Source organism: Mycolicibacterium tusciae (genome assembly GCF_002086795.1).
In the GTDB taxonomy this organism is placed as follows: domain Bacteria; phylum Actinomycetota; class Actinomycetes; order Mycobacteriales; family Mycobacteriaceae; genus Mycobacterium; species Mycobacterium tusciae.
Genome location: NZ_MVIM01000001.1, coordinates 1 through 649,123, shown reverse-complemented (window position 1 = coordinate 649,123; position 649,123 = coordinate 1). Strand labels below are relative to the sequence as shown.

The window sequence follows — 649,123 nt, the reverse complement described above, 5'->3', positions numbered from 1 at the left end:
GATGCAGCCTCACCCGGCCCACCCGGGTCACAGCACAACGTAACAACACGAAGTAACTGCACCTACGAACTTAAGGAGCCCGATGGTCAAGGCGGATTTCGCCGTCCTGCTGGCCCTCGGCGCTGCCCTGTTCATCGCGATCGGCGACGTCATGCACCAACGTCAGGCGCACGAGGTGACCGACGAGCAGGTCAGTCACGCGGCACTGTTTCTGCAGTTGTTGCGCGATCGTCGGTGGTGGCTGGGCAGCCTGGTCGCGGCGGTCGGCTTCACGTTGCAGGCCGCGGCGCTGGGCCTCGGTTCCGTGCTGCTGGTGCAGGCGGTGCTGGTGACCTCGCTGCTGTTCGCCCTGCCGATCAACGCGCGGCTGTCACACCGCCGGGTGACGAGGTGGGAGTGGACGTGGGCGGCGCTGCTGGCCGCCTCGGTCGCGGTCATCGTCACCGTCGGCAATCCGACCGCGGGCCATTCCCGCGCCTCGTTCGAAACCTGGGGAGCGGTGGTCGCGGTGCTCGGGCCGGTGCTGGTGCTGTGCGTGATCGCCGGCAGCATGCTCGAGGGGCCGATCAGTGCCGTGCTGTTGGCGGTGGTGTCCGGCGCGTTGTGGGGCGTGTTCGCGGTACTGACCAAGGGCGTGGTGGATCGGCTCGATGACGGGCTTCTGGCGCTGCTGAGCACACCGGAGCTTTATGCGTGGGCCATTGTCGCGGTCGCGGGCACCGCGTGGCAGCAGTTCTCCTTTCGGGCGGGCTCGCTGACGGCGTCATTGCCGACTATGACCGTCACCGAGCCGGTGGTGGCGTCGGCCCTTGGCGTGGTGATCCTCGGCGAGTCGCTGCGCCCGGGAGATGCGGGCTGGTTCACCCTGATCGCCGCCTTCGCGGTGATGGTCGTCGCGACCGGTGCGCTCGCCCGCGGCGAAGCGGCCGACGCAGGGCAGCGTGCGACGCGGCATTAGCGTGGTCACGTGCTGAGCGCCATCGCGATCGTCCCGTCGGCGCCCGTCATGGTGCCCGAACTGGCCTCGGGCGCCGCTGCCGAGCTGGCCGGCCTGCGTGAGGCGGTGTTCACCTCTGCGGCGGCACTGCCCGCACGGTGGATCGCCGTCGGAGCCGGACACGCCGACGGCGACGTGACACCCCCGCAGACCGGGACGTTCGCCGGCTACGGCGTTGACGTGCGGGTCGCGTTGTCGGCCGACGACTCCGGCGCGCCGACGGAACTGCCGCTGTGCGCGTTGGTGGCCGGCTGGCTGCGCGGGCAGGTCAACCCCGACGCGACCACCGAGGTGCGGATCTACGCCGACGATCACGGTGCCGACGCGGCGCTGGATCTCGGTCGTCGGCTGCGCGCCGAGATCGACGAAGTCGCCGACCCCGTCGGGGTTCTCGTCGTCGCCGATGGCGCGAACACCCTGACCCAGCCAGCGCCCGGCGGCTACGACCCGGATTCGATCCCCGTACAGGCCGCCCTCGATGACGCGCTGGCCACGGGCGATGCGACGGCGCTGGCTCGGCTGCCGGCCACGATCGTCGGCCGGGTGGCCTACCAGGTGCTGGCCGGACTCGAGCCCGAGCCGCGGTCGGTCAAGGAGCTATACCGTGGCGCGCCCTACGGAGTCGGATACTTCGCCGGCGTCTGGCTTCCATGACGCGACCGATCGCGATCGTCGGCCCGACCGGCACCGGAAAATCCGAGCTTGCGCTGGCGGTGGCCGAACGCCTCGGCGGCGAGATCGTGAATGCCGACGCCATGCAGCTCTACCGCGGCATGGACATCGGGACCGCGAAACTGCCGGTCGCCGAGCGGCGCGGCATCCCACATCATCAGCTCGACGTCCTCGAGGTGACCGAAACCGCGAGCGTGGCCCGCTACCAGCAGGCCGCCGCCGCGGACATCGAGGCCATCGCCGACCGTGGCGCGGTGCCGGTCGTCGTCGGCGGATCGATGATGTACGTCCAATCGCTGCTCGACGGTTGGACCTTCCCCGCGACAGACCCGGCCGTGCGCGCCAAGTACGAGCAACGCCTCGCCGAGGTCGGTGTCAGCGCCCTGCACGGTGAGTTGGCAGGGGTGGACGCCGACGCTGCCGCGTCGATCCTGCCCACCGACGGACGCCGTATCGTGCGCGCGCTGGAGGTGGTCGAGTTGACGGGCCAGCCGTTCGCCGCATCCTTCCCGGCGATCGGTGCTCCTCGGTGGGACACCGTGATTGTCGGACTCGATTGGGAGACAACACTTCTCGATGAACGTCTGACACAGCGCACCGACAAGATGTTCCGCGATGGACTGGTGGATGAGGTCCGCGCACTTCTGGACCGCGGCCTGCGCGACGGTGTGACAGCCGCCAGGGCACTCGGGTACGCCCAGGTGATCGCCGACCTTGATGACGGCGGCGACGGGACGGCGGCACGCGAACCGATGTTCGTCGGAACCCGCCGTTATGTGCGCAGGCAGCGGTCGTGGTTTCGTCGCGACCACCGCATCAGTTGGCTCGACGGTGCAGCGGGTGGCACCGTCGAGGAAACGCTGCGTATCTGGCGGGACGTATCCTGAGCAGGTGAAGTTCGCCAAAGGGCACGGCACCCAGAATGACTTTGTGGTGTTGCCCGACCCCGACGGCGAATTGACGCTGCCCGCCGCCGCGGTGGCCGCGCTGTGCGACCGCCGCCAGGGTCTCGGCGCCGACGGCGTCCTGCGGGTCACCAGGGCGGCCGCGGCGCATTCGGCGGGCATCTTCGACCGGATTCCCGAGGGTGTGGCCCCCGACGACTGGTACATGGACTACCGCAACGCCGACGGGTCGATCGCGCAGATGTGCGGCAATGGGGTCCGGGTGTTCGCGCACTACCTGCGCGCCTCCGGGCTGGAGAGTCGCGACGAGTTCGTTGTCGGATCGCTGGCGGGACCGCGGCCGGTCGTGCTGCACGACTGGGACGCCACGGGCGCGGACGTCACCGTCGAGATGGGCAAGACCAACCAACTGGGTATCGGCGAAGCGATCGTGGGCGGCAGACCGTTCGCAGGGCTGGCGATCGATGTGGGCAATCCGCATCTGGCGTGCGTCGACCCCGTCATGACGTTCGGCGAACTGGCGGCGCTGGACGTCGCGGCGCCGGTGTCGTTCGACCGCGCGCAATTTCCCGAAGGAGTCAACATCGAGGTGCTGACGGCTCCGGTGGACGGGGCCGTGTCCATGCGGGTGCACGAGCGTGGTGTCGGCGAGACGCGGTCCTGTGGCACCGGAACCGTCGCCGCAGCCGTCGCGGCGCTGGCGTACGGAGGTGCGGGCACCGGCACACTGCGGGTACACGTCACCGGCGGCGCCGTCACCGTGACGATCACCGACGCGTCCAGCTACCTCCGCGGCCCGTCCGTCCTGGTTGCCGACGGCGAACTATCCGAGGAATGGTGGCGTGCCGCCCAGCGTTAATTCATGTGCATCGGCGGCACTGGCCGTGCCAGTCTGTATTCGCTTATGACGTATCCCAAATTCCCAGTCAACGAGACACCCAGCGCGGGTGAGCTCGCCCTCGAAGACCGCGCGGCGCTGCGCCGCGTGGCGGGTTTGTCGACCGAACTCTCCGACGTCTCCGAGGTCGAGTACCGCCAGCTTCGGCTGGAACGCGTCGTGCTGGTCGGCGTGTGGACCGAGGGCAGCGCCGCGGACGTCGACGCCAGCATGGCCGAGCTGGCCGCGCTCGCCGAGACCGCCGGCTCAGAGGTCCTCGAAGGTCTCGTGCAGCGTCGCGACAAGCCGGACCCGTCCACGTACATCGGCTCGGGCAAGGCGGCCGAACTGCGTGAAGTGGTGCTTGCGACCGGGGCCGACACGGTGATCTGCGACGGAGAGCTGAGTCCTGCGCAGCTCAACGCGCTGGAGAAGGCCGTCAAGGTCAAGGTGATCGACCGGACCGCGCTGATCCTCGACATCTTCGCCCAGCACGCCACGAGCCGCGAAGGCAAAGCGCAGGTGGCGTACGCGCAGATGGAGTACATGCTGCCCCGGCTGCGCGGCTGGGGTGAGTCGATGTCTCGGCAGGCCGGTGGCCGGGCCGGCGGAGCCGGTGGCGGTGTGGGTACCCGCGGGCCCGGCGAGACGAAAATCGAAACGGACCGCAGGCGCATCCGCGAGCGAATGTCCAAGCTGCGCCGCGAAATCAAGGACATGAAGAAGATCCGCGACACCCAGCGCAGCCGCCGGTTGGCCAGCGACGTGGCGTCCATCGCGATCGTCGGCTACACCAACGCGGGCAAGTCGAGTCTTCTCAACGCACTCACCGGCGCCGGCGTCCTCGTGGAAAACGCGTTGTTCGCCACGCTCGAACCGACAACGCGCCGTGGGGAATTCGCCGACGGCAGGCCCTTCGTCCTGACCGACACGGTGGGGTTCGTCCGGCACCTGCCGACCCAGTTGGTCGAGGCGTTTCGGTCCACTCTGGAGGAGGTCGTCGACGCCGACCTGCTCGTGCATGTCGTCGACGGCTCCGATGTCAGCCCGCTGGCGCAGATCAATGCGGTGCGCCAAGTGGTCAACGAGGTGGTCACCGACCATGACAGCAAACCGGTCCCAGAGCTGGTGGTGGTCAACAAGATCGACGCAGCAGACGACCTCGCGCTGGCGCAGCTTCGGCGGGCCCTCCCGGATGCGGTGTTCGTCTCCGCGCACACGGGTGACGGTCTGGGGCGACTGCAGCAGCGGATGGCCGAACTCATCGCTCCGACGGACACGGTCGTGGATGTGACGATTCCCTATGACCGTGGCGATCTGGTCAACAAGGTGCATGCCGATGGTCGCATCGATGCCACCGAGCACACCGCCGACGGCACGAGGATCAAGGCGCGCGTGCCGATTCCGTTGGCGGCCACGTTGAGCGAATACTCAACGTTCTAGTACACGATCATCGTCCCATCACGCGCTGAGGCGTCCGACCCTGTGAATCGTCTTGTATTGCTGTGTCCTGCAGCGACATTCGCATTTTGATTGGGGATCGCGCGGCCGAATTGCTCACCGCACCGGCCTGACAAGCCAAAAAGCCCCCGAACCCATGGGATTCGGGGACCTTTTCGGCTTCGGGTGAGCTAGTTCTGCTCGGCCTTCTGACGCTCCTCGGCAGTCTTGGCCGCGGCACGAGCACCTTCGGCCTCCGCTTCCTTCTGTGCGGCGTTGCGCTGCGCATCGGCCTTGTCCTGCTGAGCCTGGCCTTCGCGGTACAGGTCATCGCGTCCGGCGACTGCGCCTGCAACCTCTTTGACCTTGCCCTTCACGCCCTCGACGACGCCCTTGACGGCTTCTTCGGGGCCGCTGTTCTTGTCCGACATTTCGCTGTCCTCCTTGATAGGTGGACCATGAATGCCCGCAAACGCGGGTTTGCTAAACCCTTACTGCCGCACCGTGGCTAACGTCACATGCCGTCCGAACGGCAGTGCCCTGCAGCAAATTGGAATCGAAGCGTCAGCTTTCCGCCGCAGTACACCAAGGAACGCAAGGCATTTCGTCATCCGATGGGGCCACCAATGCTCGCGCAGCCCATCGCGATGCGAATGACAATCGCCGAGTCCTTTGAAGCGGCGAGGTGTTTAACGCCGAATAGATCTGTGCCGGGGCGGCAGTTCACTCGAAAGTCGTCGCATCTGACCCCTGGCAATTCGATTCGGCGCTTCGCTGGGCAAGATCCGAAGATTTTGCACATAGCCGGGGTATTTTCTCTCTCAGAGTTTGCGTGTGTTCTTTGGTTATTAACGTCTTCTGACGGACAGTTGACGGGCGCGATACGTTTCATGGAATTTGCGCCGACTGTGGGAGGGTCAATGAGCGGGCAGCAGAGTCGGCGCCGCGTGGTGCGTAATCGGCTCGGAATCAGTTTGCTGACATTGTCGATGGCTGTCTTGTTGGCACCGATCACGGCGGCGCAACCGGATGCCGACGCGAACGCAGCGATAACCGCGGCGTGGCAGGCCAGCGGCGGTGACGGCGGCACGCTAGGACCCAAAAACGGCGACGTCTACCCGGCCGGCCCCGGTTTCGGCCAGAACTTCGCTGGCGGCAAGATGTTCTTCACGCCTGCGACCGGCGCACACTTCGTACAAGGTGCCATTCTGGAGAAGTACGAGTCGCTCGGCGGCCCAGCCGATAGCGATCTGGGTTTCCCTACCATCGATGAGGGGCCCGGGCGGGCGCCGGACAGTCGAAACGTCACGTTCAGCGCGACGGACAAGCCGGTCATCTTCTTCACACCCGCGACCGGCGCACGCGTAGTCCGTGGGCCGATCAACGCCGCGTGGGACAAGCTCGGTGGTTCGTCGGGCACACTCGGCGTACCAGCGGAGGACGAGGCCTACAAGGGCGACGTCGTCTCGCAGAAGTTCACCGGCGGCGAACTGACATATGACATTCGCAAGAAGACCTTCACCACCGTGCCGCCGGAACTTGCCGCCCAGTTGGGTGACCTGCAGTTTCCCCAGGATCCGACCGCGGCTATCAATGCCGCCCGGCGCGCCGCCGGAGGGCCGCTGGGGCCGCTGGGCGCCGCCGACGGAGCGCCCTACCCGGTCGGCAAGGACGGACTGAGACAGAACTTCGCCGGTGGCGCGATCTTCTATGCGCCTGCCACCGGTGCGAACGTCGTGACCGGACAGGTGCTGGCCAAGTACGAGAGCGTCGGCGGGCCCGAAGGCGATCTCGGGTTCCCGCTCACCAGCGAGGTGGACGGCGGCCTGCCCACTGCCAGCCGCATGTCCAGCTTCGCAGCCGAGGACAAGCCGGTCATCTTCTGGACGCCGGATCACGGTGCGGTGATCGTGCGGGGTGCGATGGCGGCAGCCTGGGACCGGCTCGGCGGGGCCAAGGGCGAGCTGGGCGCGCCGATGGCCGACCAGACGGAGGCTGGCGACGTCGTCACGCAGCGCTTCACCGGTGGTGTCATCTCATGGGACCGAGCGAAAAACAGCTTCAGCACCGAACCGGCCAATCTGGCCGCCGAATTGGCCGGACTCGAGGTGCCGGGCCAGCAGCCGGCGCCCGAGGCGCCGGGCAGCCCGCAGGCGTCAGACTCGGACGACACCAACAAGTGGTTGAAACCGAACGTGTGGTGGCTGCTGGCGCTCGTGCCGTTGGTGGCAGTGATCGGAGCCGTTGTGCTCGCGATCGCGCTGCGGCGCCGCAACAAGACCGACCCCTTTGCGCCCGACGAATCTCTTGCGATGCAGGACATCCGGTTCAGCGGCGACGCCGATGCCGCGTACAGCACCGCGGCCGCTCCGGATCGGGTGTCCACCGACGACGAATACGCTGCGGCGATGTTCGGCGATCGCTACGCCGGCGGGGGATTGAGCTCACTACCGCGCCGGGGCGAGGATATGACACCGGAGGTCGTGCCCGAGGAGGAAGACCTTTGGGGTGCGCCCTCGTCGGCATCGAGCGTTGAGGAGACCGCACACGACGCCGAGGACGCCGAGGACAACCCCGCCCCCCCGGCCGCCCAAGCCCCCCCCCACTATCACGCCGACCACCCGGCCGCGGGCCACCCGCCCCCCACTCTTATTCCCCCCCCCGACGCGGCTTTGGCGGCCGCGGCGGCGGCCGCCGCCGTCAAGCGCGACCCCCTCATCGATACCGGACGCCATGCCCGGATCGAGGTCGACGACGAACCGCCCACGCAGCGCGTTGCGTTCCTGGTGCCGCTCGACGATTCAAACGAGGCGCCAGAGGGCTACCCCGTCAAGGCGAACACCAAGACTGGTGTGTATTGGACACCCGGCAGTCCGTTGTATGACGACGCCAGCGCCGAAATCTGGTTTGCCAGTGAGGAACTCGCGCGCGTGAACGGCTTCGTCACCGACGATGAGGCGCGCTAGATCTTACGGATCACCGTCACGACCTTACCCAGCACGGCGGCGTCGTTGCCGGGAATCGGATCGAACGCGGGGTTGTGCGGCATCAGCCACACCTGACCGCGCGTGCGCTTGAACGTCTTCACCGTCGCCTCACCGTCGATCATCGCGGCGACGATATCGCCGTTGTCCGCAACGTTCTGTTGACGCACGACCACCCAGTCGCCGTCACAGATCGCTGCGTCGACCATGGAGTCGCCGACGACCTTCAGCAGGAACAGCGAGCCCTCGCCGACCAATTCCTTCGGTAGCGGGAAGACGTCCTCGACGGCCTCTTCGGCCAGGATCGGGCCGCCGGCGGCGATGCGGCCCAGCACCGGTACGAAGGTCGGTTCCGGTAGGGCGTCGGAGCCCGCGACGTCCGTGGCGACGACCGGTGGCGCATTGTCCGCGCCTCGGACGTCCACGGCGCGCGGACGGTTCGGATCGCGGCGCAGATAGCCCTTGCGCTCCAACGTGCGGAGTTGATGCGCCACCGACGAGGTCGACGTCAGCCCGACCGCATCGCCGATCTCCCTGATGCTCGGGGGATAGCCGCGATTGGTCACCGAGGCGCGGATCACGTCGAGGATGGTGCGTTGGCGCTCGGTCAGACCCGTGTCGAGCCCACCTCGTCCGCCGGTGCCGTCTGTGCCACCCGGGGTATCGCTGCTGGAGTCCATGGCGCGAATCTAGCCCGCGGCCGCCGATTAATCAAACATGTGTTCGAGGCGTGTCGGATAGCTGCGAGTGCCAGATCCGGACGTCGGAACTTGTCGGTGGGTGCCGCTATCGTTTGGCAACAGTTCGATCACATGTTCTATTAATCGAACACCTGAGCGAGTATGTTCGAACACACAAGCGAACGACCTTGGACCGGAAGGCAGGAAGATGACGATTCTCGAGACGCGGGAAATCCAGGCGACACCTGTGGTCAGGCCGGGTATCCGGCCCGCGGGTGCACGACGGCGGCCACCGTCACGGCGGCCCGGCGGTGCTCCGGTGCGGTACCGCAGCTCCGGTGTCCTCGTGTCGCGCGCTCCGCGCCGGCGCCGGCCCATCACCCCGGTCACGACGGTCCTGTTGGCAATGGTCGCCGCAGGCATCACAGTCTGGCTCGGGCTGGTGGCACAGTTCGGCGGTGTCGTCGGCGAATCGGCCCCGGTGCCCGACCGGCTCGCGGTGGTTCAGGTGCAGACGGGCGAAACGCTGCAGCAGGTGGCGGGCCGAGTGGCGCCCGACGCGCCGGTGGGAAGCGTTGTCGACCGGATCCGCGAACTCAACCAACTCGACACGGTGGCGATTCATGCCGGCCAGACTCTGATCGCACCGATCAGCTGACGTGCGCTGTGGGCGCTGAAAACATCAGCCGCGCAAGGGTATTCGGAAGCGCCACGACGGGAGATGTTCCAATCAGCACGAACCTGAGCTCGCGAACTCCCGCGCAGGTACGCTCGGAGGCGTTCGGGTTGGTCGTTTGGTGGTGTGGCGAAGGAGCGGTGATGCACTGTCCGTTCTGTCGTCATCCCGATTCCCGAGTGGTCGACTCCCGGGAAACGGACGAAGGCCAGGCGATTCGCCGCCGCAGATCATGCCCGGAATGCGGTCGTCGCTTCACGACGGTCGAGACGGCGGTGCTCGCCGTGGTCAAGCGCAGCGGTGTCACGGAGCCGTTCAGCCGGGAGAAGGTGGTCAAAGGCGTGCGCCGCGCCTGCCAGGGCCGGGCGGTCGACGACGACGCGCTGAATCTGCTTGCTCAGCAGGTCGAGGACGCGGTGCGCGCCACCGGCTCGGCTGAGGTCCCCAGCAATGAGGTGGGCCTGGCCATCCTCGGTCCGCTCCGTGACCTCGACGAGGTCGCCTACCTACGATTTGCCTCGGTCTACCGCGGATTCACGTCGGCAGAGGATTTCGAGCGCGAGATCAAGGAGCTGCGTGAGCATCGCGAGTCTCCACAGCCGGCCCAGAGCTGACCGGGCGCCTCACTCGATCTGTTTCGTACCGTCGTTGACGACGCGCCCTGCGACCCGCACCCAGCCCTCGGGGCTCCACTCGGTGGATATTCTCGACCCCTTACCCTGCACGATTTCCAGGTCCTGGCTGAGGTAGTCGGTGATGCGGACCGCCGCGGCGCCGGTGGCCTCGTCCTCCGGGACGCCGAGATCGGCGGCGAACATCCTTGAGCGGATCACTCCGGCGGTTTTGTCGAGCCAGGTCCACAGGTAGTGCTCGGTCGCATCGGTGTAGTCGGACGGATCCGCCGCCATCAATTCGTCGACGGACGCAAGGTCATAGATCGCGAAGTCCGGAGCCCATTCCGAACGCGCACTCACGGCCGTCAGATCACCGTCGTAGGTGACCTGCACGATGCCCGCGGGCACTTGCAACGTGTTGATCGCGAAACCTTGATCGCGCAGCCACCACGAGGCACCCACGGTCGGATGGCCCGCAAAGGGCAATTCGACGGCCGGGGTGAAGATCCGCGCGTGCGCCGTGCTGGAGCCGCTTTGCGGTAGATCGATGAAAATGGTTTCGCTGTAACCCAATTGGGTAGCGATCCGTTGACGGTCGGTGGGGTTGACGGTGCTGTTGTCGACAACGCCTAGCGGATTTCCGAAGTTGCCGTCGGGGTCGGTGAATACCCGCAGTACCGTTACGTCGATGGCCATGGATCGATGCTACCGAGGCGCGTCGACGTCTTCAGGTGGCGCTGCGCTCGTCGTGGTCCATTGCGTCGAGTACGGCCACCCGGGTGTCGACCGAGCCGGAGATCGCACCCTCTTCGATGCCGGTGCGTAGCAATCCGCGCAGATAATCCTGGTCGTAGACCGCGGGTTCGGTGGAAAGAATGAACTGCTCGAGAACCTCGACGAACCGGTCTGGGTCGTCGTGGAACGGGAAGTGCCCGGAACCCTCGAAGATCTCCAGCAGTGAGCCCGGCATCGCCGCATGTGCCAGACGGGCATGGCTGACCGGTATCACCGAGTCGGCGCTTCCCCAAATCAATTGCACTGGAACGGATCGCGTCAAATAACATCGGTCGAGCATTGTGACAACTTGGCCGCGCCAGTCCACTACCGCGCGCAGCGTGCGCGCGAACGCCGACGAGGCCGTCGGCTCCGGCAGATCCGCGAGGATCCGAAGCACGTCGGGAATGTCACGGCCCAAGCCAGTCGATCCGAACATCGCTCCGGCCACGCGTCCGAAGGCATGCACGGCCGGCAGCACCAGCGGTAGACGCAGAAACGCCAACGCCTCGCTGCCCATCGGCAATGAGGCGACCCGCAGCGCGATGTTGACGTCCTTGGTCACGCCGCCGGCTCCCACGAGGATCAGTCGCTCGACGAGCTGGGGGAACTGGTAGGCGAACTGCATCGCCACGCCGCCACCCAGGGAGTGGCCTACGACAGTGACCCGGTCGACGTCGAGAACGCTCAGCAGGTCCCGCATCCCGTTGGCGTACGCGGCCACCGAGTAGTCGGCGCGGGGCTTATCGGACTTGCCGTGGCCCAGCAGATCTGGCGCGATGACGGTGAATCGCTGGGCCAACTTCGACTGAACCGTGCTCCAGGTGGTGGAGTTGTCGCCGATGCCGTGAATCAGCAGGATCGCTGGTCCGGAGCCCGCCACTCGATACGCGCGCCGGTACCCGTGGATAGTGCGGAACTCCAACTCGGGTGTGAGTTCCCGAACCGGGCGCAGGTTGGTCGGTCGCGCGGCCATTGCGACAACTTAGCTGCCCTTCCGGACGGGCGCTATTTGGCGTCGCCGTCTTTGCCCCTGTCCTGCTGCCGGAGGAACCGCTCGAACTCCGCACCGAGCTCCTCACCGCTGGGCAGATCCTCGTCGTGGGCAAGCAGCGAGCGGTTCTCCTGGGCCGAGGCGAAAGCGTCGTACTGACGCTCCAACGCGGTCACCACCTGGGCCACCTCGGCGCTTCCCTCAACCTGCTCGTTGATCTTCTGCAGTATCTCGGCGCCAGCGGCGTCCAGCGCCTCTAACGGGATCTGGAGCCCGCCGGTCTTGGCCACCTCGGCCAGCAGCACCTCCGCGGCGGCGGGGTAGTCGGTCTGGGCAAGGTAGTGCGGCACGTGCACGGTGAATCCGACAACCTCGTACCCGTGCTGGGACATCCGGAACTCCAACAGGTTCGACACACTGCCCGGCACCTGCACCTCGCCGACCCACGGCTGATGCTCGGCGATCAGTTCCTTGTCGTTGGAGTGTGCCGTCAGCGTGACGGGGCGGGTGTGCGGGACGGCCATCGGGATGGCCCCCAGGCCAATCACCCGGCGTACCCCGAGCCGCTCGGCCAGCAGTCGCACGGCCGTCAGAAAACGCTCCCACCGCAGGTCCGGCTCTAGGCCGGCGAGCAGCAGAAACGGCGTGCCGACGCTGTCGTGCATCGCGTAGAGGCTGAGCTCGGGTTCCTCGTAGTGGGTGAAGTGGTCGGTCTTGAAGGTCATCAGGGGGCGCCGCGATCGGTAATCCAGCAGTTCGTCGATCGCGAAGGAGGCCACCAACTCGGTTTCGAGGGTGTTCCTGAGGTGCTGGGCGGCCAGCTTGATGGCGTGGCCGGCGTCGGAAAAGCCCTCCAGCGCATGGATCAACACCGGACCGCGGCCATCCGCCGACGTCAGCTTCGGGGCCGGAAACTCCAGCTCGTACATGCCCGTCTGGTCCGGTTGGTAACGCTGCTCGTGTTGATCTGCTTCGTCCGCCATCTCCACGCCTCCTCGACGGTGTGAAAAGCGTGATCGCCTTTCCCAACGTGACAACCAGTGTGGCCCATGTTGCGTTCCCCAAACGTACGACCCCGGCCAAATGCCGGTCGTCGAAGCGAGAATCGCTAATGGCGAAATTGATTCAGAGCACGCAGTTTGTTCATCACGTCCAGCGCCGCGACCTTGTAGGCCTCTGAGAACGTGGGGTAGTTGAAGACCGCGTCGACGAGATATTCGATGGTTCCGCCGCAGCCCATCACGGCCTGGCCGATGTGGACCATCTCGGTCGCGCTGGTGCCGAAGATGTGGACACCGAGCAGCTTCAGGTCGTCCGTCGATACCAGCAGCTTCAGCATTCCGTAGGAATCTCCGGCGATTTGTCCGCGCGCCAGCTCCCGATAGCGCGAGACGCCGACTTCGTATGGCAGGCACTTCTTGGTCAGCTCGACCTCGGTGGCGCCTACATATGACACCTCGGGGATCGAGTAGATGCCGATCGGCTGCAGGTCGGTCATGCCCTTGGCCGGCTCGCCGAAGGCGTGGTAGGCGGCGAGCCTGCCCTGCTCCATGGAGGTGGCGGCCAGCGCCGGGAACCCGATCACGTCTCCGACGGCGTAGATGTGGTCGACAAGGGTCTGGAAGTTGCTGTCGACGGTGATGCGCCCGCGCGGATCGGCCTGGAGGCCGGCATTGGCGAGATCGAGGTGTTCGGTCTGGCCCTGCCTGCCCGCGGAGTACATGACCGTCTCGGCCGGGATCTGCTTGCCGCTGGCCAGCGTGGTGACCGTGCCCGAGGCGCCGACGTCGACGGCGGTCACCTCCTCGCCGAAGCGGAAGGTCACCGCGAGGTCGCGCAGGTGGAACTTCAGCGCCTCGACGATCTCGGGGTCGCAGAAGTCGAGCATGTTGTCGCGCTTTTCCACCACGGTCACCTTGGTGCCCAGCGCGGCGAACATAGAGGCGTATTCGATGCCGATCACGCCGGCGCCCACCACAACCATCGTGGCCGGCAGCGACTTCAGGTCGAGGATGCCGTCGGAGTCCAGGACGCGGTCTTCGTCGAACTCGACGCCGGCCGGCCGCGCCGGCTTGGTGCCGGTGGCGATCACGACATTGTCTCCGCTAACGGTGGTGCGCTCGCCGCGCGTCGGCTCCTCGACCAGCACGGTGTGCGGGTCGACGAACCGGGCGTGACCCTGAATGAGGTCGATGCGGTTGCGCATCAGTTGCGACCGCACGACGTCCTGTTCCTTGCCGATGACGTGAGAGGTGCGGGCAAGCAGGTCGGCGGGGGTGATCTTCTCCTTGACGCGGTAACTGGCTCCGTAGAGCTCGCGCTGGTTCATGCCGGTGAGGTAAAGCACTGCTTCCCGCAACGTTTTGGACGGAATGGTGCCTGTGGTCACGCACACCCCGCCAAGCATCCGTCCTCGCTCGACGATGGCGACCGTCTTGCCGAGCTTTGCCGCCGCAATTGCGGCCTTTTGACCACCCGGACCCGAACCGATGACGACGAGGTCGTATTCGAGCATGGAACCCATGGCAACAAGGTCTACGCCGGTTGCGCGGATCTCGCACGCCGACGGGCGTCAAGACCACGTGAAATTAATCGTCCGTTACCCAACCCGGATCCGTACGCGCGCCTGACTGGTCGGCGGGCGCAGCGGTGAGACGATGGCGCCGATGGGTGACAGGCTGTCGCGGTGCCTGCGCGGCTGCGCGCTGCTGATGGCCGCGGCGTCGCTGGCCGCATGCAGCCGTGTCGTCGTCGGGGCCTCGCTGCCGGTGTCCGCCCGAGAGGCAAAGGCCCCGGTCCCGGTTGCGCAGCTGCTCATCGAACCCAACCGTTTCCCGCCGCAGTACGCGGCTGCCAAACTCGACGACGGCGGGCTGGACCGCGCGTTGCAGGACATCGACGGTGTTCCCAGGGGCGAGGTCGTCACCCCGCCCACCTGCGCGCCGCCGGTGTTGTGGCACAGCGAGGCCGTTGGTGTGGAAGGGGTCGACAGCGCGACTGCGAGCAGGCTGATTGTCGTCGTGATGCGGCCTGTCCCGCCCTTGAGCAGTCGGCTGGAGCAACTGCGTGCATGCCCGTCGTTCGACGTGGGCGCGGGCGAGCAGGCATCGACAGTGGACGTGACGGTGCTGCCCGCGCCGCCGGTCGACGCCGATGACGCCTACGCCGTCGAGCAGACCGTGATGACTCCGGAATCAGAGCGGACAGTGCTGACCTTCGCGGCCCAAGTCGGCGACACGCGGGTCAGCGCGAGCTGGCTACAGGACCCAACGGTGGACCAGGCCGACACCTCATCGCTGGACGCCCTGTTCCGGGATGCGGTGGTGAAGCTGCGCCGCGACGGATAGTGCCGGTTTCATCCCCAATCGCACTTTGATCCACATGGACGCGCTGTGCGACGTTGTGACGGCTGGGGGAGTCGGCGCCGGGAACCACGGTGGGAGCATGACACCGCATTCGCCCGACTTCAGCATCAACCGCCCCGGCGTACTGATCGCCGCCCTGCCCGCAGTCCTGGGCTTCGTGCCCGAGAAGTCTCTCGTTTTGGTGACGGTCGATCACGGGGAGATGGGATGCGTTATGCGCGTTGATCTTTCCGATGAGGTGACGGAGTCCGTAGAGCACATCGCCGAGGTGGCCGCGAGTGCGCGACCAGACGCGGCGATCGCGGTCATCGTCGATGACGACGGCGCGAGCTGCCGGATGTGCAACGACGACTACCGCCACCTGGCCGCCGCTCTGGCGGCGACACTCGCCGAGCACGGCATCGAACTGCTGGCGGTTCACATCGTTGACCGCGTCGCCGCAGGCGGACACTGGCACTGTGCCGACGGCTGCGGGAATGCCGGAACCGTCGAAGACCCGTCCGCATCGCCGTTGGCCGTCGCCGCGGTCCTGGATGGACGCAGGCTCTACACGCGGCGCGCGGAACTTCAGGAGGTCATTGCGGTGGCGGATCCGGCCCGCAGCGCCGCGCTCGAGGCTTCCATCGGTAGCTGTGATGCCGACCGGTCGGACGCCGATGTGCGACGCGATGTCGAAATGGCCATGGCCGCAGCGGTCAACGTCGCCGACGGTCAGCCGCTGTCCGATGACGCCGCCGCACGGCTGGCTTGTGCACTGACCGACCCGCTGGTGCGCGACACGCTCTACGCGCTGGCGGTCGGTGAGGCCGCCGGACAGGCCGAAGCGCTGTGGGCACAGTTGGCCCGCACGCTTCCGGAGCCATGGCGGGTGGAAGCGCTTGTGCTGCTGGCATTCTCGGCATACGCCCGCGGCGACGGGCCGCTGGCCGGAGTGTCGCTGGATGCGGCGCTACGGTGCGACGAGACCCATCGGATGGCGGGCATGCTCGACACCGCCCTGCAATCGGGGATGCGACCGGAGCAGATTCGCGACCTGGCCACGACCGGGTACCGGTTGGCCGATCGGCTGGGTGTGCGGTTGCCGGCCAGGCGCGCGTTCGGGCGCCGCGCGGGTTAGACCTTCTCGACCTTCACGGCGTGCGCCATGTGGTGCGGCAGCTCGACCTGCTCGTGGCCGGGGATCACGATCATGACGCCACCATGGTCGTTGGCTTCGACCGTGACGCGCGCATTGGGCACCACGCCGGCGTCCTTGAGCCGTCCGATCAGCTCGACGTCACCCTGCACGTGCTCGGTCAGTTGTCGCACGACGACAGCGACAGGCATGCCGGCGGGCAGCTCGGTGAGCCGAACCAGGTTGATCTGGTCGGTGCCCGACTCGCTCGAGGCCAGTCCGAGCTCGGCAAGGCCGGGAATCGGATTGCCGAACGGGGACGTGGTGGGGTGGTCGAGCACCCGCACCAGGCGACGCTCGACGTCCTCGCTCATCACGTGTTCCCACCGACAGGCCTCGGCGTGCACTTCCTCCCACGGCAGCCCGATCACGTCGACCAGGAGCCGCTCGGCGAGCCGGTGCTTGCGCATCACGGCGACGGCCAGGCCGCGGCCCTTGTCGGTGAGCTGGAGATGTCGGTCGCCCGCGACGTGGAGCAGCCCGTCGCGTTCCATCCTGGAGACGGTCTGGCTGACGGTCGGACCGCTCTGGTCGAGGCGCTCGGCGATACGCGCACGCAGCGGCACGACGCCCTCTTCCTCGAGGTCGTAGATGGTCCGCAGGTACATCTCGGTGGTATCGACCAGATCGTTCATTTCACAACCCTCCGTCAAGGGCGAGTCTACCGGCCGAGGGGCTTGAACTGCGCCGCTACGCACCCCGACACGTGCAACTGAGAATGCCCGCCGGCGGACCGGCGGGCATTCAGTGAAAACGTTCTCAGCTGGCGTAAGACCGCAACCGATCGGCACGTTCGCCGTTGCGGAGCTTGGCCATCACCTCGCGCTCGATCTGGCGGACGCGCTCGCGGGACAGACCGAACAGCTTGCCGATCTGGTCCAGGGTGCGCGGCTGGCCGTCGTCCAGGCCGAACCGCAAACGGATGACCTGTTGCTCACGTTCGTCGAGCGTGGCCAGCACATGGCGGATGTCGGTGTGCAGCAATTCGGAGATCACCGCGTTCTCGGCCGACATCGCCTCGGCGTCCTCGATGAAGTCGCCCAGCGGCGCTTCCTCGTCGCTGCCGACCGGCATGTCCAGGCTCACCGGATCGCGGCTGTGCTCGAGCAGATCGGTGATCTTCTCCACCGGGATGCCCGACTCTTCGGCGAGCTCCTCGTCGGTCGCCTCGCGGCCCAGATTCTGGTGCATCTCGCGCTTTATCCGGGCGAGCTTGTTGACCTGCTCGACGAGGTGGACCGGAAGCCGGATCGTGCGGCTCTGATCGGCCATGCCGCGGGTGATCGCCTGACGGATCCACCACGTCGCATAGGTCGAGAACTTGAACCCCTTGGCGTAGTCGAACTTCTCCATCGCACGGATCAGGCCGAGGTTGCCCTCCTGGATCAGGTCGAGCAGCGGCATCCCGCGACCGGTGTAGCGCTTGGCCAGCGACACCACCAGACGCAGGTTGGCTTCCAGGAGGTGGCGACGGGCGGCTTCGCCGTCCCGGACGACCACGCCAAGATCACGTTTGCGGCTCTCGCCCAAGCGCTTACGCGTGTCGAGCAGGTGCTGCGCGTAAAGGCCTGCCTCAATGCGCTTTGCGAGCTCAACCTCATCGGCGGCATTGAGCAAGGCCGTTTTGCCAATGCCATTCAAGTAGACGCGTACGAGGTCGGCGGCTGGACTCTGGGCGTCCAGATCGCCCTCGATGCGGGTAAGGGTGGCATTTGCCATCACGGCCTCCTGATCGGGTCGAACTGTCATGAGCTATAACGCCCATCTGCCCGTAGGAGTTCCCAAGGATCGGTTGCTTCACACCTTCTGATCTGCGGTTATTCGATCTTGACCTGAGAATGTGCTGAGAAATGCAGTAGAAAATCCTCAGTCCGCGAAATCGCGTTGCGGATCACCTTCACCCGATTGCCGCGTCGAGTGCGCGCGATAATCCAGCGCTGGCCGCTCCGCTGTCGGGAACAACGGAATTCGGCGCGCGGACTCGTAGCGTCGCGGTTCCTCGGCACGGCGCGGCGGCCGATCGTTGGCGATGAGTACCGCGATCCACGGCAGGGGAATCGACGCCACCAAGATCGCCAGGGAGATGAGTCCGTTCTCCCAAATGCCGTACGCCACCGCGGCTGCGATGAGGGCGGGAATGCGCCAGAACATCAACGCCAGGTACTTGCGTACCCGCTCGCGGTGCTGGACTTCGTATGAGGGTGCGGCCTGGGTGATCAGTATCGGTCGGCCGTCATCATCGAAACTCAGCTCTGGGCCGTGTTTCATACCTCCACTGTTCCACACTCGTCGTCTCTTGTACGTGTCGGAATTCTTACAGGCAAAATGGTTGGCATGCAGACCCAGACGATCGAGCGCACCGACACCGACGAACGCGTCGACGACGGCACCGACGGCGACGCCCCCAAGTTCTTTCATTACGTCAAGAAGGACAAGATCGCAGAGAGCGCGGTGATGGGTACGCACGTCGTGGCGCTGTGCGGCGAAGTGTTCCCGGTGACCAAAGCCGCCAAGCCGGGGTCGCCCGTCTGCCCCGATTGCAAGAAGATCTACGACCAGCTCAAGAAGTAGCGGCATCGGGGGTCGGGTCCGCCGCCGGCGCGTTGACGTCGTCCCGCGCGGGCACGCCGCGACCGTTGCCCGACTCGGCCTTCTGCTTGAGCCACAACCGGACCCGTTTGGCATGTGTCGGGGACGCGGGCCATTCCTCCTGGATCGCGGCGTTCAGTTCGGCGCCCAGCATGATCGCGAAGCCGAGGAAGAAGGCGAACAGCAGGAACGCGATCGGCGTCGCGAGCGCGCCGTAGGTGTAGCCGGTGCTGGTGATCCACGTCAGGTAGACCCGCAGCCCCAATGTCGCGCCCAGGAAGACGACAGTCGCCAGGATCGACCCCAGGACAAGCCGATGTGTCGGTAGCGGTTCGGGCAGCGACACCCGATAGAGGATGGTCACCCCCACGAATAGCGTGACGATCAGCAAGGGGTAGTACCCGAAGGCCAACACGTTGTCCCAGCTGTCGGGCAGGTATCCGGCGATCTTGCGCGGCCCGAGCGCGACGAGCGGCGCTGCTGCGATCGCCACCACGAGACCCGCGACATAAAGGCCGAGCGCGAAGAATCGTTGCCGCACCGGGTGGCGCAGCGGTGTCTGGTCGTGGGCGTCGACGACAGAATCGACGAATGACGACATCGCCGACGATCCCGCCCACAGCGATATCACGAAGCCGATCGACACCACTTCGCCCCGGGCGTTCCTCACGATGTCGTGCACTGTGGGCGTGATGATCTCGTTGACGATGTTCGACGAGAAGAAGCGCTCCGCCGTGCTGATCAACTGGTCCTGGATGACGGGCAAGGTTTCCGGGCCGAACAGCGGCGCGATGTACGCCAGACTTCCCAGCATCCCCAGCAGCAGCGGCGGCAGCGACAGCGCACACCAGAACGCCGCCTGCGCCGACTCGGAGAAAATCGAGTCGTCCCAACTCTTCGAGAGTGTGCGCCGGACGAGGTGCCTCATGTGATGGCGTGATGGCGGACGGGGTAACGGCTGGGACTGGTCGTTCATGTCCAGACCAGCATTCCTGACGACGGGCCGTCTCGCCTAACCACGCGGGCCGTCGTGTCGGCGGTTATGCCTCCAGCGGGCTCGATTCGAGAACGGCGGCCAGCTCCACCAGCTTGGCCTCGTGCTCGTTCGCGTGATGCTGGCAGAACAGCAGTTCACCGCCCGACGGGAGCTTCGCCCGCACGCGAGCCGCGGCCCCGCAGCGATCGCAGCGGTCAGCCTTGGTCAATTCCGGGCTAATGAGCGTTGCGGTCATGGCACCTCCATCGGTTCTCGCGTATCTCTACTGTCTCAGACGCTTTCGGTTTCGGCCTTGTTCCCTAGGGGTTTACCGGTGTGTCGTGTCTCACCGTTATGCCGAGTTGCCCACGCGTCAGACCCGCGGTATGCCACTCTTGCCGGCTGTGCTGGTCCACATTTGCGGCGCCGAGGAGTGGCGGTCGGCTCAGGACGACGGTGAGCTACGGCCGGACTCGCTGGCCTCGCACGGTTTCGTGCATCTATCCACGCCCGAGCAGGTGCACCTGCCCGCGAACCGGCTCTACGCCGGCCGCTCAGACCTCGTGCTGCTCCGCGTCGACCCTGCACGCCTGTCCTCTCCGATCCGCTGGGAACCCGGTTTGCCGAGCGATCCCGATGCGATGGTGTTCCCACATTTGTACGGTCCACTACCTACCAAAGCTGTGATCAGTGTCACGCAGTACGAGCCGGGTGCCGACGGCGTTTTCGCGCCGCTCGAGCAGTAGGGGCCCGAGCGCGGCGGAAGAGGTCCTACTCGGCCACGTACGCGTCGACCTCGATCTCCACGAGGTGTTCGGGCGCGATCAGTGCCGACACCTCGACCATGGTCGCCACCGGCATGACGTCGCCGAAAACCTCGGCATGGACGGCGCCGACGTCGTGCCAGCGCGAGATGTCCGTCACGTACATCCGGGTGCGCACCACGTCCGCCAAGGAGGCGCCGACCTCCTGCAAAGCTATCTCTATGCGCCGCAACGCGTCCCGCGCTTGCACCGCGACACCGTCACCGGCGCCGGTGGTGCCCGCGACGGCGACGAGTGGGCCGGTCCGCACCGCCCGCGAGTATCCGACCGTGGCCTCGTACTCGGAGCCGGAGGAGACATTGCGGCGCGTCATCAGACACAAAGTAGTCGCCCCGGTGGCTCAGGCAACGGGTTTACAGTCGGGCCATTGACTGACAACCTAAACTGACCCACCGTGGGCATTCTTCTGGGCTTCGCGCCGTGGATCGTCTATTGGGTCCTGGTCGGCAACGTCCCCTTCCATACCGCGGTATTGGTCGCGTTTGCGATTGCCGTGCTGTCGTTCGTGATCGGCCGGGTGAAGGGATCGGCGGGTCGCACACTCGAGATAGGCGCCATCGCAACGTTTTTGGTGCTGACGGTGCTGACCTTCACGCTGAGCGAGCAATTCATGCAGCAGTGGATGCAGCCGCTGAGCAACGCGGGTATCTTCCTGGTGGCGCTCGGCAGCATCCTCGCGCACAGGCCGTTCGTCCGTGAATTCGCGGAGGTCGGCCAGCCGAAAGAGATCATCGAGACCGACGTCTTCAAACGCATCACGGCGGTGCTGACGTGGATCTGGGTGGCCGCGTTCGCGGGGATGACGGTGTCATCGGCCATCCCGCCGCTCGTGTACGGCGAGGCGACCATCCTGGACACCAAGACACCGCTGTCCTTCGTCTGCTACTGGGTCGTCCCGTTCTCGCTGCTGGGCCTGGCGGCGCTGGCGTCACGGCTGCTTCCCGAGCGGATGGCTCCGCCCGACGAAGAGATCGTGCGAAACACCACATTCGTCGCGTTCGCCGAGGCGGAGATCGACCAGTTGATTTACCTCGCGACCGAGCACGCCAACCGTGAGGTAGGTGCGGGCAAGGAGGCGTTCGACATCAGGATCGGCAGCAAGGGCGTGCCGCTCGTCGGCGACGAGACGCGGGAGTCGTGGCCCTCGACGTACAAGGTGCGCGAGAAGAAGCGCTGACGGCGATCAGACCGGAGCGGCCTCCACGATCGACATCATCGGCGTCGCGGTGTCGACGACACGCGTGAGCCGGAACCCGCATCGCGCCAACAGATTGGCGAACTCTGCGCGGGTGCGCTCCCGGCCGCCGGGGGAGACGAGCATCTCCATGTCGAGCACGGCCCCCCAGTTCGAGGTCGCACGCTCTGGCAGCACGAGTTCGAGCAGCAGCAGTCGGCCGTTCGGCGCGATCGCGGTGCGGATGTTGCGCAGGATCTTCTCGGAGATCTCGTCATCCCAGTCATGGATGATCGACTTCATCACGTAGGCATCGGCCCCGTCGGGAACCAGGTCCATGAATGAACCCCCCTCGACGGCGCAACGATTCGCGACGCCGGCGGCCTCGAGCACCGGCCCCGCGCCTGCCACGACCGACGGGAGGTCGAACAGTACGCCGCGGGCGGTCGGGGCCGAGCGCAGAATGGCGCTCAGCAGGTTGCCGTGACCACCGCCGATATCGGCGATGAGCTTGAAGCCGGAGAAGTCATATGCCGGGATCACGGTTTCGTTGGCCAACCTGGCCATCGCTGACATGGCGTCGTTGAAGACCGCAGCCTGCTCGGGCGCCTCGTCGAGATGCTCGAAATATGATTTGCCGTAGAGCTTTTCAGGTGAGGGCCGACCCGTCTGTACCGAATGCAGCAGCTCGCCCCATTCAGCCCAGTGCTCCGGAGACCCGATGAACAGGACCATCGACCGCAGGGAATTGGGTGCATCGGCGCGCAATGCTTGGCCCATTGCGGCCAACTCGAACCGGCCATCGGAGAGTTGGCGGAACACATCCCGGCCGGCGAGCATGCGCATCAACCGGAACACCGAGTCCGGGTGCCCGCCCACTTTGGCGGCCACCTCGTCGGCCATCTTGGGGCCGTTGGCGAGCTCGTCGGCGATGCCGAGTTTGGCGGCTACGTAGAGGGCCTGGGACACCCAGGCGCCCTGTGCCGTCTCGAGTAACGCGATGTAGCCGGGCACCATCGCGCGGTTGACCTTCTGCAGCGCGGTACGGGCGGACTCGATGATGCGGACGACGCGGGCGGGCGGGACTTTTGCGGGCTTCTCAGGCACGGAGCAAGAGACTACCGGTCGATAGCGCCGCTTCATTCTTTGCCGCATGCACGGAGTTATTCGCGGATTAGCTCCGTGGATACGGTTATTAACTCGCAAAGGTTCGGTACGCTTCCGCCGTGCCGGAAATTCGCGTCCGTGAAGCAGCCGAACTCCTGGGGGTCAGCGACGACACCGTGCGCCGCTGGATCGATGACGGCGCCTTGACCGCTCACCTCGATGCGTCGGGGCGCAAAGCGATCGACGGGGCCGCGCTGGCCGCGTTCGCCGGGGCGAACGCGAGTGTGGCGCCCAAGGACCCGCTGAGCGTCGCGAGTTCGGCGCGCAACCGCTTCGCCGGACTGGTAAAAAAGGTCGTCACGGACACCGTCATGGCCCAGGTCGAAATGCAGTGCGGACCGTTCACCGTCGTCTCGTTGATGAGCACGGACGCCGTAAGGGAACTGCAGCTCGAGCCGGGCAGTGTCGCCGTTGCGGTCGTGAAGGCAACCACCGTGATCGTGGAGACGCCTGGGGGCCAATGATGAAGCAGTCCAAGGTGTTTGCATCGGCGGCGACGTTGGCGTTGGTGTTGTCGGCGTGCGGATCTGGCGACGAGGCGGAGGACAGTCAGACGATCATGGTGTTCGCGGCGGCCTCATTGAAGTCGGCGTTCACCGAGATCGGTGAGCAGTTCAACGCCGACAACCCGGGGACGAGGGTGAAGTTCTCTTTCGCGGGCTCCTCGGATCTGGTCACCCAGCTGACACAGGGCGCACCGGCTGACGTCTTCGCGTCCGCCGACACCGGGAACATGGACAAGGCGACTCAGGCTGGACTGCTGGACGGCGAACCGGTGAACTTCGCATCCAACACGTTGACGATCGCGGTTGCACCGGGAAATCCCAAGCCGATCACGTCATTTCGGGATCTGACGAAGCCGGGACTCGCCGTGGTGGTGTGCGCGCAGCAGGTGCCGTGCGGCTCGGCGGCCCAGCGGGTCGAGGAAGCCGCCGGTATGGATATCACACCAGTGAGCGAGGAAACGTCGGTCAGCGACGTGCTCAACAAGGTGACGACGGGCCAGGCCGATGCCGGTCTGGTGTACGTCACCGACGCGACGGGCGCGGGAGACAAGGTCACTGCCGTGCCGTTTCCAGAATCCGCCGGTGCCGTGAACACCTATCCGATCGCCGCGCTCAAGTCCGCCGAACACGAGGAACTGGCCCGCAAGTTCATCGACGCCGTCACGAGCCAAGCCGGCCAGGCGACGCTGACCGCGGCCGGCTTCGCCAAACCCTGATGGATGAGGCGGGCCGACCCCGGTACTAATCCAGGTAGTCGCGCAGCACCTGAGAGCGGCTGGGGTGGCGCAACTTCGACATCGTCTTGGACTCGATCTGGCGGATGCGCTCACGCGTGACGCCGTAGACCTGACCGATCTCGTCGAGGGTGCGCGGCTGGCCGTCGGTCAGACCGAACCGCAGCCGAACCACACCCGCTTCGCGTTCCGACAGCGTCTCCAGCACCGATTGCAGCTGATCCTGTAACAGCGTGAAGCTCACCGCGTCGACCGCGACGACGGCCTCGGAGTCCTCGATGAAGTCGCCCAGCTGCGAATCGCCCTCGTCACCGATGGTCTGGTCCAGCGAGATCGGCTCACGCGCGTACTGCTGGATCTCCAGCACCTTCTCCGGCGTGATGTCCATTTCCTTGGCCAGCTCTTCGGGAGTGGGCTCGCGGCCCAAGTCCTGAAGCAGCTCACGCTGGATACGGCCGAGCTTGTTGATCACCTCGACCATGTGCACCGGGATGCGGATGGTGCGGGCCTGGTCGGCCATCGCGCGGGTGATCGCCTGCCGGATCCACCACGTCGCGTACGTCGAGAACTTGTAGCCCTTGGTGTAGTCGAACTTCTCGACCGCACGGATCAGACCGAGGTTGCCCTCCTGGATGAGGTCCAGGAACGCCATACCGCGGCCGGTGTAGCGCTTGGCCAGCGACACCACCAGACGCAGGTTCGCTTCCAGCAGATGGTTTTTCGCGCGGTCGCCGTCACGGCAGATCCACGCCATGTCGCGACGCTGCGCGGCGGGCAGCTTCTCGCCCTTGTCGGCGAGTTCAGCCATCAGCTGGGTCGCGTACAGGCCGGCCTCGATGCGCTTGGCGAGCTCGACCTCTTCTTCGGCGTTGAGCAGTGCCACCTTGCCGATCTGCTTCAGGTAGGCGCGCACCGAGTCGGCAGAAGCCGTCAGCTCGGCGTCCTTGCGGGCCTGCCGCAGAGCCTCGGATTCCTCTTCGTCCCAGACGAAGTCGCCCGACGCCTTGTCCTTTTCGCTTGGCTCGGCGATCTCCTCGTCGTCGGTCGCGGGGGCTGCCACCGCGACCTTGGGTGCGGGCTTGGCGGCCGCGCCTTCCCCGGCCTCAGCCGCGACGGGCTCGTCGTCGACTTCGAGGTCTTCCAGATCGACGTCCTCTACTTCGAGGTCACCGTCGGGCTCCACCTCGACGTCGTCGTCTGTCTCGAGCGCTTCGACCTCGCCGTCGACCTTCGTCGCATCCGCCTCAGGCGACGTGGCCTTCTTGGCCCGGCCACGGGTCGCCGGCGCGCCGTCGGTCTTGGCTTTGGCGGCCCGCTTGGCGGGCGCGGCCTTGGCCGTCGCCTTGGTGGGCTTGGTCGCGGTGGTCGCCTTGGCGGCGGTCGTGGCCTTGGTCGCCTTCGCGGCAGGAGTCTTGGCGGCCCGCTTGGCTGGTGCCGAACCGTTGGCGGTCTTCGCCGCCGGGGCCTTCTTGGCCGGGGTCTTGGTAGCGGTGCGCTTCACCGGCTGATCGATTGCCGGGCTTGCCTTTGTCGCTGCCACGTCACCCTTTCGTCGTACTTCGTTCCGGTGGGCAGTGCGGATCCCAACGCAGGCTGGGGTCATGCGCCATCGAAAAATGTCGGCTGTCGAATATCGGCGGTTTGATCTCGCCGCTATCCGGGCTACGGCCGCCGTCGTCCATTGTAACGACAGTGTGTGCCACTGCCGCCTTGAGCGGCAAATTCGATCGTTTCGGCGCGGCTACTTGCCGGTAGCTGTGACGTCGACCGCGGCGGCCATCGCGGCGCCGACGATGCCGGCCGTGTTCTGCAGGGCCGCGGCCACCACCGGTGTGCGGTTCTGCAGCAGCGGAATCCACTTCTCCGCTTTTCGGCTGATGCCGCCGCCTGCGATGAACAGGTCCGGCCAGATTGCGTTTTCGATCGCTACCAGGACCTTTGTCACCTCTTGGGTCCAGCGCTCGTAGCTCCAGTCCTTCTTTTCCTTGACCGAGGACGCCGCGCGATGCTCGGCCTCCTTGCCCCCGACCTCGAGATGACCGAACTCCGTATTGGGCAGCAACACGCCGTTGTGAATCACGGCCGAGCCGATGCCGGTGCCGAAGGTGAGCAGCACGATGACGCCCGTGTTGTCCCGGCCCGCGCCAAACCTCTCTTCGGCCAGCCCGGCCGCGTCGGCATCGTTGAGCACGGTCACCTGCTGGCCGTCGAGTGCCTTGCTGTAGAACTCGCTGGCATTGCTCCCGATCCAGCCCTTGTCCACATTGGCGGCGGTGCGCACGATGCCGTCGGTCACGACGCCCGGATAGGTGACCCCGACTTTCTCGGTCCAACCGAACTCGCGGACCACGGCGGCGACGGTCTTGCTGACCGCTTCGGGGGTGGCCGGCTGCGGGGTTTCGAGCTTGAAGCGGTCTCCGATCAGCAGACCGGTGTCGAGGTCGACGATGCCGCCCTTGACGCCGCTTCCGCCGACATCGATGCCGAACCCGCGCCGTTGGCCCGCGCCGGTGGCCGCCGCTTGTGCGGCTGAATCGTTGGCTGTCATCGGCGCTCCTCTGGATCGGCCCGGCACTGCGATGCGCCACACACCTTAGTGGCTAGGCAAAACTCATGGGCGATCCCTTGATAACGCGCGGGCCCAGTCGCGCAACCGGTTAGCGAACAGGCTCCCCGCGTGCCGCCGGACTGTGTTGCGATGTGCGGGTGGTCGAAAACGACACCCCGGCGGGCCGGGAATCCATCACCGATCCCGTCCTGCTGCGCTCGGTAGCCGAGCAACTGGCCACCGAGGCGGCCGCGTTCGTGCGGGCGCGCCGCGCCGAGGTTTTCGGCGATCGGAGCACCGTCTCGCCGGTGCAGGCCAAGAGCACTCCGACCGACCCGGTCACCGTTGTCGACACCGAAACCGAGGCGCTGCTGCGCGACAGGCTGGCGGCCCTGCGTCCGGGGGAGCCCGTGATGGGTGAGGAGCAGGGCGGAACGAACGACGGACGGTTGACGTGGGTGCTCGATCCGATCGACGGCACCGTGAACTTCGTGTACGGCCTCGAGGCATACGCGGTCTCGGTCGGCGTCCAGCGCGGCGGAGCATCGGTGGCCGGGGCGGTCGCGAACGTCGCCACCGGCGCGCTGTACTCCGCTGCCGTGGGTCACGGCGCCGGCCTGCAATACGGGGGAGTGACGACGCGGCTTCGGGCCAGTGCCGCCAACGAACTGTCGATGTCCTTGGTGGGCACCGGCTTTTCGTATGCCGCTGAGAAGCGGACAAGGCAGGCCGAAGTCCTCACCGCGGTGCTGCCCGCCGTCCGCGACATCCGTCGTTTCGGGTCGTGCGCGCTCGATCTCTGCATGGTGGCGGCCGGCGGTCTGGACGCCTACTACGAAGACGGCGTGCATGTGTGGGACTGGGCCGCGGCCGCGTTGATCGCCGCAGAGGCCGGGGCGACGCTGCGGCTGCCGGCCAGCGACGGCACACCCGGCCTGATCATCGCGTGTGCACCCGGCATCTCCGACGAGCTTGCGGCTTTGCTGAACCGGGCGGGTGCGGTTTAGCTTTACCCAAACCCGTTGGGCGCCAGGGAGTTAACTGCCTAGCAGGTGCTGGAGTGAATCTTTTCCAGCAGTGCCGTATCGGCTGTCTGCGTCGCGTCGGGGCGCAGGCTGGCCAGCACGGCGTCGATGTCGTCGCTGTGGCTCAGTTCGGTGAACTCGGTGCCGATCGCCAGGTCGACGGTGTCATCGGTGCGCTCGTCTTCGAACAGTTCGGTGCACGGCGCGACGAGCCAGACGGCGGCCGCGGCCGCCCGACCCGAGGGCCCGAACCGAATCTGGCCCTGGCATGTCAGTCGGGCGCTCGCGTACACGGCGTCGTTGGCCGCCGTCGGCTCGGCGAAGCCCTGATCGCGAAGTGCGCCGGCCACCTCGGCGGCCTGGCCGCCCTGCCCGCTCGCATTGAGCACCCTGATCTTGGTGTCGGCGAGCTTGGCCGGGGTGACGTCGACCATCTCGCTACGGGTGATCTGCTGGCCGAGCGTCGGCGGCGGGTTGTTCGCGTCCGCCGGCGGCGGCGGGGGATTGCACGCGGCGGTCTCCTCCACCGCGACCGGCTGGTTCAGGGCGATGACCCAGATCGTCAGCGTCACGACGGACAGGGCGACGAGCGCCAGAATGCCCGGCAGGTAATTGCGCCGCCGGAATGGGCGGCCATGCTTGTCGAATGCCGTACCCTCGGTGATTTGCGCGACCACGAGAGCACTCTAGAGGTCCCGTCGCTGCGACCTTAAGGTGGCATCCAAGAGACTGTGATGTAAATCACAGTGCAACGTGTTTCATTCCGGGCACGAATCATTTGGTGGATGCGTTCGACGCTGGTACAAAGCAACGCTGCAAGGTTTGATGAGGGGACAGGAAATGGCTACCGATTACGACGCCCCGCGGCGTACCGAAACCGATGACGTTTCGGAAGATTCGCTGGAGGAGCTGAAGGCGCGGCGTAACGAAGCCCAATCCGCGGTGGTCGACGTCGACGAATCCGAATCCGCCGAATCATTCGAACTGCCCGGTGCCGACCTGTCCGGCGAGGAGTTGTCGGTTCGCGTCATCCCGAAGCAAGCCGACGAGTTCACCTGCTCGAGCTGCTTCCTGGTCCATCACCGCAGTCGGCTCGCCAGCGAGAAGAACGGCGTCATGATCTGCACCGATTGCGCCGCTTGACGGCTTCAGGAACTACGCAGGGCCGCCAGCACTCGGTCGGGGTGGCGGGAGCTCACCAGCCAATACGGCGTCGGATCATCCGGATCGTCGAGAACCATCAGAACCATCGGCCCTATCCACGCCTTGTGCACGACGTAGGCGGCCGGGTCCAGCTGACGGCCCAGTGCCGCCGATTTCGCGCTGCGCGGAACTTCGGCAGACCTGGAGATGACGCCGACAGGCAGATGTGCGTCACCGACCCACAGCTCGGTTTCGCCTTCGCCGGCGATCACGCGCAGTTGGGTGCTGCTCAACATCAACAGCGCCACCGCCGCGACCGGCAGCAATACGGCGTAGGGCAGCCACAGGGGAATCGCGGGCACGCCCTGGTTGACCTCGAGTGCGATCAGCGCCGCCAATCCCAGGCCGGGCAGCCACCACCACCACGGCACCATCAGCCGTTCGCGGTAGCGGACGGTTTGGGACGTGGCGCGCGTGTCGGACACGCGGCCAAGAGTAATCTCTGACGTCGTGTCCACCACTCTCGCGGTCGTGCGCCTGGACCCCGATCTGCCCATGCCGAGTCGTGCCCACGAGGGCGACGCGGGGGTGGATCTGTACAGCGCCATCGACGTCGAACTGGCTCCCGGTCAGCGTGCGCTCGTGCCGACCGGCATCGCAGTCGCCATCCCGCACGGAATGGTCGGACTGATCCATCCGCGCTCGGGTTTGGCTGCCCGCGTTGGACTTTCGATCGTGAACAGCCCCGGCACCGTCGACGCCGGATACCGCGGCGAGATCAAGGTGTCACTGATCAATCTCGACCCTGCCGAACCCATCGTCGTACACCGCGCAGACCGGATCGCACAGCTATTGGTTCAGCGAGTCGAACTGCCCGCCCTGGTCGAGGTGACGTCGTTCGACGAGGCTGGTTTGGCAGTCACTTCCCGTGGCGACGGTGGCCACGGTTCCTCCGGCGGACATGCGAGTTTGTGAAATGGCATTCGGTAGGCAAAAAGACAGCAGTGGCAGTGGCGATGAGGTCACCTCGGTGACCGAAACCGACGTCGAGCCGGACGGACCGTTCGACGTCGACGACTTCGACGACCCAGCGGTCGCGGCTGAAGGACGTCTGGACCTGGGCTCGGTGCTGATTCCGCTGCCAGAGGCCGGCCAGGTGCAGGTGGAGCTCACCCCGCAGGGTGTGCCCAGTGCGGTGTGGGTCGTCACGCCCAACGGCCGGTTCACCGTCGCCGCCTACGCTGCCCCGAAATCCGCCGGCCTGTGGCGTGAGGTCGCCGGTGAATTGGCGGAATCGCTACGCAAGGACGCCGCCGAGGTGTCGATCAAGGACGGCCGGTGGGGCCGCGAGGTCGTCGGTGCGGCATCGGGTCCGCAGGGGGCCGGTGTCGTGCGGTTCATCGGAATCGACGGTTATCGCTGGATGATCCGGTGCGTCGTCAACGGGCCGGAGGAGAACGCCGAGGCCCTGGCGAAGCAGGCGCGAGACGCCCTGGCCGACACCGTGGTTCGCCGCGGCGACACCCCGCTGCCGGTGCGCACCCCGCTGCCCGTCGAGCTTCCCGAGCCGATGGCGAACCAGCTGCGCGCAGCCGCCGAACAGGCCGCCGCGCAGCAGGCGCAGCAAGCCGGCGGGCAACCGCCCGAGGCGCCGACGCCGGCCGCGCGTCGCAGCGAGCAGGGTTCGGCGATGCAGCAGTTGCGGACCATCACCGGCGGCTAGCGAATTCGGCGCGCCGACCGACCGTGGGGGTGCATTCGCGCGCCCGAATCGCAAAGAGTCACGCCTCCAGCAGCGCGGACACGCACGCCGCGCCCAGCACCGCGGGGTCGGCGCCCAACTCGTCGAGCGTGACCGTGTGCAGCGAAGCGCGCGGAGCCGCCGTCATCCACTCGACGCCCACCTCGACGGGGTGCACTGGATCGTCCGTCGCCGCGGCAATCCCCATTGGGACCGCCAGCTTCTCCAATTCGCTGCACGTCGGCGCGACATAGGCCGCCGCGGCGTCCATCGCGTCGGGCAGCGCCGGCCACTGGCCGACCCACGAGCGGGTCAGCTCGTCGGCCAGCCAGGGCGGGCTTCCCGCGCGCATCTGAGCGGTGGCCGAGGCCAGCCCGTCGCGCCGCAGCACACTCGCGGAATGGCGTGCAGCTATCGCCGCCGGAGCTGTGTCGGGGGCGCCCGTCCAGGCCGGCAGGGCGGCGAGGACCGCTACCGCGCGGCCGGGATGAGCAAGCGCCCAAGCAGCGGCGACCGCGGCGCCGATGGACACGCCGCCGACGGCGATCGGGGCCGTGCGCGCCGCGTTGTCCAATGCCTCGCGGTACCCGTCGATCAATCGCTGCGGTTCGGGTTTCGGGGTGACCACGACTGCGCCCTCGCCGTGCAGGGCATCCGAGAACGCCCGATAGACGAAGTCGTCGTCGGATCCGGTGCCGGGCAGGAGCACCGTCGTGACGCCGCGGAGAATGACGCTCATCACACGATCGTGCCCCCCGAACTGCCTGATCGGCGCGTCGACCCGCCCTGCGTGGCAGATCGGAACCAAGAGGTCTACCGTGGCGTTGTTCGGGGTATAGATCAACGATAGATCTGCAGAACGTTCAGGAGAGGCCATGGCTACGGCCGAAGGGTACCTACGCCGACTGACCCGGCGGCTGACTGAAGCCCCGGATCAGCTCGACGTCGAAGAGCTGTCTGACGAAGCGGCCAACACCGGCGCCTCCAAAGCGATCGACTGTCAACGCGGCCAGGAAGTCACGATGATCGGCACCCTGCGCAGCGTCGAATGCAACGGCAAAGGATGCGCGGGCGGTGTCAAAGCTGAAATGTTCGACGGCACCGACACAGTGATGCTGGTCTGGCTCGGCCAGCGCCGGATCCCCGGCATCGAATCGGGTCGCACTCTCAAGGTCCACGGTCGGGTCGGCAAATTGGACAACGGCACCAAGGCGATCTACAACCCGCACTACGAGATCCAAAAGTGAGTGACCCCGGAACCGAACCGGGGAAGCGTTCCAGCAAGGCACACGCCGTCCTCGAGCAAATGGGCGGCGTCAGCGGCCTGATCTACTCCTCGCTGCCGGTCGTGGCATTCGTTCCGGTATCGCAGTTCTTCGGGCTCACCGCCGCCGTCTACTCCGCCCTTGGCATCGCCGCCGTCATCCTGGTGTGGCGGCTGGTGCGGCGCGAGTCGACCCAGCCGGCGATCTCCGGCTTCATCGGCGTTGGTGTCTGCGCCGGAATCGCCTACTTCATGGGTGAGTCCAAAGGCTATTTCCTGCTTGGTATTTGGTCATCGCTGATCTGGGCGTCCGTCTTCGCCCTGTCGGTGCTGATCCGCCGTCCCGTCGTCGGCTACGTGTGGGGCTGGGTCAACGACCACGACCGCGACTGGCGCAGCGTGCGCAAGGCGGTGCGCGCGTTCGACATCGCGACGGTGGTGTGGGTGTTCGTCTTCGCATCCCGCTTCGTCGTGCAGCACCACCTCTACGACGCCGATCAGACAGGCTTGCTGGGCGTCGCCCGCATCTCGATGGGCTGGCCCCTGACCGCGGTGGCGGCGCTGGTGACCTATCTGGCTATTCGGGCGGCACAACGCGCGATCCACGCCGACGCCCCAGAGGCCGAAGTGGCCGAAGTCCTTCCGGAAGACACGCAGCGCGAGAATCCGGGCGTGACGCAGACGGATGCCCACTGAGCCTGACGATCCGAGCCCGCGTCGCGCCCGCGACACCGATAGATCGCTCGTCGCGGTCGCGGTGCTGGCGTCATTCGTCGCGTTTCTCGACGGGTCCGTGGTCAACCTGGCGCTGCCCGCCATCGGGCGTGATTTCGGCGGCGGCCTGGCGCTGCAGCAGTGGGTGGTGGACGGATATCTCCTCACCCTCGGCGCGCTGATCCTTGTCGCGGGAGCCATCTCCGACCAGTACGGCCGCCTGGTGGTGTTGCGAGCGGGCCTCACGATTTTCGCGGTCTCCTCGGTGGTGTGTGCGTTGGCGCCCACCGGCTGGGTGCTCGTCGCCGCCCGCTGCCTACAGGGCATCGGGGCGGCGTTCCTGGTGCCCAGTTCGCTCGCGATGATCAACGCTCGCTTCTCCGGGTCGGCGCAGGCCCGCGCGATCGGAACCTGGACCGCTTGGACCGGAACGGCTTTCGTGGTCGGCCCACTACTTGGTGGCGTGTTGGTCGACGCGCTGAACTGGCGGTGGATCTTCGGACTCAACCTCGTGCCGTTGGCGATCACGCTGTACCTGACGACCAGATTGCCCTCGGGGGAGTTCACCGCATCCAGTCGGTCGGCACGCGTCGACGTCGTCGGAGCGGGGCTGAACGCGGTCGGACTCACGGGCTTGGTGTACGCCCTGATCGAAGGGCAGCGCCTGGGATTCGCACATCCCGCGGTCGTCGTCGCCTTGGCGGTCGGAATCGCCTGCCTGATTGCATTCCCGTTGTGGGAGTGGCGAACACCCGATCCGATGATGCCGCTGCACATCTTCGCCGCCCGCAATTTCGCGGTCGGAAACCTTGCCACGGTGTTCTTGTACGCCGGCGTCTCACTCGGCATGCTCGTCGTCGGGCTGTTCCTCCAGGAGACCGCAGGCCTTTCGGCGACGGAGGCAGGACTGGCCACTCTCCCGGTCCCGGTGCTGTCGTTTCTGCTCGCGCGCCGGTTCGGCACGCTGGCAGGGCTCCACGGTCCGCGACTGTTCATGGCGATCGGGCCGCTGATCGCGGCGATCGGCTATCTGCTGATGTCGTGGACGGCTGAGCCGTTCGACTTCTGGACGCAGATGCTGCCCGGACTAATGGTGTTCGGCCTCGGGTTGACGATCACCGTGTCGCCGCTCACCGCGGCTATTCTGGCCGCCGTCGATTCTGCGGAGAGCGGCATCGGCTCGGCGATCAACAATGCGGTGTCGCGGATCTCGGGTCTGATCGCGATCGCCTTCACCGGCGTGATCATCGCCCTGGGCGAGCGAAGCGACGGGAATGGCGTCGGCGCAGTCGATTTCGCTGGTTTCCGGCAGGGCATGCTGGTGACGGCGGGACTCTTTGCGCTCGCCGCGGTGATCTCGGCGGTGGGTATCCGCAATGACCAGGGTGATCTCGGCCGCGTCTCACCGGAGTCGACGGCACCGTGTTACGACAGGGCAACGCCGCCACCGGGCTACCCGCAGCGTTCGGTCAGCGCGCCTCGGGATTGAGCAGGAGCTCCTGCAATCGATCCTCGACCTCGGTGACCGCGACGAACAGCAGCTCGTCGCCGCCTTCCAGCGGCTCGTCGCCTTCGGGCACGATCACCCGCGGACCGCGCAGGATCGTCACCAGAGTCGCGTCGCGCGGCAATTCGAGACGCTTGACGGGTTTACCGCCCCACGGCGTGTCGTCGGGCAGCGTGATCTCCACCAGGTTCGCCTGACCCTTGCGGAACTCCATCAGCCGCACCAGATCGCCGACGGCGACGGCTTCCTCCACCAGGGAGGCCAACATCCGTGGGGTGGACACCGCCACGTCGACGCCCCAGCTCTCGTCGAACAGCCACTCGTTGCGCGGGTCGTTGACGCGGGCGACCACCCGCGGCACGGCGAACTCGGTTTTGGCCAGCAGGCTGACCACCACGTTGACCTTGTCGTCGCCGGTGGCGGCGATCACGACGTCGAATTCGTGCAGGCTCACCGACTCCAGCACGGTCAGCTCGCAGGCGTCGCCAAGGCGCCACTGGGCCGCGGGAATCGCGTCGACGTCGATGTGGTCGGGGTTGCGTTCGAGCAGCGTGACCTCGTGGCTGTCGACGAGTTCCCTGGCGATCGAACGTCCGACCGCGCCCGCCCCCGCTATGGCGACCCTCATTGCGCCTCGACGTCCTCGCTGGGCGGCAGCGCGGCGATGGCCAGCGCCTCCGCGATATGTCCGGCGATGGCGGCCATGAACACCTGATCGCCGGCCTGGACGACGGTCTTGGCGTCGGGCAGGCAGCCCTCGCCGAAGCGGATCAGGAACGCGACTCGGCCGCCGGTGGCGGTTTCGAGGTCGGTCAGGCGTCGGCCCACCCATTCCTCGTGCAGCGCCAGCTCGGTCACGCCGACGTTGCCCGACGGATCGCGCCACTTGGTGGTCTCGGTTTCGCGGGTCAGCACGTTGAGCAGCCGATCGGTCGTCCACGGCACGGTCGCGACGGTGGGAATGCCCAGCCGCTCGTAGACGGCGGCGCGTTTGGCGTCGTAGATGCGGGCGACCACGCGCTCGACGCTGAACGTCTCGCGGGCCACGCGCGCGGAGATGATGTTGGAGTTGTCCCCGGACGACACGGCGGCGAACGCACCTGCATCCTCGATACCCGCCCGCAGCAGCACGTCACGGTCGAATCCCATGCCCAGCACCCGCTCGCCCGGAAAGTCCGGGGAGAGTCGGTGAAACGCGGTGCTGTCCCGATCGATGACCGCGACGTCATGGCCTATGCGGGCCAAACTGTCGGACAGCGAAGCGCCGACGCGGCCGCATCCCATCACCACTACTCGCACCTGTTGGTCCCTTCCGGTCGAACCTGCGCACTCGGAACGCTACAACCATTCACCTCTGCGCTTACCCTTGGCACTCGTGTCAAAGCTTTCGACCGTCACACGGCGGCTGGTTCTGGGCCGTCCGTTCCGCAGCGACAAGCTGTCGCACACCCTGCTGCCCAAGCGGATCGCCCTGCCGGTGTTCGCCTCCGACGCCATGTCCTCCGTCGCCTATGCACCGGAGGAGATCTTTCTGGTGCTCTCGGTCGCCGGCCTGGCGGCCTACTCGATGGCGCCCTGGATCGGACTGGCGGTCGCGGTGGTGATGATGATCGTGATCGCCAGCTACCGGCAGAACGTGCACGCGTACCCGTCGGGCGGTGGCGACTACGAGGTGGTCACCACAAACCTCGGCCCGACCGCGGGACTGACGGTTGCGAGCGCGCTGCTGGTCGACTACGTACTGACGGTGGCGGTGTCGATGGCCTCGGCGATGTCGAACATCGGGTCGGCCGTGCCGTTCGTCGGCCAGCACAAGGTGTTGTTCGCCGTCATCGCGATCCTGCTGCTGGCGTCGATCAACCTTCGTGGCATCCGGGAGTCCGGCACCGCGTTCGCAATTCCCACCTATGCCTTCATGTTCGGCATGTACGTCATGCTCGCCTGGGGTTTCTTTCAGATCTACGTTCTCGACAGGCCACTGCAAGCGGAATCGGCGGGCTTCGAGATGCACGCGGAGCACGGCGAGATTCTCGGTTTCGCCTTGGTGTTCCTCGTCGCGCGGGCGTTCTCCTCCGGTAGTGCCGCGTTGACCGGTGTGGAGGCGATCAGTAACGGCGTGCCGGCGTTCCGGAAACCGAAGTCGCGCAACGCGGCAACGACGCTGGCGCTGCTGGGCGCAATCGCCATCTCGATGTTCATGGGCATCATCATGCTGGCCAAAGCGACGGGTGCGCAGATCGCCGAGCGCCCCGATGAACAGCTCGTCGGCGCCCCGCCCGACTATGATCAGAAGACCCTCATTGCTCAGCTCGCCGACGCGGTCTTCCACAATTTTCCGATTGGGCTATACCTGATTGCCGGCGTCACGGCGCTGATCCTGGTACTGGCGGCCAACACCGCATTCAATGGCTTCCCGGTGCTGGGATCGATACTGGCGCAAGACCGTTTCCTGCCCCGACAGTTGCATACCCGCGGCGATAGGCTGGCCTTCTCCAACGGCATCCTGTTTCTCGCACTCGCCGCAATCGCCTTCATCGTCGCGTTCAGGGCCGAGGTCACCGCGCTCATTCAGCTGTACATCGTCGGGGTCTTCGTCTCCTTCACCCTCAGTCAGATCGGGATGGTGCGCCACTGGACGCGGCTGTTGCGCACCGAGACCGACCCCGCCGTCCGTGCGAAGATGAAGCGTTCCCGAATCATTAACTTCATCGGGTTGCTCTGCACGGGAACGGTTTTGATCATCGTCGTGGTGACGAAGTTCCTCGTCGGTGCCTGGATTGCCATTCTTGCGATGGGCGGCTTGTTCGTGATCATGAGAGCCATTCACAAGCATTACGAAACCGTGGCGCGCGAACTGGAGGCGCAAGAGGCCGAAGAGGCCGACGGCATGGTGTTGCCGAGCCGCAACCATGCGATCGTGCTGGTGTCCAAGCTGCACCTGCCGACCATGCGGGCGCTGGCCTACGCCAGGGCTACTCGCCCCGACGTGCTCGAGGCGATCACCGTCAGCGTCGACGACGCTGAGACGCGCGCGCTGGTCCACAAATGGGAGGGCAGCGACATCAGCACGCCGTTGAAGGTGATCGCCTCGCCGTACCGAGAGATCACCCGCCCGGTGCTCGACTACGTCAAGCGGGTCAGCAAGGAGTCGCCGCGCACCGTCGTGACGGTGTTCATCCCCGAGTACGTGGTCGGCCACTGGTGGGAGCAGGTGCTGCACAACCAGAGCGCGCTGCGACTCAAGGGCAGGCTGTTGTTCGAGCCGAACGTGATGGTGACATCGGTTCCATGGCAGTTGAGTTCGTCGGAGCGCCTGAAAACGCTGGCGCCGCAGTCCGCTCCCGGCGACGCACGCAGGGGCTTTTTGGATTGAGCGGCGACGGAAAGGTCGACGGGTCGCCCGGCGCGTCGTCCGAACTCACCTTGACCGTGGGGCCGCCTGCCAACGGCGGCAGTTGTGTCGCGCGCCATGACGGGCGGGTGGTGTTCGTGCGCTACGCGTTGCCCGGTGAGACGGTCCGCGTCCGGATCAGAGACGGCGCCTCGGATCGCGGATCCTATTGGCACGCCGACGTTGTCGAGGTCATCGAGCCGTCCGCCGACCGGGTCGACTCGATCTGCCCGATCGCCGGGGTGGACGGTGCCGGTTGTTGCGATCTGGCATTCGCCGAACCGGCGGCGGTGCGGCGGCTGAAGGGTGCGGTGGTCGCCAATCAGCTGGTGCGGTTGGGCGGATATGCATGGCGTGACGAGGGTGACGCGGTGGCCGAGCCGGTGGGCGAGGGCGGGGTCACCGGTTGGCGAACCCGCGTGCGATTGGACACCTCCGCGCGGGGCAAGGCGGGATTTCACCGATACCACAGCGCCGAGTTGGTCACCGATCTCGATTGCGCGCAGCTGCCGTCGGGCATGCTCGACGGCGTCAACGACTGGGTCTGGCCGCACGGTGCCCATGTGCACGTGGCCGTCGACGACGACGGTGACCGCCACGTCGTGCAGTCGGGTCCGCGGGAGGGCCGCAAGTCCGCCACGCACGTCATCGAAGGCGAGTACGAGGCGGTGCAGCGGGTCGGGGACCGCGTGTGGCGGGTACCGGTGACCGCGTTCTGGCAGGCGCATCGCGACGCCCCGCGGGTCTACAGCGAGCTGGTGACCGATTGGGCGCAACTGCGCCCGGGCATGACGGCATGGGATTTGTACGGTGGGGCAGGGATTTTCGCGGCGACGCTGGCGCAGGCCGTCGGTGACACCGGGAAGGTCCTTACCGTCGACACGTCGCGCGGGGCGTCCCGCTCGGCGCGCGCGGCGCTGGCCGACCTGGGGTGGGTTTCCGTCGTCACCGACTCCGTGAGAAGGGCGTTGACCGGTCAGCGGGGGAGGCCAGACGTCGCGGTGCTGGACCCCCCGAGAACGGGAGCCGGGCGCGAGGTGATCGACCTGCTGGCCGACGCCGAGGTGCCGAGGGTGATTCACATCGGTTGTGAGGCCGCCTCGTTCGCCCGCGACATCGGGCTGTACCGCGGCCACGGATATGCCGTCGAAGATCTGCGAGTGTTCGACTCGTTTCCCTTGACGCACCATGTCGAATGCGTCGCAGTGCTCACTCGCTGACGCGTTGACTTCCCCGGCTGCGCGTTGACTTCCCCGGCTGCGCGTGGGCCCAGCGCTCAGGGCGCACAAATGGGGATTTCGACCGCCCCCACCGCAGAGTGAAGAGCAGGATGGCGGATCGAGCTGGCTGACCAGCTTGCAGGCCGCGATGGTCGGCGAGCCGGTCAGCTATCGAAGTACCGCTGCAGCCGTCGTTGCCGATGCCCGAACAGCGCGCGAATCCCAGCGCCGATCACAGGTGTGAGAAAGCGCAGCGGAGTCCGGAGCTCGAACGTGAGGCGATCGCGTACAACGGTTTTCGTGTCGCCGTCGGGGTCGACGGTGCGCTCGTGGCGCCAGCTGCGCATGGACAGCATCGTCGACTGCTCGTCGAAGCCGCGGCCCGGCCGTAACTTGGCGATCATCAGGTCGTCGTAGTCGAACGGGAGGACGCCGAACAACCGCATCCAGCAGCGCCCGATCGGGGTTCCGACCGGCACAGTGTCGACGGTCAAGTCCTTGGCGCCGCGCGGCATCGACATCGTCAGCCACGGCCGCAGTTCATCGTTGATGCCTTCGGGAGTGACCACTCGGGCCCATACCCGATCGGTGGGTGCGTCGATGACGCTCTGCCGTTCGATGATCATTGGTGTTCGAGGCTATCGGACTGCGACACCCCGACAAGGCCTACCGCTGTCGCCAGCGATCGAGTAGCGCCGGGATCTCATCCAGGAGGAATGCGTAGAAGTCGCGCATCTGCGTGAGACGTTGATGGGCGAGGCCGTACTCGGGTGTGGCCGCGATCCCCGCCTCCGCCGCCTTCAGGACGGCGGTCGTTACTTCGTTCTGATTCGTATATTGGACGGCCCACGCGTCATCGCGCAGCCGGTAGTGGTCCCGCCGGCTTCCTGGTGCCGGCACGCGCTCCACGAGTCCTACGGAGCTGAGCATCTTGAGAGCTCCCGAGATCGCGCCTGTGCTGGCCTGCAGCTGTTCGGCGAGGTCGCCCATGGTCATGGCCGGATCTTCGGTGAACAGCAACGATGCTAGAACTCGCGCGGTCATCCGCTGCAGACCGTGTGAGCTGAGAACGAGCGCGAGCTGCTCGGCACTCTCTTGCGGATCCGAGGCCATAACGATCTCCGGTCAGAGTCTTCAAAGATTTCTGAAAAGTCAGTATAGTCAGCGACGGCGCTCCGGGAAGTCTGGTCGGAACTGGTATCCGCATACCCAGAGGAGACCGTCCATGGAAAGTGTCGCCCCGGCGGCCACGTCGCCGTCCACCACTGCTGAGGTGATCCGCGTCCGCGGTTTGACCTTCACCTATCCGAAATCGACACAGCCGGCGGTACGCGGCATGGACTTCTCGGTGGGACGAGGAGAGATCTTCGGATTTCTCGGTCCCAGCGGTGCCGGCAAGTCGACGACGCAAAAGCTACTCATCGGGTTGCTTCGCGGGCACGGCGGCGAAGCAACGGTGTGGGGTCAGGACCCGCTGAAATGGGGGCCGGACTATTACCAGCGCATCGGGGTCTCGTTCGAGTTGCCGAATCACTATCAGAAGCTCACCGGCCTGGAGAACCTGAGATTCTTTGCCTCGCTCTACGACGGCGACACGCTGGATCCGATGGAACTTCTTGGCGCAGTGGGTCTCGCCGACGACGCTGACACCCGAGTTGGCAAGTACTCCAAGGGAATGCAGATGCGTCTGACGTTCATCAGATCGCTGATCAACGACCCGGACCTGCTTTTCCTCGACGAGCCCACTTCCGGTCTTGATCCGGTGAACGCGCGCAAAGTCAAAGACATGATTCTTGATCTAAAGGCGCGGGGCCGCACTGTATTCCTTACCACGCATGACATGGCGACCGCCGACGAGCTTTGCGACAGAGTCGCCTTCGTGGTCGACGGCCGGATTGTCGCCATGGACACGCCGGCCGAACTGAAGATCGCCCGCAGTCAACGACGTGTCCGAGTCCAGTTCCGGGGGGAGAATGGCCGTCTGGAGGCCGCCGAGTTCGCCATGGACGGCCTGGCCGACGACCCCGCGTTTCACTCTGTGCTGCGAGATCACCACGTCGAAACCATTCACAGCCGCGAGGCCACCCTGGACGACGTCTTCGTCGAGACCACCGGAAGGCAACTGGCATGAAACGGCTGACGAGTGCGTTGCGGCTCGAGGTCACGCTTCAAGTCAGGCAGAGGTTTCTGCATGCGGCGGTCTTCTCCGGGCTCATTTGGCTGGCAGTGTTGCTGCCCATGTCGCACGCCTTGCGTCCGATTGCTGAGCCATACATCTTGTTGGGCGACATCGCGATCATCGGGTTCTTCTTCATCGGAGGTTCGGTGTCTTTCGAGAAGCAGGAGCGCACCCTCGGTGCCGTCATCTCGACACCGTTGCGGTTCTGGGAGTACCTTGGCGTGAAACTCGCTGTGCTGTTAGGTGTTTCAGTTATGGTGGCGCTCATCGTGGTGTCGGCCGCCCACGGATTCGCCTATCGTCCACTCCCTCTGTTGACCGGTGTGGTGCTCGGCACCTTGTTGATGCTGCTCGTCGGATTCATCACGTCGCTCCCGTTCTCTTCGGTCAGCGATTGGTTCATGTCGGCGACCGGCCCTCTCGCGGTGATGACGGGCCTCCCGGTGCTGTACTACTCGGGGGTGTGGGAGAGTCCGGTTCTTTACCTGATCCCTACGTTGGGGCCGCTGCTGCTGCTGGGCGAGGCCTTCGATCAAGTGACACTGGCCCCGTGGCAGGTGGCCTATGCCGTGCTGTATCCCCTCGCAGGTTTGGCGGTGCTGTTCTGGGTAGCCAGGGCGCTGTTCGGTCACTACGTCGTCGCAAGATCGGGAGGTGTGTGATGACTTCGATGACAACGTCAGTGAAAGCGCTGGCGGCATTCGGCCGCAACGACATTCGCGGTACCTACCGTGATCCGCTGTTGGTCATGATCGTTCTGGCTCCCGTCATCTGGACTGTCGGAGTCGTCATCCTCGTCCCGTTGTTCACCGACATGTTGGCGGCACGATACGACTTTGATCTGGTTCCCTACTATCCACTCGTTCTCACCGGCTTCTTGCTGCTGACGAGCATCATCATCACGGGCGGACTCGGCGCCTTCCTTGTGCTCGACGAGGTCGACGCAGGCACGATGACCGTGCTGCGGGTGACCCCGGTGCGGTTGTCGACATTCTTCGCCTACCGTGCGGGCACCGTCATGGCGTTGACGACCGTATATGTGGTAGCGACGTTGTCGTTCAGCGGAATACTCGAACCAGGTCTCGTTCCCACCCTTGTTCCGATCGGGCTGCTGGCCGGATTGTCGGCGGTCGTCACGCTGCTGCTGATCGTCGCCGTCGCGGCCAACAAGATTCAAGGCATCGCCATGCTGCGCGGCCTCGGCATGTTGATCGCCGGGTTGCCGTGCCTTCCGTGGTTCATCGATTCGGCCTGGAATCTGGCTTTCGGTGTGCTGCCGCCGTATTGGGCGGCAAAGACGTTCTGGGTCGCCAGCGAGCACGGCACGTGGTGGCCATACCTGGTCGCCGGTACGGTCTACAACCTCGCGGTTGCCTGGTTACTGTTCCGGCGATTTGTCGCCAAGAACACGTGACGGCGAGATGTGAATGCCAACTCAGGAGGTCAAATCGCGGAGGCGGTAGCCCGCGATCCCCAATGCGGTAAGCGCTCCACCCACAACCAGGAACGTTATTGTCGCCGGAATGTCGGGTGAGACCGACGGCACCGCCGCGATATGCACGTATGGAGAGATGTCCAGCACCCACGCCGGAGCACGCATGCTGTCGGCGATGACGTTGAGCAGAAACCCCCCGACCACAGGTAGCGCGCCGATAGCACCCACCGTCGACGGGAGCCAGCCGACGGCCAGGGCTGCCGCGCCGAGCGCCAGCCACCCAACCGGGGCGGTGTTGAGAGCTCCTGCGAGTGCATCGCCGATCCGCAGCGGGGCGCCGGTCAGCGCCGCGCCGCTCCACATGGCGGCTGCTGCGACGAGGTGCAACGCGACCAATCCCACTGCGGTAACCGCTATCTCCGTGCCCAGCAGGCGCTCGCGAGACGACGGCGAGGCGAACAACATGGTCCACCGCCGCGCCCGCTCGTCACCTACGAATGCCGCGAGCCGGGTTACGCAGTACAACCCGGTCGCATTGGTCATCAGGCTGAACAAAGCCGCAGCGAAACCCTCCGCCGAGTTCAGGCCCGCGAATCCCGCAGCGGCGGCCAATTCCGCGAACCGAGGGTTCTGCTCGAAGAAGTCCAGTATGGAAGCGATCACCGCGCCGATGATCAGGAAGTAGGCGCCGATTCCCGCAGCCCACCCGACCGTGGGACGCAGGGCGCGCCGCGCGGCGAAACTGTCGATCGATCCCAACAGGCTGGTGCGCGGCGGGCGTCGTGTCGAGAGTGTCAACAGTCCGGTACCGAGGTCGCGGCGGCCCGCTGCGTCGGTGGCGACAACCGCGAACGCGACTGGATAGCACGCCAACACCAGCAAGGGGGCAATCCGGTTCTCGGCGTAGGGCGCCACGCGTGCGACGAGACCGAATGGGCTGAGCCAGGCAGACCATGCGAATGCCGCGACTCCGTCGGAGAGCATCCGAACCAACAATGTGGCACCGAGAAACCCGACCGAGAGTCCGACCGCGGATGGCCGGTTCGGCATCACCTGAGCGGCCACCAACCCGACGGTGGCAAATGTGAGCGTCACACCGAGAACGCACGCTGCGTACAGGATGGCGCCGAAAGCGTCGGTGCCGGCGGCCATCATCCCGAGGCCGACCCCTGCACTGATGACCGTGGCCGAACCGGTGAGCGCGATCAGGTAGCGACGCACGACCTCTACAGTGCGGATCGGGCCGGAAAGCAGAAGATCCCAGCGGCCGGCGTCTTCCTCGCCCCGGGTGATTCGGACGGCGGTCAGCATGATCCACACACCGGCCAGCACGAGCACCGGTGTACCGGTCCGCCACACCGTGAACCCCCCCCGGGTCGTCCAAAGCCACCGGCGCGCCGAAAAGAACTCGTATGGCTGGGTTTTCGGCCAGCGCACGCAGTGCGCTTTGACTCAACTCACCGCGGAAGGTGGACTGGTACTGGGCGGCGACCAACGTCGACATCCCTGCGCACACTGCGGCGACGAGCAGCGTGCCACGTCGCAGTTGTCGGGCCGCGAGCCGGGTGACGGCTCGCTCGGCCGGCACCCGCCGGGCGAGCGCGTGGCACGCGGCGAGGGTTGCGGCCATCACGACGCCTCGCCGTAGTAGTCGAGGAAAATCTCTTCCAGCGTGGGCTCGTGCATCGCGACCGTCGTGACGTCGACCGCGGCGAGGGCTCGCAGCGCCGGCGTTGGTGAGCCAGACACGTTGAAGCGCAAGTGTTTTTCTCCGAGTCGCTCAAGGTCGGTGACGCCGGGCACGTCCATGAGGCTCGGCTCGGCGTCGCGGTAGGTCACTTCGATGCGGGTTCGGCGCAGCCGACGCAACTCGCCGATCGTGTCGATCTCCACGAGCCGGCCCGCTCGCAAGATGGCGACCCTGTCGCAGAGCGCTTCGACTTCGGCCAGTTGGTGCGAGCTCAGGAACACCGTCTGGCCACGTTCGCGCGCCTCGAGGACACAGCGCCGAAACTCACGCTCCATCAAGGGATCGAGGCCGCTGGTCGGTTCGTCCAGCACCAGCAAAGGGGCCCGGGTGGCGAAGGCGGACACGATCGCGACCTTCTGCCGGTTCCCGCTGGAATAGTTCTTGGCCCGCAGGTCCAAGTCCAAGGCGAAGCGGGCAACCAGTTCAGCTCGGTAGTCGACGTCGACCCCGGGGCCCACGTTGCCGGTCACCTCGAGGATCTCCGCGCCGGTCATCGTCGGCCACAAGGCGACATCGGCAGGGACATACGCGAGGTGGCGGTGGGCGCGGCGGACGTCGTCGGCGCGGTGATCGAAGATCATGGCAGTGCCTGCAGTGGGCCGGATCAGTCCGAGCAGCATGCGGATTGTGGTGGACTTGCCCGCGCCGTTCGGGCCGAGGAAACCGAACACTTCCCCTCGTGCGACGGTCAGGCTCAGGTCGCCGACCGCAACGAGTGAACCGAAACGTTTGGTCAGCCCGTCGGTCCGGACGGCGTGATGGGAATTCGCGCGTGCAGGCGCGGCGGATATGGCATGCATCTCGGGGCCTCTCAGGCGTCGGTCAACTGACAGCCGACCAGGCTTCCCGGCACTCCTGACGAGGAATGTACTCGCGTGCATGTTCGGGCACCAGGTTGTCAACGAATGGCGCTCTCGGCCGAATGACATAGGGTGATCGTCAGGTGTGCCGGGAAGTCTGGTCGGCGATTCCTTCAGCGACCAGCGACTACCGATTAGGGCGAATAGTGAGCACCGATCCACCTCGCTTCCCACGTGGAGCGCTCTTCTCACGAGGCTCGTGGTCGGAGACCAGCCGGGTCACGTCCATCCTTCGCAAGGAGACCGTCGGCGGTGCGATCCTGCTGGTGGCCTCGGCCGTAGCCCTGATATGGGCCAATTCGCCGTGGTCGGCGGGGTACTTCGGACTTCGTGATCTGGAGATCGGCGGTGAACCGCTAGGCCTGCATTTGAACCTGACTCTCGGCGAATGGGCCGCCGACGGGCTGCTCGCGATCTTCTTCTTCATCGTCGGACTGGAGCTCAAGCGCGAATTCGTTGCGGGCGATTTGCGCGACCCGAGTCGTGCCGCCCTGCCGATCGCCGCCGCCGTCGGGGGAATGGTGGCGCCGGCGCTGATCTTTGTTGCGGTGACCGCCCATGTCGGAGACGGCGCGACGCGGGGTTGGGCGATCCCGACCGCGACCGACATCGCGTTCGCAGTCGCTGTGCTCGCCGTCATCTCGACACATCTTCCGTCTGCGCTTCGCACTTTCTTGCTGACTCTCGCGGTGGTCGACGATCTCCTGGCAGTCACGGTGATCGCCGTTTTCTACACCGACGACATCAAGATCTGGGCGCTGGGTCTGTCAGTGGTACCGCTGGCGCTTTTCGCGCTGTGTGTGCAGCGTCGGGTCGACTCATGGTGGCTATTGGTGCCGCTCGCTGCGGCCACATGGGTGCTGATGCACGAGTCCGGTGTGCATGCCACAGTCGCCGGCGTGTTGCTCGGCTTCACGGTGCCGGTGATGCGCTCAGCCGCGGCCGGCGGTCCCGAGGCGGGCCCGGGATTGGCCGAGCACTTCGAGCACAAACTGCGCCCATTGTCGGCAGGTGTCGCAGTGCCCGTTTTCGCCTTCTTCGCCGCCGGGGTGTCACTCGGCGGATTCAGCGGACTGATCAACGCGTTGAGCGACCCGATCGCCCTGGGAATCGTGCTCGGACTCGTCGTCGGCAAGCCCGTCGGCATCTTTCTGACCACCAGAGTGCTGGCCGCGGTGACCCGCGCCACTCTCGACTCGGCGCTGCGGTGGATCGACGTCCTGGGAATTTCGATGCTGGCGGGCATCGGATTCACGGTGTCGCTCCTCATCGGGGATCTCGCGTACGGTTTGGGATCGCATCGTGACGAAGTCGTCAAAATGGGCGTGCTGACCGGGTCGGTGTGCGCCGCGGTGCTGGCAGCGGTGCTGTTGCGGCTGCGGAACAGGCAATATCGGCGGATCTACGAGATCGAAACCGCCGACGCCGATCTTGACGGTGTGCCCGATGTCTACGAGTCTCGGCAGGACCGCACCGAACCCGGTGCGTAGACTGACGGGATGCTTGAACAGATCCGCGGCCCCGCTGATCTGCAGCACTTGACCCAGTCACAGATGAGTGAGCTGGCGCAGGAAATCCGCGAATTCCTGATTTACAAGGTCGCTGCAACCGGCGGACACCTCGGCCCGAACCTCGGCGTCGTCGAGCTGACGCTTGCGCTGCATCGGGTGTTCGACTCGCCGCACGATCCGATCATCTTCGACACCGGACACCAGTCCTACGTACACAAGATGCTGACGGGCCGCATCCGTGATTTCGACTCACTCCGCAAGAAGGGCGGCCTGTCGGGCTACCCATCGCGCAGCGAGAGCGAGCATGACTGGGTCGAATCCAGCCACGCCAGCGCCGCGCTGTCGTATGCCGACGGACTGGCCAAGGCCTTCGAGCTGTCCGGGCACCGCAACCGTCACGTGGTCGCCGTCGTCGGCGACGGCGCACTCACCGGCGGCATGTGCTGGGAGGCGCTGAACAACATCGCCGCGTCCCGGCGCCCGGTCGTGATCATCGTCAACGACAACGGCCGCAGCTACGCGCCCACGATCGGCGGTTTCGCCGAACACTTGGCCGGACTTCGCCTGCAGCCCGGGTACGAGCGCGTGCTCGAGGAGGGCCGCAAGGCCGTCCAGAAGGTGCCGATCATCGGCGAGATCTGCTACCAGTGCATGCACAGCATCAAGGCCGGCATCAAAGACGCGCTCTCGCCGCAGGTGATGTTCACCGATCTCGGCCTCAAGTATGTCGGCCCGATCGACGGTCACGACGAGCATGCGGTGGAGAACGCGCTGCGCCACGCGCGCGGCTTCAACGCGCCGGTGATCGTGCACGTCGTCACCCGCAAGGGCATGGGGTACGCCCCGGCCGAGAACGACGAGGCCGACCAGATGCACTCCTGCGGTGTCATCGACCCTGAGACGGGGCTGGCCACGTCGGTGCCGGGGCCCGGCTGGACGTCGGCGTTCTCCGACGCACTCATCGGCTATGCCGCCCGGCGGCGCGACATCGTGGCCATCACCGCTGCGATGCCCGGCCCGACCGGTCTTTCCGATTTCCGGAAACGGTTCCCCGACAGGTTCTTCGACGTCGGCATCGCCGAGCAGCATGCGATGACGTCGGCCGCGGGTCTGGCGATGGGTGGCATGCACCCGGTTGTGGCGATCTACTCGACGTTCCTCAACCGCGCGTTCGACCAGGTCATGATGGACGTCGCGCTGCACAAGCTGCCCGTCACGATGGTTCTGGATCGCTCCGGCGTCACCGGTCCCGACGGTGCCAGCCACAACGGCATCTGGGACCTGTCCATGCTGGGCATCGTCCCGGGCATGCGGGTGGCCGCCCCGCGCGACGGCGCCCGACTGCGTGAGGAACTCGGCGAAGCGCTCAACATCAAGGACGGGCCGACCGCCATTCGGTTCCCGAAAGGCGATGTCGGCGAAGATATTCCGGCGGTCGAACGCCGTGACGGCATCGATGTGCTCGCGGCCCCGGCCGACGGCCTGTCCGACGACGTGCTGATCGTGGCAGTCGGCCCGTTCGCGGCGATGGCGTTGACGGTCGCCGAGAGGCTTCGCAACCAGGGGATCGGGGTCACAGTCGTGGACCCGCGGTGGGTCCTTCCGGTGCCCGCCGCCCTCGGTGAGTTCGCGGCCGCGCACAAGCTGGTGGTCACCATCGAGGACAACGGCGTGCAGGGTGGTATCGGTTCGGCGGTGTCGGCGGCGCTGCGCCGGGCAGAGATCGACGTGCCCTGCCGCGACGCCGGGTTGCCCCAGGAGTTCTTCGCACACGCATCGCGCGGCGAGCTGCTCTCCGACGTCGGACTGACCGACCGCAACATCGCCCGCCAGATCACCGGCTGGGTGGCGGCTCAGGGTTCCGCGGTGGCACCCGAACGCGAAGTCAGCGAACGTTTCGACTAGCGCTTATTCAGACCGAGGTGCTCTCTGTCAGTGAGACGCGGCCCACTTCTTCCAAAGACGTTGTCCTGCGCGGCTGTTCGAAAAACACCTCGGCGCTGCGACCGTCGACCTCGAGGGTCGCGATCGTATTCCCGAACAAGGGCCCACACACGTTCGTCCACGTCAACGGTGGTGACTCGACGCCGTGCCTGCGCACCCACCATCGCGTGAACGCAGCAGCGGGACGGGTCCAGCCCAACGCGAACGCGGGTTTGACGAACAACGGCACGTAGTTGTGCACCGGAGAGCAGACCAGCTGATGTACTGCCGACCCGCTCGGTGACACGCCATCGAGTCGGGCGCGCGCGGCGTAGCTGTGGTGGACGTCGCCTGACAGCACGCTGATGGTCGCGGGCCGGTCGGGATGGTTGGCGATCCTCGTGATCATCTCCGCCAGCCGTACCAAGGACTTGTAGAACGCCGGCCAGTGTTCGAAATCGCCTGCCCTGCGCAAAAACTCGCCGAAGCGGCCGCGCCTGCCCGGACGGTCCGCCGCCTTTTCGTTGAGCGTCTCCAGATCACCGATCGCGGGTGGCATCAACCACGGCACCGACGAGGCCAGCATCAGATGGTCCAGCTGCTCGGGATGCTCCTCGGCCTTGGCCTCGACCCACCGGAATTCTTCTTCGCCGATCATCATGCGCTCACCGGATTCCAGAATGCGCCCGTTCCGTGAGTCGATCATGATCAGTCGCGTCCGTCCGAGATCCCATCGGTAGCTGAACCGAATGCCTTTGTGCGCCTCGATCTCGCGGTCGGCCCGGCCGGCAAGCTCGGCGAGATGCGACCATGTGTCGCCTGCTATGGCCAGCAGGCGTTGGTAGTCCTCGTTGTCGGCCAGCTCATCCGGGCTCAGGTTCCCCAGATGTTGGTACACCCAGTAGGACGCGAGTCCGGCGCGGATCCGGTCCTGCCACCACGGTTCCTTGGCCATACTGACGCGCCAGGACGCCGAGGTGTTCCAATCGTCGCGGATGTCGTGGTCGTCGAAGATCATCGCCGTGGGCACGGTGGACATCAGCCATCTGATCTCCGGGTCGCCCCAGGAATGGCGGTACAGCCGTTCGTACTCGGCGAAGCTGACGACTTCGTCGGGCGGACGATTGCCGTTTCGGTGGTGCCGGGCGCGGCGCTTGTTGACACGGCGCTGCTCGTCGGGCGGGAGTTCGTCGGCGTAGAGCTGATCACCGAGCAGGATCAGGGCGTCCGGCCACTGGTCGATCGGGCGCACGGCCATCCGTGACGCGTACGAATCGAGCGCGTCGTGCTTGATTTTGGACTCGATCTTCTTCACTTCGGTTTTGGGGTAGCGACACGACCCGAATATGGCGCGCAATCGGTGCGCTGTGTCGGGGCCCCGGGTCCGGATGACGCTGGGTGGAAACTCGGAGAATGCCGGGTCGGTGAGCGGCCATACCGTCGCCCCATTGAACGTCACCTGGTACTCGGTCACGCTGTCCGGCTTCAGCCCGGTGACCGTGACGAGTGCGAAGTGATGGTTCTGCACCTCGAACGTCGGCGCCGAACAGCCCAGTACGTCGACGGTGCCCGCGTTTTCGGTCTGTACCCACACCAGTGCGGTCGTGTCCGAGACGTGCCGCAGGGTCGGTCCGAGAAGCAAGCTCACCAAGTCGACACTAGGACACCTCGCGGGCCGCGTCCTGAAGTCACGACAGGCTCGTGACAGAGTCTGGTCATGGATGCTGCACTCGAACGCTGGAAGGCTGCCGGCCGGCACTTCGACTATCTGGGCTTCGATATCTTCTACCGCGTCGACGGGCCGCCGATCGGCCGGGCACCCGTCCTGCTGGCGATCCACGGCTACCCGTTCAACTCATCGGATTGGTCGCTGATCTGGCCCGCATTGGTCGAGCGGTTCACCGTCGTCGCACCCGACATGATCGGCATGGGCTTCTCGGACAAACCCGTCGCCTACGGCTATTCGGTGCTTGATCACGCCGACATGCACGAGGCATTGCTCGACCATTTGAACGTCGAGGTCTGCCACCTGCTCGCGCACGACCTCGGCGACTCTGTCGGCCAGGAGCTGTTGGCCCGCAGCGAGTTCGGTCAGCACGCGTATGGATCGCCGCGCTACCAGTCGATCACCTGGCTCAACGGCGGAATGTTCAACGAGGCCTACACACCGCGCACCATGCAGAAGCTGATGTCGGGGACACCGCTCGGCGACCTGATGAGTCCCCTGCAGGGCAGCCCGCTGTCGCGGCGGATCGTGGAGCCGACGATCAACGAGATGTTCGGCCCCAACACCAAGCCCTCACGCGAGTTGATGGACCGATTCCACGAGATTCTCGAATACAACGACGGCAAGCGGGTGATGCACAAGGTCGGACGGTTCCTGGCCGACCGGTACACCCACCGCAATCGTTGGGTGCGCGCCATGCGTGCGACCGCGGTGCCGATGCGGCTCATCGACGGGCCCATCGACCCCAATTCCGGTGCCCATATGGCTCGGCGGTATGCCGAGGTCATCCCCGACGCGGACGTGGTGATGCTAGCTGACGACATAGGTCACTGGCCGCAGATCGAAGCCCCCGACGCGGTGTTGAAGCACTTCCTGGCCCACGTCGACCGGGTCAGCTAGTCGCCTCCCCGTCAGAGGCGGCGGGGTCGGGGTACAGGGCGTCGGTCAGCACGGGGTCGACGAGCTCGCGCTGCCACTGCCGTGCCCCGGCCTCTCGCAGGAAATCGTCTATCGCCGCTTCCGTCGCTTCGCGGGATGGCAGCGGCTGCCAATCCCAACACAACCGCCGCACGATCTCCGGGGTGATGACGTTCTCGGTGGGCACCGAAATACGCTGCGACAGTTCGGCGATACCGGACCGTGCCGCCTCCAGTCGGACTGCGGCTTCGGGCTTACGGCGCGCCCATCGCGATGCAGGTGGGGGGCCGGTGGACGGTTCCTGCGACGTCGGCGGGTCGTCGGTGGTGCGCGCACGCGCGAGCGCCTCCAGCCATACATGGGCCATTCGTCGTTGCCGTGAGCCCCCGAACACCGGTAGGGCGGTGAGCTTTTCGGCCGTGTCTGGGTCGACGGTGGCGGCGTTGACGATCGCCGCGTCGGGCAGGATGCGTCCCGGCGCGATGTCACGGCGCTGCGCGATGTGATCTCGCGTCATCCACAATTCGCGGACCGCCGCCAGCGCGCGTGCGTCCCGGATTTTGTGGATGCCCGACGTGCGCCGCCAGCGGTCCCGGCGCGTCGGCATGGCCTCGACCGTCCGCAGATACTCGAATTCCTCTGCAGCCCAGTCGGATTTGCGCTGCTCCTGGAGAACAGCGGCGATCGCGTGGCGCAGGTCGAGCAGCACTTCGACGTCCAGCGCCGCGTAGTTCAGCCATTCGTGCGGCAGCGGCCGCTGCGACCAGTCCGCGGCGCCGTGCCCCTTCGTCAACTGCAGGCCGAGGAGCTTCTGCACCATCGTGGCGAGGTTCACCTTGTCGTAGCCGGCGAGGCGGCCTCCGAGTTCGGTGTCGTAGAGCTTCGTCGGCCGCATACCGATCTCGGCAAGGCAGGGCAGGTCCTGATCGGCCGCGTGCAGCACCCACTCGTCGGTGGACAGCACCTTCGCGACGGGGGCCAGCGTGGCGACGGGATCACCGCCGTGGTTGACCGGGTCGATCAGCACCGTGCCCGCACCGGCCCGACGAATCTGGATCAGGTAGGCGCGATTCGAGTAGCGGAAGCCTGAGGCGCGTTCGGCGTCGACCGCGAAAGGCCCTTCGCCGGACGCCAACAGCTCGGCGGCCTTTTCGATATCGCGTGCGCTGACCGACAGGTCGGGCACGCCGTCGCGCGGCGCCAGCAGCGGTGTGGCTTCCGGCTCATCATCCGAGCCCGACTCGGGGCCGGCCTCCTGGGGGTCGGCCATGCGTCAGGCGCGCGTGCGGGAGCTCAAGTCGGTGACACCTGACGGCGGCAGGCCGGCGGCGTGCTCGAGCACCTCGCAGAACGCTTCGACATGTGGTCCCAGCTCCAGGGTGGTCGCCGTCCACGACGCCCGCAGTTCCAGCTGGTGGGCGCGCGGGGGACCGGAGATGTCGCCGTAGCGCACCGACGTGGTCGCGGTGACGGTACCGCCCAATGCGGTGACGTGCTCGGCCCGCGACTCCAGGGCGTCGACGAGCCAGCTCCACGCGACTTCGGGCAGCAGCGGGTCGACGGCTTCACTGGAGTCCAGGTCCGCCTGGATATAAGCCACGAGACGCATCGTGCCATCCCACGCTTCGGCGCCCTCAGGGTCGTGCAGCAGGATCAGCCGTCCGAACGCGTCGCCCTCGGAGCGTTCGGGAACGATGGCCGTCTCGGGATGGCGGACCTCCGCGCCCAGCGCGTAGCTGTACGGCGCCAGCCGCTGAGGCGGGCGAATCGGGCCGAGTTCGATCTCCGCCCGGACGGTGGTGGCATTCATCGCCGCCACCGCTTCGCGAAATTGAGCCGGTTCGGCGGTGGTCACCGTTCGAAGCTAGCCCCATTTGGCCAGGCGTGTGCGCAGGCGCGCCGATTTTGCCCGGTGAGGGGATCTCCCGTGGTCAGGCGTTGTTTGCTGCGCCCACCCACGGCCCCACCTGTCCAGAGAGCGAAGCGGGGGTCACCGCAGCGCGAATTGGGGTGTTGCGGGGCGCGCATGGCAGCATTGGACACGATGACTACCCGCCGCGACCTGCCCGACTCGCCCTATCTCGCCGCCGCTTCAGGCCGCAAGCCGAGCCGCGTGCCGGTGTGGTTCATGCGGCAGGCCGGACGTTCGCTGCCCGAGTACCGGGCGCTGCGGGCGAAGAACACCATGATGCAGGCCTGCTTCGACGCGGAGCTGATCACCGAGATCACCCTGCAGCCGATTCGCAGGCACGGCGTGGACGCCGCGATCCTGTTCTCCGACATCGTCGTGCCGCTGCGGGCCGCGGGCATCGAGCTCGACATCGTGCCCGACGTCGGACCGGTGATCGAACACCCGGTGCGCACCATCGGCGATGTCAACGCGATCAAACCGCTTGAACCGCAGCAGGTTGCACCCGTGGCCGACGCCATCACGCAGCTGACCGCCGAGCTTGGTGACGTCCCGCTCATCGGCTTCGCGGGAGCGCCGTTCACGCTGGCGTCCTATCTCGTGGAGGGCGGCCCGAGCCGCAACCACGAGCGCACCAAGGCGTTGATGCTCGGCGAATCCGACACCTGGCACGCGCTGATGACGGCGCTGACCGATGTGACCATCGCCTTCCTGCAGACGCAGGTCAGCGCCGGTGTGGATGCCATCCAGCTGTTCGATTCGTGGGCCGGCACGCTCTCGCTGGCCGATTACCGCACCTACGTGCTGCCGCACAGTTCACGGGTGTTCTCGACACTCGCGGGCGCCGGTGTGCCGATGACCCACTTCGGCGTGGGCACCGCCGAACTGCTCGGTGCGATGGGCGAGGCCGGGGCCACCGTCGTCGGCGTCGACTGGCGCACCTCGCTGGCCGACGCCGCGACACGGGTTCCGCCCAACACGGCCCTGCAGGGAAATTTGGATCCGGTCGTGCTGCTGGCGGGCTGGCCGGTCGTCGAACGGGCGGCGCGAGCCGTCGTCGAGGACGCCCGTCGCGCCATCGACGCCGGCGCCACCGGCCACATCTTCAACCTCGGCCACGGCGTGCTGCCGCCCACCGACCCCGGCGTGATCACGGACTTGGTCTCGATGGTGCATTCGCTGTGAGCATGTCGTATTGCGTTGTCGGCGGCGGCATTTCAGGTCTTGTCGCCGCCTATCGGCTGCGGGTGGCGGCGGGGCCCGACGCGTCGATAACGTTGTTCGACCCGGCCGACCGACTCGGCGGTGTGCTGCGGACCGAGCGGATCGGCGGCCAGCTGATGGACGTCGGCGCGGAGGCGTTCGTCGCGCGCCGCCCCGAGGTGCCGGCGCTGTTGGCCGAGCTGGGCCTGAGCGGAAGACAGATCGGCACCACGGGGGCGCGCCCGCTGATCTACAGCCAGGAACATCTGCATCCGTTGCCGACGGGCACGCTGCAGGGCATTCCGGCGCATCCGGGAGCGCTGGCCGGCCTCGTGGACGACGCGACGCTGGCCCGGATTCGCGACGAACGAGCGCGGCCGCTGCGCTGGCGTCCCGGCGCCGACCCCTCGGTCGCCGAGCTGGTCGGGGACCGCTTCGGGGACCAGGTGGTGGCCCGCTCGGTAGATCCCCTGCTGGCAGGTGTGTACGCGGGGTCGTCGGCCACCATCGGCGTTCGTTCGGCTCTGCCGGCGCTGACGGCGGCGCTGGACCGCGGAGCGCGCAGTCTGACGGACGCGGTGCGTGACGCGCTGGCGGCCTCGGGTCCGTCGGTGGCGACGGGCTCGGTGTTCGGGGCGATCGAGGGCGGCTACGCGGTGCTGGTCGACGAGCTGGTCCGGCGCGCGGGTATCCGCTGGCTTCAGGTCACCGTCGAGCGGGTCGACCGATCTTCGCGCGGCTGGGAAATCGTCGACGACGAGGGTGTAGGCCACCACGCCGACGCGGCGGTGTTGGCCGTGCCCGCACCGCGGCTCGCCCGCATTGCCGAGGGCGTTGCCCCGCGCACCGCCGCGGCGGCACGACGCATCGGGGTGGCGTCAAGTGCGCTGGTGGCGTTGGCACTGCCTGGTGGCACGCCGGTGCCGCAACAGTCCGGGGTGCTGGTGGCCGCGGGAGAACGGTTGCGCGCCAAGGCGATAACCCTGTCGACGCAGAAGTGGGGCCGGCGCGGCAACGTCGAGCTGGTGCGTTTGTCGTACGGCAGGTTCGGCGACGATCTGGCCCGAAGCGCGGGTGACGAAGACCTGCTGGCGTGGGCGGGGCAGGATCTGGCCACGGTGTTCGGGGTGACGACGGATCCCGAGGACTGTCACGTTCAGCGGTGGATCGACGCGATGCCGCAGTACGGGCCCGGGCACGGCGCACTGGTCGCCGAGCTGCGGGCCGGCCTGCCGCCGACCTTGGCCGTGGCCGGCGCCTATCTGGACGGCATCGGCGTGCCTGCGTGCGTGGCCGCGGCGACCAGGGCGGCTGCGTCGCTGGTCACCGTCGCGAGAGCGACGAATAACGCCTGAGCCCGCGCGTGGCACGATAGATCTCATGGCCAAGCTCGACTACGACGCGCTCAACTCCACTGTCCGCTACCTGATGTTCTCGGTGTTCTCTGTGGAGCCGGGCGAATTGGGCGACGAGCGCGCCGGCGTCGTCGACGAGACGGCGACCTTCCTCAAACAGCAGGAAGACAAGGGTGTCGTGGTACGCGGGATCTACGACATCGCCGGCATGCGGGCCGACGCCGACTTCATGTTCTGGACCCACGCCGAAACCGTCGAGGCGTTGCAGGCCACCTACTCGGATTTTCGCCGCACGACCACGCTGGGTCGAGCGAGCGATCCCGTGTGGAGCAGCGTCGCGTTGCACCGGCCCGCCGAATTCAACAAGAGCCACATTCCGGCGTTCCTGGCCGGCGAGGATCCCGGCGCATATGTGTGTGTCTATCCGTTCGTGCGGTCGCTGGAGTGGTACCTACTGCCCGACGAAGAGCGCCGCAAGATGCTGGCTGAACACGGGATGGCCGCCCGGGAGTACAAGGACGTCCGCGCGAACACGGTGCCCGCTTTCGCGCTGGGGGACTACGAGTGGATCCTGGCCTTCGAGGCGCCCGAGCTGTATCGCATCGTGGACCTGATGCGTGAATTGCGCGCGACCGACGCCCGCCGCCACACTCGCGAAGAGACTCCGTTCTTCACCGGTCCGCGGGTGAGCGTGGAAGAGTTGGTCACCAGACTCCCGTAACCGGCTCCAGCGGAAGGACCCCGTTGTCTGAGGCAAAAACCGGCCAGGACAGGCTTTTTGACGCGCTCACCACGAAGGGCACCGCCTTCACCCACGCCGAGCGCCGCAAGTACGGAATACTCGGCCTACTGCCGACCGCGGAGAAAACGCTCGATGAACAGGTCGAGCACAGCTGGCGCGAATTCAGCACTCGCCGTGAGGGTCTGGATCAGCACATCTATCTGCGGGCCCTGCAGGACCGTAACGAAACGCTGTTTTATCGCTTGCTGCACGACCACATCGCCGAAACCATGCCGATCGTGTACACCCCGACGGTCGGCGAGGCGTGCCAGCGGTTCAGCAAGATCTATCGCAAGCCGCGCGGTCTGTTCGTGTCCTATCCGGACCGCGAATATCTGCGCGAGATACTTCGGAACCGGCCGATCGGCCGACGCGATGTCGACGTGATCGTGGTGACCGACGGTCAACGGATCCTCGGGCTCGGCGATCAGGGCATCGGCGGTATGGGCATCCCGATCGGCAAGCTGTCGCTGTACACGCTCATCGGCGGCATCGACCCGGCGCGCACCCTGCCAATCGTCCTCGATGTGGGCACCGACAACGTCGAGCTGCTGGAGGACCCCCAGTATCTGGGTTGGCGGCACCGAAGGGTCGGCGAGGACGAGTATTTCGAGTTCATCGACGAATTCGTGACCGCGGTGCACCAGGAGATGCCCGATGTGCTGCTCCAGTGGGAGGATTTCGCGACCGCGCACGCGCAGCCGATCCTGGAGCGCTACCGCGACAAGCTGCTGACCTTCAACGACGATATTCAGGGCACCGCCGCCGTCGCACTCGGAGCGCTGCATGGTGCGGCGAACATCGCGGGCCGCCCGCTGTCGCAGCAACAGGTCGTGATGCTGGGTGCGGGTTCGGCCGGAATCGGCGTGCTGAACATGGTCAAGCGGGAGATGGTCGCGCAGGGACTGTCCGAGCAGGAAGCGGCCTCGCGGATCTGGGTCGTCGACGTCGTGGGACTGCTCACCGACGACCGCACCGATCTTTCCGAAGGGCAGCGCGCATTTGCACAGCCGGCCGACAGCGTCGCGGCTTGGGGTTTGTCGGGACCCGCGCAGCTGGCCGACGTCGTGCGCCACGTTGATTGCGGTGTGCTGCTGGGGCTTTCGACTGCTGCCGGCGCCTTCACCGAAGACATCGTGCGTGAGCTGGCGGCCAAGACCAAGCGGCCGATCATCTTCCCGCTGTCCAACCCCACCAGTCGGGCGGAGGCGCATCCGGCCGAGTTGGATGCGTGGACCGACGGGCGGGCATTGATCGCGACCGGTTCACCGTTTGCACCGTTGGTGCGCGATGGCGTCGAGCGCCCGGTGGCGCAGTGCAACAACGCCTACATCTTCCCCGCGATGGGATTGGCGGTGACGGCGGCGCAGGCGACGAGGGTGACCGACGACATGATGCGGGCGGCGGCCGCGAGCCTCGGTGACGCGTCGCCCGCCCTTGCCGATCCCAGCCAGCCGCTGCTGCCCGCCTGGTCGGAAGTTCCCGACATCGCGGTGCGCATCGCGCTCGCGGTCGGGCGACAGGCCGTCGCGGATGGTGTGGCACCGAAGCGCAGCGACGAGGAACTGGCGGCGCGTATCGACGAGGTGCGCTGGATTCCCGAATACCCGTCGACATAGCCGAACGCCCGTCATCATGGGTCTATGAGCATCAAAGCCCTGGTTGCCGCGACATTGCCGGTCGCCGCGTTCGTGATGGCACCGAGCGCGGTCGCCCAACCGCCGGGCGGGGAACACTGCGCGCCCAGTGGCGGCCAGAGCATCGTCATCACCGCCGGTGACATCGACTGCATCACCGCGGCGGACTTTGCCGCTCAGTACGACCTGTATGGCGACAAGTTTCAGACGATCGGGCCATTCACCTGCTATTCCGGGAATGCGATGACGGCGCCGTTGCTGTTCCAATGTGTGGCGGACACCGCCGACGCGGCCGAGTTCGGGGTCTACCCCGCGTAGGGCGTCATTCGGCGGGCACCAGTCGCAGTGAGATCGAGTTGATGCAGTAGCGCTGATCGGTCGGCGTGGGGTAACCCTCGCCTTCGAAGACGTGGCCGAGGTGGCTGTGGCAGTTGGCGCAGATGACCTCGACGCGGTGCATGCCCAGGCTGTCGTCGGAGCGCAGGATCACCGCGTCGGAATCGGCCGGATCGAAGAATGACGGCCAACCGCAGTGGGATTCGAACTTCTCGCTGCTGCGGAACAGCTCGGCACCGCAGGCCCGGCACTGATACACGCCTTCGGTCTTGGTGTCGGTGTATTCACCGACGAAGGGGCGCTCGGTGCCGGCCTCGCGGAGGACGTGAAACTCCTCGGGGTTCAGCTTCTTGCGCCACTCGTCGTCGGTCAGCTGAAGCTTCGGGCTGGGGGTCGTCATAAGTCCACGCTAGCCGTCTCCGGCCTCACGCACCCGCTCCTCGGCATACGCGAACGCCGCCTCCTCGTCCTCGATGTCGAACCGACAAGCAGATGTGAGTCGGCCCTTGAACTCGTACACATCCAGCCACGACCATGCATAGCGTTCACCGTCCGACCCGACGGCCTCGCGCTCCAATCGAGCGACGACCCACTGCGGCGAAAGCCAACGCACGGCCGAATGCCACGAGCGCGACGAGGTGACCATCGCGTCCAGCTCCTCGATGCTGGCCCGGATAGCCGCGGCGGTCCGGTCGCCGAACACTGAACTCGATCGGTTCTCAACCCGCATGTCGGGGGCCGTCAGCTCGCCGAATACTCGGTCGAAGTCACGCTGGTTCATCGCTATGTGCCACTCGGTCAGTAACATGCCCTCGTCGGCAGACGCGGCGCCCTCACCGGCGTAGTAGCGCCGATCCAGCTCGCGGTACGCGCCCTCGAAGTCGTCCTCGTCGAAGCGGCCCTCGTAAACGAAGCGTCCGTTGTTGCCGGTTTCGTTGACGATCAAGTGTGTCGTCTCGAATCCAGACTCATTCGACCAGCGGCACCTGGCCAGTTGCAGGCGGTCACCGCGCACCGCGAGACTGCGCGCTTCGAATTGGCTGTACTGCGACAGGATCTTCTCAGCGGTAACGCGGAGATTTCGGATCGGGTCCCCGCTCAATCTCCGCCGGTCGTCATACCCGAAGCCATCGATGTAACAGTCGGCCATCGCATCTGCGTCGCGCGCTCGCGCCGCATGCATCAATGTGTCCAGTCTCCGGGTTGCACTGTTGGTCATCGCGAGGCGCGTGTTGCTGGCGCGCACCCGTTCTTCGGCGTAGGCGAAGGCGGCCGCCTCGTGATCGGGCTCGAACATGCAGATCGAGGTCACTCGGCCGTTGACCACCTCGCTGGCAATGATTCGAGTCCATTCGAAATGTTCACCGCCTCGTCCGACTGCTTTGCGTTCCTGCCGAGCGACACTGACAGTCGGCGACAGCCAACAAATGGCGGAACTCCACGTCCGGACCGTTTCGAGCATACTGTTCAGCTCGCTAAGACTGTCGCTGAACTCAGCGACCGAACGCTCGGGGAATCCTGAACGCGAACGGTTCTCGACGCGCATGTCCGCAGCGGACAATTCGCCGGCCAGTCGGTCGAAATCTCCGTGGTTTGCCGCGGTCGCATACTCCGTAGCCGTCGCGCCCGCCTGCGCGTAGGCCGCGCCCTCGCCGCGGTAGTAACGCTCTTCCAATTCGCGGTAGGCACCGTCGAAGTCGTCGTCGTCGAAGCGGCCTTCGTAAATCTGTCGGCCGTCTTCAGCGATCTCGAATACGTGCAGATAACCCGACTCGTTGCCCGCATCGTCTGACCACGCGCTCCAATTCATGTTCAGACGATCGCCACGAACGGCCAGGATTCGCCATTCGAAACGGCTGTATTGCTCGAGAATTCGTTCGAACGCGGCCCGGAATGCCGCTGGGTCGACAATCGGATCGCCGCTGAGGCGTCGACGGTCGTCGTAGACCATCTGCGCCGAGACTAAATTCATGATGCCGTCGATGTTCCGGTCCTGCATCGCAACGTTTATGGCGACGGCTGTCTCATACGACCGGTTCGTCACGGTCAGGCGACGTGAGGTAGCTTGAAGCCGCTCTTCGGCGTACGCAAATGCGGCATCCTCGTCCTCGAGCTCGAACTGGCAGATCGATGCCATCCGGCCGTCGCGGAACTCGATCATCAGCACGCGCGTCCACGAGTACCGCTCGCCGTTGTCGCCGACGGCGTCGCATTCGAAACGGACGGCGGCGCACTCCGGTGACAGCCACGTCACCGCCGACAGCCAGGTCCGCATCGACGTCACCATCGAGCCCAGCTGTCCGAGACTGGTACGCAAGTCGGTGACGGAGCGATCGGGGAAAGCCGACCTGGTTCGGTTCTCGAACCGCATGTCGGGGGTGCAGAGCTCGCCGAGCAGCAGATCGAAGTCGTTGGCGTTCAGCGCGATTATCGACTGGGTCGCGATGGCACCGGATCGTGCGAATGTGGCGCCTTCGCCGGCGTAGTAGCGACGTTCGAGCTCGCGGTAGGCACCGTCGAAGTCGCCTTCGTCAAAGCGTCCGTGGTAGACGATGAGGCCGTCGTCGTCGACCTCGAACACAGTGAGACCGCTCGTCCTGTTGTCATCCACGTCTGATGCAACACTTGAGACTAGGTGCAGGCGCTCACCTCGAACCGCCAAGACATCGAACTGGTACTCGGTGAACTGTGCGAGGTGGCGCGCAATACCCGCGCGCATCGCGTCGCGGCTTACGATCGGGTCACCGCTGAGTCGTCGGCGATCGTCGTAGACAATCTGTTCCGAGTAGAAGGCGATGGCGCCGGCGACGTCGTTCGCCCGCATCCTTTCCAAGAACCCGTCGATAGCGCCGGATGCCTGATTCCTCACTGCAAGCTGACTGGACTGCGCCCGCACCAGCTCGTCAGCGTAGGCGAAGGCGCTTTCCTCATCATCGGGGTCGAACTCATATATCGAGGTGACCAGTCCGTTGCGATGCTCGGTGACGAGAATCATCGACCACTGGTACATCTCGCCGTCGGCTCCGGTCGCCTCCCGTTCCAGCCGGGCGACGCTGCAGCTCGGTGACACCCAAACCACTGCAGACATCCATATCCGCTTCGACGTGACCAATGTATTGAGTTCTTCGAAGCCAGCACGAAGATCGCTGGCCGTGCGGTTGGGAAAAGCTCTGCGGGAATGGGTTTCGACACGCATGTCGGGAGAGGCGATCTCACCGAAGAGCTTGTCGAAATCATCGCCACTCATCGCCGTTGGTGCCTCGCTGGCCGGCAGCCCGTTTTTGGCGAACGGTGCTCCTTCTCCAGTGTAGTAGCGCTTGTCGAGCACACGGGACGCACCGTCAAGATCGTCCTCGTCGAAGCGGCCCTGATAGACGACCTGTCCGGCCTGGTCGACCTCGAGCACCATCAGACTCAACGTTTCGTTTCCGGCGTCATCCCACTGGCGGGCCCAGCGCAGCTCTAAACACTCGCCCCGCACAGCCAGCGTGCGCCATTCCAGGTGAGGGTATTGCTCGCAGACGTACGCAATACCCATCCTCATTGCGTTGACGCTGCTGACGGGGTCGCCACTGAGGCGTCGATGATCGTCGTACACAAAGGTTTCCGAGTAGGTTCGAGCGGCACCGTCGGCATCGTGGTCGCGCATTGCTCGACATACGATGTCGAATATCTCGCTCGCCCGGTTGGTCACCGCGAGCCGGGGCGGGTCCGCCCGTATTCGCTCCTCGGCGTAGGCGAACGCCGCTTCCTCGTCCTCGATTTCGAACTCACATAGCGACGCGAACCTGCCGGCGCGGAATTCCGAGACCAGGATCCGTGTCCAGGCGTAGTCTTCGCCGTCCTGTCCCACGGCCTCGCGTTCGAGTCGGACGACGCTCACCGACGACGACATCCAGCGACATACGGAGATCCATGTCTGGACGGAGGACGTCAGCGCTTGGAGATCATTGAAACTTGCAATCAACTCCATGGCCGAACGATCGGGGATGGCCGACCGCGACCGGTTCTCAACGTGCAGGTCGGATGTGCAGAATTCAGTGATGAACCGGTCGAACTCATTTCGGTTGAGCAGGATGGGTGCCATCGTGGCTGCGTCAGCACCTTCGGCGAATGCCGATCCCTCTCCGGCGTAGTAGCGTCGCTCGAGTTCGCGGTAAGCGCCCTCGAAGTCGTCTTCCTCGAACCGTCCGAAATACTCGATGCGCCCGAGATCGTCGAACTCCATGACGTTCAGGGTTATCGCCTCATTGCCGTCGCCGTCCCACAGTCGACTCCAGTGCATTTCCAATCGCTCGCCGCGCACCGCCATCGTTCGCCATTCCGCGTGCGGGTAGCTCTCGAGGATGCGCTCGGTCGCGGCGTGCAGGTCGGCTGCCCCCGCGATCGGGTCACCACTGATCCGGCGTCTGTCGTCGTATACGAAGTGATCTGAAGGATCAACACGGAGCGCATCGACGTCATGCGCCTGCAATGCCTGTGAGGCAAAGTGAGCAATTTCGCTAGCGCGGTTGCTGACTCGGAGACGGCTGGCGCTTGCGCGTATCCGTTCCTGGGCGTATGAGATAGCCCCGTCCTCATCGTCGAGTTCGAATTCGCACATCGACTGGACGCGACCGTCGCGGAACTCGAATGCTATAAGAAAATGCCACGTGTAATGCTCGCCAGGCTGGCCGAGGGCGTCGCGCTCACAGCGAGCTACGCACCAGTTCGGCGACACCCAGAACATCACCGAGGTCCATGCCCGAGTCGAGACCACCATGGCGGCAAGCTCTTCCAGCGTCGCGCGATACTCGCGCGCCGACCTATTCGGAAAGGCGGAGCGCGACCGATTCTCGAGGATGAAGTCGCCGGCCGTGAGCTCGTCGAACATTTTGTCGAAGTCGCCTCGATTGACTGCGAGCGTCCACTCGATGACCGTCACACCGGCTTCGGCGAACGCCGCACCCTCACCGCTGAAGAAGCGGCGGTCGAGCTCGCGATAAGCGCTTTCGAAGTCGTCCTCGTCGAAACGAGCGTGGAACCGCACACGGCCGTCATCAGCGGTCTCGGTCACGTAGAGATTGGTTGTTTCGTTCCCGTCATCGTCAGATCGGCGTTCCCACATCAGATGTGAATGCTCGCCACGAACCGCCACAACGCGGAAATCAAATCGTGTGTATTGCTCGGAGATGCGCTCGAGCGTCTGACGAATGGCACCGAGGCCCACAATGGGACCGCCGCCGAGTCGTCGATGATCCTCATAGACGAACTCTTGCGAGAAATATCTGAGGGCGCCGTCGATGTCATGGGTCTGCAGCGCTCGGATGTAATCAGACATGACTTCGCTGGACTGATTCGACACAGCCAGGCGTCGTGATCCCGCATCGACATCGGCAACCGGTCGTGACACTGCGAGCTCATCCGCTCGGCCGACGCGCGCCGTCACCTCCTTCGCCGCGTACAACGCTTCGGCCTCGCCACGAGCACTCTTGGCGCCCTTGGCATCTCCCGCGGTGGTGAGCACCCTACTCAACGCGAGGCAGGCCTCGGCATGGTCGAGCACCAGGTCTGTTCCCGCGCCGACCGCCACCGCCTCGCGCGCCATCGTGACCGCTTCAGCATGGCGGCCCTGCTCGGCAAAAATTTCGGCTCGCACCGCGCGCCACGCGATAGCCGTCTTCAAATTGCGACCGGCGAGGCGCTCACTCTCGGCGGCATGGCGGTCGGCTTCCTCGAGCCGCCCCTGGGCGAGGACGGAACGGGCGAGAAGGGCGGCGGCCTGACCCGCGTCGGCGCCTACGCCGAGAGCGTCCAGGCCTTCCAGCGCGGTGCGGAAGTGTGGTTCGGCGGCGACGGGGTCGCCCTCCATCGATTCGATGATGCCCGCGAACAGCTCGGTCTCCATCAGCCCGTGCCGCAGACCGAGATCGGCGACCACCTGGCGCGCGTCGGCCAGCATCGTCCTGGCCTTATCAGGCCGTCCCCGCAGCAGCTCAAGGACGGCGAGGTGGCGCAACGACGTGGCCTCCAGCGAGGGCGCAGCCGTGGTCATCCGCTGCATGCGCACCACATCCAGGCACCGGCCGCCCGCTTTCGGTACCGGACTCGGACCCCACAATGCGGCGCCCGGAGCCGCCCCCAACGCCGCGGTGATCTGACGATGGTCACCGCTTTGGCGGGCAGCGATGAGTGCCTCGAAGAGGTCGATCTCGCTGTCGCCGATCCGCCCGAGACGTCCGCGTGCACCAGCGCGAACCCGGTGCGCTTTGGCAAGTCCCGCGTGATCCGTGCGCCGGCCGAACTCGTCGATGGCCTCGTGTAGCCGTGCCTCGACCTCAAGGAGCCGTTCCGGATCGGTGTAGACGACGAACTGACATCTGTAGCACGTCGCCCACGGCGCCAAGGCGTCGTCGGCGATCCGTTCGAGTTCGTCGACCAGCGGTGCACCCGCCGCAACGTCGCCTGCGGACAGGAACGCCTCGCATCCGATCAGCAGCAGATCAGCGTGCAGTGCCTCGTCGGCCGCCGCCAGCGCGGCGCCCCGCGCGGCCTGTGTTCCCGCGGATACCAGTTCGTCGCGGTCGAGGGCTCGCCGTGCCGACGCGGCGTAGTGGCGTGCTGACCGAACGGCCAGCTCGCGCGAGTGAGCATCGAGCGCGCCGAGCTGGCTTCGATAGGAGTAGGCGGCTTCCAGATGCCGGGCGACCATCTCGTCAGAGTCGAACGCCACACTCTGCCCGCCGGTTTCGACCCAGCCTGCCAGCTTCTCGTGCAGCTCGGCGCGGTCGGATTTCAATAGTCGCCGGTAGGCGACGTCCCGGATCAGCACGTGGTGAAAACGCCAGACAGGTTCATCGCCGACGTAGGCTCCGCTGGGCTGGGCCAGCTCCAGCCGGCGAAGGCGATTGAGGGACAGGGTGACTCCGGCCCCCCTTCCGTCGGCGATTGCGCGCACCGCGCCGATCGAGAACTCGCTGCCCACCACCGAAGCGATCTCGAGGACGCGCCTGTCCGCAGCGTCCAACCGTTCCAGTCGTGACGCCAGCAATGCCTGGATCGTCGGCGGTACCGCGATGGCGTCGACATCGATCGTCAGCCGCCAGGTGTCCTCCTCCCGGAGGAGCACCCCGTCATGCGCGAGCATCCCGACCAGCTCGCGCACGAACAGCGGGTTGCCGCCGGTGGACGAGGGGAGGCGTCGCAGCAGCTCGTCGGGTAATTGCGCGGCGCCGAGCACGTTCGCGGCCAATTCTGCCGTCGCCCCGGCGTCAAGCCCGCTGAGGTGGACGGCCTCCGACACGAACCGGCCGACGGTGACGAGTTCGGGTCGCAGCTCGCGCAGTTCGGGCCTCGCCAGCGCCAGCACGAACACCGGCACGTCAGCCGCCCACTCGACAAGGTGCTCGATGAAATCGAGGAGCAGAGTGTCGGCCCACTGGATGTCATCGAGAACCAGCACGACGGGCTTTTCTGTCGCCAACACCTCGACGAACCGGCGCAAGGCCCAGAAGTTCTCCTCCACCGAACCGGCTTCGCCCGTGGCAAGGCCTCCCAAGTCCCGAAGCAGCCGGTCCCGCTCGGGAACACCTGCGGGAATCTCAGTTTCGAGGTCCGTTGCCCGCAACACCTCGATCAACGGCGCCATCGCGACGGTGCCTTCGAGATCGCACCTCGCCTCGATCGTCCGCACGTCGGTCTGGGAACCGGTGAACTCCGCGGCGATCCGGCTCTTGCCGACACCCGGGTCGCCGACCACGGTGACCAACTGCGCGGCACGCGCCGACACGGCCGCGTCCATTGCGCTCTGCAGGCGACGAAGCTCGGCGCGTCGCCCGACGAAGGGAGTGGCGTCTACCGACTCCGACTGGCGTCCAAGCCACTGGTAGACGGCAACCGCGGCGCTGCGGCCCTTGACCTGCACCTCGCCAAGCGATTCGTAACCGTAATGGCCACGGGTCGCGCGCCAAGTCTCCTCGCCTACCACGACATGTCCACGCGGACATTCGGATTCGAGCCGGGCGCCAACGTTCAGCGCGTCACCGACAAGGTCGGCATCGCCGGCCCCGACCACGACCTCGCCGGTGTTCACCGCGACCCGCAACGCGAGTTCCACTCCGTGGGTTGCGGTGACGCGGGCGGCGAGGTCGACGAAGCGCTCCTGCAATTCGACGGCGGCGTCGACGGCACGCACGGCGTCCTCGGGCCCGATCTCCGGAACCCCCCACACGGCCATGAATCCGTCGCCGATGTACTTCGTCACCCCCGCCCGATGACGTAGGGCGACGGCCCGCAATAGGTCGTGATAGCCGCCGATGACCTCCCGTGCAGTCTCGGCGTCGACGCGTTCCTCGAAGCTCGTCGAGCCCGCGAGGTCGGCGAACATGACCGTCACCGTCTTGCGCACCGGAGCTGCGTCGAGCGCGCCGGACACCCGCGTCGGCTGATCTAGCGGCGCACCGCAGCCACGGCAGAAGCGTGCTGTCGCATTGGCTTCCACGCCGCACGTCGCACAGATCCGGGCCAGGGAGGCGCCGCAGCCCTCGCAGAAGCGGGCGTCCTCTTCGTTCGGTGCGCCACACGAGGCGCAGCTGCGGCGGCTCTCGGCCATCGTCAGTCTGGTCTCAGCGACAGGCAGTCATGGTCTTCCATGGCCGCCACCGAACGACTGAGCATGGTGCGCGCCAGCTCCATGTTGCGTTCGTTGACTACTTCGATTCGGCCACTGGCCATCACGGGGTAGATGAAGCACCAGGCCGTCGTCAGCCGGTAGTCACGTTGTAATTCGGCACTGGGGTACTCGATTCCGAGTTTTGCGAGACGCCTGGCATAGCGCGCGATGAGCTCGTCCTCGATGTCGCGCCGTGTCTCGGGAGTAAGACTTTGAGACAGGAAGTAACTGAGATCCCAAGCGCCCCGGCCCCTTCCCGTGATTTGCCAGTCCAAGACGGTTACCGGCGGATCGTCATCTTCTACGGCGAAGAAAAGCTGGTCGAGCCGCAGATCCCCATGCAGAAAAGTGTGGGGTTCACGGCTGAACTCCTCAATCAACCATGGCATCAACGATGTGAATCGCTCACCGAAGCGGCGCATCAAAGGGGACAGGTCGGACCCCGCGAGCTCGAGGAATTTCGGCCATGCGGCCCGGTAGTTGTCGACGATGACTTCGGTGAAGGGTGGGGCGGTGAAGGGCTTCAGCCAGTGCAGCGATGACAGGCGATCGTTGGCCCACCAATGACCATGGTGCCGGGCAATGGCATCGATGACCGTTGCCGCGTCCGCGGGGGTGCATCCTATGAGCTGGTCGACGTTTCGCAGTCGACCGAGATCCTCGAGTACGAGAACGAAATCATGCGTCGCATCATCGAAGGCGGCAAAGTACGGCTGCGCCGGCCGCAGCGGGTTGGTGAGCCCGATCTCCTGGTAGAAACGGACTTCACGCAGATAGAACTCGAGCTCTTCGCAGAGGTTCACCCGCGCCGTCACGTCCAGCGTCGGCAGCTTGACGACGACGGTTTCCGGAACATCGGGGCCGCCCTCGAGGTGCACCCGGAACAACCGGCCCAGCAGGCCGACGCCGATGGCGATCTGTTCGACTTTGCATGCACTTACGTCGGCGTCAAGCACTTCGCTGAGCCAGCCGGCGGTAATCGCTGACGGATCTTCAGGGATCAACGGCATTCGCATCGCCTCCCCGTGACCCTCCTGCGCGCGAGCTAATCGTATGCGATCAGCCTGCTGTCACAGCGAATTTAAGCGGTCGTCAGCCGCTCTGCACGGGAGTCGGCTCTTTCACCGCATCCTTCATCCAGACCGGGTCGATACCGTCATCCAGCCGGTTCTCGGACTTGGCGTCCAGGTAACGGAAATACAGCACGCAGAACACCACGATCAGCATCAGGCACCAGCCGTAGGTGAACTTCATGTATTCGAGGAACCGCCCCGTGGTCGGCCAGTGTCCGAGCAGCCATCGGTCTGAGCTCATGAAGCCGTATATCGCCAGCCACGCCGGCCAATTGCGCAACACCGAGTTGCGCAGCACGACCGTCATCAGGAACGGGAACAGCATCATCGAGTAGTAGCCCTGACCCAGCGACAGCACCAGGAACGACGTGATCAGCAGTACGCCGGAGGAGGTCAACATCCAGAACAGCGGATCGCGGGTCCGGTAGTACTTGTAGAGCAGCCAGAGTGACAGCACCGCCAGCACGACGAAGGCCAGGCGCAGCAGAATGATCAGCCAGAAAGGCAGTCCGTAGTAGAGCCCGTTGCCGGCGATCGAGCTGTTGAAGTAGTCGCGCGTCGTGAAGATGTATTTGGCGGTGCGGGTGACGAAGCTCATCGGGTCCTTGACCAGCGGCCAGGCCACCGCGTTGAACACGACCGGCACCAAAAATGCGGGGATCAACGCCCGCCACTGCCGGTTCAGCAGCGGAATCAACAGCAGCGGCGCCAGCAGTGGTTTGACGACCAGCGTCAGACCTATGGAGATTCCAGCCAGCCACTCGTGGTTGCGTTGTCCGTCCAGTAGCCAGCGGAAGAACAGCACCTCGAGCAGCAGGATGCAGCCGTTGATATTGCCGAAAACCAGTGTGTTGACGACGCTTTCGCTGATGAACATCGCCGCCAGCAGAGCGGGCAGTGCGACCGAGTCGAATTTGAATCCGAACAGGCGAATCAAGAAGTACGCGGCGAGGATGATCGCGATGGTGTTGAACGTGATGAACCAATACCGCGACGCGTCGACTGGGAGGTAGCCGAACGGCGCCATGATCAGCGTTCCGCCCGGAGGGTAGAGATAGTGCGGGTCGACGTGGTTGAAGTGCTCGTTGTAGATGTCCCAGCCCATTTTGAAGTTCACGACGGCGCGGTACACCGGACCGTAGTCGTCGGTGATGTAGCCGTTGGTGGCCAGGACGTAGCTGCGATGAATGATGAACAGGATGGCCAGCGGCCACAGGATCGACCGCAGCACCGTTGCCAGACTCGGCGGGGAGGTGCGGGGCCGGAAGGCGGCCAGGACAAGATCACGCACGACCGAACCGTACCCGACCCCGTTAGGCCGAGGTGTCAGGCGGGGCAGAACGTGTCGGTCTCGGGCAGCTTGCCGCTGTCCAGATAGCCGGTCACCGGCGTCAGTGCGCAGGGGGAGTAGATGGCCGCCCCGTGGCCGATGCCCTGCCACATCACCCGCCTGTTGACCGCGCCGGCGTTGATCACGGTCGCCGCGACGGCGGCCACGCCCTCGTTGCCGACGATCGGATCGTGCTGGCTGCCCAACAGCAGCACGGGAGTCTTGAGATTCGTCGGCTCCTGCGGGGCCGCGCCACTGGGCCAGTTCAGGCATTGCACCAACTCAAGCGCGCCGACCTGGCCGAACTGCGGGTAGATCTTCTCCCACGCCACCACGAGTTCGCGGACCCGGTCGGGGGTGGGCCGGTTCAGTGAGTCGCTGCAGCTGTTGACGAACTGGCCGTCGGTGCCGCGCAGCGCCTCGGCCTCGGTGACCAGGGTGTTCATGGCGTTCCAGTCCCCGGAGCGGGCACCGGCGACTGCAGAGGCGAGCCTGTTGGTGGCGGCTACGCGATCGCCACGCGGGTACGCCAGCGCCGTGGCGATCGCGTCGGCGACGGTGGCCACCGATCCGTCGTTGGAGTTGTATCCGCGCACCTGGTTCAGCACCGCCGTCACGGCAGCCTTGGGGTCAACACCCAACGGGCAGTTGATCGCCACGCATTGCGCGGCCCACGCATCGAGTGCGGATTGTTCGCCCTTCACACGCTGTTCCATCGCGGCTTCGGCGGCGATGCCGAGCGGAAGTGGGGAATCGAGCACCAGCCGGGACACCTTGTTGGGGTGGCTGCCCGCGTAGGCCAACGCCACCTGGGCGCCGTTGCCGATGCCGTACAGCGCCAACGTCGGTACGTCCCAGGTGCTTCGGAGTCGCTCGATGTCCTCGGCGGCGTGCGAGTTGTCGTAGGCCGAGTCTCCAGGGGCGATGGTGTCGGTGCAGCTCGTTGTCGCGGCCTGGACGATCTCGCCGAGATTGGCGACGGGGTCGTCGCCCGGCTGGAACTGGGCCTGATCGAGCATCGCATTGCGGTCGTACAGATCGCGGCAGTCCAGCGCACCTGACATTCCGATGCCGCGACGGTCGACCGCCACGACGGGCCGCGTCTTGAGCACGTCGGCACCCGACTGTGTCAGCCAGACCGGCAGCTGCATCGACGTCGGCAGATCCGAACCCGTCGTCATCACCAGCGGTCCGGCGTCGGCGGGGGTTTCATCGGTGGTCGCGCGGACCACACCGATGCTGATCGTGCCCGTGGCGCCCTTGATCGGGTCGAGTTCGGCGTCATAGGTCGCGCAATCGAACTTCACCCCGGCGATCGGGGGGATCGACGCGTCGGACGAGATCCGCGAGGTGCAGTCACGCCACGACAGGTCGTTCTTGGGTGGCTCGATCGGTGGTGGGCCGTCGGGTGCCTTGGTGGTCTCCGGCTGACCCTGGGGTTCGGCGCCGGAATCGGTGGCGAAGCGTGGATTAGCCGCCAGACCAGGGGCGCAACCGGCAAGAAAAACCGACACCACAAGCGCAGAGGTGCTCAACACCCGTATCGGACGACGCCGCTGCATGCCGACCACAGTACTGATATCCGTGCTGGATCCTCGTTGCCCAACGCCTCCTGGTGCGTCAGCGCGCCCGGACATAGCGGGTGTAGAGGTAGCCCTCGTCGTCGGACAGCAGGTGTGCGGGCCGCATCTTGGTGTGCACCTCGCCCGCGCCCGCCGCGATGCGCCGTCCCGAACCGCCGACCAGGATGGGCGCCACCGTCAGACAGAGTTCGTCGAGCAGGTCATCCTCGATCAACTGGCTGAGCAGCAGCGGGCCGCCTTCGGTGAGCACCCGGAACAGTTTGCGTTCGGCGAGGAGCTTCAGCACGGTGGCACCGTCGACGGAGTCGGATTGCGGCCCGGACGCGTTGAGCACCTCGGACACCGCGCCCAGCCGCTGACGAGTGGCATCGACGGAGTCGGCGCACGTCAGGATCAGCGGCGGGACCTCGGTGCGGGTGAAGAACAGGGCGTCCGGGTCGAGGACGCCGGTGCGCGTGACGACCGCGATGGGCGGCACTTCGGCCTGTCCGCGGCGTTGCCGGGCGTGGCGCGCCGCGAGTGGCACCTGGGCGCCGGAATAGTTCTCGACCCTGACGGTGGCGGCGCCCACCAGGATGACGTCGGCGCAGTGCCGCATGAGGGCGAACATGCTGCGGTCACCGGCCCCGGCCAGACCACCGGCCTTGCCGTCAGCGGTGGCGCCACCGTCGAGGCTGGCGATCATGTTGCCGCGGACCCAGCACGTCTGCAGGTCGTCGGGGTATGCGTAGAAGTCGGACAGCCGGCCGTCGGCGCCGTCTATCGCGGGACCGTCGGGCCCCAACGCGGTGAATTGCACGCCGGCGGTGGTATCGGCCATGAACAGCATTGCAACACGTCGATAGGGTGCGTGCATGCAGGGGTCCATCGATGTCGGTCATTTGGTCGACCGGCATCCCAAGGTCACGCCGGATCGTTTGATCGCTCAGCTGACCCCGCCGCCGACGTTCGCCGACGTCAGCTTCGACACCTATCTCCCCGACCCTGCCGAGCCCACGCAGGCCGCGGCGGTGCAGGTCTGCCGACAATTCTGCGCGCAGGCGGTCGAGCGGCGGGCGGGCAAGAAGAAGTTGTTCGGCAGACGTGACGTGCTGCCCGGCGTCGGGATTTATCTCGACGGCGGCTTCGGCGTCGGGAAAACCCACCTATTGGCGTCGTCGTACTACGAACTTCCTGAACCGAAGGCGTTCGCGACGTTCGGCGAGTTGACGCAGTTGGCGAGCGTCTTCGGCTTCGTCGAATGCATTGAGCTGCTGACCGATTACGTCGTCGTGTGCATCGACGAATTCGAACTCGACGATCCGGGAAACACGACGCTGATCTCGCGGCTGCTGTCACAGCTCGTCGAGCGCGGGGTATCGGTGGCCGCCACGTCGAACACGCTGCCCGAGCAACTGGGGGAGGGACGCTTCGCCGCTCAAGATTTTCTGCGCGAGATCAACACCCTCGCAGCGATTTTCACGACAGTGCGGATCGACGGACCCGACTACCGGCACCGCGATCTCCCTGCTGCTCCGGAGCCGTTGAGCGACAACGAGGTTGCGGCCCGTGCGGCACGCACACCGGGTGCGACGCTGGACGACTTCGATGCGTTGTGCGCCCACCTGGCCACCATGCACCCGTCGCGATACCTGACGCTGATTGAAGGTGTGTCCGAGCTGTGCATCACGGGCGTGCACGGGATCGACGACCAGAACGTCGCGTTGCGACTGGTTTCGCTTACCGACCGGCTCTACGACGCGGGCATTCCGGTCGTCGCGTCCGGGTCGAAGATGGACGCCATCTTCAGCGAGGAGATGCTCGCGGGCGGGTTCCGTAAGAAGTATCTGCGCGCGACATCGCGGCTGCTTGCGTTGACGGCAGCGGGTCAGACGGGTCGGACCATCACGTAGTCGTTTTCGACGCTCTCGCCGAGCCGAAACGTGCGGGTCCCGGTGACGGTGAACCCCTGCTTGGCGTAAAAGCGCTGAGCGCGTTCGTTTTGTTGGTTGACACCCAGCCACACCGACTCGGCGCCCAGTTCCTTGGCGGTACTCAGCGCCGCCGTCATCAGCGCCGCAGAGGCACCCGCGCCGTGGCTGCCGGGCAGCACGTAGATCTTCGAGAGTTCGATGCCGTCGTCGGCGCGAACCAGCATGGCGTAGCCAACCATTCGCGCCTCCTCACGGACGACGAGCACTGCCCGATCAGGATCGGCGAGGTATCGGCGAAACCGGTCCTCGGAAAGGTTCTCGTCGATGAACGCGGCGATGTTGTCGACGCTCACCGACGGCGGGCACGCCAGCGGAAACGTTCGCGCGGCGACGTCGGCGAGTTCGGGAAGATCGGCGACGACGGCCGGGGTCACGTCAAAGTGCAATACCTAGGCCACGTTCCACTGCGCAAGGTGCTGACCGGTGACCTTGTCGAGCAGGACGACATTGGAGATGAGGTCGCGATAGCAGTCCCACCACACCCCGCCGCTGACGGTAGAACCGGCCGGAGCGTTCATCAGCGCGAGTGTCAGCGAGTCGGGTGCGTCGGTGTTGCGCGGCTCGTAGGAGTCTCCCGTCGCGGTGACGCCGCGGAACTGATACGTGATCGCCTGGGCGTAGGGCGTGGGCACCTTGACGGGGTTGACGGTGATCTGAGCGCGCCACACCTCATACCGGGGCGCCCGCGGGGGGTAGCCGAAGCCGGGCGGGATCGGTGAGGGAGCCAGGCTGTTGACGGTGATGTTGGCAACCAGGCCCTCGAAGTTGATCTGCAGCGTCTCTCCGAGCCGGCCGATGGGCGAGGGCACGGACTCGGCCTCGTCGGGCGCAGCCGGGGCGGGCGCGGCCGTGAGGCCGGCGAGGGTCACCATCATGGCGGCAAGGAGGACGAACCAGCGACGCATGCACGCATGATTTCACAGACTGAAACGTGTTACAGCCGCTTCAGGACACCCACGGTCCCGAGCCGCCGATCTTCTCGATGCGGACCCGTGTGAGGAGTCCGGCCGGCGCGTTGGGCGGCGGGAAATGCTCGTCGCTGCCCAACATCACCTTGGCCAGCTGCTTGAGTAGTTCCGGGGCACCACCTTCGACGATCCGCGCCACGCCGGTGACCGCCAGATAGTCCCTGAGTCGCCCGGGCCGCTCGGGGCCCAGGATCGTGACCGCCACGCGCGGATCGCGGCGCACGTTACGGGTCTTCCGGTACTCGTTGAGGTGGGCCGAAACGAGCTCGTCCCCGTCTGGCGTCGACTCCAGCGCCATCCAGATCGTGGAGACCTGCGGGCTGCCGTCGGGGTTGAGCGTTACCAGGATCGCGTCGGTGCCCGCCCCGATGAGCTGGCGGGCGGCGTCGTTGAGCTTCATGCGATGTTCTACGGCTGAGGGTGCCGGTTCATTCCCTCAGCCGGCTTCCAGTTCGAGCAGTGTCGATTTGGCCAGAGGCCCGCCCACGTACAGACCCGCCGACCCGTCGGAGCGCACGACGCGATGACAGGGGATGACCACCGGGAGCGGGTTATGGGCGCAGGCTGTGCCGACGGCGCGGACCGCACGCGGACGGCCGATCGCCGCGGCGACGGTCGCATAGCTTTCCCGCCGGCCGTAACCGATGTCGCGCAAGTGCTCGACGACGTCGCGCCGGAAGCCGTCGGCCAGCCGGAGATCGACCCGGACGTCGAAATCGGTGCGGCGCTTGGCGAAATACTCATCGATCTGCCGCGCCGCGTCCTCGAGTCGCGACGGAGAGCGCAGAATCCGGGGGCTCACGGCGTCGGCGAGCCGGTTGAGGACCGCGTCGTGGCCTTCGATGTCATAGGCCACGCGAACCAGGCCGACCGACGTCGCGGCCAGCAGGAGCGTGCCGACCGGGGTGTCGATCGTGCGGTAGGCGACGTCGAGCGCCCCGTCGGCTTCTGCCGCCTGTTCGAGCCGTGTGTGCAACCGCGACATCGTGTCGTCATCGGCATGCAGTTCGTCGAAGAGATTGGCGCTCATGGTGTTTCGTCCTTCGAATAGATTTTTCGCAGCGTCTTGATGCCGTCGGCGGCGGCGCGCCGGGCGGCGTCGGGGGAGTTGTCGAGTAGTGGGGCGATCTCGGCGAACGGCAGGCCGGCGATGTGGTGGTAGGCCACCGCCTGGCGTTGTTTGGTCGGCAGCTGTCGTAGCGCGGCCCACAAGTCGGGGTCTCGGGCCGCCGGATCGGCGTGCGGTGTGGGGTGCTCGGGCAGGGTGTCGGTGGGCACGGGCCGTCGGCTGCGCGCGCGTCCCACGTCGAGCGCGCGGCGGTGCGCGATGGTCACCAGCCACGCCTCGACGTTCGCGTCGTCGGGAAGCTTCGGGTAGGCCCGCAGCGCCGAAAGGAAGGTTTCCGACCAGGCGTCCTCGGCGTCCAGAGGTCCGACCACGGCACGACACACCCGCAGCACCGTCGCGCCGTGTTCGGCGACTACCTCTTCGAACGGGCGCACCTTCACATTCTGTAGACGGCGCAACGGTGCGCGATGTGAGATCAGCTTTTGGTGAACGGCTCCAGCGCGGTCGTCAGGTCGTTTTCGAAGCGCTCCCGGTCAACGCCCAAGCGGTGCAGCGGGCCGTCATCGTCCTCGGCCTCGAGCAGGGCGAGCACGATGTGCTCGGTGCCAACGTAGTTGTGGCCCAGACGAAGTGCCTGTCTGAACGTCAATTCGAGCACCTTTTTCGCCGCGCCGTCGAACGGCGTCAGCGCGGGCAATTCGCCGTCGGCTGCCGAGGGCAGCGACACCGCCGCGCTGACCTTGCCGGCATCGACGGCCTGGCCGGCGAGCAGCTTCACCGCGAGTGCGTCGGAATCGACGAACATCGCCAACAGCAGGTGGTCGGGGGTGATCTCGGTGTTGCACGCTTCGTGGGCCTTGTTCTGGGCTTCGACGATGACGTTGCGTGCGCGCGGGGTGAACCGGCTGAAGCCGGCGTTGGGATCGAGCGCGTCGGCGTCGTTGGGAGTCCTGGGGACGAACCGCTTCTGAGCGGCCTGCTTGGTCACACCCATGCACTTGCCGATCTCGGTCCATGACGCCCCCGACCGGCGCGCCTGATCGACGAAGTGGCCGATCAGGTGGTCGGCGATCTCGCCGAGGGACTCGGCGGCAAGTACCGCGTCGGTGAGCTGCTCGAGCGGTTCGTCGTGCACCTTCTTGATGACGTCGATGAGGTCGTCGAGGCGGACGGGGTTGGTGATCTTCGAAGGCTCGGTCATGGCGTCAACGCTAGGTTGACGCTGTGGATTCGTCAACCTTTGGTTGACGCCTTGGGGTAGCCGCGCCTGACCGTGCGATCGAGGATGCCCAGGGTGCCGCGCAACGCGAGCTCCGAAACGATCGGGAAGATGTTGGCATCGCGCCAATGCTGGTCGATGTTCGACCAGTCGTAGAACGACGTCACCAACGTTCCGCCGTCGACCGGCTCCAAGCGGTAGCCGTAGACGTGCCCGATGTCCGGCTTGAGTTGACCGAAGATGGTCCACGCGATCAGCCGGTCCTGCTCGAACTCGGTGATGGAGACGGTGACGTCGTACTTGCCGAGCGGATAGTCATTGAGCGCCTCGCGATCCATGTGTACGACGAAGCTGTCGCCGACCGCGCGTGCGGGATCGCCGTCAGCGTCCTGCAACATCCCGGTGGCGTCGATTGCGACGTGGCCCTGCGGGTCGCACAACACAGCGAAGATGTCGGCGGCGGGGGCGGGGATGGTGCGTGGCACCTCGATACGTTCGGTCATCGCTCGATCGTCTCAGGTGTGATCTGTGTCGAGCCCGTTTTAGGGCTAGGTATGCGGGTAATAGTTCGAGCGAAATGTCCACTGAACCAGTCGAGCCGACGACCACGAAGCCCGTCCTGCTGCGGCAGGCGATGGCATTCATCCACGAGAACGCGCATCGCGATATCACGCTGAGCGACATCGCGGCTTACGTGAACGTCACACCGCGATCCGTGCAGTACACGTTCCGGCGCTATGTCGGCGCGACGCCGCTGGAGTATCTGCGTGGGCTGAGACTCAATCGGGCGCACCGCGAATTGCAGGCCGCCGACCCGTCGGTCGACACCGTGATGGCCATCGCGGGCCGGTGGGGGTTCGGGCATGCGGGACGGTTCAGCAGTATGTACAAGCGCAGGTTCGGCAACTCGCCGAGCGAGACGCTGCGCGGTTGACGGCTCGCGTTTACCGCGGGAAGAAGCCCTCGCGGGTGAAGATTCCGGGCTGCCACCCCCGAGCGCCCAGGCACAGCATCGGACGTCCGTCGGGATGTTGCGCTGCCGCTTGGGGTTTGGGGCACGGCGCGCCGGTTTCCTGCACACCGAACAGCTCGTAGGTGGCGACCCAGAAGCCGGTGTAGATGGGTGGCCACTGGTTCTCGATCCAACGACACTGCAGGACTTCGCCGCCGGGGCCGCGACCGAACGTGAATCGCTCCAAGTTGGTGCACGGCGCGGTGAGGTGCGCGTCGTAGTTCATGCCGGGCACATCAGACGGGTAGCGCCCAGGGGTGTCGGGATACGCCAGATTGTCGGCGGCAGCCAGCGGAGCAGCGCTGATGGCAGCGCCGGCGATCGCAGCGGCGGAGAGGAGTTCGCGAATCAATTCCCACCCCTTGGTCGTCTTGATGGGTTGGCCTTCAGAGCGTAATGGGTGCCCCGAGATGCACGGGTGCTTTCGCCTCGATGACGGACGCGTCAGGTGGGGTCAGCGGGGCATCGAATGCCGGCCGTGTGACCGATGACGACGGATCGGCGCCGCCGTCAACCGCGAGTCCCACAACGCCCCCGACAACATGGCGACAAACAGTCCGAAAAGACCCGCAGTCGCGAACAACGCTTCATTCGCCATGCCTTGTAGGTACCCAAACCACCGCGCGTGAACACCCAGGTGAGGAATCAGTGCCGAATCAGCGCTTTGGGTGCGAAGCCCCCGACCCCAGCGCGGGGGCTTCGCTGGGCCAGCCGCCTGCGCCGGGTGTGCGAATTGGATGCAAGACGGAAGGCTCATTGACTTAGGTAGCCCGGCCGCGGCGAGCCTAATCATCAGGGCAAAGCGTTTTGCCTAGCTGTACGGTCAGCGACCGGCGAAAATCCGGTACAGCGCAACTTTCGTTCCGAAAGGGAACGCTGCTCGGATTGCTGGGCGAGTGTGCGGTGCTCAGCGGTTGATTTCGTCCTGCGGGGCAGACGCGAAAAGTTCGCCCCAGGAGTGGACGCTGGCCATCTCGGGTGTCGTGCTGGTGGCGGCCGACTCGCTCGAGCTGAGAGCCGACGCGAACGCGCCGAATCCGACGACTGCGACGGCTGCGGTGGCTGCGGCGACGTGCTTGATGCTCATGACGGCTGGCTCCCGGTGTGTTGGCTTACTGACTGCCATCAGCATTGGTCGTCGGCCTTGGATCTTTCTTGGAACATGGGCCGGCCCGCCACTCGGGGGGTAGTGGCGGGCCGACGTCTGTTGCGCGCGGCTGCTAACCCAGCCCCGCGGCGAGTCCCAGAAGATCCCCCGTGGGAATGATGTTGCCGATGTCGCCAAGGACCGGGATGTTTCCGAGCTCTCCAAGGCCCGCGATGCTGCCGAGGTCGGCGACGTCGTCGAGCAACGGGAGGTAGGACTGCCAGTCCTCGCTGAGCCCTCCGGGAATGAGGGGTGCGATGTCATCCAAGCCGGGGTCGGCGTTCGCCGCGCCTGACCCGAATCCGACTGCGGCCAAACCCATTACGCCTGATATGGCGCCTGCGGCCGCGATTCTCTTTGTTGCCTTCATAGTGCTGTGCCTCTCGTTGCAGCTCGGTATCGCCTGACACCCGTAGCGGGCTGAGTCTTCGCGGTAGACCTTGGAAGTTTCTAAAAGCCCAGCACGGGAAGGAAGCGCGACGATTTTGCTTCTTGGCCAAGGCATCGGCCCAGGTGCTGCGTTTGTGCACACAGCGAACGCGACGGCGGCCAGTCTGATGGTGACTACTTAACACCCACAGTTGCGCCAACGGCCATCTTGCAACGGATACGCGAACGCAACCGGCCCTAAATCCGCTGCTAGTTCCAGGGTAGCGGCGGTTCGCCTACCTTTGGCTCTTTTTGAGCGACTATCCGCCGGCAGCTCGCGATGGCTCGGTCGCGCTACCTGGAGAGGAAATGGCAGCCCGCACAGCGAACAGCCCCCCTAGGTGCCTGCGCGCCGAAACCGACGCCACTAATGCCGAACTGGAGGCCGAACTGGCCGATGAGTTCGAGGACGACGACCTGGACCGGCTGGACGTGCCGAGCCGGTACGTGGCCACGCCGCCGTTTCAGTTCGTCGGGATGGAACCGACGACGCTGGAGATCCCCGGCGTTGACACCGTCGAGCCGGTCGACGTGGAGCGGTTTCTCGACGCCAATGGGCGAAGCGTGAGCATGCAGGACATCTACCGGACCGACTTCGCAAACGGGTCCGAAGATCGCGGAGACCTAGCCGACGCTGAGGCTCAGATCGAAGCGGCGGGATACGTAAAGGTGCCCAACGGCGACGGCAACGGCTGGCACTGGGAGCTTGTCGACCAGTCGGCCTCCGTGTGGACTACTTCTGCCCCTCCAGCAGATGGGTATACGGATCCGACTCGGTACCCACGGATTCTGGCATCGGATAGTAGGTCTTGATGAGCAGGTTTCCAGCGTCGTCCCACGCGAACGTCTCGATGCTGTGTGCCATCTGCACATTCGGCTCGGTGCCAAAGTGGTTCTCGCACACCCAGGCCATCTCGTTTCCGTTGACCTGAACCGTAATCATCTTGATCTTGAGGATCGACTGGAACATGTCGAACGCGTCCGACGTCGCGGCAGCGAAACCTTGCTTCTCTTCGGTGCCGACTGGATCGAACATGCTGACGGCACCGGGGCAGATCGTCCGCCAGGACGCGACCCATTCGTCCCTGCGACCCGCGTTCCATAACTCCGCGTGCTTGGCGGCGTGCGCCAAGCGGGCCTGACGGCTTGGAACCTTGCTCATTTCAGCCCCAACTCTCTCAACCGGGTTTGCGATCATCGACCAACACGATAGCTGGACACCTGTCCAGTCGAAAGGGTCAACGAAGCGCGCGGGTAGTCCGAACGTGACCATGACAGGCCGGACCTGTCGTCTTGGGTGTGAGGAAAGTCTCGGAAACGTCTTGAGAAGCGCCCTACTACCTGCATAATCGCAGGTCAAGCATGGTGCGCGATACTGGGATTGAACCTGTACCAATGCCAATTCCTGACAAGCACCCTGACCTCGGTTATTAGCCGTTTGAACTGCGCTTATGGTAGACCAGACCCATGGACTTACCAGGACTCAGAATCCCTCAATTGGATCTTTATGTGGTGCATATGTGGTGCAAGACCCGCTGATGGGCGCTGTGCCGCGGTCCACTACCCGTCGCGGCTTCGGCCGTCTGCGGCAGTTCCGGTCCGGCCGCTGGAAGGCCAGTTACACCGGGCCCGACGGACTGTTGTACGAGGCGCCGAACACGTTCGCACTGAAGCTGGACGCTGAGGCGTGGCTGACCGACCGGCGCCGAGAGATCGATCGCGAGCTCTGGTCGCCACCCGACAAGGACGACAAGCCGCGCCGGCAACGTCATGTGACCCTCGCCGACTATGCCCAGCGATGGCTGGAGACCCGCACCGTGAAGGGCCGGCCGCTGCGGCCGCGGACCCGGGCCCATTACGAGTCCCTGCTCTCCAAGCAAATCCTGCCGACGTTCGGCCCCAAGCCGCTGCCGTCGATCACGATGGAGATGGTGGACCGCTGGTATGCCAAGATGGGCGCCGGCGCCCCGACGTTGCGGGCCCACTCCTACAGCCTGCTGCGCACGGTCTTGGAGTCTGCGCGGACCCGCGACAAGCTGATCGAGTCCAACCCGTGCGCGATCGCCGGCGGCGGGTCCGCGGACCGAGTCGTGAAGCCCAAGCCGGCCACCCTAGAGCAACTCGACGTCCTGGTAACCGAGATGCCCGACCAGCTTCGGCTGATGGTGCTGCTGGCGTCGTGGTGTGCTCTGAGGTTCGGTGAGCTCGTCGAGCTTCGCCGTGGCGACGTCGACCTCGAGGACGACGTGGTGAAGGTCCGCCGCGCCGCGGTCCGCGTCGACGGCGGCTGGATCGTCGGAGACCCGAAGTCCGATGCCGGCAAGCGTGACGTCGCGGTGCCGCCGCACCTGATTCCCGCGGTTGAAAACCACCTGTCCGAGTATGTCGCGCCCGGACAGCGCGCCCTGCTGTTCCCGGCGAAGTCGGGGGAGCACCTGCAACCGAGCACCCTGTACCGGCACTTCTACCGGGCCCGTGAGAAGGCGAAACGCCCCGACCTCCGCTGGCATGACCTTCGCCATTCGGGTGCCGTCCTGGCCGCTCAGACCGGCGCCACCCTCGCGGAATTGATGGGACGCCTTGGTCATTCGAGCCATCAGGCGGCAATGCGATACCAGCACGCCGCGGCTGGCCGCGACAAAGCGATCGCTGCGGCAATGTCCAAGATGGTTGAGGGAGTAACTCAGTGAGCCTGCCTGACGCCGTAGTGACGGTCTACTGCGACGAGCCGTCCCACTGCGACACCCCGGTCGGACTGTTACTGAAGGGCACGTGGCTGGAGACCGGCCGGCTACTCGCTGACGCCGACGAAGGTGTGTTCATCTGGGCCACGATGGAGCGCGGCCGGGAACGGGCAGGCGCTTGGACAGCGAGGCCGACCGTTCTGACCCCCCATGGCCTCCGCCAGGCACGGCGCGGCGGCGGCTTCCACTGGGCGCCCGACAACGACGCCTCACCCGAAAGGGTGGCGGAGTTCGCCATAAGGAATTTCCAGCCCGTCCGTGGCCGCTTCGGCGCCAGGTGCGCGTACTGCGGCCTGTCGTTCACCCGCCAGTGGCCGGCCATGGTGCAGACCCTGGACACCCTGACCGCGGCCGGGATCACCGCTATCTCCCTGCGCGGGCTCATTGATACGACCTAAGTCACGTACTTTGCCAGTAAGTCGCGCCATGTAATACTGGTGTCGCTGACTGCGACATCGCGATTCGCAGCAGATCACCTCCCAGAAGAGGCAATTTCGTCATGCCCTCTCTGGGAGGTTTTTCGTGTCTTCGCCCTCGCGACCCCAATCAACAGTGCCGGCCAGCGCTAACAGGCGCACCCGCCGACACCCTGAGCACGTTCAGCGCGGCTTTGTCGGAATCCCTGAAGCCGCAACCTATCTCGACGTCACCACGAAGACGGTCAGGCGGATGATCAGCCGCGGCCAGCTCGACGCGTACCGGCTCGGCGATCGGCTGATCAAGATCCGGATCAGCGACCTCGACGCCTTGATGATCCCGGTCGGGCTGGTCTGATGGCCGACGACGTTTTGCCACTCCGCGGCGCCGCGGCCACCACGGAGGCAAGCCAGGGTGACTAGGACGAAACAGCCCCGGCCGCCGGCCGGGGCTGCTCGCCGAGAAGAAGGCGTTTTAAAGGATACCGCCGGCGAGCTCATCTGCGAAGCTCACGCGATCCGTGGGCTAGACGCCAACGTCATCGGCGCTACCGACATCGGCACCCACGCGATCGAGTACGCGATCCGCAACTGGGCGGTCTTCCCAGTGCGCGGGAAGATACCCGCGATCGCCGGCGGGCGCGGCGTCCTGGACGCCACTACCGACATCGGGCAGGTTGCCGCCTGGTGGGGCGGCGCCTACCGCGGCTGCAACATCGGCGCCCGAGTTCCCGAGTCGATGTTCGTGCTCGATGTGGATCCGCGCAACGGCGGCGCCGAGACCATCACTGAACTGAAGCGCCGGCACGGCCCGCTGCCCAAGACGTTGGCCACCATTAGCGGCCGCGGCGATGGCGGAAGCCACCGCTTCTACCGCAGGCCCGCCGGCAAGCTGTGCAGCAAGCGACTCGGCGCCGGCCTCGACATCAAGACGGCGACCGGCTATGTGGTGATGGCGCCATCGATTCATCCCGACACCGGCCAGCCGTACCGGCGCATCGACCTCCCGGTGGCAGAGCCGCCGGCGTGGCTGGTCGACCTGATCCGCCCTGAGCGCGTCGACGAGCCGGGGCGCCGGCGCGAGTTCTCGGTGTTTCACGGCCCGTCGCCGGCCGACCAGTTCAGCGACGCCACGTCCTGGGCCGACGTCCTCGCACCGCACGGCTGGCGATGTCTCGACGCCGACCCCGATGCCGACGGTGCGCGGTGGCGCCACCCGAACTCGACGTCGGAGTGGTCGGCAACCGTGCGCAGCGGCTGCCTGTTCGTGTACAGCCCCAACACCCCGTTCGACGTGACTGAGCCGTCTGACCCCCACGGCTACACGAAGTTTCGGGCCTATGCCGTCCTCGACCAAGGCGGCGACTTGAAGGCCGCATACCGGGCCATCACCGGCAGAGGGGTGGTGTGATGATCGACGCCGACACCGTCGACCCGATGTACGAGGAGTCGCCGATCGACGGGCCGCTCCCACTGACCGCGAAGGTGGCGGTACCGCCCTTCCCCACAGGCGCACTGCCCGAGCCGATCGCGGCCATGGTGCGCGGCGTCGCCGAGGCAACGCAGACCGACCCGGCGATGGCGGCAACGTCGGCGCTGAGCGCGATGTCCGCGTGCACCGGCGGCCACGCGGAGATCGAAATCCGCTATGGCTGGAGAGAGCCCCTGGTCTTGTACACGGCGACGATCGCCGCGTCCGGGGAACGCAAGAGTGCCGTGCAGTCGTCGATGACGCGCCCCATTCTCGACGTCGAAAAGCAGCTCGCCGCCGAAACTGCCGCGGCGCGGAAGGAGGCCAGCGAGCGCAAGGAGATCGCATCCAAAGCCGTTGAGAGGCAACGCAACATAGCCGCACGTGCCGATGGAGCAGAGCAGGACCAGGCATTTGCCGACGTGATCGGGGCGGCCATGATCGCCGATTCCATTGAGGTGCCGCCGATCCCGCGGTTGGTCGCAGATGACATCACGCCGGAGGCGGCGGCATCACTGCTGGCCGAGCAGCGAGGCCGCCTGGCGATCATCAGCGCCGAAGGAGGCATCTTCGACATCATCGCGGGCCGATACTCCCGATCGGTCCCAAACCTCGATCTCTGGTTGAAGGGCCATTCCGGCGATCCGCTGCGGGTGGACCGGAAAAGTCGCCCTCCCGAGTACGTTGAGCGGCCCGCATTGACCTTGGGCCTGATGATTCAGCCGCAGGTGCTGTCCGCGATCGCCGCTAACCAAGAGTTCCGCGGCCGTGGGCTCCTTGCCCGCTTCCTGTACGCGGCGCCGGTCTCGAAGGTCGGCCGGCGCAAGATCGGGGCTGCACCGATCGGCCCCGAGGTCGAGGAACGCTACCGGGTCACCGTGAGCCGACTGGTCAAGGGAATGGTCGGGTGGGCCGGCGACCCGCTCATCCTGCGACTGACACCAACGGCGCAGCAAGCCATGTCGGAGATCGAGGCGGAGATCGAGCCCACGCTCGCCGGCGAAGGAGAACTGGCGCCGCTGGCGGACTGGGGCGCGAAGTTCCTGGGAGCGATCGGCCGCATCGCCGGGATCTTGCACCTCGCCGGCCTCGGCGCCGACCACGGGCCACGCAAGCCGGTTGAGGTCAGCACCGTCCTGGCCGCGGCTAGGATCGGCGCCTACTTCAAAGCCTCCGCGATCAACGCGTTCATCGCGATGGGAACCGATCAGACCACCGCCGACGCGAGCTATCTGCTTGAACGAATTTGGCGGCTCAACAAGGACGCCGTGTCGGTCAGGGACGCGTTCACCGCGGCCAGCCGCGCACGGTTCCGGACTACCGCGGCCCTCAAGCCGGCGCTGGACCGGCTCGTCGATCACGGGTACCTGGTGCCGCTTCCCGAAGCGGCGCCCACCGGAGGGCGACCAGCATCACAGCGATTCGCGGTAGCCGCACAAGCCGCACAAGCCGCAAAAGGGGTCTCATGACGAGACTTCTGCGGCTTCCGCGGCTTCTGCGATCAACACGAGATCACACCCCCGGGCCGGCGGGGCCGACAAGAAAGCAGGCATGAGATGACGAATTGCACGACCTGCGGGCACCCCACCACGACAGGGCAGAGCACCCACTACACGTGCGGCGGCATCGAACCCACAGACCAGCGGTTCGCCCCAGACCTGGCAGCCACACACATCGTGCGCCTCCTCAACCGCAACCAGCCGCAACGGCCCTACGAGCTCTGGGTTCGTCTGCGCCCCGAGCTCGCTGACCACTTCGACGCCGCGATCGACCTGCTGATGCAGGCCGGCAAGATCCGGCGCACGAAAGGCAAGCTCTCGCTGGCGCCCGAGCGACGGGTTCGCCGGCGCCCGCGCGCCGCGGTCGATGACGGCACCGAGGACGGGCTCTTCGAGCTCCCACCCGACGCCCGCGTGCAGAGGTCATGAATGAGCCGCACATAGACAACCCCGCCAAGTCGGTTGGGGCCGAGAAGGAAGATATGAGGTTAACGAAATGCCAGACGTCCCAGAGTATTTCGATGAGGACTACATCAACGACACCCAGGAGCACCTGAGGTACCTGCGGTCGATGGACGCCTCCCGAGAGAGAGCCGTAGAGGCGGCGATCGATTTGGTGCGGGACCAAGGTGCCGTCACAGTCATGGATGTCGCCGACGAGGTGTCGCAGTTCGGTATCCGGATTCTCGGCAAAGAAACCATGACGATCGGTAACCACGCGGTCGGCGACGGTGTCGGCACGACACCGATGGCCGACCCGCCCAACGTGGTGCTGTGGAACTGCGGGACAGTGGAGTTCCTGGCCGTTATCGAGGCGATGCTCGCCAAGGAGCCTCGCATCGTCCTGGAGCGCACCGACGCCGCAACGTACGAGGCCGGCGGGATGGTGCTGCTGGAGGACTACACCGACGATGGTCGCGAGGGGGTGCGCTTGCCGGCCATCGACTTCGGTGACGAGCTATTCGTGGACGGCTATCTGGTGCCCACCTGGCTGCCTGTCATGTTCGCCTGGTCCGGCGACTAGTAGTTAACCGATGGCCGGGGGTGGCAGCACCCGTCGCCCCTGGCCATGAAAACAGCTGAGGGGCAACGAATCAGAGATGTACAACCTTTTGCAGCCCACACAGACCACCCCATCAAGTCGGTGGAGCCGGAACGAATTCAGTGAGGAGCGACCAGACGCAGACACCTGCGATTAACCGGGATGTTGAAGACATCGCCGACCGCGCGAAGTATGCGTATGCCAAGGGCACGCAGCTGCTAGCGGCCACGCAGTACCGACTCGCCGAGCTGGCCGGCACAGGCAGGCTCGACGCCGAAGAGGTGTGGGAGCTGCATGACCAGCTCCTCCGGATCTGGGAGGAACTGTATTTCGGCACGTTTACGCCGTGCGCGCCGCGACACCGACGATGACACGTGGGCCTGGGCCCTGCCGTGGCCGTGCTCATGCGCCAGGTCACCGAGGGCACGCTGACCGGCGCGGTGATGGCCGGCCAAGCCGCACAACGCTGCCGCGAGGTGTTCGCTGTCTGCGACGGTCCCACCGATCCGCTCTGGCCGGCACACGTAGAAATCTGCCGCTCCGTGCTCGGGTTCGGTGGACTGCCGGCGGCCGAGTTGGCGCAGTGGCTTGCTGTGGCACGTAATCGCGAAGATCCCGCAGGGTCAACCCTTCGCCCGCCCGCGCTGAATGTGTCGGGCCGTGAGCCGTACGGCCGCGAATACGCCAGCGTTGACGATGACGCTGCCCCTGAGCCGAAACCCGTTGTGTCCGAAGCGGATATATTGGATACCTTGGCCGACCTTCCGCGCGACGTCCTAGCCGAGGCCGAAGCCGCAGCGTGGGCAGTCATCGACCGCTATCCGTGACAGCGTGAGGCCGGCGACCGATGAAGCGCACGCTGCTGCATCGCATCGCCGAGGCGCTGTGGTCAATCGAGCACGACTCTGCACCAACCGAACCGAACCTGCACCGGCGCAGCCCGTCGAGCCCCAGCCCGAACCACTGCCGCTATGCCAGCGGCGCGTCAAGGTGTCATTCGACGAGGTGTTGGCAGTTCGTGGATACAGCTACCCATACATGCGTCGGCAGATCGCGCCGCCGTCCGGCGCCGAGCGTGCGCGTCGGGCAGCCGAGGCCCCGATGGGGGGCCGGACAGGACGTGCTGGCCGGATTGACCGCCCTGATGACCTCGCCTCCGGCCGGCGATTGTCAACATTTCGGCAACACCACATCGTCACAGCTGGCGGCGAAACCCGGCAATATGCTCTCTGACCGGCGGATATGTGCTCGCCCTCAAACCTGCGACCGCTTGCTCATGGATCGAGTGGGACACCGATGACAGCGCAACTAGGCGGGTCAAAGCCTTTCACGTTCGGCAATCCCGTGCACGCCGCGCACGCTCTGGCGGAAGCTGAACACCTGGCCCAAGTGCGCTCTCGCAGGGCCCCGACCACACCGGCGGACCTTGGCTGGCGAGCGGTGCTCGGTTACCGAGTCACCCCTGCGGTGGCACTGGTCAGCGACGAAATCGACCGCGCCATACGGACACCCGATGACCGCATCATCATTTGCATGCCGCCGCGTGAGTCGAAATCGACCACGGCCGCGGTGCTCGGCTGCGTCGAGGCACTACGCCGCGATCCCGATGCTAGGCACATCCTTGCCAGCTATGCCGACACTCTCGCGCAGGCGCACAGCGCGGCGGCGCGGGCCATCATCGCCGAGCACGGCGACCTGCTCGGCCTGCGCTTATCGGCTGAGAAAACATCGGTCGGTCGTTGGGAACTCGATGGGCACAGCGGCGGCATGCTCGCCGCCGGAATCCTGGCCGGCATCACCGGCTTCGGCGCGACCGGCCTCCTTGTCGTTGACGACGCGATCAAGAACATGCAGGAGGCCGACTCGCCGACGCTGCGACGCAAGGTCGTCCATGAATTCCGCGCAACGCTTATGACTCGCGTTCATCCCGGCGCCTCGGTGGTCGTCATCGGCACCCGATGGCACCCCGAGGACTTGATTGGCACCCTTCTCGCCGAGGAACCCGACCGCTGGCGCTACGTGAACATCCCAGCCATCGGCGAGCCGCGCGCCGTGCCCGACTCGCTGGGCCGTGCGGCCGGCGAGCCCATGGTTTCGGCGGTGGGCCGCACCGCCGAGGACTTCGCAGACCAGCGTCGGTCAGTCGGTGAGCGAACCTGGTGGGCCGAATTTCAAGGCGTCCCGGCGAGCCCCGAGGGCAATGTGATTCGCCGCGAATGGTTGGACCTCTGGCGGCTGCCGGCTCTGCCGGCCGGGCTGGTGCGCACCGTCATCGGCGTCGATCCGTCCGACTCTGGCGAGGGTGACGCGGCCGGCATCGTCGCGGCCTCGTTGACCACTTCGGGCACCGTTGTCGTGCATCGCGATGTCAGCGAGCCAATGACACCCGAACGGTGGGCAACGGTGGCAGTCGAACTGGCCATCGACAGCGGTGCATCCGAAATCGTGATCGAGACATTCACCGCACGCGAGGGTTATCTGTCGGTGCTGAACACGGCGCTGCGGCGCTACCGGCTGCCGCACCTGGTGCGGGTGTCGAGCTGGCCACCGAAACGCAGCGACCGAGGACGGGGTGACGCGATGGCCCGCAGTGCCAAATTGATTCAGGGTCTGGAGACCGGAACCGTCCAATTAGCCGGGCACCTGCCGAGCCTTGAGGCGCAAGCCGTTCTATGGCAGGCAGGCCAACATCAACCGGATTGCGTGGCCGCGCTTACCGTGGCGCACGATGTGCTGGTACACGGCGCCGGGCGAGTGACCATCGTCAGCCCGCTCGACGTCGAGCGCCGGATGCGGCAGGGCGCGGTTCCACAACCACCGGCATGGATGACTCGCCGGATCGGCGGTGACCGGCATCGGACATGGGCCGACGTCGTGACCGGCAACCTCGTCTAAAAGGGAGGGACCATTGTCAAGTACTGTTCACGCCAGGGCGGTTAGGTGCAATCGGTTGCGACCTCAGCTTTGCTTCTTCCAGACGGATTGTTCACGGTCTGGTAGATACAAGCCCTGATTCGGCCGCCGAGCGCGGTGATCAATTGGTGCAGAGCCGCGATTGTTGACCCCTCCGTGTCCGCTCGGCTATCAGAATGCTGTCTAGACAGTTTGTTCGAAATCAACCAATCGGCACCAGGTAATTGGTGTATATCGGATCGATGTCAACGTTCCTGCTCATAATCGGTGACCGCGAGGCACTGGGCTGGATTCTCGATGCTCGCCGCACAGCGTTCCCAGGCGCGGGGAAGGGCGCGCATAGGGCAGAAGTCCGATCACTAAAGATCGACGACGAACTAATGGTGTACACCACACGAGGGGCCTTCAAGAACTCAACTCGTGACCGAGGCCGCGTAATCGGCACAGCTCGCGTAACGAGCGACCTGACGCAGCTTGATCAGCCGGTGTTCTTTGGTGGGCGCGGATATCCCGTCGGCTGCGACTTGGAACTTGAGACGCTTGTTCCATTTGGCTCAGGCGTCAACCTAGCAGAGCACGTGTCGCAGCTTGACGCGCTGAAAGACCTTGGCGATAGTTGGTCACTAAGGCTGCGGCGACCGCTCTTGCGGATATCTGAGCGGGACTCGAAGCTACTCAGAGAGCAGCTTCTTTTTGCTGGCACAGGAATTGTGAACGACGAGGTCGTTTCCGGTTACTCGAAGTGGTACCGCGCTCAAGGCAGCGACTCGGGTGGCTAGATTCCTTTAGTCTCGTCTACTCGAACTGTTCAAGCCTCTGATGAGTCGTTCCTGGGGGTGGTCAGGAACGGGCTGGGCTCAGCGTGCCAAGTGACAAGAAGCTCCTCGCGTGCCCGGGTGCAGGCAACAAACAGCAGACACTTTTCGCGCTCCAGGTCCTGTTGATGCGTCTGTTTGTCGTCCTCGATCGGGGTCACGGCGTTGGCGGCTGGCACCTGCTTGGCGCTGACACAAGCGACACACATACAGCGGAATTCGAGTCCCTTCATGCGGTGCATCGTGCCGACACGCACGACATCGTCGTCGTCCGTTGCCTTCGCAAGGTCGACGCTGCCGATCCCGGCCGCGTTAAGGGAGCTGTGGATTTTCGAGGCCGACCACATCGCTCGGACCGCAATCCCAATCTCCGACGGTGCAATTCCGCTGTCGATCCATTCCTTCACCGACGAGGCGATGAACTTGGCCTCCTCGTCGGCACTGTGGTGTCCACTCAGTGCCGGCGGTAGCCCGTGCACGTAGGACTTGCAGCCGGCGATGGAGTCCAGGCCGCCTTCCATGTCGTCGATCGGTTCACCGCGCAGCAGGCCCAAGCTCCAGCCGAGGATCTCGGCGGTGGTGCGGTAGTTGATGTTCAGTCGGGAGGACCGGCCGGCGATGTTGATTCCGACCTCGCGCAGGCTGACCCGGTTGTCGTAGATGCGCTGGTGCGTGTCGCCGGCGATGAAGATATCGTCGGGTGCTTTGGCGACCGCGGCGCGTAGCAGGCGCCACTGGTCCGGGCTGAGATCCTGGGCCTCGTCGATGATGATGTGGCGGAACGGCTTATCGGATGATTCCTCCAAAAGGCGGGTCGCTTCGCGCCGGATGGTTTCGTGCGTCCACACGCCCTGCTGGGTAAGGGCCTGTTCGAACGCCCAGATGGCCTGCCACACCTGCGTTCGTTGGGCTGCTCCGAGGGCGCGGCCGCGACCGGTCCGCTTGGTGGCGAGGTAGGCGTCCGCGGTACTTATGCGACGGGCCAGGGCCACCTGCCGCCATTCCTCGGACAGGAACACGGGGGTGAAGGTGAGGCCGAGTTCGTCGATCAGCCCGGCCCACAACGCTTTCTCGTCCTCGGAGCCGAGCATGTGCGGTGCACCGTGACTCTTGCGGAAGAGGCGGTGGGCGATCCGGTCCACGTGTGACACCTCGATCCGATCATCGACCCTTTCGTCGTCGACGAGCATGTCGAGCCCGGACTGCAGCGTGTCGGACAGCGTGGAGGTGAAGGTGGTGACGAGTACCTTGCCGTCACCACGCTGGGCGAGCATATGCGCGCGATGCAGGGCGACAACAGTCTTACCAGTGCCGGGGCCGCCGGTGACGCGGGCCGGGCCCGTGTAGGCCGCGTCGACGACGGCGCGCTGCGTCGGGTGCAGGTACACGCGCCAGGTGGCGAATGGGTAGGCGAACACGTCCATCAGTTCGTCGGGCCCGGAGACGAGGACGACCCGGTCGCTGCTGCGCAGGATGGCGGCATCGATGTCCTTGGTGTCGACGGGTTCGCTCAGAATTTGCGCGCCGAGGTCTCCCCAGACTTCCTCGGGGGTGAAGCCGGCGGCGAGACCGAACAACACATCCCACTGCGTCTCGGGCAGAAAGGATCTCGCCGCGTCGAGTTGAGCGGCATCGGTGACGGTCCGCGCGAACGCCAGCACCTTCTCGTCTATGCCGAGCTTAGCCAGCTCACCGTCTTTGACGTTGGCGAAGATCGGGGTGCCGGCGGTCTTGGCCGCTTCTGCCATTTCGGGGATCTGGCGGTCGAGTTCGGCTTCGTCGCGGATCTCGATACCGCCCGTAGCGGAGTTGACCGAGACATTGCTGCGTTGCGCCCACGCGTAGGCGTCGTCGTGGTGCAATACCTTCAGCAATGTGTAGACGTCGCCGGTGACGGGGGCCAGCACGATGCCGCGCCAGGCTTGGTCGATGCGGATGGACCGGAACCGCGGGTTGCGGGCGTTCGCAATCTTCTCGAGATGCAGCCCGGTGTGGGTCGCGGCATCGAACTCGTCGAAGACTTCGGTGACGCGGTTGTAGACGGGCTTCTCCAGCTTGCCCAGGTCTTTGAGGAACCCTTTGTCGATGGCGAGTGGCATTTTTGATCTCCCGGGCAATTTACGATTTGCTCTTCGGTGCGTGCTGTTTGGCGTGGCACAGCCTGTCGAGTTCTCCTATGTGCCAAGCGAAACCGAGTTCAGACTCTTCATTTAGGCGCCCTGAGTAAATGCCGATGAGCCGCAAACGAGGTAGCACGTCATCGGAGGCGATGTCTGTGAAGTGCCGCCTACGCAGAAACACGGGTGAACCGGATTGTCCGGGGCGGGTTCGCGAATCCACTAGGAACAGCGGATACTCCTCCCCTCTGTAGGGGAAGTAGAGCGCGGGTTCGGATGCCACGGTGCCGCGCATCCAGATCGGCCAGAGAAAGCCATGGTCAAGGCCAAACGGGTATCCGACGGTGTAGACGTCGTCTGTCACCCAGAACCGCGGATCCGTTCCATATGCGGCGTCTTTAGGTTCCAGCGGAAGGAATAGCAATTCGCCTACAGCCAGGTCATCGAGTGGGCGCGCCGCGATGTCTACCTGGAAGCCGCGGGGGTGCTCGAACCATAGTGGGTTCTCGTCTTCGTCAACTAGTTTCAGGCAAAAATCGACGAAGCCAAGATGATTGGCATCTAAGGTTTCTGAGCGAGGCATGGTGCGCACGCGCATGGTCAAGTGCGTGGGGGTCACCGGAGGTTCCAGGTATTCGTTAGTGCGCCACGCCCGATCCGTAAAACAGTGGCGCGCAGTGGCCAGAAAGTTCCTTCCTTCGAACCGATAGAAGAAACCGGTGCCCTGCGTGCAGGGCTTGACGCCAGGTCGAAGTGTGCCGTCGTCCGGGTTGACAGCCTCGTCTGGGGAGACGCCGCCGTCGGGATGCCAGAGCATGTTGATTGACACCGAGTGGAAGTACTCGTTCGGGAACTGTATGTGGAGTTCAGAAGTATCTGGATCTGAGTCAGTCATGCTTCGTCGATCCCGTCGGTCGGCACGATTCTCGGCGGTCCTAGCTTCTTCGCGAGTATTGTCCGGTCGAACTCGTCGAAGCCTTCGGTGACGCGGATGTAGACGGGCTTCTCCAGCTTGCCCAGGTCTTTGCGGGATCCCTTGTCGATGGCGAGTGGCATTGTTCTTCCGTTGCTTGACTATTCGGAGTGACGGGGACCGTGGCCGGCGGGTGGATCGGCAAGCGGCTTCCATCCCTTTCCGCCGTTGGCGATGGCCTCGGCCATGCGGTCGTAGGCTTCCAGCACGAGACGCTTGGTGCGGTACTCGCCGAAGTCTCGTTCGTCGTACTTGCGAACGATGGGGAAGGAACCCAACACGTGTTCTGATTCGTCGCGGTCCAGGCCGTAGATGTGGAGGAAGCCGGCGTCGAGATCGGCGCGTAGTAGGGCTCGGCGATCGGGATCCCAACGGAATGGCTTACCGTCGTCGCCGAGATCACGCGAGTATGAACATACGCGATACGACGTGTAGGACAGTTCGAGGATGTAGGGCTTGATCCAATTATCGAGCTGCTCGCTGTGGCGCCAGGGGGCAGGACTCTTGAACTGCTTGGGTATTGGGCATGCGAGCTGCTTGACCATAAAGTATTTCAACGACGTGCCACTCATCTTCTGGCGCGAGACGTAGTCGAATATCAGGCTGGACCAGACGGCGTGCAGGCGGGTAGCGGCCGTGGCCTCACTCGGAAGAGCGAGGAGGAACTTGTCGCCGACGGCAGATGCTGGCAGTACGGCGGGCACGAAGGTACGTACCTTCTCGGTGCCAGTTATATCGCGCCACCCGAGTAGCCAGTTTGCGTCCCATCGGTCATCGAGCTTTGCAGCAACTACCGTTCTCTCGACCCAGTAGCGGGCCAGGGCCTCAAGGTTGGGATCATCGTGTTCTTCGTCAGAGACTCGCGGCAGGGTCTGCATTCTAAGTTGGGCTGGCGTCGCCTTGCGGTATGTAGAGAATCGATGGTCGAAGTGCCACAGCATTTTTCCCTCGTACAGCGGCACGTACTCCTTATTGCCGCGTTTGTAGGACCAGCCGTCGAATTTCGCATCGGCGAGGTCTTCGGCGGTGTGAAACAACCCGGAGTCCGAGGCCATGTTGAACAGACCTTGGCTGAACGAGAGGGCCCAGGGATTGCCTTCCGGATCATTGTCGCGGATGAGGATCGGGTGTCGTGAGTAGATGCCGAGCGTGATGTCGGCGTCGTCGCGGCTGCGGAACATTGGCAACGTTCCGGTGTTCGGATTGAGCGCCAGAACTTCCTTGGCCGCTAGTTGGAATCGCTTGTCCGCAACGTCCGAGACGTGCCGGTTGAGGAAGGCGAACTTGGTGCGGCCGACCTCGCGTAGAGATCCGGTCATCGTCGTGATTGCGAACCGGTACGCATGGTGGACATCACGGAAGATTCTTGCTTCGTTGTCGAAGTCATAAAACGCATACAGCCGGTGGTTGCTGAGGGTGTCAGCGAAGAATGGTGCAGTTGTGTTGTCGGTGGCGAGGCCTGTCGGTGTAATGATGCCGGCCTGTCCCTCGGGACTCAGGATGGTTCGCATGGTCTCGGCAAACACGCTGTACGTGTTGATCTTTCCTTGCGCTGTCAACGGATAGCGCCCGCCACGTACCAGATGATTAGTCGCGTCAGAGCGTCGCCGTGCATCGTTATATAGCCTGAATACGTCTGGGTCTGATGACTCGAGTTTGGCGATCATCTTTTTCCGCGCACTCGCGTTCGAGGCGTTCTCGATGTCGACCCGGCCGAGATTGCCGAAGAACTGCTTATCCTCAAGTTGTAGCGAATCCCACGGCGGGTTGCCCAGGACGCACGAGAAGCCACCCGTCCACCCAGTGCTGGCTTCGGCGCTCCCGTCGTCGGGCACGGTGAAGATGCCGGGGAACTCCAAATGCCAGTGGAAGAACCGGTACTGCCTTGCCAGGGCATTGACCTGGGTGACGATGGTGTCGGGCACTGACTCCGGAGCCTCTGAGAGAGCGCGCACGGTTGCGTGAGTGATGCCCTGGCCGGACGTCGTCGCCCCGGTCTTGGGTTGCACGAACGCCGCGCACCATGTATCCGCCACCAGTTTCGCGGCCACCAGGTCGGGATCGGCTTCCAAGCGTCGCCACGCGTCGGCGCGGGCGCGCAGGGCGGCCACCGACGCGACAGTGCCGGTATCGGCTTCGCGGGCGGCCTTGGTGAACTGGCTGGTTTCGACATTGAGGGTGTCGGGCCCGAAGCTCAACGTCAACTGGTCCTGGTCGGCTTGACGTTCGGACTTGTTGCGGGCCTTGAGCTTGGACGTCCACTCCTTGTCGTCACCACCCAGCGGCACAAAGGCCGTGTCGGGGATGTTGTGGCGTAGCAGTTCAGGGGTGGTGCCCAGCAGTGTATTGCCGACGCGGAAATGCGCATCGAGGAACGGAAACGGCCGGTCGGCGTCGAACGCCTCCAGCCACAGCGCCACCTTGGTGATCTCGATTGCCAGATCGTTGAGGTCCACGCCGTAGACGCAGCGTTCGATGACATCAGCGGTTGCAGCCCGAAGGGCGGCGGGCGTGGGTTCGGTCTCTTCTGTGCGCACGGTGGCCAGCGCGGCGGCGATCCGGCGGGCGGCAGCGACAACGAAATGGCCACTGCCGCAGGCCGGATCGACCACCGTGAGATCCAGCAGCGCCTGTTCGGGGTCGGATTCCCGAATGGCCTCGTCGATCAGCGGGTTTAGCGCCTCGTCTAGCACGAGCGCGATCAGATCCGATGGGGTGTAATACGAGCCGGATTTCTTTCGTTCGTTGCCGGTGGACACGTCGAGGGTGAACGTCCTCTCGTCGGCGTGGTAGCGCGGTGTGTAGGCCAGCAATCCCTCGTACATGCCGCCGAGTTCTTCACTGTCGAGGTTGCGATAGTCGACCGAGCGCGGAAGTCCGGTGACCGGGTCGTCGATCTGTGACAGCGCCCGCACCGCGGCAAGCAGCGCCCGGTTGGCCAGCTCGGCGCCGTCGAGGATGCTCAGCGCGTCCCGTGAAAAGAGGCTGGCGCCAAGCCCACTCAGGCCGAGCGCGGGTAGTCCGTCGCCGGCGAGCGCATCGGTGACGATCTGGTGCGCTTGCCACAGGTCGGTGTGCCAGCCGCCGATCGGTTCGGCGGCCAGTCGGCGCAATCGTGCGGCGGAGAAGTAGTCCGCATACAGGGTGCGGGCACTTTCGGGGACCTCGGAGCGGTGCAGCAGACCGCGGTCCTCCACCACGAACAGCACGACGAGCCGGTAGGCGATGCGAAGCAGTGCGCGCTGCAGATCGCGGTCGGCGTCGGTGGCGGCGGCCAGCGTCTCGCGCAGGGCGGCGTTGGCTGGGTGCGAGACGAAGCCGGTGCCGAGCTCCTGCAGCGCCACCGCGATGCCGTGTTGCAGGTTCAGCAGGGCGCGGGCGCCGTCGTCGATGGCGGTGGTACGCCAGCGTTCCAGCCAGCAGTTATCGAGTTTGGGCTCGGCCTGCTCGACCTCCGCGTCCTCATCGGAGTCCTCGCTGTCGACAACCGCTTTCGCCGCCTTGTCGTCCAAGCGGGGCGCGAACCGGCTGGCGTGGACGGTCAGGAACAGGATGCGGAAGTCGGAGTAGAGCTGGTCGGTGAAGATCGCGTCGAGGTCGAATTCGATGAAGGACTGCCGGGTGAGGCTGGAGGCGTCGCGCAGCAGTCGCAGTTGGTGGCCGTTGGACACAATCGCCCACAGCGCATGGTCTTCCCGGTTGAGGTAGTCCTGCACCATGGCTTGCGGCGCCCGGGCGGTCACCCCCGCGGTCTTGGTGTCCAGGTCGATTCCGGCACCCACCAGGTGCAGCGGCACCCAGGCTGTGGCGTTCGCGGCGTCGGGCCAGGCGACGCGGTGCGAGATGGGAAAATGGGGTGGCTCGGTCTCACCGAGGCCGGGCGGCACGGCCAGGCCGCCGCTGACGACATCGGGCCGGCCCCAGCCCAGCTCGTACAGCAGCGGCAGCAGCCACTTGTCTCGGGTGAGTTTGGTGGCGGCGTCACTGTCCGGGAGCCGCTCCAGGGCCGCGCGCCAGGTGTGGTGCGCGGCGAGCATGGCTTCCCACGCGCGGGCGATGGCACCGTTGACCGCCATCCCCGGTGACAGCTGGTAGGCGTCCGCGGTCTGACCTGGCATGCGCAGTTCGTTGGCCCGCGGGATGGCTTCGGAGGGCAGCGCGGTGCCGACCGCGCGGACGGCACGGAAGACCGTTAGTGCGGTCATCTGGCACCCGCTTCCGGCAGGAACACGTAGATACCGAGCACGTCGGCAGGTGGCAGGAACCGGACGGTGGGTGCGCGTCCGCCGGCCTTGGAGGCGCTGCGCACCGCCTGATGCTCGGACAACAGGTCCGTTGCAGCGTCTTCACCTGTTGTGGTGAGGTGCTTGGTGAGCGCCTGCAGGCGCCCCAGTGCACGGCCTAACTGCATTCGGGCCAGCGCGTCGTCGACGTTGCCCGACGGCGTCAAGGACAGCAGCGCGTCGACCTCGGCCTGCGGTAACCAGGTCAGGGTGTCGCCGCTCGCGGTGAACGCAAGGAACTTGGCTTCCTCGGCGACTTGCTTGACGGTGCCGGCCGAGCCCTGGATGGTGATCTCCAGCCGATGCCGCACCATGAGCAACGTGGTCACCTTGGCGATTCCGCGGGTGCGCATCACGCCGGCGCGGCGGGCGGGTCGGGCCGACGGGTCGAGCCGGGAGTCGAGTGCGGCGTCGAGGACATAACGTGACAGCGCATCGACCGTGGCGTCAGTGCGGGTCAGCACGCTGTGCCCGGCCGGGACAGGCAGCGAGCGGTGGAAGTGCAGTCGCCCGTTCTTGGTGGGCGGGAGTTGATCGCGTACCGCGGCCGGGAGGGCGGTGACGATCGCGGTGAACCCATCGTCGGTGTCGCTGACCGGAGCACCGAGAATGGATAGTGCTGTACGGGCGAAGGTTTCGACATCAGCTGGCCCGCCGAGGGCGCGGCGGACCTCGGCCAGGGCGTGTTCGACGGTGTCGGGTTTGAGTCCGGCCTGCCGAAACCGGGTACGCGATGCCTTCTCCCGTTCGGCCGCGTTGGTCCATTCGACCTCCACTTGTTCTGCTAAGGATTTGGAGGTGGCATCGGCGAAGTCGAGGGTCATCTGTTCGGCTTCCTTGCCGCGCAACAGCAGCGACTCCCAGATCGCCTTCATCACGGTGGTGGAATCGACCGGGATCGGCACGGAGACGCCGATGCTGCGTTTGATGTTCTCGTGGCGGCGGATGAGGACCTGCAACACGATGCCATCAATGCCGTTGTCCTCGCCGTAGTACGTCACCGTGCGCACGGTGGGGGCTTGCTGGCCGAATCGGTCGACGCGACCTTCACGTTGTTCGTGGCGGGTGGGGTTCCACGCCAGGTCGTAGTGGACGACGGCGCTGAAGCCGTCCTGCAGGTTGATGCCCTCCGACAGGCAGTCGGTGGCGATCAGCAGGCGGGGGCCGTCGTGGACACTGAGGGTATCGACGCGGGATTCGCGTTCCTCCGGAGGGAGAGTTCCGGTCACGGCGTCGATCTTGAGGTCTTTGACCTTTGACAGGGCTGAAGTCAGGTGCTCGGCGAGATAGTCGGCGGTGGGGATGTAGCGGCAGAAGACGATCGGGTGGTAGCCCTCGTCGAGGAGTTCCTTGAGCAGCGGGATGAGTCGCTTGAGCTTCGCGTCAGACCGCGGGCCCTTCAGTGCCGCCGCGGCAGACGCTAAATCGCGCAGGCGCTTTCGGCTCTGCGTGTCGGGTGTGTCGGTGTCGCCGGTATCGGCGCCGACGGTGACGTCCTCGGCTTCGAGCGTGTCGTCCAGATCGGTGTCCAGCACACGGGGTTCGGCGTAGGCGTCCACCTCACTCTCGTCCTCGGCGGCTGCGACCGCCGAACGGTTGAGCAGGGTCTGTTCGGCTGCGGCCGGGCTGGAGGCCAGGCACCGCAGCAGCGCGATCGCCGACCACCACCGGACGCGTTGCCGCACCGCGCTGAGCTTGGGGTCGGCGACCTGTTCGCGGACGTAGTCCATCACGTCGTCGAACAGTTGGCGGTATCCCGCGGTGAGTTTGTACGCGGTCTCGGTGGTTTCGCGATCGGGGAACGGGGTGTCCTCGTCGAGGTACTCGCGGATGTCGGCGCGTTGGCGTTGGATCATGTACTTGGCCAACAGTTTGCGGTCGTCTTCGCGGTCGCGGCCGGACAGGTCTGCCGGCAGGTCGCCGAGGCGGTCGTCGAGCAGGCCGATCAGCGACTGCCAGGCGCTGTCGTCGCCGCTGTGTGGAGTCGCGGTCAGCAGCAGCAGGTGGCGCTGCTGGTCGTCGGCGAGTTTGCGCAGCAACGCATATCTCAGATGAGCCTGGGAGGACTTGCCGACGCCGGCGGATGCCACACAGGTATGCGCCTCGTCGACGATCACCAATTCCGGGCAGTGCAAGGCGAATTCGTCACGACGGGACTTCTGCTTGATGAAATCGGTAGAGATCACCAGATACGGGTAGTGCTGGTAGACGTTGGATCCGAACGGGACGCCACGCATCAGCCGGTTGACCGTGGATGGCAACAGAAGTTGCGCGTCGATACCGAACTTGTGTCGGAGCTCGCCCTGCCATTGCGGCGCCAGCTGGGGCGAGCACAACACCGCCAACCGCTGCGCTTCCCCGGTGGCCAGCAGCTCGGCGGCAATAAGTCCCGCCTCGACCGTCTTGCCGATACCGACGCCGTCGGCGATCAGCAACCGGGTGACATCCTGGTTGGCCGCCATCATCAGCGGAACCAGTTGGTAGTTGCGGGGCGCGACGGCCAGGCGCGCGAATGAACGGAACGGGCCGCCGCTGGCGCGAAAGGAGAGCCTGAGCGCATCGCGAAGCAGGCGGGCCCGGCCGGCGTCCCCGCGGTCGTCGACCGTCGGTGGTTCGAATGTGGCTGCCGCGAAGTCGTCGATCTCGGGCAGCAGCACGGTGGTCTCGTGCTCGTGACCCCCGAGGGGGCGGACCAGCAGCGTGCCATCGGGGGAACCCGGTAGAACGAGCCAGTCCCGGCCGCGGGCATTGACCAGGCTGCCGGCGGGGTAGTCGACCGTCGTCATGCGTTCGCCTTCGCTTCGCCGAACACACCGCTGTGTTCTGCAATGGTTGTGAGCCAGCTGGCATCTGCATCGTCATGGTGGAAGCGCAGCACCATCCACCCCGCCTCATCTTCGAGCTTCATGCGTGCCTGCTCGTCTTTCTCCTGCTGATGCGCGGTGTTGTGGACGGGGCCGTCGACAAAGATGGCAACGTCCATACCGTCGGTGTGGTAAGCGAAATCAGGTCGGACGTAATAGCCGCCCACTATTTTCTGGGCATCGTCAGGGAGCCGGAAGCCGTGCTGTTCCAGCAGGACGAGGAACCGCTTCTCCAGCTCGCTGTCACAGGCCTTGGTCAGGCGTTCAAGTTGTGCCGCTCGGTCCTCGCCGCCGGCTCCGACGGCCACATTGGATGTGGCGAGTCGTCGGAGCAGGTCGACAACGCGGTGGCGGTCCAGGTGCTGGTGGTCCCACTGGTTGCTGTAGGACAGCAAGCAGTCGTAACAGGCCTGTGCACAGTCCTCAATCGCATGCGGTGCGCGGTGGAGGTCTTCACCGCTGTCGGGGTCGAAGTGCAGAATTTCCAGCGCTTTTCGCGCCACTTGACGTAGTTGCCCATCTTCTGTGGCAAGGCGACGCAGCACGCCGGCTCCGCCCTCGGCGGCTTCGAAGAACAACAACCGCGACCACGCGTGGTCGCCTGTGTTGCTGGGAAGCGCTTCCACCGCAAGTTCGGAGCCTTCCAACTGGTAGACGGCCTCGATGCCACGTTTGAGCGCATACATTGCCGCCATCCGCTGATCCGCAGCGATCGATGGGTCTAGATGCAGCAGCAGCGCGTTGCGATGGTCCTCGACGTGGGGGATCACTCTCTGATACCGCGGGGCCTCGCCGTGCACGTTCTTGGCCAGATCTGCCTCTTTGCACCAGCGCCCCTCCACGGTGTCCAGCACGTACCCGCGGACGTCCTTGTCCTTGCGGCGGCGCAGACCGACGTTCATCCGGCGGATCAGCGCGGTGTCGCCGTAGGTCATGGTGCCGAGCTCTTGTCCACCTTCGGTGATCGTGCTTGTGAGTTGTCCGGCCCGAACTCCGTGCGGCACAAAACGAATCGTCGTGACGATTTCGTGTCCGGCGCGCTGGCGTTCCTCCTCGTCGGCGCTGATCCGGTCGCGGCGACGAGTCTTGACCGACAGCAGCCGCATCAAGTTGGTTAGTGTGCTTTCCGGCGCGAACGGCGAACCGCAATGCTGGCAGAGATCGGGGTCGGTGGACTCATGGAGGTAACCGCAGGCGCTGCAGCGCTTGATCTCGGTGATGTTGACGCCAGTGCCGTCGTCTCGCGCGGGCAGGCTGACCCGGTTGACCTCGTATCGCGCCCCTTCGTGGTAGATGAACGCGCCGGGTCCGAACTCGCTGATCGCCATGAACCGGGGCCGCTGGATGAAATCTCCTTCCCCGCCGCTGCGGGTGCGCCGTTCCGCCGGAATGAACGCCGAAAGCGGCAGCCGCGGGAAGGAATAACCGGGCAGAAAGCCCTCCGAGGCGAAGTAGCGGTACGTGTAGAAATCACCCTGAAGCACATCGTCGACCTGGCCCTTCAGAAGGTCGAGAGCAGCACGTGCCTCCGAAATGCGGCCGCGGGCACGTTGTTTCGAGCTTTCGGACGCACCGATGGTTTTCAGGGTCGTGTTGGCCTGGTCCAGCTCCGTTTGCGCCTCGTTGTAGAGCCCACGCCATCGGTCCGCGGCGTGGTTGAAGCGAGTCGGCGCCTGCTCGACGGTTTCAGCGATCCAGGTCTCCGTCCACCACGGCGCCGCGGTCACTTCGGTGGTAGCCGTCAGGACGTCGGTGATCGCGGCGATGGCAGCGCTGCGACTCGACGGAGACTCGATCGTCGTGAGTACCTCGGCGCGCAAAGGCTGGCCGGGCTGATCGATCTCCAGCAAGTCGACCATGCTGGCTTTGAGGTCCAGGCCGCACTTCACCAGCCAGATCGAGTGGGCGTGTGCGCGCACCAGATCCTGGTTGCCCAGTTCCAACCGCGGTGGTGCGACCGCTCCGGCCACCATGTCCTGACTGCGCCGGAAGTAATAGGCGTCGTGCGCATTGCCGGTAGCGCAGTAGGTCAGGGCGATTGCCGGCTGACCCGACCGGCCAGCTCGTCCCGAACGCTGCGCATAGTTGGCGGGAGTTGGCGGGACATTTCGCATGCCAACGACATTGAGGCTCTTGATGTCGACGCCGAGTTCCATCGTAGGCGAGCAGTAGAGCACCGGAAGCCGGGCCTCGCTGAATTCTTCTTCCCGCTTCTGACGTTTGGCCGGCTCGACCTGAGCGGTGTGTTCGCGCGCCTCCAAGCCGACGAGCTTCTTCGCGGTTTCGGCGTAGAGCGCACGGAAGTACGGATTTACCCGGCCCTCCGATTGATTACTGCGGATGGGGTCCGGCGCGCGACGCTCACCCGTGCCGGGATACCAGGCGATGAGGTCGGCACGCAGCTGGTAACCCGTGGGCCGCTTGGGAACCGGAATTCGCACCAAGATGCCGGCGCCGGCCATGACGTCCATCAGGCTCTCGATGAGGCCCTGGGCGTCGGCCGTCTTGAGCGCATGCTGGAAGCCGGGAAACCGATTGGGACGTCGCAGCCAGCGCCCGTAGGCACCCAAGCCAGACAGGTGAAGATCGGCGCCACTCCCTGTTGCACCCTTGGGTCGCCCACCGGGGTAGGCGAGGCCGCTGTACGTGCCGGCGTCATCGGAGATGGCCCACGGGTCTTTCAACCACTCCCTGCTGGCACGCCGGACGGCATCGAACTTCTCGTCGGTGAGAAACTCGGTGTCGATGCAGAGGTTGCGGCGAAGTTCGTCGAGAAGGACATGCATCACGTCGCGGCGCGTCTCGGCGCTGACGCCCGCCAGTGGTTCTCCGTAGCTTGCCCATTTGTCATCGTTGGCGGCGAGTTCGTCGACCCCCTCATAGGCCAGGCGCAGTTGTCCGGTCTGTTCCAGATTCGGCATCGTGATACGCCAGCCACGCTTGAGATCAGCCCACAAGCGATAGGCGACGACATCACGCAGTGCGCGGGCGATCTTCTTCCGCGGGATGTGCTCGTCGGCGGTCTCTTCGTCGCGGGCAAAGAACTTGAGGCTCTTCCCGCTGAGCGCTTTCACCACTTCGGGTCCGAGGTTCTCGTCAGTGAGCGGTTCTCCGGGGTTCTGTTCCTGGTAATCGGCGGCGGCGCGGTACAGGGCTGAGCGGATCAGCCCGACCAGCACGAAGTCGTTGAAGTGGCCCGCCTGCAGGCTTGCGTCCTGGCGGTTGTCGCTGAACGCCAGGAACTTTCGGGCGTCGTTGTCGAGGTCGGACTCGCTTCTGAGGGCTCTGACGATTGATTGCGAGAGAACCGTTACGGCGCTTGCGCGACCTTCAGTGCCAAGACTGGCCACGCGGGAGAATTGGGACTGGCGGGCGCTCTCGTAGCTCGTCTTGCATGACGGGCAGAATTCGAGCCGCTCGAAGAAGGCCACCGGCATTCCGTCGTCGGTGATGGTTCCGAACTCGTCGACACGTAATGAGTTGGGTAGCTTTGTGATTCGAGCTTTGTCCAGAATCTGACCGCTCCCGCTGGACACCACCCAGTCCTCAGGGACGAGTTCGAGCAATGCAGGGTCGTGGGGATCGGGCCATGGGTTCTCTGTCAGGAGCAACAGGCCGTCGGCATCGGGATTTTCGACAAGATCGGAATTTGGGATGCGAGGACTGAAGCTCTCACCGCCGCGCTCTAGGTTCACGACGAGAAAGTCCTGACCACACTCGCGACAGAACGCCAATGGGAAGAGAGGCTGTCCCGCGGGCCTATTGGGTGCGCTGCGCTGGTACTGGGTGGTGAGGAAGCGCTTCGCCGGGGGTTCCAGGGTGGTGTAGACGGTGTCGCCCTTGCCGATGAACTGATGCAGCTTGAAGGCGAACAGCGAACGGCCTTGCGGATCGCGGGCCCGTGAGCCGGCAAGCAGTAGCTCCTGCAGCTTCTCCCGGCAGACCACCTCGTCCACGCCGGTCTCGTCGTGCAATCTCGTAGCCGCATCGCTGAGTTTGGAAGGCGGGCGTCGAGCGAGCTTGCCCTCGTCGTCAGTGTGTAAACCAAAGTGCTGTTCGGTCCAGACGGCCAGTGGGTCGGCCTTAAGTTCTTCCCACTCGGCCGGCGTCGGTGCTGCCAGCCGCGCTGTCAGCGTGGCCGGGTCTGCCTCGCCAGTTGTCGCACGTCGTAGTGTTTCCCCGACGACGTTGTATGCCGGAATCTCGACACCGAAGATCCTCGTTGCCAATTCGGCGACCTGCTGACGTTGCTCAGCCTTGGTGCCGGGACCGGCCAGCGTCGCACTGGTACCGATGCACTGGACGTCATTCGACTTAACGGCGCCGCGCAACCGGCGGACCAGCATCGCCACATCGGCCCCTTGTCGGCCGCGATAGGTATGCAGCTCGTCGAGAACCAGAAATGACAGATTCTCTGCGCTGCTGATGAGGTTCTTGCGCTCCTTCGGGCGGGTGAGCATCAGTTCCAACATGACGTAGTTGGTCAGCAGGATGTCCGGGGGAGAGGCGAGGGTCTTCTCGCGTTCCTCCCTGTTCTCCTGCCCCGTGTATCGCGCGAAGCTGACCTTGGGGTTCGTCTTCCCGAGGAACTTTTCCAGCTCGTTGCGCTGGCTGTTGGCCAGGGCATTCATCGGATAGATAATGATGGCCCGCACACCCTTGCCCGAGCCCTCGCGCAGCACCCGGTCGACGATCGGCACGATGTACGCCATCGACTTGCCGGAGCCGGTACCGGTGGTGAGTACGTAGGACTCACGGCGCTTCGCGATTTCGAAGGCATCGGTCTGATGGCGGTGGAACGCGATCTCTGTGCCCGTCGGGTTGCCTTCCGTGCGCGCTCGGAACACGTTGACCGCGTCCGGGTGCAGAACCTTGCGTTCGACCAGCTCAGAGGCAGTGCCGCCAGACTCGAACGCCGGGTTGAGTGCAAGCCAGGGCTCCGGCCAGAGCAGACCGTCGGCGATCTCTTTCTCGACCTTGCTGCGGATCTGGTCGTCCTTGATCTCCAGGAAGCCCTTGACGAAGTTCTCGTAGTCGCCCAAGACCTCGTCGAGGATTCCGAACGCATCCATGCGCCCCCCTTATCGCCGACGTCAAGCACCGAACGAAGGTGACGTTACTTTGCGGACCGACAGTGAGAGGGATTGTCACGGCCATAATTGATTGGGTGGCGGTCGGAGAGTACGCAGGGGTGCCGCAGCAGGACGCGCGTGACACATGGCGCAACGGCGCTGCGTTCCTGCTCCGAAAGCGGGCGCGAGCATCCGATTCGGTGTCGCTCGACGGTTGGGTCACGTCTGTGGTTCGCGGCGAGAAGGCGGTCGTGACTTGTGGGCCGACGCGGGCGACAGACTTCGGCGCAACGTTCACCGAGGCACTCAATGCCGCCAACCGATGCCTGGATTACCTATCCGTCACTAACCGGAGTGCCGCGGATCGTTGTCGTCGACAGCTGGCCCAGTGGCCGGCATTGTGGTGCCCGGCGTCTGTCAGGCTCTGCTTGAGCAGGAGCGTGTGCGCGTCGACGATCCGCACTTCGGGATCCCCTGGCAGCGGCTACGTCCAGGCCGCAACTGCAGCGATCCGGGCGACGTAGCGACCACGAACCATCACGGTCCAGTACCGCCGCGGCTGTGAACTGCTCGACGCTCTCGAGCACGGCGGGTCGGTAACCGTTCCCCGGGCTTGCATCGGCGGTAGATAAGGGCGCGCCGACTGCGGTCGGCCTGACATGGGGTCGCAAAGTTCTGACGGTGCAGGTGGAACCCGAACGACCGATTGCAGCCGGAGATTCACCCGGCGTGGTTAGCCCTGCTCCGGCCGCGGCGCCTCGTAGCATGGCCGAGCGGGGATGCTTGATCAGAAAGGCCCGGGGGATCGTGGCTCGAGTGGAATGGACCCGGCAATCCGGCGAAGCCGTTGAGGTTGTCGTCGGAATGTTGTTGTGCAGTCAGCACCCAAACGCTGTCCGGATACGTCCGAGTCAGGGCGATGCCGGGATCGATATTTTCATTCCGGGTCCGTCCGGCTGGGGTAGGGAGCGTGAGGTCTGGCAGGTCAAGCGGTACTGCCGCAACCTGACCGGTACCGAAAAGCGTGCGATTAAGAGATCATTCGCGAAGGTCGTCACAGCCAGCAACAAGGAGGATTGGCGGATCATGAAGTGGCACCTCGTCATGCCACTGGACCTCACCACCCAAAATCTCGGCTGGCTAAACACTTACATTGCGGATGCATGCGTTGATTTCCCTTACGAGACACACGGTTTACTACTGTGCGACACCCTCGCCGCGAACTATCCGAAGGTCATCGACTACTACCTCCGCGATGGCAAGGGACGCCTACAGGCGCAGATGGACAATCTCACCAAGATCCTGTCAGGTCGGCTGGATCGGCAAGAAAACGAACCGCTTATGCCTGCCGACGTAGTGAGCGATCTAGGCGCAATCCACAAGGCTCTAAATGCGTGCGATCCCTTCTACAAGTATAACTTTGATGTTTCTGACAAGCCGCCGCCTGATGAGCCGTCTCCGGATGATGAGGGTTTGGTCGCCGCGTGGGCAATGTGTCAGGACTCGGTTTGGGTCACCATCAAAATCTACGCGCTATCGTTGGCGGCACTTGAGGAGCGTCCGATCACCTGGCGGCTGCAGCTTGCGGTTCCCGCATTCGACGACGAACTGCGAACGCAGGTGCAGAAGTTCATCGACTACGGCGGGCCCCTGTCGATGCCGGCGGGCACTGTCAGCGGATTCCTCGATCTCCCGGCGGGACTGGGTGGGGACCTCAGCGGCAGCAGCCTCCAAGTCGTCAATGTGGTCGAGCAGTCCGTCAACGACGAGGAAACCGAACTGGCAATAGCGATGCTCGCGCCCGACTCCGACACTGTGATCGCCAAAACGACCATCAAGCAAACCGAATTCAGCCGCGGTCAAGGCGGCGCGCGCAGCATCTGGGTCGACAACGCGGAACTCTTCACAATAGAGATGCTGGCAAGGGACGCCGACCGGCGACAACTCTCCTGGAACTTCAACGTGGAGTACAACCTCGACGGCCGCCGGCCAGCAGACATTGTCGACAGCCTGAAATTCCTGGCGGCCATGCATGCGCCAAACCGGATCGGAATAGGCTCGACCTACGGTCCAGAGGAGTTCAGCAGCGGCGGGCTGGCGCCGAGCAGCGACCGTGATCGTGAGGCGGGCCGATGGGCTGCGGTAGCCGACGCGCTTGCTCGTATTCAGGACCATGTCGCAGTGCTTCTCCGGATGCCTGCCGAGATGACCGGGAATCAATCGGTCGCGATCCTGGAGGCGGCAAAACTTCTCGCCGGGGAGACGCGCACCGGCGCAATGACCGGCAACTTCACAGTCGTCAGGCAGCAGACGCAAATCGAGCCACAACTAGACACCGTCTATGAATTCGTCGCGATCAAGGCGTTGAAGATCACTCTAGGCAACGACGAGATCCCCGTCGGAAAGGAAGCATTGTTCTTCCGCGGCATGTATACCGAAATCGGCGACGAAGAGTTCACAATCGGACCGATGGCGGAGGGCACCAGTGGCCGGTACACGGGTGACATAGACGCCGGCCGCGTCTTCGCCCGCGTCGCGCCCGCGATCGCCGACGACGAGTCGCCCAGATGACGACGATCTCCCGATAACAGCGACGGCACCGAAATGAAGCGCCCTGGAGATCCCGGAGACTCTGCTTGTGCAGACACCCATGTCAGGATGCGCCAGCTTGACTATTCAAACCCGCGGTGGAGATTGGTCGTTACTATCCCGACAGTTGCAGGTCAGCCTGTACGGCAGGAGGTTCCGGTGGCGGCAGTGGTCGGTGTTCACGGCATCGCGCAACAGAGGTCTGGTCCCGAGCGTCAAGCCAGACTGTGGCGGGACGCGTTTCACCGCGGACTGAGGCGTGCGCAATGTCCCGAAGATGAGTTCCCGTCGTTGGCTGTGCCGTTCTACGGACATCTGTTTCGGGACGGGTCAGGCTTCCTTGACAGCGTTGAGGAGCACGCCTGGGACGACGAGGAGATCGCGTTCGTGGCTGGCGCGCTGGACGAGCTCACCGCAGGAATGTCCGAGGCTGAGTTGGACGAGCTAGTGGGAGCTTCCGTTACCCTATTTCCCCCTGCGCTCATTCCTCCTCCGCTGCTTCGTGGGTTAGCTGCAATCGACCGGCGCTGGGGTACAGGTCGCGGGCTGCTGCTGGTCGGTGAGCTGCGCCAAGTCAACGCTTACCTCTTCGTGCCGGAAGCGGGCGAGCAGATCCGACAGATCGTGACCGATATGGTCAACGCCGATACCCGTGTGCTGGCCGGGCATTCCCTGGGCAGTGTTATCGTCTACGACCTAATACAGCGGGGAGCCGCCCCCCATATCCGGACACTGGTCACGCTGGGCTCACCGCTGCCGCTTGCCACCATTCAGTCGGCATTGCCACAGCAACCGGCCAGTGCAGTTGTGCCTAGCACAAATCTGTTGTGGTTCAACGTCCATGACCCGTGGGACGTCGTCACGGTCGGTAAGGGGCTAGCGCCACATGCCCAGGACATCCCGGTTACTAACCGGCGTAGCGACCCGCACGCCCTGTCAGAGTACCTGAGCCGCGAGGAAACGGCCCAGGTGATTATTCTTGGCCTGGCTGAATGAATCAGCCAGGCGAGGACCAGTGGAGGCGGCGGCTGGTCACGATCGCCGTCCGGGACTACCACTACGCGCGCGACGACTTCGCCGCGCGTATCGACGCCCAGGTCGAGACAGTTTGCGATTGGCTAACCGCCCCAACGCTTCACGGCCGCGAATTCCAGCACGAATCACTAAACCCCGGAACACGCTCACATATAACCGATTTCGTCGCGGAACAACGACTTGACAGCGCCGATGCCGACGATGTGCTGGTGTTGTATGTCACTGGTCACGGCGTCAAGGGGGGGAGCGGAAATCACTATCTCGTCTTACCTGACAGCGTCGAAAAGGATCCTCTGCACACCTGCTATTCCACCGTGGACCTGCTTGCGGTGGTTCTGGGCTCCGGGGCCGAACACGTCCTGATCATCGTGGACTCCTGCTGCGCTGGGGCCCTAGATTCCCAATGGGCACTCCTGAGTAAGGACCTCCCCAAGGCCCGCCGTGAACTTAAGACTTTGATGGTCCTAGCCACTGCCGACTTTGACACCAAGACCCGCGTCGGCGAGTTTGCGGATTTGCTGCGCCTGGTCTACGAGCGCCTCCAGGGCCCCGCCGAGATCAAGGGAAGTTACCTCACGGTCAACGAGCTGTTCACCGAGATCGGATCAGTTCTCACCCAACACCCCGAACTGGGTGAACCGATGTCGATTTGGCCTCGATCAGTTATGCACCCGACCTGCACCCCCTGCCTGCCCAACCCCGCCTACGTGCCGCCGATCGACCTAGTCGATGCCTCCCGCCAGCAGGTCTCGATCACCCAGGCGGAACTTGACGACTACTGGACCTCACGCGCCTCAGGGCGGATTTCCAAGGAGGATCCCGGTTGGTACTTCTCTGGACGGGTCGAGTTGATGGAGTCCGTCGTCGAATTCTTGCGCGACGGGGAAGGAATCCAGATCATCGCCGGTGCGGCAGGGTCTGGCAAATCAGCAATCCTGGCCCGCGCCGTTACCCTGTCTGACCCGCAGTTCCGTCGCAATAATCCCGCAGTGCTCGACGGCATCAGCCCCGCTGTTCTGCCTCCGGAGGGATGCATTGACGCGGCCGTCCTCGCCCGCGAAATGGACACCGAACAGTTCTGTGTTGAACTACTCGATTTACTCGGCGGCAGTCGATCAACTTCGGACGAGGACGCTTTCCAGCAGCTGAAGGCCCACCTCATCGCCAGGCGGAAACGCCCCCTGATCGCTGTCGACGGCGTTGACGAGTCGACCCATCCCGACCGGCTCATCACCGGCGTCCTCGCCCCGCTGGCCCGGCTCACCGATGACGCCGGGACACCTCGGGTGCAGTTCCTGCTCGGCTTGCGCACCGGGGAGAGTGGCTCCCCAATCAGCGACGAAGATTCAGGCCTACTCGGTCTGCTGCAGCGGGCAGTGCAGGGAACCGTGCTAAGCGTGGTTCGAACCGATGAAACACCCTCTGTAACAGCAGATATCGGCGCGTACCTAACGGCACTGCTGAGTGTCAAAGGCCCGTACGCGGACACCATCTCGCCAGACGATTCAGTAGTGAAACTCGTTGCCTCTAATGTATCGCCGTCATTCCTCGACGCCCGGCTGGCCGGCGACCGGCTGCGCGACGCAGCCGGACAACAAGACCTGTCGGACCCAGCGTGGTTAGCGACCCTGGCGGACGGCACAATATCGCTATTCCACGCCGACCTCACCGACACCGCCGACACGCTCCAACATCCAGCTGAACACCTCCTCGCGGTGCTACAGGCGACCGCTTTCGCGAGGGGACGCGGCGTGCCCTGGGCCGACATCTGGCCCACCATCGCGGAAGCCATCTTCGGTGGGCACTTCGCGAATATCAACGAGGTCATCGGCGAGGTACTGCACAGCAGACTCGCTGGCTATCTGACTCAAGACGTCGAGGACGGCCGCGTCGTGCATCGGCCCAACCACGTCCGCCTCGCAGAGGCCTTACGCGACAAGTCATTTCCTGCGCACGACGACCATGGGCAATCCGAGACCAGCAGTGAAATCCACGCGCGGATCGCGAGAGCGCTCGCTGGTTTGGTCGACGACACAGGACTTGCCCCCCCGCACCCCTACCTCGCCAGACACCTGATCGACCACGCCCACCGCGGCCGCGTACTCGATGACACTCACGTGCCGGCCGCCGTGCTGCCCTGGGAGCCGGGGGCGAGGGTTCGAGGGTTGCTCGGAATGCCGCCACCGGCCAATGCTTCCAGCGGCAGACTCGCGGCCTGGGCGAGTATCGAACCGTACCTCGGAAACGTCGACATACCGTCACGTCGGATGTCGCTTGCCTTCGCTTCCGCCAGCGCCGGACTGCCGCTCTCACCCTCTGTGGACGCGGATCCGTTCACACCGGCCTGGGCTCACTGGCAGCTCCCGCCCGGCAATGTTGTCGCCGCCAGCACGTACAGCCAGGCGGATTCGATGCTGATGGCAGGACTACCGTTGCCCAACGGGCGGGTGCTCCTTGCTACCGCCGGGAGCAGCGATGGGACGGTGCGGGTTTGGGACCCGATCGCCGGCACTGCTGTGGGGGAACCATGGCTTGCTCACGACGAGGCCATCACAGCGGTCGTTACGCTGCGACCGGATGACGAGCCGCTGCTACTCGCTACTGGCAGTGAAACCGGGATGGTGCGGGTGTGGGACCCGATCGCCGGCACTGCTGTGGGGGAACCATGGCTTGCCCACGAAGACGGTATCAACGCAATGACCGTGCTTCGCAACCCAATTCGGGGTAGGCGGCTTCTTACAGTTGGGCACGACCAACGAGGAACGGTACAGCTCTGGGACCCGCTCACCGGCGCACCTGCTGGACGCGCTCGGCGCGCGCAGCATGTTGTGAGCGCGATGCTCGTGTTACGACTAACTGATTCGCGGCAGCTACTAATTACCGGTGGTGCCGATGACGGAATGGTACACATACAGGATGCGGACACTCGCGGAGCTAATTGGAAACAAATCGAGGCTCACGACGACAGTGTGACTGCGATCGCGGTGCTGCGGCTTGCCGGCAGAAGACCGGTGCTGGTCACCGCGAGCTTGGACGGCACGGTGCGAATGTGGAACCCGGTCCTCTGCACTGAGGTGGGAGACCCGTGGTACGCACACGAGGATGGCGTCAGCGCAATGGTCGTTGTTCAGCAGCCTGGCGGGTCGAAGCTGCTTGCCACAGCCGGCATAAGTGACGGGATGGTGCGGGTGTGGGATCCGGTCGACCGCACTGCTGTGGGAGACCCATGGCACGCACACGGTCAAGGCGTCAGCGCGTTGGTCGCCTTGCCCCCGGCGCGACCTGGCCAGCGGGTGCTACTCGCCAGTGGCGGCGGCGGACTCGACAGGACGGTGCGGCTGTGGGATCCCCTAACCGAAGCCGCTCGAAGGCGTGTGCCTGCCGACGACGACGCCGTGAGCGCATTGGTCGTATTGCGACAGGTTGGCGGGAAGGTGTTGCTCGCCAGTGGCGGCGGCGCCTTCGACGGAACGGTGCGGCTCTGGGATGCAACTACGGGAACTGCTGTGGGACAACCGTGGCAGGCCCACGAGTCTGACGTCCTGACTACGTTGGTCACGATGCGCCTGCCCCGTAGCCGGGTTGTGCTTGCAACCGGTGGCATTGATGGGATGGTGCAGTTGTGGAATCCATTCAGCGGCACCGTTATCGGGGATCCATGGCAGGTCAACGACCGGGGCGTGAGTTCGTTGGTCACGATGCGCCTGCCCGATGGGCGGGTTCTGCTTGCCGCTGGCGACAGTGATGGGATGGTGCAGGTGTGGGATCCGCTCACTGCCACGGCTGTGGGGAATCCGTGGCACGCCCACGACCGGGGCGTGAGTGCAATGATTGAGTTCCGGCTACCTGATAGGCGCGTTCTGCTTGCAACCGGTGGGTTTGACGGAATGGTGCAGGTGTGGGATCCGCTCACTGCCACGGCTGTGGGGAATCCGTGGCACGCCAACGACCATGACGTCAGTGCGCTGGTTGTTCTGCCGCAGCGCGATGGAGGAGCGCTACTCGCCGCCAGCGGCGGCTTCGACGGAATTGTGGGGGTATTGGACCCCGTCGCTGGCACTGCTGTGGGGCAACCCTGGCACGCCCACGACCGGGGCGTGAGCGCGATGACGGCGCTGGCGTTAGGAGGCGGGCAGGCATTGCTGGCCAGCGGAGGTTCCGATAACGCTCTAAAGGTCTGGAATCCCACCGATGGATCGGAGATCGCCAGAATCGTCACCGGAAGGGGCATCCGTTCACTCGCGACATTCGTGGAGAATGCGCGCCGTTACGTGGTCGTCGGTGGAGACGGCGGAATCGCCTGCTGCACCGTCAACATTCCAGCATCACCTGCCGATCCCTGAGTCGCATAAGCGTGGGAGTGAGCATCTTGGCATGGATGACGCTGCACGGGGCAAGCCGCGGAACCACCCGAACAACAGGCGGGTCGAAACGGGGTGAACGTTCGCGCCTAGACCGCCCGCTGGTTCACGCCAGCGACATCAGGTGGTCGCGCACCCGGTCGTTACGTTGCCATCAAGTTGCCAAGACACGGGCGAACAAGGTGGACACGGTGAAATGAGGTGAACATTCGCGGGGCTGTGAACTGCACGTATTGGACACCATCGAACAGACGTGCACTCAGTCCTTTCCCTTTACACACCAGCGGTCGGCGGTTCGATACCGTCCGCGCCCACTTCAGTGACGTGCCGCCTACTGAGCGAGCTGCACGTGCGAGGACAGCCCGAGTTCGGTGTAGACCTGGGTGAGGCCCTGCACCGTCCGGGGTGAGACGAACAGCAGTGCGGCGACGTCGTTGCTGGCGGGGCCTTGGCTCATGGGCTTTACCACGTCGAGCCCACCACGGAGTTTGAACGGGCGGGGCTACCTGTTGTGCGCCCGGTCCCATGCACTGCCAGCCCTCAAACGTGGTCTGGCCGCTCGGGCCATTTTGGTGTGTTTGCATCGGGGGCAGACCACCTGCCCCGCCCAGCTCGAGCATTCGAAGGCAGGAAGGCGACTATCGCGAGGCCAATGACTCCAAGGAACAGGCCGAGTGCGGCAGGCCATCCGGGAATTCGGTTTCTCCGCCGCCCGATGATGGCCGCGAGAACGGCACAGACCATCCGACGGCGAGCTCAACCGGCCTCAGATTGTCGGTGTTCAACACCGGTCTGCCGTCGGGCCGGCGGTCGAGCCAGGCTAATCATCTTCAATGGGTGAGCCATCAGATGGTTTCCAAGAAACGCATTGACCAGCTCAACACACCCCGCGGGGAACCCCTCCCCCCATTTCAACCCGCCACGGCACGGACACCACATCCACCTGGCTGCACGCATAAACGCTGGCTCGTTCGTAGAATTGACTGATGGCACGATCTGCTGCGGCGCGAAAAGTGTTGCGTGATCTGGATAAAGAACTGGCCGCCGCTTCGGCGCGGCAGGGCCGAAGCCTGGTTTGGAGTGCCCAGGAAAGGGCGATCTTGGCCCAGATTTCGTCGATTTTGGACCGAAAAGCCGAATTTCTGGAGCTGTATGAGGCCGCCGAGGACACCAAGACGAAGCTGAAGATCAGCGCGGAGGTGCGGCTGCTGGAGCAGGCCGCGGCTCGGCTGCTTCGGGGCTTTAATACGGACATTCCGCCTGCGCCGACCGTGCGGACGGTCATGGCCAGGCGCGCCGCCGCGGTCCGCTGGGACCGCGATGCCGCGCGTTGATGCCGGCGCCGGCGGTGGTGGATACCGGTTGCCGGGGGTGTACCGCGCCCTCCTTGATCAGGAGCGGGCAAGGGATGGGCGCCCCGATCCGCGGTACGCGTTGATCGATGAGTCGCACCGGCCGCCGCTCGAGGAGCAGGTGCGGGAGCGTTCGCCGCTGTTGCTGCGGCTGCAGGCCGGCCAGCCGGTGATCATCCCGGCCTGGAGGCTTGGCGGGCACAGCATCCCGACGCCGGCGGATGTGCCGCTGTTTACCGATAGGACGATCCCGTGGTTGAAAGTGGCCGCAGATGACGTCGTCAGCCCATCCAGCCGCACTGCTGGCTGATTCGCGTTCGCGCGTTCAGTGCCGCGAGCGGGCTCGAAACGGACGCCGATGAACCCTATGCTGGTCCGACGAACTCGATGACGAATTCGCCGGTGATCGAGGTCTGCCGACGTCTCGACGGCATGCCACCGGACATCGAGCTAGCCGCAGCGCGCGTGCGCCCTATACGTCACGAGACCTTAGGCAGCTTGCATGACCGTTCGCCCCCTTACCGGTGGTGCGCGTACCGCGCGGTGCGCCGCCAACAAGCCGTGCTGCGCCAGTGGACTGGTATGCCTTGGGGACAGACCCGAATGAATCTTGTTTCCGCCGGCAGTCGGATGGATGACTGTCGCGCCGGGGATAACGAGAGGGCGAGATGAGACGCCTAGAAGAGATCGACTAAGGCGTCGAGGCCTGGGCCGAACGCCACCGCATGATGGGCCGCCACCCACGCCCTGCGCCAACGCCCGCGAACCAGAGCGGTGGGACACATCTACCCGTAACTCCATTGCTTTCATCAGCAACGGCACGGGTCCTCGCCGCGGCCTCATAGGATTCGGCCATGCCGTTGACAAACGGTCACACCTTCGCTGGTTGCACCATCATTCGTCAGCTGGGGTCTAGAGGGATGGGCGAGGTCTACCTGGCTCAGCATCCGCGACTTCCGCGACGCTCTAAAGGTCTTGCCTGTAGAGCTGTCCGCAACCGCGAGTTTCGCTTGCGCTGGCGGCGACCCTATATCACCCTCATATCGATGGCCTTCACGACCGAGGCGAGTGCGACGGGCAGTTGTGGATTTCCATGGACTACATCGACGGACCGGATGCTGGACGTCTATTGCGCGACGGCTATCCAGCTGGCATGCCGCGGTGAGCCGTCGTCGAGATCATTTCCGCCGTCGCTCAGGCCTGGATTGTGCCCATGAGAGGGGCTTGCTTCACCGCGACGTCAAACCTGCCAACATCCTGCTAAGCGGTGATGAACCAAAACCCGGCGAGTGTTGTTGGCAGACTTCGGCATTGCCCGCAGCACGACGGAGGTGGTCAGACTGACGAAAACTAATATGCCGCAGGAACAGTCAATTATGCCGCCCCCGGACAACTAATGGGCCTGACGCTTGATGGCTGTAGCGATCAATACGCCCTTGCGGTTACGGCATATCACCTTCTGACCGGCTCGCTTCCGTTCAATACTCAACCCCGCAGTCACAATCAGCCACCATCTCAACGCCAGTCCTCCACCGCTGTCTCGATCGAGGCCAGAAACTCCCTGTGGTTGACCCTGTTGTGGCGCTTGCGCTCTCGAAAGAGCCTGCCGACCGTTTCTTAACATGCATCGACTCCGCGCACGCCCTAGCCAGTGCGCGGATCAAAGGCGTGCGCCCGCTACATCTTCGCGACCTACAGCCGAAACACCCGTCGCCGGGAAGGGTTCTGCGCGAGGCGCGACTGAGGAGGGCCCTAAGCCGTCGGCCACCAAGAAGCTATCGACAAATCTGCCGCCAAAACCATTCGAGGTTCACGAGCCAAGATCGCGTTGGCCTGTAATCGTCAGCACGACCGCGCGTCGAACGGAATCACCGATATGCCCCCCACAACCACGAGCACAACCAGTACGGCCACAAGCTCGCCCAGCGCTTCGCATGTCAGCCGCTCTGGCCATTCGCAGCCCAGCAGGAGGCGGACCGCTGGCTGCGGGAGGACACGTCCCGCGGCATCACGCCATGGCACGCGGACCCATATCGGTTGTGCCGCAACCGAGCTGGAATCGTCCCCGTGAGCGCATCAGGCTTTGGTTCTTGGCCGCCCGATCCGTTTCATTGCGGCTCCACTGATTCTGCGGCAAGCAGCGCCCCGAGATCGATCAGGTGACGCTGGGCGAACCTGATTGAAACTGGCTCCCCGCAGAGCTCGAAGCTCGCGGTTCCACCATCGGGAAGATTGACGGCGTCCCCAGCGAGTTCTCGCAACTCGTGCAGGATGTCAACGGCCTTAGAGCTGCCATGAAGCGTCTTGGCGAGGCACGTCGGACAGAGGCAGAGGCTGTTGCCCGGTGTGTCGAGCCAGCGTTGCTCGACGCGCGACACGATGTATCGCGCCTCGAAGAACGGCTGGCCGTCGCGGCGGGGGAACGTTGCTTGACAGATCTGGCATCGCCCGCCGTAGGTGTGCAGAAGGTAAGCACGGACTGCGGGATCCCGTGCCTCCCAGACCTTCCGGGAAAGGAGCTTGAAGCGGTCGCCGCGCGACGGCTCAGCCTCTTTAGAGCGCGCGAGCGCCTCTGCGGAGCGTTCCTGCCTTCTCTCCGGGTTTGCCGCTGCTCCATCGCCGTCGAAGTCTTCGACCTCGGCTTCCCCTGGTCTGTTGAACGCATCGAAGATGCCCTCGGCGACGTCGATCGACTCGTTGTCCGAATCGTTTTCGTCGTGCATCCCGTCCGCATCGCCGCCTTCGTCGACACGGGCTCCGCGTTCCCGCTCGCGTGCCTCCGCGACGGCCCTTTTCAGCAGCTCGGGTTGCCGCCGGAGCAGGTCCAGGTCGTCGCTGTCGATCCCGAAAAGATCTGCTACCTCATCTGCTACCCCATGCGAGACGGTCGGTCGCATCTCAAGAACTCGCGCGAGCACCTCGTCCCTTGGGTAGGACGGGTCGAGATCGTCCAGTGTGACCTCTTCTGGCCTGCGCCAGTTGCCGTCGAGATCTAGCAGCCAGTGGTGCTCGGCAAGCAGATCGGCCACAGGTGAGTTGACTGTGTGAGTCCACGAGCCCGAGTAGTCCTTGCGTGGGCATGTCTCGACTTGACCACGGATTGGTGCATCCAGCGATGAGATCAGTTCCCAGACGAGGAGTGAGCGCTCGAGGGTCGGATGCTCGAGCGCGTGCTCCAGTCCATCGATCTCAAGGCCCGGGTCAAAACGGTGTCGCCCGCGTTTGTGCCAGCCGTGCTGCCTCGTAACCGTCACGTAGCCGTGCCAGTCAGGGTCTCGTTTCCGGATTTCAATGTCGCTCTTGACTCCGAGACGTCGCCAGAGAGCGATGTGACGAAGGGATTCGTCCGTCAGGAAGAACACGTCTTCGTTCCCCTCCATGAAGACCTTGAGCCGCTCGGAAGGTTCATAGCATTCCGTGGGACGACACCAGTACCGCTCGTTGTCGGTGGGGTCGGAGGCCAGCAGGAACGGCGTGTCGATGAGCTCGTCTATGAGTGCGTCGAGCTTCGCGCCGGTCGCTCCGGTGAGCGCTGCGGCGATGCGATCGAGATTGGAAGTGCCCTCGTCCTGATTGGGCATCTCGCCGTCGCCGCGATAGCGCGGCAGGATCGTGTCCATGACTTCGTCCGCCGCGTCGGGCTCGGTGAGACCGAGGCTGCAAAGGAAGGCGAGCGCCTCGGGGTCGGCGGCGACCGCTCGGTCGACGACCGGGTAGGAGGTTTCGCCGTCAGGGGGCAGCCACACCTGAGGTCTGCCGTCGGCAAAAGCCGCGATGTACTCGCCGTCGCTGCTTACGATTACTGGTTTCAAGCGGAGAGTTGCATGCAGAGCTGGCTGTGCGGCGAGCCATCGGTACAGCGAGATGATCCACTCGGTTGATTGCCGGGCAAGGAAGCTTGGTTCGATACGGCGACTGATCGCGCCGGGATCGAGCTCCATGCCGGGGACAAGCGCCGGTATTTCCGGATCGGAGCCCCATGAATATGGCGGTCGGTGCCCTACCAGGTAACGGTGCAGGATATGTGTCCGGTCGGCAGAGATCCCGGCGACTAACCAGGCGACCTCACCGTCGGCGTCGAGCAACTCGCCGAGTTGCACGGGTGAGAACAGTTCGCGCAGACCTGCGCCCCGGGCGAGCCGAACCTCTGTTGCGGCCAGGTAGCGGCCGTCGGCGGTCGGCAGGAGCGGACGGTCGGTGAGCGCATCACGGACCGCGTCGTAGAGTGGGCGAAGCAGTTGCTTGGGCGAGAACTTGGCGGTTTCGAGCGGCAAGGTCTCAAGCACGCCGACCGCCAGTAAACCCATCTCCTTGATCGCCTCCAACGCCTCAACGGTCAGCGCGGCGACGTCGGCGACAAGTCGCCGGTTCAGCGGGTGGTCGTCACGGACGTTGTCCCTCGCTGCCGTCGGGACGAACGGTCCTTGGATGAGGAAGCCGACGTGGGTTTCGCGTCTCGTCGGGAAGAACGCGACCAACTGAGTGTCGTCCGCGGGAGTGATCAGCTCGGCACCGCGATCGTCGCGGGTAAGGGCGAACGCGACCTCTACTGCGCCTGGATCGATCCCGTCGGCAAGGTGGACCTGCCGATCGAACACCAGCCACTCCTCCTCAGATTCCGAGTCGGCGCCGGCCAGCAGGGAAACCCTTCGAGCCTCTCGGTCGGTCCGCGTCTCGCGCAGAATATGGTCAGAGAGGCCGCCGGGCGCGAACCATTGGAGCTCGGTGAGATTGCTGAGAAAGAGAATCGTCCGACCGCTGAGTCGCTGCAGCCGGCGGGAGATCTGGTCGACGGCGTCTTGCGGCGTCACGTCCGAGCGGTCAAAGGGAAGGATCTGTAGCGTCGACCAGCCGGCTCCCGGGTCGACCGGGTCGGCTCGATGCGGGAGCACGTAGTCCTGGACTTGGAAGTGCTCGTCGCCGCAGTGCACGGTCGGTCTCGACGTGTACGCGTAGACGGATTTGAAGCCGACTCCGAAGCGCCCGATCTGGTCAGGGTCGTCTTCTTTGGTTGATTCCTTGATCCCGCAGATACCCCGCACGTCGGCCTCAGTGAAATGGCGCCCGTCGTGCCTGACCTCGAGCCGATCGGGATGCAGGTCGAATCGCACCCGAGTCGCGTGCGCGTCTTGAGCGTTTTGCAGGAGCTCCAGCAGGAAGTGGGTGCGGTCGGAGTAAAGGTCGACGAGAACGCCGCCGAAGTTGCCGACCTTCCTTCCGTAATCGAGGCGGTGCTCTTCCCGGATCGCGGCATAGTCAGATGGCATCGCGGACCTCGACTATCCCCATCGCGATTCGGGTCGAGACGATGTCGGCGTCGCGTACGCGCTCCAGCTCGGCGTGTCGACGTTGGTGCTCATGGCGATGGCGCTCGCGCTCGGAGGTCTTCATCCTGATGATCTTCGGATCAGTCGACCCGCTGAGCACGGAGTCGAGCTGGGCGAGCAGGCCTCGGTAGAACAGATCCAGCGAGGCCAGGCGCTGATCGACAAGCGCACTGTTGGTTTCCTGCAGTTGGGCGATGGCCGCTTGCCGAAGCTCGTGGGCGTGGCGGTCGAGCGCGTCTGCGGCTTCGGCCGACACAGGTCCAGGCGCGAACTCCGGAACCGCGTCCGCAAAACGGACCGCTGCCAGGAGGCGCTCGGCGACATGGTCAGCCGGGGTGGCGTTGTCGAATCCGACGGCTACCGGTACGAGTCGCGCGCCCGGCCGGGCGGCCAGCTCGTCCCAGCGTTCGAGCGCAAACAGGTATCGGCCTGTCGGAATCGCAGCGTCGGTCAGCGACAGCTGCACAACGAGCGGATCCGTGCGGGTCCTCCAAAAGCTCACGGCAAGCCGGGCGAGCGGGTGCACCGGCGTGACAAACTGGATCTCCCGCCGCGCAACGGCGAGCTCCTGGTCGAACGTGAGGCTGACCGGCGCCTTGCCGCCGAGCGCTTTGCGCAGCTCGATGGCGGTTCGGTCGGAGCGAGGTAGCCGAGAGAGCATTGACCGCAGCTCCTCTCGGTGCTCGGCGAGTCGGAGCTGGAGCTCGAAAACAAGACCCGTCGAATCGAACGGCTCAGGGCGCAGCCAGCCGCCGTGTAGCTGATCCCTCAGGAACCCTTCGACTATCTCTCGGAGCTCCTCGGCGGTCACGAACCGCCCTCGTGCGTCAATCGCCTCGGCTTCGTCGACGAGTGCGGCGTCGAGTCCGAGCAGTCCCGGCGCCTCATCCTCGAGCCGACGCTGCTCGTCGGCCCGACGGGTGACGTTGTCGGCCTCTTGTCTCGCCCTATGGGCGGCCTGCTCCGGGGTGAGACGCGGATCGGCAGCCAGCTGGTTGAGCGCAGCTGTGGTCTCGCCGAGTACCGCTTCGAGGTCGCCGACTGTATCGCGGAAGATGCCGAGGCGCTCGTAGCAGCGCATGAAGACCCGCTCCTCGACCGTGCCGGGTGTGACGAAGTTGAAGATCAGGACCTTTGGGCTGCGCTGACCGAAACGGTCGATGCGGCCGATCCGCTGCTCGACCCGCATCGGATTCCATGGGATGTCGTAATTGACGACTCGATCACAAAACTCGTAGTCGAGTCCCTCGGCTCCGACCTCGGTTGAAAGGAGCACGTCGATCGCATCGCGATCGGCGCGCGGCAGGCGGAATCGTGCACGCAGGGCCTGCCGCTCGTCGTCGTCGACGCCACCGTGGACAACGGCGATCCGGGTTTCACCGGTGCGTACCGCCCGCTCCAGATAAGCGATCGTCTTGCGGAAGGACGTGAACACGAGCAGCTTGCCGGGCCCGTCTTCGGCGCCCAAGGTGTCGCTCAGGAGCTGCCGTAGTCGATCTAGCTTCGGATCCCCCGGGGGCAGCCGGCGCGCCTGCTCGAGCAGGTCGGCCGCCTCGCTTTTGAGCTCCGGCGGCAGCAGAATCTCCCCCTCATCGTCTTCGCCGTCGGAATCTCCTCGCGAAGCCAACTTGCCGGTGCTGACGACCTCGGCGAGGCTTTCGACAACCCCGAAGAGGCAACTCGCTGCCTGCCGCTCGATCTGGGAGAGGACCAGGTTGGCGACCGAGCTACCGTGTTGAAACTCGAGCACCTGTCGTCGCCAAGCGACGAGGTTGTCGTAGAAGGACTGCTGCTCGGCCGTGAACGGCACCTCGACGGTTACCGGCTCGCGTTGCGTGAACGGTCCGATGTCCCTGCGGCGGGTCCGGTTCATGACCAGCGCAAGCGAGTGCAGCTCTTCAAGGTCGCGAAGGCATGTCACCCGCTCCTCATCGCCCATCGGCTCGGCTGAGCGCAGTCGCCCTGTCCAGTGCACGAACTGTGGAGCGCGGACGAGCGCCTCGGCTCCCCATGAAGTCCTGCTCGCGGATTCGAGTGCATTCGCTGCCGCGTCTTGCCACGAGTCCTCGGGTGTTCCGGTCCGAACGTGGCGCATCGCGTTGGTTATGTGGCGGTTGGGCTCGACCATCCGCCGAAAGGTGTCGTAGTTGGGGAAGAGGTCGGCGCGGAGAAGCTGCAGGAGCGTGAACAGGTTCTCCGCACCGGTGTGCACCGGGGTCGCAGAGAGCATCACGACCGCATGGGAAATCGTGGTCAGGTACCGAGTGGCGTCGTAGCGCGCCGCCTCGGTGTTCCTCATGTGGTGAGCCTCGTCGATGATGAGCAGATCGAACTGGGGAGGCTGCTCGAGCGTCAGCAACCCGGGCCGGCGCTCGTCACCCTGCAGATGCTCTTGTCGCTGGATCAGTTCCATCGGCAGTATCGCTCGTGCGGCTTCGCTCGGCCAGCCGTCGATGTCGGCTTCTCGGAGGCAGTGCTGGAGAGTGGCCCCGTCGAGGATCTTGAAATCTTCGTCGAAGCGTCGCATCTCGGAACGCCATTTGTGCACGAGGGATCGCGGGCACATCACAAGGACGCGCTCGACGTTGCCTCTGGCTTCGAGTTCCTTGAGGATCAGCCCGGCCTCGATCGTCTTGCCGACCCCCACGTCGTCGGCGATCAGCAGCCTGGGCTGGTCAGCCCGGAGGAGGCGTAAGAGAGGCTTGTATTGAAACGGAACGTGCAAGATCCGCGCGGCCCGCATCGCATACAGCGAGTCGACGGCCGGGTGGGCGAGTCGCTCACTGGTGACGCGGGCACGAAACTCATCCGGGGGCACACAGCGGCCCTGCTGAAGCGCCGCGATCAGGCCCTCCGGACTCTCGGACCCACTGCGATCGGGGACGAGCTGCTTTTCGTCGTACTCCCTTTCGTCTGGCCCATGAAAGACGCGATAGCGCGGTTGCCCGGAGCCGTGCGGGATCACCCGGACCACGACCCCGACCTTTTGGGCGTCGACACGGAGCGCAACCTTCTCGCCAACCTCGAACCGCGCAGCCCGACTCTGGGTGACGCCGGCCAACTCCTCGTCGTCCATCAGCACACGCTTTCGGTGGTCGCAGGCGCCCCCCGACCGGCGGATGGCGCCGATTGACGGCTCGGGCGGCCGGTGGAGATGGCGACTCGCGACACCTGGACCCTATGCTCCGAATACCGACGCGGCGAGCTCCCGGATCGCGCGGGAGCTGATTCCTTTCCCGGTGATGCCCTCCTCTGACCAGACCAATGTGCCTCCCGGGCCGCCGCCATCGGTCCACGGCAGGATCTCGTGGTGGGCGTACCACTTCTTGCGAGCGTCCCAATCGGCGCGGTAGCCGGCGAGATCGAGCATCCCGAGATGCTCCCAGTAGATCGTCGGCTTGCCCGGGCGCACGATCGTGAAATCCGGGCGGCGCGGAAACTCTCCCGGGAACTCGAGCTTGACTTCATAGCCGTAGTCAAGACCGAGCGGTGCCAGCACGTCGGCGAGTGCGTCGGCGACGATCACCTCCGACTTCGAGCGGACCAATTCGTCTCGCCCGGTGCGGTGAATGCGGTGGCCGTCGAGCACCACGTCACCGAGGACGAACGGGTCAACCGGGCTGAACAGGCAGGTCAGTCGCCGGGCGGTTGCCGAGCGCTCCGGCGCGGCAAACTCGCGGAGGTTGGCCGTCGAGCCCTGCTTGAGCAGCACGACTTTGTTGTTCTGACGAGTCAGCGCCGTATACAGCAGCTCGGGTGAGAGCAGCGGACACGGGTCTGGGATGACGACGAAGGTGACCTTGAACTGCGACCCCTGCGCCTTATGGACCGTGACGGCGTAGGCGAGCTCAAGCCATTCCTGGCTGCCCTCGCCGCCGTCGTTGAGCTCGTTGCGCCAGAAGGTGTACTGGCGGTGGGGCTGCGTCGAGAACTCCACGGTCTGACCGTTCGGGGGCTTGCCCTTCTTGCCGGCCGAGCGGACGATCATGCCGATCTCCCCGTTCGCCACCCCGTCGCGGACCTTCTGCCAGCCATCGGGATCGGTGCCCTCGCGGTCGTGGTCGTTGCGCACGCACATCACCTTGTCGGCGAAGATGACTCCGTCGGCGCCCATCGGCGGCGCGAACTTGTAGGACTTGAGCGCCAGGTTCGAATCCGTTCCCCGCCACGTCTTGCGCACCAGCTCGTTGAGACCTGCGACCCCACCCGGGCGCGCCCGCACGGGGCTCAGCAGCTGCCAGTTCTCGGCACCCTTACCGGCGGAACCCCACGGGAAACGCGGGAGGCCGTCGTCTTCACAGTCCGCACCGAACGACCGGCAGATCGCGCCGCGACACTTCGCGTCCAAGCCGAGGTCTGGCTCGGCGCACAGCGCCTCGACGACCTTGTGGTGCAGGTCTGGCTCGTCTTCCCAGGTCAACACCTGGACCCGGCCGTCGCCGTCGCCGGCGATCGCCCGGGCGAGTGCCTCCTCGGCACCCGGCATCACCGCGTCGATCGAGAACAAGGACGCCATAGCGACATCGTCGAGGACCGCGTCGGCGCTGGCGGTCTGTCGTCGGATCGTCCGAAGCTCGGCGACGCCCCCGCCGGGCTGCTCACTGTCACGCAGGAACGCGACGATGTCGGCGAACGGGCGGCCGGCGCCGATCGGGGGGAGCTGGCGCGGATCGCCGCAGAGAATCAGTCGTTCGACGCCGACGAGCGCGTCGATCGTGGCGGCGAGCATCTCCTCGGTCAGCATCGAGGCTTCGTCGATCACGACGGTCTTGGCGCCCCGGAACCGTGCCGCTTCGGTGTTCATGTAATACGCGCCCGAGTCGAAATCCCATCGATCGTGTCGCCTCAAGAACTGCGCGAGCGTCAGCGCTTTCAGCTTGGTCCTGGCGCTCAGCTGGACGGCCGCTTTGCCGGTCGGCGCCAGCAACAGGATTCCGCCGGACTTGAGGTCGTCGTCATCGCACAGCGCCTCCAGCATGCTGGTCTTACCGGTTCCGGCCGGCCCGATCAGAGCCGAGATCCGCCGGCGGACAATCAACTCAAGGGCGTGGGCTTTCTCGGTGCGCGCCTCGGTCTCGGCGGTGCGTTCCTCTGCTGCCGGCAACACCGCCTCGATCCGGCTGGCCCAGTCCCAGTCGGCGTCCAGCGCCAGGGTCTCGGCCCGTGTGTGTACCTCGGCGGCGATCCGATCGGTGGCCTCGGCCAGCCGATTCAGTTGCCAGGCGCGTCCGGCGTCATTCGCCATGGCTCGCTCGGTGAGCACTGGCGCGAACTCTTTGACGGCGATTTCGAAGGTCGCGTTGACCGGGTCGCAGAGCGGGGTGAGCTGAAGCCGAGTCAGACGCCGTCGCAAACCTGCCTCGTCGAGCACCGAGTTCCCCTGCTCGGCCGCGCGCTCAAGCACCTCGACGGAGGCCGCGCGGACCCGGCGGTCATCGCCGGCTTCCTCGACGGGTTCGGCGATCGCATCGCGGGCCAGCGCCGTCCTGGCGCTGGCATCCTGCGGGAACAGGCCGCGATCAATCGTCGACAAGGCTGGCGGCTCTTTGCAGGCACGGCCCTGCTCGTAGAGAACGTAAGGGTTGTCGAGCACCGGTGTCGGTCCCAGCTTCTCAAATAGGTCGCGCGCCTGGCCGACGGTCAACGAGAACCGGGACATGACGCGCAGCTGCTGGTAGCGGGGCTCATCGACGAGCAATTGCTCCCACGCCTTGCGCGCCGTTCGACCGACGAGACCGTCGAGATTGGAGGAGATCGCCATGGAGATGGCGGGCCACGGGTCGGCGTCGTCGTCGAGTGTGTCCAGTACGCGGCGGGCGAGCAGCGGGCCGCGCTCGAGCCCGGCGGCCGCCAGCATCGGTCCGAGTCCGGGATACGGTCCGCGGGCTTGCCACGCCTCACCGAGGCGATCGCCGATCCAGGCCGCCACCTGATCCCACGGCCCGTCGATCTTGTCGCCGATCAGGTCGACGACCCGGGCGAGCTCGGTCAGCGCGGCAATCGCACCGTCGTGGGAGACGAGTTCTGAAACGTAGGAGAACTCGTCGAAGTGATCTGCCGGGGTCCGAGCGACGTACTCGGCGAGGTCGAGGTGCTGGAAGGCGGGGTCGCTTAACAACTGCTGGTAGGGGAGGAGGAAGCCGTCGGTGAAGTTGGGCCGAATCGAGTGTGAGACGCCGCGCTCCCACAGCACCGAGCGAATCGGACCGTCGTCGATGTACTCCCACTCGACACATGGGTCCACGCTGTCGACCAACCCCGCGCCGACGAGGAACCGCTCGCCGGCCTGCCGCTCTTCGACCAGCGGCAGATCCTTGACGTACAGCAGGACCAAGGATTTGCGCGGCCGCAGCGCGGAGAAGAACGAATCCAGCATCGCCAGCTGGTTACGGTGATCCTGGATCCAGCCGCTCTTGTAGCTCATCAACGCATCTGCCGCGGTCTCGAGCGAGTTGTCGAGATCAATGCCCCACGGCCGCGAATACCGCTCATAGGAGTCCCGACGCATCCAGCGGAATGGGATCGCCTCGACGCTGTACTTCGGCATCCGCTGGATCGTCGGGCCGAAGTGGGCGTGCGAGCTCGACTTTCGTTGCTTGTACGGATGAATCCGCTCGTACTTGAACGTCTGGCCACGCATGAAGCCGCCACGCTCAAGCGCACACGGAGGCACCTCGGGTTGCTCTAACCCCTGCCAGGGCCGCCCGGCGAGGCCTTCCTCCGCCGTGGTGTTCTTGTTCTCCTTGATGTTTCGTCAGCACCGAACACGCGTGATTCGCGCCCGGGGCGGCGCACACCCGTCCTGTCCAGTCGAGGTCGTTCCACGGCACGCGGACCGACAGGTGGTGGTGTGGCAACTCGGCGGCGCCGGGAGAGAGGGAGCCCATGTGTCTATCGTTGCCGATTAGAATTAGGCTACGGTTGCGTTTCGCAGTCACGCTTTCGGGCCCCGACTTGACATCAATGCTCGCGCACATCAGCGCGAGGCTGGGGCTCGCGACTGGGGCCGCTGGCGGCCCACCCGAGAGCAGCGTGAGCGCCGTCTCGAAAACGATGTGTTGTTGCGACCTAGGCGTACCGGCGACGCCATATTCGGCGACCTGCACCGACGGCCTGGTGCGGGCTGTCTAGAGAACCCGTCTCATAACCTGCTCGACCGCCGACCAGAACATGGCGCTGCAACTCGACGCGCTGCGCCAGGTCGGAGTAGATCGCGCCTTTCGCCACCAAGGTGTCTCCGGCTCGACCTCGGCTCGACGGGGTCTCGATGCTTGCCTCGATCATCTCCGCGAAGGCGACGTGCTCACCGTCTGGAAACTCGACCGCCTCGGGCGAAACGCCCAACACGTCCTGACCGTGGTCGACGACCTCATGTCGCGGGGCATCGGCTTCCGCAGCATCACCGAGTATTTTCATACCGAGGGGGCGATGGGCAAGGCGATGCGGACCGTCATGGCTGCCTTCGCGAGTTGGAGCGGGACACCATGGTTGAGCGCACCCGAGCCGGACTGGCCGCTGCCGCAGCCAACGGGCGCAAGGGCGGGCGACCCCGCAAGATCGACGACGCCGCCGCCGCCGCGAAGGCGCGTAGTGTGCGGCAAAAGGGCATCAACGCGGCCGACATCGCCAAGATGCTGGGTGTCTCTCGCGCCACCGTGTACCGCTATCTGGCCAGCGACCAGGCGCTTTCTGTCTAGAGACGCACTCGAGGTGCTCGGCGGGCACCGTCGTCGCGGCGCGGGCACTGACGCCTCGCTGTTAGGCCTGGAGCCACCACCGCACGCGAGAACGCAGGAAGCGTCGCCGCTCGCCTGCCAGACTCACACCCGTGGAAATCGCCGAGATCGCCGGGTACCGCGTCATCCGTCAGCTCGGCGCCGGCGGTATGGGGCAGGTGTTCCTCGTGCAGCACCCGCGTCTGCCTCGGCGGGACGCGCTCAAGCTGCTTGATGCCGGGGTCTCCCGCAGCGACGACTTCAAGGCCCGGTTCCAGCGCGAGGCCGACCTACTCGCGCAGCTGAGTCACCCGAATATCGTGACGCTGCATGACCGCGGTGAGTTCGAGGACCGGCTGTGGATCACGATGGAGTACATCGAGGGCACCGACGCCTCGGAGCTACTTAGGGCCGACGGCCCCCTCGACCCCGACCTGGCGGTGCAGCTGGTCAGCGCCGCCTCCGCGGCGCTGGACTACGCCTGGCGGAAGCAGCGCGTCACACACCGTGACGTGAAGCCGGCGAACATGCTAATAGGCATCGACGAGTCCGACGGCGGGCCGCCGCAGATCGAATCAGTGAAGCTCGCGGACTTCGGCATCGCCAAGGCGGCTGGTGAGTCGACCTCGCTAACGTCCACCGGGATGACCATCGGGACGATGCAGTACATCAGTCCCGAGGCGATCGAGGGCGAGGTGGTCGACAACCGCTCGGACATTTACTCGCTGGGCTGCACCGCGTTCCACTTGCACGCCGGGCAGCCGCCGTTCACGGGAACTTCGATCGCCTCGACGATGTCCGCGCACCTGACCAAGGCGGTGCCGTCCATCAGCGCGATTAACCCGCGCCTACCGAAGGCGATGGACGCCGTCTTCGAGCTGGTGTTGGCGAAGAACCCCGACGACCGGTACCAGTCCTGCGCCGAGTTCGTCGCCGCGCTGCAGGCGGCGGCAGGCGGCGGGGTGCGGTATCCAGCCTCCGCTCAGACGCTGGCTGCGGCGACATTGCCTCACAGCGGTGCCGTAGAGCCGGACGCGCCGACCCTGATGCGGAAGGGCGAGGCGAAGGCAGCATCGCGGCCGAAGTCCCGGACGGTCCCGATCATCGTGGCGTCGGTGGCGGCCCTGGCGTTGGCGGGGACGGTGCTCGGCGTGTACGCGACCCGCGGTGGGAATGATGAGCCCGCGGCGCCGGCCGTCAGCACGACGTTGACGACGACAACTGTGCCTGTGACCACATCAAGCGTCGCGCCGCCGCCGCCGCTTGTGACGACGACGGCCGAGACCTCCACGTCGGTGCCCACGGAGATGCGCACCGAGGCGACGACAACGGCTGCGGCGGCGACCGCGCCGTACGAGGGCATGCCGTGCACTGCGGCGGAGTACGGAAACGTCTCAGCCGATGGAACTTTGGTCTGCAGCGCCCTGACGGGTGCGTGGAGAGACCTAACCCACCAGAGACGGCCCGCCGTCCAGCTCGGGACGGTGTGCACCGAGCCTGGTGCGCGCGCACGTGTCGCGCAGACTGACGGGATCGCGACGTGCACGGCAGGCCCGAACGGCGACCTGGTTTGGAGCTGGTGAGCGCCACGACAGTTCGAGCCACCCGGCTACGGCACCTTTTGTGCGAAGTCCACCGCGCTTGGTGGATAGAAGATTCACCTGCGTACCGATTCCGTGTTGCCGAAACACGGTGGCCCCCACAGCCCACGGCCGGCAATTCTGGCCTCTACCTCAGCTGCCTGTATCGCGCCGTGGCGGCTCACGGGCCGGTCGTAGACGTACGAGCGCGCCGTTCCCGCCCGCGCTGCCTCCACTGAATAGTCCCAGCCGTCCGCCCGGACGAGATAGGCCAGGGTGCGGCCATAGCGATCGGTCCGATCCTGAGTCGGGTCAGTCACGAGCGCAACCCGCTGGCCCACCAGGTTCGCCTGGGCGAATGAGGTCGCCTCGGGTCCCCAACACCCGACGGTGTATCCCGGCTTCTTGGTCTCCGGGGTGTCGATGCCCAACACCCGGATGCGCAGCCGTCCGCGAAGATCGTCGCGGATGTCAACCGTATCGCCGTCCACCACCCGGAGCACTTCGGCGGTGGTAGTCACCGGGTCGGCCTGAGCGGCGATGGTGGGTGTTCCAACTGCTGCTATCGCCATGACTGTCAGGGCAACAGCAAGCCTGCTGACTGCGAGCTTCACGGGATGGGCCCGTAGAGGTGGCTGAGTACCTGCGAACCACGACCACTGCTCTCGCACAGGGTCATTGCCGGGGACTGGCCCGAAGTTCATCAAGCTTGGCAGGAGGGTGCTCTACCGTTGGTCTGATGTCTTGGAATGGTTGGATTGCAATACTTTTCAGCGGACCGATGAACGGGCGATTGACGCTGGCACAGGGACGGAATCCCAAGCCTGGGCTTTCTACGTCAAGATCCACGTCAAGAACCTCGGTGCAGCCTTCGCCTCATGGCCAGCATCCGCATACGTCGGCGGTGGGACGGTACGGCCTACGGCGCAGAGAAAAATAAGCTGTACCGAAGGTGCAGAGCGGCGGCATGCGCTGGCGATCATCGGACCGAATCGGCCGCGATGGGTAGGTCCGGGCAAACCTTGAAGTAGTCGATATCGGGCGAAACCCAAGCGCGCCACTGTTGCGGGCTCATGTTGGCAGTGAGTTTGTTACACAAGGCCCGAGAGTCCGCGTACGCAGGCCATAGTCGTACCGTGCGATCAAGGCTGGCTGAAGCAACTTTGCGACCGTCGGGGCTGAAAGCGACGTTCACTACTCTTCCTGAGTGGCCCGTAAGCGGGTCTCCAAATGGTCTCTCCGACCGTGCATCCCACAAGCGCACCGTCTTGTCGTAACTGGCGGAGGCGATGCGCTGGCCATCCGGACTGAATGCGACGCTCCACACTGTATCCGTGTGCCCCGTCAGTGGTTCGCCGATTGGCCTCCCCGTGTAGGCGTTCCACAACCGCACGGTCTTATCGATGCTGCCAGACGCAATCTGGGTGCCGTCCGGGCTAAAGGCGACGCCCAGCACCGCTTCCGAGTGCCCGGTTAGTGGTTCGCCGATTGCCTGGCCAGTCGCGGCGTTCCACAACCGGAGGTTCTCGTCGCTGCTAGCTGACACGATGCGATGGCCGTCAGGGCTAAATGCGGTGCTATTGACGGAATCCGTGTGCCCGACCATCGGTTCGCCGAACGGTGCGCCTGTCGAGACATCCCACAGGCGCAGGGTCTTGTCATCACTGCCAGAAACAAGTTGCCTGCCGTCGGGGCTGAACGCCACGCTATACACCTCACCCGTATGGCCCAACAGGGGCGGACCGATAGGTTGGCCGGTATCGGCGTTCCACAACCGCAGAGTGTTGTCCTCGCTACCGGACGCGATCTGCCTGCCGTCTGGGCTGAAGGCCACGGTCCTAACTACATCTGTGTGGCCAATCATCGGTCGGCCGATCGGCGTGCCAGTGATCGGGTCCCATCGCCGTACGGTGTTGTCGGCACTCCCAGACACGATGCGCTTGCCATCGGGACTGAAGGCGACGCTGGCGACGGAATCCATGTGGCCGTTGAACGGCTGCCCGATCTTCGTATCCCACAACCGCACTGTCTTGTCAGTACTCCCAGATACCACTCGGTTCCCTTCGGGACTGAATGCGACCCCGTAGACCGAATCGGTGTGGCCTGTAAGCGGTCGCCCGATCGCTTTCCCCGTCTCGGCGTCCCAAAGACGGATAGTGCTATCGGCGCTAGCGGAGGCGATCTGTGTTCCGTCTGGACTGATGGCGATGCCGAAGACCGCGTTCGTATGTCCGAACATTGGGTCGCCGATCGGTTCCCTCGTCCCAGTGTCCCATCGATGGATGGAGTTTGAACTGGCGGAGACGATCCGCTTGCTGTCGGGGCTGAAGGCGATGCTCTCCACTGTCCCCGGGTGGCCCGTAATCGGCGCACCGGCGGGCTCGCCAGTAGCTCGATCCCAAAAATGCACCTTCTTATCAGCACTGCCGGAGGCGACGAGGTGTCCGTCAGGGCTGAAAGCCACGCTCATCACGGTGCCCATATCACCCGTCAGGGTCTTGCCGACGGGCTTGCCGGTGCTGGCATCCCATAGTTGAACCGTTCCCAAGCCGGTCGAGGCGATTTGCTGACCGTCAGGGCTGAACGCCACGCTGCCTACTTGGCCGCCGGGCTGCGTTAAGGGGATGCCGATTGGTTGGCCGGTGACGGCATCCCACAAGCGCAAAGTGCCGTCTTTGCTGCCAGAGGCGACCCGGTTACCATCCGGGCTGAACGTCACGCATGTCACGCGATCCGAGTGGCCGATCATTGGTGGCAAAGCGGCCTCGCCCGTGCTTGCGCCCCAAATTCGTATAGCGTTGTCGTCGCCGGCAGAGGCGATCCGTAGCCCGTCAGGGCTGAAGGCCACGCCTATCACAGGTGCGGGCGTCTCGATAATCTTTATTGTCTCAAGTCGCTTGAATAGTGCAGTCAATACCGCGCCGTCGTCGGGCACTTCCGTCAGCTCTCGAGCAGCAAGCAATTGATTGAACGCGCGTACGTCCCCTCCTGAGCGGATGTCTGCCAGCGCCGCCTCAGCCTCCGAAACGAGCCGCCGCGCTTCTGCCTCGTTGCGCTGGTGTATCGCCTCCTGTCGCTGTACAAACGCAACGCCCGCTGCGGCGATTGCCATAACCGTCAGCAGGACAAGCCCGAGCACCGCGACTCGGCGTAACCGCCGAAACCGCCGCTGCTCACGTACGTCGTCGCTAGCTAGTTCGTACTTTGACGTCCCGTGGATCGGTGCGGAGATTTCAGTGACTTTGTCCCGGAAGGCTGGCGCGTGGAGATCCCAGGGCGCATCCCCGCTGACATCGACATACAAGGGTTCGGCGGGCAGGGTATTCGATTTGGTGAATACGGGTGGCGCGGCGTCGGAGCGATTGGGATCGAAGCGACTAGTGGCCTCGTCCCACCAAAGCTCGCCATTCGCGAGGACGATTAGCAGGTGCTCAGGCCCCCGTTGGCTTAGCCAATAGGACAACTCTCTATTCACCCATACAGAATCTGCAGCCTGTGGTGACAACACCGCGATCAAGTAGCGGGAGCGATTCAGCGCATCGGTGATCCGGCCCCACAAGTTTGGGCTGGCGGCCAGATCGGTCTTGTCGCGAAACACGCGCAGCGCATGTAGACGGCCCGTCCGCCTACCAATCTTGTGCAGCCCTTTCTGTATCCCATCAGCAACCGCATCATCATCTCGGCTATACGACAGAAAAGCATCGAAATCAAACGCGTTGTTATTCGCGCGGGTAGGCGGATTTGCAGCCCGAGCGGCACCGACAGACACGTTCCCTCACAGACAAACTCATCGCGGCACGACGGGGCACACCTTCCGCCGACACCGACGGCAACGCTATCGTCGCACGACGATGCGCCCGAAAGCAGGCCTTATCCACCTGCGGGATCCTCCACCACCCTCCGCCAGGCTGCCGCAACTCGCCGTTGACCGCACCGTGCGGCACACCCGTCGCAGGTGGGCCGGCGTCGCATTGACCTACTGCCGCCTGATTTGCACTGCACTCGCCCATCCACCGATGAGTAGCAGATCGCGTCCACCCGACACATAACCGCGGACTTTCGACCTACCCAGCGGGTTCGCGGGATTAGCTGCGATCTTGCGACTCCGTCGGTATGTATAGACGTCGAGCCAGCCGATCGCGTGGGGGTGAGCAATGGCGGTGTTTCTGAGTTATCACAACAGCCGACTCGAGACGGTTGCGCACGTCGCGAACTACTTGGCGCGGCATCAGATTGACACTTGGTACGCACCGCGCGACATCCCATCCGGGGCGGTGTGGGGCCAGGCAATCGCTAATGCGATTCGCAACTGCGACGCCCTTGTCCTGCTATTCGATGCCTCAGCGGACACCAGTAAGCATATTCACCGAGAGGTCGATCTGGCTGATCGCGCCCATATCCCGATCCACTGGCTCCGCCTAGACGACGTCGAGCCAGACGAATTGAACTACTACCTGGGCACGATTCAGTGGATCGATTGGCTCGACAAGAGGGACGAAGCTCTCGACAGACTCGTCCGCACGCTGACACGCGACGTCAGAAAGACGCCCGTGATTTTGCCGGCACCCAGTCCTCCCCCGGAAGAAGATCCACTGCGGAAACCGGCAGTGCTGGCCCCCTACGTCGAATGGCAACCACGGCACTTGACCGAAGTCGCGGACGACACGATCGAAGAGATTATCGACGGCCTTGTCGACATCGTGGCGACTGAGGGACCGATCCTCGCGCACCACGCATATCGGATCTATGTGAAAGCCTCTGGCGGTCATCGCGTGGGCAAGAACGTAGAAGAGATTCTCACCCGGGCGACCGGACGAGCTGTGCGGACCAAGCGCCTCACACGGATTAAGGACCGCCTGCGCAAGGGCGACAAGACCCTTTACTTACCCGGTACATCTCCAGCGCACCCTAGAACCCTTGGCCCACGCGGCATTACAGATGTACCCCGCTCCGAAATACAAGCGCTGGCCTCTGCTCTCGGGCTCCCTTTCGATTCGGCAACGACACCGCGGGCGGTGGCAGACCAGTTTGGGATCCAGCGACTATCCGATGACACGGTCAATTACATCGATACGTCTCTCGCCTACAAGTTCGCCATACCGTCAACTGACGTTCCAGATGAAGATGATGAGCAGGCCAATCTTGGGGACTGCGAAGGTGCGCAACGCAGGCTACGTCGGCTGGGGACAATCCTTGCCGAAGCTACAGACCTCGCGACGGAAAACTATCCAGCGGGAGCCGTCGTGATGTTCCCGTCTGACCAGGTGATCACCGTTCAGCGGGCCAACCTCTGGATCGACGACGCGCATGTCCGACTTACCATGACGCCCGCAGAGCTAGCAGCGCAATACAAAAAGCTATATTCCGACGCCGATACGGTAGAAGCACTGATCGCCCTCGCCGACGACGACGGGTGGGCGCTCAATCCGAACTTTCACCTGGCTTTCCGCTTCGCCCACGGACCTCAACGGTGGTATCCGCCCAGATACATATCCGGGCCGGACTATGTGCGCCAATGGACCGACGATCTTCGTGACGGCCGTGCTGGTGGGCGAACGAAGGAACAGCTCAGAGCACCCGAGTTTCGGCATTGGCTTGTGGAACGGACGTACGCGAATAAGAGTGACCTGCCATCCCTTGATGACTGGCTGAACGACCGCCCCGCCGGAACTCAGCTACACATACGCCCAAGCGTGGAGATTCGGAGAAGTTGGCAGTTGACTGACGCCATCACCAGCGACGCCGTCGGGGATTTCATCGGCGAGGTTCGTGCCGCGATTGATCGGGTTCTAGCAGCGCTAGGGGAGCCGATTCTCGATCAAATCAGTAACGAGTAGCCCTCGGCAAAGCCTCATACCGTTCTGAGAACGAGACGGGCCCCTGGTATCGGCTCTCGAACTTCGCTGTCGTCACGGGCCATTGCTCGCCAGCATCTCCTTGGATAATCCAATCGCCTTCTTTCGCACGTTCTGGCCCCTCCAGGGTGTCGATAGTTTCGCCCGTTCGCGCCGGTCGTGCTAGCACGATTCCGCATGCCTCCCAAACCGTTGCTGTTCCGCGGCGGTATGACGACCGGAATACGTCATTTCGCACCGACCAGATTTCGCCCTCTGCGTCGTGAACTTCCCAGTCGCCCAGGCCGGCGCGCATCGTATCGCCCGACGAAGCCCGCCATGTCCACGGCGTCCAACGGCGTTTTGCACTAACTACTCCCACGCGCCGATAGGGCCGCCACAGAGGTTGGGACCGATATCCCAACTCGCGCAGGTGAATCAGCGTAGTGGACAAGCTTCGCAACGAAGCTTCGAGTAGCTTCGGGTCCGCCTTGGTCGCGGCCCAATCGGCAACTAGCTTTTCGTGGATCTTTTTGCCGTAGTCCCGCTCAGGCCCGTACTTCCAGCCTGCCTTGATGTAGTAGCGACGCCAACTCTCCCACTCACCACGCGCCATGGCGTAGGAGGCGTCGTCCTCGAATCCAAGCAGGCGAAGTTGTTCTATCGGGGTTTTATCCCGCAGCCCCGAAGGCGATATTTGGTCGGGAGGTGACGCCCAGGTATTCCAGGTGTGCCCCGCCAGCTGCTCCACCATCCAGAGGGCATTGCGAACTTGCCGCCGGTTGGAGTCTCGATAAAAGTCGTCTAGCGCTTCCCAGGGCACAGTTGCAGGGGTATCACGCCGGGTCGACGCGGCGAAACGCTCGTGGATCAGGATCGCAGCGCGCTCCCAGTTGTCGTGAGCCTGCCCTGAAGGTAGGTCGATCCCCAAGCGGTAATGGTGGAGCTTTCCCACAATCGGGAGAGCCTCCGCGGCGACGCTTGCCTTCGAATCCCACATATAAATAAGAAGGTTTGGGAATCGAGCAGCCAACCGGGTACCTGTTGTCGGTCCTATAATTGAGTCAACGAAGATCACCGCATTATTGCGTTCATCGTCGCGGATGAGCCGGCTCAACACTGCCTGTGAGGGTACTTCCTCCACCGCTTCGATCTGTAAATGATTCTCCCCGAATCCTCTTCGTGCTTCGTGGAATTCATAATCGTGTCTGAATTCCTCCGCACTTTCGGTGACCAATGTCAGCCTCGGCAGATCGAGGTCTTCCTCCGAAGGGTGAAAATCATGCTCAAGTTGCCTGCGCGCCATATCAGCGCAGAGCGCGAGCGTGAGTTGGGAACTCCCGCAGACGAACACTCTTCTGATGGTCCTCATTTCGACGATGTGATCGATGAGTCGGCGTGCCGTGACTTCGTATGTTCCTACGGCGTCGGCGGCCCAACGGGTATCGGAGCCGCCAAGCTGCTCCGCCCTCCACCCCTTCGCGAGCCAGGGGTCATCAATCCGGAGGATGAGCGGGAGCCGTCGCTTATGACCGGCCTGTGCCAACCGGTGATTGATAACGCGCAACCTACTCAGATTCGACGATGGGTCCGACGACAACAAATAGAGCCGGTCAAGATGCCGCCAGAGGCGGTGCATGCCGACGGTTTCTGGCCGGTTAAAGTCGGCTCGGAGAACGCGTGCACCGAGAGTCCGGCACTCTTGAATTACCGGGCTGTCGGGTGTTGTCGTAATCAGAACGAGCGTGCTGTTTCTTTCGGATGTCCGCGCAATCGCGTTCACCATTGACTGGGCATCGTCATCAACATCCACCACCGCGGTGACTGATCGTGCGAAGCCGGCCCGAAACCGATCGGCTTGCTGCCGGAAAACTGAGGTGGCTACGCCCACGATGCTGACTGCGAATGCTGCCAGGATTGCCATACGCGCGATGTCCAACGCCACTGGCGGATTTACCGGACAGACTCCTTCGCGCAGCGACTTCTCGTCTAAGCCACCTTTGACAAGAGAAACTGTCCATTGCAGTGCGGTGAAGAAGGTTGGATTGACTGCGCCGCTGCAGTTCCAATACGAGCCGAGTCCGAGGACGAACCCGACAGCGAAAAGTCCCACGACTATCGCTACAGGCACCGTCGCCGAGGTCCGGTTCTGACGCACGCGGTAGCTGACGATGCAGAGCAACGCGAGCACGGCGGTGACAATCAAGATTGTCCGCCAGTCGGCCGGCTTGCCGAACCAGTCAAACGGCTCAGGAGGTCTGGAATACGGCCGGAACGCCAGGAGGACGAGGTAGCCCACAAGCAGTAGCGACAACGCAAGCAGTGAGATCTGCACACCGCGCGCGACGCGCATTCGATGACTCCCGTCCTATCGAGTGGACACACCGATGATTCCATTGCCGCTACATGTCGTATGCCGGACTCGGCGAATCTATCGACCTGACTGGTCGCTCTCGCAAAGGGCGGGCGCAAGCGCCCCGATAGCGTCGGCACCACGGAAGCGCTAGCCGATTCAGCCGACGGGTCGCCTTCGAATCGATTCGATGGTGCGGCGAATGCCGGGATAGCAACGCACTTCAATCCGGGCGTGTTCGGCAGCATCCCCCAATATTCGGATAACGGCATCCCAGTGCGAAGACGGGATACCGGCGGACCAGCCCGGACATCAGAAATGACGCTGGGGGTTAAGTGGTCGAACCCGCAAGTTTGTCATCCAGCAGCGAGGTGGCTACTTGTGTTAGCCATGAGGATCGTCGGTCCGCTGCAACGTGTTGCCGTCCAGCCAATCTGCGATGTCTGACCAGCGGTAGAGGACTCGTCGCCCAACCTTGATGAACTTCGGTCCCCTGCCTGTGTATCGAAGTTGGGCAAGGTTGGCGACGGTGGTGCGTAGATACTCCGCTACCTCAGCTGGCGTCCCTAGATCGGGGATCTCGGGCGGTTTGTTCACTTGAGCCCTTCGATGTAGGCGCTGACGGCGGCAGCGGTGACGAAACGGCGGCGACCAATGGTCACGCTGCGGAGTCGACCATCGCCTAAAAGTTGATAGACCGTCGACCTGCTGATGCTGAGCATGTGCTGTATTTCATTGAGCGGGTAGAGCATCCGCTCAGGAGGCCACTCGTCCACGGCCTTCGGCGGCTCAGGAGGCGAAGGCTCCGCGAAAGGTTGCGCTAGCAGCGCCGCTCGCACCGCATCGTTGACAAGCTGGCGGATCGCGGCGGCGAGGTTGTCGGCTGAATCAGTCACCAAGCCGTTGTAGCTGCTCCCTGAAAGCTCGGTCGCCTCGGGCTCACAAGTTAAGGCTTACGCGTGTTGATGCCATCAACACCGTTCGCGTATCCGCAAGTCATTTCGCGTACTTTCGCGTATTCAGATTTGATATTTCCTCAGGTCACGTCAGTGGGTTCGATTCCCGCGGCGCAGGCCAGGGCCACAGGCTCTGTCCTCTTTTCTTTCGCTCGTGCCGAAGCGATGTCTTTGAGGACGATAGGTCATCGGTTCACCGACGACGGAGCTTCTCGCGAACCGTATCGATAAGGAAGCGTCCGGTGGACACTGGCCGGAACGCGCGGGCTGCCTCGGCCAGTGCGTCGCGCGAATCCGCCTTCAGCTCGATGTCGGCTGCGATGACCGGCTGTCCGAGCGCCGCATCGGCCTTCTGCCATCGCGCAAGCGAATAATTCGAGACACCGGCTGCGCCGATGTCGCCATTGTCGAGCAGGCTTCGCATTCCCGGCATGATTACCGAATCCGGGACCACCGGGTTCGGCTGGTGGACCTGGTAGAGAGGAATCCGCTTAAGCTGTAACCGCCGTGCACTGGCGCGCTCTCGCTGTTTGATTACTGGCGGGAACGGCGCGATTGGGAAGACCTTGCTGGCTACAGCAACCTCGGTGCGCTCGTCGCCGAGAGCTTCACCGAGAATGCGCTCGCTCTTGCCCGTGCCGTAGATTTCGGCCGTATCGAACAGCGTCACCCCCAGTGCGCGGGCGCGCTGCACGATGTCGCGTGCGGTACCCGAGGCGTAATTGTCACCGTAGCCCCATTCGCGTGAGCCGAACTGCCAGGTGCCAAGGCCGATCCGACTGACCCGTCCGATTCCACCGACGTCGAGATATTTCATCTACCCGACGGTACCGGCGCTGATCCACCGTCGACCGCTCGCCAGCGGAGGGAGGCGTGTGATGCCATCAACGCGTTTCGCGTATCCCGCCCGGAGGTTCGGTTTGCGTCGGGGCGAAGAAGTCGGTTAGGGGGCCGCCTCAAGTGGTGCATATGTGGTGCGACCCGAGATCGCAGTCGGCCTAAACCTGACTTGAACTGCGGTAATACTGGTGCGCGATACTGGGATTGAACCAGTGACCTCTTCCGTGTCAGGGAAGCGCTCTCCCGCTGAGCTAATCGCGCCGGGAACCTCGTCGGAGGTGGAGACGGGAATCGAACCCGTGTGCACGGCTTTGCAGGCCGTTGCCTCACCACTCGGCCACTCCACCGCGGGGGTTGATGCCACTGCACCCTTCGAGCGGATGACGGGATTCGAACCCGCGACCCTCACCTTGGCAAGGTGATGCGCTACCAACTGCGCTACATCCGCACGCCACGAACGGCGTGCCGCCCGTCGCGAAGGACGACAATAGTCGACCCGAGCAAGACACCACAAATCCCTTGCTTCGAAACCGTTTGTGTCAACCAGATGTTAGGCCTCGCGGGACAGCGAGAACTCTCCGCCGTACTGAAAATCCCAGCAGGTGATGCCCGACGGGGCGCTCGAGCACTTGATTGAACCGCAACGATCTTGTGGCCGAACGCCAACGGATTACCGGTCGACAACGCCGTATCGCCCCCACATACGCACGTGGCCTGGGTCAAAACAGCTGGTAGGCCTTGAGTGCGATAGTGAAGCCATGTCCGGTGTCGGCGTCGCGACACGTGATACCGGAGTTCGCGCTTTCGCACTGCAACGGGCCCGCGGTGATCGCATCGCCGTACGGCAGCACCTCGTCGGGGCCGAAGGCGGTGTCGCCGGCGCAAACGAACGCCGCCGGCTGGCCGGCGATGATCTCGATCCCTTGTCCGTAGTCGAACTCGCAATCCGCGGGGCGCGGCGGCGGCGACCAGTCGCGGTCGATGATGTCGCAGCGGGCCAGGTCCATGACGATCATGCAGGCGACATTGCCGGTCGGGGAGATGAACCCGGTGAACCCGGACACCTCTCGGTCCACCGGCTTGGGCTTGGCCGTCGACGTCGGCGGCGTGGACCGCGGCACGGACGCCTTGGCCGCCACCGAAGGGGAGCTTGTGGGCTCAGGGCTGGGGGAGTTGGCGCACCCGGAAAGGACGAGCAAGGCGACCGCACTGGCAACTGCGGAGGTCGGACGTCTGCCAGGTCGAGCCACGGCGCGACGATAGCCCGGCAACGCGAGAGGGGGCGGCGAACGGCGAAATGCGGAAACGCCCATTGCGAAAAACGAATTCGGGCCGAAAGCCGCGACCGTGCTAATCTTCGACCTCGTTCGACCTTCGGTCGAGCTCCCCGGTCTCGTAGCTCAGGGGGAGAGCGTCCGCCTCACACGCGGAAGGTCACTGGTTCGATCCCAGTCGGGACCACCACCACTTCGCTCCGCGGCGCAGCCGCCGTGACGAACCGCCACCAGGCCCGAAACCATACGATCGCCAGGTGGGCGAACCGGGGATCACCGACGACGGGCGCTACATCGTCATCAACGGGCGCCGGTGGCGAGCAACCGTCCCGCTGATACCGGAAGGGCGGCGGGCCGAGCTGGTGCAGATTCTGATGGCCTGGCGCCGCGAGGTGCGCCGAACCAAGGGAACCACAGAGGAATCCGCGGCCCGGGCGGGTGTGCAGGCCGCGAAGGTTGCATTGGGTGAGCGCGGCTCTCCGCCATGGTGGGAGCAGGACGACGAACACCGCCGCGCACGGTGGCGGGCCGAGGTGCCGGCGCCTGAGGTGCCCGACACGCGCAACTAGTGGCGCCGCCGCCAGATCACGATTCCCACCGCGAGCACCCCGACCAGTGCGACCGCGGCGATCGGCACCGTTCGCTTCGGATTGTCGGTGACGGTGTGCCGCACGGCGTCGGCCCTCTCGACCACCTGTTCCTTGGTCTCTGAAGCTTTGTCTTTGACGCGTCCCTTGACGTCAAGCTTGTCGGCCAGGGCCTCGACGGTTTCGCCAAGCTCCTTGCGGGTCTGTTCGGCATCAGCCTCGATGTCCTCGATGCCCGCGTCGGGACCTGGCTCGGGACGATTGGGGTTAGGTGCGGCCATGGCGTGCTTCCTTCACTTCCTCGATGTCGGCTTTCACGGTTTCGACCGTCTTCGGCGCTGCCGGGGTGACCTCACGCGCCTCGCGTCGACCGACCAGAGCCGCGACGCCAGCGACGACGAACAGCAGTGCTGCGACGATGACCGCTGCGGCCCACACCGGCAGAACCAGCGCCAGCGCGGCCACAGCCGCGGCGATCAGGGTCATGAAGCCCAGGAGGGCCAGCAAACCTGCGAGGCTGAAGAGCCCGGCACCGATACCGGCATGCTTTGCTGACTCTTGAAATTCCTTTTGCGCCAACCGCAACTCATCGCGGACCAACCGCGAAGTCTGCGCCGACAACTGACTCAACAACTCGCCAGTCGACGCCTCCGCGGCGGGTTTGGATTCAACTGTCATGGTTTGAGCTCCTTTCGCGCTCGATCCCACAGAGATGCCCGCGCGTGTGGCTTTGAAACGCCTGCCTGTCGCTTGCTGGCGGCAGGACACATTTCGGGCACAGACTGATCACCACTGCATCTCGATATCGGTGGCCAAACCTCAACGGGCGCAGTAATTCCGGTGCCCAGCAACGCGGAACATCACCGTTTGGAAGTACTACGTCACCATTTGGATACGGTGCGGTGCGGCGTGTCCCACTGTTGTAATTCGTACAGATAATTGACGAGGTCGTCCAACGACGGCCCTGGTACGGCGCGGGTTGTGCTGCACCACGTGAATGCGGAATGTCAGAGTGCGAATAAAGGAGTCGATGGGCGATGGCGATCTTTGATCGATTCGACCTCAAAGTAATTGCTGTCGGGGGGTTGTGTGGCGTCGCTATTGCGTTGAGCCCCGGCATTGCGGCAGCTGGCGGCTACGAATGCCTCCAGACGTCGGCAGGTGAGGCCGGCCCGGCTCCCGCAGCACCCGCAGGTGCCGCAGCGCCCGCGTGCGCTCCAGTCACCGAGATGGCGGGGGTACCGATGGCCCTCCCCGGGCCACCGCTGGCGCCGCCGATAGTTCCCCCACCGCTGGTTCCGCCGATCGTCCCCCCGCCGCTGGTACCCCCTTTGGTTCCGCCATTGGTTCCACCGGTGCCGCTCGCTCCGATCGGGGCGCCGATTGCGGCGGGTGCTCCACTTGCGCCGCTGACCACCATGGGCGGTGCGGCCGGCGGTAAGGGTGAGTCGACCGGTCCGGCGCCGTCCGGAGCGCCGGTGGCCGGTCAGCCAATCGCGCCTGGCCCCACCGGGCACTGACTCTGCTGTTCCGCGACGACCCGCCCCCACCGAGTGGGGGCGGGTCGTTGTTTTGCATGCTCACCTGAATGCATGGGTGCACCGCCTGTGTGTATGAATCCACTGGTAGGCAGTGGTTGTCGATTGTCATGTGACGCTTCAGAATCCATCTCGCGGGTCAAGCGTGCTGCGGCCCCGAGCACTACGCGCCGACAGGTCCTCGCGGTGGAGGAGTTACCCGGGTGTTGGTGCGCCTACGACAATTCGAACGCGCAGACTCGTCAGCCGGATATCGTCCGAGGAACTTCGATGCTGTTCTCCCGCACAATGATCGGATCACCGACGTTGACAGTGTTGAAGTACCACTCGGCGTCCTCGGTACTCAATCCGATACAGCCGTGGCTGACATTCTCGTAGCCCATTGAATTGACGGCCCACGGCGCTGAATGCACGAAGAGGCCGCGCTGGGTGAAGCGGACGGCATATTCCACGTCGAGCAGATAGCCGTCGGGGGAGTCGACGGGGATGCCGACGCTGCTCGAATCCATTTGCACGTCGCGTTCCTTGCCCATAACGGCGAAGGTGCCGACAGGCGTCGGATACTTCTCCCTACCCATCGAGGCGGGGAACACGCCCGGTTCTCCCCAGCGGGGCCGGTGGTGGGGCGAGGGAAGTTGAGGTGCGTCGACGCCGTCGATCGTGACGGTGAAGGTGTGGTCCGAGATGTTGGCGACGCCGATGACGGCGGGCCCGGTCCTAAAGGTCGTGGTGGCCAGACCGCCGCGCATCGTCAGCGACACTGTGCTGCGCGCGGGCCAGAATCCGTCCGGAACCCACTGCACCACAGTGCTTTCCAGCCATTCGTACTTGCCGGTCATGGCAGGCGTCGACTTGATCTTGAGGGTGCGCTCGGCTGCCCGCCGGTCGGCAACCGGCGTCTTGAACGTCACCACGACGGGATGGGCGATACCCACTACCGCATCTGTTGCGGGCAGCACCGACGCGATCGCGGGTCGATACGACTGGCTGGCCGCCGAGCTGGAGGCGGTCGGCCCCGCAATGACGCTCGCAGTCGTCACGACTGCGGCAAGAAAACACCGAACAACCCCACGCATGGCTTCCGATTCCTGTTGAAATTACAACCTTGTCAATTAGAGATCGTAGGGCTGATAAGGCGATTCGAAGCCCAGGCCCGCCTTCGCAATTCGGTCACCGGTTCGTCACGCTTGCGCAACGGCGAGCCGCTCGAGCAAACTACGAGGGGAATTGATGGGCAAAGTCGCACAACGGATTTCGATCGGCCGCTGCCGATCCGGTCGACTGAGACCTTCTCGCGACGACACCGAGACGGTACTGCGACGTTACTCGGCAGCGGTTTTGTCGGCGACGAGTTCGGTGGCGACCCTGATCAGCGGCACATTGGAATCCTGGGACAACTTGCGCAGCAGCTCGAACGCCCGCACCGCGTCGACGTCGTAGCGCTCCATGATCATGCCCTTGGCCTGACCGATGACGTCGCGGCTGGACAACGCCCTCTTGAACTGCTCATCGCGGCGCGCCGAGTTCCAGGCGACCGATGAGTGCGCGGCGAAGACCAGGCCGATGTTGCGCGATTCGCTGTCGAAGACGTTCGGTTGCTCGCTGTAGACGTTGAGAGCCCCCATCGTCTCGCCGGCGATGAACAACTGGAACGCCATGATCGACTTGATCGGGGTCTCGGCGAGGGCGTCCTGCCGGTAGAGCGGAAACCGATCGTCGGTCTCGAGGTCGGCGACATGGACGGTCTTCTCCTCCCACGCCGCGGTGAGGCACGGACCCTCCTGATGCCGCTGCTGGATCTTGTCCAACAACATCGGATACATGTGTGTCGCCGCCGGGGTTTCGATGTGCTTGCCGTTGCGCGTGAGGGTGATGCCGGCATATTGCGCGCCCGGAATCTCGATGGCGGCGTGCTCTGCCAGCTCGGCGACCACAGTGTCGGAGTCCGCATCCGGGCGGCCGTGCAGGCTCTGGACGAGCTCAGCAATACGCAGGTGGGTTGCTTCGACCTGGGTTGGATTGTTCACCGTTCACCGTCCGCACACTCGATGGGTTTCACCAGATTACGCGCGGTGAACGCGCCGGGTGACCGCGATCGCCAGGCCGGGTGTCACAGGGCATGCAAATAGCGCGTCGTGACGGCCGCCTGCACCAGCGACGTGACAGGCGATGCCAGCCGGCTCCACCACGTGGCGTGCCGGGAGAAGGCCGTGACCACGGCGGACACCGTCTCGCTGGCGGGGTCGTAGCGGACGAGGAACAGCTCCTCGCCCGATTCGGGGTGGCCGGGCAACGTGCCGTATGCGAAACCACGGCGATCGGGTTCGTCGACGACGTAGACGACCCGGCACGGCGCCTGCACCGGGCCCAGGCCCACGATCACCTCCGATCCCACAACGGCGACGTCCGTCGTCGCCTGGACCTTGACGCCGGCGCCGCGCAGCATGCCCCACCGCATCCCCGTAGCGGCGGCCTCCTCGAAGCGCGGCCGGCCCCGGCCGATCAAGGCTGTCTTCTGCACGTGCTGGTATCCGCCGGGCAGTGGCCCTGCGGTGGCACCGACTTCTGAATAGGTCAGTGGCAGGGCGGGAAGATCGCTCAGTTTCATTGCGGCCAGACGCTATCGCTCGAGTGGGCCCACGCGTGAGCCGGGGATTAACAATCTCGGCGTACGGTGCCAATCATGACCACCTTCACCATTGGCGGCGACCTCACCGTCAATCGTCTGGGATTCGGCGCGATGCGGCTGACGGGCAAGGGCGTGTGGGGTCCGCCCGATGATCGCGACGAATGCATCCGCGTGCTGCGCCGCCTTGTCGAGCTCGGCGTGAACTTCATCGATACCGCCGACTCCTACGGTCCATACGTGTCCGAGGAGCTGATCAAGGAAGCGCTGCACCCGTACCCGAACGGGCTCGTCGTCGCGACCAAGGCCGGTCTGCTGCGCACCGGACCCGACGCATGGCCTGTGCTCGGCCTCCCCGCGTACCTGCGTCAGGAATGCGAGATGAGCCTGCGTCGCCTCGGCGTAGACACCATCGACCTCTTTCAGCTGCACCGCATCGACGACAAGTTCCCAGCCGAGGACCAGGTCGGCGAACTGGTGAAGCTGCAGCAGGAGGGCAAGATCCGCCACATCGGGCTGTCCGAGGTGAATGTCGACCAGCTCGCAGCCGCCCAGAAGGTCGCGACGATCGTGTCGGTACAGAACATGTACAACCTCACGGTCCGATCGGCCGAACCTCTCCTCGAGGCGTGCGAGTCCCAGAACATCGGCTTCATTCCCTGGTTCCCGCTGGCTGCGGGGCCGCTGGCCGCGGCAGACGGTCCGCTGCAGCGCATCGCGGCCGATCACGATGCGTCGGCGTCGCAACTCGCACTGGCCTGGCTGCTCAAGCGGTCACCGGTGATGCTGCCCATCCCCGGCACGTCAAAAGTCGCCCATCTCGAGGAGAACGTTGCGGCCGCGGGTATCGAACTGTCCGACGAGGAGTTCGAGACGCTAAGCGAAGCCGGGTCGGCTTCCGCCTGACCCAGGCAATCCGGCCCGAGCGTGAGCCAGGCAATACGGTGGTCGGTGTGACGACCGATCATCCCTCGGGTGAGCACCCCGGCGGCGGATTCAATCCGCCGGTCCCGACCACCAACGGTGGACCCGACTACGGCCGGTTCGTCGACGCCGTCCGCACCCTGCAGGACCACGCCCGCGCCGCCGACGCGCCGGACGACGTGATCACCGAGGCCGCCGCCCTCGTCGAGAAGGTCACCCAACTGCTGGCGCCCTATTACGCCGACGAATGGGCCTCGCCCTCGGGGCGCCGCATGGACCTGCCCAACCGTGGCAACCTGCTCGCGATCCCCCTGGACCTGCACAAGACAGATGACGGGCGGATCGAGGGCACGGCGAGGTTCCGCCGCTTCCACCTCGGCCGCAACGGCGCCGCCCACGGTGGCGCGGTCGCCCAGCTTTTCGACGGGCTACTGGGGTACGCCGCGTTCACGCTCAGCGGTAGCCGAGCCCAGCGCACTGCGTTCCTGCACGTCGACTACCGCAAGATCGCTCTGATCGAGAAGGAGTTCGAAGTCGACGCCCGCATCGACGACATCGTCGATCGCAAGATCTTCGTGTCGGGCCGGCTGCTCGACGATGATGGCGTCCTCGCCGAATCGCACGCGCTCTTCGTGAAACTGCGGCCTGGGCAACCGTGAAACAGGAACAGGAACAGCCGAGCCGCGCCAGGCGGTGGGCGCGCTGGCGCGACAAGCTGCGCGAGCGTCCCCGCGTCGACTTCGTCTACCGCATCGTCGTCGGGGTCGTCGGCCTGGTGGTCTTCGCCGTCGGCATCGTCGCGATCCCGTACCCGGGCCCGGGCTGGGCAATCGTCTTCATCGGGCTCGGCATCCTTGCGACCGAATTCGAATGGGCCCGACGGCTGCTGGCGTATGCCAAGGAGCGCTACGACAAGGTAATGGACTGGTTCAAGGCACGACATTGGTCGATTCAGGCGATCGGCGGCATATTCACCGCGGCGTTCGTCTTGGGCACCCTGTGGGTGCTCGGCGCGGCCGACTGGACTGCCGAAGTCTTCGGCTTCGATTGGCACTGGCTGAGCTCCCCTATTGGCTTGGGGGATTGAGGACCCGCACCGATAGCATGGTCGCGTTCGACAGACCACGACGTCACCCCGACCCATTTGGAGACACCCTGATGAGCGCCGCCGTCAGCCCCGCCCTAGCAGCCCCTATCCGGGTCGCTGCCGGGACCACCGCGGGTGCGGCGGTGCGAGACGCGGGCCTGCCGGGTCGTGGTGATCCGGCCGCCGTGGTGGTGGTGCGCGATCCAGAGGGGCGGTTACGCGACCTGTCGTGGGCTCCCGACGCCGATGTCGACGTCGTGCCGGTGGCCGCCGACACCGAGGATGGGCGCAGCGTCATCCGCCACTCCGCCGCCCACGTGCTGGCTCAGGCCGTGCAGGAGATCTTTCCCGAGGCCAAGCTCGGCATCGGACCCCCCGTCACCGACGGCTTCTATTACGACTTCGACGTCCCACGCGCCTTCACCCCCGAGGATCTCGAAGCGCTCGAAAAGCGCATGCGCCAGATCGTGAAGGAGGGACAGCTCTTCTCACGCCGGGTCTATGAGTCCAAAGAGCAAGCGCGCCAGGAACTTGCGAACGAGCCGTACAAGCTCGAGCTCATCGAGGACAAGTCCGGTGACCCCGATGTCATGGAGGTCGGAGGCGACGAGCTGACCGCGTACGACAATCTCAATCCCCGTACCCGCGAACGGGAGTGGGGCGATCTGTGCCGCGGCCCGCACATTCCGACGACGCGTTACATTCCGGCGTTCAAGCTCACCCGCAGCTCGGCGGCCTACTGGCGGGGGAACCAGAACAACGCGAGCTTGCAACGCATCTACGGCACGGCGTGGGAGTCGCAGGAAGCCCTTGACCGCCACCTGGAGTTCATCGAGGAGGCGCAGCGTCGCGATCACCGCAAGCTCGGTGCGGAGCTGGACCTGTTCAGCTTCCCCGACGAAATCGGTTCCGGGCTGGCGGTTTTCCACCCCAAAGGGGGCATCATCCGCCGCGAGCTCGAGGAATACTCACGCCGCAAGCACATCGAGGCTGGCTACGAGTTCGTCAATACCCCGCATATCACCAAGGAACAGCTCTACATCACCTCGGGGCACCTCGAATGGTACGCCGACGGCATGTACCCCCCCATGCACATGGACGCCGAGTTCGACGAGGACGGCACGCTGCGCAAGCCGGGGCAGGACTACTACCTCAAGCCGATGAACTGCCCGATGCACCACCTGATCTTCCGATCACGCGGACGGTCGTATCGGGAACTTCCGTTGCGGCTCTTCGAATTCGGCTCGGTGTACCGCTACGAGAAGTCCGGTGTGGTGCACGGCCTGACCCGGGTGCGTGGCATGACTCAGGACGACGCGCACATCTACACCACCCGTGAGCAGATGCGTGACGAGCTGGCGTCGCTTCTCCGGTTCGTGCTCGACCTGCTCGCGGACTACGGGCTGAATGACTTCTATCTGGAGCTCTCGACGAAGGACCCGGAGAAGTACGTCGGCTCCGACGAGGACTGGGACGAGGCCACCGAGACGCTGCGTGAGGTCGCCGAGGCCTCCGGTCTGCATCTGGTGCCCGACCCCGGCGGTGCCGCGTTCTACGGACCCAAGATCTCCGTTCAGGTCAAGGACGCGCTGGGCAGAAGCTGGCAGATGTCGACCATCCAGCTCGATTTCAACATGCCTGACCGCTTCGAGCTGGAGTACACCGCGGCGGACGGCACCCGCAAGCGCCCGGTGCTCATTCACCGTGCGTTGTTCGGCTCGATCGAGCGGTTCTTCGGTGTCCTCACCGAGCATTACGCCGGGGCGTTCCCGGCGTGGCTGGCCCCCGTGCAGGTAGTCGGCATCCCCGTGGCCGACGATCACGTCCCGTACCTCAATGGCCTTGCGAATCAGTTGAAGATGGCCGGTATCAGGGCCGAGGTCGACGCCAGCGACGACCGGATGGCCAAGAAGATCGTGAACCACACCAACCAGAAGGTGCCGTTCATGCTCGTGGCCGGTGACCGCGACATCGAAGCCAATGCGGTCAGCTTCCGCTTCGGTGACCGTACGCAGATCAACGGTGTGCCACGCGACGAGGCGGTGGCGGCCATCGCCAAGTGGATCGAAAGCCGGGAAAACGCCACTCCGACAGCCGAACTGGTCAAGGTGGGCGCTCAGCCGTGACACGTGACGAGCGCCAGCACGAAGAGCGGGACGACGAGCACAGAATCGTCGACCACGGCGTCGGCGAGCCTGATCACCTGCAACGGCTGTGGACCCCGCACAGGATGAGCTACATCGCCGAGTCCCCGTTTCGGCGCAACAGTTCCGATCCGTCGGAGCCCTTTACCGACATCCCGAAGATGGCCGACGAGGACGGGCTGATGGTGGCGCGCGGCGAGCTCGTCTACGTCGTACTGAACCTGTACCCGTACAACCCGGGACATCTCATGGTCGTCCCGTACCGCCGGGTATCTGAGCTCGAAGATCTCACCGACACGGAGAGCGCGGAACTGATGGCGTTCACCCAGAAGGCGATTCGTGTCATCAAGAGTGTGTCCAACCCGATGGGCTTCAACGTCGGGCTGAACCTCGGCAAGGTGTCGGGCGGGTCGCTGGCCGAGCATCTGCACATGCATGTGGTGCCGCGTTGGATCGGCGACGCGAACTTCATCACCATCATCGGCGGCGCGAAGGTGGTCCCTCAGCTGCTGAGCGAAACGCGTGAACTGCTGGCGACGGAGTGGGCGAAGCAGTAATGAGCAATCTGTACCTGATGACGCGTGCGGCATACGAGAAGCTCTCTCGGCCGGTTGCCAAGGTTGCATTGCGCGCGGGGCTCACCCCCGACAGCATCACCATCCTCGGCACCGCGGGGACGGTGTTGGGCGCACTCACCCTGTTCCCGATCGGCCAGCTGTGGTGGGGCGCTTTCACCGTCTGGATCTTCGTGCTCGCCGACATGCTCGACGGCGCCATGGCGCGTCAGCGTGGCGGCGGAACGCGTTTCGGCGCTGTCCTCGACGCCACCTGTGACCGGATTGGCGACGGTGCGATCTTCTGTGGCCTCTTGTGGTGGGCCGCGTTCGGCATGCGGAGCACGTCCCTCGTGGTGGCCACGTTGATCTGTCTCGTCACCTCGCAGGTCATCTCGTACATCAAGGCGCGCGCCGAGGCCAGCGGGCTGTCCGCCGAGGGCGGCATGATCGAGCGGCCGGAACGGCTGATCATCGTGCTGCTCGGCGCCGGGCTTTCCGGGCTGTTCGGCATTCCGTGGCTGCTGCATGTGGCGATGTGGGTGCTCGCGGTGCTGAGCCTCGTCACCCTGGGTCAGCGCGTGCACAGCGTGCGTACCTCACCTGGAGCGATGGACCGGCTGACGAAGCCCGCCAGCGCTGACGGTGAAGAACCGGAGACGTCGGGGGGACACCAGCCGGCCGGTGGACCCGGGGATGAGTCATGACGGCACCCCTGTGGGAGCTGATGTCGGGCAAATCGCTGAGCGGGAGGTTCGCCGACTGGGGATACGCCGCAGGGTGGCAGGTCGTGCGGGCGATACCGGAGGTAGTGGCGCGCAACGCCTTCGGTGCCGGCGCGTACTACGCCGCACGTGGTGGTGGACCTGAACAACTACGCAAGAACCTCGCCCGGGTGATCGGTGTACCGCCCGAACGGGTGCCCGACGGGCTCATGCGCGCGTCACTTGCTTCCTATGCCCGGTACTGGCGCGAGGCATTCCGGCTGCCCACGATGGACCTGGCCGCGGTCGCCCGACGGTTGGACGAAGTGAGTCTCGGAACACACCGGCCGCAAGCGGCATTGGACGCCGGTCGCGGCGGAATTATGGCGCTGCCGCACAGCGGCAACTGGGATATGGCGGGCGTCTGGCTCGTCCAACAACACGGCGCCTTCTCCACGGTCGCCGAGCGGCTGAAGCCCGAATCGTTGTACCGCCGCTTCATCGAGTACCGGGAAAGCCTTGGCTTCGAAGTGTTTCCGGCCTCCGGCGGCGAGCGCCCACCGTTCGAGCTGCTTGCCGATCGGTTACGCGATAACAAGCTCGTCTGCCTGATGTCTGACCGCGACCTCACCCGGTCCGGAGTCGAGGTCGAATTCTTCGGCGAAGCCACCCGCCTGCCCGCCGGACCGGCCAAATTGGCGATCGCCACCGGCGCCCACCTGATTCCGGCGCACGTCTACTACGACGGCGACGACTGCGTCATCGACCTCCAGGAGCCGCTCGACACCAGCTCCAACGACGTCACCGCCGTCACCCAGGCGTTGGCGAATCGGTTCGAGCGCAACATCGCCGCGCATCCGGCCGACTGGCACATGATGCAGCCGCAGTGGCTGGCCGACCTCTCCGACGAGCGGCGCGCCAAACTCGAGGCGACCTGATGCGCATCGGCATGGTCTGCCCCTACTCGTTCGACGTGCCGGGCGGCGTGCAGTCGCATGTGTTGCAGCTGGCGGAGGTGATGCACGACCGCGGCCACGTGGTCAGCGTGCTGGCACCGACGTCGTCTCGAGCGCAGAGTTCGCTGCCCGACTACGTGGTGTCGGGCGGCAAGGCGGTGCCGATCCCGTACAACGGATCGGTGGCGCGGTTGCGTTTCGGCCCGGCGACCCACCGCATGGTCAAGAAGTGGCTCGCGCAGGGCGAATTCGACGTGTTGCATCTGCACGAGCCCAATGCGCCGAGTCTGTCGATGCTGGCGCTGAACATCGCCGAGGGTCCTATCGTCGCCACCTTTCACACCTCGACCACGAAGTCGTTGACGCTCAGTGTGTTCGAGCCGTTTCTGCGGCCGATGCACGAGAAGATCGTCGGCCGCATCGCAGTGTCGGACCTGGCGCGACGCTGGCAGATGGAATCACTCGGCAGCGACGCCGTCGAGATACCGAACGGGCTGGACGTCGACTCGTTCGCGTCGGCGCCGGCGATGGACGGCTATCCGCGCGCAGGTAAGTCAGTCCTGTTCCTGGGGCGGTACGACGAGCCCCGCAAGGGCATGGCCGTGCTGCTGCGTGCGCTGCCGCGCCTCGTCGAGCGGTTCGGCGACATCGAGATCCTGATCGTCGGCCGCGGCGAAGAGGATGAGCTGCGTCGCTCGGCAGGCAAACTCGCGAGGCATCTGCGGTTCCTGGGCCAAGTCGACGATGCCGCGAAGGCTTCGGCACTGCGCAGTGCGGATGTGTACTGCGCACCCAACACGGGGGGAGAGAGCTTCGGCATTGTGCTCGTCGAGGCGATGGCCTCGGGTACTGCCGTGGTGGCCAGCGACCTCGACGCGTTCCGCCGCGTGCTGGTGGACGGGACCGCGGGCCGACTGGTGCCGGTTGACGACCCGGCCGGATTGGCGGCAGGACTGATCGAGGTACTGGAGGACGACGACGTCCGGGTGCGCTACGTCGAGACGGCTGCCGAGGTGGTACGCCGCTATGACTGGTCGGTGGTGGCGCGCCAGATCATGCGCGTCTACGAGACGGTCGCCGGGGCGGGAGCGAAGGTTCGCGTGGCAGGTACGGCGAGCGCCGCCGAGGGCACCGGGCTCGCGAGTACCAGAGGAAAGGCCAGGGGTTTTAGGTGATCACCTGGATCCTCGTGATCGCGCTGGCGCTGCTTCTCGCGGTGCTGCTGTTGGTGGGCGCCTGGGCGTACCAAACCGCCAACCGGCTGGACCGGTTGCACGTGCGCTGCGACCTGTCCTGGCAGGCCCTCGACGGTGCGCTGGCGCGTCGGGCCGTGGTGGCTCGTGCGGTGGCCGTCGACTCCTACGGGGGCGCGCCGGCGGGTAAGCGACTGGCAGCGCTGGCCGACGCGGCCGAGCGTGCCCCGCGGCAGCGGCGTGAGGCTGCCGAGAACGAGCTGTCCTCGGCGTTGGCGATGGTCGAGCCGTCTTCGCTCCCGCACGCGCTGGTCGCCGAGCTGGCCGACGCCGAGGCGCGGGTCCTGTTGGCTCGCCGATTTCACAACGACGCGGTCCGCGACACCCTCACCCTGCGCGAGCGCCCGGCGGTCAGAATGCTGCGGCTCGGTGGAACCGCGCCACTACCAAGCTATTTCGAGATCGCCGAGCGTGCGACGGCATCCGATGAGATGGCGCCCGCACCTAACCAGCGGGTCTCGGCCCGCGTCGTACTGCTCGATCGCGACGGCGCGGTACTGCTGTTTCGCGGATCCGATCCCGCCGTCGCCGACGCACCGATCTGGTGGTTCACGGTCGGCGGCGCCGTCGAGCCGGGGGAGGCGCTCGCCGACGCCGCCGCGCGCGAGATCGCCGAAGAGACCGGCCTGCGGGTCAGCTCCGCCGATCTGATCGGGCCGGTGTGGCGCCGGGGCGCGGTCTTCGAGTTCAACGGCGTGCTCATCCGCAGCGAGGAGAAGTTCTTCGTCTACCGGACCGACCGTTTCGAACCGTCGACAAGCGGTCACAACGACCTCGAGCGGCGCACGATTCATGGTCACCGGTGGTGCGATGAGACAATGATTGCCGAGCTGGTCGCCAGGGGCGAGACCGTATATCCGTTGCAGTTGGGTGAGCTCCTCGGCGAAGCGACGAACTTGGCCGATCACCCGGTTGAAATGGCGCGGAGGCAGTTGCAATCGATCCGTTGATCTGCGGATTCTTTTGTATTTGCGGCCCTCATTAGACTGGATCAGTAGCGATTCGGAGGAGATAGCAGTGGATACCGCACCTAACGGGTCGGTGACCCAAACCGGAACCGCCCGGGTCAAACGCGGGATGGCGGAGATGCTCAAGGGTGGCGTCATCATGGACGTGGTCACGCCCGAGCAGGCGCGCATCGCCGAGGGAGCCGGCGCGGTAGCCGTCATGGCGCTCGAGCGGGTGCCCGCTGACATTCGGGCTCAGGGTGGTGTCGCGCGGATGAGCGATCCCGATCTGATCGAGGGGATCATCGACGCGGTGACCATCCCGGTGATGGCCAAGGTGCGCATCGGGCATTTCGTCGAGGCGCAGATCTTGCAGAGCCTGGGGGTGGACTACATCGACGAGTCCGAGGTGCTCACTCCCGCCGATTACACCCACCATGTCGACAAGTGGAAGTTCACCGTGCCGTTCGTGTGCGGTGCGACCAACCTGGGTGAGGCGTTGCGTCGGATCACCGAGGGTGCGGCGATGATCCGCTCCAAGGGTGAGGCCGGCACCGGAGATGTGTCCAATGCGACCACCCACATGCGCGCGATCGGTGGTGCGATCCGTCGCCTCACGTCGCTGTCTGAAGACGAGTTGTTCGTCGCGGCAAAAGAATTGCAGGCGCCCTATGACCTAGTCGCGGAGGTGGCGCGGGCAGGTAAGTTGCCGGTCACGCTGTTCACCGCGGGCGGTATCGCGACCCCGGCCGACGCGGCGATGATGATGCAGCTCGGTGCCGAGGGGGTGTTCGTCGGTTCGGGCATCTTCAAGTCCGGGGACCCGGCTGGTCGCGCCGCCGCGATCGTGAAGGCCACCACGTTCTACGACGACCCCGACGTGCTGGCGAAGGTGTCGCGCGGGCTGGGTGAGGCCATGGTCGGTATCAACGTGGAGGACGTCGCGGCCCCGCACCGGCTCGCCGAACGCGGCTGGTAAGAACATCAGGTGGCTATCGAAGAGATCCTCGATCTGGAGCAACTCGAGGTCAACATCTACCGCGGCAGTGTCTTCAGCCCCGAATCGGGCAACTGGCAGCGCACGTTCGGTGGTCATGTAGCCGGTCAGTCGTTAGTCTCGGCGGTACGCACGGTCGACCCGAAATACCAGGTGCATTCCCTGCACGGATACTTCCTGCGGCCGGGTGACGCGAAGGCGCCGACGGTGTTCATCGTCGAGCGGCTCCGCGATGGTGGGTCTTTCGCCACCCGCCGGGTCAATGCGATCCAGCACGGAGAGACCATCTTCTCGATGTCGGCGTCGTTCCAGACCGACCAGAGCGGCATCCACCATCAGGACACGATGCCGTCGGCGCCGCCGCCCGACGACCTGCCGGGCCTGACGGAGGTCAAAGCGTTCGACGACGCGGGCTTCAAACAATTCGCGGAGTGGGATGTGCGGGTGGTGCCGCAGGAGAAGCTGGAACGCCTGGCCGGCAAGGCTTCTCAGCAACAGGTCTGGTTCCGTCACCGGGATCCGCTGCCCGACGACTTCGTGCTGCACGTCTGCGCGCTGGCCTACCTGAGCGATCTCACTCTGCTCGGATCGGCACAGGTGCATCACGCCGCCGAGCGCCAACATCTGCAGGTCGCGTCGCTGGATCATGCGATGTGGTTCATGCGTCCGTTCCGCGCCGACGAATGGCTGCTCTACGACCAGTCGTCGCCGACGGCATCGGGCGGGCGATCGCTGACCCAGGGCAAGATCTACACCCAGACCGGTGAGATGGTGGCGGCGGTGACGCAGGAAGGGCTCACCCGCTACAAGCGCGGCTACACGCCGTGAGCGCACCGCACGTCGGCGTGCTGGCGCTCCAGGGCGACACTCGTGAACATCTTGCAGCATTGCGCGAGGCAGGCGTTGAGGCGTCCACGGTGCGGCGGCTACGTGAACTCGAAACCGTTGACGCGCTGGTGATCCCCGGCGGGGAGTCCACCACGATGAGCCATCTGTTGCGCGAATTCGAGCTGCTCGAACCGCTGCGCGCGAGGTTGGCCGACGGCATGCCTGCCTACGGCTCGTGCGCGGGCATGATTTTGCTCGCCACCGAGATCCTGGACGCCGGCACCGCCGGGCGCGACGCAACGCCGCTGAAAGCGATCGATATGACGGTGCGACGCAACGCGTTTGGTCGTCAGGTGGATTCGTTCGAGGATGACATCGACTTCACGGGTCTCGACAAGCCCGTGCACGCGGTGTTCATCCGGGCGCCGTGGGTCGAGCGCGTCGGCCCGGACGTCGAGGTGCTGGGGCAGGCCGCCGGCCATATCGTCGCGGTGCGTCAGGGCAAGATGCTCGCGACGTCGTTCCACCCGGAGGTGACCGGCGACCGTCGCATCCACAAACTCTTCGTGGACCTACTGTGAATCGGGCGCGCGTATGAACCGTGGCGGTCGATACGCGCGCCGAATTCGCAATCAGCGGATGGGCAGACCCGTCACCGCGCGACCGATGACCAGCCGCTGAATCTCGCTGGTGCCCTCGAAGATGGTGAAGATCTTGGCGTCGCGATGCATCCGCTCGACCGGATATTCACGCGTATAGCCGTTGCCGCCGAGGATCTGGATCGCCTCGTCGGTGACGTAGACGGCGGTTTCGCTCGCGACGAGCTTGGCCATCGACCCCTCGGCGTTCTCGAACGGTTTGCCGTTACGGGCCATCCAGCCCGCCCGCCACACGAGCAGGCGCGCAGCGTCGATGCGAGCTTTCATGTCGGCCAATTTGAATGCGATGGCCTGGAATTCGCCGATCTTGCGGCCGAATTGCTCACGCTGCAATGCGTAGTCAAGCGCGTACTCATATGCCGCACGGGCCACGCCGACCGCCATCGCACCGACGGTAGGGCGGGTCCGCTCGAAGGTGGCCATTGCGGCCTGGCCTTTCGAACTCTTGCCCTCGCGGACTTTCGCAATCCGCTCCTCGAATTTGTCTCTGCCACCGATGATCAGGCGGCCGGGGATGCGGACGTCCTCCAACACGACCTCGGCGGTATGCGACGCCCTGATGCCGTGCTTGAGAAATTTCTGGCCCTGCCGGAATCCGGGGGTGTTGGGCGGGATGATGAACGACGCCTGACCGCGGCTGCCCAGCTCGGGATACACCGACGCGACGACGATGTGCACCTCGGCGATGCCGCCGTTGGTCGCCCACGTCTTCGTACCGTTGAGCACCCATTCGTCGGTGGCCTCGTCGTAGCGTGCGCGCGTCAGGATCGCACCGACATCCGAGCCGGCGCCCGGCTCCGACGAACAGAAGGAACCGACCTTGGGGTCGTCGACTGTGCCGAACATCATTGGCAGGAATTCGGCTATCTGCTCGGGCGTTCCGCCGCCGGCCAGCGATGCGGCCGCCAGGCCGGTGCCGAGGATCGACAGCGCGATTCCCGCGTCGCCCCAGAACATCTCCTCGAACGCGACGAGCATGCCAAGGCCGGATGGTTCGCCCGCCTGCTCGGCGAAGAACTCCATGGAGTAGACGCCGACCTTTGCGGCCTCCTGGATTATCGGCCACGGTGTCTCTTCGCGCTCATCCCATTCCGCGGCGGCCGGCCGGATCACGTCGGTGGCAAATTCGTGGACCCAGTCGCGAATGTGGACGAGGTCGGGTGACAGGTCGAGGTCGAACGACATACCCGTATCTTACTCCGGAGTAAGATAGAGCGAAAGGCGTGTGTGTTCGACCTAACACCTCAGCCCTGGACCGGCAGTACCAGCCGAGATGCGGACGACACCGTATTCAGGCTGCTGGTTCCCACACTCGCGTGCCGGAAGTTCATGATCGCCGGCGCAGCGGCCTGATCTCCTCGCAGATCATGGGGTTGGCGATGATGCGATTTGTCTGGAAGATCGAACCGGTCGGGTCCATGACCGACGACCAACTGGTCGCCGCCGTCGCGCCGAACCTGCAGCACTACATCGAGGGGGACCTCCGATGAACCAGACGATCGAAGTCGAGCCGCAACCGCGGATCGACACCCTCGTGCGGCTGGCCGCAGGTGGCGAGGGGCGCCGCACCGAGTACGTCGGCACCGTCTGGTTCGACGGCAAGCCGGAGATTACCGGGCTGTTCTTGCGTCGGCCGCGGGATGCGCCGCGGGGGATCCGAACGCCCAGCTTCTCGGCGTCGTTCTTCGTGCCGGACAGCCTGGCATACCACCGGGCCGCGCTCGGCGATGCGTCTCTGGCGATTTCAGTGCAGCTGCAAGCATCGGGCGAAATCGGCGCGATCGTCGGCGCGGCCGCGTTGTTCGCCGACGACCCGTCGGGCTCGCCGACGTGGATCCAGGTGCACGTTCACGGTCACGTGGCGTGGCCGGCCGGCATCGGCTATCGCATCGTCGCGCTGACGCCGCTCGATGCAGTTCGGTAGCGCGCAAATGTCCACGTAGACTCGTCGGTCGAAGCTTGAGCACGACTTCAGGAAGTGAGTAGTACACGGATGAGCGGCCATTCCAAGTGGGCGACCACAAAGCACAAAAAGGCCGTCATCGACGCACGCCGCGGCAAGAACTTCGCAAAGCTGATCAAGAACGTCGAAGTGGCCGCGCGAGTCGGCGGCGGTGACCCTGCCGGGAACCCGACGCTCTACGACGCGATCCAGAAGGCGAAGAAATCGTCGGTCCCGAACGACAACATCGAGCGTGCCCGCAAGCGCGGCGCCGGCGAAGAAGCCGGTGGCGCCGACTACCAGAACATCACCTACGAGGGCTACGGCCCCAACGGTGTCGCGGTGCTGATCGAGTGCCTCACCGACAACCGCAACCGCGCCGCGGGTGAGGTGCGAGTCGCAATGACCCGCAACGGCGGCAACATGGCCGATCCCGGTTCGGTGGCGTATCTGTTCTCCCGCAAAGGCGTCGTGACCCTGGAGAAGAACGGGCAGACCGAGGATGACGTGCTGACCGCGGTGCTCGAAGCCGGCGCCGAGGAGATCAACGACCTCGATGACACCTTCGAGATCATCTGCGAACCAACCGATCTCGTCGCCGTCCGTAGCGCACTACAGGAGGCGGGCATCGACTACGAGTCCGCGGAGGCCAGCTTCCAGCCGTCGGTGACGGTGCCGGTCGACCTCGACGGCGCACGCAAGGTGCTCAAGCTCGTCGACGCGCTCGAAGACAGCGACGACGTCCAGGATGTCTTCACCAACATGGACATTCCCGACGACGTCGCGGCTCAACTCGACGACGAGGGATAGCCGGCGTCAGCCCTCGAGGAACTCGCCGATTGCCCGCGCGGTTTCCTCGGGCTGATCGAGCATGATGAGCACCTTGGCGTCGTCGATGTAACGCAATGTGCCGCCGGTCAATTCGGCCAACGCCTCGGCGTGCGCGACGGGCATCACGCGATTGCGGCTCCACAGCACCAGCACGTCGCCCGAGAAGTCCGCGAGCCGGTTGGTCGCGTGCACGAGCGAGGACTTGTCGAACCTGGTCCGTGCGTACTTGAGCAGGTCGCGGCGGATCCGCACGTCGGCGATTCCCGCATTCGTCCACGCCTCGATGATGTGCTGGGGGATGGGCTTGGCGGCCATCATGCCGAAGAGGAAGAAGCGGCGACGCAGCCAGCCGATGCGCAACTGCTGCATCGCCATCTTGACGGTCCCAGTGGTGCGGGTGCCGACCCAGGTGACCTTGCCGGGGAACCCGGGAGGGAAGTTGTCATACGCCTCTGACGGGCAGATCACGAGTCGGGCAATGCGCTTGTCGCGCCCGACGTCGGTGAGGAACAGCGGACCGCCCCAGTCGGACACGACGAGCGTGACATCGGTGAGATCCAGTGCGTCGAGGAAATCGGCGACGACGTCAACCATGCCGGGCATCGTGAGGTCGGCATCCTCGCGCATCGGGATGCGGTGCCCGCCGATCGGCAGCACCGGCAGCACGTAGCGGTAGCCGGCCGGCAGGTGCGGTAGGGCGAGGTCCCACTGCGTGTCGTTCATCAGCAGACCGTGCAACAGCACGACGGGCGGGCCGTCCGGGTCGCCTTCCTCGCGGTATTCGATGGTCCCGGCGGAAACGGCAAGCTCCATCTTTATTCCCCTAATTAGAACGTCGATTCTAGAACGTATGCTCTAGTCTGTCCGCAGGAGGCGTCAATGGCAAGATCCACGCGCGAATCGATCCTCACCGCCGCCGCAGAGCTGATGCGGCACCGCGGGTACGCGGCGGTGGGCATGAAAGACATCGCCCAGGCGTCGGGTGCGCCGATCGGCTCGCTGTACCACCACTTCCGCGGCGGCAAGGTGCAGATCGCGCGGGAATCTCTGATCATCGCGGGAGCGGCATACGGGCTACTCATCCCGACGCTCATCGACGAATACGACGACCTCGGCCAGGCGCTCGAGGGTGTCTTTGCCCAGGCCGCGCAGGACATGGCCGCCACCGGGTTCGCGAACATGTGCCCGGTCGCCAGCGTCGCCGCTGAGGTGGCCGACACGGTCGAAGAACTGCGCGAGACCTCAGCCGCGGTGTTCCGGGGCTGGATTGACGGCGGTGCCGCCTACTTCGCCGCCCGCGGTCTGGCGCCACAGTTGGCCCGCGAGGTCACCTTGGCGCTCATCGGCGCGCTGGAGGGCGCGTTCGTATTGGCGCGGACCATGCGCGATATCGCGCCGCTGTCGGCCGCGGGAGCGACGCTGGGCCCGCAATACCGGGGCGTCGCATTGGCCGAGCCGGCTCAGCGGCTCCCGTTGGAGGACCGGGCGAACTCGTCGTCGTAGTCATCGGTGTGGTGGTCGAACGCCTTGGCCCGCTCTTCAGCCTCGGGACTGCCGGAGAACATCCCTGTTGCGACCCGCGGAGTGTCGTCTTGCCGCCTGCTGGGCGCGCTCGGCTCAGGCATGAAGTCGGTGTTCTCCAGCCGCTGGATCGGCAGCGCTCGCCGGCGATTCACCCAGTCGACCATGCCTTCGCGCACATTGCACCGCAGGTCGAACAGCGCGCCGGCGTTCGGGGCGCTGACCACGATCCGTACCCGGACCATGCCACCCACGGCGTCGGTCACCTGCAGGACGCCACGCCTGCCGTCCCACAACTCATTCTCGGCGAGCAGCCGGTCCAGTTCGGTACGCATGTCGTCGAATGGCACGGAGAAGTCGACGTCGAATTCGACGCTGCCCATGATCTCGGTGTCGCTGCGGGTCCAGTTCTCGAACGGTTCCGTCGTGAAGTACGTCGACGGCAGCACGAGGCGGCGCTCGTCCCAAAGGCGCACCACGACGTAGCTCAGGGTGATCTCCTCGACGCGACCCCACCATTGGCCGTTCTCGAGTTGGACGACGTCGCCGACCCGGATGGCACCGGAGAACGCGATCTGCATACCTGCGAACACCGCGCCGAGAGAGGTTTGCGCCGCCAGACCCGCGACGACGGACAGCACACCGGCCGACGCGAAAACCGTGGTCCCGATATCGGAGAACGCCGGGAAGGTCATCAATACCGCGGCGCCGCCGAAAACCACGACGACGGCGATCGCGAGCCTACGCAGGACTGTGACCTGCGTGCGAACCCGTCGCCAGCGGCGATCGGCGTCGGAGATCTCCTCACCGCCACCGCCGAATCGGGCGATCATGCGCCGTTCGGCGACCCGGACGAGGCCGGTGAGCAGCCAGGTCACCCCCAGGATCAGCAGGATCACCAGCGAATGGTCGACCATCCTGCGCCAGGAGTCGGCCGGATCCGACGTCCGCTGCACCGAGATGGACGCCGCAGCCACCATGAGCGTGAACCGCACCGGCATCCGCGTGAGTTCGGCGACGTCGCAGAGCATGGCGCTACGGCGACCGATGCGGCCCAGCGCCCAGGTCAGCACCACTCCCAGCAGATACGCGGCGGCCATGGCGCCTGCGGCCCACGCCAGAGTGACGGCGAGATTTGTTGCGGTTTCCAGTTCGTTCTCGTCGGGCATTGGGTGAGATCAGCTCCACGGGGTTGGGGGTTCGGTCTCTGGGCGACCGTAGCGCCGCGCGCTGGCGTCGTCACATCGACGCGTCGCGATTTGCGGCCTTAATTGCGCGGAATACCCGGTCCTGCAAGGAAAATAATCGACGTGGCAGTTCTCACAGATCCCAACGGCACCGTCTGGTCGATCAACCGGCGGCTGTGGCCGTTCCCAGGCGACGCGCTCGACCTCACGTTCGGCTTGTTCGAGGTGGTCATCGGCATCGTGTTCGCGCTGCTGTGGCCGTTCTGGTTGCTGGCCAAGTTCTGCGGTGTGCGGTGGGTGATCACCGTCGAACGCAACGGCCATCAGGTGGGCCGGGAGCTCGTGCGCGGATGGAACGGATCCAAGCGCCGCGTCAACGAGATCGCACGCGAAGTCGCTTCCGACGGACGTTCAGGGCACATGGTGATCTAGCCGTGAGACACGCCTCGATTCGCCGCTGCGCCGAGCGGTCCGCCCGGTGATTGGGGGCGTGTCGAGACCCTGAGGTGTCCGCTGCCGGCGCTAAGCTCCTTCGAACAGGTGTTCACAGGCAAGGAGCTGCCACGTGCGGGTGATGGGTGTCGACCCTGGGTTGACGCGGTGCGGGCTGTCCGTCATCGAGGGCGGCACCGGTCGGCGGGTCATCGCGCTGGACGTCGACGTCGTCCGCACCCCCTCCGACGAGCCGCTGCACCGCCGGTTGCTCACCATCAGCGACACCGTCGAGTACTGGATGGACACCCACCGCCCCGACGTCATCGCGATCGAGCGGGTCTTCGCCAACCAGAACGCGAACACGGCGATGGGCACCGCGCAGGCAGGCGGTGTCATCGCGCTGGCCGCCGCCAGGCGCGACATCGACGTGTATTTCCACACACCCAGTGAGGTGAAGGCCGCCGTCACCGGAAACGGTCGGGCCGACAAGGCGCAGGTCACCACGATGGTCACCAAAATTCTTGCCCTGCAGGCGAAACCGACACCCGCCGACGCGGCCGACGCGCTGGCATTGGCGATCTGTCATTGCTGGCGGGCTCCGATGATCGCGCGGATGGCCGCGGCCGAGGCCATGGCAGCCGAGCAGAAACGCAAGTACCAGGCCACGATCAAGGCGAAGGCAAAGGCGGCACGATGATTGCATCCGTTCGCGGGGAGGTTCTCGACATCGCTCTCGACCATGTTGTCATCGAGGCCGCGGGCGTCGGCTACAAAGTGATGGCGACGCCTACCACGCTGGCGACGCTGCACCGCGGCGACGAGGCGCGGCTCATCACCGCGATGATCGTGCGCGAGGATTCGATGACGCTGTACGGCTTTTCGGACGCCGACGCCCGCAACCTTTTTCTGACGCTGCTCGCGGTGTCCGGCATCGGGCCCAGCATCGCGTTGGGCGCGCTGGCGATGTACGACGGGCCTACGCTGCGCCGTGCCATCGCCGACGGCGACATCACCGCGCTGACCCGAATCCCGAAGGTCGGCAAGAAGACCGCCGAGCTGATGGCGCTGAGCCTGCGCGACAAGATGGGGGCCATCGCACCGTCCGGTGCCGCCGTGATGAACGGACATGCCGTGCGCGGCCCCGTCGTCGAAGCGCTTGTCGGCCTTGGCTTTGCGCTCAAGCAGGCCGAGGAGGCCACTGACAAGGTGCTCGCCAATGACCCGGAAGCCAGCACCACCAGTGCGCTGCGTCTGGCGCTTTCGATGTTGGGTAAGAAGTGAGCGGTCGCTTCGAGGACGCGGAATCCGGCGACACCGCCGACAGGGAGATGTCGGCCGCCTTGACTGTCGGCGAGGGGGACATCGACGCCAGTCTGCGGCCTCGATCGCTCGGTGAGTTCATCGGTCAGCCCCGCGTCCGCGAGCAGCTGCAGCTGGTTCTCGAGGGCGCCAAGAACCGCGGTGGCACACCGGATCACATCCTGCTGTCCGGCCCGCCGGGGCTCGGCAAGACCTCGCTGGCGATGATCATCGCCGCCGAGCTCGGAACCTCGCTGCGGGTCACCTCCGGACCGGCGCTGGAACGTGCGGGCGACCTGGCGGCCATGCTGTCGAATCTCGTCGAGCACGACGTGCTGTTCATCGACGAGATACACCGCATCGCCAGGCCCGCCGAGGAAATGCTGTACCTCGCGATGGAGGACTTCCGCGTCGATGTCGTGGTCGGCAAGGGGCCGGGTGCCACCTCCATTCCGCTCGAGGTCGCGCCGTTCACGCTCGTCGGCGCCACCACCCGCTCAGGTGCGCTGACGGGCCCGCTGCGCGACAGGTTCGGCTTCACCGCGCACATGGACTTCTACGAGCCGGCGGAACTCGAGAGGGTGCTGACGCGGTCGGCCGGCATCCTCGGTATCGAACTCCAGAGCGACGCGGGTGCCGAGGTCGCGCGGCGCTCGCGCGGAACACCGCGTATTGCCAACCGATTGTTGCGACGGGTACGCGACTTCGCCGAAGTCCGAGCCGACGGTGTCATCACCCGTGACATCGCGAAGTCCGCGCTGGCGGTGTATGACGTCGACGAGCTTGGGTTGGACCGCCTCGACCGCGCCGTATTGTCAGCACTCACACGCAGTTTCGGTGGTGGCCCCGTCGGGGTATCGACACTGGCGGTCGCGGTGGGGGAGGAAGCCACTACGGTCGAGGAGGTGTGCGAGCCGTTCCTGGTGCGTGCCGGCATGATCGCCCGCACGCCGCGCGGGCGCGTCGCCACCGCCAAGGCCTGGACCCATCTCGGAATGACACCCCCGGCCGGAGCGACCGGTTTCGGGCAGCCCGGTCTGTTCGAATAGGAGGCAGTGACATGGGTTTCGCGGGACTCTTCTTCGCCGGTCTGGCCGCCTTGCTGCACGTCTACATCTGGGTGATGGAGTCACTGACGTGGACTTCCAAGCGCACCAGAGCGACCTTCGGCATCACCGAGGAGGAGGCGCTGGCCACCAAGGAGATGGCGTTCAACCAGGGCTTCTACAACCTGTTTCTGGCGATTATCACCGTGACCGGCATCGTCATCGGCGGACTCGGTCACAACTACATCGGCCTCGCGCTGATCTTCGCCGGCACCGGTTCCATGCTTGCGGCGGCGCTGGTGCTGCTGCTGTCCTCTCCCGATAAGGCGCGCGCCGCTGTGACGCAAGGCATCCTGCCGTTGATCGCGATCGTGCTCCTGGGCGTCGGGCTGACGCTATAGCAGACCCAACAGCTGCAGGTCGGTGATGTACTTGACGATGATCTCGGCCGTGATGTGTGGAATGTCCTTATCCGGGCCGATTTTCGCGTCCTGCACCGCGGCGCGGAATCGGTCGGTCGTCGCGACCGAACCGAGAAGCGGCTTGGCGGGCTGCGCATAGCTGTGGAGCAACGGCAACAGCGAGGCCTGACGCTGGCGGTCTGGTAGACCCCGCATGCTCATCTCGAACCGCTGCAGCCATTCTCCGTAGTCCGCGACGCGGTCGATCGGATAGCCGGCATCGACCAGCCAGTCCACGAACTCGTCGAGACCGACGCCGTCGTCGTGCGGGTTCATCACGTGGAAGGTCTCGAACCCGTAGCTGTGGTGTGCCCCTAGCGTGGAGATCGCGTCGGCGATGAAATCGACTGGTAGACCGTCGTAGTGGGCCCGCTGGCGATGGCCCGCGGCGTCCAGCTCATAGAACGAACCCGGTGCGATCCCGGTGGCCACCAGGCTGAGCATCAGTCGGGTGAACATATCGGGCACGTTGAGCTGGCCGGCGTACTCCGGCTCCGCGAGGATCATGTCGCACCGGAACACCTCGACCGGCAGACCGCTCAGATCATGTGCTTCGCGAAGTAGCACCTCACCCGCCCACTTGCTGTTTCCGTAGCCGTTGGCGTAGCTGTCGTTGACCACGCGTGTCGCGCTGATCTGGCGTACGTCGGCGTCCTCGACGAATGCCGACGGTTCGATCTGATCGCCGACACCGACGGTCGACAGGTAGACGAACGGCTTCAACTTCGTGGTCAGCGCCAGCCGGACCAGCTCCGCGGTGCCGACGACGTTGGGACCGAACAACTGGTCGTAGGGCAGGACGTGGTTGACCAGTGCGGCCGGATCCACGATCAGGTCGACGCTGTCGGCCAGCCGCTGCCAGGTCGTTTCGTCGAGCCCGAGCCCGGGTTCGCCTTTGTCTCCCGCGAGCACCTCCAAATGCCCTGCAGCCAAGCGCCGGTAGTGATCGAGCAAGGCGGGATCGCCGCTGTCGAAGGTTTCGTCCAGGCGCTGCCGCGCCGTGGCGTCGTCCTTGGCGCGAACCAGGGTGATCACCCTGCCGCCGACGAGGCTCATCCGTTCCAGCCAGTCCAGGGCGAGGTAGCGGCCGAGGAAACCGGTCGCGCCCGTCAGCAGCACAGTGCGTACCTCCTGGCTGGGGTAGGGAAGTGCCGGTGCGTTCGCCAGGGTGTGGGCATCGAGGAACTTGCCCAGCATCAGATCGCGCGCGTGGATCTCGGTGGCTCCGCGACCGTGGACGGACGCGAACGTCGGGCGGGTGCTACCGGATCGTTCTGTTTCGATGTACTCGGCCAGCGCCGCAAGGTCGGTGGCGGGGCTCACGATCACGCCCACCGGAACCTCGACAAAGAAGATCTCGCGTAGCAGGTTGGCAAACGTCAACGCCGACAACGAATCCCCGCCCAGATCGGTGAAGTGTGCATCGGGTGACAAGTCCGCAGCCGCGCTGCCCAACAGCGCAGCGGCCGCCCGAGTGACGGTCTCGATCACCGGGCAAGTCGCGCCGTCCTGCCGCAGCTCGCGCAGCTCGGCCGCCTGACCCTGAGCCAGATCCTCGTACAGTTCCTCCAGCTGCGGGCCGTAAATCTCCTTCAGCTTGGGTCGTGCCAGTTTGCGGATGCCGGTCAGCAGACCGTTTTCGAGCGTGAACGCCGTTGTCTCCAAGATGAAGTCGCGCGGCACTTCGAACGACTGGAGATCCGCCCCCTTGGCGACATCAGCCAGCGACTCGCTGATCAGTGCGCGCAATTCGGACGTGTCGTGCTGGGACAGCGCCTCGGGCGTCGGCACGATCACGGCCAACAAGTAGGAGCGGGCGCTATTGCCGTAGATGTAGATCTGCCGCACCAGCGGGCTGGTTTCGAAGACCGCTTCCAGCTTGGAGGCGGTGACGAACTCGCCTTGGGACAGCTTGAGCACGAAGTTGCGCCGATCGACGTACTGCAGTCGATCCGGCCCGAGCTCGGCCACGACGTCGCCGGTCCGGTAGAAGCCCTCCTCGTCGAACACCTCGGCGGTGACTTCGGGACGCTTGTAGTACCCGGGAAACATGTTGACGGTCTTGAGCAGCAGTTCGCCTCGGGGATGAGGACGATCGGTGCTGAAATAGCCAAGATCGGGGACATCAGCGAGCTTGTATTCGATGACAGGGGGCCTCTTGATCTGCCCGTTGAGCAGGACTCCGCCGGCCTCGGTCGAGCCGTAGCCGTCGAGCAGATCCAGGTCCAGGAACGACTCGACCCACGCCTTGAGGTCCGAAGACGTTGGCGCCGATCCGGTGACCGCGGTCAGGTAGCGGTTGCCGATCACAGCCGCGCGCACATCCGCGAGGAACTCGGCGTCCGACTTGGTGTCGGTGCCTTCAAATGCATGACGGTCGAGCCGGCTGTGCACCTCCGCGGACAACATGTCCCAGACGCGGGGGACAAATGACAGCTGCGTGGGTCGCACCAGGGCGAGGTCGTCGAGGAAGGTCGACAGGTCGCTCTTGGCCGCGAAATACGCGGTGCCTCCGTGGGATAGCGCACCGAAGAGGCCCGATCGACCCATCACATGGCTCATCGGCATGAAGCTCAGCACGATCGACGGTTCGACGCTGTCGGCCCAGCCCCAGCTCGCCGGACGCCACAACTTCCCGGTCATATTCCGGGTGTAGATGGCGCCCTTCGGCGCACCGGTGCTGCCGGATGTGTAGATCAGAAGTGCCATATCGTCGGCCTCACGATGGGCGGCAGGCTTGGCGGGCAACGTCTTTCCGCGCTCCAACGCATCCTGCAAGGTCTCCACCACGACCGTGCTCTCGGCGTCGGCGAGCCGTGCGCGCAAGGCATCGTACGCATCGCGGTGGTCGGTGATCTCTGGGTCATAGTCGAAGACAACAAGGCTCGACGGCGCATAGCCCGTTAGGACGAGTTCGGCTGCGTCGTCGACGTAGTCGATGCTCGACGCGATGACGGCAGGCTCGGTTTCGATGACGATGGGTCGCAGCGCCGTTAACGGGGCGCTTGTCTGAAGTGGCACCGCGATGGCGCCCAGCGGAATGGTTGCGACATCGATGACCGTGTAGTCGATGCTGCCGAATCCTAGGATCGCCACGCGGTCACCGGGATGCACATCCGTGAGAGCCCTGGTCAACGAGCTGATGCGGTCGTCCAGTTCGTGATACGTGATGGTGTTGTAGTGGGGCAGAAGCTTGGCCGAGGTGCGACCCCGACGGTCTTCGACGTAGTCGACGGCGCGCTCCCCGAGGGCGGGACGGTCGGCATAGGCCGTCAGCACGGTACGCACGACGGCATCCAGCGACAGCTCGGGATTCTCGATTGCCTGGCTGACGGCCGGATCGGGTTTGGCCGCGGCGAACTGGGGGTCGGCGGCGGTGAGGTCTGCGATGCGTCGGGCGAGGCGCTCTTCACGAGTATCAGTGGACATCGAGGAACCCTTCGATAACACAAGTGATTCGGTCGGGCGCTTCGTCGAGCCCACTAATAGAAATATCGTTAGCAAAGCTAAGGCTATTCCGTCAGCTTGCTGGTAGTTGCCTGTGAGCGGCGGGTGATCGCAGGTGAGACGGTTGCGTCGCCCCGGTGGCTTTCATCACAGCCTCGGCGAGGTGCCGTTTTTGACCCGGTGCAGCGGATTACGGCGCTCGCCGTTCGGGTATCCATCGCCCATGACTGAGACGCGAGTTCGGACCCGTGGCGGACGCCTGAAGATGCAGCGCAGCCGCGGTGCAATGAGCGGACTGCTACTGATTCTTCTAGGCGCTTTCGGTGCGCTCATCCCGTTCGTCGGACCGTACTTCGACTTCGCGTTCAGCCCGGATACGGCGTGGGCGTGGACGGATGCGCGCGGATGGCTGCAGGTGCTGCCCGGCGCAGTCGCCGTCGTCGGCGGCCTGCTGCTGCTGGTTTCCCGTAACCGTGCGACGGCGATGCTCGGCGCGTGGCTCGGCGCAATCGCAGGCGCGTGGTTCGTCGTCGGTCGCGCGTCGGCTGGACTGCTGGGCATCGGTGACGCGGGCGCCCCGGTGGCGGCGACGGAGGCCAAGTCCGTGGCGCTGGAGCTGGCGTACTTCTACGGCCTCGGCGCGCTGATCGTGTTTGTGGCCGCGGCGGCCGTGGGTCGCATCTCAGTTCGCAGTGTGCGAGACGTCGAGTACGTCGACACGCCGGTTGCTGAGACCGTGCAGCCGCAGCCGGCGTTCTCGGACTCCGATGAGGTCACCGAGATCCAACCGACGGGCACCGACACCGGCCGACACCGCGGCTGGCGTGGTGCATTCGGCAAGCGCACCGCCGTCCACTAATCCGACGTGAAAAGGGGCTCACACCAAAGTGTGGGCCCTTTTTTCGCGAGTGATCTGCGCCTCGATCCCGTTATATCTACCTCCAACGGCGGATTAGCAGACCTGCCGACGATCTGCTCACCACGCTGGTCGCACTCGACGACATTCGCAATTTCGTGGTCGAACTGGTGGCCGGGGCCCGCTAGCTGCGCGAGTCCTTTGGATCGAGCTCATCGAGCAGTCGCTGCATTGTCCTGGTCATCTGCGCGAAGTTCCTCTCGCCGACGACCTTTGACCATCGTTTCTCGATGTCGGCGACGCGACCACCCGCGTCGGCCATCAGTGATTGCCCCCGCTTCGTCAGGTCGATGAGCTTCGCGCGGCCGTCGGCCGGGTCGGGTCGGCGGGTCAGATAGCCCAGGTCCACAAGGTCGTTCACGATTTCCGACGTGGCCGCGAGACTCAACTGCGCACGGTCGGCGAGCTCAGTGAGGCGAATCCCGCCCATCCGGATGTTGCCGAAGATCTGAAAATGGGTCTCGCGCACGTCGCCGTATCCGGCGTCCGCGCGTGGCGCGGCGAGGTCATCGCGAAACTCTCGCAACAACCTGACCAGCAGCTGCCCGATCGCCAGGCGGTCGGGCGGCGGATCACTTGACGCAGCCATGGATCATAAGGATACTACGGATACCGAAGTTTCGGTTTCCGAAGTAAATGGAGATGTCATGGCCACCGAACTCATTGCCACCGACCTGGGCCGGCTACACATCGAGCGCCTGGGTAGCGGGTCGCCGGTCGTGTTGTGGCACAGCCTGTTTCTCGACTCACGATCATGGTGCGGCCTCGAAGCCGACCTCGCGCGCAACCACTCGGTGTACGTCATCGACGGACCGTCGCACGGCCGCAGCGACCCCGTCAGCCGCGACTTCACCTTCGGTGAGTGCGTGTCGGCCGCCGCGCAGGTCCTGGATGCGCTCGGCCTCGATCAGCCCGTCGACTGGGTGGGCAACGCCTGGGGAGGTCATATTGGAATCCAGCTGGCCGCGCACCAGCCCGGCAGGATCCGGACGCTCACCACCATCGGCACGCCGGCGCACCCGCTGCGCACGGGGGAGCGCTGGACCAAGGTATGGCCTTTGGTGCAGCTCTACCGGTTCATTGGTCCCAATCCGCTGCTGCTAAAACCGCTTTCGGATGCGCTCGTCGGGGCCGAATCGTTCCAACTCGCACCCGATCTCGCGAAAACCGTGATGCGCGGATTCACCGGCGCGCAGAAAGGCGCGATGTTCCACGCCATGAGGTCGATGATGCTCAACCGGCCCGACATGACCGCCGACATGGCCCGGATCGCCGCACCGACACTGATCATTGCCGGCCGTGAGGACATCACCGGATGGCGACCCGAGGACGCGCAGGCCATCGCGGAGACCATGGCCGACGCCAAGGTGGTCGCGGCCGCCGGCTCGGGCCATTCCTCACCGCTGCTGATCGACCGCGACCGAGTCCTTCGGTCCATCACCGATTTGTGGAGTCTCGCCCGCGGTCAGCGCGGCTAAGACTCCACAAGTCGCAAAGACCGCCTAGCCGGTGAAGGCCATCACGTGCTTGATGCGCGTGTAGTCCTCGAAGCCGTACATCGACAGGTCCTTGCCGTGGCCCGACGACTTGTACCCGCCGTGCGGCATCTCGGCGACCAGCGGGATATGCGTGTTGATCCATACGCAGCCGAAGTCCAGTGCCGCGGATACCCGCAGCGCTCGCGACACGTCCTTCGTCCACACCGATGACGCCAGGCCGTATTCGGTTCCGTTGGCCCACGCGATCGCCTCGTCCTCGTCGGAGAACGACTGCACCGTGATCACCGGGCCGAAGATCTCCTGCTGCACCAGCCGGTCGTCCTGGCGAAGGCCGCCGATGACCGTCGGCGCCACGTAGAATCCCTTGTTGCCCTGGCGTTCTCCACCCGCGGCCACATTCGCGTGCGACGGCACATCGGTGAAGAACGACAGCACGCGCTCCATCTGGTTGACGTTGTTGACCGGCGGCACCCACGCGTCCTCGTCGTCGGAGGCCTTGCCGAACGTCGTCGTGGCGCCGCGCGCCTGCTCGGCGAGCGCATCGGTCAGGTCCGACGCCACCTTGGACGTCGCGAGCACGCGGGTTGCCGCCGTGCAGTCCTGGCCCGCGTTGAAGTATCCGGCCGTCGCGATTCCCTCTGCGGCGCCGGCGATGTCGCTGTCATCGAACACGATCACCGGCGCCTTGCCGCCCAGCTCCAGGTGCGTGCGCTTCAAGTGCCCACCCGCACTCACGGCGACCGCGCGGCCCGCGGCCACCGAGCCCGTGATCGACACCATCTCCGGCGTTGGATGCGCGACCACCGCAGCGCCGGTATTCCGGTCGCCGCACACGACGTTCAGCACACCCGGCGGGAAGTGCTTGGCCGCGATCTCGGCGAGCATGACGGTGGTGACGGGTGTGGTGTCGCTGGGTTTGATGACGACTGTGTTGCCCGCGGCGATGGCCGGACAGAACTTCCAGACAGCCATCATCATGGGGTAGTTCCACGGTGATACCTGGCCGATCACACCGACCGGCTCGCGACGAATCCACGACGTGTGGTTCTCCATGTACTCGCCGGCGGACTTGCCCTCCAACATCCTTGCCGCACCGGCGAAGAAGCGAATCTGGTCGACCATCGGCGGAATCTCTTCGGCCGTGGTGACATGGTTCGGCTTCCCGGTGTTGCGGCCCTCGGCCTCGACGAGTGCCTGGGCGTTGCGCTCGACGTCTTCGGCGAAATCGAGCAGCGCCTTCTGGCGGTTGGACGGTGTCGTGCGCTTCCAGTCCTTGAATGCCTTCGACGCCGCGGCATACGCGTTGTCGATGTCGGCCTCATTGGAAATGGGTGCGGTGGCGTACTCCTCGCCGGTGCTCGGATCGACGAGCGGCATCGTGGCTCCGCTGACGGAGTCGACGAGTTCGCCGCCGATGAAATTCTGAACCTTCGTCATCTGTGAACTCCTCTTTGGGTTAAAGGTCTTTGAGGACAAGAGCAAGAACATCGAGACCTTCGACGAGAAGGTCGTCGCTGATGGTCAACGGTGGCAAAAACCGCAGCACGTTGCCAAATGTGCCGCAGGACAACACGATCACGCCCGCGGCGTGGCAGCCGCCGCACAGCGCTTTGGTCAGGTCGGCGTCGGGCTCGGTGCTGCCGGACTTCACCAGCTCCATCGCGATCATGGCGCCGCGCCCGCGGACGTCGCCGATCCGGTCATCCTCGGCCTGCAGCCGCCCGAGTCGATCCTTCATCAGCGCTTCGATCTGCTGCGCCCGCTCGACGAGCCCGTCGGCCTGGATCGTCTCGATGGTCGCCAGCGCCGCCGCGCACGCGACCGGATTGCCGCCGTAGGTGCCGCCGAGCCCGCTGACATGTGGCGCGTCCATGATCTCGGCGCGCCCGGTCACCGCGGACAGCGGCATGCCGTCGGCGATGCCCTTCGCGGTGACGATCAAATCGGGTTCGATGCCTTCGTGTTCGCACGCGAACATCGCCCCGGTGCGGGCGAACCCGGTCTGTACCTCGTCGGCGATGAACACGACGTTGTTCTTGCGGCACCAGTCCAGCAGCGCGGGCAGGAAGCCATCGGCGGGCACGATGAAGCCGCCCTCACCCTGGATGGGTTCGATGATGACCGCCGCCAGGTTGTCGGCACCGACCTGCTTGTCCATCACGGTGATGGCACGCTTGGCCGCAAGCTCACCGTCGGTGGCCATCTCCTTGCCGAATTCTGCATCGCGGAACGGGTACGACAGCGGTGCTCGGTAGATCTCCGGTGCGAACGGGCCGAAACCGTGCTTGTAGGGCATGGACTTCGCGGTCAACGCCATGGTCAGGTTGGTCCGCCCGTGATACGCGTGGTCGAACGACACCACCGCCGATTTCCGGGTGTAGGTTCGCGCGACCTTGATCGCGTTCTCCACTGCTTCGGAGCCCGAGTTGAACAGTGCCGACCGCTTGTCGCCGCTGCCGGGCGTGAGCCGGTTGAGCTGCTCGGCGACCGCGACGTAGCCCTCGTACGGCGTGATCATGAAACATGTGTGGGTGAATCTCGCGGCCTGATCCTGTACCGCCGCAACGACGGCCGGCGACGAGTTTCCGACGGTGGTCACCGCGATGCCCGACCCCAGATCGATGAGTCGATTGCCGTCGACATCCTCGACGATGCCGCCGAATGCCCGCGACGCGTACACGGGCATGGTGTTGCCCACCGCCCGGGATACCGCGGCGGTCTTCCTGTCGATCAGCGCTTGTGAAAGCGGGCCGGGTATCTCGGTGGCGAGAAATCGGCTCTGCTCGACGGTGCTCAAATCCGCCTCCTGACGTAGGTTCGGCGCACGACGCGCCGCGGTTCGAGCCTAGTCGGGAGCGCACCGATCCGATTGAAAACTCTGGGAGGTTCTAGCGGAATCGTCGGTCATCACAGATTGAGGCAACGGATTTCGTCGCCATCGCTCAATCCCGGTCGTGATGGCACACCGCTTCGAGCATCAGCCCCCAGGGGTCGAGCCAGAACGTCGCGAAATAGGGCTGGGGATACTGCGGAAATACCTGCGGCCGGTGCAGAACCTCGCCGCCGAATCGTGGGATCAACGTCGCGGTGAGGAGCTCGTGAATCTCGCGCACCAGGGATCGGGAACGCACGATGAACGCCAGATGCTGAAGGCCGGTCCGGTGCCGCGAGTATCGCGAGGTCTCGGCCGACGGATAGAAGAACAGGTATGTGCCCGGCTTGCCGCCCGCGGGACGATAGGCGAACTCGTCGGATGCCGTGAGGAACTCGTCGAATCCCAGCAGCGGCATGACCGCGTCGTAGTAGGTCTTGGACGCGCCCAGATCAGGAACATTGATGCCGAGGTGCCCGAGCACTACAGGACGCTAACACTGCGCCGGGGCGACGGGGGCCTCGGTCATCTGCGGCCGCAATGGCACACTGGTCACTGACGAAGCGCCTGACCTGCCGGTCTGCGCTGTGACACCGAGACCGATACGAAAGACAGTTGTTGCCATGGATCTGGTCATCTTCCTGCCGCTCATCATCATCATGGGCGCGTTCATGTTCTTCGCGTCGCGCCGACAGAAGAAGGCGATGCAGGCCACCATCGATCTGCACGAATCGCTGCAGATCGGGGATCGCATTCACACCACGTCGGGCTTGGAAGGCACGATCACCGGCATCGGCGACGACACCATCGACCTGGAGGTCGCGCCCGGCGTGGTCACCACATGGATGAAGCTCGCCGTGCGCGACAAGATCGGACCGGACACCGACGGAGACGACGATTTCGAGGACGTCGACGACGAGGCATCGACGGCGACCGAAATCACCGAAAGCCCGAACACCAAGGACTGAGGGCTGACCACTCAGCCTGAGCACGTACCCTTTGCGGTGCTGACGAACTGATCTCGAGGAGACCCTAGAAACGTGGCATCGCCTTCGACGCCGGTGCACCCTGCCCGCTACCTTGCGCTCTATCTGGTACTGCTGGTCGGCGCATACCTGCTGGTGTTCCTGACGGGGGACAAGGAGGCCGAGCCGAAGCTCGGCATCGATCTGCAGGGCGGCACCCGGGTAACGCTCACCGCTCGCACGCCGGACGGCTCTCGTCCCACCCGTGACGCCCTCAACCAGGCACAGACGATCATCAACGATCGCGTCAACGGTCTGGGTGTGTCGGGGTCCGAAGTCATCATCGACGGCGACAACCTCGTCATCACCGTTCCGGGTAACGAGAGCAGCGAGGCCCGCAACCTCGGCCAGACGGCACGGCTGTACATCAGGCCGGTGGTTCACGCGATGCCTTCCGCCGCGGCACAGCCACAGCAGCCGCCCACCGAGGAACCACAGGGAGCCCCGCCGGGTGCACCCGGCGCACCAGGAGCCATCCCCGGACTACCCGGCGCTCCAGCAGCGCCAGGAGCGCCCGGCGCCCAGGTGCTTCCCCCCGGAGCGGCCGAGCAGCCGGTACCGCCCGCCCAGTCGCCCGCCCCACAACCCCGTCCGTACCCCGTGGAGCCGCCGTCCCAGCCAGCCCCCGAGCCGCCGGCGCCGCCGCAGCCGACGCCACCGCCGGGGCAGGAGCCGGCACCGGCTCCCGGCACGCAGGCGCCCGCGCCACCATCTGGTGATGTCCCGCTTTCGCAGCGCATCGCCGACGAGAAGGAACTTCGCCAGAGCAGCGATCAGCAGATCCAGATCCTGGCGCTGCAGTTCCAGGCCACCCGCTGCGGCGAGGACGATGTGCTGGCCGGTAACGACGATCCGAACCTGCCGCTGGTCACGTGCTCGCAGGACGGCAACGAGGTCTACCTGCTCGACAAGTCGATCATCAGCGGTGAACAGATCGAGAACGCGAGTTCGGGCTTCGACCAGCAGCAGGGCATCTACCTGGTCGACGTCCAGTTCAAGGGCGATGCCACCAAGATCTGGGCGGACTTCACCGCCGCGAACGTCGGCACTCAGACCGCGTTCGTGCTGGACTCCCAGGTGGTCAGTGCCCCCGAGATTCGCGAGCCGATTCCCGGCGGTCGTACGCAGATCAGCGGTCAGTTCACCGAGCAGACGGCGCGCGAGCTCGCCAACGTGCTGAAGTACGGTTCGCTGCCGCTGTCATTCGAGTCGTCGGAGGCCGAAACCGTTTCGGCGACCTTGGGTTTGACGTCGCTGCGCGCCGGCTTGATCGCGGGGGCGGTCGGCCTCGCCCTGGTGCTGCTTTATTCGCTGCTCTACTACCGAATTCTGGGCGTGCTGATCGCGCTGTCGCTGGTCGCGTCGGGCGCCATGGTTTACGCGATCCTCGTGCTCCTGGGCAGATACATCGGATACACGCTTGACCTCGCCGGTATTGCGGGTCTGATCATCGGTATCGGTATGACGGCAGACTCCTTCGTCGTGTTCTTCGAACGCATCAAGGATGAGATTCGCGACGGTCGATCGTTCCGCTCGGCGGTGCCCCGTGGTTGGAACAGAGCGCGTAAGACGATTCTGTCCGGCAACGCGGTCACGTTCCTGGCCGCCGCCGTCCTGTATGTCCTGGCGGTCGGCCAGGTGAAGGGCTTCGCGTTTACCTTGGGCCTGACGACGATCCTCGACGTGGTGGTGGTGTTCCTGGTGACGTGGCCGATCGTCTACATCGCGTCGAAGTCGCCGACCATGGCGAAGCCCAAGCTGAACGGCCTCGGCGCGGTGCAGCAGATCGCCCGCGAACGACGCGCGGCCGCGCACGTGACGGGACGGGGGTAGCGACATGGCCGCCAGGCATAAAGACAACAAAGACGTGGACGACGTGTTGACCGAAGCCGTCGAGGCACCCGACCTCGAGAGCGAGACGCCACGGCACGGGTTCTTCACCCGGCTCTACACCGGCACCGGCGCGTTCGAGGTCGTCGGTAAGCGCAAGCTGTGGTTCACGGTCAGCGGCTTGATCGTTGCTGTGTGCATCGCCAGCATGCTGATTCGCGGCTTCACCTTCGGCATCGACTTCGAGGGCGGCACCAAGGTGTCCATGCCTGCGCAGACCGCCAGCGGCACCGTCACCACCCAGCAGGTCGAGGACGTGTTCAGCCGGGCGCTGGGCAAAGACAGCGACAATGTGGTCATTGTCGGCAGCGGCGATTCAGCCACCGTGCAGATTCGCTCGGAAACCCTCGACAACGATGAGATCGAAGCGCTGCGAACCGCGTTGTTCGACGCATTCCAGCCCCGCGGCCCGGACGGCCAGCCCGACAAGAACGCCATCAGCGACTCCGCGGTATCGGAGACCTGGGGCGGTCAGATCACCGAGAAGGCGCTCATCGCCCTCGTCGTGTTCCTCGCGCTGGCCGCCGTCTACATCACCGTGCGATACGAGCGCTACATGGCCGTCGCCGCGTTGGCAACGCTGGTGTTCGACCTGGTCGTCACCGCCGGCGTCTATTCCATCGTCGGCTTCGAGGTCACGCCCGCGACGGTCATCGGATTGCTGACCATTCTCGGTTTCTCCCTCTATGACACCGTGATCGTGTTCGACAAGGTCGAGGAGAACACCCACGGATTCGAGCACACCACCCGCCGGACGTTCGCGGAGCACGCCAACCTGGCGGTCAACCAGACCTTCATGCGGTCGATCAACACCAGCGTGATCTCGGTGCTGCCGATCCTGGCGCTGATGGTGATCGCGGTCTGGCTGCTGGGCGTCGGCACGCTGATGGACCTGGCGCTCGTCCAGCTGGTCGGTGTGATCGTCGGTACGTATTCGTCGATCTATTTCGCCACGCCGCTGCTCGTGACGCTGCGGGAGCGCACCACGCTGGTGCGCAACCACACCCGCCGGGTGCTGAACCGCCGCAAGGGAAGTGCCGCGAAACTTTCGGACTCCGGCGAGGACGTCGTCGACGACGGTGCTAACCCGGTGAAGGCGGCGGTGTCCTCGCAGGCGACGAGCACCACTCCGCCACCGGACAAGCCGGCGCCCGGCGCGCGGCCGGTTCGGCCGACGGGCAGCCGGTCCGGACGACCGTCGGGTAAGCGCGACGCCCGGCGGCGGTAGCCCAGATGATCGCATGGAGCCGGCGCGTGGCTGCTCTGGTGGCCGCCGTGGCGGTCGGTGCGGCGGGCCTGTCGGCGTGTTCGCGTGGCCCGGCCGCCAGCATCGACTTCGCGGTGGACGGCATGCTGACGACCTACAACACCAACACGGTGGCCGGTGCCGCCTCCGGTGGTCCGCAGGCCTTCGCGCGGGTTCTGACGGGTTTCAACTATCACGGTCCTGACGGCCAGATCGTCGCCGATCACGACTTCGGCAAGATCTCGGTCGTCGGCCGCGGGCCGTTGATCCTCGACTACGAGATCAACGCCGCGGCGGTGTACTCCGACGGCAAGCCGATCACGTGTGACGACATGGTGCTGGCGTGGGCGTCACAGTCGGGACGGTTTCCCGGGTTCGACGCCGCCAGCCGTGCCGGGTACACCGACATCGCGTCCGTCGACTGCGCTCCGGGTCAGAAGAAGGCGCGGGTGTCCTTCGCGCAGGACCGCGCGTTCGTCGACTACGGCCAGCTGTTCGCCGCCACGTCGATGATGCCGTCGCACGTGCTCGCCGATGAGCTCGGGCTGCCCGACGGCGGCGTCACCACCGCGATCACGAACAACGACGCGCCGGCCATCGACCGAATTGCCAAGGCGTGGAACACCACCTGGAACCTGACGCCGGATATCGACATCAAGAAGTTCCCGTCCTCGGGGCCGTACAAGCTCGATTCGGTGACCGACGAAGGCGCTGTCGCGCTCGTCGCCAACGACAAGTGGTGGGGCGCCGCGCCGGTCACGTCCAGGATCACCGTGTGGCCGCGTGGCGCTGACATCCAGGACCGCATCAACCAGGGCGCCTACGATGTCGTCGACGTGGCGGAGGGTTCGTCGGGCACGCTGAACCTGCCCGACGACTACGTCCGGACCGACGCCCCGTCCGCGGGCATCGAGCAGCTCATCTTCGCCTCTCGGGGCCCGATGTCGCAGCCGCCGGAGCGGCGTGCGCTCGCGCACTGCACTCCGCGTGACATCATCGCCCGCAACGCCGAAGTTCCCGTTGCCAACGCGCGGTTGAACCCTGTCACCGAGGACGCGTACAGCGCTGCCGAAAGCGCCGTCGAGGGCGGCCGGTTCACCGTCGCCAATCCCGAGGCGGCGCGGGCCGCGATCAACGGAAGGCCCTTGACCGTCCGCATCGGATACCAGAGCCCCAACGCCCGGCTCGCCGCAACGGTCGGCACGATCGCCAAGGCGTGCGCGCCCGCAGGCATCACGGTGCAGGACGTCGCGACCAACGAAACGGGCCCGCTCACTTTGCGCAACAACGAGATCGACGTCCTGCTCGCCAGCACGGGTGGCGCGGCGGGCAGCGGGTCCTCGGGGTCCAACGCCATGGACGCCTACGATCTGCATTCGGCCAACGGCAACAATCTGTCCCGCTACTCCAACGAGCGCGTCGACGGCATCATCGCGGCGCTAGCGGTGACGTCGGACCCCAAGGAGCTGTCCCGGCTGCTCGGGGAAGGCGGATCGATCCTGTGGACTGACATGCCGACCATTCCGCTCTATCGTCAGCAGCGGACCGTACTCACGTCGAAAGACATGTACGCGGTAAGTAGCAGTCCGACTCGATGGGGCGCGGGATGGAACATGGATCGTTGGGCGCTGGGCGGGTGACGGATCAGGACATCTCGATGCTCGTCGCGTCGCTGATGCGAGAAGTGCCCGACTTTCCCGAGCCGGGTATCCAGTTCAAGGATCTGACCCCACTGCTGGCCGACGCGCACGGCCTGGCCAAGGTCACCGACGCTCTTGCGGAGACCGCGGAGGGCGCTGACCTGGTGGCGGGTATCGACGCGCGCGGCTTCTTGCTGGGCGCCGCGGTCGCATTGCGGCTCGGGATCGGGGTCCTGGCGGTGCGCAAGGGCGGCAAGCTGCCGCCGCCGGTGCACAGCGAGACTTACCAGCTCGAGTACGGCTCGGCCACGCTGGAGTTGCCTGCCGACGGCATCGAACTCGACGGGCGCAGGATCGTGATCATCGACGACGTTCTCGCCACCGGCGGGACCATGGCCGCGACGGAAAAGCTGCTACGGCGCTGCGGTGCGATGGTCCCGGCCGCCGCCGTTGTGCTCGAACTTTCGGCGCTGAGCGGCCGCGAGGTGCTCGAACCGCTGCCTGTGACGTCGCTGCTGATGATCTGAGACGTATCCTCGAAGTCTGAGCGTTTCGAAACGTGCGATGAACGCGCATGTCGAGCAGGCGGGAGGTGACCATGGCTTCGAACGGAGAAGCTCCCGGCACGGGCCAGGCCGTGCAGTCGCCCCCGAACGCGCAGATGACCGAGACGCAGCCGTTGGAGATTCCCAAGGCGGATTCCGCGAAGGCGGCAACGAGTGCCTCGCGCCGGGTGCGGGCCCGGCTGGCGCGCCGGATGACGGCACAGCGCAGCACCCTGAACCCGGTGCTGGAACCGCTGGTCGCGGTCCACAAGCAGTCCTATCCCAAGGCCGACCTGACACTGCTGCAACGCGCGTACGAGGTGGCCGACGAACGGCACGCCGATCAGTTGCGCCGCTCCGGTGACCCGTACATCACCCATCCGCTGGCCGTCGCGAACATCCTGGCCGAGCTCGAAATGGACACCACGACGCTGATCGCGGCGCTGCTGCACGACACCGTCGAGGACACCGGCTACACCCTCGAGCAGCTCATCGAGGAGTTCGGCACCGAGGTGGGCCACCTCGTCGACGGCGTGACCAAACTGGACAAGGTCGCACTGGGCACCGCGGCCGAGGGCGAGACCATCCGCAAGATGATCCTCGCGATGGCCCGTGATCCGCGGGTACTGGTGATCAAGGTCGCCGACCGGCTGCACAACATGCGCACGATGCGCTTCCTGCCGCCGGAGAAGCAGGCGGCCAAGTCCCGCGAGACGCTGGAAGTGATTGCGCCGCTGGCACATCGACTCGGTATGGCGAGCGTCAAGTGGGAGCTCGAGGATCTGTCATTCGCGATCCTTCATCCGAAGAAGTACGAGGAGATCGTGCGGCTGGTCGCCGACCGGGCGCCGTCGCGCGACATCTATCTGGCGAAGGTGCGGGCCGAGATCAACGCGACACTCACGGCGTCGAAGATCAACGCGGTGGTGGAGGGCCGGCCGAAACACTATTGGTCGATCTACCAGAAGATGATCGTCAAGGGCCGCGACTTCGACGACATCCACGACCTGGTCGGTGTGCGGATCCTCTGCGACGATGTGCGTGACTGCTATGCCGCTGTGGGCGTGGTCCATTCGCTGTGGCAGCCGATCGCCGGCCGGTTCAAGGACTACATCGCCCAGCCACGGTTCGGTGTGTATCAGTCGCTGCACACCACCGTCGTCGGACCCGAGGGCAAGCCACTGGAAGTGCAGATCCGCACCGTCGACATGCACAAGACCGCGGAGTACGGCATCGCGGCGCACTGGCGCTACAAGGAAGCCAAGGGCCGCAACGGACTTCCGGCGACCTACGCCGCCGCCGAGATCGACGACATGGCCTGGATGCGTCAGCTGCTCGACTGGCAGCGGGAGGCCGCCGACCCCGGCGAGTTCCTCGAGTCGTTGCGCTACGACCTGGCTGTCCAGGAGATCTTCGTGTTCACCCCCAAGGGTGATCTGATCACGCTGCCGACTGGGTCCACTCCGGTGGACTTCGCCTACGCCGTGCACACCGAGGTCGGTCACCGCTGCATCGGATCCCGCGTCAACGGCCGCTTGGTCGCACTGGAGCGCAAGCTCGAAAACGGCGACCAGGTCGAGGTTTTCACATCCAAGGCGCCCAACGCCGGCCCGTCTCGCGACTGGCAGACGTTCGTGGTCTCGCCGCGGGCGAAGGCGAAGATCCGCCAGTGGTTCGCCAAGGAGCGGCGTGAAGAAGCGCTCGAAACCGGCAAAGACGCCATCGGCCGTGAGGTGCGCCGCGCCGGAATTCCGTTGCAGCGCTTGATGAATGCGGAACAGGTGGCGGCCCTGGCACGTGAGTTGCGATATGCGGATGTGTCGGCGCTGTACACCGCGGTGGGTGAAGGTCATGTATCGGCGCGGCACGTCGTGCAACGGCTCGTCGCGCAACTCGGTGGTGACGAGGACGCCGCAGACGAGATCGCCGAGCGCTCGACGCCGGCCACCATGCCGGTGCGCCAGCGCCACACCGACGACGTCGGTGTGGCCGTGCCCGGCGCCCCCGGGGTGCTGACCAAGCTCGCCAAGTGCTGCACACCCGTGCCCGGCGACATCATCATGGGGTTCGTCACCCGCGGTGGCGGAGTCAGCGTGCACCGCACCGACTGCACCAACGCGTCGTCGCTGCAAGACCAGTCGGAGCGCATCATCGACGTGCAGTGGGCGCCGTCGCCGTCGTCGGTCTTCCTGGTCGCGATCCAGGTGGAAGCGCTGGACCGGCACCGGTTGCTGTCGGATGTGACCCGGGTGCTGGCCGACGAGAAGGTCAACATCCTGTCCGCGTCGGTGACCACCTCCGACGATCGCGTGGCAATCAGCCGATTCACCTTCGAGATGGGCGATCCGAAGCACCTCGGTCATCTGCTCAACGTGGTGCGCAACGTGGAGGGCGTGTACGACGTGTACCGCGTGACGTCCGCGGCGTGACGGTTTTCGGCAAAGATTCGTTCGAGCGTCAATTTCTGTCATAATTCGGCGATGCGCACCGCATTGGTGGCGACGATGGTCGCCCTCGCCGTGCTGATCGCCGGCTGCGGCTCGACCATCAAACCCGACGGCGCCGCGCAATCCGTTGCTGATTTAGTGAAGAAGCAAACAGGTTTCGAGCCCAAGGACGTGAAGTGTCCCGAAGGTGTCGAAGCCAAAGTCGGCGGCACGTTCGAGTGCAAGTTCACCGGGCCCGAGGCCACGGAGTACACCGCGGATATGCGGATCACCAAGGTTGAGGGCGACGACGTCGAGTTCTATATCGAGACCCACCCGAGTTCCTGACGCATCTCAGTCGAGTCGCACGATCTCGATGGTCACGTCCTGGTTGGGCTTGCCGTCGTCGCTGCCGTTTGCCGTGCCCGCCGCGGCGATCTTGTCCAGCGTGGCCAGCCCGGTCTTGTCGATGGTGCCGAAGACGGTGTAGGTCGGCGGCAGCATCGAGTCGCGGTAGATGAGGTAGAACTGGCTGCCGTTGGTGCCGAGCCCCGAGTTGGCCATCGCGAGTGTGCCGCGCGGGTACAGCCTCGGAATCTCCATCGCCGGGTCGGTCAACCGGAACTGGTTGGTCGGGTACTCGTTCGGGAATCGGTAGCCGGGGCCTCCCCGGCCCGTTCCCGTGGGATCGCCGCACTGCAGTACGCCGAGCGTCGGGGTCGTGGTCAGCCGGTGGCAGGTTGTGTTGTCGAAGTAACCCTGCTGGGCGAGGCTGGCGAAGTTGTTGACCGTGCAGGGGGACTTGGCGTTGTCCAACTGCAGGCCGATACCACCGCGGTTGGTCGTGATACTGGCGCTGACGAGTGCCGGCTGGGTCGGCACCCGTCCGGTGCGCGGCGGCTTGGCCGGCTTGCTCGCCGGCTCTGCTGTGGCGGGGTACTGGCAGTTGGATCCGAGGGTGGCGGGCGGCTTGAACTCCGGCAGTGGCTGCGCGTCGATCGGCTGCGTCGGGGTCACGGTGTAGTCGGACGTCGTCCCGTCCAGGTCCTCGAGGCTACGGCCGACCGCGATGATGACGATCACCGCCCACACCAACACGAGGACCATGAAGGCGGTGAACACGTAGCTGATGATCAGGCCCGCCACGGCCAGTCCGCGGCCTTCTTCACCGGTCTTCTTGATCTGCGAAAGCGAGATGTGTCCGAACGCGATTCCGAGCGGCGCGAAGACGAATGCGCACACCAGCGATGCGACGGCCAGCGTGTTCGTCGGTCGGGGCTGCGGATAGCCGGCGTACACCGGCGGATAGCCGCCATATGGGGACGGCGGGTACGCCCCGTAGGGCGGCGGATATCCGCCGTACGGAGCCGGTGGGGGGTTGGTCACGGATCCAGCTGCAGCTTGGTGATCTTGACCTCGGACTTCGGCGAACCGTCGGGAGCGCCGTCGGCCGTGCCCGCTGCGGCGATCTTGTCCAGCGTCGCGAGGCCCGTCTCGTCGATGGTGCCGAACACCGTGTAACCGGGCGGCAGCTGCGAGTCCTTGTACACCAGGAAGAACTGGCTGCCGTTGGTGCCTGGGCCGGCATTGGCCATGGCGAGCGTGCCGCGCGGGTACAGCACCGGCTCCGCCAGCTTGGGATCGTCGGGCTGGTACTGGTTCGTCGGATACTCGTTGGGGAACTGATAGCCGGGACCGCCGGTGCCCTGCCCGGTGGGATCGCCGCACTGCAGCACCGACAGCGAGTCAGAGGTGGTCAGCCGATGGCATGTGGTGTCGTTGAAGAAGCCCTGGTTCGCCAGGCTGGCGAAGCTGTTGACGGTGCACGGGGACTTGCCGTTGTCGAGCATCAGACCGATATTGCCCTGGTTGGTCTCCATGCTGGCGCTGACCTGAGCGGGGTCGGTAGGCACCTTGCCCGTCCGCGGTGGCTTGACATCCTTGCTGGCCTTTTCCGCAGAGGCCGGGTACTGGCAGTCGTCGCCGAGGCCTGCGGGCGCCGCGAACGCGGGCAGCGTGCCGGGGCCGGTCGGTTCTGCACTCGACGTGGTCGACGTCTCGGTGGCAGCGGTGTTGTCGCCATCCGAATCGTCCCTGGTGAGGATGACGGCGGCCGCGACCCCGCCGGCGATGACGAGCACGCCCACGACCGATCCGACGATCGTGAAGATGCGACGCTGGCGTTCCTTGGCCGCCCGGCGCTCCAATTGCCGCTCGAGTTTGCGCTTCGCTGTCGCCCGCCGCTGTTCGTTGGTCGGCACCGCCCGTGTCCTCCTCGTATCGATCGGTCGGCAACGAGTGTGCCAGGCGTTGCTGAGTGTGGCGTTGCGACCCACGTCATCGGGGATGGAAAACTGGAGGCCGTGTTGGTCACCGGATTCCCGGCGGGCATGTTGGCGTGTAACTGCTACGTGCTGGCCCAGCGGCCCGGCGCCGACGCGATCATCGTCGATCCGGGCCAACGGGCGATGGTGCCGTTACGACGGATTCTGGACGAGAATCACCTGACACCTGCTGCGGTGCTGCTCACCCACGGTCACATCGACCACATCTGGTCGGCCCAGAAGGTCGCCGATATGTACGGATGCCCGGCGTACATCCACCCCGAGGACCGGTTCATGCTCACCGATCCGATCAAGGATTTCGGGCCGAAGCTGGCCCAGCTGGCATTCGGGGCGCTCTTCTCAGAACCCAAGCAGGTCGTTGAGCTGTGTCAAGGAGGTGCCGTCGGTGAAGAGCAGGTGGAACTCGGCGGCATCACCGTGACGGTGGATCACACGCCGGGTCATACGCGCGGCTCGGTGGTGTTCCGGGTTGACCCGGACATCGGGGCGGGCACTGGGTCGATAGTGTTCACCGGCGATACGCTGTTCCGGCAATCGGTCGGCCGCACGGACCTGCCCGGTGGCAGCGGGCGCGATCTGCTCGGCTCGATCGTGACAAAACTGTTGGTGCTCGATGACGACACCGTGGTACTGCCTGGACACGGCGCCAAGACCACGATCGGATTCGAGCGCCGTAGCAACCCTTTCCTCGAAGGCTTGAACTAGTGAGTGATTTTCAGGCGCCCAAGGGCGTCCCGGATTATCTGCCGCCCGACTCGGCGCAGTTCGTCGGTGTTCGCGACGGTCTGCTGGACGCGGCCCGCCGCGCGGGATACGGCGATGTCGAACTCCCGATCTTCGAGGACACCGCGCTGTTCGCGCGCGGCGTGGGGGAGTCCACCGACGTGGTGTCGAAGGAGATGTACACCTTCGCCGATCGCGGCGACCGCTCGGTGACGCTGCGGCCCGAGGGCACCGCCGGGGTGATGCGCGCGGTGATCGAACACGGGTTGGACCGGGGCCCGCTGCCGGTCAAGCTCTGCTACGCGGGCCCGTTCTTCCGCTACGAGCGGCCGCAGGCCGGCCGGTACCGCCAGCTGCAGCAGGTCGGGGTCGAGGCGATCGGCGTCGACGACCCGGCATTGGACGCCGAAGTGATCGCGATCGCCGACGCCGGCTTCCGGTCACTGGGTCTCGACGGGTTCCGGTTGGAGATCACGTCGCTCGGCGACGACACGTGCCGTCCGCAGTACCGGGAACTGTTGCAGGACTTCCTGTTCAAGCTTGACCTCGATGAGGACACCCGTCGGCGCGCGGAGATCAACCCGTTGCGGGTACTCGACGACAAGCGCCCCAAGGTGCGGGAGATGACCGCGGACGCCCCCGTCATGCTGGATCACCTGTCCGACGTCGCCAAGCAGCACTTCGACACCGTCCTGGTACATCTCGACGCGCTGGGCGTGCCGTATGTCGTCAATCCGCGCATGGTCCGGGGGCTGGATTACTACACGAAGACCACCTTCGAGTTCGTGCACGACGGGCTCGGCGCGCAGTCGGGGATCGGCGGCGGCGGGCGGTATGACGGTCTGATGCGACAGCTGGGTGGGAAAGATCTGTCCGGCATCGGTTTTGGTCTGGGCGTGGACCGGACGGTGCTGGCGCTGAAGGCCGAGGGCAAGGCCGTCGGCGGTACGGCCCGCGTCGACGTGTTCGCGGTGCCACTCGGCGAGCAGGCCAAGGTGACGCTGGCAGTGCTCGCGGCGCGGTTGCGCGCCGCGGGTGTGCGTGTCGACCTCGCCTATGGCGATCGCGGAATCAAGGGTGCGATGCGCGCGGCGGACCGCTCCGGTGCGTCGATAGCTCTGGTCGCCGGTGACCGCGATATCGAGGCGGGCACCGTGGGTGTGAAGAACCTCGCGACCGGCGAGCAGGTCGATGTGGTCGTCGATGCCGTTCTGGCAGAAGTCCTTTCGCGGCTCAACCGGGCCTAGCTAGGCGGGAGCGCCTGTTCGGCGAGGATCGTCGGTTCCGAAGGTGCGCTCATCGCCACCAGGATGCCCAATTCTCCGCGTAGGGTTGACCCGAACCGACCACGGAGGTGTCATGTCGCTGATCGCGCTCGAAGAGCATTTCGCCTGGGATCCGGCCAGCGACGGCAACGTTGTGGCGACGTGGCTGCAGTCCAACAACACGGTCGGCTACGAGCGGTTGTACGACCGGGGACCGCTACGACTCGAGCAGATGGACGCCGCGGGCATCGACTTCCAGATCCTGTCGCTGTTCGACCCCGGTGTACAGGAGATGACCGACGTCGCGCGCGCCATCGAGCTCGCCCGCGGCGCCAACGACGACCTGGCCGAGACCGTGCGGGCGAACCCGAACCGATTCGGCGGCTTCGCGACGCTGGCAACCCAGGACCCGGACGCCGCGACCGCTGAATTCGAGCGTGCCGTTACGGAATTGGGCTTGGTGGGCGGTTTGATCAACGGGCACTGTCAGGGTCGCTATCTCGACGATCCGGCATATGAGGCCCTGTTCGCCTGCGCCGAATCGCTGGAGGCTCCGATCTACCTTCACCCGACGACTCCGCATCCCGCGGTGATGGAGGCGTGGTTCGCCCCATACGTCGATGACGGTCTGCACCTGGCGTCGTGGGGATTCGCCGCAGAGGCGGGGACACACGTGCTGCGGCTGATCTACTCGGGACTCTTCGACAAGTTCCCGCGCCTGCAGATGATCATCGGCCACCTCGGTGAGATGCTCCCGTTCGCCGCCTATAGGGTCGACCGGTACTACGGCCTCGGCGGGAGCGGCTCAGGCGACCGCCTGCAGCATCTGCCGTCGGAGTACCTGCGCAACAACTTTCACGTCACCACAAGCGGCAACTTTTGCGCGCCGGCCTTCGCGTGCACGCTCGACGTGATGGGCGCCGACCGCGTGATGTTCTCGGTGGACTACCCGATGGACGACAATCAGACGGGCGCGGAGTTCATGGCGTCCTATCCCATGGACGCCGCGACACGGGCGAAAGTCAGCTCGGGTAACGCGATAAAGCTCTTCGGCGAGCGGATTCCCGCCGCTTTGGGCTCCTGAGGACAGGTCAGAGAGCGAACACCTGGCCGTCGCGCGCGACGGTGATCTCCCCAGAGAAGTTCTTCCCGATCTCATCGGTCCATTGAGAGTCGGGCAGATTGGTCGGCTCGTAATGGCTCAGGATGACGTGCCCGGCATTGGCCGCGGCCGCAACCTCACCGACCTGCACGGCCGAGGTATGCGAACTCTTGAGGTAGTTCGGCGGGAACCTGTTGCCGTAGTACGCGTCGTCGAGGCTGAACTGCGCCTCGTGCACCAGGATGTCGGTGTCCTTGGCCAACGTGATGAGGTTGTCGGATTTGGTGGTATCACCGGAAAACGTGACGGAGACGCGGGGTTTCTTGATATCGAAGCGCAAGCCGAACGCGGGAAAGACGTCGTAGTGCGACACCAGTGTCGCGGTGACCGTCACGTTGTCGTCCGACATCACCGGGAACGGGGCGGTCTTCGGTGATCTGTTCTGGTAGTTGGCTTCTGGTGGCACCGCGATCTCGGCGACGGTGAACAGCTTCTGGAGGTCGTCGGTCCCCATGTCGCGGATGAAGATGTTGTTCGTGTAGGCGAACGCTTGCTGCAGCGACTTCGTCATCTCGGCCAGGCCCGGGGTCGGATGTGCCGGATCGATGGTCGCCGGATCGGCATTGCCGACCTGGCTGGGCGGCAGTCCGCCAGCGGGGCCCGGCCCGTAGACCGTCACCGGTTTCTTGCCTTTGGACGCCGTGTAGCCGCCGGAGAACAAGAAGCTGCCGTAGTCGACCGTGTGATCGGTGTGCAGGTGCGTGATGAACATGCTCCGCAATTGATCGAACTTGAGTCCCGCGTTCGTGAATGCGTTCAATGAACCCAGACCGCAGTCGATTTGGTAAACGTCGTCACCTATCTTCAGCGCGGACGAGATCCCGGTCTTGTTGGGCACCGGGGGTGGTCCGGCTTGGACGCCGAGGGTGATGAGCGCGTTTTCGGGCAGCGCGGCCGGGCTCGCAGGCGGCGCTGATCGGCATGACGACACGCCGAATGCGGCTCCGCCGACAGCCGTTGCGAACAGGGCGAGTGCGGACCGTCTGGAGACCTGCACGATCAACCGCCGCGGACGACGTTGGTGAGGACCTCGTCGACATTGCCGACGCCCCCGTCAAAAGGGTTGCCGCGCTTGAGAACTTTCACCCCACCGGGCGTCAGCGCGACGAGTTTGGGCGAACTGGAACCTATTTGCATCCTGCGCGCGAACTGCACCTGGTCCAGCGGGACGATGGCGCCGCCGCCGTAACTGAACAGGCCGAGCTTGCGGTCGATCACCGCGACCGAGCGGCAACTGTGCAGCGGCTGGCTGCGGCGCCGGCGAATCGTGAGGACCACGCGGTACAGCACCGCCGCCAACGCGACTCCGACCGCGACGAAGATCGCGCCGAGCGACGCCGAGGGGACCGCGGTGATGAGTGCGACCAGGCCGAACCCACCGACGACGAGCGTCAATATGCCGAGAACGAAGGCCAGTATCGCCAGCGCGCCCGTGCACCGGTCGAAGATGTTGACCCGCCGGCCGTCGTCGGTGACGACAAGGCCGCCCGTGTCGATCAGTACCTTGGCCTCGGTCGGTGCGTTCACCTGCACAGCATGCCCACTCATCGCCCGTGAGCGACCGCGTTTGTACAGAAATCACCGGCGTGTTGCGTACAAACACGCCCGCTCGCGCTTAGTGATGGGCGGTCAGCACGGTGACTTCTCTCGACGGGATAGCGCGCCAACGACGACTACGACGCCAATGGCGACCACGCCGACGATCACCAAGGGGATGCTGCCGAGTCTTCGGTCCTCTAGCTCCATGTCACATAGCCGGGTGTAGTTCGTGTCGCCCAGTCCGCCAAGACCTGGAACATTGGCGGCGCGCCCGTCGTCATGGGACCGCGCTTCTGACAGGTCAGGATCGATCGGGCTGCCACAGCCGACGACCGCTAGCTCGGGGGACACCGAAGCAGGCACCACCAGACCGCCGATCCCCACCAGGAGAGCCACGAAACCAGCGAACGCAATTACTAGTCGCATAATCATGGGACATCGGTACCCGGCCGAGAAATGCTCATACGTGGTGTGGCGCAGGCGCTATGGACTTGTGTGGTCGAACCTGTGGTGTCCGCGCAGTATGACGGGGTGGGCCTCGGGTACTCCTCGACATGAGCAATGAACGACTGTCCAGGGCGCTGCGACACCGCATGGACCTCACGGTGGCCGTCGCCACGCTGACCACCACGCTCGCCGCCGCGGGATGCACGAGTGGCTATGAAGCGCTCGGCACCCACACCGCACGTGTCTTGATCAACGGCGAAGAAATCGCAGATCAGCGGCCGATCAGGTGCGAGCAGGTGCAGTGGGTGTGGTTCATCGAAAGCCTAGAGCAGACGCCGGGGTTTACCGTGCAGGTGCACACCGGCGACACCATTCAGGCCCGGCTGGTGCGGATCGACACCCTTGGCGGATTCACCGGAAGTGCCTGGGATGCTTCTGCCACCGCTCCCGCCGTCGAGGTCGATGCCGAAGTCATGGAAGGCACCTTCATTATCACCGGAACGGCCAAGGGGTTTTATCACGACGATCCCGGTGAAACCGCCACCGCTACCTTCGAGATTCGAACCGACTGCTGACTGATCGAAGGATTCGCACGATTCCGCCGATGAGATTGTGACGCGAAGAGATTCGTCACGGCCCTTGAACGGGGCACGCCTCTACCGGCACCGGCAACGTCAGGTCGCCTGCACGCTCGAATTGGAATGTGACATCGGCCGTCGTAGCGGGACGCAGATCCGCATCCAATCGATCCAACCGCACCGCCGGCCCGCTTGCGTCGTGCGTGTTCGGCTGACCAAAGCTGACTGTTGATTTGGGCGCGATTGGCACGCTCTCAATCAAGCGCGCCTGATCCGCCGCAGTCGTCGACAAGCCGAGAAGTCGCTCGGTTTCCACCGTACGGTTGTTCGTCACCGTGAATCGAAGCTCGCCACCGGCGCCCAGTTGAATCACGCACCGGCCAGGGACATAGGCCGGCACGATGTAGGCGTTCTCCACGGTGGTGCTCTGTGAGTGTGACCCGGAGCCGCGGTTGGATGAGCCCAGCACCGGATCCTCACCGCACCCGACGGCGCACATGGCTACTGCCGCCGTTCCCGCTAGAGCCGAAGCCCTGTCTCGAAACTGCACTGAATGTCTTCTCCTCTCGACGCGATGCGCTGATCACATCCGTCACCGGCGATCGCTGGCGCGGATACGAGGCAGCCTCGCGTCGAAGGCACGGTTTCCCCGTGGGGCGCGGTTGATACCTGGTTGCGGGAAAGAGTCGTGCCAGCGCCGGTGCCCCTACTTCGGCAACCTAAGAGGCGCCTGAAGGCCGCATTCAGATCGCATGAGCTTTCGGCACCTTCGCCGGTCTATCTCCGCGTCGTGATTGCGATTAGGCAACGATCAAGCCCCAGTCCGGTTTCTCGTTTCCTTCGGGGTAGGCGCTCTACAGGTAGTACGTGGGAGGACATCAGTCGCTTCTGCGCCGTCGAAGGAGGCCGACATGACCGTCGCACAGCGCGCTGAAACGAAAGCCGCGGCCGCGCGCGGCCGGGACAGGACGAACATCGACGAACGGTTGCTGCTGATGGCCGACTGCGCCAACCGGGATGAGCGCCGACGACGGCGGCAACAAATCATCACCGAGTGTCTGCCGATCGCCGACCACATTGCCTACCGATTTGTCGGACGTGGCGAGCCGGCTGAGGATCTGAAGCAGGCCGCCCGACTCGGATTGGTCAAGAGTGTTGACCGATTCGTGCCGGGCAAGGGCCGATTCATGGCGTTCGCGGTGCCGACGATCCGGGGAGAGGTGCGACGGCACTTCCGCGACAGCACCTGGTCGATGCGAGTTCCCCGCAAGGTTCAGGAGACGCAGCTCAGGATGCGGCGCACCGTGGAAATGCTGTCTCAGCAGTTGAGTAGACCGCCGACGAATCAAGAAGTGGCAGGAGAACTCGGCGTCGACGTTGACGACATATCGCAATCCGAGTCCGCGCACTGGGCCTACCGGCCGCTGTCGCTCGATGCTCCCCGCGGCGAACCTCACGGAGCACACGCAACCAGTATCGGCGAATCGGTAGGTGTGGACGATCCAGGCTTCGAGGCCGTTGAGGATCTCATCGTGTTGCGAGAAGTCATCGCTGAATTGGATCCCCGGCGACGAGCGATTCTGGGCATGCGTTTCTTCGACTGCTTGACGCAACGAGAAATCGCCTTACGCCTCAATGTCTCGCAGGTGCAGGTATCTCGACTCTTGAACGGCGCGTTGGCCCGGCTCCGTCAACGGATGCGTGTCGACGTCCCGACGCGGGCGCGTGGGTGTTCCCAACTGCCGGCCGGAATCGACGATTCGACGAAAGTAGTTGACTGACATGTGGTTTGATGTGGTCGGCGATATCGCCAGGGTGGTGCTGATCGGATCTGCGGCATACATCAGCTTGATCGTGATACTGCGCATATCGGGGAAGCGCACGCTGGCCAAGCTCAACGCGTTCGACTTGGTGGTCACTGTCGCGGTGGGCTCCACCCTGGCCACGATTCTGCTCAATTCCGACGTGTCATTCGCCGAGGGCGTGACGGCACTCGCGTTGCTGGCCGTGTTGCAATTCCTTGTGGGCGTCAGTGTCGACCAGATTCGCCAAGCCATCCGGTCCACGGGGCAGGGTGATGTCGGCCAGGTCGCCGCAGTGGTACTCGAGTCCGATGGGTCGCTCAGCGTCATCGCAAAAGACAAGGTCGGCGACTGGTCAGCGTCGGCGGGGCTGGGGAATGTTCCCGCGTCAGACCGTTGAAGGTGCCGACGCCCAATACGTCTCTAGGAAAGGAGAATTCGGTTGATGCTGGCGCTAACGGCGAAACCTGGTACGGCAGAATCGCTGGGCCGCACCGCGCAAACCGTTACGGGAAGCCCGCCTCAGGTTGGCGCCCAGCGTTGCTCGAGTGCCGCGCGGACGTGCTGGGCGCACCGCTCGAGCCGGCTGCGGTCGACTGCGTCGAAACCTTGCTCTGCAGCTGCACTTTCGAGTCTCACTAGTCGATCGGCGATCGCCTTCCGGTGCGAGGGCACGACCACGACCCACGCAAGTTCGCGCAGCAGGGTCAGCAATCTCTCCAGCACTGCGGAATCGCTTGCACCGTAGTGCTGTGGCTGACTGCAGACCACATCGAGCAGTTCGGGCAGGTCCGGCCGCGCCACCACCACCCGCTGGGTACCGCGGCCATCTCGCAGTATCCGGCGTCCCAAGCGGTATCCGGCGAGTTCACACAGAGTCGCGCTGCACGAATTCAGTCCGTGCACCGCGGTGGTGGGGTCGTTGATGCCCGGGCTCAGCGCACGCACCACCACATCCGTCAGCTGTCGGAGCCCGTAGCCGATGTCCTGGGTTGCGGTGCGCTCGATGCCGGTCTGCAGGGCGCCGGACACACGCGCGCGCACCGATGCCAACCCCTCTTCGTCAAGGGAACTGGCCTGGTCGGTGGCCCAGCAGAACGCCACGGGCGTGTCCGCCACGACATCGGATCCGACCGGACGGTCGATCCATATCACGACGTCGGCGTCGACTGCCGCGGCCAGCAGCGATTGCTCGTCGACCTCGACGAGAAATCCCGACGATCGAGCCGTGACTATCGACGCATGCACGGGCGGGGACGCAGCGAAGTCGCCGTCGGGGGTGTCGTCGAGTCGATCGAGCAGTCGCGCAGCGGTGTCTTTGATGTCGACACAGACGTGATCGAGCATCGACTCGATCCGAATCTGACGGACCAGATGCCCGAGGAAAAGGACCAGGGCCAGAACGCTGGCCATCGCCATCAGGTAGGCGACCGTCACCGCGATCGGGGGGACGAACTCCGCCCCTGCGTCGCTGTCGTTGCGGACGGTGCGCAGAACCGTGAGCGCGTAAACGAATGTGGCGAGGAACAGCGCGAGAGTGCGTTGGACGAACCGATCCGCCGCGAATGTTCTCAGCAGCCTCGGCGTGTACTGACTGCTGGCGAGTTGCAGCGTGATCAGGGTCAGCGAGAACGTCAACGACGTCACGGTGATCAGCGATGTCGCCACGGCCCCGAGGACCTCCCTCGCGGCATCGGCCCCGCCCCCGAACAAGTAGGCCGACAACGTCGGGGGAATGTGCGTGTCGAGGGCGGCGTCGAGTTCGGGAAGGACGATGCCGGCAGCGACGGCGGTTACCACGCCGAGCGCAGGCACCGGCCATAGCCGGCTGCGCAGTGAGTCGAGGACCGCTGTGCGCCGCTGGCTGATCGTTTCGAGAAACCTCGCGGTGTCGCGGTTACCCCCGCCTGTCAGCGCCATGGACGACCTACACCGCGGGGCGGACAGAATGCTCGGCCTCGGCGTGCCGAGTCGACCATCAGCGAGCCGATGTCGAGTGCCGACGACGGAACAAGTCGCCCACGCGGCGGCGTCGCGGTGTCTTGTCGTAATGGTCGTCGTCGGTAGAAGTCTCTGACTTCTCCACTGGCTCAACAGATTTACACGTTATCGGGTCTGCGCCTCGACCGGCATCGTCTTCGGCCAATGTCACCGGCGCGTCCGCGCGTCTGATGTCACGCAGACTCCGCACCGACAACCGGCCGATGCACACCGCGGCGAAAAAGATGATCAATGCGCCTAATCCGCTGAAGTACGTCAACTCCAGCCACGCGGCCTTGGTCTCGGTCGTGGCGACGGGTGTGCCCACTGCGCCGAGGTTCAACGGCGCAGCAACGGCGCGCCCCGCCACAAACCAGGCGCCGGCGAGGCCGCTCATCCATGCCCCCAGCATCGCTGTTGCACGGTTATCTGAAAGCGTGAGCAGCAGGCCACCGAGGACCGTGACCACTCCGGGAAGCACCTGGAGCCAGCCACGCGCGGCTGTCCATGCCCACTCCTGGTCCGGCGTGAAGGCGAAGTTGAAATAGGGCCCCAGAAAGGGGATCAACGCACCCCACAGACCCAGGACAATCAAGAGCAACCCGGTGGCGGCGCCTCGACTGCGCGGCATGTGCATCTTCCCACCGCGGCTTCGTATGCGGATGTTTACATCACTCATCAGGTCTCCTTGCGTGCCGGCCATCGAGTTACCACGTACCCCGGACGCGCGTCGGCATACGTATTGATTCGAATCCCGTGCTTGCCGCCGGTTCATTGGTGTTGACGTGTAGCACGGTCGCCTTCGGCACCACGGGCGTGAGCGGCTGGACGCTCTACCGACGAGCGGCCACCGCGGCGTCCACCGGCACACCTTCGAGGTGAGGGGCCGTGAAAGATCGCCGGGGCATGGGCCGCAGACAGGCTCGCTCGCGCTTGGTGACCGTCGCGGGAATCAGATGGCCATGGCGGCGCGCACGTCGGCCTCCGACGCCGAGCCGCCGGTACCGCTGGACGTGACGCGTCCCGCCTCCAGGATGTAATAGCGCTGCGCGGATTCCAATGCGAAGCCGATGTGCTGTTCGACCAGCAGCACCCCGAGGCCGCCGCGCTGCGTCAACGCGGTGATCGCCGCTTCGATCTCGGCGACAACCGATGGCTGGATGCCTTCGGTCGGCTCATCGAGGATCAGGCATTTGGGGGTGGTGATGAGTGCGCGAGCGATCGCCAGCTGTTGGCGCTGACCGCCGGACAGCAGGCCGGCCCGTCGCGTGAGCAGTTCCTTCAACGCGGGAAACAGATCGAGCTGCTCGTCGATCAGCTGCTTACCGTTCTTGCGACCGTCGGCGACGACCTGGAGATTCTCGGCCGTCGTCAGCTGGCCGAAGGACTGCTGTCCCTGCGGCACATACGCCAAGCCGCGCTTGACGCGGGCGCTGGGCCGTAGCTTGGTGAGTTCTTCACCGTCGAACAGCACCTTGCCGGAGTTGCACTTCAGTAGGCCGACCGCCGCGCGCAGCAGCGTCGTCTTTCCCGCGCCGTTGTGCCCCATCACGGCGGCGACCCCGTCGGTCGGCACCTCGATGTCGACGCCGTGGATGACCTCGGAGCGGCCGTACCCGGCGTGCACGTCGACCAGTTGCAGCATCAGGAGTTCTCCTCGACGAGTTCGATGCCGTCGGCGCCTGCCGCGGCGGTCCCCAGATAGACCTCCTGCACCTTCGGGTTGGCCTGAACCTCGGCCACCGAACCCTCGGCGATCACCTGGCCGCGTGCGAGCACGGTCACCGACGTGGCGAATGCCCGCATGAAGTCCATATCGTGTTCGACCACGACGACGGTGCGCTCGGCACCGATGCGGCGCAACAGGTTCCCGGTTTCTTCACGCTCTTCGGTACTCATACCCGCCACCGGTTCGTCGAGCAGCAGTACGTCGGCGTTCTGGACCAACAGCATGCCGATCTCCAGCCACTGCTTCTGTCCGTGGGCGAGCACCCCGGCGGGCTTGTCGGCCAGGTGGGTCAGCCCGATGGTGTGCATCGCCTGTTCGATCGCCGGGAGCACACCCTTGCGGCGCCGCAACAAGGTCCACGCGGATCGGGTCGCACCGGCGGCGATGTCGAGGTTCTGCAGCACGGTCAGTTGCTCGAACACGCTGGCTGTCTGGAAGGTTCGGCCCACCCCGCTCCGCGCGATCTGATGCACCTTCTTGCCGAGCAATTCCACACCGGACTTGTTCACCGACCCCGTCGCCGACACCAGCCCGGTGATCGCGTCGATCACCGTGGTCTTTCCCGCACCGTTGGGCCCGATGAGGAACCGGAGGTCACCCTGGAACAAGGTGAGGTCGACGTTACTGACCGCCTTGAAGCCGTCGAAATCGACTGTCAATCCCCGTACTTCGAGGTACTGGGTGCCCATCCCGACGTTGCCGCCCTCGATGGGTTCCTTGCTTGCCGTGCTCGCGTCGACCTCGGTCATGAGCTGGCGCCCACCTTCTCCGTGTCGGTGTCGGTTTCGGGGGCTTTCTCCGGAGGTGGTTCGACTTTGGCTTTGCGGCGACGCTTCAGGAACACACCCAGTCCGGCCAGACCCGCGGGGAAGAAGCCGACGACCACGATGAACAGCAGCCCCTGGGCGTACGTCCACTCCGACGGAAAGCGTTCGGAGAACAGGGTTTGCGCCCACGCCACACCGATCGCACCCAAGACCGGACCCAGCAGCGTCGTGCGACCGCCGATCGCGACACCGATCAGAAACGCGATCGACGGCAGGATACCGACCTGTGAGGGTGCGATGAACCCGACGATCGGCGCGAACAGTGCGCCGGCGATGCTGGCGAACAGCGCGGCGACGGTATAGGCGACGACCTTGATGTTGGCAGGGTCGTAGCCCAGGAAGCGCACCCTTTCCTCGCCGTCGCGCACCGCCACGAGCAGCTCGCCGTAGCGGCTCTGCATGAGCTGCCGGACCACGGCGACGACCAGCAGCAACACCCCCGCGGCGATGAAGTAGAGCATCCGGCGGTTGGCCGGGTCGTTCAGGGTGAAACCGAAGAATGTGCGAAACCTGTTGAGCCCGTTGCTGCCACCGATGCTGGTCTGGCCGACGAGCAGGATCGCCAGAGCGGCGGCCAGCGCCTGCGACAGGATCGCGAAGTACGCACCTTTGACACGACGCTTGAAGACGCCGAAACCCAACGCCGCGGCGGTCGCCGTCGGCACGAGCACGATCGCCAGCAGCGTGAAGGCGGGGGAGGCGAACGGTTGCCAATAGCCGGGCAGTTCGCGCACGCCCGCGATCTGCATGAAGTCGGGCACGTCGTCGCCGCGAATCTGCGCGTCGGCGATCTTGAGGTGCATGCCCATCATGTAGCCGCCGAGGCCGAAGAAGACGCCCTGGCCGAGCACCAGCATTCCGCCCCGGCCCCAGGCCAGCCCGATGCCGACCGCGACGATCGCGAAGCACAAGAACTTGCCGAGCAGCGACAGCCGGAAGTCGGACAACACCACCGGCGCCACCCCGAACAGCACGACCGCCGCGATACCGAAACCCGCCCAGGTCTGCCAACGGCCGAGAACGGTTCTCACACCAAACTCCTTGTGCGAACAGTGAACAGACCCTGCGGACGGGCCTGCAGGAAGATCACGATGATCACGAACACGATCACCTTGGCCAGCGACGCGGTGGTGTTGTACTCGATGAACGAGTTCAGGAAGCCCAGTGAGAACGCCGCGATCACGGTGCCCTTGATCTGACCCAGCCCGCCGACCACGACGACCAGGAACGCGTCGATCAGATAGCTTTGCCCGATCGTCGGACTGGTCGACCCGATCATCGTCAACGCGACACCGGCGACGGCCGCGAGACCCGAACCGATGAAGAACGTGGTGATGTCGGTCTTGCGCGAGGAGATGCCGCTGGTTTCGGCGAGGTCGCGGTTCTGCACGACCGCCCGGATGCGTCTGCCCATCGGGCTGACCTTGAGTGCCGTCGCCAGCGCGGCCACACACGCGACCGCCAGTACCAGGATGAAGATCCGGGTCTTGGGCACCACCGCACCGAAGATCTCCACACCACCGGACAGCCACGCCGGAGCGATGACGTTGACCGCCGGTGCGCCGAAGATGTCGCGGGCGATCTGCTGCAGTATCAGGCCGACGCCGAACGTGACCAGCAGCGTGTCCAGCGGCCGGTGGTACATCCGCTGGATCAAGGTGACTTCCAGCAGGGCACCCATGGCCCCGCCGACGACGAAGCCGACGACCAGCGAGATGAACAGGGACGCACCGGCACTGGAGATGATCTGCTGCACCACGTAGGCGGTGTAACAACCGGCCATGATGAACTCGCCATGCGCCATGTTGATGACGCCCATCTGACCGAACGTCAGCGACAGTCCGAGCGCAGCCAGCAACAGGATCGAACCGAGGCTCAATCCCGTTGCCAGCTGCCCGATTAGAACATCCATACCGTAATCAGCCGGAGAGACCGGCGGCCCACGGGTACGACTTGAGGTACGGGTCGGGCTCGATCGGGCCGGGCGACTCCCAGATCGTGTAGATCAGCCCGTCGGGGCGGATCTCGCCGATACGTGCCGTCTTGGTGATGTGGTTGTTCTCGCCGTCGATGGTGACCAGACCCTCCGGTGCGTCGAAGGTGACGCCACCGGCATTCTCCTGGATGGCGCTGACCTCGAACGACTTTGCCTTCTCGACGGTGTTCTTCCACAGGTAGACCGAGACGTAGGCCGCCTCCATCGGATCCGACGTCGGCTTGTCGGCGCCGTACTTCTTCTTGTAGGCCTCGACGAATGCCTTGTTCACCGGGGTGTCGATCGTCTGGTAGTAGTTCCACGCCGTCAGCTGTCCGGTGATGTTCTGCACACCGATGCCGCCGACCTCTTCCTCGGCGATCGACACCGAAACCACCGGCATGTCCTGCGGTGTGAGCCCCACGTTCTTGTACTCACGGAAGAACGCCACGTTCGAGTCGCCGTTCAGTGTGTTGAACACCGCGTCGGCGTCGGCGGTGCGGACCTTGTTGACGATGGTCGAGAAGTCCGTCGAGCCCAGAGGCGTGTAGTCCTCGCCCTTGATCTCGATACCGTTGGCCCCGGCGTAGGCCTTGATGATCCGGTTCGCCGTCTGGGGGAAGACGTAGTCACTGCCGACCAGGTAGAGCGACTTGACGCCCTTCTCCTTGAGGTAGTCCAGGGCGGGCACGATCTGCTGGTTGGTGGTGGCGCCGGTGTAGAAGATGTTCTTCGAGGACTCCAGACCCTCGTATTGCACGGGGTAGTACAGCAGCGAGTTCGCACTCTCGAAGACCGGCAGCATCGCCTTGCGGCTCGACGACGTCCAGCCACCGAACACCGCGGCCACGCAGTCGCTGCTGATCAGCTTCTCGGCCTTCTCGGCGAACACCGTCGGCTCCGAGGCGCCGTCCTCACCCACGACCTGGATTTGCTTGCCCATCACGCCGCCGGCGGCGTTGATCTCCTCGACCGCCAACGCGATCGCATCGCGCACCGTCACCTCGGAGATCGCCATCGTTCCCGACAGCGAGTTCAGCGAGCCCACCTTGATGGTCGAACCTGAGGTGTCCACACACGATTCGGCGTTTGCCGAGTCCGACTCGGTCGCCTTGCTTCCACATCCCGCCAACAGCAGGCCCGCCACAGCGACGACGCTTCCCGTCGCGAGCGCAGACCTTCTCAATGAAGACCGTTGTGGTAGTCGCATTGACAGCCTTTCCCTATATCAGCAGCGCACATCGGGGGATGAGCGTCGGCTGGAGTGCAGAATTTTCTGGCACCGCTGGGGTGTCGAATCGGGACGTTAGAGCGGCTGTGTTTCTGCGAAATGTCTATGTGTGACGAACAAATTAACCTGTAGGAGTACCGATGTTTATTTGCCGTTGACAGTCCGCGGCGTAGCTGATCTGAAGCGCCTGTAACAGTCCGGTACGGTGCGGCGATGTGACGAACATGCGAAAAGCGACATCGATGGTCGGGGCGGCGCTGGTGCTGGCGGCAGGTTCAATTGCGGTCAGTCAGGGAACAGGGATGGCCCAGCCACCCGCGCCGGCGGGACCAAACGTCAAATACGTTGTCACCGCAGACGCTCCGCTGAGCTTCGACATCAACTACGTGACCAGTTCGCCCGCGGACCTGAAGGCTTTCAACGCCGATGCGTCTGCCTACTCGACGAGAGGCAGCTTCGTCGCGCCCTGGGAAACCACCGCGACGCTCGCCGACCCCCAGTGGGCGTACATCAGCGTGGCGCGTGCCGGCCATGCCATGGAGGCCCCGCCGAACGCGCACTGCGAGATCTGGGTCGACGGGCAACTTGCCGTCCAGAACACAGGTCCCACGACGGCCTTCTGCCAACTGAGTCGCTGGTAGTCCTCGGCGCCGCAGCACGCGCGTAATTACCTTGACATCGCATCGAACATAAGTTCGAATAGGTGGGTGCGGTGGGATGGCCAGGGCGTCAGCGTCGACGACGGTGCACTGCCTGGCCTGCAGCGGATCGGCTTTGTCCGCAGCGTCCGCACGCCACAGTTCGAGGGCATCACGTTCCACGAGGTGCTGTGCAAGTCGGCGCTGAACAAGGTGCCGAACGCCCGGCCCAATGTCGCCGGCCGCCCGGCTCCGTCGATGCTTCCTTTCAATTACACGGTCAACGGCTATCGCGGTTGCTCGCACGCCTGCCGCTACTGCTTCGCCCGGCCCACGCACGAGTATCTGGAATTCGACTCCGGCGCTGATTTCGACTCGCAGGTCGTCGTGAAGACGAATGTCGCCGATGTGCTGCGGCGTGAGCTGTCGCGGCGGTCGTGGCAGCGGGAGACGGTCGCGCTCGGCACCAACACCGATCCGTATCAGCGTGCTGAGGGTCGCTATGCACTGATGCCGGGAATCATCGGCGCACTCACCGATACCGGAACGCCGTTCTCGATCCTGACCAAGGGCACGCTGTTGCGGCGAGACCTGCCGTTGATCGGGGAGGCGGCGCGACGCGTCGACGTCAGCGTGGCGATCTCATTGGCCGTCGGCGATCCCGACCTACACAAGGACGTCGAACCGGGGACGCCGACACCGCAGGCGCGCCTCGGGCTCATCTCCGCGGTCCGCGAAGCGGGCCTGGACTGCCATGTCATGGTGGCGCCGGTGCTGCCACACCTGACCGACTCCGCGGCGCATCTCGATGCGTTGTTGGGTCAGATCGCCGCGGCAGGCGCGACGGGGGTGACGGCGTTCGGGCTACACCTCCGCGGCTCGACGCGCGGGTGGTTCATGGCGTGGCTGGCGCGGTTGCATCCCGAGCTGGTGTCGAAGTATCGCGAGTTGTACAGTCGCGGAGCGTATTTGCCGTCGGACTACAGGAAGATGCTGCACGACAGGGTGACCCCGTTGATCGCCAAACACGGCCTGACCCCTGATCGTCGATCGTTTCGGGCGGTGGCGGCTCCGGCCGCCGACTCCGCCGAGGTCCTGCAGCCGACGCTCTTCTAGTGCTCGGCGGCGGACGCTAGCCCTTGTTGCGCTTGACCTGATTGAACGGCACGCCACGGTCGGCGGCATGTTCACGCGGAAAGCCGAGCACGCGTTCACCGATGATGTTGCGGGCGATCTCGGTGGTACCGCCGCCGAGCGCGGCGGCCTGCCGCGACAGGTAGCGCTCGCCATATCGGATCATGTCGTCGCCGGCATCCACGACGCCCGAACTGCCGGTCAGCGAGAGCACGGTGTCGAACTCCAGGTGATGTACCTCGGCGTGCGTCACCCGAATGATCGAGCCTGCGGCCGGCGGCAGCGAGCCGTCGAGTACACCGTGGTACACGTGATCGATCAGCTGTTCACGCACCGCGCGGTGCACCAGCGCGCGACCCGCAACCTCCTGCGCGCGCTCACTGTCGGCCTGCCCGGTCGCTTCCAGCAGCGCGACGTAATCGATCGGCACATCCGACTTGCCCTCGGCGCCAATGCCGCTCGCGAACTCCGACCCGCCTCCGACCGCCCTGCGCTCGTGATACAGCTGCCGGGACGCCACATGCCAGCCGCCATTGACCTCTCCGACAACCGCATCGTCACCGAGCTCGAGGTTGTCGAAGAATTCCTCACAGAACTCGACTGACCCGTTCACCTGCTTGATGCGCCGCAGCGTGATCCCGGGACTGTTGATGGGCACCAGGAACATCGTCAGACCTTCGTGCTTGGGCACATCCCAGTCGGTACGCGCGAGCATCAGCCCGTAGTCCGCGGCGAACGCACTGGTGCTCCAGGTCTTGGCGCCGTTGATCACCCATTTGTCACCTTTGCGGTCGGCGCGGGTGATGACGCCGGCCAGATCGGACCCGCCGCTAGGCTCCGAAAGCAGCTGCACGAGCACCTCGTCGCCCCGCAATGCGGCCGAGATGTGTTGCTGCTTCTGCTTTTCCGATCCAGTGTCCAGGATGGTCGCGGCGCATATCGTGAACGTCGGGGTGTTCAGGATGACCGGAAGCTCGTAACAGCGCGACTCGTTGTTGAACGCCTTCTGGTAGGCGATCGGCAGCCCGAGGCCGCCGTATTCGCGGGGGAAGCAGATGCCGGCGAACCCGCCCTCGTACAGGTTCTTCTGCAACTCCCGGGCGCGGTGCCAGGGTTCCTCTTCGCCTCGGTCGTGCTCGGGCGGGTTGGCCGGATCGATCGCCGGCATGTTCTCCGCCAACCAGGTGCGGGCACGCGTGGCGAACTCTTCGACAGACTCGGTCGTTTCGGTCGCTGCCGATGCGGTGTCGGTCATGAGGCGTTTTCCAGTCCCCGGTCCCCAGCTTGCGCGTGGGCCCATGCGCGTGGGCCCATCTTGGTGAGCGCATACACGCGCAGATTGTGCTCTTCGGGCGTACCGAACAGCGAGCGGTACAGCGTGGCCCGCCGCAGGAAGATGTGCAGGTCGTGCTCCCAGGTGACACCGATGCCGCCGTGCAGCTGAATGCAGTCCTGCAGCATACCCGGAGCATGTTCGCCCACATAGGATTTCGCGATGCTGACCGCCATCTCGGCGCCCGGGGACCGCGCGGCCACCTCAGCCACTGCGGCGTTCGTCGTCGCCCGGCACGACTCGAACCAGATCTTCAGGTCGGCGTACTTGTGTTTGAGCGCCTGATACGAGCCGATCGGCCTTCCGAACGAATGCCGGTCGAATCCCCATTGGATGGTGAAGTCCAGCACCGTCTCCAGGATGCCGACGATCTCGGCGCACTGAAGGATCGCCGCGATCTGGCTCTGCCGCTCGATGAGCGTCGGCGTCTGCTCGGCAGAGCCGACGACCGCGGTGGCCTCCACCTCGACACCGTCGAATTGCACTCGGGCATAGGTCTTCACCATGTCGAGCGACCGTTGCGCTTCCACGGTGACACCCGCCGCGTCGGTGGGAACCAGGAACTGTCGCACCGCGTCGTCGCAACGGGCCACCACCAGCAGCACTGCACTGTCGCCGGCCGCCTCGACGCGGTCCTTCACACCGTCGATGCGATACCCGGTGTCGGTGCGCGTCGCGGTCGCCGCAGCATCGAGCGGCGACCACTGTTTGCCCGGCTCGTAGACCGCCCACGAGGCGACGATCTCGCCTGAAATCAGCGATTCGATTGTCTGCTCGTGGTTCTCGGGGGCCTCGGCCAGACCCGCCAGGACGATGCTGACCGGATGCAGCGGACCCGGTGCCACGCTGCGGCCGGACAATTCCGCGACCAGAGCGAGGTCGGCGACGCCGTTCCCGGACACGTTGCCGCCGCCGAGTTCTTCGGGCACCAGCAAGCTGGTCCAGCCGAGTTCGGCGGCGCGCTGCCACCAGTCCATCTCGAACGACTTCCCGGCGTCGTGTAGTTCACGCAGCCGGCCCAGCGACGCGCCCTTCTCGAGGAATGACTGGGTGGTCGAGGCGAAGAGTAGCCGTTCTGGGTTTGCGGCGTCGGTCACGGCGCGAACTCACTTTCGCTGACGCGTGAACGTGCGTGCCGGAGCACCGGCACGCACGTCACGATGGATGCCGTTGGAATCAGGCGAATTCCAATGCGGGCACGCCCGGCTTGTGGACGATCTCGTTCGGAACCTTGAACAGATCGATCATGTTGCCACCCATGACCTTTCGTTGCCCTTCGGCGTCGAGGCCCTGGAGATCGTCGACCAGGTGCGTCGGCTGCGACAGGCCCTCGGGGTGCGGCCAGTCGGAACCGAAGATCACGCGGTCGATGCCCAGCAGGTCGGCCATCTGGGCGAAGTCGTCCTCCCAGAACGGTGCGACGTACACGCAGCGGTGGAACGCCTCGATCGGATCCTCCAGGAAGCCCTGCGGCATCTTCGAGTAGACGTTCTTGAACTGCTTGAAGAGGTAGGGCACCCAGTCCGCGCCGTTCTCGATCGACAGGATGCGCAGATCCGGGTTACGGGTCAGCGCTCCGTGACACACGAGAGCCGCCATGGTGTCCTCGATGGGCCGCTTGCCCATCGCGACCATCCGGAATGCGGTGGGCGCGAACGGCTTGAACTCGTCACCGGGTTCCCAGTCGTTGAGGTACTCGGAGTATCCGCTGTCCGAGGCGTGCATCGACACGGGGATGCCGGCCTTGACGCAGGCGTCCCAGAACGGGTCGAACTCCTCGACACCCAGCGATCGCGTGCCGCGATAGCCGGGCACCGGGGCAGGGCGCACCAACACGGTCTTCGCGCCGCGCTCCAGGCACCAATTGAGTTCCTCGATCGCGCGATCCACGTTGCCCAGGTTGATCACCGGCGTGGAGAAGATGCGGTCCTCGTAGTTGAACTGCCAGGTCTCGTACATCCACTGGTTCAGCGCATGGACGATGTCGAGAATCAGGTCCGGATCGTCCTTCAGTCGCTCCTCGACCAGGCTGGCCAGCGTCGGAAACATCAGGGAGTAGTCCAGGCCGAGGCTGTCCATCACCTCGAGGCGAGCCTCGGGATTGCGGAACGCCGGAATGGACTTCATCGGCTTGCCCATGACCTCGCGGAAGCTCTTGCCGCCGCTGCCATGCCGGAAGTACTCCTCCTGCGCGCCCGGGCGCGCGACCACCTCGAAGGTCGGGTTCGGGATGTAGTCGCTGACGACATTGCGGACCATGATCTTCGTTCGTCCGCGCACGTCGATGTAGTCGATGACGCCCTTGCGGTGATCCGGCAGGAACTGGGTCAGGGCCTCTTTGGGCTCATAGAAGTGGTTGTCGGCGTCGAACACCGGATAGGGGAGTTCGCGGGTCATAGTTGCGCCTCCTTAAGACTGGCTAGGCTGTGGTGGTAATGACATTACCACGTCTGGACCAGCGTAAACACCACCCCTGGTGGAGGAGTTATCGCGTCGGGCCCGCACCGCGCCCGGTGCAGGTCAGGCGGGGTCGCGGCGTCCGGCGAGGCTGCTGACGCAGAAGTCGTAGATGTGGTCGGCATCGACCGGAACGCCGGTGAGTTCTGCGCCGAGCACCCGCAGCCGCATCGCCCCCAGAGCCGATTGCATGATCAGGGCCGCTGTCGCGTCGACGTCGATGTCGGCACGGAAGGCGCCCTCGTCGATGCCTCTGCGGATGATGTCCTTGATCAGCTCGTGCACCGGAGACAGCACGCGGGCGTATTCGCTTGGCAGCGCCTCGGCCAAGCGATCGTTGTAGAACGTCAGGCCGCGGTTGACCTTGTCCTGCGTGGTCGTTTCCGCGGGCGTGCAGATGCGATCGATGAGTATCCGCAAGGCTTCGGCGGCCGGTAGTCCGGCGGTGTCCTCGCGCCACTTTCGCGTCGACTCCGACATGATCTTGTCGACCAGGGCCAGCAGCAACTCGTCCTTGGTGGAGAAGTGCTGGTAGAAGGATCGCAGGGAGGTCTTGGACCGTTCGACGACCTCCAGCACCGTGAAGTCCGTGCGGCCGGTCTCTCCGAGAATTGCCAACGCCGACTTCATGAATCGTTTCGGGCGCGACTCCGGGTCCAGGTCCACGACGTCGTCCGTCGCCGCCGGGCGGGCGCCTCCGCTCGGCGGCCGACTGCCACGCTTCGCCATGACACCTCCCCGGTTGTGCGCGCGAATGTCGGTAACGACGTTACCGCTTTTACCGCAGCTCGGTTAGTGTTCCCTCCCATGACCACAGACTCGGCGCAGACGCCCTGGACCGTTGAGAGCCTGCTCGAATTGTTCGACGTGCGGCCGGACGGCGAGAACAGATACATCGCCGAGACGGGCCCGGCAGGCCAGGACGACCGCCAGGTGGTCGAGGGAACGCAGGTCCTTGCGCAGGCTATTGTCGCTGTGGCCAAACGTTTTCCGGAGAAGTCCGTGCGATCGGTATCGGCGGTGTTTGCCCGCGCGGTCTTGGTCGGCGCGGGTCCGGTCGAGCTGGAGCTGGACGTGGTCAACGAAGGGCGGTCGACGGCGACCGCGATCGTCGCGGCCAAGCAGAACGGCAAGCGGTGCATCACGGCGACCGTGCTGACCGACGTACCAACCCCCGATGTCATCCGCCACCACCTGCCGCGGCCCGACGTCACGGGTCCTGAAGACGCGAACGTGTCGGAGATGCCGATGACCGGACGCCAACTACGTCTGGTCGACGTCGTCGACGTGAACAGCCCCGACGAGGTCGGACCACCCGAGCTGTACGCCTGGCTGCACTACGACCCGATTCCCACCCGCGACGACCTCGCCAAGGCGCTGATCGCGTATTTCACCGGACACCTTGGCATTTCGACGACGATGCGCGCACACGAAGGCATCGGGACCGCGCAGGCGCATCTGACCGTATCGACAGCCCCGATGACGATCACGGTCAGTTTCCACGAGCCGTTCTCGTGGGACGGCTGGCTGCTCTACACGCACGAGAGCACCCAGGTGGGCGCGGGCATGTCGTATGTCCGCGGGGCCGTCCACACCGAAAGCGGTGAGCTCATCGCCTCGTTCGGCCAGGACGCCTTGATCCGCCCGCTGCGCACGACCGACACGAGCATCGAGGAGCAGTCGCGGCTCTAAACCTTGAGATAGCCCTTGTCCGCGGGGATCTGGGCGGCGGTCACGAGCGACGACGCGTCGCTGGCCAACCACAGCACGATATCGGACACCAGGTCGGGTGCGGCAAGGGAATCCGTAGGCAGCGCGCCGGGGGAGAAGCTGTGGATGAAGTTCTGGTGATCGGCGAACATCTGCCACATCGAGGCGTCGTTTCCCATCGGCGTGTCGGTGCCATAGGGGTGAACGGAGTTCACGCGAATTCCGAACTCGCCCAACTCCACCGCGAGTGAGTTGGTCAGCGCGACTACACCGAACTTGCTCGCACAGTAGTGGCCGCAACCCGGAACGGCCTTGATGCCGGCCGCCGAACTGATGTTGATGATCGACCCGCCGTTGCCGGCCTCGATCATCGCGGGAACCACCGCCTTGATGGTGTTCCACACCCCCGTCAGGTTGGTGTCCACGACCTCCTGGAACTGTTGTGCCGAAATCTCCCACAGTCGGCCCCAATTCAGCACGCCGGCGTTCGCGACGACGATGTCGAGCCGGCCGAACTGCTCGATCGTGTCGGCAACCACACGCTGCTGGCCTTCGAGGTCGCGCACGTCAACCTCTTCCGCGCGGATCTTGCGCCCCTCACCCTCGACCAGGCTCACCGTCTCGGCGAGGTCCTCGGGTGACGCCGGGGGATAGCCGTTGTGCTCGGCGACCGGCCCGCAGGCATCGATCGCGACGATGTCGGCGCCCGCCCGGGCCAGGCGAATGCAGTGTGAACGTCCTTGTCCGCGCGCCGCTCCCGTGACGTAGGCGACCTTGCCTGCCAGCGGTGTGTCTTCAGCCATGCCCGACATCGTGCGCGTGATGGACGATGTCGTGCAAGTGGTAGATCGCAATTGATGCAACCGTGAACTCACTGCCGTTGCTGCGCAGCCCGCGCCGCGACCACGCGTCGGCGACCCCGGTGCGGTGCACGTCTCCGGGACAAATCCGCAATCGGGGCAGATCGAGACAGCACCCAGGTCCAGTCCTTGGTGTCGGGCGCGATGGGATCGTGCTCGGGCATCACGCGGTCAGTGTGGCAGCCGTGTCGCGGATGCGGGTATGGGCGGCCGAGATGATCGGTTCACCGTGGCCGAAGCAGGCCGTTTCGACATCGAGTTCCGCCAGTCGTTGGAACGCTGCGACGGTCTGCGCCCGGTCCTGGTTGAACGTACCGAGCATGACCGTCCCGACATTGGCGATGGTGTCGCCGGTGAACAACACGCCACGGCTGGGCAGGTGGATCGCGATGCTGCCGTCGGTGTGGCCGGGAATGGCCAAGATCTCCGCGCCGCCGCCGAAGTCCAGCACGTCTCCGTCGTGCAGTTCGACCAGGCCGGGTACCGGTGGTGCCGCCTCGGGCAGACCGGCTGAAACACGTTGGTGAATCGGGATTTCCCAGTCCTCGAACACCGGTGGTGGCATGGCGGTACCGTTCCGGATCTCCGTAGCGTCGCCGGCACCGGCGAAAACGGTTGCACCCGTGGCGTCTTGCAGCTCGGCCGCCGAACCGCAGTGGTCGACATGGCCATGGGTCAGCACGATCCGGTCGATCTGCGGCACTGCTGCCAGGATCTCGTCACCCGAACCGGGAGCGCCGGTGTCGATGAGCGTGGCCGAATCGCCGTCGCGCCACACGTAGACCTGCCATCCGTGCACGACGAGCATGGTGAGTTCGGGTGTGACGGTGACGGTGTCCATATGATCGACGCTAGATCTCCGGGCGCGGCGATCGCACCGGATCAGCTAGCGGCGAAATCTAGCCCAGATCGGTGGCGGCATACGTGTCACAGCTGTTGATGTCGCCGGTCCGATATCCCTCGGTGAACCACTTCTGGCGCTGTTCGGAAGATCCGTGGGTCCACGCCTCGGGGTTGACGCGTCCGGTGGCGGCCTGCTGGATGCGATCGTCACCCACCGATGCAGCGGCCGACAGCGCGTCGGCAATGTCTTTGTCGCTCAATGGCTCCAGGAACGGTACCCCGGTGCTCTCCTGCTTGGTGATGGTTGCGTAGTGCGCCCAGATGCCCGCATAGCAGTCGGCCTGTAATTCGGTGCGCACGCCGCCGCCGGTGGCGCCCTCCGGATCCTGCTGGGCACGGACGAGCGAGCCCTCGAGGTTCTGGACGTGGTGGCCGTACTCATGAGCCACCACATACTCCTGAGCCAGCGGGCCGCCGCTGGAACCGAACTGGTCGCGCAGCACGTCGAAGAAGCCGACATCGAAGTACGCCGTTCGATCGCCCGGGCAGTAGAAGGGGCCGACGTCGCTGGTCGCAGGTCCGCAGGCGGTCTGGACCTGGTTGGTGAAGATTTCCATCCGCGGCCGCTCGTAGCCGGGCAGCAACTGCTGCCACACGGCGTCCACCGAGTTGCCCGTCGCGACCACGCGGCACTGGACGATGTTGTTCGCGTCCTCGCCGGTCTTGCATTGGCTGAGATCGAAGCCGGGTGTCTCGACGCCTCCGCTGTCGTACTGCTGCGGCGGCACGACCGAACTGGGATCGACTCCGAGGAACAGCGCGACGACGAGGATGAGAAGGCCGCCGACTCCGCCGCCGACGGCGATGCCTCGGCCGGGACCACGACCGCCGCCACTGGTGGACGTGGTGCTCGTGTCGATCTGCATGCCCTCGTTGAACGTCATTGCCCTACCTCATTCGCGTCCATGTCCACGCTGCCGCACGGGTTTGCATTCACCTTTGCACACTACGATTCGGGCGTGGCAGTCGTTCTCGGACATTCGGGACCTTCGCCGGTCGCGCACACCGACCTCGGGGACATTCGCGGAGCGACCGAACTCGGCGTCGGTGTCTGGCGCGGTGTGCCGTATGCCGAGCAGCCGGTGGGGGACAGACGCTTCCTGGCTCCCGCGCCGCCGCAGCCGTGGACCGGGCTGCTCGACGCACTCGAACACGGACCATTGCCGCCGCAGAGCAAGTCGTTCGTCGGCGGTGGCCGCGACGATCCGAAGGTGCGCGACGAGGCCTGCCTGACGCTGACGGTGTGGTCGCCGGACACCAGCGCGTCGCTTCCGGTGATGGTGTGGATTCCCGGCGGCGCATTCGTCTACGGCGCCGGGCAGTTTCAGCTCTACAACGGGTCCAGGCTGGCCGCCAACGGCAAAGTGGTGGTCGTCAACATCACCTACCGCATCGGAGTGTTCGGCGGGTTCGAGCTCAGCGACCTCGGAGACGGATTCGATGACAATCTCGCGTTGCGCGACCAGATGGCGGCGCTGCGCTGGATCCGCGATCACATCGCCGCGTTCGGCGGCGACCCCGATCGGGTGACCGTCTTCGGCGAGTCGGCAGGCGCGACGTCAGTGCTGGCACTGCTGGCGAGTCCCGCGTCCAAGGGTCTGTTCAGCCGGGCGATCGCCCAGAGTCCCGCGCTGCCCTTGATCGGCGAACGCGAGAGTCGGGCCCGACAGGCGCACGAGTTCGTCAAGCGGTTGGGCGTCGATGTCGCCGAGGTCAAGATGCTGCCGCAGCGCCGGCTGCGCCGGGCCGCGGGCATGCTTCAGCTGAAGAGCGCGGCGAGCACGCCGAACCTCGCGTACGGATTGACCTACGGAGTGGACCTGCTGCCGAGGCATCCGGTGGACGCCGCCCGCGATGGCGCACTCGAACGGATGCCGCTGATCATCGGCACCAACAGCCATGAGGCGTCGATGTTCGCGTGGACGAAACCACCGATGCTGCCGACGACGACGGACGCGATCGACGCCTACCTCGACCGCGTCGCACCGGACGCCAAGGATGCGGTGCTGGCCGCCTATCCGGACTATCCGAGGCGACGGGCCCTGATCGCGTTCGGCTCCGACGTGATGTTCGGTGGACCCGCATGGGCGTTCGCCGACGCCTACAGCGCTGTCGCGCCCACGCACATGTACCGGTTCGACCACGTCGGCTGGAGCCTGCGGGTGCTAGGGCTGGGCGCCACCCACGGCAGCGAGATCGTGCACGTCCAGCACAGCTACGCGTCGTTCATCGGGCGCAAGCTGCATCCGCTCGGGCGGCGGCTGCAGCCACCGGTCGGCAGGCGGATGCAGCGGGCTTGGCTGGACTTCGCGGCAAAGGGATGGGATACCGGTGAGATCGAGTGGTCGAACGGGCACGACTGGCCGGTCTACGACACCGAGCGCCGCGTCACCCGCATCATCATGACCGCGCGCGACACCGTCACCGAGGACCCCGACGCCGAGCGCCGAAAGGCTTGGGCCGAGCTCTACTGATGGCGCGGAGATTGGCCCAATTTCCACCGCGAAATTGAATTCCAGCAGGTCCCTCCTCGAACTTTTGCTGCCGGAATTCAATTTCGGCGGTGCCGGCCGCGGGCCTGGGCGCCGCGATCGTCAACGCCAGCGCGGTGGCATCCGCGGATCCCGGGAACACATCCGTGGGTCCGACAGCCGAGGCGACCCACGGCTAGCTCGCAACGGTGAACCGCTTGTCCGAGTAGTCACGTAGGTTGTACAGGAATTTCTGGAACGTGCGTGCCATAAATGGTTTGCCGAGCGTCATGCCGATGCGACCCGATAGACCCTTGGGCTTCATCGCCATCACCCACGTCAGGTGACAGCCTTCGGCCGTCCGCACGACGCGGTAGTCCTCGGCGAACGCCGAGATGGAACTACTCGATGCTTCGTTGAACCGAAAAGCCATGTGGGTGAACGGTTCCCACGCCAGGAACTCCTCGTCACCGACGATGCCGCCGCGCATGTGCACCGTGCGCGTCGTACCGATACCGCGCGGTTCGGGGCTGGTCCAGGTGACTTTGGTGATCGCCGTCGCCCAGTGGGGCCACGATTCCGCGTCGGCGAGCACCTCGAACAGCTGCTCGGGCGTGATCTTCAGGTCCACGGTGCTGACGAACCGAAACGGCGCGCTGTCGATGAAGGCCAGCTCAACCAGCTCACATTGGTGCATGGCCACACACGATAACGGACAGTGTCTAGCCGGGTTCTAGATCGAAACGCCGAAGCGTTGCTCGGTGTACTTGCCCAGCTTGGCCAGGTATTGGCGGTATTTGGCACTCATCACGGTCCTCGCGATGAGCTTCACCCCCAACGAAGCCTTCTTCGGATCGTGCGCCAGCGTCCACGTCAGCCGGCACCCTCGCGGCGTCGGCTCGATGCGGAACTCCTCCACCGATGCGCCTTCCGTGGGCACAGACACAGCATTCACGCGAAAAGCCAAGTGCACCTGCGGATGCCACGCGATGATCTCATCGACGACACGCCCTCCACTGCGCGTCTCGATAGCGCGGGTGGAGCCGACTCGCAAAGGCCCGGAACCTGTCCACGTCATGCGGGTGACGTAGGACCACTGTGGCCAGGCCTCTGCGTCCTCGAGCACCTGCCAGAGTTGGCCCGGGGTGATCGACAGGTTCACGGAATTGGTGGAGCGGAAACGCGCCGTCTTGATGAGTTCCAATCCGACGGGATCGCACGGGTACATCTGCGGCGCGGACACGCGCTGAGATTAGCCAGGCCCGTCGCTGGCCGCCGCCAGAAGCGGGACCAGCACGTCACTGATCGGGGCGGCGAGCCCGTATTGGGCGGCCTTGCGCCTGACCACGCCGTTGCGGATGTCCCATTCCAGCGGGCGGTGCGCCTCTCGATCGGTCAGCATGGACGTCGTGATGTCGGCGGGGACCTGGTTGAACAGGTTCATGGTCTCGTCGATCACCTCGTCGCCCAGGGTCGCGCCGTCCGCGCGCGCCACCGCGAGGCATTCCTCCAGATAGCGGCGCGCGAGGGAGGCCACATCGTCGCGGCGGAACATGCCCATGCGCCGACCGGTGAGAACCATCAACCCGACCACGGCGTTCACCAGCAGCTTGCGCCATGCCGCGCTGATGAAGTCGGGGTCGAGCTCGACCGATACGCCCGCGTCGCCGAACAACCCCGCCAGCCTTTGCGCGGCCCGCTTATCGGGGCCGGCGGGCAGGACCAGCCGAACCCCGGTACGCAGCCGTATCCAGCCCCCTGGATCCGGTTCGGCCGAGATCCAAATGGCCGCGGGCACCACCGTCGACGACGGGCAGAACCGGCCTACGCGCTCCACCTGCTCGACGCCGTTCTGCAGAGCGCACACGATCGTGCCGCCGTCGCACAGCCTGGCCAGCCAGGCGCCGGCCTGCTCGTTCTGGGTGTCCTTGACGGCCAGCAGCACGATGTCGGCGGCCTCGGTGATCTCCGCCGGGTCGGTCAGCACCGGCCCCGGCACCACGATCGGGTCCTTGTCGTCGGGCCTGACCTCGATCGACTCCCGGGCGGTACGTCCGCACAAGGTGATTGGGTGGCCTGCGGCGTGCAGCAGGGCGGCGACCGTCGACCCGATCGCGCCCGGTCCGACGAGTGCGATGCGTGCGCTCACGAACGCCAAGCTACCGCCCGATATGGCCCCACTACACTGTGGCAGTCGTCCATCAGGCCATTCACAGGAGAGTTCGTGCTGCGCAGTCATGCCGCCGGTTCGTTGCGGTCCACCGACGCCGGACAGCGGGTGACGCTGGCCGGCTGGGTTGCGCGCCGTCGCGACCACGGCGGTGTCATCTTCATCGACCTTCGCGACTCGTCGGGCGTATCGCAGGTCGTGTTTCGTGAAGCGGACGTGCTCGCCAATGCGCACCGGCTGCGCGCGGAGTACTGCATCGCCGTCGAGGGCGTCGTCGAAATCCGCCCAGAAGGCAACGCGAACCCCGAAATCCCTACGGGTGACATCGAAATCAACGCGACGTCGCTGAGGGTACTGAGCGAGAGCGCACCGCTGCCCTTCCAGCTCGACGAGCAGGCCGGCGAGGAAGCTCGGCTCAAGTACCGCTACCTCGACCTGCGCCGCGAAGGCCCAGGCAACGCGATTCGCTTGCGGTCCAAGGTGAATGCGGCGGCCCGCGACGTGCTGGCGCGCCACGACTTCGTCGAGATCGAGACGCCGACGCTGACGCGTTCCACGCCCGAAGGGGCGCGGGATTTCCTGGTGCCCGCCCGGCTGCAGCCGGGGAGCTTCTACGCACTGCCGCAGAGCCCGCAGCTGTTCAAGCAGCTTCTCATGGTGGCGGGCATGGAGCGCTACTACCAAATCGCGCGTTGCTACCGCGACGAGGACTTCCGCGCCGACCGCCAGCCCGAGTTCACCCAACTCGACATGGAGATGAGCTTCGTCGACGCCGATGACGTCATCGCGGTGTCCGAGGAGGTTCTCAAGGCGCTGTGGGCGTTGATCGGTTATGACCTGCCGACGCCGCTCCCGCGGATCAACTACGCGGACGCGATGCGCCGGTTCGGGTCCGACAAACCTGACCTTCGATTCGCCGTCGAGCTCGTCGAGTGCACGGAGTACTTCTCCGACACCACTTTTCGAGTGTTCCAGGCGCCCTACGTCGGTGCTGTCGTCATGCCCGGGGGCGCTTCGCAACCGCGGCGCACACTCGACGGCTGGCAGGAATTCGCCAAGCAACGTGGGCACAAGGGGCTGGCCTACGTTCTCGTCGCCGAGGACGGCACCCTCGGCGGACCGGTCGCCAAGAACCTCACCGATGCCGAACGTGACGGGCTCGCCGCGCATGTCGGGGCGCAGCCGGGGGACTGCATTTTCTTCTCCGCAGGACCGACGAAGGCGGCGCGTGCGCTGCTCGGGGCGACCCGTATCGAGATCGCCAAGCGTCTCGACATGATCGACCCCGACGCCTGGGCGTTCACCTGGGTGGTGGACTGGCCACTGTTCGAGGCCGCCGACGAGGCCACTGCCGCAGGCGATGTCGCGGTCGGGTCGGGTGCGTGGACGGCAGTGCACCACGCGTTCACGTCGCCGAAGCCGGAATCGGAGGCCACGTTCGACACCGATCCGGGCACCGCGCTGGCCAACGCCTACGACATCGTGTGCAACGGGAACGAGATTGGCGGCGGGTCGATCCGTATCCACCGTCGCGAGGTCCAGGAACGGGTGTTCGCAATGATGGGCATCGGCCACGACGAAGCCCAGGAGAAGTTCGGCTTCCTCTTGGACGCCTTTACTTTCGGCGCTCCGCCGCACGGCGGCATCGCGTTCGGGTGGGACCGCATCACCGCACTGCTCGGGGGATTCGATTCGATCCGCGAGGTGATCGCGTTCCCCAAGTCCGGCGGTGGCGTCGATCCGTTGACTGATGCGCCCACGCCGATCACCGCGCAGCAGCGCAAGGAATCGGGCATCGACTTCAAACCGGACGCCAAGCCCAAGACCGACTAGGCACTGTGCCAGTCGCATCCCGTCAGCTCGGCAGACAACTCCCATAGCCGTCGGGCCATTTCGGGATCGACGGCCTTGGGCCGCGGCTTGGTGACCTTCGGCGGACCGAACTGATTGAACCGCGGCGCGAGATAGGTGCCGCTGGGCAGGTCGGTCGACACGGCTTGCAGACTGGCCCGCGCACCCTGGGCCGGTGTGTGCAGCAGCCTGCGCATGCCGCGGTGCTCGCCCATGCCCATTGATCTGGTGATGTCGGTGTCGGTCGCACCCGGATCGGACGCGTAGGCGCGGATACCCCGCGCGGCGAGTTCGTGCACGAAGAGCAGGTTGGCCAGCTTGGACTGCCCGTAGGCCGCGAACTTCGAGTACTTGCGGGTGTGCCAGTTGAGGTCGGCCAGGTCGAGATGGGTGAACAGGTAGGTGGCACTCGTGACCGACACCACGCGGTCTTTGATCCGGTCGCCCAGCAGACACGTCAACGCGAAGTGCCCGAGATGGTTTGTGCCCATATGGGCCTCGAAACCGTCGGCGGTCCGGGTCAACGGCATGCCCATCACCGCGGCGTTGTTCACCAGCACATCAACGGTCTCCACCGAATCGGCGAACGTCCGCACGCTGGCGAGGTCGGCGAGATCGAGCGAACCCACCTCGACGTCGCCGGGCATCTCCGCGGCGACGCGCTGGGCTTTGTCGATGGAGCGGCACGCGATCATGACGCTGTGCCCTGCAGCGGCGAGCGCGGACGCCGTCGCCGCGCCCACACCGCTGTTGCCGCCCGTGACGATCACCCGCATGACTGAGAATTATGCGGGCCCGGAATAGATGCGGCCGCGCAGGGGATAGTTCAGTCATGACCGAGATACCTGACGCCGAAGCCATGAAGGCGTTCAACGCGAATATCGTCGACGAGTTCCGCGCCAACGGCGGCAAGGTCGGGGGACCGTTCGAGGGCGCAACGCTGCTGCTGCTCACCACGACCGGCGCCAAGTCCAGACAACCCAGGCTCGCGCCGCTCGCGTACTTGACCATCGACGACAAGATGATCATCATCGGGTCGAAGGCCGGCGCCGACACGAATCCCGACTGGGTGCACAACCTGCGGGCCAACCCACAGGCGCACGTGGAAGTGGGATCCACGGACTATGACGTGATCGCTCGGGAGTTGCCGTCTGACGAGCGCGATGACGTGTACTCGAAGATTGTCGAGCAGTCACCGGTCTTCGGTGACTATCAGGCCAACACCAGCCGGGTCATCCCGCTCTTCGAGCTTCAGAAGGCGTGAATTCGGCGCGCTGATCGACCGTCACGGTGCGTCAGCGCGCCGAATTCGCTGATTAGAGTCGCTCGACGATCGTGGCGTTGGCCATGCCACCGCCCTCACACATCGTCTGCAGTCCGTAGCGCCCGCCGCGCTGCTCCAACGCGTTGACCAGAGTGGTCATGATGCGGGCACCGCTCGCGCCCAGCGGGTGACCGATCGCGATGGCACCGCCGTTGACGTTGGTCTTCGAAGGCAAAGCGGAAGCCGGCCCTCCACCCAGCTCGTGCGCCCACGCCAGCACCACCGGTGCGAACGCCTCGTTGACCTCGAACAGGTCGATATCAGACAGCGTCAGTCCGGCGCGCTGCAACACCTTCTCGGTCGCGGGGATGACCCCGGTCAGCATGTAGAGCGGATCCGATCCCACCACAGTCGAGGTGTGGATTCGCGCCAGCGGACGTAGGCCCAACCGCTTGGCGGTCTCACTCGTGGTGATCAGCACCGCCGCGCTGCCGTCGGACAACGGCGACGAGTTGCCCGGCGTGATCTCCCACTTGATCTGCGGGAACCGCGCTTCGTAGGCCGGCGTGTAGAACGCGGGCTTCAGGCCCGCCAGCGTCTCCACCGTGGTGCCGGGGCGAACGATCTCGTCGGTGGTGAGCCCGGCGATCGGGATCAGCTCATTGTCGAAGCGGCCCTCTTTCGTTGCCTGCGCAGCCTTTTCGTGACTGCCCGCGGAGAACTCGTCGAGTTGCTGACGCGAGAAGCCCCACTTCGCCGCGATCAGTTCGGCGCTGATGCCCTGCGGCACCAACCCTTCCGGGTAGCGCTGTGCCATGGCGCCGAACGGGTCGCTGCCCGGCAGTACGCTCGAACCCATCGGTACCCGTGACATCGATTCCACGCCGGCAGCGACGACGATGTCGTACGCCCCCGCGATCACACCTTGCGCCGCGAACGCGATCGCCTGCTGGCTGCTGCCGCACTGACGGTCCACGGTGGTGCCCGGCACGGTCTCGGGGAAGCCCGCGGCCAGCAGCGCGTTGCGTCCGATGTTGACGGCCTGATCGCCGACCTGTGAGACGGCGCCGGTGATGACGTCGTCGACCAGCGCCGGGTCGATGCCCGCGCGGTTCACCAGCTCGGTGAGGCTGTGCGCCAGCAGGTCGACGGGCAGGACGCCATGCAGTGCGCCGCCGGCCTTGCCCTTTCCGATCGGCGTGCGTACCGCCTCGACGATGACCGCATCCCGGCCTGCAAATTCAGCCATTTCCAGCCTCCTGAACTCGTCACTGAGTAATGCTTCCTATACCCAGCTATATCACCTGGGTATACTTAGAACAACTCAGAGGGAGGGTGCATTCCGTGACAGTGCTGCAGGGCAAGCTGGCCGACCGCAACGCCTGGTCGGCCGTGGGTGAATGCCCGGTCGAGAAGACGATGGCGCTGCTGGGCACCAAGACCGCGATGCTGATCATGCGCGAGGCGTACTACGGCACGACCAGGTTCGACGACTTCTGGCGCCGCGTCGGCGTGACCAAGGCCGCTGCCGCCGCGCGGCTGTCGGAACTCGTCGACGCCGGCCTACTCGAGCGCCGGCCGTACCAGGAGCCAGGTCAGCGCAGCCGCGATGAATACGTGCCGACTGAAGCAGGCATCGACTTCATGCCTGTGGTGTGGGCGATGTTCGAATGGGGGCGGCGCCACCTGCCGAACCGAGCCCCGCTGCGCCTGGCCCACGCCGCCTGTGGCGCTGAAGCCACGGTCGAGATCCGTTGTGAGAAAGGACATCTCGTGCCACCCGACGAGCTGGTCGTCAAGGCCGTCAGAGGCTAACGCTCCTGCGCGAGATATGCCTTCACCAATGTCTTGGGCGCCTGGGTCAGCCACGCCTCGGTGACCAGTTCGGTGAGTTCGGGCACGCCGATCGCCGCCAACCGCACCAGCACCATGGGATAGCCGTCAAAGTGCGGCGTGGTGAAGTAGACGTCCGGGTCGTCGGTGATGAGCGCAAACTTCACGCCCTCGTCCGGAACCCGCGCCCCGAGAATGTCGCCGTCCGGAGCGTCGTCGCCGAGCGCGGCGTAGTCGGCCTTGCGCAGCGGCCGTTCCCAGACCAAGAGCTTCTTGCGGACCCGCCAGTTGCGCGGTGAGACCTCGGCGGTTTCCGGCAACCGGCCGACGATTCGGCCGACGTCCTTCCAGGTGGCCACGCCGAAGATTGTGCGCGGTTAGGGTTCACCAGTGCTGCATTTGCGGGTGATCGCGCCCGAGGAGATGCGCGACGACATCGTCGGCGTGCTCCGCCGCGAGGTCGGTGTCGCGAATATTCTGCTGTATCCGGGGGCCGCCCTTGAACCGGCCGGCGACGAGATCACCGCCGACATCGCGCGCGAATGCGCCAACAGCGTCATCAAGGAGCTCAAGGACATCGACGTGCAGCATCGGGGCGCGATCACCCTCGAGGTGCTCGATACCGTCCTGTCAACGAGGGCGCACAAGGCAGAAGACGCTGCCGAGGGCGACCCTGCCGACGCGGTCGTCTGGGACGAACTGATCGGTCGGACCCGCGAAGAAGCCACGCTGAGCGTCACGTTCCTGCTGTTCTTGACGTTGGCGTGCCTACTGGCCGCTGTGGGTGTGGTCACCGACTCCACTGTCACCGTGGTGGGCGCGATGGTGGTGGGCCCGGAATTCGGTCCGCTGGCTGCGCTTTCGGTGGCGTTGGTGCGCCGCAGACTGGACCTGGCGCGTCGCGCGTCGTTGGCATTGTTGATCGGGTTTCCGCTGGCCATGGCGATCACGGCGGTCGCAACGCTGGGCGCCCAAGCTGCCGGGTGGCTCAGCCTGGACAGCGTCAAACAGCTCAGCGAAGTGGATTTCATCTTCCGGGTCGGTCCGCTGTCGTTCGTCGTGGCCCTGCTCGCGGGTGCGGCAGGAATGTTGTCGCTGATTTCGGCAAAGTCGGCCGCGCTGGTAGGAGTGTTCATATCGGTGACGACCGTGCCCGCGGCGGGATTCTCGGTGGTGGCCGGGATCCTCGGCGACTGGGACGTCGCAGCGAAATCGGCGCTTCAGCTCGCGGTGAACCTGGTAGGCATCGTGGTTGCCGGGGTACTCGTGCTTGCGCTGCGCCCGAAGGGCACACTCATTCCGCGCGTGGCCCAGACCTGAGCGCCGCACTGCGCACCCTCCTACCGTGTGATGGGATCTTGCGATGGGCATCAAGGTGGCGCTGGAGCATCGCACCAGCTACACGTTCGACCGACTCGTGCAGGTGCATCCCCACGTCGTCCGGCTGCGCCCGGCCCCGCACTCGCGCACGCCGATCGAGGCCTACTCGCTGACCGTCGAGCCCGCCGACCATTTCGTCAACTGGCAGCAGGACGCGTTCGGCAATTTCCTTGCCCGGCTGGTTTTTCCGTCCCGCGCTCGCAGCCTCACGATCACCGTCGGCCTGATCGCCGACCTGAAGGTGATCAACCCGTTCGACTTCTTCATCGAGGAATACGCCGAAAAGGTCGGATTCACCTATCCGAAGGCTCTCGCTGAGGACCTCAAGCCCTACCTGAGGCCGGTCGACGAGGGCGATGAGGGCACTGGGCCCGGCGACCTCGTCCAGGCGTGGGTGAAGAACTTCTCCGTCGCGCCGGACACCCGCACCATCGACTATCTTGTCGCGCTCAACCGCGCGGTCAACGTCGACGTCGGTTACAGCGTTCGGATGGAACCCGGCGTGCAGACGCCGGACCACACGCTGCGCACCGGCATCGGTTCGTGTCGCGACTCGGCCTGGTTGCTCGTGTCGATCCTGCGTCAGCTCGGCCTGGCCGCCCGGTTCGTCTCCGGTTACCTCGTCCAGCTCACCTCCGACGTCGAGGCGCTCGACGGCCCATCGGGCCCGGCCGCCGACTTCACCGATCTACACGCCTGGGCCGAGGTGTACATCCCCGGTGCGGGCTGGATCGGGCTGGACCCGACCTCGGGGCTGTTCGCGGGCGAGGGCCACATCCCGCTGTCAGCGACACCGCATCCGGACTCGGCCGCGCCGATCACAGGAGCCGTCGAACCGTGTGAGTCGACGCTCGACTTCACCAACGCCGTGACGCGCGTGCACGAGGACCCGCGGGTCACGCTCCCTTACACCGATGCGGCCTGGGGGGCGATTTGCGAGCTCGGCGGCCGCGTCGACGAGCGACTGGCCGCGGGTGACGTCCGCCTGACGATGGGCGGCGAGCCGACGTTCGTCTCGATCGACAACCAGGTCGACCCCGAATGGACGACCGACGCCGACGGGCCGCACAAACGCCGACTGGCATCCCACCTCGCCGCGCGGCTGAAGAAAGTGTGGGCGCCACAGGGCCTGGTCCACCGCAACCAGGGCAAGTGGTATCCGGGAGAACCGTTGCCGCGCTGGCAGATCGGGCTGTTCTGGCGCACCGACGGCGAACCGTTGTGGCTCGATGACGCGTTGCTCGCCGATCCGTGGCCGTCGACGCCGGAGACGATCGAGGTGGCGCCCGACGCCGGACTACGCGTGCTCGGTGCTCTCGCCGACGGACTCGGGTTGCCTGCCTCCCAGATTCGGCCGGCGTACGAGGATGCGTTGAGCCGATTGGGCGCCGCGGTGCGCTTGCCGGCCGGCGAACCCGTCGATGCGACAGACGATCTGGAGGCCGACACTGCCGAGGCGCGGGCGGCGCTGGTCGCACGGCTGGAGGAGTCGGTCACCGAACCGGCGGCCTACGTGCTGCCGCTGCACCGCGCCGACGACGGGTCCGGCTGGGCCAGTGCGGACTGGCGACTGCGGCGCGGGCGCATCGTTCTGCTCGACGGCGACTCACCCGCCGGGCTGCGGCTGCCGCTGAAGTCGATCAGCTGGCGCGCGCCTCAGCCAACCTATGCCGCAGATCTGCTGGCGCGCCGCGGGGCGTTGTCCGTCGAATCCCGCTCGGACGACGCGGAAGTCGTGGATGTCGACGCTACGCCGACGACTGCCGTCGTCGCCGAGATCCGCGAGGGACTGCTCTACATCTATCTCCCGCCGACCGACGATGCCGACCACTTCGTCGACCTCATACGCCGCGTGGAGGCCGCGGCGGCCAAGGCCGCCTGTCCGATCGTCCTCGAGGGCTACGGGCCGCCGCCGGACCCGCGGATCACCTCGATGACCGTGACCCCAGACCCGGGGGTCATCGAGGTCAATGTGGCACCCACCGCGAGTTTCGCCGAGCAGCGCGAACAGCTGCAAACGCTGTACAACGAGGCTCGGCTGGCCCGGCTGTCGACCGAGTCATTCGAGGTCGACGGCAGCCACGGCGGCACCGGCGGGGGCAACCACATCACGCTGGGCAGTATCACCCCCGCGGACTCACCGCTGTTGCGCCGGCCCGACCTGCTGGTGTCGATGCTGACGTACTGGCAGCGGCATCCGTCGCTGTCCTACCTGTTCGCGGGACGGTTCATCGGCACGACGTCGCAGGCGCCCCGGGTGGACGAAGGGCGCGCGGAGTCGCTGTACGAACTCGAGATCGCATTCGCCGAGATCGCGCGACTCTCCGCCGGTGAGGGCGGACCAAGGCCGTGGATCGTCGACCGGGCGTTGCGGCACCTGTTGAGCGACATCACCGGCAATACCCACCGCGCCGAGTTCTGCATCGACAAGCTGTACAGCCCCGACGGTCCACGCGGGCGACTCGGCCTGCTGGAGCTGCGTGGGTTCGAGATGCCGCCGCACTACCAGATGGCGATGGTGCAGTCCCTACTGGTGCGGTCGCTGGTCGCATGGTTCTGGGACGAACCGCTGCGAGCGCCGCTCATCCGACATGGCGCCAACCTGCATGGTCGATACCTGTTGCCGCATTTCCTGATTCACGACATCGCCGATGTGGCTGCAGACCTGCGCGCGCACGGCATCAACTTCGACACCAGCTGGCTCGACCCGTTCACGGAGTTCCGGTTCCCGCGTATCGGCACGGCCGTGTTCGACGGTGTGGAGATCGAGCTGCGCGGGGCGATCGAACCGTGGAATGTGCTGGGGGAGGAGTCGGCCGCAGGTGGCACGGCGCGCTATGTCGACTCGTCGATCGAGCGCATCCAGATCCGGCTCATCGGCGCGGACCGCCAACGCTACGTCGTGACCGCCAATGGCTACCCGGTACCGTTGCTCGCCACCGACAACCCCGATGTCCAGGTGGGTGGGTTGAGGTTCCGCGCGTGGCAGCCGCCGAGCGCGCTGCACCCGACGATCACTGTGGACGGGCCGTTGCGGTTCGAACTCGTGGACACCGCGACCGGCATGTCACGCGGCGGCTGCACATATCACGTGTCGCATCCCGGCGGCCGGGCTTATGACCGTCCGCCGGTCAACGCCGTGGAAGCCGAGTCGCGACGCGGCCGCCGATTCGAGACCACCGGCTTCACCCCCGGCAAGGTCGACATGGCCGACGTCCGGGAGAAGCAGGCGCGACAATCCACCGATGTGGGCGCGCCGGGAATCTTGGATCTGCGCCGGGTGCGTACCGTTCTGCAGTGATGGCCCTACCCGCAACGACTCCCCACGACATCGACAACCTGCTGTCGCGTTATCGCGGTGCGCGTGCCCAGCAGGCGCTGTTCGACGTACGCGGGGGTGCGGGCAGCGGGTACGACGAATTCGTCGATCCCGCAGGCAATATCCGGCCGGCCTGGCAGGAGCTCGCCGAATGCGTCGGCGAGCGCGGCCGTATCGGCCTCAACCAGCTTCGGTCGACGGTGCGCGGCTTGGTCGACAACGACGGCATCACCTACGTCCAGGTCGACCGCAACGGTGACGCCGTCACCAACGGAAACGGGGCGGCCGACCCCGGGCCCTGGCAGCTCGACGCGTTGCCGTTGGTGATCTCGGCGTCCGACTGGGACAGCCTGGAAGCCGGTCTGCTGCAGCGTTCGCGGTTGCTCGACGCGATCCTGACCGATCTCTACGGCGCACGCGAGTCGGTGACCAGTGGCGTGCTGCCCCCGCAGTTACTCTTTGCTCACCCCGGCTACATCCGCGCAGCACGGGGGATCGAGGTGCCGGGCCGCCACCAGCTGTTCATGCACGGCTGCGACATCAGCCGCGGACACGATGGCAGCTTCCTGGTCAACGCGGACTGGACGCAGGCGCCGTCGGGCGCGGGGTACGCACTGGCCGATCGTCGGGTGGTTGCGCACGCATTTCCCGATCTGTACGAGCGCATCGGGCCGCGTCCCGCCTCCCCGTGGGCGCAAGCGCTGCGCCTCGCACTGATCGACGTTGCGCCCGAGTCGGCCGAAGAACCCGTTGTCGTGGTGCTCAGTCCCGGAATCCACTCCGAGACAGCCTTTGATCAGGCCTATCTGGCGAGCGTGCTCGGCTTCCCATTGGTGGAGAGCGCCGATCTGGTGGTGCGTGACGGCAAGCTGTGGATGCGATCGATGGGCACGCTGAAGCGCGTCGACGTGGTGCTGCGCCGCGTCGACGCCGACTACGCGGATCCGCTTGACCTACGGCCGGATTCGCGCCTGGGCGTTGTCGGTCTGGTCGAGGTGTTGCGTCGCGGCGCGGTCAGCGTTGTCAACTCGCTCGGCAGCGGCATCCTGGAAAGCCCTGGACTGCTTCGCTTTCTACCTGAACTCGCGGAACGCCTGCTGGGCGAGACGCCGCTGTTACGGACGGCGGAGATGTACTGGGGCGGCATCAACACCGAACGCTCACATTTGTTGAGTAACCTGGCGTCGCTGCTGATCCGTCCGGTCACCGGGGGCGAGGCGATTGTCGGGCCGGCCCTGTCGTCCGCGCAGCGCAGGGAACTCGGCGTGCGCATCGAAACCGCGCCGTGGCAATGGGTGGGCCAGCAGCTGCCGCAGTTCTCCTCGGCACCCACCGACTACTACAGCGGTGGACTGTCGGCGGCCAACGTGGGCATGCGGTTGTTCACGGTCTCGCAGCGAAGTGGATACGCGCCGATGATCGGCGGACTCGGCTACCTCGTCGCACCCGGCCATGCGGCGCATCAACTGAATACCGTTGCAGCCAAGGATATCTGGGTCCGCACACCGACGCGGGTGACGGCCGAGCGGACCCCGACCGCACCACCGTTGGAACTGCCCGCGATCATGCCAAGTTCCACTCGGGCGGTCAGCTCGCCGCGTGTGCTGTCCGATTTGTTCTGGATGGGCCGCTATGCCGAACGCGCGGAGAACATGGCGCGGCTGCTCACCGTGACCCGCGAGCGCTATCACGAATTCCGTTACCGCCGGGAGCTGACCGGCAGCGAGTGCGTCCCGGTGCTGCTCACCGCGCTCGGCTCGATCACCGGAACCAGCATCGGTGACGGTGATTACGCCGAGATAGTGGCGACGGCGCCGACGACGTTGTGGTCGCTGACGGCCGATCGGCATCGTCCCGGCTCGCTCGCGCAGTCGGTCGAACGTCTTGGTCTCGCCGCGCGTGCGGTCCGCGACCAGATGTCCAACGACACCTGGATGGTGTTGGCGGCCGTCGAGCGCGCGCTGCTGCACGCCCCGGCTCAGCCTTTTGGCCGGCCTGCCGACGAGCCACCGGAGTCCAAGGCCGAGGGCGAAGCGTTCTTGTCCTCGACGACCAGTCTCACGCTGTCGGGCATGCTGGCGCTGTCGGGCGTCGCCGCCGAGTCCATGGTGCACGACGTGGGCTGGACCATGATGGACATCGGCAAACGGCTCGAACGTGGGCTGGGTCTCACGGCACTGCTGCGGGCCACCCTCATCACGGTCCGCAACCCCGGTGCTGAGCAGACCATCATCGAATCCACGCTGGTGGCATGTGAGTCGTCGGTCATCTACCGGAGACGCAACCCCGGAATGGTTAGTGTTGCCGCCGTGGCCGATCTGGTCTTGATGGACGCCGAGAATCCACGCTCGCTGGTCTTCCAGCTCGAGCGGCTTCGTATCGCGCTGAAGGCGTTGCCCGGGTCGTCGGGCTCATCGCGGCCTGAGCGACTGGTCGAGGACATCACTGCCCGGTTGCGCCGCATCGAGCCTGCCGACCTTGACGAGGTGACGCCCGAGGGTCGTCGTGCAGACCTTGCGTCGTTGCTCAACGACACCCACGCCGATCTGCGCGACCTCTCGAGCGTCATCACCGCGACCCACTTGTCGCTGCCAGGCGAAATGCAGCCGCTGTGGGGACCCGATGAGCGCAGGGTGGTGCCGTGACAGCGTTCCCCGACGGGCCGACGGCCTCAGGATCGAGCCGGTGCTATCAGGTTTCGCACCGCACGGTGTACCGCTACTCGGATGTCGTGACCAGTAGCTACGGTCGCGGCTTCCTGACCCCGCGCGACTCCGCGCGGCAGCGGTGCCTTTCGCACGCGCTCGAGATCGAACCGACGGCAGCGGACAGTTCCACCAGCCGCGACGCCTACGGCAACATCAGTTCGTACTTTCACGTCACCGAGCGGCACGAGACGTTGTCGATCACGAGCCGCTCGGTGGTGGAGGTGGATCCGCCGACCGCCGACCTCTACAACGGCGGATCGGCGCGCGCGCCGTGGGAGATCTCCAGGCCCGTCGGAACGGACGGCGCACTGGCCACGGAGTTCACCCTCGACCTGCGTTCGGCCGAGATCACCGAAGAGCTACGTGACTATGCCGCACCGAGTTTCGAGCCGGGGCGCCCACTCATCGAGGTGCTGCGCGACCTGAATTCGCGGATCTACACCGATTTCACCTACCGTTCCGGCTCGACGACGGTGTCGACTCGGGTGAGCGAGGTTTTGACTGCACGGGAAGGGGTATGTCAGGACTTCGCGCGGCTTGCCATCGCCTGCCTGCGTGCCAACGGGTTGGCAGCCAGCTACGTGTCCGGTTATCTGGCCACCGACCCACCTCCGGGAAAGGAACGCATGGTGGGAATCGACGCCACGCACGCATGGGCGTCTGTGTGGACGCCGCAAAACCAGTGGCTCGGTTTCGATCCCACTAACGCCCAGATGGTCGACGAGCGCTATATCACCGTCGGCTTCGGGCGCGACTATGCCGACGTTCCTCCGCTGCGCGGCATCATCTACACCGACTCCGAACGCAGCAAGATCGACGTCGCGGTCGACGTCGCGCCCTACGACGGCGGTGTGCTTCATGCGTGACTTCACCTGTCCCAACTGCGGCCAGCGGCTGGCATTCGAAAACTCGGTCTGCCTGTCCTGCCGCAGCAGGATCGGCTTCTCGCTGGACGACATGGCGCTGCTGGTCATCGCGCCAGGCCCCGAGTCCGAGCATGCCGGCGCTGTGGACTCCAGCGAGTACCGGCTGTGCGCGAATATGCATCTCGCAGAATGCAACTGGCTGGTGGAGAAGGGGCCGATCGCCAAGCTCTGCGCATCGTGCGCGCTGACCCGCACGAGGCCCAACGATGCCGACGTGGTCGCACTCGCCGCGTTCGCGACGGCGGAACGGGCCAAGCGGCGGATGATCGCCGAGCTTTATGAGCTCAAGTTGCCGATCGTGGGCCGCGACGCTGATCCGGAGTACGGGCTCGCGTTCGATCTGCTGTCCAGTCAGTTCGAGAAGGTCTTCACCGGTCATGCCAACGGGGTCATCACGCTGGACCTCGCCGAGGGTGACGACGTGCACCGCGAGCAGCTGCGAATCTCGATGGACGAGCCGTACCGCACCCTGCTCGGACACTTCCGCCACGAGATCGGGCACTACTACTTCTACCGCCTGATCGGGACGTCATCGGATTACCTGGAACGGTTCAACGAGCTGTTCGGCGATCCCGACCTGGACTATCAGGAGGCGCTGGATCGCCACTACAGCCAGGGTGCGCCGACCGGCTGGCAGAAGGAGTACGTGTCGTCCTACGCCACAATGCATCCGGCCGAGGATTGGGCAGAGACCTTCGCCCATTACCTGCACATTCGCGACGCCCTGGACACCGCCGCCGCCTTCGGGTTCGCGCCCGCCGGTGCCACCTTCGAACGACGCACGTTGGGGCCCAGCGGTTTCGACACGATCATCGACCTGTGGCTGCCGCTGTCGTGGGCACTGAACATGGTGAACCGCTCGATGGGCAAGGAAGATCTCTATCCCTTCGTCCTACGGGGCCCGGTGCTCGAGAAGATGCGGTTCATCCACACGGTGATCGACGAGATCACCTCGAATCCGGTGAAACTCGCCGAGATCGGCGCCCCGGTGGAGGATCAGCAGACGCAGTCGGGCTAGTCGCCGAGGTCGGGGGCCCACGGTGTGCCGTTGATGTGACCGCCGCCATCGACGAACAGCGTATTGCCCGTCAGGTAACGCGAGCCTTCGCCGGACAGGAAAACCGCGACGGGCGCGATGTCGTCATAGGGGTCACCCATGCGTCCCATCGGGTTCGCCGCATCGGCCACGGCCTCCAGTTCCGGGTACTGACCGATCGCGCGAAAGAAGGCCTGGCTCTTGGCTGCCGGGCAGATCGCGTTGACGGTGACGCCCGTGGGCGCCCACTCCCGTGCCGCGGTGCGGGTGAGTGCACGCAGCGCCTCTTTGGCCGCGTTGTACTCCAATGAGCCCATATGGGCATTGACGCCATTGAGGCTGCACATGTTGACGACCCGACCCCAGCCGCGATCCTTCATGTGCGGGAACGCAGCGCGCATCGCCCAGAAGGGACCGAAATACCCGACGGCGATGCCCTGCGACAGTTGTTCGTCGGTCTTCTTCTCGACCCGGCCGATTCCGCCGCCGCCCCAGGCGTTGTTCACCACGATGTCGATGGACCCGTACGCCGACAGTGCGGTCCGCACCGCGTTCTCGACCTGCTCGCGATCGGACACGTCGGTGGACACGAACGTTCCGCCTATCGACTGTGCGACGGCTTCGCCTGCCGCCGAGTCGATCTCGGCGACCACCACCTTGGCACCCTCATCGGCGAAGCGTCGGACGATGCCTTCGCCGATGCCCGCGCCGGCGCCGGTCACCAGCGCCACCTTGCCGTCGAGTTGTCCGCTCATGAGCCTGCGATCCCCGAGGCCAGCAGATCGCGTGCCTCCGATTTGCCGTCCAGCGTCCGCGTCGTGCGTTCGACGATCTGCCAGCGGTCGTCGATGAGCCGCAGCCGGAAGTGGTTGACTCCTGCGCGCGCGACGACGAACCCCTCGCCGCGATGAACCAGCAGGACTGACTCGCAGACCGCCACCGCGTCCATGCCATCGACGGTCACCACCGCCGGGCCCAGGAAATGACTGCAGCCCCGGTGGATCAGCCCCTGATGGGCGTCGGAGCGCACCATGGCCGCCACGTCCTCGCGACTGCGCATCGACCAGCCCTCCACGTCGTAGCTCCCGTCGGTGGCCCACAGCTGTGCCGCGGCGTCGGCTTCACCGGCGTCGACCAGCGGACCGTACGATGCGATCAACCGCTCGATCGCGCGCTCTTCCTCGATTCGTTCGAGCCGTCGTTCCAGTTCGAAAACCCGCTCGTCGTTCAACGAAATTCCTTTCAGCTAACCGGATCCCATGAGTTTTTCCATGAACTTGTGCGTACCGAGAACCACTTTCACGCGGTCGGGATCGTTTCGACGAGCGACGTCGTCGCCATTGCCGCCTGCGATATGGATCGGGCCGTTGGGGAGTTGTTCGAGACCCTCGCGGGCGACGTCCGCCGGGTCGGCGACGCGCATGCCGGGGACGTCGAAGTTCAGCCCGACGCGCGCCATGGCCGGGGTGCGAGTGACTCCGAGCACCAACTCCAGCACGTCGACGCCGTACTCGCGAAGCTCGAGCCACAACCCTTCGGCGAAGATGCGCCCGAAGGCCTTCACGCCGCCGTATACGGTGTGCCGCATCGAGCCGAGGTAGCCGGCCATCGAGCCGACCATCAGGATGCCGCCACGGCGGCGATCCCGCATGGGCCTGCCGTAGTGCTGCACCAGCGCCAGCATGGTGCCGATGTTGAGATCGATCACCCGGCCGAAGTCGCTCAGCGCACCATCCAGGAAGTGCTCGCTGCAGGTGTTCGCGCCCGCGTTGTAGATGAGCAGACCGACCTCGACGTCGGACGTGGCATCCGCGATCCGACTCACCGCGTCGGCCGACACCAAATCCACAGTGAGCGTTCGCACTTCGACGCCCAGGGCACGACACGTTTCCGCGGTCTCGGCCAGCGGTTCGGGCTTTCGGGCGATCAGCACGAGGTTGATTCCCGCGGCAGCCAACTGCCGCGCGAATTCCGCGCCGACGCCCTCGGAGCCGCCGGCCACGACGGCCCACGGCCCATACTTCGATAGCTCCATCACGGATTCATCTTTACCCCGACAGTCGCAGGAAGGCTCTGCCGCGTCCCGATAGGCGGTAACCCACGTCGAGGCTGACCGTCAGGCCCAGCCCCTTGAGTTGGCGGACGCGGCGTTTGAACCGCGGTACGTCCAGCCCGACGCGGTCGGCCAGATCCGGTGCGCGGACGGCCTCGTTGTCTCCGATCAACTGCAGGTACTGCCTCGTCCACGGCTCGGTGGCTGCGTCCCAGCGGTCCAGGCGCGCCGTTATCGCGGCGACTTCGTCGGCGGAGAGGCGGTCATTCGCGGCGAGCGCGGGCCGCTCGTCGGGTGCCAGGAAGGAGACCGCGATCGCATAGGTGTGCCGGGCCTGCCTGCGGTCCAGGTCATTCTGGGCCGACGCGGCATCCGGATAACCGGCCGCTCGGGCCTGCGCAGCGGTCACCCGGTGGCGTGCGGGGAATTCGGCGACGTCGTCGATGCGAATCGTGCCCGCCATGGTGCGCTGTGTGCCACCTGGCTTGACCCTCGGCGCGTCCCAGCGACGGAGCACAAGTGTGATGCTGCCGTTAGCGATTCCCTCGGCCGTGTCGCGGTTCAGCAGCACGGTGCTGACCCTACGATCACGCGGTGGCTGATCGCTATGGCTCTGATGTTCTCGCATCCAATCCGCACCAGAAACGACCCCGTTCGGCGGAGCTGCCGGTCGAGATCGGCATGGTCGTCGAGGACGCTCAAACCGGCTTCGTCGGCGCGGTGATGCGCGTCGAATACGGCCGGATGGAACTCGAGGATCGCAACGGCCGCAAGAAGCCGTTTCCGGTCGGTCCCGGCTATCTCGTCGACGGCCGGCCCGTCATTTTGACGCCGCCGAAGCGCGCCGCACCGCAGGCGTCGCGGACCGCGTCGGGATCGGTGGCGGTGGCCGGCGCGCGCGCGAGGGTGGCGTTGGCGAGTCGCATCTACGTCGAGGGTCGCCATGACGCGGAGCTCGTCGAGCAGGTGTGGGGTGACGACCTTCGCGTCGAGGGGGTCGTCGTCGAATATCTGGGCGGCATCGACGATCTCGCCGCGATTGTCGAAGAGTTCCGGCCGGCACCCGGTCGGCGGCTTGGTGTGCTCGTCGACCATCTCGTCGCGGGCTCGAAGGAAGCGCGGATCGCGGAAGCGGTCCGCCGCGGACCCGGCGGCGCGCACACGCTCGTGGTCGGCCACCCCTTCATCGACATCTGGCAAGCGGTCAAACCGGGCCGGATCGGGGTGCAGGCGTGGCCCGTCATCCCCAAGGGGATGGACTGGAAGAAGGGCGTGTGCGACAAGCTGGGCTGGCCGTGCGCCCAGCAGGCCGACATCGCGAGGGCATGGCAGCGGATCCGGGGCCGCGTGCGCGACTGGAACGACCTCGAGCCCGCGCTCATCGGCCGCGTCGAGGAACTGATCGACTTCGTGACACAACCAGCGGAGTCGTGAACGCATCGCGTCATAGCCGCGTGGTAAGCAGAGAGCGTGGCCGACGGTCTGTTTGACGTGCCCGGCGAGGAGCGGTCGCCGGGAGTGGCCCCCGTCGGCGCGTCCACCCCGCTTGCGGTGCGGATGCGGCCCGCCACCCTCGACGAGGTTGTCGGACAGGACCACCTGCTGCAGCCGGGTTCGCCACTGCGCCGGATGGTCGAGGGTTCGGGAGCGGCCTCGGTCATTCTCTACGGCCCGCCCGGGACCGGTAAGACGACACTCGCATCGCTGATCTCGGGGGCGACCGGCCGCCGCTTCGAGGCGCTTTCGGCGTTGTCGGCCGGGGTGAAAGAGGTCCGCGCCGTCATAGATACCGCCCGGCGGGCGGCCGCACACGGTGAGCAGACCGTGCTGTTCATCGATGAGGTGCACCGGTTCTCCAAGACCCAACAGGACGCGCTGCTGTCCGCTGTCGAGAACCGCGTGGTGCTGCTGGTCGCGGCCACCACCGAGAACCCGTCGTTCTCCGTCGTCGCACCGCTGCTTTCGCGGTCGCTGATCCTGCAACTGCAGCCGCTCGGCGCCGACGCGGTGCGCCAACTCGTGCGGCGCGCGATCGACGACGACCGTGGCCTCGGCGGCAAGGTCACCGTCGCCGACGATGCCGTCGAGTTACTGGTGCAGCTCTCCGCGGGCGATGCCCGTCGCGCACTGACGGCCCTCGAGGTCGCTGCCGAGGCCGGAGACGTATCAGTCGAGGTGATCGAGCAATCGCTGGACAAGGCCGCCGTCCGCTATGACCGCGACGGCGATCAGCACTACGACGTCATCAGTGCGTTCATCAAATCGGTCCGCGGCTCCGACGTCGACGCAGCCCTGCACTACCTGTCCCGGATGCTCGTCGCGGGGGAGGACCCACGGTTCATTGCCAGACGACTCATGATTCTCGCCAGCGAGGACATCGGCATGGCCGATCCGACCGCCCTGCAAACGGCCGTCGCCGCAGCTCAGACCGTGCAGCTCATCGGTATGCCGGAGGGGCAGCTCACGCTGGCCCACGCAACCGTTCACCTGGCGACCGCACCGAAGTCGAACGCCGTCACCACCGCCCTGGGATCCGCGATGGCTGACATCAGGTCCGGCAAGGCCGGTCAGGTGCCGAGCCATCTGCGCGACGGCCATTACTCCGGCGCCGAGAAACTGGGCAACGCGATCGGCTACAAGTACGCGCACGACGATCCCGATGGTGTTGTGCCCCAGCAGTATTCGCCCGATGAGCTGGTCGGAGTCGACTATTATCGGCCGACCACCCACGGAGCCGAACGCGAGATCGCGACGCGCCTGGACAAGCTGCGCGCGATCATCCGCAAGAAGCGCTAACGGTTTCTACATTTCGCAGGTCTACTCGCACGTTCTCTGCACAACGTTGAAAGCGTTGTGAAACCGCCCTTGACAGCCGCTGCGCACCGTCCTACGTTGGTAGTCAACCAATGCATTGATCAAATACAAGGTTGATAATGGAGAGTGATGGCGATGCGGATGCGCAGCTTGACCGCGCCTTCCTGGCACTGGCGGACCCGGTTCGACGTGCGATCGTCGCGCGGCTGTCCAGGGGGCCGGCCACGGTCAACGAGCTGGCCGCACCGTTCGACATCACCAAACAGGCGGTGTCCAAGCACATTCAGGTGCTCGAGCATGCGGGTCTCGTCACGCGGACCCGCGACGCACAGCGACGGCCGGTTCACCTCGACGCCGCCGCGCTGGAGCGGCTGACCGCATGGATCGACCGATATCGGCTTGACGCCGAACGCAGTTACCGCCGGCTGGACGCCTTGCTGGCCGGCATGACCGACACCCAGGAGAAAGGACGCACCAAATGACTAACGCATTGGACCTCAACGCCCCGGTCGACACTCTGGCCATGGAGTTCACCCGCGAGTTCGACGCTCCGGTCGAAGCGCTGTTCCGGGCGCATGCCGAGTCCGAGCTGATGAAGCAGTGGCTCGGTCCGCATGGTCTGGAGATGGAGATCAGCGAGTGGGTCTTCAAAAGCCATGGCGGTTACCGCTATACGCACTCAAACGACGAAGGGACGTTCGGTTTCAACGGCACGTTCCACACCGTGCGGGACAACGAGTTCATCCTGCAGACCTTCGAATTCGAGGGTGCGCCGGACATGGTGAACATCGAGTACATGTGGTTCGAGGACCTCGGCAACGGCCGCTCCCGGCTGCGGGGCCGATCGATCTGCCCCAACACCGACGCGCGAGACGCACTGCTTTCTTCCGGCATGGAAGGCGGAATGACCGAGGGCTACGAGAAGCTCGACGCCCTACTCAAGAACCTCTGACCTCGAGAAGGAGCGATCCCGGCTGCAGGGGTCCAGCCGGGATCGCTATTCGGGTGGTACGCGTCAGCGCATCAACCCCGAGCGTCGGCGGCCCGTCAGGCCGGTGCGGCGACGCCCCATGAGCGCCGACACCAGCGCCACTCCGATCACGGCCACGACGAGCTGAACGAGCAGCTCCCCCCAGTCGACGCCGGGCGTTGCGGTTGAGATGCCAATCGCCTGGGCAAGCCAAGTGCCGATTAACGCGGCGACGATGCCGACCAGGATCGTGACGAGCATCCCAATGGGCTGCTTACCCGGTAGCAGCAGCCTGGCCAGTACGCCGATGACGATGCCGATGAGAATTGCGGTGATGATGCCGGTGACGGTCACGATGCCTCCAATGTCTAGTGGCTAGGGCGTTCGTAGATCACCCTGGTCAAGCAGCGATACCCGCGCCTCCGGCGTAATAAACGCTCGCGTCAATCCGACCGATTGCTCGTAGGCTCGACGACGTGGACACGGATGTACTGGATATCGACACCGCCCGGCGCCGCATCGTCGACCTCACCGATGACGTGCGCTCGTTCTGCAGTGCGCACCAAGACGGTCTGTGCAATGTCTTCGTCCCACACGCGACGGCGGGTATCGCGATCATCGAGACCGGTGCCGGGTCCGATGACGACCTGCTGGACACGCTGGAACGCCTGCTGCCTCGCGATGACCGCTATCGCCACGCCCACGGCGCCCCGGGGCACGGCGCCGACCATGTGCTGCCCGCGCTGGTCTCGCCATCGGTGACGGTGCCCGTGCAGGGTGGAAAGCCGCTGCTCGGCACCTGGCAGAGTGTCGTGCTGGTGGATCTGAACAGCGACAATCCGCAGCGCAAGGTTCGGTTGAGCTTTATCGGTGCATAGCCGGCACCTGACGCGGTGCCGGTTCGTTGGCCTTTCAGGCGCCACAACTGCGACCGGTACTGTGGTGCGGTCGAATAGTCGCAGGTAATTGCGGAAGCCACCCATAGAACAAGGAACACAAAGAACGTGCAGACACACGAGATCAGGAAGCGCTTCCTCGATCATTTCGTGAAGGCGGGTCATACCGAGGTCCCTAGCGCCTCGGTGATCCTCGACGACCCCAACCTGCTGTTCGTCAACGCCGGCATGGTGCAGTTCGTGCCCTACTTCCTCGGGCAGCGCACACCGCCGTGGGATCGCGCGGTGAGCGTTCAGAAGTGCATTCGCACCCCGGACATCGACGAGGTCGGCATCACCACCCGGCACAACACCTTCTTCCAGATGGCGGGCAATTTCAGCTTCGGCGACTACTTCAAAAAGGGCGCCATCGAGTTCGCATGGAGCCTGCTGACGAACCCCGTCGAACAGGGCGGGTACGGCATGGACCCCGAAAGAATCTGGGCGACCGTGTATCTCGATGACGACGAAGCGATCCGGCTGTGGAAGGAAGTCGCCGGACTACCCCTGGAGCGCATTCAGCGCCGCGGCATGGCCGACAATTACTGGTCGATGGGCATCCCCGGACCGTGCGGACCGTCGTCGGAGATCTACTACGACCGCGGGCCGGCGTACGGCATCGAGGGCGGGCCCGAGGCCAACGAGGACCGCTACATCGAGATCTGGAATCTCGTGTTCATGCAGAACGAACGCGGCGAGGGCACATCGAAGGAGAACTTCGAGATCCTCGGCCCGCTGCCGCGCAAGAACATCGACACCGGCATGGGCGTCGAGAGGGTTGCGTGCCTGCTGCAGGATGTCGACAACGTCTACGAGACCGATCTGCTGCGTCCGGTGATCGACCTGGTCGCCGCCGTCGCCCCACGGGGGTACGGCCAGGGCAACCACGGAGACGACGTCCGCTACCGCATCATCGCCGACCACAGCCGTACCGCCGCGATCATCATCGGTGACGGTGTCAGCCCCGGAAACGAGGGCCGCGGATACGTCCTGCGCCGGTTGCTGCGCCGGATCATCCGCGCGGCGAAGCTGCTGGGTGTGGAGCAACCCATCGTCGCCGAGTTGATGACCACGGTGCGCGACGCGATGGGCCCGTCGTATCCGGAACTGGTCACCGACTTCGAGCGCATCCAGCGCATCGCCGTCGCGGAGGAGACCGCGTTCAACCGGACGCTCGCGTCGGGGTCCCGGCTGTTCGACGAGGCGGCCGCCACGACCAAGCGTTCGGGCAAGTCAACGATCTCCGGAACCGACGCATTCACCCTGCACGACACGTACGGCTTCCCGCTGGAACTGACGTTGGAGATGGCTGCCGAAGCCGACTTGAGCGTTGACGAAGAGGGCTTCCGTGGTTTGATGGCCGAGCAGCGGCGGCGCGCCAAGGCCGACGCGGCCGCCCGCAAACAGGCGCACTCGGATCTGTCGGCATACCGCGAACTCGTCGACACCGCTCCCACCGAGTTCACCGGTTTCGACGAGTTGACCACCGAGGCAAGGATTCTCGGCATCTTCGTCGACGGCAAGCGGGTACCCGTCATCGGACACGGAGCGCACGACGCCGACCGTGTTGAACTCGTTCTCGATCGCAGCCCCTTCTACGCGGAGTCCGGCGGGCAGATCGCCGACGAGGGCACGATCACCGGCGCGGGCGCGTCCGCGGCGGCCAAAGCCGCGGTGACCGACGTGCAGAAGATCGCCAAAACCCTGTGGGCACACCGCGTCAACGTCGAGTCCGGCGAGTTCGTGGAGGGCGACACTGTGGTGGCCGCCGTCGACCCGAGGTGGCGCCATGGCGCCACCCAGGGGCATTCCGGAACCCACATGGTGCACGCAGCCCTTCGGCAGGTGTTGGGGCCCAACGCCGTTCAGGCGGGATCGCTGAACCGTCCCGGCTACCTGCGGTTCGACTTCAACTGGCAGGGCGCGCTGTCCGAGGACCAGCGGACCCAGATCGAAGAAGTCACCAACGAGGCGGTTGAAGCCAACTTCGAGGTGCACAGTTTCACCACCGATCTGGAGAAGGCCAAGTCGATGGGCGCGATGGCCCTGTTCGGCGAGGCCTACCCCGACGAGGTCAGGGTCGTCGAGATCGGCGGCCCCTTCTCGCTGGAACTCTGCGGCGGCACCCACGTCAACAGTTCGGCACAGATCGGGCCCGTCACGATCCTCGGCGAATCCTCGGTCGGCTCCGGCGTGCGTCGCGTCGAGGCTTACGTCGGCTTGGACTCGTTCCGCCACCTGGCCAAGGAACGCGCCCTGATGGCGGGGCTGGCGTCATCCCTGAAAGTGCCGTCGGACGAGGTTCCGGCCCGGGTGGCCAATCTCGTCGAACGGCTACGGGCCGCCGAGAAGGAACTCGACCGGATGCGACTGGCGAGCGCGCGCGCCGCAGCCGCGAATGCGGCCGCAGGTGCCGAACAGGTCGGTAAGGTCCACCTCGTGGCGCAGCGGATGGCCGGCGGAATGTCGGCGGCGGATCTGCGGACGCTCGTCGGCGACATCAAGGGCAAGCTGGGCGGTGACCCCGCGGTCGTCGCGTTGATCGCCGAAGGCGACGGTGACTCCGTTCCCTACGTGGTGGCGGTCAATCCGGCGGCGCAGGACCTGGGTCTGAGCGCCAATGACCTCGTGAAGCAGTTGGGGACGCCGGTGAACGGTCGCGGGGGTGGCAAGGCCGATCTGGCACAGGGCTCCGGTAAAGGTGCGGCGGGGATCGAGGCGGCGCTGGCCGCGTTGCGTGCCGAACTGGGCCGGAGCTGACCGCGTGGCGAGCGCCGACGACCGTCAACCCGACCGGCCGGGACCCACGCTGCAGCCGCCCGACCCAGGACCCGGCCGACGGCTGGGCATCGACGCCGGCAGCGTCCGCATCGGGGTGGCGGTCAGTGATCCGGACGGAATTCTCGCGACACCGGTCGAGACGGTGCAGCGGGACCGCCGGAAGGGGTCTGAGAAGCATGTGCGACGGCTGGCGACGCTGGTCGACGACTTCCACGCGGTCGAAGCGGTGGTCGGGTTGCCGCGCACTCTCGCCGATCGGGCGGGTTCGGCCGCCCAGGACGCGATCGGCCTCGCCGATCAACTGGCGGCACGCATCGCACCGGTGCCGGTCCGACTGGCCGACGAGCGGCTGACCACCGTCGCGGCGCAGCGGTCCTTGCGGGAGGCCGGGGTCCGCGCCAAGGGGCAGCGAAAGATGATTGACCAGGCCGCCGCGGTCGGCATTTTGCAGAATTGGCTGGATCAGCGACGCGCGGCGTTGGCGGCACACGGTGACATCAGGGACGAGGTCGGGGATGTCTGACGATTGGGGCCGCGAACGCGTCGAGCCCAGCTGGCACCGGGAACGGGTGGAGCCGATGGCGGTTGGCCCACCACGGCGCAGAATGACCCGCGCGGACCGGTTGCGGGAAGCACGCGGGCGGCGCAAGCGGCGCCTGGCCGGCGGATTGGCCCTCGGCATCCTGATCGTCGTCGTCATCGGTGTGGTCTTCCTGGGCTCCAATCTGTGGCACAACGTGTTCGGCACCGGTAGCGATTTCACCGGCGACGGTGTCAACGATGTGGTGATCCAGGTCCATGACGGGGATTCCACGACCGCGATCGGTAACACGCTCCAGGACCAGAAAGTGGTGGCCAACTCCGCCACTTTTGTCGAAGCGGCCCAGGGGAATGCCGCGATCTCGGCGATCCAGCCCGGTTTCTACAAGGTGCGCACCGAGATCCCGGCCGCCAACGCCGTTGAACGGCTTGCGGATCCGGCAAACAGGGTCGGCAAGCTGGTGATCCCGGAAGGACGTCAGCTCGACGACGTTCGGGACGTCAAGACCAACGCCGTCACAGACGGCATCCTCAGCCTGATCTCCAAGGCGACGTGTGTCGACCTCGACGGTGAACGCAACTGTGTCGCCGTGGACGCGCTCAAGGAGATGGCGGGCACGGCGGAACCGTCGGCGCTTTCGGTGCCGGAATGGGCCGTCGGCCCGGTGAACGCGATGGGCACCGACCACCGCCGCCTGGAAGGATTGATCGCGCCCGGCTCGTGGAACATCGATCCGTCCGCGCAGCCGCAGGAGATCTTGTCGACGTTGATCAGCGCGAGCGCAGCCCAGTACGAGGCGGGCGGCATCCTCGACACCGCGAAAGCGATGAACATGTCGCCGTATCAGATCCTCACCGTCGGCTCGCTGGTGCAACGCGAGGCCACCCCGGAGGACTTCGCGAAGGTTGCCCGGGTCATCTACAACCGGTTGGCCGAGAACCGCACGCTGGAGTTCGACTCCACGGTGAACTACCCGCTCGACAGGATCGAGGTGGCCACCACCGACGGCGACCGCGGGCAGCTCACGCCGTGGAACACCTACGTGCGGCCGGGACTTCCTGCGACGCCCATCTGTTCGCCGGGTCAGCCCGCACTTGCTGCGGCGGAGAATCCGGAGCCGGGGGACTGGCTGTATTTCGTGACCATCGACCTGCAGGGAACCACCCTGTTCACCCGGGACTACCCGCAGCACCTGGCGAACATCGAACTCGCGATGCGCAACGGTGTCCTTGACTCCAATCGGTGACCGCACATGAGGTCGGCTGGCGGCGGTCCCCGTAAGGCCGCGGTGCTCGGGTCACCCATCGCGCATTCCCGGTCGCCGCAGCTGCATCTCGCCGCTTATCGCGCGTTGGGTCTGCACGATTGGACGTACGAGCGGATCGAATGCGCCGCCGAGCAATTGCCTTACCTGGTAGGCGGTTTCGGCCCCGAGTGGGTGGGAGTGTCGGTGACGATGCCGGGCAAGTTCGCCGCCCTCGAATTCGCCGACGAACGCACGGCACGCGCCGAGTTGGTCGGCTCGGCCAACACCCTGGTGCGGACACCTACCGGATGGCGCGCCGACAACACCGATATCGACGGTGTCACCGGCGCATTGGGTGAGGCGTCGGGCAGAGCGATGGTCTTGGGGGCGGGCGGCACCGCCCCGGCGGTGGTTGTCGGCCTGGCCGCACTGGGTGTGCAACACATCACGGTGGTGGCGCGCAATGCGCAACGGGCAGCCCCGTTCATCGAACTGGCAACGAAATCCGGTGTCAGGGCGCAATGGTGCGCGATCGATGGCGCGGACCTGGCGGCGCATGTGGCCGGCGTGGACGTCATGGTCAACACCGTGCCCGCGGACGCGGTGGCGCCGTATGTGCCCACGCTGGCGCCTGCGCCCGTGCTGCTCGACGCGATCTATGATCCCTGGCCCACAGCGCTGGCCACCGCGGTCGAAGCTGCGGGCGGACGCGTTATCAGCGGCTTGCAGATGCTGCTGAATCAGGCCTTCGCCCAGGTCGAGCAGTTCACCGGTCAGCCTGCGCCGAAAGATGCGATGAGGGCCGCCCTGAACGGACGCTAGCCTCGATGAATGGCGGCGGAGACGGTCGGCGTCTGTGTGCTGACCTGGTTTGCCTGGCTCAGTTGGTTCGACATTCGCGAGCGGCGGCTGCCCAATTGGCTGACGGTGCCCGGCGCCCTCGCGATCCTGATGTGGGCTGCGGCAACAGGGCGTGGCGCACCGGCGCTGGTCGGCGCGGTATCGCTTTTCGCGATCTACCTCGCCGTGCATCTGATCGCCCCGGCGGCCATGGGCGCCGGCGACGTCAAGCTCGCGATCGGGATCGGGGCGCTGACGGGTGCTTTCGGTGTCGATGTGTGGTCGCTCGCCGCGGTCGCGGCGCCGCTTCTGACGGCTGGTCTGGCGGTCATTATCCGGATGTTAAGCGCGGAAAGGACTGTGCCGCATGGCCCCTCGATGTGTGCGGCCGCGTCCGCGGCCACCGCTCTCGTCCTGCTGTGACGCGAGGACCTTGCATACTCATGGTAGGTTAATGCATACTTCGAGTATGCAAATGATGAAGCTCGACCTCAAGGTGATCTCGGAGAGATACTTCGCCGCGTGGGCGGCCCACGATCCGGATGCGATCGCGGCCCTGCACACGGCCGACACCCAATTCTGGATGCACATGGGTGGTGACCCCGTCGTCGGTCGCGACGCGGTGCGCAGCACTTTCGCCGAAATCTTCGCCCAATTCCCCGATCTCACGTGGGAGACCTACCGGGTGCTGTTCGGCAAGGACCATTGGATCCTCGACTGGGCACTGATATCGGGCGACGTCCGATTCGACTGCCTCGACGTCGTGAACGTATCGCCGGACGGGCTCGTCGCGCGCAAGGACACCTTCGTCGACGGTATGCAGCTGCACGCCGCCCTCGAAGTGGTGGCCCCGTGACCGCCGCGACGCCGGTCGATCAGTTGCCGTTGATCGACGCACTACCGGTTGAGCACCTGTTCGACATGCACGTTGATCTTCAACCAGCACAACCGATTACGACACACGTCGGCACCAGGATGACGTTCATCACGACCGGCGGCGTCATCGACGGGCCGAAATTGCGGGGGGAGATCTTGCCCGGCGGGGGAGACTGGCTGATGGTCGGGAGCGACGGAGTCGGACGCGTCGACGTTCGCGCCACGCTCAAGACGCATGATGGCGTGCTGATCCACTATGAGGCGCGCGGAGTCATCAACGTGCCCGCGGATGGACTCGATCGGCTGGCCGCAGGTGACGTGCTGGGGTTCGACGAGACGTATGTCCGGACCACGCCGACGTTCGAGACCGCGGACGAACGCTATGGGTGGCTGTCGGGACTGGTCACCGTCGGCTACAACGTCCTATCTCCCAACCACATCGACTACCGCATCTATCGGGTGCTGTGACCCGGCTTGATGTTCGACTATGGTCGGCCCGTGGCAAGAGGGCCGGCCAGACGCACGCAGGCGGAGCGCACCGAGGCGACAACCGCAGCGCTCGTCGAGGCCGCGCGCGAACTGTTCGCCCGCGACGGCTACGACGCGATATCCCTTGACGCGGTCGCGGCCGGTGCGGGTGTGACGAAAGGTGCCGTGTACCACCATTTCGCGGGCAAGCGCCAGTTGTTCGAAGCCGTGTTCAGCCGCGAAATCGAACACGTGACGGCTCCGCTCGTGGCGGCGTACTCACGCAAGAAGGACCCCTGGGACGCGTTCAAGGCGGCGAGCGCCGCGTTCCTCGACGAGTGTCTTGACCCCGGGGTACAGCGCATAGTCCTGCTGGATGCGCCCGCGGCGATCGGCTGGGATGGCATCCGACGGCTGGAGGCCCCGTTGCTGGACTTGATGGAGCTCGCGATATCTCGTGCCGTCGATGCCGGCCGCATCGAACGGAGACCGCCGGGCCCACTCGCCCACTTCCTCTTCGGTGCGACCTGCGAGGTGGCCATGATCGTCGCCCGGGCCGATGATCAGAAGACGGCCCAACGGCAGGCCGTCGCCGAAATCGGTCGCGTCCTGGACAGCCTCGCCATCACCTGACGGCAGCGCTAAACCAGGATCGACGTGGCCGGCCGCTAATGGTCGTCGCCGTTCGCGATCATCGGATTGGTCAACAGGTGGTGGTCGTCGACCACCTTGGTCAGTGCGGTGACCCAGTGGTCGTAGTACTCCCAGTCGCCGCGCTCACTCTGCGGTGTGTTCTCCCACCGGCTGATCGTTTCGATCAGGCTCTGCTGGAAATCGCTCCACTCGTAGTGACCGAACTCCGAGAGCGCCAACGCCAGCCCGAAGGCGCGCCGCTGCCACTCGTGCTCGAATTGCGGGGCCGCCTGGTCGGTCGTGCATGTCTCGTGCAGCGTCATGACACCGGGCCCGCCAGCGCCACGCCCATCATGGATTCCGTGGTCACGAGGTCCATCAACATCTCATCGGTGAAATCTTCGGTGCCGGAGGGGCGTTCGGGAATGACGAACCACCGTGAGTGCCCGCTGCTGTCCCACACCTTGATCTCGGTGTTGGCGGGCAGGTCGACGCCGATCTCGCCGAGAACCTTGCGCGGCTCGCGTGCGGCCCGGGACCGGAAAACAGGATCCTTGTACCAGTACGGCGGCAGCCCGAGCACCGGCCAGGGGAAGCACGAGCAGAGCGTGCAGATGATCAGGTTGTGGATTCCGGGAGTGTTCGCGACGGCCTGCAAGTGCTCACCCTCGGCGCCCGCCATGCCCTCGGGCAGGTCCAGTTCGGCGATCGCGGAGGGGGTGTCGACGACGACGCGGGCGGCGAAGTCGGGATCAGTCCAGGCCTTCACCACGATCTTGCGCCCGTTGAGCGGCGTCATCTCCGACTCGAAGTAGGAAAGCACCTTGTCGACGGTCTGCCCGGTGATCACGCCCTTCTCGATCAGAAGTGATTCCAGCGCAGCGACTTTGGCGGCGCTGGCGGCCTCACGGTCTGGGGGGTAAGCGAACTGGTCGCTCATTGGACTCCTTCCAGGTATGCCTCGAACAGCTCCGCGTAGATGGTCAGCGCTCCGGGCTCGGCGCGTTCGCCGAAGAGTTCGTCGGGACTGAACGCGACGATGTAGATGGGCATCGGATCACCGATGCCGTCTCCGGTGTGGACGAAATAGCCGTAGTCGCCTTCGAATATCCGCTCGATGGTGCCCTCGCGTTTCCGTAGATAGCCCGGCAAGCGGGTGTGGGCGGCGGCGGGCACATTGGTGATCCGGACGCGGTCACCGACGGCGAACTTGGGATGGGCGACGTCGCGGCGCGGGCTATCGCCCTTGCGCAGGTATTCGACCACCTGATCGTCGATCGCGGCTTCCGGTTCCGCAGCAGGCGGCGCCTGTTCGGCCGCCAATTCGGCTTGCCGCGAGGATAACTCGTCCTCGGTGACGTAGCCCTGGTCGATGAGGAACTGGGTGATACCGCCCAGCCACTTCTCGTAATAGCGGAACTTGAAATAATCGAACGGGTTCATCGCCTCCGCGCCGGTACGCAGACTCGCCCACGTCCACTCGTCTTTGAACGATGTCGGCACGTCGTCGATCGGATACTGCGGTAACGCCGTCCCGAGATGATTGGACAACCCCATCATCGCGACGTGAATACCGAAGATCCGTTGCTCCCAGTCCTCGACGAACACACGCTTCTCGAGATTCAGCGGTTCGGGGAGTCCTTCGAGACCGCCGAGATAGTGCTGGAGTTTCATTGCGCCGGGCTGCCTTCCTTCGCGGGTGCACGGGTGAGGACGTTCGCGACGTATTCCGACAGCAGCCCGAACGACGCACCGAGTAGGCACGCCATGGCCGCGACCAGCCCCGGATGCGAAACGGACGTCACGGTGATCGTGTTGCCGGTTCCCGCGACCGTCGACACGGTGCTCGCGAACCCGACGACGACCGCGGGTGTCGTGGACAGCAGGGGCACCCATGACGCCTGGACCATCACGGCGCTGCCGACGCCGACGGCGAGTGCGGTCACCCAGAGGCCGCCGCCCAGCAGGTGGGCGGCGTACAGGCTGGCCGATGCGATCAGCACCCCGACGAGGTTGCTCGACAGCGATCGCACCCATCCGGTGACTCCGCCGCCGACGAAGAAGAACGACGCCCACGTCAGGAAAACCACCCAAATCGGGACGGTGATGACCTCGGCGGTCAGGGCCACCGCCAGCCCGCCGAGCGCCCCGATGCTCAGCGTCAACGCGGATCTTGAATCCATGAAAAGTAGGTTCGCGCCGCCGTATTTCCCGGCTGTCACCGCCATATTGCGATTTCGGTGCGTAAACGACTGCTCAGCGAGCGTATGCGCACCGAAATCGCGGGCACTGCGCTATGGGAAGATGGGACGCGTGTTGCGATGGACTACAGCTGGTGAATCCCACGGCCGCGCTCTGGTGGCCGTCGTCGAAGGCGTGATCGCCGGCATCCACGTGACCTCCGACGACATCGCTGGCCAGCTGGCCAGGCGGCGGCTGGGTTACGGCCGCGGCGCTCGGATGAAGTTCGAAAAAGACCAGTTCACGGTGCTCGCCGGGGTCCGGCACGGCGTCACGCTCGGTGGCCCGATCGCCATCGAGATCGGCAACACCGAATGGCCCAAGTGGGAAACCGTGATGGCGGCCGATCCGGTCGACGAGTCCGAGCTCGAGCAGGACAGCGCCCGCAACGCCCCGCTGACCCGGCCCCGGCCCGGCCACGCCGACTACGCGGGCATGCTCAAGTACGGCTTCGACGACGCCCGGCCTGTTCTGGAGCGGGCGAGCGCGCGCGAGACGGCCGCCCGGGTGGCCGCCGGCACCATCGCGAGGGCACTGCTGCGCGAGACGCTCGGCGTCGAGGTGCTGTCGCACGTCATCTCGATCGGCGCGTCGAAGCCGTATGACGGGCCACCGCCGCAGTTCTCGGACCTGGCGACCATCGACGAGAGCCCCGTGCGTGCGTTCGACGAAGCAGCGCAGGACGCGATGATCGCCGAGATCGAGGCGGCCAAGAAGGACGGTGACACACTCGGGGGAATCGTCGAGGTGGTCGTCCACGGGCTGCCCGTCGGCCTGGGCTCCTTCACCAGCGGTGACAACCGCCTCGACAGCCAACTGGCCGGCGCGGTCATGGGCATCCAGGCAATCAAGGGTGTGGAGATCGGCGACGGCTTCGAGACCGCGCGCCGCCGCGGCAGTGTGGCCCACGACGAGATGTACCCCGGTGCCGACGGTGTGATGCGTTCTACCAATCGGGCCGGCGGCCTCGAAGGCGGGATGACGAACGGGCAGCCGCTGCGGGTGCGAGCCGCGATGAAGCCGATCTCGACCGTGCCGCGCGCGCTGGCCACCGTCGACATGGCCACCGGTGACGAGGCGGTCGCCATCCACCAGCGTTCCGACGTGTGCGCGGTGCCCGCGGCCGGTGTCGTCGTCGAGACCATGGTGGCGCTGGTGTTGGCGCGGGCGACGCTGGAGAAGTTCGGTGGCGACTCGCTGGCCGAGACGCGCGCCAACGTCGACAACTACCTGCGCGCAGTCGCGGAGCGCGAACCGTCCTCGCAGCCGGTTCAGGCGTCGGGCTGATGGCACCGAAAGCAGTGCTGATCGGGTTGCCCGGATCGGGCAAGTCGACAATCGGCCGTCGGCTGGCCAAGGCGCTTGACCTAGCGCTGCTGGACACCGACGTCGCCATCGAGGAGACCACCGGCCGCACCATCGCCGACATCTTCGCCACCGACGGCGAGGCCGAGTTCCGTCGCATCGAAGAGGACGTGATCCGGTCGGCATTGCAAACCCACGACGGCGTGCTGTCACTTGGCGGCGGAGCCGTCACTACCGAGGGTGTCCGCGACGCCCTGGCCGGTCACACCGTCATCTATCTGGAGATCAACGCCGCGGAGGGAGTGCGCCGCACCAACGGCCCCACGGTGCGGCCGCTGCTGGCCGGTGGAGACCGTGGAGAGAAGTTCAAAGCGCTTATGCAGCAGCGAGTCCCGCTCTATCGACGGGTCGCCACCATGCGGGTCAACACCAACCGTCGCAACCCGGGCGCGGTCGTGCGCTACATCGTGGACCGGCTGGAGAATTCCGAGACGTCGCGCCAGCACCGGCGCCGGCGTCGTCCACCATGGCGTCGCAGTCCCACGACGCTGACACCGGCCCCGACAACCGAGGCGCCCCCGTCGCCCGCGGAACTGGCGGCCAAGAGAGCTGCGGGTCCCCATGAGTGAACCGGTAACCGTCGACGTGCACGTCGATCCGCCGTACCCCGTGATCATCGGGACCGGGCTGCTCGGCGAGCTGGAACGCACCCTGGCGGGGCGGCACAAGGTCGCCATCCTGCACCAGCCGACGCTCGCGCAGACCGCGGAGGTCATCCGGAAAGCACTGACGGACAAGGGAATCGACGCACATCGAATCGAGATTCCCGACGCCGAGAAGGGTAAGGACCTACCGGTTCTGGGGTTCATCTGGGAAGTGCTGGGTCGCATCGGCGTCGGCCGTAAGGACGCGATCGTCAGCCTCGGCGGGGGAGCGGCCACCGACGTCGCCGGCTTCGCCGCGGCGACGTGGTTGCGCGGCATCGACATCGTGCACGTGCCCACCACCCTGCTCGGCATGGTCGACGCCGCGGTCGGCGGCAAGACCGGTATCAACACCGATGCCGGCAAGAACCTCGTCGGTGCGTTCCATCAGCCCGCCGCGGTGATCGTCGACATCGCGACGCTGGAAACGTTGCCGCGCAACGAACTCGTCGCTGGAATGGCCGAGATCGTCAAAGCGGGATTCATTGCCGACCCGGTCATTCTCGATCTGATCGAAGCCGATCCCGAGGCCGCGGTCGATCCGAGCGGCACCGTGCTGCCCGAGCTGATCCGGCGTGCGGTCGCCGTCAAGGCCGAGGTCGTCGCGGCCGACGAGAAGGAGTCCCAGCTGCGCGAGATCCTCAACTACGGTCATACACTTGCCCACGCCATCGAGCGACGCGAGCGCTACGAATGGCGCCACGGCGCAGCGGTATCGGTGGGTCTGGTGTTCGCCGCCGAGCTGGGCCGGCTGGCCGGCCGCCTGGACGACGACACCGCCGACCGGCACAAGACCGTGCTGACGGCGCTGGGTCTACCCGTCGAATACGACCCCGACGCGCTGCCTCAGCTGCTGGAATACATGGCAGGCGACAAGAAGACCCGCGCCGGTGTGTTGCGTTTCGTCGTACTCGACGGACTTGGCAAGCCGGGTCGCCTGGAGGGGCCGGATCCGTCGCTCCTCGCGGCCGCGTACTCGGTGATCGGAAAGGGGGCGCAGTGATGACCGACGTGCCGCACGAAGAACCTCAGCGACCGTCAACCGTCCTCGTGCTCAACGGGCCCAACCTCGGCAGGCTCGGCCGCCGCGAGCCGGAGAAGTACGGAAACACCACCCACGAACAATTGGTCGCGCAGATCGAGAGCGAAGCCGAAGACCTCGGGCTGAAAGCGATTGTGCGACAGAGCGACAGCGAAGCCGACCTGCTGGGATGGATTCATGCTGCGGCTGATGCCGGAGATCCGGTGATCCTCAACGCCGGGGCTCTCACGCACACATCGGTTGCCCTCCGTGATGCGTGCGCGGAGCTGCGGGCACCGCTGATCGAGGTACACATCACGAACGTGCACACCCGCGAGGAGTTCCGCCACCATTCCTACATCAGCGCCGTCGCGACGGGAGTGATCGCCGGATTGGGTGTTCAGGGTTACCTGGCGGCGCTGCGCTTTATCGCCGGCGCCACATAGGCCGGGTCATCGCCGCGAGCTGAAGCGTCCTGCCCGTTGGGCGGCGAGCCGGACGGGAGCATTGTCGCTGCCGTAGCCGTCGTAGTTGCCGCGTCGCTCGACGAACTCGAAGAAGACCGAGCCGACCGTGCGCGTATAGAAGTGGATGAACTCGCCGTCGGGGCTCCGGTCGTAGAGCAGGTCGAGTTCGCGCAGCGCTGCGACCGCGTCGGCTGCCACGCCGAAACGGCCCGCGACATAGTCGTAGTAGTTGTCGGGAACCGACAGGAACGGCAACCCGCGCGCACGGGCGCGGCGTGCCACCGCGAAGACGTCAGAGCATGCGAAGGCGATGTGCTGAGGCATGCCGGAGTCGTCCAGCACCTGCGGGGCGACGTTGAGGGGCAATCGAACCGCGCCGTCGACGGTGCGCATGACCTGGCTGCGCACCAGCCCGGTGGGGGCGGCCACCTCGGTCGGCACTTCGGCGGTGAGCCCGAAGGTGCTCGTCAAGAAAAGCACCGCCTCGTCGGCGGTCTGCCAGGGTTGTGAGAAGTTCACGTGGTCGATGGCACGCACCGTCGTGTCGGTGTCGGGGGGCATGCCGCTCTCGAACTCGTCGACCCACGCCGGTGGCAGCCCGGTCGGCGGCGCGGTGACCCAGAAGATCTCGGACCCGTCCGGCGCGATCGCGCCGCCCATCGGCTGCTCAGAGGCGTAGGTGCGGCGATAGGCCGGCGCGGCCATCAGGTCCTCGGCCCGCCGCGTGGTCGCATCGGCGTCGGGCACCTGGAGGCCGATCGCGGCGACCTGCGGTTCCAGATCCCGCGCCTGCTGCTCGTTGAGGATGACGCGCGCCTCGCCTGCGACCCAGAGGGACACCGGTTTGGTCCGGTGGCGGCCACGCGGGGTGAAACCGAGTTGCTCGAGTAGGACTTCGATCTCGGTGGTGTCCTCGGCCTTCAGCTCGACGAAGTCAAAGCCATTGGGAGGCTTGGCATCTGTGACCGGACGCAATCGCGTGTGATCCGCCGCTGTCAACTTCGTGGCCAGCTTGTCCTGAAGCCATACCAGCGAGCGGAGTGCGTGCACCGCGGTCCGGTCCGGGTCGGTCTGGCGGAACGTGTCGTTGAAGACCTCCAACGACAGCGGTCCGTCGTATCCGGCCGCCAGCACACGCGATACGAAGGTCGTGAGGTCGAAGTCGCCCTCACCGGGAAAAAGCCTGTGGTGCCGGCTCCAGGACAGCACGTCCATGGACAACGCTGGAGCGTCGGCAAGCTGCAGATAGAAGATCTTGTGGCCGGGGATGGTTTCGATCGCCGAGGTGTCGTGACCGCGGGACAGGACGTGGAAGCTGTCGAGGCACAGTCCGACCGCCGGGTGATCGGCCAGTTCGACGACGCGCCAGGCACGTCGGTAGTCGTCGATGAAACGCCCCCATGCCAGCGCCTCGAACGCGACCTTGATGTCCAATGTCTGCGCCAGGTCACCCAATCGGCGAAGTTGGCCGGCGGAGCATTCGTCGGAGTCGACGGTGGCGGTGGCGACATTGCTGCACACCAGGACCGTCTGGATGCCCAACCGTCGCGCCGTGACGAAGGTGGCTTCGGCGCGACGGAGGTTCTCGGCGAACGTCGTCTCGTCGACGCCCTCGATGTCGCGCAGCGGCTGGTAGAGATCGAGCGACAGGCCCAGGCGCCGGGCCAGACTCCGGATCTCCTCGGGACTGTGATCGCTGGCGATGAGGTCGGGTTCGAAGATCTCCACACCGTCGAATCCGGCCGCCGCGCAGGCATGCAATTTCTCGGTGAGCGAGCCGCTGATCGAGACCGTGGCGATGGACGTCTTCATCGTGCCTCCATTCGACCCTAATGTACCAATTAGTTAATTAGTATGGAAGAGGTTCCGGTGAATGGCGCGCGTGTACAAGTAAGCTGCCGAAGGTGACCGCCGAGTCCCGCCCGGAGCTGCAGCGCGATGCCGAACGCACGCGTGCGGAGTTGCTCGCGGTCGCGACGGAGGTTTTCGCCGAGTCCGGGTACTCGGGCGCCCGCGTCGACGACATCGCCGAGCGCACCCGCACGACCAAGCGGATGATCTACTACTACTTCGGCGGCAAAGAACAGCTCTACATGGCGGTGCTGGAGAATGCCTACCGCGGCATTCGAGAAGCCGAGCAACGGCTGCAGGTCGACCACGTGGATCCGGTCGTGGCGATGCGCAGACTGGCTGAGCTGACGTTCGATCATCACCTCGATCACCAGGCGTTTATCCGGCTGGTGTCGATCGAGAACATTCACCGCGGCCAGTTCATCAGTCGCCTCGATTCATTGCGCTCGCTCGCGCAGCCGGCCACCTCCCTGCTTGACCAGATCCTGGCCAGAGGCCACGCGCAGGGCGTCTTCCGCGACGACGTGGACGCCCTCGACGTCCATCTGGTCATCAGCGCGTACTGCGTCTTCCAAGTCGCCAACCGCTACACGTTCGGGTTCCTCTTCGATGTCGACTTCACCGAGGTCGCGCAGCGTGCACATCTACGACGCATGATCGGCGACGTCGTCGTCGGCTGGCTCACCTCCCGCTGATCAGAGACCTCCGTCACTCGTAGTCCTTGACGAGACACGCACCACAGTGCTCTACTTAGCGTACGTACTAGTTAGTACATTAATCAGGACGGTGCATTGTGAGTTCCAGCCCATATCTCGTCGGCCTCGTCGGCCAGGGCGTCGGCCCGTCGCTGACACCGGCGCTGCACATGGCCGAGGCACGCGCGAACGGCCTCGACTATGTGTACCGGACCATCGACCTGAGGACCGCCGGCATCGCGCCCGAACGCATCGGCGAGGTTCTGGAGTGGACACGCGCGCTCGGCTACAACGCGCTCAACATCACCCATCCCTGTAAGCGGTTGGTGATCGAACACCTCGACGCACTCGACGACGGCGCCGCCGCACTTGGAGCGGTCAACACCGTGGTGTTCGAGCCGCACCGCACGGTCGGCTACAACACCGACGCTCCTGGCTTCGGGACCGGGTTCGGTGAGGGTTTGCCCGGCGCCGCCACGGACAGCGTCACCCTCGTCGGCGCGGGCGGGGCAGGTGCCGCGGTTGGACACGCGCTTCTCGATATCGGCACTGAGCACCTGGTCGTCGTCGATCTCGACGTCGAGCGAGCCACCGCCCTGGCTCGCGAGTTGGCGCACAGGCACCCCGGTGCACGCGTGGAGGCTTCGGAGTTCGACAAGCTGTCGGTGCTGCTGCCGGTGAGCGACGGTGTCGTGCACTGCACGCCGACGGGTATGGCCGACCATCCGGGCCTCCCGTTCGATGCGGGACTGCTGCACCCCGGGCTGTGGGTCGCCGACATCGTCTATCGGCCGCTGAACACCGCGCTGCTCACGGCGGCGCGCGAGGTCGGTTGCCGAACACTCGACGGTGGCCACATGGCCGTGCACCAGGCCACTACCGCATTCGAGCTGATCACCGGAATCACCCCGGACGCCGCTCGCATGTCGCGACATTTCCGAAGCCTTGCCGACGAATTCCCGACGGTCAGCACCACTTCAGAAGGAAACTAGGAGGAACCCATGAGCGTCATCGACAGCAATGCACCCGATGGGGTGCCCGCAGGCGCGCCTGATCGCACGCCGAAAAAGGCCGCGCTGGCCAGCTTCATGGGCAGCGCCGTCGAGTACTATGACTTCTTCGTCTTCGGTTTCGTTGCGGCGCTGGTCTTTCCGAAGATCTTCTTCCCCGAGGGCAACGAGACGGTCGCCCTGGCCCAGTCTTTCGCCACGCTCGGGGTCGCCTACATCGCGCGGCCGGTGGGGGCGTTCGTGATCGGGCACTTCGGCGACCGGATCGGACGCCGGAACGTGTTGATGTTCACGCTGCTCCTCATGGGCGCGTCGACCTTCGCGATCGGCTGTCTGCCCACGTATGCGTCGGTCGGAGTGCTCGCACCAATACTCCTGGTGACGTGCCGTCTGCTCCAAGGGTTCTCGGCCGCGGGCGAACAGGCCGGCGCCAGTTCGCTGACGCTCGAGCATTCGCCAGATAACCAGCGGGCGTTCTTCACCTCGTGGACTCTCACGGGCACGCAGGGCGGCCTGATTCTGGCCTCACTTGTGGTGATCCCCGTCGTGGCACTGCCCGACGATGACCTGCTCTCGTGGGGTTGGCGCGTCCCGTTCTGGCTCAGCGCCGTTGTGGTCGTGGTCGCCTACTTCATCCGTCGCCGTCTGCACGAGACCCCGGAATTCACCGAGGCCAAAGCCGCCGGCACCATCGCCCGGATGCCGCTGAAGCCGCTGCTGCGGGATCACTGGCGCGATGTTCTGCGAGTGATCTTCTGCGCCTTCATCGCCGCCGTCTCGACGGTGTTCGCCAACCTCGCCATCGCCTATGGCAAGAAGATGGGCCTGAACGCGGACGAAACGCTGTGGCTGGTGGTGGTCGCGAACGTCGTGGCGCTGGGCACTCAGCCGATGTTCGGCAAGCTCGCCGACCGCATCGGGCGCAAGCCGGTCTTCATCTACGGTGCGCTGTCCTCCGCGGCGCTGATGCCCCTTTATCTGCTCTCGATGAGCAGTGGCAACGACGTACTGATGTTCGCGTTGGCGATCGCCACCTTCTCGTTCGGCTATGCCGCGGCCAACGCGGTCTGGCCATCGTTCTACGGCGCGATGTTCTCCACGAAGGTCCGTTTCTCCGGACTCGCGATCGGCACCCAATTAGGTTTCCTGGTGGCGGGTTTCGCGCCGGCGATCGTCACCGCACTCGGTGGTGTGAGTGAAGGCGGCTGGGTGGCGACGAGCATCTTCACCGCGGTGGTCTGCCTCATCGCCAGTGCTGCCGCGCTGACGGCGCGGGAGACGAAGGATGTGCCGACCGCCCTGCTGGGCACCAAGGTTCCCGATTCGGCGCGACAACTCGTCGATCGCTGAGGGGGTAGCTGACGTGGTGCCCTGTATGTCACAGCAAGCGGCCGATGCCGCGCGCGGCGACCTGCAGGGCACCGAGCAGCCTTTGCCGATCGCGCTTGAGGTTCGGCACGACCACGCCGATCGCCGCCACCACGGTGCCGTCCGACGCCCGGACCACGGGAACGGCCAGCGAACACGCACCGAGCGACATCTCTTCGTTCGTCGTCGCCACGCCGTCTCGGCGGACCCGCTCGAGCTGCCCCGCGAGGACGGGCTGAGCGACAATCGTAAAGGGTGTGACGCGGGTAAGGCTGGCAAACACTTGATCCTGGATCTCCTTCGGCGCATGCGCGAGCAGGACCTTGCCGACCCCGGTGCAGTGCATGGGCAGCTTGCTACCGGCGCTGCTGACGATCGGCACGGACGCGCGGCCCATCATCCGCTCGAGGTAGAGCACCTCTGCGCCTTCGCGAATCGCCAGGTGCACCGTGGCCATGGTCGCGGCGTAGACGTCGTGCAGAAAAGGCTCGGCAACCTGGCGCAACCTGCCTTCGACAGGCGCCAGCAGACCTGCACTCCACAACAACCTGCCGACCTCGAAGCGCCCGTCGGTCCGGCGCTCGAGCGCACCGCCGGCCACCAGTTCGGCCGCGAGCCGATGCGCGGTGGGCACCGGCAGGCCCGCGCGCTGAGCAAGCTCCGACAGGGCCAGGCTGCGGTGCTGCTCGTCGAAAGCCGCGATGATCGACAGCAAACGCATAGCGACGGTCACTCCGGGTGTCGAGGTGTTGCCTGCCATTTCCCTGATCCTTCCGCTGAGCGAAATTCTAGTCTTCACGACCCCCATGTGAGATGGATAGTGTGCGCACCATGACAGCTACGCCCACCGTCAACTCGGACAGTGCCTCGGCGAGTCAGGCCGAGGTGAGCAGCGAGATCGCCGCGATCGAGTCGGCCTATCAGCGATCGGGCGTCGAGGAGACGCAGCCGCGACTCGACTACGCGCCGTACCGGAGCAGCGTGCTGCGCCACCCGACCAAGGACCTGCAGCATGTCGATCCTGAAGGCGTCGAGTTGTGGACACCGTGCTTCGGTGCGCGCGACGTCCATCCGTTCGAATCCGATTTGACGATCCAGCACACCGGCGCGCCCATCGGCGAACGAATCGTGGTGACAGGGCGGATCGTCGACGGTGACGGGCGGGCAGTGCGCGGCCAATTGGTGGAGATCTGGCAGGCCAACGCGGGCGGGCGCTATATCCACAAGCGCGACCAGCATCCTTCGCCGATCGACCCGAACTTCACCGGCGTAGGCCGTTGCCTCACCGACGACGACGGCAACTACCGATTCACCACCATCAAACCCGGACCCTATCCGTGGAAGAACCACCACAACGCGTGGCGGCCTGCCCACATCCACTTCTCCTTGTTCGGAACCGAATTCACGCAGCGCATGATCACCCAGATGTACTTTCCCGGTGATCCGCTGTTCGCCCTCGACCCCATCTATCAGTCCATCACCGATCAGAAGGCGCGCGATCGGTTGGTCGCCACCTACGACCACGACGTGACCACCCATGAGTGGGCCACCGGCTACCGGTGGGACATCGTGCTGACCGGGTCAAGCCGAACTCCCGTCGCCCAAGGAGCCGATCGCTGATGTCGACACTGCTGACCGCGACCCCGGGACAGACAGTTGGCCCGTTCTACGGCTATGCACTGCCGTTCGAACGCTGCAACGAACTCGTGCCGCCCGGCTCGCCCGGCGCCATCCAGTTCCACGGCCTGGTAACCGACGGGGCCGGAAACCCGGTTCCCGATGCGCTGCTGGAGATCTGGCAGGCCGACGCCGACGGCGAGATTCCCTCCGCCACCGGCTCGCTGCGCCGCGACGGCTGGACGTTCACCGGCTGGGGCCGCGCCGCCACCGACGATGCGGGCCGCTACAGCTTCTCCACCGTGCTGCCCGGCGCGTCGGCTCCGGGCGCGGCACCCTTCATCCTCGTCACCGTGTTCGCCCGCGGACTGCTGAATCGTCTGTTCACCCGCGCGTACCTGCCCGGTGATCAGCTCGCGAACGATCCACTACTGAATTCGCTTCCCGCGCATCGCCGTCAGACCCTGATCGCGACTCGCGAAGAGACGGGTCTGAAGTTCGACATCAAGCTCCAGGGCGATGACGACGAGACCGTCTTCCTCAGTTATCCGGGGCATCGGCCGTGACCGACCTGTTCTGGCCCGGCGACCATCGCGCGGGAAATCTGATGAGCGATCGCGCCTTCCTGGACGCGATGGTCGCGGTCGAACAAGCGTGGCTGGATGCGCTCGTCGATGCCGAAATCGCGCCGCAGTCTGCGCGGACCGAACTCCGTGGGTATGTCACCGAAGGCGACCTCGAGCCACTCGCGCAAGACGCCGATGTCGACGGCAACCCGGTCGGCGCATTGGTTGGGCTGTTGCGTGCCCGTGCGGCCCAGCCAACCGCGCAGTGGCTACATCGCGGTTTGACGAGCCAGGACGTCGTCGACACCGCGCTGATGGTTTGCATCCGAGATGTGCTCGCTCGCATCCGCGAGGAACTTGCTGAGCAGCTGCGAACGCTGTCGCACCTCGCCGAGAAGCACCGTGCCACACCGATGCTCGCGAGGACACTCACACAGGCCGCGCTGCCGAGCACCGCGGGCGTCAAAGTAGCCCGGTGGCTGTGCGCGGTGCTGGATGCAGCGGAACCGCTGGCTGAGTTGCGGGTGCCGGTCCAGGCGGGGGGTGCCGTGGGAACCCTGGCTGCCGCCGTTGAGCTGAGCGGATCGGCGGAAAATGCGATCCGACTGGGTGACTCGATGGCACGTGCGCTGGGGCTGGCTCCGGCGCCACCGTGGCACACCTCGCGATCTGCAATCACCCGGATCGGCGACGGGCTGGTCGGCTGTTGCGACGCGTGGGGATACATCGCCAGCGACGTCGCGACGGGCAGTCGGCCAGAGATCGGTGAGCTCGCCGAGGCGAGCGGGGGCAAGTCATCGACCATGCCCCACAAGAACAATCCGGTGCGCTCGGTGCTGATCCGCCGTACCGCGATGACGACAGGGTCGCTGGCCGCCACGCTGCACACCGCATCGGCGATGTCCGTCGACGAACGTTCCGACGGCGCATGGCATGCCGAATGGGCGACCCTGCGGACGTTGGCGCGGCGCACCGTCGTCGCCGCCGCCCACACGACCGAACTCCTCACCGGATTGCAGATCGACGCGACCCGCGCGACTGCGAATCTGGCCGCAGCCGGCGACGGCGTACTAGCCGAGCAGCAGACGATGGCGGACTTGACCGGACGTGGTCCGGCAGCGGAATACCTCGGCGCTGCCGAACAGCTCGTCGACTCCGCGCTGCAACGGGCCGGTCACTACCTCAAGGACGTGCCATGAGTATCCCGCGCATCGTCGCCACCGAGTTCGGCGGGCGGGACACCGCCCCGTTGCTTCTTCTCGGGCCATCGCTCGGCACCTCTGCCACCACCTTGTGGAGCCGGGCCGCAGCCGAACTGACTGACAAATGGCGCGTCGTCGGCTGGGACCTTCCAGGGCATGGCCGCGGCGAAATCACGGACGCCTTCACCCTTGCCGAACTCGCCGCAGGCGTGCTGGCGCTTGCCGACCAGTTCACCCGCGAATCATTCGATTACGCAGGTGATTCGGTCGGAGGCTGCGTCGGGCTGCAACTGATGTTGGATGCCCCGTACCGTGTTGCGTCGGCCACTCTGCTGTGCACGGGCGCGGTGATCGGCACCCCGGACGCGTGGGCCGAACGCGCTGAAACCGTCCGCGCGTCGGGAACCGAGACTCTGATCGCCGCCGCGACGCAGCGGTGGTTCCCCAGCGGCTTCGCGGCGCGCGACTCCGTCACCAGCTCGGCTTTGCTCGATGCTCTGCGTAGCGCCGACGCCGGCTCCTACGCGCAGGTGTGTGAGGCATTGGGTGGATTCGACGTCACCGACCGGCTGCCGGAGATCAGCACACCGGTCCTTGCCGTCGCGGGCAGTCACGACATTGCCACGCCACCGGATCACCTGCAGCGCATAGCCTCCGGAGTCAAGGATGGGCGCTTGGTCGTATTGGAGGGGGTGGGACATCTCGCGCCCGCCGAAGCGCCGAACCGAGTCGCGCAGCTGATCGCCGAACACGCACGTGCGGCGACCGCGCCGATTCCGGCCACCACCGACGAGGTGTACGCGGGTGGGCTTGCGGTTCGGCGTGAGGTCCTCGGCGACGCGCACGTCGACCGGGCCATCGCGGCGACCACCGAATTCACCGCCGACTTTCAGCGGTTCATCACCGAATATGCCTGGGGCGCAATTTGGACGCGGCCGGGCCTGGACCGCCGCAGCCGCTCGCTGATCACACTCACGGCGTTGGTGGCGCGCGGACACCACGAAGAACTCAAGATGCATCTGATTGCCGCCCGGCGCAACGGGCTGTCCAACGACGAGATCAAGGAGCTGCTGATGCAGACCGCGATCTACTGCGGCGTGCCGGATGCCAACACCGCCTTCCGTATTGCGGCCGACGTACTACCGGGCTTCGACAGTGACAAGGGGGAGAGGTCATGAGCCGCACCGAGATCTGTGATGCCGCCCGGCACGCCGTCGCCGGCATCCATGACGGATCAACAGTTCTCGTCGGCGGCTTCGGCATGGCGGGTATGCCAACCACACTGATCGACGCCCTGATTCAACAGGGCGCGACCGATCTCACCATCGTCAGCAACAACGCGGGCAATGGCGACACCGGCCTGGCCGCACTGCTCGCCGCCGGTCGCGTCACCAAGGTCATCTGCTCGTTTCCCCGGCAGACGGATTCGTATGTCTTCGACGAGTTGTACCGCGCCGGCAAGGTTCACCTCGAGGTGGTTCCGCAGGGAAACCTGGCAGAGCGGATCAGGGCGGCGGGTGCGGGGATCGGTGCGTTCTTCTGCCCGACCGGTGTCGGCACCCCCCTTGCTGAAGGGAAGGAGACCCGAACCATCGACGGTCGAGATTATGTGCTGGAATACCCGATCCGGGGCGACGTCGCGCTCATCGGCGCCCATATCGGCGATCGGGCGGGGAATCTGTTGTACCGCAAGACTGCTCGCAATTTCGGTCCGGTGATGGCCACCGCGGCGTCGCTCACCATCGCCGAGGTGTCCCGGGTGGTCGAAGCGGGATCCATCGATCCTGAAATCGTCGTCACACCCGGAATCTTCGTGGACCGCATCCTCGACCTTTCGGCCGACCGACGTATGAGGGAGGCGGCGTCGTGACGCTCCACATCCCAAGTCGTACCACCACCGTCGAGCGTCTGGATCGCGGTCCGCTCGACCGCCGCGAACTGGCGGCGGTCATTGCCCGCGATATTCCGCCCGGTTCATACGTCAACCTCGGGATCGGACAACCGACGACGGTCGCCGAATACTTGACCCCGGAGGCGGGTGTGGTGCTGCACACCGAGAACGGCATGCTCGGCATGGGTGGGGAAGCGGTCGGTGATCAGATCGACGCGGATCTGACGAATGCGGGCAAGGTGCCCGTCACCGAAACCCCTGGCGCATCGTACTTTCACCACGCCGACTCGTTTGCGATGATGCGCGGTGGCCATCTCGACGTATGCGTGCTCGGTGCATTCCAGGTCAGTCAGCACGGCGATCTGGCCAACTGGCACACCGGTGCGGCCGACGCCATTCCGGCGGTCGGTGGCGCCATGGATTTGGCCATCGGCGCGAAAAGTGTGTTCGTCATGATGAATCTGTTCGCCAAGGACGGCAAGGCGAAGCTGGTGCCGCAGTGCACCTATCCGCTCACCGGCACCAGGTGCGTCAGCCGCGTCTACACCGACCACGCGGTCTTCGCTGTCGACTCCGGCGACAACGGCGGCATACGTGTGTTGGAGACATTTGGATCCACCGTCAAAGCGCTGGCCGACCGAATGTCGGTGCCGCTCAACTAGCGTCGCGGCGCTGCTTTGGCTCGAGTTCCTCGGATGGAGGCGCGCTCGTCGGTGCTGGCCACCGAGTAGCAGATCGCTGTCGAGACGATCGTGGGTAGCACGAACGTCAGTATCAGGATGAACGCGGTCAGACCGGCGGCCGGATCTGTCAACCAGGTCTTGGGAATTCGGGCGAGGCTGACCGCCAGCCACGACGCCCCGATCGCCAGAATTAACGTGGCTATGGTGGCGACCTTGATCGAGCGGAGTGCCAGACGGGTCGGTGCGCCGCTGTCGGCCAACGATCTGCGCAGCATCTTGGTCCGGACGTACACAAGCACGAAATCCGCAACGATGACCAGCGCGGCGGTCGCGATGATGATGCCGGTCACCCAGATCTCGGGCCTGCGGCCGTACATGAAATGCAAATAGTCGATGGCGGTCTCGGACAGGATCAGCGTCGTCGTCATGGCCGCGGCAAATGTCAGCCAGCCACCCAGATCAGCGAGAAAGCAGTACGCGCCGACGTCCTCGGGGTCTTGCTCGGACACCCTGTTGACCGCATGACTTGCGAGCATCCAGCCCAGCCCGCCGAACAGGGCCGTCGCGCCCGCGGCGAGCATTCCCGTCGACACCGCACCCTGCGTCCACGCGATCGCGCAGATGCCGCGCGCATCGCCCTCGTCAGGCACCTGGTTGCCGGTGATCAGGCTGAACAGGAAGCTGGACAGCATCAGGATCAGCACCGCGGAGGAGAACAGCGCGAGCGTGTGAATGCTCTCGCGGCTCTTCTTGTCCATCAGCAGGGCGATCGCGGTGATCAGGAAGCCACCGAGCACGCCCGCGAACTGGGAGTGGGACGCGGCGGACGACAGCACGCTCCATTGATCGGACGTGCAGAATTCGTCCGGATTCACGTTCGACTTGAGGAGCTCAGGTCGTCACAAGACGCGAGGACTACTTGTCGCGACGGGTCTCGACCGTCTCGTACTCCTCGGTGCGCTCGCCCTCGGGCTGGTTGACAGCGGCGAACACGTCGGTGTCAGCGCGCTCGTCGTCTCCGGAACGGTGCCGGGTGACCGGGGGTGCGTTGCGGTCGACGAGCCAGCGGCCGATGGTGACGCCAAGGAGGGCGATCAGGAACACCAGCAACGCGGTGAACGCCGCGAAGGTGGTGAGTTCGTTGATCAGCCCCTCGACGTAGAGGGACTTGTAGAAGAGGTGGATGAACCATGCGACGGCGCCACTGACGATGCCGGCGAACAGGCCGGCCAGCAGCCATGTCATGGACAGGTCGCCGCGGCGGTCCGGATCGGGATTGGCGCGGGCGTCGGCGCGGCCGTCGGCCAGGCCCCACACGAACACGATGACGGCGTAGAGAAGCACCAGAATGAGACTGATCAGCCCGGCCCTGGTCTCCCACGCGTTGATCATCGCTCCCTGCAGCAATCGCACGATCACCATCAGGGCCGCGAACACCAGTCCGCGCAGCAACCACTTACTCATGAGGCCACACCTTAGCGAGTAGGTTCAACAACCGTGACTATTTCACAGCGCCGGGACCGGCTGCGTCAGCGACTGGTCGCCGACGATCTGGACGCCATGTTGGTATCGGACCTGGTCAACGTCCGATATCTGTCCGGCTTCACGGGGTCCAACGCGGCACTGCTGATTCGCTCGGAGGACCCGACACCGGTGCTGGCCACCGACGGGCGCTACCGCACCCAGGCCGCGCAACAGGCGCCCGACGCCGAACTAGTCATCGAGCGGGCCTGCGGGCCGCATCTGGTTGCGCGTGCGTCGGCCGACGGACTGTCCCGCGTCGGCTTCGAGAGTCATGTGGTGACCGTCGACATGTTCACCGTGCTCGCCAAGGCCGCGGGAGACAGGACCGAACTGGTCCGGGCTTCGGGAACGGTGGAGGCGTTGCGCGAGGTCAAGGACGCCGGCGAGATCGCGTTGTTGCGGTTGGCGTGTGAGGCCGCCGATGCGGCGCTGCACGATCTCATCGAGCGGGGTGGGTTGCGTCCGGGCCGTACCGAAAAAGAGGTGGGCCGCGAACTCGAGGCGCTGATGCTGGATCACGGCGCCGACGGCAGGTCGTTCGAAACCATCGTGGCCGCCGGGCCCAACTCCGCGATCCCGCACCATCGGCCGACCGACGCGGTGCTGGCCGCGGGGGACTTCGTCAAGATCGACTTCGGGGCGCTGGTGTGCGGCTACCACTCCGACATGACGCGGACTTTCGTGTTGTCGCAGGCCGCCCAGTGGCAGCTCGACGTCTACGAACTGGTGGCGGCCGCGCAGCGGGCCGGCCGAGAGGCGCTCGCACCCGGGGTCACGCTCTCCGACGTCGACGCGGCGTCGCGACAGATTATCGCCGACGCGGGATATGCCGAGAACTTCGGTCACGGATTGGGGCACGGGGTCGGTTTGCAGATACACGAAGCGCCGGGAATCAGCGCGTCATCCGCCGGTACACTGCTTGCTGGCTCCGCGGTGACCGTGGAACCCGGTGTCTATCTGCCAGACCGCGGCGGCGTCCGAATCGAGGACACGCTTGTCGTCGGCAGTGACTCACACCCGAACCCTGACTTGCTCACCCGGTTCCCCAAGGAACTGGCGATCCTCTGAACAGGAGAACAATCAACCGTGGCATCGACCGCCGACTTCAAGAACGGGCTCGTCCTTCAGATTGACGGCCAACTGTGGCAGATCATCGAATTCCAGCACGTCAAGCCCGGCAAGGGCCCCGCGTTCGTGCGTACCAAGCTCAAGAACGTGTTGTCAGGCAAAGTCGTCGACAAGACCTACAACGCCGGTGTGAAGGTCGAGACCGCCACCGTCGACCGCCGCGACGCCACCTATCTGTACCGCGATGGCTCCGACTTCGTGTTCATGGACTCCCAGGACTACGAGCAGCACCCGTTGCCGGAGTCGCTCGTCGGCGATGCCGCCAAGTTCCTGCTCGAGAGCCTTCCGGTGCAGATCGCCTTTCACGACGGCGCGCCGCTGTATCTCGAACTGCCGGTCACCGTCGAACTCGAGGTCACCCATACCGAGCCGGGCCTGCAGGGCGACCGGTCCAGCGCGGGCACCAAACCCGCCACCGTCGAAACCGGTGCAGAGATCCAGGTGCCGTTGTTCATCAACACCGGCGACAAGCTGAAGGTGGATTCGCGGGACGGCAGCTACCTGGGAAGGGTGAATGCCTGACATCCGGGGCGACGGGAGAAACCGGCGATCCGACCGTGGCCGCCATCAGGCCAGAAAGCGCGCCGTCGACCTGCTCTTCGAAGCCGAGGCGCGCGGGATCACGCCCGCGGAGGTAGCCGAGTCGCGTAGCGCCCTGTCTCAGACGCAGTCCGACGTTTCACCGCTGAATCCGTACACGGTGACGGTGGCGCGTGGGGTCACCGAACACACCGCGCACATCGACGATCTGATCGCCGCGCATCTGCAGGGCTGGACGCTGGACCGGCTGCCCGCTGTCGACCGGGCGATCCTGCGGGTGGCGGTGTGGGAACTGCTGCACGCCGAAGATGTTCCCGAACCGGTCGCCGTCGACGAAGCCGTCGAACTCGCCAAGCAGTTGTCCACCGACGACTCACCGGGTTTCGTCAACGGTGTGCTGGGTCAGGTGATGTTGGTGACACCGCAGATCCGGGCGGCTGCAGAAGCTGTTCGGGGCACGGGCGATTCGGGCGCAGGGACGTAAATGGGAGCACCGCAGGACTGGGCGCCGTACTCGAGTATGGACTGACCATCACCGACCATGTGCTCACCACCGAGTACGAGGCGCTTGACGACGGCACCCGCAGGCTTTCGGAGGTCCGACTGCGGATGTACACCCAACTGGTCACCCGGTCGCGGCAGAAGTCGGTGACCGAGACCGACATCTACTGCGAATCGTTCCGCTACTACAAGTCGGTCGACAACGGCGGTCTGGCCCAGATGCAGCGCCTGCTTCAGTTCGGCCGGGTGCTCTCGCGCTGTATCGAGTAGTGCCGCTACTCGTCGGCCGATGCGGCGGCGTAGTCCGGAAGGTCGATGGAATCGGCGATCTGGAACCACACCCTGGCGGCGATGGGGCGAAATGGCCAGCGCTGCATCCACTTCATCGCCATCGCATTGTCCGCGATCTCTTTCTCCGTCATAGGTGCGAACCGGTCGATGTTGTTGGGTAGGTCCTGGCAGGTGTCGACGTAGGGCCGCATCACAGTTCCGTAGCGCTTCAGCGCGGCCTGAAGGTGTTCGGCGTCAAGCGAATCCGCTGGTCCAAGTTCGCCGGCGAGAACGTAGGCGCCGACCAGAGCCAGGCTGGTGCCCATGCCGCTGAGCGGTGAGGCGCAGTAACCTGCGTCGCCGACCAGTGTGACCCGCCCCGAAGACCACGATGGCATGTGGACCTGCGCGAGTGAGTCGAAGTAGAAGTCGTCGGCTTCCTGCGCTGCGGCCAGCAGCGCATCGCATTCCCAGCCCGCGCCGGCGAACCGCTCGACAAGGATCTGTCGCTGTTCGTCGAGGTTGTGCCGGTCGTAGACAATGGGCTCCGACTGAAAGGCCAACCCCGCCTTCGCGATCGACGGATCGTGTGAAGGCCGCATCGAGGCATTGAGACCACCCGGTGCCTGATACATCAGATACCAGGAGTCCAGGCCGATGCGGTCCGGCGCCGAGAACCAGGCGTTGTAGCCGCCGATCGGCTTGACGAACTGTTCCTCGGGCCCGAACACCAAGCGCCGCACCGCGGAATGCGGACCGTCGGCGCCGACTACGAGGTCCACCCTCAATGTGCTGCCATCGGACAACGTCACGTCGACCCCGGTGGGATCCTGTGCGAGATCGGAGATTCGGGTGTTGAAGCGGTACTCCGCCGTGTCCGTCGTGGCCTGATACAGCACATCCACCAGATCGCCGCGCAGGATCTCCAGCTTGGAGACCGGGCCGTTGCCGTCGAATGCCGTCACGGGCATCTCCGCGCGTCGGCTGCCATCGGACTTCACCCATGCGATGCCACGCTGGAACAGCGACCGCCGCTCCATCTCGTCCATCAGGCCCATCCGCTCGACGACATCGCCGCCGGCGCCCCGCAGGTCGACAGTCTGGCCGCCGGGCCGGATCCCGGGTCCGGTCTCCACGATGATGACGCGGAATCCGTTGCGCGTCAGCCAGAACGCCAGTGCGGGCCCGGCAATTCCGGCGCCGCTGATCACCACCGTGGGCTGGGTCATGCCAACACCGTAGCGTCAGAGATCAAGCGCTTGATACGTCCGACGGACGAACTTGGGCTGTGCGCTTTGCAGCTTCGCCAACGAGGTGTTGCCCGCGACGGCCGCTGCCATGTCGGCGTTGATTTCAGGGAGATTCTGGATCAAGTAGATGAGTACCAGATCGCCGCTCGGGTCGGCTTGCCACCACGTGCCGTACGCGCCGGGCCAACTGAACGTGCCGAGGCCACCGGGGCCGAAGAGTTGCCGTGATCTGGCGGGGTCGGTCACGACCGAGAGGTTGAGCCCGAAGCCGCGGCCGACCCAAAACGGCGACCCCAGAAAGGGTTGCCGCTTCTGCTCGTCGGTCAACCGGTCGGTGCGCATCAGTTCGACCGATTTCTCCGACAGCACCCGAACACCGTCCAATGTGCCGCCGCCGAGCAGCATCCGGGCAAACCGAAGGTAGTCGTCGGCGGTGGACCACAGGCCGGCGCCGCCGGTGCAGAACGGCGGATCGACGATCGGCGCCGGACCCATCACGTCGTGCTGAAGCACCATATCTGCGTCGAGCTTGTACATCGTCGCGGCGCGTGGCCGTCCCGCGGTGCCCACCGAGAAACCGGTGTCGACCATCCCGAGCGGTTGAAAGATGCGCTCCGACAAGACGTCAGAGAGTGACTTGCCCTCGATCCGCGACAGCGCAATACCCAGTACGTCGGTTGCGTGACTGTAGGTCAGTCGGTCACCGGGCTGGTGCACCAGCGGCAGCGTCGCAAGCTCGGCCAGCCAGCGGTCCTGATCCTGGCGGAAGGACATCCGCCCGTATGCCTTGCTCAGCGGACCGAGCACGGAGAACGTGTAGGCGAGCCCGCTGCGGTGGGTCATCAGATCGTCGATGGTGATCTGCCGGCGGGCGGGAGTCGTCTTGTCGAGCGGGCCGCGCGGATCAACCAGCACCTGCATAGCGGCCAGCTCGGGCAGCCAGGTCGAGACCGGGTCGGACAGCGACAGCTTGCCCTCTTCGGCCAGGCTCATCGCGGCGGCGACGGTCACGGGTTTGGTCATCGAAGCGATACGGAAAATCGTGTCCCGTTCCATCGGCTGGCCCGCGTCGACATCGCGGTAGCCGAGCTCGTTGACTTGCAGCACTTCGCCCGCGCGGCACACCAGCGTCACCGCCCCGGCGAGCAACCCGGCGTCGATGGCCTCTTGGATGGATGTCTGGTTACCGTCGAGCTTCATCGACGTCAGCGTACTGAAGCACCGGGGACCGATGGTGTCGTGTGTGGCGGGCCGAAATGCAGGTGCTAAGCTCCCCGCAGTTTCGACATCCTTTAAAGAGCCGTCCTGAGAGGCGGAGAAGGAGGTCAGGGTTACCTTGGGCGCGCCTGGCACCGACCGGGAACTGATGTCTTCAGCGGACGTCAGCCGGACCATCTCCCGCATGGCCCATCAAATCATCGAGAAGACCGCACTCGACGGTCCCGATGCTCCGACCGTCATCCTTCTCGGCATCCCCACCCGTGGCGTGACCATCGCCGCGCGGCTGGCCGAGAAGATCAAGGAATTCGCCGACGTCACCGTCGCCCGCGGCGGCCTCGACATCACGCTCTACCGTGACGATCTCGGCAGCAAGCCACCCCGACCGCTGGAGGACACCTCGATCCCTGAGGGCGGCATCGACGGCACTCTCGTAATCCTGGTCGATGACGTCCTCTACACCGGTCGCTCCGTGCGCTCGGCGCTGGACGCACTGCGCGACATCGGCCGGCCACGGGCCGTCCAGCTCGCAGTCCTCGTCGACCGCGGGCACCGGGAGCTGCCACTTCGGGCCGACTACGTGGGCAAGAACGTGCCGACCTCGAGGGCCGAGAACGTCAAGGTGCGGCTGACCGAAGACGATCAAGTCGAGGGCATCTGGATCGCACCGCAGGGAGGGCCCGCAAGATGAAGCACCTGCTCTCAACCGGCGACCTGTCGCGGGCTGAAGCGCTGGCGATTCTCGACAACGCCGACCGGTTCAGCCAGGCTCTGCTCGGCCGCGAGGTCAAGAAACTGCCGACGCTTCGCGGCCGCACCATCATCACGATGTTCTACGAGAACTCCACCCGCACGCGGGTGTCATTCGAGGTCGCAGGCAAATGGATGAGTGCCGACGTCATCAATGTCAGCGCGTCGGGATCCTCTGTCTCCAAAGGTGAGTCGCTTCGAGACACCGCCCTCACCCTGCGTGCCGCCGGGGCCGATGCCCTGATCATCCGCCACCCCGCCTCTGGGGCGGCCCAGCAGCTTGCCGAGTGGACACTCACCGAGCAGGGTGGCCCGTCGGTGATCAACGCCGGCGACGGCACTCACGAGCACCCGACGCAGGCACTGCTCGACGCGCTCACCATCCGCCAACGGCTCGGCGACATCGAAGGCAAGCGAGTTGTCATAGTCGGCGACGTGCTGCACAGCCGGGTCGCGCGGTCCAACGTGCTGCTGCTCGACACGCTCGGCGCAGAAGTGGTGCTCGTCGCCCCGCCCACGCTGCTGCCGGTCGGGGTCGCAGACTGGCCTGTCACCGTGTCGCACGACCTCGACGCCGAATTGCCCGTCGCCGACGCGGTGCTGATGCTGCGTGTGCAGGCCGAGCGGATGACCGGCGGATTCTTCCCATCCGCGCGCGAGTACTCGGTGCTGTACGGCCTCTCTGAGAAGCGCCAGGCACTGCTTCCGGGTAACGCGGTAGTCCTGCACCCCGGCCCGATGGTGCGCGGCATGGAGATCGCGTTCTCCGTCGCTGATTCTCCGCAATCGGCTGTCCTGCAGCAGGTTTCCAACGGTGTGCATATCCGAATGGCGGTATTGTTCCACCTGCTGGTGGGCGCTGAGGTGGAAGCGATGAGCGTATGAGCGTCCTGATCCGCGGGGTGCGCCTCTACGGCGAGGGTGACCGGGTCGACGTGCTCGTCTCCGACGGCCAGATCGCTGACATCGGTGCCGGGCTCGACGTTCCCGACGATGCCGATGTCGTCGACGCTACCGGTCAGATTCTGCTTCCCGGATTCGTCGACCTGCACACACATCTGCGCGAGCCTGGCCGGGAGTACGCCGAGGACATCGAAACCGGCTCGGCCGCAGCCGCTTTGGGTGGCTACACCGCGGTGTTCGCCATGGCCAACACCAACCCGGTCGCAGACAGCCCGGTCGTCACCGATCACGTGTGGCACCGCGGCCAGCAGGTCGGGCTCGTCGACGTGCATCCCGTCGGTGCGGTGACGATGGGTCTGGCCGGTGCCCAGCTCACCGAGATGGGCATGATGGCCAACGGTGCCGGGCAGGTGCGGATGTTCTCCGATGACGGCATCTGCGTTCACGACCCGCTGATCATGCGCCGCGCACTGGAATATGCGACGGGCCTGGGTGTGCTCATCGCCCAGCATGCCGAGGAGCCCCGCCTCACCGTCGGTGCGGTGGCACACGAGGGGCCCAACGCGGCGCTGCTGGGGTTGGCGGGCTGGCCTCGAGCGGCCGAAGAGTCCATTGTCGCCCGGGACGCGTTACTGGCACGCGACGCCGGCGCACGCGTGCACATCTGCCATGCCTCCACCGCGGGCACTGTCGAGATCGTCAGATGGGCCAAGGAACAAGGCATTTCGATCACCGCCGAGGTGACCCCGCACCATCTTCTGCTCGACGACGGCCGGCTGGCCTCCTACGACGGCCGAAACCGGGTGAATCCACCGCTTCGTGAGGCCGCCGACGCCGAGGCCCTGCGCCAGGCGCTCGCCGACGGGGTGATCGACTGCGTCGCCACCGACCACGCGCCGCATGCCGAGCACGAGAAGATGTGCGAGTTCGCCCACGCGCGCCCTGGGATGCTCGGCCTGCAGACCGCGCTGTCGGTGGTCGTCCAGACCATGGTGCGTCCCGGCCTGCTCACCTGGCGCGACGTCGCCCGGGTGATGAGCGAAAACCCGGCCCGCATCGTCGGATTGCCGGACCAGGGCCGACCGCTGGAGGCAGGTGAGCCCGCCAACCTGACCGTCGTCGATCCCGACGCGACGTGGACGGTGGAGGGGTCCGAGCTGGCGAGCCGCTCCGACAACACGCCGTACGAATCGATGGAGTTGCCTGCGACGGTGACGTTGACACTGTTGCGGGGCAAGGTCACTGCCCGCGACGGGAAGAGTCCGGCATGAACACCGGGACGCTGGTCGGGTCGCTGATCATGGCCGCGGTGCTGGCTGTGCTGATCGCCGTCATCATCCAGGCGATGCTGCGCGGTTGGCGTCGCCGCGCCGAGCGGCAGGCCGAACTGATCGGCACCCTGCCACCGCTTCCCGACACCGTGGGATCGGCGATCGTGGCCGCCACCAGGGGTATGTATGTCGGCAGCACGCTTGTCCCGCATTGGAACGACCGCGTCGCCGTCGGCGATCTCGGATTCCGCCACAAGGCGGTGCTGACCCGTTACCCCGAAGGGATCATGTTGCAGCGCAATGGCGCAGGACCGATCTGGATACCCGAAGAGTCGATCACCGCGATCCGCACCGAGCGCGGGGTCGCGGGGAAGGCGCTGACCCACGAGGGCATCCTCGCCATCAGGTGGCGCCTGCCGTCGGGCACCGAGATCGATACCGGGTTCCGCGCCGACAACCGCGCAGCGTACGACCCGTGGCTGGAGACCGCATGAGCCGGGCAGTACTGGTCCTGGAAGACGGACGCATCTTCACCGGCACGGCGTTCGGTGCGATCGGCCAGACGCTCGGCGAAGCGGTGTTCTCCACCGGCATGTCCGGGTACCAGGAAACGTTGACCGATCCCAGCTATCACGGGCAGATCGTGGTGGCCACCGCCCCGCAGATCGGCAACACCGGGTGGAACCAGGAGGACGCGGAGAGCCGCGGCGACAAGATCTGGGTGGCCGGCTACGCCGTACGCGATCCGTCCCCACGGGCCTCGAACTGGCGCGCGACAGGCACTCTCGACGACGAGCTCGTCCGTCAGGGCATCGTCGGGGTTGCGGGAATCGACACCCGCGCCGTGGTACGGCACCTGCGCAGTCTCGGCTCGATGAAGGCCGGAGTGTTCTCGGGCGACGCGCTTTCGCACGCCGACGAATTGCTCGCCCGTGTCCGCGATCAGCCGTCGATGCTGGGCGCCAACCTGGCCGGCGAGGTCAGCACCGACGCCACCTACATCGTCGAACCCGAAGGACTTCCACGCTTCACCGTCGCGGCGATCGACCTCGGCATCAAGACCAACACACCGCGCAACTTCGCCGCCCGCGGCATCCGCAGCCACGTGATCCCGTCAACGGTCACGTACGACCAGATCGCCGACCTCAATCCCGATGGCGTATTTCTGTCCAACGGGCCCGGCGACCCCGCCACCGCCGACCACATCGTCGGTGTGACACGGGAAGTCCTCGGCGCGGGGATACCGCTTTTCGGCATCTGCTTCGGCAATCAAATCCTCGGCCGCGCGCTGGGACGCTCGACATACAAGATGGTCTTCGGTCACCGTGGCATCAACGTGCCCGTCATGGACCACGCCACCCGTCGGGTCGCGGTGACCGCGCAGAACCACGGGTTCGCACTCGAAGGTGAGGCCGGCGAAACGTTCGACACCGACTTCGGTACCGCGATCGTCAGTCACACCTGCGCCAACGATGGCGTCGTCGAGGGCATCAAACTGGTTGATGGGAGAGCCTTTTCGGTGCAGTACCACCCCGAGGCCGCTGCGGGCCCACAGGATGCGAACTACCTGTTCGACCAGTTCGTCGACCTGATGGCGGAGGGCCGCTGATGCCGAAGCGCCGCGACCTGAACCACGTGCTCGTGATCGGCTCCGGGCCGATCATCATCGGCCAGGCGTGTGAGTTCGACTACTCGGGAACACAGGCGTGCCGCGTGCTCCGCGAAGAAGGCCTGCAAGTGAGTCTGATCAACTCGAATCCGGCGACGATCATGACCGACCCGGAGTACGCCGATCACACCTATGTCGAACCGATCACCGCGGCGTTCGTCGAGAAGATCTTCGCCCAGCATGCCGAGCGGGGCAACAAGGTCGACGCGTTGTTGGCCACCCTCGGCGGGCAGACGGCACTGAACACCGCTGTCGCGCTATACGAGAACGGAGCGCTCGAGCGCTGGGGTGTCGAGCTGATCGGTGCCGATTTCGAGGCGATCCAGCGCGGCGAGGACCGGCAGAAGTTCAAGGACATCGTCAGCAAGGTCGGCGGCGAATCTGCCCGCTCCCGTGTGTGTTTCACGATGGACGAGGTCCGCGAGACGGTCGCCGAGCTCGGATTGCCGGTGGTGGTGCGGCCCTCGTTCACGATGGGCGGGCTCGGTTCGGGCATGGCCTACTCCGCCGAGGATGTGGACCGGATGGCCGGCGAGGGGCTGGCGGCATCGCCGAGCGCCAACGTCCTGATCGAGGAATCGATCTTCGGCTGGAAGGAATTCGAGCTCGAGCTGATGCGCGACGGCCACGACAACGTGGTGGTCGTCTGCTCGATCGAGAACTTCGACCCGATGGGTGTGCACACCGGCGATTCGGTCACGGTGGCGCCGGCGATGACGCTGACCGATCGCGAGTACCAGAAGATGCGCAGTCTGGGCATCGAGATCCTGCGTGAGGTCGGCGTCGACACCGGTGGGTGCAACATCCAGTTCGCCGTGAATCCCGCCGACGGCCGCCTCGTCGTGATCGAGATGAACCCACGCGTCTCGCGTTCCAGTGCGCTGGCGTCGAAGGCGACGGGCTTCCCGATCGCGAAGATCGCCGCGAAACTGGCGATCGGCTACACCCTCGACGAGATCGTCAACGACATCACCAAGGAAACGCCGGCGTGCTTCGAGCCGACCCTGGACTATGTCGTCGTCAAGGCGCCCCGCTTCGCGTTCGAGAAGTTCCCGGGCGCAGACCCCACACTCACCACGACCATGAAATCCGTGGGCGAGGCGATGTCGTTGGGCCGCAACTTCATCGAAGCGCTCGGCAAGGTGATGCGGTCGTTGGAAACCAGTCGCGCCGGGTTCTGGACGAAGCCCGACCCCGACGTTTCCGTCGATGACCTGCTCACGGGCCTGAGGACGCCGACCGACGGGCGGCTGTACGACATCGAATTGGCGCTGCGCAAGGGCGCCACCGTCGAGCAGGTGGCGGAGGCCTCTGGTGTCGATCCGTGGTTCGTCGAACAGATCGCGGGACTGGTCACGCTGCGCGCCGAACTGCTAGACGCACCGGTGCTCGACGAACAGCTCCTGCGGCGCGGCAAGTACCACGGCCTGTCCGATCGTCAAATCGCCGCCCTGCGACCCGAATTGGCCGGTGAGATCGGCGTGCGGTCCCTGCGGACCCGGCTCGGCATTCACCCGGTGTACAAGACCGTCGACACCTGTGCGGCCGAATTCGAAGCCAAGACGCCGTATCACTACAGCAGCTACGAACTCGACCCCGCGGCGGAGAGCGAGGTCGCGCCGCAGACCGAGAAGCCAAAGGTGCTCATCCTCGGCTCAGGCCCGAACCGCATCGGGCAGGGCATCGAGTTCGACTACAGCTGCGTGCACGCCGCCACCACGCTGAGCCAGGCCGGATTCGAGACCGTCATGGTCAACTGCAACCCGGAGACCGTCTCTACCGACTACGACACTGCCGACCGGCTGTACTTCGAACCGCTGACGTTCGAGGACGTGCTCGAGGTCTATCATGCCGAATCCGCTTCCGGCGCAGGAGGTCCCGGCGTCGTTGGGGTCATCGTGCAGCTCGGCGGTCAGACCCCACTCGGTCTGGCGGAGCGGCTGGAGACGGCAGGCGTGCCGATCGTCGGCACCAGTCCCAAGGCGATCGACCTTGCTGAAGACCGTGGCGCGTTCGGCGAGGTGCTCAACACCGCTGGACTGCCCGCGCCGCGGTTCGGCACCGCGACCAGCTTCGAGCAGGCCCGCCGGATCGCCGCCGACATCGGTTATCCGGTGCTGGTTCGCCCGTCCTACGTCCTGGGCGGCCGAGGCATGGAGATCGTCTACGACGAGGAGACCCTGCAGGGCTACATCACCCGGGCCACCGAACTTTCACCCGAACACCCGGTGCTCGTGGACCGCTTCCTCGAGGACGCCATCGAAATCGACGTCGACGCACTGTGCGACGGCACCGAGGTGTACATCGGCGGCGTCATGGAGCACATCGAGGAGGCCGGCATTCACTCCGGCGACTCGGCCTGCGCGCTGCCGCCGGTGACCTTGGGCCGCAGCGATATCGAATCCGTGCGGCGCGCGACCGAGGCGATCGCCCACGGCATTGGCGTGGTCGGTCTGCTCAACGTGCAGTACGCGCTGAAGGACGACGTGCTGTACGTGCTGGAGGCCAATCCACGCGCCAGCCGGACGGTGCCGTTCGTCTCGAAGGCGACGGCAGTGCCACTCGCAAAAGCCTGTGCCCGAGTCATGTTGGGCGCCACCATCGCCGAACTGCGCCAAGAAGGAGTACTGCCGCCCACCGGTGACGGCGCGACGACCGCACGCAATGCCCCGGTCGCGGTCAAGGAAGCGGTCCTGCCCTTCCATCGCTTCCGGAAGGCCGACGGTTCGCAGATCGATTCGCTGCTCGGCCCCGAGATGAAGTCGACCGGCGAGGTGATGGGCATCGATCACGACTTTGGCACCGCCTTCGCCAAGAGCCAGACCGCGGCGTACGGATCGCTGCCCGCCGAGGGCACGATCTTCGTCTCCGTGGCTAACCGCGACAAACGCTCGCTGGTGTTCCCGGTGAAGCGGCTCGCCGATCTGGGCTTCCGCGTGCTGGCCACCGCGGGCACCGCCGAGATGTTGCGGCGCAACGGTATTCCATGCGACGAGGTGCGCAAGCACTTCGAAGATCCAGGGGAGGGGCGACCAGCCTCGTCGGCGGTGGACCTGATTCGGTCCGGTGAAGTCGACATGGTGATCAATACGCCGTACGGCAACTCGGGTCCTCGTATCGACGGCTACGAGATCCGCTCGGCCGCAGTGTCGATGAACATCCCGTGCGTGACCACCGTGCAGGGCGCCTCTGCGGCCGTCCAGGGTATCGAGGCGGGCATTCGCGGGGACATCGGCGTGATGTCGCTGCAGGAGCTGCACAGCGTGCTGGGGTCGTGACGGGTTTCGGCTCCCGGCTGGCCGAGGCGATCGCTGCCCGTGGCCCGTTGTGTCCCGGTATCGATCCGCATCCCGAGCTGCTGAGCGCCTGGGGGCTGAGCGCCGACGCCGACGGCTTGTCACGGTTCTGCGATATCTGTGTGGAGGCGTTCGCCGGCTTCGCGATCGTGAAACCGCAGGTGGCTTTCTTCGAGGCGTACGGTGCCGCGGGATTCACGGTGCTGGAGCACACCATCGCTGCGCTGCGCGACGCCGGTGTGCTGGTGTTGGCCGACGCCAAACGCGGGGACATCGGCTCGACGATGGCCGCCTACGCGAATGCGTGGTCGGGTGATTCGCCGCTGGCCGCCGACGCCGTGACCGCATCGCCGTATCTGGGCTTCGGATCGTTGCAGCCGCTGCTCGACACCGCAGAGACCAACGGCCGCGGTGTCTTCGTCCTCGCCGCGACATCCAACCCCGAGGGCGCGACCGTTCAGCGCGCCGAGACCGGCGGTCGAACCGTCGCGCAGTCGATTGTGGACGCCGCGGCCGCGGTCAATCGTGATCGCCTGCCCACACCCGGATCTGTCGGCGTTGTCGTCGGCGCCACGCTCGCCGAACCACCGGATGTCAGCGCACTGGGCGGTCCGGTGCTCGTGCCGGGCGTCGGGGCTCAGGGCGGACGACCCGAAGCGCTCGGCGGCCTCGGCGGGTCACACGCCGGTCAACTGCTTCCGGCCGTGTCTCGGGACGTACTGCGCGCCGGACCCGATGTCGCCGAACTGCGCGCCGCGGCCGAGAAGTTCCGCGACGCCGTCGCGTATCTGGCATGAGTGCCGATGACCTGCCGGCGCAGAGCGATCCGCTCGAGCGCTAACGCATCGCCGGCTTTTTCGGCAGGAGTCGCGTCAACAGGACGATCGTGACGACGCCGCCGACGCCGAGTATGCCGAGCAACATCAGGTACGTCAGGTCGCCGCGGTCGCGCGTGCGATAGACGACCTGCTGGAAGGGCGTATCTGCGGGCGCCTGCTCGAAGATGTAGTCACTCTCGATCGCCGCCGGGTCCAAAATCGTGTTCTTCCACCTCGTCAGAAACGCTGCGTCCCCGACGTGGTCGGCCAACGCGGGGGAGGCGCTGCGATCGATCCGGCCCGCGAATTCGAGAGTCGGCTTGTCGGCGAGAACGGGAACCGTCGACGGATCCATTCGATGCGGCGCCAATACGTAGAGGTCGATGTACTGCGACATCGTGGCCGACCGGGACAGTCGCATCGGATAGACGACGGTGTCAGATGCGAACGAGAGGCGCAGCGGCTGAAGCGCTCCCGACAGCGAGCCATCGGTTTCCGCCGGCACCAATTGGACCGCAACGATCTCCCAGCCTTCGGCGACATACGGCGCGAGGTTGTCATCCAGCCCATCCGGCTGTGGAAAACCGTTGTCCTTCAACCACTTTGCCAGGACAGTCGGATCACTGGCGCTTAGCCGGGTGACGTCGAATGGTCCGAGGCGCTGGCGGCCGAGCACATTGACCGCGCCGGCCGGTGCACCCGCGGTATCCGACTCCGCTCCAGCCCACACCAGCCAGGGGATGGTCGGCCACCACGAATCGCGATACTCGATCCTCGGTGCGGTGAGCTCGCTGAGCGCTTCGAACACCTCGGTGTCGCCGAGGGTGATACGCGCGGCGGACGGCACCGGCATGACCCATCCGGCCCGGTCCGACGAACCGGTCACCGACAACGACATCACGATGGTCTCGGTGGTGCCGTCCCAGGCGATCAGCGCGCGCTCGTCGGCCACCGAGGAGCTGGGGCTGTCGGGGACGTAGGCCCCACAGCCGCAGGCCCAAGCCGGGCTCGCGACGTTGACCAGCGCCGCCCCGGCCAGCAGAGCCAGCACCAGGACGATGGATCGACAGACGCGTGCGGCCACGACGACCTCCTCTCGGCGAATCCTATTTCGTTGCCGGCCTCGGATGAGGCCGCCATCGGCGAACAACATTGACAACACAAGCAACATCAGCCTCATAGGCACGGCCCGTCACGTCTCCAACCGAACTTTTGCATTCAATCCAAATATTGACGCTCGCGTAGCCGCTCGAACCGGCCCGCCAGGGGGCTGCGACACGCCCGACATGCGGTGACCAGGCAAAATTTTCTTGACCGGCCGTGAACCGCTGACGAGGTGTGGTCCAGGCCACAGGCTGAGTGGGTCGGTAAGCCACCCCAGGCGGACTGAAAGGCCTTGATACGCAGGCGAATCCGGCCCCTCAACGGCTCAAATCGACGCTTTCGGCCCATTTTGGGCGAATCGGCTCTCACGGCGGCCCTGCCTTACACGCTGGGCTTTTGGCGTCAGAACCAGGGGGTGGGGTTCGCTTTCGTCAGGTTGCGTGGGTACGGTCGTCGTCGCTGGCTGTTGTGGAATTTTTCATAGCGGCCGATAAAGAAACAATGATGGTGTGAGAGACGGAGGAACCCCGTGGCCCTTCCCCAGTTGACCGACGAGCAGCGCGCGGCAGCGTTGGAGAAGGCTGCTGCCGCACGACGCATACGTGCCGAGCTCAAAGACCGGCTCAAGCGCGGCGGCACCAACCTCAAGCAGGTGCTGAAGGATGCCGAGACCGATGAGGTCTTGGGCAAGATGAAGGTTTCTGCCCTTCTGGAGGCGTTGCCCAAGGTGGGCAAGGTCAAGGCGCAGGAAATCATGACCGAACTCGAGATCGCCCCGACCCGTCGCCTGCGTGGCCTGGGAGATCGCCAGCGCAAGGCGCTGCTGGAAAAGTTCGACCAGTAATTCCGGGCGCATAAGTTGAGCGCCGGCCGGGGGGCCGGGCGGGCAATCGTGTTGTCCGGCCCCTCTGCCGTCGGGAAATCGTCTGTCGTCCGCTGTCTGCGTGACCGCGTTCCCGACTTGCACTTCAGTGTCTCCGTCACCACTCGGGCCCCGCGTCCGGGCGAAGTCGACGGCATCGACTATTCGTTTGTCACAGCAGAGCGGTTCCAGGACCTGATCGACAGCGGTGCCCTGCTGGAATGGGCCGAGATCCACGGCGGTCTGCACCGGTCGGGCACCCCCGCAGCGCCGGTTTGCGAGGCCATCGAAGCCGGCCGTCCCGTACTGATCGAAGTGGATCTGGCGGGCGCTCGCGCCGTCAAGAAGTCGATGCCGGAAGTCCTCACGGTCTTCCTCGCGCCGCCCAGCTGGGAGGCTCTGGAGAGCCGGCTGATCGGGCGCGGCACCGAAAGCGCCGAAGTCATGGCCCGCCGACTGGCCACTGCACGCGACGAACTGGCAGCTCAGAACGACTTCGATGTGGTCGTCGTGAACAGCGAATTGGAGTCTGCCTGCTCTGAATTGGTATCCTTGCTGGTGGCCCGCGGTGAGCCACCCAAATTTCACGCATAACCGTCTGGAGATCTTCTACGTGAGCACACCCCACGCCGACGCCCAATTGACCGCTGTCGACGACATCGCGCCCGGCGCCGGCGCCTATGACACCCCGTTGGGTATCACCAATCCCCCCATCGACGAGCTGCTCGACCGCGCGTCCAGCAAGTATGCGCTGGTGATCTACGCCGCCAAGCGTGCGCGCCAGATCAACGACTACTACAACCAGCTCGGCGACGGCATCCTCGAATACGTGGGACCGCTGGTCGAGCCCGGCCTGCAGGAGAAGCCGCTGTCGATCGCGATGCGCGAGATTCACGGCGACCTACTCGAGCACACCGAAGGCGAGTAGCGGAGGGGCCCGGCGATGAGTCCTTGGGCGAAGGGTTGAAGTGACCGAACGCAAGCGGATCATCGTCGGCGTCGCCGGTGGCATCGCCGCCTACAAGGCGGCCACCGTCGTCCGGCAGCTGACCGAGGCGGGCCACGCCGTCCGCGTCGTTCCCACCGAGTCCGCCCTGCGCTTCATCGGTGCGGCGACGTTCGAAGCGCTCTCCGGAAACCCTGTTCATACCGGCGTCTGGGATGACGTCCACGAGGTGCCCCACGTCCGGATCGGGCAGGAGGCCGACCTCGTCGTGGTCGCCCCGGCGACGGCCGATCTATTGGCGCGAGCTGTCGCCGGCCGTGCCGACGACCTGCTGACCGCCACACTGCTCACCGCGCGATGTCCGGTGCTCTTCGCTCCCGCGATGCACACCGAGATGTGGTTGCACCCGGCCACCCAGCACAACGTGGCCACGCTGCGGCGTCGGGGCGCGGTGGTGTTGGAGCCGGCATCCGGGCGGCTTACCGGCGCCGACAGCGGCGCGGGCCGACTTCCGGAGGCCGAGGAGATCTCCACGCTCGCCCACCTGCTGCTGGAGCGCGGAGACGCCCTGCCGTATGACATGGCCGGCGTCAAGGTCCTCGTCACCGCAGGGGGCACGCGCGAACCGATCGACCCGGTGCGATTCATCGGCAACCGGAGTTCGGGCAAGCAGGGCTATGCAATGGCGCGGGTGATGGCACAGCGCGGGGCCGACGTCACGCTCATCGCAGGCAATACCGCGGGCCTCATCGACCCGGCGGGGGTTGAGGTGGTCCACATCGGCTCGGCTGCGCAGCTCAGGGACGCCGTCTCGAAGCACGCCCCAGACGCGCATGTGCTGGTGATGGCCGCCGCGGTCGCCGATTTCCGCCCGTCTCAGGTGGAAACCAACAAGATCAAGAAGTCCGCCGACCCCGATGCGGCGACACCGGTCATCGAGCTCACCCGCACCGACGACGTGCTCGCGGGTGCCGTCCGGGCGCGGACCGACGGCCAGCTGCCCAACATGCGTGCCATCGTGGGGTTCGCCGCCGAGACCGGCGATGCGAACGGCGATGTGCTGTTCCACGCTCGAACCAAATTGCAGCGCAAGGGATGCGATCTGCTGGTGGTCAACGCCGTCGGCGAGAATCGGGCGTTCGAAGTGGACAACAACGACGGATGGCTGCTGGCAGCCGACGGCACGGAGTCCGCATTGGAGCACGGTTCGAAAACTCTGATGGCCAGCCGTATCGTGGACGCGATCGTGGCGGTGCTGCAGGACGGTAGCGGGTAACGCGAATCACGACTCCGGGGCCGTGAAAGGGTTGTGCCGAACCTTTGCACGCGCTTGGGTGCAAACGAGCAGCATATAATTTGACTAACTAACTACCTCAAGGGGACTTGAGCGGAAGGATCACACCGTGAGTGAAGCTCGGCTGTTTACCAGTGAGTCGGTGACCGAGGGCCACCCCGACAAGATCTGTGACGCCATCAGCGACTCGGTGCTCGACGCGTTGCTTGCGGACGATCCCAAATCCCGCGTCGCGGTCGAAACGTTGGTCACCACCGGCCAGGTCCACGTCGTCGGCGAGGTCACGACGACGGCAAAGGAAGCGTTCGCCGACATCACCAACACCGTGCGGGCGCGCATCCTCGACATCGGCTACGACTCGTCGGAAAAGGGTTTCGACGGCGAGACCTGCGGCGTCAACATCGGAATCGGCGCGCAGTCGCCCGATATCGCGCAGGGCGTCGACACCGCTCACGAGACGCGCGTCGAAGGCGCAGGTGACCCACTGGACGCCCAGGGTGCCGGTGACCAGGGCCTGATGTTCGGATACGCCATCAGGGACACCCCCGAGCTGATGCCGCTGCCGATCGCGCTGGCGCACCGGCTGTCGCGCCGGCTGACCGAGGTTCGCAAGAGCGGCGTGCTGGATTACCTGCGCCCCGACGGTAAGACCCAGGTCACCGTGCAATACGACGGCACTACTCCGGTGCGCCTCGACACAGTGGTGCTCTCGACGCAGCACGCCGCCGGTATCGACCTGGACGCCACGTTGGCGCCCGACATCCGGGAGAAGGTCGTCAACACCGTGCTGGCCGACCTCAACCACGACTCGATGGACACCTCCGACTTCCGGCTGCTGGTCAACCCGACCGGCAAGTTCGTGCTCGGTGGTCCGATGGGTGATGCAGGCCTGACCGGCCGCAAGATCATCGTCGACACCTACGGCGGCTGGGCCCGTCATGGCGGCGGCGCGTTCTCCGGCAAGGATCCGTCCAAGGTGGACCGCTCCGCGGCGTATGCGATGCGCTGGGTGGCAAAAAACGTGGTCGCAGCCGGGTTGGCGGAGCGGGTCGAAGTGCAGGTCGCCTACGCAATCGGTAAGGCGGCCCCGGTTGGGCTGTTCGTGGAGACCTTCGGCAGTGAGACGGTCGACCCGGCCCGTATCGAGAAGGCGATCACCTCGGTGTTCGACCTGCGGCCCGGCGCGATCGTGCGCGATCTGGATCTGCTGCGGCCGATCTACGCGCAGACCGCCGCCTATGGCCACTTCGGTCGCACCGACGTCGAGCTGCCCTGGGAACAGGTCAACAAGGTCGACGAGCTGAAGGCGGCCGTCTAGCCGCCGGTGACGTGGCGCAGGACCGTCTGTAGTTCTTCGGTCGGCGAGAAGTCGATGTACTCGCAGTCGGTGACGGCCTCCGGCGCGTGCCCGGCGGCCCAGTAGAACGCCTCACCCGCGTTGTAGGTCTGCGCACCGCTGCTTGTGTGCATGCGAAGCTGCCCGCTCAGCATGTAACCCCAGTGCGGGCACTGGCACATGTCGCCGGGCAGTCCCGCCAGCGCCGGCCGCAGGTCCGCACCGGCGCCGAGCTTCACCCACGCGATGGACATCTCGCCCAATTGTTGGCTGCGAAAGTCCACGCCCTCCCCGTCGACGGCAACCGGGATGCCTTCAAACGTCAAACTCTGCATCGCTTACCCCTCGGTCGAACGACTGATTCACCGAGCCTAGTGCGGCTAGCGGGAGACGTCGACGACATGGAAGATTTCACACGCTTGGGATATATCGTAAGCGTATGCGGCCCAAGACATTCCAGCGTGGCACCGGGTCCGGCGAGAAGATTGCAAACGGAAGAAGCCGCGCGACTAGGGACTGAACTCGTAATCGGTGAGCGGGAAGCGTCGGGCGCGCCAATATGTCTGGAGTGTGCTGGCCGATCGCAACGGCACATCGCCGTTCTTGTCGAAGTAATAGCTCCTGGCGTCCTTGCAAGTGTCCTGCCAGAAGATCTGGCGGTGCCGCTTGCGCATCATTTCGGCGAAGTAGCGGTCGTTGGCCTCTTGTTTGACCTCTACGCGGTCGGCCCGCTTTCTGCGAGCGTGTTTCAGGCAGCGCACGATGTGGTGTGTCTGGGTCTCGATCAGCGAGAAGTACGAGTTCCCGACGTACCCGTACGGGCCGAACACCGTGAAAAAGTTCGGGAAACCGGGCACGGCGACGCCTTCATACGATTGCAGGCGCCGCTGGCTGAAATGCTCGCTCCACGAACGGCCGCCGGCCCCGGTCACCGGGTAGGTCGGATTGTCCTCGATGTCCATCACCTTGAACCCGGTCGCCAGGATCAGCACGTCGACGTCGCGGGTCTCACCGTCGACGGTCGCCACGCCTGACCCGGTGATCTTGTCGATCGGCTCGGTCACCAGGTCAACGTTGTCTCGGTTGAACGTCGAAAGATACGTGTTGTGAAAACCCGGGCGCTTGCACCCGACGGCGTAGCGCGGGGTGAGCTTGTCACGCACCTCCGGGTCGTGAACTTGCTTTCGCAGATACGACTTGCCGAACTGCGACATGTTCTTGGCCATCGGGTTGAGGGTGAAGTACTGCGCGGGCAACGTGAAGGTCAGTTCGACGTACGCCTGGCTGAGCAGACGCTGCAATGCCGGGCCACCGGGGAGTCGCATCAGACGCCGGGTCCTCGGCGACAGCGGCACGTCAGGCTTGGGGAGGCACCAGATCGGGGTGCGCTGAAAAACCGTCAGGCGCTCCACGATTGGCGCGATCTCGGGGATGACCTGCACGGCGGACGCGCCGGTCCCGATGATGGCGACACGCTTACCGGTGAGGTCCTGCGCGTGATCCCAGCGTGCGGTGTGCATCGTCACGCCGGCGAACGAGTCGACACCGTCGATGTCGGGCATATTGGGGGTGATCAGCACGCCGCTGGCGTTGACGAGGAATCTGGCGGTCACCGACTCGCCGGTGTCGAGGTGTACGCGCCACAGGTTGTCGTCGTCGTCGAAGGTCGCGCCGAGCACCTTGGTGTTGAATCGGATCTTGCGGCGCAGGTCATATTTGTCAACGCAGTGCTCGGCGTAGGCCTTCAGTTCCCGTCCCGGCGCGTAGGTGCGTGTCCAATTCGGGCTCTTCTCGAAGGAGAACTGGTAGGAGAACGACGGAATGTCCACGGCAATACCGGGATACGTGTTCCAGTACCAGGTCCCACCCGGCCCGTCGCCCGCTTCGATCACCAGATAATTGCCCATCCGGGACTTGTCGAGTGTGATCGCGGTGCCGATGCCGGAGAAACCGGCGCCGACGATGACGGTGTCGTACCGGGGCACTGTCATATGGCTTTCCCGTCGTTGGGCGGTGTCGCTCTAACCATGGTGAGGTCCCACGTCGAGGAGTGCAAGTGCCGCGCGCGATAGTGCTCGACGGGAACGTCTGCAGCGGCCAGCAATTCAGCGCAGGCCGGTCGCGAGCTCACCCCACGTGTAACGCGCTCCGAAGCGAACGCAGTGCGCGCTCGACGGCGTCCGTGGCGGCGGGTACCACCCCGTCGTACCCGGCGTAGCCGTGTACCAGCGTCTGCGCGTTGTGCACTTCGACGGGCACCCCTGCGGCGGCCAGCAGTTCGCCATACCGCATGCCGTCGTCGCGCAGCGGGTCGTGGCCCGCGACGGCGATGTAGGCCGGCGGAAGACCGGAGAGATCCTCCGCGCGGGCGGGCGCCAACGTCGCGGGCATGTCGGAGACGTCGAGATCGCCGAGATACCAACGCGTGCACCCTTTGCACCCGTCGACGTCGAGGACCGGCGCATTGGCATTCTCGGTGAACGACGGCAACGAGGTGTCGAAGGTCGTCGCCGGATACCACAACAGCTGAAACCGAATTCGTGGCCCGCCGGCGTCGCGCGCCAGCTGAGCGACCACCGCGGACAGGTTGCCCCCGCAGAGTCGCCGGCGACTGCCAGCCGATCGGGATCGCCACCCAAAGCGGCCGCGTTCTCGGCGACGCACTGGGTGGCGGCCCACGCATCGTCGACGGCGGCGGGGTAGGGGTGCTCGGCGCCAGCCGGTAGTCGACCGAGACGACGATCGTGTCCGCACCGACCACGTGACGACGGGCGATACCGTCGTAGGTGTCCAGGTCGCCGACCGACCACCCGCCGCCGTGGATGAACACCACCACCGGCAGCGGGATGGCACTGTCGGCGGCCGGCCGGTAGATGCGGATCGGGATCGGGCCTGCGGGCCCGTCGATGACGCGGTCCTCGCTGCGCACCTCTGGATAGACCTCCGCGCGGGGGATATCGCGGAAACGTTGGCGCGCTTCTTCAACACCTCCGTCGGTTGTCAACTGAAACGGGACGGATTCCATTACCTTCTCAGGATGGCGTCGACGGCCGGTTTGTCCTCAGAGACAGACATGGGGACACGGTACGCACACCCGCGAACCAGGCTTCTGTGGGTAACGGCCGCGGTCGTCGGCGCCGGTTACGGCGTGTTTTTGATTGTGACGGCGCTTCGATTGCCGGCCGGCGCCGAGCTGACCGGCCAGTTCGCATTGCAACCCGAGGTCAAGGCGGCGACGGCGGTGCTGCTCGCCGCCGCCGCGCTGACGCACCCCGTCGCTCGCGAACGCCGATGGCTGCTGGCCGCGCTGCTGTTCTCGGCGGCGGGCGACTTCTTCTTGGCGATGCCGTGGTGGGAGCCGTCATTCGTGCTCGGCCTCGGCGCGTTCCTCGTCGCGCACCTGTGCTTCCTGGCCGCGCTCCTCCCACTGGCGGCGCGGTCGGCTCCCCGGCTGGCGGCCGCCGCCGTCACAGTGTGTGCCTGCATCGCCTTGTTGGTGTGGTTCTGGCCGCGGCTGATCGCAGAGGGCATGGCCATACCGGTGACGCTGTACATCGCGGTGCTCTGCGCCATGGTGTGCACGGCGCTGATGGCCCGGCTGCCGACGCCGTGGACCGCGCTGGGCGCGGCGTGCTTCGCAGTGTCCGACGGCATGATCGGCATCTCCAAGTTCGTTTTGGGCAACGAGATGCTCGCCGTGCCCATTTGGTGGGCGTACGCGACATCGCTGGTGCTGATCACCGCCGGCTTCTTCTTCGGCCGCCCGGTAGAGCCGTCGGCGCCGTCTGCTACATCTGCATAGGTGGCGACCAGTACCCGGCAGCCGGCCGAGCACGAGCCCATTGCGCGTGTGCTCCCGATGTTGTCGGTACCGCATCTGGACCGCGAATTCGACTATCTGGTCGCCGCCGACCAGTCCGACGATGCGCAACCCGGGGTGCGTGTGCGGGTGCGCTTCCACGGCCGCCTGGTCGACGCATTCGTGCTCGAAAGGCGTTCGGAGACGGACCATGTCGGGAAACTCGGCTGGCTGGACCGGGTGGTTTCCGCCGAGCCGGTGCTGACGCCCGACGTGCGCAGGCTCGCCGACGCCGTCGCCGCCCGGTATGGGGGCACCCGGGCCGACGTGTTACGGCTCGCCGTCCCACCGCGACATGCCAACGTCGAAAAGCAGCCTCCCCCGCAGCCGAAACCCTTGGCCGTCGAACCCGTGGACACCACAGCGTGGGCCGCCTATCGCGGCGGCGAGCAGTACGTCGCCGCACTGTACGACGGGCGCGCCGCTCGCGCGGTGTGGCAGGCGCTACCCGGGGAGAGTTGGCCCGAACGTCTTGCCGAACTGGCCGCCGCGACCGCGAACACCGGCCGTGCCGCCCTGATCGTCCTGCCCGACCAGCGCGACGTCGACGCGATGCACGCCGCGGCCATCGCCCTGGTCGACGAGGCTCATGTGGTGGCGCTCTCCGCGGGTCTTGGCCCCGCACAACGCTATCGGCGATGGCTGTCGGTGTTGCGGGGCGGGGCGCGCATCGTCATCGGTACCCGCAGCGCGGTCTTCGCGCCGGTGGCGAATCTGGGACTGGTGATGGTGTGGGACGACGGCGACGACACACTCGCCGAGCCGCGGGCGCCCTACCCGCACGCCAGAGAAGTAGCGATGCTGCGGGCTCACCAGCTGCGCTGCGCGTCGCTCATCGGAGGTTATGCGCGGACCGCCGAGGCTCAGGCGCTGGTCCGCACCGGCTGGGCGCACGATCTGGTGGCCACCCGACAGGAGGTGCGGGCACGGTCGCCGCGCGTGATAGCGATCGAGGACAGCGGTTTCGCGCAGGAACGCGATCCGGCGGCACGGACGGCGCGCCTGCCGACGATGGCGCTGCAGGCCGCGCGTACGGCGCTGACATCCGGGCTGCCGGTACTGGTCCAGGTACCCCGCCGCGGCTATGTGCCCGCGCTGGCGTGCAATCGCTGCCGCACGATCGCCCGTTGCCGGCACTGCACGGGCCCGTTGTCGCTGCCCGCACGCGACGCCGCGGGCGCGTTGTGCCGGTGGTGCGGCCGGGAGGAACCCGCACTGCGCTGCACGCGCTGCGGATCCGACGCCGTGCGGGCAGTCGTCGTCGGCGCCCGTCGGACAGCCGAGGAACTGGGCCGCGCATTTCCCGGCGTCACCGTCGTGACATCCGGTGGTGACGCCATGGTCGCCGCGGTCCCTGCGGAGCCGGCCGTGGTCGTGTCGACACCCGGCGCGGAACCGCTCGCTGCGGGCCGTTACGGCGCCGCCCTGCTCCTCGACACGTGGGCGTTGCTCGGACGGCAGGATCTGCGGGCTTCCGAGGACGCGTTGCGCCGCTGGATGGCCGCCGCCGCCCTCGTCCGTAGCCGTGCCGACGGCGGCGTCGTGGCGGTGGTCGCCGAATCCGCCATCCCCACCGTGCAGGCGTTGATCCGGTGGGATCCCGTCGGCCACGCCGAATCCGAGCTCGACTCCCGCGCGGAGGTCGGGCTGCCACCCGCGGTGCACATGGCCGCGATCGACGGAGCGCCCGACGCTGTGCGCGCGATGATCGACACCGCGGAACTGCCCGACGACGCCGACCTGCTCGGGCCCGTCGACCTGCCACCCGGCGCACGTCGACCGCCCGGCACGCCGCCGGAGAAGCCGGTCAATCGGATGCTGGTGCGGGTGCCGCGCGACGCCGGGTTGCCGCTCGCGGCGGCGCTGCGACGCGCCGCAGGGGTGCTCAGTGCGCGGCGCGAGAACGAGCCGGTGCGTGTGCAAATCGACCCCTTGCACATAGGGTAATGCGGGCAGCCCGGGGTGTTGCGGACAGGAGGTTGGCGTGCGTCGCTTCTTTCTGATGCTTATTCCGTTGGCGCTCATCGCCGTTGGGGTGCTGTGGCCGGTCGTGTTCCGTCCGTCGTCGGAGGCTTCTGACGCCGACGACCCGGTGGTCTTCAGCAACTACGACGTCGATCTCATCGTCAGTGCCGGCGGGCGCCTCGACGCGGTGGAGACGATCACCGCCGAATTCCCCGGCGGTCGCCACGGGCTCTTCAAGTACTGGGCGGTCGACAACCAGAACGATCCGGGGGTGCGGCAGATCCCGGAGATCACTTCGATCCTGCTCGACGGCGAACCGGCGCCCTACCAGATGCTCTGGGAAGGCGGCGAGCGGTTCCGCGTGGCGAAGATCGGCGACCCGGACGAGTACCTCAGCTACGGCACGCATGTCTTCGAGATCCGCTACAACATCGACGGTGTCCTTGATCCGGGCACAACCGGCGCCGACAAGAAGTTCGCCGACTCCACCGGCAACGACTCGATATCGCCGTCCGTGTTCTTCTGGAACGTCATCGCGCAGGCATGGAACAACGAGATCGAACGGGCCGACATCTCGGTCACCCTGCCTGGCGACATCGGACGCGCCCAGTGCTCCGTGGGCTTCGGTATCGGCCGGGCCTGCGACGATCTGACCGTCAGCGGGAACAGGGTCGAGTTGTCGGCGTCGAATCTGGCGCCACGGACCCCAGTGACGTTGCGCGCCGGTGTCGACGTGCCGACCCCGCCTCGCAACGAGGTGCCGTGGTCCTTCGCCTGGGATCGCGTCCTCGGCCAGTCGGTGGGTGGCGTGCTGTGGGTGCTCGCGCTCACCGTCGCCGGCGCGCTTGGCGCAATCCTGTACTACCGCACCACCGTTGAACCCTCACCCGGTTTCCCGCTGCAATATGGGCCGCCGCCCGGACTGGGGCCGGTGCAGACCGAATACATCCGCACCGAGAGCGTGCCGAAGAGCGGCCTGACCGCCACGCTGTTCTATCTCGCCGAACGCGGTCTGATCGACATGCGCCAGGTCAACGAGAAACAGTGGACCCTCCGCGGCAGGGCCGACAATGGCGCATGGGCCGACGTCGACCCGGTCAGCGTGGCGGTCGGATCGGCGCTCAAAGTGATGGGCCCCGGCAAGGAGTTCGAGGCCAAGAAGACCGCCTCAGCGGGAAAGAAACTCAGCAAGGCCAAGACGGACATGAACGCGGCCGTGCAGAAGTGGGCGTTCGACGACGGGCTGATGGTCAAGCGCAAGAAGGAACTTTGGGTGCGAACCGCCAACGCGGTCGCCTTCATCCTGATGTTGTTCGGCTTCTTCCGATGGGGATTTCCGACGACCATGTGGGCGCTGCCCTTCGCGGCGTTCTTCCTGTTCTCCGCGGCGTCCTGGAGGGATGGTGTGGGCTCCCGCCGCACCGAGGCCGGCCGCGAACTGTGGTCGCGCGCAGGCGGATTCCACCGGATGCTGACCACTGATTCGGCCGAGACGCGCTTTGATTTCGGGGCCCGCAAGGACCTCTACTCGGCGTACGTCCCGTTCGCGGTCGCCGCCGGTGCCGCGGCGTTGTGGGCGAAGAAATACGAGACGACGACGGGTACCGTTGCACCGCAACCCGATTGGTATGACTCGCCCTCGCAGAGAAGCTCCGGCTTCGTCGCAGGCTCCGGTGGCCCGGACTTCGACAGCTTCGAGTCCGCGGTGTCGTCGTCGATCGGTGCGTACACCGCGTCGCAGGCATCATCCTCGAGCGGCGGCAGCAGCAGTAGCAGCAGCTCCAGCTCCGGCGGTGGAGGCGGAGGCGGCGGCGGAGGAGGAGGCGGATCATGGTGAGGTTGTTGCTCGTCATCGTGCTGGTGCTGGCGCTGTCGGCACTGATCATCTTCGTGTTGGGCTACAACAAGATCCGCTCGGCGCACGTACGGGTGGCCGAAGCCCTTTCCGGCATCGACGTCGAGCTGACCCGGCGGGCGTCGCTCATACCGAGCCTCGTGCACACGGTGCAGACGTTCGCCGGCCACGAAAAGCGTGTTCTGGACCACGTCACCAATGCACGCGCGGCGCTGACGTCGGCGACGAGCGGCACGTCGGTAGCGCAGCGCAGCGCCGCCGAGAAGGATCTGGATTCCGCATTGGTGCCGCTGCTGGCGCTCGGCCAGAGCTATCCGCAGCTCAACTCGTCGAACAACTTCCTGAACCTGCAGGACAATCTGGCCGACACCGAGAACAAGCTGGCCTTCGCGCGTCAGTACTACAACGATTCGGTGGCCACCCTGAACGGGTTGATCACCACCATCCCGTGGATGTTCGTCGCGCCGCTGACCGGTGTGAGTGAGCAGGAGTACTACCAGACGCCTCGCTGAATTTTTCCGGGTGGGGCACTTCTAGACTGGCGCGGTGCGTCTTGTCTTCGCAGGCACCCCCGAGCCCGCCGTGCCATCGTTGGCGCGGCTCGTGGAATCGCCACGCCACGATGTAGTCGCCGTGCTCAGCCGCCCCGACGCCACCGCCGGTCGGCGGGGCAAACCGTCACCGTCGCCGGTGGCACGATTCGCCATGGACCACGACATCCCCGTGCTGCGGCCGACCAAGCCCAACTCCGAGGAGTTCATCGACGAGCTGGCGGCGCTGGCACCCGAGTGCTGCGCGGTCGTCGCATACGGCGCACTGCTGCGCGAGGGACTGCTCGCTGTGCCCAAGCATGGCTGGATCAACCTGCATTTCTCGCTGCTGCCGGCTTGGCGCGGTGCCGCCCCCGTGCAAGCAGCCATCGCCGCCGGCGACACCGTGACGGGCGCCACCACCTTTCAGATCGAACCCGCGCTCGATTCGGGACCGGTGTACGGCGTGGTCACCGAAACCGTCCGGCCCACCGACACTGCGGGGGAACTGCTTGAGCGGCTGTCGATCTCGGGTGCGGCGCTGTTGGCCACAACCCTGGACGGCGTCGCCGACGGATCGCTGACGGCCGTGCCGCAACCGTCCGACGGCATCACCATCGCGCCGAAGATCACCGTCGAGGAGGCCCGGGTGAGATGGGACCTGCCCGCGCACGTCGTCGAGCGCCGTATCCGGGCGGTAACGCCAAACCCCGGCGCGTGGACCATGATCGGGGATGTGCGAGTGAAGGTCGGGCCCGTCAGCGTCGAGGAGTCCGCGGACACGCTGCCGCCCGGGGCGATCCGAGTCGAACGTAAGGGCGTGCACATCGGCACCGGTTCGCAGCCCGTCGCGCTCGGTGTCATCCAGCCCCCCGGAAAGAAGCCGATGAATGCCGTGGACTGGGCCCGCGGCGCACGCCTCGACGAAAACGCGCGGGCCCAATGACCAGGCCTCGAAACAACAAGCGCTCTGCGCGGCGTAAGCCGCTCGACCCGGCCCGTCGCGCCGCATTCGACGTTCTTCGCGCGGTGTCGGAGAAGGATGCCTACGCAAACCTTGCGCTTCCCGCGATGTTGCGCGACCGCGGAATCACCGGGCGGGACGCCGCCTTCGCGACCGAACTCACGTACGGCACCTGCCGCACCCGCGGCCTGCTCGACGCGATCATCGCTGCGGCAGCGGGACGTTCCCCGGACAATATCGATCCGGTGCTGCTGGATCTGCTGCGCCTAGGCACCTACCAGCTCATGCGAACCCGCGTCGAACCGCACGCGGCGGTGTCGACCACGGTCGAACAGGCCGGCGTCGAATTCGATTCAGCACGAGCAGGTTTCGTCAACGGTGTGCTGCGCACGATCGCGGGCCGCGACGAGGCGAGTTGGGTGAGCGAGCTGGCCCCCGAAGCCACCGCCGATCCCATCGGTCATGCTGCATTCGTGCACGCGCATCCGCGCTGGATCGCGCAGGCTTTCGCCGACGCGCTCGGCGCCGAAGCCGGACAGCTGAACACACTGTTGAGCAGCGATGACGAACGGCCCGTCGTCCATCTGGCCGCACGCCCGGGGGTGCTGACCGCGGCGCAGCTCGCCGAGCAGGTCGACGGTACCGTCGGCCGCTACTCGCCGTATGCGGTGTACCTGCCGGGCGGCGATCCGGGCCGGCTCGCCGCGATCCGGGACGGCGCCGCGCTCGTTCAGGACGAGGGCAGCCAGCTGGTGGCCCGTGCCCTGACACTTGCCGAGCTGGACGGCCCGGACACCGGACGCTGGCTGGACCTGTGTTCCGGGCCGGGTGGCAAGACAGCGCTGCTGGCGGCGCTCGCCGACGGCGGCCGGGTGACCGCAGTCGAACCAGCCGAACGCCGCGCCGAACTCGTCGAGCAGAACACCAAGGGGCTGCCGGTCGATGTGCTTCGCGTCGACGGCCGGGATCCCGGGCTGGATCCCGGATTCGATCGGGTGCTGGTCGATGCACCCTGCACCGGGCTGGGCGCGCTGCGGCGCAGGCCCGAGGCGCGCTGGCGTCGGGTGCCCGGCGACGTCCCGCAGTTGGCCAAACTGCAGCGCGAGCTGCTGGCCTCGGCGATCCGGCTCACCCGGCCGGGCGGTGTGGTGCTCTATGCCACCTGCTCGCCGCATCTCGCCGAGACCGTGGGCGTCGTCGCCGACGCACTGCGTCGTCATCCGGTGACGGCGCTGGACACCCGGCCGCTCTTCGCACCGGTAGACGACCTCGGTGACGGGCCGTACGTGCAGTTGTGGCCGCACCGGCATGGCACCGATGCGATGTTCGCGGCGGCGCTCAAAGTAGGGTGAGGCCATGCCGAAGCCGCTGATCGCGCCGTCGATTCTGGCCGCCGACTTCGCCGAGCTGGGCGACGAGGCCGCCGCAGTGGCCGGCGCGGACTGGCTGCACGTCGACGTGATGGACAACCACTTCGTGCCGAACCTCACCATCGGGTTGCCGGTCGTCGAAGCCCTGCTGAAGCGGACCGACATCCCGATGGACTGCCATCTGATGATCGACAACCCCGAGCGCTGGGCGCCGCCGTACGCCGAGGCGGGCGCCTACAACGTGACGTTTCACGCAGAGGCGACCGACAACCCGGTCGGCGTGGCACGCGACATTCGCGCGGCGGGCGCGAAGGCCGGGCTTTCCGTCAAACCCGGCACGCCGATCGAGCCATACCTGGAGATCCTGCGGGAGTTCGACACCGTGCTGATCATGTCCGTCGAGCCGGGATTCGGTGGCCAGAAGTTCATCCCCGAGGTGCTGCCGAAAGTCGGCACCATTCGCCGACTCGTCGACGCGGGGGAGCTGACGATCGTGGTCGAGATCGACGGCGGCATCAACGCCGACACCATCGAAGAGGCGGCGCTGGCCGGAGTGGACTGCTTCGTGGCCGGCTCGGCGGTCTACAGCGCGGCGGACCCCGCCGCCGCTGTGGAGTCGTTGCGCCGCCGGGCGGCAGACGCATCCACGCATCTTCAGCTATGAACCTCGAGGCCGCGATGCGGCTGGCGATCGAACAATCCGAGCGGGTCAAGGGTGCGACATATCCCAATCCGCCGGTGGGCGCGGTGATCCTGGACAGCGACAACGACGTCGCCGGTGTCGGGGCGACCGAGCCGCCGGGAGGCCCGCACGCCGAGGTGCTCGCGCTGCGCAGAGCGGGCGAGCGCGCCGTCGGCGGCACGGCGGTGGTGACGCTGGAGCCGTGTAAACACCATGGCCGCACTCCGCCCTGCGTAGATGCGCTTGTCGCGGCCGGTGTTTCGGCGGTGGCGTACGCCGTGGCGGATCCGAACCCGGTAGCGGCGGGCGGGGCGTCGCGGCTGGCCGACATCGGACTCGACGTGACCGCGGGCGTGCTGGCTGATGACGTCGCCAGCGGACCGTTGCGGGAGTGGTTACACAAACAGCGCACCGGGCAGCCGCACGTGACATGGAAATTCGCGACCAGTGTCGACGGCCGAAGCGCCGCGGCGGACGGCTCCAGTCAGTGGATCACCAGTGAGGCGGCGCGCGCCGACGTGCACCGCAGACGCGCTGTGGCCGACGCGGTGCTCGTCGGCACCGGTACGGTGTTCGTGGACGACCCGCTGCTGACCGCACGACTGCCGGACGGCACTCTGGCGGAACGCCAGCCGTTGCGCGTGGTGGTGGGGGAGCGCGAAATATCTTCTGAGGCAAAGGTTCTGAATGACGACTCGCGGACGATGGTGATCAGGACCCGAGATCCGCACGAGGTCATCAAAGCGCTGTCGGACCGGACGGATGTGCTGCTGGAGGGCGGACCGACATTGGCGGGCGCGTTTCTGCGCGCCGGCGTGATCAACCGCATCCTGGCTTACATCGGCCCCATTCTCTTGGGCGGCCCGATCACCGCGATCGATGACGTCGGCGTGCTGTCGATCGCGCACGCGCAGCGCTGGCGGTTCGACAGTGTCGAGTCGATAGGGCCCGACGTGCTGCTCAGCCTGGTGCCGAATTAGTCGGTTTCTGCGTCGGCGTCTGGATCGGATTCGGGTTCGGGTTCGGATTCGGATTCGGGGTCAGTGTTCAGCGGTCGGTGCTCGATCAGATCGCGCACACCGCCGAGACCAAGGCGCTCGCGGAACGCGCGCACGGTGTAGCCGATGACCGTCGCGTCGGTGCGCGCCCGCACAGTCGCCGAGCGAGGCAGGTGGAACACCGGCCCGATCTCGCCGAGGTAGTCGCCGCGCTTGGCCAGCTTCTGCAATTCCTCACCACCGCTGGCCAACTCGCGGACGATCTCGAGCTCACCCTCGGAGACGACGTAGATCAGTTCGCCCATCGTGCCCTGCTCGAAGAGCACATCGCCGGCCTCCAACTCGATGGTGTCGGGGGCGCGGTCCGTCGACGCGAAATCCGGAACGAGTTCGACCACGCGATCGGCCAACGGCAGAATCCGGCTGTCATGGGTCGCGACGACGACCATCCGGTCGCCGCTGGCCAGTTCGCGGATGAGCCGCAGCACCTCCTCCACCTGAATGAAGTCCAGGTGTGCGGTGGGTTCGTCAGCCAGTATCAGCGGCGGATCGAGAGCGATCGCACGTGCGACCGCCACTCGCTGCTGTTGGCCCCCGCTTAGATCACCCGGACGATGAGACATCCGCTCCTCCAGGCCGACGCGCGCAAGCAGTTGTCCGGCGCGCTTGTGGGCCACCCGGCGCGGTTGACCCGCCGCGAGGAGCGGCACCATGACATTCTCGAGCGCGGTGAGGCTGGGCACCAGGTTGAACGCCTGAAAGACGATGCCCACAGTTTCGCGTCGGTAATTCGAAAGCTCATGGCCCTCAAGCGATGTCACGTCGACATCGCCGAACTTGATGGCGCCCGAAGTCGGCTTCAAGATGCCGCCGAGACACGAAAGGAGCGTCGTCTTGCCGCACCCGCTCGGTCCCATCAGAATCACCAGCGAACCGGCGGACACATCGAGATCGAAGCCGTCGATGGGGCGGACGGTGTCGGCGCCACTGGCGTATTCGACCACCAGGTCCTGAATGCTGAGATCGCCCAAGATTTAGGGACCTCCGAACGCAAGGGCGGGGTCCACGGCGACCGCCCGGTGCAAACCTGTTGCGCTGGCGATCAACCCGATGACGATCGCGATGACAGGCAACGCGACGAATGCCTCGCCGGGCACGATCACCTGCATCGGGAACAAGGGTCCGAGCAACATGGACAGCCCGGCGCCGACGAGCGCCGCGAGCAGCGCAACGATGACCGCCTGCATCGCGAGCCCGGCCGCGATGGATTTGGTGGGCACCCCAATCGCTTTGAACACCGCGAAGTCTCGGAGACGTTCGAGTGCGGACAGATAGATCACCGAACCCACGACGAGCGCGGCGACCACCCACAGCAGAATGGCCACGATCGTGATCGAATTGACGGCCACCTTCAGCGGCCGCAACAGATCTTCGACGGCGCCCTCGCGGTCGATTGCGCGGTATCCGGGGGGCGCCTCCTCGAGCGTGCCGCGCACACCGATCGATGCGACGAGGGGTTCGCCCGCGTACACCAGTTGTTGGGCGCCCTCGGTGGTGAGGAACACGTTCGGCAGATTCGCCAGCGCGGTGGAGTTCTCGACGATGCCGACGATGCGCAGCTTGCGCGAGGCGATTTCGACCTCGTCGTCGATGCCCTTGCCGAGCGTGGAAGAAACCGCCACTTCGTCGCGCGTCGACGGCGGTCGGCCCGCTGAGACCGCGGGCATGCCCGGACCGTTCTCCGGCGCCCCGAAAATGTCCACATTGCGCGTCGAACCGTCGAGCGTGGCCGTTCCGCCTGCGTACGCGAGGGGAGCGGCCGCCTCCACGCCGGGCGCGTTCGCGATCCTGCGCAGTTCCACCGGCGCATACGGCGTCGCCCCGACGAATGGACCTGACGCACCGGCCTTGACGATGAAGAGGTCGACGCCGAGAGAATCGACGGTCTTGTCGGCCTCCACGCGGAACCCGTTGGCCAGACCGGTGAGAACGAGCGTCATCGCGAAGATGATCGCGGTGGACAGGATCGCGATGACGAATCGCCGTCGTCGCCACTGCATGTCGCGCAGCGCGGCCATCAGCATGCTGGCGACGTTACCGACGGTTGCACGTTCGCGGGTCAGGTTTGGCTACGATGTGACCTTTGAAATAACCCCAACCAACGACTTGCAGAAGGCGGGCAGGTCATCGGGTTTGCGACTCGAAACCAATGTGTTTGGGCCGCGCGAGCATTCGACGACTTCATCGTCGACCCAGTTTGCGCCAGCGTTGACGAGGTCCGTTTTGACGCTGGGCCACGAGGTGATCGTGCGGCCGCGCACCACGTCGGCCTCGACCAGCGTCCACGGCCCGTGGCAGATGACCGCGACGGGTTTCCCTTCGTCGAAGAAGCCCTTGGCGAAGGCGACGGCATCGCCGTTCATGCGGAGGAAGTCGGGATTGGCGACGCCGCCAGGCAATACCAGCGCGGCGTAGTCGGATGCGGACACGCCGCCCACAGCCTTGTCCGCCTCGAACGTGTCGGCCGGCGTCAAATGGTTGAAGCCTTGAACCTTGCCGACTTCGGTCGACACGAGTTCAGGTGTCCCGCCCGCCTCTTCGACCGCCTTCCACGGTTCGGTCAGTTCGACCTGCTCAACGCCTTCGGGCGCGACCAGGAACGCAATAGTCTTGCCATTCAGTGAAGTTGCCATGAATTTTTGTCCTTTGATCGTCGCTTTTTCACGCATACCCGGCGTGGTGACCAACAAACAGTGCCACTCAGGTCGGTACACTCGTACCAGAGTCGGCCATTTTGGTTCGGCTGTGATCTCTGCCGGATATCGCGCTTTCACCGACGAGCTGCGCGGGTGAGCACGAGCGAAGGACGACGAGCATGACTGCATTGCAGGACTGGCTCTGTGATCGGCCAATGGATCCCCGGAACCTCAAGTCGCTGATCCGGGGCGCGATCAGGGGCCTGTCGGTCGAGGAGCCCCAATCACTACCCGAGCACACCCTGATGGGCCCGGGACTCGAGCGCTGCTGACCCGGATTCAATCGGGTCGGCGGTGGCCCCCGGGTTGTTCCAGGCGGGCCGTTTCATCCGCAGACTGCCTCGAAATGCGGTGTGTCGGCGTCTCGATCGCTTGAGTCGGGTTGTCATCAGCTGGTGAACCGACCCGCACCCGCTGCGGACCGTCTTCGACGGGTTCGGGCTCGTCAGCGTGCTCGTCACGACCGCTGATCAGCAGGGCGATGGCCGCCCCGACAATGCACACCAGACAGGTGATCTTGAAAATTTCGCCGTACTGCAGGACGTAGGCCTGGCGGGATGCCTCGCTCACTCGGGCGGTCGCGGCGACGATGAGGCCACCGGGGGAGTCGGCGTCCGCGGGCGGCAACGCCGCGAGGCGCTCCTGCAGGTACTGGTTGAACTTGTACAGGCCCCATGCGGACAGCGCCGCAACACCGATGAGCATGCCGATCATCCGGGCAACCACGACGGCCGCCGAGGCGATGCCGTGCTGGGCGGCGGGAACCACGCGCAAGGTCGCCGACGTCAGCGGGCCGATCACCAGGCCCAACCCCAGGCCGGCGATCGCGAGATCGGTGTCCAGCATCGGCAGCGAGATGAAGCCGAGGTCATGGCGGGCCGAGAGAACGTCCGCGGGCCAACCCGAGACCAGGTAGTAGCCACCGGCGGCGATCAACAGCCCGACGCACGCGACGATCCGGTCGCCGACCTTGGTGGCGATCCAGCCGCCGAGCAGAGCCCCGATCGGCAGCGCGACGAGGAACCGCAGCAGCAGCAGGGCGGCCTCGATCTGGTCTTTGTCGAGCACTCCCTGACCGAACAGCTCGACGTTGACGAGTGTCACCATCAGGGCGGCGCCCGCGACGAGGGACGCGCCCAGCGCCGCGAGGAACGGCCGGAAGTGCACGCCTGCGGGCTCGATCAGCCTGGTTTTGGCGAACCGTTCCCACACGAAGAACGCCACGGCCGCGATGAGAGCGCCGATGAGCAAAATGACACCGTTGCGCGGTAATACCTCTTTGCCGTCCGGGGCGGGGTTGTAGAGGCCCCAGGTCGCCAGGCCCAGGGTCAACGCGAGAAGCAGACCGCCGACGACGTCGATCTTCTCGGGATTCTCGGGTTTCTGACGCGCAGGCAGGCTGAAGTGGATCATCACCATGGCGATGAGCGCGAGCGGCACATTGACCCAGAACACCGACTGCCAATGGCCGAACGCCCAGAGCAGCAGGATGCCGTAGATGGGTCCGAGCACACTGCCGAGTTCCTGGGCGGCGCCGACACCTCCGAGCACCGCGGCACGTTTGCGGCTCGACCACAGGTCGGCGGCGAGCGCCAGTGTGACCGGGAGCAGCGCACCGCTGGCAATGCCCTGGATCAACCGCCCGATGACGAGAATGTCGAGATCCGTCGACATCGCCGTCACAACAGAGCCGACGGCGAAACCGGCAAGGCTGACCTGTAACAACATCTTTCGACCGAACCGGTCCGACGCGCGGCCCAGCAGCGGCATCGCCGCGATGTAGCCGAGCAGGTACACGGTGACGATCGGTGTCACCCGCTGGATCTGGTTCACCGCGATGCCGACATCGTTCATGATGTCGCGAATGATCGTGATCACGACATAGGTGTCGAGAGCACCGAGCAGCACCGCAAGGCTGCCCGCGCTGATCGCGATGCGCCGACCGGCGGTCACCGGTTGCGCGGTTTCGGTCGAGGCCTGCATCAGACCGTCGGCTTGTTGACGGTGACCGGCTTGCCCCAGTCAGAGATCGCGATCGTGACGGATTGACCCTGGGCGGGCTCCATTTTGACCTGGACCAGTTCGTGGTCGCCTTCTTCGGCAATCCACGCCGTGCCGGGGACCGGCTCTGTCACCGCGAGCTGTGGCGCGATCGCGTTCACGGCCTCGACACTGATCTTTCCGGTCACGCGAACCGTCTTGACGCCGTTGATGGTCTCGCGGCCCTCGGCTTTCGGGTCGGAGAAATTGGATATGACGTTGCCCACACCCTTCTCGGGCGACAGGAGCGCCGAGACGTCGTATATGTCGGCGGCCGGTCCGAAGTCCTGGTAGGTGCCGGCCGTGATGGCGGCATACAAGGTGCCGTCGAGGACGACGAAGCCGACGCCCTCGAGGCGGGTGCCCAGGAACGAGAGGTTGGCCTTGCCCTCCGCGGCGACGGCGGGCTTGAGAGTCAGATCGCCTTCGAGCGACTCGATCGGAAGCGCCGCAATCTCACCCTGGACAGTGAGCAGAAGGTGCGCGCTCGTCTGGCTCTTGGTGGTCTCGGCGGACTGCTGCAGCAGCGTCGCGGCGTCGGGCAGGTTCGAGTTGTCCTCGGAGCTTGAGCACCCTGCGAGCAGAGCGAGGGAAGTAAATAGCGCGGCGAAGATCGCCAATAGGCGGGTCGGCATGAGTGCATCGTAGTGGGTGGGCTCACCAGCAGACGGGGGGCGGGCGCGCGCGGGAGCTCAGAAGTGGCCGATGAGCTGGACTTTCTTCAACGGGGGATTAGTCTGGCGGCGTGTTCACCGGAATCGTCGAAGAAATGGGCGAAATCGTCGGCAAGGAAGACCTGGGCGACTCCGCCAGGTTCGCCATCCGCGGGCCCATCGTCACCTCGGACGCCGGGCACGGCGACTCGATTGCGGTGAACGGCGTGTGCCTCACCGTCGTCGAGGTGCGTTCCGACGGTGCGTTCACCGCCGATGTCATGGGCGAGACGCTGAACAGATCCAGCCTGCGCGGTGTCGGCGTGGGGAGCCGGGTGAATCTGGAGCGCGCGGCGGCGGTCAACAGCCGCCTCGGCGGTCATATCGTGCAGGGCCACGTCGACGGGACGGGCCACGTCATCGCGCGTACACCCGCGCAGCATTGGGAAGTGGTGCGGATCGCACTGCCGATGGCCCTCAGCAGATATGTGGTCGAGAAGGGCTCGATCACCGTCGACGGTGTGTCGCTGACGGTGTCCGCCGTCGGACATGACTGGTTCGAGATCTCGCTCATTCCCACCACGCTCGAGCTGACGACATTGGGACGTGCCGGCGTCGGCACCTCGGTCAACCTCGAGGTCGACATCATCGCCAAATATGTCGAGCGGCTGCTGGATGCCAAAGACGGCCTGATCGACGGCTCGGGAGACTTTTCTCCCAGCTGAGGGGCACCCTAGTCTCGACTGCCGCGTGTGTCAGTCGCGGCCCTGGCAATGGTCATCCGCAAATTTCTGATCGATCAGCGTCGAGTAACGATCTTGACGTGCACGCAGATATTAAGAACAGCATGTCAAAGTCGGTTCGCCCGGATAAATATTTGCGGACCAGTTATTTAGGTTTGCGAGCAGAAATACGTTTTCCAACAAAAGCTCTGTAAGAAAGCGGTTTCGTTCGTCTATCCCGGGGTAGCCATGGAACGGGAAGCAAGAAGTGCAATTGGCCGCGCCTGCCTCCGGTGCGAGTTCACGAGAACTGGTTGGGCCGGCTTCCTTCAGGTTAGGAGAAACGAGTTCGATATGAATATGAAAAGAATTGCCGCAACAGCAGCGATGACGGGGGCGCTGGGCGTCTCGGTTCTGGGTCTCGGTATCGGTACGGCGCACGCTGACAACGGGCCTCGCGGATGCTGGCCGTGGCCGTGCGATGCCTTCCAAGGGCCTCCCGGACACAACCCGTTCGGGCCACCCGGACAGGTCAAAAAGGATCCCTTCCTCGGACCGTTCCTAAATCCGGTGTACGGAGTTCCACCCGGTCACTGGGACGACCGTGGGTTCTGGGTTCACTAGACCACGGATTCACCCGCAGTCCTGGTAGCGGCCCGCTGGCGACTAGATCGGCGGCGGGTCGACTGCTCGGGAGATAAACCGAAAACCCAGGTCAGGGGAGCGAGAATAAGACTTCGGCCTGGGTGGTTCATACTGATGTGGTGACGAGGCTTGACACCGTGGAGCGGGCGGTCGCCGACATCGCCGCGGGTAAGGCCGTGGTGGTCATCGACGACGAGGATCGCGAGAATGAAGGCGATCTGATTTTCGCCGCCGAGAAGGCGACTCCCGAGCTGGTGGCCTTCATGGTGCGTTACACCTCCGGCTATCTGTGCGTCCCGCTCGACGGCGCGGTCTGCGACAAGCTGGGCCTGCTGCCCATGTTCGCGGTCAATCAGGACAAGCACGGCACCGCGTACACCGTGACCGTCGACGCGAAAAGGGGTGTCGGAACCGGTATTTCGGCTTCGGACCGCGCGACCACGATGCGGTTGCTCGCCGACCCCACCAGCATCGCCGACGACTTCACCCGGCCCGGCCACGTCGTGCCGCTGCGCGCGAAAGACGGTGGCGTGCTGCGCCGTCCGGGTCACACCGAGGCCGCCGTCGACCTGGCCAGGCTGGCCGGTCTGCAGCCCGCCGGGGCGATCTGCGAGATCGTCAGCCAAAAAGACGAAGGCGCCATGGCGCAGACCGATGAGCTACGGGTCTTCGCCGACGAGCACGACTTGGCGCTCATCTCGATCGCCGACCTCATTGAGTGGCGTCGCAAGCACGAGAAGCACATCGAGCGCATCGCCGAGGCGCGCATCCCGACACGGCACGGCGAGTTCCGCGCGGTCGGATACAGCAGCATCTACGAAGATGTCGAGCACGTGGCGCTGGTGCGCGGCGACATCGCCGGACCGCATGGTGACGGGCACGATGTCCTCGTCCGGGTGCACTCGGAATGTCTCACCGGTGACGTGTTCGGGTCCCGGCGCTGCGATTGCGGTCCGCAATTGGACGCCGCGCTGGCGATGGTGGCCCGCGAAGGTCGCGGCATCGTGCTGTACATGCGCGGTCACGAGGGCCGCGGCATCGGCCTGATGCACAAGCTGCAGGCCTACCAGCTGCAGGACGCCGGCGAGGACACCGTCGACGCCAACCTGAAACTCGGCCTGCCTGCCGATGCGCGCGACTACGGCATCGGCGCACAGATCCTCGTCGACCTCGGGGTCCGGTCGATGCGGCTGCTGACCAACAACCCGGCCAAGCGTGTCGGACTCGACGGCTACGGGCTGCACATCATCGAGCGTGTTCCGCTTCCGGTTCGCGCCAACGCGGAGAACATCCGCTATTTGATGACCAAGCGTGACCGGATGGGCCACGACCTCATCGGTTTGGATGAGTACCACGAGGCCGTGACCATGGACTCGTACGAAGAGGGTGTGTACCTGCTGGGTGATCGTGACCGCACGTCACCCGAGCGCGATCTCGGCGGCGCCCTGTGAGCAGCCAGGACGGAGTCCTGAATTGAGCAGCCAGGACGGAGTCCTGAATTGAGCGGTGGCGCAGGCGTTCCCGATCTGCCTCAGCTCGACGCCTCGGGTTTGACGCTGGCCATCGTCGCCAGCACGTGGCATGGAACCATCTGTGATGCGCTGCTCGACGGTGCGCGCAAGATCGCCACAGATGCCGGAATCAGCGGCCCGACGGTCGTCCGTGTGCTGGGTGCCATCGAAATCCCCGTCGTCGCACAGGCGTTGGCCGCCACTCACGATGCCGTGGTAGCGCTGGGTGTCGTTATCCGGGGGCAAACACCACACTTCGACTACGTATGTGACGCAGTCACGCAGGGTCTGACCCGGGTGTCGTTGGATGCTTCGACCCCCGTCGCCAACGGCGTGCTCACCACCAACACCGAGGAGCAGGCCCTGGATCGCGCCGGGCTGCCCGGTTCGGCCGAGGACAAGGGTGCGCAGGCGGCGGCGGCGGCGATATCCACCGCGTTGACGCTGCGCGACCTGCGGCGGCGGCGATCATGAGCGACTGGGATGTCGAGATAAGGCCTCATCTGACACCGTATTTCGCGTACGGCGCGGCAGCGCTCATCCTGGCGGCGCACGTCACCGTCGGAGCACTGCTGAAGATCGCGTCGACAGGCGTGATCTTCCAGACCGCCGATCAGGTGGCGATCGCTCTGCTCGGTGTCGTCATCGCGGCGCTCGTGCTGATGTTCGCGCGTCCGCGGATCCGGGTCGGCGCGCAGGGGATCGCGGTGCGGAACCTGTTGGCTTATCGGCTCATTGCGTGGTCGGACGTCGTGGACGTGTCCTTTCATCCCGGCGCCCGCTGGGCCCGGGTGGATCTGCCAGACGATGAGTACGTTCCGGTGCTCGCGATTCAGGCGGTCGACAAAGAACGGGCAGTCGAGGCGATGGAGACCGTTCGTGGACTGCTTGCACGCTACAAGGGCATCAACTCACGCTGAGCGTCATCGCGACTTCGTCTCGGGGTTGGGTGTTTTCGGACGCGGCGACAAACCTGAATCCCAGGCTCTCGTAAACGGCGCGCGCCGCCACATTGCCGGAAGCGACCCGCAGCGTGATGGTCTGGACGCCTTCGTTGCGCGCCCAGTCCACCGCTGCTGCCACCAGCGGGCGTGCCAGGCCCCGACCACGAACGGTCGGGTCCAACCACAGCGAATAGAGATACACCGAGTCCGGATTCTCCCGCTGTGCGGCGATCAACCCGACGGGGCGGCCGTCGACGAGCGTCGCGAATTGCGTGTGGTTGCGTAGCCGTCGCCGCCACTGCGCCGCGGTGAATCCCGCTTCCTTTTTATATTGCGGATCCTGCTCTCCGAGGGCGTCGGTCAGGGCCCGCAACCGGATCGTGGCGAAGACCCTCCAATCGGACTCGGCGAGACGGATGACCTTCGCGGTCACCTGGTGTCGCCCATCACCAGCCCCTCACGGCGAGGATCAGCGCCACCGATGAAACCGTCGTTGTCGCGGATGATCGCGGACAATCCGCTGGTCTGATCGGCCAGGTCGACTTGATGTCCGAGTTTGCGTAGACCGACCACCAGCGGGTCGCGGTCGCCAGCCAGTCCAGGGGGGCCGGAGGTGTCGATGACGGGATGCTCGCCGCCGACGTTGGTCTTGGCAGTGTTGGCCGCGCCGAAGTCGACCATGGACACCGCCTGCTGCGGGTCCAGGCCCCAATCCACCATTCCCACAATGGTTTTCACGACGAACTGGATGATGACCGAGCCACCCGGCGATCCGAGTGCCGCGTAAAGCGGACCTCGCGTTCCGGGCTGGTCTGCCGCGTCGAAGATCAACGTGGGGGCCATCGAGCTGCGCGGCCGCTTGCCGGGCTGGATCCGGTTGGCTACTGGAGCGCCGTCGGGTCCGGTGGGTTCGGCCGAGAAGTCGGTGAGTTGGTTGTTGAGGACGAAGCCGTCCACCATGTGGAACGAGCCGAACGAAGACTCGATCGTCGTGGTCATCGACGCGGCGTTTCCGCGCGCGTCGATGATGCTGATCTGACTTGTTCCATGCTCCGGGGGCGGCGGCACTGGCGTCGTCGGCGGGCCGAATTCTCCTGGCTTCGCTGTCCCCATCGAACGTTGCTCGGAGATCAGCGCCGCGCGGCCCGCGAGGTAGTCGCTGTTGATCAAGGTATTGGGCGTGCCACCGGGCAGCGGGACGAAATCGGTGTCGGCCACGTACTTGTCCCGGTCGGCGTAGGCCAGCCGCTCCGCCTCGGATATCAGGTGCACGCCCATCACGGATGGTCTGCCCCCGTTGAGATCGATGTCCGTGGGCTTATAGCCGGCCATGGCGAAGTGTTCGAGTATGCCCAGCGCCGACGCGACCGCGATGCCCCCCGACGAGGGAGGCGGCATGCCGCAGATTTCCTTGCCGCGGTACGGCGAACACAGCGGCTCGCGCGTTTTGACGGCGTACCCGGCAAGATCTTCGCGGGTCATCATGCCCGGTGTGCGGCCGCCTGAGATGTCGGCGACGGCGTCGACGATATCGCCGGCGATCGCACCGGTGTAAAACGACTGCGGATCAGATGCGATGACCCCCAACGTCTTTGCGTAGGCGGGGTTGGTCAGAGTCGTCCCCTCGGTCTTCGGGCTGCCGTCGGGGTTCAGGAAGTATTCGGCCGCCTGGGGATCCAATTTCAGTTGCGGCGCGGCGCTGGCGATGGCGGTCGCCATCCGCGTACTGATCTTGAAGCCGTCGTCGGCGAGGCCGACGGCGGGGCTGAACAAGTCGCGCCAACCGGTCTTCCCGTGCTCGGCGTGCACATCCTGCATAAGCCGCACGATGCCCGGCACGCCGATGGAACGGCCGGATGCCCGGGTGTCGGGCTTGGGTTCAGTGCGGTCGGTGTCGGAGATCCAGCGCAGGTAGTTCTCGGTTGCCGCCGCCGGCGCCGTCTCTCGGCCGTCGTAGGCCTGTAGCGAGTCAGCCGCCGCGTCGTAGTACAACAGGAAGCCGCCGCCGCCAAGGCCGGACGACTGCGGCTCGACCAGACCGAGCACCGCCTGCGCGGTGACCAGTGCGTCGGCGGCCGTGCCGCCGTCGCGAAGAATGTCACATGCCGCCTGGGTGGCCAGCGGGTTGGCGGTGGCCACGGAGTAGGTGCTGGTCCGCACGGCGGTCATGTCCTTGCGGTACCCGGTCGCCACCGCGGGATTGGTGGAAATGTTTCGGGAAGTGGATACCGTCGGGCTGGCCGGGGCCTTGGGCGCCGGGGTGCCGTTGGCGACGATTGCGCACGGTCCGGCGGCGTCTGGCTCCGTGTTCTCGTCGGCTGCACATCCGGCAAGCACCACGACGACGCCGGTCAGCGGGGCCATCACCTTAGTCAGCGCCGAAAACCGCATCACCCGACGGTAGTTCATCGGACTCGTCCGGGGACGGCAGTAACCTGGAATCCGTGCCCGATCCCGCGACGTACCGACCCGCTCCCGGGTCGATTCCCGTCCAGCCGGGTGTCTACCGGTTCCGGGATCCGCACGGTCGGGTGATCTACGTCGGCAAGGCCAAGAGCCTGCGGAGTCGGCTGAACTCCTACTTCGCCGATTTGTCCGGCCTCGCACCACGCACCCGCCAGATGGTGACGTCTGCGGCCGGAGTCGAGTGGACGGTGGTCAACACCGAAGTCGAGGCGCTGCAGCTCGAGTACAACTGGATAAAGGAGTTCGATCCGCGGTTCAACGTGCGCTACCGCGACGACAAGTCGTACCCGGTGCTCGCTGTGACGTTGAACGAGGAGTACCCGCGGCTGATGGTCTATCGCGGCGCGCGGCGGAAGGGTGTTCGCTATTTCGGGCCCTACTCGCACGCCTGGGCGATTCGCGAAACGCTCGACCTGCTGACCCGGGTCTTTCCCGCGCGCACCTGTTCAGCGGGAGTTTTCAAGCGGCACAGGCAGATCGACCGGCCCTGCCTGCTCGGGTACATCGACAAGTGCTCGGCACCGTGTGTCGGGCGGGTGACGGCCGACGCACACCGGCAGATCGTCGACGACTTCTGCGACTTCCTGGCGGGCAAGACCGACCGGCTGATCCGTGACATGGAACACCAGATGAACCAGGCTGCCGAGCTGCTGGACTTCGAACGGGCGGCCCGGTTGCGGGACAACATTTCCGCGATGAAACGGGCCATGGAGAAGCAGGCCGTGGTGTTCGGAGACGGCACTGACGCCGACGTGGTGGCCTTCGCCGATGACGATCTGGAAGCCGCTGTGCAGGTGTTCCACGTGCGGGGCGGCCGGGTACGCGGCCAGCGCGGTTGGATCGTCGAAAAGTCCGGTGAGCCTGGCGAATCCGCCCTCGAGCACCTCGTCGAGCAGTTCCTGACCCAGTTCTACGGCGATCAGGCCGACCTCGACGGGGCCGCCGATACGTCGTTGACGCCGGTGCCCCGGCAGGTGCTGGTCCCGTGTCTGCCGGACAACGCCGAAGAAATCGAGACGTGGTTGTCCCAGCTGCGCGGCTCACGCGTGTCGGTGCGAGTCCCTCGGCGTGGTGACAAACGCGCGCTCGCCGAGACCGTCAAACGCAACGCGCAGGATGCGCTGACACAGCACAAACTCAAGCGAGCCGGCGACTTCACCGCAAGAAGCGCTGCATTGCAGAGCATTCAGGAATCGCTGGGTCTGGCGGACGCGCCGCTTCGCATCGAATGTGTCGACATCAGCCACGTTCAGGGCACCGATGTAGTGGCCTCGTTGGTGGTGTTCGAGGACGGGCTGCCGCGCAAATCCGACTATCGCCACTATGCGATCAGGGGCGCGGCTGGGAAGGGGCGTTCCGACGACGTCGCGTCGATCGCCGAGGTGACCAGGCGGCGATTCCACCGGCACCTGCACGACCTGCAGGACGCGAAAGGACTTGCGGCCCAGGACAATGTCGCCGCCGGGGCGGCTCCGCCGGAAAAACCGCGCAAATTCGCCTACCCCCCGAACCTGTTTGTGGTCGACGGGGGCGCCCCGCAGGTCAACGCCGCGCAAGCGGTGCTCGACGATCTCGGGATCAGCGATGTCGCCGTCATCGGGCTGGCGAAACGGTTGGAAGAGGTGTGGGTGCCGGCTGAGCCTGACCCGCTGATCATGCCGCGCAACAGCGAAGGTTTGTATCTACTGCAGCGGGTACGCGACGAGGCGCACCGGTTTGCGATCACCTATCACCGCAGCAAGCGGTCGAAGCGGATGACGGCGTCGGCCCTCGATTCGATCCGTGGGCTCGGCGAGCATCGTCGCAAGGCGCTGGTCACCCATTTCGGATCGGTCGCGCGCTTGAAGGAGGCCAGCGTCGAGGAGATCACCGCCGTGCCCGGCATCGGTGCAGCGACGGCGAAGGCCGTTCTGGACGCTCTCGGCGTCCCGCCCGATTCCGGAGCGCCCGAACCGGTTATCGGCAATGATCAGAGCAGAGCATCCGGATGACAGACCAGGGCATGCACGAAGAATTGCAGGATGGCGCCGGCAACGGCGAACGTGGGGGATCCGGCATCGATGTCGTACTGGTTACCGGGCTGTCCGGCGCAGGCCGGGGCACGGCGGCCAAGGTGCTGGAGGATCTCGGCTGGTATGTGGCCGACAACCTGCCGCCGGAGCTGATTGCGCGGATGGTGGAGCTCGGACTGGCGGCGGGCTCGCGCATCACCCAGCTGGCCGTGGTCATGGACGTGCGGTCCCGTGGGTTCACCGGCGATCTCGACTGGGTCCGCAACGATCTGGCCACCCGCAACATCACCCCCCGGGTGCTGTTTCTCGAGGCCTCCGACGACATCCTGGTCCGCCGATATGAGCAGAACCGGCGCAGCCATCCTTTGCAGGGGAATCAGACTCTTGCGGAGGGCATTGCGGCCGAGCGCACCTTGCTGGCACCCATCCGGGCTGCGGCTGATCTCGTCATCGACACGTCGACACTGCCGGTTCCCGCGCTGCGGGAAAGCATCGAGCGTGCCTTCGGCGGCGAAACCGTCGCTCACACCAGCGTCACCGTCGAGTCCTTCGGATATAAGTACGGCCTCCCCATGGACGCCGATACGGTGATGGATGTGCGCTTTTTGCCAAATCCGCATTGGGTGGACGAACTGCGACCGCACAGCGGACAGCACCCGGCCGTCCGCGACTACGTACTAGGCCAACCGGGCGCCGGAGAGTTTCTGGAGACCTATCATCGTCTGCTGGACTTCGTCATCGACGGATATCGTCGCGAGGGTAAGCGCTATATGACTGTTGCTATTGGCTGCACCGGAGGCAAGCATCGCAGCGTTGCGATCGCCGAGGCGCTGGCGGCCAGACTGCAGGGCGGTGACGACCTGACGGTGCGGGTATTGCACCGGGATTTGGGGCGCGAATGAGTCCGCGGATCGTCGCCCTCGGGGGTGGGCACGGCCTCTACGCCACGCTGTCGGCGGCCCGCAGACTCACCCCGCACGTCACCGCGATCGTCACGGTCGCCGACGACGGTGGTTCCTCCGGCCGGCTACGAAGCGAACTCGATGTCGTGCCGCCGGGTGATCTGCGAATGGCCTTGGCCGCGTTGGCATCCGACACTCCGCACGGGCGACTCTGGGCGACGATCCTGCAGCATCGGTTTGGTGGCAACGGTGCGCTCGCGGGGCACCCGATCGGCAACCTGATTCTCGCGGGTCTCAACGAGGTGCTGGCCGATCCGGTGGCGGCGCTCGACGAAATGGGCCGCGTGCTCGGCATTCACGGTCGGGTCCTGCCGATGTGTCCGATGGGGCTGGGCATCGAGGCCGACGTGGCGGGTCTGGAATCCGATCCGCGGATGAGCCGGGTGATCCGGGGGCAGGTGGCGATCGCGACCACGGTCGGGAAGGTGCGCAGGGTCAGGCTCATACCGGTCGACCCGCCGGCCACCAGGCAGGCGGTGGACGCGATCATGGCCGCCGACCTGGTCGTGCTCGGCCCCGGGTCGTGGTTCACGAGCGTCATCCCGCACGTGCTCGTTCCGCAGCTGGCGGCGGCGCTGCAGGCGACGGTGGCCCGGCGGGCGCTGGTGGTGAACCTCGTGGCAGAACCGGGGGAGACCGCGGAGTTCTCGGCCGAACGTCACATCCATGTGTTGTCTCAACACGCGCCGGGGTTCACGGTGCACGAGGTCATCGTCGACGCCAGCCGTGTCCCGTCCGAGCGGGAGCGTGAGCAATTGCGCCGAACCGCGAAAATCTTGGATGCCCAAGTTGAGTTTGCTGACGTGTCCAGACCTGGTACACCTTTACATGACCCGGCGAGGTTGGCCGCGGCTCTGGAGGGTGTGCGGTTGCGTGGTGCGGCGCCGCCCGTGTCTCCAACGCCGACCGTGCCCACACCGACAGCGAACGGACCGAGAGGTGACGACTCGTGGCGATGACAGCCGAGGTCAAAGACGAGCTCAGCCGTCTTCAGGTCAATTCGGTGAGTGCGCGCCGCGCCGAGGTGGCATCGCTGCTGCGGTTCGCCGGGGGGCTGCACATCGTGTCCGGCCGAGTGGTTGTCGAGGCCGAGGTCGATCTGGGGATCATCGCCCGGCGCCTGCGCAAGGACATCTACGACCTGTACGGCTACAACGCCGTGGTGCATGTGCTGTCGGCGAGCGGTATCCGCAAGAGCACCCGGTATGTCTTGCGGGTCGCCAAGGACGGTGAGGCGCTGGCCCGCCAGACGGGTCTGCTGGACCTGCGTGGACGGCCGGTGCGTGGCCTTCCCGCACAAGTGGTCGGCGGGAGCGTCGCCGATGCCGAAGCTGCTTGGCGTGGCGCGTTTTTGGCGCACGGATCCCTCACCGAACCGGGCCGGTCCTCGGCGCTCGAGGTCAGTTGCCCGGGGCCTGAGGCAGCGCTGGCGCTCGTTGGCGCGGCGCGCCGGCTTGGGGTCAGTGCGAAGGCCCGCGAAGTCAGGGGCGCCGACCGGGTGGTGGTGCGCGACGGCGAGGCCATCGGCGCATTGCTGACGCGCATGGGTGCCCAGGACACCAGGTTGACGTGGGAGGAGCGGCGGATGCGCCGCGAGGTGCGCGCCACCGCCAACCGGCTGGCAAACTTCGACGACGCCAATCTGCGGCGGTCGGCGCGGGCGGCGGTCGCCGCGGCCGCGCGCGTGGAGCGGGCGCTGGAGATCCTCGCCGACACCGTGCCGGACCACCTGGCCGCCGCGGGCAAACTACGCGTCGAGCATCGACAGGCGTCGCTCGAAGAACTGGGCCGCCTCGCCGATCCACCCATGACGAAAGACGCTGTGGCGGGCCGTATTCGACGGTTGCTGTCCATGGCCGACCGCAAGGCCAAGCAGGACGGTATCCCCGATACGGAGTCGGCCGTCACACCGGATCTGCTCGAAGACGCCTAGCTCGTCGCGAGCTGTGGATTTATCGCACGTAAATCGGCGGCAGTAAACGTGCCGTAACCAGCCACTCAGCGAACTTAAGTGTGCGATTCTGTGCAGGTGCCCGCGGGGGACCCGCCCGGTGGCGTGGTCACGTTCTTGTTCACCGATATCGAGGGTTCGACCCGTCGGTGGGAGTCGGACGCGGATGCGATGCGCGCGGCGCTGGCGGCGCATGACAAGGTGCTGCGCACCACGATCGATGCCCATGGGGGGTACGTCTTCAGTCACAGCGGGGACGGGATGGCTGCGGCGTTCTCGTCGCCGATGTCTGCAGTGGGGGCGGCGATCGATGCGCAGCGGGAGTTGCAGTTGCCGGTGCGGATGGGGATCGCGACCGGCGAAGCAGAATTGCGCGACGACGACTATTTCGGGACGGTGCTCAATCGCGCAGCGCGGCTGATGGCTGCTGGCCACGGCGGTCAGATCTTGGTTGCCGAATCGACCGCAGGCCTCCTGAGCGGAATCGAATTATTGAACCTTGGGCCACGTCGATTACGCGACGTGGCGAATCCAGTCACGATGTTCCAGCTGCAGGCGCCGGGGCTACGGACCGACTTTCCGCCGCTCCGCACCGTCGACCCCAAGGTGGGCAATCTGCGAACCCCGGCGTCCAATCTCATCGGTCGCGACGCGGAAATCCGCGAGATTGCCTCCGTGCTGCGCCAGCGACGCCTCGTGACATTGACCGGCGTCGGCGGCGTCGGCAAGACTCGGCTTGCACTCGAAGTCGCAGCGCAGGTGGCTGACGAGTTCCCCGACGGGGTTTGGGTTATCGAACTCGCCGCGGTCAATGATCCCGCTGCCGTGCCTGACGCGGTCGCCGCGAGCCTCGGTGTGACCCAGCAACCCGGCATGGGGGTTGGCGAGTCGGTGGCGGCGGCTCTCGAAGGGCGCGTCCGCTTGCTGGTATTCGACAACTGTGAGCATGTCCTCGACGCTGCTGCCGAATTGATCGAGGCGATCATCGCGGCATCCTCCACCGTACGGATCATCGCCACCAGCCGGGAGGGATTGAGCGTCACCGACGAACAGGTGTGGCCGCTGCGATCGCTGGACGCCGGCGCAGCCACCGAACTGTTCGAGGAACGCGCTCGCAGTGTCGCGCCGAACTTCTCGGCAGAAGGGACCGACGCCGTCGCGGAGATCTGCGCGCGCCTCGACGGCATTCCGTTGGCGATCGAACTGGCCGCCTCGAGGATGGCGTCCATGTCGGCAAGCGACGTACGAGACCGTCTGCATCATCGATTCAAGCTGCTCGTTGGGTCACGCCGGGGCCTGGAACGCCATCAAACACTTCGGCACGCGGTTGCCTGGTCCTACGACCTCTTAGACGAAGCAGACAGGGCGTTGCTGGACCGGTGTTCGGTATTCGGGGGTGGATTTGATCTGGAAAGTGCCTGCGCTGTAGCGGGATCCGAAGAAGTCGACGAGTACAGAGTGCTCGACCGCTTGGACGCACTTGTCCGCAAGTCGCTTCTGATCGCCGATCGTTCGACCGGCCGCACACGGTATTCGATGCTGGAGACGATCCGTCAGTTCGCCGAAGACCAACTCGTGGCTTCGGGTGCCGCTCCCGCCGCCCGGACCGCACACTCCCGCTACTTCGCCGGACGCGAACCCGAGATCATGGCCCTATGGGATAGCCCGAGGCAGCGCGGGGCCTACGAGTGGTTCGCCACCGAACTCGCAAACCTCCGTTCCGCATTTCGGTGGGCCGCCGACGAGCAGGACCTCGACACTGCCGCCACCATCGCCACATTTGTCGGGTTCATCGCATTCTTCGCCGACAATTACGAGCCCATCGCGTGGGTCGAGGAACTGATCGAACCCGCCCGTGCGGCCGATCATCCCCGACTTGCTTGGCTGTACCTCCTCGCATCCGTCTGTTATCAGACTGGGCGCAGTGATCAAGGTGTCGCTTACGCCGAGGCCATCCCAGCGGCGAAACACGATGGCTATAAAGAGATTCCGTTTGGGTTCGAGGGGTTGGCCGGCGGCGTCTACATGATGTTCGGGCAGCCCGAACGGTATGCCGGGTGGTGCCGCGAATTCATCCAGAGCGGTCGGGACACCCATGGCATGACCAGGTCGGCCCTGGTGAACGCGCTGGTTTTCGCGGGCGCGCGTGCAGAGGCCGTCAGCGCGGCAACGGGCGTCGTCGAAACGGCTGAAGCGACGGGCAATCCGTGGGCACTGTCCTACGCACTGCTCAGTGTGGCGTGGGTGTATGACGACGTCGATACCTCGCGCGCCATCGAGGCCGCGCGGCGGGGAATAGGGGTGACTCGCGAAAGCGGCAATCGCTTCAACGAGTCGCACTTGGCCGCCGTACTGGCCACCCTCGAGGTCAAACACGGCGATCCACTCGAGGCACTGAGTCACCTCACCCATGCGCTGCGAAACTATCAGGATGCCGGCAGCGTCGCCTTCTATCATTCGCCCATCGCGAGCCTCGCGGTGATTTTGGAACGGCTCGAACACTTCGACTCAGCGGCGACTCTCGCAAGCGTTGCCGTACGAAATCCCATGGTCATGGCGGCGTGGCCCGAAATCGCGGTCACAACTGACCATTTGCAGGAGATTCTTGGTGCACAGGCGTATGAAGCCCTCGCGCGCGAGAGTGCGGCGATGACGCCCGCGGCGGTCGTAGCGTATGCCTACGAGCAAATCGACCGAGCCCGAATCGAACTCGAGCGATCAGCGTGAATCCGCCGTCCGGGGTTGTCACGTTCCTGTTCACCGACATCGAGGGTTCGACCCGTCGGTGGGAGTCCGACGCCGATGCGATGCGCTCAGCGTTGGCTGTGCACGACAAGGTGTTGCGTTCGGCGATAGAAGCCCAGGACGGCTATGTTTTTAGCCACAGCGGCGATGGGATGGCTGCCGCGTTCGCGTCGCCGATGGCTGCGGTCGAAGCGGCGGTTCACGCTCAGCGAGAGTTGCAGTTGCCGGTGCGAATGGGCATCGCCACCGGCGAGGCCGAGTTGCGCGACGACGATTACTTCGGCCCCGTGCTCAATCGCGCGGCGCGGGTGATGGCAGCCGGGCACGGCGGACAGATCCTCGTCGCCGAGTCGACGGCTGGCCTGCTCAGCGGAGTACAGCTCATCGATTTGGGGCACCGACGGCTGCGGGATCTGCCTAACCCGGTCACGGTGTTCCAGTTAGAGGCGGAAGGTCTGAGCAGCGACTTTCCGCCGCTGCGAACAATCGACACAACTCCGGGGAATCTCCGACGCGCTGACTCGGTCTTCGTCGGGCGCGACGCCGAAGTCGTGGACATAGCGGCGCTCGTTCGTTCGCGACGGCTGGTCACTCTGACCGGTGTCGGAGGAGTCGGGAAGACGAGGCTCGCCGTCGAAGTGGCAGCACGGCTGTCCCATGAATACCCCGATGGTGTTTGGTTTTTCGAGTTTGGCGCAGTCAGCGATCCCGGCGAAGTACCCGAAAGTGTCGCTGCAGTCCTCGGCATTACTCAACAACCCGATAGGACGCTGACTCGGGCGATTGCGACCGCTCTTGACGGCCGTGTCCGCCTGCTTGTGTTCGACAATTGCGAACACGTCCTCGACTCGGTTGGGGATTTGGCCGACGCCATACTCGCGGAGTCGGCGACTGTGACGATCGTTGCGACGAGCCGCGAGGGTTTGGCGTTGCCTGACGAGCAGGTCTGGCCGGTACGGTCGCTCAGTCCCGCCGCCGCCGCTGAATTGTTCACCGAACGGGCACGTCACCTGTCCCCGTCTTTGGACTTCGCGGACGCGAATGTGGTCGCAGATATCTGTCGACGGCTCGACTGTATTCCGCTCGCGATCGAACTGGCGGCGTCACGTACCGCCTCGATGGCCGTCGATGAGATCCGCGACCATCTTGATCAGCGATTCAAATTGCTCGTCGGTTCGCGGCGCGCCCTTGGACGTCACCAGACGCTCCGCCATGCGGTGGCGTGGTCTTACGATCTGCTCGATGACGCAGAAAAGGTTCTGCTGGAACGTTGTTCGGTTTTCGCCGGCGGCTTCGACCTGAAAGGAGCCTGCGCGGTAGCCGGGTCCGATGCAGACCATTACCGCGTCGTGGACCTACTGGACGTGCTGGTCCGCAAATCACTTGTGGTCGCCGACCACTCGTCGGGGCGGACGCGGTTCTCTATTCTGGAGACAATCCGCGAATTCGCCGATGAACAGCTTGCCGACCGTGGTGACGCCGCGGACGCGCGTAATGCGCACGCCCGCCACTTCGCTCGGCTGGAATCCGACATTCTGGAAATGTGGAACGGCCCGCGCCAGAGTGATGCCTACAGGTGGTTCACGACCGAATTGCCCAACCTGCGCGCTGCGTTCCGGTGGGCCGTCGACGGTGGCCAACTCGACATAGCCGCTTCGATTGCCACCTACACGTTCGTCCCGGCGCTGGCGCTGGAAAACCAGGAGCCGTCGGCTTGGGCGGAAGAACTCCTTGAGGCTGCGGAGGTCCATGATCACCCCAGGCTCGGGTTCCTCTACCTGGCGGCTGCGCTCTGCTGGATGTCGGGTCGACTCAACGAAGCATTCGTCTACAACGAGAAGGCCCAAGCGTGTGTTCGCAGCGGGCGTAGTCAGGTGCCGTTCGGCCTCGAGGGGCTGCTCGGCGGCTTGCACATGGTGATCGGTCAGGTCGACAAGGCTCTGGAGTGGGAGGATGCGTATCGCGACGTGCGATCGGATCCGCTGGCGCTCAGCAGATCCAATCATTTGATCCAACTGGTGATGGCCGGCCGCATCGACGATGCAATGGCAGCAGCTCCGGAGGTCGTCGCCGCTGCGGAATCGACGGGCAATCCCTATGCGCTCTCGTGCGCGTTGCTGGGCTACGGTTTTGCATTCCGTGACGTCGACGCACAGAACGCTCTCGACGGGATGCGCCGGGGTCTCGGGATCGCACACGACAGCGGGAACCCGGGCGTCGAGGCGTACCTGGCCAACAACATTGGCCGACTGGAGGCCCGGAGGGGTGACTTCGCGGCCGCGCTCGATTACCTGACACTGGCCCTGCGCATTAACCAGAATTCGGGTTCGACCACGGCGATCCGCAGCCCGCTGGCGATACTTGCCGAAACGTTGCACAAATTCGAATGTCACGAATCGGCGGCCGTCATCACCGGCTTCGCGGTGAGTCCGCTGACGGTGGCCGCATTTCCTGAGGTTCCGAATCTCGTCGAGCGTTTACGCGAAGTCCTTGGCGATGACAGGTATGAATCTCTTGCCAGTGTCGGCGAATCCATGACGACCGCTGCGATAGCGACGTATGCCTTCGATCAGATCGAGCAGGCGCGAATCAAGCTCCAAGAACTACGGTGAAAGCCATGGAGACGCTCAAGGTCGGTGCGGCCTTCCCCGACCCCCCGTTCAACGGCATGCCGGACGACTCCGGGCTCGACATCGACCTGATGACGGCCATTGCTGAGAAGATCGGTGCAACAGTCGAATTCATCGCCTATGAGGGCGCCGACTTCAACGGCATCTTCGACGGACTCGGCGCCAGCTACGACTGCGTCACCGCCGGCACCACTGTCACGCCAGAGCGCGAACAGAAGGCCAGGTTCGTTCCGCCCTATCTGATCTCCGGGCAGGCTCTCGCCGTCGACACCCGACGGCTGCCGCACGTCACCTCCATCGACGACCTCGAGGGCCTGACCATTGGCGTGCAACAGGGCAACACCAGCCAACCGATCACCGAGCGTCTGGTCGCCGACGGCAAAGCGGGTGCCGTGCGCGTCTACGACTACGGCAGCATCCGCTCGGCCCTGACCGACCTGACCACCGGTGCCTGCGACGCATTCATGAAACTCGCGCCCGTGCTCAACGAACTCGTCAAGCCGATAGGCGGCGTCGAAGTCGTCCAGCGAGGCATCTCCGTGGAGAACATCGCCATCGCCGTCGGCCTCGACGACCAGGCGCTGCTCGGCCGCCTCACCGTGGCCCAGGCCGAACTGGAGCAGGACGGCGTCCTGCAGCGGATTCGCGGCAAATGGCTGGGCAATCCGTACGCCGACCAGAATCTGGCCGTGCATTGAGGACGATGCCGACCGGCTATGGGTCGCCCGCCATCCGCTCCGCCAACTCGGCGGCGCGGAGGTGGTTGTCACGGGCGGCCTCATACACCCGCACCGCGCGGCGGTGCGTGGCAACGTCGCCGATACCCTCCGCTGCCGCGGCGCGGTGGGTCCGCGCAGCCTGATCGTTTGCTTCGGCAGCGCGTCGATGCCGCTCGGCGGCGACCAAATGCGCTTGGCGCACCCGGGCATGGGCATGCTGAGTGGGCTGCGCCAACACCTGCGTGTCGCCGCCGGGAATTCCATCGGTCGCCGTCATGAGCCTGCCTTCGGCGCGGTTTCGGCCTGTCGTCGTACAGGCGATATGGCCATGATCACCGCGACCCGTGCCGAACAGCAGGGCCCTAAGTCACCAGCGTCGTTGCCCGACGTCACCAATCTGACCAGGCCGCGCGTGGCGCCAATCACACCACTAGGCTGGCCGTTGAGTATCAAGGCGAAAAAGGGAGATTCAGGTGACCATCCGGGTTGGCGTTAACGGGTTCGGCCGTATCGGGCGTAACTTCTATCGGGCCTTGGCGGCGCAGAAGGCCGAGGGTAAGAGCACCGACGTCGAGATCATCGCGGTCAACGACCTGACCGACAACGCGAGCCTGGCGCACCTGCTCAAGTTCGACTCGATCCTGGGTCGCTACCCCGAGGAGATCAGCCTCGAGGGTGAAGACACCATCGTGATCGGCAACACCAAGATCAAGGCGCTGGAGGTCAAGGAAGGGCCGGCCGCGCTGCCCTGGGGTGATCTCGGTGTCGACGTCGTGGTCGAGTCGACCGGCATCTTCACCGCCCGCGCCAAGGCGCAGGGCCACCTGGACGCGGGCGCCAAGAAGGTCATCATCTCCGCGCCGGCCAGCGATGAGGACATCACGATCGTGCTCGGGGTCAACGACGACAAGTACGACGGCAGCCAGAACATCATCTCCAACGCGTCGTGCACGACGAACTGTCTGGGGCCGCTGGCCAAGGTGCTCAATGACGAGTTCGGCATCGTCAAGGGCCTGATGACCACGATCCACGCCTACACCCAGGATCAGAACCTGCAGGACGGCCCGCACAAGGATCTGCGTCGCGCCCGCGCCGCCGCGCTGAACATCGTGCCCACCTCGACCGGTGCGGCCAAGGCGATCGGTCTGGTGCTGCCCGACCTGAAAGGCAAGCTCGACGGCTACGCGCTGCGGGTGCCGATCCCCACGGGTTCGTGTACCGACCTGACCGCCGAGCTGTCCAAGTCGGCGACCGCCGAGGAGATCAATGCGGCGTTCAAGGCGGCCGCCGACGGTCCGCTCAAGGGGATCCTGAAGTACTACGACGCGCCGATCGTGTCCAGCGACATCGTCACCGATCCGCACAGTTCGATCTTCGACGCGGGCCTGACCAAGGTGATCGACAATCAGGCCAAGACCGTGTCCTGGTACGACAACGAGTGGGGATACTCCAACCGCCTCGTCGACCTGGTCGCACTGGTCGGCAAGTCGCTCTAGCGCAATGGCCGTCAAGAACCTCGACGACCTACTGGCAGAAGGGGTTTCGGGCCGGGGCGTTCTCGTTCGCTCCGACCTGAACGTCCCGCTCGACGACGACGGCAACATCACAGACCCGGGTCGCATCACCGCGTCGGTGCCCACGCTGCGGGCGCTGGCCGACGCCGGCGCCAAGGTCGTCGTCACCGCGCACCTCGGCAGGCCGAAAGACGGTCCGACGCCGGAGTTCTCGCTCGCACCCGTCGCCAAGGCGCTGGGGGAGCAGCTCGGTAGGCACGTCCAGCTGGCGGGAGATGTCGTCGGCACGGACGCGCTGGCCCGCGCCGAAGGCCTTACCGACGGCGACATCCTGTTGCTGGAGAACATTCGGTTCGACCCACGCGAGACCAGCAAGGACGACAACGAGCGGCTTGCGCTCGCACGCCAGCTCGCCGAACTCGTCAGCGGCGCAGACGGGTCGCCCGGTGCGTTCGTCTCCGACGGCTTCGGTGTCGTGCACCGCAAGCAGGCCTCGGTGTACGACGTCGCGACGCTGCTGCCGCATTACGCGGGCACGCTGGTGGCCACCGAGATCAAGGTGCTCGAACAGCTGACCAGCTCAACCGAGCGGCCGTACGCGGTGGTGCTCGGCGGCTCGAAGGTGTCGGACAAACTCGCGGTCATCGAGAACCTGGCGACCAAAGCGGACAGCATCGTCATCGGCGGTGGTATGTGCTTTACATTCCTTGCCTCGCAAGGTGTTTCGGTAGGCAAGTCGCTGCTCGAAGAAGGCATGATCGATACCTGCCGTCAGTTGCTCGAGGACTACGGCGACGTGATCCACGTGCCGGTCGACATCGTCGTAGCCGACGAGTTCAAGGCGGATTCTCCGTCGGAGATCGTTGCGGCCGACCAGATTCCGGACGGCAAGATGGGCCTGGACATCGGGCCCGGCTCGGTACAGCGTTTCACCACGTTATTGTCGAACGCCAAGACCATCTTCTGGAACGGGCCGATGGGCGTCTTCGAGTTCCAGGCGTTCGCCGCGGGCACCAAGGGCGTCGCCGAGGCGATCGTCGGGGCGACGGGCAAGGGCGCGTTCAGTGTGGTGGGCGGTGGCGACTCCGCCGCGGCGGTCCGCCAGCTCGGGCTGCCTGACGACGGCTTCTCCCACATTTCGACCGGGGGCGGGGCGTCGCTGGAATACCTTGAGGGCAAGACGCTCCCGGGTATCGAAGTGCTCGACGACTGAAAGGCCCTAGACATGAGCCGTACGCCGCTGATCGCCGGCAACTGGAAGATGAACCTCAACCACTTCGAGGCCATTGCGCTGGTCCAGAAGATCGCGTTCTCACTGCCGGACAAGTACTTCGACAAGGTCGACGTCGCGGTGATTCCGCCGTTCACCGATTTGCGCAGCGTGCAGACGCTCGTCGACGGCGACAAGCTGCGCCTTACGTACGGTGCGCAGGACCTGTCCCAACACGATTCGGGGGCCTACACCGGCGAGATCAGCGGCGCCTTCCTCGCGAAGCTGGGCTGCACCTACGTCGTCGTCGGGCACTCGGAGCGCCGGACCTATCACCATGAGGACGATGCGCTGGTCGCTGCCAAGGCGGCCGCTGCGTTCAAGCACGGCATCACCCCGATCATCTGCATCGGCGAGCAGCTCGAGGTCCGTGAGGCCGGCAACCACGTCGAATTCAACACCGAATCGCTGCGCGGCTCAGTGGCGGGTCTCACAGCAGAGCAGATCGGCCAGGCCGTCATCGCCTACGAGCCGGTGTGGGCGATCGGCACCGGCCGGGTGGCCAGCGCCGCCGACGCCCAGGAGGTCTGCAAGGCCATCCGCGACGAGCTGGGCAAGCTGTCGTCTCCACAGCTGGCCTCGGGTGTGCGGATCCTGTACGGCGGATCGGTGAACGCCAAGAACGTCGGCGAGATCGTCGCACAGGAGGATGTCGACGGTGCGCTGGTGGGTGGAGCGTCGCTCGATGGCGAGCAGTTCGCCACGCTTTCGGCCATCGCTGCTGGTGGGCCCTTGCCGTAGCGGCCCTTTCCGGCCTGTAGGCTGTCGGCCATGGTTTTAGCTCTGCAGATCACGCTGATCGTCACCAGCTTGCTCGTGGTGCTTCTCGTGTTGCTGCACCGCGCCAAGGGCGGCGGCCTGTCGACCCTGTTCGGCGGCGGCGTCCAGTCCAGCCTGTCCGGCTCGACGGTGGTGGAGAAGAACCTGGACCGGCTGACGTATTTCGTCGTCGGCATCTGGGTGGTGTCGATCGTCGGCGTCGCCTTGCAGATCAAGTACAGCTGACCCGTCTGAGCCGATCGGCTCGTTCTGCACCTGACGCACGCCGCGTCGATACTGGTGGAATGGCAGATGTCGGCGGACTTGAACCCATCGGCGCGGTACAGCGCACGAAAGTGGGCCGGGAGGCCACCGAGCCGATGCGCGAAGACATCCGATTGTTGGGTGCGCTTCTCGGCGAGACCATCCGGGACCAGAATGGTGAGGCCGTCTTCGACCTCGTCGAACGCGCCCGCGTGGAGTCGTTCCGGGTCCGGCGCTCGGAGATCGACCGCGCCGAGCTGAGCTCCCTGTTCGATGGCATCGACATTCACCAGGCCATTCCCGTCATCCGCGCATTCACCCACTTCGCCCTGCTGGCCAACGTCGCCGAGGACATCCACCGCGAGCGTCGGCGCATCATCCACGTCGCCGCCGGAGAACCGCCGCAGGACAGCAGCCTGGCGGCGACGTACGCCAAACTGGACCTGGCCGGGCTCGATTCGGCGGCGGTCACCGATGCGCTGGCCGGAGCACTCGTTTCGCCGGTGATCACGGCGCATCCCACCGAAACCCGTCGACGCACGATCTTCGACACTCAACACCGCATCACGCAGTTGATGCGGCTGCGATTGAACGGCCATGAGCTCACCGACGACGGCCGTGATATCGAGCGTGAGTTGCGCCGCAACATCCTCACGCTGTGGCAGACGGCACTGATCCGGTTGTCCCGGTTGAAGATTCAGGACGAGATTGAAACCGGGCTGCGGTATTACCCCGCGGCGTTCTTCGAGGTCGTCCCGCAGGTCAACGCCGAAGTGCGTAACGCGCTGCGGTCCCGTTGGCCCGATAGCGATCTGCTGAGCCAGCCCTTCCTGCGTCCCGGATCGTGGATCGGCGGCGATCGCGACGGCAACCCGAACGTCACCGCCGAGGTCGTGCGTCTGGCGACCAGCAGTGCCGCCTATACGGCGCTGGAGCATTACTTCACCGAGATCACCGCGCTCGAAGAGGAACTGTCGATGTCGGGGCGGCTGGTCAAGATCAGCGCGGCGCTCGAGGCACTCGCCGATAAGTGTCACGAGCCCGCCCGGATGGACGAACCGTATCGCCGGGCGCTGCGGGTCATCCATGCTCGGTTGACGTCGACGGCCACTGAGATCCTCGATCGTCAGCCCGAACACGAACTCGACCTCGCGCTGGACCCCTACGAAACTCCCGCCGAACTCTTGGCCGACCTCGACATCGTCGACGAGTCATTGCGAAGGAACGGCAGCGCCGTGCTGGCCGACGATCGGTTGGCCCGGCTGCGGGAAGCCGTGCACGTCTTCGGGTTTCACCTGTCCGGGCTGGACATGCGGCAGAACTCCGACGTGCACGAGGAAGTCATCGCCGAGCTGCTGGAATGGGCGGGCGTTCACTCCGACTACCGTTCGCTGCCCGAACCCGAGCGCGTCGAGCTTCTCGCGGCCGAGGTCGCCACGCGGCGCCCGCTCATCGGCGACGGTGCCGAGCTCTCCGAGCTGGCGCGCAAGGAACTCGACATCGTCGCCGCGGCGGCCCGCGCCGTCAAGGTATTCGGGCCGCAGGCCGTGCCGAACTACATCATCTCGATGTGCCAGTCGGTGTCCGACATGCTCGAAGCTGCGGTCCTGCTCAAAGAGGTTGGTTTACTCGACGTTTCGGGACCCGACGCCTATGCGCCCGTCGGGATCGTCCCATTGTTCGAGACCATCGACGACCTACAGCGCGGCTCCTCGATTCTCGAACAGGCGCTGGAACTTCCGGTGTACCGCGCCATTGTGTCGGTGCGTGGTGACAGCCAGGAAGTGATGCTCGGCTATTCGGACTCGAACAAGGACGGCGGATACCTCGCAGCCAACTGGGCGCTGTATCGCGCCGAGCTCGATCTGGTGGAGTCCGCACGCAAGACGGGAATGCGGTTGCGGTTGTTCCACGGGCGCGGCGGCACCGTGGGGCGTGGCGGCGGACCCAGCTACGACGCCATCCGGGCGCAGCCGCCGGGTGCGGTCAACGGATCGCTGCGGATCACCGAGCAGGGCGAGGTGATCGCCGCCAAGTACGCCGAACCGCAGATTGCGCATCGCAACCTGGAGACCCTGTTGGCCGCGACACTGGAGGCCACTCTCCTCGACATCGAGGGACTCGGCGACGCCGCCGGTCCCGCCTACGACGTGCTCGACGAACTGGCCGCCCGCGCGCAGCGGGCGTACTCCGAATTGGTGCACGACACACCGGGATTCGTCGAGTACTTCAAGGAGTCGACGCCCGTGAGCGAGATCGGTGCGCTCAACATCGGGAGCAGGCCGACGTCACGCAAGCCCACCACGGCCATCTCGGATCTGCGCGCGATTCCGTGGGTGCTGGCCTGGAGCCAATCGCGGGTGATGCTGCCGGGCTGGTACGGCACCGGAACCGCGTTCGAAGGATGGATCGACGAGGGCGACGGACGGCTGGAGGTCCTGCGGGACCTGTACCGTCGCTGGCCGTTCTTCCGGACGGTGTTGTCCAATATGGCTCAGGTGCTCGCGAAGGCGGACATGGGTCTGGCGGCGCGTTACTCCGAGTTGGTGGCCGACGAGCAGTTGCGGTCGCGGGTGTTCGACAAGATCGTCGCCGAGCACACCCGCACCATCCAGATGCACAAGCTCATCACCGGCCACGACGATCTGCTCGCCGACAACCCGGCCTTGGCGCGATCGGTGTTCAACCGGTTTCCGTACCTCGAGCCACTGAACCACCTTCAGGTGGAACTGTTGCGCCGCTACCGTTCTGGTGACGACGACGAACTCGTCCAGCGAGGCATCCTGCTCACGATGAGTGGACTGGCGACCGCACTGCGCAACAGCGGCTAGGAACTGGCGCTGTCGCGAGCCTTCTCGAGCGCGGCGACCAGCGCGTCGACCTCGGCCCGCTTCTCGGCGGGGACCGTCAGTGAGTAGAACGTGCCCACGTTGACGATCACCTGCAGCAGTTCTTTTTTCTCACCGCCGAAGATCTTCTTGCGGCGGGTTATCTCCTTGATGTCGGTTCCGGCGTACTTGTCGGCCGGGTTGCGGCCGCGCGACGTGTTTGTCCGCAGCTTCTCGACCCAGTTGCCGTCGACCACGATGCTCTCGCCGTTGATGCCGTCTATACGGAACATCCGGCGATCCTATCGTTGACACCCGGGCTTCGAGATGTCACAGTCGGTGGGTTCTTAACTGAAAACCATGTTTTCAATTAAGCGAACTGGAGGCAGGTGTGAGCGACGCGAACCCGATGGCCTGGCTACCGTTTTCCATTGCCGAGGCGGCACTGACCGGGCAGAACGGTGGCGAGGGTGATCTTCCGCAGGCGTGGGCGCACTTGCTGAATCGGCTCAGTGCGGCCGGTGAACTCGTCGCGCTCAGCGAGGTCAACCGCAACCGCGTCGACTACGCGTCGGGGATGCGGCACCTGATGGTCCTGCTGGCCGTCGGTGTCGACGAGGCGCTACGGGTCGACCCCGATCCGGTGCTGGCGGTCAGCCGCACCAGTACTGACGACATCCTGACCTGGGGCATGGAGTGCCCGGACTGTCTCTACCTGCGGTCGACGTTGCGTGCCGGTGAGACGTATCGGCTTTTCGGCAATCGGGGGACCGCGCGCTATGTCGGTCTGCAGACCATGAACGGAGTCGCATCCACCGCCAACACGCTGGTGGATGACCTCGAGGTGGACGCGGATGGCGAGTTCGAAGTCGTGCTGTCCGCCGACGAGCACGAAGGCAACTGGATGCGTCTCGACGGTGACCATCCCACCCTGGTGGTGCGGCACTTCTTCTACGACTGGGACAGGGAGCAGCCATCGGTCCTGCAGATCGAGCGCATCGGCACCGAGGTCGCATCGAAGGATCGGGTGGTCGCTACCGATGTCGCGGTCTCACGGCAGATCTACGCGCTGGGCGAGTTCGTCTTCGACAACCTCAAGTTCTTCCTCGACTTCAACGCAGGCGCGCCGGTCAACGGGTTCATGCCACCGATCGACCGATCCAGTATGGGCGCCGCTGCCGAGAACCGCCCCGTCATCGGGCGTTACGAGCTCGAACCGGATGAGGCCTTGATCCTGGAAGTCGAGCCACCCGAGGGCGTGTATTGGAGCTATTCGGTCGGCAACCCGTGGTGGGAGACCATCCACTACGGCCGGCACCAGTCCAGCCTCAACGCGCATCAAGCGAACATCGACTCCGATGGGATCCTGCGCGTCGTCGTGAGCTCGCACGATCCCGGTGTCGCGAATTGGCTTGATACGGCTGGACATAGCAATGGTGCGATGATCCTGCGCTGCGTGCGGACCCTGACCGCGCCCACGCCGAACGCACGGGTGGTCAAGGTCGCCGACATTTCGTCGTCGTTGCCCACTGCCACCGCGAGGGTCAGCCCCGAGCAGCGGTCGGCGATCGTCGCGGCGCGCCGGCGCGCGGTGCACGAGAGGTTCTCCGCATGACGTTCACGGTGGACGACCTGGAAGACGGCGCGCGAACCGCCACCGGCCTCGACGATTTCGGCTCGACCTACTATCGCGAGGGGCTGGAGCGGACCGTCGATGCGCTGAACAACGAAGCCGATCTCAACGAGATGGGCGCGATCATCCAGCACGCGACGATCAGCAATGCCCTCATTCAGAGGTTGCGGATCGTCGACACCTACGAGCAGCACCCTGAGATCGACGACGAGGTCATCGGCGGGCCGGTGTTCGTGATCGGGTTGCCGCGCACCGGCACGACGGCGCTGAGCCAACTGGTGGCCAGCGATCCGCAGTTCCGGTCGTTGCGGATGTGGGAGTCCCAGGCATGCACGCCTCCACCAGAGGCGGCCACCCAGCACGACGATCCGCGGATTGCGCAAGCTGCCGAGGGAATCGCCATGATGGACAGCATGTTTCCGCGGATGCGGAGCATGATGAACTCGGAGCCGCAGGCCGCGACCGAATGCCAGGACCTGATGGGGATGAGTTTCCGCACCTTCCATTTCGACGGGGTGGTGCGGGTGCCCGGGTATCTGGCGTGGCTGATGCAGTGCGACATGCGCGAGACGTACACGTTCCACCGGCACGTGCTCAAGCTGCTGCAGTGGCATTGTCCGCCGACGCTGTGGCATCTCAAGACGCCGGTGCACATGTTCTCCCTCGATGCGCTGGTCGAGGCGTATCCGAACGCGAAGTTCCTGTGGAGCCACCGCGATCCGGCGAAGGTGCTGGCGTCGGTGTGCAGCCTGATCCAGTACGTGCGCAGTTGGAGCAGCGATCGTGACGACGCGCACGAGCTGGGTGCCGAACAGCTGCAATGTTGGACCGAAGGAGTCAGGCGCGCGATGGACTTCCGAAAGCGCTTCGGAGACAACCGGTTCGTCGATGTATCGTTCGCCGACTTGAACACCGACCCGATCGGCACTCTCCAGAACGGCTATGAGCGGTTGGGCCTGACCTTCACCGACGAGGCGCGTAGCCGCGTCCGGGAATGGTGGGACGGGCACCAACCGGGTTCGCGAGGTGAGCATGCCTATGACCTCGCCGACTACGGCCTGACGCGTGAACAGGTGCACGAATCGTTCGCCGAGTACCTCGCGAAATACGACGCGACGGCATGATGGACGCGGTAGTCAAGCGGCGGCGCAAGAAGCTGGACCCCGATCCGGGTGTGCGGGATGCTCTCGTGAACGCCGCCGCGAAGATCGTGCACGAAGAGGGGATCGCGGCTGTCAGCGTGGCCCGGGTGCTCGACCGTGCCGCGCTGAGCACACGGGCGTTCTATCGGCATTTCGACTCGAAGGACGCCTTGGTGTCGGCGGTGTTCCTGCAAATCGCGCAGATCGAGGTGCGCCGGCTCAAGCGGAAGATGGCAGCGGCGTCAGATCCGGTCGATGCGGTGGTGGCGTGGATCGACGGCAGGTTGGACCTCGCGTTCAACGAACGGATTCGGTCCGACCAGCGGAAGATGGCACTGGAGGCACAGTCGCAGATGTTCGCCGCGCCTGAGTTGGTCAGCGACGCCTACGGCGAGATATTGAAGCCACTCGTCGAACAGCTCGAGAAGGGCAGGGCCGCAGGTCTTTTTCCCGGTATCGATCCCGAGGCCGACGCGTTGTCGATCCACGGTGCGATCTGGGCGAGCACCGCACGCCAATGGACGACCGGCGATTGCGATAAGCACGAGGTTCGCGAACAGATTTTCCGGTTCTGCCTGCGCGGAATCGGTGTGACGCAGTGAGGAAGGTGACTCGATGGACCTGGGTTTGACGGGGTCGACGGCCGTCGTGACGGGTGGAAGCAAGGGTATGGGCCTGGCGATCGCGACGACGTTCGCCGAAGAGGGGGCCAGGGTCGCGGTGATGGCCCGGGGAGCCGACGCGCTGGACGACGCGGTGGCGATTCTTCGCGACGCGGGCGCCCCGGATGCGGTCGGGATCAGCGTCGACATGTCGGATGCCTCGTCGATCTCCGCCGGCTTCGAGTCCGTCGCCCAGCGGTGGGGCCGGCTCAACAGCCTGGTTCACACGATCGGGCCGGGTGATGGCTACTTCGAGGACATGGACGACACGCAGTGGGAGGAGACGTTCACGCTGGGAACTATGTCGGGGGTGCGGTCGATCCGGGCCGCGCTGCCGATGCTGCGGGCCGCGGAGTGGGGCAGGATCGTGACGCTGTCGGCGCATTCGATACAGCGGCAGAACCCGCGGATCGTCGCCTACACCGCATCGAAGGCCGCGCTGAGCAGTGTCACCAAGAACCTGTCGAAAAGCCTTGCCAAGGACGGAATCCTGGTCAATTGCGTGTGCCCGGGCACCATCGTCACGGCGAGCTTCACCGAGGTGCTCAAGGACGTCCTGGCCGCGGACGGACTCGATGCAAACGATCCCGCCGACGTGATGACATGGATCGACAACAACTTTCACCAGCCGTGCGATCTCGGCCGGGCAGGCTTACCCGAGGAGATCGCGTCGATCACGGTCTATCTCGCGTCACGGCGCAACGGCTATGTCACCGGGGCCACCGTCAACGTCGACGGTGGTTCGGATTTCGTCTGATCAGCGGCTGACGTAGCGCACTGGGCAGGGATCGGCGGATCGCGCGACCCCGCCGATCTGGGCCGGTACCGGACGTGGGTAGCAGGTCCACGATGGCGTCATGTCGTAGGTGCTCAACAGACGCGTCAGCGCCGTTGTCATCGCCGCCAGCGAAAACGGCTGGGCGGGGCACGAGTGCTTGCCGTGTCCGAACGCGGTGACCAACATCGGCGATGGCAACGACGCCGCGTCGACGAGGCGGTAGCGGTTCCAGCGCGCGGGGTCCCAGGTGTCCAGACCGGGCGCGGCCGAGGTGTTGAGCAGCGGCAGCAGTGTGGCAATGGTCCAGCCGGCGGGCACGCGGTACGTCTGGTCGCCGGTGTCGAGGTCGACGGGAGCCAGTACGGCTCGGGACATGATGGAACGCTGTGCCAGCCGGGTGCTCTCCAGCGCGCAGCGCTGCGCGAAATCCTGGTCGCCGTCGGCGACGCGCTGAGCCTGTGCCGGGTGTACGAGCAGGTCCACAAGCGCCCAGCCCAGTGCGGCCATCAGGTTCGACATGGAGGCGATGTGGATGAGGGCCACGTCGAGCGCGATGCCGCGCAGACGGACGTCGTCGGGTTCCGACGACCAGGCACGTACGATGCGGCCGAACAGACCGTTGTCGTCGGAATCCGTTGACTTCGCGAGGTTTCCGATGACAGCGACGACGTCGTCGAGCGCGGCACGTTCGGCCTGCTTGCCTGACGCCGCGACGGCCGCCATCGCCTCGGGATGAACAAACGCGTCGGAACCGTCCAGGGCCTCGAAGGCGCGGACCAGCCGTTCGAATGAATCCCCGTGTGCGGAGCGCGGTCCCGCCCAGGAGGCCAAACCCATTCGGTGCCCGAGGCGACGGGTGAGGCCGAACAGTTCCACGGTCCCTTCGGTTCCGAGCTCAGCCACAGTCTGGGTCAGGGCGTAGTCGAGGTTCGCGAGATACGAGGCGACGTCGTCGCGGCGGAACAACGAGGTCGGGAGTAACCGTCGTCCGTCGAAGATCTCGTCGGGAAGCTTGCGGCGCAGCATCAGGTAGTCGGCGACACCCTTGCTGGCCTTGTCTTCGGGTAGGCCGTAGAAAGATTCGACGCCCGCGGGGGAGAACGTGAACAGGTAGTTGTCGTCGCCACTGCGCACGCTGAAGGTGTCGCCGTACCGGGCGCGCGCGGCGGCGATGGCGGCGACGGCGTCGTCGACCGACACGTCCCACGGCAATCCGACGCCTTCGGCGAGCGGGGGCTGCGGAACCGGGAGGTTGGCCGACACTAGAGGCGGGTGGTCTTGCGCACCCTGTTGACCGCACCGCGGACCGCCTGCTCGGTGGCGGCAAGCGGGCCGATGACGGATTCGCCGACGCCGACGATGCGCTCGACGCGGGCGACGATGCCCTCCATGCGGTCCACCACCGCGATGAGGCGCGGGGCCAGCTCGTTGATCTGGTTGATCGTGTCGTTGAAGCGTTCCAGCGTGGCATCGAGTTTGCCGGTCGAGTTGTTGAGGTCGACGAGGGTTTCACTCAGCCCCTCGAGGATGGTGTCGACCTGCTCGACCGTGACGTCGGCGTTCAGCGCGGCCTGCGCCAGTTTCTGGATACGTTCCCGGCCGGTACGTGGCGCTGGTTTGCTGCCACCCTTGTCCACCATGAGGGCCATTTGACCACACCCGTGGGAACCGTCGAGGCGGACTGGTCGTCTGACCCTGTGTGACGACGCGTGCAGGGGATACGCCATCCCGTCAATGCCCAGGTTGTTCGTGGCGCAGAACTGTCGCAACGGATTCGACGAGCCCGACCGCCGAGTATGAGGCGGGTTTCCGGGACGGCGACAGGGATCGGACTATGGGCAAGCCTGCTTGATGATTGCAGCAACGGCGACGCCCCCGTAGTGCTCAGAAGGGCGGCGGTTTGTAGTTAGCGGCGAGCCAGGCTTGGTGTTGGCGTTCCTGTTCGGCGATGAGCTCGCTGCGTTGTCGGCGTTCGGCGTTGACGCGGTCGCGGCGGTCCTGAGCGCGGGTTTGTTTGCGCCGCGGCATTAGCGCCGTGCGGTCGACGTCTGGATCAATGGCGTGCGGCGCGAAATCGAGATCCCCGGTCGGTACGGCTAGCGCGGGGAACATCGCCGCCCCGTGGGGCTCGGTAGTGTAGGTATGCCCGGTCGGCGACGTCAACACGATCCTGCCATCGGGCAACTGCGGGTCGCTCCAGCCACAGAATGTCTTGAGCAGGTGGTGAATCCGGATCGCTAAAGAACGTTCTAAGGAATCGTCGTGAGCAGCGTAAACGCTGCCCGATACGCACCGCATGACCGTGCTGCTCGGCCTACACTTCCGCAATGTTCTCGGAGACGCGCTATGCGATGAACGGGGACTTGCGCGTCGCCTATCGCGCCTCCGCTGAGGGCGAGCGAGACATCGTGTTCGTCCCGAATTGGTTCACGTGCTGCGAGCTTTTTCCGGAGCTGCCATCCATCCAGGGGTGGGTTGAGGCGATGACATCGCTCGGTCGGCTCATCTTTTTCGACCAGCCGGGCAGTGGAGCTTCCGATCCTGTGGAGCCGGGCGCGATGCCTACGTTGGAGCAATGGGCCGACAGCATCACTGCGGTGCTCGACGCTCTCGGGAGCCCCGGCGCAGCTCTGGTTACCTGGCCTGGCGCATTCCCGACAGCGGCGCTTTTCGCCGCGACACATCCGTCCCGCACCACCGCGCTCGTTGTGCTTCACGGATGGGCCGTTCCGCTCGCCGAACAAACTGATCAAACTGATAGGCAGAAATACGAAGAAGTCATTGCCACCACGGTCGCAATGTGGGGCACGGGAGAGATCCAACATGTGATGAATCCAGACATGCCGTGGAACGAGGAGATTCGGGCAGCATGGGCTCGAATGGAACGTCTGGCGATGAGCCCACGGACGGTCGCCCTCCTGTTCCCTCTTCTGTACGAATTGGACGTCCGGACGGTTCTGCCGACAATCCGCGTGCCAACACTCGTAGTGCAGCACGCCGACGACCCAATCGAGCCGCCGGCTCTCGGAAAGGACATTGCCGATCGCATATCGGGCGCAAAATATCTTGAGCTGCCGGGGCGCAACGCGTATCACTTCGTAGAACCATGGCGGGACTCCTTCAAGGAGATCGCTCAGTTCCTGACCGGTGAGCAGGCCGAGGTGGCCGACGACCGGGTTCTCGCCACGGTGCTGTTCACCGACATCGTGGACTCAACGCGCCGGGCGGCGGAGATTGGCGACCGTGACTGGCATGCGCTGCTCGACGCCCACGACGCCATTGTCCGGTCGCAACTGTCCCGCTTCCGGGGCCGCGAAGTAAACACATCGGGTGACGGCTTCCTCGCAATGTTTGACGGCCCGCAGCGAGCGATCCGCTGCGCCATGGCAATTCGTGACGCGGTCCGGTCGCTGGGCATCGAAGTGCGCGCTGGTTTGCACACCGGCGAGTGCGAGATCCGGGGCGATGACATCGGCGGCATCGCCGTGCACATCGGCGCGCGGGTGAGCGCACTGGCCGGGCCCAACGATGTGCTGGTGTCGAGCACGCTGCGCGACCTTGTGATCGGGTCAGGGCTCGAATTCGAAGAGCGTGGCACTCACACGCTCAAGGGCGTGCCCGGCGAATGGCGCATATCCGCTGTGGTGTAGCTCCTGCGTACCTGGTGAATCCGACAGTAGTGCTTGGTAATTCGACGGATGTGTCGAGCCATCGGGGTAGGGCACGGTGTGGTCGACATCGCAGCCTGCGACTGGCTTGTCGCAGCCGGGCCAGCGACACGTCAGATCGCGCCACTGAATAAGTTCTTTCGTCTTGGCTGAGGGGCGGTACCCGGGATCTCCGGCGTCATCGTCCGCCGGCACGTCCAGCGGTTTCAGCTTGGCGGTCTTCGCCACCTCACGCACGGTTTCGGCGGGCAGGATGCCGAACCCCGGCCAGGTACCCCGGGTTGTCGCTCGTCCAATCGAGGGACCCTTGTTCGGCCAGCACGTGAATCACCGTGGCCGCTGTGGTTTGCGCGGCGGCCAGTGTTGCGGCTGCGGCGCAGTCTTCGCGCCCACACTGGCATTCCAGAGTGGCTTCCCGCCGCCCAGCGGCCCGCAGGCATCCGCACGTCGCCGCCCGGCAGTGCGCGGGTCGTGTGCACACACCGTGGCGCCGAGCGCATCCAAGCGCGCGATCAACGCCGCTGCGGCGGTGGCATACAGATGACCCGACAGCCACGCCATCCCCGGGTCGGATGACTGGGCCTCGACATAGCGGTTGTCCTTGGCGAGAGGCGGAATACGCACCCCGGCTGGATCGAAGTCGGCGACCCACTGATCCACCCGATCCTTGAGCTTGGGTTCTGACAGTTTCATCCACCTCGGCGCCCGGTGGGCGATCGCCTCATCAAGGGCCGGCAGCACGTCGTCCTCGACGTTCGTGGTGCGGTTGATGATCATCGCCACCATCCGCATATCGATCTCCCCGGTGGCGAACACCTTGGCCACCGCCGGCAGTCGATAGGCCAGCGCGCAGGCGAGCTGCACCTGCCCGATCGCGCGGGCATGGCTGATGTTCTGCGCCGCCGACACATCAGCGGCCACCGCGGCACAGTTGTCGATCACAGCCCAGTCCAACTCGGCTAACTCCGAGGTCCGCCGCGCGAACAACTCCGCCACTGCAGCCAACCGCCGCGCAATACACCGCGACTCCTGCCGACTGGCCTCACCCATCTCCTCGATGAGACCAAAATCCGATAGGCCATCGAACATATGTGCGAATATACCGTCGTACACCGACACGAGCAGTCAGCTGGTCAACGGCGCCCGTCAGAGCTTCGACGCCGCGCTCTCGTCGAGCAGCCACACCGTCGCGTCGCGGCCCACAGCGCCGGCGGCCGGTACATCGACGGGACTCGCGCCCCCGATCGCCGCGGCGACCGCATCGGCTTTCGCCTCACCGGACACCACCAGCCACACCTCACGAGAACGCTGAACAGCGGGCAGCGTCAAGGTGATTCGTCGCGGCGGCGGTTTGGGGGAGTCGGTCACGCCGATCACCAACCGGCTCGATTCCCGAACCGCGGGCGTGTCCGGGAACAGCGAGTTGACATGCCCCTCACCGCCCATGCCCAAAAGGTGGACGTCGAAGTCGGGTTCGCGCTGACCTTCGTCGGCGGTGTCGGCCAGCATTTGCTCGTACGCCGACGCGGCGGCATCGAGGTCGTCTCCGAACGCGCCACCGCTGGGCGCCATCGCATGCACATTCGCGGCCGGGATGTCGACGTGATCGATCAGTGCCTCCCGTGCCTGCTTCTCGTTGCGCTCGTCATCGTCGGCGGGCACGAACCGATCGTCGCCCCAGAACAGATGCACCTTCGACCAGTCGATCCCGTCGGCCTGTTCGCGAACCCGCTTCAACAGCCCGGTACCGGTGCCACCGCCGGTCAGCACGATCAGCGCACGGTCCCGCCGGCTGATCGCCTCGGTGATTGCACCCACCAACCGGTCACCGGCGGCCGTCACCAAAGTGTCTGTGTCCGGGTACTTTTCGACGACAGTGCTCATGCGTACTGCACCTTCTCGATTCCCTTCAGCGCCTCGTGGTAGATCTCGTCGGCGTCGAGCCTGCGCAAGTCCTCGGCCAGGCACTCCTTGGCCTCCCTGCGGGCCAACGGGATCAGCGAGTCCGGTTTCGCGGTCCTGCTGATCGTCGCCGTCACACCGGTCTGCGGCCGTCGCAGCGTGATGGTCTCACTGCTGCGGATCAGCTCGACCTTCAATTCGCCGATCTCTCGCTTCACGGGACCGTCGATCCGGGTGGCCAGCCAACCCGCGAGCACGTCAAGCGACGGTTCCTCGCGAAGTCCGGACACCACGGCCGAGGTGACGGGCTCGAACGGGGGCTGATCGAGCGCGGCCGTCAGCAGCGCGCGCCAGTAGGTGATGCGGGCCCACGCCAAATCGGTGTCACCCGAGCTGTAGCCCGCCAGGCGACCCTTGATCGCCGCCATCGGATCGGCGCAATCCGTCGCATTGGTGATCCGTCGAATCGCCAACTGTCCCAAGGGGTCCTGCGACGGATCGTCAGGCCCTCCGGCTGGCCACCACGCCACCACCGGGGTGTCGGGCAGCAGGAACGGCAGCACCACGCTGCTGGCGTGGTCGGCCATCTCGCCGTGCAGATGCAGGGCGACCACTTCGCCGGCTCCCGCGTCGGCGCCGACCCGCAGCTGTGCATCCAGCCGGGGCTCGGTGGCGTCCCGATCGCCGGCCACCACCACGATCACCCGGCACGGGTGCTCACGGCTCGCGAAGTTGGCCGCCTCGATCGAATCTTCGAGCAGATCGTCGGTGTGCAGCGAGATGACGAGCGTGAGCACCCGGCTCAGCGTGATCGCGCCACCCTCTTCGCGAAGCCCGGTGATCTTCTTGTTGATGTCGTTGGTGTTCGTCTTGGGCAGGTCGACTATCACGGCTCGACTCCTCCTCGCTCCGCTCCTCGCTCCTTCGTCGCTGCGATGCTCACTCGTCGTCGCCTTCGCGGATCACGGCCGCCTCCATTCCCGGCCCATGCGATGCAGCATCTCGTCGGCCGACGAGGGGCCCCAGGTACCGGACTCGTAGGAGTCCGGCTTACCGTGCGACGCCCAGTACTCCAACACGGGATCGAGTATCTCCCAGGAGAACTCGACCTCGCGGTTGACCGGGAACAACGACGGTTCACCGAGCAGCACGTCGAGGATCAACCGCTCATAGGCCTCAGGGGAGTCCTCGGCGAATGCCGAGCCGTAGGAGAAGTCCATGTTCACGTCGCGGACCTCCATGGCGCTGCCGGGAACCTTGGAGCCGAACCGTGTGGTGATGCCCTCGTCGGGCTGCACCCGGATCACCAACGCGTTCTGGCCGAGTTCCTCGGTCATCGTCTTGTCGAACGGCAGATGCGGCGCCCTCTTGAAGATCAGTGCGATCTCGGTGACCCTGCGGCCCAAGCGCTTTCCGGTGCGCAGGAAGAATGGAACACCCGCCCAACGGCGGGTGTCGATCTCCAGGGCTATCGCCGCGTAGGTCTCGGTGGTCGAGTCCTTGGAGAACCCTTCCTCCTCGAGCAACCCGACGACCTTCGAACTGCCCTGCCAACCGGCGACGTACTGACCGCGTGCAGTGGTCTGATCCAGCGGCTGCATCACCTGGGTGGCCGAAAGCACCTTGATCTTCTCCGCCTGGAGGTCACCTGGCCCGAAGTTGACCGGCTCCTCCATGGCCGTCAGCGCCATCAGTTGCAGCAGATGATTCTGGATGACGTCGCGGGCCGCGCCGACACCGTCGTAGTAACCACCACGGCCACCGAGACCGATGTCCTCGGCCATCGTGATCTGGACGCTGTCGACGTAATTGTTGTTCCAGATCGGCTCGTACAGTTCGTTGGCGAAGCGCAGTGCCAGGATGTTCTGGACCGTCTCCTTGCCGAGGTAATGGTCGATGCGAAACACCGACTCCTCGGGGAAGATGCTGTTCACAACGCTATTGAGCTCCCGCGCGCTCTGCAGGTCATGGCCGAACGGCTTCTCGATGACCACCCGGCTCCAGGAGCCCTCCCGCTTGTTCGCGAGCCCGGATTTCTTCAGCTGTTCGCACACCACCGGGAAAGCGTTGGGCGGAATCGACAGGTAGAACGCGTGATTGCCGCCCGTCCCGCGCTCGGCATCGAGCTTGTCGAGCGACTCGGCCAACCGCTCATAGCCCTTGTCGTCGTCAAAGGTGCCCTGCACGAAGCGGATTCCCTCCGCCAGGCGGTCCCAGACCTCCTGGCGAAACGGCGTCCGAGCGTGATCCTTGACCGAGTCGAAGACCAGCTTCGCGAAATCCTCGTCCGACCAATCCCTCCGGGCGAACCCCACCAGCGCGAAGTTGGCGGGCAGTAGTCCCCGGTTGGCCAGGTCGTAGATCGCCGGCATCACCTTCTTGCGTGCCAGGTCGCCCGTGACGCCGAAGATGACAACGGCGCACGGACCCGCGATGTGGGGCATCCGCTTGTCGCGTTTGTCGCGCAGCGGATTACGCCATTGGCTCATTTCTTGGCGGCGTCGAGCTGTTCCTGCGTGGCGTCGAGCAGTTCCTGCCAGGACTTCTCGAACTTCTCGACGCCCTCGTCCTCGAGCACCTTGAACACGTCGGGCAGGTCGATGCCGACCGCGTCCAGCTTGTCGAACACCGCCTGTGCGTCGGCGCCCTTTCCTGTGACTGTGTCGCCGGTGATGACACCGTGATCGGCGACGGCATCCATCGTCTTCTCCGGCATGGTGTTCACGGTGTTGGGCGCGACCAGTTCGGTGATGTAGAGGGTGTCGGAGTAGTCGGGATTCTTCACGCCGGTCGATGCCCACAGTGGACGTTGCACGCGCGCGCCGTCGGACTTGAGAGCCTCATAACGGGAGCCGCCGACGAACACCTCTTCGTAGGCCGCGTAGGCCAGGTGGGCGTTGGCGACGCCGGCCTTGCCACGCAATTGCAGCGCTTCATCGGAACCGATCTTCTCCAGACGCTTGTCGATCTCGGTGTCCACCCTGGACACGAAAAACGATGCGACCGAATGGATCTTGGAGACGTCGTGGCCGGCCTCCTTGGCTTTTTCCAGGCCCTGGAGGTAGGCGTCCATGACGAGGCGGTGGCGCTCGACGGAGAAGATCAGCGTGACGTTCACCGAAATGCCTTCGGCGAGAACGGAGGCGATGGCTGGAATGCCGGCTTCGGTTGCAGGGATCTTGATCAACAGGTTGGGCCGGTCGACGATCTTCCACAGCTCGATCGCCTGCAGGATCGTCTTGTCCGTGTCGTGTGCGAGGCGCGGGTCCACCTCAATGGACACCCGGCCGTCGACGCCGTCGGACAGTTCGTACTGCTTGGCCAGCACGTCGCAGGCGTTGCGCACGTCGTCGGTGGTGACGGTGCGGATGGTCGCGTCGACGTCGGCGCCACGCTCGGCCAACTCCTTGACCTGATCGTCATAGGCGTTGCCCTTCGACAGCGCCGCCTGGAAGATCGACGGGTTGGTGGTGACGCCGACGACGCTCTTGGTGTCGATGAGCTCCTGCAGATTGCCGGTCTGCAGCCGGTCACGCGATAGATCGTCGAGCCAGACCGAGACACCGGCGGCGCTCAGGGCGGCCAGATTCGGGTTCTGCGTCATGATTCTTGCCCTTCTCGTGAGGTCTAGTTGTCTATGGATCGTTCTGCGGCTGCCGCGACGGCCTCGGGGGTGAAGCCGAACTCGCGGAACAGCGTCTTGTCGTCGGCCGACTCGCCGTAGTGCTCGATCGAAACGATCTCGCCGGTGTCACCGACCAGCTTGTACCAGCTCTGCGCGACGGCCGCCTCAACCGCCACGCGGGCCGAAACCGTCGGGGGGAGTACCGAATCGCGGTACTCCTTGGGCTGCGATTCGAACCACTCGACGCAGGGCATCGACACGACGTACGCCGTGATGTCCTTTTCGGCCAAGAGCTTCTTGGCCTCCACCGCGAGCTGCAGTTCCGAACCGGTGCCGATGATGATCACGTCGGCGTCGTCGGCAGGGTTGCCGCCACCGAGCACATACCCACCCTTCTCGACACCCTCGGCGCTGGTGCCCTCCAGTACTGGGATGCCCTGACGGGTGAGGATGAAACCGACCGGACCGCTTCCGTTGCCGCGAGCCAGGATGCTGCGCCACGCGTACGCCGTCTCGTTGGGATCACCAGGCCGCACCACCGAGAGGTTCGGGATCGCCCGCAGCGCGGCGAGGTGCTCGATCGGCTGATGCGTCGGCCCGTCCTCGCCGAGACCGATCGAGTCATGCGTCCAGATGTAGATGGTGTCGATGTCCATCAACGACGCCAGCCGGACTGCGGGGCGCATGTAATCGGAGAACTGCAGGAACGTTCCGCCGAAGGCGCGGGTCGGACCGTGCAGCACGATGCCCGACAGAATCGAGCCCATCGCGTGCTCGCGAATGCCGAAGTGCAGCACCCGGCCGTACCAGTCCGCGGTGAAGTCCTCGGTCGAAATCGACGGCGGACCGAAGGACTTGACACCCTTGATCGTCGTGTTGTTGCTGCCCGCGAGATCGGCTGAGCCGCCCCATAATTCGGGCAACTTCGGTGCCACGTCGTTGAGCACCTGGCCGAACGCCGCGCGCGTGGCGACTGCCTTGCTGCCCGGCTCCCAGTAGGTCAGGTCGGAGTCCCAGCCCTCGGGCAACTCCTCGGCGGTCAACCGGTCCAGCAGCTTCTTGCGTTCGGGCTCGCGCTCGGCCCAGGCGTCGAATTGCGGCTGCCACTTCTCGTGGGCCTCCTTGCCGCGCTCCACCAGCTTGCGGGTGTGCTCGATGACCTCGGGGCGCACCTCGAAGGTCTTGTCGGGGTCGAAGCCCAGCACCTTCTTGGTCGCCGCGACCTCTTCGTCGCCCAGCGCCGAACCGTGCACACCACCGGTGTTCATCTTCGTGGGCGCGGGGTAGCCGATGATCGTGCGCACCGAGATGAACGACGGCTTGTCGGTGACCTTGCGTGCGGCCTCGATAGCTTCTTCGATTCCGGTGACGTTCTCGCCGCCCTCGACCTCCTGAACATGCCAGCCGTAAGCGCGGTATCGAGCCGGAACATCTTCGGAGAGGGCGATATTCGTGTCGTGCTCGATGGAGATCTGATTGTGGTCGTAGAACACGATGAGGTTGCCGAGCTGCTGGGTGCCCGCCAGCGAGGACGCCTCGCTGGTGACGCCCTCCTCGATGTCACCGTCGGAGGCGATGACATAGATGTAGTGGTCGAACGGGCTCTCACCCCATGCCGGGTCCGGGTCGAACAGGCCGCGCTCGTAGCGCGATGCCATCGCCATGCCGACCGCCGACGCCAGCCCCTGACCCAGCGGCCCGGTCGTGATCTCCACGCCCTTGGTGTGGCGGAACTCCGGATGGCCGGGCGTCTTGGATTTCCACGTCCGCAGCGACTCGATGTCGGACAGCTCCAAGCCGAAGCCGCCCAGATACAGCTGGATGTACAGCGTCAGGCTCGAATGCCCGCAGGACAGCACGAAGCGATCCCGGCCGAGCCAGTGCACGTCGCTGGGATCGTGGCGCATCTGCCGCTGGAAGAGTGTGTACGCCAGCGGGGCCAGACTCATCGCGGTTCCGGGGTGCCCGTTGCCCACCTTCTGCACCGCGTCGGCAGCCAGCACCCGAACGGTGTCGACCGCCACCGAGTCCACGTCGGCCCAGTCGTCGGGGTGATGGGGACGGGTAAGGGTGGAAATCTCTTCGAGCGTGGTCACAGGCGCCCTCTCCTGGTCGACGGGTGAGCTCGGCAAAGCTGCCTCTTCAAACACCCTAGTGCGGGATCGTCATCCGTTGCAGGTCGCGTGGGGGACGATTAGGCGGCCGTTCAGCAGCGGTCTACCATCCTCTGTAGTAGACGCCGCGCGCGCTGCAGCCATTTCAAGGAGTTACTGCGTGGACATTCGCGAGAGCCAGCTCCCCGTCGGGACGCACGGCCGGATGCGCACCACGCTGTTGGGCTACCTCGCACTGACCAAACCGCGCGTCATCGAGCTGCTCCTGGTCACCACGATCCCGGCCATGCTGCTGGCCGAGCGCGGCACGGTCGATCCGCTGCTGATCCTGAACACACTGGTCGGCGGCTTGCTGGCGGCGGCCGGCGCCAACACGCTGAACTGCGTCGCCGACGCCGACATCGACAAGAAGATGAAGCGCACCGAGCGCAGACCGCTGGCCCGCGACACCGTCCCGCGCAGCCATGCGTTCGTCTTCGGGCTCGCCCTGTCCGTCGGCTCGTTCTTCTGGCTGTGGTGGACGACGAACATGTTGTCGGCCCACCTTGCCGGCGCGACGATCGCGTTCTACGTGCTCGTCTACACGCTGCTGCTCAAGCGCCGCACGACGCAGAACGTGGTGTGGGGCGGCGCGGCCGGCTGCATGCCGGTGATGATCGGCTGGTCGGCGGTCACCGGAACCATCCAATGGCCCGCGCTGGTCATGTTCGCGATCATCTTCTTCTGGACGCCGCCGCACACCTGGGCGCTGGCGATGCGCTACAAGGAGGACTACGCGGCGGCCGGCGTGCCGATGCTGCCCGTGGTTGCCACTGAACAACAGGTGACCAAGCAGATCCTGATCTACACCTGGCTGACGGTCGCGGCGACCCTCGCCCTCGCGCTGGCCACCGGCTGGCTGTACGCGGCCGTCGCCATCCTTGCCGGCTCCTGGTTCCTGGTGATGGCTCACCAGCTCTACGGCGGCGTTCGCCGCGGTGAGCCGGTCAAGCCGCTGCGGCTGTTCCTGCAGTCGAACAATTACCTCGCTGTGGTGTTCCTTGCGCTGGCGATCGATTCGGCCCTTGCGCTGCCGACACTGTTCACCGCCTGAGGGTTACGGGCTAGGGGATCAGCACGACTGAGCCGACCGTCTTGCGGCCCTGCAGGTCGCGGTGCGCCTGCTGGGCGTCCTCGAGGCGGTATCGCTCGCTGACCGTGACGTTGATGGTGCCGCCGGCGATGGCATCGAGCAGTTCTCCGGCGCGCCATGCGAACTCATCGGGTGTGCGGGTGTAGTGCACGAGCGTCGGCCGGGTCAGGAACAATGAGCCGGCGGCGTTGAGCCGCTGCGGATCGAAGGGTGGCACCGGCCCGCTGGACGCCCCGAACAGCGCGAGCGTGCCGCGGACGGCAAGGCTGGCGATGCTGGCATCGAAGGTGTCGGCGCCGACGCCGTCGTACACCACGGCGACCCCGCCGTCGGTGAGGTCCTTGATCTTGGCGCCGAACTCCGCGGCATCGTCGGGGTAGTCGAGGACCTCGACGGCGCCCGCCTGCCGCGACAGCTCCGCCTTCTCCGGGGTGGACACCGTGGTGATCACGCGGGCGGCCATGCTGGTGGCCCACTGCGTCAGGATCAGCCCCACGCCTCCCGCTCCGGCGTGCACCAGAACAGCATCACCCTGCTGCACGGGATACGTCGACTTGATCAGGTAGTGCGCGGTCATCCCCTTGAGCAGAGCCGCCGCGGCCACGTCGGCGCTGACTCCGTCCGGCACGTAGGCGCAGAAATCGGCTGTCGCCAAGGCATATTCGGCATAGGCGCCGTTGGCCTGGGCGGTGACCACGCGGTCGCCGACCGCCAGCGCCGCGACCTCCTCGCCGACGGCTTCGACGGTGCCGCACACCTCGTTGCCGAGGATGAACGGTAGCTCCCGCGGATACAGTCCAGAACGGAAGTACGTGTCGAGAAAGTTCACTCCGATCGCTTCGGCTTTGATCAGTACCTCACCGGGCCCGGGGGTCGGCTGTGGCTTCTTGGCGTAGGTCAGCACTTCTGGTCCGCCGGTCTCGGCGACTTCGATGGCGTACATGCTTCTATCCTGCCTTGGTATGAAGCTGGCTCGCCCCGATGTCTTCCATCCGCGCATCGTGCTGGCCGGCTGCCAGGCGTTACCCCAGGGCGACGGTGACGATGGCGAACTCGTCGCGGCGCTGCGCCGGCGAGGACTGCACGCCCACTGGTTGTCCTGGGACGATCCGGACACACTGAAGGCTGACCTGGTGATTCTGCGGGCAACGTGGGACTACATCGAGCGGCTCGACGAGTTCCTCGAGTGGACGACCAGCGTCCGAAACCTCGTCAACGCTCCCGCGGTGGTCTCGTGGAACAGCGACAAGGCATATCTGGCCGACCTCGCCGAGGCCGGTGTTCCCGTCGTCCCCAGCACGTTCATAGCCCCGGGCGACCGGATGAACCTGCCCGAGGGTGAAATCGTCGTCAAACCTGCCGTGGGCGCGGGATCCGTTGGCGCACAACGGTTCCACGACAGTCAAGCGGCCCGACGCCACGTCGCGTCGCTGCACGACGACGGCCGGACGGCGCTGGTGCAGCCCTACGACCGGCGCGTCGAAGACGGCGAGACGGCGCTGGTCTTCCTCAGCGGCCGCCAGTCGCATGCCTTCACCAAGGGGCCGATCCTGCCGTCGCAGGGAAGTCAGCCCGCGTTCGACGACTCGGGCACGTACGCCGAGGAGTCGCTGACCCCGGCCGAGCCGGACTTCGAGCTGTGGGACGTCGGGCATGCTGCGCTGTCCGCGGCGGCCGCGCACCTCGGCATCGACGCGGCCGAGCTGCTATACGCACGGGTCGATGTGATCGGCGGTCCAGACGATCCGCAACTGCTGGAACTCGAACTCGTCGAACCGTCGCTCGGATGGCGGCAGCTAGATGCCGCTACCCGGAGCAGCAGGCAACGCGACTTCGCCGTCGGGGTCGAGGACACCCTCGAGCGCCTCGGGCTCGGCCCGCTCTCGCATCGACGCCCATAGCGCGGCGGTGGCCGCCGTGCACGTGGCCGCGAGGGCGACGTGGACGGCCACCAGCGCCGCGGGGACGTCGTTGAAGTACTGCACGGTGCCCACCACCCCCTGGGTGAAAACCAGTCCGACGAGCACGCCGAGCCGCAACATGACCGGCCGCGGCGCGCGCACCGCGAGCAGTCCGAAGCCCAGCGCGATGAGCAGCGACAGGTACGCCACGAGCAGCGAGGAGTGCATGTGCACGAGCGTCGTGATCTCGACCTGCAGGCGCGGCACCGGCTGGGTGATGCTCTTGTCGCCGGCGTGCGGACCCGCGCCGGTGACCAGTGTTCCGGTCACGAGCACGGCGGCCAGCGCAATCGCACTGAGAATGGTCAACTGGCGCAACGGTTTCGGAACCCGGTGCCGCACGACGCCGGTATCGGGTTCGCCGATCTTCACGTAGAGCAGCACCGAGACCCACACCATCGTCATCGACGCCAGCAGGTGGATGGCGACCGTCCACCACAGCAGGCCGGTGAGCACCGTGATCCCGCCGATCACGGCCTGAACCACGGTCGACACCGGCATCAGCCATGCGTAGACAAGGACCTCGCGGCGCCTGCGCGCACGCGTGACGGCCAGCACCGCCAGCGCGGCGGTGAGCACCACCAGGAACGTGATCATCCGGTTGCCGAACTCGACGGCCTGGTGGATTCCCGCGACTTCAGGGTGGGGGATCGGGGTGAAGCTACCCGGGAAGCACTGCGGCCAGGTCGGGCAACCGAGACCCGACGCGGTGACGCGGACGATCGCGCCGGTTACCGCGATACCGCCCTGTGTCAATACGACGGCAACGGCGATGGCGCGCTGGACCCGCAGGCTCGGCAACGGCAGAAGGTCGACCAGTCGCAGGAAGATTCGTCCGACGGGCACGGCCTCGATGGTAGAGCAGTATTAACTACACGCTGTAGTAGGGCTGCTCATTCGCGAGGCGCGACGAACGGCACGAGGACCTCGTCGACCAGCTGCACGACGAGGTCGTCATCGATCGGGTCGCCGGTGACCAACATGCGATGCCACAGCACGCTCTGCCCGAGCTCGCGGGCGATCTCGACGGGGACGTCGGGCCGTACGTCGCCACGTTCTATGCCGCGGGCCAGCAGGGCGGCCATCTCCGTCTTGCGCCAGCCGATGACATCCTGCTGAAACGCCGCCGTCAGCTCGGGATCGTGGGCCGCCGCGGCGACGGCGGCACGCAGCGCGGTGGATTCGGGCCCGGTGAACAGCGCCGCCCATCCACGCAGGATCGCGAGCATGTCGCTGCGGTAGCTGCCGGTGTCCTCATGGGGAATCGCCGTGGTCGCGATACGCAGCAAGGTGTCGCGCAACAAAGCGCCGCGGTCCGGCCACCGCCGGTACAGCACCGGCTTGCTGGTCTGCGCAGCGGCGGCGACCGCCTCCATGGTGACCCCCGTGGGCCCGTGCTCTGCGAGCAGCGCCAGGACCGCACTCCGGATGGCAGTGTCCAGCTCGTCGCCGCGACGTCGCCGCATCGCACCTCCTAAAGAAACGCTTGCGTATCTTACGGCAACAGCCTAACCTGGCGGCATAAGAAACGCTACCGTGTCTTGGAGGAATATCATGGCTCGTCCGGTGCTCTATCCGCTGCGATCCGTCGAGACCGCGACGGTGCAATACAGCGACCATCCGCATGGCCGGCGCCGCATCACGATCGATCATCGGCCGCTGACCGGAGTCACCCCGGCGATGCTGCTCGATTGGTTCACCCATCTCGACGGCACGATCTCCTACGGCGGTGTGGTCATCGACCGCTACCTCGCATGGCATCCGATCGACCACATCAACTGGGAACTGGCGCGCCGGGCACGCGGCGGGGGTGCGGCCGAAGGCGCGCGGTTTCGCATGGTCGAGGCGTTCGGCGGCAGGCCCGAATACCAGATCGACGAGATCGCCCGCGTCGAGAAGCTCGACCAGACGGGTATCCGGTTGGTCAAGCGGATTGCCGGAATCCCGGTCTTCCAACTCGAGCACACGTGGTCGGCGGGCAGCGACGGCGCGCACTACGTCACGGTGATGGACCTCGGTGTGCGATCTGCGCTACTGGCCGCGGTCAATCGCGTCGTGCGCCGGCACTTCCCCGAAGACAAGGTGGACGCCTGGGTCAGGCACAACATCGAGGAAGTCGGGCAGCTGGAATATCTGCTGCCGCGACTGGAGACGTCAGGTGAAGCGGAACCAGCGCAGGGCGCACAGGGCCGCAACGGCACCCCACACCGCGAGTACCGCGAGGCCGAACCAGTCAACTGACGGCGTCATCGCCTGGGTCAGCGCCTCGGTCAGCGCTCCGGACGGCGTGAGCCGCGCGATCCACGTCAGCGCGCTGGGCACCATGTCGCTCTCGACCGTCAGCGCACCAAGGCCCGCGAACACGAACCACAGCAGGTTCGCCACCGCCAACACGATCTCGGCGCGCAGCGTCCCGCCCAGCAGCAGGCCCAGCGCGGCGAAACCCGCCGTGCCCAGCGCGATGATCACCGCACCCAAGGCCAGACCGGCGATCGGCGGACGCCAGCCGAGCGCAAAGCCTATGGTGCCCAGCACAATTGCCTGAATGAACACCACGGCGACCACCGCAAGAGATTTGCCCGCGATGATGCCCCAGACCGGTAGCGCGGTGGCCCCAAGGCGTTTCAGCGCGCCATAGCGGCGGTCGAACGCCACGGCGATGGCCTGTCCGGTGAAGGCCGTCGAGATCACCGCAAGCGCCATGATCGCGGGAACGAACGTCGACGCGCGGTTGTCGCCGAACGATCCGAACGGCAGCAACGTCAGGCCCACCAGCAAGGTGATCGGGATGAACATGGTCAACAGCAGCTGTTCGCCGTTGCGCAGCAGAAGCTTCAACTCGAGGCGGAACTGGGCGGTCAACATCTTCTGCACCGTGGCCGAATGCGGGTCCGGTGTGAAAGTGCCTGGCGCAAAGCGATTCGTCATCGCAACTCCCGCCCGGTCAAGTCGAGGAACACGTCCTCGAGGCTGCGTTGCTCCACCCGCATGTCGGTGGCCAGCACGTTGACCCGTGCACACCACGCGGTCACGGTCGCCAGCACCTGTGGGTCGATGTCGCCCTCGACGAGGTATTCGCCCGGGGCCGTCTCGGTCGCCTGGTAGGTCTCGGGAAGCGCCGATATCAACAGTGACAAGTCGAGCATTCGCGGTGCGCGGAAACGCAATTGGTTCTCGGCACCGCTGCGCATCAGCTCCTCTGGCGTTCCGCTGGCCACCGCGACACCGTGATCGATGATGACGATGCGGTCGGCCAGTTCCTCGGCTTCGGTCAGCTGATGGGTGGTCAGCACCACGGTCACACCGTCGCGGCGCAGTCCATCGATCAACTCCCACACCACGATTCGGGCGTGCGCATCCATACCCGCGGTCGGCTCGTCGAGGAACACCAGCTCGGGCCTGCCCACCACGGCGCACGCGAGCGCCAACCGCTGCTGCTGGCCACCCGAGAGCCTGCGGTAGGTGGTGCGCGCTGACTCGGTCAGGCCCAGCGTGTCCATCAACCATTTCGGGTCCAGCGGGTTCGAGGCGTAGGAGGCGACGAGGTCCAGCATCTCGCCCGCCCGCGCCGCGGGGTACGCGCCGCCGCCCTGCAGCATCACACCGATCCGTTCGCGGACCGCGGCGTTGTCGCCGAACGGATCCAGGCCGAGGATCTCGATCGTGCCCGAGTCGGGCTTGATGAAGCCCTCACACATTTCGACTGTCGTGGTCTTGCCCGCACCATTGGGGCCGAGCAGCGCGAGCACCTGGGCGGTCTCGACGTCGAGGTCGAGACCTGCCACCGCCGTCGTCGACCCATACCGCTTGCTGACCCCGCGCAGGCGCACGGGGACCGAGGAAGCCCCTGATCCTGGGTGGGTCACGGGGATTCAGCGTAGGCGTCGGGCTTCACCGGTGGGGTCGGCGGTAGCGGGGGCTTCTCGGCAGCGGGCTGCACGCCGTCGTCGGTGGTGTTCTCGCCGGGGATGCTTCGCCACGGCAGATGGTTGTAGGTCAGCGCCATGAGCAGCAGGGCGATCACCGTGCTGGCCACGACGGCCAGCAGGATCTGGAACAAGGTGAAGCGGTCGCCGTTGGCCGTCGGACCGAAGATGCCCACCACCAACGTGACCACGATCGTCGTCGTGCGGAACGCCGGACGGGTGGCCCACGCGGCGAGCGGAATGACCGCCCAGAGCACGTACCAGGGCTGGACCACCGGGAACAGCAGCACCGTCAGACCGAGTGCGACACCGAGTCCGCCGACCGGGTGCAGCCGCCCGCGGAGCACTGCCAGCAGCAGCCAGGTCACCAGCACCGCGATGATGCTGACACCGATGGCACGGGTCAGGCCGAGGATCGCGGTGGTGTGATCACCGAGCCCGAGCAGGATCCCGACCTGTCCGGTGCCCAGTGCGGCCAGCGTCGGCAGGGACATCCAGCTGCGCACCACGTTCGCGGTGCCCAGCGTGAAGAGCCAGCCGAACCCGAGGCCGCTGGCCCAGCCGATCAGCGCCATCACCGCCACCGACACCGCGGTGAGCGATCCGCCGGCGAGAATGAACGCCTTGAAGGTGCCACCCCAACGGCACGCAAGGGCCATGGCCACGAAGCCGAGTGCGAGCAGCGATGGCAGCTTGACCTGAGAGGACATCGTGATGAGCACGACGCCGATGAGGAGCATCAGCGACGGTCGCCACCGCGCCCAGGCCTCCGGTCCCTGCGGCCAGGCCAATGGTTTCGGGATCAACGGCCGGGCGGCATCGATGCCCCGCAGCGCGAACTCGGTGCCCGCCAGCATCAGGCCCAGCATCAACGCCTCATTGTGGATGCCGGCGACCAGATGCATGATCAGCAGCGGGTTGGCCGCGCCGAGCCACAACGCGCTCACCTCGGCCACACCACACCGCCGCGCCAAACGTGGTGTGGCCCAGACGATCAGACCGACACCCAGCAGCACCACCAGACGATGACAGAGCACCGCGGCGACGATGTTCTCGCCGGTGATGGCCGATATGCCCTGACCGATCCACAGGAACAGCGGCCCGTACGGTGCCGGCGTCTCACGCCACATGTTCGGCACAGACAGCGTGAAGACATGATCCAAACCGAGCCCGGGCGCGGGGCCGACGCGATACGGGTCGAGGCCCTTGACCGCGATCTCGCTCTGTGCCAGATACGAGTAGACGTCACGGCTGTACATCGGCGGCGCGATGAGCAGGGGCAGCACCCACAGCAGCAGCGTGCGGTCCAGTTGGCTCCGGGACATGCGGCGATTGCCGAGGGCGAAGCGTCCGAGCATCAGCCACGCGAGCGCCATCATCACCGCGCCGGTGGTCGTCATGGTGAGCGAGACCGTCTGAATTCGTGACGGCAGGTTGAGCAGCCGAACGCCGAACGTCGGGTCCTGCACCACCGGGCGGGCGCCGACGCCCAGTGCCCCGATCGCCATCAGTACCGTGCCGGTCGCGCCGAACAGGCGCGTCCTGCGCATCGCGATGACTTCGGTGTCGTTGAGTGGTGAGCCGACGGCGCGCTCGTCGGCGTGCCATTTGGCAATCGACGAGCTGAGGGAGCCGGGGCGGGCGGCCATCAGTGCAGCGTAATCGTTAGAGCGCGACGATCACCTTGCCGGTGTTTCCACCGCTGAACAACAGGTTCAGTGCGTCGGGCGCCTTCTCTAGGCCCTCGACGACGTGCTCGGACGACTTGATCTTGCCTTCGGCGATCCAGCCCGCCATCTCCAGCTGGGCCTCGGGGAAGCGGTCGAGGTAGTCGAGGATGATGAAGCCTTCCATGCGTCCACGGCGCACGAGCAGGGTCAGGTAGTTGCTCGGACCCACCGGGGGGCCGTCGTCGTTGTAGGTGGAGATCGCGCCGCACAGCACGACGCGGCCGCGCAGCGCCAGATTTGCGAGACAGTCGTTGAGGATCGACCCGCCGACGTTGTCGAAATACAGGTCGACGCCGTCGGGGCAGGCGTCGTGAAGACGTGCGGCGACGTTCTCGGACTTGTAGTCGATCGCCTCGTCGAACCCGAGTTCGTCGACGATGTGGGCGCACTTCTCGGGCCCGCCCGCGATCCCGACGACCTTCTTCGCACCCTTGATCTTCGCGATCTGCCCGGCCGCCGAGCCGGTGGCGCCCGCGGCGCCGGAGACCACCACGACGTCGCCCTCCTTGATCTGCCCGACGTCGGTGACGCCGAAGTAGGCGGTCATCCCGGTGACGCCGAGGATGCCGATGGCGATGCCGGGTGGCACGCCGTCCGGCAGCACGGTCATCGCCTTCTCGCCCGCATCCGCGATCACGTAGTCCTGCCACCCGGTCATGCCGAACAGCAGCTGGCCGGGCCGATACGCGTCGGCCCGGCTCTCGATGACCTCGCCGACGCCGCCGCTGCGGATGACCTCGCCGATCTGGATCGGCGGCAGGTAGCTGGGCACGTCGTCCATCCACGTGCGAATCGTGGGGTCGATGGACAGATACCGGACCTTCACCAGGGCCTCGCCGTCGGCGGGTTCGGGTGCCGGTTCCGGCTCCATACGCACGGTGCTCTCATCGACGAGCCCGGAGGGACGGGCGGCCAGGACGAGTCGTCGGTTCGTTTCGCTCACCCGGCGATCGTATGACGGCGCTCACGTAAGGGTGACCTTGCTAGACCGGGTTTCCGAATTCCGTCACAATGGTGTTGTGAAATTCGGCCCGGACGGAACCGATCGCCACACCCGTGGCGCCATCGTCCGGCACCTGCTGGAGTCCGGACCCGTCACCGCAGGTGAGATAGGCGAACAGCTCGGAATCTCGGCCGCGGGCGTGCGCAGACATCTCGACGCGCTGATGGACGCCGGAGATGCGCAGTCCAGCGCAGCAGCGGCCTGGCAACACAGTGGGCGAGGACGTCCCGCCAAGCGCTACCGGTTGACCGCGGCCGGACGCGCCAAGATGGGTCACGCCTATGACGACCTCGCGGCCGCGGCCATGCGCCAGCTACGCGAGATCGGTGGCGACGAAGCCGTGCGCACCTTCGCCCGCCGCCGCATCGACACCATCCTGTCGGGAGTAACCGAGGGACCCGATGACGTTGAATCAGTCGTCGAGCGTGTAGCGGGAGCACTGACCGAGGCCGGGTACGCTGCCACCGCCACAGAGGTGAGCGCTCCGCTGCACGGGATCGAGCTCTGCCAGCATCACTGCCCCGTATCGCATGTCGCCGAGGAGTTCCCCGAGTTGTGCGAGACCGAGCGAGAAGCTTTCGCCGAGATCCTGGGTACGCATGTACAGAGGCTCGCCACGATCGTCAACGGTAACTGCGCATGCACGACGCACGTTCCGCTGACCGAGACCAACACCCTTCGGCACACAGCCCGAGCCGAAGCCACCACCACGAGCAAGCTAGGAGCGTCGACATGACGACCACCCCCGAGGCCCTGACCCAGGAGCAGACCATTGAGTCGCTGGGTCGTTACGGCTATGGCTGGGCGGATTCCGACGTTGCGGGCGCCAGCGCCCAGCGCGGGCTGTCCGAGGCAGTGGTGCGCGACATCTCCGCGAAGAAGAGCGAGCCCGAGTGGATGCTCGAGATGCGGCTGAAGGCGCTGCGCACGTTCGACAAGAAGCCGATGCCGAACTGGGGTTCCAACCTGGAGGGCATCTACTTCGACAACATCAAGTACTTCGTGCGGTCCAGCGAGAAGCAGGCCGCCACCTGGGATGATCTGCCTGAGGACATCAGGAACACCTACGACAAGCTCGGCATCCCCGAGGCGGAGAAGCAGCGCCTGGTGTCCGGTGTCGCCGCGCAGTACGAGTCGGAGGTCGTCTATCACTCCATCCGTGAGGATCTGGAGGCCCAAGGCGTCATCTTCCTCGACACCGACACCGCTCTGAAAGAGCATCCCGAGCTCTTCAGGCAGTACTTCGGCACGGTGATCCCGGCCGGCGACAACAAGTTCTCCGCGCTGAACACCGCGGTGTGGTCGGGTGGTTCGTTCATCTACGTCCCCAAGGGTGTCCACGTCGACATCCCGCTCCAGGCGTACTTCCGCATCAACACCGAGAACATGGGTCAGTTCGAGCGCACGCTGATCATCGTCGACGAAGACGCCTACGTGCACTACGTCGAGGGGTGTACTGCGCCGATCTACAAGAGCGACTCGTTGCACTCGGCGGTTGTCGAGATCATCGTGAAGCCCGGTGGCCGTTGCCGTTACACCACCATTCAGAACTGGTCGAACAACGTCTACAACCTCGTCACGAAAAGAGCGCGGGCGGAAGCCGGCGCCACGATGGAGTGGGTCGACGGCAACATCGGCTCAAAGGTCACGATGAAATACCCCGCCGTGTGGATGACCGGCGAGCACGCCAAGGGCGAGGTGCTTTCGGTGGCGTTCGCGGGCGAGGGTCAGCATCAGGACACCGGCGCGAAGATGCTTCACCTGGCACCGAACACCTCGAGCAACATCGTGTCGAAGTCCGTCGCACGCGGCGGCGGGCGCGCGTCCTATCGCGGACTGGTTCAGGTCAACAAGGGTGCGCACGGCTCGCGGTCCAGCGTGAAATGCGATGCGCTGCTTGTCGACACCATCAGCCGCAGTGACACCTATCCCTACGTCGACATCCGCGAGGACGACGTCACGATGGGCCACGAAGCCACGGTGTCCAAGGTCAGCGAGGACCAGCTGTTCTATCTGATGAGCCGCGGGATGACCGAGGACGAGGCGATGGCGATGGTGGTGCGCGGCTTCGTCGAGCCGATCGCGAAGGAACTCCCGATGGAGTATGCGCTCGAGCTGAATCGTCTGATCGAGCTGCAGATGGAAGGCGCGGTCGGCTAGATGACTCAGAACCTCACCAATGCGGTCGAGGGCGCCAACAAAGGGGAGTTGTTCACGTCGTTCGACGTCGACGCTTTCGAGGTGCCCGGCGGCCGCGACGAGATCTGGCGCTTCACCCCGCTCAAGCGCCTGCGCGGTCTGCACGACGGATCCGCCGTAGCCACCGGCACCGCGAGTATCGAGGTCTCCGAATGCGCAGGCGTCAGCGTGGAAACCGTGCGCCGCGGCGACGAACGTCTCGGCCAGGCGGGTGTGCCGGCTGATCGGGTTGCCGCCCAAGCGTTCTCGTCGTTCAACAGCGCGACCGTGGTGACCGTCCCGAGAAATGTCGTCTGCGAACAGCCCATCGAAATCGGCATCACCGGCCCGGGCGAGGGTGCGACGGCCTACGGCCACCTGCAGGTGCGGGTGGGCGAGCTCGGCGAAGCCGTGATCGTCATAGATCATCGCGGCAGCGGAACCTACGCCGACAACGTCGAATTCGTCGTCGAGGACGCGGCGCGGCTGACCGTCGTCTCGATCGCCGACTGGGCCGACGACGCCGTTCACGTCAGCAGCCATCACGCCGCGCTGGGCAAGGACGCGGTGCTGCGCCACGTCGCGGTCACCCTGGGCGGCGACCTGGTGCGGCTCACTGCGCGGACCAAGTTCTGTGCGCCGGGCGGCGACGCAGAGCTGCTCGGCCTGTACTTCGCCGACGATGGCCAGCACTTCGAATCCCGTCTGCTCGTCGACCACGCCCAGCCCAACTGCCGCTCGCACGTCACGTACAAGGGTGCGCTGCAAGGTGATCCGGACTCCGGCAAACCCGATGCGCACACCGTGTGGGTCGGCGACGTGCTGATCCGGGCCGCGGCGACGGGGACCGACACGTTCGAGACCAACCGCAACCTCGTGCTCACCGACGGCGCGCGCGCCGACTCGGTGCCGAACCTCGAAATCGAAACCGGCGAGATCGCCGGCGCCGGGCACGCCAGTGCCACCGGACGTTTCGACGACGAGCAACTGTTTTACCTTCAGGCACGCGGAATCCCCGAAGACCAGGCCAGGCGTCTTGTCGTCCGGGGCTTCTTCGGCGAGCTCATACAGAAGATCGCCGTCCCCGCAGTGCGCGAACGCCTCACCGAGGCCATCGAACACGAACTAGAGATCACCGAATCGAGGACGGCCACCTCATGACCACACTGGAAATCAAGGACCTGCACGTCAGCGTCGTCTCCAAGGAAGACGGGACCGATATCCCGATCCTGAAAGGCGTCACGCTCACCGTGAACTCGGGGGAGACCCACGCGCTGATGGGCCCCAACGGGTCCGGCAAGTCGACCTTGTCGTACGCCGTCGCGGGTCATCCGAAGTACACCGTGACGTCCGGCTCGATCACGCTGGACGGTCAGGATGTGCTGGAGATGAGCATCGACGAACGCGCCCGCGCCGGCCTGTTTCTCGCGATGCAGTACCCCGTCGAGGTGCCCGGCGTGTCGATGTCGAACTTCCTTCGCACGGCCGCCACTGCCGTGCGCGGTGAGGCACCCAAGCTGCGGCACTGGGTCAAAGAGGTCAAGAGCGCCATGGAGGGCCTCGACATCGACCCGTCGTTCTCCGAACGCAGTGTCAACGAAGGCTTTTCCGGAGGCGAGAAGAAGCGCCACGAGATCCTGCAGCTGGAGCTGCTCAAGCCCAAGATCGCGATCCTCGACGAGACCGACTCCGGCCTCGACGTCGACGCGCTGCGGGTGGTCAGCGAAGGTGTGAACCGGTTCGCCGAAGCGGCCGACGGAGGGCTGCTGCTCATCACGCACTACACCCGCATCCTGCGCTACATCCAGCCGCAGTTCGTGCATGTGTTCGTGGGCGGCCGCATCGTCGAGTCCGGTGGTCCCGAGCTGGCCGAAGAACTCGACGCCAACGGATACGAGCGTTTTACCCAGGCGGTCGGAGCCTGACATGACCACGTCGGTCGAGAAGTCGGCGCAGGCCCTCGATCTCAACCTGGAGGTCACGCGGATCAGGGCGGACTTCCCGATCCTTGCTCGCGTCATGCGCAGCGGAAACCAGTTGGCGTATCTGGATTCCGGCGCCACCTCGCAACGGCCGCTGCAGGTCCTCGACGCCGAGCGTGACTTCTTGACCACGTCCAACGGCGCGGTTCACCGCGGGGCGCATCAGCTGATGGAGGAGTCCACCGACGCCTACGAGAACGGCCGTGCCGATGTCGCGGCCTTCGTCGGCGCCGACACCGACGAGCTGGTGTTCACGAAGAACGCCACCGAGGCCATCAACCTGGTGTCCTATGCGGTCGGTGACGATCGATTCCCCCGAACGATCGGCCCCGGCGATGTCATTGTCACCACCGAGCTGGAACACCACGCAAACCTCATCCCGTGGCAGGAGTTGGCACGTCGGACCGGCGCCACGCTGAAGTGGTACGGCGTGACCGACGATGGACGGATCGACCTCGATTCGCTGGAGCTCGACGAGCGCGTGAAACTGGTGGCGTTCAGCCATCATTCAAACGTCACGGGTGCCGTCGCCCCGGTGGCCGAACTGGTGGCGCGGGCCAACGCGGTCGGCGCGCTGACCTTGCTGGATGCCTGCCAGTCGGTGCCGCACCAGCCGGTCGACTTCCATGGACTCGGCGTCGACTTCGCGGCCTTCTCCGGTCACAAAATGCTGGGGCCCAACGGTATCGGCGTGCTCTACGGCAGGCGTCAGGTGCTCGACCAGCTGCCCCCGTTCATCACCGGCGGCTCGATGATCGAGACGGTGACGATGGAGACCACCACCTATGCGCCCGCACCGCAACGCTTCGAGGCCGGGACGCCGATGACATCCCAGGTCGTCGGACTTGCAGCGGCCGCACGGTATCTCACCGAGATCGGGATGCCCGCCGTCGAGGCGCACGAGGCCGAATTGGTGGCGGCCGCACTCAAGGGGCTGTCGGCCGTCGATGGCGTGCGCATCATCGGACCGACATCCATGGCGCATCGCGGTTCGCCGGTGTCGTTCGTGCTGGACGGTGTCCACGCCCACGATGTCGGGCAGGTCCTCGACGACGAAGGTGTCGCCGTGCGCGTCGGGCACCACTGCGCGTGGCCGCTGCATCGCCGGTTCGGCATCGCGGCGACCGCGCGGGCGTCCTTCGCCCTCTACAACACTCACGACGAGGTCGACCGCCTGGTCGCCGGCGTCAAGCGGGCGGTGGAGTTCTTCGCGTGAGACTCGAGCAGATGTATCAGGAAGTGATTCTCGATCACTACAAGCACCCTCATCATCGGGGGTTGCGCGAGCCGTACAACGCGGAGTCCTACCAGGTGAACCCCACGTGCGGGGACGAGGTGACGCTGCGCGTGACGCTGTCCGACGACGGTCACCGGATCTCCGATATCTCGTATGACGGGCAGGGCTGTTCGATCAGCCAGGCCTCGACCTCGGTGCTCACCGATCAGGTGATCGGGCAGGACATCGGTACGGCGCTGGCGACCGTCGCGGCGTTCACCGAGATGATTTCGTCGCGCGGCGCGGTAGAGGGCGACGAGGATGTGATCGGAGACGGCATCGCGTTCGCGGGTGTCTCGAAGTACCCGGCGCGGGTGAAGTGCGCGCTGCTGGGTTGGATGGCCTTCAAAGATGCGTTGATACAGGCCAGTGAGGAGATTTCAGATGAGCGACACCGCAGTGCCTAGCGAGGAGATGCTCGCCGACCTGGAAGAGGCGATGCGCGACGTCGTCGATCCCGAGCTCGGGATCAACGTCGTCGACCTCGGTCTCGTCTACGGCTTGAACGTGGAGAAGGGCGAGCAGGGCGACGTCGCGTTGATCGACATGACGCTGACGTCGGCGGCCTGCCCGCTGACCGACGTGATCGAGGACCAGTCGCGTACCGCACTGGTCGGCAGCGGTCTGGTCAAAGAGATCAAGATCAACTGGGTATGGAATCCGCCATGGGGTCCGGACAAGATCACCGAGGATGGCCGCGAACAGCTTCGCGCGTTGGGCTTCACCGTCTGACGCTCTATCCAGTCGGCCCGAGTCGCTGGGCGAGCTCCCGCACGTCCTCGACGATGATGTCGGGCTGAGGTAACTCCGGAGTGGGCAGTGGAGCGTTGCCGGGGCGGGTGAGCAGCGCGCCGCGCAACCCCGCCGACTGTGCACCGACGGTGTCCCACACGTGAGCGGCGACCATCATGCAGTCCGACGGTTCCACCTCGAGCTCGCTGGCCACTCCGGTGTAGAGCCCTGCAGAGGGCTTGAACACCCGCCAGGTGTCGACACTGAACTGCCGTTCGAAGAACTGGGCAAGGCCGGCGCTGGCCAAGGGTGTCGGCACACCGGGTTTCGGTGGCGAATTGGTCAGCGTGACAAGCCGATACCCCTGTGCACGCAGAGTTGCCAGCCCGTCGGCGACATCCGGGTGGGCGGGCATCGTGCGCATGCCATGGGCGAGGTCCTCGAGGTCACCCTCGGTGATCGACGTCTGGCGACTGCCGCCGATCATCCGCAGCACCGCCTGTCCGAGAGTGAAGAAGTCGACGTAGTTGCCGGATAGCGTGGCCGTCATCGAGTACATGACGAGTTGGTTGAACCACTCGCGCAGCACGCCGCGGTCGCCGAACATCCGCTCGAAGTGCGGCGCCAGCGACTCGATGTCGATCAGTGTCTCGTTGACATCGAATACGAGGACCGATGGGCGCTCAGTCGTTTCCGTTGCCATGCCAATCCCATTGTCGTGGCCCTATGGATATTTACGTGGCGATTCGCTGCAGGAAGGACCGCATGAGGTCGGCGACTTCTTCGGCAGCGGTTTCGAGCAGGAAGTGGCCGCCCTCGAGGAGGTGGATCTCGGCGTCGTGCGCGTCCTTTCCGAACGCGCGCGCGCCGTCGGGCCCGAAGATCGGGTCGGCCTGACCCCAGACGGCGAGCACCGGCACCTTGCTCGTGCGCAGGTAGTCGTGCAGCGCCGGATACATAGGTGCATTGGTCGCGTAGTCGCGGAACAGCGCGAGCTGGATCTGGTCGTTGCCCGGCCGGCTCACCAGGGCCGCGTCGTGGATCCACGTGTCGGGACTGACAAGCGATTCGTCGTCGACGCCGGTCAGGTACTGCCATCTGATTCCCTCGACACTCAGCGCGCTCCGCACTCCGGCCTCGGTGTCGGGGTTCTGGTCGCGCTGGTAGTCCCAGACCGTGGTCCAGAAACTCTCGACGAAGCCCTCGTCGTAGCCGTTGCCGTTCTGCGTGACGATCGCGCTGATCGCCTGCGGGTGCCGCAGCGACAGGCGCCATCCGATGGGCGCGCCGTAATCCTGGACGTAGATGGCATATCGGGTCACCCCCAGTTGGGCAAGCAGTCCTTCGGTGAGATCGGTCAGCGCGTCGAAGGTGTAATCGAATTCGTCGACGGACGGCGCGTCGGAGAGTCCGAAGCCGAGGTGGTCCGGTGCGATCACGTGGTAGCGGTCGGCGAGCCGGGGGATGAGGTCGCGGAACATGAACGAACTGGTGGGGAAGCCGTGCAGCAGGACGAGCGTCGGCGCATCCTGCGAGCCCGCTTCGCGGTAGAACAACCGATGGTCAGCGACGGTGGCGTAGCGGTGGTGGACCTGAACTCCCATGACTAACTCCTCTTAGATTTTTTACCGGTTAGTGACATGCCTACTCGCTCTCGTGTAACCTGTCAATATCAATTTGGAGGTTAGATATGGATCTGGTGGTGGCGGCCCCGCCGGACGAGGCGTTTCTGCTCGATCTGCTCAACACAACGCCTGTGATCGACGGCACCGTGCATGACGGTCTCGCTGATTCGGCAGAGGCGCAGGCCTGGATGCGTGCGCACGATGTCGCGGACACCATCACCGAGCTCGCAACCCTGCGGCAGGCACGCTCGACTCTGCAGAAGGTGGTGCGCGGCCAGAGCGGTCCCACGGCGCTCAATCGCTTTGTCGACGACATCCGCCTGCGGCCGGTTGCAGGCGACGACGGCTTGGACTGGCGGGTCGACGGTGCTTCCGGCGCGGCGCGTGCGGTCCTGGCCTGGGACGCGCTGCGGATCTCCAGCCCGGGACGGCTGCGTCCATGTGCGAACGATGAATGCCGGTTGTTCCTCATCGACCGCAGCAAGCCCAACACCGCCAGATGGTGTTCGATGGCCATCTGCGGCAACCGGATGAAAGCCCGCAGACACTACCGTCGCGCGCGGGCGACCGAGGCATGAACGGTCCCGTGGTTCCCACCCTGGTATCCCTCAACATCGGGATGCCCGCCGATGTGCCGTGGCGAGGGAAGACCGTTCACACCGGCATCTACAAGAAGCCGGTGCAGGGTCCGGTGATGGTGCGACGCCTGAATATCGACGGCGACGGTCAGGGCGACCTCAACGGTCACGGCGGCGAACAACGCGCCGTCATGGTGTACCAGACGGAGTCGTATGAGCACTGGCAGCGCCATTTCGGCCGTGACGACCTCGAGCCGGGTACGTTCGGCGAGAACTTCACGATCACCGGCCTCAGTGACGACGAGGTGTGCATCGGTGACAGGTATCGCATCGGGGAGGCCGAGTTCGAGGTCACTCAGCCGCGTGTGACGTGCTTTCGCGTCGGCATTCGACTCGGCGAGCCCGAGATGCCCAATCTCCTTGTCGCCCATCATCGCCCGGGGTTCTACTTCCGCGTCATCGAAGAAGGTCTCGTCGCGTCGGGCGACGAGATCGTGCGGACACGGCGCGGACGCCACGCACTGAGTGTCGCCGACGTCGACGCGTTGCTGTATCTGCCCGACCGCGACGTCGACATGCTCCGCACGGCGGTAGACATCCCCGCGCTGAGCCCCGGGTGGCAGCAGTCCTTCGCCGAACTGCTGGCCGCGCACGACAGTCCGTCCGGCGCGACGTCACCGGCGATCGGCGTCGAACCCGGCTGGCACGGATTCCGCGCCCTGCGGGTGGCCGAAACCCGCCGCGAAAGCCCGTCGGTCCTTTCGATCGAGCTCGAAACCACCGACGGCACGGCGTTGCCCACCGCGCGGTCCGGACAGTTCCTGACGCTGCGTGTACCGGCGGGCGACCCCGCACCACTGCGCAGCTACTCGCTGTCGAGCACCGGCGACCGTTACCGGATCAGCGTGAAGCGCGAGGAGCGGGGCCGGGTGAGCACGTGGATCCACGACAACCTCAGCCCAGGGTCCGTGATCGAGGCGGCCGCTCCCCGTGGTGAATTCTATTTGGGCGACGAGACCGATCCGGTCGTGCTCATGTCGGCTGGTATCGGCATCACCCCGGTGCTCGCGATGCTGCACGCGTTGGCCGCGCAGCGCAGCGAGCGAGACGTCTGGTGGCTGCACATCACCCGTGACGCGCAGAGCCTGGCATTCGGCGGCGAAGTCGGCGATCTCATCGGCTCGCTGCCCAACGCGCGGCAGCGGACCTTCTACACCGCCGAGGGCGGCAGGCCGGGTATGGCGGCAGTCGAAGCGCTCGGTCTGCCCCGCGACGCGATCGCGTATCTCTGTGGGCCAGAACAGTTCATGGCCGACATGCGGGATGCGCTCGCGGGCGCCGGGATCGACGAGTCCCGCATCCATTCCGAACTCTTCGGCGCGCTGCCGCCGATCAACCCCGGCATCACCGATGCACCGCAGCGGCCACCACACCTGCCCGACGGCCCGCAGGGCACCGGGCCGGCAGTATCGTTCGCGCGCAGCGGGATCACCGTCAACTGGTCGGACGACTACGCCAGCATTCTCGAACTCGCCGAGGCGTGCGACGTCCCGACGCGCTTCTCCTGCCGCAGCGGTGTGTGCCACATCTGCGTCACGCCGTTGGTGGACGGGACCATCACCTACCGGCAGCCGCCACTGGAGTTGCCCGAGCAGGGGACCGTGCTGATCTGTTCGGCAAAACCGTCGCTGGGCGTCGTATTGGACCTGTGAGCCGTCGGCTGTTCGGTCAGACTGTGTTGCGTGGTCACGATTCCGGCGGTGGTGTGGCGAGGTGGGTTCGCGCTTCGCGCGCTGACGACCGGCGGCGTCGTCGGGCTCTGTGTCGGTGTGCTGGCATGGCTCGATTCGGGGTTCTGGATTTCTGGTGTGATCGTGCTTGTCGTCGTCGGCACGTTCTACGGAGTCTGGATGGCCCGCCGCATGGCGCGGTACTGGCCGGGTGCCAAAGCCCTCACCGGCCAGGAGCGCGTCGCGGTGGCACGGGCGGTCCGAGCGGGGCGGCCGCTCGATGACGATCGCCTGTCGGGGCCGCTCGTCGACTACGCCCGCGGGCTGCACGAGGCCGCGGAGACGGCTCGCTGGCTGCGCTGGGTGCTCATCGTCGTCCTCGTCGTCGCGGTGGCGACGGCGGCGTGGGACGCCGTTTACGGTTCGTGGGGCAATCTCATCGCGTCGGCCATCTATCTGGTGGCCCTTGCGGTCGAGGTGTTCTGGCTGCCGAAGCGCCGGGCGCAGCTGTTGGCCAACGCCGACACAGCCGCGGCATTGGCCCGAAAGTCTCTGTAACGCCGAGCCCTATCTGGTAACCCAGTCAGTGTGAGCTTCGAGGCGAACTATGTCAGGACGCGGCGCCAGCTGCGCGGAGTGGCCGAAAGTCTGATCGCCGGACCGCAGTACCGATCGGCGGGCACGATCCGGCTCGCAGTGCGCCCGGACGGATTCTCAGCGGTGACGATTCCGGTCGCGGTGCACGGCACCGAACTGGTCCTGCCCAATCATGCGGTCCCGTTGGAGGGCCCGATGAGTTCGATAGCCGAGGCCGCCGGCATCGTCGCCGGCCCACCCGAGGGCGTCTACACGATCGTCGATGCGCTGCCGCCAGACGCCGATCTGAGGCTCGACGCGCATGCTGCCGAATGGGTCAACCGCAGCCACTATGGGGGTGGGTATGCATTGAAGACGTTTCTGCCCGAATGTCATCCGGTGTTGTGGCCCGAACACTTCGACGTGGCGGTGACCCAGGACGAAGTCAACTACGGCGTATCCGCCGGCGACGACCAGCATCCGATGCCCTACGCGTACGTCAACCCACAGTCGGTACCCACCGGCGAATTCTGGAACGCGTCGTTCGGCGCGCTCTACCCGCTCGACCCCGCAGCCGATATCGACAGCCTCGCTAGCCACATCGCCGACTTCTTCGAACGTGGCCGCCGTGAATTGGACAGGAGCGCGTCATGACCGAGATCGACCTCGATTTCAGTGGCATCAAGGCACTTTTCATCAACTGCACGCTCAAGCGATCGCCCGAAGTCAGCAATACCCAGGGACTGATCGACATCAGTTCGGCGATCATGGCCAAGCACGGAGTGGAAACAGACGTGGTGCGTGCCGTCGACCATGACATCGCCACAGGGGTGTGGCCGGACATGCGTGAGCACGGGTGGTCCGCCGACGATTGGCCGGCCATCTTCGAAAAGGTGCTGGCCTCCGACATTCTGGTGCTTGCGGGTCCGATCTGGCTCGGCGACAACAGTTCGGTGATGAAGCGGGTACACGAGCGGTTGTACGGCGGCTCGCATCTGCTCAACGATGCCGGCCAGTACCTCTATTACGGACGGGTCGGCGGGTGTCTGATCACCGGCAATGAGGATGGCGTAAAGCACTGTGCCCAGAATGTGCTCTACACACTGCAGCACATCGGTTACACCATTCCGCCCCAGGCCGATGCGGGGTGGATCGGAGAGGCGGGGCCGGGTCCGTCGTATCTGGATCCCGGATCGGGCGGACCTGACAACGACTTCACCAACCGCAACACGACGTTCATGACGTGGAATCTGATGCACCTGGCCCGCATGCTCGCGCGGGCCGGAGGCGTGCCGGCCCACGGCAACATCCGTGCGGGATGGGACGCGGGATGTCGCTACGACTTTGCGAATCCGGAATACCGCTGAGGGATACCCCTGGTTGCTCCGACCACATAGTGGGAACAGACTGTCTGAGCCTGGCGTTAGGAGAAACGTGGCTACCAAAGACATCACCGCCGAACAATTCAACGAGACCATCACGGACAACGACATCGTGTTGGTCGATTTCTGGGCGTCGTGGTGCGGGCCGTGTAAGGCGTTTGCTCCGACTTTCGCCGCGTCCTCGGAGCAGCACCCCGACGTCGTCTTCGCGAAGGTCGACACCGAGGCGGAGCAGGAGCTCGCCGCGGCTGCCGACATCCGCTCGATCCCGACCCTGATGGTGTTCAAGAAGGGCAAGCTGGTCTTCAACCAGGCGGGAGCGCTGCCGCCGGCCGCACTCGAAGACCTGGTTCAGAAGGTGAAGGACTTCGACGTCGACGCAGCGATGGCCGCTCAGGAGAACGGTCAGCCCGAGTAACGTTTGCACGCGATAGCGTGCAGTCCGTGACCGAGCACCCAGAGCAAAACTTCGTCCTCGTCGACCGGCCGCGCCCGCATGTGGCGTTGGTGACGTTGAACCGTCCCGAGCGAATGAATTCCATGGCGTTCGACGTCATGGTCCCGCTCAAGGCGGTCCTCGACGAACTCACCTACGACAACTCGGTGCGGGTGATCGTGCTCACAGGTGCTGGTCGGGGATTCTCGTCGGGTGCCGATCACAAGTCGGCGGGCTCCGTACCTCACATTGACGGGCTCACCCGTCCCAGCTTCGCGCTGCGGTCCATGGAGGTGCTCGACGACGTGATCCTGGCGCTGCGAAAGATGCACCAGCCGGTCATCGCCGCGGTCAACGGCGCCGCGATCGGCGGTGGGCTGTGCTTGGCGTTGGCCTGCGACATCCGGGTTGCCGCAGTTGGGGCATACTTTCGCGCCGCGGGGATCAACAACGGGCTGACGGCAAGCGAGCTCGGGCTGTCGTACCTGCTGCCCCGCGCGATCGGCACCTCTCGGGCATTCGAGCTGATGCTGACCGGCCGCGACGTGGACGCCGACGAAGCCCAGCGCATCGGGCTGGTGTCGCAGGCCGTACCCGACGCGGACCTGCTCGACGTCTGCTACGAAATCGGCGAGCGCATCGCGTCGTTCTCGCGGCCGGGAATCGAGTTGACCAAGCGCACGCTTTGGAGTGGACTCGACGCCGGTAGCCTGGAGGCACACATGCAGGCCGAAGGCCTGGGACAACTCTTCGTCCGACTGCTCACCGCCAATTTCGAAGAAGCGGTTGCAGCGCGCGCGGAGAAGCGCGCCCCGGTCTTCACCGACGACAAATAAGAACCAAGGAGAGTGCAGCGTGATCACCGCAACGGACCTGGAGGTCCGCGCCGGCGCGCGCACGCTGCTCTCGGCCGAAGGTGCCGCGTTGCGGGTGCAGCCCGGCGACCGTATCGGCCTGGTCGGACGCAACGGCGCGGGCAAGACCACCACCATGCGGATTCTGGCAGGGGAGGGCGAGCCCTACGCGGGCACGATCACCCGCGCGGGTGATGTCGGTTATCTGCCGCAGGATCCCAGGGAGGGTGACCTCGACGTCCTGGCCCGCGATCGCGTGCTGTCGGCGCGCGGCCTGGATTCGTTGCTCGCGGATCTGGAGAAGCAGCAGGCGTTGATGGCCGAGGTCGCCGACGACAACGCGCGCGATAAGGCGGTCCGCCGCTACGGCCAGCTCGAGGAGCGGTTCGCCGCGCTCGGCGGTTACGCCGCCGAAAGCGAGGCAGGCCGAATCTGCGCGAGTCTCGGCCTGGCGGAACGTGTTCTGACCCAGCCACTGCGAACCCTGTCCGGCGGCCAGCGTCGTCGAGTGGAACTTGCACGAATCCTGTTCGCCGCATCCGAGTCCGGTGCCGGTTCGTCTACGACGCTCTTACTCGACGAGCCGACCAACCACCTCGACGCCGACTCCGTGGGCTGGCTGCGGGAATTCCTCCAGCAGCACAAGGGCGGACTCATCGTCATCAGCCACAACGTCGATCTGCTTGCCGACGTGGTCAACCGCGTCTGGTTCCTCGACGCGGTGCGGGGTGAGGCCGACGTCTACAACATGGGCTGGCAGAAGTACCTCGACGCGCGCGCCACCGACGAGCAGCGTCGCCGCCGCGAACGCGCCAATGCCGAACGCAAGGCCAGCGCGCTGCGGACCCAGGCCGCGAAGATGGGGGCCAAGGCCACCAAAGCCGTTGCGGCACAGAATATGTTGCGCCGAGCCGACCGGATGATGGCGGCGCTGGACGAGGAGCGAGTGGCCGACAAGGTGGCGCGGATCAAGTTCCCGACGCCGGCGTCGTGCGGCCGCGTGCCGCTGGTCGCCAAAGGCCTGACGAAGAATTACGGGTCGCTCGAGGTGTTCACCGGGGTGGATCTTGCGATCGACCGCGGGTCGCGTGTCGTGGTGCTCGGACTCAACGGCGCCGGCAAGACCACACTGCTGCGGATACTGGCCGGGGCTGAAACCGCCGACGCGGGAACGCTGGAACCCGGTCATGGACTGAAGCTCGGCTACTTCGCCCAGGAACACGACACGCTCGACGACCGCGCCACGGTGTGGGAGAACATCCGCCACGCCGCCCCCGACACCGGCGAGCAGGATCTGCGGGGTCTGTTGGGCGCGTTCATGTTCAGCGGTCCGCAGCTCGAACAACCCGCGGGGACGCTGTCCGGTGGGGAGAAGACCAGGCTGGCGCTGGCCGGGCTCGTCGCGTCGACCGCGAACGTGCTGTTGCTTGACGAACCGACCAACAACCTCGATCCCGCTTCGCGCGAGCAGGTTCTCGACGCATTGCGAAGCTATGTCGGTGCGGTGGTACTGGTTACGCACGATCCGGGCGCCGCCGAGGCACTGAATCCGCAACGCGTGGTGCTGCTGCCGGACGGCACCGAAGACTTCTGGTCGAACGACTATCGGGATCTCATCGAGCTCGCCTGAGCCGTCGGCAAACCGTTTCACCGAAACCTCACCCGCTTGTGTAAGCGGTTCCTAGGCTGGGTACCCGTCGGGGAATCAAACGCGCGGGGAGGTGCCGATGAAGAAACCCAGCAAGGCCCGAGATGAATTGCTCACCGAGCTGAAGAGCGCTTACGAAGGCGGCGCGAGCATCCGGACGCTCGTCGCGTCGACGGGTCGCTCGTACGGGTCGATACACAGCATGTTGCGTGAATCGGGGACCACGATGCGCAGCCGCGGCGGTCCGAACCATCGCAGCCGCAGGCACTACACCTGACCGCCTGGCCGAGCCTGGCGCAATGAAGCTTCGACCAGGTCCAGTACGCCACTGAGCTTTTCGGGATCATCACCCGACGCGAGCCGGGCAACGAGGCCGTCGAGCACCAGATCCAGGTACGTCTGCAGCACTGCGCTCGGGACGTCGTCGCGAAGCCTGCCCGCCTGTTTCTGGCGGCGTAACCGAGCGGTGGTGGCCGCCGAGAGCTCGGCGGATCGCTCCATCCACCCCCGATGAAACTCCGGGTCGTTGCGCAGCTTGCGCGCGATCTCCAGCCGAGTCGCCAACCAGTCGAACTGCTCCGGGGCGGCCAGCATGTCCCGCATCACCTGAACGAGACCCTCGCGCGACGCTACGTCGGCCATGCGTTCGGCGTCCTCGCGCGCCAACTCGAAGAACAGCGTGTCCTTGTCGCGGAAGTGATGGAAGATGGCGCCGCGCGACAGCCCGATCGTCTGTTCGAGCCGTCGCACGGTCGCCTTGTCGTATCCGTACTCCGCGAAACACCGCCGGGCACCGTCGAGTATCTGACGGCGGCGCGCCGCCAAATGGTCATCGGTGACCCGGGGCATGACTACGACCGCAGCATGTTGCGCAGCACGTACTGCAGGATGCCGCCGTTGCGGTAGTAGTCCGCCTCGCCGGGGGTGTCGATGCGCACCACCGCGTCGAACTCAACGGTCTTGCCGTCCTCTTTCTTGGCCGTCACCTTCACCGTCTTCGGGGTCTTGCCGTCGTTGAGCGCCTCGATACCGGTGATGTCGAAGGTCTCGGTGCCGTCGAGCTTCAGCGACGCCGCCGATTCACCTTCGGGGAACTGCAGCGGGATGACACCCATGCCGATCAGGTTGCTGCGGTGGATGCGCTCGAACGATTCGGTGATCACCGCGCGCACGCCGAGCAGGCTGGTGCCCTTGGCGGCCCAGTCGCGTGAGCTGCCCGAGCCGTACTCCTTGCCGCCCAGCACGACCAGCGGGATGCCCTTCTCGGCGTAGTTCTGCGCGGCGTCATAGATGAACGCCTGCTCGCCGCCGTTGGTGAAATCGCGGGTGTACCCGCCGGATACGTCGTCGAGCAGCTGATTACGCAGCCGGATGTTGGCGAACGTGCCGCGGATCATCACCTCGTGGTTCCCGCGCCGCGAACCGTAGGAGTTGTAATCCGCCTTCTCGACGCCGTGCGAATCCAGATACTGCGCCGCAGGCGTTCCCGGCTTGATGCTGCCGGCGGGCGAGATGTGGTCGGTCGTCACCGAATCACCAAGCAGTGCCAGCACTCTGGCGCCTTGGATATCGGTGACCGGTTCGGGCTGGGCGGGCATTCCGTCGAAGTACGGTGGTTTGCGCACGTACGTCGACTTGTCATCCCACTCGAAGGTGTTGCCGCTCGGCGTCGGCAGGTTGCGCCAGCGCTCGTCACCCTTGAACACGTCGGCGTAGTTCTGGACGAACATCTCGGTGTTGATCGCGTTGGCGATCGTGTCGTCGATGTCCTTCTGCGACGGCCAGATGTCCTTGAGGAAGACGTCGTTGCCGGACTCGTCCTTGCCGAGCGCTTCGGATTCGAAGTCGAAGTCCATCGTGCCTGCCAGCGCATACGCGATGACCAGCGGCGGGGACGCCAGGTAGTTCATCTTGACGTCGGGATTGATCCGGCCCTCGAAGTTGCGGTTGCCGGACAGCACTGCCGTGACGGACAGGTCGGCGTCGTTCACGGCCTTGCTGATGTCGTCCGGCAGCGGTCCGGAGTTGCCGATGCACGTCGTGCAGCCGTAACCGACGAGGAAGAAGCCGAGCTTCTCCAGATACGGCCACAGGCCGGCCTTGTTGTAGTAATCGGTGACGACCTGAGAACCCGGCGCCATCGTGGTCTTCACCCACGGCTTGCTCGTCAGGCCCTTGTCCACCGCGTTCTTGGCCAGCAGCGCGGCGCCGAGCATGACCTCGGGGTTGGAGGTATTTGTGCATGAGGTGATCGCCGCGATCACCACCGCGCCGTGGTCGATGATGCAGTCGCCGCGTTCGGAGTTCTTGACCTCGACGGGATTGCTCGGCCTGCCGTTGGAGCCGCTTGCGGCCGAGGGGACCACCGCGTCCTCGTCGGCAAACGAGAGCGAAGCGGGGTCACTGGCCGGGAACGATTCCTCGACCACCTCGTCGACGTTGGTGTGCGGCTGCTCCGCTTGACCCTCCACGTAGTTGTGAATGTCCTTGCGGAAGGCGGACTTTGCGTCGGTGAGCGCAATACGGTCCTGCGGGCGCTTCGGTCCGGCGATCGACGCGACCACATCGCCGAGGTCGAGCTCGATGTACTCCGAGAACTTGGGCTCGCGCGACGGGTCGTGCCACATGCCCTGCTCCTTGGCGTACGCCTCGACCAACGCCAGCTGCTGTTCGCTGCGCCCGGTCATCCGCAGGTAGTCGATCGTCACGTCGTCGATCGGGAAAATCGCGGCGGTGGAGCCGAATTCGGGGCTCATGTTGCCCAGCGTCGCGCGGTTGGCCAGCGGCACCTCGGCGACGCCTTCGCCGTAGAACTCGACGAACTTTCCGACCACACCGTGCTTGCGCAGCATCTCGGTGACGGTGAGCACGACGTCGGTGGCGGTGACGCCGGCCTTGCGCTCGCCGGAGAGCTTGAAGCCGACGACCCGCGGGATCAGCATCGACACCGGTTGGCCCAGCATGGCCGCCTCGGCCTCGATACCGCCGACGCCCCAGCCCAGCACGCCAAGCCCGTTCTCCATCGTGGTGTGCGAGTCGGTGCCCACGCAGGTGTCCGGGTAGGCAACCCCGTCGCGTTCCATGACGACGCTGGCCAGGTACTCGATGTTGACCTGGTGCACGATGCCGGTACCCGGCGGCACGACCTTGAAGTCGTTGAACGCGCCCTGACCCCAGCGCAGGAACTGGTAGCGCTCGCCGTTGCGCTGGTATTCGATCTCGACGTTGCGCTCGAAGGCGTTGGCGGTACCGAACAGGTCTGCGATCACGGAGTGGTCGATCACCAGGTCGGCCGGCGCGAGCGGGTTGACCTGGTCGGGGTCACCGCCGAGCTCGCCGACGGCCTCGCGCATGGTGGCGAGGTCGACGATGCAGGGCACACCCGTGAAGTCCTGCATGATCACCCGGGCGGGGGTGAACTGGATCTCCACGCTCGGATCGGCCGAGGGGTCCCACTTCGCGATCGCCTCGATGTGGTCCTTGGTGATGTTGGCGCCGTCCTCGGTGCGCAGCAGATTCTCGGCGAGCACCTTGAGGCTGTAGGGAAGTTTCTCGGTACCGGGCACCGCGTCCAGGCGGTAGATCTCGTAGCTCTGGTCTCCGACCTTCAGCGTGTCGCGGGCCCCAAACGAATTGACCGAATCTTTGCTGCTCACATCAACTCCCGGCTAGATATCGCCGCGACGGGCTGTGTCGGCGGCGCTGTCGATTCTAACAGTACGCTTGTCCTGTAAACCACCCCAGGGGTGGTAACAGTCTTCTCCTCGCGCGCGCGTGCTGCCACCCGGTCGGATACCCAATGCGTATGGTCGTACCTGTGATCGGACCGCAAGTCATGCCGTTGTTGCCGGCCTACATCCCGCCCGACATCTGTGGGCCGGTCGGAAAGGATCCCGCGACCACGCCGGTCGACGAGTGTATGAACCTCGTGATCGCCGACATCAAGGACAGCGGAGTGAGCGCCGCGCCGACGCCGGAGAACGAAGGCCTGGCCGACGTCGTCGCCGAGGCCAAGCAAAACGGGATCGACCTCAAGATCGTCGTGGTCGATCGCAACCCGCCGATCGACACCCCCTTGCGCGATATCGCCACCGAGGTGGGGGAGGCATACCCGGGTTCGACGGTATTGGTGCTCAGCCCGACCGAATCGGGCACGTTCAGCACGACGTACGACCGGATGACGCTGGAGGCGGGCCAGGACGTCGCCGAAGGTCGCGGTTCGGTGCAGGGTTCGAAGAATTTCGTCAGCGAACTGACCAATCAACATTTCCCCTGGACGACATTCACGATCGTGGTGGTACTAGCAGTGATCGCCGCCGTCGTGGCAACGCGAATGTTGCAAAATCGCGCCAAACGGCAGAACACGTAAATAGTCGCGAAAAGCGGCCTGTCGCTGGGGTTTTGCGAATTACCGCGCGACAAAATGTCACAGCCGGATAACGCTATCCGCAATTACAAACTTGTAGTTTGTGACTAAAGTTTCTTTGGCGTCAGATGTGACGTACGGTGCAGTCTGTAGCTGATGTTGCAGTTGTGACTCACGTGGCTTCTGTGCATCAGTGATCGACGAATGTGTCGGCACGTTCGCGTAAGCCATAGGAGACGTTGTCCATGAGACGCACCCCTAGCGCCTCTGCTTCGCGCCTTAGCACGCGGCTCTGCGCGATACCTCTGACCGTCGGGATGCTGCTTGTCACACCGGGTTTGGCCGTTTCGCAGCCCGCTGGCCCGGACAGCGTGGGCTCGCTCGTCGCTGCCGTCGCCAACGTCAACCAGAGGCTGCAGGATCTCGGGGCGGCGATCCAGGAGAAGCAGGAAAGCGTCAACAAAGCGATCCTCGACGTGCAGACCGCACGTGATGCGGCCGCGGCCGCGCAGGTCGAACTCGACGCCAGCGCGCAGCGGGTCAAGGATGCCAACGCCGCGATCGACGCGGCGCAGGATCGCTTCGACACCTTCGCCGTCGCAACGTATGTCAACGGGCCGTCGAGCTCGTACCTGACCGCGAAAGACCCCAGCGACATCCTCAATACCGCGACTACCGGCGAGACGTTGGCGGTGAGCACTCAGAGGGTGATCAGCGATCTACAGCGCGCGCGCACAGAGCAGGTGAACAAGGAGTCGGCGGCGCGGCTGGCGAAGCAGAATGCCGATCAGGCGCTCATCGACGCGGAGGCCAGTCAGCAGACCGCGGTGTCCGCACTCACCGAAGCTCAGCAGACCTTCCGGACCCAGCAGGCCGAGCTGGACAAGCTGACGGCCGAACGCGAGGCCGCGCAAGCCAAGCTCGATCAGGCGCGCCAGTATTCGGCGCCCGCCGCAGGAGCTCCGGCCCGCCCGGTTGCCGCGCCGACCGGACCGTCGTCGAACCCCGCCGGAAACTGGGACAGCGCACCACAGCAGGCGGACGCGGCCACCGGCAAGTGGGCCACGGGGTGGGATCCGACCCTGCCCGCGATTCCCAGCGCTTTCGTCAGCGGTGATCCGATCGCGATCATCAACACGATCCTCGGGTATGCGTCGACTTCGACGCAGGTCACCCAGCAGATGGGCCGGAACTTCCTGCAGAAGCTGGGTCTGCTGCCCACGCCGACCGGCTACACAAACGGGGGCGCGATTCCCCGGGTGTACGGCCGGCAGGCCACCGAGTACGTGATCCAGCGCGCCATGTCACAGCGCGGGGTGCCCTACTCGTGGGGCGGCGGAAATGCCGCAGGCAAGAGCCTTGGCATCGATTCCGGCGCGGGAACAGTCGGATTCGACTGTTCGGGGCTCATGCTCTACGCGTTCGCCGGCGTCGGCATCAAGCTCGATCACTACTCGGGTTCGCAGTACAACGCGGGCCGCAAGATCCCGTCGTCACAGGCCCGGCGTGGCGACATGCTCTTCTGGGGCCCCAACGCCAGCCAACACGTCGCCCTTTATCTCGGCGACGGTCAGATGCTCGAGGCGCCCTACACCGGCTCCGTCGTGAAAGTCTCGCCGGTCCGCACCAGCGGTATGACCCCGTACGCAACCCGTCTCATCGAATGGTGACGAGAAGGATTACTTTGCATTCCAGGCGTTTTCGGTTCCTGAGCGGCATTCTGATGATGGTCGCGGCACTTGCCGTGGCCGTTGGCGCGGCCATGCCCGCCACCGCAGCCCCCGACGACGGCCAATGGGATCCCACCCTGCCCAAGATCCTCAGCGCGGGCGCACCGGGCGATCCCCTGTCCATCGCCAACGCATCACTGGCGGCGACCGCGCAGGCCACCGAGGCCACGATGGACCTCGGCCGCAAATTCCTGGCCACGCTCGGGTTCGGCCCGCCGCCCACGGCGGGCGTCGCTCCCGGCCGGGTACGCGGACCGCAAGCCATCGAGTACGTCATCCGGCGCGGCGGCTCGCAGATCGGCACCCCGTACTCCTGGGGCGGCGGGAAGCCGACCGGCCCGAGCACCGGCGTCGACTCCGGTGCCAACATCGTCGGCTACGACTGCTCGGGTTTCACCCAGTTCTCGTTCGCCGGCGTCGGTGTGCTCATCCCGAAGTACTCGGGCGATCAGTACAACACCGGCCGCAAGGTCCCCACGAGCCAGGCCAAGCGCGGCGATCTGCTGTTCTGGGGGCCCGGCGGCAGCCAGCACGTCGCGATCTACCTCGGCGGCGGCAAGATGCTGGAGTCCGGGGGCACTGCGGGCGGGGTTGGGGTGAGCCCAGTGCGTACCGCGGGTCTGCAGCCGTACGTCGCTCGAATTATCGAAAGCTGAGCTGGGGCTGAGCAAACCCTGAGCTCCTGCTAGCAATGCTGGTCATGTCGGCGGCACGGGGCCGGGCAACGTCGACGGATCCCGGAGTGCCTGGAATAGTTGACGACGAGCGTGCGGCGGACAAGGTGTCGCAGAGGCCGGAAGACCGGCGAATACAGATGTGGGAGGACCGTTGATGACGTCACCGAGTGGGTCGCCGCAGGGCGCTGGAGGGTTCCCTGGCCAGGCCCCGGCCGGGCAGGGCCCTGCGCAGGGTTACCCCCCTCCTCAGGCTGGATCGCACGCGGCGCCGACCAACAACGGGGGCCTCCAACAAGAGGTACACACCCTCGAGCGAGCCATCTTCGAGGTCAAGCGGATCATCGTCGGCCAGGACCAGCTCGTCGAGCGCATGCTGGTCGGTCTGCTCGCCAAGGGTCATGTACTGCTCGAAGGTGTCCCGGGTGTCGCGAAGACGCTGGCAGTCGAGACCTTCGCCAAGGTCGTGGGCGGCACCTTCGCACGCATCCAGTTCACCCCTGACCTGGTGCCCACCGACATCGTCGGTACCCGCATCTACCGTCAGGGCAAGGAGGAGTTCGACATCGAGCTCGGCCCGGTGGTCGTCAACTTCCTGCTCGCCGACGAGATCAACCGCGCGCCCGCCAAGGTGCAGTCCGCGCTGCTCGAGGTCATGGCCGAGCGCAAGATCTCGATCGGCGGCAAAACCTTCCCGCTGCCCGCACCGTTCCTGGTGATGGCCACGCAGAACCCGATCGAGCAGGAGGGTGTGTACGCGCTCCCGGAGGCGCAGCGCGACCGGTTCCTGTTCAAGCTCAACATCGACTACCCGACGCCTGAGGAAGAGCGCGAGATCATCTACCGGATGGGCGTGAAGCCGCCGGAGCCCAAGCAGGTGCTCGGTCCCGGCGACCTGCTCCGTCTGCAGGATGTCGCGGCGAACAACTTCGTGCATCACGCCCTCGTGGACTATGTGGTGCGCGTCGTCACCGCGACCCGCGAGCCGGAGAAGTTCGGCATGCCCGACGCGAAGGCGTGGATCGCCTACGGCGCATCACCGCGTGCCTCACTCGGCATCATCGCGGCGTCCCGCGCGCTGGCGCTGGTGCGTGGACGCGACTACGTCGTTCCACAGGACGTCGTCGAGGTCATCCCGGATGTGCTGCGGCACCGCCTCGTGCTGACGTACGACGCACTGGCCGACGAGATCTCGTCCGAGACGGTGATCAACCGGATCCTGCAAACCGTCGGCCTGCCGCAGGTGAATGCCATTCCGCAGCAAGGTCATTCGGTGCCGCCCGTCATGCCCGCCGCTGCGGCTGCGGCCAGCGGTCGGTGACCCAAACACCGGGCCGACCGACGCGGCGGGTCGATCTGCCGTCGCTCAAGCGGGGGGAGATCCGTGATCCCGCGCTGACGGCGGCGCTGCGCAAGCTCGAATTGACCGTGCGCCGCAAACTCGACGGCGTGCTGCATGGCGATCACCTCGGCCTGCTGCCCGGGCCGGGTTCCGAACCCGGCGAGTCGCGGCTGTACCAACCCGGTGACGACGTGCGCCGGATGGACTGGTCGGTCACGGCCCGCACCACGCATCCGCACGTCCGCCAGATGATCGCCGACCGCGAGCTGGAGACCTGGCTGGTGGTCGACGTCTCGGCGAGCCTGGACTTCGGCACCGTCGGATGCGAGAAGCGCGATCTGGCGGTCGCCGCGGCCGCCGCGATCACGTTCCTCAACAGCGGTGGCGGCAACCGGATCGGGGCCATCATCGCCAACGGCGACGCCGTGCGGCGCGTGCCCGCGCTGTCGGGCCGCATGCACGAGCAGGAGATGCTGCGCGCCATCGCCACGATGCCGAAGGCGCCCGCGGGGGTCCGCGGTGATCTGGCCGCCGCCATCGACGCGCTGCGCAGGCCCGAACGCCGGCGCGGCATGGCGGTCATCATCAGCGACTTCCTCGGTCCCATCAATTGGATGCGCCCATTGCGGGCCATCGCGGGTCGGCACGAGGTGCTCGGCATCGAGGTGCTCGACCCGCGCGACGTGGAACTGCCGCCCGTCGGCGACGTCATCCTGCAGGACACCGAGACCGGTCGGACCCGCGAGTTCACCATCGACGAGCAGTTGCGCGAGGACTTCGCGAAGGCTGCGGCGGCGCATCGCGCCGAGGTGGCGCGCACGCTGCGACGCTGCGACGCACCGCTGCTGTCGCTGCGTACCGACCGGGACTGGATCGCCGACGTGGTTCGGTTCGTCGCAACCCGCCGCTTGGCCCTGGCAGGCCGCGCCTAAGAGTCGAATTGACAAGTCGTACATGACATTACCGATATTGGGACCGATCACGCTTTCAGGGTTCGAGCACGCTTGGTTCTTCCTATTCCTGCTCGTCGTGCTCGGCATCGTCGCGCTGTACATCTTCGTGCAGCTGGCCCGGCACCGCCGCATGCTCCGGTTCGCCAATATGGAATTGCTGGAAAGCGTTGCACCCCAACGGCCTACGCGTAAGCGGCACCTGCCCGCGATTCTGCTCGTCATCGCGCTCGTCTTCCTCACGGTCGCGATGGCCGGCCCCACACACGATGTCCGCATTCCACGCAACCGCGCGGTGGTGATGCTCGTGATGGACGTATCGCAGTCGATGCGCGCCACCGACGTGTCGCCGAACCGCATGGCGGCGGCGCAGGAGGCGTCCAAGCAGTTCGCCGAAGAGCTCACTCCTGGAATCAATCTCGGGCTGATCGCGTACGCCGGCACGGCGACCGTGCTCGTCTCGCCGACGACCGGCCGCGAGGCCACCAAGGCCGCGATCGACAAGCTGCAGTTCGCCGACCGCACCGCCACCGGTGAAGGCATCTTCACCGCTTTGCAGGCGATCGCCACCGTCGGCGCGGTGATCGGCGGCGGCGACGAACCACCACCCGCGCGCATCGTGCTGTTCTCCGACGGCAAGGAGACGGTGCCGTCGAACCCGGACAACCCCAAGGGCGCCTTCACCGCGGCCCGCACCGCCAAGGACCAGGGCGTACCGATCTCGACCATTTCGTTCGGCACGCCGTACGGCTACGTCGAGATCAACGACCAGCGTCAGCCGGTGCCCGTCGACGACGACATGCTCAAGGAGATCGCCGATCTGTCCGGCGGTGAGGCGTTCACCGCGTCCAGCCTCGAACAGCTGCGCCAGGTGTACGCGAACCTGCAGCAGCAGATCGGCTACGAAACGATCAAGGGCGATGCGAGTGTGGGCTGGCTGCGTCTGGGTGCGCTGGCGCTGGCGCTGGCCGCGTTGTCGGCGCTGCTCATCAACCGTCGTCTGCCGAATTAGGGATGACGAGCTGATATGAACGTTCCGCTGCTGGGGCCGGTCTCCCTCACAGGCTTTTCCCATATCTGGTGGCTGCTGTTCTTCTCCCTCGTCGTGCTGGGCCTCGTCGGGCTGTACTTCTATGCCCAACGTGCCAGGCGCAGGCGCCTGCAGCAGTTCGCCAATACGGAGCTGCTGGACAGCGTGGCGCCCAAACGGCCGAGCGTGTGGCGTCACGTGCCCGCGGCGCTGCTCGGTGTCGCGTTGTTGTTCTGCACGATCGCCCTGGCCGGGCCGACATTCGACCAGCGACTGCCACGCAACCGCGCGGTCGTCATGCTCGCCATCGACGTATCGCAGTCGATGCGGGCCACCGACGTCGAACCCGACCGGCTGACCGCCGCCAAAGAGGCGTCCAAACGGTTCGTCGACGAGCTCACCCCGGGTATCAACCTCGGCGTGATCGCGTACGCCGGCACCGCCACAGTGCTGGTTTCGCCGACCACGAACCGCGACGCCAGCCGGCGCGCCATCGACAACCTGCAGGTGTCCGATCGCACCGCCACCGGCGAAGCGATCTTCACGGCACTGTCGTCGATCTCCACGGTGGGCGCCGTGATCGGTGGCGGCGACACTCCGCCGCCCGCGCGCATCGTGCTGTTCTCCGACGGCAAGGAGACCGTGCCGTCGAACCCCGACAACCCGAAGGGCGCCTTCACCGCGGCCCGCACCGCCAAGGACCAGGGTGTGCCCATCTCGACGATCTCCTTCGGCACCGAGCACGGTGAGGTGGAGGTCAACGACGAGAAGGTGCCCGTACCCGTCGATGACGAGATGATGAAGAAGATCGCTCAGCTCTCCGGCGGTGAGTCCTACACCGCGTCCAACATCGAGGAACTGAACAAGGTCTACGGGACGCTGCAGGATCAGATCGGCTACGAGACGGTCCGCGGTGAGGCCACCACCGGCTGGCTGCGGCTTGCCGCGCTGGCGGCCGCGGCCGCGGCGATCGCCAGCTTGTTGATCAACCGCAGGCTGCCACTCTGAGGCGATTTCTTAGAAATGGCGTCCAGACGATAGGTTGGCGGGCATGACTGTGACCGATGACTCGGCCGACACCGCCGGCCAAACGGCTGGTGGCCGTCCGCCTTTCGTGTCGCGTTCGGTGCTGGTGACCGGAGGGAACCGCGGTATCGGTCTCGCGATTGCTAAGCGCCTCGCGGCAGACGGCCACAAAGTGGCCGTCACGCACCGCGGATCGGGAGCACCGGAGGGTCTGTTCGGTGTCGTGTGCGACGTCACCGACAACGAAGCCGTCGACCGCGCCTTCAAGGAGGTGGAGGAGCATCAGGGTCCGGTCGAGGTGCTGGTGTCCAACGCCGGCATCTCCAAGGACGCATTCCTCATCCGGATGACCGAGGAGCGCTTCGAAGAGGTCATCAACGCCAACCTGACCGGGGCGTTCCGGGTGGCGCAACGGGCGTCGCGCAGTATGCAGCGCAAACGCTTCGGACGGATCATCTTCATCGGCTCGGTGTCGGGCAGCTGGGGAATCGGCAACCAGGCCAATTACGCCGCGGCCAAGGCCGGTCTGATCGGCATGGCCCGCTCGATTTCGCGGGAGCTGTCGAAGGCCGGCGTCACCGCCAACGTGGTGGCCCCCGGCTACATCGACACCGAGATGACCCGCTCGCTCGACGAGCGGATCCAGGAGGGCGCGCTCGATTTCATTCCGGCCAAGCGGGTCGGGACGGCCGAGGAGGTCGCCGGGGCGGTCAGCTTCCTGGCGTCAGAGGACGCGAGCTATATCGCCGGCGCGGTGATCCCGGTCGACGGCGGCATGGGCATGGGCCACTAGGAAGACAAAGGACTTCACATGACACTTCTGCAAGGCAAGCGAATCCTCGTCACGGGGATCATCACCGACTCTTCGATCGCGTTCCACATCGCCAAGGTCGCCCAGGAGGCGGGCGCCGAGCTGGTGCTCACCGGCTTCGACCGGATGAAGCTGATCCAGCGCATCGCCGACCGACTTCCGGCGAAGGCGCCGCTGCTCGAGCTCGACGTGCAGAACGAGAAGCACCTCGACACACTGGCCGACCGGGTGACCGAGGCGCTCGGCGACGGCAACAAGCTCGACGGCGTCGTGCACTCGATCGGCTACATGCCGCAGACCGGTATGGGCATCAACCCGTTCTTCGACGCGCCGTACGAGGACGTTGCCAAGGGCATTCACATCTCCGCCTACTCGTATGCGTCGCTGGCGAAAGCGGTGCTGCCGATCATGAACCCGGGTGGCGCGATCGTGGGCATGGACTTCGACCCGACCCGCGCGATGCCCGCCTACAACTGGATGACGGTCGCCAAGAGTGCGCTGGAGTCCGTCAACCGATTCGTCGCACGTGAAGCCGGTCCGCACGGTGTCCGCTCCAATCTTGTTGCCGCCGGACCGATCCGCACGCTCGCGATGAGCGCCATCGTCGGCGGCGCGCTCGGTGAGGAAGCCGGCGCGCAGATGAAGCTGCTCGAAGAGGGCTGGGACCAGCGCGCCCCCATCGGGTGGAACATGAAGGATCCGACCCCGGTCGCCAAGACCGTCTGCGCGCTGCTGTCGGACTGGCTGCCCGCGACCACGGGCACGATCATCTACGCCGACGGCGGCGCCAGCACACAATTGCTGTAAGGGATGGACAACTCGGGTTTCGATGCCGTCCTGCTGCTGTCGTTCGGCGGGCCGGAGGGGCCGGACCAGGTGATGCCGTTCCTCGAGAACGTCACCAGGGGCCGGGGGATACCACCCGAGCGGCTGGCGTCCGTTGCCGAGCACTACCAGCATTTCGGTGGCGTGTCACCGATCAACGGCATCAACCGCGCACTGATCGACGAGTTGCGCGGTCTGATCGACCTGCCGGTGTATTTCGGCAACCGGAACTGGGAGCCCTATGTCGAAGACGCCGTTGCGGCGATGGCGTCCGACGGCGTGCGCAACGCCGCCGTCTTCGCCACCTCGGCGTGGGGCGGCTACTCGGGTTGCACCCAGTACGTCGAGGACATCGCGAGGGCCAGGCAGGCCGCGGGTGTGAATGCGCCGCGGCTGGTGAAACTGCGTCAGTATTACGACCATCCGTTGTTCGTGAAGATGTTCAGCGACGCGATCACCGCCGCTGCACAGACGGTGCCCGGCCATGCGCGGTTGGTGTTCACCGCCCACTCCATTCCACTTTCCAGCAGCTCTCGTTGTGGCACAGACCTTTACGCGCGGCAGGTCGCTCACGCCGCCAAGCTCGTCGCGGCCGCGGCGGGTTACGACGACTATGACCAGGTCTGGCAGTCGCGCTCGGGGCCACCGCAGGTCCCCTGGCTGGAACCCGACGTCGGCGATCACCTCGCCGCGCTCGTCGAGGCGGGGACGGATGCGGTGATCGTATGCCCGATCGGCTTTGTCGCGGATCACATCGAGGTGGTGTGGGATCTGGACCACGAACTCAGGCTGCAGGCGGCAGACTCGCGCATCGCGTTCGCCAGGGCTTCGACGCCGAACGCGCACCTCGCTCATGTGGTGGCCGATCTCCTCGACGAACTGCGCACCGACCGCGATCCCAGCCGGGTGCCGGATCCGGAATCCCCGCCGCTACAGGGCTTCTCGATCGACGGGGTGGTTTGCACACCCCAGTGCGTTAGCAGGTAGCCGGAGTCCCGTAATGGGTTACCGCGGTCCGGTGTTCGGGTACGGCTACTACCGGCACTGGTGGCCGTGGCGGTGGTGAGTGCCGCGCTGTCAGCGTTGCCAGGCGGCGTGCAGTATCGCGCTGACGGCAGCCAGGCGTGCCGACCGCACGACACCGTTCAGCGGTCGCAGCGCCGCGCTGGCCGTCTGCACGTCCGCGGAGCTGTTGAGCCCGATCGGGATCAGGCCTGAGCTCACGGTGATGATCGCGTCGATGTATGCCGCGTTCTCCAGCACCCGCAGCGCCCGGGTGGGCGCATGATCCGGAATGCTGTGCCGCCGTTCAGATTCCACGACCTGCTCGACGAGACTACGTGGGTCCTCGATGTCGGCGCCCGCAGCTTCGGCGTGCAGTGCGCCGAGTGCGTCGGCTGCGGAGCGGACCGCGGAGCGCATGGTGTATTCCGCCTCCCCGAGGTCGATACCCTCGAGGGGCACCGCACCGGGCACCGAATAGACCGTCCACGACAGCGCACACGGATCGGCTTCGAGATCGGGTTGGTCTCCGTCTTCGGCGATATCGGGGTACTCGAAGTCGGGCACCAGGCCGATGGCCTGGGCCGGGTCACCCGCCACGATGAGCGCCTCGCCCGCGGCCACGGCGTCGCGCTGAAACTGCGTGCCCGCAGGGAGTCCGCGGACATCGCCGGGGACCGGCAGGGCAACACCCAGCGCCGGTGTTCCGCTGGTCCGGCCCACCGAGGTGCGCAGCGTCTGCAACAGCGAGACCGCGCCCGCGTCGGTCAGATCCGGCCAGGGCAGGCCGGTGCGGCCGGCCGCCACCGAGTCGTAGGCGGTAACGGAATGTCTTGGCGCCCATTGAGATAGCGCATCCAGGACATCGTCGGGCGCGGCGGCTCCGGCAAGCCAGGCATTCGCCCAAACCGACAACGAAACACTCGGACACCACATGATTCCCGCAGTGTAGTAGTTAGCTGCTCATCGGGTCGGCTACGCGCTAGGCTGGCGGCATGCCTGCTGCGCTGATCTGGCTCATCGCCGCGCTGGCCCTCGCCGGGGCCGAGGCGCTGACCGGCGACCTGTTCCTGCTCATGCTCGGCGGCGGTGCGCTGGCAGCGGCGGGATCCAGCCTGATCTTCGACGACCTGTGGGTACACGGCGCAGTTTTCGCCGTCGTATCCGTGCTGCTCCTGGTGCTGGTTCGGCCTGCGCTGCGGAGGCACTTCAACTCGGGCAAGGGTCTGCCCGAGCCCGCGAAGGCCTTGGAGGGCAAAAGCGCGCTGGTGCTCGACCGGGTCGGCCGCCACGAGGGACAGGTGAAGCTCGACGGCGAGGTCTGGACCGCGCGCCCGCTGAACGAGAACGAGGTCTACGAACCCGGCGACCACGTGACCGTCGTGGAAATCGACGGCGCGACCGCCGTCGTTCAGAAAGTCGTCTAGAGAACACTGGACAACTAGGGAAGGAACTTTCATGGATGGTGCCGTCGCCGGCCTGATTTTGGTGGCCGTGCTGGTGGTGTTCGCCGCCATCATCGTGGCCAAGTCCATCGCGTTGATCCCGCAGGCCGAGGCCGCGGTCATCGAGCGGCTCGGCCGCTACAGCAAGACCGTGTCGGGACAGCTGACGCTGCTGCTGCCGTTCATCGACAGGATCCGCGCGCGCGTCGACCTGCGCGAGCGGGTGGTGTCGTTCCCGCCCCAGCCGGTGATCACCGAGGACAACCTGACGGTGAACATCGACACCGTCGTCTACTTTCAGGTCACCAATCCGCAGGCGGCCGTCTACCAGATCAGCAACTACATCGTCGGCGTCGAGCAGTTGACCACCACAACTCTGCGCAACGTGGTCGGCGGCATGACGCTCGAGCAGACCCTGACGTCGCGTGACTCGATCAACGGCCAGCTGCGCGGTGTGCTCGACGAAGCCACCGGTCGATGGGGACTGCGTGTCGCGCGTGTCGAGCTGCGCAGCATCGATCCGCCGCCATCGATCCAGGAGTCGATGGAAAAGCAGATGAAGGCCGAGCGCGAGAAGCGCGCCATGATCCTGACCGCCGAAGGCACTCGAGAGGCGTCGATCAAGCAGGCCGAGGGCCAGAAGCAGTCGCAGATTCTGGCCGCCGAGGGCGCCAAACAGGCGGCGATCCTGGCCGCCGAGGCCGACCGGCAATCCCGCATGCTGCGCGCCCAGGGCGAGCGTGCCGCCTCGTACCTGCAGGCCCAGGGGCAGGCCAAGGCCATCGAGAAGACGTTCGCTGCCATCAAGCGGGGCCGACCGACTCCGGAGATGCTGGCCTACCAGTACCTGCAGACACTGCCGCAGATGGCCAAGGGCGAGGCGAACAAGGTCTGGCTCGTGCCAAGTGACTTCGGGTCGGCACTCCAGGGCTTCACGAAGATGCTCGGCGCGCCGGGCACGGACGGCGTCTTCCGTTACGAGCCGTCGCCGGTCGAGGAGGACATCCAACGGCCGGAGGACGATTCTGCCGAGGTGGCCGCCTGGTTCAACACCCAGACCGATCCGGAGATCGCGCAGGCCGTCGCGAAGGCCGAAGCCGAGGCGCGCAAACCGGTGGCCGGGTCGATCGATCCGCCCCCGCAGTACCCGCCGCTGTCGCAGCAGCAGCAACCGCCCTCGCAATACAACGTGCCGCCGCAGGGCCCCGGCGGCGGCGCTCACTCCCGGTAGGAGACCTCGGTCTGATCGCGGGTGGTCTGATCGCGAGTGCGATCGCGGCGGTGAGCGCGGATCTCATAAGCGAGCCCGGCCGCACCGACGCATGCGGTGCAGAACGAGATCAGGACCAGTAGTGGGTTGACGCTGCCCGTCAGCGCATCCCCGAGGATCACCACGGCCGCGGTGCCGGGTATCAACCCGGCCAGCGTGGCGAAGGCGTACGGGAGCGCCCGAACCCCCGACGCCCCTGCCGCGTAGTTCAGCACTGAGAACGGCACGGCGGGGATCAGCCGCATCGACACGACGGCGGGCCACCCGCGCTCCCGCAACCGGGCGTCCAGCGCGTCGACCTTCGGATGGGGCACCAGCTTGTTGAGTTGCCAGCCGGCCGCGCGCACCAGCAGCAGCGCGATGACGGCGCTGACGGTGGCCGCCGACACCGCGAGCGGGATGCCGAGGACCGGTCCGAACAACAGCCCGGCGGCCAGCGTGAACGCCGTACGCGGGAACGGGAAGACCGTCACCACGATGTGCGCACCGAGAAACGCCAGCGGGAACCAGGGGCCGACCGAGTTGGCCCAATCTCTCAGCTGAACTGCGGTCGGCATAGGGACCAGCAGCGCGATTGCGACAAGAATCACAATCGCGGTCAGGATCGCGAACACCCGTCGCCGCGGCACCGCGGCCGCCGTGGCGACCACCGAGCCGCGCAGCGCGCGCAGGGTGCTGACGACGGTATTCACGTCCGCCAAGACTACTTTGCACGGCCTGCGGCCACCGGCCAGCACGCCGTGCGACCGCCGACCGGTGGTCAACCGCGTGACCGGGATCATTTAGCCTGGTGAGCGGTCGTGTTAGACACAGAGGTCACACGTCGCGACAACAGGAGAAGCCGGTGTCGGTAGATACATCTGCGGGATCTGAATCGGATCGCGAGCAATGGCGCGCCGCCGTAGCCGGAGTGCTCGCCAAGAGCAGCCGCAAGGATCCTGCCGATCTCGGCGAGGCGCCTGAGCAACTCCTCGACACACCGACCTACGAGGGCTTTCCGATTCGGCCGCTGTACACGATTCTCGACTCCCAGCCTGAGGCGCCGCTGCCCGGCAGCTGGCCCTTCATTCGCGGGTCCGACGGTCTGCGCGACGTCAAATCCGGTTGGAAGGTCGCCGAGGCGTTTCCGGCGCCGGGCCAGGTGTCGGTCGTCGACGGAAACGGCGCTGTGCTGACCGCGCTCACCGAGGGCACCAGCGCACTGATCCTCGATGTTGGGCCCACCGGGGTGAGCGCCGATGAGCTCGACCGGCTCCTCGAGGGCGTGTTTCTCGAACTCGTTCCCGTGGTGCTGGACGCGGGCACCGACTTCACCGCCGCCGCGGACGCGGTGCTGGCATTGGTGACCGACCTGGATGACGAACGGCGAGCGCGACTTTCGGTCGATCTCGGTGCCGACCCGCTCACCGCGACACTCAGCGGCCGTGCGGCGCCGTCAACCGACGAGGTGGTCGCCACCGTCGAGAAGACGATCGCCTACGGCGGGGGTGTCCGGGCCATCACGATCGACGGTCCGGCGTTTCACGATCTCGGTGCCAGCGCATCGTGGGAGCTCACGGGCGCCATCGCCGCGGGGGTCAGCTATCTGCGCCTGCTGGTCGACAGCGGGGTTCCGGCGCCGGATGCGTTGCGCCAGATCAGTTTCAGGTTCGCCGCGGACGATGACCAATTCATGACGATCGCCAAACTGCGTGCCGCACGACAGCTGTGGGCCCGGGTGGCCGAAGTGGTCGGCGCGGCCGACGCCGGCGCGGCGCGAGTGCACGCAGTGACCTCGCAACCGATGATGGCTCAACGTGATCCGTGGGTGAACATGTTGCGCACGACAGTCGCCGCCTTCGCGGCAGGCGTCGGGGGAGCGGACACCGTCCAGGTCCATACCTTCGATAGCACCATCCCCGGTGGATGGCCCGGCACCGCAGCAAGTTTCGCGCGGCGGATGGCCCGCAACACCCAGCTGTTGCTGTTGGAGGAGTCGCATATCGGGCGTGTTCTCGACCCCGCGGGCGGGTCGTGGTTCGTCGAAGATCTCACCCGCGCACTTGCCGAGGAGGCGTGGAAGCACTTCCGCGACATCGAATCCCGCGGCGGTTTCACGGCTGCGGTCGACTATCTGGCCGCACAGATCGCAGAGGTGAGCGAGAAACGCCGCGACGACATCGCGCACCGTCGTACGGCGATCACCGGTGTCAACGAGTATCCAAACCTCTCGGAAATGCCGTTGCCACCGTCCGACCCGGTTCCCGGTGTGCAACGCTACGCGGCGGGCTTCGAAGCACTGCGGGATCGATCCGACGCCTATCTCGCCGAGCACGGTTCGCGGCCCACCGCCTTGCTGCTGCCGATCGGCCCACTGTCCGAACACAACATCCGCACGACGTTCGCGGCGAATCTGCTGGCATCCGGCGGCGTCGAGGCCGTCAACCCGGGGCCGTTGGACGCCGCGGGTATCGCACAAGCGGTTTCGGATACCGGTGGAGCGGTCGCCGCCGTGATCTGCGGCACCGACGCCCGCTACGCGCAGGAGGCGTCGGGCGTGGTGGAAGCCGCCCGCGGGGCCGGTGTTTCGCACATCTACCTTGCCGGTCCGGAAAAAGCGGTTGCCGAAGCCGCCAACAAGCCGGATGAATACCTAACCGCCAAGATCGACGCGATCGCCGCCCTGTCGGCACTTCTCACCCGATTGGGGGCGTGACCATGACGATGTCCAATGTCGCCGGCCAGCCGGTTCCTGGCGTTGAACCGGGCGCGATCACCAACTTCGCCGACGTACCCCTGCACGGGGCGAAGACGGCCGAGCCTGCCACGGAGGCCGCGGTCGCCGAGCACGTCGCCGCGGCCGCCGCCGCGCACGGTTACACCGCCGAGCAGCTCGACTGGGTCACTCCCGAGGGTATCGACGTCAAACCGGTCTACATCGCCGCCGACCGTGACGCCGTGGTGGATGCCGGATATCCGCTGGACACCTTCCCCGGCGCGCCGCCGTTCGTCCGCGGCCCGTACCCGACCATGTACGTCAACCAGCCGTGGACCATCCGGCAGTACGCGGGATTCTCGACCGCGGCCGAGTCGAATGCGTTCTACCGGCGCAACCTCGCCGCCGGGCAGAAGGGGTTGTCGGTGGCCTTCGATCTGGCCACCCATCGCGGCTACGACTCCGATCATCCGCGTGTCCAGGGGGACGTCGGAATGGCCGGTGTGGCAATCGATTCCATTCTCGACATGCGACAGCTGTTCGACGGTATCGACCTGTCCACCGTCTCGGTGTCGATGACGATGAATGGTGCCGTGCTGCCGATCCTCGCGCTCTATGTGGTGGCCGCCGAGGAACAGGGCGTACCCCCGGAGAAGCTGGCGGGGACCATCCAGAACGACATCCTCAAAGAGTTCATGGTCCGCAACACCTACATCTATCCACCCAAGCCGTCGATGCGGGTGATCTCTGACATCTTCGGCTACACGAGCGTGAAGATGCCGAAGTTCAACTCGATCTCGATCTCCGGGTACCACATTCAAGAGGCGGGTGCCACAGCCGATCTCGAGCTCGCCTACACGCTGGCCGACGGCGTCGAGTACATCAAGGCGGGCCTGGATGCCGGCCTGGACATCGACAAGTTCGCACCGCGGCTGTCGTTCTTCTGGGGGATCGGCATGAACTTCTTCATGGAGGTCGCCAAGCTGCGCGCCGGGCGGCTGCTGTGGAGCGAGTTGGTTGGCGAGTTCAATCCGAAGAGTCCGAAATCGCTCTCGTTGCGTACTCATTCGCAGACCTCGGGATGGTCGTTGACCGCGCAGGACGCCTTCAACAACGTCGCGCGCACCTGTATCGAGGCGATGGCGGCCACTCAGGGGCACACGCAGTCCCTGCACACCAATGCGCTCGACGAGGCGCTGGCGCTACCGACCGACTTCTCGGCTCGTATCGCGCGCAACACCCAGCTGCTGCTGCAGCAGGAGTCCGGAACGACACGTCCGATCGACCCGTGGGGTGGTTCGTACTACGTCGAATGGCTGACCCACCAGCTCGCCACCGCAGCGCGCATGCACATCGGAGAGGTCGTCGCCCACGGCGGAATGGCGCAGGCGATCAGCGAGGGCATCCCGAAGATGCGCATCGAAGAGGCGGCCGCCCGGACGCAGGCCCGCATCGATTCCGGTGCCCAGACGGTGATCGGCGTGAACAAATACCAGGTCGACGAGGACCAGGAGGTGGAAGTCCTCAAGGTCGAGAACAGCCGCGTACGCGCCGAGCAGATCGCGAAACTGGAGAAGCTGCGCGCCGAGCGCGACGAGGGGGCAACTCAGGCTGCGCTGGCCGAATTGACCAGCGCCGCAGGTGAATCCGGACCGGCAGGGGAGGACGGCCTGGGCAACAACCTGCTGGCGCTGGCCGTCAACGCAGCCCGTGCCCACGCGACGGTCGGCGAGATCTCAGATGCGCTCGAGAAGGTGTACGGCAGGCACGTCGCCGAGATCCGCACCATCGCCGGCGTCTACCGTGACGAGGTGGGGAGCAGTGGCAACGTGACTGGAATCGGCAAAGCAACCGAATTCGTCGAGAAGTTCGCCGAGGCCGACGGTCGTAGGCCACGCATCCTGATCGCCAAGATGGGCCAGGACGGCCACGACCGTGGGCAGAAGGTCATCGCGACGGCGTTCGCCGACATCGGATTCGACGTGGATGTCGGCTCCTTGTTCTCCACGCCGGAAGAGGTCGCGCTTCAGGCGGCGGACAACGACGTGCACGTGGTCGGCGTGTCGTCGCTCGCGGCGGGCCACCTGACATTGGTGCCCGCGCTGCGCGAGGCGCTTGCCGAGGCGGGAAGGCCGGACATCATGATCGTGGTCGGCGGGGTGATCCCGCCCGGCGACTTCGACGAGTTGTACGCGGCCGGAGCGACCGCGATCTTCCCGCCCGGCACCGTGATCGCCGACGCCGCAATCGGCCTGCTGCAGAAGCTTGCCGAGCAGCTGGGCTACGACCTGAGTAGATGAACTTCCCGGTTTCTGAACTAGCGGACGCCGTTCGGCGCGGCGACCGAGCGGCGCTGCCGAAGGCCATCACGCTCGTCGAGTCCACCCGCACCGACCACCGCGAGCAGGCGCAGCAGTTACTGCTCCAGCTGATGGCCGAGTCCGGTGATGCCATGCGCGTCGGGATCACCGGCGTGCCGGGTGTCGGAAAGTCGACGACCATCGAGGCGCTCGGTATGCACCTGATCGAGCAGGGGCACCGCGTCGCGGTGCTGGCGGTCGACCCGTCGTCGACGCGGACCGGTGGCTCCATCCTCGGGGACAAGACCCGCATGGCGAAACTGGCGGTGCATCCCGACGCCTACATCCGCCCCTCGCCTACGTCCGGCACGCTGGGCGGGGTTGCCAGGGCCACCCGCGAAACGATCGTGCTGCTGGAGGCCGCCGGGTTCGACGTCATCCTCGTGGAGACGGTGGGTGTCGGGCAGTCGGAGGTGACCGTCGCCAACATGGTGGACACCTTCGTGTTTCTGACTTTGGCGCGCACCGGCGACCAGCTGCAGGGCATCAAGAAGGGCGTGCTGGAGCTCGCTGACATTGTGGTGGTGAACAAGGCCGACGGCGAGCATGCCGTGGAGGCGAAGGCGGCCGCGCGCGAACTGACCGGTGCGATCCGGCTGATCTATCCACGCGAAACGCTATGGCGCCCACCGGTTCTCACCATGAGTGCACTGACCGGCGACGGCCTGGTCGAGCTGTGGGACACGGTGCTGAAGCACCGCGAGGTGTTGACCGCGGCCGGCGAGTTCGAGGCCCGCAGGCGCACCCAGCAGGTCGAGTGGACGTGGTCGATGGTTCGCGACACCGTGCTGGACCGTGTGCTGTCGCATCCCGCGGTTAAGGAGATCCGGGCCGAAGTCGAGCGCCAGGTCCGCGACGGTGAGCTGACGCCCGCGCTTGCTGCACAACAGATCTTGGACGCGTCCGACGTGCGCTAACCTAACTTTTCGGTAACACCCGGTTTATTTGCCGGGGCTGCAGGTAAATTGTATGCATTGTGACGGGTGTCAAACCCGCGGGGCGCAGCGCAGCGCTCCCGCACAGGGTTCAGGGCGCAGCGGATTCGAACTTTGCATGCACCCTGCGGGCCTTCTCGAAGTTGTTCCCCGGTAAACGATTCGGCGGCGGTGCCCTCTCCGTCTACTTGCACGGTGAGCCCGTGGTCGATGTGTGGACCGGCTACTCGGACCGCCGCGGCACCGAGTACTGGACAGCCGACACCGGCACGATGGTCTTCTCGGTCACCAAGGGTCTGGCGTCGACGGTGATCCATCGGCTCGCCGACCGCGGCCTGATCGACTACGACATGCCCGTCAGCGAGTACTGGCCCGAGTTCGGCGAGAACGGCAAGGACGACATCACGGTGCGCGACGTCATGCGACACCGCGCGGGCCTGTCTCATCTCAACGGGGTCAGCAAGGCCGAACTGCTCGACCACCACGCGATGGAGCGGCGGATCGCCGCCGCACCGGTGAACAAGCTGCTGTATGGCCATCAGGCGTATCACGCGCTCACCTACGGCTGGCTGATGTCGGGGCTCGGCCGCGCCATCACCGGCAAGGGCATGCGGGACCTGATCCGTGAGGAATTGGCCGAACCGCTGAACACCGACGGGCTGCACCTGGGCCGGCCGCCGGCCACCGCGCCGACTCGTGCCGCGCAAATCCTGGCGCCCCAGGGCACTTTGAGCAATCCGGTGTTCAACTTCGTGGCGCCCCGGATCGCCGCCATGGGCGTCTCCGGCGTGTTCGGATCGATGTACTTCCCGGGGATGAAGGCGGTCGTGCAGGGCGACACGCCGTTTCTGGACGCCGAAATCCCGGCCGCCAACGGTGTGACGACCGCACGCGCACTGGCCAGGATGTACGGCGCGATCGCCAACGGTGGTCGCGTCGACGGCACGCAGTTTCTGTCACGCGAAAGGGTCGAGGGCCTCACCGGCGAGCCGAGCTTCGCGCCGGACCGCAACATCTGGGTGCCGCTATCGTTCCACCTCGGGTACCACTCGGTGCCGATCCCCGGTGTGATGCCGGGCTTCGGGCATGCGGGGCTCGCCGGCTCGGTGGGCTGGGCGGACCCGGAGACGGGGATGTCGTTCGGGTTCGTGCACAACCGGCTGTTGACGCGGATGGTCCTCGATCAGGCGACGTTCGCCGGGCTGCAGACCCTGATCCGCCGCGATGCCGCCCGCGCTCGTAGACGTGGGTACGAAACGATGCCCGCGCTCGGCGCGCCGTACAAGAAGGTCACCCGCTCCGTCGCGGGTTGAGCCGAAGTCGACCTCAGCTCTTCGCCGTCGAAAACCACCTGGTCTTCTTGCGCCAAGACTCGGCCGAGGTGATGGCAAACCCGGCGCCGCACATGCACGCGAACACCCAGACCAGTGTGGTGCCGCCGTCAATCGCCTGCAGCTGGGGGATGAAGGCCGTCGCCAGTCGGACGAGGCAGGCGGCGATGCCCGCGGCCGACGACACGAGGTAGATGTTGGCGACCGTGCGTGAGCGCGGGTCCTTACGCAAGACGAGCAGCGCCCGGGCGCCGTAGCCCAGCAGGTAGATGAGCGTGCCGCACAGCAGCAGCCAGTACATGTTCAGCCAGAAGTCCGTCGGCACCTGGAAGAAGTCGGCCTTGTAGATCTTCGCGCCGTTACCCAGGGTGAACGCCACCAGCAGCAGCGGGATGCACAGCGTCGCGGGGTACTCCACGTACTGCTTGAACGACCGCTGCAGTTCGTGATCCTGCTGCAGCCGGCCCAGCGCGTTGTACACGACCGCCGACGCGGCGACGATGTACAGATCGTGGCCGATGTAGTCCTCGAGGTTCCACTTACCTGTCAGCGAGTGGAGAAAGGCGCCCACCGTCTCCGAGGCCCACGGTGACATAAGCAGAACCGCGCCGCCCTGCAAAGCGATGTTCAGAGTTGCGGCGAACTCCCAACGGGACGACCATGTAACTCGGCGAATCCACAAACTCCACGCGATACAGCAAAGCGTGATCGCAATAAGAGTTGTCAGACCCATGAATGTCGCTTTCGAGCCGCGGTGTACTCAGCAAAGTATAGAGCTACAGCGGGGGCGCGTCACTGCGCGGTTTCAGCTCGGAGAGCTTTGGTGCACGGGTTCGATGGCTGGTTCGGATGGCGGCGGTCTCCCGCAGAGCGGTCCTGCCGAATGGCGCCGACTCGATGTAGCTCCACACTTCTTGTTCGCTCATCAGGCCGAACCTGATCTGCAGGTCTGGGTAGCTGACGCCGAATCTATCCGACACTCGGCGCAATTCTTCGGCGTCGGGGTAGTCGGCTTCCTTGATGCGCCGGTAGTACGTGCTGCTCGAGATCCCGAGCGCGTCGTAAATGTCTTTGGCGTCAACGTCGCCGTCAAGTAGGTAATCAAGCAGGGCTTTTAGCTGTCTGCCGTTCTCGTCGGTACGTGGCACCTTCCTACAATAAAGCAATCTTCATAAAATGGGCAGTACGAACCGCAAACCGGAAAGGTTTGCCTTAATTGACACTGCCGTCACAGTTTCGGGAGGCCTATCCCAAATTTGGGACACTTGGGCTATCGTTGGGGCCATGGTTGCTTCTCAGTTGCGTATGACGGCTAAAGAGGCCTTTAAGTCCTTTACTGAAATTGCATTAGCAACGATCCACGTGGTGGATCATGATGTCCCGGACCCTTCTCGTGCCGCGGGCATGGTGCGGCTGTCGACTCCCGACAACGAGGAACTCACCGCCGAACTCGAGGGAGCCTCCGAGTGGTTGGGTGCGCCAACCGACGAACTCCTCCTTGCGGCGCTCGCTCGCACGATCGCCAGGACACTCGGTGAGGGCATCGTCCCCATCGACGTGGCCAGCGAACGTGGCAGCCTGCTCGATGCCGTCCCGGTGATGTGTGTGACGGCTGCGCAGGCCAGCGCCACCGACGTTCTCCGCGGCGTTCACAACGCCCTGGCCTCGGCATCCGAGCGCACCGACAACGCGATGTCGGAGGTGTACTTCAATTATTTGGGCCAGGTGCCCGAGAGCTCGGTGCCGGTGCCGGTGCAGGAGGCGCCTCCGGGGCTCGGCCACGCGCTGGAGATGAGGGTCTACCGCACCCAGGGTCTGGTTCATGTGGACTGGTGGTACGACACGAGCTATTTCGAGCCCTACACCATCGAAGAGCTGGCCGAGCAGTTCCCGCGCGCGCTCTACGAGATGACCACGGACGCGCAGCCTGCCGTCTGAGACCTGCCTCGCGCGGTGCATGCGATTTGCGCTCGTCATTAGACTTGGCGAGAACGGCGTCGATCCGGCCATCACCGGGGAGCCTTCGGAAGAACGGCTGATTCCAGCTCAGTAGAACCGAACGGGTGGGCTCGTCATCGCCCTAAGTGAGCGGCGTACATCGTCGAATCAGGTGATGTACGCAAGCGGGGTGGTACCGCGGCGCTCGCGCACCGCGCGAACGTCGTCCCCGTGCCGCTGATGGGCTTCCGAGGCCGGAGGCCTCAATCAGGCACAGGAGACACGTGACCGCCTATCCGAAGCCGGCCGCCGGAGCGCCCAATTTCCCGGCGCTGGAAGCCGACGTCCTGGACTACTGGAACTCCGACGACACGTTCCGTGCCAGCATCGCACGCCGGGACGGATCGCCGGATTATGTGTTCTACGACGGTCCGCCGTTCGCCAATGGTCTTCCGCATTACGGCCACCTACTGACCGGCTACGTCAAGGACATCGTGCCGCGGTACCGCACCATGCGCGGCTACAAGGTGGATCGCCGCTTCGGCTGGGATACTCACGGCCTGCCCGCCGAACTCGAGGTGCAGCGTCAGCTTGGCATCGCCGACAAGGCGCAGATCGAAGAGATGGGCATCGAGAAGTTCAACGAAGCGTGCCGCGCTTCGGTGCTCAAGTACACCGACGAATGGCAGGCGTACGTCACCCGCCAGGCCCGGTGGGTCGACTTCGACAACGACTACAAAACGCTGGATCTCGGCTTCATGGAATCGGTGATCTGGGCGTTCAAGCAGCTGTGGGACAAGGGCCTGGCCTACGAGGGCAACCGGGTGCTGCCGTACTGCTGGAACGACGAGACGCCGCTGTCCAACCACGAACTGCGGATGGACGACGACGTCTATCAAATGCGCCAGGACCCGGCGCTGACCGTCGGATTCAAGGTGGTCGACAGCGACGACAAGGAACTAGCCGGTGCCTTCCTTCTCATCTGGACCACGACGCCCTGGACGCTGCCGTCGAACCAGGCGGTCGCGGTGGGCCCCGACATCCCCTACGTCTGCGTGCGGGCACCCGATGGCCGCCGCTACGTGCTGGCACAGGCGCGGTTGGCGGCCTATGCCCGCGAAGTGGGAGACGAGCCCGAGGTGGTGGCCACCTACAGCGGACGCGAGCTGCTCGGCACGCGGTATCTTCCGCCGTTTCCGTACTTCATGGACGGCGAGGGGGCGCGCAACGCCTTTCAGGTGCTGCCTGCGGACTTCGTCAGCACCGAGGACGGCACCGGCATCGTCCACATGTCGCCGGCGTACGGCGAGGACGACATGGCGACGGCCCAGGCGGCCGACATCGTCGCCGTCACGCCGGTGGACACCAAGGGCAGGTTCGACGCCACGGTGCCCGAATACGCCGGCCAGCACGTTTTCGACGCGAACCCGCAGATCATCCGCGATCTGAAGAACCAGGGACGCTCGGCGGCCGTCAACGGCGCGGTGCTGTTGCGCCACGAGACATACGACCACTCTTATCCGCACTGTTGGCGCTGCCGGAACCCGTTGATCTACCGCGCCGTGTCGTCGTGGTTCATCAAGGTGACCGATTTCCGCGACCGCATGGTCGAGCTGAACCAAGAGATCACCTGGTACCCCGAGCACGTCAAGGACGGCCAGTTCGGAAAGTGGCTGCAGGGTGCCCGCGACTGGTCGATCTCGCGAAACCGATACTGGGGCAGCCCGATTCCGGTGTGGAAGTCCGACGATCCGGCATACCCGCGGCTCGACGTGTACGGCAGTCTCGACGAGCTCGAGCGCGACTTCGGCGTACGTCCGGACAACCTGCACCGGCCGTATATCGACGAGCTCACTCGCCCGAATCCCGATGACCCGACCGGAAAGTCCACGATGCGCCGCATCGAGGACGTGTTCGACGTGTGGTTCGACTCGGGGTCGATGCCCTACGGTCAGGTGCACTACCCGTTCGAGAACGCGGAGTGGTTCGACGATCACAACCCCGCCGATTTCATCGTCGAGTACATCGGGCAGACCCGTGGGTGGTTCTACACCATGCACATCCTGGCCACTGCGCTATTCGACCGTCCAGCGTTCAAGACCTGTGTGGCGCACGGCATCGTGCTGGGCAACGACGGCCAGAAGATGAGCAAGTCGTTGCGCAACTACCCCGACGTCACCGAGGTTTTCGACCGCGACGGCTCCGACGCCATGCGCTGGTTCCTGATGGCCTCGCCAATCCTGCGCGGCGGCAACCTGATCGTCACCGAACAGGGCATCCGCGAAGGTGTCCGGCAGGTGTTGTTGCCGCTGTGGAACGCCTACACCTTTTTGACGCTCTACGCGCCAAAGAAGGGGACGTTGCGGACCCACTTGCCGAACGTGCTGGACCGCTACATCCTGGCCAAGCTCGCCGAGCTGCGTGACGACCTCACCGAATCGCTTGATGTCTGCGACATCTCGGGCGCCTGCGACCAGCTACGACAGTTCACCGATGCGTTGACGAACTGGTATGTGCGACGGTCGCGTTCGCGCTTTTGGGAAGAGGATCCCGACGCCATCGATACGCTGCACACCGTGCTGGAGGTGACGTGTCGGCTCGGTGCGCCGCTGCTGCCGCTCATGACGGAAGTGATCTGGCGCGGGGTAACCGGGGATCGGTCGGTACATCTGACCGACTGGCCCGAGGCAGACCTGCTACCAAGGGATCCTCAGTTGGTGGCCGCGATGGATCAGGTTCGCGAGGTGTGCTCGACCGCCTCGTCGTTACGGAAGGCGCACAAGCTTCGTGTGCGGCTGCCGTTGTCGCGGCTGACGGTGGCGCTGGAGAACCCGTCGATACTGCGACAGTCTGACGAGGAATGGGAAGAGTTCAGATGTCTGATCGCCGACGAGCTCAACGTCAAGGCCGTCGTGCTGACCGACGACGTCCGCCGTTACGGACGCTTCGAACTGTCGGTGAACGCAAAGTTCGCCGGACCGCGGCTGGGCAAGGACGTGCAGGCGGTGATCAAAAAGGTTAGGGCGGGCGAGGGCACCTATGATCCAGATGCAGGCACCCTGACCGTCGGGACGACAGTGCTAGGGCCTGGGGAATTCACATCGAAACTGGTTGCTGTCGACCCGGAGTTCACCGCAGCGCTGCCTCACGATGCCGGATTGGTGGTGCTCGACGGCACGGTCACCGAGGAGCTGGAAGCCGAAGGTTGGGCCAGAGACATGATTCGGGAGCTTCAAGAATTTCGTAGGCAGGGCCAACTCGATGTCGGCGACCGCATCGACCTAGTCCTTAGCGTCCCTTCGCTGCCAAACGGGTGGAGGGACGACTTCGAGGCCCTCATTAAGAAGGAGCTTCTAGCGTTGAACTTCGAACTCAAGCACGACGCAGGTATCGTTCTCCGGCAGTCATCAGCGTCAAGCCTGGATATGCAGGGTGGCAGGGTACAAAGGAATGGCGACGTACTGACTGGGTCTGTCGGCGGCGGCTATCAAGTGTTCATGGTGAAAGTAGCCAAGCCCTAACTCCCCGAGATGGTGCAGCCAAAGTCTGTGCAGTGCGTCGTGGACACTGTCTTGGAGGGCGAGATGCTCCTTGGCAGTCGCCGCCATCTAAAGCCCGTGAAACGTTGCGACGGCGATCTCGGCTAACGCGGATCCATTTAGGATTAGGAGACATGGAGGGACTTCGCTTCCGCTGACGCACAGGCTTGTCAGCTGGATCCACTGGGAAGGGCCGACTGGTGGCACTGAAGAGACGAATTTCAGAGATTACACGGCGCAAGATCTCCGACCTTATTGCTTTGCAACAGATTTCGTGGGCTGGACGACTTGAGGAGCCAGACTTCCTGGCGAGGATCTATGACCTTGCGGGGATTGCGAGCCGTGACACACGCTTCAAGGACGCATACGGGGACATTTGGCAGCACCGTGTAAACAATCCAGCGGACTGGGAGGACGACTGGATCTTCACCGACACGCGGTTTGGGTTGCAAGGTGGAGCTGACGAATTGATCCTGCGCTTTCTCGCGGAGATGCTGCATCCCGTGGTCCGGAGCGACGAAGCAGAGGTTGCTCGGCTACTCAACATGTTCAACGAAGTTCTAGCTCGCGACGGATACGAGTTGTATCCCGCCGAGTGGATTAGTGGCCACGCGATATACGGATGGCGTCAGCGGGGCTCGTTCCACGGCGCGAAGCCTGAACTCAAACTGAGCGAGCGCGACGTGTTGACGGACCCTGCTGTACTTGAAGAGCACCTTTCCCGAATCCGCGACAGTCTTACAGCCGACCCGGCCGCTGCTATCTCCTCGTCGAAGAATCTCATCGAGAGTCTTTTTCGAATCATCCTCGACGGTGCAGATATTGACCATGACACGAGCGACGACATCCCGCAGCTCTACAGGAAAGTGGCGTCGCTGCTCGAGCTCAAAGCGGAATCAGTACCACAGAGTGTGCGTGGAAGTGCGAGCGCGCAACAGATTCTGCGGACGCTCGTTACGACAGTGCAATCCCTTGCCGAACTCCGAAATGAACTTGGTATCGGACACGGGAAGTCAAGAAGGAGCGTTGCGCTGGCGCGACATGCCCGACTGGCACTAAACGCGACCGTGACGATTGCGGAGTTTGTTCTTGATACCTGGCAGGCAAGAGCGAGCTCGGGGCAACTGGAGGTGCGCCGTTGAAGCACCGATTAGGAGTCAAAAGAGCGGTGGGTTGATGACATCCGCCAGTGAAACGAGCGCGGCGCGCTCCTCTGGCGGACGCGACGCAGTCCTGTCGCGAATAAATTCTGAGATCTCATAAGCCGACATCGTCCGCTCATAACTGATCCCCGCGCGGGCCATGACAATGCGCGATACCCAGTCGGTTAGGTCGGCGGAGCAGTCCGCGACTGGATCGAGAACTAGCAAAGCCTCCCTCGCCGACTCCGGTGTCAGCGTGACATTGCCATCTGGGTCGAACCATAGCCCGTAGGCAACCCCGACGCGGTAATCGCGCGGCCAAGTCGCAAGATCATCCGAGCTGAGGCATGGCTCTACACCATCCCAATGGACGACGAATGTTTGCCGCGCAGCACGCTGCCCAACCGCAATCCCAATGCTGCGTTGATATCGCGATTCTAAGTGAGGCAAGCGAGCCGCCAGAAGCCGTCGTCGAAGGTCGCCTGCACGAAACGTCTGCGCGCTGCCCATCAGGGCATCGATGAGGGCTTCGGGTCGTCCTTCGGAGAAATAGCCCAGGCGTCGAAGGGCCCATCGTGCCCATAGCAGGCCACCATCGAGTGCGAGCACGACCATCTCGTCGGAGAAACTCGGGACTCTTGCTCTGCCGTGCCCACCTCCGAACTCGTTGCGTATGTTGCCAAGCTGTCGAGCGATCTTGCTTGCCTGGGTAGCTAGGTCGCCGAACGCCGTGTCGTTGGCGAGTTCGGGACCTGGCTGACCCTTGAGCCGGCTATGTGCTTGTCCAACAATAGAATTGAACGCTTCGCTCGAGGCTGCCGGCGTCCCATCGATGTCCAGGACCACGCGTGCAATGCTCTCCACCAGGCATTTGATGTCACTGAGGGCCTGAGGGCCGTCGTCTGTCGCCAGAGACCGGCGCAAACGCCGAATTTCGGTGTCGATTGCGAGCCAGTGGTGATCGGGAAGGTGCGCGGGCCGTTCGAGTCGGACGCGGTCGAAGCTGTCTGACTCAGATGACACAGTGCCTGATCTTCGCTATTGAAACGCCCGGGCGGGATGACGACGGCGCAGGCGTCACTTGAGAATGAACCATTGGAGGATCCTAGCGACGCAGCAAGCCAGATCTTCCAGGCAGCGGCATCGGCGACGGCGTGCGGGTGACGATCGCAAAGGTCAGCTCACCCGGGCGCGACGGCCGTTGAACTCCACGGTGTCACCCGAGCGGAGCTGTCGGCCTCTGCGGCGCTCGACTGCGTCGTTGACGATGACCATCCCGTCGGCGACGACCGCCTTGGCGTCCGCTCCGCTGTCGATCAACCCGGCCAGTTTCAGGAACTGACCCAAGCGGATCGTCTCGTCGCGAATCGGCACATCGTCCACGTGGTACCTGTCCCTAGACCCGGGACGGGATCGTCTTGACGCGACCGAGCATCGAGGTGAACTCGTCGTCATCGGCCGGATCAGACGGCACGTCAAGCGAGATGCCGTCGCACACCCCGGCGTACCAGGACGCGAGAACGCCGGGTAGCTCCTCGTAGGTCCCCTGTGGAACGAGTTGACTCACCACGTCATCGGTGAGTACGTCCGCGAGCGCGGACCATTCCTTGCGACGGGCGTGCTCGCTGAGGCGGGCCGCGACGTCGCTCAGTCCGAAGAGCTCGAGTGTGCGCTGATACGCCGGCGTGGAGTACAGGAAGGCGAGCTCGGTCCGCAGCTCGTCACGCGCGGCGGCGACAGCCGCGTCGTCACGTCCCGAGATGACGCGCGGCACGACGACCAGCCGCGGGCCGTCGTCGGTACGCCCCTCCTTAGCCGCACCGTCGGCGAGCGCGGGCAGGACGTACTCGCGCAGCACCGCAGGGTGCGAGCTGGTGGGATGCGCGACGAAGCCGTCGGCGACGGCGCCGGCGAGTCGGCACATCCTGCGGTTGACGCCGCCGGTCCAGATCGGCGGGGGAGCCGTCTCGATCGGACCCGGATTGAAGTACGGCTGCAGCCGGGTGAATGTGTAGTGGCTGCCGTGGTAGTCCACACCCTGGCCGTTCGCGAAGGCGGCGAAAATCGCGCGCAGGGATGCGACGTAGTCACGCAGCTGCGCGGCGGGGTCGGTCCACGGCATCGAGAACCGTCCGACGACGTTGCCCCTCACCTGCGTGGCGACGCCGAGCTCGAAGCGGCCACCGGAGTAGCGGGCCAGTTCCCACGCCGCGTAGGCGGTGACCATCGGGCTGCGGGCGAAAGCGACCACCATGCTGGTCCGGACCACCAGCGTCGTGGTGTGCTCCAGCGCGAGGGTGCAGACGGCGAATGGATCGCGAACGGTCTCGGATACGTGGACGGCATCGAAGCCCATCTCCTCGATGCGTTGCGCCTCGTCGGCGACTTCGCTCAGCTCCGCGCTCGCTGGGAGCGATGTGATCACGTCCACGACAAGGACTTTCGGTCGAACATGACGGCTGCCGCCAGCCCCGAGAAATCGGCGAGGACGTCGCGGACGAACGTGGTGCGTCGATAGCCGATCGCGTCGAGCACGCCCCGGTGATCAACGGCGACGACCACCGTCGCACCGATTGCGACCACCCACCACAGGCCCAGGGCGAGCGCGCGCATCGATGCCCGCGAATCCGCGAAACCGGCACTCAGGCGGTCGCGCTGAAACCGCACGTGGGCGTTCTCGTCGTCGACGATCCGCGCGGCGACGGCGCGCGTCACCGGATCCGGACCCGCCGCGGCCAGGCCCCCGTAATAGGACAGGGCTACGACCTCGGCGACGGTCAGCACCATCAACTCGGTGCGCAGGCCCAGCAGACGGCGTAAGCGGACGAAGATCGCGTCTGACCAGTGTCTGCTCATCGGGGCGCCACCGAGGTATCCGAGCAGCCGCAGGAGCAGCGCGGCATGCTGCTGCTCTTCGGCGACGAAAAGGGTTATCGCACTCACGTATTCGGAGTCGCCCGCTCGTTCGGCATTGCGGATCAGCTGCCGGCCGTCGCCGCTCTCGCCCAGCTGGAATCGGCGTACCGAGGCGATCAGCGGCCGACGCACGGTCTCGGGGACGGTGCAGTCGGCGTCGAAGTCGATCGCGGCGTCCACCCGGCGGTGCACGTCTTCGTTGGCTTCGAAGTGGTCGACCCACCGGCCGAAGCCACTCCGTTGACCGACACGTTGCGCCATGGACGTCAGGCTAGGAGCTGAATCGTGATTGCGCATTGAAGCTGAATTTCCAGAGCCCGATTCGTGACCGAGAGACTGTGGCAATCGATCCGCGAGGAGTTGTTTCGCGCACTAGATAGACCGTGCGTAGCTAACCCAGCCATCGGTTCGTTGTTGCGGCGAGCGGTCACTGTCGGTGATCGATGGTTTCATCACTAGCGTGGCATCGACGCCGGCTGACTCTCCCCCCTCGAGAAGTGATGACGTTGTGCCGCGCAGGCGAGGAAAGTCGAAGGGCCCGATGTACAAGTACGAGGGCCCGGTGGCAGTAATTCGCCTCGAGCTGGATCTCAGCGACTCGGTGGTTCGACGGCGGGTTCAGTCGCAGTGGTCCGCCGTTTTTCAGTTGCGGCGGGCATTGCAGCGCGACGCGGCGGCGCGATGTCGGGCATATTGGGCTGCTCATCGCGAGCGCAGTGCGGATCCGAAGGCTGCACGGGAGCGTCTGGGGTTGTCACGCAAGGCTCTTGAAGCTGCAGCTAGGGCCCACATTGAGGCAAGCGGATGGATGCGCGATCACTTGACCAAGGCTGTCGGCCAGCATGTCGCCGACGAAGTGTGGGAAGCAATTGATCGCCACCTTTTTACTGATTCGGCTGGGCACCGCCACGGTGCGCCGAAGATCGGATCGTGGTGGAGATTCAACAAAATCCCGGGCCGGGCTCGCTCGTATACGAAGGACATACCTATCTGGGAAACCTGGCGCCTAGTCGGGACCCTCGAAGGACACCTACGCGACTTCCGCCATCCCGATCTGACAACAACGGTGACGAACGCGACTGACGCCGCCACTGAACCGGCAGGCAGTTCCATTTTGGCTCAGCCTCGCAAGATGCCGATCCCATCGCACCCGCGTGGATCGTGGCGCACCCATACTGGGCCTTTGACAGTGGTGTTCACCGGCCTTCCCGCTGGCGATCTAGTAATGCCGGTTCGGCTGCCTCAGGGGGCGGGGCAGTGGGCGCACCTCCGCCATTTCTTGGCCGACCCAGCGGTGTGGCACAAGATCGACATGGTGCGAGTCCGAGATCGGAAGGCGCCTGGAGGATGGCGCTATTACGCGCATCTGTTGACCCGCACGACTGGCTATGTGTCGCCGGGCAACCGTGCTCGGCGGGCAACTATCCCTAGTGACCGTCGCGCCGGACTCGACGTGAACGTTTCCAACCTCACGCTGGCATCTTTCTCACAGGTTCAGCCGCAGCAGTTGATAGTGAGCGCGATCAGTCTCACCGTCAGACAGCAGCAGGCCGCGAAGCGGGCAGCCAAGCGGGCCCGCGATCGCCAGCGGGCTCTGGACCGCTCCCGGCGGAACACCAATGCTGATCAGTACGGACCCTCGGCGCGCCAGCGGAAGCGGGGGCAACGGCGAGCCGCAAAAGGTTTGCAGGTCAAGACGGTCGCGAACCCTGGAGGTGCGCGTACCGCGCGATCTGATGGCGTGCCAATACACGCCTATTCGCGTGACACGCTTTCCACGAGATATTGGCGCATTCGTACGGATCACGCCGCCGAGACGCGAGCTACGCGACAAGCGAAACAGGCCCGAGCCCGCCACATCGCGGCACGGATCGTGACACTGCACGGCAACTACATCACGGTGGAGCAAGCCACGATCACTACCTGGGCCCGACTGTGGGGCAAGAGGATTGCCCTTTTCAGTCCTGGCATGCTTGCCGCGGCACTGGCTGCTGAATGCGATGCCACCGGTGGCCGCTTGGATCGGGCCGCGACCCGCACCACCGCGATGAGTCAGCACTGCCTGTGCGGACAGCGGGTGAACAAGACGTTGGCGCAACGCATTCACCGGTGCTTCCACTGCGGGCTGCACGCCGATCGTGACGTTGTCTCGGCGGCCCTGGCAGCCTGTGTCGAATTCGGCGATGCGCATAATCCACGCACCGCACGAGTCAACTACCGACTTGCCCACGCCCTAAAGGCGGGGCTGGCCTCCCAGCAAGAGTGGGAGGGCTCAGTCAACCGATACCAGCCACCAACGCCGATAGATGGAGTTGGCTCGGCCAGGAGCGGCAGCCATCACACGGTGGCCTCTGCTGAGCGAGCAGCGCTTGCCCTACCTCCGAACAGACCAGGCCCACCTGGACGTCGCGGGAGCGGTCGAAAACATCCAGCCTCAAACTGGTTGGGCGGCGCTGCAGGGCCTACGACAACGGGTCAACTCTTACCGAAATAGCATCGGCGGATGTGGAAGGTCGGTGGGTGCTGCATCTCGACATGGACGCGTTCTTCGCGTCGGTCGAGCAGCTGACCCGACCCACCCTCCGTGGCAGGCCGGTGCTGGTGGGTGGGCTGGGCGGCCGCGGGGTGGTCGCCGGCGCGAGCTATGAGTCCCGGGTGTTCGGCGCCCGCTCCGCGATGCCCATGCACATGGCCAGGCGAATGGTGGGCGCCACCGCCGTGGTCCTGCCGCCGCGTGGTGTCGTCTACGGCGTCGCCAGCCGCCGCGTGTTCGACACCGTGCGCGGCTTCGTCCCGGTGCTCGAGCAGCTCTCCTTCGACGAGGCATTCGGTGAGCCGGCCGAACTCGCGGGCGCCTCGGCCGACGACGTCGAAACGTTCTGCCGGACGTTGAAGTCCAGGGTGCTCGACGAAACGGGGCTCGTCGCGTCAGTCGGCGCCGGATCGGGCAAGCAGGTCGCCAAGATCGCCTCGGACCTCGCGAAGCCCAACGGCATCCGGGTGGTCTCGCGCAGCGAGGAGCGGGTGCTGCTCGACGCGTTGCCCGTGCGCCGCTTGTGGGGCATCGGACCGGTCGCCGAGGAAAAGCTGCACCGACTCGGCATCGACACCATCGGGGCGTTCGCCGCACTGAGCGATGCCGAAGTCGCCGACATCCTCGGCGGCACTGTCGGCGCGGCGCTGCACCGGCTCGCGCGCGGCATCGACGACCGGCCCGTCGCCGAGAATTCCCCCGCCAAGCAGATCAGCGCCGAATCGACGTTTCCCGAGGACCTCACGACCCTCGACCAGCTGCGGGAAGCCGTAGCGCGCATCGGCGAGCACGCCCACACCCGGCTCCAGAAGGACGGTCGCGGCGCGCGCACCATCACCGTCAAGCTGAAGAAGTCCGACATGGGAATCCTCACCCGGTCGGCCACGCTGCCGTACGCCATCACCGATGCCGCCACCCTGATTGCGACCGCTCGGCGGTTGCTGCTCGACCCGATCGAGGTGGGGCCCATCCGCCTTGTCGGCGTTGGCTTTTCAGGACTGTCGGAGGTTCAGCAGGAGTCGCTGTTCCCCGATCTCGAGTTGCTGGCGGAGGAGGTGTCCGGCTCGCAGTTGCCGCCGACGCTGACTGAAACCACAGCCACGCCGCCGGCCTGGCGGATCGGAGACGACGTCGTGCACACCACCCACGGGCACGGGTGGATCCAGGGCGCCGGTCACGGCGTGATGACGGTGCGTTTCGAGACGCGCGGAACCGGACCGGGCCCGGTACACACGCTGCGCGCGGACGATCCGGAGATCGCCCGGGCCAACCCCGTCGACAGCCTGGATTGGGCGGACTATCTCGACGAGCTCAGCCGCCACCAGAGTTAGCCGAACCAAACGTTCACGATTCCCGCACATCAGCCCCAGCGCGCGAACACGTCGGCGACGGGCGAACCGGCCGCCAGCGCGGCCATCAGCAGGACGCGGGCCTGAGGCGGACGCAGCCGCGGCACCATGATCGCGCCGGCGTCGGCGAGCTCACGGCCCGGGCCGTACCCGGGGCTGACCCGTCCATCGGGCACGCGCGTCGACACCGCGACGGCGACACCGTCGCGGCGGTGCCGTCGCACGGCTTCGATCACGGCGGCGCCCGCGTTGCCCGAACCCAGCGCCGCCAGCACCAGACCCCGAGCCCCCGCGGCGACGCACGCGTCCATCGCCACAGCGTCGGCGCCCGGATACACCGCGATGGTGTCCACCCTCGGCGCATCGGCCGCCGAGGCGGCCGCAAGGAACGGGCGGTCCTTGGTGGCCCCTACCGCGAACGTCGCATCCGACACCGAGCCGATCGCCACCCCTGCGAAGCCCCGCAGATCCGCCGTCGCGACCTTCTGCAGGCCGAGAGGTTGCCACACCGTGCCCGCGAAACTCACCAGTGCACCCAGCCCCTGCGCGGGTGGGCTCGCTGCGACCGTCAGCGCATCGCGCAGATTGGCCGGACCATCGGCGTCGGGGGCGTCGGCACTGCGCTGCGCCCCGGTGAGCACGACCGGGGCCCGCCCGTCATACGTCAGCTCCAGCCACAGCGAGGTTTCCTCCATGGTGTCGGTGCCGTGTGTGATCACGACGCCGTCGGCGTCTGACGCAGAGCGCACCGCCGCGCTGATCCGGTCCCAGTCAGCGAGGGTGAGCATCGAGCTGTCCACCGCCATCAGGTCGACGACCTGCACGTCGAGCCCGGAAGTCAGGTCGGCGCCGGTTCGGGTCGGACGCTTCACGCCGCGGGCGTCAGCGCTGGTGGCGATGGTGCCGCCGGTGGTGATGACGACGAGGCGAGCCATGGGTGGAATTCTTACGTATTCCGGCCCTGGAATGATGGGGGAGTGACCGATGAATCCCCGGCGTCGGACGAGGCCACGACTGGGCCCGAGGCGCCGACGCAGGAGGAGCAGCCCGCGCCCCGGCGCCGACTGCGGCTGCTGCTGACTGTCGCGGGAATCGTGTTGATCGCCGACATCGTCACCAAGGTGCTCGCCGTGAGGCTGCTCACCCCCGGCCAGCCCGTCTCGATCATCGGTGACACCGTCACGTGGACCCTCGTCCGCAATTCGGGTGCCGCGTTCTCGATGGCCACCGGCTACACCTGGGTGCTGACGCTGATCGCTACCGCGGTCGTCATCGGGATCATCTGGATGGGCCGTCGCCTGGTTTCGCCGTGGTGGGCACTTGGCCTCGGGATGATCCTCGGCGGGGCGATGGGCAACCTGGTCGATCGATTCTTCCGGTCGCCCGGCCCGCTGCGGGGCCACGTCGTCGACTTCTTCTCCGTCGGGTGGTGGCCGGTGTTCAACGTCGCCGACCCGTCGGTGGTCGGCGGGGCGATTCTGCTCGTGGCGCTGTCGCTGTTCGGTTTCGACTTCGACACCGTCGGGCGCCGTACGGGCGACACGTCAGAGTGACCACGCGCTCGATGCCGGTCCCGGAAGGGCTGGCAGGCATGCGCGTCGACGCGGGTCTGGCGCGGCTTCTCGGGCTGTCACGGACGGCCGCGGCGGCACTGGCCGAAGACGGCGGCGTCGACGTCGACGGTGCGCCCGCGGGGAAATCCGACAAGTTGGTCGCCGGGGCCTGGCTGGAAGTTCGCCTGCCGGAAGCGCCTGCCCCAGTGGAGAATACGCCCGTCGCGATCGACGGCATGTCGATCCTGTACTCCGATTCCGACATCGTCGCGGTCGACAAGCCGCCCGGCGTCGCGGCGCATGCGACGGTCGGTTGGAGCGGGCCGACGGTGCTCGGCGGCCTCGCCGCGGCAGGGTTTCGCATCAGCACATCTGGAATCCATGAGCGCCAGGGCATTGTGCATCGACTCGACGTCGGCACCTCCGGCGTGATGGTGGTGGCATTGTCGGAGCGCGCCTACACGGTGCTCAAGCGCGCGTTCAAACAGCGCACCGTCGAAAAGCGTTATCACGCACTGGTGCAGGGTCATCCCGATCCGTCCAGCGGAACGATCGACGCGCCGATCGGGCGCCATCGCTCGAACGACTGGAAGTTCGCGGTCACCGAAGGTGGCAGGCACAGCATCACCCACTACGACACGCTGGAAGCGCATCAAGCCGCCAGCCTGCTCGACATCGAGCTGGAAACCGGCCGTACCCACCAGATCCGGGTGCATTTCGCGGCGCTGCACCATCCGTGCGCCGGCGACCTCACCTATGGCGCGGACCCGACGCTGGCCCGCAAGCTCGGGCTGGAACGCCAGTGGCTGCACGCCTGCTCCTTGGCGTTCGCGCATCCCGCCGACGGGCGCCGCGTCGAGATCACCAGTCCGTACCCACCTGATCTGCAGCACGCACTCGAGGTGTTGCGCCACCACGAACTGTGAGAACGACGGGACTTCTCTACGGCATCGGCGCCTACGCCATGTGGGGTGTGTTCCCCGCGTTCTTTCCGCTGTTGAAACCGGCGAGTGCGCTCGAAGTGCTGTCACACCGGATCGTGTGGACGAGCGTGCTGATGGTCTTCGTCATCGCCGCGGCGCGCCGGTTTCGCGACCTCCGGGCCATGACGGCTCGGGTATGGCTGTTGCTGGTGTGCGCATCGGCGCTCATCTCCATCAACTGGGGCATCTACATCTACGCCGTCAACAACGGCCACGTCGTCGACGCCGCAATGGGCTACTTCATCAACCCGTTGGTCACTGTCGCGTTGGGGCTGTTGATTTTTCGCGAGAAGCTCAACCGTGCTCAGCTCGGCGCGTTGGCGATCGCCGTGGTCGCCGTGGTGGTGCTCACCGTGGAGGTCGGCGCACCCCCGGTCATCGGACTCGGGCTGGCGCTGTCGTTCGGACTGTACGGTGCGGTGAAGAAGGTGGTACCGACCGATCCGCGGGTCAGCGTCGGTGTGGAAGCTGCAGTGGCGGCACCATTCGCGCTGGCTTATATCGCCGTGCTCGAGCACTCGGGACCGGGTACCTTCACCGACTTCGGCGCCGACCACATCGCGCTTCTCGTCGTTTCTGGTGCGGTGACGGCGCTGCCGCTGCTGTTGTTCGCCGCGGCGGCTCAGCGGCTGCCGCTGGTGACGATGGGGCTGTTGTTCTACTTGACCCCGGCGATGCAACTGACCTGGGGCATATTCGTCGGCCACGAACCGATGCCGCCCGCGCGCTGGCTGGGATTCGCGCTCATCTGGCTCGCCCTGTTGGTGTTCAGCGCCGACGCGCTGTGGCGGGCGCGCACCACGTCGTCGAAGGGCCCGGAACGCGAACCAGAACATAGGGAAACACCCGATTCCTTGGCGCCTCCAGCGCCCTAGCGTTGGGGCATGCCCGGCTTCTGGTTCACCGCGATGGTTGCAGGCCTCGTCGCGGCTGGTGTCGTCGCCCAACTCGGCTGGCAACTTCCGCCGAAAGCCGAGGTCAAGCGGTTGCTCAGGTTGGATCGGCTGCGTCCTGATCGGCAGCCCACTCATCTGCCCACGTCTGCAGGGGTCGTAGAGCCCTGATAAGGCCAATCCCGTGTCGGGTGAGCCGGTAGCCGCCCGCGTCATGTTCGACGATTTCGAGTGTGCGCAGTTCCTTCAGCCTCGTGTTCAATGAGCCGGGATTGCTGTCGCACGCGGTTTGAAGTGCGCGAAATGTCAAAGGGCCGCTTCGCAACTCCCACAGCACGCGCAGCGCTCCGCGTCTGCCCAGCATGTCCAGCGCCACCATGATCGGTCTGCCCGATTGCGACCCGCGGGCCGGGGAGCCGATCTTCGGCGACGTCATGCTTTACATTTTGTAGCAGAGGCGCTTAGAGTCGCAAGTATGGTTAGCTATAAAAATCATAGCGCCCGCATCGGGCCGGCACCGACGCCGCTACCGCGCGATATGCAGGAAGCCGTCGACGCCGTCATGCGGGGCGCCCCACCGCTGACGCTCTTCACGACCATGGCCCGTGATCGGCGTCTATTCTTCAAATTCTTCAATTCGGGACTGCTCGATCGCGGCCATCTGACGATCCGGCAACGCGAGGTCGTCATCGATCGAGTCACCGCATCCTGCGGAGCCGAATACGAATGGGGTGTGCACGTTGCCGCCTACGCAGCAAAGGCCGGCTTCACCGATGCTCAGATTGCGTCGCTGGTCACCGGGGGACCCGATGACGCCTGTTGGGACGACGCCGATCGATTGCTGATTCGGCTGTGCGACGGGCTGCAGGAGAATTGCACGATCGATGACGACCTGTGGTCGGCGTTGGCGGCCAATTACAGCGACGAGGCGATTATCGAGCTGATCCTGCTGGCCGGAACGTACCGAACTGTCAGCTACCTGGTCAACGGATTGAGGCTCCCACTGGAGGCCGGCGCGCGGCGGTTTCCTGCCAATTGACGGGCGGCAAGACACGCACCGCGACACGCCGAGATCTGTCGGAGGACCGCCATAGACTGGCGTCCCTATGAACTCGCAGTCCTTCGTGCACCTGCATAACCACACCGAGTATTCGATGCTGGACGGTGCCGCGAAGGTCACGCCGATGCTGGCCGAGGCGCAACGGCTCGAAATGCCCGCGATCGGCATGACGGATCACGGAAACATGTTCGGCGCCAGCGAGTTCTACAACGCCGCGACCGACGTGGACATCAAGCCGATCATCGGCGTCGAGGCCTACATCGCACCGGGTTCACGTTTCGACACCAAACGCGTCCTGTGGGGCGACCCGTCGCAGAAGTCCGACGACGTGTCGGGCAGCGGCGCCTATACCCACATGACGATGGTCGCCGAGAATGCGACCGGTTTGCGCAACCTGTTCAAGCTGTCGTCGCTGGCGTCATTCGAGGGTCAGCTCGGCAAGTGGTCGCGCATGGACGCCGAGATCATCGCCGAGCACGCCGATGGCATCATCGCGACCACCGGCTGCCCGTCGGGTGAGGTGCAGACGCGGCTGCGGCTCGGGCACGAACGGGAGGCACTCGAGGCGGCCGCCAGGTGGCGGGAGATCTTCGGACCCGACAACTTCTTCCTCGAGTTGATGGACCATGGCCTGGACATCGAGCGCCGGGTCCGCGAGGGCTTGCTGGAGATCGGCCAGAAGCTCGGCATCCCGCCGCTGGCCACCAACGACTGCCATTACGTCACCCGCGACGCCTCCCGTAACCACGAGGCGCTGCTCTGTGTGCAGACCGGCAAGACGCTGTCGGACCCCAATCGGTTCAAGTTCGACGGCGACGGCTACTACCTGAAATCGGCCGCCGAGATGCGCGCGCTGTGGGACGGCGAGGTCGCCGGAGCATGTGATTCGACACTGTTGATCGCCGAACGGGTGCAGAGCTACGCCGACGTCTGGACGCCGAAAGACCGGATGCCGATCTTCCCGGTTCCCGACGGTCACGACCAGGCGAGCTGGCTGCGCCATGAGGTCGACGCCGGTCTGCAGCGCCGCTTCCCCGGCGCGGCGGTACCCACCGAGTACATCGAGCGGGCCGCCTTCGAGATCAAGGTCATCTGCGAAAAGGGTTACCCGTCGTACTTCCTCATCGTCGCCGACCTCATCAACTACGCGCGCTCGGTCGAGATCCGGGTGGGACCGGGACGAGGTTCGGCCGCGGGATCGCTGGTCGCCTACGCGCTGGGCATCACCAACATCGACCCCATCCCGTACGGCCTGCTGTTCGAGCGGTTCCTGAACCCCGAACGTGTGTCGATGCCCGACATCGACATCGACTTCGACGACCGTCGTCGCGGCGAGATGTTGCGCTACGCGGCCAACAAGTGGGGCAGCGACCGGGTGGCCCAGGTCATCACCTTCGGCACCATCAAAACCAAAGCGGCGCTGAAGGATTCGGCCCGTGTCAACTACGGCCAGCCCGGCTTCGCGATCGCCGACCGGATCACCAAGGCGCTGCCGCCGCCGATCATGGCCAAGGACATCCCGCTGTCCGGCATCACGGACCCGAACCACGAGCGGTACAAGGAGGCCGCCGAGGTTCGCGGGCTGATCGACACCGACCCCGACGTGCGCACCATCTACGAGACGGCGCGCGGTCTGGAGGGCCTGGTCCGTAACGCCGGCGTGCACGCGTGCGCGGTGATCATGAGCAGCGAGCCGCTGGTCGACGCGATTCCGCTGTGGAAACGGCCGCAGGACGGCGCAATCATCACCGGCTGGGACTACCCCTCGTGCGAGGCCATCGGTCTACTGAAGATGGACTTCCTCGGCCTGCGGAACCTCACGATCATCGGCGACTGCCTGGAGAACATCCGCGCAAACCGCGGAATCGATCTAGACCTCGAAAGTGTGCCGCTCGATGACCCGGCTGCGTATGCGCTGCTGGGCCGCGGGGACACGCTCGGGGTGTTCCAGCTCGACGGCGGCCCGATGCGCGATCTGCTGCGCCGCATGCAGCCCACCGGATTCGAGGACGTCGTCGCGGTCATCGCGCTGTACCGGCCAGGACCCATGGGCATGAACGCCCACAACGACTACGCCGACCGTAAGAACAACCGCCAGGCGATCAGGCCCATCCATCCAGAGTTGGAAGAACCGCTGCGCGAGATCCTCGCCGAGACATACGGTCTGATCGTCTACCAAGAGCAGATCATGCGCATCGCGCAGAAGGTCGCCGGCTACTCGCTCGCCCGAGCGGACATCCTGCGAAAAGCCATGGGCAAGAAGAAGCGCGAAGTCCTGGAGAAGGAATTCGAGGGCTTCTCCGACGGCATGAAGGCCAACGGATTCTCGGCGGCGGCCATCAAGGCGCTGTGGGACACGGTGCTGCCGTTCGCCGACTACGCCTTCAACAAGTCGCACGCCGCCGGCTACGGCCTGGTGTCGTACTGGACCGCCTACCTGAAGGCCAACTTCCCGGCCGAGTACATGGCCGGGCTGCTGACGTCGGTCGGCGACGACAAGGACAAGGCGGCGGTCTACCTCGCCGACTGCCGCAGACTCGGCATCACGGTGCTGCCGCCCGATGTCAACGAGTCGAGCCTCAACTTCGCCTCGGTGGGTGAGGACATCCGGTACGGGCTGGGCGCGGTGCGCAACGTCGGCGCGAATGTCGTTGCTTCGCTTATCGGTTCGCGCACCGACAAGGGCAAGTTCATCGACTTCTCGGACTACCTCAACAAGATCGATATCACCGCCTGCAACAAGAAGGTCACTGAATCGCTGATCAAGGCGGGCGCGTTCGACTCGCTGGGGCATCCGCGCAAGGGCCTGTTCCTGATCCATACCGATGCGGTCGATTCGGTGCTCGGGACGAAGAAGGCCGAGGCGATGGGTCAGTTCGACCTGTTCGGCGGTGCGGACACGGCCACCGACGCGGTCTTCACGATCAAGGTGCCCGACGAGGAGTGGGAGGACAAGCACAAGCTCGCGCTGGAGCGCGAGATGCTTGGCCTCTATGTGTCCGGGCATCCCCTCAACGGCATCGCCCATCTGCTGTCGGCGCAGGTCGACACGGCGATTCCGGCGATTCTCGACGGCGACGTCGCCAACGACACTCAGGTGCGGATCGGCGGCATTCTGGCGTCGGTCAACCGGCGGGTCAACAAGAACGGGTTGCCCTGGGCGTCAGCGCAAGTGGAAGACCTCACCGGCGGTATCGAGGTGTTGTTCTTTCCGCAGACGTACTCGACGTTCGGTGCCGAGATCGCCGATGATGCGGTGGTCCTCGTGGGTGCCAAGGTTGCGATCCGTGACGACCGGATCTCACTGATCGCGAACGACCTTGTCGTACCTGATTTTTCGAGTGCGCAGGTCAATCGACCAGTGGCCGTCACACTGCCGACCCGTCAATGCACGGTCGACAAGGTGACCGCACTCAAGCAGGTGCTGGCCCGTCATCCCGGAACCGCGCAGGTGCACTTGCGGCTGATCAGCGGCGAGCGCATCACCACCCTGGAACTCGACGCATCCCTGAGGGTGACGGCGTCATCGGCGTTGATGGGTGATCTGAAGGCGCTGCTGGGCCCCGGCTGCCTGGGCTGATGTCGTTTCGCGAACTGCACGAACGCGGCTGCTTCGTCATTCCGAATCCGTGGGACCGCGGGACGGCGATCGCGCTGGCGGCCATGGGCTTTCCCGCGCTGGCCACGACGAGTGCCGGTGCCTGTTTTGCACGGGGGTTACCCGATACGCCGACCGCGCTGGGTGTGGAGGGCGCGCTGCGCAACATCGCCGAGATCGTCGACGCGGTCGAGTTGCCGGTGAACGCCGACTTCCAGGCCGGATACGCCCATGATCTGGACGGGCTGGCCGCCAACGTTCGGCGATGTGTGGCAACCGGTGTCGCCGGCTTGTCCCTCGAGGACACGAGAGGCGGCGCCGAGGAGCCGCTGTATTCGGTGCCGGAGGCCGTTGAACGGGTACGCGTCGCGTACGCCGCAATCGACGGCGCCGACGTACTCCTCACCGCACGCGCGGAGTGCTTCCTCTACGATCACCCCGATCCGCTGGGCGAAGCGATCACTCGGTTGCAGGCTTTCTCGGAGGCGGGAGCAGATGTGCTCTACGCACCGGGAGTGCGGACGCGAGAAGACATCTCCGCCCTCGTCGACGCCCTGCGCCCCGCGCCCGTCAACGTGCTGATGTCATCGGATACGGGGCTGACGGTCAACGATCTGGCCGAACTCGGGGTGCGGCGGGTCAGCGTCGGATCCGCGTTGACGCGTGTCGCGTGGGGCGCGTTCCTCTCGGCCGCCCGCCGCATCGTCGACGACGGGTCGTTCGCGGGGCTGGCAGACGCGGCGAGCTTCGACGAGCTCAACGGCCTGTTCACGAACTGAACACTCAGCCCAAAACGTTCACCGCTCTTGCGATGACGAGTGCCAACGTCGTGAACGAAATGAGTGCCTGCGCGGTCATCATCACCTTCGCCCGACGTGTCATCGGCATGGTGTCGGTCGGCGAGAACGCCACCACATTGGTGATGCTGACGTACAGGTAATCCAAGAACTCCGGACGCCAGTTCGGCGGCGCCAGTTCACGTTCCGTCATCTGCGGAAACATGAAGTCGGGGTAGGGACGGCTGCCCTGGCGCCTGGCGAACGGCCCACCGCGGTCCAACTCCCAGTACCAGATCCCGAACACGATGACGGTCGTGACATAGATCGCGGCGCCACTGCCGAGCAGGACAGCGGCGTTGTTGCTCACCTCGCCGGACAGAATGCGGATGTCAAGGATCAGCGCGGACAGGCTGTTGTCGATCGTGATGGCGGCCAGCAGCACGTAGCTAGCCCACGTACCGAATGTCGTCTGACGCTTCAGCCGCAACGGGTTCAGACCCACCAACACAATGAGGAGCAGGATCTCCATGGCGATCAGTGGCCACCGGGGAACCACGGTGTAGCTCTTCGGTATCGCGAGTTGCAGGGCGATCGCCACCAGCAGGGCCGTCAGCACCGGCATCCGGTTCTCGGGGTCGCCGGGACGCAGCCACGAGGGAACGCGGAGTTCAGCGTCCGACGCCATCGCCTCGGCGCGACGCATGAACTCCTCGACCGGCTTCGGGGGTTCGGGTGTGGTGTCCATCCGGCAAGTGTGTGCGCCACGATGGAGGTATGGAATCGCGACACGTCAGTATTTGGATCGACGTTGCACCCGAGGTCGTCTACGAATTCGCGGCGGACCCGCAGACCTGGCCGCGGTGGGCGGCCGGCCTGGCCGCCGGCGAGCTCCGGCAGGGCCCGCAGGGCTAGGTCGCTGATTCGCCGATGGGCACCGTGACAGTCGAGTTCGCCCCGCCGAATGAGTTCGGGGTGCTGGACCACGTGGTACGGATGCCGTCGGGGGAGCAGGTGTACAACCCGTTTCGGGTCGTCCCCGCCGGAGTCGGTGAGGCGGCATGTGAGGTGGTGTTCTCCGTTCGGCGGCGCCCGGGCATGACCGATGAAGACTTCGCCGGCGATGTCGCCGCCGTCGCAGCCGACCTGGCCACGCTGAAGAGTCTGGTTGAGGCGTAGTCGGTTCCCCCGATCGGGGGACACGTGAATTCCCCCGGTGTAGCGGCCGATCGGCGGACAGACCGGACGGCCTGGCCACGGCATTCTTTAGTCACGCCGGCAAACCGGCGCGAAGCACTAAAGCAGGAGCACCGCAATGACCACCAACTTCAACACCCGGATCGCCCGTTTCATCGCACTGCCGATCATGTCGGCCGGCATCATCGGCGCAGCCGGCCTGGGAATGGCGGGGATGGCCAACGCGGCCACCTCGACCGCACCGAGCGGCCCGGGTTACTCGTATTCGCCCGTCGTCAAGGCCCACCCCGCGCCTGCGCACCACCTGCACGGTGTGGCGCGCGTCGAGGCCAAGGTCCCGGGCTACCACCGCTGATCCAGATACGAGTCAGGCCCTCCCTATTCGGGAGGGCCTGATTTGTCAGCAGCTCAGTCAGTCGATTGGAAGGCGCCGAGGCCCAGCCACACCACGGTGCCGGCGGCCGCTGCGGCCAGCACCGCCGGTGCAGCGCTTGCCGTTGCGACGGCAACGATGACGAGCACTATTGCCGCCACAGCCAGGGCGAGCACCTTGTACACCGGCCAGGGAACTCCGGCGATACTCACTTGGTCGCGCACGGTCATGGTTTGACGATAGCTCGTAAGAGAGTTTTCGGGCAACCGAAACGCCGGATGAGGTGACTCACTTTTTGTAGTCGGCCTAAGCTGTCTGACATGCCACTTTCCGGAGAGTACGAGGCCAGTCCGTGGGATTGGGTCCGCGACCACGCCGATAAGATCATGCAGACAGGCAGCACCGAGGGCATCGAGATGAAGGACAAGCCCCTCATCCTGCTGACCACGATCGGTGCCAAGACCGGCAAGATCCGGAAAACCCCGCTCATGCGGGTGGAACACGATGGCCAGTACGCGGTTGTCGCATCGTTGGGCGGTGCGCCGAAGCACCCGGTCTGGTACTTCAACGTCAAGGCGCACCCTCGCGTCGAGCTGCAGGACGGCGCTGTGACGAGGGATTACGAGGCTCGCGAGGTCTTTGGCGACGAAAAGGCGGTCTGGTGGGAGCGTGCGGTCGAGGCGTGGCCCGACTACGCGGAGTACCAGACCAAGACCGACCGGCAGATCCCCGTGTTCGTGTTGACCCCGGTTGGCTAACGCGTCCATTTCGGAGAACGGCTAGGTAGGTGGCACCATTGATCGGTGTCCGCTGAACTGAGCCAGAGCCCGATCGCGTCGTCGCTGTCCGCGGCCGACATCGATGCGGCCGCTCAGCGCATTTCCGATGTGGTCCAGCGGAGCCCGCTGCAGTTCAGCGAGCGGTTGTCGGAGGCCACCGGCGCGAACGTCTACCTCAAGCGCGAAGACCAGCAGGCGGTGCGGTCGTACAAGCTGCGTGGCGCCCACAACCTTCTCATGCAGCTGTCGGCCGAGGAGATCGCCGCCGGTGTCGTGTGCTCATCGGCGGGCAACCACGCGCAGGGCTTCGCGATGGCCTGCCGCTCGATGGGTATCCGCGGCCGGGTCTATGTGCCGGGTAACACGCCCAAGCAGAAGCGTGACCGCATCCGGTATCACGGGCGCGAGTTCATCGAGCTGATCGTGACGGGCCATACCTACGACGAGGCCGCAGCAGCGGCGCTGGACGACATCGCGCGCACCGGAGCAACGCTGGTCCCGCCGTACGACGATCTGCGCACGATGGCGGGGCAGGGCACGATCGCCACCGAGATTCTCGACCAGCTCGACGACGAACCGGATCTGGTCATCGTTCCGGTCGGCGGCGGCGGCTGCATCGCCGGCATCACCACCTATATGGCCGAACGGACCAGAAACACGTCGGTGCTCGGCGTCGAGCCGGCAGGTGCGGCGTCGATGATCGCCGCCCTGGCCGCTGGGCAGCCGGTGACCCTCGAGCATGTCGACCAGTTCGTGGACGGCGCGGCGGTGAACCGTGCGGGCACGCTGACCTACGCTGTCCTGGCCGCGGCGGGAGACATGGTTTCGATCACCACCGCCGACGAGGGCGCAATCTGCACCGCAATGCTCGACCTCTATCAGAACGAGGGCATCATCGTCGAGCCCGCGGGCGCGCTGTCGGTGGCCGCCCTGCTCGAGGCGCGGCTGGAGCCCGGATCGACTGTGGTGTGCGTGATCTCGGGCGGCAACAACGACGTGTCCCGCTACGGCGAGGTGCTCGAACGCTCGCTGGTGCACCTCGGACTCAAGCACTACTTCCTGGTGGACTTCCCGCAGGAGCCGGGTGCGTTGCGGCGGTTCCTCGACACGGTGCTCGGCCCCAACGACGACATCACGCTGTTCGAATACGTCAAGCGCAACAACCGCGAAACCGGTGAGGCGCTGGTGGGTATCGAACTCGGTTCGGCCACCGACTTCGACGGTCTCCTCGAGCGGATGAAGGCGTCCGACATCCACGTCGAAACGTTGGAGCCCGGCTCGCCTGCGTATCGCTACCTGCTCTAGGAACGACGAAGGATCGCGAACGATCGAGCGGGCAACGACGTCGAATTCGCGTCGACCGCCGCCGGCTCATCCCACGCCAGCACCACCTCGCCGGCGATGGGAACTTCGACGGCCTCGGTCCCGAGGTTGCACGCGATGGCCAGCGACCCGCGCTGCATCACGATCCACCGCCGATCCTCGTCGTAGTCGACCTGCATGTTGTCCAACCACGGATCGGCGAGGTCGGGCTCGGTGTGCCGCAACGAGATCAGCTGCCGGTACACGTGACGCAGCCGGCCGTGTTCGGCCTCGTCGATCTCTTGCCACTTCAGCTTGGAACGTTCGTAGGTGGCGGGGTCCTGTGGATCCGGGATCTCGTCTGCATCCCACCCATGCTCGGCGAACTCACGCTTGCGACCCTCGGCGGTGGCTCTGGCCAATTCGGGCTCGGGGTGGGAGGTGAAGAATTGAAAAGGCGACGACGAGCCCCATTCCTCGCCCATGAACAGCATTCCGGTGTAGGGAGATCCGAGTACGAGCGCAGCCTTGACCGCCAGCTGGCCGAAGGTGAGGTTCTGCGACGGGCGATCGCCGCACGCTCGATTACCCACCTGATCATGGGTCAGCGTGTAGGCGAGCAGCCGGGTCGCCGGGATCGTCGCCGTGTCCAGCGGGCGGCCATGTCGCCGGTGCCGGAACGACGAGTACGTGCCGGCGTGGAAGTACCCGTGCCGCAACGTCTGCGCCAGCGTTTCCACCGAACCGAAATCCGAGTAGTAGCCCTGACGTTCGCCCGAGACGGCGGCGTGGATCGCGTGGTGGATGTCGTCGTCCCACTGTGCGGTCATCCCCAAGCCGCCGTGTTCGCGCGGGGTGATCAGCCGAGGATCGTTGAGGTCGCTTTCGGCGATCAGCGACAGTGGCCGGCCCAACTCTTCGGCCAGCGCGTCGGTTTCGGCGGACAGCTCCTCGAGAATGTGAATGGCCGTCGTGTCGACGAGGGCGTGTACGGCGTCGAGGCGCAGGCCGTCGGCGTGGAAGTCGCGCATCCACCGCAGTGCGCAGTCCAGGATGTAGGTGCGCACTTCGTCGGCATCCGGCCCGCTGATGTTGATCGACTCGCCCCATGGGTTGCTGCCCGAGGAAAGGTAGGGACCGAACCGCGGTAGGTAATTCCCCGACGGCCCGAGGTGGTTGAACACCGCGTCGATCAGCACACCAAGCCCGCGCCGGTGGCATGCGTCGATGAAGCGAACCAGCGCGTCTGGCCCGCCGTACGGTTCGTGCACCGCGTACCACAGCACGCCGTCGTAGCCCCAGCCGTGCGTTCCGCCGAAGGCGTTCACAGGCATCACTTCGACGAAGTCGACGCCGAGATCCACCAGATAGTCCAGCTTCTCGATCGCCGAATCGAACGTCGCGCCCGGCGTGAACGTCCCGATGTGCAGTTCGTAGATCACCCGGCCTTCGATCGATGCGCCGGCCCAGTTGCCATCGGTCCATGCGCCGGCGTCGGGCTGCCAGAGCGCCGATCGGGCATGAACACCATCGGGCTGACGCGGGGACCGGGGATCCGGCAGGACTGTCGGGTCGTCGTCGAGGACGAAACCGTAGCGCGCCCCGGTGCCGGCGTCGACGTCGGCGCGCCACCAGCCGTCGGGCGATCCGGTCATCTCGTGCAGGGTGCCGTCCACGTCGACCCGGACCCGCTCGGGAATGGGCGCCCACACCGCGAATTCAGCCATCGGTGCGCTCCAGCAGGGCAACGGGCAGTTCCGCGAACAACTCAACGGCGAGCACCCGGCCGCTGAACCGCGCTCCCGAGATGCGGTCGGTCCACTGACCGCCAGGCAAATCCAATGCGGTGTCGCCCCAACCGGTTTCCGAAAGGAGCACCGTGTGCCGACTGACGGCGGTTAGCACATCGTCGCCGCGAAGAAATCCCACCAGATGGTCGGCTGCTGGGCCGTCCGCCCGCACCGGTGTGTAGCCACCGTCGCTGAAGCTGGCGGCGCGCTCCCGCCGCAGCCGCAATGCCGCGGCCACAACCCGAATCTTCGGATGCCGCAACGCCTCCAGTGCGCGCGTGCGCGCTGTGTAGTCCACCGGCCGGCGATTGTCGGGGTCGACGAGGCTGTCCTCCCACAACTCGGTGCCCTGATAGATGTCCGGAACGCCGGGCGCGGTGAGTGCGATCAGCTTCTGGCCAAGGGCGTCGCTGCGCGCGTGAAGGTCAACGCGTGCTACCAGCGACGTCATCTCGGCACCGACGGGGCCGTCCAGTACGGCGTCGATCCAGGTGTGAACCGCGGACTCGAATTCGTCGTTCGGCTCGTTCCAGGTGGTGTGCGTCCCGGCCTCCCGGATGGCCTTCTCGGCGTAGCCGTGCAGCCGTTCGCGTAGCTGGGCGCCGATGATCCCGTCGACAGGCCATACCCCGAACATGTTCTGCAGCAGGAACAGTCCCGTGGCGGCATCCGGTGGTGGGGCGGCCAGCGCCCACTTACCGGCCAGCTCCGCCCACAGCGCCGGTATCTGCGACAGGACTCCGATGCGCGCGCGCACATCCTCGCCGCGCTTGGTGTCGTGGGTCGTCAAGGCGACCATGGCGTGCGGCCACATCTGCGCGCGCACCGCGGCACGTCGGTGGAACTCGGCGACGCTGACACCAAAGCGCTGTGGTTCGCCACCGACTTCGTTCAGCGACACCAACCGTGCGTCGCGATAGAACAGGCAGTCCTCCATCGACTTCGCCGTCGCCGCACCGCACAGCTGCTGCAGCCGCACGTTGGTCTCGGTGCTGACGGCCAGGGCGGATGCGATGATCGCGAAAGCGGGTGCAAGCTCGGGCCGTTCGGCGGCGGCATCAGCGAAGGCGATCGGCAGTACCAGCGACAGCCCACGGTAGTCGGAGCGGTAGACCTCGATGTGACTGAGCAGCGTCGCCACGGCGATGGGCACATCGGGGTGGTCGGCGCCGGTCGCGGCCGTGATCGTGCGGCAGAGCCGGGCCAGTTCGCTCTTGAGGGTATCGGTGACGGCCTGGACCTTGAGCTCGGTGGCCAGTGCGGGCATCGTGCTGTAGGCCTGTCCCGCGGAGTCAAAGAGACCGGTCAGGGCGCCCGCTCCGGCGGGGTCGACGAATATGCCGCCGATTTCGCGCAGCGCGTCGTACCCGGTGGTGCCGTCGACGGGCAACGTGGGTTCCAGCGGTTCGTCGACGGCGAGGATCTTCTCGACGACGATCCATGCCTGCGGTCCGACCAGTTCGCGCAGCCATCCGAGATAACCTGCGGGATCGGATAATCCGTCGGGGTGGTCGATCCGGATACCGTCGACAAGCCCCTCGTCGAACCAGCGTTTGACCTCGGCGTGCGTCGCGTCGAAGACGGCGCGGTCCTCCTGACGCAGGCCGGCCAGCGACGTGATGGAGAAAAAGCGCCGATACCCGCAGATGCCGTTGCGCCAGCCGATCGCTCGATAGTGCGTGTTGTCGGCGGGATAGCCCGGCGGCGGGTCGTCGCCGTCCTCGCCCAGCACCGGCAGCACGATGCGGCCCTCGGGATCCAGGTCCCAGTCGATGTCGAAGTAGGAGGAGTACGGCGAATCACGGCCCCGCGTCAGCACATCCAGCCACCACTGGTTCTGCTGCGGATCGTCCACGCCGACGTGGTTGGGGACGATGTCGATGATGAGCCCGATGCCGCGCGACCGCGCCGCCGCCGACAATCGGGCCAAACCGTCAGCACCACCGAGCGCGGCCGAGACGGTCAGAGGGTCGGTGACGTCGTAGCCGTGTGTCGAACCTTCGGCGGCGGTGAGAATCGGGGACAGATAGAGGTGGGAAACGCCGAGCGCATCGAGGTAGTCGAGTTGGTTCTCCGCATCGGCGAATGTGAAGCAGTCGCCGCGCATTTGGAGTCGGTACGTAGAGAGTGGATGCATGAGCTACGCGGTCTTACGCAGCACCAGCAGCGACCGCGAGGCGAGCGTCAGTCGCTCGCCTGCAACAATGACGAGATCGGTGTCGCCCTTGGGGTCGGCGGTGTCGATGTCCGCGGTCCACTCGGCGGCATAGCCGAGATCGGGCGCGACGAACTCCACCGGCTTGCTGTGTGCGTTGAAGCAGAGCAGGAACGAGTCGTCGACCACGCGTTCGCCCCGTTCGTTGGGCGCCGCGATCGCTTCACCGTTGAGGAACACGGCCACGCACTTGTCCAGGCCAGAACCCCAGTCCTCAGGTGTCATCTCGCTGCCCGCCGGGGTCAGCCACGCGATGTCGCGAACCTGGTCCCCGCTGCGGATCGGCGTGCCATCGAAGAAGCGTCGCCGCCGAAACACCGGGTGCCGTTTGCGCAGCTTGCTCACCTTGCGGGTGAAGGTGAGCAGGTCGGCGTTCTTGTCGCAGAGCGACCAGTCCATCCACGAGATTTCCGAGTCCTGACAGTAGGCGTTGTTGTTGCCTCGCTGTGTGCGTCCGATCTCGTCACCATGGGAGATCATCGGGGTGCCCTGCGACAGCATCAACGTGCCCATGATGTTGCGCATCTGCTTACCCCGCAGCGCGAGGATCTCGGGATCGTCGGTGGGGCCCTCGACACCGCAGTTCCACGACCTGTTGTGGCTTTCGCCGTCGCGGTTGTCCTCGCCGTTGGCCTCGTTGTGTTTCTCGTTATAGGACACCAGGTCCGCGAGCGGGAAACCGTCGTGGCAGGTGACGAAGTTGATGCTCGCGCCGGGACGCCGACCGGTCGCCTCATAGAGGTCCGACGACCCGGTCAGCCGCGAAGCGAATTCGCCGAGGGTTGCGGGCTCGCCCCGCCAGTAATCGCGCACAGTGTCGCGATACTTCCCATTCCACTCGGTCCACAAACCTGGGAAATTGCCGACCTGATAGCCGCCCTCGCCGACATCCCACGGTTCGGCGATCAGCTTGACCTGACTGATCACCGGGTCCTGCTGGATGATGTCGAAAAACGCGCTCAGCCTGTCGACTTCGAAGAACTCGCGCGCCAGCGCCGATGCCAGGTCGAAGCGGAATCCGTCGACGTGCATCTCGAGCACCCAGTACCGCAGGGAGTCCATGATCAGCTGCAGGGTGTGCGGGTGCCGCGGGTTCAGGCTGTTTCCGGTGCCGGTGAAGTCGCGGTACAGCCGCTTGTCGTCGTCCATCAGCCGGTAGTACGCGGCGTTGTCGATGCCTCGGAAGTTGATCGTTGGCCCGAGGTGGTTTCCCTCGGCGGTGTGGTTGTAGACGACGTCGAGGATCACCTCGATGCCGGCCTCGTGGAAGGATCGCACCATCGCCTTGAACTCCGCGACGGCTGCACCGGCGTGCTTGTTCGCCGCGTACTGGTAGTGCGGCGCAAGGAAGCCGAATGTGTTGTAGCCCCAGTAATTTCGTAGTCCGAGGTCGAGCAGCCGATGGTCGTGCATGAACTGGTGTACCGGCATGAGTTCGATCGCCGTGACGTTGAGCGACTTGAGGTGGTCGATGATCACCGGATGCGCGAGGCCCGCGTACGTCCCGCGCATCTCCTCGGGGATGCCCGGATGGGTTTGCGTCATGCCTTTGACGTGCGCCTCGTAGATGACCGTCTGGTGGTACGGCGTTCGCGGCGCGCGGTCGGATGCCCAATCGAAGTAGGGGTTGATCACGACACTGGTCATGGTGTGGCCCAGCGAGTCGACCATCGGCGGCGTCCCGCCGCTCGCCGGGTCGTCGGCCGTCAGGTCATAGGAGAACAGCGCCTGGCTGAAATCGAAGTCACCGTGGAACGACTTTCCGTACGGATCGAGTAGCAGCTTGCTCGGGTCACAACGATGTCCCGCGGACGGCTCCCATGGTCCGTACACCCGGAACCCGTAACGCTGCCCGGGGGTCACGGTGGGCAGGTAGCAGTGCCATACGTAGCCGTCGACCTCTTCGAGGTTGATGCGCTCCTCACTGCCGTCCTTGCCGATCAGGCACAACTCGACCCGGTCGGCGATCTCCGAAAACAGCGAGAAGTTCGTCCCCGCACCGTCGTAGGTGGCGCCGAGGGGGTACGTGGTACCCGGCCAGACGGTTGGTACCGAGGCCGGAGCGCCGGACGTCATCAGTCGACCCACCAACCGGTGGCCGCCGCGATCTGGCGTCCGAGTTCGGTGGTCATCGTGCGCATGTAGGTCGTCGAGATGTGGTGGGCATCGTGATACAGCAACACATTTCCCTCGACTGCGCGACAGATGTCCTTACGGCACACCGCGTCGCTCATGTCCAGCGGCTTGAGCAATGGGAACCGCGCGACGAAGTCGAGGGTGGGGTTGTAGGGCGACAGAACGTCGGAGCGCTTGACGCCGCAGGAGATGGCGTCACCGCCGTCGGCCAGGCAGTCGGCGGGGAAGTACGGCTGGCCGTTACGTACCAGCCAGGGGGTATCGCGCATCCCCAGAATCGGAATGTTGTTGTCGGACAGCGTCTGCCAGATTCCGAGGTATGTGGCAGGCATCACGTCGCCCGGTTTGACGTTCCACGGTCGCGTCGCGGTGGTGAACACGTAGTCCGGGCGGTCGGCGATGATCTTGTCCATCACCCGCTCGTTCCACTGGTGGCACTTGGGGTACGGACGGTTGTCGCCCATGACCAGCGGGACTTCCTCCGTGGTCAGCGGGCAGCCCATCTTCAGGTACGTGACGACCTTGAAGTTGTGCATCCGACCGAGCAGGTCCAGGGCGGTGATCCAGTGTTCGGCGTGGGAACCGCCCGCAAGTGCGATCGTGCGGGTCGCGGAGTCATCGCCGTAGTTGCAGGTGATGACACCGACGTTGTCGAAGTCGCTGATGCAGCCGTCCTCGGTGGTGCGGGGTAGGTCGTTTCTGGCCTCGAGCACCGTCGGGCGCATCGGCAGCTTCGGCACCTTGGCCTTGTTGATGAGTGCGCGGGCACCGGGATAGTCGCGCGACGAAAGTCCGGTCAGCTCTTTGCCTGTCGAGCGTTCGATGGTGACGTGCTCGCGCCAGGTGAACGACGTCGCGGTCAACGCCACCGCCAACAGGACGACGAACGATCCGAGCGCCATCGTCGGCCTGCGCAGCCGGGCGCGCAGCGGGACCGTTGGAGCTGATGCGGCCGGCGCGCGATAGCGCAGCGGGTTCTCGATGTACTTCGTCGTCAGCCACGCCAGCACGCCGGACACCACCAGGATGACCGCGCCCTCGACGAAGTTGACGCGCGTATGTCCGAGGTAGGACAGATAGAAGATCAGCAGCGGCCAGTGCCACAGGTAGAGCGAGTACGCCATCGCGCCCAGCGCGACGAACGGCGCGGTGGCCAGCAGGCGGTTGGGGGCGGGCATGCGACCGTCGGTGTGCGGGTCGGCCACCCGGTTCGCCGCGGACAGGATGAACAGCATGGTCGCGCCGACCGGCACCAGCGCCCACGGACCGGGGAATTCGTGCACTCCGTCGATCAGGGCGCCGCACGCGAGGATCGCGGCCAGCGCGATCACTGCAGCCGTCGTGCGCAGCCACATCGGCCAGCGCAGGTTCGTCACCAGTGCACCGACCAAGGCGCCGAGCAGCAGCTCCCACGCGCGGGCGAAGCTGTTGTAGTACGCGGTGGCCTGATCGGCGTTGTGGGCGAAGATCGCGTACACGAACGACGCGATGGTCAACGCGCTCAGCAACGCGATGAACGCGATCCGCATATGGCGGCCGAAGATGCGGCGAAACAGCAAGGCGCAGCCGAAGATCAGGGCGAGGAAGGCAATGTAGAACTGGCCTTGTACCGACATCGACCAGATGTGCTGCAGCGGACTGACGGCTTCGCCGGCACGGAGGTAGTCCGATGCGGTGTTCGCCAATTCCCAGTTCTGGTAGTAGCCCAGGCTTGCCAGACTCTGGTCTGCGAATGTCTCCCAACGGGTTTCGGGCTGAATGAGGATTGTCAGCACGGCGGCGGCAGCAAGCACGACGACGAGTGCGGGTAGCAGCCTGCGAACCAGTCGGGTGACTTCAGTCATCGGCCACAGCGACGCGCCGGGCGTCATGGCGGTGCGCAGCAGGCGTCCACCGAAGAAGAAGCCCGACAGCGCGAGGAAGACGTCGACACCACCGGATACGCGGCCGAACCATACGTGGAAAACCGCGACGAGCAGGATCGCGACGCCGCGCAGTCCGTCGAGGTCGTGCCGGTAGCTTTCCGACGCGCGCGCGGGCCTTTTCGCGGTGGCTCCGCGTGGCGGTGGTCCCGGGTCAGCGGCGGGCGCCGGCCGGGCAGGGGCGAGGGTCATCATGGTCGACGGATAATCTACCGAAGGTGGCAGCACTGACGCCCGCCGAGATCAGCGCGATCGACGCCGCCCACGTCTGGCATCCGTACAGCACGATCGGTGCGTCGGCTGATCCGAAGGCGCCGCCCCCGCTGGTCGCGGTGGGTGCCCGCGGGGCCTGGCTGACCCTGCACCGCGACGGGCAGGAGCTGCGGGTCCTCGACGCGATGGCGTCCTGGTGGACCGCGATCCACGGACACGGACATCCATCGCTGGACGCGGCGATCACCAGCCAACTGGCGACCATGAACCACGTCATGTTCGGCGGTCTGACCCACGAACCCGCGGCTCGGCTGGCCCAGCTGCTGGTCCAGCTCACACCCGACGGGCTGGATGCCGTGTTCTTCAGCGACTCCGGGTCCGTCTCGGTGGAGGTCGCCGTCAAGATGGCGCTGCAGTACTGGCGCAGCACCGGACGCTGGGACAAACACCGGTTGATGACGTGGCGTGGCGGCTATCACGGCGACACGTTCACCCCGATGAGCGTGTGCGATCCCGAGGGCGGCATGCATGAGCTGTGGACGCGCGGAAACTCAGTGCTCGCTCCACAGGTGTTCGCGCCGCCGGTACCCACCGGGTACGACGCGGCCTACTCTGCGGACTTCGAAAAACTACTGGCCGAGCACGCGCACGAGCTCGCCGCGGTGATCGTGGAACCGGTGGTGCAGGGTGCCGGCGGCATGCGGTTTCACGATCCGCGCTATCTCGCCGACCTGCGCGAGATCTGCACCCGTCATGAGGTGCTGCTGATCTTCGACGAGATCGCCACCGGGTTCGGGCGCACCGGTGAGCTCTTCGCTGCCGACCACGCCGCGGTGACCCCCGACATCATGTGCGTGGGTAAGGCGCTCACCGGCGGCTATCTCACCCTGGCCGCGACGCTGTGCACCAACGACATCGCGCAGACCATCAGCGCCAGTGCCGCGGGTGCGCTGATGCACGGCCCGACGTTCATGGCCAACGCGCTGGCGTGCGCGGTTTCGGTGGCCTCGGTCGAGCTGTTGCTCGCCGGGGACTGGCGTGCGTCGGTGCGCGCTATCGAATCCGGCCTGCGCGACGGCCTGTCGCCCGCGGAGTCGATGCCGGGAGTGGCCGATGTGCGGGTGCTGGGTGCCATCGGCGTCATCGAGATGGAACAGACCGTCGACCTGCGGATCGCGACACCGGCTGCGCTGGACCACGGGGTGTGGCTACGGCCGTTCCGCAATCTGGTCTACGTGATGCCGCCCTACATCTGTACGCCCGAGGAGATCGCACAGATCACCTCGGCGATGGTCGGCGTGGCGCGTGCACTAACCTGAACGGTGTTCAATTGCCGGCACCGCCGGCGTGTTCAATTGCCGGCTCTAGGAGTCCCTTCAGTGACACGCACCGGTCTTTCGCCGCTGGCGTGGCTCGACGAGGTCGAGCAGCAGCGTCGTGCCGCGGGTTTGCGCCGGTCGCTGCGCACGCGTCCACCCGTCGGAGCCGAATTGGACCTGGCCTCCAACGACTACCTCGGCCTTTCACAGCATCCCGATGTCATCGACGGAGGCGTCGCCGCGCTACGGACCTGGGGTGCCGGATCGACGGGATCACGCCTGGTCACCGGCAACACCGAGATCCACGAAGGCTTCGAGTCGGCGCTCGCCGAATTCGTCGGCGCCGAGGCCGCGCTGGTGTTCTCGTCGGGGTACACCGCGAACCTGGGCGCTGTGGTGTCACTGTCCGGAGCCGGGTCGCTACTGGTCTCGGACGCCCTGACGCACGCGTCCCTGGTCGACGCGTGCCGGCTGTCGCGCGCCCGGGTCGTGGTGACCCCGCACCGTGACGTCGCGGCCGTCGAGGCGGCACTGGCGGGCCGTGACGAGGAACGCGCGGTCGTGGTGACCGATGCGGTCTTCTCTGCGGACGGCGTGGTCGCGCCGTTGCGGGCGCTCCACGACGTCTGCCGTCGGCACGGCGCACTCCTGGTCGTCGACGAGGCCCACGCGCTGGGGGTGCGGGGGACCGGAGGTCGCGGGCTCGTGCACGAGATCGGCTTGGCCGGTGCGCCGGACGTGGTGATGACGACGACGATGTCCAAGGCGCTGGGAAGTCAGGGCGGCGTGGTGCTGGGACCCGCCGCGGTGCGCGACCACCTGATCGATGCCGCACGGCCGTTCATCTTCGACACCGGGTTGGCACCCGCGGCGGTGGGAGCGGCGCGGGCGGCGTTGGACGTCCTGATCGCTGAGCCCTGGCGCGCGCAGGCGGTGCTGGATCATGCGGCGGCACTTGCCACGGTGAGCGGTGTCGCCGAACCGCCCGAGTCGGCGGTGGTGTCGGTGATCCTCGGTGAGCCCGAGGTGGCGCTGGCCGCCGCTGTCGCGTGTCTGGACCGCGGCGTCCGGGTGGGCTGCTTCCGGCCGCCCACCGTCGCACCGGGCACCTCGCGGCTGCGGCTGACGGCGCGCGCGTCGCTCTCCGGTGACGAGATGGCTCTGGCGCGTGAGGTGCTCACCGACGTTCTCTCTGCGGGCGCGTGAGCACTCTCGTCGTCACCGGGACCGATACCGGCGTCGGCAAGACGATGGCAACGGCCGCCCTGGCGTGTTGCGCGCGGCTGGCGGGCATCGAGGTCGCGGTGTGCAAACCCGTACAGACGGGCAGCCCCGTGGATGACGACCTCGCCGATGTCGCCCGGCTTTCCGGTGTGACCGATCTGCGTGGCTCGTGGCGATACCCGGAGCCGCTCGCCCCGGTCGCGGCCGCACAACGAGCGGGTCTGGCGTTGCCGACGCGCAGCGAACTTGTCGCGTCGGTGCGTGAGGCGGACGCCAAGCTGGTGCTGTTGGAGGGGGCCGGCGGCCTGCTCGTCGAGCTGGGCCAGGACGGGGTGACGCTGCGTGACGTGGCGGCGGACCTGGCCGCGCCGGTGCTCGTCGTGGTCGCCGCGGGTCTTGGCACGTTGAACCACACCGCATTGACATTGGAAGCTCTTGCTTCCCAAGGGGTTCCGTGCGCCGGACTGGTGATCGGCGCGTGGCCGTCTGAACCGGGTACGGCCGAGCAGGGCAACCGCGAGGCGCTGAGCAGGCTGGCGCCGCTGCGTGCGGTACTACCTGCGGGCCTCGGTCGCGCGAGTGCCGCCGAGTTCGAGGCGGTCTGCTCGTCGGTGTTCGATCCCGATTGGATCGCGAGTCTTTAGGCATGGTGCATTCCGTCGAGATGCTGTTCGACCCGGACACCGATGCGGCGATCCGGCGTAGCTGGGACGACCTCACCGCGGCGGGTGTGCGCAGTCAGGCCGCGCACACCGCGCCCAGCAACAGGCCGCACGTCACCCTGGCGGTAGCCGCAAGCATGGATGAATCGGTGCATGACGCGTTGCGGCCGCTGTTGCGGCGGTTGCCGCTTCGGTGCACCGTCGGCGCGCCCATGCTGTTCGGTCGGCGGGATTTCACGCTGGTGCGGCTGATCGTTCCGTCAGCTGTGCTGTTGTCCCTGCACGCCGAGGTGCTCGACGCCTGTCTGCCGCACATGCCGAACGGTCCGCTTCCGCACTCGGACCCCGGCCGGTGGACGCCGCACGTGACGTTGGCGCGCCGGGTGCCGGCCGAGCAATTGCAAGCGGCGCTGACGGTGCCGGGTTTAGGACGCGACCTGTCCGCGACAATCGTCGGCATCAGGCACTGGGATGGCAATGCCAAACGCGAGTACCCAATCTAAGAGACTTCTGCCCCAACGCTTTTCGGTACACACATCCGCCAGCCGTCGATCAAGAGCTCGCGCAGCTCGTCGAGTTCGATCGCGTCGAGCCGTACCAGAATCCAGTTGTATCGCATCTCCGATTTGCGCGGCAGCATGAACTTGTCGGGTTCGGCGGCGACCATCGCCGCACGCTCCTCCTTGGGAAAGGCGACGCCCATCACCGTCTCGTCGCGTGAGAACGCGGCGTACACAAGCCGTCCCGCGCGGAGCCGGATCTCGTCGCGGACGACGGCTTCGTATGACCTCGGCAGCGTCGAGGCGATACTGCGCACGTCGTCGACGGTGATCACGGCCCGAATGCCAGCGGCGACTTCTGAGAGACGTTGATGCCGTCGACGAACAGCCGCAAGCCGAACGCGAACCGCGCGTTGGCATCGTCGGCCAGGACCGACTGCCACTCGGGTAGCTCGGCGCCGGCGGCATCCCATTGCAGACGCGACTGCTCGTCCACGGTGAAGCCGAGCACGTAGTAGACGACCGTGCGGGCGGCCAGCTCGGCGTGCGCGGCGTCGACGCCGACCTCGGTTACCGCCTCGGTCAGGACGGCCAGAATCTGCTTCATCGCCGACGACTGGCCCGCCGCGAAGCTAGCCGACACCAGTTCGGCGCCATCGGTGTGCGACAGCAGCGCGTCACGAAGCCGGTTGCATACCTCGACGACGCCGCGGGCCGACGGGACTCCGTCCAGAATGCGGTCGGCGATGGCGCCGAGGAGTTCCTGCTTGTTGGCGAAATGCCAATACAGGGCGCCGGGGGACACGCTGAGCTCGCGCGCGAGCCGTCGCATCGTGAGGTCGGCGATTCCGTACTCGTCCAGGAGGGCTGCCGCCGCCTCGACCACGTCGCGTTTGTGGAGCTGCACCCCGGTAGCCTAACCTGAACGGTGTTCAAGTGTCGGCTCGCCGACGTGTTCAAGACGAGAGGACTCACGGGTGAGCGACATTCTGGCGAAGGCACGCGACCAGGTTTTGGAGCGCGGCGAAGGCCTCGACCAGGATCAGACGCTTCAGGTGCTGCGGCTGCCCGACGAGAACCTCGACGAGCTGCTCGCACTGGCCCACGAGGTACGGATGCGCTGGTGCGGACCCGATGTCGAGGTCGAGGGCATCATCAGCCTCAAGACCGGTGGCTGCCCCGAAGACTGCCACTTCTGTTCGCAGTCGGGCCTTTTCGCCTCGCCGGTGCGCAGCGCGTGGCTCGACATCCCGAGTCTGGTCGAGGCCGCGAAGCAGACCGCGAAGACCGGGGCCACCGAATTCTGCATCGTCGCCGCGGTGCGCGGCCCCGATGAGCGACTGCTGGCGCAGGTGGCGGCGGGCATCGAGGCGATCCGCAACGAGGTCGACATCCAGATCGCGTGCTCGCTCGGCATGCTCACCGCCGAACAAGTCGAGCGCCTCTCCGAGATGGGCGTCCACCGCTACAACCACAATCTGGAGACGGCGCGGTCGTTCTTCACCAACGTCGTGACCACCCACAGCTGGGAAGAGCGGTGGGACACCCTGCAGATGGTCCGCGAAGCGGGCATGGAGGTCTGCTGCGGCGGCATCCTCGGGATGGGCGAAACGCTGGAACAGCGCGCGGAATTCGCCGCCAATCTCGCCGAACTCGATCCGCACGAGGTGCCGCTGAACTTCCTCAACCCGCGGCCGGGCACGCCGTTCGGTGACCTGGACGTGCTGCCGGCAGCCGAGGCGCTCAAGGCAGTCGCGGCCTTCCGGCTGGCGTTGCCGCGCACGATGCTTCGGTTCGCCGGCGGTCGCGAGATCACGCTCGGTGATCTCGGCGCCAAGCAGGGCATTCTCGGTGGTATCAACGCCGTGATCGTCGGCAATTATCTGACGACGCTGGGCCGGCCGGCCGAGTCCGACCTACAGCTGCTCGATGATCTGCAGATGCCCATCAAGGCGCTCAACGCCACCCTCTGATAACCGTTCAGTGATGGCGTTCAACGTCTACACGGGTGAGCCCGACGGCACGCCGCTGCCGGCGGCGGCGCAACTGGGTCTCGAACCCCCCCGCTTCTGCGCGGAGTGCGGCCGCCGGATGATTGTGCAGGTGCGTCCTGACGGGTGGTCGGCGAAATGTTCGCGGCACGGCCTGACGGACTCGAAGGATCTGGAGCAGCGATGAGCCTGGGGTCACGATGAGTGAGCTCGTCCCCCCGCGTGTTTCGCGCCGACGCGCGGCCCTGATCGTCGTCGCCGGACTGGCGCTCACTGGGGTAGTGATCGGTGCATTGTGGGCGGCGGTGGCCCCGGCTGTGCACGGTGTGGTGGCGTTGACGAAGAGCGGCGAACGGGTCAGGGCGTACCTCGGCAACGAAGCCGACCACTTCTTCGTCGCTGCCTTCCTGGCGGTCGGCATGCTGTGTGTGATGGCGGTCGTGGCGGCCGTCCTGGTGTGGCAATGGCGTGCTCACCGCGGCCCGTTGATGGTCGCGGCACTCGGTCTCGGATCCGCGGCCGCGGCCGGTGTGGCATCGGGAGTCGGTGCGGCACTGGCGCATTGGCGGTACGGGACCATCGATGTTGCCAGCGCGCCGATTTCACCCGACCATCGCGTGCACTACGTGGTCGAGGCACCCCCGGTGTTCTTCGGGCACGCACCTTTGCTGATGGCCCTGACCATCCTGTTTCCCGCGGCAATGGCGGCGCTGGTCTACGCGCTCATCGCGGTGTCGATCCCGCGCGACGACCTGGGCGCCTGGCCGCCCGTCGAGTCCCAGCTCGACGATGCGATCGCTAAAGCGGGGACCGCTCCACCGTCCGACCTGTGACCACCTTGGCGACGATCTTCGCCAGTCGCGCCATGCCGACGTAGGTCATCGGATTCAGCAGCGTCGGCCACTTGGTCCGAACCATGTGCTCGGACAACGGCTTTCCGGCGAACCGATCGATGAGCCAGCGCAATGCCATCGGTGCGGACATGGGGTGCAGCAACATGTGCTCACTGAACATGTCCCGGTGGTAGGTCACCGACGCGCCACCCGATCTGTACATCTCCGCGAGCTCGTCGATGTTCTCGACCGAGATCAGCTGATCGTGGACCGCCTGCACAATCAAAACCGGCGGAGCCGGTGCCGCGACGCCGAGCTTGATGTCGGCGAAGACGTGCTGGACCGCAGGGCTGTCGAGGATTTCCTCGAGCGGCCTGTCGAGCATGTCGGCCATGTCCTTCTTGGCCATCCGGACCATCGCCTCGGCGGTCGTCATCGTGTGCAGTCGCTCGAGGAGTACCTTGCCCTCTTCGGTGACGTGCTCCTGGATGAGCCGGTCGAGATCGGGATAGATGTGCGAAAGCGCGGCGACGACCAGTGCGGGGAGCCCGGACGCGAACGTGCCGTTGAGTCGGCGGAACGTATGGCCGAGATCGCCGACCGGTGACCCGAGTACCGCGCCGACGACGTTCAGGTCTGGCGCATAGGTGCCGCTCATCTCGGCGGCCCAGGCGGTGGCCAGTCCGCCGCCGGAGTAGCCCCATAGCCCGATCGGCGCATCGGCTGACAGCCCCAGCCGTTTGGAGCTGACGGCGGCGCGCAAGCCGTCGAGCACGTGGTAGCCGGGTTCGTACGGGGCGCCCCACATGCCCAGGCGGCCCTCGTGGTCCGGCACCGACACCGCCCAGCCCTCAGCGAGGCACGCGGCGACCAGGAGGAACTCGAACTGTGCGACGGACCCCGTGGCGTGTGCGTGGCGCCGCAGCGCATACGAGGGGAAGCAGCGTGAGGTCACGGCGTCGATGGCGCACTGGTAGGAGATCACCGGCGTGACGGCGGACGGCGTGCGCTCTGCCGGCACGATCACGGTGGTCGCGGCCGCGTCGGCGTTGCCGTGCATGTCAGTGGTGCGATACAGCAGCTGGGTGGCCCGTGCGCGCTGTGGGATCAGGCCCATGAATGCCAGCTCGACGTCCCTGCTGCGCAGGACGGTGCCCGGAGTGGCGTGCTGGAAGCCCGTGGGCGGTTCGTAGAACGGGTCATCGGACGGCAATTGCGGCCGGGCACCGCCTACCAGCTCCTCGTGGGGGACGTGCCCGATCCACTCTGCACCAGCTGCTGGCGCGACGCTGCCCAGATCCATCCGGCCATTCTTGCTTAAGAGAGCGCTAAGAAGCCAGCCGACTCACCCGGGCGGGCGTAATGCGGCGAATTCGTCGGTCACGCGGTAGCGGGAGTCGGTGAACCGGTATAGCGCCGCGGGACGACCGCCGCTGCGGCCCGATCGAGCGGTCGTACCGGTGCGGGTGATGACGTTGCGTCGTTCCAGCACACGTTGCAGGTTGGTCGCGTCGACTGGATGGCCCAGCGCAGCGCTGTAGATGTCGCGCAGTGTCGACACGGCGAATTCAGTTGGTGCCAAGGCGAACCCGATGTTCGTGTACGACAGCTTGGCGACGAGGCGCGCAACGGCGTGCTCGACCATCGGGCCGTGATCGAACGCCATCGGCGGCAGATGGTCGACCGGGTGCCATCGGGTGTCCGGCGGCAATTCCGGGGTAGCAGGGGAGGGGACCAACCCGAGGAACGTCGACGCGATGGTGCGGGTGCCCGGCACGCGGCTGGGATCGGAGAAAACCGCAAGCTGTTCGAGGTGGGCAACCTCACGCAGGTCGACTTTTTCGGCCAGCTGGCGCCGAACGGAGCTGGTCAGATCCTCGTCGTTGCGCAAGCTGCCGCCCGGTAGAGCCCATTTTCCGGCCTCCGGCTCCAGTGCACGCTGCCACAACAGCACGTGAAGTGCGGGTTTCGGGGAATCGACAGCTCGAACCTGGAACACGGCGGCCAGCACCTCATGCGCGGTGCTAATATGGGACATGTTTTCGATTGTAAGTCGAAAACCTCGACGGAGGTAAGGAGGCGGCTATGACGGTTTTGGACCGCATGCCCGCTAACGATCTGGTGGATCGCATAGTCGCAGGTCCGAATGGATATTCTGGAGTCGACGGCGACCAGGAATGGGCCGCCGAGGTGCGCCGCCTGGCCGATCTACGCGGTGCGACGCTGCTGGCGCACAACTATCAGCTGCCGGCGATCCAGGATGTCGCAGACCACGTCGGCGACTCCCTGGCGTTGTCGCGCATCGCCGCCGAAGTCCCCGAGGACACGATCGTGTTCTGCGGCGTGCACTTCATGGCTGAGACCGCGAAGATCCTGTCTCCGGGCAAGACGGTGCTGATACCCGATCAGCGGGCGGGATGCTCCCTGGCCGACTCGATCACCGCCGACGAACTTCGCGCCTGGAAAGCCGAACACCCGGGTGCTGTGGTCGTGTCCTACGTCAACACCACCGCCGCGGTGAAAGCCGAGACCGACATCTGCTGCACGTCCTCGAACGCGGTCGAAGTCGTTGCCTCGATCCCTGCCGACCGCGAGGTGCTGTTCTGCCCGGACCAGTTCCTCGGCGCTCACGTGCGCCGCGTCACCGGCCGCAAGAACCTGCATGTGTGGGCTGGTGAATGCCACGTGCACGCAGGGATCAACGGCGACGAACTCGCCGCCCAGGCCCGCGCCCATCCGGACGCCGAACTGTACGTACACCCCGAATGTGGTTGCGCCACTTCGGCTCTGTACCTGGCAGGGGAGGGCGCGTTCCCTGAGGACAGGGTCAAGATCTTGTCGACCGGCGGCATGCTGGACGCGGCCCGCGACACCCGGGCACGCCAGGTGCTGGTCGCGACCGAGGTCGGGATGCTGCACCAGTTACGCCGCGCCGCACCGGAAGTCGACTTCCAAGCGGTCAACGACCGGGCGTCGTGCAAGTTCATGAAGATGATCACCCCGGCCGCGCTGTTGCGCTGCCTCGTAGAAGGCAAGGACGAAGTCGACGTCGATCCCGAGACCGCCCGTCTGGCCCGTGCCAGCGTGCTGCGGATGATCGAGATCGGACAACCCGGCGGCGGCGAGTGACGCGCCAGGCCGCTTGTGGCGGTCGCGGCTACTGGCAGCAGCGTGCCGACGTCGTTGTCATCGGCACCGGTGTCGCGGGTCTGTGCGCGGCGCTCGCGGCACACCGTCGGGGCCAGAAGGTGATGGTACTCAGCAAGGCCGGCGACACCGCCACGTTCTACGCGCAGGGTGGCATCGCGGTCGTATTGCCGGAAGTCCTTCGGGAAGAAGGCGATTCGGTCGACGCGCATGTCGGCGACACGTTGGCGGCGGGGGCCGGATTGTGTGACCCGGCAGCGGTGCGTTCGATCGTCGCGGATGGCTACCGCGCGGTGCGTGATCTCGTCGAAAATGGTGCGCGGTTCGACGAAGCAGCACCCGGACAATGGTCCCTGACCCGCGAGGGTGGTCATTCGCGCAGGCGGATCATCCATGCCGGAGGCGACGCAACCGGTGCGGAAGTGCAGCGTGCCCTCGACGTCGCCGCAGCTCGGTTGGACATCCGTCGCAGCCACGTCGCGCTGGAGATCCTGCACGAAGACAGCGCGGTCACCGGTGTCCTGACGCTCAACGACGATGGTCCAGGAATCATTCACACCCGATCGGTGATTTTGGCGACCGGCGGATTGGGGCACCTGTACTCGGCGACCACCAATCCCGACGGGTCGACCGGTGACGGCGTGGCGCTGGCGATGTGGGCCGGGCTGCCGGTGTCCGACCTCGAGTTCATCCAGTTCCACCCGACCATGCTGTTCGACGGGCATGCGGGCGGAAGACGGCCGCTGATCACCGAGGCGGTACGTGGCGAAGGTGCGGTTCTTGTTGACTCTCGAGGTCGTTCGGTGACCGAAGGCGTGCACCCGATGGGCGACCTCGCGCCGCGCGACATCGTCGCCGCTGCGATCAACGCCCGGATGATCGAGACCGGCGACCCCTGTGTCTACCTCGACGCGCGCGGCATCAAGAGCTTCAAGAAACGCTTTCCCACCGTCACCGCGGCGTGCCGGGATGCGGGTATCGATCCGACGCGTCAAGCCATCCCCGTCGTCCCGGGTGCGCACTACAGCTGCGGCGGAGTGGTGACCGATGTGCACGGGCGCACCGAATTGGCGGGTCTTTTCGCGGCCGGGGAGGTGGCGCGCACCGGGATGCACGGCGCGAACCGGCTGGCCTCCAACAGCCTGCTCGAAGGCCTCGTCGTCGGCGGCCGGGCCGGAACGGCCGCAGCGGCACACGCTTCGAATGCCGGAATCGCCACCGCGGCACCGCCGGAGTCCACGACCCGACGCGCACTGCCGAGGGCCGATCTGCAGCGGGCGATGACACGATACGCGGCGGTGGTCAGAGACGATGCCGGCCTGCGCTCGCTGGGGCAGGTCTTGGAGACCGCGACTCCACGGAAGCTCAACTCGCGCAGAAATTTCGAAGATATAGCGCTGACGTGCGCGGCGGGTGCGGTGATGACGGCCGCATTGGAGCGCACCGAATCGCGGGGTTGTCACCACCGCGCCGACTATCCGGCTGCCGACCCGACGATGGCCCGCAGCCTGGTGCCCGCGGTGGTGTGCGCCTGATGGAACTGACTGCCGATGAGCTGACCGAGGCTCGCCGGGTGATCGCCCGCGGACTCGAGGAGGACCTGCGGTACGGCCCCGATGTCACCACGCTGGCGACAGTCAGCGCGGATGCCACGACGACCGCGTCGATGGTCGCCAGACAACCCGGCGTCATCGCCGGTGTGGACATCGCGCTGCTGGTACTCGACGAGGTGATCGGGGCAGGCGGGTACGTCGTCAAGCATCGTGTCGACGACGGTGAGCGGCTCGACGCGGGCGGGGTGGTGCTGGCCGTCGAAGCGCCGACGCAGGGCTTGCTGACCGCCGAACGGACCACGCTGAACCTGGTGTGTCACCTGTCCGGTATCGCCACCACGACCGCGGACTGGGTGGCCGCCGTCGCGGGTACCGGAGCCCAGATCCGGGACACCCGCAAGACATTGCCCGGACTGCGGGCTCTGCAGAAGTACGCGGTCCGGGTCGGAGGCGGTGTGAACCACCGGATGGGGCTGGGTGACGCCACGCTGATCAAGGACAACCACGTTGCCGCCGCCGGCTCGGTGGTGGCCGCGCTGCGTGCCGTACGAGCGGCCGCGCCGGATCTGCCATGCGAGGTGGAGGTCGACTCGCTGGAGCAACTCGACGAGGTGTTCGCCGAGAACCTGGGGGATCAGGCACTCGTGCTGCTCGACAATTTTCCGGTGTGGCAGACGCAGATTGCGGTGCAGCGCCGTGATGCACGCTCGCCTGCAACCAAGCTGGAGTCCTCTGGCGGGTTGTCGCTCGAGACGGCGGCGGAGTACGCCGGAACCGGTGTGGATTACCTGGCAGTCGGTGCGCTCACCCACTCGGTGACGGTGCTCGACATCGGCCTGGATCTCTAAACAGCACAGGCCATTACGATGGCGCATCGTGAACGCCGTTTCGCGCCGCCTCGTGGTGCTGACCGTCATCAGTCTGGTTCTCGCGGTCGCCGCGCTCGGACTGGCCGCCTGGTCGCTGTACCGGTCGGACCCCGCGAACAGGAACTATGACGCGGCACAGGTCGCCGATGCCAAGGCCAGGGCCTGCGCGGCCGTCGACATCGTGCGACGGGGTGTCTCGCTCAATACCAACCTGATGCCGGCGGGCGGGGCGGGTGACGTCACCGGCGCGCAGGCGGTGGCTGCCAATGCGCGGGTTTCGCTGAACGACGGCGGCCAGTACCTCGTCGCGCGGCTGGACCCCGCGACTCCGGAGAATCTGGCCGCCAAGGTCCGCGAATTCGCCGAGAACTTGATGGATATCGGCGCCAATGCAACGGCCGGCGTCACGAACGACGATCCCGCGCAGGCGCAGCGACTGAAGAACGCGGACGACCTGAACGCCAGCCTCGAAGAGCTGTGCAAATAGCTATCTGGTGAGCAGCGTGCGTGCGCCCACCTTCGCGGCGTCGAGCGCGGCGCTGTCACCCGCGATACGCGACAGGATGAGCGCCCCTTCGAGCAGCGCGACGACGGCGAGCGCCGTCTCATTGGCGTCGGGCTCGGTCCATCCGTCGTCGCGCAGCCGGTCCGCGATGGCCATGTGCCACGCGCGAAATGCCCGAGACGATGCTTCACGAACGAGCGGGCTCGCGTTCACTGATTCGGTCGCGATCGGTTCGATGGGGCAGCCGTCGCGCCGGTCCATCGCCAGCCCCGAGGACATCAGATCGATCCAGCCGTCCACGATGTCGGACACCGGCAATCCGCTGCTGAGGAACTGCCGCAGTCGCGTTTCGATGTCGGTTCCCGCGCTGTCCACCACGGCGGCGGCCAACTGCTGTTTGCCGTCGGGAAAGTGGTGGTACAGCGATCCGGCCTTGACGTCAGCGGTCTCCAGAATCTGGTTCACACCGGTTGCCGCGTAGCCCTGCCTGCGAAAGAGCAGGGCCGCGGCGTCGACGAGTGCGGCGCGGCTCCGATCGGGGCGGGGCATCCCTTGACTTTACTTGAAAGGTCACTCAAGAATACTTGAACAGTCGCTAAAGAAGGGACGCCGATGCAACAGCTGGTATTCGAGGAGATGGGCACCTACACCTGGCGCGAGACCGCCGAGCCCGAGATCCAAGCTCCTGAGCAGGCCATCGTTCGTCCGACGGTGGTGGCGTGCTGCGACCTCGACGTGGCCGTCGCCGAGGGCAGGCTCCCGATGCCGCCCGGACACGCCGTCGGGCACGAGGGCATCGGTGAGGTCGTTGCCGTGGGGAATGCCGTACAGGGTGTGGCGCCCGGCGACCAGGTTGTAATTCCGTTCCAGATCAGCTGCGGGCAATGCCGCGAATGCCGGAGGGGAGTGACGGGATCGTGCGGCGCGCTGCCGCTGATGGCGATGTACGGAATGGCGCCGCTCGCCGGGTTCGACGGTGGTGGATTCATGGCCGATCTGGTGCACGTGCCGTACGCCGACGCGATGCTGGTGCCCATACCGCGCGGGGTGGACCCAATCGGCATCGCGTCGCTTTCGGACAACATCGTCGACGCCTGGCGCGGCGTCGGGCCCTACCGGGCCGAACTCGACGCGCTCGACGACGTGGATCGACGTGTCCTCGTCGCCGGACGGCAATCCATCGGCCTGTACGCGGCGGGACTTGGCGTCGCGCTCGGCTACCGCGTCGACTATGTCGACATCGATCCACACCGGCTGGCCGCAGCCGAAAAGCTGGGGGCCACGGTGCATGACAGACCCAAGCCGGACAAGTCACTGGGCAGCTACCCGGTCACCGTCCACACCTCAGCCGCCCCCGACGTGCTGGCGGCGACGCTACGCGTGACGTGGCCCGATGGAGTGTGTACCGACACCGGCATCTATTACCAGGGCGCGGTTGAGATGCCGTTGCTCTCGATGTACACGCGCGGAGTCAGGTTCGTCACGGGGCGGGTCAACGCCCGCGCCGCCATTCCCCAGGTCATCGAACTACTCCAGGCGGGCTGCGATGTCACTCCCGCGGTCGACCGCGTGGCGCCCTGGGATGCGGCGGCCGACGTCTGGCCCGCGATGACGGGCAAGACGGTCTTCATGCGTTAGCTCAGGCGATATCGGCGACGAGGATCGCCATCTTCTTCGCTTGTGTGCGCGCCATGAACGGCAGGTCCTCGGCTCCTCCGCTACCCGCGGGCAGGATCCGCGGGTTGACGATGTGGACCGTGCGCGAGCCGAACATCACGTCGGCCTCGTTGGCGGCGAGCACATTCTTGACCCAGTCGGTCTTGCCATGGCCGAGCGTGATCGCGAGGGTGTTGCCCTTACGGAAGGGGGTGACGACGGTTTCGTAGCTTTTGCCGGACTTGCGGCCGCGATGCTGGATCTTCGCGACGCCGGGCATGAACCGCGCGATCCGCTTGACCATCGGGTTCATGTACTTGATCTGCAGGCGCTCGAACGCGGGCGGATAGATCATCGGGACGCCCGGCGCGTTGTTTGGGTGATCCTTGGCGGACATGAATCTGGACACTACGTGACGATGAGAATCGAATCGACGGCCCCGAAGGTGGAGCTAGTGTCGGCCGCATGTCTGAGACAGCGGAGTCTGCCAAGAGCTCTATCGTGTCCGTCTTGGCCCTGATCGTCGCGCTGACAGCGGTGGGTCTGGCCGCCTGGGTATTGATCAAGGACCCGAAGTCGTCCCAGTCAGCTCAGTCAGAAGAGTCGCCTTCCGTCTTCACCGGCGATGCTGCCGACAACCCCAAGGGCAGCATCTGCGAGGCGTTCAACGTCGTTCGGGCCGGCGTCCAGACGAATACCAACCTGCAACCCCCGGGCGGCCCCGAGGACGTCACCGCCTCGATGGCCGTCGCCGCCAACGCGCGCCTGTCGCTCGTCGGCGGTGGTCAGTACCTGCTGGCTCGTCTACAGCCGGATACATCGCCGGATCTAACGGACGCCATCCGCACGTTCGCCAACCGATTGATGGATATCGGGGCGCACTCGATCGCCGGCATCCCGAACTCCGATCCGGCCCAGTCGGCGAGGCTGAAGGAAGCCGACGTGTCCAGCGCCGAGATCGCCGATCTCTGCAAGTAAGCACGCTCTCGTGACTCGACGGGCGACGCTGCGTGGCGCAGCCGATAACGATTTGGCCTGTTCTGGGACAATGGCTACGTGAGTGATTCGTCAGTCCTGCTCGCCCGCATCGATCTGCGGGGCACCGAGCTATCGGCTGCTCGCCTGAGGTCGGCCCTGCCGCGCGGCGGCGTGGACGTCGACGCGGTGGTGCCGAAGGTTCGGCCCATCGTGAGCGCGGTGGCCGATCGCGGCGCTGAAGCAGCCCTCGAATTCAGTAAATCGTTCGACGGCGTGCGACCCACGCAGGTTCGGGTGCCCGCGGCTCATCTGCAGAGCGCGCTGGACGAACTGCCCTCCGACGTCCGTGCCGCGCTCGAGGTGGCGATCGACCGCGCCCGTGCTGTGCACGCCGACCAGCGCCGTACCGACACCACGACGACGCTCGCCCCCGGCGCCACCGTGACCGAACGGTGGGTGCCGGTCGAGCGCGTCGGCCTCTACGTCCCGGGCGGCAACGCCGTTTATCCGTCCAGCGTGGTCATGAACGTCGTGCCCGCCCAAATGGCTGGTGTCGATTCGTTGGTGATCGCCAGTCCGCCGCAGGCACAGCCGGGTCCCTTCCAAGGCCTGCCGCACCCCACGATCCTGGCTGCCGCGCGGCTCCTGGGCGTCGACGAGGTGTGGGCCGTCGGCGGCGCGCAGGCCGTCGCGCTGCTGGCGTTTGGTGGCACCGACACCGACGGGGCCGAGCTGGCCCCGGTCGATATGGTCACCGGGCCGGGCAACATCTGGGTCACCGCGGCCAAACGGATCTGCCGTTCACAGGTCGGGATCGACGCAGAGGCCGGCCCGACCGAGATCGCGATCCTCGCTGACCACACCGCGGACCCCATGCACGTGGCCGCCGACCTGATCAGCCAGGCCGAGCACGACGAGATGGCCTCCAGCGTGCTGGTGACCACCAGCACCGAGCTGGCCGACGCCACCGATAGGGAACTGGCGAACCAGCTCGAGACCACGGTCCACCGCGAGCGGGTGGCAGCGGCGCTGAGCGGTAAGCAGTCTGCGATCGTTCTGGTCGACGACCTCGAGGCGGGCATACGTACGGTCAACGCCTACGCGGCCGAGCACCTGGAGATCCAGACCGTCAACCCCCGCGACGTGGCCGGTCGAATCCGTTCGGCCGGTGCGATATTCGTCGGTGCGTACGCGCCGGTGAGCCTCGGCGACTACTGCGCGGGATCGAACCACGTGCTGCCCACCGCCGGCTGTGCCAGGCACTCCAGCGGGCTGTCCGTGCAGACGTTCCTGCGCGGCATCCACGTCGTCGACTACGACGAGGCCGCGCTCAAGGACGTGTCCGGGCACGTCATCACGCTCGCCGAAGCCGAGAACCTGCCGTCCCACGGCGAAGCGGTCCGGCGGAGGTTCGAAAGGTGATGAGCCGCTTACGCGAAGAAGTGAGAGCGCAGCCGCCGGGTCGATCAGTTTCATTGGACGACCTCCCGTTGCGCGAAGATCTGCGCGGTAAGTCGCCGTACGGTGCGCCGCAGTTGCAGGTGCCGGTGCGGCTGAACACCAACGAGAATCCGCACCCCCCGACGAAGGCGCTCGTTGACGACGTTACCGAATCGGTCCGGGCAGTCGCGGGGGAGTTGCACCGCTACCCCGATCGTGACGCGGTGGCGTTGCGCGCCGATCTCGCCGCGTACCTCAGTGCGCAGACCGGTGTCGCCCTTGATGTCGACAACCTCTGGGCGGCAAACGGTTCCAACGAGATCCTGCAGCAGCTTCTGCAGGCGTTCGGTGGCCCCGGACGTAGCGCCATCGGGTTCGTGCCGTCGTACTCGATGCACCCCATCATCTCCGACGGGACGCAGACAAAGTGGCTCGTCGCGAACCGCGCCGACGACTTCAGCCTCGACGTCGACGTCGCGGTCGCGGCGATCAGGGAGCACACCCCGGACATCGTGTTTCTCGCCAGCCCCAACAACCCTTCGGGACAAAGCGTTTCGCTGGAACACCTGCGGCGCCTCCTGGAAGCGATGTCCACCGGAATGCTGATCGTCGACGAGGCCTACGGCGAGTTCTCCAGCCAACCCAGCGCGGTCAACCTGATCGACGAGTACCCGAGCAGGCTTGTCGTCACCCGCACCATGAGCAAGGCGTTCGCGTTCGCCGGCGGACGGCTCGGCTATCTCATCGCCGCCCCGGCGGTAATCGATGCAATGCTGCTGGTCCGGCTGCCGTACCACCTGTCGGTGGTGACCCAGGCGGCCGCCCGCGCAGCGCTGCGCCACGCCGACGACACCCTGGGCAGTGTGGCCACGCTGATCGCCGAGCGCAAGCGAGTCGCCGAAGCATTGAGCGGCATGGGTTTTCGCGTCATCGACAGCGATGCCAACTTCGTGTTGTTCGGCGAATTCGCCGACGCATCCGCCACCTGGCAGCGTTATCTGGCTGCCGGTGTCCTCATCCGGGACGTCGGCATTCCCGGCTACCTGCGCGCCACCACCGGACTTGCCGAAGAGAACGATGCGCTGCTCGAGGTCAGCGGTCGACTGGCGGCTACCGAACTCGTATCCATAGGAGCACAGTGACCACGTCCCGTATCGCGAAGATCGAACGCAAGACCAAGGAATCGGACATCGTGGTCGAACTCGACCTCGACGGCACCGGCAACGTCAGCGTCGAAACCGGTGTGCCGTTCTTCGACCACATGCTGACCGCACTGGGCAGCCACGCCAGCTTCGACCTGACCGTGCGCGCGAAGGGCGACGTCGAGATCGAAGGCCACCACACCATCGAGGACACCGCGATCGTGCTCGGCCAGGCGCTCGGGCAGGCGTTGGGCGACAAGAAGGGCATCCGTCGCTTCGGCGACGCCTGGATCCCCATGGACGAATCGCTCGCGCACGCCGCGGTCGACGTGTCCGGCAGGCCCTACTGTGTGCACACCGGCGAACCGGATCACATGCTGCACTTCACCATTGCCGGATCCGAGGCGCCGTACCACACCGTGGTCAACCGGCATGTGTTCGAAACCATCGCGATGAACGCGCGCATCGCGCTGCACGTGCGGGTACTGTACGGCCGCGACCCGCACCACATCACCGAGGCGGAGTACAAGGCTGTCGCGCGGGCGCTGCGCCAGGCCGTCGAGTTCGATCCGCGTGTCACGGGAGTGCCGTCGACGAAAGGCGCACTGTGACAGCTAAAGTCGTTGTCCTCGACTACGGCTCCGGCAACCTCCGATCGGCTCAGCGTGCGCTGGAGCGGACGGGTGCATCCGTCGAGGTGACCGCCGATGCCGACGCGGCGATGAACGCCGATGGGCTGGTGGTACCGGGCGTCGGCGCATTCGAGGCGTGCATGACCGGTCTGCGCCAGATCGGTGGGGAGAAGATCATCGCCGAGCGGGTCGCCCTGGGACGTCCTGTGCTCGGAGTCTGCGTCGGGATGCAGATCCTTTTCGCGCGCGGGGTTGAGTTCGGCGTGGAGAGCACCGGCTGCGGTCAGTGGCCCGGTGCGGTGATCCGGTTGGATGCCCCGGTGATCCCGCACATGGGCTGGAACGTCGTGGACGCGCCTGCGGGCACCCGCCTGTTCAAGGGTCTGGATCCCGACACCCGGTTCTACTTCGTGCACTCCTATGCCGCGCAGCAGTGGGAAGGCAGCCCGGATGCGAAGTTGACGTGGGCCACCCATACCGTCCCGTTCCTCGCCGCGGTTGAGGACGGACCGCTCGCTGCGACACAGTTCCACCCGGAGAAGAGTGGCGACGCCGGGGCTTTGCTTTTGGGCAATTGGGTTGAGGGGCTCTAGGTTGTCGGCCGTGACATTGATACTGCTTCCCGCCGTTGACGTGGTCGAGGGTCGCGCCGTTCGCCTCATGCAGGGCAAGGCTGGCAGCGAGACCGAATACGGCTCGGCGCTCGACGCCGCGATGAACTGGCAGCGTGACGGCGCGGAGTGGATCCATCTGGTCGACCTCGACGCCGCATTCGGCAGGGGCAACAATCGTGAACTGCTCGCCGAGGTGGTCGGACGGCTCGACGTCGCGGTGGAACTGTCGGGGGGGATCCGCGACGACGACTCGCTGGAGGCGGCCCTGGCCACCGGATGCGCCCGCGTGAACCTCGGCACCGCCGCGCTGGAGAATCCGCAGTGGTGCGCGAAGGTCGTCGCCGAGCACGGCGACAAGGTGGCCGTCGGGCTCGACGTGAAGATCTCCGGCGACGACCACCGATTGCGGGGCCGCGGGTGGGAAACCGACGGCGGTGACCTGTGGGACGTGCTGGAACGCCTCGACCGCGAAGGGTGTACGCGTTTCGTCGTCACCGACGTGACCAAGGATGGCACGCTCAACGGGCCGAACCTCGAACTGCTGGGCAAGGTCACCGATCGCACCAATGCACCGGTGATCGCGTCGGGCGGGGTGTCCAGCCTCGACGATCTGCGGGCGATCGCGACCCTGACCGACCGTGGCGTGGAAGGCGCGATTGTCGGAAAGGCGCTGTACGCGGGGCGGTTCACGCTTCCCGAGGCACTCGCGGCGGTGGCACGGTAGATGGCCCTCGATACGGCGGACCTCGATGGGTTGGTCGCCGTGGCCACCAGCATCCTCGACGATGCGGCCAAGCCGTTCATCGAAGGTCACCGTGCCGATTCGGCAGTGCAGAAGAAGGGTAACGATTTCGCCACCGAAGTGGACCTCGCGATCGAACGCCAGGTGGTCGAGGCGCTGCGGCGAGAGACCGGCATCGAGGTCCACGGCGAGGAATTCGGCGGCGCCGATGTCGATTCGCCGCTCGTATGGGTGCTCGATCCGATAGACGGGACGTTCAACTATGCGGCCGGATCTCCGATGGCGGCCATCCTGCTCGGACTGTTGCGCAATGGCGAGCCCGTCGCTGGCCTGACCTGGATTCCGTTCACCGGTGAGCGGTTCACCGGTGTCGTCGGTAAACCGTTGCACAGCAACGGTGTCGAGCAGCCGGCGCTGCGGCCCGCGCAGCTATCCGAGTCCATCGTCGGGCTCAGTACGTTCAATGTCGACTCGCGAGGCAAGGTGCCCGGGCGGTACCGACTCGCGGTGATCGAAACCCTGAGCCGCAAATGCTCGCGCATGCGGATGCACGGTGCCACCGGCGTCGACTTCGCCTACACCGCGTCCGGAATCCTCGGCGGTACCATCAGTTTCGGCGCGCACCTGTGGGACCACGCCGCGGGTGTCGCGCTGGTGCGGGCGGCGGGCGGCATCGTCACGAACCTGGACGGCACCGATTGGACCACCGAATCGCGCTCAGCGTTGGTCGGGGCGCCGGGCGTGCACGGGGAACTACTCGAACTGCTGCAATCGGTCGGCACACCGGAGGATTACTAGATGGACCTCGCGGTTCGCATCATTCCCTGCCTGGATGTCGATGACGGCCGGGTCGTCAAGGGCGTGAACTTCGAGAACCTGCGCGATGCCGGGGATCCCGTCGAACTGGCCGCGGCATATGACGCCGAGGGCGCCGACGAACTCACGTTCCTGGACGTCACCGCATCGTCGGCCGGACGGGCGACCATGCTCGAGGTCGTCAAGCGCACGGCAGAGCAGGTGTTCATCCCGCTGACGGTCGGCGGTGGTGTGCGGTCGGTGGCCGATGTCGACGTGTTGTTGCGCGCGGGTGCCGACAAGGTCGCGGTCAACACCGCCGCCATCGCCAGACCAGAACTGCTGGCCGAGTTGTCGCGCCAGTTCGGTTCGCAGTGCATCGTGCTTTCGGTCGACGCGCGCACGGTGCCGCAGGACCAGGAACCGACACCGTCGGGTTGGGAGGTCACCACCCACGGCGGGCGACGCGGCACCGGAATCGATGCCGTCGAATGGGCGACCAGGGGAGCCGAACTCGGTGTCGGCGAGATCCTGTTGAACTCGATGGACTTCGACGGCACCAAGGCCGGCTTCGACCTGCCGATGATCGCGGCGGTGCGGGGGGCGGTCAACGTCCCGGTGATCGCCAGCGGTGGCGCAGGGGCGCCGGAACATTTCGCGCCCGCGGTTGTTGCAGGTGCTGACGCGGTGCTGGCTGCGAGCGTGTTCCATTTTCGAGAGCTGACGATCAACCAGGTCAAGGCGGCCATGGCGGCAGAAGGGATCGTCGTGAGATGAGCGCACTGGACTCCGACGTCGCCGCCCGGCTCAAGCGCGACGCCAACGGATTGTTCGCCGCGGTGGTGCAGGAGCGCGGTACCGGCCAGGTGCTGATGGTCGCGTGGATGGACGACGACGCGTTGGCACGGACGTTGGAAACCCGTGAGGCTACCTTCTATTCGCGGTCGCGGGGTGAACAGTGGGTCAAGGGCGCCACGTCGGGACACACCCAGTATGTGCACTCGGTGCGACTGGACTGCGATGGTGACACGGTGCTGCTGGAAGTCGACCAGGTCGGTGCTGCATGCCACACCGGCGACCACAGTTGCTTCGATGCGGACATGTTGCTGACCGCGGAGGACTGAGATGAAGCGGATTGCGGCGGTCATCGGACTGACGCTTGTCGCAGCGATGGTGCGCAACCATCTCGCGGTCCGCGATGGGTTGTCTCGCGTCGCACCCGACTTGCGAAGCCCGGTACTGCCGTATGTTGCGGCGCCGTTGACCGCCAAGAACCTGTGGACGCTCCGATTGATCTTCAAGATCCGCACAAGGCCGGGATCCGACGTCACCGTCACACGGCGTCTGGTCGACGAGTCCTCCGTTCGCACCTTGGTTTTCATGCCGAAACATCGCCTCACGCCAAGTCCTGCGGTGTTGTGGATCCATGGCGGTGGGTACGTCGCCGGCACCCCGGAGTCCGAGGCGGCAGGTACCGGGCGCCTGGTGAGTGACCTCGGGGTGGTAGCGGTTTCGCCGGACTACCGTCTGGCACCCGAGCATCCGTTTCCCGCCGGGCTGGACGACTGTATGGCCGCGCTGCGCTGGATGCTCGCCAACGCCGACGACTTGGGGATCGATCCGACCCGAGTCGCGGTCGTCGGCGCCAGTGCGGGGGGCGGTCTGGCCGCGGCGGTCGCACAGCGCTGTCATGACGAGGGCATCGAGTTGCGGGCGCAGGTCCTCGTCTATCCGATGCTGGACGACAGATCCACATTGCGCGGTGACCATCGGGGTCAGGGACGCTTCGCATGGACGCCCGAATCCAACGCGTTCGGCTGGACGGCGTATCTGGGTCGAGCCCCCCGATTGTCGGATGCGCCCGAATACGCCGCTCCAGCACGCAGACTCGACTTGGTGGGGCTGCCACCCGCATGGGTTGGCGTGGGGGACCTCGACGTCTTTCACGATGAGGACGTCGACTACGCGGCACGGTTGAAAGCGGCCGGGGTGCCGACCGAGCTGGTGACGGTTACCGGGATGTACCACGGCGCCGACGGTGTGAAGCCCAACGCGCCTTCGATGCGGGAATTTCGCGCAAGTATCGAAGCGCACCTGCGAACCCACCTTTGACGCTCACCGGTCGATGATGCGGGTGACCTTGGCGCGGGCGGTCCATCGGCCTTCGTCGTAGCCGACGACCACCGGATGATCGAACGCGGCGCTGACGTTGTCGGTCGTCACCGTTGTCCGCGCGGGACCGACGGCAACGGTGCGCCCTTCGGCGATCAGCAAGGCGTGCGTCGTGGTGGTCGGCAGCTCTTCGAGATGGTGGGTGACAAGGATCGACGCGACTTCGGGATGCGTCTCGTCGAGCGAATCAATGGTTTCCAACAGCTGTTCTCGTGCGGCGACGTCGAGGCCCGTTGTCGGCTCGTCGAGCAACAGCAGGCGCGGTTCGGACACCAACGCGCGGGCGATGATCGTGCGACCCCGTTCTCCCTGCGACAGGTTCGGCCACACGTCAGTCGCCTTGTGCGACAAGCCGACCGCGTCGATCATCGCGTCCGCCCGACCGAGTTCCTCGGGTCCGGGCGTCCAACGCATCGGGAGGTCGATGGTCGCTGTGATACCCGTCAGCACCACCTCGCGCACCGTCAACGAATACTGCAGCCGGTGACGGGGATTGACGTGACCGATGGAGTGACGCAATCGGGCGTGCTCTTGCCGGCACCGTTCGGACCGAGCAACGCCCAGGACCGGTGTCACGCGGACTGACGTTGGCGCAGCACCTCCAGCGCCTTGTCTGCGTGGGTGTCCATGTTGACCTCGCTGGCTATCACCTCGAGGACCGTGCAATCGGTGTCGATCACAAACGTCGTCCGCTTGACGGGCGACAGCTTGCCCAACAGCCCGCGCTTCACCCCGAACTGTGCGGCGACGGCGCCGCCGGTGTCCGACAGCAACGGATAGTCGAAACTCTGCTTGTCGGCGAATTTCGCCTGCTTCTCGACGGCATCGGTGCTGATGCCGACGCGGCTGGCGCCGACTGCGGCGAACTCGGCGGCGAGGTCGCGGAAATGGCACGCTTCTTTGGTGCATCCCGGCGTCATTGCGGCAGGGTAGAAGAACAGCGCGATCGGTCCACCCGCGAGCAACTCCGTAAGGCTTCGCACAGTGCCTGTCTGGTCCGGCAATTCGAACTCTGCAACCTGGTCGCCACGTTTCATGATCGCCACGCTACGCCCACCGAAATTCGTTGGCGCGGGTTGCCGTGGCCGTGAGAGCGTACGTTCGATGCTGGATGTCGACGAGTTCATGTCCAACGGCTACGCGAAGATCGAGCAGGTGGCTTCCCGCAGTGTCGCCGATGCGGCGCGTGCCGTGCTGTGGCAGCAGATGGAGCTGTCGCCCGATGATCCCGCCGGCTGGTCGGAGCCCGTTCGCTGGGCGGCCGATCTGACGGGTCAAGGGCCGTTCGGTGAGCTGGTGCGCAGTCCGGTGCTGGCGGAAGCACTGGACGTTGTCTGCGGTGCCGGAGCGTGGTTGCCGCGAGGCGCGCTGGGCAACATCCCCGTTCGGTTCCCCGTTGCACCGCCCAACGACGACCGCGGCTGGCACATCGATGCCAACACGCCGCAACCCGACGGGTCGTGGGCGGTGACCGGACGTCCGCACACGGTGCTGTTGCTCACCCTGCTTTCGGAGGTCGGTCCGGACGACGCACCCACTCGCATCCGGGCCGGATCGCACCGCGACGTGGCCCGCGTGCTGGGTCCCGATCCGGTGGAGTTCGCCGAGATGGGTCGGCTGGTCGACGAGGCGAGCGCGCATCGTCCGGTGGTGCACGCGACCGGACAGCCCGGCGACATGTTCCTCGTTCACCCGTTCACGGTTCATGCCGCCGACGAGCACCGCGGCCGCACCCCGCGGTTCATGGCGCAGGGGCCGGTCGTGCTGACCAGTCCGCTGACCCCTGCGTCGTCGTCGCCGCTGGCACGCGTCTGGGAGAATTGATGGGTGCAAACGACCGCCAACCTTGCCCTCACCACCTCACGCGAGGACTTCCGGGCGCTGGCCGCCGAGCATCGCGTAGTGCCGGTGACCCGCAAGGTGCTGGCCGACAGCGAGACTCCGCTCTCGGCCTACCGCAAGCTGGCCGCCAACCGGCCGGGGACGTTCTTGCTCGAGTCGGCCGAGAACGGCCGGTCGTGGTCGCGTTGGTCGTTCATCGGCGCCGGTGCGCCGTCGGCGCTGACGGTCCGTGACGGCGAGGCCGTCTGGCTGGGCACCACCCCTAAGGATGCGCCCACCGGCGGTGAGCCGCTCGCGGCCCTGCGCGCGACGCTTGAGCTGCTGAAGACCGAGCCGGTGACGGGCCTGCCGCCACTTTCGTCGGGTCTCGTGGGGTTCTTCGCCTACGACATGGTGCGGCGTCTGGAGAAGCTGCCGTCGCTTGCGGTGGACGATCTCGGACTGCCGGACATGTTGCTGCTGCTGGCCACTGACGTTGCCGCCGTCGACCACCATGAGGGCACGATCACGCTGATCGCCAACGCGGTGAACTGGAACGGCACCGACGAGCGGGTGGACTGGGCCTACGACGACGCGGTCAGCCGGCTCGATGTGATGACCGCGGCCCTCGGGGAGCCCCTCCCGTCGACCGTCGCGACGTTCAGCAGGCCCGAGCCGCTGCACCGTGCACAGCGCACTGTGGAGGAATACACGGCGATCGTCGAGAAACTCGTCGGCGACATCGAGGCGGGCGAGGCGTTCCAGGTGGTGCCGTCACAGCGGTTCGAGATGGACACCGACGCCGACCCATTCGACGTGTACCGGATGCTGCGGGTGAGCAACCCGAGCCCGTACATGTATCTGCTCAACGTGCCCAACGATGATGGCGGACTGGACTTTTCGATCGTCGGATCAAGCCCGGAAGCGCTGGTGACGGTCAAGGATGGCCGGGCGTCGACGCATCCGATCGCGGGCACGCGGTGGCGCGGGCAGACCGAGGAAGAAGATCTGCTGCTCGAGAAGGAGCTGCTGCACGACGAGAAGGAGCGCGCCGAGCACCTGATGCTGGTCGATCTGGGCCGCAACGACCTCGGTCGGGTCTGCCGGCCCGGCACCGTGCGGGTCGAGGACTACAGCCACATCGAGCGTTACAGCCACGTCATGCACATCGTGTCGACGGTGCATGGCGAGCTGGCCGGCGACAAGACCGCGTTGGACGCGGTGACGGCGTGCTTCCCGGCGGGCACGCTGTCCGGGGCGCCGAAGGTGCGTGCCATGGAGCTGATCGAGGAGGTCGAGAAGACCCGTCGCGGGCTGTACGGCGGCGTGCTCGGCTATCTGGACTTCGCGGGCAACGCCGATTTCGCGATCGCGATTCGCACGGCGTTGATGCGCGCGGGCACGGCGTATGTGCAGGCCGGTGGTGGAGTCGTGGCCGACTCCAACGGGCCGTACGAGTACACGGAGGCGGCGAACAAGGCCCGCGCGGTGCTGAACGCCATCGCGGCAGCGGAAACGCTCACCGAACCGTGATCCGGATCGCGCAGCTGGGGCTGGTGTTGGCCGCGGCGGGACTGTGGGGGGCGTCGCGGATGACGTGGGTCGATGTGTCGTCGTTCGACGGGCTGGGGCAGCCCAGGACAATCGCACTGTCCGGTGGGTCGTGGTCGACCGCACTGGTGCCGCTGGCCGTTCTGCTGCTGGCCACCGCTATCGCCGCGCTGGCGGTGCGGGGCTGGCCGTTGCGGGCGCTGGCCGTACTGGCGGCGATCGCCAGCGCCGGTATGGCGTATCTGGCGATCAGCCTGTGGGTGATGCGTGACGTCGGCGTCAGGGCGTCTGATCTGGCCGATGCGCCAGTTGCCGACCTGGTTGGGACTCAGCGGCACTACGGGGGTGCAGTGATCACGGCGCTGGCAGCGGTCGTCACACTCGCGTGCGCGGTGCTGCTGCTGCGCTCGGCGTCCAGGAACATCTCGGGTGTGGCTCGCTACGCACGCCGTACGGCTGTTCCGGCGGACAAAACGGACGACGCGATGTCGGAGCGACAGCTGTGGGAAGCACTCGACGAGGGCCGTGACCCGACCGACCCGGACAAGGGGCGGTGACACCGGAGGGTGTGGCGACCGTTACCCTTCGTTAGAGATCTGTGGGCATCATCCGAGAGGAATCAACACCCATGAGTTCGGCAACCGTGCTCGACACCATCATTGAGGGTGTTCGCGCTGATGTTGCAGCTCGCGAGGCTGTTCTGCCATTCGCAGACATCAAGGAAGCGGCCAAGGCCGCACCGTCTCCGCTGGACGTGTTGGCGGCTCTGCGCGAACCCGGCATCGGCGTCATCGCGGAAGTGAAGCGCGCCAGCCCGTCACGTGGAGAGTTGGCGTCGATCTCGGACCCTGCGGCGCTGGCTCGCGCATACGAGGACGGCGGCGCGCGCATCATCAGTGTGCTGACCGAACAGCGCCGGTTCAACGGCTCGCTGGACGATCTCGACGCGGTGCGCGCAGCGGTGTCAATCCCGGTGCTGCGCAAGGACTTCATCGTCGGCCCGTATCAGATTCATGAGGCGCGCGCGCACGGCGCCGACATGCTGCTGCTGATCGTCGCCGCGCTCGAACAGCAGGCGCTGGAGTCCATGCTCGACCGCACCGAATCGCTTGGAATGACAGCGCTTGTCGAGGTGCATACCGAAGAGGAAGCGGATCGAGCCCTGCAGGCCGGTGCGAAGGTCATCGGAGTCAACGCACGTGATCTGAAGACACTGAACGTCGACCGGGACTGCTTCGCGCGCATCGCCCCTGGCCTGCCGAGCGGTGTCATCCGCATCGCCGAGTCGGGAGTTCGCGGCACTGCCGATCTACTCGCATACGCAGGAGCAGGCGCCGACGCCGTACTCGTCGGCGAGGGACTGGTCACCAGTGGTGACCCCCGCGGCGCCGTTGCCGATCTGGTCACCGCAGGTACGCACCCGTCCTGCCCGAAACCCTCACGCTGACACGCGATGAGCCGCGTGCGCGAAGAGGATCGTTGATGGCCGACCTCGCCGGGCCGGAGTTGCCGCGTTCCAGCGCGGCGGTGGCCGAACCCACAGTCCACGATCCCGATGCGCGTGGCCATTTCGGTGTCTACGGTGGACGATTCGTCCCCGAGGCGTTGATGACGGTGATCGAAGAGGTGACCGCGGCCTACGAGAAGGCTCGTAGCGATCAGACGTTCCTCGATGAACTGGATCGGCTGCAACGCCACTACACCGGCAGGCCGTCGCCGATCTACGAGGCGACCAGACTTTCTGACCATGCGGGTGGGGCGCGACTGTTCCTCAAGCGAGAAGACCTCAACCACACCGGATCTCACAAGATCAACAATGTGCTCGGTCAGGCGCTGCTGGCCAAGCAGATGGGCAAGTCACGGGTGATCGCCGAGACGGGCGCCGGCCAGCACGGGGTGGCGACCGCTACCGCCTGTGCGCTACTGGGTCTGGAGTGCATCATCTACATGGGTGCCGTCGACACGGCACGTCAGGCGCTGAACGTCGCGCGAATGCGCCTGCTCGGCGCAGAAGTGGTGTCCGTCGAGGCCGGTTCGAAAACGCTCAAGGATGCGATCAACGAAGCCTTTCGCGATTGGGTCACCAACGCCGACAACACCTATTACTGCTTCGGCACCGCGGCGGGACCTCACCCGTTCCCGACGATGGTGCGCGACTTCCAGCGGGTAATCGGTCTCGAGGCGCGTGCGCAGATCCAGTCTCTGGCCGGCCGGCTGCCCGATGCGGTGACGGCGTGTGTGGGTGGCGGGTCGAATGCGATCGGCATCTTCCACGCGTTCATCGACGATCCCGGGACGCGGCTGGTCGGCTTCGAAGCGGCGGGGGACGGCGTCGAAACCGGACGTCACGCAGCGACATTCGCGGGTGGAACACCCGGGGCTTTCCAGGGTTCGTTCTCGTACCTGCTTCAGGACGAAGATGGGCAGACCATCGAATCCCATTCGATTTCGGCTGGTTTGGACTATCCGGGTGTGGGTCCCGAGCATGCCTTCTTGAAGGACATCGGCCGCGCCGAGTACCGGCCGATCACCGACACCGAGGCGATGGATGCGTTCGCGCTGTTGTGCCGCACCGAGGGAATCATCCCCGCCATCGAATCGGCGCACGCCGTCGCAGGAGCGCTGAAGCTGGGCGAGGAACTGGGTCGCGGCGCCATCGTCCTGGTCAACCTGTCGGGACGCGGCGACAAGGATGTCGAGACGGCGGCGAAATGGTTTGGCCTGATGGACGGTGAATCGTGAGCCGGTTGGCCGCTATGTTCGACACCTGCCGGGCGGAAGACCGCGCCGCGCTGATCGGTTACCTGCCGACCGGCTTTCCCGACGTGCCGAAGTCGATCTCGGCGATGACCGCGCTGGTCGAATCCGGCTGCGATCTCGTCGAGGTGGGCATCGCGTATTCGGATCCGGGTATGGACGGGCCGACGATCGCGGCGGCCACCGAAGTGGCGCTGCGCGGCGGTGTGCGGGTGCGCGACACGTTGGCAGCGGTCGAGCAGATCAGCAACGCGGGTGGGCGGGCCGTGGTGATGACGTACTGGAATGTGGTGCTGCGCTGGGGTGTCGACGCGTTTGCGCGCGATCTGGCCGCGGCCGGCGGACTGGGGATGATCACCCCCGATCTGATTCCCGACGAGGCGTCGGAGTGGATCGAGGTATCGGAAGCCCACGACCTGGACCGCATTTTTCTGGTGGCGCCTTCGTCGACGCCGGAGCGGTTGGCGGCGACGGTCGAGGCTTCACGCGGATTCGTTTATGCCGCATCGACGATGGGTGTGACCGGCGCGCGCGACGCCGTATCCAATGCGGCACCCGCGTTGGTCAGCCGCGTGAAGGCGGTGTCGGATATCCCGGTCGGCGTAGGCCTCGGTGTGCGCTCACGCGAGCAGGCGGCAGAGATCGGTGCCTATGCGGACGGGGTGATCGTGGGCTCGGCGCTGGTGTCGGCCTTGCAGGACGGGGAGGACGCCGTGCGGACACTGACCGCTGAGCTCGCCGAGGGAGTACGGCAGAGGGTTATCGCGTGACGACGACTGTGCTCGCCTACATTCCGAGTCCGTCACAGGGCGTTTGGCATATCGGTCCGGTTCCGATTCGTGCGTACGCGTTGTTCATCATCGTCGGGATCGTGGTGGCGTTGGTCATCGGCGACCGGCGATGGGAAGCCAGGGGCGGTGAGCGCGGCGTCATCTATGACATCGCGCTGTGGGCGGTGCCGTTCGGGCTGATCGGCGGTCGGCTCTATCACGTCATCACCGACTGGTCTAAGTACTTCGGTGAGGGCAAGCCAGGGATTCTCGGGGCGCTGCGAATCTGGGACGGCGGCCTGGGAATCTGGGGTGCGGTAGCACTTGGTGGCGTTGGAGCGTGGATCGCGTGCCGGAATCGTGGCATTCCGCTGCCCGCATTCGGCGATGCGATTGCGCCGGGAATCATTCTGGCGCAGGCGATCGGCCGATTGGGCAACTACTTCAACCAGGAGTTGTACGGCCGACCGACGACGGTGCCGTGGGGTCTGGAGATCTACGAGCGCGAGGGCGCCAACGGTGTGGTCAGCCCGGACCTGGCCAATGGTGTATCGACGGGCCAATTGTATGAGGTCGTACACCCGACATTCCTGTACGAATTGTTGTGGAATGTCCTGATTTTCGCGCTGTTAATCTGGGTCGATCGGCGGTTCAAGATCGGTCACGGCCGGCTGTTCGCGCTGTATGTCGCGGGCTACTGTTTGGGTCGCTTCTGGATCGAACTGTTGCGTAGCGATCAGGCGACGCTGATCGCCGATATCAGGGTCAACTCGTTCACGTCGACGTTCGTGTTCATCGGTGCGGTGGTGTACTTCATGGTGGCGCCGAAGGGTCGCGAGGACCCGGCGACGCTGAAGGGTAAGCCGCGCGATGAGTCGCTCATCAGTGAGGTGGCCGACGAACTCGTCGCTGTCGCGGCGACTTCGGGCGTGGTAGCGGCGGCCAAGGCGGCCGGGCAGGACGAAGACGAAGATGCTCGGGCCGACGCGGATGAGCACTTCGACGTGGAAGATGTCGAGCCTGACGATTCCGTCGATGAAGAGACTGCCGCCGAAGCCAAACTGCTTGCGGCGGCGGTGGCGGCCGAGGCTGAGGAAGCTGCAGCCGACGAGGAATCTGGGGTCGAGTCTGTCGGCGGCGTGGGTGCTGTCGAGGGTGAGGATGCGGTCGCGGCGCAGGACGCCGCACCCGAGGCTCACGAGACTGCGGTCGAAAGTGCCGAGGAGGCCGAAGAAGTCGCCGAAGAGGTAGCGGCCGAAGATGCCGAGGAAACGGGCGACGACGCCGAGGCCGAAGAAGTCGGAGCAGACGTAGCCGCCGAAGATGCCGATGCCGACGCACTTGCAGTCGAGCTGGCTGAGGCCGCAGAACACGTCGAGGACGAGACCGACGATTCACCCGAACCGGCCGAGGTCGAGGACAGCACGGAGGATGAGGCCGAATCCGTCGGTGGCGTGGGTGCTGTCGAGGGTGAGGACGCGGTCGAGGCGCAGGATGCTGCGCCTGAGGTTCATGAGGCTGCGGTTGAAAGTGCCGATGAGGCCGAGGGGCTCGCCGACGAGGTAGCCGCCGAAGATGCCGACGGCACGGACGACGACGTCGAAGGCCAGGAGAGCGCCGACGATGAGGCCGAATCCGTCGGCGGCGTGGGTGCTGTCGAGGGTGAGGACGCGGTCGAAGTGCAGGATGCTGCGCCTGAGGTTCATGAGGCTGCGGTTGAAAGTGCCGATGAGGCCGAGGGGCTCGCCGACGAGGTAGCCGCCGAAGATGTGGCGGCTGAAGAAGCCGCAGAGGTAGCCGGCGAAGGTGCCGATGCCGACGAACCTGCGGTGGAATTGGCTGAGGCCGCAGAACACGTCGAGGATGAGACCGACGATTTACCCGAACCGGCTGAGGCCGAGGACAGCGCGGAGGATGAGGCCGACTCCGTCGGCGGTGCGGGTGCTGTCGAGGGTGAGGATGCGGTCCAGGCGCAGGACGCCGCACCCGAGGTTCACGACGCCGCGGTCGAAAGTGCCGATGAGGCCGAGGAAGTCGCCGCCGAGGTGGCGGCCGACGACGATGCCGAAGACGCGGCGTCGCCTGCGAGCGACGCCGACGAAACAGACGAAGAGGTACCGCCGGAGGCCGAGGATTCAGCAACTGACGATGCCGAGGCTGAGGAATCTGAAGAGTCCGACGCCGAAACGGATTCTGACGTGGAAACGCCTGACGCGCCGGTTTCGGACACTGCGGCCACAGTGGTACGGCCGAAGGCCGAGCCACCAGTCGCCCGGGCCGAAGAGCGCGGCGGTCGACTTCGCCGGATCTTCCGACGCCGCAACAGCTGAGCGCCACGCATCACCCAGACCCAAAACTTGTCGGTGGGTCCGGATAGTGTCGAAGCATGCTCGATACAGCAGCGCTGACCTCGGTGGATTCGCTCGCCGACGAGGCTGAGTTGATCGGCCGGATCGCCGAGCTGGAGCGGCTGAAGTCAGCGGCCGCGGCCGGGCAGGCGCGCGCTGCGGCTGAGTTGGATGAGCGTCGACGCGCCGGCGAAGCGGCTGAGGGCATGCCAGCGGCTAAGCGGGGCAGAGGTGTGGCCAGCGAGGTGGCACTGGCGCGACGTGATTCCCCGTCGCGCGGCAATCGTCACCTGGGATTCGCCAAAGCCCTAGTGCACGAAATGCCTTACACGCTAGCCGCTTTGGAATGCGGCGCGCTCTCAGAATGGCGCGCCACACTGATCGTGCGCGAGTCGGCGTGCCTCCGCGTGGCGGATCGCCGAGCGCTGGATGCCGAAATATGCGCCGATGTCGGCAGTCTCGACGGAAAGGGCGACGCTCGGATCACCGCGATTGCCAAAGGCATCGCCTATCGCCTCGATCCCCAGGCGGTTGTTGACCGGGCAGCCAAGGCAGAGACCGAACGAAATGTGAGCATTCGTCCAGCGCCCGACGCCATGACGTTTCTGACCGCACTGCTGCCGGTCAAGCAGGGAGTGAGTGTGTACGCGGCACTCAAACGCGCCGCCGATACGACGTTTGACGATCGGTCTCGCGGCCAGGTAATGGCGGACACCTTGGTGGAGCGGGTGACCGGTCGACCTGCCGAGGTTCCGGAGCCAGTCGCGGTGAACCTGGTGATATCAGATCAAACATTGTTTGGCGGAGACAACTGCCCAGCGTTGGTGGATGGCTACGGCCCGATCCCCGCTGAGGTGGCCCGGCGGTTGGTCGACGCCGCGGTTGGCGACGCGCGTTCCAAGGCCACACTGCGACGGCTGTATCGCCATCCGGATTCCGGCGCATTGGTCGCTATGGAGTCGCGGTCACGTTGCTTTCCAAAGGGATTGGCGATGTTCATCGGGCTGCGAGACCGAACCTGCCGAACGCCCTATTGCGATGCGCCGATTCGGCACCGCGACCACGCGGTGCCAAAGAACAAGGGGGGACCGACGCACATTCTCAACGGTCTCGGCATGTGCGCGCACTGTAACTTCGTCAAGGAGTCACCGGGCTGGGAGGTGAGTCCCAGCGAAGAAAACGGCGTCCACAACGCCGATTTCGTGACGCCCACCGGTGCGCATTACCGCTCGACGGCGCCACCGCTGCCGGGATCTCGATTGATCACCGTGAGTGACGTCGAAGTCAGAATCGGCATCGAGCTGGCTGATCTACACGCCGCGTAGGTGATAGCGCCGCTCGGGTCTGCCTGCGCCGTACTGCAATCGCAATTCCAGTACGTCGGTGCTCAGATAATGCTCGAGATAGCGCCGCGCGCTAACTCGCGAAATCCCGACCAGATCCGCGCACTCGGCCGCAGAGACCTCACCGGCGCTGCGGACCGCATCCAGCACCAGTCGACCCGTCTCGGCGCCGAGGCCCTTCGGCAGGGCCTGTGTCGCTCCACCGGGCCGACCAAACAAGGAGTCGACCAGCGACTGGTCGATCCCACCGGCGGACTCCAGGGTGTCCGCCCGTGCCGCGAACGCCTCCAACTTCGCCTTGAATTGCGGAAACTCGAACGGCTTGATCAGGAAATCGGCGGCCCCGCCGTCCAAAGCGCCTTTGACGGTGTCCAACTCCCGCGCCGCGGTGATCATGATGACGCCGACCAGGTTCCCATCCGACCGCAATTGTTGCAGCACCTCCAGGCCCGTCATATCCGGCAGATACACGTCCAGCAGCACCAGGTCGGGCTGCAAGTCCTTTGCCGCGGTCAGCGCTTCCGTCCCGGTTCGCATTACCCCGGTCGCCCGAAAGCCATCCACCTGTTCGACAAATCGCCGATGGATCTCGGCCACCATGAAATCGTCGTCGACGATCAGCACGTCACGCATGGGCGGCCTTCTCGGCGACGACGCTCGCCGGCAGCCTCGCCACGAAAAGTGCGCCACCCGACGGGTCGTCGGTCACCTGCACCGATCCGCCGTGCTGCGACGTCACGATCCGCACCAGTGCCAGCCCGATACCCCGCCCGCCGGGGACCTCAGACTTCGAGGTCACACCCCGCGCAAAGATCGACTCCCGAAGTTGCTCGGGCACACCCGGCCCCGAGTCCGCGACAGAGATCGTCAACCCCTCACCGTCACCGATGCTGACCGTGACCAGAGCCGACTTCGACCCCACCGACACATCGACCGCATTATCGATGAGATTGCCCAGCAATGTGATCACGTCGGTCGCCAGCGCGGGCGGCAACACCGCCAGATGCGACTCCGGGGCGATCTCGAGCGACACACCGCTCTCGGCCGCCAGCGTCGTCTTCGCGATCAACAAAGCCGCTACGGCGGGATCGGAAATACGTTGCGTCACCGCATCACTGATTTCTGCCCGCCGTCGCGTCAGGGTGCCAACCAGATCACGCACCGAATCGTATTCACCCAGCTGGACCAAACCCGAGATGGTGTGCAGCTGATTCGCGAACTCGTGCGTCTGTGCGCGCAGCGTGTCCGTGACACTTTTGTGTGACGACAGCTGGCCCTGCAGAGCCGCCAGCTCGGTGCTGTCACGCATCGTCGTGACCGTGCCGATCCGCCGGCCTTGGCTCGTCGCCGCCCTCCGGTTCAACGCCAGCACCCTTGTCCGCGTGACGATCACAGTATCGCCGGCGGACTGGCCGTCCTCACCCGACAGCAAGAAGTCGACGACCGCGGGATCCAACCCGACACTGTCCACCGGACGCCCCACCGCATCGTCGGTCACCCCCAGCAGGTCCTGTGCGCTGTCGTTGAGCAGCGTGATGTCGCCCTCGTTGTTCACCGCGACGACGCCCTCACGGATGCTGTGCAACAAGGCTTCCCGATGATCCGCAAGCCCGGCGATCTCAGCGATCTCCAACCCACGGGTGTGCCGTTTGATCCGCCTCGACAGCAGCCACGACGCGAGCAGGCCCAGCGCCGCGCCCAGGCCGAGATAGAACAGCACACGTTCCCCGGACGCGCCCATCAACTCCCACACCGATGGATAACGCTCGCTGACCGACGCCACCGACACCACGTCACCGGTGTCGGCGAGGATTGGCACCTCGCCCACGAGGCTGTGCACCCCGCCGATCGTCAGATCGCCGAACCAGGCCCGCCCTTCGTCCGCCCTCGTCGGCCCCATGTCGACCTGGGTGCCGATGCGCGATGGATCCGACGACGCCCGCACCCTGCCGCCCGGGTCGATGATCTCTGCGAGCCCCGCACCCGATAGGGCTACCGCACGGTCGACCTCCGGCGCCAGCATCTTGGCGGCTCCGGGGTCGGCATATCTGTCGCGCACGATCGGCGTGGACGCCATGTTCTCGGCGACGGCGATCATCCGAGCGCCACGCACCTCTCGGAACTCCCGCGTCGACTGCGCCAACGACACCGCCGCCACCGCGATCAACACGATGGCGACGACCAGCAACTGAAAGACCAGAAACTGGCCCGCCAGGCTGCGGAAGCCTCGCGTGGGTGAGCGGAGAAGTTTCACAACGACCAAAACGTCCTTTGCGTCCATATCAGTGACTCAGCTCACTGTTTGGGTCCAGTATTGCTGAGCATCACAAGAGACTGGGGAACGACGTGAAGACCAAGCACACCCGGCCGATGCTCGTCATCGTCCTGATCGCCGCACTTCTGGTAACAGCCTGCGGCGTCACGCGCGACGGCGGCGAACTCGGCCTACACCGCCTGCGGATGATGGTGCCCAACAGCCCCGGCGGCGGCTATGACCTCACAGCACGTACTGCGGTGAAGATCATGCAGGACGACGACATCACCGGTCGGGTCGAGGTCTTCAATGTGCTCGGCGCCGGTGGCACCGTGGCGATGGCCCGGCTGATGAACGAAAAGGGCAACGACGACCTCATGATGACGATGGGCCTGGGCGTCGTCGGCGCCACGTACACCAACGGATCGAAGATCAAGGCATCCGATGCGACCGCCCTCGCGAAGTTGATCGAGGACCCCGGAGCGATCTTCGTTCCCGCCGATTCACCCTTCAAGACCGTGCAGGACTTCGTCGCAGCCTGGAAAGCCGATCCCGCGAATGTCACGATCGGCGGCGGTTCCTCACCAGGTGGACCTGACCATCTGTTCCCCATGGAACTCGCGAAAACGGTCGGCGTCGATCCGAAATCGGTCAACTTCGTCACCTATGACGGCGGCGGCGATCTACTGACCGCACTGCTCGGCAAGAAGATCACGGTCGGTACGTCGAGTCCCGGCGAGCTCATCGATCAGATCGAAGCCGGCCAATTGCGCGTGCTCGCCGTGTCAAGCGATGAGCGGGTCGAAGGCATAGACGCTCCGACCCTCAAGGAGTCCGGCATCGACATGACCTTCGCCAACTGGCGCGGAGTCCTTGCGCCGCCGGGTATTTCCGATGACGCCAGGAGATCGATGATCAAGGTGCTCGAAGACCTCCACGCCACCCAGGGGTGGAAAGACGCGCTGGTGAAGAACGGCTGGACCGACGCGTTCATAACGGGCGAAGCGTTCGAAGAGTTTCTCGTCGAACAAGACAACCGGGTCTCCACGACCCTGACCGAGTTGGGGCTGGTATGACGACGACAGACGATGCAGTGACCGCACCGCGCGAGAAACGAACGGACAAAGCGCAGTACCTCGTCTGTGCCGTGCTCGTCGTGGTCGGCGCATTCGTGATCTACGACGCGCTGACCCTCGAGGCGGGCTTTGCGAAGGTCGACCCCGTCGGCCCGAAGATGTTCCCCGTCGTCATCGGCGTCGTATTGATCGCTTTGGCAATCGTGTTGGCCATCGCGATCCCGCGCGGTTCGATGGGGGAGGCCGAAGCCGGTGAGGATGTCGACCCTGACGCGCCGGCTGACTGGCGTACCGTCGGCCTACTCGTCGGCATCTTCGTCGCCACGATCCTGCTCGTGATGCCGCTGGGCTGGGCGATCACCGGCGCTCTGCTGTTCGCGGGGACCGCGACAGTTCTGGGCAGTAAGCATTACGTCCGCAACATCGTCATCGGTGCGGTGCTCTCGGTCGGCAGTTTCTACGCGTTCTATTCCGGGCTTGGAATCCCTTTGCCCGCAGGCGTTCTGGATGGAATCCTCTGACATGGACAATCTTGACTGGCTGATCCAGGGGTTCGAGCAGGCCGCGACCCCGATGAATCTGCTGTACGCCGTCATCGGTGTGCTGCTGGGCACCGCAGTTGGCGTCCTGCCGGGCATCGGGCCGGCGATGACGGTGGCGCTCCTGTTACCCATCACCTACAACGTCAGCCCCAGTGCGGCCTTCATCATGTTCGCGGGCATCTTCTACGGCGGAATGTACGGCGGTTCCACGACCTCGATCTTGTTGAACACACCGGGGGAGTCCTCATCGGTCATCACGGCGATCGAGGGCAACAAGATGGCCAAGGCCGGGCGAGCCGCCCAAGCGTTGGCCACCGCCGCGATCGGATCATTCGTGGCCGGCACGATCGGCACCGCACTACTCGCGGCCTTCGCACCGCCGATCTCTCGTTTCGCGGTGACTCTTGGCGCTCCGTCGTATCTGGCGATAATGCTGTTCGCCCTCGTCGCCGTCACCGCAGTGCTGGGATCCTCGAAGCTACGCGGCGCCATCTCGCTGTTCCTCGGCTTGGCGATCGGCGTAGTCGGCATCGACTTCCTCACCGGGCAGCCGCGTGCCACATTCGGCATCCCGCTGCTGTCCGACGGCATCGACATCGTGATCATCGCGGTCGCCATCTTCGCGGTCGGCGAAGCGCTGTGGGTCGCAGCACATCTGCGTCGCCGCCCCGCGGACGTCATCCCCGTCGGCAGGCCCTGGATGGGCAAGAGCGACTGGCAGCGGTCCTGGAAACCGTGGTTGCGCGGCACCGCCTACGGCTTCCCGTTCGGCGCGCTGCCCGCCGGTGGCGCGGAACTGCCGACATTCCTGTCCTACATCACCGAGAAAAGACTCTCGAAGCACAAAGAGGAGTTCGGCAAGGGTGCCATCGAAGGTGTCGCGGGCCCAGAGGCTGCCAACAATGCCTCGGCCGCAGGCACTCTCGTGCCGATGCTGTCGCTCGGTCTGCCCACGAACGCCACCGCTGCGGTCATTCTGACGGCGTTCGTCTCGTACGGAATCCAGCCCGGCCCAACGTTGTTCGAGAAGGAGCCGCTGCTGATCTGGACACTGATCGCCAGTCTCTTCATCGGCAACCTGCTCCTGCTGCTACTCAACCTTCCGTTGGCGCCGCTGTGGGCCAAGCTCTTACGCACGCCCCGGCCCTACCTCTACGCCGGCATTCTGTTCTTCGCCTGCCTCGGTGCGCTCGCGGTCAACGTACAGCCGCTGGATCTGGCCCTGCTGTTGGTATTCGGACTCCTCGGCCTGATGATGCGCAGGTTCGGGCTACCGGTGCTGCCGCTCATCATCGGCGTCATTCTCGGCCCGCGCATCGAACGTCAACTCCGGCAGAGCCTGCAGCTCGGCGGCGGCGACTGGACCAGCCTGTTCACCGAGCCCGTCGCGATCGTCGTTTACGTCCTGATGGTGATCCTGCTACTCATGCCACTGATACTCAAACTCATGCACCGCAGCGAGGAAACCCTGCTCATCGTCGAGGACGATAAGGACCAACGCGAGAAGGCGGCCCAGTCATGATCGTCATCGGTTACAGCGCGGACGCGTTCGGCCGGGCCGCGCTCGAACACGGAATCGCCGAGGCGAAACTCCGCGGCACCACGCTGCTGGTCATCAATTCGACATCGGGGGAGGCTTACTCCGACCCTCGATTCGCGCAGTCCGACGAAGTGCACGACGTCGAGCGGCACCTCAGCGAGTGCGGCGTCCAATTCGAGCTCACCCAGCCCGTCGGGGTGGACACCGCCGAGGAACTGCTCACAGCCATGCGCCGAGATGACGCCGAACTGCTGGTCATCGGCATCCGGCACCGCAGTCCCGTCGGAAAGCTGCTGCTGGGCAGCGTGTCGCAGCAGCTGCTGCTCGAATGCCCGAAGCCGGTGCTGGCGGTCAAGCCCGACGAAAGCTGACGCGAACCTTGCCGTCGATAGCCTCCACGGGGTAGCTGCGGACGGACATTTCGTTGCCACTCGCCTCGCAGCCGGTGGACAAATCAAAGGTGTGGCCATGCAACGGGCACACGACGACCGCGTCGTCGGCCAACCCGTCAGCCAGCGGACCGCCCTTGTGCGGGCATACCGCGTCCACGGCCCGCAGCGCACCGTTTCGCAGCCGGAACACCGCGATCTGCTCGCCGTCGATTGCGAACGTGCGCCCCTCACCGACAGGAATTTGATCGATCGACCCGATATCGACGTCCGTCATCGCACCGGTACCTGAGGCAAGGGGATGAGTGGCAGCGATGTGCGGAACTGACCTTGCGTCACCGGGTTTCGGCCGTCGCTCCATGGATCGCGATACGCGTCGACGGACTTCTGCATATTCGCGTCCAGTTGGGCGAGGTAGGCGTCGTCGGCTTCCTCTATCAAGACGGCGCGGACCGTGTCGATACCAACACGAGGCACAAACGCGTACGTACGCTCGAGCCAATTCGCATTCTCCCGGTAGTACTGCAGGAACCGGCCGGTGAGTGTGATGACAGTTGCCGTGTCATCGACAGTGGCCAGCAAATCCCCCTTGCGGACGTGCGCACCCGCCGCGCCGCCGACATAGATCTCCCAACGCCCGCCGTCGATCGCAACCACGCCGAGGTCCTTGCACAGCGCCTCCGCGCAGTTTCGGGGGCAGCCCGTGACGGCCAGTTTCATCTTGGCCGGGCTGGCGAGGCCTTGATATCGTTCCTCGATCGCGATGCCCAGTGCCGTCGAATCGCCGACCCCATACCGGCAGAAGTCAGTGCCGACACAGGTTTTGACCGTCCGGAAGCTCTTGCCGTAGGCGTAGCCCGACGGCATGTCCAGGTCGGCCCACACCGCGGGCAGGTCCTCTTTGCGCACACCGAGCAAATCGATGCGTTGGCCACCGGTCAGTTTGATCATGGGGACGTCGTACTTTTCCGCCACATCGGCGATTCTGCGTAGTTGAGCGACGTTGGTGACGCCACCCTTCATCTGGGGCACCACTGAGAAGGTGCCGTCGCGCTGGATGTTCGCATGGACCCGGTCGTTGATGAATCGCGCGTCCCGCTCGTCGATGAACTCGTCGGCCCACATCGTCTCCAACAGGGACGCCAGGGCCATCTTCGAGGTCGCGTCTGCCTTCCCATCCGGGGCAAGGGCGGCGAAAACGGATGACACAGAATGCAGTTCGAGTTCGCGGATATGGCGCATCAATGTCGGCTTGTCATACGGAATACTCGGCACGTACCACGACGCGGACGGGTCGTCGGTGACCGTGCCGCCTGCCGCCCACTCGACGATCTGACCGACGAGTTCCTTACACGATCCGCAGCCCTTACCAGCCTTGGTTCTAGCCATCACCCCACTCACCGACGTCTCACCGTCCTGCACGCATCGCATCAACGCCGCCTTGCTCACGCCGTTGCAGTTGCACACCTGAGCGTCGTCGGCCAACTCGGCAACGCCGATCTCCACGTCGGGGGTGCCGATGTCGAACATCAGCGACACCCGCTCCTCCGGGAGCGGTAGTCCGCTGTCGAACGCCTGGGTCAGGAACGACACCTTGCTGACGTCGCCGAGCAGCGTGGCGCCGACCAGTTTTCCGTCCCGGATGACGATGGTCTTGTAGACGCCGTGACGGGGTTCGGAGTACTGCACGAACTCGTCGTCGGGAAGCTCGGGAGCCTTCAGTCCCATTGCGGCGACGTCGACTCCGGCGACTTTCAGCTTTGTCGCAGTTCGTGAGCCGTGGTACGCGGCGGTCCTGTCGGCGCCGGTCAGATGGTCGGCGAGCACTCCCGCCTGTTCCCAAAGCGGCGCGACGAGCCCGTACACCTGACCACGGTGCTGGGCGCACTCGCCGACGACGTAGATGTGGTCGTCGTCAATCGAGCGCATGTGGTCGTCGACGACGATCGCTCGCTCGACGGTCAGGCCCGACCTCTGCGCCAGGGCGACGTTCGGACGGATACCGGCAGCGATCACCAGCATGTCGCAGTCGATGGAACTGCCGTCGGAGAACACGATTCCCGCCAGGCGGCCGTTCTCGTCGGTGCGGACCTCGGTGGTGCGCTTCGACGTGTGAACGAGAATTCCCAGCGCCTCGACCGAGCGGCGCAAGATCGCCCCACCCATGTCGTCGAGTTGAGCGTTCATCAACACCTGCCCGGCGTGCACGACCTCGACGTGCAGGCCGCGGTTCTGCAGGCCACGGGCGGCCTCCAGGCCCAGCAGCCCGCCACCGATGACGACTGCCCTTGTGCGGTGCTCGGCCTGGGTGATCATGCCCATGCAATCGTCGAGGCTACGGAATCCGAAGACGCCGTCGGTCAGCGTCTTGTCGTCCGCCCACAAACCCGCCATCGGTGGAAAGAACGATCTGCTGCCGGTCGCCAAGATGAGGTGGTCGTAGCGGGTGACCGTCCCGTCGTCGGCCTGCACCAGCTTCGCGTAGCGATCAATACGGACCACCCGCACGCCTGCCCGCAGGTCGATCCGGTTCTGGGCGTACCAGTCCATCGCGTTCAGAAAGATATCGTCCGCATCGCCTTCAATGCTCTGACTGCCGGCTAGGACGTTGCTCAGCAAAATCCTGTTGTAATTTCCGTACGGTTCGTCGCCGAACACGGTGATGTCAAACATCTCGCCCCCGCCACGAGCGAGGACCTCCTCGATCGCCCGTACCCCGGCCATGCCGTTGCCGACGACCACCAGTTTGGGAGCCATCTCAGATCTCCACCAGTCCGAGGTCGACGACTACCGTCCCCGTGCAGCCCGCGGGTGCGGCTACGAACAGTTCGAGAACCGTGTCCCCAAGGAGGTCTTCGACCACCCGCAGTGCCACGTGAGTCGCACCGCGGGCGGCAATGGGGAAGTAGCGCATCGGTTTTCCATCGCGGAACAACACCACGGTGACCATGTCGTCGCTGGAATTGCCACCGCGGAAATAAACCGGCTGGGCTACGGAGCCCGCGGGCACCACGTAACGCAGTGAATCGTCGAGCAGCAACGGTTTGTCCAACCCGTTGCCCTCGAAATCGAAGGGGCCCTGCAGGAATCGGGGAGTGCTGCCGTCGCTCACCCTCCCTGAAGCTAGGGTGCATATGTTTCGGATTCGTTTCCGAAGTGAGTCGGCAATGAATCCCCTGGCGCACCCGGGCCTGTGTGGTGGATGTGAGCGGGTGTTGACATTGGCGACACTGCGGTGCAATCGAAGCGGAATAGCCGGGCCGTAGATGTATCCCTCGTGACTACTTTGACCCGTAACCGCACCATCGAGCACTGGGACGCCGAAGACGTGGCGGCCTGGGAGGCCGGTGGCAAGCAGATTGCCAAGCGCAACCTGATCTGGTCCATCTTCGCCGAACACGTCGGCTTCTCGATCTGGTCGATCTGGTCAGTGATGGTGCTGTTCATGCCGCAGAACGTCTACGGAATCGATGCGGCGGGCAAGTTCTACCTGGTGGCGGTGCCCACCTTGGTCGGTGCCTTCATGCGGATCCCGTACACGATCGCGCCCGCCAAATTCGGCGGTCGGAACTGGACGATCGTCAGCGCGCTGCTGCTGTTGATCCCGACTGTCTTGACCTGGTGGGCGATGAAGAGCCCCGGCACGTCCTACACCACGTTCATCGTGGTGGCGGCATTCGCGGGCTTCGGTGGAGGAAACTTCGCCTCGTCGATGACCAATATCAATGCCTTCTACCCGCAGCGGCTGAAGGGCTGGGCACTTGGTCTCAACGCCGGCGGCGGCAATATCGGCGTGCCGGTCATACAGCTCGTCGGTCTGCTGGTGATCGCGGCCGTTTCCAACACCGCACCGGAGATCGTCTGCGCCGTCTACCTGGTGCTGATCGCCTGTGCCGCCATTGGGGCGGCGCTGTTCATGGACAACCTCGGCAATCAGCGTTCGAACCTCGGCGCGTTGGCAGAAGCGTTGCGCTACAAGCACTCCTGGGTGATGAGCTTCCTCTACATCGGTACGTTCGGCTCGTTCATCGGATTCTCCTTCGCGTTCGGTCAGGTGCTGCAGATCAACTTTCTCGCCGGCGGTGACACCGCCGCACAGGCCTCGCTGCACGCGGCTCAGATCTCCTTCCTGGGGCCGCTGCTCGGGTCGATCTCGCGGCCGTTCGGGGGCAAGCTCGCCGACCGGATCGGCGGTGGGCGGATCACCATGTACACCTTCGTGGCGATGATCTTCGCCGCCGGAATCCTGGTGGGTACGGGGATGCTCGACGACAGCACGGCCGGCGCACCGACGGGCGGTCAAATGATCGCTTACGTCGTCGGATTCATCGTGCTGTTCATCCTGTCGGGCATCGGCAATGGATCGACGTACAAGATGATCCCCTCCATCTTCGAGGCGAAGGCCCAGGGTCACGACGACTGGAGCCCCGCGGATAAGGCGGCGTGGTCGCGGAGCATGTCGGGTGCGCTGATCGGTTTCGCCGGTGCCGTCGGAGCTCTGGGTGGCGTGTTCATCAACGTGGTGCTGCGGGCCTCGTACGTCGGTGAAGCCAAGTCCGCGACCAACGCGTTCTGGGTGTTCATGGCGTTCTACGTGATCTGCGCCATAGTCACCTGGGCGGTGTTCCTGCGGATGAAGACTGTGCGGGTCGACACGGGGGAGGACGTCGGCCGCCCGGCCGTCCCTGTTACTGCTGGTTGAGCTGCACAAATGATGCTCACCGCGGGGCGATCCCCGCGGTGAGCATCAGTTTTCCTCCAGATAACGTGCGCGGAAAGATCCCGGAACAGGGTCCGCCCACGATGGACTCATGACCGTCACCCGAACCGCGTGCTCGTACTGCGGAGTCGGCTGCGGCATAACGGTCGAGACCACCACCGACGACGGCCGCGCGGTGATAGCCCGCGTGTCCGGAGACAAGCTCCACCCCACCAACTTCGGCCGGCTCTGCACCAAGGGGTCGACACATGCCGAAATGATGGCCGCGGTCGACGGCCGGCTGACCTCCGCGCTGCTGCGGCCCGCTCGCGGCGAGGAGGCAGTCCCCGTACCGGTCGACGACGCGGTCGCCGAGGCTGGACGGCGGCTGCGCGCTGTCGTCGACGAGCACGGACCCGACGCGGTCGCGCTCTACGTATCGGGCCAGATGTCCATCGAAGCGCAGTATCTGGCCACCAAACTGGCCAAGGGCTTTCTGCGCACCGTGCACATCGAGTCGAACTCACGGCTGTGCATGGCAAGTGCGGGAACCGGTTACAAGCAGTCGCTCGGCGCCGACGGCCCACCGGGGTCGTACACCGACTTCGACTGTGCCGATCTGTTCTTCGTCACCGGCTCCAACATGGCCGACTGCCACCCGATCCTGTACCTGCGGATGGTGGATCGGCTGAAGTCCGGCGCCAAGCTGATCGTCGTCGACCCGCGGCGCACCGCCACGGCCGAACGCGCCGACCTCTTCCTGCAAATCAGACCCGGCACCGACCTCGCACTGCTCAACGGTCTGCTGCACCTGCTCGTCGAAAACGATGACATCGACGCCGATTTCATCGCCGACCACACCGAGGGCTGGGAAACCATGCCCGCCTTCCTTGCCGACTACACACCCGAGGTGGTCGCCCAGATCACCGGCCTCGCCGAAGAAGACATCCGCACCGCCGCGAAGATGATCGGCGAGGCAGGTGAATGGATGAGCTGCTGGACGATGGGGTTGAACCAGAGCACCCACGGCACCTGGAACACCAACGCGATCTGCAACCTGCACCTGGCCACCGGCGCGATCTGCCGACCCGGTAGCGGCCCGATGTCGCTGACGGGGCAGCCCAATGCGATGGGTGGCCGCGAAATGGGTTACATGGGACCCGGTTTGCCCGGCCAGCGTTCTGTCCTCTCGGCTGCCGACCGAGCCTTCGTCGAGCGGCAATGGGGGCTGGAGCCGGGTTCCATCCGGACCGACGTCGGACCCGGCACCATCGACATGTTCAGCCAGCTCGCCGACGGCCGCATCAAGGCGTGCTGGATCATCTGTACCAATCCCGTTGCCACCATGGCTAATCGCGCAACGGTGATCGCCGGGCTGGAAGTCGCTGAACTCGTCATCACGCAGGACACCTATCGCGAGACCGCCACCAACCGGTACGCCGACATCGTGCTGCCCGCCTCGTTGTGGGCCGAGTCCGACGCCGTGATGGTGAACTCCGAGCGTAACGTCACATTATTAGCGCAGTCACTGCCGCCGCGCGGGGAGGCACGGCCCGATTGGCAGTTGATCTGCCAGGTCGCAACGCATCTGGGATTCGGCGAGTATTTTGCCTACGAGTCCAGCGAGCAGATCTTCGACGAGATCCGCCGCTTCTCGAACCCGAAGACCGGCTATGACCTTCGTGGTGTGAGCTATGCACGGCTGCGCGAGACATCGTTGCAATGGCCGTGCCCACCCGGTGACGACAACGACCGTCACCCGATCCGCTACCTCAACGACGGCATCAGCCAGGACTACTTTGTAGACGAGAACGGCCACGCACCACGGCTGGCCTTTCCGACGCCGTCTCGGCGCGCGGTCTTCCACGCCCGACCGCACATGAATCCGCGCGAACTGCCGGACGACGACTTTCCGATGGTGCTCAATACCGGCCGCCTGCAACACCAGTGGCACACCATGACCAAGACCGGCAAGGTCGACGCGCTCAACAGACTGAACAGCGGACCGTTCGTGGAGATCCACCCACTGGATGCCGTTGCGCTTGACATCGTCGGCGATCAACCCGTCGAGCTCAGCACGCGGCGCGGTCGCGCCGTACTCCCCTCAGTCGTCACCGATCGAGTACGGCAGGGAACGTGCTTCGTGCCATTCCACTGGAACGACGAACACGGTGAATATCTGACGGTCAACGCACTCACCAATGACGCCGTCGATCCCGACTCGCTGCAGCCCGAATTCAAGGCCTGTGCCGTCAGCCTGCGACCGTTCGCCGCACCGCTGCGTAAGACCAAGCCTTTGACGCCTCCGGAACTGACCGAGGGGCCGCTCGTGCTGTGGGCGTCGCAGACCGGCACCGCCGAGGAGTTCGCGGGCAAGGTGGCCGCCGCCATCGGCGTGACGAACCTGGTCAACATGAACGACATGGCCCTCGCCGACCTCGCCACGCGCGACGTTCTCATAGTCACCAGCACTTTCGGCGACGGCGGACCGCCCGACAACGGTGCCGAGTTCTGGAGCCGGCTCAACTCCCCGGACGCTCCCACGCTGACGGGTGTGCGCTACGCGGTTCTCGGCATCGGTGACCGCACGTACGACAACTTCTGCGGCCACGCCAAGGCCATCGACACACGGTTGGTCGCGCTGGGCGCCGCACGGTTGCTCGAACGTGTCGAATGCGAGGCTTACGACGACGAACCGATGAGCCGATGGGTGGATCAGGTCGCCGGCCTGCTGGGACGCTCGGTGTCCTCGACGCACGCCGCCGTCGCCGCACCGTTCACCCGCGCGCATCCGATCGTCGCACCGTTGTGCAGGAACGTTCTACTGAGCTCGGCCTCGGCGCTAAAAGAGGTGCGCCAGTTCGGCTTTGACATCTCCGGGTTCGACGTCGGCTACGCGGCCGGTGACTCACTCGGCGTGTACCCGACGAACGATCCGGCCGCCGTCGACGCCTGGCTGGCCGCCACCGGTATGCACGGCGAGCACACCGTCGTCGTCGACGGCACCGAGCAGTCGATGCGCGAGGCGCTGACATCGCGTTATGACTTCTGTCGCGTGACACCGGACCTGCTGCGGTTCATCACGGAGAACAGTCGCGACGCAAAGGCGCTACGCGCCAGCAAGGACAAGCTCGACAAGTGGCTCGTCGGCCGCAACGGAGTCGATCTCGTGCAGGAATTCGTCGTGCACGCCGACCCTGACCAGTGGCTCGAGGTGCTGGTGCGGTTGACCCCGCGCAACTACTCGATATCCTCGAGCCCATTGGTGAGCCCGCACGAGGTGCAGCTGACGGTCTCGGTGGTGCGTTACCGAGGTGCCGACGGCGGTCGGCGTGGGGGAGTGTGCTCGACGTTCCTCGCCGACCGTGCGACGACGGCTCCGGTGTTCCTGCAACGATCCCCGCACTTCCGGCCACCGGAAGACAGCGGAACACCGATGATCATGGTGGGTCCGGGAACGGGTATCGCGCCGTTCCGTGGGTTCCTACAGGAACGTCGCGCGCTCGGCCACGCAGGCCGCAACTGGCTGTTCTTCGGCGATCAACATCGCAGCGAAAACTTCTATTACCGAGACGATTTGGAGGACATGGCCCGCGACGGCTTCCTCAGCCGCCTCGATGTCGCGTTCAGCCGGGACCAGGCCAAGCGGGTCTACGTCCAGCACAAGATGCTTGATCGCGGCGCCGATGTGTGGCGCTGGCTCGACGACGGCGGGCACTTCTACGTATGCGGCGACGCCTCCCGGATGGCCAGCGACGTCGATGCGGCGCTGACGGCGATCATCGAAAAACACGGCGGCATGTCACGTGAGCGGGCCCACGACTACAAACGCGAACTCGTCGCCGCGAAACGCTACGTGCGCGACGTGTACTGAGGCCCTATCGCAGACGTGGTGGCCGGTGTTGGCTCGTGCCCGCGGCCGACGTGTGCTTCGGTGCGTATTCGATCCGCCATGTGCGGATAGTGCAGCTCGAATGCGGGTCGCTCCGAACGGATTCGGGGCAACTCGGTGAAGTTGTGCCGCGGCGGTGGGCAACTGGTGGCCCACTCCAGCGAGTTGCCATAGCCCCACGGATCGTCGACCGTGACCGGCTCGCCGTAGCGCCAGCTCTTGAACACGTTCCACACGAACGGAATCGTCGAGATGCCCAGGATGAACGCGCCGATAGTCGAGATGACGTTCAGAGCGGTGAAGCCGTCCGACGGCAGGTAGTCCGCGTAGCGCCGCGGCATGCCTTCGTTGCCGAGCCAGTGCTGTACCAAGAAGGTGGTGTGGAAGCCGATGAACGTCAGCCAGAAGTGCAGCTTGCCCAGGCGTTCGTCGAGCAATCGGCCCGTCATCTTCGGGAACCAGAAGTAGATGCCGGCGTAGGTAGCGAACACGATCGTGCCGAAGAGCACGTAGTGGAAGTGCGCCACGACGAAGTACGAGTCGGTGACGTGGAAGTCGATCGGAGGGCTGGCCAGCATGACGCCCGACAGCCCGCCGAGCAGGAAGGTGACCATGAAGCCCACCGAAAAGAGCATCGGTGTTTCAAACGTCAACTGGCCCTTCCACATCGTGCCTATCCAGTTGAAGAACTTGATACCGGTCGGCACCGCGATCAGGAAAGTCATGAAACTGAAGAACGGCAGCAGCACCGCGCCGGTCGCGAACATGTGGTGCGCCCACACCGCCATCGAGAGCGCCGCGATGCTGAACGTCGCATACACCAGCGTGGTGTAACCGAAGATCGGCTTGCGGGAGAACACCGGCACCACTTCGCTGATGATCCCGAAGAAGGGCAGCGCGATGACATACACCTCGGGGTGGCCGAAGAACCAGAACAAGTGCTGCCACAGAATCACACCGCCATTGGCCGGGTCGTAGATGTGCGCCCCAAGGCGGCGGTCAGCGGCCAGGCCGAACAGCGCCGCGGTCAGTAGCGGGAAGATCAGCAGCACCAGGATCGACGTCACCAGAATGTTCCAGGTGAAGATCGGCATGCGGAACATCGTCATGCCCGGTGCGCGCATGCAAACCACCGTGGTGATCATGTTGACGCCGCCCAGGATGGTGCCAAGACCACCGACCCCAAGACCGAAGATCCACAAGTCACCGCCCACCCCGGGCGAGTGGATCGCGTCGGTCAGCGGCGAGTATGCGGTCCAACCGAAGTCGGCGGCACCACCCGGGGTGATGAAACCACTCATGGCAATCAGCGCGCCGAAGAGGAACAGCCAGAAGCTCAGCGCGTTCAGGCGCGGGAACGCCACGTCGGGTGCGCCGATCTGCAGCGGCAGCACCAGGTTGGCGAACCCGAACACGATCGGGGTGGCGTAGAACAGCAGCATCGCCGTGCCATGCATGGTGAACAGCTGGTTGTACTGCTCGTTGGACAGAAACTGCAGCCCCGGCATCGCCAGCTCGCCACGGATGAACAGCGCCATCAGCCCACCGATGAAAAAGAAGATGAAGCAGACGACGCAGTACATGATGCCAATCAACTTGTGATCGGTGGTGGTGATCAGCTTGTAGACCAGGCTGCCCTTCGGGCCGAGCCGGGCCGGGAACGGACGGCGCAGCTGGACATCTGTAACCGGGGGCGCTTCCGCCGTCATGGCATCCCATTCGCCGTGATAGTCGATGTGTGACTGTGCGATTCAGTTCAACATCGGCACCGGTAGGCGCGACTAGGGGCTTTCGTCACCACATCCGGCCATGGCCATCAGATTCCGTCTCGTCGTCGACTCTCCTTACAGCGCGGTGTCCATCGCCGCCGCGACTTTCGCTGCTTCGTAGTCCTGTTCTTCAAGAAGGCCTTTGATGACCCCGCGCCGGTCGGCCTCCGAGCGGTTCTGGCTCAGTTTCGCCTTGCCCTCGACGCGGGTGACGGCGATCTCGAGCCCCACGATTCCGCCGAGCTGGCCGTCGATGTAGCGCTCGGGCGCGTCGCTGACGTGCCACGGCTCACTACGCACGTCCTCGTGCACACCGGTCAATCGGGTGACGACGTCGCGCAGCCATTCCCTGTCCTCGTGGACCCGTACCGTGCCGGACAGGTGGACAGCGCTGTAGTTCCACGTTGGCACCACCCGGCCGTGCTCGGCCTTTGCCGCATACCACGACGGGCTGACGTAGGCCTGCGGCCCCGAAGAGATCAACAGCGCCGGGCTGCCGGGAGCAATGGACTTCCACTGTGGGTTGGCCTTCGCCATGTGCGCCAGCACGACGTCGCCCTCCCACATGATCGGCAGCAGTGTGGCGACAGGAACCCCGTCAGGATGGACCGTGACGAACTCGGCCGATCTCGCCGCCGCTACGAAGCGCCGAATCTCGCCGTCGTCATCGATCCGGTTGAAAGACGGGATATACATGTTGTGTCCGAGGGGGGACTTGAACCCCCACGCCCGTTAATAGGGCACTAGCACCTCAAGCTAGCGCGTCTGCCATTCCGCCACTCGGACCAGTTCGAAGGCAGCTTAGGTTATCGGATCACCCAGGCCGGACCCAAACCAAGGGAGACACGACCTTGGGGCGGGGCGCAGCCCGTGAGGAAAGCCGAGTGGTACGAATGGTGACTGTGAGCCCTCCGTCTGCAGCCGAAGCCGAGGTCGTTGATCTCGTCAGCGCGCTCATCCGCTTCGACACGTCGAACACCGGCGAGCCCGAAACCACCAAAGGCGAGGCCGAATGTGCCGCCTGGGTGACCGCACAACTGCAGGAAGTCGGCTACGAAACCGAAACCATCGAAGCCGGCGCGCCCGGACGCGCCAATGTGTTCGCGCGGCTGGAAGGGGCTGATCGCCGGCGCGGCGCCCTGATGCTGCACGGGCACCTCGACGTGGTGCCCGCCGAAGCCGCCGACTGGAGCGTCCATCCGTTCTCGGGCGCGGTCGAGAACGGTTACGTCTGGGGTCGCGGCGCGGTCGACATGAAAGACATGGTCGGGATGATGATCGCCGTCGCCCGCCACTTCAAACGCTCGGGCACCGTCCCCCCACGTGACCTCGTTTTCGCCTTCGTCTCCGACGAGGAGGCGGGCGGCAACTACGGCTGCAAATGGCTGGTCGACAACCGCCCCGACCTCTTCGAGGGCATCACCGAGGCGATCGGCGAGGTCGGCGGTTTCTCGCTGACGATCCCGCGCCGTGACGGCGGTGAGCGGACGTTGTATCTGATCGAGACCGCCGAGAAGGCGATGCTGTGGATGCGCCTGACGGCGCGCGGGCGTGCCGGCCACGGGTCGATGATTCACGACAACAACGCCGTCACCGCGGTCGCCGACGCAGTCGCAAAGCTCGGCAAGCACCAGTTCCCCGTGGTCCTCACCGAGTCGGTGGAGCAGTTCCTGACCGCCGTCGCCGACGAGACCGGCTATACGTTCGACGTCGACTCACCCGATCTCGAGGGCGCCATCGCCAAACTCGGCCCGATCGCCCGCATCGTCGGTGCGACGCTGCGTGACACCGCCAACCCGACCATGCTCAAGGCGGGCTACAAGGCCAACGTCATCCCGGCCACGGCCGAGGCGGTGGTCGACTGCCGCGTACTGCCCGGCCGGCTGGCCGCCTTCGAACGCGAGGTCGACGAGATCATCGGCCCCGATGTCACCCGCGAATGGATCACCAACCTGCCGTCCTACGAGACCGGCTTCGACGGGGAGCTGCTCGACGCGATGAACGCCGCGATCCTGTCCGCGGATCCGGACGCCCGCACGGTTCCGTACATGCTGTCCGGCGGTACCGACGCGAAACACTTTGCGCGCCTCGGCATTCGCTGCTTCGGCTTCGCTCCGCTCAAACTGCCGCCGGACCTCGACTTCGCCGCTCTGTTCCACGGCGTGGACGAACGGGTACCCGTTGACGCATTGACGTTCGGCACCCGGGTTCTCGAACATTTTCTGCTGAACTGCTGACCGCACGACTGACCACTCGAAAGGATCGAAAATGGCGTTTGACTACAACCCCTACGACTTCCTGCCGCAGCTTCCGACGTTCAAGGTGACGTCGCAGTCATTCGAAGACGGCCAGCCTTGGTCCAACGACCAGGTCAGCGGCATCATGGGCGCCGGCGGATCCGACATCTCACCGCAGCTGTCATGGTCCGGCTTCCCCGAGGAGACCCGCAGTTTCGCGGTCACCGTCTACGACCCCGATGCGCCGACGGCTTCGGGATTCTGGCACTGGGCGGTCGCGAACCTACCCGCGACCGTGACCGACCTGCCCGCCGGTGCCGGCGATGGAAGCAGTTTGCCGGGTGACGCGCTCACGTTGGCCAACGACGCCGGCGCGAAGCGGTTCATCGGCGCCGCCCCGCCCGCCGGACACGGTCAGCACCGCTACATCGTCGCCGTCCACGCCGTCGGTGTGGAGAAGCTCGACCTTCCCGCAGAGGCCACCCCCGCCTATCTCGGCTTCAACCTCTTCGGGAACGCGATCGCGCGCGCCATCATCACCGGGACCTACGAACAGAACTAGTTCTCGCGAACGGCCGAGCCCACCGCATCCGCCAACGACGCGAACCCTCCGTCGTGCAGGCGGTGAGCCAGGCTGTCGTGAATGCGCTTGGCCCACAGCCCGCCGCCGTAGATGAAGCCGGTGTAGCCCTGCAGCAGTGATGCGCCCGAGACGATACGGTCCCAGGCATCCTGTGCGGTTTCGATTCCGCCGACGCTGATGAGCACCAACTGGCCGCCCACGCGCCGGTACAGCCGCCGCAGCACCTCCGCGGACCGCTGCGCGACGGGCGCTCCGGAGATGCCGCCCGAACCCAGCTCATCGACTCCCGGCGTCTTCAGACCCGCCCGAGACACCGTGGTGTTGGTGGCGACGATACCGGCCAACCCCAATTCGACTGCAAGATCAGCGATCTCGTCGATCTCCTCGTCGGCCAGATCGGGCGCGATCTTCACCAGCACGGGAGTCGTCGTCTCCGCTTGGACCGCCGCGAGGATGGGCCGCAGCGATTCGACCGCCTGCAGATTGCGCAGACCCGGCGTGTTCGGCGAGCTGACGTTCACCACCATGAACGACGCCAACGGCCCGAGCAGGCGGGCACTCTCGGCGTAGTCCTCGACCGCCGACTCGGGCGGGGTGGTCTTGGTCTTGCCGATGTTGACGCCGATCGGCACCTCGGGGCTTTGGCGTGCGAGCTGAATGGCCAACTCACCGGCCCCGTGGTTGTTGAACCCCATCCGGTTGAGCAGGGCCCGGTCCTCGGGCAGCCGGAACATCCGCGGCTGCGGGTTGCCCGGCTGCGCCACCGCGGTCACGGTGCCGACTTCGGCGTAACCGAAACCCAGTGCGCCCCAGGTCTTCAACCCCAGGCCATCCTTGTCGAATCCGGCGGCCAAGCCCAGTGGAGCCGGGAAAGTCACCCCGAACACCGTGCTCGCCAACACCGGATCGCGGGGCGCCAGCCATCGCGTCAGCGGACGACGCGTGACCGCCAAGGCGGTGACGGCCCGCAACAGCGCGAAGATCCAGGTGTGAATGCGTTCGGGCGCAATCAGAAACAGCATCCGCTGCAGCGCGCGGTACATCATGAGCTCACGGCGCGGGCTGCTCCGGGACAACAGTTTCTCGAGCCGCAGACTTCTTGCGGCGCAGCAGCACCCGCCGCGACCCATCGGTGTACAGCCGCACGCGGGTCAGCTCCCATCCGCGGTATTCTGCCTCGATCGACAACCGGGTCGAGGCGTTGATCCGCGTCAGATCGGGCGGCAGCCGCAACGGAATCCATTCGTAATCGTCGGACAGATCAGCCGCAATCACCTCCGCCCAGCCCTCGGGCATCCGGCCGCGCTGCATCGTCGTCACGAGCCCACCGCAGCACCCGGGATCATCTGCACGCCCGCCCCTGAGCCCGACACCACGTAGAGGGTGCCGGAGGATTCATCGAATACCAGGGAGTTCGGCTGTTGCACGGTTCGATAGCGCACCTTCTCGACGGGGATGCCGGTTGACAAATCGTAGCCAACCACGGCGTTCGACGCAGTCTGCGACACCCAGGCCAGCGTCGAAGTTCCGGCCAGACCATACGGCGCGTCCCGCACCGGATATGCCTGGCGAAGAATCAGCGGGTCGACGCCGTACACCAGCAGTTGGCCGCCGCGGGTGTCGGCCACCAAGACCCTGCCCGCGTCGTCCGCCGCCATCGTGGTCGCGCCCTCGCCGGCGCGCAGTGCGTGCTCGCCCTCGGCGCCGTCTTCTGACAGGGCGGTCACGGAGGTCTGTCCACGGTCCAGCACCACCGCGGTATTTCCTTGTGTGACAAGATCATCCACTCGGGCGAAGATCTTCAGCTGCGCGCCGACAGCGGTGTCGGAGCTCAACGTGAAGACGCTTCCGTCAGCGCTGCCGAGCACCAATTTGCCGTCCTCGCGGCGCGCTATCGCGGTGAAGTCGGTGTCCTGCTGCCCCTCGACATCGACCAGCGTCGCGGTGTCCTCGACGAGGTCTACCCGGAAATAGCCTCCGCGCGTCGACACGTACAGCTGACCTTCGTCGTCTCCGGTCATCGCCGTGGCGATTCCCGGTAGGGGTACGACCCGGGAGCCGTCGACCTCGCCGAGGACTGTGACCACAGACTCCTCGGCGGATTTCGGACTGAGCACGGCCAACGACGCGGTTCTCGCGTCGAATATCGCGGCGATCGCATGGTCGGGCAGCGGCTCCACCGAACCGTCCGGCTTATCCGTCGCCGCTGGCGACACGGCGGCCTGAGCAGGGGTGATAGTCGGTGGCGGCGCATCGACACGGGTCGATGTGCACCCCGAAATGCCGCCGATTGCCAACGCGATGGCCAAAAAGCGAAAAACCTGACGTCTGCTGTTTACGCGAATCGGCAAGGGGTAGCTCTCGGACGTGCGAATTGGATCTTCTCTCGACCTGCAGTCTAGGCAGACCACGAACCGAGATATCGCGTGCAGGTTCTCGCGCCCGCCTGTCTCACCGTCATGAGTAGAGTTATGGTCGATGTCATGACCCTTGCCGCAGACCGTGAACTGGGAAGCCAAGAGTTTGCTATTGAAGACATTTCCACTGGTGTGCACGCTAGTGGATTTGGCCAAATTGGCGACGGCCGGAGCTTTTCATTTCACGTCGAACGCCAGTCACTGATGATCGAGGTGTACCGCCCACGGCTGACCGGGCCGGTTCCGCAAAGCGAGGACATTGTCGCGGTCGGCAGCCGCAAGCTGATCGACATCGACCTCAACGACAGGCGGAGCCTGGCGGCGGCCGTACGTGACGCGGTGGCCGAAGCGCAGCCGGTGCGACCCATCCGCTGACACCGCCCCCCGGTACGGTCGTCGTCGTGGCGGACGTAGCGGCGATGTCGTGGGTCCAGGTGGTCGTTCTCGCGATCCTGCAGGGTCTGACGGAGTTCCTGCCGGTGTCGTCGTCCGGACACCTGGCGATCGCGTCGCGGGTCTTCTTCACCGACGACGCCGGCGCTTCGTTCACCGCGGTCACCCAGCTCGGCACCGAGGTGGCGGTGCTCATCTACTTCGCGCGTGACATCGCGCGCATCATCAAGGCGTGGTTCAACGGCCTCCTCGTGACCGCCCACCGCACCGCCGACTACTGGCTCGGCTGGTGGGTCATCATCGGAACGATCCCGATCAGCGTGCTCGGTCTATTGTTCAAAGACCAAATCCGAACGGGCGCACGCAATCTGTGGTTGATCGCGATCGCGTTGATCGTGTTCTCGGCGGTCATCGCCGCGGCGGAGTACTACGGCCGCCAAGCGAGACGAGTCGAACAGCTCACATGGAAGGACAGCATCATCGTCGGCCTCGCGCAATGCCTTGCGTTGATACCGGGTGTGTCGAGATCCGGCGCGACGATCAGCGCCGGCCTGTTCCTCGGCATGGACCGTGAGCTGGCCGCACGTTTCGGCTTCCTGCTCGCCATCCCGGCGGTGTTCGCGTCGGGCCTGTATTCGCTGCCCGATGCGTTTCATCCGGTCGGGGAGGGAATGAGTGCCACCGGTCCGCAGCTGTTGGTCGCAACGCTGATCGCGTTGGTCGTCGGCTATGCCGCCGTCGCCTGGTTCCTGCGATTCCTGATCCAACACAGCATGTACTGGTTCGTCGGATACCGAGTGCTGCTCGGCACCGTCGTGCTGATCCTGCTCGGCACCGGGGTGGTGTCGGCGGTATGACGGTCATCCTGCTGCGTCACGGGCGGTCGACGTCGAACACCGCCCACACACTCGCAGGCCGCAGCGAGGGTGTCGACCTGGATGACAAGGGCCAGGAACAGGCTCAGGGGCTGATTGCGCGCATCGGCGCTCTGCCGGTCCGCGCGATCGTGCGATCACCGCTGCTGCGGTGCGAACGCACAGTCGCGCCGCTGGCTGCCACGCTGGGCCTCGATCCCGTCGTCGACGAGCGCATCTCCGAGGTCGACTACGGCGCGTGGACCGGGCGCAAGATCGGCGAACTGGTCAAGGAGCCGCTGTGGGCGGTTGTGCAGCAGCAGCCCAGCGCGGCGGTGTTCCCAGACGGGGAAGGGCTCGCCGCGGTCCAGGCGCGCGCTGTGGGCGCGGTGCGCGAGCACGACCGTCGGCTGGCCGAACAGCACGACGGTGACGTGTTGTGGATCGCCTGCACGCACGGCGACGTGATCAAGGCCGTCGTCGCCGATGCGCTCGGAACGCATCTCGACAGCTTCCAGCGGATCACCGCGGACCCCGCCTCGATGAGTGTGATCCGTTACACGGCGATGCGGCCGTTCGTCATCCACGTCAACCACACCGGTGAGCAACTGACCGCCGGCCTACTGGCAAAACCGCCGAAGGACGGTGCCGAGGACGCGTCCGACGACAGGGGCGTGCCACCCGAAGACGCGGTCGTGGGTGGCTCGACCGACTGACCGGTGAACCCCCGGGATTGCGGCTGACGCGGCCGTTACCGGTATTTTGGAGATGCCATGGCCCGCGCTATTCACGTCTTCCGAACACCCGACCGCTTCGTGGCCGGGACCGTCGGGCAACCGGGAAACCGGACCTTCTACCTGCAGGCCGTTCATGACAAGCGGGTGGTGTCGGTGATCTTGGAGAAGCAGCAGGTTGCGGTGCTAGCCGAACGTATCGCCGCATTGTTGCTCGAGATCAACCGGCGATTCGGCACGCCGGTGCCGCCCGAGACCGGCGAGGTTGACGACCTGAGTCCGCTGATCACCCCTGTGGACGCTGAATTCCGGGTCGGGACCATGGGGCTCGGCTGGGACTCCGAGGCGCAGACCGTCGTCGTCGAACTGCTCGCGGTGTCGGAGACCGAGTTCGACGCGTCCGTGGTGCTCGACGACGCGGAAGACGGCCCCGACGCGGTGCGGGTCTTTCTGACGCCGGAATCCGCGCGTCAGTTCGCGACGCGCTCCAACCGGGTCATCTCGGCGGGCCGTCCGCCATGCCCGCTGTGCGACGAACCGCTCGATCCCGAGGGTCACATCTGCGTACGCACCAACGGCTATCTGCGTGGCGCCATCACCGGTTCCGACGATGACGCCGTCGAATAGCCAATCGGACTCCGCTCGTGAAGCCAACGAGGTGCTGCGGCGCGGTGAGCTGACCGTCATCGGACGGATCCGCTCCGCAAGCAACGCCACCTTCCTGTGCGAGGCGCATCTCGGTGAGCGGCAAGCGCATTGCGTCTACAAGCCGATCAGGGGGGAGGCACCCCTGTGGGACTTCCCGGATGGCACACTGGCCGGTCGTGAACTGAGTGCGTACCTCGTGTCGGACGCGCTGGGGTGGAACATCGTGCCGTACACCATTATTCGGGATGGCCCTGCCGGGCCCGGCATGTTGCAGCTTTGGGTCGACCAGCCAGGCGAGAGCCTAGGAGAGGTCGGCGATGAACCCAAAGCGGGACCGGACCTCGTCGACCTGTTGCCCGCCGGGCAGATTCCGCCGGGCTTCCTGCCGATCCTGCAGGCCTACGACTACGCAGGCGACGAGGTGACGCTCGTGCACGCCGACGATGTCCGGCTACGCCGGATGGCCGTCTTCGATGTGCTGATCAACAACGCCGACCGCAAGGGCGGCCACATCCTGTCCGGAGTCGACGGGCATGTGTACGGCGTCGACCACGGCGTCAGCCTGCATGTCGCGGACAAGCTCAGAACGGTGCTGTGGGGCTGGGCGGGCAAGCCGGTGGACGAGGAGAGCCTGGAAGCTGTCGCCGCTCTGCGCGACCAGCTGGCCAATGGCTTGGCGGACACGCTCTGTGCGCACATCACCGAGCGTGAGATCGCCGCCCTGAAGGCGAGAACTGTTGCACTGATTGATGATCCGGTGATGCCCGCCCCGGACCGACGACGCCCGATACCGTGGCCGGCGTTCTAGTCCCAGTTGTCACAGCGGATCCTGTGGTGAGCGCAACCGGGTCGTTGGCGATACTGACCGGATGACTCTCACCGATGCCGCGCTGGCCGCCGAGGTGGCCAAAGACGCCGGTGAGATGTTGCTGGGGGTGCGTGAGGAGATCGGCTTCTACGATCCCTACGAACTGGGCGACGAGGGTGACCGGCGCGCCAACACCCTGATCCTCAACCGGCTGCGGGCCGAGCGTCCCGACGACGCGGTTCTGTCCGAAGAGGCGGCCGACGACATTTCCCGTGTTCAAGCCGATCGCGTCTGGATCGTCGACCCTGTCGACGGCACCCACGAGTTCTCGATGCCCGGCCGAACCGACTGGGCGGTGCACATCGCACTGTGGCAACGCAACGACGGCCCGAACGGCGGCGGCATCACCGACGCCGCAGTGGCCCTGCCTGCCCGCGGCGAGGTGTACCGAACCGACACGGTGGTCCCTCCGCCGCCCCGTGCCGAAGGACCGATCCTGATCACGGCCAGCGCCAACCGTCCACCGCCGGTGCTGTGGTGGCTACGGGACCGGCTGGACATCAGGCTGGTGCGGATCGGGTCGGCAGGCGCCAAGGCCATGGCCGTGGTCCGCGGCGACGTCGACGCATACCTGCACGCCGGCGGTCAGTGGGAGTGGGATTCGGCGGCCCCCGCCGGTGTGGTGGCGGCGGCCGGCATGCACGCGACCCGCCTCGACGGCTCGCCGCTGATCTACAACCGGGCCGATCCCTACCTTCCCGACCTGCTGATGTGCCGAGCCGAGCTGGCCGATGTGCTGCTCGAGGGCATCCTGTCGGCCTACCGGAACCGCTGAGCCGGGAATGAATCGGCCGCACGCGGTGTCCAATTCCCTGATGCCTAAAGTCGACGTCATGAAATCGTGGCCCGCGCCGACTGTCCCGGCCCTTGGCGGCCGCGGTCCGCAGCTACGCCTCTACGACAGCGCCGACCGACAGGTGCGCCCCGTCACCGCCGGCGAGGTCGCCACCATGTACGTCTGCGGCATCACCCCGTACGACGCCACCCACCTGGGCCACGCCGCCACCTATCTGACCTTCGACCTCGTCCACCGGGTGTGGCTGGATTCGGGTCATCGAGTGCATTACGTGCAGAACATCACCGACATCGATGACCCGCTGTTCGAGCGGGCCGAGCGCGACGGCATCGGCTGGCGCGAGCTGGCCGACCGCGAGACCGAGCTGTTCCGTGCGGACATGGCGGCCCTGCGGGTACTACCGCCACACGACTATGTGGCCGCCACGGAAACGATCGCCGAGGTCATCGAAGTGGTGGAGAAGCTGTTGGCCGCGGGCACGGCCTACGTCGCCGATGACGCCGAGCACCCCGACGTGTACTTCCGCGCCGACGCCACACCGCAGTTCGGCTACGAGTCGGGATACGACCGCGACACCATGATGCGGTTGTTCGCCGAACGCGGCGGCGACCCGGACCGCGCGGGTAAGGGCGACGCGCTGGACGCGCTGTTGTGGCGGGCGCAGCGGCCCGGCGAGCCGAGTTGGCCGTCGCCGTTCGGAGCCGGGCGGCCGGGCTGGCACGTTGAATGCGCCGCGATCGCGCTTAGCCGCATCGGCACCGACCTGGACATCCAGGGTGGCGGCTCCGATCTGATCTTCCCTCACCACGAATTCTCCGCCGCGCACGCCGAATCCGTCACGGGGGAGCGGCGTTTCGCCCGTCACTACGTGCACGCAGGCATGATCGGGTGGGATGGGCACAAGATGAGCAAGAGCCGGGGCAACCTGGTACTAGTGTCCCAGTTGCGCGCAGACGGCGTCGATCCCGGGGCGATCCGACTTGGGCTGTTCGCGGGTCATTACCGCACCGATCGCTTCTGGAGTCCTGCGGTGCTCGACGAGGCGAATGACCGGTTGCAGCGCTGGCGACACGCGGTGGCCCAGCCGGCAGGGCCCGACGCCGCCGACGTGGTGGCGCGCGTTCGACGCTATCTTGCTGACGATCTCGATACCCCGAAAGCCCTTGCCGCACTTGACGGCTGGACGACCGATGCGCTCACCTACGGCGGCCACGACCCGCAAGCGCCGCAGATCGTGGCCGGTGCCGTCGACACGTTGCTCGGTATCAAGCTGTAGGTCTGCCAAGCGCAGACCTGGGTGCGGAGTACGTTTGACGGCCATGGGTTCTGTGAACGGAAAAGTCGTCCTGATCACCGGCGCGGCCAACGGCATCGGCGCCGAGGTGGCCCAGCGGCTCCACGACAAGGGCGCCAAGCTGGTGCTCACCGATCTGGATGAGGTCCAGCTGAAGAGCCTGGCCACCAGGCTCGGCGAGGACCGTGTGCTGACCGCGGTCGCGGACGTACGCGATCTCGCCGCGATGCAAACAGCCACCGATGCAGGTATCGAGCGGTTCGGTGGCATCGACGTCGTCATGGCCAACGCCGGCATCGCCACCCACGGATCGCTGCTGGCGGTCGATCCCCAGGCGTTCAAGACGCTGATCGACGTCAACGTTCTCGGCGTCTTCCACACCGTGCGTGCGGCACTGCCGTCCGTCATCGAGCGGCGCGGATATGTGTTGATCGTGTCCTCGGCCGCCGCCTACGCGCCCGCGGCGGGCATGGTGCCCTACGACACGTCGAAGGCGGGTGTGGAACACTTCGCCAACGCCCTTCGCCTCGAGCTCGCGCACCGGGGAGTCGACGTCGGATCCGCACACATGCTGTGGATCGACACACCGTTGGTCCGGGAATCCAAGGACGAACTGGCGTCCTTCGAAGACATGTTGCGCAACCTGCCAGGGCCGCTCGGCAAGACGACGTCGGTGGAGAAGTGCGGTGAGGCGTTCGTCAAGGGCATCGAGGGCCGCAAACGCCAGATCAACTGCCCTGGCTTCGTCGGCCTGCTGCGCTGGTTGAAACCCCTGCTGTCGTCCCGGCTGGGCGAGTCGAGCACGCTGAAGAACGTTCCCGAACTGCTGTCGCGGACGGACGCCGAAGTGGCCGCGCACGGCCGCTCGATGAGCGCACGCACAGAAGCACTCGAGAAGCGTTGATCCGCCGTTTCGCGGCTCTCACGGCCGCCCTCGCCGTGCTGGCCGGCTGTGGCACCGAAAAGGCCGACGACAGTGCGACACCGGCCCCGTCGCCGGAGAGTTCCAGCGCAGTCTCCCTCGAACAGACCCGCGCCATCGCCAAAGATGCCTACATCTACGGCTTCCCGATGGTCGACAACTACCGGGTCATGTACTCGTATTTCGTCAACAAAGAAGATCCTGAGTACAAGGGCGGTTGGAACGAAGTCCTCAGCACCGCACAGGTTTACACGCCGGAGGACAAGGCGGTTCAGACGCCGAATTCCGACACGCCGTATTCCACCGTCGGCGCGGATCTACGTGCAGAGCCGCTCGTGCTGACCGTTCCGCCGATCGAGCAGGACCGCTATTACTCGTTGCAGTTCGTGGACCTCTACACCTACAACATGGCCTACCTGGGAAGTCGTACAACCGGCAACGGAGGCGGCAAATACCTTCTGGCGGGCCCCAATTGGCAGGGCGAGAAGCCAGCGGGCATCGACGAGGTCATCAGGTCCGACACCGATCTCGCGATGGTGCTCTACCGAACCCAGTTGCTGGGCCCCTCCGATATCGACCAGGTCAAGAAGATCCAGGCCGGCTACCAGGCAACACCGCTGTCGGTCTATCTGAACCAGCCGGCGCCGCCGCCGGCACCGCCGATCGACTTCGTGCCACCGCTGACTCGCGATCAGCAGAAAACCTCGCCCCAGTTCTTCGAGATCCTGAGTTTCGCGCTGCGGTTCGCGCCCACGCTGCCGTCCGAGAAGGATCTGCGCGCCCGATTCGCCACCATCGGAGTCGGACCCGACGGCAGTTTCGACGCCGACGAGCTGAGCCCGCAGATGCGTGCCGCCATCGAGGGTGGGATGACCGACGCGTGGACGGAGTTCGACGCGTTCAAGAAGGCGAAGGTCGACACCGGTGAAGTGGGGTCGGCCCAATTCTTCGGCACGGCAGAGGATCTCAAGGGCAACTACCTGTACCGCATGGCCGGCGCCGTCTTTGGCATCTACGGCAATACCGCCGCGGAGGCGCTGTATCCGGGCATCGTCAACGACAGCACGGGTGCACCGCTGACAGGCGCCGACAATTACGTCGTGAAGTTCCCCGCCGGTCAGCTGCCGCCGGTGAACGCATTTTGGTCACTGACCATGTACGAGCTTCCGCAGAGTCTGCTGGTCGCGAATCCGATGCAGCGCTATCTGATCAACTCGCCGATGCTGCCCAGCCTCCTACGAGATCCCGACGGCGGCTACACGATCTATGTCCAGAACGCATCGCCTGGCATCGAAAAGGAGGCCAACTGGCTGCCCGCGCCGAAGGGTCCCTTCCAGATGGTGCTGCGGCTGTACTGGCCCAAGCCCGATGCGCTGAACGGAACCTGGAAACCGCCACAAGCGGTGAAAACCTGATCTCGCCGGGCAATCAGCCTCGAAAACCCGGTCCGCGACGGCGCAGATAACGCTCGAACTCGGCGGCCAGGGCGTCGCCGTCGATCTTGCCGATCGCCTCGTGCATATCGACTTCAGCATCGCCGCGTTCCTCCAGCGACTGCACGTACTCGGCGATGTCGTCGTCCTCGGAGGTCATCTCGGTCACCGCCAGTTCCCATTCCTCGGCCTGCGTCGGCAGGTCGGCGAGTGGCACCTCGATGTCCAGGACGTCCTCGACGCGGCGCAACAACGCGACGGTGGCCTTGGGATTCGGCGGCTGCGACACGTAATGGGGGACGGCGGCCCAGAACGTCACTGCGGGAATGCCGGCCTGCACACAGGCGTCCTGGAACACCCCGGCGATGCCGGTCGGCCCCTCATAGCGCGTCTCCTCGAGGCCGAAGGCCTTCGCCGAGTCGGGAGAGTAGGCCGCTCCCGACACCGGAACCGGGCGCGTGTGTGGGGTGTCGGCCAGCAGCGCGCCGAGGATGACGACTGTCTGCACGTTGAGCTTGTCCGCGATCGCCAACAACTCGGCGCAGAACGTGCGCCAGCGCATGTTGGGCTCGACGCCGTGCATCAGCACGATATCGCGGTCCGAGCCGGGCGGACGGCAGTGCGAAATTCGCATCGACGGCCACACCAGCTCGCGGGTCACCCCATCGACCTGCCGAATCACCGGCCGGTTGACCTGGTAGTCGTAGTACGCCTCGTCGTCGATCTCCACAATCGGCTCGGCTTCCCAGATGGCGTCCAGGTGCTCCAGCGCATCGCTCGCAGCGTCCCCGGCATCGTTCCAGCCCTCGAAGGCCGCGACGACGATCGTGTCGCTCAAGTCGGGCAGATTCGGCGTCACCAGGCCAGCGTAAGCCCTGTGTGGTGGCTTGGAGCGGCATCGCCACACGGGTTGAATCGGTGGCGGTCCATCGAGACGAAATACCCTGGACGGCAATCTGGTTAATGTTGATACTTAGGCCATCGCCATAAGCTCCGAGAGCTGCCGATCATGGCGATGAGTGGGCGTCCAGACGTCGACCGGGTGAGCGCGTAGACTTTTCTGGTCGAGAGGCGTTGCAACGGTTCTCCGGTCATTGCCGGATTCCGCCACGCTCGGCGAAGTCAAGGACGCCTTCCGTTACGGAAGGAGTGCATTGTGGCCGCCCCGGAAAGCGTCGCCGAGTCGAAGGCGTTTACGCCGAACGTCCGCCCCGACTGCACCGAAGAACTCACGGCTGCTCTGCGCCAGCGGATCATGGTCATCGACGGCGCGATGGGAACGGCGATCCAGCGGGACCGGCCGGACGAGGCCGGCTACCGCGGCGACCGGTTCACGGAATGGCCGACTGCTCTCCAGGGCAACAACGACCTGCTCAACCTGACGCAGCCGCAGATCATCGAGGGAATTCACCGCGAGTACCTCGAAGCGGGCGCCGACATCCTGGAGACCAACACGTTCAACGCGAACGCGGTCTCGCTCGCCGACTACGACATGGCCGACCTGAGCTACGAGCTGAACTACGCGGGCGCCGCCCTGGCTCGCAAAGCCGCCGACGAGTTCAGCACCCCGGAAAAGCCACGTTACGTCGCGGGCGCCCTCGGGCCCACGACGCGCACGGCGTCGATCTCACCGGACGTCAACGATCCGGGAGCCCGCAACGTCTCCTACGACCAGCTGGTCGCGGCCTACCTCGAAGCTGCCAACGGCCTGGTGGACGGCGGTGTCGACCTCCTCATCATCGAGACGATCTTCGACTCGCTGAATTCCAAGGCGGCGGTGTTCGCCGTCGAGACGCTGTTCGAGGAGCGCGGGCGCCGTTGGCCGGTGATCATCTCGGGCACCATCACCGACGCGTCAGGGCGGACGTTGTCCGGTCAGGTGACCGAAGCATTCTGGAACGCGATCAGACACGCGAAGCCCATCGCGGTCGGCCTCAACTGTGCCCTGGGCGCACCGGAGATGAGGCCCTACATCGCCGAGATGTCGCGGATCGCGGACACCTTCGTCTCCTGCTACCCGAACGCGGGACTGCCCAACGCATTCGGCGAATACGACGAGTCTCCGGAGCGGCAGGCCGGCTACATCGCCGACTTCGCCGAGGCTGGTCTTGTCAATCTGGTCGGTGGATGCTGCGGAACGGCGCCTTCGCACATCGCCGAGATCGCCAAGGTCGTCGACGGCAAGTCGCCCCGCGAGTTGCCCGAGATCCCGGCGGCTACCCGTCTTTCGGGGCTCGAACCGCTCAACATCACCGAAGACTCCCTGTTCGTGAACATCGGTGAGCGCACCAACATCACCGGCTCCGCCCGGTTCCGCAATTTGATCAAGGCCGAGGACTACGACACCGCGTTATCGGTCGCCCTGCAGCAGGTCGAGGTCGGTGCACAGGTCATCGACATCAACATGGACGAAGGCATGATCGACGGCGTCGCCGCGATGGATCGGTTCACCAAGCTGATTGCGGCCGAGCCGGACATCAGCCGTGTCCCGGTGATGATCGACTCCTCCAAGTGGGAGGTCATCGAGGCGGGCCTGAAGAACGTGCAGGGCAAGCCGATCGTCAACTCGATCTCCATGAAGGAGGGCGAGGAGAAGTTCATCCGAGAGGCACGGCTGTGCCGCAAGTACGGCGCCGCCGTCGTCGTGATGGCCTTCGACGAGCAGGGTCAGGCCGACAACCTGGAGCGCCGCAAGGAGATCTGCGGGCGCGCCTACCGGATCCTGACCGAGGAGGTCGGGTTCCCGCCCGAGGACATCATCTTCGACCCGAACTGCTTCGCGCTGGCGACCGGCATTGAGGAGCACGCGACCTACGGGATCGACTTCATCGAGGCCTGCGCCTGGATCAAGGAGAACCTCCCCGGGGTGCACATCTCCGGCGGCATCTCGAACGTGTCGTTCTCGTTTCGCGGCAACAACCCCGTGCGCGAGGCCATTCACGCGGTGTTCCTGTTCCACGCCATCAAGGCCGGCCTGGACATGGGCATCGTCAACGCGGGCGCGCTGGTGCCCTACGACTCGATCGATCCCGAACTGCGGGACCGTATCGAGGACGTCGTACTGAACCGTCGCGAGGACGCGGCCGAGCGACTGCTGGAGATCGCCGAGAGGTTCAACACGAAGGACTCGGGCGAAGGCGATGATAAAGCCGCAGCCGAGTGGCGCAGTCTGCCGGTCCGCGAGCGGATCACGCACGCTCTGGTCAAGGGCATCGACGCCCACGTCGACGACGACACCGAGGAGTTGCGCGCCGAGATCGCCGCCGCGGGTGGCCGCCCTATCGAGGTGATCGAGGGCCCGCTGATGGACGGCATGAACGTCGTCGGTGACCTTTTCGGTGCGGGCAAGATGTTCCTGCCGCAGGTCGTGAAGTCGGCCCGGGTGATGAAGAAGGCCGTCGCGTACCTGTTGCCGTTCATCGAGGCGGAGAAAGAGGAGGCCGGGACCACCGGCTCCAAGGACACCAACGGCACGATCATCATGGCGACCGTGAAGGGCGACGTCCACGACATCGGCAAGAACATCGTCGGAGTCGTGCTGCAGTGCAACAACTTCGAGGTGATCGATCTCGGTGTGATGGTGCCTGCCCAGAAGATCCTGGATGCGGCGAAGGAGCACGACGCCGACATCATCGGGTTGTCCGGCCTGATCACCCCGTCGTTGGACGAGATGGTGAACTTCGCCGTCGAGATGGAACGCGAGGGGCTGGAGATCCCGCTGCTGATCGGCGGCGCGACCACCTCCCGCGCCCATACGGCGGTGAAGGTGGCGCCGCGTCGCCACGGGCCGGTGGTCTGGGTCAAGGACGCGTCCCGCTCGGTGCCGGTCGCCGCGGCCCTCCTTGACGACAAGCAGCGTCCAGCTCTGCTGGAGGCGACCGAGGCCGACTACGCCTCCCTGCGCGAACGGCACGCCCAGAAGAACGAGCGGCCGATGCTGACGCTGGAGAAGGCCCGCGCCAACCGGACGCCGATCGAGTGGGACGACTACACGCCGCCGGTGCCCGCTCAAGGGACGGGAGTACGAGAATTTCTTGACTACGACCTCGCCGAGCTACGCGAGTTGATCGACTGGCAGCCGTTCTTCAACGCTTGGGAGATGAAGGGCAGGTTCCCCGACATCCTCAACAATCCGGCGTCGGGCGAGACCGCCCGCAAGCTCTACGACGACGCCCAGCAGATGCTCGACACCTTGATCAAGGAGAAGTGGCTGACCGCCAACGGGGTGATCGGGTTCTTTCCGGCGAACGCCGTGGGCGACGACATCGAGGTGTACACCGACGAAACCCGCACCGAGGTGCTCACCACATTGCGCAACCTTCGCCAGCAGGGCGCGCATCGCGACGGCGTCCCGAACAAATCGCTGGGGGACTTCATCGCCCCCAAAGAAACGGGCCTGGCGGACTACGTCGGCGCCTTCGCCGTCACCTCGGGCCTCGGCGGTCAGGAGAAGATCGCGGAGTTCAAGGCGGCCCTCGACGACTACAGCGCGATCCTGCTCGAGTCGCTTGCCGACCGCTTGGCAGAGGCCTTCGCCGAACGCATGCACCAGCGCGTCCGTAAGGAGTTCTGGGGATTCCAGCCGGACGAGGAGCTGGACAACGACGCGCTCATCGCGGAGAAATACGTGGGAATCCGCCCTGCGCCAGGTTATCCGGCCTGCCCGGAGCACACCGAGAAGGCGACGCTGTGGGAGCTGATGGACGTCCAGGAACGGACGGGCATCGAGCTGACGGAGTCGATGGCGATGTGGCCCGGTGCCGCCGTCAGCGGCTGGTATTTCTCGCATCCGCAGTCGCAGTATTTCGTGGTCGGCCGGTTGGCTCAGGATCAGGTCGCCGACTACGCGAGACGCAAGGGCTGGACCCTCAAGGAGGCCGAGCGTTGGCTGGCTCCCAACCTGGGCTACAACCCGGAGGACTGAGCCCTGGCTCGTCGAGCCGAGATACGATGCACCCGAACGGGTTCCGGTTCCTTCGTCAGACGGATATCGTTGGCGCCCACCGTACGTGTCACCCATGCTGATCGGCGGCTCGCCGCCGTGACAGAATTCGAAACATGCGTGCGGTGCTGTTCGACATGGATGGGACCCTCGTCGACTCCGAAAAGCTCTGGGACATTTCACTGACGGCGCTGTACGAGCGCCACGGCGGCATCATGACGCCCGAGGTGCGGGCATCGCTGGTGGGCGGCTCGGCGGAGGACACGATCCATACGGTTTACACCGACCTCGGGCTCGCCCTCGATCCGGACGCGATGGCCGAATCCATCCGCTGGTTGCACGACTACACCGGAGAGTTGTTCGACGGCGGGCTGCCGTGGTGCGACGGCGCGCGCGAGTTGCTGGAAGCCCTTGCCGCCGAACGAACTCCGATGGCTCTGGTCACCAACACCCAGCGACAGCTGACCGAGCGCGCCCTCAACAGTATTGGTAAGCACTACTTTTCGGTGTCGGTCTGCGGCGACGAAGTGCCGAGGGGCAAGCCGGCGCCGGACGCCTATCGGCGAGCGGCCACGCTGCTCGGGCTGGAGCCGGCGGCGTGCCTAGCGGTCGAGGACTCGGTCACCGGCACTGCCGCTGCGGAGAGCGCAGGGTGCCCGGTGCTGGTGGTACCCAACGACGTCGAGGTGCCCGCAGGAGGGCGCCGGGCACATGTGAGTTCGCTGAGCAGGATCGGCGTCGCCGATCTTCGCCAGGTCTATGACCGTCTCAGCCGAGGCATCGGAGAACGCTCAGCGTAAGTCCCCCCGCAGCGCGCTTGCCAGTGGTAAGACGGGGGTACTCACGTGACCCGGATCACGCAACGCTGCGAAAGGGACGCCCATGGCAGGCTCCAATGCCCCCGCTGGAGACGAATCCTCACTACCGATCGCCGACGATGACTTCTCGTCGGGCGGCACCGCCGTCCGAATCGCCTCGGTCGCCGCGCTGGGCGGGTTGCTGTTCGGCTACGACAGCGCAGTGATCAACGGTGCGGTCGACTCGATCCAGGAAGACTTCGGCATCGGCAACGCCGAACTCGGCTTCGCGGTGGCCTCGGCGCTGCTGGGGGCCGCGGCAGGAGCCATGACCGCCGGACGGATCGCCGACTGGATCGGCCGCATCGCGGTCATGAAGATCGCGGCGGTGCTGTTCCTGGTCAGCGCCTTCGGAACGGGCTTTGCGCATGAGGTGTGGTCGGTCGTGCTGTTCCGCATCGTCGGCGGCATCGGTGTCGGCGTGGCCTCGGTCATCGCGCCGGCCTACATCGCCGAGACTTCGCCACCGCGAATCCGCGGCCGGCTGGGGTCCTTGCAACAGCTGGCCATCGTGTTGGGCATCTTCGCGTCCTTCGTTGTCAACTGGCTGCTGCAGTGGGCAGCGGGCGGCCCCAACCAGGTGCTGTGGTTCGGGCTCGACGCGTGGCGCTGGATGTTCCTCGCGATGGCGCTCCCTGCCATCGTGTACGGGGTGCTGGCGTTCACCATTCCCGAGTCACCGCGGTATCTCGTTGCCAGCCACAAGATTCCGGAAGCGCGCAGGGTGCTGAGCATGCTCCTCGGCGAGAAGAACCTGGAAATCACGATCGATCGCATCAAGGAGACACTGGAGCGGGAGGACAAGCCGTCGCTGCGCGATCTGAAGAAGCCGACCGGCGGCATCTACGGCATCGTGTGGGTGGGCCTCGGGTTGTCGATCTTCCAGCAGTTCGTCGGCATCAACGTGATCTTCTACTACTCGAACGTGCTGTGGCAGGCAGTCGGGTTCAGCGCCGACGAGTCGGCGGTCTACACCGTGATCACCTCGGTCATCAACGTGCTGACGACGCTGATCGCCATCGCGCTGATCGACAAGATCGGGCGCAAGCCGCTGCTGCTCATCGGATCGTCGGGCATGGCGGTCACGCTCATCACGATGTCCGTCATCTTCGCCAACGCGACCATTGGCCCCGATGGCAACCCGAGTCTGCCGGGAGCCTCCGGGGTGATCGCATTGATCGCGGCGAACCTGTTCGTGGTGGCGTTCGGCATGTCGTGGGGACCCGTCGTCTGGGTGCTGCTCGGCGAGATGTTCCCCAACCGCATCCGCGCCGCGGCGCTCGGCATCGCCGCGGCAGGCCAATGGGCGGCCAACTGGCTCATCACGGTCACGTTCCCCGGGTTGCGCGAGCATCTCGGACTGGCCTACGGGTTCTACGGCCTGTGCGCCGTGTTGTCGGGCCTCTTCGTGTGGCGATGGGTGATGGAGACCAAGGGCGTGTCGCTGGAGGACATGCACGGTGAGATCCTGCATCAGCATTCGCCAAAAGCCTCCACCTGAGGGTGGGGACCGCGGTGAAACCGCCGTGACTTTGCGCGCGGCGCCGTGACACAATCGCGTCCCGTGAAGACCTTCGACGCCCTGTTCGCCGAACTGAGCGAGCGTGCACGCACCCGGCCCGCGGGCAGCGGCACGGTCGCCGCACTCGACGGCGGCGTGCACGGGCTCGGCAAGAAAATTCTGGAAGAAGCCGGCGAGGTGTGGCTGGCCGCCGAACACGAGAGCGACGAGGCGCTGGCCGACGAGATCAGCCAGCTGCTGTATTGGACGCAGGTGCTGATGATCTCCCGCGGGCTGTCCCTCGACGACGTCTACGCCAAGCTATGAGCGACATGTTGCGCGTCGCGGTGCCCAACAAGGGTGCCTTGAGCGAGTCCGCCGCCGAGATCCTGTCCGAGGCGGGCTATCGCAGGCGTCGGGACCAGAAGGACCTGACCGTCATCGATCGGGCGAACAACGTCGAGTTCTTCTTCTTGCGTCCCAAGGACATCGCGATCTACGTCGGTTCGGGTCAGCTGGACTTCGGGATCACCGGTCGCGACCTGGCTGCCGACTCCGACGCACCGGTGCGGGAGCGATTGGCGCTCGGCTTCGGCAATTCGACGTTCCGATATGCGGGCCCGATCGGCCGGGAGTGGACCACCGCCGACCTGGCGGGCAAGCGGATCGCGACATCCTTTCCGAACCTGGTACGAAAAGACCTCGCCGCCAAGGGAATCGAGGCAACTGTTATTCGCCTAGACGGCGCTGTCGAGATTTCCGTCCAGCTGGGCGTGGCCGACGTCATCGCCGATGTCGTCGGATCCGGACGGACGCTCGCGCTACACGACCTGGTGGCGTTCGGTGATCCGCTGTGCGACTCCGAGGCCGTGCTGATCGAGGGCGCCGAAGCCGGGAACTCCGCGGCCCGTGACCAACTGGCGGCACGGGTACAGGGTGTGGTGTTCGGGCAGCAGTACCTGATGCTCGACTACGACTGCCCGCGCACGGTACTCGACGAGGCCGCTGCCGTCACCCCTGGACTGGAATCGCCCACCATCGCCCCACTCGCCGATCCGGCGTGGGTGGCGGTGCGCGCACTCGTGCCACGTCGCGACGTCAACGCGATCATGGACAAGCTCGCCGCGATCGGTGCGAAGGCGATTCTGGCGTCTGACATACGGTTCTGTCGCTTCTGATTCAACAGGTCATCGCACTGCACGCGTGTTAGCGTCCGGGTGTCGTTTTCACCGGTACGGAGGTTGGCATGACGCAGGTCCTCGTCATAGTGCTCGCGCTGCTGATCGGCGTGATCGCCGGATTGCGGGCGATGACCGCCCCGGCGGTGGTCGCCTGGGGGGCCATGCTCGGCTGGATCGACGTCGACGGCAAGTGGTCGGAGTGGGTGGCCCATCCGATCACCGTCACCGTCCTGACGATCTTCCTGCTGGTGGAACTCGTCACCGATCAGCTGCCGAAGACCCCGAGCCGCAAGACGGCGCCGCAGTTCGCCACTCGACTCATCATGGGTGCTTTCGCGGGGGCGGTGATCGGTAGCGCGTTCTTCCACACGTTCAGTGCCTTGGGCGCAGGCATCGTCGGTGCGGTGCTGGGCACGCTGGGCGGCGCCGCGGTCCGAACCAAGCTCTACGAAGCCAACAACGGTAAGGACCGGCCCGGCGCGTTCATCGAGGACGTGGTGGCCGTCGGCGGTGGCTTCCTGGTCGCCTTCCTCGTCAGCCTCGTCTGAACCGCGGCAGATGACTGAAAAGTTCGACGCGGTCATCGTCGGCGCCGGTCAGGCCGGACCGCCGCTGGCCGGCAGGCTGACCCAAGCGGGTTACACGGTCGCCGTCATCGAACGCAAGCTCGTCGGCGGCACGTGCGTCAACTCAGGTTGCATCCCGACCAAGACCCTGGTCGCCAGCGCGTTCGCCGCGCGCGTCGCCCGCCGCGGAGCCGAATACGGCATCGGCACAGGCGATATCAGCGTGGATATGGCCGCTGTGAAGGCGCGCAAGGACAAGATCGTGGTCGGTGACCGCGAAGGGGTCGAGTCCTGGATCGAGGGCATGGACGGGGCGACGTTGATCCGCGGCCATGCCCGGTTCGAGGGCCCACACATCATCCGGGTGGACGACCGCGTCCTGGAAGCGGACCGGATCTTCCTCAACGTCGGCGGCCGGGCGGTGGCGCCCGACATGCCCGGGCTCACCGACATCGACTACATGACGAACGTCGGAATTCTCGAACTCGACACGGTGCCAGAGCATCTGGTGGTCATCGGTGGAAGTTACATCGCCCTGGAATTCGCTCAGATGTACCGCCGGTTCGGTGCCCGCGTGACGGTCATCGAGAAGGGGCCACGACTCACCTCCCGGGAGGACGAGGACGTCTCGGAGACCATCAAGGAGATCCTGGAGGCCGAGGGTATCGACGTCGTCGTCGGTGCCAGCGACATTCGATTCACCAAGCGCGACAACGGCTTCGAGGTCACTCCGCGCGAGGGAGCCGAACCCATCGCAGGCACCCATCTGCTGATGGCGGTCGGGCGTCAGCCCAACACCGACGACCTCGGGCTCGAAGCGGCCGGCGTCGAGACGGACCGCCGAGGTTACATCGTCGTCGACGATCAGCTGCGCACCAACGTCGAACACATCTGGGCCATGGGGGACTGCAACGGACGCGGCGCCTTCACCCACACCTCGTACAACGACTTCGAGATCGTCGCGGCCAACCTGCTCGACGATGACCCGCGCCGGGTGAGCGACCGGATCACGACCTACGCCCTCTACATCGACCCGCCGCTGGGGCGGGCAGGCCTGACGGTCGACGAGGTGCGCAAGTCAGGACGAAAAGCGTTGGTGGGCAAGCGGCCCATGACGCGCGTCGGCCGCGCCGTCGAGAAGGGCGAGACACAGGGCTTCATGAAGGTAGTCGTCGATGCCGAGACCGAGCAGATCCTCGGTGCCACCATCTTCGGGGTCGGCGGCGATGAGGTCATCCACTCGATTCTCGACATCATGACGGCAAAGAAGCCCTATACCGCGATCTCGCGCACAATGCACATTCATCCCACCGTCAGTGAGCTGGTGCCGACGATGCTCCAGGACTTGCGGCCGCTGGACTAGCGGCACGGCCGACGTTGAGCTGTCGCGTGACGTGCGCGACCCGCCACCCGAGGTGGCGGCACGTGCGCACATCGGCGGGATGGACTTGATCGGAGTTCGCATCGACATCGGTCTGCGCGCCCGCGCCGAGAAAGAAGGCCAGGCGGTTGAGGTCGTGCTCGCTGCCTGCCGAACTGTTCCAGCCAGGTCCCAAACCCAGGTTCACCCAGTGCATGTGATGCTGCGCGGCGAATACGGACAACGACACCAACGTGTTCAGCTTGTCGCCGCTCTTGCCGCCAGAGTTGGTGAACCCGGCCGCGACCTTGTCCCGCCAGGTGCCCTCGATGCAGCGGCGCCCGGTCTGTTCGGCGAACGTCTGGAAGGCAGCCGACACGTTACCCATGTAGGTCGCCGAGCCGAAGACGATGCCGTCCGATCCGTCCAGGATGTCCCAGTCCGTTTCGCTCATCTGGTCGACCGGGATCACCGTGACGTCGGCGCCCGCCTCGGCGGCTCCGGCTGCGACAGCGTCGGCCAGGGTAGCCGTGTGCCCATATCCGGAGTGGTAAGCGATCGCCAACGTAGGCGCGGCAATGTCAGAACCGTTGTGTGCCATAGCTATTGTTCCTTCACGGATTCGGCCACCTCGCGGTAGCGCTGCGCCCAGCCGGGCAGGGGATTACCGGCCAGCTGGGCCTCGAGCCGGTCCAAGTAGGCATGTGTGCCGGGGCGGAATCCCTCTGCGTTGCGGATGCCGAGTCCACGATGGGTGAACCGCAACAGCGTGCCGTCGCCGTCGGCGCTCAGTTCGTAACGCACCACGCTGTCCTCGATGATCCGTTGACGCCATTCGTGTTCGAACACGTGCGGTGGGTCCCACACACGGATGCGGCCGGTCATCTTCTTGTGCTCGGGCGGCGCCGGGGGACCGTCGGGCATCATCTCGATGACACCCCCCTCGCGCGCGTCGATGGTGGTCTGGCCCATCCATTGGTTCCGGTGTTCCGGATCGGTGATCGCGGCCCACACCGCTTCGATGGGAAACGACAGGCGGCGTTCGAACGTCAGCATTGCCCGATCGCCCTCGATCGTCAGTCGTCCCTCACGGCCGGTCACTGCTTCTCCCGATGAGTCGCCTGCAGGTGCCGTTCGAGGGCATCGAGGTGATCGGCCCAGTAGCGGCGGTAGCGGTCGATCCATTCGTCGATCGCGACCAGCCCGTCGGCCCGCAACGCGTAGATGCGGCGCTGCGCGTCGGGGCGGACTTCGACGAGGCCCACCTCGCGCAGCACGCGCAGATGGCGTGACACCGTCGGTTGGGTCAGGTCCGGCAGCGTCGCCACGAGCTCACCCGCGGTGCGCTCACCCGTGGTCAGCGCGTCGAGTAGCGCCCTACGGCTCGGCTCGGCGACAGCTTCAAAGACGTCCATGCGACAAGTATGGCACTCCATCTATATAGATACAAGCGTATGTAAACAGTTCAGGCCCCAGCCGCACGCAACAACCGCAACTGGCCGATCTCCGCGATGTTCTTCATCAGCTCGGCGTTCAGCCACAGCGCGGTACGAACCTGGTCGACCTCGAGGTCGGCAAGCAGATCTCGCCAGCGGGCGGCCAACTCCCGTATCTGCGACACCGAGGAGGCGCCGTCACCCGGCCATATGACCTCATCACGATCGCGGGGAGCGTCACCGGTGACCTTGTCGATCGTGGTCGACCACCACCAGATGACGTGCCAGGTGAGCCACGCGACCGTCGGCACGGGCATGGGGTCGGGTGCTGTGTCGGCCCAGTCGGGACGCCAGACCCCGGCGGTATCGGGCCGTACCGTCCAGCACAATGCAGTCGGCTCCCAAAGGAAGTCGTCTTCGACAACGGCGGACAAGTGCAGATCCGCGAGCGCCCACGTGAGATCGAACTGCCACAACAGTTCGGCGTTCATGTCCGGCGCTGAACCAGCAGTGTCTGCGCGCAGGTGCCGATGAACCCTTGCTGGTCGAAGAGTTCCGCGGTGGTGACGCCGATCGCGTCGGGCCCGATGGAACCACGGGCCCGAAGCGCGAAGTTCTGGCCGGAAGGCAGCCGGTGCAGGTGGACGACCGTGTCGGTGTTCATGAACATGAACGCCTCCGGGTCCAGTGCGGCGCCCGATCCGTTCGCCGAGTCGACCACCATCGCGAGCCGCTGCAGTGCCGTCGTCGAGTCCGAATCCACCAACGGCACAAGGGGACTGAGCCACACCACGTTGCCCGTCTCGCCGGTCTCGGGCTGGCGTCGCCAGCTCACCGTCTCGAGATAACCCTTCGCGCCGACCCAGCTGTGCGGCACCGCGACCGCTTCACCTTCGACAAGCGGGGGATAGCGGTCGGTAGCCACGTCGGTCGTGTCGCCGGGCGCCAGCAGCCATGCGGTGACCCGCGCGACCGCGCGATCAGCGCCGCGGGACCTGGCCGCCGACATCTCCGCCATCATCAGCGAGATCCGTTTGCCCGGACGCTCCACCCAGGCCCGCACCTTCACCGAAGCGACGGGAATCGCGCCGAGAATGTCCAGCGTCAGACGTCCGATACGCAGCCCCGTATCGGCCGCCAACTCCTCGATCAACTTCGTCATCAGTGCGAGAGGCGGTGAGCCGTGCTGGATTTCGGGATCCCAATTGCTCCGCGTACCGTCGGTCGATTCGAACACCGAGAAGTCCCCGTCGGTATCGAGCCGACGGTAGTGGCAATCAATCACGCAGCCGACTCCCGGGTGTGCAGCACCGTGTCATCATCGCCTTCGTCGGGGACCGTCGGCCAGCCGGGGTAAGGAGGTGGCGTGCCACCGAACACCGGGCAATGTGCGTGGTGCGCACACCAGTCACACATCCGGGACGGGTTGGGACGGAAATCACCTGTGGTACCCGCAGATTGGATCGCTCGCCAGATAGCCATCAACGTCTTCTCGAAGCGCAACAGCTCGTCGAGATCGGGCGTGTAATCGAGCACCTGACCATCGGCCAGATAGAGCAGCCGCAGCCGCGCGGGCAGAATGCCGCGGGACCGCAGCAGCGCCACGGCATAGAACTTCATCTGGAACATGGCCTTGAATTCGGCCAGCGCCCTGGCCTCTGGTGGCGCCTTACCGGTCTTGTAATCGACGACCCGTAGCTCGCCGGTGGGCGCTACATCAATGCGGTCGACGAAGCCGCGCAGCAGCGTGCCGTCCTCGAGTTCGACCTCGACGCGCTGCTCGCAGCTCTGCGGGTCGAAACGAGTCGGATCCTCCAGCCGGTAGTACCCCGACAGCAGTGCCCGTGCCTCCTCGAGCAATTCGGCGCGTAGCCCGGGTTCGAAATCGTCGGCGAGGTTGGGTCGCTCGGCGACCAGGCGCTCCCACGCCGGATCAACGAGCGTCATCGCCGTATCGGGGACCCGCTCGGCCGCAGGCAGCCCGTACAACTGTTCCAGCGCGGCGTGTACCACCGAACCACGCACCTGCGCGGTGGACGACGGCTCGGGCAACCTGTCGATGGCACGGAACCGGTAGAGCAGGGGGCACTGCTTGAAGTCAGCGGCCCGGGACGGTGAAAGCGCGGGGCGCCGAACGGCTGTCGGCTCCTGCCCGTCGGTCATGAGTCCAGCGTATGGCGATACCCCGACAAAGCTCGGTAGACCCGCGCACCCGCGACGGCGCGCTGACTGGCAGGCTGAACACCTGTGAACAGGACCGGACCCTTCGCAATCGGTGATCGAGTGCAGCTCACCGACGCGAAGGGCAGGCACTACACCATGGTCTTGACTCCGGGCGGGGAGTTCCACACCCACCGCGGCATCATCGCCCTCGACAGCGTGATCGGGCTGCCCGAGGGGAGCGTGATCAAGTCCACCAACGGTGATCAGTTCCTCGTGTTGCGTCCGCTGCTGGTCGACTACGTGATGTCGATGCCCCGCGGCGCACAGGTCGTCTACCCCAAGGACGCCGCCCAGATCGTGCACGAAGGGGACATCTTCCCCGGTGCACGCGTGCTGGAGGCGGGCGCGGGCTCGGGTGCGCTGACGTGCTCGCTGCTGCGCGCCGTCGGCCCCGAGGGAAAGGTCACGTCGTACGAGGTGCGTGAGGACCACGCCGAGCACGCGGTGCGCAACGTCACGACCTTCTTCGGGGGACGTCCTGATAACTGGGAGCTGGTGACCGCGGACATCGGCGACTACGCCGGGCCTGAAGTGGATCGCGTCGTGCTCGACATGCTGGCGCCCTGGGAGGTGCTCGGCTCCGTCGCGAACGCGCTGGTGGCCGGCGGGGTCCTGATGATCTACGTCGCGACGGTGACCCAATTGTCGCGAACGGTCGAGGCCCTGCGCGAGCAGAAGTGCTGGACCGAACCGCGAGCCTGGGAGAGCATGCAGCGCGGTTGGCACGTGGTCGGGCTGGCCGTGCGTCCGCAGCACACGATGCGGGGACACACCGCATTTCTGATCAACGTGCGCAAATTGGCGCCGGGTGCGATTGCGCCGATGCCGCTGCGGCGTAAGCGCCAACTCGGCGGCGGAATCTGATTTTATCGGCTCGGCGACCTGTCTAGTCGTCGGTACTGCGACGCAGATCCCGCCGCACCGAGAGCAGTTCCAGCTCGGGGCGTGCCGCAACGAGCCGCTCGGCGGCGTCGAGCACCTCGACGACATGGCTGCGATCGGCCGCCACCATCGCGATACCCACGCCTGCACGGCGATGCAGGTCCATCGAGCCGGTCTCCGCAGCCGACACGGCGAATCGGCGGTGCAGTTCAGCGATCAGCGGACGGATGACCGACCGCTTCTGCTTGAGCGAGTGCACATCCCCGAGCAGGAGGTCGAATTCGAGCCAGCCGATCCACATCCGCCTGTTCCTAGCGCGGGGGTGACGGAGGCGCAGGCCCGCTGGGCGTCTGGGGCGCACTCGCGTCCGGTTGCAGCAGCTCGTCGGCGGTCTTACGGGCCAGCTGCCACGAATCGTCGACGAAGACGAACTCCATCGGGAAGCTGAAGTCGCCGGCCTGCGGATTGTCGGTCTTGAGGCTGATCAGAGCCGACACGGTGCCCGGAGGGTCCTGGACCCAGCGCAGATCCCGCGCCTCGAACGTGGCCGGTGCGTAGCCGTTCTGGATCAGCGCCTGGCCGAATTTGTCCATCGCGGTCGCGTCAGCCTGCGTGCCGGATTCGACCAGCCCGGCCTTTTCCGCGCCCGGGATGGTGGCATCCGCTATGCGGTTCATCACATCGGAAAGCGCTTCCGGCGGCGGCAGCGGCGCACCGGGCGGGCCGGGCGGCTCCTGAACTGGGGGCGAGGTTGCCGATGTCGCGGTCGCCGCCTGCGGTGGTTTCTGGTCGTCGTCGGAACTACATGCGCCAAGCCCGAGCGCCGCCGCAATTGCGGCGGCGCTCAGGATCACGGCACCGGTGGCGCGGTGCGCCAACTGCCTAGCCGACAGCCGACATCAACGCCATGAGCGACTGCTTGGACATCTGCCAGCCGGTGGGGCTCGGGCCGGGAACGAATGTGATGTTCTGGCTCGCGACGCCACCGTTCGCGGCCGTTGCCGTCACGTCGGCGGTGAAGCCGGGACCGCTCGGGACGATATTGGCCAGGCTGAAGGAAAGTGGGAACTTCCCTTCGGCCTGCGCCTCGCGCAATTTGGTGTCAGCGACGCGGCCTTCGATGCGGCCGATGCCACCCTGGATGTACGGCGCCTTGGACGCAGAGAGACCGGGTGCCCCGAGCGCCTGAAGCGTCGCAAGCAGCGGGCCCTGCACGTCTGGCGCGGGCTGCTGCGGCAGCGGGATGTCCCATACGACCTGCGCCACGCGTGGTGAAGCCATCACATCCGAGGATGCAATGGAAGTCACACCTGCCGCGGCACCGGCGATGACGGCGGCTGCTGCCGCGCCGCTAACGAGGGCTTTCAGGGTCACGTTTGTCCTTTCGATGGGCCCAACTCAGGAATGAGGTTAACAAGTAGCGATGGTGTGTCGAATTGCTAGAGCGCACACAAAGGCTGAATCGCCGGTAGCTTTGAAGTTGTTACTGCACCAACATCCGGTGCGGGGAGGAGCGCAATATGAGCGAGTCCGAGCGTTCTGAAGGATTTGGAACACCCCACGAGTCCGGCATGTCCAGCGATGAGGCAGCCGAACTCGAAGAGCTGCGCCGCGAGGCCGCTCTGCTGCGCGAGCAGCTCGAGAGTGCCGTAGGACCGCAAAGCGGTCTGCGCAGCGCGCGCGATGTGCACCAACTCGAGGCCCGGATCGACTCCCTTGCCGCCCGAAACGCCAAGCTGATGGAAACCCTCAAGGAAGCGCGGCAGCAATTGCTCGCGCTACGTGAGGAAGTTGACCGACTGGGTCAGCCGCCCAGCGGATACGGTGTGTTGCTGTCGGTTCAGGACGACGAGACGGTGGACGTGTTCACCTCGGGCCGCAAGATGCGGCTGACGTGCTCGCCGAACATCGACATCGAGACCCTGAAGCAGGGTCAGACGGTTCGTCTCAACGAGGCGCTGACGGTGGTCGAGGCCGGTCACTTCGAAGCCGTCGGTGAGATCAGCACGCTGCGCGAGATCCTTGCCGACGGGCACCGCGCGCTCGTGGTGGGACATGCGGACGAGGAGCGCATCGTCTGGTTGGCTGAGCCGCTGGTCGCCGCCGAGTTCCTGCCCGACGAGGTCGACACCGAAGACGGTGACGACGACCGTCCGCGCAGGCTGCGGCCGGGTGACTCGTTGCTGGTCGACACCAAAGCCGGGTATGCGTTCGAGCGCATCCCCAAGGCCGAGGTCGAGGATCTGGTCCTCGAAGAGGTCCCCGATGTGAGCTACAACGACATCGGCGGTCTTGGCCGGCAGATCGAGCAGATCCGCGACGCCGTCGAGCTGCCGTTCCTGCACAAGGAGCTCTATCGCGAGTACTCGCTGCGGCCCCCGAAGGGTGTGCTGCTGTACGGCCCTCCGGGCTGCGGCAAGACGCTGATCGCCAAAGCGGTGGCGAACTCGCTGGCGAAGAAGATGGCCGAGGTTCGCGGTGACGATGCCCGCGAGGCGAAGTCGTACTTCCTCAACATCAAGGGCCCCGAGCTGCTGAACAAGTTCGTCGGCGAGACCGAACGTCATATCCGGTTGATCTTCCAGCGGGCTCGGGAAAAAGCGTCCGAGGGCACCCCGGTGATCGTGTTCTTCGACGAGATGGACTCGATCTTCCGTACCCGCGGCACCGGTGTGAGCTCCGACGTGGAGACAACCGTTGTTCCGCAGCTGCTATCGGAGATCGATGGTGTCGAGGGTCTGGAGAACGTGATCGTCATCGGTGCCTCCAACCGCGAGGACATGATCGATCCCGCGATCCTGCGGCCCGGCCGTCTGGATGTGAAGATCAAGATCGAGCGCCCGGACGCCGAAGCGGCGCAGGACATCTTCTCGAAGTATCTGGTCGAGGAACTTCCCGTGCACGCCGACGACCTCGCCGAGTTCGGTGGCGACCGAGCGGCGTGCCTGAAGGCGATGATCGAGAAGGTCGTCGACCGGATGTACGCCGAGATCGACGACAACCGGTTCCTCGAAGTCACCTACGCCAACGGTGACAAGGAAGTCATGTACTTCAAGGACTTCAACTCCGGCGCCATGATCCAGAACGTTGTCGACCGCGCGAAGAAGAACGCGATCAAGTCGGTGCTGGAGACGGGGCAGCCTGGTCTCCGCATACAGCATCTGCTCGACTCGATCGTCGACGAATTCGCCGAGAACGAAGACCTGCCCAACACCACCAATCCTGATGACTGGGCCCGGATTTCGGGCAAGAAGGGCGAGCGGATCGTTTACATCCGCACGCTGGTCACCGGCAAGTCGTCGAGCGCTTCACGCGCGATCGACACCGAGTCGAATCTGGGCCAGTACCTGTAACTGCACTGGCCCAGATCGAAACGTCTCCGCCTATTCGCAGAGGTTGGCGGCGGCCGCGTCGTAGAGCACCTGTGCGTGCTCGGCGGTGATGTCGTTGCTGGTGTTCGTGTAGATCGAGACCACCGTGGTGCCCTCCGGGATGCCGGCTGCGATCTCGTTGCACACCGCCTGGCCCATCTGCAGCGCCGCGTCGTTGGGTTCGATGCCGCCCGCCTGGACTGCGTCGTAAAAGGCTGCGTCATCCGCGTAGGCCGGTGCCGCGAGTGCGAGGCCAAGTGCCAGCGCTCCGATTGACGAGACTACGAGCTTCTTCATAGTCGAATTCCCTTCACCCTTTTGTTGCGCAGCGTTTTCCGAGCCCGGGTGTGATCAAGACGATCACTCGGCACGTTGCATTGGCGCAGTTTATGGCGAAATCTTCGTTACCGTCAATTTATTGTGTTGATATCGTCCCTTTATTGCCATAACCGCAGTTGACCTGCGCGGACGCCCGGAACCTGGGTAATTTCGCGGTATGTCTGACGAGGGTGTCACGCTGATAGGCGACGTATTCGGGAAGCGTTACGGCGAGGTGCTACTGGTCCGGGACGCCGATTCGGGACCCGAGGCCACCGTGTACAACACCTTTCCGCTCAACGACTGTCCGGCCGAACTGTGGGACAAGTTGGACGCCACCGCCATCGCGGCGGAAAACGACGCGGTCGCCGCACTTCTCAACGGACCTCGCTATTGGCTGATGAGTAGCATCGGCAAGCGCGATCGAGATCACCTGGAACACAGGAGCTTCGGCGGGCTCGAGATGCTCCGACAAGCGACTGTGAAGCTCTCATCGATGAATCCCGCGCCCTATCAACCGAACCGGGTCAACCGAAAAGCACTGTTCACGTTCGACGCAGGTCGCGAGATCTACGAACTCATCGATCCCGATGGCAGGCGCTGGGTGATGCAGACGTTCAGCCAGACAGTCGACCCCAACTTGGCGCTGGCCGATCTGGCCGGCCTTGCCGGTCGCCTGTCCCTGCCGGACGGCTGGCGCTACGAAGCGCGCACACCCACGTCAACGCTCCGTGTCGACACCACGAACACCGACGCCAGCGTGACGCAGGACGACCTGGCGAACAGTTATTCGCTTCAGGCGCAGTCCTAGCCCGTGTCCATCGCGAGATAGGCGTCGCGGCCTGCCAGGCTCACCGCGACGTCGGAAATCAGCGGGTCGAAGAATCGCTCGCGGTAGATCGGGTCGACACTGGTGCTGACGGTGAAGTACAGGCCCGACAGCACCGCCACAAACAGCGACACGTGCACGATGGTTTGCGCCACCGGCACATGAATACCGAACCACGTTCCTGCGCAGGGCGGTTCGCCGATCGGGCACGACTCCTCGGCTGACCACAGCACCGCGACATCGTCGGGCACCGCGACGATCCCGAGCGCCACGAAGAACACGAACAGGCCCGTGGTGAAGAGCACCACCTGGATCGCCTGTGCCACCACCATCACCGCGACGACGTTGACCTGTTCGGCGAACGACAGCGCGGTGCGCGGGGGCGCGTGACCATCGGGGGTCTCGAGCGGCGTCCCTTCCAGCAGTTTGGCCGGGTCTCCTTGTCCGGCCCGATCTTCACGCAGCGCCTTCACTTCGTCGCGGATGGTCGCCACCATGAACAGGATCGCCACGACGGCGAGGAATCCGATGGTCTGCCAGAGCCTTTCGCGGGTCATCCGGGCCGCCAGCTGCCACAGCTCACCGGTGAAATACACCACCACCGTCAGCATCAGAAGCGGTAGCGCACGGCTCATCAGCGTGCCGAGCGCTCCCACCTGCAACCATGCGAACCTGAATGCCCACAGCGCAATTGAACCGATGCCGATGTAGGTCAGCCAGATCGCAAGCACCGCAACGAAGGCGAATCCGACGATCTCGGCCATGGCGATCCCGGAGAAGCCGCTGTCGGCGAACGGCAGTCCGAGCACGAACAGCGCCATCACGAGCAAGGCAGCCGTCCTGCGGCCCGCCTCGCCACGCGTGGTGCCGGAGCGGTGCAGCACGTAGAGCGCAAACGGGGCGGCGATCAACGCCAAGGTGAGTGCGCCGAGCCGGATCGCGTAGCCGTAGTCGGGGTCGCCATCGGTCAGCTCGGCCAGCGTCATCGTCAGCGCGATCAGCGCGCCGATACCGCTGACCATCGGGGCTGACCGGTCTATCAGCGCGCGCAACCGGACCCGCCGCGTCAAGACCAGTGGCAGCCCGCGATGGAGAAACCATTCGTGGACGCCCCGCATGTCGGACACGCGCATATTGTGCGGGAAACCGAGGCCTGGTAAGGGTCAGCGCGCCGGAACTGCCGCTCGGTAGCGGTTGCGGGCCACCAAGGTGAGCCTGAGTTCGTCGCTCAGCGGGTCGAGGAACTGCTTTCGGTATTCGCCGTCGCCCGCGGATTTTGCGCTGACGTACATGAACGTCAGCGCGCCGAGGAACAACGTGACCTGAATCAGCGACTGGGGCACCGGGATCGTCATCCCGAGGAATGTTCCATCGCTCGACCCCTCGCCCCGCGTCCACGCCGAGAGCACCTCAGGCGACAGCAGGATCAGACCGAGAATCAGGAAGATCAACGCCGTGACGATGGCAACGACGAAGATGTGGGCGAGTTGCGAAACCGCAAGCACGAACATCACATTGAGCCGTTCGGCGCGATTGAGGGTCTGCGCCCCGGACGGATCCGGCATCGCCGAAAACGGAGTCTCGGCCAGTTCCGCACCACGATCGGCAGCAGCATCCGGAGCCTCTATCACCGGCCGGAAACGGTCGATGGTGACGGCCACCACGAAGGCCGCGGCGATCAGCGAGAGGAACGTCAAGGCCAGCCACAACCGGCTGCGCGAGATGCTGGCCGCCATCAGCCACACCGGCGAATTGAAGAACACCAGAAACGTCAGCAGCAACACCGGCAGCGCGCGAATCATCAGCGTGCCCACCGCGGCCAGGTGGGAGAAGGTCTTTCGCGCCGTCCACGACAGAATGGATCCAAGGCCGGTCGCGGTCATCGCCAAGATGGTGGCGACCACCACCGCTTCGAAGATCAGATCTGCCAACACCTTGGGGCTCGGACCGCCGATGATGCCGCCCGCGATCCCGAACACCAGCGCGGCGGTCGCCGCGATGGTGCGGCCCCGCACGGTGGAGATTCTGGACACCAGCCAGCCCACCAGCGACGCAAGGGGCAGTACGAGGACAACCAATCCCAGTACGAACCACTCTGTGCGGGTCGGCCCACCCTCGATGTCGATCGTGTGCTTACCGGTTATCTCGACGACGACGGCGGAATTGACCATGAACACCGCGAATGCCGCCAGCGCCGGCGCCGATCGCGGCCACAGCCGGCGCACCAGCCGTCCTGGGCGCAACACCGCGGGCAGCCCGTGGTCGAGGAACCAGGCATCCGCCGCCCGCCGTTGTCCGACGTCAATCATGGCTGCCGACCTGGACGTAGTTCGGCAGTGCGAGGATCGCAGCGCCGAGCGCCGCCACGAACCGACTTGCGGCCGCGTAGTGCGCAGTGGCGGAGGCGTCCCTGTCAGACGGCACGGTCGCAGGCTACTTCGGACCGTCCCCTAGGCTGGGCAGATGCAACGGATTATCGGAACAGAGGTCGAGTACGGCATCTCGTCGCCGTCCGATCCCACCGCGAATCCGATATTGACCTCCACCCAAGCAGTGCTGGCGTACGCGGCGGCTGCGGGCATCCAGCGGGCCAAACGCACGCGCTGGGACTACGAGGTCGAATCGCCCCTTCGCGATGCCCGCGGATTCGATCTGAGCCGGTCGGCAGGTCCGCCGCCGGTGGTGGACGCCGACGAGGTCGGCGCCGCCAACATGATCCTGACCAACGGCGCCCGGCTGTACGTCGACCACGCACATCCGGAGTACTCCGCGCCGGAGTGCACAGACCCGCTGGACGCGGTGGTCTGGGACAAGGCCGGCGAGCGGGTGATGGAGGCCGCAGCGCGCCACGTCGCGAGCGTGCCGGGGGCCGCCAAGCTGCAGCTTTACAAGAACAACATCGACAACAAGGGCGCCTCCTACGGGTCCCACGAGAACTACCTCATGAGCCGCCAAACGCCGTTCTCGGCGGTGATCGCCGGGTTGACGCCGTTCCTGGTGTCGCGTCAGGTGGTGACGGGATCGGGCCGCGTCGGAATTGGGCCGTCGGGTGACGAGCCGGGCTTCCAGCTGTCACAGCGCTCCGACTACATCGAGGTCGAGGTAGGGCTCGAGACGACGCTCAAGCGCGGCATCATCAACACCCGCGATGAACCGCACGCCGACGCCGACAAATACCGCAGGCTCCACGTCATCATCGGCGACGCCAACCTTTCCGAGACGTCGACCTATCTCAAGCTCGGCACCACCGCGTTGGTGCTGGACCTGATCGAAGAGGGCATGGACCTCACCGATCTGGCCCTGGCCAGGCCCGTGCACGCCGTCCACGTCGTCAGTCGCGATCCGTCGCTGCGGGCCACCGTCGCACTCGCCGACGGCCGTGAGCTGACTGCCCTTGCGCTGCAACGGATCTATCTGGACCGGGTGGCCAAACTGGTCGACAGTCGCGACCCCGACCCGCGCGCCGCGCATGTCGTGGAAACGTGGGCCAACGTGCTCGACCTGTTGGAGCGAGATCCGATGGAGTGCGCGGAGATCCTGGACTGGCCTGCCAAGCTGCGGCTGCTGGAAGGCTTCCGTAACCGGGAGAACCTCGGCTGGTCGGCACCGCGTCTGCACCTGGTCGATCTGCAGTACTCCGACGTCCGGCTGGACAAAGGCCTGTACAACCGGCTCGTCGCACGCGGCTCGATGAAGCGTTTGGTCACCGAACAGCAGGTGATCGACGCCGTGGACAACCCACCAACCGACACGCGGGCGTACTTCCGTGGCGAATGTCTTCGGCGGTTCGGCGCGGACATCGCCGCGGCCAGCTGGGACTCGGTGATCTTCGACCTCGGCGGAGATTCGCTCGTCCGGATTCCCACCCTCGAGCCGCTACGCGGCAGCAAGGCCCACGTCGGTGCCCTGCTCGATTCCGTGGACAGCGCCGTCGAACTGGTGGAACAGCTCACGAACTGAGCCTCGAGGTGGCGCACTATCCACGGCATCCTGTGCGTTGACCGGTAGGGTGGAGTCACGGCGGGCTGCGATAGGCCCGCCGCAGACATACGCAGGAGGCGGCGATGGCGCAGGAGCAGACGAAGCGTGGTGGCGGCGGCGGCGATGACGACGACCCCACCGGTAACGCAGGCGCAGGCCAGGAACGTCGCGAGAAGCTCGCCGAAGAGACCGACGACCTGCTTGACGAGATCGATGACGTGCTGGAAGAGAACGCTGAGGACTTCGTTCGCGCGTACGTCCAGAAGGGTGGCCAGTGACCTGGCCGAACCGCGAACAGCTGACCTTTCCCTCCCCACTCCCAGGCGTGCCGTCCGTTCCCGTAGACCTGTCGTCCTTCTCTGAGCTGCTGCGGCGCCAGGCGCCCGAATTGCTTCCGGTGAACAAGCACAGCGTCGTGCCGACCGATGCGGTTCCGCACGGGACGACGATTGTGGCGCTGAAGTACCCGGGCGGCGTGGTGATGGCAGGTGACCGACGCTCGACGCAGGGCAACATGATCGCGGGCCGCGACGTGCAGAAGGTCTACATCACCGACGACTACACCGCGACGGGCATCGCAGGCACCGCGGCCATCGCGGTGGAATTCGCCCGGCTGTACGCCGTCGAACTCGAGCACTACGAGAAGCTCGAGGGCGTCGCGCTGACGTTCGCCGGCAAGGTGAACCGGTTGGCCACCATGGTCCGGGGCAATCTCGGTGCGGCACTTCAGGGCTTCGTCGCGCTGCCGTTGCTCGCCGGCTACGACCTCGACGACCCCAATCCGGTGGCGGCGGGCCGCATCGTGTCGTTCGACGCGGCGGGCGGATGGAACTTCGAAGACGAGGGTTATCAGTCGGTGGGCTCGGGTTCGATCTTCGCCAAGTCGTCGATGAAGAAGCTCTATGCGCAGGTCTCCGACGCCGACTCCGCACTTCGGGTCGCCGTCGAGGCGCTCTATGACGCTGCCGACGACGACTCCGCGACAGGCGGGCCGGATCTGGTGCGCGGCATCTACCCGACCGCGGTCGTCATCGGCGCGGACGGAGCCGAAGAGGTTCCGGAGGAGCGCATCGCGCAGTTTGCCCGACAGATCATCGAAAGTCGTTCCAGGGCAGACACATTCGGCCCGGATGCGACGCATCGATCCACGGACGCCCGGGGAGAGTCGTGAGCTTTCCGTATTTCATCTCGCCCGAGCAGGCGATGCGCGAGCGGTCGGAGCTCGCGCGTAAAGGCATTTCCCGGGGACGCAGCGTCGTCGTACTGGCGTATGCCGACGGTGTCCTGTTCGTGGCCGAGAACCCGTCGCGCTCACTGCAGAAGGTCAGCGAGCTCTACGACCGGGTCGGCTTCGCGGCCGTCGGTAGATTCAACGAGTTCGACAACCTGCGCCGCGGCGGAATTCAGTACGCCGACACCCGGGGCTACGCGTACGCCCGTCGCGATGTCACCGGACGTCAGCTGGCCAACGTATACGCCCAGACGCTCGGCACGATCTTCACCGAGCAGGCCAAGCCGTACGAAGTCGAGCTCTGCGTGGCCGAGGTGGCACATTTCGGTGAATCGAAAGCGCCTGAGCTCTACCGGATCACGTACGACGGATCGATCGCCGACGAGCCGCATTTCGTGGTCATGGGCGGCACCACCGAACCGATCGCCGAGAAGCTCAACGAGTCTTACACCGAGAACGCCGGGCTGGCGGACGCCGCGAAGATCGCGATCGAGGCGTTGAAGGCCGGCGGCAACGGTGAGCCGCGCACGCTAGCGGCGGCGACGCTCGAGGTGGCCGTCCTGGATGTGAACCGGCCGCGTCGCGCCTTCCGGCGGATCACCGGCTCGGCGCTGGAGGCGCTGCTGCCCGTAGCGGACGCCGGGGAAGGCGAACCGGAGGCGACGTAGTCCGTCACGCGGCGTCGCTCGGGCGCGCCCGGATGAGGACGAGCTCGGCGAACTGCTCGGGACATTCGAGTGGCGTGAAATGCCCGGCGTCGAACGCGACGTGCAGTTCCACCTCGCTGAAGTAGGAGTCGAGGCGGTCGGACCACTCACGTGGGAACAGCGGATCATGCTGGGGCCACAGCACATCGGTGGGCACATGAATCTTTATGGCGCGTTCCGGCGGCAATTCGGTGAGTGACTGGGCGATCATTCCGGCACCGGCGCGGTACCACGCGATCGACGCGGTGAATGCTCCCGGCAGCGCATAATCCGATACCAACCGCTCCAGATCATCCTCGGGGACAACGAAATTCGGTGCGGACCAATGCGACCAGAAGTGCCGAAGGTATTCCCGGACGGCCTCGGGATTGCCATCGATCAGCTGCGCGGCGAGCGGCAGTTGGTGGAACGCCTGATACCAGAACTCGCTCTGCGCCCTGGCGGTCAGCACCCGGTCACCGGCACCGGGCAGTGGGGGAGAGAGCACCAACGCCGACACCAGGTCGGGTTCCATCCGGGCGACGCTCTGGGCGACCCGGCTGCCGACGTCATATCCCGCGAGCACCACCTGGGAAAGCCCGAGTTCTCTGATGAGCCCGATGATGCTGGCCGCCTGCGCGGTGGCGCTGTAGAAATGGCGGACGGCGACGGCGTGCTTGTCGGATCCGCCGAATCCACGCAGGTCGGGGACGATGACATCAGTGGCCCCGGACAGCAGCGGCGCAACCCGTCGATAGTCGTGGCGGTTGCCGGGCCAACCGTGCAGCAACACCACCGGCGGCGCACCCCTGACGCCGAATCGGTCAAATGCGAGCCGGAAACCGTCCACCGGGGCGCTGCGCGACCACATCGGCCCATTCTGGCCGTCGTTCGACGGTAATGGCTGGTTTTGCCACCGTTAACCGGTCATCTGGATTCGCTCACGGTCGCCGGTGATCACCGCCAGGATGTTGCGCCAGGAGTCTGAAGGCGAATTCAACACATCGGAATGTGCGTCGAATCCGGCCATGAGTCGGCCGTCGTCGTAATAGCCTGTCGCCAAACGGATTACGCCCGGCATCTCATCCGGGTCGGCGCCGTGCGGACCACGCGGCAGGCCCTGCACGACCTGGATGAAGTCACCTGGCGCTGTCATCGAGTAGCGCACCACGTCGGGATTGCGGTTGTGCCATTCACTCGGATCCTGAACTCCGACACCTGCGCCCGCGGCCGCGACGTACATCGTCTGGTCGGCGGTCAGGCCCAGCGCTTCGGCGGTGCCCAGGATCGAACCGCCGTAGGAGTGGCCGATATAGGTGACCGGCACGGGCGCCCGGCCCACCGCCTCGGTGTCGACGGTGCGGTCGACGTCCTCGCTGAACGCCACCAGCCGAGGTGCCATGTCCAGCGCGTACCGCGGGCTGGCGGCCTCGACGACACCCGAAACGAGGTTGCCTCGGGGAAACGGTCCACCCAGGTACGTCAGGACCGCCACATCGCCACCGCCGGCCGCGACAAAGCGGCGTGCCGTCGCCGTGTTGGCGGCCGATCCCTCGATCGTCGTGTTCATGCCTGGAACCAGCACCGCGACGCTGCGGGCCGACGTCAGATCGCCGTTGAGCTCGACGAGCGAGGCTCTCGCCGGGTCGAACGCCACGATCTGCCGGTCGACCCGACGCCCGCCGCCTGCCGGATCGTCGGCCTCACCGAGCAGCGTGCGGTAGAAGGCGGCGCGCTGCGGATCGGGTTCGTCGAGGATCGCCTGGGCGATGTTGGTGCGATTCGCCGCGATACGCATCTCCCAGGGCACACCGTCGGTGTTGCCGACCTGGCGCGGGAACTCGGCGACGAGCTTGCTCCGCTGTTCGGGTGTCATGGCCGCGATCTGGGCAGCGATCCGATCCTGAGCCATCACGGGCCAGCCGGCTACCACGTCGCCGGGCGCCGCCCCGGCGGGCATTGTCGCGGCGGGCACCGAAACCGGGGTGGCGAGCGCCTCCTCGATGTCGCGGGCGGCGTCGGCGTCCGCGGCTCCGAGCCGGTCCAGCGCGTCGACCAGCCGCCGGGTCAGCTCTTGAGCCCGGACGAGGAGCAGGTCGTCGGCCACCCCAGCGTGCCCGCCCGACAGTGCGATCAGCAACGACGACGGCGCATCGCGGACGGATACCGTGCCGTCGTCGGAGACCGCGAAGCCCCCGGCCTCGGCGATCCCCACCAGATCCAGTACTGCGGAGCGGGCGATCGCGATCTGCTCAGCAGCGTCATGGGCCGCGATCGCCGCGAGCACCATCGCCCGGGCCAGCGCATCGGAGGCCCGCCCCACCGTGAGGGCTTCATCACGGGCGGCCTCGGCCGCTGAGCCCGTCCACACCTGCTGCGTGCCGATGACCCCCTGGATCATGCCGTCGACACCGGCGTGCACATCGGTCACCGCGGCCTGCCAGCTGGCTGCGGCCTCACGCAACGAGTTCGGTTGCCACGCTTGCGCATCGGACACAGTCGGACGCGTTCGGCCCCCCATGCCTCATGCTGACAGATCGGACCCCAACGGCGCCCGAGTTATCCACAGGGGTGCCGACCCAGGCGCCCCTGCCAAACCAACGACACCGTCAACAGCTTTGTTCGGCGCGGCAGCCCTCCGCGTCCGACCAGCAACCAGTAGTCTCGAACAGGTGCAGCGACGAATCATGGGCATCGAGACCGAGTTCGGTGTCACCTGCACGTTCCACGGCCATCGTCGGCTCAGCCCCGACGAGGTCGCCCGGTACCTTTTCCGGCGCGTGGTGTCGTGGGGCCGCAGCTCCAACGTATTTCTGCGCAACGGCGCCCGGCTCTATCTCGATGTGGGCTCCCATCCTGAGTACGCCACCGCCGAATGCGACAGCCTCGTACAACTGGTCACCCATGACCGCGCCGGTGAGCGCGTGCTGGAAGACCTGCTGATCGACGCCGAGCAGCGACTTGCCGACGAGGGCATCGGTGGCGACATCTACCTGTTCAAGAACAACACCGACTCGGCGGGCAACTCGTACGGCTGCCACGAGAACTACCTGATCGTGCGTGCCGGCGAGTTCTCCCGCATCTCCGACGTGTTGTTGCCGTTCCTGGTTACCCGCCAGCTGATCTGCGGCGCGGGCAAGGTGCTGCAGACGCCGAAGGCGGCGACCTTCTGCCTGTCCCAGCGTGCCGAGCACATCTGGGAAGGCGTCTCCTCGGCGACGACGCGGTCCCGGCCGATCATCAACACTCGCGACGAACCACACGCCGACGCCGAGAAATACCGGAGACTGCACGTCATCGTCGGCGACTCCAACATGTGCGAGTCGTCCACCATGCTCAAGGTGGGTACGGCGTCGCTGGTGCTCGAGATGATCGAGGCCGGCGTCGCATTCCGCGACTTCTCGCTGGACAACCCCATCCGGGCGATCCGTGAGGTCAGCCACGACCTCACCGGCCGACGGCCCGTCCGGCTGGCGGGTGGCAGGCAGGCCAGCGCGCTCGACATCCAGCGCGAGTACTACGCCCGCGCCGTCGAGTATCTGCAGAGCCGCGAGCCCAACACTCAGATCCAGCAGGTGGTCGACCTGTGGGGTCGGCAGCTGGATGCGGTCGAAAGCCAGGACTTCGCCAAGGTCGACACCGAGATCGACTGGGTCATCAAGCGCAAGCTGTTCCAGCGCTACCAGGACCGCTACAACATGGAGCTGTCCGACCCGAAGATCAGTCAGCTGGACCTCGCCTACCACGACATCAAGCGGGGCAGGGGCGTGTTCGACCTGCTCCAGCGCAAGGGGCTGGCCGCGCGGATCACCACGGACGAGGAAATCGAGGCCGCGGTGAACACCCCGCCCCAGACCACCAGGGCCAAGCTGCGCGGCGAGTTCATCTACGCCGCGCAGGAGGCGGGTCGCGATTTCACCGTCGACTGGGTCCACCTCAAGCTGAACGATCAGGCGCAGCGCACCGTGCTGTGCAAGGACCCGTTCCGTTCGGTCGACGAACGCGTCAAGCGGTTGATCGCCTCTATGTGAGGCGGCGGTGCACCGACACCGCGTAGTCCCCGCCGTGGAACGCGTCGCGATCCCAGGTCGCCCAGCGATCGACCAACTCCAGCCCCGCCGCGGCGCAGGCCGTGTCGTAGTGGTCGAGCGTCAGCCGGCCCGCGGTGAGCTGGAATCCCGCGACGAACAATCCGCCGGGCGCCAGTTGCGATGCGAGCTGGGAGATTACCGTCGCCTCGGTTCCGCGGGCGACGAAGATCATCACGTTGCCCGCCAGCGCGACGACGTCGAACTCCGAGTCCAGATGCGCGCTCGCCTCGCTCAGATCGGCCAGGATCCACCGCAGTTCAGGTGCCTTGGCGCGGGCCGCGGAGAGCATGCGCTCGTCGAGGTCCATGCCGGTCACCGAGAATCCACGAGCCGCCAGCTCGATCGCCACCCGGCCGGTCCCGCATCCCGCGTCGAGGACGCGACTTCCACCCGTCTCGCCGAGCAGCGACTCGATCAGATCGGCTTCGCCGTGGACACTCTGACCTGCGGCGGCCAGCTGACGCCACCGCTCGTCGTAGGCGTCGCCACGGGGTACGTCGGTGTCCTGCCAACGACTGCTCACAACTCACCCTAAGCTCATAGGAGTGGCGATTTCCAAAGTCGAACGGTTGATGAACCTCGTCATCGCCTTGCTGTCGACGCGCACCTTCATCACCGCCGAGCGAATCCGCGAAACGGTGTCCGGCTACTCCGACAGCGCCAGTGACGAGGCGTTCTCCCGCATGTTCGAACGGGACAAGAACGAGCTGCGTGACCTGGGCATCCCGCTCGAGACGGGTCGTGTCTCGCAGTTCGATCCGACCGAGGGATATCGCATCAACCGCGAGGCCTACGCGCTGCCCGCGGTCGAGCTGACCGCGGACGAAGCCGCGGCCGTCGCCGTGGCGACGCAGCTGTGGGAGTCTCCCGAGCTCATCACCGCCACCCAGGGCGCACTGCTCAAGTTGAGGGCCGCGGGGGTCGACGTTGATGCGCCGCACACCGACGTGGCGATCACGTCGACCGCGGCGCTGCCGAGCATGCGAGGTTCGGAGGAAGTGCTGGGAATTCTGTTGTCCGCCATAGATTCTCGACAGACAGTTCAGTTTCCGCACCGGCCGTCGCGCGGCGAGCCCTACGTGACGCGGACCGTCGAACCGTGGGGCGTGATCACCAACAGGGGACGCTGGTACCTGGTCGGGCACGATCGCGACCGTGACGACACCCGCACATTCCGGCTGTCCCGCATCGGAGCCGAGGTGACGACGATCGGCGCGCCGGGGGCGGTGCAACGGCCCGAGGGGACCGATCTACGCCAGATCGTCGAGCGTGCGGTTGGCGAGTTCCCGAGCAGCGGAAAGGCGAGGGTGTGGGTCGCCGACGGCCGCGCGACCGCGCTGCGGCGCAGAGCGACAGTCATCGGTCCCCGCACTTTGAACGGCCGGGCCGGCGAGGAGATCGAGCTGGACATCGGCATGATCGACAGGCTGGCACGAGAGGTCGCGAGTTACGGTCCCGACGCCGTCGCGCTGGAACCCGAGGCGCTGCGCGCCGATGTGGTGGATCGGCTGCGCGCACAGGCACGTCAGACGAACGAGGTGCGGGCATGACCGCGATATCGACGCGGCTGGTGCGGCTGCTGAACATGGTCCCGTACTTCCAGGCCAACCCGAGGATCACCTACACCGAAGCGGCATCCGATCTCGGCGTGAGCGTCAAGCAATTGCGTGACGATCTGAACCAGCTATGGATGTGCGGGCTACCCGGTTACGGTCCCGGAGACCTCATTGATTTCGAATTCTCCGGTGACACAATCGAAGTCACGTTCAGCGCGGGCATCGACCACCCGTTGCGGCTGACATCGCCCGAGGCGACGGGGGTGCTGGTGGCATTGCGTGCGCTGGCCGAAGTGCCGGGCATGGTCGATCCGGAGGCTGCCCGCAGCGCCATCGCGAAGATCGAATCGGCCGCGGGCGTGGTCGGACATGGTGAGGGCACGACGGCGGCGGCGGTCGACGAACCCGCGCCGATCGAAAGTGAGGCCGCCGCCGCGGTACGGGCAGCCGCGCGCGATGGGCGAGCCCTGGCCATCGAGTACTACTCGGCATCGCACGACATGCTTTCGAGCCGCGTCGTCGACCCGATTCGCGTCGTGCTGGTCGCCGATCACAGCTATCTGGAGGCGTGGTGTCGGTCGGCTGAGGGCGTTCGATTGTTCCGCTTCGACCGCATCGTCGACGCGCATGTCCTCGACGAGCCCTCCGCGCCGCCCCCACCGGCCGTGCAGGCCGGACCCGACACGTCGCTGTTCGACGCAGACCCGTCGTTGCCCTCGGCCACGCTGCTCATCGATCGTTCGGCATCGTGGATGTTCGACTACTACCCGCTGCGGGAGATCCGTGAGCTGCCCGACGGCGCCTGGGAGGCGGCGATGACCTATGCCTCCGAGGACTGGATGACCCGGTTTGTGCTCGGCTTCGGTTCGGCGGTACGGGTCCTGGAACCCCAGTCGCTGGCCGACCGGGTTCGGGAATCCGCCGCCGCGGCACTCAGCGCCTACGGCGTCGCCGGGTAGACTCGTCCCCGTCGTCTGGAGGTGACCAAATTGGGCGGTCTACAACCCTGGCATTGGGTAATCGTCATCGCAGTCTTCGTCCTGCTCTTCGGTGCCAAGAAGCTCCCGGACGCGGCGCGATCGCTCGGCAAGTCGATGCGGATCTTCAAGTCCGAGATCAAGGAGATGCAGTCCGACTCCAAGCCGGACACTCCGTCATCGGAGGCCGGCCGGCCGGCCCCGTCGCCAACCCCGATCGCCTCGGAACGCGCCGATTCGGCCGCCGCCCCGGCCCCGGAGACCGCGCCGCCGGACCAGCGACCGGCCTGACCGACGCAGACCAACCGCACGCGGCGTAACGCCGCGTCATAGGCATCGCCGTGCAGACCCCCGGAATCTTCAAGAAGCTCGACCCTCGCCGGCGCCGTTCGCAGGTCAACCCCGACGGCACCATGTCGCTGGTCGAGCATCTCCACGAACTGCGGACGCGCCTGCTGCTCTCCGTCTGCGCGATCGTGGTGACGACGATCCTCGGCTTCCTCTGGTACACCCACGGCGTCTTCGGGCTGCCCAGCCTGGGCGACTGGCTGCGGGGACCCTACTGTGCACTGCCCGCTTCCGACCGCGCGACCATCGCGCCCGACGGCGCCTGCCGACTGCTCGCCACCGCGCCGTTCGACCAGTTCATGCTTCGTCTGAAGGTATCGCTGACGGCGGGGATCGTGATGGCCTGCCCTGTCTGGCTGTATCACCTGTGGGCGTTCATCACCCCTGGCCTGTACAAGAAGGAACGGCGCTTCGCCGTCGCGTTCGTCGCCATCGGCGCCATCCTGTTCATCGCGGGAGCGGTGCTGGCCTACGTGGTGCTGTCCACCGCCCTCGGATTCCTTTTGACCGTCGGCAACGACGTCCAGGTGACGGCGCTGTCCGGCGACCAGTACTTCGGATTCCTGATCAACCTGCTGCTGGTGTTCGGCTTCAGCTTCGAGTTCCCGCTGCTGATCGTCATGCTGAACTTCGTCGGAATCCTGCCCTACGAGAAGCTCAAGAAGTGGCGACGCGGCCTGATCTTCGGCCTGTTCGTGTTCGCCGCGTTCTTCACGCCCGGCTCGGATCCGTTCTCGATGCTCGCACTGGCAATGGCCCTGACGGTGCTGCTCGAGTTCGCGATCCAGATCGCGCGCATCCACGACAGGCGCAAGGCGCGTCGAGAGGCCCTCGACGAGGTTCCCGACGAACAGGCGGCGCCGATCGGCGGTGTCGAGCAGATCGACGCGCCCGCCGCCGTGCCGACGGCCTCGCGGCTCGTGGTCGATGACGACGCCACCTAACGGGCCCCTGCTGGCGGGCTTCACCGAAGGGCTGCCGTTCAGTCTCGACCCGTTCCAGCGGACCGCATGCGAGGCGCTGGAGAACGGCCACGGTGTGCTGGTCTGCGCGCCGACGGGTGCAGGCAAGACCGTGGTGGGGGAGTTCGCCGTCCACCTGGCGCTGGCAGCGGGCCGGAAGTGCTTCTACACCACCCCCATCAAGGCGCTGAGCAACCAGAAGCACAACGATCTGGCCCGCCGATACGGCCCGGAGAAGATCGGTCTGCTGACCGGCGATCAGTCGATCAACGGTGACGCGGACATCGTTGTCATGACGACCGAAGTGCTGCGAAACATGCTGTATGCGAATTCTCCTGCGCTACAAGGCCTTTCTCACGTCGTCATGGACGAGGTCCACTTCCTGGCAGACCGGATGCGCGGTGCGGTCTGGGAGGAGGTGATCCTCCACCTGCCTGACGACGTCCTGCTGGTGAGTCTGTCGGCGACAGTGAGCAACGCCGAAGAGTTCGGCGGCTGGATCCAGACGGTGCGCGGCGACACCACGGTGGTGGTCGACGAACATCGTCCCGTCCCGCTGTGGCAGCACGTCATGGTCGGCAAGCGGGTGTTCGACCTGTTCGACTATCGCGCGACGGGCGCGAAACAGGCATCGCGTCGGCCTGGGCGCGAGTTGCTGGTCGATCCGGAGTTGTTGCGTCATATCTCACATCGGCTTGAAGCCGACCGGCTTGCCGATTGGCAGCCCCGTGGCCGGGGTCGCAATCGGGAGCGTCCGAGCATCTACCGGGGTCCGAGTCGGCCCGACGTGATCGGCACCCTGGAGCGGGAGAACCTGCTGCCCGCGATCACGTTCATCTTCTCGCGGGCCGGCTGCGACGCCGCCGTCAAGCAGTGCCTGCGCTCGTCGCTGCGGCTCACGACGAACGAAGAACGCGCCCGCATTGCCGAGGTGATCGGCCGCCGGTGCGCTGACCTGCCCGAAGCCGACCTGATCATTCTCGACTACCACGAATGGCGCGAGGGGCTGCTGCGCGGCCTCGCGGCCCACCACGCCGGCATGCTGCCGGTGTTCCGCCACACCGTGGAGGAGTTGTTCGTCGCAGGGCTGGTGAAGGCTGTCTTCGCAACGGAGACACTGGCTTTGGGCATCAACATGCCCGCGCGGACAGTGGTGCTCGAACGTCTGGTGAAGTTCAACGGCGAACAGCACATGCCGTTGACGCCGGGGGAGTACACGCAGTTGACCGGCCGCGCCGGACGCCGGGGCATAGACGTGGAGGGCCACGCGGTCGTGCTGTGGACTCCCGATGTCGATCCCGCCGAGGTCGCCGGTCTCGCGTCCACCCGTACCTTCCCGCTGCGCAGTTCCTTTGCGCCGTCGTACAACATGACCATCAACCTCGTGCACCAGATGGGCCCCGCACAGGCGCACAAGCTGCTGGAGAGTTCGTTTGCGCAGTACCAGGCAGACCGGTCGGTCGTGGGTTTGGTGCGCGGCATCGAACGTGGCGAGAAGATGCTCGAGGAGATCGCGGCCGAACTCACCGGCGGCGAGCCGATCAAGGGTCGAGAGATTCCGATTCTGGACTATGTGCGGTTGCGGCTGCAGATCTCCGAACGGGAGCGGGCACAGTCCAGGGCGTCACGGCTGCAACGGCGCAAAGCTGCCAACGACGCACTCGAGTCGCTGCGCCGCGGTGACATCATCACCATCACCCAGGGCAGGCGAGGCGGGCTGGCGGTGGTTTTGGAACCCGCCCGCGACAGCGAAGATCCACGACCGCTGGTGCTGACCGAACACCGCTGGGCCGGACGGATCTCGTCCGCGGACTACTCAGGGGCATCGGCACCACTGGGGTCCATGTCACTGCCGAAGCGAGTGGAACACCGCAACCCCCGAGCCCGACGCGACCTCGCCTCGGCGTTGCGCTCGGCCGCCGCCGGACTGGACGCTCCGGCGGGCAAGCGCAAGCGCAGCGGTGAGCCCGCCGAACGCGACGTCGACCCCGAATTGGCGTCGCTGCGTGAACAGGTTCGCCGGCATCCCGCACATCAACTGGCCGATCGAGAGGAAAAGGCGCGGCTTGCCGAGCGGTATCTGCGCGTCGAGCGGGACAACGAACAGATCCGGCAGAAGGTCGCGGCGGCGACGAATTCACTGGCGCGCACGTTCGACAAGATCGTGTCGCTGCTGACCGAACGGGGCTTCATCGAGGCAGGCGCGGGTGCGGCCGACCCGAAGGTCACCGATGACGGCCGTCTGCTGGCCCGGATCTACAGCGAGAGCGATCTGCTGGTCGCCGAATCCCTGCGCAGCGGCATCTGGGAGGGCCTGGACGCCGCGGAGCTGGCGGCAGTGCTGTCGGCGGTGCTCTACGAGTCGCGCGGCGACACGACGACCGCACCGGGTGGTGCCGACGTCGCGACCGGCAAGATGCGGCGCGCGCTGAATCAGACCCGCCGGCTGTGGACCGAACTGCGCGCCGACGAACAGCGCCACCGGATCAGTCACAGCCGCGAACCTGACGAAGGGTTCGTCGCCCCCATTTATCGCTGGGCCTCCACCGGCGACCTCACCAGAGCGCTGGCGGCATCGGACACCGGCGGCACCGGGTCCCCGCTGTCGGCAGGGGATTTCGTACGCTGGTGCCGCCAAGTTCTGGACCTACTCGATCAGGTGCGCAACGCAGCGCCCGACCCAGCGCTGCGGGCGACCGCGAAACGCGCGATCAACGACGTTCGGCGCGGCGTCGTAGCTGTTGATGCGGGGTAGGGTGTGGCAAGCACAGCACCGGGTGATCAAGGAGTGAGATGAGCGGACCGCAGGGATCTGACCCGACGCAGCACTGGACCGGCGGCCAGCAGCCGGACCAGCCCGCGGAGCAGCCGGCAAGCGATCCGACCAACCAGTGGCAGCAGCAGCCTGCGGCCAGCGAGCCGACCACGGCCGCGCCGCAGTGGCAGCCGCCGGCGTATGACCCGTCGCAACAACAGCCGCAACCGGCGTATGACCCGTCGCAACAGCAGCAGTACGGCCAGTACCCGCAGCAGCCGGCATACCAGCCGCCGCAGGAGTACCAACAGCCCACCGAGTACGGCCAGCAGGCCTACCCACAGCAGGGTCAGTACGGTCAGCAGCCCGGCTATGACCCGTCCAGCCAGTACGCGACGCAGTACGGCCAGCCCGGCTATGGCCAGCAACCGACCCAGTACGGCCAGCCCGGGCAGTACGGCCAGCAGCCCGGTCAGTTCGGGCAGCCCGGGCAGTACGGGGCGCCCGCCACCGAGGAGGGGTCGAAGCGCTCACTGGCGGTCATCGGCGGTGTGATCGGCCTGCTCGCGGCGGTCATAGTGGCCGTGGTGCTCGTGATGGGCTTCTGGAAGCCCGGGTTCTTCGTCACCACCAAGCTCGATATCGATGCAGCGCAGACCGGCGTACAGCGGGTGCTGACCGATGAGGCCAATGGCTACGGCGCCAAGAACGTATCCAACGTCAAGTGCAACGACGGCCAGAACCCGACGGTCGAGAAGGGTGGCACCTTCGACTGCGAGGTCAGCATCGACGGCACCAAGCGTCAGGTGACGGTGACCTTCCAGGACGACAGCGGCACCTACGAGGTCGGCCGCCCCAAGTAACTAGCGGTTCGGCAAGCCGTCCAAAGCCTTCTGCAGCCGGGCGATCGACGACGTGACGCCATACTGCTCGGCGAGTTTGGCGACCTTGCGCGGGTGTTCGGCGGCCAGCGGCAGCGCGTCTGACGCTGTGGACCAGTCGAGTTCGGCGTCGGGAGCCAGGTTGCTCGCAACTTTCACCACGGGTCCCGCCTTCTCGATGTAGTCGGCAGCCGCCATCAGTTTCGTCCGATACGCCTTGGACATCTTGGATTTCGGATCGCGTGCGGCGGCCAGGATGTCCTCCAGCGAGCCGTGCTGCGCCAGTAGCGTCGCGGCCGTCTTGTCCCCGACACCCGGCACACCGGGCAGGCCGTCGGACGGATCACCGCGCAGCAGTGCGAGTTCGGCGTAGGCGGCGCCGGCCCGCTGCACCGGCACCCCGTAGGTGTCGGCCACTTCTTCGGGACCCCATTTGGTCGCCTTCGCCAGGCCACGGCCCAGGTACAGCACCCGGACCGGCACCGGCTCGTCGCGGACGAGCTGCAGAAGGTCCCGGTCGCCGCTGACGACGACCACCGGGTCGCGTCGCTCGTGGATGGTCAACGCGCCCAGGATGTCGTCGGCCTCGCATTCCGGTGCGCCCGCGGTCGCGATGCCGAACGCGTCCAGCACCTCCATGATCATGTCCACCTGCGGTGTCAGGTCGTCGGGCACCTCCTCGAGGTCAGGCTCGTCGCCGGGGTTCTCCTCCACCACACGGTGCGCCTTGTACGACGGGATCAGGTCGACCCGCCACTGGGGTCGCCAGTCGTCGTCGCGGCACACCACGAGGCGACCCGGCCGTTCACGGGTGATGACCGTCGCGACGGCGTCCAGGAAGCCGCGCAGCGCGTTGACCGGCCGCCCGTCGGGCGCCGTGATCGACGAGGGCACACCGAAGTACGAGCGAAACCACATGCTGGCGCCGTCCAGCAAGACCAGGGGAGCGGACACGGTTTAAAACAGTAGCGTGGGGTACCGGGATCCCGACGGTAACCTCATCGAGGTCACCAGCTATCGAGTCGATTAGCCTGAAAGCCATGCCCGCCAGCAGCCCTGCGCGATTCGACACCGACGTGTACGCACAACGCCTGCGGGTGGCCGCCGCCGCGGCAGCCGACGCGGGCCTGACCGGCCTGGTCATCACGCCGGGCTACGATCTGCGATATCTGGTCGGCTCCCGTGCGCAGACCTTCGAACGGCTGACGGCGCTGGTGCTGCCCACGTCCGGCGAGGCCACCGTGGTGGTACCGCGACTGGAGCTGGCGTCGCTGAAAGACTCGGCGATCACCGAACTACCTGTGGCGGTGCGAGATTGGGTCGACGGCGACGATCCGTACGCGTTGGTGGCCGATGCGCTCGGCGGGGCGCCAGCAGAATCGTCTGGACGGCCCGCCGTCGCTGTCGCGGTCACCGACGCGATGCCCGCGTTGCACCTCCTCCCGCTGGCCGACGTGCTCGGGGTGGTGCCCGTGCTGGCCACCGACGTGCTACGCCGGCTGCGAATGATCAAGGATCCCAGCGAGATCGACGCACTGCGCAAGGCGGGCGCGGCGATCGACCGGGTGCACGCCCGCGTCCCTGAGTTCTTGGTGCCCGGCCGCACCGAGGCCGACGTGGCGGCCGATATCGCAGAAGCGATTGTCGCCGAGGGGCATTCGGAGGTCGCATTCATCATCGTCGGCTCCGGGCCGCATGGTGCCGACCCGCACCACGAATGCTCTGACCGCGAACTGCGGGCCGGCGACATCGTCGTCGTGGACATCGGCGGGCCGTACGAGCCCGGCTACAACTCCGACTCCACCCGGACGTACAGCATCGGTGAGCCCCATCCCGAGGTCGCGCGGCGCTACGCCGTTCTCCAGCGCGCCCAACAGGCCGCGGTCGACGCCGTGCGGCCCGGCATCACCGCAGAGCAGGTCGACGCCACCGCCCGCGACCTGCTGGCCGCCGAAGGACTGGCCGACGCGTTCGTCCACCGCACCGGCCACGGCATCGGGTTGTCGGTGCACGAGGAGCCCTACATCGTCGCGGGCAACGATCTGCCCCTCGAGGAGGGCATGGCGTTCTCCGTCGAGCCAGGCATCTATTTCCCTGGCCAGTGGGGTGCGCGGATCGAGGACATCGTGATCGTCACGGCTGACGGCGCCCTCTCGGTCAACAACCGCCCCCACGACCTGGTCGTGGTGCCTGCGGGCCCGGCCGCCTCGGGCTAGTCCGGAGCGCGGTCGAGCAGGTCCGAGGACCCCAGCACGCGCTCGACGCGGACCTCGATCACGACGCGCTTGGGGTTGGGCCGTGGCGTGCGGTACCGCTGCGCGTACCGCAATTCGGCATCACGCACCGCGTCCGGGTCGGGGTTGACCGCCGCCTTGCCTTCCAGGGACAGCCACCGCGCGCCGTCGACCTGGCTCAGGACCGCAACACCCTGCTTCTCGGCGTTGACCGCCTTTTGGGAGCCGCCCGAGGTGATCACCCGGGCGATGTGCGTCTTGGGATCGAAGGTGAAGCCCACGGCCACCACGTGCGGCGAATTGTCCGACCGGAGCGTGGTCAGCATGGCCAAATGGCGTTCGGAGAGGAACGCGATCGCGTCGTTGGTGAGTCGGGTTGTTGCCCGACGACTTGACTGGGCCATCAGGGCCCAACTTAGCGCAGGCCATAATCGCAACCGTGGATGACACGGCCGATACCGAGTTCGTCGTGATCTTCGGCGGACGCAGCGAGATCGGACTCGAGGTGGCGAAGCGGTTGGCGCCCGGCTCGACCGTGCTGCTGGCGGCGCGCCGCTGCGGCGATCTCGATCAACAGGTCGCGGCCGTGCGGGCAGCCGGCGCCGCCGCGGTGGCGGTGCGTGAGTTCGATGCCGACGCGCTGGAAGCGCACCGCCCGCTCGTCGACTCCATCGTTGCCGACTTCGGTCCGATCGACACCGCGGTGCTCGCGTTCGGGATTCTCGGCGACCAGGCCCGCGCGGAGCGGGACCCCACGCATGCGGCGGCGATCCTGCACACCGACTTCGTCGCACAAGCCAGCCTCTTGACAGTGCTGACCGCGACGATGTCAGCCGCGGGTTCTGGCCGCATCGTGGCGTTCTCCTCGATCGCGGGCGCCCGCGTGCGGCGGGCCAACTACGTCTACGGTTCGGCCAAAGCGGGACTCGAAGGCTTCTGCAGCGGGCTGGCCGACGCGCTGCACGGATCCGGGGTGCGGCTACTGGTGGTGCGGCCAGGTTTCGTGATCGGACGGATGACCGAGGGAATGAAGCCGGCGCCGCTGTCGAGCACCCCACAGCAGGTGGCGGACGCGGCAGTGCGGGCACTGCGCAAGGGCCGCGGCGCGGTGTGGGTTCCCGGGGCGATCGCAGCACTGGCGTTCGCCTTCCGAATGACGCCGCGGTTCGTGTGGCGAAGGATGCCCAGATGATCATCGTCGTTGGAATCGGCGCCGACGGCATGTCTGGGCTGGCGCAGGTGTCGCGGGCCGAATTGGCCAGGGCTACAGTCGTTCACGGGTCACGACGCCAGCTGGATCTGCTCGACGGCAGTGTCACCGCTGTGCGCCGGGCGTGGCCGTCACCGATGCTGCCGGCGATGCGCACGATCCTCGACGGGGCCGGAGCCGATGTGCACGTGGTGGCCAGCGGCGACCCACTGCTGCACGGCGTGGGCAGCTCGCTGATCCGGCTGCACGGCGCCGAGAATGTCGTCGTGCTGCCGCACGTGTCGTCGGTGACGCTGGCGTGTTCGCGGGTCGGGTGGGCGGTGCAGGACACCGAGATCATCAGCCTCGTCACCAGCGAGCCACACACCGCGGTCCGGCGCGGCGGGCAGGCCGTCGTGCTGTCCCGGGACGCCACCAGCCCGGCGGCGTTGGCAAGGTTGCTCACCGACACGGGGCGCGGCGACTCGGAGATCACCGTGCTCGAGCAGCTCGGCGGACCTGCGGAGCGGCGCCGCACGGCCACCGCACGCGAGTGGGCCGCCCGCCCGCCGGGCGATGTCGACGATCTCAATGTGATCGCCGTGCGATACCTGCCCGACGAGCGCCGGTTCGCGATCATGCCCGACGAGGCGTACGCCAACGACGGCCAGATCACCAAACAGCCGGTACGCGCGTTGACCCTGGCCGCGCTCGCACCGAGGCCGGGCGAACTGCTGTGGGATGTCGGGGCCGGGTCTGGAAGCATCGCAATCGAGTGGTGCCGCAGCGGACCCGGCTGTCATGCGGTCGCATTCGAACGCGACGAAGAGCGACGCAAGCGCATCACCGAGAACGCGATTGCCTTCGGCGCCCACGTCGAGGTTCAGGACGACGCACCCGGCACCTTCGATTCCGTGCCACCGCCCGCTGTGATCTTCATCGGCGGGGGCCTGACGCAGCCGGGCCTACTCGAGGCGTGCTACGACCGGTTGACGGTAGGCGGACGCTTGGTCGTGAACACCGTGACCGTCGAGTCGGAAGCGGTTGTCGCCGAATGGTATTCGCGATATGGCGGGGATCTTGTCCGATTCGAGTATCAACGGGGCGAGCCACTGGGCGGGTTCACCGGGTGGCGGCCGGCGATGCCCATCACGCAGTGGTCGGTGACCAAACGATGACCGTTTACTTCATCGGGGCAGGCCCGGGCGCGGCCGATCTCATCACCGTGCGCGGACAGCGGTTGCTCAATCGCTGCCCCGTCTGCCTGTATGCCGGCTCGATCATGCCCGAAGACCTGCTCGCACTGTGCCCACCCGACGCAAGGGTGATCGACACCGGCCCCCTGGCATTGGACGCGATCATCACCGAGATCGCCGACGCCGACGCCGCGGGCCATGATGTGGCCCGGCTGCATTCCGGCGACCCGTCGATCTACAGCGCGGTCGCCGAGCAGTGCCGCCGCCTCGACACGCTTGGCATCGACTACGAAATCGTACCCGGTGTACCGGCTTTCGCGGCGGCCGCCGCGGCACTCGGACGAGAGCTCACCGTCCCCGGAGTGGCGCAGACCGTCACGCTCACCCGGGTGGCGACACTGTCGACGGCGATGCCGCCGGGCGAGGATCTGGCGACGGTGTCGGCCTCTGGCGGCACGCTGGTTCTCCATCTCGCCGCCGCTCAGATCGATGCGATCGTTCCGCAGTTGCTGGCGGGCGGATACCGGCCCGAAACGCCATGTGCCGTCGTGGCGTTCGCCAGCTGGCCCCAACAGCAGATCATCCGGTGCGCGCTCGCCGATCTCGCCGAGCAGATGCATTCCGCGGAGATCACTCGGACCGCGGTGATCGTCGTCGGCGAGGTGCTCGCCGCCGAAGGGTTCGCCGACAGTTACCTCTACTCCGCCGGTCGGGCCCGCCGGGAACGGCATTGATGCGGATCTTGTTGCTGGGCGGTACGTCTGAGGCCCGTGCGCTGGCGGCCCGGCTGCATCCTGATGCCGAGGTGATCAGTTCCTTGGCCGGCCGGGTGCCCGACCCGGCGCTGCCGGTGGGTGAGGTGCGAATCGGCGGGTTCGGCGGTGTCGACGGGCTGCGGAACTGGTTACGTGAAAGCGTCGTCGACGCGGTCGTCGACGCCACCCACCCATTCGCGGCGACCATCACGGCCAATGCCGCGGCGGCCTGCGCGGAACTCGGGGTGCCGCACCTGCTGCTCGCCCGGCCCGCCTGGCCCTCCGGTGACGCCATCATGGTGACGTCCGACATTCAGGCCGCAAAAGTGGTTGCCGAACAAGGCTTTTCGCGGGTCCTCCTGACGACGGGACGTACCGGGACGGCCGCATTCAGAGATGCCGATGCCTGGTTTCTCATCCGCGCGGTGACCGCACCGGATGCCGACGCACTTCCGGCGCACCACCAGATCCTGTTGTCGCGCGGCCCCTACCGCTACGAGGGCGAGCTGGAGTTGTTGCGTGCACACCGCATCGACGCGTTGGTGACCAAGAACAGCGGCGGCGCGATGACCCGACCCAAGCTCGACGCCGCGGCCGCGCTGAGCATTCCCGTGGTCATGGTCGAGCGGCCGGCACTGCCGCCGGGTGTCAGAACCGTGACCACGGTCGACGACGCGGTCGCGTGGGTCAGGACGACTGGTACGAGTTGATCAGTTCGAGCGTTTCCAGATCGCGGATGGCCTGGCAGCCGCGGCTGAGCATGGCCAGCATCATGTCATCGCCGCGGTCGGTGGTGGCCGCGAAGGCGGTACCGAGAGCGACGAGCAGCGGAACCTGTACGGCGCCGAGGCGGTAGTCGCGCCAACAGGTTTCGGCGTCGTAATCCGTGATCCCGTACCCGAGTAGCGCTTGGTGGTAGGTCTCGACGAGGCCGCGCTCGACGTCGGCGCGCAACGCCGGTTCCAAGCTCGTCCCGGTGAAGTAGGCGAGGTCGCGTCCCGGCAGGCCGATTCCGACGGTCTGCCAGTCGACGACGGTGATGCGGGTGCGGTCCGGGTCGAACAGCATGTTGTCGAGCCGGTAGTCGCCGTGCATGAGTGCGAACCGTTTCGGCTCGGCCCTCAGCCACGCGGCGACGGAAGCCATTGAAGCAACCAGGGTTTCCTGATCCTCGGGGCTGATGCGCGCGCCGAGCCTGTCGAGCACGATGTCGGCGGCCATCGTGGAGATGTCGCCGAGGCCCTTGGCGGCGTCGTCGTCACCGGGTTTCGGCATGGCGATGGCGGCCAGATCCATCCACTCCGGATCACACCAGCTTGGGCCGTGCAGGCCGGCCAGCGCTTCCACCGCCAGCGTGGCCTCCTGTTCAGAGCACCCGGCGATCTGATCGCCTTGCACCGCAGGCGCCATGTCGCCGAGCAGCAGCACGACATCGGCGCCGTCGGAGGAGATGTCGCAGTAATAACTCTGGGGTACCGGGATGCGCATCCGGTCGGCGATCCGCGAGTAGAACTCGACCTCCGACCGGTATCCGAGCGCCACGCGTTCGCGGACCGCATCATCTTGCGCGGAGAGCTTGACCGCAAACGAGTTCGGCAGGCCCGCCTGCGGAGCGGCATACGTCGCCGAGACCCGATACGTCGCACCGGTCTGGCCGGTACCGATCGCGGTGACGTCGACCTCGCTCACGTCGGCGTCGAGCACCGACCCCAGCCATGCCGCCGTTACATCTTCGGGTCCGTGTGGAATGCCCATGGTCGTCAGATCCTAGGTGGGGTAGCGCCGGGGCGTGAAGACGGTGTCCCCGGCGTCGCTCAGGTACCACTGCGTCTGAGACGAACCGACGATCAGCAGGGTGCGCATGTCGACGTCGGCCGGATCGAGATCGGCCAGCCGCACCACCCGCACCTCTTCGGTGGGACCAGATACGTCGCGGCCGATCACCACGGGCGTTCCCGGATCGCGATGTTCGAGCAACACGTCGCGCATTGCCCCGACCTGCCAGGTTCTGCTCTTGGATGCGGGGTTGTAGATGGCCAGCACCAGGTCGGCCGTCGCGGCGGCGGTCAGTCGCGCCGCGATCACCTCCCACGGCTTGAGCCGGTCGGACAGCGAGATGACGGCGTAGTCGTGGCCCAGCGGCGCCCCGACCCGGCTCGCGACCGCCTGCGCCGCGGTCATCGCGGGGATGACCCGCACCTTCACGCCAGGCCATTCCTTGGCCTCCTCGAGCACCGCGGTCGCCATCGCGAACACTCCAGGGTCCCCGGAGGACACCACCGCGACAGCGCGGCCCTGTTCGGCCAGCGTGCATGCCAAGCGGGCCCGGGCGGGTTCATCGGTGTTGTCACTGGGGTGGCGGCGCTGACCGTCGCGAGCGCCGACGCGGTCCAGGTAGGGGCCGTACCCGATGAGATCCGTGGCCAACGCGAGCTCCCGTCGGCTCTGCGGGGTCATCCACTCGGTATCGCCGGGCCCGAGTCCGACCACCGCGACGCTGCCGCGCTGCGTCTCGGGCCGGGGGGTTCCCGGCAGCATCGCCAGCGAGAAGTAAGGCACCGATGTCTCGTCGACGTCCGCGGCGGCCAGCACTCGTTGCGCCGGTGTGCTCGCGCGCTCCACGTAGAAGGTCTCATTGAGGCGACCCGCCGACGAAAGCGCTTCGCGCACTGCCGGATACGAACGGCCGAGCTTGAGGACGACGGCCGCGTCGGTGTCGGCCAGCCTGCGCTTGAGTTCGTCGACCGGAAGGGTCCCCGGCAGGATCGTCAGCACCTCCTCGCCCTGGACCAGGGGAGTGCCCGTCGCCGCCGAAGCGGCGCTCACCGACGTGACGCCGGGGACGATCACCGCGTCGAACCGCTCGGTCAGCCGGGTGTGCATGTGCATGTAGGAGCTGTAGAACAGCGGATCGCCCTCGGCGAGCAGGGCGACGTCGCGGCCCGCCTCGAGATGTACCGCGATCCGGTCGGCGGACTCGCGGTAGAAATCCTCCATCGCTCCGGCGTAACCGCCGGGATGTTCGGTGGTCTCTGTGGTCACCGGGTACACCAGGTGCTCTTCGATCTGGCCGGCCCGTAGATAAGGCTCGGCGATGCCGCGCGCAATGCTCTTCCCGTGCCTGGCACTGTGGTAGGCGACGACGTCGGCCGCACCGATGACCCGCGCCGCCTTGACCGTCACCAGCTCAGGGTCGCCGGGACCGAGCCCGACGCCCCAGAGGGTTCCTCGCTGATCTGTCATTCGCGTTCTTGCGCAATAGAATTCACAGCGGCCGCGGCCATCGCGCTGCCGCCGCGGCGTCCCTTGACCACCAGATACGACATCCCGCGCGGCCGCTCGATCAACTCCTGTTTGGACTGTGCGGAGCCGACGAACCCGACCGGTCCGCCCAGCACCGCGGCGGGCGTGGGAGCGCCTTCGTCGACGAGTTCGAGCAGCCGGAACAGCGCGGTCGGCGCGTTGCCGATGGCGACCACGGCGCCGCCGAGCCGGTCGGCCCACAGGTCGACGCCCGCGGCGGACCGTGTGGTGCCCAGTCGCTCGGCCAGCTCGGGCGCCCTCTCGTCGGAGACAAGCGAGACGACCTCGTTGCCGGCCGGCAGCCGAGATTTGGTGATGCCCGCGGCCACCATCGACGAGTCGCACAGCACGGGGGCTCCGGCGACGAGTGCGGCGTGGGCCTTCGCGACTACGTCGTCGCTGTAGGCGACGTGATCGGCGACATCGACCTGCCCGCAGGTGTGGATCAGCCGGACCACGACACGAGCGACGTCATCGGGGAACCGCGACAGGTCCGCTTCGTCGCGGATGGTCGCGAACGACTGCCGGTAGATCTCGGCGGCGTCGCGGATGTAGTCGAGCACCCGATCACCCTACGGGTGGGTGTCTCGCGGCCGGTATCCGTCTCCGGTCGCGACCAGCACGTCACCTGTCGCAGGGCTGCCGCACGCGCGGTCGCATCCGACGAAGTGCCGATGACCGGTCGCCGGCTCAGCCACAGCCACGGCTGCGGCGGCGTCGGCCCGGACGTCGGCAGCAGAGCGCTCACAGCCCGGGCTTCCGGTGCAAGCACTGACCGACAACCAGGGCGAGTTCGCATCGAACACCAGACCCATGGGCGCCAGTACCCGCAGCGCAACGTCGGCGACATCCTCGGTGAGGTCGAAGACGAGCACCGAACGCCAGGGCGTGATCACCATCGGCGCGTTGATGGCCGCAAGGTACTCGGCGACGCGGGCGTTGAGGACGCCCAGCGGAACAGCGGCGCCCAGCGCGACGCGGCCGTCGTTCTGCTCGATCCAGCCGACCGGCGGCCGACTCACCGGGGGCCACGTCGCACCGGGTTCGGCGGTCAACGCAAATCCCGCCAGCAATCGCTCTGTGTCGTCGAGCTCGCTTACACGCCAGTGTGTTCCGCGACTGACGGCGAACCGGTCCGCCACGGTCACGAGCGTCGGGACCGCGTCGGCGGCCGGCACTCGGACGCCGGTATCGCGGCCGGCCAGCAGCAGCGCCGCCGAATCGCCGACGATCTGAACCCCGGCGTCAGCCCCCAGTCCGCTCACGTCGCCTCGTCCGTCGTCGATGCCGAACAGGAACCTGCCGGGCAGGCCGGCGAGCGTCGGCTGCCGCTGGATGGCCTGGTCCAGTGCGCCGACCATGGCGCGGATATCCGCACCCGCGCCGACGCGACCGGACAGCGGTGAGGCCACGATGTTGCGCACCCGCTCATGCGTCTCCGAGGGCAGCAGACCCGACGCCGCCAACACCTCGGTGACGGCGGCGGTGTCGGTGACAGCGCGGATCTGGACGTTGCCGCGCGAGGTCAGTTCCATTGCCGGGGAAGCCCACTGCGTCGCCGCGAGTGCCAGGGATTCGATCTGCTGAGCGGTGATCATCCCGCCCGGAAGCCGCACCCTGGCCAAGGCTCCGTCCGCGGCCTGGTGAACCTGCAACGCCCCCGGGCAGGCATCCTGGTCGCGGGTTCTGGCCACCAGTTCACGGTACGCCCGGGCGCCGGCGGATCGACCACCCATTGGGGTAGTCGCCTACGCATGTGCGACCGGCACCACGCTCGTACTTTTTCCTGGTAGGAGCCCGGGCAGCCCGGGCGCACACGGCGGGAGAAAGCCATGATCGATTTGACCACCATTCGTCCGACATTCCGTCGAACGGCGTCGCCCGCCGTGATCCCGGCCCCCACGGCCGAGGGAACGACGCTGATCACCGAGCAGCAGGTGCTGTTCGCCACGGCGGCGGCGACGACGCTGCCCAGCGTGCGGCCGAGCCGCTGGTCGGTGGCGATGAAGTCGATGTCTCAGGCGATGAGCGGGCTGGTCTCCGACTCGCGACCGCCTGCGCAGCGTTACCGGGCCAGGCGGCTCGCCTATCTGGAGGACGCGCTGATGTCGCGGGAGATGGGCCGGCTGTAGATCTGCCGGCCGGCCGGCCGCACCGAGCGGCCGGCTCGGAGAGGGTTTCGTCACCGCCGACCAACGCGCGATTTCGGAAACATCTGCGCTCGTCGGGCGTACCGTCCGTGCATCGGGAGGGGTTGATCATGCCGACACAACGAGCCCTCAGGGTTGCGATAATCGGTGCGGGCATGTCCGGCATCTGCATGGCGGTCAAGTTGCAGGACGCCGGCATCGACGACTTCGTGATCTACGAGTCCGCCGACGACGTCGGCGGGACCTGGCGCGACAACACCTATCCCGGGTTGAGTTGCGACGTCCCGTCGCGTTTCTACTCGTACTCCTTTCGGCCCAATCCCGATTGGTCGCGATTCATGTCGCCGGGTCCGGAGATCCACCGCTACTTCCGACAGGTCGCCGACGAGCGTGGCATCACCGGCCATATCAGGTTCGGCACGGAAGTGGCCGCCGCGCGATACCGCAACGGCCGGTGGACTGTCTGTTCTCCCACCGGCGAGGAGCAGTTCGACGTCGTCGTGACGGCGACCGGTGTGCTGCGCATACCGCGGTATCCGGATATTCCCGGACTGGACAGCTTCGAAGGCGCGACGTTCCATTCGGCGCGATGGGATCATTCGGTTCCGCTGTCCAACAAGAGAATTGGATTGATCGGAACGGGATCGACGGGTGTACAGATCACCGCCGAACTCGGCGGCAAGGTGCGTGGCCTCACGATCTTCCAGCGCACGCCCCAATGGGTCCTTCCGATGCCGAACCCGCGCTACGCGCGGCGCACCGGCGCGGCGATGCGCCGCTGGCCAGCCCTGAACCGAGCGAGCTACCGGTTCTGGCAGTACTTCTTTGAGAACGGCTTGGCCCCTGCGGTCGTCGCACCGGGTTGGCAGCGTCGCTTCGTATCCGCGCTGTGCCGTTGGAATCTGCGCCTTTCGGTGCGCGATCCCCAGATGCGCCGGCGACTGACGCCCGACCACCAGGCGATGTGCAAACGGCTGGCGATGTCCTCGCATTACTACCGGGCGATCCAGAAGCCGGGTGTCGAGCTGGTCACCGCGGCGATCGATCATGTCGAGGCGGGCGGCGTCGTGACCACGGACGGCGTGTTACACGAACTCGATGTGCTCGTGCTCGCCACGGGTTTCGACGCCCACGCATACGTTCATCCGATCGAACTCGTCGGAGAGAACGGACTCACGCTCGAGGAGGCGTGGGCAGACGGACCGCAGGCTTATCGGTCGGTCGCGGTGCCTGGCTTTCCGAACCTGTTCATGCTGATCGGACCGCATTCGCCGATCGGGAACCAGTCGCTGGTGATCATCGCTGAAAGCCAGGCCGATTATGCGATGTGGTGGATCGATCAGATCCGGTCCGGGCGCGTCGCAACAGCAGCGCCGACCGAGGTTGCCACCAAGGATTACAACGAGCAGATGAAAGCCGTTATGCCGCAGACGGTTTGGGTGACCGGGTGCAAGAGCTGGTATCTCGGCAAGGACGGCCTGCCGGAGCTCTTCCCGTGGCGGCCGATCCGTCACCGCGAACTATTGGCCTCGCCCGAGCTCAGCGATTTCGACGTCCGAACCGCCTGAATGTGACGGCCGCCACACTGGCCGGTCCAGTGATCCGTGCCACACAACATCCCCTATTTCTACCGCTTGAGCAGTACGTTCCTGGTAACTGCACGCGTGTGCAGTAAGCGATGTCAGGAAGGAGGAACCACGATGTTCGAGTTCATCGTTTTCGGCGCTCTGATGGTCGCACTCGTCGGCGCTCTCGGGCTGCTGCCGTACTCACAGAGCACCTACGACCGCTGGAACCGGCGCTAAGCCTGCCCGGGCCGGTAGGTCCCGAAGCACCACACGTTGCCGTGTGGGTCGCGTGCGGCGAATTCTCGTGAGCCGTAGTCCTGGTCGGTCAGCCCCATGACGATCTCGGCGTCCCCGGCAACCGCCCGGTCATGCAGCGCGTCGGGGTCATCCACCACGACGTAGAGCACGACGGGGCCCGGCAGCGCGAACGGGCTGTCGGTGCGGTCCGCGTCGTCGATCATCACCAGGCCGTTGCCGACCTTCAGCTCCGCATGCTTGAGCGGCTCGTCGGGTTCGGGGGGAACCACGAGGGTCGCGATGGCGCCGAACGTCCGCTCGAGCCAAGCGATCCCGGCGCGCGGGTCGCTGAAGGGGACAATCGGCACGGCGCCGTTGGTGGTCAGGGTTTCAGTCATGACGTCGACGCTAGGCCGACGCCGTCGCCTCGTCTTGGACGGAATTTACGCTGAGCGCCCGCAGCTCGGTGGGCGTGATATCGGCTAATTCCCGAACCTCGCGGGCCAGGTGGGCCTGATCGAAGTACCCGCACTCGAGTGCGACACCGGCCCAATCGACCGCCGGCTCGGAGGCCACGAGGGCCCCGAGCCGCTCGAATCGCACGATCCTCGCGACGAGCTTCGGCGGCAGCCCGACAGAGTCGCGGTAGCGGGCGATCAATCGCCGGTGACTCCAGCCCAACTCCGCGGCCAGGTCTGAAATTGTGGCGCCACCGTAGCTCGCCGTGATGCGGCGCAGCGACCACGCCACTCCCGCATCGACGGGTTCGGTGTCGGCCAGGCGGGCCCGGATGCCCGCATCGATCAATGCGAATCGTGCCGACCAGTCCGGGGCGTCGCCGACGCGCTGCACGAGTTCTCGCCCGAACCGGCCGAAGACATCGTCGATAGGCACGGTCCGGTTGGCCAACTCGCTCATCGGCATCCCGACCAGCCGGCGGGCGCCCAGCGGCGTCAGGTCGATCTGCAAACAGCGCGCAGACCCGCCGTGGCCCACCAGCACCGGTCCGTCGGTGATGCCCGCGACGAACGAACCGAGCCGAAGCGGCGCGGTATGTGCATGCTCCCGGTGGGCGACGGTCCAGCCCTCGTCGAGGTCGATGATGATCGGCACGAACGTGCACGGCAGTTCGCGGAACGTGACGGGACTGCCCCCGCGTTCCGCGAAGCCCTCGTAGCGCAACACGACGCCGCGCAGCGACGGATGAGGTGTGCCCGCCGCGAACATCGCGCTCACCCCACCCACGGTAGTCGGCGCCTGCTCGACCGGGTGGGGTAGTAATGACGGGTGACTCAGCCGGCTCAATCCCCGACAGTCTTGCTGTTGTCGACGTCTGACACCGACCTCATCACGGCCCGCGCCTGCGGCGCCGGCTATCGGTGGGCCAATCCGTCGCGGCTGGTCGACGGCGAACTCGACGAACTCGTCGGTGGCGCCGACATCGTCGTGGTCCGCATTCTGGGCGGCTACCGCGCCTGGCAAGACGGCATCGACACGCTGGAGGCAAGCGGTGTGCCGACGATCGTGGTCAGCGGTGAGCAGTCCCCGGACGCCGAGCTGATGGGCCATTCCACGACGCCGGCCGGTGTTGCGCTGCAGTCCCACGTCTACCTGGCCAACGGCGGTGTCGACAACCTGCGGCAACTGCACGCGTTTCTCTGCGACACGCTGATGATGACCGGCTTCGGATTCGCACCGCCGGTCACCACACCCAACTGGGGCGTCCTCGAGTATCCGTCCGAAGGTGCCGACGGGCCGACCGTCGCGGTGCTGTACTACCGCGCCCAGCATCTCGCCGGAAACACCGGCTATGTCGAGGCGCTGTGCCGGGCGATCGGCGACGCCGGCGGACGGGCACTGCCCGTGTTCTGCGCGTCATTGCGCACCGCCGACACCGAGCTGCTGGAGTTGCTCGGCACCGCCGACTGTTTGGTGACCACGGTGCTGGCCGCCGGCGGGTCCACCCCTGCCAACGTCTCGGCCGGCGGTAACGACGACACCTGGAATGTCGCGCATCTGGCCGCGCTCGACATCCCGATCCTGCAGGGGCTGTGTCTGACCAGTTCGCGGTCGCAATGGCAGGACAACGACGACGGTATGTCGCCACTCGACGTGGCGACCCAGGTCGCCGTGCCGGAGTTCGACGGCCGCATCATCACGGTCCCGTTCTCGTTCAAGGAGATTGACGACGAGGGCCTCATCTCCTATGCGGCCGACCCGGAACGATGTGCCCGGGTCGCGGGTCTTGCGGTGCGCCACGCGCGGCTGCGCGCAATCGCAGCCCCCCAGAAAAAGGTGGCGCTGGTGTTCTCGGCGTATCCGACCAAACACGCGCGCATCGGCAACGCCGTCGGCCTCGACACGCCAGCCAGCGCGATCGCGTTACTGCGCGCGATGCGCGATCACGGTTACCGGATCGACGACATCCCCGGCTTGGATGCGGGCGATGGGGACGCCTTGATCCACGCGTTGATCGATCGCGGCGGTCAGGACGCCGACTGGCTGACCGACGGTCAGCTCGCCGGCAATCCGATCCGCTTGCCCGCCAAGGAGTATCGGGAGTGGTTTGCCACGCTGCCCGCCGAACTCACCGACGCGATGGTCGAACACTGGGGCCCGCCGCCCGGCGAGTTGTTCGTCGACCGCAGTCACGATCCCGATGGCGAGATCGTGATCGCCGCAATGCGGGCGGGCAACGTGGTGCTGATGGTCCAGCCGCCACGGGGTTTCGGAGAGAACCCGGTCGCGATCTACCACGATCCCGATCTACCGCCCAGCCACCACTATCTAGCCGCCTACCGTTGGCTCGACGTCATGTTCGGCGCGGACGCCGTCGTGCACCTCGGCAAGCACGGCAACCTCGAATGGCTGCCGGGTAAGACGCTGGGCATGTCGTCCTCCTGCGGCACCGACGCCGCGCTCGGCGATCTGCCGCTGATCTACCCCTTCCTGGTCAACGATCCAGGGGAGGGCACACAGGCCAAACGCCGCGCCCACGCCACGCTCGTGGATCACCTGATTCCGCCGATGGCCAGGGCCGAAACCTACGGCGACATCGCGCGCCTGGAACAGCTGCTCGACGAGCACGCCAACATCGCGGCGCTCGACCCCGGCAAGCTGCCTGCCATCCGGCAGCAGATATGGACGCTCATGCGGGCCGCCAAGATGGATCACGACCTCGGGCTCGAGGACCGGCCCGACGAGGACTCGTTCGACGACATGCTGCTGCATGTCGACGGCTGGCTGTGCGAGATCAAGGACGTCCAAATCCGCGACGGACTGCACATCCTGGGTGAAAAGCCCACGGGTGAGGCTGAAATCGACCTGGTGCTCGCGATCCTGCGCGCGCGCCAGCTGTTCGGCGGCGAACAGAGCGTGCCCGGACTTCGACAGGCCCTCGGCCTGGCCGAGGACGGACACGACGAACGCGCCGCGGTCGACAGCGCCGAGGCGCAGGCCCGCGGACTCGTTGTGGCACTTGCAGACTCGGGATGGGATCCCGGCGCCGTCAACGCCATCACCGACGACGCCGACGTCGCGGCGATCCTGCGCTTCGCGGCCACCGAGGTGGTGCCGCGGCTGGCGGGCACCGAAGCCGAGATCCCGCAGATCCTGCGCGCGCTCGATGGCCGCTTCACCCCGGCCGGTCCTTCGGGTTCACCACTGCGCGGCCTGGTCAACGTGCTGCCCACCGGCCGCAACTTCTACTCGGTCGACCCGAAGGCGGTGCCGTCGCGGCTGGCGTGGGAAACCGGTGTGGCCATGGCGGATTCGCTGCTGACGCGCTACCGGGAGGACCACGGCGACTGGCCGCGCTCGGTCGGGTTGTCGGTGTGGGGAACGTCGGCCATGCGCACCGCGGGCGACGACATCGCCGAAGTGCTGGCGCTGCTGGGGGTCCGGCCGGTATGGGACGACGCGTCGCGGCGCGTGGTGAACCTGGAACCGATCGAGCTGGCAGAACTCGGCCGACCGCGCATCGACGTGACCGTCCGCATCTCGGGTTTCTTCCGCGACGCCTTCCCGCATGTCGTCACGATGCTCGACGACGCGGTACAACTCGTCGCGGGTCTCGATGAGGCCGCCGAGGACAACTACATCCGCGCCCACGCACAGGCGGATCTGGCCGAGCATGGCGACCAGAGGCGTTCCACCACAAGAATATTCGGCTCCAAGCCGGGTACCTACGGCGCCGGGCTGCTGCAACTGATCGACAGCCGCAACTGGCGCGACGACGCCGACCTCGCACAGGTTTACACCGCCTGGGGCGGTTTCGCGTACGGCCGCGGTTTGGACGGCAGGCCCGCGGCCGACGACATGAACCAGAACTACCGTCGCATCGCGGTCGCAGCCAAGAACACCGACACCCGCGAGCACGACATCGCCGACTCCGACGACTACTTCCAGTACCACGGTGGCATGGTCGCGACGGTGCGCGCGTTGACCGGAAAGGCGCCCGCCGCCTACATCGGCGACAACACCCGGCCCGACGCAGTCCGCACCCGGACCCTTTCGGAGGAGACCGCCCGCGTGTTCCGCGCCCGCGTCGTCAACCCCCGGTGGATCAACGCGATGCGGCGACACGGGTACAAGGGCGCCTTCGAGATGGCTGCGACCGTCGACTACCTGTTCGGCTACGACGCGACCGCCGGCGTGATGGCCGACTGGATGTACGAGCGGCTGTCGGCCGAGTACGTCCTCGACGACGACAACCGCAAGTTCATGGCGGAGTCGAATCCGTGGGCCCTGCACGGCATGGCCGAACGGCTGCTGGAGGCGGCGGGCCGCGGCATGTGGGCGCAGCCCGATCAGGCGACGCTCGACGGGCTGCGGCAGGTGCTGCTGGAGACCGAAGGCGACCTCGAAGGCTGACGGCTACCTTTGGACCCATGCCAACGACCTTCGCCGACATTGCGAAATCGGAATACATCCTGCTGACCACATTCACCAAGGACGGTCGACCCAAGCCCACCGCGGTCTGGGCGCCCCCGGACGGCGATCGTCTCCTCGTCATCACGCAGGAGAAGTCGTGGAAGGTCAAACGCATTCGGAACACCCCGCGCGTGACGATCGCGGAGTGCGACCGCAGTGGCAACCCGAAGGGTGAAGCGGTCGAGGCCGTGGCGAGGATCCTGGACAAATCGGCCAACGCCACCACATACGACTTGATCGGAAAGCGCTACGGTCTGTTGGGCAAGACGTTCAACGTCTTCTCGAAGCTGCGCGGTGGCATGAAGAACAACGTGACCATCGAACTGAAAGCGCCGTAGCCGGCGCACCGTTTCAGCGGCACCACGCCTGGGTATGCTTGTGCATCGTTTGGGCATCGAAAGAACGGACCCCATGGCAGACACGTTTGAAGACATCGCACGGTCGAAGTACATGCTGCTGACCACCTACACCAAGGACGGCCGGCCGAAGCCGACGACCGTATGGGGCGTCTACAAAGACGGCAAACTGCTCATATCGACCGACGACGGCTCGTGGAAGACCAAGCGCATCAACAACACGCCGCGGGTCACCATTCAGCGGGCCTACGCAATCGGCAACAAGCCAAAGGGCGAGCCGGTCGAGGCAGTGGCGCGGAACCTGCCCAAATCCGAGAATCGACGCGTCTTCGACATGGTCACCAAGAAGTACTGGTGGCACGCATGGTGGTGGATACCGCAGGCGATCGTCCGCGGGGGCATCGACAAGGTGCACAGCGCCATCGAGGTGAAGCCCGCCTAGGCCTGGAACCGGGGCGGCGTGCCGTACGTTGTCCATTGCATGGCGATGCGGCTGCTTGTTCTGTATTGGGTCATCGAGCTGGCGGTGATCGTCGCGCTGGTGTCGACGATCGGCTTCGGCTGGACGATGTTGCTGCTGCTCGGCACCTTCATAATCGGCATAGCGCTGGCCGGATCCCAGGTCAAACGGCATTTTCGACGGCTGCGCTCCGGCATCGACCCGGCCTCGATGCACGGGGCGGCGGCCGACAGCGTGCTGGTCGCGCTGGGCACCGTGCTCGTCGTCATCCCGGGTTTGGCCAGCTCCGTCATCGGCGCCCTCCTCCTGCTGCCGCCGACACGGGCGGCCGCGCGTCCGATGGTGTCGGCCATGGCCGCGCGTCGCATGCCGCTGATCACCGTCGCGAGTGCTGCCGGTTACCGGGCGCCGCGCGGTGACTACATTGACGGCGAGGTCATCGATGTCACCGTCCCCCGCGAGCGGGTGGGCCCCCAGCTTGCGAGGAGAGTGCCCCCAATCGAGCCTGCTGCCGTGGAGCGCAAACCCGACTAAGTGACGACCCTCCTCCTGAACGGCCGGGTGCACAGCCCGGCGATGCCCGACGCGTCCGCACTGGCGGTGCGCGACGGGGTCGTGGCGTGGCTGGGCAGTGACGACGTGGGCCGCGCGCAGTATCCCGACGCGCAGATCGTCGACCTGGATGGCGCCTTCGTCGCGCCGGCGTTCGTCGACAGCCACGTCCACCTCACCGCGAGCGGACTGACCCTGATCGGGCTGGACCTGCGGCGCGCGACCTCGCTGCGGCACTGCCTGCAACTGCTCGGTGACTACGCCCGTGCCCACCCGAAAGGTGCGGTATGGGGGCATGGCTGGGATGAATCCGGCTGGCCCGAGCGGACCCCGCCGAGCACCGCCGATATCGATGAAGCGGTCGGCGACAGGCCCGCATACCTGGCCCGGGTCGACGTCCACTCCGCCGCCGCCTCGACCGCACTGCGACGACTCGCACCCGGCCTGGAGGGCGCGCACGGTTTTTCCACCGAACAGCCGCTCACCGCCGACGCACACCATTTGGTCCGCGCGGCCGCACGCGACGGGCTGACCACCGAGCAGCGACGGCACGCGCAGCTGGCCGCCCTGGATGCCGCCGCCGCACTCGGCATCGTCGCGGTACACGAATGCGCGGGCCCGGAAATCGGTGGCCTCGACGACTGGAACGAGGTGCGTGGCATCGAGCACGGTGTCGAGGTCGTCGGCTACTGGGGTGAGGCGGTGAGCAGCGCCGCCGAAGCGCGGGATCTGATCGCACGCACCGGTACCCGGGGACTGGCCGGCGACCTGTTCGTCGACGGTGCGCTCGGCTCACGCACCGCGTGGCTGCACCGCCCCTACCGCGACGCGCCAGACTGGTGCGGCAACGCGTATCTCGATACCGACGCGATCGCGGCACATCTGGGTGCCTGTACGGAAGCGCGGATCACCGCGGGGTTCCACGTGATCGGCGACGCGGCCGTCGGCGCCGTGGTCGATGCGTTCGAGCGCGTCGTAGACCGATTCGGCGCACCCGCGGTCGCCGCGTGCGGACACCGCCTCGAACACCTGGAGATGGTGACCGAGGATCAGGCGCACCGGCTCGGAGTGTGGGGAGTGCTCGCCAGCATGCAGCCCAATTTCGACGCGCTGTGGGGTGGCGGACACGGCATGTACGCCCAGCGCCTCGGGGCCGAGCGGTCAAGATCGTTGAATCCGTTTGCGCTGCTAGCATCCCAAGGCGTGCCACTCGCTTTCGGCTCCGACAGCCCCGTCACCAGCATGAATCCGTGGGCGACGATACGTGCGGCGACACAGCATCAGACTCCGGGTAGCGCACTGTCCGCGCGTGCTGCGTTTGCCGCGGCCACCCGTGGCGCATGGCGCGCCGCCGGCGTGCGGGACGGCGCGACCGGCACCCTGGTGCCCGGCGCCCCGGCAAGCTACGCCGTCTGGGACGCCGACGAGCTCGAGGTCAGCGCGCCCAGCCAGTCCGGGTCTGCTGCGGTGCAGCGCTGGTCGACCGATGCACGCTCACGCGTACCCGCGCTACCTCGACTCGACGACGCAATGCCGCGCTGTCGCCAAACCGTGCACCGAGGTGTCGTCATCCATGGCTGACGACGTGCGTCCCGCCACCCTCGACGACGACGCCGACGACGTGGCCGACGAACCGGCCGAGCGTCGTTCGCGCGCAAAGCGGTTCGGTCACGCTGTGATCGACCGCCTGCCCCAGCTGGGCGTCGCGATCGTGGCCGGTCTGGCGCTGTGCCTGAGCTTCCCGCCGTTCGGCTGGTGGTACCTGGCTTTCGTGGCGTTCGCGTTGCTGTCATGGGTGCTGACCCGCGAAACAACCACTGTCGCAGGCGGATTCGGCTACGGATTCCTTTTCGGGTTGACCTTCTACCTACCGTTGCTGCCGTGGATCAGCGGGTTCGTCGGTCCGGTTCCGTGGCTGGCGCTGTGCATGCTCGAGGCACTTTTTCCCGCCCTGTTCGGCGCGCTGGCGGTCACTGTCCGGCGGCTGCCGGGCTGGCCACTGTGGTTCGCGGGGCTGTGGGCCGCGCAGGAGTGGCTCAAGTCGACCGTGCCCTTCGGCGGATTCCCTTGGGGCGTCGTGGCCTACAGCCAGACCGAAGGGCCGCTGGTATCACTGGTACAGGTGGGCGGCGCACCGTTGTTGTCCTTCGCCGTCGTGCTGATCGGATTCAGCTTGGCCGCAATCACTCTGGAGATCGTGAAGTGGTGGCGGTCAGGCAGTGCCAGGACCGCAAGGCCGCCTGCGGTGGTGATCCCCGGGGCATGCGTCACCGTCGTCCTGTTGCTGACCGCGCTCACCGGGCCGCAAGTCCGGCACTCGGGCATGAGTGCGGACGACGAACAGCCGGTCACGGTAGCCGCGGTTCAGGGGAACGTGCCCAGACTCGGCCTGGAATTCAACGCCCAGCGGCGCGCGGTCCTGGACAACCACGTCCGAGAAACGGAACGGCTGGCCGACGATGTGCGCGCGGGCCGGGCACAGCAGCCGATGTTCGTCATCTGGCCGGAAAACTCCTCAGATATCGACCCGCTGGCCAATCCAGACGCGAACGCGGAGATCTCGGCGGCGGCGGACGCCATCGACGCACCGATCCTGGTCGGAAGTGTGGTGGCGGCGCCGGGCTACACCAGGGACAACCCGGTCTCGAACAATTCGGTCATCGTGTGGAACCCCGAAACCGGTCCGGACGAACGTCACGACAAACAGATCGTCCAGCCGTTCGGCGAATACCTGCCGTGGCGCAGCTTCTTCCGCCTGTTGTCGCCATACGCCGACCGGGCCGGCTATTTCATCCCCGGCAGCGGCAACGGTGTGGTGCACGCCGCGGGCGTACCCATCGGGGTCGCCACGTGCTGGGAGGTGATCTTTGACCGCGCCACCCGCGAGTCGGTGCGAAATGGGGCGCAGATCCTGGCCGTCCCCACCAACAACGCCACCTTCGATGAGGCGATGAGCCGACAACAACTCGCCTTCGCGCGGTTGCGCGCCGTCGAACACGACCGCTACGTCGTTGTCGCCGGAACGACCGGTATCAGCGCGGTCATCGCGCCCGATGGACGTGAGCTTGCCCGCACCGAGTTCTTCGAGCCCGCCTACCTCGACGCCCAGGTCCGGCTGAAGACCCAGCTCACGGCGGCGACACGGTGGGGTCCGCTGGTCGAGGGAGTGCTGGCCGCAATCGGCGTTGGAGCTCTGATCGCCGCAATGCTGCACAATGGGAGTTTCGTCCGTCGGCTAGGAACGTCGACGAAAGGTAGAGGAGCTAAATGACGACGGGCCCGGGCCCCGGGGATCGCCCAAGTCAGCGCACGCTGGTCATCATCCCCACGTACAACGAGCGGGAAAACCTTCCGTTGATCGTCGGACGCGTCCAGGACGCGTGTCCCGACGTGCACATCCTGGTCGTCGATGACGGCAGCCCAGATGGCACCGGCGAGCTGGCCAACGAGTTTGCGCTCGCCGATCCAGACCGAGTGCATGTGATGAACCGCGCCGGCAAGGGTGGCCTCGGAGCGGCGTATCTCGCCGGCTTCGAGTGGGGCCTCGGGCGCGGTTACGGCGTACTGGTCGAGATGGATGCCGACGGCAGCCATCCGCCCGAACAACTGCACCGGCTGCTCGACCGTATCGACAACGGTGCCGACCTGGTGATCGGCTCGCGGTACGTCAAGGGTGGGGAAGTCCGCAACTGGCCGCGAAAGCGACTGGTTCTGTCCAGGACCGCCAACGGCTACTCGCGCATCCTGCTGGGTGTCGACATCCACGACATCACCGCCGGGTACCGCGCATACCGGCGCGAGGTGCTGGAGAAAATCGACCTGTCAACGGTCGACTCGAAGGGCTATTGCTTCCAGATCGACCTGACCTGGCGCACCATCAACAACGGGTTCGTCGTCGTCGAGGTGCCGATCACGTTCACCGAGCGTGAGTTCGGCCAGTCGAAGATGAGCGGTTCCAACATCCGCGAGGCGCTGTTCAAGGTCGCGGAATGGGGTTTCCGCGGGCGTCTCGATCGCGCCCGCGGCCGTGGCGTGACGCGCTAGCCGCCAGCTAGCCCCGGCGGCGAGCCTTGATGATGTCGAGGCGCTCCTTGAGCAGTTCCTCGAGTTCATCGACCGAGCGGCGCTCCAGGAGCATGTCCCAGTGGGTACGCGGCGGCTTAGTCTTCTTCGGCTCGGGCGCGTCGCCCTCGATCAGGGTGCCCTCCATGCCGTTGCGGCACAGCCAGGCGTGGGGGATCTCGGCGTCGTCGGCGAACGGGACGTCGAACTCCTCGCCGTTGTCGGTGCGGTAACGAGCAACCTGACGCGGCGCTAGGTCGTGGTTGCGGTCGGTCTCGTAGCTCACGGCCCCGAGGCGACTGCCTCTCAAGACGCGATCAGCCATGGTCCACACTCCTCAATCAATGCAAGTTGTCCGGAGAAACAACGCAGCGGCACGACACGCAGTTCCCGACTCGGCCTTTGATGATACCGGGATTCCCGTATCCGCCGGTTTACAGTCGGGTCCGTGGTCACCGTGTTGTCGAACCGCCGACGGTCTCAACCCTGTCGCTGGTGCGGGCGTGAAGTCGCAGATGCCGGGCTGGGCCGACGCAGGCAGTACTGCAGGCAGTCGTGTCGTCAGCGGGCCTACGAACAGCGATCCGTCGTCAGGGGCACCTCACTTGCACCCGATGCGGTGGTGCTGACCGCCGACGAGGCCGCGGAGCTCGCCGACCGCGTCTACCAGGTCAGATGTGCCGCCGAGGACGTATCGACCGCCGTTGAAGAGGGTGCGGACGGCACCGAGTTGCGGCAACTGTGCGACGCGCTGATGCGTGCGGCCAAGGCGGCCGACGGCTGGCGTTAGTTTCGAACCTTCTCGACGGGCTGCTCGTCGTTACGATGACCTGCAAACCTCCCGATGGGACCCGCCGTGACCTTGTCAACACCTGAGTCTTCATCCCCTCTGCCCACCTCGACCGGCGTGTGGAGGTTCGGACAGTTTGTGCTGGACACCCAACGCTATGAACTGCGATCAGGCGGAGAGTCGATCCGCGTCGAACCCCAGGTGTTCGATGTGTTGACCCAGTTGGTGAGCAACGCGCACCGATTCGTGTCGAAAGAGGAACTGTTCGATTCGGTGTGGGGCGGTCGCTTCGTCACCGAAGCCGCGTTGACGAGCCGCATCAAGGCCGCCCGCCGCGCACTGGGTGACGATGGTGAGTCGCAGCGTTTCATCCGGACCGTGCGCGGCCGCGGCTATCAGTTCGTCGGCACGCTCACCACCGACGAACCGCCGGCACCCGCGCCGCAGGAGATCGCGGTACCCGATGAACCACCGCCGCCACGACAGCACATCGCGTTCTGCAAGGCCGCCGACGGAGTACGGCTGGCCTACGCGGTGGCGGGGGAGGGCCCGCCGCTTGTGCGGGCAGCGAACTGGATGACCCACCTCGGGTACGACATCGAAAGCCCGGTGTGGAAGCACTGGGTGCGCGATCTGTCGAACAACCGCCAATTCATTCGCTACGACGAACGTGGGTGCGGGTTATCCGATTGGGAAGCAACAGATTTCACATTCGATGACTGGGTCACCGACTTGGAGTCGGTCGTGGAGGCGCTTGGCCTGACGCGCTTTCCGCTTCTCGGCGTCTCGCAGGGCGGCGCAGTTGCGGTGGCCTACGCGGCCCGTCATCCCGAAAAAGTCAGCCGCCTGGTGCTGTGCAGCGCTTACGCGCAAGGCCGTGCAGTTCGCGCGTCCGGCGAGGACGAAAAACGGGCCGCGGCGCTCGATCTCGAACTCGCCCGAGTCGGTTGGGGTCGTGATGATCCGGCGTTCCGGCAGGTCTTCGCCGCGCAGTTCATTCCCGACGGCACCCGCGCCGATTGGGCCGCCTTCGACCAACTGCAGCGGCGCACCACGTCGCCCGAGAACGCGGTGCGGTTCCTCGAGGAGTTCGGGCGCATCGATGTCCGCGACCTGGCGCGCGAGGTCTCGTGTCCGACGCTGATCATGCACTCGCGTGACGATCACCGGGTTCCGTTGCGCTTCGGTGAGGAACTGGCGTCGCTGATTCCGGATTCCCGCCTCGTCGCGCTGTCGAGTAACAACCACCTGCTGACCGCAACCGAGCCGGCGTGGCAGGTGTTCCGGGCCGAGATCGACGAGTTTCTGGCCGAATGAATCAGCTGCCGGACAGATCTCCACCCAATCTCCATGCATTCTTCATGTAACGCCGGTCGCGGAGATCCATGCTGGTCACATGAAGAAAATCACTCGCACTCTGCTCGTGGGTATCAGCGCACTCGTCGCGCTCGGCACCCTCTCCGCCTGCTCGGGCGGATCATCCAATCAAGCGACCTCCTCGTCGGAGACGCCGACCACCGCCACCACCACCGCCGCGCCGACCGCGTTCCCGGCCGCGGGACGCTACATCGCGGACATGACCGCCCCCGACGGCAAGACGATGACAATCGGCATCTCCGTCGACGGCGACCAGGTTGCGGCCTACGCCTGCAACGGAACCGACGACGAGGCGTGGTTCTTCGGCAACCAGGCCGACGGCAAGATAGACATCAAGTCGAGGTTCCGCGACACCCTCAACGCAGAGTTCGACGGCGCCAACGTCGAAGGCGACCTGAACATGAACGGCGTGGCGTATCAATTCACGGCGGCCCCGGTGTCCGGCGAGGCGGGCATGTACACCGCCGAACTGGACGGCATCCGGGCCTCCTGGGTCGTCCGCGAAGACGGATCGGCGATCGGCGTGCAGTTCGGCACCAGCAGCGTAGGTGACATCACGCAAGCGGAGATTCAGCAGCTCAACGACGCGCAGTTCCGCGCCGAGGTGCGCAGCAAGCGGCAACTGCAGCAGGCCCAGCAGATCACCCGTTTGTCCAACGGCAAGATGAGCTCCAAGATCAATGGGCAAGACGTGACACCGACCCTGGTCAACGGAAGTTTCCGACTCGGCTGACATCTCAAAGTCGTTGTCAGTCAACGGCCCTGCCGATGTGCCAATCACATCGGCAGGGCCGATGTCTTCGCATCATGCAGAATCAGAACCTACTGAGCCGACACGTCAAGGGCGAGCGGGTATCTGCAGCACCGGATCCGTTGCCGCAGAACTACTTTGGCGGCTCGTCGGCCGCGGCACTGCTGCGGCGGCATGGGGGTTGCTGACGAGCTGCTCGCCGAGGGAGGCGTCGCATAAGGGTCGACTGCGATCCGAGCTTTTGCCTCCACGCCGGTAGTTGGGTAAACCTGACTCGTGGACGAATGGTTCGAGCGCAGCCCATTCGTCGGCTTCGCGCCGTGGATTGTCTATTGGGTCGTCGCCGATGGTCCGAGCACGTGGATGTTCGGGGCGATCTGCGCGGTGATCTCGGCGCTGTTCCTGGGAATCTCCGCGGGCCGTGGAGGCGCGCGCATGCTCGATGTGGTGACGGTGGTGTTCTTCGTCGGGGTCACCGTCGCCGGCATGGCCGTCGGCGCCGAGGACCGCGACTGGATGGACACGTACGCGACCACGTTGTCCGGCGGAGTTCTCGCGGTGATGGCCGTCGGATCGCTGGCGTTCGTCCCCTTCACCCAGCAGTACGCGCCGCCGTCAGCGCCGCGACACGACTGGGAGAAAGCGGCGTTCCGCAGGACCAACCAGGTGCTGACGCTGATGTGGGCTCTCGTGTTCGCGCTCATCGCGGTCCTGGGATACGTCGCCGTCGCGGCGCCGGTCACGGTCAGCTGGACCAAGGCCGTCATCCCGGCGGTTGTGATCGTCGGCGCCATCGGCATGACCCAGATCTATCCAGACCGGGTGCGGGCCAAAGCCGAACCACACGCCTGAGCTCACGCGCTATTATCTGCGTATGAATGCAGATAAGCAGGTCTGCGGACGGCGGCTTGCCGATGACCAAGCCGACCTCGTTGTCGAGGTATTCAGGATGCTGGCCGATGCCACCCGTGTTCAGCTGCTGTGGGCGCTGGCCGATCGTGAGATGTCGGTCAACGACCTCGCGTCGCGGGTCGCCAAACCGGCGCCGTCGGTGTCTCAGCACCTGGCCAAACTCCGGATGGCGCACTTGGTGCGCACTCGCCGCGAGGGCACCCAGGTCTTCTACCGGCTCGAAAACGATCACGTCCGACAACTCGTCACCGATGCGGTGCACAACGCCGAGCACGCGACGGGCGGGGTCCCCGCGCACCACCTGGACGAGGGCGAACTGCGCGTCCTGCACGAGAAAGGTGTCGGGTAGTGGGGGTCGGACATTCCCACGACCACACAGATCGCGTCGACGATGCGCTGCGTGACAGCGCCGCGGGCATACGCGCGGTCAAGATCAGTCTGGTGATCCTCGGCACGACCGCGGCGGCGCAGCTGATCGTCGTCGCGGTATCGGGTTCAGTCGCCCTGTTCGCCGACACCGTGCACAACTTCTCCGATGCGCTGACCGCCGTGCCGTTGTGGATCGCGTTCGCGATGAGCCGACGCCCGGCAACGCGCCGGTACACCTACGGATTCGGGCGCGTGGAGGATCTGGCGGGCCTGTTCGTGGTCACGGCCATCGCCGTGTCCGCGCTCGTTGCCGCCGTCCAAGCCGTTCGTCGGCTCGTGGACCCGGTGCCACTGAATCATCTGAGCTGGGTGGTCGCCGCTGGCATCATCGGATTCATCGGGAACGAGGTCGTGGCGTTGTACCGCATCAGAGTGGGCCGCCGGATCGGATCGGCGGCGCTGCGTGCGGACGGAATGCACGCCCGCGCAGACGGTTTGACCTCACTGGCGGTGGTGGCGGGCGCGGTGGGCGTGTGGCTGGGCTTTCCCCTTGCGGACCCGATCGTCGGTTTGGTCATCGCCGGCGCGATCGGGGTCGTGCTGGTGATCGCGGCCCGGGATGTATTCGGCCGGTTGTTGGACCGCATCGATCCTGGATATCTGGACACCGCGCGCACCGTGCTGTCGCGGCAGCCGGGCGTGCGGGGAGTCCGGCGCGTCAGGATGCGGTGGATCGGGCATCGGCTGGAAGCAGACACCGAGCTCGACGTCGACCCGTCACTGAGCCTGGCCGACGCGCACGCAGTTGCCCACGCCGCAGAACATGAACTGGCACATGCCATTCCGAAGCTCGGTTCGGTGGTCGTACACGCCTATCCGGCTCACGAGCCGATCGTCAACAGCTGAATCTCTCGCCGATCTGCGGCGGAGCAGTGGCCGGCTGCAGGCAACCGAACGGTTCGATACCCGCGTCGCTGAACCTGACCGCCGTGTCGTGCGCGCGGTTGGCGCAGTACAGACCGACGGTGTCGACGCGGCACTGGTAGTCGCCAAAGCCCAGCGCCCGGCCGTAGGGCAGTTCGGGCCCGGTTCCCGCAGTGAACCTGCCGGGGTCGCCGCGCACCGATCCGACCTCGACACTCTGGCCGTCGAAGTCGACCCAGCCGCCCTTCCACTCGCCGTACGCGTCCTCCGGCTTCGGCGGCGGGTTGACGAGGTCGACCAAACACGCCAGGGCGCCACCGGCATATTTGGAGTCGGTCATGCAGTTGGTCTTGCCCGACGGTGTGACGAACGCGACGTCCGCGCCGAGATCGGTGGTCGTCCCGTCACGCACCGCGGTGTGGTACTCCGCGGCGTCGGCCGGATCACCCGCCTCGATCCAGGTGATGACGTCGGCCACCGGCGCGCCGGGGTCCGGCGGTTTGACGGGTGGCGTGGTCGTCGTGGTGGTAGTCGACGACGGCCTGCTGGTGTTGGGCGGTATCGGGGTGATTCGTTCGGCCCCGCCATCTGTCGAGGATGAACACCCCGCCACCAGTATCAAGATCGCGATCAGCCCGGCGAGTCGCATACCGGCCAGGCTAGCGGGCCGACTCGCCGACACCGTCCAGGCGCGGCGGCGGACAGCATTCGCTAACGTCGGGTGATGCACGAACACACGGTCCGCGCGACCATCGCCTCCGGCATCGTTGAGGGCTTCACGCGCGACGGCGTGAATCGCTGGCGTGCGATCCCGTACGCCAGCCCGCCGGTCGGTCGGTTGCGCCTGCGCGCGCCGCAACCCGTCCAGGCCTGGCCGGGCGTGCGGTACTGCCACGGGGTCGGCTACTGCGCACCACAGCAGCGCATGTACACCCTCCTCGCGCCGGGTAAGTACCAGCCGATGAGCGAGGACTGCCTGACGCTCAACGTGGTGGCGCCGAAGACTCTGCCGGATGATCCGTTGCCCGTCATGGTGTTCATCCACGGCGGCGGCTATTTCATGGGCAGCTCGGCGACGCCGATCTACGACGGTGCGGCGTTGGCACGCCAGGGTTGCATCTACGTATCGGTCAACTACCGGCTGGGACCCCTGGGATGTCTTGACCTGTCGTCGTTGTCCAGCGGCAGCCACACCTTCGACGACAACCTCTACCTGCGCGACCTCGTGATGGCGCTGCGCTGGGTGCGCGAGAACATCGCGGTCTTCGGCGGCGACCCGGAGAAGGTGACGATCTTCGGCGAGAGTGCCGGCGCCCACGCAGTGGCCACGCTGCTGGCCGTCCCCGCCGCTGAAGGCCTTTTCGCTCAAGCGATTTCCGAAAGTCCGGCCGCCGGAATGGTGCGCACGCCGGACATCGCGGCTGACTACGCGGCAAAATTCGCCGAGCTGGTCGACCCGAACGAGCCCGACGGCGCGGCAGCCGTGATGTCGGCCCGGCCGACGGAGCTCGTGACCGCGTTCGAACGGCTCATCGTCGCGGGCCAGCGCGAAATGCTCGGCGCGTTCGCGGCAGGCCCCACCAGCGGCTCCGAGTACCTACCCCTGGACCCGGTCGAGGCGATGCGCGAAGGGCATGCCCACCGCGTGCCGCTCATCGTCGGCACCAACGCCGACGAGGCCCGGCTGTTCGGCCGGTTTCTCAAGCTGTTGCCGATGACGGAGCCCATGATCGAGCGACTGCTCTCCGGAACCGAACCCGCTGAACGTGAACGCATTACATCCGCCTACCCCGGCTATCCGGACTCCGCGGCGTGTATCCAGTTCGGCGGGGACTTCGCGTTCGGGTCGGCGGCGTGGCAGATCGCGGAGGCGCACAGCAGACACGCGCCGACGTACCTGTACCGCTACGACTATGCGCCCCGGACGTTGCGGTGGTCTGGCCTTGGCGCCACGCATGCGACGGAGTTGCTCGCCGTGTTCGATGTGTACCGAACGACTTTCGGGAAGCTGCTCACCGCCGCTGCGGATCGCAAGACGGCATTGCGCGTCAGCGACGACATACAGGAGCGCTGGCGCGTGTTCGCCCAGACCGGGGTACCCGGTACCGAATGGCCTAACTACGCGGAGCCGGAGCGGGCAGTGCGGGTCTTCGACAGCCGGCCGCGCGTCGAATTCGATCCACATGCCGATCGCCGCCAGGCGTGGGAGGGCTTCACGCTGGCGGGCCGCTGAATCCGTAGCAGTGCCTGAAATCGCTGCGCATCCAACCGAGAATGTGGTTGCGTGAATCCCGTGGCTCACCCCCTGGATCCGCTCAGCGGCGACGAATTCACGGCGGTCGCGTCGATCTTGCAACGCGAGCACGGTGTCGGCACCAGAGCCGAAGGGTCGGCGACATCCGGCCTGGGCTGGCGGTACGCGTCCATCGAACTGATCGAACCCAGCAAGGCCGCACTGCGCGAGTTCGACAACGGGGGAGCGCCCCCGCCCCGCCGCGCGCGGGTGACCTGTTTCGAACGAGCGGCCAACGCGACCTACAAGAGCACGGTGTCGCTGACCGACGACCGGGTGGAGTCGTTCGAACACATTCCCGGGGTGCAGGCCAATTTCACTGTCGACGAATTCGCCGAGTGTGACCGGTTGCTGCGCACGCACCCCGACGTCGCGGCCGCACTGAACAAGCGCGGTATCACCGACATCGATCTCGTCTTCTTCGATACCTGGACCTATGGCAATGCGGTCGCGCCCCCGGAGTACCGCGACCGGCGGATCGGCTGGTCGGACACCTGGCTGAGAGATTCGGCAGGCGGCAGCCCCTATGCGAACCTCGTCAGCGGACTGCACTGCGTCATCGACCTCAACGCGATGGAACTACTGCGCGTCGAGGACACCGGTGGGGTCGAGAAGCCCGACGTGATGGGCGAATACGTGCCGAACATGATTCCCGAGGCGGTGCGTTCGGCGTCGCGCAGGGAGCCGCTCAAGCCGCTGCACATCGAGCAACCCGATGGCCCGTCGTTCACCCTTGACGGCAACCTGCTGCAGTGGCAGAACTGGTCGCTTCGTGTCGGCTTCAATCACCGAGAGGGGATGACGCTGCACACTGTCAGATACCGCGACGGCGACCGGGAACGCTCTGTGGCACACCGGATATCGCTTGCCGAGATGATCGTGCCCTACCGCGATTCGTCGGTGGACCACTACCGGCGGACCGCCTTCGACATCGGCGAGTGGGGTCTCGGGTTCATGACCACATCGCTCGAGCTGGGCTGCGACTGCCTCGGCGAGATCCGCTACCTGGACGCGGTGCTGCACAACAGCAGGGGCGAGCCATACACGATCACCAACGCCATCTGCATCCACGAAGAAGACAACGCGGTGCTGTGGAAGCACGTCGACCACACCATCGGCGCCGAGGTGCGCCGGATGCGCAGGCTCACGGTGTCGTCGCATGTGACCGTCGCCAACTACGAATACCTGATCTACTGGCGGCTCTATCAGGACGGCAACATCGAGTGCGAAATCCGGGCCACCGGAATCATGGTCACCACGCCGGTGGCTCCCGGTCAGCAGCACCCCAACGGCACGCTCGTCGACGAGCGCACCTACGCGCCTTATCACCAGCACTTCCTGGTCGCCCGGCTCGACATGGACATCGACGGCACCGACAACACCGTCGTCATGACGGAGTCTCACGCCGAACCGATGGGACCCGACAACCCGTACGGACTCTCACTCGTGACGCGCAGTATCCCGTTGCGCACCGAGAGCCAGGGCAAGCAGGACGTCAACTACGCGACCCAGCGCACCTGGAAGATCGTCAACCCCAACGTCGTCAACGGCATCGGCACGCATCCGTCGTACAAGCTCGTACCCGGCGGGGCGATCCCACCGATGTTCGACCCCGACTCGCCGGTGATCGAGCGTGCCAGTGTCATCGGCCATACTCTGTGGGTGACCCCGAACCATCCCGACGAACGTTGGCCTGCTGGCGAATTCGTCAATCAGTCGTCGACGGACACCGGCCTGGCCAAATGGACGCTGGCCAACCGTTCGATCGACAACACCGACGTCGTGATGTGGTACGTGTTCGGTATCCACCACATCACCCGGCCGGAGGATTGGCCGGTGATGCCCGTCGACATCGTGTCCTTCTGGCTCAAGCCGTTCGGATTCTTCGACCGCAATCCATCCCTTGATGTCGTGGGAACACCGCCCGACATGTGCCACACCTCGTCGACCAGTGCGCACCACTGACGTCATGGAGCGGCCGTCGGATCTGACGGCCGCGTGGCTGAGCGACGCGCTCGCCACCCCGGTCACGGATTTCACGTTCGAGCGCATCGGCACCGGGCAGATGAGCGAGTGCTATCGCGTCGAGTTGACCCGCGCGTCCGGGAACGACGGGCCGTCGTCGGTCGTGTTGAAGGTGGCGGCAACCGACCCCGCGAGCAGGCAGACCGGCCTGGCACTCGGGCTCTACGAGCGCGAGGTGCGCTTCTACACCGACATCGCGCCCAACCTCGGCGGCGGGCCGGTAGCGACCTGCTATTCCGCCGGCTTCGATCCTGAGACCGGCACCTTCCACCTCTTGCTCGGTGATGCCGCGCCCGCCGTCGTCGGCGACGAACTGCGCGGCGCGACAACCGAGCAGGCGATGCTGGCACTAGCCGAGCTGGCCCGGCTGCACGCACCGGCGTTCGGCGACGCATCGATGGCGCAGGCCGACTGGCTCAACCGCGATGCGCCGATGAACCAGGGGTTGATCGCCACGCTGTATGCCGGATTCCTCGACCGGTACGGGGATCGGATCGCGCCCGAGCATCGTGAGGTGTGCGAGCGCCTCGTCGGCAGCTTCGACGCGTATCTGGCGGCAGAGAGCGCCGCCGACCGGCTGATGGGCCTGGTGCACGGCGACTACCGGTTGGACAACATGCTCTTCGGTCAGCCGGAGGCAGACCGGCCGTTGACGGTCGTGGACTGGCAGACCGTCACCTGGGGCCCGGCCATGACGGACGTCGCTTACTTCCTCGGGTGCGCGCTGCCAAGTGATCTCCGCCGCGAACACTATGACGCGCTACTGCGGGCGTACCACGACGCTCTGGGCGCCGACACCGGAGTCAGTCTCGACGACGTACGTGACGGCGTGCGGCGGCAGAGTTTCTTCGGCGTGATGATGGCGATAGTGAGCTCGATGCTCGTCGCGCAGACGGAACGTGGCGACGAAATGTTCATGACGATGCTGTCGCGGCACGGCGACCACGTGCTCGACAGCGGGGCGTTGGACATGTTGCCAGACCCCTCCGAAGGCACTGCGGCGCAACCGCTCACGCCTGATCCCGCCGATGAGGAGGCCCACGCCGCGGGCGACGAACCGCTATGGAGCGAAAGCTGGTACTTCGACTTCGCCGACCCGCAGCAGGGCATCGGCGGCTGGGTGCGGCTGGGGCTGATGCCCAACGAGAACACCACCTGGGTGAACGCGCTGCTGTGCGGTCCGGACATGCCGACCATCGCGCTGCTGGATTTCGCGAACACCGGCGCCATCGACCTGGTCCTGGAGGCGACCGAACCGCTGCAGACCTACACGGTGACGGTGCGGGGGAGAGCCCAGGCCTACGACGACCCGTCCGCGCTCCTACATGGTCAGCCGGGCAGGCCCGTCGAGGCCACGATGGAGTTGATCTGGACGACCGTCGGCGTGCCGTACCAGTACCGGATCACCCCGCGATACGAGATCCCGTGCGCAGTGTCGGGCACGGTCACCGTCGACGGCCGCGAGTACGCGCTGAACACCGTTCCGGGCCAACGCGATCACTCCTGGGGGGTGCGCGACTGGTGGTCCATGGACTGGGTGTGGAGCGCACTGCATTTCGACGACGGTACCCATGCCCACGGCGTCGATCTCCGGATACCGGGCGCCCCGCCCATCGGCGTCGGCTACACCCAACGGCAGGGCGAGCCGCTGGTCGAACTGCAGGGCGTCAGTGCGGAGGCGACGTTCGCGGGCAACAATCTGCCGGCCACGACCACGATCACGTACATGCCGGGTGATCTCGTCGCGACCATCGACATCCGTGGACACGCACCGGTACTGCTGACATCACCCGACGGGCGGATCAGCCACTTCCCGCGTGCGTGGGCGACGGTCACCACCGCCGACGGGCGCACCGGAGTCGGCTGGGTGGAATGGAACCGCAACCAGCCAGGCACCTGAAACCTCCGCGAGTGGCCGTGTCTGTACACCAACACGCCGCGCAGGGCGGGCATTTTGGGGTCGCTCGCGGTCGACGAGTGCCCGCTCAGCGCGGGCCGTACATGACGATCCCGACGCCGACCAGAGCCACGACGGCACCTGTCACATCCCAGCGGTCGGGCCGGAAGCCGTCGGCGAGCATGCCCCACACCAGCGACCCCGCGATGAACACGCCGCCGTAGGCGGCAAGCACCCTGCCGAAATGTGGGTCGGGCTGAAACGCTGCGACGAACCCGTACGCCCCCAACGCGATGACGCCGGCTCCGATCCAGGCGAGCCCGCGGTGCTCCCTGACGCCTTGCCACACCAGCCAGGCACCCCCGATCTCCAACACCGCGGCGAGGATGAACAACGCAACCGATTTGACCACCATCACGTCGGCGGGCCTGCCGCGAGGTGGGCGCTGTCGTCGTTGAGGTCGTCACGGTTCAGGCCCATCGGCGTCGCCGCGGGCACATCGCCGGCGGCGCCCACTTTCCGGGTGATGGGCGTCAGGCCGCGGAAGAGCGTCTCGACCTCGGCATCGGTGAGCGCGTCGAGTGCAGTGAGCGCCAGTGTGTCGGTGGTGTCCTCGATGCGCTGTTTGAGTTCGCGACCCTGTGCGGTCAGCTCGTCGTGGTCGTCGAGGAGCCCGCGCCGCCACAAACTGTTGCGATGCTGTGCCCATTGATCGTCGTCGTAGTCGCGGCTACGCATGATCATTTCCTTCGGTACCCGGCCGGACACCGCGTGCAGGACGTTGCATTCGCGGCCGGAGAAGCCCAGCGACGTCAACACGGCCACATGCCCGTCGCCGCGCTGTTCGCGCAGCAGCGTCGCGGCATGCCACAGCTTGGCCAGCGGTTCGTCGGGCCAGTCGAGTGCCAGGTTGGCCGCGAACAGCGGGCGGCCGTCGAGGGGAGCGGTGCGCGCAGCCTTGGCGGCGAGATCAGCGATCGTGGCGACATCGTCGTCGGCGCCGACGCCGTAGCGGCGCAGCGCGTCGACCGCCGATTGTTGGCGCGCCCGCAGGGCGTCGGCCGGCGCAGCGATGTCCCATGCCGCGGGCAGCGCCTTCGCCACGCGGTGCGGGGCGAAGTTGTAGAAGGTCGCGGTCACCACGTCGGCAGGCACCACACCGAACGGCGCCGAGCGGGCGGCGAAGTACCCCATCCAGAAACCTCGATATCCGAGCCCATCGAGAGCGGCGCGAGCTTCCGGCGCGAAGTACGTCACGGCGTGTACCGGTTCGAGTCGGTCGAAGAAGCGCCGTGCGAGTCTGGGGTCCCTGTCCATGCCCTCAGTTAACCATTAGGCCTCTGGCTGGCCCGGGGGCGAAAACTCTTCGGTCACAGCGGATGCCGCCTCGTCGATGATCGCCCGCATGGCCCGTTCGGCAGCGGCCTCGTCGCGGAGTCTGATGGCACGCGCAACCTCGTCGTGCAGCGCGATGGCGGCGGGATTCGGGATGTCGGGCATCATGCCGTGGTGGGTCCGGCCGGTGAGCACCTCAGCGACCACCCCGTTCAGGGCACGGAACATCTCGTTGCCGCTGGCCTCGAGCATCGTTTGGTGGAAGATCTTGTCGGCCAACAGGTATGCGTCGAGGTCGCCAGACCGTCCATGCACAACCATGTCCGAAACCGCAGCCGCCATGATGCGGCACTGATGAGGGTCGGCGCGCCGCGCGGCGAGCGCCGCCGCGGCGGGTTCGAAGCCTCGGCGCAGCTCCGAGAGTGACAGCAGCTGTGCGGCCTTGTCGCCAGACTCGAGCCGCCACCGAATCACGATGGGGTCGAAGACGTTCCATTTGCTCGCGGGCTGAATCGTGATGCCCACCCGACGGCGGGACTCCGCCATCCCCATGGACTCGAGTACCCGAACCGCTTCCCGCACGACGCTGCGGGAGACGCCGTGCTGTGCACTCAACCCGTCGAGCGTGATGACCTGACCGGCCTGATATTCACCAGACACGATCGCGGTGCCCAGAGCGGAGAGCAAACCTCCGTGCAGAGCGCCGACGATTGGGTGAGAAACCACCTATACATCTTGTCATAGACTTTGCTGGCGTTATTAAAAACATATGATTGCGAAAGATACTTGAAATCGTATGATTATTGAGGCATGCTGTGTGACGTCAAGCACAATGGGGTAGGTGGAGAAGATGGCGTCACCAATCGTCGCAATGGGCGTCTCAGGTTCGGGCAAATCGACTGTTGGAGCGGCGCTGGCGCAGCGCCTTCGGGTGCCGTTCGCCGATGCCGACGACTTCCATCCGCCGGCCAACATCGCAAAGATGACCGCGGGCGAGCCGCTGAATGACGACGACCGGTATCCCTGGCTGGAGTCCATCGGGCAGTGGCTGGCCGAGCGCTGCGACTCCGGCGGTGTGATGAGCTGTTCTGCCCTGAAGCGAAAATACCGCGACCAGCTCCGCCGGCACTGCCCAAGTGTCGAGTTTCTCCATCTGAGCGGCACGCCCGAGGTCATCGCCAGACGCCAGGCCAGCCGCCCCGGTCACTTCATGCCTGCTTCGCTGTTGGCCTCGCAGTTCGAAACGCTCGAGCCTCTCGGCGATGACGAACGCGGCCTAACCATCGATGTCGACCAGAACATCGACGCCATCGTCGACACCTACGTCTCTCAAACCGTAACGCGCACAACAGAACAGGAGTTCTAGTGGAAGCAATCGAACCGGCATACGGTACCGCCACGCTCTTAGTCATCGCAGCGGTGGCAGTCGCCGTCCTGCTGTTCCTCATCATGAAGGTGAAGCTGCACGCGTTTGTGTCGCTGGTATTGGTGAGTGTGCTGACGGCACTGGCGGCCGGCATCCCCGTCGGCGACGTACCCGATGCGCTCTCCTTCGGGTTCTCGAACACGATCGGCTCGGTGGCCCTCCTGGTCGGCTTCGGTGTCATGATCGGCCGGCTCCTCGAAATCACTGGCGGCGCACAGGTTCTCGCCGACACCCTGATCGGTAGGTTCGGCGAGAAGCGTGCACCGTTCGCACTCGGCATCGCCGCGCTGATCTTCGGCTTTCCGATATTCTTCGATGCCGGTCTCGTGGTCTTCCTGCCGATCATCATGACGGTCGCGCGGCGCTTCGGCGGCTCACTCCTGCTGTACGCCTTCCCCGCCGCCGGCGCGTTCGCCGCCATGCACGCGATAGTTCCACCGCACCCAGGACCAGTCGCGGCCGCGGAGGCACTCGAGGCCAACATCGGGCTGACTTTGCTCGTCGGCGCGCCCGTCGCCGTCGTCTCCTGGTATATCGGCGCCTACCTGGTCTCCCAATTCATCGGGCGCCGCGTATATGTCGACATCCCCGAGGCACTGTTCGGTCCGATGAACGGCGGCCGCGAGGTGGTCACCGATCCTGATGCCGACGCTGACAACGACGGCGTTGGCGCGGGTCCAGGCCAGACGGTTACGCAGGCGCCCGCCCGGAAGGCGCCGGCGTTCGCGACAGTGCTTGGCATATTGCTGCTGCCGTTCTTCTTGATCTCGTTCAACACCGTGCTCAAGACCCTGACCACCGCAGGGGTGATCGAAGAAGGTGCGGCCTGGGCCGAGTACCTCATGCTGCTCGGGAACACCTCTGTCGCATTGCTCATCACGGTGCTCGCGGCGACCCTGGTGCTGGGACTGCGCGACCGGTCGATGGCCGGGGTCAGCGACATCTTCGACAACGCCCTCGGCCCGATCTGTACCGTCATTCTGATCACCGGCGCCGGCGGCATGTTCGGTGGCGTGCTGCGGCTGAGCGGCATCGGAGATGCGCTGAGCGGCTCACTGTCGAATCTGGGATTGTCCCTGATACTCCAGGCTTTCATCATCGCCACGTTGCTTCGCGTCGCCCAGGGCTCGGCGACCGTCGCGATTACGACGACGGCCGGCCTTCTTGGCGCCGCAGCAGCTGAGGCTAGCTTGAGCAGCTTTCATCTCACGCTCTTGGTGGTCGCCATCGCTGCGGGAGCCACGGTTCTCTCGCACGTCAACGATTCGGGTTTCTGGCTGGTGAGCCGCTTCTTCGGAATGGACGTGAAGACGACGCTGAAAACGTGGACGGTGATGGAGACGACGCTCGGCGTCACCGCGTTTGTGATTGCTCTGGGGCTGTGGGTCGTCACCTGACCCGAGGCGTCAACTCTTGAGGACCTGAGTTCCGCCGGCGAGCTCGTCGTGCTTGCCCTGCTTGGTCGGGCTGCCGTTGATGGTCACCGCGATGATGATGATCGCGACGACTCCCAGCAGACCGCCGATGAAAGGAATGATCGGCAGCAGCGTCCACGAATTGCGGATCGCCGACTGCGCGGGGGTCGGCTTGGGTGCGCCGGCCGGACCGTGGACGCTGAGGCCGAGCAGCTTCTTGCCGGGTGTCGCTCCGATGGAGACCTCGAACGCGACGAAGTACACGAAGGTGAGCACGCCGGTGAACAGGCCGGTCGCCCAGATATTCGACAACGTGTCCGTGAGGAAGATGAGGGCATAGCTGACGATGGCGACCAGGATGCCGTCGATGATTCGGGCCAGCCAACGCCAGAGCAATCCGCCGGGCTGCTGACCCCCGGCGGGCGGGTAGCCGCCTTGCTGGCCGTATTGGCCCGGCTGACCGTATTGGCCCGGCTGAGGGTTGTACTCGGGGGTTGTCATTTCGCACTCCTCGCGTCCGCTGCGCGGAAGGCGAATCCAACCGCGGGGATGGTGGAGTCAATGTACAACCGAATCTGGCCGAACGTGCCTGTTCAGCGCACGATGATCATGAATTCAGGCGCTTGCGTTCCTGCTTGATCTGCTTACGCGTCTGCTTGACCTGCTTGCGGCCCTGTTTGCGTGCCGTGTCGGCGAATTCGGTTGCGCGATCACGTGCGGTCTCAGCCAACTCCGGCGCACGGTCGCGGGCGACCTCTGCCAATTCCAGTCCGCGATCACGCGCGACGTCGGCGATTTCAGCGCTGCGCCTGCGCGCCAGCTCCGCAAACTCGGGTCCCCGCTCACGGGCGACATCGGCGATCTCGGCGCCGCGCCTGCGCGCCAGCTCCGCAAACTCGGGTCCCCGCTCACGGGCGACATCGGCGATCTCGGCGCCGCGCTTGCGCGCCAGCTCCGCGAACTCAGGTGCCCGCTCGCGAGCGACGTGAGCGAATTCGCGGCCGCGTTCGGCACCGACCTGCAGGCCGTGACCGACCTTCTCGGCGAGCGGGCTGTCGGCGAGCGCTCCACCGGTCGCCGCACCGACGGGCAACGCGGCGCTGACGGCGCCGGAGACCTTGTGGGCGGCGCGACGGCCGCGCCATCCCAGTGAGGGTTTGCCCTCGGTGTCGACGGCGGCGATGATCAACCCGCCGATGAGGCTGATGTCGGTGAGGAAGGCACGACGCTCATCGGCCTTGCGCTGGGGATCCGTCTCATTCCAGAAGGTGTGTCCGCCAAGGCTTCCCGGCACCACGCTGAACGCAAGCGCGGCCGATGCCAGCCGGGGCAACTTGCCGCTGGCGAGCAGGAGGCCACCGCCGATCTGAACCGCGGCGTTGACGCGGGCGACGGTTTCGGCGTTGGACGGGACATTGGTACCGACGGGGTCGGGCAGTTTGCTCAGCCCCTCGAGAGTGGGACGGGCCGCATCGGCGGCGGGCTTGGGGCTGCGCAGGGCATCGACGCCACGGGCGATGAAAGCCGCCGACAGCATGGGACGGGCAACACGTCGGATCAACATGGCCACGGTGTTCCCCGGGCCGGGGCGTCACAAACGTCAATAGGTCGGGTCGCGCAGGTCCCTGTCCCGCAGGGGCAACGCGTACCAGAACGTGATCAGCGCCACCAGAGTGCAACCGCCGGCGATCCAGGCGCCGGTTCTGCCGACCACGCTGTCGAAGATCACCACAGCGACTCCGGACAGCGCCATGCCCAGCAGCATGATGCCGACTTCGGCGTAACGATGCGAGACCGCGACCAGTGTTTCGAGCCGGCGCCGCCGAAACAGCACACGGTGCATGCTGACCGGCGCGACCAGCAGCACCGTCGCACCGAGCGAGCAACCGACCGTCACCAAATAGACGATGCGCATCACGACATCCAGGTCGGCGAAGCGCGGCTGGAACGGCAGGATGAGCAGGAACCCGGTGAGCAGCTGAACACCGGTCTGGGCAACTCGCAATTCCTGCAACAGACTCGACCAGTTGCGGTCCAGCCGTTCGGCTTCGGTCTCGTCGCGGTCGCGATCTCCACGTCCATCGACCTCGGGGTGTTCGCCGGCCACAGTGCATTATCCCTCCGTGATCATCGGGCTGCGCCAGATTGAGGGTTATGTGGCGCAGTAGCGGAGCAGGGTGACGCCCGATGTGAAGGCCTTGGGCGGTGCGACCAACGCCAGTCGCGGAAACGCGGCGCCGTCGGGGAACAGCCTCCGGCCGGCCCCCTGCACCGTCGGGTAGACGAATAAGCGGTACTCATCGACGAGCCGCGCGGCGATGAGCGTATGGGCCAGGCTGATGCTTCCCGTCAGCACGATGTCCCTGCCTGGCTGCGACTTCAGCTTCGTGGTCTGCTCGACGGGATCGCCGACGAGCACCGTCGAGTTCTCCCATTCGGGATCGGACATCGTCGAGGACACGACGTATTTCGTCACTTGGTTCAGATACGCGGTGATACCCGTGGGGTCGTCGGTCTGCGCGGGCCAGTAGCTACGGAAGTCCTCGAATGTCCGGCGCCCGACGAGCAACGCATCGGCCTCGGCGTCCTGTCGGTGTGTCTCCGCGACCAAATCCTCGTCCGCGATTTGTGGGTCGAACCAGTCGCCGAGCATCTCAACCGCACCGTCGACGGTGATGTTCTGGGTGACAACAAGCTTGCGCGTGTATGGCATGTGTAGGTAGACCCTGTGCGTACTGCGGACTCATCGGCGTAGCGTCGGCCGCGTGGCTCTCGTTGCGGGCGTTGACTCATCCACCCAGTCCTGCAAAATCGTCATCTGCGACGCCGACACCGGCGCGGTCGTCCGCTCGGCAAGCTCGCCGCATCCGGACGGCACCGAGATCGATCCGCAGCAATGGTGGTCGGCGCTGCAGGCGGCCGTCACCGCCGCGGGCGGACTCGATGACGTGGCGGCGGTCTCGGTCGGTGCGCAGCAGCACGGCATGGTGTGTCTCGACGGTACGGGCGCCGTCGTACGAGATGCACTGCTGTGGAACGACACCCGGTCGAGTGCAGCCGCTGACGAGCTTGTGGCCGAGCTGGGCGCCCAGGAGTGGGCAAAGCGCATCGGCGTGGTGCCCGTCGCCGCGATCACGGCGGCGAAATTGCGTTGGCTCGCCGATCACGAACCCGCGCATGCAGATGCGACGGCCGCGGTGTGCTTGCCGCACGACTGGCTGACCTGGCGGTTGAGCGGTTCGACTGACATCGCCGATCTGCGTACCGATCGAAGCGACGCGAGCGGCACCGGGTACTTCTCCTCGGAGTCCGACAGCTATCAATTCGACCTGCTCGAAATGGCGATGCGGGGTCGACGGCCCCATGTCCCGGCGGTGCTCGGCCCCGCCCAGGAGGCGGGGCGGACGTCGACCGGCGCAGTGCTCGGGCCCGGCGCCGGGGACAACGCGGGGGCGGCCCTCGGACTGGGCGCCGAGCCCGGTGATTGCGTCGTCTCACTGGGCACGTCGGGTGTCGTGAGCGCGGTGGGTGACGTGGCGCCGCACGATCCCGACGGGATCGTGGCGGGCTTCGCCGATGCAACCGGCCGCCAGTTGCCGCTTGTCTGCACGCTCAACGGCGCCCCGGTACTTGCCGCCGTCGCCACGATGCTCGGCGTTGACTTCGACGAGTTGGATCGGTTGGCGATGTCGGCGGAACCCGGTGCCGGCGGGTTGACACTGGTGCCGTATTTCGAAGGTGAACGCTCACCGAACTTGCCGTCGGCTGCGGGGGCGATGCACGGTATGACCACCCGAAACCTCAACGCCGCCAATATTGCTCGCGCCGCCGTGGAAGGCCTGCTCAGCTCGATGGCCTACTGCATCGACAGGATCACCGAACACGGCGTCGACGTCAATCGCATCATCCTCGTAGGCGGGGGAGCGCGCTCGGGGGCGGTGCGTCATATCGCGTCCGCACTGTGGGGGGCACCTGTACATGTGCCAACACCGGCGGAGTACGTCGCGCTGGGCGCGGCTCGCCAGGCGGCATGGGCACTCTCTCAAGATGACGCGCCGCCGGCATGGTCGTTCGGGATCACGACAACGTACACGGCAGCACCGACGCCGCACGTGCTCGATCAGTACCGCGCCGCGCAGCCGTTGACGCTTGGGCAGTGAACTACACGTGGGAACAGCTGGCGGACAGCGTTGTTCGGTGTCGCCTGCCGTTCCTCGACGTCACGGTCGGGGTGATTTGGGGACGGCTCGGCGCCGCGCTGATCGACACCGGATCCACCTTGACCGAAGCACGAGCGATCCGCGCCGATGTGGAGCAGATGACGGGCCGCGAGGTGAGCCACGTCGTGTTGACTCATCACCATTTCGACCATGTCTTGGGCTCGTCGGCGTTCGATGGTGCGGCCGTGTACTGCGCGGCTGCGGCCGCGGCGACCATGACCGATCACTCGGAGCGCCTGCGCTCAGACGCCCTGCAGTACGGCGCGAAACCGCGCGAGGTCGACGAGGCCGTTGCCGCGTTGCGGCGGCCTCAGCACGAGGTGGAATCGGACGTCATCGATCTCGGCGAACGCGTGGTTTCCATCAGCCATCTGGGCCGCGGCCACACCGACCACGACCTGGTCGCGGTCGTCGACGGTGCTGAGCGCCGCGTTGTCTTCTGCGGCGATCTCGTCGAAGAGTCCGCCGACCCGTCGATCGACGGTGGCTCCGATACTGCGGCATGGCCGGGCACTCTCGATCGCCTGCTCGAAGCCGGTGGCCAGGACGCCCTCTACATCCCCGGTCACGGCGCGGTCGTGGATGCCGATTTCGTGCGTCGGCAACAGCGGTGGCTCGCGAATCGTGTGACGAAGTCGGACCCTAGACTGTGATGTAGGTCATTGCTTGACCAGCTCTAATTAGGTGACCCTTACCATTCGTTTTGCTGACGAATGGCTGGAGGTGCCATGAGGGCCGACCTCGAATTCGCCTATGACCTGACGCTCGACGAGGCGCGACGCCGCAGTGCAGTCCTGGAGGCGATCGGTGACGAGTGGGATCCGATCGCTGTGATGGCCGAGGAACAGCGGGCTGAAGAAATGTTGTATTCCGACCTCGACGACGAGCAGCAACGGATCTATGACGATCTTGTTCGCGCTGGTGTCCTGCCTGATCGGAATGTGATCAATGCTGCCGATTGATCCCACCGCCGACCGGTCACGACGCGCCTGGTTGCCCTGCCCGTGTTGTGACCACCCCACCAAATGCGTGGATTGCGATAAGCGGAAGAACTGCGCCATCCATTGGCAGTACCTGCTGAGCAACAAGGGCACGGTGGTCCACCTGCAGTGCTCTGACTGCGGCTACCTGTGGTCGACCGACACGCGGAATCGAGCGCGGCGACGTCGCGCGGCCTGACTGCTAGCCACCCGCTTCGGGGCGAGGCCAGCGCGGCCGAGGCAGCGCCTGTCCCGGCGGCGGCCGCATCCGGTCCAGCACGGCTCGCAACGGTGGCCAATCGGCTCGGCCACGGCGTGTCACCGCGTACGCGGTCAGCACCGCTTCGGGTGTAGCCAGCGGCAGCACCTTCACACCTCGGCTGGTCGGACGACCCATGGGTAACAGACCGACCCCGAACCCCGCCTCGATCAGGTCTTCGACAAGGTCCAGGCTGTCGATCTCGTGCGCGATGCGCGGCGCGAAACCGGCGAGCGACGCCAGGGTGCGAACGGCCGTCTCGTCAGCTGTGTTGCGGGAGTTGACAATCCACGTCTGGTCCGCGTAGACCGCAATATCCGCGGGTCCGTCGGGATACGTCGAGGGGACGGCCAGCCCCCACATGATCGACCAGAGCGCCTCGGTCTGAAGCACCTCGTTTGGCGAGGCAGGAGCGAGGTTGTAATCGTAAGTGAGCGCCAGATCGAGATCGTCGTCGGTCAGCAACGCGAAGGCTTCGATGGGTTCGTACTCGCTGATCACCAAATTCACGTCCGGATACTGTGCGGCGAGGTCGGCGACGATCGGCAGCAGCGACACCCGGATACCGGTGGCAAATCCGCCCACACGCACCGTGCCCGACGGCTCGGCATCGGGATCGAGGTCCAGTCGGGCGCTGTCGATCGCCGCGAGGATCGTGACCGCGTGGTCGGCCAGTCGCAGCCCGGCGGGGGTCAGCCGCACCCGGCGGCCGTCGGGCTCGATCAGCTGTGCTCCCGTCTCCCTGGCGAGCGCGGCGATCTGCTGCGACACCGTCGATGTCGTGAGGTGGTGGGCATCGGCCACCGCCCGCATCGAGCCCAGACGCGAAAGCGACAGGAGGAGTTGGAGCCGCCGGGTGTCCACCGCCCAATTGTTCATTATTCGTGAACGGTATGTCCGGGAAAATCACGTGGACATGAACGGTATGTGTCCCGTTCAATGCATGGGTGACCACAAACCAGGCACGCACCGGGGCCTTCATGGCGTTGGGTTCGATGCTCTGCGTCCAGGTGGGTCTTGCGATCGCGGTGACGCTGATCGACGACATCGGAGTCGAAGGCGCGGCGTGGCTAAGGCTGGCGTGGGCCGGAATTCTGCTGCTGCTCATCGTGCGGCCGAAGCGTTCGGCGTTCACCCGGTCGAGCTTTCTGATGTGCGTCGTTCTCGGTGTCGTCACCGCGGCCATCACGCTGCTGTTCATGGCGGCCCTGGACCGGATTCCGCTGGGCACGGCCAGCGCCATCGAGTTCCTCGGCCCGCTGTGCGTCGCGGTGGCTCATGGCAAAGGCAGGCACCGCTTCGTGTGGCCGGGCCTCGCCGCGGTTGGTGTGGTGTTGCTGACCCAGCCATGGGCAGGCGTCATTGACCCCATCGGCGTCCTGTTCGCGCTCAGCGCGGCGGTGTGCTGGGCCACCTACATCCTGCTGACCCAGCGCGTCGGCGATCAGGTCGCGGGCATCAACGGTCTCGCGGTGTCGATGCCCGTCGCCGGCCTGGTGGCCACCGCGACGGTCGGACCCGCGGTGTTCGAGCGAATGACGCCCGAAATCCTCCTGATCGGCATCGGTCTCGCGATCCTGCTGCCGGTGGTGCCGTTCGCGCTGGAACTGTTGGCCCTGCGCCGATTGACGACGGCCGCGTTCGGCACGCTGATGGCGCTCGAGCCCGCGTTCGCGATGATTGTCGGCCTCGTCGTGCTGCACCAGATGCCCGGTATCGCAGGGGTGGTCGGGATCACCGTCGTGGTGGCGGCGGGGATCGGAGCCGCCCGTAGTGGCGCGCGTACTCCGTCGCCCGTACCCGCCGAGGTGAACTCCTAGCTACGCTCGTCGAATGGCAAGCGGATTTTACGGTTCACCGATCGTCGGCCTCATGAACAAGATGTTCGTCGCGCTCATCGATGCGCCGCTCATCGGACCGGTGGTGCGGCGCGGAATGATCAACATCCGCTATGTCGGACGACGTTCCGGCAAGACCATCGAAACCCCGATCGGCTACCGGCGCACTGACGACGGGATCGTCATCAACGTGATGTCACCGGACAACAAGACGTGGTGGCGCAACTTCCTCGGCGACGGTGGGCCCATCACCCTGCTGAAGTTCGACGGAAATGACCGGACCGGCCACGCCGTCGCCAGCCGCGACGCCACGGGCCGTGTGTCGGTCGCCGTCAAGCTGTAGTCAGCCCTCGAACCTCTTGCGCCGCAGCAGTGTTCCTGCTGCCAGCAGAATGAGACTGATCACCAGGATCGCGGTGGCGAGCACATTGATCTGAGGCGGCACCGCGGCCTTGACCGCCGCGTTCACATACAACGGATACGTCACCGTGGATCCGCTGACGAAATACGTGATGATGAAGTCGTCAAGCGACAGTGCGAACGACAACATCGCCGCCGCAACGATGCCCGGAATGATCAGCGGCAACGTCACTTTGAAGAACGTGCGCAAGGGGCTGGCGCCGAGGTCCATCGACGCGTCCTCCAGGGTCCAATCAAAGCCACGGACCCGCGCCCGCACGGTCATCGCGATGAAGCTGACCTCGAAGGCGATGTGTGCAATCAGGATCGTCGCGTATCCCGCGGCCCAGCCGAAGTCAAGGAACAGCGTCAGCAGCGCGGCACCCATCACGACTTCCGGAGCGGTCAGCGGAAGGATCAGGAAGGTGTCGACGGCCCTCTGCCCGCGCCACCGTTGGCGAACCAGCGCGATCGCGACCAGGGTTCCGAGCACCAACGCGACCGCGGTCGAGATGGCCGCGACCTCGAGACTCAGGATCAGCGCTTCGGTCAGCGGGGGATACTTGAACGGGTCGGCCCAGTTGTCCAGCGTGAAACCCTGCCAGGTGTAGTTGAACTTGCCTGCGGGTTTGTTGAACGAGAACAGGATGATCACGAAGATCGGCAGGAACAAGTAGAGCAGCACCAAGCCGGCGACCACCTTCAGCAGGAGGTCGCCCCAACGCGGAAAGCCCATCACGGTCTTCGCCGGTTTCGGGCTCGTTGCGGATTCCATGGCGGCGATGGTCATACAAGATCCTCCGTGCCCATCGCCCGCGTGTACATCAGCACTCCACCCAGAATGATGAGCATCAACACCAGGCTCAGCGCCGCCGCGGCCGGGTAGTCCTTGACGACCAGGAACTGTTTCTGGATGACGTTGCCGATCATCGTGGTCTGCGTACTCCCCAGGTAGTCGGCGTTGATGAAATCGCCGACCGACGGGATGAAGACCAGCATGCTTCCCGCCAGCACGCCCGGCATCGACAGCGGCAGAATGACTTTCGTGAAACTACGGACGTTGGACGAGTACAGATCCTTGGACGCCTCGATCAGCCGCGGATCGATCTTCTCGAGGCTGACGTAGAGCGGCAGGATCATGAAGATGATCCAGTTGTAGGTGAGCCCGCCGATCACCGCCCAGCTGGTGGACAACAGCCGGCCCTCCTCGGGCAGCAGTCCGATGGTGCCGAGCGTCTGGACCAGCCAGCCCTCGTCAGCCAGGATCGTCTTCCAGGCGATGGTGCGGATCAGGAACGTGACGAAGAACGGCAGGATCACTAGACCGAGGATCAGGTTCTTGAACCGTCCCGCCTTGAACGCGATGACGTAGGCCAGCGGAAAGGCCAGCACCAGGCACAGCAGGGTAGCCGCCAAGGCATAACCGAACGACCGCAGAATCTGATCGCGGTACAGGCTGAACGCTTCGAAATAGTTGTTGAAGTCCCACGCGAATTCGAGCGTGGGCATGTACACCGAACCGCCCGACGACGACAACGATGTCTGCGCCAGCGTGAAGAACGGCACCACGAAGAAGATTCCGAGGTACACGAGCGCCGGCAGGACCATCAGATACGGAGCGATCTTGCTCCGCTGTCGACCGCTGGTGGCTACACCCGCCATCCGATCAGCCGCCGGTGACTGCTGCGTACAAGGTGTTGTACTCGAGGGTCTGCTCGTCGGTCAGCGCTGCCCAGCCCTTCGACTTGTCCAGGGTCTCCTTCGACGGGTTGATCAGCGGGTTGCTCGCCGCGGCAGGATCGACCTTCTCCAGTTCCTCGGTCATATCCGACAAAACGGGGACGTACTGCACGAAGGACACCAGCTTGGCGTAGTTCGCCCGGTCGTAGATGTAGTTGATCCACGCCTCGGCAGCGCTTTGGTTTTTCGTGGTGTAGGGAATCACCATGGTGTCGACGAACGTCGTCGCACCCGACTCCGGAACCACGAATTGCAGATCGGGGTTGTCCGCCTGCAGCTGGACGACGTCACCCGAATAAGCCTGCGCGACAGCGATGTTGCCCGCCGCGAGGTCATCGGCGTAGTCGTTGCCCGTGAAGCGTCGGATCTGTCCCTTGTCCTTCTGCTCGCGGACCAGGTCAACGGCCTTCTGCACCGCCTCGGTGCTGGGGTCCTCGGGGGAATTGCCTTGCGAGAGCATCAGCATGCCGAGGCCGTCCTGGGCGTCCGAGAACAGGCTGACACGGCCCTTGAACGCCGGATCCCACAGATCGTCGATCTTGGAGATGTCCCGACCGGTCGCCGCACGGTTGTAGGCCAGACCGACGAGGCCGGACATGTAGGGCGCGCTGAACTTTCGCTCCGGGTCGACGCTCGCCTCGAGCAGATCCGGGCGCAGGTTCTTCTTGTTGGACCAGCCGGCATCGCTGATGTCATTCAGCCAACCGAGCTGGTGTAGACGCACCGCCATGAACGTGGTCGGCACCGCGAGGTCAGCACCGATGTCCTGCTTGCGCGACAACGGTTCCTTGTTCTTGGCGAACCACTGCTCGTTGTCGTTGAAGTCTTCCTTGTAGTCCACCGTGATGCCGGACGCGGTCTGGAAAGCGGCGACGAAACCGTCGGCCATGTACAGCGGCCAGTTCGAGACCCGCAACGTGCCGCTTGCTGGGCCACCGTTCTGTGCTGAAGTCTCGCCCGATCCGCCGCCGTCCGAGCTACAGGCGGCGAGGAAGGACGGGCCGAGAGCCAGCGCGGCGGCGGCCGCGGCACCTCCGCCGATGAACCGCCGACGTGACGTCCTGTTGGCGGCGAGCCGGGCGGCCAGTTCGAGGTCGATGTTCGTGGATGGCATGGCGACTGTGCCTTTCGTCGATGGGAAAGAGGGGACGGGCGAACGAAAACGGTCGATCAGGAGTCGTCGAGCATCTCTTCGAGATCTTCGGCCGTGGGGATGTCCGCCGCAGGCAGCACCAGCGAGGCGTCCGGTGCCCATGCCACGTGGACCCCGTCGCCGGGCCGCAGCATCGGGAGGTCTTGTTCGGGACCGACGTGAGCGATGATCGTCGAGTCGTCGGGCGCCACCATCATCAGCCGCAGCACCGGACCCTGGAACGTCAGATCCTTGACGGTCGCGGACACGGTCGCGACATCTCCGGTCGGGGCGTCGACCGATACTCGGACTCGTTCCGGCCGCACCATCAGCGTCGCGTGGCCGCCTGGTTCGATCGCGGTGTCACCGGGGCGGGCCTTCAGCGTCGTCCCGAGCACTTCGACTTCGACGAAGTCGCGGTTGGTGCGGCCGGTCTGGCGGCCCGCCCACAAGTTCGCCTGTCCGATGAAGCTGGCGACGAACACCGTGGAGGGGCGGTCGTAGATCTCGGTCGGCGTGCCGATCTGGTCGACGTTGCCTGCGTTCATGACCGCGATGCGGTCACTCATCGTCAGCGCCTCTTCCTGGTCGTGGGTGACGTAGATGAACGTGATCCCGACCTCGCGCTGGATCCGTTTGAGCTCGAACTGCATGGCGTGCCGCAGCTTGAGGTCGAGCGCGCCCAGCGGTTCGTCGAGCAGCAGTGCGCTCGGGTAGTTGACCAGCGCACGGGCCAGCGCGACACGCTGCTGCTGGCCGCCCGACAGCTGGGCGGGCCTGCGCTCGGCGAAGTCGGTCAAGCGGACGACCTCAAGCAATTCGTCGACCCGCCTGCGCACTTCGGCCTTGTCTTTCTTGCGGCTGCGCGGTCCGTACGCCACGTTGTCCCACACGGACATGTGCGGGAAGAGCGCGTAGTGCTGAAAAACCGTGTTGACGTTGCGTTTGTGCGGTGGCACCCGCGAGACGTCGACCCCCTCGAGCCGAATGGCTCCCTCGGTCGGACTCTCGAATCCCGCGATCATCCGCAGCGTCGTCGTCTTTCCGCAGCCCGACGGGCCCAGCAGCGAGAAGAACTCACCCGAGGCGATGGAGAAGTCCGCCTCGGCGACCGCTACATAATCCGAGAAGCGCTTGGTGACATGGTCGATCTCGATGACCGGACCGCTCTTGGTGCGGTCGGCCCCGTGTTGTCCCGTCGATTGATCTACGGCGGTGGTGTGTGAGCCGGTCAGAGCGGATCCTCCTCAAAAACCCCCGAAGCTGTGGGTAAACAATCGCCGATCATGCTGACCTTCGCAAGCGATTCCGCAACGAATTTACATTCCGACAATGGAATCCTTCGTCAACTGGGCCCGGCACCAAAAGAATCCGCTGAGGCGCGCGTGCGGGCCCGCGGCCGGGCGGTCTGAGCCGACGGCTGTGGAGGTCGCGACGATGCGCCCATGATCAGTTTTGCAGCCGTTGGCCGCGTGGTCGGCGAAATCTGATGACTCGTTTACCGCGGCGGCTTACCCGGGTAGTGGTGAGGGCATGGCAACGGTGGATGTCTCGGTGTCGTCCGATCTCAGCCCGGAGAAGGCGTGGCAGCTCGCGTCGGATCTGAGCCGGTTCGACGAGTGGCTGACCATTTTCGGCGGCTGGAAGAGCGTGGTGCCGACGCAAGTCGAGGTCGGCACCACGGTGTCGTCGACGATCAAGGTCAAAGGTTTCCGCAATGTCATCCACTGGCGTGTCACCCGCTACGACGAGCCGAAGGCCATCGAGCTGGTCGGCAGAGGAAAGCCCGCCGTGTGCATCGCCCTGCGCCTGTGTGTGAAGGAGGTACCCGGCCCCTCCGAGGATGTCGCCTCTGGCTCCGTATTCCAAGTGATCGCCGACCTCACCGGTGGTCTGCTCAACACCAAAATCGGCAATCTGGTCGCGAAGGTCCTCGAGTCCGACGTTCGCAAATCCGTGACGAACCTGGCGGCACTGAGGTAGTTCTCAGCCCCATTCGTGGTTCATGGCACGGGATTCGTAGCGCGCCTCGACGGATTCCGGCTCAGGGGCCCCCGCCCGCGAAACCGCGATGAGCACCATGGCCAGCCCGGCGGTCACGGCACCGCCGATGAAGATGACGAAGAAGCTGCTCTCCAGCGGCACATCCGTGCCGGCGGCCAGCCTACTGAGCAGGACCGCGACCAGCGCCGCCGCCGTGGAACTCCCGATGGTGCGTGCGATCGCGTTCATGCTCGTCGCGACGCCGGTCTCGTTCGCGTCGACCTCACTGACGACCAACGCCGGCAGCGCACCATAGCCCAGGCTGATGTACGCGTTGGTGAGGATGCCCGCGACGATCACCTGCCACGTCTGCGAATGAGCGAACGCGATGAACACGAAGCCGACGATCCCCGCGACCGCCGCCACCACGAGCACCGGACGGGCGCCGTACCGGTCGATGAATCTGCCGCTGAACAAGGCGATGAGAAACCCTACGAACACCCCCGGCAAGAGGAAGACCACGCTGGCCTCCAGAACCGTCGCCCCGAAGCCGTAACCCGCTGCCTCCCTGGGTATTTGGACGAACTGCGTCAGGCCGAGGAAGGCGAAGTACAGCCCCACCCCCACGAAGACGGTCGCGAGGTTGGTCAGCAGTATCGGGCGCCGCTTCAACATCTCGGTCGAGACCAGCGGTTGTTTGGCGCGCCGCTCCCACTTCCACCAGCCGACGAGCACGAGCGCACCGCCGACGGCACACCCGAGTGTCGCCGGCGACGCCCAGCCCCATGACTGGCCCTGCGTGAGTGCCAGCAGGACGGCCGACAGCCCGGCCGCCAGACCGAGCGCGCCGATCCAGTCGATCGTCCCGGTGACGCTGCGCGGTCGCCGGGGGACGACGAACATTGCGATCACGATGACGACGGCGGTGAATCCGGTGGTCAGCCAGAACACCCGGTGATAGCCCGCGTCTCCGCTCATCAAGAGGCCGACGACGACGAGACCGCTGCCGCCGCCGAAGCCCAGCGTGCCCGACAGCACCGCCATCGCCGACATCAGCCGGTCCTCGGGTAATTCCTCGCGCAGGATCGCGATGCCAATGGGATAGAGCGCATACGAGGCGGCCTGCAGTACGCGGCCAACGATCAGCAGGGGCAGCGATGTCGTGGTGGCCGCCAGCAGGGATCCGACGAGGACGACCCCGAGGACGCTCAGCAGAACGGTCTTCTTGCTGTGCAGATCCGCGACGCGGCCGATCAATGGCGTCGCGGCGATCGCGGCCAGGAGGTTGGCGGTCACCGCCCAGCTGACACCCACGTCGGAGGCACGGAGTTGGTCGGCGATGATTCCGAGCACCGGGACCACCGCGGTCTGCAGCACCGCGACCGTCAGCACCACGACGCTCAAACCCGCCACCAACAGCCTCGACCGCGTGCTGTTGTCGCCGGACATGGTCGACCGGTTCGCGTCGGCCTCGACCACGTGGCGCTCCGATCGTTAGCTGATCTTCGGGTTCGCTTTCGATTATGTTCCTCGACCTGTGCGGACTCATGACCGCCCGTCATGATCGAATGACCCCATGCCGGACGAGGGAGCCAGAAGTGCGCTGACCGAATCGACATTCAGCGGTCACCGCCCCGCAAAGGCGGGGGATCTGTCGGTCGAGACCCACGGCATCGCGCCGATCGGCGAGGATCAGCGATACGGAACGCCGGGACGGCTGTTCACGGTGTGGTTCGCCCCGCAGGTGAACGTGGCGAGCTTGTTCAGCGGCACGCTCGCGATCGTGCTCGGGCTCGGCTTCTGGCTGGGACTGCTGGCAATGATGATCGGGACCGTACTCGGCTCGATGATCGTGGGCTACCTGTCCACGTGGGGGCCGCGCACGGGAACGGGGCAGCTACCGAACGCCCGCATGGCGTTCGGCGGGACGGTCGTAATTCCCGGTGTCTTGCAATGGCTTTCGTCGATCGCATGGACGGGATTGGTCGGACTCTTCGGCGGGGAGGCGCTACAAGCGCTGCTCGGCATCCCGTTCTGGACGGCGGTGCTGATAGTGCTCGGGGTCCAGGGCGTCGTCGGCTTTTTCGGCTACGAACTGATACACCGCGTACAGGCGGTGCTCAGCGTGGTGCTGTTCGTGACCTTTGTGGTCTTTGCGGTGAAACTCGTTGGCGGACATCAGATCATCACTCCACCCGCCGTATCGGGGGCTGACCTTGCCGGTGCCTTCGTCCTCGAGGTGACCATCGCTTTCAGCCTCGCCGTCTCGTGGGCCAGCTATGCCGCCGATTTCAGCCGTTACCTGCCGGTGGAATCGTCGCGGATCAAAGTCTTCGGCTTCACGGTTGCCGGACTCGTGTTGTCCTACACGTTCATTCAGGGCATTGGGATCGCTGCTGCCGATGTGATCGGCGAGCACACCGCAGAAGGCATGCGCGCGGTGATGGGTGGTGGCCTGCTGGGAGCACTGGCGCTGGTGATCATTGCGGTGGCATCGATCGGGTCAGGTGTCATGAACGACTACAGCGGATCACTTGCATTGCAGACCATCGGAGTCAGAGTGCGCCGGCCGGTGTCTGCGGTGATCGTGACGGCCTTGGCGTTCGCGCTGATCCTCTGGCTGAACGCCGCCGACACCGCGACCCGTTTTCTGGACATCCTGCTGCTCGTCAGCTACTGGGTTCCGGCGTTCGTCGCCGTCGTCGTGATCGACTGGGCGCTGCGGATCCGCGGCAGGGCAAGCCTCAACCCGGCCGAGGAGCCGACGGACAGACGCGATGCCGCCGTCGCGTTGGTGGTGTTCGTCGTGGCGTATGTCGCGGCCATCCCGTTCATGAACACGTCGTTGCTCCAAGGGCCCGTCGCGGTCGCGTGGCACGGCGCCGACATCGCCTACTACGTCAATCTGTTGGTCGCTGCTGTCCTTTACGGCGGCTACCGCTTAGTGCGCAGGCGCGGCGAATCCGTGTGACGCGTGGTGTCGATGAAGTCATCGATCAGGTCCACCACTTCGCCCGGCCGTTCGACGTGAGGGAAGTGACCGACGCCCGCGAGTACCTCCAGCCGGCTTCCCGCGCGTGCTTCGTGGAGGGCGTAGCCATGCTCGACGGGAATGATGCGGTCCTGGTCGCCCCAGATCACCATCATCGGCATCTCAGCGGTCACGTGCAGCCGGTTCAACGCACTCACCGCTTGGCCGCGGTGGTCGACGACCGAGCGCAAAGTCCGCAGGAAGGCCTGTCGCGTCTCGCCATCGGCCAGCGAGGAATAGGCGCTCCACATCTCGGCGCCACGAGGTGATTGAATCCCGGCGGTGGACAACCACGAGCGCAGTTTGTTGCCTGCCGTGAGCACCGGGCGTGGCGCGATGACCGGCAGGATCAACTCGGCTCCGGGGGCGGACAGCATGCGAAGCGTCCAGCCGACATCGGGTCCCAGGCCGCCGCTGCTGATGAGTATCAGCCGCTCGCAGAAGTCGGGATGCTGGTAGACGAACTGCATGGCGACGCCGCCGCCCAACGACTGGCCGATGATCGTCGCCCGCGACACGTCCAACTCATCGAGCAGGTCCCGCAACCACACCGCGAACGCGCCCAGCGAGTAGTCGCCGCGCGGCTTCGCGGATTGCCCGTGACCGAGCAGGTCGGGTGCGACAACCCGGTACTTGCGGGACAGCTCGGGGATCACCGCCCGCCACGTCCCGGAACTGCCGGCCATTCCGTGAATCAGGACCAAGGTTTGGGGGCCGGCGCCTACGTCCTGGTAGGCCACCCGGTCCCCATGCAGCTCGAGATACTTCATCTCACTCACCTGAAACGGCCCCCTCGTGGTTTCCAGTCACTATCTACCCGAAAGCGGGGCAAGTGAAGCTGCGGTCAGAATTGTGAGATCAACGCAGTCGGCGAGTTCTCGGTGTACGGCCCGTCACATTGGGCTGCGCTGGCGGTCTTCGTCGCGGGGGCGATCACCGTCGTGTGGCTCGGCCGCAGGCAGACCGAGCGCCAGGCGCGGGTCTTCGGACGGATCGTCGGTGCGCTCACCGCGGCGATCTATGCCGCCGCGTTCGTCAACGCGTTGTCCCCGCCCGACGTGCGGTGGTCGGTGCCGTTGCATCTCACCGATCTGGCGACCATGGTGACCGCCTACGCCATGTGGTCACAGCGACAGTGGGCCTACACGCTGACCTACTACTGGGGCCTGGTACTCAGCGTGCAGGCCTTGATCTCGCCGGTGCTGACCGGTCCCGACTTTCCGCACTACCAATTCCTGGGGTTCTGGGCGATTCATCTGCTGGTGGTCTGGGCGGCGATCTATCTCACCTGGGGCCGGGGTATGCGGCCCGGGTGGCGCAGCTATCGGTTCGTGGTGGTGGTGACGCTGACGTGGGTGGCGGTCACCATGACGTTCAACAGCATCGCGGGCAGCAACTACGGCTTTCTCAACGCGAAACCCGCCACCGCGTCATTGCTCGATGTGATGGGGCCGTGGCCGTGGTACGTCCTGGTCGGGGCGGTCCTGGTCGCCGGCGTGTGGGCGGCCATGACGTGGCCGTGGGAACGGAGGCGCGGACGTCAGGCCGGGTCGTCGGCGTGTTCGTCGGCCAGCTGAGCCACGGTCATACCGTCGACGAGCCGGTCCAGCGCACCGGTCATGGTGGGACACTCGTGTGCGGGATGTTCGGTCGGGCATTGCAGCGCATGCGTGAGGAAGTGTTGCGCGCCCCGCGCCTGCCTGACCACTTCGTCCAATGCGCAGATCTGTTCTCGCACGATTTCACGCCACTGCGGCCCGGGCGCATCGAGCACCGCAGCGGCGGTATCGAGGGAGACGCCGAGCTGCTGAAAGATCTTGATGAACGCCAGACGGCGGAGGTCGTCGGGCCCGTACATCCGCTTGCCGGCCCGTCGGTGCGCAGGACAAGCGAGCCCGCGCTCGTCGTAGTAGCGCAGAGCGGACGTCGACAGCCCCAGCCGGGCCGCCGCCTCACCGATCGGTACGAGGTCCATCGCTTCTCATTTGACTTCAAGCTGACTTGAACCTGCAAGCTCGTAGGATGACCACTCCAGAATCACTTCCGGTCAACCATCACGCCGATCACCACGGCTTTTCTGGTGTGACCGGGGCGATTGTCGGGCTGCTGCTGCTGTGGATGGGACGGGCCAACGCGCGACTGGCCGTCGAGGTCATCGGAGTGTCGGCCGGTGACCGGGTCGTCGACGTCGGGTGCGGCCCCGGTGGTGCGGTGCGGGAAGCCGCACGCCGCGGTGCGAGGGCGACCGGTATCGATCCCGCTCCGGTCATGTTGCGGTTGGCCCGCACCTTCACCCGGGACGCGAGTATCGCGTGGGCCGAGGGCACCGCAGAGAGCGTGCCGCTGCCGGACGGTTCGGCGACGGTCCTGTGGTCGTTGGCGACCGTGCATCACTGGCAAAACGTCGGCATGGGCCTCGGTGAGGCACGACGGCTACTGGCGCCGAAGGGCCGTTTGCTCGCCGTCGAACGCAGGGTGCAGCCTGGTGCGACAGGTCTGGCAAGCCACGGATGGACACAACAGCAAGCGGAATCATTTGCCGCCCAGTGCCGCACATCGGGCTTTACCGACGTGGCGGTCGGCCAACACGGGCATGGTCGTCGCAGCGTTTGGACCGTGATCGCCGTCCGGCCATGAGAGATTGGTCAAGACCACCTCGGGGTAGTAACTGACGGTCAGGTAGATCTGGGGCCCTTTCGGAGGTGCGCATGGCCAAGGCGAAGAGCGGCGAGGGCGACGAGGAAGAACGTCAGCGGTTCGCCGATCGCGCGCTCGGGTTCCTGGAAGACGTCGTGTACTGGGCGATCGCCGTCGTGCTCATCATCGGGTCCGTCGCCCTGCTCGTGGCGCAGTTCAACACGATGCTGAGCCTGCGAAGCGCACCGGCCAAGACAGTGATGCTCGAGGTGCTCGACGGCCTGCTGCTGATCTTCATCTTCGTCGAGCTGTTGTACGCGGTCCGCTCATGTCTCCGATCCCGTGAGATCGTCGCGGAGCCGTTCATCATCGTCGGAATTCTGGCCTGTATCAAGGAGATCGTGGTGTTGTCCGTGGAGGCGGCAACACTACTGAAGGATGGGCCACAGTTCTCGCGTGCGATCGTCGAGGTCGCGGTGCTCGGTGTCGCGGTACTGGTATTGGCGGTGGCTGCCTTCGTGCTGCGTGAGCGTCGACGTGACAACAGCGACCCGGCCGAAGACGATGCGCGAGACGAGGAAAAGGCCGCTTCTGGCTGAGGGGCCGCGCGGTGCCTGTGCGAGGATTCGCGAATGGCAACGGAACCGGCGCATTTCACGCGAACCGAGGACGGCGGGTTCATGCCGACCCGCTTTGCGCTCAGCCACTGGGGCGATGACCATCTGAACGGGCCCGCAGTTGTGGGGCTGTCGGCGCAGGTGCTCGAAAGCCGCTGCGGATCGCCGGACTTCATGCCCGCTCGCCTCACCGTCGACCTATTCCGGGCGGCCCGCTCAGTGTTGACGAAAGTGGACGTGCGGGTGGTGCGTGACGGTCGCCGGGTGCGCAGTGCGGAATGCGATGTGCTTCAGGACGGCCGGGCGGTCGCACGCGCGACGTTGGTCCAGTACCGACGCTCGACGGCGCCACCCGGGGTTTTGTGGACCGCACCGATCGCTCCTCCGTCGCCACCACCTCCGGATGATCAGACGTTGCCCTTCATCGGCAGCGCTGCCGGCTGGACGCGCAGCCCGGCGGCGCATCAGAACGACTCACGCAAGAGCTTCTTTTACGGAGGCATCAATGCCGTTGCGGAGGAGCAGATCTCGCCGTTCGTACGGGCCGCAATTGTCGCCGAGTCGACCAGCCTCGTGACCAACTTGGGCACGAAGGGTGTCGGCTACATAAACGGCGATCTGACCGTCGCGTTGTCCCGGCTGCCGGTCGACGACTGGATCTGCATTCGGGGTGATTCGCACTGCGCGTCGGACGGGATCGCCGTTGGAACAGCCACGCTGTTCGACCACGAGGGTGCATTCGCATCGGGGATGACGACCGCCGTCGCGAACCCGGCGGCGCAGATCGACTTCGCGAACAAGCCCTTTCCGCCGACCGGTATCAACTACGAGTAGCAACTGCGAGTGGCTTACCAGCGGCTGGTGCTGCCGTGCTTACCGACTTCCGCTGAGGTGGGCGGTGTTACGGGCTTGGGCGCGACGCTGATCGGTGCCCGGGTGACGCCGATTTCCGGTTTCGGCGCTCGCGACCCCGAACCGCCACCCGACGACGGGTATTGGGGCCGGTACACCGGCGCGTCCTGTGCCGGTGGCGGCGGGGGAGGCGGCGGCGGTGGCGGGGCGGGCTGACTGGTCAATTCGGGTGCACCGCTGGTGGACGTCGGTTGCACACTGCTGGGCGTCGGTTCCGTCGACGGTGTGTTTGTCGGCGCCTCCGGTCCCGGGCTGCGCAGCAGCAGGGGGAGGAGTGCCAACACCAGCACAACGGCGATAACCCCGAGCAGCACGATCAGGCCGCGTTTGGTGCGATACCACGGCGTGGGGGCGGGCTTGAACGTCAGCGAGTCTGCAGGGGAGCCGGGGCGACGGTCGAGGAACGGCTTGGCATAGGAGAAGGCCCTGGCGGTCTCTTGGGTGTCGGCGATGTCCGTCAGGTCATCGGCGTACTCGGGTTCGCCATCGACGTAGCCGTTGCCGTATCCGGAATATTCGTCCTCGACCACCGGAATCGGCTCGGTGATCGGGTCGCGATGACCGCAGCCTGCGAACCCGTTGTCGGGGTCGGGCGACGAATCGTCGTCGATATCCCTTCCCCACAGGGCGATGCGCTCGGCCATGCTGCGACTTTACCGTTCTCAGCTGCGGAAAGCCGAAATCGGGACGGGCAGCCTGAAAGGCTGTTCACAACAACGACATTCAATTGAGCACGCCGGATGGTCCACGTGGTGGCGTCGGGTGCCACGTAACATATCGTGCATGAGTAGCGGGCCGGTCGACGAACAGCGCCTGCGCGACCTCAGACTGTTGCGCACAGTCCGCGACCGCATGGACCGCGAATACGCCCAGCCCCTGGACGTCGAGGCACTCGCCCGTGGGGTGAACATGTCGGCCGGGCACCTGTCGCGCCGATTCAAGAGCGCATACGGCGAATCGCCATACTCCTACCTGATGACCAGGCGTATCGAGCGGGCGATGGCCCTGCTACGACGCGGCGACATGTCCGTCACCGAGGTCTGCTTCGCCGTCGGCTGCTCGTCGCTTGGCACCTTCAGCACCCGGTTCACCGAATTGGTCGGTGTTCCGCCCAGTACCTACCGCGTACAGACGGCCGGCGCGTCCGCAGGCCTACCTCACTGCGTGGAGAAGCAAGTCACCAGACCGATCAGGAATCGAGAAGCGCCTGCGGTATCGCTGCACATAACGTGAGCGCCATGGACATCACCATCAACTCCAGCATGCTCCCGCACGACGACCCGGATGCTTCCTTGGCGTTCTACCGCGACACCCTCGGCTTCGAAGTCCGGCTCGACGTCGGAGAGGGAAAGATGCGCTGGATCACGGTCGGGCCTCCCAACCAGCCCGACACCAACGTCGTCCTCTATCCGCCGACCGCCGCGCCGGGCCTTACCGAGGATGAACGCCGCCTCATCGCCGAAATGATGGCCAAGGGCACCTACGCCCAAATCAACCTGGCAACCAAGGACCTCGACGCGACCTTCGAGCGTGTCCAGGCCGGCGACGCCGAGATCGTTCAGGAGCCAACAGAGCAGCCCTACGGTGTGCGTGACTGCGCGTTGCGTGATCCCGCAGGCAACATGGTCCGTATCCAGGAGCTGAGCTGAGTGGGTCATGCCGCCGACAGCCACGACCTGATCCGCGTGCACGGCGCCCGTGAGAACAACCTCAAGAATGTTCACGTCGAACTTCCCAAGCGCCGGCTCACCGTGTTCACCGGTGTCTCGGGGTCGGGAAAGAGCTCTCTTGTCTTCGACACCATCGCCGCGGAGTCGAAGCGGCTGATCAACGAGACCTACAGCGCCTTCGTCCAAGGCTTCATGCCGACGCTGGCACGGCCCGAGGTCGACGTGCTCGAGGGTCTCACAACGGCGATCATCGTCGATCAGCAGCGGATGGGCACCGATCCGCGCTCCACCGTCGGCACCGCCACCGATACGGGGGCGATGTTGCGCATTCTGTTCAGCCGTCTGGGTAAGCCGCACATCGGTTCACCACAAGCCTTTTCGTTCAACGTCGCCTCGATCAGCGGCGCCGGCGCCGTCACGATGGACAAGGGTGGTCGGACCGTCAAGGAGCGCCGTGAATTCAGCATCGTGGGCGGTATGTGCCCGCGCTGCGAGGGACGGGGTTCGATCAACGACATCGACCTGACCGCGCTCTACGACGACACCAAGTCGCTCAACAAGGGCGCACTCACCATCCCCGGGTTCTCCATGGAGGGCTGGTACGGTCGAATCTTCAACGGCTGCGGCTTCTTTGACCCCAACAAGCCGATCAACAAGTTCACCAAGAAGGAACTGGACGCTCTGCTGCACAAGGAGGCGACCAAGCTCAAGATCGACGGCGTCAACCTCACTTATCTCGGGCTGATTCCGCAGATCAAGAAATCCTTCCTCGCGAAGGATGTCGAAGCGATGCAGCCGCATATTCGCGCCTTCGTGGAACGGGCGGTGACGTTCACGACGTGTCCGGACTGCGGCGGCACCCGGCTATCCGACACCGCGCGGTCGTCGAAGATCAAGGGCCGCAGCATCGCCGATGTCTACGAGATGCAGATCAGCGATCTGGCCGAATGGATCGGCGGCATCACCGACAAGTCGGTGGCCCCGCTGGTGAAGTCGTTGCAGCACACCATCGACTCCTTCGTCGAGATCGGGCTGGGGTATCTGTCGCTCGGTCGGCCGGCAGGGACCCTGTCCGGCGGTGAAGCCCAGCGCGTCAAGATGATTCGCCATCTCGGGTCGGCGTTGACCGACGTCACATACGTCTTCGATGAACCCACGGTCGGGCTGCATCCACACGACATCGCGCGGATGAACGAGCTCTTGCGGCAGCTGCGCGACAAAGGCAACACCGTCCTGGTGGTGGAGCACAAACCCGAGGTGATCGCGATTGCCGATCACATCGTCGACCTCGGTCCCGGCGCAGGTGGCGACGGTGGCCAGGTCGTCTACGAAGGCACGATCGACGGGTTGCGCAAGAGCAGGACCGTAACCGGACGCCATCTCGACGACCGCGCATCGCTCAAAGACTCGGTGCGCGCATCGTCCGGCGCAATGGAGGTTCGCGGCGCGTCGACCCACAATCTGCAGAAGGTGGATGTCGACATCCCACTCGGCGTGCTGTGTGTGGTCACCGGCGTCGCCGGCTCCGGCAAGAGCTCTCTGATCAGCGGCTCGATTGCGGGCCGTGACGGCGTTGTGGTGATCGACCAGGCGCCGATCCGCGGATCGCGACGGAGCAATCCCGCGACCTACACCGGCTTGCTGGATCCGATCCGCAAGGCGTTCGCCAAAGCCAACGACGTCAAACCGGCGCTGTTCAGCGCCAACTCCGAGGGCGCATGCCCGACCTGTAACGGCGCCGGGGTGATCTTCACCGAGTTGGGCGTCATGGCCACCGTCGAGTCGCCGTGCGAGGAGTGCGAGGGTAAGAGGTTTCAAGCATCGGTGCTGGAGTACACGTTCGGCGGTCACAATATCGCCGAGGTGCTGGCCATGTCGGTGGCCGACGCGCTCGCGTTCTTCGGTGCCGGCGACGCCGCCAACCCGGCCGCGCACAAGATCCTGGACCGCCTCACCGACGTCGGTCTGGGCTACCTCTCGCTCGGCCAGCCCCTGACCACGCTGTCCGGTGGTGAGCGGCAGCGGCTCAAGCTCGCCTCGCAGATGGGGGACAAGGGCGACATCTACGTCCTCGACGAACCGACCTCGGGCCTGCATCTCGCCGACGTCGAACAGCTGCTGGGGCTGTTGGACCGCCTTGTCGATGCCGGTAGGTCCGTGCTCGTGATCGAGCACCACCAGGCGGTCATGGCGCACGCCGACTGGATCATCGATCTCGGTCCCGGCGCCGGTCACGACGGTGGCAGGGTGGTCTTCGAGGGAACGCCGGCTGACCTTGTCGCCGAGCGGTCCACGCTGACCGGCAAACATCTCGCGAAATACGTCGACGCCTGACTGAGATTCGCGGCAAGATGCCGGGCGTGGAGTTCGACGTCGATGCGCTGCGGCAGAAATATGCCCAGGAGCGGGACCGCCGACTGCGTCCCGACGGCATCGAGCAGTACGTCGAGATCTCAGGCGTGTTCGCCGGCTTCGCGACTGATCCCTGGAGCGATCGGGACTTGACCCGCGACCCGCTGTCCGATGAGGTCGATGTCGCGATCATCGGCGCCGGGTTCGGCGGGCTGCTCACCGGGGCTCGCCTGCGCGAACTCGGTGTACGCAGCATCCGGTTGATCGACAAGGCCGCCGACGTCGGAGGCACGTGGTACTGGAACCGGTACCCCGGTATAGCCTGCGACGTCGAGTCGTACGTGTACATGCCGCTGCTCGAGGAGCTGGGCTACGTTCCGACCGAAAAATATGCGAAGGGCCCTGAGATCTTCGCGCATTGCCAGAGCATCGCCGAACACTATGACCTGTACCGCGACATCTGCCTGCAGACCGAGGTGCAGCAGATCCGCTGGGACGCCGAACTGCAGCGCTGGATCATCACGACCAATCACGGCGACAGCATGCGCGCCCGCTTCGTCGCGATGGCCAACGGATATCTTCAGAAGCCGAAATTGCCTGGCATCGAAGGAATTTCTGACTTCGCCGGGCACACGTTCCACACCAGCCGGTGGGACTACGACTACACCGGGGCCGACCTGGCGAACCTGGCGGACAAGAAGGTCGGGATCATCGGGACCGGCGCGACCGCCATCCAGTGTGTGCCGCACCTCGCCAGGGCCGTCAAGGAACTGCTCGTCTTTCAGCGCACCCCTTCGACCGTCGACGTGCGTGGCAATCGCCCAACCGATCCCGACTGGTCGGGGTCTCTGCAAGACGGATGGCAGCGCCGTCGCATCGAGAATTTCCAGCTGCTCACCGCGGGCGGTGAAGCCGACGAGGATCTCGTCGACGACGCGTGGACGAGCATCGTCAAGAAGCTGTTCGTCATGCGGCAGACCCGTGTCGAGGGAATGTCCGACGAAGACCGTTTGCGCGCTGTCGAATTGGCCGACTTCGCCAAGATGGAAGAAATCCGGGCCCGCGTCGATTCGATCGTGACGGATCCTGCGACAGCAGAGGCGCTCAAACCCTGGTACGGCTACTTCTGCAAACGGCCCTGCTTCCACGACGACTACCTTCAGTCGTTCAACCGGGACAACGTGACGCTCGTCGACACAAGAGGTAAGGGCGTCGAGCGCATCACCACCGACGGTGTGGTGGTCGACGGCCAGGAACACAGCATCGACTGTCTGATCTTCGCAACGGGTTTCGAGGTCGGCACTGACTACTCGCGACGGACCGGCTTCGAGATCATCGGCCGGGACGGGGTCACGATCACCGACAAATGGCAAGAGGGTGTGCAGACACTGCACGGCCTCGCGGTCAACGGATTCCCGAACTGCTTCATCCTGTCGATCGCTCAATCCGGGTTCACGGTGAACTTCCCGTATCTCCTCGATGTGCAAGCGCGTCACACCGCAGAGGTCATCGCGTGGGCGTTGAACAATGACGCAGCGGAATTGGAGGCGACAGTCGACGCCGAATCGGCGTGGGTCGACACCGTGGTCGCACGTTCGGGGGCGAGCGCCGACCGCGCGAAATCCTGCACACCGGGCTACTACAACCGGGAAGGGCAGGCGAACGCGAAGACGCGACAGGGCAGCTTCTTTTATGGCACGCCAACCGAATACGCCGACATCCTCCAAGCGTCGCGCGCGAACGGCGCACCGGAAGGGTTCGAGATCCGCACAGGTATCCATCGATGAGGAGGCGATACCTAATCGGTCGTCTTCGAGCGCTGACCCGCCGCAGCAGATCTCCCCGGGTGGCGATCATCGGAGCCGGCTTCGGCGGGATCGCCGCGGCGGTTGCGTTACGACGCAAGGGTATCGACGACATCGTGATCATCGAACGGTCCGACGGCGTCGGTGGCACCTGGCGGCAGAACACCTACCCGGGTGCGGCGTGTGACATCCAGAGCCACCTGTACTCGTTCTCGTTCGCGCCGAACCGCCACTGGACCCGCACCTACGCCTACCAGCCCGAGATCCTCTCGTACCTGGAGTCGGTAGCCGATCGCTTCGACCTGCGCCGGCACCTGATGCTGGGGACGGGCGTGCACAAGATGGTGTGGAGTGAGCAGCAGAAGCACTGGGACATCGAGCTCGCCGACGGCCGGAGCCTCGTTGCGGACGCCGTCGTCAGCGCGGTGGGATTGTTCGGCGCCGCACGCTATCCCGATATCGAGGGCATCGCGGAATTCACCGGCCAGCTGATGCACACCTCGCAATGGGACGCGGGTGTCGACCTGACCGAAAAACGGGTCGCGGTCGTCGGCACCGGCGCCAGCGGCGTGCAGGTCATCCCGGAACTCGCCGCCATCGCAGGGCAGCTGACGGTCTTCCAGCGCACGCCGCCGTGGATGGTGCCGAAGGAGGATCGACCCTACAGCCCCGACGAGCTCGCGCGCTTCCGCCGGCTCCCGTGGGCCGCTCTACGTGAGCGTTGGCGGTTGTGGAAGCTGCAGCACGACAACACGGCGTTGACGCCCGAGCATCCACGAATGGCCGCGGTTCAGGAATTGTCGGCGAACTTTCTGCGCCGCCACGTCGAAGACGATGCGATGCGTGACGCTCTGACCCCGCGGTATCCGTTTCGGTGCAAACGCGTACTGCTCGGCGAGAAGTATTATCTGGCATTGCAACACCCGCATGTCGGCCTCGTGACAGATCCGATCCGGCGAATCACCGAGTCAGCCGTGGTCACCGAGAGCGGCCGCGTCGTCGAGGTCGACGCCATCGTCTTTGCGACGGGCTTCGAGACGAGCAGTTATCTCTCGGGACTCGAGATCGTCGGGCTCGACGGCGAAAACCTGCATGACCGTTGGGGTCTGGATCCTCAGGCGTATCTCGGCGTCGCCGTGAGCGGTTTTCCCAATTTCTTCATGTTGTACGGACCGAACACCAACCAGGGCGCGAACTCGATCATCTACGTCCTGGAGGCCGGCGCGCGCTTGGTGGCCAGCGCGGTCTGCCGGTTGGCCGGGCGCGGCGGCTATCTCGACGTGCGTCCGGACGTCGAACAGCGGTACAACGATCAGATTTCGGCCGACCTGGACCGGACGATCTGGACGCAGTGCGATAGCTACTACCGATCGCCCACCGGACGGATCGTCACGCAGTGGCCGCACTCGGAATTGGACTACGCGAAGGCGACGTGGCGCATACGGTCACGAGATTGGCTGCACCACACCGACGCTTGAGCGTCCACCATCAAGCCTTGCCGCCCGACGCCATGGCGTCGGTCGTTTCGGCGGTGGATCGGACAGCGTGTGCGAGGAAGGCGTAGTTCACCATCGCGGCGGAATAGCCGTCACCGAACGTTGGGTGACGGGGCCCGGCGGTGGCATCGCTGACCACCGCGACCTGAAAACCGTGCTCGAGCAGATCCCGCAGGTGCGATTCCACGCAGATGTTCGCGAGCATGCCGCACAGAATCACCTTGCCGATGCCACGCTTACGCAGCTGCAGAACCAGGTCGTTGGTCTGCGGGCCCCACACCTTGTGCGGGCTGGCTACCACGGTCGTCGGCGCCTCGATGAACGGCCGCAGCTCATCGAGCCAGTCCGCGCCGGAACCGGCGAAGCCGCTGAGGTCAAGCGAGCCGACGCGCGCAAAAGTGTCGGTACGGAGCTCATCTGTTTCCAACGGGCCGTTGAACAGCCAACTGTGGTCTGTCGGATAGAAGTAGTGCGGCGAGACAAACACCGGATAGCCCTGCGTGGTGGCCGCGGTGAGGATCGCGACAAGGTTCTCGACGGTTCTGTTCTCGGTCACACTGGCGGAAAGCACTTCCCAGTTCTTGCCCGACGGGCTGAGGACATCGTTCTGCGGGTCGATCACGACGACCGCGGTGTCTGTGCGGTTGAAATTCACGTGCGACTCTCTTTGGGGGTTTCGATTTCAGCGCAGAAGCTCTGGGCTGCCAGTCGGATGCGAACCGGCTGTCAGCGGCTGGGCTTCTTCGGCGTCGAGCGGGCTCTGGATTTGTCGGCGGCAGGAGTTGACCCACGACCGGCCAGCCGCCCCAGGGTGGCGACGCCGGGCAGTGACGATACGGCGCCATAGACCTCGTTGCCGGTTGCGACGAGTGCTTCGAGTTGCGGCAGCACCGCGTCCATCGTCCTGATCATCGGGTCGGCCAGCGCCAAATAGCGTTCGGCACGGTCGATTGCCTGATTGAGTCGCTCCGTCGCGACCGCAAGGTTCTCGATCAAATCCGGCAGCTGACTCGCAAGCTGTATCGACGCCGGCGGGATACGCAACGCCGCGCCGGCGGCGGACTGCGCCGTCTCTGCGGCCTCCCGCGCGGCGGCCTGAGCATTGTCGGCCGCCGCCTGCGCTGCCGCCAAGATGTCTTTCGGGCCCGGAACTTTGCTCGCCATCTGTCAACTGTGCCGCACGTTCATGGGACTGTCTGTCCTTTCGCCGATCGGCTCGGCCGATTCTCGGGTGAGTCTGTGGACCCGCAATTGCACCCGACGGGGGCGGAAACAGTCACTGTGACGTATTGACCTGCGGCACAAGGCGATTAGGGGAGACGATCCGGCGGGTTCCTCCCCTCCAGCCCACGGGATTGAGCGGTCAGAGCCACGTCCAAAGAGGAATCCGGCGGTTGCCGGGATACTTGGAGAACTCGACACCTAGGGCAAGGGGCTGCGCGTGACAGTAGTCGCCATCTATCTCGTCATCACGTTCGGTCTCGGCGGCCTGGCGATGGCGCTGCGTCTGCCGCCCCTGGTCGGGTTCCTGGCAGCGGGGTTCGTCATCAACGCCCTCAATGTGGGGGACGTTCCACAGCTGGATGTGCTGGCGGATTTGGGCGTCACGCTGCTGCTTTTCGCGATCGGCCTCAAGCTCGACGTTCGCATTCTGCTGCGCCGCGAGGTGTGGTTGACCACGTCCGTGCACATGCTGGTCAGCGTTGTGTTTGGAGGTGTCGCCATGTGGCTGGGCGCCCTGGCCGGGGTCGCGATGCTGTCCGGGCAGAGCGTGCAGACGATCGCCCTGTTGGCCTTCGCGCTGTCCTTCTCCAGCACGGTGTTCGTGGTCAAAGTCCTCGAGGAGCGCGGTGAATCGCACGCGCTCTACGGCCGCGTCGCCATCGGCATCCTGGTCATGCAGGACATCGTCGCTGTCGTTTTTCTGACCGCCACCAGCGGTCATCTGCCCAGCCCCTGGGCGCTGACGTTGGTGCTGCTGTGGCCACTGACCCGAGTCGCGCGCAAGATCTGGAGCCGGCTGGGTCACGGCGAAATGCAATCGCTTTTCGGGATCGTGATGGCGTTGGTGCCCGGGTATGCGCTGTTCTCCGCGGTGGGGCTGAAGGGCGACCTCGGCGCGCTGATCATCGGCGTCCTGCTGGCCTCGCACGCGGCGTCCTCCGAGCTGTCGCGTTCGCTGTTTCACATCAAGGAGCTGTTGCTGGTCGGGTTCTTCGTCTCCATCGGCCTGACCGGTCTGCCGGATCTGCCGACCATCGGCGTCGCACTGCTGATGGTGCTGCTTCTGCCGTTCAAGGCCGGTTGGTACGTCCTGCTGTTGTCGCGTATGAGGTTGCGGCATCGCACGGCGCTGCTCGCTGGGCTCGGGCTGATGAACTACTCGGAGTTCGGTTTGATCGTCGTGTCGGTAGGTGTGTCCGCAGGGCTGCTGGCGGAGGCCTGGCTCGTGGAGATGTCGATCGCGGTGGCGATGAGCTTCGTCCTCGCGGCGCTGGTCAATGGTCGCGGACACCTGATGGTGGAGAAGATCGCGGCACGGCTACCCGACCAGGACGAAAGCGCCCTTGTCCCGGAGGAACGCCCGGCCGATGCCGGGGACGCCGAGGTGGTGGTGATCGGCATGGGCCGGGTTGGGTTCGCGGCCTACCAGCGAATGACCGAGCACTACGGGTTGCGAGTGATCGGGGTTGATTACGACGGTCCCCGAGTCCAGCGACTCGCGGAGGACGGCCTGAACGTCATCGAAGGCGATGCGACCGATCTGGATTTCTGGCACCAGCTCCGACACTCGGAGTCGGTGCGCATTGCGGTGCTGGCGATGCCGCGTCACGGCGCCAACGTCACCGCGCTGGCATGTCTGCGCGAGTCAGGTTTCGACGGCAGGGTCGCAGCGGTCGCCCGGTACGACGATGAAGTTCAGTGGGCCAAGGACCACGGTGTCGACATCGCCTTCAATGTCTATGCCGGCGCGGGTTTGGAGTTGGCCGATCAAGTGTCTGACGACGAGGCACCCCGAGCTCCGGTCGAGCCGGCCGAGGATGGACCCGCAACCGGGCCGTGACGACGCAACAACCCTGGGGCTAAAGGGGCGCCAGTTCGTGAAGCTTTGCGGCAGCCCTCTCGGTTACGGCCGCGGGAAGAAACCCCGGGTGATGCCGTCCTCCAAGGCGCGCAGGAACATGTCGACGTAGTCGGGGAACTTCGGCCCGCAGCGCCGCGACATCGGGTCGGTGCTGACCCGTTGACCCCAGCGGCCACGGAAGCCGCGTTCGTTGTCGTCGTGCGGCCACCACACCTGAGTGTCCCGGTCGACGACGAAGTCGTAGGTGCGTCCAGCCAGCACCAGATTCCTTCGGGACCGCCAAACCTCGACGCGGCCGACCGCGTCCGGCACCGACACGTCGGATGGCCGAACCGCGATGCCGCCGGCCGGGGAAGCCGGCGCCTGCTCGGGGTCGGGCTTGTCGTTGCCCGGCCCGGTGGCGCCGAAGGGATGGTCGATCAAGGAGGTTTCGAGCAGGATCGCGATGGTGCCGATGATCGGGATTATCGCCTTGGCGATCAGAGCGACTACTTCCGCCGTCGACATGGGATCACCGGGAATGTCGCCCGGGGCCAGTACGGGGTTGTCGTAGCCGCCGCAGCCGCGCGGATTCTGTTCCGGCGGATAGGGATCGACGTCGTGTTCGCCGGGTTTCGTGTAGAGGCTGTGCGACCCCTTGGCCACATAGAGACGCGGATGCTCACCGTTGACCTCGGGTTGGAGTGCCACGGGCCCGGAGGTGGGACGCCACCTCTCCACCTTCATGACGGTCCGGTCCTCGGCGTCGAATTGGTAAGGACGATACGCCGGCGCGCCGGCGACATCGACCTGCGCCGGGCGTGATCCGGTGTGTCCGAAGAACTTCGGCGTGTACCGCGCCGGATCCTGTGAGCCGTCGCCTTCGAGCAGGATCGCGAGGCATTGCCAATCACCGGCGTGGCACGACACCTCGACCGCCGTGACGCTGGAGCACTCGTCCTTGCCGACCGACTGTTCGTGAGCAGGGAAGAACAGGTAGTAGCAGAGCAGCGTCGGGTGGTCCAGACCCAGCGACTCAAGTGTTTTGCGCAGGTTCGGCGGCCCGCCGGCCAGAGAGCGCAGGCGTTCAGTGTGGAAAACCTCGGCGTGATACCAGAATTGGCTGGCAGCCAGTTCGCCTCGATAGGCGTCGACGATCGCGTTGCGGTTGGCGTAGAGATTCGTGCTGTCCGCCGTCACGCCCGGTTCGGCCGACTCGTCGCCGTCCTTCCATGCGCCGAGTTCCAGGTAGCGGGCTTCGTCGTCGCCCTCGGAGAGGTTGTCGCCCAGGAAAGTTCCGCCTTCGGATCTGACGGCGGCCAACTTCTTGCGCTCGACGATGCGTCGCCAATTGCTCTTGTCGTCGTAGGGTGCCGTCGCCGACCACAGCGCGGCGTGCTCGACGAAGCGCTTGGCATCGCTTGGAAAGAACTTCTCGTCGGGATGCAGGAAGAGGATGGGCTCGAATCGCCGGATGAGCGTTTCGTCGTTGGTGGGCGGTGGCGTCGTGCCGGATGCCGAGTCGATCTCGACGACGATAGCGGCCGCGTTGGCCGCTGTCGCCCACGTCCAGCGGACATTGGGAACGACGGTGCTGGCGTCTTGGGTCTGGAGTGCACCACCCTGGCCCAGAAACTGCGCGGGCACCTGCTCGTGAATCTCGACGAAACCCGCGCCCGGAGTCACGCTTTGGGGGCCGTCGAGTGCGATCCCGGCGGCGGCGAGATTGCCCGCGTCGCCACCAGCTAGAGCGGCCGTGAGCGACGTGCCGGTGGCGGTCGTCTTGACTGCCTGCTTGACGGCCGCCGCGCCGAATGGGGCAGAGGTGTCGACATCGTCGAACTCGAAGAGCGACCACGCGCAGAAATCCTGGCTCCGGCCGCCGAAGTCGATGGTCACTGCCCCGGCAGTGGTGGGGCCCAGCGCACGAAGGCAGCTGAGCCTGCGACTGTTTCCGGCGCCGAACACGATGCTGTCGACCAGCGCCCACACCAGTCCGTTACCGGTGATGGTCGGCACCGGCGGCGTGCCCGCGAAGGCGGGGGCCGCACTCGTCACGTAGATCAGGACTAGGGCGTCCGTGCGAGGCGAGATGGAATCGGTGGTAAAGCTGGCGGCGTCGGCGGTGTTCGTGGCGGAGGTCAGGCTGCGGCGTGCCATGCTCTACTGCCCCTCGGCCCGGAAGCCGGTCATCATGTCGATGAACTCACGATCGCAGTCCGGCAACTCCAGCCGCCCCAACAGCTCTCTGACACAGGAGTCTTGATAGAACTCTGCGAAACCCGCGCCGGTCGCCGGATCCAGGCCGGCGCTCCGCAGGGCCGCGAGGAACTCGGCGAGCACCGCCGGGATCTCGTCGAGCCGGCCCGCCGACCACAACGAGCGGTAGCGTCGCGTCGCCTCGGCCAACTGCGACCGCAGCGGCTCGCCCTGATCGAGGATCGTGCGCAGTGACGCAGCGATCGCCTCGTTGAGCAGCACGACGGTGGTCCGCGCGCAGTCCGGGTCGGAGTTCATCAGCTCGACGAAGTCGCGGCTCCACTTCTTCCAACACTCTCTGACGGAGTCGTCGACGGGACGGTCGGTGAACTCGTCGTTGACCCGATGCGGGTTGCGCCGCCACACCTTGACGTCGTCGATGTAGCCGCTGAACTCATTGGAGAAGGTTCCCCCTGGGCGCTCGGAGGCGCCAATAGTGGCGAAGCGTTCATCCGAGCCGAGCGGTGACACGTTGCGATGCTCGAGGACGAGCCGGCCGTCGAGCCAGAAGCCGGTCGACATCAGTCCATCCCACATCCACGTCAGCGTCACCCACCTGCCCACGGGAACCCGGACGCCAGTGTGGCGCGTCGTGGTTCCACCACCGCCGATGTGAGCGAACGAGTAGTTCGAGAACATCACCCCCTCGTCGACCCCGAAGTAGAAACCGGGTCCGTCGACGACGGTGCCGTCGGCGACGCCGTCGAAGAAGCAGACGGCTTCGATGCGCGCCCCGGTGCATGGGCGCCAGACGCGGGTCAGTGGGACGCGCACGCATTTGCCCGGGCCCAGCCTGACGGCCCCGGAGCCGTCGGTTACGCCGTCGGCGAGGTAGTCGTTGGCGCTGAGTCCGATTGCTGTGCCGTGGCTTCCACGATCGGGGGACTGGTCGAAAATGACGCCTGGAGTGCCGCTGTAGGCGTGATGAAGGATGAGCTGCCACGGGTCTGCCATCGCATTCCCTCCGAGTCCCACACGCACCGGGCAAGAATCTGAGGGTATAGCAGACGGCCCGTCACCGGACTGTTTCAAGGAGTGGTATACGGCTTGTGTGAGAGATCAGTACTCAAACCTTCGTAGCGGCGGCTGCAGAATCTCTCGACTCCGGGCACTTGATGACAATGCTTGACACTGAAAATCATTGCGTGGGAATCCAATTCGTCCTTCAACACTCAGGCGACACATCCGGTTTAGCCACGGTGTTACGTCACTGTGACGTATTGGCAGCGCCACACGGTGCTACCACCGATATGTCGCGAGAGAGAATCAGGCATACGGAAGCTTCCGCGGACTCCGTCTGGCAGCCGGCCCAATCACGTGAATGCCGCTCGGAATGTCGACCTCGGTGTCGCACAGGCAATGGTCAATGACCCAGCGGCGCAAGGCAATTCGTCACTGTGACGTTTCGAGGGCTGTCGACGGTACGGAGGAGGAGCCGCCGAGGACTCGGCAGGCGGCCCCGAGCAAGCTGGCATCGACATCTCGTCACCCAACAACGAAAGCATTCATCAAGTGATTGAAATCGACTCACGGCTGCGGCGACGGCCAAAGACGAACGTTGGCGCAGCCGAGAAGCTTGGCCACCTCCCGTTGCATCCCGCGCCATCGCTCAGAGGTGCGAGTCGTTGCACGTAATGCAACTCGCCCCTGGTCGAACAAGTGCCGATAAGCCACATTATGTCAAGTTAAGGCTCATCGAATCAGGGACGTTCCAAGGACCACCGGCGGTATCCAATATGGCTGCATAATGCGAAGTGGCCTAACGGGTTTAGGCGTTGGCGGTCGTCGTAACGAAGCGGTGCATCAGCATTGCTCACTCACCCAGTCGCTGACAATGTGCAGAAATGAATTCTGCAGCTGCTGAATCAGGAGCGATTCGTCGGTTACCCTTGCGCGCCGGTACTTCCGGTACTGCCCGTGGAGCCAGTCGCGCCGGTGCTTCCGGTGGAGCCAGTGGTGCTCCCCGTGCCGGGGGTGCCCGCCTGACCGCCCTCGCCGCCAGCGCCGCCCGCACCTCCGGTGGTCGTACCGGTGGTACCTGATCGGCCGAACAGTCCGCCGGATCCTCCAGTGCCGCCCGCGCCGCCGCTTCCACCTTGGCCGCCTGCCCCGCCGGCACCACCGTTGCCGGCGCCGCCCCCTGCGCCGTCGATCGCGACCCTACTGCTTATCGCGGCACCGCCGGTACCACCGTTGCCGCCGGTGCCGCCGTTGGCACCTGTTCCGCCGGTGCCGCCGCTACCACCGTTGCCGCCCGCGCCGCCGCTTCCGACCAGGAGGCCCCCGCGCCCACCCGAGCCGCCGGGTGCGCCGGCGGTTCCCGCGCCGCCGACGGCACCCGTTCCACCATCACCACCGGCGCCTCCAGCACCGCCCGTCGCAGTAAGCGGCCTGTCCCATACAGTGCTGGCTTGGGCGTCACCGCCGTCACCGCCGTCACCGCCGGCGGCGCCGGTGCCGCCGGTCCCGCCCGCGCCTCCGGCTCCGCCGGTAGTTCCGATACCAGCCGGGTAGGGACCATCATTGCCCCCGGTGTTGTTGAAGAATGCGCCGGGCCGAGCGCCGCCGTCCCCGCCGCCGCCGCCCGCTCCGCCTGGGGCGCCGTCACCGCCCTTGCCGCCTGCGCCGCCCTCGAGAAGAACGTTAGCGGACACGCCGGAAGACGGGTTGGGCCCTCCGTTGCCGCCGTCGCCGCCGGCCTGTCCGAGCACGTCGCCGTCGTCGCCGTCCCCACCGGCCGGTAGGCGGTATATCGGCGGGTCGCCGGCAATCGTCGCAGCGTCGCTATCGCCTTGGGCTCCGCTGTCGGCTGTGCTGCCGCTGGCCACCGGGTTGACCGCGTCGTCTCCCTGATATCCGCGACCGCCGCTACCGCCGGCGCCACCGTTACCAATGAGCAGGCCGCCGTTGCCGCCGTTGCCGCCGGCGGTTGCGGCGACGGCATTGGTGGCGTCGATGCCGTTGCCGCCGGCGCCGCCGTTGCCGAAGAGCAGTCCGGCGTTGCCGCCGTTTCCGCCGCCGACCCCGGCGACGGTGCTGGTCCAGCCGGCCCCGCCGTTGCCGAACAAGAGGCCCCCGTCTTGGCCGTTGAGGTTTTCGGCGGTGCCATCGGCGCCGTTGCAGATCAACCCGCACGATTGCGGGCGCGCGGCCGCCACCGCAGCCGACAACGACGGCCGGGTTGTGGCGCCAAAGCTGGGCCCGAAGAGTGATTGGGTGCTGCAGCCGCTCTCGCCGGGCACACACGAGGAACCCACCGGCGTGACACCGATGTCTCCACCAGGAGAGGCAAATGCGATCCCGGCCGGGCCGGCTAGCGCCAACGCGCCAGACGTGATGATCCCGCCGGCCCACGTGGCCGCCGACGTGCGCCTTGCTAAAACCTGACGGTGAGCGCTCATGGGCGCGTCCTTTCCATTCCGCAGCAACCGATACCGGCCAGAGTCTTGGCGCGGACTGGTCTGGGAATCGAAAGGGAGCAGACAGCGACGTCCGGTGGGCTGAGCCTAGGCCTACCGAAGCTCAGGGTCACCGAAACAGCAAATAAATTGACAGGCGTGTAGTTTCACTCACGGCGGCGAAGCGACCAAAAACTGAACACGCGATTGAACGTCGGTTGCTAACGATGTGCTCGAACGAGGGTTGGGGCATAGATGCGGGCTTGGTGACGGTGCGCCCTCGAGGCGAGCTTTACTGGTCGGCGGTCAACACAGGCGCATCGGCGACGACGCGCGGCGGAACCTTCGTCGGCGGTGCCGGCTGGACCTCCACAAAAGTTCCCGACAAATCGGTGTGTACGAGTGGCGGACGGTTCGTCGGTGGATCCGGCTGCACCTCCAGGACGGCTCCTCCGCTCGGCTGCAGGAGGTCATCCGGATCGATGCAGGCGCCGTTGCGCATAACGCCGCCGGCGTGTTCGCAGCAGTAGTCGGTCGGCATGTCGCGCTCCAGGCACGATGAGAAGTCGGATTCCTTATAGGTGGCATTCGCGACTGCGAGAGCCCCGAACGGGATTGCGGCGAGGGCAAGTACACCTGCGGTCAGCGTGGCGCGTGCCGTCCAACGTGCAGGCGCGAAAACTGTGACGGGGCGGGCGGAGGTCGAAAGCTTCACGGTGGTGTCTCCTTAGGTCTTTGGGTATCGGCGTCCGGCGGAAGCCGTTTTCTTCGGTGGTGAACGTAAGTGTCCGACGGACGGCCATCCCTCCGTAATCGCTGGGACGCCAGATTCCACTCCCCAAAGGGAAGGTTTTGCTATCCACTGGGTAAGCAGCGCAGTCCTACGCGGATGGTGGTGCGCCCTCCCGCCGGTATGGAGAAATCCGGCCGCTGGAGGGCGTTCCACGACAAGGACAGGTCATTCCCGCCATGTCTTCGAACACAGCCTCTGAAGGAAGCAACGAGCGTGGACGGCATTTCACTCGGCAGCACGGGACTCACCGAGTTGGTTCAGTCGCGCTACCCGGTACTGGCCGACGTCGAGGTCTTGGTGATCAGCGACGGCGTGCTACCCATTACCGCCAGGACGATGACGAACAACGCCGGCCCAACCCAGGGACTGGATGCCACGCTCAATCGTGCGCTTTGACGCGTGCAAGCGCTCGGCTCTCCTCATGAAATGAGTCTTCCCTGGTCTCAGGTCAGGTCAGGTCCGAACCTGCGTGTTCCACAGCATCCGCAAGTGCGCGCCCTCCACGGCCCGCGCGACGTCGGTGAACACCACATCCGATGCGCGATCTCACTGTCGGTGTTCCTATGCCCGCGGTGGTCGGCACGACGCAGCGCTGGCACATCACCGCGCACGGTTACTTGATCAGGACGACATCTCAGCAAGTCGAGCGAGCGTATCCGTCAGCTGGTCCTCGGTCACCAGCGGGAACTTCACCTTCTCGAGCAGCTTCTTGTCGGTGACCTTCGACCAGTCGTAGGTATGGCGAACCAAGGTCTCGTCTGGCCCCTGCGGCTCCAACTCCCACAGCCACTCCCATCCGGGAGGCTCAGTGCCCGCGGGGGCGGTCTTCCACGCCAGGAGCTTGTCCTTCGCATAGCCGGACACGTGGTTATCAGTCTTGTACTCGCCACCCATGTGATCGCCCTGCATGTTCATCGTGAACACGTCGCCGACCTTCTGTATCCGATCGGCGTGGTCCACACTGCGCACAAATCCAGAGCCATCGAGCGCCGGGTGTTGCTCGGGATTGGAAAGGACGTCGAATAGCGCTTCAACGGACGCCGTGATGGTTCTTTCGACAGTGACCTTCTGGTTGTTGCTCATATCTCCACACTGCCCAAAACTGCCCGATCCCACACGTCGCGGTCGCGGCCACGGGCTCAACTTCCTGCTGCTGGCAGCAGCGTCGGATAGTGGCACACCCGATTGCCGCCCGCGCGCTTGGCCTCGTACATCGCTGTATCTGACGTGCGGATCAGATCGTTGATGAGTTGGAGATTCGCTCTGCTTGAGTCCGTCTCGAGCGGGGCGGCCGCTGTTCCGATACTCGCCGTCACCGGTAACGGAATTCCGTCGATGGCCCGGCGTAGTCGCTCGGCCATCTTGGCTGGATTCGGAACGGTGTCGATGTCGGCGACCACGAACTCTTCTCCGCCTACCCTGCCGATCACCGCAGCGGGGCGGCAGTTCTCGCGAAGCGCCGTACTGACGTCGACCAATGCCTGATCGCCTGCGGCGTGACCGAGGGTGTCGTTGAGTTGTTTGAAGTTATCCAGGTCGATCATCGCCATCACCAGGTAGACGCCCGCAGGACTCTGATGAAGCATCATGAGTTCGTAGACCGAGTTGTGGAACGAGCGCCGATTCCGGAGCCCGGTAAGCGGATCACGGTCAGAACCCTGCAAGTCTGTTCGCAATGTGTGCACCAACGACAGGATTCCGAACGGTACGCCGATATTCAGCGATGCCAACGTGACCAGCGTTGCGATTGTCAGCGCGACGTCACCGGTGGTGGCGATGAGCCGGGATGCCATGATCGCCGCGCACAGGGTGGCCACACCGAGGTTCGCGACCACGAAGCCAGTCGTGTGGAAGTAGGCGGCGAAACCACCGATGACGGCGAAGGTCGCACATGCTCCCAGCCCCGAGTACGGGTTTGAGAAGGCAAAACACGTTGCCGCGATTGCCACCGTGGCCATCGCCGAAAAGATGACAGACTGCCGCCGCGTGGGCCAACGAAGCAACCAGAGGAAACCACCGGCCACGGCGACCACAGCCGCAGCGATGGCGAGCGCGACCCTCACGGGATTGTCCGGACCGAAGGGACTCCAGATCATCACGATCGGCAGCGCAGCCGTCGTTACGGTGAAGCCGAACGTCGCGCGGCGCCAGAGCACCTGAAGCCCGCGTTCATTCAGATAAGCGCTGAGCCAGTCGTACTGATCCGGTTGCTTCAACCATTGCCCAGCCGATCGGGTCATCCCTCACCCCCGACCAAACTCGACCCCCAGCGATGCCTTGCTACCCGGGCGGCGATCGATATCGGCGCTACGAGCACGGTTGATCGTGGAAGGCGGTCGGACTGGATGACGACAGCGTATCGGTCCGCAATCCCCGGATGGACGGCAACGTGCGATACAGCCAGGAAAGCACACACGATCGCCACACTTCAGCAACGTAAATTGAGCGTCTGCACGCGTCTGCTAGCTCGGCAATGCCGCGGGATGGATGAATTCTGAAGATTGCCGGCGTTCCCGGGAAATGACAGGTCATTTCGCAGGTCAGCCCAAGGAGAACTCATGAGCGTGGACAGCATTTCAGTCAGCACCGGCCTCGACGAACTCGTTCCGTCGCGCTACGCGGTACAGGTCGGCGACATCGAGGTACTGGTGATCAGCGATGGGGTGCTCCCCATCACCGCCAGGACGATGGCGACCAACGCCGACCCGACCGAGTACGGGAACTGGCTCAACGACCAGTTCCTGCCACAGGACGTGCTCGACTGGCCGCTGAACGTGGTCGTCGTGCGCAGCGGCGGCCGGACCATCCTCGTTGACGCGGGCCTTGGCGTGGAATTCCCCGACTTCCCTCGGGCCGGCAAAACGGTCCACCGTCTGGAGGCCGCAGGCATCGATCCCTCGGCCGTGACCGACGTGGTGCTCACCCACCTGCACATGGACCACGTGGGCGGGCTGCTCACCGAAGGACTGAAAGAGCGGCTGCGCTCCGATCTGCGGGTCCACGTGGCGACCCGCGAGGCCGAGTTCTGGGAGGCCCCCGATTTCTCCCACACCGACATGCCGGCGCCGGTGCCGGGTGCGCTCCGACAGATCGCCTCGCGATTCCTGACCGAATACCGAGGCCAGATCAAGACATTCGAGACTGAGTACGAGATCGCGCCGGGAGTGCTCGTCACCCGCAACGGAGGCCACACCCCCGGCCATAGCATCGTGCGCCTCGCGTCCGGTGGTGATGCGCTGACATTTGCCGGCGACTCCGTGTTCGCGCCCGGATTTGACAATCCCGAGTGGCACAACGGGTTCGAACACGATCCTGTGGAGTCCGCCCGTGTCCGGGTCGAGCTGTTGCGGGAGCTGGCCGCGACGGGAGAGGCGATGGTGGCCACCCACCTCCCGTTCCCATCGGTCTGCCATGTGGCGACCCACGGCGACGTCTTCCGCTGTGTTCCCGCCTCCTGGGACTACTGACCACCCGCCGCATCCCGCCGAGCGGACTCACGGCGCACCAGGACCGCATGCCGAGCCATCGCCAAAGCAGCCAAGCCCGCAGCGGCCGCGGATACGACATGCCAGGCGCCGTGAAACTGCCACGGGCTGTCGGGCCGGCACAGTGGCGACCCGGAACGACCTGCGACATAGGTGATTAGAGCGATCGCGAGGATGGCGGCCGCCGCTAGCCACACTCGCCACTCACGTCGAACCGTGCACGCCAAACCGGCGAAATACACCACCGCGATCGCGATGATCGGCCAGTCGTGCGCAGCGCCCGCCCATGTCGGCTGAGGGCCGTGATAGACGACGCTGCCCGCACCCACGGCGACGAGCACCACTCCGGCGGCCGCTGCCAGCCCTCCCCTGGCTCGCACCGCCAATGCCAGCACTCCCAGACCCACCACAACGTAGGCCACGCTGGTGACCGCGAGAACTGGCTGGGCCAACGTGGCGTGCATGACGTGCTCGCAGTCCGACTGCCCGATACCCGCCGCAGCCGCCCACATCTGCACGACGATAGTCATTGCGCACGAGGAACAGCCTCGATGATCAGGCGCTAGAAAAGCGCCGGCGTCCTCGGTGGGGCGTCGTCGAGAAATGCACTGATCATCGGCACCAACAGCTCAGCCTCACCCGACACACCGATGTGCGACATCGCGGGCAGGACCACCAACCGCGCGTCGGGGGCCTTCTGCAACACACCTGTTGCCGCGGCCTCTTCGTCACCTCCACCGCGCAGCCTGAACATCGCCAGGGCGTGCTCGAGCATCACCCCATCCGCGTCGCCGACGATGACCATCGTCTTGGCCGAGATCGCGCGCATCTCTTCGTCGGTGATCTGCTGGTCGTCAATGTTCAGGACCTTCATCTTCTCGAGGTAGGTCTCGTACGCCTTGGCATCCGGCGTGTGCGCCATGAACGCCGTCTCGACGGGTGTACCCGCGAAGTCGTCAGCAGTCAGTCCCGCAATGGATTCGAACACCGCGGGATACCAACCCTGCTTGCGGAAGGTCGCCGACAGCGACACCAACTTGTTCACGATCGAGGGGTGACGGATCGCCAGCTGCAGCGCCACCCCACCGCCCTGTGAATAACCCATCACGTCCGCGCGCTGGATTCCCAAGGCGCCCAACAACTCCGCGGCGTCATCGGCGAATTGCTCGTATGACATCTCACGTGGCGTATCCGGTGTCCGGCCGTGTCCCTGTTGGTCGAACACGATCACCGTGCGATCGCGCGCGAACGCCTCAACCCAGGCGGGCATCGAGTCGGCGCCCATGAACGCGCCGGGGATCAATAGCAGCGGCGGCTTCGAGCCGCCGAGCTCGCCGTATACCTCGTGATAGAGGTCCAGCCCGTTGATCGGTAGATGTCCACCGCACGACGGCTTCGTTCCCATCGTTCGCCCTTCCGTCCCGTGTCGATCTCCTGAATGCAGACCGCCGTGTTTGGACAAACTCATCGTTGACCACAATTGCCGTGGATACTTCTCAGAAGTTCAAGATCAGGGAGCTGTGATGCGCAAGCCATTCCGCTGCGGGGCCGTCGCCGTGCTGTCCGCAGCGGCAGTCGCACTGGCGGCTGATCCGCCTTCGGCGGGCGCGGACCCCTACGCCCCGGCTCAGACTCAGGACAGCGCGGAGATCGCGATCGCCGACGGTTACATCGCGATGCAAGAGATCTGCACTCCCGACCTCTCCCCTGTCTTCGAATCCGTCACCTGGGATTCGCCCGGATTCACACCAGAGGGCGGCACCGGAATGATTCATGACGCCAACCCGGACCTCGGCGGTCACTTCGCCGCCACGTGGAGCGGCGAGAACTGGGCCGTCGAGTACCAGTTCTGCTGAAACACGCAGCACAACGCCCAATCAATTGTCGCCGAGCGTCACATCTGTACCGTGACGACCGTGAATTCCACTCGTCTGTCTTCCACCCTCGCGTTCGCAGGCATCGCCGCCGCGCTCGTGACCACCCTCGCGGCGTGCGGCTCGGACTCCGAACCCGAAGCTTCATCTTCGACCTCGTCTACCGCTGACCCCGCGGACCTTTACTCGGTCGAATCCGACATGCCCGCCCAACCGGCACCGTCGGCAGCAGCCACCACGTGCCCGACCGTGGCCCCCACCGGCGGCGCGCCCGAATGGACGCTGGACGGTGCCACCGGCAATGTCGCGGTCACCGGTTCCACGGACACGACGGCTCCAGACGTGAAGGTCGGCACGCCGTTCAGCGTGACCGAGACCCAGGTGCAGACGTTGCAGGCCGGTGACGGTCCAGTCGTCTCACCCACGGCGACGGTTTCGGTCTGCTACATGGGCGTCAACGGGCGTGACGGGTCGATATTCGACAGCAGCTACCAGCGCGGCGCGCCCGAACAATTCCCGCTCACCGGCGTCGTCCCGGGCTTCCAGAAGGCCATCGCGGGACAGAAAGTCGGATCCACCGTGGCCGTCGCGATGACGTCGGCCGACGGCTACGCCGATGGTCAGCCCTCCGCCGGAATCCTGCCGGGCGACACGCTCGTCTTCGCGATCAAGATCCTCGACGCCGCCGGTTAGCCGCGAGTCAGCGCCCGGTCGCGCCGTCGATCTGCTCGCGCAGGATGTCGGCGTGACCGGCGTGCCTGCCCGTCTCCTCGATCATGTGCACCAGGATCCATCGCATCGTCGGCGCCGACTGCGGTCGTGCTGAGCGTGGCGCCGGCTTCTGCAGGTCCTCGCACGCATCGATGACCTCGTTAGCGTGGGACACCGCGTCCCGGTACGCGTTCAGCACGCTCTCGACGGTGTCCTCGGGCGTCGGCCGGAACGTCGTACTCCAGTCGCTGACGTCCTCCCCGAGGAAGTAGAACCGCTCGACATAGCTCACGTGTTTCACCAGGCCCAGCACGCTTGTCCCCGATGGGACCCCGGCTGTGCGTACCTGTGGCTCCGGCGCTCCCTCCAGGTTTGAAACCATCGCGCGGCGCAGGTAGTTGAGGAACTCCACCAAGGTTGCCTTCTCCCCTTCTGCGGGCCGCGGAGGGCGGTGGTCGGTCTTGTCGGACATCGGCTTGCCCTCCTATGCGCCACGATCCGGGCGAGTGGCCGTTATCGTATGCCGGTGGAAGGCACGCCATTCGGTCGTTACCGGCTGATCGAGTTGCTGGGTCGCGGCGGGATGGGCGAGGTCTGGCGCGCGTACGACAGCCAGATCGATCGCGCAGTAGCTCTCAAGATGCTGCTCCCCAATCTGAGCGACGACCCCGAGTTCGAGCAGCGATTCCGCCGCGAGGTTCGTGCCGCCGCCCGGTTGGACGACCGCCACGTCGTGCCGATCTACGACTTCGGTGAAAGCGACGGGCGGCTGTTCGTGACGATGCGGCTGATTCCCGGCACCGACCTGCACAGCCTGCTCGATGACGGGCCGCTCGAACCGCCACGTGCGGTGGCCATCATCGAGCAGATCGCCGCCGCGCTTCATGCCGCGCACCAGACGGGCCTCGTTCACCGCGACGTGAAACCGTCGAACATCCTGATCGACGAGAACGACTTCGCGTATCTCATCGATTTCGGGATCGCCCGCACCGCCGAGGACGGGGTGACGCAGACCGGTGCTGCCATCGGCACGTGGGCCTACATGGCACCGGAGCGTTTCAGCGCCGACCAGATCAACCCCAGCTCCGACATCTATGCGCTGGCCTGTGTCCTGTACGAGTGCCTCACCGGCCAACAGCCCTTCCCCGGCAACACCTTTGAGAAGGTCGCCAGCGGTCACATCTTCACCCCACCGCCCAGACCGTCCGAGGTCAGCCGAACCATCCCGACCGCGTTGGACGCCGTCATCGCCACCGGCCTGGCCAAGCAACCCTCGGAGCGCTACGCCAGCGCCGTCGACATGGCCTCTGCTGCAAGGGAAGTCATCACCCGGCCGAATCCGACGCATGTGCAGACACCGACTGCATCTCCCACTTTGGGACACAGCGCACCCTCGAGCGCACCGATGCCGGCCCAGCAGCCATGGGCGCAACCACCACCGCGAAGCGCACCGGTGTTTTCGTACCCGCCCGTCAGCACACCCAACATGCACGTGCCGACATCGGCGCCGCCGAAGCGTCGGGGACGACACCACGGACTTCTGGTCGGTGCGCTGGTGTTCATCACCACCCTGATCGTCGTAGCCGGTGTCATCGCCATCGTGGAATTCACTCAGGGTGACAGGCCTGACGCCGGGCCGCCGTCCGCCTCACCCAGCGGCGGTGAATTCTCCGGCATCTACACCGCCGACTACGGCCCGGGAACCGATCTTGAAGGCAAACCCGTGCCGAATGCGCCTGCCACCACCAGCAATTGGGGCGTCCGCTCGCAGTGTGGCGCCAGCGGTTGCGTTGCGACCGCCGCCAACGTCAGCGGCGCCGGAATGGCGCTGCTGTCGAACCTGACCTTCGATCAGCTGGGCGGAACATGGGTCGCTGTCGGCCTGGCCTCGGCGCAGTGCACCGGTGAGCAGCCCGAAGAACTCTGGGTGGTGTTCACGCTGCAACCGAATCCCGACGGCACGCTGTCCGGCGAGACCATCAGGGCCTCCACGAACGGCGCATGCGCGGCCAGGCGCACCGTGAAGTTCACTCGCACCGGCGACCCCGACCCCAACAAGGTTCCCGATCCCGCGGTTCTTCCCGCTCGGGTCGTCAGCCCGGCCGAAGCACTGCACGGCAGCTACCAGCAGACGACGACGTTCACGAACGGCAACGTCGTACGCGGAAAGGTCCTTTCCGCCAACACCTACTGCCTCCGTACCGGCGATCGGTGCATGAGCCTGTTCCATGCGGTCGACGGCGTCGTCACACTGATCTTCGAAGACGACAAATGGACGCGCAACGAAGCGGGCGCGACGACATGCCCCGGCGGCGGTACAGCGCAATCGACGATCACCGCCGACTATCCGATGCCTCCACAGTTGGACGACCCGATAGCGCTACTCACCGGCAGCGGACGCCAAACCATATCGGCAGGCGGTGCCTGCGCCGGCGGCGGCGATTTCACCGACACGTTCGAACGCAACGGCGACAACTGATCGCCGCGTTGACCCGCCGCCGCAGATGCGGCACCGATCGCGATTTGTGAATGCCGAATATCAGACGGTGCCCGAGCCAACGAGGGCTACGACGGCATACCCGCAGCTGCGGGGTATCTTCACCGCTCAGTTGACCCAGTATGCCGTCAAGCAGGAGACCAGTCCGGTCCTGCTGCCGCAGATAAGTAAGCTAGGCTAGATGTAAGGCACACGACAGTTTTAGTGTGATGGCGTTCCGGCTGGACCGAGCGCCGATATGTTAACCACAATTCTTTTCGAAACTGCTTGCCGTGAATGCGACCAGATCGCGCGCGTCTGAAAGGTGTTCGAGTTGAAGTACAGGATCGGGACCCTCATGTCGGTAGTTCCTGCGGCGGTGGTGTTGGCCGCCCCCGCCACAGCGGACGAAGACGGGTTCGTACGGTCGATGCAGACCACCTATGCGTTCCTCACCGATCAGCAGCTGCGGACCGAGGGCGCAAAGATCTGCAGCACTCTTCGTAGCGGTACACCCGCATCGGATGCGGTCGTCATGGTGCGAAACGATCTCGGCGTGTCGATTTCTGCTGCGGGCGAAATCGTCAGCGCCGCGGTCGTTCAGCTCGACTGCTGACGCACACGCGAACCACACTCCGGCTGAGCAACCGTGTTGAGCTGGAGTTCTCCTGCGTTGCAGCCCATTACAGCAAGCGCTCGTAGCGTTGCGATCCGGGCAGGTAGCTGCTGATCCACGCCGATTATTGACGTCGCCGCCTTCCCGACGAGGGGAATTTCGTGATGACGCACTCGGTTGGCTCGTATTGCACGGGTCAGCGTTCGACTCGATGTCCGACGAACGAAGAGTGTGTCTCGCCGTAATCGATAGCGGCAGGGACCGATTGGAGTGGTCAGAAATGGACTCGAAGCACGTGAAATTGATATTGGCGACGGCCGGTGCCGGCGCTGTGTTTGCGGCGGGGGTATTGACCGTCGCGATCGGTGACGTGAATGCGGCTGTCCCCCAGCCGGTTCCGTCTGGCGCCGGGATCACTACCGGTCAAACGGTTACGGAGACGACGGCACCGTCATCACCGGAGACTTCGGTGGCAGTTCCACCGATCACGACGGCGCCCTACACCATTCCCACCGGCGAACCGCAATAGCGCCGTGGCGCACCCACGGGTATAGCTGCGGACGTTCGACGTACGTGGGAAACTGATGTCATGAGTGGACTGCGACGCCGGGTGTTGGGTGTCGGGGGCTGCGCGCTCGCGATTGCCTGCGCCGCGACCGGTGTCGGCATGGCACATGCGCAACCGGTACCGTCCGAGCCCGTCGTACCCCAGATCCCCGGTGTCGTGACAAACATCGTGACTGCTGACGGGCCGTTGCCGGCATCTCCTCCGCCTCCGCCAGGCGCGCCGACCGTGCCGGCCATCCCGGCAGACATGCGGCAGCAGCCTGGTGGACTCGGATCACTCGACGACGTCCGCGCCAACTTCAGCGATCCGAACAGCATCGTGACGAACCTTTTCCCCGATCCGGCTGTGCCCTATACGCCGGTTCGTCAGATGCCCATGGGACCGCCGCCGCCACTGGATCCCGCGTTCGCGCCGCCTGCCTAGGATTCGTACGCCCCGCACGAGGCCACTACCCTGAACCCCGTGGCGAAGGTGGTATCGGTCAACCTGGCTCGTGTCCGCGCAAATCCAGATGCGCCGTCGAGGCGGACGGGTATCGACAAGCGGGCGACGGACGAGGCCGTCATGGTGCGAGCGCCAGGCCCGATGCGAGGTGGCCTCGGCAGCGGTCTGCTCGGTGACACCATCGGCAACCAGAAGCTTCATGGCGGCGACGACCAGGCCGTCTACGCCTACGCCCGCGAGGATCTCGACGAATGGCAGACCCGACTCGACCGCCCGATCACCGACGGCATGTTCGGTGAGAACCTGACCACATTGGACGTCGAAGTGACACAGGCTCGGATCGGTGAACGGTGGCGCATCGGGACGGGCGGACTGCTGCTCGAGGTGTCTGCACCGCGAACTCCATGCCGAACCTTCTCGGCGTTCCTGGATATCGACGGTTGGATGAAGACCTTCACCGCGACCGCGAAACCCGGCGCATACCTGCGAGTCATCTCGCCGGGAGCGGTGCAAGCCGGCGACACGATCGTGGTCGAAGACCGACCGGACCACGACGTGACGATCGAGTTGGTATTCCGCGCCAAAATGTCGGAGCCCGGCCTGCTTCCGCAGCTATTGGCCGCCGATGCGCTCTCCGCCGAGCTCAAGAATTATGTGCGCCGCCGCCTGACGCCCGCCCGACCGAAGCGCAACGCGGGGGCCGACGGCTAGGTCGTCGACCTAACCTATTCGGATGCAGCCGGTTTGGGCCGGCGGCGCGTCGCACCCCACAGTCCGACTCCGATGCCGACGACGGCTCCGCCGAGACCGATGAGCTGCTGCGAGCGGGACATCTCGTTGTGCACCCGCAACCCGCCCAGCAGGTCGGACGCATCAGCGCCACCCGATGCAAGAAACCAGCCTCGGGTGTCTTTACCGCGCACCGCGGCCGTCATCATCAACCCCCCGATGAGCGCGTCGCGGTAGCCCATCGAGTGCAAGAGAAGCTGTGCCGTCGGCGCCGGCTCACCGGAATCTCCCCACAGCTTGTTGGCCCGGAGCGGATCGACGAGAAACGAGATACCCGACGTGAGGCGAATACCGCCGACGACCAGAGCTGCGCGGTCCAAAGACATGGCGTGCAGCCTATGGCAGGACGAGACTGGGCAGATGCGAATTGAGATCGTGGTGTTCGACGGATTCGACGCCCTGGACGTCGTTGCGCCGTGGGAGATCTTCGCCCGGGCGTCGACCATCGATCCCGGCCTCGATGTCGGCATGGTCCGCGTCGACGGTCCACCCGTGGTGTCCGCCGCGGAAGGGCTGCAACTGTACGTGGCGGACGAGTTGGGTTCCCCTGACGCGCTGTTCGTGCCCGGCGGCAGCTGGGTGGGTGGAACGGGCTCCGGTGTGCCACGCGAGATTCGGCGCGGCACACTGCCGCGCATCATCGCCGATATGTCGGGTTCGGTCCGGTGGGTGGCGTCGGTGTGCACGGGCGCACTTCTGCTCGGCGAGGCCGGCATCCTGGGCGACCGCAACGCGACCACGAATCCCGCAGCACTGGAAGAGCTTTCGAGATACGGTGCGATCCTCCGGGATAACCGCGTCGTCGACGACGGCACCGTGGTCACCGCAGGCGCGGTGACCTCCGGTATCGACCTCGCGCTGTGGCTCGTACAACGCGAAGTCGGTGAACCCGTCGCAAACAAGGTGGCGCAGGCCGTCGCCTACCCCATGCCGACCGACGTCTGGCAGCAACCCGGTCAGAGGCCGAACTGATCCTCGATGATGCCGAGCCAGATCTGTGCCGCGTCCATGGCGATCTTCTCGCTGATGAACGCGTGCTGACTGCCGGTGTACATGTCACGAAACGCTCGTTCGAGCCGGCTGCCTTCGCGGATCGAACTCGTGCCCGCAACCAGATGCGCCCACTCCGCGCACTCCCGGGAGACATCGGTCGCGTAGACGGCGGCGACGCGCATGTCGGCCCGCAGTGCAGGTGTCAACGCCTCCCCCGATTCGACGGCGGCCTCCGCGGTGGTGAACGCGTCGATCACCAACAGTCGCGCGGCACGCCACGCCGCGACATGATGCGCGAGGCCCTTCTGGAACGTGGGTCGACTGGCCAGCGACGCCATGTCGCTCATCCGGAACTTGGTCGCGGCGAGTTCCTGGACGTCGTCGAGCATGCTCTTCGCGACACCCAACGCCCACGAGGCGTGACCTGCGGCCGTGACGGGCATGAGCCCCATGCGGGTGGCCGGGGACGAGCCCCGCAGCGCGTCACGCGAAAACAAGGCGAACGTCCGGTACTCGGGGACGAAAAGGTCCTGGACGCTGTAGTCGTAGGACCCGGTGGCCTTGAGCCCCTGCACAAACCAGCCGTCGTTGAAGGTGATCTGCTCGCGAGGGATCACCGCCACCCTCATGTCGGGGACCCCTTCACTGATCCAGCGCATTTCGCCGTCGTCCATCGGGAAGAAGCCTGCTGCGACGTATTCCGAATGCCCGGTCCCCGAGCCGAAGCTCCACGCCCCGCTGAGCGTGAAGCCGCCGTCGACCGCCGTTCCCTGCCCGTTCGGGAAGAACTGGCCACCCATCGTCACGTGGTTCTGGTTTTTGGTGAACACCTCCGCGAAGCCTTCGTCGGGCAGGTACGCCGCCGCGGCGAAGGACGACGGGAGGTTCGCGATGCCGACCCACCCGAAGGAGCCGTCCTGCCAGGCCATCTCGATCCAGGTCTCGATCATCTCGGCGAACGAAGGTTCCACTCCCCCGGCCTCCACCGGGTTGAAGGCTGTCATCAGCCCACTTGCCCACATCTGGTCGACGATCGCCGGTGTCAGGGTACGTGCCCGTTCGGATTCAGCGGCCTGCTCGCCTACGAGCTCGCGCATGCCTCGTGCGAGCCCGACAACTCGGTCGGCCGCGTCGATTGTGGACGTCATGTGGTGACCTTAACCGGACAACCGGCAATTTCGATACCCAACGACGCGTAATTTTTCCGGGCCATAGACTTCGCCCGTGGACCAGCCGCGTTCAACCATTCCCGCCCTGCTGGAGCGCAGCGCTAATGAGTTCGGCGACGAGACTTATCTGGTCACGCCGACGGACCGGCTCACTTATCGCGAGGCGCAGAGGCAGTCGGCGCGACTCGCCCGCTGGCTCCTGGCCGAGGGCGTCGGCAAGGGCTCGCGTGTCGGATTGTTCTTCGCCAACGGCGTCGAGTGGGTCACCTGGTGGCTGGCCGCGTCCCGAATCGGCGCGGTGGTCGTTCCGCTGAGCACGCTGTACGCACCGGCGGAAATCGCCAAGGTGCTGCGGCTCGCCGATGTCGGGATCTTGATCGCCCCCACGCAGGTGCTCACCATCGACGTCGCCGAGCGCTTCGAAGAAGCACTGGGTGAGCTGCGCGGTCAGCCCACCAGCCGGCTCGCGCTGACCGCGGCCCCATACCTGCGCCGCATCGTGTTCACCGGGGACACAGAGCGGCACTGGGCGACGCGTTACGACGAGGCAGAACCCGAAGTGCCACAAGACATTCTGACGGCTGTCGAAGCGGAGGTCTCCCCAGCCGATCTGGCCATCATGCTCCATACGTCGGGTTCGACGGCAGACCCGAAGGGCGTGCTGCACACCCACGGCACCCTGGTACGGCAGACCTCGACATGGCCGGAAGCCATCCGCGCGGTGACCGGTTCCGGCGCTGGCGCAAGGATTCTGTGCGCGATGCCGTTCTTCTGGGTCGGCGGTCTCCTTGCCACGACGGGGGCCCTTCACGATCGCGTCACCCTGCTCGTCATGCCCCGACTGGACCCCGAGACGGCGCTGGACCTCGTCGAGCGTGAGCGGGCGACGGGCATCGTCGGATGGCCCGCATTCACCCAACGGTTGCGTGAACATCCGACCTTCAATCAACGCGACCTGTCCAGTGCGCCGATGCTCCGCGAGGGACCGCTGGATATCGCGATGACGAACGTTCCCGACGGGTTTCCCGTGCACCGCACCATGTCTGAAACCGCGGGCGGGTTTGCATTCACCGACATGCGCATCGTGGACGATGACGGTGAACCGATCACCGACGGCAGTGTCGGAGAGCTACTCGTTCGCGGCGTCGGGGTGATGGCCGGTTACAACAAGCGCGAGCGGGCCGAGACATTCGATCAGGACGGTTGGTATCACACCGGCGACCGCGTCTACCGCAAGGAAGGCGATCCGCGGTTGTTCTACGTGGGCCGGACGAGTGAGCTCATCAAGGCGGCGGGCGCGAACGTGTCGCCGCTGGAGGTCGAGGCGGTGGTCGAGCAGTTCCCCGACGTTTCGCAATGCATCGTCGTGGGGATCGATGATCCGGTGCGCGGTGAGGAGGTGTGCGCGGTCGTCGTGCCCGCCGGTGCGCAGATCGACGTGCAATCGCTCGCGGCGCGAACGCGGGATCAGTTGTCCGCCTACAAAGTTCCCACGTCCTGGGTGCTTGCCACCAGTGGGCAGATCCCCACGCTCGCGAGCGGAAAGCTCAATCGGAAGGCGCTGCAGGCACTGGTCATTGACGGGACATTGCCCCGCGCTCAGTAAGCCCTGGCGACATAGGCGAGTACGCCTGTGTCGTCGTCGGATTCGGGCAACGACCCGTCGCCGCGCTGCAGACACCTGACCGTCAGCCCACCCGCGGCCAGCTCGGCCTCGCCCCCCTCTCCGACCGATTCCCACGGCACCCTGGCAACGCCTGCCTGAGCAACCTCGCGCGTTTCGTCCAACGTCGCGCAGTCCACGATGACCGCGTCGCGGCGGGCAGTGGCAGCCGCCAGCATGTCGTCCTGGATACGAGGAGCCAACTTCCGCACCTCGTCCACGACGCTGTTCAGCCTCACCGTCGACTTCTCTCGGGTATCCCGGCGGAAAAGTAGCGCGGCATTGTCGGCGACGTCTCGCGGGCCCAGCTCGACACGGATCGGCACACCCTGCAGATCCCATTCAGTGGCACGCCAGCCGAAGCCCTGAGAGCTGTTGTCGTCCAGATTGGTTCGTATTCCGCGCGCATTCAGTTCGTCAGCGAGCGTCGAAGCGGTGCGGGTGACGGCACCGTCGGACTCCTTCACGACGACCACCACGGCCTGAACGGGTGCGAGTGCCGGCGGCAGCACAAGGCCGAAATCGTCGCCGTGACACATGATCAGCCCACCGAGCATGCGCGTCGATGCACCCCATGACGTGGTCCAGCAGTGGTCGTGGGTGCCGTCGGCAGTCGAGTACGTGATGTCGAAGGCCTGACTGAACCGCTGCCCGAGCTCATGGGAGGTGCCCATCTGCAATGCCTTGGCGTCCCGCATGATTCCTTCGCAGGTCATCGTGTTCGCGGCGCCGGCGAAACGCTCGCGCGCCGTCTTGCGGCCGACGATCACGGGCATGGCGAGGAGGTTGCGCATGAAGTCTTCGTAGACCTCGCGCAGGATCCGGCGGGCGTACTGTCGTGCCTCTGGCTCGGCGGCATGGGCGGTGTGCCCTTCCTGCCAAAGGAATTCGGTGGTGCGCAGGAAGATTCGGGGCCGCATCTCCCAGCGTACGACGTTGGCCCACTGGTTGAGGAGCAGTGGTAGATCGCGATAGCTGTCGATCCACTTGGCCATGTACTCACCGATGACGGTTTCACTGGTCGGACGGATGGCCAGCGGCTCGGCTAGTTCCTTACCGCCGCCATGCGTCACTACGGCGAGCTCGGGGCTGAATCCCTCGACGTGCTGCGCCTCGCGCTCGAAAAAGCTCATCGGGATCAGCAGTGGGAAGTACGCGTTGTGCGCCCCCGCGGCTTTGATCCGGCCGTCGACCTCGGCCTGCATGCGCTCCCACAGCGCGTAGCCGTTGGGCCGGATGACGATGGTTCCGCGGGCCGGCCCGTTCTCAGCCAGCTTCGCCTTGGTCAGGACATCCTGATACCACCGCGGAAAGTCGTCTTCTTGTGCCGTCAGCACCGCCATCCGCACGACCCTACTGATGGCCTGCGGGCTGCGTCGCGCGGTTTTCCGCGACGCTAGGCGATGATGCGGCTCAGGTAGGGCGTCATGTTGTTGGTACGCACCGGTGACACCGTGACGACGTCGCCGACCTCGAGCATCTGCCCATTTCCGATGAAGAGCGCGACACTGTCCTTACCTTCGGGCCCGTAGAAGATGAGGTCGCCCGGAAGCGCTTGTGCGGGTGTGACCTTCTGGCCGACCTTGTACTGCGCGCCCGACGAGCGTGGCAGCTTCACGCCGACGCCGGCGAAGGCATAGAGCATGAGGCCGGACGCGTCGAATCCGACGACGTCCGCCGCCGGGTTCAGTCCCACGACCCTGCCCTCGGGGTCGAGTCCGAGCGCGTTGGCGGTCGGGCCGCTGCCCCGGGTCGGTCCGTTGACGTCACCGCCGCCGAACGAAAAGGGAACGCCCCGTTGGGCAAGTCCGCGCGCGATCACCGTCTGGATCGCCTGCTGCTGACTGGCGGGCCGCGGGAACGGCTGAGCGGTCGCCAGACCGGGTGTCGCAACCAACAGCGCCAGGCTGATCGCCAAGGCGTAGATCCTTCTCATCGGACTTTTCACTTTCTCGATACACGACGCGAACAGTGCGGGGTCACCGTCGACCCACAATTCGCTATCCACTTTTTACAGCCGGTAAGTGGTTGCAGCCCAATTGCCGCACGGCACATGGCCAATGAGTTGTCGTACCGTGATCGAAAAGTGACCGCTCAACCGGCGGAGCACAGAACTACCGCCCCGGCGTCCTCGGCCGGCTCTGCCTCGGATTCGGACTGCCCGCGCGCCGGGGTCCTCGCCGGACTTGACGCGGCCGGGGTTCCCGCTGGCAGGATCCGTACCATCCCCGAGGTCTACGATTGGAAAACAGGTTCGTGAATCGATGGTGCTGAAGTTGCCGCATCCCACATTGGGTGACCTCGACGTTCCCGGCTCCGGGCTGGGCGCCGACCAGGACGATGTGTTCGCCGACTACGTCCGCGCCGGGGACGGCCGATGACCGACCGGGTTGCCGTCATCGGTGGTGGGATCGTCGGTGTCGCCATCGCGCGCGAGATCCTCGCTCGGCGTCCCGACGCACAGGTGACGCTGTTCGAGAAAGAAGACCGACTGGCCGCCCATCAAACCGGACGCAACAGCGGCGTGGTCCATGCCGGTCTCTATTACCAACCCGGTTCGAACAAGGCCGTGCTCTGCCGTCGCGGCGTCGGCCTCCTCGAAGAGTTCTGTGCGCATCGCGGAATCCAGAACATCAAATGCGGCAAGGTCTTGGTTGCGCTCGACGAAACCGAACGTGCACGGCTCGGTGGTATCGAGGAGCGCGCACTCGCCAACGGTGTGCCCGGCGTCCGCACGATCGGACCGGAGGAACTACGCGAGATCGAACCGCACGTCCGTGGTCTGGCCGCATTGCACTCGCCGTCGACATCGATCGTCGACTTCGCCGAGGTGACTCGGGCGCTTGCCTCAGACGCCGTCCAATCGGGGGCGAAAGTCCTGCTCGGACAGGAAGTCATCGGCCTCCGCTCGACCGGCACCGAGGTCGTCGTCACCGCGCGCACGGCAGGCGGTACCTACCAGGCCGCTTTCGACCAGGTCGTCGCCTGCGGCGGGCTGCAAAGCGACCGACTCGCCGAACTCGCAGGAGACGGGCCCGATCCAGTGATCATGCCGTTCCGCGGCGAGTACTACGCGCTGAAGCCGGAGCGACGTGGCCTCGTCAACGGACTCGTGTATCCCGTACCCGACCCGCGTTACCCCTTCCTTGGAGTCCACCTCACCCCGCGCGTCGACGGCGAGGTCCTCGTCGGCCCCAACGCGGTACTGGCGCTGGCGCGCGAGGGCTACAGCTGGCGCACAGCTTCACGGCACGACCTCGCGGAAATCGCTCGTACACCGGCATTCTGGCGTTTCGCCCGTCAGCATTGGCGCACCGGAATCCGCGAGATGTACGGCTCGCTGAGCAAGCGGCGGTTCATCGCCGGCGCCCGCGCATACGTGCCCGAGATCCGCGACGACGATGTCGTGCCCGGCCCGGCGGGTATCCGCGCGCAGGCACTGGAGGCCGACGGAGCGTTGGTCGATGATTTTCGGATCAGCGTCCGCGACCGCGTCGTATTGCTGCGCAATGCCCCTTCGCCGGCCGCGACATCGGCGCTGGCGATCGCCGAACACGTCGTTCGCACCATCACCGAGCACAGGAGTATGGGTGGATAGGGGTCTTTCCCTCGACCACATACAGCATTGAAGGAGCGCCCCAATGGATCTCGGCATTTCCGGACGAACCGCCCTGGTGCTGGGCGCCAGCGGCGGCCTCGGCAGCGCTATCGCGGCGCGCCTCGCTGCGGAAGGGGTGAACGTCGCCGCCGCAGGCCGCTCGACCGATGCGCTGGCCAGAACCGCTGCCCGGGTGGAGGCCGCCGGCGCGAAGGCTTTGCCACTCGCGTGGGACCTCGGCGATCTCGATCGCATGGAGTCCGTCGTGACGGCGGTCGAGAGCACGCTCGGGCCGATCGACATCCTGGTCAACAACACAGGCGGCCCACCGCCGACGACTGTCGCCGGTCAAGAGGCCGTCGTATGGCGGACGAGTTTCGACCAGATGGTGCTGTCGGTGATCATGCTGACCGATCGCGTCCTGCCCGGAATGCGCGAGCGCCGGTGGGGGCGCATCCTCACATCGACGTCGTCGGGCGCTCTGGCCCCCATCCCCAACCTCGGCCTTTCGAACACGCTTCGGGCGAGCTTGCACGCGTGGTCCAAGACGCTCGCCGACGAGGTGGGAGGCGACGGCGTGACGTCCAATGTCATTGTGCCGGGCCGGATCGAGACCGATCGGACCCGATTTCTCGACGAACGCCGGGCCGAACGGGAGGGGCGCACCACAGAAGAAGTGAGGCGAGACAGTGCGGCCACGATGGCGGTCGGACGGTACGGTCGTCCCGAGGAGTACGCCGACGTCGCGGCATTCCTGTGCAGCGAAAGAGCCTCGTATGTCACCGGTTCCGTCGTTCGCGTCGACGGCGGACTGATCAGAGGCGTCGCCTGATGCGTATCCGCACCGTGGCGATGGGCGACCAACAGTTCGCGTGTGTAGCCCTGCCCGACGGCCGCCTCGGCCGCATCGATCGGGTGCTGGCCGGCGGGCCGACGGACCTGTTGTCGCTCCTGGCAGGTGAACAATTGGACGCACTCGCCGCCGCGGTGAACACCGGGGTTGACGACGACCACTGTGTCGATCCGAACGCGCTCGTGCTCGCGCCCTGGACGCGGCCTCGGAAAATCCTTGGAATCGGGCTCAACTACGGCGCGCACGCCGGCGATCTCGGAGAGCAGGCGCCGCGTACCTCGCCTGCCTCGTTCATCAAGGGCGACCACACCATCGTCGGACCCGGTGAGCCGATCATCGTCCCGCCGGGGATCGGCAAGGTGACCGCGGAAGCCGAGTTGGGTCTGGTGATCGGACGTACCTGCTACCAGGTCTCCGTCGAGGACGCGATGGCCTATGTGGCGGGCGTCGTGCCGGTGCTCGATCAGACGGCCGAGACGGTGCTGCTGGAGAACCCGCGCTATCTCACGCGGGTCAAGAACTACCCCACGTTCTTCTCCTTCGGCCCGGACCTGATCACGCTCGACGAAGTGCTGGCCCATGCGCCGCTGGCGGATCTGCGTGTCGCGACCATCCACAACGGCGCCGTGCACCGCAAGGACACCGTCTCGGGGATGACGTTCTCCCCCGCGGAACTGCTCAGCTTCCACAGCCAGGTGATGCCGTTCTACCCCGGCGACATCCTGTCCACCGGCACCCCCGGCGCGGTCGCGATCGAGCCCGGCGACGTGGTGCGTTGCGAACTCGGCGACGAGCTCGCGTCGCTGACCAACCCGGTGCGGTAAAACGCTAAGCCGCCGGTCGCGAAGCACGGTAGTACGTGAGCCGGCCGACACCCCGATGGCGTTGCGAGGCAACCGTCGTGCAATCGAAGCCGACAGCACGCAGTAGCGACGGAATCGCATCGCCGAGGTTCCCTGCCGCATGTTCACTGCGAAGGAACCTCCTGACCAAAAACCCGTCGGACGGGGTCATGTCACCCCCGATGTCGACGAGATGGAGGCTGCCGCCGGGCCGCAGAACGCGAAGTATCTCGCTCGCCGCCGTGGTTTTCGTTTCTTGATCCAGGTGGTGCCACATCATGGAGGACAGGACACGATCGAATTCGTCGTCACCGAACGGTAGCTTCTGAACGTAGCCTCGTACGAACCGGATTCCGTTTCCGACGCTGACCTTGCGCTCCGCCCGAGCCAAGGCCCGCGGATCCGGGTCGACACCGACGACGGCGGCCCGCGGGTGTGCATGGTGCACTCGAGCAGTGAGGTTGCCGGTACCGCAACCGATTTCGAGGACGGACATCCCCTCGGCAACGGCGGCCTGGTCTATGAGGTTGTTGTAGACCTTGGGCATGCCCAGCGCTCGGGTCAGCAGATCGTAGAACGGAAGCAATGCGTCGCGGCCGGCCGCGGGCAGGTAGTCATGGCCGTCTGCGCCATATGGCCTCACAGAATTAGGATGATTTTCGGTCATGTCCCTATGGTGAATCGTTGAGTACGAGGCAAGTCGGGTGATCCTCGGCAAAAATAGGACTATCTTCGGTTCATATGACGGCGGCATCCCGACTGGTCGGACTCCGCAGCGGCGTCCCGCTGTACCGGTATCCAACCGATCCTGATACTCCGCCGGTGTCGGTGGTGCGCGGTCGCGCAAGGTGATGCTCGATCACGGCCGACACATTCACGACTTTCCCGCGCTCTGGTACGTGCAGGCGAAGGGGCTCGTCTACGTGGCGGCGGCGGGTGAGGTCCTCGACCCAACTCAGTTGGATCGGTTCGACGGCGGTATCGGGGTGTTCTTCGACCCGGCAGCACTGGGTTCGGACGGCGACGCGGCCTGGCCGGTCTGGCGTGGCCATCCCCTGCTGTTTCCGTTCCTGCACGGTGAATCGGGCGGGTTACTCAAGCTGACGTTGCCCACGACACGGCAGGCAGCGTGGGACGCCTCGATCACCGCGATCGAAGCAGAACTCGACGCACGGCTGGAGGGCTACCGGCAGGCCGCCCTTGCGCATCTGCTGTTGCTGCTCATCGATCTCGCCCGGATGGCCGACGATGTGGTGGGAGACCTGCGACACCTCGGCGAACCCGTACTCGCCGACGTCTTCGCCGTGATCGAACGCCGCCACGCCGAAGCCCTGTCCCTGCGCGATGTGGCACGCGAGGTGGGCATAACGCCCGGACACCTCACGACCATCGTCCGCCGTAGGACCGGCCGGACCGTGCAGGAATGGATCATCGACCGCCGGATGGCCGAAAGCCGGCGCCTGCTCGCCGACACCGACTTACCCATCCAGGAGGTCGCCCGACGGGTCGGCATTGCCGATCCCGGGTACTTCAGCAGGGTGTTTCGCCGCACTCACGGTTCGTCCCCCCGCTCCTGGCGTGGCAGACCGTAGGCGATAACGCCATCGACACACAGGCGTCGGTCGTACTGTGAGGTATGGCCATTATCGAAGCGGATGCAGCGCCCCAGACCCCGTTTGATCGGGATGTCGCAGACACCCAGCAGTACTTCGACAGCCCGCGATTCGACGGGATCATTCGTCTCTACTCAGCCCGCCAGGTAGTCGAGCAGCGCGGCACGATCCCGACCGATTACACCGTGGCCCGTGAGGCTGCCAAGGCATTCCACCCGCGCCTGCGCGAACTGTTCGCCCAGAAGAAGAGCATCACCACCTTCGGCCCCTATTCGCCGGGCCAGGCCGTGGTCATGAAGCGGATGGGCATCGAGGGCATCTACCTCGGTGGCTGGGCGACATCGGCCAAAGGGTCGATCAGCGAAGACCCGGGACCCGACCTGGCCAGCTACCCGCTGAGTCAGGTGCCAGACGAGGCCGCCGGCCTGGTGCGCGCGCTGCTGACCGCGGACCGCAATCAGCAGTACCTACGGCTGCGCATGACTCCCGAACAACGCGAAACCACCCCGGCGTACGACTACCGACCGTTCATCATCGCCGACGCCGACACCGGGCACGGCGGAGATCCCCACGTACGCAACCTTATTCGTCGTTTCGTCGAGTCAGGCGTACCCGGTTACCACATCGAAGACCAGCGTCCCGGCACGAAGAAGTGCGGCCACCAGGGCGGCAAGGTCCTCGTCCCCTCCGACGAACAGATCAAACGGCTCAACACCGCTCGCTTCCAGCTCGACATCATGCGGGTGCCCGGCATCATCGTGGCCCGCACGGACGCTGAAGCCGCTAACCTGCTCGACAGCCGCGCCGACGAACGCGATCAGCCGTTCCTGCTCGGCGTCACCAACCTCAAGATCCCGTCGTACAAGGCCTGCTTCCTGGCCATGATGCGGCGGTTCCACGACGCGGGGGTCACGGACCTCAGGGGACATCTGCTCTACGCCCTGCCCGACGGTGAGTACGCGGCCGCCGACGCATGGCTACAGCGCCACGGCATCCAGGCCATGATCACCGACGCCGCCAAGGAGTGGCAGGACAGCGCCGACGATTCGATCGATGCGATATTCGACCGGGTCGAATCGAAGTTCGTCGATGCCTGGCAGATCGACGCCGGCCTGCAGACCTACGGCGAGGCGGTCGGCGATCTCCTCGACTTCCGTGAGCGGGAGGGTGAGCCGGCCGAGACGAGCGCCGCGGACTGGCGCAAGTTCGCCGCCAAGGCATCGCTGTACTCGGCGCGGCAAAAGGCCAAGGAGCTGGGCGCCGACGCCGCATGGGACTGCGAGCGGGCGAAGACCCCGGAGGGTTACTACCAGATCCGTGGCGGCATCCCCTATGCGATCGCCAAATCGCTGGCCGCCGCACCGTTCGCGGACATTCTCTGGATGGAGACGAAGACCGCCGACCTCGCCGACGCCAAGCAGTTCGCGGATGCGATTCACGCCGAGTTCCCCGAGAAGATGCTGGCGTACAACCTGTCTCCCTCGTTCAACTGGGACACCACCGGCATGAGCGACGACGAGATGCGCGCTTTCCCTGAGGAACTCGGAAAGATGGGGTTCGTCTTCAACTTCATCACCTACGGCGGCCACCAGGTCGACGGTGTCGCCTGCGAGGAGTTCGCCACGTCGCTGCGGCAGGAGGGCATGCTCGCACTGGCTCGCCTGCAGCGAAAGATGCGACTGGTCGAATCTCCCTACCGCACACCGCAAACCCTGGTCGGCGGGCCGCGCAGTGATGCCGCGCTGGCCGCGTCGTCGGGACGCACGGCGACCACCAAGTCCATGGGCGAAGGCTCCACCCAGCACCAGCACCTGGTGCAGACCGAGGTGCCGAAGAAGCTGCTCGAGGAGTGGCTGGCGCTGTGGAGCGATCACTATCAGCTCGGCGAGACACTTCGGGTGCAGCTACGGCCGCGTCGCGCCGGCTCCGATGTCCTCGACTTGCAGATCCTCGGTGACGGCGAAGATCCGCTCGCCAACGTCGTGGTCGATCCCATCAAGGACCGGCACGGGCGCAACATCCTGACGGTGCGCGATCAGAACACCTTCTCGGAGAAGATGCGCAAGAAGCGGTTGATGGACGTCATCCATCTCTGGCTGATCCACCGCTTCAAGCCGGAGATCGTCTATTACGTGACGCCGACCGAGGACAACATCTATCAGACCGAGAAGATGAAGTCCCACGGCATCTTCAGCAACGTGTACCAGGAGGTCGGCGAGATCATCGTCGCCGATGTGAACCAGCCGCGCATCGATGAACTCCTCGCGCCCGATCGCGAGGCGCTCAAGCGGCTGATCGCCAAGGAGGACTGAGCGGACCGCACGTCGATCCCATGGACGTTCTCCGAACCCCAGACGAGCGATTCGACAACCTGCCCGACTATCCGTTTCCGCCCAGCTACGCCGTCGTCGAGACCCGCGGCGTGCCGCCGGTGCGGATGCACTACGTCGATGCCGGGCCCGCCGACGGGCCCGTTGTCGTCCTCCTGCACGGGCAGCCGACGTGGTCGTTCATGTACCGCAATGTCATTCGGGCCCTTGTGGACTCGGGGATGCGGGTCATCGCGCCGGACAACATCGGCTACGGTCGCTCCGACAAACCCACCGACGCGACGACCTACACGTTTCGCCGGCACATCGACTGGACCCGGAGTCTGGTCGACGGGCTCGGCCTGCGCGAGGCGACGCTGGTGGTGCAGGACTGGGGTGGGCCGATCGGTCTGAGCGTGCTGGCCCGCGAACCCGATCGGTTTGCGAGGGTGGTCGCGACGAACACCATCTTGCACACGTGCGACCCGGGGTTGGCAGGCAAGCTCGCGTGGGCGCATCACGGTGTCGACGAGGACCGGGTAATGTTGCAGGAGACGCTGCTCGACTATGTCGCGTTGTACGCACGCGCGCCGGACATCAATCCGAGCATGTTTCTGGACGCGGTGGCCGGCCCGCTCCATGCCGACGTGCTCGCGGCGTACGAGGCACCCTTCCCCGACCGCAGCTACAAAGCCGGACTACGGCAGATGACCGCGCTCATCCCGCTGACACGCAGCGATCCCGGTGCGGCCATCGGGCGCGACACGATGGCCGCCCTGCGGCAGTGGGAAAGGCCCTTCCTGACCGCGTACTCGGACGGCGATCCACCAACTCGCGGGTGGGACAAGGTGTTCCAGGAGCAGGTTCCCGGAGCCCAGCGCCAGGCGCACACGATCATCACCGGCGCCGGGCATTTCATCGCAGAGCAGAAAGGCGCGGAACTGGCCGCCGTCATCGCCGAATTCATGGGCGTCACAAACTAACTCGGCGCCGGTAGCCGCAGCACCAGCCGCGCCCCACCCATGGGGCTGGCCTCCATCGTCGCCGTGCCGCCGTGCAGGTCCGCCTGCTGTGCCACCAGCGCAAGGCCGAGTCCTGAACCGGACCGCGCGGCCGTCGACCCGCGGGAGAACCGCTCGAAGATCGCGGCGCGTTCCTCCTCCGGCACACCGGCGCCGTTGTCATCGACGGTGATCTCCACACCCTCACCGGAGCTGACCGCGCTGAGACGGATTTCGGTCGCGCCGCCGTGCTTGACGGCGTTGGTGATGGCGTTGTCGATTACCAGCCGCAAGCCGGCGGGCAGGCCCACCATCAGCACCGTGGTCGACGACCCGAGCGAGACGGCCAGATCGGGGTAGTTGCGCATCGCGTCATGCGCCGCACGATCCAGCAGCTCGGTGATGTCGACGGGCACGAAGTCGTCGACGGTGGTCAACTCGCCCTGCGCGAGGCGCTCCAGCGCAGTGAGCGTCGCTTCGATGCGGGTCTGGGTGCGCATGACGTCCGCGATCACCTCTTGTCGCTGATCGTCACGCATCTCGAGGGTGGACAGCACCTCGAGGTTGGTGCGCATAGCCGTTAGCGGCGTTCGCAATTCGTGCGAGGCCACGGCGGCGAAGTCGCGGGCTGATTCGAGTGCCGCCCTGGTGCGCTGCTGCTCGTCACCGATACGGGCAAGCATTCCCTCGACGGCCTCGGCGATCTCCACCGCTTCCTGCACACCGCGCACTTTGACTTCATCGGGATTGGACTGCGCGTTGATCGCGCGGGCCTGCTGAGCCAGCAGCCGGAAGGGATTGATCATGATCGACCACATCACCGAGCCGACCAGGACGGTACCGATGATCACGCCGCCGCAGATCAGCAGCACCCGCCGGTGCAGTTCATTGATGCGGCGCTGCGTTTCGGCAAGCGGAGCACCCACCGCGATCTTCGCGTCGCCGGCGGTGAAGGTGCGGACGCGGTACTCGACACCGCCGATGGTCGTGTTGGCGTAGCCGACGTCGAAATCCGGCAGCACCACTTCGCGAGGCATCGACACGGTTATGCCTTCGACGCGCGCGGTACGCACGACGTTGCCGTCCGGCGCCTGCGGCTGGTCGGCTCCCTCCTGTTGTGCGGTTTGCAGCAGCGTGCTGATGTCGCCCAGACTGCTCACCGAATCGAGCCGGCGATCCAGCTGGCTGTACTGGTCGTTGGTCACGCCGAACCAGACCCACGCGCCGAGAGTGATCACCAACGCCACGACCGAAAGCGCGGCGACGATGACGATCACCCGCAGCGACAGCACACGCGTCAACAGTTCGAAGACGCGCTCGCCGAGTTTCATAAGCGGACAGGCAGTTGTGCCGCGATGAGCGGTGCGATTTTATCCGCCATGTACTGGTGTCCGGCGTCGGTCGGGTGCACACCGTCGGAGCCGATCAATCCGGGTTTCCCGACGAACCAGCGTTCAGCGATGGGGTCGACGAACGTCGCGCCGGCGACCCCGGCCTGATACTGAAGTGCATCGCGAATCCGCACGAGGTTCGCGGGCGGATCGACGGTCGGCCACGGCGGCCCGATAACCAGGAACGTCGCCGAAGGCGCGATGCGGCGGGCCAATTGGAAGGTGCCGTACGCCAGGATCGACAGCTGCGCGGGATCAACAGCCAGGTCATTACGGGAGCCGAAGAACACGATGAGCTCGTCATCGGGCTTGACCGTCCGCGCCGTCAGATCCTCGAACAGACTGCCCCGGTTACCTCGCGTCCCGTACCCCGCACCCCCCTCGGCGCCGACGGCCGCCGAGATCGGCATCCGATACGACGCAAGCTCGTCCCAGGCACGAGCGGTCCACCCGGTCGGGCCGAGGCCGCCGAGATCGGTACCCGTCGTATACGAGTCGCCGACAACCGCGATGCGATTTACCGACGATTTCAACGTCACAATGTCGTTGTGTCGCACCCGTATTGGGCCCTCGCCGCCCACGCTGACCAGCAACGCGAGCGCAGTCATGACCGTGACGAACCGCCTCACCGGACCAGCCTAGGACTCATTTGACCAAATCGACGTTGAAGACGCGCGAACTCATCCCGCACGTGCAGAAACCACAGATCGACGGTCCTCACGCTGACCATCGATGGTCTGCAGCCTGCCGTGGCCAGAGTCCTGGCGAGTGTCGCGGGGTGGCTTCATCATGCTGCGCATCCACTTGCGCGCGGGCTCCTCGACGAGGTGGTACAGCAGCACCGCGCCCGCGATCGCCACTGCGAACAGTGCCAGCAGCACCGCCTTGCCCGCGAGGTCGGAGCCGAGCTGCAGTTCGAACTGCAGAACCATCCAATCCCATGTCGTGTGCACCAATTCGTGAACCATGTAGAGGCTGAACGAGATGTGTCCGAGGTAGACCATCGGACGAAGGGACAGCATGGCCGGTAATGTGCCCGCACCGATCGCCAGGGTCGCCACCAGTGGGACGAACAGCACGTCGACCAAGCCGGCCGAGTCATGGATCGTCGGGACGGGGTTGGCGTCCAACCAGTACAGGACGCCGACGATGGCCGCCGCGAGCAGAAGTGACGCGATACCGGCGCCCGTACGGGCCCGATCGCTCGGTGCCAGCTTGCGCACGGCCGCGCACACCAGCGCCCCCGCGGTGAACTGCATGATGATCCGCGGCAACCAGCTCCATGGTGTGTAGAACAGGCCGGTAGCCATCAGCAGCACCACCGGGGGCAGCGACGCGGCGACGGCAAGGAAGAACAGGCCCCTCGCCCGCGTCGCGCGGGCGATGCGGAAGATCACCAAGACCAGCGCGCCGAACAGGAGATACGCGAGCCATTCGGCGCTGATCGACCAGGCGGGTCCGTCCCAGCTGGTGCCGTCGAAGTAGGGCGCGAACCACAGCTGCACGAGCAGGAATTGCCGCACGTAGTTCATCGCCGTGAGCGATCCTGCGGCCTCTGACGGAACGTGGCCGACGTTGAGCGTGAAGATGATCCACAGCGCCGCCAGATGCATTGTCACCAGGTAGACGGGCCACACGCGCGAAAGCCGCAACCACAGGAAGTGCAGTGTGGACCGCCACGAGAAGGAGTCGCCCATCCGGTCGAGATAGTTCCACGTCAGCACGAACCCGCTGAGGATGAAGAACAGATCGACGCCCTGGGCGCCGCAGTCGAGCAGCGGCGCCAGCGCCGACCTGAATCCCGGGGCGGCCTGCTCGAGCAGTGGGCGGAAATGAAAGAGCACGACCCACACCGCTGCGACGATGCGCAATCCGGACAGGGCCTTGATCTCGCCGGTACGCACAACACTCTCTTCGTGAGGGACTCGAACAGTTGCGATCGTCTGCCGGGCGGTACGCCTCCCCGCGACCACGCTTCCGGCAGTTTGGCAGGCTACCAGTGGTAACACCGCCCCGACACACTCAGACACGCTGTGAATCGGCTGTGCAATGACCAAAATTGTTGTCGACCAGGCGCTCTGACGCGTCCGAAGGACACATGTTCCGTTGGATCTCAAAGTCGCCCGAACACGCCGATGATCAAGTCTTGACTGATTCCAGAAAAGGGGCATGATGGTCTTCGTGGCGCCCACGACGGATTTCTCGGAGCAACTGCGGCTCGCAGACCTCCGCGTCACCCGTCCCCGCCTCGCTGTCCTGGAGGCGGTCTGTACGCACCCGCACGCCGATACCGAGACGATCTTCTCCGCGGTGCGGGTCAGTCTTCCCGAGGTATCCCGTCAAGCGGTGTACGACGTGCTCGCGGCGTTGACCGCCGCGAATTTGATTCGCCGTATCCAGCCATCGGGCTCCGTCTCGCGCTACGAGTCGCGCGTCGGCGACAACCACCACCACGTCGTGTGCCGCTCGTGTGGGGTCATCGCCGATGTCGACTGCGCCGTCGGCGACACCCCCTGCCTGACACCGTCCGATCCGGAAGGATCCCTCGACGGTTTCGTCCTGGACGAGGCCGAGGTCATCTATTGGGGCCTGTGCCCAGATTGTTCCGCATCACAAACGTCGCGATCACACACGTGATCACAGCCCATTTCACCCATCGGAAGGAATGTTGTGTCTGATTCACCTGACGCCAAGCCGCCGTCACCCGAGAAGCCCACGGCGAGCAGCGGAAGCGAGAGTGAAAACCCCGTAATCGATACGCCGAAGCCGAAGGCGCACGCGCCCCGAACCAACCAGGATTGGTGGCCCGACCAGGTCGACGTGTCGAAGCTGCACGCACGCGGCTCCTTCTCCAACCCCTACGGCGACGATTTCAACTACGCCGAGGAGTTCGCCAAGCTCGACCCCGAGGCCCTCAAGGCCGACGTGCTCTCCGTCATCACCACGTCGCAGGACTGGTGGCCCGCCGACTACGGCAGCTACGCCGGCCTCTTCATCCGCATGAGCTGGCACGCCGCCGGTACCTACCGCATCTACGACGGCCGTGGCGGCGGCGGCGAGGGCATGCAGCGCTTCGCGCCGCTGAACAGCTGGCCGGACAACGCCAACCTGGACAAGGCGCGTCGTCTGCTGTGGCCGGTCAAGCAGAAATACGGCAACAAGATCTCGTGGGCCGACCTGCTGGTCTTCGCCGGCAATGTGGCACTGGAGTCGGCCGGCTTCGAGACTTTCGGTTTCGGCTTCGGCCGGCCCGACGTGTGGGAGCCCGTCGAGATCCTCTTCGGCGAAGAGGACGAATGGCTTGGCACCGACAAGAGGTACTCAGGTGAGCGCGATCTCGCCGAACCTTACGGCGCGACCACGATGGGCTTGATCTACGTCAATCCCGAAGGGCCCGAAGGTAAGCCGGATCCGATCGCCGCTGCGATCGACATCAAGGAGACCTTCGGCCGGATGGCCATGAACGTCGAGGAGACCGCAGCGCTGATTGTCGGTGGCCACACGCTGGGCAAGACCCACGGCGCCGGCCCGGACGAAGGTATGGGCCCCGAACCCGAGGGCGCTCCGATCGAGCAGCAGGGCCTGGGCTGGAAGTGCCCGTTCGGCTCGGGCAAGGCCGGCGACACGGTCACCAGCGGGCTCGAGGTGGTGTGGACGGACAAGCCCACCCAGTGGAGCAACCGCTACCTGGAGATCCTGTACGGCCACGAGTGGGAGCTGACCAAGAGCCCCGCGGGCGCATGGCAGTTCGAGGCCAAGGACGCCGAGGCGATCATCCCCGATCCGTTCGGTGGGCCGAACCGGAAGCCGACGATGTTGGTCACCGACGTCTCCATGCGGGAGGACCCGGAGTTCGGCGCGATCACCCGTCGCTGGCTCGACCACCCCGAGGAGCTCAACGAGGCGTTCGCCAAGGCCTGGTACAAGCTGCTGCATCGTGACATGGGTCCGATCAGCCGTTACATCGGCCCGTGGGTCGCCGAGCCGCAGCTGTGGCAGGACCCGGTTCCTGCCGTCGAGGGCGAGCTGATCGACGAGTCGGACATCAAGTCGCTCAAGGCCAAGCTGCTCGACTCGGGGCTGACCGTGCAGCAGTTGGTCAAGACGGCATGGTCGTCTGCCGCCAGCTTCCGCAGCACCGACAAGCGCGGTGGTGCCAACGGTGCGCGGATTCGCCTTGAGCCGCAGAAGAACTGGGAGGCCAACGAGCCGTCCGAGCTGGCCAAGGTGCTGCCGGTGCTCGAGAAGATCCAGCAGGAGTTCAACGCCGGGAGCAAGAACGTGTCGCTGGCCGACCTGATCGTGCTGGGCGGCTCGGCGGCGGTCGAGAAGGCAGCCAAGGATGCCGGCTTCGAAATCGATGTCCACTTCGCGCCGGGTCGCACCGACGCGACGCAGGAGGACACCGACGTGGAGTCGTTCGCGGTGCTCGAGCCGCGGTGGGACGGGTTGCGCAACTTCGTGCGTCCGGGCGAGAAGAATCCGCTGGAGCAGCTGCTGATGGAGAAGGCGATCCTGCTTGGGGTGACAGCTCCCGAACTGACGGCACTGGTCGGCGGCCTCCGGGCACTCAACGTCAACCACGGCGGCAGCAAGCACGGCGTGTTCACCGACAAGCCGGGTGTGCTGACCAACGACTTCTTCGTCAACCTGCTCGATATGAGCACACAGTGGAAGTCGGGGATGGCAGAGCACGTCTACGAGGGCACCGACCGTGCGTCGGGCCAGCTCAAGTGGACCGCGACCGCCAATGATCTGGTGTTCGGCTCGAATTCGCAGCTGCGGGCGCTCGCTGAGCACTACGCCCAAGACGACAACAAGCAGAAGTTCGTCGAGGACTTCGTCGCCGCGTGGGTGAAGATCATGAACAACGACCGGTTCGATCTGGCCTAATTGGGTTCATGCGACACCCCGCGGGCTCTGACGGCTCGCGGGGTGTCGTGCTATCTGCGCCATTCCTGCTGTTGTCGATCCGCGGCGAGGATGAGGCGGCCGACGACGAGTACGCCGCGGTGATGCGCTTCGCCGGTCTGGATTCGACGGGTGTGCACCGCATCCGGCTCACTCATCAGGAACTGGGCACCATTGATCTCGCCGACTGGTCTGGCATCATCCTGGGTGGCGGGCCATACAACGTCAGCGACGCGGCCGAGATGAAATCCGCGACGCAGCAACGTGTCGAGTCCGAGCTGTTCGCGTTGATCGGGCGCATCGTCGATGAGGATTTCCCGTTTCTCGGCTGCTGCTACGGCGTCGGCACGCTGGGTACCGTCATCGGCGCCGGGATCGATCGCACATATCCGGAACCGGTTGGCGGCATGCCGATAACGGTCACCGACGCTGGTCGAGCCGATCCCCTGTTCGCCGAATTGCCCGACGTCTTCGACGCCTACGGCGGGCACAAGGAGTCCGCGGCAACGCTGCCGGACAACGCGGTGTGTCTGGCCACCTCGCCGCAATGCCCGGTCCAGGCCTTCCGGGTCGGCGAGAACGTCTATGCCACGCAGTTCCATCCCGAACTCGACCTCGCCGGCATCTACACCCGCGTCGAGGCCTACAAGAATCACGGCTACTTCGCCCCCGAGTCCGCTGAGCAGCTCAAAACTGAAGCGCGGCAATGGAATGTCCGCTATCCGCACATGATTCTGCGGCGGTTCGCCGAGCGCTATGCATAAGTTTGTAGAGGTCGGGAACCCTCGGTACATGGAGACGGTCGAATACGCACCAGGTCGGTTCGCAGATGTATACGGTGATCCCGCGCAACGCACGGTCCTGATGTGGCATGGTGCGCAGGTCGACGCGCGAGCCACGATGGGCCCGCTTGCCCAACGGATTGCCGACCGGGGCGCCGGTGTCGTCGTGCCGGACTGGAATTCCCGGGCCGCAGACCGCGGTCGTGCCGACCTGCTGGGATCGCTGGAGTTCGTCCGCGCGCGGTGGACGACACCGATCGTCCTGGTCGGTTGGTCGCTCGGTGGAGCAGCTGCAGCGGGAGCGACGATCCACGCAGCCGACTTCGATTTCGAACTGGCACAAACGGTTTGCCTTGCGGGCGCGTTCATGGTCGCAGAGTCGGTCTCCGGAGAGACGCTGCCCACCGACCTGACGGAGTTCGGCGCGGGTTCACCGTTCACGCTGATGCACGGCGTCCAAGATCAGGTCATTCCGGTCGATGTCAGCCGTGATTTCGCTGCGATGCTTCGACGCAACGGGTGGCCCGTCGAGCTCACCGAACTGCCAACGGATCACGCTGCGATCGCGGGGGCGGCCTACGACGAGGCCGACGACCGCTACGTGCCCGCGAGCGATGCTCAGGCGCTTGTCATTGCGGAGGCTGTGGCGGAGAAAATCGCGAATATCGCTCGTGCGGCGCGCCTCTGAGGCTGCTCAGTTGTGGACGCCACGCGAGCGCATCGCACCGCTGACCAGCGAGCCAATACTGTCGAGCGCCTGCGATCCCACGATGTCGGAGCCGATGCGTAGGGCTGCAGCGCCATAGTCGGGGGTCGCGAGAACGTGGCCGACGGCTGCCCTGATCCGCGCAGGAGAAGGCGCGTCGGTCCCTAGGTTGACGCCGACTCCTGTGTACGCGACACGCGCGGCCACCTCTGCCTTGTCGGACGACTCCCCGGCGACGATCAACGGAATGCCGTAGCGCAACGCGTGCTGCACGCCACCGTAGCCGCCGTTCGTGACCATGACGTCTACATGAGGTAGAAGCGCTGCATACGGTAGCCATTCGGCGACGAAGGCGTTGGGTGGCATGTCGGTGCATTCGAACGGTCGCCCCGTGGTCGCCACGACGACGGTGTCCATTTCTTTCAGCGCGGAGACTGTCGCTCCGATCAGCCGGTCGTGGTCGTGGTTGTCGAACGTCCCCTGGGTGACGTGCACGACAGTCCGCGCGGCAAGGACCTCAGGCCACCAATCCGGTGCGTCGAACGCTCCCACTTCGTCGGGTAGCACCGGGCCGACGAAATCGACGGAGCCAGGCAGATCCCGGCGCGGGTACTCGAACGCCGGCACGGTCAGTTGGACCAGTCGGTCAGCCAGTCGCGGCCAGTCGACCAGGCCGACGGGCGACGGCCGTGCACCAAGCGCTTCGAGTTCACGATTCAACGACTTCTGTACGCCCCGCAGCATGACCCCCTGCACCACGCGGTGGACGCCGTCGTAATCCATGCCGGGGCGCGGCGCCCAAGCCATTCCGAACGGTGGGGTGTCCGCACTCGACAGAGTGACCGGCCCGACCCCGATCGTGAACACCTCCGGCCTGGGCCGATCTCTGAGTAATAGGGCAAGCACCCCGGTGAAGGTCAGATCAGCCAGTACGACATCCACCGGCTCCTCGGCCAGCACCTGCTCGAGCGCGTCGTACTGGGCAGCCAACGGTGACACGAAGGTCGATTCCAACTCTGCGAGCCCAAGCAGATAGCGGCGCAGAAGATTTGGCATTGGGATGCGTTGCTGTTGGGCTGGCGGCCGGACGCGGGCGTCCGGGCCAAGAGGTACGAGACGCAGCCCGGCACCTTCGACGTCATCCCGAAAATCGGGCGCCGAGATGACGATGACGTCGTGGCCGATTTTCTGAAGGTGCGCACCGATGCGCATCATCGGAAGGACATGCCCAGACAGCGAGCTGGCGGCGACGACAACGCGACCCAAGGTGGCACCCTTCAAAGAGCAGTTCGATTCGGCCGCCGAGAGCCGCCGGCTACGTACTCTGTTGCCGCCGGGGGTCGAGTCTAACCTCCCGTCTCACCACTTTCTTGACCTCAACCTTGGTTGAGGAAGCAGGGTGGAGTCATGGCCACTTTGACGAAGATCAACGACGATCTCTATCAAACCCAAATGGACTCGCCCTTCCCCGGCTTGACCACTCATGCCTACCTGTGGCGGCGGCCTGCGGGGAATGTGCTGTTCTACAGTCCGGCCGGCGATGCGGACTTCGACGCGATCGACGCACTGGGCGGTGTCAGCGCTCAATATCTCTCGCACCTCGACGAGGCGGGCCCGAACCTGGCCCGGATCGCCGAGCGTTTCGGCCGTCGGTTACACGCTCCCGCGGCCGAACTGGCAGAGGTGAGCGCACACGGCTCGGTCGACGTACCGCTGGAGCCGGTGCGACATGTCGATGCGAACGACGTGGAAGTGCTTCCCACACCAGGTCATTCACCCGGAAGCACCTGTTACCTCGTGACAGGCGCGGGCGGTGACCGCTATCTGTTCACCGGCGACACCATATTTCCCGCCGGTGACGGCACCTGGTCGACCTTCGTAGTGCCCGGTCGAGGTGATGCGGCGGCAATGCGGGATAGCATCAAGCTGCTGGGAACCCTCAGACCCGACATCGTGATCTCGAGCGCTTTCGCGGGCGAGACGGCGATCGAGGCCGTCGACGCGACGCGGTGGTCGGAGATCATCGACCAAGCACTGGCGAGCGTGAAGTCCTAGGAGCAGCATCCGCCGGGGCCGTGCCCCTGCTCGGCGTAAGTGTCGTTCCAGCGCCACCATTCGTAGGGCGGGCCCTGCGGATAGCCCTCGGGTGAGTCCTCCCAATTCTCCTGTCGCCCAAGTGCGGTCATGTCGAGCAGGTTCCAGGTTCCGACGAATACTTCGTCGCCTCGGCCGGAGATCATGTAGGTGCGGAAGACACGGTCCTTCTCGTCGCGGATGAAGGCGTTGGTGCCGTGCCAGAGGTCGACACCGAAGTCCTTGTCGAAGCTATCGGTGAGCGAGTACCACGGGTGCCGCCACCCCATCTTCGACTTCATCCGCTCCAGGTCGGGTTGCGTGGCGCGCGACACGTACACGAAAGTTGTGTCGCGTGCGTTGAGATGAGCAAGATTCGGAACGTGGTCGGCCATCAACGAACAACCCACGCAACCGTGTTCAGGCCAGCCCGGGTGCCCGGGGACATCGTCGCCGCCCGTGCCTGGTTCGATGAACGCGCGATAGACGATCAGCTGGCGTCTGCCGTCGAACAGATCGAGAAGGCTGAGCTTGCCGTCAGGCCCGTCGAAGGCGTACTCCTTTTCAACGGGTGTCCAGGGCATGCGACGCCGCTGGGCGGCCAACGCATCGCGGGCGCGTTGAACTTCTTTTTCCTTGACGAGCATGTCGTTCAGAGCGGCATCCCACTCCGCTGCCGACACAATGGGTGGAGTCTTCATTCGCCTTTCTCCCTTCTCATCTCAGGTCGTCGGAGCGACCTGCCCGTAGTCGTGACCACTGCGCAATCGGGCGTCCGTCCGAGCGCATCGGTTGGAGATCATCGCCGAGCGGGTATATCGGCCAGTCGCGCGGCGAGTCCTCCCACTCCTCTTGGCGGCCATAGACGGTGAGGTCCATCAGCGCAAGGCTGTAGTCCATGGATTCGACGCCGCGGTAATTGGTCCAATACGTCTCGAACACGCGGTCGCCGTCGCGCAGGTAGCAGACCAGATGCATGAGACCTTGTTGCCGTCCGGCGAGCAGGGTGTCGAGCGATTCTTGCGCGGAGTACCACGGCATCTGCCAGCCCATGAAGTCGCGGTAGCGGCCACTCTCCTCATACGGGCCTTGACAGAAGACCGCGTAGGTGATGTCGCGCGAGTGCAGGTACGACAGCTCCTGGACACTGGTGGTGCACCATGTGCAGCCTTCACATTGTTCGGCCGCGGAATGCCCTGTGTGCCACATGAAGTAGTACGCAATCAGCTGCGTACGGCCCTCGAAGGTGTCAAGCAGCGTGACCGGTCCGTTGGCGCCGCGCAAAGTGGTCGAGGCATCCAGCTCGACCATCGGCAGTCGGCGCCTGGCCGCCGCGATCGCGTCCCCTTCTCGCGTGTGCGCCTTCTCCCGGACCCGTAGCGCGTCGATGTGCGCCTGCCAGGTCGCCCGGTCGGCGGTCACCGGCATTCCCGTCACGCCAGCTCCAGCTCGCTCTTGAGGTTAGCGAGCTTCCACGGCCACCCACCGGAAATAAGTTCGCGCACAGTGCTTTCAGGCGGAAAATCGTCGTGGATGACGGTGAGCTTAACTTGACCGTCGTCGGCCGGCTCGATATCGAAGGACACCTTGGAGCGCCTCTCCGAGGCCGCCTTTTTCACGACGTCCTCAGCGAGGCCCAGTGCCGTCAACTCGGGCACGAAGGTATGAAAGGTGAACGCGAGCCTGCGATATGGCTCCGACTCGAGGATCACCTGCTCGGAGTCCTCGATCTCCAGGCCGGTGCAGTCAGACCACACATAAGAGGAGCCCTTCTTGAAATCCGACACCAACGCGTGGCCCATGTAGCGGTTGGAGAACGCGGGATCGGTGATCGCCTGCCACAAACGCTCCGGCGTGGTGCGGATATAGGTCGTATAGACGAATGCGGGACTGTTGCTCATAGGTTCGCTCTCCAATGCAATCTTCAGGTCGGCGAGTGTCTGCACCCGCGCACGGTCGTACTGGTTGATCCAGCGATCGGCGATCGCGTTGATCGGTTCGGCGTTGAGGTAGTGCAGTTTCTCCCTGCCCCGCCACACTGTGGTGATCAGGTTGGCTGCCTCGAGCACCGCGAGGTGCTTGCTGACCGACTGCCTTGCCATGGACAGTTCCGCGCACAAGTCACGCAGACTCTGCCCGTTACGTGAATTGAGGCTGTCGAGCAGTAGACGTCGGCTGGGATCGGCCAGCGCCTTGAATACCTCGTCTGTTTGTGTCATATCCGTTTATGCAGCTCCCTGGCTGCATTTCCACCATAGGCAGCCTAGCAGCTGCATGTCAATGGCTCAGCCCAGCTGGTTGAGTTCTTCGAAGCGGGCGAGAGCCATATTCCGCTGGTCGGGATCGAAGGCCTCCATGCGGATGACGCTTGGCCCGTCGAATAGAAGAAGGATGACGGCGGGAAGCTCTATTACGGCGCCCTCGGCCGTTGTGCCTTTCACAACAACGCTGTTCACAACGCCCGTCGCCGAGTGTGTGAGGATCTCGGGGCCCTCAACCCATAGGTCTGGGATCAGTGACGCCAAAGCGCGGATCGACGACCAATGATCGACAATCGTTTCGGCGTCTCCGTTCGCCAGTTGCCGATGATTGACGTAGGTGGCACCGCCTTCAATTGCGGCAACCGCATCCCAGTCATGACGGTTATAGGCCTCGTTCACCTCGCGTGCCGCCTCGATAACTTCAGGATGGGCGACCCCTCCAGATGCGATCCAGCGAGCGGTGAGCTCAGCGACCGCGGAGTTGTTGTCGTCGGGATCGAAAATCACAAAGCGGGATATCAATTCGTCAAGCGCGACTTCGACCTGAAGCAAAGCCTCCACAGCGATCGGGCGATCGACCTCGCTATGATCGCGGAACATCAAGCGGCACAGCGCCAGGTAGAGCCCCCTGATGGCGACGGGGTCCACCTCCACCTGCCAATCAGTAGCCGCTTCGGAGACAAACGTGTTCGCGAAACCGTGCCTGATTAGGCCCTCGTCACGCAGCCCTTTTCGCCGGTCCTCATATCGTCCGTCTGCAGTGACAACGGCAAGGTAGCTATCAAGGTCGCGGCGGTTGAACGCATCCATCGCGCGCTTGAGAACCCGCGTCGCGGCGTTCTCCCAGTGAGGCATTGACGCAGCTAGTTCATCGAAGCTCGCGAGCGCGGCGTCGATTTCTGCCTCGTCGAAAAGCTCCGCGCTGCTGATCAGGTTGCCTTCGATCATCACGACGATTATCTGCCGCCACTCCGCGTCGAAGCCTTGTTGTGAAGTCGCATGTGCTGCCCAGGTGACCACCGCTCCACGGCTGGTCAGCCGATGCACGGCCTCGATTTCCATTCTCGCGTGCGGCGTAAGGCCCCAGCCGGCACCGACATACGCGGTCAAATTGTTTGTTTCGATCATTGCAAGCGGCCGGTGATCAAGCAGCACATATTCTGAAGTCCTCGCGGGAAGTTCGCGTCGGTTGAGTGCGGCATTGGCATGCTTGAGGACCGACCACGTGTGTGCGTGAGCGGCCGCTTCGCCGGCGATGTAACGGATATCTAGTTCCTCGAAGGCGGTGTCATGATCGTCGGGATCGAAGAGCATCAATTCGCGCGCTAGATTGTCGTCACTGACTTCGGTGAGCACCAACACCTCGAGGGTGATCGGACGGTCGGTCTCATCCGTGTCTCGCAGGATTTGCCGGCTCAGACAGAGCCGCGATCCCCTGATGGCGAGAGGCTCGATCTCCATGCGCCAGCTTCGGGGAAACTCGAACAGCGCCTGGGTGACTCGGCGACGCATCGGCGCCTCCTGGGAGTCCCGCAGGAGCTTTCGCCGGTCATCGAAGTGTCCGTCCGGGCTGGTGAGGTCGACAAAGGTGTCCACGTCGCGGCGGTTGAACGCATCCGCAAGACGCGCCCACGTGCGGGTCGCTGCATTTTCGAGTCGAGGCGGCTGGCTGAGTTCGTCGAACCGTACCAATGCAACGTCGAGGTCTGACTCGTCGAATATTTCGCAGCGGTTGATCAGGTCGTCTTCGAATGTCAAAAGGTGGATGTCGCGCCACTCCGCATGAAAACCTTGCGTCGACGTCCCGTACGCGGGGGCTGTGACGACTGCTCCGAGAGTGTTCACACGATGAACGGCCGCGATGTAGACGCTGAGGTCCTGCGTGACGTCCCAGGCAGCACTCGTGAGACCGAACAGGTCGCCGGGCGCGGAAGCTATCACGCGGCGGTGGTCGATGCTCGCGAAATCCGTTGTCATCGAGGATAACTCGTGGCGGTTGAACGCAGCGTACGCTTGCGCAACCAGTGACCAGGTGTGCGCGTGGGCGGCCGATTCGCCTGCGGCATAGCGGGCATCGAGTACCGCGAAGGCGGAGTCGGTGTCGTCGGGGTCGAAAATGACGAGCGCCGTCATCCGCTCGTCGGCATCAATTTCGACGACTTCGAGAACGTCGATATGGACCGCATCAGGTCGCTCACTGTCCGAATACCGGACACGCCTGAGCAAGAGCCTCGATCCCCGTATCGCAATTACGTCCGGCGTCCAGTGCTTAAATCCGAGGCCGGCGATCGCACGCATGTCTACGATCTGGGCGTCGCGGCCATGTCGGGCCCCCGCCCCTACCACCCGCCGTCGGTCGTCTTGGAGAAAGTCTTCGGCCAGCAGGTCGGCCATAGCGTCCCATTCGTCCGCCTGGAAGCACACCTGAAGGCGTTCGTATACCCGCGTCGCCGCGTTCTCCAATTGCCGAAGCGGACGACTGAGCTCGTCGAAGCGAGCGAGCGCGGCCTCGACGTCGGCCTCGTCTCGAAGCTCGATACGGTTGACCAGGTCGCCTTCGACCGTCAGAAGTTCGATCATTCGCCACTCGGCATCGAAGCCGTCTCGCGAGGTGCCATGCGCGACAATGGTGAACACCGATCCGATTCCGTTCAGAAGGTAGACAGACTCGATGCGGATGGTGAGGTCCGGTGTTTGGTCCCATGCGACGCGGGTGTACCCGTCCAGAGCATCCGCCTCGATGATCGCGAACTGCCGGTGGTCGACGAGCACAAAGTCCGCTGTCCTGTCGGGGAGTTCGTGCCGGTTGAATGCGGCGATGGCGCCGGCGACGAGCGACCATGTCCGCGCGTGCGCCGCCGCTTCTCCAGCGAGATATCGCCGATTCAGCTCCTCGAAAGCGGCGTCGATGTCGTTGGGGTCGAATAAGACGATCGCCGCGATTCGGTCATCGGCGTCGAGTTCGTAGAAGCTGAGCACCTCCGCGAGTAAGGCATCGGTCCCCTGCGCGCCATCCGAGTAGCAGGCACGCGTGAGGACGAGGCGCTCCCCGCGGGTCGCAATGAAGGTCGACGTCATATTCGTGGCCCCGAGGTCGGCGCTCGCCCGCATATTTGCGATCTCGGCGTCGCGACCGTGACGGACTCCCCCGCCTACCACCCGACGGCGATCGTCACCGGAAACGTCGTCGGCCAGTATCTCCGCCATTGCGGTCCAGTCGCGCGCCCCGAAGCTCGCCACCAAGTGTTCGGTTGCTTGGCTTGCGGCGTTCTCGACGAGCGGTACCGGCGGACTGAGCTCGTCGAACCTCGCGAGCGCTGCATCAACGGCATCTTCGTCGAATAGCTCGCAGCGGTTGATCCGGTCGCTGTCGACAGTAAAAAGTTGAATCATCTGCCACTCGGCGTCAAAGCCTTCGGGCGAAGTCCCGTACGACGTATTTGTGACGACCGCTCCTTGGGCGCTAAGTCGATGCACGGCGTCCAAATAGATTCTGAGGTCGGGCGTGAGGTCCCGCACGGCATGCATGGATGCGGCAAGAACGCTGGGCGCGAAGGGGCTATGTCGCCGGTGATCGAAAAAGGCCCAGTCCGTCGTGAGCTGCTCGTGTCGATTAAACGCGGCGAATGTCTGAACGATGACGGACCACGTGTTCGCATGGGCGTCCGCTTCTCCCGCGGCGTAACGCGACTCAAGCTCCTCGAAGGCGGTGTCGATAGCATCGGGGTCGAACACGACGAGAGCCAAGACTTTTCCTCCGGCATCGATCTCGATGATGAACAGGATTTCGATGACAAATGGATCGGGTCGCTCGTCTTCGGCCGAATAGCCGATCCGACCGAGGACGAGGTGCCCGCCGCGGGTAGCGATGACCGACGGCATTGTCTGCCTGACGCCGCTGTCGGCGCGTAGCTGCATATCGTCGATCACGGCATCCCGGCCCCGTCGTAGCCCGGAATTGACCACCGGACGACGGTCCTCGATGGAGATGTCGCTGTCCATGATCTCGCATATGACGGCGCGGTCGTTGGCGGCGAAATGCACCCAAAAGCGCTCGGCCACTTGACTTGCAGCATTCTGCAGCCGCCGCGCTGGATGACTGAGCTCGTCGAACCTGGCGAGGGCGGCGTCGAGGTCATTCTCGTCGAAGAGCTCGCATACCTTGCCCAGGTCACCTTCGCGTGTCAGAAGCTCGACGATTCGCCAGTCGGCGTCGAAGCCCTCGGTCGAGATCCCATGCACCGCAAGAGTGACGACTACCCCTAGGTCAGTCAGCCGATGGACCGCCTCGATGTACATGCGGAGGTCCGGAGTGAGATCCCACGAGGCGCGCAGATTATCTACCAGTCCGCTGGCATCGTGCGTCTTGTGGTGCAGCTGGTGATCAACGAGGACGTAATCAGCTGTCGTCGCGGGCACTTCGTGCCGATTAAGTGCTGCGAAAGCCGCCGCAGTTACTGACCATGTGTGGGCATGGGCGGCCGCTTCGCCGGCGAGGTATCGGGCGTCGAGCTCGCCGAGGGCGGCGTCGAGGTCGTCCGGGTCGAACGTGACGAACGCTGCGATTCGCTCGTGGTCATCGATCGCGATTATCTGGAGGAGATCAACGTGGAACGCGTCAGAAGTCTCGTTGTTGATCGAGTATCGAATCCGCGTGAGGCCAAGGCGCTCTCCACGGGTGGCGATGGTGATTGACGACGCCCCCGGGATCCCGAGTTCGGCGACGTACCGGAGACTTTCGACGATGGTATCTCGGCCGTGGCTTTCGGCATTCACCACCCGACGGCGGTCGTCGCTGTGAAGGTCGTCGGCCCATAAGGCCGCCATGGCGGCCCAGTCGCGGGCAACGTAGTGCGCGATGTGGCGTGCATTCACTCGCGTTGCTGCGTTTTCCAGTCGCGGTGCCGGACGACCCAGTTCGTCGAACTTCTCGAGTGCGGCGTCGAGGTCTGCCTCGTCGAATTTTTCGCTGCGGCTGATCAGGTCGCCGTCGACCGTCATAAGGTCGATCTCACGCCATTCGGCGTCGAAGCCATCCTGTGAGGTTCCGTACGACACGCGGGTGATGACGGCTCCGAGGTTGGTCAGCCGATGCACAGCCTCGATGTATTCAGCGACGTCAGCCATGACATCCCACGCAGCGCGGATGTACGGGGTCAAATCACCTTGAGCGGCTGCTATTCCGCGCCGGTGATCAATGTTCACCCAGTCCGGCGTCGTCTTGGCGAGTTCACGTCGATTGAGCGCGGCGTAAGCCTTCGAAATGACGGACCAGGTGTGAGAGTGAGCCGCTGCTTCACCTGCGGCATAACGGGACTCAAGCTCCTCGAAGGCGGCGTCGATGTCCTCGATGTCGAATGCGACGCGCGCCACGATCCGCTCGTCGGCGTCGATCTCGACGATGCGCAGAACCTCCAACGAGAATCCCCCGCTGGTAGTACCCCGAGTGCGACACAGGGCGAGCCGGTCCCCGCGGGTTGCGATGACGACGTCCGTCAAACCCGTGATCCCAGCGCCTGCCACTGATTTCGCACTCGCGACTTCGGCATCGCGACCGTATCGAATTCCTTCGTCAGCAGCGTGACGACGATCGTCACTGCAGTGGTCTTCCGCCAGCATTGCAGCCATCGCGTCCCAATCGCGAGCAGCGAAACGCGAATGGTAATGGTCGTATACCCGCGTCGCCGCGTTCTCCAATTGCCGAACCGGACGACTGAGCTCGTCGAAGCGAGCGAGCGCGGTGTCGAGGTCTGTCTCGTCGAACAGCTCGCTGCGATTCATGAGGTTGCCTTCGAACGTCACTAGATCGACGGATCGCCATTCAGCCTCGAAACCCTCTTGCGACGTACCGCTCAAAGAATGGGTTACGACCGCGCCGAGGTCGTTGAGGCGGTGGACGGTCTCGACGTAGATGCTTGCTTGCGGCGTGAGGTCCCACCCGGCGCGGAAGGACGGAGCCATATCTGGTGCCTCCACCATGGCGAGTTGCCTGTGATCAATCATCACCCAATCTGGTGTCCTCTGCGCCAGCTCGCGCCGATTAACAGCGTTGTAGGCTCGCCGGACAAGCGACCAGGTGCGCGTGTGAGCCGATGCCTCGCCGGCGACGTAACGCGACTCAAGCTCCTCGAAGGCGGCGTCGATGTCGTCGACGTCGAAAAGGACGCGGGTTGCCATCCGCCTATCGGCGTTGATCTCGACGATGCCGAGCATCTCGGTGTGGAATGCGTCGGGCCGCTGGTCCCTTCCCGAGAGGCGGATACCCACCAGGGCGAGGCGCTGCCCGCGGATGGCGATCACGGTCGACCTCGCGTTCTTGGTCCCGAGGTCTGCGGTCGCCCGCATGTCCGCGATTTTGGCGTCTCGACCGTGTCGGATGCCGGCGTTCACTACCCGCCGACGATCGTCTGCGAAAATGTTGTCGGCCAGTGTCTCGCCCATCGCGGCCCAGTCGCGGGCCGCGAAGGACGCCTGGAAGCGCTCTTCCACCTCGGTTGCGGCGTTCTGCGGTCCCGGCGCCGGAGGATTGAGTTCGTCGAACCTTGCGAGTGCAGCGTCGAGGTCCGCCTCGTCGTAGAGTTCGGTACGACTGATCATGTCGCCGTCGACTGTCGTTACGGCGATCTCCCGCCACTCCGCGTCGAAGCCTTCTTGCGACGTCCCGCGCGAGGCGCTCGTTGCGACCGCCCCGATTCCACTGAGCCGATGCACCGCCTGGATATAGATGCCGACGTCAGGCGTGTCGTCCCAGGATGCGCGGATGAGTGCCTTTAGGTCGCCGGGGGCGACAGTTATCCCGCGCCGGTGGTCGATGTTCACCCAACCCGGAGTCGTTGGGAATAGCTCGCGCCGATTGAAGACGGTGTAGGCGTTCGCGATGACCGACCAGGTGTGTGAGTGGGCGGCTGCCTCGCCGGCGACGTAACGGGCTTCGAGCTCTTCGAACGCAGCGTCCATATCGTCGATATCGAATACGACGATCGCCGACATTCGCTCGTCGGCGTCGAGTTCGTAGACGCTGAGCACCTCGGAGAGGAAGGCATCGGTCCCCTGCGCGCCACCCGCGTAGCAGGCACGCGTAAGAACCAGGCGCTCCCCCCGGGTCGCTATGGAGGTCGACGTTATATTCGTGGACCCGAGATCGGCGCTTGCCCGCATGTTTGCGATCTCGGCATTTCGACCGTATCGGACTCCCCCGCCGACCACCCGACGGCGATCGTCACCGGAAACGTCGTCGGCCAGTATCCCCGCCATTGCGGTCCAGTCGCGCGCCCCGAAGCTCGCCAGCAAGCGTTCGGTTGCTTGGCTTGCGGCGTTCTCTAATCGCGGTGTCTGAAGGTGTAACTCATCGAAACGAGCAAGCGCGGCGTCGAGGTCTGCCTCGTCGAACAGGTCGGAGCGCCTGACCTGTTCACCTTCGACACTCAGAAGTTGGATATGGCGCCACTCAGCGTCAAAACCGTCTGGCGATGTCCCACGCGCAGTATGGGTGACAACCGCTCCGGCGCTGCTGAGTCGATGCACCGACTCGACGTGGATGGCGAAGTCCGGCATGAGATCCCACGTGGCGCGGATGGACGCGGTCTGGTTGCCGGATGCGAATGGTGTAACTCGCCGGTGATCGACTGCAACCCAGTCCACCGTAGGGAGTTCATGCCGGTTGAACGTGGCGTAAACCCCTGCGATCAGTGACCAGGTGTGTGCGTAAACAGCTGCTTCGCCTGCGATATAACGGGCGTCGAGCTCCTCGAAAGCAGCTTCGACGTCGTCGAGGTCGAACCCCACCCGCGCCACGATCCTGTTGTCTGCGTCGACCTCGACGATGCCGAGCACCTCCAAGAGGAACGCATCGGGCCCCTGTTCCTGGATACAGAAGCGATTACGAGAGAGGGCTAGGCGCTCCCCTCGGGTAGCGATGACCGTCGATGTTGCATTGATCGCACCCAGATCCGCGGTCGTCCGCACATTTTCGATCTCGGCTTCCCGGCCGTGTCGGATTCCTGCACCCAGCCCACGGCGATCGTCATGAAGCATGTCGACGGTGAGAATCTCTGCCAGAGAGCTCCATTCATGAGCAACGCAGTGCGCTAGGAAGCGGTCGTATGCTTGGCTCGCCGCATTCTCCAGCCGCGGCGCCGGAGGATTGAGTTCGTCGAACCTCGCGAGTGCAGCGTCGAGGTCTGCCTCGTCGTAGAGTTCGCAACGGCTGATGAGGTCGCGGTCGAACGTGAAGAGGGCGCCCAGCCGCCACTCGGCGTCGAATCCCTCTTGCGAAATCCCGTACGCGTTATGAGTGACGACTGCCCCGAGGCTACTCAGCCGATGCACGGCAGTGATGCGCATCCTATAGTCCGGCATCAGATTCCAGGTCGCACCGAGGTATGCGAAAATCTCACCAGGCGGGAACGACGCTCCCTGCCGATGGTCGATATTGATCCAGTCCGGCGTGATAGCCGGAAGCTCGTGACGGTTGAGTGCGGCGTAGGCTTGCGTCAGAACCGACCAGGTCTCCGAGTGCGCGGCCGCTTCGCCAGCGAGATACCGCTTCTCGAGCTCCTCGAACGCGGCGCCGATGTCGTCTAGATCGAGCAGAACACTCATTCGGATCCGGTTGTTGGTGTCGACTTCGATGATCTGCAGTTGCTCAAGGGCGAAAGCCTCGGGTCGCTGATCCCCGCCCGCTACGCGAGCGCGAAGGAGTGCGAGGCGATCTCCGCGTAACGCGATGACCTTGAACGATATGTACTTGATACCGAGGTCGATGACAGCCTGCAAGTTCGCCATCTGAATCTGTCGACCGTGTGTGACGCCACGGCCCACCACTCGGCGGAGATCGTGGTCGCAGATGTCGTCCGCGATCATCTCCGCCATGGCGTCCAAGTTGCGAAGCGCGAGGTGCTCATTGAAGTGCTCGTACGCGCGGCTCGCCGCGTTCTCCAGCCGCGGGACCGGACGACTGAGTTCGTCGAACCTCGCGAGCGCGGCGGCCAGGTCTGCCTCGTCGAACAATTCAGATCGGCTGACCCTAGCGCCTTCCACGGTCAGGACATCGATGTCCTGCCAGTGGGCGTCGAACCCATCCTCCGAGATCCCGTGTGCGACATGGGTGACAACCGCTCCGGCGCTGCTCAGCCGATGCACCGCCGCGATGTAGATCTTGGTGTCGGGCGAGTCGTCCCATGCAGCCTGGATGTAGGCGATCATGTCGCCTGGGGCGAAAGCTGCTCCCCGACGGTTGTCGACGTTGACCCAGTCGGGCGTCGTCGCGTGGATCTCGCGCCGGTTGAACGCGGCGTAGGCCTCTACAATCGCCTTCCATGTGCGCGCATGGCTGGCTGCTTCGCCGGCTAGGTATCGGGCCTCGAGCTCGGCGATGGCTGAGTCGAAATCGTCGACCTCGAATCCCACGACCGCAGCGATCTGCCTATCGACGTTGATCTCAACGAGGTTGAGAGCATACATCTGGAACGCTTCAGAGCCGACCCGACTGAGCGTGAGGCGCTCCCCCCGGCTTGCGATGACGGTTACCGTTGCGTTGTCGAGCCCGAGGCTGGCGAGGGCTTGCGTGCTCGCGATTTCGGCAACTCGACCGTGTCTGACGCCTTCATTGACGACCCGGCGTCGATCATCGGTGACAATGTCGTCGGCCAGCAGGTTGGCCAGCGCGGCCCAGTCTCTGGCTTGGATGCATGTCCAGAAGCGCTCGTACACTTGACTTGCCGCGTTATCCAACTGCGGTGCCGGACGGGTCAGCTGTTCGAACCTTGCGAGCGCGGCGTCGATATCGGTCTCGTCGAAAAGTTCACAACGGCTTATCAGTTCGCCATCAACCGTAAGAATCTGTATGACCTTCCACTCGGCTTCGAAGCCCTCTGGCGAGGTCCCATGGGACGAAGTCGTCACGACCGCACCGCGATCACTTAGCCGATGCACAGCGACATTGCGGGCTCGGAATTCCGGCGTTGGGGCCGCGGCGTCCCGTACCGCGGTGGCCAATTCTCCTGGTGCGAATATCGCAACACGGCGGTGGTCGATGGTGACCCAGTCCGGGGTTGTCGTGGAGCGATCGCCACGATTGAACGCCGCGACATTCCGGCCGATGACCGACCATGTGTGTGAGTGCGGGGCCGCTTCGCCGGCGAGGTATCGGGCGTCGAGTTCTTCGAAGGCGGAGTCGATATCGTCGACGTCGAACGCGACGTGCGCTGTCATCCGGTCGTCGGCGTTGACCTCTACCACGACAAGTGCTTCCGCGATGAACGCGTCGGGCCGTTGGTCTCGACCCGAGAAGCACACTCGATTCAGAGCAAGGCGGTCCCCGCGGATCGCAAGGACTCTGGACACGATCTTCGTGCCCCCGAGGTCGCCGATCATCCGCAATTCAGCGAGCACGGCATCTCGACCATGTTGGTGGCCGGCGCTGACAACCGTACGGCGATCGTCAGTTGACATGTCGTCGGCCAATATCTCCGTCATCGCATCCCAGCGGCCAGTCGCGAAATACGCCCCGAAGCGCCGGGCAAGTTGGCTTGCTGAGTTTTCCAGCCGCGGCGCCGGACGGGTGAGATGTTCAAATCTCGCGACTGCTGCGTCGAGGTCTGCCTCGTCGAAGATCTCGCAGCGGTTGATCAGGTCGCCATCGACCGTTGACATCGTAATTTCCCGCCACTCGGCGTCGAAGCCGTCCGACGATCTGGCGTGCGCTGCGTAGGTGATGACCGCTCCGCGGTTGGTCAGCCGATGCACAACCTCGATATACGGTCCGATGCCTTGGTCGAGTTCACGCCCGGCACGGAGGTACGCGATCAGCTCGCCGGGCGCGAACGCCGCCGCTCGGCGATGGTCAATGTTCTCGCAATCCCGCGTGGTCGGTGGCAGCTCACCCCGGCTGACCGCGGCGTAGGACTCGGCGATGACGGACCATGTGTCCCGGAACGGCGCTGCTTGACCGGCGAGGTATCGGGCGTCGAGTTCAGTGATGGCGGCGTCGATATCGTCGAGATCAAACTCGACCTTGGCTACCATCAACCCGTCGGTGTTCACCTCGGTGATTTCGAGCGCTTGAACGCAGAACGCGTCGGGCCGCTCGGTATCTTCCTTGAAGCGAATTTGGCTGAGGCAGAGATGATCGCCTCGCAGGGCGATCGTCGTCTTCGCGACGATGACACCCAAGGCTGCGATGGCCCGGATATTTTCGACCGTTGTCGCGCGATCGTTGCTCTCGCGGCGAAGACCTTGCCGTCGGTCATCGACCCGAGTGTCCTGAGAAAACAGCACATCAATCTCGTCCAAGCGATTGCCGCCAAGGAGCGTGATCAGTCGGTCATCGGCGCGGGAAGCGGCGTTCTCGAGTAATGGTCGCGGAGGTTGTCTTTCCAACCGCGCGTGCGCGGCGCCGAGTTCAGCGATCGCGGCGTCCATGTCATCGAGGTCGAACCACACCGAAAATGAAAAGCGGCCGGACCGATCGAGACCCGCTACCTGAAGCATCTCAGAATGCGGCGCCCCCTGGCTCCCATCAGCAGTCCCAAGTTTCAGTCGGATGAGAGCCAGGCGTTCGCCTCGGATGGCGACAACCTCGTGCCGGTAGTAGATGTCGCCCGCTTCACGGGAAAGTCTCCTGACGTTCTGCGTCCAATCGCCCGAAAAGAGGTCATCGTGTGTGAACGCAATGAATTTTCTGCGACTCTCGACCTCGACGTCCGTTGCCGACAGTTGGTCGACCCTTTCCCAATCCTCGCGATTGAGAGCATCGACTAGGCGGTTGATGACTTGTGTGCACGCATTGTCCTGCTGAACGCTCGGAGCTCGCGAAGGTTGGTTCTCGAGCCGGGTGTGTGTGGCGTCGAGCTCAGCCATTGCGGCGTCGATGTCTTCGATGTCGAACCAAAGCCGCATGGCGATTCGACCTTCCGTGTCAAGGCCGTATAACTCAAGTACCTCTTCTTGCGGGGCCCCAGCGCTCATGTCGGCACTGCCGATCACCAATCGAGCAAGAGCCAGGCGCTCGCCGCGCACGGCGACAATCTCGTGGCGGTGGCGCACCGCGCCGGCGTCGGCGAGGCGTCTTGCCGTCGTTGGCCATTCATCCGTCGGAAGATCAAGTTGATCGAATCCGACGATTTTGCGCCGGCTCTCGACGGCAACATCGGTCGCGTACATATCCTGGTAGTCGTCCCAGGCCCCACTATCGGCGGCAGCGTCTAGACGGCGGATCACGCGTACGCACGAGTTTTCGACCTCGGCAGGTGGCGCTTCCTGTGTAGGCGCGCCAGTCGGGTGCTCGCCCTTGCCTGCGAGCCTTCGCGCCTTCTCCGCAAGTGCCGCTGCCCCCTTGAGTTCGTACAAGCTGACCGCGTTCTCGGCGGCGGCTCGCGCCCCCGCGGCATCGCCAGCAATATCCAACACCGTCGCCAAGGCCAGACATGCGTCGCCGTGATCGACCAGTTCGTCGGTGCGCTCCGCGATGGCGATAGCATCCTCAGCCACCCGCTTCGCTCGGTCATGATCACCCTGACGTGCCAGTAACTGCGCGCGCACGGTCCGCCAGGCGATCGCCGGCTTCAACGCGTGGCCGGCGAGTTCCTCACTCTCCGTGCATAATTCGTCGGCTTCGGTATCTTTGTCGAGCGCAAGACATGCGCGGGCCAGCAACGCCGCGGTGTCGGCGGTGTCAACGTCGAGACCCATGCGGCGGAAGCCTTTGTAGGCCCGTCGGAAGTGCTTTTCAGCAGCTGCCGGATCGTCTGCGACCAGTTCGACGATCCCTGCGAACTGGTCCACTTCGAGTAGTGCGTGCCGCATGCCGAGCTCGGTGAGGGTGCGTCTGGCAGAGTCGATCAGATGACGACCCGCGGCGGCGCGCCCGCGAAATGCATCTAGTACGCCTTGGCATCGCGTTGACGTCGCCTCGACGACCGGCGACCCCGTCGTGATGCGAAGGAGCCGAACCACATCCAGACAACGCCCGCCCGCGCGCGGAACCGGATTCGGCCCCCACAGCGCCGCAAGCGGTGCGCCGGCCAGCACAGCGTTCACTCTGCGGTGCTCGCCAGCGCGTCGCGCCGCAGTGAGCGCCTGGTCCAACGCGGTTTCGCAATCGCCGATCCGGCCGAGACGGGCCAGACACCCGGCCCGGACTGTGTGGGCCTTGGCCTCCCCTGCGGCGTCGTCAAGTCCGGCAAGCTCCACGGCCGCCGCGCCCAGCGCGGTCTCGATTTCGTCCAGACGCTCGGGATCGGTGAGCATCGACAGCTGGCCGTCGAAGCACGTGCCCCAGGCCGCCAGGCGCGCGGAATCGTTTGCGGCGCCTTGCAACTGCGAGACCGCGCCCCTCGCTGAGCCCACATCACCCGCGGCCAGCAGCGCCTCACAACGAGCGACCAACAGCTCGGCTTGCAGGTCGGCGCGGTCGGGCAACTCATCGTCGAGCTCATCGAGTGCGTGCAGTGCCTTGTCGTAGAGGTCGGCCGCGCCTTCGTAGGCCAGGCGTGCCATCGCCTGATCCGCGGCACGCCGACAGTAGTCGACAGCCTTGACCGCGTTGCCCGCCCACGCGCATTCGAAGTAGTGGTAAGCCAGTTCGGCGAGCAGTTCGTCGTCGGCACCCTGCTCGCTTTCGAGCGTCGAGGCGATCCGCTGATGGAGCCGCATGCGCCGCACCGATGCGAGCTCGGCTAGCAGCGACTGCCGGACGATGGCGTGGTTGAACCGGTAACGACCGCCCGGTTCTTCAATGACGATTCCGGCCTTGGACGCTTCGTCGAATGCGTCGACGAGGTCTTCGCCGACCACACGCTCGACCAGATCGATCGCGAACCGGCTGCCGACTACCGCCGCCGCCGCAAGAGCTTTGTTCGTATCCGCTGGAAGCCGAGAAAGCCTGCGACTCACCGCTTCCCGGACGCCTTGTGGCAGGGTGCTCGGATCCCAATGGCCACCGCTTTCGTCCACGTGGCGCAGCGCCTCGATCAGGAAGAACGGATTTCCACCCGTCACTGACGCCAACGCGCGTCCGAGCTCTTCGTCGTCGTAACCCGCCTCGGCGACGTAGGCGGTGACGTCGTCCTCGTCGAGACCGCTGAGCTGAAGGCGATTCGCGGAGCCGTCGCGGTGCAGGTCGGCGAGCATCGCCGCCAAGGGGTGGGAGCGGTCCAGGTCGGTGCTGCGGTACGTCCCGACGATCTGCACACGGGCGTGCTCTCCGAACCGCAGAAGATGCCGCAGTAGCAGCAGGGTGGGCTTGGCCGCCCAGTGGAGATCGTCGAGAACCAGCACGACAGGTGCACTCGCGGAGGCGATTCCCAGCAGCGCAACGACGGCATCGAAAAGCGCGTAGCGCTCGGTGTCCGCGTCGGCGCGGGGAGGCGCTGTCAGATCGGGTAGCACATCGGTCAGTCCGGGAACCAATGCAAGAAGTGCTTCGACTCCTCGCAACTCGCGCAACCGGCTGGCGCCGAGGCAGGGCACCAGCGACCGTAGGGCTTCCGCGAACGGCTGATACGGGGCACCGAGGTCCTCGTCACAGCGGCCGTAAAGGACGACGGCACCTTGCCCGTAGGCCTGACGTGACCATTCACCGGACAGCCGGGTCTTGCCAACGCCTGGTTCACCGGCGATCAGTACGGCGCGGGTGCCGGCGTCGAGTGTTAGTTGCCATGCAGAGAGAAGTTGCTCGAGTTCTGGGGCTCGCCCGACGAACGGCCCTGGTCCGGCGAGGACGGCGGGCAGGTCGGGTCGCTCCATGGGTGGCGCTTCGGTCATGGGAGTGGCGGGGCCTACGGCGCTCTCCAGGCGCAGTTCGAAGACATGCTCCGGGCGAGCCAGGTTCTTCAGCTGGCGCGATCCCAGATCGATGAGGAGGACGTCGTCCGAAAGCGTGTCGATGACGAGTTCGGCCGTGGCGCCCGAACAGAGGATCTGCCCGCCGGCGGCCAACGAGCGCAGGCGCGCGGCACGATTGACCGCTCGGCCGAAGTAGTCGCCATCGCGCAATTCGACCTCGCCGGTGTGCAGTGCCACCCGGATGCACATGGGCTCCGACAGCGCCCACGGTTCGTGACGGACCGCTTCCTGCAGCTCGATGGCGGCGGCCGCCGCCCCCGACGGTCGGTCGAAGACCGAGAACGTCGCGTCGCCCTCGCCGCGAGTCTTGATGAGCCGCCCGCCCCGGGACGTGACGACCTGTTCGACGATCTCGTCGTGCCGCGCGAGAGCCACCGCCATGGCGTTGGCTTGGGCTTCCCAGGCTGCGGTCGACCCCTCGATGTCGGTGAGCAGGAAGGTCACCGCCTTGGTTACTGTCGAAAGTTGCTGTGAGACCGCTAGTTCCAATGTGTCGTCCTGCGCAACGATCGCGGCTTCCAGTCGGCGAAGATCCGGTCCCGGGTCGACGCCGAGCTCGTCGGCGAGCATCGAGCGTGCCCGCTGATACGCCCCGAGCGATTCACCCTGCCTGCCCGCGCGATAAAGGGCGAGCATCAACTGTCCCCATCGCCTCTCCCGCAGTGGCGCATCGGCGATCGCGGCCTCCAGCTCGCCGACGATTTCGGCGGCCCGCCCCGTCGCGAGCAGCGCATCGGCGCGGTCCTCCACCAACGCGGCGTGCCCCTCGATCCACCGCGTCTTCTCCGCCCCGCCGCGCGGACCATCCGGCAGCTCGGGAGCGCCGCGCCACAGCGCCAGCGCCTCGTCGAAGCGGGCCACCGCTTGGCCGGCGTCTCCACCCGCGAACGCCTCGCGCCCCAGCCTGGCGGCCAGCTTGTACCGGGTGGCGTCGACCTCGGTCGTACTGAGCGTCCACCCGGTCCCCTCCGTCAGCACATAACCCTCACCGAGGGCGCGACGCAGAGAAGAGATGTGAGTTTGCAACGCCTTGACGGCGGTGCGTGGTGGACGAGCACCCCAGAGCAGTTCGGCGAGGGCGTCGGCGGTGACGACAGAACCGCCGTGCAGACCGAGCATGGTGAGGACGGCGCGTGGTTTTGCGCCGGGGACAGCGACCGGCAGACCATACTGCCGGACCTGTAGAGGCCCTAAAACCCCCAGCTCCACGTGTGAAAGCGTAGTCACTCGTCCATCGTCAGGGCGCGGATTCAATACGCGGTCAAGGATTGGTAAAGACCACCCGGCGGTGTGGCAGGCTCGGCTTGTGGACCTGCCGCAGCCGAGCCCAGACACCCCACACCTCGCCGACGTCATTCCGTCCGTTCTCTCCGCGATGGGTGTCGCCGGATTCGACAGCCGAATACCGTTAGACGCTGATATCACCGGCGCCTGCGTACTGCTGGTCGACGGGCTCGGCGCGGAATTACTCGACGAACACCCCGCCGAAGCACCCGTCATGGCCGGCCTTCGCGGCCGCAACCTGCAGGTCGGCTTCCCGGCCACCACCGTCGCCGGACTCGCCGCGCTGGGCACCGGCTGTCGCTCCGGCGAGCACGGCATGGTCGGTTACTCCTTCCGGTTGCCCGACGTCGGGGTGGTGAACTCTTTGCGCTGGCGCATACACCCGTGGGGCGCCGACGTGCGAGACGCAGCGCCGCCCGAGCAGGTGCAGCCGATGCCGACGACGTTCGAACGGGCCGTCTCGGCGGGGGCGTCGGTCAGCGTCATCTCCGGAGCCGAGTTCACCGGGTCCGGGATGACGCGCGCGGCGCTGCGCGGCGGCCGGTACATCGGCGTGCACGCGATGGGCGATCTGTCGGCGCGGGTGCGCGAATCCGTCGCCGCCGGCGGGTTCTGCTACGCCTACCACAGCGAACTCGACATGATGGGCCACCTCTACGGGCCCGGATCGACCGCGTGGATCATGCAGCTGCGCCAGATTGACCGGCTGGTGGAATCTATTGTCGAGGGCCTGCCGCCCGGAGGGCTGCTCGCAGTCGTGGCCGACCACGGGATGGTCACCGTCGGCACCGACGACGTCGACATCGACAGCGACGACTCGCTCACCGTCGGAGTGGCCGATATCGGGGGCGAGGCTCGGGCGCGGCACATATATGTAGTCCCCGGCGCGGCCGACGACGTGTTGACGACATGGCAGGCCACGCTCGCAGGTCGGGCATGGGTGGTCTCGCGCGACGAGGCTATTGGCGCCGGCTGGTTCGGCGAGCGTGTGAGCGACACGACGCGAAGCCGAATCGGCGATGTCGTAGCCGCAGCCCGCGGTTCTGTAGGTTTGCTGAGACGAACGGTCGAGCCACTGGAGTCTTCGTTGATCGGCCACCATGGCTCACTGACGAGCGCCGAGCAGAACGTCCCGCTCCTGCTCGCCTACGCGTAAGCGCCGCTGTTCAGCGTTGGATTCGCTGGCGTAATTGATTGCATTGCAATGCTTTTCGTAAGTTCTGTCGCGCTCAAATAGCATCATCGTCACGAATAGTTGCTCTCTGCAACATAAATCGCTAACACAACGGTCACGACCAGCAAACAAATCGGCGAATACGCCATTTCCCGGCCGAAGTTGAGTGAAGTAGCACACCGAATTTCGGTATTGTGGTCGCGGTCACACCATATTCGGTGAACGTGATCACAAATTTTGGCGGCCCGCAAAACGCTCTGTTAACGTCCGGCGTCATGTTTGCTGTTGCAACGCTTTTGACGCTAGTCAATTCCGTGTCCGGCACGCCTTACGTCACCGGTGGGGATTCCCCGGCCGGTACCGACTGCTCAGGACTGGTCTCCTGGGTCACCAACGCGGCGACCGGACGCCCCGTCTACGGGGACCGGTTCCACACCGGGAACATCGAGCAGGCACTGCTTGCGCGTGGCTTCCAGTACGGCACGCAGCCCGGCGCGCTCAACGTGGGCTGGAATGGCGGCCACACCGCCGCGACGCTGCCCGACGGCACGCCGGTGTCCTCCGGAGAAGGTGGCGGCGTCAAGATCGGCGGCGGTGGCGCCTATCAGTCGCAGTTCAACAACCACATGTTCTTGCCGATGCCGCCCGATCAGGTGCCACCGCCCCCCGGCGCCCCGATCGTGCTGATGAATCAGCAGGCGCCGATGCCCCCGGCACCGCCGATGGCACCGCCACCGCCGCCGGTATTTTCGCCCCCCCCCTGTGCCGGGGGGGCCGGGGGGGCGGGCCCCCACCGGGGGGGCGGGGGCGGGGGGCTGCCCCCGCGCCCCCGGGGGGGGCGTCGACGCCGCCCGCGGCCAGCGCCGCGCGGCACGCCGCGACCTGCGCATCCGCCGATGGCGTCGCGATGTTCC

At 65.7% G+C, this 649,123-nt stretch carries 603 protein-coding genes, 5 tRNA genes and 12 pseudogenes; 365 read left to right on the top strand and 255 right to left on the bottom strand.

The features are described 5' to 3' along the window. Nucleotides 1-82: 82 nt before the first annotated feature. From BST47_RS03085 to hflX, 5 genes are read left to right on the top strand one after another with little or no spacing between them, the layout of a single operon-like run. Nucleotides 83-958 (top strand): DMT family transporter, encoded by an 876-nt coding sequence (locus tag BST47_RS03085; RefSeq protein ID WP_083123690.1) that lies wholly within the window; start codon nucleotides 83-85, stop codon nucleotides 956-958. A 9-nt stretch (nucleotides 959-967) separates the two neighbouring features. Beyond that, nucleotides 968-1,651, top strand: coding sequence for a class III extradiol ring-cleavage dioxygenase family protein (locus BST47_RS03080; protein ID WP_083123689.1), 684 nt, complete (start codon nucleotides 968-970; stop codon nucleotides 1,649-1,651). Next, entirely contained in the window at nucleotides 1,648-2,556 is a 909-nt protein-coding gene (miaA, locus tag BST47_RS03075; RefSeq protein WP_083123688.1) for a tRNA (adenosine(37)-N6)-dimethylallyltransferase MiaA, read from the top strand. Before BST47_RS03080 ends, miaA begins: the two co-directional genes overlap by 4 nt. Nucleotides 2,557-2,560: 4 nt before the next feature. Beyond that, nucleotides 2,561-3,433: a diaminopimelate epimerase gene (gene dapF, locus BST47_RS03070; RefSeq protein ID WP_083123687.1), complete on the top strand. Its 873-nt coding sequence runs from the start codon at nucleotides 2,561-2,563 to the stop codon at nucleotides 3,431-3,433. A 45-nt stretch (nucleotides 3,434-3,478) separates the two neighbouring features. Beyond that, nucleotides 3,479-4,894 carry a GTPase HflX gene (hflX, locus tag BST47_RS03065; RefSeq protein ID WP_083123686.1) on the top strand — a complete coding sequence of 472 codons (1,416 nt, stop codon included), beginning with the start codon at nucleotides 3,479-3,481 and terminating at the stop codon, nucleotides 4,892-4,894. A 188-nt stretch (nucleotides 4,895-5,082) separates the two neighbouring features. On the opposite strand, the gene mbp1 is transcribed toward hflX, so the two are convergent. Beyond that, on the bottom strand, nucleotides 5,083-5,322 hold the full coding sequence (gene mbp1 / locus BST47_RS03060; protein ID WP_083123685.1) for a microaggregate-binding protein 1: 240 nt from the start codon (nucleotides 5,320-5,322) through the stop codon (nucleotides 5,083-5,085). Between the two features lie 489 nt (nucleotides 5,323-5,811). Between mbp1 and BST47_RS03055 the strand changes: the two genes are divergently transcribed. Next, on the top strand, nucleotides 5,812-7,857 hold the full coding sequence (locus tag BST47_RS03055) for an LGFP repeat-containing protein (RefSeq protein WP_083123684.1): 2,046 nt from the start codon (nucleotides 5,812-5,814) through the stop codon (nucleotides 7,855-7,857). Here BST47_RS03055 and lexA read toward each other — a convergent pair. After that, complete coding sequence (lexA, locus tag BST47_RS03050) at nucleotides 7,854-8,555, bottom strand: transcriptional repressor LexA (protein ID WP_083123683.1); 702 nt, start codon at nucleotides 8,553-8,555, stop codon at nucleotides 7,854-7,856. The genes BST47_RS03055 and lexA overlap by 4 nt on opposite strands. A 208-nt stretch (nucleotides 8,556-8,763) precedes the next feature. On the opposite strand from lexA, the gene BST47_RS03045 reads away from it, so the two are divergent. Continuing rightward, nucleotides 8,764-9,213, top strand: coding sequence for a LysM peptidoglycan-binding domain-containing protein (locus BST47_RS03045; RefSeq protein WP_083123682.1), 450 nt, complete (start codon nucleotides 8,764-8,766; stop codon nucleotides 9,211-9,213). Between the two features lie 161 nt (nucleotides 9,214-9,374). Then, the gene (gene nrdR / locus BST47_RS03040; RefSeq protein ID WP_083123767.1) at nucleotides 9,375-9,845 is read left to right on the top strand and encodes a transcriptional regulator NrdR; all 471 of its coding nucleotides are present in this window, start codon (nucleotides 9,375-9,377) and stop codon (nucleotides 9,843-9,845) included. 9 nt (nucleotides 9,846-9,854) lie between these two features. Here the strand turns inward: nrdR and BST47_RS03035 are convergent, their stop codons facing one another. The 4 genes from BST47_RS03035 to sthA form a co-directional block, all read right to left on the bottom strand. Next, nucleotides 9,855-10,541: a PhzF family protein gene (locus BST47_RS03035; RefSeq protein WP_083123681.1), complete on the bottom strand. Its 687-nt coding sequence runs from the start codon at nucleotides 10,539-10,541 to the stop codon at nucleotides 9,855-9,857. Nucleotides 10,542-10,572: 31 nt separating this feature from the next. Further along, entirely contained in the window at nucleotides 10,573-11,595 is a 1,023-nt protein-coding gene (locus BST47_RS03030; protein WP_083123680.1) for an alpha/beta fold hydrolase, read from the bottom strand. A 32-nt stretch (nucleotides 11,596-11,627) separates the two neighbouring features. Continuing rightward, the gene (locus BST47_RS03025) at nucleotides 11,628-12,596 is read right to left on the bottom strand and encodes a proteasome assembly chaperone family protein (protein ID WP_083123766.1); all 969 of its coding nucleotides are present in this window, start codon (nucleotides 12,594-12,596) and stop codon (nucleotides 11,628-11,630) included. Between the two features lie 125 nt (nucleotides 12,597-12,721). Beyond that, nucleotides 12,722-14,128 carry a Si-specific NAD(P)(+) transhydrogenase gene (gene sthA, locus BST47_RS03020; RefSeq protein ID WP_165799733.1) on the bottom strand — a complete coding sequence of 469 codons (1,407 nt, stop codon included), beginning with the start codon at nucleotides 14,126-14,128 and terminating at the stop codon, nucleotides 12,722-12,724. Nucleotides 14,129-14,279: 151 nt separating this feature from the next. Between sthA and BST47_RS03015 the strand changes: the two genes are divergently transcribed. Together BST47_RS03015 and BST47_RS03010 are read left to right on the top strand one after the other, a co-directional pair. Continuing rightward, entirely contained in the window at nucleotides 14,280-14,960 is a 681-nt protein-coding gene (locus tag BST47_RS03015) for a DUF5642 family protein (protein ID WP_234809551.1), read from the top strand. 97 nt (nucleotides 14,961-15,057) lie between these two features. Next, nucleotides 15,058-16,095: a DUF4192 domain-containing protein gene (locus BST47_RS03010; RefSeq protein ID WP_083123678.1), complete on the top strand. Its 1,038-nt coding sequence runs from the start codon at nucleotides 15,058-15,060 to the stop codon at nucleotides 16,093-16,095. On the opposite strand, the gene BST47_RS03005 is transcribed toward BST47_RS03010, so the two are convergent. From BST47_RS03005 to BST47_RS02995, 3 genes are all read right to left on the bottom strand, one after another. After that, nucleotides 16,092-16,787, bottom strand: a complete 696-nt coding sequence (locus tag BST47_RS03005; RefSeq protein WP_083123677.1) for an iron-dependent transcriptional repressor DtxR — start codon at nucleotides 16,785-16,787, stop codon at nucleotides 16,092-16,094. The two genes, BST47_RS03010 and BST47_RS03005, sit on opposite strands and share 4 nt — an antisense overlap. A 124-nt stretch (nucleotides 16,788-16,911) precedes the next feature. Beyond that, nucleotides 16,912-17,871 carry a sigma-70 family RNA polymerase sigma factor gene (locus tag BST47_RS03000; protein WP_083123676.1) on the bottom strand — a complete coding sequence of 320 codons (960 nt, stop codon included), beginning with the start codon at nucleotides 17,869-17,871 and terminating at the stop codon, nucleotides 16,912-16,914. Nucleotides 17,872-18,018: 147 nt separating this feature from the next. After that, nucleotides 18,019-18,420 carry a DUF3099 domain-containing protein gene (locus tag BST47_RS02995; protein ID WP_179964737.1) on the bottom strand — a complete coding sequence of 134 codons (402 nt, stop codon included), beginning with the start codon at nucleotides 18,418-18,420 and terminating at the stop codon, nucleotides 18,019-18,021. A 66-nt stretch (nucleotides 18,421-18,486) separates the two neighbouring features. On the opposite strand from BST47_RS02995, the gene BST47_RS02990 reads away from it, so the two are divergent. After that, complete coding sequence (locus tag BST47_RS02990; RefSeq protein ID WP_083123764.1) at nucleotides 18,487-18,723, top strand: DUF3039 domain-containing protein; 237 nt, start codon at nucleotides 18,487-18,489, stop codon at nucleotides 18,721-18,723. Here BST47_RS02990 and BST47_RS02985 read toward each other — a convergent pair. Together BST47_RS02985 and BST47_RS02980 are read right to left on the bottom strand one after the other, a co-directional pair. Then, nucleotides 18,713-19,717 (bottom strand): YihY/virulence factor BrkB family protein, encoded by a 1,005-nt coding sequence (locus BST47_RS02985; RefSeq protein WP_083123674.1) that lies wholly within the window; start codon nucleotides 19,715-19,717, stop codon nucleotides 18,713-18,715. The two genes, BST47_RS02990 and BST47_RS02985, sit on opposite strands and share 11 nt — an antisense overlap. 64 nt (nucleotides 19,718-19,781) lie before the next feature. Next, nucleotides 19,782-19,973, bottom strand: coding sequence for a DUF7455 domain-containing protein (locus BST47_RS02980; RefSeq protein WP_083123673.1), 192 nt, complete (start codon nucleotides 19,971-19,973; stop codon nucleotides 19,782-19,784). Nucleotides 19,974-20,103: 130 nt separating this feature from the next. On the opposite strand from BST47_RS02980, the gene BST47_RS02975 reads away from it, so the two are divergent. Then, complete coding sequence (locus BST47_RS02975; RefSeq protein ID WP_083123672.1) at nucleotides 20,104-20,463, top strand: DUF952 domain-containing protein; 360 nt, start codon at nucleotides 20,104-20,106, stop codon at nucleotides 20,461-20,463. Between the two features lie 25 nt (nucleotides 20,464-20,488). On the opposite strand, the gene BST47_RS02970 is transcribed toward BST47_RS02975, so the two are convergent. After that, entirely contained in the window at nucleotides 20,489-20,854 is a 366-nt protein-coding gene (locus BST47_RS02970; protein ID WP_083123671.1) for a RidA family protein, read from the bottom strand. Nucleotides 20,855-20,935: 81 nt separating this feature from the next. Between BST47_RS02970 and BST47_RS02965 the strand changes: the two genes are divergently transcribed. Then, the gene (locus BST47_RS02965; RefSeq protein WP_083123670.1) at nucleotides 20,936-21,718 is read left to right on the top strand and encodes a hypothetical protein; all 783 of its coding nucleotides are present in this window, start codon (nucleotides 20,936-20,938) and stop codon (nucleotides 21,716-21,718) included. A 6-nt stretch (nucleotides 21,719-21,724) separates the two neighbouring features. Here the strand turns inward: BST47_RS02965 and BST47_RS02960 are convergent, their stop codons facing one another. Next, nucleotides 21,725-22,858: a methyltransferase gene (locus BST47_RS02960; RefSeq protein ID WP_083123669.1), complete on the bottom strand. Its 1,134-nt coding sequence runs from the start codon at nucleotides 22,856-22,858 to the stop codon at nucleotides 21,725-21,727. Nucleotides 22,859-22,941: 83 nt separating this feature from the next. Between BST47_RS02960 and BST47_RS02955 the strand changes: the two genes are divergently transcribed. Beyond that, on the top strand, nucleotides 22,942-23,346 hold the full coding sequence (locus BST47_RS02955) for a TOBE domain-containing protein (RefSeq protein WP_083123668.1): 405 nt from the start codon (nucleotides 22,942-22,944) through the stop codon (nucleotides 23,344-23,346). Continuing rightward, nucleotides 23,346-24,104, top strand: a complete 759-nt coding sequence (gene modA, locus BST47_RS02950) for a molybdate ABC transporter substrate-binding protein (protein WP_083123667.1) — start codon at nucleotides 23,346-23,348, stop codon at nucleotides 24,102-24,104. Before BST47_RS02955 ends, modA begins: the two co-directional genes overlap by 1 nt. Nucleotides 24,105-24,129: 25 nt before the next feature. Here modA and BST47_RS02945 read toward each other — a convergent pair whose 3' ends face one another. Next, nucleotides 24,130-25,662 carry an RNA polymerase sigma factor gene (locus BST47_RS02945; protein WP_083123666.1) on the bottom strand — a complete coding sequence of 511 codons (1,533 nt, stop codon included), beginning with the start codon at nucleotides 25,660-25,662 and terminating at the stop codon, nucleotides 24,130-24,132. Between the two features lie 201 nt (nucleotides 25,663-25,863). Continuing rightward, nucleotides 25,864-26,670, bottom strand: coding sequence for a polyphosphate--glucose phosphotransferase (ppgK, locus tag BST47_RS02940; RefSeq protein WP_083123665.1), 807 nt, complete (start codon nucleotides 26,668-26,670; stop codon nucleotides 25,864-25,866). A gap of 158 nt (nucleotides 26,671-26,828) precedes the next feature. On the opposite strand from ppgK, the gene BST47_RS02935 reads away from it, so the two are divergent. After that, nucleotides 26,829-27,677, top strand: a complete 849-nt coding sequence (locus BST47_RS02935) for an inositol monophosphatase family protein (protein ID WP_272937626.1) — start codon at nucleotides 26,829-26,831, stop codon at nucleotides 27,675-27,677. A gap of 38 nt (nucleotides 27,678-27,715) precedes the next feature. Here BST47_RS02935 and cei read toward each other — a convergent pair whose 3' ends face one another. Beyond that, nucleotides 27,716-28,372 carry an envelope integrity protein Cei gene (gene cei, locus BST47_RS02930; RefSeq protein ID WP_083123663.1) on the bottom strand — a complete coding sequence of 219 codons (657 nt, stop codon included), beginning with the start codon at nucleotides 28,370-28,372 and terminating at the stop codon, nucleotides 27,716-27,718. A gap of 163 nt (nucleotides 28,373-28,535) precedes the next feature. Between cei and BST47_RS02925 the strand changes: the two genes are divergently transcribed. After that, nucleotides 28,536-28,838, top strand: a complete 303-nt coding sequence (locus BST47_RS02925; protein WP_024445904.1) for a DUF4193 domain-containing protein — start codon at nucleotides 28,536-28,538, stop codon at nucleotides 28,836-28,838. A 5-nt stretch (nucleotides 28,839-28,843) separates the two neighbouring features. Here the strand turns inward: BST47_RS02925 and BST47_RS02920 are convergent, their stop codons facing one another. Next, the gene (locus BST47_RS02920) at nucleotides 28,844-29,323 is read right to left on the bottom strand and encodes a DUF3093 domain-containing protein (RefSeq protein WP_083123662.1); all 480 of its coding nucleotides are present in this window, start codon (nucleotides 29,321-29,323) and stop codon (nucleotides 28,844-28,846) included. 25 nt (nucleotides 29,324-29,348) lie between these two features. Here BST47_RS02920 and dut point away from each other — a divergent pair, with 25 nt between their 5' ends. Further along, entirely contained in the window at nucleotides 29,349-29,813 is a 465-nt protein-coding gene (gene dut, locus BST47_RS02915; RefSeq protein WP_083123661.1) for a dUTP diphosphatase, read from the top strand. 1 nt (nucleotide 29,814) lies between these two features. Next, the gene (locus tag BST47_RS02910; RefSeq protein WP_083123660.1) at nucleotides 29,815-30,561 is read left to right on the top strand and encodes a DUF3710 domain-containing protein; all 747 of its coding nucleotides are present in this window, start codon (nucleotides 29,815-29,817) and stop codon (nucleotides 30,559-30,561) included. Between the two features lie 58 nt (nucleotides 30,562-30,619). Here the strand turns inward: BST47_RS02910 and BST47_RS02905 are convergent, their stop codons facing one another. Further along, on the bottom strand, nucleotides 30,620-31,318 hold the full coding sequence (locus BST47_RS02905) for a hypothetical protein (protein ID WP_083123763.1): 699 nt from the start codon (nucleotides 31,316-31,318) through the stop codon (nucleotides 30,620-30,622). A gap of 136 nt (nucleotides 31,319-31,454) precedes the next feature. Here BST47_RS02905 and BST47_RS02900 point away from each other — a divergent pair, with 136 nt between their 5' ends. From BST47_RS02900 to BST47_RS02890, 3 genes are read left to right on the top strand one after another with little or no spacing between them, the layout of a single operon-like run. Continuing rightward, nucleotides 31,455-31,826 carry an OB-fold nucleic acid binding domain-containing protein gene (locus BST47_RS02900; RefSeq protein WP_083123659.1) on the top strand — a complete coding sequence of 124 codons (372 nt, stop codon included), beginning with the start codon at nucleotides 31,455-31,457 and terminating at the stop codon, nucleotides 31,824-31,826. Further along, a complete protein-coding gene (locus tag BST47_RS02895; protein WP_207568509.1) occupies nucleotides 31,823-32,539 on the top strand; it encodes a DUF3159 domain-containing protein in 717 nt (238 codons plus the stop codon). The genes BST47_RS02900 and BST47_RS02895 overlap by 4 nt, the downstream gene beginning before the upstream one ends. Beyond that, on the top strand, nucleotides 32,529-34,046 hold the full coding sequence (locus BST47_RS02890; protein ID WP_083123658.1) for an MFS transporter: 1,518 nt from the start codon (nucleotides 32,529-32,531) through the stop codon (nucleotides 34,044-34,046). Before BST47_RS02895 ends, BST47_RS02890 begins: the two co-directional genes overlap by 11 nt. Here BST47_RS02890 and BST47_RS02885 read toward each other — a convergent pair. Together BST47_RS02885 and BST47_RS02880 are read right to left on the bottom strand one after the other, a co-directional pair. Beyond that, nucleotides 34,027-34,692 carry a potassium channel family protein gene (locus BST47_RS02885; RefSeq protein ID WP_083123657.1) on the bottom strand — a complete coding sequence of 222 codons (666 nt, stop codon included), beginning with the start codon at nucleotides 34,690-34,692 and terminating at the stop codon, nucleotides 34,027-34,029. The genes BST47_RS02890 and BST47_RS02885 overlap by 20 nt on opposite strands. Next, complete coding sequence (locus BST47_RS02880) at nucleotides 34,689-35,363, bottom strand: potassium channel family protein (RefSeq protein WP_083123656.1); 675 nt, start codon at nucleotides 35,361-35,363, stop codon at nucleotides 34,689-34,691. Before BST47_RS02880 ends, BST47_RS02885 begins: the two co-directional genes overlap by 4 nt. Nucleotides 35,364-35,430: 67 nt before the next feature. On the opposite strand from BST47_RS02880, the gene BST47_RS02875 reads away from it, so the two are divergent. Together BST47_RS02875 and BST47_RS02870 are read left to right on the top strand one after the other, a co-directional pair. Continuing rightward, nucleotides 35,431-37,437 carry an APC family permease gene (locus BST47_RS02875; protein ID WP_207568508.1) on the top strand — a complete coding sequence of 669 codons (2,007 nt, stop codon included), beginning with the start codon at nucleotides 35,431-35,433 and terminating at the stop codon, nucleotides 37,435-37,437. After that, the gene (locus BST47_RS02870) at nucleotides 37,434-38,675 is read left to right on the top strand and encodes a class I SAM-dependent RNA methyltransferase (protein WP_083123654.1); all 1,242 of its coding nucleotides are present in this window, start codon (nucleotides 37,434-37,436) and stop codon (nucleotides 38,673-38,675) included. Before BST47_RS02875 ends, BST47_RS02870 begins: the two co-directional genes overlap by 4 nt. A 164-nt stretch (nucleotides 38,676-38,839) precedes the next feature. Here BST47_RS02870 and BST47_RS02865 read toward each other — a convergent pair whose 3' ends face one another. Both BST47_RS02865 and BST47_RS02860 read right to left on the bottom strand, forming a co-directional pair. Next, on the bottom strand, nucleotides 38,840-39,301 hold the full coding sequence (locus BST47_RS02865; RefSeq protein WP_083123653.1) for an Rv1443c family protein: 462 nt from the start codon (nucleotides 39,299-39,301) through the stop codon (nucleotides 38,840-38,842). Nucleotides 39,302-39,341: 40 nt separating this feature from the next. After that, nucleotides 39,342-39,788, bottom strand: coding sequence for a GbsR/MarR family transcriptional regulator (locus BST47_RS02860; RefSeq protein WP_083123652.1), 447 nt, complete (start codon nucleotides 39,786-39,788; stop codon nucleotides 39,342-39,344). 112 nt (nucleotides 39,789-39,900) lie between these two features. Here BST47_RS02860 and BST47_RS02855 point away from each other — a divergent pair, with 112 nt between their 5' ends. Genes BST47_RS02855 through BST47_RS02845 form a run of 3 tightly spaced genes read left to right on the top strand, consistent with a single transcriptional unit; the run spans nucleotide 39,901 to nucleotide 42,268 of the window. Next, nucleotides 39,901-40,806 (top strand): ABC transporter ATP-binding protein, encoded by a 906-nt coding sequence (locus BST47_RS02855; RefSeq protein WP_083123651.1) that lies wholly within the window; start codon nucleotides 39,901-39,903, stop codon nucleotides 40,804-40,806. Beyond that, nucleotides 40,803-41,516, top strand: a complete 714-nt coding sequence (locus tag BST47_RS02850; protein ID WP_083123650.1) for a fluoroquinolone export ABC transporter permease subunit — start codon at nucleotides 40,803-40,805, stop codon at nucleotides 41,514-41,516. Before BST47_RS02855 ends, BST47_RS02850 begins: the two co-directional genes overlap by 4 nt. An 8-nt stretch (nucleotides 41,517-41,524) precedes the next feature. Continuing rightward, complete coding sequence (locus BST47_RS02845) at nucleotides 41,525-42,268, top strand: Rv2686c family ABC transporter permease subunit (protein WP_420094013.1); 744 nt, start codon at nucleotides 41,525-41,527, stop codon at nucleotides 42,266-42,268. Nucleotides 42,269-42,289: 21 nt separating this feature from the next. Here the strand turns inward: BST47_RS02845 and BST47_RS02840 are convergent, their stop codons facing one another. Both BST47_RS02840 and BST47_RS02835 read right to left on the bottom strand, forming a co-directional pair. Beyond that, nucleotides 42,290-43,648 carry an efflux permease Rv1217c-related protein gene (locus tag BST47_RS02840; protein ID WP_234809550.1) on the bottom strand — a complete coding sequence of 453 codons (1,359 nt, stop codon included), beginning with the start codon at nucleotides 43,646-43,648 and terminating at the stop codon, nucleotides 42,290-42,292. Between the two features lie 270 nt (nucleotides 43,649-43,918). After that, complete coding sequence (locus BST47_RS02835; protein WP_083123648.1) at nucleotides 43,919-44,839, bottom strand: ABC transporter ATP-binding protein; 921 nt, start codon at nucleotides 44,837-44,839, stop codon at nucleotides 43,919-43,921. Nucleotides 44,840-45,042: 203 nt separating this feature from the next. Between BST47_RS02835 and nhaA the strand changes: the two genes are divergently transcribed. Together nhaA and dxs are read left to right on the top strand one after the other, a co-directional pair. Then, the gene (gene nhaA / locus BST47_RS02830; protein WP_083123761.1) at nucleotides 45,043-46,389 is read left to right on the top strand and encodes a Na+/H+ antiporter NhaA; all 1,347 of its coding nucleotides are present in this window, start codon (nucleotides 45,043-45,045) and stop codon (nucleotides 46,387-46,389) included. Between the two features lie 9 nt (nucleotides 46,390-46,398). Next, nucleotides 46,399-48,315, top strand: coding sequence for a 1-deoxy-D-xylulose-5-phosphate synthase (dxs, locus tag BST47_RS02825; RefSeq protein ID WP_083123647.1), 1,917 nt, complete (start codon nucleotides 46,399-46,401; stop codon nucleotides 48,313-48,315). A gap of 7 nt (nucleotides 48,316-48,322) precedes the next feature. On the opposite strand, the gene BST47_RS02820 is transcribed toward dxs, so the two are convergent. Further along, on the bottom strand, nucleotides 48,323-49,981 hold the full coding sequence (locus BST47_RS02820; RefSeq protein ID WP_083123646.1) for an alkaline phosphatase D family protein: 1,659 nt from the start codon (nucleotides 49,979-49,981) through the stop codon (nucleotides 48,323-48,325). 69 nt (nucleotides 49,982-50,050) lie between these two features. Between BST47_RS02820 and BST47_RS02815 the strand changes: the two genes are divergently transcribed. Next, on the top strand, nucleotides 50,051-50,959 hold the full coding sequence (locus tag BST47_RS02815) for an alpha/beta fold hydrolase (protein ID WP_083123645.1): 909 nt from the start codon (nucleotides 50,051-50,053) through the stop codon (nucleotides 50,957-50,959). On the opposite strand, the gene BST47_RS02810 is transcribed toward BST47_RS02815, so the two are convergent. Beyond that, complete coding sequence (locus tag BST47_RS02810) at nucleotides 50,952-52,247, bottom strand: HRDC domain-containing protein (protein ID WP_083123644.1); 1,296 nt, start codon at nucleotides 52,245-52,247, stop codon at nucleotides 50,952-50,954. The genes BST47_RS02815 and BST47_RS02810 overlap by 8 nt on opposite strands. A 3-nt stretch (nucleotides 52,248-52,250) precedes the next feature. Next, a complete protein-coding gene (locus tag BST47_RS02805; protein WP_083123643.1) occupies nucleotides 52,251-52,832 on the bottom strand; it encodes a DUF3000 domain-containing protein in 582 nt (193 codons plus the stop codon). Nucleotides 52,833-53,021: 189 nt separating this feature from the next. On the opposite strand from BST47_RS02805, the gene hemE reads away from it, so the two are divergent. From hemE to BST47_RS02780, 5 genes are read left to right on the top strand one after another with little or no spacing between them, the layout of a single operon-like run. After that, complete coding sequence (gene hemE, locus BST47_RS02800; RefSeq protein WP_083123760.1) at nucleotides 53,022-54,071, top strand: uroporphyrinogen decarboxylase; 1,050 nt, start codon at nucleotides 53,022-53,024, stop codon at nucleotides 54,069-54,071. Further along, nucleotides 54,068-55,444 (top strand): protoporphyrinogen oxidase, encoded by a 1,377-nt coding sequence (locus BST47_RS02795; RefSeq protein ID WP_083123642.1) that lies wholly within the window; start codon nucleotides 54,068-54,070, stop codon nucleotides 55,442-55,444. Before hemE ends, BST47_RS02795 begins: the two co-directional genes overlap by 4 nt. Before the next feature lie 25 nt (nucleotides 55,445-55,469). Next, nucleotides 55,470-56,165 carry a hydrogen peroxide-dependent heme synthase gene (gene hemQ / locus BST47_RS02790; RefSeq protein WP_083123641.1) on the top strand — a complete coding sequence of 232 codons (696 nt, stop codon included), beginning with the start codon at nucleotides 55,470-55,472 and terminating at the stop codon, nucleotides 56,163-56,165. Nucleotides 56,166-56,188: 23 nt separating this feature from the next. Continuing rightward, on the top strand, nucleotides 56,189-57,844 hold the full coding sequence (locus tag BST47_RS02785) for an NAD-dependent malic enzyme (protein ID WP_083123640.1): 1,656 nt from the start codon (nucleotides 56,189-56,191) through the stop codon (nucleotides 57,842-57,844). 24 nt (nucleotides 57,845-57,868) lie between these two features. Next, nucleotides 57,869-58,180 carry a hypothetical protein gene (locus BST47_RS02780; protein ID WP_107528818.1) on the top strand — a complete coding sequence of 104 codons (312 nt, stop codon included), beginning with the start codon at nucleotides 57,869-57,871 and terminating at the stop codon, nucleotides 58,178-58,180. A gap of 4 nt (nucleotides 58,181-58,184) precedes the next feature. Here the strand turns inward: BST47_RS02780 and msrB are convergent, their stop codons facing one another. The 6 genes from msrB to BST47_RS02750 all read right to left on the bottom strand — a co-directional run bounded on the left by msrB (nucleotide 58,185) and on the right by BST47_RS02750 (nucleotide 71,663). Beyond that, the gene (gene msrB / locus BST47_RS02775; RefSeq protein WP_083123639.1) at nucleotides 58,185-58,598 is read right to left on the bottom strand and encodes a peptide-methionine (R)-S-oxide reductase MsrB; all 414 of its coding nucleotides are present in this window, start codon (nucleotides 58,596-58,598) and stop codon (nucleotides 58,185-58,187) included. 9 nt (nucleotides 58,599-58,607) lie between these two features. Further along, complete coding sequence (locus tag BST47_RS02770) at nucleotides 58,608-66,788, bottom strand: nuclear transport factor 2 family protein (RefSeq protein WP_083123638.1); 8,181 nt, start codon at nucleotides 66,786-66,788, stop codon at nucleotides 58,608-58,610. 2 nt (nucleotides 66,789-66,790) lie between these two features. After that, on the bottom strand, nucleotides 66,791-67,858 hold the full coding sequence (locus BST47_RS02765; protein WP_083123758.1) for a phosphotransferase: 1,068 nt from the start codon (nucleotides 67,856-67,858) through the stop codon (nucleotides 66,791-66,793). An 82-nt stretch (nucleotides 67,859-67,940) separates the two neighbouring features. Continuing rightward, nucleotides 67,941-69,212 (bottom strand): arabinofuranan 3-O-arabinosyltransferase, encoded by a 1,272-nt coding sequence (gene aftC, locus BST47_RS02760; RefSeq protein ID WP_165799728.1) that lies wholly within the window; start codon nucleotides 69,210-69,212, stop codon nucleotides 67,941-67,943. Nucleotides 69,213-69,247: 35 nt separating this feature from the next. Next, nucleotides 69,248-70,813 carry an alpha/beta hydrolase gene (locus BST47_RS02755; RefSeq protein WP_083123756.1) on the bottom strand — a complete coding sequence of 522 codons (1,566 nt, stop codon included), beginning with the start codon at nucleotides 70,811-70,813 and terminating at the stop codon, nucleotides 69,248-69,250. A gap of 58 nt (nucleotides 70,814-70,871) precedes the next feature. Next, nucleotides 70,872-71,663 carry a pyrimidine reductase family protein gene (locus tag BST47_RS02750; protein ID WP_083123637.1) on the bottom strand — a complete coding sequence of 264 codons (792 nt, stop codon included), beginning with the start codon at nucleotides 71,661-71,663 and terminating at the stop codon, nucleotides 70,872-70,874. Between the two features lie 25 nt (nucleotides 71,664-71,688). On the opposite strand from BST47_RS02750, the gene zapE reads away from it, so the two are divergent. Next, nucleotides 71,689-72,726 carry a cell division protein ZapE gene (gene zapE, locus BST47_RS02745; RefSeq protein WP_083123636.1) on the top strand — a complete coding sequence of 346 codons (1,038 nt, stop codon included), beginning with the start codon at nucleotides 71,689-71,691 and terminating at the stop codon, nucleotides 72,724-72,726. On the opposite strand, the gene BST47_RS02740 is transcribed toward zapE, so the two are convergent. From BST47_RS02740 to BST47_RS02710, 7 genes are read right to left on the bottom strand one after another with little or no spacing between them, the layout of a single operon-like run. Beyond that, nucleotides 72,702-73,181 carry a GNAT family N-acetyltransferase gene (locus BST47_RS02740; RefSeq protein WP_107528817.1) on the bottom strand — a complete coding sequence of 160 codons (480 nt, stop codon included), beginning with the start codon at nucleotides 73,179-73,181 and terminating at the stop codon, nucleotides 72,702-72,704. The two genes, zapE and BST47_RS02740, sit on opposite strands and share 25 nt — an antisense overlap. A 15-nt stretch (nucleotides 73,182-73,196) precedes the next feature. Further along, a complete protein-coding gene (locus tag BST47_RS02735) occupies nucleotides 73,197-73,712 on the bottom strand; it encodes a hypothetical protein (protein ID WP_083123634.1) in 516 nt (171 codons plus the stop codon). Between the two features lie 40 nt (nucleotides 73,713-73,752). Then, nucleotides 73,753-74,175: a PPOX class F420-dependent oxidoreductase gene (locus BST47_RS02730; protein ID WP_083123633.1), complete on the bottom strand. Its 423-nt coding sequence runs from the start codon at nucleotides 74,173-74,175 to the stop codon at nucleotides 73,753-73,755. Nucleotides 74,176-74,211: 36 nt separating this feature from the next. Next, nucleotides 74,212-74,805, bottom strand: a complete 594-nt coding sequence (locus BST47_RS02725; protein ID WP_083123632.1) for a methylated-DNA--[protein]-cysteine S-methyltransferase — start codon at nucleotides 74,803-74,805, stop codon at nucleotides 74,212-74,214. Then, entirely contained in the window at nucleotides 74,802-75,284 is a 483-nt protein-coding gene (locus tag BST47_RS02720) for an RNA polymerase sigma factor (protein WP_207568506.1), read from the bottom strand. Before BST47_RS02720 ends, BST47_RS02725 begins: the two co-directional genes overlap by 4 nt. A 35-nt stretch (nucleotides 75,285-75,319) precedes the next feature. Continuing rightward, nucleotides 75,320-76,045 carry a Clp protease N-terminal domain-containing protein gene (locus BST47_RS02715; RefSeq protein ID WP_083123631.1) on the bottom strand — a complete coding sequence of 242 codons (726 nt, stop codon included), beginning with the start codon at nucleotides 76,043-76,045 and terminating at the stop codon, nucleotides 75,320-75,322. Nucleotides 76,046-76,077: 32 nt separating this feature from the next. Next, entirely contained in the window at nucleotides 76,078-76,566 is a 489-nt protein-coding gene (locus BST47_RS02710) for an SRPBCC family protein (RefSeq protein ID WP_083123630.1), read from the bottom strand. Nucleotides 76,567-76,640: 74 nt separating this feature from the next. Between BST47_RS02710 and BST47_RS02705 the strand changes: the two genes are divergently transcribed. Then, nucleotides 76,641-76,997, top strand: coding sequence for a helix-turn-helix domain-containing protein (locus BST47_RS02705; RefSeq protein ID WP_083123629.1), 357 nt, complete (start codon nucleotides 76,641-76,643; stop codon nucleotides 76,995-76,997). Nucleotides 76,998-77,007: 10 nt separating this feature from the next. Here BST47_RS02705 and BST47_RS02700 read toward each other — a convergent pair whose 3' ends face one another. The 3 genes from BST47_RS02700 to BST47_RS02690 all read right to left on the bottom strand — a co-directional run bounded on the left by BST47_RS02700 (nucleotide 77,008) and on the right by BST47_RS02690 (nucleotide 78,592). Continuing rightward, entirely contained in the window at nucleotides 77,008-77,427 is a 420-nt protein-coding gene (locus tag BST47_RS02700) for a hypothetical protein (RefSeq protein WP_083123628.1), read from the bottom strand. A gap of 555 nt (nucleotides 77,428-77,982) precedes the next feature. After that, complete coding sequence (locus BST47_RS02695) at nucleotides 77,983-78,162, bottom strand: hypothetical protein (protein WP_083123627.1); 180 nt, start codon at nucleotides 78,160-78,162, stop codon at nucleotides 77,983-77,985. A gap of 133 nt (nucleotides 78,163-78,295) precedes the next feature. Continuing rightward, complete coding sequence (locus BST47_RS02690) at nucleotides 78,296-78,592, bottom strand: hypothetical protein (protein WP_083123626.1); 297 nt, start codon at nucleotides 78,590-78,592, stop codon at nucleotides 78,296-78,298. Nucleotides 78,593-78,960: 368 nt separating this feature from the next. On the opposite strand from BST47_RS02690, the gene BST47_RS30480 reads away from it, so the two are divergent. Further along, a complete protein-coding gene (locus BST47_RS30480) occupies nucleotides 78,961-79,464 on the top strand; it encodes a hypothetical protein (RefSeq protein ID WP_133056195.1) in 504 nt (167 codons plus the stop codon). On the opposite strand, the gene BST47_RS02685 is transcribed toward BST47_RS30480, so the two are convergent. After that, nucleotides 79,385-79,813 carry a hypothetical protein gene (locus BST47_RS02685; RefSeq protein ID WP_083123625.1) on the bottom strand — a complete coding sequence of 143 codons (429 nt, stop codon included), beginning with the start codon at nucleotides 79,811-79,813 and terminating at the stop codon, nucleotides 79,385-79,387. The genes BST47_RS30480 and BST47_RS02685 overlap by 80 nt on opposite strands. A gap of 376 nt (nucleotides 79,814-80,189) precedes the next feature. Here BST47_RS02685 and BST47_RS02680 point away from each other — a divergent pair, with 376 nt between their 5' ends. From BST47_RS02680 to BST47_RS02630, 11 genes are all read left to right on the top strand, one after another. Continuing rightward, nucleotides 80,190-81,341, top strand: coding sequence for a tyrosine-type recombinase/integrase (locus BST47_RS02680; RefSeq protein ID WP_083123754.1), 1,152 nt, complete (start codon nucleotides 80,190-80,192; stop codon nucleotides 81,339-81,341). Then, nucleotides 81,338-81,793, top strand: coding sequence for a hypothetical protein (locus BST47_RS02675; RefSeq protein WP_083123624.1), 456 nt, complete (start codon nucleotides 81,338-81,340; stop codon nucleotides 81,791-81,793). Before BST47_RS02680 ends, BST47_RS02675 begins: the two co-directional genes overlap by 4 nt. 124 nt (nucleotides 81,794-81,917) lie before the next feature. Continuing rightward, on the top strand, nucleotides 81,918-82,169 hold the full coding sequence (locus BST47_RS31425) for a helix-turn-helix domain-containing protein (RefSeq protein ID WP_337360509.1): 252 nt from the start codon (nucleotides 81,918-81,920) through the stop codon (nucleotides 82,167-82,169). A 57-nt stretch (nucleotides 82,170-82,226) separates the two neighbouring features. After that, nucleotides 82,227-83,222, top strand: coding sequence for a bifunctional DNA primase/polymerase (locus BST47_RS02665; RefSeq protein ID WP_083123622.1), 996 nt, complete (start codon nucleotides 82,227-82,229; stop codon nucleotides 83,220-83,222). After that, nucleotides 83,222-84,751 (top strand): YfjI family protein, encoded by a 1,530-nt coding sequence (locus BST47_RS02660; RefSeq protein WP_083123621.1) that lies wholly within the window; start codon nucleotides 83,222-83,224, stop codon nucleotides 84,749-84,751. Before BST47_RS02665 ends, BST47_RS02660 begins: the two co-directional genes overlap by 1 nt. A gap of 87 nt (nucleotides 84,752-84,838) precedes the next feature. After that, nucleotides 84,839-85,210: a hypothetical protein gene (locus BST47_RS02655; protein ID WP_083123620.1), complete on the top strand. Its 372-nt coding sequence runs from the start codon at nucleotides 84,839-84,841 to the stop codon at nucleotides 85,208-85,210. Between the two features lie 67 nt (nucleotides 85,211-85,277). Next, complete coding sequence (locus BST47_RS02650) at nucleotides 85,278-85,805, top strand: hypothetical protein (protein WP_083123619.1); 528 nt, start codon at nucleotides 85,278-85,280, stop codon at nucleotides 85,803-85,805. Nucleotides 85,806-85,945: 140 nt separating this feature from the next. Continuing rightward, on the top strand, nucleotides 85,946-86,194 hold the full coding sequence (locus BST47_RS02645; protein WP_083123618.1) for a hypothetical protein: 249 nt from the start codon (nucleotides 85,946-85,948) through the stop codon (nucleotides 86,192-86,194). Nucleotides 86,195-86,197: 3 nt separating this feature from the next. Continuing rightward, entirely contained in the window at nucleotides 86,198-86,650 is a 453-nt protein-coding gene (locus tag BST47_RS02640; RefSeq protein ID WP_133056194.1) for a hypothetical protein, read from the top strand. Nucleotides 86,651-87,119: 469 nt separating this feature from the next. Continuing rightward, entirely contained in the window at nucleotides 87,120-88,718 is a 1,599-nt protein-coding gene (locus BST47_RS02635; RefSeq protein ID WP_083123616.1) for a terminase large subunit domain-containing protein, read from the top strand. 260 nt (nucleotides 88,719-88,978) lie between these two features. Further along, nucleotides 88,979-89,515 carry a hypothetical protein gene (locus BST47_RS02630; RefSeq protein ID WP_133056193.1) on the top strand — a complete coding sequence of 179 codons (537 nt, stop codon included), beginning with the start codon at nucleotides 88,979-88,981 and terminating at the stop codon, nucleotides 89,513-89,515. Nucleotides 89,516-89,544: 29 nt separating this feature from the next. On the opposite strand, the gene BST47_RS02625 is transcribed toward BST47_RS02630, so the two are convergent. Genes BST47_RS02625 through BST47_RS02605 form a run of 6 tightly spaced genes read right to left on the bottom strand, consistent with a single transcriptional unit; the run spans nucleotide 89,545 to nucleotide 104,860 of the window. Further along, complete coding sequence (locus BST47_RS02625) at nucleotides 89,545-91,650, bottom strand: UvrD-helicase domain-containing protein (RefSeq protein ID WP_083123614.1); 2,106 nt, start codon at nucleotides 91,648-91,650, stop codon at nucleotides 89,545-89,547. 19 nt (nucleotides 91,651-91,669) lie between these two features. After that, nucleotides 91,670-92,563 (bottom strand): S1 family peptidase, encoded by an 894-nt coding sequence (locus BST47_RS02620; protein ID WP_165799727.1) that lies wholly within the window; start codon nucleotides 92,561-92,563, stop codon nucleotides 91,670-91,672. Then, nucleotides 92,560-92,724, bottom strand: coding sequence for a hypothetical protein (locus BST47_RS30590; protein WP_165799726.1), 165 nt, complete (start codon nucleotides 92,722-92,724; stop codon nucleotides 92,560-92,562). Before BST47_RS30590 ends, BST47_RS02620 begins: the two co-directional genes overlap by 4 nt. 18 nt (nucleotides 92,725-92,742) lie before the next feature. Then, entirely contained in the window at nucleotides 92,743-96,846 is a 4,104-nt protein-coding gene (locus BST47_RS02615) for an Eco57I restriction-modification methylase domain-containing protein (RefSeq protein ID WP_083123612.1), read from the bottom strand. Then, on the bottom strand, nucleotides 96,843-99,710 hold the full coding sequence (locus tag BST47_RS02610; RefSeq protein WP_083123611.1) for a DUF8741 domain-containing protein: 2,868 nt from the start codon (nucleotides 99,708-99,710) through the stop codon (nucleotides 96,843-96,845). Before BST47_RS02610 ends, BST47_RS02615 begins: the two co-directional genes overlap by 4 nt. Continuing rightward, on the bottom strand, nucleotides 99,707-104,860 hold the full coding sequence (locus BST47_RS02605) for a DEAD/DEAH box helicase (protein WP_083123610.1): 5,154 nt from the start codon (nucleotides 104,858-104,860) through the stop codon (nucleotides 99,707-99,709). Before BST47_RS02605 ends, BST47_RS02610 begins: the two co-directional genes overlap by 4 nt. 816 nt (nucleotides 104,861-105,676) lie before the next feature. On the opposite strand from BST47_RS02605, the gene BST47_RS02595 reads away from it, so the two are divergent. From BST47_RS02595 to BST47_RS02585, 3 genes are all read left to right on the top strand, one after another. Beyond that, complete coding sequence (locus BST47_RS02595; protein WP_083123609.1) at nucleotides 105,677-107,431, top strand: hypothetical protein; 1,755 nt, start codon at nucleotides 105,677-105,679, stop codon at nucleotides 107,429-107,431. A gap of 177 nt (nucleotides 107,432-107,608) precedes the next feature. Continuing rightward, nucleotides 107,609-108,445, top strand: coding sequence for an alpha/beta hydrolase family protein (locus tag BST47_RS02590; protein ID WP_133056192.1), 837 nt, complete (start codon nucleotides 107,609-107,611; stop codon nucleotides 108,443-108,445). Then, nucleotides 108,442-112,827 (top strand): AAA family ATPase, encoded by a 4,386-nt coding sequence (locus tag BST47_RS02585; protein ID WP_083123607.1) that lies wholly within the window; start codon nucleotides 108,442-108,444, stop codon nucleotides 112,825-112,827. Before BST47_RS02590 ends, BST47_RS02585 begins: the two co-directional genes overlap by 4 nt. Nucleotides 112,828-113,176: 349 nt before the next feature. Here BST47_RS02585 and BST47_RS31420 read toward each other — a convergent pair whose 3' ends face one another. Then, complete coding sequence (locus BST47_RS31420) at nucleotides 113,177-113,302, bottom strand: helix-turn-helix domain-containing protein (protein ID WP_272937625.1); 126 nt, start codon at nucleotides 113,300-113,302, stop codon at nucleotides 113,177-113,179. A gap of 529 nt (nucleotides 113,303-113,831) precedes the next feature. On the opposite strand from BST47_RS31420, the gene BST47_RS02580 reads away from it, so the two are divergent. From BST47_RS02580 to BST47_RS31565, 3 genes and pseudogenes are all read left to right on the top strand, one after another. Beyond that, nucleotides 113,832-114,179 carry a hypothetical protein gene (locus BST47_RS02580; protein WP_133056191.1) on the top strand — a complete coding sequence of 116 codons (348 nt, stop codon included), beginning with the start codon at nucleotides 113,832-113,834 and terminating at the stop codon, nucleotides 114,177-114,179. Further along, the gene (locus tag BST47_RS02575; protein ID WP_133056190.1) at nucleotides 114,166-114,507 is read left to right on the top strand and encodes a hypothetical protein; all 342 of its coding nucleotides are present in this window, start codon (nucleotides 114,166-114,168) and stop codon (nucleotides 114,505-114,507) included. The genes BST47_RS02580 and BST47_RS02575 overlap by 14 nt, the downstream gene beginning before the upstream one ends. 98 nt (nucleotides 114,508-114,605) lie before the next feature. Next, a pseudogene (locus BST47_RS31565) lies at nucleotides 114,606-114,820 on the top strand (hypothetical protein); the annotation flags it as partial. 1,485 nt (nucleotides 114,821-116,305) lie between these two features. On the opposite strand, the gene BST47_RS02570 reads toward BST47_RS31565, so the two are convergent. The 3 genes from BST47_RS02570 to BST47_RS02560 all read right to left on the bottom strand — a co-directional run bounded on the left by BST47_RS02570 (nucleotide 116,306) and on the right by BST47_RS02560 (nucleotide 126,164). Next, on the bottom strand, nucleotides 116,306-119,464 hold the full coding sequence (locus tag BST47_RS02570; RefSeq protein ID WP_083123604.1) for a sacsin N-terminal ATP-binding-like domain-containing protein: 3,159 nt from the start codon (nucleotides 119,462-119,464) through the stop codon (nucleotides 116,306-116,308). Further along, nucleotides 119,454-122,600 (bottom strand): helicase-related protein, encoded by a 3,147-nt coding sequence (locus tag BST47_RS02565; protein WP_133056189.1) that lies wholly within the window; start codon nucleotides 122,598-122,600, stop codon nucleotides 119,454-119,456. The genes BST47_RS02570 and BST47_RS02565 overlap by 11 nt, the downstream gene beginning before the upstream one ends. A gap of 102 nt (nucleotides 122,601-122,702) precedes the next feature. Further along, nucleotides 122,703-126,164 carry an AAA family ATPase gene (locus tag BST47_RS02560; RefSeq protein ID WP_083123602.1) on the bottom strand — a complete coding sequence of 1,154 codons (3,462 nt, stop codon included), beginning with the start codon at nucleotides 126,162-126,164 and terminating at the stop codon, nucleotides 122,703-122,705. A gap of 530 nt (nucleotides 126,165-126,694) precedes the next feature. On the opposite strand from BST47_RS02560, the pseudogene BST47_RS30975 reads away from it, so the two are divergent. The 3 genes and pseudogenes from BST47_RS30975 to BST47_RS02550 all read left to right on the top strand — a co-directional run. Then, nucleotides 126,695-126,937 (top strand): annotated as a pseudogene (locus BST47_RS30975) (recombinase family protein); the annotation flags it as partial. A gap of 71 nt (nucleotides 126,938-127,008) precedes the next feature. Next, on the top strand, nucleotides 127,009-127,221 hold the full coding sequence (locus tag BST47_RS30970; RefSeq protein WP_234809548.1) for a helix-turn-helix domain-containing protein: 213 nt from the start codon (nucleotides 127,009-127,011) through the stop codon (nucleotides 127,219-127,221). 131 nt (nucleotides 127,222-127,352) lie between these two features. Then, a complete protein-coding gene (locus BST47_RS02550) occupies nucleotides 127,353-128,822 on the top strand; it encodes a serine/threonine-protein kinase (RefSeq protein WP_083123601.1) in 1,470 nt (489 codons plus the stop codon). 74 nt (nucleotides 128,823-128,896) lie between these two features. Here the strand turns inward: BST47_RS02550 and BST47_RS02545 are convergent, their stop codons facing one another. Next, entirely contained in the window at nucleotides 128,897-129,391 is a 495-nt protein-coding gene (locus BST47_RS02545; protein WP_083123600.1) for a thermonuclease family protein, read from the bottom strand. Nucleotides 129,392-129,798: 407 nt separating this feature from the next. Beyond that, nucleotides 129,799-132,588 carry a TIR domain-containing protein gene (locus tag BST47_RS02535; RefSeq protein WP_083123599.1) on the bottom strand — a complete coding sequence of 930 codons (2,790 nt, stop codon included), beginning with the start codon at nucleotides 132,586-132,588 and terminating at the stop codon, nucleotides 129,799-129,801. 385 nt (nucleotides 132,589-132,973) lie between these two features. Between BST47_RS02535 and BST47_RS02530 the strand changes: the two genes are divergently transcribed. Continuing rightward, entirely contained in the window at nucleotides 132,974-134,656 is a 1,683-nt protein-coding gene (locus tag BST47_RS02530; RefSeq protein WP_083123598.1) for a toll/interleukin-1 receptor domain-containing protein, read from the top strand. On the opposite strand, the gene BST47_RS02525 is transcribed toward BST47_RS02530, so the two are convergent. From BST47_RS02525 to BST47_RS02490, 8 genes are all read right to left on the bottom strand, one after another. Next, nucleotides 134,643-137,006 carry a hypothetical protein gene (locus tag BST47_RS02525; protein WP_083123597.1) on the bottom strand — a complete coding sequence of 788 codons (2,364 nt, stop codon included), beginning with the start codon at nucleotides 137,004-137,006 and terminating at the stop codon, nucleotides 134,643-134,645. The genes BST47_RS02530 and BST47_RS02525 overlap by 14 nt on opposite strands. A gap of 384 nt (nucleotides 137,007-137,390) precedes the next feature. Beyond that, nucleotides 137,391-137,603, bottom strand: a complete 213-nt coding sequence (locus tag BST47_RS02520) for a helix-turn-helix transcriptional regulator (protein ID WP_107528816.1) — start codon at nucleotides 137,601-137,603, stop codon at nucleotides 137,391-137,393. Beyond that, nucleotides 137,600-137,902 carry a helix-turn-helix domain-containing protein gene (locus BST47_RS30960; RefSeq protein WP_234809547.1) on the bottom strand — a complete coding sequence of 101 codons (303 nt, stop codon included), beginning with the start codon at nucleotides 137,900-137,902 and terminating at the stop codon, nucleotides 137,600-137,602. Before BST47_RS30960 ends, BST47_RS02520 begins: the two co-directional genes overlap by 4 nt. Nucleotides 137,903-138,155: 253 nt before the next feature. Next, complete coding sequence (locus BST47_RS02510; protein WP_083123596.1) at nucleotides 138,156-138,779, bottom strand: aldo/keto reductase; 624 nt, start codon at nucleotides 138,777-138,779, stop codon at nucleotides 138,156-138,158. A 209-nt stretch (nucleotides 138,780-138,988) separates the two neighbouring features. After that, nucleotides 138,989-139,063: transfer RNA gene (locus tag BST47_RS02505), tRNA-Val, on the bottom strand. Nucleotides 139,064-139,078: 15 nt separating this feature from the next. Further along, nucleotides 139,079-139,149 (bottom strand) — tRNA-Cys (locus tag BST47_RS02500). Between the two features lie 28 nt (nucleotides 139,150-139,177). Further along, nucleotides 139,178-139,250 (bottom strand) — tRNA-Gly (locus tag BST47_RS02495). A gap of 271 nt (nucleotides 139,251-139,521) precedes the next feature. Continuing rightward, nucleotides 139,522-139,818 (bottom strand): DUF6636 domain-containing protein, encoded by a 297-nt coding sequence (locus BST47_RS02490; protein ID WP_234809559.1) that lies wholly within the window; start codon nucleotides 139,816-139,818, stop codon nucleotides 139,522-139,524. A 373-nt stretch (nucleotides 139,819-140,191) separates the two neighbouring features. Between BST47_RS02490 and BST47_RS02485 the strand changes: the two genes are divergently transcribed. Next, a tRNA-Val gene (locus tag BST47_RS02485) sits at nucleotides 140,192-140,266 on the top strand. Between the two features lie 67 nt (nucleotides 140,267-140,333). After that, a complete protein-coding gene (locus BST47_RS02480; protein WP_083123595.1) occupies nucleotides 140,334-140,645 on the top strand; it encodes a hypothetical protein in 312 nt (103 codons plus the stop codon). On the opposite strand, the gene BST47_RS02475 is transcribed toward BST47_RS02480, so the two are convergent. Together BST47_RS02475 and BST47_RS02470 are read right to left on the bottom strand one after the other, a co-directional pair. Beyond that, entirely contained in the window at nucleotides 140,642-140,944 is a 303-nt protein-coding gene (locus tag BST47_RS02475; RefSeq protein ID WP_083123594.1) for a DUF3618 domain-containing protein, read from the bottom strand. The genes BST47_RS02480 and BST47_RS02475 overlap by 4 nt on opposite strands. After that, nucleotides 140,931-141,341, bottom strand: coding sequence for a phage holin family protein (locus BST47_RS02470; protein WP_083123593.1), 411 nt, complete (start codon nucleotides 141,339-141,341; stop codon nucleotides 140,931-140,933). Before BST47_RS02470 ends, BST47_RS02475 begins: the two co-directional genes overlap by 14 nt. Nucleotides 141,342-141,700: 359 nt before the next feature. Between BST47_RS02470 and BST47_RS02465 the strand changes: the two genes are divergently transcribed. Further along, a complete protein-coding gene (locus tag BST47_RS02465; RefSeq protein WP_083123592.1) occupies nucleotides 141,701-142,183 on the top strand; it encodes a hypothetical protein in 483 nt (160 codons plus the stop codon). Nucleotides 142,184-142,443: 260 nt separating this feature from the next. On the opposite strand, the gene BST47_RS02460 is transcribed toward BST47_RS02465, so the two are convergent. The 3 genes from BST47_RS02460 to BST47_RS02450 all read right to left on the bottom strand — a co-directional run bounded on the left by BST47_RS02460 (nucleotide 142,444) and on the right by BST47_RS02450 (nucleotide 144,809). Beyond that, nucleotides 142,444-143,277 (bottom strand): L,D-transpeptidase, encoded by an 834-nt coding sequence (locus BST47_RS02460; protein WP_083123591.1) that lies wholly within the window; start codon nucleotides 143,275-143,277, stop codon nucleotides 142,444-142,446. Nucleotides 143,278-143,523: 246 nt separating this feature from the next. Next, nucleotides 143,524-144,228 (bottom strand): GAF and ANTAR domain-containing protein, encoded by a 705-nt coding sequence (locus BST47_RS02455; RefSeq protein WP_083123590.1) that lies wholly within the window; start codon nucleotides 144,226-144,228, stop codon nucleotides 143,524-143,526. An 83-nt stretch (nucleotides 144,229-144,311) separates the two neighbouring features. Further along, nucleotides 144,312-144,809: a DUF1990 domain-containing protein gene (locus BST47_RS02450; protein WP_083123589.1), complete on the bottom strand. Its 498-nt coding sequence runs from the start codon at nucleotides 144,807-144,809 to the stop codon at nucleotides 144,312-144,314. A gap of 75 nt (nucleotides 144,810-144,884) precedes the next feature. On the opposite strand from BST47_RS02450, the gene BST47_RS02445 reads away from it, so the two are divergent. The 12 genes from BST47_RS02445 to pdxT all read left to right on the top strand — a co-directional run bounded on the left by BST47_RS02445 (nucleotide 144,885) and on the right by pdxT (nucleotide 155,802). Further along, nucleotides 144,885-145,733, top strand: coding sequence for an aldo/keto reductase (locus tag BST47_RS02445; RefSeq protein WP_083123588.1), 849 nt, complete (start codon nucleotides 144,885-144,887; stop codon nucleotides 145,731-145,733). A 47-nt stretch (nucleotides 145,734-145,780) separates the two neighbouring features. Beyond that, nucleotides 145,781-146,410 carry a PaaI family thioesterase gene (locus BST47_RS02440; protein WP_083123750.1) on the top strand — a complete coding sequence of 210 codons (630 nt, stop codon included), beginning with the start codon at nucleotides 145,781-145,783 and terminating at the stop codon, nucleotides 146,408-146,410. Further along, nucleotides 146,407-146,838 carry a TIGR02611 family protein gene (locus tag BST47_RS02435; RefSeq protein WP_083123587.1) on the top strand — a complete coding sequence of 144 codons (432 nt, stop codon included), beginning with the start codon at nucleotides 146,407-146,409 and terminating at the stop codon, nucleotides 146,836-146,838. The genes BST47_RS02440 and BST47_RS02435 overlap by 4 nt, the downstream gene beginning before the upstream one ends. 71 nt (nucleotides 146,839-146,909) lie before the next feature. After that, a complete protein-coding gene (gene thrS, locus BST47_RS02430; protein ID WP_083123749.1) occupies nucleotides 146,910-148,964 on the top strand; it encodes a threonine--tRNA ligase in 2,055 nt (684 codons plus the stop codon). Then, nucleotides 148,961-149,539, top strand: a complete 579-nt coding sequence (locus BST47_RS02425; protein WP_083123586.1) for an ATP adenylyltransferase — start codon at nucleotides 148,961-148,963, stop codon at nucleotides 149,537-149,539. The genes thrS and BST47_RS02425 overlap by 4 nt, the downstream gene beginning before the upstream one ends. Further along, complete coding sequence (pgsA, locus tag BST47_RS02420; protein WP_083123585.1) at nucleotides 149,539-150,243, top strand: phosphatidylinositol phosphate synthase; 705 nt, start codon at nucleotides 149,539-149,541, stop codon at nucleotides 150,241-150,243. Before BST47_RS02425 ends, pgsA begins: the two co-directional genes overlap by 1 nt. Beyond that, entirely contained in the window at nucleotides 150,240-151,178 is a 939-nt protein-coding gene (locus BST47_RS02415; protein WP_083123584.1) for a phosphatidylinositol mannoside acyltransferase, read from the top strand. Before pgsA ends, BST47_RS02415 begins: the two co-directional genes overlap by 4 nt. Further along, complete coding sequence (locus tag BST47_RS02410) at nucleotides 151,178-152,371, top strand: glycosyltransferase family 4 protein (protein WP_083123583.1); 1,194 nt, start codon at nucleotides 151,178-151,180, stop codon at nucleotides 152,369-152,371. Before BST47_RS02415 ends, BST47_RS02410 begins: the two co-directional genes overlap by 1 nt. Next, complete coding sequence (locus tag BST47_RS02405; protein WP_083123582.1) at nucleotides 152,368-153,399, top strand: NUDIX hydrolase; 1,032 nt, start codon at nucleotides 152,368-152,370, stop codon at nucleotides 153,397-153,399. The genes BST47_RS02410 and BST47_RS02405 overlap by 4 nt, the downstream gene beginning before the upstream one ends. A gap of 67 nt (nucleotides 153,400-153,466) precedes the next feature. Continuing rightward, on the top strand, nucleotides 153,467-154,375 hold the full coding sequence (gene pdxS, locus BST47_RS02400; protein WP_083123581.1) for a pyridoxal 5'-phosphate synthase lyase subunit PdxS: 909 nt from the start codon (nucleotides 153,467-153,469) through the stop codon (nucleotides 154,373-154,375). Nucleotides 154,376-154,384: 9 nt separating this feature from the next. Then, the gene (gene tesB, locus BST47_RS02395) at nucleotides 154,385-155,221 is read left to right on the top strand and encodes an acyl-CoA thioesterase II (protein ID WP_083123580.1); all 837 of its coding nucleotides are present in this window, start codon (nucleotides 154,385-154,387) and stop codon (nucleotides 155,219-155,221) included. Further along, entirely contained in the window at nucleotides 155,218-155,802 is a 585-nt protein-coding gene (gene pdxT / locus BST47_RS02390) for a pyridoxal 5'-phosphate synthase glutaminase subunit PdxT (RefSeq protein WP_083123579.1), read from the top strand. Before tesB ends, pdxT begins: the two co-directional genes overlap by 4 nt. A gap of 51 nt (nucleotides 155,803-155,853) precedes the next feature. Here pdxT and BST47_RS02385 read toward each other — a convergent pair whose 3' ends face one another. After that, on the bottom strand, nucleotides 155,854-157,065 hold the full coding sequence (locus BST47_RS02385; protein ID WP_083123578.1) for an acyl-CoA dehydrogenase family protein: 1,212 nt from the start codon (nucleotides 157,063-157,065) through the stop codon (nucleotides 155,854-155,856). A 155-nt stretch (nucleotides 157,066-157,220) separates the two neighbouring features. Between BST47_RS02385 and BST47_RS02380 the strand changes: the two are divergent. The 3 genes and pseudogenes from BST47_RS02380 to BST47_RS02370 all read left to right on the top strand — a co-directional run. Continuing rightward, nucleotides 157,221-157,370, top strand: a pseudogene (locus tag BST47_RS02380) (TetR/AcrR family transcriptional regulator); the annotation flags it as partial. Next, nucleotides 157,367-157,804: a hypothetical protein gene (locus tag BST47_RS02375; RefSeq protein WP_083123577.1), complete on the top strand. Its 438-nt coding sequence runs from the start codon at nucleotides 157,367-157,369 to the stop codon at nucleotides 157,802-157,804. The pseudogene BST47_RS02380 and the gene BST47_RS02375, both read left to right, overlap by 4 nt. A gap of 69 nt (nucleotides 157,805-157,873) precedes the next feature. Continuing rightward, nucleotides 157,874-158,632: a YebC/PmpR family DNA-binding transcriptional regulator gene (locus BST47_RS02370; RefSeq protein ID WP_083123576.1), complete on the top strand. Its 759-nt coding sequence runs from the start codon at nucleotides 157,874-157,876 to the stop codon at nucleotides 158,630-158,632. Nucleotides 158,633-158,638: 6 nt separating this feature from the next. Here the strand turns inward: BST47_RS02370 and BST47_RS02365 are convergent, their stop codons facing one another. Beyond that, nucleotides 158,639-159,466, bottom strand: a complete 828-nt coding sequence (locus BST47_RS02365) for an alpha/beta fold hydrolase (RefSeq protein ID WP_083123575.1) — start codon at nucleotides 159,464-159,466, stop codon at nucleotides 158,639-158,641. 66 nt (nucleotides 159,467-159,532) lie between these two features. Here BST47_RS02365 and BST47_RS02360 point away from each other — a divergent pair, with 66 nt between their 5' ends. Next, nucleotides 159,533-160,156, top strand: a complete 624-nt coding sequence (locus tag BST47_RS02360; protein WP_083123574.1) for a TetR/AcrR family transcriptional regulator — start codon at nucleotides 159,533-159,535, stop codon at nucleotides 160,154-160,156. Here the strand turns inward: BST47_RS02360 and BST47_RS02355 are convergent. Next, nucleotides 160,114-161,343: a mechanosensitive ion channel family protein gene (locus BST47_RS02355; RefSeq protein ID WP_083123573.1), complete on the bottom strand. Its 1,230-nt coding sequence runs from the start codon at nucleotides 161,341-161,343 to the stop codon at nucleotides 160,114-160,116. The genes BST47_RS02360 and BST47_RS02355 overlap by 43 nt on opposite strands. Nucleotides 161,344-161,484: 141 nt before the next feature. On the opposite strand from BST47_RS02355, the gene BST47_RS02350 reads away from it, so the two are divergent. From BST47_RS02350 to BST47_RS02330, 5 genes are all read left to right on the top strand, one after another. Next, nucleotides 161,485-161,793: a hypothetical protein gene (locus tag BST47_RS02350; RefSeq protein WP_083123572.1), complete on the top strand. Its 309-nt coding sequence runs from the start codon at nucleotides 161,485-161,487 to the stop codon at nucleotides 161,791-161,793. A gap of 133 nt (nucleotides 161,794-161,926) precedes the next feature. Continuing rightward, the gene (ruvC, locus tag BST47_RS02345) at nucleotides 161,927-162,493 is read left to right on the top strand and encodes a crossover junction endodeoxyribonuclease RuvC (RefSeq protein ID WP_083123571.1); all 567 of its coding nucleotides are present in this window, start codon (nucleotides 161,927-161,929) and stop codon (nucleotides 162,491-162,493) included. Further along, entirely contained in the window at nucleotides 162,490-163,077 is a 588-nt protein-coding gene (gene ruvA / locus BST47_RS02340) for a Holliday junction branch migration protein RuvA (RefSeq protein WP_083123570.1), read from the top strand. Before ruvC ends, ruvA begins: the two co-directional genes overlap by 4 nt. Before the next feature lie 47 nt (nucleotides 163,078-163,124). Then, nucleotides 163,125-164,144: a Holliday junction branch migration DNA helicase RuvB gene (gene ruvB / locus BST47_RS02335; RefSeq protein ID WP_083123748.1), complete on the top strand. Its 1,020-nt coding sequence runs from the start codon at nucleotides 163,125-163,127 to the stop codon at nucleotides 164,142-164,144. Between the two features lie 11 nt (nucleotides 164,145-164,155). Then, nucleotides 164,156-164,542 carry a DUF1304 domain-containing protein gene (locus BST47_RS02330; RefSeq protein ID WP_083123569.1) on the top strand — a complete coding sequence of 129 codons (387 nt, stop codon included), beginning with the start codon at nucleotides 164,156-164,158 and terminating at the stop codon, nucleotides 164,540-164,542. On the opposite strand, the gene car is transcribed toward BST47_RS02330, so the two are convergent. Continuing rightward, nucleotides 164,537-168,031 carry a carboxylic acid reductase gene (gene car / locus BST47_RS02325; protein ID WP_083123568.1) on the bottom strand — a complete coding sequence of 1,165 codons (3,495 nt, stop codon included), beginning with the start codon at nucleotides 168,029-168,031 and terminating at the stop codon, nucleotides 164,537-164,539. The two genes, BST47_RS02330 and car, sit on opposite strands and share 6 nt — an antisense overlap. A 241-nt stretch (nucleotides 168,032-168,272) precedes the next feature. Between car and BST47_RS02320 the strand changes: the two genes are divergently transcribed. Next, entirely contained in the window at nucleotides 168,273-168,908 is a 636-nt protein-coding gene (locus BST47_RS02320) for a hypothetical protein (protein WP_083123567.1), read from the top strand. A 181-nt stretch (nucleotides 168,909-169,089) separates the two neighbouring features. On the opposite strand, the gene BST47_RS02315 is transcribed toward BST47_RS02320, so the two are convergent. After that, the gene (locus BST47_RS02315) at nucleotides 169,090-169,554 is read right to left on the bottom strand and encodes a MarR family winged helix-turn-helix transcriptional regulator (RefSeq protein WP_083123566.1); all 465 of its coding nucleotides are present in this window, start codon (nucleotides 169,552-169,554) and stop codon (nucleotides 169,090-169,092) included. A 58-nt stretch (nucleotides 169,555-169,612) separates the two neighbouring features. Between BST47_RS02315 and BST47_RS02310 the strand changes: the two genes are divergently transcribed. Then, a complete protein-coding gene (locus BST47_RS02310) occupies nucleotides 169,613-170,443 on the top strand; it encodes an alpha/beta fold hydrolase (RefSeq protein ID WP_083123565.1) in 831 nt (276 codons plus the stop codon). Nucleotides 170,444-170,467: 24 nt separating this feature from the next. Here the strand turns inward: BST47_RS02310 and BST47_RS02305 are convergent, their stop codons facing one another. The 3 genes from BST47_RS02305 to BST47_RS02295 all read right to left on the bottom strand — a co-directional run bounded on the left by BST47_RS02305 (nucleotide 170,468) and on the right by BST47_RS02295 (nucleotide 173,820). Then, nucleotides 170,468-171,901 carry a gamma-aminobutyraldehyde dehydrogenase gene (locus tag BST47_RS02305; RefSeq protein ID WP_083123564.1) on the bottom strand — a complete coding sequence of 478 codons (1,434 nt, stop codon included), beginning with the start codon at nucleotides 171,899-171,901 and terminating at the stop codon, nucleotides 170,468-170,470. 19 nt (nucleotides 171,902-171,920) lie between these two features. Then, a complete protein-coding gene (gabT, locus tag BST47_RS02300; RefSeq protein ID WP_083123563.1) occupies nucleotides 171,921-173,261 on the bottom strand; it encodes a 4-aminobutyrate--2-oxoglutarate transaminase in 1,341 nt (446 codons plus the stop codon). Between the two features lie 145 nt (nucleotides 173,262-173,406). Then, complete coding sequence (locus BST47_RS02295) at nucleotides 173,407-173,820, bottom strand: VOC family protein (RefSeq protein WP_083123562.1); 414 nt, start codon at nucleotides 173,818-173,820, stop codon at nucleotides 173,407-173,409. A 139-nt stretch (nucleotides 173,821-173,959) separates the two neighbouring features. Here BST47_RS02295 and yajC point away from each other — a divergent pair, with 139 nt between their 5' ends. The 7 genes from yajC to BST47_RS02260 all read left to right on the top strand — a co-directional run bounded on the left by yajC (nucleotide 173,960) and on the right by BST47_RS02260 (nucleotide 182,456). Continuing rightward, the gene (gene yajC, locus BST47_RS02290; RefSeq protein WP_083123561.1) at nucleotides 173,960-174,304 is read left to right on the top strand and encodes a preprotein translocase subunit YajC; all 345 of its coding nucleotides are present in this window, start codon (nucleotides 173,960-173,962) and stop codon (nucleotides 174,302-174,304) included. Nucleotides 174,305-174,376: 72 nt separating this feature from the next. Next, nucleotides 174,377-176,194: a protein translocase subunit SecD gene (secD, locus tag BST47_RS02285; protein ID WP_083123560.1), complete on the top strand. Its 1,818-nt coding sequence runs from the start codon at nucleotides 174,377-174,379 to the stop codon at nucleotides 176,192-176,194. A gap of 4 nt (nucleotides 176,195-176,198) precedes the next feature. Continuing rightward, a complete protein-coding gene (gene secF, locus BST47_RS02280; RefSeq protein ID WP_083123559.1) occupies nucleotides 176,199-177,479 on the top strand; it encodes a protein translocase subunit SecF in 1,281 nt (426 codons plus the stop codon). 5 nt (nucleotides 177,480-177,484) lie between these two features. Then, nucleotides 177,485-179,137, top strand: coding sequence for an ABC transporter substrate-binding protein (locus tag BST47_RS02275; protein WP_083123558.1), 1,653 nt, complete (start codon nucleotides 177,485-177,487; stop codon nucleotides 179,135-179,137). Beyond that, complete coding sequence (locus BST47_RS02270; protein ID WP_234809546.1) at nucleotides 179,104-179,664, top strand: adenine phosphoribosyltransferase; 561 nt, start codon at nucleotides 179,104-179,106, stop codon at nucleotides 179,662-179,664. The genes BST47_RS02275 and BST47_RS02270 overlap by 34 nt, the downstream gene beginning before the upstream one ends. Before the next feature lie 71 nt (nucleotides 179,665-179,735). Further along, nucleotides 179,736-182,111, top strand: a complete 2,376-nt coding sequence (locus BST47_RS02265; RefSeq protein WP_083123747.1) for a RelA/SpoT family protein — start codon at nucleotides 179,736-179,738, stop codon at nucleotides 182,109-182,111. Between the two features lie 51 nt (nucleotides 182,112-182,162). Further along, on the top strand, nucleotides 182,163-182,456 hold the full coding sequence (locus BST47_RS02260) for a DUF4333 domain-containing protein (RefSeq protein ID WP_083123556.1): 294 nt from the start codon (nucleotides 182,163-182,165) through the stop codon (nucleotides 182,454-182,456). 6 nt (nucleotides 182,457-182,462) lie between these two features. Here BST47_RS02260 and BST47_RS02255 read toward each other — a convergent pair whose 3' ends face one another. Further along, a complete protein-coding gene (locus BST47_RS02255) occupies nucleotides 182,463-183,494 on the bottom strand; it encodes a peptidylprolyl isomerase (protein WP_083123555.1) in 1,032 nt (343 codons plus the stop codon). Next, on the bottom strand, nucleotides 183,491-184,369 hold the full coding sequence (locus BST47_RS02250) for a peptidylprolyl isomerase (RefSeq protein WP_083123554.1): 879 nt from the start codon (nucleotides 184,367-184,369) through the stop codon (nucleotides 183,491-183,493). Before BST47_RS02250 ends, BST47_RS02255 begins: the two co-directional genes overlap by 4 nt. Nucleotides 184,370-184,471: 102 nt before the next feature. Between BST47_RS02250 and BST47_RS02245 the strand changes: the two genes are divergently transcribed. The 3 genes from BST47_RS02245 to BST47_RS02235 all read left to right on the top strand — a co-directional run bounded on the left by BST47_RS02245 (nucleotide 184,472) and on the right by BST47_RS02235 (nucleotide 187,525). Then, a complete protein-coding gene (locus BST47_RS02245) occupies nucleotides 184,472-185,158 on the top strand; it encodes an MBL fold metallo-hydrolase (protein WP_083123746.1) in 687 nt (228 codons plus the stop codon). After that, on the top strand, nucleotides 185,158-186,423 hold the full coding sequence (gene hisS / locus BST47_RS02240) for a histidine--tRNA ligase (RefSeq protein ID WP_083123553.1): 1,266 nt from the start codon (nucleotides 185,158-185,160) through the stop codon (nucleotides 186,421-186,423). Before BST47_RS02245 ends, hisS begins: the two co-directional genes overlap by 1 nt. A 112-nt stretch (nucleotides 186,424-186,535) precedes the next feature. After that, nucleotides 186,536-187,525 carry an amidohydrolase family protein gene (locus tag BST47_RS02235; protein WP_083123552.1) on the top strand — a complete coding sequence of 330 codons (990 nt, stop codon included), beginning with the start codon at nucleotides 186,536-186,538 and terminating at the stop codon, nucleotides 187,523-187,525. A 7-nt stretch (nucleotides 187,526-187,532) separates the two neighbouring features. On the opposite strand, the gene BST47_RS02230 is transcribed toward BST47_RS02235, so the two are convergent. From BST47_RS02230 to BST47_RS02220, 3 genes are all read right to left on the bottom strand, one after another. Continuing rightward, entirely contained in the window at nucleotides 187,533-188,600 is a 1,068-nt protein-coding gene (locus tag BST47_RS02230) for an MBL fold metallo-hydrolase (protein WP_107528838.1), read from the bottom strand. 2 nt (nucleotides 188,601-188,602) lie between these two features. After that, nucleotides 188,603-189,130 carry a hypothetical protein gene (locus BST47_RS30880; protein WP_207568504.1) on the bottom strand — a complete coding sequence of 176 codons (528 nt, stop codon included), beginning with the start codon at nucleotides 189,128-189,130 and terminating at the stop codon, nucleotides 188,603-188,605. A 102-nt stretch (nucleotides 189,131-189,232) separates the two neighbouring features. Further along, the gene (locus tag BST47_RS02220) at nucleotides 189,233-189,538 is read right to left on the bottom strand and encodes a hypothetical protein (protein ID WP_234809545.1); all 306 of its coding nucleotides are present in this window, start codon (nucleotides 189,536-189,538) and stop codon (nucleotides 189,233-189,235) included. A gap of 197 nt (nucleotides 189,539-189,735) precedes the next feature. Between BST47_RS02220 and BST47_RS02215 the strand changes: the two genes are divergently transcribed. Beyond that, entirely contained in the window at nucleotides 189,736-190,164 is a 429-nt protein-coding gene (locus BST47_RS02215; RefSeq protein WP_234809544.1) for a lipoprotein LpqH, read from the top strand. Between the two features lie 55 nt (nucleotides 190,165-190,219). Here the strand turns inward: BST47_RS02215 and BST47_RS02210 are convergent, their stop codons facing one another. After that, on the bottom strand, nucleotides 190,220-190,585 hold the full coding sequence (locus tag BST47_RS02210; protein ID WP_234809543.1) for a copper chaperone PCu(A)C domain-containing protein: 366 nt from the start codon (nucleotides 190,583-190,585) through the stop codon (nucleotides 190,220-190,222). A gap of 493 nt (nucleotides 190,586-191,078) precedes the next feature. Here BST47_RS02210 and BST47_RS02205 point away from each other — a divergent pair, with 493 nt between their 5' ends. Beyond that, the gene (locus BST47_RS02205) at nucleotides 191,079-191,948 is read left to right on the top strand and encodes a sigma-70 family RNA polymerase sigma factor (RefSeq protein WP_083123547.1); all 870 of its coding nucleotides are present in this window, start codon (nucleotides 191,079-191,081) and stop codon (nucleotides 191,946-191,948) included. A 1-nt stretch (nucleotide 191,949) separates the two neighbouring features. Next, nucleotides 191,950-192,369 carry a DUF421 domain-containing protein gene (locus BST47_RS02200; RefSeq protein ID WP_083123546.1) on the top strand — a complete coding sequence of 140 codons (420 nt, stop codon included), beginning with the start codon at nucleotides 191,950-191,952 and terminating at the stop codon, nucleotides 192,367-192,369. Between the two features lie 122 nt (nucleotides 192,370-192,491). Here BST47_RS02200 and BST47_RS02195 read toward each other — a convergent pair whose 3' ends face one another. The 7 genes from BST47_RS02195 to urtA all read right to left on the bottom strand — a co-directional run bounded on the left by BST47_RS02195 (nucleotide 192,492) and on the right by urtA (nucleotide 199,690). Next, a complete protein-coding gene (locus BST47_RS02195) occupies nucleotides 192,492-193,889 on the bottom strand; it encodes a DUF2254 domain-containing protein (protein ID WP_083123545.1) in 1,398 nt (465 codons plus the stop codon). Nucleotides 193,890-193,947: 58 nt separating this feature from the next. Next, on the bottom strand, nucleotides 193,948-194,628 hold the full coding sequence (locus BST47_RS02190) for a hypothetical protein (protein ID WP_083123744.1): 681 nt from the start codon (nucleotides 194,626-194,628) through the stop codon (nucleotides 193,948-193,950). 273 nt (nucleotides 194,629-194,901) lie between these two features. Then, a complete protein-coding gene (gene urtE, locus BST47_RS02185) occupies nucleotides 194,902-195,594 on the bottom strand; it encodes an urea ABC transporter ATP-binding subunit UrtE (protein ID WP_083123544.1) in 693 nt (230 codons plus the stop codon). After that, nucleotides 195,594-196,427 carry an urea ABC transporter ATP-binding protein UrtD gene (gene urtD / locus BST47_RS02180; RefSeq protein ID WP_083123543.1) on the bottom strand — a complete coding sequence of 278 codons (834 nt, stop codon included), beginning with the start codon at nucleotides 196,425-196,427 and terminating at the stop codon, nucleotides 195,594-195,596. Before urtD ends, urtE begins: the two co-directional genes overlap by 1 nt. After that, a complete protein-coding gene (gene urtC, locus BST47_RS02175) occupies nucleotides 196,424-197,536 on the bottom strand; it encodes an urea ABC transporter permease subunit UrtC (protein ID WP_083123542.1) in 1,113 nt (370 codons plus the stop codon). Before urtC ends, urtD begins: the two co-directional genes overlap by 4 nt. Continuing rightward, nucleotides 197,533-198,417 (bottom strand): urea ABC transporter permease subunit UrtB, encoded by an 885-nt coding sequence (gene urtB / locus BST47_RS02170; RefSeq protein ID WP_083123541.1) that lies wholly within the window; start codon nucleotides 198,415-198,417, stop codon nucleotides 197,533-197,535. Before urtB ends, urtC begins: the two co-directional genes overlap by 4 nt. Nucleotides 198,418-198,424: 7 nt before the next feature. Further along, nucleotides 198,425-199,690, bottom strand: a complete 1,266-nt coding sequence (urtA, locus tag BST47_RS02165) for an urea ABC transporter substrate-binding protein (protein ID WP_083123540.1) — start codon at nucleotides 199,688-199,690, stop codon at nucleotides 198,425-198,427. Between the two features lie 245 nt (nucleotides 199,691-199,935). Between urtA and BST47_RS02160 the strand changes: the two genes are divergently transcribed. Then, complete coding sequence (locus BST47_RS02160) at nucleotides 199,936-200,352, top strand: Rv2576c family protein (RefSeq protein WP_083123743.1); 417 nt, start codon at nucleotides 199,936-199,938, stop codon at nucleotides 200,350-200,352. Nucleotides 200,353-200,418: 66 nt separating this feature from the next. Then, on the top strand, nucleotides 200,419-201,465 hold the full coding sequence (locus tag BST47_RS02155; protein ID WP_083123539.1) for an Rv2578c family radical SAM protein: 1,047 nt from the start codon (nucleotides 200,419-200,421) through the stop codon (nucleotides 201,463-201,465). A 16-nt stretch (nucleotides 201,466-201,481) separates the two neighbouring features. On the opposite strand, the gene BST47_RS02150 is transcribed toward BST47_RS02155, so the two are convergent. The 4 genes from BST47_RS02150 to BST47_RS02135 all read right to left on the bottom strand — a co-directional run bounded on the left by BST47_RS02150 (nucleotide 201,482) and on the right by BST47_RS02135 (nucleotide 206,002). After that, nucleotides 201,482-202,738, bottom strand: coding sequence for an acyl-CoA dehydrogenase family protein (locus tag BST47_RS02150; protein WP_083123538.1), 1,257 nt, complete (start codon nucleotides 202,736-202,738; stop codon nucleotides 201,482-201,484). Next, the gene (locus tag BST47_RS02145) at nucleotides 202,735-203,913 is read right to left on the bottom strand and encodes an acyl-CoA dehydrogenase family protein (protein ID WP_083123537.1); all 1,179 of its coding nucleotides are present in this window, start codon (nucleotides 203,911-203,913) and stop codon (nucleotides 202,735-202,737) included. Before BST47_RS02145 ends, BST47_RS02150 begins: the two co-directional genes overlap by 4 nt. A 79-nt stretch (nucleotides 203,914-203,992) precedes the next feature. Beyond that, on the bottom strand, nucleotides 203,993-205,213 hold the full coding sequence (locus BST47_RS02140) for an amidohydrolase family protein (RefSeq protein ID WP_083123536.1): 1,221 nt from the start codon (nucleotides 205,211-205,213) through the stop codon (nucleotides 203,993-203,995). 123 nt (nucleotides 205,214-205,336) lie between these two features. Continuing rightward, complete coding sequence (locus BST47_RS02135; protein WP_083123535.1) at nucleotides 205,337-206,002, bottom strand: TetR/AcrR family transcriptional regulator; 666 nt, start codon at nucleotides 206,000-206,002, stop codon at nucleotides 205,337-205,339. Between the two features lie 78 nt (nucleotides 206,003-206,080). On the opposite strand from BST47_RS02135, the gene BST47_RS02130 reads away from it, so the two are divergent. Next, the gene (locus BST47_RS02130) at nucleotides 206,081-206,965 is read left to right on the top strand and encodes an acyl-CoA thioesterase (protein WP_083123534.1); all 885 of its coding nucleotides are present in this window, start codon (nucleotides 206,081-206,083) and stop codon (nucleotides 206,963-206,965) included. Here BST47_RS02130 and BST47_RS02125 read toward each other — a convergent pair. From BST47_RS02125 to ypfJ, 4 genes and pseudogenes are all read right to left on the bottom strand, one after another. Continuing rightward, on the bottom strand, nucleotides 206,962-207,795 hold the full coding sequence (locus BST47_RS02125) for a mycofactocin-coupled SDR family oxidoreductase (RefSeq protein WP_083123533.1): 834 nt from the start codon (nucleotides 207,793-207,795) through the stop codon (nucleotides 206,962-206,964). The two genes, BST47_RS02130 and BST47_RS02125, sit on opposite strands and share 4 nt — an antisense overlap. After that, nucleotides 207,779-207,895: pseudogene (locus tag BST47_RS31560) on the bottom strand (DinB family protein); the annotation flags it as partial. The gene BST47_RS02125 and the pseudogene BST47_RS31560, both read right to left, overlap by 17 nt. Before the next feature lie 111 nt (nucleotides 207,896-208,006). Then, on the bottom strand, nucleotides 208,007-208,684 hold the full coding sequence (locus BST47_RS02115; protein WP_083123532.1) for an MBL fold metallo-hydrolase: 678 nt from the start codon (nucleotides 208,682-208,684) through the stop codon (nucleotides 208,007-208,009). A 58-nt stretch (nucleotides 208,685-208,742) separates the two neighbouring features. Next, entirely contained in the window at nucleotides 208,743-209,630 is an 888-nt protein-coding gene (gene ypfJ / locus BST47_RS02110; RefSeq protein ID WP_083123531.1) for a KPN_02809 family neutral zinc metallopeptidase, read from the bottom strand. Between the two features lie 75 nt (nucleotides 209,631-209,705). Here ypfJ and BST47_RS02105 point away from each other — a divergent pair, with 75 nt between their 5' ends. Continuing rightward, nucleotides 209,706-211,220: a carboxylesterase/lipase family protein gene (locus BST47_RS02105; RefSeq protein WP_083123742.1), complete on the top strand. Its 1,515-nt coding sequence runs from the start codon at nucleotides 209,706-209,708 to the stop codon at nucleotides 211,218-211,220. A 193-nt stretch (nucleotides 211,221-211,413) separates the two neighbouring features. Here BST47_RS02105 and BST47_RS02100 read toward each other — a convergent pair whose 3' ends face one another. From BST47_RS02100 to BST47_RS02090, 3 genes are read right to left on the bottom strand one after another with little or no spacing between them, the layout of a single operon-like run. Beyond that, entirely contained in the window at nucleotides 211,414-211,914 is a 501-nt protein-coding gene (locus BST47_RS02100) for an SRPBCC family protein (protein WP_083123741.1), read from the bottom strand. Between the two features lie 36 nt (nucleotides 211,915-211,950). Continuing rightward, complete coding sequence (locus tag BST47_RS02095) at nucleotides 211,951-212,460, bottom strand: SRPBCC family protein (RefSeq protein ID WP_083123530.1); 510 nt, start codon at nucleotides 212,458-212,460, stop codon at nucleotides 211,951-211,953. A 9-nt stretch (nucleotides 212,461-212,469) separates the two neighbouring features. After that, complete coding sequence (locus BST47_RS02090) at nucleotides 212,470-213,366, bottom strand: oxidoreductase (RefSeq protein WP_234809542.1); 897 nt, start codon at nucleotides 213,364-213,366, stop codon at nucleotides 212,470-212,472. 75 nt (nucleotides 213,367-213,441) lie between these two features. Between BST47_RS02090 and aspS the strand changes: the two genes are divergently transcribed. Next, a complete protein-coding gene (gene aspS, locus BST47_RS02085) occupies nucleotides 213,442-215,220 on the top strand; it encodes an aspartate--tRNA ligase (RefSeq protein WP_083123528.1) in 1,779 nt (592 codons plus the stop codon). Here the strand turns inward: aspS and BST47_RS02080 are convergent. Then, nucleotides 215,217-216,014 (bottom strand): SDR family NAD(P)-dependent oxidoreductase, encoded by a 798-nt coding sequence (locus BST47_RS02080; RefSeq protein WP_083123527.1) that lies wholly within the window; start codon nucleotides 216,012-216,014, stop codon nucleotides 215,217-215,219. The genes aspS and BST47_RS02080 overlap by 4 nt on opposite strands. Nucleotides 216,015-216,070: 56 nt before the next feature. On the opposite strand from BST47_RS02080, the gene BST47_RS02075 reads away from it, so the two are divergent. Next, the gene (locus BST47_RS02075) at nucleotides 216,071-216,502 is read left to right on the top strand and encodes a nitroreductase/quinone reductase family protein (RefSeq protein ID WP_083123526.1); all 432 of its coding nucleotides are present in this window, start codon (nucleotides 216,071-216,073) and stop codon (nucleotides 216,500-216,502) included. Nucleotides 216,503-216,554: 52 nt separating this feature from the next. Here the strand turns inward: BST47_RS02075 and BST47_RS02070 are convergent, their stop codons facing one another. Next, nucleotides 216,555-217,751 carry a thiolase family protein gene (locus tag BST47_RS02070; RefSeq protein WP_083123525.1) on the bottom strand — a complete coding sequence of 399 codons (1,197 nt, stop codon included), beginning with the start codon at nucleotides 217,749-217,751 and terminating at the stop codon, nucleotides 216,555-216,557. 95 nt (nucleotides 217,752-217,846) lie between these two features. On the opposite strand from BST47_RS02070, the gene BST47_RS02065 reads away from it, so the two are divergent. Beyond that, nucleotides 217,847-218,317 carry a winged helix-turn-helix transcriptional regulator gene (locus BST47_RS02065; RefSeq protein WP_083123740.1) on the top strand — a complete coding sequence of 157 codons (471 nt, stop codon included), beginning with the start codon at nucleotides 217,847-217,849 and terminating at the stop codon, nucleotides 218,315-218,317. Here BST47_RS02065 and BST47_RS02060 read toward each other — a convergent pair. Then, nucleotides 218,314-218,694 (bottom strand): MmcQ/YjbR family DNA-binding protein, encoded by a 381-nt coding sequence (locus tag BST47_RS02060; RefSeq protein WP_083123524.1) that lies wholly within the window; start codon nucleotides 218,692-218,694, stop codon nucleotides 218,314-218,316. The genes BST47_RS02065 and BST47_RS02060 overlap by 4 nt on opposite strands. Before the next feature lie 31 nt (nucleotides 218,695-218,725). On the opposite strand from BST47_RS02060, the gene BST47_RS02055 reads away from it, so the two are divergent. From BST47_RS02055 to BST47_RS02035, 5 genes are read left to right on the top strand one after another with little or no spacing between them, the layout of a single operon-like run. Next, entirely contained in the window at nucleotides 218,726-219,655 is a 930-nt protein-coding gene (locus BST47_RS02055) for a DUF389 domain-containing protein (protein WP_083123523.1), read from the top strand. Between the two features lie 43 nt (nucleotides 219,656-219,698). Further along, on the top strand, nucleotides 219,699-223,016 hold the full coding sequence (locus BST47_RS02050) for a transglutaminase family protein (RefSeq protein ID WP_083123522.1): 3,318 nt from the start codon (nucleotides 219,699-219,701) through the stop codon (nucleotides 223,014-223,016). Next, a complete protein-coding gene (locus BST47_RS02045) occupies nucleotides 223,016-225,679 on the top strand; it encodes a circularly permuted type 2 ATP-grasp protein (RefSeq protein ID WP_083123521.1) in 2,664 nt (887 codons plus the stop codon). Before BST47_RS02050 ends, BST47_RS02045 begins: the two co-directional genes overlap by 1 nt. Beyond that, the gene (locus tag BST47_RS02040; RefSeq protein WP_083123520.1) at nucleotides 225,676-226,608 is read left to right on the top strand and encodes a transglutaminase family protein; all 933 of its coding nucleotides are present in this window, start codon (nucleotides 225,676-225,678) and stop codon (nucleotides 226,606-226,608) included. Before BST47_RS02045 ends, BST47_RS02040 begins: the two co-directional genes overlap by 4 nt. Then, nucleotides 226,601-227,686 (top strand): zinc-binding metallopeptidase family protein, encoded by a 1,086-nt coding sequence (locus BST47_RS02035; protein WP_083123519.1) that lies wholly within the window; start codon nucleotides 226,601-226,603, stop codon nucleotides 227,684-227,686. Before BST47_RS02040 ends, BST47_RS02035 begins: the two co-directional genes overlap by 8 nt. Here BST47_RS02035 and BST47_RS02030 read toward each other — a convergent pair. From BST47_RS02030 to BST47_RS02015, 4 genes are read right to left on the bottom strand one after another with little or no spacing between them, the layout of a single operon-like run. Then, the gene (locus BST47_RS02030; RefSeq protein ID WP_083123518.1) at nucleotides 227,683-228,459 is read right to left on the bottom strand and encodes an SDR family NAD(P)-dependent oxidoreductase; all 777 of its coding nucleotides are present in this window, start codon (nucleotides 228,457-228,459) and stop codon (nucleotides 227,683-227,685) included. The two genes, BST47_RS02035 and BST47_RS02030, sit on opposite strands and share 4 nt — an antisense overlap. Further along, entirely contained in the window at nucleotides 228,456-228,935 is a 480-nt protein-coding gene (locus BST47_RS02025) for a nuclear transport factor 2 family protein (protein ID WP_083123517.1), read from the bottom strand. The genes BST47_RS02030 and BST47_RS02025 overlap by 4 nt, the downstream gene beginning before the upstream one ends. 15 nt (nucleotides 228,936-228,950) lie before the next feature. Continuing rightward, entirely contained in the window at nucleotides 228,951-229,739 is a 789-nt protein-coding gene (locus tag BST47_RS02020; protein WP_420094012.1) for an SDR family NAD(P)-dependent oxidoreductase, read from the bottom strand. A gap of 13 nt (nucleotides 229,740-229,752) precedes the next feature. Next, a complete protein-coding gene (locus BST47_RS02015) occupies nucleotides 229,753-230,328 on the bottom strand; it encodes a hypothetical protein (RefSeq protein WP_083123515.1) in 576 nt (191 codons plus the stop codon). Nucleotides 230,329-230,351: 23 nt separating this feature from the next. Between BST47_RS02015 and BST47_RS02010 the strand changes: the two genes are divergently transcribed. The 4 genes from BST47_RS02010 (at nucleotide 230,352) to BST47_RS01995 (ending at nucleotide 233,523) form a co-directional block, all read left to right on the top strand. After that, nucleotides 230,352-231,191, top strand: a complete 840-nt coding sequence (locus BST47_RS02010) for a DUF3097 domain-containing protein (protein ID WP_083123514.1) — start codon at nucleotides 230,352-230,354, stop codon at nucleotides 231,189-231,191. Nucleotides 231,192-231,227: 36 nt separating this feature from the next. Then, nucleotides 231,228-232,553, top strand: a complete 1,326-nt coding sequence (locus BST47_RS02005) for a replication-associated recombination protein A (RefSeq protein ID WP_083123513.1) — start codon at nucleotides 231,228-231,230, stop codon at nucleotides 232,551-232,553. A gap of 137 nt (nucleotides 232,554-232,690) precedes the next feature. Further along, nucleotides 232,691-233,053, top strand: a complete 363-nt coding sequence (locus BST47_RS02000) for an ArsR/SmtB family transcription factor (RefSeq protein WP_083123512.1) — start codon at nucleotides 232,691-232,693, stop codon at nucleotides 233,051-233,053. Then, nucleotides 233,050-233,523: an SRPBCC family protein gene (locus BST47_RS01995; RefSeq protein WP_083123511.1), complete on the top strand. Its 474-nt coding sequence runs from the start codon at nucleotides 233,050-233,052 to the stop codon at nucleotides 233,521-233,523. Before BST47_RS02000 ends, BST47_RS01995 begins: the two co-directional genes overlap by 4 nt. 63 nt (nucleotides 233,524-233,586) lie before the next feature. Here BST47_RS01995 and BST47_RS01990 read toward each other — a convergent pair whose 3' ends face one another. Continuing rightward, on the bottom strand, nucleotides 233,587-233,895 hold the full coding sequence (locus tag BST47_RS01990) for a GlsB/YeaQ/YmgE family stress response membrane protein (RefSeq protein WP_083123510.1): 309 nt from the start codon (nucleotides 233,893-233,895) through the stop codon (nucleotides 233,587-233,589). A gap of 122 nt (nucleotides 233,896-234,017) precedes the next feature. On the opposite strand from BST47_RS01990, the gene BST47_RS01985 reads away from it, so the two are divergent. The 9 genes from BST47_RS01985 (at nucleotide 234,018) to BST47_RS01945 (ending at nucleotide 241,861) form a co-directional block, all read left to right on the top strand. After that, nucleotides 234,018-234,419 (top strand): secondary thiamine-phosphate synthase enzyme YjbQ, encoded by a 402-nt coding sequence (locus BST47_RS01985; protein WP_083123509.1) that lies wholly within the window; start codon nucleotides 234,018-234,020, stop codon nucleotides 234,417-234,419. A 126-nt stretch (nucleotides 234,420-234,545) separates the two neighbouring features. Beyond that, nucleotides 234,546-237,236, top strand: coding sequence for an alanine--tRNA ligase (gene alaS, locus BST47_RS01980; protein ID WP_083123508.1), 2,691 nt, complete (start codon nucleotides 234,546-234,548; stop codon nucleotides 237,234-237,236). Nucleotides 237,237-237,240: 4 nt separating this feature from the next. After that, a complete protein-coding gene (gene ruvX, locus BST47_RS01975) occupies nucleotides 237,241-237,780 on the top strand; it encodes a Holliday junction resolvase RuvX (RefSeq protein WP_083123739.1) in 540 nt (179 codons plus the stop codon). Then, nucleotides 237,773-239,044 carry an endolytic transglycosylase MltG gene (locus BST47_RS01970; RefSeq protein ID WP_083123507.1) on the top strand — a complete coding sequence of 424 codons (1,272 nt, stop codon included), beginning with the start codon at nucleotides 237,773-237,775 and terminating at the stop codon, nucleotides 239,042-239,044. Before ruvX ends, BST47_RS01970 begins: the two co-directional genes overlap by 8 nt. A gap of 6 nt (nucleotides 239,045-239,050) precedes the next feature. Continuing rightward, complete coding sequence (locus BST47_RS01965; RefSeq protein ID WP_083123506.1) at nucleotides 239,051-239,866, top strand: shikimate dehydrogenase; 816 nt, start codon at nucleotides 239,051-239,053, stop codon at nucleotides 239,864-239,866. Nucleotides 239,867-239,875: 9 nt separating this feature from the next. Then, the gene (locus BST47_RS01960; RefSeq protein ID WP_083123505.1) at nucleotides 239,876-240,307 is read left to right on the top strand and encodes a prepilin peptidase; all 432 of its coding nucleotides are present in this window, start codon (nucleotides 239,876-239,878) and stop codon (nucleotides 240,305-240,307) included. Nucleotides 240,308-240,353: 46 nt separating this feature from the next. After that, nucleotides 240,354-240,740: a nuclear transport factor 2 family protein gene (locus tag BST47_RS01955; RefSeq protein ID WP_234809541.1), complete on the top strand. Its 387-nt coding sequence runs from the start codon at nucleotides 240,354-240,356 to the stop codon at nucleotides 240,738-240,740. Further along, entirely contained in the window at nucleotides 240,737-241,228 is a 492-nt protein-coding gene (locus BST47_RS01950; protein WP_083123504.1) for a DUF3237 domain-containing protein, read from the top strand. The genes BST47_RS01955 and BST47_RS01950 overlap by 4 nt, the downstream gene beginning before the upstream one ends. Nucleotides 241,229-241,258: 30 nt before the next feature. Next, nucleotides 241,259-241,861: a TetR/AcrR family transcriptional regulator gene (locus BST47_RS01945; RefSeq protein ID WP_107528836.1), complete on the top strand. Its 603-nt coding sequence runs from the start codon at nucleotides 241,259-241,261 to the stop codon at nucleotides 241,859-241,861. A 35-nt stretch (nucleotides 241,862-241,896) separates the two neighbouring features. On the opposite strand, the gene BST47_RS01940 is transcribed toward BST47_RS01945, so the two are convergent. From BST47_RS01940 to BST47_RS01925, 4 genes are read right to left on the bottom strand one after another with little or no spacing between them, the layout of a single operon-like run. Further along, the gene (locus BST47_RS01940; RefSeq protein WP_083123502.1) at nucleotides 241,897-242,184 is read right to left on the bottom strand and encodes a nitrile hydratase accessory protein; all 288 of its coding nucleotides are present in this window, start codon (nucleotides 242,182-242,184) and stop codon (nucleotides 241,897-241,899) included. Then, nucleotides 242,181-242,801, bottom strand: coding sequence for a nitrile hydratase subunit alpha (gene nthA, locus BST47_RS01935; protein WP_083123501.1), 621 nt, complete (start codon nucleotides 242,799-242,801; stop codon nucleotides 242,181-242,183). Before nthA ends, BST47_RS01940 begins: the two co-directional genes overlap by 4 nt. Beyond that, nucleotides 242,798-243,535 (bottom strand): nitrile hydratase subunit beta, encoded by a 738-nt coding sequence (gene nthB / locus BST47_RS01930; protein WP_083123500.1) that lies wholly within the window; start codon nucleotides 243,533-243,535, stop codon nucleotides 242,798-242,800. Before nthB ends, nthA begins: the two co-directional genes overlap by 4 nt. Further along, complete coding sequence (locus tag BST47_RS01925) at nucleotides 243,532-244,044, bottom strand: DUF1097 domain-containing protein (protein WP_083123737.1); 513 nt, start codon at nucleotides 244,042-244,044, stop codon at nucleotides 243,532-243,534. Before BST47_RS01925 ends, nthB begins: the two co-directional genes overlap by 4 nt. A gap of 121 nt (nucleotides 244,045-244,165) precedes the next feature. Here BST47_RS01925 and aroC point away from each other — a divergent pair, with 121 nt between their 5' ends. From aroC to aroQ, 4 genes are read left to right on the top strand one after another with little or no spacing between them, the layout of a single operon-like run. Then, nucleotides 244,166-245,389: a chorismate synthase gene (aroC, locus tag BST47_RS01920; protein WP_083123499.1), complete on the top strand. Its 1,224-nt coding sequence runs from the start codon at nucleotides 244,166-244,168 to the stop codon at nucleotides 245,387-245,389. Next, on the top strand, nucleotides 245,389-246,036 hold the full coding sequence (locus BST47_RS01915; protein WP_083123498.1) for a shikimate kinase: 648 nt from the start codon (nucleotides 245,389-245,391) through the stop codon (nucleotides 246,034-246,036). Before aroC ends, BST47_RS01915 begins: the two co-directional genes overlap by 1 nt. Next, on the top strand, nucleotides 246,029-247,114 hold the full coding sequence (gene aroB / locus BST47_RS01910; protein WP_083123497.1) for a 3-dehydroquinate synthase: 1,086 nt from the start codon (nucleotides 246,029-246,031) through the stop codon (nucleotides 247,112-247,114). The genes BST47_RS01915 and aroB overlap by 8 nt, the downstream gene beginning before the upstream one ends. Next, a complete protein-coding gene (gene aroQ / locus BST47_RS01905) occupies nucleotides 247,114-247,578 on the top strand; it encodes a type II 3-dehydroquinate dehydratase (RefSeq protein WP_083123495.1) in 465 nt (154 codons plus the stop codon). The genes aroB and aroQ overlap by 1 nt, the downstream gene beginning before the upstream one ends. 6 nt (nucleotides 247,579-247,584) lie before the next feature. On the opposite strand, the gene BST47_RS01900 is transcribed toward aroQ, so the two are convergent. Continuing rightward, on the bottom strand, nucleotides 247,585-249,411 hold the full coding sequence (locus tag BST47_RS01900; protein ID WP_083123493.1) for a bifunctional sugar phosphate isomerase/epimerase/4-hydroxyphenylpyruvate dioxygenase family protein: 1,827 nt from the start codon (nucleotides 249,409-249,411) through the stop codon (nucleotides 247,585-247,587). A gap of 92 nt (nucleotides 249,412-249,503) precedes the next feature. Here BST47_RS01900 and BST47_RS01895 point away from each other — a divergent pair, with 92 nt between their 5' ends. The 3 genes from BST47_RS01895 to BST47_RS01885 all read left to right on the top strand — a co-directional run bounded on the left by BST47_RS01895 (nucleotide 249,504) and on the right by BST47_RS01885 (nucleotide 252,505). Continuing rightward, nucleotides 249,504-250,145: a TetR/AcrR family transcriptional regulator gene (locus BST47_RS01895; RefSeq protein WP_083123492.1), complete on the top strand. Its 642-nt coding sequence runs from the start codon at nucleotides 249,504-249,506 to the stop codon at nucleotides 250,143-250,145. A 98-nt stretch (nucleotides 250,146-250,243) separates the two neighbouring features. Beyond that, nucleotides 250,244-251,137, top strand: coding sequence for a shikimate dehydrogenase (locus BST47_RS01890; protein ID WP_083123491.1), 894 nt, complete (start codon nucleotides 250,244-250,246; stop codon nucleotides 251,135-251,137). 9 nt (nucleotides 251,138-251,146) lie between these two features. Next, nucleotides 251,147-252,505, top strand: a complete 1,359-nt coding sequence (locus BST47_RS01885) for an MFS transporter (protein ID WP_083123490.1) — start codon at nucleotides 251,147-251,149, stop codon at nucleotides 252,503-252,505. Nucleotides 252,506-252,533: 28 nt separating this feature from the next. Here BST47_RS01885 and BST47_RS01880 read toward each other — a convergent pair whose 3' ends face one another. Continuing rightward, entirely contained in the window at nucleotides 252,534-253,283 is a 750-nt protein-coding gene (locus tag BST47_RS01880) for an IclR family transcriptional regulator (protein ID WP_083123489.1), read from the bottom strand. 71 nt (nucleotides 253,284-253,354) lie between these two features. Here BST47_RS01880 and pcaH point away from each other — a divergent pair, with 71 nt between their 5' ends. From pcaH to BST47_RS01850, 6 genes are read left to right on the top strand one after another with little or no spacing between them, the layout of a single operon-like run. Further along, nucleotides 253,355-254,143, top strand: a complete 789-nt coding sequence (gene pcaH, locus BST47_RS01875) for a protocatechuate 3,4-dioxygenase subunit beta (protein WP_083123736.1) — start codon at nucleotides 253,355-253,357, stop codon at nucleotides 254,141-254,143. Next, nucleotides 254,143-254,706: a protocatechuate 3,4-dioxygenase subunit alpha gene (gene pcaG / locus BST47_RS01870; RefSeq protein WP_083123487.1), complete on the top strand. Its 564-nt coding sequence runs from the start codon at nucleotides 254,143-254,145 to the stop codon at nucleotides 254,704-254,706. The genes pcaH and pcaG overlap by 1 nt, the downstream gene beginning before the upstream one ends. Continuing rightward, the gene (locus tag BST47_RS01865) at nucleotides 254,703-255,905 is read left to right on the top strand and encodes a lyase family protein (RefSeq protein WP_083123486.1); all 1,203 of its coding nucleotides are present in this window, start codon (nucleotides 254,703-254,705) and stop codon (nucleotides 255,903-255,905) included. Before pcaG ends, BST47_RS01865 begins: the two co-directional genes overlap by 4 nt. Continuing rightward, on the top strand, nucleotides 255,902-257,086 hold the full coding sequence (pcaDC, locus tag BST47_RS01860) for a bifunctional 3-oxoadipate enol-lactonase/4-carboxymuconolactone decarboxylase PcaDC (RefSeq protein WP_083123485.1): 1,185 nt from the start codon (nucleotides 255,902-255,904) through the stop codon (nucleotides 257,084-257,086). The genes BST47_RS01865 and pcaDC overlap by 4 nt, the downstream gene beginning before the upstream one ends. Further along, nucleotides 257,083-257,778: a 3-oxoacid CoA-transferase subunit A gene (locus BST47_RS01855; RefSeq protein WP_083123484.1), complete on the top strand. Its 696-nt coding sequence runs from the start codon at nucleotides 257,083-257,085 to the stop codon at nucleotides 257,776-257,778. Before pcaDC ends, BST47_RS01855 begins: the two co-directional genes overlap by 4 nt. Next, nucleotides 257,775-258,461 carry a 3-oxoacid CoA-transferase subunit B gene (locus tag BST47_RS01850; protein ID WP_083123482.1) on the top strand — a complete coding sequence of 229 codons (687 nt, stop codon included), beginning with the start codon at nucleotides 257,775-257,777 and terminating at the stop codon, nucleotides 258,459-258,461. The genes BST47_RS01855 and BST47_RS01850 overlap by 4 nt, the downstream gene beginning before the upstream one ends. Here the strand turns inward: BST47_RS01850 and BST47_RS01845 are convergent. Then, the gene (locus tag BST47_RS01845) at nucleotides 258,458-259,357 is read right to left on the bottom strand and encodes a hypothetical protein (RefSeq protein WP_083123480.1); all 900 of its coding nucleotides are present in this window, start codon (nucleotides 259,355-259,357) and stop codon (nucleotides 258,458-258,460) included. The two genes, BST47_RS01850 and BST47_RS01845, sit on opposite strands and share 4 nt — an antisense overlap. A 40-nt stretch (nucleotides 259,358-259,397) precedes the next feature. Further along, on the bottom strand, nucleotides 259,398-259,946 hold the full coding sequence (locus tag BST47_RS01840) for a B-4DMT family transporter (protein WP_083123479.1): 549 nt from the start codon (nucleotides 259,944-259,946) through the stop codon (nucleotides 259,398-259,400). A gap of 33 nt (nucleotides 259,947-259,979) precedes the next feature. On the opposite strand from BST47_RS01840, the gene BST47_RS01835 reads away from it, so the two are divergent. From BST47_RS01835 to BST47_RS01820, 4 genes and pseudogenes are all read left to right on the top strand, one after another. Continuing rightward, the gene (locus BST47_RS01835; protein WP_083123478.1) at nucleotides 259,980-261,074 is read left to right on the top strand and encodes an aminopeptidase P family protein; all 1,095 of its coding nucleotides are present in this window, start codon (nucleotides 259,980-259,982) and stop codon (nucleotides 261,072-261,074) included. Nucleotides 261,075-261,092: 18 nt separating this feature from the next. After that, complete coding sequence (gene efp, locus BST47_RS01830) at nucleotides 261,093-261,656, top strand: elongation factor P (RefSeq protein WP_083123477.1); 564 nt, start codon at nucleotides 261,093-261,095, stop codon at nucleotides 261,654-261,656. Next, nucleotides 261,649-262,158 carry a transcription antitermination factor NusB gene (gene nusB / locus BST47_RS01825; RefSeq protein WP_083123475.1) on the top strand — a complete coding sequence of 170 codons (510 nt, stop codon included), beginning with the start codon at nucleotides 261,649-261,651 and terminating at the stop codon, nucleotides 262,156-262,158. The genes efp and nusB overlap by 8 nt, the downstream gene beginning before the upstream one ends. Before the next feature lie 44 nt (nucleotides 262,159-262,202). Beyond that, nucleotides 262,203-262,445: pseudogene (locus tag BST47_RS01820) on the top strand (hypothetical protein); the annotation flags it as partial. Nucleotides 262,446-262,450: 5 nt separating this feature from the next. Here the strand turns inward: BST47_RS01820 and BST47_RS01815 are convergent. Together BST47_RS01815 and BST47_RS01810 are read right to left on the bottom strand one after the other, a co-directional pair. Further along, the gene (locus tag BST47_RS01815; protein WP_083123474.1) at nucleotides 262,451-263,674 is read right to left on the bottom strand and encodes an FAD-dependent monooxygenase; all 1,224 of its coding nucleotides are present in this window, start codon (nucleotides 263,672-263,674) and stop codon (nucleotides 262,451-262,453) included. Between the two features lie 15 nt (nucleotides 263,675-263,689). Continuing rightward, complete coding sequence (locus BST47_RS01810; protein ID WP_083123473.1) at nucleotides 263,690-264,895, bottom strand: serine hydrolase domain-containing protein; 1,206 nt, start codon at nucleotides 264,893-264,895, stop codon at nucleotides 263,690-263,692. A 136-nt stretch (nucleotides 264,896-265,031) separates the two neighbouring features. Between BST47_RS01810 and pyrR the strand changes: the two genes are divergently transcribed. Genes pyrR through pyrF form a run of 7 tightly spaced genes read left to right on the top strand, consistent with a single transcriptional unit; the run spans nucleotide 265,032 to nucleotide 273,599 of the window. Beyond that, nucleotides 265,032-265,604, top strand: coding sequence for a bifunctional pyr operon transcriptional regulator/uracil phosphoribosyltransferase PyrR (pyrR, locus tag BST47_RS01805; RefSeq protein ID WP_083123472.1), 573 nt, complete (start codon nucleotides 265,032-265,034; stop codon nucleotides 265,602-265,604). Continuing rightward, complete coding sequence (locus BST47_RS01800) at nucleotides 265,601-266,548, top strand: aspartate carbamoyltransferase catalytic subunit (protein ID WP_083123471.1); 948 nt, start codon at nucleotides 265,601-265,603, stop codon at nucleotides 266,546-266,548. Before pyrR ends, BST47_RS01800 begins: the two co-directional genes overlap by 4 nt. Continuing rightward, entirely contained in the window at nucleotides 266,545-267,837 is a 1,293-nt protein-coding gene (locus BST47_RS01795; protein WP_083123470.1) for a dihydroorotase, read from the top strand. The genes BST47_RS01800 and BST47_RS01795 overlap by 4 nt, the downstream gene beginning before the upstream one ends. Then, complete coding sequence (locus tag BST47_RS01790; RefSeq protein WP_083123469.1) at nucleotides 267,834-268,331, top strand: PH-like domain-containing protein; 498 nt, start codon at nucleotides 267,834-267,836, stop codon at nucleotides 268,329-268,331. Before BST47_RS01795 ends, BST47_RS01790 begins: the two co-directional genes overlap by 4 nt. After that, complete coding sequence (gene carA, locus BST47_RS01785) at nucleotides 268,328-269,446, top strand: glutamine-hydrolyzing carbamoyl-phosphate synthase small subunit (RefSeq protein WP_083123468.1); 1,119 nt, start codon at nucleotides 268,328-268,330, stop codon at nucleotides 269,444-269,446. Before BST47_RS01790 ends, carA begins: the two co-directional genes overlap by 4 nt. Beyond that, on the top strand, nucleotides 269,446-272,784 hold the full coding sequence (carB, locus tag BST47_RS01780) for a carbamoyl-phosphate synthase large subunit (RefSeq protein WP_083123467.1): 3,339 nt from the start codon (nucleotides 269,446-269,448) through the stop codon (nucleotides 272,782-272,784). Before carA ends, carB begins: the two co-directional genes overlap by 1 nt. After that, nucleotides 272,781-273,599, top strand: a complete 819-nt coding sequence (gene pyrF / locus BST47_RS01775) for an orotidine-5'-phosphate decarboxylase (protein ID WP_083123466.1) — start codon at nucleotides 272,781-272,783, stop codon at nucleotides 273,597-273,599. The genes carB and pyrF overlap by 4 nt, the downstream gene beginning before the upstream one ends. 40 nt (nucleotides 273,600-273,639) lie before the next feature. Here pyrF and BST47_RS01770 read toward each other — a convergent pair whose 3' ends face one another. Further along, nucleotides 273,640-274,704 (bottom strand): DUF2330 domain-containing protein, encoded by a 1,065-nt coding sequence (locus tag BST47_RS01770; RefSeq protein ID WP_234809540.1) that lies wholly within the window; start codon nucleotides 274,702-274,704, stop codon nucleotides 273,640-273,642. Nucleotides 274,705-275,253: 549 nt separating this feature from the next. Between BST47_RS01770 and mihF the strand changes: the two genes are divergently transcribed. The 5 genes from mihF (at nucleotide 275,254) to metK (ending at nucleotide 279,144) form a co-directional block, all read left to right on the top strand. After that, entirely contained in the window at nucleotides 275,254-275,568 is a 315-nt protein-coding gene (gene mihF, locus BST47_RS01765; RefSeq protein ID WP_006244838.1) for an integration host factor, actinobacterial type, read from the top strand. 15 nt (nucleotides 275,569-275,583) lie between these two features. Beyond that, nucleotides 275,584-276,180 (top strand): guanylate kinase, encoded by a 597-nt coding sequence (gene gmk / locus BST47_RS01760; protein WP_083123465.1) that lies wholly within the window; start codon nucleotides 275,584-275,586, stop codon nucleotides 276,178-276,180. A 19-nt stretch (nucleotides 276,181-276,199) separates the two neighbouring features. After that, nucleotides 276,200-276,514, top strand: coding sequence for a DNA-directed RNA polymerase subunit omega (gene rpoZ / locus BST47_RS01755; RefSeq protein ID WP_083123464.1), 315 nt, complete (start codon nucleotides 276,200-276,202; stop codon nucleotides 276,512-276,514). A 40-nt stretch (nucleotides 276,515-276,554) separates the two neighbouring features. Continuing rightward, nucleotides 276,555-277,808 (top strand): bifunctional phosphopantothenoylcysteine decarboxylase/phosphopantothenate--cysteine ligase CoaBC, encoded by a 1,254-nt coding sequence (gene coaBC / locus BST47_RS01750; protein ID WP_083123463.1) that lies wholly within the window; start codon nucleotides 276,555-276,557, stop codon nucleotides 277,806-277,808. 127 nt (nucleotides 277,809-277,935) lie between these two features. After that, a complete protein-coding gene (metK, locus tag BST47_RS01745) occupies nucleotides 277,936-279,144 on the top strand; it encodes a methionine adenosyltransferase (protein WP_083123462.1) in 1,209 nt (402 codons plus the stop codon). Here metK and BST47_RS01740 read toward each other — a convergent pair. The 3 genes and pseudogenes from BST47_RS01740 to BST47_RS01730 form a co-directional block, all read right to left on the bottom strand. After that, nucleotides 279,141-279,497 carry a cupin domain-containing protein gene (locus tag BST47_RS01740; RefSeq protein WP_083123461.1) on the bottom strand — a complete coding sequence of 119 codons (357 nt, stop codon included), beginning with the start codon at nucleotides 279,495-279,497 and terminating at the stop codon, nucleotides 279,141-279,143. The two genes, metK and BST47_RS01740, sit on opposite strands and share 4 nt — an antisense overlap. 174 nt (nucleotides 279,498-279,671) lie before the next feature. Further along, nucleotides 279,672-281,153 carry a flavin-containing monooxygenase gene (locus BST47_RS01735; protein ID WP_083123460.1) on the bottom strand — a complete coding sequence of 494 codons (1,482 nt, stop codon included), beginning with the start codon at nucleotides 281,151-281,153 and terminating at the stop codon, nucleotides 279,672-279,674. A 136-nt stretch (nucleotides 281,154-281,289) separates the two neighbouring features. After that, a pseudogene (locus BST47_RS01730) lies at nucleotides 281,290-282,237 on the bottom strand (alpha/beta hydrolase). Between BST47_RS01730 and BST47_RS01725 the strand changes: the two are divergent. The 8 genes from BST47_RS01725 to ribD are packed head-to-tail and all read left to right on the top strand — an operon-like array spanning nucleotide 282,200 to nucleotide 291,367. After that, entirely contained in the window at nucleotides 282,200-282,964 is a 765-nt protein-coding gene (locus tag BST47_RS01725; protein ID WP_083123459.1) for a lysoplasmalogenase, read from the top strand. The pseudogene BST47_RS01730 and the gene BST47_RS01725 sit on opposite strands and share 38 nt — an antisense overlap. Before the next feature lie 57 nt (nucleotides 282,965-283,021). Beyond that, nucleotides 283,022-284,968 (top strand): primosomal protein N', encoded by a 1,947-nt coding sequence (locus BST47_RS01720; protein WP_083123734.1) that lies wholly within the window; start codon nucleotides 283,022-283,024, stop codon nucleotides 284,966-284,968. A 37-nt stretch (nucleotides 284,969-285,005) separates the two neighbouring features. Continuing rightward, complete coding sequence (locus BST47_RS01715) at nucleotides 285,006-286,823, top strand: DUF2207 domain-containing protein (protein WP_083123458.1); 1,818 nt, start codon at nucleotides 285,006-285,008, stop codon at nucleotides 286,821-286,823. Beyond that, entirely contained in the window at nucleotides 286,817-287,353 is a 537-nt protein-coding gene (locus BST47_RS01710) for a LemA family protein (protein WP_083123457.1), read from the top strand. Before BST47_RS01715 ends, BST47_RS01710 begins: the two co-directional genes overlap by 7 nt. 34 nt (nucleotides 287,354-287,387) lie before the next feature. Further along, the gene (gene fmt / locus BST47_RS01705) at nucleotides 287,388-288,317 is read left to right on the top strand and encodes a methionyl-tRNA formyltransferase (protein WP_083123456.1); all 930 of its coding nucleotides are present in this window, start codon (nucleotides 287,388-287,390) and stop codon (nucleotides 288,315-288,317) included. Continuing rightward, complete coding sequence (locus BST47_RS01700) at nucleotides 288,314-289,687, top strand: RsmB/NOP family class I SAM-dependent RNA methyltransferase (RefSeq protein WP_083123455.1); 1,374 nt, start codon at nucleotides 288,314-288,316, stop codon at nucleotides 289,685-289,687. Before fmt ends, BST47_RS01700 begins: the two co-directional genes overlap by 4 nt. A gap of 4 nt (nucleotides 289,688-289,691) precedes the next feature. Continuing rightward, on the top strand, nucleotides 289,692-290,369 hold the full coding sequence (gene rpe / locus BST47_RS01695; protein WP_083123454.1) for a ribulose-phosphate 3-epimerase: 678 nt from the start codon (nucleotides 289,692-289,694) through the stop codon (nucleotides 290,367-290,369). After that, nucleotides 290,366-291,367, top strand: coding sequence for a bifunctional diaminohydroxyphosphoribosylaminopyrimidine deaminase/5-amino-6-(5-phosphoribosylamino)uracil reductase RibD (gene ribD / locus BST47_RS01690; RefSeq protein ID WP_083123453.1), 1,002 nt, complete (start codon nucleotides 290,366-290,368; stop codon nucleotides 291,365-291,367). The genes rpe and ribD overlap by 4 nt, the downstream gene beginning before the upstream one ends. Here the strand turns inward: ribD and BST47_RS01685 are convergent. From BST47_RS01685 to BST47_RS01675, 3 genes are read right to left on the bottom strand one after another with little or no spacing between them, the layout of a single operon-like run. Beyond that, complete coding sequence (locus BST47_RS01685) at nucleotides 291,364-292,416, bottom strand: ABC transporter ATP-binding protein (RefSeq protein WP_234809538.1); 1,053 nt, start codon at nucleotides 292,414-292,416, stop codon at nucleotides 291,364-291,366. The two genes, ribD and BST47_RS01685, sit on opposite strands and share 4 nt — an antisense overlap. A gap of 3 nt (nucleotides 292,417-292,419) precedes the next feature. After that, nucleotides 292,420-293,469 (bottom strand): ABC transporter permease, encoded by a 1,050-nt coding sequence (locus BST47_RS01680; protein WP_083123452.1) that lies wholly within the window; start codon nucleotides 293,467-293,469, stop codon nucleotides 292,420-292,422. 45 nt (nucleotides 293,470-293,514) lie between these two features. Further along, entirely contained in the window at nucleotides 293,515-294,078 is a 564-nt protein-coding gene (locus BST47_RS01675) for a type 1 glutamine amidotransferase domain-containing protein (protein ID WP_207568516.1), read from the bottom strand. A 182-nt stretch (nucleotides 294,079-294,260) separates the two neighbouring features. On the opposite strand from BST47_RS01675, the gene BST47_RS30585 reads away from it, so the two are divergent. After that, on the top strand, nucleotides 294,261-294,413 hold the full coding sequence (locus BST47_RS30585; RefSeq protein WP_165799725.1) for a hypothetical protein: 153 nt from the start codon (nucleotides 294,261-294,263) through the stop codon (nucleotides 294,411-294,413). A gap of 7 nt (nucleotides 294,414-294,420) precedes the next feature. On the opposite strand, the gene BST47_RS01670 is transcribed toward BST47_RS30585, so the two are convergent. Both BST47_RS01670 and BST47_RS01665 read right to left on the bottom strand, forming a co-directional pair. Then, nucleotides 294,421-296,124 (bottom strand): MFS transporter, encoded by a 1,704-nt coding sequence (locus BST47_RS01670; RefSeq protein WP_083123451.1) that lies wholly within the window; start codon nucleotides 296,122-296,124, stop codon nucleotides 294,421-294,423. Further along, complete coding sequence (locus BST47_RS01665) at nucleotides 296,124-296,816, bottom strand: LppX_LprAFG lipoprotein (protein WP_083123450.1); 693 nt, start codon at nucleotides 296,814-296,816, stop codon at nucleotides 296,124-296,126. The genes BST47_RS01670 and BST47_RS01665 overlap by 1 nt, the downstream gene beginning before the upstream one ends. A 110-nt stretch (nucleotides 296,817-296,926) precedes the next feature. Here BST47_RS01665 and BST47_RS01660 point away from each other — a divergent pair, with 110 nt between their 5' ends. The 4 genes from BST47_RS01660 (at nucleotide 296,927) to BST47_RS01645 (ending at nucleotide 300,632) form a co-directional block, all read left to right on the top strand. Continuing rightward, nucleotides 296,927-297,559, top strand: coding sequence for a riboflavin synthase (locus tag BST47_RS01660; protein WP_083123449.1), 633 nt, complete (start codon nucleotides 296,927-296,929; stop codon nucleotides 297,557-297,559). A gap of 761 nt (nucleotides 297,560-298,320) precedes the next feature. Beyond that, complete coding sequence (locus BST47_RS01655) at nucleotides 298,321-299,652, top strand: bifunctional 3,4-dihydroxy-2-butanone-4-phosphate synthase/GTP cyclohydrolase II (protein ID WP_083123732.1); 1,332 nt, start codon at nucleotides 298,321-298,323, stop codon at nucleotides 299,650-299,652. Nucleotides 299,653-299,700: 48 nt separating this feature from the next. Further along, complete coding sequence (gene ribH, locus BST47_RS01650) at nucleotides 299,701-300,186, top strand: 6,7-dimethyl-8-ribityllumazine synthase (RefSeq protein WP_083123448.1); 486 nt, start codon at nucleotides 299,701-299,703, stop codon at nucleotides 300,184-300,186. Further along, nucleotides 300,183-300,632: a PH domain-containing protein gene (locus BST47_RS01645; protein WP_083123447.1), complete on the top strand. Its 450-nt coding sequence runs from the start codon at nucleotides 300,183-300,185 to the stop codon at nucleotides 300,630-300,632. Before ribH ends, BST47_RS01645 begins: the two co-directional genes overlap by 4 nt. Here BST47_RS01645 and BST47_RS01640 read toward each other — a convergent pair. Further along, nucleotides 300,619-301,089, bottom strand: coding sequence for a GNAT family N-acetyltransferase (locus BST47_RS01640; protein ID WP_083123446.1), 471 nt, complete (start codon nucleotides 301,087-301,089; stop codon nucleotides 300,619-300,621). The genes BST47_RS01645 and BST47_RS01640 overlap by 14 nt on opposite strands. Then, nucleotides 301,086-303,047, bottom strand: a complete 1,962-nt coding sequence (locus BST47_RS01635) for a gamma-glutamyltransferase family protein (protein WP_234809537.1) — start codon at nucleotides 303,045-303,047, stop codon at nucleotides 301,086-301,088. Before BST47_RS01635 ends, BST47_RS01640 begins: the two co-directional genes overlap by 4 nt. Before the next feature lie 53 nt (nucleotides 303,048-303,100). On the opposite strand from BST47_RS01635, the gene uvrC reads away from it, so the two are divergent. The 7 genes from uvrC to BST47_RS01600 all read left to right on the top strand — a co-directional run bounded on the left by uvrC (nucleotide 303,101) and on the right by BST47_RS01600 (nucleotide 314,120). Further along, on the top strand, nucleotides 303,101-305,113 hold the full coding sequence (gene uvrC, locus BST47_RS01630; protein ID WP_083123444.1) for an excinuclease ABC subunit UvrC: 2,013 nt from the start codon (nucleotides 303,101-303,103) through the stop codon (nucleotides 305,111-305,113). 11 nt (nucleotides 305,114-305,124) lie between these two features. Further along, a complete protein-coding gene (gene rapZ / locus BST47_RS01625; protein ID WP_107528833.1) occupies nucleotides 305,125-306,036 on the top strand; it encodes an RNase adapter RapZ in 912 nt (303 codons plus the stop codon). Next, nucleotides 306,033-307,055 carry a uridine diphosphate-N-acetylglucosamine-binding protein YvcK gene (gene yvcK / locus BST47_RS01620; protein ID WP_083123442.1) on the top strand — a complete coding sequence of 341 codons (1,023 nt, stop codon included), beginning with the start codon at nucleotides 306,033-306,035 and terminating at the stop codon, nucleotides 307,053-307,055. The genes rapZ and yvcK overlap by 4 nt, the downstream gene beginning before the upstream one ends. Next, nucleotides 307,052-308,029 carry a DNA-binding protein WhiA gene (whiA, locus tag BST47_RS01615; RefSeq protein WP_083123731.1) on the top strand — a complete coding sequence of 326 codons (978 nt, stop codon included), beginning with the start codon at nucleotides 307,052-307,054 and terminating at the stop codon, nucleotides 308,027-308,029. The genes yvcK and whiA overlap by 4 nt, the downstream gene beginning before the upstream one ends. Nucleotides 308,030-308,119: 90 nt before the next feature. Continuing rightward, nucleotides 308,120-310,774: a winged helix-turn-helix domain-containing protein gene (locus BST47_RS01610; protein WP_083123441.1), complete on the top strand. Its 2,655-nt coding sequence runs from the start codon at nucleotides 308,120-308,122 to the stop codon at nucleotides 310,772-310,774. Then, entirely contained in the window at nucleotides 310,771-313,404 is a 2,634-nt protein-coding gene (locus BST47_RS01605; protein ID WP_083123440.1) for an adenylate/guanylate cyclase domain-containing protein, read from the top strand. The genes BST47_RS01610 and BST47_RS01605 overlap by 4 nt, the downstream gene beginning before the upstream one ends. Nucleotides 313,405-313,409: 5 nt before the next feature. Further along, the gene (locus tag BST47_RS01600; protein WP_083123730.1) at nucleotides 313,410-314,120 is read left to right on the top strand and encodes an ABC transporter substrate-binding protein; all 711 of its coding nucleotides are present in this window, start codon (nucleotides 313,410-313,412) and stop codon (nucleotides 314,118-314,120) included. Between the two features lie 16 nt (nucleotides 314,121-314,136). Here BST47_RS01600 and BST47_RS01595 read toward each other — a convergent pair whose 3' ends face one another. Further along, nucleotides 314,137-314,418 carry a hypothetical protein gene (locus BST47_RS01595; protein ID WP_083123439.1) on the bottom strand — a complete coding sequence of 94 codons (282 nt, stop codon included), beginning with the start codon at nucleotides 314,416-314,418 and terminating at the stop codon, nucleotides 314,137-314,139. Between the two features lie 196 nt (nucleotides 314,419-314,614). Between BST47_RS01595 and gap the strand changes: the two genes are divergently transcribed. Genes gap through ppc form a run of 5 tightly spaced genes read left to right on the top strand, consistent with a single transcriptional unit; the run spans nucleotide 314,615 to nucleotide 320,779 of the window. Beyond that, nucleotides 314,615-315,637 (top strand): type I glyceraldehyde-3-phosphate dehydrogenase, encoded by a 1,023-nt coding sequence (gap, locus tag BST47_RS01590; protein WP_083123438.1) that lies wholly within the window; start codon nucleotides 314,615-314,617, stop codon nucleotides 315,635-315,637. Nucleotides 315,638-315,641: 4 nt separating this feature from the next. Beyond that, on the top strand, nucleotides 315,642-316,868 hold the full coding sequence (locus BST47_RS01585; RefSeq protein WP_083123437.1) for a phosphoglycerate kinase: 1,227 nt from the start codon (nucleotides 315,642-315,644) through the stop codon (nucleotides 316,866-316,868). Nucleotides 316,869-316,880: 12 nt separating this feature from the next. Beyond that, nucleotides 316,881-317,666 carry a triose-phosphate isomerase gene (gene tpiA, locus BST47_RS01580; RefSeq protein ID WP_083123436.1) on the top strand — a complete coding sequence of 262 codons (786 nt, stop codon included), beginning with the start codon at nucleotides 316,881-316,883 and terminating at the stop codon, nucleotides 317,664-317,666. 30 nt (nucleotides 317,667-317,696) lie between these two features. Then, nucleotides 317,697-317,930 carry a preprotein translocase subunit SecG gene (gene secG / locus BST47_RS01575; RefSeq protein ID WP_083123435.1) on the top strand — a complete coding sequence of 78 codons (234 nt, stop codon included), beginning with the start codon at nucleotides 317,697-317,699 and terminating at the stop codon, nucleotides 317,928-317,930. A gap of 59 nt (nucleotides 317,931-317,989) precedes the next feature. Further along, nucleotides 317,990-320,779, top strand: coding sequence for a phosphoenolpyruvate carboxylase (gene ppc / locus BST47_RS01570; RefSeq protein ID WP_083123434.1), 2,790 nt, complete (start codon nucleotides 317,990-317,992; stop codon nucleotides 320,777-320,779). Here the strand turns inward: ppc and BST47_RS01565 are convergent. Further along, complete coding sequence (locus BST47_RS01565; protein ID WP_083123433.1) at nucleotides 320,776-321,069, bottom strand: hypothetical protein; 294 nt, start codon at nucleotides 321,067-321,069, stop codon at nucleotides 320,776-320,778. The genes ppc and BST47_RS01565 overlap by 4 nt on opposite strands. A 116-nt stretch (nucleotides 321,070-321,185) precedes the next feature. Between BST47_RS01565 and BST47_RS01560 the strand changes: the two genes are divergently transcribed. From BST47_RS01560 to BST47_RS01545, 4 genes are read left to right on the top strand one after another with little or no spacing between them, the layout of a single operon-like run. Then, nucleotides 321,186-322,391: a DUF1214 domain-containing protein gene (locus BST47_RS01560; protein WP_083123729.1), complete on the top strand. Its 1,206-nt coding sequence runs from the start codon at nucleotides 321,186-321,188 to the stop codon at nucleotides 322,389-322,391. After that, nucleotides 322,388-323,533, top strand: a complete 1,146-nt coding sequence (locus BST47_RS01555) for a sulfotransferase family protein (protein ID WP_083123432.1) — start codon at nucleotides 322,388-322,390, stop codon at nucleotides 323,531-323,533. The genes BST47_RS01560 and BST47_RS01555 overlap by 4 nt, the downstream gene beginning before the upstream one ends. Further along, nucleotides 323,533-324,153 (top strand): TetR/AcrR family transcriptional regulator, encoded by a 621-nt coding sequence (locus BST47_RS01550; RefSeq protein ID WP_083123431.1) that lies wholly within the window; start codon nucleotides 323,533-323,535, stop codon nucleotides 324,151-324,153. The genes BST47_RS01555 and BST47_RS01550 overlap by 1 nt, the downstream gene beginning before the upstream one ends. Nucleotides 324,154-324,166: 13 nt before the next feature. Further along, entirely contained in the window at nucleotides 324,167-324,970 is an 804-nt protein-coding gene (locus BST47_RS01545) for an SDR family NAD(P)-dependent oxidoreductase (RefSeq protein ID WP_083123430.1), read from the top strand. On the opposite strand, the gene BST47_RS01540 is transcribed toward BST47_RS01545, so the two are convergent. From BST47_RS01540 to BST47_RS01530, 3 genes and pseudogenes are all read right to left on the bottom strand, one after another. Further along, nucleotides 324,971-326,254, bottom strand: coding sequence for a cytochrome P450 family protein (locus BST47_RS01540; protein ID WP_083123429.1), 1,284 nt, complete (start codon nucleotides 326,252-326,254; stop codon nucleotides 324,971-324,973). It abuts the gene before it with no gap. Then, on the bottom strand, nucleotides 326,254-326,631 hold the full coding sequence (locus BST47_RS01535) for an ATPase (RefSeq protein WP_083123728.1): 378 nt from the start codon (nucleotides 326,629-326,631) through the stop codon (nucleotides 326,254-326,256). Before BST47_RS01535 ends, BST47_RS01540 begins: the two co-directional genes overlap by 1 nt. A gap of 244 nt (nucleotides 326,632-326,875) precedes the next feature. Next, nucleotides 326,876-327,223: pseudogene (locus BST47_RS01530) on the bottom strand (HNH endonuclease); the annotation flags it as partial. A 95-nt stretch (nucleotides 327,224-327,318) separates the two neighbouring features. On the opposite strand from BST47_RS01530, the gene BST47_RS01525 reads away from it, so the two are divergent. Further along, nucleotides 327,319-328,641: an adenylate/guanylate cyclase domain-containing protein gene (locus tag BST47_RS01525; protein WP_083123427.1), complete on the top strand. Its 1,323-nt coding sequence runs from the start codon at nucleotides 327,319-327,321 to the stop codon at nucleotides 328,639-328,641. On the opposite strand, the pseudogene BST47_RS01520 reads toward BST47_RS01525, so the two are convergent. From BST47_RS01520 to tkt, 6 genes and pseudogenes are all read right to left on the bottom strand, one after another. Next, nucleotides 328,561-329,709 (bottom strand): annotated as a pseudogene (locus BST47_RS01520) (HNH endonuclease signature motif containing protein). The gene BST47_RS01525 and the pseudogene BST47_RS01520 overlap by 81 nt on opposite strands. Before the next feature lie 96 nt (nucleotides 329,710-329,805). Further along, nucleotides 329,806-330,543: a 6-phosphogluconolactonase gene (pgl, locus tag BST47_RS01515; protein WP_083123426.1), complete on the bottom strand. Its 738-nt coding sequence runs from the start codon at nucleotides 330,541-330,543 to the stop codon at nucleotides 329,806-329,808. Next, a complete protein-coding gene (gene opcA, locus BST47_RS01510) occupies nucleotides 330,540-331,451 on the bottom strand; it encodes a glucose-6-phosphate dehydrogenase assembly protein OpcA (RefSeq protein WP_083123425.1) in 912 nt (303 codons plus the stop codon). Before opcA ends, pgl begins: the two co-directional genes overlap by 4 nt. Nucleotides 331,452-331,523: 72 nt before the next feature. Continuing rightward, entirely contained in the window at nucleotides 331,524-333,050 is a 1,527-nt protein-coding gene (zwf, locus tag BST47_RS01505; RefSeq protein WP_083123424.1) for a glucose-6-phosphate dehydrogenase, read from the bottom strand. Then, on the bottom strand, nucleotides 333,047-334,165 hold the full coding sequence (gene tal / locus BST47_RS01500) for a transaldolase (RefSeq protein WP_083123423.1): 1,119 nt from the start codon (nucleotides 334,163-334,165) through the stop codon (nucleotides 333,047-333,049). Before tal ends, zwf begins: the two co-directional genes overlap by 4 nt. Before the next feature lie 23 nt (nucleotides 334,166-334,188). Further along, nucleotides 334,189-336,282 (bottom strand): transketolase, encoded by a 2,094-nt coding sequence (tkt, locus tag BST47_RS01495; protein ID WP_083123422.1) that lies wholly within the window; start codon nucleotides 336,280-336,282, stop codon nucleotides 334,189-334,191. Between the two features lie 178 nt (nucleotides 336,283-336,460). Between tkt and BST47_RS01490 the strand changes: the two genes are divergently transcribed. Then, complete coding sequence (locus tag BST47_RS01490) at nucleotides 336,461-337,393, top strand: heme o synthase (protein ID WP_272937624.1); 933 nt, start codon at nucleotides 336,461-336,463, stop codon at nucleotides 337,391-337,393. A 10-nt stretch (nucleotides 337,394-337,403) separates the two neighbouring features. Here the strand turns inward: BST47_RS01490 and BST47_RS01485 are convergent, their stop codons facing one another. After that, nucleotides 337,404-338,375, bottom strand: coding sequence for a quinone oxidoreductase family protein (locus BST47_RS01485; RefSeq protein ID WP_083123421.1), 972 nt, complete (start codon nucleotides 338,373-338,375; stop codon nucleotides 337,404-337,406). 19 nt (nucleotides 338,376-338,394) lie between these two features. Between BST47_RS01485 and BST47_RS01480 the strand changes: the two genes are divergently transcribed. Beyond that, nucleotides 338,395-339,333 carry an ATP-grasp domain-containing protein gene (locus BST47_RS01480; protein WP_083123420.1) on the top strand — a complete coding sequence of 313 codons (939 nt, stop codon included), beginning with the start codon at nucleotides 338,395-338,397 and terminating at the stop codon, nucleotides 339,331-339,333. Here the strand turns inward: BST47_RS01480 and BST47_RS01475 are convergent. After that, nucleotides 339,229-340,239 (bottom strand): COX15/CtaA family protein, encoded by a 1,011-nt coding sequence (locus BST47_RS01475; RefSeq protein ID WP_083123419.1) that lies wholly within the window; start codon nucleotides 340,237-340,239, stop codon nucleotides 339,229-339,231. The two genes, BST47_RS01480 and BST47_RS01475, sit on opposite strands and share 105 nt — an antisense overlap. A 47-nt stretch (nucleotides 340,240-340,286) precedes the next feature. Beyond that, the gene (locus BST47_RS01470) at nucleotides 340,287-340,859 is read right to left on the bottom strand and encodes a TetR/AcrR family transcriptional regulator (protein ID WP_083123418.1); all 573 of its coding nucleotides are present in this window, start codon (nucleotides 340,857-340,859) and stop codon (nucleotides 340,287-340,289) included. 88 nt (nucleotides 340,860-340,947) lie between these two features. Between BST47_RS01470 and BST47_RS01465 the strand changes: the two genes are divergently transcribed. Next, on the top strand, nucleotides 340,948-341,634 hold the full coding sequence (locus BST47_RS01465; protein ID WP_083123417.1) for a hypothetical protein: 687 nt from the start codon (nucleotides 340,948-340,950) through the stop codon (nucleotides 341,632-341,634). On the opposite strand, the gene BST47_RS01460 is transcribed toward BST47_RS01465, so the two are convergent. Genes BST47_RS01460 through BST47_RS01445 form a run of 4 tightly spaced genes read right to left on the bottom strand, consistent with a single transcriptional unit; the run spans nucleotide 341,548 to nucleotide 345,992 of the window. Further along, complete coding sequence (locus tag BST47_RS01460) at nucleotides 341,548-342,321, bottom strand: ABC transporter permease (RefSeq protein ID WP_083123416.1); 774 nt, start codon at nucleotides 342,319-342,321, stop codon at nucleotides 341,548-341,550. The two genes, BST47_RS01465 and BST47_RS01460, sit on opposite strands and share 87 nt — an antisense overlap. Further along, nucleotides 342,318-343,223 (bottom strand): ABC transporter ATP-binding protein, encoded by a 906-nt coding sequence (locus BST47_RS01455; RefSeq protein WP_083123415.1) that lies wholly within the window; start codon nucleotides 343,221-343,223, stop codon nucleotides 342,318-342,320. The genes BST47_RS01460 and BST47_RS01455 overlap by 4 nt, the downstream gene beginning before the upstream one ends. 32 nt (nucleotides 343,224-343,255) lie before the next feature. Next, nucleotides 343,256-344,968 (bottom strand): polyprenol phosphomannose-dependent alpha 1,6 mannosyltransferase MptB, encoded by a 1,713-nt coding sequence (gene mptB, locus BST47_RS01450; RefSeq protein WP_083123414.1) that lies wholly within the window; start codon nucleotides 344,966-344,968, stop codon nucleotides 343,256-343,258. A gap of 16 nt (nucleotides 344,969-344,984) precedes the next feature. Continuing rightward, a complete protein-coding gene (locus tag BST47_RS01445; RefSeq protein ID WP_083123413.1) occupies nucleotides 344,985-345,992 on the bottom strand; it encodes an NADP-dependent oxidoreductase in 1,008 nt (335 codons plus the stop codon). 76 nt (nucleotides 345,993-346,068) lie between these two features. On the opposite strand from BST47_RS01445, the gene BST47_RS01440 reads away from it, so the two are divergent. From BST47_RS01440 to BST47_RS01410, 7 genes are read left to right on the top strand one after another with little or no spacing between them, the layout of a single operon-like run. After that, nucleotides 346,069-346,788, top strand: a complete 720-nt coding sequence (locus BST47_RS01440; RefSeq protein ID WP_272937623.1) for a helix-turn-helix transcriptional regulator — start codon at nucleotides 346,069-346,071, stop codon at nucleotides 346,786-346,788. After that, nucleotides 346,785-348,212 (top strand): Fe-S cluster assembly protein SufB, encoded by a 1,428-nt coding sequence (gene sufB / locus BST47_RS01435; protein WP_083123412.1) that lies wholly within the window; start codon nucleotides 346,785-346,787, stop codon nucleotides 348,210-348,212. The genes BST47_RS01440 and sufB overlap by 4 nt, the downstream gene beginning before the upstream one ends. Continuing rightward, nucleotides 348,213-349,391, top strand: coding sequence for a Fe-S cluster assembly protein SufD (gene sufD, locus BST47_RS01430; RefSeq protein WP_083123411.1), 1,179 nt, complete (start codon nucleotides 348,213-348,215; stop codon nucleotides 349,389-349,391). It begins immediately after the preceding gene. After that, on the top strand, nucleotides 349,388-350,155 hold the full coding sequence (sufC, locus tag BST47_RS01425) for a Fe-S cluster assembly ATPase SufC (protein WP_083123410.1): 768 nt from the start codon (nucleotides 349,388-349,390) through the stop codon (nucleotides 350,153-350,155). Before sufD ends, sufC begins: the two co-directional genes overlap by 4 nt. Before the next feature lies 1 nt (nucleotide 350,156). Next, on the top strand, nucleotides 350,157-351,428 hold the full coding sequence (locus tag BST47_RS01420) for a cysteine desulfurase (RefSeq protein WP_083123409.1): 1,272 nt from the start codon (nucleotides 350,157-350,159) through the stop codon (nucleotides 351,426-351,428). Continuing rightward, complete coding sequence (gene sufU, locus BST47_RS01415) at nucleotides 351,425-351,895, top strand: Fe-S cluster assembly sulfur transfer protein SufU (protein ID WP_083123408.1); 471 nt, start codon at nucleotides 351,425-351,427, stop codon at nucleotides 351,893-351,895. The genes BST47_RS01420 and sufU overlap by 4 nt, the downstream gene beginning before the upstream one ends. After that, nucleotides 351,873-352,220: a metal-sulfur cluster assembly factor gene (locus BST47_RS01410; RefSeq protein ID WP_083123407.1), complete on the top strand. Its 348-nt coding sequence runs from the start codon at nucleotides 351,873-351,875 to the stop codon at nucleotides 352,218-352,220. The genes sufU and BST47_RS01410 overlap by 23 nt, the downstream gene beginning before the upstream one ends. A gap of 4 nt (nucleotides 352,221-352,224) precedes the next feature. Here BST47_RS01410 and BST47_RS01405 read toward each other — a convergent pair whose 3' ends face one another. Continuing rightward, nucleotides 352,225-352,923 (bottom strand): haloacid dehalogenase type II, encoded by a 699-nt coding sequence (locus BST47_RS01405; RefSeq protein ID WP_083123406.1) that lies wholly within the window; start codon nucleotides 352,921-352,923, stop codon nucleotides 352,225-352,227. 31 nt (nucleotides 352,924-352,954) lie between these two features. Beyond that, nucleotides 352,955-353,824, bottom strand: coding sequence for an alpha/beta fold hydrolase (locus tag BST47_RS01400; protein WP_083123405.1), 870 nt, complete (start codon nucleotides 353,822-353,824; stop codon nucleotides 352,955-352,957). An 86-nt stretch (nucleotides 353,825-353,910) separates the two neighbouring features. On the opposite strand from BST47_RS01400, the gene BST47_RS01395 reads away from it, so the two are divergent. From BST47_RS01395 to BST47_RS01355, 9 genes are all read left to right on the top strand, one after another. Next, a complete protein-coding gene (locus BST47_RS01395) occupies nucleotides 353,911-354,423 on the top strand; it encodes a CGNR zinc finger domain-containing protein (RefSeq protein ID WP_083123404.1) in 513 nt (170 codons plus the stop codon). Next, a complete protein-coding gene (locus tag BST47_RS01390) occupies nucleotides 354,420-356,135 on the top strand; it encodes an MOSC and FAD-binding oxidoreductase domain-containing protein (protein WP_083123403.1) in 1,716 nt (571 codons plus the stop codon). The genes BST47_RS01395 and BST47_RS01390 overlap by 4 nt, the downstream gene beginning before the upstream one ends. Nucleotides 356,136-356,165: 30 nt before the next feature. Further along, on the top strand, nucleotides 356,166-356,711 hold the full coding sequence (locus BST47_RS01385; protein ID WP_083123402.1) for a hypothetical protein: 546 nt from the start codon (nucleotides 356,166-356,168) through the stop codon (nucleotides 356,709-356,711). A gap of 30 nt (nucleotides 356,712-356,741) precedes the next feature. Beyond that, nucleotides 356,742-357,383: a hypothetical protein gene (locus BST47_RS01380; RefSeq protein ID WP_083123401.1), complete on the top strand. Its 642-nt coding sequence runs from the start codon at nucleotides 356,742-356,744 to the stop codon at nucleotides 357,381-357,383. After that, complete coding sequence (locus BST47_RS01375; protein WP_083123400.1) at nucleotides 357,380-358,096, top strand: flavodoxin family protein; 717 nt, start codon at nucleotides 357,380-357,382, stop codon at nucleotides 358,094-358,096. The genes BST47_RS01380 and BST47_RS01375 overlap by 4 nt, the downstream gene beginning before the upstream one ends. Nucleotides 358,097-358,163: 67 nt before the next feature. Continuing rightward, nucleotides 358,164-358,529: a thioredoxin gene (gene trxA, locus BST47_RS01370; RefSeq protein ID WP_083123399.1), complete on the top strand. Its 366-nt coding sequence runs from the start codon at nucleotides 358,164-358,166 to the stop codon at nucleotides 358,527-358,529. A 17-nt stretch (nucleotides 358,530-358,546) separates the two neighbouring features. After that, entirely contained in the window at nucleotides 358,547-359,383 is an 837-nt protein-coding gene (locus BST47_RS01365) for an enoyl-CoA hydratase (protein ID WP_083123398.1), read from the top strand. A 19-nt stretch (nucleotides 359,384-359,402) separates the two neighbouring features. Further along, nucleotides 359,403-361,031: an ABC-F family ATP-binding cassette domain-containing protein gene (locus tag BST47_RS01360; RefSeq protein WP_083123397.1), complete on the top strand. Its 1,629-nt coding sequence runs from the start codon at nucleotides 359,403-359,405 to the stop codon at nucleotides 361,029-361,031. Nucleotides 361,032-361,128: 97 nt separating this feature from the next. Beyond that, a complete protein-coding gene (locus BST47_RS01355) occupies nucleotides 361,129-361,326 on the top strand; it encodes a helix-turn-helix domain-containing protein (RefSeq protein WP_083123396.1) in 198 nt (65 codons plus the stop codon). Here the strand turns inward: BST47_RS01355 and BST47_RS01350 are convergent. Next, nucleotides 361,317-361,898, bottom strand: coding sequence for a TetR/AcrR family transcriptional regulator (locus tag BST47_RS01350; RefSeq protein WP_083123395.1), 582 nt, complete (start codon nucleotides 361,896-361,898; stop codon nucleotides 361,317-361,319). The genes BST47_RS01355 and BST47_RS01350 overlap by 10 nt on opposite strands. A gap of 2 nt (nucleotides 361,899-361,900) precedes the next feature. Further along, the gene (gene acnA / locus BST47_RS01345) at nucleotides 361,901-364,705 is read right to left on the bottom strand and encodes an aconitate hydratase AcnA (protein ID WP_083123394.1); all 2,805 of its coding nucleotides are present in this window, start codon (nucleotides 364,703-364,705) and stop codon (nucleotides 361,901-361,903) included. 161 nt (nucleotides 364,706-364,866) lie between these two features. Here acnA and BST47_RS01340 point away from each other — a divergent pair, with 161 nt between their 5' ends. From BST47_RS01340 to BST47_RS01295, 10 genes are all read left to right on the top strand, one after another. Further along, nucleotides 364,867-365,418 carry an Rv1476 family membrane protein gene (locus BST47_RS01340; RefSeq protein WP_234809536.1) on the top strand — a complete coding sequence of 184 codons (552 nt, stop codon included), beginning with the start codon at nucleotides 364,867-364,869 and terminating at the stop codon, nucleotides 365,416-365,418. A gap of 242 nt (nucleotides 365,419-365,660) precedes the next feature. After that, complete coding sequence (gene ripA, locus BST47_RS01335; protein ID WP_083123393.1) at nucleotides 365,661-367,085, top strand: NlpC/P60 family peptidoglycan endopeptidase RipA; 1,425 nt, start codon at nucleotides 365,661-365,663, stop codon at nucleotides 367,083-367,085. A 53-nt stretch (nucleotides 367,086-367,138) separates the two neighbouring features. Continuing rightward, nucleotides 367,139-367,801 (top strand): NlpC/P60 family peptidoglycan endopeptidase RipB, encoded by a 663-nt coding sequence (gene ripB / locus BST47_RS01330; RefSeq protein ID WP_083123392.1) that lies wholly within the window; start codon nucleotides 367,139-367,141, stop codon nucleotides 367,799-367,801. A gap of 175 nt (nucleotides 367,802-367,976) precedes the next feature. After that, a complete protein-coding gene (moxR1, locus tag BST47_RS01325; RefSeq protein ID WP_083123724.1) occupies nucleotides 367,977-369,140 on the top strand; it encodes a chaperone MoxR1 in 1,164 nt (387 codons plus the stop codon). Continuing rightward, nucleotides 369,137-370,093 carry a DUF58 domain-containing protein gene (locus BST47_RS01320; protein WP_083123391.1) on the top strand — a complete coding sequence of 319 codons (957 nt, stop codon included), beginning with the start codon at nucleotides 369,137-369,139 and terminating at the stop codon, nucleotides 370,091-370,093. The genes moxR1 and BST47_RS01320 overlap by 4 nt, the downstream gene beginning before the upstream one ends. A 22-nt stretch (nucleotides 370,094-370,115) precedes the next feature. Further along, complete coding sequence (locus tag BST47_RS01315; RefSeq protein ID WP_083123390.1) at nucleotides 370,116-371,123, top strand: VWA domain-containing protein; 1,008 nt, start codon at nucleotides 370,116-370,118, stop codon at nucleotides 371,121-371,123. 15 nt (nucleotides 371,124-371,138) lie between these two features. Continuing rightward, a complete protein-coding gene (locus BST47_RS01310; protein ID WP_083123389.1) occupies nucleotides 371,139-372,149 on the top strand; it encodes a VWA domain-containing protein in 1,011 nt (336 codons plus the stop codon). Between the two features lie 43 nt (nucleotides 372,150-372,192). Further along, nucleotides 372,193-372,960: a 3-oxoacyl-ACP reductase FabG1 gene (gene fabG1, locus BST47_RS01305; RefSeq protein WP_083123388.1), complete on the top strand. Its 768-nt coding sequence runs from the start codon at nucleotides 372,193-372,195 to the stop codon at nucleotides 372,958-372,960. Nucleotides 372,961-372,978: 18 nt separating this feature from the next. Beyond that, nucleotides 372,979-373,785 carry an NADH-dependent enoyl-ACP reductase InhA gene (inhA, locus tag BST47_RS01300; protein WP_083123387.1) on the top strand — a complete coding sequence of 269 codons (807 nt, stop codon included), beginning with the start codon at nucleotides 372,979-372,981 and terminating at the stop codon, nucleotides 373,783-373,785. 3 nt (nucleotides 373,786-373,788) lie between these two features. Then, nucleotides 373,789-374,790 carry a ferrochelatase gene (locus tag BST47_RS01295; RefSeq protein ID WP_083123386.1) on the top strand — a complete coding sequence of 334 codons (1,002 nt, stop codon included), beginning with the start codon at nucleotides 373,789-373,791 and terminating at the stop codon, nucleotides 374,788-374,790. A 90-nt stretch (nucleotides 374,791-374,880) separates the two neighbouring features. Here the strand turns inward: BST47_RS01295 and BST47_RS01290 are convergent, their stop codons facing one another. Then, nucleotides 374,881-375,741 carry an Rv1486c family protein gene (locus tag BST47_RS01290; RefSeq protein WP_083123385.1) on the bottom strand — a complete coding sequence of 287 codons (861 nt, stop codon included), beginning with the start codon at nucleotides 375,739-375,741 and terminating at the stop codon, nucleotides 374,881-374,883. Nucleotides 375,742-375,800: 59 nt separating this feature from the next. Between BST47_RS01290 and BST47_RS01285 the strand changes: the two genes are divergently transcribed. Continuing rightward, complete coding sequence (locus tag BST47_RS01285) at nucleotides 375,801-376,232, top strand: NfeD family protein (RefSeq protein WP_083123384.1); 432 nt, start codon at nucleotides 375,801-375,803, stop codon at nucleotides 376,230-376,232. 31 nt (nucleotides 376,233-376,263) lie between these two features. Further along, complete coding sequence (locus BST47_RS01280; RefSeq protein WP_083123383.1) at nucleotides 376,264-377,481, top strand: SPFH domain-containing protein; 1,218 nt, start codon at nucleotides 376,264-376,266, stop codon at nucleotides 377,479-377,481. Here the strand turns inward: BST47_RS01280 and BST47_RS01275 are convergent. Further along, a complete protein-coding gene (locus BST47_RS01275) occupies nucleotides 377,469-378,212 on the bottom strand; it encodes a TVP38/TMEM64 family protein (RefSeq protein WP_107528829.1) in 744 nt (247 codons plus the stop codon). The genes BST47_RS01280 and BST47_RS01275 overlap by 13 nt on opposite strands. A 152-nt stretch (nucleotides 378,213-378,364) precedes the next feature. Here BST47_RS01275 and mutA point away from each other — a divergent pair, with 152 nt between their 5' ends. Genes mutA through lipL form a run of 4 tightly spaced genes read left to right on the top strand, consistent with a single transcriptional unit; the run spans nucleotide 378,365 to nucleotide 384,823 of the window. Then, on the top strand, nucleotides 378,365-380,215 hold the full coding sequence (gene mutA / locus BST47_RS01270) for a methylmalonyl-CoA mutase small subunit (protein WP_083123381.1): 1,851 nt from the start codon (nucleotides 378,365-378,367) through the stop codon (nucleotides 380,213-380,215). A gap of 2 nt (nucleotides 380,216-380,217) precedes the next feature. Continuing rightward, nucleotides 380,218-382,515, top strand: coding sequence for a methylmalonyl-CoA mutase (scpA, locus tag BST47_RS01265; RefSeq protein ID WP_083123380.1), 2,298 nt, complete (start codon nucleotides 380,218-380,220; stop codon nucleotides 382,513-382,515). Next, the gene (gene meaB / locus BST47_RS01260) at nucleotides 382,512-383,492 is read left to right on the top strand and encodes a methylmalonyl Co-A mutase-associated GTPase MeaB (protein WP_083123379.1); all 981 of its coding nucleotides are present in this window, start codon (nucleotides 382,512-382,514) and stop codon (nucleotides 383,490-383,492) included. Before scpA ends, meaB begins: the two co-directional genes overlap by 4 nt. Before the next feature lie 59 nt (nucleotides 383,493-383,551). Beyond that, nucleotides 383,552-384,823 carry an esterase/beta-lactamase LipL gene (lipL, locus tag BST47_RS01255; protein WP_083123378.1) on the top strand — a complete coding sequence of 424 codons (1,272 nt, stop codon included), beginning with the start codon at nucleotides 383,552-383,554 and terminating at the stop codon, nucleotides 384,821-384,823. Between the two features lie 13 nt (nucleotides 384,824-384,836). Here the strand turns inward: lipL and BST47_RS01250 are convergent, their stop codons facing one another. Further along, complete coding sequence (locus BST47_RS01250) at nucleotides 384,837-385,574, bottom strand: hypothetical protein (protein WP_083123377.1); 738 nt, start codon at nucleotides 385,572-385,574, stop codon at nucleotides 384,837-384,839. A gap of 43 nt (nucleotides 385,575-385,617) precedes the next feature. Next, nucleotides 385,618-385,989 (bottom strand): transcriptional regulator, encoded by a 372-nt coding sequence (locus BST47_RS01245; protein ID WP_083123376.1) that lies wholly within the window; start codon nucleotides 385,987-385,989, stop codon nucleotides 385,618-385,620. A 217-nt stretch (nucleotides 385,990-386,206) separates the two neighbouring features. Here BST47_RS01245 and BST47_RS01240 point away from each other — a divergent pair, with 217 nt between their 5' ends. From BST47_RS01240 to BST47_RS01230, 3 genes are all read left to right on the top strand, one after another. Continuing rightward, entirely contained in the window at nucleotides 386,207-386,779 is a 573-nt protein-coding gene (locus BST47_RS01240; RefSeq protein ID WP_337360507.1) for a hypothetical protein, read from the top strand. 284 nt (nucleotides 386,780-387,063) lie between these two features. After that, nucleotides 387,064-390,300 (top strand): isoleucine--tRNA ligase, encoded by a 3,237-nt coding sequence (gene ileS / locus BST47_RS01235; protein ID WP_083123374.1) that lies wholly within the window; start codon nucleotides 387,064-387,066, stop codon nucleotides 390,298-390,300. A gap of 218 nt (nucleotides 390,301-390,518) precedes the next feature. Next, nucleotides 390,519-391,460, top strand: coding sequence for an abortive infection family protein (locus tag BST47_RS01230; RefSeq protein ID WP_083123373.1), 942 nt, complete (start codon nucleotides 390,519-390,521; stop codon nucleotides 391,458-391,460). A 15-nt stretch (nucleotides 391,461-391,475) separates the two neighbouring features. Here the strand turns inward: BST47_RS01230 and BST47_RS01225 are convergent, their stop codons facing one another. The 5 genes from BST47_RS01225 to BST47_RS30580 form a co-directional block, all read right to left on the bottom strand. Further along, nucleotides 391,476-392,483 carry an abortive infection family protein gene (locus BST47_RS01225; RefSeq protein WP_083123372.1) on the bottom strand — a complete coding sequence of 336 codons (1,008 nt, stop codon included), beginning with the start codon at nucleotides 392,481-392,483 and terminating at the stop codon, nucleotides 391,476-391,478. Between the two features lie 153 nt (nucleotides 392,484-392,636). Then, nucleotides 392,637-392,843, bottom strand: a complete 207-nt coding sequence (locus tag BST47_RS01220; RefSeq protein WP_083123371.1) for an RNA-binding S4 domain-containing protein — start codon at nucleotides 392,841-392,843, stop codon at nucleotides 392,637-392,639. A gap of 13 nt (nucleotides 392,844-392,856) precedes the next feature. After that, the gene (locus BST47_RS01215) at nucleotides 392,857-393,891 is read right to left on the bottom strand and encodes a TIGR03617 family F420-dependent LLM class oxidoreductase (protein WP_083123370.1); all 1,035 of its coding nucleotides are present in this window, start codon (nucleotides 393,889-393,891) and stop codon (nucleotides 392,857-392,859) included. Further along, nucleotides 393,882-394,637, bottom strand: coding sequence for a hypothetical protein (locus BST47_RS01210; protein ID WP_083123369.1), 756 nt, complete (start codon nucleotides 394,635-394,637; stop codon nucleotides 393,882-393,884). The genes BST47_RS01215 and BST47_RS01210 overlap by 10 nt, the downstream gene beginning before the upstream one ends. A gap of 1,225 nt (nucleotides 394,638-395,862) precedes the next feature. After that, nucleotides 395,863-396,567, bottom strand: coding sequence for a hypothetical protein (locus BST47_RS30580; protein ID WP_083123368.1), 705 nt, complete (start codon nucleotides 396,565-396,567; stop codon nucleotides 395,863-395,865). 314 nt (nucleotides 396,568-396,881) lie between these two features. Here BST47_RS30580 and BST47_RS01200 point away from each other — a divergent pair, with 314 nt between their 5' ends. Next, nucleotides 396,882-398,240 carry a DNA polymerase IV gene (locus tag BST47_RS01200; RefSeq protein ID WP_083123367.1) on the top strand — a complete coding sequence of 453 codons (1,359 nt, stop codon included), beginning with the start codon at nucleotides 396,882-396,884 and terminating at the stop codon, nucleotides 398,238-398,240. A 29-nt stretch (nucleotides 398,241-398,269) separates the two neighbouring features. Here BST47_RS01200 and BST47_RS01195 read toward each other — a convergent pair whose 3' ends face one another. Continuing rightward, the gene (locus tag BST47_RS01195; protein WP_083123366.1) at nucleotides 398,270-399,193 is read right to left on the bottom strand and encodes an asparaginase; all 924 of its coding nucleotides are present in this window, start codon (nucleotides 399,191-399,193) and stop codon (nucleotides 398,270-398,272) included. Nucleotides 399,194-399,235: 42 nt separating this feature from the next. Between BST47_RS01195 and lspA the strand changes: the two genes are divergently transcribed. From lspA to BST47_RS30575, 4 genes are read left to right on the top strand one after another with little or no spacing between them, the layout of a single operon-like run. Next, nucleotides 399,236-399,811, top strand: a complete 576-nt coding sequence (lspA, locus tag BST47_RS01190; protein ID WP_083123365.1) for a signal peptidase II — start codon at nucleotides 399,236-399,238, stop codon at nucleotides 399,809-399,811. After that, entirely contained in the window at nucleotides 399,808-400,737 is a 930-nt protein-coding gene (locus BST47_RS01185) for an RluA family pseudouridine synthase (RefSeq protein ID WP_083123364.1), read from the top strand. The genes lspA and BST47_RS01185 overlap by 4 nt, the downstream gene beginning before the upstream one ends. After that, nucleotides 400,734-401,669: an EamA family transporter RarD gene (gene rarD, locus BST47_RS01180; protein ID WP_083123363.1), complete on the top strand. Its 936-nt coding sequence runs from the start codon at nucleotides 400,734-400,736 to the stop codon at nucleotides 401,667-401,669. Before BST47_RS01185 ends, rarD begins: the two co-directional genes overlap by 4 nt. A 9-nt stretch (nucleotides 401,670-401,678) precedes the next feature. Next, entirely contained in the window at nucleotides 401,679-401,858 is a 180-nt protein-coding gene (locus tag BST47_RS30575; protein ID WP_165799723.1) for a hypothetical protein, read from the top strand. Here BST47_RS30575 and BST47_RS01175 read toward each other — a convergent pair. Continuing rightward, the gene (locus BST47_RS01175) at nucleotides 401,785-402,051 is read right to left on the bottom strand and encodes a winged helix-turn-helix transcriptional regulator (protein ID WP_234809555.1); all 267 of its coding nucleotides are present in this window, start codon (nucleotides 402,049-402,051) and stop codon (nucleotides 401,785-401,787) included. The genes BST47_RS30575 and BST47_RS01175 overlap by 74 nt on opposite strands. 111 nt (nucleotides 402,052-402,162) lie before the next feature. Here BST47_RS01175 and BST47_RS01170 point away from each other — a divergent pair, with 111 nt between their 5' ends. From BST47_RS01170 to BST47_RS01160, 3 genes are all read left to right on the top strand, one after another. Continuing rightward, the gene (locus BST47_RS01170; protein WP_083123361.1) at nucleotides 402,163-402,726 is read left to right on the top strand and encodes a carboxymuconolactone decarboxylase family protein; all 564 of its coding nucleotides are present in this window, start codon (nucleotides 402,163-402,165) and stop codon (nucleotides 402,724-402,726) included. Between the two features lie 67 nt (nucleotides 402,727-402,793). Then, a complete protein-coding gene (dnaE, locus tag BST47_RS01165) occupies nucleotides 402,794-406,327 on the top strand; it encodes a DNA polymerase III subunit alpha (protein ID WP_083123360.1) in 3,534 nt (1,177 codons plus the stop codon). Beyond that, nucleotides 406,327-407,124, top strand: coding sequence for an isocitrate lyase/PEP mutase family protein (locus tag BST47_RS01160; protein WP_083123359.1), 798 nt, complete (start codon nucleotides 406,327-406,329; stop codon nucleotides 407,122-407,124). Before dnaE ends, BST47_RS01160 begins: the two co-directional genes overlap by 1 nt. A gap of 4 nt (nucleotides 407,125-407,128) precedes the next feature. On the opposite strand, the gene BST47_RS01155 is transcribed toward BST47_RS01160, so the two are convergent. Beyond that, entirely contained in the window at nucleotides 407,129-407,827 is a 699-nt protein-coding gene (locus BST47_RS01155) for a hypothetical protein (protein ID WP_420094015.1), read from the bottom strand. A gap of 71 nt (nucleotides 407,828-407,898) precedes the next feature. Between BST47_RS01155 and BST47_RS01150 the strand changes: the two are divergent. After that, nucleotides 407,899-408,300: pseudogene (locus BST47_RS01150) on the top strand (SRPBCC family protein). 136 nt (nucleotides 408,301-408,436) lie between these two features. Further along, nucleotides 408,437-408,673 (top strand): hypothetical protein, encoded by a 237-nt coding sequence (locus BST47_RS01145; RefSeq protein ID WP_083123358.1) that lies wholly within the window; start codon nucleotides 408,437-408,439, stop codon nucleotides 408,671-408,673. 53 nt (nucleotides 408,674-408,726) lie between these two features. On the opposite strand, the gene BST47_RS01140 is transcribed toward BST47_RS01145, so the two are convergent. Next, entirely contained in the window at nucleotides 408,727-408,921 is a 195-nt protein-coding gene (locus tag BST47_RS01140) for a hypothetical protein (RefSeq protein ID WP_083123357.1), read from the bottom strand. A 90-nt stretch (nucleotides 408,922-409,011) separates the two neighbouring features. On the opposite strand from BST47_RS01140, the gene BST47_RS01135 reads away from it, so the two are divergent. Beyond that, nucleotides 409,012-409,449 (top strand): nitroreductase family deazaflavin-dependent oxidoreductase, encoded by a 438-nt coding sequence (locus tag BST47_RS01135; protein ID WP_083123356.1) that lies wholly within the window; start codon nucleotides 409,012-409,014, stop codon nucleotides 409,447-409,449. Nucleotides 409,450-409,494: 45 nt separating this feature from the next. Beyond that, a complete protein-coding gene (ilvA, locus tag BST47_RS01130) occupies nucleotides 409,495-410,775 on the top strand; it encodes a threonine ammonia-lyase IlvA (protein ID WP_083123355.1) in 1,281 nt (426 codons plus the stop codon). On the opposite strand, the gene treZ is transcribed toward ilvA, so the two are convergent. From treZ to BST47_RS01110, 4 genes are read right to left on the bottom strand one after another with little or no spacing between them, the layout of a single operon-like run. Continuing rightward, the gene (gene treZ / locus BST47_RS01125; protein WP_083123354.1) at nucleotides 410,772-412,499 is read right to left on the bottom strand and encodes a malto-oligosyltrehalose trehalohydrolase; all 1,728 of its coding nucleotides are present in this window, start codon (nucleotides 412,497-412,499) and stop codon (nucleotides 410,772-410,774) included. The genes ilvA and treZ overlap by 4 nt on opposite strands. After that, nucleotides 412,492-414,699 (bottom strand): malto-oligosyltrehalose synthase, encoded by a 2,208-nt coding sequence (treY, locus tag BST47_RS01120; protein WP_083123353.1) that lies wholly within the window; start codon nucleotides 414,697-414,699, stop codon nucleotides 412,492-412,494. Before treY ends, treZ begins: the two co-directional genes overlap by 8 nt. A 3-nt stretch (nucleotides 414,700-414,702) precedes the next feature. After that, on the bottom strand, nucleotides 414,703-416,853 hold the full coding sequence (gene glgX / locus BST47_RS01115; protein ID WP_083123352.1) for a glycogen debranching protein GlgX: 2,151 nt from the start codon (nucleotides 416,851-416,853) through the stop codon (nucleotides 414,703-414,705). Further along, complete coding sequence (locus BST47_RS01110; RefSeq protein ID WP_083123351.1) at nucleotides 416,853-419,030, bottom strand: acetyltransferase SucT; 2,178 nt, start codon at nucleotides 419,028-419,030, stop codon at nucleotides 416,853-416,855. The genes glgX and BST47_RS01110 overlap by 1 nt, the downstream gene beginning before the upstream one ends. Nucleotides 419,031-419,053: 23 nt before the next feature. Between BST47_RS01110 and BST47_RS01105 the strand changes: the two genes are divergently transcribed. From BST47_RS01105 to BST47_RS01090, 4 genes are read left to right on the top strand one after another with little or no spacing between them, the layout of a single operon-like run. Next, nucleotides 419,054-420,367, top strand: coding sequence for an adenosylmethionine--8-amino-7-oxononanoate transaminase (locus BST47_RS01105; RefSeq protein ID WP_083123350.1), 1,314 nt, complete (start codon nucleotides 419,054-419,056; stop codon nucleotides 420,365-420,367). A 60-nt stretch (nucleotides 420,368-420,427) separates the two neighbouring features. Continuing rightward, complete coding sequence (locus BST47_RS01100) at nucleotides 420,428-421,573, top strand: 8-amino-7-oxononanoate synthase (RefSeq protein WP_083123349.1); 1,146 nt, start codon at nucleotides 420,428-420,430, stop codon at nucleotides 421,571-421,573. After that, complete coding sequence (gene bioD, locus BST47_RS01095; protein ID WP_083123348.1) at nucleotides 421,570-422,235, top strand: dethiobiotin synthase; 666 nt, start codon at nucleotides 421,570-421,572, stop codon at nucleotides 422,233-422,235. Before BST47_RS01100 ends, bioD begins: the two co-directional genes overlap by 4 nt. Before the next feature lie 2 nt (nucleotides 422,236-422,237). Further along, nucleotides 422,238-422,756, top strand: a complete 519-nt coding sequence (locus BST47_RS01090; protein ID WP_083123347.1) for a 2'-5' RNA ligase family protein — start codon at nucleotides 422,238-422,240, stop codon at nucleotides 422,754-422,756. Here BST47_RS01090 and BST47_RS01085 read toward each other — a convergent pair. Together BST47_RS01085 and BST47_RS01080 are read right to left on the bottom strand one after the other, a co-directional pair. Continuing rightward, nucleotides 422,753-423,088 (bottom strand): MmcQ/YjbR family DNA-binding protein, encoded by a 336-nt coding sequence (locus BST47_RS01085; RefSeq protein WP_083123346.1) that lies wholly within the window; start codon nucleotides 423,086-423,088, stop codon nucleotides 422,753-422,755. The two genes, BST47_RS01090 and BST47_RS01085, sit on opposite strands and share 4 nt — an antisense overlap. Continuing rightward, on the bottom strand, nucleotides 423,085-423,660 hold the full coding sequence (locus tag BST47_RS01080) for a TetR family transcriptional regulator (protein ID WP_083123345.1): 576 nt from the start codon (nucleotides 423,658-423,660) through the stop codon (nucleotides 423,085-423,087). Before BST47_RS01080 ends, BST47_RS01085 begins: the two co-directional genes overlap by 4 nt. A 70-nt stretch (nucleotides 423,661-423,730) precedes the next feature. On the opposite strand from BST47_RS01080, the gene bioB reads away from it, so the two are divergent. The 3 genes from bioB to BST47_RS01065 are packed head-to-tail and all read left to right on the top strand — an operon-like array spanning nucleotide 423,731 to nucleotide 425,577. Then, entirely contained in the window at nucleotides 423,731-424,726 is a 996-nt protein-coding gene (gene bioB / locus BST47_RS01075; RefSeq protein WP_083123344.1) for a biotin synthase BioB, read from the top strand. 13 nt (nucleotides 424,727-424,739) lie between these two features. After that, nucleotides 424,740-424,931, top strand: a complete 192-nt coding sequence (gene bsaP, locus BST47_RS01070; protein WP_083123343.1) for a biotin synthase auxiliary protein BsaP — start codon at nucleotides 424,740-424,742, stop codon at nucleotides 424,929-424,931. 13 nt (nucleotides 424,932-424,944) lie between these two features. Further along, on the top strand, nucleotides 424,945-425,577 hold the full coding sequence (locus BST47_RS01065; RefSeq protein WP_083123342.1) for a DUF2567 domain-containing protein: 633 nt from the start codon (nucleotides 424,945-424,947) through the stop codon (nucleotides 425,575-425,577). Here BST47_RS01065 and BST47_RS01060 read toward each other — a convergent pair. Together BST47_RS01060 and BST47_RS01055 are read right to left on the bottom strand one after the other, a co-directional pair. Continuing rightward, nucleotides 425,543-426,880, bottom strand: a complete 1,338-nt coding sequence (locus BST47_RS01060) for a lipase family protein (RefSeq protein WP_083123341.1) — start codon at nucleotides 426,878-426,880, stop codon at nucleotides 425,543-425,545. The two genes, BST47_RS01065 and BST47_RS01060, sit on opposite strands and share 35 nt — an antisense overlap. Nucleotides 426,881-426,922: 42 nt before the next feature. Beyond that, entirely contained in the window at nucleotides 426,923-427,588 is a 666-nt protein-coding gene (locus BST47_RS01055) for an NUDIX hydrolase (protein ID WP_207568515.1), read from the bottom strand. A 74-nt stretch (nucleotides 427,589-427,662) separates the two neighbouring features. On the opposite strand from BST47_RS01055, the gene nadA reads away from it, so the two are divergent. From nadA to BST47_RS01035, 4 genes are read left to right on the top strand one after another with little or no spacing between them, the layout of a single operon-like run. Then, nucleotides 427,663-428,706, top strand: coding sequence for a quinolinate synthase NadA (gene nadA, locus BST47_RS01050; RefSeq protein ID WP_083123339.1), 1,044 nt, complete (start codon nucleotides 427,663-427,665; stop codon nucleotides 428,704-428,706). Then, on the top strand, nucleotides 428,703-430,259 hold the full coding sequence (locus BST47_RS01045; RefSeq protein ID WP_083123338.1) for an L-aspartate oxidase: 1,557 nt from the start codon (nucleotides 428,703-428,705) through the stop codon (nucleotides 430,257-430,259). The genes nadA and BST47_RS01045 overlap by 4 nt, the downstream gene beginning before the upstream one ends. After that, a complete protein-coding gene (gene nadC / locus BST47_RS01040; RefSeq protein WP_083123722.1) occupies nucleotides 430,259-431,125 on the top strand; it encodes a carboxylating nicotinate-nucleotide diphosphorylase in 867 nt (288 codons plus the stop codon). Before BST47_RS01045 ends, nadC begins: the two co-directional genes overlap by 1 nt. A gap of 28 nt (nucleotides 431,126-431,153) precedes the next feature. Continuing rightward, the gene (locus tag BST47_RS01035; RefSeq protein ID WP_083123337.1) at nucleotides 431,154-431,633 is read left to right on the top strand and encodes a hypothetical protein; all 480 of its coding nucleotides are present in this window, start codon (nucleotides 431,154-431,156) and stop codon (nucleotides 431,631-431,633) included. On the opposite strand, the gene BST47_RS01030 is transcribed toward BST47_RS01035, so the two are convergent. Further along, nucleotides 431,634-432,200, bottom strand: a complete 567-nt coding sequence (locus tag BST47_RS01030; protein WP_083123336.1) for a TetR/AcrR family transcriptional regulator — start codon at nucleotides 432,198-432,200, stop codon at nucleotides 431,634-431,636. A 63-nt stretch (nucleotides 432,201-432,263) separates the two neighbouring features. Here BST47_RS01030 and BST47_RS01025 point away from each other — a divergent pair, with 63 nt between their 5' ends. After that, nucleotides 432,264-433,289 (top strand): zinc-dependent alcohol dehydrogenase, encoded by a 1,026-nt coding sequence (locus tag BST47_RS01025; RefSeq protein ID WP_083123335.1) that lies wholly within the window; start codon nucleotides 432,264-432,266, stop codon nucleotides 433,287-433,289. Between the two features lies 1 nt (nucleotide 433,290). Here BST47_RS01025 and BST47_RS01020 read toward each other — a convergent pair whose 3' ends face one another. After that, nucleotides 433,291-433,704, bottom strand: coding sequence for a nitroreductase family deazaflavin-dependent oxidoreductase (locus BST47_RS01020; RefSeq protein WP_083123334.1), 414 nt, complete (start codon nucleotides 433,702-433,704; stop codon nucleotides 433,291-433,293). Nucleotides 433,705-433,772: 68 nt separating this feature from the next. Here BST47_RS01020 and BST47_RS01015 point away from each other — a divergent pair, with 68 nt between their 5' ends. The 10 genes from BST47_RS01015 (at nucleotide 433,773) to BST47_RS00970 (ending at nucleotide 441,762) form a co-directional block, all read left to right on the top strand. Next, on the top strand, nucleotides 433,773-434,285 hold the full coding sequence (locus tag BST47_RS01015; RefSeq protein ID WP_083123333.1) for a hypothetical protein: 513 nt from the start codon (nucleotides 433,773-433,775) through the stop codon (nucleotides 434,283-434,285). Between the two features lie 78 nt (nucleotides 434,286-434,363). Next, nucleotides 434,364-435,707, top strand: coding sequence for a histidinol dehydrogenase (gene hisD, locus BST47_RS01010; RefSeq protein WP_083123332.1), 1,344 nt, complete (start codon nucleotides 434,364-434,366; stop codon nucleotides 435,705-435,707). Beyond that, nucleotides 435,707-436,867: a histidinol-phosphate transaminase gene (locus BST47_RS01005; protein WP_083123331.1), complete on the top strand. Its 1,161-nt coding sequence runs from the start codon at nucleotides 435,707-435,709 to the stop codon at nucleotides 436,865-436,867. The genes hisD and BST47_RS01005 overlap by 1 nt, the downstream gene beginning before the upstream one ends. Beyond that, on the top strand, nucleotides 436,864-437,478 hold the full coding sequence (hisB, locus tag BST47_RS01000) for an imidazoleglycerol-phosphate dehydratase HisB (RefSeq protein ID WP_083123330.1): 615 nt from the start codon (nucleotides 436,864-436,866) through the stop codon (nucleotides 437,476-437,478). Before BST47_RS01005 ends, hisB begins: the two co-directional genes overlap by 4 nt. Beyond that, complete coding sequence (gene hisH, locus BST47_RS00995; RefSeq protein ID WP_083123329.1) at nucleotides 437,475-438,092, top strand: imidazole glycerol phosphate synthase subunit HisH; 618 nt, start codon at nucleotides 437,475-437,477, stop codon at nucleotides 438,090-438,092. Before hisB ends, hisH begins: the two co-directional genes overlap by 4 nt. A 1-nt stretch (nucleotide 438,093) precedes the next feature. After that, nucleotides 438,094-438,837 carry a bifunctional 1-(5-phosphoribosyl)-5-((5-phosphoribosylamino)methylideneamino)imidazole-4-carboxamide isomerase/phosphoribosylanthranilate isomerase PriA gene (priA, locus tag BST47_RS00990; RefSeq protein ID WP_083123328.1) on the top strand — a complete coding sequence of 248 codons (744 nt, stop codon included), beginning with the start codon at nucleotides 438,094-438,096 and terminating at the stop codon, nucleotides 438,835-438,837. Continuing rightward, nucleotides 438,838-439,653: an inositol monophosphatase family protein gene (locus BST47_RS00985; RefSeq protein WP_083123327.1), complete on the top strand. Its 816-nt coding sequence runs from the start codon at nucleotides 438,838-438,840 to the stop codon at nucleotides 439,651-439,653. It abuts the gene before it with no gap. Further along, nucleotides 439,654-440,427, top strand: a complete 774-nt coding sequence (gene hisF / locus BST47_RS00980) for an imidazole glycerol phosphate synthase subunit HisF (RefSeq protein WP_083123326.1) — start codon at nucleotides 439,654-439,656, stop codon at nucleotides 440,425-440,427. After that, the gene (hisI, locus tag BST47_RS00975) at nucleotides 440,424-440,774 is read left to right on the top strand and encodes a phosphoribosyl-AMP cyclohydrolase (protein ID WP_083123325.1); all 351 of its coding nucleotides are present in this window, start codon (nucleotides 440,424-440,426) and stop codon (nucleotides 440,772-440,774) included. The genes hisF and hisI overlap by 4 nt, the downstream gene beginning before the upstream one ends. Before the next feature lies 1 nt (nucleotide 440,775). Beyond that, nucleotides 440,776-441,762, top strand: coding sequence for an alpha/beta hydrolase (locus BST47_RS00970; RefSeq protein WP_083123324.1), 987 nt, complete (start codon nucleotides 440,776-440,778; stop codon nucleotides 441,760-441,762). Nucleotides 441,763-441,765: 3 nt separating this feature from the next. Here the strand turns inward: BST47_RS00970 and BST47_RS00965 are convergent. Beyond that, nucleotides 441,766-442,385: pseudogene (locus BST47_RS00965) on the bottom strand (ABC transporter ATP-binding protein); the annotation flags it as partial. A gap of 9 nt (nucleotides 442,386-442,394) precedes the next feature. Then, the gene (locus BST47_RS00960; protein WP_083123720.1) at nucleotides 442,395-442,859 is read right to left on the bottom strand and encodes a peroxiredoxin; all 465 of its coding nucleotides are present in this window, start codon (nucleotides 442,857-442,859) and stop codon (nucleotides 442,395-442,397) included. Between the two features lie 67 nt (nucleotides 442,860-442,926). Here BST47_RS00960 and BST47_RS00955 point away from each other — a divergent pair, with 67 nt between their 5' ends. The 8 genes from BST47_RS00955 (at nucleotide 442,927) to BST47_RS00920 (ending at nucleotide 452,394) form a co-directional block, all read left to right on the top strand. Further along, nucleotides 442,927-443,646 (top strand): phytanoyl-CoA dioxygenase family protein, encoded by a 720-nt coding sequence (locus BST47_RS00955; RefSeq protein ID WP_083123721.1) that lies wholly within the window; start codon nucleotides 442,927-442,929, stop codon nucleotides 443,644-443,646. 3 nt (nucleotides 443,647-443,649) lie between these two features. Continuing rightward, the gene (locus BST47_RS00950) at nucleotides 443,650-445,176 is read left to right on the top strand and encodes an anthranilate synthase component I (RefSeq protein WP_083123322.1); all 1,527 of its coding nucleotides are present in this window, start codon (nucleotides 443,650-443,652) and stop codon (nucleotides 445,174-445,176) included. After that, a complete protein-coding gene (locus BST47_RS00945) occupies nucleotides 445,173-445,751 on the top strand; it encodes a TIGR02234 family membrane protein (RefSeq protein ID WP_083123321.1) in 579 nt (192 codons plus the stop codon). The genes BST47_RS00950 and BST47_RS00945 overlap by 4 nt, the downstream gene beginning before the upstream one ends. A 71-nt stretch (nucleotides 445,752-445,822) precedes the next feature. Beyond that, entirely contained in the window at nucleotides 445,823-446,641 is an 819-nt protein-coding gene (gene trpC / locus BST47_RS00940) for an indole-3-glycerol phosphate synthase TrpC (protein ID WP_083123320.1), read from the top strand. A gap of 35 nt (nucleotides 446,642-446,676) precedes the next feature. Then, complete coding sequence (gene trpB / locus BST47_RS00935; RefSeq protein ID WP_083123319.1) at nucleotides 446,677-447,936, top strand: tryptophan synthase subunit beta; 1,260 nt, start codon at nucleotides 446,677-446,679, stop codon at nucleotides 447,934-447,936. Continuing rightward, the gene (gene trpA / locus BST47_RS00930; RefSeq protein ID WP_083123318.1) at nucleotides 447,933-448,721 is read left to right on the top strand and encodes a tryptophan synthase subunit alpha; all 789 of its coding nucleotides are present in this window, start codon (nucleotides 447,933-447,935) and stop codon (nucleotides 448,719-448,721) included. Before trpB ends, trpA begins: the two co-directional genes overlap by 4 nt. Then, entirely contained in the window at nucleotides 448,718-451,051 is a 2,334-nt protein-coding gene (gene lgt / locus BST47_RS00925; RefSeq protein WP_083123317.1) for a prolipoprotein diacylglyceryl transferase, read from the top strand. The genes trpA and lgt overlap by 4 nt, the downstream gene beginning before the upstream one ends. Nucleotides 451,052-451,107: 56 nt before the next feature. Continuing rightward, nucleotides 451,108-452,394, top strand: a complete 1,287-nt coding sequence (locus BST47_RS00920) for an HNH endonuclease (RefSeq protein ID WP_083123316.1) — start codon at nucleotides 451,108-451,110, stop codon at nucleotides 452,392-452,394. On the opposite strand, the gene BST47_RS00915 is transcribed toward BST47_RS00920, so the two are convergent. Then, complete coding sequence (locus tag BST47_RS00915; protein ID WP_083123315.1) at nucleotides 452,380-453,045, bottom strand: response regulator; 666 nt, start codon at nucleotides 453,043-453,045, stop codon at nucleotides 452,380-452,382. The genes BST47_RS00920 and BST47_RS00915 overlap by 15 nt on opposite strands. Then, nucleotides 453,038-454,693 (bottom strand): sensor histidine kinase, encoded by a 1,656-nt coding sequence (locus tag BST47_RS00910; RefSeq protein WP_107528811.1) that lies wholly within the window; start codon nucleotides 454,691-454,693, stop codon nucleotides 453,038-453,040. Before BST47_RS00910 ends, BST47_RS00915 begins: the two co-directional genes overlap by 8 nt. A gap of 89 nt (nucleotides 454,694-454,782) precedes the next feature. On the opposite strand from BST47_RS00910, the gene BST47_RS00905 reads away from it, so the two are divergent. The 4 genes from BST47_RS00905 to BST47_RS00890 are packed head-to-tail and all read left to right on the top strand — an operon-like array spanning nucleotide 454,783 to nucleotide 458,195. Further along, entirely contained in the window at nucleotides 454,783-455,742 is a 960-nt protein-coding gene (locus BST47_RS00905) for a Bug family tripartite tricarboxylate transporter substrate binding protein (RefSeq protein ID WP_083123718.1), read from the top strand. Continuing rightward, nucleotides 455,739-456,263, top strand: a complete 525-nt coding sequence (locus BST47_RS00900) for a tripartite tricarboxylate transporter TctB family protein (RefSeq protein WP_083123314.1) — start codon at nucleotides 455,739-455,741, stop codon at nucleotides 456,261-456,263. The genes BST47_RS00905 and BST47_RS00900 overlap by 4 nt, the downstream gene beginning before the upstream one ends. 1 nt (nucleotide 456,264) lies before the next feature. Next, nucleotides 456,265-457,806, top strand: coding sequence for a tripartite tricarboxylate transporter permease (locus BST47_RS00895; protein WP_083123313.1), 1,542 nt, complete (start codon nucleotides 456,265-456,267; stop codon nucleotides 457,804-457,806). Beyond that, nucleotides 457,803-458,195 (top strand): universal stress protein, encoded by a 393-nt coding sequence (locus tag BST47_RS00890; protein WP_083123312.1) that lies wholly within the window; start codon nucleotides 457,803-457,805, stop codon nucleotides 458,193-458,195. Before BST47_RS00895 ends, BST47_RS00890 begins: the two co-directional genes overlap by 4 nt. Here the strand turns inward: BST47_RS00890 and nirD are convergent. The 3 genes from nirD to BST47_RS00875 are packed head-to-tail and all read right to left on the bottom strand — an operon-like array spanning nucleotide 458,176 to nucleotide 461,325. Beyond that, nucleotides 458,176-458,490, bottom strand: coding sequence for a nitrite reductase small subunit NirD (gene nirD / locus BST47_RS00885; protein WP_083123311.1), 315 nt, complete (start codon nucleotides 458,488-458,490; stop codon nucleotides 458,176-458,178). The genes BST47_RS00890 and nirD overlap by 20 nt on opposite strands. Beyond that, nucleotides 458,487-460,970 (bottom strand): nitrite reductase large subunit NirB, encoded by a 2,484-nt coding sequence (nirB, locus tag BST47_RS00880; RefSeq protein ID WP_083123310.1) that lies wholly within the window; start codon nucleotides 460,968-460,970, stop codon nucleotides 458,487-458,489. The genes nirD and nirB overlap by 4 nt, the downstream gene beginning before the upstream one ends. A 1-nt stretch (nucleotide 460,971) precedes the next feature. Continuing rightward, nucleotides 460,972-461,325: a molybdopterin oxidoreductase gene (locus BST47_RS00875; RefSeq protein WP_083123309.1), complete on the bottom strand. Its 354-nt coding sequence runs from the start codon at nucleotides 461,323-461,325 to the stop codon at nucleotides 460,972-460,974. A 165-nt stretch (nucleotides 461,326-461,490) separates the two neighbouring features. On the opposite strand from BST47_RS00875, the gene BST47_RS00870 reads away from it, so the two are divergent. Both BST47_RS00870 and BST47_RS00865 read left to right on the top strand, forming a co-directional pair. Next, nucleotides 461,491-462,915 (top strand): nitrate/nitrite transporter, encoded by a 1,425-nt coding sequence (locus BST47_RS00870; protein WP_083123308.1) that lies wholly within the window; start codon nucleotides 461,491-461,493, stop codon nucleotides 462,913-462,915. 109 nt (nucleotides 462,916-463,024) lie between these two features. Then, nucleotides 463,025-466,786 carry a bifunctional nitrate reductase/sulfite reductase flavoprotein subunit alpha gene (locus BST47_RS00865; protein ID WP_083123307.1) on the top strand — a complete coding sequence of 1,254 codons (3,762 nt, stop codon included), beginning with the start codon at nucleotides 463,025-463,027 and terminating at the stop codon, nucleotides 466,784-466,786. Here BST47_RS00865 and ctaD read toward each other — a convergent pair. The 3 genes from ctaD to BST47_RS00850 form a co-directional block, all read right to left on the bottom strand. Further along, nucleotides 466,765-468,513, bottom strand: coding sequence for an aa3-type cytochrome oxidase subunit I (ctaD, locus tag BST47_RS00860; protein WP_083123306.1), 1,749 nt, complete (start codon nucleotides 468,511-468,513; stop codon nucleotides 466,765-466,767). The genes BST47_RS00865 and ctaD overlap by 22 nt on opposite strands. 135 nt (nucleotides 468,514-468,648) lie before the next feature. Further along, entirely contained in the window at nucleotides 468,649-469,269 is a 621-nt protein-coding gene (locus BST47_RS00855) for an FMN-binding negative transcriptional regulator (protein WP_083123305.1), read from the bottom strand. A 4-nt stretch (nucleotides 469,270-469,273) separates the two neighbouring features. Continuing rightward, nucleotides 469,274-469,359 (bottom strand) — tRNA-Leu (locus BST47_RS00850). A 107-nt stretch (nucleotides 469,360-469,466) separates the two neighbouring features. Here BST47_RS00850 and BST47_RS00845 point away from each other — a divergent pair. Both BST47_RS00845 and BST47_RS00840 read left to right on the top strand, forming a co-directional pair. Then, nucleotides 469,467-470,810: a M20/M25/M40 family metallo-hydrolase gene (locus BST47_RS00845; protein WP_083123304.1), complete on the top strand. Its 1,344-nt coding sequence runs from the start codon at nucleotides 469,467-469,469 to the stop codon at nucleotides 470,808-470,810. Nucleotides 470,811-470,841: 31 nt separating this feature from the next. After that, complete coding sequence (locus BST47_RS00840; RefSeq protein WP_083123303.1) at nucleotides 470,842-471,372, top strand: YbhB/YbcL family Raf kinase inhibitor-like protein; 531 nt, start codon at nucleotides 470,842-470,844, stop codon at nucleotides 471,370-471,372. Here the strand turns inward: BST47_RS00840 and BST47_RS00835 are convergent. The 3 genes from BST47_RS00835 to BST47_RS00825 are packed head-to-tail and all read right to left on the bottom strand — an operon-like array spanning nucleotide 471,369 to nucleotide 473,744. Beyond that, nucleotides 471,369-472,436, bottom strand: coding sequence for a quinone-dependent dihydroorotate dehydrogenase (locus BST47_RS00835; protein ID WP_207568513.1), 1,068 nt, complete (start codon nucleotides 472,434-472,436; stop codon nucleotides 471,369-471,371). The two genes, BST47_RS00840 and BST47_RS00835, sit on opposite strands and share 4 nt — an antisense overlap. A gap of 7 nt (nucleotides 472,437-472,443) precedes the next feature. Beyond that, a complete protein-coding gene (locus BST47_RS00830) occupies nucleotides 472,444-472,704 on the bottom strand; it encodes a DUF5703 family protein (protein ID WP_207568514.1) in 261 nt (86 codons plus the stop codon). Nucleotides 472,705-472,709: 5 nt separating this feature from the next. Beyond that, a complete protein-coding gene (locus BST47_RS00825) occupies nucleotides 472,710-473,744 on the bottom strand; it encodes a YncE family protein (RefSeq protein ID WP_083123300.1) in 1,035 nt (344 codons plus the stop codon). A 132-nt stretch (nucleotides 473,745-473,876) separates the two neighbouring features. On the opposite strand from BST47_RS00825, the gene BST47_RS00820 reads away from it, so the two are divergent. The 9 genes from BST47_RS00820 (at nucleotide 473,877) to BST47_RS00780 (ending at nucleotide 481,734) form a co-directional block, all read left to right on the top strand. Beyond that, nucleotides 473,877-474,185, top strand: coding sequence for a hypothetical protein (locus tag BST47_RS00820; protein ID WP_107528826.1), 309 nt, complete (start codon nucleotides 473,877-473,879; stop codon nucleotides 474,183-474,185). A 44-nt stretch (nucleotides 474,186-474,229) separates the two neighbouring features. After that, complete coding sequence (locus BST47_RS00815; RefSeq protein WP_083123298.1) at nucleotides 474,230-475,060, top strand: undecaprenyl-diphosphate phosphatase; 831 nt, start codon at nucleotides 474,230-474,232, stop codon at nucleotides 475,058-475,060. Continuing rightward, nucleotides 475,057-475,773 carry a histidine phosphatase family protein gene (locus BST47_RS00810; protein WP_083123297.1) on the top strand — a complete coding sequence of 239 codons (717 nt, stop codon included), beginning with the start codon at nucleotides 475,057-475,059 and terminating at the stop codon, nucleotides 475,771-475,773. Before BST47_RS00815 ends, BST47_RS00810 begins: the two co-directional genes overlap by 4 nt. 57 nt (nucleotides 475,774-475,830) lie before the next feature. Beyond that, nucleotides 475,831-476,418, top strand: coding sequence for an Rv2134c family protein (locus BST47_RS00805; protein ID WP_083123296.1), 588 nt, complete (start codon nucleotides 475,831-475,833; stop codon nucleotides 476,416-476,418). Beyond that, nucleotides 476,402-477,247, top strand: a complete 846-nt coding sequence (locus tag BST47_RS00800; protein WP_107528810.1) for an Rv2133c family protein — start codon at nucleotides 476,402-476,404, stop codon at nucleotides 477,245-477,247. Before BST47_RS00805 ends, BST47_RS00800 begins: the two co-directional genes overlap by 17 nt. A gap of 61 nt (nucleotides 477,248-477,308) precedes the next feature. After that, on the top strand, nucleotides 477,309-478,082 hold the full coding sequence (locus BST47_RS00795) for a 3'(2'),5'-bisphosphate nucleotidase CysQ (protein ID WP_083123295.1): 774 nt from the start codon (nucleotides 477,309-477,311) through the stop codon (nucleotides 478,080-478,082). A gap of 58 nt (nucleotides 478,083-478,140) precedes the next feature. Continuing rightward, complete coding sequence (mshC, locus tag BST47_RS00790; RefSeq protein WP_083123716.1) at nucleotides 478,141-479,379, top strand: cysteine--1-D-myo-inosityl 2-amino-2-deoxy-alpha-D-glucopyranoside ligase; 1,239 nt, start codon at nucleotides 478,141-478,143, stop codon at nucleotides 479,377-479,379. 43 nt (nucleotides 479,380-479,422) lie between these two features. Further along, the gene (locus tag BST47_RS00785) at nucleotides 479,423-480,301 is read left to right on the top strand and encodes an SDR family oxidoreductase (RefSeq protein WP_083123294.1); all 879 of its coding nucleotides are present in this window, start codon (nucleotides 479,423-479,425) and stop codon (nucleotides 480,299-480,301) included. Beyond that, entirely contained in the window at nucleotides 480,298-481,734 is a 1,437-nt protein-coding gene (locus BST47_RS00780; RefSeq protein WP_083123293.1) for a DUF1254 domain-containing protein, read from the top strand. The genes BST47_RS00785 and BST47_RS00780 overlap by 4 nt, the downstream gene beginning before the upstream one ends. Nucleotides 481,735-481,747: 13 nt before the next feature. Here BST47_RS00780 and BST47_RS00775 read toward each other — a convergent pair whose 3' ends face one another. After that, a complete protein-coding gene (locus tag BST47_RS00775; protein ID WP_207568496.1) occupies nucleotides 481,748-482,611 on the bottom strand; it encodes a PAC2 family protein in 864 nt (287 codons plus the stop codon). Nucleotides 482,612-482,908: 297 nt separating this feature from the next. Between BST47_RS00775 and metH the strand changes: the two genes are divergently transcribed. The 7 genes from metH to BST47_RS00740 all read left to right on the top strand — a co-directional run bounded on the left by metH (nucleotide 482,909) and on the right by BST47_RS00740 (nucleotide 492,162). Then, nucleotides 482,909-486,676 (top strand): methionine synthase, encoded by a 3,768-nt coding sequence (gene metH / locus BST47_RS00770; RefSeq protein ID WP_083123291.1) that lies wholly within the window; start codon nucleotides 482,909-482,911, stop codon nucleotides 486,674-486,676. A gap of 134 nt (nucleotides 486,677-486,810) precedes the next feature. After that, nucleotides 486,811-487,494 (top strand): HAD family hydrolase, encoded by a 684-nt coding sequence (locus tag BST47_RS00765; protein WP_083123290.1) that lies wholly within the window; start codon nucleotides 486,811-486,813, stop codon nucleotides 487,492-487,494. Between the two features lie 82 nt (nucleotides 487,495-487,576). Next, the gene (locus BST47_RS00760) at nucleotides 487,577-489,052 is read left to right on the top strand and encodes a sugar porter family MFS transporter (RefSeq protein WP_083123289.1); all 1,476 of its coding nucleotides are present in this window, start codon (nucleotides 487,577-487,579) and stop codon (nucleotides 489,050-489,052) included. 45 nt (nucleotides 489,053-489,097) lie between these two features. Continuing rightward, complete coding sequence (locus BST47_RS00755; RefSeq protein ID WP_083123288.1) at nucleotides 489,098-489,379, top strand: phosphoribosyl-ATP diphosphatase; 282 nt, start codon at nucleotides 489,098-489,100, stop codon at nucleotides 489,377-489,379. A 5-nt stretch (nucleotides 489,380-489,384) separates the two neighbouring features. Next, entirely contained in the window at nucleotides 489,385-490,230 is an 846-nt protein-coding gene (hisG, locus tag BST47_RS00750; protein ID WP_083123715.1) for an ATP phosphoribosyltransferase, read from the top strand. A gap of 68 nt (nucleotides 490,231-490,298) precedes the next feature. Continuing rightward, nucleotides 490,299-490,781, top strand: coding sequence for a DUF4126 family protein (locus BST47_RS00745; protein WP_083123287.1), 483 nt, complete (start codon nucleotides 490,299-490,301; stop codon nucleotides 490,779-490,781). A 10-nt stretch (nucleotides 490,782-490,791) separates the two neighbouring features. After that, nucleotides 490,792-492,162 carry an FAD-containing oxidoreductase gene (locus BST47_RS00740; protein WP_083123286.1) on the top strand — a complete coding sequence of 457 codons (1,371 nt, stop codon included), beginning with the start codon at nucleotides 490,792-490,794 and terminating at the stop codon, nucleotides 492,160-492,162. Here BST47_RS00740 and BST47_RS00735 read toward each other — a convergent pair. From BST47_RS00735 to BST47_RS00710, 6 genes are read right to left on the bottom strand one after another with little or no spacing between them, the layout of a single operon-like run. Continuing rightward, nucleotides 492,113-492,760 carry a flavodoxin family protein gene (locus tag BST47_RS00735; protein ID WP_207568495.1) on the bottom strand — a complete coding sequence of 216 codons (648 nt, stop codon included), beginning with the start codon at nucleotides 492,758-492,760 and terminating at the stop codon, nucleotides 492,113-492,115. The genes BST47_RS00740 and BST47_RS00735 overlap by 50 nt on opposite strands. Before the next feature lie 2 nt (nucleotides 492,761-492,762). After that, nucleotides 492,763-493,260, bottom strand: a complete 498-nt coding sequence (locus BST47_RS00730) for an SRPBCC family protein (protein ID WP_083123285.1) — start codon at nucleotides 493,258-493,260, stop codon at nucleotides 492,763-492,765. Beyond that, the gene (locus BST47_RS00725; RefSeq protein ID WP_083123284.1) at nucleotides 493,257-493,574 is read right to left on the bottom strand and encodes an ArsR/SmtB family transcription factor; all 318 of its coding nucleotides are present in this window, start codon (nucleotides 493,572-493,574) and stop codon (nucleotides 493,257-493,259) included. Before BST47_RS00725 ends, BST47_RS00730 begins: the two co-directional genes overlap by 4 nt. A gap of 50 nt (nucleotides 493,575-493,624) precedes the next feature. Next, nucleotides 493,625-494,086 carry a DinB family protein gene (locus BST47_RS00720; protein WP_083123283.1) on the bottom strand — a complete coding sequence of 154 codons (462 nt, stop codon included), beginning with the start codon at nucleotides 494,084-494,086 and terminating at the stop codon, nucleotides 493,625-493,627. Further along, complete coding sequence (locus BST47_RS00715) at nucleotides 494,083-494,880, bottom strand: thioesterase family protein (protein ID WP_083123282.1); 798 nt, start codon at nucleotides 494,878-494,880, stop codon at nucleotides 494,083-494,085. The genes BST47_RS00720 and BST47_RS00715 overlap by 4 nt, the downstream gene beginning before the upstream one ends. After that, complete coding sequence (locus BST47_RS00710; RefSeq protein ID WP_083123281.1) at nucleotides 494,877-495,758, bottom strand: RecB family exonuclease; 882 nt, start codon at nucleotides 495,756-495,758, stop codon at nucleotides 494,877-494,879. The genes BST47_RS00715 and BST47_RS00710 overlap by 4 nt, the downstream gene beginning before the upstream one ends. A gap of 84 nt (nucleotides 495,759-495,842) precedes the next feature. On the opposite strand from BST47_RS00710, the gene BST47_RS00705 reads away from it, so the two are divergent. Next, nucleotides 495,843-496,682 carry a tRNA (adenine-N1)-methyltransferase gene (locus BST47_RS00705; protein ID WP_207568494.1) on the top strand — a complete coding sequence of 280 codons (840 nt, stop codon included), beginning with the start codon at nucleotides 495,843-495,845 and terminating at the stop codon, nucleotides 496,680-496,682. A gap of 22 nt (nucleotides 496,683-496,704) precedes the next feature. Here the strand turns inward: BST47_RS00705 and BST47_RS00700 are convergent, their stop codons facing one another. The 3 genes from BST47_RS00700 to BST47_RS00690 are packed head-to-tail and all read right to left on the bottom strand — an operon-like array spanning nucleotide 496,705 to nucleotide 498,074. Further along, nucleotides 496,705-497,001, bottom strand: a complete 297-nt coding sequence (locus BST47_RS00700; protein WP_083123280.1) for a DUF503 domain-containing protein — start codon at nucleotides 496,999-497,001, stop codon at nucleotides 496,705-496,707. Between the two features lie 10 nt (nucleotides 497,002-497,011). Further along, entirely contained in the window at nucleotides 497,012-497,578 is a 567-nt protein-coding gene (lppK, locus tag BST47_RS00695) for a lipoprotein LppK (protein ID WP_234809533.1), read from the bottom strand. Nucleotides 497,579-497,582: 4 nt separating this feature from the next. After that, the gene (locus BST47_RS00690; protein WP_083123279.1) at nucleotides 497,583-498,074 is read right to left on the bottom strand and encodes an MTB12 family secreted protein; all 492 of its coding nucleotides are present in this window, start codon (nucleotides 498,072-498,074) and stop codon (nucleotides 497,583-497,585) included. Between the two features lie 146 nt (nucleotides 498,075-498,220). Between BST47_RS00690 and arc the strand changes: the two genes are divergently transcribed. Next, the gene (gene arc, locus BST47_RS00685; protein ID WP_083123278.1) at nucleotides 498,221-500,053 is read left to right on the top strand and encodes a proteasome ATPase; all 1,833 of its coding nucleotides are present in this window, start codon (nucleotides 498,221-498,223) and stop codon (nucleotides 500,051-500,053) included. 30 nt (nucleotides 500,054-500,083) lie between these two features. On the opposite strand, the gene BST47_RS00680 is transcribed toward arc, so the two are convergent. After that, nucleotides 500,084-500,368, bottom strand: coding sequence for a DUF732 domain-containing protein (locus tag BST47_RS00680; protein WP_083123277.1), 285 nt, complete (start codon nucleotides 500,366-500,368; stop codon nucleotides 500,084-500,086). A gap of 199 nt (nucleotides 500,369-500,567) precedes the next feature. On the opposite strand from BST47_RS00680, the gene BST47_RS00675 reads away from it, so the two are divergent. Further along, the gene (locus BST47_RS00675) at nucleotides 500,568-501,200 is read left to right on the top strand and encodes a hypothetical protein (RefSeq protein WP_083123276.1); all 633 of its coding nucleotides are present in this window, start codon (nucleotides 500,568-500,570) and stop codon (nucleotides 501,198-501,200) included. Here the strand turns inward: BST47_RS00675 and BST47_RS00670 are convergent. The 3 genes from BST47_RS00670 to BST47_RS31415 are packed head-to-tail and all read right to left on the bottom strand — an operon-like array spanning nucleotide 501,197 to nucleotide 503,642. Beyond that, a complete protein-coding gene (locus BST47_RS00670; protein WP_083123275.1) occupies nucleotides 501,197-502,351 on the bottom strand; it encodes a hypothetical protein in 1,155 nt (384 codons plus the stop codon). The two genes, BST47_RS00675 and BST47_RS00670, sit on opposite strands and share 4 nt — an antisense overlap. 30 nt (nucleotides 502,352-502,381) lie before the next feature. Continuing rightward, a complete protein-coding gene (locus BST47_RS00665) occupies nucleotides 502,382-503,527 on the bottom strand; it encodes a hypothetical protein (protein WP_083123274.1) in 1,146 nt (381 codons plus the stop codon). Further along, nucleotides 503,520-503,642 carry a hypothetical protein gene (locus tag BST47_RS31415; RefSeq protein WP_272937622.1) on the bottom strand — a complete coding sequence of 41 codons (123 nt, stop codon included), beginning with the start codon at nucleotides 503,640-503,642 and terminating at the stop codon, nucleotides 503,520-503,522. Before BST47_RS31415 ends, BST47_RS00665 begins: the two co-directional genes overlap by 8 nt. Before the next feature lie 39 nt (nucleotides 503,643-503,681). On the opposite strand from BST47_RS31415, the gene dop reads away from it, so the two are divergent. The 4 genes from dop (at nucleotide 503,682) to prcA (ending at nucleotide 507,098) form a co-directional block, all read left to right on the top strand. Continuing rightward, entirely contained in the window at nucleotides 503,682-505,178 is a 1,497-nt protein-coding gene (gene dop, locus BST47_RS00660) for a pup deamidase/depupylase (RefSeq protein WP_083123273.1), read from the top strand. Between the two features lie 104 nt (nucleotides 505,179-505,282). Then, a complete protein-coding gene (locus tag BST47_RS00655) occupies nucleotides 505,283-505,477 on the top strand; it encodes a ubiquitin-like protein Pup (RefSeq protein ID WP_083123272.1) in 195 nt (64 codons plus the stop codon). After that, complete coding sequence (gene prcB / locus BST47_RS00650) at nucleotides 505,474-506,370, top strand: proteasome subunit beta (protein ID WP_083123271.1); 897 nt, start codon at nucleotides 505,474-505,476, stop codon at nucleotides 506,368-506,370. The genes BST47_RS00655 and prcB overlap by 4 nt, the downstream gene beginning before the upstream one ends. Continuing rightward, complete coding sequence (gene prcA, locus BST47_RS00645; protein WP_083123270.1) at nucleotides 506,367-507,098, top strand: proteasome subunit alpha; 732 nt, start codon at nucleotides 506,367-506,369, stop codon at nucleotides 507,096-507,098. The genes prcB and prcA overlap by 4 nt, the downstream gene beginning before the upstream one ends. A gap of 4 nt (nucleotides 507,099-507,102) precedes the next feature. Here prcA and BST47_RS00640 read toward each other — a convergent pair whose 3' ends face one another. Then, nucleotides 507,103-507,987, bottom strand: a complete 885-nt coding sequence (locus tag BST47_RS00640) for an alpha/beta fold hydrolase (RefSeq protein WP_083123269.1) — start codon at nucleotides 507,985-507,987, stop codon at nucleotides 507,103-507,105. A 48-nt stretch (nucleotides 507,988-508,035) separates the two neighbouring features. Beyond that, nucleotides 508,036-509,637, bottom strand: coding sequence for an alpha/beta hydrolase (locus BST47_RS00635; RefSeq protein WP_083123268.1), 1,602 nt, complete (start codon nucleotides 509,635-509,637; stop codon nucleotides 508,036-508,038). Nucleotides 509,638-509,788: 151 nt separating this feature from the next. Here BST47_RS00635 and pafA point away from each other — a divergent pair, with 151 nt between their 5' ends. After that, nucleotides 509,789-511,147 (top strand): Pup--protein ligase, encoded by a 1,359-nt coding sequence (pafA, locus tag BST47_RS00630; protein ID WP_107528808.1) that lies wholly within the window; start codon nucleotides 509,789-509,791, stop codon nucleotides 511,145-511,147. On the opposite strand, the gene BST47_RS00625 is transcribed toward pafA, so the two are convergent. Continuing rightward, the gene (locus BST47_RS00625; RefSeq protein WP_083123266.1) at nucleotides 511,140-511,730 is read right to left on the bottom strand and encodes a class I SAM-dependent DNA methyltransferase; all 591 of its coding nucleotides are present in this window, start codon (nucleotides 511,728-511,730) and stop codon (nucleotides 511,140-511,142) included. The genes pafA and BST47_RS00625 overlap by 8 nt on opposite strands. A gap of 22 nt (nucleotides 511,731-511,752) precedes the next feature. On the opposite strand from BST47_RS00625, the gene BST47_RS00620 reads away from it, so the two are divergent. Genes BST47_RS00620 through BST47_RS00595 form a run of 6 tightly spaced genes read left to right on the top strand, consistent with a single transcriptional unit; the run spans nucleotide 511,753 to nucleotide 518,668 of the window. After that, nucleotides 511,753-512,757, top strand: coding sequence for a helix-turn-helix transcriptional regulator (locus BST47_RS00620; protein WP_083123265.1), 1,005 nt, complete (start codon nucleotides 511,753-511,755; stop codon nucleotides 512,755-512,757). Next, nucleotides 512,754-513,722, top strand: a complete 969-nt coding sequence (locus BST47_RS00615; RefSeq protein ID WP_083123264.1) for a helix-turn-helix transcriptional regulator — start codon at nucleotides 512,754-512,756, stop codon at nucleotides 513,720-513,722. The genes BST47_RS00620 and BST47_RS00615 overlap by 4 nt, the downstream gene beginning before the upstream one ends. A 30-nt stretch (nucleotides 513,723-513,752) precedes the next feature. After that, nucleotides 513,753-514,031: a Sec-independent protein translocase subunit TatA gene (tatA, locus tag BST47_RS00610; protein WP_083123711.1), complete on the top strand. Its 279-nt coding sequence runs from the start codon at nucleotides 513,753-513,755 to the stop codon at nucleotides 514,029-514,031. A 50-nt stretch (nucleotides 514,032-514,081) separates the two neighbouring features. Then, the gene (gene tatC, locus BST47_RS00605) at nucleotides 514,082-515,032 is read left to right on the top strand and encodes a twin-arginine translocase subunit TatC (RefSeq protein WP_083123263.1); all 951 of its coding nucleotides are present in this window, start codon (nucleotides 514,082-514,084) and stop codon (nucleotides 515,030-515,032) included. Next, the gene (locus BST47_RS00600; protein WP_083123262.1) at nucleotides 515,016-517,805 is read left to right on the top strand and encodes a DEAD/DEAH box helicase; all 2,790 of its coding nucleotides are present in this window, start codon (nucleotides 515,016-515,018) and stop codon (nucleotides 517,803-517,805) included. Before tatC ends, BST47_RS00600 begins: the two co-directional genes overlap by 17 nt. Nucleotides 517,806-517,843: 38 nt before the next feature. Then, nucleotides 517,844-518,668 carry a DUF4333 domain-containing protein gene (locus tag BST47_RS00595; protein WP_083123261.1) on the top strand — a complete coding sequence of 275 codons (825 nt, stop codon included), beginning with the start codon at nucleotides 517,844-517,846 and terminating at the stop codon, nucleotides 518,666-518,668. Here the strand turns inward: BST47_RS00595 and BST47_RS00590 are convergent, their stop codons facing one another. Continuing rightward, complete coding sequence (locus BST47_RS00590) at nucleotides 518,669-519,640, bottom strand: 5'-3' exonuclease (protein ID WP_083123260.1); 972 nt, start codon at nucleotides 519,638-519,640, stop codon at nucleotides 518,669-518,671. Between the two features lie 86 nt (nucleotides 519,641-519,726). Between BST47_RS00590 and BST47_RS00585 the strand changes: the two genes are divergently transcribed. Next, nucleotides 519,727-520,902: a M24 family metallopeptidase gene (locus BST47_RS00585; protein ID WP_083123259.1), complete on the top strand. Its 1,176-nt coding sequence runs from the start codon at nucleotides 519,727-519,729 to the stop codon at nucleotides 520,900-520,902. Here the strand turns inward: BST47_RS00585 and BST47_RS00580 are convergent. Beyond that, nucleotides 520,899-521,324: a F420-dependent biliverdin reductase gene (locus tag BST47_RS00580; protein ID WP_083123258.1), complete on the bottom strand. Its 426-nt coding sequence runs from the start codon at nucleotides 521,322-521,324 to the stop codon at nucleotides 520,899-520,901. The genes BST47_RS00585 and BST47_RS00580 overlap by 4 nt on opposite strands. A 35-nt stretch (nucleotides 521,325-521,359) precedes the next feature. On the opposite strand from BST47_RS00580, the gene BST47_RS00575 reads away from it, so the two are divergent. From BST47_RS00575 to BST47_RS00560, 4 genes are read left to right on the top strand one after another with little or no spacing between them, the layout of a single operon-like run. After that, nucleotides 521,360-522,112, top strand: coding sequence for a decaprenylphospho-beta-D-erythro-pentofuranosid-2-ulose 2-reductase (locus BST47_RS00575; RefSeq protein ID WP_083123257.1), 753 nt, complete (start codon nucleotides 521,360-521,362; stop codon nucleotides 522,110-522,112). Beyond that, nucleotides 522,109-523,287, top strand: a complete 1,179-nt coding sequence (gene cbiE, locus BST47_RS00570) for a precorrin-6y C5,15-methyltransferase (decarboxylating) subunit CbiE (protein WP_083123710.1) — start codon at nucleotides 522,109-522,111, stop codon at nucleotides 523,285-523,287. Before BST47_RS00575 ends, cbiE begins: the two co-directional genes overlap by 4 nt. Continuing rightward, entirely contained in the window at nucleotides 523,284-524,039 is a 756-nt protein-coding gene (cobM, locus tag BST47_RS00565; RefSeq protein ID WP_083123709.1) for a precorrin-4 C(11)-methyltransferase, read from the top strand. Before cbiE ends, cobM begins: the two co-directional genes overlap by 4 nt. Next, the gene (locus BST47_RS00560; RefSeq protein ID WP_083123256.1) at nucleotides 524,039-524,770 is read left to right on the top strand and encodes a cobalt-precorrin-6A reductase; all 732 of its coding nucleotides are present in this window, start codon (nucleotides 524,039-524,041) and stop codon (nucleotides 524,768-524,770) included. Before cobM ends, BST47_RS00560 begins: the two co-directional genes overlap by 1 nt. Here BST47_RS00560 and BST47_RS00555 read toward each other — a convergent pair. From BST47_RS00555 to cobG, 4 genes are read right to left on the bottom strand one after another with little or no spacing between them, the layout of a single operon-like run. After that, entirely contained in the window at nucleotides 524,748-525,815 is a 1,068-nt protein-coding gene (locus BST47_RS00555) for a phosphotransferase family protein (protein ID WP_083123255.1), read from the bottom strand. The genes BST47_RS00560 and BST47_RS00555 overlap by 23 nt on opposite strands. Nucleotides 525,816-525,827: 12 nt before the next feature. Further along, nucleotides 525,828-527,303: a precorrin-2 C(20)-methyltransferase gene (locus BST47_RS00550; RefSeq protein WP_083123254.1), complete on the bottom strand. Its 1,476-nt coding sequence runs from the start codon at nucleotides 527,301-527,303 to the stop codon at nucleotides 525,828-525,830. Further along, the gene (locus BST47_RS00545; RefSeq protein ID WP_083123253.1) at nucleotides 527,300-527,926 is read right to left on the bottom strand and encodes a precorrin-8X methylmutase; all 627 of its coding nucleotides are present in this window, start codon (nucleotides 527,924-527,926) and stop codon (nucleotides 527,300-527,302) included. The genes BST47_RS00550 and BST47_RS00545 overlap by 4 nt, the downstream gene beginning before the upstream one ends. 9 nt (nucleotides 527,927-527,935) lie before the next feature. Continuing rightward, complete coding sequence (gene cobG, locus BST47_RS00540) at nucleotides 527,936-529,057, bottom strand: precorrin-3B synthase (RefSeq protein WP_083123708.1); 1,122 nt, start codon at nucleotides 529,055-529,057, stop codon at nucleotides 527,936-527,938. A 138-nt stretch (nucleotides 529,058-529,195) separates the two neighbouring features. Between cobG and BST47_RS00535 the strand changes: the two genes are divergently transcribed. After that, the gene (locus tag BST47_RS00535) at nucleotides 529,196-529,495 is read left to right on the top strand and encodes a hypothetical protein (protein ID WP_133056188.1); all 300 of its coding nucleotides are present in this window, start codon (nucleotides 529,196-529,198) and stop codon (nucleotides 529,493-529,495) included. 128 nt (nucleotides 529,496-529,623) lie between these two features. After that, nucleotides 529,624-531,081 (top strand): flavin-containing monooxygenase, encoded by a 1,458-nt coding sequence (locus BST47_RS00530; RefSeq protein WP_083123707.1) that lies wholly within the window; start codon nucleotides 529,624-529,626, stop codon nucleotides 531,079-531,081. 233 nt (nucleotides 531,082-531,314) lie between these two features. Here the strand turns inward: BST47_RS00530 and BST47_RS00525 are convergent, their stop codons facing one another. Both BST47_RS00525 and BST47_RS00520 read right to left on the bottom strand, forming a co-directional pair. Further along, the gene (locus BST47_RS00525) at nucleotides 531,315-531,716 is read right to left on the bottom strand and encodes a VOC family protein (RefSeq protein ID WP_083123251.1); all 402 of its coding nucleotides are present in this window, start codon (nucleotides 531,714-531,716) and stop codon (nucleotides 531,315-531,317) included. Nucleotides 531,717-531,726: 10 nt separating this feature from the next. Continuing rightward, on the bottom strand, nucleotides 531,727-532,545 hold the full coding sequence (locus BST47_RS00520) for a helix-turn-helix domain-containing protein (RefSeq protein ID WP_083123250.1): 819 nt from the start codon (nucleotides 532,543-532,545) through the stop codon (nucleotides 531,727-531,729). Between the two features lie 60 nt (nucleotides 532,546-532,605). Here BST47_RS00520 and cobN point away from each other — a divergent pair, with 60 nt between their 5' ends. From cobN to BST47_RS00485, 7 genes are all read left to right on the top strand, one after another. Continuing rightward, nucleotides 532,606-536,190 (top strand): cobaltochelatase subunit CobN, encoded by a 3,585-nt coding sequence (cobN, locus tag BST47_RS00515; protein ID WP_083123249.1) that lies wholly within the window; start codon nucleotides 532,606-532,608, stop codon nucleotides 536,188-536,190. Nucleotides 536,191-536,207: 17 nt separating this feature from the next. Next, nucleotides 536,208-536,588, top strand: coding sequence for a PPOX class F420-dependent oxidoreductase (locus tag BST47_RS00510; RefSeq protein ID WP_083123248.1), 381 nt, complete (start codon nucleotides 536,208-536,210; stop codon nucleotides 536,586-536,588). Between the two features lie 73 nt (nucleotides 536,589-536,661). Then, nucleotides 536,662-537,048 carry a PPOX class F420-dependent oxidoreductase gene (locus BST47_RS00505; RefSeq protein ID WP_083123247.1) on the top strand — a complete coding sequence of 129 codons (387 nt, stop codon included), beginning with the start codon at nucleotides 536,662-536,664 and terminating at the stop codon, nucleotides 537,046-537,048. 39 nt (nucleotides 537,049-537,087) lie between these two features. After that, on the top strand, nucleotides 537,088-537,600 hold the full coding sequence (locus BST47_RS00500; protein ID WP_083123246.1) for an FxsA family protein: 513 nt from the start codon (nucleotides 537,088-537,090) through the stop codon (nucleotides 537,598-537,600). After that, nucleotides 537,601-539,199 (top strand): amidohydrolase, encoded by a 1,599-nt coding sequence (locus tag BST47_RS00495; RefSeq protein ID WP_083123245.1) that lies wholly within the window; start codon nucleotides 537,601-537,603, stop codon nucleotides 539,197-539,199. Beyond that, nucleotides 539,192-540,889 carry an apolipoprotein N-acyltransferase gene (gene lnt, locus BST47_RS00490; protein WP_107528807.1) on the top strand — a complete coding sequence of 566 codons (1,698 nt, stop codon included), beginning with the start codon at nucleotides 539,192-539,194 and terminating at the stop codon, nucleotides 540,887-540,889. The genes BST47_RS00495 and lnt overlap by 8 nt, the downstream gene beginning before the upstream one ends. Then, nucleotides 540,886-541,662 carry a polyprenol monophosphomannose synthase gene (locus BST47_RS00485; protein ID WP_083123244.1) on the top strand — a complete coding sequence of 259 codons (777 nt, stop codon included), beginning with the start codon at nucleotides 540,886-540,888 and terminating at the stop codon, nucleotides 541,660-541,662. Before lnt ends, BST47_RS00485 begins: the two co-directional genes overlap by 4 nt. A gap of 7 nt (nucleotides 541,663-541,669) precedes the next feature. Here BST47_RS00485 and BST47_RS00480 read toward each other — a convergent pair whose 3' ends face one another. After that, on the bottom strand, nucleotides 541,670-542,005 hold the full coding sequence (locus BST47_RS00480) for an RNA polymerase-binding protein RbpA (RefSeq protein ID WP_014213284.1): 336 nt from the start codon (nucleotides 542,003-542,005) through the stop codon (nucleotides 541,670-541,672). A gap of 135 nt (nucleotides 542,006-542,140) precedes the next feature. Here BST47_RS00480 and BST47_RS00475 point away from each other — a divergent pair, with 135 nt between their 5' ends. The 6 genes from BST47_RS00475 to BST47_RS00450 all read left to right on the top strand — a co-directional run bounded on the left by BST47_RS00475 (nucleotide 542,141) and on the right by BST47_RS00450 (nucleotide 546,785). Beyond that, complete coding sequence (locus tag BST47_RS00475; protein ID WP_083123705.1) at nucleotides 542,141-542,470, top strand: hypothetical protein; 330 nt, start codon at nucleotides 542,141-542,143, stop codon at nucleotides 542,468-542,470. Nucleotides 542,471-542,524: 54 nt separating this feature from the next. Continuing rightward, a complete protein-coding gene (locus BST47_RS00470; RefSeq protein WP_083123243.1) occupies nucleotides 542,525-543,787 on the top strand; it encodes an alpha/beta hydrolase in 1,263 nt (420 codons plus the stop codon). Between the two features lie 79 nt (nucleotides 543,788-543,866). Continuing rightward, nucleotides 543,867-544,580, top strand: coding sequence for a hypothetical protein (locus BST47_RS00465; protein ID WP_083123242.1), 714 nt, complete (start codon nucleotides 543,867-543,869; stop codon nucleotides 544,578-544,580). 294 nt (nucleotides 544,581-544,874) lie between these two features. Then, complete coding sequence (locus BST47_RS00460) at nucleotides 544,875-545,450, top strand: hypothetical protein (protein ID WP_083123241.1); 576 nt, start codon at nucleotides 544,875-544,877, stop codon at nucleotides 545,448-545,450. A gap of 22 nt (nucleotides 545,451-545,472) precedes the next feature. Further along, the gene (locus BST47_RS00455; RefSeq protein WP_083123240.1) at nucleotides 545,473-545,859 is read left to right on the top strand and encodes an ArsR/SmtB family transcription factor; all 387 of its coding nucleotides are present in this window, start codon (nucleotides 545,473-545,475) and stop codon (nucleotides 545,857-545,859) included. Then, entirely contained in the window at nucleotides 545,859-546,785 is a 927-nt protein-coding gene (locus tag BST47_RS00450) for a cation diffusion facilitator family transporter (protein ID WP_083123239.1), read from the top strand. The genes BST47_RS00455 and BST47_RS00450 overlap by 1 nt, the downstream gene beginning before the upstream one ends. On the opposite strand, the gene BST47_RS00445 is transcribed toward BST47_RS00450, so the two are convergent. After that, nucleotides 546,775-547,452, bottom strand: coding sequence for a hypothetical protein (locus BST47_RS00445; RefSeq protein ID WP_083123238.1), 678 nt, complete (start codon nucleotides 547,450-547,452; stop codon nucleotides 546,775-546,777). The genes BST47_RS00450 and BST47_RS00445 overlap by 11 nt on opposite strands. Before the next feature lie 75 nt (nucleotides 547,453-547,527). Here BST47_RS00445 and BST47_RS00440 point away from each other — a divergent pair, with 75 nt between their 5' ends. From BST47_RS00440 to BST47_RS00430, 3 genes are read left to right on the top strand one after another with little or no spacing between them, the layout of a single operon-like run. Further along, complete coding sequence (locus tag BST47_RS00440) at nucleotides 547,528-549,036, top strand: carboxylesterase/lipase family protein (RefSeq protein WP_083123237.1); 1,509 nt, start codon at nucleotides 547,528-547,530, stop codon at nucleotides 549,034-549,036. A gap of 60 nt (nucleotides 549,037-549,096) precedes the next feature. Then, a complete protein-coding gene (locus BST47_RS00435; RefSeq protein ID WP_083123704.1) occupies nucleotides 549,097-551,061 on the top strand; it encodes a primary-amine oxidase in 1,965 nt (654 codons plus the stop codon). A gap of 4 nt (nucleotides 551,062-551,065) precedes the next feature. Then, complete coding sequence (locus tag BST47_RS00430) at nucleotides 551,066-553,021, top strand: DUF7064 domain-containing protein (RefSeq protein ID WP_234809553.1); 1,956 nt, start codon at nucleotides 551,066-551,068, stop codon at nucleotides 553,019-553,021. 85 nt (nucleotides 553,022-553,106) lie between these two features. Here the strand turns inward: BST47_RS00430 and BST47_RS00425 are convergent, their stop codons facing one another. Genes BST47_RS00425 through BST47_RS00415 form a run of 3 tightly spaced genes read right to left on the bottom strand, consistent with a single transcriptional unit; the run spans nucleotide 553,107 to nucleotide 555,079 of the window. Further along, nucleotides 553,107-553,433: a YnfA family protein gene (locus tag BST47_RS00425; RefSeq protein WP_083123703.1), complete on the bottom strand. Its 327-nt coding sequence runs from the start codon at nucleotides 553,431-553,433 to the stop codon at nucleotides 553,107-553,109. Continuing rightward, entirely contained in the window at nucleotides 553,433-554,335 is a 903-nt protein-coding gene (locus BST47_RS00420; RefSeq protein WP_083123235.1) for an SCO6745 family protein, read from the bottom strand. Before BST47_RS00420 ends, BST47_RS00425 begins: the two co-directional genes overlap by 1 nt. A 15-nt stretch (nucleotides 554,336-554,350) precedes the next feature. After that, nucleotides 554,351-555,079 carry a FadR/GntR family transcriptional regulator gene (locus BST47_RS00415; protein ID WP_083123234.1) on the bottom strand — a complete coding sequence of 243 codons (729 nt, stop codon included), beginning with the start codon at nucleotides 555,077-555,079 and terminating at the stop codon, nucleotides 554,351-554,353. 124 nt (nucleotides 555,080-555,203) lie between these two features. Between BST47_RS00415 and BST47_RS00410 the strand changes: the two genes are divergently transcribed. Both BST47_RS00410 and BST47_RS00405 read left to right on the top strand, forming a co-directional pair. Beyond that, nucleotides 555,204-555,719: a gluconokinase gene (locus BST47_RS00410; RefSeq protein WP_083123702.1), complete on the top strand. Its 516-nt coding sequence runs from the start codon at nucleotides 555,204-555,206 to the stop codon at nucleotides 555,717-555,719. Further along, nucleotides 555,719-557,176: a GntP family permease gene (locus tag BST47_RS00405; protein WP_083123233.1), complete on the top strand. Its 1,458-nt coding sequence runs from the start codon at nucleotides 555,719-555,721 to the stop codon at nucleotides 557,174-557,176. Before BST47_RS00410 ends, BST47_RS00405 begins: the two co-directional genes overlap by 1 nt. Before the next feature lie 9 nt (nucleotides 557,177-557,185). Here the strand turns inward: BST47_RS00405 and BST47_RS00400 are convergent, their stop codons facing one another. From BST47_RS00400 to BST47_RS00385, 4 genes are all read right to left on the bottom strand, one after another. Beyond that, nucleotides 557,186-557,695, bottom strand: coding sequence for an RDD family protein (locus BST47_RS00400; RefSeq protein WP_083123232.1), 510 nt, complete (start codon nucleotides 557,693-557,695; stop codon nucleotides 557,186-557,188). Nucleotides 557,696-557,801: 106 nt separating this feature from the next. Then, complete coding sequence (locus BST47_RS00395; RefSeq protein ID WP_083123701.1) at nucleotides 557,802-558,758, bottom strand: DoxX family protein; 957 nt, start codon at nucleotides 558,756-558,758, stop codon at nucleotides 557,802-557,804. A gap of 36 nt (nucleotides 558,759-558,794) precedes the next feature. Further along, the gene (locus BST47_RS00390) at nucleotides 558,795-559,301 is read right to left on the bottom strand and encodes a DUF6328 family protein (protein WP_083123231.1); all 507 of its coding nucleotides are present in this window, start codon (nucleotides 559,299-559,301) and stop codon (nucleotides 558,795-558,797) included. Nucleotides 559,302-559,346: 45 nt separating this feature from the next. Further along, nucleotides 559,347-559,907 (bottom strand): dihydrofolate reductase family protein, encoded by a 561-nt coding sequence (locus BST47_RS00385; protein ID WP_083123230.1) that lies wholly within the window; start codon nucleotides 559,905-559,907, stop codon nucleotides 559,347-559,349. Nucleotides 559,908-559,959: 52 nt separating this feature from the next. Between BST47_RS00385 and xylB the strand changes: the two genes are divergently transcribed. The 3 genes from xylB to BST47_RS00370 all read left to right on the top strand — a co-directional run bounded on the left by xylB (nucleotide 559,960) and on the right by BST47_RS00370 (nucleotide 562,376). Further along, nucleotides 559,960-561,354, top strand: coding sequence for a xylulokinase (gene xylB / locus BST47_RS00380; protein WP_083123229.1), 1,395 nt, complete (start codon nucleotides 559,960-559,962; stop codon nucleotides 561,352-561,354). Then, complete coding sequence (locus BST47_RS00375; protein WP_083123228.1) at nucleotides 561,351-562,067, top strand: MBL fold metallo-hydrolase; 717 nt, start codon at nucleotides 561,351-561,353, stop codon at nucleotides 562,065-562,067. Before xylB ends, BST47_RS00375 begins: the two co-directional genes overlap by 4 nt. 75 nt (nucleotides 562,068-562,142) lie before the next feature. Next, nucleotides 562,143-562,376 carry a DUF6400 family protein gene (locus BST47_RS00370; RefSeq protein ID WP_083123227.1) on the top strand — a complete coding sequence of 78 codons (234 nt, stop codon included), beginning with the start codon at nucleotides 562,143-562,145 and terminating at the stop codon, nucleotides 562,374-562,376. Between the two features lie 220 nt (nucleotides 562,377-562,596). Here BST47_RS00370 and BST47_RS00360 read toward each other — a convergent pair whose 3' ends face one another. Beyond that, nucleotides 562,597-563,517, bottom strand: a complete 921-nt coding sequence (locus BST47_RS00360; RefSeq protein WP_083123700.1) for a LysR family transcriptional regulator — start codon at nucleotides 563,515-563,517, stop codon at nucleotides 562,597-562,599. An 83-nt stretch (nucleotides 563,518-563,600) separates the two neighbouring features. Here BST47_RS00360 and BST47_RS00355 point away from each other — a divergent pair, with 83 nt between their 5' ends. Both BST47_RS00355 and BST47_RS00350 read left to right on the top strand, forming a co-directional pair. Then, the gene (locus BST47_RS00355) at nucleotides 563,601-564,473 is read left to right on the top strand and encodes an EamA family transporter (RefSeq protein WP_083123225.1); all 873 of its coding nucleotides are present in this window, start codon (nucleotides 563,601-563,603) and stop codon (nucleotides 564,471-564,473) included. A gap of 13 nt (nucleotides 564,474-564,486) precedes the next feature. Beyond that, on the top strand, nucleotides 564,487-564,834 hold the full coding sequence (locus tag BST47_RS00350) for a hypothetical protein (protein ID WP_083123224.1): 348 nt from the start codon (nucleotides 564,487-564,489) through the stop codon (nucleotides 564,832-564,834). Here BST47_RS00350 and BST47_RS00345 read toward each other — a convergent pair whose 3' ends face one another. Genes BST47_RS00345 through BST47_RS00330 form a run of 4 tightly spaced genes read right to left on the bottom strand, consistent with a single transcriptional unit; the run spans nucleotide 564,835 to nucleotide 568,919 of the window. Next, complete coding sequence (locus BST47_RS00345; protein ID WP_083123223.1) at nucleotides 564,835-565,680, bottom strand: ABC transporter permease; 846 nt, start codon at nucleotides 565,678-565,680, stop codon at nucleotides 564,835-564,837. Continuing rightward, on the bottom strand, nucleotides 565,677-566,552 hold the full coding sequence (locus BST47_RS00340) for an ABC transporter permease (RefSeq protein WP_083123222.1): 876 nt from the start codon (nucleotides 566,550-566,552) through the stop codon (nucleotides 565,677-565,679). Before BST47_RS00340 ends, BST47_RS00345 begins: the two co-directional genes overlap by 4 nt. A gap of 4 nt (nucleotides 566,553-566,556) precedes the next feature. Then, nucleotides 566,557-567,744: a polyamine ABC transporter substrate-binding protein gene (locus tag BST47_RS00335; protein ID WP_083123221.1), complete on the bottom strand. Its 1,188-nt coding sequence runs from the start codon at nucleotides 567,742-567,744 to the stop codon at nucleotides 566,557-566,559. 56 nt (nucleotides 567,745-567,800) lie between these two features. Then, a complete protein-coding gene (locus BST47_RS00330; protein ID WP_083123220.1) occupies nucleotides 567,801-568,919 on the bottom strand; it encodes an ABC transporter ATP-binding protein in 1,119 nt (372 codons plus the stop codon). 376 nt (nucleotides 568,920-569,295) lie between these two features. Between BST47_RS00330 and BST47_RS00325 the strand changes: the two genes are divergently transcribed. Continuing rightward, nucleotides 569,296-569,745: a type II toxin-antitoxin system Rv0910 family toxin gene (locus BST47_RS00325; protein ID WP_083123219.1), complete on the top strand. Its 450-nt coding sequence runs from the start codon at nucleotides 569,296-569,298 to the stop codon at nucleotides 569,743-569,745. A 3-nt stretch (nucleotides 569,746-569,748) separates the two neighbouring features. Here the strand turns inward: BST47_RS00325 and BST47_RS00320 are convergent, their stop codons facing one another. After that, complete coding sequence (locus BST47_RS00320; RefSeq protein ID WP_083123699.1) at nucleotides 569,749-571,194, bottom strand: MFS transporter; 1,446 nt, start codon at nucleotides 571,192-571,194, stop codon at nucleotides 569,749-569,751. Between the two features lie 127 nt (nucleotides 571,195-571,321). Here BST47_RS00320 and BST47_RS00315 point away from each other — a divergent pair, with 127 nt between their 5' ends. Further along, nucleotides 571,322-572,716, top strand: a complete 1,395-nt coding sequence (locus BST47_RS00315) for a purine-cytosine permease family protein (protein WP_083123218.1) — start codon at nucleotides 571,322-571,324, stop codon at nucleotides 572,714-572,716. Here the strand turns inward: BST47_RS00315 and BST47_RS00310 are convergent. Further along, on the bottom strand, nucleotides 572,680-573,546 hold the full coding sequence (locus BST47_RS00310; protein WP_207568493.1) for an alpha/beta fold hydrolase: 867 nt from the start codon (nucleotides 573,544-573,546) through the stop codon (nucleotides 572,680-572,682). The genes BST47_RS00315 and BST47_RS00310 overlap by 37 nt on opposite strands. A gap of 87 nt (nucleotides 573,547-573,633) precedes the next feature. On the opposite strand from BST47_RS00310, the gene BST47_RS00305 reads away from it, so the two are divergent. Next, nucleotides 573,634-574,353 carry a YwaF family protein gene (locus BST47_RS00305; protein ID WP_107528804.1) on the top strand — a complete coding sequence of 240 codons (720 nt, stop codon included), beginning with the start codon at nucleotides 573,634-573,636 and terminating at the stop codon, nucleotides 574,351-574,353. Here BST47_RS00305 and BST47_RS00300 read toward each other — a convergent pair. After that, complete coding sequence (locus tag BST47_RS00300) at nucleotides 574,317-574,751, bottom strand: MerR family transcriptional regulator (RefSeq protein ID WP_083123215.1); 435 nt, start codon at nucleotides 574,749-574,751, stop codon at nucleotides 574,317-574,319. The genes BST47_RS00305 and BST47_RS00300 overlap by 37 nt on opposite strands. A 47-nt stretch (nucleotides 574,752-574,798) precedes the next feature. Here BST47_RS00300 and BST47_RS00295 point away from each other — a divergent pair, with 47 nt between their 5' ends. The 3 genes from BST47_RS00295 (at nucleotide 574,799) to BST47_RS00285 (ending at nucleotide 576,864) form a co-directional block, all read left to right on the top strand. Continuing rightward, entirely contained in the window at nucleotides 574,799-575,413 is a 615-nt protein-coding gene (locus BST47_RS00295) for a class I SAM-dependent methyltransferase (RefSeq protein WP_083123214.1), read from the top strand. A 71-nt stretch (nucleotides 575,414-575,484) separates the two neighbouring features. Next, a complete protein-coding gene (locus BST47_RS00290) occupies nucleotides 575,485-576,012 on the top strand; it encodes a phosphate-starvation-inducible PsiE family protein (RefSeq protein ID WP_083123213.1) in 528 nt (175 codons plus the stop codon). A gap of 33 nt (nucleotides 576,013-576,045) precedes the next feature. After that, nucleotides 576,046-576,864 carry an acyl-CoA thioesterase domain-containing protein gene (locus BST47_RS00285; RefSeq protein WP_083123212.1) on the top strand — a complete coding sequence of 273 codons (819 nt, stop codon included), beginning with the start codon at nucleotides 576,046-576,048 and terminating at the stop codon, nucleotides 576,862-576,864. 14 nt (nucleotides 576,865-576,878) lie between these two features. Here the strand turns inward: BST47_RS00285 and BST47_RS00280 are convergent, their stop codons facing one another. After that, a complete protein-coding gene (locus tag BST47_RS00280) occupies nucleotides 576,879-577,586 on the bottom strand; it encodes a hypothetical protein (protein WP_083123211.1) in 708 nt (235 codons plus the stop codon). Between the two features lie 139 nt (nucleotides 577,587-577,725). On the opposite strand from BST47_RS00280, the gene BST47_RS00275 reads away from it, so the two are divergent. The 5 genes from BST47_RS00275 to BST47_RS00255 are packed head-to-tail and all read left to right on the top strand — an operon-like array spanning nucleotide 577,726 to nucleotide 584,247. Then, on the top strand, nucleotides 577,726-578,175 hold the full coding sequence (locus tag BST47_RS00275) for a helix-turn-helix transcriptional regulator (protein WP_083123210.1): 450 nt from the start codon (nucleotides 577,726-577,728) through the stop codon (nucleotides 578,173-578,175). Between the two features lie 5 nt (nucleotides 578,176-578,180). Further along, nucleotides 578,181-578,591 carry a VOC family protein gene (locus BST47_RS00270; protein ID WP_083123698.1) on the top strand — a complete coding sequence of 137 codons (411 nt, stop codon included), beginning with the start codon at nucleotides 578,181-578,183 and terminating at the stop codon, nucleotides 578,589-578,591. Continuing rightward, entirely contained in the window at nucleotides 578,592-580,946 is a 2,355-nt protein-coding gene (locus tag BST47_RS00265) for an ATP-binding cassette domain-containing protein (protein WP_083123209.1), read from the top strand. Nucleotides 580,947-580,963: 17 nt separating this feature from the next. Then, nucleotides 580,964-582,751 (top strand): flavin-containing monooxygenase, encoded by a 1,788-nt coding sequence (locus tag BST47_RS00260; protein WP_083123208.1) that lies wholly within the window; start codon nucleotides 580,964-580,966, stop codon nucleotides 582,749-582,751. Beyond that, nucleotides 582,748-584,247, top strand: coding sequence for a flavin-containing monooxygenase (locus BST47_RS00255; RefSeq protein WP_083123207.1), 1,500 nt, complete (start codon nucleotides 582,748-582,750; stop codon nucleotides 584,245-584,247). Before BST47_RS00260 ends, BST47_RS00255 begins: the two co-directional genes overlap by 4 nt. Before the next feature lie 10 nt (nucleotides 584,248-584,257). Here BST47_RS00255 and BST47_RS00250 read toward each other — a convergent pair whose 3' ends face one another. Both BST47_RS00250 and BST47_RS00245 read right to left on the bottom strand, forming a co-directional pair. Further along, nucleotides 584,258-584,920 carry a cysteine hydrolase family protein gene (locus tag BST47_RS00250; protein WP_083123206.1) on the bottom strand — a complete coding sequence of 221 codons (663 nt, stop codon included), beginning with the start codon at nucleotides 584,918-584,920 and terminating at the stop codon, nucleotides 584,258-584,260. A gap of 71 nt (nucleotides 584,921-584,991) precedes the next feature. Further along, nucleotides 584,992-585,429 (bottom strand): hypothetical protein, encoded by a 438-nt coding sequence (locus tag BST47_RS00245; protein ID WP_083123205.1) that lies wholly within the window; start codon nucleotides 585,427-585,429, stop codon nucleotides 584,992-584,994. A 277-nt stretch (nucleotides 585,430-585,706) separates the two neighbouring features. Here BST47_RS00245 and BST47_RS00240 point away from each other — a divergent pair, with 277 nt between their 5' ends. Beyond that, a complete protein-coding gene (locus BST47_RS00240) occupies nucleotides 585,707-587,329 on the top strand; it encodes a cation:proton antiporter domain-containing protein (protein ID WP_083123204.1) in 1,623 nt (540 codons plus the stop codon). Nucleotides 587,330-587,392: 63 nt separating this feature from the next. Here the strand turns inward: BST47_RS00240 and BST47_RS00235 are convergent, their stop codons facing one another. From BST47_RS00235 to BST47_RS00215, 4 genes are all read right to left on the bottom strand, one after another. Further along, nucleotides 587,393-589,489 carry a hypothetical protein gene (locus tag BST47_RS00235; RefSeq protein WP_083123203.1) on the bottom strand — a complete coding sequence of 699 codons (2,097 nt, stop codon included), beginning with the start codon at nucleotides 589,487-589,489 and terminating at the stop codon, nucleotides 587,393-587,395. 3 nt (nucleotides 589,490-589,492) lie between these two features. Continuing rightward, complete coding sequence (locus BST47_RS00230; protein ID WP_083123202.1) at nucleotides 589,493-590,542, bottom strand: LamG-like jellyroll fold domain-containing protein; 1,050 nt, start codon at nucleotides 590,540-590,542, stop codon at nucleotides 589,493-589,495. 929 nt (nucleotides 590,543-591,471) lie between these two features. Beyond that, a complete protein-coding gene (locus BST47_RS31410) occupies nucleotides 591,472-592,989 on the bottom strand; it encodes a PGRS repeat-containing protein (RefSeq protein ID WP_165799724.1) in 1,518 nt (505 codons plus the stop codon). A gap of 289 nt (nucleotides 592,990-593,278) precedes the next feature. After that, a complete protein-coding gene (locus tag BST47_RS00215) occupies nucleotides 593,279-593,701 on the bottom strand; it encodes a hypothetical protein (RefSeq protein WP_083123200.1) in 423 nt (140 codons plus the stop codon). Between the two features lie 300 nt (nucleotides 593,702-594,001). Between BST47_RS00215 and BST47_RS00210 the strand changes: the two are divergent. Beyond that, a pseudogene (locus BST47_RS00210) lies at nucleotides 594,002-594,130 on the top strand (MBL fold metallo-hydrolase); the annotation flags it as partial. A gap of 270 nt (nucleotides 594,131-594,400) precedes the next feature. Here BST47_RS00210 and BST47_RS00205 read toward each other — a convergent pair. Together BST47_RS00205 and BST47_RS00200 are read right to left on the bottom strand one after the other, a co-directional pair. Then, the gene (locus BST47_RS00205) at nucleotides 594,401-594,862 is read right to left on the bottom strand and encodes an SRPBCC family protein (RefSeq protein WP_083123198.1); all 462 of its coding nucleotides are present in this window, start codon (nucleotides 594,860-594,862) and stop codon (nucleotides 594,401-594,403) included. Nucleotides 594,863-594,918: 56 nt separating this feature from the next. Beyond that, nucleotides 594,919-596,019: a GGDEF domain-containing protein gene (locus tag BST47_RS00200; protein WP_083123197.1), complete on the bottom strand. Its 1,101-nt coding sequence runs from the start codon at nucleotides 596,017-596,019 to the stop codon at nucleotides 594,919-594,921. A gap of 318 nt (nucleotides 596,020-596,337) precedes the next feature. Here BST47_RS00200 and BST47_RS00195 point away from each other — a divergent pair, with 318 nt between their 5' ends. After that, nucleotides 596,338-597,246 carry an MBL fold metallo-hydrolase gene (locus BST47_RS00195; RefSeq protein WP_083123196.1) on the top strand — a complete coding sequence of 303 codons (909 nt, stop codon included), beginning with the start codon at nucleotides 596,338-596,340 and terminating at the stop codon, nucleotides 597,244-597,246. Here BST47_RS00195 and BST47_RS00190 read toward each other — a convergent pair. Continuing rightward, complete coding sequence (locus tag BST47_RS00190; protein ID WP_207568492.1) at nucleotides 597,240-597,794, bottom strand: hypothetical protein; 555 nt, start codon at nucleotides 597,792-597,794, stop codon at nucleotides 597,240-597,242. The genes BST47_RS00195 and BST47_RS00190 overlap by 7 nt on opposite strands. Before the next feature lie 32 nt (nucleotides 597,795-597,826). Beyond that, the gene (locus BST47_RS00185) at nucleotides 597,827-598,669 is read right to left on the bottom strand and encodes an alpha/beta fold hydrolase (protein ID WP_083123195.1); all 843 of its coding nucleotides are present in this window, start codon (nucleotides 598,667-598,669) and stop codon (nucleotides 597,827-597,829) included. A gap of 118 nt (nucleotides 598,670-598,787) precedes the next feature. Here BST47_RS00185 and BST47_RS00180 point away from each other — a divergent pair, with 118 nt between their 5' ends. Next, nucleotides 598,788-599,120, top strand: coding sequence for a hypothetical protein (locus BST47_RS00180; RefSeq protein WP_083123194.1), 333 nt, complete (start codon nucleotides 598,788-598,790; stop codon nucleotides 599,118-599,120). A 60-nt stretch (nucleotides 599,121-599,180) separates the two neighbouring features. Continuing rightward, entirely contained in the window at nucleotides 599,181-599,831 is a 651-nt protein-coding gene (locus BST47_RS00175) for an FKBP-type peptidyl-prolyl cis-trans isomerase (protein ID WP_083123696.1), read from the top strand. Nucleotides 599,832-599,838: 7 nt separating this feature from the next. On the opposite strand, the gene BST47_RS00170 is transcribed toward BST47_RS00175, so the two are convergent. Next, nucleotides 599,839-600,321: a DinB family protein gene (locus BST47_RS00170; protein ID WP_083123193.1), complete on the bottom strand. Its 483-nt coding sequence runs from the start codon at nucleotides 600,319-600,321 to the stop codon at nucleotides 599,839-599,841. A gap of 48 nt (nucleotides 600,322-600,369) precedes the next feature. Here BST47_RS00170 and BST47_RS00165 point away from each other — a divergent pair, with 48 nt between their 5' ends. The 4 genes from BST47_RS00165 to BST47_RS00145 all read left to right on the top strand — a co-directional run bounded on the left by BST47_RS00165 (nucleotide 600,370) and on the right by BST47_RS00145 (nucleotide 604,664). Then, on the top strand, nucleotides 600,370-602,328 hold the full coding sequence (locus BST47_RS00165; RefSeq protein ID WP_083123192.1) for a serine/threonine-protein kinase: 1,959 nt from the start codon (nucleotides 600,370-600,372) through the stop codon (nucleotides 602,326-602,328). Between the two features lie 355 nt (nucleotides 602,329-602,683). Continuing rightward, entirely contained in the window at nucleotides 602,684-602,941 is a 258-nt protein-coding gene (locus BST47_RS00160) for a DUF732 domain-containing protein (protein WP_083123695.1), read from the top strand. A 589-nt stretch (nucleotides 602,942-603,530) separates the two neighbouring features. Further along, nucleotides 603,531-603,932, top strand: coding sequence for a hypothetical protein (locus tag BST47_RS00150; protein ID WP_083123190.1), 402 nt, complete (start codon nucleotides 603,531-603,533; stop codon nucleotides 603,930-603,932). A 39-nt stretch (nucleotides 603,933-603,971) separates the two neighbouring features. Further along, nucleotides 603,972-604,664 carry an MOSC domain-containing protein gene (locus BST47_RS00145; protein WP_083123189.1) on the top strand — a complete coding sequence of 231 codons (693 nt, stop codon included), beginning with the start codon at nucleotides 603,972-603,974 and terminating at the stop codon, nucleotides 604,662-604,664. 14 nt (nucleotides 604,665-604,678) lie between these two features. On the opposite strand, the gene BST47_RS00140 is transcribed toward BST47_RS00145, so the two are convergent. Further along, nucleotides 604,679-605,068 carry a DUF4267 domain-containing protein gene (locus BST47_RS00140; protein WP_083123188.1) on the bottom strand — a complete coding sequence of 130 codons (390 nt, stop codon included), beginning with the start codon at nucleotides 605,066-605,068 and terminating at the stop codon, nucleotides 604,679-604,681. Nucleotides 605,069-605,102: 34 nt separating this feature from the next. Between BST47_RS00140 and BST47_RS00135 the strand changes: the two genes are divergently transcribed. Beyond that, nucleotides 605,103-605,714 carry a DJ-1/PfpI family protein gene (locus tag BST47_RS00135; RefSeq protein WP_083123694.1) on the top strand — a complete coding sequence of 204 codons (612 nt, stop codon included), beginning with the start codon at nucleotides 605,103-605,105 and terminating at the stop codon, nucleotides 605,712-605,714. Here BST47_RS00135 and BST47_RS00130 read toward each other — a convergent pair. Next, entirely contained in the window at nucleotides 605,699-606,883 is a 1,185-nt protein-coding gene (locus BST47_RS00130; RefSeq protein WP_083123187.1) for an acyl-CoA dehydrogenase family protein, read from the bottom strand. The two genes, BST47_RS00135 and BST47_RS00130, sit on opposite strands and share 16 nt — an antisense overlap. Nucleotides 606,884-606,959: 76 nt before the next feature. On the opposite strand from BST47_RS00130, the gene BST47_RS00125 reads away from it, so the two are divergent. Continuing rightward, nucleotides 606,960-608,510 carry a class I adenylate-forming enzyme family protein gene (locus BST47_RS00125; RefSeq protein ID WP_083123186.1) on the top strand — a complete coding sequence of 517 codons (1,551 nt, stop codon included), beginning with the start codon at nucleotides 606,960-606,962 and terminating at the stop codon, nucleotides 608,508-608,510. Here BST47_RS00125 and proS read toward each other — a convergent pair. Both proS and ripD read right to left on the bottom strand, forming a co-directional pair. Further along, nucleotides 608,504-609,910 carry a proline--tRNA ligase gene (gene proS, locus BST47_RS00120; protein ID WP_083123185.1) on the bottom strand — a complete coding sequence of 469 codons (1,407 nt, stop codon included), beginning with the start codon at nucleotides 609,908-609,910 and terminating at the stop codon, nucleotides 608,504-608,506. The genes BST47_RS00125 and proS overlap by 7 nt on opposite strands. Nucleotides 609,911-609,963: 53 nt before the next feature. Then, nucleotides 609,964-610,503, bottom strand: a complete 540-nt coding sequence (gene ripD / locus BST47_RS00115) for an NlpC/P60 family peptidoglycan-binding protein RipD (RefSeq protein WP_083123693.1) — start codon at nucleotides 610,501-610,503, stop codon at nucleotides 609,964-609,966. 441 nt (nucleotides 610,504-610,944) lie between these two features. Between ripD and lhgO the strand changes: the two genes are divergently transcribed. Genes lhgO through BST47_RS00100 form a run of 3 tightly spaced genes read left to right on the top strand, consistent with a single transcriptional unit; the run spans nucleotide 610,945 to nucleotide 613,842 of the window. Then, the gene (lhgO, locus tag BST47_RS00110; RefSeq protein WP_083123184.1) at nucleotides 610,945-612,165 is read left to right on the top strand and encodes an L-2-hydroxyglutarate dehydrogenase; all 1,221 of its coding nucleotides are present in this window, start codon (nucleotides 610,945-610,947) and stop codon (nucleotides 612,163-612,165) included. Nucleotides 612,166-612,208: 43 nt separating this feature from the next. Further along, nucleotides 612,209-612,997 (top strand): SDR family oxidoreductase, encoded by a 789-nt coding sequence (locus tag BST47_RS00105; protein ID WP_083123183.1) that lies wholly within the window; start codon nucleotides 612,209-612,211, stop codon nucleotides 612,995-612,997. Then, complete coding sequence (locus tag BST47_RS00100; protein ID WP_207568491.1) at nucleotides 612,997-613,842, top strand: fumarylacetoacetate hydrolase family protein; 846 nt, start codon at nucleotides 612,997-612,999, stop codon at nucleotides 613,840-613,842. Before BST47_RS00105 ends, BST47_RS00100 begins: the two co-directional genes overlap by 1 nt. A 4-nt stretch (nucleotides 613,843-613,846) precedes the next feature. On the opposite strand, the gene BST47_RS00095 is transcribed toward BST47_RS00100, so the two are convergent. Then, nucleotides 613,847-614,527, bottom strand: coding sequence for a class I SAM-dependent methyltransferase (locus BST47_RS00095; protein WP_083123182.1), 681 nt, complete (start codon nucleotides 614,525-614,527; stop codon nucleotides 613,847-613,849). Between the two features lie 74 nt (nucleotides 614,528-614,601). Here BST47_RS00095 and BST47_RS00090 point away from each other — a divergent pair. The 3 genes and pseudogenes from BST47_RS00090 to BST47_RS00080 all read left to right on the top strand — a co-directional run bounded on the left by BST47_RS00090 (nucleotide 614,602) and on the right by BST47_RS00080 (nucleotide 618,765). Beyond that, nucleotides 614,602-615,452 (top strand): annotated as a pseudogene (locus BST47_RS00090) (helix-turn-helix transcriptional regulator). A 44-nt stretch (nucleotides 615,453-615,496) separates the two neighbouring features. Then, nucleotides 615,497-617,785 carry an isocitrate lyase ICL2 gene (aceA, locus tag BST47_RS00085; RefSeq protein WP_083123181.1) on the top strand — a complete coding sequence of 763 codons (2,289 nt, stop codon included), beginning with the start codon at nucleotides 615,497-615,499 and terminating at the stop codon, nucleotides 617,783-617,785. A gap of 20 nt (nucleotides 617,786-617,805) precedes the next feature. Then, complete coding sequence (locus BST47_RS00080; RefSeq protein ID WP_083123180.1) at nucleotides 617,806-618,765, top strand: haloalkane dehalogenase; 960 nt, start codon at nucleotides 617,806-617,808, stop codon at nucleotides 618,763-618,765. Here BST47_RS00080 and BST47_RS00075 read toward each other — a convergent pair. From BST47_RS00075 to BST47_RS00065, 3 genes are read right to left on the bottom strand one after another with little or no spacing between them, the layout of a single operon-like run. Beyond that, the gene (locus BST47_RS00075) at nucleotides 618,762-620,114 is read right to left on the bottom strand and encodes a sensor histidine kinase (protein WP_083123179.1); all 1,353 of its coding nucleotides are present in this window, start codon (nucleotides 620,112-620,114) and stop codon (nucleotides 618,762-618,764) included. The genes BST47_RS00080 and BST47_RS00075 overlap by 4 nt on opposite strands. Continuing rightward, entirely contained in the window at nucleotides 620,111-620,803 is a 693-nt protein-coding gene (locus BST47_RS00070; protein WP_083123178.1) for an Rv0518 family GDSL lipase, read from the bottom strand. Before BST47_RS00070 ends, BST47_RS00075 begins: the two co-directional genes overlap by 4 nt. A gap of 51 nt (nucleotides 620,804-620,854) precedes the next feature. After that, nucleotides 620,855-622,078 carry an acyltransferase family protein gene (locus BST47_RS00065; RefSeq protein ID WP_083123177.1) on the bottom strand — a complete coding sequence of 408 codons (1,224 nt, stop codon included), beginning with the start codon at nucleotides 622,076-622,078 and terminating at the stop codon, nucleotides 620,855-620,857. Between the two features lie 268 nt (nucleotides 622,079-622,346). Here BST47_RS00065 and BST47_RS00060 point away from each other — a divergent pair, with 268 nt between their 5' ends. Genes BST47_RS00060 through BST47_RS00045 form a run of 4 tightly spaced genes read left to right on the top strand, consistent with a single transcriptional unit; the run spans nucleotide 622,347 to nucleotide 626,555 of the window. Beyond that, entirely contained in the window at nucleotides 622,347-622,811 is a 465-nt protein-coding gene (locus BST47_RS00060; RefSeq protein ID WP_420094014.1) for a Fur family transcriptional regulator, read from the top strand. A gap of 33 nt (nucleotides 622,812-622,844) precedes the next feature. After that, nucleotides 622,845-625,067 (top strand): catalase/peroxidase HPI, encoded by a 2,223-nt coding sequence (gene katG / locus BST47_RS00055; protein ID WP_083123176.1) that lies wholly within the window; start codon nucleotides 622,845-622,847, stop codon nucleotides 625,065-625,067. An 8-nt stretch (nucleotides 625,068-625,075) separates the two neighbouring features. Continuing rightward, entirely contained in the window at nucleotides 625,076-625,849 is a 774-nt protein-coding gene (locus tag BST47_RS00050; protein ID WP_083123175.1) for a glutamine amidotransferase, read from the top strand. 28 nt (nucleotides 625,850-625,877) lie between these two features. Further along, the gene (locus BST47_RS00045; RefSeq protein WP_083123174.1) at nucleotides 625,878-626,555 is read left to right on the top strand and encodes an alpha/beta hydrolase; all 678 of its coding nucleotides are present in this window, start codon (nucleotides 625,878-625,880) and stop codon (nucleotides 626,553-626,555) included. 6 nt (nucleotides 626,556-626,561) lie between these two features. On the opposite strand, the gene BST47_RS00040 is transcribed toward BST47_RS00045, so the two are convergent. Then, nucleotides 626,562-627,839: a glycosyltransferase gene (locus tag BST47_RS00040; RefSeq protein ID WP_234809531.1), complete on the bottom strand. Its 1,278-nt coding sequence runs from the start codon at nucleotides 627,837-627,839 to the stop codon at nucleotides 626,562-626,564. Between the two features lie 141 nt (nucleotides 627,840-627,980). On the opposite strand from BST47_RS00040, the gene BST47_RS00035 reads away from it, so the two are divergent. Beyond that, nucleotides 627,981-628,628: an MBL fold metallo-hydrolase gene (locus BST47_RS00035; protein ID WP_083123172.1), complete on the top strand. Its 648-nt coding sequence runs from the start codon at nucleotides 627,981-627,983 to the stop codon at nucleotides 628,626-628,628. On the opposite strand, the gene BST47_RS00030 is transcribed toward BST47_RS00035, so the two are convergent. The 4 genes from BST47_RS00030 to BST47_RS00015 all read right to left on the bottom strand — a co-directional run bounded on the left by BST47_RS00030 (nucleotide 628,625) and on the right by BST47_RS00015 (nucleotide 646,960). Beyond that, nucleotides 628,625-629,347, bottom strand: a complete 723-nt coding sequence (locus BST47_RS00030; protein ID WP_083123171.1) for a DUF899 domain-containing protein — start codon at nucleotides 629,345-629,347, stop codon at nucleotides 628,625-628,627. The two genes, BST47_RS00035 and BST47_RS00030, sit on opposite strands and share 4 nt — an antisense overlap. Before the next feature lie 16 nt (nucleotides 629,348-629,363). Further along, nucleotides 629,364-630,083, bottom strand: a complete 720-nt coding sequence (locus tag BST47_RS00025; protein ID WP_207568489.1) for a DUF899 family protein — start codon at nucleotides 630,081-630,083, stop codon at nucleotides 629,364-629,366. Beyond that, entirely contained in the window at nucleotides 630,080-630,865 is a 786-nt protein-coding gene (locus BST47_RS00020) for an ArsR/SmtB family transcription factor (RefSeq protein ID WP_083123169.1), read from the bottom strand. The genes BST47_RS00025 and BST47_RS00020 overlap by 4 nt, the downstream gene beginning before the upstream one ends. Nucleotides 630,866-630,931: 66 nt before the next feature. Continuing rightward, a complete protein-coding gene (locus tag BST47_RS00015; RefSeq protein WP_474623427.1) occupies nucleotides 630,932-646,960 on the bottom strand; it encodes an ATP-binding protein in 16,029 nt (5,342 codons plus the stop codon). Nucleotides 646,961-647,057: 97 nt separating this feature from the next. Here BST47_RS00015 and BST47_RS00010 point away from each other — a divergent pair, with 97 nt between their 5' ends. Then, nucleotides 647,058-648,191, top strand: a complete 1,134-nt coding sequence (locus tag BST47_RS00010; protein WP_083123167.1) for an alkaline phosphatase family protein — start codon at nucleotides 647,058-647,060, stop codon at nucleotides 648,189-648,191. A 293-nt stretch (nucleotides 648,192-648,484) separates the two neighbouring features. Continuing rightward, on the top strand, nucleotides 648,485-649,123 hold a 639-nt coding region (locus BST47_RS30945; RefSeq protein WP_234809530.1), incomplete at its 3' end, for a C40 family peptidase.

Excerpts from the sequence above, each read along its gene's own strand:
- BST47_RS00530 (WP_083123707.1), top strand. The coding sequence starts at position 529,624 with ATGCCGACACAACGAGCCCTCAGGGTTGCGATAATCGGTGCGGGCATG.
- BST47_RS02780 (WP_107528818.1), top strand. The coding sequence starts at position 57,869 with ATGAGCATCAAAGCCCTGGTTGCCGCGACATTGCCGGTCGCCGCGTTC.
- BST47_RS01995 (WP_083123511.1), top strand. The coding sequence starts at position 233,050 with ATGACTAACGCATTGGACCTCAACGCCCCGGTCGACACTCTGGCCATG.
- BST47_RS02445 (WP_083123588.1), top strand. The coding sequence starts at position 144,885 with ATGACCACCTTCACCATTGGCGGCGACCTCACCGTCAATCGTCTGGGA.
- BST47_RS00555 (WP_083123255.1), bottom strand. The coding sequence starts at position 525,815 with ATGGGCATTCCACACGGACCCGAAGATGTAACGGCGGCATGGCTGGGG.
- dop (WP_083123273.1), top strand. The coding sequence starts at position 503,682 with ATGCAACGGATTATCGGAACAGAGGTCGAGTACGGCATCTCGTCGCCG.
- BST47_RS00710 (WP_083123281.1), bottom strand. The coding sequence starts at position 495,758 with ATGACCGACGGGCAGGAGCCGACAGCCGTTCGGCGCCCCGCGCTTTCA.
- BST47_RS00550 (WP_083123254.1), bottom strand. The coding sequence starts at position 527,303 with ATGACAGATCAGCGAGGAACCCTCTGGGGCGTCGGGCTCGGTCCCGGC.
- BST47_RS02205 (WP_083123547.1), top strand. The coding sequence starts at position 191,079 with ATGACCGTCGCACAGCGCGCTGAAACGAAAGCCGCGGCCGCGCGCGGC.
- BST47_RS00830 (WP_207568514.1), bottom strand. The coding sequence starts at position 472,704 with ATGCAGCGCGGCCGGATGCCCGAGGGCTGGGCGGAGGTGATTGCGGCT.
- msrB (WP_083123639.1), bottom strand. The coding sequence starts at position 58,598 with ATGACGACCCCCAGCCCGAAGCTTCAGCTGACCGACGACGAGTGGCGC.
- BST47_RS00050 (WP_083123175.1), top strand. The coding sequence starts at position 625,076 with ATGCGACACCCCGCGGGCTCTGACGGCTCGCGGGGTGTCGTGCTATCT.
- BST47_RS00190 (WP_207568492.1), bottom strand. The coding sequence starts at position 597,794 with ATGACTATCGTCGTGCAGATGTGGGCGGCTGCGGCGGGTATCGGGCAG.
- BST47_RS02765 (WP_083123758.1), bottom strand. The coding sequence starts at position 67,858 with ATGCCGTTGATCCCTGAAGATCCGTCAGCGATTACCGCCGGCTGGCTC.
- nthA (WP_083123501.1), bottom strand. The coding sequence starts at position 242,801 with ATGAGCGACCAGTTCGCTTACCCCCCAGACCGTGAGGCCGCCAGCGCC.
- BST47_RS30575 (WP_165799723.1), top strand. The coding sequence starts at position 401,679 with ATGCCCGGCTTCTGGTTCACCGCGATGGTTGCAGGCCTCGTCGCGGCT.
- BST47_RS00020 (WP_083123169.1), bottom strand. The coding sequence starts at position 630,865 with ATGACACAAACAGACGAGGTATTCAAGGCGCTGGCCGATCCCAGCCGA.
- BST47_RS00350 (WP_083123224.1), top strand. The coding sequence starts at position 564,487 with ATGGCAAGCGGATTTTACGGTTCACCGATCGTCGGCCTCATGAACAAG.
- BST47_RS00810 (WP_083123297.1), top strand. The coding sequence starts at position 475,057 with ATGACGGTCATCCTGCTGCGTCACGGGCGGTCGACGTCGAACACCGCC.
- BST47_RS01160 (WP_083123359.1), top strand. The coding sequence starts at position 406,327 with ATGTCGTTTCGCGAACTGCACGAACGCGGCTGCTTCGTCATTCCGAAT.
- aroQ (WP_083123495.1), top strand. The coding sequence starts at position 247,114 with ATGACCGACGTGCCGCACGAAGAACCTCAGCGACCGTCAACCGTCCTC.
- BST47_RS00400 (WP_083123232.1), bottom strand. The coding sequence starts at position 557,695 with ATGACAACCCCCGAGTACAACCCTCAGCCGGGCCAATACGGTCAGCCG.
- BST47_RS02635 (WP_083123616.1), top strand. The coding sequence starts at position 87,120 with ATGACAGCGCAACTAGGCGGGTCAAAGCCTTTCACGTTCGGCAATCCC.
- BST47_RS00905 (WP_083123718.1), top strand. The coding sequence starts at position 454,783 with ATGCTCGTCATCGTCCTGATCGCCGCACTTCTGGTAACAGCCTGCGGC.
- sufC (WP_083123410.1), top strand. The coding sequence starts at position 349,388 with ATGACCACACTGGAAATCAAGGACCTGCACGTCAGCGTCGTCTCCAAG.
- BST47_RS01720 (WP_083123734.1), top strand. The coding sequence starts at position 283,022 with ATGTTGTCGGTACCGCATCTGGACCGCGAATTCGACTATCTGGTCGCC.
- BST47_RS00300 (WP_083123215.1), bottom strand. The coding sequence starts at position 574,751 with ATGGACCTCGTACCGATCGGTGAGGCGGCGGCCCGGCTGGGGCTGTCG.
- BST47_RS02575 (WP_133056190.1), top strand. The coding sequence starts at position 114,166 with ATGCCGCGCGTTGATGCCGGCGCCGGCGGTGGTGGATACCGGTTGCCG.
- BST47_RS00095 (WP_083123182.1), bottom strand. The coding sequence starts at position 614,527 with ATGACCGAAAATCATCCTAATTCTGTGAGGCCATATGGCGCAGACGGC.
- BST47_RS00180 (WP_083123194.1), top strand. The coding sequence starts at position 598,788 with ATGCGCAAGCCATTCCGCTGCGGGGCCGTCGCCGTGCTGTCCGCAGCG.
- nadA (WP_083123339.1), top strand. The coding sequence starts at position 427,663 with ATGACGGTTTTGGACCGCATGCCCGCTAACGATCTGGTGGATCGCATA.
- BST47_RS01560 (WP_083123729.1), top strand. The coding sequence starts at position 321,186 with ATGGCCTGGCTACCGTTTTCCATTGCCGAGGCGGCACTGACCGGGCAG.
- BST47_RS03035 (WP_083123681.1), bottom strand. The coding sequence starts at position 10,541 with ATGGCCATCGACGTAACGGTACTGCGGGTATTCACCGACCCCGACGGC.
- BST47_RS00275 (WP_083123210.1), top strand. The coding sequence starts at position 577,726 with ATGAGTAGCGGGCCGGTCGACGAACAGCGCCTGCGCGACCTCAGACTG.
- BST47_RS02125 (WP_083123533.1), bottom strand. The coding sequence starts at position 207,795 with ATGTCGGGCATGGCTGAAGACACACCGCTGGCAGGCAAGGTCGCCTAC.
- BST47_RS01135 (WP_083123356.1), top strand. The coding sequence starts at position 409,012 with ATGCCACTTTCCGGAGAGTACGAGGCCAGTCCGTGGGATTGGGTCCGC.
- BST47_RS00470 (WP_083123243.1), top strand. The coding sequence starts at position 542,525 with ATGGGACCCGCCGTGACCTTGTCAACACCTGAGTCTTCATCCCCTCTG.
- BST47_RS02690 (WP_083123626.1), bottom strand. The coding sequence starts at position 78,592 with ATGAAGGCAACAAAGAGAATCGCGGCCGCAGGCGCCATATCAGGCGTA.
- BST47_RS02770 (WP_083123638.1), bottom strand. The coding sequence starts at position 66,788 with ATGGCCGAGAGCCGCCGCAGCTGCGCCTCGTGTGGCGCACCGAACGAA.
- lexA (WP_083123683.1), bottom strand. The coding sequence starts at position 8,555 with ATGGACTCCAGCAGCGATACCCCGGGTGGCACAGACGGCACCGGCGGA.
- BST47_RS01065 (WP_083123342.1), top strand. The coding sequence starts at position 424,945 with ATGAGTGAGCTCGTCCCCCCGCGTGTTTCGCGCCGACGCGCGGCCCTG.
- BST47_RS01940 (WP_083123502.1), bottom strand. The coding sequence starts at position 242,184 with ATGACGCTGCACGAGACATGCACGACCGACCAGGCGGCCCCGCAATTC.
- BST47_RS01090 (WP_083123347.1), top strand. The coding sequence starts at position 422,238 with ATGGTGCATTCCGTCGAGATGCTGTTCGACCCGGACACCGATGCGGCG.
- BST47_RS03025 (WP_083123766.1), bottom strand. The coding sequence starts at position 12,596 with ATGGCGGACGAAGCAGATCAACACGAGCAGCGTTACCAACCGGACCAG.
- BST47_RS02530 (WP_083123598.1), top strand. The coding sequence starts at position 132,974 with ATGGCGGTGTTTCTGAGTTATCACAACAGCCGACTCGAGACGGTTGCG.
- BST47_RS02160 (WP_083123743.1), top strand. The coding sequence starts at position 199,936 with ATGCGAAAAGCGACATCGATGGTCGGGGCGGCGCTGGTGCTGGCGGCA.
- nthB (WP_083123500.1), bottom strand. The coding sequence starts at position 243,535 with ATGAAACTCCAGCACTATCTCGGCGGTCTCGAAGGACTCCCCGAACCG.
- hemQ (WP_083123641.1), top strand. The coding sequence starts at position 55,470 with ATGGCCAAGCTCGACTACGACGCGCTCAACTCCACTGTCCGCTACCTG.
- BST47_RS00740 (WP_083123286.1), top strand. The coding sequence starts at position 490,792 with ATGACTGAAAAGTTCGACGCGGTCATCGTCGGCGCCGGTCAGGCCGGA.
- BST47_RS00370 (WP_083123227.1), top strand. The coding sequence starts at position 562,143 with ATGAGGGCCGACCTCGAATTCGCCTATGACCTGACGCTCGACGAGGCG.
- BST47_RS01395 (WP_083123404.1), top strand. The coding sequence starts at position 353,911 with ATGGATCTGGTGGTGGCGGCCCCGCCGGACGAGGCGTTTCTGCTCGAT.
- BST47_RS02315 (WP_083123566.1), bottom strand. The coding sequence starts at position 169,554 with ATGGCTGCGTCAAGTGATCCGCCGCCCGACCGCCTGGCGATCGGGCAG.
- BST47_RS02845 (WP_420094013.1), top strand. The coding sequence starts at position 41,525 with ATGACAACGTCAGTGAAAGCGCTGGCGGCATTCGGCCGCAACGACATT.
- hisI (WP_083123325.1), top strand. The coding sequence starts at position 440,424 with ATGAGCGCACTGGACTCCGACGTCGCCGCCCGGCTCAAGCGCGACGCC.
- BST47_RS00105 (WP_083123183.1), top strand. The coding sequence starts at position 612,209 with ATGGATCTCGGCATTTCCGGACGAACCGCCCTGGTGCTGGGCGCCAGC.
- BST47_RS00725 (WP_083123284.1), bottom strand. The coding sequence starts at position 493,574 with ATGGACGTCTTTGAAGCTGTCGCCGAGCCGAGCCGTAGGGCGCTACTC.
- BST47_RS00855 (WP_083123305.1), bottom strand. The coding sequence starts at position 469,269 with ATGTATATCCCGTCTTTCAACCGGATCGATGACGACGGCGAGATTCGG.
- BST47_RS00205 (WP_083123198.1), bottom strand. The coding sequence starts at position 594,862 with ATGAGCAACAACCAGAAGGTCACTGTCGAAAGAACCATCACGGCGTCC.
- car (WP_083123568.1), bottom strand. The coding sequence starts at position 168,031 with ATGTCCACTGATACTCGTGAAGAGCGCCTCGCCCGACGCATCGCAGAC.
- BST47_RS02080 (WP_083123527.1), bottom strand. The coding sequence starts at position 216,014 with ATGCGGGTGATCGTCACGGGCGGCAACAGCGGTGTGGGCGCGGCGACG.
- BST47_RS01545 (WP_083123430.1), top strand. The coding sequence starts at position 324,167 with ATGGACCTGGGTTTGACGGGGTCGACGGCCGTCGTGACGGGTGGAAGC.
- BST47_RS00670 (WP_083123275.1), bottom strand. The coding sequence starts at position 502,351 with ATGCGCGTGTCCGACATGCGGGGCGTCCACGAATGGTTTCTCCATCGC.
- BST47_RS00720 (WP_083123283.1), bottom strand. The coding sequence starts at position 494,086 with ATGAACGCCGAACTGTTGTGGCAGTTCGATCTCACGTGGGCGCTCGCG.
- BST47_RS00865 (WP_083123307.1), top strand. The coding sequence starts at position 463,025 with ATGACCGTCACCCGAACCGCGTGCTCGTACTGCGGAGTCGGCTGCGGC.
- BST47_RS03055 (WP_083123684.1), top strand. The coding sequence starts at position 5,812 with ATGAGCGGGCAGCAGAGTCGGCGCCGCGTGGTGCGTAATCGGCTCGGA.
- BST47_RS00430 (WP_234809553.1), top strand. The coding sequence starts at position 551,066 with ATGGAGCGGCCGTCGGATCTGACGGCCGCGTGGCTGAGCGACGCGCTC.
- BST47_RS00195 (WP_083123196.1), top strand. The coding sequence starts at position 596,338 with ATGAGCGTGGACAGCATTTCAGTCAGCACCGGCCTCGACGAACTCGTT.
- BST47_RS02660 (WP_083123621.1), top strand. The coding sequence starts at position 83,222 with ATGATCGACGCCGACACCGTCGACCCGATGTACGAGGAGTCGCCGATC.
- BST47_RS02470 (WP_083123593.1), bottom strand. The coding sequence starts at position 141,341 with ATGACAGTTGAATCCAAACCCGCCGCGGAGGCGTCGACTGGCGAGTTG.
- BST47_RS02020 (WP_420094012.1), bottom strand. The coding sequence starts at position 229,739 with ATGGAGCTATCGAAGTATGGGCCGTGGGCCGTCGTGGCCGGCGGCTCC.
- pgl (WP_083123426.1), bottom strand. The coding sequence starts at position 330,543 with ATGAGCACTGTCGTCGAAAAGTACCCGGACACAGACACTTTGGTGACG.
- BST47_RS01565 (WP_083123433.1), bottom strand. The coding sequence starts at position 321,069 with ATGTTCCGTATAGACGGCATCAACGGCGAGAGCATCGTGGTCGACGGC.
- BST47_RS00600 (WP_083123262.1), top strand. The coding sequence starts at position 515,016 with ATGACGACGCCACCTAACGGGCCCCTGCTGGCGGGCTTCACCGAAGGG.
- ppgK (WP_083123665.1), bottom strand. The coding sequence starts at position 26,670 with ATGACAGCCAACGATTCAGCCGCACAAGCGGCGGCCACCGGCGCGGGC.
- BST47_RS00745 (WP_083123287.1), top strand. The coding sequence starts at position 490,299 with ATGACGCAGGTCCTCGTCATAGTGCTCGCGCTGCTGATCGGCGTGATC.
- BST47_RS01645 (WP_083123447.1), top strand. The coding sequence starts at position 300,183 with ATGAGCGACTGGGATGTCGAGATAAGGCCTCATCTGACACCGTATTTC.
- BST47_RS00805 (WP_083123296.1), top strand. The coding sequence starts at position 475,831 with ATGGCCCGCGCTATTCACGTCTTCCGAACACCCGACCGCTTCGTGGCC.
- moxR1 (WP_083123724.1), top strand. The coding sequence starts at position 367,977 with ATGACGTCACCGAGTGGGTCGCCGCAGGGCGCTGGAGGGTTCCCTGGC.
- BST47_RS02715 (WP_083123631.1), bottom strand. The coding sequence starts at position 76,045 with ATGACCGAGCCTTCGAAGATCACCAACCCCGTCCGCCTCGACGACCTC.
- BST47_RS01005 (WP_083123331.1), top strand. The coding sequence starts at position 435,707 with ATGAGCCGCTTACGCGAAGAAGTGAGAGCGCAGCCGCCGGGTCGATCA.
- BST47_RS02725 (WP_083123632.1), bottom strand. The coding sequence starts at position 74,805 with ATGAGCGCCAATCTCTTCGACGAACTGCATGCCGATGACGACACGATG.
- aroB (WP_083123497.1), top strand. The coding sequence starts at position 246,029 with ATGAGTGAACCGGTAACCGTCGACGTGCACGTCGATCCGCCGTACCCC.
- BST47_RS01480 (WP_083123420.1), top strand. The coding sequence starts at position 338,395 with ATGAAGCTGGCTCGCCCCGATGTCTTCCATCCGCGCATCGTGCTGGCC.
- ribD (WP_083123453.1), top strand. The coding sequence starts at position 290,366 with ATGAACCTCGAGGCCGCGATGCGGCTGGCGATCGAACAATCCGAGCGG.
- BST47_RS00785 (WP_083123294.1), top strand. The coding sequence starts at position 479,423 with ATGGGTTCTGTGAACGGAAAAGTCGTCCTGATCACCGGCGCGGCCAAC.
- BST47_RS02900 (WP_083123659.1), top strand. The coding sequence starts at position 31,455 with ATGGCTACGGCCGAAGGGTACCTACGCCGACTGACCCGGCGGCTGACT.
- BST47_RS00080 (WP_083123180.1), top strand. The coding sequence starts at position 617,806 with ATGGACGTTCTCCGAACCCCAGACGAGCGATTCGACAACCTGCCCGAC.
- bsaP (WP_083123343.1), top strand. The coding sequence starts at position 424,740 with ATGGCGTTCAACGTCTACACGGGTGAGCCCGACGGCACGCCGCTGCCG.
- BST47_RS00665 (WP_083123274.1), bottom strand. The coding sequence starts at position 503,527 with ATGATTGACGTCGGACAACGGCGGGCGGCGGATGCCTGGTTCCTCGAC.
- BST47_RS00035 (WP_083123172.1), top strand. The coding sequence starts at position 627,981 with ATGGCCACTTTGACGAAGATCAACGACGATCTCTATCAAACCCAAATG.
- arc (WP_083123278.1), top strand. The coding sequence starts at position 498,221 with ATGAGCGAGTCCGAGCGTTCTGAAGGATTTGGAACACCCCACGAGTCC.
- BST47_RS02475 (WP_083123594.1), bottom strand. The coding sequence starts at position 140,944 with ATGGCCGCACCTAACCCCAATCGTCCCGAGCCAGGTCCCGACGCGGGC.
- BST47_RS00310 (WP_207568493.1), bottom strand. The coding sequence starts at position 573,546 with ATGAAGTATCTCGAGCTGCATGGGGACCGGGTGGCCTACCAGGACGTA.
- BST47_RS01795 (WP_083123470.1), top strand. The coding sequence starts at position 266,545 with ATGAGCGTCCTGATCCGCGGGGTGCGCCTCTACGGCGAGGGTGACCGG.
- BST47_RS01155 (WP_420094015.1), bottom strand. The coding sequence starts at position 407,827 with ATGCGTCGCGCCGAGGCGATGGCGTCGGACGCTGAACTCCGCGTTCCC.
- BST47_RS02190 (WP_083123744.1), bottom strand. The coding sequence starts at position 194,628 with ATGAGTGATGTAAACATCCGCATACGAAGCCGCGGTGGGAAGATGCAC.
- BST47_RS01595 (WP_083123439.1), bottom strand. The coding sequence starts at position 314,418 with ATGACGGCGACCGATGGAATTCCCGGCGGCGACACGCAGGTGTTGGCG.
- BST47_RS01020 (WP_083123334.1), bottom strand. The coding sequence starts at position 433,704 with ATGTCCGCCAAGGATCACCCAAACAACGCGCCGGGCGTCCCGATGATC.
- BST47_RS02570 (WP_083123604.1), bottom strand. The coding sequence starts at position 119,464 with ATGCCATCTGACTATGCCGCGATCCGGGAAGAGCACCGCCTCGATTAC.
- trpB (WP_083123319.1), top strand. The coding sequence starts at position 446,677 with ATGGCCGACCTCGCCGGGCCGGAGTTGCCGCGTTCCAGCGCGGCGGTG.
- urtA (WP_083123540.1), bottom strand. The coding sequence starts at position 199,690 with ATGCGACTACCACAACGGTCTTCATTGAGAAGGTCTGCGCTCGCGACG.
- BST47_RS00100 (WP_207568491.1), top strand. The coding sequence starts at position 612,997 with ATGCGTATCCGCACCGTGGCGATGGGCGACCAACAGTTCGCGTGTGTA.
- BST47_RS02910 (WP_083123660.1), top strand. The coding sequence starts at position 29,815 with ATGGCATTCGGTAGGCAAAAAGACAGCAGTGGCAGTGGCGATGAGGTC.
- BST47_RS01585 (WP_083123437.1), top strand. The coding sequence starts at position 315,642 with ATGGCCGTCAAGAACCTCGACGACCTACTGGCAGAAGGGGTTTCGGGC.
- thrS (WP_083123749.1), top strand. The coding sequence starts at position 146,910 with ATGAGCGCCGCCGTCAGCCCCGCCCTAGCAGCCCCTATCCGGGTCGCT.
- BST47_RS01955 (WP_234809541.1), top strand. The coding sequence starts at position 240,354 with ATGCAAATGATGAAGCTCGACCTCAAGGTGATCTCGGAGAGATACTTC.
- BST47_RS30585 (WP_165799725.1), top strand. The coding sequence starts at position 294,261 with ATGACTGCATTGCAGGACTGGCTCTGTGATCGGCCAATGGATCCCCGG.
- inhA (WP_083123387.1), top strand. The coding sequence starts at position 372,979 with ATGACACTTCTGCAAGGCAAGCGAATCCTCGTCACGGGGATCATCACC.
- urtE (WP_083123544.1), bottom strand. The coding sequence starts at position 195,594 with ATGCTGCAACTGGTCGACGTGCACGCCGGGTACGGCCGCTCCGAGGTC.
- BST47_RS01375 (WP_083123400.1), top strand. The coding sequence starts at position 357,380 with ATGACCGAGATCGACCTCGATTTCAGTGGCATCAAGGCACTTTTCATC.
- BST47_RS02275 (WP_083123558.1), top strand. The coding sequence starts at position 177,485 with ATGATCGCATGGAGCCGGCGCGTGGCTGCTCTGGTGGCCGCCGTGGCG.
- BST47_RS02810 (WP_083123644.1), bottom strand. The coding sequence starts at position 52,247 with ATGGCCGACCCCCAGGAGGCCGGCCCCGAGTCGGGCTCGGATGATGAG.
- BST47_RS00960 (WP_083123720.1), bottom strand. The coding sequence starts at position 442,859 with ATGAAACGTGGCGACCAGGTTGCAGAGTTCGAATTGCCGGACCAGACA.
- BST47_RS01960 (WP_083123505.1), top strand. The coding sequence starts at position 239,876 with ATGGCGGCGGAGACGGTCGGCGTCTGTGTGCTGACCTGGTTTGCCTGG.
- BST47_RS01710 (WP_083123457.1), top strand. The coding sequence starts at position 286,817 with ATGGTGAGGTTGTTGCTCGTCATCGTGCTGGTGCTGGCGCTGTCGGCA.
- BST47_RS01675 (WP_207568516.1), bottom strand. The coding sequence starts at position 294,078 with ATGGCAACTTCACTGAATGGCAAGACTATTGCGTTCCTGGTCGCGCCC.
- BST47_RS02150 (WP_083123538.1), bottom strand. The coding sequence starts at position 202,738 with ATGACCGACACCGCATCGGCAGCGACCGAAACGACCGAGTCTGTCGAA.
- BST47_RS02375 (WP_083123577.1), top strand. The coding sequence starts at position 157,367 with ATGAACCAGACGATCGAAGTCGAGCCGCAACCGCGGATCGACACCCTC.
- BST47_RS02995 (WP_179964737.1), bottom strand. The coding sequence starts at position 18,420 with ATGAAACACGGCCCAGAGCTGAGTTTCGATGATGACGGCCGACCGATA.
- BST47_RS00045 (WP_083123174.1), top strand. The coding sequence starts at position 625,878 with ATGGAGACGGTCGAATACGCACCAGGTCGGTTCGCAGATGTATACGGT.
- BST47_RS00345 (WP_083123223.1), bottom strand. The coding sequence starts at position 565,680 with ATGACCATCGCCGCCATGGAATCCGCAACGAGCCCGAAACCGGCGAAG.
- dxs (WP_083123647.1), top strand. The coding sequence starts at position 46,399 with ATGCTTGAACAGATCCGCGGCCCCGCTGATCTGCAGCACTTGACCCAG.
- pcaG (WP_083123487.1), top strand. The coding sequence starts at position 254,143 with ATGTCGACACTGCTGACCGCGACCCCGGGACAGACAGTTGGCCCGTTC.
- pcaDC (WP_083123485.1), top strand. The coding sequence starts at position 255,902 with ATGAGTATCCCGCGCATCGTCGCCACCGAGTTCGGCGGGCGGGACACC.
- BST47_RS02905 (WP_083123763.1), bottom strand. The coding sequence starts at position 31,318 with ATGAGCGTCATTCTCCGCGGCGTCACGACGGTGCTCCTGCCCGGCACC.
- yvcK (WP_083123442.1), top strand. The coding sequence starts at position 306,033 with ATGAGTCCGCGGATCGTCGCCCTCGGGGGTGGGCACGGCCTCTACGCC.
- urtB (WP_083123541.1), bottom strand. The coding sequence starts at position 198,417 with ATGGATGTTCTAATCGGGCAGCTGGCAACGGGATTGAGCCTCGGTTCG.
- mptB (WP_083123414.1), bottom strand. The coding sequence starts at position 344,968 with ATGGCCGCCCGCCCCGGCTCCCTCAGCTCGTCGATTGCCAAATGGCAC.
- BST47_RS02755 (WP_083123756.1), bottom strand. The coding sequence starts at position 70,813 with ATGCAGCGGCGTCGTCCGATACGGGTGTTGAGCACCTCTGCGCTTGTG.
- BST47_RS00505 (WP_083123247.1), top strand. The coding sequence starts at position 536,662 with ATGGCAGACACGTTTGAAGACATCGCACGGTCGAAGTACATGCTGCTG.
- BST47_RS01460 (WP_083123416.1), bottom strand. The coding sequence starts at position 342,321 with ATGACGAATCGCTTTGCGCCAGGCACTTTCACACCGGACCCGCATTCG.
- BST47_RS01680 (WP_083123452.1), bottom strand. The coding sequence starts at position 293,469 with ATGCTGATGGCCGCGCTGCGCGACATGCAGTGGCGACGACGGCGATTC.
- BST47_RS02130 (WP_083123534.1), top strand. The coding sequence starts at position 206,081 with ATGACCACAGACTCGGCGCAGACGCCCTGGACCGTTGAGAGCCTGCTC.
- BST47_RS02215 (WP_234809544.1), top strand. The coding sequence starts at position 189,736 with ATGGACCTCACGGTGGCCGTCGCCACGCTGACCACCACGCTCGCCGCC.
- BST47_RS01175 (WP_234809555.1), bottom strand. The coding sequence starts at position 402,051 with ATGCTGGGCAGACGCGGAGCGCTGCGCGTGCTGTGGGAGTTGCGAAGC.
- ripD (WP_083123693.1), bottom strand. The coding sequence starts at position 610,503 with ATGAGAAGGATCTACGCCTTGGCGATCAGCCTGGCGCTGTTGGTTGCG.
- BST47_RS02360 (WP_083123574.1), top strand. The coding sequence starts at position 159,533 with ATGGCAAGATCCACGCGCGAATCGATCCTCACCGCCGCCGCAGAGCTG.
- BST47_RS00060 (WP_420094014.1), top strand. The coding sequence starts at position 622,347 with ATGGTCTTCGTGGCGCCCACGACGGATTTCTCGGAGCAACTGCGGCTC.
- BST47_RS01635 (WP_234809537.1), bottom strand. The coding sequence starts at position 303,047 with ATGCGGTTTTCGGCGCTGACTAAGGTGATGGCCCCGCTGACCGGCGTC.
- zwf (WP_083123424.1), bottom strand. The coding sequence starts at position 333,050 with ATGAGCCAATGGCGTAATCCGCTGCGCGACAAACGCGACAAGCGGATG.
- scpA (WP_083123380.1), top strand. The coding sequence starts at position 380,218 with ATGACGATGTCCAATGTCGCCGGCCAGCCGGTTCCTGGCGTTGAACCG.
- BST47_RS30480 (WP_133056195.1), top strand. The coding sequence starts at position 78,961 with ATGGCAGCCCGCACAGCGAACAGCCCCCCTAGGTGCCTGCGCGCCGAA.
- BST47_RS01525 (WP_083123427.1), top strand. The coding sequence starts at position 327,319 with ATGTTCTCGGAGACGCGCTATGCGATGAACGGGGACTTGCGCGTCGCC.
- ruvB (WP_083123748.1), top strand. The coding sequence starts at position 163,125 with ATGTCGGCCGCCTTGACTGTCGGCGAGGGGGACATCGACGCCAGTCTG.
- BST47_RS00765 (WP_083123290.1), top strand. The coding sequence starts at position 486,811 with ATGCGTGCGGTGCTGTTCGACATGGATGGGACCCTCGTCGACTCCGAA.
- BST47_RS00170 (WP_083123193.1), bottom strand. The coding sequence starts at position 600,321 with ATGTCCGACAAGACCGACCACCGCCCTCCGCGGCCCGCAGAAGGGGAG.
- nirB (WP_083123310.1), bottom strand. The coding sequence starts at position 460,970 with ATGGCTCCCAAACTGGTGGTCGTCGGCAACGGCATGGCCGGGGTACGG.
- nrdR (WP_083123767.1), top strand. The coding sequence starts at position 9,375 with ATGCACTGTCCGTTCTGTCGTCATCCCGATTCCCGAGTGGTCGACTCC.
- BST47_RS02565 (WP_133056189.1), bottom strand. The coding sequence starts at position 122,600 with ATGGACGACGAGGAGTTGGCCGGCGTCACCCAGAGTCGGGCTGCGCGG.
- BST47_RS02365 (WP_083123575.1), bottom strand. The coding sequence starts at position 159,466 with ATGGAGCTTGCCGTTTCCGCCGGGACCATCGAATACCGCGAGGAAGGC.
- BST47_RS00675 (WP_083123276.1), top strand. The coding sequence starts at position 500,568 with ATGTCTGACGAGGGTGTCACGCTGATAGGCGACGTATTCGGGAAGCGT.
- BST47_RS01310 (WP_083123389.1), top strand. The coding sequence starts at position 371,139 with ATGAACGTTCCGCTGCTGGGGCCGGTCTCCCTCACAGGCTTTTCCCAT.
- BST47_RS02415 (WP_083123584.1), top strand. The coding sequence starts at position 150,240 with ATGACGGCACCCCTGTGGGAGCTGATGTCGGGCAAATCGCTGAGCGGG.
- ppc (WP_083123434.1), top strand. The coding sequence starts at position 317,990 with ATGGCAGATGTCGGCGGACTTGAACCCATCGGCGCGGTACAGCGCACG.
- BST47_RS03005 (WP_083123677.1), bottom strand. The coding sequence starts at position 16,787 with ATGAACGATCTGGTCGATACCACCGAGATGTACCTGCGGACCATCTAC.
- BST47_RS02890 (WP_083123658.1), top strand. The coding sequence starts at position 32,529 with ATGCCCACTGAGCCTGACGATCCGAGCCCGCGTCGCGCCCGCGACACC.
- BST47_RS01280 (WP_083123383.1), top strand. The coding sequence starts at position 376,264 with ATGGATGGTGCCGTCGCCGGCCTGATTTTGGTGGCCGTGCTGGTGGTG.
- nadC (WP_083123722.1), top strand. The coding sequence starts at position 430,259 with ATGGAACTGACTGCCGATGAGCTGACCGAGGCTCGCCGGGTGATCGCC.
- BST47_RS00295 (WP_083123214.1), top strand. The coding sequence starts at position 574,799 with ATGACCACTCCAGAATCACTTCCGGTCAACCATCACGCCGATCACCAC.
- BST47_RS01420 (WP_083123409.1), top strand. The coding sequence starts at position 350,157 with ATGACCACGTCGGTCGAGAAGTCGGCGCAGGCCCTCGATCTCAACCTG.
- BST47_RS01290 (WP_083123385.1), bottom strand. The coding sequence starts at position 375,741 with ATGTGGTGTCCGAGTGTTTCGTTGTCGGTTTGGGCGAATGCCTGGCTT.
- BST47_RS00150 (WP_083123190.1), top strand. The coding sequence starts at position 603,531 with ATGAGTGGACTGCGACGCCGGGTGTTGGGTGTCGGGGGCTGCGCGCTC.
- BST47_RS01550 (WP_083123431.1), top strand. The coding sequence starts at position 323,533 with ATGGACGCGGTAGTCAAGCGGCGGCGCAAGAAGCTGGACCCCGATCCG.
- BST47_RS02460 (WP_083123591.1), bottom strand. The coding sequence starts at position 143,277 with ATGCGTGGGGTTGTTCGGTGTTTTCTTGCCGCAGTCGTGACGACTGCG.
- secF (WP_083123559.1), top strand. The coding sequence starts at position 176,199 with ATGGCCGCCAGGCATAAAGACAACAAAGACGTGGACGACGTGTTGACC.
- BST47_RS00385 (WP_083123230.1), bottom strand. The coding sequence starts at position 559,907 with ATGCCATACACGCGCAAGCTTGTTGTCACCCAGAACATCACCGTCGAC.
- BST47_RS01170 (WP_083123361.1), top strand. The coding sequence starts at position 402,163 with ATGGTTAGCTATAAAAATCATAGCGCCCGCATCGGGCCGGCACCGACG.
- whiA (WP_083123731.1), top strand. The coding sequence starts at position 307,052 with ATGACAGCCGAGGTCAAAGACGAGCTCAGCCGTCTTCAGGTCAATTCG.
- BST47_RS02490 (WP_234809559.1), bottom strand. The coding sequence starts at position 139,818 with ATGATCGTCATGGACCTGGCCCGCTGCGACATCATCGACCGCGACTGG.
- trpC (WP_083123320.1), top strand. The coding sequence starts at position 445,823 with ATGAGTTCGGCAACCGTGCTCGACACCATCATTGAGGGTGTTCGCGCT.
- BST47_RS01700 (WP_083123455.1), top strand. The coding sequence starts at position 288,314 with ATGACCAGGCCTCGAAACAACAAGCGCTCTGCGCGGCGTAAGCCGCTC.
- BST47_RS03015 (WP_234809551.1), top strand. The coding sequence starts at position 14,280 with ATGGGTGACAGGCTGTCGCGGTGCCTGCGCGGCTGCGCGCTGCTGATG.
- BST47_RS00500 (WP_083123246.1), top strand. The coding sequence starts at position 537,088 with ATGGCGATGCGGCTGCTTGTTCTGTATTGGGTCATCGAGCTGGCGGTG.
- BST47_RS02030 (WP_083123518.1), bottom strand. The coding sequence starts at position 228,459 with ATGAGCGGACAACTCGACGGCAAGGTGGCGCTGGTGACCGGCGCCGGC.
- BST47_RS03085 (WP_083123690.1), top strand. The coding sequence starts at position 83 with ATGGTCAAGGCGGATTTCGCCGTCCTGCTGGCCCTCGGCGCTGCCCTG.
- BST47_RS00910 (WP_107528811.1), bottom strand. The coding sequence starts at position 454,693 with ATGGACGCAAAGGACGTTTTGGTCGTTGTGAAACTTCTCCGCTCACCC.
- BST47_RS02980 (WP_083123673.1), bottom strand. The coding sequence starts at position 19,973 with ATGACCGCAACGCTCATTAGCCCGGAATTGACCAAGGCTGACCGCTGC.
- BST47_RS00845 (WP_083123304.1), top strand. The coding sequence starts at position 469,467 with ATGGTGACTGTGAGCCCTCCGTCTGCAGCCGAAGCCGAGGTCGTTGAT.
- BST47_RS00320 (WP_083123699.1), bottom strand. The coding sequence starts at position 571,194 with ATGTCCGGCGACAACAGCACGCGGTCGAGGCTGTTGGTGGCGGGTTTG.
- BST47_RS01800 (WP_083123471.1), top strand. The coding sequence starts at position 265,601 with ATGAAGCACCTGCTCTCAACCGGCGACCTGTCGCGGGCTGAAGCGCTG.
- BST47_RS02850 (WP_083123650.1), top strand. The coding sequence starts at position 40,803 with ATGAAACGGCTGACGAGTGCGTTGCGGCTCGAGGTCACGCTTCAAGTC.
- BST47_RS01880 (WP_083123489.1), bottom strand. The coding sequence starts at position 253,283 with ATGGCAGGCAACACCTCGACACCCGGAGTGACCGTCGCTATGCGTTTG.
- BST47_RS02705 (WP_083123629.1), top strand. The coding sequence starts at position 76,641 with ATGTCCACTGAACCAGTCGAGCCGACGACCACGAAGCCCGTCCTGCTG.
- pgsA (WP_083123585.1), top strand. The coding sequence starts at position 149,539 with ATGAGCAATCTGTACCTGATGACGCGTGCGGCATACGAGAAGCTCTCT.
- BST47_RS02320 (WP_083123567.1), top strand. The coding sequence starts at position 168,273 with ATGACTGAGACGCGAGTTCGGACCCGTGGCGGACGCCTGAAGATGCAG.
- BST47_RS00165 (WP_083123192.1), top strand. The coding sequence starts at position 600,370 with ATGCCGGTGGAAGGCACGCCATTCGGTCGTTACCGGCTGATCGAGTTG.
- BST47_RS02975 (WP_083123672.1), top strand. The coding sequence starts at position 20,104 with ATGCCACTCTTGCCGGCTGTGCTGGTCCACATTTGCGGCGCCGAGGAG.
- glgX (WP_083123352.1), bottom strand. The coding sequence starts at position 416,853 with ATGACGTCCGGCGCTCCGGCCTCGGTACCAACCGTCTGGCCGGGTACC.
- BST47_RS02620 (WP_165799727.1), bottom strand. The coding sequence starts at position 92,563 with ATGACTGACTCAGATCCAGATACTTCTGAACTCCACATACAGTTCCCG.
- BST47_RS02235 (WP_083123552.1), top strand. The coding sequence starts at position 186,536 with ATGTCGCTGATCGCGCTCGAAGAGCATTTCGCCTGGGATCCGGCCAGC.
- BST47_RS00840 (WP_083123303.1), top strand. The coding sequence starts at position 470,842 with ATGGCGTTTGACTACAACCCCTACGACTTCCTGCCGCAGCTTCCGACG.
- BST47_RS01355 (WP_083123396.1), top strand. The coding sequence starts at position 361,129 with ATGAAGAAACCCAGCAAGGCCCGAGATGAATTGCTCACCGAGCTGAAG.
- BST47_RS00200 (WP_083123197.1), bottom strand. The coding sequence starts at position 596,019 with ATGACCCGATCGGCTGGGCAATGGTTGAAGCAACCGGATCAGTACGAC.
- BST47_RS01465 (WP_083123417.1), top strand. The coding sequence starts at position 340,948 with ATGGCTCGTCCGGTGCTCTATCCGCTGCGATCCGTCGAGACCGCGACG.
- BST47_RS00425 (WP_083123703.1), bottom strand. The coding sequence starts at position 553,433 with ATGGTGGTCAAATCGGTTGCGTTGTTCATCCTCGCCGCGGTGTTGGAG.
- BST47_RS02605 (WP_083123610.1), bottom strand. The coding sequence starts at position 104,860 with ATGGATGCGTTCGGAATCCTCGACGAGGTCTTGGGCGACTACGAGAAC.
- BST47_RS00130 (WP_083123187.1), bottom strand. The coding sequence starts at position 606,883 with ATGACGTCCACAATCGACGCGGCCGACCGAGTTGTCGGGCTCGCACGA.
- BST47_RS00455 (WP_083123240.1), top strand. The coding sequence starts at position 545,473 with ATGAATGCAGATAAGCAGGTCTGCGGACGGCGGCTTGCCGATGACCAA.
- BST47_RS01145 (WP_083123358.1), top strand. The coding sequence starts at position 408,437 with ATGACCACCAACTTCAACACCCGGATCGCCCGTTTCATCGCACTGCCG.
- BST47_RS00335 (WP_083123221.1), bottom strand. The coding sequence starts at position 567,744 with ATGCCATCCACGAACATCGACCTCGAACTGGCCGCCCGGCTCGCCGCC.
- BST47_RS01195 (WP_083123366.1), bottom strand. The coding sequence starts at position 399,193 with ATGGCTCGCCTCGTCGTCATCACCACCGGCGGCACCATCGCCACCAGC.
- BST47_RS00900 (WP_083123314.1), top strand. The coding sequence starts at position 455,739 with ATGACGACGACAGACGATGCAGTGACCGCACCGCGCGAGAAACGAACG.
- BST47_RS02410 (WP_083123583.1), top strand. The coding sequence starts at position 151,178 with ATGCGCATCGGCATGGTCTGCCCCTACTCGTTCGACGTGCCGGGCGGC.
- BST47_RS02970 (WP_083123671.1), bottom strand. The coding sequence starts at position 20,854 with ATGACGCGCCGCAATGTCTCCTCCGGCTCCGAGTACGAGGCCACGGTC.
- BST47_RS02710 (WP_083123630.1), bottom strand. The coding sequence starts at position 76,566 with ATGACCGAACGTATCGAGGTGCCACGCACCATCCCCGCCCCCGCCGCC.
- BST47_RS01350 (WP_083123395.1), bottom strand. The coding sequence starts at position 361,898 with ATGCCCCGGGTCACCGATGACCATTTGGCGGCGCGCCGCCGTCAGATA.
- BST47_RS00560 (WP_083123256.1), top strand. The coding sequence starts at position 524,039 with ATGCGGATCTTGTTGCTGGGCGGTACGTCTGAGGCCCGTGCGCTGGCG.
- BST47_RS01025 (WP_083123335.1), top strand. The coding sequence starts at position 432,264 with ATGCAACAGCTGGTATTCGAGGAGATGGGCACCTACACCTGGCGCGAG.
- BST47_RS01740 (WP_083123461.1), bottom strand. The coding sequence starts at position 279,497 with ATGCAGAGTTTGACGTTTGAAGGCATCCCGGTTGCCGTCGACGGGGAG.
- BST47_RS01250 (WP_083123377.1), bottom strand. The coding sequence starts at position 385,574 with ATGGGTCTGACAACTCTTATTGCGATCACGCTTTGCTGTATCGCGTGG.
- BST47_RS00585 (WP_083123259.1), top strand. The coding sequence starts at position 519,727 with ATGCCCGCCAGCAGCCCTGCGCGATTCGACACCGACGTGTACGCACAA.
- BST47_RS00285 (WP_083123212.1), top strand. The coding sequence starts at position 576,046 with ATGGCAACGGAACCGGCGCATTTCACGCGAACCGAGGACGGCGGGTTC.
- BST47_RS01665 (WP_083123450.1), bottom strand. The coding sequence starts at position 296,816 with ATGCCGACCCGCCTATTGGCGATCTTCGCCGCGCTATTTACTTCCCTC.
- BST47_RS00700 (WP_083123280.1), bottom strand. The coding sequence starts at position 497,001 with ATGTGGATCGGCTGGCTCGAATTCGACCTCCTGCTCGGGGATGTGCAC.
- BST47_RS02140 (WP_083123536.1), bottom strand. The coding sequence starts at position 205,213 with ATGACCCGCGAACTCCCCTATCCGGTGTTCGACGCCGACAACCACTTC.
- BST47_RS01855 (WP_083123484.1), top strand. The coding sequence starts at position 257,083 with ATGAGCCGCACCGAGATCTGTGATGCCGCCCGGCACGCCGTCGCCGGC.
- ripA (WP_083123393.1), top strand. The coding sequence starts at position 365,661 with ATGAGACGCACCCCTAGCGCCTCTGCTTCGCGCCTTAGCACGCGGCTC.
- BST47_RS00920 (WP_083123316.1), top strand. The coding sequence starts at position 451,108 with ATGCTCGATACAGCAGCGCTGACCTCGGTGGATTCGCTCGCCGACGAG.
- BST47_RS02985 (WP_083123674.1), bottom strand. The coding sequence starts at position 19,717 with ATGAACGACCAGTCCCAGCCGTTACCCCGTCCGCCATCACGCCATCAC.
- BST47_RS00290 (WP_083123213.1), top strand. The coding sequence starts at position 575,485 with ATGGCCAAGGCGAAGAGCGGCGAGGGCGACGAGGAAGAACGTCAGCGG.
- BST47_RS00395 (WP_083123701.1), bottom strand. The coding sequence starts at position 558,758 with ATGTTGATCCGACGTGTTGCCCGTCCCATGCTGTCGGCGGCTTTCATC.
- BST47_RS00280 (WP_083123211.1), bottom strand. The coding sequence starts at position 577,586 with ATGGCCGAGCGCATCGCCCTGTGGGGAAGGGATATCGACGACGATTCG.
- BST47_RS01015 (WP_083123333.1), top strand. The coding sequence starts at position 433,773 with ATGTCTGAGACAGCGGAGTCTGCCAAGAGCTCTATCGTGTCCGTCTTG.
- BST47_RS02625 (WP_083123614.1), bottom strand. The coding sequence starts at position 91,650 with ATGCCACTCGCCATCGACAAAGGGTTCCTCAAAGACCTGGGCAAGCTG.
- BST47_RS02050 (WP_083123522.1), top strand. The coding sequence starts at position 219,699 with ATGGGCATCAAGGTGGCGCTGGAGCATCGCACCAGCTACACGTTCGAC.
- BST47_RS01885 (WP_083123490.1), top strand. The coding sequence starts at position 251,147 with ATGAGCGTCATCGACAGCAATGCACCCGATGGGGTGCCCGCAGGCGCG.
- BST47_RS00445 (WP_083123238.1), bottom strand. The coding sequence starts at position 547,452 with ATGCGACTCGCCGGGCTGATCGCGATCTTGATACTGGTGGCGGGGTGT.
- BST47_RS02045 (WP_083123521.1), top strand. The coding sequence starts at position 223,016 with ATGGCCCTACCCGCAACGACTCCCCACGACATCGACAACCTGCTGTCG.
- BST47_RS00580 (WP_083123258.1), bottom strand. The coding sequence starts at position 521,324 with ATGGCCCAGTCAAGTCGTCGGGCAACAACCCGACTCACCAACGACGCG.
- BST47_RS01400 (WP_083123405.1), bottom strand. The coding sequence starts at position 353,824 with ATGGGAGTTCAGGTCCACCACCGCTACGCCACCGTCGCTGACCATCGG.
- BST47_RS02730 (WP_083123633.1), bottom strand. The coding sequence starts at position 74,175 with ATGAAGCTCAACGACGCCGCCCGCCAGCTCATCGGGGCGGGCACCGAC.
- hemE (WP_083123760.1), top strand. The coding sequence starts at position 53,022 with ATGACTACCCGCCGCGACCTGCCCGACTCGCCCTATCTCGCCGCCGCT.
- meaB (WP_083123379.1), top strand. The coding sequence starts at position 382,512 with ATGAACTTCCCGGTTTCTGAACTAGCGGACGCCGTTCGGCGCGGCGAC.
- BST47_RS02075 (WP_083123526.1), top strand. The coding sequence starts at position 216,071 with ATGACCGAGATACCTGACGCCGAAGCCATGAAGGCGTTCAACGCGAAT.
- zapE (WP_083123636.1), top strand. The coding sequence starts at position 71,689 with ATGCAGGGGTCCATCGATGTCGGTCATTTGGTCGACCGGCATCCCAAG.
- BST47_RS00595 (WP_083123261.1), top strand. The coding sequence starts at position 517,844 with ATGAGCGGACCGCAGGGATCTGACCCGACGCAGCACTGGACCGGCGGC.
- BST47_RS00325 (WP_083123219.1), top strand. The coding sequence starts at position 569,296 with ATGGCAACGGTGGATGTCTCGGTGTCGTCCGATCTCAGCCCGGAGAAG.
- BST47_RS01965 (WP_083123506.1), top strand. The coding sequence starts at position 239,051 with ATGAGGTCGGCTGGCGGCGGTCCCCGTAAGGCCGCGGTGCTCGGGTCA.
- BST47_RS00890 (WP_083123312.1), top strand. The coding sequence starts at position 457,803 with ATGATCGTCATCGGTTACAGCGCGGACGCGTTCGGCCGGGCCGCGCTC.
- BST47_RS00735 (WP_207568495.1), bottom strand. The coding sequence starts at position 492,760 with ATGGCACACAACGGTTCTGACATTGCCGCGCCTACGTTGGCGATCGCT.
- rapZ (WP_107528833.1), top strand. The coding sequence starts at position 305,125 with ATGCACGAAGAATTGCAGGATGGCGCCGGCAACGGCGAACGTGGGGGA.
- BST47_RS02655 (WP_083123620.1), top strand. The coding sequence starts at position 84,839 with ATGACGAATTGCACGACCTGCGGGCACCCCACCACGACAGGGCAGAGC.
- BST47_RS02000 (WP_083123512.1), top strand. The coding sequence starts at position 232,691 with ATGGAGAGTGATGGCGATGCGGATGCGCAGCTTGACCGCGCCTTCCTG.
- BST47_RS02270 (WP_234809546.1), top strand. The coding sequence starts at position 179,104 with ATGGAACATGGATCGTTGGGCGCTGGGCGGGTGACGGATCAGGACATC.
- BST47_RS02585 (WP_083123607.1), top strand. The coding sequence starts at position 108,442 with ATGAATCAGCCAGGCGAGGACCAGTGGAGGCGGCGGCTGGTCACGATC.
- BST47_RS00230 (WP_083123202.1), bottom strand. The coding sequence starts at position 590,542 with ATGGCAGACCCGTGGCAGCTCATCCTTCATCACGCCTACAGCGGCACT.
- mbp1 (WP_083123685.1), bottom strand. The coding sequence starts at position 5,322 with ATGTCGGACAAGAACAGCGGCCCCGAAGAAGCCGTCAAGGGCGTCGTC.
- BST47_RS01315 (WP_083123390.1), top strand. The coding sequence starts at position 370,116 with ATGACATTACCGATATTGGGACCGATCACGCTTTCAGGGTTCGAGCAC.
- BST47_RS01285 (WP_083123384.1), top strand. The coding sequence starts at position 375,801 with ATGCCTGCTGCGCTGATCTGGCTCATCGCCGCGCTGGCCCTCGCCGGG.
- BST47_RS00795 (WP_083123295.1), top strand. The coding sequence starts at position 477,309 with ATGACTCTCACCGATGCCGCGCTGGCCGCCGAGGTGGCCAAAGACGCC.
- BST47_RS00510 (WP_083123248.1), top strand. The coding sequence starts at position 536,208 with ATGCCAACGACCTTCGCCGACATTGCGAAATCGGAATACATCCTGCTG.
- BST47_RS00410 (WP_083123702.1), top strand. The coding sequence starts at position 555,204 with ATGGCGTCACCAATCGTCGCAATGGGCGTCTCAGGTTCGGGCAAATCG.
- BST47_RS02695 (WP_083123627.1), bottom strand. The coding sequence starts at position 78,162 with ATGAGCATCAAGCACGTCGCCGCAGCCACCGCAGCCGTCGCAGTCGTC.
- BST47_RS00635 (WP_083123268.1), bottom strand. The coding sequence starts at position 509,637 with ATGGGGGGCCGAACGCGTCCGACTGTGTCCGATGCGCAAGCGTGGCAA.
- BST47_RS02525 (WP_083123597.1), bottom strand. The coding sequence starts at position 137,006 with ATGCGCGTCGCGCGCGGTGTGCAGATCTCACTGCTTGCGTTGTCGCTA.
- BST47_RS00985 (WP_083123327.1), top strand. The coding sequence starts at position 438,838 with ATGGCCCTCGATACGGCGGACCTCGATGGGTTGGTCGCCGTGGCCACC.
- rpe (WP_083123454.1), top strand. The coding sequence starts at position 289,692 with ATGCCGAAGCCGCTGATCGCGCCGTCGATTCTGGCCGCCGACTTCGCC.
- BST47_RS02195 (WP_083123545.1), bottom strand. The coding sequence starts at position 193,889 with ATGGCGCTGACAGGCGGGGGTAACCGCGACACCGCGAGGTTTCTCGAA.
- BST47_RS01030 (WP_083123336.1), bottom strand. The coding sequence starts at position 432,200 with ATGCCCCGCCCCGATCGGAGCCGCGCCGCACTCGTCGACGCCGCGGCC.
- BST47_RS00160 (WP_083123695.1), top strand. The coding sequence starts at position 602,684 with ATGTCGGTAGTTCCTGCGGCGGTGGTGTTGGCCGCCCCCGCCACAGCG.
- BST47_RS01900 (WP_083123493.1), bottom strand. The coding sequence starts at position 249,411 with ATGAAGACGTCCATCGCCACGGTCTCGATCAGCGGCTCGCTCACCGAG.
- BST47_RS00340 (WP_083123222.1), bottom strand. The coding sequence starts at position 566,552 with ATGGCGGGTGTAGCCACCAGCGGTCGACAGCGGAGCAAGATCGCTCCG.
- sufD (WP_083123411.1), top strand. The coding sequence starts at position 348,213 with ATGACTCAGAACCTCACCAATGCGGTCGAGGGCGCCAACAAAGGGGAG.
- BST47_RS00970 (WP_083123324.1), top strand. The coding sequence starts at position 440,776 with ATGAAGCGGATTGCGGCGGTCATCGGACTGACGCTTGTCGCAGCGATG.
- BST47_RS00480 (WP_014213284.1), bottom strand. The coding sequence starts at position 542,005 with ATGGCTGATCGCGTCTTGAGAGGCAGTCGCCTCGGGGCCGTGAGCTAC.
- BST47_RS00615 (WP_083123264.1), top strand. The coding sequence starts at position 512,754 with ATGACCGCGATATCGACGCGGCTGGTGCGGCTGCTGAACATGGTCCCG.
- BST47_RS30580 (WP_083123368.1), bottom strand. The coding sequence starts at position 396,567 with ATGCGCATCGCCGAATTCGACACAGGCTGCCAGGGCCGCCGAGACAAC.
- BST47_RS01670 (WP_083123451.1), bottom strand. The coding sequence starts at position 296,124 with ATGCAGGCCTCGACCGAAACCGCGCAACCGGTGACCGCCGGTCGGCGC.
- yajC (WP_083123561.1), top strand. The coding sequence starts at position 173,960 with ATGGATCTGGTCATCTTCCTGCCGCTCATCATCATCATGGGCGCGTTC.
- BST47_RS02560 (WP_083123602.1), bottom strand. The coding sequence starts at position 126,164 with ATGCGTGGCCAGACGTTCAAGTACGAGCGGATTCATCCGTACAAGCAA.
- lnt (WP_107528807.1), top strand. The coding sequence starts at position 539,192 with ATGGCTGACGACGTGCGTCCCGCCACCCTCGACGACGACGCCGACGAC.
- BST47_RS02865 (WP_083123653.1), bottom strand. The coding sequence starts at position 39,301 with ATGATCATCGAACGGCAGAGCGTCATCGACGCACCCACCGATCGGGTA.
- BST47_RS01725 (WP_083123459.1), top strand. The coding sequence starts at position 282,200 with ATGGCGTCGACGGCCGGTTTGTCCTCAGAGACAGACATGGGGACACGG.
- BST47_RS00760 (WP_083123289.1), top strand. The coding sequence starts at position 487,577 with ATGGCAGGCTCCAATGCCCCCGCTGGAGACGAATCCTCACTACCGATC.
- pcaH (WP_083123736.1), top strand. The coding sequence starts at position 253,355 with ATGACAGCTACGCCCACCGTCAACTCGGACAGTGCCTCGGCGAGTCAG.
- BST47_RS01060 (WP_083123341.1), bottom strand. The coding sequence starts at position 426,880 with ATGGATCTGGGCAGCGTCGCGCCAGCAGCTGGTGCAGAGTGGATCGGG.
- BST47_RS00525 (WP_083123251.1), bottom strand. The coding sequence starts at position 531,716 with ATGACTGAAACCCTGACCACCAACGGCGCCGTGCCGATTGTCCCCTTC.
- lhgO (WP_083123184.1), top strand. The coding sequence starts at position 610,945 with ATGACCGACCGGGTTGCCGTCATCGGTGGTGGGATCGTCGGTGTCGCC.
- BST47_RS02115 (WP_083123532.1), bottom strand. The coding sequence starts at position 208,684 with ATGGACACCGTCACCGTCACACCCGAACTCACCATGCTCGTCGTGCAC.
- BST47_RS01535 (WP_083123728.1), bottom strand. The coding sequence starts at position 326,631 with ATGGTGGACAAGGGTGGCAGCAAACCAGCGCCACGTACCGGCCGGGAA.
- BST47_RS02680 (WP_083123754.1), top strand. The coding sequence starts at position 80,190 with ATGGGCGCTGTGCCGCGGTCCACTACCCGTCGCGGCTTCGGCCGTCTG.
- BST47_RS00640 (WP_083123269.1), bottom strand. The coding sequence starts at position 507,987 with ATGTGGTCGCGCAGCGCCCCGGTGGACGGTTTCCGGCTCGCATTTGAC.
- BST47_RS01405 (WP_083123406.1), bottom strand. The coding sequence starts at position 352,923 with ATGGCAACGGAAACGACTGAGCGCCCATCGGTCCTCGTATTCGATGTC.
- BST47_RS31410 (WP_165799724.1), bottom strand. The coding sequence starts at position 592,989 with ATGAGCGCTCACCGTCAGGTTTTAGCAAGGCGCACGTCGGCGGCCACG.
- BST47_RS02750 (WP_083123637.1), bottom strand. The coding sequence starts at position 71,663 with ATGCTGTTCATGGCCGATACCACCGCCGGCGTGCAATTCACCGCGTTG.
- BST47_RS02305 (WP_083123564.1), bottom strand. The coding sequence starts at position 171,901 with ATGACGAAGGTTCAGAATTTCATCGGCGGCGAACTCGTCGACTCCGTC.
- BST47_RS01485 (WP_083123421.1), bottom strand. The coding sequence starts at position 338,375 with ATGTACGCCATCGAAGTCGCCGAGACCGGCGGACCAGAAGTGCTGACC.
- BST47_RS01210 (WP_083123369.1), bottom strand. The coding sequence starts at position 394,637 with ATGGCGCAACGTGTCGGTCAACGGAGTGGCTTCGGCCGGTGGGTCGAC.
- BST47_RS00835 (WP_207568513.1), bottom strand. The coding sequence starts at position 472,436 with ATGTACCGCGCGCTGCAGCGGATGCTGTTTCTGATTGCGCCCGAACGC.
- BST47_RS02100 (WP_083123741.1), bottom strand. The coding sequence starts at position 211,914 with ATGCACCAATGTGAGCTGGTTGAGCTGGCCTTCATCGACAGCGCGCCG.
- BST47_RS00245 (WP_083123205.1), bottom strand. The coding sequence starts at position 585,429 with ATGGCGAGCAAAGTTCCGGGCCCGAAAGACATCTTGGCGGCAGCGCAG.
- BST47_RS02885 (WP_083123657.1), bottom strand. The coding sequence starts at position 34,692 with ATGAGGGTCGCCATAGCGGGGGCGGGCGCGGTCGGACGTTCGATCGCC.
- BST47_RS00955 (WP_083123721.1), top strand. The coding sequence starts at position 442,927 with ATGCTGGATGTCGACGAGTTCATGTCCAACGGCTACGCGAAGATCGAG.
- BST47_RS00260 (WP_083123208.1), top strand. The coding sequence starts at position 580,964 with ATGCCGGGCGTGGAGTTCGACGTCGATGCGCTGCGGCAGAAATATGCC.
- BST47_RS03045 (WP_083123682.1), top strand. The coding sequence starts at position 8,764 with ATGACGATTCTCGAGACGCGGGAAATCCAGGCGACACCTGTGGTCAGG.
- BST47_RS02960 (WP_083123669.1), bottom strand. The coding sequence starts at position 22,858 with ATGAAGCGGCGCTATCGACCGGTAGTCTCTTGCTCCGTGCCTGAGAAG.
- BST47_RS01555 (WP_083123432.1), top strand. The coding sequence starts at position 322,388 with ATGACGTTCACGGTGGACGACCTGGAAGACGGCGCGCGAACCGCCACC.
- sufB (WP_083123412.1), top strand. The coding sequence starts at position 346,785 with ATGACGACCACCCCCGAGGCCCTGACCCAGGAGCAGACCATTGAGTCG.
- nusB (WP_083123475.1), top strand. The coding sequence starts at position 261,649 with ATGCCTGACATCCGGGGCGACGGGAGAAACCGGCGATCCGACCGTGGC.
- BST47_RS02630 (WP_133056193.1), top strand. The coding sequence starts at position 88,979 with ATGTCAACGTTCCTGCTCATAATCGGTGACCGCGAGGCACTGGGCTGG.
- BST47_RS02385 (WP_083123578.1), bottom strand. The coding sequence starts at position 157,065 with ATGTCGTTCGACCTCGACCTGTCACCCGACCTCGTCCACATTCGCGAC.
- BST47_RS02835 (WP_083123648.1), bottom strand. The coding sequence starts at position 44,839 with ATGCATGCCATATCCGCCGCGCCTGCACGCGCGAATTCCCATCACGCC.
- nirD (WP_083123311.1), bottom strand. The coding sequence starts at position 458,490 with ATGACGGACGTCGATATCGGGTCGATCGATCAAATTCCTGTCGGTGAG.
- BST47_RS01790 (WP_083123469.1), top strand. The coding sequence starts at position 267,834 with ATGAACACCGGGACGCTGGTCGGGTCGCTGATCATGGCCGCGGTGCTG.
- BST47_RS00270 (WP_083123698.1), top strand. The coding sequence starts at position 578,181 with ATGGACATCACCATCAACTCCAGCATGCTCCCGCACGACGACCCGGAT.
- tpiA (WP_083123436.1), top strand. The coding sequence starts at position 316,881 with ATGAGCCGTACGCCGCTGATCGCCGGCAACTGGAAGATGAACCTCAAC.
- BST47_RS02860 (WP_083123652.1), bottom strand. The coding sequence starts at position 39,788 with ATGGCCTCGGATCCGCAAGAGAGTGCCGAGCAGCTCGCGCTCGTTCTC.
- BST47_RS00140 (WP_083123188.1), bottom strand. The coding sequence starts at position 605,068 with ATGTCTTTGGACCGCGCAGCTCTGGTCGTCGGCGGTATTCGCCTCACG.
- BST47_RS01815 (WP_083123474.1), bottom strand. The coding sequence starts at position 263,674 with ATGACCCAGCCCACGGTGGTGATCAGCGGCGCCGGAATTGCCGGGCCC.
- BST47_RS00820 (WP_107528826.1), top strand. The coding sequence starts at position 473,877 with ATGACCCTTGCCGCAGACCGTGAACTGGGAAGCCAAGAGTTTGCTATT.
- BST47_RS00485 (WP_083123244.1), top strand. The coding sequence starts at position 540,886 with ATGACGACGGGCCCGGGCCCCGGGGATCGCCCAAGTCAGCGCACGCTG.
- BST47_RS02260 (WP_083123556.1), top strand. The coding sequence starts at position 182,163 with ATGCGCACCGCATTGGTGGCGACGATGGTCGCCCTCGCCGTGCTGATC.
- BST47_RS01110 (WP_083123351.1), bottom strand. The coding sequence starts at position 419,030 with ATGATGACCCTCGCCCCTGCCCGGCCGGCGCCCGCCGCTGACCCGGGA.
- BST47_RS03000 (WP_083123676.1), bottom strand. The coding sequence starts at position 17,871 with ATGGCAAATGCCACCCTTACCCGCATCGAGGGCGATCTGGACGCCCAG.
- BST47_RS02310 (WP_083123565.1), top strand. The coding sequence starts at position 169,613 with ATGGCCACCGAACTCATTGCCACCGACCTGGGCCGGCTACACATCGAG.
- ripB (WP_083123392.1), top strand. The coding sequence starts at position 367,139 with ATGATGGTCGCGGCACTTGCCGTGGCCGTTGGCGCGGCCATGCCCGCC.
- BST47_RS00915 (WP_083123315.1), bottom strand. The coding sequence starts at position 453,045 with ATGCGTGACGTGCTGATCGTCGACGACGATTTCATGGTGGCCGAGATC.
- modA (WP_083123667.1), top strand. The coding sequence starts at position 23,346 with ATGAAGCAGTCCAAGGTGTTTGCATCGGCGGCGACGTTGGCGTTGGTG.
- BST47_RS00655 (WP_083123272.1), top strand. The coding sequence starts at position 505,283 with ATGGCGCAGGAGCAGACGAAGCGTGGTGGCGGCGGCGGCGATGACGAC.
- fabG1 (WP_083123388.1), top strand. The coding sequence starts at position 372,193 with ATGACTGTGACCGATGACTCGGCCGACACCGCCGGCCAAACGGCTGGT.
- BST47_RS00800 (WP_107528810.1), top strand. The coding sequence starts at position 476,402 with ATGACGCCGTCGAATAGCCAATCGGACTCCGCTCGTGAAGCCAACGAG.
- proS (WP_083123185.1), bottom strand. The coding sequence starts at position 609,910 with ATGGCGGTGCTGACGGCACAAGAAGACGACTTTCCGCGGTGGTATCAG.
- BST47_RS01470 (WP_083123418.1), bottom strand. The coding sequence starts at position 340,859 with ATGCGGCGACGTCGCGGCGACGAGCTGGACACTGCCATCCGGAGTGCG.
- BST47_RS00315 (WP_083123218.1), top strand. The coding sequence starts at position 571,322 with ATGCCGGACGAGGGAGCCAGAAGTGCGCTGACCGAATCGACATTCAGC.
- BST47_RS02200 (WP_083123546.1), top strand. The coding sequence starts at position 191,950 with ATGTGGTTTGATGTGGTCGGCGATATCGCCAGGGTGGTGCTGATCGGA.
- BST47_RS00815 (WP_083123298.1), top strand. The coding sequence starts at position 474,230 with ATGTCGTGGGTCCAGGTGGTCGTTCTCGCGATCCTGCAGGGTCTGACG.
- ctaD (WP_083123306.1), bottom strand. The coding sequence starts at position 468,513 with ATGACGGCGGAAGCGCCCCCGGTTACAGATGTCCAGCTGCGCCGTCCG.
- hisG (WP_083123715.1), top strand. The coding sequence starts at position 489,385 with ATGTTGCGCGTCGCGGTGCCCAACAAGGGTGCCTTGAGCGAGTCCGCC.
- ruvA (WP_083123570.1), top strand. The coding sequence starts at position 162,490 with ATGATTGCATCCGTTCGCGGGGAGGTTCTCGACATCGCTCTCGACCAT.
- tal (WP_083123423.1), bottom strand. The coding sequence starts at position 334,165 with ATGACGCAGAACCCGAATCTGGCCGCCCTGAGCGCCGCCGGTGTCTCG.
- ypfJ (WP_083123531.1), bottom strand. The coding sequence starts at position 209,630 with ATGACGTTCAACGAGGGCATGCAGATCGACACGAGCACCACGTCCACC.
- BST47_RS02370 (WP_083123576.1), top strand. The coding sequence starts at position 157,874 with ATGAGCGGCCATTCCAAGTGGGCGACCACAAAGCACAAAAAGGCCGTC.
- BST47_RS02815 (WP_083123645.1), top strand. The coding sequence starts at position 50,051 with ATGGATGCTGCACTCGAACGCTGGAAGGCTGCCGGCCGGCACTTCGAC.
- cbiE (WP_083123710.1), top strand. The coding sequence starts at position 522,109 with ATGATCATCGTCGTTGGAATCGGCGCCGACGGCATGTCTGGGCTGGCG.
- BST47_RS02990 (WP_083123764.1), top strand. The coding sequence starts at position 18,487 with ATGCAGACCCAGACGATCGAGCGCACCGACACCGACGAACGCGTCGAC.
- carA (WP_083123468.1), top strand. The coding sequence starts at position 268,328 with ATGAGCCGGGCAGTACTGGTCCTGGAAGACGGACGCATCTTCACCGGC.
- BST47_RS02735 (WP_083123634.1), bottom strand. The coding sequence starts at position 73,712 with ATGCGTCGCTGGTTCGTCCTCCTTGCCGCCATGATGGTGACCCTCGCC.
- aroC (WP_083123499.1), top strand. The coding sequence starts at position 244,166 with ATGGGACGCGTGTTGCGATGGACTACAGCTGGTGAATCCCACGGCCGC.
- BST47_RS02580 (WP_133056191.1), top strand. The coding sequence starts at position 113,832 with ATGGCACGATCTGCTGCGGCGCGAAAAGTGTTGCGTGATCTGGATAAA.
- BST47_RS02465 (WP_083123592.1), top strand. The coding sequence starts at position 141,701 with ATGGCGATCTTTGATCGATTCGACCTCAAAGTAATTGCTGTCGGGGGG.
- secG (WP_083123435.1), top strand. The coding sequence starts at position 317,697 with ATGGTTTTAGCTCTGCAGATCACGCTGATCGTCACCAGCTTGCTCGTG.
- BST47_RS00255 (WP_083123207.1), top strand. The coding sequence starts at position 582,748 with ATGAGGAGGCGATACCTAATCGGTCGTCTTCGAGCGCTGACCCGCCGC.
- BST47_RS00075 (WP_083123179.1), bottom strand. The coding sequence starts at position 620,114 with ATGAAACTCGGCGAGCGCGTCTTCGAACTGTTGACGCGTGTGCTGTCG.
- BST47_RS30590 (WP_165799726.1), bottom strand. The coding sequence starts at position 92,724 with ATGCCACTCGCCATCGACAAGGGATCCCGCAAAGACCTGGGCAAGCTG.
- BST47_RS00030 (WP_083123171.1), bottom strand. The coding sequence starts at position 629,347 with ATGAAGACTCCACCCATTGTGTCGGCAGCGGAGTGGGATGCCGCTCTG.
- hisF (WP_083123326.1), top strand. The coding sequence starts at position 439,654 with ATGGACCTCGCGGTTCGCATCATTCCCTGCCTGGATGTCGATGACGGC.
- BST47_RS01735 (WP_083123460.1), bottom strand. The coding sequence starts at position 281,153 with ATGACAGTGCCCCGGTACGACACCGTCATCGTCGGCGCCGGTTTCTCC.
- urtD (WP_083123543.1), bottom strand. The coding sequence starts at position 196,427 with ATGACCGAGGTCGACGCGAGCACGGCAAGCAAGGAACCCATCGAGGGC.
- treZ (WP_083123354.1), bottom strand. The coding sequence starts at position 412,499 with ATGGCTGAATTCGCGGTGTGGGCGCCCATTCCCGAGCGGGTCCGGGTC.
- BST47_RS02265 (WP_083123747.1), top strand. The coding sequence starts at position 179,736 with ATGGCTTCGAACGGAGAAGCTCCCGGCACGGGCCAGGCCGTGCAGTCG.
- dnaE (WP_083123360.1), top strand. The coding sequence starts at position 402,794 with ATGAACTCGCAGTCCTTCGTGCACCTGCATAACCACACCGAGTATTCG.
- BST47_RS00520 (WP_083123250.1), bottom strand. The coding sequence starts at position 532,545 with ATGTTCGCGGCGGGCACACCTCATCCGTCGCTGCGCGGCGTCGTGTTG.
- BST47_RS01915 (WP_083123498.1), top strand. The coding sequence starts at position 245,389 with ATGGCACCGAAAGCAGTGCTGATCGGGTTGCCCGGATCGGGCAAGTCG.
- aceA (WP_083123181.1), top strand. The coding sequence starts at position 615,497 with ATGGCCATTATCGAAGCGGATGCAGCGCCCCAGACCCCGTTTGATCGG.
- BST47_RS01810 (WP_083123473.1), bottom strand. The coding sequence starts at position 264,895 with ATGAAGCTCGACGGTAACCAGACATCCATCCAAGAGGCCATCGACGCC.
- BST47_RS00895 (WP_083123313.1), top strand. The coding sequence starts at position 456,265 with ATGGACAATCTTGACTGGCTGATCCAGGGGTTCGAGCAGGCCGCGACC.
- BST47_RS02545 (WP_083123600.1), bottom strand. The coding sequence starts at position 129,391 with ATGGCGATAGCAGCAGTTGGAACACCCACCATCGCCGCTCAGGCCGAC.
- BST47_RS02450 (WP_083123589.1), bottom strand. The coding sequence starts at position 144,809 with ATGAAACTGAGCGATCTTCCCGCCCTGCCACTGACCTATTCAGAAGTC.
- miaA (WP_083123688.1), top strand. The coding sequence starts at position 1,648 with ATGACGCGACCGATCGCGATCGTCGGCCCGACCGGCACCGGAAAATCC.
- BST47_RS02070 (WP_083123525.1), bottom strand. The coding sequence starts at position 217,751 with ATGGCTGAATTTGCAGGCCGGGATGCGGTCATCGTCGAGGCGGTACGC.
- mshC (WP_083123716.1), top strand. The coding sequence starts at position 478,141 with ATGAAATCGTGGCCCGCGCCGACTGTCCCGGCCCTTGGCGGCCGCGGT.
- BST47_RS00465 (WP_083123242.1), top strand. The coding sequence starts at position 543,867 with ATGAAGAAAATCACTCGCACTCTGCTCGTGGGTATCAGCGCACTCGTC.
- BST47_RS02650 (WP_083123619.1), top strand. The coding sequence starts at position 85,278 with ATGCCAGACGTCCCAGAGTATTTCGATGAGGACTACATCAACGACACC.
- BST47_RS02035 (WP_083123519.1), top strand. The coding sequence starts at position 226,601 with ATGCGTGACTTCACCTGTCCCAACTGCGGCCAGCGGCTGGCATTCGAA.
- BST47_RS01140 (WP_083123357.1), bottom strand. The coding sequence starts at position 408,921 with ATGACCGTGCGCGACCAAGTGAGTATCGCCGGAGTTCCCTGGCCGGTG.
- cobM (WP_083123709.1), top strand. The coding sequence starts at position 523,284 with ATGACCGTTTACTTCATCGGGGCAGGCCCGGGCGCGGCCGATCTCATC.
- BST47_RS02355 (WP_083123573.1), bottom strand. The coding sequence starts at position 161,343 with ATGCCCGACGAGAACGAACTGGAAACCGCAACAAATCTCGCCGTCACT.
- BST47_RS01600 (WP_083123730.1), top strand. The coding sequence starts at position 313,410 with ATGGAGACGCTCAAGGTCGGTGCGGCCTTCCCCGACCCCCCGTTCAAC.
- BST47_RS01410 (WP_083123407.1), top strand. The coding sequence starts at position 351,873 with ATGAGCGACACCGCAGTGCCTAGCGAGGAGATGCTCGCCGACCTGGAA.
- BST47_RS00680 (WP_083123277.1), bottom strand. The coding sequence starts at position 500,368 with ATGAAGAAGCTCGTAGTCTCGTCAATCGGAGCGCTGGCACTTGGCCTC.
- BST47_RS03030 (WP_083123680.1), bottom strand. The coding sequence starts at position 11,595 with ATGGCCGCGCGACCGACCAACCTGCGCCCGGTTCGGGAACTCACACCC.
- treY (WP_083123353.1), bottom strand. The coding sequence starts at position 414,699 with ATGCATCCACTCTCTACGTACCGACTCCAAATGCGCGGCGACTGCTTC.
- BST47_RS02135 (WP_083123535.1), bottom strand. The coding sequence starts at position 206,002 with ATGGCGAAGCGTGGCAGTCGGCCGCCGAGCGGAGGCGCCCGCCCGGCG.
- carB (WP_083123467.1), top strand. The coding sequence starts at position 269,446 with ATGCCGAAGCGCCGCGACCTGAACCACGTGCTCGTGATCGGCTCCGGG.
- BST47_RS31420 (WP_272937625.1), bottom strand. The coding sequence starts at position 113,302 with ATGAGCCAAGGCCCCGCCAGCAACGACGTCGCCGCACTGCTGTTCGTC.
- sthA (WP_165799733.1), bottom strand. The coding sequence starts at position 14,128 with ATGCTCGAATACGACCTCGTCGTCATCGGTTCGGGTCCGGGTGGTCAA.
- BST47_RS02685 (WP_083123625.1), bottom strand. The coding sequence starts at position 79,813 with ATGAGCAAGGTTCCAAGCCGTCAGGCCCGCTTGGCGCACGCCGCCAAG.
- BST47_RS00235 (WP_083123203.1), bottom strand. The coding sequence starts at position 589,489 with ATGGCACGCCGCAGCCTGACCTCCGCCACGAACACCGCCGACGCCGCC.
- BST47_RS00185 (WP_083123195.1), bottom strand. The coding sequence starts at position 598,669 with ATGGGAACGAAGCCGTCGTGCGGTGGACATCTACCGATCAACGGGCTG.
- BST47_RS02510 (WP_083123596.1), bottom strand. The coding sequence starts at position 138,779 with ATGAAATATCTCGACGTCGGTGGAATCGGACGGGTCAGTCGGATCGGC.
- BST47_RS02925 (WP_024445904.1), top strand. The coding sequence starts at position 28,536 with ATGGCTACCGATTACGACGCCCCGCGGCGTACCGAAACCGATGACGTT.
- BST47_RS01840 (WP_083123479.1), bottom strand. The coding sequence starts at position 259,946 with ATGAGTAAGTGGTTGCTGCGCGGACTGGTGTTCGCGGCCCTGATGGTG.
- BST47_RS01925 (WP_083123737.1), bottom strand. The coding sequence starts at position 244,044 with ATGGATTCAAGATCCGCGTTGACGCTGAGCATCGGGGCGCTCGGCGGG.
- BST47_RS02615 (WP_083123612.1), bottom strand. The coding sequence starts at position 96,846 with ATGACCGCACTAACGGTCTTCCGTGCCGTCCGCGCGGTCGGCACCGCG.
- BST47_RS01970 (WP_083123507.1), top strand. The coding sequence starts at position 237,773 with ATGTCTGACGATTGGGGCCGCGAACGCGTCGAGCCCAGCTGGCACCGG.
- BST47_RS00440 (WP_083123237.1), top strand. The coding sequence starts at position 547,528 with ATGCACGAACACACGGTCCGCGCGACCATCGCCTCCGGCATCGTTGAG.
- BST47_RS00420 (WP_083123235.1), bottom strand. The coding sequence starts at position 554,335 with ATGGACAGGGACCCCAGACTCGCACGGCGCTTCTTCGACCGACTCGAA.
- BST47_RS02855 (WP_083123651.1), top strand. The coding sequence starts at position 39,901 with ATGGAAAGTGTCGCCCCGGCGGCCACGTCGCCGTCCACCACTGCTGAG.
- BST47_RS00535 (WP_133056188.1), top strand. The coding sequence starts at position 529,196 with ATGATCGATTTGACCACCATTCGTCCGACATTCCGTCGAACGGCGTCG.
- BST47_RS01295 (WP_083123386.1), top strand. The coding sequence starts at position 373,789 with ATGGACAACTCGGGTTTCGATGCCGTCCTGCTGCTGTCGTTCGGCGGG.
- BST47_RS00135 (WP_083123694.1), top strand. The coding sequence starts at position 605,103 with ATGCGAATTGAGATCGTGGTGTTCGACGGATTCGACGCCCTGGACGTC.
- BST47_RS30970 (WP_234809548.1), top strand. The coding sequence starts at position 127,009 with ATGGTTGAGCGCACCCGAGCCGGACTGGCCGCTGCCGCAGCCAACGGG.
- BST47_RS01390 (WP_083123403.1), top strand. The coding sequence starts at position 354,420 with ATGAACGGTCCCGTGGTTCCCACCCTGGTATCCCTCAACATCGGGATG.
- BST47_RS02610 (WP_083123611.1), bottom strand. The coding sequence starts at position 99,710 with ATGACGACGGTCGACTACCCCGCCGGCAGCCTGGTCAATGCCCGCGGC.
- BST47_RS02330 (WP_083123569.1), top strand. The coding sequence starts at position 164,156 with ATGGGTTTCGCGGGACTCTTCTTCGCCGGTCTGGCCGCCTTGCTGCAC.
- hflX (WP_083123686.1), top strand. The coding sequence starts at position 3,479 with ATGACGTATCCCAAATTCCCAGTCAACGAGACACCCAGCGCGGGTGAG.
- BST47_RS03010 (WP_083123678.1), top strand. The coding sequence starts at position 15,058 with ATGACACCGCATTCGCCCGACTTCAGCATCAACCGCCCCGGCGTACTG.